The 710,767-nt window shown below is 62.0% G+C and carries 626 protein-coding genes, 6 tRNA genes, 1 other RNA gene, 6 pseudogenes and 1 riboswitch (1 of these 640 running past the window's edge); of the genes and pseudogenes, 312 read left to right on the top strand and 327 right to left on the bottom strand.

Features of this window, described 5'->3' with window-relative positions:
* Positions 1-418: 418 nt before the first annotated feature.
* Genes PU133_RS03760 through PU133_RS03750 form a run of 3 tightly spaced genes read left to right on the top strand, consistent with a single transcriptional unit; the run spans position 419 to position 4,054 of the window.
* Positions 419-1,417, top strand: coding sequence for an iron ABC transporter substrate-binding protein (locus tag PU133_RS03760; protein ID WP_404863551.1), 999 nt, complete (start codon positions 419-421; stop codon positions 1,415-1,417).
* Positions 1,414-2,997 (top strand): ABC transporter permease, encoded by a 1,584-nt coding sequence (locus PU133_RS03755; protein ID WP_404863550.1) that lies wholly within the window; start codon positions 1,414-1,416, stop codon positions 2,995-2,997. The genes PU133_RS03760 and PU133_RS03755 overlap by 4 nt, the downstream gene beginning before the upstream one ends.
* Complete coding sequence (locus PU133_RS03750; RefSeq protein WP_404863549.1) at positions 2,990-4,054, top strand: ABC transporter ATP-binding protein; 1,065 nt, start codon at positions 2,990-2,992, stop codon at positions 4,052-4,054. The genes PU133_RS03755 and PU133_RS03750 overlap by 8 nt, the downstream gene beginning before the upstream one ends.
* 186 nt (positions 4,055-4,240) lie before the next feature.
* Here PU133_RS03750 and PU133_RS03745 read toward each other — a convergent pair whose 3' ends face one another.
* Complete coding sequence (locus tag PU133_RS03745) at positions 4,241-4,870, bottom strand: GNAT family N-acetyltransferase (RefSeq protein ID WP_404863548.1); 630 nt, start codon at positions 4,868-4,870, stop codon at positions 4,241-4,243.
* Between the two features lie 68 nt (positions 4,871-4,938).
* Here PU133_RS03745 and PU133_RS03740 point away from each other — a divergent pair, with 68 nt between their 5' ends.
* Positions 4,939-5,973: a YihY/virulence factor BrkB family protein gene (locus tag PU133_RS03740; protein ID WP_404863547.1), complete on the top strand. Its 1,035-nt coding sequence runs from the start codon at positions 4,939-4,941 to the stop codon at positions 5,971-5,973.
* 86 nt (positions 5,974-6,059) lie between these two features.
* Here PU133_RS03740 and PU133_RS03735 read toward each other — a convergent pair whose 3' ends face one another.
* Both PU133_RS03735 and PU133_RS03730 read right to left on the bottom strand, forming a co-directional pair.
* Entirely contained in the window at positions 6,060-6,680 is a 621-nt protein-coding gene (locus PU133_RS03735; RefSeq protein WP_404863546.1) for an alpha/beta hydrolase, read from the bottom strand.
* Positions 6,677-7,627, bottom strand: a complete 951-nt coding sequence (locus tag PU133_RS03730; RefSeq protein WP_404863545.1) for a VOC family protein — start codon at positions 7,625-7,627, stop codon at positions 6,677-6,679. The genes PU133_RS03735 and PU133_RS03730 overlap by 4 nt, the downstream gene beginning before the upstream one ends.
* 125 nt (positions 7,628-7,752) lie before the next feature.
* Between PU133_RS03730 and PU133_RS03725 the strand changes: the two genes are divergently transcribed.
* Positions 7,753-8,694, top strand: a complete 942-nt coding sequence (locus tag PU133_RS03725) for a LysR substrate-binding domain-containing protein (protein WP_404863544.1) — start codon at positions 7,753-7,755, stop codon at positions 8,692-8,694.
* On the opposite strand, the gene PU133_RS03720 is transcribed toward PU133_RS03725, so the two are convergent.
* Entirely contained in the window at positions 8,643-9,209 is a 567-nt protein-coding gene (locus PU133_RS03720; protein ID WP_404863543.1) for a methyltransferase family protein, read from the bottom strand. The two genes, PU133_RS03725 and PU133_RS03720, sit on opposite strands and share 52 nt — an antisense overlap.
* 212 nt (positions 9,210-9,421) lie before the next feature.
* Here PU133_RS03720 and PU133_RS03715 point away from each other — a divergent pair, with 212 nt between their 5' ends.
* The 4 genes from PU133_RS03715 to PU133_RS03700 all read left to right on the top strand — a co-directional run bounded on the left by PU133_RS03715 (position 9,422) and on the right by PU133_RS03700 (position 14,477).
* Positions 9,422-10,261: an alpha/beta fold hydrolase gene (locus PU133_RS03715; RefSeq protein WP_404863542.1), complete on the top strand. Its 840-nt coding sequence runs from the start codon at positions 9,422-9,424 to the stop codon at positions 10,259-10,261.
* A gap of 88 nt (positions 10,262-10,349) precedes the next feature.
* Complete coding sequence (locus PU133_RS03710; protein WP_126007831.1) at positions 10,350-10,610, top strand: membrane lipoprotein lipid attachment site-containing protein; 261 nt, start codon at positions 10,350-10,352, stop codon at positions 10,608-10,610.
* 423 nt (positions 10,611-11,033) lie between these two features.
* The gene (locus PU133_RS03705; RefSeq protein ID WP_404864434.1) at positions 11,034-14,078 is read left to right on the top strand and encodes a helicase-related protein; all 3,045 of its coding nucleotides are present in this window, start codon (positions 11,034-11,036) and stop codon (positions 14,076-14,078) included.
* Positions 14,079-14,087: 9 nt separating this feature from the next.
* A complete protein-coding gene (locus tag PU133_RS03700) occupies positions 14,088-14,477 on the top strand; it encodes an RNA-binding S4 domain-containing protein (protein WP_404863541.1) in 390 nt (129 codons plus the stop codon).
* A 4-nt stretch (positions 14,478-14,481) separates the two neighbouring features.
* Here the strand turns inward: PU133_RS03700 and PU133_RS03695 are convergent, their stop codons facing one another.
* The 3 genes from PU133_RS03695 to PU133_RS03685 form a co-directional block, all read right to left on the bottom strand.
* Positions 14,482-15,237, bottom strand: coding sequence for a glycosyltransferase family A protein (locus tag PU133_RS03695; protein WP_404863540.1), 756 nt, complete (start codon positions 15,235-15,237; stop codon positions 14,482-14,484).
* The gene (locus tag PU133_RS03690) at positions 15,221-17,071 is read right to left on the bottom strand and encodes a glycosyltransferase family 4 protein (RefSeq protein WP_404863539.1); all 1,851 of its coding nucleotides are present in this window, start codon (positions 17,069-17,071) and stop codon (positions 15,221-15,223) included. Before PU133_RS03690 ends, PU133_RS03695 begins: the two co-directional genes overlap by 17 nt.
* Before the next feature lie 146 nt (positions 17,072-17,217).
* Entirely contained in the window at positions 17,218-18,582 is a 1,365-nt protein-coding gene (locus PU133_RS03685; RefSeq protein ID WP_404864433.1) for a DUF2793 domain-containing protein, read from the bottom strand.
* Between the two features lie 106 nt (positions 18,583-18,688).
* Here PU133_RS03685 and PU133_RS03680 point away from each other — a divergent pair, with 106 nt between their 5' ends.
* From PU133_RS03680 to PU133_RS03665, 4 genes are all read left to right on the top strand, one after another.
* Entirely contained in the window at positions 18,689-21,052 is a 2,364-nt protein-coding gene (locus tag PU133_RS03680; RefSeq protein ID WP_404863538.1) for a glycosyltransferase, read from the top strand.
* A gap of 34 nt (positions 21,053-21,086) precedes the next feature.
* Complete coding sequence (locus tag PU133_RS03675; RefSeq protein ID WP_404863537.1) at positions 21,087-21,614, top strand: hypothetical protein; 528 nt, start codon at positions 21,087-21,089, stop codon at positions 21,612-21,614.
* Positions 21,615-21,698: 84 nt separating this feature from the next.
* Complete coding sequence (galE, locus tag PU133_RS03670; protein ID WP_404863536.1) at positions 21,699-22,694, top strand: UDP-glucose 4-epimerase GalE; 996 nt, start codon at positions 21,699-21,701, stop codon at positions 22,692-22,694.
* An 87-nt stretch (positions 22,695-22,781) separates the two neighbouring features.
* Positions 22,782-24,752, top strand: coding sequence for an FAD-binding monooxygenase (locus tag PU133_RS03665; protein ID WP_404863535.1), 1,971 nt, complete (start codon positions 22,782-22,784; stop codon positions 24,750-24,752).
* A gap of 61 nt (positions 24,753-24,813) precedes the next feature.
* Here the strand turns inward: PU133_RS03665 and PU133_RS03660 are convergent, their stop codons facing one another.
* The 4 genes from PU133_RS03660 to PU133_RS03645 all read right to left on the bottom strand — a co-directional run bounded on the left by PU133_RS03660 (position 24,814) and on the right by PU133_RS03645 (position 30,466).
* Entirely contained in the window at positions 24,814-25,515 is a 702-nt protein-coding gene (locus PU133_RS03660) for a hypothetical protein (protein ID WP_404863534.1), read from the bottom strand.
* Complete coding sequence (locus PU133_RS03655; protein WP_404863533.1) at positions 25,515-28,043, bottom strand: VWA domain-containing protein; 2,529 nt, start codon at positions 28,041-28,043, stop codon at positions 25,515-25,517. Before PU133_RS03655 ends, PU133_RS03660 begins: the two co-directional genes overlap by 1 nt.
* A 2-nt stretch (positions 28,044-28,045) precedes the next feature.
* Entirely contained in the window at positions 28,046-28,792 is a 747-nt protein-coding gene (locus PU133_RS03650) for a hypothetical protein (protein WP_404863532.1), read from the bottom strand.
* 72 nt (positions 28,793-28,864) lie between these two features.
* Complete coding sequence (locus PU133_RS03645) at positions 28,865-30,466, bottom strand: alpha/beta fold hydrolase (RefSeq protein ID WP_404863531.1); 1,602 nt, start codon at positions 30,464-30,466, stop codon at positions 28,865-28,867.
* Positions 30,467-30,873: 407 nt separating this feature from the next.
* On the opposite strand from PU133_RS03645, the gene PU133_RS03640 reads away from it, so the two are divergent.
* From PU133_RS03640 to PU133_RS03625, 4 genes are all read left to right on the top strand, one after another.
* Positions 30,874-31,644, top strand: a complete 771-nt coding sequence (locus PU133_RS03640; protein WP_404863530.1) for a hypothetical protein — start codon at positions 30,874-30,876, stop codon at positions 31,642-31,644.
* Between the two features lie 98 nt (positions 31,645-31,742).
* The gene (locus PU133_RS03635) at positions 31,743-32,171 is read left to right on the top strand and encodes a hypothetical protein (protein ID WP_404863529.1); all 429 of its coding nucleotides are present in this window, start codon (positions 31,743-31,745) and stop codon (positions 32,169-32,171) included.
* Positions 32,168-34,159, top strand: coding sequence for an AAA family ATPase (locus PU133_RS03630; RefSeq protein ID WP_404863528.1), 1,992 nt, complete (start codon positions 32,168-32,170; stop codon positions 34,157-34,159). Before PU133_RS03635 ends, PU133_RS03630 begins: the two co-directional genes overlap by 4 nt.
* 1,362 nt (positions 34,160-35,521) lie before the next feature.
* The gene (locus tag PU133_RS03625; RefSeq protein ID WP_404863527.1) at positions 35,522-35,698 is read left to right on the top strand and encodes a hypothetical protein; all 177 of its coding nucleotides are present in this window, start codon (positions 35,522-35,524) and stop codon (positions 35,696-35,698) included.
* A 505-nt stretch (positions 35,699-36,203) separates the two neighbouring features.
* On the opposite strand, the gene PU133_RS03620 is transcribed toward PU133_RS03625, so the two are convergent.
* From PU133_RS03620 to PU133_RS03590, 7 genes are read right to left on the bottom strand one after another with little or no spacing between them, the layout of a single operon-like run.
* Positions 36,204-37,187 carry an alpha-ketoacid dehydrogenase subunit beta gene (locus PU133_RS03620; RefSeq protein WP_404863526.1) on the bottom strand — a complete coding sequence of 328 codons (984 nt, stop codon included), beginning with the start codon at positions 37,185-37,187 and terminating at the stop codon, positions 36,204-36,206.
* A complete protein-coding gene (locus PU133_RS03615; RefSeq protein ID WP_126007792.1) occupies positions 37,188-38,222 on the bottom strand; it encodes a thiamine pyrophosphate-dependent dehydrogenase E1 component subunit alpha in 1,035 nt (344 codons plus the stop codon).
* On the bottom strand, positions 38,219-39,241 hold the full coding sequence (locus PU133_RS03610; protein ID WP_404863525.1) for an alpha-ketoacid dehydrogenase subunit beta: 1,023 nt from the start codon (positions 39,239-39,241) through the stop codon (positions 38,219-38,221). The genes PU133_RS03615 and PU133_RS03610 overlap by 4 nt, the downstream gene beginning before the upstream one ends.
* On the bottom strand, positions 39,234-40,229 hold the full coding sequence (locus tag PU133_RS03605) for a thiamine pyrophosphate-dependent dehydrogenase E1 component subunit alpha (RefSeq protein ID WP_404863524.1): 996 nt from the start codon (positions 40,227-40,229) through the stop codon (positions 39,234-39,236). The genes PU133_RS03610 and PU133_RS03605 overlap by 8 nt, the downstream gene beginning before the upstream one ends.
* Complete coding sequence (locus PU133_RS03600) at positions 40,226-40,723, bottom strand: hypothetical protein (RefSeq protein ID WP_126007788.1); 498 nt, start codon at positions 40,721-40,723, stop codon at positions 40,226-40,228. Before PU133_RS03600 ends, PU133_RS03605 begins: the two co-directional genes overlap by 4 nt.
* Positions 40,724-40,748: 25 nt before the next feature.
* A complete protein-coding gene (locus tag PU133_RS03595) occupies positions 40,749-41,474 on the bottom strand; it encodes an SDR family NAD(P)-dependent oxidoreductase (protein ID WP_404863523.1) in 726 nt (241 codons plus the stop codon).
* Complete coding sequence (locus tag PU133_RS03590) at positions 41,467-41,952, bottom strand: nuclear transport factor 2 family protein (protein ID WP_404863522.1); 486 nt, start codon at positions 41,950-41,952, stop codon at positions 41,467-41,469. Before PU133_RS03590 ends, PU133_RS03595 begins: the two co-directional genes overlap by 8 nt.
* Positions 41,953-42,071: 119 nt before the next feature.
* Here PU133_RS03590 and PU133_RS03585 point away from each other — a divergent pair, with 119 nt between their 5' ends.
* From PU133_RS03585 to PU133_RS03560, 6 genes are all read left to right on the top strand, one after another.
* Positions 42,072-43,001 (top strand): LysR family transcriptional regulator, encoded by a 930-nt coding sequence (locus PU133_RS03585; protein WP_404863521.1) that lies wholly within the window; start codon positions 42,072-42,074, stop codon positions 42,999-43,001.
* 196 nt (positions 43,002-43,197) lie between these two features.
* Positions 43,198-44,187: a TRAP transporter substrate-binding protein gene (locus PU133_RS03580; RefSeq protein WP_404863520.1), complete on the top strand. Its 990-nt coding sequence runs from the start codon at positions 43,198-43,200 to the stop codon at positions 44,185-44,187.
* A 7-nt stretch (positions 44,188-44,194) separates the two neighbouring features.
* Entirely contained in the window at positions 44,195-44,725 is a 531-nt protein-coding gene (locus PU133_RS03575; RefSeq protein ID WP_404863519.1) for a TRAP transporter small permease, read from the top strand.
* Between the two features lie 33 nt (positions 44,726-44,758).
* Positions 44,759-46,057, top strand: coding sequence for a TRAP transporter large permease (locus PU133_RS03570; protein ID WP_126007774.1), 1,299 nt, complete (start codon positions 44,759-44,761; stop codon positions 46,055-46,057).
* A 262-nt stretch (positions 46,058-46,319) separates the two neighbouring features.
* On the top strand, positions 46,320-47,774 hold the full coding sequence (locus tag PU133_RS03565; RefSeq protein WP_404863518.1) for an aldehyde dehydrogenase family protein: 1,455 nt from the start codon (positions 46,320-46,322) through the stop codon (positions 47,772-47,774).
* A 10-nt stretch (positions 47,775-47,784) separates the two neighbouring features.
* Positions 47,785-49,527: a thiamine pyrophosphate-binding protein gene (locus tag PU133_RS03560; RefSeq protein ID WP_404863517.1), complete on the top strand. Its 1,743-nt coding sequence runs from the start codon at positions 47,785-47,787 to the stop codon at positions 49,525-49,527.
* Here PU133_RS03560 and PU133_RS03555 read toward each other — a convergent pair.
* Positions 49,485-50,438 carry a LysR family transcriptional regulator gene (locus PU133_RS03555; protein WP_404863516.1) on the bottom strand — a complete coding sequence of 318 codons (954 nt, stop codon included), beginning with the start codon at positions 50,436-50,438 and terminating at the stop codon, positions 49,485-49,487. The two genes, PU133_RS03560 and PU133_RS03555, sit on opposite strands and share 43 nt — an antisense overlap.
* 94 nt (positions 50,439-50,532) lie before the next feature.
* On the opposite strand from PU133_RS03555, the gene PU133_RS03550 reads away from it, so the two are divergent.
* The 3 genes from PU133_RS03550 (at position 50,533) to PU133_RS03540 (ending at position 54,239) form a co-directional block, all read left to right on the top strand.
* Positions 50,533-51,279 (top strand): class II aldolase/adducin family protein, encoded by a 747-nt coding sequence (locus tag PU133_RS03550; protein WP_404863515.1) that lies wholly within the window; start codon positions 50,533-50,535, stop codon positions 51,277-51,279.
* Between the two features lie 61 nt (positions 51,280-51,340).
* Positions 51,341-52,294 (top strand): TAXI family TRAP transporter solute-binding subunit, encoded by a 954-nt coding sequence (locus PU133_RS03545; protein WP_404863514.1) that lies wholly within the window; start codon positions 51,341-51,343, stop codon positions 52,292-52,294.
* 10 nt (positions 52,295-52,304) lie between these two features.
* Entirely contained in the window at positions 52,305-54,239 is a 1,935-nt protein-coding gene (locus tag PU133_RS03540; protein ID WP_404863513.1) for a TRAP transporter permease, read from the top strand.
* 65 nt (positions 54,240-54,304) lie between these two features.
* Here the strand turns inward: PU133_RS03540 and PU133_RS03535 are convergent, their stop codons facing one another.
* Genes PU133_RS03535 through PU133_RS03520 form a run of 4 tightly spaced genes read right to left on the bottom strand, consistent with a single transcriptional unit; the run spans position 54,305 to position 57,883 of the window.
* Positions 54,305-54,742, bottom strand: coding sequence for a hypothetical protein (locus PU133_RS03535; protein WP_404863512.1), 438 nt, complete (start codon positions 54,740-54,742; stop codon positions 54,305-54,307).
* Between the two features lie 22 nt (positions 54,743-54,764).
* Positions 54,765-55,754, bottom strand: a complete 990-nt coding sequence (locus tag PU133_RS03530; RefSeq protein WP_404863511.1) for an ABC transporter substrate-binding protein — start codon at positions 55,752-55,754, stop codon at positions 54,765-54,767.
* Positions 55,741-56,943, bottom strand: coding sequence for a Gfo/Idh/MocA family protein (locus tag PU133_RS03525; RefSeq protein WP_404863510.1), 1,203 nt, complete (start codon positions 56,941-56,943; stop codon positions 55,741-55,743). Before PU133_RS03525 ends, PU133_RS03530 begins: the two co-directional genes overlap by 14 nt.
* Positions 56,933-57,883 (bottom strand): PDR/VanB family oxidoreductase, encoded by a 951-nt coding sequence (locus PU133_RS03520; RefSeq protein WP_404863509.1) that lies wholly within the window; start codon positions 57,881-57,883, stop codon positions 56,933-56,935. Before PU133_RS03520 ends, PU133_RS03525 begins: the two co-directional genes overlap by 11 nt.
* Positions 57,884-58,037: 154 nt before the next feature.
* On the opposite strand from PU133_RS03520, the gene PU133_RS03515 reads away from it, so the two are divergent.
* From PU133_RS03515 to PU133_RS03505, 3 genes are all read left to right on the top strand, one after another.
* The gene (locus PU133_RS03515; protein WP_404863508.1) at positions 58,038-59,321 is read left to right on the top strand and encodes a Rieske 2Fe-2S domain-containing protein; all 1,284 of its coding nucleotides are present in this window, start codon (positions 58,038-58,040) and stop codon (positions 59,319-59,321) included.
* Between the two features lie 105 nt (positions 59,322-59,426).
* Positions 59,427-60,350 (top strand): DMT family transporter, encoded by a 924-nt coding sequence (locus tag PU133_RS03510; RefSeq protein ID WP_404863507.1) that lies wholly within the window; start codon positions 59,427-59,429, stop codon positions 60,348-60,350.
* 104 nt (positions 60,351-60,454) lie between these two features.
* Positions 60,455-60,892, top strand: coding sequence for a MarR family winged helix-turn-helix transcriptional regulator (locus PU133_RS03505; protein WP_404863506.1), 438 nt, complete (start codon positions 60,455-60,457; stop codon positions 60,890-60,892).
* 9 nt (positions 60,893-60,901) lie between these two features.
* On the opposite strand, the gene PU133_RS03500 is transcribed toward PU133_RS03505, so the two are convergent.
* The 3 genes from PU133_RS03500 to PU133_RS03490 all read right to left on the bottom strand — a co-directional run bounded on the left by PU133_RS03500 (position 60,902) and on the right by PU133_RS03490 (position 64,777).
* The gene (locus PU133_RS03500) at positions 60,902-61,813 is read right to left on the bottom strand and encodes an EamA family transporter (RefSeq protein WP_164527771.1); all 912 of its coding nucleotides are present in this window, start codon (positions 61,811-61,813) and stop codon (positions 60,902-60,904) included.
* A 97-nt stretch (positions 61,814-61,910) separates the two neighbouring features.
* Positions 61,911-63,821, bottom strand: coding sequence for a TRAP transporter permease (locus tag PU133_RS03495; RefSeq protein WP_404863505.1), 1,911 nt, complete (start codon positions 63,819-63,821; stop codon positions 61,911-61,913).
* Positions 63,818-64,777, bottom strand: coding sequence for a TAXI family TRAP transporter solute-binding subunit (locus PU133_RS03490; RefSeq protein ID WP_404864432.1), 960 nt, complete (start codon positions 64,775-64,777; stop codon positions 63,818-63,820). Before PU133_RS03490 ends, PU133_RS03495 begins: the two co-directional genes overlap by 4 nt.
* Before the next feature lie 144 nt (positions 64,778-64,921).
* Here PU133_RS03490 and PU133_RS03485 point away from each other — a divergent pair.
* Positions 64,922-65,095: pseudogene (locus PU133_RS03485) on the top strand (M20 peptidase family dipeptidase); the annotation flags it as partial.
* Between the two features lie 275 nt (positions 65,096-65,370).
* Here PU133_RS03485 and PU133_RS03480 read toward each other — a convergent pair.
* Genes PU133_RS03480 through PU133_RS03450 form a run of 7 tightly spaced genes read right to left on the bottom strand, consistent with a single transcriptional unit; the run spans position 65,371 to position 73,808 of the window.
* The gene (locus tag PU133_RS03480) at positions 65,371-66,213 is read right to left on the bottom strand and encodes an alpha/beta fold hydrolase (protein WP_404863504.1); all 843 of its coding nucleotides are present in this window, start codon (positions 66,211-66,213) and stop codon (positions 65,371-65,373) included.
* Positions 66,210-68,873, bottom strand: coding sequence for an aconitate hydratase AcnA (acnA, locus tag PU133_RS03475; RefSeq protein WP_404863503.1), 2,664 nt, complete (start codon positions 68,871-68,873; stop codon positions 66,210-66,212). The genes PU133_RS03480 and acnA (PU133_RS03475) overlap by 4 nt, the downstream gene beginning before the upstream one ends.
* A 19-nt stretch (positions 68,874-68,892) precedes the next feature.
* Entirely contained in the window at positions 68,893-69,756 is an 864-nt protein-coding gene (locus PU133_RS03470; RefSeq protein ID WP_404863502.1) for an HpcH/HpaI aldolase/citrate lyase family protein, read from the bottom strand.
* 25 nt (positions 69,757-69,781) lie between these two features.
* Positions 69,782-70,786: a YeiH family protein gene (locus tag PU133_RS03465; protein ID WP_404863501.1), complete on the bottom strand. Its 1,005-nt coding sequence runs from the start codon at positions 70,784-70,786 to the stop codon at positions 69,782-69,784.
* A 38-nt stretch (positions 70,787-70,824) separates the two neighbouring features.
* The gene (locus PU133_RS03460) at positions 70,825-72,294 is read right to left on the bottom strand and encodes a tripartite tricarboxylate transporter permease (protein ID WP_404863500.1); all 1,470 of its coding nucleotides are present in this window, start codon (positions 72,292-72,294) and stop codon (positions 70,825-70,827) included.
* 13 nt (positions 72,295-72,307) lie between these two features.
* The gene (locus PU133_RS03455; RefSeq protein WP_404863499.1) at positions 72,308-72,802 is read right to left on the bottom strand and encodes a tripartite tricarboxylate transporter TctB family protein; all 495 of its coding nucleotides are present in this window, start codon (positions 72,800-72,802) and stop codon (positions 72,308-72,310) included.
* 31 nt (positions 72,803-72,833) lie between these two features.
* Positions 72,834-73,808, bottom strand: coding sequence for a Bug family tripartite tricarboxylate transporter substrate binding protein (locus PU133_RS03450; protein WP_404863498.1), 975 nt, complete (start codon positions 73,806-73,808; stop codon positions 72,834-72,836).
* Between the two features lie 83 nt (positions 73,809-73,891).
* Between PU133_RS03450 and PU133_RS03445 the strand changes: the two genes are divergently transcribed.
* The 3 genes from PU133_RS03445 to PU133_RS03435 are packed head-to-tail and all read left to right on the top strand — an operon-like array spanning position 73,892 to position 78,789.
* Positions 73,892-75,031, top strand: a complete 1,140-nt coding sequence (locus tag PU133_RS03445) for a mandelate racemase/muconate lactonizing enzyme family protein (RefSeq protein ID WP_404863497.1) — start codon at positions 73,892-73,894, stop codon at positions 75,029-75,031.
* Positions 75,032-75,055: 24 nt separating this feature from the next.
* On the top strand, positions 75,056-76,591 hold the full coding sequence (locus tag PU133_RS03440) for an acyl-CoA carboxylase subunit beta (RefSeq protein ID WP_404863496.1): 1,536 nt from the start codon (positions 75,056-75,058) through the stop codon (positions 76,589-76,591).
* Between the two features lie 11 nt (positions 76,592-76,602).
* Positions 76,603-78,789: an acetate--CoA ligase family protein gene (locus PU133_RS03435; protein ID WP_404863495.1), complete on the top strand. Its 2,187-nt coding sequence runs from the start codon at positions 76,603-76,605 to the stop codon at positions 78,787-78,789.
* Between the two features lie 52 nt (positions 78,790-78,841).
* On the opposite strand, the gene PU133_RS03430 is transcribed toward PU133_RS03435, so the two are convergent.
* The 5 genes and pseudogenes from PU133_RS03430 to PU133_RS03410 all read right to left on the bottom strand — a co-directional run bounded on the left by PU133_RS03430 (position 78,842) and on the right by PU133_RS03410 (position 82,043).
* Positions 78,842-79,711 (bottom strand): TrmB family transcriptional regulator, encoded by an 870-nt coding sequence (locus tag PU133_RS03430; RefSeq protein ID WP_404863494.1) that lies wholly within the window; start codon positions 79,709-79,711, stop codon positions 78,842-78,844.
* A gap of 129 nt (positions 79,712-79,840) precedes the next feature.
* The gene (locus PU133_RS03425) at positions 79,841-80,413 is read right to left on the bottom strand and encodes a biotin transporter BioY (protein WP_404863493.1); all 573 of its coding nucleotides are present in this window, start codon (positions 80,411-80,413) and stop codon (positions 79,841-79,843) included.
* A gap of 38 nt (positions 80,414-80,451) precedes the next feature.
* Positions 80,452-81,480, bottom strand: a complete 1,029-nt coding sequence (locus tag PU133_RS03420; RefSeq protein WP_404864431.1) for an acetyl-CoA carboxylase biotin carboxylase subunit — start codon at positions 81,478-81,480, stop codon at positions 80,452-80,454.
* An 18-nt stretch (positions 81,481-81,498) separates the two neighbouring features.
* A pseudogene (locus PU133_RS03415) lies at positions 81,499-81,813 on the bottom strand (biotin carboxylase N-terminal domain-containing protein); the annotation flags it as partial.
* Between the two features lie 8 nt (positions 81,814-81,821).
* Entirely contained in the window at positions 81,822-82,043 is a 222-nt protein-coding gene (locus PU133_RS03410; RefSeq protein ID WP_404863492.1) for a biotin/lipoyl-binding carrier protein, read from the bottom strand.
* 137 nt (positions 82,044-82,180) lie between these two features.
* On the opposite strand from PU133_RS03410, the gene PU133_RS03405 reads away from it, so the two are divergent.
* Positions 82,181-83,029, top strand: coding sequence for a MaoC family dehydratase N-terminal domain-containing protein (locus PU133_RS03405; RefSeq protein WP_404863491.1), 849 nt, complete (start codon positions 82,181-82,183; stop codon positions 83,027-83,029).
* 485 nt (positions 83,030-83,514) lie between these two features.
* On the opposite strand, the gene PU133_RS03400 is transcribed toward PU133_RS03405, so the two are convergent.
* On the bottom strand, positions 83,515-84,078 hold the full coding sequence (locus PU133_RS03400) for a TetR/AcrR family transcriptional regulator (protein ID WP_404863490.1): 564 nt from the start codon (positions 84,076-84,078) through the stop codon (positions 83,515-83,517).
* A gap of 127 nt (positions 84,079-84,205) precedes the next feature.
* On the opposite strand from PU133_RS03400, the gene PU133_RS03395 reads away from it, so the two are divergent.
* The 12 genes from PU133_RS03395 (at position 84,206) to PU133_RS03340 (ending at position 95,405) form a co-directional block, all read left to right on the top strand.
* Positions 84,206-85,282 carry a hypothetical protein gene (locus PU133_RS03395; protein ID WP_404863489.1) on the top strand — a complete coding sequence of 359 codons (1,077 nt, stop codon included), beginning with the start codon at positions 84,206-84,208 and terminating at the stop codon, positions 85,280-85,282.
* A 32-nt stretch (positions 85,283-85,314) separates the two neighbouring features.
* The gene (locus PU133_RS03390) at positions 85,315-85,773 is read left to right on the top strand and encodes a CoxG family protein (protein ID WP_404863488.1); all 459 of its coding nucleotides are present in this window, start codon (positions 85,315-85,317) and stop codon (positions 85,771-85,773) included.
* Positions 85,770-86,624 (top strand): FAD binding domain-containing protein, encoded by an 855-nt coding sequence (locus PU133_RS03385; protein ID WP_404863487.1) that lies wholly within the window; start codon positions 85,770-85,772, stop codon positions 86,622-86,624. The genes PU133_RS03390 and PU133_RS03385 overlap by 4 nt, the downstream gene beginning before the upstream one ends.
* Positions 86,624-87,118, top strand: coding sequence for a (2Fe-2S)-binding protein (locus PU133_RS03380; RefSeq protein ID WP_404863486.1), 495 nt, complete (start codon positions 86,624-86,626; stop codon positions 87,116-87,118). Before PU133_RS03385 ends, PU133_RS03380 begins: the two co-directional genes overlap by 1 nt.
* The gene (locus PU133_RS03375) at positions 87,115-89,463 is read left to right on the top strand and encodes a xanthine dehydrogenase family protein molybdopterin-binding subunit (RefSeq protein WP_404863485.1); all 2,349 of its coding nucleotides are present in this window, start codon (positions 87,115-87,117) and stop codon (positions 89,461-89,463) included. Before PU133_RS03380 ends, PU133_RS03375 begins: the two co-directional genes overlap by 4 nt.
* Positions 89,463-90,299, top strand: coding sequence for an alpha/beta hydrolase (locus PU133_RS03370; protein WP_404863484.1), 837 nt, complete (start codon positions 89,463-89,465; stop codon positions 90,297-90,299). The genes PU133_RS03375 and PU133_RS03370 overlap by 1 nt, the downstream gene beginning before the upstream one ends.
* A gap of 40 nt (positions 90,300-90,339) precedes the next feature.
* Positions 90,340-91,536, top strand: coding sequence for an amino acid ABC transporter substrate-binding protein (locus PU133_RS03365; RefSeq protein WP_404863483.1), 1,197 nt, complete (start codon positions 90,340-90,342; stop codon positions 91,534-91,536).
* A gap of 63 nt (positions 91,537-91,599) precedes the next feature.
* Positions 91,600-92,487, top strand: a complete 888-nt coding sequence (locus PU133_RS03360) for a branched-chain amino acid ABC transporter permease (protein ID WP_404863482.1) — start codon at positions 91,600-91,602, stop codon at positions 92,485-92,487.
* Between the two features lie 107 nt (positions 92,488-92,594).
* Entirely contained in the window at positions 92,595-93,392 is a 798-nt protein-coding gene (locus PU133_RS03355; RefSeq protein WP_404864430.1) for a branched-chain amino acid ABC transporter permease, read from the top strand.
* Entirely contained in the window at positions 93,389-94,111 is a 723-nt protein-coding gene (locus PU133_RS03350; RefSeq protein WP_404863481.1) for an ABC transporter ATP-binding protein, read from the top strand. Before PU133_RS03355 ends, PU133_RS03350 begins: the two co-directional genes overlap by 4 nt.
* Positions 94,112-94,128: 17 nt before the next feature.
* Entirely contained in the window at positions 94,129-94,845 is a 717-nt protein-coding gene (locus PU133_RS03345; RefSeq protein WP_404864429.1) for an ABC transporter ATP-binding protein, read from the top strand.
* A 125-nt stretch (positions 94,846-94,970) separates the two neighbouring features.
* Positions 94,971-95,405: a PACE efflux transporter gene (locus tag PU133_RS03340; RefSeq protein WP_404863480.1), complete on the top strand. Its 435-nt coding sequence runs from the start codon at positions 94,971-94,973 to the stop codon at positions 95,403-95,405.
* A gap of 262 nt (positions 95,406-95,667) precedes the next feature.
* Here PU133_RS03340 and PU133_RS03335 read toward each other — a convergent pair.
* A pseudogene (locus PU133_RS03335) lies at positions 95,668-96,314 on the bottom strand (glutathione S-transferase family protein).
* Positions 96,315-96,422: 108 nt separating this feature from the next.
* Positions 96,423-97,118: a DUF899 family protein gene (locus tag PU133_RS03330; RefSeq protein WP_404863479.1), complete on the bottom strand. Its 696-nt coding sequence runs from the start codon at positions 97,116-97,118 to the stop codon at positions 96,423-96,425.
* Between the two features lie 600 nt (positions 97,119-97,718).
* Between PU133_RS03330 and PU133_RS03325 the strand changes: the two genes are divergently transcribed.
* Complete coding sequence (locus PU133_RS03325) at positions 97,719-98,777, top strand: hypothetical protein (RefSeq protein ID WP_404863478.1); 1,059 nt, start codon at positions 97,719-97,721, stop codon at positions 98,775-98,777.
* 403 nt (positions 98,778-99,180) lie between these two features.
* Here PU133_RS03325 and PU133_RS03320 read toward each other — a convergent pair whose 3' ends face one another.
* Positions 99,181-101,709: a PAS domain S-box protein gene (locus PU133_RS03320; protein WP_404863477.1), complete on the bottom strand. Its 2,529-nt coding sequence runs from the start codon at positions 101,707-101,709 to the stop codon at positions 99,181-99,183.
* A 797-nt stretch (positions 101,710-102,506) separates the two neighbouring features.
* Between PU133_RS03320 and PU133_RS03315 the strand changes: the two genes are divergently transcribed.
* Together PU133_RS03315 and PU133_RS03310 are read left to right on the top strand one after the other, a co-directional pair.
* Positions 102,507-103,082, top strand: coding sequence for a hypothetical protein (locus PU133_RS03315; RefSeq protein ID WP_404863476.1), 576 nt, complete (start codon positions 102,507-102,509; stop codon positions 103,080-103,082).
* 776 nt (positions 103,083-103,858) lie between these two features.
* Positions 103,859-104,182 (top strand): hypothetical protein, encoded by a 324-nt coding sequence (locus PU133_RS03310; RefSeq protein WP_404863475.1) that lies wholly within the window; start codon positions 103,859-103,861, stop codon positions 104,180-104,182.
* A gap of 536 nt (positions 104,183-104,718) precedes the next feature.
* On the opposite strand, the gene PU133_RS03305 is transcribed toward PU133_RS03310, so the two are convergent.
* Together PU133_RS03305 and PU133_RS03300 are read right to left on the bottom strand one after the other, a co-directional pair.
* Entirely contained in the window at positions 104,719-106,740 is a 2,022-nt protein-coding gene (locus PU133_RS03305; protein ID WP_404863474.1) for a hypothetical protein, read from the bottom strand.
* Positions 106,741-106,801: 61 nt separating this feature from the next.
* Positions 106,802-106,891: transfer RNA gene (locus PU133_RS03300), tRNA-Ser, on the bottom strand.
* A 364-nt stretch (positions 106,892-107,255) separates the two neighbouring features.
* Here PU133_RS03300 and PU133_RS03295 point away from each other — a divergent pair.
* From PU133_RS03295 to PU133_RS03280, 4 genes are all read left to right on the top strand, one after another.
* Complete coding sequence (locus PU133_RS03295) at positions 107,256-107,855, top strand: 50S ribosomal protein L21 (RefSeq protein ID WP_126007684.1); 600 nt, start codon at positions 107,256-107,258, stop codon at positions 107,853-107,855.
* Between the two features lie 30 nt (positions 107,856-107,885).
* Positions 107,886-108,155, top strand: a complete 270-nt coding sequence (gene rpmA / locus PU133_RS03290) for a 50S ribosomal protein L27 (RefSeq protein WP_126007682.1) — start codon at positions 107,886-107,888, stop codon at positions 108,153-108,155.
* 126 nt (positions 108,156-108,281) lie between these two features.
* Positions 108,282-108,911, top strand: coding sequence for a GNAT family N-acetyltransferase (locus tag PU133_RS03285; RefSeq protein WP_404863473.1), 630 nt, complete (start codon positions 108,282-108,284; stop codon positions 108,909-108,911).
* Positions 108,912-108,981: 70 nt separating this feature from the next.
* Positions 108,982-109,479, top strand: coding sequence for a DUF3833 family protein (locus tag PU133_RS03280; protein ID WP_404863472.1), 498 nt, complete (start codon positions 108,982-108,984; stop codon positions 109,477-109,479).
* A gap of 62 nt (positions 109,480-109,541) precedes the next feature.
* On the opposite strand, the gene rsfS is transcribed toward PU133_RS03280, so the two are convergent.
* The 5 genes from rsfS to obgE form a co-directional block, all read right to left on the bottom strand.
* Positions 109,542-109,955: a ribosome silencing factor gene (rsfS, locus tag PU133_RS03275; protein ID WP_404864428.1), complete on the bottom strand. Its 414-nt coding sequence runs from the start codon at positions 109,953-109,955 to the stop codon at positions 109,542-109,544.
* 176 nt (positions 109,956-110,131) lie between these two features.
* A complete protein-coding gene (locus PU133_RS03270; protein WP_404864427.1) occupies positions 110,132-110,725 on the bottom strand; it encodes a nicotinate-nucleotide adenylyltransferase in 594 nt (197 codons plus the stop codon).
* Positions 110,726-110,768: 43 nt separating this feature from the next.
* The gene (locus PU133_RS03265) at positions 110,769-112,055 is read right to left on the bottom strand and encodes a glutamate-5-semialdehyde dehydrogenase (protein ID WP_404864426.1); all 1,287 of its coding nucleotides are present in this window, start codon (positions 112,053-112,055) and stop codon (positions 110,769-110,771) included.
* Between the two features lie 28 nt (positions 112,056-112,083).
* Positions 112,084-113,229 (bottom strand): glutamate 5-kinase, encoded by a 1,146-nt coding sequence (gene proB, locus PU133_RS03260; protein ID WP_404863471.1) that lies wholly within the window; start codon positions 113,227-113,229, stop codon positions 112,084-112,086.
* A gap of 12 nt (positions 113,230-113,241) precedes the next feature.
* The gene (obgE, locus tag PU133_RS03255) at positions 113,242-114,306 is read right to left on the bottom strand and encodes a GTPase ObgE (protein ID WP_404863470.1); all 1,065 of its coding nucleotides are present in this window, start codon (positions 114,304-114,306) and stop codon (positions 113,242-113,244) included.
* Between the two features lie 159 nt (positions 114,307-114,465).
* Between obgE and rlmH the strand changes: the two genes are divergently transcribed.
* Positions 114,466-114,948, top strand: a complete 483-nt coding sequence (gene rlmH, locus PU133_RS03250) for a 23S rRNA (pseudouridine(1915)-N(3))-methyltransferase RlmH (RefSeq protein ID WP_404863469.1) — start codon at positions 114,466-114,468, stop codon at positions 114,946-114,948.
* A gap of 21 nt (positions 114,949-114,969) precedes the next feature.
* On the opposite strand, the gene PU133_RS03245 is transcribed toward rlmH, so the two are convergent.
* The gene (locus tag PU133_RS03245; protein ID WP_404863468.1) at positions 114,970-116,679 is read right to left on the bottom strand and encodes a pilus assembly protein TadG-related protein; all 1,710 of its coding nucleotides are present in this window, start codon (positions 116,677-116,679) and stop codon (positions 114,970-114,972) included.
* Positions 116,680-117,076: 397 nt separating this feature from the next.
* On the opposite strand from PU133_RS03245, the gene PU133_RS03240 reads away from it, so the two are divergent.
* The 4 genes from PU133_RS03240 to PU133_RS03225 all read left to right on the top strand — a co-directional run bounded on the left by PU133_RS03240 (position 117,077) and on the right by PU133_RS03225 (position 121,480).
* Positions 117,077-118,363: a murein hydrolase activator EnvC family protein gene (locus PU133_RS03240; RefSeq protein WP_404863467.1), complete on the top strand. Its 1,287-nt coding sequence runs from the start codon at positions 117,077-117,079 to the stop codon at positions 118,361-118,363.
* Positions 118,353-119,678 (top strand): S41 family peptidase, encoded by a 1,326-nt coding sequence (locus PU133_RS03235; RefSeq protein ID WP_126007668.1) that lies wholly within the window; start codon positions 118,353-118,355, stop codon positions 119,676-119,678. The genes PU133_RS03240 and PU133_RS03235 overlap by 11 nt, the downstream gene beginning before the upstream one ends.
* Before the next feature lie 105 nt (positions 119,679-119,783).
* Positions 119,784-120,968: a divergent polysaccharide deacetylase family protein gene (locus PU133_RS03230; RefSeq protein WP_404863466.1), complete on the top strand. Its 1,185-nt coding sequence runs from the start codon at positions 119,784-119,786 to the stop codon at positions 120,966-120,968.
* The gene (locus tag PU133_RS03225) at positions 120,965-121,480 is read left to right on the top strand and encodes an RNA pyrophosphohydrolase (protein ID WP_404863465.1); all 516 of its coding nucleotides are present in this window, start codon (positions 120,965-120,967) and stop codon (positions 121,478-121,480) included. The genes PU133_RS03230 and PU133_RS03225 overlap by 4 nt, the downstream gene beginning before the upstream one ends.
* 78 nt (positions 121,481-121,558) lie before the next feature.
* Here the strand turns inward: PU133_RS03225 and PU133_RS03220 are convergent, their stop codons facing one another.
* The 7 genes from PU133_RS03220 to PU133_RS03190 all read right to left on the bottom strand — a co-directional run bounded on the left by PU133_RS03220 (position 121,559) and on the right by PU133_RS03190 (position 129,556).
* Positions 121,559-121,966 (bottom strand): F0F1 ATP synthase subunit epsilon, encoded by a 408-nt coding sequence (locus PU133_RS03220; RefSeq protein WP_404863464.1) that lies wholly within the window; start codon positions 121,964-121,966, stop codon positions 121,559-121,561.
* A gap of 90 nt (positions 121,967-122,056) precedes the next feature.
* Positions 122,057-123,610, bottom strand: coding sequence for a F0F1 ATP synthase subunit beta (gene atpD, locus PU133_RS03215; RefSeq protein ID WP_404863463.1), 1,554 nt, complete (start codon positions 123,608-123,610; stop codon positions 122,057-122,059).
* Between the two features lie 28 nt (positions 123,611-123,638).
* A complete protein-coding gene (locus tag PU133_RS03210; RefSeq protein ID WP_404863462.1) occupies positions 123,639-124,538 on the bottom strand; it encodes a F0F1 ATP synthase subunit gamma in 900 nt (299 codons plus the stop codon).
* A 34-nt stretch (positions 124,539-124,572) separates the two neighbouring features.
* Positions 124,573-126,102, bottom strand: coding sequence for a F0F1 ATP synthase subunit alpha (gene atpA, locus PU133_RS03205; RefSeq protein ID WP_126007658.1), 1,530 nt, complete (start codon positions 126,100-126,102; stop codon positions 124,573-124,575).
* Positions 126,102-126,668: a F0F1 ATP synthase subunit delta gene (locus PU133_RS03200; protein WP_404863461.1), complete on the bottom strand. Its 567-nt coding sequence runs from the start codon at positions 126,666-126,668 to the stop codon at positions 126,102-126,104. The genes atpA and PU133_RS03200 overlap by 1 nt, the downstream gene beginning before the upstream one ends.
* Before the next feature lie 206 nt (positions 126,669-126,874).
* On the bottom strand, positions 126,875-127,234 hold the full coding sequence (locus PU133_RS03195) for a DUF4345 domain-containing protein (protein ID WP_404863460.1): 360 nt from the start codon (positions 127,232-127,234) through the stop codon (positions 126,875-126,877).
* Positions 127,235-127,321: 87 nt separating this feature from the next.
* Complete coding sequence (locus tag PU133_RS03190; RefSeq protein ID WP_404863459.1) at positions 127,322-129,556, bottom strand: primosomal protein N'; 2,235 nt, start codon at positions 129,554-129,556, stop codon at positions 127,322-127,324.
* Positions 129,557-129,650: 94 nt separating this feature from the next.
* Here PU133_RS03190 and fsa point away from each other — a divergent pair, with 94 nt between their 5' ends.
* On the top strand, positions 129,651-130,304 hold the full coding sequence (gene fsa, locus PU133_RS03185; RefSeq protein WP_126007653.1) for a fructose-6-phosphate aldolase: 654 nt from the start codon (positions 129,651-129,653) through the stop codon (positions 130,302-130,304).
* Between the two features lie 53 nt (positions 130,305-130,357).
* Here fsa and PU133_RS03180 read toward each other — a convergent pair whose 3' ends face one another.
* The 11 genes from PU133_RS03180 to PU133_RS03130 form a co-directional block, all read right to left on the bottom strand.
* The gene (locus PU133_RS03180) at positions 130,358-131,515 is read right to left on the bottom strand and encodes an AAA family ATPase (protein WP_404864425.1); all 1,158 of its coding nucleotides are present in this window, start codon (positions 131,513-131,515) and stop codon (positions 130,358-130,360) included.
* 16 nt (positions 131,516-131,531) lie between these two features.
* Entirely contained in the window at positions 131,532-132,929 is a 1,398-nt protein-coding gene (lpdA, locus tag PU133_RS03175; protein WP_404863458.1) for a dihydrolipoyl dehydrogenase, read from the bottom strand.
* Positions 132,930-132,939: 10 nt separating this feature from the next.
* Complete coding sequence (locus PU133_RS03170; RefSeq protein WP_404863457.1) at positions 132,940-134,259, bottom strand: dihydrolipoamide acetyltransferase family protein; 1,320 nt, start codon at positions 134,257-134,259, stop codon at positions 132,940-132,942.
* Between the two features lie 4 nt (positions 134,260-134,263).
* Complete coding sequence (locus PU133_RS03165) at positions 134,264-135,277, bottom strand: alpha-ketoacid dehydrogenase subunit beta (protein ID WP_404863456.1); 1,014 nt, start codon at positions 135,275-135,277, stop codon at positions 134,264-134,266.
* 208 nt (positions 135,278-135,485) lie between these two features.
* Positions 135,486-136,730, bottom strand: a complete 1,245-nt coding sequence (locus PU133_RS03160) for a 3-methyl-2-oxobutanoate dehydrogenase (2-methylpropanoyl-transferring) subunit alpha (protein WP_404863455.1) — start codon at positions 136,728-136,730, stop codon at positions 135,486-135,488.
* 84 nt (positions 136,731-136,814) lie between these two features.
* Complete coding sequence (locus PU133_RS03155) at positions 136,815-138,344, bottom strand: tripartite tricarboxylate transporter permease (RefSeq protein ID WP_404863454.1); 1,530 nt, start codon at positions 138,342-138,344, stop codon at positions 136,815-136,817.
* A gap of 155 nt (positions 138,345-138,499) precedes the next feature.
* Positions 138,500-139,030 (bottom strand): tripartite tricarboxylate transporter TctB family protein, encoded by a 531-nt coding sequence (locus PU133_RS03150; RefSeq protein ID WP_126007641.1) that lies wholly within the window; start codon positions 139,028-139,030, stop codon positions 138,500-138,502.
* 1 nt (position 139,031) lies between these two features.
* Positions 139,032-139,985, bottom strand: a complete 954-nt coding sequence (locus tag PU133_RS03145; RefSeq protein WP_404863453.1) for a Bug family tripartite tricarboxylate transporter substrate binding protein — start codon at positions 139,983-139,985, stop codon at positions 139,032-139,034.
* 194 nt (positions 139,986-140,179) lie between these two features.
* Positions 140,180-142,657 (bottom strand): extracellular solute-binding protein, encoded by a 2,478-nt coding sequence (locus tag PU133_RS03140; RefSeq protein ID WP_404863452.1) that lies wholly within the window; start codon positions 142,655-142,657, stop codon positions 140,180-140,182.
* On the bottom strand, positions 142,647-143,339 hold the full coding sequence (locus PU133_RS03135; protein WP_126007637.1) for a response regulator transcription factor: 693 nt from the start codon (positions 143,337-143,339) through the stop codon (positions 142,647-142,649). The genes PU133_RS03140 and PU133_RS03135 overlap by 11 nt, the downstream gene beginning before the upstream one ends.
* Before the next feature lie 112 nt (positions 143,340-143,451).
* Positions 143,452-144,348, bottom strand: coding sequence for a GNAT family N-acetyltransferase (locus tag PU133_RS03130; protein ID WP_404863451.1), 897 nt, complete (start codon positions 144,346-144,348; stop codon positions 143,452-143,454).
* A 208-nt stretch (positions 144,349-144,556) separates the two neighbouring features.
* Between PU133_RS03130 and PU133_RS03125 the strand changes: the two genes are divergently transcribed.
* Complete coding sequence (locus PU133_RS03125) at positions 144,557-145,456, top strand: tyrosine recombinase XerC (RefSeq protein WP_404864424.1); 900 nt, start codon at positions 144,557-144,559, stop codon at positions 145,454-145,456.
* A 202-nt stretch (positions 145,457-145,658) separates the two neighbouring features.
* Positions 145,659-146,657 (top strand): TraB/GumN family protein, encoded by a 999-nt coding sequence (locus PU133_RS03120; RefSeq protein WP_404864423.1) that lies wholly within the window; start codon positions 145,659-145,661, stop codon positions 146,655-146,657.
* A 43-nt stretch (positions 146,658-146,700) separates the two neighbouring features.
* On the opposite strand, the gene PU133_RS03115 is transcribed toward PU133_RS03120, so the two are convergent.
* The 10 genes from PU133_RS03115 to msrA (PU133_RS03070) form a co-directional block, all read right to left on the bottom strand.
* Positions 146,701-147,801 (bottom strand): transferrin-binding protein-like solute binding protein, encoded by a 1,101-nt coding sequence (locus PU133_RS03115; protein WP_404863450.1) that lies wholly within the window; start codon positions 147,799-147,801, stop codon positions 146,701-146,703.
* Positions 147,802-147,959: 158 nt separating this feature from the next.
* Positions 147,960-149,366: a dihydrolipoyl dehydrogenase gene (gene lpdA, locus PU133_RS03110; RefSeq protein ID WP_404863449.1), complete on the bottom strand. Its 1,407-nt coding sequence runs from the start codon at positions 149,364-149,366 to the stop codon at positions 147,960-147,962.
* 84 nt (positions 149,367-149,450) lie between these two features.
* Positions 149,451-150,698 carry a 2-oxoglutarate dehydrogenase complex dihydrolipoyllysine-residue succinyltransferase gene (gene odhB, locus PU133_RS03105; protein ID WP_404863448.1) on the bottom strand — a complete coding sequence of 416 codons (1,248 nt, stop codon included), beginning with the start codon at positions 150,696-150,698 and terminating at the stop codon, positions 149,451-149,453.
* A 57-nt stretch (positions 150,699-150,755) separates the two neighbouring features.
* Complete coding sequence (locus PU133_RS03100) at positions 150,756-153,764, bottom strand: 2-oxoglutarate dehydrogenase E1 component (RefSeq protein ID WP_404863447.1); 3,009 nt, start codon at positions 153,762-153,764, stop codon at positions 150,756-150,758.
* Between the two features lie 146 nt (positions 153,765-153,910).
* Positions 153,911-154,822: a succinate--CoA ligase subunit alpha gene (gene sucD, locus PU133_RS03095; RefSeq protein WP_404863446.1), complete on the bottom strand. Its 912-nt coding sequence runs from the start codon at positions 154,820-154,822 to the stop codon at positions 153,911-153,913.
* Positions 154,823-154,843: 21 nt separating this feature from the next.
* Complete coding sequence (gene sucC / locus PU133_RS03090) at positions 154,844-156,037, bottom strand: ADP-forming succinate--CoA ligase subunit beta (protein WP_404863445.1); 1,194 nt, start codon at positions 156,035-156,037, stop codon at positions 154,844-154,846.
* Positions 156,038-156,084: 47 nt separating this feature from the next.
* The gene (gene mdh, locus PU133_RS03085) at positions 156,085-157,047 is read right to left on the bottom strand and encodes a malate dehydrogenase (RefSeq protein WP_404863444.1); all 963 of its coding nucleotides are present in this window, start codon (positions 157,045-157,047) and stop codon (positions 156,085-156,087) included.
* Positions 157,048-157,209: 162 nt separating this feature from the next.
* The gene (zapE, locus tag PU133_RS03080; RefSeq protein WP_404863443.1) at positions 157,210-158,370 is read right to left on the bottom strand and encodes a cell division protein ZapE; all 1,161 of its coding nucleotides are present in this window, start codon (positions 158,368-158,370) and stop codon (positions 157,210-157,212) included.
* 57 nt (positions 158,371-158,427) lie between these two features.
* Positions 158,428-158,964: a protease inhibitor Inh/omp19 family protein gene (locus PU133_RS03075; protein WP_126007617.1), complete on the bottom strand. Its 537-nt coding sequence runs from the start codon at positions 158,962-158,964 to the stop codon at positions 158,428-158,430.
* A 156-nt stretch (positions 158,965-159,120) separates the two neighbouring features.
* Positions 159,121-159,744 (bottom strand): peptide-methionine (S)-S-oxide reductase MsrA, encoded by a 624-nt coding sequence (gene msrA / locus PU133_RS03070; protein WP_404863442.1) that lies wholly within the window; start codon positions 159,742-159,744, stop codon positions 159,121-159,123.
* A gap of 154 nt (positions 159,745-159,898) precedes the next feature.
* On the opposite strand from msrA (PU133_RS03070), the gene PU133_RS03065 reads away from it, so the two are divergent.
* On the top strand, positions 159,899-160,336 hold the full coding sequence (locus PU133_RS03065; RefSeq protein WP_404863441.1) for an OsmC family protein: 438 nt from the start codon (positions 159,899-159,901) through the stop codon (positions 160,334-160,336).
* A 62-nt stretch (positions 160,337-160,398) separates the two neighbouring features.
* On the opposite strand, the gene PU133_RS03060 is transcribed toward PU133_RS03065, so the two are convergent.
* The 5 genes from PU133_RS03060 to sdhC are packed head-to-tail and all read right to left on the bottom strand — an operon-like array spanning position 160,399 to position 164,929.
* Positions 160,399-161,478, bottom strand: a complete 1,080-nt coding sequence (locus PU133_RS03060) for a glycosyltransferase family 4 protein (RefSeq protein WP_404863440.1) — start codon at positions 161,476-161,478, stop codon at positions 160,399-160,401.
* 6 nt (positions 161,479-161,484) lie between these two features.
* Positions 161,485-162,264, bottom strand: coding sequence for a succinate dehydrogenase iron-sulfur subunit (locus PU133_RS03055; protein ID WP_404863439.1), 780 nt, complete (start codon positions 162,262-162,264; stop codon positions 161,485-161,487).
* A 15-nt stretch (positions 162,265-162,279) separates the two neighbouring features.
* The gene (gene sdhA / locus PU133_RS03050) at positions 162,280-164,130 is read right to left on the bottom strand and encodes a succinate dehydrogenase flavoprotein subunit (protein ID WP_126007609.1); all 1,851 of its coding nucleotides are present in this window, start codon (positions 164,128-164,130) and stop codon (positions 162,280-162,282) included.
* 7 nt (positions 164,131-164,137) lie between these two features.
* Positions 164,138-164,518 carry a succinate dehydrogenase, hydrophobic membrane anchor protein gene (gene sdhD, locus PU133_RS03045; protein WP_126007607.1) on the bottom strand — a complete coding sequence of 127 codons (381 nt, stop codon included), beginning with the start codon at positions 164,516-164,518 and terminating at the stop codon, positions 164,138-164,140.
* Between the two features lie 9 nt (positions 164,519-164,527).
* Positions 164,528-164,929, bottom strand: coding sequence for a succinate dehydrogenase, cytochrome b556 subunit (sdhC, locus tag PU133_RS03040; protein ID WP_126007605.1), 402 nt, complete (start codon positions 164,927-164,929; stop codon positions 164,528-164,530).
* Positions 164,930-165,268: 339 nt separating this feature from the next.
* Here sdhC and PU133_RS03035 point away from each other — a divergent pair, with 339 nt between their 5' ends.
* The 3 genes from PU133_RS03035 to PU133_RS03025 all read left to right on the top strand — a co-directional run bounded on the left by PU133_RS03035 (position 165,269) and on the right by PU133_RS03025 (position 168,101).
* Positions 165,269-165,748: a hypothetical protein gene (locus PU133_RS03035; RefSeq protein WP_404863438.1), complete on the top strand. Its 480-nt coding sequence runs from the start codon at positions 165,269-165,271 to the stop codon at positions 165,746-165,748.
* Between the two features lie 126 nt (positions 165,749-165,874).
* The gene (locus PU133_RS03030; protein ID WP_404863437.1) at positions 165,875-167,233 is read left to right on the top strand and encodes a hypothetical protein; all 1,359 of its coding nucleotides are present in this window, start codon (positions 165,875-165,877) and stop codon (positions 167,231-167,233) included.
* A gap of 4 nt (positions 167,234-167,237) precedes the next feature.
* On the top strand, positions 167,238-168,101 hold the full coding sequence (locus PU133_RS03025) for an ATP-dependent Clp protease proteolytic subunit (RefSeq protein WP_404863436.1): 864 nt from the start codon (positions 167,238-167,240) through the stop codon (positions 168,099-168,101).
* On the opposite strand, the gene PU133_RS03020 is transcribed toward PU133_RS03025, so the two are convergent.
* The 12 genes from PU133_RS03020 to PU133_RS02965 form a co-directional block, all read right to left on the bottom strand.
* Complete coding sequence (locus PU133_RS03020; RefSeq protein WP_404863435.1) at positions 168,102-169,352, bottom strand: diguanylate cyclase; 1,251 nt, start codon at positions 169,350-169,352, stop codon at positions 168,102-168,104. It abuts the gene before it with no gap.
* Positions 169,353-169,457: 105 nt separating this feature from the next.
* On the bottom strand, positions 169,458-170,867 hold the full coding sequence (gene leuC / locus PU133_RS03015) for a 3-isopropylmalate dehydratase large subunit (RefSeq protein ID WP_404863434.1): 1,410 nt from the start codon (positions 170,865-170,867) through the stop codon (positions 169,458-169,460).
* Positions 170,868-170,935: 68 nt separating this feature from the next.
* Complete coding sequence (locus PU133_RS03010) at positions 170,936-171,088, bottom strand: hypothetical protein (protein ID WP_404863433.1); 153 nt, start codon at positions 171,086-171,088, stop codon at positions 170,936-170,938.
* A gap of 35 nt (positions 171,089-171,123) precedes the next feature.
* On the bottom strand, positions 171,124-171,978 hold the full coding sequence (locus PU133_RS03005; RefSeq protein ID WP_404863432.1) for an amino acid ABC transporter permease: 855 nt from the start codon (positions 171,976-171,978) through the stop codon (positions 171,124-171,126).
* 53 nt (positions 171,979-172,031) lie between these two features.
* Positions 172,032-172,835, bottom strand: coding sequence for a transporter substrate-binding domain-containing protein (locus PU133_RS03000; protein ID WP_404863431.1), 804 nt, complete (start codon positions 172,833-172,835; stop codon positions 172,032-172,034).
* Positions 172,836-172,979: 144 nt separating this feature from the next.
* Positions 172,980-173,492 (bottom strand): 50S ribosomal protein L19, encoded by a 513-nt coding sequence (rplS, locus tag PU133_RS02995; RefSeq protein WP_126007589.1) that lies wholly within the window; start codon positions 173,490-173,492, stop codon positions 172,980-172,982.
* Between the two features lie 172 nt (positions 173,493-173,664).
* Positions 173,665-174,366: a tRNA (guanosine(37)-N1)-methyltransferase TrmD gene (gene trmD / locus PU133_RS02990; protein ID WP_404863430.1), complete on the bottom strand. Its 702-nt coding sequence runs from the start codon at positions 174,364-174,366 to the stop codon at positions 173,665-173,667.
* Positions 174,366-174,974: a ribosome maturation factor RimM gene (gene rimM, locus PU133_RS02985; protein WP_404863429.1), complete on the bottom strand. Its 609-nt coding sequence runs from the start codon at positions 174,972-174,974 to the stop codon at positions 174,366-174,368. The genes trmD and rimM overlap by 1 nt, the downstream gene beginning before the upstream one ends.
* A 92-nt stretch (positions 174,975-175,066) precedes the next feature.
* Entirely contained in the window at positions 175,067-175,474 is a 408-nt protein-coding gene (gene rpsP / locus PU133_RS02980; protein WP_126007583.1) for a 30S ribosomal protein S16, read from the bottom strand.
* Between the two features lie 66 nt (positions 175,475-175,540).
* Positions 175,541-175,879: a chorismate mutase gene (locus tag PU133_RS02975; protein WP_126007581.1), complete on the bottom strand. Its 339-nt coding sequence runs from the start codon at positions 175,877-175,879 to the stop codon at positions 175,541-175,543.
* 10 nt (positions 175,880-175,889) lie between these two features.
* Positions 175,890-177,470 carry a signal recognition particle protein gene (gene ffh / locus PU133_RS02970; RefSeq protein ID WP_404863428.1) on the bottom strand — a complete coding sequence of 527 codons (1,581 nt, stop codon included), beginning with the start codon at positions 177,468-177,470 and terminating at the stop codon, positions 175,890-175,892.
* A 256-nt stretch (positions 177,471-177,726) separates the two neighbouring features.
* Entirely contained in the window at positions 177,727-178,254 is a 528-nt protein-coding gene (locus PU133_RS02965) for a MarR family winged helix-turn-helix transcriptional regulator (protein ID WP_404863427.1), read from the bottom strand.
* Between the two features lie 175 nt (positions 178,255-178,429).
* Here PU133_RS02965 and PU133_RS02960 point away from each other — a divergent pair, with 175 nt between their 5' ends.
* The 7 genes from PU133_RS02960 to PU133_RS02930 all read left to right on the top strand — a co-directional run bounded on the left by PU133_RS02960 (position 178,430) and on the right by PU133_RS02930 (position 184,493).
* Entirely contained in the window at positions 178,430-179,467 is a 1,038-nt protein-coding gene (locus PU133_RS02960; RefSeq protein ID WP_404863426.1) for an MBL fold metallo-hydrolase, read from the top strand.
* A gap of 70 nt (positions 179,468-179,537) precedes the next feature.
* On the top strand, positions 179,538-180,428 hold the full coding sequence (gene dapF, locus PU133_RS02955; RefSeq protein ID WP_404863425.1) for a diaminopimelate epimerase: 891 nt from the start codon (positions 179,538-179,540) through the stop codon (positions 180,426-180,428).
* Positions 180,425-181,705 (top strand): tRNA (N(6)-L-threonylcarbamoyladenosine(37)-C(2))-methylthiotransferase MtaB, encoded by a 1,281-nt coding sequence (gene mtaB, locus PU133_RS02950; RefSeq protein WP_404863424.1) that lies wholly within the window; start codon positions 180,425-180,427, stop codon positions 181,703-181,705. The genes dapF and mtaB overlap by 4 nt, the downstream gene beginning before the upstream one ends.
* Positions 181,706-181,739: 34 nt before the next feature.
* A complete protein-coding gene (ftsY, locus tag PU133_RS02945; protein ID WP_404863423.1) occupies positions 181,740-183,161 on the top strand; it encodes a signal recognition particle-docking protein FtsY in 1,422 nt (473 codons plus the stop codon).
* A 73-nt stretch (positions 183,162-183,234) separates the two neighbouring features.
* Positions 183,235-183,912 (top strand): septation protein A, encoded by a 678-nt coding sequence (locus PU133_RS02940; RefSeq protein WP_404863422.1) that lies wholly within the window; start codon positions 183,235-183,237, stop codon positions 183,910-183,912.
* Positions 183,913-183,972: 60 nt separating this feature from the next.
* Entirely contained in the window at positions 183,973-184,206 is a 234-nt protein-coding gene (locus PU133_RS02935; RefSeq protein ID WP_404863421.1) for a type II toxin-antitoxin system ParD family antitoxin, read from the top strand.
* Entirely contained in the window at positions 184,203-184,493 is a 291-nt protein-coding gene (locus tag PU133_RS02930; RefSeq protein WP_404863420.1) for a type II toxin-antitoxin system RelE/ParE family toxin, read from the top strand. The genes PU133_RS02935 and PU133_RS02930 overlap by 4 nt, the downstream gene beginning before the upstream one ends.
* 16 nt (positions 184,494-184,509) lie before the next feature.
* On the opposite strand, the gene PU133_RS02925 is transcribed toward PU133_RS02930, so the two are convergent.
* Genes PU133_RS02925 through ccmA form a run of 5 tightly spaced genes read right to left on the bottom strand, consistent with a single transcriptional unit; the run spans position 184,510 to position 187,377 of the window.
* Positions 184,510-185,124: a DsbE family thiol:disulfide interchange protein gene (locus PU133_RS02925; RefSeq protein WP_404863419.1), complete on the bottom strand. Its 615-nt coding sequence runs from the start codon at positions 185,122-185,124 to the stop codon at positions 184,510-184,512.
* A complete protein-coding gene (ccmD, locus tag PU133_RS02920) occupies positions 185,121-185,291 on the bottom strand; it encodes a heme exporter protein CcmD (RefSeq protein WP_126007561.1) in 171 nt (56 codons plus the stop codon). The genes PU133_RS02925 and ccmD overlap by 4 nt, the downstream gene beginning before the upstream one ends.
* A 9-nt stretch (positions 185,292-185,300) precedes the next feature.
* Positions 185,301-186,053, bottom strand: coding sequence for a heme ABC transporter permease (locus PU133_RS02915; protein WP_126007559.1), 753 nt, complete (start codon positions 186,051-186,053; stop codon positions 185,301-185,303).
* A 47-nt stretch (positions 186,054-186,100) separates the two neighbouring features.
* Entirely contained in the window at positions 186,101-186,760 is a 660-nt protein-coding gene (ccmB, locus tag PU133_RS02910; protein WP_151983879.1) for a heme exporter protein CcmB, read from the bottom strand.
* Positions 186,757-187,377 carry a heme ABC exporter ATP-binding protein CcmA gene (gene ccmA / locus PU133_RS02905; protein ID WP_404864422.1) on the bottom strand — a complete coding sequence of 207 codons (621 nt, stop codon included), beginning with the start codon at positions 187,375-187,377 and terminating at the stop codon, positions 186,757-186,759. Before ccmA ends, ccmB begins: the two co-directional genes overlap by 4 nt.
* A gap of 299 nt (positions 187,378-187,676) precedes the next feature.
* On the opposite strand from ccmA, the gene acnA (PU133_RS02900) reads away from it, so the two are divergent.
* The 3 genes from acnA (PU133_RS02900) (at position 187,677) to PU133_RS02890 (ending at position 192,069) form a co-directional block, all read left to right on the top strand.
* Entirely contained in the window at positions 187,677-190,367 is a 2,691-nt protein-coding gene (acnA, locus tag PU133_RS02900; RefSeq protein ID WP_404863418.1) for an aconitate hydratase AcnA, read from the top strand.
* A 220-nt stretch (positions 190,368-190,587) separates the two neighbouring features.
* Complete coding sequence (locus PU133_RS02895; protein WP_404863417.1) at positions 190,588-191,340, top strand: DUF1223 domain-containing protein; 753 nt, start codon at positions 190,588-190,590, stop codon at positions 191,338-191,340.
* 399 nt (positions 191,341-191,739) lie between these two features.
* Entirely contained in the window at positions 191,740-192,069 is a 330-nt protein-coding gene (locus PU133_RS02890; protein WP_404864421.1) for a DUF2794 domain-containing protein, read from the top strand.
* A 20-nt stretch (positions 192,070-192,089) separates the two neighbouring features.
* Here the strand turns inward: PU133_RS02890 and PU133_RS02885 are convergent, their stop codons facing one another.
* The 4 genes from PU133_RS02885 to PU133_RS02870 form a co-directional block, all read right to left on the bottom strand.
* Positions 192,090-192,659, bottom strand: coding sequence for a GNAT family N-acetyltransferase (locus PU133_RS02885; RefSeq protein ID WP_404863416.1), 570 nt, complete (start codon positions 192,657-192,659; stop codon positions 192,090-192,092).
* A gap of 139 nt (positions 192,660-192,798) precedes the next feature.
* Positions 192,799-193,533 (bottom strand): Bax inhibitor-1/YccA family protein, encoded by a 735-nt coding sequence (locus tag PU133_RS02880; RefSeq protein ID WP_404863415.1) that lies wholly within the window; start codon positions 193,531-193,533, stop codon positions 192,799-192,801.
* 208 nt (positions 193,534-193,741) lie between these two features.
* Positions 193,742-196,312: an ABC transporter permease gene (locus tag PU133_RS02875; RefSeq protein ID WP_404863414.1), complete on the bottom strand. Its 2,571-nt coding sequence runs from the start codon at positions 196,310-196,312 to the stop codon at positions 193,742-193,744.
* Complete coding sequence (locus PU133_RS02870; RefSeq protein ID WP_404863413.1) at positions 196,309-197,031, bottom strand: ABC transporter ATP-binding protein; 723 nt, start codon at positions 197,029-197,031, stop codon at positions 196,309-196,311. Before PU133_RS02870 ends, PU133_RS02875 begins: the two co-directional genes overlap by 4 nt.
* Before the next feature lie 84 nt (positions 197,032-197,115).
* Between PU133_RS02870 and PU133_RS02865 the strand changes: the two genes are divergently transcribed.
* The 4 genes from PU133_RS02865 (at position 197,116) to PU133_RS02850 (ending at position 199,268) form a co-directional block, all read left to right on the top strand.
* Entirely contained in the window at positions 197,116-197,760 is a 645-nt protein-coding gene (locus PU133_RS02865) for an arylesterase (protein ID WP_404863412.1), read from the top strand.
* Between the two features lie 110 nt (positions 197,761-197,870).
* Positions 197,871-198,467 (top strand): RNA 2',3'-cyclic phosphodiesterase, encoded by a 597-nt coding sequence (gene thpR, locus PU133_RS02860; RefSeq protein WP_126007541.1) that lies wholly within the window; start codon positions 197,871-197,873, stop codon positions 198,465-198,467.
* 40 nt (positions 198,468-198,507) lie between these two features.
* The gene (locus tag PU133_RS02855) at positions 198,508-198,801 is read left to right on the top strand and encodes a 4a-hydroxytetrahydrobiopterin dehydratase (RefSeq protein WP_404863411.1); all 294 of its coding nucleotides are present in this window, start codon (positions 198,508-198,510) and stop codon (positions 198,799-198,801) included.
* 68 nt (positions 198,802-198,869) lie between these two features.
* Positions 198,870-199,268 (top strand): YkvA family protein, encoded by a 399-nt coding sequence (locus PU133_RS02850; protein ID WP_126007536.1) that lies wholly within the window; start codon positions 198,870-198,872, stop codon positions 199,266-199,268.
* Positions 199,269-199,288: 20 nt separating this feature from the next.
* Here the strand turns inward: PU133_RS02850 and PU133_RS02845 are convergent, their stop codons facing one another.
* A complete protein-coding gene (locus PU133_RS02845; protein WP_126007534.1) occupies positions 199,289-199,864 on the bottom strand; it encodes a sigma-70 family RNA polymerase sigma factor in 576 nt (191 codons plus the stop codon).
* A 379-nt stretch (positions 199,865-200,243) separates the two neighbouring features.
* Between PU133_RS02845 and PU133_RS02840 the strand changes: the two genes are divergently transcribed.
* From PU133_RS02840 to PU133_RS02830, 3 genes are all read left to right on the top strand, one after another.
* Positions 200,244-200,747 carry an invasion associated locus B family protein gene (locus PU133_RS02840; protein ID WP_126007532.1) on the top strand — a complete coding sequence of 168 codons (504 nt, stop codon included), beginning with the start codon at positions 200,244-200,246 and terminating at the stop codon, positions 200,745-200,747.
* A gap of 154 nt (positions 200,748-200,901) precedes the next feature.
* On the top strand, positions 200,902-202,137 hold the full coding sequence (gene rlmN / locus PU133_RS02835; RefSeq protein WP_126007530.1) for a 23S rRNA (adenine(2503)-C(2))-methyltransferase RlmN: 1,236 nt from the start codon (positions 200,902-200,904) through the stop codon (positions 202,135-202,137).
* A gap of 10 nt (positions 202,138-202,147) precedes the next feature.
* On the top strand, positions 202,148-202,645 hold the full coding sequence (locus tag PU133_RS02830; protein WP_126007528.1) for a hypothetical protein: 498 nt from the start codon (positions 202,148-202,150) through the stop codon (positions 202,643-202,645).
* Positions 202,646-202,668: 23 nt separating this feature from the next.
* On the opposite strand, the gene PU133_RS02825 is transcribed toward PU133_RS02830, so the two are convergent.
* Positions 202,669-203,310, bottom strand: a complete 642-nt coding sequence (locus PU133_RS02825; RefSeq protein WP_404863410.1) for a LysE family translocator — start codon at positions 203,308-203,310, stop codon at positions 202,669-202,671.
* A 169-nt stretch (positions 203,311-203,479) separates the two neighbouring features.
* Between PU133_RS02825 and PU133_RS02820 the strand changes: the two genes are divergently transcribed.
* Positions 203,480-204,706: an argininosuccinate synthase gene (locus PU133_RS02820; protein WP_126007524.1), complete on the top strand. Its 1,227-nt coding sequence runs from the start codon at positions 203,480-203,482 to the stop codon at positions 204,704-204,706.
* 12 nt (positions 204,707-204,718) lie between these two features.
* Here PU133_RS02820 and PU133_RS02815 read toward each other — a convergent pair whose 3' ends face one another.
* Entirely contained in the window at positions 204,719-205,996 is a 1,278-nt protein-coding gene (locus PU133_RS02815) for a multidrug effflux MFS transporter (protein WP_404863409.1), read from the bottom strand.
* Complete coding sequence (locus PU133_RS02810; protein ID WP_126007522.1) at positions 205,993-206,469, bottom strand: MarR family winged helix-turn-helix transcriptional regulator; 477 nt, start codon at positions 206,467-206,469, stop codon at positions 205,993-205,995. Before PU133_RS02810 ends, PU133_RS02815 begins: the two co-directional genes overlap by 4 nt.
* Positions 206,470-206,600: 131 nt before the next feature.
* Here PU133_RS02810 and PU133_RS02805 point away from each other — a divergent pair, with 131 nt between their 5' ends.
* The 4 genes from PU133_RS02805 (at position 206,601) to ppa (ending at position 212,052) form a co-directional block, all read left to right on the top strand.
* Positions 206,601-208,658, top strand: a complete 2,058-nt coding sequence (locus PU133_RS02805; RefSeq protein ID WP_404863408.1) for a M3 family metallopeptidase — start codon at positions 206,601-206,603, stop codon at positions 208,656-208,658.
* Positions 208,659-208,782: 124 nt separating this feature from the next.
* Positions 208,783-210,615: a translational GTPase TypA gene (gene typA / locus PU133_RS02800; RefSeq protein ID WP_404863407.1), complete on the top strand. Its 1,833-nt coding sequence runs from the start codon at positions 208,783-208,785 to the stop codon at positions 210,613-210,615.
* 254 nt (positions 210,616-210,869) lie between these two features.
* Complete coding sequence (locus PU133_RS02795; protein WP_404863406.1) at positions 210,870-211,376, top strand: GNAT family N-acetyltransferase; 507 nt, start codon at positions 210,870-210,872, stop codon at positions 211,374-211,376.
* A gap of 148 nt (positions 211,377-211,524) precedes the next feature.
* Positions 211,525-212,052 (top strand): inorganic diphosphatase, encoded by a 528-nt coding sequence (gene ppa / locus PU133_RS02790; protein ID WP_126007514.1) that lies wholly within the window; start codon positions 211,525-211,527, stop codon positions 212,050-212,052.
* Between the two features lie 109 nt (positions 212,053-212,161).
* Here the strand turns inward: ppa and PU133_RS02785 are convergent, their stop codons facing one another.
* The 7 genes from PU133_RS02785 to hemC form a co-directional block, all read right to left on the bottom strand.
* On the bottom strand, positions 212,162-212,452 hold the full coding sequence (locus PU133_RS02785) for a YggT family protein (RefSeq protein WP_126007512.1): 291 nt from the start codon (positions 212,450-212,452) through the stop codon (positions 212,162-212,164).
* Between the two features lie 83 nt (positions 212,453-212,535).
* Positions 212,536-213,303, bottom strand: coding sequence for a glutamine amidotransferase (locus tag PU133_RS02780; RefSeq protein WP_404864420.1), 768 nt, complete (start codon positions 213,301-213,303; stop codon positions 212,536-212,538).
* 8 nt (positions 213,304-213,311) lie between these two features.
* Positions 213,312-213,770, bottom strand: coding sequence for a TerB family tellurite resistance protein (locus PU133_RS02775; protein ID WP_126007510.1), 459 nt, complete (start codon positions 213,768-213,770; stop codon positions 213,312-213,314).
* 101 nt (positions 213,771-213,871) lie between these two features.
* A complete protein-coding gene (locus tag PU133_RS02770) occupies positions 213,872-215,995 on the bottom strand; it encodes a heme biosynthesis HemY N-terminal domain-containing protein (protein WP_404863405.1) in 2,124 nt (707 codons plus the stop codon).
* Between the two features lie 33 nt (positions 215,996-216,028).
* Positions 216,029-217,294, bottom strand: coding sequence for a COG4223 family protein (locus PU133_RS02765; protein WP_404863404.1), 1,266 nt, complete (start codon positions 217,292-217,294; stop codon positions 216,029-216,031).
* 79 nt (positions 217,295-217,373) lie between these two features.
* Positions 217,374-218,072, bottom strand: coding sequence for a uroporphyrinogen-III synthase (locus tag PU133_RS02760; RefSeq protein ID WP_404863403.1), 699 nt, complete (start codon positions 218,070-218,072; stop codon positions 217,374-217,376).
* A gap of 4 nt (positions 218,073-218,076) precedes the next feature.
* The gene (gene hemC, locus PU133_RS02755; RefSeq protein WP_404863402.1) at positions 218,077-219,006 is read right to left on the bottom strand and encodes a hydroxymethylbilane synthase; all 930 of its coding nucleotides are present in this window, start codon (positions 219,004-219,006) and stop codon (positions 218,077-218,079) included.
* Between the two features lie 97 nt (positions 219,007-219,103).
* Here hemC and tsaD point away from each other — a divergent pair, with 97 nt between their 5' ends.
* From tsaD to PU133_RS02730, 5 genes are all read left to right on the top strand, one after another.
* Complete coding sequence (gene tsaD / locus PU133_RS02750; RefSeq protein WP_404864419.1) at positions 219,104-220,186, top strand: tRNA (adenosine(37)-N6)-threonylcarbamoyltransferase complex transferase subunit TsaD; 1,083 nt, start codon at positions 219,104-219,106, stop codon at positions 220,184-220,186.
* Positions 220,183-221,208, top strand: coding sequence for an NAD(P)H-dependent glycerol-3-phosphate dehydrogenase (locus tag PU133_RS02745; protein WP_404863401.1), 1,026 nt, complete (start codon positions 220,183-220,185; stop codon positions 221,206-221,208). Before tsaD ends, PU133_RS02745 begins: the two co-directional genes overlap by 4 nt.
* Positions 221,209-221,276: 68 nt before the next feature.
* Complete coding sequence (locus PU133_RS02740) at positions 221,277-221,573, top strand: YciI-like protein (protein WP_404864418.1); 297 nt, start codon at positions 221,277-221,279, stop codon at positions 221,571-221,573.
* A 1-nt stretch (position 221,574) separates the two neighbouring features.
* Positions 221,575-222,003 (top strand): EVE domain-containing protein, encoded by a 429-nt coding sequence (locus tag PU133_RS02735; protein ID WP_404863400.1) that lies wholly within the window; start codon positions 221,575-221,577, stop codon positions 222,001-222,003.
* Positions 222,004-222,675: a class I SAM-dependent methyltransferase gene (locus PU133_RS02730; RefSeq protein WP_404863399.1), complete on the top strand. Its 672-nt coding sequence runs from the start codon at positions 222,004-222,006 to the stop codon at positions 222,673-222,675.
* Positions 222,676-222,679: 4 nt separating this feature from the next.
* Here the strand turns inward: PU133_RS02730 and PU133_RS02725 are convergent, their stop codons facing one another.
* Entirely contained in the window at positions 222,680-223,222 is a 543-nt protein-coding gene (locus tag PU133_RS02725; protein ID WP_404863398.1) for a L,D-transpeptidase, read from the bottom strand.
* A gap of 122 nt (positions 223,223-223,344) precedes the next feature.
* Here PU133_RS02725 and PU133_RS02720 point away from each other — a divergent pair, with 122 nt between their 5' ends.
* From PU133_RS02720 to PU133_RS02710, 3 genes are all read left to right on the top strand, one after another.
* Positions 223,345-224,028, top strand: a complete 684-nt coding sequence (locus tag PU133_RS02720; RefSeq protein ID WP_126007492.1) for a response regulator transcription factor — start codon at positions 223,345-223,347, stop codon at positions 224,026-224,028.
* Positions 224,029-224,053: 25 nt separating this feature from the next.
* On the top strand, positions 224,054-224,512 hold the full coding sequence (locus tag PU133_RS02715; RefSeq protein ID WP_404863397.1) for a cyclic nucleotide-binding domain-containing protein: 459 nt from the start codon (positions 224,054-224,056) through the stop codon (positions 224,510-224,512).
* 71 nt (positions 224,513-224,583) lie between these two features.
* On the top strand, positions 224,584-224,931 hold the full coding sequence (locus tag PU133_RS02710; protein WP_404863396.1) for a hypothetical protein: 348 nt from the start codon (positions 224,584-224,586) through the stop codon (positions 224,929-224,931).
* 64 nt (positions 224,932-224,995) lie between these two features.
* On the opposite strand, the gene PU133_RS02705 is transcribed toward PU133_RS02710, so the two are convergent.
* The 9 genes from PU133_RS02705 to PU133_RS02665 form a co-directional block, all read right to left on the bottom strand.
* Positions 224,996-225,166, bottom strand: coding sequence for a hypothetical protein (locus PU133_RS02705; protein ID WP_164527764.1), 171 nt, complete (start codon positions 225,164-225,166; stop codon positions 224,996-224,998).
* Positions 225,167-225,243: 77 nt separating this feature from the next.
* Positions 225,244-225,927 (bottom strand): exopolysaccharide biosynthesis protein, encoded by a 684-nt coding sequence (locus PU133_RS02700; protein ID WP_404863395.1) that lies wholly within the window; start codon positions 225,925-225,927, stop codon positions 225,244-225,246.
* 86 nt (positions 225,928-226,013) lie between these two features.
* Positions 226,014-226,823, bottom strand: a complete 810-nt coding sequence (locus tag PU133_RS02695; RefSeq protein WP_126007484.1) for an exodeoxyribonuclease III — start codon at positions 226,821-226,823, stop codon at positions 226,014-226,016.
* A 99-nt stretch (positions 226,824-226,922) separates the two neighbouring features.
* Positions 226,923-227,603 carry an outer-membrane lipoprotein carrier protein LolA gene (locus PU133_RS02690; RefSeq protein ID WP_126007482.1) on the bottom strand — a complete coding sequence of 227 codons (681 nt, stop codon included), beginning with the start codon at positions 227,601-227,603 and terminating at the stop codon, positions 226,923-226,925.
* 100 nt (positions 227,604-227,703) lie between these two features.
* Entirely contained in the window at positions 227,704-230,514 is a 2,811-nt protein-coding gene (locus PU133_RS02685) for a DNA translocase FtsK 4TM domain-containing protein (RefSeq protein ID WP_404863394.1), read from the bottom strand.
* A 116-nt stretch (positions 230,515-230,630) separates the two neighbouring features.
* Complete coding sequence (locus tag PU133_RS02680) at positions 230,631-230,864, bottom strand: DUF2798 domain-containing protein (protein WP_199864404.1); 234 nt, start codon at positions 230,862-230,864, stop codon at positions 230,631-230,633.
* Positions 230,865-230,908: 44 nt separating this feature from the next.
* Complete coding sequence (leuD, locus tag PU133_RS02675) at positions 230,909-231,514, bottom strand: 3-isopropylmalate dehydratase small subunit (protein WP_404863393.1); 606 nt, start codon at positions 231,512-231,514, stop codon at positions 230,909-230,911.
* A 111-nt stretch (positions 231,515-231,625) separates the two neighbouring features.
* Positions 231,626-231,877: a hypothetical protein gene (locus PU133_RS02670; protein ID WP_404863392.1), complete on the bottom strand. Its 252-nt coding sequence runs from the start codon at positions 231,875-231,877 to the stop codon at positions 231,626-231,628.
* A gap of 80 nt (positions 231,878-231,957) precedes the next feature.
* Positions 231,958-233,145 carry an NAD(P)/FAD-dependent oxidoreductase gene (locus PU133_RS02665; protein ID WP_404864417.1) on the bottom strand — a complete coding sequence of 396 codons (1,188 nt, stop codon included), beginning with the start codon at positions 233,143-233,145 and terminating at the stop codon, positions 231,958-231,960.
* 56 nt (positions 233,146-233,201) lie between these two features.
* On the opposite strand from PU133_RS02665, the gene PU133_RS02660 reads away from it, so the two are divergent.
* Both PU133_RS02660 and PU133_RS02655 read left to right on the top strand, forming a co-directional pair.
* Positions 233,202-234,128, top strand: coding sequence for an HpcH/HpaI aldolase/citrate lyase family protein (locus tag PU133_RS02660; RefSeq protein WP_404863391.1), 927 nt, complete (start codon positions 233,202-233,204; stop codon positions 234,126-234,128).
* Positions 234,125-234,331: a DUF1737 domain-containing protein gene (locus PU133_RS02655; protein WP_404863390.1), complete on the top strand. Its 207-nt coding sequence runs from the start codon at positions 234,125-234,127 to the stop codon at positions 234,329-234,331. Before PU133_RS02660 ends, PU133_RS02655 begins: the two co-directional genes overlap by 4 nt.
* Positions 234,332-234,353: 22 nt before the next feature.
* On the opposite strand, the gene PU133_RS02650 is transcribed toward PU133_RS02655, so the two are convergent.
* Positions 234,354-234,776 carry a metallopeptidase family protein gene (locus PU133_RS02650; protein ID WP_126007468.1) on the bottom strand — a complete coding sequence of 141 codons (423 nt, stop codon included), beginning with the start codon at positions 234,774-234,776 and terminating at the stop codon, positions 234,354-234,356.
* A 288-nt stretch (positions 234,777-235,064) separates the two neighbouring features.
* On the opposite strand from PU133_RS02650, the gene PU133_RS02645 reads away from it, so the two are divergent.
* The 5 genes from PU133_RS02645 (at position 235,065) to gcvP (ending at position 243,795) form a co-directional block, all read left to right on the top strand.
* Positions 235,065-236,267: an ABC transporter substrate-binding protein gene (locus tag PU133_RS02645; RefSeq protein ID WP_404863389.1), complete on the top strand. Its 1,203-nt coding sequence runs from the start codon at positions 235,065-235,067 to the stop codon at positions 236,265-236,267.
* A 35-nt stretch (positions 236,268-236,302) separates the two neighbouring features.
* Positions 236,303-239,017, top strand: coding sequence for a methyl-accepting chemotaxis protein (locus PU133_RS02640; protein ID WP_404863388.1), 2,715 nt, complete (start codon positions 236,303-236,305; stop codon positions 239,015-239,017).
* 109 nt (positions 239,018-239,126) lie between these two features.
* Positions 239,127-239,225: riboswitch (glycine riboswitch) on the top strand.
* A 227-nt stretch (positions 239,226-239,452) separates the two neighbouring features.
* Positions 239,453-240,550 carry a glycine cleavage system aminomethyltransferase GcvT gene (gene gcvT, locus PU133_RS02635; RefSeq protein WP_404864416.1) on the top strand — a complete coding sequence of 366 codons (1,098 nt, stop codon included), beginning with the start codon at positions 239,453-239,455 and terminating at the stop codon, positions 240,548-240,550.
* A gap of 26 nt (positions 240,551-240,576) precedes the next feature.
* Positions 240,577-240,939, top strand: coding sequence for a glycine cleavage system protein GcvH (gene gcvH / locus PU133_RS02630; RefSeq protein WP_126007462.1), 363 nt, complete (start codon positions 240,577-240,579; stop codon positions 240,937-240,939).
* A 6-nt stretch (positions 240,940-240,945) separates the two neighbouring features.
* Positions 240,946-243,795: an aminomethyl-transferring glycine dehydrogenase gene (gene gcvP, locus PU133_RS02625; RefSeq protein ID WP_404863387.1), complete on the top strand. Its 2,850-nt coding sequence runs from the start codon at positions 240,946-240,948 to the stop codon at positions 243,793-243,795.
* Between the two features lie 139 nt (positions 243,796-243,934).
* Here the strand turns inward: gcvP and PU133_RS02620 are convergent.
* Positions 243,935-244,009: transfer RNA gene (locus PU133_RS02620), tRNA-Gly, on the bottom strand.
* Positions 244,010-244,243: 234 nt separating this feature from the next.
* Here PU133_RS02620 and PU133_RS02615 point away from each other — a divergent pair.
* The 4 genes from PU133_RS02615 (at position 244,244) to PU133_RS02600 (ending at position 246,790) form a co-directional block, all read left to right on the top strand.
* The gene (locus tag PU133_RS02615) at positions 244,244-244,753 is read left to right on the top strand and encodes a prolyl-tRNA synthetase associated domain-containing protein (protein WP_404863386.1); all 510 of its coding nucleotides are present in this window, start codon (positions 244,244-244,246) and stop codon (positions 244,751-244,753) included.
* 58 nt (positions 244,754-244,811) lie between these two features.
* The gene (gene trxA / locus PU133_RS02610; protein ID WP_404863385.1) at positions 244,812-245,801 is read left to right on the top strand and encodes a thioredoxin; all 990 of its coding nucleotides are present in this window, start codon (positions 244,812-244,814) and stop codon (positions 245,799-245,801) included.
* 96 nt (positions 245,802-245,897) lie between these two features.
* Entirely contained in the window at positions 245,898-246,572 is a 675-nt protein-coding gene (locus PU133_RS02605) for an LON peptidase substrate-binding domain-containing protein (protein WP_404863384.1), read from the top strand.
* 23 nt (positions 246,573-246,595) lie between these two features.
* Entirely contained in the window at positions 246,596-246,790 is a 195-nt protein-coding gene (locus PU133_RS02600) for a Trm112 family protein (RefSeq protein ID WP_404863383.1), read from the top strand.
* A 43-nt stretch (positions 246,791-246,833) separates the two neighbouring features.
* On the opposite strand, the gene PU133_RS02595 is transcribed toward PU133_RS02600, so the two are convergent.
* Positions 246,834-248,078: a ubiquinone biosynthesis hydroxylase gene (locus tag PU133_RS02595; RefSeq protein ID WP_126007450.1), complete on the bottom strand. Its 1,245-nt coding sequence runs from the start codon at positions 248,076-248,078 to the stop codon at positions 246,834-246,836.
* 116 nt (positions 248,079-248,194) lie between these two features.
* Here PU133_RS02595 and tesB point away from each other — a divergent pair, with 116 nt between their 5' ends.
* The 7 genes from tesB (at position 248,195) to PU133_RS02560 (ending at position 255,960) form a co-directional block, all read left to right on the top strand.
* Positions 248,195-249,046 (top strand): acyl-CoA thioesterase II, encoded by an 852-nt coding sequence (gene tesB, locus PU133_RS02590; protein ID WP_126012622.1) that lies wholly within the window; start codon positions 248,195-248,197, stop codon positions 249,044-249,046.
* 236 nt (positions 249,047-249,282) lie between these two features.
* Positions 249,283-249,621 carry a P-II family nitrogen regulator gene (locus PU133_RS02585; RefSeq protein ID WP_126007448.1) on the top strand — a complete coding sequence of 113 codons (339 nt, stop codon included), beginning with the start codon at positions 249,283-249,285 and terminating at the stop codon, positions 249,619-249,621.
* A gap of 22 nt (positions 249,622-249,643) precedes the next feature.
* A complete protein-coding gene (locus PU133_RS02580; protein WP_404863382.1) occupies positions 249,644-251,017 on the top strand; it encodes an ammonium transporter in 1,374 nt (457 codons plus the stop codon).
* Between the two features lie 224 nt (positions 251,018-251,241).
* A complete protein-coding gene (leuB, locus tag PU133_RS02575; protein ID WP_404863381.1) occupies positions 251,242-252,354 on the top strand; it encodes a 3-isopropylmalate dehydrogenase in 1,113 nt (370 codons plus the stop codon).
* A gap of 102 nt (positions 252,355-252,456) precedes the next feature.
* Complete coding sequence (locus PU133_RS02570; RefSeq protein ID WP_404863380.1) at positions 252,457-253,623, top strand: winged helix-turn-helix domain-containing protein; 1,167 nt, start codon at positions 252,457-252,459, stop codon at positions 253,621-253,623.
* A gap of 276 nt (positions 253,624-253,899) precedes the next feature.
* Positions 253,900-254,934, top strand: a complete 1,035-nt coding sequence (locus PU133_RS02565) for an aspartate-semialdehyde dehydrogenase (protein ID WP_404863379.1) — start codon at positions 253,900-253,902, stop codon at positions 254,932-254,934.
* A gap of 201 nt (positions 254,935-255,135) precedes the next feature.
* The gene (locus PU133_RS02560) at positions 255,136-255,960 is read left to right on the top strand and encodes a lytic transglycosylase domain-containing protein (protein WP_404863378.1); all 825 of its coding nucleotides are present in this window, start codon (positions 255,136-255,138) and stop codon (positions 255,958-255,960) included.
* A gap of 15 nt (positions 255,961-255,975) precedes the next feature.
* Here PU133_RS02560 and PU133_RS02555 read toward each other — a convergent pair whose 3' ends face one another.
* The 4 genes from PU133_RS02555 to PU133_RS02540 all read right to left on the bottom strand — a co-directional run bounded on the left by PU133_RS02555 (position 255,976) and on the right by PU133_RS02540 (position 258,447).
* Entirely contained in the window at positions 255,976-256,617 is a 642-nt protein-coding gene (locus tag PU133_RS02555; protein ID WP_404863377.1) for a carbonic anhydrase, read from the bottom strand.
* Between the two features lie 98 nt (positions 256,618-256,715).
* Positions 256,716-257,600: a pyridoxal kinase PdxY gene (gene pdxY / locus PU133_RS02550; protein ID WP_404863376.1), complete on the bottom strand. Its 885-nt coding sequence runs from the start codon at positions 257,598-257,600 to the stop codon at positions 256,716-256,718.
* A 5-nt stretch (positions 257,601-257,605) separates the two neighbouring features.
* A complete protein-coding gene (locus PU133_RS02545; RefSeq protein ID WP_404863375.1) occupies positions 257,606-257,848 on the bottom strand; it encodes a hypothetical protein in 243 nt (80 codons plus the stop codon).
* A gap of 26 nt (positions 257,849-257,874) precedes the next feature.
* Positions 257,875-258,447, bottom strand: coding sequence for a peroxidase-related enzyme (locus tag PU133_RS02540; protein ID WP_404863374.1), 573 nt, complete (start codon positions 258,445-258,447; stop codon positions 257,875-257,877).
* A gap of 111 nt (positions 258,448-258,558) precedes the next feature.
* Between PU133_RS02540 and PU133_RS02535 the strand changes: the two genes are divergently transcribed.
* From PU133_RS02535 to PU133_RS02525, 3 genes are all read left to right on the top strand, one after another.
* Positions 258,559-263,358, top strand: a complete 4,800-nt coding sequence (locus tag PU133_RS02535) for an NAD-glutamate dehydrogenase (RefSeq protein ID WP_404863373.1) — start codon at positions 258,559-258,561, stop codon at positions 263,356-263,358.
* A 99-nt stretch (positions 263,359-263,457) separates the two neighbouring features.
* Positions 263,458-265,395: a propionyl-CoA synthetase gene (locus PU133_RS02530; protein WP_404863372.1), complete on the top strand. Its 1,938-nt coding sequence runs from the start codon at positions 263,458-263,460 to the stop codon at positions 265,393-265,395.
* Positions 265,396-265,564: 169 nt separating this feature from the next.
* Positions 265,565-266,353: an SDR family NAD(P)-dependent oxidoreductase gene (locus PU133_RS02525; RefSeq protein ID WP_126007422.1), complete on the top strand. Its 789-nt coding sequence runs from the start codon at positions 265,565-265,567 to the stop codon at positions 266,351-266,353.
* A 132-nt stretch (positions 266,354-266,485) separates the two neighbouring features.
* Here the strand turns inward: PU133_RS02525 and PU133_RS02520 are convergent, their stop codons facing one another.
* Entirely contained in the window at positions 266,486-267,199 is a 714-nt protein-coding gene (locus tag PU133_RS02520) for a DUF1013 domain-containing protein (protein WP_126007420.1), read from the bottom strand.
* Positions 267,200-267,470: 271 nt separating this feature from the next.
* Between PU133_RS02520 and acs the strand changes: the two genes are divergently transcribed.
* Positions 267,471-269,423 carry an acetate--CoA ligase gene (gene acs / locus PU133_RS02515; RefSeq protein WP_404863371.1) on the top strand — a complete coding sequence of 651 codons (1,953 nt, stop codon included), beginning with the start codon at positions 267,471-267,473 and terminating at the stop codon, positions 269,421-269,423.
* A 24-nt stretch (positions 269,424-269,447) separates the two neighbouring features.
* On the opposite strand, the gene PU133_RS02510 is transcribed toward acs, so the two are convergent.
* The 3 genes from PU133_RS02510 to PU133_RS02500 all read right to left on the bottom strand — a co-directional run bounded on the left by PU133_RS02510 (position 269,448) and on the right by PU133_RS02500 (position 272,162).
* A complete protein-coding gene (locus tag PU133_RS02510) occupies positions 269,448-270,038 on the bottom strand; it encodes a YqaA family protein (protein WP_404863370.1) in 591 nt (196 codons plus the stop codon).
* Between the two features lie 373 nt (positions 270,039-270,411).
* Positions 270,412-271,794 carry a pilus assembly protein TadG-related protein gene (locus PU133_RS02505; RefSeq protein ID WP_404863369.1) on the bottom strand — a complete coding sequence of 461 codons (1,383 nt, stop codon included), beginning with the start codon at positions 271,792-271,794 and terminating at the stop codon, positions 270,412-270,414.
* Between the two features lie 188 nt (positions 271,795-271,982).
* Positions 271,983-272,162, bottom strand: a complete 180-nt coding sequence (locus tag PU133_RS02500) for a DUF1674 domain-containing protein (RefSeq protein WP_404864415.1) — start codon at positions 272,160-272,162, stop codon at positions 271,983-271,985.
* A gap of 158 nt (positions 272,163-272,320) precedes the next feature.
* Here PU133_RS02500 and htpX point away from each other — a divergent pair, with 158 nt between their 5' ends.
* The 4 genes from htpX to purH all read left to right on the top strand — a co-directional run bounded on the left by htpX (position 272,321) and on the right by purH (position 278,176).
* Complete coding sequence (gene htpX, locus PU133_RS02495) at positions 272,321-273,253, top strand: zinc metalloprotease HtpX (RefSeq protein WP_126007412.1); 933 nt, start codon at positions 272,321-272,323, stop codon at positions 273,251-273,253.
* Positions 273,244-274,635, top strand: coding sequence for an RsmB/NOP family class I SAM-dependent RNA methyltransferase (locus tag PU133_RS02490; protein ID WP_404863368.1), 1,392 nt, complete (start codon positions 273,244-273,246; stop codon positions 274,633-274,635). The genes htpX and PU133_RS02490 overlap by 10 nt, the downstream gene beginning before the upstream one ends.
* Before the next feature lie 131 nt (positions 274,636-274,766).
* Complete coding sequence (locus tag PU133_RS02485) at positions 274,767-276,452, top strand: heparinase II/III family protein (protein WP_404863367.1); 1,686 nt, start codon at positions 274,767-274,769, stop codon at positions 276,450-276,452.
* A gap of 107 nt (positions 276,453-276,559) precedes the next feature.
* On the top strand, positions 276,560-278,176 hold the full coding sequence (purH, locus tag PU133_RS02480) for a bifunctional phosphoribosylaminoimidazolecarboxamide formyltransferase/IMP cyclohydrolase (protein ID WP_404863366.1): 1,617 nt from the start codon (positions 276,560-276,562) through the stop codon (positions 278,174-278,176).
* Between the two features lie 6 nt (positions 278,177-278,182).
* Here the strand turns inward: purH and PU133_RS02475 are convergent, their stop codons facing one another.
* Both PU133_RS02475 and PU133_RS02470 read right to left on the bottom strand, forming a co-directional pair.
* A complete protein-coding gene (locus PU133_RS02475) occupies positions 278,183-279,523 on the bottom strand; it encodes an MFS transporter (protein WP_404864414.1) in 1,341 nt (446 codons plus the stop codon).
* 189 nt (positions 279,524-279,712) lie between these two features.
* On the bottom strand, positions 279,713-280,372 hold the full coding sequence (locus PU133_RS02470) for a YggS family pyridoxal phosphate-dependent enzyme (protein WP_404863365.1): 660 nt from the start codon (positions 280,370-280,372) through the stop codon (positions 279,713-279,715).
* Positions 280,373-280,533: 161 nt separating this feature from the next.
* Here PU133_RS02470 and leuS point away from each other — a divergent pair, with 161 nt between their 5' ends.
* From leuS to holA, 3 genes are read left to right on the top strand one after another with little or no spacing between them, the layout of a single operon-like run.
* Positions 280,534-283,152 carry a leucine--tRNA ligase gene (gene leuS, locus PU133_RS02465; RefSeq protein WP_404863364.1) on the top strand — a complete coding sequence of 873 codons (2,619 nt, stop codon included), beginning with the start codon at positions 280,534-280,536 and terminating at the stop codon, positions 283,150-283,152.
* Positions 283,139-283,708 (top strand): LPS assembly lipoprotein LptE, encoded by a 570-nt coding sequence (gene lptE / locus PU133_RS02460; protein WP_404863363.1) that lies wholly within the window; start codon positions 283,139-283,141, stop codon positions 283,706-283,708. The genes leuS and lptE overlap by 14 nt, the downstream gene beginning before the upstream one ends.
* A complete protein-coding gene (gene holA, locus PU133_RS02455) occupies positions 283,686-284,738 on the top strand; it encodes a DNA polymerase III subunit delta (protein WP_404863362.1) in 1,053 nt (350 codons plus the stop codon). The genes lptE and holA overlap by 23 nt, the downstream gene beginning before the upstream one ends.
* A 26-nt stretch (positions 284,739-284,764) precedes the next feature.
* Here holA and PU133_RS02450 read toward each other — a convergent pair whose 3' ends face one another.
* The 8 genes from PU133_RS02450 to hemE form a co-directional block, all read right to left on the bottom strand.
* Positions 284,765-285,646, bottom strand: a complete 882-nt coding sequence (locus tag PU133_RS02450; protein ID WP_404864413.1) for a ParB/RepB/Spo0J family partition protein — start codon at positions 285,644-285,646, stop codon at positions 284,765-284,767.
* Positions 285,647-285,672: 26 nt separating this feature from the next.
* Positions 285,673-286,458 (bottom strand): ParA family protein, encoded by a 786-nt coding sequence (locus tag PU133_RS02445; protein ID WP_404863361.1) that lies wholly within the window; start codon positions 286,456-286,458, stop codon positions 285,673-285,675.
* A 20-nt stretch (positions 286,459-286,478) separates the two neighbouring features.
* Positions 286,479-287,093 carry a 16S rRNA (guanine(527)-N(7))-methyltransferase RsmG gene (gene rsmG, locus PU133_RS02440; RefSeq protein ID WP_404863360.1) on the bottom strand — a complete coding sequence of 205 codons (615 nt, stop codon included), beginning with the start codon at positions 287,091-287,093 and terminating at the stop codon, positions 286,479-286,481.
* Positions 287,090-288,970 carry a tRNA uridine-5-carboxymethylaminomethyl(34) synthesis enzyme MnmG gene (mnmG, locus tag PU133_RS02435; protein WP_404863359.1) on the bottom strand — a complete coding sequence of 627 codons (1,881 nt, stop codon included), beginning with the start codon at positions 288,968-288,970 and terminating at the stop codon, positions 287,090-287,092. The genes rsmG and mnmG overlap by 4 nt, the downstream gene beginning before the upstream one ends.
* Positions 288,971-289,005: 35 nt before the next feature.
* The gene (gene mnmE, locus PU133_RS02430; protein ID WP_404863358.1) at positions 289,006-290,322 is read right to left on the bottom strand and encodes a tRNA uridine-5-carboxymethylaminomethyl(34) synthesis GTPase MnmE; all 1,317 of its coding nucleotides are present in this window, start codon (positions 290,320-290,322) and stop codon (positions 289,006-289,008) included.
* 42 nt (positions 290,323-290,364) lie between these two features.
* Positions 290,365-291,630 (bottom strand): transcription termination factor Rho, encoded by a 1,266-nt coding sequence (rho, locus tag PU133_RS02425; RefSeq protein ID WP_126007388.1) that lies wholly within the window; start codon positions 291,628-291,630, stop codon positions 290,365-290,367.
* 221 nt (positions 291,631-291,851) lie between these two features.
* On the bottom strand, positions 291,852-292,391 hold the full coding sequence (hemJ, locus tag PU133_RS02420) for a protoporphyrinogen oxidase HemJ (RefSeq protein WP_404863357.1): 540 nt from the start codon (positions 292,389-292,391) through the stop codon (positions 291,852-291,854).
* Positions 292,378-293,385, bottom strand: coding sequence for a uroporphyrinogen decarboxylase (hemE, locus tag PU133_RS02415; protein ID WP_164527991.1), 1,008 nt, complete (start codon positions 293,383-293,385; stop codon positions 292,378-292,380). Before hemE ends, hemJ begins: the two co-directional genes overlap by 14 nt.
* 419 nt (positions 293,386-293,804) lie before the next feature.
* On the opposite strand from hemE, the gene PU133_RS02410 reads away from it, so the two are divergent.
* Genes PU133_RS02410 through dnaQ form a run of 5 tightly spaced genes read left to right on the top strand, consistent with a single transcriptional unit; the run spans position 293,805 to position 297,412 of the window.
* Complete coding sequence (locus PU133_RS02410) at positions 293,805-294,626, top strand: pyruvate, water dikinase regulatory protein (RefSeq protein ID WP_404863356.1); 822 nt, start codon at positions 293,805-293,807, stop codon at positions 294,624-294,626.
* A 39-nt stretch (positions 294,627-294,665) separates the two neighbouring features.
* Positions 294,666-295,265, top strand: coding sequence for a Maf-like protein (locus PU133_RS02405; protein WP_404863355.1), 600 nt, complete (start codon positions 294,666-294,668; stop codon positions 295,263-295,265).
* Positions 295,262-296,107 carry a shikimate dehydrogenase gene (locus PU133_RS02400; RefSeq protein WP_404863354.1) on the top strand — a complete coding sequence of 282 codons (846 nt, stop codon included), beginning with the start codon at positions 295,262-295,264 and terminating at the stop codon, positions 296,105-296,107. Before PU133_RS02405 ends, PU133_RS02400 begins: the two co-directional genes overlap by 4 nt.
* The gene (gene coaE, locus PU133_RS02395) at positions 296,104-296,697 is read left to right on the top strand and encodes a dephospho-CoA kinase (protein ID WP_404863353.1); all 594 of its coding nucleotides are present in this window, start codon (positions 296,104-296,106) and stop codon (positions 296,695-296,697) included. The genes PU133_RS02400 and coaE overlap by 4 nt, the downstream gene beginning before the upstream one ends.
* A gap of 19 nt (positions 296,698-296,716) precedes the next feature.
* Complete coding sequence (gene dnaQ, locus PU133_RS02390) at positions 296,717-297,412, top strand: DNA polymerase III subunit epsilon (RefSeq protein WP_404863352.1); 696 nt, start codon at positions 296,717-296,719, stop codon at positions 297,410-297,412.
* A gap of 72 nt (positions 297,413-297,484) precedes the next feature.
* Here the strand turns inward: dnaQ and secB are convergent, their stop codons facing one another.
* Together secB and PU133_RS02380 are read right to left on the bottom strand one after the other, a co-directional pair.
* Entirely contained in the window at positions 297,485-298,009 is a 525-nt protein-coding gene (gene secB, locus PU133_RS02385) for a protein-export chaperone SecB (protein WP_404863351.1), read from the bottom strand.
* Positions 298,010-298,109: 100 nt separating this feature from the next.
* Positions 298,110-298,670 (bottom strand): FxsA family protein, encoded by a 561-nt coding sequence (locus PU133_RS02380; protein ID WP_404863350.1) that lies wholly within the window; start codon positions 298,668-298,670, stop codon positions 298,110-298,112.
* A gap of 189 nt (positions 298,671-298,859) precedes the next feature.
* On the opposite strand from PU133_RS02380, the gene PU133_RS02375 reads away from it, so the two are divergent.
* Genes PU133_RS02375 through PU133_RS02360 form a run of 4 tightly spaced genes read left to right on the top strand, consistent with a single transcriptional unit; the run spans position 298,860 to position 301,624 of the window.
* Positions 298,860-299,570: a Tim44/TimA family putative adaptor protein gene (locus PU133_RS02375; RefSeq protein WP_404863349.1), complete on the top strand. Its 711-nt coding sequence runs from the start codon at positions 298,860-298,862 to the stop codon at positions 299,568-299,570.
* 7 nt (positions 299,571-299,577) lie between these two features.
* Positions 299,578-300,678, top strand: a complete 1,101-nt coding sequence (locus PU133_RS02370) for a murein transglycosylase A (RefSeq protein WP_404863348.1) — start codon at positions 299,578-299,580, stop codon at positions 300,676-300,678.
* Positions 300,675-301,268 (top strand): Smr/MutS family protein, encoded by a 594-nt coding sequence (locus PU133_RS02365; RefSeq protein ID WP_404863347.1) that lies wholly within the window; start codon positions 300,675-300,677, stop codon positions 301,266-301,268. Before PU133_RS02370 ends, PU133_RS02365 begins: the two co-directional genes overlap by 4 nt.
* On the top strand, positions 301,265-301,624 hold the full coding sequence (locus tag PU133_RS02360) for a helix-turn-helix domain-containing protein (protein ID WP_126007362.1): 360 nt from the start codon (positions 301,265-301,267) through the stop codon (positions 301,622-301,624). The genes PU133_RS02365 and PU133_RS02360 overlap by 4 nt, the downstream gene beginning before the upstream one ends.
* A gap of 5 nt (positions 301,625-301,629) precedes the next feature.
* Here the strand turns inward: PU133_RS02360 and PU133_RS02355 are convergent, their stop codons facing one another.
* The 3 genes from PU133_RS02355 to hslV all read right to left on the bottom strand — a co-directional run bounded on the left by PU133_RS02355 (position 301,630) and on the right by hslV (position 304,652).
* Positions 301,630-302,595 (bottom strand): DUF1402 family protein, encoded by a 966-nt coding sequence (locus PU133_RS02355; protein WP_404863346.1) that lies wholly within the window; start codon positions 302,593-302,595, stop codon positions 301,630-301,632.
* 135 nt (positions 302,596-302,730) lie between these two features.
* Complete coding sequence (gene hslU, locus PU133_RS02350) at positions 302,731-304,035, bottom strand: ATP-dependent protease ATPase subunit HslU (RefSeq protein WP_126007358.1); 1,305 nt, start codon at positions 304,033-304,035, stop codon at positions 302,731-302,733.
* Positions 304,036-304,091: 56 nt separating this feature from the next.
* A complete protein-coding gene (hslV, locus tag PU133_RS02345) occupies positions 304,092-304,652 on the bottom strand; it encodes an ATP-dependent protease subunit HslV (protein ID WP_404863345.1) in 561 nt (186 codons plus the stop codon).
* Positions 304,653-304,849: 197 nt separating this feature from the next.
* Between hslV and hisB the strand changes: the two genes are divergently transcribed.
* The 7 genes from hisB to coaA all read left to right on the top strand — a co-directional run bounded on the left by hisB (position 304,850) and on the right by coaA (position 309,600).
* On the top strand, positions 304,850-305,470 hold the full coding sequence (hisB, locus tag PU133_RS02340; protein WP_404863344.1) for an imidazoleglycerol-phosphate dehydratase HisB: 621 nt from the start codon (positions 304,850-304,852) through the stop codon (positions 305,468-305,470).
* A 32-nt stretch (positions 305,471-305,502) separates the two neighbouring features.
* A complete protein-coding gene (locus PU133_RS02335) occupies positions 305,503-305,988 on the top strand; it encodes a DUF2628 domain-containing protein (protein ID WP_126007352.1) in 486 nt (161 codons plus the stop codon).
* A 2-nt stretch (positions 305,989-305,990) separates the two neighbouring features.
* Positions 305,991-306,641 carry an imidazole glycerol phosphate synthase subunit HisH gene (gene hisH, locus PU133_RS02330; protein WP_126007350.1) on the top strand — a complete coding sequence of 217 codons (651 nt, stop codon included), beginning with the start codon at positions 305,991-305,993 and terminating at the stop codon, positions 306,639-306,641.
* Positions 306,638-307,381, top strand: a complete 744-nt coding sequence (gene hisA, locus PU133_RS02325) for a 1-(5-phosphoribosyl)-5-[(5-phosphoribosylamino)methylideneamino]imidazole-4-carboxamide isomerase (RefSeq protein ID WP_126007348.1) — start codon at positions 306,638-306,640, stop codon at positions 307,379-307,381. The genes hisH and hisA overlap by 4 nt, the downstream gene beginning before the upstream one ends.
* Entirely contained in the window at positions 307,378-308,154 is a 777-nt protein-coding gene (gene hisF / locus PU133_RS02320; RefSeq protein WP_126007346.1) for an imidazole glycerol phosphate synthase subunit HisF, read from the top strand. Before hisA ends, hisF begins: the two co-directional genes overlap by 4 nt.
* Positions 308,155-308,275: 121 nt before the next feature.
* Positions 308,276-308,611, top strand: coding sequence for a phosphoribosyl-ATP diphosphatase (locus PU133_RS02315; RefSeq protein WP_404863343.1), 336 nt, complete (start codon positions 308,276-308,278; stop codon positions 308,609-308,611).
* On the top strand, positions 308,608-309,600 hold the full coding sequence (coaA, locus tag PU133_RS02310; protein ID WP_404863342.1) for a type I pantothenate kinase: 993 nt from the start codon (positions 308,608-308,610) through the stop codon (positions 309,598-309,600). Before PU133_RS02315 ends, coaA begins: the two co-directional genes overlap by 4 nt.
* Here the strand turns inward: coaA and PU133_RS02305 are convergent.
* The 4 genes from PU133_RS02305 to PU133_RS02290 all read right to left on the bottom strand — a co-directional run bounded on the left by PU133_RS02305 (position 309,587) and on the right by PU133_RS02290 (position 313,505).
* Positions 309,587-310,663 carry a phosphatase PAP2 family protein gene (locus PU133_RS02305; protein ID WP_404863341.1) on the bottom strand — a complete coding sequence of 359 codons (1,077 nt, stop codon included), beginning with the start codon at positions 310,661-310,663 and terminating at the stop codon, positions 309,587-309,589. The genes coaA and PU133_RS02305 overlap by 14 nt on opposite strands.
* A gap of 44 nt (positions 310,664-310,707) precedes the next feature.
* Positions 310,708-311,364, bottom strand: a complete 657-nt coding sequence (locus PU133_RS02300; protein WP_404863340.1) for an alpha-ketoglutarate-dependent dioxygenase AlkB family protein — start codon at positions 311,362-311,364, stop codon at positions 310,708-310,710.
* The gene (arfB, locus tag PU133_RS02295; RefSeq protein ID WP_126007337.1) at positions 311,357-311,788 is read right to left on the bottom strand and encodes an alternative ribosome rescue aminoacyl-tRNA hydrolase ArfB; all 432 of its coding nucleotides are present in this window, start codon (positions 311,786-311,788) and stop codon (positions 311,357-311,359) included. The genes PU133_RS02300 and arfB overlap by 8 nt, the downstream gene beginning before the upstream one ends.
* 106 nt (positions 311,789-311,894) lie before the next feature.
* Positions 311,895-313,505 carry a phosphoenolpyruvate carboxykinase gene (locus tag PU133_RS02290; protein ID WP_404863339.1) on the bottom strand — a complete coding sequence of 537 codons (1,611 nt, stop codon included), beginning with the start codon at positions 313,503-313,505 and terminating at the stop codon, positions 311,895-311,897.
* Positions 313,506-313,886: 381 nt separating this feature from the next.
* Between PU133_RS02290 and PU133_RS02285 the strand changes: the two genes are divergently transcribed.
* From PU133_RS02285 to trxA (PU133_RS02230), 12 genes are all read left to right on the top strand, one after another.
* Positions 313,887-314,600, top strand: a complete 714-nt coding sequence (locus PU133_RS02285; protein ID WP_205665505.1) for a response regulator transcription factor — start codon at positions 313,887-313,889, stop codon at positions 314,598-314,600.
* A gap of 47 nt (positions 314,601-314,647) precedes the next feature.
* Positions 314,648-316,438, top strand: a complete 1,791-nt coding sequence (locus PU133_RS02280) for a stimulus-sensing domain-containing protein (RefSeq protein WP_404863338.1) — start codon at positions 314,648-314,650, stop codon at positions 316,436-316,438.
* A 5-nt stretch (positions 316,439-316,443) separates the two neighbouring features.
* Positions 316,444-316,887: an HPr kinase/phosphorylase gene (locus PU133_RS02275; RefSeq protein ID WP_404864412.1), complete on the top strand. Its 444-nt coding sequence runs from the start codon at positions 316,444-316,446 to the stop codon at positions 316,885-316,887.
* A gap of 143 nt (positions 316,888-317,030) precedes the next feature.
* Positions 317,031-317,432 carry a PTS sugar transporter subunit IIA gene (locus PU133_RS02270; protein ID WP_126007326.1) on the top strand — a complete coding sequence of 134 codons (402 nt, stop codon included), beginning with the start codon at positions 317,031-317,033 and terminating at the stop codon, positions 317,430-317,432.
* A gap of 1 nt (position 317,433) precedes the next feature.
* The gene (locus tag PU133_RS02265) at positions 317,434-317,721 is read left to right on the top strand and encodes an HPr family phosphocarrier protein (protein ID WP_126007324.1); all 288 of its coding nucleotides are present in this window, start codon (positions 317,434-317,436) and stop codon (positions 317,719-317,721) included.
* A gap of 147 nt (positions 317,722-317,868) precedes the next feature.
* Positions 317,869-319,293, top strand: coding sequence for an adenosylhomocysteinase (ahcY, locus tag PU133_RS02260; RefSeq protein WP_404863337.1), 1,425 nt, complete (start codon positions 317,869-317,871; stop codon positions 319,291-319,293).
* 225 nt (positions 319,294-319,518) lie between these two features.
* Positions 319,519-322,065 (top strand): ATP-binding protein, encoded by a 2,547-nt coding sequence (locus PU133_RS02255; RefSeq protein WP_404863336.1) that lies wholly within the window; start codon positions 319,519-319,521, stop codon positions 322,063-322,065.
* Positions 322,066-322,077: 12 nt separating this feature from the next.
* Positions 322,078-323,601, top strand: coding sequence for a tRNA (adenosine(37)-N6)-threonylcarbamoyltransferase complex ATPase subunit type 1 TsaE (tsaE, locus tag PU133_RS02250; RefSeq protein WP_404863335.1), 1,524 nt, complete (start codon positions 322,078-322,080; stop codon positions 323,599-323,601).
* Complete coding sequence (locus PU133_RS02245) at positions 323,585-324,325, top strand: nucleotidyltransferase family protein (protein ID WP_404863334.1); 741 nt, start codon at positions 323,585-323,587, stop codon at positions 324,323-324,325. The genes tsaE and PU133_RS02245 overlap by 17 nt, the downstream gene beginning before the upstream one ends.
* A 13-nt stretch (positions 324,326-324,338) precedes the next feature.
* Entirely contained in the window at positions 324,339-327,509 is a 3,171-nt protein-coding gene (gene addB / locus PU133_RS02240) for a double-strand break repair protein AddB (protein WP_404863333.1), read from the top strand.
* Entirely contained in the window at positions 327,506-331,039 is a 3,534-nt protein-coding gene (addA, locus tag PU133_RS02235) for a double-strand break repair helicase AddA (RefSeq protein ID WP_404863332.1), read from the top strand. Before addB ends, addA begins: the two co-directional genes overlap by 4 nt.
* A 74-nt stretch (positions 331,040-331,113) precedes the next feature.
* Positions 331,114-331,437 (top strand): thioredoxin, encoded by a 324-nt coding sequence (gene trxA / locus PU133_RS02230; protein ID WP_126007312.1) that lies wholly within the window; start codon positions 331,114-331,116, stop codon positions 331,435-331,437.
* A gap of 60 nt (positions 331,438-331,497) precedes the next feature.
* Here trxA (PU133_RS02230) and PU133_RS02225 read toward each other — a convergent pair whose 3' ends face one another.
* The 9 genes from PU133_RS02225 to PU133_RS02185 all read right to left on the bottom strand — a co-directional run bounded on the left by PU133_RS02225 (position 331,498) and on the right by PU133_RS02185 (position 340,294).
* Positions 331,498-332,841: a bifunctional folylpolyglutamate synthase/dihydrofolate synthase gene (locus PU133_RS02225; RefSeq protein ID WP_404863331.1), complete on the bottom strand. Its 1,344-nt coding sequence runs from the start codon at positions 332,839-332,841 to the stop codon at positions 331,498-331,500.
* 31 nt (positions 332,842-332,872) lie between these two features.
* The gene (gene accD, locus PU133_RS02220) at positions 332,873-333,880 is read right to left on the bottom strand and encodes an acetyl-CoA carboxylase, carboxyltransferase subunit beta (protein WP_126007308.1); all 1,008 of its coding nucleotides are present in this window, start codon (positions 333,878-333,880) and stop codon (positions 332,873-332,875) included.
* A gap of 102 nt (positions 333,881-333,982) precedes the next feature.
* Positions 333,983-334,822 carry a tryptophan synthase subunit alpha gene (gene trpA, locus PU133_RS02215; protein ID WP_404863330.1) on the bottom strand — a complete coding sequence of 280 codons (840 nt, stop codon included), beginning with the start codon at positions 334,820-334,822 and terminating at the stop codon, positions 333,983-333,985.
* 7 nt (positions 334,823-334,829) lie between these two features.
* The gene (gene trpB, locus PU133_RS02210; RefSeq protein ID WP_126007304.1) at positions 334,830-336,050 is read right to left on the bottom strand and encodes a tryptophan synthase subunit beta; all 1,221 of its coding nucleotides are present in this window, start codon (positions 336,048-336,050) and stop codon (positions 334,830-334,832) included.
* Positions 336,047-336,736 carry a phosphoribosylanthranilate isomerase gene (locus PU133_RS02205; RefSeq protein WP_404864411.1) on the bottom strand — a complete coding sequence of 230 codons (690 nt, stop codon included), beginning with the start codon at positions 336,734-336,736 and terminating at the stop codon, positions 336,047-336,049. Before PU133_RS02205 ends, trpB begins: the two co-directional genes overlap by 4 nt.
* A 52-nt stretch (positions 336,737-336,788) precedes the next feature.
* Positions 336,789-337,553, bottom strand: coding sequence for a M48 family metallopeptidase (locus PU133_RS02200; protein WP_404863329.1), 765 nt, complete (start codon positions 337,551-337,553; stop codon positions 336,789-336,791).
* 150 nt (positions 337,554-337,703) lie between these two features.
* Positions 337,704-338,153, bottom strand: a complete 450-nt coding sequence (locus tag PU133_RS02195) for a DUF2852 domain-containing protein (RefSeq protein ID WP_404863328.1) — start codon at positions 338,151-338,153, stop codon at positions 337,704-337,706.
* Positions 338,154-338,300: 147 nt separating this feature from the next.
* Entirely contained in the window at positions 338,301-339,602 is a 1,302-nt protein-coding gene (locus PU133_RS02190; RefSeq protein WP_126007298.1) for a polyhydroxyalkanoate depolymerase, read from the bottom strand.
* Between the two features lie 227 nt (positions 339,603-339,829).
* The gene (locus PU133_RS02185) at positions 339,830-340,294 is read right to left on the bottom strand and encodes a DUF2325 domain-containing protein (protein WP_205665556.1); all 465 of its coding nucleotides are present in this window, start codon (positions 340,292-340,294) and stop codon (positions 339,830-339,832) included.
* Between the two features lie 904 nt (positions 340,295-341,198).
* Between PU133_RS02185 and PU133_RS02180 the strand changes: the two genes are divergently transcribed.
* Positions 341,199-341,285: transfer RNA gene (locus PU133_RS02180), tRNA-Leu, on the top strand.
* A gap of 199 nt (positions 341,286-341,484) precedes the next feature.
* Here the strand turns inward: PU133_RS02180 and PU133_RS02175 are convergent.
* The gene (locus PU133_RS02175) at positions 341,485-342,261 is read right to left on the bottom strand and encodes an SDR family oxidoreductase (RefSeq protein ID WP_404863327.1); all 777 of its coding nucleotides are present in this window, start codon (positions 342,259-342,261) and stop codon (positions 341,485-341,487) included.
* A gap of 1 nt (position 342,262) precedes the next feature.
* Here PU133_RS02175 and PU133_RS02170 point away from each other — a divergent pair, with 1 nt between their 5' ends.
* On the top strand, positions 342,263-343,306 hold the full coding sequence (locus PU133_RS02170) for a LysR substrate-binding domain-containing protein (RefSeq protein ID WP_404863326.1): 1,044 nt from the start codon (positions 342,263-342,265) through the stop codon (positions 343,304-343,306).
* Between the two features lie 172 nt (positions 343,307-343,478).
* Complete coding sequence (locus tag PU133_RS02165; protein WP_404863325.1) at positions 343,479-344,522, top strand: ABC transporter ATP-binding protein; 1,044 nt, start codon at positions 343,479-343,481, stop codon at positions 344,520-344,522.
* Between the two features lie 11 nt (positions 344,523-344,533).
* Here the strand turns inward: PU133_RS02165 and PU133_RS02160 are convergent, their stop codons facing one another.
* Both PU133_RS02160 and PU133_RS02155 read right to left on the bottom strand, forming a co-directional pair.
* The gene (locus tag PU133_RS02160) at positions 344,534-346,282 is read right to left on the bottom strand and encodes an ABC transporter permease (RefSeq protein WP_404863324.1); all 1,749 of its coding nucleotides are present in this window, start codon (positions 346,280-346,282) and stop codon (positions 344,534-344,536) included.
* 17 nt (positions 346,283-346,299) lie between these two features.
* Positions 346,300-347,271 carry an ABC transporter substrate-binding protein gene (locus tag PU133_RS02155; protein WP_404863323.1) on the bottom strand — a complete coding sequence of 324 codons (972 nt, stop codon included), beginning with the start codon at positions 347,269-347,271 and terminating at the stop codon, positions 346,300-346,302.
* A gap of 298 nt (positions 347,272-347,569) precedes the next feature.
* Between PU133_RS02155 and ugpB the strand changes: the two genes are divergently transcribed.
* The 4 genes from ugpB to ugpC all read left to right on the top strand — a co-directional run bounded on the left by ugpB (position 347,570) and on the right by ugpC (position 351,788).
* Entirely contained in the window at positions 347,570-348,883 is a 1,314-nt protein-coding gene (gene ugpB, locus PU133_RS02150; RefSeq protein ID WP_404863322.1) for a sn-glycerol-3-phosphate ABC transporter substrate-binding protein UgpB, read from the top strand.
* 107 nt (positions 348,884-348,990) lie between these two features.
* Positions 348,991-349,875 (top strand): sn-glycerol-3-phosphate ABC transporter permease UgpA, encoded by an 885-nt coding sequence (gene ugpA, locus PU133_RS02145; RefSeq protein ID WP_404863321.1) that lies wholly within the window; start codon positions 348,991-348,993, stop codon positions 349,873-349,875.
* A gap of 3 nt (positions 349,876-349,878) precedes the next feature.
* Positions 349,879-350,727, top strand: a complete 849-nt coding sequence (gene ugpE / locus PU133_RS02140) for a sn-glycerol-3-phosphate ABC transporter permease UgpE (RefSeq protein WP_404863320.1) — start codon at positions 349,879-349,881, stop codon at positions 350,725-350,727.
* Between the two features lie 2 nt (positions 350,728-350,729).
* Positions 350,730-351,788, top strand: a complete 1,059-nt coding sequence (ugpC, locus tag PU133_RS02135; protein WP_404863319.1) for a sn-glycerol-3-phosphate ABC transporter ATP-binding protein UgpC — start codon at positions 350,730-350,732, stop codon at positions 351,786-351,788.
* Between the two features lie 63 nt (positions 351,789-351,851).
* On the opposite strand, the gene PU133_RS02130 is transcribed toward ugpC, so the two are convergent.
* Positions 351,852-353,573 carry a pilus assembly protein TadG-related protein gene (locus PU133_RS02130; RefSeq protein WP_404863318.1) on the bottom strand — a complete coding sequence of 574 codons (1,722 nt, stop codon included), beginning with the start codon at positions 353,571-353,573 and terminating at the stop codon, positions 351,852-351,854.
* A gap of 379 nt (positions 353,574-353,952) precedes the next feature.
* Here PU133_RS02130 and PU133_RS02125 point away from each other — a divergent pair, with 379 nt between their 5' ends.
* Entirely contained in the window at positions 353,953-354,885 is a 933-nt protein-coding gene (locus PU133_RS02125; RefSeq protein WP_404863317.1) for a pirin family protein, read from the top strand.
* Between the two features lie 59 nt (positions 354,886-354,944).
* Entirely contained in the window at positions 354,945-356,201 is a 1,257-nt protein-coding gene (locus PU133_RS02120; RefSeq protein WP_404863316.1) for a DUF5996 family protein, read from the top strand.
* A gap of 57 nt (positions 356,202-356,258) precedes the next feature.
* Here the strand turns inward: PU133_RS02120 and PU133_RS02115 are convergent, their stop codons facing one another.
* Positions 356,259-357,569, bottom strand: coding sequence for an aspartate aminotransferase family protein (locus PU133_RS02115; protein ID WP_404863315.1), 1,311 nt, complete (start codon positions 357,567-357,569; stop codon positions 356,259-356,261).
* Positions 357,570-357,667: 98 nt separating this feature from the next.
* Here PU133_RS02115 and PU133_RS02110 point away from each other — a divergent pair, with 98 nt between their 5' ends.
* On the top strand, positions 357,668-358,528 hold the full coding sequence (locus PU133_RS02110) for a LysR substrate-binding domain-containing protein (RefSeq protein WP_404863314.1): 861 nt from the start codon (positions 357,668-357,670) through the stop codon (positions 358,526-358,528).
* Between the two features lie 24 nt (positions 358,529-358,552).
* Here PU133_RS02110 and PU133_RS02105 read toward each other — a convergent pair whose 3' ends face one another.
* Genes PU133_RS02105 through uxuA form a run of 3 tightly spaced genes read right to left on the bottom strand, consistent with a single transcriptional unit; the run spans position 358,553 to position 362,180 of the window.
* Positions 358,553-359,488: a sugar kinase gene (locus PU133_RS02105; protein ID WP_404863313.1), complete on the bottom strand. Its 936-nt coding sequence runs from the start codon at positions 359,486-359,488 to the stop codon at positions 358,553-358,555.
* Positions 359,485-360,966 carry a mannitol dehydrogenase family protein gene (locus PU133_RS02100; protein WP_404863312.1) on the bottom strand — a complete coding sequence of 494 codons (1,482 nt, stop codon included), beginning with the start codon at positions 360,964-360,966 and terminating at the stop codon, positions 359,485-359,487. The genes PU133_RS02105 and PU133_RS02100 overlap by 4 nt, the downstream gene beginning before the upstream one ends.
* On the bottom strand, positions 360,963-362,180 hold the full coding sequence (uxuA, locus tag PU133_RS02095) for a mannonate dehydratase (protein WP_404863311.1): 1,218 nt from the start codon (positions 362,178-362,180) through the stop codon (positions 360,963-360,965). Before uxuA ends, PU133_RS02100 begins: the two co-directional genes overlap by 4 nt.
* A gap of 117 nt (positions 362,181-362,297) precedes the next feature.
* On the opposite strand from uxuA, the gene PU133_RS02090 reads away from it, so the two are divergent.
* The 7 genes from PU133_RS02090 (at position 362,298) to PU133_RS02060 (ending at position 369,250) form a co-directional block, all read left to right on the top strand.
* Complete coding sequence (locus PU133_RS02090) at positions 362,298-363,014, top strand: GntR family transcriptional regulator (RefSeq protein WP_404863310.1); 717 nt, start codon at positions 362,298-362,300, stop codon at positions 363,012-363,014.
* Positions 363,011-364,243, top strand: coding sequence for an AGE family epimerase/isomerase (locus PU133_RS02085; RefSeq protein WP_404863309.1), 1,233 nt, complete (start codon positions 363,011-363,013; stop codon positions 364,241-364,243). The genes PU133_RS02090 and PU133_RS02085 overlap by 4 nt, the downstream gene beginning before the upstream one ends.
* A gap of 22 nt (positions 364,244-364,265) precedes the next feature.
* Positions 364,266-365,246, top strand: coding sequence for a C4-dicarboxylate TRAP transporter substrate-binding protein (locus PU133_RS02080; RefSeq protein WP_404863308.1), 981 nt, complete (start codon positions 364,266-364,268; stop codon positions 365,244-365,246).
* Positions 365,247-365,320: 74 nt separating this feature from the next.
* Entirely contained in the window at positions 365,321-365,821 is a 501-nt protein-coding gene (locus PU133_RS02075) for a TRAP transporter small permease (protein WP_164527760.1), read from the top strand.
* The gene (locus PU133_RS02070; RefSeq protein ID WP_404863307.1) at positions 365,818-367,104 is read left to right on the top strand and encodes a TRAP transporter large permease; all 1,287 of its coding nucleotides are present in this window, start codon (positions 365,818-365,820) and stop codon (positions 367,102-367,104) included. The genes PU133_RS02075 and PU133_RS02070 overlap by 4 nt, the downstream gene beginning before the upstream one ends.
* Positions 367,104-368,498: a glucuronate isomerase gene (gene uxaC, locus PU133_RS02065; RefSeq protein WP_404863306.1), complete on the top strand. Its 1,395-nt coding sequence runs from the start codon at positions 367,104-367,106 to the stop codon at positions 368,496-368,498. Before PU133_RS02070 ends, uxaC begins: the two co-directional genes overlap by 1 nt.
* Positions 368,499-368,539: 41 nt before the next feature.
* Positions 368,540-369,250: a glutathione S-transferase family protein gene (locus PU133_RS02060; RefSeq protein WP_404863305.1), complete on the top strand. Its 711-nt coding sequence runs from the start codon at positions 368,540-368,542 to the stop codon at positions 369,248-369,250.
* Between the two features lie 3 nt (positions 369,251-369,253).
* On the opposite strand, the gene PU133_RS02055 is transcribed toward PU133_RS02060, so the two are convergent.
* A complete protein-coding gene (locus PU133_RS02055) occupies positions 369,254-370,135 on the bottom strand; it encodes a LysR family transcriptional regulator (protein WP_404863304.1) in 882 nt (293 codons plus the stop codon).
* A 148-nt stretch (positions 370,136-370,283) separates the two neighbouring features.
* Between PU133_RS02055 and bla the strand changes: the two genes are divergently transcribed.
* On the top strand, positions 370,284-371,168 hold the full coding sequence (bla, locus tag PU133_RS02050; RefSeq protein WP_404863303.1) for a class A beta-lactamase: 885 nt from the start codon (positions 370,284-370,286) through the stop codon (positions 371,166-371,168).
* Between the two features lie 46 nt (positions 371,169-371,214).
* Here bla and PU133_RS02045 read toward each other — a convergent pair whose 3' ends face one another.
* Positions 371,215-371,805: a TetR/AcrR family transcriptional regulator gene (locus PU133_RS02045; protein WP_404863302.1), complete on the bottom strand. Its 591-nt coding sequence runs from the start codon at positions 371,803-371,805 to the stop codon at positions 371,215-371,217.
* 132 nt (positions 371,806-371,937) lie between these two features.
* Between PU133_RS02045 and PU133_RS02040 the strand changes: the two genes are divergently transcribed.
* Positions 371,938-372,336, top strand: a complete 399-nt coding sequence (locus PU133_RS02040) for a RidA family protein (RefSeq protein WP_404863301.1) — start codon at positions 371,938-371,940, stop codon at positions 372,334-372,336.
* A 33-nt stretch (positions 372,337-372,369) separates the two neighbouring features.
* Here the strand turns inward: PU133_RS02040 and arsJ are convergent, their stop codons facing one another.
* The 9 genes from arsJ to PU133_RS01995 all read right to left on the bottom strand — a co-directional run bounded on the left by arsJ (position 372,370) and on the right by PU133_RS01995 (position 380,675).
* Positions 372,370-373,629, bottom strand: a complete 1,260-nt coding sequence (gene arsJ, locus PU133_RS02035; protein ID WP_404863300.1) for an organoarsenical effux MFS transporter ArsJ — start codon at positions 373,627-373,629, stop codon at positions 372,370-372,372.
* A gap of 14 nt (positions 373,630-373,643) precedes the next feature.
* Positions 373,644-374,654 (bottom strand): ArsJ-associated glyceraldehyde-3-phosphate dehydrogenase, encoded by a 1,011-nt coding sequence (locus tag PU133_RS02030; protein WP_404863299.1) that lies wholly within the window; start codon positions 374,652-374,654, stop codon positions 373,644-373,646.
* A gap of 116 nt (positions 374,655-374,770) precedes the next feature.
* Entirely contained in the window at positions 374,771-375,460 is a 690-nt protein-coding gene (locus tag PU133_RS02025) for a phosphatase PAP2 family protein (protein WP_404863298.1), read from the bottom strand.
* A 77-nt stretch (positions 375,461-375,537) separates the two neighbouring features.
* Positions 375,538-376,362 carry a sulfite exporter TauE/SafE family protein gene (locus tag PU133_RS02020; protein WP_126007237.1) on the bottom strand — a complete coding sequence of 275 codons (825 nt, stop codon included), beginning with the start codon at positions 376,360-376,362 and terminating at the stop codon, positions 375,538-375,540.
* A gap of 89 nt (positions 376,363-376,451) precedes the next feature.
* The gene (locus PU133_RS02015) at positions 376,452-377,168 is read right to left on the bottom strand and encodes a fumarylacetoacetate hydrolase family protein (protein ID WP_404863297.1); all 717 of its coding nucleotides are present in this window, start codon (positions 377,166-377,168) and stop codon (positions 376,452-376,454) included.
* Positions 377,169-377,170: 2 nt separating this feature from the next.
* Positions 377,171-377,923: an ABC transporter permease gene (locus tag PU133_RS02010; protein WP_404863296.1), complete on the bottom strand. Its 753-nt coding sequence runs from the start codon at positions 377,921-377,923 to the stop codon at positions 377,171-377,173.
* 3 nt (positions 377,924-377,926) lie between these two features.
* Positions 377,927-378,739 (bottom strand): ABC transporter ATP-binding protein, encoded by an 813-nt coding sequence (locus PU133_RS02005; RefSeq protein ID WP_126007232.1) that lies wholly within the window; start codon positions 378,737-378,739, stop codon positions 377,927-377,929.
* Positions 378,736-379,563 (bottom strand): ABC transporter permease, encoded by an 828-nt coding sequence (locus PU133_RS02000; RefSeq protein ID WP_404863295.1) that lies wholly within the window; start codon positions 379,561-379,563, stop codon positions 378,736-378,738. The genes PU133_RS02005 and PU133_RS02000 overlap by 4 nt, the downstream gene beginning before the upstream one ends.
* Before the next feature lie 122 nt (positions 379,564-379,685).
* On the bottom strand, positions 379,686-380,675 hold the full coding sequence (locus PU133_RS01995; protein WP_126007228.1) for an ABC transporter substrate-binding protein: 990 nt from the start codon (positions 380,673-380,675) through the stop codon (positions 379,686-379,688).
* A 267-nt stretch (positions 380,676-380,942) separates the two neighbouring features.
* On the opposite strand from PU133_RS01995, the gene PU133_RS01990 reads away from it, so the two are divergent.
* Both PU133_RS01990 and PU133_RS01985 read left to right on the top strand, forming a co-directional pair.
* On the top strand, positions 380,943-381,662 hold the full coding sequence (locus PU133_RS01990) for a FadR/GntR family transcriptional regulator (protein WP_404863294.1): 720 nt from the start codon (positions 380,943-380,945) through the stop codon (positions 381,660-381,662).
* Positions 381,663-381,739: 77 nt separating this feature from the next.
* Complete coding sequence (locus PU133_RS01985) at positions 381,740-382,495, top strand: SDR family NAD(P)-dependent oxidoreductase (protein ID WP_404863293.1); 756 nt, start codon at positions 381,740-381,742, stop codon at positions 382,493-382,495.
* Between the two features lie 37 nt (positions 382,496-382,532).
* Here the strand turns inward: PU133_RS01985 and PU133_RS01980 are convergent, their stop codons facing one another.
* From PU133_RS01980 to PU133_RS01970, 3 genes are all read right to left on the bottom strand, one after another.
* Positions 382,533-382,835 (bottom strand): hypothetical protein, encoded by a 303-nt coding sequence (locus tag PU133_RS01980; RefSeq protein ID WP_404863292.1) that lies wholly within the window; start codon positions 382,833-382,835, stop codon positions 382,533-382,535.
* A 188-nt stretch (positions 382,836-383,023) separates the two neighbouring features.
* Positions 383,024-383,099, bottom strand: a tRNA-Ala gene (locus PU133_RS01975).
* A 117-nt stretch (positions 383,100-383,216) separates the two neighbouring features.
* Positions 383,217-383,618, bottom strand: coding sequence for a TIGR02300 family protein (locus PU133_RS01970; protein ID WP_126007220.1), 402 nt, complete (start codon positions 383,616-383,618; stop codon positions 383,217-383,219).
* A gap of 231 nt (positions 383,619-383,849) precedes the next feature.
* Between PU133_RS01970 and aroA the strand changes: the two genes are divergently transcribed.
* The 3 genes from aroA (at position 383,850) to rpsA (ending at position 387,717) form a co-directional block, all read left to right on the top strand.
* A complete protein-coding gene (gene aroA, locus PU133_RS01965) occupies positions 383,850-385,220 on the top strand; it encodes a 3-phosphoshikimate 1-carboxyvinyltransferase (RefSeq protein ID WP_404863291.1) in 1,371 nt (456 codons plus the stop codon).
* Positions 385,220-385,864: a (d)CMP kinase gene (gene cmk / locus PU133_RS01960; RefSeq protein WP_404863290.1), complete on the top strand. Its 645-nt coding sequence runs from the start codon at positions 385,220-385,222 to the stop codon at positions 385,862-385,864. The genes aroA and cmk overlap by 1 nt, the downstream gene beginning before the upstream one ends.
* Positions 385,865-386,010: 146 nt before the next feature.
* Positions 386,011-387,717: a 30S ribosomal protein S1 gene (gene rpsA / locus PU133_RS01955; RefSeq protein ID WP_404863289.1), complete on the top strand. Its 1,707-nt coding sequence runs from the start codon at positions 386,011-386,013 to the stop codon at positions 387,715-387,717.
* Positions 387,718-387,799: 82 nt separating this feature from the next.
* Here the strand turns inward: rpsA and PU133_RS01950 are convergent, their stop codons facing one another.
* The 3 genes from PU133_RS01950 to PU133_RS01940 all read right to left on the bottom strand — a co-directional run bounded on the left by PU133_RS01950 (position 387,800) and on the right by PU133_RS01940 (position 390,028).
* Positions 387,800-388,387 (bottom strand): deaminase, encoded by a 588-nt coding sequence (locus PU133_RS01950; RefSeq protein ID WP_404863288.1) that lies wholly within the window; start codon positions 388,385-388,387, stop codon positions 387,800-387,802.
* Between the two features lie 21 nt (positions 388,388-388,408).
* Positions 388,409-389,035: a ribonuclease D gene (locus PU133_RS01945; protein WP_404863287.1), complete on the bottom strand. Its 627-nt coding sequence runs from the start codon at positions 389,033-389,035 to the stop codon at positions 388,409-388,411.
* Between the two features lie 75 nt (positions 389,036-389,110).
* The gene (locus PU133_RS01940; RefSeq protein ID WP_404863286.1) at positions 389,111-390,028 is read right to left on the bottom strand and encodes a LysR family transcriptional regulator; all 918 of its coding nucleotides are present in this window, start codon (positions 390,026-390,028) and stop codon (positions 389,111-389,113) included.
* Positions 390,029-390,155: 127 nt separating this feature from the next.
* Here PU133_RS01940 and PU133_RS01935 point away from each other — a divergent pair, with 127 nt between their 5' ends.
* From PU133_RS01935 to PU133_RS01920, 4 genes are read left to right on the top strand one after another with little or no spacing between them, the layout of a single operon-like run.
* Positions 390,156-391,544 (top strand): MmgE/PrpD family protein, encoded by a 1,389-nt coding sequence (locus tag PU133_RS01935; RefSeq protein ID WP_404863285.1) that lies wholly within the window; start codon positions 390,156-390,158, stop codon positions 391,542-391,544.
* Positions 391,545-391,558: 14 nt separating this feature from the next.
* On the top strand, positions 391,559-392,731 hold the full coding sequence (locus PU133_RS01930) for an acyl-CoA dehydrogenase family protein (RefSeq protein WP_404863284.1): 1,173 nt from the start codon (positions 391,559-391,561) through the stop codon (positions 392,729-392,731).
* Between the two features lie 17 nt (positions 392,732-392,748).
* On the top strand, positions 392,749-393,867 hold the full coding sequence (locus PU133_RS01925; RefSeq protein WP_404863283.1) for a CaiB/BaiF CoA transferase family protein: 1,119 nt from the start codon (positions 392,749-392,751) through the stop codon (positions 393,865-393,867).
* Positions 393,867-394,706: a MaoC family dehydratase N-terminal domain-containing protein gene (locus PU133_RS01920; protein WP_404863282.1), complete on the top strand. Its 840-nt coding sequence runs from the start codon at positions 393,867-393,869 to the stop codon at positions 394,704-394,706. The genes PU133_RS01925 and PU133_RS01920 overlap by 1 nt, the downstream gene beginning before the upstream one ends.
* A 5-nt stretch (positions 394,707-394,711) precedes the next feature.
* Here PU133_RS01920 and PU133_RS01915 read toward each other — a convergent pair whose 3' ends face one another.
* The 12 genes from PU133_RS01915 to PU133_RS01860 all read right to left on the bottom strand — a co-directional run bounded on the left by PU133_RS01915 (position 394,712) and on the right by PU133_RS01860 (position 410,102).
* Positions 394,712-396,775: a glycosyltransferase gene (locus PU133_RS01915; RefSeq protein ID WP_404863281.1), complete on the bottom strand. Its 2,064-nt coding sequence runs from the start codon at positions 396,773-396,775 to the stop codon at positions 394,712-394,714.
* Positions 396,757-398,136: a hypothetical protein gene (locus PU133_RS01910; protein WP_404863280.1), complete on the bottom strand. Its 1,380-nt coding sequence runs from the start codon at positions 398,134-398,136 to the stop codon at positions 396,757-396,759. Before PU133_RS01910 ends, PU133_RS01915 begins: the two co-directional genes overlap by 19 nt.
* An 11-nt stretch (positions 398,137-398,147) precedes the next feature.
* A complete protein-coding gene (locus tag PU133_RS01905; protein ID WP_404863279.1) occupies positions 398,148-399,545 on the bottom strand; it encodes an HlyD family efflux transporter periplasmic adaptor subunit in 1,398 nt (465 codons plus the stop codon).
* 370 nt (positions 399,546-399,915) lie between these two features.
* Positions 399,916-401,397 (bottom strand): MmgE/PrpD family protein, encoded by a 1,482-nt coding sequence (locus tag PU133_RS01900; RefSeq protein WP_404863278.1) that lies wholly within the window; start codon positions 401,395-401,397, stop codon positions 399,916-399,918.
* A 51-nt stretch (positions 401,398-401,448) separates the two neighbouring features.
* Positions 401,449-402,618: a mandelate racemase/muconate lactonizing enzyme family protein gene (locus tag PU133_RS01895; protein ID WP_404863277.1), complete on the bottom strand. Its 1,170-nt coding sequence runs from the start codon at positions 402,616-402,618 to the stop codon at positions 401,449-401,451.
* Positions 402,615-403,658: an AbrB family transcriptional regulator gene (locus PU133_RS01890; protein WP_404863276.1), complete on the bottom strand. Its 1,044-nt coding sequence runs from the start codon at positions 403,656-403,658 to the stop codon at positions 402,615-402,617. The genes PU133_RS01895 and PU133_RS01890 overlap by 4 nt, the downstream gene beginning before the upstream one ends.
* On the bottom strand, positions 403,655-404,410 hold the full coding sequence (locus PU133_RS01885) for an SDR family NAD(P)-dependent oxidoreductase (protein ID WP_126007186.1): 756 nt from the start codon (positions 404,408-404,410) through the stop codon (positions 403,655-403,657). The genes PU133_RS01890 and PU133_RS01885 overlap by 4 nt, the downstream gene beginning before the upstream one ends.
* Complete coding sequence (locus tag PU133_RS01880) at positions 404,407-405,780, bottom strand: MmgE/PrpD family protein (RefSeq protein WP_404863275.1); 1,374 nt, start codon at positions 405,778-405,780, stop codon at positions 404,407-404,409. The genes PU133_RS01885 and PU133_RS01880 overlap by 4 nt, the downstream gene beginning before the upstream one ends.
* 5 nt (positions 405,781-405,785) lie before the next feature.
* Positions 405,786-407,288 carry a tripartite tricarboxylate transporter permease gene (locus tag PU133_RS01875; protein WP_404863274.1) on the bottom strand — a complete coding sequence of 501 codons (1,503 nt, stop codon included), beginning with the start codon at positions 407,286-407,288 and terminating at the stop codon, positions 405,786-405,788.
* A 22-nt stretch (positions 407,289-407,310) separates the two neighbouring features.
* Positions 407,311-407,802 (bottom strand): tripartite tricarboxylate transporter TctB family protein, encoded by a 492-nt coding sequence (locus tag PU133_RS01870; RefSeq protein ID WP_404863273.1) that lies wholly within the window; start codon positions 407,800-407,802, stop codon positions 407,311-407,313.
* A 78-nt stretch (positions 407,803-407,880) separates the two neighbouring features.
* Positions 407,881-408,831: a tripartite tricarboxylate transporter substrate binding protein gene (locus PU133_RS01865; protein ID WP_126007178.1), complete on the bottom strand. Its 951-nt coding sequence runs from the start codon at positions 408,829-408,831 to the stop codon at positions 407,881-407,883.
* Between the two features lie 155 nt (positions 408,832-408,986).
* Positions 408,987-410,102, bottom strand: coding sequence for a mandelate racemase/muconate lactonizing enzyme family protein (locus tag PU133_RS01860; protein ID WP_126007176.1), 1,116 nt, complete (start codon positions 410,100-410,102; stop codon positions 408,987-408,989).
* An 82-nt stretch (positions 410,103-410,184) separates the two neighbouring features.
* Between PU133_RS01860 and PU133_RS01855 the strand changes: the two genes are divergently transcribed.
* A complete protein-coding gene (locus PU133_RS01855) occupies positions 410,185-411,132 on the top strand; it encodes an alpha/beta fold hydrolase (RefSeq protein WP_245451400.1) in 948 nt (315 codons plus the stop codon).
* The gene (locus PU133_RS01850) at positions 411,129-412,751 is read left to right on the top strand and encodes a rhodanese-like domain-containing protein (RefSeq protein ID WP_404863272.1); all 1,623 of its coding nucleotides are present in this window, start codon (positions 411,129-411,131) and stop codon (positions 412,749-412,751) included. Before PU133_RS01855 ends, PU133_RS01850 begins: the two co-directional genes overlap by 4 nt.
* Before the next feature lie 156 nt (positions 412,752-412,907).
* On the opposite strand, the gene PU133_RS01845 is transcribed toward PU133_RS01850, so the two are convergent.
* The 3 genes from PU133_RS01845 to PU133_RS01835 form a co-directional block, all read right to left on the bottom strand.
* On the bottom strand, positions 412,908-414,446 hold the full coding sequence (locus tag PU133_RS01845) for a tripartite tricarboxylate transporter permease (protein ID WP_126007172.1): 1,539 nt from the start codon (positions 414,444-414,446) through the stop codon (positions 412,908-412,910).
* 10 nt (positions 414,447-414,456) lie between these two features.
* Positions 414,457-414,924, bottom strand: a complete 468-nt coding sequence (locus PU133_RS01840; RefSeq protein ID WP_126007170.1) for a tripartite tricarboxylate transporter TctB family protein — start codon at positions 414,922-414,924, stop codon at positions 414,457-414,459.
* Between the two features lie 69 nt (positions 414,925-414,993).
* The gene (locus PU133_RS01835) at positions 414,994-415,995 is read right to left on the bottom strand and encodes a tripartite tricarboxylate transporter substrate binding protein (RefSeq protein ID WP_126007168.1); all 1,002 of its coding nucleotides are present in this window, start codon (positions 415,993-415,995) and stop codon (positions 414,994-414,996) included.
* A gap of 361 nt (positions 415,996-416,356) precedes the next feature.
* On the opposite strand from PU133_RS01835, the gene PU133_RS01830 reads away from it, so the two are divergent.
* The 7 genes from PU133_RS01830 (at position 416,357) to PU133_RS01800 (ending at position 424,123) form a co-directional block, all read left to right on the top strand.
* On the top strand, positions 416,357-417,781 hold the full coding sequence (locus PU133_RS01830; RefSeq protein ID WP_404863271.1) for an MmgE/PrpD family protein: 1,425 nt from the start codon (positions 416,357-416,359) through the stop codon (positions 417,779-417,781).
* Positions 417,782-417,812: 31 nt separating this feature from the next.
* Positions 417,813-418,940 (top strand): AbrB family transcriptional regulator, encoded by a 1,128-nt coding sequence (locus PU133_RS01825; protein ID WP_404863270.1) that lies wholly within the window; start codon positions 417,813-417,815, stop codon positions 418,938-418,940.
* Positions 418,924-419,715: an SDR family NAD(P)-dependent oxidoreductase gene (locus PU133_RS01820; RefSeq protein ID WP_404863269.1), complete on the top strand. Its 792-nt coding sequence runs from the start codon at positions 418,924-418,926 to the stop codon at positions 419,713-419,715. The genes PU133_RS01825 and PU133_RS01820 overlap by 17 nt, the downstream gene beginning before the upstream one ends.
* Before the next feature lie 76 nt (positions 419,716-419,791).
* Complete coding sequence (locus tag PU133_RS01815) at positions 419,792-421,192, top strand: MmgE/PrpD family protein (protein WP_126007162.1); 1,401 nt, start codon at positions 419,792-419,794, stop codon at positions 421,190-421,192.
* Entirely contained in the window at positions 421,189-422,292 is a 1,104-nt protein-coding gene (locus tag PU133_RS01810) for an isocitrate/isopropylmalate dehydrogenase family protein (protein ID WP_404863268.1), read from the top strand. The genes PU133_RS01815 and PU133_RS01810 overlap by 4 nt, the downstream gene beginning before the upstream one ends.
* Complete coding sequence (locus PU133_RS01805) at positions 422,279-423,337, top strand: tartrate dehydrogenase (protein WP_404863267.1); 1,059 nt, start codon at positions 422,279-422,281, stop codon at positions 423,335-423,337. The genes PU133_RS01810 and PU133_RS01805 overlap by 14 nt, the downstream gene beginning before the upstream one ends.
* A gap of 81 nt (positions 423,338-423,418) precedes the next feature.
* Positions 423,419-424,123: an FCD domain-containing protein gene (locus PU133_RS01800; RefSeq protein ID WP_245451397.1), complete on the top strand. Its 705-nt coding sequence runs from the start codon at positions 423,419-423,421 to the stop codon at positions 424,121-424,123.
* Positions 424,124-424,132: 9 nt separating this feature from the next.
* Here the strand turns inward: PU133_RS01800 and PU133_RS01795 are convergent, their stop codons facing one another.
* The 6 genes from PU133_RS01795 to PU133_RS01770 all read right to left on the bottom strand — a co-directional run bounded on the left by PU133_RS01795 (position 424,133) and on the right by PU133_RS01770 (position 430,900).
* Positions 424,133-424,789 (bottom strand): hemolysin III family protein, encoded by a 657-nt coding sequence (locus PU133_RS01795; protein WP_404863266.1) that lies wholly within the window; start codon positions 424,787-424,789, stop codon positions 424,133-424,135.
* 118 nt (positions 424,790-424,907) lie between these two features.
* Positions 424,908-426,275 (bottom strand): PepSY-associated TM helix domain-containing protein, encoded by a 1,368-nt coding sequence (locus tag PU133_RS01790; protein WP_404863265.1) that lies wholly within the window; start codon positions 426,273-426,275, stop codon positions 424,908-424,910.
* Positions 426,276-426,497: 222 nt separating this feature from the next.
* On the bottom strand, positions 426,498-426,905 hold the full coding sequence (locus PU133_RS01785) for a hypothetical protein (protein ID WP_404863264.1): 408 nt from the start codon (positions 426,903-426,905) through the stop codon (positions 426,498-426,500).
* Positions 426,906-426,997: 92 nt separating this feature from the next.
* Entirely contained in the window at positions 426,998-427,642 is a 645-nt protein-coding gene (locus tag PU133_RS01780) for an acyl-homoserine-lactone synthase (RefSeq protein ID WP_404863263.1), read from the bottom strand.
* A gap of 108 nt (positions 427,643-427,750) precedes the next feature.
* Complete coding sequence (locus PU133_RS01775) at positions 427,751-428,455, bottom strand: autoinducer binding domain-containing protein (protein ID WP_404863262.1); 705 nt, start codon at positions 428,453-428,455, stop codon at positions 427,751-427,753.
* Between the two features lie 153 nt (positions 428,456-428,608).
* Positions 428,609-430,900 carry an FdhF/YdeP family oxidoreductase gene (locus PU133_RS01770; RefSeq protein WP_404863261.1) on the bottom strand — a complete coding sequence of 764 codons (2,292 nt, stop codon included), beginning with the start codon at positions 430,898-430,900 and terminating at the stop codon, positions 428,609-428,611.
* Positions 430,901-431,060: 160 nt separating this feature from the next.
* Between PU133_RS01770 and fdhD the strand changes: the two genes are divergently transcribed.
* Positions 431,061-431,840: a formate dehydrogenase accessory sulfurtransferase FdhD gene (gene fdhD / locus PU133_RS01765; RefSeq protein ID WP_404863260.1), complete on the top strand. Its 780-nt coding sequence runs from the start codon at positions 431,061-431,063 to the stop codon at positions 431,838-431,840.
* Between the two features lie 15 nt (positions 431,841-431,855).
* Here fdhD and PU133_RS01760 read toward each other — a convergent pair whose 3' ends face one another.
* The 6 genes from PU133_RS01760 to PU133_RS01735 are packed head-to-tail and all read right to left on the bottom strand — an operon-like array spanning position 431,856 to position 438,573.
* A complete protein-coding gene (locus tag PU133_RS01760) occupies positions 431,856-432,647 on the bottom strand; it encodes an ATP-binding cassette domain-containing protein (RefSeq protein ID WP_404863259.1) in 792 nt (263 codons plus the stop codon).
* Entirely contained in the window at positions 432,640-433,521 is an 882-nt protein-coding gene (locus PU133_RS01755; protein ID WP_404863258.1) for an ABC transporter ATP-binding protein, read from the bottom strand. Before PU133_RS01755 ends, PU133_RS01760 begins: the two co-directional genes overlap by 8 nt.
* Positions 433,518-434,369 carry an ABC transporter permease gene (locus PU133_RS01750; RefSeq protein ID WP_404863257.1) on the bottom strand — a complete coding sequence of 284 codons (852 nt, stop codon included), beginning with the start codon at positions 434,367-434,369 and terminating at the stop codon, positions 433,518-433,520. The genes PU133_RS01755 and PU133_RS01750 overlap by 4 nt, the downstream gene beginning before the upstream one ends.
* Positions 434,362-435,372 (bottom strand): ABC transporter permease, encoded by a 1,011-nt coding sequence (locus PU133_RS01745; protein WP_404863256.1) that lies wholly within the window; start codon positions 435,370-435,372, stop codon positions 434,362-434,364. Before PU133_RS01745 ends, PU133_RS01750 begins: the two co-directional genes overlap by 8 nt.
* Positions 435,373-435,416: 44 nt before the next feature.
* Positions 435,417-436,952: an ABC transporter substrate-binding protein gene (locus PU133_RS01740; protein WP_404863255.1), complete on the bottom strand. Its 1,536-nt coding sequence runs from the start codon at positions 436,950-436,952 to the stop codon at positions 435,417-435,419.
* Positions 436,953-437,004: 52 nt separating this feature from the next.
* Positions 437,005-438,573 (bottom strand): phytoene desaturase family protein, encoded by a 1,569-nt coding sequence (locus PU133_RS01735; RefSeq protein WP_404863254.1) that lies wholly within the window; start codon positions 438,571-438,573, stop codon positions 437,005-437,007.
* Positions 438,574-438,715: 142 nt separating this feature from the next.
* Here PU133_RS01735 and PU133_RS01730 point away from each other — a divergent pair, with 142 nt between their 5' ends.
* Positions 438,716-439,507: a cyclase family protein gene (locus tag PU133_RS01730; protein ID WP_404863253.1), complete on the top strand. Its 792-nt coding sequence runs from the start codon at positions 438,716-438,718 to the stop codon at positions 439,505-439,507.
* An 8-nt stretch (positions 439,508-439,515) separates the two neighbouring features.
* On the top strand, positions 439,516-441,084 hold the full coding sequence (locus tag PU133_RS01725; protein WP_404863252.1) for a phytoene desaturase family protein: 1,569 nt from the start codon (positions 439,516-439,518) through the stop codon (positions 441,082-441,084).
* 33 nt (positions 441,085-441,117) lie between these two features.
* Here PU133_RS01725 and PU133_RS01720 read toward each other — a convergent pair whose 3' ends face one another.
* Positions 441,118-442,905, bottom strand: coding sequence for a gamma-glutamyltransferase family protein (locus PU133_RS01720; protein ID WP_404863251.1), 1,788 nt, complete (start codon positions 442,903-442,905; stop codon positions 441,118-441,120).
* Positions 442,906-443,251: 346 nt separating this feature from the next.
* Between PU133_RS01720 and PU133_RS01715 the strand changes: the two genes are divergently transcribed.
* From PU133_RS01715 to PU133_RS01680, 8 genes and pseudogenes are all read left to right on the top strand, one after another.
* A complete protein-coding gene (locus tag PU133_RS01715) occupies positions 443,252-444,049 on the top strand; it encodes a phytanoyl-CoA dioxygenase family protein (RefSeq protein ID WP_404863250.1) in 798 nt (265 codons plus the stop codon).
* A 650-nt stretch (positions 444,050-444,699) separates the two neighbouring features.
* Positions 444,700-445,353, top strand: coding sequence for a LuxR C-terminal-related transcriptional regulator (locus tag PU133_RS01710; RefSeq protein ID WP_404863249.1), 654 nt, complete (start codon positions 444,700-444,702; stop codon positions 445,351-445,353).
* 634 nt (positions 445,354-445,987) lie between these two features.
* Positions 445,988-463,195, top strand: coding sequence for a carbohydrate-binding protein (locus PU133_RS01705; RefSeq protein ID WP_404863248.1), 17,208 nt, complete (start codon positions 445,988-445,990; stop codon positions 463,193-463,195).
* A 142-nt stretch (positions 463,196-463,337) separates the two neighbouring features.
* Complete coding sequence (locus PU133_RS01700; protein ID WP_404863247.1) at positions 463,338-465,065, top strand: type I secretion system permease/ATPase; 1,728 nt, start codon at positions 463,338-463,340, stop codon at positions 465,063-465,065.
* Complete coding sequence (locus tag PU133_RS01695; protein WP_404863246.1) at positions 465,055-466,365, top strand: HlyD family type I secretion periplasmic adaptor subunit; 1,311 nt, start codon at positions 465,055-465,057, stop codon at positions 466,363-466,365. The genes PU133_RS01700 and PU133_RS01695 overlap by 11 nt, the downstream gene beginning before the upstream one ends.
* Complete coding sequence (locus PU133_RS01690) at positions 466,362-467,027, top strand: hypothetical protein (RefSeq protein ID WP_404863245.1); 666 nt, start codon at positions 466,362-466,364, stop codon at positions 467,025-467,027. The genes PU133_RS01695 and PU133_RS01690 overlap by 4 nt, the downstream gene beginning before the upstream one ends.
* A 1,436-nt stretch (positions 467,028-468,463) precedes the next feature.
* The gene (locus tag PU133_RS01685; RefSeq protein ID WP_404863244.1) at positions 468,464-470,425 is read left to right on the top strand and encodes a methyl-accepting chemotaxis protein; all 1,962 of its coding nucleotides are present in this window, start codon (positions 468,464-468,466) and stop codon (positions 470,423-470,425) included.
* Positions 470,425-470,891: pseudogene (locus tag PU133_RS01680) on the top strand (chemotaxis protein CheW). Before PU133_RS01685 ends, PU133_RS01680 begins: the two are co-directional and overlap by 1 nt.
* A gap of 100 nt (positions 470,892-470,991) precedes the next feature.
* Here PU133_RS01680 and PU133_RS01675 read toward each other — a convergent pair.
* From PU133_RS01675 to PU133_RS01660, 4 genes are all read right to left on the bottom strand, one after another.
* On the bottom strand, positions 470,992-471,678 hold the full coding sequence (locus PU133_RS01675; RefSeq protein ID WP_126007717.1) for a DUF3047 domain-containing protein: 687 nt from the start codon (positions 471,676-471,678) through the stop codon (positions 470,992-470,994).
* Positions 471,679-471,732: 54 nt separating this feature from the next.
* Positions 471,733-472,509, bottom strand: coding sequence for an SDR family oxidoreductase (locus tag PU133_RS01670; RefSeq protein ID WP_126007715.1), 777 nt, complete (start codon positions 472,507-472,509; stop codon positions 471,733-471,735).
* Positions 472,506-473,225: an SDR family oxidoreductase gene (locus tag PU133_RS01665; RefSeq protein WP_164527770.1), complete on the bottom strand. Its 720-nt coding sequence runs from the start codon at positions 473,223-473,225 to the stop codon at positions 472,506-472,508. The genes PU133_RS01670 and PU133_RS01665 overlap by 4 nt, the downstream gene beginning before the upstream one ends.
* Positions 473,226-474,044: 819 nt before the next feature.
* Positions 474,045-475,178 carry a mandelate racemase/muconate lactonizing enzyme family protein gene (locus PU133_RS01660; protein ID WP_404863243.1) on the bottom strand — a complete coding sequence of 378 codons (1,134 nt, stop codon included), beginning with the start codon at positions 475,176-475,178 and terminating at the stop codon, positions 474,045-474,047.
* Positions 475,179-475,582: 404 nt separating this feature from the next.
* Here PU133_RS01660 and PU133_RS01655 point away from each other — a divergent pair, with 404 nt between their 5' ends.
* From PU133_RS01655 to PU133_RS01635, 5 genes are all read left to right on the top strand, one after another.
* Entirely contained in the window at positions 475,583-476,566 is a 984-nt protein-coding gene (locus PU133_RS01655; RefSeq protein ID WP_404863242.1) for a TRAP transporter substrate-binding protein, read from the top strand.
* A gap of 20 nt (positions 476,567-476,586) precedes the next feature.
* Positions 476,587-477,069 carry a TRAP transporter small permease gene (locus PU133_RS01650; RefSeq protein WP_151984252.1) on the top strand — a complete coding sequence of 161 codons (483 nt, stop codon included), beginning with the start codon at positions 476,587-476,589 and terminating at the stop codon, positions 477,067-477,069.
* 33 nt (positions 477,070-477,102) lie between these two features.
* Positions 477,103-478,389 (top strand): TRAP transporter large permease, encoded by a 1,287-nt coding sequence (locus tag PU133_RS01645; protein WP_151984253.1) that lies wholly within the window; start codon positions 477,103-477,105, stop codon positions 478,387-478,389.
* 62 nt (positions 478,390-478,451) lie between these two features.
* Positions 478,452-479,387 (top strand): Gfo/Idh/MocA family protein, encoded by a 936-nt coding sequence (locus PU133_RS01640; RefSeq protein WP_404863241.1) that lies wholly within the window; start codon positions 478,452-478,454, stop codon positions 479,385-479,387.
* Positions 479,380-480,741 carry an MmgE/PrpD family protein gene (locus PU133_RS01635; protein WP_404863240.1) on the top strand — a complete coding sequence of 454 codons (1,362 nt, stop codon included), beginning with the start codon at positions 479,380-479,382 and terminating at the stop codon, positions 480,739-480,741. The genes PU133_RS01640 and PU133_RS01635 overlap by 8 nt, the downstream gene beginning before the upstream one ends.
* A 9-nt stretch (positions 480,742-480,750) precedes the next feature.
* On the opposite strand, the gene PU133_RS01630 is transcribed toward PU133_RS01635, so the two are convergent.
* The gene (locus tag PU133_RS01630) at positions 480,751-481,833 is read right to left on the bottom strand and encodes a LacI family DNA-binding transcriptional regulator (RefSeq protein ID WP_151984256.1); all 1,083 of its coding nucleotides are present in this window, start codon (positions 481,831-481,833) and stop codon (positions 480,751-480,753) included.
* On the bottom strand, positions 481,830-482,582 hold the full coding sequence (larB, locus tag PU133_RS01625; RefSeq protein WP_404863239.1) for a nickel pincer cofactor biosynthesis protein LarB: 753 nt from the start codon (positions 482,580-482,582) through the stop codon (positions 481,830-481,832). The genes PU133_RS01630 and larB overlap by 4 nt, the downstream gene beginning before the upstream one ends.
* A gap of 140 nt (positions 482,583-482,722) precedes the next feature.
* Here larB and PU133_RS01620 point away from each other — a divergent pair, with 140 nt between their 5' ends.
* From PU133_RS01620 to PU133_RS01590, 7 genes are read left to right on the top strand one after another with little or no spacing between them, the layout of a single operon-like run.
* Positions 482,723-484,438, top strand: coding sequence for an IlvD/Edd family dehydratase (locus PU133_RS01620; RefSeq protein WP_404863238.1), 1,716 nt, complete (start codon positions 482,723-482,725; stop codon positions 484,436-484,438).
* Between the two features lie 10 nt (positions 484,439-484,448).
* Positions 484,449-485,771 carry a DUF362 domain-containing protein gene (locus PU133_RS01615; protein ID WP_404863237.1) on the top strand — a complete coding sequence of 441 codons (1,323 nt, stop codon included), beginning with the start codon at positions 484,449-484,451 and terminating at the stop codon, positions 485,769-485,771.
* 1 nt (position 485,772) lies between these two features.
* On the top strand, positions 485,773-486,864 hold the full coding sequence (locus PU133_RS01610; RefSeq protein WP_404863236.1) for a Gfo/Idh/MocA family protein: 1,092 nt from the start codon (positions 485,773-485,775) through the stop codon (positions 486,862-486,864).
* Positions 486,857-488,611, top strand: coding sequence for a GMC family oxidoreductase (locus PU133_RS01605; RefSeq protein WP_404863235.1), 1,755 nt, complete (start codon positions 486,857-486,859; stop codon positions 488,609-488,611). Before PU133_RS01610 ends, PU133_RS01605 begins: the two co-directional genes overlap by 8 nt.
* A gap of 20 nt (positions 488,612-488,631) precedes the next feature.
* Positions 488,632-490,128, top strand: coding sequence for an aldehyde dehydrogenase family protein (locus tag PU133_RS01600; RefSeq protein WP_404863234.1), 1,497 nt, complete (start codon positions 488,632-488,634; stop codon positions 490,126-490,128).
* Between the two features lie 20 nt (positions 490,129-490,148).
* Positions 490,149-491,423: a LarC family nickel insertion protein gene (locus tag PU133_RS01595; protein ID WP_404863233.1), complete on the top strand. Its 1,275-nt coding sequence runs from the start codon at positions 490,149-490,151 to the stop codon at positions 491,421-491,423.
* Positions 491,413-492,198 carry an adenine nucleotide alpha hydrolase gene (locus tag PU133_RS01590; RefSeq protein WP_404863232.1) on the top strand — a complete coding sequence of 262 codons (786 nt, stop codon included), beginning with the start codon at positions 491,413-491,415 and terminating at the stop codon, positions 492,196-492,198. The genes PU133_RS01595 and PU133_RS01590 overlap by 11 nt, the downstream gene beginning before the upstream one ends.
* 15 nt (positions 492,199-492,213) lie before the next feature.
* Here the strand turns inward: PU133_RS01590 and PU133_RS01585 are convergent, their stop codons facing one another.
* Entirely contained in the window at positions 492,214-493,008 is a 795-nt protein-coding gene (locus tag PU133_RS01585) for an enoyl-CoA hydratase/isomerase family protein (RefSeq protein ID WP_404863231.1), read from the bottom strand.
* Between the two features lie 36 nt (positions 493,009-493,044).
* Positions 493,045-493,983, bottom strand: coding sequence for a dihydrodipicolinate synthase family protein (locus tag PU133_RS01580; protein WP_404863230.1), 939 nt, complete (start codon positions 493,981-493,983; stop codon positions 493,045-493,047).
* A gap of 282 nt (positions 493,984-494,265) precedes the next feature.
* Here PU133_RS01580 and PU133_RS01575 point away from each other — a divergent pair, with 282 nt between their 5' ends.
* The 8 genes from PU133_RS01575 to PU133_RS01540 are packed head-to-tail and all read left to right on the top strand — an operon-like array spanning position 494,266 to position 505,030.
* Positions 494,266-495,819, top strand: coding sequence for a malonate decarboxylase subunit alpha (locus tag PU133_RS01575; protein ID WP_404864410.1), 1,554 nt, complete (start codon positions 494,266-494,268; stop codon positions 495,817-495,819).
* The gene (locus tag PU133_RS01570) at positions 495,816-497,555 is read left to right on the top strand and encodes an ABC transporter permease (RefSeq protein ID WP_404863229.1); all 1,740 of its coding nucleotides are present in this window, start codon (positions 495,816-495,818) and stop codon (positions 497,553-497,555) included. Before PU133_RS01575 ends, PU133_RS01570 begins: the two co-directional genes overlap by 4 nt.
* A 34-nt stretch (positions 497,556-497,589) precedes the next feature.
* On the top strand, positions 497,590-498,597 hold the full coding sequence (locus tag PU133_RS01565; protein ID WP_404863228.1) for an ABC transporter substrate-binding protein: 1,008 nt from the start codon (positions 497,590-497,592) through the stop codon (positions 498,595-498,597).
* Positions 498,598-498,600: 3 nt separating this feature from the next.
* Positions 498,601-499,752, top strand: coding sequence for an ABC transporter ATP-binding protein (locus PU133_RS01560; RefSeq protein WP_404863227.1), 1,152 nt, complete (start codon positions 498,601-498,603; stop codon positions 499,750-499,752).
* Positions 499,749-500,825, top strand: coding sequence for a mandelate racemase/muconate lactonizing enzyme family protein (locus PU133_RS01555; protein WP_404863226.1), 1,077 nt, complete (start codon positions 499,749-499,751; stop codon positions 500,823-500,825). The genes PU133_RS01560 and PU133_RS01555 overlap by 4 nt, the downstream gene beginning before the upstream one ends.
* A gap of 27 nt (positions 500,826-500,852) precedes the next feature.
* Positions 500,853-501,746, top strand: coding sequence for a dihydrodipicolinate synthase family protein (locus PU133_RS01550; RefSeq protein WP_404863225.1), 894 nt, complete (start codon positions 500,853-500,855; stop codon positions 501,744-501,746).
* A gap of 57 nt (positions 501,747-501,803) precedes the next feature.
* The gene (locus PU133_RS01545; protein ID WP_404863224.1) at positions 501,804-503,423 is read left to right on the top strand and encodes a fucose isomerase; all 1,620 of its coding nucleotides are present in this window, start codon (positions 501,804-501,806) and stop codon (positions 503,421-503,423) included.
* On the top strand, positions 503,423-505,030 hold the full coding sequence (locus tag PU133_RS01540) for an FGGY-family carbohydrate kinase (RefSeq protein ID WP_404863223.1): 1,608 nt from the start codon (positions 503,423-503,425) through the stop codon (positions 505,028-505,030). The genes PU133_RS01545 and PU133_RS01540 overlap by 1 nt, the downstream gene beginning before the upstream one ends.
* Positions 505,031-505,058: 28 nt before the next feature.
* Here PU133_RS01540 and PU133_RS01535 read toward each other — a convergent pair whose 3' ends face one another.
* On the bottom strand, positions 505,059-505,826 hold the full coding sequence (locus PU133_RS01535; RefSeq protein ID WP_404863222.1) for an IclR family transcriptional regulator: 768 nt from the start codon (positions 505,824-505,826) through the stop codon (positions 505,059-505,061).
* Positions 505,827-506,033: 207 nt separating this feature from the next.
* Here PU133_RS01535 and PU133_RS01530 point away from each other — a divergent pair, with 207 nt between their 5' ends.
* The 5 genes from PU133_RS01530 (at position 506,034) to PU133_RS01510 (ending at position 509,792) form a co-directional block, all read left to right on the top strand.
* Positions 506,034-506,957 carry a dihydrodipicolinate synthase family protein gene (locus PU133_RS01530; RefSeq protein ID WP_404863221.1) on the top strand — a complete coding sequence of 308 codons (924 nt, stop codon included), beginning with the start codon at positions 506,034-506,036 and terminating at the stop codon, positions 506,955-506,957.
* 115 nt (positions 506,958-507,072) lie between these two features.
* Complete coding sequence (locus PU133_RS01525) at positions 507,073-508,071, top strand: dihydroxyacetone kinase subunit DhaK (protein WP_404863220.1); 999 nt, start codon at positions 507,073-507,075, stop codon at positions 508,069-508,071.
* An 11-nt stretch (positions 508,072-508,082) separates the two neighbouring features.
* A complete protein-coding gene (locus tag PU133_RS01520; RefSeq protein WP_404863219.1) occupies positions 508,083-508,682 on the top strand; it encodes a DAK2 domain-containing protein in 600 nt (199 codons plus the stop codon).
* An 82-nt stretch (positions 508,683-508,764) separates the two neighbouring features.
* Positions 508,765-509,508, top strand: coding sequence for an HAD family hydrolase (locus PU133_RS01515; protein ID WP_404863218.1), 744 nt, complete (start codon positions 508,765-508,767; stop codon positions 509,506-509,508).
* 59 nt (positions 509,509-509,567) lie between these two features.
* On the top strand, positions 509,568-509,792 hold the full coding sequence (locus PU133_RS01510) for an SDR family NAD(P)-dependent oxidoreductase (protein WP_404863217.1): 225 nt from the start codon (positions 509,568-509,570) through the stop codon (positions 509,790-509,792).
* Positions 509,793-509,862: 70 nt separating this feature from the next.
* Here PU133_RS01510 and PU133_RS01505 read toward each other — a convergent pair whose 3' ends face one another.
* The 3 genes from PU133_RS01505 to PU133_RS01495 form a co-directional block, all read right to left on the bottom strand.
* On the bottom strand, positions 509,863-510,045 hold the full coding sequence (locus tag PU133_RS01505; RefSeq protein WP_404864409.1) for a DNA methyltransferase: 183 nt from the start codon (positions 510,043-510,045) through the stop codon (positions 509,863-509,865).
* Between the two features lie 575 nt (positions 510,046-510,620).
* Positions 510,621-510,968, bottom strand: a complete 348-nt coding sequence (locus PU133_RS01500; protein WP_404863216.1) for a hypothetical protein — start codon at positions 510,966-510,968, stop codon at positions 510,621-510,623.
* A 570-nt stretch (positions 510,969-511,538) separates the two neighbouring features.
* A tRNA-Ser gene (locus PU133_RS01495) sits at positions 511,539-511,628 on the bottom strand.
* Positions 511,629-511,998: 370 nt separating this feature from the next.
* Here PU133_RS01495 and PU133_RS01490 point away from each other — a divergent pair.
* From PU133_RS01490 to PU133_RS01480, 3 genes are all read left to right on the top strand, one after another.
* Complete coding sequence (locus PU133_RS01490; RefSeq protein ID WP_126007129.1) at positions 511,999-512,313, top strand: hypothetical protein; 315 nt, start codon at positions 511,999-512,001, stop codon at positions 512,311-512,313.
* 61 nt (positions 512,314-512,374) lie between these two features.
* Positions 512,375-513,025 carry a peptide-methionine (S)-S-oxide reductase MsrA gene (msrA, locus tag PU133_RS01485; protein WP_404863215.1) on the top strand — a complete coding sequence of 217 codons (651 nt, stop codon included), beginning with the start codon at positions 512,375-512,377 and terminating at the stop codon, positions 513,023-513,025.
* 302 nt (positions 513,026-513,327) lie between these two features.
* Entirely contained in the window at positions 513,328-514,326 is a 999-nt protein-coding gene (locus tag PU133_RS01480; RefSeq protein ID WP_404863214.1) for a BMP family protein, read from the top strand.
* A gap of 120 nt (positions 514,327-514,446) precedes the next feature.
* Here PU133_RS01480 and PU133_RS01475 read toward each other — a convergent pair whose 3' ends face one another.
* From PU133_RS01475 to rpmI, 9 genes are all read right to left on the bottom strand, one after another.
* A complete protein-coding gene (locus PU133_RS01475; RefSeq protein ID WP_404863213.1) occupies positions 514,447-516,207 on the bottom strand; it encodes a methyl-accepting chemotaxis protein in 1,761 nt (586 codons plus the stop codon).
* A gap of 210 nt (positions 516,208-516,417) precedes the next feature.
* Complete coding sequence (pheT, locus tag PU133_RS01470; protein ID WP_404863212.1) at positions 516,418-518,823, bottom strand: phenylalanine--tRNA ligase subunit beta; 2,406 nt, start codon at positions 518,821-518,823, stop codon at positions 516,418-516,420.
* A 25-nt stretch (positions 518,824-518,848) separates the two neighbouring features.
* Positions 518,849-519,127 carry a GFA family protein gene (locus tag PU133_RS01465; RefSeq protein WP_404863211.1) on the bottom strand — a complete coding sequence of 93 codons (279 nt, stop codon included), beginning with the start codon at positions 519,125-519,127 and terminating at the stop codon, positions 518,849-518,851.
* Positions 519,128-519,247: 120 nt separating this feature from the next.
* Entirely contained in the window at positions 519,248-519,526 is a 279-nt protein-coding gene (locus PU133_RS01460) for a DUF2442 domain-containing protein (protein WP_404863210.1), read from the bottom strand.
* Positions 519,510-519,743 (bottom strand): DUF4160 domain-containing protein, encoded by a 234-nt coding sequence (locus PU133_RS01455; RefSeq protein ID WP_404863209.1) that lies wholly within the window; start codon positions 519,741-519,743, stop codon positions 519,510-519,512. The genes PU133_RS01460 and PU133_RS01455 overlap by 17 nt, the downstream gene beginning before the upstream one ends.
* A 6-nt stretch (positions 519,744-519,749) precedes the next feature.
* Positions 519,750-520,832, bottom strand: a complete 1,083-nt coding sequence (gene pheS, locus PU133_RS01450; RefSeq protein ID WP_404863208.1) for a phenylalanine--tRNA ligase subunit alpha — start codon at positions 520,830-520,832, stop codon at positions 519,750-519,752.
* Entirely contained in the window at positions 520,816-521,733 is a 918-nt protein-coding gene (locus PU133_RS01445; RefSeq protein ID WP_404863207.1) for a serine/threonine protein phosphatase, read from the bottom strand. Before PU133_RS01445 ends, pheS begins: the two co-directional genes overlap by 17 nt.
* 87 nt (positions 521,734-521,820) lie before the next feature.
* A complete protein-coding gene (gene rplT / locus PU133_RS01440; protein ID WP_126007109.1) occupies positions 521,821-522,222 on the bottom strand; it encodes a 50S ribosomal protein L20 in 402 nt (133 codons plus the stop codon).
* Between the two features lie 36 nt (positions 522,223-522,258).
* Entirely contained in the window at positions 522,259-522,459 is a 201-nt protein-coding gene (gene rpmI, locus PU133_RS01435; RefSeq protein ID WP_126007107.1) for a 50S ribosomal protein L35, read from the bottom strand.
* Positions 522,460-522,868: 409 nt separating this feature from the next.
* Between rpmI and PU133_RS01430 the strand changes: the two genes are divergently transcribed.
* Positions 522,869-523,963 carry an alkene reductase gene (locus PU133_RS01430; protein WP_404863206.1) on the top strand — a complete coding sequence of 365 codons (1,095 nt, stop codon included), beginning with the start codon at positions 522,869-522,871 and terminating at the stop codon, positions 523,961-523,963.
* Between the two features lie 70 nt (positions 523,964-524,033).
* Here PU133_RS01430 and PU133_RS01425 read toward each other — a convergent pair whose 3' ends face one another.
* Complete coding sequence (locus PU133_RS01425) at positions 524,034-524,660, bottom strand: methyltransferase family protein (protein WP_404863205.1); 627 nt, start codon at positions 524,658-524,660, stop codon at positions 524,034-524,036.
* Positions 524,661-524,771: 111 nt separating this feature from the next.
* The gene (infC, locus tag PU133_RS01420; protein ID WP_245451508.1) at positions 524,772-525,308 is read right to left on the bottom strand and encodes a translation initiation factor IF-3; all 537 of its coding nucleotides are present in this window, start codon (positions 525,306-525,308) and stop codon (positions 524,772-524,774) included.
* A 185-nt stretch (positions 525,309-525,493) separates the two neighbouring features.
* Here infC and PU133_RS01415 point away from each other — a divergent pair, with 185 nt between their 5' ends.
* The 3 genes from PU133_RS01415 to PU133_RS01405 all read left to right on the top strand — a co-directional run bounded on the left by PU133_RS01415 (position 525,494) and on the right by PU133_RS01405 (position 527,523).
* On the top strand, positions 525,494-526,297 hold the full coding sequence (locus PU133_RS01415; protein ID WP_404863204.1) for an alpha/beta hydrolase: 804 nt from the start codon (positions 525,494-525,496) through the stop codon (positions 526,295-526,297).
* A 199-nt stretch (positions 526,298-526,496) separates the two neighbouring features.
* Positions 526,497-527,075, top strand: a complete 579-nt coding sequence (locus PU133_RS01410) for a transglutaminase-like cysteine peptidase (protein WP_404863203.1) — start codon at positions 526,497-526,499, stop codon at positions 527,073-527,075.
* A 238-nt stretch (positions 527,076-527,313) separates the two neighbouring features.
* Positions 527,314-527,523: a hypothetical protein gene (locus PU133_RS01405; protein WP_126007097.1), complete on the top strand. Its 210-nt coding sequence runs from the start codon at positions 527,314-527,316 to the stop codon at positions 527,521-527,523.
* A 12-nt stretch (positions 527,524-527,535) separates the two neighbouring features.
* Here the strand turns inward: PU133_RS01405 and PU133_RS01400 are convergent, their stop codons facing one another.
* Both PU133_RS01400 and PU133_RS01395 read right to left on the bottom strand, forming a co-directional pair.
* A complete protein-coding gene (locus PU133_RS01400) occupies positions 527,536-528,777 on the bottom strand; it encodes a DUF2254 domain-containing protein (protein ID WP_404863202.1) in 1,242 nt (413 codons plus the stop codon).
* A gap of 133 nt (positions 528,778-528,910) precedes the next feature.
* Complete coding sequence (locus PU133_RS01395) at positions 528,911-529,180, bottom strand: hypothetical protein (RefSeq protein WP_404863201.1); 270 nt, start codon at positions 529,178-529,180, stop codon at positions 528,911-528,913.
* A gap of 209 nt (positions 529,181-529,389) precedes the next feature.
* Here PU133_RS01395 and PU133_RS01390 point away from each other — a divergent pair, with 209 nt between their 5' ends.
* Together PU133_RS01390 and PU133_RS01385 are read left to right on the top strand one after the other, a co-directional pair.
* Complete coding sequence (locus PU133_RS01390) at positions 529,390-530,784, top strand: cytochrome ubiquinol oxidase subunit I (protein ID WP_404863200.1); 1,395 nt, start codon at positions 529,390-529,392, stop codon at positions 530,782-530,784.
* A gap of 11 nt (positions 530,785-530,795) precedes the next feature.
* Positions 530,796-531,803: a cytochrome d ubiquinol oxidase subunit II gene (locus PU133_RS01385; RefSeq protein ID WP_126007089.1), complete on the top strand. Its 1,008-nt coding sequence runs from the start codon at positions 530,796-530,798 to the stop codon at positions 531,801-531,803.
* Positions 531,804-531,842: 39 nt separating this feature from the next.
* Here the strand turns inward: PU133_RS01385 and PU133_RS01380 are convergent, their stop codons facing one another.
* Positions 531,843-532,289 (bottom strand): Lrp/AsnC family transcriptional regulator, encoded by a 447-nt coding sequence (locus PU133_RS01380; protein WP_404864408.1) that lies wholly within the window; start codon positions 532,287-532,289, stop codon positions 531,843-531,845.
* Between the two features lie 154 nt (positions 532,290-532,443).
* Between PU133_RS01380 and phhA the strand changes: the two genes are divergently transcribed.
* On the top strand, positions 532,444-533,286 hold the full coding sequence (phhA, locus tag PU133_RS01375) for a phenylalanine 4-monooxygenase (RefSeq protein WP_404863199.1): 843 nt from the start codon (positions 532,444-532,446) through the stop codon (positions 533,284-533,286).
* Positions 533,287-533,311: 25 nt separating this feature from the next.
* Here phhA and PU133_RS01370 read toward each other — a convergent pair whose 3' ends face one another.
* Complete coding sequence (locus PU133_RS01370) at positions 533,312-534,247, bottom strand: 5'-methylthioadenosine/S-adenosylhomocysteine nucleosidase (RefSeq protein WP_404863198.1); 936 nt, start codon at positions 534,245-534,247, stop codon at positions 533,312-533,314.
* A 316-nt stretch (positions 534,248-534,563) separates the two neighbouring features.
* Positions 534,564-535,463 (bottom strand): annotated as a pseudogene (locus PU133_RS01365) (YifB family Mg chelatase-like AAA ATPase); the annotation flags it as partial.
* Between the two features lie 100 nt (positions 535,464-535,563).
* Here PU133_RS01365 and PU133_RS01360 point away from each other — a divergent pair.
* On the top strand, positions 535,564-537,327 hold the full coding sequence (locus PU133_RS01360; RefSeq protein WP_404863197.1) for a recombinase family protein: 1,764 nt from the start codon (positions 535,564-535,566) through the stop codon (positions 537,325-537,327).
* A 26-nt stretch (positions 537,328-537,353) separates the two neighbouring features.
* Here PU133_RS01360 and PU133_RS01355 read toward each other — a convergent pair whose 3' ends face one another.
* Positions 537,354-537,632: a hypothetical protein gene (locus PU133_RS01355; protein WP_404863196.1), complete on the bottom strand. Its 279-nt coding sequence runs from the start codon at positions 537,630-537,632 to the stop codon at positions 537,354-537,356.
* Positions 537,633-538,013: 381 nt separating this feature from the next.
* Here PU133_RS01355 and PU133_RS01350 point away from each other — a divergent pair, with 381 nt between their 5' ends.
* From PU133_RS01350 to PU133_RS01340, 3 genes are all read left to right on the top strand, one after another.
* Positions 538,014-538,484 carry a hypothetical protein gene (locus PU133_RS01350; RefSeq protein WP_404863195.1) on the top strand — a complete coding sequence of 157 codons (471 nt, stop codon included), beginning with the start codon at positions 538,014-538,016 and terminating at the stop codon, positions 538,482-538,484.
* Positions 538,485-539,068: 584 nt separating this feature from the next.
* The gene (locus tag PU133_RS01345; RefSeq protein ID WP_404863194.1) at positions 539,069-540,079 is read left to right on the top strand and encodes a hypothetical protein; all 1,011 of its coding nucleotides are present in this window, start codon (positions 539,069-539,071) and stop codon (positions 540,077-540,079) included.
* A gap of 118 nt (positions 540,080-540,197) precedes the next feature.
* Complete coding sequence (locus PU133_RS01340; protein ID WP_404863193.1) at positions 540,198-542,405, top strand: P-loop NTPase fold protein; 2,208 nt, start codon at positions 540,198-540,200, stop codon at positions 542,403-542,405.
* Positions 542,406-542,790: 385 nt separating this feature from the next.
* Here PU133_RS01340 and PU133_RS01335 read toward each other — a convergent pair whose 3' ends face one another.
* Positions 542,791-543,459: a recombinase family protein gene (locus tag PU133_RS01335; protein WP_404863192.1), complete on the bottom strand. Its 669-nt coding sequence runs from the start codon at positions 543,457-543,459 to the stop codon at positions 542,791-542,793.
* Positions 543,460-543,739: 280 nt separating this feature from the next.
* Between PU133_RS01335 and PU133_RS01330 the strand changes: the two genes are divergently transcribed.
* Positions 543,740-544,030 carry a hypothetical protein gene (locus tag PU133_RS01330; protein WP_404863191.1) on the top strand — a complete coding sequence of 97 codons (291 nt, stop codon included), beginning with the start codon at positions 543,740-543,742 and terminating at the stop codon, positions 544,028-544,030.
* A 232-nt stretch (positions 544,031-544,262) separates the two neighbouring features.
* Here PU133_RS01330 and PU133_RS01325 read toward each other — a convergent pair whose 3' ends face one another.
* Both PU133_RS01325 and PU133_RS01320 read right to left on the bottom strand, forming a co-directional pair.
* On the bottom strand, positions 544,263-546,884 hold the full coding sequence (locus tag PU133_RS01325; protein ID WP_404863190.1) for a DNA polymerase: 2,622 nt from the start codon (positions 546,882-546,884) through the stop codon (positions 544,263-544,265).
* Positions 546,885-547,052: 168 nt separating this feature from the next.
* Positions 547,053-547,445 (bottom strand): hypothetical protein, encoded by a 393-nt coding sequence (locus PU133_RS01320; protein ID WP_404863189.1) that lies wholly within the window; start codon positions 547,443-547,445, stop codon positions 547,053-547,055.
* 549 nt (positions 547,446-547,994) lie between these two features.
* On the opposite strand from PU133_RS01320, the gene PU133_RS01315 reads away from it, so the two are divergent.
* The gene (locus tag PU133_RS01315) at positions 547,995-548,600 is read left to right on the top strand and encodes a hypothetical protein (RefSeq protein WP_404863188.1); all 606 of its coding nucleotides are present in this window, start codon (positions 547,995-547,997) and stop codon (positions 548,598-548,600) included.
* 242 nt (positions 548,601-548,842) lie between these two features.
* Here the strand turns inward: PU133_RS01315 and PU133_RS01310 are convergent, their stop codons facing one another.
* Positions 548,843-549,235 (bottom strand): hypothetical protein, encoded by a 393-nt coding sequence (locus PU133_RS01310; protein ID WP_404863187.1) that lies wholly within the window; start codon positions 549,233-549,235, stop codon positions 548,843-548,845.
* A gap of 545 nt (positions 549,236-549,780) precedes the next feature.
* A protein-coding gene (locus PU133_RS01305) for an IS3 family transposase (RefSeq protein WP_404863186.1) occupies positions 549,781-550,883 on the bottom strand; the annotation gives its coding sequence in 2 pieces (ribosomal slippage) (positions 549,781-550,622 and positions 550,622-550,883; 1,104 coding nt in all).
* A 309-nt stretch (positions 550,884-551,192) separates the two neighbouring features.
* Between PU133_RS01305 and PU133_RS01300 the strand changes: the two genes are divergently transcribed.
* On the top strand, positions 551,193-552,197 hold the full coding sequence (locus PU133_RS01300) for a YeiH family protein (protein WP_404863185.1): 1,005 nt from the start codon (positions 551,193-551,195) through the stop codon (positions 552,195-552,197).
* A 173-nt stretch (positions 552,198-552,370) separates the two neighbouring features.
* On the opposite strand, the gene PU133_RS01295 is transcribed toward PU133_RS01300, so the two are convergent.
* From PU133_RS01295 to PU133_RS01250, 10 genes and pseudogenes are all read right to left on the bottom strand, one after another.
* Positions 552,371-552,697: a c-type cytochrome gene (locus tag PU133_RS01295; protein ID WP_404863184.1), complete on the bottom strand. Its 327-nt coding sequence runs from the start codon at positions 552,695-552,697 to the stop codon at positions 552,371-552,373.
* Positions 552,698-552,756: 59 nt separating this feature from the next.
* Entirely contained in the window at positions 552,757-553,938 is a 1,182-nt protein-coding gene (locus PU133_RS01290) for a sulfite oxidase (RefSeq protein ID WP_404863183.1), read from the bottom strand.
* Positions 553,939-554,059: 121 nt separating this feature from the next.
* Positions 554,060-554,836, bottom strand: a complete 777-nt coding sequence (locus tag PU133_RS01285) for a hypothetical protein (protein ID WP_404863182.1) — start codon at positions 554,834-554,836, stop codon at positions 554,060-554,062.
* Positions 554,833-555,381, bottom strand: coding sequence for an RNA polymerase sigma factor (locus tag PU133_RS01280; RefSeq protein ID WP_404863181.1), 549 nt, complete (start codon positions 555,379-555,381; stop codon positions 554,833-554,835). Before PU133_RS01280 ends, PU133_RS01285 begins: the two co-directional genes overlap by 4 nt.
* 373 nt (positions 555,382-555,754) lie before the next feature.
* Positions 555,755-556,732, bottom strand: coding sequence for a hypothetical protein (locus PU133_RS01275; RefSeq protein ID WP_404863180.1), 978 nt, complete (start codon positions 556,730-556,732; stop codon positions 555,755-555,757).
* Positions 556,733-557,022: 290 nt separating this feature from the next.
* Positions 557,023-557,673 (bottom strand): annotated as a pseudogene (locus PU133_RS01270) (magnesium chelatase domain-containing protein); the annotation flags it as partial.
* 189 nt (positions 557,674-557,862) lie between these two features.
* Positions 557,863-558,807, bottom strand: coding sequence for a glutathione synthase (gshB, locus tag PU133_RS01265; protein ID WP_404863179.1), 945 nt, complete (start codon positions 558,805-558,807; stop codon positions 557,863-557,865).
* Positions 558,808-558,886: 79 nt separating this feature from the next.
* Positions 558,887-559,279 (bottom strand): YraN family protein, encoded by a 393-nt coding sequence (locus tag PU133_RS01260; RefSeq protein WP_404863178.1) that lies wholly within the window; start codon positions 559,277-559,279, stop codon positions 558,887-558,889.
* A gap of 6 nt (positions 559,280-559,285) precedes the next feature.
* Positions 559,286-560,236, bottom strand: a complete 951-nt coding sequence (gene rsmI / locus PU133_RS01255) for a 16S rRNA (cytidine(1402)-2'-O)-methyltransferase (protein ID WP_404863177.1) — start codon at positions 560,234-560,236, stop codon at positions 559,286-559,288.
* Positions 560,237-560,340: 104 nt separating this feature from the next.
* Positions 560,341-561,174: a MurR/RpiR family transcriptional regulator gene (locus tag PU133_RS01250; RefSeq protein WP_404863176.1), complete on the bottom strand. Its 834-nt coding sequence runs from the start codon at positions 561,172-561,174 to the stop codon at positions 560,341-560,343.
* Positions 561,175-561,249: 75 nt separating this feature from the next.
* On the opposite strand from PU133_RS01250, the gene PU133_RS01245 reads away from it, so the two are divergent.
* The 8 genes from PU133_RS01245 (at position 561,250) to upp (ending at position 569,900) form a co-directional block, all read left to right on the top strand.
* Positions 561,250-562,047: an N-formylglutamate amidohydrolase gene (locus PU133_RS01245; RefSeq protein ID WP_404863175.1), complete on the top strand. Its 798-nt coding sequence runs from the start codon at positions 561,250-561,252 to the stop codon at positions 562,045-562,047.
* Positions 562,048-562,052: 5 nt separating this feature from the next.
* Entirely contained in the window at positions 562,053-562,565 is a 513-nt protein-coding gene (locus PU133_RS01240) for a TRAP transporter small permease subunit (RefSeq protein WP_404863174.1), read from the top strand.
* Positions 562,562-563,887, top strand: a complete 1,326-nt coding sequence (locus PU133_RS01235) for a TRAP transporter large permease subunit (protein WP_126007069.1) — start codon at positions 562,562-562,564, stop codon at positions 563,885-563,887. Before PU133_RS01240 ends, PU133_RS01235 begins: the two co-directional genes overlap by 4 nt.
* Positions 563,888-564,002: 115 nt before the next feature.
* A complete protein-coding gene (locus PU133_RS01230; RefSeq protein ID WP_404863173.1) occupies positions 564,003-565,070 on the top strand; it encodes a TRAP transporter substrate-binding protein in 1,068 nt (355 codons plus the stop codon).
* A gap of 95 nt (positions 565,071-565,165) precedes the next feature.
* Complete coding sequence (locus PU133_RS01225) at positions 565,166-566,527, top strand: glutamine synthetase family protein (protein ID WP_404863172.1); 1,362 nt, start codon at positions 565,166-565,168, stop codon at positions 566,525-566,527.
* Positions 566,528-566,634: 107 nt separating this feature from the next.
* Positions 566,635-568,017, top strand: a complete 1,383-nt coding sequence (locus PU133_RS01220) for an aldehyde dehydrogenase family protein (protein ID WP_404863171.1) — start codon at positions 566,635-566,637, stop codon at positions 568,015-568,017.
* A 9-nt stretch (positions 568,018-568,026) separates the two neighbouring features.
* The gene (locus PU133_RS01215) at positions 568,027-569,184 is read left to right on the top strand and encodes an iron-containing alcohol dehydrogenase (RefSeq protein WP_404863170.1); all 1,158 of its coding nucleotides are present in this window, start codon (positions 568,027-568,029) and stop codon (positions 569,182-569,184) included.
* An 86-nt stretch (positions 569,185-569,270) separates the two neighbouring features.
* Positions 569,271-569,900 carry a uracil phosphoribosyltransferase gene (upp, locus tag PU133_RS01210; RefSeq protein ID WP_126007059.1) on the top strand — a complete coding sequence of 210 codons (630 nt, stop codon included), beginning with the start codon at positions 569,271-569,273 and terminating at the stop codon, positions 569,898-569,900.
* A gap of 49 nt (positions 569,901-569,949) precedes the next feature.
* Here the strand turns inward: upp and PU133_RS01205 are convergent, their stop codons facing one another.
* Positions 569,950-570,234, bottom strand: coding sequence for a hypothetical protein (locus PU133_RS01205; protein WP_404863169.1), 285 nt, complete (start codon positions 570,232-570,234; stop codon positions 569,950-569,952).
* Positions 570,235-570,888: 654 nt separating this feature from the next.
* On the opposite strand from PU133_RS01205, the gene PU133_RS01200 reads away from it, so the two are divergent.
* Positions 570,889-571,458, top strand: a complete 570-nt coding sequence (locus PU133_RS01200; protein WP_126007057.1) for a TIGR02281 family clan AA aspartic protease — start codon at positions 570,889-570,891, stop codon at positions 571,456-571,458.
* 20 nt (positions 571,459-571,478) lie between these two features.
* On the opposite strand, the gene deoA is transcribed toward PU133_RS01200, so the two are convergent.
* From deoA to PU133_RS01165, 7 genes are read right to left on the bottom strand one after another with little or no spacing between them, the layout of a single operon-like run.
* Positions 571,479-572,798: a thymidine phosphorylase gene (gene deoA, locus PU133_RS01195; RefSeq protein WP_404863168.1), complete on the bottom strand. Its 1,320-nt coding sequence runs from the start codon at positions 572,796-572,798 to the stop codon at positions 571,479-571,481.
* The gene (gene deoC, locus PU133_RS01190) at positions 572,795-573,568 is read right to left on the bottom strand and encodes a deoxyribose-phosphate aldolase (RefSeq protein WP_404863167.1); all 774 of its coding nucleotides are present in this window, start codon (positions 573,566-573,568) and stop codon (positions 572,795-572,797) included. Before deoC ends, deoA begins: the two co-directional genes overlap by 4 nt.
* A gap of 2 nt (positions 573,569-573,570) precedes the next feature.
* Positions 573,571-574,368 (bottom strand): purine-nucleoside phosphorylase, encoded by a 798-nt coding sequence (locus PU133_RS01185; RefSeq protein ID WP_404863166.1) that lies wholly within the window; start codon positions 574,366-574,368, stop codon positions 573,571-573,573.
* On the bottom strand, positions 574,365-574,757 hold the full coding sequence (locus PU133_RS01180; RefSeq protein ID WP_404863165.1) for a cytidine deaminase: 393 nt from the start codon (positions 574,755-574,757) through the stop codon (positions 574,365-574,367). Before PU133_RS01180 ends, PU133_RS01185 begins: the two co-directional genes overlap by 4 nt.
* A 4-nt stretch (positions 574,758-574,761) precedes the next feature.
* A complete protein-coding gene (locus PU133_RS01175) occupies positions 574,762-575,724 on the bottom strand; it encodes an ABC transporter permease (RefSeq protein WP_126007045.1) in 963 nt (320 codons plus the stop codon).
* Positions 575,724-576,857 (bottom strand): ABC transporter permease, encoded by a 1,134-nt coding sequence (locus PU133_RS01170; RefSeq protein ID WP_404863164.1) that lies wholly within the window; start codon positions 576,855-576,857, stop codon positions 575,724-575,726. Before PU133_RS01170 ends, PU133_RS01175 begins: the two co-directional genes overlap by 1 nt.
* A gap of 4 nt (positions 576,858-576,861) precedes the next feature.
* On the bottom strand, positions 576,862-578,397 hold the full coding sequence (locus PU133_RS01165) for an ABC transporter ATP-binding protein (protein ID WP_404863163.1): 1,536 nt from the start codon (positions 578,395-578,397) through the stop codon (positions 576,862-576,864).
* 188 nt (positions 578,398-578,585) lie between these two features.
* On the opposite strand from PU133_RS01165, the gene PU133_RS01160 reads away from it, so the two are divergent.
* Positions 578,586-579,020, top strand: a complete 435-nt coding sequence (locus PU133_RS01160; protein WP_404863162.1) for an acyl-CoA thioesterase — start codon at positions 578,586-578,588, stop codon at positions 579,018-579,020.
* Positions 579,017-579,229 (top strand): SlyX family protein, encoded by a 213-nt coding sequence (locus PU133_RS01155; RefSeq protein ID WP_404863161.1) that lies wholly within the window; start codon positions 579,017-579,019, stop codon positions 579,227-579,229. The genes PU133_RS01160 and PU133_RS01155 overlap by 4 nt, the downstream gene beginning before the upstream one ends.
* Positions 579,230-579,251: 22 nt before the next feature.
* On the opposite strand, the gene dapB is transcribed toward PU133_RS01155, so the two are convergent.
* Together dapB and PU133_RS01145 are read right to left on the bottom strand one after the other, a co-directional pair.
* Positions 579,252-580,082, bottom strand: a complete 831-nt coding sequence (gene dapB / locus PU133_RS01150) for a 4-hydroxy-tetrahydrodipicolinate reductase (RefSeq protein WP_404863160.1) — start codon at positions 580,080-580,082, stop codon at positions 579,252-579,254.
* Positions 580,079-581,920 (bottom strand): ABC transporter ATP-binding protein, encoded by a 1,842-nt coding sequence (locus tag PU133_RS01145; protein WP_404863159.1) that lies wholly within the window; start codon positions 581,918-581,920, stop codon positions 580,079-580,081. The genes dapB and PU133_RS01145 overlap by 4 nt, the downstream gene beginning before the upstream one ends.
* Positions 581,921-582,247: 327 nt before the next feature.
* Between PU133_RS01145 and rimP the strand changes: the two genes are divergently transcribed.
* The 12 genes from rimP (at position 582,248) to PU133_RS01085 (ending at position 598,575) form a co-directional block, all read left to right on the top strand.
* Positions 582,248-582,880, top strand: coding sequence for a ribosome maturation factor RimP (gene rimP / locus PU133_RS01140; RefSeq protein WP_404863158.1), 633 nt, complete (start codon positions 582,248-582,250; stop codon positions 582,878-582,880).
* Positions 582,881-583,052: 172 nt separating this feature from the next.
* On the top strand, positions 583,053-584,660 hold the full coding sequence (gene nusA / locus PU133_RS01135) for a transcription termination factor NusA (RefSeq protein WP_126007028.1): 1,608 nt from the start codon (positions 583,053-583,055) through the stop codon (positions 584,658-584,660).
* Between the two features lie 160 nt (positions 584,661-584,820).
* A complete protein-coding gene (locus PU133_RS01130; RefSeq protein WP_404863157.1) occupies positions 584,821-585,462 on the top strand; it encodes an RNA-binding protein in 642 nt (213 codons plus the stop codon).
* A 102-nt stretch (positions 585,463-585,564) separates the two neighbouring features.
* Positions 585,565-588,312 (top strand): translation initiation factor IF-2, encoded by a 2,748-nt coding sequence (gene infB, locus PU133_RS01125; RefSeq protein WP_404863156.1) that lies wholly within the window; start codon positions 585,565-585,567, stop codon positions 588,310-588,312.
* A 130-nt stretch (positions 588,313-588,442) separates the two neighbouring features.
* A complete protein-coding gene (gene rbfA / locus PU133_RS01120) occupies positions 588,443-588,901 on the top strand; it encodes a 30S ribosome-binding factor RbfA (RefSeq protein WP_126007023.1) in 459 nt (152 codons plus the stop codon).
* Positions 588,901-589,839 (top strand): tRNA pseudouridine(55) synthase TruB, encoded by a 939-nt coding sequence (gene truB, locus PU133_RS01115; protein ID WP_404863155.1) that lies wholly within the window; start codon positions 588,901-588,903, stop codon positions 589,837-589,839. The genes rbfA and truB overlap by 1 nt, the downstream gene beginning before the upstream one ends.
* 233 nt (positions 589,840-590,072) lie before the next feature.
* On the top strand, positions 590,073-591,785 hold the full coding sequence (locus PU133_RS01110; protein WP_404863154.1) for a sensor histidine kinase: 1,713 nt from the start codon (positions 590,073-590,075) through the stop codon (positions 591,783-591,785).
* A gap of 202 nt (positions 591,786-591,987) precedes the next feature.
* Complete coding sequence (gene rpsO, locus PU133_RS01105) at positions 591,988-592,257, top strand: 30S ribosomal protein S15 (RefSeq protein WP_126007017.1); 270 nt, start codon at positions 591,988-591,990, stop codon at positions 592,255-592,257.
* Positions 592,258-592,557: 300 nt separating this feature from the next.
* A complete protein-coding gene (pnp, locus tag PU133_RS01100) occupies positions 592,558-594,681 on the top strand; it encodes a polyribonucleotide nucleotidyltransferase (protein WP_404863153.1) in 2,124 nt (707 codons plus the stop codon).
* A 529-nt stretch (positions 594,682-595,210) separates the two neighbouring features.
* On the top strand, positions 595,211-595,456 hold the full coding sequence (locus PU133_RS01095) for a hypothetical protein (RefSeq protein ID WP_404863152.1): 246 nt from the start codon (positions 595,211-595,213) through the stop codon (positions 595,454-595,456).
* Between the two features lie 210 nt (positions 595,457-595,666).
* Entirely contained in the window at positions 595,667-597,388 is a 1,722-nt protein-coding gene (locus PU133_RS01090) for an AIPR family protein (protein ID WP_404863151.1), read from the top strand.
* 725 nt (positions 597,389-598,113) lie between these two features.
* Positions 598,114-598,575: an AAC(3)-I family aminoglycoside N-acetyltransferase gene (locus PU133_RS01085; RefSeq protein ID WP_404863150.1), complete on the top strand. Its 462-nt coding sequence runs from the start codon at positions 598,114-598,116 to the stop codon at positions 598,573-598,575.
* Between the two features lie 34 nt (positions 598,576-598,609).
* Here PU133_RS01085 and PU133_RS01080 read toward each other — a convergent pair whose 3' ends face one another.
* From PU133_RS01080 to PU133_RS01070, 3 genes are all read right to left on the bottom strand, one after another.
* Positions 598,610-600,076, bottom strand: a complete 1,467-nt coding sequence (locus PU133_RS01080) for an alanine/glycine:cation symporter family protein (RefSeq protein ID WP_404863149.1) — start codon at positions 600,074-600,076, stop codon at positions 598,610-598,612.
* Between the two features lie 307 nt (positions 600,077-600,383).
* Positions 600,384-600,704, bottom strand: a complete 321-nt coding sequence (locus PU133_RS01075; protein ID WP_404863148.1) for a hypothetical protein — start codon at positions 600,702-600,704, stop codon at positions 600,384-600,386.
* Positions 600,701-601,369 carry a hypothetical protein gene (locus PU133_RS01070; RefSeq protein WP_404863147.1) on the bottom strand — a complete coding sequence of 223 codons (669 nt, stop codon included), beginning with the start codon at positions 601,367-601,369 and terminating at the stop codon, positions 600,701-600,703. Before PU133_RS01070 ends, PU133_RS01075 begins: the two co-directional genes overlap by 4 nt.
* Before the next feature lie 151 nt (positions 601,370-601,520).
* Here PU133_RS01070 and polA point away from each other — a divergent pair, with 151 nt between their 5' ends.
* Positions 601,521-604,538 carry a DNA polymerase I gene (gene polA / locus PU133_RS01065; RefSeq protein WP_404863146.1) on the top strand — a complete coding sequence of 1,006 codons (3,018 nt, stop codon included), beginning with the start codon at positions 601,521-601,523 and terminating at the stop codon, positions 604,536-604,538.
* Positions 604,539-604,554: 16 nt separating this feature from the next.
* Here the strand turns inward: polA and PU133_RS01060 are convergent, their stop codons facing one another.
* Entirely contained in the window at positions 604,555-605,265 is a 711-nt protein-coding gene (locus PU133_RS01060; protein WP_404863145.1) for an SDR family oxidoreductase, read from the bottom strand.
* 131 nt (positions 605,266-605,396) lie between these two features.
* Here PU133_RS01060 and PU133_RS01055 point away from each other — a divergent pair, with 131 nt between their 5' ends.
* Positions 605,397-606,299 carry a DMT family transporter gene (locus PU133_RS01055; RefSeq protein WP_404863144.1) on the top strand — a complete coding sequence of 301 codons (903 nt, stop codon included), beginning with the start codon at positions 605,397-605,399 and terminating at the stop codon, positions 606,297-606,299.
* A gap of 12 nt (positions 606,300-606,311) precedes the next feature.
* On the opposite strand, the gene kynU is transcribed toward PU133_RS01055, so the two are convergent.
* Genes kynU through PU133_RS01040 form a run of 3 tightly spaced genes read right to left on the bottom strand, consistent with a single transcriptional unit; the run spans position 606,312 to position 609,796 of the window.
* Complete coding sequence (gene kynU, locus PU133_RS01050; RefSeq protein ID WP_404863143.1) at positions 606,312-607,505, bottom strand: kynureninase; 1,194 nt, start codon at positions 607,503-607,505, stop codon at positions 606,312-606,314.
* Between the two features lie 23 nt (positions 607,506-607,528).
* Positions 607,529-608,629 carry a cupin domain-containing protein gene (locus PU133_RS01045; protein ID WP_404863142.1) on the bottom strand — a complete coding sequence of 367 codons (1,101 nt, stop codon included), beginning with the start codon at positions 608,627-608,629 and terminating at the stop codon, positions 607,529-607,531.
* Between the two features lie 3 nt (positions 608,630-608,632).
* Positions 608,633-609,796: an aminotransferase class I/II-fold pyridoxal phosphate-dependent enzyme gene (locus PU133_RS01040; RefSeq protein WP_404863141.1), complete on the bottom strand. Its 1,164-nt coding sequence runs from the start codon at positions 609,794-609,796 to the stop codon at positions 608,633-608,635.
* Positions 609,797-609,836: 40 nt separating this feature from the next.
* Between PU133_RS01040 and PU133_RS01035 the strand changes: the two genes are divergently transcribed.
* Positions 609,837-610,595 (top strand): N-acyl homoserine lactonase family protein, encoded by a 759-nt coding sequence (locus PU133_RS01035; protein ID WP_404863140.1) that lies wholly within the window; start codon positions 609,837-609,839, stop codon positions 610,593-610,595.
* On the opposite strand, the gene PU133_RS01030 is transcribed toward PU133_RS01035, so the two are convergent.
* Positions 610,592-611,329: an SDR family NAD(P)-dependent oxidoreductase gene (locus tag PU133_RS01030; protein WP_126006983.1), complete on the bottom strand. Its 738-nt coding sequence runs from the start codon at positions 611,327-611,329 to the stop codon at positions 610,592-610,594. The two genes, PU133_RS01035 and PU133_RS01030, sit on opposite strands and share 4 nt — an antisense overlap.
* 71 nt (positions 611,330-611,400) lie before the next feature.
* On the opposite strand from PU133_RS01030, the gene PU133_RS01025 reads away from it, so the two are divergent.
* The 4 genes from PU133_RS01025 (at position 611,401) to PU133_RS01010 (ending at position 614,865) form a co-directional block, all read left to right on the top strand.
* The gene (locus PU133_RS01025) at positions 611,401-612,156 is read left to right on the top strand and encodes a GntR family transcriptional regulator (RefSeq protein ID WP_404863139.1); all 756 of its coding nucleotides are present in this window, start codon (positions 611,401-611,403) and stop codon (positions 612,154-612,156) included.
* Positions 612,153-612,938 carry an ABC transporter substrate-binding protein gene (locus PU133_RS01020; protein ID WP_404863138.1) on the top strand — a complete coding sequence of 262 codons (786 nt, stop codon included), beginning with the start codon at positions 612,153-612,155 and terminating at the stop codon, positions 612,936-612,938. The genes PU133_RS01025 and PU133_RS01020 overlap by 4 nt, the downstream gene beginning before the upstream one ends.
* Positions 612,939-613,017: 79 nt before the next feature.
* Entirely contained in the window at positions 613,018-613,683 is a 666-nt protein-coding gene (locus PU133_RS01015) for an amino acid ABC transporter permease (RefSeq protein ID WP_126006977.1), read from the top strand.
* Between the two features lie 36 nt (positions 613,684-613,719).
* The gene (locus PU133_RS01010; protein ID WP_404863137.1) at positions 613,720-614,865 is read left to right on the top strand and encodes an aminotransferase class V-fold PLP-dependent enzyme; all 1,146 of its coding nucleotides are present in this window, start codon (positions 613,720-613,722) and stop codon (positions 614,863-614,865) included.
* Between the two features lie 10 nt (positions 614,866-614,875).
* Here PU133_RS01010 and PU133_RS01005 read toward each other — a convergent pair whose 3' ends face one another.
* The 5 genes from PU133_RS01005 to PU133_RS00985 all read right to left on the bottom strand — a co-directional run bounded on the left by PU133_RS01005 (position 614,876) and on the right by PU133_RS00985 (position 621,311).
* Positions 614,876-616,507: a BCCT family transporter gene (locus PU133_RS01005; RefSeq protein WP_126006973.1), complete on the bottom strand. Its 1,632-nt coding sequence runs from the start codon at positions 616,505-616,507 to the stop codon at positions 614,876-614,878.
* A gap of 127 nt (positions 616,508-616,634) precedes the next feature.
* Positions 616,635-617,663, bottom strand: a complete 1,029-nt coding sequence (locus PU133_RS01000; protein ID WP_404863136.1) for a fatty acid desaturase — start codon at positions 617,661-617,663, stop codon at positions 616,635-616,637.
* A 175-nt stretch (positions 617,664-617,838) separates the two neighbouring features.
* On the bottom strand, positions 617,839-618,510 hold the full coding sequence (locus PU133_RS00995) for a class I SAM-dependent methyltransferase (RefSeq protein ID WP_404863135.1): 672 nt from the start codon (positions 618,508-618,510) through the stop codon (positions 617,839-617,841).
* A gap of 80 nt (positions 618,511-618,590) precedes the next feature.
* Positions 618,591-620,414 carry a translation elongation factor 4 gene (lepA, locus tag PU133_RS00990; protein ID WP_404863134.1) on the bottom strand — a complete coding sequence of 608 codons (1,824 nt, stop codon included), beginning with the start codon at positions 620,412-620,414 and terminating at the stop codon, positions 618,591-618,593.
* 72 nt (positions 620,415-620,486) lie between these two features.
* Positions 620,487-621,311, bottom strand: coding sequence for a tetratricopeptide repeat protein (locus PU133_RS00985; RefSeq protein WP_404863133.1), 825 nt, complete (start codon positions 621,309-621,311; stop codon positions 620,487-620,489).
* Between the two features lie 167 nt (positions 621,312-621,478).
* On the opposite strand from PU133_RS00985, the gene PU133_RS00980 reads away from it, so the two are divergent.
* The 3 genes from PU133_RS00980 to PU133_RS00970 all read left to right on the top strand — a co-directional run bounded on the left by PU133_RS00980 (position 621,479) and on the right by PU133_RS00970 (position 624,153).
* Complete coding sequence (locus tag PU133_RS00980) at positions 621,479-622,861, top strand: leucyl aminopeptidase family protein (protein WP_404863132.1); 1,383 nt, start codon at positions 621,479-621,481, stop codon at positions 622,859-622,861.
* 86 nt (positions 622,862-622,947) lie between these two features.
* Complete coding sequence (locus tag PU133_RS00975) at positions 622,948-623,295, top strand: MarR family transcriptional regulator (RefSeq protein ID WP_404863131.1); 348 nt, start codon at positions 622,948-622,950, stop codon at positions 623,293-623,295.
* A 9-nt stretch (positions 623,296-623,304) separates the two neighbouring features.
* Positions 623,305-624,153, top strand: coding sequence for a C40 family peptidase (locus PU133_RS00970; RefSeq protein ID WP_404863130.1), 849 nt, complete (start codon positions 623,305-623,307; stop codon positions 624,151-624,153).
* A gap of 12 nt (positions 624,154-624,165) precedes the next feature.
* On the opposite strand, the gene PU133_RS00965 is transcribed toward PU133_RS00970, so the two are convergent.
* The 11 genes from PU133_RS00965 to PU133_RS00915 form a co-directional block, all read right to left on the bottom strand.
* Positions 624,166-624,606 (bottom strand): DUF1801 domain-containing protein, encoded by a 441-nt coding sequence (locus tag PU133_RS00965; RefSeq protein WP_404863129.1) that lies wholly within the window; start codon positions 624,604-624,606, stop codon positions 624,166-624,168.
* Positions 624,607-624,661: 55 nt separating this feature from the next.
* A complete protein-coding gene (locus PU133_RS00960) occupies positions 624,662-625,633 on the bottom strand; it encodes a 2-hydroxyacid dehydrogenase (RefSeq protein ID WP_404863128.1) in 972 nt (323 codons plus the stop codon).
* Complete coding sequence (locus PU133_RS00955) at positions 625,630-626,274, bottom strand: NUDIX domain-containing protein (protein WP_404863127.1); 645 nt, start codon at positions 626,272-626,274, stop codon at positions 625,630-625,632. Before PU133_RS00955 ends, PU133_RS00960 begins: the two co-directional genes overlap by 4 nt.
* On the bottom strand, positions 626,271-627,911 hold the full coding sequence (locus PU133_RS00950) for an ABC transporter ATP-binding protein (RefSeq protein WP_404863126.1): 1,641 nt from the start codon (positions 627,909-627,911) through the stop codon (positions 626,271-626,273). Before PU133_RS00950 ends, PU133_RS00955 begins: the two co-directional genes overlap by 4 nt.
* Complete coding sequence (locus PU133_RS00945) at positions 627,908-628,300, bottom strand: type II toxin-antitoxin system VapC family toxin (RefSeq protein ID WP_126006949.1); 393 nt, start codon at positions 628,298-628,300, stop codon at positions 627,908-627,910. Before PU133_RS00945 ends, PU133_RS00950 begins: the two co-directional genes overlap by 4 nt.
* A complete protein-coding gene (locus PU133_RS00940; RefSeq protein ID WP_404863125.1) occupies positions 628,297-628,545 on the bottom strand; it encodes a type II toxin-antitoxin system VapB family antitoxin in 249 nt (82 codons plus the stop codon). The genes PU133_RS00945 and PU133_RS00940 overlap by 4 nt, the downstream gene beginning before the upstream one ends.
* 50 nt (positions 628,546-628,595) lie before the next feature.
* Positions 628,596-629,675 (bottom strand): ABC transporter permease, encoded by a 1,080-nt coding sequence (locus tag PU133_RS00935; protein ID WP_404864407.1) that lies wholly within the window; start codon positions 629,673-629,675, stop codon positions 628,596-628,598.
* 118 nt (positions 629,676-629,793) lie between these two features.
* Entirely contained in the window at positions 629,794-630,897 is a 1,104-nt protein-coding gene (locus tag PU133_RS00930; RefSeq protein ID WP_126006943.1) for a microcin C ABC transporter permease YejB, read from the bottom strand.
* A 42-nt stretch (positions 630,898-630,939) separates the two neighbouring features.
* On the bottom strand, positions 630,940-632,832 hold the full coding sequence (locus tag PU133_RS00925) for an extracellular solute-binding protein (RefSeq protein ID WP_404863124.1): 1,893 nt from the start codon (positions 632,830-632,832) through the stop codon (positions 630,940-630,942).
* A gap of 4 nt (positions 632,833-632,836) precedes the next feature.
* Entirely contained in the window at positions 632,837-634,717 is a 1,881-nt protein-coding gene (locus PU133_RS00920) for an extracellular solute-binding protein (protein WP_404863123.1), read from the bottom strand.
* Between the two features lie 181 nt (positions 634,718-634,898).
* A complete protein-coding gene (locus tag PU133_RS00915; protein WP_404863122.1) occupies positions 634,899-636,488 on the bottom strand; it encodes a c-type cytochrome in 1,590 nt (529 codons plus the stop codon).
* 151 nt (positions 636,489-636,639) lie between these two features.
* Between PU133_RS00915 and PU133_RS00910 the strand changes: the two genes are divergently transcribed.
* The gene (locus PU133_RS00910) at positions 636,640-637,404 is read left to right on the top strand and encodes a 3-deoxy-manno-octulosonate cytidylyltransferase (protein WP_404863121.1); all 765 of its coding nucleotides are present in this window, start codon (positions 636,640-636,642) and stop codon (positions 637,402-637,404) included.
* Entirely contained in the window at positions 637,401-638,300 is a 900-nt protein-coding gene (locus tag PU133_RS00905) for a prephenate dehydratase (protein WP_404863120.1), read from the top strand. Before PU133_RS00910 ends, PU133_RS00905 begins: the two co-directional genes overlap by 4 nt.
* A gap of 24 nt (positions 638,301-638,324) precedes the next feature.
* Here PU133_RS00905 and nudC read toward each other — a convergent pair whose 3' ends face one another.
* On the bottom strand, positions 638,325-639,278 hold the full coding sequence (gene nudC / locus PU133_RS00900; protein WP_126006933.1) for an NAD(+) diphosphatase: 954 nt from the start codon (positions 639,276-639,278) through the stop codon (positions 638,325-638,327).
* An 8-nt stretch (positions 639,279-639,286) separates the two neighbouring features.
* Positions 639,287-639,691, bottom strand: a complete 405-nt coding sequence (locus tag PU133_RS00895) for an HIT domain-containing protein (protein WP_126006931.1) — start codon at positions 639,689-639,691, stop codon at positions 639,287-639,289.
* Positions 639,692-639,794: 103 nt separating this feature from the next.
* Here PU133_RS00895 and ffs point away from each other — a divergent pair.
* The 4 genes from ffs (at position 639,795) to recR (ending at position 643,039) form a co-directional block, all read left to right on the top strand.
* Positions 639,795-639,892: signal recognition particle sRNA small type (ffs, locus tag PU133_RS00890), an RNA gene on the top strand.
* Positions 639,893-640,075: 183 nt separating this feature from the next.
* Positions 640,076-642,007, top strand: coding sequence for a DNA polymerase III subunit gamma/tau (locus PU133_RS00885; protein ID WP_404863119.1), 1,932 nt, complete (start codon positions 640,076-640,078; stop codon positions 642,005-642,007).
* 43 nt (positions 642,008-642,050) lie between these two features.
* The gene (locus tag PU133_RS00880) at positions 642,051-642,374 is read left to right on the top strand and encodes a YbaB/EbfC family nucleoid-associated protein (protein WP_404863118.1); all 324 of its coding nucleotides are present in this window, start codon (positions 642,051-642,053) and stop codon (positions 642,372-642,374) included.
* A gap of 59 nt (positions 642,375-642,433) precedes the next feature.
* A complete protein-coding gene (recR, locus tag PU133_RS00875; protein ID WP_404863117.1) occupies positions 642,434-643,039 on the top strand; it encodes a recombination mediator RecR in 606 nt (201 codons plus the stop codon).
* Positions 643,040-643,112: 73 nt separating this feature from the next.
* On the opposite strand, the gene PU133_RS00870 is transcribed toward recR, so the two are convergent.
* Entirely contained in the window at positions 643,113-643,793 is a 681-nt protein-coding gene (locus PU133_RS00870; protein ID WP_404863116.1) for a DUF1236 domain-containing protein, read from the bottom strand.
* A gap of 173 nt (positions 643,794-643,966) precedes the next feature.
* On the opposite strand from PU133_RS00870, the gene PU133_RS00865 reads away from it, so the two are divergent.
* From PU133_RS00865 to PU133_RS00835, 7 genes are all read left to right on the top strand, one after another.
* Complete coding sequence (locus tag PU133_RS00865) at positions 643,967-645,205, top strand: lytic murein transglycosylase (RefSeq protein ID WP_404863115.1); 1,239 nt, start codon at positions 643,967-643,969, stop codon at positions 645,203-645,205.
* Positions 645,206-645,274: 69 nt separating this feature from the next.
* Complete coding sequence (locus PU133_RS00860) at positions 645,275-646,588, top strand: acetylornithine deacetylase/succinyl-diaminopimelate desuccinylase family protein (RefSeq protein ID WP_404864610.1); 1,314 nt, start codon at positions 645,275-645,277, stop codon at positions 646,586-646,588.
* A 40-nt stretch (positions 646,589-646,628) separates the two neighbouring features.
* Entirely contained in the window at positions 646,629-648,113 is a 1,485-nt protein-coding gene (locus PU133_RS00855; RefSeq protein ID WP_404863114.1) for an ABC transporter substrate-binding protein, read from the top strand.
* A gap of 87 nt (positions 648,114-648,200) precedes the next feature.
* Positions 648,201-649,151 carry an ABC transporter permease gene (locus PU133_RS00850; protein WP_404863113.1) on the top strand — a complete coding sequence of 317 codons (951 nt, stop codon included), beginning with the start codon at positions 648,201-648,203 and terminating at the stop codon, positions 649,149-649,151.
* The gene (locus tag PU133_RS00845; RefSeq protein ID WP_404863112.1) at positions 649,148-650,002 is read left to right on the top strand and encodes an ABC transporter permease; all 855 of its coding nucleotides are present in this window, start codon (positions 649,148-649,150) and stop codon (positions 650,000-650,002) included. The genes PU133_RS00850 and PU133_RS00845 overlap by 4 nt, the downstream gene beginning before the upstream one ends.
* Positions 650,002-651,657, top strand: a complete 1,656-nt coding sequence (locus PU133_RS00840; protein ID WP_404863111.1) for an ABC transporter ATP-binding protein — start codon at positions 650,002-650,004, stop codon at positions 651,655-651,657. Before PU133_RS00845 ends, PU133_RS00840 begins: the two co-directional genes overlap by 1 nt.
* A gap of 185 nt (positions 651,658-651,842) precedes the next feature.
* Entirely contained in the window at positions 651,843-653,345 is a 1,503-nt protein-coding gene (locus tag PU133_RS00835; RefSeq protein ID WP_404863110.1) for a methyl-accepting chemotaxis protein, read from the top strand.
* Positions 653,346-653,360: 15 nt separating this feature from the next.
* Here the strand turns inward: PU133_RS00835 and PU133_RS00830 are convergent, their stop codons facing one another.
* From PU133_RS00830 to PU133_RS00815, 4 genes are all read right to left on the bottom strand, one after another.
* Positions 653,361-653,735: a septal ring lytic transglycosylase RlpA family protein gene (locus tag PU133_RS00830; RefSeq protein ID WP_126006909.1), complete on the bottom strand. Its 375-nt coding sequence runs from the start codon at positions 653,733-653,735 to the stop codon at positions 653,361-653,363.
* Positions 653,736-653,820: 85 nt separating this feature from the next.
* Positions 653,821-654,717: an NAD-dependent epimerase/dehydratase family protein gene (locus tag PU133_RS00825; RefSeq protein ID WP_404863109.1), complete on the bottom strand. Its 897-nt coding sequence runs from the start codon at positions 654,715-654,717 to the stop codon at positions 653,821-653,823.
* Positions 654,717-655,913: a tRNA epoxyqueuosine(34) reductase QueG gene (gene queG, locus PU133_RS00820; RefSeq protein WP_404863108.1), complete on the bottom strand. Its 1,197-nt coding sequence runs from the start codon at positions 655,911-655,913 to the stop codon at positions 654,717-654,719. The genes PU133_RS00825 and queG overlap by 1 nt, the downstream gene beginning before the upstream one ends.
* 97 nt (positions 655,914-656,010) lie before the next feature.
* A complete protein-coding gene (locus tag PU133_RS00815) occupies positions 656,011-656,703 on the bottom strand; it encodes a glutathione S-transferase family protein (RefSeq protein ID WP_404863107.1) in 693 nt (230 codons plus the stop codon).
* 172 nt (positions 656,704-656,875) lie between these two features.
* On the opposite strand from PU133_RS00815, the gene PU133_RS00810 reads away from it, so the two are divergent.
* The gene (locus PU133_RS00810; RefSeq protein WP_126006901.1) at positions 656,876-657,682 is read left to right on the top strand and encodes an undecaprenyl-diphosphate phosphatase; all 807 of its coding nucleotides are present in this window, start codon (positions 656,876-656,878) and stop codon (positions 657,680-657,682) included.
* Positions 657,683-657,725: 43 nt separating this feature from the next.
* Here PU133_RS00810 and PU133_RS00805 read toward each other — a convergent pair whose 3' ends face one another.
* The 9 genes from PU133_RS00805 to PU133_RS00765 form a co-directional block, all read right to left on the bottom strand.
* Positions 657,726-658,724 (bottom strand): complex I NDUFA9 subunit family protein, encoded by a 999-nt coding sequence (locus PU133_RS00805; protein WP_126006899.1) that lies wholly within the window; start codon positions 658,722-658,724, stop codon positions 657,726-657,728.
* Between the two features lie 50 nt (positions 658,725-658,774).
* Positions 658,775-659,068: a DUF1330 domain-containing protein gene (locus PU133_RS00800; RefSeq protein WP_404863106.1), complete on the bottom strand. Its 294-nt coding sequence runs from the start codon at positions 659,066-659,068 to the stop codon at positions 658,775-658,777.
* Positions 659,069-659,102: 34 nt separating this feature from the next.
* Entirely contained in the window at positions 659,103-659,846 is a 744-nt protein-coding gene (gene pyrF, locus PU133_RS00795; protein ID WP_404863105.1) for an orotidine-5'-phosphate decarboxylase, read from the bottom strand.
* A gap of 70 nt (positions 659,847-659,916) precedes the next feature.
* Positions 659,917-660,498: an NADPH-dependent FMN reductase gene (locus PU133_RS00790; RefSeq protein WP_404863104.1), complete on the bottom strand. Its 582-nt coding sequence runs from the start codon at positions 660,496-660,498 to the stop codon at positions 659,917-659,919.
* Between the two features lie 22 nt (positions 660,499-660,520).
* A complete protein-coding gene (pmtA, locus tag PU133_RS00785; protein ID WP_404863103.1) occupies positions 660,521-661,117 on the bottom strand; it encodes a phospholipid N-methyltransferase PmtA in 597 nt (198 codons plus the stop codon).
* A 147-nt stretch (positions 661,118-661,264) separates the two neighbouring features.
* Complete coding sequence (dnaJ, locus tag PU133_RS00780) at positions 661,265-662,422, bottom strand: molecular chaperone DnaJ (RefSeq protein WP_126006889.1); 1,158 nt, start codon at positions 662,420-662,422, stop codon at positions 661,265-661,267.
* Positions 662,423-662,490: 68 nt separating this feature from the next.
* Positions 662,491-664,416, bottom strand: coding sequence for a molecular chaperone DnaK (dnaK, locus tag PU133_RS00775; RefSeq protein WP_126006887.1), 1,926 nt, complete (start codon positions 664,414-664,416; stop codon positions 662,491-662,493).
* Between the two features lie 232 nt (positions 664,417-664,648).
* Positions 664,649-666,925, bottom strand: coding sequence for a transglycosylase domain-containing protein (locus PU133_RS00770; RefSeq protein ID WP_404863102.1), 2,277 nt, complete (start codon positions 666,923-666,925; stop codon positions 664,649-664,651).
* 335 nt (positions 666,926-667,260) lie between these two features.
* Positions 667,261-668,925: an alpha/beta hydrolase gene (locus tag PU133_RS00765; RefSeq protein WP_404863101.1), complete on the bottom strand. Its 1,665-nt coding sequence runs from the start codon at positions 668,923-668,925 to the stop codon at positions 667,261-667,263.
* A gap of 194 nt (positions 668,926-669,119) precedes the next feature.
* Here PU133_RS00765 and PU133_RS00760 point away from each other — a divergent pair, with 194 nt between their 5' ends.
* Together PU133_RS00760 and PU133_RS00755 are read left to right on the top strand one after the other, a co-directional pair.
* Positions 669,120-669,866: a hypothetical protein gene (locus tag PU133_RS00760; protein ID WP_404863100.1), complete on the top strand. Its 747-nt coding sequence runs from the start codon at positions 669,120-669,122 to the stop codon at positions 669,864-669,866.
* Between the two features lie 212 nt (positions 669,867-670,078).
* Positions 670,079-671,110 (top strand): acyltransferase family protein, encoded by a 1,032-nt coding sequence (locus PU133_RS00755; RefSeq protein ID WP_404864609.1) that lies wholly within the window; start codon positions 670,079-670,081, stop codon positions 671,108-671,110.
* A 13-nt stretch (positions 671,111-671,123) separates the two neighbouring features.
* On the opposite strand, the gene PU133_RS00750 is transcribed toward PU133_RS00755, so the two are convergent.
* From PU133_RS00750 to fabA, 4 genes are all read right to left on the bottom strand, one after another.
* Positions 671,124-672,521 carry a dipeptidase gene (locus tag PU133_RS00750; RefSeq protein WP_404863099.1) on the bottom strand — a complete coding sequence of 466 codons (1,398 nt, stop codon included), beginning with the start codon at positions 672,519-672,521 and terminating at the stop codon, positions 671,124-671,126.
* A 339-nt stretch (positions 672,522-672,860) separates the two neighbouring features.
* Positions 672,861-673,679 carry an enoyl-ACP reductase FabI gene (gene fabI / locus PU133_RS00745; protein WP_404863098.1) on the bottom strand — a complete coding sequence of 273 codons (819 nt, stop codon included), beginning with the start codon at positions 673,677-673,679 and terminating at the stop codon, positions 672,861-672,863.
* A 16-nt stretch (positions 673,680-673,695) separates the two neighbouring features.
* Entirely contained in the window at positions 673,696-674,916 is a 1,221-nt protein-coding gene (fabB, locus tag PU133_RS00740; RefSeq protein ID WP_404863097.1) for a beta-ketoacyl-ACP synthase I, read from the bottom strand.
* A 76-nt stretch (positions 674,917-674,992) separates the two neighbouring features.
* The gene (gene fabA / locus PU133_RS00735) at positions 674,993-675,505 is read right to left on the bottom strand and encodes a 3-hydroxyacyl-[acyl-carrier-protein] dehydratase FabA (RefSeq protein WP_151986936.1); all 513 of its coding nucleotides are present in this window, start codon (positions 675,503-675,505) and stop codon (positions 674,993-674,995) included.
* A 262-nt stretch (positions 675,506-675,767) separates the two neighbouring features.
* Between fabA and irrA the strand changes: the two genes are divergently transcribed.
* Positions 675,768-676,211 (top strand): iron response transcriptional regulator IrrA, encoded by a 444-nt coding sequence (irrA, locus tag PU133_RS00730; RefSeq protein WP_404864608.1) that lies wholly within the window; start codon positions 675,768-675,770, stop codon positions 676,209-676,211.
* Positions 676,212-676,271: 60 nt separating this feature from the next.
* Here the strand turns inward: irrA and PU133_RS00725 are convergent, their stop codons facing one another.
* Complete coding sequence (locus PU133_RS00725) at positions 676,272-676,802, bottom strand: SH3 domain-containing protein (protein ID WP_126012563.1); 531 nt, start codon at positions 676,800-676,802, stop codon at positions 676,272-676,274.
* Between the two features lie 203 nt (positions 676,803-677,005).
* On the opposite strand from PU133_RS00725, the gene PU133_RS00720 reads away from it, so the two are divergent.
* The gene (locus tag PU133_RS00720; RefSeq protein ID WP_126006869.1) at positions 677,006-678,010 is read left to right on the top strand and encodes a D-glycerate dehydrogenase; all 1,005 of its coding nucleotides are present in this window, start codon (positions 677,006-677,008) and stop codon (positions 678,008-678,010) included.
* Between the two features lie 19 nt (positions 678,011-678,029).
* Here PU133_RS00720 and argB read toward each other — a convergent pair whose 3' ends face one another.
* The gene (argB, locus tag PU133_RS00715; RefSeq protein WP_126006867.1) at positions 678,030-678,923 is read right to left on the bottom strand and encodes an acetylglutamate kinase; all 894 of its coding nucleotides are present in this window, start codon (positions 678,921-678,923) and stop codon (positions 678,030-678,032) included.
* Between the two features lie 172 nt (positions 678,924-679,095).
* On the opposite strand from argB, the gene PU133_RS00710 reads away from it, so the two are divergent.
* From PU133_RS00710 to msrB, 3 genes are all read left to right on the top strand, one after another.
* The gene (locus tag PU133_RS00710; protein WP_126006865.1) at positions 679,096-679,632 is read left to right on the top strand and encodes a sigma-70 family RNA polymerase sigma factor; all 537 of its coding nucleotides are present in this window, start codon (positions 679,096-679,098) and stop codon (positions 679,630-679,632) included.
* Positions 679,629-680,360 carry an anti-sigma factor domain-containing protein gene (locus PU133_RS00705; protein ID WP_404863096.1) on the top strand — a complete coding sequence of 244 codons (732 nt, stop codon included), beginning with the start codon at positions 679,629-679,631 and terminating at the stop codon, positions 680,358-680,360. Before PU133_RS00710 ends, PU133_RS00705 begins: the two co-directional genes overlap by 4 nt.
* Positions 680,361-680,685: 325 nt before the next feature.
* Positions 680,686-681,195 carry a peptide-methionine (R)-S-oxide reductase MsrB gene (msrB, locus tag PU133_RS00700; protein ID WP_404864607.1) on the top strand — a complete coding sequence of 170 codons (510 nt, stop codon included), beginning with the start codon at positions 680,686-680,688 and terminating at the stop codon, positions 681,193-681,195.
* 14 nt (positions 681,196-681,209) lie between these two features.
* Here the strand turns inward: msrB and PU133_RS00695 are convergent, their stop codons facing one another.
* Positions 681,210-682,286: a YeiH family protein gene (locus PU133_RS00695; RefSeq protein ID WP_404863095.1), complete on the bottom strand. Its 1,077-nt coding sequence runs from the start codon at positions 682,284-682,286 to the stop codon at positions 681,210-681,212.
* Positions 682,287-682,408: 122 nt separating this feature from the next.
* On the opposite strand from PU133_RS00695, the gene PU133_RS00690 reads away from it, so the two are divergent.
* Entirely contained in the window at positions 682,409-683,311 is a 903-nt protein-coding gene (locus PU133_RS00690; protein ID WP_404863094.1) for a LysR substrate-binding domain-containing protein, read from the top strand.
* Positions 683,312-683,329: 18 nt separating this feature from the next.
* On the opposite strand, the gene PU133_RS00685 is transcribed toward PU133_RS00690, so the two are convergent.
* From PU133_RS00685 to PU133_RS00665, 5 genes are all read right to left on the bottom strand, one after another.
* Entirely contained in the window at positions 683,330-683,635 is a 306-nt protein-coding gene (locus PU133_RS00685; protein WP_404863093.1) for a hypothetical protein, read from the bottom strand.
* Between the two features lie 115 nt (positions 683,636-683,750).
* Positions 683,751-683,827, bottom strand: a tRNA-Arg gene (locus tag PU133_RS00680).
* 214 nt (positions 683,828-684,041) lie between these two features.
* On the bottom strand, positions 684,042-685,598 hold the full coding sequence (locus PU133_RS00675) for a sensor histidine kinase (RefSeq protein ID WP_404863092.1): 1,557 nt from the start codon (positions 685,596-685,598) through the stop codon (positions 684,042-684,044).
* A gap of 46 nt (positions 685,599-685,644) precedes the next feature.
* A complete protein-coding gene (locus PU133_RS00670) occupies positions 685,645-687,093 on the bottom strand; it encodes a dihydrolipoyl dehydrogenase family protein (protein WP_404863091.1) in 1,449 nt (482 codons plus the stop codon).
* 76 nt (positions 687,094-687,169) lie between these two features.
* Complete coding sequence (locus tag PU133_RS00665) at positions 687,170-687,889, bottom strand: TVP38/TMEM64 family protein (protein ID WP_404864606.1); 720 nt, start codon at positions 687,887-687,889, stop codon at positions 687,170-687,172.
* Between the two features lie 390 nt (positions 687,890-688,279).
* Between PU133_RS00665 and rpmH the strand changes: the two genes are divergently transcribed.
* The 10 genes from rpmH (at position 688,280) to PU133_RS00615 (ending at position 699,730) form a co-directional block, all read left to right on the top strand.
* Positions 688,280-688,417, top strand: a complete 138-nt coding sequence (gene rpmH / locus PU133_RS00660) for a 50S ribosomal protein L34 (protein WP_126006694.1) — start codon at positions 688,280-688,282, stop codon at positions 688,415-688,417.
* Positions 688,418-688,455: 38 nt separating this feature from the next.
* The gene (gene rnpA, locus PU133_RS00655; protein ID WP_126006691.1) at positions 688,456-688,842 is read left to right on the top strand and encodes a ribonuclease P protein component; all 387 of its coding nucleotides are present in this window, start codon (positions 688,456-688,458) and stop codon (positions 688,840-688,842) included.
* An 82-nt stretch (positions 688,843-688,924) separates the two neighbouring features.
* Positions 688,925-690,736 carry a membrane protein insertase YidC gene (yidC, locus tag PU133_RS00650; protein WP_404863090.1) on the top strand — a complete coding sequence of 604 codons (1,812 nt, stop codon included), beginning with the start codon at positions 688,925-688,927 and terminating at the stop codon, positions 690,734-690,736.
* 72 nt (positions 690,737-690,808) lie between these two features.
* Positions 690,809-691,462 carry a ribosome biogenesis GTP-binding protein YihA/YsxC gene (yihA, locus tag PU133_RS00645; RefSeq protein ID WP_404863089.1) on the top strand — a complete coding sequence of 218 codons (654 nt, stop codon included), beginning with the start codon at positions 690,809-690,811 and terminating at the stop codon, positions 691,460-691,462.
* Positions 691,463-691,580: 118 nt separating this feature from the next.
* Complete coding sequence (locus PU133_RS00640; protein WP_404863088.1) at positions 691,581-692,807, top strand: ABC transporter substrate-binding protein; 1,227 nt, start codon at positions 691,581-691,583, stop codon at positions 692,805-692,807.
* A gap of 83 nt (positions 692,808-692,890) precedes the next feature.
* Positions 692,891-694,570 (top strand): ABC transporter permease, encoded by a 1,680-nt coding sequence (locus PU133_RS00635; RefSeq protein WP_404863087.1) that lies wholly within the window; start codon positions 692,891-692,893, stop codon positions 694,568-694,570.
* Between the two features lie 5 nt (positions 694,571-694,575).
* Positions 694,576-695,232, top strand: a complete 657-nt coding sequence (locus tag PU133_RS00630) for an ATP-binding cassette domain-containing protein (RefSeq protein ID WP_404863086.1) — start codon at positions 694,576-694,578, stop codon at positions 695,230-695,232.
* The gene (gene hrpB / locus PU133_RS00625) at positions 695,229-697,700 is read left to right on the top strand and encodes an ATP-dependent helicase HrpB (RefSeq protein ID WP_404863085.1); all 2,472 of its coding nucleotides are present in this window, start codon (positions 695,229-695,231) and stop codon (positions 697,698-697,700) included. Before PU133_RS00630 ends, hrpB begins: the two co-directional genes overlap by 4 nt.
* Positions 697,701-697,767: 67 nt before the next feature.
* Positions 697,768-699,129 (top strand): ActS/PrrB/RegB family redox-sensitive histidine kinase, encoded by a 1,362-nt coding sequence (locus tag PU133_RS00620; protein ID WP_404863084.1) that lies wholly within the window; start codon positions 697,768-697,770, stop codon positions 699,127-699,129.
* Between the two features lie 40 nt (positions 699,130-699,169).
* Complete coding sequence (locus PU133_RS00615) at positions 699,170-699,730, top strand: ActR/PrrA/RegA family redox response regulator transcription factor (RefSeq protein ID WP_126006674.1); 561 nt, start codon at positions 699,170-699,172, stop codon at positions 699,728-699,730.
* 38 nt (positions 699,731-699,768) lie between these two features.
* Here PU133_RS00615 and PU133_RS00610 read toward each other — a convergent pair whose 3' ends face one another.
* Positions 699,769-700,266: an MmcB family DNA repair protein gene (locus tag PU133_RS00610; protein ID WP_404863083.1), complete on the bottom strand. Its 498-nt coding sequence runs from the start codon at positions 700,264-700,266 to the stop codon at positions 699,769-699,771.
* 214 nt (positions 700,267-700,480) lie between these two features.
* Between PU133_RS00610 and PU133_RS00605 the strand changes: the two genes are divergently transcribed.
* Complete coding sequence (locus tag PU133_RS00605) at positions 700,481-701,125, top strand: L,D-transpeptidase (RefSeq protein ID WP_404863082.1); 645 nt, start codon at positions 700,481-700,483, stop codon at positions 701,123-701,125.
* A gap of 38 nt (positions 701,126-701,163) precedes the next feature.
* On the opposite strand, the gene PU133_RS00600 is transcribed toward PU133_RS00605, so the two are convergent.
* The 3 genes from PU133_RS00600 to PU133_RS00590 form a co-directional block, all read right to left on the bottom strand.
* Entirely contained in the window at positions 701,164-702,048 is an 885-nt protein-coding gene (locus PU133_RS00600) for a hypothetical protein (RefSeq protein WP_404863081.1), read from the bottom strand.
* A 234-nt stretch (positions 702,049-702,282) separates the two neighbouring features.
* On the bottom strand, positions 702,283-704,466 hold the full coding sequence (locus PU133_RS00595) for a malate synthase G (protein WP_404863080.1): 2,184 nt from the start codon (positions 704,464-704,466) through the stop codon (positions 702,283-702,285).
* Between the two features lie 122 nt (positions 704,467-704,588).
* Complete coding sequence (locus tag PU133_RS00590; RefSeq protein WP_404863079.1) at positions 704,589-706,604, bottom strand: hydantoinase/oxoprolinase N-terminal domain-containing protein; 2,016 nt, start codon at positions 706,602-706,604, stop codon at positions 704,589-704,591.
* Between the two features lie 240 nt (positions 706,605-706,844).
* On the opposite strand from PU133_RS00590, the gene PU133_RS00585 reads away from it, so the two are divergent.
* The 4 genes from PU133_RS00585 to PU133_RS00570 form a co-directional block, all read left to right on the top strand.
* On the top strand, positions 706,845-707,567 hold the full coding sequence (locus PU133_RS00585) for a LuxR C-terminal-related transcriptional regulator (protein WP_205665500.1): 723 nt from the start codon (positions 706,845-706,847) through the stop codon (positions 707,565-707,567).
* Positions 707,568-707,733: 166 nt separating this feature from the next.
* Positions 707,734-710,181 carry a DNA gyrase subunit B gene (locus PU133_RS00580; RefSeq protein ID WP_404863078.1) on the top strand — a complete coding sequence of 816 codons (2,448 nt, stop codon included), beginning with the start codon at positions 707,734-707,736 and terminating at the stop codon, positions 710,179-710,181.
* A 108-nt stretch (positions 710,182-710,289) separates the two neighbouring features.
* Entirely contained in the window at positions 710,290-710,508 is a 219-nt protein-coding gene (locus tag PU133_RS00575) for a hypothetical protein (RefSeq protein ID WP_126006658.1), read from the top strand.
* A gap of 167 nt (positions 710,509-710,675) precedes the next feature.
* A protein-coding gene (locus PU133_RS00570) for an ATPase inhibitor subunit zeta (RefSeq protein ID WP_164527747.1) crosses the window boundary here: on the top strand, positions 710,676-710,767 show its 5' portion. Its footprint extends 268 nt past the window's final position; 92 of the gene's 360 nt are visible here — the first part of the coding sequence; the start codon lies at positions 710,676-710,678; its stop codon lies off the right edge, out of view.

Below are 710,767 nucleotides of genomic sequence, written 5' to 3'. Positions count from 1 at the left end.
TCCGGTCAACAGCCATTTTGCAGAAAAATGACAGTTTTCGCACCTTGCAAGAAAATGTCCCAACATCCCGTTTTGGCGACAAAAAATGCGCCGACCCTGCCTGCTTTCTAGCGCTGCCTGTTGAGTGTGCAGGCTCGCCGCCTTGGCGCTTCAAGGTGACTTGTCTGAACAGCACGTGCGGGTATGCGCGTACTATATAGGCAGGGATGGTCTGCCGGCCTGGTGCTACTCGCCACCCCTCCCCAAGCAGTCGCATGCGCCGCTCTTCGTGCCGCGGATATTACTTGACGCTAATTGTCAGGTATTGTAGCGACGCCTCGATGGAACGGGTAGCGCAATGCAGCTTGCTTCAGGAGAGTTCGCGGGACGGCTTAATCCGTTCCGCAGACCGGGACAGACAACATAACGGGAGACACTGATGTCCAAGACGACCCGATCGCTGATCGCCGCGGCTGCCTTTGCGGCCGTATCGCTGCCAACGCTTGCGAGCGCACAGGAACTGACGATCTATTCCGGCCGTGGCGAAGCCTTCGCGCAGCCCATCATCGACCGCTTCGCCGAAGCGACCGGCATCGAAGTCGAAGTCCGCTATGGCGGAACCGCCGAGATGGCCGTCCTGATCACCGAAGAAGGTGAGCAGAGCCCGGCGGATGTGTTCTGGGCACAGGATCCGGGTGCTCTGGGCGCCGTCGGCGAACTGTTCGAGCCGCTGCCGGAAGAGGTGCTGGCCAACGTTCCTGAAACACTGCGCGATGACGAAGGCCGCTGGGTTGCCGCTTCGGCACGTGCACGGACATTCGTCTATTCGCCGGAGCGTGTCGAAGAAGGCGAGCTGCCGACGTCGATCACAGACCTGACCGGCGAAGAGTACCGCGGCCGCGTCGGCTGGGCGCCGACCAACGGCTCCTTCCAAGCGCATCTCACCGCGCTGCGCGTGCTGCTCGGCGAAGATGAAACCAAGGCGTGGCTCGAGGCGATGATCGCCAATGACACGCAGGTCTATTCCAACAACGCGTCGCAGCTTCAGGCGATCGCCGACGGCGAAGTCGATTTCGGCCTCGTCAATCACTATTACCTTCTCCGCCAGAAGGCTGCCGATGCCGCCTTCCCGGTCGAGCAGTCGATCTTCGCCAATGGCGATGCCGGCAATCTGCTGATGGCGGCCGGCGCAGGCGTTCTCGCCTCGTCCGACAACAAGGAAGCGGCCGAAGAGTTCGTCGCCTTCCTCTTGTCCGAAGAAGCCCAAACCTATTTCGCGCAGGACAACCAGGAATACGGTGTCATTGAAGGTGCCGACAATGCGGGCATTGAGCCGAACATCGAGGACGTCATCCTCGCATCGCCTCCGCTCGACCTGAACGACATCGACGATCTGGAAGGCACGCTGAACCTGCTCCGTGAGGTCGGCTTGCTGTGACAACCCTTGTGACGGGCGGCCGCAAACGCGCGGCGCCCGCCATCTTCGTCATCCCCGCCATTCTGGTGGGGCTGGCGATGCTGGTCCCTATCTTCTACCTCGTGCTGCGCGCGACCGAGGCCGATTTCGGCACGGTCGCTTCTCTCGTTTTCAGGCCCCGAACCGGCCAACTCCTGTTGAACACGACCGCCCTCGTCGCCGGCGTGCTCATTCTCGCGACCGCGATTGCCGCGCCGCTGGCCTGGCTCACCACGCGCACGAGCCTGAAGGGACGGCGCTTCGCGCATATTCTGGTGGTGCTGCCGCTCGCGGTTCCGGGCTACGTAATGGCCTATGCGCTGATCGGGCTCTCCGGCTATTATGGCTTCATGAATACGCTCTTCGGCTGGACTTTTCCCAGACCGCAAGGCTGGCTCGGCGCGACGCTCGCTCTCAGCCTCTATACCTATCCCTACATCTATCTGAATTTGCGCGCGGCGCTCGGCAGCATCGATGCGAGCCTTGAAGAGAGCGCGCGCGCACTTGGCGCGTCACCCCGTGAGGTCTTTTTCCGCGTCACGCTGCCCTATCTGCGCCCGGCGCTGTTTTCCGGCTGGCTCGTCGTCGGCCTCTATGTGATTGGCGATTTCGGCGCGGTTGCGCTGATGCGCTACGAGGTCTTCTCCTACGCGCTCTACACGCAATACGCCGCTGCCTACGACCGCATCTATGCCGCCTGGCTCGCATTGATCATGATCACCATCGCGGTCTCGGTCATCTGGTGGGAGAGCAAGCTGCGCGAAGGTGCCCATTTCGCCCGCACCGGCACCGGTTCCGGCGTGCGATCGAGCCTGTCTTCGCTCAGCACGCTCACGTCTGCGGCCGCCTGGGGCTTCATCGCCCTCGTGGCGCTCGCCTCGCTCGGCCTGCCAGTATCGGTTCTTGCCTTCTGGCTTTCGGCCGAGCCTCTGCTGCCGAGCCTGCCCGCGCTTCTGACGAGCTTCTGGCATTCCGTGTCGGTGGCGGTCCCCTCCGCCCTGCTCGCCGGTGCGCTCGCGTTGCCCGTCGCCGTCATGGCGGTGCGCTATCCGTCGCCACTGTCGAGCGCGATCAACCGCCTGGCCTTCATCGGCTATGCGGTGCCACCGCTCGCCTTTGCGCTTGCCTTCGTGTTCATCTCGCTCGGCTTCGCACGGCCGCTCTATCAGTCGCATCTGCTGCTTGTGATAGCCTATTCGCTGGCTTTCCTGGCGCTGGCGCTTGGACCGATCCGCGCGGCGCTGTACCTCGCGCGCCCGTCGCTTGAGGAAGCGGCACGCTCGCTCGGCTACAGTCCGCTTTCGGTCGTCGCCCATGTGGTGTTCCCACTGATCCGGCGCGGCGTGATCGGCGGCATGGTGCTCGTCTTCGTCATCGCCATGAAGGAACTGCCGATCGCATTCCTGCTGGCCCCGACCGGATACCGTTCGCTTGCGATTACGCTGTTCAGCCGCACATCAGAGGGCATGTTGGTCAATGCGGCACCCTATGCCGCAGCCATCATCATCTTTTCCGGCTTGTTTGTCGGGGTCGTTCTCAGGCATGAAGCAAAACATGACTGAAACAGCTGACATTGATCGGAGTTCGGGACCGCTGCTCGCGGCGCGCGATCTCGTGCGGCATTTTCCGTCGGCGCGCGGCGCCGCAGTCGCCGGCGTGTCCTTCGAGGTCATGCCGGGCGAACTCATTGCGCTTCTCGGTCCTTCGGGATGCGGCAAGACCACGACGCTGCGCCTGACCGGCGGCTTCGAGCGGCCGGACGCAGGCACGATCAGCCTCAATGGCCGCGATGTGACGAACCTGCCACCAGAAAAGCGTGGCATCGGCTTCGTCTTTCAGGATTACGCGCTCTTTCCGCATCTGAGCGTTGCGGCCAACGTCGCCTTTGGATTGCGACACGCCTCGGCTGCCGATCAACGGAAGAGAACGGCGCAGATGCTGGAGATGGTCGGCCTCGCCGATCTCGCCGAGCGGATGCCGCATCAGCTATCGGGCGGCCAGCAGCAGCGCGTGGCGCTCGCCCGCACGCTAGCGCCGGCACCGCCTCTGGTTCTGCTCGACGAGCCCTTTTCCAATCTCGATGCCGCCTTGCGGGTCGAGACCCGCCAGGAAGTCCGCCGGCTCCTGAAGCAGGCCGGGTCCGCAGCCATTCTGGTGACGCATGATCAGGAGGAGGCGCTGGCGCTTGCCGACCGCATCGCTGTCATGCATGCGGGCCGGATCCTTCAGATGAGCACGCCCGATGACGTTTATCGGCGCCCTGCCGACGAATTCGTCGCGCGCTTCATCGGCCGTTCCAACATCGTTCCCGCTTGCGCGAACGGATTCCTCGCCCAGACGGATTTCGGCGACCTCGCCATCGACCGGACCATGTACGGCAATGTGCGACTGGCAGTGAAACCCGAGCAATTCGTGCTGACGCCCGCCGAAGATGGCAACGGCGTCGTCATCGGTCGCGAGTTCCGTGGCCACGACCAGCTTTATTGGGTCCGCGTCGGCGGAACCGAGATCATGGCGATCGCGGCGACCAACAGCTTGCTGACGATCGGCACACCGGTGCGGCTGACCACATCCGAGCCCGTCGCCCTTTTCGAACAAGCCGTCGCAGAAAACTCGTGAATCTCCACCGAAGACGGTGTTTTACCATTTGCGAATGGAACCATCGTCGCAGGCCGTCGTTCTCCCGGTCGAAATGCAAGGAGAAAAACAATGAACAGCATCATCTACATCGTCGGCCTCGTCGTCATCGTCATCGCCATCCTGTCGTTCCTCGGCCTGAGCTGATACGACGCAAACAAATCAGGACTACCCCGTCGGACGAGCGGCTGATTCCCGCGCATGATGCGCCATCAGACCGTAAGCCAGCCGCATCTGCTTTCCTGCCCGCGTATCCGGATAGCCTTCTGCATCTCGATGCAGCGGCATGTCGAACGTGATCTCCCCCTCGGCCGCATCCGCGATATGCGCGCCGAGGGAGATCATCAGCTGGATCATCCCGCGATTTTCCGGATGCACATAAGCCACGAACCGCTTGATCCCAGCTTCCGCCGCACAAAAGGCGATGGCGCCAATCAACAACGGTCCTACTCCGCGACCCTGATAAGCGTCGATGACGGTCACGGCCATCTCTGCGCTTTCCTGAGCCATCTCTGCGCTTTCCTGATCGGTGTCGAGCCGTTCATAACGCGCGATGGCAACCGGGTCGGGCGGAACGACGCTCATGTTGAGCGCCCCAATCGCACAGTGCTCGGAGTTGGATCGAGCAGTGAAGCGGGCGAGATCCTTTTCGGAAAGCCGCGTGACACCGCCCAGGAAGCGGAAGAACCGCGACCGTTCAGAGAGATGGGAAAAACCGGCCAAAAGATGCGCCCTATCCGCCGGCTCGACGGTGCGCACCAGCAAATCCAGATCATCCGCGATGCGCGTTCGGAACATTCCTTTCCTCCGGACCTTGATCCTACCAACATGCGAAACATCGCGCCAACCAAACCGGGGACACCAGCGTGAGCGACTTTGGCGACGAACGCACCGGCATCATCGATGCTTCCACCGCTGCCAAGCAGGACAAGGAGCGGACCGATGGTGCGCAGATTTCGCGCGGACGTCGTGCCGACCACCCGATGCAGCTTTCCCGCCACGGCTGGCTCGATGTGGCATGGCGCATCTGGAACAACATAGGCGCCAATCGCATCATGCTTGTGGCAGCAGGCGCAACCTTTTATCTGCTGCTGGCACTTTTCCCCGCGCTTGCCGCGTTCGTGTCGCTCTATGGCCTCGTCGCCAACCCCGTCAGCGTCGCCGACCACATCGCGTTTCTGGGTTCGCTCTTGCCGGCCGGTGGGCTCGATATCATCGAGACCCAGTTGGACGCTCTGGCCACTCAGGATGTCAGCGCGCTTAGCTTCGGCTTCATCCTGGGTCTCATGATCGCCCTGTGGAGTGCGAACAACGGCATCAAAACCCTCTTCGACGCGATGAACATCGTCTATGCGGAGGAGGAAAAACGTGGCTTCATCAAGCTCAACCTCCTCTCCGCAGTCTTTACGCTCGGCGGTCTGATGGTGGCGATCGCGCTGATTTTCACAGTGGGTGTCGTGCCAGCGATCATCGCTTTCATGGGGCTGGAACGTCAGGCCGATCTGATGATCGCGTGGCTGCGTTGGCCGATCCTACTGTCCATGATCGCGGTCGGCATCACGCTCGTCTACCGTTTTGGTCCAAGCAGGCGACCGGCGAAATGGCGTTGGCTGTTCCCCGGTTCGGTGCTTGCGACCATCGTGTGGATCGCTGCCTCGGCCGCCTTCTCTTTCTACCTGCAGAATTTCGCGGATTATAACGCCACCTACGGCTCGCTCGGCGCTGTCATCGGTTTCATGACGTGGACCTGGATTTCGGTCATCATCCTGCTGGTCGGCGCGCAATTGAACGCCGAGATCGAGCACCAGACATTGAACGACACGACAGTCGGTCCAGGCCGTCGGATGGGCGAGCGGGGAGCTGTCGTAGCAGACACGGTCGGCGAAGCCAGGCCTGCCTGACACCAAAACCAAGTCTGCCTGAAACAAGAACGACGCGGCTTCCGTACGAGACCGCGTCGTTGCGTTGTGTCGAGCACGTTCTGAACTCAGGCACTGACCCCGAGACGAGACGCGAAAGCCTGCGCGGCTTCAACTTCGTTCGGACGGATGTCATGCCCGCCCTCGTGCCAATCGAGCTTCACCGCTGCGCCCTGTGCCGAGAAGTAATCGGCGAGCGCCTGCGTCTCGGCCGGCGGGCAGATCGGATCGCGGCGGCCGGCTGTGATCACGATGTCTCGGTCCTTGAGAGCCGCATTGGCCGCCGGCGCCCACGGGATCAGCGGATGCATGAGCACGGCGCCGTCGAAGAGCGCACCGTTCTCCAGCATCATGGCTGCCAGGATATTGGCACCATTGGAGTAGCCGAGGCCATAGACGGCGCCCGCCTTCGCCTCATCGCGATGCGCAGCGACGAACGCAGCAAGAGCATCCCGCCGGATCGCCAGATCGTCCATGTCGTACACACCTTCGGCCTTGCGGCGGAAGAAGCGCAGTGCGCCACCTTCCGACACATCACCACGGGGCGAGACGATCGTTGCCTGTGGCATCAGCCGGGCGGAAAAGTCGAAAAACTGGTTCTCGTCGCCGCCCGTCCCGTGAAAGGCAAAGAGGATCGGCGCACCCGGCGCGCCCGGCCGGATGCGATGCTTGTAGGACTGCAGGCTCATGCCGCAGCTCCCGCTGCACCGTCGATCTTCTGCAGCGTGTTTTCGAGATACGGGCGAAGATGCGCATGCTGGCGCGGCAGCTTGAGCGCTTCACCGAGATGCGCCCGGTCTTCGTCACGCTCGAAGCCCGGCTCGTTGGTGGCGACTTCGAAGAGGACGCCACCGGGCGTGCGGAAATAGATCGCCCAGAAATAATCCCGGTCGATAACCGGCGTCACTTGGTATCCCGTGTCCATCAATGCCTTGCGCACCGCCAACTGGCTGTCGCGATTATCGACCGCGAAGGCGATGTGGTGCACCGAACCGGCACCCTGGTCAGCATGGGCGATGTTCGGCATGATTTCGATGTCGATGCGGTGCGCACCGTTGCCGCCGTCGATCGCGAACCGCTTCACGCCGTCGCGCGCTTCGATTTCGCTGTAGCCCATGAACTTCAGGAGTTCGCCGGTCGCGCCATCGTCCCGCAGCCGCATGGCGGCAGAGTGAAACCCGCGGATCGCGACATCGTCACCAACGCCATTGCCGGTCCAGGGCTGGCGGTCGTCGTCGCTGGTTTCAACAAGCGCAAAACCGTCACCATCGGGCCCGGCAAAATGCAGGCGCTTCTCGCCGAAGAGTTCCTCTTCCTTTAGACCACTGACGCCCATTTTCTGGAAACGCTCTTTCCAGAACGGCAGCGCACCCTGCGGGACGGCGAAGACGGTCGTTCCGACTTCACCCGTGCCCGGGCGACCGCGGCGGATGTTCGGGAACGGGAAATAGGTCATGACCGAACCCGGCGTGCCGACTTCGTCGCCATAATACAGGTGATAGACATCGGGCGCGTCGAAATTTACAGTTTTCTTCACCCGGCGCAGGCCGAGCGTGTCGGTGAAAAAGCGATTGTTCTCGCGTGCATCCGCAGCCATCGACGTGACGTGGTGCAGGCCTCTGATCTCGTTCAACATCGGAAATTCCTTTCTGCCTGAGAGGGCATGTGAACTGTTGGAGCCAATGTCGCGATCTTCCACTGTCTTTTCTAGTACGATAATCTGCTATTATCTGTTGCCAGATTCAGAACAGTTGGAAGGCAATGATGGGACATCTCGAGCGCAGCCGTATCTTTCTTGAGGTCGCGGAACGGTCGAGCTTCGCCGATGCGTCGCGGGCGCTGAACCTGTCGCGTTCTGTGGTCACCAGGCAGGTGGCCGAACTGGAAGAAGAACTCGGCGTGCAACTGTTTGTGCGCACCACGCGCAAGGTGGCGCTGACCGCACCCGGCGCCATCTACGCCGACCGCATGCGCACGGCCATTCGCCAGATCGACCAGGCGACGGACGCCGTGCGCGACGAACAGCATACGCTGCGCGGCACGCTGAAGGTCAGCGCCCCGCTATCCTTCGGCATGAGGTTCCTCCCCGACGCGATCGCCCGATTTCGCATCCTTTATCCGGACCTGACGCTGGCCATGGACCTGACCGATCGCTTCGTCGACATCCTGCGCGACGACTACGACATGGCCCTCCGCATCTCGGGTCCGCCCACCGATCGCTCCACCATCTGGCGCAAGATCTGCGAGGTGCCCCGCGTGCTCGCAGCGTCACCGGATTACGTTGCCAGGCGTGGCAGCCCCGCCAAGCCGCAGGAACTGGCCCGGCACAATTGTCTCGCCTATTCGAACTCGAACGATCCGCAGATCTGGCGCCTGCGCAATGGCGACGAGAGAGCCGACGTGAGCATCGCCTCGAAGCTTGCCTGCAACAACGGAGAGCTTCTGGCGGATCTGGCAATCGCCGGCGAAGGCATCGTGCTGTTGCCGCGCTTCATCATGGAGGAGGCGCTCATTGATGGCCGCCTGGTGCAGGTGCTTCCCGATTGGCCGCCCGAGATGATCTGGCTGACGGCATTTTATCCGCCCTATGAGCGGCTACCGGCAAAGGTCGATGCCTTTACGCGCTTCATTGAGGACGCGGTTGCCGCCGATCAGGAAGAGCTGCCGAATTTAGGCCAGAAGAAACCCGCGCGCCGCTTGTAGGCAGCGTAGTCATGCGCCAGCGGCGAGGCGGCAATGGTCGCCTCCTCGCCCTTCGCCGCCCGCATATAGACGAGCGCGATGATCATGACCGGAAGGATCGAGACGAGAGAGAACGTGGTCAGTGCCCAGCCGGCCCACAGAACCAGATAGGAAACGTAGAACGGGTGACGAAGATATCGGTAGGGCCCATCGGTGACGAGCGTATTTGGGCTGCGGCCTTCGAAGACGTACCAGAGCCGCGCCTTTTTCGATGCCCGGATCGCACTGACGAACAGCAACGATGCCCCGATCATCATCAAAAGTCCTGCCACATGGGCCCCGACCGGCTGCACGCGCGTCATCAGCAGATAGATGAAAAGGGCGATCATTGCGATGCTGATCACCGAGATCATCTTCGCGGCTGGCGGCATCTTTTCAGTGGTGAAATGAAACCGCATTGCCCAGGTGAACTGACCGACGACGACAAGGCCGAGAAGAATGCTGGCGAGATCTAGGAGGGTCTGATTGTTCATCATCAACGACTGTCTTGCAGGGTTTCGGGACGCTAACCGGGGGGCTTAGAGATGGCAAGCGCAACATGCTGAAGTAGCACAGCTTTCTGAACACAACCGTAATATGTCGCCTTGCTAACGTTTCATTGACCATTCCCCTACACGAAATCTAGAGGGCCTCGTGTCAACATGGGACGCTACTGAATGGGACAATGGCCATGGCGCCAATCGATCGGATGATAACCACAAGCGATGCGGCGCTGCGGGTGCGCGACACCGGCGGCGACGGTTTGCCGATCGTTCTGCTTCACGGCTCCGGCAGCTCGATCGACGTCTTTCATCGTCAGTTCGCAGACCCGATCTTGAGCCACCACCGCTTGGTAGCGATCGAGCTTCCGGGCCATGGCCTCTCCTCGGACGCCGCAACACCGGACAAGACCTACACGTTGAAGGGTTTGGCCGGCGTCGTCACGGAAACCCTGACGTCGATCGGCGTCAGCAGAGCGGTCTTCTTCGGCTGGTCGCTTGGCGGCCATGTAACGCTGCAGATCGCAGCAACCACAAGCATCCCGGTCGCTCTCTTGCTATCGGGCACGCCTCCTGTCTCGCTCGGCCCGCTCGGACTGCTGCGCGGTTTTCAGCCGAGCTTCGACATCCTGCTCACCTCCAAGCGCCACTTCTCAGAACGCGACGTGACGCGGTTCGCGCAACTGTGTTTCGGCGATGCGTTCGACCCGGAATTCCTGACGATGATTGCGCGCACGGACGGACGCCTGCGCGTCAATTTCCTGCGAAGCCTCATGCATGGACATGGCGCCGATCAGAGACGACTGGTGGAAACGTCGTCGATGCCGATCGCGCTCGTCAACGGCGTCCTCGATCCATTTGTTCGCTTGAGCTATCTCGAAACGATCCCCTTCGCCAATCTGTGGCGTGATCGCTCCCACCTGATCCCCGCAACGGGTCATGCCGCATTCTGGCACGCGCCGCAGCTGTTCAATCCCCTTTTGAACGCCTTTGCCCGCGATGCCGAGCTCGTGCTCCGGGCAGAGCGCTTGAACCTGCGTCGCGCCTGACAGGCAAAAGTCTCTGTCATCCTGCTCCTTGACGGAACAAGCACTTGCCGTAATTACTTTTGCAGTGGGACGCTCGGAGAAAACCAAAATGAAAAAGATCCTGTCTGCAATCCTTATGACCGCCGCATTGGCCGCCTGCACCCCGACCCAGGAAGGTGCCGTGATCGGTGCCGTTGCCGGTGGCGCTGTCGGCGGGGCCGTTGGCGATACCGAAGGCGCGATCGTCGGCGCAGCGCTTGGTGGCGCAGCCGGCGCTTTGATCGGCCGCGCATCCGAACAGCCGGGCCAGTGCTACTATCGCGACAGCTACGGCCGCCGGTATGTGGCAGCCTGTCCGCGCGGCTACTAAGAAAACCGATCTATCGCTCATCGGGATCGGGCGCTTTCGCGGCCGATCCCTTTCTCGCGACCTGGCCCGTCACCTTCACCGCATGGCTTGACTCCCTCTCGATTCGGAGTCCTCGCCCGCATTCTCCCGTGCGGACAACATCAACCGCCAAATGCTTCAAAAGATTCACGATCTAGACGCGCCAGCCGCCACGCGGCATAGATGTTGCGGTGAACAAACCCGGAATCCGTTAGAGTCAGCGATTCGTCGTTCTTTCGTTCCGCGCCTGTTCCAGATGCCCCAATTGTGCTTGTGCTTTTGGCGCCTGACGGACCTGCTCGCATTTGGGCGGCAACAGGCCCATATGGAGCGCTGCCAAGCCCACGTCCGGTTTCGGGCAGGAAGGACGCCTTGCCCCATTCACCAGTGACATCCGACCGTCGGATGCCCGAAAAGAACCAGCCACCCGTCTTTTCCGGTTGGGGTGTGACGGCGGTCCTGGGACCGACCAACACCGGCAAGACGCATTACGCGATCGAGCGCATGATCGCGCATGGCAGTGGCGTCATCGGCCTGCCTTTGCGGTTGCTGGCGCGGGAAGTGTATGGCCGGATCGCTGCCCGGGTGGGTGAACAGCACGTTTCGCTGATCACCGGCGAGGAAAAGATCGTTCCGCCCAAGGCGCGCTACTCCGTCTGCACGGTGGAAGCCATGCCGAGCCGCACGAGCGCAGCCTTCGTTGCCATCGACGAAGTACAACTTGCCGGCGATCTCGAGCGCGGCCATGTCTTTACCGACCGAATTCTGCATCTGCGCGGAACGGACGAAACGCTGCTGCTCGGCGCCAACACCGTACGCGGCATTCTGGAAAAGCTGCTGCCCGGCCTGACGGTGGTGGAGCGCCCACGCCTGTCACAGTTGCAATATGCCGGCGCGCGAAAGATCACCCGCCTGCCGAGACGCTCCGCCGTCGTCGCCTTCTCCGCCGATGAAGTCTACGCGATTGCCGAACTCATCCGCCGGCAGCGCGGCGGCGCTGCAGTGGTGCTCGGCGCGCTCAGCCCGAGAACCCGCAATGCGCAGGTCGAGCTTTACCAGAACGGTGATGTCGATTATCTCGTGGCGACCGATGCCATCGGCATGGGCCTCAATCTCGATCTCGACCATGTGGCCTTTGCGCAGGATCACAAATTCGACGGCTATCAATATCGACCCTTGAATCCTGCCGAACTCGGCCAGATCGCCGGTCGCGCGGGGCGCCATGTCCGCGACGGGACTTTTGGCGTCACGGGTCGCGTGGATCCGTTCGGCGAGGAAACCGTCGAGCGCATCGAAGCACATGTCTTCGATCCCGTTCGCATCCTGCAATGGCGCAGCAAGGACATGGATTTTGCCGATTTGCAGGCGCTCCGTCGCTCGCTCGATCGTCTGCCGCCCACCCAGGGCCTGACGCGCGCCCTGCCGGCGGTCGATCAACAGGCGCTTGATTATCTGGTGAATTATCCGGAAATTCGCGATCTTGCGACAACGCCCGAGCGCGTCGCCCGGCTGTGGGATGCCTGCGCCCTGCCCGATTATCGCCGGATTGCGCCCGCACAGCACGCCGACCTCATCGCGACGCTCTTTGCCGATCTGGTGCAGCTCGGCTCGGTCAACGAAGACTTCATGGCCGAGCAGGTCCGCCGCGCCGATCGCACCGATGGCGAAATAGACACGCTTTCCGCCCGTGTGTCGCAAATTCGGACATGGAGCTACGTTTCCCACCGCCCGGATTGGCTTGCCGATCCGACACACTGGCAGGAAAAGACTCGAGAAATCGAGAATCGTCTGTCCGATGCTCTGCACGAAAGGTTGACGAAACGCTTCGTTGACCGCAGGACATCCGTTCTCATGAAGCGCCTGAGAGAAAATGCAATGCTCGAAGCTCAAATCAGTGTCGATGGCGACGTCTATGTCGAGGGCCATCTTGTCGGCCAGCTCGCCGGCTTTCGGTTTACCCCCGACAGCGAAGCCGAGGGGCCGGACGCCAAGGCCGTCCTGGGCGCCGCGCAAAAGGCACTTTCAATCGAATATGAAGCACGTGCTGCGCGTCTGTACGCCGCCGGCAACAGCGACTTCGCAATCGGCTCCGACGCGACCGTGCGCTGGGTCGGCGAGCCGATTGCCCGCTTGACCTCAGGCGACGACATGCTGCGTCCGCGCGTGGTGCTTCTGGCCGACGATCATCTGAGCGGCACGGCACGCACCCATGTGGCTGCACGCATTGAGCGCTTCGTTCAGCACCACATCGCAACCGTCCTCAAGCCGCTCGACGATCTGTCGCGCGCCGAAGACATCGACGGTCTCGGCCGCGGCCTCGCTTTCCAGCTGGTCGAGGCGCTCGGCGTGCTCTTCCGCCGCGATGTCGCCGACGACGTCAAGGCGCTCGATCAGGATGCCCGTGCCCAGTTGCGCCGCTATGGCGTGCGCTTCGGCGCCTACCACATCTTCATGCCGGCCCTCTTGAAGCCTGCGCCGGCGGAACTGATCACGCTGCTCTGGGCACTGAAAAACGACGGCATCGACCAGCCGGGCTATGGCGAGCTCATCCCCGCCCTCGCTGCTGGCCGCACCTCCGTTGTCACCGAGCCTGGCTACGAGCGCACATTCTACAAGCTCGCCGGCTTCCGCTTTCTCGGCAAGCGCGCCGTTCGCATCGATATCCTCGAGCGTCTGGCCGACCTGATCCGCCCGGCCCTCAACTGGAAGCCAGGAACGGGCAGTCGTCCGGAAGGCGCTTACGATGGTCGCCGCTTCACCACGACGCCCGCCATGCTGTCGATTCTCGGCGCAACGGTCAGCGATATCGAAGAAATCCTGAAAGGCCTCGGCTACCGCGCCGATGAAGTGAGCGCCGAAGAGGCCGCCACCTATCTGGCCAAACAGGAAGCGCCGAGCGAAGAACAGGCTGCCGAGGCTCCTTCCACAACGACTTCCGACGCCGAGACACAGCCCGCCGCGACCGACGAGCAGGAGACGCCGGCCGGCGACGAGGCTGCTGAAGAACCGGCATCCACGGAGATTGAAGCTCCCGCCCCTGCCGCAGAAGCGCCGACGGAACCCGTTACCGTTGCCGAAGCAGGCGAAGAGGAGCAGCCGAAGCCAGTGCTGCTTTGGCGCCCGGCCGGCAACCGGCCGGAGACGCAGCGGCCGCAGCGCCAGAAGCAGGGTCGTGGACGTCGTCCTGCCGGAGGCACTGCCGAGGCAGGCGGCGCGCCCGCAGGCGGTGAACAGCCGGCACGCGACAAGCAACAGCATCGTCGCCGCGACAATCATGCGCCAGGCGGCAAGGGCAAGGACACGCGCGGCGGTCACCCCGGCAATCGCAAGGGCAAGGATGCGGAGCGTCCGGCCCCCATGGCGGCGCGCCCACTCCGCAAGGAGCGTCCGATCGATCCGGATTCACCCTTCGCGAAGCTCGCAGCCCTCAAGGACAAGCTTGGGAAGTAGCAAGCGCCAATGACCGAAGACCGCCAGCGCATCGACAAGTGGTTGTTCTTCGCGCGTGTGGTCAAGTCACGGACCCTGGCTGCAAAGCTCGCCCAGAACGGACGCATCCGGGTCAATGGCGACAAGATCGATCAGGCAAGCCACCAAGTTCGCCTGGGTGATACGCTGACGATCACGCTGGACCGAACCGTGCGCATTCTGAAGATTTCCGCGCCGGGCATTCGTCGCGGCCCGGCCGAGGAAGCACGAACCCTCTACGAGGATCTTACGCCCGTCGTGGAAAAATCGGCCGACAGCCTGCCCACGGCCCTGGCCCCCATCCGGGAGCCTGGAACGGGCCGTCCGACAAAGCGCGAGCGCCGCAAAATGGATGTGTGGCGGGAAGGCTCGGGCGACTGACGCGTCACCGCTGCATGGACTTTGCCGAACGCTGCCTGGCTTCCACGAGATGGCGCAGATAGCCCATCGAATGCGGCACCGCCTGCGACGCCACCGTCACATGCGAAAGCGAAAAGGTCCGGCGCCGGATGACGTGACCGGTGTTGGGCACGATCTTGTGCAGGACGCCCTTGCAGATGGTCATCTTGTTCCAGGCCCAGTCCTCGAACCCGACACCTCCTGGAATATCCGAGGGCGGATAGGGCGTGTCCAGATAAATGCTGCGTCGGGCAAAACTTAGCGCCGTCCAGTAATTCTGATCCATCAGCACCACGGGCCTGTAGGACGGTGTCTCCATGTCCACATGGTGCAGGATGTGCTTGGTGCCATCGAAGAACGCGCAAACTTCCGGGTGCCACACGATGGGGTCGGCCCGCTTCGTTGCTTCCGCATGAGCACGCACCAACCAGCTGGTTCCCCAGAAATCGTCGGCATCCAGAAACGCGACATGGGCGCCGCGCGCTTCCTCCACAGCAGTGTTGCGCGACCGACCGAGATCCCCATAGGCGACCTCGATCAGGCGATCGTCCTGCCCAAGTCCGTCTCTGATGACTGTGCGCGTCAGATCATCGCCGCGATCGAGCACACATAGGAGTTCGACACGGATGTCCGCTTCGGTTGCAGCGGCGATGGCCCGCTTCATGCTGGTGAGCGACGCGTGGGCAAGCAGACCTTCACGATGTGCATTGAGAATTGCGGTGATGTCAGGCGCCACCGACATGCAACAGCCCTCCCAGTTTTGGCTCAGCTTCGAGCATGCGAACATAGCCCGCCCAGCTATGCACATCCGCGACGCGCTTTTGCAGCCGCCCCGCCCGCTGCCGGGCTTCCTCCGGATCTCGCCCGATCGCGCGCAACGCTGAAACGAAGCCTTCCTGCGCATCGGGATCGTCGATGAGATAACCCGTGTCGTCGTCGATCAGTTCGCTGATCCCTCCGACATTCGGCGCAACGACAGGCAGCCCGCATGCCCCCGCCTCCAGCAGGATGTTCGGCAGCCCGTCCCAATGCGACGTGTAGAGAAACACATCCGCCTCCGTCAGCGGCAGCGCCGAGAAGTCGTCGAACGCACCGTGGTAACGAAGATTGACGATCTCGCGTGCGGCCTCCGTCACCATCGCTTCGTACTCCACATCGCCCTTGCCGAATATCTCGAAATCGAATTCAGGCACGGCACGAGCGATACGAAGCAAGAGTGGGATGTTCTTCTGGCGACTGAGCCGGCTCGCCCAGATGACCCTTTGCCGGCCCGTCATTTCGTGTCGTGGCAAAACCCGGGCCGCGGGCGAAGGCTGCCGTGCCACGACCAGCCTCGATGCGAGCGTTTGAGGAATCCCGAGAGATCGGATCAGCTCGTCTCGATGGTCGGCGTTGTCGAAATAGACCCCTGAAAGGTGCGCCAGGCAGTCGCGCAGATAGAGATCGCTGTAGCCGGCACGTCGCCCATCCGGCGTGAAGTCCGCACAGAAGAGCGCCCCGTAGAGCCGCGTATAGCGGGCAAGCACCCGTCCTTTCTTTAGGACTGCGTCCCAGCACGCCCGGCTGTTCACATTGAGGATCGCCTCCGGACGAAATCCCCGGACCAGAAGCTCGACCAGACGCACCCGCTCATCATGAGAGAGATCCGGATCGACGCGCGAGAAGGACAGAACCGGTATATCCGGCGCAATCATGTCGCGGGCACTTTCCAGGTCGTAATCGGCCAGGATGACGAGCACCTTTTTGGGCCCCAGCCGCTCGGCCATTGCGCGCACCGCATGGGCTGCCACGCGTTCGGCACCTCCGCGCACCAGCCAGGGCATGAACACAATCCGTTCTGGCACGTGCTCGATCTGGTCGACAAGCGCGGTCAGTGCCCGCTCCAGCCGGTTGTGTGCCGCTCCATCGACGACTTCCAGATAATCCGCATGCGCGAAGTAATCCGCGCCAAAAAGCGCCACGTCGAGATCCTCGACGCTGGCAATGGCTTCCCGCGCCGCCTTCAGCGCACCATCCGGACGACGCGGCTTGCGCCCTTCGAACCGGCCGTGATCGATGTAGTGCAGAAGCGGGTGCATGCCCACGATGTCGGGATTGCGCATGAGATACCATTGCGCATCGAAATCCGGACCCGGCGAGCGACCTTCCAGCGCGCCATGCAGCATGTAGTGAAGGAGCGCCGGATAGTTGGCCCGCCGAACGTCGGGATTGGTGTCCAGATAGAATTCCGCATCGAAGAAACCCGAAGCGACCACCCGATCTGCGTCACTCGGCGAAGGCGGTCGGACCTCAAAGCCCTTGCGACGGCCATGCATAAGGTAGTGGACGAGCGGATTGCCGATCACCTCATAACGCGCGAGGTAGGCAGCCGCATCGAAACGCGGCCCCGGTGAGCGTCCTTCGTGACCATGTCGCAGAAAATGATCGAGCGGATCACGCCCGGTGCGGAGCACATCCGGATAAGCGAGCAGGTACCAGTCGCGATCGAAGTACCCGGACAAGGCAATGATTTGGCGCCAGAGGGATTGCGCAAACCTCTGCCGGACAAAACGCACCGGAACCCATGATGGGGTCATGCACCGTCTACTCGAACTGACCGCCAGCCCCGACTCGGTGCATGCGGATTTGAACGATCACATCCATGCATGGACTGGAACGGCACGCAACCCGCCGGCGTCCGAAGGGCTGCGGGACCTCGATTCTCGCTTAATTTCTGCGCGATCTATGCAAGAATCCCTCCCGCATTGACGATTCCAGCGCTGCTGCCCGGCAAAAATGCCTCGCCTGCTCCAAATAGACTGATGGTGCCATTCGTCGTGGCCGTATAGCGCCGCCCGGTCGCCGTGCCCGAGAACGTCGCGTTCCAAAGCGAAAGCACTGCCCCGTTGGAAACGAACGCGAATTCCTCGATGAAGGCGGGATCATCGACCAGCGTCACCGTCTGATTGTTGCTCGTGACCATCAGATGGCCGGACAGATTGAAATGCCTCAACGCACCGCCGGAAATCGTATAGTCGCCGAGGAAATTAATCTGGCCGAAGCCGGTACCGGCAATATGGGATCCGTTCGCACCGCAAGGGCCGAAATCCACCACCCCGAGCGACAGTATCGCTCCCTCCTGGACTGTCAACGCGCTCATCCAAGGCGACGCCATGACAAATCGGATGCCGGAAACCAAAACCCGGGCGCCGCCACCGGCAAGGATGCTCGAAGAGACGACGACGGTCGACGGCTCCGCCTCATCGCCTTCGATACGCAGCAGCCCACCGCCGACGAGAGGGCGCAACACGGCAGCACCAAAATGCGTTCCCGCGCCAAGCTGGATCGTGACGTCGAACATCATGCAGTCGAGCATATGGGCCGCATCCACCGCCCGCTGCAGTGTCGCGAAGGCCGTATCGGGGCTCAGGCCATCCGCCGCGTCGGAGCCGCCCGATGCGACGAAGAGCGTCCGCGGGGCGACGAGCCGCTCGCGCACACCGGAAATGCCGGCAGGAAATGACGCCACCCCGGTGGCCGATTGCACGACCATAGCCTCGATAAAGGTCTCACCGTCACTGGAGACCTTGAGATGGAAATCGTCGTCGCCGGTCAGCCCGAATTCGGCACGCCCAGAGAAGCCGGTTTGATAGAGAATGCTCGCTGTGTCGGTCGCTGCCGCCTTGTTGATCTTCACCTGATGACCGGCGCCTTCATGGTTGAAGAGCGATGCATCTCCGGCAAGCGCCAGGCGATTGGGTCCATCTGCCGTGGCGTTGATCCCAAGACGCTCGGCAAAGTCGATGCTGAATGCCAGGGCCTGCCACGCCCCCTCATGGAAAACGAGAAGCCGGTTCTCGTCCGAGCAGAACGCGATCCAGCCTTCCACCGGCTGGTAGAACCGCCACCCGCCATCCTGCCAGGCTGCAATCTTGGCGTGCTGGCCAGTCCAGGCGCCGGCAGCTGTTTCCGGCACGATGAAGCGCGCTCCATCCGCAAGGTCTGCCGGAGGCTCGCTCACTGCTCTGCTTTGCACGCTCATCTGCATGAGCGCGTCGATCATAAGTAGAGCTTCGTTGTGGGTGACATGTTTCTGTGCCTGAGCCATAAGAATATAGGGGATTTTCAAGTTAGTCGTTCGGCCCATAGAATTCCCCTTTATTTAACAGATTTCTTATCATACTATTCTTCTGGGGCTCGGGGATAAGCGCATCATGCAACAGGTGCGCAATGCAACGGTGTGCCCTTGCGTAGGGGTGGGCACATTGAACGATTCCAAGGCCATGGCGGCATTGAGAGGCCGCGTGAAAATCCAGATCGATCGCGAGCGGGCGGCCAGGTCTTCCCCGAACAAACCGACCAAGACTTCAGCCAGGGTCGACATATCGGTTGTTTTGAACCTGCATGATGAAGCCCGTTACTTGCTGCGGACACTTCGATCCTTGCAGGAGGCGATGCAATACGCAGCGCAGTTCGGCCTGCGGATGGAGCTTGTCGTCGTGCTCGACAACGCCGATGCAGACATGCGATCGGCGCTGTCGAGCGTCGACCTCACCGTTTTTGATCATTTTCAGGTCATAGAGGTCGCGCACGGCTCGCTCGGCCCCTCCCGTCATGCGGGCATCGACGCGGCTCGTGGCGCCATCATCGCAACTGCCGACGGCGACGATCTCGTCGGCTTTGATTATTTTCATCGCATGTACGCCGCACTGAAGGCGGGCGGGCGAAAGTCGATCATCTGCCCCGAATACTATCTGGGTTTCGGCACCACATCCTACGTGTGGCAATTCCTGCCGCTGAAAACCATCGGCGCCGCGGCCATGATGGACAACCACCCGTTCGTCTCGCGGATCATGCTCTATCGCGAAGCCTTCAACGAGTTGCACTTCGCCGACGTCTCCTACCAATCCGGCTACGCCTACGAGGATTGGCATTTCAACTGTTCGGCAGTCGCGCAAGGCTACGACATCGCGGTCGCCAAAGACGCGCTCGTCTTCTATCGCGAACGCCAGAGGAGCATGAGTCGCCGCTTTCGCGCCGAGACCCCGGGCCTCATTCCGGCAAGCCCCTTCTTTGAACCGGCAAGATTCCACAAGATCGCTTGGGCTGACTTCAACGGCGACCTGCCACGCAGCGAGCCGCCGACTTTCTCAGTGCCAACCTTCGTCGATATGCCCGGAATGGCAGATCTCGTCGCAGCAGCCAACGCCATCGATCCCGCGATCAGTCTCGGGATCCTGAAAGACAAACACGGCAGCACGAACTTCACGCAACCTGCCGGATTGTCGCGTGCTTATTTCGAGCTCTGCGGCATCCTTGCCGGCCAGGAATTCACCGACATCCTGCTCGTCCCGTATCTCACGCGGGGCGGCGGTGAGAAGTTCATCCTGTCGGTGCTCTCTGCACTGAAGGCCGAACGGCCCGACACCCGCTGCCTCGTGCTCGGCGGCCAACGCATCGCCCATCATCACTGGGTGGATCGCCTGCCAAATGACAGCCTGTTTGTCGATCTGCACAGCCTCGGCATCACGGGATTGAGCGAAGCCGACATCGAAACGATCACGCTCCGCATCATCCAGCATCAAGCCGGGCTGAAGCGCCTGCATCTGAAACACTGCGAATATGTCGACGCGTTCATGCGCAACCATGCAGATCGGCTGGGTGACGTCTCGACCTACTTCTACCATTTCTGCGAAGCCATCGACACGATTCATGGCCTCAGATTCGAGAACGGCTTTGGCTTTGATCTCATCACCGAGGCCGGCCATCGTTTTGATGGCATCATTTCAGACCATCAGGCGGTCCTGACCGATCTGAAAGTCCGGCTTGGCGATCATGTCACTCCGAAACTTCGCACGCTTTACGCAGCATGCAGCGATGAGCGGCGCGTATTCTCGGACCTGGAGGCGCCGAATGGACGGCTGCTTTGGGCGTCGCGCATCGATCGCCAGAAACGGCCCGAGCTTCTGGCTGAAATCGCCCGGGGCCTTCACGCCAGCCAGCCTGGGTTGGTCGTCGACGTCTTTGGCAATTTGGGGGTCGGCTCTGAACCTGAATGTCTCCGGAACTTGCCCAACCTTGTCTACCACGGCACCTTCGACGGCCTGTCGACCCTAGATGTCGGATGCTACGATGCCCTGATCTACACGGCAGCGTTCGATGGTCTTCCCAATGTGGTGCTGGAGGCCATGAGCGCGGGCTTGCCGGTCATCGCGCCGGCCGTTGGCGGCATCGGAGAAGCGGTGAGTTTGGAAACCGGATTTCTTGTTCCAGACGTGATCGACGACGACGCCCTCGTAGCCGCCTATCTGGCCGCGGTAGCCGAGCTTTACGCCGATCCCGTTGCAACGCGACGCAGATCGGACAACGCACGCAAGCTGATGGAAAGCCGACATTCGATCAGTGAGCACCAAACCCGGGTCGATCAGATCTTTACTGATCCTGTGACTTCGGAAAGCCGGATTTCGCCGGAGCGGGGCATCCAGCGCGCCAATGGAGTGCGGGCGACCAAACCGCCGCCAGCCGGACCGATTCTCATCGGCGGGCAGAAGCTGAACGCGGCCAACCCACCAAACTGATCGAATAGCTGCTGGAAACCGCGAGAGCGATGTGATGCACGGGAACGATGGCATGAATGGCAATGGCCATGTTTATGAGCCGATGACGAAGCGGCAGAGCGGCTCCTCGGCCAATTCGAAGCAGCCGCCGGCAGAGAGCAGCGAGCAGGCTGTCATGCGGCGGCGCCTCATGCATTACGCCGAACAGATGCGCCGTATGTCCAACATCATCCACGAGCTCTCCGAGCGTGCGGACGATTACGAAGACAAGCGCGTGAACTGGTATGAGCCGGAACTCGTCAAATTGAAGGAGGAGGTTGGCCGGTACGACAATGTGCGCTCCACCTGGTACGAGCCGCAGCTAGAGGCAAGGCAGCAGCGCATTGCCCATCTGGAGCAGACTGCCGAAGCCTATGAGGCGGAGCGAAGCTCCTATTTTGCCCCCGCTCTCGCTCAACGAGATGCACGCATCGCCGAACTCGAGCAACAGGTGCTTGATCTGCAGGCGCAGCTCGCCGCGGTCGTCGCTCCCAAGAAGAAGCGAAGCGGCATCACCCGGCTTCTCGGCATTGCGCCCCGCTAGCGCTTTCGATTAAGTCCAACGGCGATGTTCGCGGCAGCGACGCGGCATCGGCTTGTCGAACGCAGCTTGTCATTGGGGTCATGCATGTCCGTACTCGTCACCGGCGGCGCCGGCTATATTGGCAGCCACATGGTCTGGGAACTGCTCGATGCGGGTGAAGAAGTCGTCGTCCTCGACCGGCTGAGCACGGGCTTCGACTGGGCAGTCGCTCCGGAGGCGAAGCTCGTCGTTGGCGACATCGCCGACCAGGACCTCGTCGAATCCACCATCCGCGATAATGGCGTCGATGCCATCATACATTTTGCCGGCTCTGTCGTCGTGCCAGACTCCGTCGCCGACCCCCTTACCTATTACGAGAACAACACCTCCAAGACGCGATCGCTGCTGGAGAGCACCGTCCGTGCCGGCGTTCCTCACTTCATCTTTTCCTCCACGGCCGCCGTTTACGGCACACCGCAAAAGGTGCCCGTGACCGAGGACATGCCCACCCAGCCGGAATCGCCCTATGGCGCATCGAAGCTGATGACGGAGTGGATGCTGCGCGACACCGCCGCCGCCCACGATTTCGCCTATACGGCGCTGCGCTATTTCAACGTGTGCGGCGCCGATCCGCGCCTGCGCACCGGACAATCCACGCGCGGTGCGACGCATCTGATCAAGGTTGCTTGCGAAACGGCGACCGGCAAGCGCGATTTCATGGAGGTGTTCGGCGGCGATTACCCTACGCCGGACGGCACCTGCATCCGCGATTACATCCATGTCACCGATCTGGTGCGGGCACATCGCTTGGCGCTTGCCCGCCTTCGCAATGGCGGCGGTAGCCTGCTCGCCAACTGCGGCTATGGCCGTGGCTATTCCGTGCGCGAGGTCATCGACACCGTGAAGAAAGTGACCGGTTTTGATTTCGACGTGCGCGAGCGCGAGCGTCGTCCCGGTGACGCCGTCACCGTCGTCGCCGATGCCGCCATTGCACGACGGGAACTGGGCTGGACCCCGGAACTCGACGATCTCGATCTGATCGTGACGCATGCGATTGCATGGGAACGCCATCTCAAGCAGCTCAATTCCAGCAAAGCGTGATCCAGGAGCGTCGTCTACAGTCCCCGATTGACCACACTCATTTGATACGTATACTTACCATAATGCGATTGTGATGGGGAGGATTTCATGCAGTTTCATCTCAACGGCTTTCGTACGGGTGATCCCGCCATCGCACCTCCGGCAAAATCAGAAGCTGGAGTGATTTCCGCGGGCTCGGTCAGCACAGAGGTGGACGTCCTGATCATCGGTTGCGGCCCGGCAGGCTTGACCCTGGCGACGCAGCTTGCCGCTTTCCCCGATATCACCACGATGATCGTCGACCGGAAGCCGGGCCCGCTCGAGCTCGGTCAGGCCGACGGCATCGCCTGTCGCACGATGGAGATGTTCGAGGCCTTTGGTTTCAGCGAGAAGGTGCTGAAGGAGGCCTACTGGGTCAACGAAACGTCCTTTTGGAAGCCGGACCCTGAAAATCCCCGCGAGATTGCCCGCAGCGGACGCATCCAGGATACCGAGGATGGGCTGTCGGAATTCCCGCATGTCATCTTGAATCAGGCCCGCATTCACGACTTCTATCTGGAAGCGATGCGCAATGCGCCGACCCGCCTGGAGCCGCACTACGGTCGCCGGCTGGCCAGCCTTGAGATCGCGCGGGGCGAGGAAGCCGGAAGCCACCCCGTGTCCGTCAAGCTTGAGCGCACCGAAGCGTCGGGCGCCGACGCCCTGGAAATCGTCAAGGCGCGCTACGTGGTGGGCTGCGATGGCGCCCGCAGCGCCGTTCGGCAGGCACTCGGCAAGCCATTGCTCGGCGATTCGGCAAATCACGCCTGGGGCGTGATGGACGTGCTGGCCGTCTCGGATTTTCCGGACATTCGCCTGAAGGCTGCCATTCACTCGGCCAATGAAGGCAATGTGCTGATCATCCCACGCGAGGGCGGCTACCTGGTGCGTCTCTACATCGAGATGGACAAGCTCAACAAGGACGAGCGCGTCGCGAGCCGCAACATCACGAGCGAGCAACTGATCGCCGCGGCACAGCGCATTCTCCACCCCTACAGTTTGGACGTGAAGGAAGTCGCCTGGTGGTCGGTCTACGAGATCGGCCAGCGCCTCTGCGCAAGCTTCGACGATCGGGAAGACGATGCCGACGATAGCCGCCTGCCTCATGTCTTCATCGCCGGCGACGCCTGCCACACGCACAGCCCGAAGGCCGGCCAAGGCATGAACGTCTCCATGCAGGACAGCTTCAATCTTGGCTGGAAGCTGGCAGGCGTGCTGCGCAACATCCTGAAGCCCGAAATCCTGAAAACCTACTCCGACGAGCGCCAGGCGATCGCACAGGAACTGATCGACTTCGATCGTGAATTCGCGAAAATGTTCAGCGCGCGGCCGAAGACGTCCGGCAACGGCGACGACCAGGGCGTCGATCCGAAGGAATTCCAGAGCTATTTCGTCAAGCAGGGGCGCTTCACCGCGGGTACGGCGACACAATACCGTAAGTCAAAGCTTACGGGAGACTGCGATCATCAGCATTTGGCAGCCGGTTTTCCGGTTGGCATGCGTTTCCATTCCGCCCCGGTCATCCGCTTTGCCGACGCTAGGCCCATCCAGCTCGGACATGTCGTGAAGGCCGATGGACGCTGGCGCATCTTCGCCTTCGAAGGATCGGGCGCCGCCTCGACTGACCAGACGGTTCAACCAGATCCGATGCGATCGCTCTGTGACTTTCTTGCAGACGATCCGGCGTCACCAATTCTGCGGCACACCCCAGCCGGGGCAGACATCGACGCCGTCATCGATCTTCGCGCGGTCTATCAAGCCGACCACCAATCGCTTCCGCGCGAAAGGCTGCATCCCCTTCTCACGCCGCGCAAAGGCCGCTACGGCTTGATCGACCACGAAAAGGTCTTCTGCCCCGACCTCAAGACCGGCCCCGACATCTTCGACCTGCGCGACATCGACCGCAAAACCGGCTGCCTCGTGATCGTCCGCCCGGACCAATACATCGCGCACGTGCTCCCCCTCACGGCCCACACGGAACTTGCTGAGTTCTTCGCGGGGGTGATGGTGGCCACAGACCAGCGCATTGCGTCGGCTTGATACGACGCAATCAGCGCCAGTGCTGTGACGGAGTGGAAGAAAAAGCCCACGCTCCGGCTGTTTAGCTCCCGGTGCGGCGAAACGCGTAGGCTGCATTTGCCTCGCAGCCATTCATCCCGATCAAAGCCAGGGCACCGGCATCTGCGCCGGGCGCAGCATCGAAGCGGATCGACAACGTCGCAGCGGCACGATCGGGTGCAAGGAGCGTCGCAGTGGCGTTGACGGTAATGTCCAGAACACCGTTCTTTGGCATTGGCACCAAGCCGGTAAAGTGATCCGATCGAACCCGTGTCCAGCGCACTACAGGGCTCTGCCCACCGCCGGCAAGCTTCGCGGGATCGAAGACACCGCCCCATGCAATGGACTGCGTTTGTGTCATATCACTCACCATGGACGGCACCATGGCAACGACTTGCGGGTTGCAGCCGGTGACGTTCTCAACTTCGACCGTTCCTGTCCAAGTGCCGTCTTCGGGGACGATCTCGTCGAAGACCTCGATCTCGCAAGTCCCGTCGCCACCCATAGCCAGATCGAGATCATCGCGCGAAGTCCGGCTCCAGCTGAAAGCGCCATCATAGAACACAAGCGTCTGCTGCGCCGCATCATCCGGGGTCGGTACTCCCGTAATGTCGGCGATCTCGTCACCCGAGATAGCGCTGACATGACATGAACATCCGCCCTCGCGGCAGTCGGCAAAGACGATAGCGTCCTCGGCAAGCGCAGGAGCGGGAAGGACGGTCAGCAAAATGAGAAGACGCTTCATTATTGTTGTCCCAAGAGGCGGCTGCGCAGAGTTGCGGCGGTTTCGGGATCGAGGTCGAGCGCTGTGCCGCCAATCACGCCGGCCATCGGATCGACTGCCACCTGCCCTATCACGCGGAGGGTAGCCGCCAGCACGCGCAACCCGGCGAGCGCCTCATCGGGCATGTCGGATGCCCGGCACAACCGGCCAGCGGCGATGTCTTCACACGGGCCGAGCATGGCGTCCCATTGGCGAGGGTTCAAAGCGGCGAGTATGCTGTCACCGGTCGACGCCATCCCGAACAGCGTGGATGGCAGGCCGTCGCCCGCGCCCGCAGCAGTGGTCAGAGTGTAGGGATCCTGCATCAGCCACCCAGGCAGTATCACAAGCCGAAGCCCGGAGAGAGGGTCGTTGTAGCTGCACGGGTTCGCCCCCATGCACTGGCGGTGAAACGGCGGCTGACTGTCAACGGCAGCAACATCGAATGTGGGCTGGCCGATTTCGGCTGCACCAGCTTCGGTAATCTCGACCACCGCTGCAAGGCCCTCGCCTTCGGCGCCGGAGGCAACCGCAGTGATCAGCCACTGGCCGGGCAAGAGATCGACCTCCCACGCATCGTTGATCTCGCTGTCGCTGCGCACCACCTCGCCATCAGGCAGAGGGATGGCCGACCATTGCCGGAAGGTGCCCATATAGGGACCTGTGACGGTGATTCTGACAGGGTCGGCGTCCGGACCCGCCGGGCTGAGCGCGGCTGATGGCGCGATGACGAAGTCGTTCGGTCCTTGAGCGGTGACCGTCACCTGCCCTGCAAACACCGTATCGCCCGCATCGCCCACCACCTCGTAAGTTCCAGGCAGAAATTCCGCTTCGATGGTGCCAACGACACCCTCATTCATTGCCCATGCTTCAGGCGGCAGGTCCTGTCCGGGCATCGGCGTCGCCGACCATGTGATCGCCAGCGGATAGACGTCGGTTCCTTCGCCGGTAAATGTCACGGGCAAGGGTTGCAGCGCGCCAGACGTTTCCGGCTTATCCAAAGTGACCGTGATCGGCACGCTGTGGATCACCTCGCTGTCGCGAAACACATAAGCAAAGACATAGGAGCCCGGTATGTCGGGCATGGTCCAGCCCATGCTGTCCTTGCCTTCGGTATAGTCGTAGCCCCAACGCTCTCCGGTCTCTTCGGACAGCAATTGAATGTTGTCGAGGAACGCGCCCGGTCCATCCCAGGTGATCGTGACCTCTTCGCCCACCTGCGCTGCGGGCGGGGCTGAGATCGACACCTGTGCTGGCGTCAGGCTGATCGGGTGCTTTTCGCTAATGATCCCGCTTTCCAGAACATAGGCGAGATCGAACTGGCCGGTGCGCCACGGCAATTGCAGCTCCAGCGGATTTTCATCGCCCACCGCCGTCTCCGCCAGCCATTCGCCATTGGCATCGAACAGCCTTATATAGTCATACGGCGAGCGTGGCCCCGACCAGTTGACGGCGATCCGTGCGCCTTGCGCGGCGGTATCTGGTGCCGACAACAAGGCCTTCTCCGCTGGGCCGTCATAGGGGCGCACCAGCATCAGCTCGCCCTTTTTGACGCCGGATACCCAACCCTCTTCCGGGTTCATTTCCCGGTAATCCATCTCGGAAGATGGAGGGAACAGGAAGCATCGCGCTTCGGCGACGAAATAGCTGCCCGGCGGTTCAAAGCGGAAGGCGGCGCAGGCGCCATCGCCCTCACAGGCCGTGGCGCATTGGTTTGCAGTGCCATCGGCGGGAAAGCTGATCGGTGCGGGCTCGGTGCCTTCCGCGCCTGTCGTCAATCCCGTGGGCTCCAGCGCGATGTTCGGCATCCTTGGCGCACCGGCGAAATAGGGACCGGTAGAAGGTAGCGGGGCCTCCTCCGCCGCCGGCGGCGTGGCCTCTGCCGGCGCCGCAGTAACGGTTTGCGTCAACGCCTCTGCCAGCGCCCCTGCATCGGAGGCCTGAAAATACCTGCCGCCGGTTTCGGTCGCCAGGCAGGCAACCTGCGCGCCCTCTTCCTCGGTCAGCCCAAAGCCGATGACATGGGCGGTGAAATTGAGACCCGCCGCTTCCAACTCGCGGCCAAGCGCGCAGGGGTCGGCCTCACACGTCTCCAGCCCATCGGTGACCAGAACCACCGTTGCGGCTTCTTCACCCGAGCGCAATATCCCGGCAGCCTGACGCACCGCCTCGGATAAGGGAGTCTTGCCCTGGAAACGCATCGAGTTCACGCGCGCGACGATGTTTGGCGCGGTACCTGCCGCCGGCGGAACCATCAGCTCGATATCGCCGCAGTTGCCCCGCTCGCGGTGGCCGTAGGCCATCAATCCGAGTTCCTGTTCAGCCGGGATCGTCGCCAACACGTCTGCGACCGTCTGCCTGGCGATCTCCAGCTTGGTGCGCCCGTCGATCTGGCCCCACATCGACCCGGACCCATCCATCACGATGATGGTCCGTTGCTCCTCTGCCATTGCTGCTGTACCGAGAAAGGCAAGCACAGTCGCGATCGACGCAATGGCCTTCGCCTTCATCGTCATTCTCCGACCCATGTCACAAGCTGGTTGGTGGACCAGTTGCAGGGGCCGAATTCGGTCGAACCGCTCACGTCCCAGGTCACCGAAAACAGGCGCGGCGTCAAAAGCCGCATCCGCCCGGTCGATGTCATCGCGCCCATCTCCGTCTGCGCGGTCGCGGTACCGATCGTCTCGACCGGCGTCAGGTCATTGAAATCATGGGGCGTATATTCCGGGTCGGGATCAGCAGCCATGAAAGCGGTCTGGATCGTATCGCCCGAGAACACGCCATTCCAGTCGAGACGGGCCGTTACGAGGGTCTGGTTCGCCAGCACCTGACGGAACATCTCGCCCATCGGCCCGCATTGCACGGTAATATCGAAGGGTTGGCCATCCTGCCACTGGCCGTCCACAGGTTCCAGCGCGGTTTGCGGGCAGTAGCCGGTCCCGCCAAAACGCGCATGAAGGGCATCGGCGGTCTCATTTGTCAGACTGAGATCGCTTGCCGGACTGTCCCAGACGCCTGCCGTGTCGGCTGGCACGGCCGCGATGCCCATGACCACGGCGAGTTCTGCCCCGTTGATCGGCAAGGTAGCACAGGTGCAACCCGCTCCTTCGACACAATTGGCGGAGTAGAGCCCGCTGGCATATACATCCTCAAAGGGCCGACCTTCATCCCCCGGGGTGAAGACCCCGATGCTTTGAGAATGTGCCGGAAGCGCACCAAGCGCGATGATGAGAAAAGCGCAGACTTTGAGATGACGCACGGGGACATCCTGTTGATGTTTGTTCCCGAAACTAGGCGCAAGATTAGCGATCGTGAAACTACCATCTGGTAGTCAGCTGTGATCCCGAAAGCCGAATTCATCACGCTCGAGACCGGCTGCGTTCGCGGCCGCCAGGGCAGCGCGCAAGATGAGCGCCGGATGGCTGACAGGCAGGCTGTGCCCCGCCGCCTCGACCAAGCGGAAGCGTCCTTTCGGCAGGGTTCGCGCGAGATCTTCGACCGCATTGCGGCTGACCGTGCGGCTTTCCTCCCCATGCAGGCACAGGAAGGGCACATTGATGCAGCCCGCCTCGTCGTGCCAGTTTTCGTTGGTCAGGCGCATGTCGGCACGAAATCCGGCCCCGCGCTGCGCCCAAGCCAGCTCGAAAGCTTCCTGCAAGACTGCGGCAGCCCCATCCTGACGGAGGATAGCCTGATCGAAATCGCAGCCGTCGAAGACGAGGCGGGGAATTTCTTCGACACCTGCGCGGGCAATCTGGCTAAGCCCGAGCGCCACGATCTTGTCCATCAGACCCGGCAGATGCTGCGAGGCCCATGCATTGACGCGATGCCGCGTGGGCATGTCTGCCGTCTGCGACCAGGTCTGCATCGGCGGCGTGGCCGGCGCCGCAATGACAGCGGCTACGCGATCCGGCGCGTCGAGCGCCAGGCGCGCGGCAAAGCGGGTGCCGATGTCGTGAGCAAGCACCACCACTTTCGATAGGCAAAGCGCATCCAGAAGATCGACCGCCTGCTGCACCGCGAGCGCGACGGGATCCTGATGATCCCCAAGGACGGTATGCCCGTATCCGGGACGCTCCGGCGCGATGAGCCGCAGGCCAAGCGTCTGCGCCGCCGCAATCATGCCCGGCACGGCGGTTATACCGAACAGCGCGCCATGAAAAAAAAGGACAGGCACGCCGTCTGGCAACCCGAAATCATGTCGGGCAACCACGCCATGCCTGCCATTGTGCAGCGTTGCACCCTGCAGCCGCGGGGACGTTTCGGCAGGAACCGAGCCGGTCTGCCGGTACATCAGCGTCAAGGCATAGGCCGAAGAGATCAGCTGCTGCTGCGAATTCACCCCCATCTTGGCCATGATCGATTTCAACTGCTGGCGCACGGTGCCTTCGGTACGCCCGAGTTCGCGCGCGATGCCCTGAACCGACTTGCCTTGCATCAGTCCCTTAAGAAGCTGCCTCTCAGAAGCGGCGAGCCCCGCAGCATCGGAAAGTCGCGCGCGGATCGCGGCATCGATGCCACGCTGCACTTCGGTCAGCAACATCGGACTGTCAGCGTCCGCAGGCTGCTGGCCAAAAAGCAGGATCGTTCCGCCGGCCGGGTCGGCGACAAGCAGAGGGACCGCGCCCTTGTCCCGGTTCACGATAAACCGCTGCGCCGCCTGCGGAGACATGGCGATATCCTGCAGGCGATCCCCAAGCATGAGGCCCAGGCGCTGTTCGGCTGCGGCGTTCTGGCCGACGAGCCGACCACCACGATCGACCAGCACTTCGATCGGTCCGATCTCTGGTGTCTTGCGATCCAGGCCTGCCAGAAGCTCAGGCAAATCCTGCAGGTTCCGCGCCAAAACAGCGGCACCACCCGGATCGCTCATCGTCGCCTCGACCTCATCCACCAAGGCGCGATATTTGGCATCGATCTCCGATCTTGGCACTGCGCGTCACCGGCTTTTGTGGATCAGGGCGATAGTCGTCGTCGAGGGCACCAAGGCAAGCAATCGCAGCGGCGCGCCTCGATACGATCCACGCTGCCGACCCCACCGAATTTGCGTCTCGCAAGATCGAAGTCAAGGCTGCCGTTCGCCACATAAGTCTAATCGGAAAGCAGCCCCCGCCCTAACCAAATAGCGGCCAAATGATCCCTGCTTGGCAGCACGCTTGCGAGCATGAACAACCGCTGGATCGGCCGCCAAGGATTGCGATCCATGCCGCGATACGTCGGCATGGACATGAGCCGAATCGGAAGCATGTTTAGCAATCGAGAAGGCTCCTGAACGGCCTTCACGTAGACAACTGCGGACAGAGCGGGACAGTTCGAGCTGACGGACAGGGGGGGGACTCTATGCCAAAACTGCCCGAGTCAGGGCTCTACCGAGCAATCGCCGCACGCATGCTCGAACAGCGGCTACGGGCAAAGGTCTCATCCGAGCCCCGATTCAGGGTTCTCGAAAGCGGCATCGACTTACCCGTGCTCGATGAGGCCGAGCGCATGCTGGCGCTGAACGAGTGGTCCTCGTTGTCGAGTCTGGCGGTTGATCCGGATCGAAGGGCGACGCGCCATTATCGTCCCGACCTGATCGTCATCGAGAGACAGACGAGCCGCGCGATCATTGTTGACGTCAAACGGTCTCTCTCGTCTTATTCCGGCAACAGACAGCTCAATCACCTGAAGAACCGAATGTTGGCGGCGGCCTTGGTCGCGCCGCAGATCCTATACACCGAGCATCAGCGAACTATGGTGACGCGTACCGAGATCGCCATCCTTGATCTGGCTGACAGTCGCTCTTCGTACGGGGACGGCATTTTCGGTCTCTGCCATTTAGACGCGTTGCTCGGTATGCCCGGCCTCGCGGCTGATCTGCAGCAATGCCGCGTTGTCTATCGTGCAGCTGTCGACGCGCTTTTGAGAGAGATTGCGATCGGCACTTTCAGCCTGTCTCGGCTCACACCGATGGCCGATTCAGATTTGTCATCTGGCGACGCCGCATTGACCGACGTTGATGACGACGACGATCTCGGTAACGGCACGAAGCGAATACCCCAACACCGCCGGGCCGCGACCATGGCCCCTGTCGGACTCGCGCGGCTGCACCCGATCAGCGCTAGCGCCTGAGGCGCAGGGGCTCGGCCCCTGCCCTTCTCCACTCATCCCTCATCATCGTTTGAACTGCGCCGCGCCAACACGAGCAGCGGCAGCAGCGGAGCTGTGTCATGCAAAAATCTATCCACCCTCCTGTCGGAACCACTGCCGAGGACGCGTCCGACGAACACCTTTCTCATCCCGTCCAGCAAACCCCTGCTCGGTCACCCGCTGGCTCTCAACACCCACGTGGAGCTGACGATCAGGTCGTCGGGCAAGCACGTCTTGCATCCGGCAAGACCCGTCTCGTTTCTGCGTTGCCAGATGCTGCAGTGCTCATCGGGCTTGCCATGCAATTCGCACGGATGGGCAATTTCCGCCCAGGTTCTGTTCCTAACGTGATCCTGACGCAACTCGGATGGCACGGGCTGGCGGGGGATCACGCCGCCCTTCTCGTCCTCAGCCACATCCACCGTCGCGCGCTTCTGCACATCACCGATCCAGAAGGACGCGTCCGGCTCCAGCCAAACACCAACAGCTTGATCGGAGGTGCAGCATGAAAGCCTACGCTCTGTTTCCTCGACGCATCACCGATCAGTCGCAGCGGCAGGAGCGCAAGAGCTTCATGAGCCTTGCGCGTTTCCTGCGCCGCGCCATGATCGTTCGCGCCCTTCGCAATGAAGTGGCGTTCCGCTCCGGCCAACCGGGCCGCTTTATCTTGCTCGTCCCGCCTGGCTTTGAGCCCAAGACACTGGTCAGCGCTGCGAGGCGCGCGTTGTCTGAGTGTAAGCCCGATCTCCAGGATTTATTCGAGTATGACGTCGACCCAGTGGATGCCGAGACGTCTTCCATTTGGCTTGAGGATCTGCCCGTCCGGCTGATGGAGATGCCGAGGTATCTGCTGCTGACGCATAGTCTAGATTTCATCCCCCACCGATGCCGCCTAGGTTTTGACGCTGTGCTGCAAATGCAGCCTCCGACGCCCGCTCACTGGCGGGCGGCGCTGAAAGTGTGTCTCGGCCTGGCCGCCACAAACGCGGAGATCGATCGTATTGCGCGCCTGCCGATTGATCTCGTCGCGCTTGCGACGGGGCGACGGAGATCAGTCACAGAGATCATCGATGAAGTCGAAGCGGCTATCGCGGAAGACGGTGCGAAAGAGAGTCGGTTAAAGCAGCCCGACGCATCATCGCGGCAGCCGCGTTCGATGACGCTTCAGGAACTTTCTGGCTATGGACCTGCGCAAACATGGGGCCTCGACCTCGCGTCTGACCTGGCTGCATGGAAAGCCGGAGAGCTCGCCTGGGCCGACGTCGATCGTGGCGTCCTTCTGTGCGGACCGCCCGGGACAGGCAAGACGACTTTTGCAGCGGCACTGTCGAAGAGCTGCGAGGCGCATCTCGTCGCGGCGTCTGTTGCACGATGGCAAGCGACCGGTCATCTCGGTGATCTCCTCAAGGCCATGCGCAAGGATTTTGCGGAGGCCCGCAAACATGCACCGAGCATTCTGTTCATCGACGAGTTCGACTCGATCGGTGACCGCGCAAGGTTCAGTGACCATCACGCCAGCTATTCGATCCAGGTCGTCAACGGTTTGCTTGAATGCATCGACGGGCTTGATGATCGCGAAGGCGTTGTCATTGTCGGGGCATGTAATCACAGCGACGGGATCGACCCCGCGCTTCTGCGCCCTGGACGCCTAGATCGGCAGATCGACATCCCACTCCCTGATGAGACTGCAAGACGAGTGATCTTGCGTGTCCATCAGCCGGATGGGCTGGCAGATGACGTCGTCGAGAAGATCGCGTCCGTGACCGATGGCTGGTCGGGTGCTGACCTCGAAGCGCTCTGTCGCCGAGCGAGGCGACGTGCGCGGAAAGAACGCCGGGCCGTTGTCGTCGGCGATTTCATGGCGGAGCTCCCCGAAGAGATCATCGTGCCCGACGAGCTCGTAGAAGTCATGGCGATCCATGAAGCCGGACATGCTGTGGTGGCGTCTGCACTCGGGCGCGGCGTCGAGTTGATTGAGATCAACCGCACCCTCAGACGCAAACATGCTGGGCCAGGCGGCCACGTCACGATTCAGCAGCAGCCGCTGAAGCGGCGATCACGTGCAAGCTATCTAGAAGAGGTCACCATTCTGATGGCCGGGATGGCAGCGGAGACTGTGTTTTTCGGGGATCATGCCGACGGCGCGGGAGCCGTGCCCAGCAGCGATTTGCAGCGGGTGACCGATCTCGCCACGATGATGGAAGCGTGTCTGGGATTTGGGCCATCTTTGGTCTTCCATGACGCACAAGACGCGTTCTCTTTGGATAGACTTCGTCGCTCCGACCTCAAACTCAAAGAGCGCGTGGATGCCGTCCTGAAGACCAGCCTGAAGACCGCAACGGATTTGATCGCTGGTGATCGGCAGTTCGTAAAGTCGATCGCAAGGCATTTGATCCGCCGTGGATCGATGCAAGGTCATGAAGTGAGGCCGCTCATCGAACGGCAACGGAAGGCCGGAAAGCGAAGGGCGGCGATCAAAGCTGTGAACGCAGCATGATCGTGACCCGAGGAGCAAGGCATCGACAGCAGATCACTGCTCTTTGGTTGCCCCTCGCCGCCCTGTCCATAGGCAGCGCCTTGAGATTTTTGATTCATCTCTGAACGACGTTTACAGGCCCGGCAAAGTCGACCGCAAGAATGCCAAGTGTTGACATGAAGGCACAGCCGACCTTTGCCGAGGGGCCTTTATCCGACACGTCGGCTCCCTGCCCGATGCCTCTACCAACGCGAAGGCTTGTCCCACACAGCATGGCTATGAAGGCGTTTCGATTTGGGTGCGGGGCAGGCTCAATTGAGATGATGTCTCCGCACATCTTCTCGATGCGTGCTTCGGCGATTCAAAGATCGATATCCGCGATTCTCGACGCGACAAATCCGATTCACAGGCGAACGGCGTTTGCTCATGCCCCGGCATTGACGTGCGGCGGGAAGCTGCCCGAAGGACGCCAAGCAAGTCCGTTCGGTCGAAGGGCAAATGGATGCGTCCGTTCGTTTGGATGGTCCGTTTCGGACGCTGTCCAACCGGCATGCCCGAGCCAGGACGTCAGTGACGGGATACCGGCTGTTGCCGCTCCCGACAGCGATGATTCACGACGTGACTTTGGTGATTCTTCGATGAACGCCGTTTACAGGCTGACCGACGGCTTCGCCTAGCGGCGTCAGTGTTGACATCACGGCCGAATATTCACCTCCTGAGGATCACGGTTCCTGGGACCGAAAGCCATTTTTGGTCGCTCGCGGTCTGAGCCGACCGACGACAGCAGCTCCTGCAGGTCGTGTTGCCTGAAGGCATTTCGATTTGCGGGCACATTCAGACACATCGATCTGATTTTTACGATTTGTATCGCTGTCGATATTTTTGATTCCAGCTTCGACAAAACCGATTCACGGAATGGACGCCGTTTGCCGTGAGTGGCTGTTGTAGCACCGCGAGGGCCCTTGATGGATTTTTGGCAAGCGCATTCCCTGATCCACATTGATGGCTCTCGGCATTGCGCCGATGGAATTTTCGGCACACCATTTTTGCAGGGGCATCCCGCCCCTCGCGCTTGCCAATGATAAACCTGCTCATCCTGATCGCGACCGCTTTCAGCTCCCACCACTGCCGAACCGCACGTGCCTGCTATGATCGGCGCACTCCAATTTCCGTCTGCCCCCATGTCAACATTGGCAAGGGTGGACTGCCCACATGACGAGAACTCTTGAAACACGGCCGACCGGCACTCGCCAAGCAGCCACCCGGCGGCGGGAGCAGCGTGAGCGACAGCAGGCTTACCGTGACGAGATGCGGGAGATGCGACGCCCTGATCGGGACGACGTTGCACGTGTCTGGCTTTGGCGATCGATCAGGATGGCGAAAATGGCCAAACAGGAACACCGAGACTGGATGTACGAGACGATCTTGGAAGCGCTGGCTGGCCAGGGTTTCGATAAGCGCCAAAGCCAGCTAGCCCTGGACGAGCTGATCGAGCGCTATGGCCAGGCTGCCAAGCCCCCGTTTCGCAGAAAGGGACACCTGAGCGATATGGCTGACTGACATGAGCAGCCGGGGTTGCCCACCGCGCCCAAGGATTACGAGACGACCTTGTAAACGTCGTTCAACGCCAATCCCCGCATTCCCCCCGTTACTCCCTGTTTTAGAAACGCGATTCTCCAGATGTGAATCAGAGAATTCAGGTGATCCAGGTGCTGCGGCGCTCGGATCGAGTTGCCATTCCAGCAATGGCGTCATCTGTCAGACCATTCGGATTGCATCGCCCATGCGGTTTGGAGCCGGAGCGATACCGATCAGATGAAGTCGGTCAATCATCCGCGCTTCAAGCGAAAATTTCCAAAGAACTCAATCTCGAGCACGGCTGGCAGCTGCCCAACAGGCTGGCCATGTCGGGGGCAGGAGCCCGTTCAACTTCACACTGGTCAAATGGCAGCAGGTACGCCTCCTCAAGATCGAACCGCGTGAGGTCGAACAGATTTTCCAGGACGTCCGGCGCGTTCTGACAATGCGAAGAGCTTGGCCATGCGCTCGCTGGGCGCAGTTCCTATTAACCGCGGTACATGCACAATGCCCGCGAAGCTTCAGCAATTTTCCGAGCTGAGGGTATCAAAGATTGCTCCAGGGCGGGACTGAAAGGGATTGGAGTATCCGGGCGCGTGATGCGCGAGATCGGGGCCTTCAGATAATCAAACCCCCGCTCGACGACAGTCGCCGCGATTTCAGATGCCGCACTTGCTCGCTGTGGTACTTCGTCCGCAATGACCAGGCGCCCGGTCCGCTTCACTGATGCAAGGATCGTTTCCTCATCGAACGGCACCAACGTCCTTGGATCTATGACTTCGGCCTCGATGCCCTCTTCAGCGAGTTCTACCGAGGCCTCCAACGCATGATGCACACAAATTGACAGAGCCACGATAGTAACGTCACGACCAGGCCGTTTGATGTCCGCTTTACCGAACGGGATTGGGGCGCGAGACGGTGGCACGTCAGACTCAATGCCTAGTATCTTCGCATGAGAGAAGATCATGGTGGGATTGGGACTCGCAATAGCTGTTCGGATCAGGCCGTAGACATCGGAGGCCATCGAGGGAATGACAATCTCCACACCAGGAGCATTCCAAAGCATGGCGTGAGGGCTCTGACTATGCTGAGGCGCGCCTGCACCACGAACGCCTTCAAGGCAGTGGTAGGTAACCGGAACCTGAAGTTTGCCACCGGACATGTAATGCCCGTTAGCGGCTTCGTTCACGATCTGAGTCCACGCAAGATAGACAAAGCTGCCGGTCAGCAAATCAACAAAAGGTCGGGCTCCCGCCATTGCAGCACCTGCGCCAACAGAGGCGACGCCGCCTTCGGCTGTCGGTGGGTCTAGCACGCGGTCCGGATACTGATGGCGAAGTTCCTCCGTCAGATGCCGCTCTGGTCCAAGACCCAAGGGCGCACTTCCGATCAGTGTCACCATCCGGTCGTCGGACATACTATCTAGGAGCGCATCCACGAAAGCGGCGGCATAAGTCTTCTGGTGCGGCATTCAGGCGGCTCCCTGCGCGAACACGAAATCTGTGGCTGTAGCGAGTTCGGGGTAAGGCGACTGGTGGACCCGCTCCACGACTGCTCTCATGTGGGCTTGGGTCTGCTCGTCAAGCAGTTCGATCTGCATCCGAGCTGAGTGATCGTCCTGCAAAATTTGCCGCGCAAGTTTGAGCACAGGATCGTTATGGCGATACCAGTATGAATGTGGACCGTCATCGATCTTGGTTCGTCCCGTTGCCATGCCGATGTCGGTGATGCCGGTGGCAAGCTCAGGCCAGAGCGGCGCGCTGCCAGCCCAGCGGCGGGTCACCGTTTCGATAAAAAGGGGCCCCTTGCCCGCACGGCAATGCGCCGCCGCATGAGCAACTACACGATGCACCTCTTCGACTTCGGTTCCATCAACTCTGATAGCTTCGATGCCGAGCGACCCAGGGATGCTGCGCAGATCATTGGCAGCGTGCACCAGCGTTGGATAGCCGCCTTTGGCCATGCCAAGCGCATCGGCGCTGTTGTTCTCGCAGATGAAGATCACTGGCAAGCCCCAGAGAGCGGCGATATTGAGGCACTCGAACGCGATACCCTCCTCCAGCGCCCCGTCACCGAAAAACGCAGCAGTCAGACTGCCATCTCCCTTCAGCTTACAAGCATATCCGCCGCCGGCCGCAAGCCCGACTACACTGCCGACCACACCGGAGGTCTGCAGAAAGCCGAGCTCGGGATCGCACAGATGTATCGTGCCGCCTCGGCCGCGATTGATGCCATTGGCCCTCCCCATGATTTCAGCCAGACATGCTTCCGGATCTGCGCCTCGCGCTAATACATGGCCGTGGTTGCGGTGCGTCGTTGCAATCTTGTCGCTCGGACCAAGGGCCGCCATAGCGCCGACGCCCGTCGCCTCTTGGCCGATATAAAGATGGTAGTGCCCGGGAAAGGCCTTTTCGGCGCCGGCAGTAGCGACCGCTTCCTCGAAGCGGCGGATCAACATCATCTGCTTCAGGAACGTCCAGCGGCGCTGTCGGATTTCATCATTCATGGGCTGTCGTCCTCTCGATCCGGCCAGCGATGACCGACCAGCAGTTCTTTGACCTTTGCCACGATCCGGCTCTCGTCGGGCTGAACCAGCGGCTCGAGCGTTCGGCTGATCGGTACGGGGATGTTCTCAGCGCAAAGCCGGATCACTGGGGCGTCGAGCCAATCAAATGCGGCTTCGTTGATGCTTTGGGCGATTTCCGCGCCGGCGCCGTATTGCTGCGCACCGCCATCGACAACCAGCGCGCGGTTGGTGCGCCTGACCGAGCACGCGATGGTCTCGACGTCGAGCGGCAGAAGCGTGCGCGGATCGACAACCTCAATCTCGATACCATCCTCTGATAGGCGCTCGGCGGCCTTCAGCGCATGTTGTACCATCCGCCCGACAGCGACGACGGTGAGGTCTCGGCCTCCACGCGCGACGACCGCCTGGCCAAGAGGAACGAGCGAGGTCTCGCCCACTGCTACCGGGCCTTTGAGACCGTAGAGCATGCGGTCCTCGAAGATGAGCACCGGGTTTGCGTCGCGGATCGCCGATTTGTAGAGACCCTTCGCGTCCGCAGGGGTGGAAGGTACGGCAACCTTCAACCCTGGAACGTGGCATGCCCAAGCGTACAGCGACTGCGAGTGCTGCGGCCCCAGGCTGGAGCCCGTGCCCATCGTCGTGCGCACGACGAGCGGTACGGTGAACTGGCCATTCGACATATATGCTACCTTGGCCGCCTGATTGACGAGCTGATCCATGATCAGCGTCATGAAGTCGCCGAACATCACCTCAAAGACCGGCCGCATGCCGGTCATCGCGGCGCCGACAGCCATCCCGAACGCTCCCGGCTCTGATATCGGTGTATCGATGACCCGCTCGGCGCCGAATTCGATGAAAAGGCCCTCGGTCTGCTTGAAGACGCCGCCGGCCTTGCCGATGTCTTCGCCCATGAGAAAGACGCCGGCATCGTTTCGCATCTCTTCCGCCAATGCGTCGATGATCGCGCTGCGATAGGTGCTGATGGACGTCTCAGCCATGAAGCTGAACCCTCAGGTCGAGGCTTTCCGGTGCAGGAGAGGCCTTCGCGAACTGAACTGCCGCCTGAATCTCCTCCTCGACGGACGCCTCGATGTCCTGAAGCACCGCGGGCGAGGCGATTTCAGCCGCTTTTAAGTGCATGGCGAGCTTCGGGATGGGATCGCGATCGCGCCAGAGCCGCGCATCTTCCTCGCTCTTGTAATCCTGCCTGTCGCCGGCGTGGTGTCCGCCGAACCTGTAAGTGTTGCAGAGAAGAAACGACGGGCCGCCGCCTCGGCGGGCGCGGTCGCGGGCTTCAACAAAAGCGGCACTGACCGCAAGAACATCCATTCCGTCGACCTCGACCGAGGGGATGTCGTAGACTTGCCCGCGCGATAGAAGGCTCTGACCGGCGGTCACATCCTCTATTGCCGTGAATTCACCGAAGCCGTTGTTCTCACAAACGAAGACGACTGGCAGCGACCAGATAGCAGCCATGTTCATGCATTCGGGAACGAGGCCTTGATTGAGAGCGCCATCCCCGAAATATGCGACTGCGATCTGCTCCGTGCCCCGGGCCTTGGCTGACAGCGCGGCGCCGGCGGCAAGTGGGATGCCGCCGCCGACGATGCCGTTTGTGCCGAGATTGCCGTTCTCCCGATCAAAGATGTGCATGGAGCCCGACCGGCCGCCGCAATAGCCGGTTTGTCGACCCAGTATTTCGGCCATTAGCAGATGGGGCCGCGCGCCCTTGGCAAGGCAATGTCCGTGCCCGCGGTGGTGACTGGCGATGTAGTCGTCCTTGCGAAGATGCATGCAGGTGCCCGCATTGGTGGCTTCCTGTCCTGCGCAAAGATGGACGAGGCCCGGGACGAGGCCGCCCTGCGACAATGAGCGAACCTGTTCCTCAAAATACCTGATCAGCAACATCATCCGATAGGTTTCGACCAGGAATTTACGCCGCAGATGGTCATGCTCATCAGCCGGTGGAGCGGAAGACGTGATCACCAGACCGGCTCCGAAATGTCGCCGGATGTACCCTCGCGAAGCTGGAGCCGCAGCTCGTGGCCGTCGAGATAAGTGGCCTCGCCTCTCAAGAGCGTATCTTCGAAATAAATCCAGAGGCTCATGGGAATGAGCAGCGTCTTTCCGGTTGCTGGCGCGCCGAAGAATTCGCCGGTGGGTGCGCCTGAAAAATAGCCGTTGCCCACGATCACATCGTCGGAGATCACCCATCGCTTGGCGAAAAAGCCCTGGCCGGAAAAAGTTTCCATACGCCGCTTGTAGAATGCTCGAACTTCGTCGAAGCCGCGCACGTTCAAACCGGTTGCATACATGATCTGAAACGGATCGTTGCGCGTCATTGTTGCCATGGTCGCGTCAAGATCACCCGACCATTCCGCTACCGTGTGCTCTTCGAGGCGTCGCCAGTTCGCGTCAGCCTTGGCACCGCCCGCCATAATGCGTTCGGCGGAAAAATCGAAGGGGCCGGTATCAACCATCGTCGTTCTCCTTGACTGTCTTCGTTCAGTAGGCACGCTGGCCGCCATCGACCGGGATGACGGCACCTGAAATGCCGGAGGCAGCGCGTGAACAGAGAAAGGCGACCACCGCGGCCACCTCCACCGGCGTGACCAGCCGTCCGAAAGGGGTCAGCTTTTCCAAAGCCTGATTGCCACCTTGCCTCGCTCTTGCTGCAATGCCGGCACCGCGCATCGGCATGCTCAAATAACCGGGCTGCACACAATTCACGCGAACTTCGCGTTCGGCGAGCGCAATGGCAAAAGACCTGGTCATCGCCTCGATGCCGCCCTTTGTTGCTTGATAGGCAAAGGCATTACGGGTGCGGCCCATTGATGCCGTCACGCTGGAAAGGTTTACGATAGCGCCGCCATCGACAATTTTTGGGCCCGCTTCAGCGCAAAGACGCGCGACGCTCAACAGATTGATGTCGACGATCTTGGAAAAAGCTGCGGCGTCGAAATCGGGGAAAGCCGTTTCGACCATGACCCCGTGAGCATTGATTAGTGCAGTGAGGCGGCCCATGCCAGCAGCTGTTTCCACGGCTTCCGCGACACTCGCAACCGATGTGACGTCGATCTGCCGGTAGATCACTCCATCCAGATCCTCGGACGGCGCCTCGATGTCGCAGGAGAGGCACGACCAACCTTCGACGGCCAGGATGCGGCAGGTCTCAAGCCCGATTGATCCGGCACCACCTGCAACGAGCGCGACTCTCGGCAGATCAGCCATTGAAATCGCCATTCAGGGTCTGGCCATCGACATAAACCGTCTCCCCAAGGATCAATCCATCACGAAAATCGACGACAATGACGGCGGGCGCCGAAAGCAGCTTGGCGGTCGTTTCAACCTGACCGAAGCTGCCGCGAGGTTCGACTGCCAGCGTGCCTTCAACATGAATGCAGTCATCCGTGACAATAACGCGATCGAAATGCTTCATCGCGGGTCCCGGCCAACTGCTAAAGCGGCTCAGGTAATAGGCCCGTACCGCTTCGTGACCGTTCACGTCCACGCCGAACGCCGGAATACGCTGCCACGGATTCTTTGGGTGGATGGTCGCCATTGTTGCTTCGATGTCGCCGTTCCACTCCACGAGGAAATGGCGCTCCATCATCATTTTGTTGCTGCGCGCAGCCTCAGTGTTCGCGATGAAGAAGCTGCCACGCACCCAGCGCTCAAGCCGCACGTCATCAGCGGTGAAGGTTACCATCGGATATGTCCTCCCGCGCAGAGGCTATGGCCGAGAGCAAAGTTTCAGCAAATTCAAAAAAGGAATTGTCCGTATTGACGTGGCGAATATAAATCGGTTGCGACAGATGAGGCCGTACGATGCATAATCCCAACACGTTCGACCTGAACTTATTGAGGGTGTTTGATGCACTGCTGCGTGACGGCAGCGTTTCGGCCGCAGCAAACCGCGTCGGCCTCTCGCAGCCGGCGGTGAGCAACGCGCTGCAGCGCCTGCGCATGATCTTAGGAGACCCGCTGTTCGTCCGCACTCGTCGCGGCATGGAGCCAACTGCGTTTGCGCTGCGGCTTTGTGATCCCGTCCAACAGGGGTTGGCACAGATACGATCGGGACTTTCCCAGGTCGTCACCTTTGATCCGATGACATCGGAGCGCACCTTCACCCTGTTGATGAACGACGTTGGCGCCGCCGCCTTCCTGCCTGAAGTGATGCGCAAGCTGGCGCTAGCCGCGCCGCGGGTAAACATGCGCGTAACGGAACTCGACCATGCCGATTACGAGGATAGTCTCGATCGGGGCGAGGCGGATCTGGCGATCGGCCGGGTGATGCTGTCGAGCAGCTTCTGCTCGGAATATCTGGTCAAGAGCGTGTATGTCGCGGTTCTCCGTAGCGATCATCCGGCATTACGCCGACGTCGCGGCGTCAGGCCGGAGCTGACGGAAGAAGCATATGTTTCAGCGCCTCACGTCATTGTTAGCCCGCGGGGCGCGACGGGCAATCTCGTTGAGCGGGCGCTTTATCAGCGCCGGCCGGACCCACGCATCGTGCTCGATGTGCCGCATGCGACATCATTGATGAACATTCTGCCCGGCACGGACCTCGTCGCGACCGTGCCCGATCGCTGCGTCGCTTTCCTCTGCCGCGACAGGCGGTTAACTTGGGCGCACATTCCGATCTCGCTCGAGCCTAACATGGTCTATCAGTGGTGGCACAAGCGCCAAGACTACGATGCCGGACACCGCTGGCTTCGCTCCTTCACCGCCGAGGCCATTCGCATCGACACCAGATAATGCGTTGCGGAAACCAGTATTCACGCTGTGAATGGGATTTATTCGCTATTGCAATTTGCCTGACATGGCAGAAATCCTCACCATCCGCTTCGATCCGTCCGTCGCCGTGGAGGAGACATCGCTTCGGTGGGATCTTGGAGGAAGCCGGCCTTTCGCGCGTGCGTTTCCGGCTGACAAGCTTGGGAGGATCATGCCCGTGAGTATCCGTATTTCCGTCGCGGCGCTCAGCGCTGCCTGTGCCATGTCGCTCGCCTTGCCGGCCAGCGCCCAGACGACGCTGGAGATCAGCGTCTATCACAACGAACAAGACAATTTTGGCGACACGATGCGCTGGTGGATCGACGAGATCGCCGCCCGCACCGAGGGCCGGATTGTCATCGAGCCGGTCTATAACGGCGCGCTAGCCAAGGTCACCGAAACCCTCGACGCAGTTCGCGACGGCGTTGTGCCGATGGGCATCGGTCTCGCCTCCTTCATGTCCGGCGCGGTGCCGGCGCTCGGCTATGCCGAGATGATCGGCGGGCTGCCGGCGACCGCAGAGGATGCCAGCGCGGCCTTTGTCGAAATCTGGCCGGACGTCACAGCAGCATTGGAACCCCAGGGCGTCGTGCCATTGTGGGGCCAGACGGCGTTCGGAACCGGCGTGATCTGCCGCGACGGGTTCCTGCAGTCAGCGGAAGACTGGCAGGGGCAAACGGTGCGTGCCGCAGGCCGCTGGCAGTCCAAGCAGGTGGAAGCGATGGGCGCGAGCCCGGTGCCAATCGACACCGGTGAGATCTATGTCGCCCTGCAGAACGGCACCGTAAACTGCGCCCTGATGAACCCGACCGTGACCGCAGCTTTGCGCCTCTACGAGGTGGCTCCTTATTACACCAACCTCAACCTGCCGTCGAACATCGTCACCTACATGATCAACCGGGATATCTGGAACGATCTTTCGGAGGAAGATCGCGCGATCATTGAGGAGGTCTCGGCCGAGGCGACGGCCCGTGCTGTACCCTACATCATGGAAAAGATGGACGAGCAGATCGCCGCCATCGAAGCGGGTGGGGGTCAGGTTCACGTGGGTACCCAGAAAGAAACCCAGGCGTTTCTCGATGCTTCGCTTCCGATCTTCGAGGAGATCGGAGCGGCGAGCGGCGATGTAGGCATTTCACTGGAAGAGAAGCTGAGCGTCTACTGGTAGCACGACGATGAACGGTGCGCCGGAATGGTTCAAGCACTATGAGCGGGCGGTGAAGTCGGTCAATCGCGCTTTCGCCGCCGCCGCTTCCCTGCTGACTCTGATCATCGTGATGCTGGTTCTTCTAGCCGTTGCGACCCGCATCGGCGGATCGCCAGCGCTCTGGCCTTACGACGTTGCCCAGTTCACGCTTGTCTATGTCGTGTTTTTGGCCATGGCGCCGGCGCTGGAGAGCGGCCATCATGTCGTCGTCGAACTCTTCGACGGCTTGGTGCCGGGCACGATCCGACCATTCGTCGGCCACGTCGCCATGGCGCTCGTGATCCTCTTCGGCGCGATCTTTCTCTGGCACCTCTACCGGGTGACGGCGCGTGCTTTCGACGACGACCGGCTAGCGGTCGCGGCGATCGCGATCCCCTTGAAATGGGTCTATCTGATCGGCCCGATCGGCATTGCGCAATTCATCCTGACGGCGCTGATGGGCTTCGGACGGGCGACCTGGCCGTCCGCTGCTGCGTTTACCGCGCGTCCCGATCATTGAAGCCAACTGGACGCTGAGGTAGCGGAGAGACCCATGGAAGCGATCGTTTGGTTTGCGAGTTTTGTCGCTTCTTTGATATTGCTGATGGCCGTGAGGGTGCCAGTCGCCGTGGGAATGGGCCTGATCGGGATCGCCGCAACATGGATTTTCGTGTCCGGCGGCGCTGTCAGCCAACTGGCCAATATCGCTTACTCTCAGTCAGCAAGCTTCATTCTCGTCGTAGTGCCACTTTTCATCCTGATGGGTGAAGTGATCGCCCTCAGCGGCCTCGGAACCTCGCTTTTCAGGGCCGCTGCAATTTGGACAAGACGCCTGCCAGGCGGACTTGCGGTGGGGACCATCGGCGCCTGTGCGGGCTTTGCCTCTGTTTGCGGGTCTAGCCCTGTCACGGCGGCAACGATCGGCGCCATCTCGGTACCTGAGATGATCCGAAATGGCTACAGTCGGCGGCTCGCCTTTGGAGCGACGGCGGCCGGCGGCACTCTCGGCATCCTTATCCCGCCCTCGGTGCCTATGATCCTCTATGGCGTGATCACCGAAACATCGATCGGCAAACTATTCGTCGCTGGCATCCTGCCTGGCATCATGATGGCATGTCTTCTTTGTGCACTCATCGTCATCCAGGTGATGCTGAAACCAGAGATCGCGCCACGTGTCACAAGACGAGTGCCAATCGTGGAGAAGATGCGTGCATCCGGCGAGGCAGCCCCCGTTGTTCTGATTGCGCTCGCAGTAATCGTTTCGATCTACTTCGGATTTGCAACCCCTACCGAGGCCGGAGCTGTTGGCGCGGCTGCCGCCATTGTCACTGCGTTGGCAATGCGGAAACTAAGGATCAGCCTGCTGGCCCGCGCACTCGACAACACGGTGCGTACAACCGCAATGTTCATGCTCCTTCTAATTGGGGGCCTATTCTCGTCCTTTGCGCTGACACGCCTTGGCGTACCGCAAGAGATGTCTAATTTTCTGACTTCGCTAGACGTTGCGCCTTGGATCATCATCGTCGTCATTAACGTCTTCCTGCTGATCCTTGGCATGTTTCTGGACCCGCTAAGCATCCTTGTGATTGTCGTGCCAATCTTCCTGAAGGCAGTCGTCGCGCTCGGCTACGATCCGATATGGTTCGGCATCATCATCACCATTCAGATCGAGATCGCTGCTATTACCCCACCACTCGGCTTCAACCTATTTGTTTTGAAGCGCGTGGTCCCTGATGGCGTTTTCTCCGACATTGTTGGTGGATCATTAATCTTTGTTATCCCGTTGCTCATTGGCATAGCCCTATTGATGGCCTTCCCCCAGATCGCACTATTCCTGCCGGGCCTGATCTAACTTAGCTTCAGGATGGCCCCACGGGCCACTGCTCACAAGATTGAGCTCGTGGTCGCCAATCCCTAACCAGCATGTCTCCCCACAACTCGCCGCTTTTCATGTCCCTCTAGTCAATCGATCAATGCGGTTTGATGCGACGGCGAAGACGCCCGTCAATGATGTGCGCGCGATACCCTCAACACTATAGAGAGGGATGCATCTATATATTTGACTGATCGTTCCCGACACGCAATTCCTCTCCTGTCATCAGGGAGGCAGTCTTATGGAGCGGATCACTCAGGCCGAGCGCATGCTCATCGGCGGGGAACTGGTTGAGGGCGGAAGCGGTGAATGGTCGATTTCGGTCAACCCGGCCACCGAAGAACCGATCGGCCGCGTACCCGTTGCGACCCGCGATGACGTCGAGCGCGCCGTGGTCGCCTCAGAGAAGGCATGGCCCGAATGGGCGGCGCGCACGCCGATGGATCGCGCCCAGGTCATGAACCGATTTGCCGACGCGATCGCGGCGCGGGCGGACGAAATTTTGCGCGTGGAGGTGACAGACACCGGCAACACGATCCGACCGATGCGGATGATCGACGTTCCGACCGCGGTGGAATCCTTGCGCTACTATGCCGGCCTTGGTCCGGATCTCCGCGGCGAAACGATTCCCGCCACGCGCGATCACATCCATATGACGATGCATGAGCCCTATGGGGTCGTGGCGCGCATCGCGCCGTTCAATCACCCCGTGATGTTCGCCGTTGCGCGGACTGCCGCAGCTTTGGCAGCCGGCAACGCCGTGATCGTCAAGCCGCCGGAGACGTCGCCGCTATCGGCCATGATCCTTGCCGAGATCGCCAAAGAGGTTCTTCCAGCCGGTCTGTTCAATATCGTCACCGGCGACGGGCGCGGCGCCGGCGATGCCATCGTTCGGCATCCGCGCATCAAGCGCATCGCCTTCATCGGTTCACCGGTCACGGGCCGCGCCATCCAGCGCGCCGCAGCCGAGGTGACGGTCAAGCACATCTCATTGGAGCTCGGCGGCAAGAACCCGATGATCGTCTTTCCCGACTGCGATCCGGAGAAGATCGCGGATGCGGCCGTCGCCGGCATGAACTTTTCCTGGCAGGGGCAAAGTTGCGGATCGCTCAGCCGGCTCCTTCTGCACGAGGACATTCACGACCGGGTACTCAAGGCGGTGGTCGAACGGGTGTCGGCGCTTAAGCTCGGCGATCCCTTGAGCGAAACCACGGATGTCGGACCGGTCAATTCCGAGGTCCACATGAAGCGTATCCTCGAGCATTGCGCCGCCGCTGATGCCGATGGAGCGCGCAAGATGCTCGGCGGCGGAAGGCCGGCGGGCAAGCAATTCGAAAAGGGCTATTGGGTCGCCCCGACCGTCTATGCCGACATCACGCCAGCGCACCGGCTTTGGCAAAACGAAGTCTTTGGCCCGGTGCTCGCCGTCAGCAAATGGAAGTCCTTCGACCAGGCTGTGGAAATGGCCAATTCCACCGAATACGGGCTGACCGGGGCGATCTGGACGAACGATATCCGCGATGCGCTCCGCATGGCGCGCAAGGTCCGCTCGGGTCATTTGTGGATCAACGGGGCGAGCATGCACTTCCTCGGCGTCCCATTCGGCGGGATGAAAACCAGCGGCGTCGGTCGCGAGGAAGGTCGCGAAGAACTTTACAGCTACACCGAGACCAAAACCATCAACATCATGCTCTGACGGGATCGCCATGCAGGACAAGACACAGAACCAGACGCCTGAATGGGGCTCCGACGTCTTCGCTGAGACGCTGCGCGCGCTTGGCATGCGCTACATCGCACTCAACCCGGGCGCCAGTTATCGCGGCATCCATGACAGCCTGGTGAATTTCACCAACGACGACCCGGAAATTCTCCTTTGCATCCATGAGGAAGCGGCCGTCGCGATCGCCCACGGCTGGGCCAAGATCACCGGCCGGGCAATGGCCGTAGCGCTTCATTCAAATGTCGGGCTGATGCACGGTTCGATGGGCATCTTCAACGCCTTCTGCGACCGGGTACCGATGATGGTGATTGGGGCTACGGGACCACTCGATGCTGCCAAACGGCGGCCTTGGATCGAGTGGATCCATACCGCGCAGGACCAAGGCGCATTGGTACGCGACTTCATCAAGTGGGACGATCAACCCGGCAGCGTCGCGGCAGCACGTGAGGCCTTGCTTCAGGGCACTGCTATCGCGGAAACCGCCCCGCGCGGGCCCGTGTACGTCAACGTTGATGCGGCGCTTCAGGAAGAGAAAGTCGTGACGGCACTGGCTCCGATCGATGTTCGCCGTCGCGGCGCACCAGTTTCAACAGACCCGGCTGCAGAACTCGTTGCGTCAGCTGTCGCAATGCTTGGAGATGCAAAGAACATCGTGATGCTGATGGGCCGGATGTCGCGCGACTTAGACGACTGGACCCGCCGCATCGCATTGGCCGAACATCTTGGCGCCCGCGTGATCACGGATTTTAAGACCGGATCGACTTTCCCGACAGTTCACCCTGCGACTGTTGGCAAAGCAGGTTACTTTCCCGATGCCGATGCAAAGGCTGCGATTGCTGCCGCCGATCTGATCATCAATCTGGACTGGCTGGATTTCGGCGGAACATTGCGGTCGGTCTTCACCGATGGGGTCGTGCCTGCGAAGATCATCTCGGCATCGCTCGACAGTTACGCCCATCGCGGCTGGTCGAAGGATGGCGGCGCGCCGTTCCCGGCAGACATCGCCTTCATGAATGAACCGGACCGCGTGATTGCGGCGCTTGCTGCGGCCCTGGATCTTCCGGAAGCCACCTCGCCCGGTCTGCCTGAGCAGCCCGAACTCCCGACTGGCGATATACTGACGCCACAGGACATTGCTGCTCTCCTGCGTTCAAAGCTTGATGCTCACAGGCCCTGTCTTATCCGTGGGCCATTGAGCTGGACAGGAGCGGACTGGCCGGTCGACCATCCGCTCGGCGCACTCGGCTACGACGGTGGTGGCGGTATCGGCTCAGGCTGCGGCATGGCCGTCGGCGCGGCGCTCGCGCTGCGCGATACAGAAAGCGACCGGCTGCCGTTGGCGGTACTCGGCGATGGCGACTTCCTGATGAATGCATCCGCTCTCTGGACCGGCATCAACAAGAACGTTCCGCTTCTCGTTATCGTTCTCAACAACCGCTCCTTCTACAATGACGAAGTGCACCAGGAGACCGTCGCCAAGCACAGGAGTCGCCCACCCGAGAATAAGCACGTGGGCATCGTCATGAATGATCCAGATATCGACATTAGCGCCATCGCTCGCGGGTTCGGCGCCTTCAGTCCTGGATTGGTACGTGGTGCCGATGCGCTGCTTCGGACGCTGGACGAGGCGCTTGCCGTCGTATCCGATGGCGGAACCGCAGTCATAGAAATCGACACAGCAAAGGGTTATGCGCCTTCCATGGTCGGGGCTCTGCGCAGCGGCTCCTGACCCTTTAACCCGCGGCTCAGCTCTTCCATCAGCGATACCTGGAAATGGGAGAGCTGCTTGCCCCGTCGCTTGACGAGATAGACGGGGACCCGCAGTTCCATTCCCGGCGTCATGATCACGCGCAGTGTACCCGCGTCCAACTCGTCAGATACGGACGAACGAAACAGAAAGGCGGCGCCAGCGCCGGCGCGCACCGCCTGCTTGATGGACTCGGCGTGCCCGAATTCCATGGCAATGTGCTCGCGTTTCACGCCGTACCGCGCAAGACAATGCTCTTCGATCTCGCGTCGAGGCGTACCGGATTGCGCGGTGATGAAGGGCAGCTTGGTCAGTTGGGATGAACTAAGGTTGCTGCCACCGATCTTTGATTTGCTGGATGCGACGAGGATCAATTCCTCGTCCATGACCTTCTCGACCTCAAGACCCGCAGTCTCGTGGCGTGGATCCAGAATAGTATAGGCGAAATCGCAGTCACCGATATGGACGGCGTCCGTTACCGACACCGGCGTCGCCACACGCACCGAGATCTCTCCCTTCGGATAGATTTCGTGGAACTGCGAGATCAAACCCGGCAGAACATAGGAGCCGAGCGTCATGGATGCGCCTACGGTTGCTTTACCGACGAATCCGCGCTGAAAATCGGCCATTTCGCGTTCCATTTCGCGTGTGCGGCTCACGATCTCACGTGCCCAGCTATAGACCCGTTGCCCCTCCTCCGTAAGAGTGACTTTACGTCCTGTGCTTCCCGTTAGCGGCGCGCCAAACTTCTCAGCGAGCGCTTTCACATGCGCCGAGACCACCGGCTGAGCGATGCCCATACGTTCCGCGGTACGCGAAAAACTGCCGAGTTCCACAACGAGACAGAACACCTCAAGTTTATGGATCGAGATCTGCGAGATCAATGAGCGCATGATAGCTTCCAAGCTATAGTGAGATCAGAACTATATATTCGATGCCGGGCATGCGGCAAGCTAGGCTCACTTCAGCAGATGGAGGGCCATAAGCATGAACCAGCAAATTACACGTCAGGGCGACGCAGCAGTTTTAGACGCGACATTGACCGCACTGGTCATCGCGAACCGAATTCTCGCGCGAGAGGACGTCATCGACGATTTCGGGCATATCAGCGTCCGTAATCCGCTCAACCCGAACACATATTTTCTATCGCGGTCTCGCAGCCCCGCTGTCGTAACCCGCGGGGATATCATGGAATTCACGCTGGACGGAGAGCTCGTCGGCGACGATCACCGCCGGCCATATGCGGAGCGCCACATCCATGGCGCGATTTACAAGGATCGCCCAGACGTCAATTCGGTGACGCACCACCATGCCAGGTCGGTTCTGCCGTTCACGATGGTCGACATCTCACTGCGACCGATGTTCCATATGGCGTCGGTCATCGGCAAGGACATCCACACCTGGGACAGCCAGGACGAGTTCGGCGATACCAACATGCTGGTAGACAGCATGGAGATGGGCCACTCGCTCGCGCGCACGCTCGGCAACAACCGCGTTGCGCTGCTGCGTGGCCATGGCTGCATTTGTGCGGCCGACGACATCCGCTCGGTCATCATGATTTCGATCGCGCTCAAGGACAATGCCGCACTCATCCAGCAGACGCGGCAGCTCGGTGAGGTTACGTACCTGACCGATGGCGAAATCGACATGGCCAGCAAGATGCTGCTCAGCGAAATGCCTTTGGCACGTGCCTGGGATTACTGGGTCGGCCGCGCCGGCTTCAGCGGACTTTAAGGGATGAAAGCCGGCGGATGGGAGATTTGCCGGCTAGTCTAAAAACAAGGAGGAGACCAACATGAACTATCACATTCTTTCGAGTGCTTGCGTAGCGGCAAGCCTTATGCTGACCGGCTTGGCAAACGCACAGTCGCTGGGCATCGGAGCGGGCACCCAGGGCTCGCAGAATTACGCCGTCAATGCTGGCTTCGCCGAGTTCCTGTCGCAGGAACTCGGTCTGGACGTGCGCGTGCAAGCGTATGGCGGTTCAGGTCAGTCCATGCCGCTCATCGATGCCGGCCGCCTGGATCTTCAACTGGTCCCCAGCCCCGACTTCGCTGCTGCAGCGTTCGGTGATGAGCCCTTCGATGGTCGTCCACTCGAAAACATCCGAGCGATTGGGTCTCTGAGCTCTTCGGCATACGGCTTCATGGTACGCGCTGATTCCGACTACAGAACAGTCTCCGACATCGAGGGGCTGACGATCACCTATGGCTTCGCTGCGCAACCGACACTTCGCCTACAGGTCGATGGCATTCTCGCCGCCGGCGGTCTCTCAATCGACGACATGCGTGCCAGCAATGTGCCTTCGGTGCCAAATGGCGTCGACGACTTGATCTCGGGGAATGTGGATGTTGCATTCTTCGCCCTCCAAGGGGGAAAAACCCGTGAAGCCGACGCAGCAATCGGCATTCGCTGGCTTGCCGTGGAGGAAACGCCTGAAGCTGAAGCCGCGATGCAGGAGTTCGTCCCGACGTCATACATCAAGGTTGTGCCAGGTGGATCTGCACCCGGGGTCGAAGAAGACACACCCATGATGGGCTACGATTACGTGCTGACCGGCGGGGCTCATCTCGACGACGACGTGGTGCGCCAAATTGTTGAACTCCTGCATGACAACCCGGAAAAGGTGCGTGGGATCCTCAATACATTTGCCGAGTTCGAACCGGCTGAGATGGCACCGCAATTCGAGGGCATCGAATATCATCCGGCAGCGTCTGCCTATTACCAAGAAATCGGCTTGGTGGACTGAGGTTTAGGCGATGTCGCTGGAAGAGAGCAACGTGGAAGCGCCACATCGTGGACCGCTTCTCTGGCTGGAACGCTTGAGCGGCACGCTCATCGTCCTCCTTTCGATCGGGTATGCAGGCGACCTGCATCGCTATCTTGGCGTCTCTATCTATGATGCTCAGCTTCTGGCGGCAGGTCTCACATTGGCACTGACCACTGGCTTCCTGGCGATCGCCAGGACGTCGGTGAGCAGCTTGTTGAAAGTGGCAAGCCTGCTCGCCGCCGCCGTGACACTCGGCGTCGGCTTCTATCTCGCCATCGATTACATCAACATTACAATGGAAGCGCCCTACCTGCCTTTCTGGCTGGTAGGGCTCTCTGGTGTCGTGTTGGCGGCGCTCATGCTCAACGTCGTGCCATCGGTCGGCATGGGCATCTTCGTCGTCGTACTCCTTTTCATGGCATATGGCCTATTCGGACATCTGATGCCGGGCGAGTTTCGCAGCCGGGAGACGATGTTTTCTGAGCTCGCAATCTATTTGGCAACGGACGCCAATGGCATGCTTGGTCAGGCACTCAAGGTCGCCGTGGTCATCGTCGTCCCTTACCTGCTGTTCGGCAAGCTACTCTCGGCTTGTGGTGCTGCCAACTTCTTCAACGACGGTGCGCTCGCGCTGATGGGACGATATCGCGGGGGACCCGCCAAAGTCGCTGTTACAGCTTCATCGCTGTTCGGCTCGATCTCGGGCAATGCGGTCGGAAACGTTGTCGGAACCGGCATCGTCACTATCCCTATGATGAAGCGCGCGGGCTTCTCGCCTGCCTATGCCGGAGCCGTTGAAGCGACGGCCTCCACCGGCGGACAATTGGTGCCACCGGTCATGGGCGCGGCCGCCTTCATCATGGCCGACATGATTCAGGTCGACTATGTCGACATCATGCTAGCCGCGCTGCCTGCCGCCATCCTTTATTACGTTGCGATCTTCATCAACGTGGACCTCCGGGCTGGAAAGCGTAATCTGCTGGCCGTACCAGCAGACGCCATCCCGAGCGGCTGGGGCGCATTAAAGGCCGGCTGGCACTTCATCATTCCCTTCGCGGTTCTCTTTTATGCGCTCTTTGAGCTCAACATGCGGCCGGAACGGGCGGCAGTTCTGGCGACGATCGTGCTGCTCGTGGTCAGTTTCGTGATGGGCTACAAGGGTCAGCGCATGAAGGCGCGCGATATCCTGCCGCTCATCGCCGATACCGGACGGTCAGCGCTCGATCTGATAATTGTCTGCGCCGCGGCAGGCATCATCATCGGCGTTCTCAACATCTCTGGCCTTGCCTTCAACCTGACGATGAACATCGTCGCGGCTGCAGGCAGCAACGTCATCGTGCTCGCGGTCATCACCGCGCTGATCAGCGTGGTGCTAGGCATGGGCATGCCGACGGTCGGCGTCTACATCCTCCTGGCAACCCTCGTTGCACCCGCCCTGGTGGAAGTCGGCGTGCCGGTCATCGCCGCGCATTTGTTCGTCTTCTATTTCGGCCTTCTGTCGATGGTGACGCCACCCGTGGCGCTTGCCTCTTTCGCAGCGGCAAACATCGCCGGCGCTTCGTCCTGGGCGACCAGCATCGAATCCATGAAGCTTGCCTGGCCGGCTTATATCGTACCGTTCCTGTTTATCTTTACGCCTGCGCTGATCTTCGACGGCACTTGGCTGGAAGTGATCTGGACTCTGTCCACCGCCATCCTCGGCATCTATCTCGTGACGGCAGGCATCGTCGGCTTCTTCCGACGGTCGGTCAGCCCAGCCGAGCGAGTAATGTTGGTTGTGGCGGGCATTCTTGCCCTCTTGCCAGCGAGCATCCTCCCAGGATTTATCTGGACCGACGTGGTCGGCGTCCTCGCCTTCGGGGTCCTTTGGGCAATGATCCGCCCCATCGCGCGAGCGCAGCCGGCGGAAGCAAGCGCAGGCTGACTGAACGAACAAAAAATGGCCCGCCGGTAACCGGCGGGCCATTCTCTTTTAGACCGCCTAAACGCTCAGGCCTCGACCAGCCGCTCCAGCAAAGTGCGCGCGGTCATGACTTCACGCATTGGCATACGGTCAGTCGCCTCCCGCGGGTCGACGTCGTAGCGCAGGCCCTCCCCGTCCCAGTACCACCAGTAGGCGATGGCACCGGCCTTATCTCGGATCGGCGTCTTGAATGTCGGAAAGTCCCTGTCGCCTTCCGGAATTGCGGCATGGCCAACCCGTTCGCCGGAAACTGCACCACGTTCGAGCATGTTCTCCAAGGGCAGAAGCGCGCTGAAAAGCGTGGCTGTGGCAGCGATTTCCTCGATATTTGCAGGCCGCTCCTCGTGAAGGCCTTCAAGGACCCGCACGACGTGCGGATAAGACCGATGGTCGTGCGTCACCTGCACATAGGCAAGGCCCTTGTCAGTTTTGATTTCGACGATGTCACCGGGGATCAATCCCATTTCGGTCCGCTCCTGTTAGCGCTCAAAGGCTGTAGGCTTCAAGCGTGGCTGGGTGGAACAGCTCCTCTACCTCGACCTTCCGCGGGGACAGACTCTGGCGATAATGATAGTCGAGAAAGGTGGCGAGCGTTTCGCGGTTGCCGTTCAAGCCATAGGTCCAGATATCGGACCCCATCAGCACACCAGCGCGGCGCAGATTGTCTTCCACGAAGGGCATCGTCACCTTGGTCGCAGATGTATCCGACAGCGCTTTCTGGGCCATGGCCTTCGCTTCCGAGAAGGCCTTCAGCAACGCCCCCGGCAAGAACGGATAGGCATCGGCGAGCGAGCGGCGCATGCCAAGAACATGCATGATGGGAAATACGCGCGTTTCGCGGTACCATTCCTCGGCCGCATGGGTATCGGGAAACAGCCGATCGACCTTTTCAAAGCCCTCGTCGAAACACATCGGCGCGCGCGGGCCGATGAAGCCGTCGATGGTGCCGTCAATCAGCATCTGATTGAGGGTGGCGCCTTCCGGGGCTGCTTCGATGCGGATGTCGGCAGGCAGGTCGACCTTGATTTTTTCGGGCCGGCCCGGCGTATTCATACCCCCGCGCACCCAGGCAATATCGGATGGCTTGACACCATAGGCATCCTCCAGGATGCCGCGTACCCAGACATTGGCGGAGAGCTGATACTCGGCAATGCCGATCTTCTTGCCCTTGAGGTCTGCCGGTTTCTTAATCCCCTTGTCGGTGCGGATGTACACCGAGGTATGGCGGAATGCGCGCGAGAGGAAGACCGGAATCGCCACATAGTGCGGATCACCACGAGCAACCGAGATCGAGTAAGATGACAGCGACAATTCACTGACATCGAAAGCCTGGTGGCGGAAAGCGCGGAAGAACATTTCCTCGGGCGAGAGCAGCATGCAGGTGGGATCGACGCCATCGATCTTCACGCGTCCGTCCGCGATCGGTCGTGTGCGGTCATAGTCGCCCATGGCGAGTGATAACTTAAGATCGGTCATCTGGTCCCTCTTCCCCTGTAACTGAAACTTGGTGGCGCAAGATGACCGGCAGCCCGGTCTCCGCCGATTGCAGAATGGCGTGGCATGCCTCCAGGCTGGCGAGCCCCCAGGCGCCGGTCTGAGCCGGTGAACGGCCACAGCGAACGGCGTCGAACAACGCCTTGGCAACTTCGGAGCGCGGTACGTCGACGGGCGCGGCCGGATGAAATGTGCGTACCTCGTCGCCGTAAAGATGAACGCCCTGTGGCGTCAGGCGCAGGTCCCCGCGGTCCCCGCTTACGATAATGGGGCCGAAATGCTCATGGTGATCCGGCATGGACGGCTCGGCACCGGCTCCAAATGTCCGCGCCGTCTTGAGCGCCGCCTCTTCCTTTGCGGAAGCAATGGTCGCGAGTGTGCGTCTGGCGCCACCATATTGGGCTGGGTCTTTGAGATGACCCAACTCTCCCGTCCATTCCATCCATTCGTCGCTGTCGAAATGCGCATATCCGGAATAGGTGAACGCGGCGAAGGCGCCGCCTTCGAATGACATCAGCGCAGCATAGGCTCCTTCGGTCGGCCTTTGAGGATCCCATTGTCCTGTCATGGCCGTGACGTTTCTTCCACGTCCCCCAGCTAGAAGCCGAACGATATCGATCTGATGAACGCCCTGCGAAAACACGACGCCTCCGCCCTGCGTCGTATCGAGTTCTTCCAGGCGTCGCGGACGGTAGAGGAAATCCGTGAAGTTCCACGCGTTGATCATGCGCACCGCGCCGATTGCACCTTCATCAATTAGGCGCTTGGCCTGGACGACGGGGTCATCGAAACTGTGGCTCGGCCCCACGATCAGATGAACACCTGCGTCCCGGCAGGCCTTCACCATCGCCGCGCCGTCTTCAAGCGAGATGGCGAGCGGCTTGTCGACCAAAATATGTTTGCCGGCGCAAGCGGCAGCGACGACGTGATCACGATGCATCTGGTGCGGCGTTGCCACGTAGATCGCTTCCACGCTGGTGTCGGCACATAGATCATCGATCGTTTCATAGGCGCGCCCGCCGAACTCCTTCTCGAAGGCTTGACGCGACGCGGCGCGCGGCGCTGCCGCCGCGACTAGGGCAACACGCGGGTCAGCGCGAAACGTCGGCAGCATGAGCATGAAAGCGCGGCCGAGCCCGACGACACCGAGACGGATCGGATCAGAGGTCAAGAACGAGATTCCCGTCTTTGGCCCGCGACACGCAGATCATGATGAAATCATCCTTTTCGTCATCCATCAGAACCATGTCGCGATGATCGGGATCGCCGGCGACCAACCCGCATTTGCAGGTGCCGCACGTTCCACTTTCGCAGGAGCTGACGGTAGGGATGCCGGCGTCGCGCACAGCTTCAAGGATCGACCGATCCGCAGGCACCCGGACCGTCTTGCCGCTTTTGGCCAGCTCGACCTCAAATGGCAGATCGTCGGCGCGTACAATCTCGACCGGCTTGAAGTCCTCGAAGTTCACCCGCCCTTCAGGCCAGTGGCCGGAGATGGCCTTGATCTCTTCCATGAGGGGCTGGGGACCGCAGCAATAAACATGCATGTTGCGAGCTTCCTCGAAGTGATCCCAGAAGTCGTAGATCTTCTCCGGATCCCCATCGTCATGATGCAGTTTGAGGCGATCGCCGAAGGCTGATCGCATTTCGTTGAGATAGGCGGTCTCGTTGGCGCTGCGCGTGCAGTAGATGATCTGAAAATCTTTGCCCGCCTCCGCGAGCTCCGTCGCCATCGCATAGATCGGCGTAACGCCAATTCCTCCCGCAATCAGCAGGTAGCTCGGCGCTTCTTTCAGCGGAAAATCGTTCTCAGGCGATCCTATCGTAAGGGTTGTTCCTATCCGGGCTTCATCATGCATTGACTGAGAACCGCCACGTGATTGCGGCTCCCTCTTCACTGCAATCCGATAACAGTCCGGCGACGACCCTGAACCAAGCAGCGAATACCGCCGCATTGCCCCAGCGGGCGTTTCGACTGTCACGTGCGCTCCTGCTCCAAACGACGGCAGAGCTTCACCATCCGCGTGTTGGAGAGTGAATTCGGTGATCGTGGCCGTCAAATCCCGTCGATCGACGACCTTCACGGATAGTTTCTGTTCGCTCTGTTCCATGGCGCGGCCCTTTTCCTCAGGCTTTTCTCAGGACGCGGTTTCCCGCGCCCAGCGGCGATTTACTTAGTAACCTAATTATATGGTGTCAACGTCTGGACGCTGATAGCGACGCACGATATGTTCAGTTAGCAAACTAATTGATGGAGCCATGTGGATGCTTACGCATGAGGAAAACGAGTTGCTGACCCGGGTAACCGGGGATGCACCCATGGGCAGGTTGATGCGCCAACATTGGACACCGGTCTGCTTGGTCGAAGAGGTGGAGGAGCGCGATGGTACGCCGCTCTTAGTCGAGGTACTCGGTGAGCGCTATGTGGCATTCCGCGATACCGACGGACGCCTTGGCCTTCTCGACGAGCTTTGCCCGCATCGAAGGGCATCCTTGGTATTCGGCCGCAACGAAGAGTGCGGACTGCGTTGTCTTTACCACGGCTGGAAGATGGATGTGGATGGCAACGTGGTCGCCATGTCATCCGAACCCGAAGGCAGCCCTCTCCTGAACAAGGTCAAGCATCGCGCGTATCCAGTGAGGGAATGGGGAGGCTTTGTTTGGGCCTGGCTCGGCGAAGAGGACAACGTGCCGGAGTTCGACCCGCCGGCTTTTGCGCCGACGGAAGATACGCAGGTTGCTATCGTCAAGATACGCATTCCCTGCAACTGGGCGCAAATCCATGAAGGCCAGATCGACAGCGCTCATTCGTCGTCGCTGCATTCTTCCGACATGAAACCGGCCCGCGTCGAAGGCGCTTCCGCCGACGAGCAGGCGTGGTATCGGCCTTCCACCGACAAGTCACCGCGCATGCAGACACAGACGACGAGCTATGGCTTTCACTATGCCGCGATCCGCAAGCCGATCAAGAATGCTGCCACACACAACTACCTGCGCATCACCGAATTCATCGCGCCTTACATGTCGCTGATTCCGCCGAACAACAACTACAACGTCGCAAGCGTCATCGTTCCGATCGACGACGAAACGACAGCGTTTCACTTTGTCGCTTGGGGCGGTCAAAAGTGTCCCTCGACGGAGGAATGGCGACGGTTCAACCACGCGCAACCTGGCATAGACCTGGACGACAAGTGGAGATCGCGGCGGACCCTGGAAAACAATTTCCTGCAGGACCGTGAAGCCATGAAGCAAGGTAGCTTCACCGGTGTGCCGGGCATCCCCAATCAGGACATCATCATGTGGGTGTCGATGGGCAAGATCGTCAATCGGACCGATGACATTCTCGGCGCTTCCGATCTCGCGATCGTTGAGTTCCGACGCCTCATGGTGGACGCGGCCCGCAAAGTCGCAGAGGGCGGCGAAGCGATCGGCACCCAACAGCCGCGTACGCCCCATGCCCGCATCGCATCACGCGAAGGCGTTTACCCGAAAACTGTCGATTGGCGGACGCTGGTTGACACCTCGGAAAACCGCGAAGCGGCTGAATAGCAAACCAATCAAGGATTGAGATGAATGATTCCCTCTTGAGCGGGATCATTCATCTTCTTCTTACGCTCAGAGGCTGATACGCCTTCGAAAGTGACGGTGATGCGCATGGCGGTCGCGCCCTCGGACCAACCACGAACCGCAATTTATGTCTTCGCTATCCTTCCACCGCTCTTCTGGGCGGGAAATTTTCTCGTTGCACGTCTGTTTCACGAGGAAATCCCACCTTTTCAGATGTCATTCTGGCGCTGGCTACTCGCCCTCGCGATCATTCTTCCGTTCTCGCTGCGCGCGGTGGTCGCATCGCGACCGATGATCAAACAGGAACTTGGCTTCCTCTTTCTCCTTGGCGGCATAGGAATCGCAGCGTTCAACTGCTTCATTTATGTGGCACTTCAATACACTACCGTCGTCAATGCGGCGCTGATCAATTCGCTGATGCCGGTAGTGACGTTCTTGCTGGCGTTGCTCTTCATTGGTGACCGGCTGAGCTCGCGTCAAATAGTCGGTGTGGCGGGCTGTGCTTTCGGTGCTCTCTTCATTGTACTACGCGGGCAGATGGCGAATCTCGCGGACCTGGCTATCAATGTCGGCGACATTCTGGTGCTCGCTGGCCTAACCTTTTGGGCACTCTATACGGTGCTGATCCGCTGGCGCAAAACGGCGCTGCCGACGAGCGTGTTCCTGACTGTGACCATTGCCTTTGGCGTCGTCATTCACTTGCCGTTCGTGATCTGGGAAGTTAGCCACCGCGGGACTTTCATTGCCAACGGAGCAAACATCTCGGCCCTTATATATCTCGCGATCTTTCCATCGCTTCTTGCCTACAATTTCTGGAACCGTGCCGTCGCTGCGCTCGGTCCGGGTAGGACAGGTCTTTTCATGTACCTGATGCCGATATTCTCCACTGTCCTCGCAGTACTCGTGCTTGATGAAACATTCCGGTCTTATCATCTCGTCGGCATGCTGCTGATTTTCATGGGAATTGCACTCGTCACGCGACCAGCGGCACGAAGGTCAACGACGCGCTGACCCGCGACTTGATATTCGTCGGCCACCGGGTATTGCTGCGCGTGTGCAGGTGCCAGCGAAGATCGAGGATTAGCAGCATGACCAAAAGCCGATCGACTGGAACTGTGCTGCCGTTGGAAACGAGCCTTGGTTATCAAATCCGAGCAACCCACCGACTTTTCCAGCGCTATCTGCAAGGCAAGATTGAGCCTTTCGGCGTCTCTCTCGGCATGTGGTATTTCCTGCGTGTGCTTTGGGAAGAGGACGGATTGACCCAGCGCGAGCTTTCACAGCGCGTTGGAACAATGGAACCTACGACGTTGACGGCTCTTCGATCGATGGAGCGTAGCGGCTTCATCCGCCGTGAGCGAAACGCCGACGACGGTCGCAAGATCAACGTCTTTTTGACGGAGGAAGGGCGTGCGCTTCAAGAGAAGCTGTTACCTCTGGCGCGCGAAGTCGTCGAGGATGCCGCCTCCACGCTCACGCGAAGCGACAAGGAGGCCATGCTGGAATTGCTCGCGAAGGTGCAACTGAATCTTTCCGCGAAAACCGAGCGGTAAGCCGAGGGTTCACGGCAAAGCGACGAGAACAACGCCGATCGTCGCGACGAACGAAGCGACGACAATATTACGGTCTGGCGGCGCCTCCGTCCGAAAGACGTAGGCTGCAAGATAGATGCCCAGAAACACCTCGAGCGATCCGATGATCGCGACGACGGCAACATCGGTGTGGAGAAGCGCGAAGAACTGCGCCATCTGCCCGAACGACATCGACAATGCAGCAACAAACTGCCACCTCTCCATACCGTTGAACGACGTTGCCACAACCTTTCTGTAGTTGCGGCTAGCAAGGCTGCCGCCTGCGTACCAGATGATGCCCGTCAGAGCGCCGATAAAGGTGCCCAATATCGGATCCGGAACGGCCGACATACCGAGCTTGCGCGCACTATAAGAGGCGCCATAGGACGCAGCCGATAAAGCGCCGAACATCCTGCCGCGACCAAGCTCGCTCAATCTCCGCTTGGCTGTCTGTCCGCTTCTCCGCGCATCATCCCGCGCCGACGTGACCCCTAGAAGGCTGGCGAGGATGATTGCCATGCCGGCGCCAGCCAGCCACCCTACCGTCTCCCCGAGGATGATGAAGGCAAAAAGCGTGGCAAATATTGGGATCAGGCGACGGAACAGACCGGCATTGATCGCTCCTGCGAGGATAACCGAGCGGAAAAGCGTCAATCTGCCTACGACTGTCGCGAGCATGCCGCTCGCCGCGAAAAAGCCGAGACCGGCAAGGACTTCGGTGGTCATTGCGGGCAAAGGCGGTCCAAGCAGCAGCCAGAGGCTGCCGGACAGGCAGGCCGTCATGAGGATGGAGAGAAAGGCGCCATTGTTTCTCTCACCCTCGTGCGCGCCCTTGGCGATGGCGACATTGGCCAGTGCGAAGGCCAGTGCACCAAAGAGGGCGAAAAGGGGACCGATTATCAAGACGCTCTGTTTCTCCTGCGGCTCGTCCCGGCGGAGAGCAGGTGCAATCGGTATAACAACTCCCGCCGTCGCGTTGCGACGGCGGGGATCGTTTTGCTCAACTGTCGGACCGGACCGCGATTTCTCGCGGAGTGCGGACGAGCGGCAAGGTACCTTTTCGCCACCAAATGATGCCGAGCACACCTGCGCCGACAATGATGGGGACCGACAATTCGAGATATGGCGCCATAGCAGCGCCGGAAGCGACAAAGCATATGAGACGCAGCCAGTTTGGCATTTCGCTTTCCAGTGCTAATGCCAGAATCACAACTGCGACGACGCCTCCGAGTGCAGCGAGCGCGATATTGAGGCCCGGCCCCTGCCAAAGCAGTGCCTCGTTCCAGACGAAGAAGAACGGAACCAAAAAGCCAAATGCTGCAAGCTTTACCGACGTGACCGCAATTTTTAGCGCATCCTCGTCGGCAATCGCGGCAGCGGCAAAGGCGGCCACCGCAATGGGTGGGGTCAGTGCAGAGAGCACGGCGTAGTAAAGCAGGAACATGTTGGCTGGCAGTACGGGAATATCTGCTGCGACAAACGCTGGCCCCACCAGCACTGCACCAAGGATGTAGGCGCTGGGTGTAGGCATGCCCATGCCGAGCAGAATGGCGATAGCCGCGCCGAACAAAAGGAGCGGAAGCGTCCCTGAGCCAGCGACCAGCATGACAATGTTTGACGCTTTCATCGCCAAGCCGGTCATCGTCAGCCCACCGATGACCAGACCCGCCGCAGCACAAGCACCGGCGACCGGCAGCATGCGCAGCGTGGTTTCGCCCAGACCTTCCATGACGTCGCGCGGGGTCATGCGCGTACGCTTGGTGAAGAAAGAAGCGATCACAAGAGCGACCGTTGCGTAGACCGCCACATAAGTCGGTGTATAGCCGACGAGCAACGCCCAGACGATTACGGCGAGCGGCAGAACGAAGACCCAGCCCGACTTCAGCGTTTCCAGGATGGGATCGGCTTGGTCGATGCCCCGCAGGCCTTGGCGAACTGCTCGAAAATGCACTTGAAGATAAACCGCAAGATAGTAGAGGAGCGCCGGGATAAGCGCGGCAATGACCACGTCTCTGTAGTCGATACCAGTGTATTCAGCGAGGATGAAGGCCGCCGACCCCATTACCGGTGGCATGGCAGAACCACCAGTGGACGCAGCAACTTCAACGGCACCCGCAAAGCGCGCCGAATAGCCCAAACGCTTCATGATGGGGATCGTCACCGCACCGGTCGTCGCCACGTCTGATGTGGGACTTCCCGAGATCATGCCGTACATCCCGGATGAAACGACCGCGATCTTGGCCGGGCCGCCGGGCGATTTGCCTGTTAGCGCGGCAGCAAGCTGAAACATGAAATCGGCGCCACCGGCCTTGGACAGCAACGCGCCGAACATCACGAAGAGGAAGACATAGCTCGCCGCGACCTGGATTGGGACGCCGAACACGCCGTCGGTTGTGTACATGAGCGTGTCAATGAACGAGCCGAAATCGATATAGCCGTGCCCAAACGGCGGCGGCAGGACATGGCCGTAGAGATTGTAAGCGAGGAAGATGAGAACGACGATCGTCAGACCCGGTCCAGTCGTTCGACGGGTCGCTTCAAGCGTCAGGCCAAGCAGCAATGCACCGAAGAACAGTTGGTCCGCGCCAAGCGGGTTCAGCAGCGTAATGTGATTGGCGAGGTAACCGCGGATCATGAAAAAATAGATGCCGCAGGCGACGCTCGCGGCCGACAGTATCCAGTCGAAGGCGCTTGGCATGGCAGGCGAGTGCCGCGACGCGCCGACCGCCAAGAAAAGCAGCGAATAAATCCCACAGACGAACAGGATCCCAATGAGGAGCGCATCGGGCAGCGCAAAAATGTTTGCATAGACGACCCCAGCGGCAAACACCGCTGAGGCCGCAAACAGCCAGAACCGAAAGACGCCGTCGAATTGGCGACGCCTCCCCGTGTCGAACAATCGACCAATCATTGCATCAGGCCTGCTTCACGGTAAGCGCGCAGTGCACCATCGTGAAATGGAACCGCAGTCTCGCGCACGAGGAGTTCCGTCGTTAGATCAGCCATGGCAGGATGCACGGTCTGGATTTCCGCGACATTTTCGAGAATGGCCTTGGTAAGCGTATAGGCATCTTCTTCTGACATGTTTTCGCTGGCAACCAGCACGGCTCCAAGTGCCACAGTCTCGATATCTTCAGGCTGGTTCTCGTAGGTCTCCGCAGGAATTGTAAATTCGCCGATCGAAAACTCATCCGCCACGCTTTTGCGCACATCTTCCGGAATATCGAGGATCTTGATGTCCAAGCTGTTTTCAATTTCGCGGATCGAGCTGTGCCCGACGAATACACCATTGGTGTAGACGTCCACGCGTCCGTTCAGCAGCAGACCGCTCTGCTCCGAGGAGCCCGCCTGGACAACGCTCCCGCCCCAGGCCGCGATCGCTTCGTCGTCGGCACCGGCGGCGGCCATCATGGCGGACGCGACCTGCCCCGTAATGTTGCCAGCGCGGTTGATCGTGATCCGAACCGGCGCTTCCTTCTCGACCAGATCGGCGAGCGACGTAATTCCGTATCGGTCGCTGAAGCTCTTGTTCACAACAAACTGCATTGGCGCCCAATCATAAAGGTAACCGATGGTTCGCAGATTCTCGATCGGTTGCTGGAACGGCTCGCCGCCCGCAACGGCTATCGCCAGCTCAGCGTCGTGAATAAGACCGATTTCCGCGCGCCCTTGGCTGACCATGGCGGCATTAGCGAAGCCTCCTCCCGTGGTTTGATAGGTGACGGAAGATCCAGGTGCTCCCTTTTTCAACGCTGAATCGAGACCAGCGCCCATCAACGTCCAAAGCCCGCCCGGGCTTGCACCAGCAAGCGTAAGATTGAGCGATTGCGCAGAGGCGGGCACCTGCGTTCCCAGCAGGCATGCCATTGCAACGGCGGATGCAATCTTTCGTGAAAAATTCATGATGTCCTCCCATTCAAAATACTCAATCCAAGGCCCAGCTCCTCCAAGCTCTGGATTGATTAGTTTGGTAACTAACTTTATGCCTAAAAATTTCGTCGCGTCAATCTTGGCTCGCTACCGAAAGATATCTCTGCGAGCAACCTCGGCCTGCCGACGATCTGGATTCCCTATTCTTATCCGGGCTGTCTACAGCACGCGCCCCACGAACACCTGCCTATTACCATCGTGGAAGAAGGTCTCGGAATCATGGCCGGCATCTATTGGGACACTGGTAACGACTGAATCTATCGCCACGACAAGCAGCGTAGCTCGGAATGGCGTGTTGCTCGGCTGGGAACGCTTCACATACAACTCGCCTAACGCGCCCAACACTAGGAGATGTCGTGCAACGCACTTCAATTTTAGAAGTCGAGCTGAGCGTTGGCATTTTAGCTGGGTAAAGCGCGCTGATTACGTCTGTCGAAAGAAGCGCGAACAGTCGCTGATATGCAAAATGGTTTAAAGAAACAACGATTTTGCGGTACATTGCAATCCATCACCCGAAGGGCAAAGCGGCCTTAATGCTGATCGCCGTTTTGCAATAGTTCAAGCACGAGGGAGTTAAACGTCTCGGCTTTCTCGTATTGCACCCAGTGGCCGGCGTGCGGAATTGAAGTGATCGAGGAATTCGGATCGGCCAGTCGCACTATTGCGAAGCGCTTTTCTAAATCATCGTCCAGAATGGCATCCTGAGCGCCCCATATGCCAGAAATAGGAACCGAGGCATTGGTCAATGCCCCCAAGAGAAAAGGCCGATTTGAGATGGGGCGGCTATTGAGGCGGGCGCACTCCGCATTGTACGCCTGAATGGTTACAGTCGCGTCGTCGATGGCCTTTCCATCGGCCAACATCAAGACGCGGAGATTGTGTGCATGGGCCGCGCGCCGCGCGCCTTCGCTGACCGTTCGGCGCCAACTCATCAAGGGAAGGCGCTTGGAGGTCGGAAGACCGAGCCCGCTCGGTCCGACAAGGACCAGACGATCGATCCGTTGCGGCTCCTGCTCGGCAATTAGTCCCGCGACCAGCCCTCCAAATGAAAATCCGACGAGCTTGATGGCATCCTTGACGCCGAGGTCAGAGTTCAGGTCATCGATCAGGCGGCTGGCTATGGCACGGGGATCGTCGGCGGGATCTGCGGCGGATGATTCCCCAAAGCCGGGCATGTCAGGAACGAGTACACGGTACGAAGCCATGAGCGCAGCGATATTGCGCACCCAGTGCAGCCAGGAACCAGCCCCGCCGTGCAGAAGCACGAGCGGCGCTCCCTCTCCCCATTGGCGCCAGACCGTGCCAGACCTTGAAACGACCCGTAGCGCATCGCGCTCCAGCACCTTTGCCGCGTGGGGAAGCGCGAGGCTCATGCCGCTTGGCGGTTGGTAAAGCCTTGGACGATGGACGGCAGCATTCCCCCCTCGCCCAGCATGATGACCTCATCATTGGAGAAGAGTTGCAAAGTTGCAGTCACCCGTCTGCGTTCTCCGTCGGGGCGCCTGACCTCTATGTCGACCTCTGCTTGTGGAACGAGCTGCCCTGTGCGCAGGCGGATGTCGACGCAATCTGCGGCCGACAGGTCGAGAACGGTCCGATCAGCACCATCGGCGAACGTCAGCGGCAGGATACCCATGCCGACGAGGTTCGTACGGTGGATGCGCTCGAAGCTCTCCGCCAGAACGGCAACCACCCCGAGCAGGCGCAGTCCCTTGGCGGCCCAGTCTCGTGAGGACCCCGCGCCGTAGTTTCGGCCGGCCACGATCAGGAGGGGGGTCTGCTCCTCTTGGTAACGCATCGCCGCATCGAAGACGCTCGACGTTTCAACACGTCCGGCTTCAAGCCTGATCGTGCGGTTGCCCCGCTCTCCGGCGAGGAGTTCGTTCTCCAGAAGGGAGTTGTCGAACATGCCGCGCAAACACACGTCCGGATTGCCGCGTCTTGCGCCGAAATTACCGAGTCGGCCTGGCGCAGTGCCCTGTTCGATGAGATATCGACCGGCCGGACTTTCCGGACGAATGGCGCCGTTGGGCGATATGTGATCGGTGGTCACCGCGTCTCCCAGAACGAGCAGAGGCTTACAGCCTTCAAGGATACCCGTCACCTCTTTCCCGAAACCTGCAAATGGCGAACGGCGGATGAAGAGGCTACCTTCGTCCCACGGAAAAAGCGCTGTGTCCGGCGCCTCCAGATGCGACCATGCTTGCGTCGTCTCCATACCCTTCTCGTAGACCTGCGCAAAACGGTCGCTGGTCACGAAGCGCGCGACGTGACCGGCAATCTCCTGCTCGCTCGGCCAGATATCGGCCAGATGCACCGCGTCTCCATTACCATCCTCGCCAATCGGCTCTTCGCCGAAGTCGCGCAGCACCGTGCCGGCCAGCGCAGCTACGATGACGAGCGGGGGCGAAGCCAGATAAGCGGCCTTGATCTCCGGATGAATGCGGCCCTCAAAATTGCGGTTGCCGGAAAGCACCGCGACGGTGCAGAGGTTTTCCTCGACGATCGCTTCCGAAATATCCCGGGCGAGTGGCCCGGAGTTTCCATTGCAGGTGGCGCAGCCATATCCGACATTCTGGAAGCCGAGCGCGTCCAGATAGTCCGTCAGGCCTGCCGCCGTGAGATAGTCCGTCACGACCCGAGATCCGGGCGACAGCGATGTCTTGACCCACGCCTTCGGTTTCATGCCCTTGCGGGCGGCGTTGCGCGCCAGCAGTCCGGCCGCCATCATGACGGCGGGATTGGATGTGTTCGTGCAGCTTGTGATCGCCGCGATGACGACGGCGCCATGCCCCAGGCGGGGTGTTGCATCATCTTTGGCGGTGGGATCCAAGTCGAGTTGCTGCATCCTTTTCTCGAACGACATTGGCACGCTCGAAAGCCGGACCCTTTCGTCGGGCCGAACGGGTCCGGCCATGCTTGGCTCGACCTTGTCGAGGTCGAAAATGTGGATTGCATCAAAATGCGCCGGCGCGGCGTCGCCCTTTGCCGTTTGCCATATGCCTTGCTCCTTTGCATAGGCTTCGACGAGCTCAAGATGCGCCTTCTTGCGGCCGGTCATCGCGAGATAGTCGATCGTGGCACGGTCGATCGGAAAATAGCTGCAGGTCGCACCGAATTCGGGCGACATGTTCGCGATGGTCGCGCGGTCGGCCAGTGGCAGGCCGGCGACGCCGGGTCCGAAGAACTCGACGAATGCGCCGACGACACCTATACCGCGCAGCATCTCCGTCATGTGCAGGACAAGATCGGTCGCCGTGGCTCCCCGTCGCATCCGGCCGGAAAGCTCGATTCCGATGACCGGCGGAGGAGGCATCACGATCGGCATGCCCAGCATGACCATTTCCGCTTCCAGCCCGCCGACGCCCCAACCCAGCACGCCGAGCGCATTGACCATGGTGGTATGGCTGTCGGTGCCGATCATTGTGTCGGGTCGCGCAATTTTCCGGCCGTCCACATCCATCACCCGGACGACAGTACTCAACCATTCGAGATTGACCTGGTGCATGATGCCGCGGCCGGGAGGAATGACGCGGAAATTCCGGAAGCTCGATTGGCACCATTTGATGAAGCGGAATCGCTCCAGATTGCGTTCCATCTCGACACGGCGGTTCAATGCGAGGGCGTTGTCGGACCCGGCGTGCATGACGGTCAACGAGTGGTCGACGACGAAATCGACGGGTATCACGGGATTGAGCTTTTCGGGATCGATGCCTTCTTCGTGGAGCTGGTCACGCATCGACGCCATGTCGGTCATCAGCGGGATTCCCATGAAATCCTGCAGCAGCGCCCGGCTCGGGGCGAAGGTGACGGGCGTCGATTGATCGCGATTGCGAAGCGCGGCGATCTGAACTTCAGCGGCGTCCGCGTCGAGCCGGAACAGGATATCCTCAGCCAGTACGCGAAGCGCACGCGGCAGGCCTCGAAGGCTCGTCAACCCGCCCTGCTCGGCCGCGTCCAGGGAAAGGAATTCCAGATCCTCGAAGCCGAGGAGTTTCCTGAGAAATTGCGGATTGGCTGCGCCTGTCATCATCGGGACTCCGGTTCAATGTTCAGGCGTTTATAGCGTCCGCAAGCAAAAGCACCCGGCGCGCCATGTCGGCATGAAGCCGCTCCACCATGCGCCCGTCGACCTGGGCTACGCCCACGTCCCTATTCGCAGAGTCGTCGAAAACAGCGCAGACCTTGCGCGCCCATTCCAGTTCGTCCGGCAATGGCGAGAATGCCTCATTGGCCGGTTCGATCTGCTTGGGATGGATAAGCGTCTTGCCGTCCATGCCGAATTCGCGGCCCTGCATGCATTCGGCCCGGAAGCGATCGATCTCCTGAAAATCGTTGAAAACGCCGTCGATCACGTCGAGGCCGGCGCTGCGCGCAGCAGCCACCACCTGCATCAGCCAGGGAAGATATGCCAAACGGCCGGGCGCAAGGGCCGCTCGCGTCTCCTTGGCAAGATCGTTCGTGCCGAGCACCATGACAGAAAAAGACGGTGCGACGTCGAATTTGGAAGCCGCGATGTCGCCCGCCCGCAGGATGGCCTGCGGTGTTTCCATCATGGCCCAGATCGCCTGAGGGGCGTCCTTGCCCAGTCCATTCTGGATTTCGGCGAGGTTGGCCGCGCAGGACACCTTGGGCACGAGTACCGCGTCCGCCGCCGATTGCGCAACAGCAGCCAAATCCGCGCTTCCCCATTCGCTGGACAGCGCATTGATGCGGACAACCACTTCCCGCCGGCCATAGCCGCCCCTGTTCGCCGCGTCGACCGCGTGGCCGCGCGCCATCTCCTTGGCGTCCGGCGCCACGGCATCCTCCAGATCGAATATGACGGCGTCTGCATCGAGAGAACGCGCCTTCTCCAGAGCCCGCGCATTCGATGCGGGCATGTAAAGCACACTGCGGCGGGGGCGAATTGGCATGTGGAAACGGTCCTTCCGTTCAGTTTCACAAGAAGACGATCAGCGTCATGGCCAGTCCGGCAATCAGCAACGTCTCGAAGACGACAATGGCGAGATGGCCGCCTCCCAGCGAGAACATCGCCTGTAGCGACGTCTTGATTCCGAGCGCGGCGATCGCGGCAATCAGTAGCCATTGCGATGCTCCATTGAGTACCTCGCGAAGCAGCGGGGGGATCAGTCCGACGCTGTTGACGACGAGTATGAGCACGAACGCTAATGCGAACATCGGCCAGGGTGCGGCACCACGATCGCCCTTTGGCATGGCCAGCAGCGACAGGCCGATCACGATCACCGGAAGCAGCGCCACCCGCAGCAGTTTGACATAGGTGGCGGTATCGCCGGCAAGGTCCGAAACCGCGTATCCCGCGCCGACGACCTGTGCGACGTCATGGATCGTCGCACCGATGAGAATTCCGATCTGCGTGTCGTCGAAACCCAGGGCGGAAAAGAGAATCGGATAGGCGATCATCGCAATGGTCGAAAGGCTCGTGACGGCGACGACGGTAAAGAGCGTGTTCTGCTCGTGGCCCGGTCGGCGCGGCAGCACCGCCGATATGGCCAGCGCGGCAGAGGCACCGCAGATGGCGACGGCGCCGCCGGTCAAAATCCCGAATGTCCAGTCGCGACCGAAGAAACGGGCCAACGCCAATCCCGCGAAGATGGTCAGTGCCATGCAGGACGCGACGAGGATGAGCGGCCCCGCTCCCAGCGCAAAGATCTGGTCGACGGTGATGCGGGCACCGAGCAGCGCCACACCGATCCTCAAAAGACGCCGCGCCGTGAACTCGATCCCCGGCTTGCACTGTTCGTGCGTTGCCAGAAAATGCAGGGCCATGCCGAGCAACAAGGCAAACAGCATCGCGGGACCGCCGTAGTGCTCGCTCAAAAACAGAGCGGCGGCGGCGACGATGAACGCGACGAGTGCTCCCGGCATGACGACCGAGCCACGCTGCCAGATGCTTGTGAAGCGATTTGCGGCGAGTTCCATCATGCCGCAGCCCGGCCCGGCCTGACATCCATCTTCGACACCTATGCCTTGACCCTGCGGCTCAACAGCGGCGAGAGGAGCACGGCCAGGGCGCACAGCAGCAAGGCGATGGCGATCGGCTTGGTGAGAATGAACATGACGCTGTCTCCGCCCATCACCAATGCCCGGCGAAGATTCGACTCCATGAGATCACCCAGGACAAGGGCGAGGACGATGGGAGCAGGATGGATGCCAGCCTTGCGGAAGACATAGCCGATGACACCGAAGACAGCGGTGACAATCATCTCGAACGTGTCATTTGCTGCTGCATAGGCACCGAGCATGCAGATGCTCGCTACCGTTGTCGCGATGACCGGCTGCGGAATGGTGGTAATCTTGACCCAGAGACGAACGCCGAGAAGGCCGACAAGCACCATGATAGGAAGGCCGAGAAACAGCCCAACGAATATCGAATAGGGAACTTCCGGAGAATCGCGGAAAAGCAGAGGTCCCGGTTGCAGGCCCTGGATCGTCAAGCCACCGATCAGCACGGCCGCGCTGGCCGATCCCGGAACACCTAGGGAGAGAAGCGGTGCGAGGGCGCCTGAGACGGCCGCATTATTGGCAGCTTCGGAAGCAACGACACCTTCCGGGTTGCCGGTCCCGAAACTTGCGCTGTCCTTCGATGCCTTCTTCGCGACGCCGTAGCTAACAAGCGAGGCGATCGATCCGCCCGCGCCCGGTATCACGCCCACGACGTAGCCGATTATGGATGAGCGAAGCACGGTTCGGCGGAACGGCCAGAGACTGCCTAGCGATGCGCGCGGCGAAGGAGCATCCGCGATGTCCGGTGGCTTCTGCCGAGCGTTCTCGACCATGACGAACACTTCCGAAAGTGCGAAGAGACCGATGAGCGCAGGAAGAAATGGAATGCCGTCGATGAGCATGAACGTAAAGACGAAGCGCTCGGAACCGTCCATCGGATCAATGCCGATCGTGATGATGACAAGGCCGAACATAAGCCCGAGTAACGCCTTTATGACGGAACCGGCGCTGAGGACGCCGACGAGGCTGAGACCAAGGACGGCAAGGGCGAAATACTCCGCCGGGCCGAAGGCCAGCGCGGCCGAAGCCATGCCCTGGGCCGATACGACGAGAAAGATGCCGCTGGTGAGGGCGCCGGCCGCAGATGCCATGATCGACAGGTTGAGCGCCTTGCCCGCCTCCCCCCGCTTGGACATTGGAAAACCGTCAAAGGCGGTCACGGCGGCAGCCGGCTGGCCGGGCGCATTGACCAGGATGGCCGGTATGCCGCCAGCGTAATCGGCGGCCATGTAGATCGTCACGAGCATGACGATCGCAGCGATCGGATCGAGCCCAAACGTGAAGGGTATGAGCAACGCCATGCCGATGCTGGACGTCAGGCCCGGCAGCGCCCCGACGAAGTAGCCAATTACGACCCCGGCACAGAGCGCTGCCACGACCTTCAGCGTCAGCGTCATCTCCAAGGCAAGGAGTATATTGTCAATCATTCGACGCGCCTCTTCACGGCAACGGGGTCCCGAGCATCATCTCGAAGATGAACCGGGCCAGGAACAGGATGATCCCCAGGGTGATTGCGAAATGCAGAAAGCTGCGCATTCCGGCGAACCAGCCGAATGCCAGCGTCCAGACGACGATGACGGGATAAAAGCCCATTCGACTCACCGCTTCCGGAAGGAGCAGCATCAGGACCATCGCCATGGCCACCGACACGGGCCGCTCGAACTCGACGGGCTCGCTGGTCGCTCGCTTGCGGAACGAGATCACCGCCTGCAAGAGGCTGAGAACCATCAGCAGCACACCGGCAATCGTTGGAAAGGTTGCCGGCGTGATGGCCGAGCGTCCCGCCGGCAATGCCGTAGCCGACACCACGAACCAACAGCCTGTGGCGATGAGTGAGAAGCAAACCAAAAGGTCGATCGGCAGGGCGGACATGGAGTGAACGTCGGTCCGCCCGTCGGCACCTTCGGGCGCCGACGCATTCTTGTCGGTTGACATAAGCAGCTTTCCCGAGCTTCTGAAGGGGTGATCAGTCCGCTTGGCCCAAGCGTTCGGCCCACTCGATCGTCGCCTCGTTCTGCGTGACGACGAAGGACCTGAACTCTTCCGGACGCATGACGTTCGCTATGAGTTCGGAATCTGCAATGTACTGCTGCATTTCTTCCGTCTTCATCACTTCATCGACTGCCCTGCAGAAGGCTTCCTGGATCTCGGGAGGCGTGCCGACAGGCATGATGACGCCGCGGAACTGCTGCCAGGTCGTATCGACATCCAATCCCTGCTCTGCGTAGGTTTCCACGTCCGGCAACACGTCGGCACGGTCGTCCGACATCACGCCGATCACCTTCAACTCGCCTGCTTCGACATACTGCCGCACGAGGCCGGTATAGGAGATGACGATGTCCGTGTGGCCGCCGAGGGCAGCAACGACGGCGTCGCCAACGCTGCTATATGGGATCCAGTTGATATCTCCCTCTTCCAGGCTACCGGCGTCCTCCAGCATCAACCAGGCAATCTGGCCGCCGGAACGCTCGCCGAAGCCAGCCACGGACAGTGAGCCGGGATTGGCTTTTGCCGTCTCCACCATATCCGACAGACTGTCGATCTCGCTCTCCGCGGGCACCGCGATCAGATAGGGATCGAGCACGAGCCCGCACGCCCATTCCACCGAATCGATGTTGAAATTGCCGCTCTGCTGGAACATTCCAAGATGCGATGCGGTCACCGATCCGATCGTCAGGCCATCCGGCTCCGCCCGGGCGAGCTGCGCCATCTGCCGCGCGCCGCTTCCGCCACTACGGTTCTCCACGACGACGGTGTTGCCCAACTGCTGCTGAAGGCCAGCAGCAAGGCGGCGTCCCATGACATCCGTTGCACCACCCGGCTCGACATGCAGCAAAAAGCGAATTTGGCCTTCCGGATATTCCTGAGCTTGCGCCGTTAGAGGAGCCAGCAATGCTCCCAGGCAGCCGACGATAGCTGCCGTATTCCTCCAGTTGCTCATTTCTCTCTCCCATACGTGACCACAGAGCGTGTGATCGACGTTGCAAAGCCTAGATTAACGTAGTAGCAAGAGCAACTACTAATTTGAATGAGGGCGCTGCGCTTCGTAAGGCACTCAAAGAGCAGGGAAAACGGAGGGTTCAATTTTTGACTGGGATTAAGAAGATACGTCTGCGCTGGTTGGATCTGCCGCTGATGCGGCCCTATCGGTTGTCCTATCGAACATTCGAAAACTTCGAGCCTTTCCTGGTTGAAGTGGAAGATGACGATGGAAATCGTGGTTTCGGTGACGGCCACATTTCGCCGGGGTCAAGTTCGGAAACACGCGACGGCGGCTGGACGCTGCTCAATCGTTGGTGCCGCGAGGCCGTCGGCCTGTCGACCGCCGATGCCAAGGCCCTCGTTCTCAAGGATTTCGAGAAGAGCAAGGTGGCGGCGACGGCGTTCGTGACGGCGCTGGAAGTGGTCGAGGGCGACAAGCTTGCGACCATCGAAAAAGACGTCGAGCTGCCCCTTCTGACACCCGTCAACGAGACCGATCTGGCGGCCATTCCACGCGAGATCGACGATTGGCTGGCGCGCGGATTCAAAACATTCAAGGTCAAGGTCGGCAAGGATGTGGATGCGGACCTGCGCCGCGTCGCCGCCATACAAGCGGCGGTCAACGGACAGGCGACATTGCGGCTGGATGCAAACCGGGCGTTCGATCGGGCCGACGCAATTCGCTTCGTTTCCGGCCTCGATCCGGAGGCGATCGAACTGTTCGAGCAGCCTTGCGACGCGGATGACTGGGAAGCCAACGCCGCCGTTGCCGACGCTTCCGAGATACCGCTCATGCTCGACGAGCCCATCTGCACGATGAGCGACATCGAGCGTGCCGCGGCTATCGATGGCGTCGGTTACTGCAAGTTGAAGCTGAAGCGCTTCGGCGGTTTGGAACGGCTGCGCGCCGGGCTGGATTCGGTGCGCAAGCATGGAATGAAGCCGGTGCTCGGCGATGGTCTGGGTAGCGAGTTGCATTCGTGGCTCGAAGCATGCGTCGCCAGCCGCACCATCGACAATGCGGGGGAATTTAACGGGTTTCTCAAACCTCGTGACCGGCTGTTCCTTAATCCCCTGACCTTTCGAGATGGCGCGATCCACATTCCAGCTGGCTATCGGCCCGAACTCGACATGGCGCGCATCGAAGCGATGACCGTGCGCCAAGAGCAATTCACGATCTGACGATCATTACCAGGGAGAGAGACAATGGCGCATGAAGCCATGCTAGCCGAACTCGACGAGCGGCGTATCGCCGCCCGCGCCATGGGGGGCGAACGCAAGCTCGCGAAGCGACGCGATGAGGGCGCGCTAAATGCGCAGGAGCGCCTTAACGCTTTGGTCGACAAGGACAGCTTCTTGGAAGTCGGCCTGCTCGGTCGTTCCGCCTACTCGGCGGCGGAAGCCGAAAAGACGCCGCGCGACGGCAAGATAACCGGCTTCGGCCGTATCGACGGACGCGACGTCGGCGTTGTCGTCAACGATTTTACCACCAAAGGGGCGTCGACCGGCGCGACCAACTCCAAAAAGATCGGGTACATCCGGAAGACCTGCACGGAAAAGGGCATGCCCTTCGTCCATATCGGCGAATCCACGGGTGCCCGTCTTCCCGACGCCATGGGATCACGTGGCATGGGCACCATGCTCGGCAACGATACGACGCAGTTCCGGCGGATGCGCGATACGCCATGGGCGGCCGCTGCGCTGGATACATCATTCGGGTCATCCGCCTGGCTGTGCTGCTGCTCGGATTTTGCGGTGATGAAAAAGGGCTCGATCATGTCGGTGTCGAGCCCAAGGCTGGTATCGATGGCGATCGGCGAGAAAGTCGATCTTGAAGATCTCGGCGGATGGCGGCTGCATGCGGAGCAGACCGGGCTAATCGATCACTTCGTCGATACCGATGAACAGGCGATGGCCGCGATCCGCAGCTTTCTTTCCTATATGCCAAGCCATAACGGCGAGGCGCCGCCCGTTGCCGAGACGACCGAAGGGTCCGGCGACGATCAGGAACGCATTCTGGACCTGCTGCCGGAAAAGCGTACGCAGGTTTACAGCATGAAGAAGATCATCGACGTGATCTTCGACCGGGAGAGCATTTTCGAGCTGAAGCCGCGCTTTGGCAAATCGGCGGTCGTCGCCCTCGCCCGGCTCGCCGGCAAGTCCGTCGGCATCATCGCCAACAATCCCCAGGTCGGCGGTGGAGCCCTCTCGGCGGAAGCCTGCCGCAAGATCATCGATTTCACGGTACTTTGCGACAGCTTCAACATCCCGATCGTCCGTCTCATGGACACCCCCGGCTTCGTCGTCGGCACCGATGCCGAGCGACGCGGCGCCCCCGGCCAGATCATGAATTTCATGAACGCGACGTGCATGACGACGGTACCGCAGGTGACCGTCATCTGTCGCAAGGCCTATGGGCGCGCCTACGTCGCCATGGGCGGCGGCGCCCACAACGATGCGATGATCGCGTGGCCGACCGCGGAAGTGTCTTTCATGGACCCGGTCTTCGCCACCAGCATCGTCCACAACCTCAATGCAGGCGACGAGGGTTTTGAAGAGGCGCTTGGTCAGATCCAGCAGGATCTGGAGATCTGGGACATGGCGACGATCTTTTCGGCTCACGATGTCATCAAACCCCAGGAAACCCGCTCTTACCTAATCCGCATGCTCGACATCCAGACCCGCCGCCGGTCTGGCGGCGTCGGCCAACATCTGATGCGCGCATGGCCGACCAGCTATTGAGGAGAGCACCTATGACATCACACACAATGACAGCCCGCGAGCTTATCACGACGGCGCGCGCCGAGGGTCGCACGGCGCTTGACGAAGCGACCGGCAAGGCTCTTCTCCAGACTGTGGGCATCCGCACGCCCAGATCCGCTGTCGTCAAGGACGCAGCCGAGGGCGCACGCGTTGCGGACGGCATGGCGGCACCCTTGGTCGTCAAGGTCGTATCGCCCGACATCCTGCACAAGTCGGATGCGGGCGGCGTTTCTCTCGGACTGAAGTCACCGGGCGACGTCGCGTCAGCCATTCAACGGATGGCCCACCTGCCCGCCATCGCCAAGGCGAATATCGAGGGTTGGCTTGTCGAAGAAATGGCCCCTGCAGGGCGAGAGATCGTGATCGGCGGCTTCCGCGATCCCCAGTTCGGCCCGATGATTATGGTTGGCCTTGGCGGGATCTTCGTCGAGATATTGAAGGACGTTTCCTTTCGGATCTGTCCAATCGATCGTTCGGAAGCCCAAGCGATGCTACGGGAACTGAAGGGCTATGCCATTCTCGAAGGAACGCGCGGCGAAGCGCCGATCGACGAGGGAGCGTTGTTGGACGCAATGCTCGCCGTTGGTGGGGGACATGGATTGTTCACCGTGCTCGCCGACGAGATCAGCGAACTTGATCTCAATCCGATTTTGGTCAGCCAAAGCGGCGCGGTGGCTGTCGACGCCAGGTTCATCCTGACGGACCGGCAATCGGATCAGGCGGTCGCCGAAATGGCCGCTCCCGATGATCCGCTTACCGTGTTCGAGCCGCTCTTCCGGCCGAATACCGTGGCCGTTCTTGGTGCTTCGACGAAGGATGTCGCCATCGCCAACACGTTCATTCGGCGGATGAAGGATTTCGGCTATGCAGGTGCGATCTACCCTATCCATCCGAAAGCGGATGAAATCGAGGGCCTCAAGGCCTATCCGACGCTAGCGGATACTCCCGAGCCTGTCGACTATGCCTATGTTGCCATCGGTGCGGGCCGTATCCCGGACGTGCTGGCGGCGGCGGGGGGGCGTTGCCGCATCGCCCAGGTCATCTCGTCCGGCTTCGGCGAGTTGGAGGAAGGCAAGGCGCTGCAGACTGAGCTCGTTGAGAAAGCACGGCAGGGCGGCGTGCGCGTGCTCGGTCCTAATTGTCTCGGCACCTATTCGCCGCGCGGAGGCCTCACTTTTCCAGCCAATGCGTCGAAGGAGGTCGGCCAGATCGGCGTCGTATCGCAATCCGGCGGCCTCTCCACTGACATCATCAAACGCGGACAGTCACGGGGGTTGCGGTTCAGCGGCCTCGTCACCATCGGTAACAGCGCCGATGTGAAGCCGCACGAGCTGGTCTCGTACTATGTTGCCGACCCGCAAACGCGGGCCATTGGGCTTTACATGGAGGACGTGAAGGAAGGCCGCGCCTTCTTCGAAGTTCTCAAACATGCCGCGTCCATCAAGCCGGTCGTCGTTCTGAAGGGCGGCCGTTCGGGCCAGGGCCGCCTCGCCGCCGCGTCGCACACCGGTGCCCTCGCCGGCGACGACAAGGCATGGGACGCACTGGCGGCGCAGTTGCCGGTGGCCCTCGTCTCCACCATCGACGAATTCATCGACGCGCTTCTCGCACTTCAGTATTTTGACCTGCGTCCTGGAAAGCCGACTAGGAACGTAGTGCTCTTCGGGAATGGCGGAGGCTCGAGCGTCCTGGGGACCGACGCTTTTGCCAAACACGATTTGACTGTCGCTGCATTCGAGGGAACGGCGCGCGATCGACTGGAGGCCATGGGCTTGCCTCCCGGCACGAGCGTGGCAAACCCGATCGACACGCCTGTACGTACGCTTCAGGAGCAGGACGGCTGGATTGCAGGCGAAATTCTCGATCATGTGTACGAACATGCGCGGCCCGACGCGATTGCCATGCACTTGAACCTTGCGGCATTTGTCGGCCGCGGCGCCATTGACCCGGTCGGCAATCTCTTCAAGGTGGTCGAGCAGACCCAAGCGAGATGGCCGTCGGTCGCGCATTTCGCGCTGGCGCTAAGAACCGACGGTTCGGCAGAACTGGACGACAAGCGTCGGCAGTACCGGGACAGGGCCCATGCCATCGGGGTGCCGATCTTCGACGAGATCGCACCGATGGCCCATGCGCTGTCGATCGTGGGACATCTCGAGCGGCGTCTCGCCGCTCGTTAATGGCAAGCTCCTCGCCCTTGGCGTAGATGCGCCGGCGAGCGAGCGGCCAAACTCAGAAAAGGCCAGTCTTTCTCTTGAAGGACTCGGCCTGCTCCGGCGTGAAGCAGGCAAGCCGGAGATCCCGCAAATAGGGTCCGAAGGCGCGTTCGATTTCGTCGCCGAACCGCAAGAATATCTCTGCCATGTAGTAATCGTGGCGGATCAGGGACTCCGCCATGTTCACGATTGGCTGGTTACGCGTATGCACTGCAACGACGCTGTCGTAGACTCGCGCAGTTACCATTTCGGAGTGATCCGCTGCGATCGTGAACAGATTGTCTGTGCTCCCCATTCGCACGCCATTTGCCTCATGGATAAAGACACGCCCCTTTGGGCCGAAGCGAAACTCGTCTGCGTCGAGACCAAACAATACGATCAGCATCTCGACCCCGCGCTCGCCCGCATCTCGCAAGGCGTCCTTGTGACGCCGCAAGATGTCATCGGCCGCTTTGATCAGGAGAATTTCCCGGCTTCCCTTGATCAGCGCTCCGATCTTGTCATGGACCGCTTCATCGCCGTTTAGTGTCCAGACATGCTGGTCTTCAATTGGAGCTGCAACCGATATGAGTCTGGTCGTCAGATTTTCGCACAACTGGGAAGTCTGACGAGAAATGGCATCCAGCAACTCGTCCGGAGGTGCAGCGATATATCGGGCCGGTGACTCGCTGATCGGCAGGACTGCCCCGCGCTGGCTGAGACTCTCCAGAGCGTTGTAAGTATTGGGACGCGGCACACCGGTTGCCTTCGACACCTCGTAGGCTGTCGCGGGGTTCTGTCTAAGAAGCTGGACGTAGATCCGTGCCTCGTATTCAGTGAACCCCAATCGCTTCAGGTCCGCCAAAACATCGGTCGAGACCGCATTTGCTGGGTTCTTGCCGTTCAAGCGGTGCTCCGTTTTTGGTTCGAGTTCGATCCTCCGGTCCTCTGCCAATTTTGCGCGCTACCGACAAGGTCCGAATGGATCAGGGGCGCCGGATACCCGACGCCCCTCAATCGCCAAGAGGTGCAACGTTCATGGGCGGAGAAGCGCCCAACTTGCCGGCAACAGCGCGGCCGCGAGCGCGGCCTTGAGCATGTCGCCCAGAAGGAAGGGCAGGATGCCCAACGTTACCGCCTTGTCCAAGCCGACGAACAGCGAAAGCCAGCCCGCCCCCATCAGATAGATGATGGCGCTGCCGGTTAGCATGGCGGCTGTCACGCCCCAGACCGTACGGCTCCAGCCGCTTTCGCCCATCCGACCAACCACGAAGGCAATCGCCAGATACGATATCAGATACCCGCCGGTAGGACCGGCGAGATAGGCGAGCCCACCACCGCCCGCAAACACCGGCAAGCCTAAAGCCCCTTGCAGGAGATGAACACCGACCGTTGCAAGCGCCAGTCGCGAACCAAACGCCAGCGAAATCAACAGTACCGCGAATGTTTGCATCGTGACCGGCACGGGCCACATGGGGATCTGTATCCGAGCGCTCAGCGCTATGAGAGCCGAGCCTGCAAGGGCCAGAAAGACCGCGCGGGGGATGCTCGATGCACGCGGTGGTGACCAAAGCGCCTCCGCGAGTGTGGTGGATGATGGATGCGTCATGTGTTTCTCCCGTCAGTTGATAGGCTGTTCGTCTGCCATCAGGCGGCGATCAGCGTAACGTGCCTTTCGTCAATGAAGCTGGTGTAGACGTCGCCCTTGGCGAATCCGTCATTCTCCAGGCAGGCGATCAGAAAGTCCCTGTTTGTCTTCGGGCCCTCAATCAATACCGCGCGAAGTGCCTCCACGGCCCGGTTTCGGGCTTCGTCCCGATTTACGCCTCTGACGATAAGCTTGGCGAGCATCGGGTCGTAGAAGGGCGTGACGACGTCACCTTCGCGATAGCCACCGTCGATTCTGACATTTGCCATTTCGGTGGGCAGAACAAAGCGGGCGAGCGTGCCGGGCGAGGGCATGAACATCTTCTGCGGGTTCTCGGCGTAAATCCGGCACTCGATCGCGTGACCGCGAGATGCAATCGCATCCTGCTTCATACCCTTCAGGTCCCCGGACGCATGACGAATCTGCATCTCCACGAGGTCGACGCCCGTCACCATCTCAGTTACCGGGTGCTCGACTTGGATCCGGGTGTTCATTTCGAGGAAGAAGAACGCAAAGCTTTCTGCGTCGACGATGAATTCCACCGTACCGGCACCGCGATAAGCGGTATGAGCGCAAAGGCTGACGGCTGCCTTGGTCATTGCTTCGCGCACCGACGCAGGAAGTCCGGGCGCCGGGCTCTCTTCTATCACCTTTTGATAGCGCCGTTGCAAAGAGCAATCGCGTTCGAAGAGATGCACGGCCGTCCCGTCCCCGAAACCAAAGACCTGCACTTCCACATGGCGCGCCTTGGGTACGAACCGTTCCAGAAAGACCGTACCGTCGCCAAAGGCCTTCTGAGCCATTGATTGTGTTGCGGCGACCGTTTCCAGAAGCTTTGCAGGATCGTCTACCCGGCGCATGCCGATACCGCCGCCGCCTGCAGACGCCTTCACGAGCAGAGGAAACCCCACTGCTTCTCCGGCTTTTTCCAAGCCATCCAATGCGTTGAACGTGAAGCGCGCGCTGCCGGGGACGATGGGAACGTTGGCCGATTCCGCGAGTTCCCGGGCGCGCTGCTTGTCACCCATCTGCCGAATCGACCGGGGATCCGGACCGAGCCAGATCAGGCCTGCATTCTCGACGCTCTCGGCAAAATCGGCGTTCTCCGAAAGGAAGCCGTAGCCGGGATGGATCGCGTCCGCACCGGTTTGCGATGCCGCAGCCAAAATCCGTCCCGCATCCAGATAACTCTCGCGCGCCGACGATGGCCCGATATGCACCGCCTGGTCCGCATCTTCCACATGAGCGGCATTGGCATCGGCGTCGGAATAGACAGCGACCGTTGCAATGCCGAGACGGCTTGCAGTGCGAAATACGCGACGCGCGATCTCTCCGCGATTTGCGACAAGTATCTTCTTCATGGCGGGCCTCACGCCTTCATGAGGGCAACGACTGTGCCCTCGGTCACTGTAGTGCCTTCATCGACCTGAATTTCGGTGACGACACCGTCCTCGGGTGCCGATACCGGAATTTCCATCTTCATGGATTCCAGGATCATGATTGGGTCATCCTCCGCGACAGACTGACCGGCTTCCACGAGTATCTTCCACACGTTGCCGGTAATCTCGGTCTTCACTTCGATCAAAGCCACCTTCGACTTCCTCCCTCTGCTTGCCAGACGCCACGGGCCTGTTGACCCTCAACCTAGCTTCCGTCATTAGTAGTTGCAATAGCAACTCCGAAATTGGCGTGGCGTTTTTGTGCATTTGGAATAGAGGACATGCGGACATGGATATCGAAAAGCTCAAAAGCTGGCTGGGTCGTGAGCAACAAGCAGCGCAACGGATGGACCTTTGGCCAGTCGAAGGGCTTTATGCGCTCTTGAACATGGACGCTCATCCCGCGGAGGGTGACGAGGCGCCCTATTTGGCACAATGGCTGTATTTCGGCCCGACCGTTCCCCAATCGCGCATCGCCACCGATGGGCATCCCGAACGTGGTGACTTCCTCCCACCGATACCGCTGCCGCGTCGCATGTGGGCGGCAAGCGACGTCACGTTCAAGAGAAACCTGCGGATCGGTGAAACAGTCCAAAAGACCGCACGGATCGCCGATATCTCGTCAAAGGAAGGAGCGAGCGGAACACTTCTGTTCTTGAAAGTTGACAACGATTACGTGGACGAGTCGGGAGCTGCGATCCTTCGAGAAACACAAACGCTTGTCTATCGCGATGAGCCAAGCTCGGCCGAAGCCTCTCCCCGTAGCACACCGGCTCCTTCGATTGCTGCCTGGAGTCAAGCGGTCACGCCTGACGAAACCATGCTCTTTCGCTACTCGGCCATCACCTTCAATGCGCACCGCATCCACTACGATCGCTCGTACACCCAGGATGTAGAGCACTACGCCGACATCATTGTTCAGGGCCAGCTGACCGCGACGCTTCTGCTAGAGGCCTTTCTTCGTGCGAAGCCAGAGCAGAGAATCGCATCCTTTTCCTTCCGCGGGGTTCAGCCGATATTCTGCAACGAGACGATCTATCTTGAAGGTGCTCCAGATGGGTCGGAAGGGACCTATCGCTTATGGGCGAGAGATGCCGCCGGCAACATGAGAACCTCTGCAAAGATCACTGCGGTATGATTGGATGACCTCCTACGGGTCGCTCCGCCAACCTTCGATGGTGCTCTTCCTGCTGCGAGCAAGAGCGCTGTCAGTGTAAGCAAGTCGGGGCCGATCGAGTTTCGGAGTTCGACCTCCTGATGGATTACAAATCCGCATTTACTAAAGCCAGTCGACAAGCAGCCCGCAGGAGGTCACCCAACTTAGTCATTGACGTCAGCTCAAACAATCGAGGTTACGAAATGATTCCCCGAGGCGGATTTGGGGCCGACTGCTGACAGTCCGGTTCTGGCGAAAAATTGAGTAAGCCGACCTTCGGCAATCCACCCCAGTTCCGTCGTTGGTGTACGGTCAGCTACTCGAACTTGGGAAATGATTTCCCAAGGCGCATTCGGGAGCCGGAAACGGATTGTCCAGTCTGTGCAACGGGGATCAAGATGCTGCCGTGGAATTTCGACTCACCCAACAGCCGTCCCTGGGGCTGCGGAGATATCAAGGCAGGAGATTTAACCTTTTCGGATCAACATGTGGGCGAGCAGGATTAAGCCTGCTTCGCTATCTTCGATTGGTTGATTAAGGTTCTTTCTCACAGCCAAACCGTCGAAGACGAGAACAAGCATATGCGCAAGCGCATCAGCTTGGGCATCCGTCCAACCACTCTCTGGATCTATGACCCGTAGCATCCGGGCGATTTGCTTTTCGGTCCATTTCAAAAGATCCGGACGGTATTGGTCGGAGGGGCCGGCCGTGGCAAGAGCTTGTACCAATATGACTGTATAGCCTTGGTTAGCGATGTCGCGGAACAACCCGTCTATTAGAATTTCGACGCGCCTTTCTGGTGACCGGGACCGAGCGACCTTGATGCCGAGCTTGTGTATGCGATCGCGATACCAAGGCTCATAAACTGCAATAGCGATTTCCACTTTGGATGCAAAATAGACGTAGACATTGGATGGCGACGTGCCAGCCGAGCGGGCAATTTGATTGATGGTCGTGTTGACGTAGCCGTTCTCGGTGAACTCTTTCGTCGCAGCTGCAACGATAGCTTCTCGCACCGCTTCGTTCTTCACCCTAGCCACAACATTCCTCCAATGACGGCCCTAAATAGCGAATGGTATTCGCTATTGACAAGCGGCTCGATGTGATTTTCTATTAACGAATGACGTTCGCTTAAGAGCGGCACGGAGGAGAGGGTTGATGGAAGCTGCAGTTCGTACCCAAGAGGTTAATCCCGCCAAGTTGGCGATGCTCTTCAAAAAACAATTTGAGCTCTGCAACGTCGGGCCCGGCCAGACTGTAGCCATCGTGTCCGACCTCGGCACGCGACGGGAGTATATCCAGGCAGCTTTTGCAGCCGCCGACGAGCTCGGCTTCGACATCTACGAGATGTGCGTCAACATGATCCCCGGTTGGACAAAGGTGGGTGTTCCCACCATCGGCAAGTGCAAAGGCACGCTCGAAGCGCTGATGCAATGCGACATGATCATGATCTTCCATGTGCCGCTCTTCGCCGCATGGCTGCGCAAGGTTATGGACAACAAGGTCCGAGTGCAGATGATTATCGACGCGCCGGACGATCTCGAGCAATTGCAGTCGCCGCCCGGATTGAAGGAAGCAGTTCTTCACGCGCACCGTGTTTACGAACATAGCACCAATATCCGCGTTACGAGCAAGGCCGGCACCGACCTGACTTACAGCCGTGGCGAATATCCCGTCATGAGCCAGTATGGCATGGCCGACGAGCCGGGTCGCTTTGATCATTGGGGCGTTGGTCTTATCCATACCTTCCCAAACGAAGGCAGCGCGCAGGGCAAGGTCGTCATACAGCCCGGGGACGTCATTATTCTTCCCTATTGCCGCTACGTGGTCGACCCCATCCATCTGACGATTGAAAACGGCCATGTGACGTCGATCGAAGGCGGGCTTGATGCGACGCTGATGCGCGAATGGTTGAAGTCAGGTCAGGAATCCGACGACGACCGCGATCCCTATGCCTTGTCGCATCTCGGCTGGGGCCTAAACCCGCAATGCCGCTGGGATTCGATCGCTCTGTACGGGGACGCGCCTGAGCGCAGCCGCGCAGCATCACGCTGCTTCCCGGGCAATTTCCTCTTTTCCACCGGTCCTAACTCCCAAGGTGGCGGCAAACGGACGACGCGCGGCCATTACGATGTGCCCATGCGAAACTGCACGATCGAACTTGATGGAACGGTTGTCGTGGAGGAGGGCCGCTTAATCGACCCGAAGATGATCGTTCCGGCTGTGCGCCGTTAAAGCGATCAAGGGCGCCGTAGGGGAGGACGGACATGAAAATTGAAGGAAACTTTCCGGTTGATGCGCCCCGCTCGCTTGTGTGGGACAGGATCAGAAACCCGGGCGTGATGGGTCAATGCATCCCCGGTTGTGAAGCCATTGAGCAGATCGACCCAATGTCTTATCGCGCCGTCGTTGGCGTGCGCGTCGGGCCGATAAAGGCACGGTTCAATCTCGTCGTGGAAGTAACGCGCGAGGATGAGCCCGAAAAGGTCTATTCGCGCTCGCGCGGAGAGGAGGGAACGCGGGCTTCAGTCGTCTCCTCCGAAAATGTGCTCACCCTAAGTGACATGGACGATGGCCGCACCGGCGTCCATTATGTTTCCGAAGTCTCGATGACAGGCCGCCTCGGAAAGTATGGTCTCGGCATCATGCAGAAGAAAGCCGATGCACTCGGCGCCGAGTTTGCCGAGGCTTTCCGTGCCAAAGTCGAGGCGGAGGCGCAACCATGACCATCACGGTCCTCAAGCCCACCACCATCGACGAGGCCGTGGCCATGCTGGCGGCCGATGACGGTGCTCGTCCTTTGTCCGGCGGCGCGACGCTGGTAGCGATGCGTAACGCGGGCCTCATCGATGTTTCGGCTTTGGTCAGTCTTGATCGTATACCTGGTCTTGCCGGAATTACGAGGCTGGACGACGGGAGGATACGCATTGGCGGTATGACGCGCCATCGCGATACTGCAGTCTGCGACCTCCTTACTGGTGATCTCGCAGTCGTGCGAATGGCGGCATCTATGATTGCCAACCGTCCGGTCCGCAACATGGGTACGATCGGCGGCGCTGTCGCAAATGCGGATCCTGCCGCGGATTATCTGCCTGCGCTTATGGTATCCGACGCCGTGCTGCACATAGCGGGGCCAGACGGCGATCGCCGTGTCGATATCTCCGGCTTTGTAACCGACTGGTATGAGACGGTCTTGCAGCAAGGCGAGCTCATCGTTGCGATTGAACTCCCGGCCGTTCGTCAACTCGCTTCATCCTACCGCAAAGTTGCTCGGGTTACCGGCGACTATGCGACCTGCTCCTGTGCAATCGCTCTTGACGACGATGGCGCGCACCAGACTGTCCGCGTTGCGATCGGGGCATGTGGGCCTTATCCGCTGCGCGATCGTGATGCGGAACAAGTGCTACGCGGTTGTCTGCATGACAAGACCGCGGTCGCTGCTTTTGCGGACGCGCTAGTGGCGCTCGCGGATCCTATCGACGATGTGCGGGGAACAGCTGCCTATCGGCTCAATCTCATTCCGCGGCTTGTCAAATCCGGATGTGCCGAACTCATCAAGAAGATGGAGGCTGCGTGATGAGCGAACTCTCCCATTGCCGTTTATCGATCAACGGTCGCGGCGTCGACGTGCTCACTGCACCGGGTGCGACGCTTCTTCATACGCTGCGGGATGATCTCGGCATTCTCAGCTGCAAGCGGGGCTGCAATCAAGGCGTCTGTGGATCCTGCACGGTGGTAGTCGATGATCTCCCAGTGCGTGCCTGTCTATCGGTGACGGAAAACTGTACCGGCAAAGAGGTGCGGACCCTGGAAGGTTTCGCTGAAGACCCGGTCATGCAGGCGCTCCAAGAGCGGATGATCGAGAGCGGCGGCGTGCAATGCGGTTTCTGTACTGCGGGCATGTTGATATCGGCGCGCGATCTCCTGGTTGAAAATCCAACGCCAAGTATCGAGGACGTGCAGGCTGCGCTGTCTGGTAATCTCTGCCGGTGTACCGGCTTCCGCAAGATCGTTGATGCTGTTCGCGCGGCTGCCGTCGATCTGGCGGCGAGTGGGAGGGCGGCCGCATGAACCATCAGCAACCCTCAAAAACCTTTTCGGGACTGGCTGTCGGCCAACCGTTGCCAAAGATCGAGAACCGCGAAAAGGTCCTCGGCAAGGCCGAATATATCGCTGATCTCTTCAGGCCCGGGATGGTCCATGCGGCTCTTTTGGGCAGTCCGCACGCCCACGCTCGCATTTTGAGCTACGACGTCAGCAATGCTTTGGCAGCTCCCGGTGTTGTGGCCGTCCTGACCGGCGACGATGTTGGTCACGGACGGATGGGAGCGTTCATCAAGGACGAACACGCCATCGCCAAAGGCAAGGTGCTTTATGTAGGAGAACCCGTCGCCGCTGTCGCAGCCGAAACCGAGGCAGAGGCGCGCGCCGCCTGTCGTCTTATCAAGATCGAGTACGAGGAACTGCAAGCGGTTCTGTCGCCCGAAGAGGGTATCGCAGACGGTGCTCCAATCCTGCACGAGGAGTTAGGCAGCTACTTTAAGGTCTTCAACGCCGGCTCATCGGGCAATGTCTGTTCAAGAACCGTGTTGGAAGAAGGTGATGTCGATGCTGCATGGGCGCAATGCGATGTCGTTGTGGAGGGTGAATTTACGACGCAAGCGCAGGCGCATCTTGCGTTAGAACCGTGTGGTGCACTGGCAGAAGTCGATGCAAACGGGCGCGTTACTTTGTGGTCTGCCAACCAGTCTGTGTTTCGTGTGCAGGCCAACGTGTCTGAATCGCTGGGGCTGCCAATGTCCAAATTGCGTTGCCTGACGCCGCGTGTAGGCGGCGGGTTCGGCAACAAGATGGAAGCCCATATACAGCCGATCACGGTAGCACTGGCGATCAAGTGCGGACGGCCAGTCAAAATGATCCTGTCACGAGAAGAGGATTTCGAGGTCGTTCGCGCTCGTCACCCTTATCGCATCCGCATGAAGACAGGAGCTAAGAGCGACGGGACGCTTGTTGCTCGCCGATGCGAAGTCTTGCTCGATTGCGGCGCCTTCGCGGACGATAGCCCCGGTGTGCTCGGCTACAGCTTGTTGATGGCAGGCGGACCATATCGCATTCCAAACATGAAGTGCGAAGGCCAGCTGATCTACACGAACAAGCTGCGCTTCGGCGCCTATCGTGGCTTCGGCAACCCTCAGGTGACTTTCGCCGGCGAGCAGCAGATCGATGAAATCGCGCGACACATCGGAATGGATCCCTTCGAAATTCGTCGCAAGAACATGCTGCAGGAAGGCGACAGTTGGTTCGTGGGACCGAAGATCGCTTCAAACGGTCTGGCGGAATGCCTATCAGCCATCGAAGAGGCAAGCGGGTGGAATAAGGGCGGCGTAAGATCGACTGCTTCGCCCGGCAAGAAACGGGGCTATGGCTTAGCCGTTTCTGCCCACATTTCCGGCCTCCTAGGCACCGGCGCGATCGTGCGCATGCTTGAGGATGGTACTATCGCCCTGAACACAGGGGCGACCGATATAGGTCAGGGCTCCGATACCGTACTGGCGCAGATCTGCGCTGAAACGTTGCGCGTGCCGTTGTCGATGGTGTCCGTTGCCAGCCCCGATACGGACGGTTCGCCGTACAACTGGGGCACGACCGCGAGCCGCGTTACCTACACGACCGGCCGCGCCGTGGCCGCGGCCGCGGGCAGCGTCGTCAAACAGGCAATGGCGCATGCTGCAGAAATTCTTGATTGCGACCTCGCAGATCTCGAACTGCGTGATGGCGGCAGGATCGGCGCGCGCGGTGCCAACACCGACCTCAGTTTCGCAGCGATCTCGGCACGCGCGCACTGGGCGAAGGGTGGGCCCATCGTGGGGAGCAAGACGTTGGTCTTCGACGAACCGACCCACGATCCCAAGCGCGCGATTGCGCTTGGTCTGCCGTTCCCCCGCATCGGTGTTTTTTCGTTTGGCGCACTGTTGACCGAAATCGAGGTCGACGAGGTGAGCGGACAGGTCAAAGTGTTGCGCGCTTGGACAGCGGCCGATGTCGGGCAAGCGATTAATCCGCTTCTTGTGGAGGTACAGCTCGAGGGCGCGTTCGTGCAGGGCATGGGCTACGCGCTTTACGAGGAAATGGTCTGGGACGGGGGCCGCCTCGCGAACCCTTCCATGATGGACTACAAGATCCCAACCTCGCGAGATGTGCCGAACGACATCTATGCGATCATCGTCGAAGAGCCCGAGCCGAATGGTCCATTTGGCGCCAAGGGGGCGGGCGAGATTGGCCTGAATTGCGTGCCTGCATCCATAGCCAATGCCGTCCACCAAGCAACAGGGTTCCGGCATCGCCATCTGCCCCTGACGAGCGAGCGCGTCCTGAATGGGCTCCTCGCATCCGAAGTCGAAGCGGGTGCGAATTGATGCGCATCGAACTCTATCCTTCCCAGGAACCGTTGTCCGACGCAGGCCAGCGTTACGGGGAGAACTGCCTGGCGAAGGGGGAGGGCATCGAGCCCACTCTTGAGATCGCATATGGCGAAAACCCATATCAGACGCTGTCCGTGTTCCGCTCACCAATCCCGGACGGTCGCGTTCTCGCTTTTATCCATGGCGGCGGCTGGACGAGCGGCTACAAAGAATGGATGCATTTCATGGCGCCGGCATTCACTGCTGCGGGCGTGACATTCGCATCGCTCGGTTACCGGCTGGCGCCAGGACATCTATTCCCTACCGGCCTGAACGACCTGGCAGATGGGCTTTGTAGCCTAAAGAGTGCTCTTCCCGATCTCGGCGGAGACTGGAGCAAGCTTTTCGTCGGCGGACATTCCGCTGGTGGACATTATGCGGCGCTGCTGGCGACGCGCGACGGATGGTGGCGGGCCCGCGGGCTGGCACGCAACCCGGTGCGCGGGTGCCTCCCCGTTTCAGGCGTCTTCCGGTTCGGCGAAGGCTCGGGCCTCGCGGTGCGGCCACGCTTTCTCGGGCCCGATGACGACGCAGTGACGCGCGCTGCGAGCCCCGTGCTGGATGTTGCGGACCTACCGCCCTTCCTGATCGCGTACGGCGAGAATGATTTTCCCCATCTTCGGTCACAGGCAGTCGAGATGGAGGAAACGCTCGCGGACAATGGTGGACGGGCCGAGGCGGTGTGTTTCGATGGCGCCGACCATTTTGCAGCGAGTGTGATTACCGGCGAGGTGGATGGGGTGTGGGTCCCACGCGCGCTCGGTTTCATGGACGAAGCACTACAAGACTGATCAACAAGCGGCGAAAAGCCGTCACTCAAGGGGAATGGCAATGCTCAAGAAATTCGGAAGGAGCGCACTCGCCTGCGCCGTCGCAACATGCGCCATCTCGGCCTCACTTTCTGCGGCCGTTGCGCAAGATGGGGATCCGGTACGTATCGGCTACTCTATGTCGCGCACCGGCCTATTCGCGCAGGCCGCGCCGTCGCAAGAGAACGCCTACGAACTCTGGCGCGAACAAGTGAACGCCGAGGGAGGACTTCTGATCGATGGCGAGCGCCGACCGGTGGAGTTCGTCACCTATGACGACCAATCCAATCCCGGCAATGCCGTTCGAATCTACGAAACGTTGATCACGCAGGACGAGGTTGACCTGCTCGCTGCACCGTGGGGCACGCCGATTCATCTGGCGATTGCGCCGGTTCTCAATCGCTACAAATTCCCGATGGTCGGCAACTCAGCGGCCTCGGTACAACTGCGAGAAGTGGCGCCCGGCTACATATGGTTCCCCACTTCGGCCATTCCCGACCGCATGGGCGAGGAACTGGCGAAGTTCATGAAAGCCGAGGGCGTCGAAACCGCCGCCGTGATCGCAAACGAGTTGCCTTTCTCGCAGGAGATCCGATCGTTCCTGCTGCCGGCTCTGGAGGCCGAGGGCATTGCCGTCGCGCTCGATGAAACCTATCCGCCGGATATCAATGACCTCACAGCCGTCCTGGCTCAGGTGCGCACTTTGGCTCCGGATGCCATCATTGCCCTCAGCTACCCCAGCGACTCCTTCCTCTTCACCACCCAGGCCCGCGAGCTCGGCCTTGCCTCGCCTTTCGTACTATCGCTCGTCGGCCCGACCTACGGCGCCTACCGTGATGCCTTCGGAGAAGGCGCAAACAACATTGTGACGCTGGGTCACTGGTCCTTTAAGCAGGACGACTGGCCGCGAGCGCGGCCGTTCTACGACGCATATGTCGCTAAGTACGGCGACATTCCCGACGCGTTGGACAGTGCTTTGTCCTACACGTCGTTGGAGATACTGCAGCAGGCGGTGGAAGCCGCCGGGCTCGATAAGGAAGCTCTGCGCGAAAACATATCGACCGCCACATTCGACACCATCAACGGTCCAATCAAGTTCGAGGGTGTCGAGAACACCATGACGCCGACGGCCTACCTTCAAATTCAGGATGGTGACCTCGAATTGGTGTGGCCGGAATCGATCGCAACCTCCGACTTCCAGCCCAAGTCTAGCTGGTAGGCCGCCTTGCCCTCGCCGCAGCAACGCGGGGAGGGCTCTTTGCGTTGAATCGGAGGTCTTAACTTGGCAACCCTGCTCTCGGGACAACTGCTCTTTGCAGCGTTAGTGTCCGGTGCGCTCTATGCGATGGTCGCACTCGGTTTGAACCTCGTTTATGGCACACTGAGACTACTTAACATCGCTCATGGCGATCTGGTCATGATCGGCGCTTACGTGGCCTTTTGGATGCTTGCATCGTTCGCTGTGCCGCCGGTCGTTTCTCTGCTGATTGCAGCCCTGGTCTGCGGTCTTTTCGGGCTTGCCATCTACCAGGGTCTCTTCAAGCGATTGTTGGCTAAGCCGGAGCTCGCCAAACGCGTCGAGGCGAACTCGCTGATCCTGTTCTACGGCGTGTCGGTAATCCTGCAGAACGTTGCAGCGCTTGCGTTCACATCGTCGTCGCGCGGCTACCAGTATCTGAACACCGTCTATACATTCGGGGACGTCACGGCGACTGGCAACCGGTTGCTCCTGCTAGGCGTGGCGGCTGCCGTCAGCTTGAGCATGCTGCTGTTCTTGAGGCTTCACCTTTTCGGCTGGGCCTTGCGTGCAGTTATCGAACGCAAGGAAGCCGCGCGTATCGTCGGCGTCAACGTGGACCGTGTACAGGCCATGACCATCGCGGCCGGGTTCGCCATTGCTGGAATGGCCGGTGTGCTTGTGTCGATGACAGAACAGATCACCCCCTTTATGGGCTTCCCATTCACCATTGTTGCTTTTGTTGTCATCATCATTGGTGGGCTTGGCAATATCGGCGCGGGCGTAGTCGCCGGATTCGCGCTCGGCTTTGTCGAAACCTATGGTATCGCCTTCACATCGGCGAGCTATCGATCGATCCTCATCTATGGCCTGTTCGTCGCCGTTCTCCTGATGCGCCCTGAAGGCTTGTTCACCAAGGCGGTGCGCTCGTGAAGGCCGGTCTGCCGACTATTCTTGCGGGCCTCGTGCTTCTTGCCGCAGCCCTCGCCGTCCCGATCTCGGGCAGCCATTACGCGCTCGGGCTGGCTTTCAACCTTGCCATGTGGATAGCTCTGACACAGAGCTGGTCGATGCTCTCTGCCACGACCGGTTATGTATCCCTTGGTCATGCGGTCTTCTTTGGTCTCGGATCCTATGCGCTTGTGCTGACGATCGGCGTATTGCCATTGCCGCTTGCCCTCTTGGTCTCGGCGGCGACAGCGGCAGGATTTGCCCTGCTTGCCGGCCTGCCGGTGCTGCGTGTTAAGGGACCCTATTTTGTCATCCTGACCTTCGGAATCGCCGAACTGATCAAGCATGTAGTGATGCGTATCGAATCCTCGCTGGGCCAGTTCAGCCGTCTCGTGTTCGATGCGCCGCCGGTGGAAACCCTCTATCTGTGGATGCTCGGGCTTGCCGTCCTGGCTACCCTTTGCGCCCACCGCATTCGCCATTCGCGTTTTGGACGCGGGCTCATCGCCATTCGTGAAGATGAAATTGCCGCCGAAACCGTTGGTGTCCCAGTGACCCGTCTCAAGCTTTTTGCCTTCGTCGCATCTGCCGCCATACCCGGCGCCGTCGGAGGCCTTGTCGTCTTACGTACCAGCTATTTCGAACCTTCCCAGGCGTTCGATCCGCTTGTCTCATTCTCCATCGTCACCATGGCGATCGTCGGTGGGTCGGACGATGCGCGTGGACCAATTTTTGGGGCCATAGGTTTCGTCCTCTTGTCGGAATTGCTCTGGTCACGCCTTCCACAGCTCTACATGATCATCCTTGGCTTGATGCTGATCCTGTTCATCCTCTTCATTCCTCGCGGCCTTGCTGGACTGCTCGATCGTCGGGGGCCGGTATTGTGACGACATTCTTTTGCGTCGAGAGCTTGTCGAAAAACTTCGGGGGCCTGCAGGCTCTCAAGAACGTTTCGTTCGATTTGCCCCGGGGTGCCATTCTCGGACTGATGGGGGCGAATGGCGCTGGCAAGACAACCCTATTCGGCCTAGTGGCGGGGCATCTCAAGCCAAGTGGCGGCAGAATTATTCTGGAGGGACGGCTACTAAATGGTCTGAGCCCCGACCGGGTCTGCCGCGCCGGGATTAGCCGGACATTTCAGATCGTTCGTCCATTCGCTGGCCTAAGCGTCGACGAGAATGTTGCCGTGTCGGCGCTGTATGGCGCTGGCAAACATACTAACGCTCGCGCCGCTCAAATCGCTGCTGGTGAGGCCATAGAAGCGGTCGGCCTTGGCGCACAACGCAAACTCGCTGCTGGTGGTCTCACTCTCTCGGGCCAGAAGCGGCTCGAAATAGCCCGGGCATTGGCGACCGGTGCGCGCATTGTGATGCTTGACGAGGTGATGGCAGGTCTCACGCCGCCGGAGGTCGACAGTATGATCGATACACTTGCCCGTCTACGCGCCGAGCGCGACTTGTCCTTCGTGATCATTGAGCACGTTATGGGCGCGCTGATGAAGCTGTCAGACCAAATCCTTGTGCTGGATCACGGCGAGACGATTGCTTACGGGACCCCTGCTGAAATTGCGTCCAGCGATCGAGTGTCTGAGGTCTATTTCGGATGATCCAGACGAAGGCACCAATTTTAACTGTCACTGGCCTTAGCGCCGGATATGGTCTCATCACTGTGCTCAACAATGTCGCGCTGACTGTTCGCGAAGGCACGGTGACGACGCTGCTCGGAAGCAATGGTGCGGGCAAGTCCACTCTTATGCGCGCTCTCAGCGGGCTCATACACGCCAAGTCTGGTACAATCCTTCTCGAGGGTCAGGACATTACTGCCGCAGCGTCGCATGACCGCGTCGATGCAGGCCTTGTCCTCGTGCCGGAAGGCCGGCTGATTTTCCCTACCATGAACGTGGAACACAATCTGCGGCTTGGAGCTATCAGCGAGCGAGCTCGCGGCGAAGCAATGCAGAGGATAGAGGGCGTCTATCAACGCTTTCCCCGTTTGAGAGAACGAAGGGGCCAACTTGCGGGTACCATGTCAGGTGGCGAGCAGCAGATGCTTGCTGTCGGTCGAGGCTTAATGGGCAATCCGAAGCTTCTGCTATTGGACGAGCCAACGCTGGGCTTAGCGCCCATTATGGTGAAGCGCATCTTCGAGACGATCGATGAGTTGCGACGCGATGGGTTTACCATCCTCTTGGCTGAGCAGAACGCGCATAAGGCGACGGAGATCGCGGACTACGCCTACGTCCTCGATCACGGTCACATCGCATTAGAGGGAACTGGCGAGGCCCTTCTCGGATCTGAAGAAGTACGACAGATCTATTTGGGCTTGAATGCTGCTCTATAGGGGAAGCTTCTAATGGAACCCCTCATCGGTTGATCAAAGTTCTAGCAGCGATGCGATCTAACTAGAACTTGGCTCGGCCGGTGGTCGAAGGCCGCAGGCCTTCCCTTGCCAACAGATTAAAAGGAATGAACCTGTCACCGGTCGCTCGTCGGATAACCTACGTCGTCATCTTCGAGGTGATTGCGATTTCTCTTGCGACACTATTGCTAACGGCTCTCAGTGGTGGAGAAGCTCACGGCTCGTTTCCCGTGGCGGCTGCCAGTTCCCTCGCTGCCATTGTCTGGAACTTTGTCTACAACACGCTTTTCGAACGCTGGGAGCAGGGCCGCCAGATCGAAACCCGCGCTCTGGGGTTGCGTATCGCCCATACAATCGGATTCGAGGGCGGTCTGATCGCTATCCTCATTCCGCTCTTCATGTGGTGGTACCAGGTGGGCCCCGTCGAGGCACTTAAGATGGAAGTCGCTCTCTTAGTGTTCTTCCTCGTTTTCACCTTCGTATTCACTTGGATCTTCGATCGACTTGTGCCGATCAAGCGCAAGGCTGATGCTAAGATCTGATAGTGATTTGTGACAAGGAACAATGAGATATCTTCAGCTGCCTAACCATTTCAGTCGTCGGGGTACGGTCAGATGATCACACTCGGGAAATTATTTCCTAAGACAGTTATGGGGCCGTCTGCTGACGGACCGCTTTTGGGGATCGTTCAACGATAAGCTGTCGTTCTGCGTCCCGCCCTCTCAACGGTAGGGGTGGCACAGAACCGCGGTTTTGAGGTGGCTGTGCCGTGCGGAACGGTTTGCGGACGGCGAGTCCTCCCGATCAGTCGTTGTTTCGCTTGAAGAAGGCCTTCTGTGCGGCAAAGGCGCGCTGGAAAGCAGGTCTCGCCTTTCCTCGCTCGACATAGGCGACAAGGTTTGAATGACGTTCAGTGAGGCCAGAGCCTTCCAATCGGCGCAGGACCTGCACCATGAGGATGTCAGCAGCCGAGAGGTCGCCGACAAGCCAATCGGCGTCGCCAAGGGCGCGTGCGAGTTCGCCGAGGCGGCCCGTAATGCGATCTTCAACGATCATAAGTCGCTCCTCGTGCCACGGTTCGTTCCCTTCGAGGTAGATCGCGCTCTCGCGCTGGACAACGACTGGCTCAATCGAACCGACGGCCGCGAACATCCAGGCGACCGCCCGTGCTCGGTCGCTGGCACGGTCAGGTAGCAGCCCTTGCCGGCCTCAGCGATGTGCAGGACGATGGCTCCTGACTCAATCAGAACCAGTTCGCCCTGCTCGAAGGTGGGGATCTGCCCGAACGGCTGCCGAGCGAGATGAGGTTCGGCTTTCATCTCGGCAAAGGTGACGGGCATCACCTCGTATCGTTGACCGACCTCCTCCATCGCCCACCGCACGGGCATATCGCGCGCGAGCCCCTGGCCCTCGTCAGGGGATGCAGCGAATACCGTAATCACAGGATGCATGGGGCCGCTCCTTACACCACCAGCGGTTCAATCTTGCTCGAACCTTCGCGCCGCTTGGAGGCCGCTGGAGAGATGATGCCTCGTGCGGAGACAGCTTGCGTAAGGTCTCTAGTCGTCGAGCCGTGGATACCAGTCGGTGCCGCGGCCCTCAGGCATGGTGTCGAGTAGCACCCAGAGCGGGTTCATGTCGGGCGCGTTGTGGGGATCTTGGCCGGGATCGGCGATCTGGCCTCCGCCCTCTGCTGCGTAGAAGAGGCGGATCGTGCCGTCACTTTCGCGCCGGAACACAAGGTAACCGGGTTTGTCGGCGTCGCGCTCGCCGTTGTAGTCGGCCCAGAAGTCGCCGGCAGGATCGGAGTAGAACTTCAAGCCCGTCCAGTTTCGCGTCTTGGCATAGTCGAGAATGCGAGTGATCGGGGAACGAGCAATCACGACCAATGCCGCGCGCTTCTCGATGTGGCGAGCCTCCCCGTCCCAGGCGTCGAGCTGTGCAGAGCACATCGGGCAGCCGTTGGTCCGCTGCGGCCCGTACATCATGCAGTAGACGATCAGCGTGTCGTGGCTACCGAAAAGTTCGGAGAGACGAACCGAGCCCTTGGCGCCGTCGAAGCGGTAATCCTGCGGGATCTTTCCGCCCGGTGGCAGTGCGCGGCGCTGCTCGGCAACACGCCAAAGATGACGACGGAGCTCGATCTCCTCAGCGAGGAGGGCCGTGCGCGCGGCGCGGTACTCCCGGCTCTCGTTCGGCCAGTGCGCCGGCTCCAGCGCGGCAAGTTCGGCGGCGGGCTTGAGCTCGATAGTCATGACTTGGATCCCAGATTTCCTAGCATCTGACCGACGGTGAGGATACTGCAGCCTAGAATGAACCAAACCATTCCGAGGTTCCCTGGGAACACGCCGAGAAGAAACCCATGGTAGCTACAGCGGAGCGCCGCTTGAAACGGACTAACCGCCTGCGACCGTAAGATTGCCTTTCGCGGCGTCCCCTGCCGTACTGGCTAGTATATTTACCGACAGAAAGGGGGCCGACAACTGACTGTCCGGTTTTGAGGATCGCCCAGCGAAAAGCCGCCGTTCAGCAGCCGACCCCCTTCCGGACCTTCGCGACGAAGATCAACGATCCTAAGAGCGGACCGTCCGCTCCGGTGGAGCGACGATCGGGATACTGCCGTTGTTGAAGGTAGAGTATGGACCAAATTTGTGAATGCTGATGCGCCCATTCATGGCGATGCACGGCCGTGTCGCTTAAGCTCAGCAGCTCAAATCAGGGGCCAGATCTTGAGTTCAAATCGAGACGACTTCTCTGAGGCAACAAAGAAGGCTCTCGCTGGCCGTGCAGGTCATCGCTGTTCGATGTGCAAGACGCCGACGATTGGACCAAGCGACGAGTCGCCTGCGTCAGTCATGAATGTCGGTATTGCGTCCCACATCACTGCAGCAGCGCCTGGACAGGGCGCGAGACGATACGATTCCTCGCTCACGCCAGAACAACGATCAGGTATCGACAACGGGATATGGTTGTGCCGCAGTTGCGATGGGATCGTTGATCGTGATGCTGCACGCTTTCCAGCCGAAACCCTGAAGCGCATCCGGCGTGACCATACCGAATTCGCCCGCTTGGGAACGCGCGCCGAGACCGAGGTCGGGCTGATCGCCATCGGGCCGAATATTGTCGCTGGTGGGCAGGTTGTCCGCATCAATGCCTCCGGCATCGTCCTGCACTTGGCGTTCTTCTTACTGGGTTCCGCAGAGGATCTGTTCGCTTTCGTCCGCCGTTTCGACGCGCAGCCGCCGCTGTCCAAGTACGTTCTACTGAGTGAACTCGGCGTCGGCGGACTCCTTGAAGGAGCACCAGATGTCGCGCGGGAGGGCGCAGCGTGGAGCATGACTTTTCAATGGCTGCCCGATGTCAGCCGTCGGCCGGCGTCCAAGCTTGAGGGAATGAACAGGCGTACCGGCAGGATGATCTCCGGAGAGGAATATTGGAGACAAACCTTTGAGTCCGTCCTTGAGCAGCCGCCCGGGACTTGGTTTGCCAATATGGAGGGCGGAAGCTACCTTTCCGAGCTTTATGGCGCGCTACGCGGCTCCATCTGGCTCGAGCATCTTGTGAAGTGCGAACTCGTACGTCTCGCTTGCATTCCCGCTCCGGCCAGGCTCGGAGGGCAAACCAGCGATTACCCTCCCTTGGTGTGCGTCAGGCACGTGCTCGGCGTACGGATACTCGACGCAACGCTTGTTGATGAACGTCTGCGCCTAGAGGTCAATTTTGACATTGAAAGCCATGGCCAATGGACCGGCGAATTGAGCTTGTACATCTATAGCAAAGAGGCTTTGCGGATGGGCCGTGCAAAGGCGGCGTGGATGGTCGAAAACATTCGGCGTATGGAGAAAGAGGGGCGAATGCTACCTAGTCCCACACCGCCCGACGGATGGGACATAGACGATGGGTATCCTGATTAAACCTGGTCAGCACAGGCGCGTACAGCTGGCCCCCTCCGACCGACGAAGTCAGCCGATGCAAAGCAGAAATGGCAGTTGATGCGGTACTGCAATTTCTCGCCCCATATGGATGTGCACACGATGTGCAATATACGTCAGCTTTCTGGTGTGGGCTCGCCCAATGCGGACAGTCGCCTTTCCACCCCGCTCCGGTCGTAGACCTCAGCCGGCGTAGGCGAGCGGGGAAATGATTTCCTGCCGACGCCTTCGGGGCCGGGAACAGACTGTCCGCTCTTAGGCGCCGAGGTCCGAATAGCTGCCATTGAGCGGAGGCTGATTTAACCGGCGGCTCACAACACCCTTCAAGACGTTCAAGCCCATCTTTCGAACCACCGAAAGCGGGCGTTCGGAAAGCGCGTGAGCGTCAGTCGTCGAACATACCCTGGATCCGGTTAGACAGGACGGTCATGTCGAACGGCTTCGTCACCACCTGCATGCCGGGATCGAGATGACCATGACTTAGAACGGCGTTCTCGGCATAACCCGTCACGAACAGCACCTTTAGGTTGGCACGTAGCTCCCGAGCGGCGTCGGCCACTTGCCGCCCGTTCATGCCATTGGGCAGACCCACGTCGGTGATGAGGAGGTCGACGAATGCGTCCGAGCGCAGGACTTTCAGCGCCTGCGGGCCATCGCCCGCCTCGATCGTGCTGAATCCAAGATCTTCGACAGCGTCCACCACGAGCATTCGCACCAGTGGCTCGTCGTCCACCACGAGGACTGTCTTGCCTCTTGAGTCGACCCGCGGGAGCGTAGGAACAACCTCGGGTTCGCAAACCTCCTCCTCGTGGTGGCGGGGAAGGTAGACGCAGACCATCGTCCCGTTGCCGACCTCGGAGTAGATGCGGACTTGCCCGCCCGACTGGCGGGCGAACCCATAGATCATCGAGAGGCCGAGCCCTGTGCCGACGCCGATCGGCTTGGTGGTGAAGAAGGGATCGAAGGCGCGCTCGATGATGTCCGGGGACATGCCCGTTCCATTGTCCGACACACACATGGAAAGGTACTGGCCGGGCGGCAGGTCGCGCTCGCGCGCGGCCCGATCGTCGAGCCAGCGATTCGCGGTCTCGATTGTGATGCTGCCGCCGTTGGGCATGGCGTCCCGCGCGTTGATGCAAAGGTTCAAGAGCGCGTTCTCGAGCTGGTTGGGGTCGACCAGCGCCGACCACAAGCCCGCCTTCGCCACTGTCTCGACAGCGATCTGCGGACCGACCGTCCGCCGGATGAGGTCTTCCATTCCGGCAACGAGGCGGTTCACGTCCGTCGGCTTGGGGTCCAACGTCTGACGTCGCGAGAACGCGAGAAGGCGATGCGTTAGCGCCGAGGCGCGTTTGGCCGCGCCTTGCGCGCCAACCATGTAGCGGTCGAGGTCACCGACGCGCCCCTGCTGGAGACGGGTCTGCATCATGTCGAGCGAGCCCGAGATGCCCGCCAGGAGGTTGTTGAAGTCGTGCGCGATGCCGCCAGTGAGTTGGCCGACGGCTTCCATTTTCTGACTTTGGCGTAGCGCCTCGTGCGCCTGCTCCAGCTCCGCGGTGCGCTCGAAAACGCGTTGCTCAAGCGTCTCGTTAAGTTCGCGCAGCTGCTCTTCAGCCATTTTCAGATCGTGTATATCGGTGCAGGAGCCATACCAGCGAGCGATCTGTCCATTTTGGTCACGTACGCACTGCGCGCGGCCGATAACCCAGCGGTATTGGCCTGAACGATGCCGCAAGCGGTACTCGATATGATAAGGCTCCCCGGTCTCGAGGCAGCGCTGCCATAAGGCCCAGGATCGCTCCTGATCATCGGGGTGGAATAGGCCGTTCCACGCCTCGCCGTCCGTCGAGCCATAGGGCGCGCCGGTAAATTCGTACCAGCGGTCGTTATAGTAGTCATGAAAGCCGTCAGGACGCGTCAACCAGATCATCTGGTCGACTGAATTGGCGACGGCATGATATTTCGCCTCCGACTCTCGCAGCCGGCTTTCGGCGCTGACGCGCTCGACATGTGCCCAGCAGCGCTCGACCACCGCCTCGACCAGCGAAATCTCGTCGGCGCGCCAGTCCCGCGGGGTATCCTGGTGAACGGCCATCATCGCCGCGAGCCTGCCGCCGCTGACGAGTGGGCAACAGACGATTGCGTCGATACCGATCGATTGGAAGGTCTCGCGTCCTTCGCCGAGGGCGAGCTCGCCCGCGACGTCGCGAATAACGAGCGTCTGTCCGCCGCGCATGTCGACGGCGGCGCGCGGACCGAAGAGATCGAGACTGTAGGTCCCGGCCGAACTCGCGATCCCCGGCGCTGTATAGTCGCGGTGGATGATGAAGGCATCGCTGTCGACGTCAACGGCGGCGTAGGCGGTTCGGGAGGCGCCGAGGCGCCGCCCCAGCAACTGCGCAGCCGCGGACATCGCGGCGACCGCGTCCCCCGAACTGCGCAGCGCCTCATCGAGCTCGTTCATGAAGCGCAGGCGCGCCTCGTTCTCGCGCAGCGCCTTTTCGGCGCGGTATTGCTCAGTCACGTCGTTGGCGTTGTGGATGATCGCCTCCACCTCGCCGTTTTCGTCGAGCACCGGCGAGTTGACCGGACTCCACCACCGTTCCTCAAACGTACCGTCCGGCCGAGCGACGTCGTATTTGAGACCCGGTAGCGTGTCCGGCTGCTTGGAGGCGAGCACATGCTCGATTGACGCACGCAGGGTGCGCACGCCCGCGATGGCCGGGTCGTCGGGGTTGTCAGGATATGCCTCGAAGATGCCCAGTCCGACCACATCTTCGCGCGTCCGCATCGTGGCCGCCAGATACGCCTCGTTTACCTCGATGATGGTGAACCGCGGCGCGTCGGGTTTAAGAACAAGAAATGGCGCCGGCGAGGCCTGAAATAGACGCGCGAAACTCTGGTTTCCCATCATGGTCGTATCACTTGCTGGCACCAACGCCTCTTGATCTCCCCGCCTTCATCGAAAATGCGGAGCCGCCCGAGGAGACGGACCAACCGGCCGCTTTCGCGCAGCACGGACTTTTTCTTGTCGCCCATAGCCCACCTGATCGCATGGCGGACCTGCGTCCTTGCGCCGAACCGAACTTATAAGTGTTGACCCAATTCGACGAGAACCCATTTTCTTGTTTGCCGGGCTTTGAACGGTTTATCAAGATCGTCGCCAGCGCCCCATGCAGGTGTGCATGTCGCTTCAGACGTCGTACCAGTGTCAACGGGAGGCGAGTTAGTGAGGTGCAGACTTCAGCACCAATTACCGTATTGGTGTCATCGGCGGAATAACGGCTTTCACCCCTCGAAATCCAGATCGGTCGATTCACTGTAGGCCCGCAGCAGCCGGCAACGTAAAGTCCGCTTTTCACCTCGCATGCCGCAAATCGGGCTGGCCGCAATCCCACCCCACCGTCGCCGTTGGCGTTTCCCGACCGACATTGTGGGAATTGATTTCCTAGCGACGCCTTCGGGGCCGACTGCTGACCGTCTGCTTTTTGGAAGCTCTCGGCGGTAACCCGCCGCTTTTAGCTGCGCTTCATCAGGCAGAGTTTGCCCCGTAAATTTACGATGCCATTTATTGACGCTCGGAGTGGAAACGTAACCCTCTCCCCCGCAGCTGCGCCATACAGCATCGAGCAAGCATTACGTCTCCCATCCGTCGCAAGATGCGCCGCCTTGAAGGCTAAGTCGTCGTCGTAACCGGGCGACGCGGGGCAGTTGACAGTCGCAACCCCGACCAACTTTGCCCGCCTTCGTCTCACCGAGAAAGAACTCGTGCCCCATTACACGCCGATAGTTCGCCCTTGTATCGATCGTGATTCTTTGCTCAGTTTCAGCGCTTGGGGGAGACAGCAGGTGACAGGACAATCAGCTTTCGAGCGCTATCTTAACGCTCTGGACATCACTTACCACCGCGAGAAGAGAACGCGGGCTAAGGACTTACGTGAGCTAATCCAAGAAGTTATCGAGGAACTTGATCTTGGTAGTCATCACGGCAGCCCGAAAGCATACGGCGTCACTTTCGATCGTACCAAGAATACGACCTTCGACTACTGGCTCTTCGATGAGTTGCTTGTGCAACTTGACGCTGGAGCCGGCGGAAAGGGAATTCAAAAGCCTCTTAACCAGCTTCGCCTCATGGCTTGGCGCAAGGGGCCAGCTGCGCTCGCTGATGTGATCCGTCGAGTTTGCCGTCACTATCCGCAGCTGAACTTCCAACGCCTATTGGTCTTCGAGGTCGTCAAAGGAAACCATAAAGTTATCAGACCTCTCCGGGGCACTTACCGGAAATAGCCGGCGCGGAAGGCAAACCATCATCCGCGTCAGCCCTTGACAGTCCCGACGGTGGACGGTGCTGCGTGCGGTAACATCGAACTTGCCGCCGCCATGATGCTCCACCTTCAGCGGACCGGAAGCGCTGCCCCGCTTGAGATCATCGAGCGCGCAAAGGCAGCCTCTCTAACGGCCGCCCGAAACCTGCAGTGACGCCCCATCCCTCCGAAACCTGTGGCTCATCTGTTGGCAAAAGGATTCACTATGGGAGAGTTGGGGCCGGTTGCTGACTGACGGCTTTTGGTCAACTGACAATGAAAGCGGAAACGCATTCATGTGGCGTCGTAGCCGCGATGACTTAAACCTAGACATTCGCGGTGGCTTGAGCACCGGCCGATACCGGGCGCGCGTTCAGCCGAACTTTTCTGGCTTCGACGAGATCGGGAGCATATCTGCCGCCCATGAGTGCAACGGTCTGACAATTTGGCATTGCTCCGCGGCCCGCGTTAACAGCCGCCTAGTACAGCTTGATGCAATTTGGAATCCATTGATCCGTTGGGCAAAACCGCGGCGAGTTGCGCCAGCCTCTTGTCGGCAAGACCGATGTGCTGGTCGCGGCGCCAAGTGTAGAACCGGGGGAACGCTGCACCTCTATACCGCCGCTAATGCTCCTTGAGCAAATAAAGCGTTCGAGCGTGCCAAACTTCATAGTATTCGACTAACGTCAGACAGAATCGCAAGGCAATCGATCGGCATTAGGAGGTAGGGTGGCAGAGAACCCATCACAAGATTACCGCGTGCAGTTCGTCACCGAACGCGCGATCTCGCGCCAGAGTGAACCGGGCACGATTACGATCGCGCCAAGGTCGGATAGCTGGAATGATTTCGGCGAACGCATCCTCGTCGAGATTGCCATCCAATCTCGAAGCGAGACCCCATTCTCGCGTGAGCGCCTGACCTTCCGCGGCTTCTTTGGCTTCGTCGATAAGCAGGCAGGCAAGAGCGATACGCTGCATTTGCGCGACATCGTTGATCAGACCCCCGACACGCCAGTCCCGGCCGACAAGGTTGTGAGGCATCGGCAATTCCTTTCAATTGATGCCCTTTTATGGTTCCCCTAATTTCAGTGGGCCGCAATAGAAGATTTCGTCTATTTCGGATATTATTTACCCTCATCAAATTCTAATTGAAAACATGTCAACACTTTTTTTTAATGGATACATGATCATCCAGACAAATCTGTCTTGACAGTTTGCTTCGTTTCAATCGGATATACTTCTTCATGGCCGACCTCTATAAGAAAACTGCTTGCTGCCGACAGAGATCTGACCAGCCATAATAATTTGGGTTCTTGAGCGTGGGCCTAGGCCATTGTGCCCGGTGCCGCTCCTCTTTCCTTAAGCATGCGCAGCGGAGCAGAAGCCCTACAAGACGCAAATGTATAATTGCCACCTCTAGGCTGAGGATGGTTTGCTCCGTTCAGTCTTCGAAAACGCTAGACCTTGCGCTTCGCCAATGGTGACGAGCGGTAGCAAGAGGATTGACTGACATCACTAATCTCAGTCACCCCACCGCTAACAGCGAAGTGACGATCTGGAGAGCGGACTTACCATAATGCAGGCCGCTTTCAGAACCATTCGACTATCGGGAGCAAAGGCTACGCCGCTGGCCAGCGCTTGCCATTTCTTCTCTTCGCGGCAGCGAGGCGCTTGTAATCCAGCCCTTTGAACTGAGTAAAATCGATCGCCGGATCAAGTGCCAGAGTTGCCAACTGTCGGGCCCGGGGTTCGCTTAGATATCTCCAGCCATAGAGCGTGTGTTCATCATCACCGAGGCTGTGTCCTGCTTGAAGCCTTGCCGTCTTCCCGTCGATTTCATGGTTGTCCTGAAGCTCAGCAATTTTGTTGCTGCGCAAAGAGTGGAAAACCTCTCTGTTGCCGCGTGCGATACCCGCTCGCTGGAACAGCCTCTGCATGTAGGAGGATGCGGAATTGGCGGGCCGGACGAGGCGCATCAGCTCGGGAAAAAGGAACCGGTCCCCTTGAGCTTGCGCCCACTGAATGAACCCGATCTCACGCAGGATATCATGCAGCACGTAGAATGAGAGACTTGCGTCTGTCTTATAACCGATGCGTTGCCAACTGCCGTCACCGAAGATGACGCCCGCCGTATTGGCCACCCAGACGCCTTCATACTTCTCGCGGATATCGGACCCTCTCAGATAAATGAGAAGGCCCAGACGTCGGCCAGTCAAATGTCCGAGGAGCGGCAGAAGGGCGAGATCTAGGTAGCCGGACTCAATGCCAGTCTTGAAGATTGCTGAGATTTTTGCCGCACCGAGTGGCTCTACAGGACGACTGGCCTCAGCAGTATCCGGATAGTTCAGCCGAACACCGATCATGGGATTGATGAACTCAAACCGAGTGGCGGCTCTGCCGAACACCGGCTTAATGACGGCGAGATAGCCATCCTGAAGCGTCGCTTTAGCCAGTGGCTTAAACCGCAGGTCACGATTGCTTTCGATCACGGCCTCAGCAGGCAGCTGCGATGGTCGTCGCTGAGGATCGCTTGGCCAGTAGCGCAGCTTGTTCACATACGCTTGCAGATCGCGGGCGGTATACGTGTCAACCGGGTGGTCACCTATGAGTTCGATGAAAAGCTTTATACGCCCCTCAGCGGTCTGAATGTCCTTCAACTTTCCCTTCGACTTCGCCTCAGCGCGTTCGCGCAAATAGTCACGGGCCACCACGCTGAAGAAAGGTCGTGTGGACGAGCCGCGCGGCACGTTCTTACGATCTTCATCTGCCGGATCGGCGTATCCGACATCGTCTCCGTCGTGGTCGAGCCAGCTGTCTTCAAGTGACAACGACATCGAAGCCGAAGAAAAACCGTCGGTGACGTTGACCTCCTGCCCGGTCGGTTCTGTTGGCGTTGGCTTCGCAACTGACGGGAATGCAGACAGACCACGGTCCGATTCGGCTATCGAAACAACAACCGGCTCTTTGCTGTCCTCATCGTCCAGTCCGAGGCTGCGCTCCATGCTACAAATCGCCAGTCCCTTCAAAACCTCTGCATTTTCCGTCACGACCGTGAGATGTGGATTTCCAGCCTGTCGAGCATCGAGCTGCCGATTGACTTCAATGATCTGTCCAAAAGCCTCCTGTTCAGGAATGATAATCGGATGAGCAGCGCGCAGAGCCGCGCTTCCTCTAATCATCATTAAGCATGTGTTCAGATAGGTCTTGATCTCCGCCTGCTTGATGCGGCGCTGCACTTCGGCCTCGGCGCTGTCGTAGGCTTCACCATTGGCTTCGACAGCCAGGTGACCATCGTCGGTCTGTTCATCAGTCACTGTCGTCATCGGGCGATCGATCATTTCCCTCATCTTCATGCGGGCATTGACCGCCAGAAAATCGGCGATGCGGCGCGCCTCAAGATGCGTGACCGACCCGATGCTAAGTCTGACCAGCGGCGGAAAACCGCGCAAGACCAAAACGGTCGGCACACGCAACTGAAATAGGAAGGCAGCCCCCGCCCTCACCAGATAGCGGCCAGCTGGTCTTTGCTTTGCAGCGCGCTTGCGAGAACGCACTGGCGCTGGATCAGCCGCACCGGTTTGCGATACATCGCGCGATACATCGGGATGTACGTCACACATATTGGAAGAGTGTTTGGCCATCGAGAAGGCTCCTGAACGGCCTTCACGTAGACAACTGCGGACGGAGCGGGGCAGTTCGAGCTGGCGGAGAGGGGGGGATTCGAACCCCCGATACGGTTGCCCGTATGCCGCATTTCGAGTGCGGTGCATTCAACCACTCTGCCACCTCTCCAGGGGCCATGTTGCACGGTGGTCGCGTGCGGGCGTTTCCATAGCGGGATGAGCGCCGGGACACAAGGGCATGTGACAGGCAAATTTCTACCGTACATCTTGACTCGACGGGCCCCATCGCTTATCCGCGCAGCATCTTGAGATGGCGAAGTCCGTCCTCGATCATGCATCGACCTCCAAGCTTCCTGTCCGCTTGCCCTTTCGACAGGCACAAATGGCCATGGGTGCGATGTTTCACCGGCTGAACCATGATCGGCTGTTGGCGCGCGAGCGTCTTCGATCATGGCTGATGCCATACGACTGACAAAAAGACGGCTCGCGGCCATGTGGTCGAAGAAGCCGGAACGAACATGAAAGGTTAAAAAATGTTCGCAGTCATCAAGACCGGCGGTAAGCAGTACCGCGTCGCCGCAAACGATGAGCTGACGGTCGAACGGACCGGCGGCGAAATCGGCGACATCATCGAATTCGCAGAAGTTCTCATGGTCGGCGTCGGCGCCGATGCCACGATCGGCGCACCCTTCGTTCAGGGCGCGCTCGTCACGGCAGAAGTCGTCGAGCACGGTCGCGCCCGCAAGGTCATCGCGTTCAAGAAGCGTCGCCGCCAGAACTCCAAGCGCACCCGCGGCCACCGTCAGCACCAGACGGTCATCCGCATTGCCGAGATCCTGACCGAAGGCAAGAAGCCGTCCAAGAAGGCCGCTGCCAAGCCGGAAACGAAAGCCGCTCCTGCAGCCGGGACGCTCTTCAACGCACCCCAGGGTGCCGGCGACGATCTGACGGTCATCAAGGGCATCGGCCCGAAGGCTGCCGAGCAGCTCAACGAGCAGGGCATCACCACCTTCGCCCAGATCGCCGCCTTTACCGATGCGGACATCGCCAAGATCGACGAAGCCATGCCGTTCAGCGCCGCCCAGATCGAAGACTGGCGCGAGCAGGCCAAGGCTTTGGCCGAGAACAACTGATAGCGACGAGAAACTTTAAGGAGAACACCGATGGCACATAAAAAAGCTGGTGGTTCGTCGCGCAACGGCCGCGACTCTGAATCCAAGCGCCTTGGCGTAAAGAAGTTCGGTGGCGAGAACGTCATCTCGGGCAACATCCTCGTGCGCCAGCGCGGCACGAAGTGGCATCCGGGCACGGGCGTCGGCCTTGGCAAGGACCACACGATTTTCGCAGTCACCGACGGCCAGGTTTCGTTCCGTACGAAAGCCAATGGTCGTACCTACGTGTCCGTGATGCCAATCGCGGACGCAGCGGAATAGCCGGACCGCTTCTTCAAAAAGCCGGCGTCTCATCGACCCGGCTGAGCACCAAGGTTCAGACCACGTTCAAAAGGGGAGATGGGGCAATCCATCTCCCCTTTTCTCATTGAACGAAGGACTGTTCCCATGCTGATGGATCTCGATGACGACTGTCGGGACGACTTATTGCCCGACGACACCCGGCCCGATTGTCCCGTCCTGTTGACCGAGAGGCTGGTTCTGCGCCGGCCCCACGCGGAAGACGCCGACGCGCTTGCCAATCTCGCCAACAACATGCGCGTGGCCTCCATGGTGTCGCGCATGCCGCATCCCTACACGGCACAAGATGCGTCGGACTTTATCCGACGCGCCAAGACGGGCGGTATTGGCAAATGCGTCTACGCGATTACCCTGGCCGATAATGGTGCGTTCGTCGGCTGCGCCGGCATCGAGCCGCATGACGACACCGACACGGTCGAACTGGGATACTGGATCGGCGAACCCTACTGGAACCGCGGGATCGCAACCGAAGCCGCCCACGCGGTCATCGACATGGTCTTCCGCACCCGCACGGTCGAGGCGATCGAAGCCCGCTGCCGGGTGACGAACCACGCGTCGCGCCGGGTCATCCAGAAGTCCGGCTTCCAGCACCAGGGCAACGGTATGGTGCCGTCAATGGCGCTCGGCGGCGCCCTGCCCGTCGAGTGGTATCGGCTCGACCGCAAGACGTGGCTGTCGCTGAAGAGCTGGAGCGCCGCGCCTCACCGTCGGGCCTGACGCTGCATGATGATCCTCTCCACCGGCTTGTGCGTAGAAGCCGGTGGAGTTGCCTTGAAGGATCATCGCCATGAAAGCCGTTCGTTTTGTTCTAATTGCCGCGGTTGGTCTCGTACTCGCCCTGCCGGCACGCGCCGAGCTTCTCCTGGAGGACTGGTTTCTCGGCAAGACGCGGGCCGAAGGAAGCTTTTCCGCCATCGACGGCACGCATCGGCGCTTCACGGTAGACCTGACTGGCACTTGGGACGGAACCACGCTGCGGCTGCGCGAAGATTTCGCCTATGACGACGGCGAACGCGACACCAAGACCTGGATTTTCGAAAAGACGTCCGAGAGAACCTATAGCGGCACGCGGGAAGACGTCATCGGGACGACGACCGTCTATCTCGCCGGCAACGAGGCTGACTTCACCTACCGAGTGGATCTCGCACCGGGAGAAGAGCCGAACATCGTCCGGTTCTTCGACAAGCTCGTTCTGAACAGAGATGGCACGATCACCAACACCGCCCTCGTTACGAAGTTCGGCGTACCGGTTGCGCGCGTCGAGGTGAATTTCGAGCGCGACTGACCGGTCGGCCTCTGCCGATCGTAAATCGAGGCACAGCCGGCGGCTTTTAGCCGCCTTCTGACCTAGTGCAGCGTCTCGTCGCCCAGTTCCGGCGTCATCCACATCTTCTCGAGATTGTAGAATTCCCGGATCTCCGGCCGGAAGACATGAACGATCACGTCGCCGGTGTCGATCAACACCCAGTCGCCGGTCGCCAGACCCTCTATCCGCGCATTGCCGTAACCGGCTTCCTTGATCTGCCGCAAGAGCTCGTCGCAGATAGCGCTGACATGACGGCTTGAGCGCCCGGATGCGATCACCATGTGGTCGCCCAGCGCCGATTTTCCGGCAATGTCGATGGAGACGATGTCTTCCGCTTTCGAATCCTCGAGGCTTTCGAGGATCTGGTGAAGCACGCGGGTGTCGGCGTCCGTGCCGCGACCCGTGGCTGAGGAGAAACTGCTTGGCGCATTTCCCTTCGCGTGTGCTGTTGTCAGTGTCGTTACCCTTTCAGCAGTGACAGGACCAGCTTCACTTGCCTTGTTCCTTCAAGGTCCAAAGCAGAATGTAATGATAGGCGCGTCTCGTTAAAGGTTTCAAGACACAAGAAGTTGCCGTCCCATCACCAATTTTCTTGGCTCGGCGGCAATTTCTCGGGATGAATGGCTCGGCCTCAGGATTTCCCGGGCCAGTGGCTGCGCAATTCGGTGGAGGAAAGAAGCGATCGCGGCCCGTGGATGAAGGTCCAGGCCGGCGCTTCCATCAACGCAAGTCGCCCTGCATCATCCTCGTCGACCCGCGCATGCGCGAAAGTCTTGGCCATCTTCGAAGAGAGGTAGGAGAGGGTCGAGCCCGGGCGATCGATCACGGCGATCGGAAACGTCCTGGCAATGGCCTGCCAGTCCTGCCAATGGTGAAAACCGGCCAGATTGTCGGCCCCCATGACCCAGACGAAATGGATGCCGGCATTGCGCTGCTTGATCACCGCCAGCGTCTCGGCCGTGTAGCGCAGGCCATGGGTCGCCTCGAACGCCGTCACCTTCACGCGCGGATCCGGCGTGATCGCCTCGCTCAGCGCTATGCGCTCCGCAAGCGGCAGAAGCTTGCCGTGATCCTTCAGTGGATTACCAGGCGTCACCATCCACCAGAGCTGGTTGAGCCTGAGACGCCTGAGCGCGATTTCCGCCACGAGCCAGTGGCCGCCATGGGGCGGGTTGAAGGACCCGCCGAACAGCCCGACGCGCATGCCCTGCTTGACATGGGGCATGCGGCCGTAAGGCGACAGGGGAGATAGCGATCGGCTCAAGGGGTCAAGGTCGCGTCTGGCCGGTGCCGTGAACGCGGTACTTGAACGAGGTTAGTTGCTCCACGCCGACTGGGCCACGCGCATGCATCTTTCCCGTTGCGATGCCGATTTCGGCTCCCATGCCGAATTCGCCACCATCGGCAAACTGCGTCGAGGCGTTGTGCAGCAGAATCGCGGAATCGACCTCGTTGAAAAAGCGCTCGGCAACGGCCGAGTCCTCGGCAATCACCGCTTCGGTATGGTGCGAGGAATAGCGCTTGATGTGCGCGATCGCGCCCGAAATCCCGTCGACCAGCGCCACGGAGATGATGGCGTCGAGATATTCCGTCGACCAGTCTTCCTCCGTCGCCGGCTTGAGCGCCGGAAACACTTTCAGGACCGCAGCAGAAGCGCGAATCTCGCAGCCGGCCTCGGTCAGCGCTTCGAGAAGCGGCATTAGATGCGTACCGGCAGCGGCACCGTCCACCAGAAGCGTTTCGGCTGCACCACAGATGCCTGTGCGCCGCATCTTCGCGTTCACCACGATGCTCTTTGCCATTTCCAGGTCGGCGGACTGATCCACGTAGATGTGGCAAAGGCCCTCGAGATGCGCGAAGACCGGCACCCGCGCCTCGGCCTGAACACGCGCCACGAGGCTCTTCCCGCCACGCGGCACGATCACGTCGATCGCGCCGGAAAGGCCTGTCAGCATGGCGCCGACGGCAGCGCGGTCGGCAACGGGAACAAGCTGGATCGCGTCCTCGGGAAGACCGGCCTGTTTCAGGCCGCGAACCAGGCTCGCATGGATTGCGCGGGATGAGTTCAAACTGTCGGAGCCGCCACGCAGGATCACCGCATTGCCTGCCTTCACGCAGAGCGCACCGGCATCGGCGGTGACGTTCGGCCGGCTTTCGTAGATGACGCCGATCACACCGAGCGGTGTGCGCACGCGCTCGATCTGGAGACCGTTCGGGCGCTCCCAAGCAGCGATCACGGCACCGACGGGATCGTCGAGTTCGGCAATCGTGCGGATGCCCTCGGCGATGCCGGCGATGCGCTGGGTGTCGAGCTTCAGCCGATCGACGAGGGACTCGGCGAGCTCAGCCTGCTTGGCATTGGCAAGATCGATCGCGTTGGCAGCAAGGATCTTGTCTTCATCGGCCAACACGGCATCGGCCATGGCAAGAAGCGCCTGGGTCTTCGTCTGCGGCGAGGCGATCGCCAATGGTCCACTCGCCGCTTTTGCGCGACGGCCGATGTCTTCCATCACGTCGGCGATGGTGTTGTCGTTGGTCTGGACCTGGTGCAGCATACTCATGCTCCGCCTCATTTCTAAAGACTTATGCCATCGGCTCTCGCGATGCGCCTGTCAACACCAGGTCGTCGCGATGAACCATCGCCGCCCGGCCGGAATAGCCGAGGATCGCCTCGATTTCCGCGGTCTTGCAGCCGGCGATCCGGGTCGCCTCTTCGGCATCATAGGCGATCAGCCCGCGGGCGATTTCGCGCCCCGCTTCGTCGAAGATCGCCACCGTGTCGCCGCGCGCGAAATCTCCGGTCAGCGACCGAACGCCGGCCGGCAACAGGCTCTTGCCCATGCGCAGCGCCCGCTCTGCACCCTTGTCGATGCGCAGCGTGCCCATCGGCGTCAACTGACCGGCGATCCAAGTCTTGCGCGCCGTTACGGGCTGACCGCTGGGCGCAAAGAAGGTGGAGCGTGCGCCCTTATCGATGGCGCTGATCGGATGCAGATCCTTGCCGGAAGCGATGATCATGGCGCAGCCGGCGTTGGTCGCGATCTTGCCGGCTTCCACCTTGGTGCGCATGCCGCCGCGCGACAATTCGGATGCAGCCCCACCCGCCATCGCCTCGATCTCCGGCGTAATGGACGACACGACGTCGAAGAACTGCGCATCGGGATCGATCGAGGGAGAGGCGCTGTACATGCCGTCGACATCGGAGAGAAGGATCAGCAGATCGGCGCCGATCATCGTCGCGACGCGCGCTGCCAAACGGTCATTGTCGCCATAACGGATTTCCGTGGTGGCGACCGTGTCGTTCTCGTTGATGATGGGGACAGCGCCGAGCTTCATCAGTTCGGTGAGCGTCGCCCGCGCATTGAGGTAGCGCCGCCGGTCCTCGGTATCGCCGAGCGTCAAAAGCACCTGCCCGGCAATGATCGATCGTTCGGCGAGTGCTGCGGACCAGGCACGAGCCAGCGCGATCTGGCCGACGGCAGCCGCCGCTTGGCTGCCCTCGAGCTTTAGCATGCCTGCGGGCAGATCGAGCACGGAGCGCCCAAGGGCAATGGCACCGGAGGAGACGACGAGCACGTCGCATCCGCTTGCCCGCAATGCAGCGAGATCGGAGCAAAGCGCCTCCAGCCATTCCTGCTTGAGGCCGAGGCTGCGGTCGACGAGCAACGCCGAGCCGATCTTCACGACCACGCGACGGTGGGCTGCGACGGGTTTTCTGGATGTTGCCACGGGCGAGTCTGCCTATCGCCGATCCGCGTCGGCAGCCCAGTCGGCATCGTCCTGAAAATCGTCGGAGCCATCGGACGGCTCGCTGCCTTTCGATTCCAGAATGATCGTGCGCAACGCCCGCAAGGCCGCTTGCATGCCTTCCCCGGTCGCTGCCGAAAGCATCATCGGCGTCTTGCCGGAGGCAGCAGCGAGCGCTTCGAGCTTCTCGCGGCGCTCGTCCTCGTCCAACGTGTCGATCTGCGAAAGCGCAAGGATCTCGGGCTTGTCGGTCAAGCCATGGCCGTAGGCATCGAGCTCGTTGACGACGGTCCGGTAGGCTTTCGCCACATCCTCTTCCTGGCCCGAAACGAGATGCAGGAGCACACGGTTGCGCTCGACATGGCCGAGGAAACGGTCGCCGATCCCGACACCCTCATGGGCGCCTTCGATCAGGCCCGGAATATCGGCCAGCACGAATTCCGATCCATCGACCGACGCGACGCCGAGATTGGGATGGAGCGTTGTGAAGGGATAATTCGCGATCTTCGGTCGCGCGCGGGTCACGGCTGCGAGAAAGGTCGACTTTCCCGCATTCGGCAGGCCAACGAGGCCAGCGTCGGCGATGAGCTTCAGCCGCAGCCAAATCCACTTCTCGACGCCATCCAGGCCCGGATTGGCATGGCGAGGCGCCTGGTTGGTCGATGTCTTGAAATGCGCGTTGCCGAAACCGCCATTGCCGCCGGCAGCTAGCCGATAGCGCTGGCCTTCCTTCGTCATGTCGACAATCAGCGTCTCGTTGTCTTCTTCGAAGATCTGCGTGCCGACCGGCACCTTCAGGACAGCCTCGCCGCCCTTCGCGCCGGTGCGGTTGCGGCCCATGCCATGGCCGCCCGTTTCAGCCTTGAAGTGCTGCTGAAAGCGGTAGTCGATCAACGTGTTCAAGCCGTTGACGGCTTCCACCCACACGTCGCCGCCACGGCCGCCGTCGCCGCCGTCCGGTCCACCGAATTCGATAAATTTTTCGCGGTGAAACGAGACGCTGCCTGCGCCCCCGTCACCAGAGCGGATGTAGACTCTCGCCTGATCCAGAAACTTCATGATGTTGCCACTTATCGTCACGCGCGCAGGATCAAGCCTGCGGGACCGGGTTCTGCCGGCGGTGATATAGCCGACGGCCCGAGAGGTCAAAGACAATCGCCGAAATGCCGGCGACCCCGCCTTTACGGCGCGCTGTTGGCCTGCCAGAACCCAACCGACATGAAGATCGACATCATCGCCATCGGCAAGCTGAAATCGGGACCGGAACGCGAGCTCGTCTCCCGCTATGTGGATCGCCTGGCGAAATCAGGCCCCGCCATCGGCATCGAGTTCGGCCGCCTCATCGAGCGCCCCGAAAGCCGCGCCTCCAGCACCAATACCCGCAAGCGCGAGGAAGCGGACGCCATTCGCTCGGCACGAAGCGAGGGCGGCAAGCTGATCCTGCTCGACGAGGGCGGCAAGATCCCCGGGTCTGAGGCATTCGCAGCCGATATCGGCCAGTGGCGCGACGATGGCGCTCGCAACGCCACGTTCGTGATCGGCGGCGCCGACGGCCTCGATGCGTCACTGCTGCAGGAAAGCGACCTGACGCTCTCCTTCGGCCGCCTGACATGGCCGCACCAGATCGTCAGGATCCTTCTCGCCGAGCAGCTTTACCGCGCGGTCACGATCCTGTCCGGCCATCCCTATCACAGGGAATGACCGAGCAGGATCGTTGAGCCGTCAGTTGGTGAAGTGCAGCTGCGCCACCATGCTGCCGATGCGCGCAAAGACGCTGTCCAGTTGGCTGACATCGTTGGTCGGGAAGTAGTTTTCGGGAGCAGACGCACAGCCCCCATTTGCGCTGCCGTAGAGTGCTCGGTTATTGGCGCCATCGGACTGCAGGAGAACTGTGTAGATCTCCACGCCATTGTTCTTGAGCATGGTGCAGTTTGCCTTCGTCCACGTATCGACGGTTCGCGCGGCCGTCCCCTGATTGGTGGAACCGAAGCGATTGGACGACATGAAGCCGTTGGACCCATAATCCGATTTGTTGGCCGTGTTGCTGGAACCGTAGACGACGTTTTCGCCATCCGTGAGGAGAACCACGATCTTCTTTGTACCTGGAGTGTCGAACGGATCGGCAGTCGTGTAGGGCGCTTCCGGCGAAAGCACGCGCGTGCCCCATGCGAGCCCCTCCGATACGTTGGTCCCGGAGCCGTTCCACTCCCGCATTTGCGACACGGCGGTTTTAAGCGCCTCGAAGTCTTCGGTCAGCGGCTGAACAGGAGTCGGGCAGGCGCGGTTTGGACCACCGGTCAGCGGACCGGGCTGTGGTGCGGTGTTGAGGCTGGATGCTTGCGCGTTCGCAGACGTGTATTTGGCAAGCGAGCGCTGGACCACGGCAAAGTCGCCCGTGAGAGTGTCTTTGAGATAGGAGGTGTTGAGGTTCGCGGCATTATTGCCCGCAACAGGCGTGTTCTTGTTGTTAGACACGTCCTTATCAGGTTCGTCAGGCGCAAAATACGGAACGAAGAGCGTACTTCCGGTCGTCGGCGCCGCATCAACAGCAACCGTGCGCGGCCGGGCTTCGACGCATCCCTTCCATTCCAAACCGATCTGGTGGAAGAGCCGCAGGTGATTGGCCTTGACCTGCCCGCGCGACCCCTGATTGCCGTTGAGTTGCGTCACACCTGTCGCATTGCTTTCCAGGACGGCCGGGATCGTGCAAGGCTTGGCGGCAATTGCACCGAGACCGGCGGTCTTGACGGTTTTATTGCGGTCGAAGTCAACTTGGATGCCATCGAAATTCGCGCCATGATATTCGGCGGTCGCATGCAGATCGAGCCATGAGCAATCGAACTCCGGGCCGCGGATATTGACCGCCGTAACGAATGGCACCAGCGCCATTCGGATGCGGCGGTTTGGGTTGTTCTCCGCGACCGTCTCCAAAGTATTAACCAGCGTGGTTGCAGCCGTGCGCAACGCCCCGATGCGATTGTTCGTCGCCATCGATCCGGTGTTGTCCAACACCATGACGACTTCCAGCGCATCCGTCGCTTCATAAGCGTCCGAGCTGACAGAAATACGCGCCGGGCCGCCCATGAAGCTGTTCATGATTGTCAGCGCCACATCCGCCGTGGCCGTCGCCTCGGTCCGGATGAAGTTGGCGCCGATCTCAGCATCGAAATCCGTATCGAGATTGCTGATCGTCGGGTCAGCCTCAATGAGAGCGGCGAGATACGTATCGAAGTAGCTCTCGCGGCTCTGGTCACGATCGTTGAGCCGCGTTGCCGCCAAAAGCGCGGCATCGACATTGTTCTGCAATGCAGTCTTGGCCGCCATCATGCGGGTCGTATCGACTGCCAGTCCGGCCGAAAGCAGCATGACCGGCAGGGAAATGCCGAACATGAGTGCAAATTGGCCGCTACGATCTTGAAGAAAGCGCTTCATGCTTTGATCCCCAGCTATCCATTTGTGGATACGCGCGAGCAATTAAGACATGCTTTGCTTGATGGAGAATCAGCCCATGAGAAAGGGCTGTCCAAGGGAATTCTAATGCTGCGGTTAATCAGCCGTTTCTTCCTGCAAACATATTTTAGAGTGGCATCGTGAGCACTTCCTTTCGCCTCAAACCTGACATGCTTGCAGCCGATGGAGGGAACTCGGGCCAAGATCGGATTGAGACTTGAAGCCAGCACCACGGAGCCGCGGTCACTGCGCCGCGCCGGATCATTCGCGAAATCGACAGGTCAGGCTCGCTGCCTGGTTCGCCGGCAAAGCTTTGGTTGTTGGGCTTCTCTCCACCGCTTCGGCTTCTTCAGCCCACGCCCAGGAGGCCGCTCCTGCTTTGGCCGCCCCTCAGGCGGATGCAGCTGATCCGACCCAGTCTCTCGATGCCAAGCGCGCCGAAACGGCCGAGGAACTCGACCGCTTGAGCCGAGCCATCACGCTGTCCGAACAGCGCATGGCCGATCTACGCGCCGAGGTTGATGCGCTGCGCCAGGACGAGGCGGCCATTCGCGCAAGCATGATCGAAACGGCAGACCGGCAGCGCGAACTCACCACGCGCATGGCCGAAGCCGAAGATCGCTTCTCCACGCTGCGCGGTGACGAAGACGAGATTACTGCGTCGCTGAGGGAAAGGCGGGTGCTGCTCGCCGAAGTTCTTGCCGGATTGCAGCGCATGGGCCGAAATCCGCCTCCGGCTCTCCTCGTTGCGGCGGAGGATGCGCTTGCCTCGGTGAGAAGCGCCATCCTGCTCGGAGCCGTCGTACCCGAAATGCGCGAGGAGACGGAACAGCTTGCACAGGATCTGGCTCGTCTGAAGGCGGTTCGTGAAGACATCGAAGAGGAGCGCGCGAAGCTCGTCGCCGCGCGAACGGACCAGGTCGTCGAAGAGGAACGCCTTGCCCTGCTTCTCGCCGAGAAGCGCGACATGCAGGGCGACCGCGAAAGACGCATCGAGGAAGAGCGCGTCGCGGCGGCCCGTCTCGCGGAACGTGCCTCGTCGCTCGGCGAACTCATCGCTTCGCTCGAAACGGAGATTTCGTCCGTCCGCGAAGCCGCCGAGCAGGCCCGTGAAGCAACACGATTACGTGAACAGCAAAGCGAGGAAGAGCTTGAGCGGGCACGCAATCGTGCTGCCAGCGGCGACCTCGACATGGAGAGATTTTCGCCGGCAGTTCCTTTCGCATCGCGCACGGCAACCCTGGAATTGCCCGTGGAAGGGGCCGTAGAGCGATGGTATGGTGACGATGACGGCACCGGCCACCCGCTTCAAGGCATCATGGTCGCGAGCCGATCGGGGGCACTCGTGCAAGCCCCGGCCGACGCTTGGGTCGTCTATGCCGGCCCCTTTCGGACTTACGGGCAGCTATTGATCCTCAACGCAGGTGACGAATATCATATCGTCATGGCGGGTATGGACCGTATCGATGTTTCACCAGGCCAGTTCGTGGTGACCGGCGAACCGGTCGCTGCGATGGGTGAAACGAGGCTCGCAGGCGCTGCTGCTTTGGCTCTGGTTTCCGGGCAGCCGACGCTTTACATTGAATTCAGGAAAGATGGACAGCCGGTCGATCCTGACCCCTGGTGGGCAAACGATACTTCGGGAAGGGCAAGCAATGATTCGTAAAATATCGCTTCTGTTCGTCGGCGCCCTCATGGGCGCTACCGCCCTGAGCACTGCCCAGCAGTTCAGCATGCCGGCGGAAGCCGCTGGGTCGGATACTTACCGCCAACTGTCGATCTTCGGCGACGTGTTCGAGCGCGTGCGTTCGCAATATGTGACACCGCCGGAAGAGAAAGAGCTGATCGAGAGTGCCATCAACGGCATGCTTACCTCGCTCGATCCCCATTCCAGCTATCTCAATGCTGACGATGCCAACGACATGCGCACCCAGACGCGTGGCGAATTCGGCGGCCTTGGCATCGAAGTCACGATGGAAAACGACCTCGTCAAGGTCATCACGCCCATCGACGACACACCCGCCGCGCAGGCAGGCGTGCTGGCAGGCGATCTGATTTCCGAAATCGATGGCGAATCGCTGCAGGGCCTGACCCTGTCGGATGCCGTTGACCGCATGCGCGGACCGGTCGACACGACGGTCGAGCTCACGGTCATCCGCGAAGGCGCTGCTCAACCGCTGAAGATCGAAGTCACGCGCGCCATCATCCAGGTGAAGGCCGTTCGCCATAGCGTCGAGGAGAATGTCGGCTATCTCCGCCTCATCTCCTTCACCGAAAAGACCTATGACGACCTCGCCGCAGCCATCGAGCAGATCCAGGAAGAAGTGCCTGAGAATGAGCTGAAAGGCTACGTCCTCGACATGCGCCTCAACCCAGGCGGCTTGCTCGATCAGGCGATCAGCGTTTCCGACGCGTTCCTGGATCGTGGCGAAATCGTCTCCACTCGTGGCCGTAACGAAGAGGAAAGCCGCCGCTTCAATTCGCGTGCAGGCGACCTCACCGGCGGCAAGCCGCTCATCGTTCTCGTCAATGGCGGTTCCGCTTCGGCGTCCGAAATCGTGGCCGGCGCATTGCAGGACCACAAGCGGGCGACCGTTCTCGGCACACGTTCCTTCGGCAAGGGCTCCGTCCAGACGATCATTCCGCTCGGCGAAAACGGCGCGCTTCGTCTGACGACTGCGCTCTATTACACGCCGTCGGGCAAGTCGATCCAGGGCACGGGCATCACGCCGGACATCATCGTGGAGCAGCCCCTGCCCGAGGAACTCATGGGCCAGGTGGAAGCATCCGGCGAATCACAGCTGCGTGGCCACATCCAGGGTGAGAGCGAGACCGAAGAAGGCTCAGGCTCGATCGCTTACGTGCCGCCGGAGCAGGAAGACGACATCCAGCTGAACCACGCCTTCGATCTTCTACGTGGCGACCGCACGGATGCGTCCTTCCCGCCCAACCCGGATCAGGCTGCCGTCACCAACCAATAAGGGTCTCTGGATCCTTTCGACGCGGCGTTCTTTGAGCGCCGCGTCTTGCCGAATCACCCTCAGTCATGAGACCGGTGAGCGGTGCGTAACAAGCTAGATACTCCATTGGGCCAAGCCCGAAAGTCGAGGCAGAAGCGCCGGCCGTGGCCGGGTCGCTTCGCGCTCGGCACATCTGCGGCCGTCGTGCTGCTTCTCGCCGGTTCCATTTACAGTGCCATGTCGCCCAGTGGCCTCAGCGGCTCACCGGCGCCCGTCGCAACCGCCGACACACCCGTTGTCGCGCCCGATGAAACGGACGAATACGCAAACCTTCAGACAGGCACCGTCCCCGCCCGCACGGCAGGCACGGCAGGCGGCAACATCGCTTCCGAAATGACCGGCGACGGCGTCATGGTCACGACCTACCGCCCGGGCAGCCGCGAAGGGCTCGGACCGCTCATCATCGACGGCGGCGCGGTCGGCCAGGATCTGCGCGTCGCGCATTTGCCGGAAGATGCGCTTCTCGAAGAAACCGAATTCGGTGCCATCCCCACCATTTCTCCAGGCGGTAAGCGTTCGGCAGAAGCCTATGCACGGTCATGGTCCGGCACGAACGGCGCGAAGATCGCGATCGTCGTCGGCGGGCTAGGGCTCAGCCAAACGGGCACCCAGTACGCGATCGAGAAGCTGCCCGAAGAGATCACGCTTGCCTTTGCGGCAAGCGGCAACAGCCTGACGCGCTGGATGCAGGACGCCCGCCGTGGTGGCCATGAAATCCTGCTGCAGATCCCGCTGGAACCCTTCGACTATCCCTCCGTGGACCCGGGCGCCAACACGCTTACCGTCGAAGCGCCGTTGGAAAGCAACATTGAGGCGCTTCACAAATCACTGGCCCGCATGACGAACTATACGGGCGTCATGAATTATATGGGCGGACGCTTCATGTCCGACATCGAAGCCTTCGAGCCGGTCATGCGCGAGATCGCTGACCGTGGCCTGCTGTTCCTTGATGACGGATCTGCGCCGCAGTCGCGCTCCGAGATGCTCGCCAGAACCTTCGGTGCGCCATTCGGTCAAGCCGAGATCGTGCTCGACAGCCGGCGCGAACGCGGCGCGATCATGGAAGCACTCGATGCGCTCGAACGCAGCGCCGTGCGCAACGGTGCAGCGATCGGCGTTGCCTCCGCTTTCGATGTGAGCGTCGATGCGATTGCAGAATGGGTGCGGCAGGCGTCACGCCGCAACATCGAGATCGTCAGCGTATCTGCGATCGCGCTCGATCCGGCTTCATCCAGAGCTGCGAGCCGATGAGCCGCGTGAATGCTGAAGACCTGCCCTATCGCCCCTGCGTTGGGGCCATGGTCCTGAATGCTGAAGGCCTCGTCTGGGTCGGGCGCCGTATCCCCATCGCTGATTCGGAGCATGCTGGAACGTCAAAGCTCTGGCAGATGCCGCAGGGCGGCATCGATCCCGGTGAAGACCCTTATCCAGCGGCACTGCGCGAGCTGTACGAAGAGACCGGCATGAAAACCGTCAGCCTCCTTGCGGAAGCGCCGGACTGGATCAACTACGATCTTCCTGCTGATCTGATCGGCATCGGCCTGAAAGGCCGCTATCGGGGACAGACTCAGAAATGGTTCGCGTTCCGCTTCGAAGGCGACGAGAGCGAAATTACCATCAATCCTCCCCCGGGCGGCCATGAGGCCGAGTTCGATGCCTGGGACTGGAAGCCCATGGCCGCGTTGCCGGACCTCATCGTGCCTTTCAAGCGCGGTGTCTACGAGACGGTCGTCTCGACATTCTCAACACTCGCCGCCCGCTAGACGCACACTGTCGCCCAAAACGAAAAAGGCCGACCTTATTGAGGCCGGCATTTTCTTTTGTCCGTCGCTCGTTGGAGCCTATGCCGGAGGCACGGTTCCCTGCAGCGTCGTCAATTGGCTCAGATACTCGTCGAGCTTGAATGCCTGGTCGTCGCCGGAAGCCTGTTCACGCTCGGCGCGGGCAGCCTCGATGCGACGTGCCAGCTCTGCCCCATCGAAGGCCGCGCGGTCGTAGCCAGCCTCGGCGAGCACGGTGCAGCCATCCGGCAGAATGTCGGCGAAACCGCCGAACACGATGAACGACTGCTTCTGGCCATCTGCCAGTTCGACCGTGATCACACCCGGACGCAGCGTCGACATCAGCGGCGCGTGCTTCGCCATGACCGTCATTTCGCCTTCCGAACCCGGCAGGACGACGGCGACGGCTTCGGCCGAGACGAGCAGACGCTCAGGCGATACGAGTTCGAACTTGAATGTGTCAGCCATATCTCGTCGGCCGACGGAAACCGTGGTGATACCGTAATATCAGCACTACGCGTCCGTCAGCCGCTCCCTATTCGCCATTCGCTCTAGTGATCAGGCTGCTTCCGCAGCCAGCTTTTCGGCCTTTGCGAGCGCCATATCGATACCGCCAACCATGTAGAAGGCAGCTTCCGGCAGGTGGTCGTATGCGCCTTCGACGAGGCCCTTGAAGCTCTTGATCGTGTCTTCGAGATCGACGAGCTGGCCGGGTGCACCGGTGAAGATTTCGGCGACGAAGAACGGCTGCGACAGGAAACGCTCGACCTTACGGGCGCGGGCAACCGTCAGCTTGTCCTCTTCCGAAAGCTCGTCCATGCCCAGGATGGCGATGATGTCCTGCAGCGACTTGTAGCGCTGCAGCGTTTCCTGGACGCGACGGGCAACGTTGTAGTGCTCTTCGCCAAGAATGATCGGGTCGAGCATGCGCGACGTGGAGTCCAGCGGATCCACTGCCGGGTAAATGCCCTTTTCCGAGATCGAACGCGACAAAACGGTCGTTGCGTCGAGGTGGGCGAAGGTCGAGGCGGGAGCCGGGTCGGTCATGTCGTCGGCGGGGACGTACACGGCCTGTACCGAGGTGACCGAACCCTTGGTCGTGGTCGTGATGCGCTCCTGCATGGCGCCCATGTCGGTGCCGAGCGTCGGCTGATATCCCACGGCCGAAGGGATACGGCCGAGCAGAGCCGACAGCTCCGAGCCGGCCTGCGTGAAGCGGAAGATGTTGTCCACGAAGAACAGAACGTCCTGGCCTTCATCGCGGAAATGCTCGGCGATCGTCAGGCCGGTGAGCGCAACGCGGGCGCGGGCGCCGGGCGGCTCGTTCATCTGGCCGAACACGAGGGCGCACTTGGAACCTTCTGTGGAGCCTTCATGCTCCTTGGGGTCCTTGTTCACGCCGGACTCGATCATCTCGTGATAAAGATCGTTGCCTTCGCGGGTACGCTCACCCACGCCGGCGAACACCGAGTAGCCGCCGTGCGCCTTTGCGATGTTGTTGATCAGTTCCTGAATGAGAACCGTCTTGCCGACGCCTGCGCCACCGAAGAGGCCGATCTTACCGCCACGGGCATAAGGTGCGAGAAGGTCGATGACCTTGATGCCGGTCACGAGGATTTCGGCCTCGGTGGACTGTTCCGTGAAATCAGGCGCTTCCTGGTGGATGGCGCGCCGCGTCGTGGCAGGAACCGGACCAGCTTCGTCGATCGGCTCGCCGATGACGTTGATGATGCGGCCGAGCGTGCCGGCGCCGACCGGAACCGAGATCGGTGCGCCGGTGTCGGTGACCGCCTGGCCGCGAACGAGACCTTCGGTGGAGTCCATGGCGATCGTGCGAACGCTGTTCTCGCCGAGGTGCTGCGCAACTTCCAGAACGAGGCGGTTGCCGAGGTTGTCGGTTTCCAGCGCGTTCAAGATTTGCGGCAGGTGGCCATCGAAGGAGACGTCGACGACGGCGCCGATGATCTGCGTCACGCGGCCGGTCGCAACGGCTGCAGCCGGTGCCGATGTCGTGGTTGCTGCCGGTGCAGCGGCGGCTGCCTTGGCCGGCGCCTTTCTGGTGGCGGGCTTCTTTTCAGCCGCCGGCGTCTGTGGTGTCGCTGCCTTAGCCATATCGTTCAAACCTCTTCTTCAAAGAGCCTCAGAGCGCTTCCGCGCCCGAAATGATTTCGATCAGTTCCTTGGTGATCTGAGCCTGACGCTGGCGGTTGTAGGAAAGCGTCAGCTTCTCGATCATCTCGCCCGCATTGCGCGTCGCGTTGTCCATGGCGGACATGCGCGCACCCTGTTCGGACGCAGCATTCTCAAGGAGAGCACGGAAGATCTGGACCGCGATGTTGCGCGGGATCAGATCGGTCAGGATTTCGCCGGCATCCGGCTCGTATTCGTAGATGGCGCCGCCGAGACGGGCATCCATCGCTTCCGTCGCCGCAGTGTCGCCCGAAGGCGCGCTTGCGGGGATCAGCTGCTGTGCCGTCGGAATCTGCGAGATCACCGAACGGAACTCCGAATAGAACAGCGTGCAGACGTCGAACTCGCCCTGGTCGAACAGAGCGATGACCTGGCGTGCGATCTTGTCGGCATCGACGAAGCCGACAGCCTTCACTTCACGAAGATCGACGCGGTCGATGATCTTCTCGCGGTGGTCACGGCGAAGGATGTCATACCCCTTCTTGCCCACGCAGAGGATCTTGACCTGCTTGCCTTCCGAAACGAGCCGGCGGATGTGCTCGCGCGCCAGGCGCACGATCTGCGAGTTGAAACCGCCGCAAAGACCACGCTCGGCCGTGCAGACGACGAGCAGATGCACGTCGCTCTTGCCGGTGCCCGTCATCAGACGCGGCGAATCCTCGCCGTCACCCACTGCATTCGCGATGTTGGCGAGGACCGCCCCCATGCGCTGCGAGTAGGGCCGCGCAGCTTCCGCCGCCTCTTGCGCACGACGCAGCTTCGCCGCGGCGACCATCTGCATCGCCTTGGTGATCTTCTGCGTCGCCTTGACTGAGGCGATCCGGTTTCTCAGATCCTTGAGTGAAGGCATCCGCTATCCGTCCGTTTCTCGGAGTCTGATTAACTCAAGCGAAGTTCTTGGAGAACTTGTCGAGTTCCTTGCGCAGGTCGGCTTCGGTGTTTTCCTTGAGTGCCTTGTCCGTGCGGATGGCGTCGAGGATGCCCTTGCCTTCGTTGCGCATGTGCGAGAGCAGCCCACGCTCGAACTTGCCGACATCGCTGACTGGCAGCTTGTCGAGATAGCCCTTCACGCCTGCATAGATCACGACGACCTGCTCTTCCGTCTTCAGCGGCGAGAACTGCGGCTGCTTCAGAAGTTCGGTCAGGCGTGCGCCACGGTTCAGGAGGCGCTGCGTCGAGGCATCGAGGTCGGAGCCGAACTGCGCGAACGCCGCCATTTCGCGGTACTGCGCAAGCTCGCCCTTGATCGAGCCGGCAACCTGCTTCATCGCCTTGATCTGCGCCGACGAACCCACGCGCGAAACCGACAGACCGACGTTCACGGCCGGACGGACACCCTGGTAGAAAAGGTCCGTTTCGAGGAAGATCTGACCGTCGGTGATCGAAATCACGTTGGTCGGGATGTAGGCCGAAACGTCGTTTGCCTGCGTTTCGATGACCGGCAGAGCCGTCAGCGAACCGGCGCCCTGCTCGTCATTGAGCTTGGCGGCGCGCTCGAGAAGGCGCGAGTGCAGGTAGAAAACGTCGCCGGGATAAGCTTCGCGGCCTGGCGGGCGACGCAGCAGCAGCGACATCTGGCGGTAGGCGACGGCTTGCTTGGACAGATCGTCATAACCGATCACGGCATGCATGCCGTTGTCGCGGAAGTATTCGCCCATCGTGCAGCCGGCAAACGGCGCCAGATACTGCATCGGCGCAGGATCGGATGCCGTCGCGGCGATGACGATCGAGTAGGGCAGCGCGCCGCGCTCTTCCAGAACCTTGACGAACTGCGCGACGGTCGAGCGCTTCTGGCCGACGGCGACGTAGACGCAATAGAGCTTCTGGCTCTCGTCCGTGCCTTCGTTCAGCGACTTCTGGTTCAGGAACGTGTCGAGAATGATCGCAGTCTTGCCGGTCTGACGGTCGCCGATGACGAGCTCGCGCTGGCCGCGGCCAACCGGGATGAGCGCGTCGATGGCCTTGAGGCCGGTCGACATCGGCTCATGCACTGACTTGCGGGGGATGATGCCCGGCGCCTTGACGTCGACGCGCTTCCGTTCGTCGGCAACGATCGGGCCCTTGCCGTCGATCGGGTTGCCAAGCGCGTCGACGACGCGGCCGAGGAGACCCTTGCCGACCGGCACGTCCACGATGGCGCCCGTCCGCTTGACGATGTCACCTTCCTTGATGTCCCGGTCCGAGCCGAAGATGACGACGCCGACATTGTCGGCTTCGAGGTTCAGCGCCATGCCGCGGATGCCGCCTGGGAACTCGACCATCTCACCGGCCTGAACGTTGTCCAGACCGTAGACGCGAGCGATACCGTCACCGACGGAGAGCACCTGGCCGACTTCGGAAACTTCGGCTTCGCGGCCGAAATTCTTGATTTGATCTTTGAGAATTGCGGAAATTTCCGCGGCGCGGATATCCATCAGCCGACCTCTTTCAGTGCAAGCTTAAGCGAGGAGAGTTTCGTACGAAGCGATGTGTCGATCTGACGCGAGCCGACCTTGACGATCAGGCCGCCGAGTATTGACGGATCGACATGAATATTGAGCGACACGGTCTTACCCGTAACGTCTTTAAGGGCCGCTGCAAGCTCGCGCTGCTGCGCCTCGTCCAGCGAGTGGGCGCTCGTGACTTCGGCAGCGACTTCGCCGCGATCAGCGGCGGCAAGCTGGCGGAAGGAGCGGATGATGCCGGGAAGCGCGAAGAGACGACGGTTGGCCGCGACTACCTTCAGGAAGTTGCCGGCGAGACCAGCAATCTTGCCCTGATCCACGATTGCGCCAATGGCACGCGCCTGATCCTCGGCCGAGAAAACCGGGCTCATCACCAGTCGCTTCAGGTCGGTGCTTTCCGCGATCATCGCCTCGAACGCGTCGAGTTCGCGCGTGACGGAATCGATTTCACCGGCCTCTTTCGCAAGATCGAAAAGCGAGGAGGCATACCGTTCTGCAACACCGGAAATTAGCTGGGATGTGTCTGCCACGGGCACCCAAATCTCTCAAATGTACCCAAGAGCGCCGTCGGTTGAAATCTGGCCAACCACAACACCTTGAATTTGTTGCTGTAATTATCAGGAGCAAATGCCTGAAAGGCACGCCCGCTCCGAAATTCGGGGTTCGTCTAACATAGGAATTCCGCCCCCGCAACACGCCAGGACGCCTGCTTTGGGCGCATTCTTGGCGCATTCCGTCGCAGTCAGAGCATTCCGAAGACGTATCCGAGCGGTAGGACGGCGAGAACGAGGGCCAGGATCAACGACAGCAGTGTGGTGCCATCGGCCCTGCCGTGGCGCGCCATCGCGACGATCTTGATCAGAACCGCGGCCGCCCAGCCCGCTCCGATCGCCAGGTAGACGAGGGGCTGCGCCATCAAGACGGCGACGGCACCTGCACCAAATTGCAGGCCCGCAGCCTGCGCGCGAACCGCCAAGGCATTTGGAAAATGGGTAAACAGCAGCGCAACGAAGTGCCAGAGCCCGAGAACCGCGGTCGCGACGGCGGCACCGAACGCCAGCCACTCGCCTTGGCTGCCCGGCCAGGGAAAAGCGAATTCCAACGAAGCACCTCCTGATTTGCGCTGCTGACCGATAGGATAGGCGCAACGTCAGGTAAAGCGCCGCGTGACACCGCACCGCTAGAGCTGTCAAAGAAAGCTCTGCGGGTTGATGTCCACCTGCACGCGCACCGAGCCCCGCTCCTTCGGGCCGCTGGCGAGCATTGCCTTCAGATAGGCCTGCATGTCGGCCCGCTTCTCGCCGTGGACGAGCAGTCGAAACCTGTGACGCCCCCGGATGAGCGCGAGCGGCGCTTCGGCCGGTCCAAGAACTGTGATGCCGCGGGCGGGAGGCGCGACACGGCGCAGACCCCGCGCATGTTCGTCCGCTTCAGTGCGGGTGTTCGCCGAAACGATGATCGCGGCCAGTTGCCCGAAGGGCGGAAGCCCGGCCCGTTCCCGCTCGGCGATTTCCCGCTCGTAGAAGGTATCCGCATCGCCCGAGACGAGCGCCTGCATCACCGGATGCGTCGGCTGGTAGGTCTGGATGAGCCCGAGGCTCTTGAGGCCGGTGCGCCCGGCGCGCCCGGTTACCTGCGACAGAAGCTGGAAGGTGCGCTCCGCCGCACGCGGGTCGCCGCTCGATAGCCCGACATCGGCATCGACGATGCCCACCAGCGTCATCAGCGGAAAATTGTGTCCCTTGGCGACCAACTGGGTCCCGATGACGATGTCCGCCTCGCCCTTGGCGATCGCCTCCAGCTCCAGCCGCACGCGCTTCGCCCCGACCAGCAGATCCGACGACATGACGACGATCCGCGCGTCCGGGAAATGCCCGACGACCTCTTCCGCGATCCGCTCCACGCCCGGTCCGCAGGCTGCCAGATGATCGAACGTGCCGCATTCCGGGCAGGCCTGCGGCGTCGGTTCGGCATGGCCGCAATGGTGGCACTGGATCTGACCGCGGAACCGGTGCTCGACGAGCCAGCTTGAACAATCTGGGCACTGGAACCGGTGTCCGCAGACCCGGCAGAGCGTCAGCGGCGCGTAGCCCCGGCGATTGAGGAAGAGCAGCGACTGCTCCTTGCGTTCCAATCGACCGGCGACAGCCTTGAGAAGCAGCGGCGACAGGAAGCCGCCTCGTGCGGGTGGGCTCTGGCGCATGTCGATCAGCTTCAGATCCGGCATGGCCGCTTCGGCGTATCGGCTGGAAAGCTTCAGGAGGCCGTAACGCCCCTCCTCCGCATTGACCCGGCTTTCGATCGACGGCGTGGCCGAGGCGAGCACCACCGGGCAATCGGTCAGCCGCGCGCGCACCACTGCCATGTCGCGCGCATGGTAGAACACCCGATCTTCCTGCTTGTAGGCCGGATCGTGCTCTTCATCGACAACGATCAGGCCAAGCTCCTTGAACGGCAGGAACAGCGCCGAGCGCGCACCGACGACGATGCGCACGCGCCCGTCGACCACCTGCCGCCAAACCCTTTCACGGGTACGGGGCGCAAGCTCGGAGTGCCACTCCGCCGGCGGCGCGCCGAAGCGGGCTTCGAAGCGGCCGAGAAAAGCCGGCGTCAGCGCGATTTCCGGCAGCAGGATCAGCGCCTGCTTGCCCTGCTCGATGGCCTCCGCAACGGCGGCGAAATAGACCTCGGTCTTGCCCGAGCCGGTGACGCCATCGAGAAGATGCACACCGAACCGCGCTTTCCCTACAGCTTCGCGCAGGATCGCAGCCGAAGCTGCCTGTCCGTCGCTGAGCTCCGCTCCGCCATAGGTGGGATCGGGTAGAGCAACCACCGGCGGCGGCGGCAGAAGGATGGGCGCAAACGCGCCCTGCTTCACGAGCCCGTCGACGACGGAAGACGAGACGCCAGCCGCATGGGCAAGGCCCGATTTCGTCCAGGCGCCGGTTTCCTGTGCCGTGTCCAGCACGCGCCGCCGCGCAGGCGTCAGCTTCTCGGGCACGGCACCGGTCGCGGCCAACCCCTCGATCATCGGCTCCGGATCGAGCGCCGCCGGGGCCCTCAGCGCCATGCGCGCGACGAGACCGGGCGGCGACAGCGTATAATCGGCAACCCATTCGATGAACCGGCGCATCACCGCATCGAGCGGCGGACAATCGAAGACATGCGTGATGGGCCTGAGCTTGCGCGCATCGATCTCACGCCCCGGCGGCCCATCCCACACGACGCCGAGCACCTGACGGGGGCCGAGCGGAACTTGTACCAGCGATCCGGGTTGGACATGCAGACCCTCAGGCACCACATAGGAATAAGGCTCGGGCGCCGGAAGCGGCACGAGCACGGAGACGACCGGCACGGGGACGACGGGCGTTGGTGGCGCGTCGAACAGAACGCTCTGAGAATCGGCAGCGGAATGGCGGGTCATGATGCGTGACCTTGCCCCCTGTTTGGTCTAAAGGGAACCCGAAACGGCCTTACCGGCCAACAGGCAGCCAAAGCAAAGCAGAAGAGACAATCTGATGAAATTCTTTGTCGATACCGCCGACGTCGCCGAAATTCGGGAGCTGAACGATTTCGGCCTTCTCGACGGCGTGACGACCAACCCTTCGCTCATCATGAAGTCCGGCCGCGACTACAAGGAAGTCACGAAGGAAATCTGCGACATCGTCGAAGGTCCCGTGTCTGCCGAAGTCACTGCGGTCGACTATGACGGCATGATGCGCGAAGCAGAAGTTCTCGGTGCGATCGCCGACAATGTCTGCATCAAGCTGCCGCTCACGCTCGCCGGTCTCAAGGCCTGCAAGGCCCTCACCGAACAGGGCAAGCTGGTCAACGTAACCCTGTGCTTCTCCGCCAACCAGGCGCTCCTGGCTGCCAAGGCCGGCGCAACGTTCATCTCGCCCTTCATCGGCCGCCTCGACGACATCCATCTCGACGGCATGGACCTGATCCGCGAGATCCGCCAGATCTACGACAATTACGGCTTCGACACCGAAATCCTCGCAGCGTCGATCCGCACCGCGAACCACATCAAGGACGCCGCTCTCATTGGCGCCGATGTGGTCACTGCGCCGCCGGCCACGCTCAAGTCGCTCGTCAAGCACCCGCTGACGGACAAGGGTCTCGAGACGTTCCTGGAAGACTGGAAGAAGACCGGCCAGACGATCGCCTGATCGGCACCTGGTTCAAGAGCATCAAGCCGGCGGGCCCCGTCCGCCGGCTTTTTTCATGCGTCGTCATCATCCATTTCGTCGGCCTCGTCCGGAAGCTGCCCCGTCAGACGCATGCTCTCGATCCAGGTCGATCCATCCTCCTGCCGGATCACCGTCTTCGCCCGCACACCAGTGCGTTTCACGATCAGGTCTGCCAGTTCGGGCGCGTGGGTGACGACCCAGATCTGCGCATCCTTCGCCGCCCGCGCGATCATGTCGGCAAGCGGCGCGAGCATGGACGGATGCAGGCTCGCTTCGGGCTCATTCAGCGCAATGAAGGGCGGTATGCGATAGGCAAGAAGCGCTGCGGCAAGACCCAGGAACCGGATCTGGCCATCCGAGAGCTCCGCAGCCGAGAAGACGCGCTGTGGAAATTGCGGGAAGACGACGCCGAAGCGCGCTTCGCGATCCGGCAGCGGAATATCGAGCCAAGCACCTTTCAAGGCATCGGCAACGGCCCGGTCGAGATCGACCGTATCGCCACGGATATGTTTCAGCGTCGCCATCACAGCCGCGAGATTGCTGCCATCCATGTCGAGCATGGGCGCCGTCACGGCAAGCGATGCTGCCCTCAAGGGCGACCCGGCGTCGCTGCGAAAGCCGTGATAAAAGCGGAACCTTGCAAGCGTATCGCGCACGATCGCCGCTTCCGCATGGAGCCCCGAGCCGCCAAGCGCAGCGAGACCCGTTTCGGATGAAAGAAGCCTGATGGGGTACTCCTGCATCCGTCCATCCGCATCGCGGTAGGACAGTCCCTGGCCGGCGCGTTTCATCACGTCCACGACACGCCGGCCTTGATCGATGGAGAGCCGCTCTTCCTTGATTTGCGGCTCGAACGGAAATCCGGCGCCCATCGGCGGCGTCAGCCCGGCATCGATCGTGTAGCGCCAGCCAAGCGCCGTATCCTCGTCCAGAAGTTCGACGGTGATCGACAGGCGAACCGGCCGCCCCTTCCTGCGCGTGCCGGTCCACAGCACAGCCGCCATGCCGCCCTCCGCAGCGATCTCGCGCGCAAATGTCCCTTCCGCCGCCGCCTGGGCGAGATGCAGCGCCCGATAGAGATTGGATTTGCCGACGCCATTGTCGCCGACGAAGACATTGACGTCGCCGATCTCCATGCGGATCGACTTGAGCGAGCGATAGCCGGCAACGGTCAGCGACCGGAGTTTCATCGACATGACGCCGCCATCAGATATGGAGCGCCGCGCCCAGCGCCTTCAGCGCCGCTTCCTGCAGAGCCTCGCCTTGTGTCGGATGGGCATGGATCGTGCCGGCGATGTCTTCCAGCCGCGCGCCCATCTCGATCGCGATGCCGAAGGCGGCAGAGAGTTCCGAAACGCCTTTCCCCACCGCCTGGATACCGAGAACGAGATGGTTGTCCGCCCGAGCGACCACTCGCACGAAACCCTGCTCGGCTTCCATCGTCATCGCCCGGCCATTGGCCTGGAACGGGAAGAGACCGATCTTGACCTCGCGGCCACCACGACGCGCCTCGTCGGGCGAAAGCCCCGCCGTCACGATCTCCGGATCGGTGAAACACACCGCCGGGATCACGCGCTTGTCGAAGGCGCGGCGGTGACCCGCAATGATTTCCGCCACCATCTCGCCTTGCGCCATGGCCCGGTGCGCAAGCATCGGCTCGCCCGTGACGTCGCCGATCGCGTAGACGCCGCGCATCGAGGTGCGGCAGGTCTCGTCGATGCGGATCGCAGCGCCGGAGCGGTCGAGATCGAGTTCTTCGAGGCCCCAGCCTTCCGTCAGCGGCCGCCGACCCACCGTCACCAGCACCTTATCGGCTGCGATGCGCAGGTCGTTGCCGTCTGCCCCCTCGACCAGAAGCGCATCGCCTTTGCCGGAGAGCCCGCGCGCTTTTGCCCCGAGGACGACCTCGATGCCGAGCTCGCCCAGCCGCTTCGCGACAGGGCGCGTCAGTTCACCGTCATAGAGCGGCAGGATACGATCGGCGGCTTCGACGATGGTCACCTGTGAGCCGAGCTTGGCGAAGGCCGTGCCGAGTTCGAGCCCGATATAGCCGGCGCCGACAATGGCGAGCCGCTCCGGCACGGCTTTGAGTGCCAGCGCGTCCGTCGAGGAAATCACCGACCCGCCGAAGGGAAGCCCGGGCAACGGCACCGATTCCGAGCCGGTGGCGATCACGATCGCTTCCGCCCGGATGACCTGGACGCCGGTTTCGGTCTTGACCTCGACTGTCTTGCCGTCGCGAAACCGCGCCCAGCCTTGCACGGTCTTCACGCCGGCCTTCTTCAAGAGCCCGGCAACGCCCGTCGTTAGGCGCCCCACGATCTTGTCCTTCCAGCCCATCGTACGGGTGAGATCGATGCGTGGCTCGGCAAGCGTGATGCCGAGCGGACTTTCGCCAGTCGCCATCGCCTTGGTCTCGGCAAACTGATCGGCCGCATGGATGATCGCCTTGGATGGGATGCAGCCGACATTGAGGCAGGTGCCGCCGGGCTTCACCGCCTCCACGATGACCGTATCGATGCCGAGCTGACCGGCCCGGATGGCGCAGACATAGCCGGCCGGGCCGGCGCCGATGACGAGAAGCTTGCAGGAAATGTCCTTCATCACCGTCCCCTCACGCCACGAAGATCATGGCCGGCGTCTCCAGCAGCGTCTTGATGCGCTGGACGAAGACCGCCGCGTCATGGCCGTCGATGATCCGGTGGTCGAAGCTGCAGGACAGGTTCATCATGCGCCGCGGCACGAACGCGGTGCCGTCCCAATGCGGGCGGATCGCCATCTTGTTGACCCCGATGATCGCAACCTCCGGATGGTTGATCACCGGCGTTGTCACGATGCCGCCGAGCGCGCCGAGCGAGGTGATGGTGATCGTGGAACCCGAAAGCTCCTCGCGCGTCGCCGTGCCCGATTTCGCCGCGTCCGAAAGCCTGCCGACTTCGGCCGCGTACTCCCAGAGGTCGCGCGCCTCGCAGTGCTTGGCAACGGGCACGACGAGCCCGGACGGTGTTTGCGCCGCGATGCCGATATGGACACCGCCATGGCGGTGAATGATGTTCGCCTCGTCGTCGAAATGGCTGTTGAACTGCGGCTGGGCCGCGATCGCCTTCACCATCGCCCGCATCAGGAACGGCAGCAGCGTCAGTTTCGGCTGGTCTTGCCGCTTGTCACGGTTCAGCGCCGCTCGCAGATCCTCGAGCGCCGACATGTCCACTTCCTCCACATAGGTGATGTGGGGAATGTGCCTCTTGGCGATCGCCATCTTCTCCGCGATCTTGCGGCGGAGGCCAACGAGCTTGATGTCCTCGACATCCGTGCGGCGCATGAGACCGGCCGGCGACGCCGCCTTTGGACCCTTGGCAACGAACTGATCGAGGTCGTCATGGGTGATCCGGCCAGCTGGGCCGGACCCCGCCACCTGCCGCAGATCGATGCCCGCATCACGGGCACGCAGCCGCACGGCCGGCGAGGCAAGCGGCTTGTCGGCACTGGTTGCCGCAACTGGGCGGGTAGGCCGCTTGAGGCTTGGCTCCCTCGGCGCGGCATCCTTTGCCGGCTTCCTATCGACCGTCTCGGGTTCGGTTGCAGGCGGTGGCGGCAAATCCTCGCCCTCGCCGCTCAGCCCGTCAGCGATTAGCGCTTCCTCCGCGCCGTCATCCATCGGCTTCGGGGTCGGGTCTTCGTCCGATCCGGCCTCACCCGTCCTGATGCGCACGATCACCGAGCCGACGGCGACGACATCGCCAACGTCCGCGCCGAGCCAGGCGATCTCGCCATCGCAGGGTGCCGGAATTTCCACCGTTGCCTTGTCGGTCATGACGGCGGCGACGATATCGTCTTCCCGCACGGCATCGCCGATCTTCACATGCCACTCGACGAGTTCGGCCTCGGCGACGCCTTCGCCGACATCGGGCAGCTTGATTGCGCGTTCGCCCATCGCCTCAGCCCTCCATCGTCTCGATCATCGCCCGGCCGACACGTGCGGGCCCGGGGAAATAATCCCACTCCTGCGCATGCGGATAGGGCGTGTCCCAGCCGGTCACGCGCGTGATCGGCGCTTCCAGATGGTAGAAGCAGTGCTTCTGCACGAGCGCGGCAAGCTCCGCGCCGAAGCCGGATGTCAGCGTCGCTTCATGCACGATCACGCACCGTCCGGTTTTTGAAACGGAAGCAACGATCGTTTCCAGATCGAGCGGCAGCAGCGTCTTGAGGTCGATGATTTCGGCATCGATGCCCGTATCGGCAGCGGCGGCCTCCGACACATAGGTCATCGTGCCATAGGCGAGCACCGTCAGTTCCGCTCCCGCCCGGCGCACCTCCGCCTTGCCGAGCGGCACGGTGAAGTGTCCCTCCGGAACCTCGCCCAGCGCATGCTTGGACCAGGGCGTGACAGGCTTGTCGTGATGCCCGTCGAACGGCCCGTTATAGAGCCGCTTCGGTTCCAAAAAAATCACAGGATCCGGATCCTCGATCGCCGCGATCAGCAGACCCTTGGCGTCGACGGGGTTGGATGGAACGACGACCTTCAAGCCGGAGACATGGGTGAACAGCGCTTCCGGGCTCTGACTGTGCGTCTGCCCGCCGAAAATGCCGCCGCCTGTCGGCATGCGTATCACGATCGGGCAGGTGAACTGGCCGTTCGAGCGATAGCGGATACGCGCGGCTTCCGACGCGATCTGATCGAATGCGGGATATACATAATCGGCAAACTGAATCTCGATGCAGGGCCTGAGGCCATAGGCCGCCATGCCGATCGCCGCACCGACGATGCCCAGCTCGGAAATCGGCGTATCGAAGCACCGCGTCTTCCCGTATTTCTGCTGAAGGCCCGCCGTGCAGCGGAAAACGCCGCCGAAATAGCCGACATCCTCGCCGAACACGACCACGTCGTCATCGCGCTCCATCGACACATCCATGGCCGACCGGATGGCTTCGATCATCGTCATGCGCGGCATGGGCGATCTCCTTTGATCGAACCAGAAAGCCACGCAATTCCGGCATGCGCGTGGTCTGCACCCGGGCCCAACCCTACGTCCGTCATCCTCGGGCTCGTCCCGAGGATCTGCCAGCCCATCCGTGTCGCCGAGCCGCCAGTGGATGGTCGGGACGACCATGACGGCGTAGATGGACGTGCGACGTCAGTTAATTTCTCACGACCCTCCATCACACCCCCGCCTCCTGGCGCTGGCGCCTGAGATGCGGTGGCATGGTTTCGTAGACGCCCTCGAACATGTCGCGCGTGGAGGGTTTGCCGCCCGAATGCAGCGTGCCGTGGCTCTCTGCCTCTTTCTGGGCGGCGATGACGCTGTCCATCACTTCTGCCTCCGCCTGCTTGTGGCGCTCGTCGCTCCACAGCCCTTTGGCGATCAGATGGTTCTTCAGCCGGATGACAGGATCGCCGAGAGGCCAAGCGTCCGATTCGGTCTTTGCACGGTAGGCGGATGGGTCGTCGGAGGTGGAGTGTGCGCCGACGCGGTAGGTGACGTACTCCACGAGCGTCGGACCCAGATTGCGACGCGCCCGCTCGACCGCCCATTTCGCCACCGCATGGACGGCCAGATAGTCGTTGCCGTCGACCCTGAGCGACGGGAGGCCGAAGCCGAGACCTCTCGCCGCAAAAGTGCCGGAACCACCGCGCGCAATGCCCTGGAAGGTGGAGATCGCCCACTGGTTGTTGACGATGTTGAGCACGACCGGCGCCTGATAGGTGGAGGCGAAGACCAGTGCTGCGTGAAAATCGCTCTCCGCCGTCGATCCGTCGCCGATCCAACCTGCGGCAATCCTGGTGTCGCGCTTGATGGCGGACGCCATCGCCCACCCGACCGCCTGGATGAACTGCGTGCCGAGATTGCCGGAAATCGAGAAGAAGCCGTGCTCCTTCGACGAATACATGATCGGCAACTGCCGGCCCTTCAGCGGGTCGGCTTCGTTGGAATAGATCTGGTTCATCATGTCGACCATTGGATAGCCGCCGGCGATCAGAAGGCCGGCCTGCCGATAGGTCGGGAAGTTCATGTCGCCCGGCTCCATCGCCTTGCGAAACGCGCAGGAGACCGCCTCCTCGCCCATATGCTGCATGTAGAACGACGTCTTGCCCTGGCGCTGCGCCGTCTGCATGCGGGCATCGAAGGCGCGCAGGGTCATCATGTCGCGCAGGCCGTCGCGCAGGTCCTCGTCGGTGAGGCTTCCCGCCCAGGGGCCGACAGCCTCGCCCTTTCGATTGAGCACGCGGATGATCGAGAAGGCGAGATCGCGGATATCGCGAGGATCGACATCGACCGGGGGCCGCTCGACGGTCCCCGCCTGCGGTATCTTCACCGAAGAAAAGTCAGGCTGATCGCCGGGCCTGACGGAAGGCTCCGGCACATGCAGTTGAAGCGGCCCGTTTCCGGTTGAACTTCCGGCCATCAGCACCTCCCGTTCGATGTCCTTGTCGAACGGTAGAGGCGATTGCGCGCGAAATCCATGCCCGCGCGCAATCTGTTCAGTGCATCAGGTTTCTTGAAGCGCCTCGGCGGCGGCCCGGCCGCGCTTGGACAGCTTGGTCCAGAGGATTGGGCCGGCAACGGCGGCGATGGCGACGGCATAGATCGTCAGCGCGATCCAGGACGTGAAGAGGAAGGAAAAATCGCCCTGGTTGATCATCAGACCGCGTCGCAGTTGTTCCTCTGCCAGCGGGCCGAGGATCGCCCCGACGAGAACCGGTGCCAGCGGATAATCGAAGCGGCGCATGATGAAGCCGATGATACCGAAGACCAGCAACAGGATCAGTGCGAAGGCCGAGCCCTGCGCGCCGACGATGCCGAGCGATGCGAAGGTCATGATGCCAGCGTAAAGCCACGGGCGCGGGATCGTCAGAAGCTTCACCCAGATACCGACGAACGGCAGGTTGAGGAGCACCAGCATCAGATTGGCGATGAACAAGCTGGCGATCAGACCCCAGACCAGCTGAGGATTGTTGGTGAAGAGCAGAGGGCCCGGCTGCAGGCCGTATTGCTGAAAACCGGCGAGCATGACGGCTGCGGTTGCCGAGGTCGGCAGGCCGAGCGTCAGAAGCGGGATGAGCGTGCCGGCGGCCGATGCGTTGTTGGCCGATTCGGGGCCGGCAACACCTTCGATCGCGCCCCTGCCGCTGTCGAATTCCTCACGGGCGATGCCTTTAGCGGTCCGGCGCTCGGTCGAATAGGACAGGAAGGTCGGGATCTCGGCGCCGCCAGTCGGCAGCGGGCCGAAGAGGAAGCCGAGGCCCGTACCGCGCAGGAACGGCTTGAAGCAGCGCTTCAGCTCGGCGAGGCTCAGCCAGACCGAGCCCTTCACCGCCTGCAGCTTCTCGTTGATCGTGCTCGCCTGCGAGGCGATGAACAGGGTTTCACCGATGGCGAACAGGCCGACGGCGATGATGGCGATGTCGATATTGTCGCGAAGCTGCGGAACACCGAAGGACAGTCGCGCCTGGCCGGTCAGGCTGTCGATGCCGACGAGGCCGATCGACAGGCCGATGAAGAGCGCCGTCAGGCCGCGGATGAGCGAACCGCCGAAGGCCGCCGAAACCGTGAGGAACGACAGCACCATCAGCGCGAAATATTCCGCCGGGCCGAAGGAGAGCGCCACCTTCACCATCAGCGGCGCGATGATCGCAAGGCCGATCGTGGCACAGGTGCCGCCGAAGAAGGAGCCGATGGCCGCAGCGCCGAGCGCTTTGCCGCCGCGCCCGTCCTTCGCCATCTTGTTTCCCTCGAGCGCCGTCATGATCGACGCGGTCTCGCCGGGGGTGTTCAGGAGGATCGAGGAAATCGCCCCGCCATACATGCCGCCATAATAGATACCGGCGAACATGATCATGGAGCCGGTGGCCCCGAAGGACAGCGAGACGGGCAGAAGAAGGGCTACGGTCAGTGCCGGTCCGAGGCCCGGCAGAACACCGACGGCCGTGCCAAGCAGAACACCGAGCAGCGCGAAGCCGAGATTGGCCGGCTGTGCTGCGATGAGCAGACCATCGAAAAGAAGCGCGAACGTATCCATGATCGTCGGAATACTCTCGTTTGGGCAGCGACCGCTGGCTCAAGCCTGAAATTCAGAGGCGTCGCTCGGCAAGCTGCAATTCTGCAAGGACGGAAGTGGCTGGTGCGTTTCCAGGTGCGGCGAGAACGGGTTCACCGCACAGAAACGCGACACCTCTAACGAAACAGCGCGTTGAGATACGGCTCGATCAGCCCGGCCGGCAGCGACAGCCCGAGACCCTGGCGAAAGAGCACGTAAAGCAGCGCGGAGATCACCACGCCGACGAACACGGTCAGGATCACTGGCTTGCGGCCGAAACCGCGCGCGGCACCACCGAACAGGACCCCGGACGCGATGATAAAACCGGCGCCCGCATAGAGCAGCGCGGTCATGCCGGCGAGTGCCCCGATGATCCAGATTACCGGACCCCAGTTCAAGGCTTCGCGTTCGGGAAAATCGCCGCGCCGTGCCATCACGACTGTCAGCACGCCGAAAACGGCAATGCCGATGGCGACGATGTAAGGGAAGATCTCCGGCCCGATCTGCGCATAGCTGCGCCGTTCGGGATAGGAGGACGCGTCGAGCGCGATCAGGGCGGAGAACAGAAACAGCCCGATTGCGATCGCCAATCCACCGAGGTCGAACTTGCGACGGGCCGCCTCGTCGGGCCGGCGCATGCCGGCCCCGCCCTGTTCGTGCGTCGCCATCTTACTGGCTGATGCCGAGGTCGGAGAGGATGGCAGTCGTCGCCTCGATCTCCTGGTTCAGGTAGGCCTCGAACTCTTCACCATCGAGATAGGTGTTCACCCAGCCGCGGTTTTCGAGTTCGGTGGCCCAGGCTTCGGATTCCGACATCGCACGGATCGTGTCGGTTAGCGTCTGGCGCTCTTCATCCGAAATGTCCGGAGCGGCTGCGATCATGCGCCAGTTCTGGACGTCGAGGTCGAAGCCCTGCTCGGCAAAGGTCGGTGCGTCGACATAGTCCTGCCGCTCCGGAGCGGTGATCGCGATCACCTTCACTTCGCCGGCTTCGATCTGCGAGGCAAACTCGCTGTAGCCCGAGATGCCGACAGTGACCTGGCCGCCGAGAATGGCCGCAAGCGCTTCACCGCCACCGGAGAACGGGATGTAGTTCAAGGCGCGCGGATCGACATCGGCTGCCTGGGCGAAGAGGCCGGCCGCGATGTGGTCGACGCCACCAGCGGAACCGCCACCCCAGGTGACGGAGCCTGGATCGGCGCGCATGGCTTCGGCCAGCTCTTCGGCATTGTCGATTTCGCTGTCGGCCGGAGCGATGACGACGACATACTCGCCGGTCAGACGGGCGATCGGTGTGACATCGGCAAGCGTGACCGGAGCGGCGTTGGCGATGATCGCGCCGACCATGACGTAGCCGCCGACGATCGTTGCCGTCGGATCGCCCGCCGAGCGGTTGACGAACTGCTGGAGACCGATCGTGCCGCCGGCACCGGCAACGTTCTCGACCTGGATGTTGGACGCAAGACCTTCAGCCTGGAGCACCGACTGGATCGAACGGGCCGTCTGGTCCCAGCCGCCGCCGGGCGCTGCGGGCGCCATGATCTTCAGTTCGTCCATCTGCGCGAAAGCGGATGTGCTGGTGAGCAGTGCCGCGAAAGCAGCAGCGAAAATGGTTTTCTTCAAGATGACCTCCCAAATGTTCTGTTTCGGACGCCATGCGGCGTCGCTTCGAACGGCTGGAAGGGCAATGAAACTGTCAAATGGGCGGGGCGCTGAGCAACCTCCTCCCAAGGATCGTTGAGGCCCTCCCAGACCCGATCACGGCAGACGTTAACACGTCAACCTGTCGTCCACCTGTCAGCCCTTGCCCGGCTTGATCATGGAGGCGAGACGATGCCGCGCCAAGTCTCCAGAAAGCGAGCGCGCCGCTGCTGGTCGAGCGCGACCATGAGCGCCGGGCCGAGCGCAATCGGCTGCACCGCGCCTCGCCCCATCTCGGTAATGTTCGCCGCCGTCCAGATGCCGCGCACGCCGTCTCTTACGGCACCGAGCGCCGTCGGTCCTGCTGCCACCGCCTGGCCCTCGTCGGAAAGGAGAAAATCGAGAAAGAGTCTTGCCGTTTCGGCATTCGGCGCATCGCGTGCGATCACCGCGCTGCGGGTCAGCACCAGCACGTAATCATCGGGCACGATGATCTGGATGTTTGCGCCCTCCGCCTGCCGGGCAAAAGCGTAGGAGCCCAGCACATTGTAGGCGATCGCCAGTTCGCCGGCGTCGACCCGGTCGAGAATATCAGGGCTCGACCCGCTGAGCACCGCGGCCGTCCGCCCGAAAGCCGAAGCGAGACGCCAGAACTGTGATGAAATCAGTTGATCCTGGACGGCGAGCAGATAGCCGACCCCGCTCGTTGCGATGTCGTAGGTCGCGACCTTTCCCGTCAGGCGCGCGACATTGCCTTCCAGAAACTCCGCAAGCGCCAGATGCGTGCGCGGCGCTTCATCCTGCGAGACGAGATCAGGATTGTAGACGATCACTGCGGGCTCGAAGGTAAACCCGAAAACTTCGTTCCGCCACGTCGCCCAATCCGGCACCGACACCGCGGCGGGTTCATGCCGCAATGCATGCCCATCATTGGCGAGCTTCACCTGCAGGTCAGACGAAGAACTGATCATCAGATCCGCCGGGGGATCGAGCGTGCCGGCAAGATAATTCTCGTACATCAACAGCGTGTCGGTCTCGTCGTAACGAACAGCGACGTCAGGATAGCGCTCCTGAAAGGCCTCGACGAACAGCGTGAAGAGCCGCGTATCCGTCGTCCCAACAATCGTCAGCGTTGCCGTTTCCACGGATCTTGCGGGGAAAACGAGCGGTTCGGCAGCAGCTTCGTGCGACGGCATGAACCATGCGCCGACCAGAAGCGCGATCGCCGCAGGGATCGCCCCTCGTCCGGCCCGACCCTCCCGGCGATCGCTTCCGCGCCCGGAAAGCGGCAGGCATATCTCGGCAACGAGGCCACCACCGGCACGGTCCTTTAACGTGAAGCGCCCGCGATGCGCCTCGGCCACGCGGCGCACGATCGCCAGCCCCAAGCCTGAACCCGGCTGATCGCCGGCGCTCGCGCCGCGACGAAAGCGCTCCATCACGGCCTCCTTCTCCGCATGTGGGATGCCAGGCCCCCGATCGAGAACCGACAATGTCAGCACGTCGCCGTCGTCTCCCTTCGCGCGCTCCACGCGGATGATCACGTCGCCCTGCGAATAGGCGAGCGCGTTGTCGACCACGTTCTTCAGCATCTCGCGCATGACGACGCGATCGGCGGGAAAGCCGATTTCTGCAACATCGGCTTCCATCTCGACGCTGATGCGCATCAACTGATCCGGATCGAGCCGCTGCGCCACTTCGTTGACCAGCGCACCGATAGCCGTCACCTGCACGTCGCGCAGATCGAGGCGATGCGAGACCGTCGCATCCATCAGCAACTGGGTCACAAGCTGGCTCGATTGCACGGCACCTTGATGGATCCGCTCGACCCGGGCGCGCATGGCAGCCGGATCCGTTTCGTCCATCGCGACTTCCGCCTGTGCGCGCAGCGAGGCAAGCGGCGTACGCACCTGGTGGGCCGCCTCCGCCACCAATTCGCTGAGACGCACCATGGACTGGTTCAGCCGTGCCATGAACTCGTTCAGTGCGCCGACGACGTGACGCACCTCCACCGGCACCGGAATGTCCACCGGCGAAAGATCGTCAGGCGAGCGGGCGCGCAATTCGCGCTCCAGCGTGAGCAGCGGCGCGAAAATGCGCCGGATGAGGTACCAGACGAGCCATGCAGCCAGCAGCGTCAGGACCAGCAGCGGCACCAGCGCATTGTTGACGATCTCGCGCGACAGCGTTTCGCGCGCGCCTTGCGTTTCGGCGACACGGATCGTGACCCAGCCAGTTCCGTCCGCCGTCGAGATCAGGCGACCGACGCTTGCAACCCGCACCACCTCGCCGCCATAACGCACGTCGTCGAACTCAGCATCGAGCGTTTGCGCAAGTGGCATATCGGCAGCAAGATCGTCATAACCGGTGACGAGCGAGCCATCCGGCGCACGCACGGCGTAGAAGACCCGGTCGTCGCCCGACACCATCGCGAAGGATGCGTAGGGAAGCTCCACAGTCACATCGCCATCCTCGATCTGCACCGCGCCAGCGATGGTCAGCGCCGAGGCTGCAAGCAGCCGGTCGAAGGCGCGATCGGACGCGCGTTCGGCATAGTCCCTGATAAATACCAAAAGAATCAGCGCAGCGGCAACGAGAAGAAACGCCGCAAGGGCCGTGATCCGTCGGCGGATCGAAAAGCTGTCAGCGCGCATCGGCAGGGCGAGCCTCCGCATCGGCCCTGGCAAGATACCCGATGCCACGCACGGTCAGGATCGACACCCCGGAATTCTCGATCTTGCGGCGCAGGCGAGAGACGTAGAGTTCGAGCGCATTGACCGCGACATCCTCGTCGATCGAAAAGAGCTGCTGCATCAGGCGCTCCTTCGCAACCACCTGGCCGGCGCGCGACAACAAAATCTCCAGAAGCCGAAACTCCCGTCTCCCGATCTCGACCGGCACGCCTGCGATCGTGATCGAGTGCGCTGCGGTTTCCATCACCAGATCGCCGAGCACCATGCGACTGGTTGCGTGCCCCGCCGGCCGACGCATGAGCGCGCGCAGCCGCGCTTCAAGCTCGCGCAGATCGAACGGTTTGACGAGATAATCGTCGGCCCCCATGTCAAGCAGGCTGACGCGGTCGTCGATTTCCGAGCGCGCCGTGACGACGAGCACCGGCGTATCGTCGCCGCCACTGCGCAGCGCCGAGATCACCGAAATCCCGTCGCGCTGCGGCAGCATGAGATCGAGGACGATGGCATCGAACGACGCATCGCGCGCAAAAGCAAGCGCCGCTTCTCCGTCGCGCACCCAATCGACCGAATGGCCGGAACGTTTGAGGCGACCCTCCACCGCTTCGCCCAGATCGCGATTGTCTTCGACCAGCAGAATGCGCATCGGCCTGAATGATCCTCCTCTTCGCCGCGGCATTCGCAGCGAGATGGATTTTCAAGCCGTAGCGCGCAAAAAGCAATTCTGACGTGAGGGATCGCTCGGCAGCAGCACGCGATCAGAATTGGACGCGAAATGCGCGGTCAGGATCGGCCTTGAGCCCATAGACAGAGTGATACTCGAGCGCTTTGGTGACGACGGCCGGATCACCTTCGAGCTGGTCAGGCTGCAGCAATTCACCGATCGTGAATTCGAAGGTCTGGCTCTTCTTGTTGAGAAGCTCGTGAAAAACCGTCATGTCGCGCAGCTCAGTCGACCATTTCGACAGCCAGTAGAACAGGCCCGAATTGCGTGCGGTCATGTGGACCGGCAGGATCGGCAGCCCGTATTTGCGCGACAGCGAAATCGCCGAAGACTTCCACGGCCGCTCGTTCAGCGTGCCATTGGCCCAATAGGCGATGCGGCCCGAGGGAAACAGCACCGTCGCTTTTTCTTCCTTCACCGCGCGCGTCGTCAGCTGCAGCGTTTCGCGCGCTTTCAGCTTGCTCTTGTGCTCTTCGCGCCACTCGACGGGGATCACCATCTCGACGAAGCGTGGATTGACGCGGATAGCATCGCGGTTGGCGAAGAACATCATGTCCGGCCGGCGATTCTTCAGAAGATCGAAGACGGCGATCCCGTCCGCGATCCCGGTCGGGTGGTTCGACACCATGATGAAGCCGCCCTTGTCAGGGATACGCTCGCCGCGCTTCACTTCGACATTCAGATTCAGCTGTGCGCTGGCATATTCGAACGCTTGGAAGCCTGGCATGTTGGCGACGGCGTCTGCAAACTGCAGCGCCTTGCCGTAGTGCAGCGCGCTGTAGAGGAATGGTCGCATCACCGGCCAGAGCGGATGATTGACCAGACGCTGTCCGCGCTCGGCGATGAGCTCATCGACGATATGGCCGGGGCGGCCTTGGGACAGCAGTGCAATGGCATCGACCACGCCGTGAATATCGCGCTTCTGCACCATAAGTGTCCCCGTTATCGCGTCCAACCGGACATCGCATGCTCTTGTAAAGACAGCATGACAGCCCCTTTTCCGACATCACTCACTAACATCGTAACCCTTATATAACCATTGTCGCAGAGGCTTCGAGGAAAGCCACCGGATATCAAATGACGTTTCTCGGGCGTAACGTAGCGTGACAACCGAACTGCTCCCTGCCGCGCCGGACGTGATGATGCAGCGTCAGCGATGGCTTGATGGCCTCAGCATGCAGCGGCGTCTGTCAGCAAACACACTTGAGGCTTACGAGCGTGATCTCCGGCAATTCCTCCAATTCATGAGCCGGCACATAGGTTCCATGCCTGCGATCGCCGATCTCGCAAATCTTCGTCCGACAGATCTGCGTGCCTTCCTCGCCAGCCGACGCCGCGACGGAGCGGGGGCACGCACGCTCGGACGCGGGCTTGCAGGCGTCCGCTCGTTCCTGCGCCATCTGGAACGCGAAGGCCTCGTGAACGCAGCCGGCGCCCGCCATGTGCGCGCCCCCAAGACCGGGCGAAGCCTGCCAAAGCCTCTGTCGGAAGAGCAGGCCGTCGCCGTCGCGAATCTCGGTGATCAGATGTCCGACGAACCCTGGATCGCCGTCCGCAATGCCGCATTGCTGACGCTGCTCTACGGCTGCGGTCTTCGCATCTCGGAAGCGCTTGCCTTGACGCCGGCGTCGGTCGGCCCGACCACGACGACGCTGCGCATAGCAGGCAAAGGCGGCAAGACGCGGCTCGTTCCGCTCATGGATGTTGCCAGACAGGCAATTGCCGAATACCAGCGACTTTGCCCGTATCATCTCGCAGCGCCAGAGCCGCTCTTTCGCGGCGCTAGAGGCGGCGTGCTTCATGCGGCAATCATCCAAAAGGAAATGCGCAAGATGCGGTCCGCGCTGGGTCTCCCCGATACGGCGACCCCGCATGCGCTCCGCCACTCCTTCGCCACGCATCTTCTGGCTGGCGGAGGCGATCTCAGGACCATCCAGGAACTGCTCGGGCATGCGAGCCTCTCCACCACCCAGATCTATACCGGCGTCGACAGCGCCCGGCTCCTTGCCGCCTACCGCGCAGCCCATCCGCGCGCCTAGAGCGTTGCCAGGCGAACTGGGCACAGTTTCACCGTCTGGAATCGTGAGATCGGAGCGGCATTAACGATTTCTTGCGCGGGCGAATGTTATCGCAGAGCGATCAACAGCACCGGGATGTCTCGTGATCGCACGCATCAAAACCGTCACCGAAGAGCATCTGGCGCGCGGCGTCATCGGTTTTCTCGGATTCATCCACGTCATCATGGCGCTGAGCCTCCTCATGGTTCTGACGACGCTTGAGCGCGCCGACGCGCAGGAGCAGGCAGCCGCATGCGGCGGCGAGAACCTCATCGACCGCATGCGCGCCGAAGACGATCCACGTCTGCCGGCATTGCTGGAAGCGGCAGCGGCGACACCCAATGGTGAAGGCCTGTTGTGGCGTGTCGAGAACGAGGAAGGCGTCGCCTCCTATCTTCTCGGCACCATGCATGTCGCCGATCCGCGCGTGACGGAGCTGACCGACACCGTGAGCCAAGCGCTCGACGCATCGGAAACCGTGGTCATCGAAACCGACGAGATCCTCGATCCTGCCGTGGCGCAAGCGGCGCTCATTGCGCGTCCCGAACTGACGATGTTCACCGATGGCCGCACCCTGCGCACCGTGATGAGCGACGAGGATTTCGCGCTTGTCGAAACCCGGCTCGATGAGCTCGGCCTCCCCGTCGACGCTCTCGTGCACATGAAACCGTGGATGATCGCCGGTCTCGCTGCGCTTCCGGCCTGCGAACACGCCCGGAAGGCTGAAGGTGCCGCCTTCCTCGACCAGATGCTCGCAGAACAGGCGTTGGCAGACGGCAAGGCCGTCGACGGGCTTGAAACCATTGCCGAGCAGCTGGACGCCATGGCCAGCCTATCGCTCGAATTTCATGTGCGCGGTCTGGTGGAAACGCTGTCGCTCGGGCCCCTGCTCGAGGACGTCACGGCGACGATGACGGATCTCTACGTCGCGGGCGAAACCGGCATGATCATGCCGATGCTCCGCGCGGCTGCACCTGAGGGTCACGAAAGAGACGCGCAGGGCTATGCCGATTTCGAAGAGCGGATCGTCCTTGCCCGCAATCGCATCATGGCCGAACGCGCCGAACCCTTTCTGGATGAAGGCCAGGCCTTCATCGCCGTCGGTGCGCTGCACCTGCCCGGCGACGAAGGCGTGATCGAACTCCTGCGCGACGCCGGCTATTCGGTCGAACGGGCCGATTGAAACGGCGGCCGATCAGCCGCCGCTCCCTTGTCATGCTCGAAGCTTAGTTGGTCGTCTGACCTTCCCGCGCGATGAACTGGCCGCCGAGATACACATCCTGGCCGCCGCGCGTTCCGTTCGCCTTGAATACGCCACCGACGGCATCCGCGTTCTGGCCTAGGAACGAGCCGGTCACCGCAGAATCCGTGAAGCTTGCAACGGGTGTCGCCCCCTGCAACATGGTCACCGCCCCACCATCGAAATGCTGGCCGTTGATCTGCGAGCCATCGAGCCGGAGCGAGAAGTCCGCGGCGTCCTGCGTGCCGAAGCGACGCAGATTGGTAATCTCGCCGTCCACCGTCCCCGCACCGAAATCGGCGACCATGCGCACGTCGCCGCCGTAATCGACCTGGCTGTTGGATACGCCCGTGCCGGTCGCCACGCGCACGTAAGCGGCACCCTTGTCTGCATTGCCGGTATCCGTTGCCGTGAACGTCGCCGTTCCCGTGCGGGCTGCAACGGTCGAGGCTGGTGCGAAGTCGCCGCCATAGAAGATGCTGATCGTGTCGATCGGCTGGGTGATGTTCACCCGGTCCTGGTGGTGGTCGATCGTGAAGAACTCGTCGCTGCCGTTTTGGTCGAGGTCGTAATAGGTGACCATCACATCGGCGACGGACGCGCCGACATTTCCGACGAACTCGGATTGCTGCGCATTGGTCGTCGATGTCCCCCGCGCCGGATATTGCGCATCGGCCGTTGCGCCCGGAACAGCCGAACCGTCACGGTAGAGCCCGCCGGTGGTGATGGTGATCGAGCCATCGCCCTGCTTCGCGGTCGTCAAATCTGCCGTGCCTTCGATCGGAGCACTCGAGGTCACGAGATCGCCGGTTGGCACATAGGCGAACTTGCCCTGCTCATAGATCGGAACCGGTGTGGGGCTCGGCTGCTGCGCACGCGCAAACTTCGTCGAAACGCCGCGAATGGCGCTGCCGGTTCCACCGCCTGCGCCGCCACCGGCATCACCGCCGCCTCCTGCGCCACCACCGCCGGGCGCGCCGCCGGCACCGGCGCCAGGCCCGATCGATCCGGTCGTGGTCGAACCACCGCACGCGGCAAGCGCCAGCACAGGCGCCAGCGCAAGCACTGGCAGAATTTTCGTGGTCATTGTCTGTCGTCCCCAGCCCATATGTTGAGACGCGCGCCGCCTGGTTCAGGTTCGGCGCACGCTTTGCGGGACTAGAGAGACGACAGAGCGCGCACGGGTACAATCACCCGTACAGGTGAGAAAGCGGCGTCTCGGGAAAGACACCGCTTTCGATCTTCCTACATATGGATGGGCTTGAAGAAGGTGGCGAGCGCGGCTTCCTTGACCGCCTCCGACAAGGTCGGGTGGGCATGGCAAGTGCGCGCCAGATCTTCCGCCGATCCGCCAAACTCCATCAGCACGGCTGCCTCATGGATGAGATCACCCGCACCGGCGCCGACGATGTGCACGCCAAGCACCCGGTCGGTGTCCTTGTCTGCGAGGATCTTTACGAAACCTTCGGTGGCCAGCATTGCGCGGGCACGGCCGTTCGCGGTGAAGGGGAACTTGCCGGCCTTGTAAGCGACGCCGTCAGCCTTCAGTTGTTCTTCGGTCCGGCCGATGGAGGCGACTTCCGGCTGCGTGTAGACGACGCTCGGAATGACCTCGTAGTTCACGTGACCGGCCTGGCCGGCGATGATCTCGGCCACGGCCACGCCTTCGTCCTCGGCCTTGTGGGCAAGCATCGGACCTGCGACGACATCGCCGATCGCGTAGACGCCGGGCACCGAGGTTTGGAAATGCGCATCGATCTGCACGCGACCGCCCTTTTCCATGACGACGCCTGCATCTTCGAGGCCGAGCCCGTCCGTGTAAGGCCGGCGTCCCGTCGCAACGAGCACGATATCCGCGTCCACCGTCTGCGCCTCGCCGCCCTTGGCGGGCTCGAACGTGACGGAAGCACCTGCATCCTTGCGCGTGACGGCCGTTACTTTCTGGCCGAGCTTGAAGTCGAGGCCCTGCTTGGCCAGCATGCGCTGGAACTGCTTGGAGACTTCGCCGTCCATGCCACCGAGGATCGCATCGAGATATTCGACCACGGTGACCTTGGCACCGAGACGCGCCCAGACCGAGCCGAGTTCGAGACCGATGACGCCGCCGCCGACAACCACGAGGTGACCGGGCACCTTCTCCAGTTCCAGCGCGCCGGTCGAGGACACGATGACCTTCTCGTCGAAGGCAACGTCAACGCCCGGGATGTTCGCGACGTCGGAACCGGTGGCGATCACGATGTTCTTCGCCTCGATTTCCTGGCTTTCGCCGCCCTCCGTCGTCACCGACAGCTTGCCTTCGCCGAGCACCTTGCCGGTGCCGACGAGCACGTCGATCTTGTTCTTCTTCATGAGGAAGGAGACGCCATCGACATTGGCCTTAACGACCGCATCCTTGTGCGCCATCATCGCCGGCAGGTTGAGCGTCGGTGTTCCGACCTCGACACCAAGCTCGGCATGGCTGTGGCCCGCCTGGTGAAACACTTCCGAAGCATGCAGCATCGCCTTGGAGGGAATGCAGCCAATGTTCAGGCAGGTGCCGCCAAGCGTCGGGCGCTTCTCCACGATCGCGGTCTTGAGACCAAGCTGCGCAGCCTTCACGGCGCAGACATATCCACCCGGTCCAGAACCGATGACGACGACATCGTAAGCCATTGAATGAAATCCTTATACTCTGAAGCGGGCAGTCTGCCGGCCGCGCCTGGCTGAAGATGAAGCGCGGCCGTCGTGCTGTTATTCCTAAAGGTCGAGAACGAGACGCTCCGGATCTTCGAGGCTTTCCTTGACGCGCACCAGGAAGGTGACGGCTTCCTTGCCGTCGACGATGCGGTGATCGTAGGAAAGCGCCAGATACATCATCGGACGGATGACGACCTGGCCGCCGATCGCGACCGGACGCTCCTGGATCTTGTGCATGCCGAGGATGCCCGACTGCGGCGCATTCAGGATCGGCGAGGACATCAGCGAACCGTAGACGCCACCGTTCGAGATGGTGAAGGTGCCGCCCTGCATGTCGGCCATGCCGAGCTTGCCGTCACGTGCTGCAACACCGAGACGACCGATTTCCTGCTCGATCTCGGCAATCGACATCTGGTCCGCATCGCGCACGACCGGCACGACGAGGCCCTTGTCGGTGCCGACGGCGACGCCGATGTGGCAGAAATTCTTGAAGACGATGTCGTTGCCATCGATCTCGGCGTTAACGGACGGAATCTCCTTCAAGGCGTGCGTCACGGCCTTGGTGAAGAAGCCCATGAAGCCGAGCTTCACGCCGTGCTTCTTCTCGAAGAGATCCTTGTACTTCTTGCGCAGATCCATGACCGCCGTCATGTCCACCTCGTTGTAGGTGGTCAGCATGGCAGCGGTGTTCTGCGCATCCTTGAGGCGCTTGGCGATCGTCTGGCGCAGGCGCGTCATCTTCACGCGCTCTTCGCGGGACTCGTCGGCTTCACTGGAAGCAGGGCGCGGCGCCTTCGGTGCTTCTGCAGCCGGTGCGGCCGAGCTGCCCTTGTTGATCGCGTCGATCACGTCGCCCTTGAGAACCTGGCCACGCTTGCCGCTGCCCGAAACCTGATCGGCCGAAACGTTCTTCTCCGCCATCATCTTGGCGGCGGACGGTGCGGGCGGCATGTCGCCGGACTTTGCGGCAGGCTCGGCGGCTGGCTTGGCTTCAGCTGCCTTCGGAGCTTCGGCCTTCGGAGCTTCCGCCTTTGGCTCTTCCGTCTTGGCCGGCTGGGCGGCAGCACCCGATCCGGCGCCGATCTGGCCGAGCAGCGCGTTGACCTCGACCGTGTCGCCCGTCTGGGCCAGGATTTCCGTCAGCGTGCCGGACGCCGGTGCCGGCACCTCGACCGTGACCTTGTCGGTCTCAAGCTCGACCAGCGGCTCGTCGGCAGTGATCGTGTCGCCAACCTTCTTGAACCAGGTGCCGATCGTGGCTTCGGAGACGGATTCGCCCAATGTCGGGACGCGGATTTCGGTGGCCATGGCTGTCAGCTTTTCCGTTCAATAGGGGATCGAGATGAGAGGCGAGTGACGCCCGGCTTAATCGCCGAGCGCATCTTCGAGGAAGGCGTCGAGCTGCGCCTTGTGCTTGGACATGAGGCCCGTCGCCGGCGAAGCGGCAGCCGGACGGCCCGTGTAGCGCACGCGCTGGTACTTCGCGTCGATATGAGCGAGCACCCACTCGAGATAAGGATCGATGAAGGCCCAGGCGCCCATGTTCTTGGGCTCTTCCTGGCACCACACCATCTCCGCACCCCGGAAGCGCGACAGCTCGTTGATGAGCGCCTTGGCCGGGAACGGATAGAGCTGCTCCAGGCGCAGAAGGTAGATGTCGTCGATGCCGCGTGCTTCGCGCTCCTCGTAAAGGTCGTAATAGACCTTGCCGGTGCACATGACGACGCGACGGATCTTGCTGTCCTTCTGCAGCTTGATCTTCTCGTTCTTCAGGACTTCCGCGTCGTCCCACAGCAGGCGGTGGAAGGATGTTTCGCCCGAGAGTTCCGACAGCGTCGACACAGCGCGCTTGTGGCGCAGGAGCGACTTCGGCGTCATCATGATCAGCGGCTTGCGGAAGTCACGCTTCATCTGCCGGCGCAGAATGTGGAAGTAGTTAGCCGGCGTTGAGCAGTTCGCGACCTGCATGTTGTCTTCCGCGCACATCTGCAGCCAGCGCTCGAGGCGGGCCGAGGAATGCTCGGGGCCTTGCCCTTCGTAGCCATGCGGCAGAAGGCAGACGAGGCCCGACATGCGCAGCCACTTGCGCTCACCCGACGAGATGAACTGGTCGAACACGACCTGCGCGCCATTGGCGAAGTCACCGAACTGGGCTTCCCAGAGCGTCAGCGCATTCGGCTCCGACAGCGAGTAGCCATATTCGAAACCGAGCACCGCCTCTTCCGAAAGCATCGAGTTGATGACTTCGTAAAGTTGCTGGCCCTTGGCGAGATTGTTCAGCGAGATGTAGCGGTCTTCGCTCTGCTGGTCGTAGAGCACCGAATGGCGCTGCGAGAAAGTGCCACGCTCCACGTCCTGGCCGGACAATCGGACGGGATGGCCGTCAAGCAGCAGCGAGCCGAAGGCAAGCGCTTCGCCGGTCGCCCAGTCGATGCCTTCGCCGCTTTCGATCATCTGCGAGCGGTTCGCCAGGAACCGCTGGATCGTGCGGTGCGTCTCGAAGCCTTCCGGCACTTCGCAAAGCTTCCGGCCGATGTCCTTCAGCGTCTTCATCGGAACGGCGGTCTTGCCGCGGCGCTGCTCGTCCTGATTGTCGGCAACGCGCATGCCCGACCAGACGCCGTCCAGCCAGTCGGCCTTGTTGGGCTTGTAGGACTGGCCGCTCTCGAATTCCTGTTCCAGATGCGCGCGCCAGTCGGCCTTCATCTTCTCGAACGTACCGAGATCTATGTGACCTTCTTCGATCAGCTTCTTGGAGTAGATCTGCACCACGGTCTCGTGGCTGCGGATCTTCTTGTACATCTTCGGCTGCGTGAACGCCGGCTCGTCGCCTTCGTTGTGGCCGAAGCGGCGGTAGCAGAACATGTCGATGACGACCGGCTTGTGGAACGTCATGCGGAATTCCGCAGCGATCTTGGCCGCATAGACGACGGCTTCCGGATCGTCGCCATTCACGTGCAGGATCGGCGCCTCGATCATCTTCGCGACGTCGGACGGATAGGGCGAGGAGCGCGAGAAACGCGGGTTGGTCGTGAAGCCGATCTGGTTGTTCACGATGAAATGCAGCGTACCGGCAACGCGGTGGCCGCGAAGACCCGACAGGCCGAAACACTCGGCAACGACGCCCTGGCCCGCAAAGGCCGCATCGCCATGTAAGAGCAGCGGCAGAACCTGCGCCCGCGTCTCGAGCGGCACAATTTCATCGCGCGGCGAGCCGGAGAGAATGTCCTGCTTGGCGCGCGCCTTGCCCATGACGACAGGATTGACGATTTCCAGGTGCGACGGGTTGGCCGTCAGCGACAGGTGCACCTTGTTCCCGTCGAATTCGCGGTCCGACGAAGCACCGAGGTGGTACTTCACGTCGCCCGAACCTTCCACATCGTCAGGCGCGAACGAACCGCCCTTGAACTCGTGGAAGATCGCGCGGTGCGGCTTCGCCATCACCTGGCTCAGCACGTTGAGACGGCCGCGGTGCGGCATGCCCAGAACGATTTCCTTGAGCCCGAGCTGGCCACCGCGCTTGATGATCTGTTCCAGCGCGGGAATGAGCGCTTCGCCGCCATCGAGGCCAAAGCGCTTCGTGCCCTTGTACTTCACGTCGATGAACTGCTCGAAGCCCTCGGCCTCGATCAGCTTCTGCAGGATGGCCCGCTTGCCGTTCGCAGTGAACTCGACGCCTTTGTCCGGCCCTTCGATGCGGGCCTGGATCCAGGACTTCTCTTCCGGATTGGAGATGTGCATGAACTCCACGCCGATCGTGGAGCAATAGGTGCGCTTCAGGATGTCGAGCATCTCGCGCACGGTCGCATATTCGAGACCGAGGACGTTATCGAGGAAGATCTTGCGATCCATGTCCGCCTCGGTGAAGCCATAGGCCTCCGGCGACAGCTCGTTGTAGTCCTCGTTCTCCTCGGCAATGCCGAGCGGATCGAGCTTGGCGTGCAGGTGGCCGCGCATACGGTAGGCGCGGATCATCATGATGGCGCGAACCGAATCGCGTGTCGCGCGCAGCACTTCCTCGCTGGTCATCTGCGCCTGCTGTCCGGCCGCGGCAGGCGCCGCCGAAGCAGACCCCTTTGTGGAAATCTTCTTCTCGAAGTGCTTCTCGACGCGGCCCCAGTCGCCATCCATGGCCGATACCAGTTCGCCATTGGCATGGATCGGCCAGTTCTTCTGCTTCCACGAAGCACCGTCGGCTGCCTTGCGGGCGCTATCGGGCTCGTCTTTCAGCTGACCGAAAAAGGCCTGCCACTCGCCATCCACGCTGGCCGGATCGTCCTGGTAGCGAGCGTAGAGTTCCTCGATGTAGGCGGCGTTCGCGCCATAGAGGAACGACGTGGACTGAAAGAATTCGTTGGCGTCTTGCCTGGCCATCGGTGCCTGCGGAGGATCGCTCCGCCTCCTTCGTTGATTCGGGTGCTGCCGCTCTTTCGAAAGCGGCCCCGTTCTGTGCGACGAATGTGCCCGTCGCGGGGCGGGTGACCGGATTTCTGACGAACCCGAGCACCCTTGCGTAAAAGTCAGCCCTTGAGGACTTCGACCAGCGTCTTGCCGAGCTGTGCGGGGGACGGCGAGACGCGGATGCCGGCCGATTCCATGGCCGCGATCTTGTCTTCTGCTCCGCCCTTGCCGCCGGAAATTACGGCGCCGGCATGGCCCATTGTGCGTCCGGGCGGCGCCGTGCGGCCGGCGATGAAGCCGACCATCGGCTTCTTGCGGCCCTTGGCTGCTTCGTCCTTGAGGAACTGAGCGGCTTCTTCTTCGGCGGAACCGCCGATTTCACCGATCATGATGATGGATTCCGTCGCGTCGTCGGCGAGGAACATCTCGAGCACGTCGATGAACTCGGTGCCCTTGACCGGGTCGCCGCCGATGCCGACAGCCGTCGTCTGGCCGAGGCCTTCGTTGGATGTCTGGAACACAGCTTCATAGGTGAGCGTGCCCGAGCGCGACAGGATGCCGACGGAGCCCTTCTTGAAGATGGAGCCCGGCATGATGCCGATCTTGCACTCTTCCGGCGTGAGAACACCTGGGCAGTTCGGGCCGATGAGGCGAGACGAGGAGCGGTCGAGCCGCGCCTTCACCTTCACCATGTCGGAAACCGGAATGCCTTCCGTGATGCAGACGATCAGCGGAATTTCGGCATCGATGGCTTCGATAATCGCTTCCGCTGCGCCGGCCGGCGGAACGTAGATGACCGATGCGTTGGCGCCGGTGCGTTCCTTGCCTTCAGCGACCGAAGCGAAGATCGGCAGGTCGCGCGAGCCGCCGTTCACTGCGCCGGTCCAGGTTTCACCACCCTTCTTGGGATGGATGCCGCCGACCATCTTGGTGTCGTGGTAGGCGAGCGCCTGCTCCGTGTGGAACGTGCCGGTCTTGCCGGTCAGGCCCTGAACGAGGACCTTCGTGTCTTTGTTGACGAGAATGGACATCAATCCTGATCCTTCAATCCGTTAGCCGTTGACCGCCGCAACGATCTTCTTCGCTGCGTCGTCGAGATCGTCGGCAGCCGTGATGGCGAGTCCGGACTCGTTGAGGATTTTCTTGCCAAGCTCGACATTGGTGCCTTCGAGGCGCACGACGAGCGGCACCTTGAGACCGACTTCCTTGACGGCCGCGACGACACCCTCGGCGATGACGTCGCACTTCATGATGCCGCCGAAGATGTTGACGAGGATGCCTTCGACGCGCGGATCGGCCGTGATGATCTTGAAGGCCGCGGCGACCTTTTCCTTGGATGCGCCACCACCAACGTCGCAGAAGTTAGCCGGCTCCTTGCCGTAGAGCTTGATGATGTCCATCGTCGCCATGGCGAGACCGGCACCGTTGACCATGCAGCCGATATTGCCGTCGAGCGCCACATAGGCGAGGTCCCACTTCGAGGCCTCGATTTCCTTGGCGTCTTCCTCGGTCTCGTCGCGCAATTCGCGGATGTCGTCGTGGCGGAAGAGCGCATTGCCGTCGAACGACACCTTGGCATCCAGGACGCGCAGGCGACCGTTCTTCATGACGATGAGCGGGTTCACCTCGAGAAGGCTCATGTCCTTCTCCATGAACGCCTTGTAGAGGATCGGGAAGAGCGTCATGCCATCGGCGCGCGCCTCGTCCTTCAGCTCCAGCGCATCGCACAGCTTCGCGGAATCCGCATCCGTCACGCCCTGCTCGGGATCGATCGCGACATTGACGATCTTCTCCGGCGTTTCTTCGGCGACGGCCTCGATGTCCATTCCGCCTTCGGTCGATACGACGAAGGCAGGCCGGCCAACCGAACGGTCGACCAGGATCGAGAGGTAAAGCTCGCGCTCGATGTCCGCGCCATCTTCGATGTAGAGGCGGTTGACGACCTTGCCGGCCGGGCCGGTCTGCTTCGTCACCAGTGTGTTGCCGAGCATTTCCTTGGCGAAAGCGACGACTTCTTCCGTCGACTTCGCAAGGCGAACGCCGCCCTTGGCGTCAGGGCCGAGTTCTTTGAACTTGCCCTTACCGCGGCCGCCGGCATGGATCTGGCTCTTCACCACATAGAGCGGTCCGGGCAGCTTGGCTGCCCATTCTTCCGCCTGCTCAGGGGAGTAGACGGCGACCCCTTCGGCGATCGGCGCACCGAATGTGCCGAGGAGGCGCTTGGCCTGATACTCGTGGATATTCATGAGAGGGTTCCTGTGGTTTCAGGTTGCCAGATCGGACGGAAGCCAAATCAAGCGAGGGAGGGAGCGATCTTGCGGCAGGCTTCACACAGACCGGCAACGGACTCGACGGACTTGTCGAAGGCCTTCTGCTCGGCGGAATTCAGTTCGATCTCGATGATACGCTCGATACCCTCGGCGCCGATGACAGTCGGCACGCCGACATACATGTCGTTCACGCCGTACTGGCCGGAGAGATACGCAGCGCAAGGTAGGACGCGCTTCTTGTCCTTGAGGTAGGATTCCGCCATCACGACCGCAGACGCAGCCGGCGCATAATAGGCCGAACCGGTCTTGAGCAGGCCGACGATCTCGGCACCACCGTCACGGGTACGCTGGATGATTTCTTCCAGGCGATCCTTGGTGACCCAACCCATGTCGACGAGGTCCGTCAGCGGAATGCCGGCAACGGTGGAGTAGCGCGCGAGCGGCACCATCGTGTCGCCGTGGCCGCCGAGCACGAAGGCCGTGACGTCTTCGACCGAGACCTTGAACTCCTCGGCGAGGAAGTAACGGAAGCGCGACGAGTCCAGAACGCCGGCCATGCCGACGACCTTGTTCTTCGGCATGCCGGAGAATTTCTGCAGGGCCCAGACCATCGCGTCGAGCGGGTTGGTGATGCAGATGACGAAGGCGTCAGGCGCGTATTTCGCGATGCCGGCGCCGACCTGCTCCATGACCTTGAGGTTGATTTCCAGAAGATCGTCGCGGCTCATGCCGGGCTTGCGCGGCACACCTGCGGTGACGATGCACACATCGGCACCTTCGATCGCAGAATAGTCGTTCGCGCCCTTGAGCCTGACGTCGAAGCCATCGACCGGCGAGCTTTCGGCGATGTCGAGCGCCTTGCCCTGCGGCGTGCCTTCGGCGATGTCGAACAACACGACGTCCCCGAGTTCCTTGAGGCCGATCAGATGGGCAAGCGTGCCGCCGATCATGCCGGAACCGATGAGAGCGATCTTGTTACGCGCCATGTATGGAAATCCCCTGTCTGTGGAGCCATAGGGGAGCCCTGAAGCTCCCCGGAAAAGTCGCCCCGGGGATAGACGGATGAGGCAAAAATGGCAACCAAAACTTTGGCGCCCAACGATTTCAAACGGTTATATACTCGCTGATTTACGTAAGGGTAAGAGTTTTTACGCAGCTCGTGCGTTTCGCTCACGACTTTCTTTCAGGTAGTCTACACTTTGCATCTCGATCAGCCGGGATGCCGTGCGGGCAAACTCGAAGCCCTCCGTCCCGTCCTTGGCAGCATAAAGAGCGTCTGGTTCCGCCGCTGCCGAGACGACGAGCCGTGATTTCATGTCGTAGAGCGTATCGATCAGCATGATGAAGCGTTTGGCTTCGTTGCGCTCCGCGCGCTTGAGCACCGGCACATGGCTGACGAAGATCGTTTCGTATCGGTCGGCGATGGCGCGATAATCCGACGCCCCGAGCGGATTTCGGCACAGGTCGTCGAAGCTGAACCGGGCAGCACCATTAGCCGCGGCCGGCACCAGAATTTCCCGACCGCGATGCTTGATCCTCTCGGGCTGCACGGTCAAACCATCGACCTGCTCGGCCCATGCTTGATCGAACATCTCGTCGGCATCCGCATCGAGCGGCGTCATGTAGACCGGCCGGCGCGTCAGCTTGAGCAGCCGATAGTCGGTATCGCCATCGAGATCGAAAAGTTCGACCCTCGTCTTCAAGAGATCGACGAAGGGCAGGAACAGATCGCGGTTGAGGCCCTCACGGTAAAGATCATCCGGATGCACGTTCGATGTGGTCACCAGCACGGTACCGAGCTTGAACAATTGCTCGAACAGCCGCGCCAGGATCATCGCATCCGCAATGTCCGTGACGGAGAATTCGTCGAAGCAAAGCACCCAGGCTTCCTCGTGGATGGCGCGCGCCACCGGCGGGATCGGATCGTCCTCCTTGACCTCGCCGCGCTTCAGCGCCGCTCGATGCGCCTGGATCCGTCCATGCACATCCGACATAAAATCGTGGAAATGCACCCGCCGCTTGCGCCGCACCGGCAGCGTTGCCAGGAAAAGATCCATCATCATTGTCTTGCCGCGACCGACGCCGCCAAAGACATAGAGCCCTTTTGGAAAATCCTGTACGGGCCTGCGCTTGGCGAACAACCAGCCCAGCGCACTGGATTTCGTCGAAACCCGCTTTTCCCGAACCTCGGTCAAGACGCGATCAAGGGCGCGTGCCAACTTCTCCTGGCGCGCGTCGCGTTCGATCCGACCGGCGGCGCAGAGCGCTTCATAGCGCTCGGCGACACTCACATATGTTCTGGTATCCATTCAGCCGAACCGAGCTGGGCATTCGCCGGCCACCTGAAGCGGGAGCCGGCGCACAAATCAGCGCGAAAGCGTGATCGAGCCACCCGAACTCAGCGTTCCCTGATAGTTCTGGGCGCCGGCCTGGTAGAGCCGCGCGACATTGTTGCCATCCCGGTCGTTGAGAACGACCTGGTTGCCCGAGACATCCCACGACGCGATGTTTGCAGCCTCGCCAGGGCACCGCAGCGACGCCGCGCGGTAACCGCCGGTCCACTGGGTGAGCGAGAGCGCCAGCTGGCAGTTGCCGCCATTGACGGCAGTCTGCCACGTGCCGAGCAGTGCCTCGCGCGAAACGGCAGGCGCAGAGGCAGCAGCGGTTTCGAAAGCCTGGTTGGCCGCAGCCGGATCAGGCGTCGTGGAAGCCGGTGCACTCGGAAATTCGGTTGCGGAAGGCGGTGGCAGCTGGCTCGACTGAACACCACCAAGCGGTGCCGGGTTGATCGGCGGCGGCAGCACCGCTGCCTGCTGCTGCGGCATCGGGCCGGGTGATGTCCGCTGGCAGCCGGCAATCGCCAGACCAGCCATAGCGATCGTGATGGCGATGGAAATGCGCATTCATGGTCTCCTTGCAACGCCTACGCGCGGGGCCTTTAGCCGACCCTCTGCCCTTCGAAACCCATAAGAGGGATCAAAGGTCCATTTTGCAAGAAGTGCAGGCGAGAGAAGCAGCAACCCTGTGCGAATTTTGCAACAAAATGGCACAGTCGGTGTTCAGTTTTTGGCCATGACACCCTGCATCGCCTCGTTGCCCCAGAGCTGGACCAGGCGAACGTCCCGCCCGCACGCGCGGCGATAGTAGTTATAGCGGACCGGATTCTTGACGTAGTAGTCCTGATGGTAGTCTTCCGCCGGCCAGAAGGTCTGGCCTTCCACCACTTCGGTCACGATCGGTTGACCGAGTGCCGCCTCGGCTTCCGCCTTCGACTGCTCGGCCAGTGTCGCCTGCTCGCCGTCCACGGCATAGATCGCCGTCGTGTAGCTGAAGCCTCGGTCGCAGAACTGGCCGCCATCGTCTGTCGGATCCACGGTCCGCCAGAAGGTAGCCAGCAATGTTTCGAAATCGGTCTGGCTGGGATCGTAGGTGATCTCGACAGCCTCGCGGTGACCGTCTGCCGTGTGGTTCTCATATGTCGGGTTGTCGCTGGAGCCGCCGATATAGCCAGAAATGGTCGACGTGACGCCGGCAACCTTGTCGAAATCCGATTCCACACACCAGAAGCAGCCGCCGGCGAAGATGGCCTTGGCCTGCTCCTGCGCTTGCGAAGCGCCGCCGGCAAAGAGGAGTGCGGTGGCCGCACCGGCGAGCAACATGGCGGTATTGATTGGCAAGCGCATGGGAAATCCTCCTTCGACCATGGCTATCAAACTAGTTCACCGATCCTGCTTTGCAATTCAACGCTTTGCACGAGCGTGTGATGAGTTCGTCCGGAACCGCACCGCCACCCGATCGTTTCTGGAGTGAATTTCCCCCAACAGAGAGGTGATTGGAATGAAAAGGCACGCAAACGCCGTATGGCAAGGTGCGCTGGTTGACGGCAAAGGCACCCTCGACACGCAAAGTGGCGCGTTCTCCAAGACCCCCTATTCTTTCAAGGGCCGCTTTCAGGACGAAGAAGGCAAGTCCGGCACCAATCCCGAGGAACTGATGGCCGCCGCCCACGCAGGCTGCTTCGCCATGCAGCTCTCCCACTATCTTGCCGAGAACGGCACGCCGGCCGACAAGCTGGATGCCAAGGCCGTCGTGAACGTCCAGGAAGCTGAAGGTGGCGGTTTCGAGATCACGGAAAGCGTGCTGACTCTGGTCGGCAGCGTTCCCGGCATCAGCGAAGATGATTTCCAGCGGCTCGCCAAACAGGCAAAGGATACTTGCCCGGTCTCCAAGGCCTACGGCGCGATCAAGGTCACGCTCGACGCCAAGCTCGGCTGACCACGGCAGCCGTCTCTCTAAGACGATGACCTAAGCCGTCGGCCCTCCGGCCGGCGGCTTTTTCACGTGTGAACTGCGTTTCGAGCGGACACGAGCCTATAGAGCTCCTCGCAAACATCCGCGATAATCTCGGGCGAGAAGCGTTGCTGGATCCGCTCCCGCGCCGCCTCACCCATCCTGCGCCTGACGTCCGGGTCTTGCAGCTGCACAATGGATGCCGCCCAGTCGGCAGGATCCGCGGTCAGCGAGAAGCCCGATACGCCATGCTCGACGATCTCCGCGGTGCCCCCGTAATTCATCGTCAGGACCGGAACGCCAGCCGCCATGGCTTCCGCCGGCGCCAGGCCGAAGGATTCGCCGGCCGGTCGCGTCGGGGTCGCGTAGATATCGAAGATCGGCATCAGCTTCGCTGCGCCCGGACGAAAGCCCGCAACGTCGATGCTGTCGCCGCCGATCTCTTCCAGCGCCTCGATCTCGCCGGCGTCACCACCCCCGATGATCAGCAGTTTGTAAGGTGAACCGATGTCGCGCACGACCCGCGCCAGGAACTCCAGATTCTTCACGGGCCTGATGCTGCAGACGGAGCCGATGACGATGTCGTCCGGTTTCAAGCCGAAGGCAGCGCGCAGCTTTGCGCGCACCTCATCGTCGAGCCGCTCCGGCACTTCGACAGGATGCGGCAGCACTGAGAGCCTGTCGGCTCCGATCAGCTTGCCGAGCAATGGCCGCCCCAGCCAATTGTTCACCAATGCATGCGACGGCACGGCGATCTTGGCGATGCGGCTGTTGAAATAGGTTGCCCATTCGATGGGGCTCGCGACGTTCAACCCGCCGATCGCGCCATGATAGAGAACAATGGGAATGTCTGGCCGCGAGCGCAGCGCCTGCACGGCCAGCAGCGCCGTGGACCGACCAGCCATGACATGCAGGAGATCGGGGCGAAATTCGTCGACGGCAGCACGAATGGACCCGATGGCCTGGCGCGAAAAGTAGCTCTGGAGCTTTTGAGAGATCTTGCTGCCGCTGGGACACTGCACCTCGTCGAGTGCGATGTGGTGAAATTCCACGCCGCGCTGCTCGAGGACCGGCTCGATCGAGAGGTTCAGTCTCGATCGACCCCTGTTGAGTGTCAGAACCCTCACGGGTTGCTAGACCCTCCGCTCCACCATCATCTTCTTGATTTCGGCAATCGCCTTCGCCGGGTTCAGGCCTTTCGGGCAGGTCTGAGCGCAGTTCATGATCGTGTGGCAACGGTAAAGACGGAACGGGTCTTCCAGATTGTCCAGACGCTCGCCGGTCGCCTCGTCCCGGCTGTCGATCAGCCAGCGATAGGCCTGCAGGAGCACGGCGGGGCCGAGGTAACGATCCCCGTTCCACCAGTAGCTCGGGCAGGAGGTCGAGCAGCAGGCGCACAGGATGCATTCGTAAAGGCCGTCGAGCTTCGCCCGGTCGTCCTTGCTCTGCTTCCATTCCTTGGCCGGCGTCGGCGAAACCGTCTTCAGCCACGGCTCGATCGACCTGTGCTGGGCATAGAAGGTCGTGAGGTCGGGCACGAGATCCTTGACGACCGGCAGGTGCGGCAGCGGATAGATCTTGACGGCACCGTTGATGTCGTCGGCGCCCTTGGTGCAGGCAAGCGTGTTCGTGCCGTCGATGTTCATCGCGCACGAGCCGCAGATGCCCTCGCGGCAGGAACGGCGCAGCGTCAGCGTCGGGTCAATCTTGTTCTTGATCCACAGCAGCGCGTCGAGAACCATCGGTCCGCAATCGTCGACATCGACGTAATAGGTGTCGATGCGCGGATTGGCGTCGTCGTCCGGCGACCAGCGATAAACCTTGTACTCGCGGAGATTCCCGGCGCCCGCCGGCTTCGGCCAGGTCTTGCCTTCGGAAATCTGCGAGTTCTTGGGGAGTGCGAGTTCAACCATGTTGGCTTTTCCTGATCAGTAGACGCGCGCCTTCGGCGCGATCTTCTCCATCGCGATGCCTTCGGCGATCAGCTCCGTATGCACGGGGCGATAGTCGAGCTTAATGCCGCCGCTGTCATCGACCCAGGCGAGCGTATGCTTGCGCCAGTTTTCGTCGTCGCGGCCGCCGAGCGGGCCGTCCTTGTAGTCTTCACGGGCATGGGCGCCGCGGCTTTCCTTGCGGGCTTCCGCGCCGTAGACCGTCGTGATCGAGCACGCCATGAGGTTTTCGAGCTCGAGCGTTTCCACGAGATCCGAATTCCAGATCATCGACCGGTCGGTGACCTTGAGGTCGCCGAGCGCGCCCCAGAGCTGGCTCATGCGCTTGCAGCCCGATTCCAGCGATTCCTGCGTGCGGAAAACGGCGGCGTCTTCCTGCATGATGCGCTGCATCGTGCCGCGAACCTCGGCCGTCGGCGAGGAGCCGTTGGCGTGACGCAGCCTGTCGAAGCGATCCATGATGCGCTCGGACTGCGCCTCGTTGATCGACGGGATCGCACTGTCGCGGTCGATGATTTGGCCAGCGCGGATCGCGGCGGCGCGACCAAAGACGACGAGGTCGATCAGCGAGTTCGAACCAAGACGGTTGGCTCCGTGAACCGACGCGCAACCGGCCTCGCCGACAGCCATCAGGCCCGGTGCCAGCCGCTCTGGGTTTTCCGAATTGGCGTTCAGCACTTCGCCCCAATAATTCGTGGGAATGCCGCCCATATTGTAGTGAACGGTCGGCAGAACCGGGATCGGTTCGCGGGTCACGTCGACGCCGGCAAAGATCTTCGCGCTTTCCGAAATGCCCGGCAGGCGCTCGTGAAGAACGGCCGGATCCAGATGGTCGAGATGCAGGTAGATGTGATCCTTGTTCTTGCCGACGCCGCGGCCTTCACGGATCTCCATCGTCATGCAGCGCGAGACGACGTCGCGCGAGGCAAGGTCCTTGGCCGACGGAGCGTAGCGCTCCATGAAGCGCTCGCCTTCCCCGTTGACCAGATAGCCGCCCTCGCCGCGTGCGCCCTCGGTGATGAGGCAGCCCGCGCCGTAGATGCCGGTCGGGTGGAACTGCACGAACTCCATGTCCTGCAGCGGCAGGCCAGCGCGTGCAATCATCCCGTTGCCGTCACCGGTGCAGGTGTGGGCAGAGGTGGCGGAGAAATAGGAGCGGCCATAGCCGCCGGTGGCGAGCACGACCATCTTGGCCGCGAAGCGATGGATCGTGCCGTCGTCCAGGTTCCAGGCAATCACGCCCGTGCACTGGCCATCGTCCGACATGATCAGATCGATCGCGAAATACTCGATGAAGAACTCCGCGTTGTTCTTCAGCGACTGGCCGTAGAGCGTATGCAGAATGGCGTGGCCGGTGCGGTCGGCTGCGGCACAGGTGCGCTGCACGGGAGGGCCTTCGCCGAAGTTCTGCATGTGGCCGCCGAATGGGCGCTGGTAGATGCGACCGTCTTCCGTACGGGAGAAGGGCACGCCGTAATGCTCGAGCTCATAGACCGCCTTCGGCGCTTCCATGGCGAGATACTGCATGGCGTCGACGTCGCCGAGCCAGTCGGAGCCCTTGACGGTGTCGTACATGTGCCACTGCCAGCTGTCCGGCGTCATGTTGCGCAGGCTGGCAGCGATGCCGCCCTGGGCTGCAACCGTGTGCGAGCGCGTCGGAAACACCTTGGTGATGCAGGCAGTTTTCAGCCCCTGCTCCGCCATACCGAGTGTTGCACGCAATCCGGCGCCGCCGGCACCGACGACGACGACATCGAATGCGTGATCGACGAATTCATAGGCGCGGCCGTTCTGGCCCGGTGCCGCATGTCCGTTTGTCTGACCCATTGAGCGTTCAGCCTCCAAAGCCGAGCTTGAGAACCGCAAAGATCGACAATGCGCCGACCAGCACGGTGAAGAATGTATTGAGCATCAGCAGCGCCACCTTGGCGCCTTCGCCGTGGATATAGTCCTCGATGATCACTTGCATACCGATGCGCATGTGAATGAGCGCCGAGACGAGAACCATGCCCATGAGCACGGCGACGATCGGGTTGGACAATGACGCCGTCACCTCTGCGTAAGGTGCGCCGGTATGGGCGACGAGGAAGACGACGAAGAAGACGATCAGCGGAATGTTGGCGACTGCCGTCAGGCGCTGGCGCCAGAAGTGCTCCGTGCCTTCACGGGCGGAACCAAGGCCGCGAACTCTGCCGAGTGGGGTGCGCAAGGACATGGACGCCTCCTAGCGAACGATGAAGACCGCGATCCAGATGATCACGGTGAGCGATGCGGATGCGGCGAGCGTGACCCACGCGAACGTGGTAGCGGTCTCTTTCTCGAGACCCTTGCCGGTGTCCCACACGAGATGGCGAATGCCGCCGGCCATGTGATGAACCAGCACCCAGGTGTAGCCGAAGAGCACGATGAGACCGAGCACCGAGCCCAGAATGCCGTTCACCCAGTTGAAATAGGCCTCGCCGGAGGCTGCTGCCACCAGCCACCACGCCACGAAGAAGGTGCCGACGTAAAGCGCGCCACCGGTGATACGATGGACGATCGACATCACCATGGTCGGGTAGGGTCGATAGATCGTGAGATGCGGCGAAAGCGGGCGCTCTCGCTTCGTTCCTGTCGCGCTTGCCATTATGACCTCATCACGTTTCCCCCGGCGCACAAGGCCGAAGCGGGAAGCGGCTCTTTGAAAGTTTGGAAGCGTTTTAATCTGTTATGTGCAGCGCGTCAAAGCGCGTTTGTTGCACTTTAGCCAAAATATGGCGAGCCGAATGCTCGAAAAATCAGAGACTTGCGGTTAATCGATTGAAACAGCCAACGGATTGTCAACACTTTGTCGAAGACCGGCTCTTGCGGTTGCGGTCTTAACGATATTGTAACAATTCGCAGCCGCAGGCGTGACATTATGCCCTCACGACGCCATCTTCAGTCCTCCAAGGGCTTTCGGGTGGCCGATTTTGAGGAGTTCGACATGTCTCAGCGTTTGCGAATTCTGTCAGCGGCGTTGGCAGCGGTTCTCGCATTTGCAGCAATGCCGGCGACGATCGCGCATGCGCAATCGGATCTCGCCAGCCCTCAAGGGTTGAACAGCCGCTTCAATGCCGATCTCAGCCGAAGCCGCAGTCATGATCGCGACCACCGATATGGCCGCCGCGACGGCGACCGCGACTATCATCGGCGCTGGGGCGAACGTGACCGCTCGCAACGTGCCGACAGAGACCGCCGTGACCGGTACGGTTCGTCGCCGCGGGGCGGCACGTTTACCGGCAACGTTTCCGGTTACCGGGATCGCGGCAACGGCAATTATTACTACATCGACCGTCGCGACACGCATCGCTCCCGGCTCGAGAGCCTCGAACCTCTGTCGGCCGGTCCCAAGGTCGTAAGCCCGGCAAGCGGCAACTCGGCCTGTTCGGACGAAGCCGGCGTCTGTGTGATCCGACCGCAGTGAGCCGGCGCGCGGCGGGTCGCTCTGACTAAACCGTGATGAGCTGCCTCGTCCTCGTTGCGAAGTGGCCTTGAATTCGTCCCGTTTCGGCAGAGACTGGGCACCCATTATCGTCGGGGTTGGATGTTGATGTCAGGTGCTTTGGTTACACAGCTGCGGGATTCGCTCGGCAAGCTGGAAACGATGACGCGGTTCGCGCTGGCGACATTGGCGCTGGCCAGCGGCGTCTACACCTATCTCGGCGTGCGTGGCCTTCTGGATGGAACGGCCACCATCGTCTTCTTTGCCGCCATCATCTACTCCGCGGCCGTATCAGTCGGCATCTACGCCTTCTGGACTTATTTGATGCGGCTCTTTCCGCATGTGGCGAGCGCATCGGCACGCGCAGCTCTTCTCGGCGTGATGGCGCTCGGCAGCGTGATGATCATCGCGATGTCGTCCTGGTTGAACGCGGCCGCTCTTGCCGGTTCGGCGGCGCTCGAGCAGCACCTCGCCGTCACCCTTCAGGACTATACGTCCGACCTCGATCGCGCTCACGAGAACGCCCTCGCGGCACAGAGTCTTTTGCCCGATATCCAGCTCGCCTCCGAACGCTTTGCCCGTCTGGCCGCGCAGGAACGCGAAAGCGGCGCGCTCACCGGCACATCTGGATCCGGCAGCGTCGTTCAACTTCTGAGCCAGATGTCGAGCCAGCTCCGTGAACTCGAAAGCAGCATCGCCTCTTCGCGCGACGAGGCGCAGACGCTGTTCGAAACCGGGCAGGAGCATCTGGTCGCCATGCGCAGTCTCGTCTCCGCCAGCGGCGCGATCGAGCCACGTGCCGATTCGTTTGCGGAAAACGCGGTCATGCTGGCCGGCGTGATTTCCGCCATGGAGCAAACGTCGGTCGCACCGTCCGTCAAACGCGCGGCGGAAGATCTTTCCCTGGGCTTCATCGCACCGATCGCCGACGGCGGGGATCTGGGCCTTGTCGATCGCCAGGACCGTGTGATGGGCTCAATTCAGGAATCTGTCGCTGCCCAGTCGCTCGTTCTGTCGCAGGCTGCCGACGACATCCTGGCGCGCGAGCCCGTTGCTGAACGCCGTTTCGTGCCGATGTCGAGCGCTGAAGCCGTGCTGCGTTACGCAGGAGATTTCATTCCAAGCTGGGCCGGTGCGATCTCGATCGATTTGCTGCCATCGGTGCTCGTCCTCATGCTTGCGGTGGCCCATGCCGTGCTGCGCGATGCGGAGCGGCGCCTGCCCTATGCCGAGCGCGTCAGCGCAGCTGATCTGATCGCCGCGATGGAAGTTCACAGGGCGCTTTCGGGCATCCCGTCGGCCCCGGAACCGGAAGTGGACCAGCAAGAAAACGTGCCGGCGCCGGCAGCAGCGCGGGATGCGACAGAGCGCCCTGAGGCCCAGACCGGTGCGCCGTCGCGGGTGAGCGACAAGATCATGCCGATCGTGCAGGCCGCAAATCCCCGCACCCGCAAGGAAGGCAGCTGACGCCATGGCAGCGCCGGCGCGCCTGAGCGCGCAATTTCCCGAAAAAGACCTCGATCCCGCCAACAGCAATGATGCCGGGGGCACGGCCCCTTCCGACAAGCAACGCCTTTCCTTGGCCGACAGGCTGGATGACGGCATCGTGCTCGGATGGGCCTTCCGGCTGATCCTGCTCGGCTCGGTCGTGGTTCTGGCGCTCGATCTCGGCGAATTGCGCGACGGTACACAAGACGCGCCGATCTCGCCGGCCTCGCGGGAAACGATGCTGCCTCCTGCGCTCAGCGATGGTGAGGCCCCGGCCCCGCCGCACCAGATCACAACCGATCCGGACATCTTGAAAAACGCGGCGAGTTTCGACCTCATCGGGGGCGGCGTGTTGCGTGTCCAGGGTGCGATCGATCCGGGCGCAGCCGCCCGTTTCGAAACGGAGATTGCTGCCCGAGGCGAGTATGTGACGACGATCGTCCTCAATTCGCCCGGCGGATCGGTCGATGATGCGTTGCGGATGTCTCAGATCATCCGCGACAACGAATTCTCGACACGTGTCGAAAGCGGCGATCTCTGCGCCTCGTCCTGCCCCCTGATCATGGCAGGCGGTGTAAAGCGGAGCGCAGAACCTGAAGCAGTCATAGGGGTCCATCAGGTCTATGGCGTCAGCGATGGTGCTGTCTCTTCTGCCGAGGCCATGTCGCGCGCCCAGAACGTGACGGCTCGCGTCAGCCGCCATCTCGCGGCGATGGGCATCGACCAAGGCCTCTGGCTTCACGCCCTGGATACACCGCCCGACCGGCTCTACTATTTGAGCCCGGAGGAACTTCTGGAATACGACATGGTCACTGCAACGGCCACCGCCGAGGCGACCGATCCCTGATCAGCCCTGCGTCCGGCCGACGACGCGAAAGCTTCGCCTTTTCTGCAGAGCGTCGGGCTCCACTGCCCCGCCAGCCGCTGCGTCTTGATCCTCGATGTCGGGTCGCGCGAAGCGAACACAGTTGCGCCCAGCGCTCTTGGCTTCATAAAGCGCCTTGTCGACGCGCGAGAACGCTGCCTCGAACGCTTCAGCGGGCCGCATTTCCGTGACCCCGAAACTTGCCGTGCAACGGTGCGCCGAACGCCCGCCCGTCGCATCCAGGGATTCAAATGTCGACCGCAGCTGCTCGGCAAAAAGCCGCGCCGTCCCCTCGTCGCAGCGCGACAGGAGAATGCAGAACTCTTCGCCTCCGATCCGGCCCACGACGTCACCAGGCCGCCGGAAGCTTTCCAGCAGGGCTCCGAACTGTGCGATGACGAGATCGCCGACCTGGTGGCCGAACGTGTCGTTGACCAGCTTGAAATGATCGAGGTCACACAGGATCAGCGCCTTCGGTGTGCGCTCTCGGTCCGCTTGCCAGAGGCTGCGCGACACCTCCCGGTGAAACGCGTCGCGGGTGAGCGCGCCTGACAGGCGATCGATGTCGGAGCGCTTCTGGATGGTGCCGAGAATATCGGCCATCGTACGAAGTCCAAGCGCGAAAGCCAGCAGAATGGTCACGATAGCCATCATCGTCTGGCTGACCATCGCGTAGTCGGTCGCAAGATAATCCTGCGCGACGCCGCCATTTCCCCCGAGCAAAACCATGATCGGTGGTTTCATCAGAAAGTTCAGCGCAAAGAGCAGCATCACCGCCAAGAGGGTGCGATCGAGCGCACTGCGGTCCATGCCTCTCCACACGGCGGCGACCCCGACAAGAGCGATGGCGCTATAGGAGCCCTGGTAGACAAAGGCGCGCAGAAGTGAACCGCGCGGGAGTTCGGAGATGAGGGCGTAGCTGACAATGGCTGCCATGAAGATGATCGTAGTCGGCAGCACCGGCACACGGCGTAGATAGCGCAGCCACAACCCGATGGAGATGCAGGAAAGGCAGACCGCGAAACAGGCATAGATCGCGAAGCGGGCGATCGCCGTGTATTCGAGCGGTGGCATCGAATACTCGATCAGACCAGAGGCGACGCCGGCAATACAGGCCGCAAACCACCACAATGCTGGCTTTTGATTGCGATCGAACAGCCCGAAGGCGAGAAACGAGACCATGATGGCGACGCCGAGCGCCACGTTGATGGCCAAAAGTAGAGACGCGCCCAAAAACTCATTCCCCGAGTGAATGGGGCGGAGCTTACGCCCGTCAGGCTAAGGCCAGGTAAACGCCAACATCCGCGACCCGTCCCAGAACGGGTCGCGGATAAAAATTCAGTGCCACTCGCGAATGTCGACGAAATGGCCCGCGACGGCAGCCGCAGCAGCCATGGCCGGCGACACGAGGTGCGTCCGGCCCTTGAAGCCCTGACGGCCTTCGAAGTTGCGGTTGGACGTGGAGGCGCACCGCTCGCCGGGCTTCAGCCGGTCATCGTTCATCGCCAGGCACATGGAGCAGCCGGGCTCGCGCCATTCGAAGCCTGCATCGAGGAAGATCTTGTCGAGGCCTTCCTGCTCTGCCTGCTGTTTGACGAGGCCGGATCCCGGAACGACCATGGCTTCCACGGTGCTGGCGACCTTGCGGCCTTCCACAACCTTGGCGGCTGCGCGAAGATCCTCGATACGGCCATTGGTGCACGATCCGATGAACACGCGGTCGAGCTTGATGTCGGTGATCTTGGTGCCCGGCTTCAGGCCCATATATTCCAACGCGCGCCACTTGGAGATGCGCTTGTTCTCGTCCTCGATCTCGTCGGGGTTCGGCACCGCACCGGTCACCGAGATGACGTCTTCGGGCGAAGAACCCCAGGAGACGATCGGCGGCAGGCTTGCTGCATCGAGCGTGACGACGCGATCGAAATGGGCGCCTTCATCGGTCTTCAGCGTCTTCCAGTACTCAAGCGCCATGTCCCAGGCCATGCCCTTGGGCGAGCGCGGGCGATCCTTGATATAGGCGAAGGTCTTCTCGTCCGGCGCGATGAGGCCGGCGCGGGCGCCGCCTTCGATCGTCATGTTGCAGACGGTCATGCGGCCTTCCATGGAGAGCGAGCGGATCGCTTCGCCGGCGAACTCGATGACGTGGCCGGTGCCGCCAGCGGTGCCGATCTCGCCGATGATGGCGAGGATGATGTCTTTCGCCGTCACGCCTTCGGGCAGCTGCCCGTCGACGCGCACCAGCATGTTCTTCGCCTTCTTCTGGATCAGCGTCTGGGTGGCGAGCACGTGCTCGACTTCCGACGTGCCGATACCGTGCGCAAGCGCACCGAAGGCGCCGTGGGTCGAGGTGTGGCTGTCGCCGCAGACGATCGTCGTGCCGGGCAACGTGAAGCCCTGTTCTGGACCGACGATGTGCACGATGCCCTGCCGGATATCGGCGGCATCATAGTACTCGACGCCGAAATCGGCAGCGTTCTTGGCAAGCGCCTCCACCTGGATGCGGCTTTCCTCGTTCTTGATGCCGAGCGCGCGGTCCGGCGTGGTCGGAACGTTGTGGTCGACGACGGCGAGCGTCTTTTCCGGCTGGCGCACCTTGCGGCCGGTCAGGCGCAGACCCTCGAAAGCCTGCGGGCTCGTCACTTCATGGACGAGGTGGCGATCGATATAGAGCAGGCAGGTGCCATCAGGCTGTTCGTCGACCAGATGGTCGTTCCAGATCTTGTCGTAAAGCGTCGTGGGCTTGGACATGGTGTTCATCCGTCAAAACTGAAAAGGGCAATGGGCGGCATTCGCCATGAAGCAGGCGGCGGCTTGGATCAGCCGAGATCGCTGCCATCGGCGCCGGTCAACCGCGCGTGAAAGCGGCCCGGCAGGCGCTTGTGATCATGCAGAGGCGCAAAGCTGAGCGTCGTCGGAAAACGCATTTTCCCACGCAGATGCTCTGTCGTCTCGGATCGGTCGAAATTCATGCGCCGCTCATACCAATCTTCGAGCAGAGAGGCAATCAGTGGAGCTTCGGGCGCTGTCCACCCCGTCGATCCTCCGGCTGCCCCGTCGAACGGCGCAACCGCCGCTCGAGCGCCCTCAGACCGATCGAAAGGCCGACCGTCAGAAGCAGATAGAGATAGGCGACGATCGAATAGGTTTCGAAAAAGCGAAACGAGCCCGACGCGTAGACCTTGCCCATCTGCGTGAGATCGGCGACGCCGAGCACCGAAACGAGGGAGGAATCCTTGACCATCGCGACGAAGTCGTTGCCGAGCGGCGGCAGGATGGTGCGGATCGCCTGAGGCAGGATAACCAGCCTGAATCGGTGCCAGCGGCCGAGCCCGAGTGCCTTTGCTGCCTCCACCTGGCCAGGATCGACCGACTGGATGCCGGCCCGAAACACTTCCGCGATGAAGGCCGAATAGCCAATCGTCAACGCTATGATCGCGCGCCAGAGCAGCGACACGTCCCGCACCAGCAGTTCACCCACAAGCCCGGCTTCCCTAAGCGGTGTCGTCACGGCATTCCAGGCAACGACGAAAGCCGGCGCGCCCACGAAGGCGATGTAGAACAACAGCACCAGAACCGGCACGCCGCGGATGATCTCGACATAGAACCGCGAGATCTGGCGCAGCGCGACCGATCCGGACAGCGCCATGAGCGCAAGCCCGAGCCCGAGCAGCGTCGCCAGCGCAAACGCCACGATCGTCACGAAGATGGTGATCCAGAGCCCGCGCGAGACGATCGTCAGAACTTGCGAGTAGAGATCGTTCGACGCGATCAGCACCGCAATGGCGATGGCGAGCGCACCTGCTGCAACCAGCCAGTAGGGAAAATCCTTGTCGCCCGCCGGCGCACCGCCATGGGCCATCAGGCAGCGCCCTGCCCGTCGCTCAAGCCGTTACTCCAACGATACGGCAAGTGTCAGTTGCCCAGTTCGTAGTCGAGGAACCACTTCGTCGTGAGCATCTCCAGCGTGCCGTCAGCCCGCATGGACGCGATCGCCGCGTTGATCGGCGCGACGAGGTCGGAGCCTTTCGGGAAGATGAAGCCGAAATCTTCGGTGCCAAGCGGATCGCCGATCAGCTTCAGCGCGCCGTTGGAGGCATTCACATAGCCGCGGCCAGCCGTTCCATCGGTGAGAACGAGATCGACGTCGCCGGTGTTCAGCGCCTGCACCGATGCGCCGAACGTCTCGAAAAGTCGGATGCGCGGGTTCTGCTCATTGCCGTCGAGAACGTCATAGACCGCCACGTAGAATGGCGTCGTACCGGACTGGGCGCCGACGAGCCCGTCTTCGAAGGCGGCGAAGCTTGCAGCATCGGTGAAGCGGTCTTCATCGGCCCGCACCAGCATGAACATTTCGGAGCGCATGTAGGGATCGGAAAAATCGACGAGCTGGGCGCGTTCCTCGGTGATCGTGATCCCGGTCATGCCCATGTCGTACTGGCCATCCGACACGGCCTGGATCATCGCATCCCAGCTGGTGTTCTGGTAGGTCACGGTCAGGTTCAGCCGCGCGGCGATCTCGGCGACGGCGTCATATTCCCAACCGATCGCATCGCCCGACATCGGGTCGACGAACTGCAGCGGCGGATAGGCGTTTTCGGTAACGACCACGATCGACCGGCCGCCGAGATCGGGAAGCTCCTGCGCCTCGGCATGATCGGGCAAAGCCAGGACGGCGGCGATGGCGGCGAGGCTGCCAAGCAGTGTGGAACGGATCATGGTCGGGCTCCTGAGGCGATCGGCTGGCCTATCCTAACTGCGGCCAGCGACGAAGCAAGCAACTGCCATGCGCGCTGCGACGTCCAAATGAAAATGGCGACCAATGGCCGCCATTTTCGAAATCCGATCGTGTCGAACGAACGCTTATTCGGCAGCAGCCGGAGCGTCGTTCTTCGCTGCGTCTTCGGCGGCCTTTTCCTTGGCCAGAGCCTCGGCTGCAGCAACCTTTTCAGCTTCCAGACGTGCCTTTTCGTCGGCAGCGGACTGGCGCTCGGCGTCGTTCAGCTTGCGGGCGCGCGTGCCGGTGTTCTCGACAATACGGGCCGACTTGCCGCGACGATCGCGCAGGTAATAGAGCTTGGCGCGACGGACCTTGCCGCGGCGCACGACTTCGACGGCTTCGACCAGCGGCGAATAGACCGGGAATACGCGCTCGACGCCTTCGCCGTAAGAAATCTTGCGAACTGTGAAGTTCTCATGGATGCCGCCGCCGGAGCGAGCGATGACGACGCCTTCATAGGCCTGCACGCGGGTACGCGTACCTTCCGTCACGCGCACCATGACGCGGACCGTGTCGCCGGGGGAGAATTCGGGAAGCTTGCGTGTCGCTTCGATTTTGGCTGCCTGCTCGGCTTCCAGTTCACGGATGATATCCATGATGATGACCTTTCGTTCTTCTGAAACTGCCAGAGCGCTTGCGTGACCCTTTGTGACAAGACGCCAGGTCGTGTGCCTTTCGGCGGAAGCGATGCACGGTTCTTTGCTTGATTGTCGCGAAGAGATATTACCCTTCGCGCCGGGTCGTTACACCAAGTGGCGCCGGATGTCATCATTCGCCGTGGAATTTTTTCTCCGCGAGCAGGTCCGGCCGACGGGTCTCGGTTAGTTTCTGAGCCTCCGCCCTGCGCCAGCGCGCGACGGCGCCATGATCGCCCGATGTCAGCACCTCGGGGATCGAACGACCTTCGAAAAGCTGCGGGCGCGTATAATGCGGATATTCGAGCAGCCCGTCTTCGAAGCTCTCGGACTGGCCGGAAAGCGCATTGCCCATCACGCCCGGAAGCAGCCGGACGATCGCATCGAGAAGAACGAGCGCCGCCGGCTCTCCGCCGGAAAGAATATAGTCGCCGATCGAAACTTCCCGCAGGCCGCGCGCCTCGATCACGCGCTGATCCACGCCTTCGAACCGACCGCAGACAATGACGGCGCCTGGTCCCTCGGCAAGTTCCCGCACCAAGGGCTGCCGCAACACCTCCCCGCGCGGGCTCATCAGCAGGCGCGGCCGCGGATCGCCCTCGGAAGAAGCGTGGTCTATCGCCCGCGCCAGGATGTCGGGCCGCAGCACCATGCCTGCGCCACCACCCGCCGGAGTATCATCGACGGTGCGATGCCGATCCTCGGCGAAATCGCGGATCTGGACCGCCTCGAGGCTCCAGTCGCCGCGCTCGAGCGCACGGCCGGCGAGAGACGTACCGAGATGCCCGGGAAACATGTCCGGATAGAGCGTGAGGATACTGGCGTGAAACGCCATCAGTCCGCCCCCGTATCCTTCGACGGACGGCGTCTGCGGCTGCCCGGATTGGAGCGAGACGCCGCGTCCTCCTCGCTGCGTTCGTCTTCGCCATCGTCGACGAGCCCGGCGGCGATCGGATCGACCAGCAACCAGCCGGCATCGACGTCAAGTTCGGGAACGGCAGCTTCCGAAAACGGGATCATGACGCTCGGACCACGCTCCGGCTTGATCTCCAGCACGATGCCGGCGCCGAAATCGTGCACAGCGATGACCGATCCATGGGCCGTACCCTCGCCGTCCTTGACGGAAAGGCCAATCAGATCGTCCTGATAGACCTCGCCATCGTCGAGCGCATCGTCCGGCAGGCTGTCCCGGTCGATGAAGAGCTCCAACCCGTTCAGCGCCTCGGCGGCATTGCGGTCCGACACCCCCTTGATCGTCAGGAGGACGATGTTCTTGGAGGGCTTTGCCTTGAGAATTTCGAACGTACGGCCATCGGCGGCAGTCAGCGGACCGTAATCTCCGACCGCAGACGGGTCCCCGGTGAAAGCCTGCGCGCGCACTTCGCCCTTGATGCCGTGCGCCCCGCCGATCCGTGCCATCAGCAGCATCTGCTTGGAATTCATGTCGCCGAAGTCCTCTGTCCGCGTCATCTCATCATACACGAACGGGCGGCCAATGGGCCGCCCGTTCAAAGTCCCGAAAATCAGGAAAAGTCTTATTCCGCAGCGGCTTCTTCAGCCGGGGCGTTCTTTGCAGCTTCAGCCTCGGCGGCCTTTGCGGCTGCTTCCTCTTCCTTCTGCTTCTTCTCGGCCAGACGCTCCTGGGCCTTCTTGCCGGGCTTCGCCTTGTCCGGGTTGTTGCGGGCCTCACGCTTGGAAACGCCGGCCTCGTCCAGGAAGCGCAGCACGCGGTCGGTCGGCAGCGCGCCGTGATCGAGCCAATGCTTGATGCGGTCTTCGTTCAGCTGAACGCGGGCGCCTTCTTCCTTCGACAGCATCGGATCCCAGCGGCCGACCTTCTCGATGAAGCGGCCGTCGCGCGGTGAGCGCACGTCGGCAATGACGATGTGGTAGTAAGGGCGCTTCTTGGCGCCGCCGCGGGCGAGACGAATCTTCAGTGCCATGTCAAATACTCCTTGCGATCGTGGCTGCCGCATCTGCGGCGAAGAGGTTTCGTAAAAGTCTTGGTCTCAGGCCGCTCCGGAGGGAGCGGAATTCTCCGTCACCGCGCCATTGGCCGAGGCGGCGATTGCCTCGTGATGGCGGATGACCTCCTGAATGATGAAATTCAGGAATTTCTCTGCGAAATCCGGATCGAGTTCGGCATCGCGCGCGAGGCGACGCAGGCGTTCGATCTGCTGGCTCTCACGGTTCGGATCGGAGGCCGGAAGGCCGTGCGTGGCCTTCAACACGCCGACCGCCTGCGTGCAGCGAAAGCGCTCGGCAAGCACATGGATCAACGCCGCATCGATGTTGTCGATGGACTTGCGCAGTCCCTTCAGCTGTTCGATCGCGCTCGGCTCGCTCATGCCACTCCCCTCACTTCTTTCGCCCAGGCAGGCCCGGAAGCCCGCCGAGGCCGGGCAGACGCGGGCCGCCAAGCCCGGGCAGTCCGCCGCCGCCCATTCCACCCATGCCGCCCATGCCCTTGCCGAGGCCGGCGGCTTCGGCCTGCTTCTGCAGGGCTTCGAGCTGCTGCGGGTCCATCTTCGACAGATCGGGCATGCCGCCGCCCATCATGCCGCCCGGGCCCCCAAGACCACCACCCAGACCACCGCCCATGCCGCCCATCATCTTGCCGAAGATGCCGGCCTTCTTGCCCTTGCCGCCCATGGCTTTCATCATGTCCGCCATCTGGCGGTGCATTTTGAGAAGCTTGTTGATGTCGGCGGCATTGGTGCCGGAGCCGGCCGCGATGCGCTTCTTGCGGCTGTGCTTCAAAAGATCGGGATTGGCGCGCTCAGTCGGGGTCATCGACGAGATGATCGCCTGCTGGCGACCGAAAATCTTGTCGTCGAACCCGGCGGCAGCCATCTGGTCCTTCATCTTCCCCATGCCCGGCATCATGCCCATGATGCCGCCCATGCCGCCCATCTTGGACATTTGCTTGAGCTGGTCGGACAGGTCGTTCAGGTCGAATTTGCCGGCCTTCATCCGGTCGGCCATCGCCTGGGCTTTTTCCTGGTCGATGGTTTCGGCGGCGCGCTCGACCAGCGAGACGATGTCGCCCATGCCGAGAATGCGGTCCGCGACGCGGCGGGGATGGAATTCCTCCAGCGCGTCCATCTTTTCACCGACACCGATCAGCTTGATCGGCTTGCCGGTAACGGCACGCATGGACAGCGCCGCACCACCGCGGCCATCGCCGTCCATGCGGGTCAGCACGAGGCCGGTGATGCCGACGCGCTCGTCGAAGTTGCGCGCCAGATTGACGGCGTCCTGACCGGTCAGCGCATCGGCGACCAGCAGGATTTCATGCGGCTTGGCCTTCGTCTTGATGGTCGCCATTTCGACCATCAGCGGCTCGTCGATATGCGTGCGGCCGGCGGTATCGAGGATGACGACGTCATGGCCGCCGAGACGGGCCGCCTGGACTGCGCGCGACGCGATGTCGGTCGGCGACTGGCCCGGAATGATGGGCAGCGTGTCGACGCCGGTCTGCTCGCCCAGCTGCTTCAGCTGCTCCTGGGCGGCCGGACGACGCGTGTCGAGCGACGCCATCAGGACCTTTTTCTTGTCCCGCTTCGTCAGCCGGCTGGCGATCTTGCCGGTCGTGGTCGTCTTGCCCGAGCCCTGAAGGCCGACCATCATAATGACGACGGGTGCAGGTGCATTGAGATCGAGCGTGACGCCTTCCGAACCGAGCATGGAGACAAGCTCGTCATGCACGATCTTGACGACCATCTGGCCGGGCTTGATCGACTTGACGATCTCGGCGCCGACGGCCTTCTCACGCACCCGGTCGGTGAAGTCGCGCACCACTTCCAGTGCCACGTCGGCTTCCAGAAGCGCGCGACGCACTTCGCGCAGCGCTGCCTGCACATCCTTGTCGGACAGCGCGCCACGGCCGGTCAGGCCGTTGAGAATGGAACCCAGGCGTTCCTGGAGATTGTCGAACATGGCTCAGTCCTTCAAACCATCGAAACAGGAGAGCCTCGAAGGTTGTTATGTCCGCACCCGAATGCAAGCCAAAGCACGAAAGCACCCGAGGGCGCATCGCGCTGTCGGGTGTTGACCTCCGGGCTCTCTTTATACCTTGACGGGGCCCGGTCGGCGGCTTCGAAGCTTACGCTCGTCGCATGGAGTTGGCCCGCTTCAACAGGATATGCTCCCGAAAGTCAAGCGCAGGCGGCTTGCGCTCTCCAGAGCGCCGGCTTCAACCGTCCACGAGCGCGCTCTTCGGCGCGTCGTCGCGGTTCAGCCGAGTGGGCACCTCGTCCCGCGTCAGCGTGTCGGCCGCGGCAGCCTCATAGGCGGCGGCGACGCGCGCCATGACACGCAACGCGACGATGACCTCGGTGATGTTGATGTCGCCGAGCCGCTGGCGCAGCAATGCCATCTCGCGATGGTGGACCGTTTCGAACAGCCGCTCACCCTTCTCCGTCAGCTTGCAGAGATAGGCGCGGCTCTGCCGGCTCGAACGCCGGCGCTCAACCATGCCGAGCGTGATCAGGTCTGTCATCGTGCGCTGCACGAATTGCCGCTTCATGCCAAGCATGCGCGTTGCGGTGGGTACCGTGATCGGCCCGCAGCCATGCAGCACTTCCATCACGTCGCGCTGCGCGACCGAAATGCCGGTGCCTTCCAGTTGCGCTTCGAGGGTGCGCTGGATGTTGAGATGAACCGGCCGGATGAGCCTGATGACCTGATAGAGCCGGTCTTGCTTGTCGAAGCGTGTTTGCATGGCAAATCAAACTAGCAACGGCGTTGCACTGGGACAACTGCACCTTAGGAGGTACTCATAAACTTCCCGTGAACTGGACGGTCGTTCCGGCGCGACCGTCGACGCGGCCCATGCCGTCCCCTATATCGGCGCCATGAAACGTCGACATTTTCTCTCACTTGCAGGATTGAGTGCCATGGCAGCTGGCTTCGGCCTGTTCGGCGTGCGCCGCGCCTCGGCCAATCCCTATTACGATGGCCCCGTCAGCGATCATTTCGACGGAACCTACTTCTTCAATCCGGGTGGTCGGGAGCCGGGGTCCTTCCTCGACCTCCTGAAATGGCAGCTGGGCGAGACGAAGACGCCCTGGCCCGAGACCTTCGACAGCCCCTTCCCGCCGGCCCTGCCGGATGAGCGCGTCGGCGGAACAGACCTTCGCATCACCATGGTCGGCCATGCGACGATGCTGATCCAGACCGCAGGCCTCAACATCCTCACCGATCCCGTCTGGTCGGAACGCGCAAGTCCCGTCTCCTTCGCAGGCCCGCGCCGCATCAATCAGCCGGGGATCGTGCTGGATGCGCTGCCGCCGATCGATGTGATTTTGTTGTCGCACAATCACTACGACCATCTCGATCTCGATACGCTCGCAGCCCTCCACGCCGCCCATCGACCCCTGATCGTCACACCGCTCGGCAATGATGTGATCGTGCGCGAGCGCGTGGCCGATGCGTGGATCGCGGTTCACGACTGGGGAGAAGGCGTCGAGGTCGCGCCGGGCATCAATGTTCGCCTGGAGCCGGCACACCACTGGTCGGCACGCGGCACGCGCGATCGCCGCATGGCGCTCTGGGCCGCCTTCGTCGTGGAGACGCCGGGCGGCCGCATCTACCATATCGGCGATACCGGCTTTCATTCGGGCATCAATTACCGCGCGGCAGCGGAAAAATACGGCGGCTTCCGCCTGGCCATTCTGCCTTTCGGCGCCTATGAGCCGCGCTGGTTCATGCAGGGCCAGCACCAGAATCCGGAAGAAGCGGTGGAAGGCATGCTGCTGTCCCGTTCCGCGCATGTCGCCGGCCATCATTGGGGCACCTTCCGGCTCACCAATGAAGGCATCGAGGATCCGGTGACGGCGCTCCATGCCGCACTCGACGGACGGTCGATCGCGCGCGAGCGGTTCCGCCCGATGCGGCCCGGCGAAGTGTGGGACGTCCCCGCAGAACAGGCTTGAGCCCGGCGCACTGGTAATCTCAAGCCGTTTCGGCCATATAAGCCGGCAAGTGACAGGGCTTGATAAGACAATGAACGCCGGCGTTCCCTTCGCCAAGATGAATGGACTGGGCAACCAGATCCTCGTGGTCGACATGCGCGGCCGCGACGATCGGGTATTGCCCGAGGCCGCCATCGCGCTCGCGGCCGATCCAGCAACGCGGTTCGATCAGATCATGGCAATCCATGATCCCAAGCGCGACCTGACCGACGCCTATGTGCGCATCCTCAACTGCGACGGCTCTGAAGCCCAGGCCTGCGGCAATGGCATGCGCTGTGTCGTCCAGGCACTCGCCGCCGAAACCGGCAAGTCGCTGTTCACCTTCCAGACCATCGCCGGCATCCTGACGGCGCAGGAGCACGAGGACGGGCTGATCTCCGTCGACATGGGCGAGCCCATTTTCGACTGGCAGAAGATCCCGCTCTCGGAGGAATTCCGCGACACGCGTATGATCGAGCTGCAGATCGGCCCCATCGATGCGCCGGTCCTGCATTCGCCTTCGGTCGCCTCCATGGGCAATCCCCATGCGATCTTCTGGGTCGACGACGACGTCTGGGGCTATGAGCTCGATCGCTTCGGCCCGATCCTCGAGCATCATCCGCTGTTTCCGGAACGCGCCAATATCTCGATCGCGCAGGTGACCTCGCGCAGCGAGATGACGCTCCGCACCTGGGAACGCGGCGCCGGGCTGACGCGCGCCTGCGGCTCCGCCGCCTGTGCGGCCGCCGTTTCAGCCATCCGCAAGCGCATGACCGACCGGACCGTGACGGTGCATGTCCCCGGCGGCCCGCTCGTGATCGAGTGGCTTCAAAACAACCATGTGATGATGACCGGCCCGGCTGAGTGGGAATTCTCCGGAAAGCTCGATCCCAGGACCGGCGCATTCACCCGAGACGCCGAGCAGAGCGAGGCCGCGCAATGAGCGGCGTCGACATCCTCACCTTCGGTTGCCGGCTGAATACCTATGAGTCCGAGATCATGCGGCGCGAGGCCGAGACGGCCGGCCTCAACAACGCCGTGCTCGTCAACACCTGCGCCGTGACCGCCGAAGCCGTTCGCCAGGCCAAACAGGCAATTCGCAAGGCACGCCGCGACAATCCCCATGCCCGGATCATCGTGACGGGCTGCGCCGCCCAGACCGAGGCCGCGACCTTCGCCGGCATGGACGAGGTGGACGTCGTTCTTGGCAACGAGGAGAAGCTGAAGGCGGCGAGTTACCGCAAGCTGCCGGATTTCGGCGTTTCGGCCGAGGCGAAGGTCCGCGTCAACGACATCATGGCGGTGAAGGAAACCGCGCCGCAGATGGTCGATGCCATCGAAGGTCGCGCCCGCGCCTTCGTCCAGGTGCAGAATGGCTGCGACCACCGCTGCACCTTCTGCATCATCCCCTATGGCCGCGGCAACTCACGCTCGGTGCCGATGGGCGCCGTCGTCGACCAGGTCCGCCGGCTTGTCGAAAACGGCTATATCGAAGTGGTGATCACCGGCGTCGACGCAACGAGCTACGGCGCCGACCTGCCGGGCCAGCCCTCGCTCGGCAAGCTGGTGCGGACCATCCTCGCCCAGGTGCCGGAACTCGCCCGAATCCGCCTGTCGTCCATCGACAGCATCGAGGCTGACGAGCATCTAATGCAGCTGATCGCGGACGAGCCGCGCTTCATGCCGCATCTGCATCTTTCGCTGCAGCACGGCGACGATATGATCCTGAAGCGGATGAAGCGGCGCCATTTGCGCGACGATGCGATCCGGTTCTGCAAGGATGTTCGCCGGCTGCGCCCCGACATCGCTTTCGGCGCGGACATCATAGCCGGCTTTCCGACCGAGACCGAGGAGATGTTTCAAAACGCGCTGTCGATCGTCGACGCCTGCGGCCTCTCTCATCTCCACGTGTTTCCCTATAGCCCGCGTGAAGGTACACCGGCCGCCCGCATGCCACAGCTCGACCGTTCGCTGATCAAGGAGCGCGCCCGCCGGCTGCGCGCCAAGGGTGACGAGGCCCACCACGCGCATTTGACGTCGCTCGTCGGCACGCGGCAAACCCTGCTGATCGAAAAGCCCGGCATCGGCCGCACCGAGAACTTCGCTCTGACATCCTTTCCCGAGCATCTCGGCCAGCCGGGAACATTGATCGGCGTCGAGATCGTCGGCCATGATGACGGCATCCTCAGCGCCGACATCCGACACCGCTCGGCCGCCTGACCATTCGAACCCCTAAGGGACTGAAAGACAGATTATGGCCTTAGGCTTCGTGAAACGCATGTTCTCCTTCGGTCGCACGAAGGAAGAGGAAAAGCCGGCCGAAGCGGCCGCGCTCCCGGAAACGCTTGCCCCGCTCGCTCCAACCGAAGAACCCGCAGCGCCGAAGGCCATACCCACAGCAGAAAGCGTGGCAGCAGTCACGCTGATCCGCCGGGAGCCCGTGGAAGCACCCGTCATCGACGGCGCGCCGGCCTTCACGCCTGAAACGCTTCCGACAGAAGCTGCGGCAGAGCCGATCGAGACGCCCGAGCCCATCGCCGAAACCATCGAGACGGCAGGCGAGGCCTCGACGGACCTGGAAGCTGTCGAGCCGGCAGACGATACCCAGCCCGTTTCCTTAGCCGACGAATCGACCGCGACCGACGATGGCATCGACACCGACCCGGCTCCTTTGCCGACCGTCGAAGGCGGTATCCGCATTTCGCGTGGCTCGGCGCCATCGACCGAACTGACCGACATTGCGCCGCCGCAGACGCTGTCCTGGTTCCAGCGCCTGCGTCAGGGCCTTTCGCGCACTTCCGCACAGCTGACCGACCAGATCACCTCGATCTTCACCAAGCGGAAGTTGGACGAGGACACGCTGCAGGATCTGGAGGACGTGCTGATCCGGGCCGATCTCGGCATAGAGACCGCGATGCGCGTCACCGACACGCTCGCCTCCGGACGTTACGGCAAGAGCGTCGATTCCGCTGACGTCGCCAAGATCATGGCAAGTGAGATCGAAAAGGTGCTGGCGCCCGTCGCAAGGCCGCTCGAACTCAATCTCGACCACAAGCCGCATGTCATTCTCGTGGTCGGTGTCAACGGCACCGGCAAGACGACGACGATCGGCAAGCTCGCCTCCAAGCTGACGCGCGGGGGCCTGAAAGTCACGCTCGCCGCCGGCGACACCTTCCGCGCTGCCGCCATCGAGCAGCTGAAGATCTGGGGCGAGCGCACGGGCTCGACCGTCATCTCCTCCAAGCTTGGCGCCGACGCGGCCGGCCTTGCCTATGATGCCTTCGAAAAAGCGAAGGCCAACGGCTCCGACGTCGTCATCGTCGATACGGCCGGCCGCCTGCAGAACAAGGCGGAGCTGATGGCGGAACTGGAAAAGGTCGTACGCGTGCTCGGCAAGCTCGATCCGGAAGCCCCGCACACCGTGCTGCAGACGCTCGACGCGACGACCGGCCAGAATGCGCTGAACCAGGTCGAAATCTTCAGGAACGTTGCCGGCGTGAATGGTCTTGTGATGACCAAGCTCGACGGGTCGGCCCGCGGCGGCATTCTCGTGGCAATTGCGGCCAAGCACAAATTGCCGGTGTATTTCATCGGCGTCGGCGAAGGTATCGACGATCTCGAGCCCTTCGAAGCGCGGGAATTCGCAGCGGCGATTGCCGGAACGCCGCTGAAATAGAGTGCGTTCGTGCCATCACTTCAGCACCATGACGCTGTAGACGATGACCGGCATCAGGAATGAAGAGGACTGCATGAGCGTCGAACCGATCGAACCCGTGGCACCGGCCAAGAAGGCCGAACCGCATCCGCTCCTCAAGCTCGTGCTCGAGCTTGGCCCGCTGCTCGTCTTCTTCTTCGCCAACTCGCGCGGCGAGTGGCTGGCCTCCACATTCCCGATGCTGGCCGATCTCGGCGACCCGATCTTCATCGCGACCGGGCTCTTCATGGTCGCGACAGCCATCTCCCTCACCGTATCCTGGCTGTTGCTGCGCACAGTGCCGATGATGCCACTGATCTCGGGCGTCGTCGTCTTCATCTTCGGCGCGCTGACGCTCTATCTGCAGAACGAAACCTTCATCAAGATGAAGCCGACCATCGTGAACACGATGTTCGGAGCAATCCTGCTTGGTGGTCTCTATTTCGGCAAATCCCTGCTCGGCTACGTCTTCGACAGCGCTTTCAAGCTCGATAGCGAGGGCTGGCGCAAGCTGACGCTGCGCTGGGGCGTGTTCTTCCTGTTCCTTGCCGTCTTGAACGAGGTCGTCTGGCGCGCATTTTCGACCGACTTCTGGGTCGCTTTCAAGGTTTGGGGAACGATGCCGATCACCATCGCTTTCACGATGGCCCAGATGCCGCTGATCATGCGTCACTCGCTGGAGCCGAAGGAGCAGACGGTCGAAAAAGCCATGGAGAAGCCGACGGAGGGGTGAGCTGGTTGAAGCCGCCCTTGTTCCGATCTAACTTTGATTATCTCAACTCGGAATTCTTCCATGGCGGTATCGCTTGGCAAACATTTCGATGGTTTCGTCGAAGCCCAGTTGGCATCTGGTCGGTACCGGTCGCCAGACGATGTTCTTCGCGACGGTCTTCGCCTGCTCGAGCAGCATGAAGCGAAGGTGAAAGCGCTCGAGGATGCTTTGATCGAAGGCGAGGACTCAGGGCCGCCCGAAGTTTTCGACTTCGATGATTTCATCGCCGGCAAGCTCTCTCCGTACACTCGTTGAAGTCCATTCAATTCTCCCCAGCCTCCAAGCGCGACCTCGACAGCATCTGGCACTATACCGAGGAGCGCTGGGGCACCAGCCAGGCAATCACGTATGTTCAGTTGCTGCGTGATGCCTGTTTTTCGGTTGCGTCGGGTCAGCAGATGACAAGGCCAGTCGACATACGGGAGGGCTACCGCAAAACGAACGTTGGATCGCACGTGATCTTTTTTCGGGAAGGCGACGAGGAACACCTCATCGTCCTACGCATCCTGCATCAGCGGATGGATGTGAACCGCCATCTTTGAGACTGTGAACCGGAGCTCACCGCGCCGCCTCGATCGCCGGCAGCAGTTCGGTCAGATAGGTTTCCGGCGAGAACGGACCGACCTTCTTGTAGAGGATCGTGCCGTCGGGGCCGACCAGGTAGCTCTCAGGCACGCCATAAACGCCCCAGTCGATCGCCGTACGTCCGTTGTCGTCCACGCCGACGGCATCATAGGGATTGCCGAGCTCGCCAAGGAAGCGGATCGCGTTTTCGTTCTGGTCCTTGTAATTGATGCCCACGACTTGGATATCTTCCTGCGCGGCAAGCTCCATCAGGAGCGGATGTTCCTGCCGGCACGGCACGCACCAGGATGCCCAGACATTGACGAGGGTCAGTTGCCCATCCAGCGCGGCGTTGGTCAGCGCGGGCACCGGCGCGCCATCGCGCGTCAGGCCCGCGAGTTCCGGAAGATCGAGCACAGGCGCCGGCTGACCGACCAGCGCCGAAGGTATCACGGAAGCATCGCGGCCGGACAACAATTGCCCGAGAAAGACTGCCGCCAATGCGCCGAATATGAGCAGCGGCAACAGCGCGATCAGTCGGGCGCGTGCGTTGTTGCGCTTGGCCTGACCTGCCGCCTCTTCGCGTTCCTCGATCGGGGTCTCGCTCATCGGCTGCTCTCGCTGACCCGATCGGAGCGCCTGCGAACGCCCTGCGCTTCGAGCGCCGCCAGTTCGGCGCGCCGACCGCGATGGTCGAGGATCACCCACGCGATCAGGGCGCCCAGAACGAGGGCAGTGATGGCGTAGGACGCGAAGATGAACCCGAAATACTGCATGATCCCGCCTCAGGCTGCCTGCCGTGCCACTTGGCGGCGCAAGGCCGCCACGCGACGGCGCCAGATCTCGTTGCGCATGGCGGCAAGATGCAGCGTGAAGAACAGAAGCGTGAAGGCGACCGCCATGACCAGCAGCGGATAGAGCATCGACGGGTGGATCGTCGGTCCGTCGAGCCGCACCACGCTCGCCGGCTGGTGCAACGTGTTCCACCAGTCGACCGAGAACTTGATGATCGGGATGTTGATAAAACCGACGAGGATCAGGATCGCCGAGAGCCGCGCCGACTTCGTCGGATCGTCCATCGCCCGCTGCAGGGCGATCAGCCCGAGATACATGAGAAGCAGAACGAAGACGGAGGTCAACCGCGCGTCCCAGACCCACCAGGTGCCCCACATGGGCTTGCCCCAGAGCGAGCCAGTGACGAGCGCCAATACCGTGAAGGCCGCGCCAATCGGAGCGGCCGCGCGCGCCGAAACGTCTGCGAGGGGATGGCGCCAGACGAGCGTGCCGATCGCGGAAGCCGCCATCACCGTGTAGCACATCATCGCAAGCCAGGCCGAAGGCACATGGATGAACATGATGCGGATGGTCGCGCCCTGCTGATAGTCTTCAGGCGCCTCAAAGCTCATCCAGAGGCCGATCACGGCAACGAGGAGGGTCAACCCGGCAAGCCATGGCAACAATCGCCCCGCCAAGGCCAGAAACCGGGTGGGGTTTGCCAGATCGCCGATGCGTCCGATGGATAGGCTCGTGTCGCTCATTCCTGAAACTCATATCGCGGATCGTGACAGGCAGCAACGCGCCCGGCTCAGTCGGTCGATGCGCGCAATGCCGCAGCGGCAGCAAGCGGCCCCAGCACTGCAAAGAACAATGTGATCGCAGCAAGAATGAGGAAAGGCGGCATGAAAGGTGCCGGCTCCTCAACCGCCGCATAGATGGCGCTCACCCCGAACACCAGCACCGGCACGGTCAGCGGCAGCACTAGGATCGATACGAGAAGACCTCCGCGTGGCAGCGATACGGCAACTGCCGCTCCGACCGCGCCGATGAACGTGATCGCCGGGGTGCCGACGGCCAGCGTCAGGGTCGCAGCGCCGATCGCCAGCGGCTCGACATTCATGAAGAGCGCGAGAAGCGGCGCAGCGAGCACCAGCGGCAGGCCGGTCGCGATCCAGTGCGCGAGACACTTGGCGAAGACCGTGAGGATCAGCGGATGCTCCTGCATCAGCAGGATATCGAGCGCGCCATCCTCTCGGTCGGCCTGGAACAGCCGATCCAGACCGAGAAGCGAGGCGAGCAGCGCACCGATCCACAGCATCGCCGGCCCGATGCGGGCGAGAAGGTTGAGATCCGGCCCGACGCCGAAGGGCACGACGGCAATCACAGTGAGGAAGAACAGCACCCCGATGAGCGCCCCGCCACCGGCACGTATGCCGAGCCGGATGTCGCGCAGGATGAGCGCTCTCATGCGCTCACCGACAGGCCGGGCGTCATGGCAAATTCGCGCTGCGTCGAGATCGCGAGTGGCTGGTGCGTGGCGATGAGAGCTAGCCCTCCCGTTCGAAGATGGGCCTCCACCATGCCGCCGAATCGCGCTTCCGAAGCAACATCCAGTGCAGCGGTCGGTTCATCGAGAATCCAGATCGGCCGGTGCGAGACGAGAAGTCGTGCCATCGCGATCCGGCGCTGCTGACCGGCCGAGAGATATCCGTAAGGCAACGAGAGAACTGTTGCGAGCCCGACCGCATCTGCCGCCTCTTCGACACCAAGCGCAGGCGCTGCCATGAAGCGTTGCCAGAAGCCCAGATTCTCGGCCACCGTCAGTTCGCGCTTCATGCCGTTGCGATGGCCAAGATAATGGCAGGCTTCGGCAAGCGTCTCTGCCTCTTGCGGGCCGCCGTCCAACGTCACGATTCCCGAATCAGCCTTGAGCAACCCGGCGATGACCTTGAGCAGCGTGGACTTGCCGATGCCGTTCGGACCCGTCACGATCAGCGCTTCGCCCGCCTCGACTGTCAGCGACAGATCCGCGAAAATCGGCTCACTTCCCCGGCTTGCCGTCAGTCTTTCGGCGATCAGCCGCATGCTTTTCCCCTGGGCGAAATTGCCCGTGAGGGCAGCTTGCGGCGTGGCTGCGAAATCCGTCGCATTTTGCCCCGATGCACTGGAACCCTTCATAGAAATTATCTATAAGGCCTGCAACCACGCCAGCGGTCGGCGTGATCACCATCCTTGCGCCGAACATGATCTGCCGGAAGGCATTCACGATCACGGGCGGACAGCGGAAATGACCGTACCCGCATCCTCACGCATCCCCTCGCGGGATCAAGCGTATAGGCGTTCGCCCGGCAGCTTCGGCTGATCAGACGAAGACGGGGTTTCACTTGTCCAAATCGCTCGACAGCTTCAATTGCCGCTCCACCCTCAAGGTGGGCGACAAAGACTATGTCTATTTCGACCTTACCAAGGCAGAGGCAAACGGCCTCGAAGGCGTTTCGCGCCTGCCTTTCTCGATGAAGGTCGTTCTCGAAAACCTCCTTCGCAATGAAGATGGCCGTTCGGTCACCAAGAACGACATCATCAATGTCAGCAAATGGCTCGACGACAAGGGCACCGGCGGCAGCGAGATCGCCTACCGCCCTGCCCGCGTGCTCATGCAGGACTTCACCGGCGTTCCCGCCGTCGTCGACCTCGCGGCCATGCGCGATGCAATGGCATCGCTCGGCGGCGACCCGCAGAAGATCAACCCGCTCGTTCCGGTCGATCTCGTCATCGACCACTCGGTCATCGTCGACGAGTTCGGCACCCCGCAGGCCTTCGCGAACAACGTCGAGAAGGAATATGAGCGCAACGGCGAGCGCTACCGCTTCCTGAAGTGGGGCCAGCAGGCCTTCCAGAACTTCCGCGTCGTTCCGCCCGGTACTGGCATCTGCCACCAGGTGAACCTCGAATATCTCGGCCAGACCGTCTGGACGAAGGATGAGGACGGCGAGACCGTCGCTTACCCGGACACCTGCGTCGGCACCGACAGCCACACGACCATGATCAACGGTCTCGGCGTTCTTGGTTGGGGCGTTGGCGGCATCGAAGCCGAAGCTGCCATGCTCGGCCAGCCGATCTCCATGCTCCTGCCGGAAGTCATCGGCTTCAAGGTTACGGGCGCGCTGAAAGAAGGCGTCACCGCCACCGACCTCGTGCTCACCGTCGTCCAGATGCTGCGCAAGAAGGGCGTCGTCGCCAAGTTCGTCGAATTCTTCGGCCCCGGTCTCGACAACATGACGCTCGCCGACCGCGCGACCATCGGCAACATGGGTCCGGAATACGGCGCGACCTGCGGCTTCTTCCCGGTCGATTCCGAAACGATCAACTACCTCACCGTGTCGGGCCGCGACCGCGACCGCATCGCGCTCGTCGAAGCCTATTCGAAGGCGCAGGGCATGTGGCGCGAGGCAGGTTCGGCAGATCCAGTCTTCACCGACACGCTCGAGCTCGACCTCGGCACCGTCGTGCCCTCCATGGCTGGCCCGAAGCGTCCCGAAGGCCGCATCCCGCTGGAAGGCATCGCATCCGGTTTCGAAAAGTCGCTGGCTGAAGAGTACAAGAAGCCTGGCCAGATCGACGTGCGTTATGCCGTCGAAGGCGAGGATTACGATCTCGGCCACGGCGATGTCGCCATCGCCGCCATCACGTCCTGCACCAACACGTCGAACCCCTCGGTTCTGATCGGTGCCGGCCTGCTTGCACGCAACGCTGTTGCCAAGGGCCTAAAGACGAAACCCTGGGTGAAGACATCGCTCGCTCCCGGAAGCCAGGTCGTTGCCGGCTACCTCGAAAAGGCCGGTCTGCAGAAAGACCTCGACGCGCTCGGCTTCAACCTCGTCGGCTTCGGCTGCACGACCTGCATCGGCAACTCCGGCCCGCTGCCGGCTCCGGTGTCGAAGACGATCAACGACAAGGGTCTCATTGCTGCCGGCGTGCTTTCGGGCAACCGCAACTTCGAAGGGCGCATTTCGCCGGACGTCCAGGCGAACTACCTCGCCTCGCCGCCGCTGGTCGTTGCCTACGCACTTGCCGGTACGGTGAAGAAGGACCTGACCACCGAGCCGATCGGCGAAGGCTCCGACGGTCAGCCGGTCTATCTGCGCGACATCTGGCCGACCTCGAAGGAAATTCAGGACTTCATCCTGAAATACGTCACCCGTGACGTCTACGAGAGCAAGTATGCCGACGTGTTCCGTGGCGACGAGAACTGGCAGAACGTTCAGGTTCCGGCCGGCGACACCTACACCTGGGACGATTCTTCGACCTACGTGCAGAACCCGCCGTACTTCGTCGGAATGGGCAAGGGCGCAGGCGGCACGAGCGATATCGTCGGTGCACGCGTTCTCGGCCTGCTCGGCGACAAGATCACCACCGACCACATCTCGCCGGCCGGTTCGATCAAGGCGGCATCGCCTGCCGGTGCCTATCTCATGGAGCGTGGCGTCGGCGCTGCCGACTTCAACCAGTACGGCACGCGTCGTGGCAACCACGAGATCATGATGCGCGGCACCTTCGCCAACATCCGTCTGCGCAACCACATGATGGGCCCGAACGGCAAGGAAGGTGGATACACGATCCACTATCCGTCGAAGGAAGAGATGTCGATCTTCGACGCCGCCATGCGGTACAAGGAAGAGGGCGTTCCGCTCGTCATCTTCGCTGGCGCCGAGTATGGCAACGGCTCGTCGCGCGACTGGGCTGCAAAGGGCACTGTCCTTCTCGGCGTACGCGCCGTGATCGCGCAGAGCTTCGAGCGTATCCACCGCGCCAACCTCGTCGGCATGGGCGTGATCCCCTTCGTTCTCGAAGAAGGAACGAGCTGGGCAAGCCTCAACCTACGTGGTGACGAAACCGTGACCATCGAAGGCCTCACCCAGCTGAAGCCCCGCGAAACCAAGACCGCCCGCATCACCTATGGCGATGGCACGGTCAAGGACGTCACGATCATCAGCCGCGTCGAGACGCTGGATGAGGTCACCTACATGGAAAATGGCGGGATTCTGCAGACGGTTCTGCGCGATCTTGCTGCCTGATACTGCCTGAATCCGCTTGAGGCCGTTCAGCGCGGCCTCGAGCTTCGACACCAATGTGCGCCCCGGATCAAAAATTCGGGGCGCGCGCGTCACTCGAACGTGACTTTTGCTTGATCTGCGCGGCCTGTAGCGTTTTTAACGGATGGACAGCGCAAGAAGGACCCGCGATCGACAATTTCGGGCCATATGCGCCATGGCGTGCGCCAGAATGGTCAAGTTGATGATGGTCAGATCGAAGATTGCGCCGGCGCTGCTGCTTCTGTCGCTCGCCGTCTGCCCAACCGCCACCATAGCCGGCGACAAGCCTATGGGTGTCGTCGAGCTCTTCACAAGCCAGGGCTGCTCCTCCTGCCCGCCGGCAGATGCGGTGCTTGCCGACCTGGCCGAAGAAGGCGACGTGATCGCACTCGCCTATCATGTCGATTACTGGAATTATCTCGGCTGGAAGGACACGCTGGCCTCGCCGGAAAACACCGCGCGCCAAAAGGCCTATGCAACGACCTTCGAGCGCAAGAGCGTTTACACCCCCCAGGCCGTTCTCAATGGCCGCGACCACGTCAATGGCGCCTCGCGCGGGCATATCGACACCACCCTTTCCGCGATGGAACGCGACGGCCGCGGCCTCGTGGTCGATGTCGACGTCGCCCATGATGATGATACGCTCGTCATCGATGTCGGCGAGGGCGAAGGAAAAGCCCATGTGGTGCTCGTCGTCTTCGATCGCGAGACCACCGTGCCGATAGAGGCCGGCGAAAACGACGGCGCAAGCTACACCTACGTGAACAGCGTACGCGAACTCCAAATCGTCGGTGTCTGGAAGGGCGATGCCGAGCGCATCACCTTGCCCGCCATGATGATCGACGACTGGGTCAACCGGAACGGCGCAATCCTGCTGCAGAGAATGGTGAACGGCCGCGCGCCCGGCGCGATTATCGGTGCAGCGCTCATCGAGCCTTCTGCAAGAACTGATTGAAGGCATTCCTCAGGGAGAGCGGGCACAAAAAAAGGTCGCCGAAGCGACCTTTTCGAATGCTGCATCAGGGAGTTGGCTCGGCCCAGCGGTTTCGAGGGGCTGGGGGGCTTTAAATTCGAAAGTCACCGGACCGAGCCGTCTGAGGCAACGATCGGAATCTCGTCTCCAATTCGGGCATCGGTGCGGCCCAATTGCGGCCAAAACCCGCTCAATTAACCGTTTCGGTTCACTTGGTAACGCGCACGGTCGCCTTTCGTGATCGGCCTTTTAACGCTTTCTTTTCCTTGCATTTCGGCAGCCGGCAGGCAAACTGTCACACGGTTGTCATGCCCAAGGTCGGAAATCCCAGGAGACCCGATGACGGATCACGTGCCAGAACAGGGCGCAAACATCGTCCATATGACGGATTACAAAAGCGGCTCCGAGCCTCTTCCCGTCACCTTCAATCGCCGCGAACTCGATACGATCCTGAGACTCTATGGCCGCATGGTCGCGTCCGGAGAGTGGCGCGATTACGCGCTCGACCATCTTCGCGAGAAGGCCGTATTTTCCGCATTTCGACGCACAAGTGAGGTCCCGCTCTACCGGATCGAAAAATGCCCGAAGAATGCCCGTCGACAGGGAGCGTTCAGCGTCGTTGCGGCCAATGGCACGATTTTGAAGCGCGGCCACGAACTGGAAACCGTGCTGCGCGTGCTCGACAAGAAGCCGAAGCTCGTCGGTATCTAACCGTCGAGCCGTCAAATATCTCACCGACCAGCGATGCCGTTCGCCAGCGTGCCCGGATAGCGCGTCAAATCCGCCGGCGTTTCGGTACCCGCGCCCAGCGCCTTCTGCATGATGACGGTATCCAGCCATCGGCCGAATTTGAAACCTGTGCCTGGCATCGTGCCGATCAAGTCGAAGCCACAGGCACGGTGCACGGCGACCGATGCGGGATGGGCACCGCCGATCACTGCAACCATCTGCCGGAACCCAAGCGCCTCGGTCCGCGACAGCAGGTCTGCGAGCAGGGCCTTGCCCAGACCCTGCCCGCGCGCCTCTGGTGCGAGATAGATGGAATCCTCAACCAGCCACGAATAGGCCGGTCTGTCCCGGAAAGCGGATGCATAGGCGTAGCCGATCAAGGCCCCGTCGGCTCCTTCTGCCGCGAGATAGGGGTATCCCTTGCCCGTGATCGTTGAAAACCGACGTTCCATCTCGGTGCGATCGGGCGCATCAAGCTCGTAGGTTGCCGTGCCGTTCTGCACATTCTCCCGATAGATTGCGGTGATCGCATCGAGATCGGCGGACGTGGCGGGACGGATCGAGAAAGACATGGGGTAAGCACCATCGAGTTCGGTTTCGCTCGCCAGATAGCCTAGCTTCAGGTCTGATACCAGCGCGCAAGATGACGATCGCGCAACGAAAAAGGGCGACCCGAAGGCCGCCCTTTCGAAACACCTATCCGTGTTCTGCTTATTCGCGGTTGCCCATGAACTGCAGCAGGAACATGAACATGTTGATGAAGTCGAGATACAGGCGAAGCGCACCCATGATGGCCTTGCGGCCGGCGGCATCGCTTGAGTCGCCTTCATAGTACATCGTCTTGATTTCCTGCGTATCGTAAGCCGTCAGGCCTGCGAAGATCAGGACGCCGATTGCCGAGATCGCGAACTGCAGAGCGCTCGAGGCAAGGAAGATGTTCACGACCATGGCGATGACCAGACCGATCAAGCCCATGAACAGGAACGAACCCATGCCAGACAGATCACGCTTCGTCGTGTAGCCGTAAAGCGACAGCGCGCCGAACGAGGCGGCGGTGATGAAGAATGTCTGCACGATGCTCTGGCCCGTGAAGACCAGGAAGATCGACGAGAGAGACAGGCCCATGACGGCCGAATAGATCCAGAACGTGGTCTGCGCCGCACTGACGCTCATGTTCTGAATGCGAAAGCTCAGGAAGAAGACAAGCGCAAGCGGAGCGAGCATCACGACCCAGCGCAGCGGGCTGGCGTACATGAGTTGCGCGAACGCAGGATTGGTCTGTGCCAGCGCGAATGTCGCATAGGCAGCCACACCCGTGATCGCCAGTCCGAGAGCCATCAGATTGTAGACGCGCAGCATGTAGCTGCGCAGGCCCTGGTCGATCGCAGCTCCGGCCTGCGTCCCGGCCGGGGCCGCGCGGGTCTGGTAGTTACGAAGGTCAGCCATAGTTTCCTCTTTCAAAGCCCCGGAAGTGAAACGGTGTCGGGTCGTGTCATCGACCAACCCAGGCGCCGCTGCGGGGCTCCAGCATGCCTGTGGATAATATGAGGACTAGCTGAGCCAAGAGCAAGACCCTCGACTCTAGGCAGGTAGCCGATTCCGGCCACCGGAACGCTAACCCCCTGCGCCCAATAGTCGCGCAGTATATCGAACGTTAAAGATTGCGGAGAATTGGTGCTGCTTTCTGGCCGAGCACCCGCCATGTTCCGGCAAGCCCGATCCCGACCGTCACCACGATCGCGATCACGAGCGTCGATATCGCGACGTCCGGCAGGAAGCTCGACGGCAGCGTCATGATGCGCGAAACGATGTACCAAGCGGCCACCCCGCCGGCGAAAAGCGCGAAGATCGCCGTTGCCAGTCCGAGAATCAGATACTCGTAGGAAAACGCGCGGATCAGCGTGCTGCGCGTCGCCCCAAGCGTCTTCAACACCACCGCATCGTGCGTCCGTGCCCGGTTTCCGGCAGCGAGCGCACCCGAAAGCACCAGGATCGACGCAATGAGCGCCACGGCCGCGGCAGCGCGGATCGCGACGGCCAGCTGCTCCACGAGACGATCGACCACGTCGATCGCGTCCTTGACACGCACGCTGGTGACCGTCGGCAAAGCATTCGTCACCTCACGCAGGATCTGCCCTTCCTGCGCCGCAGTGAGGCTTGGATCGGTCAGCGTCGCCAGCCACGCATGCGGTGCGCCAGCAAATGTGTTGGGCGAAAAGACCATGATAAAGTTGATCGACAGTGACTCCCACTGGATCTCGCGCAGATTGGCGATCTCTGCGGTCACTTCGCGGCCGAGCACATTGACGGTGATGGAATCGCCGATGCCAAGGCCGAGTTCGCCTGCCTCTTCGGCCGAGAACGAGACGAGTGGAGGACCGTCATAGTCTTCGGCCCACCACTCCCCTTCCGTCAGCGCCGTGCCGGCGGGCAGTGTTGGCGCATAGGTGATGCCACGGTCACCGCGCAGCACCCAGCGACCCTCAGCGTAATCTTCGGGATTCGGCACTTCGCCATTGATGCCGACGATCCGCCCACGCAGCATCGGAACCGCATCGATGTCGCCTTCAGGCGCAGCGGTCGCAACGATCTCCCTGAACTGGTCGATCTCGCTCGACTGGATGTCGACGAAGAAGAAGTTCGGCGCGCGCTCCGGCAGATTGCCGGCCAGTTCACGCCTCAGATTGCCGTCGATCAGCGCCAGCGTCACCAACAGCGCGAGCCCGAGCCCGAGAGAGAGAACGACGGACGGCGTCAAGGCGCCCGGCCGGTGAATGTTGCCGATGGCAAGCCGAAGCGCTGCGGAATTCACGCGCGGGCTGCGCTTTGCCGCCCACTGGATGAGCACCGCCACCGAGCGGAGAACCACGAAGGAGAACGCGATCGCCGCCAGAAAGATGATCGCGATGAAGCGATCGAAAGATGTGAGGATCGCAAGCGCCGCTAGCGCCACCATGGTGACGGCGGTAGCTGCGAGGTAGCGCTTCGCAGGCCAGCCTGCACCGTCGAAACCCTGACTTCGAAACAATGCGGTTGCCGGCACGTCCTGTGCGCGGCCAAGCGGCAGGATCGCGAAGGCGAGAGCGGTCAGCAGACCGAAGACCGCAGCGAGCAAGAGCGCGCCCGGATGCACGGAAACACCGCTGCCGATGGGAAGCAGATCCGCAAGAAATACTGCCGCCACGAAGGGCACGATCGCTCCGATGACCACACCGATCAGGACACCGATGGTGGCGACGATGCCGATCTGGACCAGATAGACCATGACGACGAAGCGGCTCGATGCGCCGACGCATTTCAGTGTTGCGATCACGCCGCGTTTGGAATCCATGAAAGCGCGCACGGCATTGGCGACGCCAACGCCGCCGACGACGAGCGCCGTCAGACCCACAAGCGTGAGAAACTGCGAGAAGCGTTCGATGTTTTCGGTCAGCTGCGGCGCGGCGTTGGCGCTGGTGCGCACGGCCCAGCCGGCATCCGTGTAGTCCGCCCGCGCTTCGTCACGGATAGCCTGCAGCTGATCGTAGGTCGCAGGCTCCGGCAGGCGGACCTTGTAGACATATTCGACAAGGCTGCCGAGCTGGAGAAGGCCTGCCGCCTCAAGCGCGTCCACCGAAACGAGGAAGCGCGGCGCAAACGCGAAGCCTTCTGACAGGAGGTCGGGCTCGTTGATCAGCGAGGCGCGCACCTCGAAGGTTTCGCTGCCGAGCGTCAGGCGATCGCCGATCGAAAGGCCCATCCGTTCCAGAAGCACAGGCGCAACGACCGCGCCGTAGGCGCCTTCGATAAGACCATGCCGCGCATCGAAATCGAGCGCCGGCTCAGTGACGAGGGACCCATAGAGCGGGTAGAGGTCATCCACCGCCTTCACTTCGACAAGCGACTGGTCGCTGCCATCCTCGAGCCTGGCCATGGAGCGCAGATTGACCGACTGAGCCACGTCGCCCAGCCCTTCGACGAAGGCGAGGTCGTCGCCCGTCGCCGGCCGGTTGTCGATTTCGAATCGGATGTCACCCGCAAGAATGGCCTGGCCTTCAGCCGCGATAGCATCGGTGATCGAGCGTGACACGGAATTGACGCCGGCAATCGCCGCGGTGCCGAGAACGATACAGGCGAGGAAGATATAAAAGCCCGAAAGGCCACCACGCATTTCGCGCAGCGCCAGCCGCAGGGCCAACTGGAAATTCTGGCTGGAGGCCGCCTTGCTCGCTGGCGCCTGGCTCATGCATAGGCTCCGCGCGACTGGGCAATCGGCCGTGCCTGGCCAAGGCCATCATCCACGATTTCGCCCGACCGCACCTTGATCTGCCGATCGCAGCGCGCCGCAAGCTGCGGATCATGCGTCACCAGGAGCAGCGTCGTGCCGCGCTCCGCCTGCTTCGTGAAGAGAAGATCGGCGATCTGCCGGCCCGTCTCGCCGTCCAGGTTGCCCGTCGGCTCGTCGGCAATGAGAACGGCCGGCGACGGCGCCAGCGCCCGTGCAATCGCCACACGCTGTTGTTCGCCGCCGGACATCTCGCCGGGATGGTGTGAAAGGCGCTCGCCAAGGCCAACGGCCCGAAGCTCACGCTCCGCCACCTCGAACGCGTCGTTGCGTCCGGCGAGCTCGAGCGGCACGGCGACGTTCTCGAGCGCGGTCATGTTCGGAATGAGGTGAAAGGACTGGAAGACGATGCCGATATGCCTGCCGCGAAAATCAGCGACGGCATCTTCGCTCATGCTGTGCAATTCGGCGCCTGCGATGGTGATCGCGCCGCTGTCGATCTTTTCCAGGCCCGCGAGAACCATGAGCAGGGTCGATTTGCCCGATCCCGAAGGACCGACGATCCCGACCGACTCTCCGGCGTTAATCTTGAGGGACATCCGCTTCATGACATGAACCGACGAAGCGCCGTTTCCGAGGGTCAGATCGGCGTCGGCGAGATCGATGATGTGTTGGGTCAAGGCGGAAGCTTCCTATATGTCCGGATATGGCGGCTGCCCCGGCGTCTACGCTGCAAGGCCGCAAAGAGATTTAGGAACGGTGCAATGAATGTTAAACGGCTTTCCGCTTTCCTCCTCGCATTCTGTGTCTCCTTGATGGCAAGCGTGACCGCATCGCGTGCTGAAACCCTTCAGATCGTGGGTTTTGGCGATAGCCTCATGGCCGGTTTCCAGCTCGATGCCGCCTATGCGTTCCCGGTTCGCCTGGAAGCGGCACTTCAGGAACGCGGACACGATGTCGTGATCGCCAATGCCGGCGTATCCGGCGATACCAGTTCGGCCGGCCTGTCGCGGCTCGATTGGTCGGTGCCGGACGGCACGGATGCGGTGATCCTCGAACTCGGTGCCAACGACATGCTGCGCGGCATCGACCCGGCGCGGACCGAAGCCAATATCGAGGAAATGATCACACGGCTGAAGGCCCGCAACATTGAAGTGCTGCTAGCCGGCATGCTGGCGTCGCCGAATATGGGTGCTGACTATCAGACGCGATTCAACGGTCTTTTCGAGCGCCTCGCCGAAAAGCACGATCTGGTTTTCTACCCCTTCTTCCTCGATGGCGTTGCCGCTGAGGCCGCACTCAATCTCGACGACGGGATCCACCCGAATGAAGACGGCATCAACGTGATGGTCGAACGGTTTATTCCTGTCGCAGAAGAATTGCTGCAGCGCTTGAAACCAGATGCCTGAGACGCGCGTTGGAACCCGATAAGGCAAAAGTGGACGCTGAATATTTAGGGATTGTCGACGGCTGCGTCGCATGATTCGCTGAGAGTGCCTTTCGATTCGGGGAGATCTCCATGCCGAGACTATTCGCCGCCCTCGAACTCCCGCGTGACACCACAATGTCGCTTTCCCTCTTGCGCGGCGGGCTTCCCGGCGCGCGATGGATCGACGTGGAAAACTATCACATCACGCTCCGCTTCATCGGTGACGTGGACGGTCCCACAGCCGACGAGATCGTCAACGCTTTCGACCGCATCCGCCGGACCGAATTTCCGGTACGGCTCCAGGGCATGGGGTCTTTCGGCGCCAAGAAGCCGCATTCCATCTGGGCCGGCGTCACGCCGACCGCCGAACTCATGGCCCTTCAGGCCGAAATAGAGCGGGTGTGCCAGCGGTTGCGACTGCCGGCCGATCCGCGCAAGTTCAAACCACATGTCACCTTAGCGCGCATCAAGACGGCAAGAGAAAGCGACGTGGTGCGCTACCTCCAGGGGCGCGGCGATTTCCACACGCAGGCGTTCACGGTCACCCGCTTCGTCCTCATGTCCTCGCGGGATTCCGTCGGCGGGGGACCCTATGTGACGGAGGAAGCGTTCCCTCTCGACGAGGCCAATGCATCGGCCGGCACGGGCAGCAGCCTGCTGCCAAACGCCTATTACAGCCCGCTTTAGCACTTTTTAGAGCGGGAACGTTCGAAAGGTTGAACCAGTCATGACTGTCGAAAAGATGGGCGGAGATGCCGTGCGCGAAGCGTTGGCGGGCTTGCCGCAATGGACGCTCTCAGCATCGGGAGAGGCGATCGAACGGCGCTTCGTCTTTGCAGATTTCAACGAGGCATTCGGCTTCATGAGCCGGGTCGCGCTGAAGGCCGAAGCGATGTATCATCATCCCGAATGGTCGAATGTGTACAAGAACGTGGACGTGACGCTTCGAACCCACGATGTGGGTGGAGTGAGCCGGCTCGACATTCAGCTGGCGCATTTCATGGATACCATCACCGCCTGACGGAAACTTGAAGAGGCCGCTTTAGGCCACGATTTGTCAGAGCGGATTGAACGTTAAGAGGCACGTCTATGGACGACAAAAAGATCGCCGACATTCTGACGGTCGAAGACACGCAGGGCCAGCGCGAGCAGGAAAGCCGCGTTCGCGCGAAGTTCTTCGAGACACTGCGGCGCGCGGCTCAGTATGTGCCGTTCATCGAAGATCTGGTCGCAGCCTATTATTGCGCGCTGGATCCGAAGACGCCGACGCGGGTGCGCGGAACGCTCCTGGCGGCGCTCGCTTACTTCGTTCTGCCGTTCGATTTCGTGCCGGATTTCATCGCCATCATCGGCTTCGGCGATGATCTGGCGGTTCTCGCCGCCGCGATCACGGCCGTGCGCAGCCACATGACCGAAGCGCATTATGCCGCCGCCCGCGAGACGCTCGGCAAAGAAGCCGAAGCAGCAGGAACCGCATCGACCTTCTGATCGCCAGAACCGGCAGAGGATCAGTCGTCCGTATCGATCCTCGGATCGTCTTCGAGCGCCTTCTTCAGCCGACCAAAAGCCAGTCTGATGCGGGATTTGACCGTGCCGAGCGGCAATCCGGTTTCTTCCGCAATCTGGCTGTGGGAAAGGCCGATGAAGAAGGCCAGCCGCACCAGCTCGAGCTGTTCGGTCGGCAGCACGCTCATGGCGCGGCGCACCCGCTCGTCGCGCTGCTCCGCATCCATCACCAGATCGGGCGCTTCCGGCGCGCTCGGCAGGAGCGACGGATCTTCGGCATCGAGGTCCTTGCCGCGATCTCGACGCAGCGCATCGATCCGGCGGTTTCGGGCGACGCGGAACAGCCAGGTGGCCAGAGACGACTTCGCCGGGTCGAAAAGCCCTGCCTTGTGCCACAGGACGATCATCACTTCCTGCGCCAGCTCCTCGGCTTCCTGCGGCTGCATGTTCAGGCGCAGAAGGTAGGATTTGATGCGGGGCGCGAAATAATCGAACAGCTGCGCGAACGCCGACTTGTCGCGCTCGACGGCGACGGCTCGGGCGAGCCGGGCAAAGCGCTCATTCAACTCGACAGTCATTCGTGGGCGTCGTCCTGATTAACGCGGTGCGGTTCGGTGAAGTCTGCCGACCGGCACCAAGTGCAGACAGGTACACAGCTTTTTGCAAAGGTCAAACTGTTGCCGGATTCTTTGCCGCATAGTCGCAACATCGTTTCGATGAGGAGCGATGGGGCTTTCCGCCGGTGCATTTGGCCGGCAGACAGAGTGTGGCTGTCAGCCGGTTCAGGCCTCGGGGGTTTCGTCAAGCAAGCGCATGATCGTGGTAAAAAAACCATAGGGTTACGGTTTGGTAACCGCGATTAAGTAAAATTAAACCGAAGCGGTGTTGTTTGCCCGCCAAAGGGCGTTGCGGCGGACGACGCTTCGTCAATTCTGATCAGGCAACCGGCAGGATAAAATGTTCGTGAAGACTCTTCTCACCGCACTCGCGCTCACGGCGGCGACAACGGCGACCGCCTACGCCCAATCTCCCACACGCATGAATCAGTTCAATGCCTGGGGTGCCTATTCCTATGACAGCGGCAACGGGAAGGTGTGCTACATCCTCTCCGTCCCGACCAGCTCCGAACCGAGCTCCGTCAACCACGGCGAGAACTTCTTCCTCGTCTCCCAGCGCCCCGGCCAGAACGTCTCCTATGAACCGCAGGCGATGATGGGCTACCCGCTGCAGGATGCCTCCAAGGTCAATGTCACGGTCGACGGGCGCGCCTTCACCCTGTTCTCGCGTGGCAATTCCGCCTGGGTCGAGAATGCGGCTGAGGAGCCTGCCCTCGTAACGGCGATGCGCGGCGGCTCGTCCATGACGGTCCAGGCCGTGTCCGGACGCGGCACTGCAACGAGCTATTCCTATTCGCTCTCCGGCGTGACCGCAGCTTTGAACGAAATTCAAAACTGCAATTGATGATCGCGCTCACCCTTGCGGCTTTGAGCCTGCAAGGGTGACGATCCGGCCCATGTGTGATACATGGCCCGCCAACGACATCGCTAAAGCTAATAATGCGCCGCCGCAGTCCTGATCTGCGGGGGCGCTTCGCATTGGAAAGCGGCAGATTAACATGGCTTTGACACTCGAACTCAGCGATCCGGCACAGCGCGAACAGCTGGCTCAGCGCGCGCCTGTGCGTGCAGAACCGCTCGACCTGGTCGGCCTGTCGCGGGAAGACCTCGGCACTGCGCTCGCCAATGTCGGCGTACCGCAGAAACAGGTGCGCATGCGCGTCAGTCAGCTGTGGCACTGGCTCTATATGCGCGGCGTCAACGATTTCGACCGCATGTCGAACATCTCCAAGGAGATGCGCGCGCTCCTGAAGGCCAATTTCACCATCGGCTGGCCGGAAATCGCCGATGAGCAGATATCGAATGATGGCACCCGCAAATGGCTGCTGCGCTTCCCATCGCGCGGAGCCGGCCGGCCTGTCGAAGTCGAGACGGTCTACATCCCCGAAGAAGGCCGCGGCACGCTTTGCGTTTCAAGCCAGGTCGGCTGCACGCTCACCTGTTCGTTCTGTCACACCGGCACGCAGAAGCTCGTGCGCAACCTCACCTCCGGCGAAATCCTCTCGCAGCTGATCCTCGCCCGCCATCGCCTTGGTGATTTCCCCGATGTCGAAGCCGCGCCGGGCACGATGGTGCCGAGCGAAGGCCGCAAGGTGTCCAACATCGTGATGATGGGCATGGGCGAGCCGCTCTACAATTTCGAAAACGTGAAGCAGGCTCTGCTGATCGCCTCGGATGGCGAAGGCCTCTCGATCTCCCGCCGCCGCATCACGTTGTCGACCTCTGGCGTCGTTCCGGAAATACGCCGGGCCGGCGAGGAAATCGGCGTTATGCTGGCGATTTCGCTGCATGCCGTGCGCGACGATTTGCGTGACGAACTCGTTCCGATCAACAAGAAGTACCCGCTGAAGGATCTGCTGCAGGCCTGCCGCGACTATCCGGGCCTCTCCAACGCGCGGCGCATCACCTTCGAATATGTGATGCTGAAAGGCGTCAACGACAGCCTGGAAGATGCCCGCGATCTGGTGAAGCTCTTGAAGGGCATCCCGGCCAAGATCAACCTGATCCCCTTCAACCCGTGGCCGGGCAGCGCATACGAGTGCTCGGATTGGGAGCAGATCGAGCGCTTCGCCGACTTCGTCAATCATGCAGGCTATGCATCGCCGATCCGCACGCCGCGCGGCCGCGACATTCTCGCCGCCTGCGGCCAGCTGAAATCCGAATCGGAGCGGCTGCGTAAATCGGAAAGACTGGCTCTGGAATCCATGATGATCGCCGGACACGGCGCCGAGTGAGGCAAAGGGCGTGAACCGCTTCTTTCTGTTCTTTCTGCGCCTGCTGATGATGGCGTTTGCATTTTTCGTCGCCTGCATCGTCACCGGCGCGACGCTTGCCTTCCTGACGCGCGCGGTAACGCCCGAGGACGTCCGCAACATCACCGGCGACGGTACGTGGATCAGCGTCATGATCGGCGTTCTCACCGTCGCCGGCCTCGTCGCCTACGCATCGCTGATTCCGGCGATGTTCATCGCGCTCTATTCAGAGATGCAGCGCCGCCGCGGCTGGCTGTTCTACTGCCTCTCCGGTGGCGTCGTCGCCGCTCTCTGCCTCGCCTTCCTGCTTTTGAACCCCCAGCAGGACGGCAATCCCTCGATCAGCTTCGTGGCCGTCATCATCGTTTCCGGCATGCTGGGCGGCCTGGCCTATTGGGTCATCGCCGGACGCCATGCCGGCGGCTGGCTGCCGCGCCAGATCAAGCGGCGGCGCATGGAGCGCGAGGCTGCCAGCCGCACTGCGGAATAGGCTCGCTTTGAGCTCGAAACGTTTCAGCGCCCCTGAGTCAGCAGCACCTTGATGGCGAAAGCCGAAAAGATCCCGGCAAAACCGTAATCGACGGCGCGCATTGCCTTGGTGTTCCGCTTCAGCCAGTCGGCCAGGCGCTCGGCGCCGAGCACGATCGCAATCACGATCGGCAGCGACAGCACGACGAACAGAAAGCCGAGGAAGAACAGCTTGCTGGCGACGTCCGGATCCTGAACCGACACGAATTGCGGCAGGAAGGTCATGAAGAACAGCGCGACCTTCGGGTTGAGCAGATTGACCCCAAGCCCGACCGCCCAGTTGCTGAAGAAAGACCGCCTGCGCACGGGGCCGGTCTCGACCGTCAGCGTGGACCCGTGCCGCACCGCCTGGACTGCGAGATACAAGAGATAGCCGGCGCCAACGATCTTCAGCACGAGGAATGCCGTCGGCGACGCCACGATCAGCGCCGACAGGCCAAGCGCCACCAGCGTCGTGTGGACCAGGCAGCCGGTCATTGCACCCGCAATGCAGGCAATGCCGGCTCGCCTTCCATCGGAAAGCGCGCGGCTTATGAAGAGCGTCATGTCCGGCCCGGGCGTGATCGCAAGAAAGATCGAAGCAGCGGAAAATGCTGCCAGCGTCGGCCAGTCGGGAATGAAGGACATGACGGTCGGTCCTAGAGGAAGCGTGATGCGCATTCCCTAGCGCCGAAACCGACCGTCCGCCACCCGATTCGCGTCGTCACGCCGTGCCGGTGGCTTGTGTCAGGGCGCGTTCTGAATAAAGTGCGCGCCACATTCGACCCCCTGCCAATCTCTCCGAAGCGGATATTCCATGAGCGCTCTGAAAGACGTCAAGAAAGTCGTTCTCGCCTATTCGGGCGGCCTCGACACATCGATCATTCTGAAATGGCTGCAGACCGAGCTTGGCGCCGAAGTGGTCACCTTCACGGCCGATCTCGGCCAGGGCGAAGAGCTGGAGCCAGCGCGCAAGAAGGCCGAGATGCTCGGCATCAAGGAGATCTTCATCGAGGATGTGCGCGAGGAATTCGTGCGCGACTTCGTCTTCCCGATGTTCCGCGCCAATGCCGTCTATGAAGGCGTTTACCTCCTCGGCACGTCGATCGCCCGTCCGCTGATTTCCAAGCACCTTGTCGAGATCGCCGAAAAGACCGGCGCCGACGCGATCGCCCATGGCGCGACCGGCAAGGGCAACGACCAGGTCCGCTTCGAGCTTTCCGCCTACGCGCTGAACCCCGACATCAAGATCATCGCGCCCTGGCGCGACTGGTCCTTCAAGAGCCGCACCGATCTTCTGAATTTTGCCGAGCAGCACCAGATCCCGGTTGCCAAGGACAAGAAGGGCGAAGCGCCCTTCTCGGTCGACGCGAACCTCCTGCACTCCTCGTCAGAGGGCAAGGTTCTGGAAGATCCGTCCGTCGAGGCTCCGGAATATGTGCATATGCGCACGATTTCGCCGGAAGCCGCGCCGGACAAGGCAACAATCATCACGGTGGGCTTCGAGCGAGGCGATGCCGTCTCGATCAACGGCGAGCGTCTGTCGCCGGCGACGCTTCTGGCTAAGCTCAACGATTATGGCCGCGACAACGGCATCGGCCGCCTCGACCTCGTCGAAAACCGTTTCGTCGGCATGAAATCGCGTGGCGTCTACGAAACCCCAGGTGGCACGATCCTGCTTGCGGCGCACCGCGCAATCGAGTCGATCACGCTCGACCGTGGCGCGGCGCACCTCAAGGATGAGCTGATGCCGCGCTATGCCGAGCTCATCTATTACGGCTTCTGGTTCTCGCCCGAGCGCGAGATGCTGCAGGCCGCGATCGACCGGAGCCAGGAGCATGTCGAAGGCGAGGTGACGCTCAAGCTCTACAAGGGCAACGTCATGGTCACCGGCCGCTCGTCGCCGAAATCGCTCTATTCGGACGCACTCGTCACCTTCGAGGATGACCGTGGCGCCTACGACCAGAAGGATGCCGCCGGCTTCATCCGCCTGAATGCGCTGCGCCTGCGCACGCTGGCCGCACGCAACCGCTCTTCGAAGTAATCGAGACGAACGCTATTCCGCAGGCGCCGTTTGATCGAGCGCCTGCGGCTGACCGACGAGGCTCGCGTGGCGACGCCGCGTGAACCGGTAGGCTGCATAGGACGCCACGGCCACGGCCGCCATGGCGGGAACAACGACGCCGATGCCGACCACCGGATCGCCGATCAGCGCAGCGATTGACCCGCCGAGCAAGCCGGATCCCATCTGGATAAACCCCATCATCGCAGAGGCGGAACCCGCGATCTGCGGGAACGGCACGAGCCCTGCCACCTGCATGTGCGGCATGACGAAGGCGATGCCGAATGCGGCGAGCCCAACCGGCACCATGACCGTGTAGAAGGACGGGCCCGCCATCAGCAGCAGGGCAATCAGGAGCAGCGCACCGCCGCCGATGAAGGCGAGGCCGGGCAGTACCAGTGCCTCAGCCTTTCGGGCCCGCATCAGGGAGCGCACGGTGAGCGAGCCCAGAAAGAACGAGCCCGACTGCATCAGCATGGACAGGCCGAACTGGGTCGGCGTCAGCCCCACCCTGTCGATCAGCACGAAGGGCAGGATCGTCGCCTGCGCATAGAGCGCGCCTACGGCAAAGCCGCAGGTCAAGCTCGCGAACAGGAATTCGGAGCTGCCGAGCACCGTGCGATAGGCGCGCAGCACCATGCCCGGCCGCGCCAGCGCCGTGCTTGGAACGACCGTTTCGCGCATGGCGAACCAGACGATGATGCCCGACACCACGCCGAAGCCAACCATGAGCACGAAGATCGCATGCCACCCGGCAATGCTGAGCGTCACGCCACCGATCGCCGGTGACAGCGCAGGCGCGATGGCGAGGATGATGCCGACCATGTTCATGATGCGCGCTGCCTGCTCGCCCGCAAACTGATCACGCACAATGGCGCGCGCGACAGTGACGCCGACGGCAGCGCCGATCCCCTGGATCAGCCGGGCGACGAGCAGCATTTCAACGCTTTGCGACAGGGCAGCGAGCACGCCACCGATCAGATAGACGAGAAGGAAGCCGAGCGTCGTCTTGCGCCGCCCGAAGGCGTCGGCAAGCGGCCCGGCGGCGAGTTGCGCCACCGCAAAGCCGGCAAAATAAACCGTCAGCGTGGTCTTGATGGCCGCATTCGAGCTGTCGAAGGCCTGCACCAGTTCCGGCATCGCCGGGGTGTAGAGCGCCATCGACACGGGACCGATCGCCACGAGCAGCGCGGAAATCAGGCTCGTGCGGCGCTCCGACATGCGCCCCGGCTGAAGAAGCGGCCGGTCCGCGGGTTCGACGGCGTCGGTCATGCGGCCTGTCCGCTGGTTGAGCGATCACAGCCGAGCATGCTCTGAAGCGACCCTCTCATACTGCGCAGAACCGCTTCGAAGACGGCCTTGTCGGCAGGCGCCACCCCTTCCATGGCCGCACCCAGCACCGAGCCGGCGACAGCGCGCGCCTCATCGATCACCTGGTCGGCGGCATCCGTCGCATAGACGAGCCGTGCGCGGCGATCGCTGGGGTCCACCCGGCGCTCCACCAGGCCACGTTGCTCCAGCCTGTCGACATAGCCGGAGACCGTCATGGGCTCCACCCCGAGGCGTTCCGCCAACACCGTCTGGCGTCCACCGTTGAGCGCGGCAATGTGGATCAGCGCCCGGGCCTCTCCCGGCGTGATGTCCGTGCCGTTAAGAACGATGCTTTTTTCGACCGCCGCCCTGAGAAGACGGCCGACGTCGGTGATGACGAAGCCAAGGGAATCCGGATCGACTGTGCGCGACATGGGGTTTTCCTGCGATAAAAGTAAGCCTTACTTATTATCCGGCATGCGCTTTCGCAAGCCGCCTGCCGCTTGCTTCCGATCACATCATCATTACATCGCTGTTCAACGCATTCTCAAAGCTGGATACGCGCATGACCGCCGCTTCACCGATCGCCTTTGAACGCATTTCTGACTGGTCCGGATCCTACGGGCTCCCCAATTTTGCTGCGGTCGAGGACGATGACTTCCGCCCGGCCTTCGACGCTGCCCTTTCGGCGCATGACGCGGAAATCGAGGCCATCGCTCAGTCTGAGGCAGCGCCAACATTCGAAAACACGATCGAAGCCCTGGAACTGGCCGGCAAAGGCCTGTCGCGGGTTTCGGCGCTCTTCTTCAACCGCGCCGGCGCCCATACGAACCCGGCCATTCAGGAGCTCGAGCGCGAGATCGCGCCGCAACTGTCGCGGCATTATTCGCGCATCGCGATGAACAAGCCGCTGTTCCAGCGCATCGACACCCTTTTCCGGAGAGCATCGACGCTGGATTTCACCACCGAGCAGTTCCGCGTGCTGGAGCGAAGCTGGAAAGGCTTCGTGCGATCCGGCGCCAACCTTGCGGAAGAAGACCAGACCCGCCTCGCCGCGATCAATGAGCGCCTGGCGACCCTTGGTGCGCGTTTCGGGCAGAACGTGCTTGCCGACGAACAGTCCTGGCAGCTGCTTCTCGATAAAACCGATCTCGATGGCCTTCCGGATTTCGTGCGCGACGCCATGGCGTCGGCGGCAAGCGATCGTGGCGCCGATGGACGCTACGCCGTCACGCTGTCGCGCTCGATCATCGAACCGTTCCTGACCTTCTCGGAGCAACGCGACCTTCGCGAAACGGCATTCAAGGCCTGGACGGCACGCGGTGAAAACCCGGGCGACACCGACAACCGTCCGCTGATCGCCGAAATCCTCAAGCTGCGCGCTGAAAAGGCAAAGCTGCTCGGCTACGAGAATTTCGCCGCCTACAAACTCGAAGACACGATGGCGAAGAACCCCGACGCGGTGAACGCGCTGTTGCAGACCGTTTGGGAACCGGCCGTTCGCCACGCGGCCGATGAGGAGGCGGCGCTTGCAGACATCGCCGCCGCCGAAGGCAACAACGAACCCATCGCGCCCTGGGACTGGCGCCACTACGCCGAGAAGCTGCGGCGCCAGCGCTTCGATTTCACCGAAGAGGAGCTGAAGCCCTATTTCCAGCTCGATCGCATCGCCGAGGCGGCTTTCGATGTCGGCGGCCGGCTTTTCGGCCTCGACTTCGAGCGTCTCGAGGGCGTGAAGGCCTACCACCCGGATGTCCGGACCTTTGCCGTCAAAAACCGCTCCGGCGACACGATCGGCATCTTCCTGGCGGATTACTTCGCACGGTCCTCGAAGCGATCCGGCGCCTGGATGAGCGCCTTTGCTAGCCAGCACCGGCTGGAAGGCGGGCAGCTGCCGCTCATCTACAACGTCATGAATTTCGCCAAGCCGCGTGAAGGGTCTCCGGCCCTTCTGTCGTTGGACGACGCGCGCACGCTCTTCCACGAGTTCGGCCACGCGCTTCATGGGCTCTTGTCGGACGTGACCTACCCTTCCGTATCGGGAACGTCGGTCTCGCGCGATTTTGTCGAGCTGCCCTCGCAGCTTTACGAGCACTGGCTGACCGTGCCGGAGATCCTGCGCAAGCACGCCGTGCATTATCGCACGGGCGAGCCGATCCCGCAGCAGCTCCTGGATAAGGTCCTGGCGGCCGCCCGGTTCAATGCGGGCTTTGCGACGGTGGAGTACACGGCCTCGGCGTTGATCGACATCGCCTACCACACGGCCGCGGACGTCGAAGACCCTGCTGCATTCGAAGCGGCAAGCCTTGAGGCCATCGGCAAGCCGGCAGCCATCGAGATGCGCCATCGCAGCCCGCATTTCCTGCACATCTTCTCGGGCGACGGCTATTCCGCCGGCTACTACTCCTACATGTGGTCGGAAGTGCTCGATGCCGACGCCTTCTCGGCCTTCGAGGAAACCGGCGATGCCTTCGACGCCTCGATGGCGGAACGGCTGCGAACCCATGTCTATTCCGCCGGCGGCGCCGTGGACCCGGAAGAGACATACACGGCCTTCCGCGGCCGGCTTCCGACGCCGGAAGCCCTGCTCAAGAAGCGCGGCCTAGTTCAAGACGCCGCCTGATCTCGACCGGGGCAGCACGCTGATCGGCGCGCGCCCCTTTCGCATTTGCGAAAAACCATGTATGAGCGCGCCAAATGAAGGCTGGCGCTCATATCCATGCGCCCCACAATTCCGAGACATTCCCATGACCATGCGCAATATCGCGATCATCGCACACGTCGACCATGGCAAGACCACGCTCGTCGACGAGCTCCTCAAGCAATCCGGCTCCTTCCGTGAGAACCAGCGCACAGCAGAGCGCATGATGGATTCCAACGACCTGGAAAAGGAACGCGGCATCACGATCCTTGCCAAGGCGACGTCGATCGAGTGGAAGGGCCACCGCATCAACATCGTCGACACGCCGGGTCACGCCGACTTCGGCGGTGAGGTCGAGCGCATTCTCTCGATGGTCGACGGCGCGATCGTTCTGGTCGATGCCGCCGAAGGCCCGATGCCGCAGACGAAATTCGTGGTCGGCAAGGCGCTGAAGGTCGGTCTCCGCCCGATCGTGGCGATCAACAAGATCGATCGTCCCGATGGTCGCGCAGAAGAAGTCGTCAACGAGGTGTTTGACCTCTTCGCCGCGCTCGACGCCAATGACGAGCAACTGGACTTCCCCATTCTCTATGGCTCCGGCCGCGCCGGCTGGATGAACACCGCGCCGGAAGGTCCGTCGGACCAGGGTCTTGCACCGCTTCTCGACCTTGTCATGGAGCACGTGCCCGAGCCGAAAGTCGGCGAAGGTCCGTTCCGCATGATCGGCACGCTGCTCGAAGCCAACCCGTTCCTCGGCCGCATCATCACCGGCCGCATCCATTCCGGCTCCATCAAGCCGAACCAGGCCGTGAAGGTACTGGCTGCCGACGGTAAGACGGTCGAGACTGGCCGTATTTCCAAGATCCTCGCGTTCCGCGGCATTGAGCGCCAGCCGATCGAAGAAGCCAAGGCAGGCGACATTGTTGCCATCGCCGGCCTGTCGAAGGGCACGGTCGCCGATACGTTCTGCGACCCGTCCGTCAACGAGCCGTTGCAGGCACAGCCGATCGATCCACCGACCGTCACCATGTCCTTCATCGTCAATGACAGCCCGCTGGCCGGCACCGAAGGCGACAAGGTGACGAGCCGCGTCATCCGCGATCGCCTGTTCAAGGAAGCCGAAGGCAATGTCGCGCTGAAGATCGAGGAAGCTGAAGGCAAGGACTCATTCTACGTCTCCGGCCGTGGCGAATTGCAGCTCGCCGTCCTCATCGAGACCATGCGCCGCGAAGGCTTCGAGCTTGCCGTATCGCGTCCCCGCGTCGTCATGCAGAAGGGCGAGAACGGCCAGATGCTCGAGCCGGTCGAAGAAGTCGTCATCGACGTCGATGAAGAACATTCGGGCGTCGTCGTTCAGAAGATGTCGGAGCGCAAGGCCGACATGGTCGAGCTGCGCCCGTCTGGCGGCAACCGCGTGCGTCTCGTCTTCCACGCACCGACGCGCGGCCTGATCGGCTACCAGTCGGAGCTTCTGACGGACACGCGCGGCACGGCCATCATGAATCGGCTGTTCCACTCCTACCAGCCTTACAAGGGCGAGATTGCCGGCCGCGTCCAGGGCGTGCTGCTCGCCAATGAAGCGGGCGAATCCGTCGCCTACGCCATGTTCAACCTGGAGGATCGCGGCCCGATGATCATCGATGCCGGCGAGAAGGTCTATGCCGGCATGATCATCGGCATTCATACCCGCGACAACGATCTCGAAGTGAACGTGCTGAAGGGCAAGAAGCTCACGAACATGCGCGCCTCGGGCAAGGACGAAGCCGTGAAGCTCACCCCGCCGATCAAGATGACGCTCGACCGTGCACTCTCCTGGATCCAGGACGACGAACTTGTCGAAGTCACGCCGAAGTCGATCCGCCTGCGCAAGATGTATCTCGATTCCAACGAGCGCAAGCGCTTCGAGAAGTCGCGTTCGGCCGCCGCTGGCGCCGCGTAACTCCGAACAAATTGACTGCGAATCAGGGCGGGGATGCGAGCGATCGCATCCCCGCCCTTTTTGTTTCTGGCTGCCTGCTGTGCCGTTTCGGAGCGACTGCCAGCGCCAAAACCGGACACCCGTGTCTCTTGCCGAAAACGTTAATGAAGCGTTAAACTTGTTTCGGGTCGTCGGACCAAATGAGCTGTGGGCGATGCCCCGTCTGCTCCCCGAGGCGCTTCGTCGGCGGAATCCGAAGCGATAGGATTCGTGCCATGAAGACGCTGTCCATCGATGTCCGTCCTGCAGTATCCGACGACGCCCAGGCGATTGCCGAAACGCACCGCTCCGCGTGGGCGCATGCCTATTCCGGGCTGATCCCCTTCAAGACGCTGCGGGCGATGATGGAGCGTCGCAACGTCAAATGGTGGACGCGCGCGATAAATGGCTCGACCAGCATTCTCGTGCTCGATGTCGGCGGCACTGTCGCGGGCTATGCAACGCTTGGCCTCAACCGAGCGCCTGCCCTGCCGCAGGAAGGCGAGATCTACGAGCTTTACCTTCGCCCGGAATATCAGGGCATCGGGCTCGGCAAGCGGCTTTTCACCGAAGCCCGGCGGCTTCTGTCGTCGCTGGGCTGCCGCGGCGTCGTCGTCTGGACGCTCGAAGACAATGAGCGCGCCGTGCAGTTCTACCGCCAAAGTGGCGGCCGCGACGTGGCCGAAGGCACCGAAACCTTCGACGGCAAGCGTCTGGGCAAGATCGCGTTCATCTGGCCGTAACCATTGCCGCCCGGTTCAAGGGCGGCCCACACAGCATGTTCAGCGCACCCTGGAACCGAGCAGAAGCCCGCTCGGGTGGCCACAGTTGCTTTGGCGCGTGATTGCCGGTATTTCCCCGGCAAAGCCTGCCTCCAACAAGAGAGTTCCCATGCGCATCGACGCCATCGCCATCGGCAACAATCCGCCTGAAGACATCAACGTCATCATCGAAGTTCCCGTTGGCGGGCAGCCGATCAAGTACGAGATGGACAAGGAATCCGGCACGCTGGTCGTGGACCGCTTCCTGCACACGCCGATGACCTATCCGGGCAATTACGGCTTCGTGCCGCACACCCTGTCGGAAGATGGCGACCCGATCGACGTGCTCGTCTGTAACACGCGTCCTCTGATCCCCGGCTGCGTCATCAATGTGCGCCCGATCGGCGTGCTCCTGATGGAAGACAATTCGGGCAAGGACGAAAAGATCATCGCCGTTCCGGTTTCCGCCCTGACCAAGCGCTACGAGAAGGTGCTGAACCACACCGACCTGCCGGAAATCACGCTGCAGCAGATCCAGCACTTCTTCGAGCACTACAAGGATCTGGAACCCGGCAAGTGGGTTCGCGTGGAAGATTGGCAGGGCGCCGATGCCGCCCGCCGCTTCATCACCGAAGCCATCGAGCGCGGCCGGAAGTAAGTCCCGCCTCGTCCAGACTGCGATTACGAAAAGGGCCGCCGCATCCCGGGATGCGGCGGCCCTTTTCCGTATTTCTCACCTCCCGGCCAAGGCCGGTACGGTGCGCGGTTTAGACGAGCGCGGGAGCGATCGTGTTCCACATGAAGGAACGAATGAAGAAGATGATGAGCAGAAGCACGATCGGCGAAATGTCGAGACCGCCGAGATCAGGCAGGATGCGCCGCAGCGGCCGAAGCGCCGGCTCGGTCGCCTTGTAGAGAAACTCCGCCACCATCGCGACGAAGCGATTGTTAGAATTGACCACGTTGAACGCATAGAGCCACGAGAAGATGGCGCTGCCGATGATGATCCAGGTGTAGATGCTCAAAGCCAGATCGATGGTCTGGAAGACGGCTATCATTCTCACTCTCCGTTACGGGCTGGCCGAGATGTAGCCACTCCAAACTTGCCCGGCAAGTGCGCTGCTGCCGCACCGATAGGCGCTTAAACCTGGCGCGCCGCCATGGCGCCCAATTCGCGATCGAGCCGGCGCATGAAGATCATCGACAGGAACTCGGCGAGCCATGCGCGCAGAGGCCCGTCGTGGATCATGCGTCCGTGCAGGTGATCCCGACCCTGCTGTGCGCCTGGCAGGTCGAAGCGATGCGCCCCGTGCACCACCCAGCGGTGCATCATGGCCTGGGTCAGTTCGCCGTGGAACTGGACGCCCCAGGCATTCTCCCCGAAGCGGAAGGCCTGGTTCTCGTAGTCGTCGGCGGTTGCAAGCAGCGTCGCGTCACGCGGCAGTTCGAAGCCTTCCCGGTGGAAGTGATAGACCATCGACGGCCAGTTCATCAGCGCGGCCCCTTCCGGCGTCGGCCGCAACGGATACCAGCCAATTTCCGTCAGCCCGTCGGGATGTGCCTCCACCTTACCACCGAGGTGCCGAACGAGGAGCTGCGCACCGAGGCAGATGCCAAGATAGGGCTTGTTTTCCGACAGAGGAACCTTCAGCCACTCGATCTCGCGCCGAATACCCTCATCCTCGTCATTGGCGCTCATCGGGCCACCGAAGACGATCGCCCCGACATGGCGCTCAAGCGTATCGGGAAGCGGGTCGCCCAGAACCGGCCGGCGGATATCCAGCGCAAATCCGGCTTGCTCCAGCATCAGACCGACCCGCCCGGGGCTCGACCGCTCCTGGTGCAGCACGACGAGGATGCGCGGTGCGGGATCGAATTCCCGCGATCCAAAACCCTGTCGTCCAGACATGAAGTTCATCAGTCCTGCTCGCCTTCCACGCGTTGTCTGGCCCACACTCGCTGTCTAGTGGAAACGCCGAGAAGTTCGGCGATGCGCCAGACGACATTTTCCTCCAGTTCATGGCGCTCGCCGTCGGCGTACACCACCTCCCAGAGAAGCTCGATGAAATTGATCCGTTGATCTTCGTCCAGCGACCGCTTGAGCACGCTGGTGAATGCGTAGAGATCGACAGCCTCGTCGTCAGCCTTTTGGCCGGCCTTCAACACGGCATCCAATTCGCTGCCCTTGAGATCGTAGGCTGCAGCGACGACATCGCGAAGCTTCTTGCGCTCGTTCGGGCGCACGTCTCCATCCGCGTCTACCACATGGAAAAACAACGCCGCCGCTGCCACGCGAGGATCGTCGCGCGTCAGCTGGCGCGAGGCACGCTCACTGTGGGTGACGGATTGAAACAGCTTTTGGAGACGCTCGAGCATAACCCCAATAACGACAGATCGGCGTGAGTCGCGCAATGCGCTGACTGTTGCAGGCGCGTCACAGTGACACGCCTGTTTGATCCGGGCAGAACGCGCTGGTCCTAGAACAGGCGGAAGCGCGAAGACTGAGACTTGCTGCGCTCCTCGGAAGCCTCGCCTTTGCGAACCCCCGGGTCGTCGATTCGCTGGGTCAGGAAGCGCTCTTCCCGCTCCTTTTCCGACTTGGCAGCATCCGTCGTCTCGACCACATGGGGGCGCAGCGGCGCGGGTGGCCGTGACCTCGTCGGCTCCGCCGTTCCGTGGGTCGTGGCTGCGCTCTCAACGATGACGGGTCTCGACGCCGCCTGTGGCGCCGATGCCACTGTCTGCACTTTGTCGGTGGGTGCAGAAGGATCAGACGAGGCCTCGCCACGCGGCGCAGGCGTCGCCTCCGGCGATCTTTCAGCCGGCTCTCCGACGCCGCGACCGGTCGGCTCGCTCACCACCGGCTTGCGGCGAAACCACGGCGTCGATCCCGATGTCTTCTGATCGGCTGCTGGCGTTGGCGTTGATGCTTCGGCCACGGGCGCGGCGGCAACGACATCGTCACGCTTGGTCGGCGTTTCCTTGCTCGACTGCAGCGGGATGATCACGGCGCCACTGTCGGCCGGGTTCTTCTCAGGGGACGCGGGTTTAGGAGCTGCGGTCTCGGACAAGGGCCCGCCCATCGTGGTGTCATTGGCGACGCGCTGCTCCGATGGCTTCGCGGCCTCTACGCTTGGCGCGGGTGCAGGCGCCGCTTCGGCTGCGCCGGCCTCTACGGGCTTCTGTTCTGCCGTCGCGCGCGATGGCTGAATGGGTGCGGTCGGCTCTGACTTGGCGACCGGCGGAACGGTCTGCAGAGCGAGCTCTGCATCCTTCACCGAATATGTCTGAGCCTCGAGTTCAGGCCCCGACAGCTGCTCGACCGGGACCTTCCAGACGAATGCATCCAGCTTGCCCGTGACCGGGGACAACGGTGCCCACTGCTCGGAAACATAGCCGTCCGCCGTCCAGGACGGATCGCGCGGCGCGCGGAGTGCCTGCGCCATCCAATGGCGGACGCGGCCCTGATCGCCGGTGTCGGCTTCTTCGATATCGGCGAGAAGGAGATAGAGCCCTTCGCGCGGCGAGATACGCAGCGCAGCCTCTGCGCGCTGACGCGCCAGAGTATGGTCATGCGCATCGAGCGCCGCGCGTCCGACGAGCGTCAGCGATTCCAGATGATTGGGCTTCAACGCTTCGAGCTTGCGCGCCCGCTTCAGCCGATCCTGAACGGAATCACCGACGCGCGCACGCACATAGGTCGCGCCGACTTCCGGATGCGGGCTGTGCTTCCAGGACTTTTCCAGGATGCGTGAGCCGCGCCGCAGATCGTTCTGACGGAAGAGTGCCTTGGCCGCGACGACAGCGGCAGGCACCAGTGTTGGCGCCAAACGCAACGCTTCCTGGGCATCCGAAGCCGCCCGCCGCGGATCGGATTCCAGCACACTCATGGCCCGGGCCGTCAGCAGGACCGCGCGCTTGCGGTCCGCTTCGCTCCGCTCGATCGTGCGTGCCTGCCGCTGCTTGTCGAGCAGACGGATGGCGTCGTCCCACTGTCCGTCCTTGGTGCGATATTCCAGCGCTGCCTGGCCGGCCCAGGAGAGCTGCGGGTCCTTCTCCACCGCACGCTCGGCGAATTGCTGAGCGGCTTCGGATGCACCAAGACGTCGAGCCTCCAGATAAAGCCCACGCAGACCGAGCGCCCGGGTCTCGGGCTTTTCCGACATCGCTTCGAATTTCGCCCGCGCATCGTCATGGCGACCTTCGATCATGTAGGTCTGCGCTTCGAGAACGTGGATCAACGGCTCCTTGTCGGCGTCGATGAGCGTGCGGGTACGGCGGCTCATCTTCTTGGCGAGCGCGGCATCACCGGCACCGGCTGCGATGAGACCGCGCGACAGAGCATTGTAGCCCTTGTCGCGACGACGGTTCTGCAAATAGCGGCTGACGCGATGCGGCGAAGAAAACAGCGTGCGCACCAGCCACAGCAGGAAGACGATTGCTGCCAGCGCCAGGAAGAAGCCGGTGATCCCGGCGATCAGCGACATTTCTACGCGCTGCCCCTGCCAGATCAGGATCATCTCGCCTGGGCGATCCGCAAGCCAGGCGAAACACAGGCCAAGCGCCAGGATGACAGCGACGAAGAACAAGATGCGGATCATGGACGGCTCCCGACGTTTGTTTTTGGCACGCGCTTAGTTGGTTTCGGCAGAAATAGCTTCCGAAGCCGAGGTCAGCGCGGCATCGGTGATCTGATCGGCCTCGGCACGACCGCGCAGTTGTTCGGCATAATCTTGTGAAACCGCCTTTGCGGGTTCTGGCAACGCTTCCCATTCGCTTAGCGCCGCAGCGAGATCACCCTCGCTGATGCGTGCTTCCATGCGGGCGATCCGTGCCACCGGCGTTCCACCTTCGACATTGCCGGTGGGACGAACGGTCACGACGGAAAGCGCGCTCGACATCAGGCGATCGAGAACGCCGGCATCCTGCGAGCCGACATTGATCGCGAGCAGCATTTCACGCGCCACGTCCGGAAATTGCTCGGCGAGCGTGGTGCGCGTCGGCAGACCCGACTCAGCGAAAGGCCTCAGGCTCTCTGCCGCCTGATTGTCCGGTGCGATATTGGCAAAGGCATCGAGTTCAGCGGAGAAGGCGCCGCCGCGGTCGATCGCGCTCTTCAGGGATGCCGCGGCAAATGCCAGCGCCGCACGCTCTTCGGCAGATATGTCGGCGACCTCTGCCTCGATCGCTTCAAGGCGGCTTGCGACCTCGCTTGCCAGGCCCTCCCGAGCTTCCTGCTCAGAAGCTAAAGCTGTCCGCAACTCATCGAGCGCAGTGGCATTGGCTGCGGCAGCGTCGTTGGAGGTGTTGGCGGTGGCAGCAGTCTCGATGGCGGCGATCCGCTCGCCCAGCGCGGTCAGTTCATCGCGCAACGCGGTGTCGTCGACCGGTTCGCCGGTGCCTGCAGCTTCCGTTAAGGCGGCAACGCCATCACGCAATTCCGCAATCTGTGCCTCGAGCGAGGCGACGGTATCCGCCTGGCCTGTATCGGCGCCATCACTCGGTGACAGCATCTGATAGGCGCCAAGACCGGCAAGCACAACGAGACCGCCGACGACTGCCGCGATGCCGTGACCCATCGCCCCGCCACCCGACTTGCGCTGTGCAGCCGCGGCTGGAGCCGTCGAAGCAATCGATCGCGTCGTGGCTGATGCCTGCGATGTGGACGGCGCAGGTTTGGCCGACGCCGCAGGTGCAGAAGAGGTGCCCGCTGGAGCAGGAATTGCCGAGCGCGCGGTCGTCCCCGATTGCGACCGCCTAAGATCGACTGCCTTTACGTGTTCGGCCGAGCGCAGCGTCGTGGTCGGGGCGGTCGCTTGCGCGACTACCGGTGACGTGTCGGCACCAGCAACTTGGTCGGCAGATTTGGCAGAACGGCGGCGCTGCACGGGCTTGGCCATGGGCAATCCTCATCGGTCACTAAAATAAGGGGCCGATCATAGAACGGACAAGGGGGAGACTGAAATGCATAAACGGCATTTATCTGCGTTGGTTCCGAACGAGACCGAGCGCAGCGACCATTCCATCTTCGTTCGGAGTCGCGGCAACCACGCATGTCTCGCGCCAATATTCCGGCAATGCAGCCGCGACGTTTTCGCTCATGCAGACCGCAATGATCGGGGTCTCATGATGCACCTGTTTGGCGAGCGAGCGCGCTGCCCCTGCCGAGTACAGCATGACCGCCGGATTGTCCGCGAATGCAGCGAAGATCGCGTCGGCGCCATGGTCGATCGGCTCGACATCGTAGACTTCCGCGACATTGATCACGCGACCCGCCGCTTTCAGAATGTCCTCGAAACCAGAGGTGCGTTCCCGGCCGGCAAGATAGAGAAGCTTGAGGTCAGCCGCTTCCGCTTCGATGATCGCACGCGCAAGCCCCTGGCCCTCGCCCGGTCCCTGCCGGACAACGGCAAACCCTGCCTTTCGAGCACGCTTCGCCGTGGCCGGCCCGACGGTCCAGATGCGCAGAGAACGGTCGAGTGCCTCGCTCGCAGCATCGAGCGCCGCGGCACTGGTCGCCACATAGAAGTCGGGCTGCATTTCCTGCGCATCCTTCACGCCATCGACGAGCGTGACAGCGCGTGTCAGCGGCAAGGCGACCGCCTCGTACCCCTCCGCGCCGAGCCGCGCCATCGTGCGTGACAGTCCGGGCTCCGGGCGGGTGACGATGACGCGCAAGGCTTCAGGTCCAGTCGGCGAAGAAATCCGCTCCGGCGCGCTCGCGAACGGTGCGCCCGGCTTCCGTGCCAAGATCGACGGCCTTCGCCGGGTCTCCCTCAGCGCTGATCTCATGTGCTTCGCTGCCATCGGGCTTCAGGATCATGCCTGAAAACGTCAGCGTCCCATCGACGAGCTGCGCCAGCCCGGCGATCGGCGTGCGGCAGGAGCCATCGAGTTCCTTGAGGAAAGCTCGCTCACACAGAAGTGCTGCATGCGTCGCCGCGTGGTTCACCGGCTCCACCAGCTGCGCGACTTCGCCGTCGCCGATCCGGCTTTCGACGCAGATGGCGCCCTGGCCTGGCGCGGGCGGAAAGCTTTCCACATCGAGAAGATGCGTGACGACCTCCTCCATGCCGAGCCGCTTGAGACCGGCGAATGCCAGCAGCGTCGCATCTACCTGGCCTTCGGCCAATTTGCGCAACCGGGTTTCGACAAGACCACGATAGGTGATCACGTTGAGGTCGGGCCGCAAACGGCGGATGAGCGCCTGGCGCCTGAGCGACGACGACCCGACGATTGCGCCTTCCGGCAGCGCCTCGATCGAAGGCGCGGTACGGCCGATCACGGCGTCGCGCACATCCTCGCGCTCGAGAAACGCCGAGAGATAAAGCCCATCCGGCAGCTTCGTCGCCATGTCCTTGGAGGAGTGCACGGCGAGATCGAGCCTGCCGTCGGACAACTGCTCTTCGAGCTCCAGCGTGAAGAGGCCCTTGCCGCCGATTTCCGACAGCGGTCGATCGGTGATGCGGTCGCCCTTGGTCGACAGAACGACGATCTCGAAACAGTCTTCGTCAAGCCCATGTGCCGCCATCAGGCGACCCTTGAGTTCATGGGCCTGTTTGAGCGCGAGCGGGCCGCCACGCGTACCGATGCGGTATTGTCTCTTTCGCATGCCTCTCCGTCCATGTTACCGCACGACAGGTAAACGGGATTGCGAGCCCCTGCAATCGCCAGCTCAAAGTCGACGAAGCCCCATCATGGCAAATTCCATTGTTGTTCTCGGCATCGAAACGAGCTGCGACGAAACTGCCGCCTCGCTCGTGCGCCGCAATCCTGACGGCTCGGGCGACATCCTCTCCAACGTCGTTTTGAGCCAGCTCGACGAGCACGCCCCTTTCGGCGGCGTCGTACCGGAAATCGCGGCACGCGCCCATGTCGAGGCGCTGGACGGCATCATTTCGCAAGCGCTTGCCCGCGCCGAGACGACGTTCGATGACGTCGACGCAATCGCAGCCACCAGCGGTCCGGGTCTGATCGGCGGATTGATTGTCGGGCTGATGACCGGCAAGGCGATCGCGGCGGCAACGGGCAAGCCACTCTATGCCGTCAATCATCTCGAAGGCCACGCGTTGACGGCGCGCCTCACCGACGGGATCCGGGACCCTTATCTGCTGCTGCTCGTTTCCGGCGGGCACACCCAGCTTCTGGTCGTTGCCGGCGTCGGGGATTACCGCAGGCTGGCGACCACGATCGACGATGCGCTCGGCGAAGCATTCGACAAGACGGCGAAACTCCTCGGCCTGCCCTATCCCGGTGGGCCCGAAGTGGAACGGCGCGCAGCAAGCGGCAATCCCCTCCGTTTCGATTTGCCCCGGCCGATGCGGGGCGAAGAGCGCCTCGATTTTTCCTTTTCCGGCCTGAAGACCGCAGTGCGCCAGCAGGCCGCCAAACATGCTCGGCTTTCGGAAGAAGACGTCGCCGATCTCTGCGCCTCGTTCCAAAAAGCCGTGACGGACACGCTGGAGGAACGCCTTTCGCGCGGCATCGAAAGGTTTCGGGCTGATTTCCCCGAGATCGATACACCCGCGCTGGTGGTTGCCGGTGGCGTCGCGGCGAACCGCGCGATCCGAACCGCTCTCGCTTCGCTGACCGATCGTCATGGATTTCGCCTGATTGCGGCGCCGATCGAGCTTTGCACCGACAATGCGGCAATGATTGCCTGGGCCGGCGCCGAGCGGATGGCGCTGGGCTTGCCGGCAGATACGGCCGATGTCGCACCGCGGTCGCGTTGGCCGCTCGACGAGAGCGCCGAGGTCCGCATCGGCTCCGGTCGCCGCGGGGCGAAAGCATGAGCGGCCCCGATCTCGCGATCGTCGGCGCCGGAGCATTCGGAACGGCGCTGGCCTGCACGCTCGCCCGCAGCCGCTCCGAACCACTCGTGCTGTATGCGCGCAATGCCGCGCAGGTCAGGGACATGCGCGACACGCGAGTGAACGCCCGATTTCTGCCGGGCGTAGTCCTTTCGGAGCGCATCGAGTTGCGCAATGACCTCACCGCACTTGGCAACGCCAGCCGCATCCTCGTTGCCGTGCCGGCCCAGGCGCAGGGTGAAATGATCCAGACCCTGCGCCCGCATGTCGGACCTGAGTGCGAGCTCGTCATCTGCGCCAAGGGCATCGAGTGCGCATCGCATCGTTTCCTGTCAGAAGTGGCTGCAGAAGCTGCGCCAGGCCTGCCGATTTCGGTTCTTTCGGGCCCCGGCTTTGCGGCCGACATGGCAAATGGCCTGCCAACGGCCATGACTTTGGCTTCCAGCGATCGCGCAAGGGCCGAGGCGACAGCCGCCGCGCTTTCCGGTGACACATTCAGGCTCTATGCGAGCGGCGATGTCGCCGGTGTTGAGATCGGGGGCGCGCTCAAGAACGTGCTCGCGATCGCCGCTGGCATCGTCGATGGCGCCGCACTCGGCCAGTCCGCCCGCGCCGCGCTCATCGCGCGTGGTCTTGCTGAAATGACGCGGTTTGCCGCGGCCTTTGGCGGAAAGGCGGAGACGATCGCGGGTCTCTCCGGCCTTGGTGACCTGGTGCTGACCGCCACCAGCGACCAGTCGCGCAATTTCCGCTTCGGGCGCGCCATCGGCCAAGGGGCGCCTCCCAAGGAGCTCTCGAAACCAGGCCAGCCCCTCACCGAGGGCGCATTCACGGCCGCAGTCGCCTGCAATCTCGCGCGTCGGGCTGGCATCGAACTTCCGATTGCAACGGCGGTGTCTGACGTGATCGAGGGACGGTTGACCGTCGGACAGGCGATGGAAGACTTGATGCGTCGTCCTCTTCGCAGCGAGGACGCGACCTTCGACCAAGGGCCCAAGACTTGACGGATCGATCCTCTCGGGCGAATGAGCGCGACGCTCAAGCCCGATCGTCAACGAACGCGAGTATGCCGATGTATTTCGCCGCCATCTGCCGGGACAAGCCCGGCGCCTTGCAATTGCGGCTGGATACGCGTCCCGCCCATGTCGAGCATCTCAATGCATTGAACGCCAACGGCGTCCTGAAAATCGCTGGACCGCTGCTCGGCGAAGACGGCAAGCCGTTCGGCAGCCTGTTGATTTTCGAATGCGCCGACCTTGCCGAAGCCGAAGCCGTTGCCGCCGCAGACCCTTATGCCAAGGCCGGCCTGTTCGAGACCGTCGAGATAACGCCGTGGAACTGGACGTTCAATCCGCCGGAGGCGCGCTGACGTGGCATATTGGCTGTTCAAGTCTGAGCCGTTCAAATGGTCGTGGGAGATGCAGAAGGCCCGCGGCGAGAAGGGCGAGCAGTGGGATGGCATCCGCAACTACCAGGCCCGCAACAACATGCGCGCCATGAAGGTCGGCGACAAAGGCTTCTTCTATCATTCGAACGAAGGTCTTGAAGTCGTCGGCATCGTCGAGGTTTGCAGCGAGATCCATCCGGATACGACGATCGACGATCCTCGCTGGGAATGCGTGGATATCCGCGCCGTGTGCGACATGCCGAAGCCGGTGACCCTGAAGGACGTAAAGGCCAATCCGAAGCTGGCCCAGATGTCACTCGTCACGTCGATGCGCCTTTCTGTACAGCCGGTGACGGACGATGAATATCTGGAAGTCTGCCGCATGGGCGGGCTCGACAAGCCGCCGCGCTGAATGGAAAGCGCGGCCGATCCCGACCTGATCGCCGAGCGCTTCATCCGCGAAAACACCAGTGTGACCCGCCCGCCCCATGTGCCGGAGATCGCGCTGCATCTGGCGACGGAAGCCCACGATCTCTGGCTGAAGACCGAGGAAGAACTCGGCACCATCGGCCTGCCGCCGCCCTTCTGGGCGTTCGCCTGGGCCGGTGGCCAGGGACTTGCGCGCTACGTCCTCGATCATCCGGACTGCGTGGCCGGCAAGAGCGTGCTGGATTTCGCGACCGGTTCGGGCATCGTCGCGATCGCGGCGCTGAAGGCCGGCGCGAGAGAGGTCTTTGCGGTCGATACGGACCGTTGGGCGCTCAGCGCCTGCAAGCTCAACGCCACACTGAACCGCGTGACGATGACCACCACATCGCATGATCTGGTCGGGATGGACGAGGGGTGGGACGTGCTGCTCGCCGGCGACGTCTTCTACGATCGGGCGATGACCCAGGCGATCCTGCCCTGGTTCAAAGCTCTCGCAGCGCGCGGCGCCACCGTTCTCGTCGGCGATCCCGGCCGCAGCTACAAGCCCGCCGATCATCTCGAGACACTGGCCACCTATGAGGTGCCGGTGCTGACGGCGCTCGAGGATTCCGAAGTCAAACGCACCAGCGTCTACCGCTTCCGCGCGGCGCCGTGATATCTTAACCGGTGACCACGACGCGTGTGCCAGTGTTCACCGATCGCAGCAACCGCAGCATATCGCGACGCGCCAGCGCAATGCAGCCTTCCGTCGGCAGATAGCCTGGGCGAGCGAGATGCATGAAAATGGCGCTGCCGCGGCCCGCCTGGCGGCTGGCAATGTTCCAGTCGAGCACGAGGACGATGTCGTAGAGGTCATCCGTCCGCCGCATCGTTTCCGCGCTTGCTGGAAATGGCAGTCTCACCGGGCGATTGTAAGCCGCATGCCAGGGCGCATCGCACCAGCCGGCGTCATGGCGAATGGGCTGCATGGGCAGCGCGGTGTCAGGACGCGGCCCCTTGTCGCTACGCCAATAGCCATGCAGCACCGCCAGGTCGGCGCGCGGCGTGGCGCCATCGCCTTCGCGCTTGAAGGCCGAGATGCCACCCTTGCCGAGCGCAACATCGAAGACGACGCTGCCGCCTCCGACCGATAGAAGACCGCGACTGTGCGCACCCGGCTTGCGACGCACGGTGACGATGGATGGCGATAACGGACCTATCAATTTGCAGTGTCTCGGCGGTCTGGAGGATCGGCGATCACATTTACCACTTTGAAGGCGAAGGCAAAGCGCCTAAACATTCGGCGTTGCGCACTGATGCGCAAACCGAGCACAGGAGCTGCCCCATGACCTCACGCACCATCCTGATCGTCGACGATGATACGGATTTGCGCGAGACCTTGAAGGAGCAGCTTGCGCTCTGCGAGGAATTTGAACTCCTGGAAGAGCCGACTGCCACCAAGGGCGTCAATACGGCGCGCAACGCGTCCGTCGACCTCCTCATCATGGACGTCGGCCTGCCGGACATGGATGGCCGCGAAGCGGTCAAGCTTTTGCGGAAGGGCGGCTTCAAGTCCCCCATCATCATGCTCACGGGTCACGATACCGATTCCGACACCATTCTCGGTCTGGAATCCGGCGCGAACGACTATGTCGTCAAACCTTTCCGCTTCGCGGTTCTCCTCGCCCGTATCCGCGCGCAGTTGCGCCAGCACGAGCAAAGTGAAGATGCCACCTTCACTGTCGGGCCCTATACGTTCAAGCCGAGCCAGAAGCTCCTCACCGACGAGAACGGCGGCAAGATCCGCCTGACGGAAAAGGAATCGGCCATCATCCGCTACCTCTACCGTGCGGATCAGAAGGTGGTGACGCGCGATGTGCTGCTGGAGGAAGTCTGGGGCTACAATTCCGGCGTGACGACGCACACGCTCGAAACCCACGTGTACCGCCTGCGGCAGAAGATCGAGCGCGATCCATCCAACGCCGAAATCCTGGTGACGGAGAGCGGCGGATACAAGATCGTCCCGTGATGCGCTCAAGGACAAGCATCGCTCCATGTCCCTGAAAGACGACATCACGATCTTGGGCGATGTGCCGATTTTCGGCGATCTCAGCGACGAACAATTGCGCCTGGTAGCGTTCGGTGCCGAGCGGCGCCGCATCCCTGCGGGCCAGGTGCTCTTCCGGCAAGGCTCCGCGGCTGATTGTGCCTATGCGGTGGCGAGTGGTGCGTTCGATCTCGAACGTACCGATCATCAGGGCCGGACGATCAAGCTCGGCGCAGCCAGGCCGGGGACACTTCTTGGCGAGTTGGCGCTGATTTCGCTGACCGAGCGGAAGACGACCGCCGTCGCTGCGGAATCATCCGAGGTGATCCGCATCACCCGCCCGCTGTTCAACCGCATGATCGAGGAATATCCCGAACTCGGGACCATCATGCAGCGCCGTATCGAAGCCAATCTTCAGCGCCTGATCGACGATTTGAGCGCCCTGTCGCCACGCCTTGGCGGCTAGCTGAGCGGACGGGCTGAACAAACCACCGAGCTCCGCGTTTCCTGTTCATGAAAATGATCATGGAGACAAACATGTTAGACCGGCCAGAAGGCGAGCGCGAACACACGACGCGCAAGGAAGATTACAAGGCTTACACCGAACGCGACATCGACGAGGGCTGGCCCTATAGCGACGAGCCAGGCAACGAGGAAAGCCGCCTGCAGGGCAACCGTCCCTATGCCGATGAGGAACTGGAAGAAGTGCCGGCAGGCGTCGATGGGTTTCATGTCGAGGAACTGCCTGATCCAGTCGGCGGATCCGGTCAGATCGGCGTAGAGGGCGACATCGAAGCTGAAGATGAGATCGATGAGGGCGCAGACCCGGATGAGAGCGCCGATCCGGAAGTCGATCCACGTCCGGTGGACAAAGACGCCGACTGAGCTGACGGCATCCAACGAAAAAGGGCCCCGAACGAGGCCCTTTTTTTTATCCTGATTGGCGATCTTACGTGTCGCCATTTCCCTTGTGCTTCTTCGGCTGCGTGGCCGAAACGGGGTCGCTGGCAGGGAACGTATCTTCCAGACCCTCTTCCAGATTGTCGTCGGTATCCTGGTGCTTGCGCTCTTCTTCCAGGCTTTCCTTGGCGGGGTTTTTCGTCTTTTCGGAATCGTTCATTTTGTAAGCCTCCTTGGTTGGAGGGATAACGCATGGGCCCGCATGATGTTGCGCTGTCGCTTAAATAAGAGCCGATTTTACATCGCTTCCACGGCGTTACCGACAAAGAGGAACAGCGCCGAGCCTCCGCCTCCCAGAACGATGTAGCCAAAGAGGGCCAGAAGCCCGTCCCGGGTGACGAGTGCCGTGGCGAACAGCGTGACGGCCGTGGCCAGCAGGGACGATGAGAACGGCACGAGCTCGAAGAACGGCATCGCCGCACCGCACGCGACGCACAGGAACTGCGGGATGAGAGCGAGAGGCGGCTGAACGAGCAGCTCCAGGCGCGGGCGCGTGATCCTGTCAGCAAAGCGCACCGGCCGCTCCATGAAGTCCAGCGCCCGGTTCAGCCGATCGCGCCCGACCTCCCGCTTCAGGATCCATCGCGGCAGCCAGACATGGTTGCGCTGCAGGGCCATCTGCACCGAGATGAGAGCGATGATGAAGCCTCCGATCGATGAGAGCCCCGGAATGCCGCTCAACGGGCTGATGATGATCAGGCCTGGCACCAGCAAGAGCGGCGCAAAGGATGCGCGACCGAGCGCAGTGACGATATCCGCAATTGAGACGACGTCACCATCGCCAGCCGCCCGAACACAGGTGACGATGGATTGCAGAGGGTTGTCATCGTCCATTGCGAGCGTGCCGCAGTCTTCTGCACCCGCGCCCGCACCCGCGTCTGAGCCTTCGCCCGCTCGGTCCTCATGTCCTGCCTCGTTCAAATGATTGCGCTTTCGATGATGTGCGATGGATGATGAACGAACGAGATCGGTGGTTGTTGCCCGTAGAGCGCTATGCGGGCGATTGTCTAGAGATCGAAATGGGCGATGACCGGAACGTGATCTGATGGACGGTCCCAGCCGCGCGCCTCGCGCAGCACATCGATCCGCGTGAGGTTCTCGACGAGATCGGCCGACGACCAAATATGATCCAGCCGGCGCCCGCGGTCGGACGCTTCCCAATCCTTGGCGCGATAGCTCCACCAGGTGAAGATCTTCTCCTCCGGCGGGATGTGCACGCGCATCAGATCGGTCCATGCACCTGAGCTTTGAGCCAGCAGCAGTCCTTCCGTTTCGATCGGCGTGTGGCTGACGACGCGCAGCAATTGTTTGTGCGACCAGACATCGGTTTCCAGGGGCGCGATGTTGAGATCACCGACAAGGACGGAGGATATGCCCTCTTCCCGTTCCCGCTCGGCATGCACAAGCTTCAGTTCGGCCAGATAAGCGAGCTTGTGCGCGAATTTCGGATTGATCTCCGGGTCGGGCTCGTCTCCGCCCGCCGGGACGTAGAAATTGTGGATCCGGATGCGCTTGGCGCCCGCCGCGATGACGCAGGACGCATGCCGGGCATGGCCCACATCGCCGAAATCCATCCGTTCTTCGGCGAGAATTGGGGTGCGCGAGAGTGTCGCGACGCCGTGATAGCCCTTCTGCCCGTGCGCGAGAATGTGCTCGTAGCCGAGCTTGCGCAGACGTTTGAAGGGAAAAGCGTCGTTCGGACATTTCGTTTCCTGCAGGCACAGGACATCCGGACGGTGGCTTTCGAGAAAGGCTTCCACGAGAGGCAGGCGAAGACGAACGGAATTGATGTTCCACGTGGCAATCGAAAACGACAAAGAGAAAATCCCCGGCAGATGATGCCGGGGATGTATCGTGCACCTTGCCTTCGAGGCAATGGCGGAAGTTTTGGCGCGCTCAAATGGCGCAAACAGGCCTTAACGCTGCGTGCCGCGTCCGCGCAGCTGATCATAGGGCACATCGAAGACGTTCGCGGCAAAATCGACGCCGGTGCGGACGTTCATGATCATCACCGTCGTTTCCTTGTTCTGCGCGTCCAGCATCGTCCACTGCTTCAGATCATAGGTGTTCGGGTCGAACATCATGGTGATCTTCGAATTGCCGAACATAGAACTGTCCGACATGACGATGGTGATCAGATCCGGCTGCTGGTTGACCGACTCGACGTTCGATGCTGACAGATCGATGCTTTCCGACAGAAGAAGCGCCAGAGGCGTCCTGTTCAGCGGATAGACGTCCCAAGTGCCAAGTTTCTGGTTGCCGATCACCACCGAGTCACCGTCCGAAATCACGCGAATCGGCGACGGCTCCTGGTAGTTGAACCGCATCTTGCCGGGCCGGGCGATGTGAAAGGTCCCGCCGGTCTGTTCGCCGCGTGGCCCGAACTGAACGAAGTCACCGGTCATCGTGCGGATCGAGGCGAAATGGTTCGCGATCTGCTGGGCGATCTGGCTGTCCTGCGCTGCTGCAGGGGTCGGAATGGCGGCTGCCATCGGCATCGCCACGAGCGCCATGGCCAGCAGGCCGACTGCGCCCTTCAGCACGGAGCGCCGCGAGCGGGCGCTGGTGTTTGTTCCTGCTTCGAGTCTTGTGGTCATCGTCTTCTCCTACGAAGCGTTTTTTCCCAATCAACTGCGGCGCCACTATGTCGGTTCCTCGTGCGGCGAGAATGCCGCACCCAACACGCTTGGAGCGCCGTCACCGACCGGAAATGTCGTCTTCGGTCGGCACCAGGATTTCGCGCTTTCCGGCATGGTTGGCGGGACCGATGACCCCTTCCTTTTCCATGCGCTCGATCAGCGATGCCGCGCGGTTGTAGCCGATCCCGAGGCGGCGCTGGATGTAGGACGTCGAGACCTTGCCATCTCTAAGAACGACGGCAACGGCCTGATCGTAAGGGTCGTCCGAGCCTTCAAGATTCGATGTCCCTGCCGGACCACCACCGCCGCCGCCTTCGCCGTCATCGTCGTCTTCCGTGATCGCGTCGAGATATTCGGGCACGCCCTGCGCCTTCAGATGCGCCACGACGTCCTCGACTTCCTCGTCGGAAACGAACGGCCCGTGCACACGCTGGATGCGCCCGCCGCCGGCCATGTAGAGCATATCACCCATGCCGAGCAGCTGTTCGGCGCCCTGCTCGCCCAGAATGGTGCGGCTGTCGATCTTCGACGTGACCTGGAAGGAGATGCGGGTCGGGAAGTTCGCCTTGATCGTGCCGGTGATGACGTCCACCGACGGACGCTGCGTCGCCATGATGACGTGAATGCCGGCAGCACGCGCCATCTGCGCCAGCCGCTGCACCGCGCCTTCGATCTCCTTGCCGGCGACCATCATCAGGTCGGCCATCTCGTCGATGATGACGACGATGTAGGGCATCGCCTCCATCGCGAACTCTTCCGTCTCGTAGACCGCCTCGCCGGTCTCGCGGTCGAAGCCGGTCTGGACGGTGCGCGAGATGGTATCGCCCTTCTTCAGGGCCTGCTCGACGCGCTGGTTGAAGCCATCGATGTTGCGCACACCGATCTTCGACATCTTCTTGTAGCGCTCTTCCATCTCCCGGACGGTCCATTTGAGCGCGACGACGGCCTTCTTCGGATCGGTGACGACGGGCGTCAGAAGATGCGGGATCCCGTCATAGACGGAAAGCTCGAGCATCTTCGGGTCGATCATGATCAACCGGCATTTCTCGGGCGACATGCGGTAGACGATCGACAGGATCATCGTGTTGATGGCGACCGACTTGCCCGAGCCGGTGGTACCGGCGACGAGCACGTGTGGCATCTTCGCGATGTCCACCACGACGGCGTCGCCGTTGATCGACTTGCCGAGCGCAAGCGCAAGCTTCGCCTTGGACTGTTCGAAATCGCGGCTGGCGATGATTTCGCGCAGATAGACCGTCTCGCGACGCGCGTTCGGCAATTCGATACCGATGGCGTTGCGGCCGGGTACCACGGCCACGCGGGCGGCGATCGCGCTCATCGAGCGGGCGATGTCGTCGGCAAGACCGATGACGCGTGACGATTTGATGCCTGGCGCAGGCTCCAATTCGTACAGTGTCACGACCGGGCCGGGCTTTACCTGGATGATCTCGCCTTTAACGCCGAAATCCTCCAGCACGCCTTCCAGCATGCGCGCATTCTGCTCGAGAATCTCGTCGGAGAGGCTCGCATCGCGACCGAGGTTCTTGGCCTCGTTCAGCAGGTCGAGCGACGGCATGTCGAACCCGTCGCTGCCCTCTGCCGCCGCTTCGCGGTTGATGCGGACGGGCTTGCGCACCTTTTCGACAGGCACCGGGGCACGGGCTGCCTGCGGCATCTGTACCGGGGTGGGAGCGGGGGCTGCAACCGTGCGGGCAGGCTGGCGGCGAGGCTCCGGCGCCCAGTCGGGCTCGACCATGCCGTCATCCAGATCCTCAGCGTCGTCGTCAACGGCGTGCAGACGATCATCGAGATAGCTGTCATCCTCGTCAATCGCCATAGGCTCCTCGAACGAGGGCTCGATCGGCCGGGCAGGCGTGCGGCGTTTCGGCGCCGGCGCGAAATCGAGCGCGTCGTCGTCGTTGTCGATACGGTCATCGAGTTCGATCGATGGCGCTATGCGGCGCTTGACGACAGGTGCTTCCGCCAATTCCGGTTCGCGACGGCCATCCAGGGTCACGAAGGTATCGTCGTTGAAATCGTAAGGCTCTTCGAATTCGTCACGGCCTCGGTCTTTCCCGATGCGTCCACCGCTGATCCGGCGCGCCGTAGCCCGCATGGAATACCACCAATGTGCCATCGCACCGAGCGCGAGCAGGCGGCCGCTTTCCGGCTCGAAATCGTCGTCCTCGATGTCGTCCTCGACGAGATCATCCTCCTCGTCGGCATCGAAGACGTCGCGGCGATCGACCAGCACGGCGGCATACATGGAGAGCCAGACTGCAGGACCGATGAGCACCAGCCCGATCAGCACGGAATAGATGCCGGAAGGAAAGCCGCCGATCAGGGAGGCGGGGACGCGCAGAATCATGTCGCCGAAAACACCGCCAATGCCCGTGGGCAATGGCCAGTGAGCCGGCGGCGTGACGCAGGCGAGCACGGCGGAGAAGAGAGCCGCGCCGATGATCCATGCGACCATCCGCCGGAAGACCGGCACCAGCGGTACGCCGCGAAAGAGGAAAATGGCCCAGAAGACAGGGGCGATCATGGCAAAGACGGCGCCGAGACCGAAGAACTGCATGCCGATATCGGCGAAAGCGGCACCCGCAAAGCCGAGCGCATTGGTGGGGCGCCCGCCATGGGCATAGGAGAAGCTCGGATCGTTGACGTTCCAGGTTGCCAATGCGCCGACGGCGAAAGCAAGGAGAGCGACGATCGTCAGCGCGCCGGTGATGCGCAACGGTGTTTTCAGAAGTGGCGGAACGCGAAAGATCGATCGCTGATTCTGCCGGGCAGCCAGCTGGCTGTATCCCGGTCTTTCACGTCCGCGTCCGCCGAAACTGCCGTTTTCAACTTCGATTGCTCGTCGCATGCCACACCCGCATTGCGCGCCGCAATTGGCGCGAATTACGGGCAAACACTAGCCGCGCCATGGTTAATGGCCGCTTAACTCACGTCTTGGAAGCATTGGGAGGAAGGTCGGACGCGCTAGAGCGTCATGCGCTGGATGGCGCCCCTGACGAGCGGCGCGACGACGGTCATGATCGGGGCGGCCACGAGCCACGATGGGATCCATGCCTGGAACCAGAGGGCTCCGAGTCTCGGATCGGACAACCCGACCGCCGAAACGGTCGAGATGCCGGAGACGATGCACGTCATGATGCAGGTGACCACGACGGCAAACAGGATGGGGGCGGCCCAGCGCGGAACGAAGGGAGTCACCGTGTGACCCCTTCTGCTTCGACACCGAAGGGCCGCACCATTGGTCAGGCCCAGGGACGGGTGTCGGCGAGCTTGGATTCGTAACCGGAGATCGCCGAAGCGCGTTCCATCGTCAGGCCGATATCGTCGAGACCGTTGAGCAGGCAATGCTTCTTGAAGGAATCCAGCTCGAAGCGGATGACGCCGCCATCCGGGCCGCGAATTTCCTGGGCTTCAAGATCGATCGTCAGGGTCGCATTAGAACCGCGCTCGGCATCGTCGAGCAGCTTTTCGAGCTCGTCCTTGGAGACGACGATCGGCAGAATGCCGTTCTTGAAGCTGTTGTTGTAGAAGATGTCCGCGAAGCTCGTGGAGATGATGCAGCGGATACCGAAATCGGCGAGCGCCCAGGGCGCGTGCTCGCGAGAAGACCCGCAGCCGAAATTGTCGCCCGCAACGAGGATCTTCGAATTGCGATAGGCTGGCTTGTTCAGGACGAAATCCGGGTTCTCGGACCCGTCTTCCAGGTAGCGCATTTCCGAAAACAGTCCGGTACCGAGACCGGTGCGCTTGATGGTCTTCAGATAGTCCTTCGGAATGATCATGTCCGTGTCGATATTGACGATCGGCAGTGGCGCCGCGACACCGGTAAGCTTGTCGAACTTTTCCAAAGGACTGATCTCCGCTTCAATTCCAGCCCGCTTTAGCAAAGCCCGGCCGGAAAATGAAGAGGTTTGACGTCGCTCGCACGTCTCGAGAGAGAACCGCGCGGCGATTACGGCTTACTGATCGATGATCGTCCCGCGGCCGTCGTTCCAGATGCGCGGCTCGCGGTTGCGCCGGCCATTCTGCGTACGGGCCATAACGGGGCGAGCCTGATTGGATCCGAAGACTTTGAGTGCAAGCGCGGTGCTCAAGCCGACGACCAGCACGATGCCGACGAAGGCGAGGCCGAGTGCGGCCATGATGGCGAAGGATGCAACGGCCAGGGTGAGGCCGATGACGGTTTGGATCGCGTTGCGCAGCGTGTCCATCAATTGGGTATCCTGTTTCAACACCGTCAATGTGGAGCTGCAATCAAGGCGCTTCAATGGCAGCGGCGCTCACGAACATGTCAAATGACATTGCGCTCCAGAAACGGCCGGCCCTGCGGGATGCGGCCGAACCCGAAAGCGCTGCAGTCGATGGTGCGGTATGCACCATGCACGATCATTTCCGCGACCGCCCGGCCAGCCGCCGGCGCCTGCTGCAGGCCGTGGCCCGAGAATCCGTTGATGAAATGAAAATTCGCGATCTCGGGATGCGGGCCGATCACCGCGTTCTGGTCGAGCGTGTTGTATTCATAATGCCCTGCCCAGGCACGCTCGAAACGGATCGCTTCGAACGCCGGAACCCGGTGGGCGAGCGCCGGCCAGATGATCTCGTCGAAGAGATGATAATCCGGCTCGAAATCATCGGCCTCGGCAGCCGCGTCCCCAGGCGGCGTCGTTCCCGTGATGAAGAGGCCTCCTTCCGGCCGGACATAGACGCCGCTCGGATCGACGGTCAGCGGCATCGCCGGCAACATGGTGCGGGCCGAAAAAACGAACACGGTGCGCTTGCGCGGCTCCACCGGAAGGTCGATGCCGACAAGCGCCGCCAACCTCCCGGCCGACGGACCGGCCGCATTCACCAGCGCGCCGCAGGAAAACTCCGACCCGTCATCCAGGCGGCATGTCTGCACGCGACCGCCCTTCACCTCGACGCCCGTGATCCGCGCTTGCAGAAAGGCCACATTGCGACGCCGGAGTTCGCCCCGGATGATCGCCAGCAACCGGTGCGCATCAAACCAGCCCTCGCCGCTCCGCCCAAAACCACCCGCCGCCAGCCCTTCCGTGTTCAGCCAATCGAACTGCGCAGCGAGCTCGGCCGAATTCAAGAGCGCGATATCGGCACCTGCGGCCTTTTGGACGGCATGGTTGGCTTCGATCTGTGCTTGTCCCTCGGCGCTTGCGAGAATGAGGTAGCCGTTCTCCGTCAACCCCACATCGGCGTCGGGCCCGAAGCGATCGACGAGGCCGCGGATGAAGTCCAGCCCGAACAGCGACAGCGCGATGTTCTCGGGTTCGGAGAATTGCTGGCGGATAGAGGCGGCCGAAAGCGTGGTCGAGGCCTTCGAGTAGGTGGGATCGGGCTCGACAATGGCGATCGACCCGGTAAAGCCCTCTTCCCGCAGGAAGAGTGCAACCATGCTGCCCATGATTGCGCCGCCTGCGATGACAATGTCGAAACGGGAAGACGGGGAAGTGCTCGTCGGAAGAATCACGGGTGCTCGCTCAAGCTCTTGCGTGGCTGCAGCCTGAAAGGCAAAACAGCGCCATGTCAAATCGCTCCGCCGCCGAACAACAGCCGTCCCGTCCCGTCCGTCCGCGCCGAAGCGTTCTCTATGTGCCGGCGATCAACGAGCGCGCCATCGCCAAGCTGCCGACGCTCGACTTCGATGTCGTGATCTTCGATCTGGAGGATTCCATCGCACCAGACCAGAAGGATGCAGCGCGGGAAAACATGCGACAGGTGCTGCGCGATCTGGATCTGCAGGGCCGCGAGCGCATCGTCCGCATCAACGGGCTCGACACGCAGTGGGGAACGGAAGACCTGCTCGCCGCCCGCGCAGGCGGCGTCGACGCGATCCTGCTTCCCAAGGTCGAGGAGCCGGCGGCGATCCAGACAGCCGCCTCCGCGCTCGATCAGACCGACGCACACGAGACGATGCGGCTCTGGGCCATGATCGAGACGCCGAAAGGCATCATGAATGCCGGTCATGTTGCCGCTGCGGCCAGAACCTACGGCTCACGGCTGGATTGCTTCGTCGTCGGGCCGAACGATATTGCGAAAGACACCGGCGTTCGCGTCACTCCGGGCCGGCCATATCTCGTGCCTTGGCTGATGCAGATCCTGCTCGCCGCGCGCGCCTTCGGGCTTGATGTGATTGATGGCGTCTACAATGATTTCCGCGACACGGAAGGCTTCGCCGACGAGTGCCGCCAGGGCCGCGACATGGGTTTCGACGGCAAGACGCTGATCCACCCGGCCCAGATCGCGGCAGCCAACGACGCCTTCGGCATCGGCGTTGACGAGCGACAGTATGCGGAACGCATCGTCATGGCGTTCGACCAGCCTGCAAACGCGGCCAAAGGCGTCATCAATATCGATGGGCGGATGGTGGAGCGGCTGCATCTGATCGATGCCCAACGCCTTTTGACCAAGGCTGACGCAATTGATGCGCGCAAGGGAGCACGGAAATGAAACTCTATCGACTGCTGACCGGACCGGATGACGCGAGCTTCTGCCACAAGGTGACGGCAGCACTGAACAAGGGTTGGCTGCTCAGCGGCTCGCCGGCCTACGCATTTGACGCGGAGACGAAGGCCATGAAATGCGCACAGGCGGTCTACAAGGAAGTCGAAGGCGTGGATTACGTCCCGGAGATGAAGCTCGGCGAGCAATGACGGCCAGCTGTGGGTCGACCGGTCAGTCGACCGTCTCTTCGATCCGCTCCATGTCGTCGTCGCTCAAGCCGAAATGGTGGCCGATCTCGTGGATGAGGACGTGGGCGATGATGTCGCCGAGCGTTTCCTCGTTTTCCGCCCAATAATCGAGAATGGGACGACGATAGAGCGTGATGCGGTTCGGGAACTCGCCGGTTTCCAGCGAAAAGCGCTCGCCGACACCGCGGCCTTCGAACAGCCCAAGCAGGTCGAACGGGGTCTCGAGCGCCATGTCCTCGAAGATTTCGTCTGACGGAAAGTCGTCCAACCGGATAATCACGTCGCCGGTCAGAGCACGGAACTCGTCGGGCAGGCGTGCAAACGCCTCGCGTGCCAGTGACTCGAATTCCGCCAGCGAAGGCGCATAAGCCCTCGTCCAGTCGTTCGTTTGGTCCATTTCCGCCATCGGTACCCTTTCTTTCGGGCCATATAGGCGATTGCAGCGTGCAGTGCGAGAGGCAAAGCGCTGCGCGACATTGCTCGACGCGACGACCAAGCCGAGCCAACAATGCTCGCGCGAAGAGCACCATTGATCCATGTCAATTCGTGGGTGCGGCGTTTAACCTTTTTTAGGATGCATTTTATTCAATAGTGCGGTCGGCTTCGGAAGGTGTGGGCTCTCCGAATACATGATTGTTTGTCGACACTCCGGCATGCCCGGGATGCTGTACACACGCTATCCTCGGGGGATCACATGTCGCATGCACGGCGCCTTGGCGGCGGACGGACCATTGCAGCCTTCATTTCGACAGCGCTGTTCGCATCGACGGCCGCTTTCGCGCAGGAAGCATCGCCCAGAACGAGCGAAAACGGCGTGTTCGCCGACCGCATCGTATTCGGTCAGGCGGCTCCGCTGGAAGGCCCGGCCAGTGCGCTCGGCCTTGGCATGCAACTCGGCATCCAGGCGGCATTTCATGAAATCAACACGGCCGGCGGAGTGCACGGGCGACAGCTCGAGCTGATCAGCCGCGACGATCATTATGAACCGGCGCGATCCATCGACGAGGTCCGGCGCCTCATCGGCCAGGACAAGGTGTTCGGCCTGATCGGGCCGGTCGGCACGCCCACATCGGCCGCGACGCAGCCGATCGCCATGGAAACCAATGTCCCCTTTATCGGCGCCTTCACCGGTGCCGGCTTCCTGCGCGATCCGAAGCTCACCAACGTGGTCAATATTCGGGCGTCCTACGACGCCGAGACCGAAACCTGGATGAAACTGCTCGTCGACGAGCGCAAGCTGAAGCGCATCGCCATTCTTTACCAGGACGATGCCTTTGGCCGTGCCGGCCTCAGCGGCGCGGTCGCCGCCCTGGAACGCCGCGAAATGGAGCTTGTGGCGCGCGGCACCTACCAGCGTAACACGACCGCCGTGAAGGCGGCGCTGCTCGAACTGCGCAAGGCCAACGCACAGGCCGTCGTGATGGTCGGCGCCTATCTGCCGATCGCCGAATTCGTGAAGGTCGCCCGCTCGATCGACTTCGACCCGACATTCGTCAACATCTCATTCGTCGGCTCGGACGCGCTCGCGTCCACGCTGGAGGGTGAAGGCGAAGGCGTCATCGTCTCGCAGGTGGTCCCCTTCCCGTGGGACGAAACCAACCCCCTGATCGCGGCCTACCAGGCAGCGCTTGCCAATGTGGATGGCGAAGCGAAGCCGAGCTTCGTCAGCCTGGAAGGTTACATCACCGGCCGCCTCGCAGCGATGGCGATCGAGGAAGCCGGCCCCGAGCCGACGCGCGAAGCGTTCCTGAACGGCATCCGCCAGCGCGGCAGCTTCGAGATGGATGGCCTCACGCTGCAGTTCGGTCCTGAAGACAATCAGGGCCTGGACGACGTCTTCTTGACCGAAATCGGCCCTGACGGTGCGTTTCGCCCGCTCGCCGGCCCGCAAAGCTGATCGCTTTGCCCGACAAACCATCAGGAACCAGAATCATGGCAACTCATAACGAGACCAAACCAGTGTCCGCCGTCGCAAAGCGACGTGGTGGCCTCGGTGTGCGCGGCAAGCTCACGGCCGCGGTCGCCGGCATCTCGACGCTCACCGTCGTGGCGATCGGCATCGCCGTCGTGTCCTTCCAGGGTGCACAATCGGAATTCAAGCGCTTCAACGAAGAGCAGGTGCCGCAGGTCATCAGTGCCGGCGAACTCGCCACGTTCAGCACGGACGTGACGATTGCGTCATCGCAGCTCATCAACGCCGAAGAAGAAACCGAACGCACCGCGGCGTTCGAGCGCCTGACTGCCGCAGTCGGCACGCTGATCTCCAGCGCGGAAGCCCAGGGCAGTTCAGCCGACAGCGCGCCTGCGGTCGTCGAGCTGCGCGAGCGCGCACAGGCTTTCGAAGCCAATCTGGACGAGCTCGACGGCCTGACGCGCCAGAACATCGTCATCCGCGAAGAACGCGACCGACGCCTCGTCGAACTGTTCGCGCTCCATGACAGCCTTGCGCTGGCGCTCCAGCCGCTTGCCGACGATGCCTATTACACGCTGATCTTCGACGGCGAGTCCGCGGCAGTGGAAGCAAGCGACGTCATCGGCGGCATCCTCAATGAGGACATGCAGACGTTCCGCCGCCTGCTCAGCCTGCGCATCGAAGCCGGCTCCACCAGCGCGGCGACATCTGGTTACCTTCTGACCGAAGACGGCGCGCTTGCACGCACCTTCGACGATCGCATGATCGCCGCCTCGGACCGCCTGAAGCTTCTCATCGAACAATTGCAGGCATCGGGCAATCTGCCGCCGATCGAAGCCGAGCTCACCATGCTGGCCGACATGCCGACGGCCGCGCGCACCATGCGCCGTGACCCGCTTTTCGCCAGCGGTTCCCCAGCAACGCGCCGCTTCATGTCCCAGCTGATCGATGTCGGGCACTCGGTCGACCTGGCGCTGATCGATGCCGTCGACGACATGCTGTTTGATCTTACGATCGGCGGCGAACGCGCTGTCGAGCGCAGCACGGCGACCATCACGGAGCTGGTCGACATTCAGGTGAAGCAGCTCAAAGAGACGCTGGAGATGATCTCCACGCTGCGCGAATTTACCGCGCTCATCGTTCAGGGCGCGCTGACCAACGATCCCGAGGCCATCCGCCGCCTGCAGGATCGTGCGCTCGGCCTCTTCCTGACGCTCGGCACCAAGATGCAGGCAACCGGCTATTCCGATGACGCCGGGCAGCTGCCGCAATTGCAGACATTCGCCGACAGCAACAACGGCCTGATCGCACTGCGCGGCCAGCAGCTCGCCATCACCGAAGAGGTCGGCATGATCGTCGACACGGTCTTCACCGACACCGTGGCGATGAACGGACTGATTGCGCAGGTCGTGGATACGCGCCGCGCTGCAATTGCGGCCGACTCCACCGCACTGGCCGAAAGCCTTCAGGCCCGCGGCTATCTTCTCATGACGCTTGGCGCGGCGGTGCTCCTCCTGGCCGGCCTCATCGGCTACTTCGTGATCTCGCGCGGTATCGCTCGCCCGTTGACCAGCCTGATCGGTGCGACGCGCGATCTTGCCGATGGCAAGCTTGACGTGACGATCGCCCATGCCGGCCGCAGCGACGAGCTGGGCCAGCTGGCCCGCGCCCTCGGCGTCTTCCGCGAAAACGCGATCGAGAAAGCCCGGATGGAAGCGGAAGCCGAAGGCACGCGTGCCGAACGCGAGGCAAACCGCGAAGAGCGCGAGCGCATCAAGGCCGAGAATGCCCGGGTGACGCAGATCGCCGTCGATGCCCTCGGCGAGGGCTTGGCGCGGCTTGCCGAAGGTGATGTCTCGGTGCGCCTCGACGAGCCTTTCGTATCGAGCCTCGAAAGCCTGCGGCTGCACTTCAACAGCTCCATGCACAAGCTCAGCGAGACGCTGGAGATGGTGCGGGAGAACGCACACTCGATCAGCAGTGCATCCGCCGAAATGCGGGCCGGCACGGATGACCTGTCGCGCCGCACTGAACAGCAGGCCGCATCGCTCGAAGAGACCGCAGCGGCGCTTGAGGAAATCACTGCGACAGTGCGCAATTCGTCCACCCAGGCCGACAACGCCCGCCGCATGGCAGACGAAGCCAAGGCCGGCGCGGAGCGCTCCCGCGTGGTGGTCGAGGATGCCATCGCGGCGATGGCCCGCATCGAGGATGCATCGGGCCAGATCGCCCGCATCATCGGCGTCATCGACGAGATTGCCTTCCAGACCAACCTTCTTGCACTCAATGCCGGGGTCGAGGCTGCGCGCGCCGGAGATGCTGGGCGCGGCTTCGCGGTCGTAGCTCAGGAAGTCCGCGATCTGGCAGGCCGTGCAAGCGGCGCGGCCAAGGAGATCAAGGAACTGATCAACCGCTCCGGCACGGAAGTGGATGCCGGCGTGAAGCTTGTCCGCGCCACAGGCGATGCGCTGAGCGAGATCGAGCAGCATGTCGTTCAGGTCAACGCCGCAGTGGCGACCATCGCGACGGCCGCCCGCGAGCAGTCTGCGGGTCTCGGCGAGATCAACCACGCCGTTAATCACATGGACCAGATGACCCAGCAGAACGCCGCGATGGTGGAAGAAACCACCGCCGCGACGCACACGCTGGCCGGCGAGGCCGAAGCACTGCGCGAGCTCGTCGCCCAGTTCGTCATCGACGAACCGGCCCGCAGCACACAGCGCCGCGCAGCCTGAACGACAGCCGAAGCGGCAAGCTTGAAAAATACTGCGGGCGGGCGATCGCGGATCGCCCGCCCGTTTGCGTCATCCGCTCTTGCATTTGCGTCGGTTTCGCATAACGTGCGGCCACTCGATGGGAGAAGCCGGACCCCGCTTGGGAGCGCCGGTGCCGAAGGAGCAATCGCCCCCGGAAACTCTCAGGCAAAAGGACCATCGGGTACCGACAGACTCTGGAGAGAGGCGCTCGTTGCAGCGTCCGCCGAAGGGATAACAATCTCAGGCAAAGGGACAGAGGGGGCGTCGTGTCGAAGGCATTCCCGCCTTCGTGTTGAACCGACGCCGGTCGTATGAGCCTTGCCGCCCTTTTTCGGGATCAAGGCTTCCGGCGCAGTCCGGAGATGACGCTTGGGCGACGCAGCAGCACCCCTTTTGAAGACCCCGCTTCACGCGATGCATGTGGCCGCCGGCGCGCGCATGGTCCCCTTCGCGGGCTACGACATGCCCGTTCAATACGCCACCGGCGTCATGCGCGAACACCTCCACACGCGCCAGAAGGCGGGTCTGTTCGACGTGTCCCATATGGGCCAGGTCGAACTTCACCCTAAGGACGGCGCGGTCGGAACCGCGATGCGTGCGCTGGAGACCCTTGTCCCCGTATCCATCCTTGCGCTGAAGCCCGGCCGACAGCGTTACGCGCTCTTCACCGACGAGAATGGCGGTATCCTCGACGATCTGATGGTGGCCAATCGCGGCGATCATCTCTTCCTCGTCGTCAACGCAGCCTGCAAGGCGGCCGACATTGCCCATCTTGAGCGTTACCTCGCTGACAGCTGCGAGGTGCGCGTGCGCGACGACCGTGCCCTGCTCGCACTCCAGGGTCCGAAAGCCACGGACGTCCTGGCAAAGCTCGACCCGGCCATCGCCGACATGGTGTTCATGGATGTGCGCGATGCGAACCTTGACGGCATTTCCGCCATCGTCTCGAGGTCCGGCTACACGGGCGAGGACGGCTTCGAGATCTCCGTCGCCGCCTCCGATGCGCCCGAACTTGCCCGGCGGCTGCTGGAGAACGAGAACGTCGCCTGGATCGGGCTCGGCGCCCGCGATTCGCTGCGTCTCGAAGCCGGCCTCTGCCTTTATGGCAACGACATCACCAAGGCGACGACACCCGTCGAGGCAAGCCTCGAATGGGCGATCCAGAAACCGCGCCGCACCGGCGGCGAGCGCGCAGGCGGCTTTCCCGGTGCCGACATAATCCTGAAGCAGCTGGATGACGGCGCACCGCGCCGCCGCGTCGGGCTGAAACCCGAAGGCCGCGCCCCCGTGCGCGACGGAGCCCCGCTTTTCGCCGAAGCAGAAGGCGGCGAGCCGATCGGTCGGGTCACCTCCGGCGGTTTTGGCCCAAGCGTCGACGGCCCGATCGCCATGGGGCTCGTTCCGACCGAGACAAGCGATGCTGGCACGAAGCTTTATGCCGAAGTGCGCGGCAAGCGGCTCCCGGTCGTCATCTCGCCCCTACCCTTCATCACCCAAACCTACAAACGATAATCACCGAGCATCCATGGAACAGCATCATGTTGAAATTCACTGAAGACCACGAATGGCTGAAGATCGAAGGTGATACCGCTACCGTCGGCATCACCAACCACGCCGCCGAGCAGCTCGGCGATCTCGTCTTCGTGGAGCTGCCGGATGTCGGCGCGAGCTTCGAGAAGGGTGGCGATGCCGCAACGGTCGAATCGGTCAAGGCCGCATCGGAAGTCTACGCGCCGCTCGCCGGCGAGATCACCGAGGTAAACCAGGCGATCGTCGACGATCCGTCTCTCGTCAATTCCGACCCTACGGGCGCCGGATGGATGTTCAAGCTGAAGCTCGCAGATCCGTCCGCCGCCGACAGCCTGCTCGACCAGGACGCCTACGAAAAGCTGATTGGATAAAACGCCATGACGTTCAAGCGCACCGACTACCAGCCTTACGATTTCGCCAACCGCCGCCATATCGGCCCCTCGCCCGAAGAAATGGCCGAGATGCTGAAGGTTGTGGGCGCGGAAAGCCTCGATGCCCTGATCGACGAAACGGTTCCGAAGGCGATCCGCCAGGCCGAGCCGCTCGCCTGGGGCGCGCCGATGACCGAGCGCGAGGCGCTGGACCGGCTGCGCGAGACCGCCAACATGAACCGCAACCTGGTCTCGTTGCTTGGCCAGGGTTACCACGGCACCATCACGCCGCCGGTCATCCAGCGCAACATTCTGGAAAACCCCGCCTGGTACACGGCCTACACGCCCTACCAGCCGGAAATCAGCCAGGGCCGGCTCGAGGCACTGCTCAACTTCCAGACGATGGTCTGCGATCTGACCGGCCTCGATGTCGCCAATGCATCGCTTCTGGACGAGGCGACGGCTGCCGCCGAAGCAATGGCCATGGCCGAGCGTGTCTCCAAGTCGAAGAGGACGACCTTCTTCGTCGATGCAGAATGCCATCCCCAGACGATCGCCGTCGTGCGCACCCGCGCCGAACCGCTCGGCTGGGACGTCGTCGTCGGCGATCCCATGAGCGATCTCGATCCCGCGCAGGTATTCGGCGCGATCTTCCAGTATCCCGGCACCAACGGCCAGGTCCGCGATTTCACCGACGTGATCGCGAAGTTGCACGGCGAGAACGCGATCGCCATCGTCGCAGCCGATCCGCTTGCGCTCGCGCTCCTGAAGACACCGGGCGAAATGGGCGCCGATATCGCCTACGGTTCGACCCAGCGCTTCGGCGTGCCCATGGGCTATGGCGGCCCGCACGCCGCCTATATGGCCGTGAAAGATCAGTACAAGCGGTCGATCCCCGGCCGGCTCGTCGGCGTGTCGGTCGATGCGCGCGGCAACCGCGCCTACCGCCTGGCGCTGCAGACGCGCGAGCAGCACATCCGCCGCGAAAAGGCGACGTCCAACATCTGCACCGCGCAGGTCCTGCTCGCGGTGATGGCCTCGATGTACGGCGTCTTCCACGGTCCGCTCGGCATCAAGGCGATCGCGCAGCGCGTGCATGAGCGCACGGTCATGCTGGCCGAAGGGCTGGAGAAGATCGGCTACACGATCGACCAAGACGTGTTCTTCGACACGATCAGCGTCGATGTCGGCCGCCTGCAGGGCGCGATCATCCGCTCCGCGCTCGAAGCCGGCATCAATCTGCGCCCGCTCGGCAAGGATCGCATCGCCATAACGCTCGACGAACGCACCCGGCCCGGCGTCATCGAGAAGGTCTGGCGCGCCTTCGGCGGAGAGATGAAGGCGGATGGAAAGCGGGGCTGGCGCATTGCGGACAAGCACCTGCGCAATTCGGACTACATGACGCACCCGATCTTCCACATGAACCGGGCCGAAAGCGAGATGACCCGCTACATCCGCCGGCTCTCGGACCGGGATCTGGCGCTCGACCGCTCGATGATCCCGCTCGGCTCCTGCACGATGAAGCTGAACGCGACGGCGGAAATGCTGCCGATCACCTGGCCGGAATTTTCCGAGCTGCACCCCTTCGTGCCAGCCGATCAGGCGCTCGGCTACCGTCATTTGATCGACGATCTGTCCAAGAAGCTCTGCCAGATCACCGGCTATGACGCGATTTCCATGCAGCCGAACTCCGGCGCGCAAGGCGAATATGCGGGGCTTCTCACGATCCGCGCCCATCATCTGGCGAACGGCAACGCTCACCGCGATGTCTGCCTCATCCCGACCTCGGCGCATGGCACGAACCCGGCGTCCGCGCAGATGGTGGGCATGAAGGTCGTCGTCGTTGCAGCCGCCGACAATGGCGACATCGACGTGGAGGATTTCCGCGCCAAGGCCGAGCAGCACTCGCAGAACCTTGCCGCCTGCATGATCACCTATCCCTCGACACATGGCGTGTTCGAGGAGACGGTGCGTGATATCTGTGCCATCACCCACGAGCATGGCGGCCAGGTCTATCTCGACGGTGCCAACCTCAACGCCCTCGTCGGTCTTGCCCGGCCAGGCGACATCGGCGCAGATGTAAGCCACCTCAACCTGCACAAGACCTTCTGCATTCCCCATGGCGGTGGTGGTCCGGGCATGGGCCCAATTGGCGTCAAGGCGCATCTGATCCCGTATCTTCCGGGCCATCCGCAGACCGGCGGCGACCACGGCCCCGTTTCGGCAGCGCCCTTCGGCTCACCCTCGATCCTGCCGATTTCGTGGAGCTACTGCCTGATGATGGGTGGCGAAGGCCTGACCCAGGCGACGAAGGTCGCGATCCTCAGCGCCAACTACATCGCCAAGCGGCTCGAAGGCGCGTTCGACGTGCTCTACAAGTCGAAGGCGGGCCGCGTCGCCCATGAGTGCATCATCGACACCCGACCGCTGCAGCAATCGGCCGGCGTGACCGTCGAGGATGTCGCCAAGCGCCTGATCGATTCGGGCTTCCACGCCCCCACCATGAGCTGGCCCGTCTCCGGCACGCTGATGGTGGAGCCGACCGAATCGGAAACCAAGGCCGAGATCGACCGGTTCTGCGAAGCGATGCTCGCCATCGCCCGCGAAGCCAAGGACATCGAGGAAGGCCGCCTCGACCGGGACAACAACCCGCTCAAGAACGCGCCGCACACGGTGGAAGATCTCGTCGGCGAGTGGAACCGCCCCTACAGCCGCGAACAGGCCTGCTTCCCGCCCGGCTCCTTCCGCGTCGGCAAATACTGGTCGCCCGTCAACCGCGTCGACAACGTCTACGGCGACCGCAACCTGATGTGCTCCTGCCCGCCGGTGAGCGAATATCTGGAATTGGCGGAGTAGCGAACGAACGCTTGTGGCAACGAGGCCGGCGCTGCTGAGCGCCGGCTTTTGTATATGGAAGCCTTGGGAAAACAGAAACGCCAAAACCTCCCAACGATCAGACGGTGGAAGCTGCATAACTGAACGATCGAAGAGAAATTGGAGCGGGTGAAGCGATTCGAACGCTCGACCCCAACCTTGGCAAGGTTGTGCTCTACCCCTGAGCTACACCCGCTCAATCGCATGGTCCGGGGGTAACGATGGACCGCGATGTCGAAGCGCTTGGCGCGTCGACCGGCGCTGTATGACGCAAGCCGCTGCAGATTGCAACAGGCAAAATCGCGTGGGCCTTTCAAAATTTTCCAGCGCCTGGCGCGAGCTCGCGCATCTCGCCCGGGCCAACGTTTGCCTCTCAGTCCAAGGCGCCATATGAAGCAGCACCACAGGCAGGAAGCGAGACTGGAGGCGGATGATGAGCGAGTGGACCGAGGCGCAACGGGCATTGTTCGAGCGGCTCGACCGCCTGTCAATCACGCATGAGACGCGCCGCCATGCACCGGTCTTCACCGTCGCCGAAGCCCAGGCGCTGCGCGACGACATTCCGGGTGCGCACACCAAGAACCTGTTCGTGAAGGACAAGAAGGGGCGCTACTTCCTGCTGGTGCTCGAGGAAACGGCCGAGGTGGACCTAAAGCAGGTGCATGGCCTGATCGGCGCGAGCGGCCGCGTGTCTTTCGGCAAGCCAGACGCACTGATGGAGTATCTGGGCGTCGAGCCGGGCTCGGTCACGTCTCTCGCGGCGCTCAACGATCGCGAAGGAGTGGTCACCGTCGCGCTGGACGCCGCGCTGATGAAAAACGACACCATCAATGCCCATCCGCTCTCCAACGATGCAACGACATCGCTGAGCAGCGCCGATCTCATCCGTTACCTGCAGGACTGCGACCACGACCCGCTGATCTTGAAACTTTCAAGCTGAATGCCGATTTTGCGGGCAGATCAGGCCCGATCCACGCCTTTCATTCCGGAGCCCAAAGATGACCGACAGCGACAACACTTTTTTGACCTCCGGCCAAGGCGGGCAACCCACCATGAACGTCACGTTCGGCGATCAGGGCCAGACGTCCGCAGCCAATGCCGCCGGTGATCTCATCAAGGACACGACGACGGCTAAGTTCATGGCCGATGTCGTGCAGGAATCGCGCAAGCAGCCGGTTCTGGTCGACTTCTGGGCGCCGTGGTGCGGCCCCTGCAAGCAGCTGACGCCGGTGCTCGAAAAGGTCGTGCGCGAAGCGGGCGGCAAGGTGAAGCTCGTCAAGCTGAACATCGACGAGCATCCGGCGATCCCCGGCCAGATGGGCGTGCAGTCCATCCCGGCGGTGTTTGCTTTCGTCAACGGACAGCCCGTGGATGGCTTCATGGGCGCGATGCCCGAAAGCCAGTTGAAGGCATTCATCGACAAGATCGTCGGCGCCGGTGGCGGCAAGGATGATGAGGCGGCCCAGATCCAGGCCGCCCTCGACCAGGCGCGCGAACGGCTGGACGCCGGCGATATCCAGGGAGCAGCACAAATCTACGCGGCCGTCATGCAGCATGCGCCCGATAATGTTGCCGCTCAGGCCGGCATGGCCGAGTGCATGATCGCCGCCGGCCGCACGCAGGAAGCCGAGCAGCTTCTCGGCGCGCTGGACGAAAAGGCACGCGCCCATCCGGACGTGGCGAAGATTCTCGCGCGGCTGGCGCTCGAGGCCGAGGTGGCGAAGCTTGGCGATCCGTCAGTGCTGGAAGCGCGCATTGCAGCTGATCCCAACGACTTCGAAGCACTGCTCGACCTCGCAAAGATCCTCAGCATCCGTGGGCAGCGCAACGAAGCCGCCGATCATCTGCTGGCCATCATGAAGGCCGACCGGAGCTGGCGCGACGATGGCGGCCGGCGCGAATTGCTGGCGCTTTTCGAGACCTGGGGCCCGACGGATCCGGCAACGCTGGCGGCCCGCCGCAAGCTGTCGTCCATTTTGTTCTCGTGATGCAGCTTTGCCGGCCCATTTGAGAGGGAGCCACTTGAGATTGGGCGGCAGAACGCCACATCTCTAGTCTCTGTTCATGAAAGGCTGCTCCACGCCATGCAGGCTGGCAACGCCCACTACCGCACCGAGAAGGATCTGCCGGATTCTGTAGCAATGTTCCCGCTCACGGGCGCATTGCTCCTGCCCGGTGGACAGATGCCGCTCAACATTTTCGAGCCGCGCTATCTCGCCATGTTCGACGACGCGATGGCGACCAATCGATTGGTCGGCATCGTTCAGCCAGAGTTTGAACGCCCGGGCGCAACGTCGGATGCGCAGTCAGGCCTTTGCTCGGTTGGCTCCATCGGCCGCGTGGTGTCCTTTTCCGAAACCGGTGACGGACGCTACATTGTGTCGCTCATCGGTGTGTGCCGCACGCGACTGATCGAAGAGGTCGTTTCCCGCAAGCCGTATCGCAGCTTCCGTATCGCGCCGTTCCTGAGCGATCTGGCGCCCGATGAAACGGCCGACAGCGTCGATCGAGCAGCTCTTCTCTCAAGCTTCAAATCCTATCTCGATGCCAACCAGCTCGAAGTGGACTGGCAGAGCGTGCAGCGTGCCTCGAACACGACGCTGGTCAATTCCATGTCGATGATGTCGCCTTACGGGCCGCCGGAGAAGCAGGCGCTGCTTGAGGCCCCCGACCTGAAGACACGGGCCGACACACTCGTCGCCATCACCGAAATTGCGCTTGCGCGCGCCTCGGACGATTATGACGGTGTTCTGCAGTAAGCGTTGGATGAAGGGTGCCGGCCATGGATGATGATCCCACGACGCCAAAGCTCGACCTCAAGCTTCTGGAATTGCTGGTCTGCCCGCTGACCAAGTCCAACCTCGATCTCGACGAGCAGGCAGGCGAGCTGATCTCGAAGAAGGCGTCACTCGCCTATCCGATCCGCGACGGTATCCCGATCATGCTCGTCTCCGAGGCACGCAAGCTGACGGATTGACGTTCTCCCAACCGTCGGATGCCGCTACCCTCGCTCCAAACATTCAGATGGCTTGCCCGCGCAGAAGCCGCGGCGCGCCTTCGCCGGACAGTCCGGCAGCCTGTTTGATGAAGAAGCTCTTGAGCTTCGGCATGCGGTCGACGAGACCGAGACCGACATCGCGCACCATACGCAGCGGCGTCACGTCGTTAGAAAAAAGCCGGTTCAACACGTCGGTCGTCACGCCCATCTGGAACGTGTCGAAACGTCGCCACGACTGATACCGCTCCAGAACCGAGACCGAGCCGATATCAAGTCCAAGGCGGGATGCCTCGACCACGGTTTCAGCCAGCGCAGCCGCATCCTTGAAGCCGAGATTGAGACCCTGCCCGGCGATCGGGTGGATGCCGTGCGCCGCATCACCCACCAGGGCCATGCGCGACACGACGAAATCGCGCGCAAGCGTGAGACCCAGCGGGAAAGCGCGGCGTCCGCCGGCGAGACTGATGGTGCCGAGCTTGTGACCGAAGCGCCGCTCCAGTTCCGCCTCGAAAACGAAATCGTCTTCCGCCACCAGCCGATCAGCTTCGTCGGTGCGCTCGGTCCAGACGAGCGACGATCGATTGTCCTTCAGCGGCAGGATGGCGAACGGTCCGGCGGGCAGAAAATGCTCCTCGGCGCGGCCATTGTGCGGGCGCTCGTGCCGCACCGTGGTGACGATGCCTGACTGGCCGTATTTCCAGCTGACGGTCTTGATTCCGGCCATGGCACGCAGGCCGGAATGCAATCCATCGGCCGCAACGACCAGCCGTGCGGTGATCGTGTCACCGTCCGACAGAAGCACCGCACGCACGCCGAGGTCGGTTTCTTCGCGTGCATCGGTGATCTTCAAGCCTTGCCGGACATCGACGCCGAGGTCCTTGGCGCGCGATCGCAGCGCCTTCACCAATTCCTTGTTCGGCACCATGTGCGCGAAAGGCTCGCCCCGTTCGACTTCACCGTCGAAAGTCAGGAAAACCGGCCTGATCTCGTCGCCATTGCGCGAATCTGTAACGATCATGTCGCGGATCGGCTCGGCATGTTCGGAGAGCGCGCTCCAGATGCCGAGATGATCCAGCATGCGGCTTGCCGCAGCAGCGATTGCAGAGGCCCGTTCGTCGCGCTGCCAGGCATTTTCAGGTGCTGCATCCACCACCACCACCGAAAGCTCCGGCGCCGACGCCTTGATCGCCACGGCTGTCGCCAGGCCGACATAGCCGGCGCCTCCGACGACGATATCGAAGCGTTCGCGCGTGTGCGGTTGCGACATGCTGGTACCCCTTTGCATTGGCCGGCCTTCGCCGGGGCGTCCCTTGCCTATTGGGAGGATATAGGCAATCTGGCCCCTGTTTTAAGCCTTGCCTGGAGAGTTCATTGTCACGTGCCATGGAAGAATTGCTGTCGATCCTCGACCTGGAGCGGCTGGAACACGACCTTTATCGCGGGCGCAGCCCGCAGGTTGGCTGGCAGCGCGTCTTCGGCGGCCAGGTGATCGGCCAGGCGCTTGTCGCAGCACAGCGCACCGTTGCCGCCGAGCGCCATGTTCATTCTCTCCACGCCTACTTCATGCGCCCCGGCGATCCGTCCGTGCCGATCATTTACGAGGTCGATCGCATCCGCGACGGCTCGAGCTTCACCACGCGGCGTGTTGTCGCCATCCAGCACGGCAAGGCAATCTTCTCCCTGTCAGCCTCTTTCCAGACGGATGAAGACGGGTTCGACCATCAGTTCGACATGCCGAAGATCACGCCGCCGGAACAACTGATGGGCGAAAAGGAACTGAAGGAGCAGTTCCTCAAGGGCGCGCCAGAAAATATTCGCCGTTACTGGGAACGCGAGCGCCCGATCGAGATCCGGCCGGTCTCGCTCGTTCACTATGTCTCTAGGGAGAAGCTCGCGCCCAAGCAGGATGTCTGGATCAGGACGACAGGCCCGGTGCCGAACGATCGCGCGCTGCAGGCTGCGGTGCTCGCCTATCTGTCGGACATGACGCTTCTCGATACATCGCTCTTTGCCCATGGCCACTCGATCTTCGACAAGAACCTGCAGGTCGCGAGCCTCGACCACGCCATGTGGTTTCATCGCCAGAGCGCTCTCGACGACTGGCTGCTCTACACGCAGGACAGTCCCAATGCCTCGGGCGCCCGCGGCCTCACGCGCGGCGGCCTTTACGGTCGGGATGGCCAATTGATAGCCTCGGTTGCCCAAGAAGGACTCATCCGGCGCCGAGACGATTAAAGTTTCGTCAATTTTCGGATTTTGCACATTTTTTAGTCGAACGCCGAGGGGCGGAGGTCACACGATCTCCGCCCCTTCTGTTTTCTGCGCATCGATTCAATGGGTTGCACATTTCTGAGCCAGTTGGCACGGCCCTTGAATCCATCAAGCCGAGTCACGCCTGTGGGGGCACTGCAGTCGATGGCCGTTTTCGGAGGCTTTTTGAGCCACCAGAACCGCAAAGATGGGAAAACCGCATGAAAATTGTGATGGCCATTATCAAGCCGTTCAAGCTGGACGAGGTGCGTGAAGCCCTCACCGCTGTCGGCATCCAGGGCCTGACCGTCACGGAAGTGAAGGGTTACGGTCGGCAAAAGGGACACACCGAAATCTATCGCGGCACCGAATATGCCGTCAGCTTCCTGCCGAAGCTGAAGATCGAGATCGCAGTTGCGGCCGATCTGGTGGACCGCACCGTCGAAGCAATCGCGACCGCCGCCAAGACCGGTCAGATCGGCGACGGCAAGATTTTTGTCTACGGAATCGACCAGGCCGTGCGTATCCGCACCGGCGAAACCGATGCCGAAGCGCTGTAGGGTTCAAGGGGCAACTCAACCAATGACATTCTCAAAGCACTCCATTCTCCGGACCGCCGCGCTCGCGACCGTCATGATCGCGCTTCCGGCCTTCGCGCAGGACGCAGAACCTGCAGCGGAAGCTGTCGTCGAGGCCGCCGCGCCCGTCGGCGAGCACACGGTCTTCATCTTCAACTCGCTGCTGTTCCTCATCGGCGGCTTCCTCGTCTTCTGGATGGCGGCAGGCTTCGCCATGCTCGAAGCTGGCCTCGTCCGCTCCAAGAACGTGTCGATGCAGTTGACGAAGAACGTCGCGCTCTTCGGCATCGCGGCGATCATGTACTATCTCGTCGGCTACAACCTCATGTACCCGCTGGGCAGCTGGTCCATCGGCACCGATGAAACGGGCGGCTATCTCGGCGCCTTCGGCGTTGCCGTTCTCGAAGCTGTCGGCGTCGCGCCGGAAGCAACCGACGACCTGAGCTACGCCTCCACCGGTTCGGACTTCTTCTTCCAGCTGATGTTCTGCGCCACGACCGCGTCCATCGTTTCGGGCACGCTCGCAGAGCGCATCAAGCTGTGGCCCTTCCTGGTCTTCACGGTCATCCTCACGGCCTTCCTCTACCCGATCCAGGCTTCCTGGAAGTGGGGCGGCGGCTTCCTCGACACCCAGTTCGGCTTCCTCGACTTCGCAGGCTCGACGGTCGTCCACTCGGTCGGCGGCTGGGCAGCCCTCACCGGTGCCATCATCCTCGGCGCACGCAAGGGCAAGTATGAAGGCGGCGTTCACCCGATGCCGGGCTCCAACATGCCGCTCGCCACGCTCGGCACATTCATCCTGTGGATGGGCTGGTTCGGCTTCAACGGCGCATCGCAGCTCGCCATGGGCTCCGTCTCCGACGTTGCCGACGTCTCGCGCATCTTCGCCAACACCAACATGGGTGCTGCCGGCGGGGCCGTGGCTGCGCTTCTCCTGACGCAGATCATCTACAAGAAGGTCGACATCACGATGGTCCTAAACGGCGCGCTTGCCGGTCTGGTCTCCATCACGGCCGAGCCGCTGACGCCGTCGCTCGGTGCAGCGATCCTGATCGGTGCCGTCGGTGGCGTGATCGTGGTCTTTGCTGTCCCGTTCCTCGACAAGCTGAAGATCGACGATGTCGTGGGCGCTATCCCGGTCCACCTCTTCGCTGGCATCTGGGGCACCATCGCGGTTCTCTTCACAAACCCGGACGCAACGCTGACCGGCCAGATCGTGCCGATCTTCATCGTCGCGATCTTCATGATCGTCACCTCGGCCATCGTCTGGATGATCATCAACGCGGTGATGGGTCTGCGCTGCTCGCCGGAAGATGAGCAGATGGGTCTCGACAAGGCCGAGATCGGCGTCGAAGCCTATCCGGAATTCGGCCGCTGACACTCTTCCTGCCCGGCACTCCCGCCGGGCGGGTCTCGATCCCGTCGGATGCTCAGGCATCCACACCTTGGGCCCGCTTCACGCGGGCCCATTTTTATGAGGCGACTGTCCTCGCCATTTTGTAAACTGTAGACGATTTTTGGGCGAAGCCGACTCCATCCTCTTGCGTGCTCACGCCCGTGCGATTAGCAAGGCTGCACAACAATTCGAGGAGATCCTTTTTCATGGCGCACCGTACCCTTTTCCTTCTGCCAGGCGACGGCATCGGCCCGGAAGCCATGAACGAAGTCCGCAAGCTCATCACCTACATGAACGTTGAGCTCGGCGCAGGCTTCGAAACCGACGAGGGCATGGTCGGCGGCTGCGCCTACGACGCGCATGGCGCGGCCATTTCCGAAGCGGACATGGAAAAGGCAACGGCAGCGGATGCCGTGTTGTTCGGCGCCGTCGGCGGCCCCAAGTGGGACAGCGTGCCCTATGATGTGCGCCCGGAAGCCGGCCTTCTGCGCCTGCGCAAGGATCTCCAACTGTTCGCGAACCTGCGTCCCGCCATCTGCTACCCGGCGCTTGCGAAATCCTCTTCGCTGAAGCCGGAAGTGGTCGAGGGCCTCGACATCCTCATCATCCGCGAACTCACCGGTGGCGTCTATTTCGGCGAGCCCAAGGAGATCATCGATCTCGGCAACGGCCAGAAGCGCGCAATCGACACGCAGGTCTACGACACCTACGAGATCGAGCGCATCGCCGGCGTCGCCTTCGACCTCGCGCGCACCAGGAACAACAAGGTCTGTTCCATGGAAAAGCGCAACGTCATGAAGTCGGGCGTCCTGTGGAACGACGTCGTCACGGCCTACCACAAGGCACACCATTCCGACGTCGAGCTGACCCACATGCTGGCCGATGCCGGCGGCATGCAGCTTGTTCGCTGGCCCAAGCAGTTCGACGTCATCGTGACCGACAACCTCTTCGGCGACATGCTGTCCGACGTCGCCGCGATGCTGACCGGCTCGCTCGGCATGCTGCCCTCCGCATCGCTCGGCGCTCCCGATGGCAAGACCGGCAAGCGCAAGGCGCTTTACGAGCCCGTTCATGGTTCGGCACCCGACATCGCCGGCCAGGGCAAGGCGAACCCGATCGCGATGATCGCTTCCTTCGCCATGTGCCTGCGCTACTCGTTCGAAATGATCGCCGAAGCCGACCGCCTGGAAAAGGCGATCGCGAACGTCTTGGACAAGGGCATTCGCACGCCGGACATCGCCGAAAAGGGCGCACCGACCGTTTCGACCGTCGAAATGGGCGACGCCATTCTCGCGGAGTTCAAAGCCCTGGCCGCTTGATCCAGCGCTTAATCTGACCAGAATGGCCGGCATGACACAGTCACTGCCGGCCATTCGCATTCCGAGAAGCCCAGTCCGTAGCCCCGCAAGGACCCGGGCCTGATGGCACGACGCCCCGTTCACCTGTCTCAGCGCCAGGCACGCGCCTGCTGGATCAGCGCGCAGAAGCTCGATCACGCCGAGCCTTTCGGTGACGGCCCCGAGGCGGTGCGCCTGGCCGTCGAGCATCTTGGCTACGTGCAGATCGACACGATCAATGTGATCGAACGCTGCCACCATCACATCCTCTTCAATCGCATACCGCGCTATCGCCGCCGCGATCTTGCGACTGCCCAGTCCGTCGACAAGACCGTCTTCGAATACTGGACGCACGCCCTGTCCTACGTGCCGACGCGCGACTTGAAGTTCTTCTTGCCCGCGATGAAGGACCATCGAGACAACCCGGTGCGCTGGTCCTCAGGAGTTGCGCCCGAGGAGCTGAAGAAGGCGATTGCCCGCGTGCGCCGCGAGGGGCCTCTGTCCATCCGTGACATCGACGAAGAGCCGGTCGAAAAGGAGCATCTCTGGGCCAGCCGCAAGCCGTCGAAGAAGGCTCTGCAGAGGGGCTTCTACAATGGCCGCCTGGCGATCGCGGGCCGCACGGGCATGGTAAAGACCTACGACCTTATGGAACGGCACTTCGGCTGGGAGCGGGCCCCACGCCCTGCCACCGAAAATCAGATCATCGACTACATGATCGACCGTTCGCTAACCGCGCAAGGCATCGTCAGCCTCGACTCGATCTGCTACCTCGCCGCCTCGAAAAAAGCCGCGGTGGCGCAGAAGATCGAGCAGCGGGTGCGTGCCCGAAAACTCCTCAGTGTTTCCATCCAGGGTGACGCCAAGACAGCCTATTGGGCGAGACCGGAAACGATCGAGCAACTGCCGCCGACACCCGAACTCACGCATGTCCTCTCGCCGTTCGATCCCCTGATCATCCAGCGCAAGCGCACGGCTGCCTTCTTCGGCTACGACCATCTGTTCGAGGCCTACGTCACCAAGGAGAAACGCAAGCTTGGCTACTTTGCCCTGCCGGTCCTGTGCGGCGATGAGATCGTCGCGGCGATCGATCTGAAGGCCGACCGGCCGCAGAACAGACTGCTGATCCAGAACTGGGTTTGGACGGATGCCGCCGATCCAGAGCGCCACAAGCCGATCATCGATGAAGCCCTTACCCGTTTCGAGCGGTTCCAGCTGGCCTACGACGAGGCCGTGGACGCGCCGGAATGAGGCTCTCCGCCGTGTCCGGCCGAGCCGCCGCGCATTTGACTCCTGTCTGAACCGGTGTAGAACGACACCCTTTCCGAGGTCATTCAGCCCGCGCGACGGGGCAACCGTATCTTCAAGGAGAGACGGCGATCGGCGCGCTCAAGGTCTGACGCCAACGTCCTGGCAGCCTCGGTGGGGGACTTTCGCCATTTCCGCCCTGCCCGTGCTCTTCCGGTCAGGTCGGTTCGATCGGGCTTTCGCCCGACGCCGAAGAAGAGACAGGAGATTTGACTGATCATGAGTTTCAAGATCGCCATCGCCGGAGCCACCGGCAACGTCGGCCGCGAAATGCTGGACATCCTCGCCGAGCGCGGGTTCCCCGTCAGCGAAGTCGTGGCGCTCGCATCCAGCCGTTCGGTGAACACGGAAGTGTCGTTCGGCGACAAGACGCTGAAGGTCAAGAACCTCGAGAACTACGATTTCTCGGACACCGACATCTGCCTGATGTCGGCCGGTGGCACGATCTCGCAGAAGTACTCGCCGAAGATCGGCGCGCAGGGCTGCGTCGTCATCGATAACTCATCGGCGTGGCGCTACGATGCCGACGTGCCGCTCATCGTGCCGGAAGTGAACCCGGACGCGATCGAGGGCTTCCGCAAGAAGAACATCATCGCCAATCCGAACTGCTCGACGGCGCAGCTCGTCGTCGCTCTGAAGCCGCTGCACGACATTGCGCGCATCAAGCGCATCGTCGTCTCCACCTACCAGTCGGTTTCCGGTGCCGGCAAGGAAGGCATGGACGAGCTCTTCAACCAGTCGCGCGCCGTCTTCGTCGCCGACCCGATCGAGAGCAAGAAATTCACCAAGCGCATCGCCTTCAACGTCATCCCGCACATCGACGTGTTCATGGATGACGGCTCCACCAAGGAAGAGTGGAAGGTCGTTGCGGAAACCAAGAAGATGCTTGATCCGAAGATCAAAGTCACCTGCACCGCCGTGCGCGTGCCGGTCTTCATCGGCCATTCCGAAGCCGTCAACATCGAGTTCGAGAGCGAGATCACAGCCGATCAGGCGCGCGACATCCTGCGCGAAGCGCCGGGTTGCCAGGTCATCGACAAGCGCGAGGACGGTGGCTACATCACACCGTATGAGTGCGCCGGCGAAGACGCGACGTTCATTTCGCGCATCCGCGAGGATCCGACCATCGAGAACGGCCTGAACATCTGGGTCGTATCCGACAATCTGCGCAAGGGCGCGGCCTTGAACACGATCCAGATCGCCGAACTTCTGGTCAATCGTGGTCTGGTCAAGCCGCGCCAGCGCGCCGCGTGAGCACACTAGATCTTTGACGATTGGGAAAGGCCCGGCCAGGATTAACGCCGGGCCTTTCGCTTGTTGAGCGGCAGAGAATTCTTAACCCTCCTCGCTTAGCGTCGGTTGGAGGCCTTGAAGCTTGCAACGCTGGGTAAGCGCGCTGGCGGCCTCAGCCAAACACGGCCTCAGCAGATTTTTTCCAGAACGGAGACGGACCACATGCGCGTTATTTTGAAGCGGTATCTCGGCGCGCTTGCAGCAGGCGTCATGAGCCTTGCCATGGCAGGCACGGCCCAGGCTCAGACCTGCGGCAACGATGCCTCCGGTTTCTCCAACTGGGTAAACGCCTTTTCGGCCGAAGCGCAGGCCAGTGGCATTCAGGCGCAGACACTGCAGACGGCGTTCTCCGGCCTGACCTACGCGACACAGACGATTTCGCTCGACCGCAACCAGCGCAGCTTCCGGCTCTCGCTCGACGAGTTCATGCAGAAGCGCGGCGCCGACGCGATCGTGTCTCAGGGACGCCGCCACAAGGAGCAGAACGCCAGCCTGTTCGCCTCGATCGAGCGCAGCTACGGCGTCCCGTCGGGCGTCATCATCGCGATCTGGGGCATGGAAACCGCCTTCGGGCGCTTCATGGGCGACCAGAGCGCCATGTCCGCGCTCGCCACGCTTGCTTACGATTGCCGCCGTTCGGACTTCTTCAAGCGTGAACTCTACGCCGCCCTGCAGATCGTCCAGAGCGGTGAGCTGACACCCGGCCAGATGCGCGGTGCCGGCCATGGCGAGTTGGGCCAGACGCAGTTCCTGCCGTCCAACTACGTGCTCTACGCCGTGGATGCCGATGGCGATGGCCGTCGCGACCTGATCAATTCTCGTGCCGACGCGCTGGCTTCGACCGCCAATTTCCTGCGCTCGCATGGCTGGCAGCCCGGTGCCGGCTACCAGCAGGGCGAACCCAACTTCCGCGCCATCGAGGCCTGGAATGCCGCGACCGTCTACCAGCAGGCGATAGCAATCATCGCCCAGCGGATCGACGGCTGAGCCATTAGAAAACGATCAAAGATTGGGGCGGTGGAAATCCCCGGTCTGCGGGTCCATGACCCACAACTCCCCAGTCGAGATATCGAACCAGGCGCCGTGGAGTTTTAGCCGGCCCTGGTCTTCCAGGATCTTCACGCATGGGAAGGTCCTGAGGTTGTTGATCGAATTGCGGATCGAGACGCGCTCGAGAGCCGTCTGGCGCTCTCCGGCCGTCATCGTCGTGTAGCTCAACATCGCGTCTGCGACCGGCTTCAGCATCCCCATCCAGCTGCCGATGAAATCGCCCGGCGAGAGCGGCTCGCTCTCCGGATTGAGCGCAGCCTGGATGCCGCCGCAGCGCCCGTGCCCGAGCACCAGGATTTCGCGGATCTTGAGCGCCTGAACAGCAAATTCGAGCGCTGCCGACGTGCCATGGTGCTCGCCGTCCGGCGTATAGGGCGGAACGAGGTTGGCCACGTTGCGCACGACGAAGAGTTCGCCGGGACCCATGTCGAAGATGGTTTCGGGCGCCGCGCGGGAATCGCAACAGGCCACGACCATCGTCTTTGGCTTCTGCCCGGTTTCGGCAAGCTTGCGATAGCGGTCGCGTTCGTCCGTATAGCGCCCCGCCATGAAACTGCGGTAGCCGCCCAAAAGCTCAGATGGAAACTGGGTCATGATTTTGTTGATCCACGCGATTGCTTGAATGCGGTGTCCGGAACGACGACCGCGTTCTAACGCACCGCCATCTTGCCGGTCTAGATCGTGTTGACGATTTAGAGCCTTCGTCGCTGGGCCGGATGCACGAGGCGGCGCGTGTGCACCAGCGCCATCGGCCGAACAAGCGAACTGGCGTCGCTTTCCAGCGTCAGTTCGTCCGCACCGCGTTTGACTGTGCGAGCAAGCACCTCGAAGACCGACGCCGTTGCGGCCTGGAGCGCCTTCTCGTCGCCGTCACCGCTCATCAGGCGTGACAGGAAGACAGCAGCCAGCAGGTCGCCAAGGCCGTTCGGCGGTTGGTCGATCGCGCGGTGTTCCGCCAGAAAGGCGTGCCGGTCGGTCAGGAGCAGATTGCCAATGCCACCCGCCATCATGGGCACCGCGGAGGTGACCAGCACACGTTTCGGCCCAAGCGAGAGCGCCGCTTCCATGATCGCGGTGTTGTCGTCGAGTGTCGCACCCGCCATGTGCGCGAGTTCGTAGCGGTTCGGCGTGGCGATCGTCGCAAGCGGCATGAGGATGTCGCGGATCGCGGTCGCGGTGGCTTCCGGCACGTAGAGCCCGCCGAGATCACCCATCACCGGGTCGCAGACATAGGTGGCTTCGGGCGACCGCGCCTTCACCGCCTCCACCAGCCGGGCGATCGGACGCGTCTGATCGGCCGAACCGAGATAACCGGAAAGCACGGCGCCGACCTCACCGAGCCAGGGAGAAGCGATCAGATCGTCGATCATCCTCGAAAAAGCGTCCGCTTCGACCGGATAACGCGTCGAAGGACCATGGCCGGGATGAAACGGCAGGATGATCGTCGGCAGCGCCCAGACCGGGTGGCCGAGCGATTCCAGCGCAAACACAGCCGCTCGGTTACCAACCGATCCGCGTACCACGTGGCTTGAAATGACAATGACCGCCTTGCGGTCGACTGGAACGTCGCTGGACATGGAAATCACGCGTAGGCGGAGAAGAGCCAGAGAGCAAGCAGGACGAATGCCACAACGGCGAGGATGCGCCCGGTTCGGGTGGCCGCCACCTCGATCGGGTCGGTCTGGTCCGCATCGCCGGCTGCAAAATGATCGCGCACGGAGCGCGCCTTGCTCTTCATGGCAGGCGATCCGAAGATGCCGCCTTCGCTGCCGAGGCGATCGAGATCGCGCTTCGCCTGACGGCGTTCTCTGTCATCGTCCCGCATGGAAACAGCTCCCTTTCGGCGCGCCTTCAGCGTGCCAGCGCGTGATAGTCGGTATTGGGACGCATATCGGTTGCCGCCGCAACCCTGTTCGACATGTTGAAGAAACCCGCAACCGCAGCGATGTCAAAGATATCGCGATCCGAAAAGCCATTCTCGCGCAAGAAATTGCGATCGGCTTCCTCGATCTTGTCGGGCATCTCGGTCAGCTTGACCGCAAAGTCGAGCATCGCCTTCTGCTTCTCCGTCATGACGGCCGCACGGTAGTTGGTGGAGACCTCCTCGCCAAAAACTGGATCGCCTGAAAGCTGCCGCACCGCCGCGCCATGCGCAACGAGGCAGTAGTGGCAGTGGTTCACTGCCGAAACTGCCACCGCGATCATCTCGCGCTCGAGCTTGGAGAGGCCTGACGGGCCGAGCATCAGGTCGTTGTAAAACTCACTGAACAACCGCAGCTTCTTCTCATCGAAGGCATAGGCGATCAGCACGTTCGGCACGAAACCGATCTTTTCGACGCACTTTTCGAAAAACGCCTGCGTTTCTGGACCAAGTTCCGCCATGGGCAGGTCAAGCGCCGTCACTTTCTGCAAAGTTTCAGCCATTTTAGCCTCCGCTTTTTCATCTCTTCACACTTTGTCGGCACAATTCATCTGCTAGGCTCCCGCCAAACACAAGGGCGCGCGCTCGACTGCCGAATCTGGGGAGAATTCGAATTGGCCTTCCGCAAGAATCCGAAGCGCGACCGCAAGCTCGCCGCGATCAAGCTCGTCCTGGATGCGCAGGAGAAACCTTTCATCGATCCGGTCGTGCTGTACGGACGCGCGGCAAGCGACGATCTCGCGCATTATTCGGATGCGGATCTGGCAGCAATGGCGATCCATGCACGAAGCGAGATCGCGGCTTTCGAGGATCACGCGGCACGGATCACGATCGCGAACCCGGAAGGCCTTAGCGTCGAGGGCCAGGCCGTATCGGTGCTTTCCGTCACCGATCGCAACATGCCCTTTCTCTACGACTCGGTGATCGGCGCCGTCGCGGCCAGCCATCGCACGCTGTTCCTCGCCGTGCACCCGATCCTCGACACGAGAAACCTCGACCGCATCCAGCTCGTCACCGGGACGTCCGACTGCCCTCAGGACAAGCGCGTCAGCCATATACAGGTTCATCTGCCCGCCCTCTCCTCCGCTGAGGCGGAACGGTTGATCGCGAATTTGCGTGAGGTGCTCGACCAGGTTCACGCTGCGGTCGGCGATTGGCGCCCCATGCTCGACAAGCTCGAGCGCGCCATGGCGACCATGAAGCGCGCCAAGACCACGGCAAGGGCCGACGAACGACGCGAGGCGCTCGCCTTCCTCGACTGGCTGAGGGAAGGCAATTTCACCTTCCTCGGCATGCGCGACTACGTCTATTCCGCCGATAGCGGCGAGGCGAAGGTGGAGCGCGCGGCCGAAGACGGCATCGGCATCCTCGCCGATCCGGACATGCGCGTCCTGCGCCTGGGCAAGGATCACGTGACGACGACGCCTGAAATCGTGGCGTTTCTGGAAGGCCCGGACTGGCTGATCGTCACCAAGGCCAACACCCGCTCGCAGGTGCACCGCCGCGCCTACATGGACTATATCGGCGTCAAGCTTTTCGACGAGGCGGGCGAGGTCAGCGGCGAGCTGCGCATCGTCGGGCTCTTCACCTCCACCGCCTATACCCGCTCGGTCACCGAAATTCCGCTCCTGCGCACCAAGGTCGAGGCAGTCGTGGACAAGCTCGGCTTCGACCCCGAAAGCCATTCGGGCAAAATGCTCTTCAACACGCTGGAATCCTACCCGCGCGACGACCTCTTCCAGATCGATATCGATACGTTGGTGGATTACTGCGTCCAGATCAACGAGCTGTCCGACCGTCCGCGCGTGCGCGTGCTTGCGCGCATCGACCGGTTCGACCGCTTCGTGTCGGTGATCGTCTACGTTCCGCGCGACCAGTATGATTCCGACGTTCGCGAGCGTATCGGCGCCGCCTTGGCCGAACGCTTCGACGGGCACGTTTCCGCCTATTATCCGGCCTTTCCCGAGGGCAATCTCGCCCGCGTACATTTCATCATCGGCCGCCGCGGCGGCAAGACGCCTCGCGTGGCGCAGGAAAAGCTCGAGCAGGATATCCGCACCATCGTCACGCGCTGGGAAGACCGGTTCGCGATGGAGAAGGCGCCCGACGCTCCCCGGCTCGATGTCTCACAGGCTTATCGCGAACGGTTCACCCCTTCCGAAGCGCTCGGCGATCTCGATCGCATTCTGAGGTGCACGAAGCCGGGTGGCATCGCGATCGACCTGATGGCGAGCCGCGAGGGCGATCCGGACCGCATGACGCTGAAGATCTTCCATGCGCAGGAGGCTGTCGCGCTGTCGCGTCGTGTGCCGCTTCTGGAGAACCTTGGTTTCCGCGTGATCAGCGAGCGCACCTTCGATGTTCGCGTCCAGGCCGACGGGGCCGAGGCCGCGCTTGTGGTTCTTCACGAAATGGAACTCGCACCCGCAGCCGGTGGGCAGGCACCGACCGGCGAGCGCCTCGACATGGTCGAGAATGCCTTCCTGAAAGCCTGGCACGGCGACGTCGACAATGATGCCTTCAACATGCTGGTGCTTGGCGCCGGGCTCGATGCGCGCCGCGTCGTCGTGCTGCGCGCCTATGCGCGCTATCTGCGACAGCTCGGCAGTGCCTACTCCCAGACCTATATCGCCGGCACGCTCGGCCGCTACCCCGAGATCGCCTCCCTGCTCTATCAGCTCTTCGAGGCACGCTTTGCGCTCGACCAGGCGCTTGATAGACGCGAAAAGCTAGTGGCTGCCCTGCGCAAGAAGATTGCAACGGCGCTGGAATCCGTCGCGCGGCTTGAGGACGACCGCATCCTGCGCCGCTACGAAAACGCGATCATGGCGACTCTGCGCACCAACTACTTTCAGACGGAAGAAGACGGTGAGCCTCGCCGGACTCTTGCGTTCAAGGTCAATCCACGCGCGCTCGATGCTGCCCCTGCGCCGCGACCATTCCGCGAAATCTTCGTCTACGGGTCGGAGGTGGAAGGCGTTCATATGCGCTTCGGGCCCGTCGCACGCGGCGGCCTTCGCTGGTCGGACCGTCCGGAAGACTACCGCACCGAAGTGCTCGGCCTCGTGAAGGCACAGCAGGTGAAAAACGCGGTCATCGTGCCGGTTGGCGCAAAGGGCGGCTTCTTCCCGAAGCACCTGCCGGAGACGGGCGATCGCAATGCGATCTTCGAAGCGGGCAAGTCCGCTTACAAGACCTTCATCCGCACCCTTCTGTCGGTGACCGACAATATCGACGGCGATGCCGTCGTGCCGCCCCAGGACGTGGTCCGCCACGATGGCGACGATCCTTATTTCGTCGTCGCAGCCGACAAGGGCACGGCCACCTTCTCGGACACGGCCAATGCGATCAGCCAGGAACAGGGTTTCTGGCTCGACGACGCCTTCGCGTCGGGCGGCTCCGCCGGCTACGACCACAAGAAGATGGGCATCACCGCGCGTGGCGCCTGGGAAACGGTCAAACGCCATTTCCGCGAGATGAACATCGACATCCAGTCGACACCGTTTTCGGTCGCAGGTGTCGGCGACATGTCCGGCGACGTCTTCGGCAACGGCATGCTGCTATCCAAGCACATCCGACTGATCGCCGCCTTCGACCACCGTGACATCTTCATCGACCCGGATCCGGACACGGCGGCGAGTTTCAACGAGCGTCAGCGCCTCTTCAACCTGCCGCGGTCCAGCTGGCAGGACTACGACCGCGCCCGCCTCTCCAAGGGCGGCATGATCGTTTCCCGCAGCGAGAAGTCGGTGAAGCTGACCCCGGAAGCCGCCCGCGCCATCGGCCTTGCAACCACCATCGCCTCGCCGCCGGAAATCATGACGGCAATCCTGAAGGCACAGGTCGATCTCTTGTGGTTCGGCGGCATCGGCACCTATGTGAAAGCGGCCGAAGAAAACGATGCGGATGTGGGCGACCGCGCCAATGATGCGATCCGCATCGCGGCAACGGAGGTCGGCGCCAAGGTGATCGGCGAAGGCGCCAATCTTGGCGTCACGCAGCGCGGCCGCATCGCCTATGCGCTTGCTGGTGGCCGCTGCAACTCCGATGCCATCGACAATTCCGCAGGTGTCAATTCGTCCGACGTCGAGGTCAACATCAAGATCGCGCTTGCGTCGGCCATGCGGCAGGAGAAGCTGACCCGCACCGATCGCAACCGTCTGCTGGTCTCCATGACAGATGACGTCGCGCGTCTGGTGCTGCGAAACAATTATCTGCAGTCGCTCGCGATCTCGCTTCAGGAACGCGCCGGCGCCGATGCCTCGCCGCAGCTTGCTGAACTCATGGACGGCATGGAACGCGCGGGCCGGCTCGATCGCAAGGTGGAGACGCTGCCGGACCGGCAGCTCTTCGAAGAACGCCAGCGCAACGGCAAGCCGCTGACGCGGCCGGAAATCGGCGTGCTTCTCTCCTATGCGAAGATCGGCCTGTTCGACGACCTGATGGCAAGCAGCCTGCCCGCCGATGCTTATTTCATGCCAACGCTGAAATCCTATTTCCCGAAACGCATGCAGCGGGACTTCGCCGACGAGATCGCCGGGCATCGCCTCAACGAGGAAATCGTCGCGACGGAGCTTGCGAACGCCGTGATCAACCGCGGCGGCCCGGCCTTCGTGTCGATGTTCGCGGATATTGGTGGCGCCATGCCGGGCGATGTCGTACGCGCCTTCGTCATTGCCCGCGACGGGCTGGAACTCGAGGCACTTTACGACCGCATCGATGCGCTGGACGGCAAGATCGACGGCAAGGATCAGAACATGCTCTATGCAGCAGTGAGTTTCGCGCTGGCGATGGCTACAGGGCGCATCCTGCGCGGCATGGATCGCAGCCAGCCGCTCAGCGACAAGGTTGCCGCAATCCGCGATGCTGCCCGCGCATTGAAACCGACGATCGAGCAGGCGCTCTCTCCCTTCCTGCGCGAGGAGACCGTCGGGCAGCGCGAGAGTTTCGAGCAGATCGGCGCTCCCGCCGATCTCGCGCGCGACCTGGCCCTGCTGCAGACACTCGTGCTCGTGCCGGAGATCGAGGAGATTGCGCGAGCCTGCGGCGTCGACCTCAAGAAGGCGTCCCGCCAGTTCTTCGCGGTCAACGACATTTTCCGCATCGGCCGCATCGAGGCGGCAGCCTTGCGCATTGATGACCGCGATCGCTACGCGACGCTGGCGCTTGCCCGCAATCTCAATGCCATCCATGCGGCGCGACGCAGCATCACGACCGCAGCGATTTCGGGTTTTGCGGAGGATAGGAACCCCGTCGAAGCGTGGATCGCCAGCGATCGCATCCGCGTCGAGCGCCTGCGCGACCAGATCATGGCTCTGGCCGCGGACAGTGCCTTCGACATGTCGCGCCTGACGGTGGCGGCGGGCATGCTGTCGGATGTCGCTCCCCAGGGCCGCCAGCCGGCAGGGGCGTGACGGCTCGATCCATCGTCGGGTTTGCGGTGAACTTCGTGCTTCGCTAATCCTTGGCGGATGCGCGGATGGGAGGATCGCCCGCGCCCGGGAGGATCGATCATGGCCGAAAGCAGCAGCTACCACGCCGTCTATCAGCGCTGGCAGAGCGACCCCAAAGGATTCTGGGGCGATGCGGCCACGGCCATCGACTGGTTCAGCGATCCGGAGAAAGTATTCGATCCGGATGCCGGCGCCTATGGGCGCTGGTTCGTCGGCGGCACCACCAACACCTGCCACAACTGCCTCGACCGTCACGTTGCCGCCGGTCGCGGCAGCCAGAACGCACTGATCTACGACAGCCCGATCACCGGCCGCAAACGCGCGATCACCTATGCGCAGATGCTGTCCGAGGTCACCGCGCTTGCAGCAATCATCCGTGACCGGGGCCTCAAGGCAGGCGATCGGGTGATCATCTACATGCCAATGGTCCCGGAAGCCGTGATGGCGATGCTCGCATGCGCAAGGCTCGGTCTCGTCCACTCGGTCGTCTTCGGCGGCTTTGCCGCCAACGAACTGGCGACGCGGATAGACGATTGCGCAGCCAGGCTCGTCATCACCGCATCCTGCGGCCTCGAGCCCGGGCGCATCGTCGCCTACAAGCCGCTCCTCGACGCCGCGATCGCCATGGCGCGCATAAAGCCGGAAAGCTGCATCGTGCTCCAGCGCGGAGAGCTGAGCTGCGAACTGACCGAAGGCCGCGATTTCGACTATGAAAGCCTGATGGCCACCGCACGGGCGAACGCCGAGGCCGTGCCCTGCGTGCCGGTCGAAGCGACAGACCCGCTCTACATCCTCTACACCTCCGGCACGACCGGCCAGCCAAAGGGTGTCGTCCGCGACAATGGCGGCCACATGGTCGCGCTGCACTGGTCGATGCACGCCCATTACGGCGTAAAGCCCGGCGAAGTGTTCTGGGCAGCCTCCGACATCGGCTGGGTCGTCGGCCATTCCTACATCGTCTATGCACCGCTGCTCCACGGCAACACGACCATTCTCTTCGAAGGCAAGCCGGTCGGGACACCTGATGCCGGCACGTTCTGGCGCGTGATCGCCGAGCACGGTGTGGTCGCGCTTTTCACGGCGCCGACCGCCTTTCGCGCCATCCGCAAGGACGACCCGAAGGCCGAGCATGTCGGCCGCTACGACTTGTCCAAGTTCCGCACGCTCTTCCTTGCCGGCGAGCGCGCCGATCCGGACACGATCCAGTGGGCCCAGAATGCGCTGAAAGTTCCAGTGATCGACCATTGGTGGCAGACGGAGAGCGGCTGGCCGATGGTGGGCAATCCTGTCGGCCTCGGCCAGCTCCCGGTCAAGCTCGGCTCGCCGTCCGTCCCGCTGCCCGGCTACGACGTGCAGATCGTCGACGACGCCGGCAAGCCGCTGGGACCGGGCACGCTCGGCAATGTCGTGGTCAAGCTGCCGCTGCCGCCAGGCGCCCTGCCGACCCTCTGGAATGCGCCGGAACGCTTCCACAAGGCCTATCTCGAAGAGTTCCCGGGCTTCTACAAGACGGCCGATGCCGGGTACATCGATGAGGACGGCTACCTCTTCATCATGGCCCGCACTGATGACATCATCAACGTCGCCGGCCACCGGCTGTCGACCGGCGGCATGGAAGAGGCGATCGCAACCCACCCCGATGTCGCCGAATGCGCGGTCATCGGCATCGCGGACGACATGAAGGGCCAGATCCCGGTCGGTTTCTTCGTCACCAACAACGGCGTCGAGCAATCACCCGAGGAAATTGCCGCTGGCGTCGTCAAAGTGGTGCGCGATCGCATCGGGCCGGTGGCTGCGTTCAAGAACGCCTTCCAGGTCAAACGTTTGCCCAAGACGCGCTCCGGCAAGATCCTGCGCGCAACGCTCCAGAAGATCGCCGACGGCGAGGACTGGAAGATGCCGGCCACGATCGACGATCCGGCGATCCTCGACGAAATCGCGGCCGTGCTGAAAGAGCATCGCGTCGGCAAGGCATTTCGTGAGGGAAATGACGGCTGACCGCAATTGACCTCAAAGCCGTGACGGGTCCAATGTCCGCGACTTCAGAGCGTTTCCAGGTGAAGTGGGTACCGGTTCACCGTCAGGAAACGCGATAAACAAAAATGCCTTAGAGCAACTGCGCGATTCGAAGAAAAGCGAAATTGCTCTAAGGTCAAGGAGTGAGACCATGGCCCTCGACGGCAAGATCGCGATCATCACCGGCGGCGCGAAGGGCATTGGCCTTGCGATCGCCAAGCGGTTCCTGGCAGACGGCGCAAAGGTCGTCATCGCCGATATCGACGAGAAGGCCGGTCACGCCGCCGAGCAGGAACTGTCGAGCCTCGGCGAGATCCGGTTCGTCGCAGCCGACGTGGCCGAGCGGCTCGACGTGCACAATCTCGTCGCCGCGACGCTCGATGCGTTCGACGACATCCACATCCTCGTCAACAATGCCGGCATCGTACACTCGGCCGATTTCCTCGATATCGAGGAAGCCGATTTTGACCGCGTCATACGCGTGAACCTCAAAGGCGCATTTCTCTGCGGCCAGATCGTTGCGCGTCACTTCGTCGAGCGGGTGAAAGCCGGCGGCAAGCCGGGTGTGATCGTCAACATGTCGTCCATCAACGACACCTTCGCCATTCCCAACCAGGTGCCCTATTCGGTGTCCAAGGGCGGCGTCAGCCAGCTCACCAAGGTGATGGCGCTGTCGCTCGCGCCTTACGGCATCCGCGCCAATGCGATTGGCCCAGGTTCGATCATGACGGATCTTCTGTCTGCGGTTGCCAACGACAAGGAAGCCAAGAAGCGCATCCTGTCGCGCACGCCGCTCGGCCGCATCGGCGATCCAAGCGAAATCGCGTCTGTCGCAGCCTTTCTGGCGTCCGACGATGCGAGCTACATCACCGGCCAGACGATTTACGCCGATGGCGGCCGCCTTCCGCTGAACTATACGGTCACGCCGAAGGAAGACTGAAGCATTCCCAGGTGAAGTGGGAACCGATTCACCGTTCGGGAATGCGATGCAAGGGTTCCATGCCGCGAGATGACCCTTAACAAAAAACGCCCGGCACGAGGCCGGGCGTTTCTATGTGGTCCGTGACGACGATCAGCGACGATAATCGTCTTCTTCGTCTTCTTCCGGGGTCTCGCGCTTCAGCGACTTCAGCTTGGCGAAGACGGCCTCGGCGTCGATTTCCTTCTCTTCTTCCTCGCGATCGTTGCCGGCACCGAAGCCCAGCTTTTCCGTCTCGCTTGTCGGCGCCAGGGTCTCGTCGGCTGCCGCAGACGGTAATGGACGGCCTTTGTTGGCGCGTTCGATTTCGAGATCGAGATCGATCTGCGTGCACAAGCCAAGCGTCACCGGATCCATCGGCGTCAGATTGGCTGAGTTCCAGTGGGTACGGTTGCGGATCTGCTCGATCGTCGACTTCGTCGTGCCGACGAGGCGCGAAACCTGCGCATCCTTCAGTTCAGGGTGGTTGCGCACCAGCCAGTAGATGGCGTTCGGACGATCCTGACGCTTGGACACAGGCGTGTAACGCGGTCCCTTGCGCTTTGCTTCCGGAACGCGAACCTTTGGGTCTGCGAGCTTCAGCTTGTGGTTCGGGTCGGCTTCCGCCTTCGAGATTTCCTCGCGCGAAAGCTGGCCGGTCTGGACCGGATCGAGTCCCTTGATGCCCTGGTGCGATTCGCCATCGGCGATCGCCTTGATTTCCAGCGGGTGCATCTTGCAGAACTGGGCGATCTGGTCGAAGGAGAGCGCCGTGTTGTCGACGAGCCAGACGGCTGTCGCTTTCGGCATGAGCAGTTGTTGAGCCATGGATGTGATCCTTCTATCGTCCGCGCTCTTTTCAGGGAACGCGCCGCGGGATTGGGTGTACTGACCACAATTTCCGGGAATGACGAGGTCTATACGCGCCTTCGGCTGCGATTGCAATTGATCCTGTGCTGCGCCATCCGGCCGCAAACCCTTCGTCTAATTGCCGGGTGCCCTTGAGATGTTATGAATGCCGCCAGGAAGAGGTCGGCATGTCCGGCCCGGAGGACGACATGCGTGAGAGCGCATGGCCGAGGATCAAGGAGGATTGTTCATGTCCGCTGCCGTCTACAAAGTACCCCAGGATGCGGAAGCGCGTGCCAAGATCAACCGGTCGACCTATGAGCAATGGTACGCCGAGAGCATCGACAATCCGGAAGCGTTCTGGTCCGAACACGGCAAGCGGATCGACTGGTTCAAGCCCTACACCAAGGTCAAGAACACCAGCTTCGAGGGCGATGTCTCCATCAAGTGGTTCGAAGACGGCCTGACCAACGTCTCCTACAACTGCATCGACCGGCATCTGGACAAGCGCGGCGATCAAGTCGCGATCATCTGGGAAGGCGACGACCCGGCCGACGACAAGAAGATCACCTATCGCGAACTGCATGACGCCGTCTGCCGGCTCGCCAACGTCATGAAGGACAATGGCGTCAAGAAGGGCGACCGCGTCACCATCTACATGCCGATGATCCCGGAAGCGGCCTATGCGATGCTGGCCTGCGCCCGCATTGGCGCGATCCACTCGATCGTCTTCGGCGGCTTCTCGCCCGACGCACTGGCCGGCCGCATCGTCGACGCCGCCTCGACCTTCATCATCACCTCTGACGAGGGTCTGCGCGGCGGCAAGAAAGTGCCGCTCAAGGTCAACACCGACAAGGCAATCGAGATCGCCAAGAAGCAGGGTGCTGACGTCGCCAACGTGCTGGTCGTCAAGCGCACCGGCGCCGATGTGGCGTGGCACGAAGGCCGCGACATCGCCTATGAGGACGCTGTCGCCAAGGCCTCCGCGACATGCGAGCCGGAACAGATGAACGCGGAAGACCCGCTTTTCATCCTCTACACGTCTGGCTCCACCGGCAAACCCAAAGGCGTGCTGCACACCACGGGCGGCTACCTCGTCTACGCCTCGATGACTCACGAATATGTCTTCGACTACCATGATGGCGACATCTACTGGTGCACGGCAGACGTGGGCTGGGTGACCGGTCACTCCTACATCGTCTACGGCCCGCTCGCGAACGGCGCGACGACGCTGATGTTCGAAGGCGTGCCGAACTACCCCTCGCCCGCCCGCTTCTGGGAAGTGGTCGACAAGCATCAGGTCAACATCTTCTACACCGCCCCGACGGCGATCCGCGCGCTGATGGGCGCCGGCAACGACCATGTGACGAAGACGTCGCGCAAGTCGCTGCGCACGCTGGGCTCGGTCGGCGAGCCGATCAACCCGGAAGCCTGGGAGTGGTACCACAACATCGTCGGCGACAAGCGTTGCCCTATCGTGGACACTTGGTGGCAGACCGAAACCGGCGGCATTCTCATCACGCCGCTGCCCGGCGCGATCGACCTCAAGCCGGGTTCGGCGACCCTGCCCTTCTTCGGTGTCAAGCCCGAGCTTGTCGATGCCGAAGGCAAGGTCCTGGAAGGCGCGACGGACGGCAATCTCTGCATCGCCGATTCATGGCCGGGGCAGATGCGCACGGTCTATGGCGACCACGAACGCTTCATCCAGACCTATTTCTCCGCCTACAAGGGCAAGTATTTCACCGGTGACGGCTGCCGCCGCGATGCCGACGGCTATTACTGGATCACCGGTCGCGTCGACGACGTGATCAACGTCTCCGGCCACCGCATGGGCACCGCCGAAGTGGAATCGGCGCTGGTTGCGCATGAATCCGTGTCCGAAGCGGCGGTCGTCGGCTATCCGCACGACGTGAAGGGCCAGGGCATCTATTGCTACGTGACCCTCATGGGCGGCGTCGAGCCGAGCGATGAGCTGAAGAAGGATCTCGTCAAGCACGTGCGCAACGAGATCGGCCCGATCGCATCACCGGACAAGATCCAGTTCGCGCCGGGCCTGCCGAAGACCCGCTCGGGCAAGATCATGCGCCGTATTCTCCGCAAGATCGCCGAGGACGATTTCGGCGCGCTCGGCGACACCTCGACGCTCGCGGACCCGGCAGTGGTCGACGATCTGATCGAGCACCGCGAAAACCGGAAGGCCTGATCCGTCAGGCTTTCCGGAATCCGGCTACCACCAAAGCTTGTAGCCGTAATAGCCGGCTAAGAGCAGGCCCGCAGCAACGCCACAACCGACCAGCAAGGCGCGTCGGTTGTGGCGCCATGCATCGATCACGTGCTCGCCCACCAGATAGACGACAAGGGCCAGACCGTAATAGCGCACACCGCGCGCAATGAACGCTGCCAACAGAAAGAGCGGCAGCGAGTAGCCCGCAGCGCCTGCCGTCAGCATCCCGATCTGGAATGGGATGGGAATGATGCCGACGGCGATGATCGCCCAGAAGCCGTGGCTCTGGAAAAGCTCGAGAAACTCGGCGTAGCCGGCCTGCCAGCCGAAGGTTTCGATGGCCCAGCGGCCCGCTGTCTCGAAGAAGAGATAGCCGAGGAGATAGCCAAAAAGCGCCCCCGCGAGGCATCCGGCCAGCACGATGGTGGCGAGCCAGAACATGCGCGCGCGATGGATCGCCATATAGGGCACGAGAATCAGCTCGATCGGGATCGGAACGATGACCGTTTCGGCGAAAGAGGCCCCGAAGAGCAGCGTTTTCTCGTGGCGTGAACGCGCAAGCCGCTCCAGCCAGTCCTCGACCTTGTTCTTCATCCGATAAGCCACTCCATGCACGCGCCCCGGGCTTTCGTCTCGCCCGCAAGGACCATGGAAAGCAACCGCGGCGAAATGGCGACCCGCGATAAAGGTTCCTTCGACAAGGGCCATTGCCACGGGAGCGGAAGCGACCCATATTCCTTGTCATGTGCAACGAAACGAAAGGAGGTGATCCGATGTCGAGTGATTTTGGTATCCGTCGCGAGGCTTTGGTGGATCGTCGCCACGGGGAGCAGCCTTCCCGTTGATCGGCAGGACATAAGCGGTGCCGGCCCGACCATAGGCTGGCCGACGGCGCCGCGGCGGATGCGAGTCACGCCAAACCGAACCGCCCCGATCACCATCGGGGCGGTTCTTTTTTGTCCGCATGTCAGCGGACGAGACGAAGCGACTGAATGGTGCGGCTGATTTCCGTGTAGGCCGCCGTCAGGTCCGCACCCGTCGTCGCGCTGTAGAAATACTGGATGGCGCCGTCCTGCGGTGTTGCGCAATCGCGAAGCATGTTCATGGCGCGTGTCCCGTCGCGAAGCCCGAAGCCGATGGTGAAGACCGTGATGCGATCGTCTTTCATCGCCTTGCAGAGCGCCAGGGCCTGATTGGTGGCCCGCGTGGTCTCATTCCCCTGCGGGCCGTTCCGTGGGGGTTGCCGGTTGGATCCTAAGAAGGCGGTATTGAATTCGCCGTCGGTCATGATGATCGCGTATTTTTTTACCGTGTCCGAACTCGTTGCGGGATCACGAGCCCTCGACCCCTCCGGAAGATAGTCTGCCCATTCGGGCGAGAGCATGTACCAGGCCCACTGGATCCCGATCTGGCCCGCGGTGACACCCTTCGCCGCAAAACTCTGGATCGATGAGGTCAGTCGATCAGCGTCGTTCGTCAGCGGGATCAACGCGGCGTCGGGGCAATCCGCAAGGCGATCATCGCGATTGACCATGGCGCGATCCGGCCCATCTGGCAGAACCGCATAGTCGCCCTTCCGCTCCGTGGCGCACGTGTCTTCCGCGAGGGGACCGGACCCGGAAAGGTTCACCTCGGGCGAAAGTCCGGCGGGTCGCTGCCCACTTTCGATCATGGTCGTGAAATCACCGAACCGCGGCGGCGCGGTGTTGGCGCCCCCATCGTCCGGAAAGACATAACGCGCCAGACTGCCTGCATTCACGGCCTCGGCGTAAGGCACCGAACTGACGCGAACCGTCTCGCTCTCTCCATCACCCAAGAGAAGCGTTACACCCTCTGTTGCCGCGTTCTTGAGATCACGCAGCCGGGCACCTTTCATCGATCCTGTCACGTCAAACGTCATCGCCACTTCCACATAGGTCGTGCCGTAGAGTGCTGCGGAATTCGTGCGCAGCGTCAGCGCATTGTTCTCGCCGAAGAAGCGGAACATCGTGTCGAAGTCGCGCGTGCCATTGGCCGACAGCGTCTTCGTCGCTTCGTTGAACTGGATGTTCTCGATCCGGTAGCCGGCGACTTCTTCGGCCGAGACGTTCAGATTGGCGGCGAACATCGCGTTCATGTAATTTTCGGCTTCAGCGCGGGTGATCTCGCCAAGCGAGATCGACCGGGCCGTTGCAAGCACCGCCGCATCCAGCGCGTTCGCCATGGAACTGCGCTCCGTCATCGCGCGGGAGACCTCGACGGCGAGTCCGCCTGCCGTGAGAAGCACGACGGCGGTCAAGCCGAACATGATCGCAATGTTGCCCGCTTCGTCCTTGGCAAACCGGCGATAGTGAGAAAGCAAGTTCGGCATCGGCGCTGCTCCGAGATAATCCATCGATCATCGGAACACAGCTGATTTTGCGCTGCCCAACTGTCCCGTGATCGAACGCTATCCTCGGGCAAGCAAGGTTAAGCGAGATGTAACGGCGCTTGAGCTTCGCTTCACAAGCTTAGTGGGGCTTCAATGCTTTCACGACAATTTGAAATATCGGGAGAGATCTAGAAATCGATCGCCCGGCCATCGATCTCCCAATCGCCGAAACGCGCCGGATCGAGGCCACCGCGTCCTCCTATTTCGCGAGGCTGTTGCAGTTCACGCGCCTTCGCCCGGCGTTCCTCCGCTTCGGCAAGAGCGCGCTTGGCCGCTTCCGTGAGCGGCGGACGCTCTCCCTTCGGCATGATCTGCTCTGCAGCAACTTCATGATTTTCAGCGGATTCGGTCATCATTCGGCTTTCATGCTGAGAATATTGACGTGACTTGGCCGGCTCCTCACATATAGAGGCGCCTGACGCGCGGGAAAAGCCCGGCGAGCCGGCAGCAAACGGAGCCGATGACGATGAACCTTGTTCGTACCGCGATGCTGATCGCCTTCATGACTGCGCTGTTCATGGGTGTAGGGCTTCTGATCGGCGGCACGAACGGCATGCTGATTGCGCTGGTCGTTGCCATGGGCATGAACCTGTTCGCCTACTGGAACTCCGACAAGATGGTGCTGCGCATGCACCACGCTCAGGAGGTCGATGAGCGTACGGCTCCGGAGTTCTACGGCATGGTCGCGGGGCTTGCCGAAAATGCGGGCCTTCCGATGCCGAAGGTCTACGTGATCAACAACCCGCAGCCGAACGCCTTCGCCACGGGCCGAAACCCCGAAAACGCCGCCGTCGCGGCAACGACCGGGCTGCTCAACAGCCTATCGCATGAGGAAGTAGCAGCCGTCATGGCGCATGAGCTTGCCCATGTGCAGAACCGCGACACACTCATCATGACCATCACCGCGACGCTCGCCGGCGCGATTTCCATGCTGGGCAATTTCGCGTTCTTCTTCGGCAATAACCGCAACAACCCGCTCGGCATCATCGGCGTGCTGCTAGCCATGATCGTCGCGCCCTTCGCTGCGATGCTGGTGCAGATGGCAATCAGCCGTACCCGCGAATACTCTGCCGACAAGCGCGGCGCCGAAATCTGCGGCAATCCGCTGTGGCTCGCCTCTGCCCTGCGCAAGATCGCCGGTGGTGCAAAGCGCGTCGTCAACGAAGACGCCGAGCGCAACCCGGCCACCGCGCATATGTTCATCATCAATCCGCTGAACGGCCAGCGCATGGACGGCCTGTTCTCGACCCACCCGGCTACGGAAAACCGCATCGCGGCGCTGGAGCAGCTGCATCAGGAGATGGGTGGCAGCGCGCCGGCCCAGGCAACCATGCAAAGCGCCCGCCGCGGACCATGGGATAACGGACCGTCCTCCACGCCGAGGGGTCCGTGGTCTTGAGCGCCGGTAAGGCCGGCCAGCCGCGCAAGCGCCAGGAAACGTCGACGCACGCACAGCCTTCGAACCAGAAACCCGGTCTCGCAACGCGCCAGGCCGCGACGCGCCTGCTGGGCGCAGTGATCGATCGCGCGATCTCGCTTGATGGTTTGCTCGAGCCTGAAAACGGCAACGCGACCTATCGCGCTCTGCCGCCGGCCGATCAGTCGCTTGTGCGCGCCATCCTGCTGACCGCGCTGCGCAACCTGCCAGTTCTCGACGCGGCCATCGATGCGATGGTCGATCGCAAGCTTCCCGATGGTGCACGCTCGCTGCGTCACATCCTGATCGTTGCCGCCACGCAGATTCTCTTCCTGGACATTCCCGATCGTGCCGCCGTCGATCTCGCGGTGGAGCAGACCCATGCGGACCCCCGCAGCCGCCGCTTCGCAAATCTGGCGAACGCCGTGCTCCGCCGCCTGTCGCGTGAAGGACAGGCCGTGCTCGAGCAGGTCAAGGACCAGGCGGCCGGCGGCCCGGCCTGGTTGGTCGACATGCTGCAAAGCCACTATGGGAAAGAGCATGCCAGGCGCATTTTGGACGCGCACCGGTTTGCTCCACCGCTCGACCTGACGGTGAAATCCGATGCGGCAGGTTGGGCCGAGCGCCTCGGCGGCATCGTCGTTGCCACCGGCAGCGTTCGACTCCGTGCAGCCCACGGCGCAATTGCTGAGCTCGAAGGCTTCGATGAAGGCGCCTGGTGGGTTCAGGACGCTGCCGCATCCATCCCCGCTCGGCTCTTCGGCGATATCGAAGGCCTTGCGGTCGCCGACCTCTGCGCAGCCCCGGGCGGCAAGACCGCGCAGCTTGCAGCCGGCGGCGGCAAGGTCACGGCGTTCGATCTCTCTGCCAATCGCTTGCGCCGTCTTGGCGAAAACATGGATCGGTTAGGCTTGAAGGTCGAAACGATCGTCGGCGATTTTCGCAAGACAGCCGGCAATCGAACATTCGATGCAGTGCTCCTCGATACACCTTGCTCCTCTACCGGCACGATCCGCCGCCACCCCGACGTGCCCTGGACGAAGTCGGCCGAAGACGTCGCCAAGCTCGCATCCCTGCAGGCCGACCTGCTCGACGCGGCGATCGGTCTCGTAAAGTCCGGCGGCAAGCTTGTCTTCGCCAACTGCTCGCTCGACCCGTCCGAGGGCGAGACACTGGTGAAGGCCTGCCTCGCAAAGCGCGACGATGTGGAACTGGTTGCGGTCGACCCGACCGACTGGCCGGGGCTCGAGGAAGCGATCACGAAGGAAGGATTTTTCCGTACGACCCCTGCCATGATGCAGGGCGACACGCCTGAAACGTCCGGCCTCGACGGATTTTTCGCCGCAATCCTGCGTCGTCGCTGAATTTGACCATCTGCGCCGCCGATCTCCGGCAATTTTGTCATTTGTTTTAACGAATTGCCCTCAGACTCGCTATGCATGAGAATCACTTGGCCAATCCGGCCTGATGCAAGGGTCACGGGGTCGATTTGACATTGGCACTTTCAGACACGCGGCGTTCGCTGCGTCTCTACGCTGAGGAGGTCTGGCGTCGCTTTTACCGGCGCGTCGCCCTCGGCAGGGTGACCGCATTCCGTTTTGCCGGCATGACTCCCGATCGGCTGATCGTTGCGCCGACCGATCTGCGCATGGCAGACCGCCACATCGCAGACGAAATTTACGCAGGCCGGTTCCCCTTGGCAGGTCAGGTCTTCGAGACCTACGGCGACTCCCCCTTTATCGTGGACCTTCCGTCGGAAGAATTCGCCGAGCGGCTGCATTCGTTCCGCTGGCTTCGGCATCTGCGTGCCGCCAACACCGAGCTTGCCTTCTCCAACGCGCGCGCGTTGGTCGACGAGTGGATCACGATCCATGGACGGCGGGTCGATGGCGCCGGCTGGCGGCCGGAGATCATGGCCGAGCGTGTGCTCGCCTGGATGTCCCATTCCACCGTGGTTCTCAAAGGGTCCGATCACGGCTTCTACCGGCGCTTCCTGAAAAGCCTCGCGTTCCAGGTCCGCTATCTGCGCCATATCGCGCCGACCACGCCGAATGGCGAAACGCGCCTGAAGGTGCGCATCGCCCTGGCGATGGCGACACTCGCGATGCCGGCAAGCCCCGCCGCGATCCGGACAGCCGCAAAGAACCTTGATCTCGAACTCGACTGGCAGATCCTCGCCGATGGCGGGCATGTCTCGCGCTCGCCCGAAGTCGCGCTCGACCTGCTGTGCGACCTGCTGCCGCTGCGCCAGACCTACATCAATCTCGGGCAGACTTTGCCGAAGAAGCTGATCCCCGCGATCGACCGCATGTTTCCGGCACTGCGTTTTTTCCGGCACTCGAATGGCGAGCTGGCACTCTTCAACGGCGCGACATCGGTGTCCGCCGACCGATTGCTGTGCGTATTGCGCTATGACGAAAGCACCGGCCGTACCTTCAAGGCCGCGCCGCATCTCGGTTACCAGCGTCTCGAATGCGGACCGACGGTCGTGATCGCCGATACGGGCAGCCCACCGCCCGGCATCCTGTCGACGCGGGCGCACGCGGGCTGTCTCGCCTTCGAAATGTCATCCGGCCGCAACCGCTTCATCGTCAATTCCGGCATGCCCGTTGCGGCAAGCCGCGAATTCCAGTCGCTGGCGCGCTCCACCGCTGCGCATTCGACTGTTGTCGTTCAGGACACCTCCTCCAGCCGGCAGTCGCAGTCGCGCTTTCTTGGACCCATCATGATCGGCGGCATCCGCACCGTCTCGCTGGAGCGCATCGACAGCGACACGGGCAACCAGGGCTTCGTTGCCCGGCATGATGGCTATCTCGCCCGGTTCGGCCTTTATCACGAGCGGGAAATCCGCCTTTCGCCGGACGGCGCGCGGGTTGTCGGCCGCGATCGTATTCTGCGGCGCGGCGACAAGGATCCGGAGCCGTCCGACAAGCGTGTAGCGGTCGCACGCTTCCACATCCATCCGAAGATTACGATCAACCAGGCGTCGAGCGGCAACGTTCTCCTGACGGCACCCGACGGAGAACGCTGGACGTTTGAATGCGTCGAAACGAAGCCTGCGGTCGAAGACAGCATCTATCTCGCCGACATCACCGGTCCGCGACGCTCGTCCCAGATCACTGTCACGATGCGGCTTGGCCAAACACCTGAAGTTCAATGGACGATGACCCGGCTGGTTTGACCGCCGGCTGCCGCCAAAGCGTTTCCTCTCGCGCCATGCTGTGCTAGGCGACCCCCGAATTCGCCGGAAGACCCTCCCGCGTTCCGGCTCCAAGGGGATTGATCAACATGGCCGTTTCATCGAAGCGCGTTCCGGCGCCGGACCTCGTCACCATTCGTCGCGCATTGCTGTCGGTCTCCGACAAGCAGGGCCTGATCGAATTTGCGACCGCGCTTTCGAACCTCGGCGTCGAACTGCTTTCGACGGGCGGAACGGCCCGTGCGATCGAAGCGGCAGGTCTGCCCGTGCGCGACGTGTCCGATGTCACCGGCTTTCCGGAAATCATGGACGGCCGCGTGAAGACGCTGCATCCCGGCGTGCATGGCGGACTTCTCGCGATCCGTGACGACGCCGAGCACGCCGAGGCGATGGAAAAGCACGGCATCGTTCCGATCGATCTGGCCGTGATCAACCTCTATCCGTTCGAAGAGGTGCGCGCGAAGGGCGCCGATTACGAGACGAGCGTCGAGAACATCGACATCGGCGGCCCCGCCATGATCCGCGCCGCGGCGAAGAACCATGCCTATGTGACGATCGTCACCGACCCGGAAGACTATGGCGCAGTTCTGGAAGGCCTGGAGGCCCACTCCGGCGCGCTGCCGCTTGCTGCCCGCAAGGAACTCGCAGCCAAGGCCTATGCCCGCACCGCCGCCTATGATGCGGCGATCTCGGGCTGGTTCGCTGAGGCCCTCGACCTCCCTGCCCCGCGCCACCGATCGTTTGCCGGGAAGTTGAAGACCGTCATGCGCTACGGCGAGAACCCGCACCAGCAGGCTGGCTTCTACGTCACCGGCGAGCACCGCCCCGGCGTTGCTACCGCGACGCTGCACCAGGGCAAGGCGCTCTCCTACAACAACATCAACGACACCGATGCTGCCTTCGAGCTCGTCAGCGAGTTCGCCGCTGCGTCCGGCCCGGCCTGCGCGATCATCAAGCACGCCAACCCGTGCGGCGTGGCCGTCGGTTCGTCAGCGCTGGAAGCCTACCGAAAGGCGCTCGTCTGCGACCAGACGTCGGCATTCGGCGGCATCGTCGCGCTCAACACCGAGCTCGATGCGGAAGCTGCCCGCGCGATTACGGAGATCTTCACCGAAGTGATCATCGCGCCGTCGGCCACGGAAGAAGCGATGGCGATCGTCGCCGCAAAGAAGAACCTGCGGCTCATGACGACCGGAGCGCTTGCCGATCCGGCCGCTGCCGGCATGACGGTTCGCTCCGTTGCCGGTGGTCTGCTCGTCCAGAACCGCGACAATGCGCTTGTCGATCAGATGGACCTCAAGATCGTGACGAAGCGCGCACCGGGCGAAACCGAATTGGCCGATCTGCGCTTCGCCTTCCGGGTGGCCAAGCACGTGAAATCGAATGCAATCGTCTATGCCAAGCACGGCGCGACCGTCGGCATCGGTGCGGGTCAGATGAGCCGCGTCGACTCCGCGCGCATCGCCGCCCGTAAGGCCATCGATGCCGCCGAAGTGCTCGGCTTGCCCGAGCCGCTGACCCGTGGTTCGGTAGTGGCGTCAGATGCCTTCTTCCCCTTCGCCGATGGTCTGCTGACGGCGATCGAAGCCGGTGCAACGGCCGTGATCCAGCCGGGCGGTTCCATGCGCGACGACGAGGTGATTGCCGCAGCCGACGAGGCCGGCATCGCTATGGTCTTCACCGGTGTGCGCCACTTCCGGCACTAACCCCCGTCACAGGGGACGGGATGGCGGCACCGGCTTGTTGGCGGGATAGGGCGTCGCGACCAAGATCGCGAGCCCGACCACGAGGAACAGCACCAGCGTCGCCATGCCGAGCCTTGCCGAGCCGCTGAGTGCGGTGACCGTCGCCACGGTGAAGGGCGCAAGGAACGACGTCGCGCGGCCCGCAAGAGCGTAGAGCCCGAAATAGCGCCCTGCTTCCTCGGGCGTCACCGAGCGGGCGAAGAACGAGCGCGACGAGGCCTGCACCGGACCGAAGGCGACGCCGATCAGCAGGCCGAAGAAGATGTAAGCCTTCTCCGCCGGCGTGCCGAAGAGCCCGCCGGAATCCTCCAGCCCGAGCTGCCACCAGCCGAAAAGCGTAAAGCCGGGTCCGGTCGAGACGATGCCGATACAGGCGATCGTCAGGCAGACGAGCGAGATGATCACCAGCACCTTCGAACCGACGGTTCGATCGAGACGGCTTGCCGCCAGGCAACCGAAGATCGCGACGACGTTGAGGATGATGCCGAAAACGCCGATCTCTGTCGTCTGCCACGCAAACATCGCCGCAGCAAAGGTCCCGCCAAGCGCGATGAGCCCGTTGACGCCGTCCTGGTAGATCATGCGGGCAATGAGAAATCGCAGGATGGCCTTGCGCTCGCGCAGTTCGCCCCAGGTCGCCTTGAGATCGCTCCAGCCGTCGCGGACCGCAGCGCCCAGCGGCTTCACCTGCGGCGTATCCGGCGTCAGCAGGAACATCGGCAGGATGAAAACGAGATACCAGATCGCGGCCAGCGGACCCGTGGCGCGAGCGGCTTCGCCTGCTGCAGGATCGAGCCCGAAGATCGGCGGCAGGCCGATCAGCGTCAGCCCGGTTTCCTCGGACGCCGCCATGAGAGCGACGACGCAGATGAGAACGAGCATGCCGCCCAGATAACCGAGGCCCCAGGCGATATTGGAATAACGCCCGATCTCCCGATTGGTCATGAGGCTCGGGATCATCGCATCGTTGAAGACGATCGAGAATTCCGCGGCGATCGAAGCGATGACGATCAGCAGGAACGGATAGATCAGGGCGGAGCCTGGCTCCGCGTTCCACAGCAGGAACAAAGCAACGATCTTCACGCTGGCGAAAGCCGCGATCCAGCGCTTGCGCGCTCCGGTCTGGTCGGCGATCGCACCGAGAACCGGCGAAAGAACGGCGATCAGCAATCCCGAGAATGCGATCGCATAGCCCCACCAGGCTTGCCCGCGCACGGGGTCGTCAGCCAGCTGCGAAACGAAATAGGGACCGAAGATGAAGGTGATGACGACGGTGAAGAAGGGCTGGGCCGCCCAGTCGAAGCCCATCCAGCCATAGATGCCGCGCTTGCGCGTGCGCTCCGAGACCGCCTCAGAAACAACGCTCACGACAGTTCGCCCGCGCGAGCATGAAGCGACAGACCTTCCCGCAAACGACCCATCGATTTCCCCAATCCAATCGCTTTGCCCGTTTATGGCATGCAACGGTGTCGGAGGCATCACAGGATTTTTCCGGGTTCAGCGGGTCCCGAAGATCGCTGAACCAACCCGCACGCTCGTTGCACCAAACCCGATCGCAATCTCGAAGTCCGCGGACATGCCCATGGAAAGCTTCTCGACCCCGGCTTCCCGCGCCAGTTTTCGCAGCAGCGCGAAATGAGGGCCCGGGGCTTCGTCCACCGGCGGAATGCACATGAGCCCGACCACGTCGAGCTTGTGGACGTCGCGACAGCGCTCGACGAACGCCAACGTCTCGACCGGGGAAATGCCCGCCTTCTGCTCTTCCTCGCCGATATTGACCTGGACGTAGAACTGCAACTGCCGGTTCTGCTTTGCGCATTCGGAAGCCAAAGCCGCTGCGATCTTTTCACGATCCACCGTCTCGATCACGTCGAACAGCGCCACAGCGTCGGCCGCCTTGTTGGATTGCAGCGGGCCAATGAGATGCAGCTCGAGATCGGGAAACTCTGCTCGCAGCGCCGGCCATTTGCCTTGCGCTTCCTGAACGCGGTTTTCGCCGAACACCCGCTGTCCTGCTTCGAGCACCGGGCGAATGGCCTCCGCCTCGAAGGTCTTGCTGACGGCCACCAGTTCGACGCCGCCAGCTTCTCGCTCCGCCTTGCGTTCCGCGCGGCTGATCTTCTGCTTGATGGCGGCCAGATTATCGACTGCGCTCACATCGCTCTCCCTGATTGCGACCAGCACCTAGCGCGGCGCGCCGACCACGGCAATGCCGCCGCGCGCCTCGAGAGCGCTGGAATGGTTGACGATCATAGGGTTTCATGGTGAAGGTCCCGCCCACACCAAACTTCCGACAGTTCCGGAATTTCAAGGCAGCCATGGCGATCGAACGATACAATCCACGCGAAACCGAGCCGAAATGGCAGGCGCGCTGGACCGAAGATCAGGTCTTCGAAACGAAGGATGATGCTGTCGGCGAGAAATACTACGTGCTCGAGATGTTTCCCTATCCCTCTGGGCGCATCCACATGGGTCACGTGCGCAACTATGCCATGGGCGATGTCGTTGCCCGCTATAAAAGAGCGCGCGGCTTCAACGTGCTGCACCCGATGGGCTGGGACGCCTTCGGCATGCCAGCCGAAAACGCTGCGATGCAGAACAAGGTCCACCCCAAGGAATGGACCTACCAGAACATCGACACGATGCGGCGCCAGCTGAAATCGATGGGCCTGTCGCTTGACTGGAGCCGCGAATTTGCGACCTGCGACGTGGAATACTATCAGCGCCAGCAGCACCTCTTCCTCGACTTCCTGGAGAAGGGCCTCGTCTACCGCCGCGAGTCCAAGGTCAACTGGGATCCGGTCGATCAGACGGTCCTGGCCAATGAGCAGGTGATCGACGGCCGCGGCTGGCGTTCGGGCGCTCTCGTCGAGCAGCGCGAGCTGACGCAGTGGTTCTTCCGCATCACCGATTTCAGCGAGGACCTGCTGACGGCGCTCGACGGTCTCGATCGCTGGCCGGAAAAAGTCCGGACCATGCAGAAGAATTGGATCGGCAAGTCCGAAGGTCTCGTGATCCGCTGGGAGATCGATAATTCAACGGCGCCCGCAGGCGCAACGGAGCTCGAAGTCTATACGACGCGACCCGACACGCTGTTCGGCGCGTCCTTCATGGCGATCTCGCCGGATCACCCCCTTGCGCGCCAGGCTGCCGCGTCGAACCCCGAGCTTGAAGCCTTCTGCGAGGAGTGCCGGCGTGCGGGCACTTCGCTGGCCGCGCTTGAGACTGCGGAGAAGAAGGGCTTCCCGACAGGGATTCACGTGAAACATCCCTTCGACCCGTCGTGGACGCTGCCTGTCTATGTCGCGAATTTCGTGCTGATGGATTACGGCACCGGTGCGATCTTCGGCTGCCCGTCCGGCGACCAGCGCGACCTCGATTTCGCCAATCGCTACGGTCTGCCGGTAACCCCGGTGGTGATGCCGAAGGATGCGGACACCGCGTCGTTCCAGATCACCGAAACGGCCTACACGGGCGAAGGTGTGATGATCAACTCGCGCTTCCTCGATGGCATGACGCCTGACGAAGCATTCGAGGAGGTCGCACGGCGACTGGCTGACACCGAGATCAACGGCCGGCCGCAGGCGGAACGCAAGCTGAACTACCGCCTGCGCGACTGGGGCATTTCGCGCCAGCGCTACTGGGGATGCCCGATTCCCGTAATCCACTGCGAAGCGTGCGGCGTCGTGCCAGTGCCGAAGGCGGACCTCCCGGTGCAGCTGCCGGACGACATCAATTTCGACAAGCCGGGCAACCCGCTCGACCGCCATCCCACATGGCGCCACGTGTCCTGCCCGCAATGCGGTGCCGATGCGCGTCGCGAAACCGACACGATGGACACCTTCGTCGATTCCTCCTGGTATTTCGCCCGCTTCACCGCGCCCCGCGCCGATGCGCCGACCGAGCCCCAGACGGCGAATGCCTGGCTGCCTGTCGACCAATATATTGGCGGCATTGAGCACGCGATCTTGCACCTTCTCTATTCGCGCTTCTTCACGCGCGCGATGAAGGCGACAGGCCATCTCGATCTGGACGAGCCGTTCAAGGGCTTGTTCACACAAGGCATGGTCGTGCACGAAACCTACAAGGGTGAAGCCGGCTGGGTGGCGCCTGCCGATGTTCGCATTGAAGATGTCGAGGGCAGCCGCCGCGCAATCCATCTCGAAACGGGCGAAGCGCTGACGATCGGCTCGATCGAGAAGATGTCGAAGTCGAAAAAGAACGTCGTCGATCCGGACGACATCATCGCCTCGTTCGGCGCCGACACCGCACGCTTCTTCATGCTGTCGGACTCACCACCTGAGCGCGATGTCATCTGGACCGAATCAGGCGTCGAAGGCGCCCATCGGTTCGTACAGCGTGTCTGGAGACTGGTGCAGGAATCGGCACCGGCGCTGTCGGGCATTGCGCCTACCGCTGGCGCCTCTGGCCCTGCTCTCGAAGTATCGCGTGCCGCGCACAAGGCGCTGAAAGCCGTTGGTGAAGATCTTGAACGTCTCAGCTTCAATAAGGCTGTTGCGCGCATTTACGAGCTGACCAATGCTCTGTCCGTCCCGCTGCAGTCGGTCGCCAAGGACGGTGCGGAGCCTGAGATGCTGGCTGCCTGTCGTGAGGCCGTCGAAATCCTTGTCCACCTGATTGCACCGATGACCCCTCACCTCGCCGAAGAGTGCTGGTCTGCGCTTGGAAACGAAGGCATGGTTTCCATGGCGGCCTGGCCGGACTTCGATCCCGCATTGGTGGTGGAGGATGAAATCCTCCTGCCTGTGCAGATCAACGGCAAGAAGCGTGGCGATTTGACAATCGCGCGCGAAGCCTCGCAAGATGACGTGAAAGCCGCCGTGCTGGCGCTCGATTTCGTACAAGCAGCCATGGCTGGAAACGAGCCTCGGAAAATCATCATCGTTCCCCAGAGGATCGTGAATGTCGTTGTCTGACATCCGCCGTGCGATCGGCCGGCCTGTTCTTCGCCTTACAGCCGGGGCGCTGTGCCTCGGGCTTGCCGCCTGCCAGGTCACGCCGCTTTATGCTGATCGGTCGGCGCCGGGTTACGACATGGCCGCCCGGCCCGCAGCAGACATCATCATCGAGGCGGCTGACGATCGGGTCGGCCAGGAACTTCGCAACGAACTGATCTTCCTGCTTCACGGCGGCGCCGGTCAACCGTCCGATGCGCGCTACCGCGTTGACCTCACGGTTACCCGCAGCGACGTTGGGATTCTACGCAACCCGATCGATGGTCGGGCAACCGGTCAGAACCTGACCGTGCGCGCCGAATACCAGATCACGGATTCGGCAACCGGGGACGTCGTGGCTCTTCGCCGGCAAGCGGTCACCACGAGCTACGACCGTTTTGAGCAGGGCTTTGCCGATATACGCGCCGCGCGGGATGCGGAAAATCGTGCTGCGCGGGAGTTGGCAGAGCGCCTCAGAGCCGATCTCGCGCTGTTCCTGACGACAGAGGCGGCCCGTGGCGCAAATCAAGGCGCATGAATTCGAACGCCTGATTGCCAAGGGCCTCCCCCCGCAGCCAATCGTGCTAATTTATGGGCCCGATCGCGGACTGGTGGCCGAACGTGCGGCCAGTCTGGTTGTGGCGAGCAAGGTTGATGCCGACGATCCCTTTTCGGCCGTGAGGCTCGACGCGGTTACGGTGAATTCCGATCCCGGCCGTCTGGTCGACGAGGCGCGCGCCATCAGCCTCTTCGGCGGGTTGCGGCTCGTCCGGCTGCTGGGTGCCGGTAACGACCGCGGCGTTCTCGAAGCGGTCGGAGAGCTGGCAAACAATCCCCCCAGCGACTGCCTCGTTGTCATCGAAGCCGGTGATCTCAAGAAGGGCACAGGACTTCGAAAACTCGTCGAAGAGGCGAAAGCCGGGCTAGCCGTGCCCTGCTACGCCGATGAAGGGCGGAGCGTAAACGAGCTGATCGACAGCGAGATGTCGGCAGCAGGACTACGCCTGACTTCGGCCGCAAGAGAACTCCTCGCGAGCCTTATCGGCGGTGACCGCCTGGCCTCGCGTGGCGAGATCCAGAAGCTTGCCCTCTATGCCCAGGGCAAGGATGTCGTCCAGGAAGAAGACGTCCTGGCGGTGATAGGGGATGCCTCCGCTTTATCAGTTGATGCGGCCGTGGACGCCGTGTTGTTGGGAGACGTCGAAGCACTCGATCTTTCGCTGCGGCGGATCATGGCCTCGAAGACATCAGTTTTCCTTGCGCTGCAAAGCTGCCTGCGCCAGTTCCAGGCTCTTGAAACGATGCGCGCATCCGTCGAGCAGGATGGCAAACCCGTCGGCAATGTGGTTGCAGAACAAGGTAGGCGTGTGCATTTCCGGCGAAAGCCCGCCCTGGAGAAGGCGCTCGCCGCTTGGCGAATGGATGCGATCGGGCAGGCTCTCACGCACCTGCAGGCCGCTATCCTTGAAACGCGGCGCCGGCCAGCGCTGGAGGACGCGATCGCGAGGCAGGCACTTCTAGCGCTGGCAGTGCGATCGGCCCGCGCCGCTCGCTTGCAACGCGCTTAATCATCCTCAGTCAGTTTGCCGGCAAATTAGCTTCTGGCGCCCAGCAGCCGGCAAAGCTCATCCAGTTGATCCAGCGACTTGTAATCGATGCGGATATGGCCGCCGCGTGTCTTGTGGCTGACTTCGACTTTCAACCCGAGCACGTTGGACAAGGACTGCTCGAGCGCCAGAGTATCGGCGTCCTTCGATGCAGCCGCCCTTGTCGGCTCGTTTTCGGCACCACCGGTTTCGGCATCCTTCTGGGCCAAGCGCTCTGCATCTCGCACGGACAGACCCTTGCTGACGATCTCGCGCGCCAGCTTGGTTGGATCCGACGTCGCCGCAATGGCGCGCGCATGCCCGGACGACAGCTGACCGCCGGCAAGCATCGACCGAACGATTTCAGGCAGCTTCAATAGCCGAAGACTGTTGGCGACATGGCTGCGGCTCTTGCCGATGATGTCGCCGAGATCGTTCTGCGTATAGCCATGCTCAGCGATAAGCTGCTGATATCCCTGCGCTTCTTCCAGAGGATTGAGATCGGCGCGCTGAACGTTTTCGACGATCGCCAATTCAAGCGCCGTACGGTCGTCCACATCGCGGATGATGACCGGGATCTCGACCAGCCCAGCCTGCTGCGATGCGCGCCAACGCCGCTCCCCAGCGATGATCTCGTAGCGCCCTGCCCCGCGTGTGCGCACGACGACCGGTTGCACGACACCATGCTGGCTGATCGACGCGGCGAGGTCCTTGAGATCATCCGGATCAAACTGGCGGCGCGGATTGTTGGGGTTCGGCGTCACATGCTCGATGGGAACAAAACTGTCGGCTTTGGCACGCGACGGCGCAGTCGTTTCAGGCTGATCCATCTCGCCGATCAGGGCTGCCAGTCCGCGGCCGAGGCGTCTCTTCGAAGTGTCTTCACTCATCATGTCTTCCTTGGACAATCGGACGATCAAGCGGCCCGTCGCCGACGCTCGCGCTGGATAACCTCAGAGGCCAGTTGCAAGTAAGCCTGGCTACCAGCGCATTTGAGGTCGTAAATGATAGCCGGCTTACCATAAGACGGCGCCTCAGATACACGTACATTGCGAGGGATGAGTGTCGTGTAAACCTTGTCCCCCAGATGCTCGCGCACGTCGGCCACCACCTGTTGGGCGAGGTTGTTGCGCGCATCATACATGGTCAGCACTATCCCCTGGATATCAAGCGCTGGATTGAGCGTCTGCCTGACCTGGCCGACAGTTTCGAGCAGCTGGCTTAAACCTTCCAGTGCAAAGAACTCGCATTGCAGTGGAACCAGTATGGAGTTCGCGGCTACCATCGCGTTGATCGTCAGAAGGTTCAGGGATGGCGGGCAATCGATGAGGACGTAGCTGAACCGCCGAGCAGCCTCGGTTTGCAAAGCCTTCTTCACGCGCAGCACACGGTCAGAAGCAGAAGAGATCTCCATCTCGACACCGAGCAGATCCATCGTCGAAGGCACGATCGACAGATTGGGTACAGCGGTCGGGACAACAATTTCCTCAAGTGTTGCCGAATTCGTCAGCAAGTCATAGCTAGAGAGCCGACGCTCCTTTCGCTCGATTCCAAGTCCCGTGCTCGCATTTCCTTGGGGATCGAGATCGATGACGAGAACATTCTCGCCGATCGCGGCAAGCGCCGTCGCCAAATTGATGGCCGTCGTCGTTTTGCCGACGCCACCCTTCTGGTTCGCAATGGTGATGATCCGATTCAGCATGTCAGCTCCGCAAGTGCCGCTCAGCGGCGACGGAGGCCACTGATCTCCAGCAAGACCGATTCATCGCTTCGGTCTTGCTTATGTTCTACCAGATGAAAATCCCAAGCGCCACGAGCAGCCTCGACCTCGTTTCGGTAATCCCGACCTTTGTGGAAGTAGGCAACTGTTCCGTCTGAAATCCACGCCTCAGTCAGCTGCAATAGGTCCGACAACGAAGCCAGTGCACGCGCCGAAACGGCATCAGGCCGCTCGATCTTGAGCGATGCAGCCTCGATTCGTTCAGGGTGCACGGTTGCGCGCGCCCCGGTGGCCTGTATCGCTGCCCTTAAGAACGCAGCTTTTTTCGAATTGCTTTCGATCAGGTGCACATGGCCACGAGTCCGTTCCGCAAGACAGATAGCCGTCACAAGCCCGGGGAAGCCGGCGCCCGAGCCAAGATCAGCCCATCGAAACGGTGTTGGCTGCGTGTGATATACGTGGAGCGAATCACGGATGTGACGCGCCCAGACATCCTCTACCGTCGAGGGGCCAATGAGATTGATCCGTGATTGCCAGCGCTGCAGCAAGTCAACAAGAATCGCCAACCTGTCCACTGTTTCACGTGAAACACGCAGATCACTATAATCGACTTTCACGCTGACAGGGCCTCTTCTGCGGTCGCCCGACGCTTGAGCTTGGACAGTATCAGCGCGATGGCAGCCGGCGTCATGCCTTCGATATTGCTCGCATGCGCGATGCTTAAAGGTTTGGACATCGACAGCTTGCGCTTCAGCTCGTTCGACAATCCAGGCAACGAAGCGTAGTCAAAATCGGCTGGTATGGCGCGTTCTTCTTCACGACGAAGCTGAGAAGCCGATGAAGCCTGTCGCTCAAGATAAACTGAGTAGACCGCTTCAATCTCCAGACTTTCGCGCAACTCGACCGAGATGGCAGCGAGGGAGGGAATAGCTCTCTCGAACGATTCGATTTTTGTCTCTGGATGTGAAAGCAGATCAAACACCGACTTCTGCACTCCGTCGCGCCGCGGTGAGATCGATACGGCTTCCAACTGCGACCTACTGGGCACTGTTCGCTTCAACAGCTCTCGTGCCTCATCCAAACGGTTCGTCCACTGCTCGAAGCGGTACCGACGCTCTGACGATACACATCCCAGATTCAATCCCGTTGGAGTAAGCCGTACGTCGGCATTATCAGCGCGCAGCGACAGCCTGAACTCCGCTCTCGACGTGAACATACGATAGGGCTCCGATACGCCCCGTGTCGTCAAATCATCGATAAGCACGCCGATATAGGAGTCCGCCCGGCTGAACGTCACTCCATCGGCCCCTCCCGCAGTCCGCGCCGCGTTCAGTCCGGCGACCAAACCTTGGGCGGCCGCTTCCTCGTAGCCCGTCGTTCCGTTGATCTGTCCGGCAAGAAACAGCCCGGACAGACGCTTGGTCTCAAGCGTCTGATGAAGCTCACGCGGATCGATATGGTCATACTCAATTGCGTAACCCGGCTGCAGGATCTTCGCCTTCTCCAGGCCGGGTATTGTCGCTATGAAAGCCGCCTGGACATCCTCTGGAAGAGACGTCGAAATGCCGTTGGGGTACACCGTGTGGTCGTCGAGACCCTCGGGCTCCAAGAAGATCTGGTGGCTTTCCCGGTCCGCGAAGCGGACGATCTTGTCTTCTACCGACGGGCAATATCGAGGTCCGACCGAGGAGATGTTCCCCGAATACATCGCCGAACGCTTGATGTTCGTCTCGATGATGTCATGCGTCTGCTTTGTGGTCCGCGTGACGCCGCATGCAATCTGGGGAACCGTAATCCGATCTGTCATGAAGGAAAACGGCACGGGATCAGCATCAGCTTCCTGACGATCAATGCTGGCCCAATCGATCGTGCGCCCATCAAGGCGCGCCGGCGTCCCCGTCTTGAGCCTTCCGAGCTTAAAGCCCAATCGCGACAATGTCTTAGAGAGACCGAGTGAGGGCTGCTCGTTCATTCGTCCCGCTGCAAACTGGCGATCACCGATATGAATGACGCCACGCAGGAAGGTCCCCGTCGTCAAGACGACAGCCCGACAGCGGATCGTCCGGCCATCAGCCAAGACAACTCCGGTCACATGTCCATCGGCGACCAGAACATCTTCAGCTTCTCCCTCTACGATGAAGAGGCTGCTTTGATCATTGAGGGCTCGCTGCACGCCTTGGCGATAGAGCTTGCGATCGGCTTGCGTGCGAGGTCCGCGCACCGCCGGCCCCTTCTTGCGGTTGAGCATGCGAAACTGAATGCCGGCCTGGTCCGCCACGCGACCCATTAAACCGTCCAAAGCATCGACCTCGCGAACGAGATGTCCTTTGCCCAGGCCGCCGATCGCGGGATTGCAAGACATAACGCCGATCTTGTCAGCGGACAGACTGAGCAGCGCCGTATTGGCGCCAAGGCGCGCCGAGGCCGCGGCAGCTTCGCAGCCTGCATGCCCCCCGCCAATGACGACGACGTCGAATGCGGAAAGTTGATCCATCACCACCAGTCCTCAGTGTTTCACGTGAGTCACGATTATTTCCCGATGCAGAATGAGCTGAAGATGACATCCAGCACGTCTTCCACGTCCACACGGCCCGTGATGCGACCAAGCGCATCACTCGCCAGCCGAAGCTCCTCAGACCGAAGCTCTATCGGCATGTGAGACTCGCTCACGGCGAAAGTCAGGCACTCAAGCGCCTGCGTGAGATGTTGTCGATGGCGAAGTCGTGTCGGCAGAGCAAAGGAAGAAAAATTTGCCAAGCTGCTCAGTCTTGATCTGCACAACTCAATCAAAGCGTCAACGCCATGACCTGTAGCTACCGAAATTGCTACGTCGCTGAGAACCGGGACGCCCGTGTTCAAGTCAGATTTCGTTCGGACGCGGATTTCAGGCACGGCTGCCGGGGCATCAGTGACATACTCTCCGCAATCGGAGAGGTTCAGGACAAGGTCCGCCTCGGCCAGGGCCCTTCGCGCGCGGGCAATGCCTTCCTGCTCGACGCCATGATCTGTCTCTCTGATACCCGCCGTGTCGGTAATCGTCGCGGCGTATCCGCCCAAATCGACATCAACAGAAATGAGATCGCGCGTTGTTCCCGCCTCGGAAGACACGATTGCGACATCACGCGCCGCCAACGCGTTCAGCAAGCTTGATTTCCCTACGTTCGGTGGGCCGACGATCACAACCTTAAAACCATCGCGAATGCGTTCGCCAATGCTGGCTTCTGCGAGGTGGCGCTCCATCTCAACACGAAGTTCCGCCATGTCGCTCCAGACGCGATCCGCAACTGATCCAGGGACGTCGTCCTCGTCGGCAAAATCAAGATCGGCCTCAACCAACGCTCGCGCATGCAGGAGTCGACGCGCCCAGCCAGCATAAAGCCGCGTCAGGCCCCCTTCAGATTGAGTAACGGCAAGGCGCCGCTGCATTTCCGTCTGCGCCGCAATGAGATCGGCGAGGCCCTCGGCTTCAGTGAGGTCCATCCTGCCGTTTTCAAATGCCCGACGGGTGAACTCGCCCGGTTCCGCGAGACGAACTCTCGGGAGACTAGCCAATTCCGCCAGAATTGCAGAAACAATTGCCCTTCCTCCATGGACCTGAAATTCGGCGCAGTCCTCACCGGTAAAGGACTTAGGCCCTTGGAAATGTAGAACGATGCCCTTATCCAGGAGCTCTCCGTTTCGGTTCCGAATCGATCGAAGATGGGCAATTCGCGGCTCGGGCACGCCACCACACATCGTTTCGAAAACGAATCGAACATGCGGTCCTGAAACGCGAAGAACGGCGACACCCGCGGGGAGTGCGCCGCTCGCCAAAGCTACGATCGTGTCTGTGGTGGGATCGGTCAATTACCGCTCCACATCGCCAAGCGCGTATCGGACGTAAGCCGACTACGTGTTCATGGAATCGAAGAAGTCCGCGTTGTTCTTAGTCTGCTTCAACTTGTCGATCAGGAACTCGATCGCATCCGTCGTGCCCATAGGGGCCAGAATACGGCGAAGCACGAAGATCTTCTGGAGGTCTTGGCGCGACACAAGGAGGTCTTCCTTACGCGTACCGGACTTCAGAATATCCATGGACGGATAGATGCGCTTGTCGGCCACCTTGCGGTCCAGAACAATTTCCGAGTTACCGGTGCCCTTGAACTCTTCAAAGATCACTTCGTCCATGCGGCTGCCGGTGTCGATCAGCGCAGTGGCGATGATCGTGAGCGACCCGCCCTCCTCGATGTTACGGGCGGCGCCGAAGAAGCGCTTCGGCCGCTGGAGTGCATTTGCGTCCACACCACCGGTCAACACCTTGCCCGAGGACGGAACGACGGTGTTGTAGGCACGGCCAAGGCGCGTGATCGAATCGAGCAGAATGACGACATCGCGCCCATGCTCTACGAGGCGCTTGGCCTTTTCGATAACCATTTCAGCCACTTGCACGTGGCGGGTTGCCGGCTCGTCAAAGGTTGACGAAACGACTTCACCCTTCACCGAGCGCTGCATGTCGGTCACTTCTTCCGGCCGCTCGTCGATCAGGAGAACGATCAGATAGCATTCGGGATGGTTGGCCGTGATCGAATGCGCGATGTTCTGCAGAAGCACGGTCTTACCCGTGCGCGGCGGCGCAACGATCAACCCGCGCTGGCCCTTGCCGAGCGGCGCGACGAGATCGATCACGCGCGGCGACAGATCCTTCGAGGTCGGAACATCGAGCTCCATCTTGAACCGCTCATCGGGATAAAGCGGCGTCAGATTGTCGAAGTGAATCTTATGGCGGATCTTTTCGGGATCCTCGAAATTGATCGTGTTGACCTTGAGCAGCGCGAAATAGCGCTCTCCTTCTTTGGGTCCACGGATCGGCCCTTCTACCGTATCGCCGGTCTTGAGCGCGAAGCGACGCAGCTGCGAGGGCGAAATGTAGATGTCGTCCGGGCCGGGCAGGTAATTGGCATTGGCCGAACGCAAGAAGCCGAACCCGTCCTGCAGAACCTCGACCACACCCTGGCCGATGATCTCGACATCCTGCGCCGCAAGCTTCTTCAGGATGGCGAACATCAGCTCCTGCTTGCGCATGACGTTCGCGTTCTCGACTTCATGCGTTTCCGCGAAAGCGAGAAGATCGGTCGGTGATTTGCTCTTGAGCTCTTGCAGCTTCATTTCTTGCATGGAGTATCCGGGATGACTGGAAAACTAAAAAATGATGGAGGGGGCGGCGCGTCGGGAATGAAGAGGCGTGTGCGCTCCGTGGAGCCTGTCGCCGGGGACGTCAACGCGATGCCGAGGAGAAGTTGACGCGAAAATAGCGATTCCCCTGCCCCCACGCAAGCGGCTTGTCGCCGCACGTCAATTGAGACGCGAATGGGAAGCTCGGAAACCGCTCTTGAGGCTTAGAAAGGCTTCACGATCACGAGAATGACGATGGCGATCATCAGGAGCGTCGGGCCCTCGTTCATGATCCGCCAATAGCGTGCCGTGTGTTCCCGTCGGTCGGCAGCAAAGCTCTTCCAGGCCTTGAGGAAGCGAACGTGAATGGCAGTCAGTGCGACTACCGCGGCAATCTTCGCCCACAACCATCCACCCGAGAAGGCGAAGCTTGAATAGGCAAGCCACAGCCCAAGCACCCAGGAGATCATCATCGCAGGACACATGATCACCTTGAGAAGCCGCTCCTCCATGACCTTGAAGGTTTCCGACTGAACAGAGCCGATTTCGGCATCGGTATGGTAGATGAAGAGCCGCGGCAGATAGAGCAGCCCGGCCATCCAGGATATCACCGCCACCACATGCGCCGCCTTGATCCAGAGATCGAGACTGGCCGGCCGCCACCAGAAGACGAGCACCACGCAGAAAAGCAGCGCAGCGATGGCCGTGTAGGCCCTGCGGCGCGCTTTACGACCGGCGGCGGCTGAAGCCTCAGGTCCGACCACGCACCCGCTCCACCAGCTGCGTCACATGCGCAGGATCGGCCTGCGGCGTGATGCCATGACCGAGATTGAAGATCAGCGGCCCATTGCCGAGAACATCGAGAATGGCATCGATCCCCTCATCCAGAGCCTTCCCGCCCGCAACGACGCGCATCGGATCGAGATTGCCCTGAACCGGACCTTCTTCCTGAAGCCGCTTGGCGAATGACAATGGCACCGACCAGTCCAGACCGATCGCGTCCGCATCGGTGCGCTTGCGGTAGCCCTCCAGAAGGGCTCCGGCACCTTTCGCAAAAGCGATGATACGCGCCTGCGGATGACGTGCCCGAACTTGGTCGACGATGCGCCGGACGGGGCGAGCCGCAAAGGCTTCAAATTCGGCTTCGCCCAGAACACCAGCCCAAGAGTCAAATATCTGCACCGCGTCGGCGCCAGCTTCGATCTGTGCACACAGATAATCGGCGGAGATGTCGGCCAGCAGGTCCAGAAGCCGCGCGAATGCGGCAGGTTCGCGGTAGGCGAACAATCGTGCCGGTGCCTGGTCAGGCGTTCCATGCCCCGCGATCATGTAGGTCGCAACCGTCCAAGGCGCACCGCAGAAACCGAGCAGGGTCGTCTCGGCCGGTAACTCGGCTCTCAAACGCCGCACCGTTTCGAATACCGGGGCCAGATGGTCGATCACGCCTTCCGGAGTAAGCGCGGCAATGCCATCGGCATCGATCGGCTCCATCAGGGGCCCTCGCCCTTCTTCAAAGCGCACACCACGTTTCAAGGCATCGGGAATGACGAGAATGTCCGAGAACAGGATCGCAGCATCGAATGCGTACCGCCTGATCGGCTGCAGCGTCACTTCGACAGCGTATTCGGGCGTGTAGCAAAGATCGAGGAAGCTTCCCGCCTTCAGCCGTGTCTCCCGATATTCCGGAAGATAGCGTCCCGCTTGTCTCATCAGCCAGATCGGCGGTGGGCTGATGGTCTCTCCTGCCAGAACGCGCAGCACCTTTCGGTCGGTCACGGCGTCTCCTCTTCCTTAAATGAAGGATTCTTTGAAATGGATTCTTCTTCTTAGAGTCGGTGTGTTCCAGGGATTAGTTTTGGTCAACATCTTCTCCACAAGAAGCGTGGAAGCCATCTGTGCCGCACACTGGAATCACTTGATGCGCTTTGCAATGTGGACACCTCAAAAAGCGATGACATTTCAGCATTTTGCGGCTAAGCACAGCCTTGATCCCTTTTGGTTAAGCTGTGGATGGTGTGTTGACGCGTCCTCCGATTCCCCGCAGCGTGACATTGACCGTGAAAGGCCGTCCCCGCAGTGCTCATTGTGGACAAGTCGGCAGTTCATACCGGCCTGAGAACACCGCGATCATCATTCCGAAAGTCATCAACAGTCATCAACAGCCCCCAGTGAATCGTGTGGATCAGCCGAAAAATTACTTTCACCTCCATCTGATTTCGGACTCGACCGGTGAAACCCTAATGGCGGCCGGCAGAGCTGCGTCTGCGCAGTTCCAGGACGCTCAGGTGCTGGAGCACGTTTATCCGCTGATCCGGAACCGCAAGCAGCTGGGTGCTGTGCTTGACGCGATCGATGGTGCGCCGGGCATCGTGCTCTACACGATCGTCGATCAGGACCTGTCCTCCATGATCGACACAAGGTGCCGGGAAATGGGCGTCCCGAGCGTTTCCGTGCTCGAACCGATCATGACGGTGTTCCAGTCCTATCTGGGAGCTCCGTCGCGGCGCCGCGTCGGGGCGCAACACGTGATGAACGCGGAATATTTTCGTCGGATCGATGCGCTGAACTACACGATGGATCATGACGACGGTCAGATCATTACGGATTACGAAGAAGCCGATGTGGTTCTCGTGGGCATCAGCCGCACATCCAAAACGCCGACGAGCATTTATCTGGCCAATCGCGGCGTGAAGACCGCCAATTTCCCGATCGTGCCGGGCAATCCCTTGCCGCCGGCGCTCGACCAGGCGCGCAAGCCGCTGATCGTGGGGCTCATCGCCTCGACCGAGCGCATCGCGCAGGTGCGGCAAAACCGGATGCTGGGCAACGCGCAAGGATACAATTCAGAGATCTACACCGACCGCGCCACGATCGCCGAGGAACTGAAACACGCCCGCTCCCTTTGCCTGCGCAGGAACTGGCCGATGATCGACGTGACCCGAAAGTCGATCGAGGAGACGGCCGCCGCGATTCTTGCCTTGCGCGGCAAGGCGCGTTAGCGCTCGAACCATCGATCATTTGCAAGGATTGTCTCGGCCATGGCTGCACCCATCATTCTGGCGTCTTCGAGCCCATTTCGCCGCCAATTGCTGGAGAACGCCGGGGTGGCTTTCGATATCAAGCCTGCCGAGGTCGATGAACGCGCGCTGGAAGCGCCGCTTGCCGATAGCGGTGCGACGCCGGAAGATGTCGCACTGGTGCTTGCCGAAGCCAAGGCCGTCGATGTGAGCGAGCGTTCGCCGGGCGCATGGGTCATCGGTTCCGACCAGACATTGTCGCTGGGCGATGAAGTCTTTCACAAGCCCGACGATATGGAGGGCGCGCGCCGGCATCTACTGAAACTCTCCGGCAAGACGCACTTCTTGAATTCCGCGATCGTGTTGGCGCGAGACGGCGAGGCGGTGTGGCGTCATATGTCGACGGCGGCCATGACGATGCGCGACCTGGATCCCGGCTTCATCGGACGGCATCTTGCCGCTGTCGGCGACATCGCTTTGAAAAGCGTCGGCGCCTATCAGCTGGAGGGCAGGGGCATTCAGCTCTTTGAAAAGATCGAGGGCGACTACTTCACCATCGTCGGTTTGCCCTTGCTGCCGCTTCTGGCAGAGCTGCGCCGGGTCGGGGCGATCGACGGATGACCACGCCGCCTGCCGCTTTCGTCGTCGGGCACCCGATCGGGCATTCCCGCTCGCCGATCATTCACGGCCACTGGCTCAAGAAGCATGGCATCGCCGGCTCCTATAAAGCGCTCGACGTTGCCCCGCATGATTTCTCGGGATTCCTGGACCGCTTGCGAAGCGGCGAAGCGGGTTTCGTCGGCGGCAATGTGACGATGCCCCACAAGGAAGCCGCCATGCGGGGTGCCGATGAGATCGATCCGGTCGCGGCACGGCTCGGTGCCGGAAACACGCTCTGGCGCGTCGATGGGCGCCTGCATCTCACGAACACCGACGGTTATGGGTTTCTGGCAAATCTGGATCAGCGCGCGCCGGGTTGGGATCGCGGTGAGCGAGCCGTGGTGCTCGGCGCGGGCGGCGCAAGTCGCGCGGTGATCGACGCGCTGGTCGAACGCGGGTTCGATCGGGTCGATATCGTCAACCGCACGGTCGAAAGGGCCGGGGAGATCGCTGGCCTTTTCGGTCCCAAAGCAGCCGCCCACGGGATGGAAAAGCTTTCCTCGCTCATCCGGAACGCGGACTTCTTCGTCAACACCAGCTCTCTGGGTCTCGACGGTTCGGACGTCCCGTCCATCGACTTCACCACCATGCGTCCCGGCGCCGTGGTCACCGATATCGTCTACGCGCCGCTGATGACGCCGTTTCTGAAGGAGGCGAAAGCCCAGGGACTGCCGATCGTCGACGGGCTCGGCATGCTGCTGCACCAGGCTGTTCCGGGCTTTGAACGCTGGTTCGGACTGCGCCCCGACGTGACCCAGGAAGTCCGGGATCTGGTGATCGCAGATCTGGAGTCCAAACATTGATCAAGCTGGGTCTGACAGGCTCGATCGGCATGGGGAAATCGACGACCGCGGCAATGTTTGCCGCACGCGGCGTACCTGTCTTCGACTCCGACGCTGTCGTTCACGAGCTTTATGCCAGCCAGGCCGTTCCCATGCTGGAAGCCGCGTTCCCAGGCATAACAAGCGCTGACGGGGTCATCGACAGGACTGTCCTGGCGCAGAAGGTTCTCGGCAACCGCGAGGCGCTGCAAAAACTGGAAGCGATCGTCCATCCGCTTGTCCGACGCGAGCGGGAAGCGTTTCTCAGCGAGCAGAAGGCCGCGGGCCATTCGCTCGTCCTTCTGGATGTGCCGCTGCTCTTCGAAAGTGGCGGCGATGCCGATGTCGATCGCATTGCCGTGGTGTCCTGTCCGGAAGATGTGCAAAAGGCGCGCGTCATGGCCCGGCCCGGCATGACGGAGGAGAAGTTCGCCTCTATTCTCGCGCGGCAGGTGCCAGATGCCGAAAAGCGCGCCCGTGCCGATTTCATCATCGAGACCGGCGAAGGCCTGGCCGCGACGGAGCAGCGGGTCGAGGCGATCATTCTTGAACTGACCGGACAACCCGCATGAGACGCGGATGGAGAGCGTGATGCGCGAGATCATTTTCGATACGGAAACGACCGGCCTCGATTTCAGGCTCGATCGCATCATCGAGATCGGATGTCTCGAGCTCATCGACCATTTTCCGACAGGCCGGAGTTTCCACGTCTACATAAATGCGCAGGGACGCCCCGTCCATCCGGATGCGCTGCAGGTGCACGGGATCACCGACGAATTCCTGGCGGACAAACCGACTTTCGCCCAGATCGCGGGTGAACTGCAGGAATTCTTCGGCGATGCGACGCTGATCGCCCACAACGCGACATTCGACATCAGCTTCATCAACGCCGAATTCGAGCGCATCGGGATCGCTCCCATCGGGCGCGAACAGATCCTCGATACGCTGGTGCTCGCGCGCCGACGCCATCCGATGGGTCCGAACTCGCTGGATGCGCTGTGCCGGCGCTACAACATCGACAACGGCCACCGCACCAAGCACGGCGCATTGCTCGACGCTGAACTCCTGGCCGAAGTCTATATCGAGATGATCGGCGGCCGTCAGACGGCGCTTGGTCTCGAAATCGAATTTGGAAACAATGGTGGAGGGAGATCCGTCGAGATCGATATCTCCGTCATGGTGCGCGAGCGCCCGCTGCCGCCACGGCTGACAGAGTTGGAGGAGGCAGCGCATGCACGCCTGGTCGAAAGGCTCGGCAAGAACGCGTTGTGGCGCGTTCTGCGATAGATTGTGTTCCGGAAATCAGTCTGAAAGCCTTCCCCCATCAGGCCGATCGGGGAAGGCTGATCATCGTTGCGGTCAGTTGACCTGAGGCGCCGGAGCGCTCGCCGCACGGGTCCGCTCGGCGGCCATACGCTGCTGGAACATCTGCGCGAAATCGATCGGGTCGATCATCAGCGGCGGGAAACCACCATTGCGCGTTGCGTCCGCAATGATCTGGCGGGCGAACGGGAACAGCATGCGCGGGCACTCGATGAAGAGCAGCGGGAGCATGTGCTCCTTGGCAAAACCCTGCAGGCGGAAGATGCCGCCATAGACGAGCTCGGCGTTGAAGACGACGGTTTCGCCGTCCTTGGCCGTCGCGTTCAGCGTCAGAACGACGTCATACTCGGTTTCCGAGAGTGGATTGGCGTTGACGTTGACGTTGATGTTGATGGCCGGCGCCTTGCCGCGCTGGCCGGCATTGCGCGGCGCGGAAGGGTTTTCGAAGGACAGATCCTTCATGTATTGCGAAACCACGTTCAAGGTCGGCGTCGCGCCATTTGCCTTGTCGGCTGCCGCTGGTGCTGCGGCTCCATCGGAATTCTTTGTTTCCTCGGCCATCGTTCTTCCCCGTTTGTCCGTCGAACTGCCCGACGGCAGCCCTTAAAAATCCCGGCGTGGCTATCACTTCAACCGCCGGGTGACAACTCAAAGCGCACAATCAGTGGCTTTTCGGGCCGCCACGACCGTCCTGATCGTCCCACCACGGGGAATCCGGTGATGGCTCGCGGCTGAAATCGTCCTCGTCCAGATCGATGACGGTGCGGCTACGCGGCTGCGCACCATAGGGCCTCTGCTCATCGCCCGGATGCCTCGCCTGGCCACGCATCCCGGCGGCCATGCCCGCTCCGAGACCCGCACCGACCACGACGATCCGGTCCTTGACGAGACGCCAGCCGAAATCCCGAACCGCTGGAACGAAGAGCAGGAAGCCGATCGTGTCGCTGATGAAGCCGGGCGTGAGCAAAAGCACGCCGGCAACGACGATCATGACGCCGTGAATGAGCTCCCGGCCCGGCACGCGACCAGCGCGCGCTTCTTCCGAGATGCGACGCACGATCCCGAACCCTTGGACGCGCAACAGAACCGATCCGATGATGGCGGTGACGAGGATCAGGCCAAGCGTCGGCAAGAGCCCGATCTGGCTTCCGACGAGGATGAAGACGGAGATTTCCGCGATCGGCATGGCCAAAAGCATGAAAGGCACGAGAGAGAACGCCATGTGACAGCCATTGATCCTTGAGTGGACACCGATACACTACAGTTTCGACAGGCCTCATACATCGACCGTCGCAACAATCGGCCCCAATATGGTGGCCCCATGTCGCAATTTGAATGTACGGAGTTTGAATGATCCCCGCCTGGGCCTTATATGGGGCGGCAGGCACACACCCGATCGGCAGCAGGCGCAATGGGCTCCTTTGATTTTGTAACATTTTTCTTTTTCGTGGCGGCAGTCATCATATTTCTGCAGCTGCGCAGTGTGCTCGGTCGTCGAACGGGCAATGAGCGCCAGCCCTACGACCCCTATACCAAGCGCGAAGGTGCCAAGGCCCCTGCCGGTACGGACATCTCTGACGATGGCAAGGTCGTCAGCCTGCCCCGTCGTGATACGCCGCGTGCTGAAGGTGGCTTCGAAGCCGTGGATGCCTATGCCAAGCCTGGCACGGATTTGAATGCCGGCCTGCGTGAGATCGCCGCAGCCGATCCTGCCTTCAATCCCAAGCAGTTCGTCGAGGGCGCGAAGATCGCCTATGAAATGATCGTCACGGCCTTTGCCGACGGCGACCGCAAGACGCTGAAGAACCTCCTGTCCCGCGAAGTCTATGAAGGCTTCGTCGCTGCGATCAACGAGCGCGAATCGCGCGGCGAAACTGTGAAATCCTCTTTCGTCGGCGTCGAAAAGGCTGAAATCGTCCAGGCGGAGCTGAAGGGCTCGGAGTCGGCGGTGACGCTGCGCCTCGTCAGTCAGCTTATTTCCGTGACCCATGACAAGGATGGCAAGGTTGTCGATGGTGACGCGGAGAGCGTCGGTGAGGTCAATGATGTCTGGACCTTTGCCCGTGATACGCGGTCGCGCGACCCCAATTGGAAGCTCATCGCCACCGAAGCCGACGCCTGACGGCGCCATGCCGGCGGTTCTTCATCCGGCTCGCTTCGAGGACATTGCAGGGTGGGCGGCCGATGATCATCGTGCCGCCCTCTCGGCGTTTCGGGTATGCGCTCGCCACCTGAAATCCTCTCAAAAGCCGTATCGCACCGGATCGCTCGGCATCGAAGCCACGGATTTCATCCCGGCCATCGCAGCACTCGATCACCTCTCCGATGAGCCCGACACGTCACGCCGTTTCTTCGAGCAGCATTTCCTGCCCTGTCGGATCGGCAACCAGAACAGCGGCTTTCTGACCGGCTATTACGAGCCCGAGGTCGAGGTTTCGCGCATTCCGGATGCTCAGTTCCGGTTTCCCTTCCTGAAGCGCCCACCCGAACTGCGACAGCTGGAAGCGGGCGAGGCGCCCGAACTGCAGGCCGCCGGCATCACCTGGGCAAAGCAGGATCACAAGGGTCTCAAAGAGTTCGCCGATCGTGGATCGATCGAACGCGGAGCGCTGTCGGAGCGAGATCTCGAAATCGCTTGGGCCCGTTCCCGAGTGGATGTCTTTTTCACGCATATCCAGGGATCGGCCCGGCTTGTCTTTCCGGACGGCACGGTCACGCGCATCACCTTCGACGGCAAGTCCGGCCATCCCTTCACGGCCATCGGTCGCGTCTTGATCGATCTCGGTGAAATCGACGCCAAAGCAGTGACGATGGATACGATCCGGCAGTGGCTGGCCGCGAATCCTGAGCGGCTGGATGAAATCCTCTGGCAGAATCGGTCGTTCATCTTCTTCCGGGAGGAGCCCGAGATCGATCCGGCCCGCGGCCCGATCGGCGCTGCCAAGGTGCCTTTGACGGCAGGTCGGTCGATCGCCGTGGATCGAGAAATTCATACGTTCGGCACACCTTTCTTCATCAATGCCGAGAACCTGACCCACGTGGATGGCCCTAAGCCGTTCTGTCGATTGATGATTGGGCAGGATACGGGCTCAGCGATCATCGGTCCTGCGCGCGCCGACATCTTCACAGGCTCGGGCTCAGTTGCAGGCAGTGAAGCAGGAGCCATCAAGCACGCCGCGACTTTCCACCTCCTCGTTCCACGCCCGGCTGCGACGAGGCTCGGCCTATGAGCAAGGGGCGCAAGCTGACACGCGGTGAAAACGCGCTCTGGAACAAGGTGGCGAAGACCGCGCGTCCCATGCCCGGTCGGATGGAGAGCCTGCTCGGCAGCAGCGCCGATCTCGCGCCGAAAGTCCCGGAAAATAGCGTACAGCCGCCTGAGCCTGCCAAAGTGACGGAAGGTATGCGCAAGGCGTTGGCAGCGTCGTTCCGCGAATCACCGGTCGAAGAGACCCGAAAGGCGAAACAGCCTGCCGCCTCGCTGCACCCGATCGAGCGCCCCGTTCATCGCAAGATCGCGCGCGGGCGACTGCCGATCGACGCGACGATCGACCTGCATGGGCTCGATCAATCGGCCGCGCACATGCGGCTGCTAGGCTTTCTCGGGCGAGCCTATGCGGATGGCCTGCGCCATGTGCTCGTCATCACCGGCAAGGGTGCGTCGTTCGGCAGTGAAGGAGCGCTGAAACGTGCTGTGCCCCACTGGCTGACACAACCGGATTTCCGCCCCTATGTGTCCGGCTATGAGCAGGCGGCGCGCGGCCATGGCGGCGAGGGCGCCATCTATCTCCGCCTGAAGAAGCGCAGGCCTGCGCCATGACGCCGTTCGGCGCCGCCATGCGGCGGATGCGCACCGAGCGCGGCATCACACAGCGTGCGATGGCCGAAGCGATCGGCGTATCTCCGGCCTACCTGTCGGCGCTCGAGCACGGCCACCGGGGTCGCCCGAGCTGGGAATTCGTGCAGAAGGTGATCGGCTTCTTCAACATCATCTGGGACGAGGCCGAAGAACTGCAGCGCCTCGCCTATCTGTCAGATCCGAAGATAAAGCTCGAAACGAGCGGTCTGTCTCAGCAGAAGACCGAGATCGCCAACCGTCTGGCGCATCTGCTGCCGCAGATGAGCGAGAAGGAGCTCGCTACCTTGAGTGCACTGCTGGACCAGATCGAACGCTGATACGCTCAGCTTTCGGGGAACAATTTCCGCAGTTCTTCCAGCCGATCGTTCACCAGCCAGCCGTAATAATTCTCTTCAGGAAGGTGACGACCGCCGCCACCATTGCGGCGGGCAAGAACGGCAGCGCGCAGATCTGGATCGCCGACATTGTAGAGCGTGGCTGTGATGCCTGGATTGGTCGAAATGTCGAAATTCGCGACGCGCTTATAGACCTCGATGGACGAGGCGAGGATTGCAGCCATGTAGGCGAGCGACCGGTCGGGATCCATGATCGCCTGGTAGACCCCGATCGGATCATCCGCCTGGAGCTTCGGATAGCCCGAAACCTTCATGACGCGATCCGACATCTTCAGCGCGGTCAGCGGATTGATCTGACCGAGGCCGAAGGTCTGGCCGGCAAAGAAGGGCTGGAAGAATACGGCCGAGAAGCGGTCGTTTGGGTAGCGGACGCCATCAACTGTGCGGCCGCGAAAGACATTGTCCCAGACGCGTTCGCGGCAGGACCAGAGCGCGTAGGAGCCGGTCAGCTCGCCGCAATGGGCGAAAGGCTCACGCGCGACGAAGGTGAGGACGTTTTCGCCCTTGTAGCCGAATGAAAAGCGTTCGCCGGCGTAAGCGACGGCCTTTACGTAATAGGATTGGAGCCGATCATAGGCGTCGACATTGTAGGTGTGTTCGCCGACCAGCGCACCGACAATGTGGATCGGGTCGATGCCGTAAGCACGGCCTGCCGAGCGGATTTTCGTACGCAGACCCTCGTCAGAAGCGAGCAGATCGTAAATCCGACGGTATTTTGCTTCGAACGTCGTGTTGAGCCCGGATGTCCGGCGGCTCGATGCGCCCGGCACGGCCGGTTGCTCGGCGAAGCGGTTTCCTTCAGGCACCGGCCGTCCGGCCGCCTGCGCCGGAAGCGCAGCAACAAGAAGCCCCACCGTCAAGCAGAAGACACGTGTCCAGCCGCCGGGAATCATCGCTTTCAGCCCTCATAGAATAGGCGATGAATAGCGACGAGCGATCCTTGATGTCGAGATGGATCGCAGCCGAATAGAGCACCGCGTGAACGAAAGTATCCACGCGGTGCCGAATCGCCACAATGGCCAGCTGGGCTAGAGAACGTAGCGCGACAGATCGGTGTTCTTCGCCAGATCGCCCACATGTTTGCGAACATAGTCGGCATCGATCACATACGTTGTGCCGGACTGGTCGGGCGCCTCGAATGAGATCGTGTCGAGCACGCGTTCCATCACCGTCTGCAGCCGCCGTGCGCCGATGTTCTCGACGCTTGCATTGAGATCGACCGCGACGCCTGCAAGCGCATCGATTGCATCGTCGGTGAAGCTGAGTTCAACCTGCTCCGTGCCCATGAGCGCAACATATTGCTTGATCAGGCTCGCTTCCGTCTCGGTCAGGATACGGCGGAAATCTTCCTTCGTCAGCGCCCGCAGCTCGACGCGAATCGGCAAACGACCCTGCAATTCAGGCAAGAGGTCCGAGGGCTTTGAAACGTGGAAGGCGCCGGAAGCGATGAAGAGAACGTGGTCGGTCTTGACCGGCCCGTATTTGGTGGCGACCGTCGTGCCTTCGACCAGCGGAAGAAGGTCGCGCTGCACGCCTTCGCGCGACACGCCCGCACCCATCCCACCGTTCTTGGCGGCGATCTTGTCGATTTCATCGAGGAAGACGATGCCGTCATTCTCCACGGCCCGTACCGCTTCACGCGCGATCTGCTCGTCGTCGATCAGCTTGTCGGCCTCGTCTTCGATCAGTTGCTGGTAGGACTGCTTGACGGTGGTCTTGATCTTCTTGGTGCGCTTGCCCATCGCCTTGCCGAGCATGTCGGACAGATTGAGCACGCCAATGTTGGCGCCCGGCATGCCAGGTATATCGAGCGGCATGCCCGAGCCGGTATCGGCCACCTCGATCTCGATTTCCTTGTCGTCGAGCAAGCCTTCACGCAGCTTCTTGCGGAACGAGTCTCGCGTCGCCGGCGAGGCCGTGGAACCGACGAGTGCGTCGAGAACCCGGTCTTCAGCGGAAAGGTGGGCTTTTGCTTTCACTTCCTGACGCTTGCGCTCGCGACCAAGGCCGATGCCGACCTCGACCAGATCGCGGATGATCTGCTCCACGTCACGGCCGACATAGCCGACCTCGGTGAATTTCGTCGCCTCGACCTTGATGAAGGGCGCGCCGGCGAGCTTCGCCAGACGGCGCGAGATCTCGGTCTTGCCGACGCCTGTCGGTCCGATCATCAGGATGTTCTTCGGCATCACCTCGTCGCGCAGGCTCTCATCGAGCTGCTGGCGGCGCCAGCGGTTGCGCAGTGCGATGGCAACGGCGCGCTTCGCATCGTTCTGTCCGATGATGAACCGGTCGAGCTCGGAAACGATCTCGCGCGGAGAAAAAACGGTCATTGAGAATATGTCCTGTGCTGTGCAATGCGTGGAGCGGGGTGAGCGGCCGAGAGATCTCAGGCCGCGTCGTCCAGAAGCTCCACCACCACATTGCCATTGGTGTAGACGCAGATATCGCCGGCGATACCCATCGCCTTGCGCGCGATCTCTTCGGCGCCAAGGTCAGTGTCCATCAGCGCTCGTGCGGCCGCGAAGGCATAGTTGCCACCTGATCCGATCGCGATCGTGCCGTGCTCCGGCTCGAGAACGTCGCCATTGCCGGTAATCGCAAGGGTGACGGATCGGTCAGCGACGAGCATCATCGCTTCCAGCCGGCGCAGGTAGCGGTCGGTGCGCCAGTCCTTGGCAAGCTCGACTGCAGCGCGCATCAGCTGGTCGGGATATTGCTCGAGCTTCGCTTCGAGGCGCTCCAGAAGGGTGAAGGCGTCAGCCGTGGCACCGGCGAAACCGGCGATGACATCGCCCTTGCCGAGCCGGCGCACCTTGCGCGCATTGCCCTTCATGATGGTCTGGCCGAGGCTAACCTGGCCGTCGCCGGCCATGACCACCTGTCCGCCCTTGCGAACGGTGATGATCGTGGTGGCATGCATCGTGCCGTAGGGATCGTGATCGCTCATGAAAATTCGGTCCTTGAACGTCGGGAGAAATGGGCTCGACCGGTCCGGAGAACATTGGCCGCGAGCCGCCAATGGAATTCGAGGTCTTATGTAAGAAGCGCTGAAGCCTTTGCAATTGGGGCCGGAACGGCGGCCTGTTCTGGATTCTTTACAAGTGGCCTGATATGCAGCGCGCATATTCCCGGCGGAGCTTGAGCATGGCATCGAAGGACAGGGGCGTGAGCGAAGGTCGCAGCGCCCGCATCGCACGCAAGACGAACGAAACCGATATTTCGGTGAGTGTCGCCATCGACGGTACCGGACGGGCCTCGATGGAGACCGGCGTCGGCTTCTTCGATCACATGCTGGACCAACTGGCGCGACACTCCATGAGCGATATCGACGTGCGGGCAAAAGGCGATCTGCACATCGACGATCACCACACCGTCGAGGATACGGGCATCGCGCTCGGCCAGGCGTTTTCGAAAGCGCTCGGCGACCGCAAGGGTATCACGCGCTACGCCTCGCTCGATCTTGCCATGGACGAAGCGCTGACCCGCGCCGCGATCGACGTCTCCGGCCGCCCGTTTCTCGTCTGGAACGTAACCTTTCCGACCGAAAAGATCGGCAACTTCGACACCGAGCTGGTGCGAGAGTTCTTCCAGGCGTTCAGCCAGCATGCCGGCATCACGCTGCATGTCACCAATCTCGCGGGCGCCAACAGCCATCATATCGCTGAAACCTGCTTCAAGGCGGTTGCGCGCGTGTTGCGGACTGCGATGGAGATCGATCCGCGCGCGGCCGACCGCATCCCGTCCACCAAGGGCATTCTCGTCTAAGCGATCGCTGCTCGACGAAGAGAGATGACCGAATGAAAACCTTCGTGGTGATGACGCCGCCGGGCGGCGACCCGGACGGGATCGAGACGCGCTTCATTCGCGATGGCTTTGCGCCGCTCGCCTTCATCTTCCCGGTCTTCTGGTTCCTCTGGCACCGCATGTGGTTGTGGGCAGGGGTCTTTTTTCTTGTCACTGCCGTCACCAACTGGCTCATGGCAACAGGCGATACCTTCGCCACTGGCTTTGCGCTGTCGGTTGCGACATCGCTTTATGCCGGTCTCGAGGGCAACCGGCTGCGTGCATCGAAGCTGGAAGCGCGTGGCTGGACGATGGATGCCCTGGTCGACGCAACTTCGCTTGATGAGGCCGAAGAAGTTTTCTTCGCCAGGCCCGCAGCGACTGGTTCCGTGGACAAAACTGAACCGGATGTGCGTGAGAAAAGGCCCGTTGGCACGAAACCCGGCTTTCAGAGGCCAGAGGAGAGCTTCGGCATGTTTGAATGGAATGGAGTGCGCTGACCATGCAGGTCGCGATCATCGATTATGGCTCCGGCAATCTGCGTTCGGCCACGAAGGCTTTCGAGCGCGCCGCTCGTGAGGCAGGACTTGCCGCTGACATCCACCTCACGGCCGATCCGGACATCGTTCGGCACGCAGATCGCATCGTGCTGCCCGGCGTCGGTGCCTACGCCGACTGTGCGGCCGGTCTCGCTGCCGTCGACGGCATGTGCGACGCGCTGGACGAAGCTGTCATCGCAAACGGCCGACCGTTCCTCGGCATTTGCGTCGGCATGCAGCTCATGTCGACCCGCGGGCTGGAAAAGACCGTGACGCACGGCCTCGATTGGATTGCGGGCGACGTCGTCGAGATGAGCCCCAGCGATCCCGCTCTGAAGATCCCGCAGATCGGTTGGAACACCATCGATCAGCGCAGCGACCACCCGCTGCTCGCCGGCATCCCGACCGGGCGCGACGGGCTGCACGCCTATTTCGTGCACTCCTATCACCTTGCCGCCAGCCGTCCGGAAGACGTCGTCGCGACCACCGACTATGGAGGCGCGATGACTGCGATCGTCGCGCGCGACAATCGTGCCGGCACCCAGTTTCACCCCGAAAAGAGCCAGACACTCGGCCTTGCTCTCATCGCCAATTTCCTGCGTTGGGCCCCATGATCCTGTTTCCAGCCATCGACCTGAAAGAGGGTCAGTGCGTCCGTTTGAAGCTTGGCGATATGGCGCAGGCGACGGTCTACAACACCGACCCGGCCGCACAGGCCCGGGCATTCCAGGATCAGGGCTTCGAGTGGCTCCATGTGGTGGATCTCGACGGCGCCTTCGCCGGATCGAGCGTGAATGGTGCTGCTGTGGAAGCCATTCTGAAGGCCACCGACAATCCGGTGCAGCTTGGCGGCGGCATTCGCACGATCGAGCAGATCGAGGCCTGGCTCGACAAGGGACTCGCCCGCGTCATCCTCGGCACAGTTGCCGTGCGTGATCCGGCACTCGTGATTGAAGCCTGCAAGCGCTTCCCCGGCAAGATCGCCGTCGGCATCGATGCCAAGGGCGGAAAGGTTGCCGTTGAAGGGTGGGCGGAAGCCTCCGAACTCGGCGTGATCGAGCTTGCCCGCAAGTTCGAAGGCGCCGGCGTCGCGGCGATCATCTACACCGATATCGACCGGGACGGCATTCTGACCGGCATCAATTGGGACAGCACGCTGGAACTGGCCGACGCGGTCTCCATTCCGGTCATCGCATCCGGTGGGCTCGCTTCCATCGCCGATGTCGTCCGCATGACGATGCCGGACGCGGCGCGCCTCGAAGGTGCGATCACGGGACGGGCGCTCTACGATGGCCGTCTCGATCCGGCCGAAGCACTCGACGTTTTGAAGTCGGCTAAGGAATCCGGCAAATGAGCCTCAAGTCTCGCGTCATCCCCTGCCTCGACGTGAAGGACGGCCGCGTCGTCAAAGGCGTCAATTTCGTCGATCTGATCGACGCGGGCGATCCAGTGGAAGCGGCAAAGGCCTACGACGCGGCGGGTGCCGATGAGCTTTGCTTTCTCGATATCACTGCATCATCCGACAACCGCGAGACGATCTTCGACGTCGTCGCCCGCACGGCCGAGCAATGCTTCATGCCGTTGACGGTCGGCGGTGGCGTTCGCGCTGTCGCCGATATCCGGAAATTGCTGCTCGCCGGCGCCGACAAGGTGTCGATCAACACGGCAGCGGTGAACAACCGCGCCTTCGTCAACGAAGCGGCCGACAAGTTCGGAAATCAGTGCATCGTCGTCGCGATCGATGCCAAGAAGGTCTCTGGGCCTGACGAGAAAGCGCGCTGGGAAATCTTCACCCACGGTGGGCGCAAGGAAACCGGCATCGACGCAATCGAGTTCGCCATCGACATGGTCGACCGCGGCGCGGGCGAACTGCTACTGACCTCCATGGACCGGGATGGCACCAAGAGCGGCTTCGATATCGCCTTGACCCGAAGCATCGCGGACGCCGTGCGGGCACCCGTCATCGCGTCGGGCGGGGTCGGAACGCTTGACCATCTGGTCGAAGGGATCCGCGACGGACATGCAACGGCGGTGCTCGCGGCTTCGATCTTCCATTTCGGCACGTTTACCATCGATGAAGCCAAGCGCCACATGGCCGCCGCCGGCATCGCGGTGCGGCTTGACTAGAGCGTTTCCAGATGGAGTGGATACGGTTTGAAAACGCGACGAACGAAGATCCGAGAGTGATTGCGCGTTTTCAGGAAACGCGACATGACCCGAGGCGGCTTTTGGGCAGGGACAGTGACGTATGAGTGGTTTCGATCTTTCCCGGCTGGAAGCGATCGTGGCGGAACGCGCAGCAGCCTCGCCTGACGAATCCTGGACGGCCCGACTGGTGTCTAAAGGACGTGAAAAGGCCGCCCAGAAGCTTGGCGAGGAAGCGGTTGAAACGGTGATTGCGGCCGTTGGCCAGGATTCGGCGGAACTGGTGGGGGAAAGCGCCGACTTGCTCTACCATCTCCTCGTGGTGTTGAAGATCGCCGACATTCCGCTTTCCGATGTGATGGCCGAGCTGGAACGGCGAACAACAAAATCCGGCCTTCAGGAGAAGGCCGATCGCGCCGGGAGCGCCGCGCCGCGATGAAGCGCGATACGGGCTTTGGCGAGGATATCGGCCTCGATCATTTCAGGCCGGGCACCTATTCGCCCTATCGCATCTTCTCCGCTGAGGAATGGTCTCGTTTCAGGGCCGACACGCCGCTGACGTTGACAGCCGACGAGATCGGCCGGCTTCGATCCCTCAACGATCCGATCGACGTCGACGAAGTCAGCCGCATCTATCTTGCTGTATCGCGGCTTCTGTCTGCGCATGTCGAGGCGACGCAACTGCTGTTCAAGCAGCGCACGCACTTCCTCAACGCGCAGAACACGACCAAGACACCCTTCGTCATAGGCATCGCGGGCTCGGTCGCGGTCGGCAAGTCGACCACGGCCCGCGTGCTGCAGGAGCTTTTGAAGCGCTGGCCGTCGAGCCCCAAGGTCGATCTGGTGACGACAGACGGCTTTCTTTACCCTAACGCGACGCTACGGCGCGACAGCATGATGGACCGCAAGGGCTTTCCTGAAAGCTACGACATCGGCCAGGTGCTGCGCTTCCTCTCGGCCATCAAGGCCGGGCAACCCAACGTTCAGGCACCGTTGTATTCGCACCTCACCTATGACGTTCTGCCCGGCGAGTTCCAGACGGTCGACCGCCCGGACATCCTGATCTTCGAGGGCATCAACGTGCTGCAGGTGCGCGCATTGCCGGAAGACGGGAAGATCGTGCCCTTCGTCTCCGATTTCTTCGATTTCTCGATCTATATCGATGCGCCTGAAGAGCTGATCCACAAATGGTATGTGGAACGCTTCATGCGCCTGCGGGAAACGGCGTTCAAAAACCCCGATTCCTTCTTCAACCGCTACGTTACGATCTCCGAAGACGCGGCACGCGCCGTGGCGGAAGGCCTCTGGCAGAACATCAATCTGAAGAACCTGCGCGAAAACATCCTGCCCACCCGCCCCCGCGCCGATCTGATCCTCAAGAAGGGCGAGAACCACCTGATCGAGCAGGTGGCGCTCAGGAAGCTTTGATCCGGGAGGAGCGCCCCTCGATCCCCTTGAGGGCGAGATGGAGCGCGACAACCACGAGGATCGAGACATACCCGTCGATGGCGTAGTGCCATCCGAGATAGACCGAACTTGCCAGAACCAGCCCAAGATAGGCGAAGGCAATGGCGCCAAGTCTGCGGCTGTAGTCGAAGAGAAAGACCGCGTTCAGCGCAGCAAGCCCGACATGCATGCTGGGAAAGGCGGAAATGCCCGTTCCGAACGCCATATCTCCGCGCGTATAGGTCGACCAGAGATAGTCCTGAAAACGTGCGGCTGAATGAGCGGACCCTTCGCCTTGGGCAATGAAGGCCAAGAGGCCGGCGAAGCGCTCCATATCGCCGGTCACGTGGTGGTAGAAAGCAGGCCCTGCCGAAATCCACGCGAGCGCCAGCATATTGCCGATCACGATCCAGCCGAGGGTAAAACAGGCAAAATAGCGGGTGCGAATGGCCGAAGCGCGCGGCGAAACCGCGATCCAGAACAACGGCAGAAAGCACACCAGAAACCAGACGACGTTGTAGTTGAATTCGATCGCCTGGCGAATCCAGTCGCTCGCGAGCCATCCCTGCATCAACGTCCACGGCTCATGCCCGAAATGCAGCCAGGCATCCCAATCGGCCTGCGCGCGATCGTAGAGGAAGCCGCCACGAAGCGTCGGCATCATCGTCTTGAACGTCGTGAAGCTGCCCATGAAGAGCATGAGTGCCATCAACAGCACGAGGCCGGACGTGAATGTCGCGATACGATTTGTAGACGTCGCCTGCTGCAGCAGAAGCCGCCTCTCGTGCCAGTCGTTCGTGCGGTGGACGATCATGAACAGGATGCCGGCGATCATCAGGATCGGGCACATCACGAGGTAGAGCTTGGTCCACTGTTGGAAATAAAGCGGGTGCGCGAGCCCGTCGTATCCGATCCAGTCCCGAACGGCGAGAACCGCCGCCCCATGCAGTGCGATGATCAGCAGGATCGGGGCGTTCTCGCCGATCAGAAACCGTGCCGGCGTTCGCAAAGGCGTCTTGGTCGCTAGGCTCTCGATCGTGGACATGGAAGGCTCGCGCTGGGTCTGCCCGCGAGATTACAGCCCAAGCGTTAACTCCCGGTTCCGGAAGCCTCTGCTGCCGTCACCCGCCGCAGCGTCAGATTGATCCGCCCGCCGTTCTTCAGGAGCGTCGAGGTGCCGGCGTAGATGCGGTCGACGCCGTGATAGGCGAGGCGGGCGCGTCCGCCGAGCACGACGATGTCACCGCTGTTCAGCTTGAGAGACGCCGTAGGGCCGCCGCGCACTGGTCCACCGATCCGGAAGCGGCAATCGTCGCCGAGAGAGATGGAAAGGACTGGTGCTTCGAGATTCTGCTCGTCCTTGTCCTGGTGCAATCCCATCCGCGCATCCGCGTCGTAGAAATTGACGAGACAGGCTTCCGGCGGAAAATCGGCGCCTGAGAGATCACGCCACAGATCCAGAAGCGCTTGAGGGATCGCCGGCCACGGCTGGCCAGTCGCAGGATGGTTGGGTTGATAGCGATAGCCACCGGCCTGGTCCGTCATCCAGCCAAGGTCGCCGCAGTTCGTCATCCGCACGCTCAGCGCCTTGCCGGTGCGTGGCATGCGCGGCACGTAGAGCGGTGCCTGTGCCACGACGCGTCGAATGTCTTCCAGAAGCGCCCGCTGATCGTCCAATGTCAGATAGGCAGGGAGGTAGCGGAAGCCTTCCGGAATGCGATCCCGTTCCGACGATGCCTCAATCATCCACTTTGCCGCGCATCTTCTTGATCGAGCCGCGCTCCGACTTCGCTTTCAGGCGTCGCTCGATGGCGCCGCGCCCGGGTCGCGTCTTCTTGCGCGGTGGTGGGGGAGGCTCGGCTGCCTTGGCAATGAGCTCCCGCAACCTGTCCCGGGCATCTTCCCTGTTCCGCTCCTGGGTCCGGAAGCGGTTTGCTTCCAGCACGATATCGCCATCCTTGGTCGCGCGGCGCCCGGCGAGCTTCAGCGCGTTTTCCTTCACCCGGTCCGTGAGCGAGGGCGAGTTTGCGGCATTAAACCGTAACTGAACCGCGGTGGCGACCTTGTTGACGTTCTGTCCGCCAGGGCCGGCGGAGGTGATGAACTGCTCCGTCAGCTCCCACCCTTTGATGGTGATCGAACGTGTGATGATGAGGTCGTCGCTGGCCATGTCCTCATGTGCGCTGCGGCCAAGAAAAAGAAAAGATGGCGACCGCAAAAACAAAGGCCCGCGACCGTTCCGGGTCGCGGGCCTTCCGTAGCAAGAGAAGCGTGGCTTATTCGGCCGCCATGGGGAGCCGGGGTGCCGCCCCCAGCACGTCGCCGCCCACATGTTCTTCGAACTTCTCGAAATTGGCGATGAACATGGAAACGAGCTTCTCGGCCTGCCGGTTATAGGCGTCGCCATCGGCCCAGGTGCGGCGCGGATCGAGGATCGTTGCATCGACGCCGGGGACGGCGAGCGGTACTTCGAAGCCGAAATTCGGATCGGTCCGGAAGCTTGCCTCGTTGAGCGATCCGTCGAGCGCGGCAGCGAGAAGTGCACGGGTCGCGCGGATCGGCATGCGCGAGCCCGTTCCATAGGCACCGCCGGTCCAGCCGGTGTTCACGAGCCAGCAGGACACGCCGTGGCGCGAGATCAGTTCGCGCAGCAGGTTGCCGTATTCAGAAGGGTGGCGCGGCATGAAGGGCGCGCCGAAGCAGGTCGAGAACGTGGCTTCCGGTTCGGTCACGCCCTTCTCGGTGCCGGCAACCTTTGCGGTGTAGCCCGAGAGGAAGTGATACATCGCCTGCGCCGGCGTCAGCCGAGCGATGGGAGGCAGCACGCCGAAGGCGTCCGCCGTCAGCATGATGATGTTCTTCGGATGCGCCGCAGTGCCCGTCGAGCTTGCATTCGGAATGAAGTGCAGCGGATAGGCGCAGCGGGTGTTCTCCGTCAGCGATCCGTCATCGAACTGAGGACGACGCTGCTCGTCGAGCACGACGTTTTCCAACACCGTGCCGAAACGCTCCGTCGTTGCATAAATCTCCGGCTCGGCTTCGCGTGACAGGCGGATCGTCTTGGCATAGCAGCCGCCTTCGAAATTGAAGATGCCGTTTTCGCCCCAGCCGTGCTCGTCGTCACCCACGAGAACGCGGGCAGGATCGGCCGAAAGCGTTGTCTTGCCGGTTCCGGAAAGGCCGAAGAAGATCGCTGCGTCGCCGGCCGGGCCGGTGTTCGCAGAGCAATGCATCGGCATGACGCCCTTGGCGGGCAGGAGGTGGTTGAGAACGGTGAAGACGGACTTCTTCATCTCGCCCGCATAGGACGTTCCGCCAATGAGCACGATGCCACGCGTCAGGTCCGCGGCAATCACTGTGCTAGATCGCGAGCCGTGCCGCTCGGGATCGGCCTGGAAGCTCGGCAGGTCGATGATCGTCAGCTTCGGCTGGAAATCATCCAGCGTCTCAGGGGCCGGGCGGATCAGCAGATTGCGGATGAAGAGCGAATGCCAGGCATATTCCGTGACGACGCGCGTCGGCAGCTGGTTTTCCGCATCGGCGCCACCGACGAGGTCTTGGACGAAGAGATCCATATCCTTGGCATGCGCGAGGAAATCGACATGCAGCGCATCGAAATGATCGCGCGACATGGCCTTGTTGTTGTCCCACCAGATGACGCCATCGGTGTGTTCGTCGCGGACGATGAATTTGTCCTTGGCGGAGCGGCCCGTGTGCTGGCCGGTCAAAGCTCTGAGCGCACCGTGAACCGTCAGCTCGGCTTCGCCGCGCGCGATCGAGTGCTCGTAGAGAGCCGCTTCCGGCAGATTGTAATGCACGCTGGCGACATCGGAAAATCCGATCGTCGCAATGTCGGTGGCCTGATTGCGCCGTCCGATCTGCTTCATATGTCACCTGCTCCTGGCTTGCGGGGCGGATTGAATGGAGCCGGACCATAGTGTCAGCACTGAGACAACGCAACACGAAGAAACAGTAATTTCGCAATAATATCAGAGTATTAATCGATTTAAAATTGTCACCCACAGTTTAAATCGTTTGTATCGCTCGTTGTTCATCCCCACGATCTGCAGTGCGGCACTGCCCGCATGAAAAGCCGCGGGTGACATGCGAGTGCGGGCGTGCCACACTTTGTTCTTACTTCATACCCATGTAGCGCAGACGGTTGGTTTGCGCGTGTGTGGCGCGCGGCGAGCCGCGGGGCGGGTGGGGCTTCGAGCAACCTGAAATCAGCCTAAGGGACGCGCCGGATGTCAACGGAGACTTTGCCAATGCAGACCATCGCGCTTGTCGATGATGACCGGAATATCTTGACCTCCGTATCGATCGCGCTCGAATCGGAAGGATACCGCGTCGAGACCTATACCGACGGGGCATCCGCGCTGGATGGACTATTGGCCCGGCCACCGCAGCTTGCGATCTTCGATATCAAGATGCCGCGCATGGATGGCATGGAGCTGCTGCGCCGCCTGCGCCAGAAGTCCGACATCCCCGTCATCTTTCTCACTTCCAAGGATGAGGAAATCGACGAGCTCTTCGGCTTGAAGATGGGCGCCGACGATTTCATCACCAAGCCCTTCTCCCAGAGGCTTCTGGTCGAGCGCGTCCGCGCAGTTTTGCGCCGCGCAAGCAGCCGCGAGCTCGCCGCCGCCGCAAAGCCCGGACAAGTCACGTCGAAGACGCTGGAGCGCGGCTCGCTAATCATGGATCAGGAACGGCATACCTGCACGTGGAAGAACGAGCCCGTAACGCTGACCGTCACGGAGTTTCTGATCCTCCAGTCGCTCGCCCAGCGCCCCGGCGTTGTGAAAAGTCGCGACGCATTGATGGATGCCGCCTATGATGAGCAGGTCTATGTGGATGATCGCACCATCGACAGCCACATCAAGCGCTTGCGCAAGAAGTTCAAAATGGTCGATGACGGTTTCGACATGATCGAAACGCTTTACGGCGTCGGCTACCGCTTCCGCGAAACGCCTGCCTGACATCGTTGAGATCTGGGGGGCGAGGATGAAAGGCACGACGACCGGCCATGGTCGCTGAAACGCAGCAAGGCGGCACCAGACCGTCCGGGGCGACCGCCAGGCCGCGCCGCGCTGCCCCGCGACCATTCAGCCTGCCCTTCACGCTGATCCGGCGCGTTTTTGGCAATATCGTCTTTTCGAGCCTCACCAGGCGCATCCTCTTTCTGAACCTCGCCGGTCTGCTCGTCCTCGTCTTCGGCATTCTTTATCTCAACCAGTTCCGCGAAGGCCTGATCGACGCGCGTGTCGAAAGTCTTCTAACACAGGGTGAGATCATCGCCGGCGCGATTGCCGGTTCGGCAACAGTCGAGACCAATTCGATCACCATCGATCCGGAGAAGCTGCTCGAATTGCAGGCCGGCGAGAGCATTGCGCCCAATTCGCTGGATGAGAACCTCGATTTTCCCATCAATCCAGAACGCGTGGCACCGGTGCTTCGACGGCTGATTTCGCCGACGCGCACCCGTGCACGCATCTATGACGGCGAAGCCAACCTCATCCTGGATTCCCGCTTCCTCTATTCGAGCGGTCAGGTGCTGCGCTACGACCTGCCACCGGTTTCGCCCGATGATGAAGGCTTTTTCGCCCGCATCGGCAATGGCGTGAACCGTCTCCTCCAGCAGCGCAATCTGCCGACCTATCGCGAAGAGCCGGGTGGAGACGGATCCATTTATCCCGAAGTCGTCAATGCGTTGACCGGTGGGCGCGGCGCCGTGGTGCGCGTCACCGACCAGGGCGAGTTGATCGTGTCCGTCGCCGTGCCGGTGCAGCGCTTCCGTGCGGTCCTTGGCGTGCTGCTTCTGTCCACGCAGGCCGGCGATATCGACAAGATCGTTCATGCCGAGCGGCTGGCGATCGTGCGCATCTTCGCCGTGGCGGCCACCGTTTCCATCGTCCTTTCCCTGCTGCTCGCCAGCACCATCGGCAACCCGCTGCGCCGTCTTTCCGCCGCGGCGGTGCGCGTCAAGCGTGGGGCCCGGGCACGCGAGGAAATCCCGGACTTTTCCGATCGACAGGATGAGATCGGCAACCTGTCGGTCGCACTCCGCGACATGACGAATGCACTTTATGATCGCATGGACGCCATCGAGCGCTTCGCCGCCGATGTCAGCCACGAGCTCAAGAACCCGCTGACCTCGTTGCGGAGTGCGGTGGAGACATTGCCGCTTGCGCGCACAGAGGAGAACAAGCAACGTCTCCTGGAGATCATCCAGCACGACGTGCGCCGGCTGGATCGCCTGATCAGCGACATTTCGGACGCTTCGCGGCTGGATGCCGAACTTGCGCGCCAGGACGCGTCGCGAGTGGATTTGGTGAAGTTGTTGACCGAACTGGTCGAGCTTGCCCGCCATGCCCATGCCAATGCCAAGCAGGTCCGCATCGACCTTGCGGTCAAACTCGATCAGGCCCAGCGCAATGCGGCGATAGTGCACGGCCACGATCTGCGCCTCGGTCAGGTGGTCACGAACCTCATCGAGAATGCCCGGTCGTTCGTGCCGGAACAGGATGGGCGGATCTTGGTGACCATTGACCGCAAGGGCGACTGGTATCGGGTGACCGTGGAAGACAACGGGCCCGGCATCCAGGCCGAAGATATCGACCGAATCTTCGAGCGCTTCTATACGGACCGCCCGGCAGGCGAGGATTTCGGCCAGAATTCCGGCTTGGGATTGTCGATCAGCCGCCAGATCGTCGAAGTTCACGGCGGTTCGCTGACAGCCGAGAACATGCGTGACACAGAGGACGGTCCGATCAAGGGCGCTCGCTTCCTGATCCGCCTGCCTGCCGAACCGCGTTGAGCGCAGTGGACGCCGCCGCCGTCAACATTCATGCAACGGCTGTCGTCGTGGGAGAAGTCGGCCTGCTCATCACCGGCCCTTCAGGCTCTGGTAAGAGCGCATTGGCGCTGGCCATTATCAATGCCTGTTCCTCACACGGCACATTCGCGAGGCTGGTCGCCGATGATCGGGTCTGGATCACCGTGAAGGCTGGCCGCGTGATCGCGAGCGCGCCCGCACCGATCGCCGGACTGATCGAGATACGCGGAACGGGCGTCGTTCCGCTTCCGCATGTTCAAAGTGCCGTCCTGCACCATGTGCTGGCGCCGCTGGGCCCCGAGCGGGTGCCGGAAGAGGCCCGAATGACGTTCCAGGACGGCGTCTCGCTCCCGATCCATCCTCTCAGATACGGCGAGCCGGCCGTTGCGATTGCAACCCTTGCGACATCTTTGGGCCTATTTGGGTCGTAGCCGGTAACGATTCAGCCATTCGACGGCTCTATGTGACTTTTTTGCGCTTGCACTCGCGCCGTCGCTCGACAAGATTTGCGCCGACGCTCCGGGGCATGTGATGCGTGCCGCGATAATGAAAGAATGACGGGAGCCCTCATTTGATGATCGGTTTGGTGCTTGTCACCCACGGCAAGCTTGCGGAAGAGTTCAAGCATGCGCTCGAGCATGTTGTCGGCCCGCAAGCGTCGGTGGAGACCGTCTGTATCGGTCCTGACGACGATATGGATCAGCGCCGCCTCGATATCGTCGACGCCGTCGGCCGAGCAGACAATGGGTCGGGCGTCATCATTTTGACCGACATGTTCGGTGGAACGCCTTCCAATCTCTCGATTTCGGTCATGGATGGCGGACGGATCGAAGTCATCGCCGGGGTCAACCTGCCGATGCTGATCAAGCTTGCCGGCGTTCGGGTCGATGGCAACATGGAAAGGGCGCTCGAAGAGGCGCAGGATGCGGGCCGGAAGTACATCAATGTCGCGAGCCGTATCCTCAGTGGCAAATGATATGAGCACCATCGACCAGCCGTTGAAGCGAACGCTGTCGATCGTGAACAAGCGCGGCCTGCATGCGCGCGCCTCCGCAAAATTCGTCCAGACCGTCGAGCGTTTCGACGCCGAGATCGTCGTCAGCAAGGACGGCGTCAGCGTCGGCGGAACCTCGATCATGGGCCTGATGATGCTGGCGGCCAGCCCCGGCTGTGAAATCGCGGTCGAAGCCAGCGGCCCCGAAGCCGCACAGGCTCTGGAAGCTCTGGCGGATCTCGTCGCCGACCGCTTTGGCGAAGAGTGCTGATCCCGTTTCAGCGCATAACGACATAAAGAAATCTTTATATGTGAGTTGATGGGGGCGCCGATCCCTGATATGGGGCGCCCATGACGCTATTTTGCCGTCACTGGGCTTGCACGCATGCGAGCCTTCGACGCGCTTTCGGAGATGACGATGAGCACAGCCATCAAGACGCAGTCTGCCCAGGGTGACGATTTCCTCGTTGCCGACATGTCGCTTGCAGCCTACGGCCGCAAGGAAATCACCATTGCCGAAACTGAGATGCCAGGCCTGATGGCTTGCCGCGAGGAATTCGGCGAGAGCAAGCCTTTGAAGGGCGCCCGCATCACGGGTTCGCTTCACATGACGATCCAGACGGCGGTGCTGATCGAGACGCTCACGGCTCTCGGCGCCGAAGTCCGCTGGGCATCGTGCAACATCTTCTCGACGCAGGATCATGCCGCAGCAGCGATCGCCGCAACCGGCGTTCCGGTCTTCGCCGTCAAGGGTGAGACGCTCGAAGAATACTGGAACTATACCGACCGCATCTTCCAGTGGACCGATGGCGGCACCTCCAACATGATCCTCGACGATGGCGGCGATGCGACCATGTACATCCTGCTCGGCGCCCGCGCTGAAGCCGGCGAGGACGTGCTTTCAAACCCGGGTTCGGAAGAAGAAGAGATCCTGTTCGCGCAGATCAAGAAGCGCCTCGCCGCCACGCCGGGTTTCTTTGCCCGCCAGCGCGACGCCATCAAGGGCGTGACGGAAGAGACCACCACCGGCGTCAACCGCCTCTACCAGCTGCAGAAGAAGGGCCTGCTGCCCTTCCCCGCGATCAACGTCAACGACAGCGTCACCAAGTCGAAATTCGACAACAAGTACGGCTGCAAGGAATCGCTGGTCGACGGTATCCGCCGCGCCACCGACGTCATGATGGCCGGCAAGGTCGCCGTCGTCTGCGGCTATGGCGATGTGGGCAAAGGCTCGGCTGCCTCGCTCAAGGGCGCCGGCGCTCGCGTCAAGGTCACGGAAGTCGACCCGATCTGCGCACTGCAGGCTGCCATGGACGGCTTCGAGGTCGTCACGCTCGAGGATGTCGCCTCGACGGCCGACATCTTCATCACGACCACCGGCAACAAAGACGTCATCCGTCTCGAGCATATGCGCGAGATGAAGGACATGGCGATCGTCGGCAATATCGGCCATTTCGACAACGAAATTCAGGTCACTGCGCTCAAGAACTTCAAGTGGGACAACATCAAGCCCCAGGTCGACATGATCGAGTTCCCGGGCGGCAAGCGGATGATCCTTCTTTCGGAAGGTCGCCTTCTCAACCTTGGCAATGCGACGGGTCACCCGTCCTTCGTCATGTCGGCCTCGTTCACCAACCAGGTCTTGGCACAGATCGAACTCTACGCGCGTGGCGAGCAGTATCAGAACGAAGTCTACGTTCTGCCCAAGCACCTCGACGAGAAGGTCGCCAAGCTCCATCTCGCCAAGCTCGGCGCGACGCTTTCGGAGCTGTCATCCGAGCAGGCCGACTATATCGGCGTGTCGCAGACCGGCCCGTTCAAGCCGGAACACTACCGCTACTGATCCTCAGTCTCCCGACCTGAGCCGATCAAGGCCGCGCCTTCCAAAGGGCGCGGCCTTACTTTTTGGTGCTCCGGCCTTTTCGGCGATTCAGCGAAAAGGTACCCTCGACCATACGATTCGCGCGCGCTTCATGGGGACAACTGGGGCGCCGCGACGGGTCCCGCGTGATGGGGCTCTTTCATTTCAGTGGAAGGCCGGTCCACCGGGCTGCGGAGAGGACGACGAATGTCGGGGTCTGACGGGACACAAAGTGCGCCTGACGATGGGAGTGCGGATGACGGAACACGACCGGCCGCATCGCGCGGATACTTGCGCAAACCGATCTGGACAAGCTCTTTCGCCGGTAGCTCCGCATTGATCGTGGCGCCGGATCTGGCGTTTGCGGCGGAAGCGATCCCGCTCCCCTTCGGTTGGGCGCTGTCATCCATCGATGTCGTCGGTGGCGCAACGGTCATCGGCGCGGTCTCTGCCGCGCTTCTGTCTGCCATCTGGCTCATCCGCGAAAAGGCAAAGATCGAAGCCGAGAATGTCGAGCTGAAGGTCCGGCTCGGCGATGCCACCACACAGATCGACCGCTACGACGCGCTGATCGTCGACAAGGATCGCCGGATCATCGTCTGGGACGGCGATGACAACTCCGCCGTTCTTCTCGGAGACCTGCCGACCGAAGCGGGAGCACCGGAGACTCGCGCGGCTTTCCTCGCTTTCGGACGCTGGCTGGAGGCGAAGTCCGCCGCGTCGCTCGAAAACGCCGTCGATCTTCTGCGTGCCCGTGGCGAGACGTTCGACGTGGTGATCGAAACCCAGCGCGGTCAGCTGCTCGAGGCGCAAGGTCGGGTTTCCGGTGGCCGCGCCTTCGTGCGGTTCCTCGCACTGGGCGACCTGCGGGCAGAACTCGCATCGCTGAAGGCCGAGCGTGACCGCCTGGCCGCGACGATGGAAACGATCCAGAACGTGCTGGATGCCATCGACCAACCGTTCTGGGTGCGCATGGCCGATGGCCGGCTTCTGTGGGTCAACAGCGCCTACGCCCATGCCGTCGAGGCCGTGGATGGCGAGGATGCGGTGCGGCGCGAACTCGAATTGATCGGCACGCACCAGCGCGAACGCATCCGCATGGCCGCGACGCCCGACCGGCCCTTCGCCGACAAATTGTCGACCGTGGTGCGCGGCAACCGGACGATCTATGACGTCGTGGAAGCGCGCTCGACGATGGGCGTGGCCGGCATGGCGAGCGACATCAGCGATGTCGAGGCCGTGCGCGAAGAACTTGCCCGCACGCTCCGTAGCCATTCCGAGACGCTCGATCATCTGGCGACGGCCGTCGCGATCTTCGATCGCGAACAGCGCCTGCAGTTCTACAACCAGGCGTTCCAGAAGCTGTTCGGGCTCGAAACGCCCTTCCTGGAGACGCGGCCGGGCAACGCGGAATTCCTGGAGCGCCTGCGGGTCGACGGGAAGTTGCCGGAACAGCACTCCTGGCGCGACTGGAAGGACCAGATGCTCGCCGTCTATCAGAGCGTCGAGCCGCAGCAGAACTTCTGGTACCTGCCGGATGGCCGCACGCTGAACGTGTTCGCGACGGCGCACCCACAGGGCGGCGCCACCTGGGTCTTCGAAAATCTCACCGAGCAGGTCGATCTGGAGCAGCGCTACAACACGCTCGTGAAGGTGCAGGGCGAGACCATCGATCATCTTGCCGAAGCGGTGTGTGTGTTCGGTGCCGATGGCCGGCTGAAGCTGTCGAACCCCGCCTTCCGCGTTCTCTGGGGCATCGGCGAAGCCGAGGCGCAGCCCGGCACGCATATCAGCACCATCACGCGTGTTTGTGAGCCGGCTTATCCTGAAGACGATGGCTGGCGCAATTTCTCGGCCATCATCACCAGTCTGGATGAAGAGCGCCGCAGCTATTCCGGCCGCTTCGATCTCAAGACAGGGCTGATCCTCGATTACGCCGTCGTGCCGCTGCCAAACGCGCAGACCATGCTCACCTTCGTTAACGTGACGGATGGCGCGCGCGTCGAAAAGGCGTTGACCGAGAAGAACGACGCGCTGCGCAAGGCGGACGCGCTGAAGAACGACTTCGTCAAGCACGTCTCCTACGAGTTGCGCACCCCTCTTACCAACATCATCGGTTTCGCCGACCTGCTTCGTACCGAAACGACGGGGCCGCTCAATCCGAAGCAGGCCGAGTATGTGGAGCACATCGCGACCTCTTCCTCCGTGCTTCTGATGATCGTGAACGACATCCTGGATCTTGCCACGGTCGACGCCGGCATCATGACGCTGGAGCGCACCGAAATCGACATTGCCGAACTTCTCGACGAGGCGGCGAGCCTGATGAGCGATCGGCTGAAGGAAGGGGATCTGACGCTCGCCGTCGACGCCCCCGCCCATCCGGGCACCTTCGTCGCCGATCGGCAGAGGGTTCGCCAGATCCTCTCCAAGCTCCTGAGCAATGCCGCGAATTTCGCGCCGGAGGGATCGCAGATCCAGTTGCGTTGCCGCCGCGAGGCTGGCGATATCGTTTTCTCGGTGTCCGACCAGGGTCCCGGCATCCCCGCGCACATGCTGCAGACGATCTTTTCGCGGTTCGAGAGCCATGGCTCGGGCGGTCGTCGTCGTGGCGCCGGCCTCGGTCTCTCCATCGTCGACAGCTTCGTCAGCCTGCATGACGGCCGCGTCGAGGTGGACAGCGTCGAAGGACGCGGCACGACGATCATCTGCCGCCTGCCCGCCGGAAGCCGGCTCGAAACCGTGGCAGCGGAATAGAGAAGCAGGCGCATGGGCGAAAGGCTCCTTCATCTCGCCGACCAACGGGCGACCGAACGGCTCGCCGAAGACATCGCGGTCATGCTGCGAGCCGGCGACGTACTTGCGCTGTCGGGCGAACTGGGCGCCGGCAAATCCACCTTCGCGCGCGCCCTGATCCGCGCGGTTGCGGACGATCCTGATCTCGACGTGCCGAGCCCGACCTTTACGCTCGTTCAATCCTACGAGCTGCGCCTGACGATCGCGCATTTCGATCTCTACCGCATCACGGACCCCGATGAACTCGCCGAACTCGGTTTCGACGAAGCCGTCGCGACCGGTGTCGTGCTGGTCGAGTGGCCTGAGCGCGCAGGAAATATGCTTCCGGAACGTGCCATCCATCTGACGATCGCGGAAGGCGAAACGGCCGACGCGCGAACCGTGCACATCCGGGCTCCCGACCAGACTATCGCACGGATCGATCGGACGCTGGCGGCGCGGGCCTTCCTCGATGCATCGGGCTTTGAAGGGGTTCAGCGACGCTTCCTGCTCGGAGACGCTTCGAGCCGGGCCTATGAACGTCTGGTCGCCGATGGCGCCTCACCGTTCATCCTGATGAACGCCCCCGCCCAGCCCGATGGACCCATCATCCGCGATGGCAAGCCTTATTCGCGCATTGCGCATCTCGCTGAGGACGTTCGACCCTTCGTCGCCATGGCGAAATGGCTGAAGAGCAAAGGTTTCAGCGCGCCCGACATCCGAGCTGACGACCTGGAGCAGGGTTTCCTCATCGTCGAGAACCTTGGATCGGAAGGTTTGTTGGACCCGTCGGGCGCTCCGATCGAGGAACGCTACACTGCCGCCGTCGAGGCCCTCGCGCAGCTGCACGTTACCCCCGTTCCCGGTGCCCTGCCCGTCGGCAGCGAGACATACCATTTGCCGGCTTATGATCTTGGCGCGATGCAGATCGAAGTCGAGCTTCTGGTGGACTGGTATCTGGCGCATGAGCGCGGAACGCCGCCCTCTGCCACCGAGCGGGAGGACTACATCACCCTCTGGCGCCAAGCGATCGCCTCGCTGGAGGGCAGCGAAGCTCATGTCGTCCTGCGCGACTACCATTCGCCCAACCTGATCTGGCGCGGCGATCGCGAAGGCGTCGACAGGCTCGGCATCATCGACTTTCAGGACGCGATGCTGGGACCGACGGCTTACGATGTGGCGTCGATCGTGCAGGATGCCCGCGTCACGATCGAAAAGCCGATGGCGGATCGGTTGGTCGCTGCCTATGTCGCGGCGCGGCACGGCCTGGGGCCGTTCGATGAGCCCGCATTCCGCAGGGCGCTTGCCCTGATGCAGGCGCAGCGCGGCTCGAAGATCCTTGGCATTTTCATCCGCCTCAAGCAGCGGGACGGCAAGCCGGGCTATCTTCGCCATCTGCCGCGCATGCGCAGCTATGTGGCCGAAGCGCTGCGCCACCCCGATCTGGCGGAACTGCGGTCGTGGTACGAGACCGCAGGCGTTTTCGGTCCAGGTGCAGGCGATGACCAACAGGCTTGAAAAGCGCGCGATGATCCTGGCAGCCGGGCTCGGCACGCGCCTGCGTCCGCTGACTTTAACCACGCCGAAGCCGCTCGTGCCTGTCGCAGGGCGGCCTATGATCGACTATCTCATCGATCTCCTCAAGGCTGATGGCGTCGACCAGGTCGTCGTCAACGTCCATCATCTCGCCGATCAAATGGAAGCGCATCTTGCGCCGCTCACGCCTTGGGTGTCGATTTCAGACGAGCGAGACCACCTGATGGATTCCGGTGGCGGCGTGGTGAAGGCTGCCCACCTGCTCGGCAAGGCGCCCGTCCTTCTTCTCAATGCCGACAGTTTCTGGCTCGAGCCGAGCGATGCGAACGACACCAACATCGCCCGTCTCTGGTCTGCCTTCGACCCGGACACGATGGACATGCTGATGCTCACGGCCGAACCGAGCCAGAGCACCGGTCACGAAAAGGCCGGCGGCGATTTCGTTATGCAGGCCAATGGCCGGCTGTCCCGCTACCGCGAGGGACTGGCCGATCCGCTGATCTATTGCGGCGCAATGATCCTGCATCCGCGATTGCTAGGCGATGCTCCGCGCGAACCGTTCTCGTTGAACCGGTTTTTCGACGCGGCGATAGCAGCGGGCCGGCTGCATGGAATCCGGCTAAGGGGTCACTGGTTGACGGTGGGCACACCCGAAGCAATCGGCGCGGCCGAAGCCGTCATTGCGGATTTTTCTGCCACGCGCTGATATGGCTGCAACCATGCAGAAGCGTCTCTTCACGATTCCCCCCGGTGCGCCGCTCCTGCGCATCCTCGCCGAGAGCCTTTGTGCCGGCGATCTCGTGCCGGGTTTCCGCTATGAGCCGAACGATCCGCTGTCGCTGGCGCGCGCGACGATTTACCTCCCCACAAGGCGCGCCGTGCGGTCGTTGCGCTCCGAATTCGTCGATGTCGTCGGAACGGGCAGCGCCATCCTGCCGACGTTGAAGGCGCTCGGCGAGCTGGATGAGGATGGCGGCTTTTTCGATGCCGAGATGCCCGCGACACTCGATCTCGCGCCCCCGATCGGCTCCGTCGAGGCGGTGTTGGAGCTCGCAAGCCTCGTTGAACGCTGGAAATCGGCACTGCCGGCAGCCCTTGGCGACGGCCGCTTCGATTCGCTGGTCGTGCCGGCAACGCCCGCCGATGCGGTGTGGTTGGCGCGCGATCTGCGCGATCTCATCGATGCAATGGGCACGCATGGCGGCGACTGGGCGGCGCTCGATGCGCTGGAGGCGGCGGATTTCGGCACCTGGTGGCAGCTCACGCTCGAATTCATGAAGATCGCCCGCAGCTTCTGGCCAGCGCGGCTTGGAGAACTCAGCCGTTCCGATCCGGCGCTGCACCGCAACGCAGCGATGTCGGCCGAAATCGCGCGCATGCTTGCCAATCCGCCAGACGGGCCCGTCATCGTCGCCGGGTCGACCGGCTCGATCCCGGCGACGGCAGACCTCATTGCCGCCATTGCGACGCTGGAGCACGGCGCCGTCATCTTTCCCGGCCTCGATCTCGGCATTGCGGATGACATCTGGCCGCTGGTCGGCGGAGAGGCCGGGCTGTTGTCCGACCCGGCGGTCGCAGCGCATCCTCAATTTGGTCTCAGCCGTCTCCTCGACCGGCTCGACGCTGCGCGTGAGATGGTGACGCCGCTCGGCGATATATCCGACACGATCGCCGCGCGGAACCGGCTGGTTTCAACGGCGCTTCTGCCCGCCCAGGCCACCGATCACTGGCACGGGGTCGGCGCGGTCGATCCTGCCGCCTTCGCAGGCGTGACGGTCATCGAAGCAGGCGGCGAACGCGAAGAAGCGACGGCGCTGGCCGTGGCGATGCGGCTGGCGGCGGAAAATCCGAAACAGCGCGTGGCGCTCGTCACCCCGGATCGCAATCTGGCGCGCCGCGTGTCGATCGAGCTTCGCCGTTTTGGCGTCGAAGCCAACGACTCCGGCGGCTTGCCGCTGTCCTCGACGCCCCAGGGCACGTTGCTGCGGCTCTTGCTCGATACCGTCATGGAACCCGGCGATCCGGTCGCGCTGACGGCGCTGCTCGGCCATCCGTTGGCCCGCTTCGGCATGGAGCTTGATGAAAAGCGCCGGGCAGCCAGCATCTTCGAGCGCATTGCCCTGCGTGGCACGCTTGGCGATGTCGATGTCACCGCGTTGACGGCGCTGCTGGATGCGGAGGCTGCGACCCGGTCGGAGCGCCGACACCAGCCTGCATGGCGACGTCGCATCTCCGATGAGGACATTGCGGCCGCCCGCGTGATGACGCAGCGGGTGGAAGCCGCGGTGGCGCCGCTTGCCGGCCGCTTCGCACGCTTCTTGACCAGCCGCCGCGCCGATGCCGCTCCTGGACGGCTGACGATTGCGCAATGGGCGGAGTTGACCGCGCGGGTGCTGGAAGGCGTCGCTGCCGATGATCAGGGCGAACTCGGCAATCTCTGGGGCGGCGAGGCGGGGAGCAAACTGGCAGGACTTTTTGCCGATCTCATCGCGGCGCGTGCTGAAATCTCTGCGGACGGCACCGACTGGGCTGATATTGCAGCCGCGTTTCTCGCCGGCGAGATCGTGAAGCCGGATGTGACGGCTCACCCGCGCATCTTCATCTGGGGCGCGCTCGAGGCGCGGCTGCAGGATGTCGACACGCTGCTGCTCGCTGGCTTGAACGAAGGCTCTTGGCCGCAGCGGCCGGGCCAGGATCCGTTTCTGTCGCGGCCGATGAAGGCGTCGATCGGGCTCGAGCCGCCCGAACGCAGGATTGGTCTTGCTGCCCATGACTTCCAGATGGCGCTCGGCGCTGAAAATGTCGTCCTCAGCCGCTCGACCCGGTCCGGCGGTGCGCCGACCGTCGCTTCGCGCTGGCTGCAGCGCCTGCTTGCGGTTGCCGGTGAGACCGAGGCCACTGCGATGCGTCTGCGTGGCGCGGAGATTCTTGCCCAGGCAGCGCTTCTCGATCACCGCGAGCCCGTGCCGCAGGCATCGCGGCCGGAACCGCGTCCGCCTGTCGAAGCCCAGCCCAAGCGCTACTCTTTCAGCGAAGTGAAGACGCTGCGGCGCGATCCCTACGCGATCTATGCCCGCAAGGTGCTGCGTCTCGACCCGCTCGCCGAGCTCATTCGCGATCCGGGCGTGGCGGAGCGGGGAACGCTCTATCACGAAATTTTGGAAACCTTCATCAGCCGCTGCCCCGACATCGATCATCCCGATGCCGATCTGCTGCTGGAAAGCGTTGCCGACGAGTGCTTCGCCGCCCAGCGCCTGCCGCATCATGTCGAGGTCCTGTGGCGCCCGCGCTTCGATCACGTGGCGCGCCACTGGCTCGAATGGGAGCGGCAGCGAAACGGAGAGATTGCCGAGCGCCATACGGAGCTGCACGCGGAGATCCCGGTTCGGCAGACCGGCGTGCTTTTGTCCGGCATAGCCGACCGCGTGGATCTGCGCGAAGATGGCACCGTCGATATCATCGATTTCAAGTCGGGCACGGAGCCGTCGCGCAAGCAGGCGCGCAGTCTTCTCGATCCGCAATTGCCGCTTGAAGCCGCAGCCCTTCTCGATGGTGGCTTCAAGCGCGTCGGCCCACGAACCCCGAACTCACTGAAATATGTGCGCCTCAAGCCTTCCGACCGATTGCTGGTCGATGAGTTGGAGGGCAAGGACCGCCGCAGTGCCAATTCCGCCGATGACGGGACCCATATGAGCGCGGCCGATCTCGGCATGCAGTCGCTCGATCGGTTAGCCGGCTTCATAGCTGTGCTCCAAACCGGCCGGCGTGGGTTCGCTTCACGCATCATTCCCGCCAAGGCCCGCGACTATGGAGGCGAGTACGACCATCTCGCGCGTGTCGCCGAGTGGGCCAATGGCGACGCGGACGATGAAGAGGGAGGTGAAGCATGAGCGAGCCGGAGACCCTCTACGATCTCAATTGGACCTCACGGCAGCAGGCGCGCGCCTCCGATCCTCGCGCGTCCGCCTGGGTGGCGGCGAATGCCGGCTCGGGCAAAACACATGTGCTGGCCGAGCGCGTGATCCGGCTGCTTCTCGCCGGCGCACGTCCCTCGGGCATTCTGTGCCTCACCTATACCAAGGCTGCGGCGGCCGAGATGTCGAACCGCGTCTTTTCGCGCCTGTCGAAATGGACGTCCTTATCCGACGAAGCGTTGGCAACGGAGTTGCACAAGCTGGAAGGGCAGATGCCCGATGCGATCAAGCTCGGCGCGGCACGCCGTCTCTTTGCAAGAGCGCTTGAGACCCCCGGCGGCCTGAAAATCCAGACCATCCACGCATTCTGCGAGGCGCTACTGCACCAGTTTCCGCTGGAAGCCAACGTTGCCGCGCATTTCGAGGTGATGGATGACGGCGAATCCGCCACGCTTCTTGCCGAGGCCCGCCGCTCCCTGCTGAGCGCGACGACGATCGAGACCGAGGAGCATCTCGCCGCTGGCTTCCAGCGCATCCTGGAAGCCGTCGGCGAGTTCGGGCTGGATGAATTGCTGGACAGCCTGATCCGCCAGCGAACGCTGGTCGGCCGTTTCCACGATGCGGCCCGTGCCGGCGCGGGCATCGACACGGAACTGTACAGGCGAACCGGAATCGATCCCCACGAGACGGAAGAGGCGATCGCGGGGCACGCCTGGCCGCTGGAAGCCTTTCCTGCCCATCTGCTTGATCTGTTCGACAGCGTCGCCCGCTCCGGTAAGGCCGCTTCGCCGAAGAAGTTCGTCGAGAATTTGAAGTCCGCAGCACTACAGGCGCCCACCGAGCGTTATGCGGCTCTGGTCCAGTGTTTCCTGACCAAGGACGGCTCGCCGCGTTCCACCCGCAATATCGCGAGCGCGGACATCACCGCCGCGATCCCCGACATCGAAGAGCGACTGGCGTCCGCCGCAGCGCAGGTCTTGGCGGTGAAGGATCGCCTCGCCCTTTGGCGCATGCTCGAATTGACCAAAGCTGCGCATGTTCTGGCCGCGCGTCTGCTCTCGGACTACGACCGGCTGAAGCGCCAGCGCGGCCGGCTGGATTTCGACGATCTGGTCGAGCGCGCGACCGCGCTTCTCAGCGAAAAGGGGGCGAGCGCCTGGGTCCATTACAAGCTGGACCAGGGTATCGACCACATTCTGGTGGACGAGGCGCAAGATACGAGCCCTCGGCAGTGGGCAATCGTTGGGCGACTGGCCGAGGAATTCTTTGCCGGCGAAGAACAGCAGCGGGTCCCGCGTACCCTCTTTGCCGTGGGCGACGAGAAGCAGTCGATCTATTCCTTTCAAGGCGCGCGGCCCGAGCGGTTCCGCGAAGAGGGACGGCATGCGGCAAGCCGAGCGACGGCGTCGGCCCGGCAATTCGAGACCGTGGCGCTGCGTCAATCATTCCGATCCACGGCGGATGTTCTGGATGCGGTGGACGCTGTTTTCGCCGAAGCCGATCACAAGCGCGGGCTCGGCGCCGACGACGAACTGATCAAGCACAGCACGGCGCGGGGCGGTGATATCGGACGGGTCGATCTCTGGGAGATGATCGGCAAGGAAAAGCGCCTCGACGACGAGGACTGGACCGCACCCTTCGACGACACGCCGGAAAGCGATCCCAAGGCGCAGCTCGCACGCCGCGTCGCTGGCACGATCCGCCAGTGGGTCGGGCGCGAGACGATCATGACCAAGAAGGGGCGACGCCCCATCGCTGCGGGTGATATCCTCGTGCTGGTCCGCAAGCGTGACGGCTTCGTCAACGCACTGTCGCGGGAGTTGAAGAAGAGCCCGACAGTGCCGATTGCCGGCGCCGATCGGCTGAAGCTCGCCGATCATATTGCGGTGAAGGACCTGGTCGCGCTCGGTCGTGCGATCGTGTTGCCGGACGACGATCTCGCCCTTGCGGCAGCGCTGAAATCGCCGCTGTTCGGTCTCTCGGAAGACGATCTGTTTGCGCTTTGCCACGCGCGCCCCGGCAACCGTGGTGTCTTCGATGCCCTGCGCGAGCACGCCGACCGGCAGGTCGCGCCGTTTGATCGCGCATTTGCGCGACTTGAGCATTGGCGGCAGACCGCGCGCGACCTGTCGGTGCATGATTTCTATGCCGAACTGCTCGGTCCCGGCGGCGTGCGAGCGGATTTCTTGGCGCGGCTCGGCCACGAAGCAGCGGATCTGCTGGATGAGTTCCTGTCCTTTGCGCTGGACCATGAACGCACCGGCCTGCCCGGCCTCGAGGCTTTTCTTGCAGTGCTGGAGGCTCAGTCGCCTGAGATCAAGCGGGAGATGGAGCAGGGACGCGACGAGGTGCGCGTGATGACCGTGCACGCCTCCAAGGGTCTCGAAGCGCCGATCGTGTTTCTGGTCGATTCCGGCGGTGCGGCGGTGCAGGCAACGCATGTCCCGAAACTACGCGAAATGGTAGGCGAGGGGCCACAGCTGATCCTCTGGGTGCCCGGCAAGGACTACGAGAACAGCGTGACGCGGGCGATCAGGCAGTCGCTCGAAGCCTCCGCCGAAGAAGAATATCGCCGCCTGCTCTATGTCGGGCTGACTCGCGCCGCCGACCGTCTGGTCGTTTGCGGCTATCACGGCATCAACGCGCCAAGCGGAGCGCACTGGCATTCGATGGTCGCGAGCGCGCTATCGAAGAGCGAAAAGGCGCGACAGATCGAGTTCTCAGCCGGCGATCAGCAGTGGGCCGGGTTGAGTTTCGGCGGCGAATTGGAGCCGGTGACCCATAAGGATGCGGAGGTATCGTCCGCTTCGGACGCCTTGCGCGACCTGCCTCTGGTGCTACAGCGGCCCCTACCGTCGCCCGCACGCCCGCCGCGACCGCTCGTTCCATCCGGTGCCAGCGCCATCATCGACGGCGCCAGCGAGGGCGGATCCGTGCGCTCGCCGCTCTTCGATCGGTCGGACAGCGCCGGCAAGGGCGCAGCCGAAGGACTTGAGCGCGGCCGCATGATGCACCGCATGCTGCAGATGCTGCCGGCGATCGAGGCGGAAGACCGCGAAGCCGCAGCCTATCGCTATATCGAGCGTGCCGCGCCGCATCTGGACGAGGAAGCGGCGAGTGGGTTGGCTGCCGAGGCGCTTTCCATCCTGGATGATCCGCAATTCGCTGAGGTGTTCGCGTCGGGCAGCCGGGCTGAGGTCTCCGTCATGGGCACCGTGCGGCTGAGTGGGCGCGATCACGTCGTATCCGGCCGGCTTGACCGCATGGTGGTGCTTCCCGATCGGGTTCTAATCGTCGACTACAAGACGAACAGGCCGGCAATCGAGCGCCTTGAGGATGTGTCTTTCGCTCATCGCGCGCAGATGGCGCTTTATCGCGACCTGATCGCGCCGCTTTATCCCGGCCGGCACATCTCCGCCGCGTTGGTGTATACGCAGGCGCCGTCCATCATCGCCCTTCCGAACAGCGTGCTTGAAGCGGCGATTGCCGAACTCACGACAAAATGAGATACCGCACGTTGAAAGCTTGGGCGCCGATGCGCACATTGAGCTCAACGAAAACGCGATGAAGGAGTGCCTTGATGGCAACCGTCACAGTCGACAAGACGAATTTCCAGGCCGAGGTTCTCGACAGCGCAGAGCCGGTCGTGGTCGATTTCTGGGCCGAATGGTGCGGCCCCTGCAAGATGATCGCACCGAGCCTGGAAGAGATCTCCAATGAGATGGCCGGCCGCGTGAAGGTCGCCAAGCTGAACATCGACGACAATCCGGAACTGGCAGCCCAGTACGGCGTGCGCTCGATCCCGACGCTCGCCATGTTCAAGGGCGGCGAAGTTGCCGACATCAAGGTTGGCGCATCGCCGAAGACGGCCCTGTCATCCTGGATTTCCGGCGCCGTTTCCTGATCTCAGGAATATTGAAGTCTTCGATGCCCGGTTCGAAAGAGCCGGGCATTTTTCGTGTCATCAGTCCGGAAGCGTGCCGTTGAGTTCAAGCGCTTCGCCAACAAGATAGAGGGAGCCACCGATCAGCACGCGCGGCGCGATCTCTCCACCTGCGAGACCACCGATACGGTCGAGCGCATCGACGATGTCCGAAACTGGCTCTGCCGTGAGGCCCGCATCGATCGCGTCGTCGGCGAGCACCAGCGGATCGAGGCCCGCATCCGAATTGGCGATGGCGACGGTGAAGACCGACTTTGCCAAACCCTTGAACGCACTGAAATAGCCGATCGGGTCTTTCGTCGAGAGCATGCCGACGACGAGATAAAGTGGCCGAGGATTGCGTTCTTCCAGCGTGGCGAAGGCTTCGGCGATCACCTGGCCCGCGCCAGGATTGTGCCCGCCATCTAGCCAGAGCTCGCTGCCCTTCGGAAGTGAGTCCAGCAGATGGCCTTCGGTCAGTCGCTGCATGCGCCCGGCCCATTTGACGCTCGTCAGCCCTTTTTCGATTGCATCATTGTCGACGGGGAAGCCTGCGGCTTTCACCGCCCGAATGGCAGCGCCCGCATTGGCGTATTGATGCCGCCCGACGAGCCGCGGCAGCGGCAGGTCGACGAGACCGAATTCATCCTGGTAGACGAGCCGGCCATGCTCCTCATGGGCGAAGAAATCCTGCCCGAAAATCGTGGTCGGGCAGCCTTGCCGCTCGGCAATCGCGACGAGCGTCTCGCGTGCCGCATCCTCTTCCTGATGGCCGATGACGACGGCGCAGCCGCGCTTCATGATACCGGCCTTTTCCGCGGCAATGAGTTCCACGCGGTCGCCGAGATAGGCCTGATGGTCGAGCGAGATCGGCATGATCAGCGAAACCGCGGGCTTGGCGATCACATTCGTCGCATCGAAGCGGCCACCGAGACCAACCTCGATGATAGCCACATCGGCCGGATGTTCGGAGAAGAGAACGAAGGTCACGGCCGTGAGGATCTCGAATACCGTGATCGTCGCGCCGCCATTGGCTTCGGCAACGCGGCGCACCGCATCGGCGAGAACGGCGTCATCGACCAGCGCGCCGGGTTCGCCGTCCTGTCCGGCCATGCGGTAGCGCTCGTGCCAGCGCACAAGATGCGGCGATGTATGGACATGAACGCGAAGCCCAGCGGCTTCGAGGATCGCGCGGCAGAAGGCGGATGCCGAGCCCTTGCCGTTGGTGCCGGCGATATGGATGACCGGGGGCAGCCTGTCTTGTGGGTTGCCGAGCTTGTCGAGCAACGCGCGAATGCGGTCGAGCGACAGATCGAAGCCCTTGGGATGAAGGCTGAGAAGCTTGTCGATTTCCTGGGCTGCGGTCTCAGCCGGTGCCGTCGTCATGAATGCACTCCTCGGGCGTCCGGCGGGCGGCTCAGTTTGCCGCCGGCGTGGCCTCACGGCGCGCGTCGACCAACGGGGGCTTCGCCCGTGTGCCGGGATCATCCAGGATCTGCACGATCGGGTCGCTGCCGCCGGTGCCGTTGAGCGTGATGCCGTTACCGGTCGCCGAGGCCTCCGGCTTTTCGAGCGCCGGTTGGTTGAGCATCATGCGCAAGAGCCGTCCGACGGTCGACGGAATGTCGTGGCGGTGGGTGACCATGTCGACCATGCCGTGTTCGAGCAGGTACTCCGAAGTCTGGAAGCCTTCCGGCAGCTGCTCGCGAATGGTCTGCAGAATGACGCGGCGGCCGGCGAAACCGATCTCGGCGCCCGGCTCGGCAAGATGAACGTCTCCGAGCATGGCGTAGGAGGCAGAAACGCCGCCCGTCGTCGGGTTCGTGAGAACGACGATGTAGGGAAGGCCTGCCTCTTTCAGCATTTCGACAGCAACCGTCGTGCGGGGCAGCTGCATCAGCGACAGGATGCCTTCCTGCATGCGGGCGCCGCCCGAGGCCGGGAACATCACCAGCGGGCAGTGGCGCTTTACGGCCGTCTCGAAGGCGGCGATGATCGCCTCACCAGCGGCGACGCCGAGCGAGCCTGCGATGAAGTTGAAATCGTGCACGCAGGCGACGGTCTCGATACCGCTGACCTTACCGATGCCTGCGACGATCGCGTCGTCGAGCTCGGTCTTCGTCCGATGCTCGCGCAGCCGGTCGACATACTTCTTCGTGTCGCGGAATTTGAGCGGGTCCTGCGGCACCTTGGGCGCCGGAATAAGCTCATACGCGCCATCGTCGAAGAAATAGCCGAGCCTGGCCTTGGCCGAGATCTTCATGTGGTATCCCGAGGACGGGATGACCCACTGATTGCTCTCGAGATCCTTGTGAAAGACCATCTCGCCGGTTTCCGGACACTTGATCCAGAGGTTCTCGGCGACCTCGCGGCGACCGAACATGGAGTTGATCTTCGGCCGGACGTAGTTGGTGATCCAGTTCAAGCGAATGGCTCCTGAAGTCTAGAGCGTTTCCAGGTGAAGTGGATACCGGTTCACCGTCGGAGACGCGACAAATTACGCGAAGTCGCTTCCGATATGGGAAGCCTATTCGGCCGCGTCCAGACGCGCGGTGCGCACGCCGGTCGAAAGACCGCGCACCAGTGTGGCGACGCTCTCGACGGTGTCTGCACTTGCGCGACCTTGTGCGTCCAATGTGTTCGCAATCTGGTTGACGATCGCCGTGCCGACGACGACGCCGTCGGCCGCCATGCCGATCCGGCGCGCATGCTCGGCCGTTTTCACGCCGAAACCGACGCAGACGGGCAGATCCGTATGCTGCTTGATGCGGGTGACAGCCTCACCGATGCCCGAGGGATCGGGCAACGCCGAGCCGGTGATGCCGTTCATCGACACGTAATAGACGAAGCCTGACGTGTTGCGCAGCACCATAGGCAGGCGCTTGGCATCCGTCGTCGGTGTGGCCAGGCGAATGAAATTGACGTCCTTTGCGAGCGCCGGCAGGCAAAGCTCGTCGTCCATTTCCGGCGGCAGATCGACCACGATCAACCCGTCGATGCCCGCTTCGAGCGCATCGTCCAGGAAGCGCTCGACGCCGTAGCGGTAGATCGGATTATAATAGCCCATCAGCACGATCGGCGTCTTCTGGTCGGTTTCGCGAAACGCGCGGGCGAGATCGATCGTCTTCGCCAGCGTCTGGCCGGCATCGAGCGCACGGCGTCCCGCCATCTGGATCGCCGGGCCATCCGCCATAGGATCGGAAAACGGCATGCCGAGTTCGATGATGTCCGCACCGGCGCGCGGCAGCGCCTTCATGATGTCGAGCGAGGTCTGGTAGTCCGGGTCACCGCCCATGAAATAGGTAACGAGCGCCGGGCGCCCCTCAGCCTTCAGATCGGCAAACCGTTGGTCCATGCGTGCGGTCATTGCGTCCTCAAAGCTCCACGCCAAGGGCCTTGGCGGCGGTGAATACGTCCTTGTCGCCGCGCCCGCACAGATTCATGACGATGATCTGCTCCTTGTCCATCTTCGGCGCCCGCTTCATCACTTCGGCCAGCGCGTGGGAGGGTTCCAGCGCCGGGATGATGCCTTCGACGCGGGTGAGGAACTGGAACGCATCCAGCGCCTCGCGGTCCGTGATGGCAACGTACTCGACGCGGCCGCTGTCCTTCAGCCAGGAATGCTCCGGGCCAATGCCGGGATAATCGAGGCCGGCGGAAATCGAATGACCTTCCTCGATCTGCCCGTCATTGTCCTGCAGCAGATAGGTGCGGTTGCCGTGCAGCACGCCCGGCGCACCGGCCGTCAGCGAAGCGCAGTGCTCGTTCGTGTCGAGGCCCTTGCCGCCCGCTTCGACACCGACGATCTGAACCGTCGGATCGTCGAGGAACGGGTGGAACAGGCCAATCGCGTTCGATCCGCCGCCGACGGCAGCGACCAGCATGTCGGGAAGGCGACCTTCGCGCTCCTGCATCTGTTCGCGCGTTTCGCGCCCGATCACCGATTGGAAGTCGCGCACCATTTCCGGGTAGGGGTGCGGTCCGGCCGCGGTTCCGATGAGGTAATAGGTGCTGTCGACATTGGTGACCCAGTCACGCAACGCCTCGTTCATCGCATCCTTGAGCGTGCCGTTGCCCGACGTGACGGGGCGGACTTCGGCGCCGAGAAGCTTCATGCGGAAGACGTTCGGTGCCTGCCGCTCGATGTCGGTTGCGCCCATATAGACAATGCAGGGCAGGTTAAAGCGTGCGGCAACCGTTGCCGTTGCCACACCGTGTTGGCCGGCACCGGTCTCGGCGATGATGCGCGTCTTGCCCATCCGCTTGGCGAGCAGGATCTGGCCGACGCAATTGTTGATCTTGTGGCTGCCCGTGTGATTCAGCTCGTCGCGCTTGAAGTAGATCTTCGCGCCGCCGAGTTCTTCCGTCATCCGCTCAGCGAAATAGAGCGGGCTCGGACGACCGATATAATGGGTGTTCAGCCAGTCGAGCTCCTGCTTGAAGGCTGGATCGGTCTTGGCATTGGTCCAGTGGTCCTGCAAGTCCAGGATCAGAGGCATCAGCGTTTCGGCGACGAAGCGCCCGCCGAAAATGCCGAAACGACCGTCCTCGTCCGGGCCTGCCCGGAAGGAATTCGGCTTCAGAAGCTGGTTCATGAGAAACTCCCTTGCCCGACCTCAGCCGGACTGCGCGCGCCATGTCCGCGCTCATCGACCGTTCGGAGAAACTGCGAGATCAGTTGAGCGTCCTTTACGCCCGGAGCGCTTTCGACACCAGAGGATACGTCGAGCGCGCGGGCATGTGTCACGCTCAGCGCATCGTCGACATTGCCGATCGTGATGCCACCGGAAAGCATGTAATCGACGCTTTCGTCAAGCGCGGCAAGAAGCCGCCAATCGAAGCTGACGCCGTTGCCGCCCGGGAGTTTCGATCCCGCCGGCGCCTTGGCGTCGAGAAGCAGCCGGTCGGCCACCGATCGGTAGGCGAGCGCCGCTTCGACGTCACCGGCGTCGCGGATCGAACAGGCCTTGATCAAGGGCAGACCGTAGCGCGCCTTGACCGCACGCACGCGCTCGGGGCTTTCCTTGCCGTGAAGCTGGAGAACGTCCGGCTCCATGATCGACACGATCTCGTCCAGCTGAGCGTCGTCGGCATCGACCGTGACGGCAACCGCAAGCGCGCGGCCACGCGCCGGGGCTCGCAACGCACGAGCCGCTTCGACGCTCACATGCCGTGGGCTTGGCGGAAAGAAAATGAAGCCGATATGGCTCGCACCGCCGTCGAGCGCTGCCCTGACTGCGGTGTCGTCGGAAAGGCCACAGATTTTGACCTGGATGTCCATCGCGGTCAGGTGCCACGAAAAGGCGCCGGAGTCGAGGCCGGCGGGGTGTCGTTCACGCGCCGAAGTCGACCGCGTGTAGAAGCGTGCCATGCCGTTTCAGCCAGGCCCGAGCAGCATCGGTTTCGGCGCAGAGCGCGCGACAGGTCGACCAGAACTGCGGACCGTGGTTCATCTCGGCGAGATGCGCCACTTCATGGGCAGCGAGATAGTCGATGACATGCGGTGGCGCCATGACGATGCGCCAGGAAAAGGCGAGGTTGCCGTCCGATGTACATGAACCCCAGCGCGAGCGGGTGTCCTTGATCGTGATCCTTCCTGGGCGCTTTTTCAGTGTTCCGGCATGGCGAGCGACCGCTTCGGTTAGATCTTGCCGTGCTTCCTTCTTGAGAAAATCGCGGATGCGGCGCGACAGATGTTCGGGCTCACCGCCGACATCGAGAAAGGCCTGGCCATTTTCGACGACAGATGCGGTGCGGCCTCGCACCTTTCCCGTTGCGCGGATCACATGGTCCAAGCCGCGCAGGCTGATCTGACCGCCATCGACGATCGATGACCCGGCCGGATAGCGGGCAAGCCGCGTCATCAGCCACCCTTGCTGGCGTTCGATGAAGCGGTCGATCTCGCTCGCCGGGACGCCCGGCGGCACGGTGACCTTCAAAGCGCGACCACCCGGCTCGATGCGCAATGTCAGGCGCGTGCTGCGGCCATGCTCTGCGATGACGAGAGGCAGAACGCGATCATGCACCCGCACCTCGCGAAGCGCTTGTCGAGGCTTTGGCTTGCGGCCGCGCAACAATGGGGAAAGCGCCTTGAACATGTTGTCCAGTCTAGATGATTCGTGCAGAGCGGGGCCTTCAAAAGAGAAACGGCGCCCCGCTTTCGCGAGGCGCCGCAGACGCGGTGTTACGGTCTTGTCACCGGATGGGGCAGGGGAAGCTTGAACCGAATGAGGCGACCGTCTTCTCGGTTACGCCGCGTCGATCGTCGGACCGCTGCGCTCGCCGGATGTGGTGCGGCGGTAAGCCATAAAGCGATCGAACTCTTCCTGATCCTTTGCGCGGCGCAGCTCGCGGGCATAATCCTCGAACTCGTCCCGCATGGCTTCCAGGCGCGCGCGCTCCTCATCGAGACGCTTCAGCTCAGCCGAGCGCCAGTCGTCGAAGGCAACGTTGCCGGTCGGTGTGCGTGCGGTGCCGGTTGCCCGCGAGAATGTCGAAAACATGCTGTCTGTCGCCTTGTTTACATCGCGCTTCAGTGCCGGAAGCCTGTCGCCCCAGATGATGTAGGCGAGCATGGCCAGGCCCAGCGGCCAGAAAACGATGAAACCGAGCACCATCAGCGCGATGGTCGCGGGCGTCCATTCAGGCCGGATCACCGGCTTGCTGGCCGAAGCGGCATGCACATGGGAAGTGGTCATCTCTTTCCTCGTCGTTGTGTAAGAGCGGCACCTTTGCCGCCCCTTCACTTCGAGTTGGGGAAAAGATTGTGGCGGTTCAAGAACACGCCCCTGCGAATCCGCTAACTATCGAAAGACGTTATCGACTTTCGTCAAGAAGGCGGGGTCTCAGCTTGTCTTGCCGCCCTGGATGACCTTGCGCACGGGCGATTTCGTCTTCGCGGCAGCTGCCTTGCGGTTGGCAGCGGAATGGGTGCGCATGAAATCGAGAATGCGCGGCGCGATCTCCGCCCGATAACGCGAGCCGTTGAACACGCCGTAATGGCCGACCTTCGGCTGCATGTAGTGGTGGCGCATCGTGTCGGGAATGTTGCTGCACAGCGTCTGCGCTGCCTCGGTCTGGCCGATGCCCGAAATGTCGTCGTTCTCGCCCTCGATGGTGAGAAGCGCCACGTTGCGGATCTGGCTGCAATCCACGCGCTCGGCGCGGTGCATCATCTCGCCCTTCGGCAGCGCGTGCTTGATGAACACGGTATCAACCGTCTGCAGGTAGAATTCCGCCGTCAGGTCCATCACGGCGAGATACTCGTCGTAGAATTCGCGGTGCTTTTCGGCCGAATCGCCGTCGTTCTGCACCATGTGCCAGAAGAAGTCCTTCTGCGCGTTCATGTGCTTGTCGAGGTTCATCGACATGAATCCCGACAGCTGCAGGAAGCCCGGATAGACATCGCGCCCGAAGCCCGGATGCGGCCACGGCACCTGCATGACGACATTGTCGGCAAACCAGGAGAGCGGCTTGTCCTGCGCCAGCTGGTTGACGGCGGTGGGGTTACGGCGCGTGTCGATCGGGCCACCCATCAGCGTCATCGAGGACGGCGCCATCGTATCGCCGCGCGCTTCCATCAGCGCCACAGCCGCAAGCACCGGTACCGACGGCTGGCAGACCGCCATCATATGGGTATCCGGTCCGAGCGCATGCAGCATCGAGATGACGTAGTCGATATAGTCGTCGAGATCGAAATGCCCTTCGGTGACCGGCACCATCCGGGCGTCGATCCAATCTGTTATATAGACCTCGGCCTTGGGCAGCAGCGCTTCCACCGTGCCGCGCAGCAGCGTCGCGTAATGTCCCGACATCGGCGCCACGATGAGGATCTTGGGATCAGGGCGGTGATTGGCCGGCAGCGCGCGTTCGAAGTGAATGAGATTGCAGAATGGGCGCGACCAGACGACCTTCTCGTGTACCGAGACGCGTCCGGTGTTGAGGCTGGTCGTCTTCAAGCCGAATTCCGGCTTGCCGTAGCGACGGGTGGTGCGCTCGAACACTTCCATGCCGCCAGCGACGGCGCGCCCGAATGCAGTGTGCGACAGCGGATTGAGCGGGTTCTGATAGGCGATCTTCATCGCATCCGCGGCGGCACGCCATGGCGCAACAGCAGCGTGGCCCATTTCGTAGAACTGATAGAACATTGGCGAGAGCCCTTGTTGAGGACCCGGCCGCAGAGGTGTTTCAGGCTCTCGCTCGCTCGGCGGTTTCCCGCCGCCCGCTATTCCACCCAGCCCTTAAAAGGAAGCTTCGGCCTGAGCCTCCGCTCCAATGCACCGCTGATCCCGGTTCGTGAAAGTCTTTATGACAGCGATTGTGTAAAAAGAGGTTAGCACGCTTTTGCTGCTCTGCAACATTGTCGCACTGGACTTTAGGCGTAAACGCCGGGGTTCTGCGTAGGGTTCCGCCCGACTGTGGCAGATGGGTCGGCAGGATCATCGGAGCCGATCATCGAAACGAGTGCATGTCTTAGGCATGCGCGGCTCGCACTGCGCAACGGCACGAAGGACTTACCGAGCTTCTTGCAGCCCTGCTTGGCGCGCAGGCACGCATCATGGCTGACGCAGTCGATCGGGCAGAACACGCAGTCGATCGAAGGCAGGACGTCGTCGATCCGCGTCACCGCATCCTCCAGACCACCGTCATGGTGGTGGAAATGCGCGCCGAATGTCTCCGCAAGCGCCTTAAGATGGTGCGCCTGGCCGTTTCGCCCGCCGACATAGAGCACGTTCAGCCCTTGAAGACGCGCCATCGGACGCAGCGGGGTGTGTGCCGGCAATGGTTTTTGCGGCTCGGCCGCGGGCGTCGGTGCGCGACCGCGCGCTTCGGCAGCCATTCTCAAGCGCTTGACTTCCGCTTCGGCCGCCCGCGCGCGGCCCCGAGAGACTGAGAGTGCCCGCTCGAGCTTTTGGCGCCGGGCAGGTGATAAGGTGCCTGCGGCTTCTTTCGTCTCCGTCGGGTGATTCGTTGTTTTGGAGATAAGGGCGCGCTTGGCTTCTGCCAGCGCGTCTTCCAGCCGGGCGATCTGCGCATCACGCTCGAGCAAGGTCTGGCGCGCATGGGCTTCCTGCCGGTTCGCCCGCACGCGCACATCCTCGAGCTCCGCTTTCAGGCGTGCGCTTTCCTCGCTCTGGCGCCGGCTGGCGCTGCCCATCAGGTGCGAAAGCATATGCACTTCGCCGAAGATGTGGCCGCGCAATGCGGTGCCCACATTGGTCGAGGTCATGAAGGCCCAGAACCCTCCGGCGATCCGCCCGTCATCTTTCATCTCGTCCCAGAGCCGAAGCAGCGCTTCCTGGCAGTGTTCGCGCCGAACGCGCCGCAAAAGCCCCGCATGCCGCTCGTCGAGCAGCTTCGAAACGGCGCGTGCTTCTGCAGTGTCTGCCGTGGCCGCACGCACGAAATGGCCGTGAACGTCGTAGTCCTGAGCGTCTTTCGGGAAGACAAGCCGTAGCGATGCTGCGATGCGCGTGAGATCCGCGTGTGTCAGGCACGTTCCGATCACGGGGCAGTGCGCCGAGTCCTCGAACGCCCACAGCCGCAGCCGGGCTCCGACCCTGGGCGCACTGTCCCGCCCCGCTCCGCTGCAACCCGCACACATGCGTCATCTCCGACGACCAGGATAAAAACATGACTATAATAGTCATGTTATCCACGGATGATCAAGGCAGTCGGTTGTTGCGCACGACCGAGAAAAGCCGTTGACAGTGCAACCGACGCCGCTTACATCGGCGCCAGTTGCCCAGATGGCGGAATTGGTAGACGCGCCAGCTTCAGGTGCTGGTACTCGCAAGGGTGTGGAGGTTCGAGTCCTCTTCTGGGCACCAGCAAGATGTTAACATCTTGATTTCCCGAGATACCGAAGTCTGACGGTTCAAGCTGTAAGTACCTTTTACAGCCGCATCGATGCGACACTTTCACAAGTCCCTAATGCTCCGCTCCGGCACGTTGGATGCGCGGATCTCACTTCCAATCGACATCGAACCTCGTCCAGCGTGCCATTAATCGCAAATGTAGCCCTGCGATCTAGAGCGCTCCCAATCCGACCGCCGCACGCATCGTTTCGATGTAAGCGTCCTCGCCATTCCTGCGCCGGGCTTCGACCCAAGGTTTGATGCCGTCGGTCGCGACATAGCGCAATTGCGTGCTACCATCGGTAGCTGCAGCAACGATGACTTCAGCAACTTCGTCCGAGGTGCCATGGCTGCGGCTATCCGCTATCGCGGCGAACACCGCAGTTGCACGGTCCTGCAACGGCGCGTAGTCCGCAATGTCCAGGGCTCCTGACGCCTCGGCGCCGGCGCGCTGCCCGAAGCGGGTTTCCCGAACCCCACCGGGCTCGATGAGCTTTACGGCTATGCCGAATGGCGCGACCTCATGCATCAGGGCTTCCGAGAATCCCTCAACGGCCAATTTCGACGCGGCATAAAGCGAGATCATCGGCAGTCCGAACACACCAGCGCCCGAGGTCACGTTCAAGATCACGCCATGCCGCTGTGCACGCATCTGCGGGAGGATGGCACGCGTGACATCCATCAGTCCAAAGACATTGACCTCGAACTGTTGCAGCATCTTCTCGCGTCGTGTGGTCTCGAAGAAGCCGTGGAGGCCAAAGCCCGCATTGTTCACAAGAACATCGATACTGCCGAACTGCGCGGTACCCTCGGCAATAGCCATCTCGATGCTCGACCGATCCTGCACGTCCAATCGCTTCACGAGCACGTTCTGGGAGAAGTCAGGTGCAGCGGCCGGGTTGCGCAGAGTAGCGATGACGTTCCAACCCGCGGCTGCAAAGCGGCGCACGGTGGCTTCTCCGAAGCCGGAGGACGTGCCGGTAATCAGGACAGTTCGTGATGCAATGGTCATGGGCAATCCTTTTTCTCAGCCTGCCCTCTACCTACAACCGGGATTTCCGTCCGATAATCGATATAATTCGGCATCAAGTGGTGCATCGGACGGTACAATGACTGATATGACCCTGTCGCAGATCCGGCTCTTGGTTGAAATCGTGGAGCAAGGCAGCTTTCGCGCGGCAGCAATGCGGCTGGATCTGCCACCTTCGACGCTCAGCCGTCAGGTGGCCGGGCTAGAGACACGTCTGGGTGTGAGGCTATTCAACCGCACCACCCGCAGCGAAGCGCTAACGGAAGACGGGGCCGCCTTTCTCGCTCGTGCCACGCCCGCTCTTCGCGAGATCGAGAGCGCGATGACCGAAATGACGGCACGACGCGCCGAGCCGGGTGGATTGCTGCGCATCAACGGCTCTGGATCAGGACTTGCGCTGTTGCTGCCGGTCATCGCGCGTCTGCAGTGGCGGTATCCTGGTGTCGAAATCGATCTTGTGGAAGATGGCCAGCTCTCCGACATTGTGGCCCATGGTTTTGACGCGGGGCTCCGCCTGACCGAGGATGTGCCACGCGACATGGTTGCAGTGCCGATTGGGCCTGATCAGCGATTCATCGTCGTGGGCGCGCCCGATTATCTGAAGCGGGTCCCCGCACCGCAGCGCCCTGCGGATCTCCTGGATCACGCCTGCCTACGCGCCCGCAGGCCGTCTGGCCGGCTGATCCAATGGGAGTTCGCGAGCAAGGGTCACGAAATAACTGTTCCGGTCACCGGAAGGTTGATCCTGGGCAACAACACGCTGGCGCTGGAGGCTGCACGTCTCGGCTGCGGCCTTGCCTACGTTACCGAACAGGCGGCATCAGCTGATCTGATCGCCGGACGGCTGGTGGCGGTGCTCGACGACTGGTGCGCATCGTTCCCCGGCATTTGCCTTTACTATCCAAAACAGCGCGCAACTTCGGTTACGCTGCGCGCTCTGATCTTCGAAATCCGCCGCCAGTAGCCAGCCAATAAACCACCTGCGTTCGTTCCGGCGGCTTCTTGCTGTGTAAGATTTACTTCGCTTCTTTTCGGTCCAGATTGCGCTAGTCCCGGCCCTGTCATGGCGCTGACCATTTCAACGCCCAGGTGAACCCTGTCGCTCAACTGTCACAAAAGTCTGGCAAGCAGCGCTGATGGTCCACATCAGTCTTGCCAACATTACCCGCCGCTTCGGAACCGAGCGCGCGCTCGACACGGTTAGCCTCGATTTGCCTGCCGGATCCTTCACCTCGTTGCTGGGGCCGTCGGGCTGCGGGAAGACGACGATGTTGCGACTCATTGCGGGTTTCGACAAACCCGATGAGGGAACCATCAAATTCGACGGGCAGACGGTTGCCGATCGAGATCGTCATGTGCCGCCGGAACGGCGCGGCGTTGGCGTGGTGTTTCAGTCCTACGCGCTCTGGCCGCATATGGACGTGGGCTCAAACATTGCCTACCCGCTTGTGACCCGTGGCGTGTCGGGCGCCGAGAGCGCGCGCCGGGTTGCCGAAGTTCTGGAGACAGTGGGTCTTGCCGGCTTCGGGAAGAGGCGCGTGGACGAACTGTCCGGCGGCCAGCGGCAACGCGTGGCGCTGGCACGCTGCGTGGTGGCAGAGGCGCGGATCATTCTCTTCGACGAGCCGCTCGCCAATCTCGACATGCATCTGCGTGCCACCATGGTCGATGCCTTCCGCGACATTCACCGCCGCCTGGGCGCAACCATGGTTTATGTGACGCACGACCAGTCGGAGGCGCTCGCTCTGTCCGATCGCATTGCAGTCATGAAAGACGGGCGCATCCTGCAATGCGCGGCCCCGACCGCGATCTATCGCGCCCCGTTCGATGAAAGCGTGGCAGGCTTCGTCGGCCGCGGAGCCCGCCTCGATGCGACATGGCACTCGGGCAGTGAAGGCAGCGCGGACATCGAAATCGGCGGACATCGGATCTTTGCGCGCTGCTCTGCTTCCGTCAGCGGGCCGAAGGTGCGCGTTCTGCTGCGCCCCGAGGCCCTGTCGCTAGCCGAAACGGGCATACCGGCGCGCGTCCTGTCGACAATATATCGTGGGCCGGTTTTTGAAGTCTCTCTCGAGATCCCTGGTCAACGGGAGCTCGTCGTGGTCGATTGCGCCGAGCCGCCGGCGCCGGGTGCGAACGTTCAGATCGCGGTGTCGGATGCTTGGATCATCCCGCGCTGAGAGGCGAAGGCTCAACGCCAGGGCAGAACACCTTGCGGCAAACGGTTCGCCAGCCGGTCGAGCACGGCGAGCAAGGCCACGACGACGACGACCGTTGCGACGGCAATCGCGGCAGCCTGCGGTCCGAGCCCCGCTTCCTGAAGGCTGAAAAGAACGACACCGAGCGTCTCGTTGCGGCTCGACCACAGCAGCGCCGAGACGGTGAGCTCGTTGAAGGCACTCATGAACACCACGAGCGCGGCAGCCGCGGCGGCGGGGGCGGCGAGCGGTGCCGTGATGGTCACGACGCGGCGCAGCGGCGAGGCCCCGCAGGTCGCCGCCGCCTCGTCGAACTCCAGCGGAATGCGCGTCACGGCATTGGCCACTGGCTTCATGGCGAGCGTCAGGAACCGCATGAGATAGGCGATGAGAATGATCCAAGCCGTGGCGTAAAGACTGCCAATCAGTGGCAGCGGCCGCAGGAACAGCAGGATGCAGGCGATTGCAAGCACGATGCCCGGCAGCGCATAGGGCAGCTCGGCGATGCCTTGCAGGATCCGGCGCGACGGCGTGCTGAACCGCTCCAGCACGATGGCGATCGGAATGGCGACTGCGGCCAGGATCAACGCCGCGGCACCCGCCAGCATCGCCGAATTCTGGAACGCCCGGATCGTGGAAGCCTGCCGCAGGATCACTTCTTCGAAATTGGCAAAGGTCATGGTCTGCCAGGTCAGCGGAACGCCGAAGGCCGGCACGAGCGATGTCGTCAAAAGCGCGAGCGCCGGCATGAGAAGCACGACCGTCAAAAGCACCCATGCAAGACCGGCAGCGGGATAGCACCATTTCCCGAGACTGATGTTGGCGACTCGCCCTTGACCGTACCGGGGCGCGCGGCCGCGCATCGCCAAAGATTGCGCCAGGATACCGAAAAGAGCGAGCACGCCGATGAGAACCGACAGGCTTGCCATCTGCGGCAGGACGCCGGGGCCGAAGCTCGACATCTGGCGGTAGATGAGCGTCGGCAGGGTCAGGTAGTTGACCGGCAGCCCGAGGAGCGCGGGAATCCCGAAATTGCCGATGCCAGACACGAAGGCGAGCGCGCCGGCTCCAGCGATCCACGGCCGCATCAGGGGAAGAACGATCGTGTAGAACGCGCGCAACGGAGTTGCGCCAGAGGCGCGTGCGGCTTCGATCAGGTCGCCCGGCAGCCCGATCAGGCCGGCGCGAAGCGTGATGAAGACGATCGGCGCGTGCTGGACGCCGAAGAGCAGGATGATGCCTTGTCGACCGAGGATGGGGTTCGGCGTTCCGGGTGCTGGCGCGATCCCCAGCATGTTGAGAAGCGTGCTGGACGGGCCGGTCATGTGCAGCCAGGAGAGCGCTGTCACCTGCGGCGCGATGATCAGCGGCAGAAGCAGTAGGAAGCCGAGTGAGCGCCGCGTCGGCATATTGGTCATCGCCACCGCAAAGGCGAAAGGCCCGCCGATCAGAAGCGCGATCACGGCGCCGAAGAAGGCCGTGTCGAGCGTGTTCCACATGGCGCGCAACGTGGAGGCGCGTGTCCACTGCTCGCCGATGATCGAGAGATCGAAGACCAGCCCAGGCGCAATCGCGGCAAGGATGATCCGCGCGATCGGCAGGAGGCCGAGAACGAGGATGACGCTGATGACGAAAAGGGCCGCGATTCGCGGCCCAATCCGGTCGGCGATTGCCGCCCCCCGCAGGCGATGTGCGAGCGGGGCGGCGGCTGGGCCGGACAGGCGGTTCGAAAGTTCAGACATTTGCCCTCGGCAAAGTCCTACTGGCCCATCAGTTCGGAAAAGCGTTCTTTGTTCGCAGCGTCGTCGGCAAGGGCGGCAGCGGCGTCATAGGGAAGCACGTTGATGGTCGACCGATCCGGGTACCCTTCGGGCAGGCCTGCATCGGCGCGGGCAGGAATATAGCCCTGCTGAACCGCGAGCGACTGACCTTCTTCGGACAGCACGAAGTTCACGAACGCCTTGGCCGCCTCAGGGTTTTGTGTGGTCGACAGGATGGCGACCGGCTCAGTGACGGCTGAGACGCCTTCGGTCGGGAACACGAAATCCACCGGCGCGCCTTTGGCTTTTTCGCGGATGGGCATGAAATCGACGATCATGCCGTAAAGCTTGTCGCCGCCCGAAACCGCCTGCAGAACGTCGCCATTGCCGCCCGATGCCTGTGCACCGTTCTCAGCCAGTGCACTGTAGAAATCCCAGCCATTGTCCAGGTTTCCGGTAAGCGTCACCGTGTGGATCATGGCTGCACCCGATGTCAGCGGGCTCGGCATCGCGATCATGTTCGCCGCCTCCGGCTTGGTCAGATCGAGCCAGCTCGTCGGAACCATCGGTGCGTTGGTGTTGTAGACGATGCCGGTCGTGATCAGCTTCGTCGGGAAATAGGCGCGGTCGGCGTCGACAAGCTCTTCGTCGATCCCTTCGATCTCGGCTTCGGGGAAGGCGAGAAGCCGGCCATCAGCCTTGAGGCCTTCCATCGTGACGATGTCGGCGATCAAGAGCACGTCTGCCTGCGGCTGGCCAGCCTCGATCTCGGCCGACAGCTTCGCCATGATCCTCGGCGTACCGTCGCGCACCCACTCGACGGTCACGTCCGGATATTTTGCCATGAAGGCATCGGCGGTCTGCTGTGCATCCGTGTTCGGCTGGCTCGTATAGAGAACGAGCGTGCCCTCAGCAGCGAGAGCGGACGATGATGCGGCGGCAAGCACCAGGGCGGCGAGAAGTGTGCGCATGTTCAAAGCTCCGTTGTGCAAGGGGCACAGCCGGCAGCCCCGCCCCGTTCGACTGCGGCTCTTCTAGTAGCGCTCTATAACGGTTGCGTGACGCTGCGGCGCATGTCGCCCTGAAGAGCATGCGGGCAGCGGCGTGGGTGACGAACACGGCGTTTGCAGACGAGGACGAATAGCGTCTCGGCTTGCGGCTGCACTGTCACCCAAGCGTCATTTCAGGTTCAACTCACTGTCATGCTTCGGCTCTATCGCTGCCCCAGCGTCGCCGGCTGTCTCGGCGCGCAGGGTCCAGGAGAGAACCATGAAGAAAGCACTTCTGGCAGCACTGCTGCTGTCGACCAGCATGACGCAAGCCAATTCCGCGGAAATCCAGTGGTGGCATGCCATGGGTGGCGAATTGGGCGCGAAGCTCGAAGCCATTGTCGTTGATTACAATGAGAGCCAGGACGAGCACACGGTCGTGCCGACCTACAAGGGCACCTATCCCGAGACGATGACGGCAGCCATCGCCGCGTTCCGCGCCAACGAGCAGCCGCATATCGTCCAAGTCTTCGAAGTCGGCACCGGCACCATGATGGCTGCCGAAGGCGCGGTCTATCCAGTTTACGAAGTGATGGCGGACGCCGGCGAGGACTTCGATCCCGCCAACTTCCTGCCTTCGGTTGTCGGCTACTACACCGACACGGACGGCAACATGCTGTCGATGCCGTTCAACTCGTCGACGCCGATCGTCTACTACAACAAGGACGTTTTCGCAGAAGCCGGTCTCGACCCCGAGCAGCCGCCGCGCACCTGGGAAGAGCTGGAGCAGTTTTCCCAGCAGATCATCGAATCGGGTGCAGCCACCTGCGGCTTCACCTCCGGCTGGATCTCCTGGATTCACCTCGAAAACCTGTCGGCCTGGCACAATCAGCCGATCGGCACGATGGAGAACGGCTTCGGCGGCCTCGGCACCGAACTGACCGTCAATGGCGACGTCCAGACCCGACACTGGGAAAACCTGGCCCGCTGGCAGCAGGAAGGCATCTTCCAGTATGGTGGACCGGTCGGTGGTGACGATGCCCCGCCGAAGTTCTACGCCCAGGAATGCGCGATCTACATGAATTCGTCCGCCTCGCGCGCCGGTGTCGTCGAAAATGCGACCGACTTCGAAGTCGGCTACGGCATGCTGCCCTACTACGAGGATGTCGAAGGCGCTCCGCAGAACTCGATCATCGGCGGTGCGACGCTGTGGGTTCTCCAGGGCAAGGCAGAAGAAGACTATGCCGGCGTTGCCGACTTCTTCTCCTATCTGTCGTCGCAGGAAGTTCAGGCCAAGTGGCACCAGGAAACCGGTTACCTGCCGATCACGCAGGCTGCTTATGACCTCGGCCAGGAGCAGGGCTTCTACGCTGAAAACCCAGGTTCCGACGTCTCGATCGAGCAGATCACGCTCAACGAGCCGACCGAAAACTCCAAGGGCCTGCGCTTCGGCAACTACGTCCAGATCCGCACGGTCATCGACGAGGAATTCCAGGCACTCCTGGCCGGCAGCAAGACCGCTGAAGAAGCGCTCGACGCTGTCGTGGAGCGGGGCAACGAGCTGATCCGCGAATTCGAAGAGATCAACGGCTGAACTCTTTGAAGCAAACAGCTTCAACCTGTCACCTGCAGGCGGGCCGATCCCATCGGTCCGCCTGCACCGTTCCGAATGGGTTCCTGCCCGTCAATCCCGGTTGATCGATGCAAAGCAAGCGGACAGTCTTTTCCAATCGGGCGCTGCCCTACATGCTGCTGGCGCCGCAGCTTGCCGTGACGGCTATCTTCTTTCTCTGGCCGGCAGCACAGGCGTTTCGCCAGTCGTTCCTGCGCGAAGATGCGTTCGGCTTCTCAACGCAGTTTGTCTGGTTCGACAATTACACGCGGCTCTTCCAGAGCGCGAGTTACCTCAACTCCATGGCCGTCACGGCTGTCTTCGCAACGAGCGTTGCCGTCCTTTCCATCGTCATTGCCCTTGCGTTGGCTGTCGCCGCGAATGGCATGATCCGCAGCCAGCAGACCTACAGCACCCTCATCATCTGGCCCTATGCAGTCGCGCCGGCGGTTGCAGGCGTCATGTGGTGGTTCATGTTCAATCCCACGATCGGCATCCTGTCCTATCTGATGCGCCAGACGGGCTATAACTGGAACCATGGCCTGGATGGTACCGACGCGATGATCCTCGTCGTGATCGCATCGAGCTGGAAGCAGATCTCCTACAACTTCCTGTTCTTCCTCGCCGGGCTGCATGCCATCCCGCGCTCGCTGACAGAGGCTGCGGCGATCGACGGCGCGGGGCCGATCAAGCGCTTCTTCACCATCACGCTGCCGCTCTTGTCGCCGACGACGTTCTTCCTCGTCGTGGTCAACGTCGTCTACGCGATGTTCGATACGTTCGCGGTGATCCACGCGACCACAGAAGGCGGTCCCAACCAGGCGACGAACATCCTCGTCTACAAGGTCTTCGACGATGGCTTCATCGGCCTGAACCTCGGCTCGTCTGCGGCGCAGTCGGTCATCCTTATGGCGATCGTGACGGTCTTCACCTTCATCCAGTTCCGCTACATCGAACGGCGCGTGGAGTACTGACCGATGATCGAGAACCGGCCGCTCCTGAAGCTTACCGCGCACCTCGTCCTGATTGCTGGCGTCGCGCTCGTCGCGTTTCCCGTCTACCTCGCAATCATCGCCTCCACCCATGGGCCGACCGATTTCATGTCTGGCGTCATCCCGTTGCTGCCGGGACCCCATGCCGTGGAGAACTACCGGCAGGTGCTCGCATCGGGCGTCTCGACCTCCGGGATCCCGCCGATCAGCCTGATGATGACGAACTCGCTGATCATGGCGTTGACGATCGCCATCGGAAAGATCGTCATCTCGCTGCTTTCCGCCTTTGCGATCGTCTATTTCCGCTTCCCGTTTCGCGCACTCGCATTCTGGGCAATCTTCGTCACGCTGATGCTGCCGGTCGAAGTGCGGATCGTGCCGACATTCCAGGTGGTCGCCGATCTCGGAATGCTCAATTCCTATGCGGGCCTGTCGATCCCGCTGATCGCGTCCGCGACGGCGACGTTCCTGTTCCGGCAATTCTTCCTGACGGTGCCGGACGAATTGATGGAAGCCGCACGGGTCGATGGAGCAGGTCCCATGAAGTTCTTCTTCGACATCCTGCTTCCGCTGTCGCGCACCAACATCGCCGCGCTTTTCGTGATCCTCTTCATCTATGGCTGGAACCAGTATCTCTGGCCGCTGCTGATCACGACGAGCTCGGACTATTACACGGTCGTCATGGGCATCAAGCGCATGGCCGACGTGGCCGACAGCTACCCGCAATGGAACACGGTGATGGCCACCGTCGTGCTCGCCATGCTGCCGCCGGTGCTGGTCGTCATCTGCATGCAGAGGCTCTTCGTGAAGGGCCTCGTCGAGACGGAGAAATAGCCATGTCTGCGATTGAACTGAAAAACCTGCGCAAGGTATATCCCGGTGGCGCGGAAGCGGTATCCGGCATCGACCTCGCGATCGAAACCGGCGAGATGGTCGTTCTGGTTGGTCCGTCGGGATGCGGAAAATCGACCCTGCTGCGCATGATCGCGGGTCTCGAGACAATCACGGACGGCACCGTCTCCATCGCCGGCCGCGTGGTCAACGCAAAGGAACCCGCAGAGCGCGACATCGCCATGGTGTTCCAGAACTATGCGCTTTACCCGCACATGACGGTGCGTGCGAACATGGCCTACGGGTTGAAGAATCGCGGCACGCCCAAGGCGGAGATCGAGCGGCGCGTCGCCGAGGCTTCCCGCATCCTGCAGATTGGCGATTATCTCGATCGCAAGCCCCGTCAGCTCTCCGGCGGTCAGCGCCAGCGCGTGGCCATGGGACGGGCGATCGTGCGCGAACCTGCCGCGTTCCTCTTCGACGAGCCGCTGTCGAACCTCGATGCCAAGCTGCGCGTGGAGATGCGTGGCGAGATCAAGCTGCTGCAGAGACGTCTTGCGACGACCTCGGTCTACGTTACCCACGACCAGCTCGAGGCGATGACGCTCGCGGATCGTCTCGTCGTGCTCAACAAAGGACGCATCGAGCAGATCGGGACCCCGCTCGAAATCTACCGCCATCCGCAATCCACCTTCGTCGCAAGCTTCATCGGCTCGCCGGCGATGAACCTTATCTCCGCCACCCGCGACGGCAACGGCCTTCGCCTGTCCGACGCGACGATTCCGCTGGCCGGGCGTTCGCTGCCACAGGGTCCGTTGACCATCGGAATGAGAGCGGAAGACCTGACCCTCGCGCGCCGCACGGGCGAGCCGCAGGGGCTTCCGGTCCGGATCGCCTATGTCGAGGAACTGGGCCCAAGCCGCCTGGTGCACGGACATCTCGGCAGCGACCGCATCGTGGTCTCGGCGCCGATCGATGGCGAACTGGACGACACGATGGAAGCGCGCATCGATCCGGCTTTGCTGCATGTTTTTGCGGCAGACACCGGCAAACGACTTCCCTGAGGTCACGAGAGCCGTCTTGCCGATGGACCGGTTCCTCCATCGGCAAGGTTTGCCATGCCGCCGTTACCGGATCAGGCGGAGCGGCGACATCTGCCGGGCGATGTCACCAAAAGCGCTGATGAGCCCTGCCGTCTTGGTGGCCATGTAGAAATTGCCGGGCTTGGTCGCGCACTGCTTCAGCATCTTCTGAACGTTGGTGTCCGTTTCCTTGTAGAGCACGGTGAAGATCTCGATCTGCTGCGTCTTGATGTCTTCGCAGATTTTCAGCGTCCAATTGTTCAGCGTCTTTTCGGCACTCGATGAGGTGCTGGCACCGGCAATTCGCCCGTCTGCCAGGAAGCCGTAGGATCCGTAATCCGACTTGTTCATCGTGTTGCTGGAGCCGAAGGACACGTTGCGTCCGTCTGTCATGAGCACGATGAATTTGGAGGTGCTCGCCGGGTCGATCGCAGCAGCCTGTGTGTAGGGCGCGCCCGGGGTCATCACCCGCCACCCCCAGGCCAGTCCTTCCGCGATGTTCGTACCGGAGCCGTTCCAGAATTGCATGGCGTTGATCCCGGCGCGCACCTTGGCCATATCCCGCGAAAGGGGAACGATGGGCGTCGGGCAAGCGCGGTTCGGCCCGCGGGTGAGAGACTTGGCCTCTTCGACCCGCCGCACCTCCGGATCGATGTATTTGAGCGCCGAACGCTGAACCTCGGCCGTGCTGCCGTCCACGACATCGTTCAGCCAGGAATTGTTGAACTTGGTGGAATCGTTCCCCCCGTCCAGGGTTGCGGTTCCCGGTTCGTCGGGTGCGAAATAGGGAACGAAAAGCGTATCGGGATCCCGGGAGCGTGGTGGCTCGAGCCCGAGATTGAGCGGATAGGGACGCGCTTCGACGCATCCTTTCCACTGCGTGCCGGACACGCTGAAAAGAGCCGTCTGGTGCGGGTACTCCAGCGCGGCAAGCCGCTGCTGACGACAGGCATCTCTCAATGCCTTGGCTTGATCGCCCTGCCCCTGGCTGTTGCAGGCTTTACCCGCGCTGTCGTCGTCATCATCATCATCGTCGTCGTCGTCGTCGTCATCATCCCCCGACCGCGCCGCGCCGTCCTCCCAATCGGTCGGAAGGCCTTCGCCACGACGCTCACGCTCGTCTTCGTCGAGAAAGGTCCAGCCATTGTAGAGGGACTTGCCATCGCTATCGATCCAGGTCGGATCGAAGCCTTCGCCCTTGATGTTGACTGCAGTGACGAAGGGAACGACCGCGACACGGATGTCCTTGCCGGCGGAAGCGCCATCTTGCACGACGCCCAGCAGACCGAGCGCAGCACTCTTGAGAGTGTCGATGCCCTCCTGTCCCATCGAACCGGTGTTGTCGAGCACGAGCCCGATTTCGACAGCCTTGGTGGATTGGTAGGCGGCCGCGATTACCCGCGCCGGTTCCTTCCGGGCGTTGTGAAGGAAGAACGTGTCGACAGCGAGCGTGACGTCTCCCGTGACCTCGATGTGGTTGGTGCCTTCGACACTGCGCAATTCCGCGTTCAGCACCTTGTACGAAGCGTTAGGTCCCACATGCGACCGCAGGTGATCTTCGAACACTTGTTTGCGCTCGGTGTCTGTCATCGCTCGGCGTGTCGCGGCGAGAACGGCGCCATCGGTGATCTGTTGCACTTCTGAAACCACGGACCGCATGTGAACGACGTCGACGCCTAGACCGGCTGCGCCGAGAGTAACGGGCAGTGCGAATGCAGCAAATATTGCAAAGTTGCCGCTTCGATCGTTCAGGAAGGTTTTGGTCATTGCTGTTCTCACAAAATGAAGAACGGCCACCCTCCGCTTAAATCTTATGAGTCTGCTTAATTCGAAGGCACGAAAATAAAGTCACGTTGCATGTGGTAAAATTTTCGTGAGCGCATTAGGCGTTCTTATATTAGAGAAACATGCTTGAATTTCGATGGATTTTGTTGTGAGCGGAAAACGGGAGCCGCCGAAAAATGGAAATCGCGTTCCACTTTCTGCAACACAGCTGACGGCAATCCGGACCTAGTGGCGGGACGCATCCACCGGTAGTGCAAGGCAGGGCGGCAGGCTATCTTGAGCGCCGCTTCCGGTGCGGGCCGATATGATCCGCCCGTCATGGCAACGAGGGCCAGAGCCCTGCACGAAGAGGATGGCGCCTATGAGCTGGAATCCCGCACTTGAACCGGGTTGCCCCGACGAGGTGGGGCTCGATGCAATCGAGACCCTGATCATTCCGCGCTCGCGCGATCTCGGCGGTTTCGAAGTGCGCCGTGCGCTTCCCGCGCCTAAACGGCAGATGGTCGGCCCCTTCATCTTCTTCGATCAGGCGGGCCCGGCGGAACTGCTGACCGGGCAGGGGATCGACGTGCGGCCGCATCCGCATATCGGTCTTGGTACCGTAACGTATCTCTTCAAAGGCGATTTTCATCACAGGGACAGCACCGGCGCCGACCAGATCATCCAGCCGGGCGCACTCAACTGGATGGTCGCCGGGCGCGGTGTGACCCATTCGGAGCGCACGTCGGAGGCAGCCCGCAAAGGGCCTAACGGGCTGTTCGGTATTCAGACCTGGCTGGCACTTCCCGAAGACGTCGAAGACGTGGCGCCGACATTCGAGCATCACGCCAAGGAAAGCCTTCCCATGATCGAGGACACGGGTGTCTCCGTCCGCCTCATTCTCGGCGATGCCTATGGTGCGTCTGCTCCCGCGAAGATGTTTTCCGAGACCTTCTATGCGGATGTGAAGCTCGATCCGGGGAGCCGGCTGCCGCTGCCGGACGAGCACGAGGATCGCGGCATCTACATCGTCGAGGGGTCGATCCTCATTGCCGGCCAGCACTACGAGGCGTCGCAGATGATGGTCTTCAGGCCGGATGACGCGATCACGGTCGCTGCGGGACCGCAAGGTGCGCGGCTGATGATACTCGGCGGCGCGACGTTCAACGGGCCGCGTTACATCTGGTGGAATTTCGTGGCCTCGTCCAGGGAGCGCATCGAGGAGGCAAAGGCGGATTGGCGGGCCGGAAACTGGGGCAGCGGCCGCTTCGACCTGCCTGCCGATGATCGCGACGAATACATCCCGCTGCCGTAAAAGCCGCCTTGCGCGCCGGACTGGCATCGAAGCTGCACGACTGTAATGAAAGAGATCCAATGAACGATAGATGGCCGGAACTCGATTATCTCAGCTGGCGCGACACCTGCTCCGCCCTGCATCTCTATCTTCAGATCGTGGGGAAGTACCGGCTGGCGCACACGCCCTGGATCAACCACTCCTGGAACGCAACCTCTTATGTGACGCCAACCGGCCTGACGACGGGCATGATCCCGGATGGTCCCGGCATCGAGATCCGGTTCGATTTCCGCGAGCATAGGATCATCGGCACTTGCGGCGAAGGCCGCCGGTCATCGTTCGAGCTCGGCCCGATGACCGTTGCGGCATTTCACGCGAAATTCGTCGCTCTGGTATCCGAACTGGGCGGCACGCCGACTTTTAACGGCCAGCCGAACGAAGTGCCCTACCCGGTGCCGTTTCGGGAAGACGACCGCGACCGTCCTTATGACAGCGAGGCGGTCGAGCGGTTTCACCGGGCGCTCATGGCCGTCGATAGTGACTTCAATCGGTTCCGCACATCCTTCCTGGGAAAATCGAGCCCAGTTCATCTCTTCTGGGGCAGTTTCGATCTCGCCGTCACCCGCTTTTCAGGCCGCCGCGCGCCCCTCCATCCCGGTGGCGTGCCGGCGCTTCCGAACGACGTGGCGCAGGAAGCCTATGATCGGGAAGTTTCTTCGGCAGGATTCTGGCCGGGCGGCGGCGGCATCGACTATCCCGCCTTCTACGCCTATGCGTATCCCGCGCCGGGCGGTTTCCGCAGCGCTGCGGTAAAGCCTGACTCTGCGTTCTGGCATGAAGGCCTGTCAGAGTTCATCCTGCCTTACGATGCCGTGCGTTCGGCCGACGATCCCGACGAAGCGCTGCTCGCCTTTCTCACCTCGACCTATGAAGCCGCCGCCGATCTCGGCGGCTGGGACCGTGATCTGCTCGAATGCGCGCCGGGCAAGCCGCGCAAGGTACGCCCGCATGACGCCGAGCGCTCGGAGGCGAAATCACCTTCTCTCGACGAAGGCGAGGTCGAGCGCGAGGATGGTGGATCGAAGGGCCGATATCTGTTGGTGATCGGCGGCACCGAGGCCGAGATGACCTACAGCCGCGCCGGTGAACGCCTCATCATCATTGACCATACCGAAGTCCCCTCTGCATTGCGGGGACGCAAGGTCGGCGAGCGTCTGGTGCGCCAGGCAGTCGAGGATGCGCGGCGGGACAACATCAAGATCATCCCGCTTTGCCCTTTCGCAAAAGCACAGTTCGAGCGCCATACGGAGTGGCACGACGTGCTGAAAACCTCCTAGCGCGACGATACGACTGCAGCCCGCAGCGCGTGCAGCCCGACCGGACAGGGGGTAGCTTCAGCGCGTCGTGGAGGCCGCTTCGATCGCGTCCGACATGATGGCCAGCCCGCGATCGATCTCATCATCCGACACTGTCAGCGGTGGAGCGATGCGGAAGACCCCGCCCATGCCGGGCAGCTTGACGATGTTCATGCTGAGCCCCCGGTTCATGGCCTCCTCCATCACCCGGGCACCGAGTTCGAAACCGGGCGATTTCGTCTGCCGGTCGGCAACCACTTCGAGCCCGAGCAGCAGACCGCGTCCGCGCACGTCGCCGACACATTCGAAACGTTGCTGCAGGGAGAGCAGCCCATCCTTCAGTCGCCGACCCTGCTTCACGGCCTGCTCCACCAGCCCGTCGCGCTCCACCACATCGAGAACCGTTACGCCGACTGCCGCGGGCAGCGGGTCTGAAACGTGGGTGGTGTAGAAGAGAAAGCCTTTCTCGAAGGCCTTCTGCTCGATCTCCTCGGTCGTCATGACGGCGGCGAGCGGCAGGCCGGCGCCGAGCGTTTTCGACAGCGTCAGGATATCCGGCGTCACGCCGTCGCGCTGGAAGGCGAACATGTGGCCGGTACGCCCGACGCCGGTTTGTGCCTCGTCGAGGATCAGCAGCATGCCGCGCTCTTCGCATTTGTGCTTCAGAGCCGCTAGATAGCCGAGCGGAAGCTCGAGAATGCCGCCGCTCGACAGGATCGGTTCGGCGATGAACGCCGCGAGGCCCCCCGTCGACTGCCTGTCGATCAGATCGAACGCATCGTCGAGCTCTGCCTGCCAGTCGTTCGATCCATCCGCATGGGTGAAGCGCGGGCGATAGGAATTGGGGGCAGGGATGACGAACGAGCCCGCCGTCGCCGGCCCGTAACCGCGACGGCCGGCACTGTAGGTCGCCGACGCCGCAGCGCCCGTCATGCCATGCCAGCTCTGAGCAAAGGCGACGACCTCATGTCCGCCGGTGACCAGCTTGGCCATGCGAATGGCCGCTTCGTTCGATTCCGCCCCGGTCGTCAGCAGCTGCACGCGCTCGAGACCGGGCGCGAGTGCGGCCAGGCGGGTGGCCAGATCGACCACCGGGCGCGACAGCATCCCGCTGAAGAGGTGGGCGACCGATTTCATCTGCCGGTCGACGGTCGCCACTATGTCGGGATGCGTATGGCCGAGAACGGCGCTCATCTGGCCGGAGGTAAAATCGAGGATTGCCCGACCGTCCGCATCATAGACATGGCTGCCTTCGGCCCGTTCGATGATCACCGTCTCGAAACTCGGCCCGTAGCGCGTCACATGCTTTTTCGCGGCACTCCAGAAGGCGGGATCATTGTTGAGAGACATGGCAGCATCCTCGGCAAGAGAAGCGTCCAGAGCTAGATTTGCTTGCGGCTTGAGGCAAATTGATATTGCTTCAACCCGGTATCAACCGGATTGATGGCATGCGGCTTCTCGACCTTGCCTTGCTTCGCAGCTTCAGCATCGTTGCGCGCACTGGTTCGATCAGCCTCGCAGCGCTTGAAGTGGGACGCACCCAGTCGGCGCTCAGTATGCAGATGCACCGGCTTGAGGATCAGGTCGGCCACACGCTTTTCCATCGCAGCGGATCGGGTGTCAGGCTCACGGCATCGGGCGAAAAGTTCTTGGTCCATGCCGAGGCGCTGCTCGCAAGGCAGGATGAGGTCTGGGCCGACATGGGCGGAACGACGATCCGGGGCTCGGTCAGCCTTGGATGCCCGGAGGATTATTCCATCGCCTTTCTGCCAGAGCTTCTCAGGGATTTCTGCGCGCTGCACCCTGACATCGAACTGCGCATGGTCTGTGCGCCGACGTCCGATCTGCGGCCGCTGCTGCATCGCCGCCAGCTCGACGTCGCGCTGGTCTCGGTGGCGGACCCCGAAAGCAGCGAGGTGATCCGCAAGGAGAGCTTCGTCTGGGTGGCGAGTGAGGCAGCTCCAGCGATCGTCGACCATGCGGTCATACCGCTGGCGCTATCCGCTCCGGTCAGCCTCGACTACCGCGCGGCCTGTGACGCGATGGGCGCGGCCAATCGGCGATACAGAATTGCCTTTGCCAGCAACAGCCTGGCGGGCCTGATCGCGATCGCCCGTTCAGGTCACGCCATCAGCGTGCTGACGCGATCCGCCGTCCCGCCCGACCTTCATGTCGTATCGAGAGGCCTGCCACCACTTCCCACGATCGGCGTCGCGCTCGAATTCTCCGAACAGCGCCCATCTTCGGCGGCACGGGCGCTGGGCGCCCATATCGGGGCCGCTCTGCCGGGACTGCACAAGACAGCGTAGGCTCGGCGAGGAGAACGGACCTGTTCAGATCAGCTGCGCCATCGGGACCAGAGCACCGGGCACCGCAATGACCCGGCTTGCCATCGCATGTCCGTCAAGCATGGCCTGACGAAGGGCTTTCCCACCCAGCCGGGCGGCGATGTAGCCCGCGTTGAAAGCATCGCCGGCGCCCGTCGTATCGACTGGCTTTTCGCGCTTGACCGCGAGCCGCTCGACCGGTTTCCCAGTCTCGGCTGCTACCATGTCGCCACCGCCATTCTTGACGACGACCTCACCACAACCGGACTCTTGCCAGCGGGAGAGGCAGTCGTCCAACGTGGCGTCGCTCCAGAGATCGGCTTCGTCGTCGAAGCTCGGCAGGCCCATCGAAGCGACTGCCATGGCTTGGGACAGCCAGTGTTTCATCGTCTCGACATCGTCCCACAACCGGCGACGGATGTTAGGATCGAAGACGATCTGCTGGCCGCGTTGACGCGCAGCGCGCACCTCTTCGAGAAGGTTCTGGCGTCCCTCGTCCGTCAGGATCGCCAGCGTGATGCCAGAAAAATAGACGAGGTCGGCAGAGGTGATAGCCTCCGAAAGGGCGTTCTGATCATCCGCCAGGCGGCGCGCCGCCGAATGCGACCGCCAGTAGGAAAAACTGCGCTCCCCATGCTCTGACAGGCTGATGGCGTAGAGGCCGACGCTGCGGTGTTCGTCGGTTTGGACAAATGCGGTGTCGAGCCCGTTGTCGTCCAGAAAGCCGCGCAGTTTCGACGAAAATGGATCGCTGCCTAGACGCGTGAGAAGTGCTGTGCGCCAACCTCCCGCGCCGTCTTGAGGCAGGGCGGCGCGCGTGTACCAAAGCGTATTGAGCACGTCTCCCGCAAAGCCCATCCGCCAGAGATCGGAATCGCTCTCGCCTGCGCCACTCAGCTCCACCATAGGCTCGCCGATGGCGAGAAACAGTTTCGAACTCATCGGCTCGCCTCTGCGAGGATTGCGGCAGACATACCTTGGGTCAGGATGGCATTGAGACAATCGTCTACCGCCTCATTCCATGCTTCGGATCGTGCAAGCTGCGCTGGCATGAAGTCCGGCATGCCGCTCAAGGCGGTGCGGATGGTCTTTGCATCGCGCGGCACGGATTGAACCTGGCGCCTGATTTCGTCTTCGCGGGGATCGCGCAGCGCATGGGACTCACCCGCGTCGCTGACACCCAGCGTGTAACGCATCCACGCCGCGGTCGCGAATGCGAATGGGCGCAGCGGCTGCCCGGCATCGAGAGCGGCGATCGCGGGCGCAAAGATCCGCTGCGGCAGTTTCTCGGTGCCATCCATCGCAATCTGATAGGTCGCATGAGCAATCGCGGGATTGTGGAAGCGGTCCGCGAGCGCGGCGGCATAGGCCTGCACTTCGAAGCCCGGCAAGGGCGGCAGAACCCGGCCGGCAGCTTGCAGATGACGCCGAACGAGCGCCGCAAGCGCGGTGTCGCCCATCACGTCGCGGACGAATTGGTGCCCGGAGAGGAAGCCCGCATAAGCCAGCATCGAATGGGTGCCGTTCAGCATTGTGAGCTTGGCGCGCTCGAACGGCGTGACATCCGTCACGAAGATCGCACCACCGGCTTCCCAGGCAGGTCGACCCTGCGGAAAGTGATCTTCGATGACCCACTGGCTGAATCGTTCTGTCTCCACCGCCGCACGGTCGACGCAGCCCGTCGCCGCCGCCGCATCGGCCAGCGTCTGATCGGTTGCGGCCGGCGTGATCCTGTCTACCATGGACGATGGAAACGCCACCTCCGCCGCGATGAAATCAGCGAGTTCGGTGTCTACGGCGCGGGCAAAGCCGATGACGCCACCGCGCAGAAGCTGTCCGTTTTCGGGAAGATTGTCGCAGGAAAGAACGGTGAAGGGCGCGATGCCGGCATCGCGGCGCAGCTTGAGCGCAGCAGTTAGCAGCCCAAGAACGCCGGACGGCGTTTCCGGCGACTTAAGATCCGCCGCGACAGCCGGATGCGAGAGATCGTGTCCGCCATTGGCACGGTCGATACCGTAGCCTTTCTCGGTCACCGTCAGGGTCACGATCTTGACCGCCGTGTCGCACAGCGCAGCAAGCGTCGCGACCGGATCGTTGGCAATGACCTGCGAAAGCGATCCGATCACGCGGGCGCGTGTGCCATCGGTGCCACGTTCGATCAGGGTGTAAAGCCCGTTCTGCGGCGCGAGTGCTTCCGCAAGTGCCGTGCTGCGCAGACTGACAGCGCAGATGCGCCAGTCGCCACCTGCCGCCGCGAGCGCGTCGTCGGTCGCGACCGCCTGGTGTGCCCGGTGAAAAGCGCCAAGTCCGAGATGCACGATCCCGGTGCCATGATCGTCCGGCTGGTAGGTTGGAAGCCGGGCCGATCCAGCGACGTCCGACAAGCTTGCAAGCCGCGGCCGCGGGTCTCCACCGCTCATGCCCGGAGCCCTTCGTGCTCGTGGGTCAGCGCCGTCATGATGCCGCGCAGTTCGGCAAGGCCCTTCAGCCGGCCGATCGCCGGGTAGCCGGGCTGTGCCTTGCGTTGGAAATCGTCGAGGATCTCCTGGCCGTGATCGGGCCGGAACGGGATCGAAACGTCCCGCCGCCCGGCCTGCCGCCGCTTGCGCTCCTCACGCACCACCGCGGCGATGAGAGCGACCATGTCCGTGCTGCCGCCCAAATGCTCGTCTTCAAAGAAACTGCCGGCGATGTCGTCGCTTTCGCGCGTCACATTGCGCAGATGCAGGAAATGCACCCGATCGCCGAGCGCCTCCATCATCTTTGGCAGGTCGTTGTCGGGGCGCGCACCGAGCGAACCCGAGCACAGCGTCACGCCATTCGACGGCAGATCGACCGCATCGAGAATGGCGCGATAGTCCGCTTCCGTCGACATGATGCGCGGCAGTCCGAGCAGAGCGAAGGGCGGGTCGTCCGGGTGGCAGCAAAGCCGCATGCCAAGTTCTTCTGCAAGCGGCGCGACCTCTGACAGGAAATCGATGAGGTTCTGGCGCAGGCGGTCTTCGCCAAGCACAGCGTAGCCCGCGAGATGATCGCGAATGTCGTCGAGCGTGAAGCTTTCCGCGGCGCCCGGCAATCCGCAAACGATGTTGTCGGCAAGCTTCGCCCGCGTGGCATCGTCCATGGCGGCAAAGCGATGACCCGCATCCTCGACGACAGCGTCGCTGAAATCGTGGCTCGCGCCCGGCCGCTTGAGGATGTGAATGTCGAACGCCGCGAAGTCGATCAGGTCGAAGCGCATGCAGGTGGCGCCGTTCGGCCGGCGATGCGCAAGCTCGGTGCGCGTCCAGTCGAGCACCGGCATGAAATTATAGCAGATCGTTTCGATGCCAGCCGCATGCAGGTGCTTCAGCGAGGTGCGCCAGGCATCGATATGTGCGCGCCAATCCCCACTCTGCTTCTTGATGTCCTCGGAGACGGGCAGGCTTTCGACGACTTCCCAAGCAAGTCCCGACGGAGCGCCGTCCGTCATGCGGGCAATCAGCGACTGCCGTTTCTCGATCTCGTCCGGCGTCCAGACGGACCCTGTCGGGACGTGGTGCAAAGCGGATACGACCCCTTCGACGCCGGCCTGCATCATATCGTCGATAGAGACCTGATCCTTCGGGCCGAACCAGCGCCAAGTCTGCCGCATGAATGCTCCTCCTGCATAATCAGCCGCCCAACGGCGACCCCGTCATCAGATAGCACCACGCTTTGTTGTTGACTAGTATGGTAGTATGGTTCATTGCTTGGCGCGGAGGAGATCACCGTGAACGTGCGAGACGCATCGGCACTGCAAACACGTGACGAGGAACGAGGGCAGCCTGTTGGCCCGCGTCTCTATCGCCTGTTGCGTGAGCGTATCGTGAAGGGTGACCTCGTTCCGGGCACGCGGCTTTCCGAAGTCGATGTTGCGGCGTCCTATGCCGTCAGCCGCCAGCCGGTGCGCGAAGCTTTCATCAAATTGTCCGAGGAAAGCCTGGTCGAGATCCGGCCGCAGCGCGGCACCTATGTCAGCCAGATCAACGTTGCCGCCGTCATGTCCGCCCGGTTCGTGCGCGAAGCCGTCGAGGCGGACATCGTCCGGATTCTCGCGGCGCGGCCGAAAGAAGGGTTTCTGCGGGAGCTGGACGACCTGATCCTCCGCCAGCGCGCCACCGTCGAGGACGACGACCCCGCGACATTCATCCAGCTCGACGAACGGTTTCACCGGTTGCTGGCATCTGAAGCGGGGCAGGGTGCGAGCTGGGATATTCTGCAGCCGCTGAAGACGCAGATGGACCGCGTGCGTCATCTGAGCGCCAAGCAGTTTCCGTTGCGCCAGTTGCTTTCGCAGCACGAAGATGTCGTCCAGACGATCCGCAATGGCGACGGCGATGGCGCCGAAGGTGCGATGCGGTCGCATCTGCGGCAGATTCTCGACGATCTCCCAGCCGTGATCGCCGCCCTGCCTGCCTTCTTCGACGAACGTGTTGAAGCGTCATGAGTGTCGTGGTCCCCATCGCGCCATTCGACGTCGCCAACTTCGCTTCGTCCTTCGTGCCGCGCTGGCTGCAGCTTGCGCGTGACCGGGTGCATGGTGGCATCGTCGATCGTCTCGCCCTCGATGGTCGCCCGGTCGAAGGCGATGCGAAGACTACGCTCGTTCATGCGCGCATCGCGTTCACCCTCGCTCATCTCCATCTTGCCACCGGCGACCAGCGGTTGCTCGATGCAGCGATCGAAACGTACCGCTTTCTCGATGAGCGCCTCCGCGACGCGGACGGCGGTTACCGGTTCAGCGTTTCGCGCGACTGCCAGCCCTTGGCCGATCCGATGTCTCAGGTTCGCCGCACCTACGATCAGTCCTTCGTGCTCCTGGCGCTCGTGACCCTGCGAAAAGCCGCGCCGGATTCCGTCTCGCAACACCGGATCGACGAATGCTGGGACTTCATTGCGCAGCGCCTGACCGATCCCGGCACCGGTGCGCTCTGGGAAGACGATGTCATGGCGGCCGCGGGCGCCAAGCCTGGCGATCTGCGCGCCCAGAACCCGCACATGCACATGTTCGAGGCGCTGCTGCAGGCGTTCGAGATGACCGGCGATCGCCTCTGGCTGGAACGCGCGGAAGCCATGCTCGACGTCGGCCGTCGCTTTTTCATCGATGAAACGACCGGCGCGGTGCGCGAATTCGTCGGCCATGACCTGCAGCCTCTGGCCGACACGGATGGCGAGCGGCGCGAGCCGGGTCATCAGTATGAATGGGCCTGGCTGCTGCATCGCTACGCCGATCTGGCCGGCGTGAACGATGCGCGATCCTTGGCCGACCCGATGATCGCCTTCGTCGAGCGGCATGGGCTGGCACCGCACTCCGGTCCCTTGGAAGGCCTTCCTTTCGATGCGCTCGATGCTCGAGGTCAGGTCACCGAGAACACGCATCTTCTCTGGCCGTTGACGGAAGCCGGCAAATTCTACGCCGCCCGCCATGCACGCCTTGCTGACACCGGTGATGCAACGCGCGCACGCGGCCTCGCATCGATCATGGCTCGCCATTTCTTTGCGTCGGCTGCAGCAACCGGTCTGCCCGTCTGGGTGAACCGTCTCGATGCTGATGGCCGACCTGTCTGGTCCGAGGCCTTAAGCCGCCTGCTCTACCACGTGGCCATCTTCGTCACGGAAGGCGCCCGTGCGGGCCTCTGGACGCTGACGCCGCCCCCGACGGCTGAAAATCACTGAGAATGATCAAGGAGGAACGATCATGAACGTCACACTGAAGACACTTGGACTGACAACTGCGCTCGCGCTCGTAGCAGGCGTCGTCTCGGCACAGGAATTCTCGCTCAACCTCTCGACGTCACAGACGCTGCAGGACCCGCTGGTCATTGCCATGCAGGGTGCCGAACAGCGCATCGAGGAGCGCTCCGAGGGTCGCGTTGATGTCACGATCTACCCGAGCTCGCAGCTTGGCGAGGATAACGACGTTCTGGAGCAGATCCGCAACGGCGCGCCGATCGCGGCGCTCGTCGATGCTGGTCGCCTGGCACCTCTGCACGCCGAGCTCGGCATTCTGGCCGCGCCATATCTTGTCGACGACTACACGCAATACGCAGCGATCACCGATTCGCCCGTCTATGGCGAATGGGTCGAAGAGCTCGCAGAAAGCTCCGGCATCCGCCTCCTGAACTACAACTGGTTCCAGGGCACGCGTCAGATGATCACCAAGAAGGAGATCACCGCGCCGGCAGACCTCTCGGGCGTGCGCGTGCGCACCATCGATGCGCCGAGCTGGATCGCGACGGTCGAATCCATGGGTGCGACGGCAGCGCCGATGGCATGGTCCGAAGTCTATTCGGCGCTCCAGCTTGGGGCGATCGATGGCGCTGAAGCTCAGCTGACCGGTGCCTATGGCATCAAGCTCCACGAAGTCGCGACCAACATCGCCTTGACGAACCACATCCAGCTCTTCACGGGCCTGGCGACGTCTCAAGCCTGGTGGGAGTCGCTGCCGGAAGACATCCGCACGATCATCGACGAAGAGCTGAAGGCAGCCGGCGACGAGGCCACGCGCATGACCGTCGAACGCCTCGGCGAAGTGCAGACGGAGATGGAAGCGGCAGGCGTCGTCTTCAACGAAGTCGACATGGCACCCTTCCGCGACGCAACGGCCTCCGTCTACGAAGAAGTCGGCTTGGTGGAAGCCCGCGAGGCTCTGCAGCCATACCTCCCGTCCGCCCAGTAAGACGGATTTGACCTGAGTTTCGGGCGGTCGTCAGGACCGCCCGAACGACTCCTACGATGGGCAGCGAGGCTCCGATGTCCGTATTTTGGAAGATCTATGACCGCATCGAGCTCGTGCTCGCGCTCGCGCTGCTTGCCGCGACGGTTCTGGCCGTGTTGTTGACGGCCATCGGTCGGTCGATCGGCACGCCGATCACGTCCGGTCCGCAATTCGCACAGCTCTTTCTGATCTGGACATGCATGGTCGGCGCCGATCTGACGGCCAAGCATGGCGAACACATCCGCGTTTCCGCACTCCCCGATATCTTGCCGGTGCCGCTGCGCCGTTGGGTTGCTGGCTTCAACCTGCTGCTGATGCTCGTCTTCCTGGGTTTCGTCGCCAAGCTCGGTTTCGATCTCTCAGTTGGTAACTGGCAGCGCACGCTTGGGGCCTCCGGGCTGAGTTACGGCCTCGTCACGCTCGCCCTGCCCGTCGGCTCGGCTCTCTTAGCCATTTCGTTCATTCGTCGATTCTGGGCCAAGGGGCTCATTGCGTCATACGAGCCCACTCAAGAGGCCAAGGAAGGCGTCCTATGATCTCCGCTCTGATCCTCGCGGCTGCTCTTGGCCTGATCATCCTCGGCATGCCCGTCGCCTTTGCGATCGGCATTGCCGGCTCCAGCTATTTCCTTCTGCCCTCGGTCTTTCTGCCGGAAAGCACGGCAGTCCAGCGCATCGTGGCCGCAAGCCAGTCCTTCCCGCTTCTGGCGGTGCCACTTTTCATCTTGCTCGGCAATCTGATGAACAGCGCGGGCATCACGCCGCGGCTCGTCGCGCTGGCGACAACAGTTGCCGGCTGGATGCGCGGCGGGCTCGCGCAGTCGACGCTCATCCTCTCCGCGCTGATGGGCGGCATTTCGGGTTCGGCAGTCGCCGATGCCGCCATGCAGGCGCGCATTCTCGGAAACCCGATGATCCAGCAGGGCTACAGCCGCGGCTTCACCGCTGCCATTCTGTCCGTCGGAGGGCTCATCACCGCGACGCTCCCGCCAAGCCTCGGGCTTATCCTCTACGGCTATCTCGGGGAAGTCTCGATCGGCCGTCTGTTCATCGCCGGCGTCGTGCCTGGCGTCCTGCTGACCATCGTGCTGATGGTCACGACATGGATGGTGGCCGTCAAGCGTGACTACCAGCCGATCAACGATCGCTACCCGACGCTGCGCGAAGTGGGCCAGGAATTCTGCAAGAGCTTCTGGGCGGTCATGTTTCCCGTCTGGCTCCTCGTCGGAATCCGGTTCGGCTATTTTACCCCGTCGGAAGCGGGTGCTTTCGCCGTCGCCTATGCGTTGATCGTCGGCTTCTTCATTCACCGACAGATGACGATCGCCGGCTGCATCGACGCCATGATGAAGAGCATCAACGATATCGGCATGATCATGCTGATCATCCTCTTCTCCGGCACCTTCGGCTACGTCATCACCTTCGAGCGCGTCCCGCAATCGATCGCCGAGGTGGCCTTGACGACCCTGTCCGACCCGACGGTGCTGCTCTTCGTCATCGCCGGCTTCCTGCTCGTCCTTGGCATGCTGGTGGAAGCGACGGTTCTCGTCATGCTCCTGACACCGATCCTCGTTCCGGTCGTCACGGCCGCGGGCGTGGATCCCGTGCATTTCGGACTGGTGATGATGACGCTCGTCACCTTCGGCGGAATGACGCCGCCCTTCGGCGTGTCCATGTTCGCGGTCTGCGGGATTTTGAACTGTTCCTACAAGGACTATTCGATCGAACTCATTCCGCTCGCGCTTGCGGTCCTCCTGCTCGTCGCGATCATGATCCTGTTTCCAGAGATCGTTCTGTTCCTCCCCAACTGGCTGATGTAATGGCGCTTCATCCCGACCGATTGTTTCCAACCGACGCGGCGACGCGTGGCATCGCCCGTGCGCTCTACGAGACGGTTGCCGACCTGCCGATCGTCTCTCCGCACGGTCACACCGATCCGCGCTGGTGGGCGACGAATGAGGCATTCAGCGATCCGGCGACGCTGTTCGTCACGCCGGACCATTACGTTACCCGCATGCTCGTCAGCCAGGGCGTCTCGTTCGAGGCGCTCGGCATCGGACAAGGGGCCGAAACCGATCCCCACGCGATCTGGCGTACATTTGCGTCGAACTTCCATCTCTTCGCCGGCACGCCCTCCAAGCTTTGGATCGAGCATGCTTTGGAGAACGTCTTCGGGTTCTCGGAGCGACTTCAATCGGAAACCGCCGATGCCGCCTATGAGCGCATTCAGGCCGTGTTGCAGGAGGATCGCTTCCGGCCTCACGGGCTCTATGACCGGTTCAACATCGAGGTCATCGCGACGACCGATGGTGCCTTGGACGATCTGCAATGGCACCGACAGATCCGCGAGTCTGCGTGGCACGGGCGCGTCGTGCCGACCTATCGTCCCGATGCGGTAACGGACCCCGACCAGCCTGGCTTTGCGGATAACCTGGAAAAGCTGGCAGAAGTCTCGGGCATGTCGACAGTGACATGGGCCGGCTATCTCGACGCTCACCGCGCGCGGCGTGCCGCTTTCCGGGAGTTGGGCGCGACGGCGACGGACCACGGACATGCAACGCCGCGCACCGCCAACATGCCGCAGAACGAAGCCGCAAGCCTTTACGAACGTGCCCGCACCGGACGCCTGGGCACGGGCGAGGCCGAACTTTTCCGTGCGCAGATGCTGACCGAGATGGCGCGCATGTCTGCCGAAGACGGCATGGTCATGCAGCTCCATTGCGGCTCGCACCGCAACCACTCCCGCTCCGTTCTTGCCGACTATGGGCGTGACCGCGGTTTCGATATCCCGGTTCCTGTCAGCTTCACCGAAGCGCTGAAGCCGATGCTCGATGCGGTGGGTCTGGAGCCTCAGCTACGGGTGATCCTCTTCACTCTGGACGAGACGACCTACACGCGAGAACTCGCACCGCTTGCCGGTGCGTGGCCGTCACTCGTGCTCGGCCCGCCCTGGTGGTTCCACGACAGCTTCGAAGGCATCCGTCGCTATCGTCAGCAGGTCACCGAGACGGCGGGCTTCTACAACACGGCCGGTTTCAACGACGACACACGCGCCATCACCTCGATCCAGGCACGCCACGATGTCGCGCGACGGACCGACTGCGCCTTCTTGGCCGAACTGGTCACGTCGCACCGCATGGAAGAAGACGAGGCCTTTGCGATCGCGCAGGATCTTGCGGCCGGTTTGGCAAGGAAGGCATATCGGTTAGGCTGAGCGCTCGAAACGCTTCACGCCAGACGAGACGGAGACGTGCCGTGGCCTCCTATGAGCTTCTGTACTGGTCGGTGCCGTTTCGCGGCCAGTTCGTGCGCGCGATCCTTGCCCATGCCGGCGTGGAATGGACCGAGTGGGATGAACCCCCGATCGCGGAACTGATGGACGCCAATGTCTTCGACATGCCGGTCCCCTTCATGGGCCCTCCGGTTCTCATCGACAGCGAAAGTGGCTTCGCGGTCTCCCAGATGCCCGCGATCGTGTTCTATCTCGGCGAGAAACTGGATCTTCTGCCAAAGACGCCGGAGTTGCGCGCCTTGACCATGAAAGTGGTCAACGACGCCAATGACGTGATCGACGAGCTGACGCTCAATGGCGGCCAGGCCATGTGGACAGAAGAGCGGTGGCAGGACTTCCTCCCCCGTCTACGTAAGTGGATGACGTTCTGGGAAGTGCTGGGCACGAAGCACGGCCTGACGGCCGATGACGGATATCTGCTTGGCGGGTCCGCTCCGGGGATCGCCGACATCGTCACGGCAACGCTCTGGACCACGATCGCCGATCGCTTCGACCGGATCGAGAAGATGCTGGCGGAGACGGCGCCGCACACCTTGGCCTTGTCGCGCAGGGTGTCATCTCACCCGGCACTGGTGAAACTCAACCAGCAAACCCGGAGCGCCTATGGCGACGATTATGCAGGCGGCCAAATCGGGGCCTCCATGGCGTCGGTCCTCACGTCCGAGAGTGGATGAAGGTTAGGCGTCGCTTGCATCTAAAAGCTCTGATCGCAGCCATGCGGCGAAGGTGGCCATCGCGGGTGTCACCGCCTTCCCTACCGGGCGCGTGAGATAATAGGAGCCCGCTGAAACTGCCACATCGTAGGGGCGGACCAGACGACCGATCGAAATCTGCCGGCTGAACATGGCGGAGGGCAGCAGCGCCACGCCGAAACCATCAGCCGCCAGTTCTGCAAGCGCAATCGACGAGTCGAGCACCGGGCCGTTGAGCGGCGGGCAGGCTATGCCGGCTGCCTCGAACCACTGCTCCCACTCGTCCTTGCGATAGCTGCGCAGCAGCGTCTCCCGGGTAAGGTCGTCCGGAACACGCAGGCGCTTTGCAACATCGGGTGCACAGAGCGGCGTCATCGGCGCGGCAAGCAGCGGCTCCGCCTCCAGTCCGGTCCACGATCCGGCGCCGAAGCGAATGGCCATGTCGAGGCCTTCGCGCGTGATCTCCACGCGGTTGTTGTTGGTCGAGATGCGCAGATCGATCTCCGGATGCGCCTCGTTGAAATGCCCGATCCGCGGCATCAGCCAGCCCAGCGCGAATGTCGTGACCACACCCATCTGCAGCACCTCGATGTGGTGCTTGCCCCGCACGCGATCGAGCGCGCGCGCCATGGTATCGAACCCGTGCTCAAGAACGGGAAACAGCGCCGAGGCTTCTTCCGTCGGTAAGAGCCCGAGCGATGTGCGGCGAAAGAGCGTCGTGCCGAGCATGTCCTCCAGCCGCGCGATCTGATGGCTGACGGCCGCCTGCGTCACACGCAGTTCGATGGCGGCACGCGTGAAGCTCCCTTGCCGCATCGCGACTTCGAACACACGCAAGGCGTTGAGCGGAATGTCGTGACGATCCATCGGGTATTACCTGAGCTCATGGCAGATCGAAGAATTTGTCGTCTGCCACTGTTTTGGAGCGCGGTCTATGCATTCGCCATCAGTTTATCTGATGCACCGCGCCGATAAGAGCGATGCACATTTTGCGACCAGATGAGGGAAACTGCCGATGACGCCACGTTCGATTGTCTCACAGACAGCCATTGCCGCCTTCACCATGGGCTTATTGTTTGCCGGGGCGGCCAATGCCCAAGATGCCAATGCGCGGCTTCAGGAGGTCGTCTCGACGATCGAGGAAAACTTGGATGCCCGCGTCGGAATCGTCGTGCGTGACAGCGGCTCGGACTGGCAGTGGGCGCACCGGGAAGACGAGCGGTTCCTGATGAACAGCACCTTCAAATCCGTGCTGTGCGGCGCGGTCCTTCAGCGCGCCGAGATAGGAGAGCTGGCACTCACAGAGACACTCGAGATCGAGGCGTCGGACATTCTTGACTATGCGCCCGTGGCGGAGACCCGTGTCGGAGAAAGCATGACGATCGGAGAGCTGTGCCTGGCGACGCTCGACATGAGCGACAACACGGCCGCCAATCTGCTGATCGGTCGGCTAGGCGGACCCCAGGAGGTCACTGCCTTCATGCGCAGCCTCGGCGACAGCGTCACCAGGCTTGACCGCTTGGAGCCGGAGATGAACTCCTTTGCCGAAGGAGATCCACGCGACACCACGACACCCGCTGCCATGGCGGCGAGCTGGGAAACGATGCTGCTCGGCGACGGCTTGTCCCCTGCGTCACAAGCACAACTGATCGAATGGATGAGCATCGGGGGTGTGACGGGCGCGCTGCTGCGCGCAAGCACGCCCGAGGATTGGCTGGTGGCAGACAAGTCCGGCAGCGGCAACCGGACGCGCAATCTCGTGGCCATGGTCACGCCACCCGATGAAGCGCCCTATGTGGTCTCGATCTATCTCTCCGACACGACGGCTGACTTCCAGGCTCGCAATGCCGCAGTGACGGAGATCGGGGCAGCGATCGTTGATCTGATCGAAGCGCGCTGAACCAACACGTCCCGCTTGAACCTGACTATTATCAGTAAGTCCAAGCTTACGTAGCCAGAAAACCCCGCGCCAGTGCCTTGAAGGCTTCGACGGTGCGGGGCAGGATCTTTTTGGGATCGGTGCTGGCGGCGACGTAGAGAGCCGCGTTCAAGGCCGCGCCGTTCAGCAATCGTGCCGCGGCTTCGATGTCCACGGGTTTGAGCCGGCCCTCCTCGGCCAGTGCCATGAGCGCCCGCCGGGTTTCTGCAAGGCAGGCATTCTGGCTTGGCCACGCCGACGGGTCGCCGAGAACGGCTGGGCCGTCGAGCAGCACGATGCGTTGGATTTCGGGATCGAGCGCAAGCTCGATATAGGCAGCTCCTTCGGCCTCCAGGGCAGCCCAGGTATCCTCGGCACCGGACGCGGCCTGTCTTGCCTTCGCCGCCATCTCGCCGTCGACCTGCGCCACCACCGCGGCCAACAGGCCCTTCTTATCCCCGAAATTATGATAGAGCGCGCCGCGCGTAAGCCCGGCATCCGCCGTCAGATCGTCCATCGACGCATCGGCAAAACCCTTTTCGGCAAAGGCCTTGCGCCCGGCCGAAATCAGCTTGGCACGCGTTTCTTCCATCATTGCGGCGCGGCTTTTCCCGGACATCCCCATCCTCGCAAAAATCCAAAATTCGAAGCATGGCTTGACATACGGTGCGTATGTCAACATCTTGCATACGCAACGTATATGAAAGCAGCTTCCCTTGGGAAGCTCCCAATTTTGAAAGGGCCTTGACCCATGACTGTTCGTGAACCCGTTTATCCCGCCGGCCGTCACCAGCTTTACGACGCGCACGGCTATTCGCCTGCTATCAAGTCCGGCGACTTCCTGTTCGTTTCGGGTCAAGTGGGCAGCCGGGACGATGGCTCGCCCGAGCCTGATTACCAAGCCCAGGTTCGGTTGGCGTTCAAGAACCTGAAGGCGACGCTGGCAGCGGCGGGCGCCACCCTCGACGACGTCGTCGACGTGACGAGCTTCCACACCGATCCTGAAACCCAGTTCGAGCCTTTTCTCGCGCTGAAGTCCGAGGCCTTTCCGGAAAAGCCCTATCCGAACTGGACGGCGATCGGTGTGAACTGGCTCGCCGGGTTCGACTTCGAAATCAAGGTCATTGCCCGCATTCCGGCAGCGGCCTGACCGCCAACTGCACGTCTTCTTCAGCCAATGGCGTCACTGGGGCAAACTCACTGGAGGGATGGCTTGCGGCTCGTTCACCAGCCGGCGCGCAGCCAGCCAGCTCAAGAAAGCCATGGCGCCGGCCGTGGCGAGGCAAAGCGGCAATCCGCCGGCCTGATAGCTCAGGCCGGAGAGCAGCGTTCCGAGAAGCCTGCCCGCGGCATTCGCCATATAGTAGAAGCCGACGTCACGCGTGATGCGCGTGGCGTCACCGAAGGCGAGGATCAGATAGGAATGCACCGCGGAATTGATCGCGAACACGTAGCCGAACGCGAACAGACCGCCGATCAGGAAGACGGTGAGCCAAGGGGCCGGCTCGCCTGATAGCCAGGCGCTGGCGGCGAGAATAAGAGGGATCGGCACGAGGCACCCGGCCCACCAGACGGCCTTGCGGGCGACCTCTGCCTCCGAAAGTGTTGCGGCCTTGAGAATGCGCGGGGCTGCCGCCTGCACGAATCCATAAAGGATGATCCAGGCAGCAAGGAACCCACCGATCACAAAGAAGGCCCAGCGCCGGCCTTCGTCGGTCCCATCGGACAACACGGCCTGGAAATAGATCGGCACGCCGACCACGAACCAGACATCGCGAGCGGCGAACAGGAACATGCGGGCAAGCGACAGCCTATTGACGCGTGGGTCGGACGAACGCCAGGCCCCGAATTTGGCGCTCTTGTCCTTTGCCGGCAGGCCGGGCGGTAGAAAGAGAGCGACGGCGATGAGGATGACGAGCAGGATCGCGGCCATCGCCCAGATTGCGGCTTCGAACCCGGCGAGTGCGAGCAGTGCCGCGCCAAGGAAGAAGCCGAGCCCTTTGACGGCGTTCTTGGAGCCCGTCAAAAGCGCGACCCAGCGGAACAACGTGCCGTCGCCTTGGGGCGCGAGCAGCTTGACCGCGGATTTGGACGACATTTTCGACAGGTCCTTGGCCACGCCCGACACGCCCTGCACGGCCATGACGAATGCCACGGAGGCGGCGACGCCCCAGGCGGGATCCAGCTGTGTTAGAACGACGAGCGCCAGGATCTGCAGCGTCAGCCCGGCGTAGAGCGTTGATGCGAGGCCGAAGCGCGCGGCGAGCCACCCGGCATAGAGATTGGTGACGATCCCCGCGACTTCGTAGAGCAGGAAGAGCCAGGCCAACTGGATCGGTGTGAAGCCGAGGCCGTTGAAGTGCAAAAGCACCAGCATGCGCAGCGCGCCGTCCGAGAGCATGAATGCCCAGTAGGACGCCGTGACGGCAACATAGGCACGCATGGGACGAGCGGCGCTCACATCGAGCCTGCCATCATCCGGACGATATCGGCGAGCCTGCAGGCATAGCCCCACTCATTGTCGTACCAGGCATAGATTTTCACCTGCGTTTCGTTCACCACCATCGTCGATGGGCCATCGATCACGCCGGAGCGGCGGTCATTGGTGTAGTCGCAGCTGACCAGAGGCCGGCTTTCGAAGCCGAGGATGCCGTTGAGCGGCCCGTCAGAGGCGGCCTTGAACAGGGCGTTCACCTCCTCCACCGTCGTCGGACGCTCGACCTCGAAAACGCAGTCCGTCAGCGATGCATTGAGAAGCGGCACCCGCACCGCATGGCCGTTCAGGCGTCCCTTGAGTTCGGGATAGATCAGCGTGATCGCGGTTGCGCTGCCCGTGGTCGTAGGGATCAGGTTCATGAGGGCGGAACGTGCGCGGCGCATGTCCTTTGCCGGCCGATCGACAATCGTCTGCGTGTTTGTCACGTCATGGATCGTGGTGATCGAGCCGTGGCGAATGCCGATCGACTCGTGGATGACCTTCACGACCGGCGCGAGGCAGTTCGTCGTGCAACTCGCCGCCGTGACCAGCCAATGTTGATCCTTGTCGTAGAGATCGTGGTTGATGCCATAGACGAGGTTCAGCGCTCCGCCATCCTTCACCGGTGCGGACACCACGACCTTCTTTGCTCCGGCTGAACGATAAGGCTCGACCTTCGCCGCCGTCTTGAAGACCCCGGTGCAGTCGATCACGAGATCGACGCCGAGTTCGGCAAGCGGCAGCGCCTCGATCGTCTTTTCCCGGGTCAGCCGTATCCGCTTGCCGTCCAGAATGAGATGATCGTCGTCATGCGCGATCGGCACGTTCCAGCGTCCATGGACACTGTCGAACTCCATGAGAAGCGCGTGCTGCGCAGCGTCGCCCATAGCATCGTTGACGAGAACGATGTCACCGCCGGCCCCACTGTCGATCAGGTCCCGCAGGACAAGTTTGCCGATGCGGCCGAGGCCGTTCAATGCGATGCGGGTCATGGCTGCCAGATCCGTTTTTCGAAATGTCGATGAGGATGCCGGACCAGCGTAAGCCGTCCAACATCATATCCATAATTCCCGAATAAACGAATTAATGCTCCCGGGCAAGGCCGCCTTTAATGACGCAACGGCTGATCTTCACCCTCGGCAACGGCGTTCGACCGAGAGCGGAAGACGGCGGTTGAAGCCGATGACAGCGCTCCGAAGCTCACCGCAGTCGCAAGAGACAGCCAGAGATAGGCAAAGGCCCAGCCCGCAATCACGTCGCTCGGCCAATGCGTGCGGAGATAGATGCGGCTCAGTCCCACCAGAACCGTCAGACCGATCGCTGCGCCCAGAGCGCAGATTTTGGGCAGTCGATAGGGCGTGGCGCGAATCGCAAACACCGCGATCGAGCCGAAGAGCAGCGCCGCAAGCAGCGCGTGCCCCGAGGGAAAGCTCGTATGCAGCATGGAATAGGAGCCGGGCAGATGGTGCGGGCGCAGCCAGGCGAAAGCGGCCTTGGCGACATAGCCGGCAACAGCGCCTCCGGCGATGCCGACGATCAGAAAGATGGCGGCCGAAAAATGGCGCGCCAGCACTGCATAGGTGAGCATGGCGGCTGCGAAGCTCGCGACGATTTCCGGACTGCCGAGTGCCGTAAAGCTCCAGGCGAGGGATGCGATCCTGCCCTCTCCCTCAATGGCGCCGAAGGGATCGGGCAGGCCGAAGAGAAGGATGCGGTCGACCGCGTGGACGTTCGCCAGAAATTCCAGCGTCGCGAGGATGAAAACGAGAAGCGCAAGCGCCAGGGATAAGTTTCGCAAAGCGCCATCACCATGCCGGCGGGGCCAAGAGCCCGCGAGAACGAGCCCGATGATTGCCGACCGCCGTCAAGGAAGCGTTAAAGCACGCTCGTGATCATGCGGATGCTGGTCAGCGCCAGGAACGCTGCAAAGCAGTAGCGCAAAGCTGCCGGCGAGATCGAATGCGCGATGCGCGCGCCGAGCGGTGCGGTCAGCATCGATGCTGGAATGATCGCGATCAGGCCGGCGAGGTTGACGTAGCCGAGCGAAAATGGCGGCAGGTCTTCGACGCCGAGACCGAACCAGATATAGCCGATCGTGCCCGGGATCGCGATGATCAGGCCGATCGCCGACGCGGTGCCGACCGCCTTGCGGATCGGATAGGCGAAAAACGACAGGATCGGCACCGACAGCGTTCCTCCGCCGATGCCCATCATCACCGAGAACAGACCGATGATCGTTCCGAGCAGCTCCTTCAGCGGGCTTTTCGGCATCTCGCGCTTCTGGGAGGCTTCCGAAGGCTTGAACGCCATGTTGATCGCAACGAGTGCGGCAACCACGGCGAAGACGATGGTCAGCACTTCGCCCGAGACATTGCCGCCGATGACGGTGCCGACGATGACGCCGAAGGCGACCGCCGGGCCCCATCGCTTGAGAAGGTCGGTATCGACGCTTCCCTTCTTCCAGTGCGAACGCGCCGACATGAACCCCGTGAAGATGATCGTCGCGAGCGACGTGCCCACCGCCACATGCATGCGCACTTCTTCCTCGATGTCGAGACCGATGAAGACGAAGAACAGGACCGGCACGATGACGATGCCGCCGCCAACGCCGAGCAGGCCGGAGATGATACCGGCGATCGCACCGGTGACGACAAGGATACCGATGAGCGTGAGCGCTTCGGTCAGGCCAACGTCGAGCATGGAAGGGGTCCTGGGAAGAAGTGTGGGAGGATGAAGAAGAAAAGGCGGCGCAGTCGCGCCGCCCTTATAGCCTGAAAGACGGTCGCGTCTCAGAGAACCTTGACGGTGATCTCGCCGACGCCGGCGACCTTGCCGACCATCGTGTCGCCCTTGTTGACGGCACCGACGCCGGACGGCGTACCGGTCATGATCATGTCGCCCGGCTGCAGCTCGAAATACTCCGAAAGGATCGAGATCATTTCCGGCACTTTCCAGAGCAGCTGGTTGAGGTCACCGGTCTGGCGGCGCTCGCCATTGACGTCGAGCGTCACTTCACCTTCCGTCGGATGACCGATCTTCGACGCCGGAACGATGGCGCCGCAGGGTGCGGACTTCTCGAAGGATTTGCCGACTTCCCACGGACGGCCGAGCTTCTTGGCTTCGCCCTGAAGGTCGCGGCGGGTCATGTCGAGGCCGACGCCGTAGCCGTAGACGTGGTCGAGCGCGCTATCGACCGAGATATCCTTGCCGCCCTTGTGAAGCACCACGACAAGTTCGATCTCGTGGTGCACGTCGGACGTCTTGGTCGGATAGGGGAAGTCTTCGCCGTAGGTCACGTTGGAAGGCGACTTGAAGAAGAAGAACGGAGGCTCCTTGTCCGGGTCGTGGCCCATCTCGACGGCATGGGCGGCGTAGTTGCGGCCGATGCAAAAGACGCGGTTGATCGGGAAGAGCTCATCGCTGCCTTCGACCGGCAGGGCGACGATTTGGGGAGGAGAGACCACGTAGGTCTGTTCCGCCGGCTTCTTCAATGCACTTTCTGACATGGTCAACTCCTGACTCCTGCGTAGTATTCGACACGCTTCTCAAGCTTTGCAACGAGTTCCGCAAGAGTGAGCGCGATGGTGAAAAGGATCAACACCAGGGCCCAGAAGTGGGCCATGAGGAAGTTCTGCTGGTACAGCTGGAACAGCGCGCCGACACCGATGATCGAGACCAGAAGCTGGCCGATGACGACGCCCTTGACGCCGCGGATCATGCCAAGCCGGATGCCGGCCAGAATTTCGGGCAGTGCTGCCAGAAGCACCATTTTGAAGCGCTCGGCGCGCGAGGCACCGAAAGAGCGCGACATTTCCATGAGCGACGGCGAAATGCTGAGCACGCCGGCGCGGGTATCGAGAACGATGATCCAGACCGCGAACATGAAGACCGTGACGATGACGGTCGGCGTGCCGAGGCCGAAAAGGATCATGAACACCGGCACGAGTGCCGAAAGCGGAGCCGACAGGAAGGTGTTCACCCACATGTTCAGCATCTTGTCGGCCGCGGGCACCAGGCCCATCAGGAAGCCGAGCGGGATGCCGACAGCGATCGCGAGGGCGAGGCCGCCGAGATACGACTGCACCGTGATGCGCATCGCTTCGCCGAAGCTGCGCGACGTGACGACGTCGCCGAGCGCGGCAAGCACTTCCGTGAACGGCGGAAACAGCATCACCAGTTCGAAGCGGCCGATGATTTCCCAGATGATCACCCAGACGAGGAGCGAGGCCATCTTGGGCATTTTGAACCCGAAGAGTGTCATGACCTACTCCACATATTTCCGGATGCCCTGCCAGATCTGCTCGACCGTATCCAGGTAGACGTCGTTACGGCGCAGATCGTCCGGGTTGATGCCCTTCGGGATCGCCGGGTCGATGATCTCCGAGATGCGGCCGGGACGCGGCGACAGCATGATGATGCGGTCGGAAACATAGACCGCTTCTTCGATGGAGTGAGTGACGAAGAGAAACGTCTTCTTCTCGACCTCGCGCAGGCGGAAGAGGTCCTCCTGGAACTTGCGGCGCGTCTGCTCGTCGACGGCCGAGAAAGGCTCGTCCATGAGAAGAACGTCGGCGTTGACGGCGAGCGCGCGGGCAAGCCCGACGCGCTGGCGCATGCCGCCCGAAAGCTCGTGCGGATACTTCTTCTCAAAGCCTGCAAGCCCGACCTCGGCGATGTAGTGCCGCGCCTTGTCCTCACGCTCCGAGCGCGGCACGCCCTGCATCTTCAGGCCGAAGGCGGCATTGTCCATCACGCTTGCCCATGGCATCAGCGCGAAATCCTGGAACACGAAGGCGCGCTCCGGGCCGGGGCCGGTCACCGGCTTGCCCTTCACGAGCACTTCGCCGGCGGTCGGCTGCAGCAGGCCGGCAACGATCTTGAGCAGCGTGGTCTTGCCGCAGCCCGATGGGCCGAGAAGGCTGGTCAAATGGCCGGTTTCGAAGGCGATGTTGATATTGTCGAGGGCGACCACGTCATTGCCGTAGACCTTCGACACCCCCCGCACTTCGATGATGGGGTTGGAGGGTTTGGTCACGGGCGTCGGTTCCTCGTATGTCTTTGCAAGGGCCAGGCTCATTTCGAACTCCGCTTTTCAGGCCTGAACAGCTTGGCCTCGATCCATTGAAGGGTGCTGACGGCGATGATCGCGAACAGCACGATCGACGCGATCGTCGCGTACATGTGGGCGAAATTGGCGACCGACCGGTGGTAGGTGATGAGGTCGCCGATGCCGGTCGGCGTGATGAGGAGCTCGGCCAGGACGACGCCCGAGAAGCCTTCGGCAACGCCGAGCCGCAAGCCGGCGAACATCATCGGGCTCGCCGCCGGAATGACGATCTGGAAGATCTGCTGGCGGCGGTTGCCCATGAAGGAATGGCACATGGACACGAGCGATGGCGGCACGTTGCGCACGGCCTTGTAGCTGTTGATCGCGATGACAGGCAGCGACAGCATGACGACGGCGAGCACCTTGGACGCCAGGCCGATGCCGTAGACGAAGGTGATGAGAGGGATCAGCGCCGCCATCGGCGCCGCCTGCATGACGATGAAGACCGGCAGCGTGAACCATTCCACGTCGCGGCGCAGGCCCATGGCCACCCCGGCGGAAATGCCGACGATCAGCGAGAAGGAGAGCCCGATGACGAGCGGTTCCAGCGTGCGCAGATAGGCGGCACCCATGGAGCCATCGGCCACCATTTCGAAGAAGGCCGAAACGGTCGCGCTGAAGGTCGGGAAGGAGAAATTGAAGCCCGTCCGTCCGGCATATTCCCAAAGCGCGGCAAAGATCACCACCGATAGGATTTTCCAGAAGAGCGTCACTTCGCCGATGCGGCTCCAGATCGTCGGAGCGTCGCGCCGGGGGCCGGCGAAGGCCGGTTGGGCGGTCGGTGAATAAGACATGGATGAACCTGTGATCGTTTCCAAAAATCAACCGCGGAGACGGAGCGGTCGGTTTGCGCCGACCATGCCCCGCGGCCAGGAACCCCTCGCGCCACGGGTGACGCGAGGGGGCAGGCTCAGTCTCAGTTCTTGGCCGCGTTCAGCGGATCGAAATCCCAGTACATGCTCTCGTCGACATCGCCTTCCGGCGCATCGACCTGTCCGGCGGCTGCGAGGAACTCGAGATCGTCGGTCACGTCTTCCGGCGTGCCGCCATCGGTCGGGAACACGCCGCTTTCAGCCGATTCCGTGAAGTAAGGGGTGATCTCTGCGACCGCCTGTTCCGGCAGGTCCGGCAGGAGGTCGTACTGCGTGCGAAGTTCCGCGACGATACCCGGGTTCTCGTTGATCTCGTTCCAGGTGCGCAGCATCTCTTCGACGAAGATCGAAACGTCTTCCTCGCGCTCGTTCAGGAAGTCGGCATTGGCATAGAGCGCTTCGTCGGTGGCATTGACGCCGTCGAGCGGGAGACGGGCGAACTTGCCGCCGCCCTGCTGCTCCAGGAGACGGAAGGCCGAGCTGTCGACGATCGATGCGTTGATCGTGCCCTGCAGCAGCGCGCCGGCACGCACTTCGGCGCCCGGAACATAGGAGATGCCGGAATAGGTGATGCCGTGCTGCTGCTCCATCAGGCGCATCAGCGCTTCGGTGCCGGAGCCGCGCGAATGGACGGTGACTTCCTGGCCGTCGAGGTCTGCCCAATCCTGGTAGACTTCCGTGTTGACGACCGGGAAGAAGAGCAGCGTGCTCATCTGGTAGAACATGCGGATCGGCGCATTGGAATTCTGGATGAAGGCATAGGGCGCGCCGACGCCGATATCGGCCTGGCCACCGACGACGGCCTGCGTGGCGACGTCTTCGGAGTTGAAGAAGGTGAGTTCCATCGGAACGCCGCGCTCCTTCGCGCGCTCCATAGCGATCAGCAGGCCGAGGCTCTCGATGCTGGCAATGTCGCCCATGGCGACCCGCACGGGCTCGCCGGTCTGGGCGTGAGCGCCGGCCGACAGTCCGACGATCGATGCCGTGGCCAGACAGGCTGCGGCTGCGGATTTCAAGAGACTGCGCTTGATCATGTGGTTTCCTCCCGTGACATGACGATCTCAATCCGGCAGCAGGTCCTCCAACCTTGGCCAATCCGGATATTGGTTAAATCAAATCACCGAATTGGTTGAGCGTCAAGCAGCATCGCGCAACAGTGTTGTCGGACCTGAAAGCAGGGTTTTACGACAGACTTGCGGCACTGCAGCGTTAGACGGCGCTCAGCAGATCGATTGACAACGCCAGATCGATGCGTCATGTCTGAACCAATTCAAGATTGGTCAAACCGCCGGGAGAGCGATTTGCACGGCCAGTTCAGCGACATTGACGGCAAGCATGATCCGGCGGCAGACGCGAACGGTGCAACCCTGGTGCAGTTGCGCGCCTGGTTGACGCGGCACGATTTTCCGCCGGATACAAAGCTGCCGGCAGAACGCGAGCTGGCCGAGATCCTTGGCGTATCCCGCGGCGACCTGCGCAAGGCACTGGCGACACTGGAGGCAGAAGGCCAGCTCTGGCGCCATGTCGGCAAGGGCACGTTTACGGGATCGCGCGCGATCGAGGTGATGAGCCTTGCCGAGATCGATCGTCAGACCAATCCCGCCGAAGTCATGCGCACGCGGCTTCTCATCGAGCCGCTGATCGCGCGCGAAGCTGCGCTCAACGCGACATCGGACGACCTCGATGCGCTGCGCCGCTGCGTCAACCGCACACACCAGGCAGCCACCTGGCGGCAATACGAGACGGCCGACAACGAGCTGCATCGCCGGATCGCGGAAGCGAGCGGAAACAGGCTGTTGCTGGCGCTCTTCGATGCGCTGAACGCCGTGCGCCGCGCCGTCGTCTGGGGCATGTTGCGCACCAATACGGACCGTCCACCGGAAACGCACCATTCCTTCGCCGAGCACGACCGCATCATCGAGGCGATCGAAAAGCGCGACATCGAAGGTGCGGGGCGCGAGATGTACCTGCATCTTCGCGCAGTGGAGCGAAATCTCATGGAACGCGGTCTCCCGCGTTGAGATCGCCGCCGTCGCACCCGCTCGCCGCCGGGTCGCAAACCGCCCGCAATTGAATGCCTGCCAGATCGGACCGAGCAATGACGAATGGTGAAGCAACTGTGCGACGCGTCGCTCTCATCACCGGAGCGGCGCAGGGGCTTGGCGCTGCCATTGCCAAAGCGCTCCACGGTGCCGGTCATCGCGTGATCTTCGCCGATATCGATGTCGCAAAGGTCGAAAGCGTCGTTGCCGGATTGCAAAGCGAAGATGCGGCCGCGGTCCCGATCGACGTGCGCGACAAACCGTCGATCGAAAGAGCCGCTGCCATCTGCGAAGAGCGCTTCGGACCCGTCGAGATCCTCGTCAACAACGCGGCGCTCACGCGCGCCACCGATTTCTTCGATCTCTCGATCGACGAGTGGGACGACCTGATGGCCGTCAATCTGCGCTCGCACTTCCTGACGGCGCAGGTGATCGCAGCGGGAATGATGGAGCGCGGCTTCGGGCGCATCATCAACATGACCTCTGTGGCCGGCCAGCGCGGCGGCCCCGGCGTCCAGGGCCTGCACTATGCCACGTCGAAGGCGGGGATTATCGGTGCGACCCGCTATCTTGCTCAGCTCTTCGCGGAAGGCGGCGTCACCGTAAACGCCATTGCGCCGGGGCCGATCCAGACAGAACAGACGGCGCTCGCACCGCCGGACCGGGTCGCCCGCGTTGCGGCGCAGGTGCCGCTGAAGCGCTTCGGCAACCCGTCGGAAGTGGGTGCACTTGCGGTCTATCTCGCATCGGATGCGGCCGGCTTCGTCACCGGAGCGACCATCGACATCAATGGCGGCATCCTGATGCGCTGAGACGCGGTCCCAACCGGTTGATTCGAAAGGGCGAGGTCTAGTGCATGTCCCGCTTGGCGCGTGCCTGGGTCTCGATCACGAGCGCAATGAACTCGTTTTCCATCACGGCGATCTTTTCGTGCTCGAGCCCGAGAGCGATCGCTGCGGTCAGATTGGCAAAGGCGTCCATCAGCGTGGTGCGCATCGCCTCGGCTGAAACGGGATCGCGGATGGGCCTGCAGAGTCTTCGAATCAGCCGAGCGGCGACCCTGACCTCGAGGCTCGCGCCTGCGGTCTCGCCCTCGCGAATCGCGAACCGGGCGCCGAGCAAGCGAACTTGACGATCGATCAACACTCTCATGCCAGTGCCGTCTCCCAACAAAACGACCTGTAATGCGATGGCGGTCCTGTCATCGCTGTCGATGGCGACAGTACCGCTTCAAGCTTGTGCGACGATGGAGCCACCACGCAGCGTGGTCAAGTGGCCGGAATACCGAGAGCCTGTGGATTACGTGGGATTGCCTACCGATTTCTAAATAAACCGGAGGTTGGTGGAGCCAAGCGGGATCGAACCGCTGACCTCCTGCATGCCATGCAGGCGCTCTCCCAGCTGAGCTATGGCCCCATTTCGAAACCGCCGCGGCGGCTCGTGGACGGCTTCTTACGTCCGGTTTCCGACGAGATCAAGATGACCTCGTCGAATTTCTTGAACATCCCGCGAGATGTTTCGAAAGCCTTGAGATCAGCTCTCGTCTTCGTCTTCGTTCGCGCCGCCGATGAGGTCGCTCATGTCGTCGTCGTCATCATCGTCGTCGTCCGGCAGGAAGGTGTCGTCGTCATCGTCGTCGATTTCGACTTCTTCCTCGTCGCCGTCCAGGTCCGGCAGATCGTCGTCCTTCTCGGCGGAATCGCCGTCGGCATCTTCCAGCGGCACGGTTTCCGCTTCGTTGCCTTCGGTATCCAGTTCCTTGACGTCCTCTTCTTCTTCCGCCTCGACCACCTTCGCAACGGCGGTGTCTTCGAAATAGGACAGCGGGTAGCTCTTGCCGGTGTAGGGCGACACGACCGGATCGCGGTTCAGGTCGTAGAATTTACGGCCTGTTTCGGGACAGACGCGTTTCGTTCCAAGTTCGGGCTTTGCCACGGCGAACCTCTCGATGGATTGGGGACTGTCGCCAGTCAGCCGGCTTGAGAGACCGGCCCGTCGATTTGCGATGTGCGGTCCCCATAATGATGTTGCCACGCCGTGTCAAAGCCTATCTACCGCCGGTTTCCAAGCCTTTGCCGCCCCTTATTTTGATCGATCGGCGGATGACGCTCGCGCTGCCCTGTGATATCGCGCGACCGGCATTCGCAGATAAGAGGTCGATCCACGATGGCACATGGCAGCCAAGGCGCAATCCCGGCAACGGCGCGACGTTCCGAACCGCTTTCGGGCACCGTGCGAATTCCGGGAGACAAATCGATCTCCCATCGCTCCTTCATGTTCGGCGGTCTCGCCGCAGGTGAAACGCGGATCACAGGCCTGCTCGAAGGCGAGGATGTGATCGCGACCGGCAACGCCATGCGCGCAATGGGCGCCTCCATCCGAAAGGAAGGCGATACCTGGATCATCGAGGGCACCGGCAATGGCTGCCTGCTCGAGCCAAAGGCGCCGCTCGATTTCGGCAATGCGGGCACCGGTTGCCGCCTGACCATGGGGCTGGCTGGAACCTATGATTTCGAAACGACCTTCATCGGCGACGCGTCCCTCTCGGCGCGGCCGATGGGTCGTGTTCTCGATCCGCTGAAGCTTATGGGCGTGCAGGTCAAATCGGCCGAAGGCGGCAAGCTGCCTGTCACGCTGCGCGGCCCGCGCATGGCAGCACCCATTCATTATATTGTGCCCATGGCCTCGGCGCAGGTGAAGTCCGCGGTCCTGATCGCCGGGCTCAACGCGCCCGGTGTCACCACCGTGACCGAAAAGATCATGACGCGCGACCACACCGAAAAGATGTTGGCCGGGTTCGGCGCGTCGCTCGACGTCAAGACAGACGCAGACGGAACCCGCCACATCAGCATTGAGGGTCAGCCGAAACTGAAAGGCTGCGTCATCGACGTGCCGGGTGATCCGTCCTCGACGGCGTTCCCCCTGGTCGCGGCGCTCCTGGTACCGGGCTCAGACATTACTATCCTGAATGTGCTCATGAACCCGACGCGAACGGGCCTGATCACCACGCTGATCGAAATGGGCGGGAAGATCGACATTCTCAATGCACGTTCTGCAGGTGGCGAGGACGTTGCCGATCTGCGCGTGCGCCATTCCGAGCTGAAGGGTGTCGTCGTGCCGCCGGAACGCGCTGCCTCGATGATCGACGAATATCCCGTGCTTGCCGTCGCAGCGGCCTTTGCCGAGGGCGAAACCGTCATGGATGGTATCGAGGAGTTGCGCGTCAAGGAAAGCGACCGTCTGGCCGCCGTTGCCGCCGGGCTTCGTCTTAACAATGTCGACTGCACCGAAGGCGAGGCGATCCTGACCGTGCGCGGCACGCCGTCGGGCAAGGGCATCGGCTCGGCCCGTGGCGATGCGGTCGCGACGCATCTCGATCACCGTATTGCCATGAGCTTTCTGGTCATGGGGCTCGCCAGCGAACATCCCGTCACGGTCGACGATGCGCGCATGATCGCGACGAGCTTTCCCGAGTTCATGGATCTGATGGCGGGTCTCGGCGCCAGCATCGACCGTGGCGTGGAGGAGCCGGCCTGATGGGATTCACGATCGCCATCGATGGCCCGGCCGCCTCCGGCAAAGGAACGCTCGCCCGCAAGATTGCCGAACGTTACGGCTTCCACCATCTCGATACCGGCCTGACCTATCGCGCAACCGCCAAGGCGCTGCTCGACGCCGGCCTGCCGCTCGACGAAGAGACGCTGGCGGCGGAGCAGGCGGACAGGGTGGATCTCGGCGCGCTCGATCGCTCGGTGCTCGCGGCACATGAGATCGGCGAGGCTGCGTCGAAGGTGGCCGTGATGCCGGCGGTGCGCCGCGCGCTGGTCGAAGCGCAGCGCCGCTTTGCCATCCGCGAGCCCGGCGTGGTGCTCGACGGCCGCGACATTGGCACCGTCGTCTGCCCCGGCGCGGAGCTGAAGCTTTATGTGACGGCGTCGCCCGGCGTGCGTGCCGGGCGCCGTTTCGAGGAGATCGGCAAGTCGGGCGGCAACCTTTCCTATGACGACGTGCTGGACGACATCCGTCGCCGCGATGCCCGCGACATGGGCCGCGTGGATTCGCCGCTGCGCCCTGCCGACGACGCGCACTTGCTCGATACGTCGGAAATGAGTATAGAGGCCGCGTTTCGCGCCGCCCAAATTCTCATAGACGAGGCCTTGGCGCGCAAGAAACCGAGTTAAGCATTCCGCGAGAGACCACCGCGCCGGATCATTGGCCACCGCTTTCGGGCGACGAGGCCAGGTCACTCCTGGAATGATCGCAACACAAGATACCGGCGCGTGCCAGGCCAGCATGAAGATTGCGGCCCGGTCACCAGGAGCACTCAATGTCAGTAGCAAACCCCACGCGGGAGGACTTCGCAGCCCTCCTCGAAGAATCCTTTGGCGGTAATGATCTCGCGGAAGGCTACGTTGCCAAGGGCACCGTAACCGCGATCGAGAAGGACATGGCCATCATCGACGTCGGCCTGAAGGTCGAAGGCCGCGTCCCGCTGAAGGAATTCGGCGCCAAGGGCCGCGACGGCCAGATGAAGGTCGGCGACGAAGTCGAAGTCTATGTCGAGCGCATCGAAAACGCGCTTGGCGAAGCAGTTCTGTCGCGAGAGAAGGCTCGCCGCGAAGAGAGCTGGGTCAAGCTCGAAGTCAAGTTCGAGGCCGGCGAGCGCGTCGAAGGCGTCATCTTCAACCAGGTCAAGGGCGGCTTCACGGTCGATCTCGACGGCGCTGTTGCCTTCCTGCCGCGCAGCCAGGTCGACATTCGTCCGATCCGCGACGTCACGCCGCTGATGCACAACCCGCAGCCTTTCGAAATCCTGAAGATGGACAAGCGCCGCGGCAACATCGTCGTTTCGCGCCGCACGGTTCTGGAAGAGTCGCGTGCCGAGCAGCGTTCGGAAATCGTCCAGAACCTCGAAGAGGGTCAGGTCGTTGAAGGCGTCGTCAAGAACATCACCGATTACGGTGCGTTCGTCGATCTCGGCGGCATCGATGGCCTGCTGCACGTCACCGACATGGCATGGCGCCGCGTGAACCACCCGACGGAAATCCTGTCGATCGGCCAGACCGTCAAGGTCCAGATCATCCGCATCAACCAGGAAACGCACCGCATCTCGCTCGGCATGAAGCAGCTCGAGGCGGATCCGTGGGATGGCATCGGCACCAAGTACCCGACTGGCAAGCGCATCACGGGCACCGTCACGAACATCACCGACTACGGTGCGTTCGTCGAGCTGGAGCCGGGCATCGAAGGTCTCATCCACGTCTCGGAAATGTCCTGGACGAAGAAGAACGTTCATCCCGGCAAGATACTGTCGACGACTCAGGAAGTCGACGTGGTCGTTCTCGAAGTCGACCCGCAGAAGCGCCGCATCTCGCTCGGCCTCAAGCAGACGCTCGAAAATCCGTGGGATGTCTTCGCTCAGAAGCACCCTGTCGGTTCGGTCGTCGAAGGCGAAGTCAAGAACAAGACCGAATTCGGCCTGTTCATTGGCCTCGACGGCGATGTCGACGGCATGGTTCACCTCTCCGACCTCGACTGGTCCCGTCCGGGCGAGCAGGTCATCGAGGAGTTCAACAAGGGCGACATGGTTCAGGCCCAGGTTCTCGACGTCGACGTCGAGAAGGAACGCATCTCGCTCGGCATCAAGCAGCTCGGCAAGGATGCCGTCGGCGATGCCGCAGCTTCCGGCGACCTGCGCAAGAACGCTGTCGTAACCGCGGAAGTCACCGCAGTAACCGATGGTGGACTTGAAGTCCGTCTCGTCGACCACGAAAACCTGGAATCGTTCATCCGTCGCAACGATCTCGCACGCGATCGTGATGATCAGCGTCCGGAGCGTTTCTCGGTTGGCCAGAAGCTCGACGCACGCGTCGTCAACTTCTCCAAGCGCGATCGCAAGATCACGTTGTCGATCAAGGCTCTCGAGATCGCAGAAGAGAAGGAAGCCGTCGCGCAGTTCGGTTCGTCCGACTCGGGCGCTTCGCTCGGCGACATCCTCGGCGCCGCGCTCAAGAAGCAGGGCGACGACAAGTAAGCCTCGGTCATTCGAAATCAAAAGGCCCGCGAAGAGCGATCTTCGCGGGCCTTTTTCGTTTCGGGTTCGGTGGAGCAAAAATTCAGTTCAGTGGAATGGCATTGTCGGCCTTGCCGTCCTGGTAACGCGCGGAAAGAGCGGCATAGCGCTCCTTGATCCGGGCAGCCTGCTCTTCCAATGCGGCACGCTCCGCCTCGGGCGCAGCCGCGATCAGCGCTGCGATCGGTGCCGATTTCCAGAAAGCATTGTCGCGCGCGTAGCCGCCCGGCTCCAGCCGGAACACTTCCTTCAGGATCTTCAGGTCGTGCGGGATGGAGAAACTGTCGCGCGAATCCTCGTGGCTGAAGAAATAGGTGAAATTGTCGAAGCCCGCCCAGGTGATCGCCGACAGGCACATCGAGCAGGGCTCGTGCGTCGATAGGAAGATCAACTCGCCCGTCGGCGGCGTCTCCGCCATCTCGTAGAAGCGCTTCAGCGTGTGCACTTCGCCGTGCCAGAGCGGATTTTCCGTCTCGTTGTTGGTTTCGGCGATGACGAGCGACAGATCCGACTTGCGCAGAATCGCCGCGCCGAAGACCTTGTTGCCGTCGGCAACGCCCCGCTCGGTCAGCGGCAGGATGTCGTTCTCGATCACATCCAGAAGCCGCTTGGCCAGACCATTCCCGTTCATGACCGGCTCCTGTGCGTGAGATCAGCTATGGGCGAAGATGTCGGTTTCTTCCCAGCCGATGAGATCGAGCTTCGCTCGTGTCGGCAGGAACTCGAAGCACGCCTCCGCAAGCGCCGCGCGTCCGTCCCGGTCAAGCCGGGCAGTCAGCTTGTCCCTGAGGCCGTGCAGATGGAGAACGTCGGAGGCGGCATATTCGAGCTGCGCGTCCGTCAGCGTCTCGGCGCCCCAATCGGAGGATTGCTGCTGCTTGGAAATGTCGACCTCCATCAGCTCCTTCAGATTGTCCTTCAGGCCGTGCCGGTCCGTATAGGTGCGCGTCAGCCGCGAAGCGATCTTGGTGCAGAAAACCGGCGCACAGGTGACGCCGAAAGCGTTGAAGAGCACGGCAATATCGAAGCGCCCGAAATGAAAGATCTTCGGCAGCGCCGGATTGGCGAGAAGCGCAACGAGGTTCGGCGCTTCTTTCTGGCCGGCCGCGATCTGGATCACGTCGGCCGAGCCGTCGCCCGGCGAAAGCTGCACGACGCAGAGCCGGTCGCGGCGCGGCACGAGGCCGAGCGTTTCGGTATCGATCGCGATCGCGCCGGTATAGCGTGCCGCATCCTCGATCGAGATGTCGCCGCGATGCAGCCTGATATTGCCAGCCATATGATCCTCTTGCCCTGCCGTGTTGGTCAGCGTTCAGCCTATAGCGACGCTGGTCCGAAGTGGCAAACGAGGAACCTAGGCGCTTGAGGGTGTCTCGGCATTGTGGCGGATCAGGAAGTCGACAAGGTCGCGCGCGAAGACCGGCAGATCGTTGCGGTCCCTAAGGCAGATCTTCAGTTCACGCGTCGCCCAATCGTCGGAAAGCGAAACCAGCGCGATATCGTGGCTCTTCGAGAGCCTTCGCGCCACGGTTTCGGGAATGAGGCCGACACCGACGCCCGCCTCGATCATGCGGCACATGGCCTCGAAGCCCGATACGCGGATCCGGATGGAGAGGCTCGTGCCCATGTCGGAGGCGATCTGCTCGGCAAAGCCGTGGATGGCGCTGCCCGCATGAAGCAGCACGAAATTCTCGGCAATCGCCTGGGCGAACGCGATCTCGCCAAAACTGGCCAGAGCATGGCCGAGCGGTGTCGCCAGCACGAGCCGGTCGCGCTGGTAGGGGATCATTTCGAGCCCCTCGGCTGGCACGTTGCCGGCAAGGATGCCGATATCCACCACCCCGTCGGCGACGGCGCGTGCGATTTCCGGGCTCAGCCGCTCCTCGAGGTCTACATCCACCATTGGATGATGAACGAGATAGGCGCCGAGCGCCGCCGGCAGGATCTCCGTGATCGCCGTCGTGTTGGCAAAGATGCGGACCCGACCCTTGAGGCCCGTGGAGTAGGCCTGCAGGTCGCCGTGCAGCCGCTCCGTCTGGCGCTGGATGGTGCGCGCATGCTCAAGCAATGTCTCACCGGCCCGCGTCAGCTCGACCCCTTGGCTCATGCGCCTGAGCAGCGGCGTGCCGAGCGTCTCTTCGAGGTTCTTGATGCGCAGGCTCGCTGCTCCGAGCGACAGATGGCTCCGCTCCGCGCCGCGCGTCAGATTGCCGGCTTCCGCCACGTGCATGAAGAGCCTGAGATCGGTCAGATCGTATCGCGGTAGGGACATGAGGCTCCAAATTGCGCGCCGCTTGGCAACTGCCCTTTCGATGCAGGCAAAGCCGGGCTTTGGCAATGCCGAATTGCCTTACTGCGCACCGGCTTGCTAGCTGTCGTTGGCACGGAGGACGGTTACAATGACAGCGCACGACACCATGGCAGCAGACGGCGCCGGCGAAAGCGCGACGCTCGCCGCTTTCGCATCGGAGCTCGATCTCGATGCCGTGCCTGCCGATATCGTCGCCCGGACGGAAGATCTTTTCGTCGATTGGGTCGGTTCGGCACTTGCAGGAAAAGGTGTTGCGCCGGTCGAGGTGATCGCCTCATTTGCTAAGGTGATGGGCCCCGCCGACGGTCCGTGCGAGACACTGATCGACCGCGGCCGCACGTCCCCGCTCTTCGCCGCGATGGTCAATGCCGCCTCGTCCCATGTCGCCGAGCAGGACGATGTCCACAATGCCTCTGTCTTCCATCCGGCGGCCGTCGTGTTTCCGGCGGCATTGGCCGTCGCGCAGGCAACCGGCGCATCGGGCAAAGAGTTTCTGGCGGCATCGATAGCCGGCTATGAAGTCGGGATCCGGGTCGGCGAGTTCCTTGGCCGGTCGCACTACAAGATCTTTCATACGACCGGCACGGCCGGCGCATTCGCCGCCGCAGCTGCTGCCGGCCGCCTGCTCGGCCTGACGCCAGCTCAAATGAACCACGCATTCGGGTCCGCCGGAACGCAGGCCGCCGGGCTCTGGGAATTTCTGCGCGACGGCGCCGATTCCAAGCCGCTGCACACGGCCAAAGCCGCAGGGAACGGGCTGACGGCCGCCTATCTTGCGCGCGATGGCTTTACCGGGGCGACGCGTATTCTGGAAGGCCCGCAGGGGCTCGCCGCCGGCATGTCGAGCGATGCCGATCCGAGCCGCCTCGTCGATCGGTTGGGATACCGTTTTGCTGTCGCCGAAACTTCTTTCAAGTTCCACGCCTCCTGCCGCCACACGCACCCTGCCGCCGATGCGCTTCTGAAGGCGATGACCGACAACGGGCTCGCCATGGCCGATATCGCCTCCGTCACGGCCTTCGTGCACCAGGGTGCGATCGATGTGCTCGGCCCGGTCGTGACGCCGAAGAGCGTCCACCAGGCAAAATTCTCCATAGGCACGACGCTCGGTCTCATCGCCGCCCATGGCCGCGCCGGCATGACGGAGTTCGACGAGACGTTCGATCGCGCCGATGTCGCGGATTTCCGCGCGCGCGTCACGATGGTGCTCGACCCGGAGGTGGACGGTGCCTACCCGGCGCGCTGGATCGGCAAAGTGCGCGTTGTGACGAGAGAAGGGCGAACCGTCGATGCGCGCGTGGATGAGCCCAAGGGAGATCCCGGCAACACGCTGAGCCGCGACGAAATCGAGGCGAAAGTGATCGGGCTTGCCCGGTTCTCGAATGCCGCCGACCCGGCGGAGATAACGAAGCTTCTGCCGCGCCTCTGGGCGATCGGCGAACTGAACAGAATGGGGCCGCTGATCGCGGCTGGCTGAGGGAGACGCATCTCATGACGATCAAGGACCTGCCGGAAAGCGAAGAGATCACCCAGATCCGGGAAAGCGTGCGCCGGCTCTGCGCGACGTTCCCACCGGAATACTGGCGCAAGCTCGACCGTGAAAACGCCTATCCGACCGACTTCGTGAAGGCGCTGTCGGATGCCGGCTATCTGTCGGTCCTGATCCCGGAAGAGTATGGCGGTTCCGGCCTGCCGCTCTCCGCCGCCGCGGCAATCCTGGAGGAAGTGCAACGCGCTGGCGCCAACGGTGCCGCCTGTCATGCGCAGATGTACATCATGGGTGCGCTCCTCAGGCACGGCAGCGAGGCCCAGAAGGAGAAATACCTGCCGGGCATCGCGTCCGGCGAGCTGCGCCTCCAGGCTTTCGGCGTGACGGAACCGACCAGCGGTACCGATACGAGCTCGATCAAGACGTTTGCGCGAAAAGACGGCGACCGTTACGTCATCAACGGCCAGAAGGTCTGGACCTCGCGCGCCGAGCACTCCGACCTGATGCTCCTTCTCGCCCGCACGACGCCGAAGGAAGAGGTGACGAAGCGCACCGATGGCCTCTCGGTCTTCATCGTCGACATGCGCGAGGCGCTGAAAGCCGGCATGACGATCAAGCCGATCCGCACCATGATGAACCACTCAACGACAGAGGTGTTCTTCGACGATGTGGTCGTGCCGGCGACAAGCCTCGTCGGCGAGGAAGGCAAGGGCTTCCGCTACATCCTCTCGGGCATGAACGCCGAGCGCATCCTGATCGCGGCCGAATGCATCGGCGACGCGAAATGGTTCATCGACAAGGCGTCGAGCTACGCCAATGAGCGCAGCGTTTTTGGCCGACCGATCGGCCAGAACCAGGGCATCCAGTTCCCCATCGCCCGCGCCTATGCTGAGATGCGCGCGGCCGAACTGATGGTGCATGAAGCAGCGCGCCGGTTCGAGGCTGGCGAGGATTGCGGCGAGCAGGCCAACATTGCGAAAATGCTGGCGGCGGAAGCGTCCTGGGCCGCGGCCGAAGCCTGCGTCCAGACCTTCGGCGGCTTTGCCTTCGCCGAGGAATACGACGTCGAGCGCAAGTTCCGCGAAACGCGGCTTTATCAGGTGGCGCCGATCTCGACCAACCTCATCCTCAGCTACGTATCGGAGCATGTTCTCGGCATGCCGCGCTCCTACTGATGGCGGGAGGAGGATCGATGCTGCCACTCGAAGGTCTGCTCGTCGTTTCCATCGAACAGGCCGTCGCCGCGCCCACCTGCACGCAGCGCCTGGCGGATGCGGGCGCGCGGGTGATCAAGGTCGAGCGGGCCGAGGGCGAGACCGCGCGCCACTACGACAAGGCGGTGCATGGCACGAGTGCCTATTTCGCCTGGCTGAACCGCGGCAAGGAAAGCACGGTTCTCGACATCAAGGACGATGCCGACCTCGCGCTGCTGAAACGGATGATCGCGAAGGCCGACGTCTTCGTGCAGAACCTGGCACCCGGTGCAACCGAGCGCCTCGGCCTCGGCGCGAAGGACCTCGTTGCGCGCCATCCCCGGCTGATCGCTCTCGACATCGTCGGTTACCCGCAGGACAGCGATTACGCCGCCATGCGCGCCTACGACATGCTGATCCAGGCGGAAGCCGGCATCTGCGCCGTTACCGGAACCGCGGACACGCCGGTCAAGGTCGGCGTCTCGCTGGCCGATGTGCAGACCGGCATGAACGCCCACGCGGCGATCCTCGAGGCGCTGATCGAGCGTTCCCAGACCGGCAAGGGGCAGGCCATCGAGATCGACATGTTCGCCGCCATGGCCGATATGATGAGCGTGCCGCTCTTTCACCATGTCTATGCCAACCGGGCGACGCCTCGCACCGGCCTCAGCCACGCGGCGATCTTCCCCTATAACAGCGTCGCCTGCTCGGACGGAGAGATCGTCATCGTCGTGCAGAACCCCGGCGAGTGGAAGCGGCTGTGCACCGCCGTACTCAAGCGGCCGGACCTCGTGGACGACCCGAAATACCGCGACAACCCGACACGCGTCGAACATCGCCGTGAACTCGGCGCCATTCTTGATCAGGTGTTCGGCGCGATGACGCGCAGCGAGGCGATCAAACTTCTCGAAGCAAACACGCTCGCCTGGTCTAAGGTCTCGACCGTCGCCGATCTCGACGCGCATCCCGCCTTGCGCCGGGTCGATGGCGTGGTGCCGGGTGGCGCCTTCGAGCCCGTGGCGTCGCCCGTGCGCAGACATGTGAAGGGAGGCCCGGTGCCCGAGCTTGGCCGCCATACCGAGACTGTCCGGGCCGAGTTTGCCGAAGGAGCCGACTGATGAGCCAAGCCATCGACATGGATCATCTGCGCGGCTGGATCGGGCGCGAGGAAGCGCAGGTCGAAACGGTGACGCCGGCGCTGATCGAGCGCTTCGAGGCGACGATCGGCCATGGGCTGTATCGTGAGCCGCAGGCTGCGCCGCTCGCCATCCACTGGTGCCTGGCGCCGCCGGCCGTGGCGCCTGAGGGCCTCGGGCCGGACGGGCATCCCGCGCGCGGCGGTTTCCTGCCGCCCGTTCCCTTGCCTCGCCGCATGTGGGCAGGCGGAGCGATGACGTTCCTGCAGCCGCTGAAGCCCGGCGACGTGGTGACGCGCCGGTCGCGCATTGCGGATATCGTTCACAAGACGGGTCGCAGCGGCGAGCTTGTCTTCGTCACCGTCGCCCACGACATCATCGCCGGTGGCGAGGTCGCGGTATCGGAGCGTCAGGACATCGTCTACCGCCCGATGGACGCCGCAAAGCCTGCCCCCGTGCCGGTCGAGCCCCGCGTCGGCGCCCACAGCCTTTCGGTGGATGCAACAACGACTCTGCTGTTTCGCTATTCGGCGCTCACCTTTAACGGCCATCGCATCCATTACGACGTCGATTATGCCCGCAGCGAGGAGGGCTATCCCGGCCTCGTCGTCCACGGCCCGTTGCAGGCGACATTGATGCTGCATCTCGCCGCCAAGCTGGCAGAGGCACGACCGGTCGCCACTTTCGATTACCGCGGCGTTTCGCCCCTGTTCCACGGCGCGACCTTCACGGTGAATGCCAATCCGACGGAGAACGGCTTCGATCTCTGGTGCGCGGATCATCAGGGGCGCACCACCATGCAGGCGACCGCGACTTTCTGATCGCCTCAAGGCGTCGATGGCGCCGCCGTCTTGATCAGTGTGGTGGCGCGACCGAACATGCGCCGCGTGAGGCTGGCCAAGGCCCGGCCGAGCGAGGCGGTTGGCGCGACATTGATCGGCGTCTTGCTGAAGAGCCATCCGATCACCATGTGCCGGACATCCGCCGCATCGTAGGTGACTGCGCCGTCTCGATCGCGGGCGGCCACGATCTCCACGCGAACGGTATTGGCATCGGCGGCACGTTCCAGCACGCGTCCCGCCAGAACCAGCCCGTCGAAGGGCGAAAACCACATCGTGTCCCCCACCGTCGACTTTTCAGAAAGAGCGCCCCGTTCGAGCTGAAGGACAGCGTCAAAGGGCGATATGCTCGTGACACGGCCCATCTCGGTCATCCCGGGGATCGCAATTCTGGTCACGCGGTTGAGCGGAAAGCGCACGTCCTCTGCAGCCGGGCGTGGCAGCTCGATGCAGACGAGCAGCGAGACGAACGCGTAGACCATGACGATCAGTCCCCAGGCGATGGAGAAGGCGTCGAGATCGTTATGGGTGTTGAGGATCGGCCCGCGCAGCATGCCGATGAAGGTGAGGACGATGATCGCGAAGAAGGTCAGCGCCAGCGGATAGATCACCTGCACCTTGCTGCGGTCCTCGCCCTTGGCCGTCACCTTGAACGGTCGGCCGAAGGGCCTGGCGATCGCATGGGCGATTGCGACCGTGATCGGCAGGGCAACCACCATCTGCGACACTTCGGTGAAGAGCGGCAGCGAGCGTCGCCCCGACACCCAGGCATGAAAGATCCACATCCCGGCGACCGTCGGCAGCGCATAGAGGAAGAACGCGGCCGGCTCCATCAGGATCGCGGGCAGCCCCATGAAATAATAGAGGATGGGGGCCGCGAGCAGCATCAGGATGAAGGGCCGGCAGAACCAGAAGAGCAGGCCGTGGAAATAGTGCAGTCTGGCGGTGAAGCTGTAGCCCGACCCGCGGAATGGCCCGTCTTTCAAAAGTGCCACCTGGATCGTGCCGAGGCACCAGCGGCAGCGCTGCGTGATGTAGCCCGACAGGCTTTCGGCGGACAGGCCGACCGACAGGCGCTCGTTCAGCCACCGTGTCTTCAGCCCCTTCTGCAGCAGCCGGTAGGTCAGGTGGATATCCTCCGTCACGGTCTCATGCGGCATGCCGCCGATGAGATCGAGCGCGCTGCGCCGCACGACGCAGGACGTGCCGACGCAGAAGGCAGCACCCCAGGCGTCCTTCGAAGGCTGCATCACGTCGAAGAAGATGCGCTGGTCGTCGACCCATGCGTCCTTGGCAAGCAGGTTATGCTGCACCGGGTCGGCGTTATAATAGAACTGCGGTGTCTGCACGACGCCGATCGTCTCATCGGCAAACTGGCCGACAGTGCGTTTGAGAATGGGCGACTGCGGCGCGAAATCGGCATCGAGGATCAGCACGAAGGGCGCGTTGGATATCTCGGCCGATCGTGCCAGACCATTGTTCAGATTGCCGCCCTTGGCGCCCTTGTTGTCGGCCCGCGTAATGTGGTGCACCCCGACCTTCGCGCAGAACGCGCCGAGCCAGTCGCGATTGCCGTCGTCGAGCACGTAGACGGTGAAGTTCGGATAATCGATCGCTTTCGCCGCAAGGATCGTGCGTTCGAGGATCAGGAGATCTTCGTTGTAGGTGCAAATGAAGACGTCGACGCCCGGCACCACTTCGCCACGCCCTGCCGCCTCTTCCAGCCTGCGCTGGCTCTCGTTCGCCTCGGCCGTCCGGTCGCTGCGCTTGAAGAAGAACACGATGGAGAGGATCGTGTAGAAAATGATGATCGTTTCGAAGGCGAGATAGATGCGCGGCCAGATCGCATAGGCGCTCCACTCGAACTGGGGCAGCGTGTCGGAGATGCGAAACAGCAGATAATTGCCGATCATCACGATGACGATGCTGCCGAAGACGACGCGATCGAGCGTCTTGTTGCTGTCCAGCAGGAAGGCACAGGCGAGAACGAGCGCGGCCGCGATGAGGGAGAAGAGACCCGCGTCGCTGAGCGTTACGGTTTCGGGAGACATGCAGGAAGCTCCAGGGGTGTTGCGGCGCTCTCCCTGCGCCCGGTGAAGGGGTTCCAGTCGAGCGCCGCCAGCGCCGCCCACGCCGTCGCGCCGACATGCGGCAAGCGGTAATATTTGAAATCGCCCGGCTCGGACGCCGGCCCGACGCTCAAGCCCGTCGTCAGCTCCTCGTCCGCCGTGGCGTAGACGAGCCCGTTGGGTGCGAAGTTCTCCGCGATCGTCGCGAACAGCGGCTCGGCCCTCTCTGCGGCGCCGGTGAGCCGGTAGGTGAGCGCCGCCTGCGCGGTACCCTCCAGCCAGATCCCATCGCGATCGTCGTTGAAGTCGAAACCCGACACAGTGCCTTCGCCGATGCCGTGATTGTCTTCGGTCCAGGCCATGATCTCGTCGGCACGATCGGCAAAACGGTCCGTGCCGATCGGTGCCCAGAGCTGCGCGTCGAGGCCGGAGCTCGTCAGGTTCGGCGCGTCGCTGTCGGGGAGGGTGCCGATGTGAAGGCTGCCCGTGTCCGGTCGCCACATGGCTTCCAACAGCGCGTCGGCGCTTTCGGCCGCCTCCGCCCATTGAGCGCCGCCATCCAGATCCTCCAGCCAGCGATTGGCGGCATAGACGTCGATATTGTGCTCGGTCGACTTCCAGGTCTGCAATTGCGGCGCGGGTTCATGGCCGAAAAAGCCACCGAAATAGCCTTTGCCCAGCGGATCGCGCGTCTGCGTGTTCACCCACGCCATGACGTCTACGGCCGCCTGGCGAAAAACCGGCTCGTCCTCTTCGGCGAAAGCCGTCAGAAACGCGAGCGCACCCCAGGCGGTGCTGCCCGTCGCCGAGCCGACCTGATAGCCGTCTTCGATCCACTGGTTCGCGCCGGCATCCCAATATCCCGGCAGGAGGATGCTCTCTTCGGCCTGCGAGACCGGTCCGGATCGGTAGGCATTGCGCAGTCGTCCGTCGCTATAATGCCTATCGGTCGCCTGGGCGACGATCAGCGCGTCGACCACGCGGCGGGCCTTTTCAGCCTGGTCGCAGGCGTAAAGAGCCATCGCCGCAAGAGCATTATCGTAGGTGAATGCCGTGTTTTCGAGCGAGGGATGAAGCCGCGAACCGGCATTGGCCGGCTCGAAGCTGCGGTAGAAGAACGGCCCTTCACCATCCGGCATCATGGCGCTGAGGGCAGCGCAGGCGGAACATGCCACCTGCTCCCGCATCGACGAACCGGGATCCAGTGGCTCCTGGGCGAGAGCCGAGTTGGTGAGAGGAAAAACGATCAGCGCGCAGAGCACAAGCCAAGCGCCTGCCTGCGCGGCCCGCACAGCGGGCGAATGCAGCCAGGATCGCGGCTGAAATGGTGCCATCGGCGCCATGGGTCATCGCCTCAGTAGGTGACGCGTGCAACGGTAGCGGTGGTGGCGTCCTGTGGGTCGTCGGATGCCTGCGCGGTGCTCAAAACGGTGTCGAGGCCGAGATAGGGACCGACAAGTGCCGCCACGTCCGTGGAGTAGCGCACCAGCTTTTCGATCATCGGCTCGCCGAGCGAAACGACGACGTCCTCGCCGACATGACAGCCGAAGAACTTGGACTGATCGGTCTCGACGAGACCGGCGCCCTCGCCGTCTTCGGCTTCGCTGTCGAGCTCGACGAGCACATAAACCTCGTGCCCTTCCGCTTCCGGAAGCTCTTCGAAATAGCGATCGTCTCCGCCCTTGCCGAAATAGCGCACGATCTTGGAGACGCGGCCGTGGCGCTGTTGGCCGATGCTGCGGATGTTGACGAGCGACGGCGTGCCGATCTCGATATCGGCCACATCGCGGCTCGAATAGACGGCGGCGACGAAGGCTTCGTTGCAATCGAGCGAACGGGCGATCGGCTGGCCCTGTGTCAGGAAGTCGCCATAGGCAGCTTCGACACTGACCACCTGGCCGGATGCTTCGACCTTCACTTCGGCGGCGCCAATGCCGCCAAGACGGTTCTGCTCGCCATCCAGCAACTGCGTCAGTTCAGCCAGCCGGCGCTGCATCTGACTGATTTCGGTTTCCGCTTCTTCCACGTCCACGGCAAGCGTCTTGCGTTGCAGTTCCAGCGACAAGATGTTGGTCGCGCTCTGCCCGCCGGTGAAGATACCCTGTTCGAAGAGCGAGCGCAGCAGCTCCTGCCGCTTCAGTTCGCCCTGGGCACCTTGCAACTCGAATTCGGCAGCCGCCTTTTGCTGAAGCAGTGGAGCTATGCTTTCGGGCTTGATGACGCCGCGGTCGAGCAGGGTCTGCTGGCGGTCGACGAGGGCTTGTTGCTCGTTCACCTTCGCCTGGAAATACTGCACGTTCGAGTTGGCGCTTTCGACGATGGAAGCAAGTTCTTCGAGCGCTCCGCGTTTGACGTCGGCGATCTGCACGTCGATCAGTGTCAGGCGGTCGCGGCGCTGATCGAGCGCCGCCAGTTCGTTGTTCAGCCGTTCCTCGATGTCGAGCTTTTCCAACCGCAGGCCGACCACGGAGGTCTGGTCCTGGTTCGGGTTCGACATGACGGCGGCGACGAAGCCAGGCTGGACTGCAGCCCCGACTTCAAGCCGGATATCGTCGATGCGCCCGTAGATCGGCGAAGTGATGAGGTTGACGGGAGCGTTCACCACCGCCTTTTCGGAGACGATGAAGAACTGGTTGGGGATCATGGCGAACGCCATGGTTGAAACCAGCGCTCCAGCGAAGATGAAGCCGAAAGCACGCGCGACACCTAAAACGCGGTGGTCGGACATCGCTCCGATTTGAGGACTCGTCATATCTTTCAATCTCCGTCTCGAATCATCCGAGGCCAATTGAAAGGCGTTTCCAGGCGGGACCTCTTGGCGGGTCTGAGCAGCAGCGCTCCGCTTCTCGCGAGCTATTAATCGTTCTTTAACTTGCGGTAAAGCGGACCAAGGTCTGACTATACAAAGAATTTATGCAATCGCCGATTGCTGCCATGTATCGATCATGTACTGCTAGCTTTATATCGGGTGCAATAAGTGCGTTTTGTTGCAATAAAAGGCACTTTCTGATGATTTATTGTGCGGCAGGCGGCGTCTGCCGCAGACCGCTAGAACATAACGCCAGTGGCCCGGCAAATGAAATATCAGCCGGGCCAATCGTCACACTTCAACTTTTGCTGGTCTAGCGCGTGGCGTTCCAGTCGAGCAGGTCGAAGATCGCTCCGACATCCGTGCTGTTCTCCAGCGACCAGACGGTGCCGAACACCCGCTGCATCCGTGCCTCGTCGATGAGGCCTTCGGCGCAGTCGCGGAACTTGCCTTCGAGCTCCGTATCGGAGAGCGGATTGTGTGGGCTGCCCCGATAGTTCTCGTCCGCCCAACGCTCGATGACCCGGCCATCGGTCGTCGTGACTTCGATCTTCGAGCGGATGCGATCCCAGCCCATATCCTCGATGGATTGATCGAACTCGGTCTCGATGCGGGCCTGCATGTCCTGTGAGGCTGCCGATGACACGAACTCGTCGGTGAATTCCGCCTTGCCGGCACGACCGGCGAGAATGATCGCCGTCAAAAGGAACGCGAAGGAGAACTTTCCCTCGAGTTCGGTGCGCGCAATGCGAAAGCGGATCGGGCCGAGAACGTTGCTGCCTGCCTTGAGTTTCACGGACTGGACGTCTTTCGCCTCAAGCCCGTTCTCGCGCATCAGGAACAGAAGTGCATCCATGCTCGGGTGGGTGAGCACGCCCGACGGGTATGGCTTGATCGAGACGCCGGGGTTTTCCATCGTGTGGGGCTTGCCGAACTTGTCGTTCACCAGTGCCGGTTCACCACCGGGCCCGGCAATTGCAAGATAGCCCCAGCGACCGTCGAGCGCTTCCGGATTGGCCGAAAAGCCATGCCGCACGAGAAGAGCCGCTGTGATGCCGTTTTCGGCGGCTCGGCCGACATGCATCGGCTTGGTCATCGTGCCGAAGCCAGCTCGAATGCCCGACGCCATGGAAGCGGCGACACCGAGCGTCTTCGCCACGTCTTCCTCGTTCATGCCGAGCATCTTGGCTGCAGCCGCAGCGGCCGCGAAGGTGCCGATCGTGCCGGACGTATGGAAGCCGCGCATGTAGTGGTCCGGGTTGATCGCCTCGGCGATCTTGCAGCCCACCTCGAAGCCAGCCGTGAAGGACGTCAGGAACGTCTTGCCGTCGACCGGTGTGCCCGTTTCGCCGGCGACGAGGTCCGCCATGGTGAGCGCCGCAACCAGCGGCGGCATGGTCGGATGCATCAGGAGGCCATACGGTCGGCCTGGACCTTCGGCGAGTTGCGTGTCGTCCCAGTCCATCGCGTGGCCGGCAGTTGCGCTCCAAAGTGCGGCAAGGTGCGCTGGCACCTTGCGTGAAGCGTTGCCGATGAGCCGCGCCTGTGGCGTACCGCCGAGGCTGTCGATATAGGCGCCAAGCGGGGCCATGCCCGGCTGCTCGGAGCCAGCCAGCGCGACGGCGAGACCATCGAGAACGCAACGCCGCGCGATGCGCAGCGTCTCATCGCTGAGATCCTCGAAGCGATGGTTGGCGACGAATGATGCGGCGGCTTTGGTCAGGCCGGCCAGATGCGCATGCGGATCGGCGCTCTGGGCAGCCTGCGTGTCAGGCTTGCGCGCGGGGGTGCTCATGGGGTTCCTCCCTTATTCTGACGTCTTGTGATGTGCGGTCAAGTCGCCCGCTCAGGTGTTGGTGGCGTCACGCATCGCCTTGATCAGCGCCGAGTTCTGCTCGAAGCCGATGCCCGGTGCGTCCGGCAGACCGACGCGGCCGTTCTCGACCTTGATGCCGTCGGCAAAGCCGCAGAACGGCTTGAACACTTCCGGATAGCTTTCATTGCCGCCGAGCTTCAGGCCGGCTGCGATGTTCAGCGACAGCTGGTGCCCGCCATGGGGCACGCAGTTGCGGCTGGAGAAGCCTTCCTTGCCGATGGCCTCCAACGTTCGCATGTACTCGACGAGGCCATAGGACAGTGCGCAGTCGAACTGCAGCCAGTCGCGATCCGGGCGCATGCCGCCATAGCGTGCGAGGTTGCGGGCATCCTGGTGCGAGAAGAGGTTTTCGCCGGTCGCCATCGGGCCCGGATAGACCTTCGAGAGCTCGTTCTGGATGTGATAGTCGAGCGGATCGCCGGCCTCTTCGTACCAGAAGAGGTTGTAGGGCTTCATCGCTTCGGCATAGGCAAGCGCGGTTTCCAGGTCGAAGCGTCCATTGGCATCGACTGCGAGATATTTGCCTTCTCCGACCACTTCCAGAACGGCCTCGATGCGGCGGATGTCTTCGTCGAGCGGTGCGCCGCCGATCTTCATCTTCACCACTTCGTAGCCCATGGCCCGGTAGCGGCGCATTTCATCCTGCAACTGGCTGTCGTCCTTGCCGGGATAGTAGTAGCCGCCCGCGGCATAGACGAATACCGAATCGTCATGCGTGCCGTCGCCATAAGTGTCGGCGAGGTGCTTGTAGAGCGGCACGTCGTTGATCTTGGCGACCGCGTCCCAGACGGCCATGTCGACGACGCCGACCGCGACCGAGCGCTCGCCGTGACCGCCGGGCTTCTCGTTGACCATCATCGTCGCCCAGATCTTGTGCGGGTCAAGATTGGTGCCGTCGTCGCGGATCAGGCTTTCGGGAGCGGCTTCGCGCAGGCGCGGCAGGAAACGTTCGTTCAAGAGCCCGCTCGCCGCGTAGCGTCCGTTCGAATTGAAGCCATAGCCGACGACCGGCTTGCCGTCCTTCACTTGGTCCGTCACCACCGCGACGACGCTCGCCGTCATCTTGGAGAAGTCGATGAACGCATTGCGGATGGGCGAGGAGATCGAGACGACCGCTTCGCGGATGTCGACGATTTTCATGGGGTCGGGCCTTTCGTGTTGGCGGCAAAACGGACGAGGAGCGGTGGTGCGATCACGTTGGTGAGGAACGACCGCGTGAACTGGAAACCGGCGACGATCGCCGAAGCAGCGCCGAGCGCCTTGGCCGACGCGATCATTTCGCCGAGCCCGCCCGGTGCGACGCCGAGCGCCAGCGATACGGGTGTTTCATCGACGAAGAGCCGGAGGATGGGAACGAAGCCGAAGATCATGATCGCGATCAGCCCGCCGCTGCAGATGATGGCGGCGAGTGCTGCGCGCGGCACCCGGGCGAAATCTTCCTTTTTCAGCCGCGCACCCAGCGAAAAACCGATGAGGATCTGCGCCACGACCAGCACGCCCCATGGCATCTGGGCGATCGAAATATCAAGCGAGGCAAGCACGATGCCGACGGCCATCGGCATGATGACCCAAGGGTTGAGGACGCCGAGTTTGGATGTGACGATGGAGAGCACGAGTCCGCCGATGAGGCAGGCAAATAGGGCCAAGACGCTGGCCGATGGATCGATGGTGGCTTGGATGGCGCTCCGGTCGATCCCGAAGAGAAACGGCACCAGCACGACGATCATGACGACGCGCAGCGTGTGAACGACCATGACCACGTCGGCCTGCGCGCCGGTTTCGCGCGCAAGAGAGGCCATTTCCGACATCCCCGCCGGAAGGGTCGACAAAAGCGCGCTCTTGCGATCGACATTGGCGATCTTTGCCAGCGGAAAGGCCAGCAGCACGCCGAGCGCGTTGGCGACGATGGCAGCAGCCACCATCGCCGGCAGGTAGGAAAGCAGCTCACCCAGAATGTCCGGCGTGAGCACGGCGGCCGTTGCTGCCCCGATCAGGAGCTGCCCCAGCCGCCGCATGTATTTCGTCTTGCCGCCGAGCCCGATCGTGTTTGCGTAGATCGCGCTACCCGCCATCGCTCCCAAAATCCAGGCCAGCGGGATCCCCGTGAGCGACGCGAGCCACCCGCAGATGGCCGAGGCGAGGATGCCCCCCGCGAGCTGCAGGTTGGCGGAAAGGGTCATGAAAGGTAGGTGCCACCGTTTACATGCAGCGTTTCGCCGGTGATGTAGCGTCCGGCTGGTCCGGCAAGATAGGCGACGGCTTCGGCCACGTCTTCCGGTGTGCCCCGGCGCCCGACCAGCGTCTTGCGCGTATCGTGATGTTTCGGCGCCGCGCCATCGTTAGAAACGCGCTTCGTATCGATCAGGCCCGGCGCCACGCAGTTGGCGGTGATGCCCTTCGGTGACAGTTCGTGCGCCATGGCCTTGGTGAGCCCGACGACGCCCGCTTTCGCGGTGATGACATGGGCGCGGTGCGCAGCACCGGTGTGTCCGGTCAAGCCGCCGAGATTGATGATCGCCGCCTGGTCGCTCGCTTCGAGATGCGGCAGTGCTGCCTGGCTGACGAGGAACACCGCATCGAGCGCAACGCCCATCACCTGCCGCCAATCGGCAAAGGTGATGTCGCCGAAGGCCGCTTCGGGCCGGATTGCTGCATTGTTGACCACGATGTCCAAGCGGCCGAAGGCAGCGGCTGCATCGGCGACGACGCTGCGTGCCGTTTCAGGGTCGGACAGATCGCCGGAAAGCAGCTCAGCCTTGCGCCCGAGCGCTTCCACGGCGGCGACGGTTTCGGCGCCGGCATTGGTGTCGCGCGCAACATGCACGACGATGTCGGCACCACGCGAGGCGAGCGCGACCGCGATCGCGCGGCCGATGTTGCGCGAGGCGCCGGTGACGAGCGCGACGCGCCCCTTCAGGTCTTCAGTGGTCATTTCGCAAGCTCCACAATCAGTTCGTATCCACCCTTCATCGCGCCGATTTCATTGCAGGCGCTGAGCAGGGCTTCGGCATCCTCGTGGCCGCCAAAGGCGACGTTGGCACGGAACTTCCCATCGATCTCTTCGCGCGTCAGGGGCTCTTCCGAACCGCCGCGCATATGGCCCTGATCGGCCTCCTCGATGCTGCCGTCCTCGTATTCGATCCGCACATGCCCGGTGTAGGCGGCCGGGTAGGGATTGTTCGGGTCGATCTCGAAATCGACGAGAGCGCAAAGCCGCAGAAGTTCGGCATCCTGGATGGCATCATCCGTAAAATCGCCGAGATCGGCATGGCCGCGGGCAAGACCGAGCGCGACGCCGAAGGGTGTCGAAAACTTCGCCGCATAGGCCGTCGGCGGGCGACGCTTCAGTTCGATCGGCTCCCAGAGGCGGTGCACGATGCCTTCGGCCGTCTTGCAGACGATCCGCTTGATGCCGTCGAGCTTCACGTTCTTTGCGCGCAGCTTCATGGCGGCGTCGATATAGGGCTGCACCATCGTGCCGCACGGGTAGGGCTTGAAGGTGATCGTATCCATCACGAAGGTCTCGCCGAGCCCCTCGAACAGCTTGTCGGTCTTCGGCTCGATCGACGGTGCGAACGTCTTGAACGCACCATGGGTGCCTTCGAAGACCATGCGCGGGCCGAAGAAGCCGGCCTCGGCCATCGCGAAGGACCGCAGCGCCGATTGCGCCGACCAGCCCGGATGCATGCGTTTGGTCCAGCTGCCGTCGCCGAGATACTCGATGATGCCGGACGCGGTGGAGCCGGCGATGCCGAGAGCGTTGACGATCGTCTTCTCGTCGGCGCCACGTGCAACCGCGATTCCGAAGGTGGCAGCGAAGGTGCCGAGAACCGCGGTCGGATGGAAGCCTGCCTTGTGCACTGCCTTCGGCAGCGTCAGCGCCAGCCGGCAGAGCAGTTCCGTGCCGGCTGCGATGCCCAGCATCACCCGGTCGTTTCCGAGCTTGTATTTCTGCGCGGCGGCGAGCAGTGCGGGAACGATGACGACGCCCGAATGCACCGGTCCGCCCTCGAACGTGTCGTCGAAATCCTCGCCATGCGCGGCCGTGCCATTGATCAGCGCCGCACTCGATGCCGACACCCGCTCGCCATGACCGATCACGATGTGGTCACCCGGCTCCGACGCCGCCTTAGTCGCGGCGACATAGTCCGTGTGCCGCGCGGCGACGCAGAGCCCGACGATGTCGACGAGAATGTCCCGGCTCTTGGTGCGTGTTGCGTCAGACAGGCTTTCGGGGCTCATCGAGACGCCCCAGGCGGCGAGCCGCTCGGAGACGGATTTGGTCGGTGTGTCGTGCTTCATGGGTATCAGCTTTCGGAAACGGTCTTGGGCTTGCGGAAGAAGGCGTCGTAGACGTGCTTGCCGATCGAGCCGGCAATGAACAGGAAGGCGAGCAGCAGAAGGCTGAGCGAAATCCGGTCATCGACGAAGATCATGTAATCGTCGCCCGACAGCACCAGCGAACGCCGGAAATTGCTTTCCACCAGATAGCCGAGCACAAGGCCGAGCACGGTCGGCAGGAACGGGAAACGCAGCATGCGCATGAAGAAACCGAGCACGCCGGCTGCGAGCATGATGCCGAGATCGAAGGTCTCGTTGTGGATCGAGTAGATGCCCGACAGGATCAGCGCCAGGATGAAGGCATTGAGATAGGGCCGCGGCCGGTTCACGAGCCAGATGCAGACCGGCAGCATGAGGAAGCCCATGATGACCATGCCGATAATAGCTGCGAAAAGGCCGGCATAGAGCCCGTAGACCACTTCGCCGGAGCGCTCGAACAGCATGGGGCCGGGCACGATGCCATGGATCAGGAAGCCGCCGAGCAGGATGGCGGTGGAGTTCGACCCTGGAATGCCGAAGGAGAGCAGCGGGACGAGCGCGGTTTCGGCAACGGTGTTGTTTGCGGTTTCCGGTGCGGCGATGCCCTCCGGTGAACCCTTGCCGAATTCTTCCGGATGTTTAGACCAGCGACGCGCCTCGTTGTACGCCATGAAGGAGGCGATCGTACCGCCGGCGCCGGGCATGACGCCTTCGAAGGTGCCGATGCCGTTGCCGATCATCTGCGCCGGGAACAGGCGCTTCGTCAGCTTCCAGTCCGGAAACTGAATGCGCGGCCGCGACGTCACGCGCTCATCGGCGCCGCGCTTGGATGCCTGGATGAGAAGTTCGCTCATGGCGAAGAGTCCCACCATGATCATCACCGGCTCGATGCCGCCGAGCAGTTCAGAGGAGCCGAAGGTAAAGCGGGTGCCACCGGTGACGGGATCGCTGCCGATGGTTGCGATCATCAGGCCGAGAATGGCGGCAATGAAACCTTTGATCAGGTTTTCGCCGGACAGTGTCGCAATGACGGACAAGCCGAGAATGCCGAGCGCAAAGTAGGCCATCGGCGTGAAATTGAGCGCCACCAGCGCCAATGGCCCGGAAAGTGCCATGAGCATGGCGAGACCGAACATGCTGCCGTAGAAGCCTGAGATCAGCGAAATGCCGAGGGCGAGCCCCGCCTTGCCCTGCTTGTTCATCTCGTAGCCGTCGATGACGGTCGCGGCAGCGGCGTTAGTGCCTGGCGTGCGAATCAGGATGGCGGGAACCGAGCCGCCATATTCGGCGCCGATATAGGTTGAGGCGAGCAGCACGATCGCGCCGGTCGGGTCCATCGTGTAGGTGAACGGCAGCAACAGGGCCATCGTGATAGATGGCGATATCCCCGGCAGCGCACCGCCCATGATGCCCCAGGTGACGCCTGCCAGCGCGGCGAGAAGAATGTGCCAATCCAGAAGATAGGCAGCCGTGAGTGCGATCGTTTCCATGGTCAGTCGTCCTTAATCGCTCTCAAAGCCCGAGCGGCGCGAGCACGCCGGCCGGCATGCGCACGCCCAGCAGGGTGACGAACATCGCGTAGAGGAAGACGGCTCCGAAGAGGCCGATACCGATTAGGCGGCCCGAGAAGCCGGCGCCGAGATAAAGCGCGGTCGTGATGATCAGAAGTCCGATGGACATCAGATAGCCGACGCTTTCGACGATGAAGATATAGCCCATCGCGATCACGAGCAGTCCGAACGCGTAGGCGATCTTGCGCCCCTGTCCTTCCCACTCGCCCTTGGCGGGCTCGGCTCCAGCCGGTGCGGCAAGCCTTCGCGCGAAAACGCCTTGTATGATCAGGACCGCTCCCAAGCCGACGAGCAGCCATCCGTAGATGCGCGGCAGGCCACCGGGACCCATGCTGTCGTCCAGCGCGCTGACGCGTAGCTGATAGGCGAAGTACAGGTAAACGGCACCGATCACGATGGTCGCGACACCACCGACGAAATCTCGGGTCAACATGACGGTCTCACACCCTGGAAGCAGGAACTGGAAAAAAGAACGGCGCCCCGAAAGGCGCCGCTCCAAAAGCCAAATGGCTTATTCGATGACGCCTGTATCTTTCAGGAACGTCGACGTTTCGGTGCCGAATTGTTCGATGAAGGCGACATAGTCGTCATGGCCGATGAACTCGGCGCGAAGGTTGTTGGCTTCGTAAGCCGCCTTGTATTCTTCGTCCTCGAGCACGGCCTGCGTGGCGGCTTCCCATGCTGCGACGACGTCGTCCGGCAGACCCTGCGGGCCTGCAAGGCCGCGGAACTTGCGGACGATCACGTCGTAGCCGCTTTCAGCAACCGTCGGCAGGTCCGGGAATGCGTCGAGCCGCTCGTCGCTGAACGTGGCGAGCAGGCGAAGTTCGCCGGCTTCGAGCTGTGACTGGATTTCCTGCACTTCGCCGACGCCGATCTGCAGCGTGCCGTTCAGCACATTGATCATCAGATCGCCGCCGCCTTCATGAGTCACGACGGCCGCATTGACGTCGGCAGCAGCCTTCAGCTGTTCCAGCGCCTGGCGCTCCAGCGATGCCGGGTTCGCCGCGCCCCACTGGCCGCGACCGTCGCGGGCATACTGAATGACGTCTTCGAGTGTCTCGAACTCGCTGTCGGCAGCCGTATAGATGACTTCCGGGTCGATGAAGAAGTTCACCAGCGGCTCGAGATCCGTGTACTTGTACTCCGGATCGGAAAGCAGCGACGTGTAGATGAAGGTCGGCGTCGTGGCATAGAAGATCGAGCCGTCCGCCGGGGCCTGTGCAAGCCGCGCCATGGCCGATGCACCCGAACCACCGCTGACATTCTCGACGATCACATTGGCGCCGAGATAGGGCGCGAGATAGCGCGACAGTTCGCGCAGGAACACGTCGCTGCCGCCGCCGGGGCTGGAGTGCGTGATGAGCGTTACCGTGTCGACGGGGTATTCCTGTGCCTGAACGGCTGCGCCGCTCAGGATGAACGCGGCGCTGGCCGCCGCGTAAAGTGGCAGTCGTGTCATGACAATCCTCCCAGAGTGCCGACGGACATGGATCGTCCGTCGGACGAAGCCGTTCTTGGCAGGTCTTCGGGATCACCCTCTACAGTCGCCCAAAGCCTGGCGGAGACTAGGCCCCGCAATTGTTAAGTGTCAACAATTTATTTCGGCCAGAGCAATCAGTCGAGCGCGACCCGCGTCTCGCGGAACGCATCCTCGTTTAGAGTAAGGCCGAGGCCCGGCCGCTCGGGGATCTTGATCATGCCGTTCACCGGCTTCGGCGCATCGGTGAACATCATCTCGCCGACGGCGACCATGCCCAGATGCCACTCCACAATCCAGCCATTCATCATGCCGGCAAGCAGATGCATGTTGAACAAGGGCCAGCCGCCGCCATTGGCGATCGGCATGTTGTAGATCTGCGCGAGGTGGGCGATTTTGCGCGCCTCTGTATAGCCGCCGCAATAGGTCACGTTCGGCTGCAGGATGTCGAGCGACTGGTGCTCGACGAATTCGCGCACGCGCCAGCGATGGCCTTCCATCTGGCCGGCAGCGATGGGAATCTTCGTGTGTCGACGCAGATCGCCAAGCGCGCGCGCATCGTTCTGCGTCAGCGGCTCCTCGAACCAGGTGATCCCGCAGTCCTCGATCTCACGGCAGAGATATTTGGCCTCGACCGGGTTGAAGAGGTAATTGGCGTCGATCATCAGGTCGATCTCGGAACCGACGGCATCACGGATCGCCTTCACGCGGCGCGCATCCTCGCGCCAGCCGCCCTTGTCGACCGCAACGACCGATTTCAGGGCCTTGAAGCCGTTCGAGACATGCAATTTGGCGGCTTCACCGAGAAGATCGATGTCGTATTGCGGGAAGCCGAAGGTGACGTAGCAGGGCACCTCGGTGCGGGCGCCGCCGAGCATCGCGGCAATCGAGCGGCCTTCCTTCTTGCCGATGATGTCCCAGAGCGCGATGTCGAGGCACGACAGCGCCATCGAGATCGTGCCGCTCATGGCGCGCGGGTTGAGCTTCTGCCAGACGCGCTGATGGATCTTTTCGAGATCGCGGACGTCCATGCCTTTCACGCAAGGCAGGATGTGTTTCTCCAGCGCCACGATCACCGCTCGCGAAAGGAAATGTCCCGTCAGGCCGTAGCCGACGATGCCTTCATCGGTCTCCACCTGGCAAAAGACGAAGTGCGTCTGCTCCTCGCGGCCGTACCCTTCGACGCGACCCTCGAGAAGCGGAATCTCGATCGAGAAACCGTGCAGGCTGGCTTTGATGTCTTGAATGATCATGACGCACCTCCCTTTGTCATCTGCGCCATTGTCTAGCCGACTTCATTATTGTAGACAATCGACAAAATGGGAGGAAGTGATCATGAATCAGGATGTTTTGCCGACGCTCGTCCAGTCGAACCGCTTGATGGAGGGATTCCGCGTCGAGAAGGTAAAGACGCGAGGCGCAGAAATTCATGTTGCCATCGGTGGCGAGGGGCCGCCGCTGCTTCTGATCCACGGCAATCCCCTGACGCATGTCAGCTGGCACAAGGTCGCGCCGACGCTCGCCAAGTCCTTCACCGTGATCGCCCCCGACCTTCGCGGCTACGGCGACAGCTCAAAACCCGATGGCGGGGAGGATCACGCGGCTTACACGTTCCGCGCCATGGGCGAGGACAATTTCGATGTCATGGACCATTTCGGCTTCGACAGTTTCCAGATCGCCGGGCATGATCGTGGCGCCCGCGTCGGCTTCCGCATGGCGCTCGACCAGCCGCAGCGCGTGGAGCGTCTCTGTGCGCTCGACATCGTGCCGACGCATCATGTGCTGACCAATGTCTCCATGGGCTGGGGCCTGGAGAGCTATCACTGGTTCTTCATGGCGCAGAAGGCGCCGTTCCCGGAGCGGCTGATCTGCGCCGATCTCGACTATTACATCCACTACAAGCTCAACAAGAAGGGTGTCGGCCTCGAGATATTCACCAAGGAGGCGATGGCGGAGTATGTGCGCTGCACGACGCCGGAGCAGATCCATTCGGTCTGCGAGGACTACCGCGCGACAGTGACGCTCGATCTCGCGATGGACACGGCCGAATACGGCAAGCGCAAGATCGAGTGCCCGGTGATGGTCATCTGGGGCACGAACAGCCATTGCGGCCGCCACTTCAAGCCGGTCGAGGCCTGGAGCGAGTGGGCCGACGATGTCATGGGCTTCGGCGTGCCGACGGGCCACTATCCGGCAGAGCATAGGCCGGACATCATCTATCCGCTGTTCTTCGACTTCTTCACAGGCCGCAAGCCGCACTACGAGCCGGAAAGCGCCGCATGAGGTCAGGCACCGTCAAGCGCCTCGGCGCGGAAGAAGCGCGTCGACAAATTCACGGCCCGGGTGAAATTGCCTTCCTCGACGTGCGCGAAGCGGGGCAGTTCGGCGAGGGGCACGCGCTCTTCGCCATCCCCTGCGCCTATTCCCGGCTTGAAGCCCGCGTACCCGATCTCGTACCGCGCCACACCGCACCGATCGTCATTGTCGATGACGGCGACGGCATAGCGGAACGCGCCGGCGCGCGGCTTATGGACATGGGCTACAGCGATGTCGCCCTGATTGAAGGCGGCATGCCCGCCTGGGCGGCGGCCGGCTTCCCCGTCTACAAAGGAGTCAACGTTCCCTCCAAGGTGCTCGGCGAAATTGCCGAGGACGTGTGGCACCCGAAAATGCTGAAACCGGAAGACCTTGCTGCCTGGAAGGCCGAGGATCGCCCGTTCCGGTTTTACGACGCACGGCCGCCCGTTGAATATGCTAAGATGCGCGTGCCGGGCGCCGAGTGCCTGCCGAACGGCGAACTCGCGCATCGGCTCCCCGCCATCGCCGAAGGTAAAACACCAATCGTCATCACCTGCGCCGGCCGCACCCGCGGCATCATCGGCGCGATCGGCGTGATGCTTGTCGGCCACGCAGGACCGGTCATGGCGCTTGAAAATGGCACCCAGGGTTGGGCGCTCTCCGGCGGCAAGCTGGAGCGTGGGAACAGCGCGGCGCCTTATCCTGAGCTCACAGATGCCCAGCGCGAGAAGAGCCGCGAAACCGCTATGGCGCTTGCCGGCACATATGGATTGGAAATTGCCGATCCGGTTCGCGTCGAAGCGCTTCTCGCGGAGCCCGAAGCGACGACGTACCTGCTCGATGTCCGCTCGACCGAAGAAGCCAAGGCCGATCCGATCTCGGGAAGCGTCCATGCCCTTTCGGGCCAGCTGGTTCAGGCCACGGATCAATGGGTGGCGGTGCGCAATGCGCGCATTATCCTCCTGGACGATGGCGGCATGCGTGCCGCACTGGCGGCTTTCTGGCTGCATCAGCTTGGCTACGAGCCCTACATCTGCCTGCTCGACGAAGCGATGCGCGCAACGCTCAAGCGCCTCAATTCGTTGGAAGCGTTCAAGGCCCGCCCCAAATCTCCTAAGCCGCCGCCGCTGACGACCATCGATCCGGTGCGCGCTCGATATTGCGTGGCTTTGGGCGAGGCGATCCTCGTCGACATGCGCGGCTCGCTCGATTACCGCAAGGCCCATGTCGAGGGCGCACGCTGGCTGGTCCGCCCGCGCGCAGAACGCCTGGCGACGGCACTCGCCGGCAAAAGCGCCTATCTCGTTGCGGATGACATCCAAGCCGCCGCTTGGGCTGCGGAGGATCTGCGCAAGGCAGGTGTGAAGGATGTCAGCGTCATCGAAGGCGGCCATGCGGCGTTAGTGAAAGCCGGCGCGTCTGTTGTTGGAACGCCGGACGAACCGTCGGATGCAGACGCCATCGACCATCTCTTCTTCGTGCACGACCGCCACGACGACAATCTGGAAGCCTCGCGCCGCTATCTCGCATGGGAGACTGGCCTGATCGCGCAGATGGACGATGTCGAGAAGGCGGCCTACCGCATCACCTCGCCAAACGCCTGAAGCCCCGTTTTCGGTTCTCCCAACCCGCCGCAGGATGCAGTCCGCGGCGGGTTTTTCGTGCGCTGTTCTTGCCGACAGAAACAAAAAACCCGGCCGTCGAAACGGCCGGGTGGAGAAGGGCGCGCCGGGGTCGGGCGCGCCGGCAGAGTTGAAAGATCAGCTTGCTTCGGATGCCGATCGCGATTCGGAGTTTTCGGCAGCCTGCTTCAGCTTCTTGCGCTTGGAGACCGCCTGCATGATGATCGAGCCGATCATCAGCGCGAAGATCAGAAGCGCCCACGGGCGTTCCAGACCGTAGCTGATGAAGTCACCGCCGCTGATCTGGTTCGTGCGCAGCAGATTGCCTTCGAGCAGGCTGCCGAGCAGCAGACCGACGACGGCGGCTGCGACCGGATAGCCGTAGCGCACCATGGCCCAGCCAAGCACCGAGAAGATCCACAGCGTGATCGGCCCCGCCGCACTGCCTTCGATGGCATAGGCACCGAAAGTCGACACGACGAGAACGCTGGGGATCAGGAACCGGAGAGGGACCCGAACCACGTAGCTGGCCACATAGACGAAGCCGAGACCGACGAAGAGCAGGAGGATCGCCTGCGCAAAGTTCGAGAAGATGACCGCGTAGACGATATCCTTGTTGTTGGCGATGAAGCTCGGGCCGCCGACGATGTTGTGCATCGCGAAGGCCGCGAGCAGGATCGCGGTGGCGCCCCCGCCTGGAATGCCGAGCGCCAGCATCGTCGCCATGGCGCCGCCTTCCGACGAGGAGTTCGCGGATTCCGCCGCGATGACGCCCTTGGGGTTGCCCTGGCCGAACGTATCTCCATCCGGTGCATTCCGCTTCGTTTCCGAATAGGAAAGAAGGTTGGAGATCGAAGAGCCGACGCCTGGAATGGCCCCGATCACGACACCGATCACCGAGCCGCGGATGATGATCATCGGATAAGTGAAGGTCAGCTTCAGTCCGTCGACGATCTTCGAGAAACTGATCTTTCGCGAACTCTCGTCTTCGATGAGATAGGTCGTGTTGATCAGTCCGATGAGCTGGCTGGCTGCGAGCAGACCCATCATCGCCGGGATCTGCGGCACGCCGTCCAGCAACCAGGGAACGCCCATGGTGCCACGGATGAAGCCTGCCGTGTTCATGCCGACGGTTCCGAGCAGCACGCCGAAAACGCCGGCCAGCAGACCACGGCTGATGTGAGCACCGGCGAGCGAGCCCAGAAGCAGCATGCCCCAGACGGCCACGGCGAACATTTCCAGCGGGCCGAGCTTGAGCACGACGCTGGACACCGGGGCGATCAGGAAGAAGAGCAAGACGTAGCTGAGCAGGCAGCCGAAGACGGATGACGCGAGCGCAACGCCGAGTGCCTGGTTGTGCTGGCCCTTGCGGGCCATGGGGTAACCGTCGAACGTTGTTGCGACGGCCGAAGATGTTCCGGGAATGCCCATGAGCACCGCGGGAACGGAACCGCCGAAGCCTGCCCCGGTATAGATGGCGGTCAGGAACACGATTGCCGGCAGGAAATCCATGTAGAGCGTGGCCGGCAGCGCGAATGCCATGGCCATGGTGATGGAGATGCCTGGCATTGCGCCGAACACCAGACCGATGACCAGTCCCGGCAGCAGGTAGAGCCAGGCGTTGATGTCGGACGAAAGGAGCGAGAATGCTCCATAGACTGAGGACATTTCGATCATGGCGCCATACTCACAGGATGGTCAGCGGGAACGGGAATGGCGTGATCGTGCCGTATCCATAGATCAGGAAAACGGTGAAGACCGCGCTGAACAGGAGGTTCACCCAGATACGTCGTTCGCCGCAGATGGCCAAAGCGACCACCATGAAGATGAACGTCGCGATGTCGAAGCCGATGGTTTCGAGCGAGAATGCCAGAAAGGCCAAGGCACCGATCAGCGCGAACACGCGCAGGAGATCGCCCGTTGTTTCCTTCGGTAGTTCGTCCTCGTCCGGAGAACCCCTTTGGGGGAAGATGCCGGGCAGCACCAGAGCTGCCAGGATGAGTGCGAGAATGGCGGCTGGCTGCACGAGCAGCAGGTTATTGACGCGCGTGGATACGCCGCGGGCGTCAAGCAGATAGGCAATCACCACGCCAACTATGACGGTCAAGAGCAGCAGGTGGCCCCACACGATCCTCCGTCCCGGTTTGGTGCTCATCGGAATCCTCTCTCTGATACGACTGAGCCGTCCGCAGATGCGGACGGCTCTCGATGAAGTTGCAGATGATTACTGACCCTGGAGCAGGTCGATATACTGCTCCATGACCGCAGAGGTGCGTGCGAGCATCTGGTTGGACTCCTCCGGTCCGTACCAGTCGGTTGCAAGCTGCTGGGTCGTGAGGGCTTCGATTGCTGCCGGATTCTTGGAAGCCGTCTCGATCGCCTGGACGAGGATCTGGAAAACTTCCGGATTGGATTCCTGCATCGAGCCGTGCAGGCCCCAGCCACGCTGCGAGCCGACCACGAAATCAGCTTCGGCGCCGAGCACGTCGGTGACGATCGCGCCTTCCCAATTGTCGCGCTGGCGGCTGTCGAATGTCAGGAGGGGACGGATCTGCTCTGCGAGCGGGAGGAAGCCTTCACCGCCGACAAGGCCAATATCGACGACTCCACCGGCAACGGCGTTACGCGCAGGGCCGCCACCATCATAGGTGACCATACGCGTGGCTGCCATGTCGATGTCGTTCGCTTCGCAAAGGATGCTGAAGTTGACGAGATCTGCAGAGGCCGGCTGGAGGCCGACCGACAGGCTGGTCGGGTCTTCCTTGAGGCGCGAAATCACGTCGTCGATAGTCTGAATGTCGGAATCCGAGCTGCACGCCAGAAGCGTGTAGTCCTGCGAAGGCAGGTTGACCATGTAGAAGTCGTCGAGCGCGAACTGCGCATTCTGCGTCAGGATGTTCAGCGGAAGATAAGGGGCAGCCGAGGTGCACAGGATCGTGTAGCCATCGTCCGGCTGCTGCAGGAAGAAGGTGTGGCCGAGCAGTGCACCAGCGCCGCCGCGGTTGATGATCGTCAGCGGCTGGCCAAGCGCTTCCTGCAGGAAGGGCGCGAATGCGCGTGCGAGACGGTCGTTGTAGCCGCCCGTATCGAACGGCACGACGATGTTGATGGGGCGATCTGGAAAGCTGCCCTGGGCGCGCAGGATCGACGGCATGCCGAGAGCAGCCATCGCCACGCCGCCACCGGCGACTTTCAGAACGTTACGACGAGAAAACTTGGAATTCATTGTTGTCCTCCTGAGCTGTTCCAGCTCTTTGCCTTCAGGGGCCCGGGCCTTATGGTCATCCTCCCAAAGCCGTTCGAGAAGCTATGGCCCCATTAGTCGACTGTCAACAATATTTCAGATTGCGCTGCAATATCGCTTTGACGCGTCGCAACATCAGCACGACAACGACTTTCTACCCCAAGATTGTAGGGTAATGCAGGTGCTCCGGCGGAATGGATACCGCCATCGGCAGGGAACCCGCGTCAAGTTGTTGACAATCGACAGAAACTCACGTTTGTTGCCGCCGAGACCAGATGGGGCTCGGCGGCACCGTCGCGAGCTCCCGGTTCATCCAGGAAATTGCTAGGGAGGACATCTGAAGATGACTGCAGCAGCCGCAAAGACCGCCCCGATCGAGAGCGCGTCGCTCACACTCGAAGTCGCCGAATTCGTCAAGAACGCGAAGCTGGCCGATCTTCCTGCCGTCGTCATCGAAAACGGCAAGAAGTCCATTCTTGATGGCTTTGGCCTGGCGCTGTCCGGTTCTGTGGCGAAGTCCGGCGAATATGTTCGCCAGCATCTCGACGATCTCGGCGCCGGAAGCGGCTCGGCGACTGTCATCGGTTCCAACCGCAAGGTCGCACCGCGTTTTGCCGCTTTCGCAAACGGCGTCGGAATCCATGCTGATGACTACGATGACACCCAGCTCGCTGTCGCCAAGGATCGCGTCTACGGCCTTCTGACGCACCCGACCGCTCCCGCCCTCCCGTCCGCGCTCGCCATGGGCGAGACGCTCGGCTCGACGGGTGCAGACGTCATGCTCGCCTATCACATCGGTGTCGAAGTCGAGTGCAAGATCGCCGAAGCGATCAATCCGCGCCACTATCAGACCGGCTTCCACGCGACGGCCACCTGCGGCACCTATGCATCTGCTTCGGCCGCCGGCCGCCTGATGGGCCTCAATCTCGACCAGCTCCTGCGTGCGCTGTCGATGGCAGGCAGCCAGTCTGCCGGCCTTCGCGAAAACTTCGGCACGATGACCAAGCCGTTCCACGCTGGCCGTTCGTCCGAAAGCGGCATCGTCGCCGCGCAGTTCGCCTCCTATGGCTGGACGGCGGCTCCGACGATTCTCGAAGCACCGCGCGGCTTCTTCTCCGCTGCAGGCGGCGGCTACGATCACAATGCGATTTCCGGCAAGCTCGGCAACCCATGGACCTTCGACAGCCCCGGCGTCTCGATCAAGCCGCATCCGTCGGGTTCGCTGACGCACCCCGGCATGACCGAGATGCTGCGCCTCATCAAGGAGCACGGCATCAAGGCCGCCGACGTCGAGCATGTCCGCATCGGCACCAACCACAACATGCCAAACGCGCTCATCCATCACCGTCCGCAAAACGAGCTGCAGGCCAAGTTCTCCATGGAATTCTGCATGGCGATCCTGCTGCTCGAAGGCCGCGCCGGCTTGAACGAGTTCACCGACGAAGTCGTGCTGCGTGACGACGTCAAGGCGATGATCGAGAAGGTCGATTTCGTGGTCGACGATCGCGCCGAAGCCGCCGGCTACCACCTGATGACGACCTATATCGACATCAAGCTGAAGGATGGCCGCACGATTTCGGGTCTCGCCGATTTCGGCAAGGGCAGCCCGGCCAACCCGATGAGCTACGACGAAGTCGCCGCCAAGTTCCTCGAATGCGCCGAGTTCGCACGCTGGGATCAGGGCAAGGCGAAGGAAGTCGTCGGCGTCGTCGCCGAGTTCGAAAAGCTGTCCGATATCCGCGGACTGATGGCGCTCGTCAGCAACTGACGCTGCCACTCGAACGGACAGGAAGCATCCCGTGCTCGATGCCAGCAAAGACGTGGCGGCGCGTTCCACACCGGGCGGCAAGCCCGGTGTGGTCAAGCGCTATCGCCAGCCGCGCTGGTGGGGCCTGCTCGTCCTGACCTATGCCATCGCGACGGCCGCCGGGTTTCTGGCGGACGTCGTCAACATGCCTCTGCCTTTCATGCTCGGGCCGTTTTTCGCGCTCGCCGCCTTCTCGATCATGGGCTTTGAATCGGCCCTCGTGCCGATGGGCCGTGAACTGGGGCAGGTGGCGATCGGCGTCGCCGTCGGCATGCGTTTCACGCCTGCGGTGCTTGCCACCATGGCAGGCCTGCTGCCGGCCATGATCGCCGGCACGCTTTATGTCATTGCCTTCACAATGGTGGCGGCGTTTCTGTTCAAGCCGCTCGCCAAGGTCGACAACGTCACCGCCTTCTTCGCGACAGCAGCCGGCGGCGTGGCCGACATGGCAACGGTCGCCAAGGAATATGGCGGGGCGGCAGGCTCGGTCGCCGTGGTCCACGCGTTGCGCGTGTCCGGCGTCGTCGCCATCGTGCCGTTCCTCGTCGTGATCTTCGGCGAGCACGGCACCGCGCCCGATGCCGCCTCGGCCGGGTCCAACTGGCTGCTGGTCGGCCTGTCTCTGCTCCTTGGTTATCTGATGGCGCGGCTGCTCAAGCCCACGCCACTGCCGAACCCGTGGCTCGTCGGGCCGATCCTGATGGGCATCATCATCGGCGTGCTCGGTCTTTATACAGTCACCATTCCGCCGACCCTGATCGTCATCGCGCAGATCATGCTCGGCACCTGGCTCGGTTGCCAGTTCAAGCGCGACCTTCTGGCGGCACTGCCGCGCGTCACCTTCGCTGCGGTGCTGGTTTCGATCTTCATGATCGGCTGTGCAGCATTTGGAGCGCTCGTCCTGACGCTGACGACCGACCTGCCGTTCACGACGAGCTTCCTGTCGCTTGCCCCTGCCGCTGTGACCGAAATGGTTCTGACGGCGCAGGTCATGCACCTCGAAGCCGAAGTCGTCACCGCATTCCACGTCTTGAGGATCGCCGTCGTGTCGTCGACCGTGCTCCTCGTGTTCAAGCTGTATCTCAAATTGAAGGGAGGGACCGTTGGACCTTCAGTATAATGGGCGTCGCACGCTCATCGTCGGCGGCAGCTATGGTATTGGCCAGGCGTCGGCATCCTTGATGGTGGGCGAGGGCGCGGATGTCGTCATCGCATCGCGAAGCGCCGACAACCTTGCCGCATCCGCAGCGGCGATCGAAAGCGCCGTCGGCTCGAAGCCCGCAACGCTCGTCTGCGATGTCACGCAGACCGGTTCCGGCGACGAACTGGCCGCTTCCGTCACCGAACGCTGGGGCGCGCTGGACGTGCTGGTCACCGCCGTCGGCGGCTCCATCCGGTCATCCTTCGAGGATCTCACCGACGAGGATTGGCTCGGCAACTACACCTTCAACATCCTCTCCACGGTGCGCGCCATCCGTGCGCTGCTGCCAATTCTGGAGAAGGGCGAGAACCCGGCGATCGTGACGCTCGGCGCTGCGGCCTCCAAGATGCCGTACCAGCATCAGATCGTTTCCAACGTCCACAAGGCCGGCCTGCTCGGCCTGACGAAGACGCTCGCTGCCGAACTCGCCGATCGCAAGATCCGCGTGAACTGCGTTGCACCCGGTCGCACGCTGACGCCGCTCTGGACCAAGCGCGCCGACAAGATGTCGGCCGACGAGGGTCGCTCGCGCGAAGAGGTTCTCAAGGACTTTTCCAAGGACATTCCGCTCGGTCGCTTTGCGACGGCCGAGGAAGTGGCGACGATGGTCGTGTGGCTTGCGAGCCCGCGCGCCAGCTACGTCACCGGGCAAACGATCAATGTCGACGGCGGCATCGCCCGCGGTCTGCTCTAACCGGCGCATTTCGGCGGAGTGGACGCAGGTTCGCCGCCCGGAAGCGCATAAGAACAAAGCTTAGGAGAAAACAACAATGAGCCTGCATCAGGAAGCTGCTCCCGGCACCCCGAAGGTCACCCAGATCCTTGCTGATTGGGTCGTCAACATCAAAGGATCCGACATCCAGCCGGAAGTGCGCCGCGAAGGCCTGCGCACCTTCGTCAACTGGGTCGGCTGCGCCGTCGGCGGTGCGAGCCACGAGACGGCCGACCGTGCGCTTGCCGCCATCGCGCCGTTCTCGGGCAAGGCGACCTCGACGGTCATCGGCCGCACGGAAAAGCTCGATGCGCTGCATGCCGCGCTCGTCAACGGCATCACCTCGCACGTGCTCGACTATGACGACACGCACCTGAAGACGATCATCCACCCTGCCGGCCCCGTCGCCTCGGCACTTCTCGCGCTGGCCGAAACCCGCGAAATCTCCGGCTACGATCTTCTGACTGCACTCATCATCGGCGTCGAAGTCGAGTGCCGCATCGGCAACTCGGTCTATCCGCACCACTATGATCGCGGCTGGCACATCACCGGCACGGCCGGCGTCTTCGGTGCGGCGGCAGCGGTCGGCAAGGTCATTGGCCTCAACGCGCAGCAGATGCGCTGGGCATTCGGTCTTGCAGCCACGCAGTCGTCCGGCTTCCGCGAAATGTTCGGCACCATGACCAAGAGTTTCCACCCCGGCCGCGCCGCCCAGAACGGCATGTTTGCGGCGCTCCTCGCCGAAGCCAACTACGACAGCTCCGAGCGCGCTATCGAAGCGCCCCGCGGCTTCGCCAGCGTCATGTCCGACAAGCAGGATTATTCCGAGATCGTCGACGACCTCGGCACCCGCTGGGAATCGGCACTGAACAGCTACAAGCCGTTTGCCTGCGGCATCGTCATCCACCCGACCATCGACGGCTGCGTGCAGCTGCGCGAAGAGCTTGGCGACGAGAAGATCCGCCAGATCAAGTCGGTCGCTTTGACGACACACCCGCTGGTGCTCGAACTGACCGGCAAGACCGATCCAAAGACGGGCCTGGAGGGCAAGTTCTCCGTCTATCACGCTGCCGCCGCAGCCCTGCTCAAGGGCGATGGCGCACCGACGGCCTTCACGGACGAGCTCGTGCGTGACCCGGAAATCATCGCGCTGCGCGACAAGACCAAGGCGACCGCCGACAAGAACTGCCACGAGGCATCCGTCGACATCCTTGTCACCTTCGAAGACGGATCCACCGTGTCCAAGCATGTGGAACGTGCCATCGGCTCCATGGAAGTGCCGCTCACGGATCAGCAGATCGATCACAAGTTCACGGTTCAGTCGGCGCTCGTCGTCGGCGATGCCGTAACGAAGAAACTCCTCGAGACATCCTGGAAGCTGGAAGAGCTGAAGGATGCCGCCGAAGTCGCACGCGCCAGCGTTCCCGGCTCGGCTGAAGCAAAGGCAGCAGCAGAATGAGTGACGTGCAGAAGAAGTCATCCCTCCGCATCGGTATCCTGGAAGGGGACGACATCGGCCACGAAGTGGTGCCGGCTTCGGTCGAGATCGCCAAGGCGGCCGCAGCCGCCTCCGGCATGCAGATCGAGTGGGTCGACGTGCCGATCGGCCGTCGGGCGCTCGATACGCACGGCCACACGATGCCGGAAGGCACGCTGGAAACGCTGGGTCAGCTCGATGGCTTCATCCTCGGCCCGATCGGCCACCGCGAATATCCGAAGGTGCCGGAAGCCATCAATCCGCATCCGATCCTGCGCAAGCGCTTCGATCTCTTCGCGAACGTGCGCCCGACACGGTCCTTCCCGGGCATCGGCTGCCTGCATGACGACATCGACATGGTCATCGTGCGCGAGAACAACGAAGGCTTTCAGCCCGACCGCAACGTCGTGATGGGCTCCGGCGAGTTCCGCCCGACCCATGACGTCACCATCTCGGTGCGCGTCATCACGGTCGAGGGGTCGTCCAAGGTTGCCCGTGCGGCCTTCGAGATCGCCCGCTCGCGCCGCAAGAAGCTGACGCTCGTGCACAAGAACACGGTCTACAAGCTCGGCTGCGGCATGTTCGTCGACAGCTGCTACCAGGTCGCCAAGGACTTCCCGGACGTCGAGGTGAACGAGGTGATCGTCGATACGATGGCGATGCGCCTCGTGCGCGATCCGCAGAGCTTCGACACGATCGTCACCACCAACATGTTCGGTGATATCCTGACGGACGAAGCGGCCGGTCTCGTCGGCGGTCTCGGCATGGCGCCGGGCCTCTGCATCGGTCGCGGCTCGATCGCGATGGCGCAGGCCACCCACGGCTCCGCGCCGGACATCGCCGGCAAGGGCATCGCCAATCCTTTCGCGATGATCGAATCCACCCGCATGCTGTTCGACTGGATGGGCCACCACCACAAGATCGATGCGGCGCTTGAGATGTCGCGCATCATGAAGGTCGGCATCGACCAGGCGCTGTCCGATCCTGCCACCCGCACGCCGGATATTCGCGGCACGGGTACCCAGCGCCAGATGATCGACGGCATTTTGAAGGGCATGGGAGAGGCGCATGCGCACGCATAAGATCGCAGCGATCGGCGGCGACGGCGTCGGGCCGGAGGTCATCGAAGCCGGTGTCGCCGTCATCGAGAAGCTGGCGAAGAGCGAAGGGTTTTTGGTTGAGGTCACGCGCTTCGACTGGGGCTCCGACTACTATCGTCGCACCGGTGAGATGATGCCGAAGGATGGCGTCGAACAGCTGAAAGCCTTCGACACCATCTATTTCGGCGCCGTTGGCGACCCGAACATTCCCGATCACATCACGCTTTGGGAATTGCGGCTCGCCATCTGCCAGGGACTCGACCAATACGCCAATGTGCGGCCGACAAAGCTGCTCGGCGGCACGGTCGGTCCGCTGCGTAAGGAGCTCGGCGAGCAGATCGACTGGGTGATCGTGCGTGAAAACTCCGAAGGCGAATATGCCGGCGTCGGCGGTCGTGCCCATTCGGGACTGCCGATCGAGGTCGCGATGGATGTCGCGATCTTTACCCGCGCCGGTGTCGAACGCATCTGCCGCTTCGCCTGCGAAACGGCGATGGCGCGGCCGCGCAAGCGGCTGACTGTGGTGACCAAGTCGAACGCGCAGCGTCACGGCATGGTGCTGTGGGACGAAGTCTGCCGCGATGTTCTGAAGGAATTTCCAGAGCTCGACGTCGACTGGAAACTCGTCGACGCCATGGCCGCCATGATGGTGACGAAGCCCGGCAATTTCGATACGATCCTCGCCACGAACCTCCATGCCGACATCCTGTCCGATCTTGCTTCGGCACTGACGGGCAGTCTCGGTAATGGGGCGACCGGCAACATCGATCCGTCGGCCAAGAGCCCGTCCATGTTCGAACCGATCCACGGTTCGGCCTTCGACATCATGGGCAAGGGCATCGCCAACCCGATTGGTGCGTTCTGGACCGGCGCGATGATGCTCGAGCATCTGGGCGAAAAGGCCGCAGCGGACAAGCTGATGGCGGCGATCGAGGCGATCAGTGCATCGGGACCGTTCACGCCGGACATGGGTGGCCAGGCCAATACGAAGGCGGTCACGGAAGCGTTACTGGAGGCGCTCGGCTGACAGCCGGCTGCGATATCAGTTGCAGCTTACGCGACCGATGTTTATTGCCTACAATTGAATATCGGTTGAAGGGCAGCGATCATGTATCAGCAGATGAAGACGGACAGTAGCGACCTGATGGTTTTGCGCACGTCTTCGCTGACGGGAGTGCTCGAGCGTGAGCTCGAGCATCTCATCCTCACCGGAGAGCTGAAGCCAGGCGAGCGGCTGAACGAAATCCAGATCTCGACCCGCTTCGGCACCAGCCGCGGTCCGCTGCGAGAGGCAACGCGCAGCCTTCAAGCCAAGGGCCTGGTGGACATCATCCGCAACCGCGGTGTCTTCGTGCGCTCGGTTTCCGCCAAGGAAGCGCTGGAGATCTATGACGTCCGCGCTGCGGTCTTTGGTCTGGCCGGCCGACTTCTTGCCGATCTCGTCACGGATCAGATCCTGACGCGGCTGAACGCGTTTCTCGATCAGATGGACGAGATCGCCGCGGGCAAGGATTTCGATCAGTATTACCCGGTCAACCTCGCATTCCACGATTACCTCGTCACCTCGACCGGCAACGAGACGCTGGTCAAGGAGTATAAGAGCTTCGTGAACAAGCTCCACCTTGCCCGTGCAAGGGGTCTCGTTCAGGCCGGCGGCCTGTCCGTGTCCAACCGCGAGCACCGCGAAATGGTTGATGCGCTTGCTTCCGGCAACCGCGAACGTGCGCAGGAAGCGTTCTTCCGCCATGTGGAGCGTTCGAAGATCCGCTTCCGCTCGACGCTGGAGGCACTGGACCCGCCCGTCGAGTCCTGATCGGGATTTTCAGGCGCTGCTCAGTCCGGTGATGGCCACCGTGACTGCGGAGAAATGGAAGCCCGCAGCGACCAGCACGCACAGGTGCCAGAGCGCGCGCTGAAAGCGCAGTCCCTGCCAGAGATAGAGAATGACCCCGGCCGAATAGATGAGGCCGCCGATGACGATCAGCGAGACGACCTGCGGCCCGAGCGTCGCCATCATGTCGTCGAAGATCAGCACCCCGCTCCAGGCCAGCGCGAGATAGAGCAGCACAGACAGTTTGTCGAAGCGGCCGATGGAGATGACCTTCATCAGGATGCCAAGGCCCGCGAGCCCCCAGATCCAGACGAGCAGCCAGTTGCCCACCGTATCGATCTGCAGCGCAAACGGCGTGTAGGTCCCGGCGATCAGTGCGTAGATCGCTGCGTGGTCGAGCTTGCGCAGCCGCGCCTTTACCGGAGAATTCGGCCACATGTTGTAGGCCGCCGATGCGGCGAAGGAGGCGAGAAGGCTCGCCACATAGATGACCGCACCTGCCGTATGGAGCGCGTCGGCGTGGCGAAGCGCAATCACCACCAGTGCGACACCGCCGATCAGGCCTGCCGCGAGACCGACGGCATGGACGGCGCCATCCGCCAGATAGGCTGCGTGATCGCGCTCGTTCTGTTGGTGGCTGGCCGACATGCACTCCCTCCGCGCTTCCACGTTTCGGGTGCCTCGTTTTTGTTCGAGCGTCAAGCCGCGACGGGGAACAGGTGACCGGCCGGAAGGTTGCGTCAGCCACCCACCGGCCGCGTCGAATTCAGCGTATGACGGGGCGGCCTCTGATGCGCATGAACGTCCAATCGAGAGCGAGCATCACCAGGAGCGACAATCCGGTCAGGGGAAAGAGAATGCCGCCCAAGACGAGAATGGCAATCAGCCCGCGGAATGCCCGTCTGTCAGCCGGCATAGGCGGTACGCCGATCCCGCCACTCGGTCGACGCTTCCACCACATCACGCCGGCCGAGACAGCCATGGCGACGATCCCGAAGCAGACGGCAAGCAACAGGATCTGGTTCGCGAGGCCGAACTGCTGGCCCATATGCACGTTGATCCCGAATTCCAGCCATTTGCCGAGCGGGCCGTAATCCGCATAGCTCATGTCGATCAGCGGCTCGCCCGTATATTGATCGAGATGGACCACGCGCTGCTGCGCAAGATCGTCCGGGTAGACCGAGCCAGTGAAGACGCCCGTGGGTGTCGCGGGAATGTTCACCGCATAGCCGGCATGAAGCCCAAGCCGCTCGAGCGTCTCGACCGCGCGGTCGATGCCGATCGAGGGGGCGCCATCGGCGGGCTCGGCGGTTTCGGGCACCTGCGCCTGTTCAAGCGACCAGCTTGTCTGGCCCATATGGTGCAGATGCTCGTCCGACATAGGCACGGCCACACGCACGCCTGCCGGATAGCCGAAATTGTTGCCGTTCGCCCATTCATTGACCTTCCCGCCCCAGACATTCGACCAGGGCATGCCTGTGAGCGCGAGGAACACGATGAAGAAGCCGACGAAAATGCCGGTGACCGCATGGGTGTCGCGCCAGAATGTGCGCGATTTCGGCTTTCCCCGCACGGTAACGACGCCGCCCCTTGCCTTGCCGCGGGGCCACCACAGAAAGATGCCGGTGCCGACGAGCAGGATGGTCCAGCCGCCGACGATCTCGATGATGCCGCGTGCCACCGGGCCGAAATAGCGCAGGCTGTGCAGATAGCGCACGGTCCACATGACCGTACCCCGATCCGACATCGCGCCGAGCACCTCGGCCGAATAGGGGTTCACGTAAACCGCCAGGCGCTCGCCGCCATCTGTGTTGACGGTGATTTCCGCGGACTGATCGGGACGTGCCGGATCGGTGAACTTTACCGCAGTGCCGGGATACGCCGCCCGCGCCGCGTCGATCATGGCCGATGGCGCGGCGAGATTGATGGTCTCCTGAACCGCCACCCGCTTCATGTCGGCATGGATGATCGCATCCAGCTCGTCGCGAAAAAGATAAAGCGCGCCGGTGACGGCGAGCGTGATCATGAAGGGTAGGACGAAAAGCCCCGCATAGAAATGCCAGCGCCAGACGGCGCGATAAAGATCGGCTGAACGCGATGGCTGTGCGGCCGCGCTGAAGGTCGTTTCGGTCATCGATCTCTCCCGTCAGACGCGGCTGGCCGCAGGAACGGAAGAGGCCGCGTCGCATCGAGTGCGACTGGCCCCGAGACCGCTGGCCGTGACGAGGAGGATGGAACGGGTCATGGAGTGGCGGACATGCAGTGCCGCCTGCCCGAGAAGGGTCGGTTTCATGGAAATCTCCGAGGATGTGCAAGAAAAAGGCAGCCGCTGCAACACAGCCGGTCGCCAGAAACATCACGCGGAGAAAGAAGGAGGTGCCCGGGCCTTGGAGGCGAGGCCGTAGTGGCTGGGCGGCGCCTGCGGCGCTGCGATCAGGGCATGCGTCAGTCCCGGCAGCACCGGAAGCGCGAATGAGGGAGCGTCAGCTCCGGGAAGGCCCGCGCCGGTCGCGCAGGCTGCCTGACAAAGAGTGGAGCAGCAGTCCCGATCGAGATCCTGCAGAGGGTGAGGTTCACCGTCGACGACGGCTTCGTGCACCGAACAGATGATGGTGGCCGGATCCGGCCCGCCCAACATCGTCGCTTGAGCGTAGCTCGTGACGAGGCCTTGGAAGAACAAGAGATAGCCAAGAAGCAGGCTGCCGATCAGCCGCCTCGCAGTTCTCTCCGCGCTTTTCCAGTTCATCCCCATGAACGGGCTCATGCCACAGAATCTATGGACAGTCACTGCGATCCGTCAGCTTCGCGTCCCATGCGCCAGAACCGTGGGTGGACATCGTGCAAGAATGCGCGGCTTCAGGCAGCGACGCGCTCGGGAGCAATGGGTGCAAAAAGCGGTGCAGGCAACCCGAGCTTTGCCCGCACAGCGGCTTCCACCGGCGGGGAGATATCGAAAATCCCGCAGCAGACCGGCAGCCTGCCATAGCCATCGGACCGCCCTATCTCGTCCAGCTGCAGCCCCGCCCGGCGGTAGACCCGCTTCATGTGCGGCTCGTAATTGGAAACGATCGTGTGGATGCCGTGGGCGCGCCCGCATTCGATGATCGCAAGACACATGGTCGCGAAGGCATCGCTCGCGGCGATGTCCGGCCGTAGCGCAGCGATCGCCTCGCAGTCGACGCAAGTCCGCGTCGCCTCCCATATGCCCGGCGCCGCAAGGCACGCGGCATCGGGAAAGGTTTTGCTGAACACGTCGTAGAGAAGCGTGGGGCCGGTCGTCGGCATCAGGCGCGTCGAGCCGAGAAGCGTGCCGGTTCGCTCGTCCGTCCACACGATATAGACCGCATCCATCCCATCGTAGCGATCGCGTTCAAGCCCGGCGGAGCAATGCTGCAGCGACCAGCCGAGCTGATCGATGAACACGCGTTTGCGCAGCCGGTACATCTGATCGAGCAGATCCGCATCAGCCGGCCGGTATGGTGCCTGAAGTATCCGAAACATTGTGCTGTCCCTGTTTCAATTTGAAACAAGGGTGACATTCGAGCGCCGCGTGGAAAATCCGCACAGAGCGTGCCGCCAGCTGCGGTCCGTACCGATGTACGTATCGTTTCAGGCGTTGTTTTCTTCGATGAGATTGAACCGGATTGCCTTGGCGACCGCCTCGGCGATGCTGCCGCATCCAAGCTTCAGGCGGGCCGATCGGAGATAGGCGCGTGCAGTGTGTTCGGAGATGTCGAGCTGGCGCGCGATCTCCTTGTATGTGCGGCCCTCCGCGCTCCAGGTCAGGCATTCGAGCTCGCGGGCAGCGAGCGCCGGCAGCGGATCCGAGCCATGAAGTTCGCCGATCGCCTTTTCGTGGATCAGAAACGCAAGCTCGGCGAGCGCGGCCCGCTCCGCCTCCACAATCTGCCGAAAGGGCGTGGTATCGAGTTGCGTCGTCGTCAAGGACAGAAGCGCCCGCCGGCGCACGCGATCGATGATCGGGATCGTGTAGCCCTCGGTGCCGACGCCGTGGGCTATGGCATCCTGCATCAATTCCATCGCCTGAGGTGCCATCGGCAGTTCGCTCCAGAAGAACGGCAGCTGCCTGCGAAACCCGTGCTGCACCACCGGATCGACATTGACGTAGCGCTTCAGGATGTAACGCCCCATCCAGGCGTCCGAATAGGTGCTCTTGACGAAGGGCGCGTCGATGACGGCGTCGATCGTGTAGCCGAGATGGTAGGTCGCATGGTCGAAACCGAAATGGCTGCGCAAGGCGTGCACGGCCTCGTCGACCGTCTCCGCAAGGCGCACGGCCTGCGCTGTGCGCATCGATAGCGCAGATTCAGTCCCGGCCACGCATGCCCCACAGCTTGGAAGGATCTTAATACGTACAATTGTACGTATTGGTAGCGGCAAGTCGAGACGTCATCGCGTGCTGGAGGCGTGCATGCGCATTTTGCAATCGATGCGCGCAGCCGGTTGTCAGGCCTTCTCGACCTTGACCGGCACGCCCTTCGAGCCGGGTGTCTTCGATGTGCGGTCATGCAGGCTGAGTGGTACCAGCACGTTGCATTCCGGATAGTAGGAGCCGATCGTGCCGAGCGGGAGGTCGAACGGGATGACCTCAAGCCCGGGAAGCCGACGAGAGATGCCATCGTCCGCATCGCTGACGAGCGTCACGATCTGGCCCTTCGCCAGCCCCTCGCGCAGCATGTCGGCTTCATTGATCAAGAGCACGTCGCGCGTGCCTTCGATCCCGCGGAACCGATCCGAATAACCGTAGATCGTGGTGTTGAACTGGTCGTTGGACCGCATCGTGATCAGTGTGAAGCGACCTTCCGCATCGTCGAAGCCCAATGCGTTGAGTTTCTCCGGCACGGTGAACTCGGCCTTCCCGCTGTCGGTCTCCCAGATACGGTCGCGCGCCGGGTTGCCGCGCCAGAAACCGCCGGGTGTGTTCAGGCGCTGGTTATAGTCCCTGAAATCGTCCGGATAGGTCGCCTCGATCAGGTCGCGCACCCGGCTGTAATCTGCGACCCATTCGCGCCAGCGGCGCTTGGGATGCGGCTCGGTGATCACTTCAGCGATCGAAGCGACGATATCGAGCTCCGACTTCAGTTCTGTCGAAGCAGGCTCCTGCTTGCCGATCGAACCGTGGATCATCGAGAAACTGTCCTCGACTGAAATGTATTGCGGTCCCGACGCCTGTTCGTCCTTCTCGCCCCGCGTGAGGCAAGGCAGGATAAACGCCGCTTTGCCGGGATAAAGATGGCTGCGGTTGAGCTTGGTGGAAACCATGACGGTCAGCTCCTGGGCGCGCCAGTGCTGCTCCAACTGGTCGGTTTCGGGCAGCGCACGCATGAGGTTGCCACCGAGGCACAAGGTCGCCTTGATCCTGCCCCCGATGATGCCTTCCGCCGCATCGACGATATGCGTCCCGTCCTTCTCGGGAGGATCGAAATCGAAAAGCGTGCGCAGCCGATCCATGGGGATCAGCGCGGTCTTCTCCGCAATGCCGACGGTGCGCTGGCCCTGCACGTTGGAATGGCCGCGCACCGGGCAACAGCCTGCACCTGGCTTGCCGATATTGCCGCGAAGCATGAGGAAGTTGACAAGCATGCCGATATTGTCGGCACCGTGGGTGTGCTGGGTGAGGCCCATGCCGTAAACGCCGATGACCCGCTCGGCTTCCATGTAAATCTGCGCTGCCTCACGCAGCGCTTCTTCCGTCAGCCCGCACGCCGAAATGATCGCTGCCCATGGCTGCGACCGCGCGAAGTCGACGAAGGCCTCAAAGCCGTTCGTGTGCTCCTCGATGAATGGCCAGTCGAGGACTGGGGTTGCGCCTGTTTCGCGAGCCGCATCGTCTGCCTCGATGACGGCTTTGCAAAGCCCGAGGATCGCCGCGATATCTGTACCGGCCCGGAGCTGGTGATACTGGTCGGAGATCGTCGTCTCCTTGCCGGTGATCATGGCGACCGGATCCTGCGGGCTGACGAAAGAGATGAGCCCTTGCTCCCGCACGGGGTTGAACGTGACGATCTTGGCGCCCCGCTCCTTCGCTTCCTTCAACGGATGAAGGAAGCGCGGGGAATTGGTACCGGGGTTCTGGCCGAAGAAGAAAAGGCAGTCGGTCTCCTCCAGATCCTCCCAAATGATGGTGCCAACCGGTGAGCCAATCACCTCGGTCAGCCCAACGCTGGTCGTTTCGTGGCACATGTTGGATGACTGCGGCAGGTTGTTGTTGCCGTAGAGCCGCGCCATCAGCGCCCAGAGATAGGATGCTTCCAGCCCGGCATGGCCGGATGAGTAGAAAACCACGTCGTCTCTCGGAAGATCTTCAAGCGTCGCGCCGATGGCGGCGAAGGCATCCGCCCAGCTCGTTTCCACATAGCGGTCGCTCGCGGCGTCGTAGCGCAGCGGATGCGTCAGCCGCCCGGTCTTCTCCAAATCGTGGTCGCTCCAGCCGAGCAATTCGGTGACGGTGTGATCTTTCCAGAAGTCCGGCGTGCAGCGGTCCTTCGTGGATTCCCAGAGCGTCGCTTTCGCCCCGTTCTCACAAAACTCGAAGGCGCGATAATTGGCAGGTTTCGGCCAGGCACACGAAGCGCACATGAAGCCGCCGGGCTTGTTCTGCCGCCAAAGTGTCTGAAGCGCCTCTGACGAGGGGTCGCTCATCCCGGTGATGCGGGCGATGCTGCGCAGCGAGCCCCAGCCTCCGGCAGGTCCGCTCTCTTTGGGCAGGTCGTCGTGCTCTTCGGCCTTGCTGGTCATGAATGCATCCGCGTTGTTTGCTCCTCAGGCGCAACGGGTTCGTTGTTCAAAAGATGCATCGAAGCGGGCAGAAAAGTGCGGACGGACTGGAACCGGACCGGTGACGCCAGATTATGCGTGCATGGCCCAATGCAGGGCGGACGTCTGGAGAGCCCGCAAAATGGAAGCAGCAAGCCGCCTCAGCAACACCTATCCCCGCGCCGTGCTCGCATCATTGCCGGATGAGGTCCCGGTTTCGATCACCTGCAACGGCTCCAGCCAAGCCGTGATGATGGCGACGCCGCGCGACGTGGAGGATTTCGCCTGGGGCTTCGCGCTGTCGGAAGGCTTCATCCAAAGTCCTGACGACGTCGACTGGTTCGATGTTCTGCAGCATGACAACGGCATCGAAGCACGCTTCTGGCTGAAAGCCGAGCGTGCCGCCGACCTTGGCGCGCGTCGCCGCAAGATGGCGGGACCGGTCGGCTGCGGTCTCTGCGGCATCGACAGCCTGCAGGAAGCCATGCGCCCACTGCCAAGGATGGAGGCCGGCGGTGTCCGCTTCAGCTTTGCCGCCATGCACGAAGCGCGCGTGGAACTGCGCGCCCACCAGCCGCTGAGGGATGAAACGCGCGGGCTGCACGCAGCCGGCTTCATGCATCCCGGTCTCGGCATCCTGCTCGCGCGCGAGGACGTCGGCCGACACAATGCGCTGGACAAGCTCTGCGGCGCGATGTTCCGCTGCGGTATCGAAACCGCCGCCGGCGCCGCCATCATCACGAGCCGGATTTCGGTCGATCTCGTGCAGAAATGCGTCATCAGCGGCATTCCGGCATTGATCGCGATGTCGACCCCAACCCGCGCGGCAGTAGCGGTTGCCGAGGCCGCCGGCCTGACCCTGGCGGCCTTCAACCATGGCGACATCGAGATCTACGCGAACGCCCACCGCATCAGCGACTAAAGGCGTGTTGCTGCATCACCAGCGTTGCGACGGATCAGGCTCCGGGATGGAGCCGAGAAGCTGGCGCGTATAATCGTGGGAAGGCGACGTGAAGAGGTCTGCCACCGGCTGGTCCTCCACGATCTTCCCCGTCTGTAGTACGATCACCCTATCGCACAATCTTCGAATCACGGACAGATCGTGGCTGATGAAGGCAAGGGTCAACCCGAGGTCCTTCACCAGGTTCGCCAAAAGCGTCAGCACCTGCGCCTGCGACGACACGTCGAGGCCGGAAACGATCTCGTCGGCCACGATGAAATCCGGACGGAGCGCGATTGCCCGCGCGATGCCGACGCGCTGGCGTTGCCCGCCGGACAGCTCGTGCGGATAACGCCCGGCAAAACCGCGCGGCAGTCCCACATGGTCGAGCGCTGCCGCAACGCGCGGATCGTTGGTCTTCGCGCGCAGAGGCGCCGCGATGATCCGGCCAATCGTCAGCCGCGGATTGAGCGCCGACATCGGGTCCTGAAAGATCAATTGGATCCGTTGCCGAAGTGGTCGCATCGCATCGTCGGAAAGATGTGTCACATCCTGGCCGTCGAAGGTCAGCGCCCCGGCCGTTGGCTCGACGAGCCGCACCAGCGTGCGTCCAAGCGTGGTCTTGCCCGAGCCCGAGCCACCGACAATGCCGAGCACGCTGCGCCGTTCGATGGAGAACGAAATATCATCGAGGATGCGCAAGCGGGGTGCTGCGCCGAAAAGCGGTTTGCGGGTCTGGTCGGCAACCTCCACCCTCAGCCCCTCGATCCTGTAGAGCGCGTCAGTCATGGCGCACCCACTGGCGGTCAGCGTCGCTGATCTCGCCGCGCACGGCTGCGATCACGTCGTCGGGCACGGGCAGGAGCGATGCATCCGGGTCCGTGTGCCGCGGTGTCGCTGCAAGAAGCGCCCGGCCGTAGGCATGGCGCGGGCCGTTGAAGAACGAGGCGACGTCCGTGTCCTCCACGACCTTGCCACCGTAAAGCACGCTGAGGCTGTCGCAGATTTTCGCCACCACGCCGAGATCGTGCGTCACGAAAAGCAGCGCCGTGCCATGCCGCGCCTGCAGGTTGGAAATGAGCTTCAGGATCTGCTTCTGCACCGTCACATCGAGAGCCGTCGTCGGCTCGTCGGCGATGATGAGCTTCGGCTCAGCCGCAAAGGCCGAGGCGATCAGGATGCGCTGGCGCATGCCACCCGATAGCTCGTGTGGATATTGCCGCATGACGCGCGCAGGGTCAGCGATCTGCACCTCTTCCAGGACTTCCAGCGCCCGCACTTCGGCGGCGCGGCGCGTCCAGCCAAGAATGTCGACCAGCCGATTGGTGATCTGCGGCCCGATCCGGCGCGAGGGGTTGAGCGCGGTCAGCGGGTCCTGGGGAATGAGGGCGGTCGATGCGCCGATCAGCCGCCGCCGGTCCGCGTCCTTCAGCTTCAGGAGGTCCTGCCCGTCAATCAGGATCTCACCTTCCACGACGTTCAGCGCCTTAGGCAGCACGCCGAGCACGGCCTTGCCGATCATGCTCTTGCCGGCTCCGCTTTCCCCGACGAGCCCGCGGATCGTGCCGGGCTGAAGATCGATGTCGACGGAGCGCAGCACGCGCTCGCCCGTATCGCGCAGCACGGCCGACAGATTGCGGATGGTGAGATAGCCGCCGCTCATCGAAGCACAGGATCGAAGCGGTCCTTCAGTCCCTCGCCGAACTGGGCAAAGGAGAGGACGGTGAGAAATAACGCGATCAGCGGAAAGACCAGCACCCACCACGCCTGGTGGATGCTCAGGCGTCCCTCCGCGATCATGCCGCCCCAGGTGGGCTGGTCGGTGGAGATCGACAGATTGACGAAGGAGAGGATCGCCTCGACGATGACCGCGATCCCCATTTCCAGGCTGAGCAGCGCGACGATCGTGGGCAGCACGTTGGGCAGGATCTCCGAAAGCATCGTCTTCATCCGCGTGAAGCCGGCAATGCGGGCGCTGTGCACATAGTCCATCTGCGACTGGTTGAGCGTCTCGGCGCGCACCACGCGGCAGAAGCGCGTCCAGTCGATGACGACGATCGCAACGATGACCGAGGTGAGCCCGGTGCCGATGACGGCGATGAGAAGAATGGCGAAGAGGATCGGCGGAAACGCCATCCAGATGTCGACCAGCCGGCTGATGATCCGGTCCGCCCAGCCGCGATAATAGCCGGCAATCAGCCCGAGCGTCGAACCGATGAGACAGGTGCCGATGCCGGCGACAAGCGCGACGATGAGGGCGATGCGCGCACCATGGATGAGCCGTGAAAGCACGTCGCGGCCGAGACTGTCCGTGCCGAGCAGGTAGCCGGGTTCCGTGCCTGCCATCCAGAAAGGCGGCAGCCGCCCATAGAGAAGATCCTGCATCAGCGGATCGTGCGGCGCGATGAGCGGCGCGAAGACTGCCGCAAGCGCAACGATCGCCAGCCACAGGCCCGAGAGCCAAAGCCGTGCGCCAGCCCGCCTTTTGACCGCGCCGCGCCCGTCAAGCATGGCGGAGCCTCGGGTTCAGGAACGCATAGGTCATGTCGACGAGAAGATTGATCGCCGTGAAGATCAGCGCGAAGAGGATGACGATCCCTTGGATCAACGGCAGGTCCCGGTTGATCACTGCATCGACCGCCATGTTGCCGAGTCCTTCATACGAGAACAGCCGCTCGATGATCACCGTGCCGCCGATGAGGAAGGTGAATTGTACCCCGATCAGCGTCAGCGTCGGCAGAAGCGCGTTGGGTAGGGCCTCGGACAGGATCACGCGCGTTTCAGAATAGCCCTTCGTGCGGGCCAGCACCGCGTAATCGAGATTGACGGTTTCCTTCAGCGATTGTTTGAGCAGCTGCGCGATGATTGCGGCGAGCGGCAGCGCAAGTGCGAGCGCTGGCATGAACATGTGGCGCAGCAGATTGCCGGTCAGATCGAAGCGCAGCCTGAAGATGCTCTCGATCAGATAAAACTGAGTCGAAAACGGCAGGTCGAGACGCGGCGATACGCGGCCGGAAATCGGGAACAGCGGCCAGACGACGCCGAGCAGGATGATCAGCAGCAGGCCCCAAAGGAAATCGGGCGCTGAAAGGCCGATGCCATTGGCAAGATCGACGCCCGTCTCCGTGCGGCGGCCGCGGTAGCGCGTGCCGATGATCGCGGCACCCATGCCGAGAATCACCGCGATGATCAGCGCCATGAGGCTCAGTTCGAGTGTTGCCGGCAACCGGCCGAGAACGAGGTCGAGCACCGGCTGGCGCGTGGAGATCGACGTCCCGAAATCGCCTTGAAGCACATTGCCGAACCAGATCGTGAACTGCTCGAAGATGGATTTGTCGAGCCCGTAGAGCGCGCTCAACCGCTCGATATCGGCAGCGCTCGCGCCTGGCGGCAGCATCATGGCGATGGGATTGCCGGGCACGACACGCACCACGACGAAAACGATGATGGCCACGCCGATCAGTGTGATCAGCGTGGTGAGAAAGCGCGAAAGGACGACGCGAAGGATGGGCATGGATCAGTCCAGCGCGCCGGCCTCGATCATCAGGAAAAGTCCGCTCACGCCGGCCCGATCAGCTGCGGCAGCAGCGCACCGGAGGCATGCGCCGTCACAGTAAGGCCGGGACGGTAGACGATCGGCTGGACATACTGGATGAGCGGGATGACGAGGCCTTCCTCGGCGATGAAACGATCGACATCCTTCCAGCCCTGAATGCGGGCCTCTTCGTCCGCCTCGCCCCAAAGCGGGATGATGCGGTCCATGAGGTCCTGGCCATCCCAGACCGAATGCGGGCTCGGGCCGAACATGGCAAAGCCGGTCGACGTCGTCGGGTCGCCCACCGCATTGCCCCAGTTGTAGAAGGCTGCCGGTGCAAGCTGATCGGCGGCGCGCAGTTCGAAATGCTGCGCGATCTCGTACACCTCGATCTCGGCCTCGATCCCGACGCGGCGCCACATGCCGACGATCGCCTGGATCATCTCGTAGTCCTTGGGCTTGAAGCCGCGCGTCGTCTGGATCTTGAAGCGCACGGGGTTCTCGGGCGAGAAGCCGGATTCCGCGAGCAGCGCCTTGGCGCCTTCCTCGTCATAGGCCACTTCGAAGGAGGAATCGTAGGCGATGTATTCCGGCGTCTGCAGCGTGCTGATCGGCACGCCGTAGCCGCTGAGCAACCGGTCGATGAGAAGCTGCTTGTCGATGGCCATGTGCGCGGCAAGCCGCACATTCTTGTCGAGCATCGGCTCGACGTCGTTCAGGAAGATCATGGCGATGTCGGAGATCGGCTCGGCCACGCCTTCGAACTCGCCGCCCGTCAGGCGGTCATATTCCTCATAGGGAATTTCAAGCGTCACGTCGGAATTGCCGGATTCGATTTCCGCCACGCGGCTCGCCGCATCGGTCACGAACTTGATCGTTACCGCCTCAAAAGCGGGCGCGCCGTTCCAGTAATCCGGGTTTGCCTTGAGGCGTACGAAGGCGTTGCGCTCATAGCTTTCGACCATATAGGGGCCGGTGCCTATGGGCTTTGCCTCAAAGCCGTCCGCGCCGACTTCTTCGTAATAGGCCTTGGGCAGAACATAGCCCGTGAGGAACGACATCCATTTGAAGATGGTCGGGTCGAACTCCAGCACGTCGGCTTCGATGCGGTTGCCGTCGATGGTGAAATTGCCGATCTTGGACCAGGTGAACTGGATCGGGTTGCCGGTTTCGGCCTTGCCGGCGCGCTCCAGCGACCAGACGACGTCCTCCGCGCTGAAATCGCTGCCGTCATGCCACTTCACGCCCTCGCGCACGACCATGAAGATCTTGGAATTGTCGTCGTTCCAGCCCCACTCCGTGATCAGTCCGGGCTTGAAGCTGAGGTCCGGATCCTGATGGATGAACATGTCGAAGACGGACTGGTAGAAACCCTGGATCGTCGGGTTGACCGCCGAGGGGCCGACCGTCGGGTCCCAGGAAGGCAGGTTGACGTTATAGGCGATGACAAGCTCGTTGGCTTCCTGCGCGAAGGCCGAGAGCGGCAGGTTGAAGCCCGCAAGCGCAGCACTTGCGCCGGCAAGCTTCAGCAAAGTTCGTCTGTTGGGATGCGTGATCATCGGTTCAGTTCCCCTGTGTTCGGCCGCTTGTTTGCGCGGCATTGTTTGTCACTCATTGACCTGCCAACTGGCAGGCGAGCATGTAACCCGACCCGGCACCGACGCCCGCACCCGGCCAGGTGGCCGCGCCGACGAGATGCAGATTGCCGACGGGCGTGTGCCAGTCGGCAAAGCCCGGGGCCGGGCGGAACAGGAAATTCTGCGCAAGATGGTGGCTGCCGCAGATCTGGTCGCCGCCGACGAGATTGGCGTTGCCTCGTTCGAGATCGAGCGGCGACACGGCTGTTTTGCCGATGATCTTGCCGCGCAGGCCCGGCGCATAGCGTTCGAGAATGTCGAGCACGCGTTCAGCATAGATCTCGCGCACGCTGTCCCAGTCGCGCGCTTCGATCTCGCCGGCCGCGTCGCCCTCGATGATGGCAGGCACCATGCGCACCTGCACCCAGAGCACATGCTTGTCCTGGGGTGCGCGGGAGGGGTCTACCGTCGTCGGTTGGCCGACGACCAGCACTGGCTCGCGCGCCAGAAGCCCGGCAGTCGCATCCGCATAGGCGCGCGCCATCATGTCCATGTCCGGCGCCACATGCACATAGGCGAAGCGCTTAAGTTCGGCGTCCGGCCAGTCCGGCAGTCCGTCGAGTGCCAGATGCAGCATCATCGTGCCGGGCGCATGGCGAAACGCCGCCATCTTCGCATCGAAGCTCCTGTCGCCACTGCCTTCCGGCAGCAGATGTGCGAGCGCCTTGGGCGCCACCGACCCGATCACGGCACGTCTGGCGGCAAACCGCCGACCGTCCGCCAGCACCACGCCGGTGGCTTTGCCACCACTCGTCTCGATGCGTTCCACGCGCGCATTGCAGTGCACCTGGCCGCCCCGCTTCTCGATCATCCCGGTGAGCGCCGTGATCATCGTTTCGGCGCCGCCCTTGCCGATCACCATGCCAAAGCTCTGGTTGGCCATGCCCTCGAGATAGGGAAAGAGCGCGCCGCCTGCGACATCGGGCGCGAAGTCGAGATGCATGCCCCAGGCGGCGAGCATCGTGCGCATCTCCGCGCTCTCGAACGTCTCGTCGAGCCAGGCGCGGGGCGACATCAGGAGAAACCGAAGCAGCTCGCGACCGCCGCCGACACCTTCGCGGCGAAAGGCTGCAAGAAAATTACGTGCAATTGCACGTTTCTTCATCGGGCTGCCAAGCAGTGAGAACAGACTGTCGGCGCGCTTGGGAAACCCCGCAACGAGGGTCTTCCATGTCTCAGCATCTTTCAGCGATCGCGCCTGGATCCAGCCGAGCGTCTCGTCCATGTCGGTCGATACGCCGAGCCAGCTGCCATCACGGAAGATAGATGCGAACGGCCGCGACACCGGGGCGAACGCCAGTCCGTACTCGGCAAGCTCGCTGCCATAGGCCCTGTGGAATGCAGAACCCGCAAACAGGCTGAGATTCATCGCGGCAATGTCGTGCTTGAAGCCGGGTGCGGTCAGCTCTCGCGTTTTGACGGCTCCGCCCGGCCGATCTGCCGTTTCGAAAACGGCGACCTTCCAACCCTTTGCGGCGAGGTGCGCCGCGCAGGCCAGCCCGTTATGTCCAGCCCCAATGATAAGGGCATCAGCATCAGTCATGTCGGCACCATCCCCGATCAAGATATTTGCAGATGCATTTACTTCCGTCTAGTCTCGCCGGAGCGCCTGCGAAATTTGTTTCGCGCGTATGGAAAAGAGGCGAAGGTTGCGGCCGTCGCTGACAAAGAGGAGAACAGTGAAGATGTCTGCTGCCGATACATTGGGCGAACTGGCCGGGCTTCTCCTGAGTGGCAAGGTGGAGGTGGTCGACCTCTCCGCACCGCTCGGACCCGATACCCCGCTCTTGAAGCTGCCGCCGGAACTGGCGAAGGACACGCCGAAGATCGAAATCCACAAGATCTCCGAATACGACCAGAACGGTCCTTTCTGGGCCTGGAACTGGCTGAAGATCGGCGAGCATTCCGGCACCCATTTCGATGCGCCGCATCATTGGATCACCGGCAAGGACTTTGCCGACGGCTATACCGACACGATCAAGCCGCAGAATTTCGTGGCCCCGGTCAACGTCATCGACTGCTCGGCCGAGACCGAAGCCGATCCGGACTTCCTGCTCACCGCTGAAGGCGTAAAGGCCTGGGAAGCCAAACACGGCGAGATCAAGCCCGGCGAATGGGTCGTGATGCGCACCGACTGGGACAAGCGCAACGGTTCGGAAGATACCTTCCTGAACATGGACGAGAACGGCCCACACTCGCCCGGACCGACACCCGATTGCATCGCCTATATTCTTGAAAAGGGCGCTATCGGCTGGGGCACCCAGTGCATCGGCACCGATGCGGGCGGTGCCGGCGGCATGGAGCCACCATTCCCGGCGCACAACTTCCTGCACAAGGCCAACAAGTACGGTCTCGCCAGCCTCTGCAATCTCGACAAGCTTCCGCCAAAGGGCGCCGTCCTGATCGCCGCGCCGCTGAAGATTGCGGAAGGCACCGGCAGCCCGATCCGCGCGCTTGCGCTCGTCGCGACACACTAAGAACGACGATGGTGGCCGATCACATCATCATCGGCAGCGGCATCAATGCGCTTACGGCCGCCGCCATGCTCTCGGGCAAGGGCCACAAGGTCCTCGTGCTGGAGCGGGCGGACCATGTCGGCGGCTGCATGCTGTCAACCGAAGCCACGCTGCCGGGCTTTACCCATGATGTGATGGCGGCCACCTTCGTCCTCTTCCTGACCGGTCCGGCTCATGCCGCGCTCGGTCAGGATCTCGCCCGCCACGGGCTCGAATTCTGCCATACACCGCACCCGACTGGCGTCATCCGCCCGGATGGATCGAGCGTTGTTCTCACGACAGACCGCGCGGGCAATATCGCCGCCTTCGACCGCTTGGCTGCCGGCGACGGCGATGCCTACAAGGCTGACGTTACCAGCATCGAAGCCAACGCACCCTTGCTCTTCGGCCTGCTCGGCGGCGAGCTGTGGAGCCGGCAGATCGCGACACTGATTGCGCGCGAAGCGTGGAAGCGCGGTCCGCGTACCCTTCTCGCCTATCTCGGCGAAGCACTGATGCCGGCGCGCCGCTGGCTCGGCTCCATCTACCAGGCGCCCGAACTTCAGGCGCTGTTTGCGCCCTGGACGCTCCATTGCGGGCTTTCCCCCGACGACGCCTATTCCGGCCAGATGGGCAAAATCGTCGCCTTCGCGCTCGAGGCGGCCGGCGCGCCGATCGCCAAGGGCGGAGCTGGCAAGGCGGCTCAAGCCTTCCGCAGCCTGATCGAGGAACGTGGCGGCACGGTGCGTACCGGCGCCGACGTGACCCGCATCCTCGTCGAAAACGGGCGAGCGGTCGGCGTACGTCTTTCAAACGGTGAAGAGCTGCGCGTCTCGCGCTCGGTCATCGCTTCCGTCGCGCCGGGCAAGCTTTACGGCCCACTACTTGGCAATGATGCGCCGCCGGCCGCCCGTGAGGCGGTGAAGACCTTCACCCACGGGCGCGGCAACTTTCAGCTTCACTATGCTCTCAATGCCGCACCGCGCTGGACCACCGAGGGCTTCGACAAGGTGGCACTCATCCATTTGACCGACGGCATCGATGCCGTTTCCAAGTCGCACAACGAGGCGCTGCGCGGCATGCTGCCGGAAACGCCGACGATCTGCGTCGGTCAGCCCGCAGCGCTCGATCCATCCCGCGCGCCCGATGGCAAGGCGATCCTCTGGATCCAGATCCCTGATGCACCACGCGCCATCAAGGGCGATGCGGCCGGTGAGATCGCGACCGACGGCACCTGGAACGAGGCAACGAGAGAGGCCTTCGCCGACCGCATCGAAGCGATCCTCAAGCGTCACATATCGAATTTCGACGAGATCGTGCTGAAACGCCGTGCCTATTCCCCGGCCGATCTCGAAGCGATCAACGTCAACCTCGTCGGCGGCGATCCCTATGGCGGTGCGGCGACGATCGATCAGTTCTTCGCCTGGCGTCCGCTTCCCGGTTCCGTCAACCACGCAACCGGCGTCAAGGATCTGCACCATATCGGCGCCTCTACCCACCCGGGGCCTGGCCTGTCGGGCGGGTCGGGCTTTCTCGTCGCCAACCGGATCGCGAAGTAGCTGAGAACGAGTTGCCGCTGCGCGACCGGGCGTCTATCGCCCGATCGCATAAGCCTGCATCAGCCGCGGCGTTGCCGCCGCGCGCAACAGCCCATTCGCGTCGCGTTTTGTGGCGGTCAGGCGCCCGACGGTCCACGGTTCTGCAACGGTGATTTCGTGTCCGCGCGCTTCCAGTTCGGTCAGCGTCGCTGCGCCAATCGTCTCCTCCACCATGATGTGTCCCGGCTGCCGCGAGCGAGGATAGAACGAGCTCGGGAAATGCGTGGTGTGGAAGAGCGGCAGGTCGATCGCCTCTTGCAGATTGAGCCCGTGATGCACGTGGCGCAGGAAGAAGGCGAGTTGCCACTGGTCCTGCTGGTCGCCTCCAGGCGTCCCGAAGGCCATTGCGGGCCGGCCTTCATGCAGCGCCAGCGAAGGCGTCAGCGTCGTGCGCGGGCGTTTGCCGGGCGCAAGCGAGGTGGGCAGGCCGTCCTTCAGCCAGAACATCTGCGCCCGCGAATTCAGGCAAAACCCGAGGCCGGGAATGGTTGGCGAGGATTGCAGCCAGCCACCCGATGGTGTGACCGACACCATATTGCCTTCCCGGTCGATGACATCGATATGCACCGTGTCGCCACGCTTTTCGGAGAGATGCGCCATCGTCGGCTCGTAGACACCCTGTCCCGTCGGGCTCATCGCTTCAAGAAGCGCCATGGTCGCATCGTGCTGCGCGTCGAAACCGGGAACACGACCGGGGCGCAGGTCACGGCTGGCTGTCGCGCCGATCAGCTTCCGGCGCTCGTGGTTGTAAGCCTCGGACAACAGATGATCGAGCGGCACGGACGCGAAGTTCGGGTCGCCGTAATAGACTTCACGGTCGGCATAGGCGAGCTTCATCGCCTCGACCACATGATGCACGAAATCCGCACCGCCCGTGGCCATTCCCGCAAGATCGATGTCCTTGAGGATCGCCAGCGATTGAAGGAGCACCGGCCCCTGGCCCCAGGGTCCCGTCTTGGCAACGGTCCAGCCATGATAGTCGTAGGTAACGGGCGCCTCGATCGTTGCACGATAATTGGCAAGATCGTCCGCCGTCAGCACGCCCTTGTGGCGGCGACCGCTCGCGTTCTTCACTGCGGCGGTCTTGAGCCAATCGGACATGCGCTCGGCGACGAACCCCTTGTAGAAAGCGTCGCGCGCGGCTTCGATCTGCTCTTCGCGGCCCGATTTCGCCTCGCCCTCCGCGACGATCTTCTTCCACGTCTCGGCAAGCACGGGATTGCGCACGATGTCGTTCGCGGCAGGGGCGTGCCCGCCAGGCAGCCAGGTCTCGTACGAGGTCGGCCATTCCTCGCGGAAAAAATCCGTCATCCCCGCAATCGTCGCGGCCACGCGCGGCAGAACGGGATGGCCATGCTCGGCGTAGTGGATCGCCGGCTCCATCACCTCGCGCAGGCTGAGCCGACCATAATCGCGCAGCATCGTCATCCATCCATCGAAAGCGCCGGGGATGACGGTTGCGAGCAGTCCGTCGCCCGGAATGATATCCATCCCCTCGCGCGTATAGTGTTCGATCGTCGCCCCGGCCGGTGCCGGACCCTGCGCGCAGATGACCTCGACCTTGTCCTTCCGCGCCGAATAGATCACCGCCGGCAGGTCGCCACCCGGTCCGTTCAGATGCGGCTCGAGCACTTGCAGAGCCATGCCCGTCGCAACGGCTGCGTCGAAGGCATTGCCCCCGATTTCCAGCATGCGCATGCCGACCGCCGACGCGATCCAGTGCGTCGAGGCAACGACGCCGAACGTGCCCAGGATTTCCGGACGAGTGGTGAACATGGACATAGAAATGGCGCCTCCGCTCCTCGTGAACCCGCCTTGTGGGACAGGAGCCAGCCTCTGTCCATGGCTGGGCGTCGATTTCGGACCGCCAGCCCTGCTGCCGGACGGCTGGGACATGCGTTCCAGCGGCTTGAATAGCGTTGGCGATGTTCCCCGCATGAGAAGCGCCTCCGGCCTTGTTTGCGGATCTCTTGCCCGGAAACGATACGGCTGCCAAACACGCGCCATGATGATGTTTCAGTCCGCATTCTTCCCGCTGAACGGACGGCACACAGTCGTCGGGCATCCAGATGCCTCTTAAAGTCATGTCCGGCCTGTCCCGCGCGAAGGCTGTTTGGAAAAGGATCGAATGTCGCAAGCGTCTCATTCCAGTCTGAGCCGGGCTCAGATCGCGCAATTCATTGAAGATGGTTACATCAAGCTCGACGGTGCCTTCGATGGCGCCCTTGCCTCGAAGGGGCGAGACCAGCTCTGGAACGCGATGGGGCTTTCCCCTGACGCGCCGGAGGCATGGACACAGCCTGTCGTACGCTTGCGCTTTATGACCGGCGCGCCGTTCGTCGATGCTGCCAACACGCCGCTCCTGCATGCCGCCTACGATGCGCTCGTGGGCGAGGGCCGCTGGCTGAAGCCCGAAGGTCTTGGCACTTTCCCCGTGCGCTTCCCGTCGGCAAACGATCCAGGAGACGCGGGTTGGCATGTCGATGCGAGTTTCAGCACCGAAAACCCGGATTTCATGCAGTGGCGGGTCAATGTGAAAAGCAGCGGTCGCGCCCTGCTCATGCTGTTCCTCTTCTCCGATGTCGGGGAATCGGATGCGCCCACCAAAATCAGGAAAGGCTCGCACCGCGCGATCGCCAGGCAGTTGCTCCCGGCCGGAGCCGGTGGCCTCACGCTTGGCGAACTGGCCGCCGATGGCTTTGCGTCGACGTCCGACTGCGAAGAAGTGCTGGCCACCGGCGAGGCCGGAACGGTCTATCTCTGCCACCCATTCCTCGTCCACTCCGCCCAGCCGCATCGAGGGTCAAAGCCCCGCTTTATGGCCCAGCCTCCGCTCCTGCCGAAGGCCGAGTTCGACCCGTCGCAGCCACCGTCTGCGGTGCAGATAGCCATCCGCAGGGCAATAGGGATGGAGCGCCAGGTTTGAAGGCAATTGCTGCGACAGTTCCCACAGCCCGAGAGCCTTCGGCGAGTTCGCTGAACGGGAAGATCACGGTGGTGGAGAGAGAGGCAGGAGTGGCGGAGAGAGAGGGACTCTCCCCCAAACTCGTCAAAAGCCACCTTTTCCAGGCCCTCGTAATGGAAGATCCCGGTTGAAGAGATACACCGCGGAGTACACGTTAGTGTACACGGTGTTCGTGCCGATCATTATACCAAATGCCGATAGAGTTCCAGACCCGGCGTGGGCTCGACCCGCACGATAGTTTCTGGGTGGAATCGGTAGAGCTGATTTTTCATGATGACTTAATGCTTCGTTCGTTAAGGGTACGAGCGGCACCAAGCCAAAGCACTGGCGGCTCGCAGCGAGGTCCAGTCCCTGCGCGCCGACGATGGCTTCCGCCGAGGCAATCCTTCCGAGCACAATCCAATCAAACGCATTGTGCGCTGAAGTGGGACGCAATTAACAACAACGCATTTTATTCGAATGATGCTGGAACCTTATGGTTCAACTTCACGTATCATGAATATAAAGAGCATCACCGCCTTCGCAGTTAAGGTTAATAGATATTTAAGACGGACTAGGCTCACATGTCGTGATACTGAACTCGTGCCACTGGGGATTGTATCGAGTTGAGTATGTCCAACATCGCCATCATCACGGACAGTGCTTTATTATCGACTGTGATCGATCGCGCAGTTGCCGCTTCTTTCAATGGCACGCGGCGGCAGTTTGGTTTCCGTTCGATCCCAGACGGGGAAGATCTTCGCGACAGCATCGTGATCATCGATGCAGTCTCGCCTGATGCCGTTATTCAGTTGCTAGAGGCACGGCCGGAGACGGTCGATCTGGAGCGCACCATCATCCTGATGAGATCCGATCAGTTCTGTGAAGACTATGCATCCGTGGTCGGGCGCGTTGGTGGACTGCTTCCCGCCGATTTCACTGTGGAAGAGATCGCTCTGGCAGCAAAACTGGTTCGCCGCGGGTTATCGATGGTGCCATCGGCGGTCTTCGCGGTGATCGACGCTGACGAATTCGAAAATGTCGCGCTTGATGAGGCACCTTTAACGGAACGCGAGGACAGCGTGCTCAATCTGATCGCGGAGGGGGCCGGAAACAAGGCGATCGCCCGACGCCTGGATATCAGCGACAGCACGGTTCGCGTTCACGTTCGGTCAATCATGAAAAAACTTGGCGTTCAGAACAGGACGCAAGCGGCACTGCGCGCCATTCGCCAGCGTACGCCACAACGTCAAAGCGCTGCGGGGAAGCTGCCCGCCAAACGATAGTCTCACTCTTCAAGCGGAAACGAAATCACCCGCCGTTTGCCGCCATATCGGTGCTGAGGTGCAAGCACCTTAGCCATTGATCGATGCATGCCTCAGAATCAATGCCTCAGATTATCTGCCTCCACCGGCGCGAATTCAAGCCGTTGATAATGTGCAATTCTGCACAGCGCATCCTCTTCAGTTGGCGTTTGTGCCGAATGGCTTACTCTTTAAAATTAACTTCCGCGAGAAGCACAAGGCTGTGCTTATATATGTGCCGAATGTAGGTTGATCCGGAGCGTTATGTTTACAAGGGCGGGCGCTACTAAGCGATTCGCGTAGACCTATACGGCTCGGGTAGGTCATTTGGTCCTCGTAGAGCGACCTTTCTTCTATATCCCGCCGTTCCAGCCCATGAAATCCTTAAGGCCAAGTTAACACTCGTGTGTTCGGGCATGAGGGACGTGCATCAGCGCCGTCTCTCAAAGGGGGAATGATGGATAAGGAATTCGGTTTCGAGCTCAGCTCGAACGACGTCGTTGACGGGACAACATTTGCCGCTGATTTGAATTCGCCGTTCGGCAACAGTCAAAATTCATCGCAGGGCGGCAGCGAACACTATGTTCTCGATGTTCCCACGGGTGGATGCAGCGAGTTGGTCGTTCAGTACGCCAACGGCTTCTCCGAGGATCGGGAAGCGACTTTCTCGATCGACGGTGGAAATCCTCACGTCATCACGTTCCCGAGCACGGGCGGTTGGCAAGCTCTTGGAACTGTTCTGGTGCGGATCGCGCTCGATTCCGGCACCCATACGATCAGCGTCGCTTCGCTCAACAGTTCCGGCCCCCGCATCGTTGCCATTGCGGCCAGTGACGGCACGCCTGCGGCCGGCACCCAGATCGGCGACGGGCTTGGCTTGATCAATGCGTTGAACCTCGCGGGCATCGCCGCTCTCGCTCTCGCCACCAAGGTCGAGGATGGTGCAGCGAACACGCCGAGCGACTTCGACGAACTTCTTCCTCTCGCGAACCTGCCGGCGCTCGACAGCGACGCGGGTATTCCGCTCAACGAGGACGATGTCGCCCAGCTCGACGGTCATCTGCCGCCGCTGGATAGCGGCTACGGCGACTATCTGGGGCCTCAGGGCGATGGCGGATCCGTCGGTTCCGGTTCGCCGCTGCAGCGAGGGACGGCTTCCGGCAACGGGGCCGGTGGCACCGATCCAGCGTCACTGGACGCGCCGGTCTACACGGACGTCGAAAGCTTTTCCGATCCGGTCGACATGCCGATGATGAGCGCCTTCGTCAGCGACGAGGGCTTCGTGACGGCTGCCCTGGCCGCGGAACCGGACGTCAGCCTCGGGACGCTTGCTCCGGGAACGACGCTTCGGCTCGAGGCTGAAAATGCGTTTGTCGGCAATGCCATCCCGACCAGCACGTTGGGCAATCCAACTGCAGTCTCGACCACGACTGCGACGTCGCCAAGCGACATCTCCAATGCCGATGCCGCCAGCGGCGATGCCTATGTCGATTTTGCTGGTATCCCGGGTAACACTAGCGCTGGTTCCGGCCAGTTCATTGAATGGTCGTTCACGGTCGGGACCGCCGGCTGGTATGACATAGACGTGGGCTATGCCTTCAACGCCGTCGGCGTAAACCGCTCCATGCGGCTCGATGTGAACAACGAGCTGTGGGACCGCATTTTCGACATGCCGTCCACCGACAGCAATGAAGCCTATCGAGAAGCATCCACCCGCGTTTACCTCAATGCCGGCGTGAACGATATCCGTTTGACCGCCAACGGCTTCAGCGGCCCGAACATTGACTACCTCGATATCCGACAAGCTGATCCGAACGTCATCGTCATCCAAGCCGAGGATCTCGCGCCGAACACGACGATTACGACGCCGACCAGTGCCAACCGTGCAATCACGCCTGAGTTCCTGGCCGCACGAAATCCTACGGTTAGCTCAAACGAGAACTTCCGGGTTGGCGCAGAAGGCGAATCCTATCTCGATTGGGGGGTCGCCAATACATTCGCTGAATTTTCGGTCAATGCACCGACGGCGGGAACGTACACGATCACACTCGTCTATACGAACGGTGACGGTGGCTCGGCCGCGCGTCCGCTCATTCTTTCCGGTTTGCCGGACGGTGCGACGGCGCAGTTTGCGATCCTCGCTACCAATGGCGGAGCACGTACAGTGCTTCCAAGCGACGTTTCCGATATCGATCCAACGCCTGGTGGTAGTGGTGAAGACGCAAATGTTCCCGTGACCGCCAGCGGGTGGGAAAACTGGACCAGCGAAACCATCACGGTCACGCTGCCCGCCGGCGTCTCGACCCTGCGGTTGACCTCGACCACAACCAATGGGCCAAATATCGACAAGATCGTCATCGCGCTGACTCAGCCGACGGTTCCCGTCGAGCCCGTCAACACGGCGCCGACCGCTGACGATCTGGTCATTTCGGACGCGCAGGAAGACACGGTCCGCCGTATCGACATTACCGATGCCATCGACGATGCGGACGCTGGCGACACGCTTTCCGTAGTCGCTTCGGTTCCCGCCACGCAGGGTACCGTATCGGTTGTCACTCTTGAGGGCCGCACCTACATCGACTTCACGCCAGCCTTGAACTTCAATGGCCAGGCGACCATCAGTTATACCGTCGCCGACCAGGACGGCGCCGCGAGCGCTCCGGCGACAATCAGTGTCAATGTCGCGGCGGTCAACGATGCGCCCGTGCTGTCCGGTTCCATCGCCGCGCAGACGATCCCGGCCACAGGTGGATCCTTTTCGCTCTCGGGCCTCACCAAAAGCGATGTCGACGGTACGGTCCCCACCTTCGAGCTGGGTGGCGATCTGCCAGCCGGCGTCACTCTTTCGGGTGAAACGGTCAACGTTGCTGCGAATGTCGCCCCGGGCACCTACACCGTTCAGGTGAATGCCACGGACGGTCAGGCGGACTCCGCGCCTATCTTGTTCACGCTAACGGTGCAGGCACCTGTCGTCGAAGAACCCGAGGAGCCGACCAACACGGCGCCGACTGCCGCCAATGTCACCGTGCTGGATGCGCAGGAAGACGCGGTTCGCCGCATCGACATTACCGGTGCCATCAATGACGTCGACGCGGGCGATACGCTTGCAGTCGCCGCTTCGGTTCCTGCGGCGCAGGGTGCCGTTTTCGTCGTAACGGAAGGCGGCCGCACCTACATCGACTTCACGCCGGCCCCGAATTTCAATGGCCAGGCCACCATCAGCTACACCGTCACCGATCAGGCGGGCGCTTCAAGCGCACCAGCTGCGATCGCGGTCACCGTCGCTGCAGTCAATGATGCGCCGGTCCTGTCCGGCACCATCCCGACGCAGACCGTTCCGGCCACCGGCGGCACGATTTCTCTGTCCGACCTTACATCGGTGAGCGATGTGGACGGAGACGTGACCACGCTGGAATTGACAGGTTCAGGCCCTGAGGGTGTGTCGCTCGCGAATGGCATTCTCACTGTCGCGCCGAACGTTCCGGCAGGTTCCTACGTGCTGCAGATCGTCGCCTCCGATGGCGACCTAGATTCAAACACCATCTCCTTCACGCTCACTGTGGAAGCTCCGATCGTAGAAGAGCCAGAGGAGCCGGCGCCGTTTACGCAGATCCTCATTCAGGCGGAAGCCGGCGTTCTCACGATCCTCGATCCCGGAAACAATACCAACGTCACAACAGTTCGCGATCCCTCCAACCGCGAACAGAACGAGGCGTTGCCCACCGGTCTCCGTCCGGGTCTCACCGGCAGCGGTTATCTGGATTTCGGTGACACGCCGGGCGACAAGGCCACTTACAGCTTCACTGTCGCCGAAGCGGGCACCTACGATCTGCACATTCGCTATGCGAGCAACAGCGCTCGGCCGCTGGCCTTTTCGATCGACAACAATGCGCCGAGCAATTTGCCTTTTGGCGCGACAGGAACAAATGTTTCCGGGTCGACCGAAGGCTTCAACAACTGGTCAGTTCAGAAGGTGACCGTAACGCTTGCGGCTGGCACCCACAGCTTCTCGCTGGCAATCCCGGCCGGAGCAAATACTGGCCCCAATCTCGATGCCATCGCGATTACGCAGACCGGCGTCGCGGCCGTGTTTCCAGTTACCAACTCCGCGCCGATCGTCTCCTCCGAAACCTTTTCGGTCTTCGAAGGTAACACTGCTGTCGGCACCATCGTGGCCGGCGATATCGACGGCGATGCCGTGCGCTATTCGCTTGCCAGTCCTTCGGATAACGACAATGCGCTGTTCACGATCAACCCGCAGACCGGCGCCTTGTCCTTCATCGCAGCACCCGACTTTGAAGCGCCTGTCGGTGGCAGCAACGTATACACCGTCGTCATTGTCGCCTCGGACGGCGCGCTGACGACGCAAAAGACCATCACCGTCACCGTGACCAACGACCCGGCCGACGATGTCGTGCCGGACACGACTGCCGACGAGGGCAATGATCTTGCGCTTTCGGTCGTCGATATCTCCGACCCCACGGCCGCCGTCTTCGCGATCGCTGGTGCGGATTCCGACATCGTTTCCTTCACCGTTTCGGTCAATGGCGGGGCGGCTGTTGCCGTCACGCCAGTCGGCGGCCAGATCACGCTCGACCTCGGCGATCTCGATCCGGGTTCCGTCGAAGTCGAACTGACAGTCACCGACGACGCCGGCAATTCGGCAAGTGCTGGAACAACGGCAACGATCGATGAAGATAATTCCGCTCCGTCGATTTCCAGCGAACCCAGCTTTACCGTAGCCGAAAACATGACCGTCGTCGGCACGATCGTCGCGAGCGATCTGGATGGCGATACGCTGACGTATCAGCTCTCGGGTGCTGATGCCTCCAAGCTGTCGATCGACGCCAATGGTGTCATTTCGCTCAATGCTGGTGCGAACTTCGAAGCCGCTGACGACGCTGATGGCGATGGTGTCTACGAAGCGACCGTCACCGTCAGCGATGGTACGGCTTCCACGACGCAGGACATCACCATCACCGTCGGCGACGTGAACGAAGCACCGTCGGCGATCTCGCTTTCTGGTGCGCAGTCGCTCTCCGAAGAGGCCGTTGCCGGCACCGTCGTTGGTGTCGTTGCGGGCGTTGATCCGGACTCCGATGCGCTGACCTTCACCGTCAATGACGATCGTTTCATCATCAACAGCGCCGGCCAACTGGCTGTCGCAGACGGCGCGACATTCGATTTCGCGGCGGAGCCGCAGATCGCAGTGACCATCACCGCAACCGACCCTTCAGGCCTGTCGACCACTCGTGACTTCACGCTCGGTATCGTGGACGTCGCCGAGCCGCAGGAGCCGATCGGCATGGTCTTCGACCAGTCTACGCTCACATCTTACAGCACCCAGGATCGCGGGGCCGGCGCGTCCGTTGCCGATGCTGGCGCGACACTTACTCTCGCCGGCAACCTCTGGAAGCGCGCGCCGCTGCCGGAGAGCTACACGATCACGGAAGGCACCAAGATCACATTGACCGTGACGCTCGGTACCAATCTGTCGGAGATTGTCGCCATCGGCTTCGATGACGATGACAATCCTTTCGAAACGAGCGATCGGTCCGTCTTCCAGATCGCCGGAACGGAAAGCCAGGCGGCCTTCGTCGATCTGCGCAACGGCAATAACGGCACGCCGGGCACGACGTTCACCGTGACGATCGACTTGTCGACCCATGCCGGCAAGACGATCTCGTCGCTCGTTTTCGTCGCCGACGATGACCAGGCGAGCAACGGTGTCGGTTCGGTCTCCTTCAGCAACGTGCAGATCATCGAAGGGCCGGTCGATCCCGACCAGAACGATGCCCCAACCGTCATTGGCGGCGGTGTCGCCGATCTCAGCCTGCCGGAACGCAGCCAGCTCGAAATCGACATGCCATTCGTCGATGCGGATGGTGATGCACTGAGATACAGCTTCACCGCGACGGATGCCGACGGCAACCCGGTTGCCGGCTTCGAAAACCTCTTATTCGCGCAAGGCACCCTGAGCGGCATCATCCAGGCTGCGCCGAGTGCGACACCCTATACAATTACGATTACGGCTGATGATGGCCGTGGCGGCGTTACGACAACGGAATTCCAGCTGACTGTCGAAAACGTCAACGATGCACCCGTCGTCAACGTCGTCGCTTTCGAACCCTATTTCGGTGCGGTCGGCGAAGAATTCGACGGTATCGATCTCGCCATCTTCGCGGATGCATTCTCGGATATCGACGGCGACAGCCTTGTCCTGTCTGTCGAAGGCCTGCCGGCAGGCCTCAGCCTCAACAGCGAAGGCGTGATCGTCGGTACTCCCACCGCAACGGGCGACGGCACGATCACGATCGTCGCCACGGATCCGTCCGGTGCCCGCGCATCCTTTGAGCTTGAGCTGACGATCGATGGCCCGGCGGTCGGCGGTACGACCGTTGTGGAAGCAGAAGCCTTCACCGATCTCGCGGACGCCGACGCATTCTATGTCGCGGCTGCTCCGGGTGCATCGGGCAATCAGGCAATCCGCACCAACGCCAATCAGACCGGCACCGTCTCTACCGTTCTCTCTGAGAACGGTCTGGCGGAAGGCTGGTACGAGGTCTCCATCACGGTCTTCGACGAAACGGACGGCGAGGCGACCTTCAGTTTCACGATCGGCGATACGGTGCTCGCTAGCGGCCTGTCCTTCGACGATGCCGGAACCTTCGACAATCCGAACCAGGCGCGTGGAAACGGCGGCCAGGTCGGCAATCTGAAAACCATCACCTTCACCACTCCCGTCTTCATTGATGCGGCCACCATCGCCACCATCACGGGGATTGCGGACTCCGGCGAGTTCCTGCGCATCGACAAGCTCACCTTTACGAGCGTCGAGCAGCCGGAGCTTGCCCCGGTCAATATCGTGCTCGATACGGCGGCGGTCGATGAGAATGCGGCCGGCGCCGTCATCGGTACGCTCGCCGCGATTGATCCCGACGGGAGCTCGGCTGCCATCGTCTACACGACCACCGACGAGCGCTTTGTCATCGATGGAACGCAGCTGCGCCTCGCACCGGGTGTGAGCTTGGATCATGAAGCCAGCGAAACCGTCTCGGTTTCGATCACGGCAACAGACGCTGCAGGACTGTCCACGACCAGCGTATTGACCATCACGGTCGGCGACATCAACGAAGCCCCGGTTCTCGGCGCGGGGGCGGCGATTGAAGACGTGACGCTCGTCGAGGGCACCGCGCAGACGATCAACGTTGCTGCAGCTCTCGGAGCGACTGATCCAGATGCTGGAACAACGCTGAGCTACGCGGTCGCGCTTCAAGGTGGCGGCACGCTGCCCGCGGGCATCACACTCACAGGAGGCATCCTCACGATCGCCGGTACAGTCGTTGCTGGCACTTACGCCCTCGAAGTCCTTGCGACCGATGGTGCGCTGAACACCGCCCCGGTTGCCTTCACGGTGACTGTCGGTGAGCCACCCGTTTTCACGCCGATCGTTCTTCAGGCAGAAGACGGCACGATCGCGCTGGCTGCCGCTACTAACGGCAACGCAACGGTCACGGTCGTGCGTGACGCAAGCAATCCGGAAGCTGGCGGCTTCTCCGGCCTGCGCCCGGATTTCAGCGGCACTGGCTACCTCGATTTCGGTGACGATGCAGGCGATACGGTCACCTACACGTTCACGGTCGCTCAGGCCGGCACCTACGATCTCAACGTGCGCTATGCATCGCAGGACTTCTCCGGCGCGCCGCGCTCACTTGCCATCGGCGTCAACGGAACAGTTGCCAATGCCGTCTTCCCCAATACGGGACCCGCGACGGGCGATCCGCTTCTTCAGGGCTTCAACTTCTGGAGCTTCCTTACCCAGACCGTGACACTGCAGGCCGGCGTCAACACCATCACCTTTGCAATCCCTGCAGGGGCGGGGTCAGGGCCGAATCTCGATCGCATCGAAATCACGCCTGCCGGTACTGGCCCAATCGAGGTCGACGTCTCGGCTGATGAAGATGGCAATCTTGTTCTTGCCGCTCCGGCGACTCCGATCGACATCGCCGAAGCAAGCGCGATCACGCTTTCGGTTGCTGGTCTGGACGACGATATCGTCAAGGTCGAAATCAGCCTCGACGGCGGTGCGACCCGTATCGATGTCACGGAGCTTCTCGATGTCGATGGCAACTTCGTGTTCGACGGCACCGGTCTCAATGCCGGCACGTCCGAGATCACCATTGTCGTAACCGACGAGGCTGGAAACGAGGCCGAGGCGACCGATACGCTGACGATTACCGACGAAGCGACGCCGATCATCGTCGATCCGTTCACCATCCAAGCCGAAGACCTCACCCGGGTGACGGTCAACGACACGACCGCTACGGGCCAGGGCGCGCTTACCCGCGTCGTCACACAGGCCAATCCGGATGACTTCGGCAACTTCCGCGCCGGTGCCGTGGGCAACGCCTACATGGACTTCGGCGCTCAAGTCGGCGATGCCATCACCATCAACGTCGATGCACCTGCTGCCGGCACTTATCTCGTCACGTTCCGCTACAGCAATGGCGCTGCGGACTCGCGCGCTCTCAATCTGACGCTGAACAATGGCGACGTGATCAGCCTGCCGTTCACCCGTGGGCCTGGAACCGGCGACCTCGCTTGGAACAGCTGGGTCGAGCAGACCGTCGAATTGACGTTGGTCGAAGGCTCGAACCAGATCCGCCTGGCAATCCCTGCCGGCAATATCGGCGGCCCCAACATCGATGAGATCAGCTTTGAGTATCTGAACGGGACCGTTCCCGTCGATCCGGTCGAACCGTTCTCGCTGACGATCGAAGCCGAAACGTTCATCATTGCGGACATCGAGCCGGTTGCCGGAACACCGGCCGACACGGTTGCCCGCGTTCCTGGCGAAGACACGAATGAAGCTGGCGCCAACGCCGGCAACAGCGGTCCAGGCCAGATCTACGACTCTTTCGGCTTGCGTCCGGGCTATGAGGGCACCGGTTATCTCGATACCGGCAACGATATCGGCGATGCTGCCAGCTTCTCGCTGACGGCACCCGGTGCCGGCACCTATCAGCTGACCGTGCGTTACGCCAATGGCGGGGCAACCGACCGCCCGATGACGCTGTCGGTCAATGGTGTGGAGCAGACGATCGACTTCCCTTCCACCATCCCTGCTGGCGGCACCGCCGACGCGGGCTGGTCGAACTGGCAGGAGATCACGGTCGACATCGAGCTTTCCGAGGGCGTCAATATCATCTCGGTGGCCAATGAGATCGCCAATGGTCCCAACATCGACAACGTCACGATCAGCCGTGATGGCGACGGTCCGGTCGACCCGGAGGTTCCGAGCGAGCCAGGCGAACGCGAGACGATCCTGATCAACTTCCAGGACGGCACGGCGCCGAAAGCGCCGGGCTACCTCGTTGCGACCTTCGTCGGCTTCGGTGATCGCGGCAACGGCTATTCCTACGGCTTCGTCACCGAAGCGTCGGCGACCGACGCCGACGGTACGACCGCGACGCCGATCAACGCCGCGCTCTATCCGACCGTCGCGATCAACGAACGCACAGGGCAGGGCGAAAGCTCCAACGTCGACGACGGTCGCAACTTCGACAGTTACGACCCGCGTCTCACAGGCTACGCGCATTTCGACCTGCGTGGAACGTTCCCGGCCGGTGAGGCTAACCGCGTTGCATTCGAAGTCGCCCTTGAGAACGGCTGGTACGAGGTCACGGTCGCCGTCGGCGATACCGGTGGTCCGAACGACAGCAACAACAAGCTGGAGATCGAAGGCGCACTCGTTTCGAACTTCGTCCCGACCAATTTCTACAAGACCGAACTGAAGACGGTTCAGGTCAAGGTCGAGGATGGCTTCCTGACGCTGGCTGCGCCGGATGGCGAAGTCACCGAAATCCAGTATCTGGAGATTCGCGAACTGCCGGATTTGACACCGGACGACGAGCGCGAGGCGCCTGAAGATTATGCGCGCTTCGTTGGACCTCGTGCGATTGCCGGTGTCGGTGAAGGCCAGATCGTCGTCGATCTGGATCAAGCGAGCGGCGCGATCACGACGGTCGATCCGACGTCCGACATCATTCTCGGCATCGAGGTGGCGCCGAACCGCGGTGGCGCGCTTCTGGAAAGCCTCACGGATGGCTCGATCAAGCTTTATGAAACTCTGACCGGCCAGGAGGTCAATTTCAGCATCAATACGACTGCTGGCTTCGACTCGCTGACGATCTCGCCAACGGGGGGGCTGAAAGCCTTCACGAGCTACACGCTCGTGATCGATGGCTTCCAGGATCGCGGTTCAAATGCCGATATCGACGCACCGACGCGCGAGTTCTTGAAGTTTAGCTCCACCTTCACGACCACGGCGCAGCCGGAAGTCGAGGCTCGTGAGGTTGCCTTCGTCGAAACGATCGAACTCAATGGTTATGCCGACAACGCATCGCTGTATACGTCGATCGAGATCTCGCCGGACGGCCAGCATCTCTACGTCGGCACGCTCAACGGCCTGATCAAACGTTGGGATATCGATCCGCGGGATGGCTCGCTTTCGAACGAGCAGACGCTAGAGCTCGACTATCTGCAGGAAGGCGCTCGCTCCCGCGGCATCATCGGGTTCGTCTTCGACCCAACCGACCCCAACGTCATCTGGATCACGGACAATTTCCCAGTTCCGCTCGACGGACGTGACAATGCGGTGCCTGAATTCTCGGGCCGCGTCTCGAAAGTGACGATCGGCGAGGGCGACGCCTTCACCGGCACCGCAGAGACTTACATCACGGGCCTGCCGCGTTCCAACGGCGACCATGTCACGAACAGTCTAGAGTTCCGGGCCAACCCGAATGCCGGCCAGCCGAATGAGCCGGACTTCCTCCTTTATCTCATCCAGGGATCCAACTCGGCGATGGGCCAGGCGGACTCTGCCTGGGGCTTCCGCCCGGAACGGCTTCTCAACGCCGCGATCCTTGAAATCGACCCGACTCGCGAGGCTCCTCCCGGAGGCTTCGACGTCTCCACCGAGCCGATACCGGATAACGGCCTGAATCGTCGCTTTGGCTACGAGAACGTTGTCAACGGCCAACTCGTGCCGACCGACGACGGCAACCTGAAAAACGGCGGCATCGCCATCAATAGTGGCGAATTCATCGGAAACTTCCTGCATTTCGATGCGAACGGCGTTGCTTCGGTGCGTTCGGGCACGAACTTCAACTCGACCATCATCGAAGAATTTTACAATCCATATGCGGACGACGCGGTCCTGAAAATCTTCGCGACCGGACAGCGCAACGGCTACGACCTGGTCTGGCATTCTAACGGTAAGCTTTACGTCTCGGCCAACGGCTCGGCGGCAGGCGGCAACGTTCCGAACAATCCGAACACGCCGCAGAACGAGGCGGTCAACAATGTCGGCGTGCAGAACGACTACTTCTTCACCATCAGCGAAGGCTCCTACAGCGGCCATCCGAATCCGCTGCGTGACGAGTTCATCCTGAACGGCGGCAATCCGACCTCCGGTGCAGACCCCAACCAGGTCGGAAACTACCCGGTCGGCACGCTGCCGGATCCGAACTACGATCCCAACAATGCTTATTCGCTTGGCCAGAATCGTTCGCCGAACGGCGCAATCGAGTACAAGAGCAACGTGTTCGGAGCAGGCCTGCAAAATGCGGTGATCTTCACCGAGTACTCGAGCGGCAACGACCTGCGTGCCATGATCCTGGACGACGACGGCAACGTGATCGATGACTTCGTCATCCGCGATCCCGATGGCAGGGTCATCAGTCATCCGGATCCGCTGGACGTCATCGAAGGTCCTGGCGGTCGGCTGTACCTCCTCACCCTGAACCGCAGCGATGGGTCGAGCCAGATTGTGCGTCTGGAGCCGGCACCAGGCGGCATCATCGCCGACAACACAGCCGATGCGGGAGGCGACCTCGCGCTCGTCCTCTTCGACGGCAGCGACGTGGAAGCTACGGTCTTTCAGGTGAACGGCCTCGACGACGACATCCAGACCATCCGCGTCAGCTTCAACGGCGGGCAAGCGCAGACCGTTACGCTGAATGCGCAGAACCGTTTCACCGCGGACGTCAGCGATTTCGGTTCGCCGGTCACCGCCACGCTGACGGTCCTCGACGACGCGTCTAACACTGCGGTCGATACGCTCACCTTCACGCCCGGTCAGGCGCCGACCGAATTCGTCAGTCTCATCGTGATCCAGGCAGAAGATGCGACGCCCGGCGATGGCACTTCGGTCTCGACACCAAACGACGTAGATGCCCAAATCGAGATCCGGACTGATCAGAACCGCGAGCCGAACGCGACCGGCACTGGTTATGTCAACGGCCTTCGGCCAAGCGCATTCGGCAACGATGGCAACACCGACAATCTCGACGGCACGCCGGGCGGTTACGCCGACTTCGGTTCCACCAACGCCGACTTCATCACGTTCGCCTTTAATGTACCGAGCGACAGCGCGGGCGAAGCCCTGCTCCGCTTCCGCTATGCCAACGGCGCCACGACTGACCGTCCGCTTCAGGTCGAGGTGAACGGCACCATCGTCACCGTACAGTCCTTCGTCCCGACGGCTGTCGCCCCGGCCGATGGCTGGACCGTCTGGTCCTTCGTTGAGATCCCGGTTTCGCTCGCTGCAGGCCAGAACACCGTGACGCTGCGCTCGGTTGCCAACACGGGCCCGAACATCGACCAGCTCGAAGTTCTGGTTGCTCCGGATAGCGCGACGGGTCCAAATGACGGCGAAGAAATCGTCGATGGCATCACCTATGCCATCTATGAAGCTGAAAACGCTGCCTTCACCGGCGACCCGGCCGTCGTCACGACCGACCGCGACCAGTCCGGCGACTTCGTTGATTTCGTCGGTCCCGACACGGAAACGATCACCTGGACGGTGTCGGCAAGTGCCGCCGGCGTTCATGGCCTCGACATCCTCTATGCGCTGGGTGCCGGCAAAGCAGCCCGTCCTATGACACTCACCGTCAACGGCCAGGTCGTCGAAACCCTCGCATTCACCGCCAACAGCAATGCGGCGGAATCGATTTGGGGGCCGCAATCGACGCTCGTCAATCTGGTCGCAGGTTCGAACACCATTACGCTCACCGCTCCCGGTGGGGTCGGTCCGAATGTGGATTATCTGCGCGTCAGCACCGAGCCACTATCGGTGTTCGAGCCTGACTATGCCGAGATCGTCGGTTCCGGCCGCATCGAACTCGAGACGACGGATGGTTCGGCCAACATCGTCAATGGCAGCACCGTCGATTTCTACTTCACGGTGGCGGCGGACGGTGTCTACAAGCTTGATACGGCCGCCAATGCCAGCGCCACCAACGGCCAGGGCCTGACCTGGCTGCTGAACAGCGTCGAACTGGATGAAACGGCCTTCCCGGGCGTCGGAACTGCCGGCGAGCAGTCGGTCTACATCGAGCTGACTGCCGGCACGCAGTATCAGCTGCGCGTTATCTCGGACGCACCGGGCGCCAACGGCATCGACTATCTCGATGTCCAGCCGGCACCTGGCAACGCCAACGCCGATATTGGCATCCAGAGCCTCGATCCGGCCTATTTCGACGATCGTCTGCACTTCTCGTATCTGGAGAATCCGGATGCGGTGGCCCCGGACGATGCGGACCGTGACTTCAAGGACACCGGCGTGGTCCGGATTTCTAACACGGGCACCGAACCGCTGGAATTCCTCGAAAGCCAGCTCACCGGTCCGTTCGTTCTGGCCAATCCGGCGCTCTTCGAAGGACTGACGCTCGCTCCCGGTGCATTCGTCGACGTTACGGTGCTCTTCAACCGAGCAGCCTACACACCGCCGACCACCAACATCGACGGAACGTCGACCACCTTCTTCGGTGAACTGACGCTTCGCACCAACGATGCAGACAGCCCCGTCGCTACCGTCGATCTCGCCGGCTTCTGGCAGGCGCGCGACGAAGGCGGACAGGAGCCGAACGTCAACGAGATCTGGCAGATCTTCGGCTTCGGCAACCGCATCGAGGGACTGCGTCTGCAAGGCGGGGGCGAGAACTCGACGCTGAGCACGAACGACGTCTTCGCGAAGACGGACGAGACAGAGGTGCTCTCACCGTATTGGCGGATCGCCGAAGGGTTCACCCAGGCGAAAATCACCCAGATCGCCGCCTTTCACGGAACGGGCGGAGCCACGATGGGCATCCACAACCCGGGCAATAAAGGCCAGGGCACCACGTTCTGGAATCACGAAGGAACTGACAACCAGCGCCTGCTGCCGAACTCGGGCAACGACACGACGTTCTCGACACGGACCTTCAGCAATGCCGACATCAGTGATGGCTGGCTTGGCAACGAAGTGTTCGGCATCAACGTTGCCGGACTGTCGACCGACCCGAGGCTGAACCCGACGGGCGGCGTCATCGTCCCGGGAGCGCAGCAGGGTCACACGGTCAAGGTGTTCCAGGCGCTCGACGCTAACGGCAACGTAATCCCGAACGTCTTCCTCGGTGTGATGGACTACACCGGCATCAACTACGACTATAACGACAACCTCTTCGTCATCGAGGGTGTCGAGCCGGTGGGCTTTGGCCAGGAACTGGTCGTCGAAGGCCTTGATGATGCGGCGGCGGACGATCGTCTCGTCTTCACCAATATCGACAACCCGGCCAACGCCCAGCAGACCTTCCGCAACGAGGCGACGTTTACGATCTCCAACGACGGCTTCGTGCCGTTGACGATCGAGGACATCCTGATCGGCAATGGCGATGCCTTCGAGATCGTCGGTGCAGTGCCGACGACAATCGCGGCGGGCGGTAGCGCGCAGGTCACCGTCCGCTTCGTCGGCGAACACGCAGGCACCTCGTCCGGCGCTGAGCTCATCTCCTCGACGCTGACGATCGTGTCCAACGATTTTGCCAACGGACAGAAGGTGATCCAGCTCGCAGGTCTGGCTCAGGAGTTCTCGGAAAACGGGTCTGAGCCGACTGTTGCGCAGATCGTTGAAGCCTTCGGCTATTCGACCGATATGGCACAGGGCGAACTCGCGGCTAATGGCGCCGTCGAGGCAGTCGGCGACGAAGTTTTGATGCCGTACCTGCAGCGTCTCAACAATTCCCAGCCGATCGAGATAATTCAGATCGCTGCATTCTTGACGCAGGGCAACGTCGCGCGTCTCGGCTATCACGGCATCGGCTCTTCGGACGTGACCAATCTCTTCGCCAATGACGATCAGCAGGGCCAGACGGTTCTGCCGGATCAGCTCCAGGCCGGAGCGGGTGCTGGGGCGAATGTTGCGCGCGGCACCATCAACCAGAATGGCCCGTTCGGTCTCTACATCTCGGTCGATGGCCGTCCGACCTATTCGTCCTGGACGGATCCGGAAGCCAACAAGATCGACCCCGATTTCGGCCAGCTGGTCGGCGACAACCAGGGTCACTTGCTTCGCTTCTTCCAGGCGATTGATGCGGCAGGAAATGTGATCGAGGGGACGTATATCGGCATCCAGGATTATCCGGGCGCCGGGAACTACGACTACAACGACCACATGTTCATCATCAAAAACGTTCAGCCACACCAGCTGACCGCCGCGAACGATGCAAACAACAACGATGTCAACGATGCGCTTGAGAATGATGCGGACGATGATGGCACGGTCGACTTCTTCGATCCGGACATCGATCCGATCGATCCCGTCGATCCGGGCAGCAAGGGCGCCTATGTACTCGGCGTCAATTTCGGGGGCGGCGCGATCGCCAACGATCCCGTTCTCGGCCTGGCTCTGATTGCCCAGACCGATCCGCGGGTATCGTTGACGGGTGCGGTGAATTCCGGACCAGGCGTCGATGCTCCATCGAACCCGAATGGCGCCGGGGCAACCCCGGGTTCCGCGTTCGCAACCTACGAGGACGGGTCCGACTGGACAGCGTCGATCGACGTTCCGAACGGTACCTACGTCGTGACGCTCTACACGCAGGAGACCTATTGGAACGCGCCGGGACAGCGGCAGTTCGATATCTCGGTCAATGGTCAGCAGGTCGTCACAAACCTCGATCCGTTCGCGGAAGCCGGCGGTGACGAGCCGATCGCCATCGAAACGATCGTCACTGTCACCAATGGCGAGATCGTCATCGATCTCTCGGCCGACATCGACAATGCTGCGCTAAACGCGGTGACCATCCATCAGCTCGTTCAGCCGGGGTCCAACCAGACGCCGTTCCTCGGCACACCATTCCTCGTCGATGCTGACGGCGTCATCATTGATGCCGACGACTACGACAATGGCGGCCAGGGTATTGCCTACAACGACACGCCGGGTCTCCAAGGTGGCACGAATGGTGGACGCACAGGCAGCTCGGTCGAAGTGACCGGGGGAGGTGATATCGGCTGGATCGATAACGGCGAGTGGCTGGAGTACACCATCAACGTTGCAGCAGCCGGCGAGTACGATCTCGATATGCTGCTCTCCAATGGGGGTGGTGCGGGTCGTGCAGCAACGGTCAGCTTCTATCGTCCAGGTGAGACAAGCCCCTACGCAACGACTGGAACGATCGCCAATCCGAGCACCGGCAGCTTCAACAGTTTCGTCAATCGCTCGGTGGATGGCATCGATCTCGAGGCGGGCACGCAGATCGCCCGCGTCTCCTTCACCGGCGGCAGCCAGGATTTCCGGTCCTTCGCGCTGACGCCAGTGACGCCGGTCGTAGCTCAGACACCATTCGGTGGCCCTGCTCCGAGCTTCAATGCTCAAGGCATTCTGACCGTCGATGCGACGAACTTCGACAATGGCGGGCAGGGCGTCGCCTACAACGACAATCCGGGCCTCGACAACACGGCCAATGGGGTTCGCCCCGGCCGCGACGTCGAATTCGTCGGCGCCCAGAACGACATCGGGCATGTGCTGCCCGGTGAATGGGTCGAGTACACGATCAACGTTCCTGCTGGCGGGCTCTACAGCTTTTCGGTCAACGCCAAGACCCCGGTGACGGGGGCGACGGTCTCCGTTTCTCTCGCAGGTGGAGCGCAACTCGGTACGGTGACGCTCGCTGACGGCCATGCCGGCGGCAGCAACTTCGCCAGCGCGCCATTCATGCAGAGCAGTGAGATCGACCTGGCATTGGCAGCCGGGCCGCAGACACTGCGCCTGACCTTCAACGGACCTTTGGCCTCGAACGGCTACGTGCTCGATCTGCGGTCGTTCACGCTGGAGGCCAATAACCTTCAGACGCCGTTTGGTGGCACGGCACCCGTGTTGGACAGCGATGGCCTGACGATCGAGGGCATTGCCTACGACAATGGTGGCCAAGGCATCGCCTACAACGACGCCGCGGGTCTGCAAGGCGGAACCAACGGCGGTCGTGCCGGCAGCACCGTCGAAGTCACATCGGGCGGCGATATCGGCTGGATCGGCGGAGGCGAGTGGCTGGAGTACACGATCAACGTGGCGGAGGCGGGGACCTACCTGTTCAACCTCTCCATGTCGCTCGGAGAGGCCGGCGGTCCTAACCGCTCGGTGACGGCAACCTTCACCAACGGATCGGCTGTCGATACCGTTACGGTGGGAACGCCACGTACCGGTACCTGGACGAACTTCCAGGATACCGACTCGGCTGCAGTGACGCTGGATGCCGGAACCACTGTCGTCCGGCTGACCTTCAACGGCGGCTCGCAGGACATGTCGTCCTTCTCGCTGGAGCCGGCTGCGACACCAGCCTCTGCAGGCGCCGGCATCTTTGCAGCTGCGGCGATGTCTCCGTTCGTCTTCGATGAGCCGGAGATTTCGATCCCGGATGGTCCGGATGCTTGGCAATCGTTAAGCGACGATGATGCCGCTCCGAGCAATCTCTGGTCGTCCTTCGGCTACGATCTCATGAACTGACGCGAAACTCCGGTGGCTTTCAGAAAGCCACCGGAACTCATGACAGTCTTGGCTTGGTCGCCATTAACCCTGATCAAGCTTTGTCGTGTCGAACTGCCGATTAACGTGCTTAATGTTGAGTTAATGCTTTCGGGGCGGGATTATGTTCAAGCGTAAATCTGAAGTCTCTGTCGCCAGCGCGATCCGTACCTGTCGGTCGGCGTTCCTGGGAATCTTCATCGTCAGCGCGGTGATCAACCTGCTGATGCTGACCGGGCCCCTTTTCATGCTGCAGGTCTATGACCGCGTGCTGGCAAGCGGCAGCGTGCCGACGCTCATCGTGCTTTCGGGCATCGCGCTCGGCCTTTATTTGTTCAGCGGCGTCCTGGACATCCTGCGATCCCGCGCGCTGACCCGCATCAGCATGCGGGTCTACGCCCGGCTGTCCGATCCCGTGCTGCGCGCCAACATTCGCATGCCAATTGTCGGGGGGCACAAGGCGGCGGGTGTCCATCCCGGCCGGGATCTTGATGCCGTGCGCCGGTTCCTGGCTTCACCGGGACCAGCTGCGATCTTCGATCTGCCGTTCATGCCCTTCTACTTCATGATCATTTTCCTGTTCCATTTCTGGCTGGGTGTTCTGTCGCTCGTGGGCGGCCTGCTCATCTTCGGTCTGGTGGTGGCGAATGAGCTTATGTCGCGTGAACCCACGCGCGAACTCGGCAGCCGGAGCGGCGCTCAATCCAAGGTCATGGACAGCGCACGGCGTAACGCCGAAGTGGTCAGTGCGATGGGCATGCTCGGACGTCTGTCGGAACGCTTTTCGGAGCTAATGGCGCCACATGTGGCCGCCCAGCAGGCCGCTGCCGATCGCAGCAATTTCTTTTCGTCGGTCATCAAGCTGCTGCGCTTGGTGCTCCAGTCGGCAATGCTCGGACTCGGTGCCTATCTGGCGATCCTGCAGGAAATCACGCCCGGCGTCATGATCGCCTCTTCCATCATCATGGCCCGTGCACTTGCGCCCATCGAACAAGCAGTTTCGCACTGGCCGTCCTTCGTGGCTTCTCGCCAGGCGACGACCCGCCTCGATCAGGCGCTTCAGGACACGGATCGGCAGACGGCTTCCGGTGGCCTGCCGCTCCCGACGCAGGACGTGACGATCATGGAATTGGCGACGAGCGCTCCGGGTGAGCCCGTCGTTTTGCTCCAAGGCGTCGCGCTGCAACTGAAGGCAGGCGATGGCCTCGGCGTCATCGGGCCGTCAGGCTCAGGCAAGACGAGCCTGGCGCGCGCCCTGGTGGGTGTATGGCCTCATCTGCGTGGCGCGGTTCGCCTCGATGGTTCGACACTCGATCAGTGGAGCGAGGACGAGCGCAGCAAGATCATCGGGTATCTTCCGCAGGACGTCGAACTCTTCGACGGAACGGTCGCCGACAACATCTGCCGCTTCGAAAAGAAGCCGGACATGCTGGCGATCGTTCAGGCGGCCAAACTTGCGGGTGTTCACCGGCTGATCGCCAATCTTCCGGACGGCTATGGCTGTGTCGTTGGCGAAGGTGGAGCCCGGCTGTCGGCCGGCCAGCGCCAGCGCCTCGGCCTCGCTCGGGCGCTATACGGAAATCCATTCATGATTGTGCTCGACGAGCCGAACTCCAATCTCGACATTGAAGGCGAGCAGGCGCTGACGGCCGCGATCAGTGAAGTGCGTGCGCGCGGTGGCATCGTCGTCGTCATCGCGCATCGGACCAGCGCGCTGTCGGCGGTCAACAAGGTATTGATGATCCAGAACGGCCAGCAGGTCGCTTTCGGCGATCGCGATGACGTTCTTTCCGGCCTTGCGGTTCTCGACCGTCCGGCAGCCAACCAGAAGGCATTCAGCCATGCGGTCTGACGATCTCGACCGGGCCATCCGAGGCTCGATCACCAAACAGCTGTCGACGTCCCTGCTGGTGTGCGCTGCCTTGGTGGCAGGCTTCGGTGGCGTGGCCGCCTATGCCGAAATCAACGGCGCGGTCATCGGCTCGGGGCAGATCATCGTCGAGGGGCGCACGAAGCACGTGCAGCACCCCGATGGCGGTATCATCGGTGCAATCGATGTGGACGAAGGCGATCGGGTGGAGGCGGGCCAGGTACTCTTCCGGCTTGACGACACCATGGCGCGGGCCAGCCTCGGCATCGTCGACAGTCAGCTGGAGCAGTTGCTGGCGCAGGAAGCCCGGCTTCTTGCCGAGCAGGCGCGCAGCGACAGCATCGTGTTTCCCGAGCCATTGCTGTCTTCTTCGACCGAGCGTGCTGGGCTGTTGATGGATGGCCAGCGCGAGCTGATGAGCGCACGCCGTCTGACACGTGAAGGTCGCAAGGCGCAACTCGCCGAGCAGATCAACCAGTTCGGCGAGCAGATCGCCGCGCTGGAATCACAGCAGCAGGCTGTTGTCGAGAACATTGCGCTACTGGACGAGCAGATCTCCGACTTCACGCATCTGCACGAGCGCGGCCTCGTGGTCGACTCCCAGATGATCACCATCCGTCGCGAAAGGGCTTCCCTCACGGGCAGCCACGCGGCGCTGACCTCTGAAATCGTCGAGATCCAGCAGGCGCGCACTGCAACGGAACTGGAACGCGTGCAGGTCGACGAGGAATTCGATCAGGCAATCCTTACCGAACTGGATGAAAAGCGTGGCGAAATTGCTCGGTTGCAGGAAGAGCGGATCACGGCGATCGACCGTCTGCGCCGGCTTGACGTGCGCGCGCCACTGACAGGCTTCCTGCATCAGCTCAATGTGAGCACGATCGGTGGAATCATCCAGGCGGGCGAAACGCTGGTCAGCGTCATTCCAATGGAAGATGACCTGATTGTCGAGGCAAAGCTGTCTCCCGGCGATGTGGATCAGGTAACGGCGGGGCAGGTCGCGCGCATCCGTCTGACCGGTCTCAGCCAGCGCGTGACGCCCGAGCTTTCGGCCGGCGTCATCGATGTCGCGCCTGATCTCACCATGGACGAGCAGTCCGGGCAGTCCTTCTATACGGCTCGCTTGCGGATTTCCGAGGAAGAACTCGCCAAGGTGGGCGCGGACAAGCTGCGTCCGGGCATGCCGGTGGAGGTCTTCTTCGAGACAACCCGCCGAACCATTCTGTCCTATCTGGTCAAGCCCGTCAGCGATCAGTTGCATCACGCGATGCGTGAGGAATGACGGTCAGCACCAATACTGCAGCCAAAGAACGCGGGGGCGTCGAAGTGGTCGAGAAGAACAGTCAGGTCGAGAGTTTTGGAACGAGCGACCTCATCCGTTTTGACGAAGTCTCCGCCAAGGCGGTCGCGCTGGAGAGCGGGCAATCCGCCTCGGGACGATCCGAGCCCGACGCACAGGCGGTTGGAAAGCGGGTGGTTCGGCTGGGCCGCGACCGCCTTCAGGCGGCACGCAACGTGCGGGCGGCGAGCGAGCCTGCGACCTCGACAGATGATCTTCAGTTGCAGATCGACCGGCTCGCAGAAGCCGTCCGCGCCATCGAGCGCTCGGAGACATTGGAGAGCGCGACGCGCCAGCTGAGCGCCATGAATGACAAGCTGACCGCGATTGCAGGCTCTGTGGAATTTACTGAAGCCTACGCCTCAGTCGGCATGGCAGACCGGATCGTGGAACGTCTCAGTTCAGAGTTGAAGGATCGGCAGGCCGATCAGCGGCGCATTTCGCATCTGAAGCGGCGGTCCTTGGTCGGACTGTTCTCAGCGGCGACATTGGCCGTGCTGCTCGTAGCGGAGATCCGCGACGACGTGGTGACACGCGGTATACCGGTGCTTGCCGAGACGGTTGGCGACTGGATGAGCACGCTGTTCGAACGGTTCCCCCGCTAGCACGGTGCTCTTCTGTGCGACGCCAACAGGGTGGCACTCCGAGAGACAGCGCTGAGGCAGGGATCAACCAAGATTTCGCCGTCATTGAACGAGATGACGCTATCGCAATCCCGAGATGCACGCGAGTGCCGCCGGTGAGTTGATGCGTCGGCATGTAGAGGGCAGACACGCTATCATTTCGTCCATGCGAGGCACACGAACCTGATCGTCATCGTTCGCATTGCCCCTATCTTTAGAAGACGCCCGAACGTCAGCTTTAGGCGACGTTGTGGGTTTACCTCTACGACCGAAATGGGGCGCACAGCTGACCTGAGACCTGCGCGACGAATGGCCGGTTATGGGATTTTGTGGTAATGCTGCGAATGGCCGGCATGGAGTCGAAAGCTGTCATTAAGATCCGCGTGCATTTCAATGGCAGCTATTCGGGCGTCGTCGCCCAGAACCGGACCGTCCAGAGACGGCCCCAAAGGCGTCGGCAGGAAATCATTTCCCAAGTGCGCTTGTTGGACGCTGGAGCGGCTGACGGCCGTGATCACTGAGCCATCATTGCCATGGTGCGATCGCGGCCTGGTCCACCGCATGGGTCGACATACTTCGTTAACGTAAGCAATATCGAATGGCGAGTGCAGAATCCCTTGGAAAGCGCGGCAGTAACCAGTGCCAGAGCTGTCGAAAATTTTTGCGGCGTCATCCACACAGCATCCGGCTCGCGCGGCGGAGCAAGTGACTGGTTCATTAATCCACAATTCACCAAGCACTTCGCTTTCCGGGAGCAACGCACCCTTCTACCCGTTCTCGTCATGCTCAAGTCGGGCAATCATCCTACAATGTGCATGGACAGCAGATTGGACGGAGTAAGTGCTTGCGTTGAATGGGGGCCGAGCCGGCTGTCGGCGTGTCTATGGGCTCGCCATTGTGTTGACGACAGCCGGTCTCGGCGTCGCGATAGCTATCGGACTTATAACAAAAGACAGGATTTTAAACGCAGCCATTCTTGAGATCGCACAGAACATCCAGAGTGCCGAGTTGCGCGGCCGGATAGATTGACAGATCTTGTCGGTCGACAGACGTCCGGCACGCTGTAAGCGGCTCGAAGACCCTCCGGAATTCGGATTAAGGTCCATGCCGAGTCGGGTTGGTCGTCTTTAGCTGGGTGTCACTGTGCAATTTGAGCGACGCAATCTGACACAGCCATTTATGGCTGCCAGCATAATGTTACTACGACAAGTCGTATGTCCCTTTAACCAAATTGCAATTGCGGCTGGCGGTAATCACTTCTGCGGGCAAGACTTATCTTGAGGCCATGAGCGCCAATGACCGCGATGATTATTTTCTGGCAAATCTGACTTGTGGTCATCCGCACCTGGCGTTGAGCGATCGCTCATCGAACATGAGCCTTGGCAGATTCTGCTCCACTGCAGGTTTGGGGACCTACAATGAAGTTTCTGTCCAACGCTCCGATACGAGCGAAGATCTTGACACTCATAATCGCGCTTGCCGTTACGTCAGTAGGCGGCGCAGCACTTGTGTCTTATGAAGCAGACACCTCGACTGCAACCTTCCTCGAATTCATCGAAGAAGATATCGAAGCGACCTCGTCGGTCCTGCGCGCAACGCGACACCTTCAGTCCGTTGCATACCGGTCATATCAAGCTCTCGACAGCGAACCAGGATCGCCAGCGCATGCAGTCGCGCTTGAAAGCTACCAAGGAAACGCGAAGCAAATGGTGGAACGGCTTTCGCAAGCCATAGAGCTAATGCCGGAGGAGACAACGGAGCTTTCTTCGCTGCGGGAGCGTGCGTCTTCGGTCGTGACCGGTACAGGCGAAGCGATCGCTCTCGCTACATCCGGTGATGGCAGCGCCGCCCGTCTGAAGATGATCGAAACCGATGGGATCATTGATGATCTGACGACCGATCTGCGTCTATGGACTGAGGAAACCGTCGGAGAGATTCAGGCCGGGAGCAAGTCTCTGAAAACCGGTAGCGACCAGCGAATCTGGCAAACGTTGCTCATTCTGATCGCGCTTTCGGTAGTCATGTCCATCGTTTCCTTGATCGTTTCCACACTGGGCATCACGCGTCCCATCGCGGCGTTGAATGGCCGTATGCAGTCACTGGCGGAAGGCGATCGTGAAGCAATGGTGCCGGGGCTCAGCCGTGCCGACGAGATCGGCAAAATGGCCGATGCTGTCGAGGCTTTCCGGCAGGCTGCCATTGAGAAAGTTCGTCTTGAAGATGAGGCGATCGAAGCCCGAGGCATAAGTGAGACTGAACGGCTGGAACGCGAACGCCTCAAGGCCAAGGAGGCTGCAGAAATCCAGGCAGTGGTCGACGCTCTCGCCGAAGGGCTTGGCAAGCTCGCCGACGGAGACCTCAGCCATCAGCTGGATCGCCCCTTTGCCGGCGAGATGGACAAGCTGCGCGCCGACTTCAACAACGCCGTCAGCAAGCTCAATGCAGCGATGGTGTCAGTCACGGAGAATGCCCGCGCGATCCATTCCGGCTCGGAAGAAATCCGGGTCGCAGCGGATGACTTGTCTCGCCGCACGGAACAGCAGGCAGCTTCGGTCGAGGAAACCGCTGCTGCGCTCGAAGAGATCACCACCACGGTTGCGGACAGCACAAAGCGTGCTGAAGAAGCCAGCCAGCTTGTGGCGAAGACACGCGTCGAAGCTGAGCGGTCGGGTGACGTCGTCAACAAGGCGATCGTCGCGATGAGCGAGATCGAAAAATCCTCGATCGAAATCTCCAACATCATTGGTCTCATTGATGACATCGCGTTCCAGACCAATCTGCTGGCACTGAATGCTGGCGTCGAAGCTGCAAGAGCTGGCGACGCCGGTCGAGGCTTTGCGGTTGTGGCTCAGGAGGTCCGTGAACTCGCTCAACGCTCGGCCCGTGCGGCAACCGAGATCAAGGTACTGATCAACGCTTCTGGTCAGCAGGTTAAATCGGGTGTGACCTTGGTCGGCGAAACCGGACGGGCACTGTCAACGATCGTGCAGGAGGTCCAGGAGATCAACACGCATGTCTCAGCGATTGCCGAGAGCGCGCGGGAACAATCACTCGGCTTGAAGGAAATCAACACAGCCGTAAACAGCATCGACCAGGGCACACAGCAAAACGCGGCTATGGTCGAGCAATCGACCGCCGCCAGCCATAGCCTGGCTCAGGAGGCAGTCGCGCTCAATGAGTTGATGACGCAGTTCAAGATCGTCGACGGCTACCAGAGCCAATACAAGCCGGTGACGAAGGGGCCTGCTGTCGCAACTGACCGCGCGAAGTCTGTGGACTCACCCGCCCGGAAGCTCGGCCGGAAACTCGCGAGTGCATTCGGTGGTGGATCCAGCGCCGCTGCGGTCGCTCAGTCCCATGAGAGCTGGGAGGAGTTCTGATGTCCGGTTCACTCATCGGCTCCAACACATCTTTGGAAATCATCGCGTTCTATCTGGGTAACCAACAGTTCTGCGTGGAAACACTCGCGATCAGGGAGATCAGGGGGTGGGCACCGTGCACACCTCTTCCTCACGCGCCGCGCGATGTGCTCGGCGTCATGAATCTGCGGGGCTCGGTCATCCCGATCATCGATCTGGCTGCGCGCCTTGGCATGCCTGCCGCTCAACCCACAGAGCGCAGTGCCATCGTCGTTGCAGAAGTCCACGGGAGGTTTTCGGACTTGTCGTTGAACGGGTGTCGGACATTCTTTCGGTCAGTCCGGATGACATTCAACCGGTACCTGTCGTCTCCGCCGAATTCGACGGAAGCTATGCCGAAGGCATCATCCCATTGCCATCGGGGATGGTCTGCTTCCTCAACCTGTCTCGCTTGCTGACGAAGAACCCGGCTGAACTGGCTGCATAAAAAGCAGAAGCGCGGCGTATGGCGATCCATCGTCGCGCTTCCTCGCTGACTATTGTTGGTAGCACTCTGATGAAATATCGCGGCTGCCGTCCGACGGTTGCTACGTTACCGTCAACCCGGAGACCGTCGCCTCGACGCGCGCCGGTGTGTTCTCGCTGTTTGAGGAGACCGCAACGGCGACAAGGCGTTCGAGCGGCTGACCGAAAACCTTCGGAAAATCTGCGGCAAGGTCGACGGTTTCGGTAAAACGGCCTGTTCCTGCCGGACGCGTGATGAGATTGCGAAGACGCTCCGGCGCATGTGGGCTCGGCACCACGCTTCCCAAGGGTGTGTTTCCGCCCCACGTGTACATGAGGATCCGGGCCGACCGGTTGGTCATGAGACTGCGGATATTGGTTCCCGGACGAACGCGTTCGGCTCCTGCCGCATCGACACTCACGAAGAACAGTCCGAGATTGCGATCGTCTGTGCCGATCGTGGACAGATCCGACGGCGGCACCGAACTGTCGACCTGCCATGTCCAGCTTGCTCTTTGGGCTCCATGAAAAGAATGTTCCAACATACGGTAAAAGATCGAAGAGCTGCCATCGGCGACGACGCGCAGCTGTCCGTCGCCCAACGTGAACTGGTTGGGTTCAAGACGGCGGAAGGTCAGATGCTCCCAGCTCTCGTCAAATGGCACCGCGGCCGCACGCGCCACACCGATGCCGGAAAACAGCGCTCCGGCGGTTGCAGCTGCGCCAAGCCCAAAGGCACGACGCGTCATGGGAAACTTTATCGAGGTCATAGGCAGCTCCTTCGTCAAAAATCGTTATGGACACAGTTCGCTACGGGAAGCCCTTCACCGCGAAGACAGGTTGCTCGGCGCCGACGTTCGGGCTTGAAGTTTTTCGAAGATCACTCGCCGCATGATCCTGCCGGCCACGCCCGGTAGCAGCCGGCCGAGGATAGAGGCGCCGCTGGCCGCCATTCCCGGTACGATGAGAAAGCCCGATCGGTTCCGCCAGATGGTGTCGGCCACGACGGAGGGAGGCATCCTCGTTCCGCGATCGTCAGGCGTCGGGGAGTGCTCCGTTGCATGATCGGTGTCCATGGGTCCAGGTGCGACCACCTGAACGCGGATGCCGAGAGACCGACGCAGAGGCCGCCGCAGGCTGCGCGCGAAGACAGTTAGACCGTCCTTGGTGCCTGCGTAGGTGCTGGCACCCGGATAAGAGACGAAATGGGACAGGGAACCGACGAAAACGAGCCTCCCACTGCGTACGAGCGTATTCGCCTGGATCAACGCCGTGGCGAGCACCATTGGTGCGGTGAGGTTGACAGCGATGAGCTTTGCCTGCCGTTCCACCGGAAGCGTTTCGAAAGCCCCGGTCGCATTGATGCCCGCATTCAGGATGACGATGTCGAAGGGTTTTGAAGCGCTTAGTCGGTCGATGGCCGTTTTGAGGTCGGCTGCGTCCGAAAGATCGGCGTGGATTGCCTCAACGCCGGCGGGCAGTTGCGCCAAACCGTTTGCGTCGGCATCCAGGACGGTCACGTGGCAACCGTTTTTCAGTGCGGTGCGCACGCAGGCATGCCCTAACCCCTTTGCCCCGCCTGTGATGAACACGCGCGTCATCGCACGGCTCGCAACGGCAGTCGCGTCAGATATCGGCCGTATGAAAGCGTCTGGCGATAGCCCCTGTCAGCTTCGAGCCCGTCGACGACCATGTCCGCAACGGTTTGTGGCGGCAGCATCAGCTTCGTGAGCCAGTCTGTCGGCCGCCCGGCCCGCTCGGCCATCCCTGTCCTCGTGGGACCGGGGTGCAACACGCGGACGGCCACACGGTCTTGCCATTCCAGAGCAAGCGCACGCCCGAACCCATCGAGCGCGGCCTTCGTCGCCGCATAGACCGGCATGGCGTCCGCCCCTTTATGGGCGACAGAGCCCACCAGGCCCAGACGTCCGTGGCGCGCAGCGAGCTTTCCGTAAAGTGCGTGTGCAAGTCGGATCTGGGCGGTGAAATTGATTGAAACGATGTGCTCGACCTCGCTTGCTCGCTCCTCTTCAATGGTTCGATAAAAGCCTGCGCCGGCGCAGAGGATTGCCCGATCCAGGCCGTCTATCTGATCATCGATGAAGCGCTCGATTGCAGCCGCCTCGGTCAGATCAACCGCGTGATACTCGATGTCGGGATAGTCGACCGGCAAGGACGTGCGTGATCTCCGGCCTGTCCCGATGACACGATGGCCCTGCGCGCAAAGCTGCTTCACGACCGCAAGCCCGATACCGGAACTTGCGCCGGTCACAAGATAGGTTCTCGAAAGCCGTTGTGGGGCCTGCCATGTCGACACGCGATTTCCCTTCGCCAAGTACAGCGTGCGAAGGAACATGAGCGCGCGACCGGGTAAACTGCCGTCGGCTCATCTCACGTTGAATTGAAAGCCGGTGAGTTTGCCGAAGCGGATGTTTCGCAAGATGCGAATAAGGAACTCATTTTCCGACCGCAGTCGGCGAGAGGATACCAATGGCTAAGATCGGATCGCGAGCCGTCGTCCAGATCTACTCGCGCGCGACGGCGGCTATTCGGGCGTCGTCGCCCAGAAGCGGACAGTCTGGAATCGGCCCCAAATCCGACTTCAGAAACCATCTCGCAGGTGCGACTGGTCGAATTAACGCCAAAGAATGAGATGGGGTGGAAAGGAGACAGGCGGCTTTGGCGGAGGTCGGAAAATAGCCGACGTCAAGGGCGTCACAGGATGGCGAGGATGCACTCCCTCATTTCCACGACGGTCTGCAATATATCCGTCGTCCGATGTTGCAGATCGTCATCGGCTTGGCGAAGATGCGCATCCCGCGCGAGTGCGAGGGTCCTAGCCGCTGGATTGAGCAACTGCGAACTTCCCCAACTTGTAGCGGAATCTTTGGAAACGCATTAACCCTTCTCAAGCGTTCTCCACAGGCGCGCCAGCGTCAGGAGACTTTACGCTCTGCCCCTTCGACAGACCCGATAAGCTCCGGCAGGAGTTCACCAATTGCCCGATGGATGACATCTCAAGGTGTGTACGGAAGCACATCGGCGATGCTAGAACAAGGCAACTGCCTCCCTTCACGCTTGTGCGAGCAACAATGTGAAATGGGAACTCGCCTCAGGTTGCGGAACCGCATCACCTTCAAGGGCGCCCAGTAACCTTTGTCTCGTCGAACTCCGCAATAAAATCCATGTCCAGCTCCAGCCCGTGACCTGGGCCAGTGGGGATTTCGATGAAGCCGTCCTTCGGCAGCGGCGCGTTGCGCACGATCTTGTTCGAAACATCTTCGAAGATGCGCAGGCGTTCCAGGAAAAGCGCGTTCGGCATCACGCTGACGATGTGCATGTGCATGTGCTCCATCGCGTGGGGGGCAAATTTCAGGTTCCATGCCTGCGTCAGCGCACCGATCTTGAGCATTTCCGTCATGCCGCCAGCGCGGGCGCCGTCGAGCTGGATAATGTCTGCCGCTTCGCCGAGGATGAGATCGCGTGCACCGTATTTCGTGTATTCGTGCTCGCCGGTTGCGAGAGGAATGCTGGTGCCGCGCCGCACGCGGGCGAGGCCGGGAATGTCGTCTGCGAGAACCGGCTCCTCAAAGAGATAGATATCGAATTCCTTGGCGCGGTCGGCAAACTTGATCGCCGTTCCGGCGTCCCAGCAATTGTTGGCATCGATCAACAGTCGGATATCGGGTCCGACAGCCTCGCGGACTTTGCTTACGCGCGCGAGATCGCGGGTGAGGTTCTGGGCGTTGTCCACGCCCACCTTGAACTTGATGTGACTGTAGCCTTCCCCGACCATGCCCACCATTTCGTCGACGAGCTGGTCATCGCCGTATGACGTCCAACCGCCACTGGCATAGACGGGCAGACGGGTCTTGCCGCCGCCGAGCAGCCGGTAGAGCGGCAGGCCGATGATCTTTCCCTTGAGGTCCCACAGCGCAAGGTCCACGGCGCTCAATGCGCAATAGGTGAGGCCCTTGCGGCCGACGCCTCTAAGATAGTGAAACAGCTCCTCCCACAGCACTTCCGTATCCAGGGGATCCCGGCCGACAATCCTTGGCGCGATGTTGTGCAGGATCAGGCTTCGCGTCGCTTCGCCGCCGACCTCGTGATAGGTGAGGCCGAAGCCCTCAAGCCCTTGATCGGTGGTGATCCTGACCACGGTAAAGCCGATCGTCTCGACAGTGCGCGTGGCATCGGCAAACCCTGCGGCGACGGGTGAGGACACCAAATGGACGTCGATCTTGGCGATGCGATGTTGGTGCGTGCTCATCCGGATGCTCCGTCTCGAGTGGTGATGTCTATGAAGCCGAATAAGATATGTAAGCGGTTTAATCAATGGGCGGACGATGCGCAAAGAAACCTTGCCCGAAAGGCCTGAACGGGAGCAGAGTGCGCGCGGCGAGGCGGAGAATGCCGAATTCTGGGGTCCCTATATCGTCGATCGATTGCTGATAGAGCAGGTTTCTGGTGCGGTGCGTCGAAGGCTGTCGCATGCATCCCGACTTTTTTGACGGCGGACGAATTGACGGACCAGAAAAGCAGTGCAAATATGTAAGCGATTACACAGGTGCCGTAATCAGGGAGAGATGGTTGGGGGTTGTGCGGGTATTCCGCAAATTTGATGGCGCTGTCGCTGTCGACATCCCCGGCCGCATTGAAAAGGAGGAGTAAACGGTGAATTCGAAGCTTCTATTGACGACGGCAATCTCGCTCGTGCTGTCCGCAGGGCTTGCGGCTGCTGCTGATGTGACATTGCGCGTCGGAACGGTCTACCAGACGACCCATACGATCTCCCAGGGCAGCGCCGAGTTTGAGCGCCTCGTCGAAGAGAAGTCGGATGGCGCCATCGACGTTCAGGTCTTCTACGCGGAAGAACTCGGTTCCGAACGCGAGATGGCCGAGATGACGCGTGCCGGTGGTCTCGAGATGGTGCTGAGCGGTTTGCCGGGCACCGGTTCCTTCGTTCCCCAGCTTGAGGTGATGGAGGCGTTCTACACCTACACGGACGTCGAAGATCTCGCGAACGTCTTCGATGCGATCTCAGACGACCTGAACGCCTTCATGGAGCCGCAGGGCTTCCATCTCGTCGGCACCATGTACCAGGGCCCACGCAATCTTCTTTCGAAGACCCCGGTGCGCTCGCTTGAAGACATGGCCGGGCTGAAGCTGCGCATTCCGCAGACGCCTCTCTTCGTTGCGCTGGCCCAGACCTGGGGTGCGACGCCCACGGCCATCAGCCTTGGCGAAGTCTACACCTCGCTTGAATCGGGTGTGATCGACGCTGTCGACGGTACTTCGGAAACGATCGTGTCGAGCAAGTTCTTCGAACGCGCCGGCTATCTCACGCTGACCCGTCACAACTTCTATCCGCAGCCGATGGTGGCCAACAAGGCATGGTGGGATGGTCTCAGCGACGAGCACCGCCAGATCATCGAGGAAGCTGCGGCCGAAGCCGGCGAGTTCCAACTCGGACTTCACAAGGCGGCCGACGAAGCTGCCATGCAGGCCATGGTCGACGGCGGCGTCGAGATCATCGAAGTCGATATCGCACCGTTCCGCGAGCCTGTGCTGGCGGCGATGGACGAGTATGTGAAGAGCAAGGGTGACGACGTCTACGCCGTCTACCAGAAGATGCTCGAAGCATCGAGCGCCGAGTGATTTGAAGAGTGAGGTCGGGGATGACAAGCGCTTATATCAAAACTCTTGAAACGCTCATCATTCTCGGCCTTGTCGCCATGGTGAGCCTGACGCTGAGCTCGACGTTGATCCGGCTCATTCCGGGTCAGGGCGGCATTTATTGGGCTGAAGAAGTCAGCCGCTACATCAGCATCTGGGTCGTGTTCCTAGCCGGAGGTCTCGGCATCCGGTACTGGATCCACCTGAACGTCGATATCTTCGTGATCATGTTGCCGGGGCGCGCTCAGAACTGGCTGATGATTTTCTGCCTCGGCTTGATGCTGCTGTTCGAAGGCGTTCTCCTTTGGTTCGGAGGAACGCTGACGATCTCGAACCACGCCCAGCAGTCCGCCTCTCTCCAAATGCCCATGAGCTATGCCTACGCCGCGATTCCGGTCGGCGCAGTCATCATGATCGGTGAGACGCTCCGCCTGATCTGGCGCGAGTACACGTCTCAGCCGCGAGAATTCTTCGAGGCGGACTGAGCGTTTCGTCTGCTGCTTGCCAAGGCTTGTCTCATGATTCCTGTTCTTTTCAGTTCGTTTCTCATTCTGCTTCTGATTGGCGTACCGATCGCTTTTTCCATCGGTCTTGCATCGCTGCTTCCCATTTATCTCGAAGGCAATCTGCCGCTGTCGCTCGTGATCAGCCGGATGTTCGGCGGGATCGATTCCTTCCCGCTGATGGCGATCCCGTTCTTCATCCTGACGGGCACCTTGGCGAACGCTTGCAAGATGACCGACAAGATCATGGATCTTGCCGCGTTCATGGTCGGTCGCATGCGCGCCGGCCTCGCGCACTGCGATATCATCGCTTCCATTTTGTTCGGTGGCATCACCGGATCCGCCGTTGCCGACGCTGCTTCGCAGGGTTCCGTTCTGATCCCGAGCATGAAGGCCCATGGCTATCCCGCCGGCTATGCGGCCGCGGTGACGAGTTCGTCATCGGTGATGGGGTCGATCATCCCGCCCAGCACGCTGATGATCATCTATGGCTATTTGACCGGCGTCTCGACCGGCAAGCTCTTTCTCGGCGGCGTCATTCCGGGGATCCTCGTCGGATTGACCCTGATGCTCGTCGCGCATCTCGAAGCGGTCCGTCTCGGCATCGGCGTCGACCATGACGCTCGCAAGCGCGACTGGGGCAATTTCCTGAAGGTGCTGCGCGGTTCGGGCCCCGCCATGCTGATTCCGATCATCATTCTCGGGGGCATCACCGGTGGCTTTTTCACCCCCACCGAAGCAGGTGTCATCGCAATCGGCACGATCCTGATCCTTGGTACGTTCGTTTATGGCGGCTTTACCTGGGAGAGACTGCGCAAGGCTTTGCTGAATGCCGGCTTCACCACCGCGATGGTGATGCTAATCCTGGCCACATCGACGGTCTTCGCGAACCTGATGACCCGGGCTCGCGTTCAGGCCGAGATGATCGAGTTCTTGCAAAGCGTCACGGTCGTTCCGGAACTGCAGATGGCGCTGGTGATCGTTGCGCTGCTCGGTCTCGGCCTGTTCATCGATGCGACCGCCGTTCTCATCATGTTCGCCGCACCTTTGGCGGCGGTCAGCGCTGGGCTTGGCTACGATCCGATCCACGCCGGCATCGTCTTCGTGATCGCATGCCTCATCGGCGGCCTCACGCCGCCCGTCGGGACGCTTCTCTTCATAGGTGCGGGGATAGCCAGGATCAGTATCGCGGAGGCGTCGAAGTCGATCCTGCCCTTCGTCGTCGCCCTGATCATTGCGACCTTCGTGTTCATGCTGGTTCCGCCGCTGGTCACTTGGCTGCCCAATCTCGCGTTCGACTGATACGCGATGGCGCGCCGCTTGTTGCGGCGCGCGTTTCGGATTGAAGTCTCGAAGGAATCCAAATGCTGAAATTCGGTGTGTGTGGCACGGCGTTCTGGGCCGACAATGTCCATGTTCCTGGCTTGCTTGCCAACGAGGATGTGGAACTGGTCGGGGTCTGGGGTCGCGATGCCGGCAAGCGGGATGATCTTGCGTCGAAACATGGGCTGCGCTCCTTCGCCAGCTTCGGGGCGCTGTGCGATGAGGTCGATGCGCTGTCCTTCGCCGTCCCGCCGACTGCTCAGGCAGAACTGGCGCCGCAGGCGATTGCGCGAGGTCTGCACGTCATTCTCGAAAAGCCGCTTGGCTCCAGTCTCGATGAGGCCAACGCGATCGTCGAGGGCATCCGCAGTCGCGGCACATCGGCTGTCTGTTTTCTGACACGCATGTTCGTCGACGAAGTGGTCGACTTCGTCTCTGAGGCCCGCAAACTGCAGCCCGTCAAAGGCGAGGCAAGCTTTCGCTCCAATGCCCTGCTGCAAGGACCATATGCGTCGTCGTCCTGGCGCCAGGAACGGCATGGTGCGTTGCTGGACGCGGCGCCCCACGGCATGTCGGTGCTCGTTTCTGCATTGGGTCCGATCACGGAAGTGTCGGCGGAATGGGCGGGCGATGGCACCTACTCGCTTTTCTTCAAGCACGCCGGCGAGGTGACTTCGACGCTCGATCTGAATTTGCACGATACCGAAGTTCAGTTCGCCGAGCGCTACGCGTTCGCCAAAGACCGCAGCGTTTCACTGCCGAAGCTTGCCTATAATCGCAAAGCGACCTTCACCCGCGCCAGCGAAGTTCTGGTCGAGCAGGTCAAGCTTGGCAGAGAGCAAGCGCAGAGTCAGCTCGGCCTCGCTCTTCACCTCGTGGCGGTCGCAGCGGCGGCGCAGGAGAGTTTGGCGATCGGAGGCAACTTTCAGAAAGTCGCGCCAACCGACCATCGTCTTGAAGGAGCGGTGAATGGCTGAGGATATCGCCTACGGCCGCTTGCTTGCCCAATTCGCCACGCAGTGGCGCACGCGCGCGATGAGCGAAGAGGTCGCGCTCAAGACGAGGCTCCACATCATCGACACGATCGCGGCGATCGTCTCCGGCTCTGCGCTGGAAGCTGGCCGGGCAGGTCAGCGATATGTGGAGTCTTTGGGCGGGCAGGTGGTCGCATCCGTGATCGGCACGTCGATCAAGGCACCCATCATCGAGGCCGCGCTCGCCAACGGCATGGCTGCCCACGCGGACGAGTCCGACGACTCCCACGAGACGAGTCAGACCCATCCCGGCTGCGGTGTCCTGCCGGCCGTGCTCGCCGTTGCCGAAGAGGTCGGTTCGACGGGCAAGGAATTTATCGAGGCCGTCAATCTCGGCTATGAAATGACCATCCGGTTTGGCGAGGCGATGGCGCCGGCCATGAGCTTTGCGAAATCTTCGCTGTCCTGCCACGCATTCGGCCCGCTGTTCGGAGCGGGGTTTGCTGCTGGGTACCTGATGCGCTTCGATGAGGAGAAATACCTCATCCTGCTCAACTATCTTGCCCAGGAAGCATCCGGCCTGACGACATGGCGACTGGATGAAGCGCACACGCTGAAGAGTTACGTCTTCGCCGGCATGCCGGCCAGCAATGGCGTGAAGGCCGCGGCGTTCGTGCGGTCGGGCTTCACGGGCAGCGGCGATGTCCTCAACCCGGCAAACCGCAATTTCTTCGACGCTTTCTCCGACGCCATGAAGCCCGAGAAACTCTACGAAAATCTCGATGGCCCTTGCCGTATTCTGGAGACGGACTTCAAGAAATACAGCGTCGGTTTTCCGATCGCGGCGCCGATCTCGGCGCTCGAGAGCATCCTCGATGAGCATGCGGTCAAGCCTGGCGACATCCAGGCGATCCGGATTCGATATCTCGACGATTGGTATAAGGTGATCGGTGACGAGAACCGCATGCCGGATCTGAACCTGCGCTATTGCATGGCCGTCACGATCCTGGATGGCGCTTTGACATTTGCGGCCGCGCATGACGAACAGCGGATGCTTGACCCTAACGTGCGCGCGCTTGGCGAAAGGATCAGTTTTCTGCCTGCGGAGCCCGGCCAGGATCGCTTCGAGGCACGTCTGGAAGTGGACGTTTCAACGGAAACACTGACCGCGTCCCAGGGCCTCTTCGTGCTCGGTCGGAAGGAAAATCCGATGAGCGTCGAGCAGGTGCACGAGAAGGCGCGCGAGCTGCTGGAAATGGTTCTGGCCGCGGATGAGGCGCAATCCGTGATCGATCACGTCCACGCTCTGTCTGAGGCACCCGACATCTCCGGCCTCATCAGAACGATGACCGTCTGACGTTAAGCGTCAGATGTCCGTCGTGCGGGGAGCCCCGGTCGAAGACCGGATGACCAACTGCGCGTTGACGCGGATCGGGAGCGCGATCTCTTCCCCGTCCAGCACGTTCATCACATAGTTCGCGATCACTTGCCCCATCTCACGGCTGGGAACGTCGACGGTGGTGAGCGGCGGATCCACATGGCGCGCAAGTTCGATATCGTCGAAACCGGATATCGAGATATCCGATGGTACCGAAAGACCCTGCGCCTTCGCCTCGATGACCGCGCCGGATGCGAGGTAGTCGTTTGTGCAGATCACGGCGGTCGGCCGCATCGGCTCTTCGATGATCGCGCGCATGCCTTCGCGACCGCAGCCGATCGTCCACTGCGGAACGATCTTGAAATGTTGCGGGCGAACCGCGATGCCTTCCTTGGCCAGCGTATCCTGAATGCCGTTGATGCGAAGACGGATGCGGTCGTTATGGGCGTAATTGGCGGCGATCACGCCGAACGAGCGATGGCCGAGATCGATCAGGTACCGCACCATGTTCGACATCTCGTCGTAATTGTCGATGCCGATGCAGTTCGTGCGTCCGAAGGCGCCGGTGGTGTAGACGATGACGTGCAGCACCTTGCGCTGTTCCAGCATCGTGAACAGTTCCTGGGGGTGGTCTTCGCCCATGATCACCAGGCACTCGACGCCGTTCTGTACCATCTTCGCCGCTTGATCGAGCGTTCTGGCCTCGGAGGCATCGGGACGGCCGAGCAGCAGCGTGTAGCCGCCTGAACCGAGCGCCTGCTGCAGGGATTCCAGCATCGTCGCAATGGTCTGGTGACCGAGCGTCGGGATGAGGGCGCCGATCGTGCGCGTCCGCTGGCTGGCGAGCGCCTGCGCCGCGCCATGGGGGATCCAGCCGAGTTCGGCGATGGCAGCCTCGACGCGGCGCCGCGTCTTCTCCGTCACGGTGCTTGGCGCGTTGATGACGCGAGAGGCTGTCGCGGTCGACACTTTCGCCAGGCGCGCAACATCCTCGAGCTTGACGCCGGCTTGCGTCGAGCGGCGCGAGCGCGTCTTCCGGACTTGCTTGGCTTCTTCTGCCGTATCGCTCAAACGCTCGATCCTCTTCGTTCCGCCTGTGGTGCCACCGCCAAGTCGCGGTCATTCTTCACGTCGGCCTGTCGTTGTCCGATTAACAGCATTTTGCGCGCCGCAGCTGCAGCACCGAAGCCGTTGTCTATATTGACGGTCACGATGCCTGGCGCACAAGATGCGAGCGCGGAAGTCAATGCGGCATGTCCGCCTGCCGACACGCCATAGCCGACGGATGTGGGCACGGCGATCACCGGTGCATGCACAAGCCCTGCCAGAACGCTGAACAACGCGCCTTCCATTCCGGCAACTGCGATGATCAGTCGATACGACCGGATTTCATCGATGTTGTCGAGAAGTCGCCATAGGCCTGCGACACCGACATCGGCGAAAAGCTTGGACCCATGGCCGAAGAACTCCAGCGACCGAAGCGCTTCCCAGGCGACCGGCATGTCCGATGTCCCGGCGGCGACGACCGCGACGTCCAAACTCTTGCTGACCGCGGGTCCGCCAGAGCCGATCCGGGCGGTCGAGGACACGCGATCATAGTGTAACCGCAATCCCAGCTTCGACAGCGCCTCGGCTTTTTCCGGGGCCAGCCGGGTGATCAGCGCGCTGTCACGGCGGTCTTCGATCTCGCTGAGAATGTCTGCCAGTTGTTCTACGCTTTTGCCCGAGGCGAAGATGGCTTCCGCGACGCCGGTTCTCGAAGCGCGATCACGGTCGATCAGGTGCTCCACTGGACCATCGTCTGGCCTCTGTTCATTCAAGCGATTTCCCGTGATCGGCACGGCGGCTCCTTGCGGTTGACGATGGACAAGACGAATTCGATCCCCTATAGCAGACGTAATTGTAAGCGCTTACGTTATCGATGTCGACTGATCTCTTAGTAGGATGAGAGCTGGAAAAAATGAGCAAAGCCAAAGGTATGCGCAAGGGGTTGGCCGGGTATGGCGATGCGGGCTTTTCCCTGTTCCTGCGAAAGGCTTTCATCAAGGCGATGGGCTATTCGGACGATGCGCTCGATCGTCCAATCATCGGTATCACGAATACCTATTCCGGCTTCAATGCGTGCCATCGCAATGTGCCCGACATGATCGAGGCGATCAAACGCGGCGTGATGCTGGCCGGTGGACTGCCGGTCGATTTCCCTGTGATTTCCATGCATGAGGCCTTCACCAATCCGACCAGCATGTATGTGCGCAATCTCATGGCAATGGATGCCGAGGAGATGATCCGCGCGCAGCCGATGGATGCCGTCGTGCTGATCGGTGGATGCGACAAGACAGTGCCGGCGCTGCTGATGGGCGCGGCAAGTGCGGATGTCCCTGCAATCATGACCGTGACCGGTCCGATGATCACCGGCAGCCACAAGGGCGAGCGGCTCGGTGCCTGTACCGATTGCCGGCGTCTTTGGGGCCAGCACCGCGCGGGCGAGATCGACGAGGCGGAAATCGAGGAAATCAGCGGCAAGCTGGCGCCAGGCGCCGGCACCTGCATGGTGATGGGTACGGCGAGCACGATGGCGCTGGTCACAGAAGCCATGGGCATGATGCTCCCCGGTGGCGCGTCTATCCCGGCAGTCCATGCCGATCGTATGCGCCATGCGGAAGCGACAGGTGCCCGCGCCGTGGAAATCGCAGCGGAAAATCTGCGCCCGTCGATGATCATGAACAAGGCGTCGATGCGCAACGCCATGCGCGTGCTTCAGGCGGTTGGCGGCTCGACCAACGGTGTCGTCCATCTCGCCGCCATCGCCGGTCGGCTTGGATTCGATTTCGATCTCGAAGACCTCGATCAACTGGGTGCCGAGACGCCCGTTCTGGTCGACCTCAAGCCATCCGGTCAGCATTACATGGAGGATCTCTTCCGGGCGGGTGGGTTGACCACCGTCTTGCGGGAGATCCAGGATCTGCTCGATCAGGACTGCATGACGATTACCGGACGCACGCTTCGCGACAACATCGAAGCGCAGCCGCCAACCTGGAAGCAGGACGCTGTTCGTCCGATCTCGGACCCGATCCACCAGGGCGGCGGAATCCGTTTGCTCAGAGGAAATCTTGCGCCCAACGGCGCCATCATCAAGCAGGCTGCCGCGACGAAATCGCTCCTGAAGCACAAGGGGCGCGCCGTTGTATTCAAGTCTCTTGCCGACATGGCGGATCGGCTGGACTCGCCGGATCTCGATGTTGCCGCCAACGATGTTCTCGTCCTGCAAAATGCCGGCCCGAAGGGCGCGCCCGGGATGCCGGAAGCGGGCTATATCCCGATCCCGAAGAAGCTGGCAGCGCAAGGCGTGAAGGACATGGTGCGGTTGTCAGATGCGCGCATGAGCGGCACTGCCTTCGGCGCGATCGTCCTGCATATTTCCCCGGAAGCTGCAGCGGGTGGCCCATTGGCGCTGGTGCGTGACGGCGATGAGATCGAACTCGATGTTGAAGCTGGACTTCTGTCGCTGCACGTCAGCGATGAGGAGCTTGAGCGCCGCAAGACAGAATGGTCGCCGCCATCGCACGTAAAGGCCGAACGAGGCTACGCGAAGCTCTACTACGACGAAGTGCTCCAGGCCGAGGACGGCTGCGACTTCAACTTCCTGCGCGCCAAGCCACGCAGTTTGCACGACTGAGGATATCGTCATGCCGAGTGCACAGTTTCCCGAGTTGAGGTTCAAGCATCTCGAGGACGTCGTCCTGCCGAAGGTCGCGCGCGTCCGTCTGCGCCATCCGGCCGGCGATCCAATTGCCGACATCCCAGGTGCAGCGGAGAAGGCGATACGCTCCTCCGCACGGCTGAACGCCATGCCGGCCGGAAGCGCGATCGCCGTCGCACTGGGCAGCCGTGGGATCAACAGCATCCCGACGGTCGCCCGCACGGTGATCGACACGCTGAAGGCCATGGGCCATGCACCCTTCGTCGTTCCGGCGATGGGAAGCCATGGCGGCGGGACGGCTGAAGGCCAGGTGAAGGTGCTCGCCAATCTCGGTTTGACGCCCGAAGCGCTCGGTTGCGAGATCAGGGCAACGATGGACGTCGTCGACTATGGTGAGACCCCAGACGGGGCACGCTGCAAGTTCGACAAGAACGCAGCAGGCGCCGATGCGGTCGTGGTGATCAACCGCGTGAAGTCCCACACGACCTTCGATCGGCCGATCGAGAGCGGTCTGGTCAAGATGACAGCGGTCGGTCTCGGCAAGGCGGATGGGGCGCGCGCGGTCCATCGCACCGGTCCGCCAGCACTGAGCGAAACTCTGCCGGCGCTCGCGAAAATCGCGCTTCAGCATTCGCCGATCGCATTCGGCATTGCGCTCGTCGAAAACGCAGCGAAGCAACTGGTCGTGCTGGAAGGCGTTGATCGGGACGACTTTTTCGAAGCGGACGAACGGCTTCTCAAGCTGGCAAAGACGCACATCGCGCGACTGCCCTTCGACCACATCGATGCTCTGGTCGTCGAGCAGATCGGCAAGGATATTTCAGGCGCAGGCATGGACCACGCGGTGACGGGGAGGGCGGATCTCCGATCGATACCCAATCCGCCTCCCTTCGTTTCGCGGATCGCGGTCCTTGGCCTATCCAAGGCGACTGGCGGCAATGGGCTCGGTATCGGTCTCGCCGATTTCACGACACTCGACGTCGCCGCCAAGGTCGACGTGCAGCAGATCTACATGAACTCGTTGACTTCCACGCTCGTCGAGAAATCGCGCTTTCCGATCGTGCTTGCGGATGACCGCGATGCGTTGCGCGCGCTCGTTTCAACCTCCTGGTCGAGAACCGATCCGGAAACCGGGCTCTGCATCATCCGCTCGACGCTTCACCTGGACGAGGTCCTGCTGTCCGAAGCGCTTCTGCCCGCCATGCGCGCCAGTGCAAACTATGTGGACGAGGGGCCCCTGGAGGATCTTCGGTTCGACGAGGCGGGTCGGCTCCTCACCCGCGCCTATGCAGCGGATATGGCGGCCTGAAATGAGCGATCGGGACAGGAAGCGGTTGCGCGTCGCCATCATCGGCTGTGGATGGGTTGCCGGCAGCCAGATCGAGCGGGGCTTCGATGCCCTGAAGGATCGCTTCGGCGTGTCAGCATGTTGCGATCTCGACGAGGCACGGGCCAGGTCATTTGCGGACAAGCACGGCATAGAGCGGGTCGCCAGCTACGAGGCCATTCTGGCGAGCGACGAGGTGGACGTCGTCAGCATCTGCACGCCGCCGTCCATGCACCATGCGATGGTGATGGCGGCACTCGATGCGGGCAAGGACGTGATTTGCGAAAAGCCCTTCACCAGCTCGTTGCGGCTGATGGACGAAGTCATCGCAGCTGAAAAGCGATCCGGACGCCGGGTGATGCCGATTTTCCAGTACCGCTTTGCTCCGGGCATTGCGAAGATCAAGGCGCTGATCGCGTCGGGTTTGTGTGGTCGCGCCTATGTGTCCTCCGTGGAAACGGCATGGCTTCGCGGACCCGCCTACTACTCGGTGCCATGGCGCGGCAAGTTCGCGACCGAACTGGGTGGCGTGCTCTTGACCCAGTCGATCCACATCCACGATCTATTCGCGTGGCTGACGGGCCCGATTGCCGAGGTGCGGGGCTTCAAGACGACCAGGGTCAATCCAATCGAAGTGGAGGATTGCGCGGTGGCGAGCCTTCGCATGGCTGATGGATCTCTCGCCTCACTGACCGCGACGCTCGGTTCGGTTCGTCCGAGTACCCGCATCCGGCTTTGCTTCGAGAACATGGTCATCGAGCGTTACTGCCGTGACGAGAACGCGATCCGCCCTGGCTACGAGCCATGGGAAGTGACGGCGGCGACGCCGGAGCTGCAGGAACAGGTAGATGCGATCCTGGCCGCAGCACCCATCGGGCGCGAGGACTTCGCGGGCCAGTTCGAGGATTTCGCGGACGCACTCCTGAAGTCGCGCCCATTCGCCGTCACGCTCGAGGATGCCCGGCGATCGCTGGAACTCATCACGGCACAGTTCCACGCGGCCGAAACGGGAGAAACGGTCGTTCTGCCCATCACGGAAGAACATCCGCGTTACGATGGTTGGGTGCATGTCTGAGAAGGCAACCGGCGAGATGGCCGAGATTTACGACTTCATCATCGTGGGTGGCGGAAGTGCAGGGTGCGTGCTCGCGAATCGGCTTTCAGCCGATCCATCGACGCGGGTGCTCCTGATCGAGGCGGGCGAAGACACGCCCCCGGGCCGCGTCCCCGCGCCGATCCTCGACAGCTTTGCCGGACTTGCCTACCTGAATTCGCGCTTTCTTTGGAACGATCTGAAGGCGACTACGGAGGCTTCATCTTCCGACAAGCCGGATGCATCGCGGCCCTTGCGCAAATACGAGCAGGCGAAGGTTCTGGGTGGCGGGTCCGCAGTCAACGGACAACTCGCCAATCGCGGTGCGCCGCATGACTACGACGAGTGGGAAGCCAAGGGCGCATCCGGCTGGCGCTGGGAAACGGTGCTGCCGTATTTTCGCAAGCTCGAGCGCGACGTCGATTTCGATGGCCCGCTGCACGGGCAGGACGGACCGATCGCAATTTCCCGCGTCGACGAAAGCCTTTGGCCCGAGCACGCCCACGCCATGGCGCGCGCATTCAAGAGCGCCGGGTTCGACTATGTTCCGGATCAGAACGGCGAGTTCGTCGACGGATATTATCCGGTGGCAATCAGCAACATCTATGACCGCCGCGTAACGACCGCGATCGGCTATCTCGGCTACCGCGTGCGCAGCCGCGAGAACCTGACGCTGATGACCAACACGCAGGTCACAGGCCTGTCGTTCGAAGGCCTCACCTGCACCGGCGTTTCGGCAGTGACAGGCAATGCGCCGGAGCGGCAATATCGTGCGCGGGAAGTCATTCTGTCGGCGGGTGCGCTCCACTCGCCGGCACTTCTCCTGCGCGCCGGGATCGGCCCGGCCGATGACCTCAAACAACTGGGCATCGATGTCGTGGCGGACCGCCAGGGCGTCGGCCGCAGGCTCATGGACCATCCGTCGGTCGCCGTTGCGGCCTTCATCAAGCCGGAAGCTCGGATCAACGGACGGACCCGACGCCACCTCATGCTCGGACTGCGGTTTTCGTCCGAGCTTCATGGCGCACCGCGCGGTGATATGGCGGCATCGATCGCCTCGAAATCTGCCTGGCACGATGTGGGCAGTCAGCTTTCAACCGTGAACATGTGGGTCAACAAGACCTTCTCGGAGGATGGTTCGGTGACCTTGGCCAATCGCGATTGGCGCACCGAACCGAAGATCGACTTCAACCTTCTGTCGGACAGCCGCGATCTCGACCGCATGATGCTCGGCTACCGCAAGCTGGCGGCGATCGTGCTGAGCGACGAGCTTGCAGGTGTCGTCAGCAACGTGTTTCCCGCAAGCTACAGCGACAAGGTCCGCCAGGTCGGCGCACTCAACGCACGAAACCGTCTGGCGACTGGCATGCTTGCACGCCTGCTCGACGGTCCCGAAAAGCTGCGCAGCCTTCTGATCAACACGTTGATCGTCGAGGGCGACCCGATGTCGGTCCTGATGAAGGATGATCATGCGCTCGAAGCGTTCATTCGACGCGCTGCTGTCGGCGTGTGGCACGCGTCCTGTTCCTGCCGAATAGGAGCGCATGACGACCCCAGGGCCGTGACCGACTTCGACGGGCGCGTTCACGGCGTCAACGGCCTACGCGTCGTCGACGCCTCCATCTTTCCCGGAATTCCGAGCGGGAACACCAATTTGCCAACGATCATGGTCGCCGAGCGCATCTCGGACATCATCCTCGAGCAGAGGCGCCGCCAGGTAGCGGCCTGATCGACATCAGGAGAGAACCATTGCAGCATTCGACCGGACCCGGCCCGCTGAAACTTCCCGAAAAGCCACGCGACTATTCTGCCCTCATCGACGGGCGCTTCGTGCGGGCAGGCGAGCGCGACGTCATCGAACGGGAAAACCCAGCCCACGGCACGGTGGTCAGCCGCTATCCCAAGGCGACGGCCGAGGATCTGCGCGAAGCCCTGAAGGCTGCCCGGCGCAGTTTCGATAGTGCCGTCTGGTCCGGTCTGTCGGCCGCCGACCGCAGTCGGATCCTGCTCAAGGTCGCAGCGTTGATCGATCAGCATCGCGTCGAACTCCGCGAGATCGAGTGTCTGGAAGTCGGCAAGCCGATTGGCCTGGTCGACCGGGAGATCGGCGGAACGATCGCCCATTGGGAATACGCCGCAACGCTCGCACGTCACAGCTATGGCGACACCTATGACACGTTCGGAAATGGCGCGCTTGGGCTGATCCTGCGCAATCCGGTCGGCGTGGTCAGCATGATCACGCCGTGGAACTATCCGCTGCTGATCAACAGCCAGAAACTTCCCTTCGCTCTCGCCGTTGGCTGCTCCGCCGTGGTGAAGCCGAGCGAACTGACCTCAGGCTCGGCGCTCCGTCTCGGCGAGCTTCTGATGGAAGCCGGCATCCCGGCAGGCGTCGTCAACATCATCGCCGGCACCGGCCTCGATCTCGGTGATGAGCTTTGCAGCGCCGAGGAGGTCGACATGATCTCGTTCACCGGGTCAACGGCTGTCGGGCGCAAGATCGGTGCGCTTGCCGGAGAGCGGCTGAAGCGCGTGTCCCTCGAACTGGGCGGAAAAAGCGCACATATCGTGTGTGCAGACGCCGATCTCGATCTGGCTGCGGAGAAAGTGGCGCTGGGCGCAACGCGCAATGCCGGCCAGGCATGCGTTGGCGGAACGCGGCTCGTCGTTGAACGATCGATCGCCGAGAAGTTCTGCGAGGCCGTCCAGACCGAAATCTCCAAGTTGAAGGTCGGCGATCCGCTGGATCTGGAAACGACGCTCGGACCTCTCGTGAGCGGCCTTCAGAAGCAGCGTGTCGAGGGCTACATCGCTGATGGTGAGCGAGCGGGCGCGCAGCGCTGGTCGCTCGAAGCCGATCGTGCGGTCAGCGCGCTGCCAGGACATTTCGTCCAGCCGACGGTCTTCACGGGCGTCGAGCCTGCCATGAAGATTGCGCAGGAAGAAATCTTCGGTCCGGTGCTCTCCGTTTTGACATTCGACGACTTTGGCGAGGCGGTTTCCATCGCCAACAGCACGTCCTATGGACTGGCAGCGGGTGTCTGGACCAATGATTTGAATACAGCGATCCAGTTTTCGCGCAAGCTCGTCGCAGGATCGATCGAGGTGAACACGTTCCTCGCCGGCGTTCCGGAACTGCCCATCGTCGGCCACCGCGACAGTGGCGTCGGACATGAGCGCGGCCGCTTTGCCATCGACGAATTCACCGAACTGAAGACCGTCCAGTTGCAAACGCGGCCCATCTGACGCATCGACGAAAGAGTTCTATGGCGCAGAACGCAGCAACGAAGACCAAGCTCAATCTGCATCTCGATGCGGTGGGCGGAATGGCGGGCGATATGTTCGTCGCTGCGGTGCTCGACGCGTTCCCTGATCTGCGACCAGCCATGCTCGCCGATGTCAGCGCGGTTCTTCCGGCGCACATCGGCGAGCCCGCCATCGAAGCTGGCCAATCGTCCGGCCTTCGCGCACTGCGATTCCAACTCGCCTGGGCGGAGCGGGCGCAGGAGCGCCACGACCACCATCGGCACGGCCATGATCATCAATCGCATGGTCACCACAACGAGTCGAAGCGAAAGGGCGAAGTCGCCTCGGACTACCGCTCGCTTCGCGCGCGGATCGAGACGGCAGCGCTGTCCGAAGGAACGGCGGCTCATGCCGGCGCCATCCTGCGCATTCTCGCCGAAGCCGAAGCCCATATTCACGGCACTTCTCTCGATGACGTGCATTTCCATGAAATCGGCGATTGGGATTCGCTGATGGACGTCGTGGCTGCCGGCAGCCTCATCGCCGCGCTGCAGCCGGCTGAGTGGAGCGTCTCGGACCTGCCGAGGGGCTCCGGGCTGGTCTCGACGCAACATGGGCTGTTGCCAGTGCCTGCGCCAGCCACCGCTGCCATACTCGAAGGCTTTCGCTGGCGCGACGATGGTGTGGCCGGCGAGCGCGTGACGCCGACGGGTGGCGCGATTTTGAAGCATCTCTGCCCCCCCGATCCGCCGCGCCGAACTTCGCTCGGTCGGCTGATCGCGACCGGAACAGGCGCAGGAACGCGCGATCTGAAGGCCCTTCCGAACATCCTCCGGCTCTCGGCGTTCGACGCGGGCGCACCATCCGCACAGGAAGAGATCGAGGTCATGTGCTTCGATATCGACGACATGACCGGTGAAGAAATCGCGATCTCGGCCGATCGCCTGCGGGCCGCCGATGGTGTGATCGATCTGAGCCTGATGACTGTTCAGGGAAAGAAGGGGCGTCCCGCTACCCGGTTCCAGCTCCTCGTTCGCCCTGATGCTTCGAAGCAGGTGAGCGACCTCGCTTTCCTGGAAACCTCGACGCTCGGCGTGCGGATCAGTCTCCAGCAGCGCCGCGTATTGACGCGTGCGCATGCACTGCGTGAGGGCCGTCGCATCAAGACGGCTCAGCGGCCCGGTGGCGGCGCAAGCACCAAGATTGAATCGGACGAACTGGCCGATACAGCCGGGCTCCAGGCACGTCGCGACCTGGCGCGGCGGATCGAGTGGGATGATGCCGATGACGATTGAGCGACCGATCGACCGGCTCAGGAATGTTCTTCGCCCGTACGACAGCCTCACAGTCGCCGTTTCCGGAGGTGTCGACAGCATGACGCTCGCGCATGTCGCGCATGGCATCACGCAATTGACTGTCTTCCACGCCGTCTCCCCGGCAGTCCCGATGGAAGCGACAGCAAGGGTGAAGCACCATGCGGCTGAGCAGGGCTGGCGGCTGACGGTGGCGGAAGCCGGCGAAATGTCGGATGAGCGCTATCTCGCCAACCCACAGAACCGTTGCTACTTCTGCAAGACGAACCTCTATGACCGCATCCGCGCGCATGTCGGGGACGCGATCGTCGCCTCCGGCGCCAATCTGGATGATCTCGGCGATTATCGTCCCGGTCTACTCGCCGCCAGGGAGCGCGACGTCGTCCATCCGCTGATCGAGGCGCAACTGACGAAGCGTGACGTGCGCGATGTCGCGGCGGAACTCGGCTTGACGGATCTCGCCGAGCTGCCGGCCCAACCCTGCCTATCGAGCAGGATCGAAACGGGCATCTCGATCAATGCTCATGATCTGGCGTTCGTCGAGCAGATGGAGATGCGTGCGCGCGCGCTGCTGCCGGATTTCCGGCACGTGCGGTGTCGCATCCGCTCGGTCGGTGTGGTGCTGGAAGTGGATGATCCGGAGGATCCGCGTGTCCCGGCACTGCGTGAGATGGCTGCAGCAGCTGCCCATGAGCACGGATCGCGGCTCGAAACTATTCAACGGTATCGAATGGGCTCAGCATTTTTGAAACGCTGAGCCCGCTGCGATGTCTCATCGGCCCTTGAAGACGGGCGGGCGTTTTTCGGTAAATGCCGTCATGCCTTCCTGCCGGTCTTCCGTCATGCTGTTGCGCCAGATCGCGTCACGCTCGAACGCGATGCCGTTCTCGAGCGTTGCACCGACCGCCGTGCGCACGCAGGCCTTGGTGTTTCTGACTGCGACCGGCGCTCGTGAAGCGATGATGCTGCCGATTTCGATGGCGCGGTTGACGGTATCGGCAACGGGGCACACTTCGACCACGAAGCCAAGTTGGTAAGCGCGTTCGACTTGAAGCGGCTCACCACTGAACAGCATGTAGGATGCGACATTCGCACCGAGCTTGCGTGGAAGACGCTGCGTGCCGCCATCGCCGGCCATCCCGCCGATCTTTACTTCCGGCTGGCCAAACTGCGCATTCTCGCCGGCGATGATGAAATCGCAGACCATCGCCAGTTCGTTGCCCGCGCCGAAGCAGATGCCGTTGACGGCAGCGATGAGCGGCTTCGAGAAGGCTTCGATCGCGCGCCAGGCGGCGACGCGGCGCGGATTGTTCGATGTGGCCGGAGGCCCGAACGTCACCATTTCCTTGATGTCCGCACCGGCGGCAAACGCTGCCTCGGTGCCGGTCAGGACGACGCAGCGAATGTCGTCATTCCGGTCGAGTTCGACCAGCAGGCGGCCGAGTTCGATCACCATCGAGCTATGCAGCGCATTCTTCTTTTCCGGTCGGTTGATGCGGATGAGCGCGATGTGGCTCGCCGGATGTTCGATGACGATCTTGTCGGAGTGGTTTTCTGTAGGGCTCATGATACTTCGTCGTTTGGGTTTTCGATAAGCGCGATATCAGCGCCCGAGCGGCAGATAGGCCGGCGCCCCAAGTCCATGCTTTTCGAACAGCATATCCGCCTTCTGTCGATCGGCAGCGGTAATGGTGGTTTGGGGAGCGCGCGTCTTGTCGGTCGGGATGACGCCCTGGCGCATAAGCAGATACTTCATGCGTGCCCGGTAATCGCGCAGCGGGTTCGACCAGCAAAGCCGCGCCATCGGGCCGATCTCGTTCCAGATCTGATAGGCTTCCGTTGCCTTACCCTCCGCCGCCAGCTTCTGCATCTCGACGAGCTTGGCAGTGAACGCGCCGGCCAGGCCGATCAACGCGCCCTGGCAGCCCATCAGCATCGCCTCCAGCACGAACGTGTCATTGCCGGTCAAGACGGCGATGCGCCCGTTGGTCTCTTGAGCTTCTTCGACGATCTCCCAAGTGCGATCGATGTCGAAGGCCGCATCCTTGATTGCAACGACGTTCTTCAGCTCGGCGAGCTTCGCGATCGTCCCGACCGGATAGCCGGCGTTCGCCGTCTGGAATGCGATGAGGGGAACATCCACGGCTTCTTCGACGGCGGCGTGATAGTCGACGACAATCGAGGCGGGCAGGGGCTTGGAAAGAAATGTTGGCAGGGGCGGGAAGACCACCAGGCTTTCGGCGCCTGCGTCCACGAGGCGTTTCGCGTGGTCGACGGCACCTTGTGTATAAGGCGCAATCAGGCCCGAGACGATCGGAGTTTCGCCCGCAGAGATTTGTCGGCTGCGCTTGACGGCCTCGACCTGCTCGGAATGTTCGAGAGCCGTTGCTTCCGCCGCAGCCATGTTCACGGCCAGTGCCGAAATCCCGGAGCCGATCAGCTGGCCCATATAAGAGTCGAATGTTGTCCAATCGACCGCAGCATTCTCGAGAAACGGCATGATGGGCGCGGGGATGATGCCGCTCTGCAGTCGCTGACGCATGGAAACTCCGACGTTCGGTGATCGATTGCCTTCTGATCTGCCACACCACAGGAAGCCTGGAAAGAAAAAAATGTAAGCCTTTACATGATAAATATCGGGTTGGTTTGCCGAGCCATTAGGAGCCAAGAGCTAACGCACTGAAAATGCTATGTTATACCCGAAGAGGCGGGGTCTCCGTAGGGTGTTGTCCGAGCTGCTCCGAAATTGAAACACGGCAATTGCCAATGATAGCGCTTTCAGTTAGCCTCTTTTCGAACGTGTCGAGGGAGATGAGACTTGCGTGTGATTTCGGGCGACCAGGCGGCAGAGCTAGTTCCCTCAGGCGGGACATTGGCAATTTCGGGAGGCGGCTACCGCGTCGTTCCAGAAGCTTTGATCGAGGCCTTGGCTGAGAGGTTTTCGAAGACGCAGGCGCCGAGCAATCTCACTGTCGTCGCCATCGCAATGGTCGAGCGGGCGCGTGGCGGAAAGGGCGGGGCCGATAGCGGCCTCAATCGCTTGGCGGTGCCGGGACTGATGGCCAAGGTCATCACTTCGAGCTTCAGCCGTTCTTCCAACAACGCGCTGAATGTTCTGATCGATACCAATCAGACGGCTGCCTACAATCTGCCGATGGGAACGCTGGTGCAGTTGCTGCGTGCGACGGCGGCAGGACGCTCGGGTTTTGCGACACCGGTCGGTATTGGCACGTTCGTCGATCCGGAACTCGGTGGCGGCAAGGTCAACGCAGCTGCGGAAGCGGATCTGTGCCGTCGAACGACGCTCGAAGGTGAAGACCTCATCTATTATCCCCGGTTGCCGATCGATGTCGCCTTCATCAAGGCGAGCGCTGCCGACGAGCGCGGCAATCTCTTCTTCGACCAGGAGGCTTTCGACCACGGAACGATCGAACTCGCCATGGCCGCGCACCAGTCGGGTGGGACGGTGATCGCAGAGGTGAACCGCATCGTCGAAGTGGGCGAGATCCACCCCCGCATGGGCCGCATTCCGGGGAGCATCGTCAGTGCCGTGGTGGTCCAGCCTGACGTCTGGGAGGACGAGCAAGCCCCGCATCTGACGGGGGCCGAGCGCATCGAACTACCCCCGACGAGCAACCGCAATCTGCCCCGCGATTTTGTGGCGCGGCTCGCCGTCAGCAAACTGCCGCAAGGCGCGATGGTCAATCTCGGTGCTGGCGTCCCCATGTACGAAGTGCCTGAAATGGCGCGTGCTGCCGGGCGCGACGACCTCTATTTCACGGTCGAGCAAGGGCCGATGGGCGGCTGGCCGCAGGTGGGTGGCGTGTCGCGCAATCCCGAGATCATTCTCGACCAGAACGAAGTGTTCCAGTTCTATGAGGGCGGTGGCCCCGACGTCTCGATCCTGTCCTTTGGCGAAGTAGACCGGCACGGCAACATCAATGTCAGCCGCTTCTCGGGCATGCTGCCTGGGTGCGGTGGCTTCGTGAACATCGTTCACGGCGTGCGCAATCTGATGTTCTGCGGAACGTTGACCACAGGCGGCCTCGACGAGACGCATGGCGAGAACGGGCTGACGATCGCAAAGGAAGGACGCATCCGTCGCTTCGTCGAAGCCGTCGAGCAGATCACGTTCAATGCGCGCCTCGGTCTCGAAAGCGGCAAGGCCGCAACGATCATCACCGACCGCGGCGTCTTCTCCGTTACGCCTCAGGGCCTGGTCCTGACGGAAATCGTGCCAGGCATCGATCTGCAGAAAGACGTGCTCTCGCACATCCCGTTCGACGTCGCGGTTGCGCCGGACCTGAAGGAAATCGAAAGCCACCTGCTGGTGCCGGCCGGCACGGCAGTGCGCGAGTTGGAAACGGCCTCGCGATGATGTCCGCCGAGGCAGCCGCTACGGTCGATCGAGCATCGACAGGCAAGTTACAGCGATCCGGCTCAAGCGGCTGGTCGCTGACCGCAGCCGGCCTGTCGGTTGCATGCCTGGTCATCTTCATCGGCGCACCGGTTGCCGCGATCTTCCTGTCCAGCGTCTATCAGGATGGCTGGACAATCGAAGCCTACCGCGATTTCCTCTCCAGCCCACGGCTTCTCACGGCGACCTGGAACAGCCTTCTCGTTGCCATCGGCATCGCGGTACTGAGTGTCGTCATCGGTGCGCCTCTCGCTTTCGGGGTCGCGCGGACTAACATGCGGCTGAAGCGCATCGTGCGCGCCACGATGATCCTCGCCCTGATCAGTCCCGAGTTTCTGCTTGCCATGGGCTATATTCTGATGGCCGGGCCGAACGCGGGGTATGCCAACGTGGCCTTGCGGGCCGTGTTCGGCATGCAGTCGACCGCCGGACCGATCGACATCTTCAGCCTCTGGGGCCTCGTTCTCACCGCGCTTCCGAACGGTGTGGCCTTCGTCTTCCTCGCGCTCACACCGGCGCTCGCCAACATGGATCCCGCGCTTGAAGAGGCGGCACGTCTGAAAGGCGCGTCAGCACTCGAGGCCATTCGCGACGTGACCTTGCCGCTCATGCGCCCGGCCTTGCTCGCCGGCACGCTTCTCGCCTTTGCGACATCGCTTGCGATGTACGGTCCGCCGGAAATGCTCGGCATCGACGTGTTGACGGTCTCGATCCGCAACGCGCTGCTTGGGCTCGATTTCGCCTCCGCGTCGGTCGCGGCGGTGGTGCTCGTGCTGCTGTCGGGCATTGCGCTTGGTGGTCAGCGCCTCATGCTGCGCAACGAGGATCGCTACCGCACGCTCGGCGGCAAAGCCTTCGCGCCAAGGCGCATCGATCTCGGTTGGGCAACGCCGCTCCTGACCGCGCTTGCAGTCTTCTATGTCCTGATCGCCTTCGTCCTCCCGTATGGAACGATGATCGCCGTCAGCCTGATGAAGAGCATCGGCAACGGCTTCAACATCGCCAATCTGACGCTCGACAATTATCGTGTCGTTCTGTCGGATCCATCCATCCGCAAGGCGGCGCTGCTCAGCGTATCACTCGCTGCATCGGCCGCGACGATCGTCGTCGCCATCGGCGTCATCGTGTCCTATGTCATCCTGCGGACCCGGTTCGCCGGTCGCAGTGCGCTCGATTATCTTTCCATTCTGCCGCTCGCTGTGCCCGGAACGGCCATCGCCTTCGCGCTGATCGTCATCTACCTGAACTGGCCCGGCAACCTGACCGGCATCTACGGCACGCCGACGATCCTGCTTGTCGCCTATCTCGCGCGCTTCATTCCCATCGGCGTGCGCAACGGGCAGACGGCACTGCTCCAGATTTCGCCGGAAATCGAGGAATCCTCCCGCGTCTTCGGCGCGACGGAAATTCAGACGCTGATGCGCATCACGCTGCCGCTCATCATGCCGGTCGTCATCTACACCTGGCTGCTGGTGTTCATTCTCGCGATCCCGGAACTCAGCGCTTCCATCATTCTCCGCGGCTTCAGCACGCAGACGATCTCCACCTCGCTGCTCAGCGTCTGGAACGGCAATGGCGGTCTCGCCGTCGCCTGCGCCTACGGCGTCTGCATTTTCGTCAGCGTGTCGCTCTTGTTTCTCATCGCGGCCCTTGTCGGCCGCAGGTCCGTGCTCATGCGCGGTTTCACCATCGGCTAGGGAGGAGCCCATGCCGAAACCAGGGAGAGTATCCATGAAATTGACAAGGACAGTCACAGCGCTCGCCTGCATCTTCGCGGCGGTGCCAGCATTCGCGCAGGAAGGCCCGTTGCAGATCTATTCGGCCTATCCGGACGAGCACATGAAGGCGCTTGTCGACGGGTTCGCGGAGCAGTATCCGGATGTCGAAGTGCAGATATCGGTCCAGCCGGGTGAGCAGCTCATCTCTACGGTTGAACTCGAACTGCGCGCAGGCCGCCCGCAGGCTGACGTCATCGGACTGAACCAGGCCTCCATCGCCTCTCTCCAGGCCGCTCATTCGGCATTCTCTGCCTATGAGCCCGCAGGGCTGGAGGGTGTGCGCACCGAAGTGCTCGACGAGAGCGGCACGTCGGTTCCGGCCTGCGTCAATCTCTATCTCATCCAGTACAACACCAATGCCATCAGCGAAGCCGATGCGCCGACGGACTGGGCCGGGTTGCTCGATCCGCGCTGGAAGGACCAGCTTGCTCTCGCCGATCCGGCAAGCTCGCAGTCCGTTCATTCCTTCCTGTGGTTCATCACCGAGCATCTGGCCGACGAAGGCGACGACTATGGCTGGGGCTACTTCGAGCGGCTGGCCGAAAATGCACCGCGTCTGGAGCGCTCGCACGGCACGATCCGCGACATGACCGCGAGCGGCGAGCGTCCGATCGCCGTTCAGCTTCTCGCCAATGGCCAGACGTCGGCCAATCGCGGCGACCCGACGAGCCTCGTCTGGCCGAGCGAAGGATCGCCTGGCGAAATCTCGTCCTTCGCGATGTTCGAGCAGTCCGACAACCAGGAAGCGGCCCAGGCCTGGCTCGACTATGTCGTGTCGCCGGAAGCGCAGGCCATCATGCCCGACGCGCTCGGCTGTGCACCGGTTCGCAACGATGTGGACTACACATTCCCGGATGGGACGGCAGTGAGCGATGTCACGATCGTTCCGGTCGACGCCGATTTCATCGCCAATGAGCGCGAAGCGCAGGTCGAGGCGTTCGATCAGGCTTTCGGCCGCTGACCGATGGCCGCTTCAGCAGCACTCTCTGCCGCTGACACTGTTCAGGCGCAAGATCTGCGCCTGAACGATGTCTATAAATCCTACGGCAACTACGAAGCGGTCCGCGGCATTTCGATCGATGTTCCGAAGGGATCCATGGTGTCTCTGATCGGGCCGAGCGGATGCGGCAAGACGACGACACTGCGCATGATTGCCGGTCTGGAGCCGCTGTCGAGCGGGTCGATCACTGTCGGATCGAAGCTCTTGTCCGACACGACCGGCGCGGTTCCGCCGGAGCGGCGCGACATGGGCATGGTCTTCCAAAGCTACGCGCTCTGGCCGCACATGTCCGTTGCCGACAATGTCGGCTACGGGCTGAAGCGCAAGGGGCTGAACGCCACCGACATCGAACGCCGAGTCTCCGATGTGCTCGCTATGGTCGGAATGGCCGATCATGTGGGCCGTTACCCGAGCCAGTTGTCGGGCGGTCAGCAGCAGCGCGTGGCGTTGGCGCGTGCCGTCGCATCGCGGCCGCAGATCTTGCTCTTCGATGAGCCGCTCAGCAACCTCGATGCAGTGCTCAGGGAGCAGATGCGCTTCGAGATCCGGGACCTGCAGCAGAAGCTCGGCATCACCAGCGTCTATGTCACGCACAGCCAAGAAGAGGCGCTCGCACTTTCCGACAAGATCGTCGTGATGAGCAATGGGCTCGTCGTCCAGTCTGGCACGCCGTCGGAAATCTACGAGCGGCCGAAGACCGCGTTCGTTGCCGGCTTCATCGGTTTGACCAATACGCTGACTCTGAACCGACTCTTGAGCGACGACCAGTTGGCGGTGGGCTCGTTCGGCGCGCATCGGCTCAAGGCAAGCGGTGCGGCGATGAACGGCGAAACGCAGCAGTTTCTCGTTTCGGTGCGTCCTTCGGAGATCACGCTAACCGCCGCTTCCGCGTCTCCCACTGCCGGCATGAACCGGCTCGTGGGCACGATCCAAACCGTGGTCTTCACCGGCGGCATCGTCGATTACTTCATCGCCTGCGACGGACCCGGCCAGACGACGCTGCGCGTCCAGACCACACCGCCGGCGCGCTTCGAGCCAGGCGCGCAAGTTGCCTTGGAATTCGATCCGGCACGGACCGTCGTCCTCGAAGATCAAGTGAATGGAAAGTCCCAATGACGATCAAATCCGCACGCAGCTGGATGCTGCGCTTCCCCTCCAACCGTCTCGCGGCGGAGCGGAGCGACGAGTATTTCGAACTGATCGGCGTCACGGTCGTGGACAGTTCGGGCGAGGAAGGAACCGGCTGGACCTTCACCTCCGACTATGGTGGCGGCGAAGCCGTACGCGCGCTTCTCGATGTGGTGCTCCTGCCGCAGCTGCAAGGCCGGGAAGCTGCCGAAGTCGAAGTTATCAACGACGAGCTTTTCCATCGCACGCATCGTCTCGGCCACGGCATTGCCAGCATGGCGATTGCTTCGATCGACGTTGCCCTATGGGATCTGGTTGCGCGCATGCGCGGCGTGTCGCTGTCGAAGGCGCTGGGCCAGCGGCGCGATCGCATCCCGAGCTATGGCAGCGGGAAGGCAAGCCCGTCGCTGCCGCTGGAGGACCTCGTGTCGAGCTCCGTCGAGTATATCGAGGAAGGCTTCGATGCGGTGAAGATCCGTGTCGGCCGCCAGCCCGACAAGGACATCGAGCGTGTCCGTGCGGTCCGCGAGGCCATCGGTCCGGAGCCCCGTATTCTCTGCGATGCCAATGAACGTCTGAGCCTGCCCGCTGCCCTCTGGCTCGGCAAGCAGCTGGGCGACCTCGACATCTACTGGTTCGAGGAGCCCATCCTGTCGCAGGACATCGAAGGTTATAAAAGGCTGAGATCGCAATTGCCGATGGCAATCGCGTCCGGTGAACATTTTCATTCGCGCCGCGATTTCGCGCCCTTCGTCTCTGCAGGCGCACTCGATGTGCTGCAACCGGACCTTTGCTTCGTCGGCGGCTTCACCGAGGCGCTGAAGATCGGGGAGATGGCCGACACGTTCGGTCTGGCGGTCGCGCCGCATTTCATGACCGTGCTGCACGTCCATCTGGCTGCTGCTTTGCCCAGGCCGACCTATGTCGAGTTCTATCCCTTCATGGATGATCTGCTGGAGCATGGTCTCGAGGTCGCGGATGGCCATGTCATCGTGCCCGACCGACCGGGCCACGGTGTGGCCTTCACCAATGCCGCGCGCGACAAATATCTCGTGCGCTGAAGCCTTCTCCAGATCGAGTTCAATCCGATGGCAAATCGCAATCCGGTACTTCTGATACCGCTCATCACCCCGCTGCTCGACGATGGATCCATCGACGGCGCGCAGCTTTCCGCAATCGCCCGCGATGTGGTGGAGCAAGGCGCAGCCGGCGTCGTTCTTTTCGGCACGCTGGGCGAGGCCCAGTCCTTTTCCTTGACTGAACGGAAGGCAGCGCTTGAAGCGCTTGTTGCCTCAGGCTGCTCACCCGACGGGATCATGGTCGGCATCGGCGCTGCTGCCCTGACCGATGTCGTGGAGCTTGCAAGGCACGCGATCGGGCAGGGATGTTTTCGGCAGCTGCTCCTACCCCCGTTCTTCTTTAAGGGCATTTCGAATGAGGGCCTGGAAGATTTCATCGCGCAGGCCATCGACAGGATCGGTGATGATCGGCTTCGCCTTACGCTCTACGATATCCCGAGCGTCGTTTCCGTCTCAATCGAACGGCGCATCATCCGCTCGCTGATCGATCGCTACGGTCCGATCATCGCGGGCATAAAGGACAGCGTTCCCGACGCCGCGCATGTGCGCGACAGCGTGACGGATTTTCCGGAACTGGCAGTCTTCGTCGGCAACGAGATCTTTCTGCCTGAGGCGATCGCGCTCGGCGCTGCCGGTGCGATCTCGGGTCTTGGCAACATCGCGCCCGCACAGATGGCACGCATCGCTGGCAGCGAAACGAAGGCGGATGATCCGGTCTTCCAGCAGATGTGCACGCTCTACGCCGCGATCGCTCGCCATCCCGTTGTCCCGGCCGTCAAGGCACTGGCTGGCTGGCGGTTCGATCTGGAGAAGCTCGCCACCGTGCGGCCTCCACTCAAGACATTCGATCTCAAGGCCGCGCCGGATCTGATCGAGATCCTGCAAGAGCTTCATCGCCGATAGCACGCATCCGCTTCGAGCTCGAAAGGCTTGCAGTAGCGACAGGGAGGAGGATTTGAAATGACCAAGGAAGTGGTTTTGATCGCAAGCGGCGACCTGCGTGAGAGCGCCAATCTGAAGTGCTGGCCCGCCCAGAGCGACATGGAAAGGCGGCTGTCAGCAGCGTTCGCCCGCCATGGCGCATCGATTAAGCGGGGTCACCCGGTCAAGGAAGATGCCGGGCATGGCTTCATCGCCACGCAGAAGGAAGGCATCGATGTCTTCAAGACGATCGACCCCGACGCTCCGCTCGTCGTGGCGGAAGCCGTCTGGCAGTATTCCCAGAACGTCTTTGCCGGTCTTATCCGCCATCGCGGCCCGATCCTCACCGTGGCGAACTGGTCAGGCACCTGGCCAGGACTGGTGGGGCTATTGAACCTCAACGGTTCGCTCACCAAGGCCGGTGTGACCTATTCCAGCCTTTGGAGCATCGACTTCGAGGATGACTGGTTCGACGCCAAGCTGAAAGAATGGTTGACCACCGGCCATGTGGAGCAGGACGCCTCCCACGTCCGGGGTTTCGAGCCTGGATCCGTCCCTGCCGAGGCCAATGCGATGGCCGAGGAAATCGCCGCTGATCTGCAGGCCAATCGCTCGATCATGGGCGTTTTCGATGAGGGATGCATGGGCATGTACAACGCCATCATCCCCGACGAGATGCTTTTCCCGCTGGGCATCTTCAAGGAAAGGCTGTCTCAGTCGTCGCTCTACTACGAAGCGAAGCAGGTGCCCGAAGCTGAAGCGCGGGCTATCTATGACTGGCTGGTCGAACGCGGCATGACGTTCCATCTGGGTTCAGATGAAGCGACCGAACTCACCGAGGGCCAGGTGATCGATCAATGCCGCATGTATATCGCGGCGGTCCGCATGGCCAATACGTTCGGCTGTGAGACGATCGGGATTCAGTATCAGCAGGGCCTCAAGGACCTTTTGCCGGCTTCCGATCTAGTTGAGGGCTTGCTGAACAATGACGATCGACCTCCCGTGAAAGACGCGGACGGCCGCATCATCAGGGATGGCCAGGCCATCGTTCACTTCAACGAGGTCGATGAATGTGCGGCCGTCGACGGCTTGCTCACGAACCGTATTCACCGGGCACTGGGTCAGCCGGTCGAGACGACGCTGCACGACTTGCGCTGGGGCGACCTGGACCAGAGCGGAAGCGTCGCCGACTATGTCTGGGTGTTGGAGATTTCGGGAGCCGCGCCGGCGGCCCATCATGAAGGTGGCTATCGCGGGTCGCAGTCGATGCGCCAGCCGCCCATGTTCTTCCGCAAGGGTGGCGGGACGTTGCGCGGCGTTGCGCGACCCGGCGAACTCGTGTGGTCCCGCATCTTCATTGCCGATGGGCGCCTCTGCATGGACATCGGCCGGGGCAGGGCAGTGTCATTGCCGCAGGAGGAAACCGAGCGGCGTTGGTCGCTGACCAACCAGGAATGGCCGATCATGCACGCCGTCTTCGATGGCGTGAGCCGCGACCAGATGATGGCGCGCCACAAGGCCAATCATATCCAGGTCGTCTACGCAAACGATGCGGCCGCTGCCGATGCGTCGATGGCTGCGAAGGCGGCGCTCGCCAGCAAACTCGGCCTTGAGGTGAAGTTGTGCGGGGTATCGCTCGAGAAAGCGCAGAACGCGTGATGGCGGGTCCATGCTTCATCGGCGTCGATGTCGGGACAGGCAGCGTGCGCGCAGGCGTGTTCGATGAGGACGGTGGCCTGCTCGGACACGCCTCGCGGACTCTCAAGCTTTGGAAGAACGGCGACCATGTGGAGCAGTCCTCCGCCGACATATGGGAGAAAACCTGCGAGGCTGTTCGTGAGGCGCGCACTGCGGCTGATATCGCCAAGGAGCGTGTGGTCGGTATCGGCTTCGACGCGACCTGCTCCATGGTCGTCGTCGACAAGGATGGCGAGCCATTGCCTGTCGGCCTTTCGGGCGAGCACGCGCGCGACGTGATCGTCTGGATGGATCATCGTGCATTGAAGGAGACGGACGACATCAACGCGACGTCCCATCCGGTGCTGTCCTTCGTCGGCGGCCAGATTTCCCCGGAGATGGAGACGCCGAAACTTCTTTGGCTGAGCAGACATGCACCCGAGACCTTCGCCAGAGCCGGCCACTTCTTCGACCTGCCCGACTATCTCAGTTTCCGGGCGACCGGCGACAGCGCGCGCTCGAATTGCACGGTCGTTTGCAAATGGACCTATCTCGGCCACGAAAAGCGGTGGGACCGATCCTATTTCGAGGAGATCGGGCTTGGCCAGTTGGCTGACGAAGAGTTCGACCGCATCGGTCCTCATGTGATCGATGTGGCGACACCGATCGCGTCCGGTTTGACGCAAAGCGCAGCGAAGGAGCTCGATCTTCAGGCGGGAACTGCCGTCGGCGCCTCCCTGATCGATGCACATAGCGGCGGCCTCGGCACGCTTGGAGCCGGTGGCAGGGACCCTGCAACGGAAATGGCGCTGATCGCAGGCACGTCGGCGTGCACCATGACGCTGTCGCGCGAGCCGCGGTACGTCGAGGGCGTGTGGGGACCGTATTTCGGGGCGCTTCTGCCGGGCTTCTGGTTGAATGAAGGCGGCCAGTCCGCATTTGGAGCCGCGCTCGATCATGCCGTGTCTCTCCATCCGGCCTGCCAAGCCGCCAGGGAGGCGGCCGAAGCTGCCGGGCAGCCATTGCTGGCTTTCCTGGAGGAGGCGGCCGTTCAGCGGGCCGGCACGCTGGAGGCAGCATCACTGATTGGCGCCGGGCTCGACGTGGTGCCGGAATTTCTCGGCAACCGTTCCCCCGATCCCGATCCGCATGCCAGCGCCATCATCTCGGGTTTGCGGCTTGGGACCGACCTCGACGACCTCGTTGACCTCTATGTCGCGACGCTCCGCGGCCTTGCCTACGGCACCGTCGACATCGTCGAGCGGCTGCGTGCGAACGGCCAGACGATCGACCGCCTGATCCTGTCCGGCGGTTTTGCCAAGAGCGCCCTCATGCGGCGGATTCTGGCGGACGCGACCGGCTCCGACGTCGAGCTAGCGGGTTCGAAGGAGCCGGTGCTGCTGGGCGCAGCAATGCTCGGCGCCGTCGCGGCCGGAGTGTACGCGAACGTCGGCGAAGCCGCGTCCCGCATGGTCCATCGCGGCGACAATCTTCAGGCAGACCCCGCACAGGCTGCGTTTCATGCCAAGGCACACGCACGCTACAGGCTTTTGAAGCAGGTTCAACGCGAGCTCCGTGCCCTGGTATAGGTCGGCCGATGCCACAAATACGCGACCTTCAGGTCTCCGGACGGAAACCAAGACGAAGCGAGACCGTGTTTGCGTGGTGTGTGACCAGTTCGGCAAATGCCGGGATGCGGTCGCCGGACACTTTTTCGGTGTCTCCGCTGACGCTGATCGCCGCGAAGACAGAGCCTTGCGAGTTGCGGATCGGCGCTGCGACACAGGATGTGCCCGGCGTCAGTTCCTCATCATCGAGCGCATATCCGGTCCGGCGGATTTTCGTCAGTTCGGCTTTTAGAAGATCCGGGTCGCAGATCGTGTTGGGCGCCAGGCGCACGAGTTTGCGCGCGAGAAACCGATCGATCGCAGCGGCCGGCTGGAAGGCGAGGGCGACCTTGCCGGACGCCGTCGCGTGGGCCGGCGACGATTCAAGGACAATCAGCGTATTCACGCGCCGGCCGTCCGGGTCGGTCCGGTTGATGACCGTAGAGCTTTTGCCATCGAAGACGGAGAGATGCACCGTCTGGCCGCTTGCCCGCGTCAGGGCCTCGACGCTGTCCTTGGCCTCGCGATGCAGATCCATGCTCGCCAGAACCGTCGTGCCCAGTTCGAACAGCTTCATGCCCAGCCGGTACTGGTCGCGCTCCCGCTCCTGTTCGACCATTCCGAGATCGCGCATCGTGCGCATGATGCGATGGACGGTTGGCCGTGGCAGATCGAGACGCTTCGCGATTTCCGAGACCGACAATTTGCGGTCGTATTCGGAGAAGCAATCCAAGATCGCGACCACCTTCGCCAGGCTTTTCAGATTTTCGGAGCTCATCGGTTCAGCAAGGTCCTCGATATGCCAGGCAGCGACACAGTGCGGACCACGGGTCCACGTCATGCGGCAAACAGCAACTCCGATTGCGGGTCAATGGATCATCCACCACGAACCACAATCTTGCAATCAAAATCCACAATGCGGGCTACTTGACCGGAATGCGAACATATGGAAGATGGCGCCAACTGATGCACAGAGGAGTTGCTCATGCCCCGCGTCCTGACCAAAGAAGATGTCGTTGGAATTTTCCCGCCTGTCGTCTCGCCCTTCACGAAAGACGAAGAACTCGATCTCGCTGCCCTGCGTCGCGAAATCGACTACAATATCTCGTTGGGCGTCACGGGCGTCTGCGTCGGCGGCTCGACCGGTGAAGGGCACGCGCTCGACGCCGAGGATCTCGGTCAGCTGGTGAAGACGGCCCAGGAGACAGCGGCAGGACGCGTGCCGGTCATGGCCGGGATCATCACCACGTCGACGCGCGAAGCCGTGAAAAAGGCGAAGGTCGCTCGCGACGCCGGTGCGCAATGCGTCATGGTCACGCCGCCGATCTACCAGATCTGCTCGGACGACGGGATCTACGACTTCTATGCGACGATCCATAAGGAATCCGGCCTGCCGACAATGGTCTACAACGTCCTGACCTTCGCCCCCGTGACGCCGGCATTGATGCGCCGCATGGCCGGCAACCAGCACGAGACGGGCCTCATCGCCACCAAGGAAAGCATCGGCGGCTCGCTTGAAACCCTGACGGAACTGCTCGACACCATCGGTGATAAGATCTCGGTCACCTGGGCGCACGACTGGCTGCTCTATCCGGGGCTGGCGATCGGCGCCACCGGTTCGGTATCCGGCGCAGCGGCGCTCCTGCCGCGGCATTGCCTGGTGCTCTGGGATGCCGTTCAGTCCGGCAACGTAGCCTACGCTCAGCAGCTCCATTTCGCGATCACGGATGTCTGCAGCCAGATCAGCCGCTACAACTGGCCGGCAGGGGTGAAGGCGTGCATCAACATGCAGGGACGCGATGTCGGACCGTGCCGCGCACCGTTCAATCGAGTGCCGGACGAACAGCTGGAGCGTATCGCTGCGGCACTGAAGCGCGCTGACGCCATGGATCTGTCCGCCGCAGCCTGAGAAGGCGCCTGAACTGGCAATGCTGGTCGGCGAACCGGCATTGCCGCACAACCGGGCGCGGCGGCGTTGCTCGATTGTGCTGGACTGAAACAGGACGTTGTTGGGAGGACCGCCGATGAAGAAGATTCTGAACAACCCGGCCGATTATGTGGACGAGATGCTGGACGGCTTCGTTGCCGCGCATCCGGAGTTCTACGCCCAGCCCGAGCGGCGGGTGATCGCCCGGCCGGAGGGTGCGACGAGCGGCAAGGTCGGCATCGTGACAGGCGGCGGGTCGGGCCATTTGCCGGTCTTCACTGGTTATGTCGGCCCGGGCTTCCTCGATGCGTGCGCCGTCGGCGACGTGTTCGCCAGCCCGTCCGCCGAGCAGATGGCGAGCGCCATCCGCCACGCCGATGGCGGGGCTGGCGTGCTGCGGCTTTACGGAAACTATGGCGGCGACGTCATGAATTTCGACATGGCCGGCGAAATGGTCGACATGGAAAACGACATTCGCACCACCACCGTGCTTCTGGCCGACGACATTGTGTCGGCCGGCAAGGACGAGGCGGAAAAGCGCCGCGGCGTCGCCGGCATGATCTACGCGTTCAAGATCGCCGGCGCCTGTGCCGACACGAAAGCCGATCTCGACGAGGTCACGCGCGTGGCGCAGAAGGCCGCCGATGCGTGCCGCTCGATCGGCATGGCGCTGACGCCTTGCATCGTGCCGCAGGCCGGCAAGGCCAATTTCGAGCTCGGCGAGAACGAGATGGAAATGGGCATGGGCATCCATGGCGAACCGGGCATCTGGCGCGATGCGCTGCGCCCGGCCGACCAGATCGTCGACGAGATGATCGATCGGATCCTCGCCGATCATCCCTTCTCGAGGGGCGACCGGCTCTCCGTTCTCGTCAATTCGCTCGGCGCCACGCCGCTCGAAGAGCTCTACATCATGTACCGCAAGGTCAAGCAGCGCTTCGACGACATCGGTGCCGAGATCGTCATGCCGCTCGTCGGGCGCTACGCAACGTCGATGGAAATGACCGGCGCTACGATCACCACCATCGCTCTGGATGAAGAGCTCGAACGCTACCTGAAGGCGCCGGCTGCCTGTGCCTATTGGCGCGTCGGGTGAGGGTGAAGAGCATGGCGACACTTGATGGCGCAAGTCTCAAGGCTGCCCTGCAGCGGGTGGCCGAAGGCGCGGCCGCCGCTGCGGCCGAACTCAATGCGGCCGATGGCCAGCTCGGCGACGGCGATCTCGGCATCACGGTCTCGAAGGGCTTTGCCGCGGCGGCGGAAGCCGACCTTCCCGACGATCTCGGCATGGCCTTCCTGGAATGCTCGAAAGCCTTCCAGCGCGTGTCGTCCTCCTCCTACGGCACGCTGGTCGCGACCGGCTTCATGGCGGCTGCGAAAAGCGCAAAGGGCTCCGAGACGCTCGATGTCTCCGCGATCCCGGCGCTGGTCGCCGCGGCGCGGGACGCGATGATGGCGCGCGGCAAGGGCGAGCTCGGCGCCAAGTCGGTGCTCGACAGCCTCGATGCCTGTGCGAAAGCGATCGAAGGCGCCGACCCCGCCGATATGGGCGACAAGGCCGTCGCCGCCGCACGCCAGACGCTGCAGGACTTCAAGGGCAAACCCTGCAAGCTCGGCCGCGCCCGCATGTTCACCGAAAAGAGCGCCGAACTCGACGACCCCGGCCAACTCGCCTTTCTGCGCATCGTCGAGGCAGCCGTTAGCTAGCAGCAGGCCGTAGCCGTCTTGGCTTGTTCTGGAACGAGGACACGCCGCTGGTGCAACCGACCAGCTTTAAGGAGAGACCAGCATGGCAGGAAAAGCAGATTTGGTGGCCGGCAAGGTAAAGGCGTTGATCTTCGATACCGGCGGGACGGTTTTCGACTGGCACAGCGGCGTAACCGAAGCTCTGTCCAGGATCGGCTCCGAATTTCAGATCGACGCGGACTGGCCGGCTCTGACCAAGGAGTGGCGGCGAACGTCAACCGACATGGTCAAGGAGGGACTGCCGACGGATGGCGGCCGTGCGTCGATCGACATGGATGGCGTCCTCCGGCTGACGCTGGACAGGATGCTTGATGAACGCGGGATCGAAGGATTTTCGAACGAGGGAAGGGCGCGCCTGGTTCTTGCCTGGCACGATCTCGATGCATGGCGCGATGTCGTTGAGGCTCTGCCGCGCCTGAGGCGAAAGTTCATCGTATCGCCGTTCACGATCCTCAATACCCGCCTAGTGATCGATGCGTCGCGGCGGGCAGGATTGAGCTGGGACTGCATCATCTCCTGTGAAATGATCGGTATCTACAAGACGTTGCCGGGTTCTTACGAAACCGCGGCTCGCTGGCTTGGGCACCCTCACGACGAGATCCTGCTCGTGACCACCCATAACAACGATCTTCAGGCCGCCCATGAAAATGGCTTCCCAACCGCCTTCGTCTATCGTCCCGACGAATGGGGCGACATTCCCTCGCTAGACCCCGAGCCGGATCCGCGCGCCGATCTGGTCTGTCAGGATTTCAACGATCTTGCGGCGCAGCTGGGTTGCGAAAGCTAGAGATTTATCGTTAGGGCAAGTGGCGAGTGTGGGGACGCTCATTCTAAAACAATCCGCAAGTGCCCCCACGTTTCCTACAAGCATTTGCGCTCGGCGGTCTCGACTTCGTCGTCAACAACGCTGCGATAACGCGCCACAGCCCCATCGAGCTCTTCCCGATCGAGGAGATCAATACGCTGCTTGCCGCCAATGTGAGCGATCCCCGTTCTAGCGGCCAGGCGGCCATCCCAAACTTGAACGACGATGGCCGGATCATCAGCATTGGATCAGCCGGAGCCGATTAAAGCCATGGTGCAACCCGGCAAAATCCACATGGTTTGTCGAGAGCTCTGCATTCGCTCTGGCAAAGGCAGATCATGTCGCCGTTACCCAATTCCAAGGCGTTTGCGGGGTGATAACCACATAGCCTGGAGCGCACGCTATCAGGAGCGCCTCGCGGTCCAATCGCTGAGCCACAGCACCAGTCGTCCCTGACCCTGCATAAGGATCTACAACTAGATCGCCTTCGTGTGTTAGATCGTGAGATGATCGTTGTATAGCTTTCCGGTGTTGTACGGGGGCGACGTGACGACCAGCTATGCCGATCCTGAAGACAATTTGCGAAGCTCCTCAAGGCAGTCTCCCACAACGATCTCGGTGAGCGGACGACCGTTCGTGCGCTCAGTTTGGTGCGAGGGCGAGGTAGTCACCGCATCGATTGCTCTCTGAATGCTATTGCATATAGAATCCATTTCCGAAGGCGTAAGGTGTTTATAAAGTTTAGACATTATTAAATTCCTTGCTGAATAACTATAATGCCTACAACAAAATCCGCCGTTCAACAGGAAAAATTGAATAGTTCGAATTCCGAAATTATGGCCCCCCAGAATAAGAGGGTGTAAACAAGCTTTCGTTGGAATGTTGCTGAGGGGTTGGTAGATGATGCCAGTGCTGGATGGCATCCTGATCGGAGCGCAGCAGCTTCCAGACCATCTGATATTTCTGATTCACATCTGAAGAATCCCGTTTCTAAAGTAGGGAGTAACGGGGGGAATGCGAGGATGGGTGTTGAACGGCGTTTCTAAGGTCGTCCCGTAATCCTTGGGCGCGGCGGGCAACCCAGGCTGCTGATGTCAGTCACCCATATCGCTCAGGTGCCGCTTCCGGCGAAACGGAGGCTTGTTTGATTGACGGTACCGCTCAACGAGTTCGTCAAGCGCGATCTCGCTTTGGCGCTCGTCGAAGCCCTGAGCTTTGAGCGCTTCAAGAACAGTACACTGCATCCAGTCGCGGTGTTTCGGCTCAGCTTTTTCTGCCATCCGGATCGACTGCCACAGCCAAACGCGTGCGATGTCGTCGCGATCCGGCCGACGTAAATCTCGCATCTCGTCACGATAAGCTTGCTGGCGCTCACGCTGCTCCCGCCGCCGGATGGCTGCTTGGCGCGCCTCTGTTGGGCGCTTCCTGGGACGGCTGGTCATGAGCAGCATCCCTTCGGTCCAATGTTGACACGGCGGCGGCCGCGCGGCCGGTGGCGTGACGTTCTGGACGTTGGGTGAGATTGGCAGGCGTAGAGGCGGGTGACGGCCGTTGGCTTTGGTCGATGGGTCATGAGAATGCTCTGGAGCAGGATGCCCCTTTCAAAGGGTGTGTCGCCAATCATCGTTGCGGTTTTCGCCCATGAGTCGAAGAGGCAGCGCGCCAGCGCCGCCAGTGTATCGGCTAAGGCCCGGGCCTCATTATGCGGTATTGCCCCGAGACTGAGACGGAGTGGCCGCGAGCCGCGGCCGCCACCAAGCACCTTCGGCAGCCTTATCTGGAAAAGGTAAATCCTTCCCGACCGCGCAAGATGGGGACCGGGACCGCGCGACTTGATTGTCGCAGACGGGGTGGATGACATGGGTTCCGGTGGTTCTGGAAGGTGTACACCGGCAGGTACACGGCGCGATACACGGGCTTTGGCAGACATCGAAAAGTCCCTAATTGAGGGAACTTCCACGCGAAATGTCCGGAAAAGGTCTCTTCCCGAATGGGGGAGAGTGAAAATTGACTGGCGGAGAGAGAGGGATTCGAACCCTCGAGACGGTTACCCGCCTACACGCGTTCCAGGCGTGCGCCTTCGACCACTCGGCCATCTCTCCGTTGCTGTCGGCAAAGGCGAAAAACGCCGTATGCTGAAGCGTGATGCCTTTGGGGCACCTTCGGTTTTTCATCGCTTGAACGACGAGTGTTGGAGGGGTCGCTTGGACCGTCCGAACCGGGCGGCACTATAGCCAAGACGGATTGCGGCACAAGGGGGCAAGGCAGGGTTTTGCGCCTTGCCTCAAAGAAATGCTGTGAGGCCGAACTGGCCGCTTTTTGGATGGCCAGATACGGACTTGGGCCGCACAACGCGCCGATCTCCGACGCGTTTCGGCCAGCGCTTGCAGGCAGGCGAGGCGCATTCTATGACAGCGGCGGTAGACGCATGCTTCGCCATCGGGGGCGGAGCCGGCCTGGGGTCAGCATCTGATGCGCATCTTGCTCAGGATATTGGCATTGATCGCCTTGGTGCTCGGCGTGATGGCCGGCGCGATCGACGCCATCCAGTCGATCGCCGCCGATGCGGTCGTGCTCACGCCGCTCAGCGCCGCGTGGGAAGATGTGAGCCCGTCGACGCTTGCGGCGCTGGAAGGTGCGTTCGTCACCTATCTTCCGCAGGGTGCGGCATCGTTCGTCTTGCCGCTGTTTCTCGGCCAGCCCGCTTGCATCGTGCTTCTCGCACTCGCCTTCCTTCTGCATCTTTTGGCCTACCGGCCAGCCAAGCGCCGCTTCAATCCGCGCTGAAACCTCCTATATTCCAGTACAGAGGGCGCGGTTTCGCGTCCATGACGCGGAGAATGAGGCGATGTTTCTGATCGACATGTTCAACAAGAAGACCGCGATGCCCGATGCCGACCGAGCGCTGCCGGGCCGTGCCGAGCCCATTCCGACGGCCGAAACGCATTTCGTCAACGGCAAGCCGCTGAAGGGGCCCTATCCGGAAGGCCTGGAGATCGCCTATTTCGGCATGGGATGCTTCTGGGGCGTGGAGAGGCTCTTCTGGAAGATGCCCGGCGTCTATGTGACGGCTGCCGGCTATGCCGGCGGCTTCACGCCGAACCCGACCTATCATGAAACGGTGACCGGCCAGACCGGGCACACGGAAGTCGTGCTCGTCGTCTACGATCCGAAGATCGTGAGCTACGAGGATCTGTTGCGCGTCTTCTGGGAGGAACACGATCCCACCCAGGGAATGCGCCAGGGCAACGACATCGGCACGACATACCGCTCCGCGATCTACACGGTCGGCGATGCGCAGGCTGAGACGGCGAAGGCTTCACGCGATCGCTACCAGCAGGCGCTGACCGATGCCGGGCTGAAGTCAAAGATCACCACCGAGATCGCTCCGGCCGGCGCGTTCTATTTTGCCGAGGACTACCATCAGCAATATCTCGCCAAGAATCCGGGCGGCTATTGCGGCCTGCGCGGCACGGGCGTCGCCTGCGTGGGCGGTTGACGGTCTCGGCGCTTTTCCAGCGCTGGGCCTTCGCCATCCGCACGGAAACTCCTTGGATGCGTCGCTCGTCTGAGGTTGACAAAAGCAATTGATATCCTGGCGGCGCCCCTCTCGGGCGCCGTCAAAGCCCTGCTGCAAAAATTATCCGACTGGTCAAATTCTGCGTGATTCTTCCGGGCCAGCATGCAAGGATCGTCGCAGAACGGGAACCTGGCACGAAGGCCAGCCCGTCGGGGCGCCCTGTCCGCCAAGGACCGGGGCTTGAAGTGACAACCGAAAAGACAAGCACAGGGTGAACGATAATGAAGCGCACGCTCATCAGCCTCTTTGCGCTCGCGGCCATGGCCTCGACCGCGATGGCGCAGGACGCAGACTTTACGCCGGCCATCATCTACGATCTCGGCGGCAAGTTCGACAAATCCTTCAATGAAGCCGCCTACACTGGGGCCGAGCAGTTCAAGACCGAAACCGGTGTCGAATACCGCGAGTTCGAGATCCAGAACGACGCACAGCGTGAGCAGGCGCTTCGCCGCTTCATCCGCGATGGCAACAACCCGATCGTCATGGCCGGCTTCAACTGGGCAGCCGTTCTGGAATCGGTCGCTGCGGAAAATCCTGACACCGATTTCGCCATCATCGATGCCGTGGTCGACCTGCCGAATGTGCGTTCGGTCGTCTTCAAGGAACAGGAAGGCTCCTACCTCGTCGGCGTTCTCGCCGCGCTGGCGTCCGAATCCGACACGGTCGGCTTCGTTGGCGGCATGGACGTCCCGCTCATCCGTCGCTTCGCCTGCGGCTATGTCGGCGGCGTGAAGGCAACGACCGAAGGCGCGACCGTCATCGAAGCGATGACCGGCACGACGCCGGAAGCCTGGAACGATCCCGTGCGCGGTGCTGAAATCACCCGCTCGCAGATCAGCCAGGGCGCGGACGTGGTCTACCACGCAGCCGGCGGCACCGGTGTCGGCGTGCTGCAGGCAGCAGCCGATGAAGGCGCTTTCGGCATCGGCGTGGATTCCAACCAGAACGCCCTGCACCCGGGCAGCGTGCTGACCTCGATGGTCAAGCGCGTCGACGTTGCCGTCTACGATGCCTTCACCGATGCGATGAACGGTTCGTTCGACTACGGCGTCACCTCGCTCGGTCTTGCCGAAGACGGCGTCGCCTACGCGCTCGACGAGAACAACGCCGACCTGATCACCGACGAAATGGAAGCCGCTGTGGAAGAGGCCAAGGCTGCGATCATCGCCGGCGACATCGAAGTCCACGACTACATGTCGGACGACAGCTGCCCTTACTGATATGCGATAGAGGGGGATCGAAGCTCGATCTCCTTCTCTGTTAAAAGATGCGAAAAGGCCCCGCATGACGGGGCCTTTTTTGTAGCCGGCTCGCGAACGGTTTCGTCGGCTTGGTGGCTGTCAGAACTCTTCCCACTGGCCTGCATTCGCTGCGCGTTTGCGCATGGGCGCAACGGACGCGGCATGCGCTGGAGCCGGCATGCGCGCACGGGGCGTCGTGGCAACCGCTGCGGCGGCCTGTCCGGTCTTGAACTGACCGAGAAGCCCGGCAAGCGTCACGGCACGCTCGGCAAGCTGGTTGCTCACCGCATTTTGCTCTTCCACGCTTGCGGCGTTCTGCTGGGTGCTCTGGTCGAGCTGGTGCACGGCCTGGCCGATCTCGCGAATGCCGATCGCCTGTTCGCGGCTCGCTTCGACGATGGCAGCCACGTTTTGATCGACATCGCGCACCCGCTCGACGATCTTCTCGAGCGCCTTGCCGGTCCGGTCCACCAGCTCGACCCCGGTTCTCACCTGCGCCGATGAGGTGCCGATCAGTGCCTTGATTTCCTTGGCGGCCTTTGCCGAGCGCTGTGCGAGTTCGCGCACCTCCTGCGCAACGACGGCGAAGCCGCGGCCGGCCTCGCCGGCACGGGCCGCTTCGACGCCGGCATTCAGCGCCAGCAGGTTGGTCTGGAAGGCGATTTCGTCGATGACGCTAATGATGTTGGAGATCTCGCGCGATGATTGCTCGATCTGGTCCATCGCTGCCACCGCATCCCGCACGACCTGCCCGGACTCTTCCGCCGACGTGCGCGTCTCGCGAACGATCTCTCCGGCTTCGGAGGCGCGGCGGCTGGCATCCGTCACCGTCTGGGTGATTTCTTCCAGTGCGGCGGATGTTTCCTCCAGCGCCGCCGCCTGCTGCTCGGTTCTTTTGGCGATCGAGCCGGAATTGTCCATCATTTCATTGGCTGTCTGGGCGATGTCGCGCGCATTCTCCGCGATTTCACCGATGACCGCCGCAAGCCGACCGACCGCCGTGTTGAAATCCGTGCGCGTGGTCTCCATCGAGCGGTCGAGCGCGCGTGTCACCTGTGATGTCAGGTCGCCTTGGGCAAGATCGCCGATCGCGACGCTCAGCGTGCTGACGGATTTCATCCGTTCGGTCACGTCGGTCGCGAATTTCACCACCCGATAGATGGCACCGCGCGAGTTGTAGACCGGGTTGTATGTCGCCTGGATCCAGACCTCGCGGCCATTCTTGCCGATCCGCTTGAAGGTATCGGAAAAGAATTCGCCGGCGCGAAGCCGCGTCCAGAAACTGTCATAGGCGCCGCTCGTGACGAAGTCCGGGTCGCAGAAGATGCTGTGCTTCTTGCCGACGATCTCCTCATGCGCATAGCCGAGCGTCTTGCAGAAGCTTGCATTGGCATCGACGATCGTGCCGTCGGGCTCGAACTCGATCACCGCAACCGAACGCTCCAGCGCGCGCAGGAGGTTCTCGTTGTGCAGCGAGGCGATCTTGGTGGCCGTGATGTCGGCTGCGATCTTCACGATGCCCACGACCTTGCCATTGGCGAAAATCGGATCGTAGGACGCCTCGATCCACACATCCTTGCCCGCTTTCGAGATGCGGCGAAACTGCCCACGCTGCGCCTTGCCGGCGGCAAGGTCGCGCCAGAACTGGAGATAGTCGGCGCTTTCGGTCACCGAGCGTTCCACGAACATCCGGTGATGGTTGCCGACGATCTCATCCAAACGATAGCCGAGAGCGGCAAGAAAGTTGTCGTTGGCGCCTTGGATCGAGCCATCCGGCCGGAACCAGATGATGGCGTGCGAGGCGGATATGGCGGCGTAGTGTTGTATTGCGCGCGAATTGGCAAAAGGCAGACGAAGCATCGGCAACCCCGGTAAAGCTCAGGGCCGAAGAATGCTGCTGGCAGGATTAATAATCCGATACTTGACGATGGCGAGACTTCGCCATGGCACAACAACTATTTTCCATGGAGAAACATCGAGCAATTTGAGAAGAAATCGAAAAGAAAAACCGAAACCTTCAACAGCTTGAACGGGAAGGGCATCCGGACGAATGCCCTTCCGTAGCTATCATCAGCCGCGCAGCGTACCACCGGTCGCTTTGGTGACGTTGTCGACGACGCGCAAGGTCAGGGCCTCGAGGTCTTCATCCGTCAGTGTTCGGTCCGTCGGCTGGATCGATACTTCGATTGCGACAGACTTGCGGTCTTCCCCGAGCGACGGCCCTTCGAACAGGTCGAACACCGTCACGCCTGCGATCAGTTTCTTGTCTGCCGCCGAGGCGGCTTTCAGGATGTCGGCGCTGCGCACGGCCTTGTCGACGACGAAGGCGAAGTCGCGCTTGACCGCCTGCAGCGGCGAGAGCGTCAATGCGGGCTTTGTGCGCGTCGCCTTGCGCTTGGGCTCGGGAATGGCGTCGACGAACACTTCGAAGCCGGCAAGCGCGCCGGAAACGTCGAGCGTTTCCAGAACGAGCGGGTGGAACTCGCCGAACGTGCCGAGCACCATCTTCGGGCCGAGCTTGATCGTGCCCGAGCGGCCCGGATGGTACCAGGAAGGGCCACCTGGTTCGATCTGCAGCTTGTCGACCGGCGCACCGGCAGCTTCCAGCACCGCAATTGCATCTGCCTTCGCATCGAACACGCCGACGGGCTTGGCGGCGCCGTCCCAATGGCGTCCAGTGCCGGTGAAGCGTGCCGTACCACGGCGAACGCCGCCTGCAACGCGACGTTGGTCATTCGGGCCGTCGCCTTCATAGGTGCCGGAGACTTCAAAGAGCGCCACGTCGCCGATACCGCGATCCGCATTGCGCTGGGCGGCAGCGATAAGGCCGGGCAGCAGCGAAGGCCGCATGTCCGACATGTCGGCTGCGATCGGGTTCGAAAGCTTCAGCGATGGCTGTCCGCCACCGAAGGCCTTGGCATGGGCCTCGGGGATGAACGACCAGGTGACGGCTTCCAGCATGCCGCGCGCCGCAAGCGTCCGGCGCGCGAGCCGCGTGCGAATCTGCAGCGTCGTCAGGATGCGACCATTGACGGCGCCATGGCTTTGCAGCGGCTGCGGCGCGATCTGGTCGACACCCGTGATGCGCATCACTTCTTCAACGAGATCGGCCTTGCCATCCACGTCCGGCCGCCAGGTGGGCACCAGCACGTCGACAGTATCGCCCGCGCCCTGAACCTCGAAGCCGAGACGGGTCAGAATGCCGGTCGCATCGTCTGGCGCGACGTCGATGCCCGTCAGCCGCTTCACTTCGGAGAAGGGGAAGCGGATGCTTTTCCGCTCAGGCGTCTGGTATCCGACGATTTCGGCCTCGCTCGGGGTGCCGCCACAGATTTCGGTGACGAGCTGCGTCGCAAGCTCAAGGCCGGGGACCATGAATTCCGGATCCACGCCACGCTCGAAGCGATAGCGCGCATCGGTGATGATGCCAAGCGAGCGGCCTGTCTTGGCGATGGTGATCGGGTCCCAGAGCGCGGATTCGATCAGCACGTCGGTCGTCGTCTCGTCGCAGCCCGAATGCTCGCCGCCCATGATTCCGGCAAGCGATTCAACGCCGTTGTCGTCGGCAATCACGCACATGGAGCTGTTGAGCGTATAGGTGCGCTCGTCGAGCGCCAGCATCTGCTCGCCATCTGCCGCGCGCCGCACCACGAGGTCGCCTGCAACCTTCGCCGCATCGAACACGTGCAGCGGCCGGCCGCGATCGAAGGTGATGTAATTGGTGATGTCGACCAGCGCATTGATCGGCCGAAGCCCGATCGCCAACAGGCGCTTCTGCATCCAGGTGGGGCTCGGTCCGTTCTTCACGCCACGCACCAGCCGGAGGGCGAAGCCCGGGCAGAGCTCAGGCGCATCGATGCGCACCTTCACAGGGCAGGGGCCTTCGCTTTTCACGGTCGGGATCGGGGCCGTCTTGAGCGTGCCGAGCCCGGCTGCGGCGAGATCGCGCGCGATGCCGGCAACCCCGGTCGCTTCCGGATGGTTCGGCGTCAGGCCGATCTCGATGACCGGATCGTCGAGACCCGCATAGCTCGCAAAGGTCGTGCCGACGGGCGCATCGTCCGGCAGGTCGATGATGCCGTCATGGGCATCCGACATTTCGAGCTCGCGCTCGGAGCACATCATGCCGCGGCTTTCGACGCCACGGATCGTGCCGACGGCGAGCGTCGTGTCGATGCCGGGAACATAAGTGCCGGGTGCAGCAAAGGCGCCGATGAGGCCCGCCCGCGCATTCGGCGCGCCGCAGACCACTTGCACCGGATCGCCTGACCCGGTGTCGACCATCAGCACGCGCAGCTTGTCGGCGTCGGGGTGCTTTTCCTCCGACAGAACCTTGGCGATCACGAAAGGCTTGAGGGCCGCCTTGTCGTCGACGCTCTCGACCTCGAGGCCGATTGCCGTCAGCGTCTCGACGATGTGCTCCAGAGGCGCATCCGTGTCGAGGTGGTCCTTCAACCAGGAGAGTGTGAATTTCATTGTTCAGGGTCCATCAAGGGAGAAATCAGCGTTCGGGCGGAAAGTCGTCGAAGCGCAGCAGATGATCGTCCATCACGACGAACGGCATCTGCCGCTTGCTAAAGGCGTGGAAGGTCGGCGGGTGCGCCTCCGGATCGTCCATGAAGCCGAGCGCCAGGTAGACGCGGCCTGAAAGCCGCTCGTCGCGATAGCCGATCTGGCTGCCGCAATCGCCGCAGAACAGACGTTCCACACCGCCGAAGCGATAGGATTTCGGCGTGCCGAACCAGGTCAGCGCGTCATCCATGAAACCGACAAAGGCCATTACGGGCGCGCCCGTCTGCTTGCGACAATCGCGGCAATGGCAATAGGCGCGCCGAAACGGCTCCGCCTTCGTCTCCACCGCAACGCGCGCGCACCGGCATGATCCCGCGTGAGGCATGCGCTACTCCGCCGCGACCGAGGGCTGAACGGCACCCGGTGCTCTGCGCCCCCGCAACATGCCGTCGACCGAGAGGTCCTCGTCGACATCAGGCCAGTGGATGCCGTCAAGCATGAGCTCGACGTTGTTCCGCTGCGCGGGCGTTGCGTTCAACAGGCGCGGATACCACCAGAGCGGCGTCGAGACCTGACGGCCGTCCTTCAGCTTCACGTGAAGGTCGTGAAGATCGCACCAAGCTTCGATCGGGCGATCGTTCTCGGGATAATCAGGCGAAGAACTCATTCCAGGCCTCCAGAAACTGCTCTTGGTGCTCGGTCACGATCTGCATGATACGCCGCATGTCAGGATCGCTGAACCCGCCGCGTTTCGATATTTCGAGGTCTCGCAGCCATATCTTTGCGCGCAAGCCCTTGGTATCGACGTGAATATGAGGCGGCTCGTTCCAATCGCCCGAGAAGAAATGAAACCGGAAACCCGACTCGATCAGAACGGTCGGCATCCTCGATCATCCACTCAACCCGCCAAACAGCGTCGGCATATCGAGCGGGCGGAAGCCGTAATGGTTGAGCCAGCGCACATCCGCGTCGAAGAAGGCGCGCAGGTCCGGCATGCCGTATTTCAACATCGCGATGCGGTCGATGCCCATGCCCCAGGCAAAGCCCTGGTATTCGTCGGGATCGAGCCCGCCGGCCCTCAGCACGTTCGGGTGCACCATGCCGCAGCCGAGGATCTCCATCCAGTCCGTGCCCTCGCCGAACTTCACTTCGCTACCGGAACGGTCGCACTGGATGTCGACCTCCATCGACGGCTCGGTGAAGGGGAAGAAGGATGGCCGGAAGCGCATTTTCACCTGTGGCACTTCGAAGAAAGCCTTGCAGAATTCCTCCAGCACCCACTTCATGTTGGCGATGTTGGCCGTCTTGTCGATGACGAGGCCTTCCACCTGGTGGAACATCGGCGAATGGGTTGCGTCGCTGTCCTGGCGGTAGGTCTTGCCGGGGATGACGATGCGGATCGGCGGCTTCTGCGTCTCCATAGTGCGGATCTGCACGGGCGAGGTGTGCGTGCGCAGCACCTTCGCCTCCTCGCCCTCGGCGGCGTTCAAGAAGAACGTGTCGTGCATCTCACGGGCCGGGTGACCCTCGGGGAAGTTCAGCGCCGTGAAATTGTAGTAGTCCGTCTCGATGTCCGGACCTTCGGCGATCGAAAAGCCCATGTCGGCGAAGATCGCGGTGATTTCGTCGATCACCTGCGTGATCGGGTGGATGCGGCCGATCTCGGTTGGGGATGGCCGCACTGGTAGCGTCACGTCGAGCGTTTCGCGCGCAAGCCGCGCCTCGATGGCCGCCGCCTTCAGATGCTGCTTGCGCTCCGCAATGGCATCCGTCACGCGTGTCTTCAGCCCGTTGATCGCCGGGCCCATGGTCTGGCGCTCTTCAGCGCTCATGGCCCCGAGCGTCTTCAGCTTTTCGGAGATCGAGCCCTTCTTGCCGAGCGCCGCGACGCGCACGGCTTCGATCGCCTGTTCGTCATCTGCTTCGGCGATCCGGGCAAGGATCGTCTCTTCCAATTCAACGATGTCGCTCATCCTGGGTCCTGCATGTTGGCGGCCGCTCGGGCCGGCCTTCTTCGGCGGGTCTTAAATCAGAAAGCGCCCCGGCCTCCAAGGGCTTCGATGACGCCGTCGCGGCTGTCGGTGCCGAAAACACGGCCATGGCCCTCAGGAACCGATCGAGGTCGCCACCTCGGTGAACCTTCGCCATCGCTTCGCCAACCCGCTGCAGCGGCTTGAAGAAGGCGATGAGCCTGTCGAGCGCCGCGCAGGTGGCGGCGGGCGCCCCGGCCCGATAGGCGTCAAGCACGCTTTGCGGCGTTTCGGCATCGCGCGACAGCGCGACGACCCCGAACTGATAGAGAAAGGCATCGCGCGCCTGCGCTTCCGCAAGCGGCATAACGGCTTCCGGCTCCTCCTCGAAGTCCATGAAGCCCCAGTTCTTGCCGTCGTGGAACATATCGCGCGGATGGGGCCGCCCGTGGCAAAGCCCGAGACGGTGCGCCCGGGCAAGCGCCTCGCCGCCCCCTCTCAGCAGCCGGTGGCTGTCGGCAGCAGTGGCTGCCCCTTCCACCAGCGAAAGCAGCGTCGGCGGGCCGTTGCGCAGCACCAGGATCGGCCCCTTGCGGTAGACAAGGCCGGCAGTGATGAATCCTGCACGCTGGAAGGCCTCCATCTTGCGCAGCTCGCGATCGACCTGGGCGTATGGCTTCAGCAATCTGGAAGACCGCAGGAATGGCTTCGGCATCAAGGGCGTCGCCCAGCCGTGCAGCCGCTTGCCGAGCGGCCGGCTCTCGGCATCGTAGCGCTTGACCCACACGGTCTCGTCATCGACCACGGCACGGCTGATGCGCTCGCCGCGCGAGGAAGCAAGCAGCGCCAGAAGGTCGCGCAGACCTTCCGGCGACATCTCATCCTCTGTGCGGGTGTTGCGCATCGTCCTGCATGCTCCAGAAACGAAAAAACCCGCGCCGGTCAGCCAGCGCGGGTTCCTTCAGGCGAATGGTATCGTGAAGGCGCTGGCTTAGCGGACAGCGCTTTCAAATGCGTTCGGCGTCGTGTCTTTCAGATACTCGAGCGCCTTCTTGGCTGCTGCAACCAGCGCGCCGAATGCTTCCGGCTCGTGGATGGCCATGTCGGACAGCACCTTGCGGTCGACTTCGATGCCGGACTTGGTCAGGCCATCGATGAAGCGGCCGTAGGTCAGGCCGTGCTCGCGAACGGCTGCGTTGATGCGCTGGACCCAGAGAGCGCGGAAATTGCGCTTCCGGTTCTTGCGGTCGCGGTATGCGTACTGCATCGAACGATCGACGGCAGCCTTTGCTGCGCGGATCGTGTTCTTGCGGCGGCCGTAAAAGCCTTTTGCCTTCTTCAGGACTTTCTTGTGCTTGGCGTGCGAAGTGACGCCTCTTTTCACGCGTGCCATGGTGTGATCTCCTTAAATCTCGGTCGGGCGAAGGTCTCAGAGACCGTTCGGCAGGAACTTCTTGACGATCTTGGCGTCGGCGTCCGAAAGGACCATCGTGCCGCGTGCGTCGCGAATGAACTTGTTCGACCGCTTGATCATGCCATGGCGCTTGCCGGCAGCAGCTGCGAGAACCTTGCCGGAACCCGTGATCTTGAACCGCTTTTTGGCGGATGCCTTCGTCTTCATCTTGGGCATTTTGCTCTCCTTTGTGAGGCTTTCGACCGGCATTGCCGTTCAAGCCCCGTGATGCAGCGTTTCCCGCGCTTCGGCCTGCCGAAGCAAACGAGGGTCATGTTCGCCATCGTGAAATGGCTGCCCAAGACCCCTGCGGAACGCTTGGTTGGTGATCTGTGCGAACCGGAGACGACCCGGCGTCACACAAGCATTCGGAACAGACACGGCATGCCCTGCCGGACTGTTCGGACGCGGCCATATACCGGGAGTGGGGCCATGACGCAAGAGGTTGCAGCGCGATTGGGACACGCAGCGTTTGTCATTTTGCAGTGGCGAACCGGTGGTATTTCATCGTGCACGACCTATCTGAGGCAGGCAACTGCGGCATCCTCCCACTTGGCCGCTGAACAAGAATGAAGGACCAGACCCTATGGCAGACACGCTGTTCACACCGATCCAGCTCGGCGCCCTGAACGTCCCGAACCGCATTTTCATGGCTCCCCTGACCCGCAACCGCGCGAAATCCGACGGCACGCCGAACGCCATGGCCGAGACCTATTACGGCCAGCGCGCTTCTGCCGGACTCCTGATTTCCGAAGCGACCCAGATTTCGCCCTACGGCAAGGGCTATATCGATACGCCCGGCATCTACACCGACGAGCACGTCGCCGCATGGCGCGGCATCACCGATGCGGTTCACGCCAATGGCGGCCGCATCTTCTGCCAGCTCTGGCATGTGGGCCGCATCAGCCATTCCTCGCTCCTGCCGAACAATGACGCGCCGGTCTCCTCGACCGATGTCGCTGCCGATGCCAAGACCTTCACGGCGAACGGTTTCGAATCGACATCCAAGCCGCGTGCCCTGGCCCTCAGCGAAATCCCGCAGCTGATCGAAGACTATGCCCACGCCGCAAAGCTTGCGATCCAGGCCGGCTTCGACGGCGTGGAAGTGCATTCCGCCAATGGCTATCTGCTCGACCAGTTCCTGCAGGACGGCGTCAACAAGCGCGACGACGTCTATGGTGGTTCGATCGAGAATCGCACGCGGCTCACGCTCGAAGTGGTCGACCGAGTCGTGAAGGAAATCGGTGCCGATCGCACCGGCATCCGTCTGTCACCCCGTGGCGATTCCAACGACATTTCCGACAGCGATCCGGAAGCCTTATTCTCGGCGCTTTACAAAGCGCTGGATCAGCGCAAGCTCGCCTATCTCCACATTGTGGAGCGCTTTGGCCACGGCAGTGAAGGGGGCGAAGAGCTGATCAAGAAGCTGCGCCCGAACTGGACCGGCTTCTATATCGCGAACGGCGCCTATGATGCCGAAAGCTCCGCGAAGGTCGTGGCTGAAGGCTATGCCCATGCGGTCGCGATCGGCAAGCCATTCATCGCCAACCCGGACCTGCCGGAACGCTTCCGCACCGGTGCCGCACTCAACGCGCAGGACACCGACACGTTCTACGGCGGTGGTGCCAAGGGCTACATCGATTATCCCTTCGCAACACTCGATCGTGAAAAGGCTGCCTGACCACGCGGCACTGCCTATCGGTGACTGATGGAAGGGCGTCGCGAAAGCGGCGCCCTTTTTCTCGTCCGGGCTAGTAGAGCCTCAGCACCACAGGCAGCACGCCGCTTGACTGCAGCCACTCGACGATCTCGAGCGCCGGCATCGCCACGAAGAAGACCATGCCGTCGATGAACGTGCGGTAGAGCCGGGCCGGCTGCACCACGAGGCTCTCTTCGTTGACGACTTTCAGTGTCCGCGGCAGGAAGCGCGGCACGCGATTGAGATAGGCGCGATAGGGCTCGCCGAAGGCTGGCAGCAGAAACCGCTCCTCGCGCAGGATCACGACGTGGAAGGCAAGGGCACATCCGATCAGGAAAACAAACGCCACGATCAGGCTTCCCGTCTGCGCCCCGACGCCGAACGCTGCGATCGATGAAAATAGATAGAGCGGATTGCGGCTGATCGAGTAGGGGCCCGCCGTCACGATCGCATAGGCCTTGCTGCCGCCGATATAAAGCGTGCACCACATGCGGCCGAGAATGCCGGCTGCGATGGTGCCGATCCCGATCGCCTCTATGAACTCATGCCCTTCTTCGCCCCATGCGGAGCGCACGAAAAGCAGCGCGATCACCAATGCAGCGATGATAAGCGCCAATACGAGCCTGCGCATGCGCTGGAAGTTCTGAAGCTTGCCGCGTTCCTGCGTGGTCTGGTCCATGAATTGCCCGTCAACAAGCCGGAAGGGACGTCGAAATCAGCCGGCTCCCGAAATGAAAAAGCTCCCCGGGCCATCTGGCACGGGGAGCTTGAACGGAGCAACGGGCTAGATTTAGCGCGGTGCGAGAACCATCATCATCTGTCGGCCTTCGAGCTTGGGCTCGGCCTCGACCTTGGCGATTTCGGCGGTCTGTTCCTTGACCTTCTGAAGAAGCCGCATGCCGAGTTCCTGGTGCGCCATTTCACGACCACGGAAACGCAGCGTCACCTTCACCTTGTCTCCTTCTTCGAAGAAGCGGTTCATGGCGCGCATCTTCACGTCATAGTCATGCGTGTCGATGTTCGGGCGCATCTTGATTTCTTTGACCTCGACGGTCTTCTGCTTCTTGCGCGCCTCGGCGGCTTTTTTCTGCTTTTCGTATTTGAGCTTGCCGAGGTCCTGCACCTTGCAGACGGGAGGCTCGGCATTGGGTGAGATTTCGACGAGGTCAAGGCCGGCTTCCGCCGCGATCTCCAGCGCCTCGTTGATGGGCACTATTCCGCGGTTATTGCCTTCGGCATCGATCAACTGAACTTGGCTTGCCCGGATTTCCTCATTGGCCCGCGGTCCATCCTTGGTTGGCGGCGGCGCTCTGAACGGTCTGCGAATGGTCGTGTTCTCCTCGAACTGTTGAACCTGTGGCTGAATGTACTGCGAAGACGAAATCGCCGGAATTGCCCGCAATGTCGTTATCGCTTGCTTTGAGTCAATAGCACGCCCAGTCAGAAATAGCATCCACGCGCGGTGATTCTGCCGTCAATTGCCCCGAAAATGCCACCAGCAAGGAAATCGACATGCAGGAGCATACATCCAAGGGACTGGAACTCGTCGTCGGCGAGGGTGATGAGGCACGCACCATCGCAGTCGCCTTTCGGCCGGGGCTCGGCGGCCACAATCGTCCCGGCCTCGTCTGGCTCGGTGGCTACCGGTCCGACATGAGCGGCACCAAGGCGCTCGAACTCGACGGCTATGCCACGCGCGAGGGGCTGGAATGCTTGCGCTTCGACTATTCCGGACATGGTGCGTCGGGCGGCGCGTTCGAAGACGGCACGATTTCACGCTGGCTGGAGGAGGCGCTCGCCGTCTTCGACAAGCACACGACCGGACCTCAGATCCTGGTCGGCTCGTCCATGGGCGGCTGGATTGCACTTCTCATGGCAAAGGCCCTGAAGCAACGCGATGATGCGGGCCGTCTGGCAGGCATGCTTCTTCTCGCACCGGCGCCTGATTTCACCGCCGAACTCATCGAGCCTGGCCTCACCGATGCCCAACGCGCGGATCTTTCCGAAAAAGGCCGTTTCGAGGAACCGACACCCTACGGCCCGGACCCGAATGTCTACACCCGTGCTCTGATCGAGGATGGCCGTGCAAACAGCGTTCTGAATGGTGTCATCGACACCGGATGTCCTGTCACGATCATTCAGGGAATGCAGGACCCGGATGTGCCCTATGCCCACGCCTTGCGGCTGATGGAACACCTCCCGGCAGACGATGTCGTCCTTACCCTGGTACGCGATGGCGACCATCGCCTGTCGCGCCCGGCCGATATCGGCCGAATGTTGAAGGCGCTCAACGATCTCATCGCCGGCGGCCATTGAGAGGCGATCACGAAACCACGTCCTGACGAACTGTAGCGCTGAAGACACAACCAAGCTTGGCCGGTAACCATAACTGCAATCGCGGGGGTTGGCCCGATTGACTTTGCATCATCACCAATTTTAACTGTTTGTTAACGATGATGCTGAGGCGGGGCGACCAACGGTGCTGACGATTGCGAGAATTGGAGCAGCCATTGCCATGGCCGGCTTCGTTTCCCTGGCCCTGCCGTCGGCAAACGCCGAGGCCGAGCCGTCCCGGTCGATGATCACCGGCCCTTTGACGTCACAGCCTATCGGTCATTACGATTTCTGTCGCCGGCATTATTCGGAATGCGCCATCCGCACCACGGCCAGCCGTGCGCCGGATATCACTGACTACGGCTGGGAAGTCGTGCGGGAAGTCAACCTCGCGGTAAACAGCACGATCGTGCCCCGCACCGACATGGAAATGCACGGCATCGAAGAGCACTGGTCCTATCCCGATCTCGAAGGCGATTGCGAAGACTACGTTCTTCTGAAGCGCCTGATGTTGATGGAGCGCGGCTTCTCCGCTTCGGATCTCCTCATCACTGTCGTCCGCAAGGCCGATGGCGAGGGGCACGCCGTTCTTACGCTGCGGACGTCCAAGGGCGACTACGTTCTGGACAACCTCTCCGACGAGGTGCAGCTCTGGAGCGAAACATCTTACGTCTTCCTCAAGCGCCAGGCGTCCTTCCACACCGGTCGCTGGGTTTCGATCGAGAACTCCACCGACGTCTTGGTCGGCGCGCTTCAGTAGTCGAAGCGACGCAGGTTTTCCGCGGGCGCAGCTTGTGCCCGCCGCAGCACCTCAGCGGATGGCGCCAAAACTATCTGCTTGATTTCGAATGCGTTTACGAAACGTTGACGCCTGGGCGATTAGAATAGACGCCGCGGTTCCACCAGCGACAATTTGTCTTCCAAACTGTTGTGGATCGGTGGAACCAATCCAATCGGCTGGTGTTTGTCGAGTAACAATCCCAAGGCGGCACAACCAAATGAGCAATGTTCGTGGGCTGCGTCTCGAAGACGTCGTCCTTCACCAGATCCAGACGAGCCCGAACCGGCGCCTTCTCGCCGGCATGGACTCGTTCCGCGTCCCGGAGGGAACTCCTGACGCAATGGTGGACCTGCTCCGCAAGATGGATGCTGCCGAGATGGCGAATGTCCAGCGGAGTTCCAACCGCGACCGTCATTCCGGCTGCTGATGGCCGTTCCGCTCAGCTGAGCGGCGCCGCCGCCTTTCGCACACGCGCTATGTCGTCTGCACTCGTCAGTGTAGCCTCCGCCCGATCAAAAGATACACGAGAGACATGGCGTGCCGCAGCCCCAAACAGCGGCTCGTCCATTGCGATCAGCGCTGCCAGCGACTTTTGAATCTTGACCTGAACTTCGAATTTGTCGGCGCCGTCGCGCGCGACTGGCGTAAACAGATGGTCGAGGAATTCGACGATCGGCAGCCGCGTCATCCGAAGATGGGGAAACTCGGGCGCGTCGGCAGCTTCGTCGATCTTGTCGGAGCACATGGCGATCAGCCGAACCCCTCGGCCCAGAACGTCGAGCGCCGTGCCTTGATCGTTGATGCCGGGCGAGAGCGCCCGTGACGCGATTTCCGAAAGCACCGCCAGCCCGAAGAGGGGATCTTCTTCAAAGGTCCGCTCGCGCCCGATGGTGAAGGCGGCACGGACCTCTTCTGCATCGACACTGCCCGAAATTACGGCGACAAGTGGCTCTGCCGTGTGAACGAACGTGCCGGGCCGTGCCAGAATGGTTACGATGGCCCCTGCCTCGGCAACGACGGTTTCAAGCTGCTGCATATCGATGTGACCGACATAACCGATGTCATCCGCCAAGATGCGCGTCGCACTCTGCGGCACGGCGTCATCGGCGATCTCCACGGCACCCATGGTTGGGGCGCGGTGATAGGCCCGCAACGCGTCCTGCGCCGCCAATTCCACCGTCCTCGTCGTTTCGTTGACCCGCCCAAGGCGCGTCAGATGGTCGATCCAGCGCAGCAACGCTGCAATGACGATGATGATGACCAGCATCGTCACGGCGAACAGAACGACCCGCCCGCCGCTGCCATAGGCTTCCATCGACAACACGATGATACCGACCAGGCTGTAGAGAAAGGTGCCAATAAAAGTCGCGAGCACCGAATGCGTTGTCGTATCCGCCATCAAGAGGCGAGTGGCGCGCGGCGTCGCATCCTGCGTGGATGCGGTAAAGGCGGTCACCATCGTCGTCAGCGAGAACGTCGTGATCGTCAACATGCTCGTTGCAAGGATGTTGAGGATCGTGTCGATCGCGCCGGCGCCGACCGTATCTTCCAGCCCATCGGGAATGAACGGATCCAAAAGGACCGCCGCGAAAGCCGTGATCACTCCGAGAATGGAGTAGAGAACCGCCCGCACCCAGAGCCGCTCGAACAGGCGTCTCAGCTTCCATTGCCATTTCCGCATTGCGTCCGCCGTCGATTGTCGGCCGGCACGCCGGATCCGATCATGGAAGTGTTCCGAATGTCGCCATCATCTGCACCGCCAAGTTTGCATCTGCAAGTCTTGTGAGTGGAGAGACGAGGGCCGCGGAAAGCTGCTAGAGGCGGGATTTCAGCCAGTCATTGGCGCTCGATTTGAGGTGACGGCTTGCCCAATGGCTGCCGGCGCGCATCTGCGCGATGAAGATGGCATCTACGTCGTCCATGAAGGTGTGGACCCAGTCGCGCAGTTCGGTCGCATCCTTCTCCACATCGAGCGCCCAGAGCCCATCGATCAGTTTCACGCCGCCTTCGCGATCCATCGCCTCCTGCAACTGATCATAGGGCCGTTCGGTGCGTCCCTCGTAGCCGATGAGATAGATCGCCATCGTCGTCCTCCACTATACATCGCAGGACGATGAGCATAACCCGAAGCCGGGTCGCCAGAAAGCATGTCGGCACCCACGGAGATCAATAGGAAACGTTAGGCAGCTGTGCGACATTCTCGCCGTGCGACAGTATCGACACTGGCGCCGTCGGCCCCATCGCTTAGTTTTGAGGCTGCGGTGAGGAGAGAAAGAAAAAACGAGAGAAGACAATGGACGCATTAATCCTGTCGCGCATGCAGTTTGCTGCGAACATCTCCTTCCATATCCTCTTTCCCACCATCACGATCGCGCTTGGCTGGGTGCTGCTGTTCTTCAAGTGGCGCTATGAGCGGACCGGCGATGACGCCTGGATGAAAGCCTATTTCTTCTGGGTGAAGGTCTTCGCACTCTCCTTCGCGCTTGGTGTCGTGTCAGGCATCACAATGAGCTTCCAGTTCGGCACGAACTGGCCCGGTTTCATGGAAACCGTCGGCAATGTCGCTGGTCCGCTGCTAGCTTACGAAGTGCTGACGGCGTTTTTTCTTGAGGCCGTATTCCTCGGCATCATGCTCTTCGGTTTTTCTCGCGTGTCGAGCCGTATCCATACGCTGGCGACTTTCCTCGTGGCCTTCGGCACCACCATGTCGGCCTTCTGGATCATCGCGCTGAACTCGTGGATGCACACGCCGCAGGGCTTTGAGATGCGCGACGGCGTGGCGCATGCTACCGACTGGTTCGCCATCATCTTCAATCCGTCCATGCCCTATCGTTTCGTGCACATGCTGCTTGCCTCGGGCCTGACCGTCGCCTTCCTCATGGCCGGTCTTTCGGCGCTGCGCTGGATCTACGGCGATCGCTCCGAGCCCATGTACAAGGCGCTGCGCACCGGCGTTTACCTTGGCGCGATCCTGATCCCGGTGCAGATCTTCGCCGGTGACATGCACGGCCTGAACACGCTGGAGCACCAGCCGCAGAAAGTCGCGGCCATGGAAGCGAACTGGGAAACGCGGGGCAATGTGCCGCTTGTCCTCTTCGCTCTGCCGGACGAGGAGGCGCGTGAAAACCGCTTCGAGATCGGCATTCCGAGCGGCGCGTCGCTTATCCTGAAGCACCATGCCGATGGCGTCGTGCCGGGCCTCAACGACTTCGTCGCCGAAGATGGTACGGTGGAGCACCCGCCGGTGCTGCCGCTCTTCATCTCGTTCCGCGTCATGGTTGGCGTCGGCATGCTGATGCTGGTCGTCTCCTGGGCGGCGGCCTGGATGCTGTGGCGTCGCGACGACATCAACAAGCCGATGGCTTTCGTGCTCGCCGGCATGGCCTTCTCGGGCTGGATCGCAACGCTTGCCGGTTGGTACACGACCGAGATCGGCCGTCAGCCCTGGCTGGTCTCAGGCGTGGTCACGACCGCCGAAGCCGTCGCCCCCGTGCCGGGCGCCCATGTGGCCCTCACTTTTGCAACCTATCTCGCGCTCTATGCGGTGCTGATCGTCGTCTACCTGACCGTGCTCTACAAGCTCGCGATCCGCGCCCATTACGGCAACATCGAAAAAGACCCGGATCCGCGCGGCGACAGCGTCTCCATGGGCAAGGCGACAGGCGAAGCCCTGCAGCCGGCGGAATAGGAGCGGACCTGATGTTCGGCTACGAACCTGACGTCATCCTGCCCCTGATCTTCGCGGGCCTGATGGGAATTTCGATCCTCGTCTACGTCATCCTGGACGGGTTCGATCTCGGCATCGGCATCCTCTCGGTCTTCGGCACCGACGACGAGAAGGACACGATGATCGCCTCGATCGGCCCGTTCTGGGATGCGAACGAAACCTGGCTCGTCCTGTCGATCGGCCTTCTCCTGGTGGCTTTTCCGATCGCGCACGGCATCATCCTGACGGCGCTCTACCTGCCCGTTTTCGTGCTGCTCGTCGGTCTTGTCCTGCGCGGCATTGCCTTCGACTTCCGCTCCAAGGTCAGCGCGCAGTCGAAATGGATGTGGAACCTCCTGTTCTTCATCGGCTCCGTCATGTCGTCGCTGTCGCAGGGCTACATGCTCGGCATCTACGTGCTGGGGCTTGATCTCAGCTGGGCATCGGCGGGCTTTGCAGCGCTTGTCGGCCTCTGCCTCGCGGCCTCTTACGGCGCTGTCGGCGCAGCCTGGCTGATCTACAAGACGGAAGGCCAGCTGCAGGAAAAGGCCGTCATCTGGATGCGCATGTGCCTGCTCCTGACGGCGGCCGGCATGGCGATGATCTCCATCGCGACGCCATTCGCCTCGGCCCGCATCTTCGACAAATGGTTCACGACGCCGGAAATCTATCTTCTGGCACCGCTTCCGCTTCTGACGGGCGCCGTCTTCGCCGGCCTCTGGTTCCTGACAGCAAAGCTGCCGCGGCCGGATGATTCCTATGCGCTGGTGCCCTTCTTGGCGATGGCGACGATCTTCACGCTCGGCTTTGCCGGGCTCGCCTACTCGTTCTATCCTTATATCGTGCCGGATCAGCTGACGATCTACGAAGCGGCAAGCGCTCCGGAAAGCCTGATGATCATCCTCGTCGGCACGGCCATCGTGCTACCGACCATCGGCGGCTACACGATCCTCGCCTACCGCATCTTCCGGGGTAAGGCGACGGAGCTGAAATACGACTGACCCAGCGAGTCAGCCAAAAACGTCGCACCTCGCCGGGGATCATTCGGCGAGGTGGGAAAGCGGCAGCGGCCCTGGCCCCTTGATGTTGCGCAGCACCAAGTTGGTGCGCACGTCCCGCACCCCCTCGATGCGCATCAGGTCCTCGCCGATGAAGCGATTGAGCGCTTCCACGTCCGGCAGCACCGCGTGCAGCATGAAGTCATGGTCCCCCGTCAGCGCCCAGCAGGCGATCACCGGCTCCATCGCCTCGACCCTGGTGACGAACCTGTCCGGTGACTGATCACTGTGGCTGATAAGCCGAACCAGCACGAACACTTCCACCGAAAGCCCGATCTTGCGGCGATCGAGCCGGGCGCCAAAGCCCTCGATCACCCCGCTTTCCATCATGGCCTCCAGCCTGCGTGCGCAGGGCGTGGCGGAAAGCCCGACCGCGGCCGCCAACTCGGTGGTCGGCATGCGGCCCGACCTCTGAAGGCGATCGAGCATTCTGACCTCGAACCGGTCGAGGTGGATCTCCCCCGCTTTCGGTGATTTTTTGGGCTCTTTCACTCAAGCCTCCTCCTTCGCTGGTCCAGTCAGCCGGAAAACACTCCAGCAGCGGCGCTAGAATGACAAGGTGTAAGCTTGGAGGAGCGCCATCATGTCGATCAATGTCGAAACCTACGCTGCCGAATGCGCCACAGCCGGCATGCGCGGCGACTATGCCCGCTGCCGGGACGATTTCACTGTTACCCAGAACCTCGACGCCTATGATGACGAAGACCGCGCCGTCTGGAAGACGCTCGCCGATCGGCAGCGCGCCTTGACTCAGGAGCTTGCCCACCACTCCTATCTCGCCGGCCTTGAAGCGCTCGGAATCCTCGACGACATCCCGGACTTCGCCGAAGTCAGCCGCAGGCTATCCGCTGCCACCGGGTGGACGCTGGTCGCGGTGCCGGGGCTCATCCCGGCTGAGCCCTTCTTCAGGCATCTGTCCGAGCGCCGGTTTCCCGTCACGGACTGGCTCCGCAGCCGCGACGAATTGGATTACATCGTCGAGCCCGACATGTTTCACGACTTTTTCGGTCATGTGCCGATCCTGATGCAGCCGGAATTTGCCGATTTCATGCAGATGTATGGTGAAACGGCGCTGTCAGTGATGGCTGCCGGCGGCGACGAGATGATCACGCGGCTCTATTGGTACACGGCCGAGTACGGCCTGATCCAGGAAGAGGGTGGGCCGCTGAAGGCCTTCGGAGCCGGGTTGATGTCCTCGGCAACCGAGTTGCGCTTCGCGCTCGAGAGCCCGGACGCGAACCACGTTCCGATGGATATCGAAACCATCATGCGCACGGGCTACGAGATCGACAGCTTCCAGCGAGCCTATTTCGTGCTGCCGTCTTTCGAGGCCCTGCGCCAGGCCATGCGCGACGCCGACATCGCGGGGATCATCGCCAGATACGCTGGCGAAAAGGCCATCGATCCGTCGACGCTGCGCCGGTAGGTTTGGACCGACCGAAGAAGCCTCGTTACTCGGGCAGGGCGGCGAGGAAGGCCCGCACCACGCGGGCCGAATTGTCGGACGCGATCTGCATGAAGGTCGCCATCTCGTTCTCGCTCGGACCGCCACCGGCGAGGTCCGATACCGATCGAAACGCGATGAAGGGCACGTCGTTGGCGTAGGCCACATGCGCGACGGCCGCACTCTCCATATCGAGCACATTGGCCCCGAAGGTCTCGAACACATAGTCGCGGAAGGCGCCGTTATCGACAAAGGCCTGGCCCGAGACGCCGCTGCCGCCCACGCGAATGGTCGGCTGCTCGCTGAGGCAGGTGTCATCGCTGGTGCACAGTTGTAGCGTGACGGCGTTTGTGAGCTGACGCGCGGTTTCGAACAGCGCGCCATTGACCTGAAACCAGAAGTGCTCTTCCATCTCGCCACCCGCGCGCGCGACATCCACCTCGCGCGGAAAGATCATCCCGTAATTGGGAAACGGCGTCTCGATGAAGCTTGGCGGTGTGAAGCCTTCATCGGTTTCGCGCGCGAATACCGCTTCCAGATATTGCGCCCAGCGTTCCGGCACGACGACGTCGCCGATCGATTGCTGCGGATCGACACCGCCTGCAATGCCGGAGAAGACGATCTCCCTCAGGTTGAAATGATCGATCGCGATCTGTGCCGTCATCGCCGCATTGACCATGCTGACGCCGCTCAGAAACAGAACGACGCGGCGCCCTTCGATGCGCCCCGTGACGAACTCGACGCCTGCGATCTCATATTCTTCGCGCTCGATCAGCGCCTCCTGCAGCGCCAGCCACTCCGGCTCGAAGGCTGAGACGACGGCCGTGCGCGGCGCTTCGTCGAGGGGCCGGGCGTCCTGTGCGAGAGCGGCGGTCGATGGCAGCGCAGCAAGGGCCATAAGAGGAGATGTGAGGATCAGGGCAGTGCGCAGGACAGACTTCACTATGGGACGCTCCGAATTGAGAGTGTGCGGAAAGTTTGGGCGGATGATCCCAACCAAGCCCTAACGCCGCAACAGCGCAAGTCGATCCTCCAAGATCTTCCCTTCTGATTGCCAACGGCAACGACCCGGTCGCTGCTCCCAGCGCAACGGAACCTTCTACCCCGCGCAGTGCAGGCTTCGACAGTGTCGAGCGCAACTCTTGCCCCTCCCTCGCCGGCGTTCTGCTCCAGCCATCGGCTGCTGGCATGCCATTTGGAAATCGGCCGCCTGGTCGTGCACCGAGCTTCGGATAAGCGACCGATCGCCCGTCAGAGGCTCAAGCAGCCATGCTCGTCCGCTCCGCCATCACCCGGTAGGAAATTGCCTCGGCCAGGTGAATGCGGCCGACTGCCGGCTTGCCATCGAGATCGGCCAGCGTGCGCGCGACCTTCAAGATCCGGTGGTAGGCGCGTGCCGAAAAGGCCATGCGTTCGGCCGCCTCCGACAGAAGCGCGCGCCCCGCGCTGTCGATCGCCGCGACGGTTTCCACCAGTGCTGTCGGACATTGTGCGTTGGCAGTCACGCCGGTAACGCCAAGTTCGCCGTAGCGATGGCGCTGCAGGTCACGCGCCCGTGCCACCCGCTCCGCAACGGTCGCGCTCGTCTCCGCGACGGTCGGGCGGATGAGATCGGCGGCTGATACGGCGGGCACGTCGATGCGGATATCGATCCTGTCCATCAGCGGGCCGGAAATCCGCGCCTGATAGTCGCCCGCGCAACGCGGACCGCGCGCGCAAACGTGGCCAGGTTCACCGGCCATGCCGCAGCGACACGGGTTCATCGCCGCCACGAGCTGAATGCGGGCCGGATAGCTGATCCGGTGGTTCGCCCGGGCGATCACGCACTGGCCCGTTTCCAATGGCTGGCGCAGACTGTCGAGCACCTGCGGCGTGAATTCCGGAAACTCGTCGAGAAACAGCACGCCATGATGGGCAAGCGACATCTCGCCCGGCCGCGCCTTGAACCCGCCGCCGACCATCGCCGCCATGGACGCCGAGTGATGCGGTGCGCGAAACGGCCGACGATCCGAAAGCTTGCCACCGGCGAGCTTCCCGGCAATCGAATGGACCATGGACACTTCCAGCAGTTCCGCAGGCGGCAGCGGCGGCAGGATCGAGGGCAGACGTTCCGCCAGCATCGACTTGCCGGACCCGGGAGGCCCGACCATCAAGACATTGAGGGCGATAAAATTCAAATCGGGATTTAATTAGTCCCATTATCAGGATATCGTGGCTATTTAAATTAATTCTGGTATGAGGTCTTAGAAAGGACCATTCATGCCATTTGCGTATTCATATGTGCGGATGTCGACGGACATCCAGCTGAAGGGTGACAGTCTTCGAAGGCAAAAAGAGGCGTCGGCACGCTATGCCAAGGCGCACGATCTGACGCTGATTGAGGGGTTCGATCTCGAAGACATTGGCGTTTCAGCCTTCCGGGGCAAGAACGCCACAGAGGGTGCGTTAAGTCGATTTTTGGCTGCAGTTGAAGAGGGTCGAATACCGAAGGGGTCGTATCTTCTGGTCGAGTCCCTCGATCGGATCAGCCGCGAAGACCCTACCGAAGCGACTACCCTGTTCCTCAAGATTTTGAAGGCGGGGATCAATATCGTGACCCTAGCTGATCAAAAGCTCTATCCTGCCGGCAAGGCCCAATTCACTGATCTGATCTATTCGATTGTGGTGATGGGCAGGGCGCACGAAGAGTCGCAAATGAAAAGTCTGCGAGTTGGCGCTGCCTGGGATAATAAGCGTCGACAAACCGACAAGAAGAAGTTGACGAAGCTGGCTCCGGCATGGGTTCAGCTGTCGGAAGACCGCACATCCTTCAGCCTGATTGACGAAAAAGCGGCGATCGTCCGACGCATTTTTGAAGATGCGTCTAACGGGTATGGGTCGTATTCCATTGCCAGACGTTTGAACGCTGAGCAAATCGCCTCGATCGGCGGAAGTGCCAGCTGGCATGCTTCTTACGTTACAAAGATCCTCTCAAACCGTGCCGTGATCGGCGAGTACCAGCCTCATCAAAAAATTGACGGCAAACGCATCCCCGTCGGAGAGGTTGTGAAGGGCTATTTTCCCTCAGTTGTGTCTGAGGAGCGCTTTTTGGCGGTTCAAGCTGGCAGACGTGCCCGAGATGTGGCGGGAGCCGGAAGGAAAGGCCCGCAGCTTCGAAATCTCTTCACCAATCTGGCTCAATGCGGGTATTGCGGCAGTCCTATGCACTTCATTAACAAGGGGCCCGGTCCGAAGGGGGGATTTTACCTTAGATGCAGTAAGGCCCTCCGAAAGGCTGGATGCGTCTCCTCAAGTTGGCCCTACGGGCATTTCGAAGAGGCCTTTCTGTCTTTCGTCGAGGAGCTGGATTTGAACGCCGTCTTGCAGTCGTCGACCGCGGAGAGCAAAAGACGGGCCCTCGGTGAAGAACTGGCCGCTCAAAGTGAGCAGCTTCATACGGTGCTCACCAAGCGCGATAGGTTGTTGGAGATGATGGCTGAGCCTGAATTTTCCACCGACGTTTTCAAGGAGCAGTATCGTTTGGTGGACCAACAGCGCGATGGCCTTCAACGAAGCATCGCTTCTATAGAGCAGTCCATCTCCGCGCTTGCTGAAGGTCCACGACTGACCGCCGAAGAATTGGCTCTACTCACGCGCGAGTTCGCTGCGTCCGATGATCCAAAGGTCGTTGAACGTCGCCAGCGCCTTCGTCAGTGGCTGCAGAGCACCGTCTCGAATTTGAAACTGTTTCCAGATGGCCCTGATGACCCCAACGTATCGCTGCCACCCCTTAATAAGGAAGCGAGCGCATTCGTTGAGGGATTGGTAGCTCGTGGGATCATTCAAAATGTCGAGCACCCCAGTTTCTCGGTCGAGTTCAAAAACGGGGAAAAGCGCTTTGTGGAAGTTACCCGAGGTCAGCCACAGATTCCTAGGATTAACAATAAGCTCGAGGATGGGCCGGATGGGATACTGATCAGGCAATCAATTGCCGATAAATCGGGCTCGAAAACTTTCGCCGATAAAAGAAAGCGATCGAATTAAACGTCGGTCGCTTTCCGGATGAGGTCCTAATTCTCGCGATATTGGTCAAGCCAACCTATGCCGCACCCGATTTGGATGCCTTTCGCGTCGTAGTTGGGCAGAAATCGACGAAAATCTGAATCCTTCCGCTGCTGACCCTTGGCACCAGGCGTTTCGAGCCAGACCTCGTGAGCACGCGCCAAAACGTCAGCAACAGTAGTGCTGGGAATGACCCAACATTTTGGCTGGTCCAGAAGCGTTTTGCCGAAGTCTATAAACGCGTAAAACAGTCCAACGGCTTTGATCGATTCATGCTTGGAGCGCATATGCCATCCGCCATCCGAACCGATATCACGACGAGCCTTGACTTGAATTGCACATAGTCTTTCCCCGATCGTGTCTGTGACTACTATGTCAGCGTTGGGTACGCCAACCGGAGCAAGAGGTTCAATCTTAGGAGCTGACACATCACATAGTGCTCGCCGGCTGCACCCAAAATCGATGAATCGGAAGTGGCCAATATAGATTACCTCTTGGTTTCTGATCTCGGACCCACGGCCCAACGCATCATTCGACAGAAATAGCGACCGCAGCTCGCGGGTGTCGAGGTCATTGCACACGGTAGTCAGTTTCAAACTTGCCGCCGATCAAAGTAGCGCTGGACTCTGAATGCAACTTGCCGTTTCATTAGCGGCAGGGGGCATTCCATGAAAAAAATATTGGTGGGAATGTTGGCCGGCCTTTTGGTTGGGTGCGCAACGACTGAGCAGGAGTTCTACAGCAACCATTCGGCCCAAAGCTTAAGCTCGCTTTGTCGAGCTCTTCAGCAGACACCGAATCCGAAATTCAGACACGATTTGACGCTTGAGTTAGCCCGTCGTGACAGAACCCCAGAAGACTGCACCAAACGAGTTGCAACAGAAAATGTAGCTCTGGCCAGCCTGGCGGTCGTGGGTGCTGCTGTGGCCATTGGTGTTGCAGCGAACAACGGCGGCTTTGGAGGCGGAAGCAGCTACTCCACACCACGTCCATATGGAGCTGCGTGGGACCAAATCGCCAGCGGCTATGGCACTCCGATTTGGAGATGTCGAGATCGCTCAAACGGTCGCTTCATCTACGACAACTACTGCAGTCACCTAATGAAAAGCGACCATACGTGGCCCGGGCTTTGGGCGTGAAGTCATGATGTATGCCGCTGAACAGCTCGCGCATCAACTCGTCGCGAGGCGGCTGCCTTCGTCAGGGCAAATACAGTCAATCCACGAGAGCACAGGCATGCAGGGAAACATCGGATCACCTGAGGTCCACGCTTAATGGTCCAACAATCGAAGCGCATTGTACGAATGAAGTATGATCCCAGCTCACGGGACGGGGATGGCGCGGAGGAGATAAATTTTGCTGATCTGGAATTCATTCCAGCGAACGATAACGGCGGCATGTCCCGGCGCCGTAGGATCTCGTGGGGCATGTGCTTCGTCGGTGTCGGATATGGAAGCTTCTTCTGGCTATTCAGCTAAAGGGTGAGTCACTGCGGCCAACGGCTCGTACTTGAGTCTCGTGTTCGCAGGCCAGCAGCGTCAATGACCGCTAAGCACCCCAATCAGCCCTTCGCACTACAGGTTGAAGCTCCTAAAGCTTCCGATCGCCCTCGGACGGGAAAATTTAGACGGGCCTTCAAACGACGCAGAGTGACACGAGGGTCGACCATTACCTTCTAACCCCCAAGTCTGCCGAACTCTCGGGGAAGAACAGGACGGGACCAATGATCCACTGGATTGAGGAGGGCGAGAAGTTCGCCTTGATTGGGCTTCAGGTTGCGACCGACAACAGTGTGTCGGACGGGCCCATAGCTGAAGGCCTTGAGGCTTACACATCCTTGAAGTTGGACATGCCGGGCCATTGGCGGGAATGGCTGGGCACAATGCGGGTCGAGGACATTGAGGCAAGTACGCTTATCCTCGTTAGCCGCCAGAAGTCGAAGACTCCAGAAATTCTTGATGCTGAGAACCAAGCGCTCGGGCGAAAGGTCGGTAGGTGGCTAACTGCGCTGCAACTTGCGTGTCCACTGCATTCTCACGAAGACCCCATTAAGGCTAGCGGCTGCTTGGTTGGTGGCAATCTTGACGTCCGCGAAGTGGGTACACTTAACCGTTTCCATGACAGCCTAATTGATCTTCGCGCTGAGGTTTCGGTGGAACATCTAGTGGATGCAGCCAGTATAGTCAGGGTGTTCGAACGCCTGATGAAGAACCCCAGCCCGCACCTTTGGAGGCTCATGAGGTGCCTTGATATCTTCCAGCAGGCAAGAACCCTTTCTGACCCCATGGACCGCATCCATCAATTCGTCCGATGTATCGAGGGCCTGCTAGCTACCACAGCCGGAAATTCGCGCCGCCTCTTTAAGAGCAGAACCGAGCTGTTTGTTGGGCCGGGTCACCACGAGGAGATGGGTGCGATTTTTGACATAAGAAGCGCGGTTGAGCATCTGCACGAGGATGAAAGCTTAGCCGAATTCGACCGAGCCAAACGCCTGGAGATTTCCAAGATGGAAGCGATGATCTCTGAATTGGCCCGCTACGTCCTCCATCGGATTTTTTCAGTGCCAGAACTGGCATTGCGGCTTGGCAGCAAGAAACGGCTGAATGATTTTTGGGCTCTCGATGAGATCAAGCGCAAAGCTATTTGGGGCGCCCCGTGCAACCTGACGTCAGCGCTCGAAGAATTTCGGGAAGACTGGATCAGCAATCGCGAATTAGGTGCGCATGAGGCTTAGCGACGGAGTTCTGGAACCCTCCCCGATACGCATGCGGGTCTTAAACTTCTCCCTGAGGCTCGTCGCACCGACGAATTTGATGCGATTAAATTGCTGAACAACCCGGAGCATGGATCACATGGATCGTGACGACCTCGTGTTCGGTGACGACGCGCCGAAGGACAATCCCTGGCAGGATGATCGGCTCGGTTTCGCGCCCTTCGCCAAGCGCATCTTCAATGTCGTCGTTCACATGAGAGCGCCGAACGGCTACGTCATTGGCCTTCATGGAAAGTGGGGTAGTGGTAAATCGACAGTCCTCAACTTCGTCGATCACTATCTGCGAAAGCACAATGAGGAGGCTGAGGTCGAAGTGGATAGGGTGACCCACATAGACTTTCGGCCTTGGAATGTCTCCGGACACCAAGATCTGATCGTAGCTTTTTTCAAGGTCCTGTCAGAAGACTTGGGACCTAAAGACAGTTGGTGGCGGCGGAAGTTCAAGGGCGTGCTCCGCTTCTTCGGCGGCACGACGGACGGGCTGGTAGACGCCGCTGCAACCGTCGCCCTGACGGTTGACCCCAGTGGAGTAGCGGCCGGCTTCGCTGGCAATCTCGCGAAGAAGTCAGTCAACAGCCTGCTAGATCGCTTCCTCGAAGACCCTTCGCTTCAGACGGCTTACAGCCACTTGCGTGAGCAGCTCAAGAACAGCGGGCGGCGTTTTCTTATCACCATTGACGATATCGACCGTTTGCAGCCCAATGAAGTCCGCGACATCATGCAGATGGTCAAGACAGTCGGCCGCCTACCCAACGTCATCTACCTATTGGCATACGACCGGGAAATTGTTTGGGAAGCATTAGACGGAACGCTGGAAGCCAAAGGCCCTCGGTATGCCGAGAAGATCGTGCAGCAAGAATTAGAGCTACCTTTGCCTTCCAGGAACGCGCTCTTCAGCATCCTCGATAACGAGATACAATTTCTGACCGGGAACACCGAGGACCGTAGCCGGTGGCAATGGATCGTTCGCGAAGGTGTTCACCGGTGGGTGCAACACCCCCGTGACGTGCTTCGTCTTTCCAACGCGGTAAAGTTCGCTTGGCCCGCACTTGCCGGTGAGTTCGACGCACAGGACCTGCTCGTCATCGAAGGGCTGCGATTATTCGATCCAATTGCATTCGATTGGATTCGTACAAACCGTGACTTCCTATTCAATGAGGGGCGATTTCTGATGAGCCGAGAAGAGGACCGAGCGTCAGTGGTCGCGGCGTTTAAAAAGAGACTGCCCGAGGAGGCGATCGATCCAGTCATGCGCTTGCTCTCGTTGCTATTTCCCTCCCATGGAAAGTTTTTTGAACGACATCACGTCGACAATGAAACGTACGTGGAAGCACACAACCGGCGTGGTCTGTCCAACCGAGCAATGTTCGACACGTACTTCGCTCTGCATCTTAGCCCGGACGCTCTTCCAGCGGCCACGTTGACGGAGGTGTTTTCCTCTGAGGATCCGGATGTCGTTTTTCACCTGATCCGACCATATGTCGACCGTCACACAACAAGGGGTAGACGGATGATCGGCGAGGTCCTTGGGGACTTTCGCTCCAAACTAAACGGTAAGAAGCCGCCGGTGCCGAAGCCAGCGTTACTCGACGCACTGTTTCGGGTAGGCGAAACGATCCACGCCATTCCGTGGAGTGGCAGCTTTGGCATGCTGGAGGGGCCCGGACAACTCCAATACCTCATCCGGGACATTCTCAAGGCTTGGGGGGCCGAAGAGGCTGGGCTAAGGCTGGTCGAAGCCTTTAAAAGTCATGGCGCGGCCATTGATGCCATCATCTACTACCAGCGCGGTCGTGAACTCGATGTCTTCCCGAACGGGGGCAATCCTCAGCCGGTGATTTCGAGGGAAACCTTCGAAGAGTTGGGAACGATTCTAGTCCAAAAAATAAGAGACTCCGCAGCTACCGGCGGCTTGGCAAGTGCCCTTGAGCTGTTTTGGATCGAGCGAGCGTGGGTGCATTTAACTGGACCAGATGAGGCCAAGGCATGGATAGCGGAAAATATTGAAAGCGGAGGCTTCGACTTCTACTCGAAGGTCGTGATGCGCCTGTCCAACGCCAGCTCTTCCGAACGTGGTATCGTTTACGTTCTCAGGGAAGCTCCTGATCCGGCGCTCTTTGATCTCGATCAATTGATCGAAATCGGGCAGCAGCTTCTTTCGGGCCGTCTCTCGGATGAACAGCGCCATCTTATTCAGCCATTTGTCGATGAGTTGGTTCGTGTGAAGGCAGGACATGCCCTTCGCTCTGTGGCTGAAGCTATTCTAGAGGATGAAGAAGATGATTAGGTTCGACGTTTTCGCCCACCGCTGCCACTCGTCTGGTGTGGGCGGCGTACATTCGCATCCAGGGTGCCTGTCCGCTTTTGACACCTAATCCGCCCTAGAAAATCTTTCGCCAGCGCTATTGGGTGGCGCTGACGTCAAGGTCTATTTCGATGTTCTTAGCCAGCGTTGAACGGCATCTTGTGACGGATGATGGTAGATTGTCTTCCCGATCCCCGACGTGGCGCCGATGGGCGTTGAAAAAATGGCGGGCTTAGCGAGTTATATGTGGAAAGTGATGTTGAGGTTGCACCTTAAATTCCAAAACAGGATCGATAGTAGCGCAGAACCAGAGCGGCTAGGATCTCAAAGTTAAGTGCGTTTAGCTCGGCGATTAATTTAGCTTGGTCTAATAAATCTGATGTAGTGTAAGGCCCAGTCGCGTTAGATAGTTTTTCACCGACTGCGGATGAGGTTGGCGATGATAAACGGTCGACCATCCCGATTGTCTCAGCTGATACGCCGCCTCTGACAATGAAGCAGCCGGTGGCAGCGACTTCAAAAGCTGAACCATTTCCTTCGCTTTTGCATCGGCGCTGGTCTTGTTCTCTGCAGCACGGGCTTTTCCGGTAGAACCCAGTTTCACGCCGCGTTGCTTTGCTGCCTGCAGAGCTGCCCGCGTCCGTATCGAAATCATTCGTCGTTCTTCTTGAGCGAGGGCTGCGAATATGTGCAGCTGAAATTCAGACGCGTGCGGCATCTCGGCGATAACAAGCGGAACCCCCTTGTCCATCATGCCCGCGATAAAGCTGACCCGCCGGGAAAATCTGTCTAGCCGCGCAATCAACAGCGAAGCCCTTCGGCTGCGGACGAGCTTAATCGCCTGCTGAAGACCGGTTCGCTCATCCTTCCTACCGGACTCGATATCGACGAATGCTCCGATCAGCGCTCCATGCTGCTCAGCAAATCGCTCAACCGATTCCCGCTGGGCTTCAAGACCGAGCCCTGATCGGCCCTGCCTTTTCGTTGAGACGCGGTAATAGGCTACAAATTCTTTCAAACATGAATGCTGGTCCATGTTTGAAGAGGTCCACTCTATCCGACGAGAGGACAACAGCAGCGGCTGTCATTCAGCATTCGTTTGAAAAGGCTGACTGCGAAGTTGTTTGCATGACAGGTATGTGGTGGCCAGCCGCTTGTCCGCTTTTATGAAGGACTTAGGAGAAGGCGGACGTTGTGTGTCGGGCACAGTTAGGGGCTGCTGACGTGCTCCCCTGAGATGTTCCTGCTTTTGGGTTACCGCAATACAATTTTCAGGGATGCAGCGCTTTCCTCATTCGGCTTCGATGGTTGGAGCAATGACCCTTCTGCAATTGCCAATATGGCTGACGAGGCTAGCGATGACCCAGTTTCGACCAAATGTTGCCGACGCAAATGAAGCGCCTTTTGGACAGCTCGATCCGGCTGTAGAACTACACCGAGTCTGGGTGAAGGCCCATGATCGCCTGTATCAGCTGAAGGTGACAGAAGCTGTTTCGATTGCTGGCGTTGGAGCCAAGTTAGAGGCCATTTGCCGATGGGGCGAGGCTTGGAAGGAGTTCCCACTGATTTTCCGTGGCCGCATATTCGATCGGCTCTTGCTGATCTGACCAGGCTTTATCAGCAAGCCGATCCAAAATAGCCTGTCCCGGCCGGCCACCGCATCCATCCCCTTTTCCAGAAGGATAAGCTTCGCGGACCCCAAAAAACCAAAATCCGTAAATGTTCTATATGGGTGAGGAGAGCAAACATTTACGGATTTTCGCTTGAGGAGACTTCGACGGAAGTCAGCTTTCTTGATGCGATTGAAGACCCATCATACGGCCCTGTCGTTCGTTGGCATCAAGGAAGATGGCTTGCGATGAAGAGTTCCGTTTCAAGCTCAGGATAGATCTCCTTCAACCTTTCCAACGACTGTCTTACTGCCTCGGTGTCCGGCGTCTGATTGGGCTTGAAAGACGTGCGTGCGTTGTCAACGTCCCTGACGAGGCAAGGGATGCCGCATTCATTCAAAACCCGAACGAATTCATTGTGCGTGATCTTCGTGGGCGACTTCGCCTTGACAACGTCAAAGCCTGCTCGGTTTTGCTTGAAAGCTTGAGACAACTGCTTTCTCAGCCTTTTGATGTCCCCATCTTTCGTCGCAATATATGTCAGATCACCGCTCGCTTTACCGGTCTTGCGAAACTGTTCAAACTGGTCGTAATCTTCGACTGTTTTCATCGACTGCGGTTTCCGTTTGAACCAGCTAGTCCAATCCTGTCTAATCGCCTGAAATTCCTCGACGGTCTCCCAAGGTTCAGTCTGGAAAGACAGATGCGTGTAGCTTGAACCGCCGAATTCGACCGTTCTGTCCTCTGGATGAACCGGCTTTCGTTTGAAATCGAATTCCATCGACAAGCGCTTTTCGACCTCACGGGAAACGAAATCGGCTTTGAAAGCGATGATGTCCTTTAGGCTGATGCCTGTTGTATATTTCTGAACTTGGTCGGGTCGACGATCAAAAAATAGTCGGACCACGCGCTCGTTTTCTTCCTCAGGTGTCTGGTCAACGCCCGATTTGATCCCTCCTTTTTGAATAACGATGTCGCCTGCTTTGCCGGACTTGAGAGTTGCTGATCCGCGGGTTCTCCAGCCAAGCGGTTGCCGGATCTCGTGCTTCACCTCAAGTGGTTCCGAAGTTTGCCCCAAGAGCTCGTCTCTAACCGCCGCAAACCGTTTGATGAGCGGCTTGTTTGCGATCGCGATGATGTCTTCATCGCTGGCATTGCTAAGAAAACCGTCCGTGGTGACACTGAATACCTGAACATTTTCGGGCAATCCGTTCATGATCTCACCCAAAAGAGCTCGGGTATAGGATGTAATGAACGATGCAAAGAATGGCTGCGTCAGCCGGCTTCGAGGCAGTTCCGCCATGTCGTCTGCCCTAAGGTCATAGACGCGTTTCTTTCGAAGGCCTTGCGCCGTTTTCCCGTAGGTGCTGTTGCCGACCTCTTTCCAGAACAGGTTTTCAAACGTGCCTTTGCCGAAATCTTTACGACGCCCGATGCAGTCGGCGATGAACGTCCCAAACACGTCCCGATCACGATCTTGAGGCACATAGACCGTGTGATTGGCGATGAGCTTTGCACCGAGATCTCGTGCGATGACGATTTCGGGAGCCGCACAGTTGGACCGTCCTTTTCGTGGGAAGATGATGCCGCTTTCCGTTCGAACGGGTAAGGTTGGATACCTCACGTTCTCGGGAAACTCGAATTCAACTGAAGCGAATCCAAGATCGTCGAGTTGGAAGCTTTCTATCGGATAATTAGTCTCTAACCGCTCCCAATCAGGTTTCCCGATCATGGCCATCACAGATGGATAGGCTGAACTGAGATCGAAGTCCCGCCAATGAGACTCATCAGCTATTCCGAAAATGAACTGCTCGTTGCGTCCTCCGTGATACGACTCCGTGATAAAGCTCTCGTGAAAATAGAGCTGTTCAATCGGGATAACTTCCCGCTTGGTTTGGTATCGCTCCGTCCGCATGTTGTAGACCGTGTGCGTCGTGTTCTCGACGCCGAGGATTTCCTCGCTGCTGAGATCGCTTTCCTCCCAGCTTTTGATGAGTAGTTGGGTCCCGAAACTGGTCAATGTGACGGGTATGGAGAAATCGTCGAAAAGCTTCTCCCACTGCTTCAAAACCTTAAAAGCATAGGCGACGCAGACCTCCGCATCCCGCAAGGCGTAGCTTTCGAACTCAGGCCATGAAGCTTGACGAAACTGCTTCATGTTTTCTTTTATCGTTCGCTCAGCACGGGGGGTGTCGGCGAGCTTGATCTTCGAAAGGCCGACAATCTCGCCTATGTCGTTTAGGGACTTGGCGTTGGCCGGGGCGAGCAAGATGGTGTCTCGTAACTTTACCTGGAAGCTCCCAACTTCCGATCCGTCGTTCGTCACAACGTCCATAGGCATGTAATTCTCGATCGACACAAACGTGTTTCGGACATTGCTGTAAAACGTTCTCGAGTCCTCGACGAACCCATCGAACATTGGCACGTCGGCGCGCGTAAAGTGCCCTATTAGATAAACATTCTCTCCTATTTGTTGGTCTGGGTATTCCTTCAAAAACTTCCCTATCGCAGCGCCAATCAGGTCACGAAGTGGCCAGCGTTCCGACGGATCGGGTATAATAATGCCAACGGTTTCGCGAAATTCATCACTGCCTTTTGACACATAACGGACGCAAAATTGGTAAGAGAGCAATTCGTTCTGGGCGCCCTCAGCGGACGCCTTGGTGTTTCCTATTGCCGAAATCGACTGATACTCTGTGTCGAAACCTATAAGCAGGCAGTCCGTCTTTGACTTCTTGCGACTTCTCTTTTTTACGCCTTTGAACGCGTTCGGTCGGATCGAAACTTCGACGATGTCTGCCGGATTCAACGATTGCCGGTAGCGGAACGTGTTTCGGGTGGATTTTTCCAAAGGGTTGGGTCCGGTCGTCTGTTCTGCTGATCGTGGTGAGCATAACCAAGGTTTTCCGTAAGCTATGCCAACTTTTAATGATCTAATGGATTGATCTCACCTCTGCCTCGCTTTTGGCTGAAACTTGTATCTGATCGCAGCAATGTTAATTGGTTCTCATCACTAAGATCACGCCGTAAACGTAAATCCATCTTTGGTCTCCAGTCCGTCGAACATGTGGTTCATGATGGCATGCGCTAAGTCAGGATCGGGAGAGCGGTCGGCAGCCGCGTTTATGATGATGTCCAATTCATCTCGCCTGGCGAAGGGTATGAAGATTTCGCCGAAGTGACGTATCCCTTGCCGCATCGCTTGCCCCACCGGCTCCTCGGTCCAGCGTTTTAGCTTATCGTCGAGCGACGGCTGCGATGTTTCGGTGTAAACGGTCGCTAGGTCTGCTTTGTCTATATCGATCTCGCGTCTATGGCTCGCCACAGCCTTCATCATCTCGACCAGCGTTTTAATGATCTTCTCGTTTTGTCCTGGCATTAGCACTTTCAATCTCCCGCTTACGAAGCTCATTCTCACAGCCGTATTTGCCGATAAAGCAAGCTCTGTGCTTCCTCCATCCAGATATCTGTGTGGGCCATCGTTTCGACGATCGCTGGCTGGTCATCTGCCTCTATCGCTCAGGCTGTAGGTTTCGGCTCGTTTGATTCTTCGTCTTCAATGGGGGGTACCTGTCGGATCGCCCTTATATTGCGAAGCCAGGGACGCGTTCATTCAGAAGGCTGCTACGCTTGTCGCCGATTTCACCGTCGAAACCATTCCGCGCGCAGGCGGTGATCGGGCCGACCCAACGTCGCCGAGCGATAATGTGACGCCACTGAAGAAGCCCTAGTCCTCCGACAACTAAATAAAGGGCCACATGCGCCGTCGAGGAGTATCCAGATGGTTGGAATGGGCGTGATTTGTGAAAATTCTGCTCCTGTTCGATTTTTGAGCAGGAGTGTTTTGCATGTCTTGAAAAGATCGAAAGTATCGAAACCAATTGAAAGTGATTAACAGAAAATGAGGATGTGCCGATGTCAGTGACATGGCGAAGCCATTCTCACGCAGTGAGAATGTTAAATGTTACATGAAGCTTATACAGATTTTGCACTGGGCAAAATTGGATCATATGCCCGTTTATACAGCTCTAAAGAAACCAAAGAGCTATTGAGAGAGAATGGTTATTTTATAACCATGATGATGGACCGTGAGAAGGTTTCAAGTGGCTCTCATAGAGCTGAAGCAGGGGTAAAAGCATGGATAGGATTTGATAGGTTCTATAAATGGACCTGTCGAACGATGTTAGGGTCTGGGTTCAACCACGTGAACAAGCGTGATCAGCAGCCGCTGGTGCTCGTTTTTTTGGATGTTGAAGGAACTGCTGATGGACGGTTCCAGGATCAGGTTCAAGGGATCCATTTCCATTCGATTTGGATCGTTCCAGACCATTTGAAGGAGCAGTTTGACGAGTGGATCATGTCGCCAGAGACACGGAACCAAGCTCGTCATAAATTCGCAATCAAGAATATGGATGTAAAACGAGTGGACGGAACGCCGCGGAAGGTTCTGTCTTATGCAGGCAAGTTTATGAAATCCGATCGTTTGATTTCACCAGTGTCGAAACTGTTCGACGTTTATCCAAAGGGACTGGCCGGGATTGATGACGGACCAATGAAGGGGGTGTGATCCGTCATCACACGTTAGTTCAGCGAGAAGTCGTCGAACGTGAGCTGTCTTACGACGACGTCTGCACGATAACGTTCAGCAAGCCCAATCAGTGCGATCGAGACATGATCTTCAGTGAAGCCGTTGGATCGAGCTTGAGTGACAGCCTGGTCGATCAGAGGACCAAGAACCCCAACGCATCGTATGACCTCGATCCGGTGGTCCTCTGACATCAATTGATCATCCATAGAGCTTCATCGCGCTCATGCCGATCCATCGGAGCTTGATGATCGCTCGGCAAAATTCGCTCTGATCGATGAGGCCAGTTCCGCAAGCTGATCATCAAAAGCACCGGTAACATTGGCAGCCTCAACACGCTCCAGTGCCACGATGACCGCATCAAGGTCGTCACAGAGGATCGCTCGCTTGCCTTTGGCCAGTTCGAGCGTGTGGCGGCCGTATTTGATCGTCAGGACGATTTTTCCGTCCTCATTCTTCCACCACCACAATCCTCTTGGCTTGCCGCCCTTGGCAGCTTGGTTCGTCCGTTCGATCTGCTTGTTGATGTTCTCGTGAAGCCGATCACGACGTTTCTGCTGCTCTGTGCGATTGGGCTTGTCGATCAGTTCAACCAATTTCATGCCAGTTAGTGCCATTTGCGCCTCCATTGGATGAGATGGGCATCCTTCGGATCGGCAGGATCGGCAACGGAACCGGAGAAGCAGCATCGGCATCCCGCGCATTCGTTGAAGCATCAACAAAGATGGATCGTTAATGGGACTGCCTTGAGCACTGGCTTGAAACGCTTGATCTCGAACCCCCAACTGTAAAACCTCATTGGTGGTAAAGCCAAAAAACAAGCCCTTCATCATAGCGGCTAATAGAGCAGCAGCTTAAATGCAAATGCTGCCAATGACTTTGGAAAAATATCTTTGCCCGAGTCGCAACGTGCGACAGCGAATGCTGCCGACGCCAGCTTCATGAAGCTAGGGCAGGCGCCAACTAGTTGGGGGTCAGATGCCCGCGATGGGGCACACTCGAAAATATCGCAGCAAATGGCGTTTCAGTTGGTCCATTCTCACAAGTTGGATATGCCGGTGACCTGAGACCCTGAACTTCCTCCAGATTTAGGTAGAGTCCGTCGATCACTTGCTCCGGTCCCATTCTCTGGACCGCCGGAAGGTAGAGTTTTCCGGCATTTTCACGATGGCGGGCTGGTGGCGCCATCGGGATTGAGCAACGAGATCGGCACCTTGTGCCCGATCGCCCCATGTGGGCGCACCTCGTTGTAGTATCTGCGCCAATCCTCCATCTTTTCGGCCGCGTCGGCAAGCGTCAGGAACCAGTGGGCGTTCAGGCACTCCGCCCGGAAGCGGCCGTTGAAGGCTTCGATGGAGGCGTTGTCGGTCGGTTTTCCCGGCCGGCTGAAGTCGAGCGTCACACCTTTCGCATAGGCCCACAGGTCGAGGTCGCGGGAGACGAACTCGGAGCCCTGGTCGACGCGGATCGTCTTCGGATAACCCACTATCGGACAGACCTGCTCCAATGCCCGGACCACGTCCTCGGCCCGGTAGCTGAACCGGGGATCGAGCACGGGCACGTAGCGGGTAAACGTGTCGACGACCGTCAGCACGCGGATCTTCTTGCCCGTCGCGAGCTGATCATGAACGAAGTCCATGGCCCAGACATCGTTCGGACCTACTGCCTCCTGGCGGTCATCCCGCAGCTTTGCCTTCACACGCCGCTTCGGCGTCTTGTTCCTGAGCTGAAGGTCCAAGTCCCTGTAAATGCGATAGGTTCGCTTCACGTTGACGTCCCATCCCTCACGCTTCAGCAGGACGTGCACACGCCGGTAGCCGTAGCGGACACGCGTCGCACAGATGTCCTTGATCCGAGCTTCGATGCCGGCCTGATCGCGGCGGCGGGACTTGTAATGATAGCTCGACGTGTCGAACTCCAGAACCCGACAGGCCCGCCTGATCGACACGTTCCACTCACCACACGTCTGCGCCACCAGCTCGCGTTTGCGACCAGGCCTCACAGTTTTCGGCGGATCACGTCCTGCAGCATCTCCTTGTCGAGCGACAGGTCGGCCACCAGCTTCCGTAGCTTGCCGTTCTCGTCCTCAAGCTGCTTCAGCCGCTTCATCTCCGTCGGCAGCAGCCCGTCATACTTTTTCTTCCAATTGAAGTAGGTCGCCTGGCTGATCCCCGCCCGGCGACAGATCTCAGCCACCGGAATCCCGTCGGCTCCCTGCTTCAAAATGAACGCCTTCTGCGCGTCCGAGAACTTCGATGCCTTCATCGTCTTCCGCTCCTCCCAGCCAAGGGATGCTAGCGCGGAAAACTCCAGTTTCGAACGATCCAGTTTTCAGGGGTCAGAGCAATAGGTCGCGTAAAGCCATGAGAGCGACTGACAGCGGCGAGCAGTTGACGAATTTAGGCTGCGGTCAGCAAAAGCTATCTGCTCCGCGTGATATCGACCGTGCGAGCGATCGCGCGCTTTGTTGCCTTTGATCGTCCCGTTTCAGCTGGTGAGCAACCAACGAACTCATTGATCATTGCGAATCCAAGATGGTTGGTGGGCTGAAGCTGAGCCGCCGCAGGCGTTGGGATGATAGCTCTTGCCTCACATCATCTCAACGGAATGTGGCAGCGCGGCTCGCTAGTCGTGCCGGGTATTCTGATCGCGTTCATCGTTGCGGCAGCTGCGCTGTTTTTGAGTGAGCACTACGGCGGACCGGCCATGCTGTTCGCCCTCCTCCTCGGAATGGCACTGCATTTTCTGTCAACACATGAGCGTAGCAACCCAGGTATTGAGTTCACCGCACGGCGTCTCTTAAGGGTCGGCGTGGCGCTCCTCGGCGCTCGCATCACCCTTGATCAAATCTTCGCCCTTGGAGCTGGTCCCCTTGTTCTCGTTGCCGCTTGCATGACGCTGACGATCTTAGCCGGACTGGCATTTGCCCGACTTTTCGGTCGTGACTGGACATTTGGTATACTTACAGGGGGAGCCGTCGCAATCTGTGGCGCCTCTGCAGCACTTGCTATATCAGCAGTGCTGCCTCGCCGATCTGGTCACGAGCAGAATACCCTTTTCACGGTCGTCGCCGTCACGAGCCTGTCGACCATTGCGATGATCGCATATCCCATCCTCTTCTCGGCCCTGGGATTTGATGACACTCAAATTGGTATTCTCATTGGTGCAACCATTCATGACGTTGCACAGGTAGTTGGCGCGGGTTACGCGGTCTCTGACACCGCTGGTGACATCGCAACGTATGTGAAGCTACTGCGGGTTGCGCTGCTGCCTGTGATTGTTATCGGCCTCTCTCTCCTAGCCATGCCAAAGGGCGATCGTGGTGCGGCTCCATGGCCGATGTTCGCATTGGCGTTTGTGGTTATCCTTTTGCTTAACAGCGTTGGGTTGATCCCACCGCTTCTTCGCGATCTACTCAACGAAGCATCGCAATGGTTCTTGATGGCTGCAATTGCGGCGCTCGGAATCAAAACGTCTTTGCAGGCCCTGTTATCATTGGGACACGGGCATCTTGCCGTCGTTTTCTTCGAGACGCTGCTGCTCGTAGGGCTGGCTATGACACTGATTTTGCTCCTGTGACGTGTCTCAGGCAGGGAACAGATGCGAGACTTTCCATGCACATGCACGTAGAACACGAGCACCGCTGACCGTCATCAAGGGTGTGCACCCAAGCTAAACAGCACCAGCTATTCGAGCACGTTGCAGCAGTTGGTTATTCGCTTTTCTCGACATTAGTTGAAAAGTCCAGGCTGCTACTCCTTAGCCGTTACCGACGACACATAATGAGCGACGGCGTCGACCTCCTCGTCGGACAAAACCTTGTTGGGCTGCATTGGGCCGATACCATCGACGACCGCCTTCTTCACACGGTCATAGTCGGGTCTAAGTTGATCCAAGACGGGGCCAATCTCGCCGGATGCGTCGGCATCCGCCAGCGTGTGGCAGAGTGCGCATTGCGGCTGGGCGATTTCGGTGAAGACCTGACGACCAAGGTCCATGCGCGCCTGTTCGCCTAAGTCTTCGGCTGCAGCGGGCAAAGTGGCGATCATGACAAGCAGAAGGGATACGGCAAAGCGCATTGGCGAGGCTCCAGATGGAAGAGGGGCCCGCCTTCCGGTGGAGGAAGGCGGGATGCAGTTTAGCTGACCATGATCTCGACACCGTGTGCCCGCCAACCATTGTGGTTGTAGCCAGGTTCGTTGGGCTCGACGTCCTCGGGTTGGACATTGCCTTCGCTGTCCGTGGCGCGGCTGGTGATTACATGGCTCCCGGCAGGCAGATCGGCCGCGAGCGCAAACGTTCGCCAAGCATAACGACCCATATCAGGCCCAATGAACTCGGCCGCCTGCCAGGTCGCACCGCCATCGACGGACACCTCCACCGATTCCACGGCATTGATGCCGCCGAAAGCCACACCAGTAACTTGCACCGTTCCCGCACTCGCAGTCTCGAGTGGGCTGGTGATAAACGATTTAACGTTCATCTGCCAGACTGAAGGATGTTCGGGGCCGCCTTCCTCACCAACGGGCTGGAGGCGATAGCGGGTGCGCTGGATCGCGGCCTGTGTCTCCTCGGCCGTCAAAGACACGGTCTTGACGTACTTTACGTTATTGACGCCGGTGAAGCCAGGAACGATCATCCGTAGCGGGCCGCCATGGGCGAGCGAGATAGGTTCGCCGTTCAAATCCCAGGCGAGCATGACGGTATCGATGACGTCGATCGGGACCGAGCGCTCGACCATGACGTCATTAGCGTCTAGGCCCTCGGGAATGGTCTCACCACCAGTTCCTGTGATGAAGTTGGCACCATCTGCAGGGCCACCGAGAGCATCAACGACAGCACGCAGTGGTACGCCTGTCCACATTACATTACCTGCAGCGCCAACCTGCCATGGCGTCCCACTGGGCGCGTGCTCGAAGTACCCGCGGCCATTGCCGGAGCATTGCAGGACCATGGTTACCGTATCGATGCCTAAGGTTTTCAATTCACCGACAGTCAGCGTGCGAGGCTCCGCGACGCCTTCGATAGAAACCTCCCAAGCGTCCCTATCGTCGAGGATCGATTCATCGGGCGGACTGACATTATTGCGGATATAGAGCTTGTCCTCTGGCGTTAAAATGCTCGTGCCGAACGCATCGCGACGGGTCTCCAGCGTGTTGTTGCTGTGGACGATCATCGCCTCCGGATCTTTCCAATCCACGTAGTCTGGCAGAGGATTGTCTTCCTGCGCGTTTACCCGCACTCCGGACGCCAGAAGCCCGGTGGCTGCTACCGTTCCCGCCATCAGGTAGCGACGCTTGAGATCGATTGTTTCGGTCATAATTTCCTCCCTCTGGGGCGACCGGAGCACTTGGCTCGCCGCCGTCACGTCAACCTTAAGCCGACGACAAAAGAGAAGACGATCCGGTGTCGCGGAAAATTCCCTGACCCGGAGATATTTCTCAGCCGAGGCAGGGTTGGCGAGCAGAACTCACGGAAGCGATGAGCTCTTCGATGGGAGGCGGAGCATCAAGCTGGCTGATCTCGCGCAAAGCGCCGGCAATGGTTGCGAAGCGTATCGGGTCCATGTCGCGTGCCACCACGACGAAGGCCAAGCTACCGTCCGTCCAACGCGCGAGGAGGAGGGCGCCCTCGTGGCTGATATCCATGCGATCCGGGTCAGCTGATTGGGTGGCCTCGCTCTCAAAAAGGCTCAGGCGACAGCCACGCTCACCGATGAAACGACTGTGCACGGCCTCATTTCCATCAATGAGCGATGTCCGGTCCTTAAGGACAAGACGCAAGCCCGCTGCGCCCAGCAACCGGTCGAGCGGGACCGCAGTGACTGCTTCCAAGGGCATCGTAGTGTGACTACTCTCAAGCCAGCGGTCGTGAATGGCTACCGCTGGCGCTAGCTCTTCTGCAAGCCGAGGCAGGTCACTGGATTGAGTGAAGACGGTAAGGCCGCCGACCAGCAGGATCGCTACGCTGGCCGCAGTCGCAATGCGGTAGAGGGGGCTCCATTTGGCCTTGCGCTGTCGTGCGGTTGCCGTTGGCAGATGGATGAATTCCGGCATGCTGTCTGCGACCGAGGCTCGAAGGTTCTGCAATCGCGCAATAGCTGATGCAATTGCGGGATTTGCAGCTGCGGCCTCGGCAACGCGCGCCGCGGTGGCCGCGTCCAGCTCACCGTCCACATAGGCGCTCAGCATCTCGAACTGAATTGCGTCCTTGCTCATGAAGAGCGTCTTCCCGTGGTTGCTGGATGCATCGCGACGTTGTCGTCGGCCAGCAGCACGCACAGCGCTTGGCGGGCACGGCTAACCCGGCTCATCACCGTTCCACGCGGCACACCTATCATGTCCGCTGCTTCACTATAGCTGAATCCGCCGACATCGACGATTGTCAAGACTTCACGATGATGAACGCTGAGCCTTTTGAAAGCTTGACGGACCGCAAGTTGGTTGACGATCACCGTTTCTAGGGAAACCGGCACGAAGGCGGATGCGAGCGTCTCCTCTTCGAGCGGTTCGATCTCGGGCTGCCGGCATTCGGCGCGCAGCTGGTCGATCCAGTGGTTGCGCATAATGGTGAACATCCAGGCCCGGAATTGTCTCTCGCCATTTGGAGCCGTCGGACTGGCGACCGCGCGCATAACCGTGTCCTGGTATAGGTCGGCAGCACCGTCCAGATCTCGAGCCAGCGCATGCGCATAGCCGTAGAGACGCCGTGCGATCGGACGCAAGCGGTCATCAAAGCTCTGCCGAGAACGTTGCATGGTCATCGTCACGTCTAATCGTAGCGGAGGATATGCCATGATCGTTTGGCGATGACCAGCAGAAGGGACACCAAGAATGGTATGCCGGTTACTCCAATGGCGAGAAGTGCTCGCTATAACGCCCCCATGCTCACAAGCCAGTGGCAAGCCTGACGGCAATCGGCCGGAGTTTTTGGCGTTTACGGCTGCAACTGGGCGGTTCGCGGTTCTTCACGGGCGTTATTCGAAGAAGGGGCGGGACGATATCGGAGAGACGACTATGGTCCAGAGTCGCTGAACGAACGGTAAGTTCGGTCGGCTCCGAAAAGGCCGGAACGACAAAAAAGGGCAGTTCACTTCTGCGCGCATTTTGCGGCAGTTTGCCTTTCGACACCAACTGTCAAAGATTGTGCCGACGCCTTAGGTCTTCGATGATCGCAAGGAGAGTCACTTCCTGCCGCCTAAAGAATTCTGTCACCAAAGTGGGAAGGCGCTGATTGATCTTGTCCTCTCGGCCATAGAAAAGGTTGCGATTGCGAAACTTGTCGAAGTGCCCATCAGTCATATCGGGCATCAAGATGTACTTTTCCGCTACAGCGCCACCCTTGATCTCCTCATATGCCTTCGGCATATCATCGAGCAGCCCATTGTGAATGATATGGTTGCGTAAGGTCTCTATGGTGACGAGGAAGGTGCAGTCTTCGAAGAGCGTCCCGGACTCCTTGTTGAGCCGGAGACGTTTTCGATCTCCGTACTGGGCCGTGGCGCTCAACATCCTGGGATAGGTAGCAAAGTTGGATTGAAGCCTTTCAGCTTCCATCGCTACCTTAACAGTGTAGTCGAGCAAGCTGTGCATTCTGATGAACATAAAACTGAGGAAGGCGAACAGCTTAGTGACGACCGGTGATGTCGAATAACGCAAATCATCCTCGTGCTTCATTGATGGATCGAAAAAGGGTTCGAGGTTGAAGGTCCAGTAAAATTCTCCTTGAACCTGGATGATCTCCTTGGCGCACTCTTGAATGGCACTGACGAGACGTTGGCAATCATACAGGTACAGAAACCGGTGCAGCTCAGGGATGCGATCTGCGAGGCTAAGCACTTCTCCAAAATCCGATTTCGAACCTGCCGCTTCGGAGTTGTGCCCTAAGGTGGCAATAAAAGGGGGCACAAACGGCAGCAGCTCGTTGTAAGGGTGCTCCTTAAATATCGCTCTTGCGAACACGCGGTGTAGTTCCACCGCCGCAGCCTCGACCCCGTCTAAGCCGTCGTCGTTTGTGAAGCGCCACATACCCTGCGGGTCAAACGTGAATGATGGTGCCCCCGAGCGCCCGGGAGCGTCAGCGGGAATGCCGTTAAGGTATAGAAAGATCGGCACTGTAGTCATGATCCTCGAGTTTCGGAGGGGGTAGCGAAGCGACAGATCTGAGGGGTCTCGGGAGCAACCGATATTGCCTTCCGAAATTGAATATCAGCTTACGGAATGTGGAGCCTTGGCTCTAATCGTCCGAAATGGGGCGCAAACAATCGTATCCGCGTCCACCCGAACCCACCGCGAAACTACCAAAGCCGGCTAACGTCAACCGTAGTGGATGGCGCATAAAGCCAGTTAATCAATCCTAATCGTCGAAACGTAAGCCCGATGCACTGCTGTGAAAAATTAAATGACCCCGACATCAAGAGGTTGTGCCCGCCCGCAGCGGCCACTTCCAGCGCGCGTTTTGCCGTTTCCTGGCCCTTGATATCGGAAAGATCCGGCAACCCAATTGCCGGTTGATGCAATGCGGGTTCCGGCCGCGACAGCACCTGGCTGCCGCGAAAATGATTGGCGAGCGCGATAAGGCTGCGCGGCGCAAGAATGTCGATGTCGGCGCCCGCCCAGGCCGCTTCCGGGCCGCTTTCGGCCGGGCAGATCAGGCCCTTGCCGAGCGCGTTCGCGCCGATCGCCGCCGGCAGCACACCCGCGACGGGCGCAATCGTGCCGTCGAGTGACAGCTCGCCAAGAACGACGTAGTCATCCAGTGCATCGGCAGGGATGGCACCCAGCGCCGCCATCAGCGCCAGCGCGATGGGCAGATCGAAATGACTTCCCTCTTTCGGCAGGTCCGCAGGTGCGAGATTCAGCGTGATCTTCTTGGCGGGCAGCGCAAGACCCGACGCATGCAGCGCCGCCTGGACGCGTTCGCGGCTTTCCGCAACCGCCTTGTCGGGCAGCCCGACGATATGCATGCCGATCTTGCCCGGCGCCAGCATCGCCTGCACGTCGACGGGAACCGCCTCAATACCTTGGAACGACACCGTCCTGACGCGACTGACCATCCTGCACCGCCTCTCCAAACGATCCGATAGGGTCTATCGCATCGGCTCCAACAACTTCATGTTTTATTCGCCGGCCATGCAACTTGACATAGCAGAAAGAATAAAACAAGAACGTTTTCGGAACGATTGCAACTCATCGCACGTCACAGCTGGTCTGCGCGGTTGCAGTGGCGGAACAAACGGTGGTGGTCAGCGGCGCTTTTCGATAGCATCCCACATCAGAGCAGCAATGTCGGCACCGCCGAACTTGCGCACTTCGCGGATGCCGGTCGGCGAGGTGACGTTGATCTCGGTCATGACGTCGCCGATCACGTCGATGCCGACGAGAATGAAGCCGCGTTCGCGCAAGGCTGGCCCGATGCGTGCGCAGATTTCGCGTTCGCGATCGGTCAGCTCGGTCTTCACCGCCTTGCCGCCCACATGCATGTTGGAGCGGCTGTCGTGCTCGGCTGGCACGCGGTTGATGGCGCCGACCGGTTCGCCGTCGATGAGGATGATGCGCTTGTCGCCCTCACGCACCTTCGGCAGGTAGCGCTGCGCGATGATCGGCTCGCGGAACATCTGGGTGAACATTTCCAAGAGCGACGAGAGGTTGCGATCGCCTTCCGCCAAGTGGAACACGCCGGCGCCGCCATTGCCGTAAAGTGGCTTCAGGATGATGTCGCCCATTTCCTCGCGAAACGCGCGGATCTCGGCCCAGTCACGGGTGATCAGCGTTTCCGGCATCAGGTCCGGAAACTCCGTCACGAAAATCTTCTCGGGCGAATTGCGCACCCAGGCCGGATCGTTGACGACGAGCGTCTGCGGATGGATGCGCTCCAGGAGGTGCGTCGAGGTGATATAGGCCATGTCGAAAGGCGGGTCCTGGCGCAAGAGCACCACGTCCATGGTCGAAAGATCGGTGCGCACAGGCTCGCCCAGCGTGTAATGCGCGCCCTTTTCGTCCTTCACCGTCATCGGTTCGATGCGGGCAAACACCTTCCCGTCGCGCAGCGTCAAGAGGTCGGGCGTGTAATGATAGAGCTCGTGGCCCCGCGCCTGCGCTTCCAGGCACATGGCGAAGGTGGAGTCGCCTTCGATGTTGATCGACTGCACATGGTCCATCTGGACCGCCACTTTCAATGACTTCGCCATTCTCGGTTGTCCCTACTTTGCTTTGTCGTTCAGATAGTGCGCGGTTGCCCTCAAGCGCAACTGTCCAGTGGTGTTGATCTCAAAACGCGTCGGCGAAGTGCCGGGGCCAGCGCCACGGCGTGATCGCAACGATGTCGTAGCGATAGGAAACGCGGGAGAGATCGACGCCGCGCTTCATCTGTGCCGCAATCCAGAGATCGCTCGCACTGCGGATCCGCGTCGCCGTCGTGTGGGAGACCGCGTCGATCGCCGCGCGTTCGTCGCTCCGTGCCTTCACTTCGACGAAGGCGATGAGGGCGCCGCGCTTCACGATCAGGTCGATCTCGCCGAGCCGCGTCCTGTGGCGCCGCGCGAGGATCCTGTAGCCGCGAAGCTGCAGCGAGAACGCAGCGAGCGCTTCGGCCAGATGGCCGCGCCTCTCGGCTTCCTGCCGCGACATCGGCTGCTCCCGCCGCTCACGCGGAGCGCGCATCGGCCGTCAGCCCCTCTTCATCTCGAGCAATCGCGCATAGAGGTCCTTGCGCGGCAGGCCCGTCAGTTTCGCAGCTTCCGTCGCGGCTTTCGCCGGTGGCATCGTGCGCACAAGATCGTCGAGCAGCGCCTGCGGATCGATGTCGCTGGCCTCCTCCACAAAAGGTGCGATCAGAAACACGATCTCGCCTTTCACATTGCCTGAGGAAGCATAGTGCTGAGCCAGTTCGCCAAGCGTGCCCCGCCGCGTCTCCTCGAACGTCTTGGTCAGCTCGCGACAAACGGCGGCCGGACGGTTTTCGCCCAAAACCTCGGCCGCATCGACAAGAGCATCTGCGATCCGGTGGGGTGATTCAAAGAAGATCAGCGTGGCGGGCATGCGCTGCAGCGCGCCGAGCCTGTCGCGGCGCGCCTTCGATTTCTGCGGCAGAAAGCCGGCAAAGAGAAAGCTGTCGCTTGGCATGCCGGAAGCGGTCAACGCCGCAAGTGGTGCCGAAGCGCCGGGTATCGGCACCACGCGGTGGCCCGCGGCAAGTGCGCTCTCTACCAATCGGAAGCCCGGGTCTGAAACGAGCGGTGTTCCGGCATCGGAAACCAGGGCCACGCTTTGCCCGGCATCGAGCGCCGCCATCAGCCGCTCGCCGGCGGCTTGCGCATTGTGCTCGTGATAGGCAAAGGGCCGGCGGCGAATGCCGTAGCGCTCCAGCAAGACGCGGGTTACCCTTGTGTCCTCGCAAGCGAGCAAATCTGCCGAGGCGAGCGTTTCCAGCGCGCGCAGCGTGATGTCGCCCAGATTGCCAATCGGCGTAGAAACGAGATAGAGCGCCGGCTCCACCGGCCGCGCCTTGATCTCCGTCATGCCGATGGTGAAGGCGGGCGCGGACCTGCCGTCGCGGGTCGCGGCTTCGCTGTCTGTAAGGTCGGTGTCTGCGGGGCCGCTCTCGTCTGGTCGCGCCATGTCTCATCCTTCGCCTGCAGACCCGCAGGCCATAGACAGTGGTTCTGCGTTATCGCAAGGCCGGCGCGCAAGCCCAAAGGCATTTACGACCCGGCGCGGCGCGCTTAGTCGCCGACGCGAATGCGGCTCTCGGCAGTCTTCCAGGACAATTCGGTGGTTCGCGCGATCAACGCTTCCACAAGCGCGAACATGGCGGTGTTCGCGTCCCAGATGCGGTCGATCGAGACCCGGCACGGCAGCACGATCTTGGAAAAGCGCGAAATCGGCGAAATCCATTCATCGGTCATGAGAATGGTGAAAGCGCGCGCCGCCTTCAGCTGGCGTGCGGTTTCGAGCAAATCGTCGTCATAGCGGCGCATGTCGAACAGCACGACGACGTCGCCCGCCTTGATGTCCAGCAACTGGTCAGCCCGGTTGGCGATCCGCCCGTCAAGCCTGCGCACGCCGGGCCGCGCGCGCCGCAGATGCGCTTCCATGTACATGGCGAGCGCGTCGGTGAAGCGGCCGCCGGCGAGATGACATGCATGGCGGCTGTCGGCGAGCTTGCGGGATGCGGCCTCGAATTCGGATGCGGGAATGCGCTCGGCCGTCGCCCGCATGATCTCCGCGGTCTGCTCGAAGAAGCGATCGAGAAACCGCTCGCTCTCCTGGCGCGGCACCTCGAAACTGCGCTGCAGCGGCGATTTCGTGCGCTCGTCCAGTTCGGTGCGCAGCGCGCGCTGAAAATCCGGATAGGAGCGAAAGCCAAGCCGGGAAATGAAGCGCAACACCGTTGCGGCACTTGCACCTGCAGCTGTGCCGAATTCCGCAACCGGCGCAAGCCCGATCGTCGGGTAATTCGCCAGCAGCGTCCGCGCTGCGCGCTTCTCGGCGGATGTCAGTGCGTCCATCGTGGCATGAACGGTGGTCTCGACCGTCGCCGGAATGCTCACCGCCATTCTGAAATTCTCGTTTCAGTGTTGACACATATTCGGTTTCCCGAATTACTGTACCAGTAAAGGGGGTGTTGGGGCATGTCTACCGAGAAAGCCGTCGACGTCGTGAATGCGGAAGGGTCTTCGCCCTTCGTACTCGTCTGCGACCATGCCTCAAACCGGCTGCCGGCACGCTACGGAACGCTTGGCCTCACACCTGAAGAACTGAAGAGCCACATCGCCTGGGATCCGGGCGCGCAGGTGGTCAGCCTCGCTATGGTCGAGGCGCTCGATGCGCCGCTCGTCCAGTCGACCGTGTCGCGTCTCATCATCGACTGCAACCGCGATCTCGATGCGCCGGATCTGATCTGGACGCTGTCGGAACGCACCCGCATCGCCGCCAATGAGAACCTCGATCCGCAGGAGCGCCAGTTCCGCATCGATGCCTATCACCGGCCCTTCCACGAGGCGATCGACGCGGTGATCGCGAAGCGTTTGGCGAGAGGCCAGGAAACCGTTCTGGTCTGCATGCACTCCTTCACGCCGGTCTATCACGGCGTGCCGCGCCCCTGGCCGATTGGGCTGATCCACGGCGTCGATACCCGTTTTACCCGCGCCGTCGCCGATGCTCTGGCGGCGGACGATCCCACGCTGAATGTCGGCTGGAACGAGCCCTATGCGGCGCTGAACGGCGTCACGCTGACGCTCGAAAAACACGGCGATGCGAAGGGTCTTGCTGCCGTCATGGTCGAAATCCGAAATGACGAGATCGCCGATCCCGCGGGCGTTGCCGATTGGGCCGGTCGGCTCGGACGCGCGTTGCACGCCGCCCATGCAAGCGGCGCTGCCGATCGCGCAGAGCCAGCTGCGCAATCCGCGCGTCAAAGGGAGGCGTGACCGGAATGCCGAAGCCGATCCGCGCCTTTGTCCGGGTGGTCGATGCCATCAACAGGGTCGTCGGCCGCTTCGCCATGTACCTGCTCTTCGTGCTGGCCGCGATCCTGCTCTATTCTACGTTCTCGCGTGTCATGATCGGCACGCCGGTCAACTGGTCGCTGGAGATGAGCCAGTTCGTGCTCTCGGCCTATTATCTGCTCGGCGGCGCCTACACGATGCAGAATGACGGCCATGTCCGCATGGACCTCTTCTACAGCAAGCTGACGCCGCAGAAGCGGGCCGTCACCGATGCCTTCACGATCCTGTTCGTGCTCTTCTATCTCGGCGTCCTTCTCATGGGCGGCCTGTCGAGCACGGCCTATTCCATCGAATACGGCCAGAAGAACTACACGTCTTGGGCGCCACCACTGTGGCCGATCAAGGTGATCATGACGCTCGGCATCTTCCTCATGCTGCTGCAGGCGATCTCGTCCTTCTTCAAGGATGTCGCCATGGCACGCGGAAAGCCGATCGCATGAGCTCGGAACTGATCACGCTCTTCATGTTCTCCACCATGATGGTGCTGCTCCTGACCGGGCAGCGCGTCTTCGGCGTCATCGGCTTCGTCGGCGCGGCGGCAGCACTCTGGCTGTGGGGGCAGGGCTCGTCGGAGCTGCCGTTCAACGCAGCGTTCCAGGTGCTGAACTGGTATCCGCTGATCACCGTGCCGCTCTTCGTCTTCATGGGCTTCGTGTTTTCCGAATCCGGCATCGCCAGCAATCTCTACCGCATGTTCCACGTCTGGTTCGGCGGCATGCGCGGTGGTCTGGCGCTCGGCACCATCGGGCTCATGGTGCTGATTTCCTGCATGAACGGCCTGTCTGTCGCCGGCATGGCGATCGGGGCGACGGTCGCCCTGCCGGAGCTTCTGCGCCGCGGCTACAACAAGGTCATGGTCACCGGCGTCGTCCAGGCCGGCAGCTCGCTCGGCATCCTCATCCCGCCCTCGGTCGTGCTCGTGCTCTACGCGATGATCGCGCGCCAGCCCGTGCTGCAGCTCTGGCTCGCCGGCATCCTGCCCGGCCTGTTGATGGCGACGCTCTTCTGCATCTACATCTATGTCCGCTGCCGGCTTCAGCCGGAGCTTGCGCCCGCCATGCCCGCGGAAGAGCGCGCGGCCATCACGAAATCGGAGAAGATGCGCCTACTCGGAGCGGGCTTCCTGCCGCTGGTCGTTTTCGGCACCATGATGGGCCTCTTCATCAGCGGCGTCACGAGCCTGGTGGAAAGCTCCGCCGTCGGTGCTCTCCTGGCCGTACTGGCCGCCGCCGTGTCGCGAAAGCTCACCTGGAAGGTCATCGACGATTCAACGCGCAACACGCTGACCATCTCCTGCATGTTCCTCTGGATCATCCTGGCCGCGCTTTGCTTCGGCGCGGTCTATGACGGGCTGGGCGCTGTGCGCGCCATCGAGAACCTGCTCCTGAACACCTGGGAACTGGACCGCTGGACGATCCTGATCCTCATGCTCCTGTCCTTTGTGGTGATGGGCATGTTCCTCGACGATACGGCCATGCTCGTCATCGTCGCGCCGCTCTACATCCCGCTCGTCATCGGGCTCGATTTTAACGCCATCTGGTTCGGCATTCTCTACACGATCACCTGCCAGATCGCCTACATCACCCCGCCTTTCGGCTACAATCTCTTCCTGATGCGCGCCATGGCGCCGCCAGAGATCACGCTTGCCGACATCTATCGATCGATCGTGCCCTTCGTCGGGCTGATGGTGCTCACCATCGTCATCCTGATGATCTTCCCCGAAATTGCGCTTTGGCTGCCGGGCCTCTGGTCCGCTCGCTGATTGAAAACCAACGGAGAGGCCTGACGCCAATAAGGCACGACAACGAGATACGGCAAATGACTGTCCGACGAACGGGCGGCGAAAAGATCAGGAACCGAAAGAGGGAAAAATCGACATGAGTGACAATTCGAAGTTCACCAAGCGACAATTCATCAAGCGGGCGGGTCTGGTGACGGCCGGTGGCGTATCGGCCTCCACGCTCGCCGCGCCCTACGTCAAGGCACAGAGCCCGATCCGCTGGCGCCTGCAGACCTATGCCGGCCCGGCACTCGCCGAGCATGTGGTGAAGCCGGCAATCGACGCGTTCAACACGGCCGCCAACGGCGAAATGGTCATCGAACTCTTCACCGCCGACCAGCTCGTGCCGCAAGGCGAACTCTTCCGCGCCGTGCAGCGGGGCACGATCGATGCCTGCCAGTCGGACGATGATTCCATGGCATCGCCGGTCGACGTCTCGGTCTTCGGGGCGTACTTCCCGTTTGCATCGCGCTACGGCCTCGACGTGCCGGTGCTCTGGAACTGGTACGGCCTGAAGGAGATCTGGGAAGAAGCCTACGGCGAGATCGAAGGCGTCACCTGGCTGTCTGCCGGTGCGTGGGATCCCTGCAACTTCGTCACCACCAAGCCGATCCGCAGCGTCGATGATCTGAACGGCCTGCGCGTCTTCACCTTCCCGACGGGCGGGCGCTTCCTCACCCGCTTTGGCGTCGTGCCGGTCACGCTGCCATGGGAAGACATCGAAGTCGCGATCCAGACCGGCGAGATCGATGGCGTCGCCTGGTGCGGCGCAACCGAAGCCTACACGGTCGGCTGGGCGGACGTGACCCAGTACTACCTCACCAACAACATCAACGGCGCCTGGGCCGGCTCGTTCTTCGCCAACACCGATCGCTGGAACGAACTGCCGGAGCATCTGAAGACGCTCTTCAACATGGCGATGGACAGCTCCCACTACTATCGCCAGCACTGGTACTGGTGGGGCGAGGCGCACTACCGCACGACCGGCGGCAAGCTGGAGCTCACCACCATTCCGGAAGCGGAGTGGAAGCGCGTCGAAGACGAGGCGCTCGCCTTCTGGGACGAGGTGGCCCAGGAAAGCGAGCGCAGCGCCCGCGTCGTGGAAATCCTGAAAAACTACGCCGAGACGATGCGCAACGCAGGCGCACCGTACCGCTACACCTGACGGACGTGACGACAATCGACCCGGCGGCTTCTGTTGAGGCCGCCGGGTCTCGCAAATCAAAAAGACCAACCAGAAACGCGTTAGGGAGAGTGCCGATGGCCGCCTATGATCTGAAAACGCTGAAGGCCGACATCAAGTCGGGCGACATCGACACCGTGCTCGTCTGCTTCCCCGACATGCAGGGCCGCCTGATCGGCAAGCGTTTCCAGGCGGAATTCTTCGTCGAAGGCGCACTCGACGAGACGCATGGCTGCGATTACCTGCTCGCCAACGACATCGATATGGAGCCGGTGCCCGGCTACGACGTCGCCAACTGGCAGCGCGGCTACGGCGATTTCGTCATGAAGCCGGATCTCGCCACGCTGATGAAGGCGCACTGGCTGGAAGGCACCGCGATCGTTCTGTGCGATCTGGTCGACCACCACCATCACGACCCCGTGCCGCATTCACCGCGCGCGATTCTGAAGAAACAGCTTGAGCGGCTCGATGCGCTGGGCCTCACGGCGAATTTCGCTTCCGAGCTCGAATTCTACCTCTTCGACGAGGACTACCGCACGATCCACGAGAAGGGTTTCCGCGGCCTCAAGACGGCCGGCTACTACATCGAGGACTACCACATCTTCCAGACCACCAAGGAAGAGCCGGTAATGCGCGAGATCCGCCGCAAGCTGCAGGCCTCCGGCATTCCGATCGAAAACTCCAAGGGCGAGTGGGGCCCCGGCCAGGAAGAGATCAACGTCCGCTATGCCGACGCGCTGACCATGGCCGATCGGCACGTCGTGATGAAGAACGCCATCAAGGAAATCGCCTATGCCCAGGGCAAGGCCGTCACCTTCATGGCCAAGTGGGATTACGGGCTCGCCGGTTCGTCGAGCCACGTCCACATGTCGCTCGCGAAGGACGGCAAGAACGCCTTCGTCGATGAGAATGACAAGCTCGGCATGTCGAAGCTGATGAAGCACTATGTGGCGGGCCTGCTTAAATATGCTGCCGACATCACCGTGCTTCTTGCGCCCTATGTGAATTCCTACAAGCGCTTCCAGGCCGGCACGTTTGCGCCGACCAAGGCGATCTGGAGCGGCGACAACCGCACGGCGGGCTTCAGGCTCTGCGGCGAAAACACCAAGGGCATCCGCATCGAGTGCCGCATCGGCGGCGCCGACTTGAACCCCTATCTCGCCTATGCCGGAATGATCGCCGCCGGCCTCAAGGGCATCGAGGACGAACTTGAGCTCGAACCGCCCTATACGGGCGATGCCTATAGCGGCGAGAAACTGCCGGAAATCCCGAAGACGCTCCGCGCCGCCATCGCCGCCTTCCGCGGTTCCTCCATGCTGAAGGATGCGCTCGGCGAACAGGTGATCTCCCACTACGCCCACACCGCCGATTGGGAACAGCTCGAATACGATCGCCGCGTGACCGATTGGGAAATCAAGCGCGGTTTCGAGCGGTGTTGAAAACTGTTGCGCGCCACCCCTTGGAGCGCACCCGACATCGGAATAAGGCAATCGGCACTCTTTCGCGCGGCGCGGGCCGCGCTTTCTGCTGACAAGGAACACTGTCCATGACCGAACTGGTCAAGCTGATTTCACCCGTGGATGGCTCCGTTTACGCCGAGCGGCCCTATGCCGAGCCGGCCGCGATCGAGCGCGCCGTCGAAGCGGCACTGGCCGCGCGGAAGGCCTGGCGTGAGACGACGCTTGGCGAACGCGCCAAGATCATGACGCATTTCGCCGACGCGCTCATCGCCACGAACGAAGAGATCGTGCCGGAACTCGCCTGGCAGATGGGCCGGCCGGTGCGCTATGGCGGTGAGAAGGGCGGCGTCGAGGAACGCGCCCGCCATATGATCGCCATTGCCGAAAAGGCGCTTTCGCCGATCGAACTGCCGGAAAAGCCGGGCTTCATCCGCCATATCGCGCGCGAACCCGTGGGCACGGTGCTGGTCATCGCGCCGTGGAATTATCCGTACCTCACCGCTGTCAATTCCATAGTCCCGGCGCTGATGGCCGGCAACGCCGTCATCCTGAAGCACGCGAGCCAGACGCTGCTGGTGGGCGAGCGCTTCCAGCTTGCCGCCGACCGCGCCGGCCTGCCGAAGGGGCTCTTCCAGAACCTCGTCCTCAGCCACCGCGACACCGAGAAGCTCATCGGCTCGGGCCGCATCGATCACATCGTGTTCACCGGCTCCGTCGCGGGCGGCCGCGCGATCGAGCGGGCCGCGGCCGGCACCTTTGCCACGCTCGGCCTCGAACTCGGTGGCAAGGATCCGGCCTTCGTTCGCGCGGATGCCGATCTCGACAAGACGGTCGACAATCTGGTCGATGGCGCCTTCTTCAATTCCGGCCAGAGCTGCTGCGGCATCGAGCGCATCTATGTGGACCGCGCGCTCTATCCCGAATTCCTGGAGCGCTTCGTCGAAAGCGCGAAGGGCTGGAAGCTCGGCAACCCGTTCGATGCCGACACCGTCGTCGGCCCCATGGCACGCGGTTCGTTCGCCGATCATGTGCGCGCCCAGACGGCGGAAGCGATCCGCAAGGGCGCGGTGACGCATCTCGATGGCCAGGATGATCGCGACCAGGAAGGTTCACCCTATCTCGCCCCGCAGGTCCTCTCCAACGTCGATCACCAGATGGCGGTGATGCGCGAGGAGAGCTTCGGTCCGGTCATCGGCATCATGCCGGTCGCCGACGACGAGGAGGCGGTCACGCTGATGAATGACAGCCCTTACGGTCTCACCGCCTCCATCTGGACACGCGATCTCGATGCCGCCGCAAGGCTCGGCGCGCGCGTGGAAACCGGTACCGTCTTTGCCAATCGCTGTGACTATCTCGATCCCGCGCTCGTCTGGACGGGCGTCAAGGACACCGGCAAGGGCGGCGCGTTGTCGGAGATCGGCTACCAGATGCTGACCCAACCGAAATCCTTCCATCTCAAGCAGATCTGAGTCCAAGACATGACTGTCAAAGCCAACTGGAACTACCCGACCGCCGTCCGTTTCGGCGCCGGCCGCATCGCCGAATTGCCCGACGCGCTGAAGGCGAGCGGTATTTCCAAGCCCTTGCTCGTCACCGATGCGGGCCTTGCCAATCTGCCCGTCACGCAATCGACGCTGAAGATCCTGGAAGATGCGGGCATCCCATGCGCGCTCTTTTCCGACGTGAAGCCGAACCCGATTGCCGCCAATGTCGAAGCCGGCATCAAGGTGCTGCGCGACGGCGGCCATGACGGCGTCATCGCGTTTGGCGGCGGCTCGGGCCTCGATGCCGCCAAGGTCATCGCCTTCATGGCCGGCCAGACCCGTCCCATGTGGGATTTCGAGGACGTCGGCGACTGGTGGACCCGCGCCGATCCGGCCGGCATCTTGCCGATCATCGCCGTGCCGACCACCGCCGGTACCGGCTCCGAGGTCGGTCGCGCCGGCGTCATCACCGATGAGACGACCCACACCAAGAAGGTGATCTTCCATCCGCTGATGATGCCGAAGATCGTCATCTGCGATCCCGAGCTCACCGTCGGCATGCCGCGCTTCATCACCATCGGCACCGGCTTCGATGCGCTAGCGCACTGCCTCGAAGCCTATTGCGCGCCCGGCTACCACCCGATGGCCGAAGGTATCGCGGTCGAAGGCATGCGCCTCGTCTTCGAAAATCTCGAGAAGGTCGCCGCCAACCCGAGCGACATCGAGGCGCGCGGTCATCTGATGAGTGCTGCCGCCATGGGCGCCACAGCATTCCAGAAGGGTCTCGGCGGCATCCACGCGCTGTCCCATCCCGTCGGCGCGCTCTACGACACCCATCACGGCATGACCAACGCCGTCTTCATGCCTTACGTGCTCGTCGAGAACCGCGAAGCCATCGAAACGAAGATCGCAAGACTGGCGGCCTTCCTCGGCATGGAAGCCTCCTTCGATGCCTTCCTCGACGCCGTTCTCAAGCTGCGCAAGACGCTCGACGTGCCGCACACGCTCGGCGACTTCAAGGTGGGCACCGACAAGCGCGACCAGATCGCCGACATGGCGATCGTCGATCCGACCGCCGGCGGCAACCCGATCGAGCTGACGCGTGAGCGCGCGCTTTCGATCTTCGACCGCGCCGTCGACGGCAGCCTGTGAGCGAAACGGCCGGCGCCCTTGTCGCCGGCCGCCTTTCTGTGTCTTAAAGCAGCCAGACGAGCGCGCACGAAGGAAGGGCCAAAGCCATGGACGGCGTCACCATCATCGATCACCCGCTGGTGCAGCACAAACTCACGATCATGCGCTCAAAGGACACGTCGACGGCAAGCTTCCGCCGGCTGCTGCGCGAGATCTCGACGCTGCTCTGCTACGAGGTGACGCGCGATCTCGAACTCACCATGGAGACGATCGAGACGCCGCTGATGGAAATCCAGGCGCCGAAGCTTGAGGGCAAGAAGCTCGTCTTCGCCTCGATCCTGCGCGCCGGCAACGGCCTGCTCGAAGGCATGCTCGATCTCGTGCCATCGGCCCGCGTCGCCCACATCGGCGTCTACCGCGACCATGAGACACTGGAAGCCATCGAATATTACTTCAAGGCGCCGGAAGACGTGGTCAACCGTCTCGTCATCGTCGTCGATCCGATGCTTGCGACCGGCAATTCCTCCATCGCCTCCATCGACAAGCTGAAGGAGCGCGGCGCGCGCAACATCCGCTTCCTCTGCCTGCTCGCGGCGCCTGAAGGCATCCGGAACTTTCAGGAAGCTCACCCCGACGTGCCGATCTATACGGCTTCGGTCGACAGCCACCTCAACGAAAAAGGCTACATTGTCCCCGGCCTCGGCGATGCCGGCGACCGCATGTACGGCACGAAATAGCGTCCTTTAGCAGCTACGCGGCGGGCCGTAGCCCGCCGCTATTAAGTAGCTACAGCGTAACGTCTGTGATGAAGCGGTAGCTGCGTTTCGGAATCGACTGTCCCCGAAACGTGATGAACTTGTTCCGCTTGGCTGCATTACGCGCCGCATCTTGCAATGCATGCGCTACTAGCTCGGTAGCATGGTCCTTGGCTTCAAGAAGCACATTTTCTCTGGTGTCGCCGGTTCCGCAGGTTGGGCAAGCGAACCAGTCCTCTGTCTGCTGCTGGGTAACCGGCTGTAACGCAATCTTGCATTCAGCACAGAGCACTGTTGCTGTTTGTACGTCGGTCAAGCGGCCATCCTCTTGGATTTTGCTGCGGCTTCACTGCCGGCATGCTTACGCCCCTTGAGAACGTCGTTGACACGACCGGGATTAACCCCGAACGACGCTGCGATGTTATGTTGGTATTCCCCTGCCCAGTGACGAAGCCACACTTGGATAGCGTCATCAGAAGTCAGGCGATATGGCTGTGGATAGTGATTGGCCATCACGGGCCCCTTCTCTAAAAGGGCCGACAGAAGACTTGACTGCTTTTGCCTAACAAGGAAGTGTCCGGCGGTAACGGCACGGCAGTCTCTATCGGCTGTTTTGCTCAAGACCCACACGTCTTGAACACGTGTGGGTCTTTCTACTTCCGCGATTCTAAGGTCTGGAGTCGAATCTTACGGTTGCATAAGCATACCTTTAGATAGCTTATCCACAAGACTTCTGGTCGTGATCGACAAATCCTGCGGATTGAGCGGTCACCTTTAGCGACATCGGCTTATGGATAGGTCAACGCTCAACTGCAGAGCGCCGCCAGCTTAGCGCTTCATGCCAATCCGGCGCGCTAGCTTAACGCTCCGTTGACTCCGATCTCACCCAATATGGGTCTAAACGCGATCCGTTAGCCGCTTCTTAGCCATGGCGTGGTCTGGTGCACGCCTCTGCTATCGGGAGCGAACCATGCTCAAACTGGTCGTCTGGACAGTCGTCGGCGCAAGCGTCGTGGCCGCCATTCCCCATTATGCATCCCAGTTCCAGGGGCGGCTGGCCGATCGGCAGGCGGCTGAGGCTCAATCGGCCGTCGGTGATCTGGCGCGCGTGCAGGACAGCGTCACAGCGCCTGCCGTCAAACCCACCTATCAGGCAAGCTATGCGGCCGGCCGCAGCATCCGCCTCATCGCGGATGAAAAAGGCCATTTCACCGGCAATTTCCGCGTGAACGGCACGCCGCTTCAAGGCCTCATCGATACCGGTGCAACCTATGTGGCGGTCAACCAGTCGACCGCACGCCGCCTGGGCGTTGCCCTGTCGCCGTCCGATTTCGTTTACGGTGTGCAGACGGCCAATGGTGAGACCAAGGCGGCGAAGGTCACGCTGAGCCATGTCGAGGTCGGCTCGCTGCGCGTGGAAGACGTGGAAGCCTTCGTCCTGCAGGACCAGAACATCTCGGTCAATCTGATCGGCATGAGCTTCCTGAATAAGCTCAAAAGCTTCCAGGTCGCCGATGGCGAGCTTCTGCTGGTCAACTAGTTCAGACGGCGAACAGCCGTTCAGTCGGCGATCCGCATCATCACCGCATCGTTGATCGCGGCTTCGCCCTCGCCGATCCGGTAGGCGGCGATGACGGCGGCTTCGGCCTCCGCGGCCTCATCTTCGGTGCGCGCATGCACGCGGGCGATCGCATCACCCTCTTGAAGCACCGTGCCGAGCCCGACGAGCTCGTCGAGACCGACGGCGTGATCGACCGCATCGGCCGCGCGCCTGCGACCACCGCCGAGCGTCACGACTGCAAGGCCTACCCCGCGCGTGTCGATGCCGAGCACCGTTCCTGCCTGTGGGGCTGCGATATCGCGAACGATTGCGGCTTTCTGCAGGTGCCGGTCCATCGCCTCGACGAAATCAGCCGGCCCGCCGAGCGCCGTCACCATGGCCTGGAATTTCTCCGTCGCAGCGCCGCTGTCGAGCGCATCGCGGGCAAGGTCTGCCGCTTCGCCGTGAGAGGCAGCACGGCCCGAGCGCAACAGCATCTCGGCGGCAAGCGCCAGCGTCACGTCGAGGAGCCGTGCGTCGCGATGCGCGCCAGTCAAAAAGTCCACGGCATTGCGCACTTCCACGGCGTTGCCGGCGGCGGACGCCAGCGGCTGGTCCATCGCGGTGATCAGCGCACTGGTCGAAAGGCCTGCGGCATTGGCGACATCGACGAGCGAGCGCGCCAGCGTCTCGGCCTTCTTCGGGTCGTCCATGAAGGCGCCGTTGCCGCATTTGACGTCGAGCACCAGCGAGCCGAGCCCGGCGGCGAGTTTCTTCGACAGGATCGAGCCGGTGATCAGCGGCACCGATTCCACCGTCGCCGTCACGTCGCGGATGCCGTAGAAGCGCTTGTCCGCAGGCGCGAGCCTGCCGGTCTGGCCGATGATGGCGCAGCCCACCTCGTCCACCGTGCGTCGGAACAGCGCGTTGTCTGGCATCACCGAATAGCCGGGGATCGATTCCATCTTGTCGAGCGTGCCACCCGTGTGGCCGAGCCCGCGGCCGGAAATCATTGGCACCGCGACGCCACAGGCAGCCAGGATCGGCGCAAGCATCAGCGAGACATTGTCGCCGACGCCGCCCGTCGAATGTTTGTCGGAGACGGGCCGGTCGATGTCCGGCCAGGCCAGAACGTCGCCGGAATCGCGCATCGCAAGCGTCAGTGCCACCGTCTCGTCGCGCGAAAGTCCGTTGAAGAAGACGGCCATGGCAAAGGCCGCAATCTGGCCCTCGGTGATCGTCTCGTCGGTGATCCCGGCAACGAAGGCGGCGATGTCCTTTTCATCCAGCGTCTGGCGGTCGCGTTTGCGGCGGATGAATTCCTGCGGAAGAAGGCTCAATAGGAAGCCTCCGCTCCGCCTGTGGCAGCCCCGCCCGTCAGCTTGGCGCGGATGTCGCCGAGAAGGCCCGATGCGCCGAAGCGGAAGGTGGCGGGTGTCGGCCAGCCTTCACCCATGATCCATTCCGCCTGAGCGAGGTAGCGCGAGGCATCCTCAACCGTGCGCACGCCGCCGGCCGCCTTGAAGCCAACCGGCTGGCCGCTCGCCTTGATAGCGCTCACCATGATCTCGGCGGCTTCCGGCGTCGCGTTCACCGGCACCTTGCCGGTCGAGGTCTTGATGAAATCCGCGCCGGCCTCGATGGCAAGTTCCGACGCGCGGCGGATGAGGGCCGGGTCGACGAGCTCACCCGTCTCGAGGATCGTCTTCAGGAGCACCGGCTCGGCGCACACCTCGCGGATCGCCTCCACCATTGCCGAAACGGATGTCTCGTCGCCCGAAAGCAGCGCGCGATAGGGAATGACGAGGTCGATCTCGTCAGCGCCGTCCGCGATTGCCTGCACCGTTTCCGCCACGACATCCGAAACGGCCATGTCGCCGGATGGGAAATTCACCACCGTCGCGATCTTCACGGCACTGTCCGGCCCGAGAATGCCGCGCGCTTGCGCCACGAAGCGCGGCCAGATGCAAATTGCTGCTGCATGATCGTCGCCGATGAAGGCGTCGCGGCAGAGCGCGTCGATCGCGTCCGGCGTGCAATGGTCCGTCAGGTCGGTCAGATCGAGCATGGAAAGCGCCCGTGCGGCCTCGGTCTTCATCTCTTCGGCCATGGTCAGTTCTCTTTCCGCAACAGTTCGCTCAGCACCCGGCTGAGGCGTTCGCCCCCGATCGGCGCCATGTCCTTGGTTTCCTGGTGGCTGAGTTCGCCACCGGTCATGCCGGCCCCGAGATTGGTGATGACCGATGCCGCCGCCACCTTCAGTCCGAGGAATCGCCCAAGAATCACTTCGGGCACGGTCGACATGCCGACGGCGTCCGCGCCGAGAATGCGCGCCATGCGGATTTCCGCCGGCGTCTCGAAGCTCGGGCCCGAAAACCACATGTAGACCCCCTCATGCAGCGTCACGCCGACGCTTTCCGCCGCCGCCTGCATTGCCGCGCCGAGCTCTGCGTCATAGGCACTCGTCATGCCGACGAAGCGTGCATCGCTTTCCTCGCCGATCAGCGGGTTGAGGCCCGAATAGTTGATGTGGTCGGAAATCCGCATCACCGAGCCGGGCGGCATGTCCTCGCGCACTGAACCGGCGGCATTGGTCAGGATCAGCATCGTGATGCCGAGCGCTTTCAGTGCTTCCAGCGCCGGCCGCATCGCGTCGGCGTCGCCTTTTTCGTAATAGTGCACCCGCCCGGCCAGCATGAGCACCGGCGTGCCGGACAATGTGCCGCCGACGAGCCGGCCGGCATGGCCCGAAACGCCGCCGCGTGGAAAACCGGGAAGCGCCTCGTAGGGCACCGACATCGCGCCTTCCAGCGCATCGACGAGACCGCCGAGCCCCGAGCCGAGCACGATCGCGACCTTCGGCTTCAGTCCGCCGAGCTTCTCGTTGAGTATTTCGGCCGCGTATCTCACTTCAAGACCTCGGTCTCGAACGCCATCGGCAGAAGATCGGCGAGCGTCACGGTCTCCACCACGCCGGTATTATCGCAGAGATAGACCTTCGTAGCCGGTGTGCCGAATTCCGCGAGCCGCTGGCGGCAGCCGCCACACGGCGTGCACTTGGCCATCTTTTCTGCAATCACGGCGACCTCGGCGATCTTGCCGGCGCCGGCCATCACCATATGGCCGATCGCCGTCGTTTCGGCGCACCAGCCCTCGGGATAGGAGATCACCTCGATGTTCGCCCCGGCGTAGATCTTGCCGTCCGTAGCACGGATCGCTGCGCCGACGGGAAACTTCGAATAGGGAGCATGCGCCCGCGCCATGGCATCGCGGGCCGCCAGGAACAGATCCTCAGCCATCGTTCTATCTTTCTTTCACGTAAGGGACACCGCCGGCCTTGGGCGGCTCGGCCTTGCCGATGAAGCCCGCAAGCAGGATCACCGTCAAGATATAGGGCAGGGCCTGGATGAACTGCACCGGCACCGGTCCGATGATCGGCAGCGGCTGGCCCTGCATGCGGATGCCCATGGCGTCGAGGAAGCCGAAGAGCAGGCAGGCATACATGATCGGCACTGGCCGCCACTTGGCGAAGATCAGGGCGGCGAGCGCGATGTAGCCCTTGCCGGCGGTCATGTTCTTCACGAAACCGGCCGTCAGGGCCATGGAGAGATAGGCGCCGGCAAAGCCGCAGAGAATGCCGCAGCAGATCACGGCACGGTAGCGCAGCCAGGTCACCGAGATGCCCGCCGTGTCGACCGCGCCCGGGTTTTCGCCGACAGCCCGGAGTCTCAGGCCGAAGCGGGTGCGGTAGAGCACCCACCATGCGAAGGGCACCATGGCGAAAGCAAAATAGGTCAGCCAGAAATGCCCCGACAGGATGTCGGAATAGATCGTGCCGATCACCGGCACGTCGGCAAGCGCTTCGGCAAACGGCAGATCGATCGTGGTAAAGCGCGCATCGCCTGAAAGCGCCGGCGTACGACCGCCCTGCGCGAACCACGCCTGGCCGAGGATGACGGTCGTGCCCATGGCGATGAAGTTGATGGCGACGCCCGAGACGATCTGGTTGCCGCGCTGGGTGATCGAGGCGTAGCCATGCACGAGCGACAGCGCGACCGAAACGACGAGCGCCGCCAGTAGCCCCATCAGCGCGGAGGAAAACACGGCCGCCGCTGCACCGCCCGCAAAGGCCGCGCCGAGCATCTTGCCCTCGAGCCCGATGTCGAAAATGCCGGAGCGTTCCGAAAACAGGCCGGCGAGAGCCGCAAGCAGCAGCGGCACCGACAGGCGGATCGTGGATTCGATGGTGAGAACGACGATATCCATCAGCCCGCACTCCCCACGCTGACCGGCGGTGTCTTGGCCGCGCGCGCGCCGAAGAAGCGCGAAATGGCCGGCCGGAAGGTATTTTCCAATGCGCCTGCAAACAGGATCACGAGGCCCTGAATGATGACGATCATGTCCCGCGAGATTTCCGGCATCTCGAAGGAAATCTCGGCGCCGCCCTGGTAGAGCATCCCGAAAAGGATTGCCGCGGGGATGATGCCGGCCGGGTGCGATCGGCCCATCAGCGCCACCGCGATGCCGACGAAGCCGGCGCCCGCGACGAAATCGAGCTGCATGCGGCCCTGCTCGCCCATGATCGGGTTCAGCGCCATCATGCCGGCAAGCGCGCCGGAGATCAGCATGGCGATGATGATGATGCGGCTGTCCTTGATGCCGGCGTAGCGCGCAGCCTTTTCCGAATAGCCCATGGTGCGGATTTCGTAGCCGAGCTTCGTGCGCCAGATCAGCACCCAGACGAAGATGGCCGCGGCAATTGCCAGCAGGAACGACACGTTGAACGGCGCGCCGCCGATATCGAGCCCGAAGATCGCCATCAGCCAGTCGAGCTGCGGCAGCTGCCCGCCTTCGGCAAACGTGCGCGTCTGCGGCGACATGGTGCCGGCCGGCTTCATCACCTCGACGAGCAGATAGATCATCACGCTCGACGCGATGAAGTTGAACATGATCGTGGTGATGACGATGTGGCTGCCGCGCTTGGCACGCAGATAGGCCGGAATGAAGGCCCAGGCCGCCCCGAACAGCGCCGCGCCGATCGTCGCCACGATGAAGGTGAGGTACCAGGGCAGGATCGTATCGAAGGTCAGGCAGGCGAGCGCCACGCCGATGCCTCCGATATAGGCCTGGCCTTCGCCGCCGATATTGAAGAGCTTGCAGTGAAATGCAACCGCGACTGCCAGCCCGGTGAAGATGAAGGTCGTCGCATAATAGAGCGTGTAGCCGATGCCTTCACCGTAACCGAAGGCGCCATCCACCAGAAGCGTCGCCGCCCGGATCGGGCTTTCACCGACCAGAAGCACGACGAGACCTGCGACGGCGAAGGCGACGATCAGATTGATGAGCGGGATGAGGACATATTCCACCCATCCCGGAAGTTTCGCATATGGGGTGGCCATTGAACTACTCCGCCGCCTCCCGGTCTTCCTCGATGCCGGCCATCAGCAGGCCGAGGTCGTCTTCGCCCGCTTCGCCGCCGCGCTCGCCCACGATGCGACCGGCGAACATCACGAGGATGCGGTCCGAGAGCGCGCGGATTTCGTCGAGCTCGACGGAGACGAGGAGAACGGCCTTGCCGGCATCGCGCATCTCGATGATGCGCTTGTGAATGAATTCGATGGCGCCGACATCGACGCCGCGGGTCGGCTGGCCGATGATGAGCACATCCGGGTCCTGCTCGATCTCGCGCGCGAGCACCACCTTCTGCTGGTTGCCGCCGGAGAAATTGGCGGTTTTCAGCCGGGCGTTGGCCGGGCGGATGTCATAGGCCTTGATCTTCGCCTCCGCATCCTTGCGGATCGCGTCGACGTTCAGGAACACCCCGTTCAGGTAGTCCGGCTGGTCGTGATAGCCGAGGATGGCGCTTTCAGCCTCCTCGAATTCGAGGATCAGGCCCATGTGGTGCCGGTCTTCCGGCACATGTGCGAGGCCGCGGCGGCGCAGTTCCGCAGGGTCCGCCTTGCCGGAGATGTCGACCGGCTTGCCGTTGAGATAGACCTCGCCGCCAGCTGCAGTGCGGATGCCGGCGATAGTTTCCAGAAGCTGCGACTGGCCGTTGCCGGCAACGCCCGCGATCCCGACGATCTCGCCGGCGCGCACGTCGAGCGACACGTTATCGACCACCGTCACGCCGCGCGAATCCTTGACCGTGAGATTGCGCACCGAGAGCTTCACGTCACCGGGATTGGCGGGACCTTTTTCCACGCGCAGCAGAACGCGGCGGCCGACCATCAGGCTCGCAAGCTCTTCGACGGAGGTGTCTGCCGTCTGCCTCGTTCCGACCAGTTCGCCCTGGCGCATGACGGACACCTCGTCGGTGATCGCCATGATCTCGCGCAGCTTGTGCGTGATGAAGATGATCGTCTTTCCCTGGTCCTTGAGCTGGCCGAGGATGCGGAAGAGATGGTCGGCTTCCGGCGGCGTCAAAACGCCGGTCGGCTCGTCGAGAATGAGGATCTCCGCGCCGCGATAGAGCGCCTTCAGGATTTCCACGCGCTGCTGCAGACCGACCGGCAGTTCCTCGATCACCGCGTCCGGATCGACTTCCAGCGCATAGTCGCGCTCCAGCCGCTTCAGTTCGGCGCGGGCCCGCGCAATGCCCTTGTTCAGGATCGCGCTGTCTTCGGCGCCGAGCATGATGTTCTCGAGAACCGTGAAATTGTCGACCAGCATGAAGTGCTGGTGCACCATGCCGATGCCGGCGGCGATCGCTTCATTCGGGTTGCTGATCTTGCGCTTGGTGCCGTCGACGAGAATCTCGCCGCTATCGGCCTCGTAGAAGCCGTAGAGGATCGACATCAGCGTCGACTTGCCTGCGCCGTTCTCGCCGATGATGCCGTGAATGGTGCCCTTGCGGACCTTCAGGCTGATGTCCTTGTTGGCATGCACAAGCCCGAAGCGCTTGTTGATGCCGATAAGTTCGATCGCTGTTTCGTTCATGTCCGCCTTGGCCAAACCGCTTTGGTCGTCAGGATTATCGCCATCTTGCTGAGCGCTGCCTGCTGCGCAAGGAGAGGTTTGCCACTCTCGACAGTTCTTCGCATAAAGTCCAGTTGGGCCGCGCACGGGCCGGGTAACGATGAAGCCGCGTGCAGGCAAGGTAAAACCGCTCACGATCGGGTGAATTCATGCAGAGAGCCGAACCGCGGCGGCGCGACGATTACCGCCTTTTCCGACCGCTTCAGACAAGATGGGCCGACAATGATGCCTACGGGCACATGAACAATGTCGTGCATTACGCCCTGTTCGATACGGCCATCAACGGCTGGTTGGTCGAAAAGGAGCTCCTCGATATCGCCCGCGGCGAGATCGTCGGGCTCGTGGTCGAAACCGGTTGCAGCTATTTCAGCGAGATGGCTTTTCCCGATCCGGTGACGGCCGGCATCGCCGTCACGCGCATCGGCACGTCGTCCGTCACCTACCGCATCGGCCTCTTTCGCGGCGATGATGTCATCGAGGCGGCACAGGGCCGGTTTACCCATGTCTATGTGGATCGCGAAAGCCGCAGACCGCAGCCGCTCGATGCGCGCTGGCGGACCATCCTTGAGGAGATTTCGCTATGAGCGCCGAACTTGAAAACCGCCTGACCACGCTGGAAGAACTCGCCGCACACCAGGCGAAGACGATCGAGGATTTGTCGGATGAGCTCGCGAGGCAGTACCAGGTGACCGATCGGCTTACGCGCCAGGTCGAGGCGATCGCCCAGCGTTTTCTGGCGCTCGAAGAGCAGAGCCATGGCCCCGTGCCCGTGACCAAGCCGCCGCATTATTGAAGCAACGCAGTTGCGCAGCAGATTAGTTGTGGCTCTTGAGCCCCAGCACGTCGATCATCGAATAGAGCCCCGGCTGCTGGCGGCTGGCCCAGAGTGCGGCCTTCACCGCGCCGCGCGCGAAGATCGCCCGATCGGTCGCCTTGTGCGTCAGCTCGATTGTCTCGCCTTCACCGGCAATCAGCACCGTGTGCTCGCCGACGATCGAACCGCCGCGCAGCGTCGCAAAGCCGATCGTGCCTTCGGGCCGCGCGCCCGTGTGCCCGTCGCGCACCCGCACGCTCTTTTCTGCAAGGTCGATCGCCCGTCCGTGGGCGGCCGCCTGGCCGAGCAGCAACGCGGTGCCCGATGGCGCATCGACCTTGTGCCGGTGGTGCATTTCCAGCACCTCGATGTCCCAGTCGGCCGCTTCGAGCGCGCGGGCCGCGTCCTCCACCAGCACGGCGAGCAGGTTCACGCCAAGGCTCATATTGCCGGATTTGACGATCCGCGCACCGGCCGCCGCGTCGCGAATGGCCGCCTCGTCCTCGTCGGAGCATCCCGTCGTTCCGATGATGTGGACGAGCCCCGCGGTCGAAGCGCGGCGCGCCAGCGCAACTGTCGCTTCCGGGGCCGTGAAATCCAGAACGCCATCGGCCCCGCCAAGCGCTGCTCCCGGATCGTCGGTGACGATCACGCCATTGGCGCCAAGGCCTGCCAGCTGGCCGGCGTCAGCGCCGATCGAGGCGGCGCCCGGCCGGTCGAATGCGCCGACGAGCACAGCGCCCGGAATGGCATCGATGCTCTGGATCAGCGCGCGACCCATGCGTCCGCCTGCACCGGCTACGACGAGCTTCAGGTCCTTCATATCGCTCATGACATCTGCCCTTTGCTGCTGACCGGCTGAGGCTGGGGCAGGGCGTCGCTCTCGTCGAAGCCGTCGATGCCCAGCATCTGCATGTTGTGGAAGCGTGCATAGATCCCGTCGGTCTTGGTGACCAGATCGTCGTGGCGGCCTTCCTCGGCCACGCATCCCGCCTGCATGACGACGATCTTGTCGGCGCGTGCGATCGTCGACAGGCGATGCGCAATGACGATAACGGTACGACCTTGCATAGCTGTCTCCAGCGCGCGCTGCACCAGCGCTTCCGATTCCGTGTCGAGCGCGGAGGTCGCTTCGTCGAGCAGCAGGATCGGCGCGTTGCGCACCAGCGCGCGGGCAATCGAAAGGCGCTGCCGCTGACCGCCGGAAAGCGTGATGCCGTTTTCGCCGACGGGCGTATCGTAGCCGCGCGGTTGGGTCAGGATGAAATCATGGGCATTCGCCCGGCGCGCCGCTTCCTCGATCTCGGCATCCGTCGCATCCGGCCGGCCATAGCGGATATTGTCGCGGATCGAGCCCTCGAACAGGTAAGGCTGCTGCGAGACATAGGCGATCGCGGCGCGCAGCGACTGCTTGGTGACGTCGGCGATATCCTGCCCGTCGATCAGGATGCGGCCTGCTTCTGGATCGTAAAAGCGCGGCACGAGGCTGATGACCGTGGATTTGCCGGCGCCCGAAGGCCCGACGAGCGCTGTCGTTCTGCCAGCATGCGCCGTGAACGAAACGTCGCGCAGGATCGGATCGCCCTGCTGGTAGGAGAAGTTGACCCCTTCGAGCACCACTTCGCCCTTGCCCATCACGAGCGGCTTGGCGCCGGGACGGTCGGCCTGCTGCGGCTGGATGTCGAGGATTTCGTAGATCATGCGGGCATTCACGACAGCCCGCTCAAGGCTTACCTGCAGCCGCGCCAGGCGCTTGGCCGGCTCGTAGGCGAGAAGCAGCGCCGTCACGAAGGCGAAGAACGCGCCTGGAAGCACGTCGCCATAGATCGACCGGAACGCCGCATAGGCGAGCACGCCGGAAATCGCGAGGCCGGCAAGCGTTTCGGTCAGCGGCGAGGTCCGCTCCGTCAGCCGGATGATGCGGTTCGCCCGCCCCTCGGCTGCATCGATCAGCCGGTTCATGCGCACCCTGAGCACGTCTTCCATGGTAAAGGATTTCACGATGGTGATGCCCTGGACAGTTTCCTGCATCGCGGCCTGAACGCTGCTGTTCAGCTCCACCGCATCGCGCGTGGCACTTCTCAGCCGCTTCGAAATATAGCGCAGCGCCAAAAGAAGCGGCGGCGCGACGGTGAAGACGATCAGCGTCAAGAGCCAGTCTTTCGACAGCATGACACCGATCAGCGCGACGAGGGTCAGGAGGTCCCGCGCGAGCGACGTGATCGTCAGGTTCAGGACATCGCGGATGCCGATAACGTTCTGGCTGATCTGTGCGGCGATCTGGGCGGAGCGGTTGTCGCTGTAAAACCCGACGCTGAGCGCCATCAGCTGGTCGAAAAGCCGTTTCTGGTATCGCGCGACGAGATTGTTGCCGACCTTGGCCAGAAGCACTGCCTGCCCGTAGGAGGCGAGGCCGCGCAGCAGGAAGGCCGCGAAGATCGAGCCGCAGATGAGCCAGACGACGTCGGCGCGCTGATTGGCAAAGGCCTCGTTGATCACGATTTCCATGATCCAGGCCGTAAACGCCGTCGTCGCCGCCACGATCGCCAGGCAGATGGCCGCGAACACGTAGTCACGAACGTAGTCGCGCCCGTTCTCCGAAAGGATGCGCTTCAGCATCCCCATGACGGTGTCGGGATCGAGCCGTCGCTTTTTGGTCGGTTCTGTCATGCGGTTGTCGGTTCGCACCCTGGAGACTGTGGCCGTTCGCTAAGCATTGCCGGGGTCTATAGACGCTTGGTCCCGCTTTGCCTATTGCAGCGCTGCCACGGCTTGCGCCAACGGCCGCGGCGAAGAGCGCGGCCGATATCCTTGGCCGGTCGGCCGTTGCCCGCGCGGAAAACTCTTGCGTCTCCGGGCGAAGAAGACTATCTAGTCGTCAAAATTCTTGGTCATACGAGCAAGAGTGGGTTCCTGCCGGGGCCCGCTCTTTTTTGTTTCCATCGGCAGCCGCCGACCCGACCAGTCTGCGGCACGCCGCGCGAGCGACTGGCAGGCATGACTGAAACGCAAACACTATTCGATCCGAATGAAGACCGTCTGATCACCGAAACGGGCACCGATGCGCGCATCGCCGCGATCGTGGAGCCCGTGGTGCGTTCTCTCGACATGCGCCTGGTGCGCGTGCGGCTGTCGGGCCAGAACGGGCTGACGCTGCAGATCATGGCCGAGCGGCTCGATGGCACGATGACGGTCGAGGACTGCGAGGCGCTGTCGCGCGCCGTGTCGCCCGCGCTAGATGTCGATGATCCGATCGACAAGGCCTATCACCTGGAAGTGTCTTCGCCCGGCATCGACCGCCCCATGGTCCGCCGCGCCGATTTCGCCAACTGGCAGGGCCATGTCGTCAAGGTCGAAACCTCGGTGCTCGTCGACAATCGCAAGCGCTTCCGTGGTAAGATCGCATCGGTGAGCGAAGATGGCTTCCTCATGGAGCGCGACCAGGCGAGCTATGGCGACGAGCCGACGGTTCAAATTCCGTTCGTCGCGCTGGCCGATGCCAAGCTGATCCTGACCGACGAACTCATTCGCGAGGCGCTGCAGGCCGACAAGGCCGCCAAGGCGGCGCGCGCAGCCAACGAGAACAATCCGCCAGAGTCCGATGAGGACGACGGCGCAGACCACAACTAAAGCGTTACCAGGTGAAGTGGATACCGGTTCACCGTCCGGAAACGCGACAAATCAAATAGCTAGAGCGGTTGAGCAATTCGAAGAAAAGCGAAACTGCTCTAGCGAAATCTGACGGCTTCAAGGCCGCAATGACGAGCGGCGCCTTCGGTGGCGCCCATTCAGGGAGATATCCATGGCAGTCAGTGCAAACAGGCTCGAACTCTTGCAGATCGCCGACGCGGTCGCCCGCGAGAAGCTGATCGATCGCGAGATCGTCATCGACGCGATGGCGGACGCCATCCAGAAGGCCGCCCGCTCGCGCTACGGCCAGGAGACCGACATCCTCGCCGACATCAACCCGAAGACAGGCGAGATCAAGCTGCAGCGCCGCCTGCTCGTCGTCGACAAGGTCGAGGACTATTCCACCCAGATCGCCCTTGAGCTTGCACGTGACCGCGACGAGAACATCCAGCTCGGCGATTTCGTGACCGATCCGCTGCCGCCCATGGATTTCGGCCGCATCGCCGCCCAGTCGGCAAAGCAGGTCATCGTCCAGAAGGTCCGCGAAGCCGAGCGCGACAAGCAGTATGACGAATACAAGGACCGCGTCGGCGAGATCGTCAACGGCACCGTCAAGCGCGTCGAATACGGCAACGTCATCGTCGATCTCGGCCGTGGCGAAGGCATCATCCGCCGCGACGAGACGATCCCGCGGGAAAACTTCCGCTATGGCGATCGCGTCCGCGCCTATGTCTACGATGTGCGCCGCGAGCAGCGTGGCCCGCAGATCTTCCTGTCGCGCACGCACCCTCAGTTCATGGTCAAGCTCTTCACCATGGAAGTGCCGGAGATCTACGACGGCGTCATCGAGATCCGCTCGGTTGCCCGTGATCCCGGTTCGCGTGCCAAGATCGCCGTCATCTCCAACGATAGCTCCATCGATCCCGTCGGCGCCTGCGTCGGCATGCGCGGCAGCCGCGTCCAGGCGGTCGTCGGCGAGCTTCAGGGCGAGAAGATCGACATCATCCCGTGGAGCCACGACCCGGCTTCCTTCATCGTCAACGCCCTCCAGCCGGCCGAAGTCGCCAAGGTCGTTCTCGACGAAGATGCCGAGCGCATCGAAGTGGTCGTGCCGGACGAGCAGCTTTCGCTCGCCATCGGCCGTCGCGGCCAGAACGTGCGCCTCGCCTCGCAGCTCACCGGCTGGGACATCGACATCCTGACCGAGGAAGAGGAAAGCCAGCGTCGCCAGAAGGAATTCGTCGAGCGCTCGAACCTCTTCATGGAAGCCCTCAACGTCGACGAGATGGTCGGCCAGGTGCTGGCATCGGAAGGCTTCAGCCAGGTCGAGGAAGTCGCCTATGTCGATCTCGACGAAATCGCGTCCATCGACGGTTTCGACGAGGAGACTGCGCAGGAACTCCAGACCCGCGCCCGCGAGCACCTCGATCGCCTGGAAGCCGAACTGGAAGCCAAGCGTGTCGAACTCGGTGTTTCCGACGATCTGAAGCAGGTCGAAGGCCTGACGACGCAAATGCTGGTCGCGCTCGGCGAGAACGACATCAAGTCGCTCGACGACTTCGCCGGCTGTGCGGCCGACGACCTCGTCGGCTGGTCGGAGCGCAAGAACGGCGAGACCAAGCGGTTCGACGGCATCCTGAAGGATTTCGAAGTGTCCCGCGCTGACGCCGACGCGATGATCATCCAGGCGCGTCTGGCTGCCGGCTGGATCACCGAGGACGACATCGCGGTCGAAGAAGGTGCGGAAGAAGCCGTCGAAGAGGGTGCCGAGCAGGCCTGAGGCCGCACGGCTCCCAGAGCGTTTCCAGGTTAAGTGGATACCGGTTCACCGTCGGAAACGCGACAAATCAAAAACCTAGAGCCGTTGAGCGATTCGAAGAAACGCGAAACGGCTCTAGCAAGAGACTGGAAAGCGGATCGTGGCCGGAAAGGTTGAGCCAATGAGCGAGCGCATGTGCATCGTCACGCGCGCAAGCGGCCCGACGGAAGGCCTGATCCGCTTCGTCGCGGCGCCGGACGGCACCGTCGTTCCCGATCTGAAGGAGCGACTGCCCGGCCGAGGCTGCTGGATCACGCCCGAGCGCGATGTCGTCGCGCTCGCCCTGAAGCGCCGCCTTTTCGCCAAGGCGCTCAAGGCCGAGGTGACGGTGGATCCGGACATGCCGGAAACGCTCGATCGCCTGTTGCGCGATCAGTTGCTCGGCATGATGGCCATGGCCCGCAAGGCCGGCCAGTTCGTCTCCGGCGCCACCAAGGTGGACAAGGCCGTGCGCTCCGGCGAGGCGCTCGCGGTCTTCCATGCCACCGATGCGGCCGAGGACGGCGTGCGCAAGATCGGCCAGGCGCGCCATTTCGCGGTCGAGGTCGGCCTGGACCCGATCGAGGCATTTCACCTCCTCAGCGCCGACGAGATGGCGTTTCATTTGGGCGAAGGCGCGTTAATCCATGCCGCAGCGCTTGCGGGACAGGCCGGTGAGGGTGTAGTGAAGCGCGCAAAGTTGCTCCATCGCTACCGCCACGGCTTGGCTAAGCCGTCAGATGGGGCCCTCAACGGTGGGACCGAACATGGCGAACTGGAATAGATGTGTGGCGTCGGCATGAGCCCGCGCCGTCGAGAATAGATCGAAACAGCGCTGCGCCGCCAACCCTGTCGCGCATCTCTGTTTCCAAGGAACGGATACGGAATGAGCGACACTAAAGACGACAAGACCCTGAGCGTACCGAGCAAGTCGACCCTTACTCTGAAGCGTCCCGGCGGCAGCCAGGGCACTGTACGGCAGGAAATGGGACGCGGCCGGACGAAGGCCGTCGTCGTTGAGACGCGCAAGCGTCGCATTCACCGCCCAGAAGACGATGTGAAGCCGGCACCCGCACAGGCGGCGCCGGCTGCACCCGCGCCTGCTCCTGCCCCGGCAGCGCAGCCCCAGCAGCAGCCGGCACAGCCAGCAGCTTCGACGTCGGCAGCGCCTGCGCCAGCATCTGCGCCTGCCACCGCAGCGCCGGCAGCCGCCGCGCCGCAGCAGCAGCCGCAGCGTCCGGCAGCCCCGCGTCCGGCACCGCAGCGCCCGGCTTCGGCCCCGCAGCGCTTCGAGACCCCGCGTCCGGCTCCGCAGATGCGGCCGCGCCCAGGCTCCACCGGCAACCTTTCCGCCGGTGAGATGGATGCCCGCCGTCGTGCACTCGAGGAAGCGCGCATCCGCGACATCGAGGAGCGCAAGCAGGCCGAGATCGAAGCCCGTCGCCGCGCCGAGGAAGACAAGCGCCTCGCCATCGAGCGTGCCGAGCAGGCCCGCATCGAGGCGGAACAGGCCGCGTTGAACCGGGCTGAGACCGAAGCCAAGGTCCTCTCCGCCGAATCCGGCGAGCGCAAGCGTCCGGCTCCCGTCAAGGAGAAGGAAAAGGAAGAGGCTGCTCCCGTCGCCCGCGTCGGCCGCAAGGTCGATGCCGACGATGACGATGGTCGCGCCGGCCCCCGCAAGGGTGCAGGTCCTGCCAAGGTGGAAGCACCGAAGCCGACCCGCGCCAAGACCGACGGCGAACGCCGCCGTGGCAAGCTGACCCTCACGGGCGCTCTGGACGAAGATGGTTCGACCCGCGGTCGTTCGCTCTCGGCCATGCGACGCCGCCAGGAGAAGTTCAAGCGCGCGCAAATGCAGGAGACCCGCGAGAAGATTCAGCGCGAGGTCGTCCTGCCGGAAACCATCACCATCCAGGAACTCTCCCAGCGTATGGCGGAGCGTTCGGTCGACGTCATCAAGTACCTGATGAAGGAAGGCCAGATGATGAAGCCCGGCGACATCATCGATGCCGACCTGGCCGAGCTCATCGCCACCGAATTCGGCCACACGGTCAAGCGCGTGTCGGAGTCGGACGTGGAAGAGGGCATCTTCGACGTGCAGGATGTCGATGGCGATCTGTCGTCGCGTCCGCCGATCGTCACGATCATGGGTCACGTCGACCACGGCAAGACGTCGCTGCTCGATGCCATCCGCAACGCCAACGTCGTGTCGGGTGAAGCCGGTGGCATCACCCAGCATATCGGCGCCTACCAGGTCGAGAAGGATGGCAACAAGATCACCTTCATCGACACGCCGGGCCACGCCGCCTTCACGGCCATGCGTGCCCGTGGTGCGCAGGCAACCGACATCGCGATCCTCGTGGTCGCAGCCGATGACAGCGTGATGCCGCAGACGATCGAGTCGATCAGCCACGCCAAGGCGGCCAACGTGCCGATCATCGTGGCGATCAACAAGATCGACAAGCCGACGGCCGACCCCCAGAAGGTTCGCACGCAGCTCCTCCAGCACGAGGTGTTCGTGGAATCCATGGGCGGTGAAGTGCTCGACGTGGAAGTGTCGGCCAAAACCGGCGCCAATCTCGACAAGCTGCTCGAGGCGATCCTTCTTCAGTCCGAAATTCTCGATCTGAAGGCCAATACGAGCCGTACGGCAGAGGGCATGGTTGTCGAAGCCAAGCTCGATCGCGGTCGCGGGTCGGTTGCCACGGTGCTCGTCCAGAAGGGCACGCTGCATCCGGGCGAGATCATCGTCGCGGGCGACCAGTGGGGCCGCGTGCGTGCGCTGGTCAACGATCGCGGCGAAGTCGTGAAGGAAGCGGGTCCGTCCATGCCGGTCGAGATCCTCGGCCTGCAGGGCACGCCGATGGCCGGCGACCGGTTCGCCGTCGTCGAGAACGAGCAGCGCGCTCGCGAGATTTCCGAGTACCGCCAGCGTCTCGCCCGTGAAAAGGCAGTCGCGCGTCAGGCCGGTTCGCGCGGTTCGCTCGAACAGATGATGACCCAGCTCCAGGATACCGGGCTGAAGGAATTCCCGCTGGTCATCAAGGGTGACGTCCAGGGTTCGATCGAAGCCATCATCGGCACGCTCGACAAGCTCGGAACCAGCGAAGTCCGTGCCCGCATCGTGCATTCCGGCGCCGGCGGCATCACCGAAAGCGACATTTCGCTTGCGGAGGCCTCCAACGCCGCGATCATCGGCTTCAACGTCCGCGCCAACAAGCAGGCGCGCGATGCGGCCGAAGCCGCTGGCATCGAGATCCGCTACTACAACATCATCTACGATCTGGTGGATGACGTGAAATCGGCCATGTCGGGCCTTCTGTCGCCGGAGCGGCGCGAGACCTTCATCGGCAATGCCGAAATCCTCGAGGTGTTCAACATCACGAAGATCGGCAAGGTCGCTGGTTGCCGCGTCACGGAAGGCAAGGTCGAGCGTGGAGCCGGCGTGCGCCTCATCCGCGACAACGTCGTCATTCACGAAGGCACGCTCAAGACCCTCAAGCGCTTCAAGGACGAAGTGTCCGAAGTGCCGGTCGGCCAGGAGTGCGGCATGGCGTTCCAGAACTACGAAGACATTCGTGCAGGCGACGTCATCGAGTGCTTCCGCGTCGAGCATGTAACGCGGACGCTCTAGTCGTCGTTCGATCGATCGGGATCAGGACGCGTCGGGACAATCAGCCCGGCGCGTCTTCCCTTTCGCAGAGACCGTCTCCACGGTCGGCCGCGCGATCGATTTTCCCGTTTGAACGGAACAAGCATTAGTCATGGCACGTACAAATTCCTCCTCCGGTCCCACCCAGCGCATGCTGCGCGTCGGCGAGCAAGTCCGCGCCGCGATCACGCAGGTACTCCAGCGCGATGAAATCCGCGATCCGCTGATCGAATCGACCGTTATCGCGATCTCCGAAGTGCGCATGTCGAATGATCTGAAGATCGCGACCGCCTACGTCACGCCGCTTGGTCAGCAGGATCACGCGGCACTCGTTGCGGCGCTCAACCGCAATGCACGCGCCGTGCGCAAGCACATCACGCCGGCATTGCGCCAGATGAAATTCATGCCGGAAGTCCGCTTCCGCGACGACACGAGCTTCGACAACTATCAGAAGATCGATGAGCTTCTGCGCTCGCCGGAAGTCGCCCGCGATCTCAATCGCACGACCGACGATCATGGCGATGACACAGCCGCTGACACCGACGATGCCGACAAGGGGTCGTCGAACTGATGGGTGGTCGTCGCGGCAAGAACAAGGGTCGGCCCGTTTCCGGCTGGATCATCCTCGACAAGCCAGAGGATTTCGGCTCGACAGAGGCCGTTTCCAAGATCAAGTGGTTGTTCAAGGCCCAAAAGGCCGGCCACGCCGGAACGCTGGATCCCTTGGCATCCGGCCTCCTGCCGATCGCGCTTGGCGATGCGACCAAGACGGTTCCCTACGTCATGGATGGGCGCAAGATCTACGAATTCACCGTGCGGTGGGGTGCCGAGCGTGACACCGACGACATGGAAGGCGAGATTACGCAATCGAGCGATCTCCGCCCGGCACAATCCGACATCGAGGCCCTGCTGCCCCGCTATACCGGCGTGATCGAGCAGATTCCGCCGCAATATTCGGCGGTCAAGATCGACGGAAACCGTGCCTATGATCTCGCGCGGGGCGGCGAAACGGTCGAGATCGCGTCGCGGGAAGTGGAAATCCACCGCCTCGATCTGGTCGCCTGTCCCGAAGACGATCTTGCCGTCTTCGTCGTGGAGTGCGGCAAGGGCACCTATGTGCGCTCGCTCGCCCGCGATTTCGGTCGCGATCTTGGCTGCTATGGCCATATCGCCAAACTGCGCCGCATCGGCGTCGCGCCCTTCTCAGACGAAGACATGGTACCGCTCGCCGACCTGACGGTGTTGGAAGAGATGGCGGATGATGCAGAGCGGCTGGCTGCTCTCGATGCGTTCCTGATCGACACCGGTGAAGCGCTCGCCAATCTGCCGCATGTCGCGATCACCGATGATCAGGCGCACCGGCTGCGCATGGGCAACCCGATCATTCTGCGCGGCCGCGACGCGCCACTCGATGAGGCCGATGTCTGGGTCACGGCGCGCGGTCGTCTTGTTGCAATCGGCGAAATCGGCCAAGGAGAGTTTCGTCCCCGCCGGGTTTTCGGCAACTGAAATCCATTTCACACGTTGCGCGCCTAGTTGGATAACTTGGCGCGCCTATCTACGCCAGGAGCGTTCTCGGCCGGTGGCCGAAGGAGAAACTATAAAGTGCCGGGTCCGCCATTCCGGCAAGAACAATAACGAGAACGCGCTGCCGCATAGAAGGCTCGGGATCAGATGTTCGAAGTTGTTTCCCATCATCGGCTGAGCAGTCCGAAGCGCGCCTTGATGCAGGTTGCGTACTGATGAGTCAGGCAGTGGAAGACAACGCTCCTTCCAAGGCGGAGCAGGCGGATCCCAAAGCGACGGACCGGCTGCGTTCGCGCCCGATCTCGGACTATCTCTTCTTCCTGATCCTCATCTGCCTCGTGCCAGCCCTTCTCTTTTCGGGCTACCTTCTGGTGCGCACCAACACGGTGCAGCAGGAAGGCCTTCAGTCCATCTTCCAGTCCAACACGCGTTCGATCGTTCAGGTGGTGGAGCAGGAAGTCTCCGGCATGCTGACGACGCTGCGGGTGTTGGCGACCGATCCCACGCTCCAGGCCGACAATCTCGAAGCATTTCACGACCGCGGCCGCCGCGCGCTCATCGGCCGCGGGATGAACCTTGCCGTTGTCGGCAGCGATCTGCGGCAGGTCTTCAACACGCGCACCGACTATGGGGTGCAACTGCCTGCGGCCAGTGATCCCAGGACGTTGCGCCGCGCGCTGCAGGACCGAACCTCTGCGGTATCCGGCGTGCTCTTCAGCGAGACGTCGCTTTCATGGGTGTTCTTCGTTGCGCTGCCTGTCAACCGCGAGGGGCGCGAACCCATCCTTCTCGTTCTGTCGCGTGGCGCCGATTCCCTGGCCCGCGCGATCGAGGATGGCCGTCTTCCAGCCGCTTGGCAGGTCGCCATCGTCGACAGCACGCAGACCGTGCTGTCCTCGACCGATCCTTCACTTGCGGCCGGTGGATCCTTGCCCTTCACCTTCAAGGAAAACTTCCGCCAAGGGATCACCGAGGTGGACATGAACGGCCATTCCTTCCAGATCATCCGGGAAGGCTCGGCGCTCACCCAGTGGAGTGTGGTTGCCTGGACCCCAAAGGCGACGATCAGCGCACCCATCATGCGTTCGATCGCCCTTCTTCTGATCGGCGGATTGACGATCGGCGCTTTGGCGGGTTTCGTCGCCTGGCTCGTGGCTGGCCGTGTCACGCGCTCTGCAAGGCGGCTGTCTGAAAGCGCGCGGCTTCTGGGCGCCGGGCAGCCGGTGCCGCAGCCGCCCCATCCGATCAGCGAATTCGCCGTCGTGTCGACCGCGCTCAGCGAGGCAGCTTCTAACCGCAGCGAAGCCGAAAGCGAGATCCGCCTGCTGATGCGCGAGGTGGCGCACAGGTCCAAGAACCAGCTCACCGTCATCAACGCCATGGTCGGCCAGACCGCCAAGAACGCCGCGAGCGTCGACGAATTCGTCGACAGCTTCCGACGCCGCATCACCGGCCTCGCCCGTTCCACCGACCTGCTGCTTGCCAACGCCGCCCGCGGCATCGATTTCCGCGCGCTGGTGGAAAGCCAGCTGGAGCCTTTTCTGCCGAGCGATCCGGAGCGCGTGCGGCTTCTGGGACCGAAAGTCATGGTCGATGCGCAGGCCTCGCAGACGCTTGGCATGGCGGTGCACGAGCTCGCCACCAACGCCTCCAAATACGGTGCGCTGGCAGACGAGGAGAGCCGGCTCGAAATCACCTGGTGGCGGCGCGAGGGCATGTTGTCGCTCACCTGGCGCGAATATGTGAAGGAACTTCACGTCTCGCCCGATCAGGAGCGCAAGGGTTTCGGCTCCGTCGTGCTCGAGCGCATGATGGGCGGCACGCTCGATGCTCAGATCACGCGCAACCTGCATGAGAACGGCATCGAATGGCACTTCGCCATCCCGCTCGACCGCCTGCGTGCCGATGGCTCCGAGGAGCAAGCCTGAGCGGGTGAGCTCCCGCTGCTGCGCTTTCCCGCAAGGCGCCACGGCCATTTCGCCCTTTCCTTATGGGCGGTTTTAGCCTATAGGCACGCCAGCGCGACGGGTGGTTCTGCCACCTTCGCGTTTTGTCATGGCCTCCGCTGGACGACATCCCGGCCGCAGGCGTCCCGAAGATCCTCAAACAATCGATAGAAAGGATTGTCCGATGTCGATCACTGCCGAACGTAAGGCTGAACTGCTCAAACAATACGCGATCAAGGAAGGCGACACCGGTTCGCCGGAAGTCCAGGTCGCGATCCTGACCGAGCGGATCAACAACCTGACTGATCACTTCAAGGGCCACAAGAAGGACAACCACTCCCGTCGTGGCCTTCTCAAGATGGTTTCCAGCCGCCGTTCGCTCCTCGACTACGTCAAGTCGAAGGACGAAGAGCGCTACAAGACGCTGATCACCAGCCTCGGCATCCGCCGCTAGGCTTTGAGCTTGAAGCCGGCGGGGCTGTTCGTTGAACGGCCATCCGCCGGTTTGCACTTTCGGCAGGCGGCGCCTTTTGTAGCTCCGCCTGTCCGGTCTACCCCGCCCGGCAAGAGGTCGGTGCGGGTGATAAGCGACCTGTCATGGGGCAGGATTGCAGGATGCTTGCATCGGCTTCGCGCCGTTTTCCTTCCGGACACCAAGCCTCCCGTTGTCTTGCCCGTGGCGCGTCATAAACGCCAAGCCGGGTGCTGCGGTTCTCAGATGAGCCTCGCGCGCTCCGCCAATCAAGGACACTCCATGTTCGATCACCACAAAGTTGAACTCGAATGGGCCGGCCGCACGCTGACCCTCGAAACGGGCAAGGTCGCCCGCCAAGCTGATGGCGCCGTCATCGCCTCCTATGGCGAGACCGTCGTGCTCGCCACCGTCGTTTCCGCCAAGGAGCCGAAGCCCGGCCAGGACTTCTTCCCGCTGACCGTCAACTACCAGGAAAAGACCTACGCCGCCGGCAAGATCCCGGGTGGCTACTTCAAGCGCGAAGGCCGTCCGTCCGAAAACGAGACGCTCACCTCGCGCCTCATCGACCGGCCGATCCGCCCGCTCTTCCCGGATGGCTACAAGAACGACACCCAGGTCATCGTCACCGTGATGCAGCACGACCTGGAGAACAATCCGGACGTCGTCGCACTCGTCGCCACGTCCGCTGCGCTGACGCTTTCGGGCGTGCCCTTCATGGGCCCCGTCGGCGGCGCGCGCATCGGCTACATCAACGGTGAATACCGCCTGAACCCGACCGTCGACGAGATGCCGGAATCCAAGCTCGACCTGATTGTCGCCGGCACGGGTGATGCGGTTCTCATGGTGGAATCGGAAGCCCAGGAACTCGACGAAGAGACGATGCTCGGCGCCGTCATGTTCGGCCACCGCGGCTTCCAGCCGGTGATCGACGCGATCATCAAGCTCGCCGAAGTGGCCGCCAAGGAGCCGCGCGACTTCACCGCCGAAGATCATTCGGCGCTCGAAAGCGAAATGCTCGCCTTCGCCGAAGCCGAACTGCGCGACGCCTACAAGAACACCGACAAGGCTGCACGCTACGCCGCCGTCGATGCCGTAAAGGCCAAGGTCAAGGCGCATTTCGCGCCGGCCGAAGGCGAAGAAGCCCGCTACACCGCCGAGCAGATCGGCTCGGTCTTCAAGTCGCTCCAGGCAAAGATCGTGCGCTGGAACATCCTCGACACCAAGTCGCGCATCGATGGTCGTGATCTCGCCACCGTCCGTCCGATCGTGTCGGAAGTCTCCATGCTGCCGCGCACCCACGGCTCCGCGCTCTTCACCCGCGGCGAGACCCAGGCGATCGTCGTCGCCACGCTCGGCACCGGCGAAGACGAGCAGTACGTCGATTCACTCACGGGCATGTACAAGGAGCGCTTCCTGCTCCACTACAACTTCCCGCCCTTCTCCGTCGGTGAAACGGGCCGCATCGGCTCGCCCGGCCGCCGCGAAATCGGCCACGGCAAGCTCGCATGGCGCGCGATCCGTCCGATGCTGCCGGCGCCCGAGCAGTTCCCCTACACGCTGCGCGTCGTCTCCGAGATCACCGAATCCAACGGCTCGTCCTCCATGGCGACCGTGTGCGGCACCTCGCTCGCACTCATGGATGCGGGCGTGCCGATCCAGCGCCCGGTCGCCGGCATCGCCATGGGCCTGATCAAGGAAGACGAGCGCTTCGCCGTGCTTTCCGACATCCTGGGCGATGAAGACCACCTCGGCGACATGGACTTCAAGGTCGCAGGCACCGAGAACGGCATCACCTCGCTGCAGATGGACATCAAGATCGAAGGCATCACCGAGGAGATCATGAAGATCGCGCTCGGCCAGGCCAAGGACGGTCGCATCCACATCCTCGGCGAGATGGCCAAGGCCCTCACGACGAGCCGCGAAGAGCTGGGCGAGTTCGCCCCGCGCATCGAAGTGATGCAGATCCCCGTCGACAAGATCCGTGACGTCATCGGCTCGGGCGGCAAGATCATCCGCGAGATCGTCGAAAAGACCGGCGCCAAGATCAACATCGAGGATGACGGCACGATCAAGATCGCATCGGCCTCCGGCAAGGAGATCGAAGCCGCCAAGAAGTGGATCCACTCCATCGTCGACGAGCCGGAGATCGGCCACGTCTACGAAGGCACGGTCGTGAAGATCGCCGATTTCGGCGCCTTCGTGAACTTCTTCGGCCCGCGCGACGGCCTCGTTCACATCTCCCAGCTCGCCGAGGAACGCGTCGCCAAGACATCCGACGTCGTCAAGGAAGGCCAGAAGGTCTACGTCAAGCTCATGGGCTTCGACGAACGCGGCAAGGTCCGTCTCTCCATGAAGGTCGTCGACCAGGAGACCGGCAAGGAACGCGAAAAGCAGGAAGACTGATCAAGCCGATCAGCTCCGGTGAAATGCAAGCGGCCGCATCGAAAGATGCGGCCGTTTCTTTTGTGCGATGGGTCATGAGTGTCGGCCATCTTCCCATAAATATATAGGGGAATCGGAAGGTATACTCACAAGTCTCTCCAAATATTCCATTTAAATATTTTGAATAAAGTTTCAGTGCTTGAATTGAACGGGAGTTGAATGAAACTGGATGAGCGAATCATCATGACAGGACATCGTTCATGGCCAATTCGAAGCCGAAGCTCATTTATGTCGCGGAAATGCTCGCAGAATTGCGGAAACTGGCGATAGAATCGCGCGAGCCCATGTTGGCTCACCTTCTCGCCATGGCTGAACTTGAGGCCAGAAGTGAGCCTCTCGAAATCTGCAGCGATGCTGGTCGCAGATCGATAGAAACGGAAATAAAGTGTTTCCAAAAGCTATAGCGATCCGCCTAAACTAGCGGTTGCGGAAAATACTCATGCATGTAACTTCGCGCCGATTTGAAGTATCGGCATGGAGTGGCGTGCGCATGACTCTCGACCAGGCTGCGGACTATCTGGCGGTGGTCGAACGACCGGATGTCCAGAAGGACCTAGCCTTGACCCGGCTAATCGTCGACCTGAGGAGCCGACCCGAACTCGCGAGACCGGCCGGCAATTTCCAAGCCGCCTTCGTCACCTTCCAGCGTGCCCTGCTCGAAGAGCGAGAAGACGCCGAGGACCACCGTTTCCACGCCATGACGTGCCTTGCCGAACTGCGCCGCGCGGTGGGGTAGATGGATACACCGTAAGCTAAATTGTGGCTCGACGGAGGGCACAGACGGACCGGCGAACGGAGGGCCTGCTTTGGCGGCTCATATACTGGGCTAATAGCCAATTCGACGCGAGCACCTTGGTTTGCGGCAATAAAACGGTGGCTCGTCTTTCAAGACAAATTCTATATCACATGTACGCAGACACAGTGGTAGTCTGAATGATCTCAATCGATGAGTGCAGCGAGCTTTAAGATGAGCATAGTGACGAAAGCGATCCCGACGCTACTCGATTGGAGCCAAGTAAGGACAGGGATTCAGGCCTTCCAGAAATCGCTAGACCTGGCGGACGAAGCCAAAGCGTTTCAGTATTTTGCACTATCGAAGATACTGAAGATCGATGATGATGAAATCAGGATGGCAATTACCGACGGTGGCGACGATCGGGGGATAGATGCAGTCTACATCGACAGTCGGCCTGAAAGGCGAGTTATTCATCTATTTCAGTTTAAACACGTTGCCAATTTCGAAAAAACTAGGAGCTCTTTTCCCTCGAACGAAATTGACAAAATACAAAGCTTTTTGGAATGCTTTCTTAGGAAAGATCCATCCCTGTCAAAGACGTGCAACCCAATACTTTGGAGCAAGGTGCAGGATCTATGGGAGGCGCTTGAAGAGGCTGTTTATTCTATTCAAATCCACTTATGTAATAACGCTGCAGCGCTCATACCTTCGCACTCTGCGCGTTTCGAAGAGGCTCTGCGTCCGTACCAACATGCAGTTCTCACTCAGCATGACCTGATATGGTTTTCGCGCCACCTCTCAAAAGGTGCAACTGTCGATCGGGAATATCATCTCGGCTTAGTCGAGGATCAATATTACGGTCGCACGGATGGTTTCGCAAAAGGTCTCATTGGAACGGTGCGTGGCGACGAGATAGTGCGTTTGATAACTGATCCTAATTTCCCGCAGGAAGTGGACGACACGCTGTTTGAAGACAACATTCGCCTCTATCTTGGTGAAGCCAATGAGATCAATCGAAAGATATTGTCTACTGCGCTCAGCGAGAAAAACACGCAGTTCTGGTACTTGAATAACGGTATCACAATCGTTTGCGATCGAATGGATTACCAGCCGAGATCGGCCAATCCTAAGGTGAGGATGATAAACCCACAGATCGTGAATGGCGGTCAGACATCGCATGCTTTGTTCGAAGCTGCGAGGTCGGATTTGGCGCGCATTTATGATGTGAAACTTCTGCTGCGCGTGATCGAAACGGCAGACCGAGCGTTCACTAACAGCGTCGCCGAGGCCACCAACAGCCAGACGCCAATTCGCAGCCGTGACATTCGATCAAACGACTCAATCCAGGTTCGGATCGAAAACGCGCTCGCAGGTCATGGCTACTTTTATGAGAGGAAGAACGACCAGCATATCGAGAGGCCGGCGGAGTTTCGGATTGATGCCGTAAAACTTGGCCAAATCATCTTAGCTTATGTGCTGCGAGAGCCAGATCGCGCAAAAACTTCGTCCAACAGGATCTTTGGGGAGTATTATGGGTGGGTTTTCGATGAAGGAATTTTATCGGCCGAGAACATCATCACGATGTGGCGCATATATAAGCTGGTGGATGATGATCGTCGTCGCGCGATGACAGCGCTCAATTCACGTCTTAAACAGACTTATGATGAAGCCTGGATAATCGAGGGTGTATTTCACATTCTGTACATGCTCAGCCTGACTTGCGAGAAAGAGGGGACTGATCTCTTCGAGTACGACGCTGTCGAGGGTCACTATGCGTCGGTGAAAGCTCAGATAGATGAATTCATGACGCGAAACAGAGGCCAGGCTGCCTACAGAGTCTTCCGCAGTGCCGTGACCAAACAGCTTTTGGCTCGTTTTGCCAGCGGTCAACAACTTAGCCTTGAGCTTGAGATGCGCGAGCAGAAAGACTAGCCTGTGGATCTGAACTCGTCGTTGTCTTAAGCCGCATCAAGTCACACGCCGGTTCTGGCGACGAACACTTAAACCGTCCGACACCCCCCAATTTTCCCCGCCCCTCCGCTCCGTGCCATACTCCCTTCGTCCCCGCCGGTTGGAAGCATTCGTGAGACGTCCGGGTGCGGGTGGGGGCGGCGCTTCCGGTTGTGGGGAACGATGCCCGCAGCCTGGAGCTGGGCCGACAGCGCCTCCGCCGGCACTACGACCGGCTTTGGCTCCGTGTCCATGCAAGCCGTCGGTGCGGAAGCGAGCGATGATCCCTGTGAGCTGCGATGCGGCCGGTGGAGGGGCGCTCGATCCGGGCTGAGCGCGTGAAGCCGCATGAAGGGCCCCGTCGGGAGCCTGAAGTGCGCCACCATGTGCTCGTGAAGGTCCGGTCCCGCATGAAGTCCCCGTCAAAAGGGCGACGGTGCAGAGGGTGTCGACTGGTCCAGAGGGACGAGGGTCCCGTGAAGACGCTGGGCGGGGCGCGCGAAGCGAGCCACACCTACTTTTTCTATCGAGGCCCGCTTCGCGCGCCCCGTCTCCATTCTGCCTCATCCCCCGGGCGGCGAAAGCCGTGCCGGGCAAAGCCGCATGGGCCTCCCTTCTTGGCCTGTTCCGTTGCCGGCCTCTCCCGCTCGAAGACTGGCCGCGCTACGCTCCGCGCACCGGACAGGCGACAGGAAACGGAGCGACCGATGATCGAGATCAAGCGGCTCACTGCGGGGGACGAGGCGCTCGCGCGCCAACTGAACGGCCTCTTCGCCGAGGCATTCGACGATCCCGAAAGCTATGCGTCCAAGCCGCCGGCCGAGGCCTGGCTCGCGCGGCTTCTCGCGCGCGATCACGTGCATGCCCTGGTGGCTTTGGCCGGGGACGATGTGATCGGCGGTCTCGTTGCCTATGAGCTCGAAAAGTTCGAGCAGCAGCGCTCGGAAATCTACATCTACGATCTTGCGGTTGCCGAGGCCCATCGCAGGCAGGGCGTCGCCACCGCTCTGATCGGAAGGCTCTGCGCGATCGGCGCTGAGCGCGGCGCCTGGGTCGTCTATGTCCAGGCCGATTACGGCGACGATCCGGCCGTGGCGCTCTACACCAGGCTCGGCACGCGCGAGGACGTCATGCATTTCGACATCGCCGTCAAAGCCGGCGGCGGCTGAAGGCGCCGCCGCCGACCAGATTTGTCGTCAGCTGTCAGGCGCCCGTCGGCCGGCTCGCAACCACCGTCTCGGGGTTCGCCTTGGCGTAGGGCCAGGCCTCGTGGTCGAGGTCGAGATCCGGGAACGCCGTCGGCCGGAAGACCGGCCGTTCCACGCCCGATTTCAGCTGGTCGCGGAAATCGTTGAGCACGCGCAGCGCGGTGGGAAACAGCATCATGATCGCCATCAGGTTCACGATCGCGAGCACGCCCATCAGCGGGTCTGAGAAGAAGAACACCGCCGTTGCGCCCGGCGCCGTCGCGCCGAGGAAGACGATGATAACGATCGCCAGCCGCAGCACATGCAGCGCCGCCGGTGCGCCGGTCATCACCTTCAGCGCCGTCTCGCCCAGATAGTAGTTGTAGATGATCGAGCTGAAGGCGAAGAGCAGGATCGCGAAGGTCAGGAAATACTGTGACCAGTCGCCCACCTGGCTCACCAGCGATTGCTGGGTCAGCACCACCCCGTCGATCCCTTCGGCGCCCGGCTGGTAGACGGGGCTGAGCAGGATGATGAAGGCCGTGCACGAGCAGATGATGATCGTGTCGATGAAGACCGAGAAGGACTGCGTGATGCCCTGGCTGATCGGGTGGCGCACATCGGCGGTCGCCGCCACGTTCGGCGCCGAGCCGAGGCCAGCTTCGTTGGAGAAGAGGCCGCGCCTTAGGCCCTGCGCCAGCGCTGCGCCCACGCCGCCGCTCACCGCTTCTTCCAAGCCGAACGCATTGGCGATGATCGACCAGATGACGCCGGGCAGCTCCGTGATGTTCATCACGATGACGATGAGCGCCAGCCCGATATAGATGAACGCCATGATCGGGATGATGACGTCCGCCACCTTGGCGATGCGCCGAATGCCGCCATAGACGATGAAGCCGGTGATGATGGCGAGCAGGATGCCGCTCCACAGCCGGTCGACGCCGAGGCTGTCGTTCACCGCGCCGGCAAAGGTGTTGCCCTGGAACGCGTTGAAGCCGAAGGCGAAGGCCAGCATCAGGCAGATCGCGTAGACGACCGCGAGCCACCGGTAGCGGTGGCCGAGCCCGTGGATGATGTAGCTCGCCGGTCCGCCGCGATAGGTGCCGTCGCCGTTCGAGCGCTTGTAGAGCTGTGCCAGCGACGCCTCGACAAGGCTCGTCGCCATGCCGACCAGCGCGATCGCCCACATCCAGAACACCGCCCCCGGTCCGCCGAGCGTGATCGCGACCGCGACGCCGGCGATGTTGCCACCACCGACACGGCCGCCGACGGAGATCAGAAGCGCCTCGCGCGCGCTGATCGCATTCGGATCGCCGCTCTGGTTCTTGCCCGAGAGCACACGGAACATGCGGGTGAAATATTCGATCTGCACGAAGCCGCTCATCACCGTGATGAACACGCCGAACACCACGAGAATGGGGATCAGCGCCCATCCCCAGGTGAGGTCCTCGATCAGACCGAAAAAGCCGGTAATCAGATCCATAAGCTCAAAATCCCCTCTTGGAGCGGGCCGCTCCTTCAAAAACTCGATCGCAACGCCCCTCCCTCCAGCACGAACGCGCGACCAATGGAAGCTCGTTTGACCGCCGCAGACGATGCGGCGCTCATCCCATTGAGGCTGAGGGGCTGCCACAAAGCAACCGTCAGGGACTAACTTTGAACCTTGCTCGTCACCGAGCGGCCCATGCTTGTCTCTTGTTGGTAGATATTCTGCGCCAGCCCGTTGGCGGCTTTCACTCGCCGGGACAGCCTATCGCATGCCAGGCGGGGCGTTGCCGGCGGATTGACCGTCAGCTTTTCGAAATCCGCCACCGGCCCCACAGCCAGCGCACCGACCACGCAATGCCTGCCAGGCACCCCACGACGGCGCCGGTGAGAACGGCAAAGCCCAGGAACAGGATCTCGCCGCCGCGCGCATCGCCCTCCGCCCATTGCAGCAAGGCAAAAGCGCCAAGCGTAAAGCAAGCTGCCCCGGCAGCCATGCAACCGATCAGGACGGCGAAGCACACGAGAATTTCGAAGCCCGGGATCGTGTGCCGAGGCTGACGGGAATTGCCGGCGCGGTGCTCGATATTCCCCATGGGCTCACGCCCCGGATGATTGCCGCTCATGCGCCGTCGTTGATGACGATTTCGCAATCCGGCTCGAACCCTCCGGCCTCGACCGCTTCATTGCATTCGTCCAGCGCTCTTTGGCGAACATCCTCGCCGCTCCACATGGCCCAGGCGGTCGTGTTGCGGGATCGTGCAACGACCTTCGGTCCCTCCAGCGCGTCCACGTTCTGGGAAAACGCAAAGGTGGCTTCGTGCGACAGCAACGAGCCGTCGTCGTCGCTCCAGTTCTCCGGCACGATTCGGCCGATCCGGTAGCACTCGGAGTCTCCTTCGCTCCGTTCGGCGTCGCAGTCGGCCAGTGCGGATTTCTCTGCCGCTTCCATCGAATGCAATTGCCGGCGCAGATGGATGGAGAGCTGTCTCGATCCTTCGGGCAGGAACGCATAGATTGCACCGAAGAAATGCGCATCTCCGATCGTGTCGATCAGCATCGTGCCGAGGTCCTGCCTTTGCTGCGCATTGAGCCCGTCATTTTCAATCTCGAGCCGGTATCCTTCGGCGTCCGGGAGCACGGCCTTGGCCTCGTCGCTCGTGATGACGACAGTGGCTGGCGCGTCCTGGGCGGCCGCCGGCAGTGGCATGATTAAGGCAGCCAGGAGCCCGGCAAAGCCGAGAGCCAGTGGAGCACGCAGCGCGCCAAGGTCGCCAGGGGCTGAGAACATGATGTCGGCTCCAATACGCGGAGGTTGCATGCCACGGGGCGAACATTCCAATGGAGTGTGTCGAAAGCATGGGCATCGGGCGCTGCAACAACGGCGTTGGCGAAGCGACGCCGTGTAGACTCGCTTTCATCGCCGCGCTAATCGTCGGCGCATGAAAAACGGCGATCATCTCTTCCTTGTCGACGGTTCGGGCTACATCTTCCGGGCCTACCATGCGCTCCCGCCTCTGACGCGCAAATCCGACGGTCTGCCGGTCGGCGCCGTGTCCGGCTTCTGCAACATGCTGTGGAAGCTGCTCGTCGAGGCGCGCGACACGGAAGTGGGTGTTACACCGACGCATTTCGCGGTGATCTTCGACTATTCCTCCAAGACCTTCCGCAACGCGCTCTACGATCAGTACAAGGCGAACCGCTCGGCACCGCCGGACGACCTGATCCCGCAATTCGGCATGATCCGCCAGGCGACGCGCGCCTTCAACCTGCCTTGCATCGAGAAGGAAGGGTATGAGGCAGACGATCTGATCGCCACCTATGCGCGGCTGGCTGTCGAGGCGGGCGGTGATGTTACGATTGTCTCCTCCGACAAGGACCTGATGCAGCTCGTTACCCCTAAAGTGTCGCTCTACGACACGATGAAGGACAAGCAGATCGGCATTCCCGAGGTCATCGAGAAATGGGGCGTTCCGCCTGAGAAGATGATCGACCTGCAGTCGTTGACGGGTGACTCGACCGATAACATCCCGGGTATCCCAGGCATCGGCCCGAAGACCGCCGCGCAGCTGCTTGAGGAGTATGGCGATCTCGATACGCTTCTAGAACGTGCGTCCGAGATCAAGCAGAACAAGCGGCGCGAAAACATCATCCAGTTCGCCGATCAGGCAAGGCTGTCGCGCGAGCTCGTCACGCTGAAGCTCGACACGCCGATCGATGTCGGGCTCGAAGAATTAAGCCTCGACGCACAGGATGGGCCGAAGCTCGTCGGTTTTCTGAAGGCGATGGAGTTCACCTCGCTCACGCGCCGGGTCGCGGAAGCCACCGGCACAGATGCGGCTGCCGTCGAGCCGTCTCATGTTCAGGTGCAGTGGGGGGCTGACGCCCACGGACCCGATCTCAACAAGGGCGATGCAGCAGCGCCCGCTGGCGGGACGACGATGGCCCAAAAGGCAGCCGGCGGCCCGGAGCAAACCGTTGCAAACGCCTCCGTAAACGCCAGGACGGAGACCTGGACGCCTCAGGCGCTGGCGAAGGCTCGCGCCGAAACGGCAGCAACCAGCACGATCGACCGCGCGTCCTATGTCACCATTTCCGATCTGGAGACGCTCGACCGTTTCATCGCTATTGCCCGTGAAACCGGGCTCGTCGCGTTCGATACGGAAAGCAATGCGCTGGATGCGATGCAGGCCGATCTCGTCGGTGTGTCGCTCGCGGTTGCCGGCAACAGCAAGGATGCATCGGGCAGGGAGATCATGGCGGCCTATCTGCCGCTTGCCCACCGCACCGGCGAAGGCGACATGTTCGGCGGCGGCATCGCCGAAGGTCAGGTGAAGTTCGACGAGGCGCTCGCCCGGCTGAAATCGTTGCTGGAAGATCCAGCTGTCCTGAAAGTGGGCCAGGATCTGAAGTATGACTGGCTGCTGATGAAGCGCTACGGCGTCGAGATCGGCCCGTTCGACGATACGATGCTGATGTCCTATGTCGTCGAATCCGGCATGGCGAGTTTCGGGGGCTCCGGCGGCCATGGCATGGATGCGCTGGCCGAACGCTGGCTCGGCCACAAGACGATAGGCCTCAAGGAAGTCGCGGGCTCCGGCAAGGGGCAGGTAACGTTCGATTTCGTCTCCATCGAGAAGGCCACCGAATATGCCGCCGAGGATGCCGATGTTGCGCTCAGGCTCTGGTTCGCGATCAAGCCGCAGCTGGTGGCCAAAGGCCTCGTCCACGTCTACGAACGATTGGAGCGGCCCCTGCTGCCGGTCCTTGCCCGCATGGAGGAACGCGGGATCTCCGTCGACCGACAGATACTGTCGCGTCTTTCCGGCGAATTCGCGCAAGGTGCGGGCGCCCATGAGGCCGCCGCCTATGAACTTGCCGGAGAAAAGTTCAATCTGGGCTCGCCCAAGCAGCTCGGCGAAATCCTGTTCGGCAAACTCGGCCTGCCAGGTGGATCGAAGACGAAGACCGGGCAATGGTCGACATCCGCCCAAGTGCTCGAAGATCTGGCCGCGGTCGGCCACGAGCTGCCGCGCAAGATCGTGGATTGGCGGCAGCTGTCGAAACTGAAATCGACCTATACCGATGCTCTGCCGGGTTACATTCATCCGCAGACGAAGCGCGTCCATACATCCTATTCGCTTGCCTCAACGACGACCGGCCGGCTCTCCTCCTCCGAACCGAACCTGCAGAACATCCCGATCCGCACCGCCGAAGGCCGCAAGATCCGCACGGCCTTCATCGCGGAACCGGGCAACAAGCTGGTTTCGGCCGATTACAGCCAGATCGAACTGCGCGTGCTCGCCCATGTGGCCGATATTCCGCAGCTGCGCCAGGCGTTCGCCGATGGCATCGACATCCACGCGATGACGGCGTCGGAAATGTTTTCAGTGCCGATCGAAGGCATGCCGTCGGAAGTCCGCCGGCGGGCGAAAGCCATCAATTTCGGCATCATCTATGGCATTTCCGCCTTCGGCCTCGCTAACCAACTCGCCATCGAGCGGTCCGAGGCGAGCGACTACATCCGCCGCTATTTCGAGCGCTTCCCGGGCATCCGCGATTATATGGATGCGACCAAGGCGTTTGCGCGTGAGCATGGCTATGTGGAAACGATCTTCGGCCGCCGGGCGCACTATCCCGAAATCCGCTCGTCGAACCCTCAGGTCCGGGCGTTCAACGAGCGCGCAGCGATCAATGCGCCGATCCAGGGCTCGGCTGCCGACATCATTCGCCGGGCAATGATCCGCATCGAGCCGGCATTGGCAAAATCGAGCCTGTCCGGCCGCATGCTGCTGCAGGTGCATGACGAACTGATCTTCGAAGTGCCCGAAGTGGAGGTCGATCAGACGATCGAACTCGTCACCGATCTCATGGAAAACGCGGCCATGCCCGCGCTCTCCATGAAGGTGCCGCTGAAGGTGGATGCGCGCGCCGCCGACAATTGGGACGAGGCGCACTGACAGCCGGCCGAGTGGCTCAGCTGTAGATCATCTTGCGCGTCATGCCGCCATCGACGGTGAACTCCGCCCCTGTGACGAAGCCGGCCTTCTCGCACAGGAGGTAGGCTGCGAGATGCGCGATATCCTCTGGCGTCCCGACACGGCCTGCCGGATGCTGGACGTGATCCTCGGCTGAAAGCGTGCCGCCCGAAACGTCGATCCAGCCCGGAGAGATGCAGTTGACGCGCACATCCGGCCCAAGGCTGATCGCCAGCGAATGGGTAAGCGCCACGAGCCCGCCCTTCGTCGCGGAATAGGCGTGCGTGTCCTTCTCGCTCATATGCGCGCGGGTCGATGCGATCAGCACCATCGCGCCTTTCGCTTGTCGCAGCGGCTCTTCCCCATGCTTTGCGAGGAGGAAGGCAGCCGTCAGATTGGTCGCGATTACCCGGTTCCAATCGGCGAGAGTCAATTCGGCGAGACCGGCGAACTCGGAGATGCCCGCATTCGAGACGATGGCATCGACGCGACCGCTGCGCTGCCGCACTCCTTCGATCAGCGCAATGATGTCGTCCTCGCGCGCCACGTCGCAGGTGACGAAGTCGCAGCCGGTTTCTTCGACGATCGCGACGCCCTTGTCTTCATCGAGGTCGGCGACGACGACATCCCAGTCTTCGTCGATCAGTTGACGCACGATGCCCGCGCCTATTCCGGAAGCGCCACCGGTGACGATCGCCGTCTTCATCATCTCGAAATTCCTTTCGACTGCTTCAATAATTTTCGCTTGGTTAACCTGCCCGCGCTTTCAGACGGTGATAGGGTCACCCTTCCTCCAAAAGCCGGACCCGAGCAAACGGGTTCCGCGATCCCTGGACTGCTTTGAAGAAACCTTTGACCCATTCCTCGCCCCCGGCTCCGTCCCCAGCCTCGCCCGACACCCGACCGGTTCGCCTCCTGCTCGGCATTGTCCTGACGGTCGGGTCGACTTTCGTGCTCGCCAGCATGGATGCCCTGTCGAAACTGCTGACCGGTGACCTGCCTGTGGTGCAGGTGGTGTGGGGTCGCTATTTCTTCCATACGCTGATCGTGATGACGGTGCTCGCACTGCGCGCGAAGCCGGGCTTCTGGAAAAGCCGGCGGCTCGACCTGCAATTGGTGCGGGCGCTATTGCTGTGCGCCACGACGTTTCTTCTCTACGCGTCGCTGATCCACGTGCCGCTTGCCGATGCAACCGCGGTGCTCTTCTTCGCGCCGGTGCTCGTCACGCTGTTGGCCTATCTGGTCTTGGGTGAAAGCGTGGGGCCGCGCCAGCTCGTCGCCGTGGTCGTCGGTTTCCTGGGCGTTCTCCTGATCATCCGGCCCGGCTTCGGCGCCGAAGCCGCCATGCTGATCCCGCTCGGCGCAGCCGTGCTTCTGGCGTTCTTCTATCTGCTGACGCGGCTTGTCGGCCGCTACGATGGTGCGTCGACCACACTCTTTTATACGACCAGCGTTGGCGCCGTTTTGTTTTCGCTGGCGCTGCCCTTTGTCTGGGAAACGACGACCCTGCCGCAGATCGGCCTGATGGCTGCGATGGGAAGTTTAGGCGCGCTCGGGCATTTCCTGCTCGTGCGCGCCTTTGCCATCGCGCCGGCTTCGTCGCTATCGCCTTTTCTCTATTCCCAGATCGTGGCTGCCGCCACGATCAGTGTCGTCGTTTTCGGGGACCCGCTGCAATGGACGATGATCGCCGGCGCCGGTCTTCTCGTCGGCAGCGGCATCTATGTCTGGCTCAGAAGTTAGCCGGCGAATCGATCAGGTGACGCGGGCGCGGCGCTTGTACTCTTCGCGGTCCCAGAGCCTGCCGTCCATGACCTCCGCGATGATCTTCACGGCACCGTCCACTTCCGCTTCGCCGATATAGAGCGGCGTGAAGCCGAAGCGCAGGATATCCGGCGCGCGGAAATCGCCGATCACCTTGCGCGCAATGAGCGCCTGCATGATGGCGTAGCCCTCCGCATGCCGGAAACTGACCTGGCTTCCACGCATGCCCGCGTCGCGCGGCGTCGCGAGCGTCAATTCCGGGCAAGCGGCCTCGACGCCGGCGATGAAGCGCTCCGTCAGTTCGATCGAGCGGGCCCGCACCTCGGCCATCGTGGTCATGTCCCAGATGTCCAGCGCCGCTTCGAGCGCAGCCATCTGCAGCACCGGCGGCGTGCCGACGCGCATCCGCTCGATGCCGCGGCCGGGCCTGTAGTTCTGGTCGAAGGCGAAGGGCTGCTCGTGGCCGAGCCAGCCGGCAAGCGCGGGCTCCGCACTTTCGGCAAGATCGGGCCTGACATAGATGAAGGCCGGGCCGCCCGGGCCCGAGTTCAGATATTTGTAGGTGCAGCCGACGGCGAAATCGGCATCGGCGCCCGTCAGGTCGACGGGTACGGCTCCGGCCGAGTGGGCGAGATCCCAGACGGTCAGCGCACCGGCCGCGTGGGCCTTTTCGGTGATCCGCTTCATGTCGTGCATGCGCCCGGTGCGGTAGTCGACCTCGGTGATGAGGGTCACCGCAACCGTCTCGTCGATCGCGCCTTCGACGTCTTCCGGCGCGACCGTCTTCAGGCTGTAGCCTTGGCCGAGCAGCCCCACCAGGCCTTCGGCCATGTAGAGATCGGAGGGAAAATTGCCCGTGTCGGACAGGATGATCTTGCGATCGGGCCGCAGCCGCAGCGCCGAGGCAAGCGCCTGGAACACCTTGATCGACAGCGTGTCGCCCATGACGACGGTACCGGCGGGCGCGCCGATCAGCTTGCCGATGCGGTCGCCGATATCCGTCGGCTTGGCCATCCAGCCGGCCTTATTCCAGCCGGTGACGAGCATGTCCCCCCATTCGACCGTGATGGTCGAGGCGACCCGTTCGGCTGCCTTCCTGGGCAGGGGGCCGAGCGAGTTGCCGTCGAGATAGATGAGGCCCTCGGGGAGATGAAATTCGCTGCGGGTCTTGTTGAAGTCGCTCATTCGGTCCTTAGCCGGCGTACCAATCAGGCGGCGCCTGCTTCCTCTGTGTCGGTGATGAAACGGGCGGGAAGCGAAACTTCCAGCAATTCGATGTCGTCTGAGGGATCGGCGTAGCGGGTCACGAGGCCCGGCGGCACCACGAAAGCATCGCCGGCGCCGAGACGTTGCGTGGCGTGACCTTCGGCCTCGAGCGTGAGTTCACCATCCATGACGAAGGTAAAGAGGATGTCGCTGTCATGCCGCGCGGGAACCGGCGATCCCTCGCCGCGCCTGGCGACATGCACGCCGGCAACCCCTTGCGTGTTCTCGCCGATCGTCGTGTCGCGAGCGATGAAACCCGGCAGGCGGAACGGCTTCCAAGCCGCCTCCGCAGCCTTGTGGTGCACGAAGCGCTGCCCCTGAAAGCGCCGGTCCGGATTGGCAGGGCCGTTCGGCAAGGTCATGTCGTGATCGATCGACGTGATGTGCTCGGCCGGCACACCGATCTCGATCACCTCGATATTAGGGCTGGCATAAAGCACGCGGTGGCGGATTTCAGGGGGCTGGATGACGCAATTGCCGGCTTCGAGCCGGAAGGGCTCGCCCTGGTCCTCATAGACGAGATCGACCCAGCCGCGATAGCAGAAGATCAGCTGGAAGCCGACTGTATGGTAATGCACCATGTCCGGCACAGGCCCGCCATCGGGAATCCGGATGTGGCTCGCGATGATCGAGCCGCCGAGCCGCGACGGCACCAGATCGCGGTAGTGCATGCCGGCGCGGCCGATGACCCAAGGTGCCTGGTCGGCAAGCCGCCGCACGACGAAGTCATGGGCGGTCGTCGGTGTCGCGAGCGGCACATGCAGCGGTTCGATCTCGATCCGTGTTCCGTTCGGCGCGGTCAGCCGCCTTTCGCCTCCGGCAAAGCCATCCGGATCCTCGGTCAGGATGCGGATCGTGCCGGGCGGCTCGCTGGCATGGGCATCGAGGCAGAGCCGCAACCCGTGGCCGGAAACGACGGCGACCTTCGGATCATCGGCCGGAAAGATCGTATCGAGCCGCATCTTCAACACCTTGGTGAAGAATGGCAGGTCGTCGCGCACGTCTTTCGTGGGAAGGCGCATTTCAGCACGCGTATCGCTCATGGCTCATGCCTCTCGCAATGGTTTTTGGTCTGTATGCTCGGGTGCGCCCCAGTCCTGCAAGAGCTGGGAGACCCGTGAAAGCCCGTCCCGAAGCCGCACGCTCTCGCCCCCTCCGACACCAAGCCGGATATGTCCGGGCATGTCGTAGGCAGAACCGGGCAGCAGGAAGGTGCGGTAGGGGGGCGCAAGCAGGCGCCGCGCGAAATCATCGGAATCGATGCCGTGTGCAAGGCGCGCAAGACCGATCAGGCCCGCCTGCGGTCGCACCCAGGACAATTTCGGCTCATCCGCCACGAACCGGTCCAACTGATCGAGATTGGCGCGACCTTCTGCCCGTGCCCGGTCCAGTGCGGGTCCGAGGCGTTCGGGTCTGAGCGCGATCTCGGCGATCGCCTCGCCCATCACGTTCATGATCTCGCTGGCGTTCTCGCGCAGGATCACGGCGTCCATGACCAGGTTCTTGTCGCGGCAGATCATCCATCCGGTGCGCAGGCCCTGCAGTCCAAGCGCCTTGGAAACGCTGCCGGTCGTGATGCCGCGCTCGTAAAGCCCTGCAATACTCGGCGCGCGCGTACCTTCCCATTCGAGCCCGGCATAGACCTCGTCGACCAGAAGCCAGGCACCGACCGAGCGTGCGATCGCGACGATCTCGGCAAGCTCCGCCTCGTCCATCAACCGGCCGGTGGGATTGTTGGGGTTCGACAGGAAGATAAGCTTCGTGCGCGGCGTGACCGCATCTCGCAGCTCACCGAGCGGCAGGCGCCACTGATCCTCTTCGCGGCGATGGACAAAGCGCATGGTGGCCCCAACGGCCGCGCCGAGAACGGCGGCCTGTGGCCAGCCCGGCACTTCCGTGACGATCTCGTCGCCGGCCTCGACCAGCTGGCGGATGACGAGATAGTTGGCTTCCGCAGCACCCGCAGTGATCAGCGCGTCGTCCGGCCCGCAGATGCCGGAAAGCCCGGCCTGCACGACCACATGCTCCCGGAGCGCCGGAAGCCCACGGAACGACTTGCCGTTCCAGTCTAGCGACAGGTCCGGATCGAGATCGGGAAGGAAGTCGCCGAGCTTCGGCGAGCGCGCCAGCGAAAAGCCGACGATCGCTTCCGGGTCCGCCTCGGTCGTATCGAGCAGATACTGAAAGAGCGTGTGAATCTTGACTTTCATCCGGATCGGCACCTACTAGGCGGAAAGAGGAGATTACTAAATGAATTCAGAAACTTATATCAAAGGTAAGCCGGTATCGCTGACCGTTCTCGACTACGGCCTGTTCAAGGTCCATGCCAATGGCCGGGTGATCGGGATCGTCGGCTTTCTGATCCGCACCGACCGCGACGAGACCATTCTCGTCGATACCGGTTTCCCGGCTAAGTATGCCTATGACATCGAGGCCTCCAGCGCCGAAGACAAGCTTGGCAGCTTTGGCGTCGTGCTTTCGCTCACCGAGGAGAACCTGCCAAAGGCGCAACTGGCCAAGGCCGGCGTCGCGATGGACGATGTCGATCTCCTCGTCATGACGCACACCCATATCGACCATGTCGGCGGGATCGCCGATTTTCCGGGCCGCCCGATCCTCATGTCGGCCGCAGAACGCGCGCTTGAAAAGCCCATATACTGGAGCGGGCTGAAGCCGCTCGACTGGCCGGATCGCGAATACATGCTGGTCGATGGCGACGTCGATCTCGGCCCCGGTCTCAAGGTTCTGGCAGCCCCCGGCCATACGATCGGCCAGCTGGCCCTGCTCGTCGAGCTGCCTGAGACCGGTCCGGTGCTTCTGACGGGAGATGCCATCTCGCGGCCGGCGGAAATCGACGAGCGCTTCGATACGGCCGACGACCCGGCAGCTGCGATCGAAAGCGCGGACCGGTTGATGCGTCTGGCGGCTGAGAAGGGTGCGATGATCATTTACGGCCACTCTCCCGAGCAGTGGCCGCAGCTGAAGAAATCGCCGGAATTCTACGCTTAGCGAACATCGCGACCCTGATTGAGGATGATGACATTGCCGCTTGAAACGTCGCCCGCCGGTGAAAGCAGGAAGGCGACCCAAGCGGCGATTTCGCTCGGCTGCATGGCGCGGCCATGCGGCATGGCTGCGAGTGCCTTCTCGAGGACCTCTTCGCTGACGACGCCGAAGAGCGGCGTCTCGGTCATGGCTGGCGCGATGGAATTGACGGCGATCTTGTCGCGGGCATAGCGGCGCGCGAGATCCTTCGTCAGCGTGTCCATCGCCGCCTTGCTCGCGCGGTAATGCGGCGGGTCGAACACATCGAAATTGTATGCGCCGTTCGAAGAGATCATCACGATCTTGCGCACGCCGGGCCGGCCGGCCATGAGCTTCACGGCCTGCTGCGAGCAGTGAAACGCGGACGAGAAGTTGATCGACATCTGACGATCGAGTTCGTCGGCGGGAATGTCCGGAAAGGCGGACATGAGGCACGTGCCCGCATTGTTGACGAGTGCGTCGATGCCGCCGTGCTTTTGGGCGATTGCCTCGAACACTTCCGCGATCGCATCGGCCTTCGTCAGATCGACCTGATGGCCTTCGAAATTGCCTTCTGAAGCCGCTTCCATCGCCTTCACGGCCTTCCCGTCGATGTCGAGGCCGACGACGGTCATGCCCGATTGCAGCAGGGTTTCCACGATCGCTCGCCCCATGCCTCCGGCGGCGCCGGTAACCACCGCGATCCTCGTTTCAGCCATCCACACATCTCCCTTGCTGCAGGCAATAATTATAGTGGATTTGCCGGATTGTATATAATAAGATTTTTGTCATGGGGTATTCGGCCAAGACAGATGCGGCTTTCGAGATGCTGCACCGTGACATTCTGAACGGCAGTCACGCGCCCGGTCAGCCGCTGCGCATCGCAGCGCTTTCCGCCCTTTACGGCGTCAGCGCCACCCCGCTGCGCGAGGCGCTTTCGCGGCTTGAGGAAAAGCAGCTGGTCGTCGGCAGCGCCAACCGTGGATGGCGCGTCGCGCCTGTCTCACTGCCCGAGCTGGAAGATCTGGAAATCGCCCGCCTGACCGTGGAGACTTCGCTTCTGGAAGATGCGATCGCAAACGGCGATCTCGATTGGGAAAGCGGTATCGTTGCTGCCCATCATCGCCTCACCCAGGTTGCGCCACCTGCGGGCAATGTCGATGTCGCCGCCCGCCAGCTGTGGGACGAGACGCATGACGCGTTTCACATCGCACTGCACGCCGCCGGACGTTCGTCCTGGCTGAAGCGTTTTTTCGTGCGGACGGCAGAGCAACTGCGGCTGCACCACCAGGCACTTCTCTTCCATCCGCGCGCCATTAACCCGCATGGCCCGGAGAAGCACACGCCGGAAACCGAAGCGCTCTTGTCCCGCGCCCATTCGGTATCCGCCCATACGGAATTGATGCAGGTCGTTCTCGATCGCGACGCCCCGGTGGCGCGTGAGAAGCTGCGCCTGCATGTCGAGATCACGCTGGAGGTCTTTCGATCGATCGCCGGCGCGAGCGTGAAGGAAAAAAAGGCCAAACGAGAGGAACAAGTCACATGAAGAAACTGCTGCTTGCCACAACGACCCTTGCACTCGGCCTGACCGCCGGTGCAGCGGCATTCGCCGAGACGCTCACCGTCGGCGCTTATCCGTCGAACCCGCCATGGGAATTCAAGAACGAGCAGAGCGAGTTCGAAGGCTTCGAAGTCGACCTGATCACGGAAGTCGCCGAACGGCTCGAGATGGACCTCGAGATCTCCGACCTCGGTTTCCAGGCACTGTTCGCCGCGACCGCTTCAGGCCGCATCGACGTTGCGATCTCGACGATCACCATTACTGACGAGCGTCTGCAGAGCCAGTCCTTCACGCAGGGCTATTACGACGCTGACCTCGCGCTCGTGTCGCTCGCTGACGGCGCGTCGAGCCTTGCCGATCTTGCTGGCGAGCCCGTCGGCGCCATTGCCTCCTCGACCGGCGATGCGTGGATCCAGGCCAACACCGCCGAATATGGCTTCGGCGAGCTGCGCACCTACCCGGATCAGCAGGGCCTGCTGCTCGACGTACGTGCTGGCCGCATTGCAGGCGCCATCGGCGACGTGACGGGCTTCATCTTCGCTGCCAAGGAAATGCCCGATCTCAACATCGCCGAAGTGATCCCGACCGGGGACCAGTACGGCCTGATGCTGCCGAAGGGCTCCGAGCTCCTGGAGCCGATCAACGCGGCCATCAGCGAGATCAAGGAAGACGGCACGCTTGCCGAAATCTACGAGAAATGGCTTGGCGAAGCACCTGCGGCCGACAGTTCGACGGTGACGGTGCTTGAGATCCCCACCGCCGAGTAAGCGGCATTTCGCGACATGGCGGCCCGTTGCAACAGACGGGCCGCTTCTTTTTGATCTCTGACAAGCGCGAAGGTCCGCCATGAGTTTCGTCGACACATTCCTCAACATCGATGTCATCATGCGCGTGCTGCCGATGCTGTGGCGCGGCATCTGGAACACGTTGGCGCTGGCGGGCGCGACTTTGACGGTCGGCGCGATCGCCGGGGTCCTGATGTGCCTGATCCGGCTTTATGCCGCCAAGCCGTTCCGGCTGCTGGCCGTCGCCTATATCGACGTGTTCCGGGCGATCCCGATCCTCGTGCTTCTCGTCCTCATCTATTACGCGCTGCCCTTCATGGGCCTGCGCTTCTCGCCCTTCGTCTCGGCCGTGCTGGCGCTCAGCCTCGTCTTCTCGGCCTTTACGGCGGAAGTGTTCCGCGCCGGCATCCAGGCAATTCCGAAGGGTCAGACGGAAGCCGCTGAATCGCTCGGGCTGCCGTTTCGCATCATCATCATCAAGGTGATCCTGCCGCAGGCGTTTCGCATCGCCATTCCGCCGCACACATCGAACTCGGTTGCGATCGCAAAGGACACGTCGCTCGCTTCCGTGGTGGCGATGCCGGACCTGCTCAAGCAGGCGACCGATGCGCAGGCGCTGACCGCCAATCCGTCGCCGCTGATCGCCGCCGCGCTGATCTACCTGATCGTTCTTTTGCCGGCGGTGCGTCTCGTTTCCTATCTCGAAAACCGTTTCCGCACGAATTGATCGCCACCCCAGCACCCAGGGACTTGAAGACATCACATGACCGCTCAGCGCCTCGACAAGGATGGCTCCGGCTATTTCCTCTATCACTCGATCGGCCAGTATCCCGGCAAGGCTGAGGACATTGCTGCGGCGATGGCCGAGTTTGCCGGTGTCTGGGGTGCGCCGGACGATGGCCAGTGGGGTGCGATCCTGGGTCGGCGCGGTGAGTTCATCGAGCATTGGCGCCGCCTGATCGGCGCGCCCGAAGGCACCGTGACCACATCGGAAAACGTGACCGCCGCGCTCTATGCGTTGATCGGCGCACTCCCGGGCAAGCATCTCAAGGGACGCAAACTCCTGGTGGCAGGCGACTGCTTCCCGTCGCTGCACTTCCTCCTGACGGCGCTTGCACCCCGCTTCGGCTTTTCGCTGGAGACCGTGCCGCTCCGCCAAGGCGCGTCCTATGTGGAAGGCGAGGACGTGATCGCCCAATGGGACGAGACCGTCGGGCTGGCGCTCCTGACCTGGGTGTCGTCCACCTCGTCGCATCGGGCAGACATTGCCGCGCTGACCGCCCATGGCCGCAAGATGGGTAGCCTTGTTGGCGTCGACATCACGCAGGCAGCCGGGCTGCTGCCGTTCTCCGTCAACGAACCGGCTGTGGATTTCACCATCTCCACCAGCCTCAAATGGATGTGCGGCACGCCGGGCGCCGGCATGCTTCACGTGGCGAGCGATCTGATCGCCGTCTGTGAGCCGGAGTTTCGAGGCTGGTTCAGCCAGGAAAACCCATTCTCCTGGGACCTGGACAAGTTCCACTATGCATCCGACATCCGCCGCTTCGACAATGGCACCCCCTCGGTGGTCTCTGCTCTTGCAAGCCTGCCGGCGATGCGCTGGCATGCGGCCCAGGACCAGCGGGCGCTGCTTGCGCACAACCGGGCGCTGTCAGACGCCATCTTCGCCGGCATCGAGGGCCTGCCGTTCAGCCTCGTCAGCCCGCGCGACGACAATGCGCGCGGCGGCAGCGTGATGATCCGTCTGGAGGACAGCCAAACCGCCGAGGGCCTGCTATCGAAGTTGCGCGATCGTGGCATCTACGCAGACAGGCGAGACGCGCTGCTGCGCTTCTCGCCCGGTCCGGTGACGACGATGGATGGGGTCGCAGTGCTGGTCGATGCAATGCGAACCCATCTTGCCTGATTGATAGGCTTTACGTGCCCTTCGCCAGCTCCGGCGGGCCGCCAAGGGCTTCCTCGCCCTTGTAGGCCTTGGGCAGATTGGCTTCCACTTCCTTTTCCGTCTCGTACCACTGCTCGTAGCGATAGAGCACGAGGTGGTCGCGGGAGAGGCCGCGCATCAGGCCGTACATCATCACGAGAATGACGAAGGCGAAGGGGAAGCCGGCCACGACGGCCGCCGCCTGCAACGCGCTGAGCCCACCCGCGACCAGCAGCACCGCTGCGATCGCGCCTTCGGCAATTGCCCAGAACAGCCGCTGGACCTTCGGCGGATCAGCCTCACCGCCGGCGGTCAGCATGTCGATGACGAAAGAGGCGGAGTCGGACGAGGTGACGAACCACATCACGATCATGATCACGAGCAGGCCGGTGATGATGTCGGTGAGCGGGTAGAATTCCATCAGCCGGAAGATGGCATTGCCATAGGCTTCCTGCGTCACGGCGATCAAACCCGGATCACCTGCAAGCTCCATCTGGATGGCCACGCCGCCGAACGCCGTGAACCAGAAGAACATGATCGTTGCCGGCACGAAGAGGACGCCGAGCGTAAACTCGCGGATGGTGCGGCCGCGCGAGATGCGCGCAATAAAGATGCCGACGAAGGGCGACCAGGAAATCCACCAGGCCCAGTAGAAGATCGTCCAGTCGACCTGCCAGTTGGTGCCGGAATACGCCTCCGACCAGAACGAGAAATAGATGAATTCGTTGATGTAGTTGCCCATGTTCTCGACGAAGCTGTCGAAAATGTAGAGCGTCGGTCCGGCGATCACCATGAAGGCGAGCAGCACGAACGACATCTGAATGTTGAAGTTCGAGAGACGCTTGATGCCGCCATCGAGGCCGGCAAGAACCGAGAGAGTGGCAAGCCCGGTGATGAACGCGATCAACAGCAACTGGACCACGATGTTGTTGCCGATGCCGAAGAGCGTATCGAGACCGGCATTGATCTGCATGACGCCGAGGCCGAGCGAGGTCACGACGCCGAACATCGTGCCGAACACGGCCAGGATATCGACCGCGTGACCCCAAGGCCCGTAGATGCGCTCGCCAATGATCGGATAGAGCGCGGAGCGGATCGAGAGCGGCAGACCTTTGCGGTAGTGAAAGTAGGCAAGCGCGCATCCGACGATGCAGTAGACGCCCCAGCCGTGAAAGCCCCAGTGCAGGAAGGAGAGGACCATGGCCTGCTCGGCCGCGGCAACACTTTCAGCCTCCTGGAGCGGCGGCGCGTAGAAGTGCGTCAGCGGCTCGGCGACGCCCCAATAGAGCAGCCCGATACCGATGCCCGCGGAAAACATCATCGCAATCCACGAAAACAGCCCGTATTGCGGGGTTTCCGTCTGCGCGCCCAGCCGGATCGAGCCGTAGGGGCCGATGGCGAGATAAAGGCTTGCGGCAACGGCGAGATTGGTGACGAGGATCAGGAACCAGCCGAAATAATCGGCAACGGCTGCCTGTGCTCCGAGGAAGATCGCGCCCGAGGTTTCGGGAAAGAGCGCCCCGAACAGGATGAACGCGACGATCAGCCCTGCAGAGATCGAGAAGACCGGAATGCTGACATGTGGAAACGGACCGAGCCGGCCAGTTTTGACCTCTGAAGCCATTGAAAAATTGCCCTTTGAACGTTCTGAGATTGCGGCCAAAAGGTGGCCGCGCATGGTTCAGAATGCGCTCAAGGACAATCAGTTCCGAAAATGCTGATGAAAGGCGGAGAACGCGGGGGTTTTGCCCTTAGGCGATAGCCCGCGCTTGCCGGAAGGAAACGAGCCGCCGAGCGTTTTCGTCCCAAAGGACGAGTTTCACGCAGGCGAGGCTTTCCAGAAATGTAATGCGGCCGATGTCGTGCAATTGGGGGTGGTCACGAAGCACCTCAGGCAGCCGGTAGAACGGTACCGTTGCCGAGAGATGGTGCACGTGATGGATGCCGATATTGCCGCTCATCCAGCGCAGGGGGGCCGGAAGATCGTAATGCGAGCTTCCATGCAGCGCCGCGTTCTGGAAGTTCCACTCTTCGGCATCCGACCAGTGGGTTTCTTCGAACTGGTGCTGCACGTAGAACAGCCACACGCCGGCGGTGGCCGCCATCAGGGTGATCGGGATCTGCACGAGCAGGAACTCGATCGGGCCCATCAGCCACATCAGCAGCGCAACTGGAATGGCGATCGCGACATTGGTGGCGAGCGTCGATGTCCAGGGTTGAACGCCGGCCCGCATCAGCCCGAAGGGCAGGCGGTACTGGCAGATGAAGAGCCAGGCCGGTCCGAGACCAAACATGACGACCGGATGGCGGTAGAGCCGGTAGCGCAGGCGCCCGAGCCACGGCAGGGCGCGGTATTCCGCAACGGTGAGCGTCGTGATGTCGCCGATGCCGCGCTTGTCGAGATTGCCGGCGGTGGCATGGTGAACCGCATGGGTCCGGCGCCAATAATCGTAAGGAGTCAGCGTAAAGACGCCGAGGACGCGGCCGATCCAGTCGTTGAGGCTGCGTCGCTGGTAAAGCGTGCCATGCCCGCAATCATGCTGGACGATGAACAGTCGCACCAGAAATCCCGCAGCCGGTATGGTGAGCAGGAGACCCCACCAATAGCCGTGCGTGACGGCAAGCGCGGTCAGCGCCCACAGCGCCACAAACGGAATGGCCGTGATGGCCAGTTCATAGGTGCTGCGCACAGGATTAGGTTTGCGATAGGGGGCGAGGACTTTGGCCCACGCGCGCGCCTGCGCCTCGGCAGTCGCTTCATGGCTAGGACGTATGTTCACGAAAACTCCAACCGCGGCCGGGAGTTGAACCCATGCAGGAAGTGCATGCGGGCTAACCGGACCAGTCGCGTCGAAGCGACGCGCCACACCCAGTGCTCATACGACGTTGCAGGCTGAGGTGCAACGAAACAAGCGGCCTGCGATATTTTGACATCGTCGATGTCCGAGCCCTGCCTCAGGCGGCCGGGTTCCGCCCGATCATGTTGATCATGGTCGGCGCGAGCAGATAGGGATGCCCGAGAGCCCAGCCGAAAGCCGGAGTTCGGCCGATCATCTTCAAGAAACCAGCACCTACGGCGCGACCAGCTTTTCCTGCCTTGCGCTGCAGCGAGGTGCTGAGCGCCACTTTCCCGATCTCGGTGTCGAGCGGATTGAATTCGCCATCCCGCAAAGCCGCATGTCCCAGGCTTTCGTCGAAGACCAGTGTCGGGAAAAGCTGCTTCACGCCTTCATGGGTGAACCGCCAGTAATCCGACGGATAACCGTGAAATTGCCAGGCGAACGGCACCGAGAGACAGAGCACCCCGCCGGGCTTGAGCAATTGGGTGATCGCATCGGCCATGGCGAAGGGCTGCCGGCAATGCTCCATCACGCTCATGCAGAAGATCGTGCCGAAGCGCTGACCATCCAGCGCAGCTGAGATCGTCTCCATCGGCTGCGTCAGGTCGACGACGAGATCGACCCCCGCGCCTTCGAGCGCATCGATGCCGATATAATGCCCTTTGGGAGAGAACAAGGCCCTGAGATTCTGGGTGTCGCCGTAGTCGCGAGACCCGATTTCGAGGAACGGGCCGTCGAAAAGCGACGCATTCTGCTCGACGAACAGAAGCTGATTGCGATCGCCCATGAGTGTCTCCCCGATACCGGGCAAACACTACCGCTGGCTGTAGCTTCTGTAAATCGACGCCAATGTGCAGGCAGAGCCTGCTATTGATCGCTCATCTTCAGGGCGGCGATGAAGGCTTCCTGCGGAATGTCGACCTTGCCGAACTGGCGCATGCGCTTCTTGCCCTCTTTTTGCTTGTCGAGGAGCTTGCGCTTGCGGCTGGCGTCGCCGCCATAGCACTTGGCCGTCACGTCCTTGCGCAGTGCCGATATCGTCTCGCGGGCGATCACCGAGCCACCGATCGCAGCCTGGATCGGGATCTTGAACATGTGCTTGGGGATCAGATCCTTGAGCTTCTCGCACATTTCCCGACCGCGGCGTTCGGCGGCCGAGCGGTGCACCATCATCGACAGCGCGTCGACAGGCTCCGAGTTGACGAGGATCTGCATCTTCACGAGGTTCCCCTCGCGATATTCGGTGATCTGGTAGTCGAAGGAAGCGTAGCCCTTCGACAGCGACTTCAACCGATCGTAGAAATCGAAGACGACCTCGTTCAGCGGCAGGTCGTAGATGACCATGGCACGATTGCCGACATAGGACAGGTCGACCTGGATGCCGCGGCGATCCTGGCAAAGCTTGAGCACCGAGCCGAGATAGTCGTCCGGCGTCAGGATGGTCGCGCGGATCCAAGGCTCGTGGATTTCGCGGATCTTGACCACATCGGGCATGTCGGCGGGATTGTGCAGTTCGCGCTCGGTGCCGTCTGTCATCGACAGCTTGTAGACAACGGACGGTGCCGTTGCGATCAGGTCGAGATCGAATTCCCGCTCGAGGCGTTCCTGCACGATCTCGAGATGCAGCAGGCCGAGGAAGCCGCAGCGGAAACCGAAGCCGAGTGCGGCGGAGCTTTCCATCTCGAACGAAAACGACGCATCGTTGAGGCGAAGCTTGCCCATGGCTGCGCGCAGATCTTCGAAGTCAGCGGCGTCGACCGGGAACAGGCCGCAGAAGACCACCGGCTGCGCCGGCTTGAAGCCCGGCAGCATTGTGGACGTTGGGCGCTTGTCCTCAGTGATCGTATCGCCGACACGCGTGTCGGCCACTTCCTTGATCGAGCCGGTGATGAAGCCGATTTCACCGGGGCCGAGTTCCTCGACGGTCACCATCTTGGGCGTGATCACGCCGACGCGCTCGACGGTATATTTGGCGTCGGTGCCCATCATGCGGATGATCTGGGCCTTCTTCAGGTGCCCGTCGAGCACCCGGACGAGGACGATGACGCCGAGATAGCTGTCGTACCAGCTGTCGACGAGAAGCGCCTTCAGCGGATCGTTGCGATCGCCACCCTTCGGCGGCGGCAGGCGCTTGACGATCGCTTCCAGCACGTTTTCGACGCCGAGACCCGTCTTGGCGGAAATTTCGACCGCGTCCGCCGTATCCAGTCCGATCACTTCCTCGATCTGCGCCTTGATACGCTCCGGCTCGGCGGCCGGCAGGTCGATCTTGTTGAGGACGGTGACGATCTCGTGGTCGTTGTCGAGCGCCTGGTAGACGTTGGCGAGCGTCTGCGCTTCCACGCCCTGGCTGGCATCGACGACCAGAAGCGAGCCTTCGCACGCCGAAAGCGACCGCGATACCTCATAAGCGAAGTCGACGTGGCCGGGCGTGTCGATGAGATTGAGAACGTAATGCTCGCCGTCCTTGGCATCATATTCGAGCCGGACGGTGTTGGCCTTGATCGTGATGCCGCGCTCGCGCTCGATATCCATCGCGTCGAGGATCTGGTCCTTCATTTCGCGCATCTCGAGCGAGCCGGTCATCTGGATGAGACGGTCGGCGAGCGTCGACTTTCCATGGTCGATATGGGCGACGATGGAGAAGTTGCGGATATGGGAAAGCGGCGTTTCGTTCACGGATCTGGTCATGGCGCGCATATAGCGCGGGAAAGGTCCGATTGAAACGGGATTCTCGCGGCTGGTAGCGGCTTGTCGAGGGCGTCAGTTCGTCGCGCTGGCATCCCTGTCCGCCAGATCGGCCCAGGCATTCTGCTGGGCGAGAATGTTGCGCAGATAAGCGACATTGGCGGCAGCCTGGGCCGGTTCCAATTCACCGGCTGCGATCTGTTCCGCTTCGCCGAAGCGGCCCTGAAGACCAACGACGAGCGCGAGGTTCTGGCGCACGCGGCTATCGGCTTCCGGCTGCGCGACAGCCGTCTTGAGGTAGGTTTCAGCCGCTGGCAGATCGCCCTTCAGCAGGTAGGACATGCCGAGGTTCGAAAGGACCGATGGTTCGTTCGGCTGGATGTCGAGCGCCTTGCGGTAAAGCGCGCGCGCTTCCTGCGGCCGATCGAGCTGGTCGAGGATCGCGCCTTCTGCCGAAAGGAGCTTCCAGTCGGGCCGGTCGGGCGTCTGTGCACGACGGATCGTATCCAGCGCCGGCTGCAATTCGCCGGCTGCAGCCTGAGCCTTGCCGAAGGCGGCAAGCACTTCGTTATCGGAAGGATGCGAGATGGCCACCTGCTGCATGACCGCCAGCGCCTGATCGGATCGCCCGTTCATGTTGAGGATGCTGGCATAGCTCATGCCGATCGACTTGTCCTGCGGGTTCCGCTCGTAGGCGGTACCGACGCGCCGGGTCGCAGCGTCGATCTCGACGGTGTTCATCGCAGCGACGGGCTTGCGCGAATCGCCGCCGGGAATGGAGCCGGTCGACATCTGGTCGCGGCCAGAAGCGCAAGCGGAAAGCGCGATGCCCAGCGCCAGAATGGCGCCAATCCGCGCGGTTCGGGAAACGGAAATAGCTCGTGTCGTCGCGTTTTTCATGGTCGTTCGCCCGTCGTCAGAATGGCGGAGCGCTTGACATTCGAGGGGGTCGATTTGCAGCGCTGCTCGACTGAAAGAGATAATCTGTTAACCCTAACCGTTCCTTAACGCCGATTCCCTTCAGGCCGCCCTCGAGCGCTTGGCGGCATTCCACACGAGGCTCAGACGTGACGTTTTCCTTCGACCGCAAGCCCGTTTTCTCCGCACCTGCCGAGAACGCGTTGCCCGTTTGGCCTTTGGCCAAGGGCGCAGACGCTTCCCATGTGCCCCAGCATGCAAGCGACTGGGCAGACCGGGCGGGCTTCAAGGCGGATGCCGGAACACTGTTGCCTGTTCCGGGGCCGGATGGCGCGTTATCGGGCATCCTTGTCGGCATGGGCGCCAAGCCGCTGCCGCTCGCAGCCGGCAAGATTGCCCGTCTGTTGCCGAAGGGCGATTGGCGTTACGCGGGCCCCGCAGATGGCGCCGAGGATTTCGCGCTCGGCTATGGGCTGGGATCCTATCGCTTCGACAGATACCGTGCGAATGGCAACGGTGCCGACCAGCCTTCGATGGCGCTTCCCGACGCTGTCGATGGTCCGCGCATCGAGCGCCTGATTGCCGGCTCGTTTCTGGCCCGTGACCTGATCAACACGCCGACCAACGACATGGGACCGCAGCAGCTTGAAGATGCTTTCCGTGCCCTTGGCGAGCGGTTCGGTGCTGCGATCACGGTCATCAAGGGCGACGCGCTTCTGGAGCAGAATTTCCCGATGATCCACGCGGTGGGTCGGGCAAGCGTGGATGCGCCGCGGCTTCTTGAGCTGCGCCACGGCCGCGAGGGCGCACCCAAGGTGACCCTGGTCGGCAAGGGTGTCTGTTTCGACACCGGCGGGCTCGATATCAAGCCGGCTTCCGGAATGCTCTTGATGAAGAAGGACATGGGCGGCGCGGCCAATGTCATGGGCCTTGCCTTCATGCTGATGGATGCGGGCCTCGACATCGATCTGACGGTGCTCGTGCCAGCGGTGGAGAATGCCATTGCCGGTAACGCCTTCCGCCCCGGCGACATCCTGTCGAGCCGCAAGGGGCTGACGGTGGAGATCGGCAACACCGATGCAGAAGGCCGTCTCGTGCTGGCCGATGCGCTGGCGCTCGCCTGCGAGCGGGAGCCGGAACTGCTGATCGACATGGCGACGCTGACGGGGGCCGCCCGCGTCGCGCTTGGACCCGACCTGCCACCCTATTACACCGATGACGAAACCCTCGCTGCCGAGATCGACGCGGCGCAGCGCACCGTGGCTGACCCATTGTGGCGCCTGCCGCTGCACATGGGATATGATGGCGATCTCGCGAGCAAGGTCGCCGACCTCAACAACGCTCCGTCCGGCGGCTTTGCCGGTTCGATCACCGCGGCGCTCTTCCTCAAGCGCTTTGTCGCGGGGCCAGGCTCCTGGGTCCATTTCGACATTTATGGATGGAACCCGAAGGATCGGCCGCAGTCGCCCATGGGCGGCGAAGCGCAGGCGATCCGGGCGCTGTATCATCTCATCGAAAAACGCTATGGCTGACGGGTTGCTTGCGGGGTCGCCAGGGCACTGAGAACGGGATTGGCAGCGAGCCGGCTCGCTGGCGTGAAAAAGGGGCGAGGTGGACGATGCTGCAATTGCGGGCTTCGGAAGCGCTCGGGCTCTGGCATCGCGTCAGCGTCGATCTGGTGCGCGAGGCGGGTCCTGACCTGACGCTGCGACAGCTTGCGATCCTCAGCCAGATCTATCTCGTCGCGCCGCCGCATACGGTGCGCGGACTGGCAGCAGCGCTCAATGTGACGAAGCCGGTGATCACCCGTGCGCTTGATCGCATGGGACAGATGGGTCTGGTCGACCGCATCCGCGACGAGGACGACAAGCGCAACGTGATTATCAAGCGCACCGTGAAGGGCGCGCTGTATCTGGAGCGCCTGGGCGACCTGATCGTCGCATCAGGGCGCGAGTTGGAAGGGTGAGACGAAGCCATGCTTGATCGAAGGCTGAACGCCTATCGTGCTGACTTGGCCGAAGAGCGGCTGAAAGGCTTGGTCGAGGCCGACACCTATACGAAAGGCACCGCCGGGCATGTTTCGGTGCCGCTCGCCGATCTCAGGCCGCATCCCGACGGCAAAGTCGGGATCGATAGCCAGTTGCTCCTGGGAGAGCGGGTGCAAATCTTCGACCGCGCGAACGACTTCGCGTGGGTGCGCGCCGAGCTTGACGGCTATGTGGGCTACATATCGGAAAGCGCGATCGAGGACAGCAGTGATGAAGCGCCGACCCATTGGGTGATGGCGCTGCGCACCTATCGATACGTTGAACCGGACATGAAGCGGCCGATCGTCGACCAGCTTTCGATCGGAAGCCGGCTAAGGGTTGCCGGTGAAGCCGAGGTGCGCGGCACGCGGTATGCGCTGACGGACAACGGGCAGGCCGTGATCGCCGCGCATCTGGCGCCGATCGGCACTGCCTCCCTGGACCATGTAGCCTGGGCCGCACGCTTCCTGGAAACGCCCTATCTTTGGGGTGGACGCTCCGGTTTCGGCATCGACTGTTCCGGCCTGGTGCAGATGGCGCTGATGATGGCCGGCCAGGCTGCGCCGAGGGACAGCGACATGCAGGCAAACGATCTGGGCAGCGAGATCGGTTTCGACGAACGTCTGCGCGGCGACCTTGTCTTCTGGAAAGGCCATGTCGCGATCCTTGAGGACGCCGAAACGGTGATACACGCCAATGGGCACACGATGACCGTTGCCCGCGAATCGCTGGCGGATGCGATCACGCGGATCGGTCCTGTCTACGGCCAGCCGACGAACCTGCGGCGTGTGCGCTGAACACAGCTGGCCCTACATCCTCTCCTTCGGCAGCGCACTCGCCTGTTTTACCCAAGCGCGAAACTGGGCTTCGTCGAGCGTGTCGTCTTCGCGAATGTCGAGATAGCGTACATTTGCCTGTTTGGACTTGCCGGGCGGCACGGGGTCGAGTGAGGCGCCGTGGAAGAATGCAACTTTCACGTACTTTGCGAAGCAGTGGAAACTTAAAAACCACCCATCATCATCCGCGCCGTAAAAGGGCGAATTCCATTTGACTGCCTTGCGCACGTCCGGGACTGTTTCAGTGATCAGCGCATCGAGGCGCCGACCGAGATCGCTCTTCCAGCCGGGCATCGCCGCGATATAGGCCTGCACCGGGGCTTCACCATAGCCCTTGGCGATTTGCGGATTGCCGCCTGAGAGAAGCCGGGGTTGATCATCGGCTTTTGGCGACTTTTGCGAGGTGTCTGTCATTGTCGCGCATCCAGTCGAGGCCCTTGGCGGCAGCTTATCGTCCTCGCGCGGCGGATCAATAGCCGGCGGTGCGGTCGACTAGGTCGGTGAGCGGTCCACCCGCATCGTGGCGGTTCATTTGCGCGACCATCGGCGGGATGATCTTCGCGCGAGACGAGGCAGCGGCGGCATGCGGTGTGATCGTGACGCGCGGATGATGCCAGAGCGGGCTTGAGGCAGGCAGCGGTTCGCTCTCGAAGACGTCGAGGCTTGCAGCGGCCAGCGCACCGTTGTCGAGAGCGGCCAGGATGTCGGCCTCGTTCTGCAATCCGCCGCGGCCGGCATTGATCAGGATCGGACCGGCAAAGTCCGGTCCGGCTTTCTTCATCTGCGCGAAAAGCGGTGCCGCGAGAATGCCGGCTGTCTCGGGCGTCAGCGGCAGCAGGCAGACGATCATGTCGGCGGAGCCGAGGAAGGCACCGAGTTGGGCTTCACCGGTAAACAGGGTGATGTATGGTGCCACGTCCTTCGGCCGGCGGGACCAGCCCGTTACCCGAAAGCCCAGCGCCTGCAACTTGGTCGCCGCGTCGAGCCCGAGATGTCCGAGGCCCATGATGCCAACAGTGACCTCGTCCGCAGACTTTTGGGTGAGATCTTCACGCCAGACGCAACGCCGTTGCTGGTCGCGATAAGCCTGGCCCTTCCGGTGATGGTCGAGCACCTGCCAGACGACGTATTCGCTCATGCGCAGCGTAAGATCGGGCGAGACGACCCTGACGATCGGCACGTCCGGCACATGCGGATCCTGGAAGAGATGATCGACGCCTGCGCCGATCGAAAAGATCGCCTTCAGGTTCGGCAGGTCCTTGAGGATACCATGCGGCTGCTTCCAGACGACCGCATAGTCGATGGTGGGGTCGGCCGCGTGATCGGGAGCCAGCACGATGTCGCGATCGGGTGCTTCATGGCGTAGCGTCTCGAGCCAGACATCCGGCGACCAGCCGGTGAGCGACAGGAGAATGCGACCCTTGCGTAACGTGTCCATCATGCGTCCCGAAGATCGACGAAGCGGGTGTGGTGGCGGGCAAACCAGTTAAGCGCGATGAGCGTGAAACCGTTCGTGATGTGGCCGGCATCCGCAGCCGCAATGGCATCTTTGAGCGAGACGCGAAACGGGAAGATCGTCTCGTCCTCATCCGTGCCGGCTTGCGCATGAAGCGCTGTCGCATCGACCGGCGCGACGAAGAGCGTGGCGTACTCGTCCGACATGCCCGGCGACGGCAGAAAGTCGGCCGCCCAGTGCAGCCTTTCAGCGTCGAGCCCCGTTTCCTCCGTCAGTTCGCGCAGGGCGGCAGCCTCGATGTCTTCGCCGGCATCGACGGCGCCGGCGACGATCTCGATCATCATGCCGCGCCCGGTACGCAGATGCGCCGCGAGCCGGAACTGCCGGAGCAGGATGATGTCGCCGCTGCGCTGATCATAGGGCAGCACGGCAGCGGTCCGATGGGTCACGAGAAGCTCGCGCGTCAGCACAGGTGCGCCGTCATCCGGCTCCACCGGACCCGCCGCCTCGTTGGCTTCCGCAAAGGTGACGAGATCATAGGTGCGAAAGCTGGAAAACACCGTTTCGCGCGCGTCGATGCGGATGCGGCTTTCGCCGTCCTTGAGGTCGATCGCCGTGTCGGTCACTGGTTCACCGCTTCCCTGGCCACGGTCTCCATGTCGAAAGCTGCCGCCATCAGCGCCTTGGTGTAGTCCGTCTGCGGGTTGTCGAAGATCTGGTCGGAGGGGCCGCGCTCGACCACCTTGCCGTTGCGCATCACCATCACCTCGTTGGCGAGCGCACGCACGACCTTCAGATCGTGGCTGATGAAGAGATAGGCCAGATCGTGCTTTTTCTGCAGGTCGCGCAACAGATCGACCACCTGCGCCTGCACGCTCATGTCGAGCGCCGAGGTCGGCTCGTCCAGCATGACGAAACGCGGCTTCAGCACCATGGCGCGGGCGATCGCGATGCGCTGCCGCTGGCCACCGGAAAATTCATGCGGATAGCGGAAGCGCGTTTCCGGATTGAGGCCCACTTCCTGCAGCGCTTCGACAACTTTGGCATCACGCTCGTCGGATGAAAGCTTGGGCTCATGGATCGCAAGCCCCTCGGCCACGATTTCCGCCACGGACATACGCGGCGAAAGTGAACCATAGGGATCCTGAAACACCACCTGCATGCGGTTGCGCAGCGGCTTCATCTCGGCGAAGGAAAAGGCGTTGATGTCCTTTCCGACGAAGCCGATGCGTCCTTCGGATGCGATCAGACGCGTCAACGCAAGGCCAAGCGTGGTCTTGCCGGACCCGGACTCGCCGACGACGCCGAGCGTCTGGCCGGCGCGCAGTTCCAGATCGATGCCGTCGACCGCCTTCACATGGTCGACGGTCTTGCGCAGGAAGCCCTTCTTGATCGGGAACCAGACCTTCACGCCGGTGCCGGAAAGCACGACTGGCGCATCTTCGTTCAGGGCCGGTGCTCGGCCTTTTGGCTCGGCCGCCAGCAGATGGCGCGTATAATCGTGTTGCGGATTGGCAAAGATCTCGGCGGTCGGGCCCGTCTCGACGATCCTGCCCTTGGTCATGACGCAGACGCGATCGGCGATCTTGCGCACGATGCCGAGATCGTGGGTGATGAACAGCATGGCCATGCCGTGCTTGTCCTTCAGCGACTTCAAAAGCTCCAGGATCTGTGCCTGAACTGTCACGTCCAGCGCAGTCGTCGGCTCGTCGGCAATCAGCAGCTTCGGCCGGTTGGCGAGCGCCATGGCGATCATGACGCGCTGGCGCTGGCCACCCGACAGCTGATGCGGAAACGCTTCAAGCCGCTTCTCCGGCTCTCGGATACCGACCTGATGCATGAGATCAATGACCTGCGGGCGCGCCTCACTTTCGCGGATGTCCTGATGCAGCATCAGGATTTCGGCAATCTGCTTTTCGATGGAATGGAGCGGGTTGAGCGACGTCATCGGCTCCTGAAAGATCATCGTGATGTCGTTGCCGCGCACGCGCCGCAGCGCTTTCACGTCGGCCGACAGCAGGTCCTGCCCATCGAACAGGATCCGGCCGGATGGATGGCTTGCGGCCGGATAGGGCAGAAGTTTGAGAACCGAAAGAGCGGAGACCGACTTGCCCGATCCGGACTCCCCGACAAGCGCCACCGTTTCCCCGGCATGGATGTCGAACGAGACCTGATCGACCGCTGGAACGGTGATGCCCTCCTGATGGAAAGCGACCGAGAGGTCCTGGACGGAAAGGAGGGGGGTACTGGTCGCGGCGGTCAAAGCGCTGCCTTTATGTCGGTTTGGCGAAAATCATCGCCTTTGAAGAGAAGCGGAAGGCGCTCCGCCTTGGACAGTGCATAGGCGAAACAATCGCCGAGATTGAGACGCGCAGGATGATTGCCCTTGCCGTAGGTCACGTGTGCCTGCCGTGCGAGGTGCGCATGGGCTTCGGTCACGGGTTCAATTCGAATACCGGCCGCCTCGATCAAATGGTCCAACGCGATGATGCAGTCTTGTCGATCGAGACGAGATAGCCGCACGAAGGCTTCGACGTAATTGACTGGAGAGATGGAAAGGTCGCCGTCCATCACGGCGAGCACTTCTTCGAACTCAGCCTTTTCGTCTTCGCCCAGAATGATGGCCAGAAGAGCTGATGCATCCACAATCATACCGGAAGACCATCGTCGTCGTAGAGATCGGAATGGTCGCTGGTAAAGCCGGGCGGTGGTGGCGGAAGATTGCGTGTCACCTCGCGAATCCGTTGCAGTCGCACTTGAACCTCTGTCTTCTCCTTGAGCCGCGCCAGACGTTCTTCAAGAGCTTTTTCGATCGCGCCCGTCAGGGTTTCGCCCGTCTGCACCGAAAGCTGGCGTGCAAGGCGCTCCACCTTCTCGTTCTTGATGTTCAAGCCCATTGTTCCGGCTCCATGGTAGAAATATACCGATAGTCTACCATTCGGCCTCCTTACCGGAAAGTCTTGCGTGGATCGAAGGCGTCGCGGGTCGCTTCGCCGATGAAGATCAAAAGCGAGAGCATCAGCGATATGACGAGGAAGGCGGTGATACCGAGCCAGGGGGCCTGCAAATTGCGCTGTCCCTGCGCGATCATCTCGCCGAGCGATGGCGAGCCGGGGGGCAGGCCAAAGCCCAGGAAGTCCAGCGAAGTCAGCGTCGTGATCGAGCCCGACAGGATGAAGGGCAGGAAGGTGAGCGTGGCGACCATCGCGTTGGGCAGCAGGTGGCGGAACATGATCGTGGTGTTCGACACGCCGAGCGCACGGGCCGCGTTCACATATTCGAAGTTGCGCGCCCGCAGGAACTCCGCGCGCACGATGCCGACGAAGGCGACCCAGGAAAAGAGCAGCATGATGCCGAGCAATATCCAGAAGCCCGGCGGCAGGATCGCGGCAATGATCAGGAGAATGTAGAGCACGGGCATCGAGGACCAGATCTCGATGAAGCGCTGCAGAATGAGGTCCGTCCAGCCGCCGAAATAGCCCTGCACCGCACCGGAAGCGACGCCGACGACGGCCGATGCGGCCGTGAGAATGAGCCCGAAAAGCACCGAGATGCGGAACCCGTAGATCAGTCGGGCGGTGACGTCACGCGCCTGGTCGTCCGTGCCGAGCCAGTTCATGTTGCCGAGCGTGCAATTGGGATCGTCCGGTCCCAACGGATAGGCCGAACAGCGCTCGGTCTCGCTCATCATCCAGAAAGGAGGGGTGGGTGCCGAGCGGGGGATATTCGAATTCGCCGTCTGATAGGAATAGCGGATCGGCGGCCAGATCATCCAACCATTCGCCTCGATCTCATCCTGGATGAAGGGATCGCGGTAATCGGTCTGGGCGAGGAAGCCTCCGAATTTCTCCTCCGGATAGTCGACGACGACAGGGAAGAGGATCTCGCCATTGTAGGATGCAATGATCGGGCGGTCATTGGCGATAAATTCGGCCAGCATGGCCAGCACGAACACGACGAGGAAAATCCACATCGACCAGTAGCCGCGTCGGTTGGCCTTGAAGTTCTGCCAGCGGCGCCGGTTCATCGGCGACAGAAATGCGCGCTGCGGACGCGGCGGCGCGACCGGCGTATCGGTGCCTGGCCCCGGCGTTTCCACCGGCGCCGTACGCTCTGCTGGCGGAATGGGCTGGGTGACGCTCATGTCAGACATCCCTCCGCTCGAAATCGATCCGGGGATCGACCCATGTGTAGACGAGGTCGGAAAGAAGGCCGATCAGGAGCCCCATGAGCGAAAAGATGTAGAGCGTCGCGAACACGACCGGATAATCGCGTCGCACGACGGATTCGAAACCGAGGCGGCCGAGGCCGTCGAGCGAAAAGATGGTCTCGATGAGAAGCGAGCCGGTGAAGAAAGCCGAGATGAAGGCCGCTGGAAAGCCGGCGATGATGATCAGCATCGCATTTCGGAAAACGTGCTTATAGAGCACCGAGCGTTCCGAAAGCCCCTTCGCCCGCGCGGTCGTCACATATTGCTTGCGGATCTCGTCGATGAACGAGTTCTTGGTCAGAAGCGTCGTCGTGGCGAAGGCCGCGAGCGCCAGCGACAAAAGCGGCAGCGTCAAGTGCCAGAAATAGTCGATGATTTTCTCCCACCAGGAGAGCTGGGCGAAATTATCCGAAACGAGACCGCGCAGGGGGAACCAGTCGAAGAACGACCCACCGGCAAAGAGCACGATCAGAAGGATGCCGAACAGGAAGCCTGGCACGGCATAGGCAACGATGATGATGCCGGACGTCCACACATCGAAGCGCGAGCCGTCCTCCATGGCCTTCTTGATGCCGAGCGGGATGGAGATGATGTAGGAGAGCAGCAGGATCCAGACGCCGAGCGAGATGGAAACGGGCAATTTCTCGATGATGAGATCGATTACCGAGACGTCGCGGAAATAGCTGTTGCCGAAATCGAAGCGCAGATAGTTCCAGATCATCGTGGCGAAGCGCTCGAGCGGCGGCTTGTCGAAGCCGAATTGCGCTTCGAGCTGCGCGATGAACTGCGGATCGAGCCCCTGCGCGCCGCGATAGCGCGACGAGCTTCCGTCATTTCCGGAAAATTGCTGACCCGCGCCGAGGTCACCGCTGCCGCCGCCGATGCGATCGGACAGACCATCGCCCTGGCCGGTCAGGTCGGCGATGACCTGCTCGACCGGGCCGCCCGGGGCGAACTGAATGACGGCAAATGAAATCGCCATGATGCCGAAGATCGTCGGGATCATCAAAAGCAGGCGACGCGCGATGTAAGCGCCCATCAGATGCGGTTCCCTCTGAAATGCCCTTTGGGGCGTGCAGAGCTATGTCCTGCCAATTGCCTGAGCCTTTTCCTGGTCGTACCACCAGAGCTGTTCCACCGGCCAACCATAATCCGGTTTCGGATCGACGAAGCCGAACATGTCCCAATGGGCCACGAGGTGATTCGCCGAATACCAGTTTGGAATCCAGTCGAGCCGCGCCCGCAAGACCCGATCGAGCACGCGCATCACCGTGACCAGCTCTTCGCGGCTTTCGACCCGTTCCAGCAGCTCGAGAAGCTCGTCGTAAATCGCGTCCTTGGCGCCCGGAAGATTGCGCATGCCTTTCATGTCGGCCGAGCGGGTCGACACGAAGGTCTCGAAAGATTCAGCCGTCGGCGTGGCTGAAAACTGGACCGCCATCATGACCATGTCGAAATCGTAGTCGTTCGTCCGCGCTGTGTACTGGGCGGAGTCGACCAGCCGAAGCGATGCATCGATCCCGATCCGCCGCAGGTTCTGGATGAAGCCCGCGTGGAGCCTTTCGAAGACCGTTGCCTGAATCAGGATTTCGAGCGTGATCGGCCGACCGTCGCGCAAGAGCCGGCCCCCTTGTTGCGCGAAGCCCGCTTCACGACAAAGTTCGATGGCACGCTGCAGAAGCTTCCGATCGCGGCCGGACCCGTCCGAAAGCGGTGCTAAGCGCGGCTCGCCGAGCACACCTTCCGGCAGCGGGCTCTTCAGGCTGTTCAGCAGGTCAAGCTCCGCGCCTGCGGGCACACCTTCCGCCTTGAATTCGGAATTCTCGAAAGCGGATTGGGACCGTGCGTAAATTCCGTAAAACAGCTTCTCATTGGTCCATTCGAAATCGAAACAGAGGCTGATCGCCTCGCGCACGCGAATGTCATCGAATGGCTCCCGCCGCTGGTTCAGCGCCCATGCCTGCATCGACGGGCGCAACTCGCGCGGAAACTCCTGTTTCACCACGCGGCCATCGGTGGCGGCGGGGAAATCATAGCCGGTCGACCACACCTGCGCTGTCGATTCCTGGCGAAAATGAATGTCGCCCTTCTTGAAGGCTTCGAACTCCGCCGTGCGCTCCGCATAGAACTCGATCCGGATCACATCGAAATTGGCGAGACCACGTCCCGTTGGCAGGTCCGCCGCCCAGTAATCGGGCACACGCTCATACTCGATGAAGCGCCCCGACTCGACCCGGCTCGGCCGGTAGGCGCCGGAGGATACGGGCACGTGCAACGACGATGCCGTAAACTCGTTAGCCGAATAATAGATTTGCGACAGGATCGGGATTGACGCGAGAGCCAAAATAGCTCGTCCGGATTGCTGCCCGTCATAGACGATTTCGACAGTACGCTCGTCGATCGCCTCTGCCCGGACCATGGAGGTAAGCGCAGAGGCAAGATCCGGATGCCCGCTCTCCTTGATCAATTGCAGGGAGAAGGCGACGTCCCCCGCCCTCAGCGGCGTCGCGTCATGGAACAGGATACCGTCCCGCAAGCCGAAACGAACCGAGTTGCGGTCGTCGGCAATCTCGACCCACTCGGCTGCGTGGCAATAAAGAGCATCCGGCTCATCAAGCGCCAAAACCATCAATGTGTCGAAGCATATGTTCATGCGCGGCGGCGCATCGCCAGCCAAAACGAATGTGTTCAGGGTGTTGAAGGTCTGCGGGTTCTGATTGTAGAGCCAGTTCGCCACTGCCGTGTGAAACCGGCCGCCCTTGGGGGCCTGCGGGTTCACATAGCCGAAATGCGTGAAGTTCGGCGCGTATTTCAGTTCTCCGAAGGCGGAGAGACCGTGCAGTCGCTGGCCCGTCGGGTTGGCGGCAAAGGCGCCGCTGATCGAGATCGGCAGCGACATCACCGCCGCAGTGGCTGCGGCGCCCGTGAGGAACTGGCGTCGGTTCAGCGTGTGCCGATCGACACGGGACGCCATCGGCTCAGCCCCCATTGCCGCCTTCGGCGTCTTTCGACCACCACACATCGGGAAAGCCGATCGAATATTCCGGCAGAAGCTCGGGGCGTGCGAACTTGTCCCAGTACGCAATGCGTGCCGCCCGCGCCGTGTAGGTCGGGATGACGTAGTCATGCGCGAGAAGCACGCGGTCGAGCGCCCGTGTGGCAGCAATGAGCGTTTCGCGGTCGTCGGCGAAGACGATTGCGCGGATCAGCGCGTCGATCCCGGGATCGGCGATGCCGCCGAAATTCTGCGATCCTTCGCGCTCCGCCGAGCGTGCGCCCCAATATTCCCACTGTTCGTTGCCGGGCGACAGCGACTGGCCCCAGCCGGCATAGATCACGTCGAAGTCACGCGAGCGGATCCGGTTGATGTATTGCGAAGGCTCCACGGTACGGACGCTGACGGCAACGCCGATGCGACGCAGGTTTTCGCTCCAGGGCAGGGCGACGCGCTCGATCGTCGGTCCGTTTAGGATGATTTCGAACGAGAAGGGCTGGCCCGTCGCCGTGTTCACCATCCGGTTGTTCTGGATTTCATAGCCGGCTTCCGAAAACAGGCGCACAGCCTCGCGCAGGTTCTCTCGCATGGCCTGAGGATTTCCGCCGGTTGGATTGGTGTATTCGGTCTCGAACACTTCCGCCGGGACCTGGTCGCGCACAGCTTCCAGGATCTCCAGCTCTTCACCCTGCGGCAGACCGGAGGATGCGAGCTCCGTGCCGAAGAAATAGCTGTTCACCCGCTCATAGGCGCCGAAGAAGATCGTACGATTGAGCTCTTCGAAGTCGAACGCATAGTTCAGCGCCCGGCGCACCCGCTCGTCCTGAAACTTTTCGCGGCGCAGATTGGGAATGAAGCCGACCAACTGGCCTGATGCGCGGTAGGGGTTTTCAAGCTCCTCGCGCACGATGCGGCCGTCATTGGCGGCCGGGAAATCGTATCCGGTTTCCCATCGAATGGCGGCGTTTTCGACCCAATAATCGAAATTTCCGGCTTTAAACGCCTCGAACTCGACATTGCGGTCGGCAAAATAGATGTGGCTGATCCGATCGAAATTGTTGGTGCCGACACGCGTCGGTATGTCCGCACCCCAATAGTCCTCCACCCGCTCATAGGTGACGTCGGCGCCCGGGTTGAAGGAGGAGATCCGGTAAGGCCCGGAGCCGAGCGGCGGCTCCAGAGTGGTAGAGCCGATATCGCGCGGCTGGCCGTTGGGCCCTTCACCTTCCCACCAGTGCTTAGGCAGGATGAGCAACTGACCCACGATTTGCGGCAATTCTCGGTTGTTGGCCTCATCGAAGGTGAACGTCACCTCCCGCTCGCCGGTCGCTTCCGCGCCGGTGACATGCTGGTAATAGAACTGCATCTGCGGATCGAGTTCGACCGCCTTTTCGAAGCTCCAGACGACGTCATCTGTCGTCACCGGTTCGCCATCATGCCAACGCGCTCCTTCGCGCAGCCTGAACGTGACGGAGGAATAGTCTTCGGGATAACTCAGCGCTTCCGCGAGAAGCCCGTATTCGGCCGAAGCTTCGTCCTGCGAACGCTCCATCAGCGTTTCGTAGACAAGGTTCAGGCCCGTTGCCAGTTCACCGCGCGCAAGCAGCGGGTTGAACGTGTCGAAGGAGCCAGATTGCGAAAGCCGCAATGTCCCGCCCTTCGGCGCTTCCGGGTTAACGTAATCGAAATGCGGGAAATCGGCCGGGTATTTCGGCTCACCGATCAGGGCTGCGCCATGGCGCCACTCCCGAGCCTGATCTTCCTGTGCGACGACGGGGGAAACAGCACTCGCCAGCATCAGGACGGTCCCGAGTGCCACGACGGCGATGCGCTGTCTTGAAGTCTTGCCACAGGCTGCAATCATGCAGGTCTCCTCATGCGTTGCCCAACCCGACAATAAGCAAAATTGTGACAAAGAACAGGCTGTGCACTGTCACGCGCTCGTGAAGCAAAGCCTTGTCGTAGGACCATTTTTGCCAGGGGGCTGGAATCAAAAAGCCGGAGCGATGGCCCCGGCTCTTGAAGCGTGTAAAACGTGCGTCCGCTTATTCGGCGGGCAGCTCGGCCGGCGTGTCGGCCAGTGTGCGCAGATAGGCAATCACAGCTGCACGGCGATCGTCTTCCACGACGCCAGGATAGGCCATGTAGGTGCCTTCGACTTCTTCCATCGGTGCAGCGAGGAACTGGTCGAGCAGGGCGTAGTCCCAGACAGCGCCTTCGCCGCCATAGTTCACGAAGTTCTCGGAATACTCGAAGCCTTCGACGCCGGCGACGTCACGGTTGACGATGCCCCAGAGATTGGGACCGACGATCGCTTCACCGCCCTCATCGACCGAATGGCAGGCTGCGCATTCCTGAAAGACTTCTTCGCCGAGGGCCACATCGGCGGAGGCGATGAGCGCGACGGCGCCACCGGCAGCCGAAGCTTCCTCGTCAGCAGGTGCGGCTGCGTCTTCCGCGGGAGCGGCTTCAGTCGCGTCCTCTGCAGGAGCCGCATCTTCAGCCGGAGCAGCTTCTTCAGCGGGCTCTGCAGTCGGTGCAGTGCCTTCTTCGGCCGGAGCAGCCTCTTCCGCAGGAGCGGCTGCTTCTTCGCCTTCAGCAGGCGCGGCCTCTTCTGCAGGGGCTTCTTCACCTTCGGCCGGCGCCGCTTCACCACCGGCTGCGGGCAGCGCGACGGGTTCGTTGGACAGCGTTGCCAGATAGGCGAGCAGGTCGGCGCGATCGCTATCGTTGGCAAGACCCGCAAAGCTCATCGACGTACCGGGAACTTCTTCGCGCGGAGCGAGGATGAAGGCGTCGAGATTGGCGAACTCCCAGGTCTTGGCGCCGCCTTCGCTGTATTCGACCATGCCGGCGGAATAAGAGAAGCCTTCGTTGTTGGCGACCGGGTTACCGACGATGTCCCACAGGTTCGGGCCGACGCGGTTGGCGCCACCTTCTTCGACGCCATGGCATGCGGCGCAGCGGCGGAAGATCGATTCGCCGTTTGCAGCGTCGGCATCCGCAAGCATCGCGAGAGCCGGGCTGCCCTCGGCAGCGGCTGCTTCGCCTTCGCCGCCTTCAGCGGCCGGTGCCTCAGCGACTTCGACGGGCTCAGGCAGTGGTGCCGGCTCGTTGGAAAGCTCGCGCAGATAGGCAATGACGTTGGCCAGTTCGTCTTCGCGTGTCAGGCCGGCAAAGCTCATCGCCGTGCCTTGGATGTAGCTGCGCGGAGCGGCAAGGAAGCCGGCAAGGTGTTCGTAGTCCCAGACCACTTCGCCGCCTTCGGAGAATTCGGTCATGGCGGCCGAGTAGCTGAAGCCTTCGTGGCTTGCGATCGGACGGTTGACGACGCCCCAGAGGTTCGGTCCGACGCGGTTTGCGCCACCCTCGTCGACAGTATGGCAAGCCTGGCACTTGGCGAAGGATGCCTCACCGGCAGCGGCATCGGCCGTCTGCAGCAGGTTTGCGATCGGCGTCGCCTGCGGAGCGCCGCCGCCATCACCCGTCTCGGCCTCGGCAACTTCGATCACGAAGCCTTCCTGTTCGGGCGCTTCGGCGTGAAACAGCGCATCCGACACGAGCGACACCGACATAACGACAAAGACTGTGCCGAGAAATGCGCCGGCGGCCATGTTCAGATAGGAGGAGTTCATTCCGTAGCTCCGATGCGCCGCTGCCCTTGCGACAGGGGCCTTCTTGAATTCGCGCGGAACCTATGTCTTTTGCACAGGGCTTGCAACACTGTTTGTCGCAGCCCGCCTGAGACTTTTTGACACTTTTTAGCCCTTTCCGGCCTGGGAAATCATGACGACACAAGAAGCTGGTGAAACGATCGTGCTCATTCCGGCGCGAATGGCCTCTACCCGCCTGCCGGGAAAGCCGCTTGCGCCAATCGCCGGGCTGCCGATGATCGTGCAGGTTGCCATGCGGGCAATGGAAGCAAAAATCGGCCCCGTCGCCGTCTGTGCCGATACCGATGACGTGCGCGAAGCGGTGGAAGCCGCTGGCTTTCGCTTCATCATGACGGGCACGCAGCATCAGTCGGGGTCCGATCGCATCGCCGAGGCGCTGCAGACGCTGGATCCCGAAGGTCGCATCAAGCGCATCGTCAATCTGCAGGGCGACCTGCCGACCGTCGATCCTGAGAGCGTGGCTGCTGCGCTCCGGCCGCTCGACGATCCAGCCGTCGACATCGCGACGCTCGCCGTCGAAATCACCGAGGACGACGAACGCACGAATCCCAATGTGGTGAAGGTCGTTGGCACCGAAATCGCGCCGAACCGGCTTCGGGCACTTTATTTCACCCGCGCGACGGCACCCCATGGTGATGGTCCGCTCTATCACCACGTCGGCCTCTACGCCTACCGGCGCGAGGCGCTCACGCGTTTTGTGGCGCTCGGACCCTCGCCGCTGGAACTGCGCGAGAAGCTCGAGCAGTTGCGCGCGCTTGAAGCCGGCATGCGCATCGATGTCGAGATCGTCGACACGGTTCCGCTCGGCGTCGATACCCCGGCGGATCTTGCAAAGGCGCGGCGTCTGCTCGCCAGGACTGATAAGGACAATCAATGACCGAGATGACCGGCAAAATCGCCTTCCAGGGCGAATTCGGCGCCAATTCCGACATGGCGTGCCGCGACATGTTTCCGGAGATGGAACCGCTGCCCTGCGCGACCTTCGAGGACGCATTTGCCGCTGTAGAGGCCGGAGCGGCCGATCTCGCCATGATCCCGATCGAAAACACGATTGCCGGTCGCGTCGCCGATATCCATCATCTTCTGCCGGAATCCTCGCTTCACATCGTCGGCGAATATTTCATGCCGATCCATTTCCAGCTGATGGTCCTGCCCGACGCCGACATGGCGGACATCAAGACGGTGCACAGCCACATCCATGCGCTTGGCCAGTGCCGCCGGATCGTGCGCGAAAACAAGTGGAAGCCTGTCGTGGCCGGCGACACGGCCGGTGCGGCAAAGCTTGTTGCCGAGCGCGGCGATCCCACCATGGCGGCCTTCGCGCCGAGGCTCGCAGCCGATCTCTACGGGCTGAAGATCATCGCGGAGAATGTCGAGGATACCGAAACCAACGTGACACGGTTCATCGTCCTGTCGCGCGAAGCCCAGTGGGCGCCTCGCGGATCCAGCGACGACCTGATGGTGACGACGTTCATCTTCCGGGTGCGCAACCTGCCGGCCGCGCTCTACAAAGCGATGGGCGGTTTCGCGACCAACGGCGTGAACATGACGAAGCTCGAGAGCTATCAGCTCGGCGGCAAGTTCTTCGCCAGCCAGTTCTATGCCGACGTGCAGGGCCACCCGGACGACGACAATCTTGCCCGCGCGCTGGAGGAACTCGCCTTCTTCTCGCGCGAGATCAAGATCCTCGGCGTCTACCCGGCACACCCTTTCCGCGTCACCCAGATGGCGGAAGAGGAACTGGAGCAGGTTCAGGTACAAACGGCCAAATAGCGCCGCAAACGGCAGTGGTCGGGCTTAGCTCCGCGCCACCCAGTCGCGCAAGAGCCGGTTGGCGATGGTGCCATCCGGCGCCGTTGTCAGTTCGCCCTCGATTCGCTCTAAAAGGCGCACGGCCTCCTGCCGCGTGAACCAGCGGCAGTCCTCGAGCTCGTCACCGTCCATGGCAATGTCCATCGACAGCGCCTGCGCATAGAAGCCGACCATCATCGTATGCGGCATCGGCCAGGGCTGGCTGGCGTGATAACGCACCTGCCCGACCGAGATGCCGGACTCCTCGTGGGTTTCGCGCCGGACGGCGTCTTCCATGGTTTCGCCTGGTTCCAGAAAGCCGGCGAGGCAGGAATAGAAGCCCGGTGGGAAATGGGGGCTGCGCCCAAGCAGGCAGCGGTCCCCGGTCTCGTCGATGGCCAGCATGATGACGACGGGGTCGGTGCGCGGAAAAAGCGTCGTGCCGCAGCCGCCTTCCGTTTCGGGGCAGCGACGGCGGTAGCCGCCGGCCTCGCTGACGGTTCGGCCGCCGCACACGCCGCAAAATTGCGACGAAAGCGTCCAGTTCACCATCGCCGCACCCTGCGCGACGATGCCGACGGTTTCGTCCGGCAGCAGATGTTTCAGGTAGAGCCCACGCGGCGCCAGTGCTTCAAGCCCTTCGGGCAGCGTCTCGACATCGGCCTTGAGCGGCATCGCGACCTGCGCGACACCCTTGTCGTATCCGAGCAGAATGGCGTTTGGCCGATCCGGCGACAGCGCATCGAAGGCGCTGAGCGAACGGCCCGCTTGCGGCTCTCCCTGCCGGGTGTCGAGCAGAAGCTTGCCGCCGATGAAGCCGAAGATGCGCGTTTCGGGAGCCGACAGCGCATCCTCGAGGCATCCTGCCGGCCGCTTTTCCGAAAGCCGCTGCAGCCGGTTGCCGGCAAAGGCCACGCGGGCGCTGGGCTCGGCGCCGGTTCCGGTGAAGAGAGATGTCATGGGATCAGTCAAAGCTTTGCAAGAATGGAGGCGATGAGGCTGCGGGCGTCTTCTTTGTCATAAGGGGTGCGGGTGCCGACGCCCCAGACCGGGCCCGGCCAAGCCTCGTCGCCCTCGTTCCTGGCGATCACATGCATGTGGAGCTGGCGCACATGATTGCCAAGCGCGCCGATGTTCAGCTTGAGACAGCCCGTCGCGTCCTTCAGCGCCTTGCCAGCCATGCCGAGTTCGAAGGTCAGCATCGTCTGGTCGAGCGGTGAGAGGTCGTGCAGTTCGCTCATCCCGTCGCGTTGCGGCACCAGGATGATCCAGGGCCAGCGCGCATCGTTCATCAGCCGCACCTGGCACAGGCCAAGGCTTGCCATGGCGATGCTGTCGTTTTCGAGCCGCTCGTCGAGCGTGAAGGATGCCATACGCGTTACTCCGTGCCCGGCGCGCGCGGATGTGCGAACGGCCTTGCCGCATTTTTCGCGCGCCGCCTTGCAATTGGCAAGCCTTTGAACGATATCCGGGCCGGGAGGTTGGTGGTGGACGAACCACTCGCCAACCGGGTCAGGTCCGGAAGGAAGCAGCCCCAACGAGGAACGGTACGGGTCATCGTGCCAGCCTCCCACCTTGACCGCTCTGGTGCGCATGCAGTTGCGGCACCATGTGGCTCAAGAGGCTCCAGGCAACGCACCCCCGCGTTGACGCGCGGGCCTCGGCAGGGCCAAGATGGCGGCCACCCCAGCGAGGATGACGGAAGACGCCATGACCGCACCGATCGATCGCCGTGCAGACGGGACGCAGTGCGGCCGATGAGCGGCATCGAGCGCAGCATGTGGGACAAGGACACGTCCGCCGAAGCGAACGGCGGCGAGTACCGCGTACTCGCCCGCAAATACCGGCCGCGCGATTTCGACGATCTCATCGGCCAGCAGCCGATGGTGCAGACCCTCACCAACGCCTTCCAGTCGGGGCGCATCGCCCAGGCTTATATGCTGACCGGCGTCCGCGGTGTCGGAAAGACCACCACGGCGCGTATCCTGGCACGCGCACTGAACTACGAAACCGAGACCGTGCATGAGCCGTCGATCGACCTGCGCGTCTTCGGCGAACATTGCCGCGCGATCATCGAAGGCCGCCATGTCGACGTGATCGAGATGGACGCCGCCTCGCACACCGGCATCGACGATATCCGCGAAATCATCGAGCAGGTGCGCTATCGGCCGGTTTCGGCGCGCTACAAGGTCTACATCATCGACGAAGTGCACATGCTGTCGACGCAGGCTTTCAACGGCCTGTTGAAGACGCTGGAAGAACCGCCAGCGCATGTGAAATTCATTTTTGCGACGACCGAAATCCGCAAGGTGCCGATCACGGTTCTGTCCCGCTGCCAGCGCTTCGATCTGCGGCGCATCGATGTGGGTCTGCTCGTCGATCATTTCCGCCGCGTGGCCGAAGCCGAAGACGTACCGGCCGAAGATCTGGCGCTCGCCATGATCGCCCGTGCTGCCGAGGGGTCGGCGCGCGACGGCCTGTCCCTGATGGATCAGGCGATCGCCCATGGCGGCGGCCGGATCGAAGCGGAAGCCGTTCGCGCCATGCTCGGCCTTGCCGATCGCGGCCGCATCGTCGATCTGTTCGAACATGTCGCGCGTGGCGATGTTGCTGCGGCACTGTCTGAATTTGCAGGCCAGTACGAAGCCGGCGCCAATCCGCCGGTGGTGCTGACCGACCTTGCCGATTTCACGCATCTGGTCACGCGGCTGAAATTCGTGCCGGAAGCGGTCAACGATCCCTCCCTGTCCGAAACCGAGCGCACACGAGGCGCCGATTTTGCCGCTGGTCTCGGCGTGCCCGTTCTCTCGCGCCTGTGGCAGATGCTGCTGAAAGGCATCACCGAGACAGAGGCGTCCAACCGTCCTTACGCGACCGCGGAAATGGTGCTGATCAGGCTAGCCCATGCGGCGAGCCTGCCGTCTCCCGAAGATGCCGCGCGCCGCGCATTGGAGCGCGCCGACGAGCCTTCTGCGGAAGGCCGGACAACCGACGCGGCGCCTTCCCGACCCTCAGGCGGCGGCGGGGCATCCGCGTCGTCGTCGGCGGCATTGCAGGTCGCGCAGCCGCAGATGCGCACCCTGCCGCAGCAACAGCCGCGCCAGAACGGTGCGATCCTGCGGGCCGTGGCCTCGACGCCTGAGCCACAGCGGCAGGAGGCGCCTGCGCAAGCATCCGCTCCAGAGCCCATAAGCAACGCCGCAGCAGAGCCGACGCCTGCCGAGCAATCCGACGATGACGACTGGACGGGGCCGACCACGCTTGCGGAAATCGTGGCGCTTGCCGACGAGAACCGGGACATAAGGCTGAAAGTGCTTTTGCGGACGGCGTTACGCCCGGTTCGCATCGAGCCCGGCCGGATCGAGGCGGCGGTCGGCGGCGAAGCTCCCAAGACCTTCCTCAACGATCTGAGCGTGGCACTGGAGAAATGGACCGGCCGCCGCTGGATCGTGATGCTGAGCCGCGAAGAGGGCGAAGCGACGCTTGCCGAGCAGGAAACAGGCGCGCGCAATCTTCTCGTGCGGGATGCGAAGGAAGATCCGGACGTGGCCGCGATCCTTGCGCGCTTTCCGGGCGCGCGGATCACCGACGTCCGCATATCGACTGAAGGGGATGCGGATGCGGAGATCGCGCCGCAATCCGCCGAAGGGGATATCCTCCCCGATGCCGACGAGGCCGGCGACGACTAGAAGATGCTGTCCGTGACGGCGGCGAAAGAATGGAGACGATACGATGCGCGACATCATGGGCATGATGGGCAAGCTGAAGGAAATGCAGGACAAGATGGGCAGCCTGCAGGAAGAGATTGCAGCGCTCGAGGTGGAAGGCACCGCGGGCGGTGGTCTCGTGACCGTCAAGCTCAACGGCAAGGGCCACATGCTCGGCATGAAGGTCGACCCGTCCCTCTTCAAGGAAGAGGAGATCGAAGTCCTGGAAGACCTGATCATTGCCGCCCATAACGACGCCAAGGGCAAGGCCGAGGCCGAACTGCAGAAGCGCACCCAGGAACTGACCGCCGGGCTGCCGATCCCGCCCGGCATGAAGCTGCCTTTTTAGGCCGGACACACTCTTCGACCGCCTATTCATCAAATCGGTGATCGGCTAGACAACTGCCCATGGCAAAACGCGTCACCGGTCCCGAAATCGAACGTTTGATCCAGCTTCTGGCCCGTATTCCGGGCCTTGGGCCACGGTCTGCTCGGCGTGCGGCGTTACATCTCATCAAGAAGAAGGAGCCGCTGCTCGCGCCGCTTGCCGATGCTTTGGCGGTGGCGCGCGACAAGGTGGGCGTCTGCTCGCGCTGCGGTAATGTGGATACCGCCGACCCATGCGCGGTTTGCGCGGACCCGCAGCGGGATCAGTCGGTCATCATCGTCGTGGAAGATGTCGCCGATCTCTGGGCGCTGGAGCGCGCCGGCGCCATGAACGTCGCTTACCACGTGCTGGGCGGAACGCTGTCGCCGCTCGACGGGATCGGGCCCGATGATCTGAATATCGCCGGGCTCGTCGAGCGGGTTGCAGCCGGCGGCATCGTCGAGATCGTGTTGGCGGTCAACGCGACCGTCGAGGGACAGACGACGGCGCATTACATCACCGATCGCCTTGCCGGAATGGACGTAAAGATTACCCGACTCGCGCATGGAGTGCCCGTTGGAGGCGAGCTCGACTATCTCGACGAAGGCACGCTGTCTGCGGCACTTCGTGCGCGCACCAACTTCTAGCCAACTCCGAATGAAAAATGCCGCCACGGGAGAACCCGCGGCGGCATTTGGACGCAAGAACCGCTAGTTCGACTTAGCGATAGACGTAAACGATCTGGCGGCTGGCCGGATCGACGAGGACCGGCTGGCTGTTCACGTTCACGTAGCGATATTCGTAGTCCGGTACTTCACGCAGTTCGACCGTGTCCGGAACCTGTGCGCCAACGACGACTTCGCCTTCGAGATAGACGGGCTCTGCAGCGTTGCTGGTGACATAGGTCGTGACGGTTTCCGGCGGATCGATGACGCCAGCGGTCGTGCCGGCTGCGGCAGCGCCGGCTACGCCGCCGACGACTGCACCGATCGGACCGCCGATAAGGGCGCCAGCGACTGCGCCGGTTGCGCCACCCATGACGGCGCCATCGGTTGCGGAGCCTTCGTCATAGGTCGTGACCGGCACGCCGACATCCTGGTAGCGCTCCGTGACGACGACGGTCTCGCCCGACAGGTCAGCGGTGAGGTAGTCGGAATAAGCCCAGCCTTCGCCGCCGGCACCCGACACCTGGCACCACTTGGAGCCTTCGAGACAGCCATTGATCGTGGCCTGCTCACCGGTGTTGATGACGCCCGTCACCGGGAACTGAGGGCCAGGGCCCGAACGGATGTTGAGGTCAGCGGTGGCCGAAGCCGTCGTTTGTGCGAATGCGGCGCCCGATGCCAACAGCGCGGCACCGACGATTGTCGCGGACGCGATTTTCGTAAAACGGGTGGTCATGATCAGGAACTCCTTTGTGACGTTGTTCTTGTTGTTGTTCACGAGATTTTGTTCTTGTGTCCCTACGCGGCCTTAACGAATCGAATCCGGCTTCGTTCCCTGTCGCCTTCAGTCCGCCTTCACGCTTCGTTACGGTCGTGCAAGATGATTCGGGTTGCTCGAGGGGGAAGCACATGGTCCTGAGATTTGTGACGGCACTCGCCGCTTTGGTAGCGTTGGCGACCTCAGTTGCGGCCCAGTCTCGCGGCGACACGGAAGCACGGTTCCGCACCTTTTTGGAAAACGACATTCGCGCGGAGGCGGCGCGCGCAGGGGTGTCGGGCCAGACCTTCGCAGCAGCATTCAGTGGCGTGTCGCTCGATTGGGACCTGCCGGACCTCGTGGCGCCGGGCAGCGCACCGCCGGCAGAGCGGCGCCAGTCACAGGCGGAATTTCGCTCGCCCGCTGCATACTTCTCCGAACAGAGCCTGCAGGGTCTCGCGTCCAGTGGCCGTTCGCTCGCGCAGCGGTATCAGCCGGTCTTGCAGCAGATCGAGGCGCGTTATGGCGTTCCCGGTCATTTCCTGGTCGCGATCTGGGGTCGTGAATCCGGCTTCGGCCAGGCGGCAATTCCGCACTCGGCCATTCGGGTGCTGGCCACCAAGGCCTTCATGTCCACGCGTCCGGACCTCTTTCGCCGTGAACTGATCGCAGCCTTGCAGATACTCGAACGTGGCGACATTTCACCGGGCGCGATGAAGAGCTCCTGGGCCGGCGCCATGGGCCAGCCGCAGTTTCTGCCGTCGAGCTACCTAGAATATGCGGTCGATTTCGACGGCGACGGGCGCCGCGACATCTGGAATTCGGTGCCCGATGCACTCGCATCGATCGCGAACTATCTTGCCCAGAAGGGCTGGCAGCGCGGCCGTGATTGGGGCTTCGAAGTGGTGATACCCGACGGCGTCTCCTGTGCGCAGGAAGGCCCCGATCGTGCGCGGACGATTGCGGAGTGGGAGCAGACGGGCATCCGCCGCATTTCCGGAAATGCTTTTCCCGAGCATGAGCGCCGGGGTGCGGGGATGATGCTGGTGCCGGCCGGCCGGCATGGCCCGGAATTCATCGTGACCCCGAATTTCTACGTCTTCAAGGAATACAACAACTCCGACAACTACGCCCTCTTCGTCGGCAATCTCGGCGACCGTATTGCCTATGGGTCCGGCGGTTTTCGCGGCAGCTGGGGCAATGTCGGCACGATGTTGCGCTCCGATATCGCCACCATGCAGCGGTCGCTCGAGGGTGCTGGATATGATGTGGGCGGCGCCGATGGCCTTCCCGGCTTCAAGACGCGCCGATCGATCGGTGAGTGGCAGGCCCGCGCCGGGCGCGCGCCGACCTGCTTTCCCGATCGCGATCTGGTTTCGGCCATCCGATAGGTTCTTGCAATCGCAGGCTGCCTCGGTTCAACTGCCGCTACGTGATGAGGGAGTTGAATGCGGGTGAGCATGAGGAACGGGAACGCCGAGCGGCTGGCGGCTCGGATCGAGACGATGCGTGCCGATCTCGTGGCGTTGACTCAGGACCTCATCCGCATTCCGACGCTGAACCCGCCCGGCGAAAACTATCGCGATATCTGCGGGTATCTGGACAGGCGACTGACGGCCTCGGGCTTTGCAACGCAGTTGCTGCGCGCTGAAGGAACTCCGGGCGACAGCACGCGCTACCCGCGCTGGAACATCGTCGCGCGCCGCGAAGGCCGTGTGCCCGGCCAATGCGTTCACTTCAATTCCCATACGGACGTGGTCGAGACGGGCAAGGGCTGGACCGTCGATCCCTTCGGCGGGGTCGTCAAGGACGGGCGCGTCTACGGGCGCGGCGCCTGCGACATGAAGGGTGGCCTTGCCGCATCGATCATCGCGGCGGAAGCTTTCATCGCAGAGAACCCGGATTTTGCAGGCGCAATCGAGATTTCGGGTACGGCTGACGAGGAGACCGGCGGCTATGGCGGCGTCGCCTGGCTTGCCGAAAAAGGCTATTTCTCGCCCGAACGCGTCCAGCACGTCATCATTCCAGAACCGTTGAACAAGGATCGCGTCTGCCTCGGGCACCGCGGGGTCTGGTGGGCCGAGATCGAGACCAAGGGCAGGATCGCCCATGGATCGATGCCGTTTCTCGGCGACTGCGCGGTGCGCCACATGGGCGCGGTGATGCGGGCCATGGAGGACGATCTCTTCCCCAAGCTCGCGGCCAAATCGACGTCCATGCCCGTCGTGCCGGACGGTGCGCGCAACTCCACCATGAACATCAACTCGCTCCATGGCGGCCAGGCGGAGCCTGAAGCGGATTACACCGGCTTCCCGTCGGCCTGCGTGCCGGATTCGGCCCGCATGGTGGTCGATCGGCGCTATCTGATCGAGGAAAATGCCGAAGAGGTGCGCGGCGAGATCGTCGATCTTCTCGAGGGTCTGAAGGCCGGCCGCAAGGACTTCGATTACGCCTTGAAGGAACTCTGGCAGGTAAGCCCGACCATGACCGAGCGCGATGCGCCCGTGGTCGTGGCCGTCGCCGATGCCATCGAGACGGTGCTGAAGCGTCCGCCGGTCTACGTTGTGTCGCCCGGCACCTACGATCAGAAGCACATCGACCGCATCGGCAAGCTCAAGAACTGCATCGCCTACGGACCCGGCATCCTCGACCTGGCACACCAGCCGGATGAGTATGTGGGCATCGACGACATGGTGGAAAGCGCGACCATCATGGCGGTAGCGCTCGGCGACCTGCTTGCCGGCGGTGCCGCTTCGGCTAAGGTTGGAAAATGACGCCCGTGCCAAGGCCGGCGGGATCAACGGAGTGACGATCATGAGCAAGCGTTTCGCCATCGGTGCCGCGGCTGCGGCCCTTCTTCTCGGATCGACCGCCTTGGCCGGCGCGCAGGAAACCGGCGCGACGATCGGTATGCAACTGGAGCCGCCGAACCTCGATCCGACCGCGGGCGCCGCGGCTGCGATCGATGAGGTGGTCTATGCGAATGTGTTCGAGGGTCTGACGCGCTTTGCCGCCGATGGCACGATCGTTCCGGCGCTTGCGCGCGAATGGTCTATTTCGGACGATGGTCTTACCTACACCTTCACGCTCGCCGAGAATGTCACTTTTCATGATGGCTCGGCATTTGATGCCGATGATGTCGTCTTTTCGCTGACCCGTGCCATGGCCGAGGATTCGACCAATGCGCAAAAGGTTCTGTTCGAGGACATCGCCAGCGTCCAGGCGATCGATCCGGCGACGGTCGAGGTGACGCTCGGCGAACCGAATGGCTCGTTTCTGTTCAACATGGCCTGGGGCGATGCGGTGATCGTCGCAGAGGAAAGTGCCGGTTCGAACGCGACCAAGCCGGTCGGTACCGGGCCGTTCCGCTTCGAAAACTGGGTTCAGGGCGACAGCGTCACGCTGACCCGGTCCGAAACCTATTGGGGTGAGGCGCCCGCGCTTGAAACGGTGACCTTCAAGTTCATCGCCGACCCGACGGCTGCTTTCGCGGCAATGATGGCCGGCGATATCGATGCCTTCCCGAACTTCCCCGCGCCCGAAAACCTGGTCCAGTTCGAGGCCGATCCGCGCTTTGCCGTCATCATCGGCTCGACCGAAGGCGAGACGGTTCTCGGCATCAACAATTCCAAGGCGCCCTTCGATGATGTGCGCGTGCGCCAGGCGATCGCCCATGCGATCGACCGGCAGGCACTGATCGACGGCGCGCTCTTTGGCTACGGCACGCCGATCGGCAGCCATTTCGCACCGCATCATCCCGCCTACATCGACCTGACGGAGCAGTCGAACTACGACCCGGAGCGCGCGCGCGCGCTTCTCGAAGAGGCCGGCCTGTCGGATGGCATCAGCGTGACGCTGAAGCTGCCGCCACCGTCCTACGCCCGTCGCGGCGGCGAGATTATTGCTTCGCAGCTGCGCGAGGTGGGCATCGAGGCGGAGATCGTGGCGCTTGAATGGGCGCAATGGCTGGAGCAGGTCTTCACCAACGCCGATTTCGACCTGACGATCGTGTCCCATACCGAGCCGCTGGACATCAACATCTACGCCCGCGACGACTACTATTTCCGCTATCAGAGCGACGCTTTCAAAGCGATCATGACGGAGCTGGACGAGACCTCGGACGAGGCTGCCAGAAACGAGATCCTGCAGCGGGCTCAGCAACAGATCGCAGACGACTACGTGAACGCCTTCCTGTTCCAGTTGCCGAAGACAGGCGTTGCCGATGCCCGACTGAAGGGCATGTGGGAAAATGCCCCGACCCAGGCAAACGACATGACCGGCGTTTACTGGGAGGAGTAGCGCACGACGCCGGGGGCCGAAGATGACGGGCGTCGCCTTTAACGACCAGCCTGCCGTGGAGGCGGCGCTGCCCCGAGGCAGGATCGCATGCTGAGATATCTCGCGCGCCGGCTTCTGGTCCTTGCACTGACGATGTTCGCCGCGAGCATCGTCATCTTCCTTTTGATGAGCGTCGTGCCAGGCGATCCGGCCCAGTTCATGATGGGCATGAATGCCGACCAGGCGGCGCTGGCAGCTCTTCGCGGCGAACTCGGCCTCGATCGGCCGCTATTGCTCCGCTATCTGGAGTGGGTCGGGGGGTTGGTGGTCGGTGATTTCGGCCAATCCTACACCTACCGCGTGCCGGTCTCGCAGCTGATCCTCGACCGGATCGGCCTGTCGCTCCCGCTTGCCTTCCTGGCGCTTTTGCTGTCCGTCGTCATTGCCATTCCGGCGGCGCTGTTCGCGGCGCAGCGGCACAACAGAGCAGGCGACATCTCGGTGATGGGGCTGTCGCAGATCGGCATCGCGGTGCCGAACTTCTGGTTCGCGATGCTTCTGGTGCTTGTGTTCTCCGTCACGTTGCGCTGGTTTTCCGCCGGTGGTTTTCCCGGCTGGGACGCGGGTTTCGTGCCGGCCATGAAGGCGCTCACCTTGCCGGCGATCGCGCTGGCCCTGCCGCAGGCATCGATCCTTGCCAGGGTTCTGCGCTCCGCGCTGCTGGAGACGTTGGGTGAAGATTATATCCGCACGGCGCGTGCGAAGGGGCTTTCGCGCGGCCAGGCACTCAGACGGCACGCCTTCAGGAATGCACTGATCCCGGTGCTGACGATCATCGGCCTGCAGTTCTCGTTTCTGCTCGCCGGTGCCATCATCATCGAGAACGTCTTCTTCCTGCCGGGGCTCGGCCGGCTGGTGTTCCAGGGCATCACCCAGCGTGACCTGATCGTGGTGCAGAGCGTCGTGATCCTGCTGGTGTTCGCCGTCACGCTCGTCACCTTCCTGGTCGATATTGCCTATGCCTTGATCGATCCGCGACTGCGACGGGGAACGGTATGAGCGAGGCGTATTCTCACCGGCCGCGGCTGTACCTGCGCAATCCGTCGTTCCTCCTTGGCGCCACCCTGACTGCGATTTTCGTCGGCCTGGCGCTCGTCTCGCTCGTCTGGACACCCGCCGATATCGCGCGGCTGAACGTTTCGGCCCGCCTCTTGCCGCCGTCGCCCCAGAACTGGCTCGGCACCGATCATTATGGCCGCGACCTCCTGTCGATGATCATGGTGGGCGCCCGGACCTCGATCGCCGTGGCGTTGATCGCGGTCGGCGTCGGCATGGTGATCGGGGTGCCGCTCGGTCTGTGGGCGGCGGCACGGCGTGGCGGGTGGATCGACGAGCTCATCATGCGGTTCAACGATCTGGTCTTCGCCTTTCCGGCGCTGCTGCTCGCCATCATGATCACCGCCGTCTTCGGCCCGGGCGCGGTGAACGCGATCGTCGCGATCGGCATCTTCAACATCCCGGTCTTTGCGCGCTTGGCGCGGGCAGGCGCGTTGTCGCTCTGGACGCGGGACTTCATCATGGCGGCGCGTGTCGCCGGCAAAGGGGCGGTGCGGATCTCGATCGAGCACATCCTCCCCAACATCGCGAACCTTCTGATCGTCCAGGCGACGATCCAGTTCTCGCTCGGCATTCTGGCCGAAGCGGGGCTCTCTTATGTCGGCCTCGGCGCGCAGCCGCCGCTCGCCAGCTGGGGCCGGATGCTTGCCGACTCTCAGACGATGATCGCGCTGGCGCCACAACTGGCCTTGATCCCGGGGCTGGCGATCGTGCTTACCGTGCTCGGCCTCAATCTTTTGGGCGACGGCCTGCGCGATCTCACCGACCCGCGCATGGAAGCGGCGAGGCGCTGATGAGCGGCAGTGCATCCCTGCTGGCCGTCCACGATCTCAGCCTCTCGATCGGCGGCACACCCATCCTCGAAAAGGTGGGCTTCGACATCCCGCACGGCTCGATCTTCGGCCTCGTCGGCGAATCCGGGTCCGGCAAGTCTCTGACAGCCATGAGCGCCATGCGCCTCCTGCCGGCAGGCGCCCTCCTCTCGGGCAGCATCAAACTTGCCGGGCGCGAGCTTATCGGACTGCCCGAAGACACGATGTGCCATTTGCGCGGCAACGAGATCGGCATGATCTTTCAGGAGCCAATGACGGCGCTCAATCCGCTGCATACGATCGGTCAGCAGGTCGCAGAAACGATCCGCATCCATACCGATCGTAGCCGCAAGGACGCGCTCGATACCGCGCGAGAGACGCTGGCGCGCGTGGGGCTGCCGGGCGACCGTTTCCCGCTCGACCGCTATCCGCATGAGCTCTCCGGTGGCCAGCGCCAGCGCGTCGGGATCGCCATCGCCATTGCGCTGAAGCCCAAGCTGCTGATCGCGGACGAACCGACGACCGCGCTCGACGTGACGACGCAGGCGCAGATCCTTCAGCTGCTGAAGACGCTTGTGGTCGAAGACGGGATCGGCCTCATGCTGATCACCCATGATCTCGCGGTCGTTGCCGACATGGCGGATCGGATCGGCGTGATGGAGGCGGGTCGGATCGTCGAATGCGCGGAGACCGCAGACCTCTTTCAGCACACACAGTACCCCTATACGCAGCGCCTTCTCGCTGCCTCGCGCCATGTCCCGAAACGGCGGGCCTATGTGCCGCAGCAGGGCGATGTTCCGCTGCTGAAGGTCGATAATCTGGTGCGTGATTACGCGCCGAACACTCTGTTCTCGCGCGGGGCCAAGTCCGTCCGCGCGGTCGATGATGTCAGCTTTGCTATTTTCCCTGGCGAGAATGTCGGTTTGGTGGGGGAATCGGGCTGCGGGAAATCGACATTAGCGCGTGCGCTGCTCGGCCTGGAAGTGCTGCAAGGCGGTCATATCGCGCTGCGGAGCAAGCCGTTTGCCCAAGCGGGCAAACGACCGGCAGCCGATCAGCGCCGGCTTATCCAGGTGGTGTTCCAGGACCCCTATGGCTCCTTCAATCCACGCCATCGTGTGGATCGGCTCGTTGCCGAGCCGCTGCACCTCCTGAACGAGAAGCCTTCCGATCTCGAAAGACGCCGCAAAGTCGGTGCTGTGCTGGAGGCGGTAGGTCTGGCGGCCGATGCGGGCAAGCGCTTCATTCACGAGTTTTCGGGCGGTCAGCGCCAACGCATTGCGATCGCCCGCGCGCTGATCGTCGAGCCGAAGCTGGTCATCCTGGACGAGGCGGTTTCCGCGCTCGACGTCTCGATCCGCGCCCAGATCCTCGATTTGCTTGCCGATCTCTCCAGCCGGCTATCGGTGTCCTACCTGTTCATCTCGCACGATCTCTCCGTGGTACGCGCAATCACCGACCGGCTGATGGTGATGCGGGACGGGCGGATCGTGGAAGAAGGGCCGACAAACGACGTGTTCGCGTCGCCGAAACACCCTTACACGGCCGAGCTCCTAGCGGCTGCGCCCGATCTCGGTTCTGCACTTTTAGCGCGAGGTGTTGATCTGGATCAAATTTCCCGACCATCTTTGGTATGAGGGCAAAACGGCCGTTTCGGCTAATTCCTGCCGATGTCCATTAAGTATTCGGCAACACCTGAACTACATCCTATGCGGGTGGATTTCAGCGGATGGGTTCGGGGCCCGCCGCGTGCATGATGCCGGCGAAATCACCATCGGCTGTCCGATATGCCTTCTCATCGCAGTCGTTTCGGGGATGCCGCATGGCACAGGGCACGGACGCGCTCAACGAGCGCTTGGACTTCATTGGCATCGACAAGGCCGCGCGCGATCGGATGCGGAGCCTGCAGCCGATCATCGCCGCAGTGATCGGCGACGCCATGGCGAAATTCTACGACAAGGTTCGCGCCACCCCGCAGACCAGCCAGTTCTTCTCCAACGAAGGCCAGATGAAGGGTGCGAAGGCGCGGCAGGAAAGCCATTGGGATGTGATCGCGAAGGCCGAATATGATGCGTCCTATGTGGACGGCGTCAACAAGGTCGGCCGTGCGCATGCCAGACTGGGACTGGAGCCCCGCTGGTACATCGGCGGCTATGCGCTCGTCATCGAGGATCTGATCGCCAGCATCGTGCGGGAACGCTGGCCGTCGCGCTTTGGCCGATCCGGCCGCGCGCCGCTTGCGGCCGACATTGCCGTCGTGGTGAAAGCCGCGCTCCTCGACATGGACTATGCCATCTCGGTCTATCTCGAAACGCTCGCCAACGAGCGCAAAGCAGCCGAAGAAGCGCGGCTGAAGACGGAAGAGGATCAGTCGGTCGCCATGGCCGCGTTCGGCCGCGCGCTCCAGGCGCTGGCGGAAGGCGATCTGCAAAGCCGCATGCCCAGTGATCTGCCGGAGAATTTCCGCGGGATGGCGAACGACTACAACAACGCGGTCCAGTCCCTGAAAGGCACGATATCGGATGCGCGCGGGGCAGCCGATCAGATCTCGATCGGCGCCGACAGCATTGCCCAGGCCGCCGACGATTTGTCGCATCGTACCGAACAGCAGGCAGCGAGCCTGGAGGAAAGCTCCGCCGCACTCCATCAGTTGACAGAGAGCGTCAAAGTGACGGCGGCCAGCGCACAAAAGGCTGCTCACGTCGTGGACAAGGCCAAGGAAGAAGCGGATCGCTCGGGCGAGGTCGTCGCCAAGGCGGTCGGCGCCATGGGGGCTATCGAGACCTCATCGGACGAGATCGCCAAGATCATCGTGGTGATCGACGAAATCGCGTTCCAGACCAATCTCCTGGCATTGAACGCAGGCGTCGAGGCAGCACGCGCCGGTGACGCGGGTCGTGGCTTCGCGGTCGTCGCACAGGAAGTGCGCGAACTGGCTCAGCGCTGCGCCGCCGCCGCCAAGGAAATCAAGGGCCTGATCACCATCTCGTCCGAGCAGGTGCGCTCCGGCGTGACGCTGGTGGATTCCACAGGAGAAGCCCTGAACTCGATCATTCATCGCATCTCAGACATCAATGCGCTGGTGACGGAGATCGCTTCCGCTGCGCGCGAACAGTCGACCGGCCTGGCCGAGGTCAACAGCGCCATCAACCAGATGGACGAGATCACGCAGCGCAACGCAGCCATGGTGGAAGAAACGACGGCCGAAACGCACGCGCTGAGAGGCGAGGCCGTGCGCCTTACCGAGCAGATGGCCCAGTTTCGCATCGAAGCCGCCCGCGAGCAGGTGGCAGCAAGCCGCCGACCCCGCTCCTTCGCGGCCTGATCAACTGAGGCGGTATCAGCTGCTGATGATCTGGTAGCAGATGCTCGTGACGCCAGCGCTGACGAAGCCAAGTTCGCTGGCAGCCGCGCGGGAGACGTCGATGACCCGGTTCTTGATGAAAGGACCGCGGTCGTTGATGCGCACGACGACCGAACGGCCATTGTTCTGATTGATCACGCGGACCTTGGTGCCGAAGCGCAGATTGCGGTGGGCGGCGGTTAGCTTGCCCGGATCCATCTGTTCGCCCGAAGCGGTCATGGATGTGAGCGCGTACCATGAAGCGCGCCCGCATTGTTCCTGGGCCTGTGCGACATTCCCCGAAGATGGTGGCAGAATGGGTGCGAACGCAGCGATAGCGGCTGCTGCGGCCGAAACCTTTAGAAATTTCATAAACAATTACCCCGTTGACCCTTGCGAGGAACGGGGCAAATGGGGCGAGAACCGGGCACGCCCGGTCACGCTCTGAATCGGAATATTACTGTGCCGGCAAAGGGTTGCCGGTCAATCTTTCCGTATTTGCTAAAGAGCGGAGCGCGGTGCGGTAATCGGGAAAGCGGAAAACGTAGCCAGTTTCCTTCAACCGAACGTTCGAAACGCGCTTGTTCTCGTCATAGAAACTACGAGCCATGGGAGAAAGTTCCGCCGTGTCGAAATCCTGTTCCGGCGGCGGTTGCACGCTCAGCAGATCGGCAGCGAATGCGACGACATCCTGGGGCGGAGCCGGTTCGTCGTCAGTCACGTTGAAGATCCCGGCCGCTTCATGCGCCATCAAATGGCGCGTTGCCCCGGCGATGTCTTCGACATGGATGCGATTGAACACTTGGCCAGGCTTGATCAGCCGCTTGGCGGTGCCGTTTTGCAGGTTGAGAATGGCGTTGCGACCCGGCCCGTAGATGCCGGAAAGGCGCAGGATCGCTACGGGCAGATGGGCGCTCACACCCGCGTCGCACCATGCGGTTTCGGCGGTCAGACGCATGATCGATCGATCGGAGACCGGATGGCAGTCGGAGGCCTCGTCCACCCAGGCCCCTTCATGGTCTCCATAGACCCCAACGGTCGAGAGATAGGCGACCCAACGCAACGCGGGAAAGTGAGTCTTGAGATCGTTGCCGATCAGGCCGAGCAGCGGATCACCCATCTCGCCAGGCGCGATCGACTGCACGAGATGCGTCGTCCTCTGCATCGCCGCCGCAAGCTCGTCCGAAAGGGTCGTGCCGTCGAACAGAAAGGGCTCCATGCCGGACGAGCGCAGCGCCTCGAACTTGCCGCTACTGCGGGTGGTGCCGCCGATCCATTCGGCCCGCCCGTTGAAAGCTTTCGCGATGGCCTGGCCGGAATAGCCGGCGCCGAAAATGAGCAAGCGGGGTTTCATCAGATGGTCTCCTGCAGTGTCTGCCGGTCCAGTGCGCGCGTCCATTCGGCGCGCACGACGGGGTCGGCTTCCGATTCGAGATGATGTCCGGCCTTGTGACGCAGCGTCCCCGCGTCAGCGAGCTCGGCCGTGGCCCACACAGCCATAGCCCTCACCAGCGGCGAGGGATCGGCGAGAAGTGGGTCGCAATGTGCCGACAGTTCGGCAAGGCCGCTGTTTCCGGCAGCGATCAGCACATTGCGGACAAAACGGTCCCGCCCGATGCGCTTGATCGGTGAGCCGGCAAAGTGCTGGCGAAAGGTGGCGTCGTCCAGAGACAGAAGATCGGCGATGGAAGGCGCCTTGAGGTCGTCCCGCGCCTTGAGCTTGGCTTCGCGCGCCGTCTCCGCAAACTTGTTCCACGGGCAGACGGCCAGGCAGTCGTCGCAGCCATAGATGCGGTTGCCGATCGGCCGGCGAAACTCTTCGGGGATCGTCCCTTTGTGCTCGATGGTGAGGTAGGAGATGCACCGGCGCGCATCGAGCTGATAGGGGGCCGGAAAGGCGCTGGTCGGGCAGATGTCGAGGCAGGCGCGGCAGGAGCCGCAATGGTTGCTTTCAGCCTCGTCGGCGATAAGCTCGGCGGTGGTGAAGATCGACCCCAGGAACAGCCAGGACCCGAATTCGCGACTGACGAGATTGGTGTGCTTGCCTTGCCAGCCGAGGCCAGCCTTTTCGGCAAGCGGCTTTTCCATGACGGGTGCGGTATCGACGAAGACCTTGACGTCGGCGCCGGCGCGCGAGGCGAATTTCTGCGCGACCGTCTTCAGCTTGCCCTTGATGACATCATGGTAATCGCGGTTCTGGGCATAGACTGAGATCGCTGCCCGGTCCGGAAATGCGAGATTGGCGAGAGGGTCATGCTCCGGGCCGTAGTTCATCGCCAGCATGATGACGGAGCGCACATCTGGCCAGAGCACACGGGGATCGCCGCGCCGCTCGGCCGTCTCCGCCATCCAGTCCATGGTCGCGTGCCGACCCTCGGCGATGAAGCTGGCAAGATGTCCGGCTGCGCTCTCGATCGCGTCCGGCGCAACGATGCGCACGGCGTCGAAGCCTTCCGCAAGCGCGGCCTGACGAACAAGCCGAGCAAGCTCGGTCGCCTCAAGGTTATTCGTGTTGCTGGACGATGGCCGATTGGCCAGGCGCGATGCCATCGTGATCTGCCGCTTCGCTTGTTGCCTCGACCGCACCCCACCGGCGCGCCTGACGCTCATTTAGTGAGACGGTCGGGCGATCCAAGGCTTGACGGCGTCAGAAATCAAGGTCGGCGTAATGCGAAGCAGGGGTTACGCCACGAATGCGGTCGACCAGCAGCGGCCGGAAAGACGGCCTCGACTTGATGCGCTGGTACCAGTCCTTGGACTGAGGAAATTCGCTCCAGTCGATTTCGCCGAGATAATCGAGAACGGAAATCGAAGCCGCGGCTGCCAGGTCGCCATAGCTCAGCCGGTCGCCCGCAAGCCAGGGCCGCGAGCCGGCGAGCCAGGTGAGGTACTTCATGTGCTGGCGGATATTGCCGCGCGCGGCGCGCATCAGCTTGGAATCCGGAGCCCCGCCGCCCTGCGCCGTCGGCATCTGCAGCTTGAAGACGCGCTCGCGGGCGAGGTGACGCGTTACGTCCTGCTCCATCTTGACCAGAAACCACTCCACCAGCCGCCGGATCTCGGCGCGCTGGAAACTGTTTTCGGCCAGAAGCCGCCGGTCGCGCTTCAGTGCGCCATGCGTCTCGTCGAGATACTCGGAAATGACGACCGCGCCGCAGAGCGAACGCATGGAATCGTCCAGAAAGACCGGCAGCGTGCCCGCGGGGTTCAGCGCGAGAAACTCGCGACGGCCCTCCCAAGGCTGCTCCTCGACCAGATCATACTCAAAACCGTATTCGCCGAGCACCAGACGGATGAACCGGGAAGCGGAGGACATCGGATGATGGTAGAGTGTCGGCATTACGCAAGCGGCTTTCAAAAGCTCATGAAAAGGTCGGTATGCCCGAATTTTAATGTTTTTCTGGCTACGCTTCCGACGAAGCAGCTATAGGGGCTCGCTCCACCGAAGACAAGCCGGCGCCTCTTTCGTCACTTCTGGCGCCACTTCCGGCCAAAAACTACAGGACATTTGCATGGGTGAACAAACGATTGTCGGAGCGCTTCTGCTCGGCCTGTTGGAGGGCCTGACGGAATTCATTCCCGTATCGTCGACCGGACATCTGCTGCTTGCAGGCCGCGCCATCGGCTTCAGTTCCACCGGCAACAGCTTCGAGGTGCTCATCCAGGTGGGGGCGATCCTCGCCATCCTCACCGTCTACTCCCACCGCCTGTGGTGGATTGCCCGTTCCCTGCCAACAAGTGCCGAATCACGCCGATTCGTTTTGATCGTGCTGCTCGGCTTCCTGCCAGCCGCCGGTATCGGCTTTCTGGCGCATGATTTCATCAAGACCGTGCTGTTCGAAACGCCCGTGGTGATCTGCGTGTCGTTGATCGTCGGCGGCTTCATCCTGCTTTGGGTGGACCGCATGGCGCTTTCCCCGCGCTACACGAATGTCGCGGAGTTTCCGGCATCGCTTGCGCTGAAAATCGGCTTTTTCCAGTGCCTCGCCATGGTGCCGGGGACGTCGCGCTCGGGCGCGACGATCGTCGGCGCGCTGGTGAATGGCGCCGACAAGCGCTCGGCTGCGGAATTCTCGTTTTTCCTGGCGATGCCGACCATGGCCGGCGCCTTCACGCTCGACCTCATCAAGAACCGCGACATCCTGAGCGCAGACGATTTCACCATCATCGCCGTCGGGTTCGTTGCAGCGTTCGTTGCAGCTGTCGTGGTCGTGCGCTCGCTGCTCGACTTCGTATCACGCCATGGCTACGCGCCATTCGCCTATTGGCGCATTCTTGTCGGCACGGTAGGCCTCGCCGCCCTCTGGTGGGCGGCTTAAGTCGCGACGATCTTGAGGAACCGCGAGACGGTTCCTCAAAGAATTAGTTGCTTTTCTGCGCTGTCGGCCCGTCGGGCTTGGTGAACTGGCCCTGGACGCGGAAGCGCGTAAGATAGGTGGGCAGGATGACCTCGAGCAGGGTCGGCTTGATGCCGACGCCCTCAAGTGTCCGCCCCTCGCGCTTCGCCGCTTCCGAGACCACATTGTCACGCTTCAAAAGGGTGACCTGATCTGCGGTGATCGGCGGCGTAATCAGCGGAAGATGGCTGAAGATGCCACCCAGCACCGTTGCGGGATACCAGGGAATGGTGATGAAGCGGCGCTTGCGCTGGATCACCTTGAGCATCGTCTCGAGGCATTCGCGGAAGGTCAGCACTTCCGGACCGCCCAATTCCAGCGTCTGGCCGCCTTCGATTGATCCATCCACGTGACGTGCAAAGACCTCTGCGACATCCGCGACGTATACTGGCTGGAACTTCGTATGGCCGCCGCCGATCAGCGGCAGGAACGGCGCAACACGCGCCATGTCGGCGAACTTGTTGAAGAAATTGTCTTCAGGACCGAAGATGATCGACGGACGGACGATGAGCGCATCCGGCTTGATTTCGCGAATGGCCTCCTCCGCCTTGCCCTTGGTGCGGGCATAGTCGGACCAGTACTGGGAATCGGCGCCGATCGCCGACATGTGGCTGAGCGGAATACCGGCAGCCCGGGCAGCTTCGGCAACCGCGCGAGCGCCGAACGCCTGCACGGGGTCGAACATGTTGCGGCCGCTCTCGTGCAAAATGCCGACCAGGTTGATCACGTGATCGGCGCCTTCGACGGCGCGGTCGATCGACGGGCGATTGCGCAGATTGGCCTGCATGGCCATGATCTGGCCGACCGCGCCGAGTGGCTGCAAATGGCCGGCGAGATCTGGGCGACGGCAGGCGACGCGCACCCGGTAGCCACGCTTGGCCAGCGCCCTGACGACGTGACGCCCGACGAATCCGTTGCCGCCAAACACGGTAACCAGCTTGGGATGGGGCATTATCGTCGTCATGTGAGCGCGTTCCCGTGGATGCGATGATGAAGTGTAATTAGGTCGGCCGATCAGCCTTCATAGCCTTCGACGACGATCATGTCAGCATCGGCAACTTCCTGACGGATGGCTACGGCTGCCTGATATTCCGGGCTTTCATAGCACGCCTTCGCGTCGGCCACGGAAGCAAACTCGATAATGACGTTGCGAGCGCGTGCGCCGCCTTCCAGAACATGGGTATCGCCGCCGCGCACCAGGAATTTGGCGCCATAGCGCTCGAAAGCCGGCTTGGCGGTCGAAACGTAGTCCTTGTAGCGCTCCGCATCACGCACATCCACGCGTGCAATCCAGTAAGCCTTGGCCATGGTCTTTTCCTCCTCGTTGAATGCTAATCGTTTTTCAGTGCTGCCTGTTGGCGGCGGCAATTTCCGCGATGATCGCGCTTGCCGTTGCCTTGGGATCGTCTGCCTTGATGATGGGGCGGGCGACCACGAGATGGCTCGAACCTGCCCGGATTGCGTCGGCGGGTGTCGTGATCCGCTTCTGGTCGCCGGCGTCGGCGCCGAGTGGCCGGATGCCGGGGGTCACCAGCGCCATATCCGGGCCGACGATGGCACGCACGGCTTCTGCTTCCGCGGGTGAGCAGACGATACCGCCCATCCCGGCGTCGACGGCCTGCTGTGCCCGGCGGCTGACGAGGTCTGCCGGCGACAATGCATAGCCGGCTTCCTTCGTGTCGGCTTCGTCCATCGATGTGAGCACCGTAACCCCGAGAATGCAGAGGCCGGAGCCCTTGGCGGCGTCGACGGCAGCGCGCATCACCTTAGGATAGGCATGCACGGTCAGCATCGTCATGCCCATCTGGGCGATGTTCTCGACGCCCTTGGCAACGGTGTTGTCGATGTCATGAAGCTTCATGTCGAGGAAGATCGACTTGCCGGACGCCGCAAGGTCTTTCGCGAAGGAAAGCCCGCCGGCGAAGACCAGCTGGTAGCCGATCTTGTAGAAGGACACCGTGTCGCCGAGCATCGCGACCATGGCTTCAGCGTCTTTGAGCGTCGGGACGTCGAGCCCGACGATCAACCTGTCACGCGGATCGGCGATGGCCGGGCCGGTCGAGAGGTTTCTGCTGGGTGCTGACATCGCGCGTTGCCCATTTCGGCTGCAATTTTCTGGGCTTCTACTGGCATGCGTCGCCTTGCCCTGCAAGGCTCTAGCGGTTTGCAACCGCCCGGCAATGATCGATGAGTGACTGGCTGGCTACGTCCAGCATCCGCGCATTGCGTTCGTCGCCAAGCTGGCCGTCCTCGGTGAAGGCGGTAGACGCCCGCGAGACCGAGCACTGCTCGGTGACGATCTGCGCGCCAACATTCATCAACACCGAGCGCACGTGATAGAGCCCGCGAATGCCGGCGAATTGACCATCAGACGCCGAACCGAGCGCAACGACACGGCCGCGCCAAGCGCGAAGCGGCCGTCCGGCATCGGTCGACACGCGGCTGACCCAGTCGATCGTGTTCTTCAACAGAGGCGGGATCGACGAATTGTATTCCGGGCAGGCGAGGAAGAGGCCGTCTTGCATAGCGATGAGCCGCGCGAGCTTCAGGGCGTTCTCGGGAATGCCCTCACGCGTCTGCAGGTCTTCGTCCACGATTGGCAGGGGATAGTCCGCCAGCGAGATGCGCGTGACATCGGCCCCTTTGGCCATCAGCGCATGAGCAGCAGCGGCGGCGAGGCTCGCATTGAACGAGCCTTCTCGATTGGAGCCGGGGAAGACAAGGATCTTGGGGGTCATGAAAAGCGGCTGGTGCGAGGGGTCAAATCGGGCGGCGGTAAAGCCAGAGATGCGCCGGCGGGATATTGCGCACCACGAAATCCAGCTTTTCGACCACATAATTGCCGCGCCCTGGCGCGACGGGCGAGCGCGGACCGTAGGTGATCTGGACCACCGGGCGACCGGCTGGAATGCGGCCGAGCAGATCCTCGATCAGCGCGACGCGCTCGGGCATCGGGAAATTGAGGAGCGGAATGCCGGACACGACGCAATCGAATGTCTGGTCGGCAAGCGGTCCAAGCGTGGTATCGAGATCGAAAGCGTCGCCCTGGATGACGTTAACGCCTGGAAACAGCCGCCGCACATGGCTGACGAAATCATCCGAATATTCGACGCAGACCAGTTTGCTAGGAGAGACGCCGCGTTCGAGGATTGCTTTGGTTACGACACCCGTGCCAGGGCCGAGTTCGAGAACGGGAAGGCCGGAGGTCGTATCGATGACGCTCGCCATGCGCCTGGAGGTAACGGCCGAGGTCGGCACGATCGATCCGACAGCCTTGGGGCCATCCATCCATCCCTTGAAAAACCGGATTTCGTCATCGAAGCGCTTGGACAGTTTCCGTGTCAAAGTGCCGACCATGGCGATATCCTCTTCCCGTTGGCGGAGAGCCAGGGATCGCCTCTCCTCAGAACACTGCATGACCTTCCCTAAGGGAAGCTCATGCCCGGTGTAACAGCGAGCCGCCAGGCCCGCAATGGATGACCGGCTGCCTGGAGCAGCCGGCAATCAATTGCTGAGCGTATCGAAGAAATCCTTCATGCGCGAGAAAAAGCCTGAGGATTCCGGGCTATTTTCCTTCGACGACAATTGCTCGAACTCAGTCAGCAATTCGCGCTGGCGCTTCGTCAGGTTCTGCGGCGTCTCGATGGCAACCTGAATGTAAAGGTCACCGGACTGCTGCGAGCGCAGAACCGGCATGCCCTTGGAGCGCAGGCGGAACTGCTTGCCCGACTGCGTGCCTTCCGGAACCTTGACCCTTGTCTTGGTCCCATCGAGCGTCACGACGTCGAACTGGCCGCCAAGTGCGGCGGTCGTCATCGAGATCGGCACGGCGCAATAAAGGTCGGCGCCATCGCGCTGAAAGAACTCATGCGGCTTCACCGACAGGAAGATGTAAAGGTCGCCGGATGGCCCGCCGCGGAGCCCCGCTTCGCCTTCACCGGCAAGCCGGATCCGGGTGCCGTCCTCGATGCCCGCGGGAATGTTGACCGACAGTGACCGGTCTTCCGTCACGCGTCCTTGGCCAGAGCATTTCGGGCAAGGATCGTTGATCGTCTGTCCGCGGCCCTGGCAGGTGGGGCAGGTGCGCTCGATCGAGAAGAACCCCTGCGCTGCCCGCACGCGGCCGCTGCCCGAACAGGTGGTGCAGGTGGTCGGATGCGTGCCTGGCTTGGCGCCGGAACCCGAGCAATTGTCGCACTGAATGGAGGAGGGAACGCGGATCTGCGCGGTCTTGCCGTGGAACGCCTCTTCGAGGCTGATTTCCATGTTGTAGCGAAGATCGGCACCGCGCTCGCGGCCGCTTCCGCCGCCACCGGAGCGACGCTGGCGACCGCCGCCACCCATCATCTCGCCGAAAATATCTTCGAAGATATCGGAGAAGCCGCCGGCGCCCGCACCGCCGAAACCGCCGCCGCCGAAGCCACCGGGACCGCCCTGCTCGAAGGCGGCATGGCCGAAGCGATCATAGGCGGCCCGCTTCTGCGGGTCCTTCAGCGTTTCATAGGCTTCGCCGACTTCCTTGAACTTGCGCTCCGCCTCCGCATCGCCGGGATTGCGATCGGGGTGGTATTTCATAGCAAGTTTGCGATAGGCGCTTTTCAGCTCTTTCTCGTCGGCCCCTTTTTGGACCCCGAGCGTCTCGTAGAAATCTGCTTTCGCCATTTAATGCCAGCCCCACACGTCTGACGATCCCGGCCGCCTCACGGGCTGCCGGGATCTCTCAGTTGAAGTTAAGCCGACTTTTTCTTGTCGTCGTCGTCATTGACCTCTTCGAAGTCCGCATCGACGACGTTATCCCCATCTTGCGCCGCATCGCGCTGGGCATCGTTTGCTGCCGCTTCCGCCTGGCTGGCCTCATACATGGCCTGGCCGAGCTTCATCGACACTTCGGCAAGGGTCTGTGACTTCGCCTTGATGGCTTCGGCGTCGGGCTCGGAAGCATCGAGAGCCGACCGCAGATCCGCGATCGCATCCTCGATGGACTTCCGGTCTTCGGCAGAGACCTTGTCGCCATACTCCTTGAGCGACTTTTCGGACGAATGCAGCAGGCTTTCAGCCTGGTTCTTCGCCTCCACGCCTTCGCGGCGCTTCTTGTCGCTTTCGGCGTTGGCTTCGGCGTCCTTCACCATCTGCTCGATATCGGCATCGGACAGACCGCCGGATGCCTGGATGCGGATCTGGTGCTCCTTACCGGTGCCCTTGTCCTTGGCCGAGACGTTGACGATGCCGTTGGCGTCGATGTCGAAGGTGACTTCGATCTGCGGCACGCCGCGCGGCGCCGGCGGAATGCCGACGAGGTCGAACTGACCCAGCAGCTTGTTGTCGGCCGCCATTTCGCGCTCGCCCTGGCTGACGCGGATGGTCACGGCATTCTGGCTGTCTTCGGCCGTCGAGAAGGTCTGCGACTTCTTCGTCGGGATCGTCGTGTTGCGGTCGATCAGGCGCGTGAACACGCCACCGAGCGTCTCGATGCCGAGCGACAGCGGGGTCACGTCGAGCAGGAGCACGTCCTTGACGTCGCCCTGCAGAACGCCGGCCTGGATGGCTGCTCCGAGTGCGACGACTTCATCCGGGTTGACGCCCTTGTGCGGCTCCTTGCCGAAGAACGACTTCACGACTTCCTGCACCTTCGGCATGCGCGTCATGCCGCCGACGAGAACGACTTCGTCGATTTCGCCTGCCTGCATGCCGGCATCCTTGAGCGCCGCGCGGCACGGAGCCACGGTGCGCTGGATGAGGTCGTCGACCAGGCTCTCGAACTTGGCGCGCGAAAGCTTCATCGTCAGGTGCTTGGGACCCGACTGGTCGGCCGTGATGAACGGCAGGTTGATTTCGGTCTGCGACGAGGACGACAGCTCGATCTTTGCCTTCTCCGCAGCTTCCTTGAGGCGCTGCAGGGCGAGCTTGTCGTTCTTCAGGTCGATGCCCTGTTCCTTCTTGAACTCGGCTGCGAGGTACTCGACGAGGCGCATGTCGAAGTCTTCGCCGCCGAGGAAGGTGTCGCCGTTCGTCGACTTCACTTCGAAGACGCCGTCGCCGATTTCGAGAATGGACACGTCGAACGTGCCGCCGCCAAGGTCGTAGACGGCGATCGTCTTGCCGTCCTTCTTGTCGAGACCGTAGGCAAGCGCTGCAGCGGTCGGCTCGTTGATGATGCGCAGCACTTCAAGGCCGGCGATCTTGCCAGCATCCTTGGTGGCCTGGCGCTGGGCGTCGTTGAAATAGGCAGGAACCGTGATGACGGCCTTCTCGACTTTTTCGCCGAGATAGCTTTCAGCGGTTTCCTTCATCTTCTGAAGGATCATCGCGGAGATCTGCGAAGGCGAATAGTCGGTGCCGCTGGCATGAACCCAGGCGTCACCATTCGGAGCGTTCACGATCTTGTAGGGCACCATGCCCTTGTCCTTCTGGGTCGTCGGATCCTGGAAGGTGCGGCCAATCAAGCGCTTGATCGCGAAAAGCGTGTTTTCCGGGTTCGTCACCGCCTGGCGCTTGGCCGGCTGGCCGACGAGGCGCTCGCCATCATCGGAAAAAGCAACCATGGACGGCGTCGTGCGCGCGCCTTCCGCGTTTTCGATCACCTTGGCGTCCTTGCCGTCCATGACAGCGACGCAGGAGTTCGTGGTTCCGAGGTCGATACCGATAACTTTAGCCATTGTTCTTCTCTCTCCTTGAAGCGAGCCGTCCGGACCCTCTGTGGCGTTCCGTTCGACGGCCCCTAGCGGGATTGGTGTTCGGTTGTGGCGAGCTTGGCGTCAACAGCAGAGCCAAGCAGGTTTCGGCGTATATAAGAACGGGTTTTTTAGACTGCAAGGCGCTGGATGAGCGACAACATGCAAGCACTTCAAACCGACGCCGAGGCGTCGGTCGAGAAGGCTTCTGGTGGCCTCAGTTGCCGAGGATGAGGTCGAGCAGGGTCGTCGCGCGCGGTTGCGTGGCGCCCGTCGGCTGTGCGTCCCAGTTGCCTTCACCGACGGAAGCCGGCGGCATGGGGGCGCCTTCGTTGATTCGCGGCGAGGTGACGCGCGCCGATCCGCCGAGAATGTCGATGCCCCAGCCGGAGGGGTCATCCTGGCCGGCGATGATGTCGCCGATGCCGTCCGGCGGCACGGGGCCGTATCCCGGCCCCTGATCGATCACGCCATCCGGACGGACGCCGGGCAGCAGCGCCGCCGGAACGCCGCGATGCGCGCCGCTCATGAAAGCCTGCCAGGTTTCGGCCGGCAGCCCGCCGCCGGTGACCCGGTTCATGGATTTCCCATCGTCATTGCCGAACCACACGCCCGTCACGAGATTGCTCGTGTAGCCGACGAAAAGCGCATCGCGGAACGATTGGGTCGTGCCCGTCTTGCCGGCCGGAAGCCAACCGCTCATCTGCGCATTGCGCCCGGTGCCGGAACGCACCACTTCGGCCAGCATCGCATTCATCATCGCTGCGACATCGCCATCGAGCACCCGCTCGGGCTGCGTCGCTGTGCGCTGATAGATGAGGTCGCCGTCCAGCGTCTCGACGCGTTCGATCATGTAGGGCTCTGCCTTGTAGCCCCCATTCATCATCGGCGCATAAGCCGCGGTCAGTTCCTGCAGGGTCACTTCCGATGTGCCGAGCGAAATCGAAGCGTTCGGCGTCAGCGTGGATTTGATGCCGAGGCGGTTGGCGAGCGCCACGACGTTCTCAGGCCCCGTCTCCATGACGAGCTGCGCCGCGATGGTGTTCGTCGAGCGGGCCAGCGCCTGGGCGAGCGTCAGCGGGCCGTGGAACTTCTGATCGTAGTTTTCCGGCGACCAGTTGCCGATCTGGATCGGGGCATCCTGGCGCACCGAATAGGGGCCGAACCCCATTTCCAGCGCGCTCGCATAGACGAAGGGTTTGAAGGCCGAACCAGGCTGGCGCCGCGCATCGGTGACGCGGTTGAACTGGCTCTTTGCATAGTCGTAACCGCCGACCATGGCGCGCACCGCGCCTGTCGCATCGAGCGAAACCAGTGCGCCCTGCGTGACGGCAAGCTCTCCGCCGCGCGTGGAAATCGCGTCGACCACGGCGTCTTCGGCGAGATCCTGCAACTGCGAATCGATCGTGGTGGTCACGACCAGGTCGGTCTCCACGGCGCCGATCACCTCGGTCAACTGGTCCATGACGGCGTCGGCGACATAGTGCTCGGCGCCCGTCCAGTAGCTCGGCGCGCGCGTCGGCGACTGCGTCATGGCCGTGGTGACTTCGGCGTCGCTGACATAGCCCGAATCGCGCATGGCCTGCAGCACCACCTGGGCGCGCTCTTCCGCCGCCTGCGGATCGCGCGCTGGCGAAAGCCGCGACGGTGCCTTCAAAAGCCCGGCGAGAAGGGCTGCCTCGGCCAGCGTAACTTCGTCGGCCGTCTTGTCGAAATAGCGCCGCGCAGCGGCCTCCACCCCGTAGGCGCCGGAGCCGAAATAGACCCGGTTCAGATACATTTCCATGATCTGATCCTTGGTGAACTCATGCTCGAGCCAGAGCGCAAGAAGCACTTCCTGGACTTTTCGCTCGACCGTGCGCTCAGGCGTCAGAAAGAGGTTCTTCGCCAGCTGCTGCGTGATGGTCGAACCACCCTGCACGACGTCGCCGGCAACCAGGTTCGTGACCATGGCGCGCGCCAGGCCAATCGGATCGATGCCGAAATGGCTCTGGAAGCGCCGATCCTCGATCGCCATCACCGCCTGCGGGATATAGGGCGAGATCTCGGACAAGCCGCGCTGTTCGCCACCCGTGGCGCCACGATTGCCGAGCACCTCGCCGCCGACCGAAACGATGCGGACGTTCGGCGGCCTGTCGGGAATGCTCCAGGTCGATGCGTTGGGCATTTGCGCAGCGTAATAAGCGACGATGCCGCCGACGCCGAGCGCGCCCCAGATACCGAGAACGAAGCACCAATAGACAAGCGTGCGCATCATCCCGAACACGCCGCGCCGCGGCTTGCGGCCGCGCCGCCCGCCGCCACCATTGCCGCCCCCGCCACCTGATTTGCGGCTGGACGACGCGGCGCTGCGCTTGGGCGATGCAGTGCTTCGCCCGCCACCGCTCACGCGGTCATTGCGCTCCACCCGAAAATCGCCCTGGCCCCCGCTGGAAGCCCGCGCGCCCTCGAGCGACGGCTCGATCCGCCTGCTGGTGCTGCGTCTTGGGGCCATGGCAACGAACTACTCAAATGTTTCTGCGGGAAATGTGCCTGTGAAACTAAAATGCGGCGATTTAAGGTGGGGTTAAGGATGCTCTTTTGTCGTTGATTAAGCGTCCGGGTCACCCAACCCGTGTGTCGCCTCTTGTAATTCGAGAGACCCCACCCCACTTCAGGCTCAACGCCGCGCGCTCCACGATCTGGGTACGGCCTTCGGGCCGGGTTTTGGATGGTGTCGAGTGCGCGGCTGACGATCCGCACGGATTGACCACGGATGTACTGGCAGTTACGGCTGATCGTTGAGGAAGCGGGGTTCTACACAGACCCCGCTTTTTTCTTGCCCGGATTTCAGTCGCCGGCTTCCTGCCTTTGCGCGATGAAGAACGCCTTGAGGCGGTCGATGTCCGCCGGCGTCCAGCCCTGCGGCTCCGTCACTTCCATCCAGCCATCGATGTAATGCTCATGCGCATAGACGTGGCCGTACCCGATCGGCGCGGTGGTCGCCGCCATGAGATCGACGGTCAGTTGCAGGAACGTGATGACCGGGAACCAGCGGAATTCGTCGGCAACGTCCGGGCCGCGCGGCGACTGCATCCAGGACGGCTCGCGGTAGACGCTCGGTGGATCGAAGAACGTCACCGGGTCGCTGGCATATTGCAGATAGACAATCCTGAGCGGGCCCCACGGGGCCTCCGCCTCGTCGAGCGTGTTCGTCTGGTTGGTGAAGCGCACGACCGAGCCGTCCCGGAACCTGGGAAGCCATGCGGGGCTGCCGGGATTGCGGTCGGCCGTCAGGTTGCGCCAGGTGGCGGTGGAGAACGGCGGGCCGCTCCAGAGGGCGCCCTGGAAGGGATCGCCGATCACATCATAGAGATCGACGGAAAGGTCGGAATTGAGGGCCCCAAGGCTCAAGCCGTAGAGATAAAGGTTCGGCCGTCCATCCGCCGGCAATTGCCGCCAATAATCGTAGACCAGATCGAAAAGCGCGCTTGCCGTGTCGGCCCCGTAGCCCGGCTCGAAGAGCAGCGAAAGCCAGCTCGTGAGGTAGGAATACTGAACCGCAACGCTCGCGACGTCTCCGCGCAGGAGATATTCGAGCGAATCCATGGCGGCGGGGTCCACCCATCCGGTGCCCGTCGGTGTGATGATGACGAGATTGGTGCGCTCGAAGGCATCGACACGGATCAGCTCGTCAAACGCAAGCCGTGCCCTTTCCTCGATCGTCTCGGCGGAATTCAGCCCGACGAAGACGCGGATGGGCTCTTCGACGGCGCTGTCGCCGGTAAATTCCGCGATCTCCGCGGCGCTCGGCCCGGTAGCGACGAACTCGCGGCCCCGGTTCCCAAGATCCTCCCATGTGACGAGCGATGCCGTGCTGCCGGTCTTTAGAGCAAGTTGCGGGCGCGCAAGGGCATCGTCGACGAGGGCATCGATCTGTTGAAACGAGGCGTCAGCGGCGCGCAGTCCGAACCGGAAGAGCACGCCGTCGACCAGCGCCCAGAACACCGCTGCCGCCAGAATGAGCCCCAGCACGTTCGACACCCGCCGCGGGATGAAGCTCTTCAGTTTTTGCGCGAAGATGTGGTTCACCGTCTTGAAGATGCGCGCGATAAGCAGCAGCAGCGCAAAGATGGCGAGCGCGATGAGGCCCACGCGGAAGGGCTGGACCGTGTCGACCGGCGGCAATTCCATCAGCCGGCGAATGGCGTTCTGCCAATCGGAGGCGAGCCAAAGATAGGTGAAGGCCACGATGCCGCACAGCACCGAGACGACGCGCAGCGCACGGCGGGTGCGGTCCTCGTCGAGCTCGGGCAATTCAAGATAGGACCAGAGCCATCGCCCGAAGCTTCCGATTCCATAGCCGGCCGCCATGGAGCACCCGGAGAGAATGCCCTGCATGAGAAAGTCGCGCGGCAAAAGGCTCGGCGTCAGCGAGGCTGCGAAGAACAGCGTCCCGACGATAAGGCCGGTGGAGCAGGGAGCGTGCAGGAATGTCCGACGGATCTGGAGCATTGGGTGGGACTAGAGCAGCGTTGCGAGCAAGTACATGGGCAGCTTATCGGCCGGCCTTGCAGCGTGCCGATTTTGGGCCCCTTGGCAAGAACGGTGTTGCGCGATCACGCGATGGCCACCATTCGCAGGCAAGGAGGGCGCCATGGTTGGAGTGCCGCCGCGCCGCAAACCATACTCTTGCCCCGAGGCTCAACGTGCGTCTGATTGCCCTCCCTTTGCTTCTGGCGACCAGCATCGCCCTGTCCGCCTGTGCGTCGACCGGCGAAACCGAGCCGGAAAACCTGCCGGCAGCGGAGCGCGCCGGCCTCATGGAGCGGCTTGGCACCTCGCTCAGTTCCGCCTGCGGCCCGACTGCCGGCTGTTATGGGCTGGCACTGCGCTTTGCCGGTTTCCTTTGGGAGTATCGCGATAGCTTCTCGGTCCAGACGCGCGTCTATCGCTGCGTCGGGCAGTATGCGCTAGGCGCCGGCTATCGCTGGGGCGTGCGCCGATTCGTGTCGGAGATCGACGATGAAGCCCAGGCGACGTCCATGGTGACCTATCTCTACGAGTGCGCGGTGCCGGAATGGGCCCGCGCCTGGTTCGATGGTGAGGAAGACGTGGCTCCGGTGCCGCCCGGCGAGATCGCACCGCCGCCGGGCGAGACCAGACCAAGGCCGGCAACGCTTGCGCCGATGCCTGGGGCACCGGCGGACCCAGCTGCGCTGGCACCCCAGACTCCGGCTGCGACGCCCGCGATTGGGCCAGCGGCTCCATCCACTCCCACCACGACGCGGCAGACCGGCGCAGCCGAGCGCACATCGGTCATCGGTCCGCCCATGCCGCCATCTGGTGCGGCAGGCCGCCCGCGTGTCGCACCGCCGACGGCTTCCGAGGCACCGGCAGCACCGCGGCCACAGGCGATCGGTCCAAATCGTCCTGCGCCAGCAACCACGCCTTAACCACACGGATCGTTGATGCGCCGCTTGGCGCCCGCCTTTAGCAATTACCAAGGTGCGCAGGCTTAGTGTCGCTCCACCGATTGGAGACGACCGAGATGACGATCCCTGCACCGCAGCACCCTGACCGCGTCGACTGGCCCGGCCGTGTCGATTGGCCCGCCCGTGTCGACTGGGTTGACCATGCCAAGGGCATTTCGATCTTGCTGGTCGTGATGATGCACTCGGTGCTCGGCGTTGAGGCGGCGATGGGCGTTCCCGGCTGGCTGCACCCGGTCGTCGAATTCTGTCGGCCGTTCCGCATGCCGGCCTTCTTCCTGATCTCGGGACTGTTTCTCGCGCGCACCATCGATGCGCCGTGGGGCCGTTACATCGACCGGAAGGTCGTGCACTTCGCTTACTTCTACGTGCTGTGGCTGACCATCCAGTTCGCATTCAAGGGCCCGGGCATCGCCATGGAAGAGGGGGCGGGTGCAGCGCTCGGCGCCTATCTCACGGCGTTCTTGCAGCCCTTCGGCACGCTGTGGTTCATCTATATCCTGCCGGTCTTCTTCCTGTTCACCCGGTTGGTGAAGGGCTTGCCGGTCTGGCTCGTGCTCGCCTGGGCGGCAATCATGGAAATCATGCCGATCGCGACCGGCAGCGTGATCTTCGACGAGTTCGCCGCGCGATATGTCTATTTCTTCGCTGGCTACGCGCTGGCAACGCGGGTCTTCGCCTTCGAAGGCTGGACCGCGCGCAACGGGGCAATGACCGCCGGAGCCCTTTGCGTCTGGGCTTTGGTGAATGTTGCGCTGGCCTTCGGTATCGCACCCGCAGCACTCGCAGGCTACGCCCAGGCGTTCACTTGGGAAGACAAGGCGCCGAAATGGGCCGACCTTCCCGGCATCTCGCTGTTGGCAGGGAGCATCGGCACGCTCGCCGTGATCGCGATCTCCGGTCTGCTCGCCCGGGTTTCACGGGCCAACGGGCTGCGCTGGATCGGCGCCCACTCGATCGTGATCTATCTCGCTTTCTTCCTGCCAATGGCGATCGCCCGCGTCATCCTGATCCGCCTCGGGATCATCACCGATGTCGGCACGATATCGCTGCTCGTCTGGGTCGCAGCGGTCAGCGGCCCGATCGTCTTCTACATGATCGTCCAGTGGACGGGCTTCGGCCGTTTCCTGTTCGAGCGGCCAACCTGGGCGAGGCTTTCAAACGAGGGCGGCCGGCAAAAAGCCGACCGCATGGTTCCCGGAGAATAGGGCGGGAGCCGGCTCAGGCCGGCTGGTTTGCCAATGCATCCATGATCCGGATCCAGGACCGGATGCCCTTGTGGAACGATGTCAGCTCGTATTTCTCGTTCGGCGAATGGATGCGGTCGTCGGCAAGACCGAAGCCGACGAGCAGCGAATCCATGCCGAGCAGTTTCTGGAAATCGCCGACGATCGGGATCGACCCGCCCATGCCGATCATCACCGCAGGCCTCGGCCACTCGCCGGAAAGCGCATCCTTGGCCGTGTTCAGAAGCGGCGAATCATAAGGCAGCTGGATCGCCGGCGAGCCGCCATGCTCGTGGAAGCTGACGGTGCAATCCTCCGGAATGCGCTCCTCGACGAATTTGCGGAACGCGGCGCGCACCTTCGCCGGATCCTGTGCGCCGACGAGGCGGAACGAGACCTTGGCAGACGCCTGCGCCGCGATGACGGTCTTGAAGCCTTCGCCCGTATAGCCACCCCAGATGCCGTTCACTTCCGCCGTGGGGCGGGCCCAGGTGAGTTCGTGCACCGAGCGGCCTTTTTCACCGGCAAGTTTCTTCAATCCGACTTCGCCGAGGAAGTCTTCGGCAGAACGCCCGAGCTTGTCCCAGATCGCCTTGATCTCGTCAGGCGTCTCCTCGACGCCGTCGTAGAAGCCCGGGATCGTGATCCGGCCGTCGGCATCGCGCATTTCGGCAAGAATCGATGAGAGGATGTGGATCGGATTGGCGGCCGCTCCGCCGAAATAGCCCGAATGCAGGTCGCGGTCTGCGGCAGTGATGGTGATCTCTTCGCCGACGAGCCCGCGCAGGCCTGCCGAAATGGCCGGCGTTTCGGCGTCCCACATATTGGTGTCGCAAACGAGCGCGAAATCGGCCTTCAACTCAGCCGCATTGGCTTCGAGGAAGGGCTTGAGCGACGGGGAGCCGGATTCTTCCTCGCCTTCGAACAGGATCGTGACGCGGACCGGCAGCTTTCCGGCCGTCTCGCGCACCGCACGGCAGGCCTCGACGAAGGTCATCAGCTGACCCTTGTCATCGGCAGCGCCGCGGCCGGTGATGACTTTGCGGCCCGACTTCGCCTCGCGCACGGCCGGCTCGAAAGGGTCGTTTTCCCAAAGGTTCAGCGGGTCGACCGGCTGAACGTCGTAATGGCCATAGAAAAGGACATGCGGGGCAGCTTCACCCGCTTCGTCGTTGTGCGCCACCACCATCGGATGGCCCGGCGTGTCGCGCACCGATGCGTCGAAACCGATTGCCGACAGTTCCGCGACCAGCCAGGCAGCCGCCTTGCGGCACTCGTCCTTATAGGCGGGATCGGTGGAGATGGAGCGGATGCGGATGAGATCGAACAGACGCTCCAAGCTTGCCGGAAGGTTGGCGTCGGCGCGCTCGAGCGCAGGTGCGGACAGGGACATTGGACGGATCCTCGCAAGATTTCAAAGCAACTGATTTGCGTGGGACCATAGCCGCGTCCGGCCAAAAGAAAAGCCGCCGCGACGGGGGGCGGTGTCGCGACGGCTTCCTATAGATCGGACAAAGGCCCGGAGAGGGGGATGAGGCCTTTGTCCCTATGTCCGGCAGTGGCGGGGGACAAGCCAGTAGAGCCGGACACCGGCAATTTTCGTGTTGCCGATGAGATAGATTTGGCTCTGTGAATATGGCGATTCAAGGATGACGAAGATTACAAATTGGTAACGTGTGCGTGAACGTTTGCCGCTTACTACGCGTTACTTGGCTGCTCTTCCAGATGAACCTTAATCGCCTTCTTCCGGGTCCTGCCGCTTGAGCTCGTCCAGCACGGGCATCGACGTGATGTGATATCCCGAATCGACGAAATGCACTTCGCCCGTCACGCCACGCGACATGTCGGACAGGAGATAAAGCGAGGACGCGCCCACATCGTCGATCGTGACGGTGCGCCGCATGGGTGAATTGCGCGCCTGGTAGCTGAACATCACCCGCGCATCGGCAATGCCGGCGCCGGCCAGCGTGCGCACGGGCCCCGCTGAAATCGCGTTCACGCGAATCTGCTTCGGACCGTAATCGGCAGCGAGATAGCGAACGCTTGCCTCGAGGGCTGCCTTGGCGACACCCATGACGTTGTAGTTCGGCATGACGCGGGTGGAGCCGGCATAGGTGAGCGTCAGAAGCGAGCCGCCTTCGTTCATCATGGCCGCAGCGCGCTTGGCGACTTCGGTGAAGGAGAAGCACGAGATCACCATGGTGCGGGAGAAATTGTCCCGCGTGGTGTCGGCATAGAGTCCCTTCAGTTCATTCCGGTCCGAAAAGCCGATGGCGTGCACGACGAAGTCAAGTGTGCCCCATTTTTCCTTCAGCGTATCGAACACGGCATCGACCGTTTCAATCTGCTCCACGTCGCACGGCAGAAGAATGTCGGAGCCGAGCTCGGCGGCAAGCGGCTTCACGCGTTTGCCGAATGCATCGCCCTGATAGGTGAAGGCAAGTTCCGCGCCGGCAGCGCGCAGTGCCTTGGCAATGCCCCAGGCGATGGAATGGTTGTTGGCGACCCCCATGATGAGGCCGCGCTTTCCGTTCATGATGTCGGTCTTCATGCGATCGATCCTGCCTTCAGCCTTCGTAGCGCTGGAAGACCAGCGTCGCGTTGGTGCCGCCGAAGCCGAAGGAGTTCGATAGAACCCGATCGATCTTCACGTCGTCGCGGCGTTCGGTCAGGATCGGCATGCCTTCGAACTCGGGATCGAGCGTCTCGATATGGGCGCTCTTGCCGAGGAAACCCGCCTGCATCATCAGAAGCGAGTAGATCGCCTCCTGCGCGCCGGCCGCACCGAGCGAATGGCCGGTGAGCGATTTCGTCGACGAGATGAAGGGGATCTTGTCGCCGAAGACTTCGCGGATCGCGCCGATCTCCTTGCTGTCGCCGACGGGCGTCGATGTGCCGTGGGTGTTGATGTAGTCGACGGGACCATCGACCGTCTTCAACGCCTGGCGCATGCAGCGCACGGCACCTTCGCCGGATGGAGCGACCATGTCGTAGCCGTCCGACGTCGCGCCGTAGCCGACGAGTTCGGCATAGATCTTCGCGCCGCGTGCCTTGGCGTGTTCCAGTTCTTCCATGACGAGAACGGCGGCGCCGCCGGCGATGACGAAGCCGTCACGGTTGGCGTCATAGGCGCGCGAAGCGGATTCCGGCGTGTCGTTGTACTTCGACGACATGGCGCCCATGGCGTCGAAGAGGTTAGACATGGACCAGTGCAAATCCTCGTGGCCGCCGGCAAAGACGACGTCCTGCTTGCCGAGCTGGATGAGTTCGGCGGCGTTGCCGATGCAATGCGCCGACGTCGAGCATGCCGACGAGATCGAATAGTTGACGCCGTGGATCTTGAACCAGGTGGCGAGCGTCGCCGAAGCGGTGGACGACATCGCCTTCGGCACCGCGAACGGTCCGATGCGCTTGGGACTGCCGTTCTTGAGGGTGATGTCGGCCGCTTCCACGATGGTGCGGGTGGACGGGCCGCCCGAGCCCATCACGATGCCGGTCATCTCGTTGGTGATGTCGCTCTGTTCGAGCCCGGCGTCGTCGATCGCCTGCTGCATGGCGACATGGTTCCACGCGCCGCCCTGCGAGAGGAAGCGCGCTGCACGACGATCCACCAGTTCGCTCGTATCGATCTTGGGCGAACCCCAGACCTGGCAGCGGAAGCCGTGTTCGGCAAAGTCCTCGGAGCGGGAAATGCCCGAACGGGCGTCCCGAAGCGACTGCGTGACCGCCTCCTGATCGTTGCCGATCGAGGACACGATGCCGAGCCCGGTCACAACCACACGTCTCATCTGGAAATTCCTTCTGTCATCCGTCCGGTGGACTGGCCGCATCGTCGGGCCAGTCCCACCCGCGCCAAGCCTGGTCTCAGGCGGTCTTGTCCTTGAACAAGCCGACCCTGAGGTCGCTGGCTTTATAGATGGTTTCGCCATCCGCCTTCAGCCAGCCTTCGGCGATACCGAGCACCAGGCGGCCGCGCAGCACGCGCTTGAAGTCGATGCCGTATTCGACGAGCTTCGTCTCGGGCGTGACCATGCCGGTGAACTTCACTTCGCCGGTGGAGATCGCCCGACCACGGCCGGGCTCGCCGAGCCAGCCGAGGAAAAAGCCGGTCAGCTGCCACATGGCGTCGAGTCCGAGGCAGCCGGGCATGACCGGGTCGCCCTGGAAGTGGCACGGAAAGAACCAGAGATCCGGCTTGATATCGAACTCCGCGCGCACGAAGCCTTTGCCGAACTCACCACCCGTTTCCGATATCTCGGTGATCCTGTCGAACATCAGCATCGGCGGCAGCGGCAGCTGCGCGTTGCCCTGTCCGAACAGCTCCCCACGGCCGCATCGCAGGATGTCCTCGTAATCGTAACTGGATTTCTTATCCATGAAGGCTTGCATCTCCTCGGCGCGCCGCTCGCTCGAAATCTTCCCCTACGTCAGTTCGACGGGAGCGGCCGACCCTATCATACCGTTGCCGCGGGATTGAACCCTCGGCAATTCGCGCCCACCGCTTAACCGAACTTTATCCCAAGCACCAGTGCGCGAGGCGTCCAGGCCGGGTGTCGATGCGCGTGAAAGTGGGCTCTATTGCATGCGCTTGCCGGAAAAGTTATATCCGTAGCAAGGATTGACCCTGATAATGAGTGCCATGACCGCGACGCCGAATGCCATGGAAGCCGTATCTTGCCCGACGCGCTCGATCGACGTGCGCCTGCGCGACGCAGGTCTACGCCCGACGCGGCAGCGCATTGCGCTGGGCGGGCTTCTGTTCGCCAAGGGCGACCGGCATTTGACGGCTGAAGACCTGCACGAGGAAGCGGTTCGCGCCGGCGTCCAGGTCTCGCTCGCGACCGTCTACAACACGCTCCATCAGTTCACCGAGGCGGGCATGCTGCGCGTTCTCGCTGTCGAAACGGCCAAGACTTATTTCGACACCAACACGTCGGACCATCATCACTTCTTCGTCGAAGGCGACAGCGAAGTGCTGGACATTGACACGGGCGACGTCGAGGTCGGCAATCTGCCGGAGCCACCAGAAGGCATGGAAATTGCCCATGTCGACGTGATCATCCGGCTGCGGAAAAAGACTTAGTCCGTTCCGGTACGGTCAGGGGTTGCAAGGATCGTCGCGAAGCGTCGATCCTTTTTCGTTTCAGCGGAATGCTTCGCCCGGATAGGCGCCCCAGATTTCCTGCTGCGAGACCCAGCCCGATGCGCCATCGACCGTGCTTTCGCACCAGTTCCCATCGCAGCCATTGACGCGCAGAACGACGCCGGGCGCGAGCTTGGCGACGAGGCGTCCACGCGCTTCGCGATCACCATACATCTCGACATAGACGTCCTCGCCGCGATTGCGCATCCACGGTGCGGCGATCGCGGTGCGCTCGCCCGAAAGCAGCGCCTGGTTGATCCAGCCCTCGGCGCCTTCCGCGTCGCGGACCTTGCGCCAGTTGTCGTACTCCTGGATGACTTCCATGGGCATGCCGGAGCGGGTGTAGCGCCACGAGATGGCGTAATCGATCCCCGGGCCTACGCGCATGTTGACCTTCGCGGCCTTGAGGCTGACGAACCGCGGCAGCGGCAAGCCGCTCGCTCCACGGTTGGCCGATTGAGCCTGCGCAAGCGTCGCCCCTGCTGTCATCGCCAGCGTGAGCACGAGCGTGGGCAGAAGTTTTGCAATCATCGACTTACGCAAGATTTTCAACTCCCAAGGGTGCCGATCGAGCCTCATGCTCCCGGTGTGCTCCGACGCCGCGGGCGGCGGACACGAGACGGCGCCGACTTTTGTTTGTCATCGCCGGGCTGTCTGGTAGAAGCGAGGTTCCAGGGAGAAAGTGTCGCTGAGTTTGGTTAACGCGCTCTCAACAAGAAGGGGCCTGATACAAGATGGCGATCCGAAAGCGGCCTAAGGTCTTCATTACGCGCAAATTGCCGGATCCGGTCGAAACGCGCATGCGCGAATTGTTCGATGCGCATCTCAACATCGAGGACCGCCCGCTTGCCCAGCCCGAACTCGTCGCCGCCATGCGCGAGAGCGACGTGCTGGTGCCGACGGTGACCGACCGCATCGATGCGGCGATCATCGAGCAGGCCGGAGAGAATCTGAAACTGATCGCCAATTTCGGCAATGGCGTCGACAATATCGATATCGACGCTGCGGCAAGGCGCGGCATCACCGTCACGAACACGCCGAACGTGCTCTCCGAAGACACGGCCGACATGACCATGGCGCTGATTCTTGCCGTGCCCCGTCGCCTGACCGAAGGTGCGCAGATCCTGACGACCGACGATGGCTCCTGGCAGGGCTGGTCGCCCACCTGGATGCTCGGCCACCGCATCTGGGGCAAGCGGCTCGGCATTGTCGGGATGGGCCGCATCGGAACCGCGGTCGCACGCCGGGCAAAGGCGTTCGGCCTGTCGATCCACTATCACAACCGCCGGCGCGTCAGCCAGCAGACCGAGGACCAGCTCGAGGCAACCTATTGGGACAGCCTCGACCAGATGCTGGCGCGCGTCGACATCGTATCCGTCAATTGCCCGTCGACGCCGGCGACGTTTCACCTCCTGTCGGCGCGACGCATCGCGCTGATGAAGCCCGGCGCCTACATCGTCAACACGGCTCGAGGAGGGATCATCGACGAGGCGGCCCTGATCCAGGCGCTGAAGGATGGCGCGATTGCAGGCGCAGGGCTCGACGTCTTCGAGCACGAACCGGCCGTCGATCCGAAGCTCATCAAGCTGGCGGAAAGCGGCCGCGTCGTGCTGCTACCCCACATGGGGTCGGCGACCGTCGAGGGTCGCATCGACATGGGCGAGAAGGTCATCATCAACATCCGCGCCTTCGTCGACGGCCATCGGCCGCCCGACAGGGTGCTGCCCGGCCGCAACTGATTTCAGCAGAAAGCTGGAATTAGCGCACGATCAGCGTGCCGGCGCCATGTTCGGTGTAGAGTTCGAGCAGCACCGAATGGGCGACCTTGCCGTTCAGGATGACGACGCCTTCGACGCCCGCCTCAATGGCCTGAATGCAGGTTTCGACCTTCGGGATCATGCCGCCCGAGATCGTTCCGTCGGCGATCAGCGCATGGGCTTCGGCAACTGACAGTTCCTTGATCAGCTCGCCCGACTTGTCGAGCACGCCCGGAACGTCGGTGAGGAACAGCAGGCGCGTTGCATTGAGCGAGCCAGCGACCGCACCGGCAAAGGTATCGGCATTGATGTTGTAGGTATGACCGTCGCGGCCCGGTGCGACGGGCGCGATGACGGGAATCATTTCCGATTTCGCCAGAAGGTCGAGAAGCGTGCGGTCGACCTCGACCACCTCGCCGACGAATCCGAGATCGAGAACCCGCTCGATGTTGCTGTCCGGATCGATGATGGTCTTCTTGGCCTTCTCGGCGAAGACCATGTTCCCGTCCTTGCCGCAAAGACCGATCGCCCACTCGCCCTCGGCGTTGATGAGCGCGACGATTTCCTTGTTGATCGAGCCGGCCAGCACCATCTCGACGATCTCGACCGTTTTCTGGTCGGTAACCCGAAGACCGCCTTCGAATTTAGATTCGATGCCCATCTTCGTCAGCATCGCGCCGATCTGCGGCCCGCCGCCATGGACGACGATCGGGTTGACGCCGGACTGCTTCAAAAGCGCGATGTCGCGCGCGAAAGCCTGGCCCAGTGCCGCGTCGCCCATGGCATGTCCGCCATATTTGACGACGATCGTGCGGTTCTCGTAGCGCTGCATATAGGGCAAAGCCTGCGACAGCAGTTCCGCTTTGATCTGGCTGTTGTTTTCGCTGTCTGCCATGTCGCTGTGCTCTCGGCTGCCCTCAAGGTTTGCCGGCTTTTAGACGGATTGCCCCTCTGCCGCAATGTGCTTGACCACAAAGGGCTGCGCTGCCTTTGCGCCACGATGTGGGTGTCATCGGCCCGCATCTGCGCTAGATCAGAGAAGTGCGGGAAATAGAATTGGCCAGGCAATGACGCAGGACATCGAAGCGTTGATCGCTCGCGTCGCGCTTCGCGACCGGTCAGCCTTTGCCGAGCTCTACCGAAAGACCAGTCCGAAACTTTTTGCCGTGTGCCTGCGTATTCTGATCGATCGGGCCGAGGCCGAAGAGGCACTGCAGGAAGTCTACGTGAAAATCTGGCAGCGGGCCGACCGTTTCGCGATCGGCCGCGCCGGAGGGATGACGTGGTTGTCGGCGATTGCCCGCAACCACGCGATCGACGTCATCAGGGCGCGAAAGCCGGTTGCACGCGACATCGATGATGCGGTCGCCGTTGCCGATCCGTCCCGCAATCCCGAAGAGGCGGCTCTGGCCGCCAGCGAGGGACGGCGGATCGAAGATTGCCTGCAGGAGCTGCCGGAGGACAGGGCCCAGGCGGTGCTCAAGGCCTATGTGGAGGGCTTGAGTTACGAAGAACTGGCGCGTCATTATGGCGTGCCGCTGAACACGATGCGAACCTGGCTACGCAGGTCGCTCATCAAGCTGAGAGAATGCCTGGAACGATGAACGCGGCCGGTGACGACGACACGGATAGGTTGGACGGCGACGACGAGACGCTCGCCGGCGAATACGCGCTCGGCGTCCAGGATCTGGCGCTCCGCAAGGAGCTCGAGGCGCGCATTGCGCGCGACCAGGGATTTGCGGAACGCGTCGCCCGCTGGCAGGCGGATTTCGCCGCCATCGATGACGCTCTTCCCGCGTCCGCCCCGCCGCGCGACCTTTTCGCCCGCATAGAAGGCCGGATCTTCGGCGTTCCAACTGCACGGCCGGGACGCTTTGCATCTCTCTGGCAATCCGTCGGTCTGTGGCAGGGACTGGCTGCGGCGTCCCTGGTCGCGGTGCTCGCGCTCGGCGCACTGCTTTGGCAGGGAAGCTGGTCGGCACAGGCCCCGAACGCTTTGATTGCCGAGCTGTCCGCGGTTGGCGACGCGCCGGTCGATCTCGTCGCCCATTATGACGGCGGTTCTGGGCGCATGCAGTTGATGGCTGCCTCGCTGAGCGCCGACGATGCGCGCGTGATGGAACTGTGGCTGATCGAGACGGCCGATGCCGCGCCCGTCTCGCTCGGCGTTGTCGGGCGGGATGGAGAAGGCGTTATGGTGATCGAGGCGCCGATGCGCGCGCGGCTTTCCGAAGGCGCCGTGCTGGCCGTCAGCCTGGAGCCGCAGGGCGGTTCGCCGACGGGCCAGCCGACCGGCCCGGTGATCGCGAGCGGCGAAGTCCGGCGCCCTTGATCAGGGCAATATGCCGGTAGCTGCGGTGGCCGAACAAATTTGCTGCACGCGGCTGAAACTTTCTGAAAACCGCACCCGTACATCCAAGCGCGAACCCCATCAGGTCCGCCGCTGCCATGCTGTCCGGATGCGGCGCGGCCTGCACCCTCCGTCATGTGAGCACCCAACGCACTCCAACGCATGGCGGAGGGGACCTTCGCGCCCCAGGAATGCGAAACGCTCGTCACGCGCAGTTGAAGAAGCGTAATTCGCCTTCCGGCTGGCCAGTGCGTATATTCGTATCAAGACAGCGGTTGCGATTTGGGCCCGCAGAGGAGTGATCATGATGACGCGACGCAATTTTCTGCTTTCGGGAGCCGCGCTGGCAATCGCCTCCGGCATCGGATTTTCGATCACACGGCGCATGGAAGCCCATGCTGCCCCTGAAGGCACTTTCGAGCTGACGCGGACCGAAGAGGAGTGGCGCGCGATGCTCAGCCCCGAGCAATATTCCGTGCTGCGCGAAGAGGCGACCGAGCGGCCATTCACCAGCCCGCTGAACGACGAAAAACGCGCTGGCCTCTTCCACTGCGCCGGCTGCGATCTTCCCGTCTATTCCTCCACGACGAAATACGACAGCGGAACCGGCTGGCCGAGCTTCTGGGACTCGTTGCCGGATGCCATCGGCACCAAGGCCGACAATTCGCTTTTCATGACCCGCACGGAATGCCACTGCCGCCGCTGCGGCGGGCATTTCGGCCACATCTTCGACGATGGCCCGCAGCCGACCGGCAAACGGCATTGCTTGAATGGCGTCGCGCTCGTCTTCAAACCTGGCGAAACCACGCCGGCCTGAGGATAGACCTCGGCTTAAACGGCAATCAGCACGAACGCCGTCACGGAAATGAGGACCCAGGAGACTGCGCCCAGCGCAAGCGGGCGGAGCCCCTTGGCTCTTAGCTTTCCGATGTCAGTCATCAGCCCCATCGCCGCCATGGCTGCGGCGAGAAGGAGCGACGTTGATGCTGAAGCGGCGGTGCTGACGGTCTCAGGCAGCGCAATGGCGCTGTTCAGCGCCACCATCGCCAGAAAGCCCAGCACGAACCAGGGCATCGGCACCCGTGCCGGCTCGACCGCTTCCACGCTGCTCGAGTCCCGCCTCGCACGCCCGCGCCAAGCGGCCCAACAGCCGAGCGACAGCACAAGCGGCGCGAGAAGCATCACGCGGCTGAGCTTGGCAATCGTGCCGCTTTCCAGCGCCTGCTCGCCGCCCTGGAGCGCCGCGGCGAGAACCTGCGCCACCTCATGGATCGCCGCGCCGGTCCAAAGCCCGTAATCGTCGCTTCCCATTCCGCTCACCGCAGCGATCAGCGGAAACAGGACCATAGACAGCGACCCGAAGAGCGTGACGCAGGCAACCGCGTAAGCGACGTCCTCGTCGCTGCCGCGCGTCACGGTGTTCGTGGCGAGAATGGCGGAGGCACCGCAGATGGACGTGCCGGCGGCAATCAGCTCGGCCAGTTTCCGGTCGACACCGAGCAGGCGCCCGGCCAGGCGGGTGAAGAAAAAGCTGGCGATGACCGTAGCCAGGATGATGAGAACGCCGCGCCCGCCCACCGAGATGACTTGCGCAATGGTCAGCTGCAGACCGAGCAGGACGATCGCGAAGCGCAGCACCGGCCGAAGCGCAAATTGCAGCCCCGGCTCTGCGGCGATGGGTGGTCTAATGATGAGGCGACCGACAATGCCGAGCACGATTGCCACGATCAGCGGGCTGAGAAACGACAGCCCGGAAGCGGCCACGATCCCGTAGGCGAGCGCCGCAATGGCAAAACTCAATGCTAGCCCCGGCAGGAGGCGCGTTGTCGCGACCAATCCGCCGCGGCGAGCCGAACCATCCTTGCGATGCGTAGCGACGGCAGCGGTGGGCGAAGGTGCAAGCGACATTGACTGGGCTGGTCCGAGAGTTGCGACAACCCCTTATCCACCCGCCGCATTCGATCGATCCATCGAATAGTTTTTGTATGTTCGTTCGATTTCTCTTGTTATCGTGGTCTGGGGAGATCCAAATGACACTCGAACAGCTGCGCATATTCCTGGCGGTGGCCGCCCATCAGCACGTGACCCGTGCAGCCGAGACGCTTCACCTGACGCAATCGGCCGTCTCGGCGGCCATCTCTGCGCTTGAGACGCGCCACGACGTGCGGCTCTTCGATCGCGTCGGCCGCCGCATCGAGCTGACGGAGACGGGCCGCCTTCTGGTGCCGCAGGCCGAGGCTGTGCTGGCAGCGGCGGAAACCGCCACGCTGATGCTGGCCGACGTGGCGGACACCACGACGGGCCGCGTCCGCATCCATTCCAGCCAGACGGTTGCGAGCTATTGGTTGCCGGAGCGGCTTGTGCGGTTTCACGAGCGTCACCCGGGCGTGGCAATCGAACTGACCGTCGCCAACACGACCCAGGCGGCGCTCGCCGTCATGGAAGGCAAGGCCGACCTCGGCGTTGTCGAATCATCCGTCGCGCGGCCCCATCTGACCACCAACGTCGTTGCAACCGATCAGCTCGTCGTGGTCGTGGCGCCGGGTCATCCCTTTGCAACCGCGCAAAAGCTGCCCGTGGCCCGGCTGAAGGAGAGCGACTGGATCCTTCGCGAACACGGCTCGGGAACGCGTGCCGAGTTCGAGGACTGGCTTGAGGACAAGGGCGGCGCGCTCGACGATCTCACCGTGACGTTGGATCTGCCATCCAACGAGGCGGTCCTGGCGGCGATCATGGCGGGGAGCAGCGCCACTGTCTTGTCGAAGCGCGCAGCCATGGCCGCATCCGCCGCGGGTCTCGTTACGATGTTGCCGCTCGAAGGCGCCGAACGCCAGTTCTTCGTGATCCGCCACAGCGACCGCCACCGCACCCGCGCGACGCTGGAACTGGAACGACTGCTGATGGAAGAGGCGGCACCTCGGCCAGATCGCTGACCAGAGGGCCGAACCGAATCACAGCAGCGTCGTGACGACGAGCCAGAGCGCGGCGCTCGCCCGATAGAACATCTGACCTGCTGCACCGGCCTGCGCAGCGCCTCGCCAGACGGCGATCGTGATGAAGATGTTGTAGGGCATGGTCATGAAGTAGATCACGAGGATCAGCGGCGTCGGATAATCCTGCGCCAGCAACAGCATAGCCGCGACGAATGTCGCCAGCGTCAGGCTCGTGCCCGTCAGCATCATGTCGCGCCAGAAAACGGTCTCGATGCGCGCGGTTCCCGATAGCCGACTGTGCACGAAAGCCTTCAGGGATGGCATGCATCAGCCTTTGAGTGTCCGGATGCTGGGGAGGCGGTATCGCCGATGGGTACCGGTGAGCGCCCTCCGGCATAAGACACCGGACTACATGCGTAGCAATAGGAGGATTTGAAAATGGCGCGCCCGAAAGGATTCGAACCTCTGACCCCCAGATTCGTAGTCTGGTGCTCTATCCAGCTGAGCTACGGGCGCGTTGGCGGTGGATCCGGTGGATCGACCGCGACGGCGCTTACCTAAAACGTAGCCGGGGGGAATGCAAGCGCGGTTCGGGAAAAAATTGGATGAGGTCGAACTGTTCTCTTATGGGCACATCGTGCGGCCTGCAGATCAAGCCCTGCTGGGCCCGTGGATCTACGGCCAGCGCAGCTGCATGCTCATACGTTGCACGGGGGTGGCAAGGCGACGATCAGGGGATCTGTTGGCGATCCTGGTCGAGCCGGTGCTTCGGGCGGTTGCGAAAAGCGGCGATCGGCAGGGGCTGGTCGGGCAGGACGATGGCGAAGATCGTGCCGGGGCCGTTGCTTTCCACCAGCTTCAGGTCGCCGCCATGGGCAAGCACGAGCTCGCGCGCGATGGTAAGGCCGAGACCCGTGCCGCCGGGCCGGGTCGATCCGCGAAACGCCTTGAAGAGATTGGCCCGTGCGCCGGCCGGCATGCCGGGACCCGTGTCCTCGACCATGATCGTCACCACGCTGCCTTCGCGCCTGGCGGCCACGCGGATGCGCTTTACAAGTGCTGCGTCGCCTTCGAGGCTCTTCAGCGCCTCGACAGAGTTGCGGGAGAGGTTGTGGATGACGCGGAAGAGCTGCTCGCTGTCGGCTTCCACCTCGAGCCCGTCGGGCATGTCGATCACGAAATCGATCTCGAAGGTGGGGTCAACGGCGGTGATGTCGCGCACGTCCTCGATCAGCCGCTTCAGATCCAGCCAGCGCCGCTTCGGCGTCGCTTCGCGCGCGCGGCCATAGGCGAGCACCTCGTTCGAATAGGAAACGGCGCGGTCGATGGTGCGCAGAAGCTTCGGCGCGAAACGTTGCACGATCGGATCGTCGACGCCGGCGAGGCGGTCCGAGATGAGCTGCGCGGAGGCGAGGATGTTGCGCATGTCGTGGTTGATCTTGGAGACGGCGAGGCCGAGATCGGCGAGGTTCTTCTGTTCCTTCAGCGTGTGCTGCAATTCCTGCTGCATGGAGGCGAGATGGCGCTCGGCCTGGCCAAGCTCGTCATCGCGCGTGCTGGGGCGGATCACGCGCGCGGGCTCGTCCGGTGCCTCGGCAAAGGCCTGCATGTTGGCCGTCATGCGCCGGATCGGCCGGATCAGAAGCGCATTGATGGCAAAGAACACGAAGCCCGCAGTGATGAAGGAGATGACGAGCGACAGGATGAGGACGTTCCGGGCATAAACCAGCATCGCCGTCTTCAGCGGCCGTTCTTCCATCACGATCTCGATCATCGTGCCCGGATCGCCGGCAACCGGGCCGAAGACACGGATGATCCGGTCGCTGCCATGGACGAGCGTTCCGATGGCATCGCCGATAGCTGTCAGCGGCCCCACATCGGAGAGATCATATTGCATGTCGACGGTCGGCGGCACCTGCGTGCTGGCGATCAGGCGCGAGGAGCCTGCACGCCGGAGCGCGATGGCCTTGGTGCCGGTGCTCATCAGGGTGTCGGTCTGGACCGGCTGGGGAAGGTCCATCTCGTCGAAGCCTTCGACGACGATGCTGGCGGAGGCAGCCGTCGCGAGCTTGTCGGACAACCAGCGCAGCCGCATGTTCGAGACGGAAGGGACGAAGATCAGCACTTCGGCGATCATCACGAAAAGGATCGTCAGGAAGAGGAGCTTGCTGGAGAGCCCCCGGCCGAGCCGGATCTCATCGTCCCCACCAGGTGTCCGCGCCTCTTCCTTCGCTGAAACGCGGCCGGGCGGCGTGACGTCAGGGGGCGGGATATCCGCTTCGCTCATGTCCTATCCATATGCACCGTTCCCCGCGCAGCAGCAGCCCGAACCATCAGCCGAAGCGACGCAGAAAGGCCAGGAGCTTGCGCACGAAAGGCTTGCGCGTCATCGGTGCATAATAGGAGATCGCCGCACGTTTTCCTATCTCGCTCATGGTCGGATAGGGCGCAATGAAACCGCGCAGATCGTTGAGCGTCATCTTCTTCGACAATGCGAGCGCATAGAGATTGATCATCTCGCCGGCGCCGTGGCCGACGATGCCGACGCCGAGGATCACCCCGCGCTTTCCCGCCACGATCTTGATCTCGCCGCCCGTGCGGCGCTCCGCTTCGGCGCGATCGTTTTGCGCGTAGGGCCAGCGCTGGATCGTGATGGTGTGGCCGGCCTTGCGCGCCTCTTCCTCCGTCAGGCCGATCTGGGCCAGCTCCGGGTCCGTGAAGGTGACGCGCGGTATCACCGAGCGGTTCTCCTTGGCCGGCACGCGGAAGAGGATTTGCTGCAGGACGAGGCCCGCATGGTAGTTCGCCACATGGGTGAATTGCAGGCCGCCCGCCACCGCATCGCCGATTGCGAAGACGCGGCTGTTGCTCGTCTTGAGCCCGCTGCCGACCTTGATGCCGCGTTGATCGAATGTGATGCCGGCTTCCTTCAGGCCGAGATTGTCGACCTGAGCGGCGCGCCCCACCGCGACGAGCAGGTGACTTGCCGTAACAGAGGTCTCTTCGCCATCTATCCGGTAGGCAATCGAAACGGATCCGTCACCGCCCTTGCTCGCCCTCAGAATTTCGATGTTTTCGAGCACGGCGATGCCATCCGCTTCGAGACGGCGCGTAACGATCCGGGCAAGTTCGGGATCCTCCTTGCTGAGCAGCGTGCCCATTTCGAGAATGGTGACGGCGCAGCCGAGGCGACGATGGGCCTGCGCCATCTCGACGCCGATCGGCCCACCACCGATAACGATCAGATGCTCCGGCCGGGTGGTCAGCGAAAACAGCGTTTCATTGGTGAGATAGTCGACGTCCGCGAGACCGGAGATGTCCGGCACGCGCGGTTTCGAACCCGTGGCAAGCACGAAGCGCCGGGCGCGGATCGTCTGGTCGCCGGCCACCACGGTGCGGGCATCGGTGAACCGCGCTTCCGCCTGGATGACGTTGACGCCCAGCGCCCGGAAGCGCTCGACGGAATCATTCGGCGCGATCGCCCCGATCACCTCATGAATGTGGGCGTTGACCCTGGCGAAGTCGATCTCGGGCTCGCCGGCGAAAACACCGAAATGCGGCGCCTCGCGGATGGCTTCGGCATGTTTGGCCGCGGCGATCAGCGCTTTGGAGGGAACGCAGCCATAGTTCAGGCAGTCGCCACCCATCTTGCCCTTTTCGATGAGAACGACCGAAACGCCGAAGGAGGCGGCAGCGGCGGCAACCGTCAGGCCGCCCGAGCCTCCCCCGATGACGCAGATGTCGGGTTTCAGAACGGCGCTCGCTGCACTCTTGGACGTCATGATGTTTCCTTCATCGCTTGCGCATCTCTAGATCAGTCTCGGCTTTGCGCGAAGGGCCGGAAACGCATGCGACGCTTCAGGTCTTGGTGTGGCGGGTCACGCGTTTGACGATCAGCGGAATGGCGGCAACGGCTGCCAGGGCCGCGAAGGCCAGCGTGATCTGCGGCGTGACCAGATCGCCGAGCGACAGCGTCGTGCCGGCTTCGCTGGCCGCAACGAGCACGCTGTCGAGGCCGGAGCCGAGATAGGAATAGGCGAAAGTGCCCGGCAGGATGCCGATCAGTGTCGCCATCACGAAGGTGCGGGTGCTGACGCCGAAGAAGGCCGGGGCGATGTTGACCAGGAAGAAGGGGAAGATTGGCGCGAGCCTCAGGATCAGCAGATAGGAAAAGGCATCCTTGCGAAAGCCATCGGCAAAACGCGCGAGGCTTCCGCCCGCGCGATCGCGCAAGGTCGGGCCAAGCGTGCTCCGGGCGGCGAGGAACAGCAGCGTCGCACCCGTGGTCGCGGCAACTGCCGTCAAGGCGCCCCCGGCCAGCCAGCCGAAAAGAAAGCCGCCGAAAACGGTGAGAACCGATGCCGCGGGGAACGCGACCGCCACCGCCAGCGCGTAGACGCCGAGATAAGCTGCGGCGGCAAGAAGGAAGTTGGCTGCGACGAAGCCCTGCAACTGGTCGCGATGATCGGCAAGCGCGTTTAGCGACAGATAGTCCTGGAGCCCGAATGCGTAGCCGAGCGCCAGACAGGCAAGGATGGCGACTGCTGGCAGAAAGCGGCTGAGAGCCCGTCCGGTCATGCGCCGCTCCGATCCATGTCCTTCACGACCTTGCGCGTCCTGCCCTTCGGCATCGAAAGCCGAATTGGCGGTCGGATAGGGGCTGTGCTGCTTCACGTGAGGCGATCCTTTAGCGGGTATGACCATCATCGGGCTACAGCGAAAAGAGCGCAGAGGCCAATGACATGCGCTCGCTTTGCCAAACGTCTGCGTGATGGGGGCGTGTCCGGTCACCGCGGCAAAGCCCGGGCGAGATTGACTTTGAGGGCCCTTCTTGCCTATAAGCCGGCCACATTCGTGCTCGGTCGGGGCGCTCCCAAGGGAGCTGAACGTGCCGCGAGACGGATGATCCATCGCAACGCTTCTGTTTCGACAGACCAAGAAGGGCCGCACCCCGCGGTATCTAAATAAATGACAAAGCGTACATTTCAGCCTTCCAAACTCGTGCGCAAGCGCCGTCACGGCTTCCGCGCACGCATGGCCACCGCAGGTGGCCGCAAGGTACTCGCAGCACGTCGCGCACGCGGCCGCAAGCGTCTGTCGGCTTGATCGGCCTGTTGCCCGCTTTTGATTGAAAAGGCTGGCACATGCTCGACGACAAGCCGAAAGGAAATCCGCAACGGTTGAAACGCCGTGCCGATTTCGTCGCCATGAAGACCGGGCAAAAACACAAGGGCCCGTTCTTCCTTCTCGAGACGAGGTCTCGTGGAGATGATGAGCCGCCGCGCGTGGGCTTCACACTGACGAAGCGCCAGGGCAACGCGGTTGAGCGCAACCGCATGAAGCGCCGTTTGCGCGAAGCAGTGAGGCTCTCGGGAGCCGCAGCGATGAAGCCTGGGGTCGACTATGTGCTGGTCGGCCGCCGCGACATGCTCTCTGCGCCCTTTTGTCGCTTGACGGCAGCCATCAAAGAACGCATCGAAGGGCCGCGCTCCCAGAGCCGGCCGAAAACAGGTTCGGTCAAGGACACGTAGGGTCAGCGCAAACGCCGCTTCGACGGCGGTGCGGCAGTGGCTCGATCAAGCCGCGCCCACGGCGGAAATCCAGGAAAGCAGGATGCAAAACAACCGCAATTACTTCATCGCAATAGCGCTTTCCGTGCTTGTGCTGATCGTTTGGCAGTTCTTCTACATCAACCCGCGCATCGAGGCCGAACGACAGGCCGCCGGCCAGCAGCAGGAAGCCGTGACGCGCGACCCCAGCCCAGGCGTCGAAGGTGTGCCTGCACCTGCCGCCGGTCAAGCGCCGGACGCAGCCTTGCCTGGTGGGGCAGGTGGTCTCGAAGTCACCGCAGTCAACCGCGATGCCGCGATCGCCGCGAGTGAACGCGTTGCCATCGACACGCCGTCGCTCACCGGCTCGATCAACCTGACCGGCGCGCGCTTCGACGATCTGCGCCTGAAGGGCTATCGCGAGACCGTCGATGACGACAGCCCGATCATCACGCTTTTGTCTCCTGCCGCAATCGAAACCGGTTACTTCGTCGAGCTTGGCTATGTCGGCAGTGAAGCGGCGGGCCCCGTCCCGGGTGCCGACACCGTCTGGGAAGCCGAGGCGGGCGCCGAACTGACGCCGCAGACGCCCGTCACGCTGACCTTCGACAACGGCCAGGGTCTCGTCTTCACCCGCACGATCTCCGTCGACGACGACTTCATGTTCCAGGTCGACGATACGGTCTCCAATACCAGCGGTGAAACCGTATCACTCGCCTCCTATGGACGTTCGACCCGCTTCTCTAAGCCGACCACGCCATCGATCTTCGTTCTGCATGAAGGCCTTCTCGGCTTTTTCGGCGATGCCGGCCTGCGCGAAATCGACTATTCGGACGTCGAGGAAGATGGCATCATTTCCGTCGAGCAGGCGTCCGCCGGCTGGATGGGGATCACCGACAAGTACTGGGCAACCGCGCTCATCCCGGATCAGGCGAACCCCTTCGTCTCGCGCTTTGCCTATTTCGGCGAAGGCCGTGCCCGTTATCAGACCGATTTCCGCTCCGACGCCCTGACAATCCCGGCCGATGGCACGGTGGAAGTTGCGAACAAGGTGTTTGCCGGTGCCAAGCAGGTGCCGATCATCGACGGCTACCAGGATCAGTTCCAGATCCCGAGCTTCGATCTGATGATCGACTGGGGCTGGTTCTATTTCATCACCAAGCCGCTTTTCTACCTTCTCGACTTCTTCTACCGCCTCCTCGGCAATTTCGGCGTCTCGATCCTGATCACCACTGTCCTGATCAAGCTCGTCTTCTTCCCGCTTGCCAACAAGAGCTACGTCTCGATGGCGAACATGAAGAAAGTTCAGCCGAAGATGGAGGAGATCAAGAAGAAGCACGGCGACGACCGCATGGCCATGCAACAGGCCATGATGGAGCTCTACAAGACCGAGAAGATCAATCCGATCGCCGGTTGCTGGCCGGTGCTCCTGCAGATCCCTGTGTTCTTCGCGCTCTACAAGGTTATCTACGTCACGATCGAAATGCGTCATGCGCCCTTCTTCGGCTGGATCCAGGATCTGTCCGCGCCCGATCCGACGTCGATCTTCAACCTCTTCGGCCTCCTGCCTTACGATGTGCCGGCATTCCTACTCATCGGCGTGTGGCCGCTGATCATGGGCGTCACGATGTTCCTGCAGATGCGCATGAACCCGACCCCTCCGGATCCGACGCAGCAGATGATCTTCAACTGGATGCCGGTGGTCTTCACCTTCATGCTGGCAACCTTCCCGGCCGGTCTGGTCATCTACTGGGCCTGGAACAACACGCTCTCGATCCTCCAGCAGGGCTTCATCATGAAGCGCCAGGGCGTGAAGATCGAATTGTGGGACAATCTGCGCGGCCTCTTCCGCCGCAAGCCGAAGCCCGCCGAATAAATTTTCGACCATCGAGAACCCCGGGCATCCGGGGTTCTCCTTTTTCGACGCGGCGCGCGAAAGGAAAAGCCTGTGACTGCCGAAAGCACGCTCGCCGACACCAATCTCTTCCTGAAGCCGTGGATATTCATCCGCGGCGTGCCGGCCATGAAGTTCCTGCCGCCAGAGGGCCCACCGGAAATCGCCTTCGCCGGCCGTTCCAATGTCGGCAAGTCGTCGCTGATCAACGCGCTTCTGATCCAGAAGGGCCTCGCGCGCACATCCAACACGCCGGGTCGCACCCAGGAGCTTAACTATTTCGTCCCGGACGGCTATTCGGGCGCGGCCGACGATCTGCCGCCGCTGGCCCTGATCGACATGCCGGGCTACGGCTATGCCCAGGCGCCGAAGGAACAGGTCGACCAGTGGACGAAGCTTGTCTTCGACTATCTCCGTGGCCGCGCGACGCTGAAACGCGTCTATGTGCTGATCGATGCCCGCCACGGCATCAAGCCGAACGACGAGGAAGTGCTGGATCTGCTCGACAAGGCGGCCGTGTCCTATCAGCTCGTGCTGACCAAGACCGACAAGATCAAGGCCGCCGGCGTGCCGCGGCTGATCTCCGAAACGCTCGCCAAGATCGCCAAGCATCCCGCAGCCTTTCCGGAAGTGCTCGCGACCTCTTCGGAAAAAGGGGCCGGCATCGAAGAACTGCGGGCCGCCATGCTGCGCGCAGCGCGGGACTAGGCCAAAGCCTTTCGCCCTGCGGTCCACACGAAGTCGTGTTGGGGCGTGTCGCGTCGTGCATTGACGCCGGTTGCCCTCGCTTTAAGTTCGTCCGTCATCAACCGGAGGGGACATGCCGATGGGGCTCACACGAATTCTACTCGCCGCAGCGGTCGGTCTGTCGCTGTCTTCTTCCCTCCACGCCGCTGACATCGACCCGAAGAACTGGGATGCCGTGCTGGAAGAAGCGCGCGGCCAGACGGTCTATTTCAACGCCTGGGGCGGCTCGGAAAACATCAATGCCTATCTCGAATGGGTGTCTGGCGAAGTAAATGCCCGCTTCGACATCGATGTCGTGCATGTGAAGCTGGACGACACGGCCAATGCCGTCGCGCGCGTCGTCGCCGAGCGCACCGCCGGTCGCAACGAAGGCGGCTCGGTTGACCTTATCTGGATCAATGGCGAGAACTTCGTCGCGATGAAGGAGCAGGACCTGCTTCTCTCGCCGGGCTGGGCGCAGGATCTGCCGAACTGGCAGTATGTGGATTTCGAAAACCAGCCTTCGATTCTGACGGATTTCACCGTGCCGACGGAAGGCCTGCAAAGCCCCTGGGGCGGCGCGAAGCTCGTCTTCTTCTACGATGAAGCGCGCACGGATGCTGCCGATCTTCCTCAGGATGCGGAAAGCCTGCTCGCCTGGGCAAAGGAAAATCCCGGCCGCTTCTCCTATCCTGCTCCGCCGGACTTCATCGGTTCGTCCTTCCTGAAGCAGGTGCTGAGCGAACTGATCGACGATCGCGAGAAGCTGCAGCAGCCGGTCGATCCCGAAACCTTCGAAGCCGATGTCGCCCCGCTCTTTGCCTATTTGGATGAGCTTCACAGCGTCGCCTGGCGCTCCGCTGCGGCCTTTCCGCAGAATTATCCGGACATGAAGCAGAAGCTCGCCGATGGCGAACTGGACATCATCTTCGCGTTCAACCCGGCCGAAGCGTCGGCTGCCATTGCTGCCGGTGAGCTGCCGGATACGGTGCGCTCCTTCACCTTCCCCGAAGGTACGCTTGGCAATACCCACTTCGTGGCCGTGCCGTACAATTCCTCCGCTGCCGCCGGGGCGCTGGTCGTCGCCGATTTCCTGATCTCGCCCGAGGCGCAGTTGCGCAAGCAGGACCCGGCCTATTGGGGCGATCCGACCGTGCTTGCGATGGCGAAGCTCAGCGACGCCGATCGCGCGGCGTTCGACGCTCTCGACCTCGGTGTTGCGACGCTCGCCCCGGACGAGCTCGGACCGATCATCGACGAGCCCCACGCATCCTGGATGGAGCGGATCGAAGACGAGTGGCGCCGCCGCTATATCGCCGGCAATTGAGTGAGCAAGCCGCGCCTCGCCAGATCGCTCGGGTCCGCCCGGCCTGACGAGCGCGCAGCTCCTGATCTGACTGTGGTTCGGCGATGACGCTCGCGCGTCTCGCTCCACCGCTGACGATCGGCATTCTGATCCTACCGCTCGTCTTCGGGCTTGTCGGCACGATCCTCCCGGCATTCGGGTATCTGCCGGCACTCGGCGGCACGACCGTCACGACGGCGCATTTTGCCGAACTCTTTGCCATGCCGGCGATCTGGCGCTCTGCCGGGCTCAGCCTGTTCGTCGGTCTCGCGACGACGGCGATTTCGCTCGGGATCGTCATGCTGTTCGTGGCGGGTTGGTCGCAAACACGCGTGTTTCAACGCGTCCAGCATCTCTTGTCGCCTCTGCTCGCGATCCCCCATGCGGCTGCCGCGTTCGGGCTCGCCTTCCTCATCGCGCCATCGGGCTATCTGATCCGGTTGGCGGCGCCGGTCTTCGGGATCGATCGGCCACCCGATCTCCTGATCATCAACGACCCGCTCGGTCTGACGATGATGGCCGGCCTGATCGTCAAGGAGATCCCGTTCCTGTTTCTGGTGACGCTCGCAGCCCTGCCGCAGCTGCCGCACCGCCAGACAATGCAACTCACGTCGGCGATGGGCTATGGCCGGGTGGCCGGCTTTGCCTATGCGCTTGCGCCGCGCGTCTACCGGCAAATCCGCTTCGCGGTCTATGCGGTGATTGCCTATGCGACCTCGGTGGTGGATGTGGCGATCATCCTCGGTCCCAACCTGCCGCCGACGCTGCCGGTCAGGCTGCTGAGATGGATGAACGATCCGGATCTCTCGGTGCGTTTCCTGGCCTCCGCCGGTGCAGTGTTGCAGCTCTCGGTCACGATCGCGGCGCTTGCCTTGTGGTGGCTGTTGGAGCGCTTCGTCGCGGCAGCGGTCACGGCGGCCTGTGACGGCGGCCTTCGATTTCGCCGCGACCGGATCGTGCGCCTCCTGTCGCTGTCGGCCACTGCGATCGCGGGTCTGATCGTCTTCGCCGGTGTGGCGCTGTTGGCTCTCTGGTCCGTTTCGGCCTTCTGGCAGTTTCCGGACCTTTGGCCACAGGCGCTATCGCTTTCCACCTGGCAGAGCGCCTTGCCGCGCATTCTCGATCCGCTGGCGACCACGCTGCTAGCCGGGCTTGCCTCCACGCTGATTGCGCTTCTGCTCACCATCGGGTGTCTCGAGCGTGAGATCGAGACCGGCAAGACCGGCGGCAGCCGAGCGCTGCTCGCGATCTACATGCCGCTGATGGTGCCGCAGATCGCCTTCGTCTTCGGCCTGCAGGTGCTGTTTGTCGCAAGCGGCACCGATCAGCGCTTTGCCGCACTCGTTTTCGTGCACCTGATCTTCGTGCTTCCTTACGTGTTCCTGTCGCTGTCGGACCCCTGGCGCGCGCTTGATCGTCGCTATGACCGGGTTGCAGCCGGGCTGGGACGAACGCGCCTTGCGACGCTTCTCAGCATCCGTCTGCCGATGCTGGCGCGGGCCATCGCGACGGCCGCGGCGGTTGGGTTTGCGGTTTCCGTCGGTCAATATCTGCCGACAGTGCTGATCGGCGAGGGGAGGCTGACGACCATCACGACGGAAGCGGTGGCGCTTGCCTCCGGTGGCAACCGGCGCGTTATCGGCGTCTATGCCTTTCTGCAGACGCTTCTTCCGTTTCTCGCCTTCGCGATTGCCTCGCTCGTGCCCGCGCTGTTATTCCGCGGTCGTCGATCCATGCGCGTTTGAGAACAATGAGAGAGCCTGACAGAGCGGGGCTGAGCCTCCGCGACATCGCGATCCGTCTCGACGGCCGCCTGCTGATCGCACTCGACGCCCATGTGGCGCCGGGCGAGACGCTGACGGTGATGGGCCCGTCCGGCTCCGGCAAATCGACGCTGCTTGCCTATATCGGCGGATTTCTCGATCCGATTTTCGATGCGCAAGGGCAGGTGCTCGTCGATGGCGTTGACCTGACGGCGCTGCCGGCCGACGCTCGCCATGCCGGCATCCTGTTCCAGGACCCGCTCCTCTTCCCGCACATGTCGGTTGCCTCCAACATTGCCTTTGCCCTTCCGCCGGACGTGAAGGGTCGGGCAAATCGCCGCGCGATCGCCGAAAAGGCGTTGGCGGAGGTCGATCTCGCCGGCTTCGGGCCCCGTGACCCCGATACGCTTTCGGGCGGGCAAAAGGCGCGTGTCGCCCTGCAGCGCGTGCTCCTGTCGCGCCCCCGCCTGCTCTTGCTGGATGAACCCTTCGCCAAGCTCGACATGAGCCTGCGGGCGCAGACGCGGCAACTGGTCTTCGATCAGGCGCGGGCGGCGAAACTGCCCGTCATCCTGGTCACGCATGATGCGGCCGACGCAGAGGCTGCGGGCGGCGCGGTCTTCGAGATGAACGGCGCGCCATGAATCGCGACACATTCGATGCGGCGGCGCGGGCTCTGCCGGTCGGGGCGGTTCTTAACGACCTTGCCACTGCGCTGGATAGGCAAGGCGCTGCGGTCCTCGCCGCACCTCCGGGTGCCGGCAAGACCACGCTCGTTCCGCTCAGGCTTCTCGACGCCCCCTGGCGGGGCGACGGTCGGATCATCCTTTTGGAACCACGCCGCCTGGCCGCCCGCGCTGCGGCGCGCCGCATGGCGGATCTGCTTGGTGAAGAAGTCGGCGATACGGTCGGCTACCGCATGCGGCTCGACACGAAGATATCGAAGCGGACGCGCATCGAAGTCGTGACCGAAGGCGTCTTCGTGCGCATGATCCTCGATGATCCAGAACTCGCAGGGATCGCGTCGGTCATCTTCGATGAATTCCACGAGCGCGCGCTCGATGCGGATTTCGCCCTTGCTCTCACGCTCGATGTGCGCGCAGCGTTGCGCGACGATCTGCGCCTGCTCGTCATGTCAGCGACGCTCGATACCGACCGCGTCTCTGCCTTGATCGATGCGCCGGTGATCGAAAGCGCCGGCCGGGCCTTTCCGGTGGAGATGCGGTATCGCGAACGCCGGGCGGGCGACCGCATCGAAGATGCCATGGCAGATGCGATCCGTGCCGCGCTCGGCGAGGAGACAGGATCGATCCTCGCTTTTCTGCCCGGCCAGGCGGAAATCCGCCGCACGGCCGAGCGGCTGGAAGGCCGGCTGCCGCAAGGCACGGTGCTGGCGCCGCTCTTCGGCATGATGGATGGACAAGCGCAGGATCGCGCAATACGGCCGGCAGCACCTGGCGAGCGGAAGATCGTGCTCGCGACCTCGATCGCCGAAACATCGCTGACGATCGACGGCGTGCGCGTCGTCATCGACAGCGGCCTGCAGCGTCTGCCGCATTTCGAACCGGCAACGGGCATCACGCGGCTGGAGACTGTGCGGGTGTCACGCGCGTCCGCCGATCAACGGGCTGGACGCGCAGGCCGCACCGAACCCGGCGTTGCGATCAGGCTTTGGCGTGCCGAGCAAACCGCCGCGCTGCCGGCCTTCACGCCGCCGGAAATTCTGTCGAGCGATCTATCGGGCCTCATCCTTGACAGCGCCGCTTGGGGCGTCCCCGATCCGACGGTGCTCGCTTTCATCGATCCACCGCCGGCGCCTGCCCTCAAGGAGGCGCGTGCCTTGCTGGTGGAACTGGGCGCCCTCGATCCCGCCGGCGGACTGACCGCCATGGGACGCGCGATCCGCGGGCTCGGGCTTCCGGCGCGCCTCGCGGCCATGGTGGCCTCCGCGCGGCGCTCGAATCGCCTTGATGCAGCCGACATCGCCGTGCTGCTGACGGAGCAGGGGCTGGGCGGCTCGTCCATCGATGTGTCGGAGCGGCTTCGCCGTTGGCGCAGCGAGAAGGGAGAGCGCGCATCCGCCGCACGGGAACTGTCCCGCCGCATCGTCAGAAATCTGGACGACGCCGGGGGGACCCAGCAGAAGCTTTCGACGGGCGGGCTTTTGGGGCTGGCCTACCCAGATCGTGTTGCCCGCAATCGCGGCGGACGTGGCCGTTATCTAATGGCCAATGGCCGGGGCGCCGAACTCGATCCGCATGACCCTCTGGCAGGGGAGGAATGGCTGGTGATCGCCGACCTTACCGGTCGCGCCGGTGCCCAGCGCATCCAGGCAGCCGCTGCCATCGATCCGGGCGAGGTGGAAGCGCTGGTCGAGACGCGCGGCGTCGACGGCGACGAGTGCATGTTCGATACGGACAGTCGATCGGTGCGCGCCCGCCACGTCCGCCGCCTTGGCGCCATCGTGCTGGAAGAGCGCGCGATCCCGGTGCCGACCGGTGAGCGAACCACGCAAGCGCTGGCAGACGGCGTGCGCCGGCTCGGCGTCGACGCACTGCCTTGGAGCGACAATGGCCGGCAGTTGCGCGCACGCCTCGGCTTCCTCAATCGTTCGATCGGGGACCCTTGGCCGGCGGTCGACGACGATGCGCTGCTGGCGAAGCTGGAAATCTGGTTCACGCCGTACCAGTCGGGCGTGCGGGCCTTCGATCGCATCGCAGCGGGAAGCCTGACGGAAGGCCTGATGGCGCTTGTGCCCTACGACCAGCATCGCATGATCGAGGCGGAGGCGCCGACCCATTTCGTCGTGCCGACCGGCTCGCGCATCCCGATCCGCTACGATGGCGACGTGCCGGTGCTGGCGGTGCGGGTGCAGGAGCTTTTCGGGCTCGCGTCCCATCCGACGATTGCGCAGGGCCGCCTGCCTCTATTGCTGGAACTGCTCTCGCCTGCGCACCGACCGATCCAGACGACGCGCGATCTGCCGGGCTTCTGGGCCGGCTCCTGGGCCGATGTTCGTGCGGATATGCGCGGGCGCTATGCCAAGCACCCATGGCCGGAAGATCCCGCCCGGGCTGAACCGACGCGCAGGGCAAAACCGCGCGGTTCGTGAGCTTCGCTGGACTCCGCCCGCCGCCTTTGCCATGTCAGAACGACATCGAGAAGGACGGGCTTCGACCATGGCGGTTGCCGACAATTCCTTGAGCGGGCGCGATCGTTTTTCGCGCTATCGTCTGCGCCTCCAGACATTGACGCGGCTTCGCTGGCTCGCCGTCGTCGGCCAGTCGCTGACGGTGCTGATTGTCGCCTTCATCCTGGAATTCCCGTTTCCGGTTCTCCTCTGTTTTGCCCTCATCGCTTCCTCGGCCTGGCTGAACATCTTCCTGACGTTTCGTTATCCGGCGACGCACCGACTGAGCCCACCCGCAGCGCTTGGAGTTCTTGGCTTCGACGTGCTGCAGCTCTCCGGCCTGCTCTTCATGACCGGCGGTCTCGTCAATCCGTTCTCGGTGCTGATCAGCGTGCCTGTCATCATTTCGACCGCGTCACAGCCGATCCGACAGACGCTGGTCCTCGGCGCCCTCACGATCGCTGCGGTTACGCTGCTGGCGGCCTTTCACCTGCCGCTGCCCTGGTATCCGGGCATCATCTACGAGGCGCATCTGGTGCTGGTGACCGGCATCTGGATCGCTATCGTCTCGACCACGCTTTTTGCCGCCTTTTACGTCCACCGCGTGTCGTCTGAAGCCAACGAACTTGCCGACGCGCTGACGGCGACCGAATTGACGCTGCAGCGCGAGCAGCATCTCTTCGCGCTCGATGGCCTCGCTGCCGCTGCCGCCCATGAACTGGGCACGCCGCTCGCCACCATTTCCGTCGTGGTGAAGGAAATGGAGCGCGCGCTCGGCTCCGACGAACGCTACCGTGAAGACCTGCAGCTGCTCCGCTCCCAGACTGAACGTTGCAGGGACATTCTCCGGCGTCTGACCACGCTCTCGACCGATGACGAGGAGCACATGCGCAAGCTGCCGCTTTCGTCGCTTCTGGAAGAAGTGGTCGCGCCGCACCGCGAATTTGGCGTCGAGATCGATGTGGCGATCGAGGCCGTGACCGACGAAGAGCCGGTCGGCCTGCGCAATGCCGGCATCCTCTATGGTCTCGGCAACCTCGTCGAGAACGCCGTGGATTTCGCCCATGAGAAGGTGCGGGTGAATGCGCGCTACGATCGCGATCGCGTGGATATCGTGATTTCCGACGACGGACCGGGTTTTTCGCCGGAGATCCTCGTGAAGATCGGCGAGCCTTTCGTCACGCGGCGCACGGGCGGAAAGGACAAGCGCGCGGGGGGTCTCGGTCTCGGGCTCTTCATCGCCAAGACGCTGCTGGAGCGCACCGGTGCGACGGTCGTCTTCGAAAACGGAGCCGGCGATGGGAAGGGGGCCGTGATCCGGCTCAGCTGGCCGAGAAGCGCAATGGATGCGGCGAATTCTGCCCAAAGATTGCCGCAGGGCGCGAAACTCCCATATGTAACGAGTGGATAGAAGCCGGCGGGACGGCCGGTACCGCAATGGAGCCTGAAGAATGATCAACGAGGATGTTGCCGACGGCGATATCGGCCCGGATCCCTCCCTGCTGCTGGTGGATGACGACGCGCCATTTCTGAAACGCCTGGCGCGCGCCATGGAAACCCGCGGTTTCGTGGTGGAGACGGCTGAATCCGTGGCAGAAGGCCTCGCCAAGGCGAAAGCCGCGCCGCCCAAATACGCCGTGGTCGACATGCGGCTTGGCGACGGCAACGGCCTCGACATCATTGATGCGATCCGCCAGCGCCGGACCGATACGCGCATGATCGTGCTGACAGGCTATGGCAATATCGCGACGGCGGTGAACGCCGTGAAGCTCGGAGCCATCGATTATCTCGCCAAGCCCGCCGATGCCGACGAAGTGGCGGCGGCGCTCACCCGCAAGCCCGGCGAAAAGGCCGAGCCGCCGGAAAATCCGATGTCGGCAGACCGTGTCCGCTGGGAACACATCCAGCGTGTTTACGAGATGTGCGAGCGCAACGTGTCGGAAACCGCTCGTCGGTTGAACATGCATCGCCGCACCCTGCAGCGCATTCTCGCCAAACGCGCCCCGCGCTAAGCCGGGTTACGGATCGGAAGCGCGGCTCTCGAACCCACTTATTCGGCGTCTTCCGCCGGAAAGCTGTTGCCCGTCGCCCATTCGGCCATGAGCAGCCGTCCGGCGGCGGCCCGCGCGAATTTTAGCGTCATCGCCTTGCGCGTCGCGCCGGCAAGTTTGTGCTCCGGCGCCTCGCGCAACAGATGCGCGCCGAAGCCGTCGGAAAGGATCAGGCCACACTCTTCCGGAAAAATGTCGATCGGTACGCCGGGATGCGTGGCGAAGAACAGCCGGTCGCAATGCAGCCGGTAGTCCGGCCATTTGCGGTCGACGCGAAAGTCCTGCACCGACGTCTTGATCTCGACGATCCAGAATTCACCGCCGCTGGTGAGCGCCACGATATCTGCACGCCGCCCGCTGGCTAGTGCCAGTTCTGGCAGGGACGCGTAGCGAAGATCGGCGAGCAACCGCTGGACGCCGCGCCGCACCATCATGGCGCGATCGGACTGGCGGCCATCGATCAGCGGGTTTTGGGCGAAGGGAGCAATGATCGGCATGGGACCAGTTTGCCATGGCCGACGATTCGGAACAATAACAGAACGCACGTGGCGGCCAGCGGCCAGTCCATGTCTTGTTGCTCAAAAACAATCCTGCCGCTAAATCGCGCCGATGCGCATGCGTGCCGCTTGTGGCGCTGCGGTGGCGAAAATATGGTTTGGGCGAAGTGCGGATGCCGAGGGCAGGCCGCCCCCGCCGAAGGCACATCCCACAATGAACCGCCGCCAGTTTCTAGTCTCTTCCGCCGCCACCGCGACCCTTGCTTTGGCCGGCTGCACCACCGTTCCGCCCATCGCTGCGACACCGCAACTGACGCCGGATTACGGCGTGATCGTCGATGCCGGCTACACGATCCCGGCCGTGCCGATGCAGCGGCTGGAAGCGCGCTTCTCGCGTCAGATCGTGCGCTATCCAACCGAGCATGCGCCGGGCACCATCATCGTCGATACCCCGGAAAAGTTTCTCTATTACGTGCTGCCGAACGGCGAAGCCGTGCGCTACGGCATCGGCGTCGGGCGCGCGGGTTTTGCCTGGGAAGGCGAAGCCTATGTGGCCTGGAAGCAGGCCTGGCCGCGCTGGCATCCGCCTGTCGAGATGATCGAACGCGAGCCGCATCTGGAAGAATATGCCGATGGTGGGATGGATCCGGGCCTCACGAATCCGCTTGGTGCACGAGCACTTTATCTGTTCGATCAGGACGGCAAGGACACGCTGTACCGCCTGCACGGCACGCCGCAGTGGGATTCGATCGGCACCGCGGCCTCGTCCGGCTGCATCCGCCTGATCAACCAGGACATCATCGATCTCTATGATCGCGTGACGCCTGGCCGCAACACAAAGGTCGTGGTGCTTCAGTAAGCACAACAGGCGGCGGACACGCGTCCGCCGCTATCGCTCTATTCGGAGCGCGCGGTGTCGACCGAAGGCGCCGCATAGTCGATGAACGCCTTGTAGATGTAGCCCTGCCGACCATCGATTTCGACGGCGCAGAAATGCACGCACTCGTCGATCGGCTGTCCTGTCAGTTGAGTGCCGCCCGGAACGATGCTGATGGTCTCCGCGTCGTTGCTGGGTCCCGTCCGAAAGTTTACATATTCCGTCGTCCGGCCTGGGAGAAATCCGGCGGTGGCGACGCCGCTGGCGCCTTCACCAGAGACTGCGCCGGTCTGTGCATCGAGCGCGGCCACTGCGGAATTCGCCTCGGCAACGAAAGCTGCGTCGGGAAGCTGGTCCTGGCGAACGGCCACGGCCTGCTCGAGCGCTGCAACCTCCTGCTCGCTTTCAGCGACGACGACTTCTGCGGCCGGATCGGACTGAAGAGCGTCGATCGCTGACGTCGTCTCCTCATCGATGGTGGCTGCGGCCAGCGCTGCATCAAGATCATCAGTCATTTCAGCCGGGAGCGGATCGGCATCGCCCTGGGCACCGAACGCGGTTTCTTCCGATTGTGAAGCGCCCGTCGAGGCGATGGCTTCGCCGCCCCATCGGGGATCGCTCTCGGCAAGCGGCTGCGGCGTCGTCTCGGCCGCTTCAGATGCTTGGCTGTCGACCGGACGTTCCGCCTTGGTGACAGAGGGTGCCGCCACGAACGCGGCGCCCGGCGCTTCGCCGGCTGCTGCAAGCTCGACAAGCGGTTCCGTTTGTTGCGCACGATCCATGTTGACCGCAATGCCACCTGCAAGCACGAGCGCAGCGCCGACTGGAAAGGCTGCCCAAAGCGCGATCTTCCGCAGCGACATGCGGTCTTCCGGCTCGCTTTCGAATCTGTACTTCTTGATCATTCCGACGCCTCTCGAAACGCAGGAGACATGTCCCTTTGTCGAACGGATCGGCAGGATGTGCTGCCTTGCTGGCAGTTCCGATGCACCCGCCGTTACCGACGCGGCGGCATCCATGCCGGGCGATTATGGCCTCGATTGGTCTAAAATGCGGCCTTAACGTTTCCTTAATGCAGATGCGCCCCACCGTTTTCACAGCGGGGCGCATGGTGTCGTGAGATGAGGTTGGACGGTGCGTTAACCGCGCGTGGCGGCTTTCAGCTCAAGACGGCGACGATGCAGGACCGGTTCGGTATAGCCGGATGGCTGTTCGCGGCCCTTCAGAACGAGGTCCAGAGCAGCCTGGAAGGCGATCGAACCATCGTAATCGGCAGCCATTGGCCGGTAGGCGCTGTCGCCGGCGTTCTGCTGGTCGACCACCTTCGCCATCTTCTTCATGGTCTCGACGATCTGCGCTTCGGTCACCACGCCGTGGTGCAGCCAGTTGGCCATGTGCTGAGCAGAAATGCGCAGCGTCGCACGGTCTTCCATCAGGCCGACATTGTTGATGTCCGGCACCTTGGAGCAGCCAACGCCCTGGTCGACCCAGCGCACGACATAGCCGAGAATGCCTTGGGCGTTGTTGTCGAGTTCGCGCTGGATGTCTTCGGGCGTCCAGTTGGGACGTTCGGCAACCGGCACCGACAGGATGTCGTCGAGCTTGGCGCGGCCGCGTGACTTGAGACCGGCTTGGACCTCGGAAACCTTCACCTGATGATAATGCGTCGCGTGCAGCGTCGCAGCGGTCGGCGAGGGAACCCAGGCCGTGTTGGCGCCCGCCTTCGGGTGGCCGATCTTCTGCTCCAGCATCGCCGCCATCATGTCCGGCATGGCCCACATGCCCTTGCCGATCTGGGCATGGCCGGAGAGGCCGCATTCGAGACCGATATCGACGTTCCAGTTCTCGTATGCCTGGATCCAGGTCGAGGCTTTCATGTCGCCCTTGCGGATCATCGGGCCGGCTTCCATTGAGGTGTGGATCTCGTCACCCGTGCGGTCGAGGAAGCCCGTGTTGATGAAGACGACACGCTCCTTGGCAGCCCGGATCGCCTCCTTGAGATTGACCGTGGTGCGGCGTTCCTCGTCCATGATGCCCATCTTGATCGTGTTGGGCGCCATGCCCAGCGCCTGCTCGACACGGGTGAAGATCTCCGCCGCAAAGGCCACTTCCTCAGGCCCGTGCATCTTCGGCTTGACCACATACATGGAGCCGGCGCGGGAATTCTTGCGGCGGCCATCGGCGCCGATGTCGTGCAGCGCGATCAGTGCGGTGACGAAGGCGTCCATCATGCCTTCCGGGACCTCGTTGCCGTCCCGGTCGTGGATCGCCGGGTTCGTCATCAGGTGTCCGACATTGCGGATCAGCATCAGCGAACGGCCGGGCAGGGTCAGCATCGAGCCATCAGGCGCGGTGTACTCGCGATCGTCATTGAGCGCGCGGGTGACGGACTTTCCACCCTTCTCGAACGTGTCCTCCAGATTGCCCTTCATGAGGCCGAGCCAGTTGCGGTAGGCCGCGACCTTGTCCTCGGCGTCGACTGCAGCGATGGAATCCTCGCAATCCTGGATGGTCGTCAGGGCCGATTCCAGGATGATATCGGAAATGCCGGCGCCGTCGCCTTCACCGATCGGGCTGCGGCGATCGATGACGATCTCCACATGCATGCCGTTCTTCACCAAGAGGATCGAGGTCGGGGCGAAGGCTTCGCCGAGATAGCCGGCGAACTGAGCACCATCCTTCAGCTTGCCAAGCGCGCCGTCGGTGAGCGCGATGACGAGCTGGCCGTTTTCGATCGAGAAACCGCTGACATTCTCCCAGGTCGTGTCGCCGGAAGCGGCCTCGATCGGAGCACTCTGGTTGAGGAAATTGCGCCCCCAGGCGATGACCTTCGCGCCACGCTTGGAGTTGTAGCTTTTGCCCTTCTCCGCACCGTCAGCCTCTGAGATCGCGTCTGTCCCGTAAAGCGCGTCGTAGAGCGAACCCCAGCGCGCATTGGCTGCGTTCAGCGCGTAGCGCGCATTCATCACCGGGACGACGAGCTGCGGGCCGGCTGTCGTCGCGATTTCAGGGTCGACATTGTCGGTCGAGACCGAGAAGGCGCCGCCTTCGGGCACGATGTAGCCGATCTCCGAGAGAAACGCCTTGTAGCGCTCGAGATCGGAGGGAGCACCATTCTCGCGGTGCCACGCGTCGATCTTCGCCTGCAGATCATCACGCTTGGCAAGCAGTGCACGGTTCTTCGGACCAAGCTCGTGGATCGCATCGGACAACGCCTTGAAGAATGCATCGCCTTCGACACCAGTCCCCGGCAAAGCTTCCGAGACGATGAAGTCGTAAAGCGTGGTGTCGATCGTCAGCCCGTGCTGCTCGGTCGTGGTCATGCGTGGATCTCCCTTGGCGCGGCAACCGGCTGGTCGCACTTTCCGTTACGCCAGAGATAAGCTCGGCGCATTCCCTGTCAATCGATCATCAATTCCAAAGATTTGTTCCATTTTGGAAACAATCAGACCGGATCGACCGCAAGCCGTGGTCTTCCGGAGCTGACAGCGCGGATCCGCGCTTCGACGAACTGGCGCTGCCCATCGATGACCGGAGCGGAAATGTGCTCGTCCACGGCCAATGACGGATCACTGGCGCCGGCGCGTTCGGCCTTCGCACGGGCGATTGCGCTTGCGGTTTCGCGGGCATTTCTAAGGGCAGGTTCCTCGGCGTCGAACCGTTCCATCTGCGCACCGCCGCTAACAAGGAAAACGCTTGGTTCCGGCGCGGTGACGAGAACCTCGGCCATCTCGGTGATTTGCCCGACCACGGCACCGATCGCGTTAGCGACATCCGCATGGTCCGGCACGACGATCTCCGCTCCAAGCAACGCGCCGATCCCCGGATAATAGGTAGCAGCAGAAGCGCCCAGCCCGACCAGCCGGCGATCGAGCGAAAGCCGGAAGCCGATGATCGATGTCGGGCGGGCCAGCGCACGCCGCACTGCCTCCGTGCGTGCCGGATCGAAGGAGGGCCCAAACCCGCGCGCGGCATCCTCGCTGAGCCCGGCTTCCAGAACCTTGTGGGCGGATATCTCCGTCAGCGTAGCGATCACGCGCTCGGCCAGGGCCGCTTCGTCGACGGCCAGCGTATCGCCCCTGCCGTCACGCTGACGGGCGAGAAGCGCCCCGCCGAGTCGGGCGGCTTCGCTGTTCCAGAGCGACAAGCGCCCGAGCACATGCATCGCGTCGGTTGGCGTGAAAGCGCTGATGCGCACGAGCCCTTGGGCGGCAAGCCTATCGAGCGCCGACCGTTCGGATGCACTGACGAGGACCGTATCGAGAGGGCGGAAATCGTGGCCGAGCCGCGCAAGCAGTGAGCGGTCGCGGTCCGGCAGATGGCGCGGCGGCGTCATGGCGGTTCGCGCCGCAAAGCGCCCGTCGAGCCGTCCGGGCCGGTCGTTGGCCAGTTGCCGCTTAAGCGCTGAGACGAGATCGCTGCCGTTGCCGAGCGCCGCGAGCGACAGCGGCACCACGCGGCGCGGTCCGAGCAGAATGCCGGCAGCGATGCCGTCACGCAGGATGGAGACATCGCTGTCCCCACCCAGCCCATGCGTCTGCATCGCGACGGCTTCCACCATGGTGCGGAACCCACCGACAAGCGCGCCTTCGGGATCGAGCCGCGGCCGCCCGTCTTCCAGAATGGCGATATCCGTCGTCGTTCCGCCGATGTCGGCGACGATGGCGCGATCGAGCCCGGTCAGATGACGGGCGCCGACAAGGCTTGCGGCCGGGCCCGACAGGATCGTCTCGATCGGCCGAAGCCGTGCTTCTGAGGCCGAAATCAGCGCGCCGTCGCCGCGCACGACCATCAGCGGGGCGCTGATGCCGCGCGCGGCAAGAAACGCGGTGCTGGCCGATATGAGCCTGTCGATCATGCCGATCAGCCGCGCGTTCAAAAGCGTCGTCAAGGCCCGCTTCGGACCCCCGAGTTTCGACGAAAGTTCGTGACTGCAGGTGACCGGCAGGCTGGTCGCCTCGCGGATCAGCGCGCGAACGGCGATCTCATGCTCTGGATTGCGCACCGCGAAATAGCCGGCGACTGCAATCGCTTCCGCCTCTTCGGCCAGCGTCGGCAGCGCCGCTTGCAGAGCCGAAAGATCGAGCGTGCGTGGTTTGCCGTGAACGTCGTGGCCGCCTGGCAGCCGGTAGACGGGTGCACCGGACAGCGCCTCGAGAAGACCTGCGCGTTCGAGGTCTGCGGGCTCGAACCCGATCGCCACCAGTGCGACCTGTCCGCCGCGGCCTTCCACCAGCGCGTTGGTCGCGAGCGTCGTCGAAAGGGAGACAAGCGCGATCGACGCTGCATCGATTCCGGACTGCGCGATCACGGCATCCGCGGCGGCCGCGATGCCCGTCGCGAGGTCGTCGTGGCTGGTCAGCGCCTTCGCCTTCGCGACGACGCCGCGCGTCTCGCTGAACAGCACGGCATCCGTATAGGTGCCGCCGGTATCAATGCCGAGAAATATTGGGTTGCTCAAAGCCTGGCCCCGGAAACTGCAACCCCTGGATGGATGCTGACCCGTCATCTAGCAAGTGCACCATGGCGTGCAAGTGTGCTTGGCATTTGATCGGGAGCATTTGATGAGGACAGGTTGCGTTCTCGCGCATTCCCGCTTGCTCCATGAACGCGCCTGCCCCATTGTCGGCACTCGACAATCGTGGAGCGTGCAGGAAACGACATTGGGCGGCTCGATCGGGACGGAGCGGGTGACGGCGGCATGAATCTAGGCATTTCCAGTGCATCGGATATGCCGGCCGTCATGGGCGACATGCAGACGCCTTACGACCTCTTGCGGTTGCTGCGTTCCAAGACGCAGGAATATGGTTTTGCATATTTCACGGTTCTGAAGCTGCCTGCGGTCGGCGAGGCGAAGATCGGTGCTCTCTCGGAGCTGTCCAACTGGCCTGCCGAACTCACCCGTACCTATGACGAACGGAAGGTGGGGTCTTCGAGCCCTATCCTGAAGCGCTTGTCCCAATCGGCCATGTGCTTCCAATACACGCTCGATGAGCTTCCGCACCTGGAGACCGGGAAGCGGCCGTCGGTCGTCGATCTCTTCCGCAAGTTCGACATGGTCCGCTGGGCATATTTTCCGGTGCATTGCCCCTCCTACGGGACGGGTGCGATCGGCTACTCGGGCCAGCGTGACGAACTCGACATGCAGGAAATGGGTGAACTGCAGCTTGTTTCCACGGGCATATTCGACCAGCTCGCAAAGCTGCGTGGGACGCGCGACGAGGAAAAGCCTCGTCTCACCGAGCGCGAGCGCGAATGCCTGCGCTGGACGGCCGAGGGCAAGACGAGTTTCGAGATCGGCAAGATCATCGGCATCTCCGAGCACACGGTGAACTATTATCTCAACACCGCTTCGGGTAAGCTGAAATCCACCAATCGCGTGCAGGCGGTCGCCGTAGCCCTGAGAAGTGGGTTGCTCGGGTAGCAATCCCCAGTTCTTGGGGCGCCAAAGTTTGAAGTAACCGTGCGGAATGATTATCTTGCAAAGTGAAATGACATCGATTCGATGCGGTCGGAGCCGTTTCCGCCACGGGTCGCGCTAGGCACGACAACCGACCGTCATCCACCTCCTTTCGAAAGCATTCCCGACGATGAGCGATACCCCTTCGAACGAGCCAACGCCGCAGGCTTCCGCAAACAGCGAATACGGCGCCGAATCGATCAAGGTGCTCAAGGGGCTGGATGCCGTGCGCAAGCGGCCGGGCATGTATATCGGCGATACCGATGACGGCTCGGGCCTGCACCACATGGTCTACGAAGTTGTGGACAATGCGATCGACGAGGCTCTTGCCGGCCATGCCGACATCGTCACGGTCACGCTCAATGCGGACGGCTCGGTCACCGTTACCGACAACGGCCGCGGCATTCCGGTCGACATTCACACGGGTGAGGGCGTTTCCGCCGCCGAGGTCATCATGACCCAACTTCATGCCGGCGGTAAGTTTGACCAGAACTCCTACAAGGTCTCCGGCGGTCTGCACGGCGTCGGCGTCTCGGTGGTCAACGCGCTTTCCGTGATGCTGAAGATGCGCATCGCGCGCAACGGCAAATGGCACGAGATGAGCTTCACGCACGGCGTTGCGGATGCACCGCTCGCGGTCACGGGCGAGGCCGGGAACCACACCGGCACGGAAATTACCTTCTTGCCCTCCGGCGAGACGTTCACGATGACGGAATTCGATTTCGGCACGCTGGAACACCGGCTGCGCGAACTCGCCTTCCTGAACTCGGGCGTCCACATCAAGCTGACCGACAAGCGGCATGCCGACGTCAAGGAAGTCGAGATGCTCTACGAGGGCGGTCTCGAGGCCTTCGTCAAATATCTCGACCGTTCCAAAAAGGCGCTCGTCCCCGCTCCGATCACGATGATCGGCGAAAAGGACGGCATCACGGTCGAAGTGGCGATGTGGTGGAACGACAGCTACCACGAAAACGTGCTGGCCTTCACCAACAACATCCCCCAGCGGGACGGCGGCACCCATATGGCCGGTTTCCGCGGCGCGCTGACGCGCCAGATCGTGTCCTATGGCGAGACATCGGGCCTGACGAAGAAGGAAAAGGTCTCGCTGACCGGTGACGATTGCCGTGAAGGCCTGACGGCGGTTCTCTCGGTCAAGGTTCCCGACCCCAAATTCTCCTCGCAGACCAAGGACAAGCTCGTTTCGTCCGAAGTGCGGCCCGTGGTCGAAAGCCTCGTCAACGAGGGCTTGAACCAGTGGCTGGAAGAACACCCGACTGAGGCGAAGATCCTTGTCGGAAAAGTCATCGAAGCGGCTTCGGCGCGTGAAGCGGCGCGCAAGGCGCGCGAGTTGACGCGGCGCAAGGGCGCGCTCGACATCACTTCGCTGCCGGGCAAGCTTGCCGATTGCCAGGAACGCGATCCGGCCAAATCCGAAGTTTTCATTGTCGAGGGCGATTCCGCAGGCGGCTCGGCCAAGAGCGGCCGGTCGCGCCAGAACCAGGCGATTCTGCCCCTGCGCGGCAAGATCCTCAACGTCGAGCGCGCGCGCTTCGACCGCATGATCTCGTCCGATCAGGTCGGCACGCTGATCACGGCGCTCGGTGCCGGTATCGGCAAGGACGAGTTCAATCCGGACAAGCTGCGCTACCACAAGATCATCATCATGACGGACGCCGACGTCGACGGCGCCCATATTCGCACGCTGCTGCTCACCTTCTTCTTCCGCCAGATGCCGGAACTGATCGAGCGCGGTCACATCTATATTGCCCAGCCTCCGCTCTATAAGGTCACGCGCGGCAAGTCCTCGCAGTACCTGAAGGACGAGAAGGCCATGGAGGACTACCTGATCTCCATGGGCCTGGAAGAGGCTTCGCTGGAGCTTGGCAGTGGTGAAGTGCGGCTCGGCAACGATTTCCGTGCCGTCATCAACGACGCGTTGCGCATCCGCACGCTGATCGACGGCATCCACTCGCGCTATGATCGCTCCGTGATCGAGCAGGCCGCCGTCGCAGGCGCGCTCAATCCCGACCTGACTGCCAATCCGCAAAGAGCGCAGGAAACCGCCGACGAAATCGCACGGCGTCTGGACATGATTTCCGAAGACACCGAGCGCGGCTGGCAGGGCACGGTCACCTCCGAAGGCGGGATCCGGCTCGAGCGCACGGTGCGCGGCGTCAAGGAGTCGCATCTGCTCGACAACGCCCTCATCGGTTCGGCCGACGCGCGCCACATCGATCAGATGGCGCCACGCATGCGCGAGGTCTACGGCGAAACACCCCTGCTTCTGCGCAAGGACGATCGCACACCGATGACCGGACCGCGCCTGCTGCTGGACACGATCTTCGCGATCGGCCGGAAGGGTCTTTCGATCCAGCGTTATAAAGGGCTTGGCGAAATGAACGCCGAGCAGCTTTGGGAAACGACGCTCGATCCGAATGTCCGCTCCCTGTTGCAGGTCAAGATCAGCGACGCGACGGACGCCGACAGCCTCTTCACGAGACTGATGGGTGACGAGGTCGAACCCCGCCGCGAGTTCATCCAGGACAACGCGCTGACGGTCGCCAATCTCGACATCTGACGTCCTGTGCCTCGCGCACCGAGGGAACATTCCAAGCGCGAGGTCGTTCATCATCTGAAGCTGAAATAGCGCGCCGATGCGGTGCGCTGATGCAATTCGGAGAGATGCATGACCGAGAAATTGACGCCGCGCGAGGCCCGTCAGGGTGAACGTGGCCTGCCCGTCCTGAAGATCCTGATCGTTGCCTTGGTTCTCGCCTTGCTGGCGTGGGCGGCCGCCGGACTCTTCGGCGAGGCGACGGAGCCGGAAAATCCGGTGGGTGAGAACACGATCGAGCAGGATGCGACCGACGAGCCCGGCCCGGCCCAGGCACCGACGGTCCAGTAACGACTAAGCGCTGCGGCAGTTGCTGCAAACTGCAATCAAACCATGCCCCGTGCTCCTCGAGTGCGGGGCATTTTCTTTGAGCAGCGCCAGACGCAAGCGATCGGCTTTTGAGTGGAGCCGCGATCTGGTATGATCCTTCAATGTTCATTGGTTCAGGGGTATGCAGCATGTCCCTCTTCGACGACCGCGAACGGGCTTTCGAACTCAAATATGTCCATGATCTCGAAGCGGCATTCCGCATGCGCGTCATCGCCATGCG

It is taken from the genome of Georhizobium sp. MAB10 (genome assembly GCF_045012825.1).
GTDB lineage: Bacteria > Pseudomonadota > Alphaproteobacteria > Rhizobiales > Rhizobiaceae > Georhizobium > Georhizobium profundi.
This window is presented reverse-complemented; position numbering and strand designations above follow the sequence as displayed.

Excerpts from the sequence above, each read along its gene's own strand:
- PU133_RS03615 (WP_126007792.1), bottom strand. The coding sequence starts at position 38,222 with ATGAATGATGAAATCCGACAGCGCCGCTGGACGTTCCTGAAGCAGATG.
- PU133_RS03625 (WP_404863527.1), top strand. The coding sequence starts at position 35,522 with ATGGCCAAACAGGAACACCGAGACTGGATGTACGAGACGATCTTGGAA.
- PU133_RS01535 (WP_404863222.1), bottom strand. The coding sequence starts at position 505,826 with ATGAGCTCCGAAAATCTGAAAAGCCTGGCGAAGGTGGTCGCGATCTTG.
- PU133_RS01260 (WP_404863178.1), bottom strand. The coding sequence starts at position 559,279 with ATGCGCGCTCCGCGTGAGCGGCGGGAGCAGCCGATGTCGCGGCAGGAA.
- PU133_RS01415 (WP_404863204.1), top strand. The coding sequence starts at position 525,494 with ATGCAGGAGCATACATCCAAGGGACTGGAACTCGTCGTCGGCGAGGGT.
- sdhD (WP_126007607.1), bottom strand. The coding sequence starts at position 164,518 with ATGTCCTTGCGCACCCCACTCGGCAGAGTTCGCGGCCTTGGTTCCGCC.
- PU133_RS03710 (WP_126007831.1), top strand. The coding sequence starts at position 10,350 with ATGAAAAAGATCCTGTCTGCAATCCTTATGACCGCCGCATTGGCCGCC.
- PU133_RS01355 (WP_404863196.1), bottom strand. The coding sequence starts at position 537,632 with ATGCGCTCCAAGCATGAATCGATCAAAGCCGTTGGACTGTTTTACGCG.
- PU133_RS02100 (WP_404863312.1), bottom strand. The coding sequence starts at position 360,966 with ATGAGCGGTGGAGACCCGCGGCCGCGGCTTGCAAGCTTGTCGGACGTC.
- mtaB (WP_404863424.1), top strand. The coding sequence starts at position 180,425 with ATGAGCGGCGTCGACATCCTCACCTTCGGTTGCCGGCTGAATACCTAT.
- PU133_RS01295 (WP_404863184.1), bottom strand. The coding sequence starts at position 552,697 with ATGCGCTTTGCCGTATCCCTTCTGCTTGTCATGATCGCCACTTTGCCC.
- ftsY (WP_404863423.1), top strand. The coding sequence starts at position 181,740 with ATGGCCTTAGGCTTCGTGAAACGCATGTTCTCCTTCGGTCGCACGAAG.
- sdhA (WP_126007609.1), bottom strand. The coding sequence starts at position 164,130 with ATGGGTCAGACAAACGGACATGCGGCACCGGGCCAGAACGGCCGCGCC.
- PU133_RS03125 (WP_404864424.1), top strand. The coding sequence starts at position 144,557 with ATGATGCAGCGTCAGCGATGGCTTGATGGCCTCAGCATGCAGCGGCGT.
- PU133_RS02890 (WP_404864421.1), top strand. The coding sequence starts at position 191,740 with ATGACGGATTACAAAAGCGGCTCCGAGCCTCTTCCCGTCACCTTCAAT.
- PU133_RS00895 (WP_126006931.1), bottom strand. The coding sequence starts at position 639,691 with ATGGCATCCTTCACGCTCGACGAGCGGCTCGAAAACGACAGCATCGCC.
- PU133_RS01545 (WP_404863224.1), top strand. The coding sequence starts at position 501,804 with ATGACCAAGGAAGTGGTTTTGATCGCAAGCGGCGACCTGCGTGAGAGC.
- PU133_RS02805 (WP_404863408.1), top strand. The coding sequence starts at position 206,601 with ATGACCGCCGCTTCACCGATCGCCTTTGAACGCATTTCTGACTGGTCC.
- PU133_RS01635 (WP_404863240.1), top strand. The coding sequence starts at position 479,380 with ATGGCTGAGGATATCGCCTACGGCCGCTTGCTTGCCCAATTCGCCACG.
- PU133_RS03760 (WP_404863551.1), top strand. The coding sequence starts at position 419 with ATGTCCAAGACGACCCGATCGCTGATCGCCGCGGCTGCCTTTGCGGCC.
- PU133_RS01430 (WP_404863206.1), top strand. The coding sequence starts at position 522,869 with ATGGCAGACACGCTGTTCACACCGATCCAGCTCGGCGCCCTGAACGTC.
- PU133_RS02645 (WP_404863389.1), top strand. The coding sequence starts at position 235,065 with ATGTCGCATGCACGGCGCCTTGGCGGCGGACGGACCATTGCAGCCTTC.
- hisA (WP_126007348.1), top strand. The coding sequence starts at position 306,638 with ATGATCCTGTTTCCAGCCATCGACCTGAAAGAGGGTCAGTGCGTCCGT.
- phhA (WP_404863199.1), top strand. The coding sequence starts at position 532,444 with ATGTCGATCAATGTCGAAACCTACGCTGCCGAATGCGCCACAGCCGGC.
- PU133_RS00705 (WP_404863096.1), top strand. The coding sequence starts at position 679,629 with ATGAACGCGGCCGGTGACGACGACACGGATAGGTTGGACGGCGACGAC.
- PU133_RS01155 (WP_404863161.1), top strand. The coding sequence starts at position 579,017 with ATGAGCGCCGAACTTGAAAACCGCCTGACCACGCTGGAAGAACTCGCC.
- aroA (WP_404863291.1), top strand. The coding sequence starts at position 383,850 with ATGGCACATGGCAGCCAAGGCGCAATCCCGGCAACGGCGCGACGTTCC.
- PU133_RS02775 (WP_126007510.1), bottom strand. The coding sequence starts at position 213,770 with ATGCTCGAGCGTCTCCAAAAGCTGTTTCAATCCGTCACCCACAGTGAG.
- hslU (WP_126007358.1), bottom strand. The coding sequence starts at position 304,035 with ATGACCGTTTTTTCTCCGCGCGAGATCGTTTCCGAGCTCGACCGGTTC.
- PU133_RS03540 (WP_404863513.1), top strand. The coding sequence starts at position 52,305 with ATGTCGCTGGAAGAGAGCAACGTGGAAGCGCCACATCGTGGACCGCTT.
- PU133_RS02080 (WP_404863308.1), top strand. The coding sequence starts at position 364,266 with ATGAACGTCACACTGAAGACACTTGGACTGACAACTGCGCTCGCGCTC.
- PU133_RS02010 (WP_404863296.1), bottom strand. The coding sequence starts at position 377,923 with ATGACACTCTTCGGGTTCAAAATGCCCAAGATGGCCTCGCTCCTCGTC.
- PU133_RS01040 (WP_404863141.1), bottom strand. The coding sequence starts at position 609,796 with ATGAAAGTCAAGATTCACACGCTCTTTCAGTATCTGCTCGATACGACC.
- acnA (WP_404863503.1), bottom strand. The coding sequence starts at position 68,873 with ATGATGACAGGCGCAGCCAATCCGCAATTTCTCAGGAAACTCCTCGGC.
- trmD (WP_404863430.1), bottom strand. The coding sequence starts at position 174,366 with ATGGCGTTTCACGCCAGTATCCTCACGCTCTATCCGGACATGTTTCCC.
- PU133_RS01890 (WP_404863276.1), bottom strand. The coding sequence starts at position 403,658 with ATGACCCTTTCCGCCAACCTGCAGCTCGCGGGGGGCATCCTCGCCTCG.
- PU133_RS03160 (WP_404863455.1), bottom strand. The coding sequence starts at position 136,730 with ATGGCCGGAAGTTCAACCGGAAACGGGCCGCTTCAACTGCATGTGCCG.
- PU133_RS03635 (WP_404863529.1), top strand. The coding sequence starts at position 31,743 with ATGCAAAAATCTATCCACCCTCCTGTCGGAACCACTGCCGAGGACGCG.
- leuS (WP_404863364.1), top strand. The coding sequence starts at position 280,534 with ATGGCGATCGAACGATACAATCCACGCGAAACCGAGCCGAAATGGCAG.
- trxA (WP_404863385.1), top strand. The coding sequence starts at position 244,812 with ATGACCGACAGCGACAACACTTTTTTGACCTCCGGCCAAGGCGGGCAA.
- PU133_RS02475 (WP_404864414.1), bottom strand. The coding sequence starts at position 279,523 with ATGGGCTTCGACTGGGCGGCCCAGCCCTTCTTCACCGTCGTCATCACC.
- PU133_RS03210 (WP_404863462.1), bottom strand. The coding sequence starts at position 124,538 with ATGCCTTCACTCAAGGATCTGAGAAACCGGATCGCCTCAGTCAAGGCG.
- PU133_RS00925 (WP_404863124.1), bottom strand. The coding sequence starts at position 632,832 with ATGGCGTCCCGTGTCGATCGGCACACGCTGAACCGACGCCAGTTCCTC.
- PU133_RS02840 (WP_126007532.1), top strand. The coding sequence starts at position 200,244 with ATGTTCGTGAAGACTCTTCTCACCGCACTCGCGCTCACGGCGGCGACA.
- PU133_RS01455 (WP_404863209.1), bottom strand. The coding sequence starts at position 519,743 with ATGCCGACCGTTCTGATCGAGTCGGGTTTCCGGTTTCATTTCTTCTCG.
- PU133_RS00635 (WP_404863087.1), top strand. The coding sequence starts at position 692,891 with ATGACGCTCGCGCGTCTCGCTCCACCGCTGACGATCGGCATTCTGATC.
- PU133_RS01490 (WP_126007129.1), top strand. The coding sequence starts at position 511,999 with ATGCGCATCTTGCTCAGGATATTGGCATTGATCGCCTTGGTGCTCGGC.
- PU133_RS01560 (WP_404863227.1), top strand. The coding sequence starts at position 498,601 with ATGGCCGCTTCAGCAGCACTCTCTGCCGCTGACACTGTTCAGGCGCAA.
- PU133_RS01785 (WP_404863264.1), bottom strand. The coding sequence starts at position 426,905 with ATGAGCCCGTTCATGGGGATGAACTGGAAAAGCGCGGAGAGAACTGCG.
- PU133_RS03480 (WP_404863504.1), bottom strand. The coding sequence starts at position 66,213 with ATGAGCCTCGCGCTTCCCCACGCGGCAAAGGTGCTGGAGCGCGATGCG.
- PU133_RS03630 (WP_404863528.1), top strand. The coding sequence starts at position 32,168 with ATGAAAGCCTACGCTCTGTTTCCTCGACGCATCACCGATCAGTCGCAG.
- PU133_RS01885 (WP_126007186.1), bottom strand. The coding sequence starts at position 404,410 with ATGACCACTGAAGACCTGAAGGGGCGCGTCGCGCTCGTCACCGGCGCC.
- PU133_RS02785 (WP_126007512.1), bottom strand. The coding sequence starts at position 212,452 with ATGATAGCCGTCTTCCAGACCATCGATCTGGCTTTGAGCATCTACACC.
- PU133_RS00600 (WP_404863081.1), bottom strand. The coding sequence starts at position 702,048 with ATGATCAAGAAGTACAGATTCGAAAGCGAGCCGGAAGACCGCATGTCG.
- PU133_RS03535 (WP_404863512.1), bottom strand. The coding sequence starts at position 54,742 with ATGGGATTGATCCCCGGTGACATCGTCGAAATCAAAACTGACAAGGGC.
- PU133_RS01170 (WP_404863164.1), bottom strand. The coding sequence starts at position 576,857 with ATGGCCACCCCATATGCGAAACTTCCGGGATGGGTGGAATATGTCCTC.
- PU133_RS01615 (WP_404863237.1), top strand. The coding sequence starts at position 484,449 with ATGCCGAGTGCACAGTTTCCCGAGTTGAGGTTCAAGCATCTCGAGGAC.
- PU133_RS02570 (WP_404863380.1), top strand. The coding sequence starts at position 252,457 with ATGGCACGACGCCCCGTTCACCTGTCTCAGCGCCAGGCACGCGCCTGC.
- PU133_RS02855 (WP_404863411.1), top strand. The coding sequence starts at position 198,508 with ATGACTGTCGAAAAGATGGGCGGAGATGCCGTGCGCGAAGCGTTGGCG.
- PU133_RS02445 (WP_404863361.1), bottom strand. The coding sequence starts at position 286,458 with ATGCTGAATCGGATCATCACCATTGCGAACCAGAAGGGTGGCGTCGGC.
- PU133_RS02155 (WP_404863323.1), bottom strand. The coding sequence starts at position 347,271 with ATGCGCACACTTCTCGCCGCCCTGGTGCTTGCCGCCGCATCATCGTCC.
- PU133_RS03700 (WP_404863541.1), top strand. The coding sequence starts at position 14,088 with ATGACCGAAGACCGCCAGCGCATCGACAAGTGGTTGTTCTTCGCGCGT.
- PU133_RS01790 (WP_404863265.1), bottom strand. The coding sequence starts at position 426,275 with ATGACCGAAACGACCTTCAGCGCGGCCGCACAGCCATCGCGTTCAGCC.
- pdxY (WP_404863376.1), bottom strand. The coding sequence starts at position 257,600 with ATGTCCAGCGACGTTCCAGTCGACCGCAAGGCGGTCATTGTCATTTCA.
- PU133_RS02160 (WP_404863324.1), bottom strand. The coding sequence starts at position 346,282 with ATGTCTGAACTTTCGAACCGCCTGTCCGGCCCAGCCGCCGCCCCGCTC.
- PU133_RS00960 (WP_404863128.1), bottom strand. The coding sequence starts at position 625,633 with ATGATGGACACGTTACGCAAGGGTCGCATTCTCCTGTCGCTCACCGGC.
- PU133_RS01660 (WP_404863243.1), bottom strand. The coding sequence starts at position 475,178 with ATGAGCACGCACCAACATCGCATCGCCAAGATCGACGTCCATTTGGTG.
- truB (WP_404863155.1), top strand. The coding sequence starts at position 588,901 with ATGGGTGGTCGTCGCGGCAAGAACAAGGGTCGGCCCGTTTCCGGCTGG.
- rpsO (WP_126007017.1), top strand. The coding sequence starts at position 591,988 with ATGTCGATCACTGCCGAACGTAAGGCTGAACTGCTCAAACAATACGCG.
- PU133_RS02895 (WP_404863417.1), top strand. The coding sequence starts at position 190,588 with ATGATGGTCAGATCGAAGATTGCGCCGGCGCTGCTGCTTCTGTCGCTC.
- PU133_RS01445 (WP_404863207.1), bottom strand. The coding sequence starts at position 521,733 with ATGCGCAACACCCGCACAGAGGATGAGATGTCGCCGGAAGGTCTGCGC.
- nudC (WP_126006933.1), bottom strand. The coding sequence starts at position 639,278 with ATGACATCTCTCTTCACCGGAACCGGCGCCGAGCCCAGCGCCCGCGTG.
- PU133_RS02365 (WP_404863347.1), top strand. The coding sequence starts at position 300,675 with ATGAGCAAGGGGCGCAAGCTGACACGCGGTGAAAACGCGCTCTGGAAC.
- PU133_RS02880 (WP_404863415.1), bottom strand. The coding sequence starts at position 193,533 with ATGGCTGACCTTCGTAACTACCAGACCCGCGCGGCCCCGGCCGGGACG.
- PU133_RS00905 (WP_404863120.1), top strand. The coding sequence starts at position 637,401 with ATGACCGAGATGACCGGCAAAATCGCCTTCCAGGGCGAATTCGGCGCC.
- PU133_RS02265 (WP_126007324.1), top strand. The coding sequence starts at position 317,434 with ATGAGCACCATCGACCAGCCGTTGAAGCGAACGCTGTCGATCGTGAAC.
- PU133_RS01230 (WP_404863173.1), top strand. The coding sequence starts at position 564,003 with ATGAGTGACAATTCGAAGTTCACCAAGCGACAATTCATCAAGCGGGCG.
- PU133_RS01425 (WP_404863205.1), bottom strand. The coding sequence starts at position 524,660 with ATGGACCAGACCACGCAGGAACGCGGCAAGCTTCAGAACTTCCAGCGC.
- PU133_RS03100 (WP_404863447.1), bottom strand. The coding sequence starts at position 153,764 with ATGGCCAGGCAAGACGCCAACGAATTCTTTCAGTCCACGTCGTTCCTC.
- uxaC (WP_404863306.1), top strand. The coding sequence starts at position 367,104 with ATGGCGCTTCATCCCGACCGATTGTTTCCAACCGACGCGGCGACGCGT.
- PU133_RS02020 (WP_126007237.1), bottom strand. The coding sequence starts at position 376,362 with ATGCTCGACGTTGGCCTGACCGAAGCGCTCACGCTCATCGGTATCCTT.
- coaA (WP_404863342.1), top strand. The coding sequence starts at position 308,608 with ATGAAGCGCGATACGGGCTTTGGCGAGGATATCGGCCTCGATCATTTC.
- PU133_RS01475 (WP_404863213.1), bottom strand. The coding sequence starts at position 516,207 with ATGCTTCGTCTGCCTTTTGCCAATTCGCGCGCAATACAACACTACGCC.
- PU133_RS01350 (WP_404863195.1), top strand. The coding sequence starts at position 538,014 with ATGAAAAAAATATTGGTGGGAATGTTGGCCGGCCTTTTGGTTGGGTGC.
- PU133_RS02710 (WP_404863396.1), top strand. The coding sequence starts at position 224,584 with ATGTTAGACCGGCCAGAAGGCGAGCGCGAACACACGACGCGCAAGGAA.
- rpmH (WP_126006694.1), top strand. The coding sequence starts at position 688,280 with ATGACAAAGCGTACATTTCAGCCTTCCAAACTCGTGCGCAAGCGCCGT.
- PU133_RS03470 (WP_404863502.1), bottom strand. The coding sequence starts at position 69,756 with ATGCCAATTCGCCCCCGCCGCAGTGTGCTTTACATGCCCGCATCGAAT.
- PU133_RS03440 (WP_404863496.1), top strand. The coding sequence starts at position 75,056 with ATGGCGCATGAAGCCATGCTAGCCGAACTCGACGAGCGGCGTATCGCC.
- fabA (WP_151986936.1), bottom strand. The coding sequence starts at position 675,505 with ATGGATAAGAAATCCAGTTACGATTACGAGGACATCCTGCGATGCGGC.
- PU133_RS03320 (WP_404863477.1), bottom strand. The coding sequence starts at position 101,709 with ATGATGGGAAACCAGAGTTTCGCGCGTCTATTTCAGGCCTCGCCGGCG.
- PU133_RS00615 (WP_126006674.1), top strand. The coding sequence starts at position 699,170 with ATGATCAACGAGGATGTTGCCGACGGCGATATCGGCCCGGATCCCTCC.
- PU133_RS02965 (WP_404863427.1), bottom strand. The coding sequence starts at position 178,254 with ATGCAAACACGCTTCGACAAGCAAGACCGGCTCTATCAGGTCATCAGG.
- PU133_RS02690 (WP_126007482.1), bottom strand. The coding sequence starts at position 227,603 with ATGACCACAAGACTCGAAGCAGGAACAAACACCAGCGCCCGCTCGCGG.
- typA (WP_404863407.1), top strand. The coding sequence starts at position 208,783 with ATGACCATGCGCAATATCGCGATCATCGCACACGTCGACCATGGCAAG.
- PU133_RS03280 (WP_404863472.1), top strand. The coding sequence starts at position 108,982 with ATGAAAGCCGTTCGTTTTGTTCTAATTGCCGCGGTTGGTCTCGTACTC.
- PU133_RS03285 (WP_404863473.1), top strand. The coding sequence starts at position 108,282 with ATGCTGATGGATCTCGATGACGACTGTCGGGACGACTTATTGCCCGAC.
- PU133_RS01570 (WP_404863229.1), top strand. The coding sequence starts at position 495,816 with ATGATGTCCGCCGAGGCAGCCGCTACGGTCGATCGAGCATCGACAGGC.
- PU133_RS02540 (WP_404863374.1), bottom strand. The coding sequence starts at position 258,447 with ATGGCTGAAACTTTGCAGAAAGTGACGGCGCTTGACCTGCCCATGGCG.
- PU133_RS02740 (WP_404864418.1), top strand. The coding sequence starts at position 221,277 with ATGTATTTCGCCGCCATCTGCCGGGACAAGCCCGGCGCCTTGCAATTG.
- gcvP (WP_404863387.1), top strand. The coding sequence starts at position 240,946 with ATGACGTTCAAGCGCACCGACTACCAGCCTTACGATTTCGCCAACCGC.
- PU133_RS02375 (WP_404863349.1), top strand. The coding sequence starts at position 298,860 with ATGGGCTCCTTTGATTTTGTAACATTTTTCTTTTTCGTGGCGGCAGTC.
- PU133_RS02585 (WP_126007448.1), top strand. The coding sequence starts at position 249,283 with ATGAAAATTGTGATGGCCATTATCAAGCCGTTCAAGCTGGACGAGGTG.
- PU133_RS02685 (WP_404863394.1), bottom strand. The coding sequence starts at position 230,514 with ATGCGACGAGCAATCGAAGTTGAAAACGGCAGTTTCGGCGGACGCGGA.
- dnaJ (WP_126006889.1), bottom strand. The coding sequence starts at position 662,422 with ATGGCGAAAGCAGATTTCTACGAGACGCTCGGGGTCCAAAAAGGGGCC.
- PU133_RS02705 (WP_164527764.1), bottom strand. The coding sequence starts at position 225,166 with ATGAACGATTCCGAAAAGACGAAAAACCCCGCCAAGGAAAGCCTGGAA.
- rlmH (WP_404863469.1), top strand. The coding sequence starts at position 114,466 with ATGAAGATCGACATCATCGCCATCGGCAAGCTGAAATCGGGACCGGAA.
- PU133_RS00935 (WP_404864407.1), bottom strand. The coding sequence starts at position 629,675 with ATGAACCGGCGCCGCTGGCAGAACTTCAAGGCCAACCGACGCGGCTAC.
- PU133_RS02975 (WP_126007581.1), bottom strand. The coding sequence starts at position 175,879 with ATGAGCGAGCCGAGCGCGATCGAACAGCTGAAGGGACTGCGCAAGTCC.
- PU133_RS01670 (WP_126007715.1), bottom strand. The coding sequence starts at position 472,509 with ATGACGCGCGTGTTCATCACAGGCGGGGCAAAGGGGTTAGGGCATGCC.
- PU133_RS01540 (WP_404863223.1), top strand. The coding sequence starts at position 503,423 with ATGGCGGGTCCATGCTTCATCGGCGTCGATGTCGGGACAGGCAGCGTG.
- PU133_RS01875 (WP_404863274.1), bottom strand. The coding sequence starts at position 407,288 with ATGGAAACGATCGCACTCACGGCTGCCTATCTTCTGGATTGGCACATT.
- PU133_RS01500 (WP_404863216.1), bottom strand. The coding sequence starts at position 510,968 with ATGACCAGCCGTCCCAGGAAGCGCCCAACAGAGGCGCGCCAAGCAGCC.
- PU133_RS02190 (WP_126007298.1), bottom strand. The coding sequence starts at position 339,602 with ATGTTCTATCAGTTCTACGAAATGGGCCACGCTGCTGTTGCGCCATGG.
- PU133_RS01410 (WP_404863203.1), top strand. The coding sequence starts at position 526,497 with ATGGCCGGCTTCGTTTCCCTGGCCCTGCCGTCGGCAAACGCCGAGGCC.
- rplT (WP_126007109.1), bottom strand. The coding sequence starts at position 522,222 with ATGGCACGCGTGAAAAGAGGCGTCACTTCGCACGCCAAGCACAAGAAA.
- PU133_RS01285 (WP_404863182.1), bottom strand. The coding sequence starts at position 554,836 with ATGAGCAAGGACGCAATTCAGTTCGAGATGCTGAGCGCCTATGTGGAC.
- PU133_RS02820 (WP_126007524.1), top strand. The coding sequence starts at position 203,480 with ATGAGCGCTCTGAAAGACGTCAAGAAAGTCGTTCTCGCCTATTCGGGC.
- pnp (WP_404863153.1), top strand. The coding sequence starts at position 592,558 with ATGTTCGATCACCACAAAGTTGAACTCGAATGGGCCGGCCGCACGCTG.
- PU133_RS00970 (WP_404863130.1), top strand. The coding sequence starts at position 623,305 with ATGCTTGATCGAAGGCTGAACGCCTATCGTGCTGACTTGGCCGAAGAG.
- PU133_RS01460 (WP_404863210.1), bottom strand. The coding sequence starts at position 519,526 with ATGAGTTCTTCGCCTGATTATCCCGAGAACGATCGCCCGATCGAAGCT.
- PU133_RS01010 (WP_404863137.1), top strand. The coding sequence starts at position 613,720 with ATGACCGCTCAGCGCCTCGACAAGGATGGCTCCGGCTATTTCCTCTAT.
- PU133_RS00695 (WP_404863095.1), bottom strand. The coding sequence starts at position 682,286 with ATGTCGCTTGCACCTTCGCCCACCGCTGCCGTCGCTACGCATCGCAAG.
- PU133_RS03330 (WP_404863479.1), bottom strand. The coding sequence starts at position 97,118 with ATGACTATCGAGCTCAAGCCCGCCGCCGAACTTGCCGCGCTGGAGCCG.
- PU133_RS03220 (WP_404863464.1), bottom strand. The coding sequence starts at position 121,966 with ATGGCTGACACATTCAAGTTCGAACTCGTATCGCCTGAGCGTCTGCTC.
- PU133_RS02960 (WP_404863426.1), top strand. The coding sequence starts at position 178,430 with ATGGCAGCTGGCTTCGGCCTGTTCGGCGTGCGCCGCGCCTCGGCCAAT.
- PU133_RS02225 (WP_404863331.1), bottom strand. The coding sequence starts at position 332,841 with ATGACGACGGCACCGGCTGAGACCGCAGCCCAGGAAATCGACAAGCTT.
- mdh (WP_404863444.1), bottom strand. The coding sequence starts at position 157,047 with ATGGCGCGTAACAAGATCGCTCTCATCGGTTCCGGCATGATCGGCGGC.
- gshB (WP_404863179.1), bottom strand. The coding sequence starts at position 558,807 with ATGGCGAAGTCATTGAAAGTGGCGGTCCAGATGGACCATGTGCAGTCG.
- PU133_RS01930 (WP_404863284.1), top strand. The coding sequence starts at position 391,559 with ATGACGATCAAGGACCTGCCGGAAAGCGAAGAGATCACCCAGATCCGG.
- PU133_RS02255 (WP_404863336.1), top strand. The coding sequence starts at position 319,519 with ATGTCGGGGTCTGACGGGACACAAAGTGCGCCTGACGATGGGAGTGCG.
- PU133_RS02300 (WP_404863340.1), bottom strand. The coding sequence starts at position 311,364 with ATGATTGAGGCATCGTCGGAACGGGATCGCATTCCGGAAGGCTTCCGC.
- PU133_RS01595 (WP_404863233.1), top strand. The coding sequence starts at position 490,149 with ATGGCGCAGAACGCAGCAACGAAGACCAAGCTCAATCTGCATCTCGAT.
- PU133_RS00750 (WP_404863099.1), bottom strand. The coding sequence starts at position 672,521 with ATGTCCCTGTCCGCACCTGCGCTCGAGCGCGCCGACGCCAACCTTCCG.
- PU133_RS03065 (WP_404863441.1), top strand. The coding sequence starts at position 159,899 with ATGAAAAGGCACGCAAACGCCGTATGGCAAGGTGCGCTGGTTGACGGC.
- PU133_RS03585 (WP_404863521.1), top strand. The coding sequence starts at position 42,072 with ATGCATAATCCCAACACGTTCGACCTGAACTTATTGAGGGTGTTTGAT.
- PU133_RS00920 (WP_404863123.1), bottom strand. The coding sequence starts at position 634,717 with ATGATTGCAGCCTGTGGCAAGACTTCAAGACAGCGCATCGCCGTCGTG.
- PU133_RS01740 (WP_404863255.1), bottom strand. The coding sequence starts at position 436,952 with ATGATCACGCATCCCAACAGACGAACTTTGCTGAAGCTTGCCGGCGCA.
- ppa (WP_126007514.1), top strand. The coding sequence starts at position 211,525 with ATGCGCATCGACGCCATCGCCATCGGCAACAATCCGCCTGAAGACATC.
- PU133_RS00810 (WP_126006901.1), top strand. The coding sequence starts at position 656,876 with ATGGGTGAACAAACGATTGTCGGAGCGCTTCTGCTCGGCCTGTTGGAG.
- PU133_RS01795 (WP_404863266.1), bottom strand. The coding sequence starts at position 424,789 with ATGTCGGCCAGCCACCAACAGAACGAGCGCGATCACGCAGCCTATCTG.
- tesB (WP_126012622.1), top strand. The coding sequence starts at position 248,195 with ATGGAAGAATTGCTGTCGATCCTCGACCTGGAGCGGCTGGAACACGAC.
- secB (WP_404863351.1), bottom strand. The coding sequence starts at position 298,009 with ATGGCCGAGGAAACAAAGAATTCCGATGGAGCCGCAGCACCAGCGGCA.
- PU133_RS03225 (WP_404863465.1), top strand. The coding sequence starts at position 120,965 with ATGAGCCGCGTGAATGCTGAAGACCTGCCCTATCGCCCCTGCGTTGGG.
- PU133_RS00675 (WP_404863092.1), bottom strand. The coding sequence starts at position 685,598 with ATGAGCGAAGCGGATATCCCGCCCCCTGACGTCACGCCGCCCGGCCGC.
- PU133_RS01240 (WP_404863174.1), top strand. The coding sequence starts at position 562,053 with ATGCCGAAGCCGATCCGCGCCTTTGTCCGGGTGGTCGATGCCATCAAC.
- PU133_RS01735 (WP_404863254.1), bottom strand. The coding sequence starts at position 438,573 with ATGACTGATGCTGATGCCCTTATCATTGGGGCTGGACATAACGGGCTG.
- PU133_RS01310 (WP_404863187.1), bottom strand. The coding sequence starts at position 549,235 with ATGGCACTAACTGGCATGAAATTGGTTGAACTGATCGACAAGCCCAAT.
- hisH (WP_126007350.1), top strand. The coding sequence starts at position 305,991 with ATGCAGGTCGCGATCATCGATTATGGCTCCGGCAATCTGCGTTCGGCC.
- kynU (WP_404863143.1), bottom strand. The coding sequence starts at position 607,505 with ATGAGCGACTTCAACAAGACCCGCAGCGAATTTCATCTCCCCGAGGGC.
- PU133_RS01465 (WP_404863211.1), bottom strand. The coding sequence starts at position 519,127 with ATGGCCTTTGTCGGTTTCATGGATGACGCGCTGACCTGGTTCGGCACG.
- PU133_RS02500 (WP_404864415.1), bottom strand. The coding sequence starts at position 272,162 with ATGCCGAAGGGAGAGCGTCCGCCGCTCACGGAAGCGGCCAAGCGCGCT.
- PU133_RS01845 (WP_126007172.1), bottom strand. The coding sequence starts at position 414,446 with ATGATCGAAATGTCCTCAGTCTATGGAGCATTCTCGCTCCTTTCGTCC.
- PU133_RS02565 (WP_404863379.1), top strand. The coding sequence starts at position 253,900 with ATGAGTTTCAAGATCGCCATCGCCGGAGCCACCGGCAACGTCGGCCGC.
- PU133_RS02600 (WP_404863383.1), top strand. The coding sequence starts at position 246,596 with ATGGATGATGATCCCACGACGCCAAAGCTCGACCTCAAGCTTCTGGAA.
- PU133_RS03520 (WP_404863509.1), bottom strand. The coding sequence starts at position 57,883 with ATGGAACAGAGCGAACAGAAACTATCCGTGAAGGTCGTCGATCGACGG.
- PU133_RS03465 (WP_404863501.1), bottom strand. The coding sequence starts at position 70,786 with ATGATGGAACTCGCCGCAAATCGCTTCACAAGCATCTGGCAGCGTGGC.
- PU133_RS00965 (WP_404863129.1), bottom strand. The coding sequence starts at position 624,606 with ATGACAGACACCTCGCAAAAGTCGCCAAAAGCCGATGATCAACCCCGG.
- PU133_RS03265 (WP_404864426.1), bottom strand. The coding sequence starts at position 112,055 with ATGCTGCACCAGGTCCAGACCAACGACAACACCATCGCCGACGTGATG.
- PU133_RS01750 (WP_404863257.1), bottom strand. The coding sequence starts at position 434,369 with ATGCTTGACGGGCGCGGCGCGGTCAAAAGGCGGGCTGGCGCACGGCTT.
- PU133_RS02315 (WP_404863343.1), top strand. The coding sequence starts at position 308,276 with ATGAGTGGTTTCGATCTTTCCCGGCTGGAAGCGATCGTGGCGGAACGC.
- upp (WP_126007059.1), top strand. The coding sequence starts at position 569,271 with ATGGACGGCGTCACCATCATCGATCACCCGCTGGTGCAGCACAAACTC.
- dapB (WP_404863160.1), bottom strand. The coding sequence starts at position 580,082 with ATGAGCGATATGAAGGACCTGAAGCTCGTCGTAGCCGGTGCAGGCGGA.
- PU133_RS02640 (WP_404863388.1), top strand. The coding sequence starts at position 236,303 with ATGGCAACTCATAACGAGACCAAACCAGTGTCCGCCGTCGCAAAGCGA.
- PU133_RS02795 (WP_404863406.1), top strand. The coding sequence starts at position 210,870 with ATGAAGACGCTGTCCATCGATGTCCGTCCTGCAGTATCCGACGACGCC.
- PU133_RS03375 (WP_404863485.1), top strand. The coding sequence starts at position 87,115 with ATGAACCATCAGCAACCCTCAAAAACCTTTTCGGGACTGGCTGTCGGC.
- PU133_RS00765 (WP_404863101.1), bottom strand. The coding sequence starts at position 668,925 with ATGCTCCAGATCCGTCGGACATTCCTGCACGCTCCCTGCTCCACCGGC.
- pheT (WP_404863212.1), bottom strand. The coding sequence starts at position 518,823 with ATGAAATTCACACTCTCCTGGTTGAAGGACCACCTCGACACGGATGCG.
- PU133_RS00985 (WP_404863133.1), bottom strand. The coding sequence starts at position 621,311 with ATGAAAAACGCGACGACACGAGCTATTTCCGTTTCCCGAACCGCGCGG.
- PU133_RS01940 (WP_404863286.1), bottom strand. The coding sequence starts at position 390,028 with ATGTCCCTACCGCGATACGATCTGACCGATCTCAGGCTCTTCATGCAC.
- PU133_RS01005 (WP_126006973.1), bottom strand. The coding sequence starts at position 616,507 with ATGGCTTCAGAGGTCAAAACTGGCCGGCTCGGTCCGTTTCCACATGTC.
- PU133_RS00880 (WP_404863118.1), top strand. The coding sequence starts at position 642,051 with ATGCGCGACATCATGGGCATGATGGGCAAGCTGAAGGAAATGCAGGAC.
- PU133_RS03575 (WP_404863519.1), top strand. The coding sequence starts at position 44,195 with ATGAACGGTGCGCCGGAATGGTTCAAGCACTATGAGCGGGCGGTGAAG.
- queG (WP_404863108.1), bottom strand. The coding sequence starts at position 655,913 with ATGGCATCGCGCCTGGCCAATCGGCCATCGTCCAGCAACACGAATAAC.
- PU133_RS03490 (WP_404864432.1), bottom strand. The coding sequence starts at position 64,777 with ATGGCATGCCTGCTGGGAACGCAGGTGCCCGCCTCTGCGCAATCGCTC.
- PU133_RS01520 (WP_404863219.1), top strand. The coding sequence starts at position 508,083 with ATGGCGACACTTGATGGCGCAAGTCTCAAGGCTGCCCTGCAGCGGGTG.
- PU133_RS01110 (WP_404863154.1), top strand. The coding sequence starts at position 590,073 with ATGAGTCAGGCAGTGGAAGACAACGCTCCTTCCAAGGCGGAGCAGGCG.
- PU133_RS03610 (WP_404863525.1), bottom strand. The coding sequence starts at position 39,241 with ATGGCTGAGACGTCCATCAGCACCTATCGCAGCGCGATCATCGACGCA.
- sucD (WP_404863446.1), bottom strand. The coding sequence starts at position 154,822 with ATGTCCATTCTCGTCAACAAAGACACGAAGGTCCTCGTTCAGGGCCTG.
- PU133_RS01390 (WP_404863200.1), top strand. The coding sequence starts at position 529,390 with ATGGACGCATTAATCCTGTCGCGCATGCAGTTTGCTGCGAACATCTCC.
- PU133_RS00910 (WP_404863121.1), top strand. The coding sequence starts at position 636,640 with ATGACGACACAAGAAGCTGGTGAAACGATCGTGCTCATTCCGGCGCGA.
- fsa (WP_126007653.1), top strand. The coding sequence starts at position 129,651 with ATGAAATTCTTTGTCGATACCGCCGACGTCGCCGAAATTCGGGAGCTG.
- PU133_RS01935 (WP_404863285.1), top strand. The coding sequence starts at position 390,156 with ATGACAGCGCACGACACCATGGCAGCAGACGGCGCCGGCGAAAGCGCG.
- PU133_RS00815 (WP_404863107.1), bottom strand. The coding sequence starts at position 656,703 with ATGCCGACACTCTACCATCATCCGATGTCCTCCGCTTCCCGGTTCATC.
- PU133_RS01555 (WP_404863226.1), top strand. The coding sequence starts at position 499,749 with ATGACGATCAAATCCGCACGCAGCTGGATGCTGCGCTTCCCCTCCAAC.
- PU133_RS01760 (WP_404863259.1), bottom strand. The coding sequence starts at position 432,647 with ATGACTGACGCGCTCTACAGGATCGAGGGGCTGAGGGTGGAGGTTGCC.
- PU133_RS02810 (WP_126007522.1), bottom strand. The coding sequence starts at position 206,469 with ATGTCGCGCACAGTCGATCCGGATTCCCTTGGCTTCGTCATCACCGAC.
- PU133_RS02815 (WP_404863409.1), bottom strand. The coding sequence starts at position 205,996 with ATGACCGACGCCGTCGAACCCGCGGACCGGCCGCTTCTTCAGCCGGGG.
- lptE (WP_404863363.1), top strand. The coding sequence starts at position 283,139 with ATGTCGTTGTCTGACATCCGCCGTGCGATCGGCCGGCCTGTTCTTCGC.
- trxA (WP_126007312.1), top strand. The coding sequence starts at position 331,114 with ATGGCAACCGTCACAGTCGACAAGACGAATTTCCAGGCCGAGGTTCTC.
- PU133_RS01550 (WP_404863225.1), top strand. The coding sequence starts at position 500,853 with ATGGCAAATCGCAATCCGGTACTTCTGATACCGCTCATCACCCCGCTG.
- PU133_RS03450 (WP_404863498.1), bottom strand. The coding sequence starts at position 73,808 with ATGAGCAACTGGAGGAATACGGCAGCTATCGTCGGCTGCCTGGGAGCA.
- PU133_RS00830 (WP_126006909.1), bottom strand. The coding sequence starts at position 653,735 with ATGAAATTTCTAAAGGTTTCGGCCGCAGCAGCCGCTATCGCTGCGTTC.
- PU133_RS03705 (WP_404864434.1), top strand. The coding sequence starts at position 11,034 with ATGCCCGAAAAGAACCAGCCACCCGTCTTTTCCGGTTGGGGTGTGACG.
- PU133_RS02765 (WP_404863404.1), bottom strand. The coding sequence starts at position 217,294 with ATGGCCAAGCCCGTGCAGCGCCGCCGTTCTGCCAAATCTGCCGACCAA.
- PU133_RS03030 (WP_404863437.1), top strand. The coding sequence starts at position 165,875 with ATGTCAGGTGCTTTGGTTACACAGCTGCGGGATTCGCTCGGCAAGCTG.
- trpB (WP_126007304.1), bottom strand. The coding sequence starts at position 336,050 with ATGAACCAGCTTCTGAAGCCGAATTCCTTCCGGGCAGGCCCGGACGAG.
- pheS (WP_404863208.1), bottom strand. The coding sequence starts at position 520,832 with ATGAGCGACATCGTTGAATTGGAAGAGACGATCCTTGCCCGGATCGCC.
- PU133_RS01250 (WP_404863176.1), bottom strand. The coding sequence starts at position 561,174 with ATGGCGGTGAGCATTCCGGCGACGGTCGAGACCACCGTTCATGCCACG.
- PU133_RS01985 (WP_404863293.1), top strand. The coding sequence starts at position 381,740 with ATGACGAATGGTGAAGCAACTGTGCGACGCGTCGCTCTCATCACCGGA.
- htpX (WP_126007412.1), top strand. The coding sequence starts at position 272,321 with ATGAACCTTGTTCGTACCGCGATGCTGATCGCCTTCATGACTGCGCTG.
- PU133_RS01925 (WP_404863283.1), top strand. The coding sequence starts at position 392,749 with ATGCTGCCACTCGAAGGTCTGCTCGTCGTTTCCATCGAACAGGCCGTC.
- PU133_RS01675 (WP_126007717.1), bottom strand. The coding sequence starts at position 471,678 with ATGACCTCGATAAAGTTTCCCATGACGCGTCGTGCCTTTGGGCTTGGC.
- obgE (WP_404863470.1), bottom strand. The coding sequence starts at position 114,306 with ATGAAGTTTCTGGATCAGGCGAGAGTCTACATCCGCTCTGGTGACGGG.
- PU133_RS01720 (WP_404863251.1), bottom strand. The coding sequence starts at position 442,905 with ATGTCCATGTTCACCACTCGTCCGGAAATCCTGGGCACGTTCGGCGTC.
- PU133_RS01200 (WP_126007057.1), top strand. The coding sequence starts at position 570,889 with ATGCTCAAACTGGTCGTCTGGACAGTCGTCGGCGCAAGCGTCGTGGCC.
- uxuA (WP_404863311.1), bottom strand. The coding sequence starts at position 362,180 with ATGCGGCAGACTTGGCGCTGGTTCGGCCCGAAGGATCAGGTCTCTATC.
- PU133_RS03715 (WP_404863542.1), top strand. The coding sequence starts at position 9,422 with ATGATAACCACAAGCGATGCGGCGCTGCGGGTGCGCGACACCGGCGGC.
- PU133_RS01650 (WP_151984252.1), top strand. The coding sequence starts at position 476,587 with ATGACAAGCGCTTATATCAAAACTCTTGAAACGCTCATCATTCTCGGC.
- PU133_RS01145 (WP_404863159.1), bottom strand. The coding sequence starts at position 581,920 with ATGACAGAACCGACCAAAAAGCGACGGCTCGATCCCGACACCGTCATG.
- PU133_RS01405 (WP_126007097.1), top strand. The coding sequence starts at position 527,314 with ATGAGCAATGTTCGTGGGCTGCGTCTCGAAGACGTCGTCCTTCACCAG.
- PU133_RS02915 (WP_126007559.1), bottom strand. The coding sequence starts at position 186,053 with ATGAGCGACACGAGCCTATCCATCGGACGCATCGGCGATCTGGCAAAC.
- PU133_RS02015 (WP_404863297.1), bottom strand. The coding sequence starts at position 377,168 with ATGTCAGAAAGTGCATTGAAGAAGCCGGCGGAACAGACCTACGTGGTC.
- hemC (WP_404863402.1), bottom strand. The coding sequence starts at position 219,006 with ATGCGAAAGAGACAATACCGCATCGGTACGCGTGGCGGCCCGCTCGCG.
- fabI (WP_404863098.1), bottom strand. The coding sequence starts at position 673,679 with ATGAAGACCGACATCATGAACGGAAAGCGCGGCCTCATCATGGGGGTC.
- PU133_RS03675 (WP_404863537.1), top strand. The coding sequence starts at position 21,087 with ATGCACGGGAACGATGGCATGAATGGCAATGGCCATGTTTATGAGCCG.
- PU133_RS02075 (WP_164527760.1), top strand. The coding sequence starts at position 365,321 with ATGTCCGTATTTTGGAAGATCTATGACCGCATCGAGCTCGTGCTCGCG.
- PU133_RS02885 (WP_404863416.1), bottom strand. The coding sequence starts at position 192,659 with ATGTCTTTCTCGATCCGTCCCGCCACGTCCGCCGATCTCGATGCGATC.
- PU133_RS00940 (WP_404863125.1), bottom strand. The coding sequence starts at position 628,545 with ATGGGCTTGAACATCAAGAACGAGAAGGTGGAGCGCCTTGCACGCCAG.
- PU133_RS02545 (WP_404863375.1), bottom strand. The coding sequence starts at position 257,848 with ATGCGGGACGATGACAGAGAACGCCGTCAGGCGAAGCGCGATCTCGAT.
- PU133_RS03720 (WP_404863543.1), bottom strand. The coding sequence starts at position 9,209 with ATGATGAACAATCAGACCCTCCTAGATCTCGCCAGCATTCTTCTCGGC.
- PU133_RS02670 (WP_404863392.1), bottom strand. The coding sequence starts at position 231,877 with ATGGACACGCTGCGCAACGCGATCCAAACCGTCATCGGCCTCACCCTG.
- atpD (WP_404863463.1), bottom strand. The coding sequence starts at position 123,610 with ATGGCTAAGGCAGCGACACCACAGACGCCGGCGGCTGAAAAGAAGCCC.
- PU133_RS00865 (WP_404863115.1), top strand. The coding sequence starts at position 643,967 with ATGGTCCTGAGATTTGTGACGGCACTCGCCGCTTTGGTAGCGTTGGCG.
- PU133_RS02045 (WP_404863302.1), bottom strand. The coding sequence starts at position 371,805 with ATGTCCGGGAAAAGCCGCGCCGCAATGATGGAAGAAACGCGTGCCAAG.
- PU133_RS02940 (WP_404863422.1), top strand. The coding sequence starts at position 183,235 with ATGAGCGTCGAACCGATCGAACCCGTGGCACCGGCCAAGAAGGCCGAA.
- PU133_RS02370 (WP_404863348.1), top strand. The coding sequence starts at position 299,578 with ATGCCGGCGGTTCTTCATCCGGCTCGCTTCGAGGACATTGCAGGGTGG.
- PU133_RS01695 (WP_404863246.1), top strand. The coding sequence starts at position 465,055 with ATGCGGTCTGACGATCTCGACCGGGCCATCCGAGGCTCGATCACCAAA.
- PU133_RS01710 (WP_404863249.1), top strand. The coding sequence starts at position 444,700 with ATGTCCAACATCGCCATCATCACGGACAGTGCTTTATTATCGACTGTG.
- PU133_RS01860 (WP_126007176.1), bottom strand. The coding sequence starts at position 410,102 with ATGATCATTCAAGACATCAAAGCCAGCCTGCACGGTTTCTCGATCGAG.
- PU133_RS02450 (WP_404864413.1), bottom strand. The coding sequence starts at position 285,646 with ATGAGTGAAGACACTTCGAAGAGACGCCTCGGCCGCGGACTGGCAGCC.
- PU133_RS01915 (WP_404863281.1), bottom strand. The coding sequence starts at position 396,775 with ATGTCTCCCGAAACCGTAACGCTCAGCGACGCGGGTCTCTTCTCCCTC.
- mnmG (WP_404863359.1), bottom strand. The coding sequence starts at position 288,970 with ATGGATCAACTTTCCGCATTCGACGTCGTCGTCATTGGCGGGGGGCAT.
- cmk (WP_404863290.1), top strand. The coding sequence starts at position 385,220 with ATGGGATTCACGATCGCCATCGATGGCCCGGCCGCCTCCGGCAAAGGA.
- PU133_RS02770 (WP_404863405.1), bottom strand. The coding sequence starts at position 215,995 with ATGATCCGCATCTTGTTCTTCGTCGCTGTCATCCTGGCGCTTGGCCTG.
- leuB (WP_404863381.1), top strand. The coding sequence starts at position 251,242 with ATGGCGCACCGTACCCTTTTCCTTCTGCCAGGCGACGGCATCGGCCCG.
- PU133_RS02510 (WP_404863370.1), bottom strand. The coding sequence starts at position 270,038 with ATGAAGAACAAGGTCGAGGACTGGCTGGAGCGGCTTGCGCGTTCACGC.
- PU133_RS01045 (WP_404863142.1), bottom strand. The coding sequence starts at position 608,629 with ATGAGCGATACGCGTGCTGAAATGCGCCTTCCCACGAAAGACGTGCGC.
- PU133_RS01780 (WP_404863263.1), bottom strand. The coding sequence starts at position 427,642 with ATGTTTCGGATACTTCAGGCACCATACCGGCCGGCTGATGCGGATCTG.
- PU133_RS03055 (WP_404863439.1), bottom strand. The coding sequence starts at position 162,264 with ATGGTTGAACTCGCACTCCCCAAGAACTCGCAGATTTCCGAAGGCAAG.
- PU133_RS03695 (WP_404863540.1), bottom strand. The coding sequence starts at position 15,237 with ATGTCGGTGGCGCCTGACATCACCGCAATTCTCAATGCACATCGTGAA.
- PU133_RS01770 (WP_404863261.1), bottom strand. The coding sequence starts at position 430,900 with ATGACCAGCAAGGCCGAAGAGCACGACGACCTGCCCAAAGAGAGCGGA.
- PU133_RS01605 (WP_404863235.1), top strand. The coding sequence starts at position 486,857 with ATGTCTGAGAAGGCAACCGGCGAGATGGCCGAGATTTACGACTTCATC.
- PU133_RS00930 (WP_126006943.1), bottom strand. The coding sequence starts at position 630,897 with ATGGGCGCTTACATCGCGCGTCGCCTGCTTTTGATGATCCCGACGATC.
- PU133_RS01895 (WP_404863277.1), bottom strand. The coding sequence starts at position 402,618 with ATGAAAATCGTCGACATCCGCGAAGCGGTCGTCTCGATCTCCTCGCCC.
- PU133_RS02660 (WP_404863391.1), top strand. The coding sequence starts at position 233,202 with ATGTCAAATCGCTCCGCCGCCGAACAACAGCCGTCCCGTCCCGTCCGT.
- PU133_RS01215 (WP_404863170.1), top strand. The coding sequence starts at position 568,027 with ATGACTGTCAAAGCCAACTGGAACTACCCGACCGCCGTCCGTTTCGGC.
- PU133_RS00690 (WP_404863094.1), top strand. The coding sequence starts at position 682,409 with ATGACACTCGAACAGCTGCGCATATTCCTGGCGGTGGCCGCCCATCAG.
- PU133_RS02730 (WP_404863399.1), top strand. The coding sequence starts at position 222,004 with ATGGAAAGCGCGGCCGATCCCGACCTGATCGCCGAGCGCTTCATCCGC.
- PU133_RS03425 (WP_404863493.1), bottom strand. The coding sequence starts at position 80,413 with ATGACGCATCCATCATCCACCACACTCGCGGAGGCGCTTTGGTCACCA.
- PU133_RS03725 (WP_404863544.1), top strand. The coding sequence starts at position 7,753 with ATGATGGGACATCTCGAGCGCAGCCGTATCTTTCTTGAGGTCGCGGAA.
- fdhD (WP_404863260.1), top strand. The coding sequence starts at position 431,061 with ATGGAAGCAGCAAGCCGCCTCAGCAACACCTATCCCCGCGCCGTGCTC.
- PU133_RS03420 (WP_404864431.1), bottom strand. The coding sequence starts at position 81,480 with ATGGGTGACAAGCAGCGCGCCCGGGAACTCGCGGAATCGGCCAACGTT.
- PU133_RS01015 (WP_126006977.1), top strand. The coding sequence starts at position 613,018 with ATGAGTTTCGTCGACACATTCCTCAACATCGATGTCATCATGCGCGTG.
- ccmA (WP_404864422.1), bottom strand. The coding sequence starts at position 187,377 with ATGCGGCTGATCGCCGAAAGACTGACGGCAAGCCGGGGAAGTGAGCCG.
- PU133_RS01180 (WP_404863165.1), bottom strand. The coding sequence starts at position 574,757 with ATGGCTGAGGATCTGTTCCTGGCGGCCCGCGATGCCATGGCGCGGGCG.
- PU133_RS02205 (WP_404864411.1), bottom strand. The coding sequence starts at position 336,736 with ATGGACATCCAGGTCAAAATCTGTGGCCTTTCCGACGACACCGCAGTC.
- PU133_RS03365 (WP_404863483.1), top strand. The coding sequence starts at position 90,340 with ATGCTCAAGAAATTCGGAAGGAGCGCACTCGCCTGCGCCGTCGCAACA.
- PU133_RS01690 (WP_404863245.1), top strand. The coding sequence starts at position 466,362 with ATGACGGTCAGCACCAATACTGCAGCCAAAGAACGCGGGGGCGTCGAA.
- PU133_RS01175 (WP_126007045.1), bottom strand. The coding sequence starts at position 575,724 with ATGGATATCGTCGTTCTCACCATCGAATCCACGATCCGCCTGTCGGTG.
- hrpB (WP_404863085.1), top strand. The coding sequence starts at position 695,229 with ATGAATCGCGACACATTCGATGCGGCGGCGCGGGCTCTGCCGGTCGGG.
- PU133_RS00710 (WP_126006865.1), top strand. The coding sequence starts at position 679,096 with ATGACGCAGGACATCGAAGCGTTGATCGCTCGCGTCGCGCTTCGCGAC.
- PU133_RS01685 (WP_404863244.1), top strand. The coding sequence starts at position 468,464 with ATGAAGTTTCTGTCCAACGCTCCGATACGAGCGAAGATCTTGACACTC.
- PU133_RS02055 (WP_404863304.1), bottom strand. The coding sequence starts at position 370,135 with ATGGATCGTCACGACATTCCGCTCAACGCCTTGCGTGTGTTCGAAGTC.
- tsaE (WP_404863335.1), top strand. The coding sequence starts at position 322,078 with ATGGGCGAAAGGCTCCTTCATCTCGCCGACCAACGGGCGACCGAACGG.
- PU133_RS00945 (WP_126006949.1), bottom strand. The coding sequence starts at position 628,300 with ATGATTGTGGATGCATCAGCTCTTCTGGCCATCATTCTGGGCGAAGAC.
- PU133_RS03550 (WP_404863515.1), top strand. The coding sequence starts at position 50,533 with ATGAACCAGCAAATTACACGTCAGGGCGACGCAGCAGTTTTAGACGCG.
- zapE (WP_404863443.1), bottom strand. The coding sequence starts at position 158,370 with ATGGATACCAGAACATATGTGAGTGTCGCCGAGCGCTATGAAGCGCTC.
- PU133_RS01800 (WP_245451397.1), top strand. The coding sequence starts at position 423,419 with ATGTATCAGCAGATGAAGACGGACAGTAGCGACCTGATGGTTTTGCGC.
- PU133_RS02030 (WP_404863299.1), bottom strand. The coding sequence starts at position 374,654 with ATGACCCGCATCGCATTGAACGGCCTCGGCCGCATCGGCAAACTTGTC.
- PU133_RS02305 (WP_404863341.1), bottom strand. The coding sequence starts at position 310,663 with ATGTCCACGATCGAGAGCCTAGCGACCAAGACGCCTTTGCGAACGCCG.
- PU133_RS03680 (WP_404863538.1), top strand. The coding sequence starts at position 18,689 with ATGCAACAGGTGCGCAATGCAACGGTGTGCCCTTGCGTAGGGGTGGGC.
- PU133_RS03025 (WP_404863436.1), top strand. The coding sequence starts at position 167,238 with ATGGCAGCGCCGGCGCGCCTGAGCGCGCAATTTCCCGAAAAAGACCTC.
- PU133_RS03685 (WP_404864433.1), bottom strand. The coding sequence starts at position 18,582 with ATGGCTCAGGCACAGAAACATGTCACCCACAACGAAGCTCTACTTATG.
- PU133_RS01070 (WP_404863147.1), bottom strand. The coding sequence starts at position 601,369 with ATGTTCTCAGCCCCTGGCGACCTTGGCGCGCTGCGTGCTCCACTGGCT.
- rho (WP_126007388.1), bottom strand. The coding sequence starts at position 291,630 with ATGCAAGAAATGAAGCTGCAAGAGCTCAAGAGCAAATCACCGACCGAT.
- PU133_RS03170 (WP_404863457.1), bottom strand. The coding sequence starts at position 134,259 with ATGGGCGAACGCGCAATCAAGCTGCCCGATGTCGGCGAAGGCGTCGCC.
- PU133_RS01620 (WP_404863238.1), top strand. The coding sequence starts at position 482,723 with ATGAGCAAAGCCAAAGGTATGCGCAAGGGGTTGGCCGGGTATGGCGAT.
- PU133_RS02070 (WP_404863307.1), top strand. The coding sequence starts at position 365,818 with ATGATCTCCGCTCTGATCCTCGCGGCTGCTCTTGGCCTGATCATCCTC.
- msrA (WP_404863215.1), top strand. The coding sequence starts at position 512,375 with ATGTTTCTGATCGACATGTTCAACAAGAAGACCGCGATGCCCGATGCC.
- PU133_RS00685 (WP_404863093.1), bottom strand. The coding sequence starts at position 683,635 with ATGCCATCCCTGAAGGCTTTCGTGCACAGTCGGCTATCGGGAACCGCG.
- PU133_RS01815 (WP_126007162.1), top strand. The coding sequence starts at position 419,792 with ATGAGCCTGCATCAGGAAGCTGCTCCCGGCACCCCGAAGGTCACCCAG.
- PU133_RS01025 (WP_404863139.1), top strand. The coding sequence starts at position 611,401 with ATGGGGTATTCGGCCAAGACAGATGCGGCTTTCGAGATGCTGCACCGT.
- deoC (WP_404863167.1), bottom strand. The coding sequence starts at position 573,568 with ATGGCCGAAGAGATGAAGACCGAGGCCGCACGGGCGCTTTCCATGCTC.
- PU133_RS03245 (WP_404863468.1), bottom strand. The coding sequence starts at position 116,679 with ATGAAGCGCTTTCTTCAAGATCGTAGCGGCCAATTTGCACTCATGTTC.
- addA (WP_404863332.1), top strand. The coding sequence starts at position 327,506 with ATGAGCGAGCCGGAGACCCTCTACGATCTCAATTGGACCTCACGGCAG.
- PU133_RS03235 (WP_126007668.1), top strand. The coding sequence starts at position 118,353 with ATGATTCGTAAAATATCGCTTCTGTTCGTCGGCGCCCTCATGGGCGCT.
- PU133_RS01515 (WP_404863218.1), top strand. The coding sequence starts at position 508,765 with ATGGCAGGAAAAGCAGATTTGGTGGCCGGCAAGGTAAAGGCGTTGATC.
- PU133_RS00585 (WP_205665500.1), top strand. The coding sequence starts at position 706,845 with ATGAATCTAGGCATTTCCAGTGCATCGGATATGCCGGCCGTCATGGGC.
- PU133_RS03595 (WP_404863523.1), bottom strand. The coding sequence starts at position 41,474 with ATGGCTGATCTGCCGAGAGTCGCGCTCGTTGCAGGTGGTGCCGGATCA.
- PU133_RS03600 (WP_126007788.1), bottom strand. The coding sequence starts at position 40,723 with ATGGTTGATACCGGCCCCTTCGATTTTTCCGCCGAACGCATTATGGCG.
- pyrF (WP_404863105.1), bottom strand. The coding sequence starts at position 659,846 with ATGTCAGCACCCAGCAGAAACCTCTCGACCGGCCCGGCCATCGCCGAT.
- PU133_RS02400 (WP_404863354.1), top strand. The coding sequence starts at position 295,262 with ATGACCACGCCGCCTGCCGCTTTCGTCGTCGGGCACCCGATCGGGCAT.
- ugpA (WP_404863321.1), top strand. The coding sequence starts at position 348,991 with ATGCAAAGCAAGCGGACAGTCTTTTCCAATCGGGCGCTGCCCTACATG.
- PU133_RS01335 (WP_404863192.1), bottom strand. The coding sequence starts at position 543,459 with ATGGACCAGCATTCATGTTTGAAAGAATTTGTAGCCTATTACCGCGTC.
- PU133_RS00755 (WP_404864609.1), top strand. The coding sequence starts at position 670,079 with ATGATGCACTCGGTGCTCGGCGTTGAGGCGGCGATGGGCGTTCCCGGC.
- bla (WP_404863303.1), top strand. The coding sequence starts at position 370,284 with ATGACGCCACGTTCGATTGTCTCACAGACAGCCATTGCCGCCTTCACC.
- dnaQ (WP_404863352.1), top strand. The coding sequence starts at position 296,717 with ATGCGCGAGATCATTTTCGATACGGAAACGACCGGCCTCGATTTCAGG.
- PU133_RS01840 (WP_126007170.1), bottom strand. The coding sequence starts at position 414,924 with ATGAGCACCAAACCGGGACGGAGGATCGTGTGGGGCCACCTGCTGCTC.
- PU133_RS01320 (WP_404863189.1), bottom strand. The coding sequence starts at position 547,445 with ATGAGCTTCGTAAGCGGGAGATTGAAAGTGCTAATGCCAGGACAAAAC.
- PU133_RS01580 (WP_404863230.1), bottom strand. The coding sequence starts at position 493,983 with ATGCGTCAGCGACTGCAGAGCGGCATCATCCCCGCGCCCATCATGCCG.
- PU133_RS03130 (WP_404863451.1), bottom strand. The coding sequence starts at position 144,348 with ATGGTGCAGAAGCGCGATATTCACGGCGTGGTCGATGCCATTGCACTG.
- PU133_RS02120 (WP_404863316.1), top strand. The coding sequence starts at position 354,945 with ATGAACGATAGATGGCCGGAACTCGATTATCTCAGCTGGCGCGACACC.
- purH (WP_404863366.1), top strand. The coding sequence starts at position 276,560 with ATGGCCGTTTCATCGAAGCGCGTTCCGGCGCCGGACCTCGTCACCATT.
- PU133_RS01525 (WP_404863220.1), top strand. The coding sequence starts at position 507,073 with ATGAAGAAGATTCTGAACAACCCGGCCGATTATGTGGACGAGATGCTG.
- PU133_RS02875 (WP_404863414.1), bottom strand. The coding sequence starts at position 196,312 with ATGAGCCAGGCGCCAGCGAGCAAGGCGGCCTCCAGCCAGAATTTCCAG.
- PU133_RS01755 (WP_404863258.1), bottom strand. The coding sequence starts at position 433,521 with ATGAGCGGCGGCTATCTCACCATCCGCAATCTGTCGGCCGTGCTGCGC.
- PU133_RS01775 (WP_404863262.1), bottom strand. The coding sequence starts at position 428,455 with ATGCGCACAGCGCAGGCCGTGCGCCTTGCGGAGACGGTCGACGAGGCC.
- PU133_RS01300 (WP_404863185.1), top strand. The coding sequence starts at position 551,193 with ATGATAGCTCTTGCCTCACATCATCTCAACGGAATGTGGCAGCGCGGC.
- PU133_RS03115 (WP_404863450.1), bottom strand. The coding sequence starts at position 147,801 with ATGACCACGAAAATTCTGCCAGTGCTTGCGCTGGCGCCTGTGCTGGCG.
- PU133_RS01080 (WP_404863149.1), bottom strand. The coding sequence starts at position 600,076 with ATGGATCTGATTACCGGCTTTTTCGGTCTGATCGAGGACCTCACCTGG.
- PU133_RS01995 (WP_126007228.1), bottom strand. The coding sequence starts at position 380,675 with ATGATCAAGCGCAGTCTCTTGAAATCCGCAGCCGCAGCCTGTCTGGCC.
- PU133_RS03620 (WP_404863526.1), bottom strand. The coding sequence starts at position 37,187 with ATGCCGCACCAGAAGACTTATGCCGCCGCTTTCGTGGATGCGCTCCTA.
- PU133_RS00885 (WP_404863119.1), top strand. The coding sequence starts at position 640,076 with ATGAGCGGCATCGAGCGCAGCATGTGGGACAAGGACACGTCCGCCGAA.
- PU133_RS02505 (WP_404863369.1), bottom strand. The coding sequence starts at position 271,794 with ATGCCGAACTTGCTTTCTCACTATCGCCGGTTTGCCAAGGACGAAGCG.
- PU133_RS01610 (WP_404863236.1), top strand. The coding sequence starts at position 485,773 with ATGAGCGATCGGGACAGGAAGCGGTTGCGCGTCGCCATCATCGGCTGT.
- PU133_RS02360 (WP_126007362.1), top strand. The coding sequence starts at position 301,265 with ATGACGCCGTTCGGCGCCGCCATGCGGCGGATGCGCACCGAGCGCGGC.
- PU133_RS03510 (WP_404863507.1), top strand. The coding sequence starts at position 59,427 with ATGGCGGTCGCGCCCTCGGACCAACCACGAACCGCAATTTATGTCTTC.
- PU133_RS02245 (WP_404863334.1), top strand. The coding sequence starts at position 323,585 with ATGACCAACAGGCTTGAAAAGCGCGCGATGATCCTGGCAGCCGGGCTC.
- leuC (WP_404863434.1), bottom strand. The coding sequence starts at position 170,867 with ATGTCCAAGCCCACGACGCTTTACGACAAGATCTGGAACGACCATCTG.
- PU133_RS01920 (WP_404863282.1), top strand. The coding sequence starts at position 393,867 with ATGAGCCAAGCCATCGACATGGATCATCTGCGCGGCTGGATCGGGCGC.
- PU133_RS03355 (WP_404864430.1), top strand. The coding sequence starts at position 92,595 with ATGTGGATAGCTCTGACACAGAGCTGGTCGATGCTCTCTGCCACGACC.
- PU133_RS02130 (WP_404863318.1), bottom strand. The coding sequence starts at position 353,573 with ATGACCAAAACCTTCCTGAACGATCGAAGCGGCAACTTTGCAATATTT.
- PU133_RS03385 (WP_404863487.1), top strand. The coding sequence starts at position 85,770 with ATGACCATCACGGTCCTCAAGCCCACCACCATCGACGAGGCCGTGGCC.
- PU133_RS02005 (WP_126007232.1), bottom strand. The coding sequence starts at position 378,739 with ATGAGCCTGGCCCTTGCAAAGACATACGAGGAACCGACGCCCGTGACC.
- PU133_RS03380 (WP_404863486.1), top strand. The coding sequence starts at position 86,624 with ATGAGCGAACTCTCCCATTGCCGTTTATCGATCAACGGTCGCGGCGTC.
- gcvH (WP_126007462.1), top strand. The coding sequence starts at position 240,577 with ATGTTGAAATTCACTGAAGACCACGAATGGCTGAAGATCGAAGGTGAT.
- PU133_RS03690 (WP_404863539.1), bottom strand. The coding sequence starts at position 17,071 with ATGACCCCATCATGGGTTCCGGTGCGTTTTGTCCGGCAGAGGTTTGCG.
- PU133_RS00605 (WP_404863082.1), top strand. The coding sequence starts at position 700,481 with ATGAACCGCCGCCAGTTTCTAGTCTCTTCCGCCGCCACCGCGACCCTT.
- PU133_RS03515 (WP_404863508.1), top strand. The coding sequence starts at position 58,038 with ATGCTTACGCATGAGGAAAACGAGTTGCTGACCCGGGTAACCGGGGAT.
- PU133_RS01160 (WP_404863162.1), top strand. The coding sequence starts at position 578,586 with ATGCAGAGAGCCGAACCGCGGCGGCGCGACGATTACCGCCTTTTCCGA.
- PU133_RS03555 (WP_404863516.1), bottom strand. The coding sequence starts at position 50,438 with ATGCGCTCATTGATCTCGCAGATCTCGATCCATAAACTTGAGGTGTTC.
- recR (WP_404863117.1), top strand. The coding sequence starts at position 642,434 with ATGGCAAAACGCGTCACCGGTCCCGAAATCGAACGTTTGATCCAGCTT.
- msrA (WP_404863442.1), bottom strand. The coding sequence starts at position 159,744 with ATGCGCTTGCCAATCAATACCGCCATGTTGCTCGCCGGTGCGGCCACC.
- PU133_RS01345 (WP_404863194.1), top strand. The coding sequence starts at position 539,069 with ATGATCCACTGGATTGAGGAGGGCGAGAAGTTCGCCTTGATTGGGCTT.
- PU133_RS03745 (WP_404863548.1), bottom strand. The coding sequence starts at position 4,870 with ATGTTCCGAACGCGCATCGCGGATGATCTGGATTTGCTGGTGCGCACC.
- PU133_RS00840 (WP_404863111.1), top strand. The coding sequence starts at position 650,002 with ATGAGCGGCAGTGCATCCCTGCTGGCCGTCCACGATCTCAGCCTCTCG.
- PU133_RS00610 (WP_404863083.1), bottom strand. The coding sequence starts at position 700,266 with ATGCCGATCATTGCTCCCTTCGCCCAAAACCCGCTGATCGATGGCCGC.
- PU133_RS02595 (WP_126007450.1), bottom strand. The coding sequence starts at position 248,078 with ATGTCGCAACCGCACACGCGCGAACGCTTCGATATCGTCGTCGGAGGC.
- rnpA (WP_126006691.1), top strand. The coding sequence starts at position 688,456 with ATGCTCGACGACAAGCCGAAAGGAAATCCGCAACGGTTGAAACGCCGT.
- odhB (WP_404863448.1), bottom strand. The coding sequence starts at position 150,698 with ATGGCCACCGAAATCCGCGTCCCGACATTGGGCGAATCCGTCTCCGAA.
- PU133_RS03295 (WP_126007684.1), top strand. The coding sequence starts at position 107,256 with ATGTTCGCAGTCATCAAGACCGGCGGTAAGCAGTACCGCGTCGCCGCA.
- PU133_RS02935 (WP_404863421.1), top strand. The coding sequence starts at position 183,973 with ATGGCGGTATCGCTTGGCAAACATTTCGATGGTTTCGTCGAAGCCCAG.
- PU133_RS02530 (WP_404863372.1), top strand. The coding sequence starts at position 263,458 with ATGGCCGAAAGCAGCAGCTACCACGCCGTCTATCAGCGCTGGCAGAGC.
- PU133_RS01020 (WP_404863138.1), top strand. The coding sequence starts at position 612,153 with ATGAAGAAACTGCTGCTTGCCACAACGACCCTTGCACTCGGCCTGACC.
- PU133_RS02405 (WP_404863355.1), top strand. The coding sequence starts at position 294,666 with ATGGCTGCACCCATCATTCTGGCGTCTTCGAGCCCATTTCGCCGCCAA.
- PU133_RS01480 (WP_404863214.1), top strand. The coding sequence starts at position 513,328 with ATGAAGCGCACGCTCATCAGCCTCTTTGCGCTCGCGGCCATGGCCTCG.
- PU133_RS00575 (WP_126006658.1), top strand. The coding sequence starts at position 710,290 with ATGACCGAGAAATTGACGCCGCGCGAGGCCCGTCAGGGTGAACGTGGC.
- sucC (WP_404863445.1), bottom strand. The coding sequence starts at position 156,037 with ATGAATATCCACGAGTATCAGGCCAAGCGCCTCCTCGGCACATTCGGT.
- PU133_RS02825 (WP_404863410.1), bottom strand. The coding sequence starts at position 203,310 with ATGTCCTTCATTCCCGACTGGCCGACGCTGGCAGCATTTTCCGCTGCT.
- PU133_RS03000 (WP_404863431.1), bottom strand. The coding sequence starts at position 172,835 with ATGATCCGTTCCACACTGCTTGGCAGCCTCGCCGCCATCGCCGCCGTC.
- PU133_RS03035 (WP_404863438.1), top strand. The coding sequence starts at position 165,269 with ATGTCTCAGCGTTTGCGAATTCTGTCAGCGGCGTTGGCAGCGGTTCTC.
- arfB (WP_126007337.1), bottom strand. The coding sequence starts at position 311,788 with ATGGCCAGCGACGACCTCATCATCACACGTTCGATCACCATCAAAGGG.
- PU133_RS03590 (WP_404863522.1), bottom strand. The coding sequence starts at position 41,952 with ATGGTAACCTTCACCGCTGATGACGTGCGGCTTGAGCGCTGGGTGCGT.
- PU133_RS00995 (WP_404863135.1), bottom strand. The coding sequence starts at position 618,510 with ATGGGCGATCGCAATCAGCTTCTGTTCGTCGAGCAGAATGCGTCGCTT.
- PU133_RS03730 (WP_404863545.1), bottom strand. The coding sequence starts at position 7,627 with ATGTTGAACGAGATCAGAGGCCTGCACCACGTCACGTCGATGGCTGCG.
- PU133_RS01280 (WP_404863181.1), bottom strand. The coding sequence starts at position 555,381 with ATGACCATGCAACGTTCTCGGCAGAGCTTTGATGACCGCTTGCGTCCG.
- galE (WP_404863536.1), top strand. The coding sequence starts at position 21,699 with ATGTCCGTACTCGTCACCGGCGGCGCCGGCTATATTGGCAGCCACATG.
- hslV (WP_404863345.1), bottom strand. The coding sequence starts at position 304,652 with ATGAGCGATCACGATCCCTACGGCACGATGCATGCCACCACGATCATC.
- PU133_RS01235 (WP_126007069.1), top strand. The coding sequence starts at position 562,562 with ATGAGCTCGGAACTGATCACGCTCTTCATGTTCTCCACCATGATGGTG.
- dapF (WP_404863425.1), top strand. The coding sequence starts at position 179,538 with ATGAACGCCGGCGTTCCCTTCGCCAAGATGAATGGACTGGGCAACCAG.
- PU133_RS01640 (WP_404863241.1), top strand. The coding sequence starts at position 478,452 with ATGCTGAAATTCGGTGTGTGTGGCACGGCGTTCTGGGCCGACAATGTC.
- PU133_RS01830 (WP_404863271.1), top strand. The coding sequence starts at position 416,357 with ATGACTGCAGCAGCCGCAAAGACCGCCCCGATCGAGAGCGCGTCGCTC.
- msrB (WP_404864607.1), top strand. The coding sequence starts at position 680,686 with ATGACGCGACGCAATTTTCTGCTTTCGGGAGCCGCGCTGGCAATCGCC.
- rimM (WP_404863429.1), bottom strand. The coding sequence starts at position 174,974 with ATGAATTCCAAGCAGATGCTGCTGATGGCACGGATCGGCGGGGCGCAC.
- lpdA (WP_404863449.1), bottom strand. The coding sequence starts at position 149,366 with ATGGCTTACGATGTCGTCGTCATCGGTTCTGGACCGGGTGGATATGTC.
- PU133_RS03660 (WP_404863534.1), bottom strand. The coding sequence starts at position 25,515 with ATGAAGCGTCTTCTCATTTTGCTGACCGTCCTTCCCGCTCCTGCGCTT.
- PU133_RS02110 (WP_404863314.1), top strand. The coding sequence starts at position 357,668 with ATGCGGCTTCTCGACCTTGCCTTGCTTCGCAGCTTCAGCATCGTTGCG.
- PU133_RS02655 (WP_404863390.1), top strand. The coding sequence starts at position 234,125 with ATGAAACTCTATCGACTGCTGACCGGACCGGATGACGCGAGCTTCTGC.
- PU133_RS03180 (WP_404864425.1), bottom strand. The coding sequence starts at position 131,515 with ATGAAACTCCGGTCGCTGACCGTTGCCGGCTATCGCTCGCTCAAGTCG.
- PU133_RS01865 (WP_126007178.1), bottom strand. The coding sequence starts at position 408,831 with ATGACACGACTGCCACTTTACGCGGCGGCCAGCGCCGCGTTCATCCTG.
- PU133_RS02525 (WP_126007422.1), top strand. The coding sequence starts at position 265,565 with ATGGCCCTCGACGGCAAGATCGCGATCATCACCGGCGGCGCGAAGGGC.
- PU133_RS03655 (WP_404863533.1), bottom strand. The coding sequence starts at position 28,043 with ATGAAGGCGAAGGCCATTGCGTCGATCGCGACTGTGCTTGCCTTTCTC.
- PU133_RS01805 (WP_404863267.1), top strand. The coding sequence starts at position 422,279 with ATGCGCACGCATAAGATCGCAGCGATCGGCGGCGACGGCGTCGGGCCG.
- nusA (WP_126007028.1), top strand. The coding sequence starts at position 583,053 with ATGGCAGTCAGTGCAAACAGGCTCGAACTCTTGCAGATCGCCGACGCG.
- PU133_RS02845 (WP_126007534.1), bottom strand. The coding sequence starts at position 199,864 with ATGACTGTCGAGTTGAATGAGCGCTTTGCCCGGCTCGCCCGAGCCGTC.
- PU133_RS01715 (WP_404863250.1), top strand. The coding sequence starts at position 443,252 with ATGTCGCAAGCGTCTCATTCCAGTCTGAGCCGGGCTCAGATCGCGCAA.
- PU133_RS01315 (WP_404863188.1), top strand. The coding sequence starts at position 547,995 with ATGTTACATGAAGCTTATACAGATTTTGCACTGGGCAAAATTGGATCA.
- trpA (WP_404863330.1), bottom strand. The coding sequence starts at position 334,822 with ATGACCGCACGCATGGACCAACGGTTTGCCGATCTGAAGGCTGAGGGG.
- PU133_RS01225 (WP_404863172.1), top strand. The coding sequence starts at position 565,166 with ATGGCCGCCTATGATCTGAAAACGCTGAAGGCCGACATCAAGTCGGGC.
- ugpB (WP_404863322.1), top strand. The coding sequence starts at position 347,570 with ATGAAGAAAGCACTTCTGGCAGCACTGCTGCTGTCGACCAGCATGACG.
- PU133_RS02040 (WP_404863301.1), top strand. The coding sequence starts at position 371,938 with ATGACTGTTCGTGAACCCGTTTATCCCGCCGGCCGTCACCAGCTTTAC.
- PU133_RS03305 (WP_404863474.1), bottom strand. The coding sequence starts at position 106,740 with ATGGCCAAACACTCTTCCAATATGTGTGACGTACATCCCGATGTATCG.
- PU133_RS03735 (WP_404863546.1), bottom strand. The coding sequence starts at position 6,680 with ATGAGCCTGCAGTCCTACAAGCATCGCATCCGGCCGGGCGCGCCGGGT.
- PU133_RS03340 (WP_404863480.1), top strand. The coding sequence starts at position 94,971 with ATGAACCTGTCACCGGTCGCTCGTCGGATAACCTACGTCGTCATCTTC.
- PU133_RS02650 (WP_126007468.1), bottom strand. The coding sequence starts at position 234,776 with ATGGCGGAAATGGACCAAACGAACGACTGGACGAGGGCTTATGCGCCT.
- PU133_RS01530 (WP_404863221.1), top strand. The coding sequence starts at position 506,034 with ATGCCCCGCGTCCTGACCAAAGAAGATGTCGTTGGAATTTTCCCGCCT.
- arsJ (WP_404863300.1), bottom strand. The coding sequence starts at position 373,629 with ATGCGTGCCTATGTTGCCGTCACGGCGTCCTACTGGGCATTCATGCTC.
- rbfA (WP_126007023.1), top strand. The coding sequence starts at position 588,443 with ATGGCACGTACAAATTCCTCCTCCGGTCCCACCCAGCGCATGCTGCGC.
- ffh (WP_404863428.1), bottom strand. The coding sequence starts at position 177,470 with ATGTTCGACAATCTCCAGGAACGCCTGGGTTCCATTCTCAACGGCCTG.
- PU133_RS01585 (WP_404863231.1), bottom strand. The coding sequence starts at position 493,008 with ATGAGCCCTACAGAAAACCACTCCGACAAGATCGTCATCGAACATCCG.
- PU133_RS01700 (WP_404863247.1), top strand. The coding sequence starts at position 463,338 with ATGTTCAAGCGTAAATCTGAAGTCTCTGTCGCCAGCGCGATCCGTACC.
- argB (WP_126006867.1), bottom strand. The coding sequence starts at position 678,923 with ATGGCAGACAGCGAAAACAACAGCCAGATCAAAGCGGAACTGCTGTCG.
- PU133_RS03270 (WP_404864427.1), bottom strand. The coding sequence starts at position 110,725 with ATGCCCCATGTCAAGCAGGGCATGCGCGTCGGGCTGTTCGGCGGGTCC.
- PU133_RS02195 (WP_404863328.1), bottom strand. The coding sequence starts at position 338,153 with ATGACCACTTCCCATGTGCATGCCGCTTCGGCCAGCAAGCCGGTGATC.
- PU133_RS01085 (WP_404863150.1), top strand. The coding sequence starts at position 598,114 with ATGATCGAGATCAAGCGGCTCACTGCGGGGGACGAGGCGCTCGCGCGC.
- PU133_RS00835 (WP_404863110.1), top strand. The coding sequence starts at position 651,843 with ATGGCACAGGGCACGGACGCGCTCAACGAGCGCTTGGACTTCATTGGC.
- PU133_RS00630 (WP_404863086.1), top strand. The coding sequence starts at position 694,576 with ATGAGAGAGCCTGACAGAGCGGGGCTGAGCCTCCGCGACATCGCGATC.
- PU133_RS03390 (WP_404863488.1), top strand. The coding sequence starts at position 85,315 with ATGAAAATTGAAGGAAACTTTCCGGTTGATGCGCCCCGCTCGCTTGTG.
- PU133_RS03530 (WP_404863511.1), bottom strand. The coding sequence starts at position 55,754 with ATGACCGATCTTAAGTTATCACTCGCCATGGGCGACTATGACCGCACA.
- PU133_RS02335 (WP_126007352.1), top strand. The coding sequence starts at position 305,503 with ATGAAAACCTTCGTGGTGATGACGCCGCCGGGCGGCGACCCGGACGGG.
- pmtA (WP_404863103.1), bottom strand. The coding sequence starts at position 661,117 with ATGGTCGGCACTTTGACACGGAAACTGTCCAAGCGCTTCGATGACGAA.
- fabB (WP_404863097.1), bottom strand. The coding sequence starts at position 674,916 with ATGAGACGTGTGGTTGTGACCGGGCTCGGCATCGTGTCCTCGATCGGC.
- PU133_RS01360 (WP_404863197.1), top strand. The coding sequence starts at position 535,564 with ATGCCATTTGCGTATTCATATGTGCGGATGTCGACGGACATCCAGCTG.
- PU133_RS03640 (WP_404863530.1), top strand. The coding sequence starts at position 30,874 with ATGCCAAAACTGCCCGAGTCAGGGCTCTACCGAGCAATCGCCGCACGC.
- PU133_RS02185 (WP_205665556.1), bottom strand. The coding sequence starts at position 340,294 with ATGGCTGCCGAAGCGCGCGGTCGCGCACCGACGCCCGCGGCCGAGCCG.
- PU133_RS03075 (WP_126007617.1), bottom strand. The coding sequence starts at position 158,964 with ATGCGCATTTCCATCGCCATCACGATCGCTATGGCTGGTCTGGCGATT.
- PU133_RS02555 (WP_404863377.1), bottom strand. The coding sequence starts at position 256,617 with ATGACCCAGTTTCCATCTGAGCTTTTGGGCGGCTACCGCAGTTTCATG.
- PU133_RS01980 (WP_404863292.1), bottom strand. The coding sequence starts at position 382,835 with ATGAGAGTGTTGATCGATCGTCAAGTTCGCTTGCTCGGCGCCCGGTTC.
- PU133_RS01855 (WP_245451400.1), top strand. The coding sequence starts at position 410,185 with ATGAATCAGGATGTTTTGCCGACGCTCGTCCAGTCGAACCGCTTGATG.
- thpR (WP_126007541.1), top strand. The coding sequence starts at position 197,871 with ATGCCGAGACTATTCGCCGCCCTCGAACTCCCGCGTGACACCACAATG.
- PU133_RS01035 (WP_404863140.1), top strand. The coding sequence starts at position 609,837 with ATGAATTCAGAAACTTATATCAAAGGTAAGCCGGTATCGCTGACCGTT.
- PU133_RS02125 (WP_404863317.1), top strand. The coding sequence starts at position 353,953 with ATGAGCTGGAATCCCGCACTTGAACCGGGTTGCCCCGACGAGGTGGGG.
- PU133_RS02000 (WP_404863295.1), bottom strand. The coding sequence starts at position 379,563 with ATGTCTTATTCACCGACCGCCCAACCGGCCTTCGCCGGCCCCCGGCGC.
- PU133_RS00665 (WP_404864606.1), bottom strand. The coding sequence starts at position 687,889 with ATGACCGGACGGGCTCTCAGCCGCTTTCTGCCAGCAGTCGCCATCCTT.
- PU133_RS01060 (WP_404863145.1), bottom strand. The coding sequence starts at position 605,265 with ATGATGAAGACGGCGATCGTCACCGGTGGCGCTTCCGGAATAGGCGCG.
- PU133_RS01880 (WP_404863275.1), bottom strand. The coding sequence starts at position 405,780 with ATGAAGCACGACACACCGACCAAATCCGTCTCCGAGCGGCTCGCCGCC.
- PU133_RS03545 (WP_404863514.1), top strand. The coding sequence starts at position 51,341 with ATGAACTATCACATTCTTTCGAGTGCTTGCGTAGCGGCAAGCCTTATG.
- PU133_RS03495 (WP_404863505.1), bottom strand. The coding sequence starts at position 63,821 with ATGATTGGTCGATTGTTCGACACGGGGAGGCGTCGCCAATTCGACGGC.
- PU133_RS01870 (WP_404863273.1), bottom strand. The coding sequence starts at position 407,802 with ATGTTGACCCGAGATTTCGTCGGTGGTGTCGCGACCATCGTGATCGGT.
- ccmB (WP_151983879.1), bottom strand. The coding sequence starts at position 186,760 with ATGAGAGCGCTCATCCTGCGCGACATCCGGCTCGGCATACGTGCCGGT.
- PU133_RS02105 (WP_404863313.1), bottom strand. The coding sequence starts at position 359,488 with ATGAGTTCGAAACTGTTTCTCGCCATCGGCGAGCCTATGGTGGAGCTG.
- addB (WP_404863333.1), top strand. The coding sequence starts at position 324,339 with ATGCAGAAGCGTCTCTTCACGATTCCCCCCGGTGCGCCGCTCCTGCGC.
- PU133_RS03135 (WP_126007637.1), bottom strand. The coding sequence starts at position 143,339 with ATGCGCATTCTGCTGGTCGAAGACAATCGCGATCTGGGCGAAGCGGTG.
- PU133_RS00855 (WP_404863114.1), top strand. The coding sequence starts at position 646,629 with ATGAGCAAGCGTTTCGCCATCGGTGCCGCGGCTGCGGCCCTTCTTCTC.
- PU133_RS00725 (WP_126012563.1), bottom strand. The coding sequence starts at position 676,802 with ATGATTGCAAAACTTCTGCCCACGCTCGTGCTCACGCTGGCGATGACA.
- PU133_RS02270 (WP_126007326.1), top strand. The coding sequence starts at position 317,031 with ATGATCGGTTTGGTGCTTGTCACCCACGGCAAGCTTGCGGAAGAGTTC.
- yidC (WP_404863090.1), top strand. The coding sequence starts at position 688,925 with ATGCAAAACAACCGCAATTACTTCATCGCAATAGCGCTTTCCGTGCTT.
- PU133_RS00800 (WP_404863106.1), bottom strand. The coding sequence starts at position 659,068 with ATGGCCAAGGCTTACTGGATTGCACGCGTGGATGTGCGTGATGCGGAG.
- rlmN (WP_126007530.1), top strand. The coding sequence starts at position 200,902 with ATGGCTTTGACACTCGAACTCAGCGATCCGGCACAGCGCGAACAGCTG.
- polA (WP_404863146.1), top strand. The coding sequence starts at position 601,521 with ATGAAAAACGGCGATCATCTCTTCCTTGTCGACGGTTCGGGCTACATC.
- PU133_RS01730 (WP_404863253.1), top strand. The coding sequence starts at position 438,716 with ATGTCTGCTGCCGATACATTGGGCGAACTGGCCGGGCTTCTCCTGAGT.
- PU133_RS01725 (WP_404863252.1), top strand. The coding sequence starts at position 439,516 with ATGGTGGCCGATCACATCATCATCGGCAGCGGCATCAATGCGCTTACG.
- PU133_RS03570 (WP_126007774.1), top strand. The coding sequence starts at position 44,759 with ATGGAAGCGATCGTTTGGTTTGCGAGTTTTGTCGCTTCTTTGATATTG.
- gcvT (WP_404864416.1), top strand. The coding sequence starts at position 239,453 with ATGCATGTGGCCGCCGGCGCGCGCATGGTCCCCTTCGCGGGCTACGAC.
- PU133_RS02745 (WP_404863401.1), top strand. The coding sequence starts at position 220,183 with ATGAGCGGCCCCGATCTCGCGATCGTCGGCGCCGGAGCATTCGGAACG.
- PU133_RS00595 (WP_404863080.1), bottom strand. The coding sequence starts at position 704,466 with ATGACCACGACCGAGCAGCACGGGCTGACGATCGACACCACGCTTTAC.
- rsmI (WP_404863177.1), bottom strand. The coding sequence starts at position 560,236 with ATGGCGCGACCAGACGAGAGCGGCCCCGCAGACACCGACCTTACAGAC.
- PU133_RS03005 (WP_404863432.1), bottom strand. The coding sequence starts at position 171,978 with ATGGCCCATGGCGGTGCGCCGGCGGGCGACAAGGATTTTCCCTACTGG.
- lpdA (WP_404863458.1), bottom strand. The coding sequence starts at position 132,929 with ATGAAGGACATTTCCTGCAAGCTTCTCGTCATCGGCGCCGGCCCGGCC.
- PU133_RS01380 (WP_404864408.1), bottom strand. The coding sequence starts at position 532,289 with ATGCTCGATCGCCTTCAGAGGTCGGGCCGCATGCCGACCACCGAGTTG.
- PU133_RS02605 (WP_404863384.1), top strand. The coding sequence starts at position 245,898 with ATGCAGGCTGGCAACGCCCACTACCGCACCGAGAAGGATCTGCCGGAT.
- PU133_RS00640 (WP_404863088.1), top strand. The coding sequence starts at position 691,581 with ATGGGGCTCACACGAATTCTACTCGCCGCAGCGGTCGGTCTGTCGCTG.
- rimP (WP_404863158.1), top strand. The coding sequence starts at position 582,248 with ATGACTGAAACGCAAACACTATTCGATCCGAATGAAGACCGTCTGATC.
- PU133_RS02285 (WP_205665505.1), top strand. The coding sequence starts at position 313,887 with ATGCAGACCATCGCGCTTGTCGATGATGACCGGAATATCTTGACCTCC.
- PU133_RS01950 (WP_404863288.1), bottom strand. The coding sequence starts at position 388,387 with ATGAACGGGAATGGTCTGGCCAAGCGGCTTCTGGATGTGATCGAGAAC.
- PU133_RS00720 (WP_126006869.1), top strand. The coding sequence starts at position 677,006 with ATGGCGATCCGAAAGCGGCCTAAGGTCTTCATTACGCGCAAATTGCCG.
- PU133_RS01030 (WP_126006983.1), bottom strand. The coding sequence starts at position 611,329 with ATGGCTGAAACGAGGATCGCGGTGGTTACCGGCGCCGCCGGAGGCATG.
- PU133_RS01330 (WP_404863191.1), top strand. The coding sequence starts at position 543,740 with ATGACCCTTCTGCAATTGCCAATATGGCTGACGAGGCTAGCGATGACC.
- PU133_RS01095 (WP_404863152.1), top strand. The coding sequence starts at position 595,211 with ATGACTCTCGACCAGGCTGCGGACTATCTGGCGGTGGTCGAACGACCG.
- dnaK (WP_126006887.1), bottom strand. The coding sequence starts at position 664,416 with ATGGCTAAAGTTATCGGTATCGACCTCGGAACCACGAACTCCTGCGTC.
- PU133_RS03460 (WP_404863500.1), bottom strand. The coding sequence starts at position 72,294 with ATGATTGACAATATACTCCTTGCCTTGGAGATGACGCTGACGCTGAAG.
- PU133_RS01850 (WP_404863272.1), top strand. The coding sequence starts at position 411,129 with ATGAGGTCAGGCACCGTCAAGCGCCTCGGCGCGGAAGAAGCGCGTCGA.
- PU133_RS03565 (WP_404863518.1), top strand. The coding sequence starts at position 46,320 with ATGGAGCGGATCACTCAGGCCGAGCGCATGCTCATCGGCGGGGAACTG.
- PU133_RS01220 (WP_404863171.1), top strand. The coding sequence starts at position 566,635 with ATGACCGAACTGGTCAAGCTGATTTCACCCGTGGATGGCTCCGTTTAC.
- rpsA (WP_404863289.1), top strand. The coding sequence starts at position 386,011 with ATGTCAGTAGCAAACCCCACGCGGGAGGACTTCGCAGCCCTCCTCGAA.
- PU133_RS03165 (WP_404863456.1), bottom strand. The coding sequence starts at position 135,277 with ATGCCGCGCATGACGATGATCGAAGCCATCCGGTCGGCCATGGATGTG.
- PU133_RS01945 (WP_404863287.1), bottom strand. The coding sequence starts at position 389,035 with ATGGCTGGCAATATCAGGCTGCATCGCGGCGACATCTCGATCGAGGAT.
- PU133_RS03560 (WP_404863517.1), top strand. The coding sequence starts at position 47,785 with ATGCAGGACAAGACACAGAACCAGACGCCTGAATGGGGCTCCGACGTC.
- PU133_RS02850 (WP_126007536.1), top strand. The coding sequence starts at position 198,870 with ATGGACGACAAAAAGATCGCCGACATTCTGACGGTCGAAGACACGCAG.
- ugpE (WP_404863320.1), top strand. The coding sequence starts at position 349,879 with ATGATCGAGAACCGGCCGCTCCTGAAGCTTACCGCGCACCTCGTCCTG.
- PU133_RS01385 (WP_126007089.1), top strand. The coding sequence starts at position 530,796 with ATGTTCGGCTACGAACCTGACGTCATCCTGCCCCTGATCTTCGCGGGC.
- PU133_RS03395 (WP_404863489.1), top strand. The coding sequence starts at position 84,206 with ATGGAAGCTGCAGTTCGTACCCAAGAGGTTAATCCCGCCAAGTTGGCG.
- PU133_RS00805 (WP_126006899.1), bottom strand. The coding sequence starts at position 658,724 with ATGACGACGATAATGCCCCATCCCAAGCTGGTTACCGTGTTTGGCGGC.
- PU133_RS01590 (WP_404863232.1), top strand. The coding sequence starts at position 491,413 with ATGACGATTGAGCGACCGATCGACCGGCTCAGGAATGTTCTTCGCCCG.
- irrA (WP_404864608.1), top strand. The coding sequence starts at position 675,768 with ATGACCGCGACGCCGAATGCCATGGAAGCCGTATCTTGCCCGACGCGC.
- PU133_RS02720 (WP_126007492.1), top strand. The coding sequence starts at position 223,345 with ATGACCTCACGCACCATCCTGATCGTCGACGATGATACGGATTTGCGC.
- PU133_RS03150 (WP_126007641.1), bottom strand. The coding sequence starts at position 139,030 with ATGGCGACGCACGAACAGGGCGGGGCCGGCATGCGCCGGCCCGACGAG.
- PU133_RS00915 (WP_404863122.1), bottom strand. The coding sequence starts at position 636,488 with ATGAACTCCTCCTATCTGAACATGGCCGCCGGCGCATTTCTCGGCACA.
- PU133_RS01130 (WP_404863157.1), top strand. The coding sequence starts at position 584,821 with ATGAGCGAGCGCATGTGCATCGTCACGCGCGCAAGCGGCCCGACGGAA.
- PU133_RS03435 (WP_404863495.1), top strand. The coding sequence starts at position 76,603 with ATGACATCACACACAATGACAGCCCGCGAGCTTATCACGACGGCGCGC.
- PU133_RS02085 (WP_404863309.1), top strand. The coding sequence starts at position 363,011 with ATGAGTGTCGTGGTCCCCATCGCGCCATTCGACGTCGCCAACTTCGCT.
- PU133_RS03155 (WP_404863454.1), bottom strand. The coding sequence starts at position 138,344 with ATGGATACGTTCGCGCTTCTTTTCGATGGTCTGCTCATCGCAGCACAG.
- PU133_RS02380 (WP_404863350.1), bottom strand. The coding sequence starts at position 298,670 with ATGGCGTTCTCTCTCGTGCCTTTCATGCTTTTGGCCATGCCGATCGCG.
- sdhC (WP_126007605.1), bottom strand. The coding sequence starts at position 164,929 with ATGGCAAGCGCGACAGGAACGAAGCGAGAGCGCCCGCTTTCGCCGCAT.
- PU133_RS01090 (WP_404863151.1), top strand. The coding sequence starts at position 595,667 with ATGAGTGCAGCGAGCTTTAAGATGAGCATAGTGACGAAAGCGATCCCG.
- PU133_RS00850 (WP_404863113.1), top strand. The coding sequence starts at position 648,201 with ATGCTGAGATATCTCGCGCGCCGGCTTCTGGTCCTTGCACTGACGATG.
- PU133_RS02115 (WP_404863315.1), bottom strand. The coding sequence starts at position 357,569 with ATGTCTCTCAACAATGATCCCGCCTTCTGGAGTGCCGCGAAAAAGCAT.
- PU133_RS00870 (WP_404863116.1), bottom strand. The coding sequence starts at position 643,793 with ATGACCACCCGTTTTACGAAAATCGCGTCCGCGACAATCGTCGGTGCC.
- PU133_RS03665 (WP_404863535.1), top strand. The coding sequence starts at position 22,782 with ATGCAGTTTCATCTCAACGGCTTTCGTACGGGTGATCCCGCCATCGCA.
- PU133_RS00825 (WP_404863109.1), bottom strand. The coding sequence starts at position 654,717 with ATGAAACCCCGCTTGCTCATTTTCGGCGCCGGCTATTCCGGCCAGGCC.
- PU133_RS01810 (WP_404863268.1), top strand. The coding sequence starts at position 421,189 with ATGAGTGACGTGCAGAAGAAGTCATCCCTCCGCATCGGTATCCTGGAA.
- PU133_RS02560 (WP_404863378.1), top strand. The coding sequence starts at position 255,136 with ATGCGCGTTATTTTGAAGCGGTATCTCGGCGCGCTTGCAGCAGGCGTC.
- PU133_RS02165 (WP_404863325.1), top strand. The coding sequence starts at position 343,479 with ATGGTCCACATCAGTCTTGCCAACATTACCCGCCGCTTCGGAACCGAG.
- PU133_RS00670 (WP_404863091.1), bottom strand. The coding sequence starts at position 687,093 with ATGACGTCCAAGAGTGCAGCGAGCGCCGTTCTGAAACCCGACATCTGC.
- ccmD (WP_126007561.1), bottom strand. The coding sequence starts at position 185,291 with ATGCAGTATTTCGGGTTCATCTTCGCGTCCTACGCCATCACTGCCCTC.
- PU133_RS03370 (WP_404863484.1), top strand. The coding sequence starts at position 89,463 with ATGCGCATCGAACTCTATCCTTCCCAGGAACCGTTGTCCGACGCAGGC.
- PU133_RS01910 (WP_404863280.1), bottom strand. The coding sequence starts at position 398,136 with ATGGCGCCGATGGCACCATTTCAGCCGCGATCCTGGCTGCATTCGCCC.
- PU133_RS02355 (WP_404863346.1), bottom strand. The coding sequence starts at position 302,595 with ATGATTCCCGGCGGCTGGACACGTGTCTTCTGCTTGACGGTGGGGCTT.
- PU133_RS02290 (WP_404863339.1), bottom strand. The coding sequence starts at position 313,505 with ATGAAGCAGATCGGACGGCGCAATCAGGCCACCGACATTGCGACGATC.
- rpmI (WP_126007107.1), bottom strand. The coding sequence starts at position 522,459 with ATGCCCAAGATGAAGACGAAGGCATCCGCCAAAAAGCGGTTCAAGATC.
- lepA (WP_404863134.1), bottom strand. The coding sequence starts at position 620,414 with ATGACCAGATCCGTGAACGAAACGCCGCTTTCCCATATCCGCAACTTC.
- ugpC (WP_404863319.1), top strand. The coding sequence starts at position 350,730 with ATGTCTGCGATTGAACTGAAAAACCTGCGCAAGGTATATCCCGGTGGC.
- PU133_RS01905 (WP_404863279.1), bottom strand. The coding sequence starts at position 399,545 with ATGACGAGTCCTCAAATCGGAGCGATGTCCGACCACCGCGTTTTAGGT.
- PU133_RS01165 (WP_404863163.1), bottom strand. The coding sequence starts at position 578,397 with ATGAACGAAACAGCGATCGAACTTATCGGCATCAACAAGCGCTTCGGG.
- PU133_RS00620 (WP_404863084.1), top strand. The coding sequence starts at position 697,768 with ATGGCGGTTGCCGACAATTCCTTGAGCGGGCGCGATCGTTTTTCGCGC.
- PU133_RS00975 (WP_404863131.1), top strand. The coding sequence starts at position 622,948 with ATGCTGCAATTGCGGGCTTCGGAAGCGCTCGGGCTCTGGCATCGCGTC.
- ahcY (WP_404863337.1), top strand. The coding sequence starts at position 317,869 with ATGAGCACAGCCATCAAGACGCAGTCTGCCCAGGGTGACGATTTCCTC.
- PU133_RS01245 (WP_404863175.1), top strand. The coding sequence starts at position 561,250 with ATGTCTACCGAGAAAGCCGTCGACGTCGTGAATGCGGAAGGGTCTTCG.
- infB (WP_404863156.1), top strand. The coding sequence starts at position 585,565 with ATGAGCGACACTAAAGACGACAAGACCCTGAGCGTACCGAGCAAGTCG.
- PU133_RS01395 (WP_404863201.1), bottom strand. The coding sequence starts at position 529,180 with ATGGCGATCTATCTCATCGGCTACGAGGGACGCACCGAACGGCCCTAT.
- rpmA (WP_126007682.1), top strand. The coding sequence starts at position 107,886 with ATGGCACATAAAAAAGCTGGTGGTTCGTCGCGCAACGGCCGCGACTCT.
- acs (WP_404863371.1), top strand. The coding sequence starts at position 267,471 with ATGTCCGCTGCCGTCTACAAAGTACCCCAGGATGCGGAAGCGCGTGCC.
- PU133_RS01900 (WP_404863278.1), bottom strand. The coding sequence starts at position 401,397 with ATGAGCACCCCCGCGCGCAAGCCTGACACGCAGGCTGCCCAGAGCGCC.
- PU133_RS03140 (WP_404863452.1), bottom strand. The coding sequence starts at position 142,657 with ATGCGCGCTGACAGCTTTTCGATCCGCCGACGGATCACGGCCCTTGCG.
- PU133_RS03120 (WP_404864423.1), top strand. The coding sequence starts at position 145,659 with ATGGCGCTGAGCCTCCTCATGGTTCTGACGACGCTTGAGCGCGCCGAC.
- PU133_RS00580 (WP_404863078.1), top strand. The coding sequence starts at position 707,734 with ATGAGCGATACCCCTTCGAACGAGCCAACGCCGCAGGCTTCCGCAAAC.
- PU133_RS01290 (WP_404863183.1), bottom strand. The coding sequence starts at position 553,938 with ATGACCGAAACAATCGATCTCAAGCGTCGCTACCTGATGGCGGGAACG.
- PU133_RS03455 (WP_404863499.1), bottom strand. The coding sequence starts at position 72,802 with ATGTCAACCGACAAGAATGCGTCGGCGCCCGAAGGTGCCGACGGGCGG.
- PU133_RS01745 (WP_404863256.1), bottom strand. The coding sequence starts at position 435,372 with ATGCCCATCCTTCGCGTCGTCCTTTCGCGCTTTCTCACCACGCTGATC.
- PU133_RS02780 (WP_404864420.1), bottom strand. The coding sequence starts at position 213,303 with ATGTCTGGACGACAGGGTTTTGGATCGCGGGAATTCGATCCCGCACCG.
- PU133_RS03010 (WP_404863433.1), bottom strand. The coding sequence starts at position 171,088 with ATGAATTTCGACCGATCCGAGACGACAGAGCATCTGCGTGGGAAAATG.
- hisB (WP_404863344.1), top strand. The coding sequence starts at position 304,850 with ATGGCATCGAAGGACAGGGGCGTGAGCGAAGGTCGCAGCGCCCGCATC.
- PU133_RS00860 (WP_404864610.1), top strand. The coding sequence starts at position 645,275 with ATGAGGAACGGGAACGCCGAGCGGCTGGCGGCTCGGATCGAGACGATG.
- rplS (WP_126007589.1), bottom strand. The coding sequence starts at position 173,492 with ATGGATATCATCCGTGAACTGGAAGCCGAGCAGGCAGCCAAAATCGAA.
- PU133_RS01565 (WP_404863228.1), top strand. The coding sequence starts at position 497,590 with ATGAAATTGACAAGGACAGTCACAGCGCTCGCCTGCATCTTCGCGGCG.
- PU133_RS02865 (WP_404863412.1), top strand. The coding sequence starts at position 197,116 with ATGAATGTTAAACGGCTTTCCGCTTTCCTCCTCGCATTCTGTGTCTCC.
- rpsP (WP_126007583.1), bottom strand. The coding sequence starts at position 175,474 with ATGGCACTGAAGATTCGTCTCGCCCGCGGCGGCGCCAAGAAGCGCCCT.
- PU133_RS03325 (WP_404863478.1), top strand. The coding sequence starts at position 97,719 with ATGAATGTCGGTATTGCGTCCCACATCACTGCAGCAGCGCCTGGACAG.
- PU133_RS02520 (WP_126007420.1), bottom strand. The coding sequence starts at position 267,199 with ATGGCTCAACAACTGCTCATGCCGAAAGCGACAGCCGTCTGGCTCGTC.
- PU133_RS02280 (WP_404863338.1), top strand. The coding sequence starts at position 314,648 with ATGGTCGCTGAAACGCAGCAAGGCGGCACCAGACCGTCCGGGGCGACC.
- PU133_RS00790 (WP_404863104.1), bottom strand. The coding sequence starts at position 660,498 with ATGACCCCCAAGATCCTTGTCTTCCCCGGCTCCAATCGAGAAGGCTCG.
- PU133_RS01645 (WP_151984253.1), top strand. The coding sequence starts at position 477,103 with ATGATTCCTGTTCTTTTCAGTTCGTTTCTCATTCTGCTTCTGATTGGC.
- PU133_RS02200 (WP_404863329.1), bottom strand. The coding sequence starts at position 337,553 with ATGTTCAAGGCGCTTTCCCCATTGTTGCGCGGCCGCAAGCCAAAGCCT.
- PU133_RS00845 (WP_404863112.1), top strand. The coding sequence starts at position 649,148 with ATGAGCGAGGCGTATTCTCACCGGCCGCGGCTGTACCTGCGCAATCCG.
- PU133_RS03405 (WP_404863491.1), top strand. The coding sequence starts at position 82,181 with ATGGATATCGAAAAGCTCAAAAGCTGGCTGGGTCGTGAGCAACAAGCA.
- PU133_RS00770 (WP_404863102.1), bottom strand. The coding sequence starts at position 666,925 with ATGGCCCCAAGACGCAGCACCAGCAGGCGGATCGAGCCGTCGCTCGAG.
- hisF (WP_126007346.1), top strand. The coding sequence starts at position 307,378 with ATGAGCCTCAAGTCTCGCGTCATCCCCTGCCTCGACGTGAAGGACGGC.
- PU133_RS03750 (WP_404863549.1), top strand. The coding sequence starts at position 2,990 with ATGACTGAAACAGCTGACATTGATCGGAGTTCGGGACCGCTGCTCGCG.
- PU133_RS01075 (WP_404863148.1), bottom strand. The coding sequence starts at position 600,704 with ATGAGCGGCAATCATCCGGGGCGTGAGCCCATGGGGAATATCGAGCAC.
- PU133_RS02615 (WP_404863386.1), top strand. The coding sequence starts at position 244,244 with ATGATGAGCGAGTGGACCGAGGCGCAACGGGCATTGTTCGAGCGGCTC.
- PU133_RS01835 (WP_126007168.1), bottom strand. The coding sequence starts at position 415,995 with ATGAATTCCAAGTTTTCTCGTCGTAACGTTCTGAAAGTCGCCGGTGGC.
- PU133_RS01400 (WP_404863202.1), bottom strand. The coding sequence starts at position 528,777 with ATGCGGAAATGGCAATGGAAGCTGAGACGCCTGTTCGAGCGGCTCTGG.
- atpA (WP_126007658.1), bottom strand. The coding sequence starts at position 126,102 with ATGGATATCCGCGCCGCGGAAATTTCCGCAATTCTCAAAGATCAAATC.
- PU133_RS02580 (WP_404863382.1), top strand. The coding sequence starts at position 249,644 with ATGACATTCTCAAAGCACTCCATTCTCCGGACCGCCGCGCTCGCGACC.
- PU133_RS02715 (WP_404863397.1), top strand. The coding sequence starts at position 224,054 with ATGTCCCTGAAAGACGACATCACGATCTTGGGCGATGTGCCGATTTTC.
- PU133_RS02925 (WP_404863419.1), bottom strand. The coding sequence starts at position 185,124 with ATGAGCGAGACCCCGATCGAGGAACGCGAAGAGGCGGCAGGTCAGGCC.
- PU133_RS03190 (WP_404863459.1), bottom strand. The coding sequence starts at position 129,556 with ATGACCCGCCATTCCGCTGCCGATTCTCAGAGCGTTCTGTTCGACGCG.
- PU133_RS01340 (WP_404863193.1), top strand. The coding sequence starts at position 540,198 with ATGGATCGTGACGACCTCGTGTTCGGTGACGACGCGCCGAAGGACAAT.